The sequence below is a fragment of the Rhizobium sp. USDA 4016 genome, from assembly GCF_056279705.1.
On record NZ_JBWCCY010000004.1, the window covers coordinates 2888438 to 3786596 of the forward strand.

General features: G+C 60.3%; 873 protein-coding genes, 12 tRNA genes, 40 pseudogenes and 2 riboswitches (2 of these 927 cut by a window edge). Of the genes and pseudogenes, 461 read left to right on the top strand and 464 right to left on the bottom strand.

Going from position 1 to position 898159, the window contains the following annotated elements; translation table 11 throughout:
- Positions 1-156: the 5' end (the start) of a helix-turn-helix transcriptional regulator gene (locus ACZ9DP_RS29965; RefSeq protein WP_239595103.1), read on the bottom strand. The gene continues 465 nt to the left of window position 1, outside the view; the window shows 156 of its 621 coding nt (coding positions 1-156); the start codon lies at positions 154-156; its stop codon lies off the left edge, out of view.
- Positions 157-261: 105 nt separating this feature from the next.
- Between ACZ9DP_RS29965 and ACZ9DP_RS29970 the strand changes: the two genes are divergently transcribed.
- Positions 262-1716, top strand: coding sequence for an MFS transporter (locus ACZ9DP_RS29970; protein ID WP_476204442.1), 1455 nt, complete (start codon positions 262-264; stop codon positions 1714-1716).
- Between the two features lie 19 nt (positions 1717-1735).
- Here the strand turns inward: ACZ9DP_RS29970 and ACZ9DP_RS29975 are convergent, their stop codons facing one another.
- The 5 genes from ACZ9DP_RS29975 to ACZ9DP_RS29995 form a co-directional block, all read right to left on the bottom strand.
- Entirely contained in the window at positions 1736-2509 is a 774-nt protein-coding gene (locus ACZ9DP_RS29975; protein ID WP_074066975.1) for a class I SAM-dependent methyltransferase, read from the bottom strand.
- Between the two features lie 161 nt (positions 2510-2670).
- On the bottom strand, positions 2671-3669 hold the full coding sequence (locus ACZ9DP_RS29980) for an NAD(P)H-quinone oxidoreductase (protein WP_476204443.1): 999 nt from the start codon (positions 3667-3669) through the stop codon (positions 2671-2673).
- A 76-nt stretch (positions 3670-3745) separates the two neighbouring features.
- Complete coding sequence (locus ACZ9DP_RS29985; RefSeq protein WP_476204444.1) at positions 3746-5551, bottom strand: GGDEF domain-containing protein; 1806 nt, start codon at positions 5549-5551, stop codon at positions 3746-3748.
- A 147-nt stretch (positions 5552-5698) separates the two neighbouring features.
- Positions 5699-5941 (bottom strand): ribbon-helix-helix domain-containing protein, encoded by a 243-nt coding sequence (locus ACZ9DP_RS29990; protein ID WP_022716366.1) that lies wholly within the window; start codon positions 5939-5941, stop codon positions 5699-5701.
- Positions 5942-6118: 177 nt separating this feature from the next.
- Entirely contained in the window at positions 6119-6673 is a 555-nt protein-coding gene (locus tag ACZ9DP_RS29995) for an HdeD family acid-resistance protein (protein WP_194729182.1), read from the bottom strand.
- Between the two features lie 142 nt (positions 6674-6815).
- On the opposite strand from ACZ9DP_RS29995, the gene betI reads away from it, so the two are divergent.
- The 3 genes from betI (at position 6816) to betA (ending at position 10638) form a co-directional block, all read left to right on the top strand.
- Complete coding sequence (gene betI / locus ACZ9DP_RS30000; RefSeq protein WP_476204446.1) at positions 6816-7400, top strand: transcriptional regulator BetI; 585 nt, start codon at positions 6816-6818, stop codon at positions 7398-7400.
- 64 nt (positions 7401-7464) lie between these two features.
- A complete protein-coding gene (betB, locus tag ACZ9DP_RS30005) occupies positions 7465-8928 on the top strand; it encodes a betaine-aldehyde dehydrogenase (RefSeq protein WP_476204448.1) in 1464 nt (487 codons plus the stop codon).
- Between the two features lie 60 nt (positions 8929-8988).
- Positions 8989-10638 carry a choline dehydrogenase gene (gene betA / locus ACZ9DP_RS30010; RefSeq protein ID WP_476204449.1) on the top strand — a complete coding sequence of 550 codons (1650 nt, stop codon included), beginning with the start codon at positions 8989-8991 and terminating at the stop codon, positions 10636-10638.
- 96 nt (positions 10639-10734) lie between these two features.
- On the opposite strand, the pseudogene ACZ9DP_RS30015 reads toward betA, so the two are convergent.
- The 3 genes and pseudogenes from ACZ9DP_RS30015 to ACZ9DP_RS30025 all read right to left on the bottom strand — a co-directional run bounded on the left by ACZ9DP_RS30015 (position 10735) and on the right by ACZ9DP_RS30025 (position 12189).
- Positions 10735-11212, bottom strand: a pseudogene (locus ACZ9DP_RS30015) (DUF6644 family protein).
- Between the two features lie 4 nt (positions 11213-11216).
- Entirely contained in the window at positions 11217-11603 is a 387-nt protein-coding gene (locus tag ACZ9DP_RS30020; RefSeq protein WP_028739821.1) for a DUF6152 family protein, read from the bottom strand.
- A 139-nt stretch (positions 11604-11742) separates the two neighbouring features.
- On the bottom strand, positions 11743-12189 hold the full coding sequence (locus ACZ9DP_RS30025; protein ID WP_022716377.1) for an RrF2 family transcriptional regulator: 447 nt from the start codon (positions 12187-12189) through the stop codon (positions 11743-11745).
- 423 nt (positions 12190-12612) lie between these two features.
- Between ACZ9DP_RS30025 and ACZ9DP_RS30030 the strand changes: the two are divergent.
- The 3 genes and pseudogenes from ACZ9DP_RS30030 (at position 12613) to cysN (ending at position 15953) form a co-directional block, all read left to right on the top strand.
- A pseudogene (locus ACZ9DP_RS30030) lies at positions 12613-13355 on the top strand (phosphoadenylyl-sulfate reductase).
- A 158-nt stretch (positions 13356-13513) separates the two neighbouring features.
- Positions 13514-14467 (top strand): sulfate adenylyltransferase subunit CysD, encoded by a 954-nt coding sequence (cysD, locus tag ACZ9DP_RS30035; protein WP_022716380.1) that lies wholly within the window; start codon positions 13514-13516, stop codon positions 14465-14467.
- Between the two features lies 1 nt (position 14468).
- Positions 14469-15953 carry a sulfate adenylyltransferase subunit CysN gene (gene cysN / locus ACZ9DP_RS30040; RefSeq protein ID WP_239595117.1) on the top strand — a complete coding sequence of 495 codons (1485 nt, stop codon included), beginning with the start codon at positions 14469-14471 and terminating at the stop codon, positions 15951-15953.
- 318 nt (positions 15954-16271) lie between these two features.
- Here cysN and ACZ9DP_RS30045 read toward each other — a convergent pair whose 3' ends face one another.
- The 3 genes from ACZ9DP_RS30045 to ACZ9DP_RS30055 form a co-directional block, all read right to left on the bottom strand.
- Positions 16272-16979: a GIY-YIG nuclease family protein gene (locus ACZ9DP_RS30045; RefSeq protein WP_476204450.1), complete on the bottom strand. Its 708-nt coding sequence runs from the start codon at positions 16977-16979 to the stop codon at positions 16272-16274.
- Between the two features lie 105 nt (positions 16980-17084).
- Positions 17085-18299 (bottom strand): phage integrase SAM-like domain-containing protein, encoded by a 1215-nt coding sequence (locus ACZ9DP_RS30050; RefSeq protein ID WP_476204452.1) that lies wholly within the window; start codon positions 18297-18299, stop codon positions 17085-17087.
- A 421-nt stretch (positions 18300-18720) separates the two neighbouring features.
- The gene (locus ACZ9DP_RS30055; RefSeq protein ID WP_476204453.1) at positions 18721-18963 is read right to left on the bottom strand and encodes a hypothetical protein; all 243 of its coding nucleotides are present in this window, start codon (positions 18961-18963) and stop codon (positions 18721-18723) included.
- A 1146-nt stretch (positions 18964-20109) separates the two neighbouring features.
- Between ACZ9DP_RS30055 and ACZ9DP_RS30060 the strand changes: the two genes are divergently transcribed.
- From ACZ9DP_RS30060 to ACZ9DP_RS30070, 3 genes are all read left to right on the top strand, one after another.
- Positions 20110-20403 (top strand): hypothetical protein, encoded by a 294-nt coding sequence (locus ACZ9DP_RS30060; RefSeq protein WP_476204454.1) that lies wholly within the window; start codon positions 20110-20112, stop codon positions 20401-20403.
- 488 nt (positions 20404-20891) lie between these two features.
- Positions 20892-21290, top strand: coding sequence for a hypothetical protein (locus ACZ9DP_RS30065; protein ID WP_476204455.1), 399 nt, complete (start codon positions 20892-20894; stop codon positions 21288-21290).
- 65 nt (positions 21291-21355) lie between these two features.
- On the top strand, positions 21356-21793 hold the full coding sequence (locus ACZ9DP_RS30070; RefSeq protein WP_476204456.1) for a hypothetical protein: 438 nt from the start codon (positions 21356-21358) through the stop codon (positions 21791-21793).
- Positions 21794-22266: 473 nt separating this feature from the next.
- On the opposite strand, the gene ACZ9DP_RS30075 is transcribed toward ACZ9DP_RS30070, so the two are convergent.
- Complete coding sequence (locus ACZ9DP_RS30075) at positions 22267-22698, bottom strand: hypothetical protein (RefSeq protein ID WP_476204457.1); 432 nt, start codon at positions 22696-22698, stop codon at positions 22267-22269.
- 1301 nt (positions 22699-23999) lie between these two features.
- On the opposite strand from ACZ9DP_RS30075, the gene ACZ9DP_RS30080 reads away from it, so the two are divergent.
- Both ACZ9DP_RS30080 and ACZ9DP_RS30085 read left to right on the top strand, forming a co-directional pair.
- Entirely contained in the window at positions 24000-25025 is a 1026-nt protein-coding gene (locus ACZ9DP_RS30080; protein ID WP_476204458.1) for a hypothetical protein, read from the top strand.
- 212 nt (positions 25026-25237) lie between these two features.
- The gene (locus ACZ9DP_RS30085) at positions 25238-25528 is read left to right on the top strand and encodes a hypothetical protein (RefSeq protein ID WP_476204459.1); all 291 of its coding nucleotides are present in this window, start codon (positions 25238-25240) and stop codon (positions 25526-25528) included.
- Between the two features lie 130 nt (positions 25529-25658).
- Here the strand turns inward: ACZ9DP_RS30085 and ACZ9DP_RS30090 are convergent, their stop codons facing one another.
- Positions 25659-28697: an N-6 DNA methylase gene (locus ACZ9DP_RS30090; RefSeq protein ID WP_476204460.1), complete on the bottom strand. Its 3039-nt coding sequence runs from the start codon at positions 28695-28697 to the stop codon at positions 25659-25661.
- A gap of 479 nt (positions 28698-29176) precedes the next feature.
- Here ACZ9DP_RS30090 and ACZ9DP_RS30095 point away from each other — a divergent pair, with 479 nt between their 5' ends.
- Positions 29177-30472 carry a plasmid recombination protein gene (locus tag ACZ9DP_RS30095; RefSeq protein WP_476204462.1) on the top strand — a complete coding sequence of 432 codons (1296 nt, stop codon included), beginning with the start codon at positions 29177-29179 and terminating at the stop codon, positions 30470-30472.
- A gap of 90 nt (positions 30473-30562) precedes the next feature.
- On the opposite strand, the gene ACZ9DP_RS30100 is transcribed toward ACZ9DP_RS30095, so the two are convergent.
- From ACZ9DP_RS30100 to ACZ9DP_RS30115, 4 genes and pseudogenes are all read right to left on the bottom strand, one after another.
- Positions 30563-31348 carry a hypothetical protein gene (locus ACZ9DP_RS30100; RefSeq protein ID WP_476204464.1) on the bottom strand — a complete coding sequence of 262 codons (786 nt, stop codon included), beginning with the start codon at positions 31346-31348 and terminating at the stop codon, positions 30563-30565.
- 292 nt (positions 31349-31640) lie between these two features.
- Positions 31641-31907 carry a hypothetical protein gene (locus ACZ9DP_RS30105; protein WP_476204466.1) on the bottom strand — a complete coding sequence of 89 codons (267 nt, stop codon included), beginning with the start codon at positions 31905-31907 and terminating at the stop codon, positions 31641-31643.
- A 293-nt stretch (positions 31908-32200) separates the two neighbouring features.
- Entirely contained in the window at positions 32201-32962 is a 762-nt protein-coding gene (locus ACZ9DP_RS30110; protein WP_476204468.1) for a hypothetical protein, read from the bottom strand.
- A 191-nt stretch (positions 32963-33153) separates the two neighbouring features.
- Positions 33154-33720, bottom strand: a pseudogene (locus tag ACZ9DP_RS30115) (recombinase family protein); the annotation flags it as partial.
- Between the two features lie 266 nt (positions 33721-33986).
- Here ACZ9DP_RS30115 and ACZ9DP_RS30120 point away from each other — a divergent pair.
- Positions 33987-34544 carry a DUF6998 domain-containing protein gene (locus ACZ9DP_RS30120; RefSeq protein WP_476204469.1) on the top strand — a complete coding sequence of 186 codons (558 nt, stop codon included), beginning with the start codon at positions 33987-33989 and terminating at the stop codon, positions 34542-34544.
- A 64-nt stretch (positions 34545-34608) separates the two neighbouring features.
- On the opposite strand, the gene ACZ9DP_RS30125 is transcribed toward ACZ9DP_RS30120, so the two are convergent.
- From ACZ9DP_RS30125 to ACZ9DP_RS30145, 5 genes are all read right to left on the bottom strand, one after another.
- Positions 34609-35640 (bottom strand): hypothetical protein, encoded by a 1032-nt coding sequence (locus ACZ9DP_RS30125; protein WP_476204470.1) that lies wholly within the window; start codon positions 35638-35640, stop codon positions 34609-34611.
- 3 nt (positions 35641-35643) lie between these two features.
- The gene (locus tag ACZ9DP_RS30130; RefSeq protein ID WP_476204471.1) at positions 35644-35862 is read right to left on the bottom strand and encodes a KTSC domain-containing protein; all 219 of its coding nucleotides are present in this window, start codon (positions 35860-35862) and stop codon (positions 35644-35646) included.
- On the bottom strand, positions 35863-37767 hold the full coding sequence (locus ACZ9DP_RS30135; RefSeq protein WP_476204472.1) for an ATP-binding protein: 1905 nt from the start codon (positions 37765-37767) through the stop codon (positions 35863-35865).
- Positions 37760-38962, bottom strand: coding sequence for an SIR2 family NAD-dependent protein deacylase (locus ACZ9DP_RS30140; RefSeq protein ID WP_476204473.1), 1203 nt, complete (start codon positions 38960-38962; stop codon positions 37760-37762). The genes ACZ9DP_RS30135 and ACZ9DP_RS30140 overlap by 8 nt, the downstream gene beginning before the upstream one ends.
- Positions 38963-39357: 395 nt before the next feature.
- Positions 39358-39434, bottom strand: a tRNA-Pro gene (locus ACZ9DP_RS30145).
- 269 nt (positions 39435-39703) lie between these two features.
- On the opposite strand from ACZ9DP_RS30145, the gene ACZ9DP_RS30150 reads away from it, so the two are divergent.
- From ACZ9DP_RS30150 to ACZ9DP_RS30230, 17 genes are all read left to right on the top strand, one after another.
- The gene (locus ACZ9DP_RS30150) at positions 39704-40114 is read left to right on the top strand and encodes a hypothetical protein (RefSeq protein ID WP_074066941.1); all 411 of its coding nucleotides are present in this window, start codon (positions 39704-39706) and stop codon (positions 40112-40114) included.
- A gap of 166 nt (positions 40115-40280) precedes the next feature.
- Complete coding sequence (locus ACZ9DP_RS30155; RefSeq protein WP_476204474.1) at positions 40281-40523, top strand: transposase; 243 nt, start codon at positions 40281-40283, stop codon at positions 40521-40523.
- Positions 40524-40695: 172 nt separating this feature from the next.
- Entirely contained in the window at positions 40696-42489 is a 1794-nt protein-coding gene (locus ACZ9DP_RS30160; RefSeq protein WP_476204475.1) for a DUF6538 domain-containing protein, read from the top strand.
- A 287-nt stretch (positions 42490-42776) separates the two neighbouring features.
- On the top strand, positions 42777-43604 hold the full coding sequence (locus ACZ9DP_RS30165) for a phage portal protein (RefSeq protein ID WP_476204476.1): 828 nt from the start codon (positions 42777-42779) through the stop codon (positions 43602-43604).
- Between the two features lie 22 nt (positions 43605-43626).
- Complete coding sequence (locus tag ACZ9DP_RS30170) at positions 43627-44013, top strand: phage portal protein (protein WP_476205504.1); 387 nt, start codon at positions 43627-43629, stop codon at positions 44011-44013.
- The gene (locus ACZ9DP_RS30175; protein ID WP_476204477.1) at positions 44013-44435 is read left to right on the top strand and encodes a gene transfer agent family protein; all 423 of its coding nucleotides are present in this window, start codon (positions 44013-44015) and stop codon (positions 44433-44435) included. Before ACZ9DP_RS30170 ends, ACZ9DP_RS30175 begins: the two co-directional genes overlap by 1 nt.
- Positions 44432-46003 (top strand): phage major capsid protein, encoded by a 1572-nt coding sequence (locus tag ACZ9DP_RS30180; RefSeq protein ID WP_476204479.1) that lies wholly within the window; start codon positions 44432-44434, stop codon positions 46001-46003. Before ACZ9DP_RS30175 ends, ACZ9DP_RS30180 begins: the two co-directional genes overlap by 4 nt.
- Before the next feature lie 63 nt (positions 46004-46066).
- The gene (locus tag ACZ9DP_RS30185; RefSeq protein WP_476204480.1) at positions 46067-46633 is read left to right on the top strand and encodes a hypothetical protein; all 567 of its coding nucleotides are present in this window, start codon (positions 46067-46069) and stop codon (positions 46631-46633) included.
- Positions 46630-46983 (top strand): HNH endonuclease, encoded by a 354-nt coding sequence (locus tag ACZ9DP_RS30190; protein WP_476204482.1) that lies wholly within the window; start codon positions 46630-46632, stop codon positions 46981-46983. The genes ACZ9DP_RS30185 and ACZ9DP_RS30190 overlap by 4 nt, the downstream gene beginning before the upstream one ends.
- Positions 46980-47606 carry a hypothetical protein gene (locus ACZ9DP_RS30195; RefSeq protein WP_476204483.1) on the top strand — a complete coding sequence of 209 codons (627 nt, stop codon included), beginning with the start codon at positions 46980-46982 and terminating at the stop codon, positions 47604-47606. Before ACZ9DP_RS30190 ends, ACZ9DP_RS30195 begins: the two co-directional genes overlap by 4 nt.
- Positions 47603-47905, top strand: coding sequence for a head-tail connector protein (locus tag ACZ9DP_RS30200; RefSeq protein WP_476204484.1), 303 nt, complete (start codon positions 47603-47605; stop codon positions 47903-47905). Before ACZ9DP_RS30195 ends, ACZ9DP_RS30200 begins: the two co-directional genes overlap by 4 nt.
- Entirely contained in the window at positions 47895-48326 is a 432-nt protein-coding gene (locus tag ACZ9DP_RS30205) for an HK97-gp10 family putative phage morphogenesis protein (RefSeq protein WP_476204485.1), read from the top strand. Before ACZ9DP_RS30200 ends, ACZ9DP_RS30205 begins: the two co-directional genes overlap by 11 nt.
- Positions 48323-48739 carry a DUF3168 domain-containing protein gene (locus ACZ9DP_RS30210; RefSeq protein ID WP_476204486.1) on the top strand — a complete coding sequence of 139 codons (417 nt, stop codon included), beginning with the start codon at positions 48323-48325 and terminating at the stop codon, positions 48737-48739. The genes ACZ9DP_RS30205 and ACZ9DP_RS30210 overlap by 4 nt, the downstream gene beginning before the upstream one ends.
- A complete protein-coding gene (locus ACZ9DP_RS30215; RefSeq protein WP_476204488.1) occupies positions 48739-49056 on the top strand; it encodes a phage head closure protein in 318 nt (105 codons plus the stop codon). The genes ACZ9DP_RS30210 and ACZ9DP_RS30215 overlap by 1 nt, the downstream gene beginning before the upstream one ends.
- Entirely contained in the window at positions 49053-49439 is a 387-nt protein-coding gene (locus ACZ9DP_RS30220; RefSeq protein WP_476204490.1) for a phage terminase small subunit P27 family, read from the top strand. Before ACZ9DP_RS30215 ends, ACZ9DP_RS30220 begins: the two co-directional genes overlap by 4 nt.
- On the top strand, positions 49439-51064 hold the full coding sequence (locus tag ACZ9DP_RS30225) for a terminase large subunit (protein WP_476204492.1): 1626 nt from the start codon (positions 49439-49441) through the stop codon (positions 51062-51064). The genes ACZ9DP_RS30220 and ACZ9DP_RS30225 overlap by 1 nt, the downstream gene beginning before the upstream one ends.
- 11 nt (positions 51065-51075) lie before the next feature.
- Positions 51076-53742: a phage tail tape measure protein gene (locus tag ACZ9DP_RS30230; protein WP_476204494.1), complete on the top strand. Its 2667-nt coding sequence runs from the start codon at positions 51076-51078 to the stop codon at positions 53740-53742.
- Positions 53743-53782: 40 nt separating this feature from the next.
- On the opposite strand, the gene ACZ9DP_RS30235 is transcribed toward ACZ9DP_RS30230, so the two are convergent.
- Positions 53783-54208 carry a hypothetical protein gene (locus ACZ9DP_RS30235; protein ID WP_476204495.1) on the bottom strand — a complete coding sequence of 142 codons (426 nt, stop codon included), beginning with the start codon at positions 54206-54208 and terminating at the stop codon, positions 53783-53785.
- 584 nt (positions 54209-54792) lie between these two features.
- On the opposite strand from ACZ9DP_RS30235, the gene ACZ9DP_RS30240 reads away from it, so the two are divergent.
- The 5 genes from ACZ9DP_RS30240 to ACZ9DP_RS30260 all read left to right on the top strand — a co-directional run bounded on the left by ACZ9DP_RS30240 (position 54793) and on the right by ACZ9DP_RS30260 (position 56934).
- Positions 54793-55218 (top strand): hypothetical protein, encoded by a 426-nt coding sequence (locus ACZ9DP_RS30240; RefSeq protein WP_476204496.1) that lies wholly within the window; start codon positions 54793-54795, stop codon positions 55216-55218.
- Positions 55219-55285: 67 nt separating this feature from the next.
- Positions 55286-55882: a hypothetical protein gene (locus ACZ9DP_RS30245; RefSeq protein WP_476204497.1), complete on the top strand. Its 597-nt coding sequence runs from the start codon at positions 55286-55288 to the stop codon at positions 55880-55882.
- 275 nt (positions 55883-56157) lie between these two features.
- Positions 56158-56355 (top strand): hypothetical protein, encoded by a 198-nt coding sequence (locus ACZ9DP_RS30250; RefSeq protein WP_476204498.1) that lies wholly within the window; start codon positions 56158-56160, stop codon positions 56353-56355.
- Between the two features lie 49 nt (positions 56356-56404).
- A complete protein-coding gene (locus ACZ9DP_RS30255; protein ID WP_476204499.1) occupies positions 56405-56611 on the top strand; it encodes a hypothetical protein in 207 nt (68 codons plus the stop codon).
- The gene (locus tag ACZ9DP_RS30260; protein WP_476204501.1) at positions 56608-56934 is read left to right on the top strand and encodes a DUF2293 domain-containing protein; all 327 of its coding nucleotides are present in this window, start codon (positions 56608-56610) and stop codon (positions 56932-56934) included. The genes ACZ9DP_RS30255 and ACZ9DP_RS30260 overlap by 4 nt, the downstream gene beginning before the upstream one ends.
- A 20-nt stretch (positions 56935-56954) precedes the next feature.
- Here ACZ9DP_RS30260 and ACZ9DP_RS30265 read toward each other — a convergent pair whose 3' ends face one another.
- The 4 genes from ACZ9DP_RS30265 to ACZ9DP_RS30280 form a co-directional block, all read right to left on the bottom strand.
- The gene (locus tag ACZ9DP_RS30265) at positions 56955-57350 is read right to left on the bottom strand and encodes a hypothetical protein (RefSeq protein WP_476204502.1); all 396 of its coding nucleotides are present in this window, start codon (positions 57348-57350) and stop codon (positions 56955-56957) included.
- A 15-nt stretch (positions 57351-57365) separates the two neighbouring features.
- Positions 57366-57776, bottom strand: a complete 411-nt coding sequence (locus ACZ9DP_RS30270; protein WP_476204503.1) for a hypothetical protein — start codon at positions 57774-57776, stop codon at positions 57366-57368.
- Positions 57777-57846: 70 nt separating this feature from the next.
- Positions 57847-58338 carry a hypothetical protein gene (locus ACZ9DP_RS30275; RefSeq protein ID WP_476204504.1) on the bottom strand — a complete coding sequence of 164 codons (492 nt, stop codon included), beginning with the start codon at positions 58336-58338 and terminating at the stop codon, positions 57847-57849.
- Between the two features lie 217 nt (positions 58339-58555).
- Positions 58556-58630: transfer RNA gene (locus ACZ9DP_RS30280), tRNA-Gln, on the bottom strand.
- A 163-nt stretch (positions 58631-58793) separates the two neighbouring features.
- On the opposite strand from ACZ9DP_RS30280, the gene ACZ9DP_RS30285 reads away from it, so the two are divergent.
- The 4 genes and pseudogenes from ACZ9DP_RS30285 to ACZ9DP_RS30300 all read left to right on the top strand — a co-directional run bounded on the left by ACZ9DP_RS30285 (position 58794) and on the right by ACZ9DP_RS30300 (position 62156).
- Positions 58794-59090: a cupin domain-containing protein gene (locus ACZ9DP_RS30285; RefSeq protein WP_194729174.1), complete on the top strand. Its 297-nt coding sequence runs from the start codon at positions 58794-58796 to the stop codon at positions 59088-59090.
- Between the two features lie 3 nt (positions 59091-59093).
- Positions 59094-60017, top strand: a complete 924-nt coding sequence (locus tag ACZ9DP_RS30290; protein ID WP_476204505.1) for an MBL fold metallo-hydrolase — start codon at positions 59094-59096, stop codon at positions 60015-60017.
- Positions 60014-60466, top strand: coding sequence for a thiol-disulfide oxidoreductase DCC family protein (locus ACZ9DP_RS30295; RefSeq protein WP_194729172.1), 453 nt, complete (start codon positions 60014-60016; stop codon positions 60464-60466). The genes ACZ9DP_RS30290 and ACZ9DP_RS30295 overlap by 4 nt, the downstream gene beginning before the upstream one ends.
- Positions 60463-62156, top strand: a pseudogene (locus tag ACZ9DP_RS30300) (SDR family oxidoreductase). The gene ACZ9DP_RS30295 and the pseudogene ACZ9DP_RS30300 overlap by 4 nt, the downstream one beginning before the upstream one ends.
- A 9-nt stretch (positions 62157-62165) precedes the next feature.
- On the opposite strand, the gene ACZ9DP_RS30305 reads toward ACZ9DP_RS30300, so the two are convergent.
- Positions 62166-63071 (bottom strand): DUF1499 domain-containing protein, encoded by a 906-nt coding sequence (locus ACZ9DP_RS30305; protein WP_476204506.1) that lies wholly within the window; start codon positions 63069-63071, stop codon positions 62166-62168.
- Between the two features lie 221 nt (positions 63072-63292).
- On the opposite strand from ACZ9DP_RS30305, the gene ACZ9DP_RS30310 reads away from it, so the two are divergent.
- Together ACZ9DP_RS30310 and ACZ9DP_RS30315 are read left to right on the top strand one after the other, a co-directional pair.
- Positions 63293-63682, top strand: a complete 390-nt coding sequence (locus ACZ9DP_RS30310; RefSeq protein WP_039844224.1) for a hypothetical protein — start codon at positions 63293-63295, stop codon at positions 63680-63682.
- 87 nt (positions 63683-63769) lie between these two features.
- Positions 63770-64039: a hypothetical protein gene (locus ACZ9DP_RS30315; RefSeq protein WP_476204507.1), complete on the top strand. Its 270-nt coding sequence runs from the start codon at positions 63770-63772 to the stop codon at positions 64037-64039.
- Here ACZ9DP_RS30315 and ppdK read toward each other — a convergent pair.
- From ppdK to ACZ9DP_RS30335, 4 genes are all read right to left on the bottom strand, one after another.
- Entirely contained in the window at positions 64027-66699 is a 2673-nt protein-coding gene (gene ppdK / locus ACZ9DP_RS30320) for a pyruvate, phosphate dikinase (protein WP_476204508.1), read from the bottom strand. The genes ACZ9DP_RS30315 and ppdK overlap by 13 nt on opposite strands.
- Positions 66700-67102: 403 nt before the next feature.
- Entirely contained in the window at positions 67103-70564 is a 3462-nt protein-coding gene (locus tag ACZ9DP_RS30325) for a chromosome segregation SMC family protein (RefSeq protein WP_476204510.1), read from the bottom strand.
- 78 nt (positions 70565-70642) lie between these two features.
- Positions 70643-71335 carry a DsbA family protein gene (locus ACZ9DP_RS30330; RefSeq protein ID WP_074066931.1) on the bottom strand — a complete coding sequence of 231 codons (693 nt, stop codon included), beginning with the start codon at positions 71333-71335 and terminating at the stop codon, positions 70643-70645.
- Positions 71336-71621: 286 nt separating this feature from the next.
- The gene (locus ACZ9DP_RS30335) at positions 71622-72110 is read right to left on the bottom strand and encodes a DUF721 domain-containing protein (RefSeq protein ID WP_476204511.1); all 489 of its coding nucleotides are present in this window, start codon (positions 72108-72110) and stop codon (positions 71622-71624) included.
- Between the two features lie 97 nt (positions 72111-72207).
- Here ACZ9DP_RS30335 and mutY point away from each other — a divergent pair, with 97 nt between their 5' ends.
- Together mutY and ACZ9DP_RS30345 are read left to right on the top strand one after the other, a co-directional pair.
- Positions 72208-73299 carry an A/G-specific adenine glycosylase gene (gene mutY / locus ACZ9DP_RS30340; RefSeq protein ID WP_283071069.1) on the top strand — a complete coding sequence of 364 codons (1092 nt, stop codon included), beginning with the start codon at positions 72208-72210 and terminating at the stop codon, positions 73297-73299.
- A gap of 3 nt (positions 73300-73302) precedes the next feature.
- Entirely contained in the window at positions 73303-73920 is a 618-nt protein-coding gene (locus tag ACZ9DP_RS30345; RefSeq protein WP_283071068.1) for an HAD family hydrolase, read from the top strand.
- 119 nt (positions 73921-74039) lie between these two features.
- On the opposite strand, the gene ACZ9DP_RS30350 is transcribed toward ACZ9DP_RS30345, so the two are convergent.
- Complete coding sequence (locus tag ACZ9DP_RS30350) at positions 74040-75170, bottom strand: DNA methyltransferase (RefSeq protein WP_476204512.1); 1131 nt, start codon at positions 75168-75170, stop codon at positions 74040-74042.
- 142 nt (positions 75171-75312) lie between these two features.
- Between ACZ9DP_RS30350 and ACZ9DP_RS30355 the strand changes: the two genes are divergently transcribed.
- Positions 75313-75720, top strand: coding sequence for a nucleotidyltransferase family protein (locus ACZ9DP_RS30355; protein WP_348651966.1), 408 nt, complete (start codon positions 75313-75315; stop codon positions 75718-75720).
- 211 nt (positions 75721-75931) lie between these two features.
- Here the strand turns inward: ACZ9DP_RS30355 and ACZ9DP_RS30360 are convergent, their stop codons facing one another.
- A complete protein-coding gene (locus ACZ9DP_RS30360) occupies positions 75932-76279 on the bottom strand; it encodes an antibiotic biosynthesis monooxygenase family protein (protein WP_194729164.1) in 348 nt (115 codons plus the stop codon).
- Complete coding sequence (locus ACZ9DP_RS30365; RefSeq protein WP_476204513.1) at positions 76276-76605, bottom strand: NIPSNAP family protein; 330 nt, start codon at positions 76603-76605, stop codon at positions 76276-76278. The genes ACZ9DP_RS30360 and ACZ9DP_RS30365 overlap by 4 nt, the downstream gene beginning before the upstream one ends.
- Before the next feature lie 73 nt (positions 76606-76678).
- Between ACZ9DP_RS30365 and ACZ9DP_RS30370 the strand changes: the two genes are divergently transcribed.
- On the top strand, positions 76679-77365 hold the full coding sequence (locus tag ACZ9DP_RS30370; RefSeq protein ID WP_194729163.1) for an ArsR/SmtB family transcription factor: 687 nt from the start codon (positions 76679-76681) through the stop codon (positions 77363-77365).
- Between the two features lie 120 nt (positions 77366-77485).
- A complete protein-coding gene (locus ACZ9DP_RS30375) occupies positions 77486-78175 on the top strand; it encodes an HAD family hydrolase (RefSeq protein ID WP_476204514.1) in 690 nt (229 codons plus the stop codon).
- 19 nt (positions 78176-78194) lie between these two features.
- On the opposite strand, the gene ACZ9DP_RS30380 is transcribed toward ACZ9DP_RS30375, so the two are convergent.
- Positions 78195-78845: a hypothetical protein gene (locus tag ACZ9DP_RS30380; RefSeq protein ID WP_170250151.1), complete on the bottom strand. Its 651-nt coding sequence runs from the start codon at positions 78843-78845 to the stop codon at positions 78195-78197.
- Positions 78846-79051: 206 nt separating this feature from the next.
- On the opposite strand from ACZ9DP_RS30380, the gene thrC reads away from it, so the two are divergent.
- From thrC to ACZ9DP_RS30400, 4 genes are read left to right on the top strand one after another with little or no spacing between them, the layout of a single operon-like run.
- Positions 79052-80443: a threonine synthase gene (gene thrC, locus ACZ9DP_RS30385; protein WP_476204515.1), complete on the top strand. Its 1392-nt coding sequence runs from the start codon at positions 79052-79054 to the stop codon at positions 80441-80443.
- 25 nt (positions 80444-80468) lie between these two features.
- On the top strand, positions 80469-81767 hold the full coding sequence (locus ACZ9DP_RS30390; protein WP_022716446.1) for a M16 family metallopeptidase: 1299 nt from the start codon (positions 80469-80471) through the stop codon (positions 81765-81767).
- Positions 81768-81795: 28 nt separating this feature from the next.
- Positions 81796-82410, top strand: a complete 615-nt coding sequence (locus ACZ9DP_RS30395; RefSeq protein WP_022716447.1) for a GNAT family N-acetyltransferase — start codon at positions 81796-81798, stop codon at positions 82408-82410.
- Entirely contained in the window at positions 82407-85319 is a 2913-nt protein-coding gene (locus ACZ9DP_RS30400) for an EAL domain-containing protein (protein ID WP_476204517.1), read from the top strand. Before ACZ9DP_RS30395 ends, ACZ9DP_RS30400 begins: the two co-directional genes overlap by 4 nt.
- 107 nt (positions 85320-85426) lie before the next feature.
- On the opposite strand, the gene ACZ9DP_RS30405 is transcribed toward ACZ9DP_RS30400, so the two are convergent.
- Positions 85427-86512, bottom strand: a complete 1086-nt coding sequence (locus tag ACZ9DP_RS30405) for a zinc-binding metallopeptidase family protein (RefSeq protein WP_239595151.1) — start codon at positions 86510-86512, stop codon at positions 85427-85429.
- A gap of 132 nt (positions 86513-86644) precedes the next feature.
- Positions 86645-87250: a YqgE/AlgH family protein gene (locus tag ACZ9DP_RS30410; RefSeq protein WP_039844208.1), complete on the bottom strand. Its 606-nt coding sequence runs from the start codon at positions 87248-87250 to the stop codon at positions 86645-86647.
- A gap of 141 nt (positions 87251-87391) precedes the next feature.
- Here ACZ9DP_RS30410 and ACZ9DP_RS30415 point away from each other — a divergent pair, with 141 nt between their 5' ends.
- The gene (locus tag ACZ9DP_RS30415; protein ID WP_476204518.1) at positions 87392-88234 is read left to right on the top strand and encodes a protein-disulfide reductase DsbD domain-containing protein; all 843 of its coding nucleotides are present in this window, start codon (positions 87392-87394) and stop codon (positions 88232-88234) included.
- A gap of 69 nt (positions 88235-88303) precedes the next feature.
- Complete coding sequence (locus ACZ9DP_RS30420; protein ID WP_074060477.1) at positions 88304-88789, top strand: peroxiredoxin; 486 nt, start codon at positions 88304-88306, stop codon at positions 88787-88789.
- 47 nt (positions 88790-88836) lie between these two features.
- Here the strand turns inward: ACZ9DP_RS30420 and ACZ9DP_RS30425 are convergent, their stop codons facing one another.
- Entirely contained in the window at positions 88837-89652 is an 816-nt protein-coding gene (locus ACZ9DP_RS30425; RefSeq protein WP_476204519.1) for an oxidoreductase, read from the bottom strand.
- 87 nt (positions 89653-89739) lie between these two features.
- Here ACZ9DP_RS30425 and ACZ9DP_RS30430 point away from each other — a divergent pair, with 87 nt between their 5' ends.
- The 5 genes from ACZ9DP_RS30430 (at position 89740) to ACZ9DP_RS30450 (ending at position 93195) form a co-directional block, all read left to right on the top strand.
- Positions 89740-90177, top strand: coding sequence for a winged helix-turn-helix transcriptional regulator (locus ACZ9DP_RS30430; RefSeq protein ID WP_194729157.1), 438 nt, complete (start codon positions 89740-89742; stop codon positions 90175-90177).
- Positions 90178-90550: 373 nt separating this feature from the next.
- Entirely contained in the window at positions 90551-90673 is a 123-nt protein-coding gene (locus ACZ9DP_RS30435; RefSeq protein ID WP_257788096.1) for a hypothetical protein, read from the top strand.
- Positions 90670-91410, top strand: a complete 741-nt coding sequence (locus ACZ9DP_RS30440) for a metal ABC transporter ATP-binding protein (protein ID WP_074066919.1) — start codon at positions 90670-90672, stop codon at positions 91408-91410. Before ACZ9DP_RS30435 ends, ACZ9DP_RS30440 begins: the two co-directional genes overlap by 4 nt.
- Positions 91407-92279: a metal ABC transporter permease gene (locus ACZ9DP_RS30445; RefSeq protein ID WP_074066918.1), complete on the top strand. Its 873-nt coding sequence runs from the start codon at positions 91407-91409 to the stop codon at positions 92277-92279. Before ACZ9DP_RS30440 ends, ACZ9DP_RS30445 begins: the two co-directional genes overlap by 4 nt.
- 16 nt (positions 92280-92295) lie before the next feature.
- Complete coding sequence (locus ACZ9DP_RS30450; protein ID WP_476204520.1) at positions 92296-93195, top strand: metal ABC transporter substrate-binding protein; 900 nt, start codon at positions 92296-92298, stop codon at positions 93193-93195.
- Between the two features lie 18 nt (positions 93196-93213).
- Here ACZ9DP_RS30450 and ACZ9DP_RS30455 read toward each other — a convergent pair whose 3' ends face one another.
- A complete protein-coding gene (locus ACZ9DP_RS30455; protein WP_476204521.1) occupies positions 93214-93522 on the bottom strand; it encodes a Dabb family protein in 309 nt (102 codons plus the stop codon).
- Between the two features lie 275 nt (positions 93523-93797).
- Between ACZ9DP_RS30455 and ACZ9DP_RS30460 the strand changes: the two genes are divergently transcribed.
- Positions 93798-94997: an NAD-dependent formate dehydrogenase gene (locus ACZ9DP_RS30460; protein WP_476204522.1), complete on the top strand. Its 1200-nt coding sequence runs from the start codon at positions 93798-93800 to the stop codon at positions 94995-94997.
- Between the two features lie 88 nt (positions 94998-95085).
- On the opposite strand, the gene ACZ9DP_RS30465 is transcribed toward ACZ9DP_RS30460, so the two are convergent.
- The gene (locus ACZ9DP_RS30465) at positions 95086-95772 is read right to left on the bottom strand and encodes a GntR family transcriptional regulator (protein WP_074066914.1); all 687 of its coding nucleotides are present in this window, start codon (positions 95770-95772) and stop codon (positions 95086-95088) included.
- Positions 95773-96046: 274 nt separating this feature from the next.
- Between ACZ9DP_RS30465 and ACZ9DP_RS30470 the strand changes: the two genes are divergently transcribed.
- The gene (locus tag ACZ9DP_RS30470) at positions 96047-96817 is read left to right on the top strand and encodes an alpha/beta fold hydrolase (protein WP_239595166.1); all 771 of its coding nucleotides are present in this window, start codon (positions 96047-96049) and stop codon (positions 96815-96817) included.
- 21 nt (positions 96818-96838) lie between these two features.
- Here ACZ9DP_RS30470 and ACZ9DP_RS30475 read toward each other — a convergent pair whose 3' ends face one another.
- The 11 genes and pseudogenes from ACZ9DP_RS30475 to ACZ9DP_RS30525 form a co-directional block, all read right to left on the bottom strand.
- The gene (locus ACZ9DP_RS30475; protein WP_194729152.1) at positions 96839-97564 is read right to left on the bottom strand and encodes an amino acid ABC transporter ATP-binding protein; all 726 of its coding nucleotides are present in this window, start codon (positions 97562-97564) and stop codon (positions 96839-96841) included.
- Positions 97542-98201 (bottom strand): amino acid ABC transporter permease, encoded by a 660-nt coding sequence (locus ACZ9DP_RS30480; protein ID WP_194729151.1) that lies wholly within the window; start codon positions 98199-98201, stop codon positions 97542-97544. The genes ACZ9DP_RS30475 and ACZ9DP_RS30480 overlap by 23 nt, the downstream gene beginning before the upstream one ends.
- Complete coding sequence (locus tag ACZ9DP_RS30485; RefSeq protein WP_476204523.1) at positions 98198-98869, bottom strand: amino acid ABC transporter permease; 672 nt, start codon at positions 98867-98869, stop codon at positions 98198-98200. Before ACZ9DP_RS30485 ends, ACZ9DP_RS30480 begins: the two co-directional genes overlap by 4 nt.
- A gap of 74 nt (positions 98870-98943) precedes the next feature.
- On the bottom strand, positions 98944-99729 hold the full coding sequence (locus ACZ9DP_RS30490; RefSeq protein ID WP_194729150.1) for a transporter substrate-binding domain-containing protein: 786 nt from the start codon (positions 99727-99729) through the stop codon (positions 98944-98946).
- Between the two features lie 4 nt (positions 99730-99733).
- Positions 99734-100480 carry a GntR family transcriptional regulator gene (locus tag ACZ9DP_RS30495; RefSeq protein ID WP_074066909.1) on the bottom strand — a complete coding sequence of 249 codons (747 nt, stop codon included), beginning with the start codon at positions 100478-100480 and terminating at the stop codon, positions 99734-99736.
- Between the two features lie 164 nt (positions 100481-100644).
- Positions 100645-101453: pseudogene (locus tag ACZ9DP_RS30500) on the bottom strand (endonuclease/exonuclease/phosphatase family protein).
- A gap of 24 nt (positions 101454-101477) precedes the next feature.
- Positions 101478-101918 (bottom strand): ribonuclease HI, encoded by a 441-nt coding sequence (gene rnhA / locus ACZ9DP_RS30505; RefSeq protein ID WP_074066907.1) that lies wholly within the window; start codon positions 101916-101918, stop codon positions 101478-101480.
- Positions 101915-102881: pseudogene (locus ACZ9DP_RS30510) on the bottom strand (homoserine kinase). The gene rnhA and the pseudogene ACZ9DP_RS30510 overlap by 4 nt, the downstream one beginning before the upstream one ends.
- Positions 102882-103106: 225 nt before the next feature.
- Entirely contained in the window at positions 103107-104111 is a 1005-nt protein-coding gene (ispH, locus tag ACZ9DP_RS30515) for a 4-hydroxy-3-methylbut-2-enyl diphosphate reductase (RefSeq protein ID WP_074066905.1), read from the bottom strand.
- Positions 104112-104173: 62 nt separating this feature from the next.
- Positions 104174-104929, bottom strand: coding sequence for an SURF1 family protein (locus ACZ9DP_RS30520; RefSeq protein WP_239595179.1), 756 nt, complete (start codon positions 104927-104929; stop codon positions 104174-104176).
- Positions 104922-105305: a DUF983 domain-containing protein gene (locus tag ACZ9DP_RS30525; protein ID WP_476204524.1), complete on the bottom strand. Its 384-nt coding sequence runs from the start codon at positions 105303-105305 to the stop codon at positions 104922-104924. The genes ACZ9DP_RS30520 and ACZ9DP_RS30525 overlap by 8 nt, the downstream gene beginning before the upstream one ends.
- A gap of 127 nt (positions 105306-105432) precedes the next feature.
- On the opposite strand from ACZ9DP_RS30525, the gene ACZ9DP_RS30530 reads away from it, so the two are divergent.
- On the top strand, positions 105433-106074 hold the full coding sequence (locus tag ACZ9DP_RS30530) for a chloramphenicol phosphotransferase CPT family protein (protein WP_283071042.1): 642 nt from the start codon (positions 105433-105435) through the stop codon (positions 106072-106074).
- Between the two features lie 56 nt (positions 106075-106130).
- Here the strand turns inward: ACZ9DP_RS30530 and ACZ9DP_RS30535 are convergent, their stop codons facing one another.
- From ACZ9DP_RS30535 to coxB, 6 genes are all read right to left on the bottom strand, one after another.
- Positions 106131-107009 (bottom strand): cytochrome c oxidase subunit 3, encoded by an 879-nt coding sequence (locus ACZ9DP_RS30535; protein WP_074070190.1) that lies wholly within the window; start codon positions 107007-107009, stop codon positions 106131-106133.
- 60 nt (positions 107010-107069) lie between these two features.
- Complete coding sequence (locus ACZ9DP_RS30540; protein ID WP_194729144.1) at positions 107070-107678, bottom strand: cytochrome c oxidase assembly protein; 609 nt, start codon at positions 107676-107678, stop codon at positions 107070-107072.
- Between the two features lie 4 nt (positions 107679-107682).
- The gene (locus ACZ9DP_RS30545) at positions 107683-107820 is read right to left on the bottom strand and encodes a hypothetical protein (protein ID WP_022716477.1); all 138 of its coding nucleotides are present in this window, start codon (positions 107818-107820) and stop codon (positions 107683-107685) included.
- Positions 107820-108776 (bottom strand): heme o synthase, encoded by a 957-nt coding sequence (locus ACZ9DP_RS30550; protein ID WP_022716478.1) that lies wholly within the window; start codon positions 108774-108776, stop codon positions 107820-107822. Before ACZ9DP_RS30550 ends, ACZ9DP_RS30545 begins: the two co-directional genes overlap by 1 nt.
- Before the next feature lie 66 nt (positions 108777-108842).
- Positions 108843-110540, bottom strand: coding sequence for a cytochrome c oxidase subunit I (gene ctaD, locus ACZ9DP_RS30555; RefSeq protein ID WP_476204525.1), 1698 nt, complete (start codon positions 110538-110540; stop codon positions 108843-108845).
- A gap of 18 nt (positions 110541-110558) precedes the next feature.
- On the bottom strand, positions 110559-111449 hold the full coding sequence (gene coxB / locus ACZ9DP_RS30560) for a cytochrome c oxidase subunit II (RefSeq protein ID WP_194729142.1): 891 nt from the start codon (positions 111447-111449) through the stop codon (positions 110559-110561).
- Positions 111450-111790: 341 nt separating this feature from the next.
- Here coxB and ACZ9DP_RS30565 point away from each other — a divergent pair, with 341 nt between their 5' ends.
- The 3 genes from ACZ9DP_RS30565 (at position 111791) to ACZ9DP_RS30575 (ending at position 114429) form a co-directional block, all read left to right on the top strand.
- Positions 111791-112432 carry an invasion associated locus B family protein gene (locus ACZ9DP_RS30565; RefSeq protein ID WP_476204526.1) on the top strand — a complete coding sequence of 214 codons (642 nt, stop codon included), beginning with the start codon at positions 111791-111793 and terminating at the stop codon, positions 112430-112432.
- A 76-nt stretch (positions 112433-112508) separates the two neighbouring features.
- Positions 112509-113924 (top strand): metalloprotease TldD, encoded by a 1416-nt coding sequence (gene tldD / locus ACZ9DP_RS30570; RefSeq protein ID WP_194729141.1) that lies wholly within the window; start codon positions 112509-112511, stop codon positions 113922-113924.
- A 16-nt stretch (positions 113925-113940) separates the two neighbouring features.
- The gene (locus tag ACZ9DP_RS30575; RefSeq protein ID WP_074066895.1) at positions 113941-114429 is read left to right on the top strand and encodes a GNAT family N-acetyltransferase; all 489 of its coding nucleotides are present in this window, start codon (positions 113941-113943) and stop codon (positions 114427-114429) included.
- Between the two features lie 108 nt (positions 114430-114537).
- Here ACZ9DP_RS30575 and ACZ9DP_RS30580 read toward each other — a convergent pair whose 3' ends face one another.
- Together ACZ9DP_RS30580 and ACZ9DP_RS30585 are read right to left on the bottom strand one after the other, a co-directional pair.
- Complete coding sequence (locus ACZ9DP_RS30580; protein ID WP_239595187.1) at positions 114538-114837, bottom strand: pyrophosphohydrolase domain-containing protein; 300 nt, start codon at positions 114835-114837, stop codon at positions 114538-114540.
- A gap of 74 nt (positions 114838-114911) precedes the next feature.
- The gene (locus tag ACZ9DP_RS30585) at positions 114912-116180 is read right to left on the bottom strand and encodes a serine hydrolase (protein ID WP_476204527.1); all 1269 of its coding nucleotides are present in this window, start codon (positions 116178-116180) and stop codon (positions 114912-114914) included.
- 220 nt (positions 116181-116400) lie between these two features.
- Here ACZ9DP_RS30585 and ACZ9DP_RS30590 point away from each other — a divergent pair, with 220 nt between their 5' ends.
- On the top strand, positions 116401-117447 hold the full coding sequence (locus tag ACZ9DP_RS30590) for a polysaccharide deacetylase family protein (protein WP_476204528.1): 1047 nt from the start codon (positions 116401-116403) through the stop codon (positions 117445-117447).
- A 4-nt stretch (positions 117448-117451) separates the two neighbouring features.
- On the opposite strand, the gene pdxH is transcribed toward ACZ9DP_RS30590, so the two are convergent.
- Positions 117452-118072, bottom strand: a complete 621-nt coding sequence (gene pdxH, locus ACZ9DP_RS30595; protein ID WP_039844182.1) for a pyridoxamine 5'-phosphate oxidase — start codon at positions 118070-118072, stop codon at positions 117452-117454.
- A 66-nt stretch (positions 118073-118138) separates the two neighbouring features.
- On the opposite strand from pdxH, the gene ACZ9DP_RS30600 reads away from it, so the two are divergent.
- The 4 genes from ACZ9DP_RS30600 to ACZ9DP_RS30615 all read left to right on the top strand — a co-directional run bounded on the left by ACZ9DP_RS30600 (position 118139) and on the right by ACZ9DP_RS30615 (position 121563).
- On the top strand, positions 118139-118597 hold the full coding sequence (locus ACZ9DP_RS30600; RefSeq protein ID WP_476204529.1) for an RT0821/Lpp0805 family surface protein: 459 nt from the start codon (positions 118139-118141) through the stop codon (positions 118595-118597).
- 255 nt (positions 118598-118852) lie between these two features.
- The gene (locus ACZ9DP_RS30605; RefSeq protein WP_476204530.1) at positions 118853-120004 is read left to right on the top strand and encodes a DnaJ C-terminal domain-containing protein; all 1152 of its coding nucleotides are present in this window, start codon (positions 118853-118855) and stop codon (positions 120002-120004) included.
- A 122-nt stretch (positions 120005-120126) separates the two neighbouring features.
- Positions 120127-120945, top strand: a complete 819-nt coding sequence (gene fabI / locus ACZ9DP_RS30610) for an enoyl-ACP reductase FabI (RefSeq protein ID WP_039844179.1) — start codon at positions 120127-120129, stop codon at positions 120943-120945.
- Positions 120946-120972: 27 nt separating this feature from the next.
- Positions 120973-121563, top strand: coding sequence for a histidine phosphatase family protein (locus tag ACZ9DP_RS30615; RefSeq protein ID WP_476204531.1), 591 nt, complete (start codon positions 120973-120975; stop codon positions 121561-121563).
- 7 nt (positions 121564-121570) lie between these two features.
- Here the strand turns inward: ACZ9DP_RS30615 and ACZ9DP_RS30620 are convergent, their stop codons facing one another.
- Positions 121571-121831, bottom strand: a complete 261-nt coding sequence (locus ACZ9DP_RS30620; protein WP_476204532.1) for a DUF1344 domain-containing protein — start codon at positions 121829-121831, stop codon at positions 121571-121573.
- Positions 121832-122075: 244 nt separating this feature from the next.
- Here ACZ9DP_RS30620 and ACZ9DP_RS30625 point away from each other — a divergent pair, with 244 nt between their 5' ends.
- From ACZ9DP_RS30625 to ribB, 3 genes are all read left to right on the top strand, one after another.
- Entirely contained in the window at positions 122076-125255 is a 3180-nt protein-coding gene (locus ACZ9DP_RS30625) for a bifunctional diguanylate cyclase/phosphodiesterase (RefSeq protein ID WP_476204533.1), read from the top strand.
- 372 nt (positions 125256-125627) lie between these two features.
- On the top strand, positions 125628-126725 hold the full coding sequence (gene aroC, locus ACZ9DP_RS30630) for a chorismate synthase (protein ID WP_039844176.1): 1098 nt from the start codon (positions 125628-125630) through the stop codon (positions 126723-126725).
- Positions 126726-126735: 10 nt separating this feature from the next.
- A complete protein-coding gene (gene ribB / locus ACZ9DP_RS30635; RefSeq protein ID WP_022716496.1) occupies positions 126736-127839 on the top strand; it encodes a 3,4-dihydroxy-2-butanone-4-phosphate synthase in 1104 nt (367 codons plus the stop codon).
- Between the two features lie 121 nt (positions 127840-127960).
- Here the strand turns inward: ribB and ACZ9DP_RS30640 are convergent, their stop codons facing one another.
- Positions 127961-129151, bottom strand: coding sequence for a winged helix-turn-helix domain-containing protein (locus ACZ9DP_RS30640; RefSeq protein WP_476204534.1), 1191 nt, complete (start codon positions 129149-129151; stop codon positions 127961-127963).
- A gap of 98 nt (positions 129152-129249) precedes the next feature.
- Between ACZ9DP_RS30640 and ACZ9DP_RS30645 the strand changes: the two genes are divergently transcribed.
- From ACZ9DP_RS30645 to ACZ9DP_RS30655, 3 genes are read left to right on the top strand one after another with little or no spacing between them, the layout of a single operon-like run.
- On the top strand, positions 129250-129924 hold the full coding sequence (locus ACZ9DP_RS30645) for an energy-coupling factor ABC transporter ATP-binding protein (RefSeq protein WP_194729132.1): 675 nt from the start codon (positions 129250-129252) through the stop codon (positions 129922-129924).
- Positions 129924-130532: an energy-coupling factor transporter transmembrane component T family protein gene (locus ACZ9DP_RS30650; protein WP_476204535.1), complete on the top strand. Its 609-nt coding sequence runs from the start codon at positions 129924-129926 to the stop codon at positions 130530-130532. Before ACZ9DP_RS30645 ends, ACZ9DP_RS30650 begins: the two co-directional genes overlap by 1 nt.
- A 24-nt stretch (positions 130533-130556) precedes the next feature.
- Positions 130557-131120: a biotin transporter BioY gene (locus ACZ9DP_RS30655; protein ID WP_092583447.1), complete on the top strand. Its 564-nt coding sequence runs from the start codon at positions 130557-130559 to the stop codon at positions 131118-131120.
- A 9-nt stretch (positions 131121-131129) separates the two neighbouring features.
- Here ACZ9DP_RS30655 and ACZ9DP_RS30660 read toward each other — a convergent pair whose 3' ends face one another.
- Positions 131130-131531 (bottom strand): acyl-CoA thioesterase, encoded by a 402-nt coding sequence (locus ACZ9DP_RS30660; RefSeq protein WP_476204536.1) that lies wholly within the window; start codon positions 131529-131531, stop codon positions 131130-131132.
- A gap of 162 nt (positions 131532-131693) precedes the next feature.
- Between ACZ9DP_RS30660 and ACZ9DP_RS30665 the strand changes: the two genes are divergently transcribed.
- The 6 genes from ACZ9DP_RS30665 (at position 131694) to ACZ9DP_RS30690 (ending at position 137232) form a co-directional block, all read left to right on the top strand.
- Complete coding sequence (locus ACZ9DP_RS30665; RefSeq protein WP_476204537.1) at positions 131694-132629, top strand: histone deacetylase family protein; 936 nt, start codon at positions 131694-131696, stop codon at positions 132627-132629.
- Between the two features lie 2 nt (positions 132630-132631).
- Complete coding sequence (locus ACZ9DP_RS30670; protein ID WP_022716503.1) at positions 132632-132883, top strand: exodeoxyribonuclease VII small subunit; 252 nt, start codon at positions 132632-132634, stop codon at positions 132881-132883.
- An 88-nt stretch (positions 132884-132971) separates the two neighbouring features.
- A complete protein-coding gene (locus ACZ9DP_RS30675) occupies positions 132972-133739 on the top strand; it encodes an SDR family NAD(P)-dependent oxidoreductase (protein WP_074066879.1) in 768 nt (255 codons plus the stop codon).
- Positions 133740-133811: 72 nt separating this feature from the next.
- Positions 133812-134735 carry a pirin family protein gene (locus ACZ9DP_RS30680; RefSeq protein WP_074066878.1) on the top strand — a complete coding sequence of 308 codons (924 nt, stop codon included), beginning with the start codon at positions 133812-133814 and terminating at the stop codon, positions 134733-134735.
- Between the two features lie 101 nt (positions 134736-134836).
- Positions 134837-136753 carry a 1-deoxy-D-xylulose-5-phosphate synthase gene (gene dxs, locus ACZ9DP_RS30685; protein ID WP_239595213.1) on the top strand — a complete coding sequence of 639 codons (1917 nt, stop codon included), beginning with the start codon at positions 134837-134839 and terminating at the stop codon, positions 136751-136753.
- A gap of 332 nt (positions 136754-137085) precedes the next feature.
- Positions 137086-137232, top strand: coding sequence for a helix-turn-helix domain-containing protein (locus ACZ9DP_RS30690; RefSeq protein WP_239595215.1), 147 nt, complete (start codon positions 137086-137088; stop codon positions 137230-137232).
- 65 nt (positions 137233-137297) lie between these two features.
- On the opposite strand, the gene ACZ9DP_RS30695 is transcribed toward ACZ9DP_RS30690, so the two are convergent.
- The gene (locus ACZ9DP_RS30695; protein WP_476205505.1) at positions 137298-139223 is read right to left on the bottom strand and encodes a methyl-accepting chemotaxis protein; all 1926 of its coding nucleotides are present in this window, start codon (positions 139221-139223) and stop codon (positions 137298-137300) included.
- Positions 139224-139542: 319 nt separating this feature from the next.
- Here ACZ9DP_RS30695 and ACZ9DP_RS30700 point away from each other — a divergent pair, with 319 nt between their 5' ends.
- Entirely contained in the window at positions 139543-140289 is a 747-nt protein-coding gene (locus ACZ9DP_RS30700; protein WP_476204538.1) for a TlyA family RNA methyltransferase, read from the top strand.
- Positions 140286-141536 (top strand): class I SAM-dependent RNA methyltransferase, encoded by a 1251-nt coding sequence (locus ACZ9DP_RS30705; RefSeq protein WP_476204539.1) that lies wholly within the window; start codon positions 140286-140288, stop codon positions 141534-141536. The genes ACZ9DP_RS30700 and ACZ9DP_RS30705 overlap by 4 nt, the downstream gene beginning before the upstream one ends.
- A 94-nt stretch (positions 141537-141630) precedes the next feature.
- Here ACZ9DP_RS30705 and mcpU read toward each other — a convergent pair whose 3' ends face one another.
- The 3 genes from mcpU to ACZ9DP_RS30720 all read right to left on the bottom strand — a co-directional run bounded on the left by mcpU (position 141631) and on the right by ACZ9DP_RS30720 (position 146471).
- Entirely contained in the window at positions 141631-143724 is a 2094-nt protein-coding gene (gene mcpU, locus ACZ9DP_RS30710) for a methyl-accepting chemotaxis protein McpU (RefSeq protein WP_476204540.1), read from the bottom strand.
- A gap of 207 nt (positions 143725-143931) precedes the next feature.
- The gene (locus tag ACZ9DP_RS30715; protein ID WP_476204541.1) at positions 143932-144684 is read right to left on the bottom strand and encodes a crotonase/enoyl-CoA hydratase family protein; all 753 of its coding nucleotides are present in this window, start codon (positions 144682-144684) and stop codon (positions 143932-143934) included.
- Between the two features lie 8 nt (positions 144685-144692).
- Positions 144693-146471, bottom strand: a complete 1779-nt coding sequence (locus ACZ9DP_RS30720) for an acyl-CoA dehydrogenase family protein (protein WP_239595224.1) — start codon at positions 146469-146471, stop codon at positions 144693-144695.
- A 200-nt stretch (positions 146472-146671) separates the two neighbouring features.
- On the opposite strand from ACZ9DP_RS30720, the gene ACZ9DP_RS30725 reads away from it, so the two are divergent.
- Together ACZ9DP_RS30725 and ACZ9DP_RS30730 are read left to right on the top strand one after the other, a co-directional pair.
- On the top strand, positions 146672-147667 hold the full coding sequence (locus tag ACZ9DP_RS30725; protein WP_039844162.1) for a transporter: 996 nt from the start codon (positions 146672-146674) through the stop codon (positions 147665-147667).
- Positions 147668-147818: 151 nt separating this feature from the next.
- Positions 147819-147923 (top strand): annotated as a pseudogene (locus ACZ9DP_RS30730) (VOC family protein); the annotation flags it as partial.
- A gap of 172 nt (positions 147924-148095) precedes the next feature.
- Here the strand turns inward: ACZ9DP_RS30730 and ACZ9DP_RS30735 are convergent.
- Positions 148096-148575, bottom strand: a complete 480-nt coding sequence (locus ACZ9DP_RS30735) for a BA14K family protein (RefSeq protein ID WP_074066870.1) — start codon at positions 148573-148575, stop codon at positions 148096-148098.
- A gap of 160 nt (positions 148576-148735) precedes the next feature.
- On the bottom strand, positions 148736-149980 hold the full coding sequence (locus ACZ9DP_RS30740; RefSeq protein ID WP_476204542.1) for an aromatic ring-hydroxylating oxygenase subunit alpha: 1245 nt from the start codon (positions 149978-149980) through the stop codon (positions 148736-148738).
- 381 nt (positions 149981-150361) lie between these two features.
- On the opposite strand from ACZ9DP_RS30740, the gene ACZ9DP_RS30745 reads away from it, so the two are divergent.
- From ACZ9DP_RS30745 to ACZ9DP_RS30755, 3 genes are read left to right on the top strand one after another with little or no spacing between them, the layout of a single operon-like run.
- The gene (locus ACZ9DP_RS30745) at positions 150362-150970 is read left to right on the top strand and encodes a DUF6656 family protein (protein WP_239595231.1); all 609 of its coding nucleotides are present in this window, start codon (positions 150362-150364) and stop codon (positions 150968-150970) included.
- A gap of 55 nt (positions 150971-151025) precedes the next feature.
- Positions 151026-152000 carry an L-threonylcarbamoyladenylate synthase gene (locus tag ACZ9DP_RS30750; RefSeq protein ID WP_476204543.1) on the top strand — a complete coding sequence of 325 codons (975 nt, stop codon included), beginning with the start codon at positions 151026-151028 and terminating at the stop codon, positions 151998-152000.
- Between the two features lie 19 nt (positions 152001-152019).
- Complete coding sequence (locus ACZ9DP_RS30755) at positions 152020-153450, top strand: FAD-binding oxidoreductase (protein ID WP_476204544.1); 1431 nt, start codon at positions 152020-152022, stop codon at positions 153448-153450.
- Between the two features lie 12 nt (positions 153451-153462).
- Here the strand turns inward: ACZ9DP_RS30755 and ACZ9DP_RS30760 are convergent, their stop codons facing one another.
- Positions 153463-155676: a DUF1217 domain-containing protein gene (locus ACZ9DP_RS30760; protein WP_476204545.1), complete on the bottom strand. Its 2214-nt coding sequence runs from the start codon at positions 155674-155676 to the stop codon at positions 153463-153465.
- A gap of 306 nt (positions 155677-155982) precedes the next feature.
- On the opposite strand from ACZ9DP_RS30760, the gene ACZ9DP_RS30765 reads away from it, so the two are divergent.
- On the top strand, positions 155983-156549 hold the full coding sequence (locus ACZ9DP_RS30765) for a DUF6101 family protein (protein ID WP_039846650.1): 567 nt from the start codon (positions 155983-155985) through the stop codon (positions 156547-156549).
- A 57-nt stretch (positions 156550-156606) separates the two neighbouring features.
- Here ACZ9DP_RS30765 and ubiA read toward each other — a convergent pair whose 3' ends face one another.
- The 5 genes from ubiA to ACZ9DP_RS30790 all read right to left on the bottom strand — a co-directional run bounded on the left by ubiA (position 156607) and on the right by ACZ9DP_RS30790 (position 162526).
- A complete protein-coding gene (ubiA, locus tag ACZ9DP_RS30770) occupies positions 156607-157566 on the bottom strand; it encodes a 4-hydroxybenzoate octaprenyltransferase (protein WP_476204546.1) in 960 nt (319 codons plus the stop codon).
- 59 nt (positions 157567-157625) lie between these two features.
- Positions 157626-158111, bottom strand: coding sequence for a class I SAM-dependent methyltransferase (locus tag ACZ9DP_RS30775; protein WP_476204547.1), 486 nt, complete (start codon positions 158109-158111; stop codon positions 157626-157628).
- Positions 158112-158189: 78 nt separating this feature from the next.
- On the bottom strand, positions 158190-158771 hold the full coding sequence (locus ACZ9DP_RS30780; RefSeq protein ID WP_476204548.1) for a histidine phosphatase family protein: 582 nt from the start codon (positions 158769-158771) through the stop codon (positions 158190-158192).
- Positions 158772-158820: 49 nt separating this feature from the next.
- On the bottom strand, positions 158821-160080 hold the full coding sequence (locus ACZ9DP_RS30785; RefSeq protein ID WP_283071004.1) for an SAM-dependent methyltransferase: 1260 nt from the start codon (positions 160078-160080) through the stop codon (positions 158821-158823).
- Between the two features lie 136 nt (positions 160081-160216).
- Positions 160217-162526: a Tex family protein gene (locus ACZ9DP_RS30790; protein WP_476204549.1), complete on the bottom strand. Its 2310-nt coding sequence runs from the start codon at positions 162524-162526 to the stop codon at positions 160217-160219.
- A gap of 369 nt (positions 162527-162895) precedes the next feature.
- Between ACZ9DP_RS30790 and glyS the strand changes: the two genes are divergently transcribed.
- Together glyS and ACZ9DP_RS30800 are read left to right on the top strand one after the other, a co-directional pair.
- The gene (gene glyS / locus ACZ9DP_RS30795; protein ID WP_476204550.1) at positions 162896-165208 is read left to right on the top strand and encodes a glycine--tRNA ligase subunit beta; all 2313 of its coding nucleotides are present in this window, start codon (positions 162896-162898) and stop codon (positions 165206-165208) included.
- A gap of 229 nt (positions 165209-165437) precedes the next feature.
- Positions 165438-165932 (top strand): 2-thiouracil desulfurase family protein, encoded by a 495-nt coding sequence (locus ACZ9DP_RS30800; RefSeq protein ID WP_476204551.1) that lies wholly within the window; start codon positions 165438-165440, stop codon positions 165930-165932.
- 198 nt (positions 165933-166130) lie between these two features.
- Here ACZ9DP_RS30800 and ACZ9DP_RS30805 read toward each other — a convergent pair whose 3' ends face one another.
- From ACZ9DP_RS30805 to ACZ9DP_RS30840, 8 genes are all read right to left on the bottom strand, one after another.
- Positions 166131-166595 carry a plant virulence effector HPE1-like domain-containing protein gene (locus ACZ9DP_RS30805; protein ID WP_074066861.1) on the bottom strand — a complete coding sequence of 155 codons (465 nt, stop codon included), beginning with the start codon at positions 166593-166595 and terminating at the stop codon, positions 166131-166133.
- 106 nt (positions 166596-166701) lie between these two features.
- The gene (gene purD / locus ACZ9DP_RS30810; protein WP_476204552.1) at positions 166702-167973 is read right to left on the bottom strand and encodes a phosphoribosylamine--glycine ligase; all 1272 of its coding nucleotides are present in this window, start codon (positions 167971-167973) and stop codon (positions 166702-166704) included.
- Positions 167974-168039: 66 nt separating this feature from the next.
- Positions 168040-169974 carry a DUF2207 domain-containing protein gene (locus tag ACZ9DP_RS30815; protein ID WP_476204553.1) on the bottom strand — a complete coding sequence of 645 codons (1935 nt, stop codon included), beginning with the start codon at positions 169972-169974 and terminating at the stop codon, positions 168040-168042.
- 43 nt (positions 169975-170017) lie between these two features.
- Positions 170018-171280 carry a 3-phosphoshikimate 1-carboxyvinyltransferase gene (gene aroA, locus ACZ9DP_RS30820; protein WP_283070994.1) on the bottom strand — a complete coding sequence of 421 codons (1263 nt, stop codon included), beginning with the start codon at positions 171278-171280 and terminating at the stop codon, positions 170018-170020.
- Between the two features lie 92 nt (positions 171281-171372).
- Entirely contained in the window at positions 171373-171924 is a 552-nt protein-coding gene (locus tag ACZ9DP_RS30825; protein WP_074066858.1) for a LemA family protein, read from the bottom strand.
- Between the two features lie 329 nt (positions 171925-172253).
- Positions 172254-173213, bottom strand: coding sequence for a glycine--tRNA ligase subunit alpha (locus tag ACZ9DP_RS30830; protein ID WP_022716535.1), 960 nt, complete (start codon positions 173211-173213; stop codon positions 172254-172256).
- A 539-nt stretch (positions 173214-173752) separates the two neighbouring features.
- Positions 173753-173944: an NfeD family protein gene (locus tag ACZ9DP_RS30835; protein ID WP_194729108.1), complete on the bottom strand. Its 192-nt coding sequence runs from the start codon at positions 173942-173944 to the stop codon at positions 173753-173755.
- A 19-nt stretch (positions 173945-173963) separates the two neighbouring features.
- Positions 173964-174824 carry a S49 family peptidase gene (locus ACZ9DP_RS30840; RefSeq protein ID WP_022716538.1) on the bottom strand — a complete coding sequence of 287 codons (861 nt, stop codon included), beginning with the start codon at positions 174822-174824 and terminating at the stop codon, positions 173964-173966.
- A 166-nt stretch (positions 174825-174990) separates the two neighbouring features.
- Here ACZ9DP_RS30840 and ACZ9DP_RS30845 point away from each other — a divergent pair, with 166 nt between their 5' ends.
- Complete coding sequence (locus ACZ9DP_RS30845; protein WP_092583473.1) at positions 174991-176331, top strand: Nramp family divalent metal transporter; 1341 nt, start codon at positions 174991-174993, stop codon at positions 176329-176331.
- On the opposite strand, the gene ACZ9DP_RS30850 is transcribed toward ACZ9DP_RS30845, so the two are convergent.
- Both ACZ9DP_RS30850 and ACZ9DP_RS30855 read right to left on the bottom strand, forming a co-directional pair.
- Entirely contained in the window at positions 176309-177100 is a 792-nt protein-coding gene (locus ACZ9DP_RS30850; protein WP_476204554.1) for a tRNA1(Val) (adenine(37)-N6)-methyltransferase, read from the bottom strand. The genes ACZ9DP_RS30845 and ACZ9DP_RS30850 overlap by 23 nt on opposite strands.
- 7 nt (positions 177101-177107) lie before the next feature.
- On the bottom strand, positions 177108-177335 hold the full coding sequence (locus ACZ9DP_RS30855; protein ID WP_194729106.1) for a putative signal transducing protein: 228 nt from the start codon (positions 177333-177335) through the stop codon (positions 177108-177110).
- 108 nt (positions 177336-177443) lie between these two features.
- Between ACZ9DP_RS30855 and ACZ9DP_RS30860 the strand changes: the two genes are divergently transcribed.
- The 4 genes from ACZ9DP_RS30860 to moaB all read left to right on the top strand — a co-directional run bounded on the left by ACZ9DP_RS30860 (position 177444) and on the right by moaB (position 181869).
- Entirely contained in the window at positions 177444-178460 is a 1017-nt protein-coding gene (locus tag ACZ9DP_RS30860) for a polyprenyl synthetase family protein (protein ID WP_074066852.1), read from the top strand.
- A gap of 131 nt (positions 178461-178591) precedes the next feature.
- Positions 178592-180424, top strand: coding sequence for a tetratricopeptide repeat protein (locus tag ACZ9DP_RS30865; RefSeq protein ID WP_194730088.1), 1833 nt, complete (start codon positions 178592-178594; stop codon positions 180422-180424).
- A 6-nt stretch (positions 180425-180430) separates the two neighbouring features.
- Positions 180431-181318 carry a 4-(cytidine 5'-diphospho)-2-C-methyl-D-erythritol kinase gene (locus ACZ9DP_RS30870; protein ID WP_074066851.1) on the top strand — a complete coding sequence of 296 codons (888 nt, stop codon included), beginning with the start codon at positions 180431-180433 and terminating at the stop codon, positions 181316-181318.
- Entirely contained in the window at positions 181318-181869 is a 552-nt protein-coding gene (moaB, locus tag ACZ9DP_RS30875; RefSeq protein ID WP_074066850.1) for a molybdenum cofactor biosynthesis protein B, read from the top strand. The genes ACZ9DP_RS30870 and moaB overlap by 1 nt, the downstream gene beginning before the upstream one ends.
- A gap of 46 nt (positions 181870-181915) precedes the next feature.
- Here moaB and ACZ9DP_RS30880 read toward each other — a convergent pair whose 3' ends face one another.
- Positions 181916-182230, bottom strand: a complete 315-nt coding sequence (locus ACZ9DP_RS30880; protein ID WP_476204555.1) for a hypothetical protein — start codon at positions 182228-182230, stop codon at positions 181916-181918.
- Positions 182231-182411: 181 nt separating this feature from the next.
- Positions 182412-182930: a glycosyl transferase gene (locus ACZ9DP_RS30885; RefSeq protein WP_476204556.1), complete on the bottom strand. Its 519-nt coding sequence runs from the start codon at positions 182928-182930 to the stop codon at positions 182412-182414.
- Between the two features lie 137 nt (positions 182931-183067).
- On the opposite strand from ACZ9DP_RS30885, the gene ACZ9DP_RS30890 reads away from it, so the two are divergent.
- Entirely contained in the window at positions 183068-184225 is a 1158-nt protein-coding gene (locus tag ACZ9DP_RS30890) for a PA0069 family radical SAM protein (protein ID WP_239595268.1), read from the top strand.
- A 194-nt stretch (positions 184226-184419) separates the two neighbouring features.
- On the top strand, positions 184420-185112 hold the full coding sequence (locus ACZ9DP_RS30895; protein WP_074066846.1) for a ribonuclease HII: 693 nt from the start codon (positions 184420-184422) through the stop codon (positions 185110-185112).
- Between the two features lie 131 nt (positions 185113-185243).
- Here the strand turns inward: ACZ9DP_RS30895 and ACZ9DP_RS30900 are convergent, their stop codons facing one another.
- The 11 genes from ACZ9DP_RS30900 to apbC form a co-directional block, all read right to left on the bottom strand.
- Positions 185244-185684 carry a DUF4168 domain-containing protein gene (locus ACZ9DP_RS30900; protein WP_074066845.1) on the bottom strand — a complete coding sequence of 147 codons (441 nt, stop codon included), beginning with the start codon at positions 185682-185684 and terminating at the stop codon, positions 185244-185246.
- Between the two features lie 196 nt (positions 185685-185880).
- Positions 185881-186642, bottom strand: a complete 762-nt coding sequence (locus tag ACZ9DP_RS30905) for a phosphotransferase (RefSeq protein ID WP_476204557.1) — start codon at positions 186640-186642, stop codon at positions 185881-185883.
- A gap of 80 nt (positions 186643-186722) precedes the next feature.
- The gene (locus ACZ9DP_RS30910; protein ID WP_074066844.1) at positions 186723-187208 is read right to left on the bottom strand and encodes a F0F1 ATP synthase subunit B; all 486 of its coding nucleotides are present in this window, start codon (positions 187206-187208) and stop codon (positions 186723-186725) included.
- Positions 187209-187211: 3 nt separating this feature from the next.
- Positions 187212-187853 carry a F0F1 ATP synthase subunit B gene (locus tag ACZ9DP_RS30915; RefSeq protein ID WP_074066843.1) on the bottom strand — a complete coding sequence of 214 codons (642 nt, stop codon included), beginning with the start codon at positions 187851-187853 and terminating at the stop codon, positions 187212-187214.
- 78 nt (positions 187854-187931) lie between these two features.
- Positions 187932-188159 carry a F0F1 ATP synthase subunit C gene (locus ACZ9DP_RS30920; protein WP_027507791.1) on the bottom strand — a complete coding sequence of 76 codons (228 nt, stop codon included), beginning with the start codon at positions 188157-188159 and terminating at the stop codon, positions 187932-187934.
- A gap of 68 nt (positions 188160-188227) precedes the next feature.
- Positions 188228-188980 carry a F0F1 ATP synthase subunit A gene (locus tag ACZ9DP_RS30925; protein WP_022716552.1) on the bottom strand — a complete coding sequence of 251 codons (753 nt, stop codon included), beginning with the start codon at positions 188978-188980 and terminating at the stop codon, positions 188228-188230.
- Entirely contained in the window at positions 188950-189396 is a 447-nt protein-coding gene (locus ACZ9DP_RS30930) for an AtpZ/AtpI family protein (protein WP_476204558.1), read from the bottom strand. The genes ACZ9DP_RS30925 and ACZ9DP_RS30930 overlap by 31 nt, the downstream gene beginning before the upstream one ends.
- A gap of 282 nt (positions 189397-189678) precedes the next feature.
- The gene (locus ACZ9DP_RS30935) at positions 189679-190857 is read right to left on the bottom strand and encodes a cell wall hydrolase (RefSeq protein WP_476204559.1); all 1179 of its coding nucleotides are present in this window, start codon (positions 190855-190857) and stop codon (positions 189679-189681) included.
- Positions 190858-191004: 147 nt separating this feature from the next.
- Entirely contained in the window at positions 191005-192903 is a 1899-nt protein-coding gene (locus ACZ9DP_RS30940; RefSeq protein ID WP_074066840.1) for a potassium transporter Kup, read from the bottom strand.
- An 18-nt stretch (positions 192904-192921) separates the two neighbouring features.
- Positions 192922-193899, bottom strand: coding sequence for a magnesium transporter CorA family protein (locus ACZ9DP_RS30945; protein ID WP_194729101.1), 978 nt, complete (start codon positions 193897-193899; stop codon positions 192922-192924).
- A gap of 412 nt (positions 193900-194311) precedes the next feature.
- Positions 194312-195469, bottom strand: coding sequence for an iron-sulfur cluster carrier protein ApbC (apbC, locus tag ACZ9DP_RS30950; RefSeq protein ID WP_074066838.1), 1158 nt, complete (start codon positions 195467-195469; stop codon positions 194312-194314).
- Positions 195470-195972: 503 nt separating this feature from the next.
- Between apbC and ACZ9DP_RS30955 the strand changes: the two genes are divergently transcribed.
- Positions 195973-196947: a small ribosomal subunit Rsm22 family protein gene (locus tag ACZ9DP_RS30955; protein ID WP_476204560.1), complete on the top strand. Its 975-nt coding sequence runs from the start codon at positions 195973-195975 to the stop codon at positions 196945-196947.
- 63 nt (positions 196948-197010) lie between these two features.
- On the opposite strand, the gene ACZ9DP_RS30960 is transcribed toward ACZ9DP_RS30955, so the two are convergent.
- Both ACZ9DP_RS30960 and ACZ9DP_RS30965 read right to left on the bottom strand, forming a co-directional pair.
- A complete protein-coding gene (locus ACZ9DP_RS30960; protein WP_074066836.1) occupies positions 197011-197742 on the bottom strand; it encodes a helix-turn-helix transcriptional regulator in 732 nt (243 codons plus the stop codon).
- Positions 197743-197979: 237 nt separating this feature from the next.
- Positions 197980-198774, bottom strand: coding sequence for an IclR family transcriptional regulator (locus ACZ9DP_RS30965; RefSeq protein WP_194729098.1), 795 nt, complete (start codon positions 198772-198774; stop codon positions 197980-197982).
- Between the two features lie 98 nt (positions 198775-198872).
- Between ACZ9DP_RS30965 and ACZ9DP_RS30970 the strand changes: the two genes are divergently transcribed.
- The 5 genes from ACZ9DP_RS30970 (at position 198873) to ACZ9DP_RS30990 (ending at position 202978) form a co-directional block, all read left to right on the top strand.
- Positions 198873-199643, top strand: a complete 771-nt coding sequence (locus ACZ9DP_RS30970) for an SDR family NAD(P)-dependent oxidoreductase (protein WP_246763269.1) — start codon at positions 198873-198875, stop codon at positions 199641-199643.
- Positions 199643-200560 (top strand): 2-dehydro-3-deoxygalactonokinase, encoded by a 918-nt coding sequence (locus ACZ9DP_RS30975; protein ID WP_476204561.1) that lies wholly within the window; start codon positions 199643-199645, stop codon positions 200558-200560. The genes ACZ9DP_RS30970 and ACZ9DP_RS30975 overlap by 1 nt, the downstream gene beginning before the upstream one ends.
- A gap of 13 nt (positions 200561-200573) precedes the next feature.
- Entirely contained in the window at positions 200574-201206 is a 633-nt protein-coding gene (locus ACZ9DP_RS30980; RefSeq protein ID WP_074070177.1) for a 2-dehydro-3-deoxy-6-phosphogalactonate aldolase, read from the top strand.
- Positions 201207-201210: 4 nt separating this feature from the next.
- Positions 201211-202098 (top strand): SMP-30/gluconolactonase/LRE family protein, encoded by an 888-nt coding sequence (locus tag ACZ9DP_RS30985; RefSeq protein WP_283070975.1) that lies wholly within the window; start codon positions 201211-201213, stop codon positions 202096-202098.
- Between the two features lie 277 nt (positions 202099-202375).
- The gene (locus ACZ9DP_RS30990; RefSeq protein WP_194729094.1) at positions 202376-202978 is read left to right on the top strand and encodes a PRC-barrel domain-containing protein; all 603 of its coding nucleotides are present in this window, start codon (positions 202376-202378) and stop codon (positions 202976-202978) included.
- Positions 202979-203181: 203 nt separating this feature from the next.
- Here the strand turns inward: ACZ9DP_RS30990 and ACZ9DP_RS30995 are convergent, their stop codons facing one another.
- On the bottom strand, positions 203182-204546 hold the full coding sequence (locus ACZ9DP_RS30995; RefSeq protein ID WP_074066830.1) for a putative bifunctional diguanylate cyclase/phosphodiesterase: 1365 nt from the start codon (positions 204544-204546) through the stop codon (positions 203182-203184).
- A gap of 103 nt (positions 204547-204649) precedes the next feature.
- On the bottom strand, positions 204650-206371 hold the full coding sequence (locus tag ACZ9DP_RS31000) for a response regulator (RefSeq protein ID WP_476204562.1): 1722 nt from the start codon (positions 206369-206371) through the stop codon (positions 204650-204652).
- Between the two features lie 180 nt (positions 206372-206551).
- Here ACZ9DP_RS31000 and mutL point away from each other — a divergent pair, with 180 nt between their 5' ends.
- Complete coding sequence (mutL, locus tag ACZ9DP_RS31005; RefSeq protein WP_476204563.1) at positions 206552-208369, top strand: DNA mismatch repair endonuclease MutL; 1818 nt, start codon at positions 206552-206554, stop codon at positions 208367-208369.
- A 64-nt stretch (positions 208370-208433) separates the two neighbouring features.
- Complete coding sequence (locus ACZ9DP_RS31010) at positions 208434-208664, top strand: DUF2093 domain-containing protein (RefSeq protein WP_022716573.1); 231 nt, start codon at positions 208434-208436, stop codon at positions 208662-208664.
- Positions 208665-208810: 146 nt separating this feature from the next.
- Here the strand turns inward: ACZ9DP_RS31010 and lpxK are convergent, their stop codons facing one another.
- From lpxK to ACZ9DP_RS31040, 6 genes are all read right to left on the bottom strand, one after another.
- Positions 208811-209854 carry a tetraacyldisaccharide 4'-kinase gene (gene lpxK / locus ACZ9DP_RS31015; protein ID WP_476204564.1) on the bottom strand — a complete coding sequence of 348 codons (1044 nt, stop codon included), beginning with the start codon at positions 209852-209854 and terminating at the stop codon, positions 208811-208813.
- A 286-nt stretch (positions 209855-210140) separates the two neighbouring features.
- Positions 210141-210860, bottom strand: a complete 720-nt coding sequence (locus tag ACZ9DP_RS31020; RefSeq protein ID WP_194730087.1) for an HAD family hydrolase — start codon at positions 210858-210860, stop codon at positions 210141-210143.
- Between the two features lie 8 nt (positions 210861-210868).
- A complete protein-coding gene (waaA, locus tag ACZ9DP_RS31025; RefSeq protein ID WP_194729090.1) occupies positions 210869-212188 on the bottom strand; it encodes a lipid IV(A) 3-deoxy-D-manno-octulosonic acid transferase in 1320 nt (439 codons plus the stop codon).
- Positions 212189-212365: 177 nt separating this feature from the next.
- A complete protein-coding gene (locus ACZ9DP_RS31030) occupies positions 212366-212614 on the bottom strand; it encodes a DUF4170 domain-containing protein (RefSeq protein WP_476205506.1) in 249 nt (82 codons plus the stop codon).
- A 61-nt stretch (positions 212615-212675) separates the two neighbouring features.
- A complete protein-coding gene (locus ACZ9DP_RS31035; RefSeq protein WP_476204566.1) occupies positions 212676-213485 on the bottom strand; it encodes a 3'(2'),5'-bisphosphate nucleotidase CysQ in 810 nt (269 codons plus the stop codon).
- Between the two features lie 34 nt (positions 213486-213519).
- Positions 213520-214866 carry a TldD/PmbA family protein gene (locus ACZ9DP_RS31040; RefSeq protein ID WP_194729088.1) on the bottom strand — a complete coding sequence of 449 codons (1347 nt, stop codon included), beginning with the start codon at positions 214864-214866 and terminating at the stop codon, positions 213520-213522.
- A gap of 119 nt (positions 214867-214985) precedes the next feature.
- Between ACZ9DP_RS31040 and ACZ9DP_RS31045 the strand changes: the two genes are divergently transcribed.
- Positions 214986-216794 carry a monovalent cation:proton antiporter-2 (CPA2) family protein gene (locus ACZ9DP_RS31045; protein ID WP_074066822.1) on the top strand — a complete coding sequence of 603 codons (1809 nt, stop codon included), beginning with the start codon at positions 214986-214988 and terminating at the stop codon, positions 216792-216794.
- Here the strand turns inward: ACZ9DP_RS31045 and ACZ9DP_RS31050 are convergent.
- Genes ACZ9DP_RS31050 through ACZ9DP_RS31060 form a run of 3 tightly spaced genes read right to left on the bottom strand, consistent with a single transcriptional unit; the run spans position 216791 to position 220166 of the window.
- Positions 216791-217642, bottom strand: a complete 852-nt coding sequence (locus ACZ9DP_RS31050; RefSeq protein ID WP_283070965.1) for a patatin-like phospholipase family protein — start codon at positions 217640-217642, stop codon at positions 216791-216793. The two genes, ACZ9DP_RS31045 and ACZ9DP_RS31050, sit on opposite strands and share 4 nt — an antisense overlap.
- Positions 217643-217702: 60 nt before the next feature.
- Positions 217703-218263, bottom strand: a complete 561-nt coding sequence (gene rsmD, locus ACZ9DP_RS31055) for a 16S rRNA (guanine(966)-N(2))-methyltransferase RsmD (RefSeq protein WP_039844108.1) — start codon at positions 218261-218263, stop codon at positions 217703-217705.
- Positions 218244-220166 carry a pseudouridine synthase gene (locus ACZ9DP_RS31060; protein ID WP_476204568.1) on the bottom strand — a complete coding sequence of 641 codons (1923 nt, stop codon included), beginning with the start codon at positions 220164-220166 and terminating at the stop codon, positions 218244-218246. The genes rsmD and ACZ9DP_RS31060 overlap by 20 nt, the downstream gene beginning before the upstream one ends.
- Before the next feature lie 91 nt (positions 220167-220257).
- Between ACZ9DP_RS31060 and ACZ9DP_RS31065 the strand changes: the two genes are divergently transcribed.
- Both ACZ9DP_RS31065 and ACZ9DP_RS31070 read left to right on the top strand, forming a co-directional pair.
- On the top strand, positions 220258-220695 hold the full coding sequence (locus ACZ9DP_RS31065; RefSeq protein WP_476205507.1) for a nucleoside deaminase: 438 nt from the start codon (positions 220258-220260) through the stop codon (positions 220693-220695).
- A gap of 91 nt (positions 220696-220786) precedes the next feature.
- Positions 220787-220996, top strand: a complete 210-nt coding sequence (locus tag ACZ9DP_RS31070; protein WP_476204570.1) for a hypothetical protein — start codon at positions 220787-220789, stop codon at positions 220994-220996.
- Between the two features lie 12 nt (positions 220997-221008).
- Here the strand turns inward: ACZ9DP_RS31070 and ACZ9DP_RS31075 are convergent, their stop codons facing one another.
- From ACZ9DP_RS31075 to ACZ9DP_RS31090, 4 genes are all read right to left on the bottom strand, one after another.
- Positions 221009-221632, bottom strand: a complete 624-nt coding sequence (locus tag ACZ9DP_RS31075; protein WP_074066819.1) for a hypothetical protein — start codon at positions 221630-221632, stop codon at positions 221009-221011.
- 139 nt (positions 221633-221771) lie between these two features.
- On the bottom strand, positions 221772-224672 hold the full coding sequence (ileS, locus tag ACZ9DP_RS31080; RefSeq protein ID WP_476204572.1) for an isoleucine--tRNA ligase: 2901 nt from the start codon (positions 224670-224672) through the stop codon (positions 221772-221774).
- A 244-nt stretch (positions 224673-224916) separates the two neighbouring features.
- Positions 224917-225900: a bifunctional riboflavin kinase/FAD synthetase gene (locus tag ACZ9DP_RS31085; RefSeq protein WP_476204573.1), complete on the bottom strand. Its 984-nt coding sequence runs from the start codon at positions 225898-225900 to the stop codon at positions 224917-224919.
- A gap of 14 nt (positions 225901-225914) precedes the next feature.
- A complete protein-coding gene (locus tag ACZ9DP_RS31090) occupies positions 225915-226763 on the bottom strand; it encodes a TIGR01459 family HAD-type hydrolase (RefSeq protein ID WP_476204575.1) in 849 nt (282 codons plus the stop codon).
- 362 nt (positions 226764-227125) lie between these two features.
- Between ACZ9DP_RS31090 and groES the strand changes: the two genes are divergently transcribed.
- From groES to ACZ9DP_RS31105, 3 genes are all read left to right on the top strand, one after another.
- Positions 227126-227422: a co-chaperone GroES gene (gene groES, locus ACZ9DP_RS31095; RefSeq protein WP_004675403.1), complete on the top strand. Its 297-nt coding sequence runs from the start codon at positions 227126-227128 to the stop codon at positions 227420-227422.
- 56 nt (positions 227423-227478) lie between these two features.
- Positions 227479-229116, top strand: a complete 1638-nt coding sequence (gene groL / locus ACZ9DP_RS31100; RefSeq protein WP_074066815.1) for a chaperonin GroEL — start codon at positions 227479-227481, stop codon at positions 229114-229116.
- Positions 229117-229754: 638 nt separating this feature from the next.
- Positions 229755-230216 carry a hypothetical protein gene (locus ACZ9DP_RS31105; protein WP_476204576.1) on the top strand — a complete coding sequence of 154 codons (462 nt, stop codon included), beginning with the start codon at positions 229755-229757 and terminating at the stop codon, positions 230214-230216.
- 56 nt (positions 230217-230272) lie between these two features.
- Here ACZ9DP_RS31105 and ACZ9DP_RS31110 read toward each other — a convergent pair whose 3' ends face one another.
- Complete coding sequence (locus ACZ9DP_RS31110; protein ID WP_476204577.1) at positions 230273-230581, bottom strand: zinc ribbon domain-containing protein; 309 nt, start codon at positions 230579-230581, stop codon at positions 230273-230275.
- Positions 230582-230589: 8 nt separating this feature from the next.
- Positions 230590-230747: pseudogene (locus ACZ9DP_RS31115) on the bottom strand (thioredoxin domain-containing protein); the annotation flags it as partial.
- A 216-nt stretch (positions 230748-230963) separates the two neighbouring features.
- Here ACZ9DP_RS31115 and ACZ9DP_RS31120 point away from each other — a divergent pair.
- Positions 230964-231410 (top strand): DoxX family protein, encoded by a 447-nt coding sequence (locus tag ACZ9DP_RS31120; protein WP_194729077.1) that lies wholly within the window; start codon positions 230964-230966, stop codon positions 231408-231410.
- Positions 231411-231487: 77 nt separating this feature from the next.
- Here ACZ9DP_RS31120 and hisG read toward each other — a convergent pair whose 3' ends face one another.
- From hisG to hisS, 3 genes are all read right to left on the bottom strand, one after another.
- Positions 231488-232183 (bottom strand): ATP phosphoribosyltransferase, encoded by a 696-nt coding sequence (hisG, locus tag ACZ9DP_RS31125; protein ID WP_194729076.1) that lies wholly within the window; start codon positions 232181-232183, stop codon positions 231488-231490.
- Complete coding sequence (locus ACZ9DP_RS31130; RefSeq protein WP_476204578.1) at positions 232180-233301, bottom strand: ATP phosphoribosyltransferase regulatory subunit; 1122 nt, start codon at positions 233299-233301, stop codon at positions 232180-232182. Before ACZ9DP_RS31130 ends, hisG begins: the two co-directional genes overlap by 4 nt.
- A 177-nt stretch (positions 233302-233478) precedes the next feature.
- Positions 233479-235071 (bottom strand): histidine--tRNA ligase, encoded by a 1593-nt coding sequence (gene hisS, locus ACZ9DP_RS31135; protein ID WP_476204579.1) that lies wholly within the window; start codon positions 235069-235071, stop codon positions 233479-233481.
- 136 nt (positions 235072-235207) lie between these two features.
- Between hisS and ACZ9DP_RS31140 the strand changes: the two genes are divergently transcribed.
- From ACZ9DP_RS31140 to copM, 5 genes are all read left to right on the top strand, one after another.
- Complete coding sequence (locus ACZ9DP_RS31140; protein ID WP_476204580.1) at positions 235208-235966, top strand: hypothetical protein; 759 nt, start codon at positions 235208-235210, stop codon at positions 235964-235966.
- Positions 235967-236032: 66 nt separating this feature from the next.
- The gene (locus tag ACZ9DP_RS31145) at positions 236033-236311 is read left to right on the top strand and encodes a BrnT family toxin (RefSeq protein ID WP_476204581.1); all 279 of its coding nucleotides are present in this window, start codon (positions 236033-236035) and stop codon (positions 236309-236311) included.
- Positions 236274-236585, top strand: coding sequence for a BrnA antitoxin family protein (locus ACZ9DP_RS31150; protein ID WP_476204582.1), 312 nt, complete (start codon positions 236274-236276; stop codon positions 236583-236585). The genes ACZ9DP_RS31145 and ACZ9DP_RS31150 overlap by 38 nt, the downstream gene beginning before the upstream one ends.
- A 53-nt stretch (positions 236586-236638) precedes the next feature.
- A complete protein-coding gene (locus tag ACZ9DP_RS31155; protein ID WP_074070175.1) occupies positions 236639-236995 on the top strand; it encodes a hypothetical protein in 357 nt (118 codons plus the stop codon).
- A gap of 76 nt (positions 236996-237071) precedes the next feature.
- A complete protein-coding gene (gene copM, locus ACZ9DP_RS31160; protein WP_074066803.1) occupies positions 237072-237470 on the top strand; it encodes a CopM family metallochaperone in 399 nt (132 codons plus the stop codon).
- Positions 237471-237526: 56 nt separating this feature from the next.
- Here copM and ACZ9DP_RS31165 read toward each other — a convergent pair whose 3' ends face one another.
- Positions 237527-238576 carry an aldo/keto reductase gene (locus ACZ9DP_RS31165; protein ID WP_476204583.1) on the bottom strand — a complete coding sequence of 350 codons (1050 nt, stop codon included), beginning with the start codon at positions 238574-238576 and terminating at the stop codon, positions 237527-237529.
- Positions 238577-238813: 237 nt separating this feature from the next.
- Between ACZ9DP_RS31165 and ACZ9DP_RS31170 the strand changes: the two genes are divergently transcribed.
- A complete protein-coding gene (locus tag ACZ9DP_RS31170; protein ID WP_074066801.1) occupies positions 238814-239518 on the top strand; it encodes an HAD family hydrolase in 705 nt (234 codons plus the stop codon).
- 1 nt (position 239519) lies between these two features.
- Here the strand turns inward: ACZ9DP_RS31170 and ACZ9DP_RS31175 are convergent, their stop codons facing one another.
- Positions 239520-240023 carry a PPC domain-containing protein gene (locus ACZ9DP_RS31175; RefSeq protein WP_239595355.1) on the bottom strand — a complete coding sequence of 168 codons (504 nt, stop codon included), beginning with the start codon at positions 240021-240023 and terminating at the stop codon, positions 239520-239522.
- Positions 240020-240649 (bottom strand): DNA-3-methyladenine glycosylase I, encoded by a 630-nt coding sequence (locus ACZ9DP_RS31180; protein ID WP_455874783.1) that lies wholly within the window; start codon positions 240647-240649, stop codon positions 240020-240022. Before ACZ9DP_RS31180 ends, ACZ9DP_RS31175 begins: the two co-directional genes overlap by 4 nt.
- Positions 240650-240862: 213 nt before the next feature.
- Between ACZ9DP_RS31180 and ACZ9DP_RS31185 the strand changes: the two genes are divergently transcribed.
- Both ACZ9DP_RS31185 and ACZ9DP_RS31190 read left to right on the top strand, forming a co-directional pair.
- Entirely contained in the window at positions 240863-241600 is a 738-nt protein-coding gene (locus ACZ9DP_RS31185; RefSeq protein WP_476205508.1) for a L,D-transpeptidase, read from the top strand.
- Positions 241601-241737: 137 nt separating this feature from the next.
- A pseudogene (locus ACZ9DP_RS31190) lies at positions 241738-242411 on the top strand (L,D-transpeptidase).
- Positions 242412-242506: 95 nt separating this feature from the next.
- Here ACZ9DP_RS31190 and ACZ9DP_RS31195 read toward each other — a convergent pair.
- From ACZ9DP_RS31195 to ACZ9DP_RS31210, 4 genes are all read right to left on the bottom strand, one after another.
- On the bottom strand, positions 242507-242938 hold the full coding sequence (locus ACZ9DP_RS31195; RefSeq protein ID WP_476204584.1) for a hypothetical protein: 432 nt from the start codon (positions 242936-242938) through the stop codon (positions 242507-242509).
- A gap of 38 nt (positions 242939-242976) precedes the next feature.
- Positions 242977-244287: a glycolate oxidase subunit GlcF gene (gene glcF / locus ACZ9DP_RS31200; protein WP_476204585.1), complete on the bottom strand. Its 1311-nt coding sequence runs from the start codon at positions 244285-244287 to the stop codon at positions 242977-242979.
- A 213-nt stretch (positions 244288-244500) separates the two neighbouring features.
- Positions 244501-245697, bottom strand: coding sequence for a glycolate oxidase subunit GlcE (gene glcE / locus ACZ9DP_RS31205; protein ID WP_476204586.1), 1197 nt, complete (start codon positions 245695-245697; stop codon positions 244501-244503).
- Positions 245694-247133 carry an FAD-linked oxidase C-terminal domain-containing protein gene (locus tag ACZ9DP_RS31210; RefSeq protein WP_074070174.1) on the bottom strand — a complete coding sequence of 480 codons (1440 nt, stop codon included), beginning with the start codon at positions 247131-247133 and terminating at the stop codon, positions 245694-245696. Before ACZ9DP_RS31210 ends, glcE begins: the two co-directional genes overlap by 4 nt.
- Before the next feature lie 135 nt (positions 247134-247268).
- Here ACZ9DP_RS31210 and ACZ9DP_RS31215 point away from each other — a divergent pair, with 135 nt between their 5' ends.
- The 6 genes from ACZ9DP_RS31215 (at position 247269) to ACZ9DP_RS31240 (ending at position 253758) form a co-directional block, all read left to right on the top strand.
- Positions 247269-248165 (top strand): LysR family transcriptional regulator, encoded by an 897-nt coding sequence (locus ACZ9DP_RS31215; protein ID WP_194729063.1) that lies wholly within the window; start codon positions 247269-247271, stop codon positions 248163-248165.
- Between the two features lie 298 nt (positions 248166-248463).
- Positions 248464-248976, top strand: coding sequence for an NUDIX hydrolase (locus ACZ9DP_RS31220; RefSeq protein ID WP_476204587.1), 513 nt, complete (start codon positions 248464-248466; stop codon positions 248974-248976).
- 64 nt (positions 248977-249040) lie between these two features.
- On the top strand, positions 249041-250537 hold the full coding sequence (locus tag ACZ9DP_RS31225; RefSeq protein WP_476204588.1) for an inorganic phosphate transporter: 1497 nt from the start codon (positions 249041-249043) through the stop codon (positions 250535-250537).
- A 15-nt stretch (positions 250538-250552) separates the two neighbouring features.
- A complete protein-coding gene (locus ACZ9DP_RS31230; protein WP_476204589.1) occupies positions 250553-251290 on the top strand; it encodes a 16S rRNA (uracil(1498)-N(3))-methyltransferase in 738 nt (245 codons plus the stop codon).
- A 148-nt stretch (positions 251291-251438) separates the two neighbouring features.
- Positions 251439-252812, top strand: a complete 1374-nt coding sequence (locus tag ACZ9DP_RS31235) for a glutamate--cysteine ligase (protein WP_476204590.1) — start codon at positions 251439-251441, stop codon at positions 252810-252812.
- Positions 252813-252897: 85 nt separating this feature from the next.
- On the top strand, positions 252898-253758 hold the full coding sequence (locus ACZ9DP_RS31240) for a DUF937 domain-containing protein (protein ID WP_239595378.1): 861 nt from the start codon (positions 252898-252900) through the stop codon (positions 253756-253758).
- Positions 253759-253845: 87 nt separating this feature from the next.
- Here ACZ9DP_RS31240 and ACZ9DP_RS31245 read toward each other — a convergent pair whose 3' ends face one another.
- Entirely contained in the window at positions 253846-254145 is a 300-nt protein-coding gene (locus tag ACZ9DP_RS31245) for a DUF1127 domain-containing protein (protein ID WP_074066787.1), read from the bottom strand.
- 199 nt (positions 254146-254344) lie between these two features.
- Here ACZ9DP_RS31245 and ACZ9DP_RS31250 point away from each other — a divergent pair, with 199 nt between their 5' ends.
- The gene (locus ACZ9DP_RS31250; protein WP_022717281.1) at positions 254345-255301 is read left to right on the top strand and encodes a LysR substrate-binding domain-containing protein; all 957 of its coding nucleotides are present in this window, start codon (positions 254345-254347) and stop codon (positions 255299-255301) included.
- 3 nt (positions 255302-255304) lie between these two features.
- On the opposite strand, the gene ACZ9DP_RS31255 is transcribed toward ACZ9DP_RS31250, so the two are convergent.
- The 5 genes from ACZ9DP_RS31255 to guaB form a co-directional block, all read right to left on the bottom strand.
- Positions 255305-255934, bottom strand: a complete 630-nt coding sequence (locus tag ACZ9DP_RS31255; RefSeq protein ID WP_022717280.1) for a TetR family transcriptional regulator — start codon at positions 255932-255934, stop codon at positions 255305-255307.
- A 267-nt stretch (positions 255935-256201) separates the two neighbouring features.
- Positions 256202-257074, bottom strand: coding sequence for a dienelactone hydrolase family protein (locus tag ACZ9DP_RS31260; RefSeq protein WP_476204591.1), 873 nt, complete (start codon positions 257072-257074; stop codon positions 256202-256204).
- Positions 257075-257157: 83 nt separating this feature from the next.
- Positions 257158-257577, bottom strand: a complete 420-nt coding sequence (locus tag ACZ9DP_RS31265; protein WP_476204592.1) for an MAPEG family protein — start codon at positions 257575-257577, stop codon at positions 257158-257160.
- A 67-nt stretch (positions 257578-257644) separates the two neighbouring features.
- A complete protein-coding gene (locus ACZ9DP_RS31270; protein ID WP_476204593.1) occupies positions 257645-258205 on the bottom strand; it encodes a hypothetical protein in 561 nt (186 codons plus the stop codon).
- 2 nt (positions 258206-258207) lie between these two features.
- The gene (gene guaB, locus ACZ9DP_RS31275) at positions 258208-259692 is read right to left on the bottom strand and encodes an IMP dehydrogenase (protein WP_074066783.1); all 1485 of its coding nucleotides are present in this window, start codon (positions 259690-259692) and stop codon (positions 258208-258210) included.
- A gap of 540 nt (positions 259693-260232) precedes the next feature.
- On the opposite strand from guaB, the gene ACZ9DP_RS31280 reads away from it, so the two are divergent.
- Positions 260233-261654, top strand: coding sequence for a DHA2 family efflux MFS transporter permease subunit (locus ACZ9DP_RS31280; RefSeq protein ID WP_476204594.1), 1422 nt, complete (start codon positions 260233-260235; stop codon positions 261652-261654).
- Positions 261655-261660: 6 nt separating this feature from the next.
- On the opposite strand, the gene ACZ9DP_RS31285 is transcribed toward ACZ9DP_RS31280, so the two are convergent.
- Genes ACZ9DP_RS31285 through ACZ9DP_RS31295 form a run of 3 tightly spaced genes read right to left on the bottom strand, consistent with a single transcriptional unit; the run spans position 261661 to position 264407 of the window.
- Positions 261661-262044, bottom strand: coding sequence for a VOC family protein (locus ACZ9DP_RS31285; RefSeq protein ID WP_455874767.1), 384 nt, complete (start codon positions 262042-262044; stop codon positions 261661-261663).
- A gap of 58 nt (positions 262045-262102) precedes the next feature.
- Positions 262103-262822 (bottom strand): RlmE family RNA methyltransferase, encoded by a 720-nt coding sequence (locus ACZ9DP_RS31290; protein ID WP_476204595.1) that lies wholly within the window; start codon positions 262820-262822, stop codon positions 262103-262105.
- 7 nt (positions 262823-262829) lie between these two features.
- A complete protein-coding gene (locus ACZ9DP_RS31295; protein ID WP_476204596.1) occupies positions 262830-264407 on the bottom strand; it encodes a Ppx/GppA phosphatase family protein in 1578 nt (525 codons plus the stop codon).
- Between the two features lie 246 nt (positions 264408-264653).
- On the opposite strand from ACZ9DP_RS31295, the gene ACZ9DP_RS31300 reads away from it, so the two are divergent.
- Positions 264654-264727, top strand: a tRNA-Gln gene (locus ACZ9DP_RS31300).
- 345 nt (positions 264728-265072) lie between these two features.
- Here ACZ9DP_RS31300 and ACZ9DP_RS31305 read toward each other — a convergent pair.
- The 9 genes from ACZ9DP_RS31305 to iolG form a co-directional block, all read right to left on the bottom strand.
- Entirely contained in the window at positions 265073-265339 is a 267-nt protein-coding gene (locus tag ACZ9DP_RS31305) for a hypothetical protein (protein ID WP_476204598.1), read from the bottom strand.
- A gap of 19 nt (positions 265340-265358) precedes the next feature.
- Positions 265359-266231: a MurR/RpiR family transcriptional regulator gene (locus ACZ9DP_RS31310; RefSeq protein ID WP_476204599.1), complete on the bottom strand. Its 873-nt coding sequence runs from the start codon at positions 266229-266231 to the stop codon at positions 265359-265361.
- A 115-nt stretch (positions 266232-266346) separates the two neighbouring features.
- Positions 266347-267546 (bottom strand): sugar ABC transporter permease, encoded by a 1200-nt coding sequence (locus ACZ9DP_RS31315; RefSeq protein ID WP_476204600.1) that lies wholly within the window; start codon positions 267544-267546, stop codon positions 266347-266349.
- 37 nt (positions 267547-267583) lie between these two features.
- A complete protein-coding gene (locus tag ACZ9DP_RS31320; RefSeq protein WP_476204601.1) occupies positions 267584-268399 on the bottom strand; it encodes an ATP-binding cassette domain-containing protein in 816 nt (271 codons plus the stop codon).
- 70 nt (positions 268400-268469) lie between these two features.
- A complete protein-coding gene (locus ACZ9DP_RS31325) occupies positions 268470-269546 on the bottom strand; it encodes an ABC transporter substrate-binding protein (RefSeq protein ID WP_476204602.1) in 1077 nt (358 codons plus the stop codon).
- Positions 269547-269826: 280 nt separating this feature from the next.
- Positions 269827-270795, bottom strand: coding sequence for a hydroxyacid dehydrogenase (locus ACZ9DP_RS31330; protein ID WP_476204603.1), 969 nt, complete (start codon positions 270793-270795; stop codon positions 269827-269829).
- The gene (locus ACZ9DP_RS31335; protein ID WP_476204604.1) at positions 270795-271604 is read right to left on the bottom strand and encodes an HpcH/HpaI aldolase family protein; all 810 of its coding nucleotides are present in this window, start codon (positions 271602-271604) and stop codon (positions 270795-270797) included. The genes ACZ9DP_RS31330 and ACZ9DP_RS31335 overlap by 1 nt, the downstream gene beginning before the upstream one ends.
- An 11-nt stretch (positions 271605-271615) precedes the next feature.
- Positions 271616-273052 (bottom strand): NAD-dependent succinate-semialdehyde dehydrogenase, encoded by a 1437-nt coding sequence (locus ACZ9DP_RS31340; protein ID WP_476204605.1) that lies wholly within the window; start codon positions 273050-273052, stop codon positions 271616-271618.
- A gap of 3 nt (positions 273053-273055) precedes the next feature.
- Positions 273056-274066, bottom strand: coding sequence for an inositol 2-dehydrogenase (iolG, locus tag ACZ9DP_RS31345; protein ID WP_476205509.1), 1011 nt, complete (start codon positions 274064-274066; stop codon positions 273056-273058).
- Between the two features lie 103 nt (positions 274067-274169).
- Between iolG and iolD the strand changes: the two genes are divergently transcribed.
- The 5 genes from iolD to ACZ9DP_RS31370 all read left to right on the top strand — a co-directional run bounded on the left by iolD (position 274170) and on the right by ACZ9DP_RS31370 (position 280400).
- On the top strand, positions 274170-276020 hold the full coding sequence (gene iolD / locus ACZ9DP_RS31350; protein ID WP_476204606.1) for a 3D-(3,5/4)-trihydroxycyclohexane-1,2-dione acylhydrolase (decyclizing): 1851 nt from the start codon (positions 274170-274172) through the stop codon (positions 276018-276020).
- A gap of 1 nt (position 276021) precedes the next feature.
- Positions 276022-276840: an SDR family oxidoreductase gene (locus tag ACZ9DP_RS31355; RefSeq protein ID WP_476204607.1), complete on the top strand. Its 819-nt coding sequence runs from the start codon at positions 276022-276024 to the stop codon at positions 276838-276840.
- A gap of 10 nt (positions 276841-276850) precedes the next feature.
- Entirely contained in the window at positions 276851-277912 is a 1062-nt protein-coding gene (locus ACZ9DP_RS31360; RefSeq protein ID WP_476204608.1) for a sugar phosphate isomerase/epimerase family protein, read from the top strand.
- Between the two features lie 43 nt (positions 277913-277955).
- Positions 277956-279089: a Gfo/Idh/MocA family protein gene (locus tag ACZ9DP_RS31365; protein WP_476205510.1), complete on the top strand. Its 1134-nt coding sequence runs from the start codon at positions 277956-277958 to the stop codon at positions 279087-279089.
- Between the two features lie 1044 nt (positions 279090-280133).
- Entirely contained in the window at positions 280134-280400 is a 267-nt protein-coding gene (locus tag ACZ9DP_RS31370; RefSeq protein ID WP_476204609.1) for a hypothetical protein, read from the top strand.
- A 710-nt stretch (positions 280401-281110) separates the two neighbouring features.
- Here ACZ9DP_RS31370 and ACZ9DP_RS31375 read toward each other — a convergent pair.
- The 4 genes from ACZ9DP_RS31375 to ACZ9DP_RS31390 form a co-directional block, all read right to left on the bottom strand.
- On the bottom strand, positions 281111-282298 hold the full coding sequence (locus ACZ9DP_RS31375) for a (R)-mandelonitrile lyase (RefSeq protein WP_476204611.1): 1188 nt from the start codon (positions 282296-282298) through the stop codon (positions 281111-281113).
- A 116-nt stretch (positions 282299-282414) separates the two neighbouring features.
- On the bottom strand, positions 282415-283494 hold the full coding sequence (locus ACZ9DP_RS31380; RefSeq protein WP_476204612.1) for an alpha/beta hydrolase: 1080 nt from the start codon (positions 283492-283494) through the stop codon (positions 282415-282417).
- A 32-nt stretch (positions 283495-283526) separates the two neighbouring features.
- Positions 283527-283991, bottom strand: a complete 465-nt coding sequence (locus tag ACZ9DP_RS31385) for a cyclophilin-like fold protein (RefSeq protein ID WP_476204613.1) — start codon at positions 283989-283991, stop codon at positions 283527-283529.
- Positions 283988-285172 carry an MFS transporter gene (locus tag ACZ9DP_RS31390; RefSeq protein WP_476204614.1) on the bottom strand — a complete coding sequence of 395 codons (1185 nt, stop codon included), beginning with the start codon at positions 285170-285172 and terminating at the stop codon, positions 283988-283990. Before ACZ9DP_RS31390 ends, ACZ9DP_RS31385 begins: the two co-directional genes overlap by 4 nt.
- Before the next feature lie 123 nt (positions 285173-285295).
- Between ACZ9DP_RS31390 and ACZ9DP_RS31395 the strand changes: the two are divergent.
- The 5 genes and pseudogenes from ACZ9DP_RS31395 (at position 285296) to ACZ9DP_RS31415 (ending at position 290409) form a co-directional block, all read left to right on the top strand.
- Positions 285296-286196, top strand: a pseudogene (locus tag ACZ9DP_RS31395) (LysR family transcriptional regulator).
- Between the two features lie 117 nt (positions 286197-286313).
- Positions 286314-286490, top strand: a pseudogene (locus tag ACZ9DP_RS31400) (cupin domain-containing protein); the annotation flags it as partial.
- 481 nt (positions 286491-286971) lie between these two features.
- Positions 286972-287346 carry a c-type cytochrome gene (locus ACZ9DP_RS31405; RefSeq protein ID WP_476204615.1) on the top strand — a complete coding sequence of 125 codons (375 nt, stop codon included), beginning with the start codon at positions 286972-286974 and terminating at the stop codon, positions 287344-287346.
- Between the two features lie 328 nt (positions 287347-287674).
- On the top strand, positions 287675-288148 hold the full coding sequence (locus ACZ9DP_RS31410; RefSeq protein ID WP_476204616.1) for a (2Fe-2S)-binding protein: 474 nt from the start codon (positions 287675-287677) through the stop codon (positions 288146-288148).
- Between the two features lie 14 nt (positions 288149-288162).
- Positions 288163-290409 carry a xanthine dehydrogenase family protein molybdopterin-binding subunit gene (locus ACZ9DP_RS31415; protein ID WP_476204617.1) on the top strand — a complete coding sequence of 749 codons (2247 nt, stop codon included), beginning with the start codon at positions 288163-288165 and terminating at the stop codon, positions 290407-290409.
- A gap of 86 nt (positions 290410-290495) precedes the next feature.
- On the opposite strand, the gene ACZ9DP_RS31420 is transcribed toward ACZ9DP_RS31415, so the two are convergent.
- Complete coding sequence (locus tag ACZ9DP_RS31420) at positions 290496-291389, bottom strand: LysR family transcriptional regulator (RefSeq protein ID WP_476204618.1); 894 nt, start codon at positions 291387-291389, stop codon at positions 290496-290498.
- Positions 291390-291503: 114 nt separating this feature from the next.
- Between ACZ9DP_RS31420 and ACZ9DP_RS31425 the strand changes: the two genes are divergently transcribed.
- The 3 genes from ACZ9DP_RS31425 to ACZ9DP_RS31435 all read left to right on the top strand — a co-directional run bounded on the left by ACZ9DP_RS31425 (position 291504) and on the right by ACZ9DP_RS31435 (position 294210).
- Entirely contained in the window at positions 291504-292670 is a 1167-nt protein-coding gene (locus ACZ9DP_RS31425; protein ID WP_476204619.1) for an NADH-dependent flavin oxidoreductase, read from the top strand.
- A gap of 36 nt (positions 292671-292706) precedes the next feature.
- On the top strand, positions 292707-293546 hold the full coding sequence (locus ACZ9DP_RS31430; RefSeq protein ID WP_476204620.1) for an SDR family oxidoreductase: 840 nt from the start codon (positions 292707-292709) through the stop codon (positions 293544-293546).
- A 328-nt stretch (positions 293547-293874) separates the two neighbouring features.
- Entirely contained in the window at positions 293875-294210 is a 336-nt protein-coding gene (locus tag ACZ9DP_RS31435) for a cytochrome P460 family protein (protein ID WP_476204621.1), read from the top strand.
- Between the two features lie 862 nt (positions 294211-295072).
- On the opposite strand, the gene ACZ9DP_RS31440 is transcribed toward ACZ9DP_RS31435, so the two are convergent.
- Together ACZ9DP_RS31440 and ACZ9DP_RS31445 are read right to left on the bottom strand one after the other, a co-directional pair.
- Positions 295073-295702, bottom strand: coding sequence for a hypothetical protein (locus tag ACZ9DP_RS31440; RefSeq protein ID WP_476204623.1), 630 nt, complete (start codon positions 295700-295702; stop codon positions 295073-295075).
- A 29-nt stretch (positions 295703-295731) separates the two neighbouring features.
- Positions 295732-297126: a selenium-binding family protein gene (locus ACZ9DP_RS31445; RefSeq protein WP_476204624.1), complete on the bottom strand. Its 1395-nt coding sequence runs from the start codon at positions 297124-297126 to the stop codon at positions 295732-295734.
- Positions 297127-297693: 567 nt separating this feature from the next.
- Between ACZ9DP_RS31445 and ACZ9DP_RS31450 the strand changes: the two genes are divergently transcribed.
- The 5 genes and pseudogenes from ACZ9DP_RS31450 (at position 297694) to ACZ9DP_RS31470 (ending at position 303507) form a co-directional block, all read left to right on the top strand.
- Positions 297694-298788, top strand: a complete 1095-nt coding sequence (locus tag ACZ9DP_RS31450; RefSeq protein WP_476204625.1) for a branched-chain amino acid ABC transporter substrate-binding protein — start codon at positions 297694-297696, stop codon at positions 298786-298788.
- A gap of 87 nt (positions 298789-298875) precedes the next feature.
- A pseudogene (locus ACZ9DP_RS31455) lies at positions 298876-300744 on the top strand (PAS-domain containing protein); the annotation flags it as partial.
- Between the two features lie 162 nt (positions 300745-300906).
- Positions 300907-302094, top strand: a pseudogene (locus ACZ9DP_RS31460) (response regulator); the annotation flags it as partial.
- Complete coding sequence (locus tag ACZ9DP_RS31465) at positions 302087-302464, top strand: response regulator (protein WP_476204626.1); 378 nt, start codon at positions 302087-302089, stop codon at positions 302462-302464. The pseudogene ACZ9DP_RS31460 and the gene ACZ9DP_RS31465, both read left to right, overlap by 8 nt.
- Positions 302461-303507 carry an adenylate/guanylate cyclase domain-containing protein gene (locus tag ACZ9DP_RS31470; protein WP_476204627.1) on the top strand — a complete coding sequence of 349 codons (1047 nt, stop codon included), beginning with the start codon at positions 302461-302463 and terminating at the stop codon, positions 303505-303507. Before ACZ9DP_RS31465 ends, ACZ9DP_RS31470 begins: the two co-directional genes overlap by 4 nt.
- A gap of 431 nt (positions 303508-303938) precedes the next feature.
- On the opposite strand, the gene ACZ9DP_RS31475 is transcribed toward ACZ9DP_RS31470, so the two are convergent.
- Together ACZ9DP_RS31475 and ACZ9DP_RS31480 are read right to left on the bottom strand one after the other, a co-directional pair.
- Positions 303939-304568: a Vgb family protein gene (locus ACZ9DP_RS31475; RefSeq protein ID WP_476204628.1), complete on the bottom strand. Its 630-nt coding sequence runs from the start codon at positions 304566-304568 to the stop codon at positions 303939-303941.
- A gap of 48 nt (positions 304569-304616) precedes the next feature.
- Entirely contained in the window at positions 304617-305837 is a 1221-nt protein-coding gene (locus tag ACZ9DP_RS31480; RefSeq protein WP_476204629.1) for a helix-turn-helix domain-containing protein, read from the bottom strand.
- Between the two features lie 119 nt (positions 305838-305956).
- Here ACZ9DP_RS31480 and ACZ9DP_RS31485 point away from each other — a divergent pair, with 119 nt between their 5' ends.
- The 5 genes from ACZ9DP_RS31485 to ACZ9DP_RS31505 all read left to right on the top strand — a co-directional run bounded on the left by ACZ9DP_RS31485 (position 305957) and on the right by ACZ9DP_RS31505 (position 309320).
- The gene (locus tag ACZ9DP_RS31485) at positions 305957-306793 is read left to right on the top strand and encodes a DUF899 domain-containing protein (protein WP_476204630.1); all 837 of its coding nucleotides are present in this window, start codon (positions 305957-305959) and stop codon (positions 306791-306793) included.
- Entirely contained in the window at positions 306774-307145 is a 372-nt protein-coding gene (locus ACZ9DP_RS31490; protein WP_476204631.1) for a hypothetical protein, read from the top strand. Before ACZ9DP_RS31485 ends, ACZ9DP_RS31490 begins: the two co-directional genes overlap by 20 nt.
- Entirely contained in the window at positions 307102-307488 is a 387-nt protein-coding gene (locus ACZ9DP_RS31495) for a DUF899 family protein (RefSeq protein WP_476204632.1), read from the top strand. Before ACZ9DP_RS31490 ends, ACZ9DP_RS31495 begins: the two co-directional genes overlap by 44 nt.
- Before the next feature lie 186 nt (positions 307489-307674).
- Entirely contained in the window at positions 307675-308124 is a 450-nt protein-coding gene (locus ACZ9DP_RS31500) for an SRPBCC family protein (protein WP_022717253.1), read from the top strand.
- A gap of 137 nt (positions 308125-308261) precedes the next feature.
- The gene (locus tag ACZ9DP_RS31505; RefSeq protein ID WP_194729030.1) at positions 308262-309320 is read left to right on the top strand and encodes an adenylate/guanylate cyclase domain-containing protein; all 1059 of its coding nucleotides are present in this window, start codon (positions 308262-308264) and stop codon (positions 309318-309320) included.
- 272 nt (positions 309321-309592) lie between these two features.
- Here the strand turns inward: ACZ9DP_RS31505 and ACZ9DP_RS31510 are convergent.
- Positions 309593-309908: pseudogene (locus tag ACZ9DP_RS31510) on the bottom strand (DUF2950 family protein); the annotation flags it as partial.
- A gap of 119 nt (positions 309909-310027) precedes the next feature.
- Between ACZ9DP_RS31510 and pepT the strand changes: the two are divergent.
- On the top strand, positions 310028-311260 hold the full coding sequence (gene pepT, locus ACZ9DP_RS31515; protein WP_476204633.1) for a peptidase T: 1233 nt from the start codon (positions 310028-310030) through the stop codon (positions 311258-311260).
- 24 nt (positions 311261-311284) lie between these two features.
- Here pepT and ACZ9DP_RS31520 read toward each other — a convergent pair whose 3' ends face one another.
- The 6 genes from ACZ9DP_RS31520 to ACZ9DP_RS31545 all read right to left on the bottom strand — a co-directional run bounded on the left by ACZ9DP_RS31520 (position 311285) and on the right by ACZ9DP_RS31545 (position 315916).
- Entirely contained in the window at positions 311285-312907 is a 1623-nt protein-coding gene (locus ACZ9DP_RS31520) for an ABC-F family ATP-binding cassette domain-containing protein (RefSeq protein WP_476204634.1), read from the bottom strand.
- Positions 312908-313091: 184 nt separating this feature from the next.
- The gene (locus tag ACZ9DP_RS31525) at positions 313092-313256 is read right to left on the bottom strand and encodes a DUF1328 domain-containing protein (protein ID WP_022717247.1); all 165 of its coding nucleotides are present in this window, start codon (positions 313254-313256) and stop codon (positions 313092-313094) included.
- A gap of 77 nt (positions 313257-313333) precedes the next feature.
- On the bottom strand, positions 313334-313861 hold the full coding sequence (locus tag ACZ9DP_RS31530) for a hypothetical protein (RefSeq protein ID WP_372431853.1): 528 nt from the start codon (positions 313859-313861) through the stop codon (positions 313334-313336).
- Between the two features lie 78 nt (positions 313862-313939).
- A complete protein-coding gene (locus tag ACZ9DP_RS31535) occupies positions 313940-314731 on the bottom strand; it encodes an anti-sigma factor family protein (RefSeq protein WP_476204635.1) in 792 nt (263 codons plus the stop codon).
- Positions 314728-315333: an RNA polymerase sigma factor gene (locus tag ACZ9DP_RS31540; protein ID WP_476204636.1), complete on the bottom strand. Its 606-nt coding sequence runs from the start codon at positions 315331-315333 to the stop codon at positions 314728-314730. Before ACZ9DP_RS31540 ends, ACZ9DP_RS31535 begins: the two co-directional genes overlap by 4 nt.
- A 37-nt stretch (positions 315334-315370) precedes the next feature.
- Complete coding sequence (locus ACZ9DP_RS31545) at positions 315371-315916, bottom strand: tetratricopeptide repeat protein (protein WP_074066741.1); 546 nt, start codon at positions 315914-315916, stop codon at positions 315371-315373.
- A 168-nt stretch (positions 315917-316084) separates the two neighbouring features.
- Between ACZ9DP_RS31545 and ACZ9DP_RS31550 the strand changes: the two genes are divergently transcribed.
- From ACZ9DP_RS31550 to ACZ9DP_RS31560, 3 genes are all read left to right on the top strand, one after another.
- A complete protein-coding gene (locus ACZ9DP_RS31550; protein WP_476204637.1) occupies positions 316085-317137 on the top strand; it encodes a type III polyketide synthase in 1053 nt (350 codons plus the stop codon).
- Positions 317134-317637, top strand: a complete 504-nt coding sequence (locus ACZ9DP_RS31555) for an isoprenylcysteine carboxyl methyltransferase family protein (RefSeq protein ID WP_476204639.1) — start codon at positions 317134-317136, stop codon at positions 317635-317637. The genes ACZ9DP_RS31550 and ACZ9DP_RS31555 overlap by 4 nt, the downstream gene beginning before the upstream one ends.
- 77 nt (positions 317638-317714) lie before the next feature.
- On the top strand, positions 317715-318962 hold the full coding sequence (locus tag ACZ9DP_RS31560) for an NAD(P)/FAD-dependent oxidoreductase (protein ID WP_074066738.1): 1248 nt from the start codon (positions 317715-317717) through the stop codon (positions 318960-318962).
- Between the two features lie 27 nt (positions 318963-318989).
- On the opposite strand, the gene ACZ9DP_RS31565 is transcribed toward ACZ9DP_RS31560, so the two are convergent.
- The 10 genes and pseudogenes from ACZ9DP_RS31565 to ACZ9DP_RS31610 form a co-directional block, all read right to left on the bottom strand.
- Positions 318990-319376 carry an ester cyclase gene (locus ACZ9DP_RS31565; protein WP_074066737.1) on the bottom strand — a complete coding sequence of 129 codons (387 nt, stop codon included), beginning with the start codon at positions 319374-319376 and terminating at the stop codon, positions 318990-318992.
- A gap of 76 nt (positions 319377-319452) precedes the next feature.
- A complete protein-coding gene (locus ACZ9DP_RS31570; RefSeq protein WP_476204640.1) occupies positions 319453-319986 on the bottom strand; it encodes a gluconokinase in 534 nt (177 codons plus the stop codon).
- A 25-nt stretch (positions 319987-320011) separates the two neighbouring features.
- A pseudogene (locus tag ACZ9DP_RS31575) lies at positions 320012-320966 on the bottom strand (peptide ABC transporter ATP-binding protein).
- Entirely contained in the window at positions 320963-321979 is a 1017-nt protein-coding gene (locus ACZ9DP_RS31580) for an ABC transporter ATP-binding protein (protein ID WP_074070171.1), read from the bottom strand. The pseudogene ACZ9DP_RS31575 and the gene ACZ9DP_RS31580 overlap by 4 nt, the downstream one beginning before the upstream one ends.
- Complete coding sequence (locus tag ACZ9DP_RS31585; protein ID WP_074066734.1) at positions 321979-322875, bottom strand: ABC transporter permease subunit; 897 nt, start codon at positions 322873-322875, stop codon at positions 321979-321981. Before ACZ9DP_RS31585 ends, ACZ9DP_RS31580 begins: the two co-directional genes overlap by 1 nt.
- A gap of 25 nt (positions 322876-322900) precedes the next feature.
- Positions 322901-323905 carry an ABC transporter permease subunit gene (locus tag ACZ9DP_RS31590; RefSeq protein WP_476204641.1) on the bottom strand — a complete coding sequence of 335 codons (1005 nt, stop codon included), beginning with the start codon at positions 323903-323905 and terminating at the stop codon, positions 322901-322903.
- An 86-nt stretch (positions 323906-323991) separates the two neighbouring features.
- A complete protein-coding gene (locus ACZ9DP_RS31595; RefSeq protein ID WP_476204642.1) occupies positions 323992-325587 on the bottom strand; it encodes an ABC transporter substrate-binding protein in 1596 nt (531 codons plus the stop codon).
- Positions 325588-325929: 342 nt separating this feature from the next.
- A complete protein-coding gene (gene rirA / locus ACZ9DP_RS31600) occupies positions 325930-326406 on the bottom strand; it encodes an iron-responsive transcriptional regulator RirA (RefSeq protein ID WP_074066732.1) in 477 nt (158 codons plus the stop codon).
- Positions 326407-326534: 128 nt separating this feature from the next.
- Positions 326535-326716 (bottom strand): annotated as a pseudogene (locus tag ACZ9DP_RS31605) (M48 family metalloprotease); the annotation flags it as partial.
- 116 nt (positions 326717-326832) lie between these two features.
- Positions 326833-328330, bottom strand: a pseudogene (locus ACZ9DP_RS31610) (CoA-acylating methylmalonate-semialdehyde dehydrogenase).
- A gap of 199 nt (positions 328331-328529) precedes the next feature.
- Between ACZ9DP_RS31610 and ACZ9DP_RS31615 the strand changes: the two are divergent.
- On the top strand, positions 328530-328895 hold the full coding sequence (locus ACZ9DP_RS31615) for a putative quinol monooxygenase (RefSeq protein ID WP_194729016.1): 366 nt from the start codon (positions 328530-328532) through the stop codon (positions 328893-328895).
- Entirely contained in the window at positions 328892-329773 is an 882-nt protein-coding gene (locus tag ACZ9DP_RS31620) for a LysR family transcriptional regulator (protein ID WP_092583573.1), read from the top strand. The genes ACZ9DP_RS31615 and ACZ9DP_RS31620 overlap by 4 nt, the downstream gene beginning before the upstream one ends.
- On the opposite strand, the gene ACZ9DP_RS31625 is transcribed toward ACZ9DP_RS31620, so the two are convergent.
- The 5 genes from ACZ9DP_RS31625 to ACZ9DP_RS31645 form a co-directional block, all read right to left on the bottom strand.
- Positions 329770-329934: a hypothetical protein gene (locus ACZ9DP_RS31625; RefSeq protein WP_476204644.1), complete on the bottom strand. Its 165-nt coding sequence runs from the start codon at positions 329932-329934 to the stop codon at positions 329770-329772. The genes ACZ9DP_RS31620 and ACZ9DP_RS31625 overlap by 4 nt on opposite strands.
- Before the next feature lie 22 nt (positions 329935-329956).
- Positions 329957-330394 (bottom strand): DUF4174 domain-containing protein, encoded by a 438-nt coding sequence (locus tag ACZ9DP_RS31630; RefSeq protein WP_476204646.1) that lies wholly within the window; start codon positions 330392-330394, stop codon positions 329957-329959.
- A gap of 132 nt (positions 330395-330526) precedes the next feature.
- On the bottom strand, positions 330527-330772 hold the full coding sequence (locus tag ACZ9DP_RS31635; RefSeq protein ID WP_022717225.1) for a helix-turn-helix domain-containing protein: 246 nt from the start codon (positions 330770-330772) through the stop codon (positions 330527-330529).
- 202 nt (positions 330773-330974) lie between these two features.
- A tRNA-His gene (locus ACZ9DP_RS31640) sits at positions 330975-331051 on the bottom strand.
- Positions 331052-331181: 130 nt separating this feature from the next.
- On the bottom strand, positions 331182-331631 hold the full coding sequence (locus ACZ9DP_RS31645) for a phasin (RefSeq protein ID WP_039844018.1): 450 nt from the start codon (positions 331629-331631) through the stop codon (positions 331182-331184).
- Between the two features lie 215 nt (positions 331632-331846).
- Here ACZ9DP_RS31645 and ACZ9DP_RS31650 point away from each other — a divergent pair, with 215 nt between their 5' ends.
- The gene (locus tag ACZ9DP_RS31650; protein ID WP_476204648.1) at positions 331847-335389 is read left to right on the top strand and encodes an ATP-binding protein; all 3543 of its coding nucleotides are present in this window, start codon (positions 331847-331849) and stop codon (positions 335387-335389) included.
- A gap of 219 nt (positions 335390-335608) precedes the next feature.
- Here the strand turns inward: ACZ9DP_RS31650 and ACZ9DP_RS31655 are convergent, their stop codons facing one another.
- Positions 335609-337561: an acetoacetate--CoA ligase gene (locus tag ACZ9DP_RS31655; protein WP_239595460.1), complete on the bottom strand. Its 1953-nt coding sequence runs from the start codon at positions 337559-337561 to the stop codon at positions 335609-335611.
- Positions 337562-337726: 165 nt separating this feature from the next.
- Here ACZ9DP_RS31655 and ACZ9DP_RS31660 point away from each other — a divergent pair, with 165 nt between their 5' ends.
- Entirely contained in the window at positions 337727-339616 is a 1890-nt protein-coding gene (locus ACZ9DP_RS31660; RefSeq protein WP_476204650.1) for an AsmA family protein, read from the top strand.
- A gap of 3 nt (positions 339617-339619) precedes the next feature.
- Here the strand turns inward: ACZ9DP_RS31660 and ACZ9DP_RS31665 are convergent, their stop codons facing one another.
- From ACZ9DP_RS31665 to ACZ9DP_RS31685, 5 genes are all read right to left on the bottom strand, one after another.
- Positions 339620-340438, bottom strand: coding sequence for an ABC transporter permease (locus ACZ9DP_RS31665; protein ID WP_074066724.1), 819 nt, complete (start codon positions 340436-340438; stop codon positions 339620-339622).
- Between the two features lie 3 nt (positions 340439-340441).
- Entirely contained in the window at positions 340442-341353 is a 912-nt protein-coding gene (locus tag ACZ9DP_RS31670; RefSeq protein WP_476204651.1) for an ABC transporter permease subunit, read from the bottom strand.
- Between the two features lie 2 nt (positions 341354-341355).
- A complete protein-coding gene (locus ACZ9DP_RS31675; RefSeq protein WP_074066722.1) occupies positions 341356-342498 on the bottom strand; it encodes an ABC transporter ATP-binding protein in 1143 nt (380 codons plus the stop codon).
- 97 nt (positions 342499-342595) lie between these two features.
- Positions 342596-343693 (bottom strand): polyamine ABC transporter substrate-binding protein, encoded by a 1098-nt coding sequence (locus ACZ9DP_RS31680; protein ID WP_476204652.1) that lies wholly within the window; start codon positions 343691-343693, stop codon positions 342596-342598.
- A 139-nt stretch (positions 343694-343832) separates the two neighbouring features.
- Complete coding sequence (locus tag ACZ9DP_RS31685) at positions 343833-345245, bottom strand: helix-turn-helix domain-containing protein (RefSeq protein WP_476204653.1); 1413 nt, start codon at positions 345243-345245, stop codon at positions 343833-343835.
- Between the two features lie 160 nt (positions 345246-345405).
- Here ACZ9DP_RS31685 and aceA point away from each other — a divergent pair, with 160 nt between their 5' ends.
- From aceA to ACZ9DP_RS31700, 3 genes are all read left to right on the top strand, one after another.
- Positions 345406-346719 (top strand): isocitrate lyase, encoded by a 1314-nt coding sequence (aceA, locus tag ACZ9DP_RS31690; protein ID WP_476204654.1) that lies wholly within the window; start codon positions 345406-345408, stop codon positions 346717-346719.
- Between the two features lie 22 nt (positions 346720-346741).
- Positions 346742-346978, top strand: a complete 237-nt coding sequence (locus ACZ9DP_RS31695; protein ID WP_022717214.1) for an SMc00767 family acetate metabolism repressor — start codon at positions 346742-346744, stop codon at positions 346976-346978.
- A 108-nt stretch (positions 346979-347086) separates the two neighbouring features.
- Positions 347087-348178 (top strand): helix-turn-helix transcriptional regulator, encoded by a 1092-nt coding sequence (locus tag ACZ9DP_RS31700; RefSeq protein ID WP_476204656.1) that lies wholly within the window; start codon positions 347087-347089, stop codon positions 348176-348178.
- Positions 348179-348181: 3 nt separating this feature from the next.
- Here ACZ9DP_RS31700 and ACZ9DP_RS31705 read toward each other — a convergent pair whose 3' ends face one another.
- Complete coding sequence (locus ACZ9DP_RS31705) at positions 348182-349051, bottom strand: LysR family transcriptional regulator (RefSeq protein ID WP_476204657.1); 870 nt, start codon at positions 349049-349051, stop codon at positions 348182-348184.
- Positions 349052-349139: 88 nt separating this feature from the next.
- Between ACZ9DP_RS31705 and ACZ9DP_RS31710 the strand changes: the two genes are divergently transcribed.
- Positions 349140-349394: a hypothetical protein gene (locus ACZ9DP_RS31710; protein WP_476204658.1), complete on the top strand. Its 255-nt coding sequence runs from the start codon at positions 349140-349142 to the stop codon at positions 349392-349394.
- Here the strand turns inward: ACZ9DP_RS31710 and ACZ9DP_RS31715 are convergent.
- From ACZ9DP_RS31715 to ACZ9DP_RS31730, 4 genes are all read right to left on the bottom strand, one after another.
- Positions 349367-351211, bottom strand: a complete 1845-nt coding sequence (locus ACZ9DP_RS31715) for a methyl-accepting chemotaxis protein (protein ID WP_476204659.1) — start codon at positions 351209-351211, stop codon at positions 349367-349369. The two genes, ACZ9DP_RS31710 and ACZ9DP_RS31715, sit on opposite strands and share 28 nt — an antisense overlap.
- Positions 351212-351427: 216 nt before the next feature.
- Positions 351428-353959: a methyl-accepting chemotaxis protein gene (locus tag ACZ9DP_RS31720; RefSeq protein ID WP_074066715.1), complete on the bottom strand. Its 2532-nt coding sequence runs from the start codon at positions 353957-353959 to the stop codon at positions 351428-351430.
- Positions 353960-354255: 296 nt separating this feature from the next.
- Positions 354256-354399, bottom strand: coding sequence for a hypothetical protein (locus ACZ9DP_RS31725; protein WP_167377832.1), 144 nt, complete (start codon positions 354397-354399; stop codon positions 354256-354258).
- 150 nt (positions 354400-354549) lie between these two features.
- Complete coding sequence (locus ACZ9DP_RS31730) at positions 354550-355737, bottom strand: BaiN/RdsA family NAD(P)/FAD-dependent oxidoreductase (protein WP_476204661.1); 1188 nt, start codon at positions 355735-355737, stop codon at positions 354550-354552.
- Positions 355738-355858: 121 nt separating this feature from the next.
- On the opposite strand from ACZ9DP_RS31730, the gene ACZ9DP_RS31735 reads away from it, so the two are divergent.
- From ACZ9DP_RS31735 to edd, 5 genes are all read left to right on the top strand, one after another.
- A complete protein-coding gene (locus tag ACZ9DP_RS31735) occupies positions 355859-357295 on the top strand; it encodes a glutamine synthetase family protein (RefSeq protein WP_074066713.1) in 1437 nt (478 codons plus the stop codon).
- A 12-nt stretch (positions 357296-357307) separates the two neighbouring features.
- Complete coding sequence (locus ACZ9DP_RS31740; protein WP_476204663.1) at positions 357308-358606, top strand: NAD(P)/FAD-dependent oxidoreductase; 1299 nt, start codon at positions 357308-357310, stop codon at positions 358604-358606.
- A 135-nt stretch (positions 358607-358741) separates the two neighbouring features.
- On the top strand, positions 358742-360217 hold the full coding sequence (gene zwf / locus ACZ9DP_RS31745; RefSeq protein WP_022717204.1) for a glucose-6-phosphate dehydrogenase: 1476 nt from the start codon (positions 358742-358744) through the stop codon (positions 360215-360217).
- 11 nt (positions 360218-360228) lie between these two features.
- Complete coding sequence (gene pgl, locus ACZ9DP_RS31750; RefSeq protein WP_074066710.1) at positions 360229-360927, top strand: 6-phosphogluconolactonase; 699 nt, start codon at positions 360229-360231, stop codon at positions 360925-360927.
- Between the two features lie 65 nt (positions 360928-360992).
- Positions 360993-362813 carry a phosphogluconate dehydratase gene (edd, locus tag ACZ9DP_RS31755; protein ID WP_074066709.1) on the top strand — a complete coding sequence of 607 codons (1821 nt, stop codon included), beginning with the start codon at positions 360993-360995 and terminating at the stop codon, positions 362811-362813.
- Positions 362814-362866: 53 nt separating this feature from the next.
- Here the strand turns inward: edd and ACZ9DP_RS31760 are convergent, their stop codons facing one another.
- The 6 genes from ACZ9DP_RS31760 to ACZ9DP_RS31785 all read right to left on the bottom strand — a co-directional run bounded on the left by ACZ9DP_RS31760 (position 362867) and on the right by ACZ9DP_RS31785 (position 369887).
- Positions 362867-363220 (bottom strand): hypothetical protein, encoded by a 354-nt coding sequence (locus ACZ9DP_RS31760; protein WP_476204664.1) that lies wholly within the window; start codon positions 363218-363220, stop codon positions 362867-362869.
- Between the two features lie 168 nt (positions 363221-363388).
- Entirely contained in the window at positions 363389-364477 is a 1089-nt protein-coding gene (locus ACZ9DP_RS31765) for an ABC transporter ATP-binding protein (protein ID WP_239595486.1), read from the bottom strand.
- A gap of 21 nt (positions 364478-364498) precedes the next feature.
- The gene (bglA, locus tag ACZ9DP_RS31770; RefSeq protein WP_194728995.1) at positions 364499-366151 is read right to left on the bottom strand and encodes a beta-galactosidase BglA; all 1653 of its coding nucleotides are present in this window, start codon (positions 366149-366151) and stop codon (positions 364499-364501) included.
- Positions 366152-366185: 34 nt separating this feature from the next.
- Positions 366186-367349 carry a carbohydrate ABC transporter permease gene (locus tag ACZ9DP_RS31775; protein WP_476204665.1) on the bottom strand — a complete coding sequence of 388 codons (1164 nt, stop codon included), beginning with the start codon at positions 367347-367349 and terminating at the stop codon, positions 366186-366188.
- Between the two features lies 1 nt (position 367350).
- Entirely contained in the window at positions 367351-368364 is a 1014-nt protein-coding gene (locus tag ACZ9DP_RS31780) for a carbohydrate ABC transporter permease (protein WP_022717197.1), read from the bottom strand.
- Positions 368365-368528: 164 nt separating this feature from the next.
- Complete coding sequence (locus ACZ9DP_RS31785; protein ID WP_476204666.1) at positions 368529-369887, bottom strand: ABC transporter substrate-binding protein; 1359 nt, start codon at positions 369885-369887, stop codon at positions 368529-368531.
- A gap of 275 nt (positions 369888-370162) precedes the next feature.
- Between ACZ9DP_RS31785 and ACZ9DP_RS31790 the strand changes: the two genes are divergently transcribed.
- Positions 370163-371185, top strand: coding sequence for a LacI family DNA-binding transcriptional regulator (locus ACZ9DP_RS31790; RefSeq protein ID WP_476204667.1), 1023 nt, complete (start codon positions 370163-370165; stop codon positions 371183-371185).
- A 3-nt stretch (positions 371186-371188) separates the two neighbouring features.
- On the opposite strand, the gene folD is transcribed toward ACZ9DP_RS31790, so the two are convergent.
- Positions 371189-372088 (bottom strand): bifunctional methylenetetrahydrofolate dehydrogenase/methenyltetrahydrofolate cyclohydrolase FolD, encoded by a 900-nt coding sequence (gene folD, locus ACZ9DP_RS31795; RefSeq protein WP_476204668.1) that lies wholly within the window; start codon positions 372086-372088, stop codon positions 371189-371191.
- A 147-nt stretch (positions 372089-372235) separates the two neighbouring features.
- On the bottom strand, positions 372236-372820 hold the full coding sequence (locus tag ACZ9DP_RS31800; RefSeq protein WP_476204669.1) for an RNA-guided endonuclease InsQ/TnpB family protein: 585 nt from the start codon (positions 372818-372820) through the stop codon (positions 372236-372238).
- Between ACZ9DP_RS31800 and ACZ9DP_RS31805 the strand changes: the two are divergent.
- Positions 372815-372979, top strand: a pseudogene (locus ACZ9DP_RS31805) (transposase); the annotation flags it as partial. The gene ACZ9DP_RS31800 and the pseudogene ACZ9DP_RS31805 sit on opposite strands and share 6 nt — an antisense overlap.
- A 63-nt stretch (positions 372980-373042) precedes the next feature.
- On the opposite strand, the gene ACZ9DP_RS31810 reads toward ACZ9DP_RS31805, so the two are convergent.
- From ACZ9DP_RS31810 to ACZ9DP_RS31820, 3 genes are all read right to left on the bottom strand, one after another.
- Entirely contained in the window at positions 373043-374719 is a 1677-nt protein-coding gene (locus ACZ9DP_RS31810; RefSeq protein WP_476204670.1) for a GumC domain-containing protein, read from the bottom strand.
- A gap of 113 nt (positions 374720-374832) precedes the next feature.
- Positions 374833-375675: a WecB/TagA/CpsF family glycosyltransferase gene (locus tag ACZ9DP_RS31815; RefSeq protein ID WP_074066698.1), complete on the bottom strand. Its 843-nt coding sequence runs from the start codon at positions 375673-375675 to the stop codon at positions 374833-374835.
- A 212-nt stretch (positions 375676-375887) separates the two neighbouring features.
- Positions 375888-376829: a LysR family transcriptional regulator gene (locus tag ACZ9DP_RS31820; protein ID WP_476204671.1), complete on the bottom strand. Its 942-nt coding sequence runs from the start codon at positions 376827-376829 to the stop codon at positions 375888-375890.
- 95 nt (positions 376830-376924) lie between these two features.
- On the opposite strand from ACZ9DP_RS31820, the gene ACZ9DP_RS31825 reads away from it, so the two are divergent.
- A complete protein-coding gene (locus ACZ9DP_RS31825; RefSeq protein WP_476204672.1) occupies positions 376925-377767 on the top strand; it encodes an NAD(P)H-dependent oxidoreductase in 843 nt (280 codons plus the stop codon).
- Here the strand turns inward: ACZ9DP_RS31825 and ACZ9DP_RS31830 are convergent.
- From ACZ9DP_RS31830 to ACZ9DP_RS31940, 23 genes are all read right to left on the bottom strand, one after another.
- On the bottom strand, positions 377724-378257 hold the full coding sequence (locus ACZ9DP_RS31830) for a membrane protein (RefSeq protein ID WP_022717189.1): 534 nt from the start codon (positions 378255-378257) through the stop codon (positions 377724-377726). The genes ACZ9DP_RS31825 and ACZ9DP_RS31830 overlap by 44 nt on opposite strands.
- Complete coding sequence (locus ACZ9DP_RS31835; protein WP_039843988.1) at positions 378251-378622, bottom strand: hypothetical protein; 372 nt, start codon at positions 378620-378622, stop codon at positions 378251-378253. The genes ACZ9DP_RS31830 and ACZ9DP_RS31835 overlap by 7 nt, the downstream gene beginning before the upstream one ends.
- Positions 378623-378633: 11 nt before the next feature.
- Positions 378634-379188, bottom strand: a complete 555-nt coding sequence (locus ACZ9DP_RS31840) for a rod-binding protein (protein ID WP_022717187.1) — start codon at positions 379186-379188, stop codon at positions 378634-378636.
- 31 nt (positions 379189-379219) lie between these two features.
- Positions 379220-379633, bottom strand: a complete 414-nt coding sequence (locus ACZ9DP_RS31845) for a hypothetical protein (protein ID WP_039843986.1) — start codon at positions 379631-379633, stop codon at positions 379220-379222.
- A gap of 3 nt (positions 379634-379636) precedes the next feature.
- Positions 379637-380389, bottom strand: a complete 753-nt coding sequence (locus ACZ9DP_RS31850) for a flagellar biosynthetic protein FliR (RefSeq protein WP_476204674.1) — start codon at positions 380387-380389, stop codon at positions 379637-379639.
- The gene (gene flhA / locus ACZ9DP_RS31855; protein WP_022717184.1) at positions 380386-382473 is read right to left on the bottom strand and encodes a flagellar biosynthesis protein FlhA; all 2088 of its coding nucleotides are present in this window, start codon (positions 382471-382473) and stop codon (positions 380386-380388) included. Before flhA ends, ACZ9DP_RS31850 begins: the two co-directional genes overlap by 4 nt.
- Positions 382474-382561: 88 nt before the next feature.
- A complete protein-coding gene (gene fliQ, locus ACZ9DP_RS31860) occupies positions 382562-382828 on the bottom strand; it encodes a flagellar biosynthesis protein FliQ (RefSeq protein ID WP_022717183.1) in 267 nt (88 codons plus the stop codon).
- Between the two features lie 75 nt (positions 382829-382903).
- Complete coding sequence (gene flgD, locus ACZ9DP_RS31865; protein WP_074066695.1) at positions 382904-383329, bottom strand: flagellar hook assembly protein FlgD; 426 nt, start codon at positions 383327-383329, stop codon at positions 382904-382906.
- Positions 383320-383769: a flagellar biosynthesis repressor FlbT gene (flbT, locus tag ACZ9DP_RS31870; RefSeq protein WP_022717181.1), complete on the bottom strand. Its 450-nt coding sequence runs from the start codon at positions 383767-383769 to the stop codon at positions 383320-383322. The genes flgD and flbT overlap by 10 nt, the downstream gene beginning before the upstream one ends.
- Positions 383766-384113 (bottom strand): flagellar biosynthesis regulator FlaF, encoded by a 348-nt coding sequence (flaF, locus tag ACZ9DP_RS31875; protein WP_022717180.1) that lies wholly within the window; start codon positions 384111-384113, stop codon positions 383766-383768. The genes flbT and flaF overlap by 4 nt, the downstream gene beginning before the upstream one ends.
- 36 nt (positions 384114-384149) lie before the next feature.
- A complete protein-coding gene (locus ACZ9DP_RS31880) occupies positions 384150-385196 on the bottom strand; it encodes a flagellar hook-associated family protein (protein ID WP_074066694.1) in 1047 nt (348 codons plus the stop codon).
- A 3-nt stretch (positions 385197-385199) separates the two neighbouring features.
- Positions 385200-386696, bottom strand: a complete 1497-nt coding sequence (gene flgK, locus ACZ9DP_RS31885; protein ID WP_283070823.1) for a flagellar hook-associated protein FlgK — start codon at positions 386694-386696, stop codon at positions 385200-385202.
- A 19-nt stretch (positions 386697-386715) separates the two neighbouring features.
- Positions 386716-388026 (bottom strand): flagellar hook protein FlgE, encoded by a 1311-nt coding sequence (locus ACZ9DP_RS31890; RefSeq protein ID WP_074066692.1) that lies wholly within the window; start codon positions 388024-388026, stop codon positions 386716-386718.
- A gap of 129 nt (positions 388027-388155) precedes the next feature.
- Positions 388156-388827, bottom strand: coding sequence for a transcriptional activator Rem (rem, locus tag ACZ9DP_RS31895; protein ID WP_022717176.1), 672 nt, complete (start codon positions 388825-388827; stop codon positions 388156-388158).
- Positions 388828-389108: 281 nt separating this feature from the next.
- Positions 389109-389672 carry a transglycosylase SLT domain-containing protein gene (locus ACZ9DP_RS31900; RefSeq protein WP_476205511.1) on the bottom strand — a complete coding sequence of 188 codons (564 nt, stop codon included), beginning with the start codon at positions 389670-389672 and terminating at the stop codon, positions 389109-389111.
- Positions 389614-391035 carry a flagellar hook-length control protein FliK gene (locus ACZ9DP_RS31905; RefSeq protein WP_476204675.1) on the bottom strand — a complete coding sequence of 474 codons (1422 nt, stop codon included), beginning with the start codon at positions 391033-391035 and terminating at the stop codon, positions 389614-389616. Before ACZ9DP_RS31905 ends, ACZ9DP_RS31900 begins: the two co-directional genes overlap by 59 nt.
- A gap of 1 nt (position 391036) precedes the next feature.
- Positions 391037-392341: a chemotaxis protein MotC gene (gene motC, locus ACZ9DP_RS31910; protein WP_476204676.1), complete on the bottom strand. Its 1305-nt coding sequence runs from the start codon at positions 392339-392341 to the stop codon at positions 391037-391039.
- Positions 392342-392345: 4 nt separating this feature from the next.
- Entirely contained in the window at positions 392346-393632 is a 1287-nt protein-coding gene (locus ACZ9DP_RS31915; RefSeq protein WP_476204677.1) for a MotB family protein, read from the bottom strand.
- A complete protein-coding gene (locus ACZ9DP_RS31920) occupies positions 393629-394267 on the bottom strand; it encodes a hypothetical protein (protein WP_074066687.1) in 639 nt (212 codons plus the stop codon). The genes ACZ9DP_RS31915 and ACZ9DP_RS31920 overlap by 4 nt, the downstream gene beginning before the upstream one ends.
- 195 nt (positions 394268-394462) lie before the next feature.
- Complete coding sequence (locus ACZ9DP_RS31925) at positions 394463-395416, bottom strand: flagellin N-terminal helical domain-containing protein (protein WP_476204678.1); 954 nt, start codon at positions 395414-395416, stop codon at positions 394463-394465.
- A 311-nt stretch (positions 395417-395727) separates the two neighbouring features.
- Positions 395728-396633 (bottom strand): flagellin N-terminal helical domain-containing protein, encoded by a 906-nt coding sequence (locus ACZ9DP_RS31930; RefSeq protein WP_022717169.1) that lies wholly within the window; start codon positions 396631-396633, stop codon positions 395728-395730.
- 245 nt (positions 396634-396878) lie between these two features.
- Positions 396879-397790, bottom strand: a complete 912-nt coding sequence (locus ACZ9DP_RS31935; protein WP_074066685.1) for a flagellin N-terminal helical domain-containing protein — start codon at positions 397788-397790, stop codon at positions 396879-396881.
- 285 nt (positions 397791-398075) lie between these two features.
- Positions 398076-398984 (bottom strand): flagellin N-terminal helical domain-containing protein, encoded by a 909-nt coding sequence (locus tag ACZ9DP_RS31940; protein ID WP_022718698.1) that lies wholly within the window; start codon positions 398982-398984, stop codon positions 398076-398078.
- Positions 398985-399418: 434 nt separating this feature from the next.
- On the opposite strand from ACZ9DP_RS31940, the gene ACZ9DP_RS31945 reads away from it, so the two are divergent.
- Complete coding sequence (locus ACZ9DP_RS31945; protein ID WP_476205512.1) at positions 399419-401293, top strand: O-linked N-acetylglucosamine transferase, SPINDLY family protein; 1875 nt, start codon at positions 399419-399421, stop codon at positions 401291-401293.
- Positions 401294-401382: 89 nt separating this feature from the next.
- Here the strand turns inward: ACZ9DP_RS31945 and fliP are convergent, their stop codons facing one another.
- The 13 genes from fliP to flgF all read right to left on the bottom strand — a co-directional run bounded on the left by fliP (position 401383) and on the right by flgF (position 410349).
- The gene (gene fliP / locus ACZ9DP_RS31950; RefSeq protein WP_476204680.1) at positions 401383-402120 is read right to left on the bottom strand and encodes a flagellar type III secretion system pore protein FliP; all 738 of its coding nucleotides are present in this window, start codon (positions 402118-402120) and stop codon (positions 401383-401385) included.
- The gene (locus ACZ9DP_RS31955) at positions 402117-402590 is read right to left on the bottom strand and encodes a flagellar basal body-associated FliL family protein (protein ID WP_372419701.1); all 474 of its coding nucleotides are present in this window, start codon (positions 402588-402590) and stop codon (positions 402117-402119) included. The genes fliP and ACZ9DP_RS31955 overlap by 4 nt, the downstream gene beginning before the upstream one ends.
- Before the next feature lie 60 nt (positions 402591-402650).
- Positions 402651-403367 (bottom strand): flagellar basal body L-ring protein FlgH, encoded by a 717-nt coding sequence (gene flgH, locus ACZ9DP_RS31960; RefSeq protein ID WP_022718694.1) that lies wholly within the window; start codon positions 403365-403367, stop codon positions 402651-402653.
- Positions 403364-403906: a MotE family protein gene (locus ACZ9DP_RS31965; protein WP_476204681.1), complete on the bottom strand. Its 543-nt coding sequence runs from the start codon at positions 403904-403906 to the stop codon at positions 403364-403366. Before ACZ9DP_RS31965 ends, flgH begins: the two co-directional genes overlap by 4 nt.
- Complete coding sequence (locus ACZ9DP_RS31970; protein ID WP_183925440.1) at positions 403903-405024, bottom strand: flagellar basal body P-ring protein FlgI; 1122 nt, start codon at positions 405022-405024, stop codon at positions 403903-403905. Before ACZ9DP_RS31970 ends, ACZ9DP_RS31965 begins: the two co-directional genes overlap by 4 nt.
- On the bottom strand, positions 405021-405503 hold the full coding sequence (gene flgA / locus ACZ9DP_RS31975; protein WP_074066680.1) for a flagellar basal body P-ring formation chaperone FlgA: 483 nt from the start codon (positions 405501-405503) through the stop codon (positions 405021-405023). Before flgA ends, ACZ9DP_RS31970 begins: the two co-directional genes overlap by 4 nt.
- 17 nt (positions 405504-405520) lie before the next feature.
- Positions 405521-406309 (bottom strand): flagellar basal-body rod protein FlgG, encoded by a 789-nt coding sequence (gene flgG / locus ACZ9DP_RS31980; protein ID WP_022718690.1) that lies wholly within the window; start codon positions 406307-406309, stop codon positions 405521-405523.
- Positions 406310-406329: 20 nt separating this feature from the next.
- Positions 406330-406659, bottom strand: a complete 330-nt coding sequence (fliE, locus tag ACZ9DP_RS31985) for a flagellar hook-basal body complex protein FliE (protein WP_476204682.1) — start codon at positions 406657-406659, stop codon at positions 406330-406332.
- Positions 406659-407075, bottom strand: a complete 417-nt coding sequence (gene flgC, locus ACZ9DP_RS31990; protein ID WP_022718688.1) for a flagellar basal body rod protein FlgC — start codon at positions 407073-407075, stop codon at positions 406659-406661. The genes fliE and flgC overlap by 1 nt, the downstream gene beginning before the upstream one ends.
- Positions 407076-407079: 4 nt before the next feature.
- Entirely contained in the window at positions 407080-407472 is a 393-nt protein-coding gene (gene flgB, locus ACZ9DP_RS31995; protein ID WP_074066678.1) for a flagellar basal body rod protein FlgB, read from the bottom strand.
- Between the two features lie 159 nt (positions 407473-407631).
- Positions 407632-408189, bottom strand: a complete 558-nt coding sequence (locus ACZ9DP_RS32000) for a flagellar protein (RefSeq protein ID WP_476204683.1) — start codon at positions 408187-408189, stop codon at positions 407632-407634.
- 2 nt (positions 408190-408191) lie between these two features.
- Positions 408192-409598 (bottom strand): flagellar protein export ATPase FliI, encoded by a 1407-nt coding sequence (gene fliI, locus ACZ9DP_RS32005; RefSeq protein ID WP_476204685.1) that lies wholly within the window; start codon positions 409596-409598, stop codon positions 408192-408194.
- Between the two features lie 16 nt (positions 409599-409614).
- The gene (gene flgF / locus ACZ9DP_RS32010; protein WP_074066675.1) at positions 409615-410349 is read right to left on the bottom strand and encodes a flagellar basal-body rod protein FlgF; all 735 of its coding nucleotides are present in this window, start codon (positions 410347-410349) and stop codon (positions 409615-409617) included.
- A gap of 247 nt (positions 410350-410596) precedes the next feature.
- On the opposite strand from flgF, the gene motA reads away from it, so the two are divergent.
- The 6 genes from motA to ACZ9DP_RS32040 all read left to right on the top strand — a co-directional run bounded on the left by motA (position 410597) and on the right by ACZ9DP_RS32040 (position 415793).
- Complete coding sequence (gene motA / locus ACZ9DP_RS32015) at positions 410597-411469, top strand: flagellar motor stator protein MotA (protein WP_022718683.1); 873 nt, start codon at positions 410597-410599, stop codon at positions 411467-411469.
- Positions 411470-411475: 6 nt separating this feature from the next.
- On the top strand, positions 411476-412417 hold the full coding sequence (locus tag ACZ9DP_RS32020) for a FliM/FliN family flagellar motor switch protein (RefSeq protein WP_476204686.1): 942 nt from the start codon (positions 411476-411478) through the stop codon (positions 412415-412417).
- 64 nt (positions 412418-412481) lie between these two features.
- Positions 412482-413069 carry a flagellar motor switch protein FliN gene (fliN, locus tag ACZ9DP_RS32025; RefSeq protein ID WP_074066673.1) on the top strand — a complete coding sequence of 196 codons (588 nt, stop codon included), beginning with the start codon at positions 412482-412484 and terminating at the stop codon, positions 413067-413069.
- A 28-nt stretch (positions 413070-413097) separates the two neighbouring features.
- A complete protein-coding gene (fliG, locus tag ACZ9DP_RS32030; RefSeq protein ID WP_074066672.1) occupies positions 413098-414138 on the top strand; it encodes a flagellar motor switch protein FliG in 1041 nt (346 codons plus the stop codon).
- Positions 414139-414267: 129 nt separating this feature from the next.
- Positions 414268-415347: a flagellar biosynthesis protein FlhB gene (flhB, locus tag ACZ9DP_RS32035; protein WP_039843958.1), complete on the top strand. Its 1080-nt coding sequence runs from the start codon at positions 414268-414270 to the stop codon at positions 415345-415347.
- 5 nt (positions 415348-415352) lie between these two features.
- Positions 415353-415793 carry a hypothetical protein gene (locus ACZ9DP_RS32040; protein WP_194728970.1) on the top strand — a complete coding sequence of 147 codons (441 nt, stop codon included), beginning with the start codon at positions 415353-415355 and terminating at the stop codon, positions 415791-415793.
- A 58-nt stretch (positions 415794-415851) separates the two neighbouring features.
- Here the strand turns inward: ACZ9DP_RS32040 and visR are convergent, their stop codons facing one another.
- From visR to ACZ9DP_RS32105, 13 genes are all read right to left on the bottom strand, one after another.
- Complete coding sequence (gene visR, locus ACZ9DP_RS32045) at positions 415852-416601, bottom strand: transcriptional regulator VisR (protein WP_476204687.1); 750 nt, start codon at positions 416599-416601, stop codon at positions 415852-415854.
- Positions 416602-416610: 9 nt separating this feature from the next.
- Positions 416611-417351 (bottom strand): transcriptional regulator VisN, encoded by a 741-nt coding sequence (gene visN / locus ACZ9DP_RS32050; RefSeq protein WP_074066668.1) that lies wholly within the window; start codon positions 417349-417351, stop codon positions 416611-416613.
- 586 nt (positions 417352-417937) lie between these two features.
- Positions 417938-419629: a flagellar basal-body MS-ring/collar protein FliF gene (fliF, locus tag ACZ9DP_RS32055; protein ID WP_476204689.1), complete on the bottom strand. Its 1692-nt coding sequence runs from the start codon at positions 419627-419629 to the stop codon at positions 417938-417940.
- Between the two features lie 109 nt (positions 419630-419738).
- On the bottom strand, positions 419739-420128 hold the full coding sequence (gene cheT / locus ACZ9DP_RS32060) for a chemotaxis protein CheT (RefSeq protein WP_039843953.1): 390 nt from the start codon (positions 420126-420128) through the stop codon (positions 419739-419741).
- A gap of 16 nt (positions 420129-420144) precedes the next feature.
- Positions 420145-420699 (bottom strand): chemoreceptor glutamine deamidase CheD, encoded by a 555-nt coding sequence (cheD, locus tag ACZ9DP_RS32065; protein ID WP_074066666.1) that lies wholly within the window; start codon positions 420697-420699, stop codon positions 420145-420147.
- Positions 420696-421085, bottom strand: a complete 390-nt coding sequence (locus ACZ9DP_RS32070; protein WP_022718672.1) for a response regulator — start codon at positions 421083-421085, stop codon at positions 420696-420698. The genes cheD and ACZ9DP_RS32070 overlap by 4 nt, the downstream gene beginning before the upstream one ends.
- Positions 421085-422128, bottom strand: coding sequence for a protein-glutamate O-methylesterase CheB (gene cheB, locus ACZ9DP_RS32075; RefSeq protein WP_194728966.1), 1044 nt, complete (start codon positions 422126-422128; stop codon positions 421085-421087). Before cheB ends, ACZ9DP_RS32070 begins: the two co-directional genes overlap by 1 nt.
- Positions 422125-423036 carry a protein-glutamate O-methyltransferase CheR gene (gene cheR, locus ACZ9DP_RS32080; protein ID WP_476204690.1) on the bottom strand — a complete coding sequence of 304 codons (912 nt, stop codon included), beginning with the start codon at positions 423034-423036 and terminating at the stop codon, positions 422125-422127. Before cheR ends, cheB begins: the two co-directional genes overlap by 4 nt.
- Entirely contained in the window at positions 423033-423500 is a 468-nt protein-coding gene (locus ACZ9DP_RS32085; protein WP_022718669.1) for a chemotaxis protein CheW, read from the bottom strand. The genes cheR and ACZ9DP_RS32085 overlap by 4 nt, the downstream gene beginning before the upstream one ends.
- A 4-nt stretch (positions 423501-423504) precedes the next feature.
- Positions 423505-425790 carry a chemotaxis protein CheA gene (locus tag ACZ9DP_RS32090; protein WP_476204691.1) on the bottom strand — a complete coding sequence of 762 codons (2286 nt, stop codon included), beginning with the start codon at positions 425788-425790 and terminating at the stop codon, positions 423505-423507.
- Positions 425791-425807: 17 nt separating this feature from the next.
- Complete coding sequence (cheY1, locus tag ACZ9DP_RS32095) at positions 425808-426173, bottom strand: chemotaxis response regulator CheY1 (protein ID WP_003570362.1); 366 nt, start codon at positions 426171-426173, stop codon at positions 425808-425810.
- The gene (locus tag ACZ9DP_RS32100; RefSeq protein WP_476204693.1) at positions 426170-426466 is read right to left on the bottom strand and encodes an STAS domain-containing protein; all 297 of its coding nucleotides are present in this window, start codon (positions 426464-426466) and stop codon (positions 426170-426172) included. Before ACZ9DP_RS32100 ends, cheY1 begins: the two co-directional genes overlap by 4 nt.
- Before the next feature lie 63 nt (positions 426467-426529).
- Complete coding sequence (locus tag ACZ9DP_RS32105; RefSeq protein ID WP_476204695.1) at positions 426530-428158, bottom strand: methyl-accepting chemotaxis protein; 1629 nt, start codon at positions 428156-428158, stop codon at positions 426530-426532.
- A 651-nt stretch (positions 428159-428809) separates the two neighbouring features.
- Between ACZ9DP_RS32105 and ACZ9DP_RS32110 the strand changes: the two genes are divergently transcribed.
- Entirely contained in the window at positions 428810-430237 is a 1428-nt protein-coding gene (locus ACZ9DP_RS32110; RefSeq protein WP_476204697.1) for an ArnT family glycosyltransferase, read from the top strand.
- Here the strand turns inward: ACZ9DP_RS32110 and ACZ9DP_RS32115 are convergent.
- Complete coding sequence (locus ACZ9DP_RS32115; protein WP_208645016.1) at positions 430234-430542, bottom strand: helix-turn-helix domain-containing protein; 309 nt, start codon at positions 430540-430542, stop codon at positions 430234-430236. The two genes, ACZ9DP_RS32110 and ACZ9DP_RS32115, sit on opposite strands and share 4 nt — an antisense overlap.
- Positions 430543-430576: 34 nt before the next feature.
- Between ACZ9DP_RS32115 and ybaL the strand changes: the two are divergent.
- The 4 genes and pseudogenes from ybaL to ACZ9DP_RS32135 all read left to right on the top strand — a co-directional run bounded on the left by ybaL (position 430577) and on the right by ACZ9DP_RS32135 (position 436272).
- Positions 430577-432388, top strand: a pseudogene (gene ybaL / locus ACZ9DP_RS32120) (YbaL family putative K(+) efflux transporter).
- A gap of 75 nt (positions 432389-432463) precedes the next feature.
- Positions 432464-432823, top strand: a complete 360-nt coding sequence (locus ACZ9DP_RS32125; protein WP_372419693.1) for a hypothetical protein — start codon at positions 432464-432466, stop codon at positions 432821-432823.
- A gap of 87 nt (positions 432824-432910) precedes the next feature.
- Positions 432911-435472: a protein translocase subunit SecD gene (gene secD, locus ACZ9DP_RS32130; RefSeq protein ID WP_476204698.1), complete on the top strand. Its 2562-nt coding sequence runs from the start codon at positions 432911-432913 to the stop codon at positions 435470-435472.
- 95 nt (positions 435473-435567) lie between these two features.
- Complete coding sequence (locus tag ACZ9DP_RS32135; protein ID WP_476204699.1) at positions 435568-436272, top strand: sensor histidine kinase; 705 nt, start codon at positions 435568-435570, stop codon at positions 436270-436272.
- A 6-nt stretch (positions 436273-436278) separates the two neighbouring features.
- On the opposite strand, the gene ACZ9DP_RS32140 is transcribed toward ACZ9DP_RS32135, so the two are convergent.
- The 3 genes from ACZ9DP_RS32140 to ACZ9DP_RS32150 all read right to left on the bottom strand — a co-directional run bounded on the left by ACZ9DP_RS32140 (position 436279) and on the right by ACZ9DP_RS32150 (position 438269).
- Positions 436279-436716 (bottom strand): response regulator, encoded by a 438-nt coding sequence (locus tag ACZ9DP_RS32140; RefSeq protein ID WP_022718658.1) that lies wholly within the window; start codon positions 436714-436716, stop codon positions 436279-436281.
- 14 nt (positions 436717-436730) lie between these two features.
- Complete coding sequence (locus ACZ9DP_RS32145) at positions 436731-437426, bottom strand: response regulator transcription factor (RefSeq protein ID WP_194728958.1); 696 nt, start codon at positions 437424-437426, stop codon at positions 436731-436733.
- Between the two features lie 462 nt (positions 437427-437888).
- Positions 437889-438269 carry a response regulator gene (locus ACZ9DP_RS32150; protein WP_194728957.1) on the bottom strand — a complete coding sequence of 127 codons (381 nt, stop codon included), beginning with the start codon at positions 438267-438269 and terminating at the stop codon, positions 437889-437891.
- A gap of 190 nt (positions 438270-438459) precedes the next feature.
- On the opposite strand from ACZ9DP_RS32150, the gene ACZ9DP_RS32155 reads away from it, so the two are divergent.
- The 7 genes from ACZ9DP_RS32155 (at position 438460) to ACZ9DP_RS32185 (ending at position 448299) form a co-directional block, all read left to right on the top strand.
- Positions 438460-440610, top strand: coding sequence for a sensor histidine kinase (locus ACZ9DP_RS32155; RefSeq protein ID WP_476204700.1), 2151 nt, complete (start codon positions 438460-438462; stop codon positions 440608-440610).
- A complete protein-coding gene (locus ACZ9DP_RS32160; protein ID WP_194728955.1) occupies positions 440597-441022 on the top strand; it encodes a response regulator in 426 nt (141 codons plus the stop codon). Before ACZ9DP_RS32155 ends, ACZ9DP_RS32160 begins: the two co-directional genes overlap by 14 nt.
- A gap of 3 nt (positions 441023-441025) precedes the next feature.
- Positions 441026-442642: a response regulator gene (locus ACZ9DP_RS32165; RefSeq protein ID WP_476204701.1), complete on the top strand. Its 1617-nt coding sequence runs from the start codon at positions 441026-441028 to the stop codon at positions 442640-442642.
- Positions 442639-444282, top strand: coding sequence for a VOC family protein (locus ACZ9DP_RS32170; protein WP_476204702.1), 1644 nt, complete (start codon positions 442639-442641; stop codon positions 444280-444282). Before ACZ9DP_RS32165 ends, ACZ9DP_RS32170 begins: the two co-directional genes overlap by 4 nt.
- A 499-nt stretch (positions 444283-444781) precedes the next feature.
- Positions 444782-445714, top strand: a complete 933-nt coding sequence (locus ACZ9DP_RS32175; RefSeq protein WP_074066651.1) for a glycosyltransferase family 2 protein — start codon at positions 444782-444784, stop codon at positions 445712-445714.
- 39 nt (positions 445715-445753) lie between these two features.
- Complete coding sequence (locus ACZ9DP_RS32180; RefSeq protein ID WP_039843933.1) at positions 445754-447244, top strand: lipopolysaccharide biosynthesis protein; 1491 nt, start codon at positions 445754-445756, stop codon at positions 447242-447244.
- Between the two features lie 32 nt (positions 447245-447276).
- Positions 447277-448299 carry a polysaccharide pyruvyl transferase family protein gene (locus tag ACZ9DP_RS32185; RefSeq protein WP_074066650.1) on the top strand — a complete coding sequence of 341 codons (1023 nt, stop codon included), beginning with the start codon at positions 447277-447279 and terminating at the stop codon, positions 448297-448299.
- Between the two features lie 5 nt (positions 448300-448304).
- On the opposite strand, the gene ACZ9DP_RS32190 is transcribed toward ACZ9DP_RS32185, so the two are convergent.
- Together ACZ9DP_RS32190 and ACZ9DP_RS32195 are read right to left on the bottom strand one after the other, a co-directional pair.
- Positions 448305-449201, bottom strand: coding sequence for a DMT family transporter (locus ACZ9DP_RS32190; protein ID WP_476204703.1), 897 nt, complete (start codon positions 449199-449201; stop codon positions 448305-448307).
- A 125-nt stretch (positions 449202-449326) separates the two neighbouring features.
- Positions 449327-449752: an OsmC family protein gene (locus ACZ9DP_RS32195; RefSeq protein WP_476204704.1), complete on the bottom strand. Its 426-nt coding sequence runs from the start codon at positions 449750-449752 to the stop codon at positions 449327-449329.
- Between the two features lie 114 nt (positions 449753-449866).
- Between ACZ9DP_RS32195 and ACZ9DP_RS32200 the strand changes: the two are divergent.
- A pseudogene (locus ACZ9DP_RS32200) lies at positions 449867-451106 on the top strand (TIGR03862 family flavoprotein).
- 42 nt (positions 451107-451148) lie between these two features.
- On the opposite strand, the pseudogene ACZ9DP_RS32205 reads toward ACZ9DP_RS32200, so the two are convergent.
- Both ACZ9DP_RS32205 and ACZ9DP_RS32210 read right to left on the bottom strand, forming a co-directional pair.
- Positions 451149-451456: pseudogene (locus ACZ9DP_RS32205) on the bottom strand (AMP-binding enzyme); the annotation flags it as partial.
- 202 nt (positions 451457-451658) lie between these two features.
- The gene (locus ACZ9DP_RS32210; protein WP_476205513.1) at positions 451659-452516 is read right to left on the bottom strand and encodes a GNAT family N-acetyltransferase; all 858 of its coding nucleotides are present in this window, start codon (positions 452514-452516) and stop codon (positions 451659-451661) included.
- 266 nt (positions 452517-452782) lie between these two features.
- On the opposite strand from ACZ9DP_RS32210, the gene ACZ9DP_RS32215 reads away from it, so the two are divergent.
- The 13 genes from ACZ9DP_RS32215 (at position 452783) to ACZ9DP_RS32275 (ending at position 467132) form a co-directional block, all read left to right on the top strand.
- On the top strand, positions 452783-454111 hold the full coding sequence (locus tag ACZ9DP_RS32215; RefSeq protein ID WP_476204706.1) for an NAD(P)/FAD-dependent oxidoreductase: 1329 nt from the start codon (positions 452783-452785) through the stop codon (positions 454109-454111).
- Positions 454112-454122: 11 nt separating this feature from the next.
- Positions 454123-455247, top strand: coding sequence for an acetylornithine deacetylase (gene argE / locus ACZ9DP_RS32220; protein ID WP_476204707.1), 1125 nt, complete (start codon positions 454123-454125; stop codon positions 455245-455247).
- 19 nt (positions 455248-455266) lie between these two features.
- Positions 455267-456190, top strand: coding sequence for a 2-hydroxyacid dehydrogenase (locus ACZ9DP_RS32225; protein ID WP_476204709.1), 924 nt, complete (start codon positions 455267-455269; stop codon positions 456188-456190).
- Positions 456191-456217: 27 nt separating this feature from the next.
- The gene (locus ACZ9DP_RS32230; RefSeq protein WP_476204710.1) at positions 456218-456571 is read left to right on the top strand and encodes a cupin domain-containing protein; all 354 of its coding nucleotides are present in this window, start codon (positions 456218-456220) and stop codon (positions 456569-456571) included.
- A 5-nt stretch (positions 456572-456576) separates the two neighbouring features.
- The gene (locus ACZ9DP_RS32235) at positions 456577-457047 is read left to right on the top strand and encodes a GNAT family N-acetyltransferase (RefSeq protein WP_476204711.1); all 471 of its coding nucleotides are present in this window, start codon (positions 456577-456579) and stop codon (positions 457045-457047) included.
- An 88-nt stretch (positions 457048-457135) separates the two neighbouring features.
- Entirely contained in the window at positions 457136-459178 is a 2043-nt protein-coding gene (locus tag ACZ9DP_RS32240) for a hydantoinase/oxoprolinase family protein (RefSeq protein WP_476204712.1), read from the top strand.
- Between the two features lie 2 nt (positions 459179-459180).
- Positions 459181-461151, top strand: coding sequence for a hydantoinase B/oxoprolinase family protein (locus ACZ9DP_RS32245; protein WP_476204713.1), 1971 nt, complete (start codon positions 459181-459183; stop codon positions 461149-461151).
- Positions 461152-461178: 27 nt separating this feature from the next.
- A complete protein-coding gene (locus ACZ9DP_RS32250) occupies positions 461179-462117 on the top strand; it encodes a LysR family transcriptional regulator (RefSeq protein WP_022718226.1) in 939 nt (312 codons plus the stop codon).
- Positions 462118-462204: 87 nt separating this feature from the next.
- Complete coding sequence (locus tag ACZ9DP_RS32255; RefSeq protein WP_476204714.1) at positions 462205-463668, top strand: aldehyde dehydrogenase family protein; 1464 nt, start codon at positions 462205-462207, stop codon at positions 463666-463668.
- A 9-nt stretch (positions 463669-463677) separates the two neighbouring features.
- Positions 463678-464721, top strand: coding sequence for a tartrate dehydrogenase (locus tag ACZ9DP_RS32260; protein ID WP_239595584.1), 1044 nt, complete (start codon positions 463678-463680; stop codon positions 464719-464721).
- Between the two features lie 77 nt (positions 464722-464798).
- Complete coding sequence (locus ACZ9DP_RS32265; protein WP_476204715.1) at positions 464799-466256, top strand: NAD-dependent succinate-semialdehyde dehydrogenase; 1458 nt, start codon at positions 464799-464801, stop codon at positions 466254-466256.
- 151 nt (positions 466257-466407) lie between these two features.
- Entirely contained in the window at positions 466408-466746 is a 339-nt protein-coding gene (locus tag ACZ9DP_RS32270; protein ID WP_476204717.1) for a transposase, read from the top strand.
- Positions 466743-467132: a VOC family protein gene (locus ACZ9DP_RS32275; protein ID WP_476204718.1), complete on the top strand. Its 390-nt coding sequence runs from the start codon at positions 466743-466745 to the stop codon at positions 467130-467132. The genes ACZ9DP_RS32270 and ACZ9DP_RS32275 overlap by 4 nt, the downstream gene beginning before the upstream one ends.
- 102 nt (positions 467133-467234) lie before the next feature.
- Here the strand turns inward: ACZ9DP_RS32275 and ACZ9DP_RS32280 are convergent, their stop codons facing one another.
- The gene (locus ACZ9DP_RS32280) at positions 467235-468509 is read right to left on the bottom strand and encodes an NAD(P)/FAD-dependent oxidoreductase (RefSeq protein ID WP_476204719.1); all 1275 of its coding nucleotides are present in this window, start codon (positions 468507-468509) and stop codon (positions 467235-467237) included.
- A 13-nt stretch (positions 468510-468522) separates the two neighbouring features.
- Entirely contained in the window at positions 468523-469191 is a 669-nt protein-coding gene (locus ACZ9DP_RS32285) for a haloacid dehalogenase type II (protein WP_476204720.1), read from the bottom strand.
- A 313-nt stretch (positions 469192-469504) separates the two neighbouring features.
- On the opposite strand from ACZ9DP_RS32285, the gene ACZ9DP_RS32290 reads away from it, so the two are divergent.
- The 7 genes from ACZ9DP_RS32290 to ACZ9DP_RS32320 all read left to right on the top strand — a co-directional run bounded on the left by ACZ9DP_RS32290 (position 469505) and on the right by ACZ9DP_RS32320 (position 477934).
- Positions 469505-470341: a GNAT family N-acetyltransferase gene (locus ACZ9DP_RS32290; protein WP_476204722.1), complete on the top strand. Its 837-nt coding sequence runs from the start codon at positions 469505-469507 to the stop codon at positions 470339-470341.
- A 13-nt stretch (positions 470342-470354) separates the two neighbouring features.
- Complete coding sequence (locus tag ACZ9DP_RS32295) at positions 470355-471734, top strand: aminotransferase class III-fold pyridoxal phosphate-dependent enzyme (protein ID WP_476204723.1); 1380 nt, start codon at positions 470355-470357, stop codon at positions 471732-471734.
- Between the two features lie 238 nt (positions 471735-471972).
- Positions 471973-472689, top strand: coding sequence for an HAD-IA family hydrolase (locus tag ACZ9DP_RS32300; protein WP_239599620.1), 717 nt, complete (start codon positions 471973-471975; stop codon positions 472687-472689).
- Between the two features lie 73 nt (positions 472690-472762).
- Positions 472763-474373: an ABC transporter substrate-binding protein gene (locus ACZ9DP_RS32305; RefSeq protein ID WP_239595597.1), complete on the top strand. Its 1611-nt coding sequence runs from the start codon at positions 472763-472765 to the stop codon at positions 474371-474373.
- Between the two features lie 92 nt (positions 474374-474465).
- Complete coding sequence (locus ACZ9DP_RS32310) at positions 474466-475416, top strand: ABC transporter permease (RefSeq protein WP_476204724.1); 951 nt, start codon at positions 474466-474468, stop codon at positions 475414-475416.
- The gene (locus ACZ9DP_RS32315; protein WP_476204725.1) at positions 475413-476279 is read left to right on the top strand and encodes an ABC transporter permease; all 867 of its coding nucleotides are present in this window, start codon (positions 475413-475415) and stop codon (positions 476277-476279) included. Before ACZ9DP_RS32310 ends, ACZ9DP_RS32315 begins: the two co-directional genes overlap by 4 nt.
- On the top strand, positions 476279-477934 hold the full coding sequence (locus ACZ9DP_RS32320; RefSeq protein ID WP_476204726.1) for an ABC transporter ATP-binding protein: 1656 nt from the start codon (positions 476279-476281) through the stop codon (positions 477932-477934). The genes ACZ9DP_RS32315 and ACZ9DP_RS32320 overlap by 1 nt, the downstream gene beginning before the upstream one ends.
- A 48-nt stretch (positions 477935-477982) precedes the next feature.
- On the opposite strand, the gene ACZ9DP_RS32325 is transcribed toward ACZ9DP_RS32320, so the two are convergent.
- Entirely contained in the window at positions 477983-478459 is a 477-nt protein-coding gene (locus ACZ9DP_RS32325) for an Lrp/AsnC family transcriptional regulator (RefSeq protein ID WP_239595603.1), read from the bottom strand.
- Positions 478460-478693: 234 nt separating this feature from the next.
- On the opposite strand from ACZ9DP_RS32325, the gene ACZ9DP_RS32330 reads away from it, so the two are divergent.
- The 5 genes and pseudogenes from ACZ9DP_RS32330 to ACZ9DP_RS32350 all read left to right on the top strand — a co-directional run bounded on the left by ACZ9DP_RS32330 (position 478694) and on the right by ACZ9DP_RS32350 (position 481493).
- Positions 478694-480019 (top strand): NAD(P)/FAD-dependent oxidoreductase, encoded by a 1326-nt coding sequence (locus ACZ9DP_RS32330; RefSeq protein WP_476204727.1) that lies wholly within the window; start codon positions 478694-478696, stop codon positions 480017-480019.
- Positions 480020-480174: 155 nt separating this feature from the next.
- A pseudogene (locus ACZ9DP_RS32335) lies at positions 480175-480327 on the top strand (aldehyde dehydrogenase family protein); the annotation flags it as partial.
- The gene (locus ACZ9DP_RS32340; RefSeq protein WP_476205545.1) at positions 480293-480694 is read left to right on the top strand and encodes a hypothetical protein; all 402 of its coding nucleotides are present in this window, start codon (positions 480293-480295) and stop codon (positions 480692-480694) included. The pseudogene ACZ9DP_RS32335 and the gene ACZ9DP_RS32340, both read left to right, overlap by 35 nt.
- Positions 480695-480852: 158 nt before the next feature.
- Positions 480853-481215, top strand: coding sequence for a nuclear transport factor 2 family protein (locus ACZ9DP_RS32345; protein ID WP_476204728.1), 363 nt, complete (start codon positions 480853-480855; stop codon positions 481213-481215).
- A 92-nt stretch (positions 481216-481307) separates the two neighbouring features.
- The gene (locus tag ACZ9DP_RS32350) at positions 481308-481493 is read left to right on the top strand and encodes a hypothetical protein (RefSeq protein WP_476204729.1); all 186 of its coding nucleotides are present in this window, start codon (positions 481308-481310) and stop codon (positions 481491-481493) included.
- A 99-nt stretch (positions 481494-481592) separates the two neighbouring features.
- Here ACZ9DP_RS32350 and ACZ9DP_RS32355 read toward each other — a convergent pair.
- Positions 481593-481669 (bottom strand) — tRNA-OTHER (locus tag ACZ9DP_RS32355).
- Positions 481670-482053: 384 nt separating this feature from the next.
- Here ACZ9DP_RS32355 and ACZ9DP_RS32360 point away from each other — a divergent pair.
- Positions 482054-482374: a hypothetical protein gene (locus ACZ9DP_RS32360; RefSeq protein ID WP_476204730.1), complete on the top strand. Its 321-nt coding sequence runs from the start codon at positions 482054-482056 to the stop codon at positions 482372-482374.
- 383 nt (positions 482375-482757) lie between these two features.
- Here the strand turns inward: ACZ9DP_RS32360 and ACZ9DP_RS32365 are convergent.
- Positions 482758-482916, bottom strand: a pseudogene (locus ACZ9DP_RS32365) (BA14K family protein); the annotation flags it as partial.
- A gap of 442 nt (positions 482917-483358) precedes the next feature.
- Between ACZ9DP_RS32365 and ACZ9DP_RS32370 the strand changes: the two are divergent.
- The 6 genes from ACZ9DP_RS32370 to ACZ9DP_RS32395 all read left to right on the top strand — a co-directional run bounded on the left by ACZ9DP_RS32370 (position 483359) and on the right by ACZ9DP_RS32395 (position 488389).
- Positions 483359-483544, top strand: a complete 186-nt coding sequence (locus ACZ9DP_RS32370) for a hypothetical protein (RefSeq protein WP_476204732.1) — start codon at positions 483359-483361, stop codon at positions 483542-483544.
- Positions 483541-483804, top strand: coding sequence for a hypothetical protein (locus ACZ9DP_RS32375; RefSeq protein WP_476204733.1), 264 nt, complete (start codon positions 483541-483543; stop codon positions 483802-483804). Before ACZ9DP_RS32370 ends, ACZ9DP_RS32375 begins: the two co-directional genes overlap by 4 nt.
- A gap of 187 nt (positions 483805-483991) precedes the next feature.
- Positions 483992-485629, top strand: coding sequence for an arylsulfatase (locus ACZ9DP_RS32380; protein ID WP_476204735.1), 1638 nt, complete (start codon positions 483992-483994; stop codon positions 485627-485629).
- 77 nt (positions 485630-485706) lie between these two features.
- Positions 485707-486267, top strand: coding sequence for a hypothetical protein (locus ACZ9DP_RS32385; RefSeq protein WP_476204737.1), 561 nt, complete (start codon positions 485707-485709; stop codon positions 486265-486267).
- Positions 486268-486348: 81 nt separating this feature from the next.
- Complete coding sequence (locus tag ACZ9DP_RS32390) at positions 486349-487350, top strand: HAD family hydrolase (RefSeq protein WP_476204738.1); 1002 nt, start codon at positions 486349-486351, stop codon at positions 487348-487350.
- Between the two features lie 49 nt (positions 487351-487399).
- Positions 487400-488389, top strand: coding sequence for a formylglycine-generating enzyme family protein (locus tag ACZ9DP_RS32395; RefSeq protein WP_476204739.1), 990 nt, complete (start codon positions 487400-487402; stop codon positions 488387-488389).
- A 729-nt stretch (positions 488390-489118) separates the two neighbouring features.
- Here ACZ9DP_RS32395 and ACZ9DP_RS32400 read toward each other — a convergent pair.
- The 13 genes and pseudogenes from ACZ9DP_RS32400 to ACZ9DP_RS32460 form a co-directional block, all read right to left on the bottom strand.
- A complete protein-coding gene (locus ACZ9DP_RS32400; RefSeq protein ID WP_476204740.1) occupies positions 489119-490606 on the bottom strand; it encodes a DUF1254 domain-containing protein in 1488 nt (495 codons plus the stop codon).
- 913 nt (positions 490607-491519) lie between these two features.
- Complete coding sequence (locus tag ACZ9DP_RS32405; protein ID WP_476204741.1) at positions 491520-491711, bottom strand: hypothetical protein; 192 nt, start codon at positions 491709-491711, stop codon at positions 491520-491522.
- Between the two features lie 650 nt (positions 491712-492361).
- Positions 492362-492487, bottom strand: a pseudogene (locus ACZ9DP_RS32410) (DUF1515 family protein); the annotation flags it as partial.
- 283 nt (positions 492488-492770) lie between these two features.
- Positions 492771-492846: transfer RNA gene (locus ACZ9DP_RS32415), tRNA-Phe, on the bottom strand.
- 179 nt (positions 492847-493025) lie between these two features.
- On the bottom strand, positions 493026-493235 hold the full coding sequence (gene yacG, locus ACZ9DP_RS32420) for a DNA gyrase inhibitor YacG (RefSeq protein ID WP_074066606.1): 210 nt from the start codon (positions 493233-493235) through the stop codon (positions 493026-493028).
- A gap of 18 nt (positions 493236-493253) precedes the next feature.
- The gene (locus ACZ9DP_RS32425) at positions 493254-493874 is read right to left on the bottom strand and encodes a Maf-like protein (protein ID WP_022718246.1); all 621 of its coding nucleotides are present in this window, start codon (positions 493872-493874) and stop codon (positions 493254-493256) included.
- Between the two features lie 47 nt (positions 493875-493921).
- The gene (infA, locus tag ACZ9DP_RS32430; protein ID WP_003545338.1) at positions 493922-494140 is read right to left on the bottom strand and encodes a translation initiation factor IF-1; all 219 of its coding nucleotides are present in this window, start codon (positions 494138-494140) and stop codon (positions 493922-493924) included.
- 119 nt (positions 494141-494259) lie between these two features.
- On the bottom strand, positions 494260-494745 hold the full coding sequence (locus tag ACZ9DP_RS32435; protein ID WP_028740124.1) for an arsenate-mycothiol transferase ArsC: 486 nt from the start codon (positions 494743-494745) through the stop codon (positions 494260-494262).
- Positions 494742-495215 (bottom strand): UPF0262 family protein, encoded by a 474-nt coding sequence (locus ACZ9DP_RS32440; RefSeq protein ID WP_074066604.1) that lies wholly within the window; start codon positions 495213-495215, stop codon positions 494742-494744. The genes ACZ9DP_RS32435 and ACZ9DP_RS32440 overlap by 4 nt, the downstream gene beginning before the upstream one ends.
- Before the next feature lie 3 nt (positions 495216-495218).
- Positions 495219-496517 (bottom strand): histidinol dehydrogenase, encoded by a 1299-nt coding sequence (gene hisD / locus ACZ9DP_RS32445; protein ID WP_476204744.1) that lies wholly within the window; start codon positions 496515-496517, stop codon positions 495219-495221.
- A 37-nt stretch (positions 496518-496554) separates the two neighbouring features.
- Entirely contained in the window at positions 496555-496992 is a 438-nt protein-coding gene (locus ACZ9DP_RS32450) for a DUF2948 family protein (protein ID WP_476204746.1), read from the bottom strand.
- A 117-nt stretch (positions 496993-497109) separates the two neighbouring features.
- Positions 497110-498402, bottom strand: a complete 1293-nt coding sequence (gene murA / locus ACZ9DP_RS32455; protein ID WP_194728912.1) for a UDP-N-acetylglucosamine 1-carboxyvinyltransferase — start codon at positions 498400-498402, stop codon at positions 497110-497112.
- A 105-nt stretch (positions 498403-498507) separates the two neighbouring features.
- Entirely contained in the window at positions 498508-498702 is a 195-nt protein-coding gene (locus ACZ9DP_RS32460) for a hypothetical protein (RefSeq protein ID WP_039843891.1), read from the bottom strand.
- A 152-nt stretch (positions 498703-498854) separates the two neighbouring features.
- Here ACZ9DP_RS32460 and ACZ9DP_RS32465 point away from each other — a divergent pair.
- The 3 genes from ACZ9DP_RS32465 (at position 498855) to ACZ9DP_RS32475 (ending at position 499897) form a co-directional block, all read left to right on the top strand.
- A tRNA-Thr gene (locus ACZ9DP_RS32465) sits at positions 498855-498929 on the top strand.
- Between the two features lie 132 nt (positions 498930-499061).
- Complete coding sequence (locus ACZ9DP_RS32470; RefSeq protein ID WP_476204747.1) at positions 499062-499400, top strand: hypothetical protein; 339 nt, start codon at positions 499062-499064, stop codon at positions 499398-499400.
- Between the two features lie 254 nt (positions 499401-499654).
- Positions 499655-499897 (top strand): DUF982 domain-containing protein, encoded by a 243-nt coding sequence (locus ACZ9DP_RS32475; RefSeq protein ID WP_074066600.1) that lies wholly within the window; start codon positions 499655-499657, stop codon positions 499895-499897.
- Between the two features lie 235 nt (positions 499898-500132).
- Here the strand turns inward: ACZ9DP_RS32475 and ACZ9DP_RS32480 are convergent, their stop codons facing one another.
- Both ACZ9DP_RS32480 and ACZ9DP_RS32485 read right to left on the bottom strand, forming a co-directional pair.
- A complete protein-coding gene (locus ACZ9DP_RS32480; RefSeq protein ID WP_074066599.1) occupies positions 500133-500393 on the bottom strand; it encodes a hypothetical protein in 261 nt (86 codons plus the stop codon).
- 20 nt (positions 500394-500413) lie between these two features.
- The gene (locus ACZ9DP_RS32485) at positions 500414-500776 is read right to left on the bottom strand and encodes a hypothetical protein (protein ID WP_476204748.1); all 363 of its coding nucleotides are present in this window, start codon (positions 500774-500776) and stop codon (positions 500414-500416) included.
- Positions 500777-500853: 77 nt separating this feature from the next.
- Here ACZ9DP_RS32485 and ACZ9DP_RS32490 point away from each other — a divergent pair, with 77 nt between their 5' ends.
- Together ACZ9DP_RS32490 and ACZ9DP_RS32495 are read left to right on the top strand one after the other, a co-directional pair.
- Positions 500854-501117: a hypothetical protein gene (locus ACZ9DP_RS32490; protein ID WP_372416026.1), complete on the top strand. Its 264-nt coding sequence runs from the start codon at positions 500854-500856 to the stop codon at positions 501115-501117.
- 95 nt (positions 501118-501212) lie between these two features.
- Positions 501213-503274, top strand: a pseudogene (locus ACZ9DP_RS32495) (ATP-dependent helicase).
- On the opposite strand, the gene ACZ9DP_RS32500 reads toward ACZ9DP_RS32495, so the two are convergent.
- The 4 genes from ACZ9DP_RS32500 to mscL all read right to left on the bottom strand — a co-directional run bounded on the left by ACZ9DP_RS32500 (position 503271) and on the right by mscL (position 507387).
- A complete protein-coding gene (locus ACZ9DP_RS32500; RefSeq protein ID WP_476204749.1) occupies positions 503271-504332 on the bottom strand; it encodes an enoyl-CoA hydratase/isomerase family protein in 1062 nt (353 codons plus the stop codon). The pseudogene ACZ9DP_RS32495 and the gene ACZ9DP_RS32500 sit on opposite strands and share 4 nt — an antisense overlap.
- Before the next feature lie 94 nt (positions 504333-504426).
- On the bottom strand, positions 504427-505461 hold the full coding sequence (gene galE, locus ACZ9DP_RS32505; protein WP_476204750.1) for a UDP-glucose 4-epimerase GalE: 1035 nt from the start codon (positions 505459-505461) through the stop codon (positions 504427-504429).
- A gap of 202 nt (positions 505462-505663) precedes the next feature.
- On the bottom strand, positions 505664-506830 hold the full coding sequence (locus tag ACZ9DP_RS32510) for a pyridoxal phosphate-dependent aminotransferase (RefSeq protein WP_476204751.1): 1167 nt from the start codon (positions 506828-506830) through the stop codon (positions 505664-505666).
- Positions 506831-506952: 122 nt separating this feature from the next.
- Positions 506953-507387, bottom strand: a complete 435-nt coding sequence (gene mscL / locus ACZ9DP_RS32515) for a large conductance mechanosensitive channel protein MscL (protein ID WP_074066594.1) — start codon at positions 507385-507387, stop codon at positions 506953-506955.
- A 217-nt stretch (positions 507388-507604) separates the two neighbouring features.
- Here mscL and ACZ9DP_RS32520 point away from each other — a divergent pair, with 217 nt between their 5' ends.
- On the top strand, positions 507605-511108 hold the full coding sequence (locus tag ACZ9DP_RS32520) for a hybrid sensor histidine kinase/response regulator (protein WP_476204752.1): 3504 nt from the start codon (positions 507605-507607) through the stop codon (positions 511106-511108).
- 125 nt (positions 511109-511233) lie between these two features.
- Here ACZ9DP_RS32520 and ACZ9DP_RS32525 read toward each other — a convergent pair whose 3' ends face one another.
- The 5 genes from ACZ9DP_RS32525 to ACZ9DP_RS32545 form a co-directional block, all read right to left on the bottom strand.
- Positions 511234-511443: a cold-shock protein gene (locus tag ACZ9DP_RS32525; RefSeq protein WP_022718262.1), complete on the bottom strand. Its 210-nt coding sequence runs from the start codon at positions 511441-511443 to the stop codon at positions 511234-511236.
- Positions 511444-511944: 501 nt separating this feature from the next.
- Entirely contained in the window at positions 511945-512322 is a 378-nt protein-coding gene (locus ACZ9DP_RS32530) for a VOC family protein (protein WP_476204753.1), read from the bottom strand.
- 93 nt (positions 512323-512415) lie between these two features.
- Complete coding sequence (locus ACZ9DP_RS32535) at positions 512416-514632, bottom strand: 3-hydroxyacyl-CoA dehydrogenase NAD-binding domain-containing protein (RefSeq protein WP_476204754.1); 2217 nt, start codon at positions 514630-514632, stop codon at positions 512416-512418.
- A 173-nt stretch (positions 514633-514805) separates the two neighbouring features.
- On the bottom strand, positions 514806-516014 hold the full coding sequence (locus ACZ9DP_RS32540) for an acetyl-CoA C-acetyltransferase (protein ID WP_194728903.1): 1209 nt from the start codon (positions 516012-516014) through the stop codon (positions 514806-514808).
- A gap of 199 nt (positions 516015-516213) precedes the next feature.
- Positions 516214-518010, bottom strand: coding sequence for an acyl-CoA dehydrogenase C-terminal domain-containing protein (locus tag ACZ9DP_RS32545; protein WP_476204755.1), 1797 nt, complete (start codon positions 518008-518010; stop codon positions 516214-516216).
- A 200-nt stretch (positions 518011-518210) separates the two neighbouring features.
- On the opposite strand from ACZ9DP_RS32545, the gene ACZ9DP_RS32550 reads away from it, so the two are divergent.
- On the top strand, positions 518211-518687 hold the full coding sequence (locus ACZ9DP_RS32550; RefSeq protein WP_476204756.1) for a VOC family protein: 477 nt from the start codon (positions 518211-518213) through the stop codon (positions 518685-518687).
- 47 nt (positions 518688-518734) lie between these two features.
- Here the strand turns inward: ACZ9DP_RS32550 and ACZ9DP_RS32555 are convergent, their stop codons facing one another.
- The gene (locus tag ACZ9DP_RS32555) at positions 518735-519595 is read right to left on the bottom strand and encodes a DMT family transporter (RefSeq protein WP_194728901.1); all 861 of its coding nucleotides are present in this window, start codon (positions 519593-519595) and stop codon (positions 518735-518737) included.
- Positions 519596-519700: 105 nt separating this feature from the next.
- Between ACZ9DP_RS32555 and ACZ9DP_RS32560 the strand changes: the two genes are divergently transcribed.
- The gene (locus ACZ9DP_RS32560) at positions 519701-521125 is read left to right on the top strand and encodes an aminotransferase-like domain-containing protein (RefSeq protein ID WP_476205514.1); all 1425 of its coding nucleotides are present in this window, start codon (positions 519701-519703) and stop codon (positions 521123-521125) included.
- A 95-nt stretch (positions 521126-521220) separates the two neighbouring features.
- Entirely contained in the window at positions 521221-521592 is a 372-nt protein-coding gene (locus tag ACZ9DP_RS32565) for a hypothetical protein (protein ID WP_074066586.1), read from the top strand.
- 12 nt (positions 521593-521604) lie between these two features.
- On the opposite strand, the gene ACZ9DP_RS32570 is transcribed toward ACZ9DP_RS32565, so the two are convergent.
- Positions 521605-522888, bottom strand: a complete 1284-nt coding sequence (locus ACZ9DP_RS32570) for a cystathionine gamma-synthase family protein (RefSeq protein WP_476204757.1) — start codon at positions 522886-522888, stop codon at positions 521605-521607.
- A gap of 127 nt (positions 522889-523015) precedes the next feature.
- Between ACZ9DP_RS32570 and ACZ9DP_RS32575 the strand changes: the two genes are divergently transcribed.
- Positions 523016-523474: an Lrp/AsnC family transcriptional regulator gene (locus ACZ9DP_RS32575; protein WP_194728899.1), complete on the top strand. Its 459-nt coding sequence runs from the start codon at positions 523016-523018 to the stop codon at positions 523472-523474.
- 254 nt (positions 523475-523728) lie between these two features.
- Positions 523729-527496 carry a peptidoglycan-binding protein gene (locus tag ACZ9DP_RS32580; RefSeq protein ID WP_476204759.1) on the top strand — a complete coding sequence of 1256 codons (3768 nt, stop codon included), beginning with the start codon at positions 523729-523731 and terminating at the stop codon, positions 527494-527496.
- Between the two features lie 479 nt (positions 527497-527975).
- On the opposite strand, the pseudogene ACZ9DP_RS32585 reads toward ACZ9DP_RS32580, so the two are convergent.
- Positions 527976-529053: pseudogene (locus ACZ9DP_RS32585) on the bottom strand (IS110 family RNA-guided transposase).
- 142 nt (positions 529054-529195) lie between these two features.
- On the opposite strand from ACZ9DP_RS32585, the gene ACZ9DP_RS32590 reads away from it, so the two are divergent.
- Positions 529196-529810: a C39 family peptidase gene (locus ACZ9DP_RS32590; protein ID WP_239599621.1), complete on the top strand. Its 615-nt coding sequence runs from the start codon at positions 529196-529198 to the stop codon at positions 529808-529810.
- 35 nt (positions 529811-529845) lie between these two features.
- Positions 529846-530916, top strand: a complete 1071-nt coding sequence (locus tag ACZ9DP_RS32595) for a D-alanine--D-alanine ligase family protein (RefSeq protein WP_476204760.1) — start codon at positions 529846-529848, stop codon at positions 530914-530916.
- Between the two features lie 113 nt (positions 530917-531029).
- On the opposite strand, the pseudogene ACZ9DP_RS32600 reads toward ACZ9DP_RS32595, so the two are convergent.
- A pseudogene (locus tag ACZ9DP_RS32600) lies at positions 531030-531173 on the bottom strand (ArsR/SmtB family transcription factor); the annotation flags it as partial.
- Positions 531174-531421: 248 nt separating this feature from the next.
- Here ACZ9DP_RS32600 and ACZ9DP_RS32605 point away from each other — a divergent pair.
- Complete coding sequence (locus ACZ9DP_RS32605) at positions 531422-532342, top strand: sulfite exporter TauE/SafE family protein (protein ID WP_074070157.1); 921 nt, start codon at positions 531422-531424, stop codon at positions 532340-532342.
- Positions 532342-533154, top strand: coding sequence for a TIGR02186 family protein (locus tag ACZ9DP_RS32610; RefSeq protein WP_420882079.1), 813 nt, complete (start codon positions 532342-532344; stop codon positions 533152-533154). Before ACZ9DP_RS32605 ends, ACZ9DP_RS32610 begins: the two co-directional genes overlap by 1 nt.
- Here ACZ9DP_RS32610 and ACZ9DP_RS32615 read toward each other — a convergent pair whose 3' ends face one another.
- On the bottom strand, positions 533155-533661 hold the full coding sequence (locus ACZ9DP_RS32615; protein WP_476204762.1) for a winged helix-turn-helix transcriptional regulator: 507 nt from the start codon (positions 533659-533661) through the stop codon (positions 533155-533157).
- Positions 533662-533779: 118 nt separating this feature from the next.
- Here ACZ9DP_RS32615 and ACZ9DP_RS32620 point away from each other — a divergent pair, with 118 nt between their 5' ends.
- The 3 genes from ACZ9DP_RS32620 (at position 533780) to ACZ9DP_RS32630 (ending at position 535561) form a co-directional block, all read left to right on the top strand.
- Positions 533780-534340 (top strand): dihydrofolate reductase family protein, encoded by a 561-nt coding sequence (locus tag ACZ9DP_RS32620; protein WP_074066580.1) that lies wholly within the window; start codon positions 533780-533782, stop codon positions 534338-534340.
- Positions 534341-534362: 22 nt separating this feature from the next.
- Positions 534363-534872 carry a universal stress protein gene (locus ACZ9DP_RS32625; RefSeq protein ID WP_476204763.1) on the top strand — a complete coding sequence of 170 codons (510 nt, stop codon included), beginning with the start codon at positions 534363-534365 and terminating at the stop codon, positions 534870-534872.
- Positions 534873-534979: 107 nt separating this feature from the next.
- Positions 534980-535561 (top strand): transglycosylase SLT domain-containing protein, encoded by a 582-nt coding sequence (locus ACZ9DP_RS32630; protein ID WP_074066579.1) that lies wholly within the window; start codon positions 534980-534982, stop codon positions 535559-535561.
- Between the two features lie 151 nt (positions 535562-535712).
- On the opposite strand, the gene pdeM is transcribed toward ACZ9DP_RS32630, so the two are convergent.
- The 3 genes from pdeM to ACZ9DP_RS32645 are packed head-to-tail and all read right to left on the bottom strand — an operon-like array spanning position 535713 to position 539654.
- Positions 535713-536438, bottom strand: a complete 726-nt coding sequence (pdeM, locus tag ACZ9DP_RS32635; RefSeq protein WP_476205515.1) for a ligase-associated DNA damage response endonuclease PdeM — start codon at positions 536436-536438, stop codon at positions 535713-535715.
- A gap of 22 nt (positions 536439-536460) precedes the next feature.
- Positions 536461-538971 (bottom strand): ligase-associated DNA damage response DEXH box helicase, encoded by a 2511-nt coding sequence (locus ACZ9DP_RS32640; protein WP_476204764.1) that lies wholly within the window; start codon positions 538969-538971, stop codon positions 536461-536463.
- 47 nt (positions 538972-539018) lie between these two features.
- Positions 539019-539654, bottom strand: coding sequence for a YitT family protein (locus tag ACZ9DP_RS32645; protein ID WP_476204765.1), 636 nt, complete (start codon positions 539652-539654; stop codon positions 539019-539021).
- A 128-nt stretch (positions 539655-539782) separates the two neighbouring features.
- Here ACZ9DP_RS32645 and ACZ9DP_RS32650 point away from each other — a divergent pair, with 128 nt between their 5' ends.
- Together ACZ9DP_RS32650 and ACZ9DP_RS32655 are read left to right on the top strand one after the other, a co-directional pair.
- Positions 539783-540283, top strand: coding sequence for an RrF2 family transcriptional regulator (locus tag ACZ9DP_RS32650; RefSeq protein WP_476204766.1), 501 nt, complete (start codon positions 539783-539785; stop codon positions 540281-540283).
- A 24-nt stretch (positions 540284-540307) separates the two neighbouring features.
- Positions 540308-540769 carry a carboxymuconolactone decarboxylase family protein gene (locus ACZ9DP_RS32655; protein WP_239595636.1) on the top strand — a complete coding sequence of 154 codons (462 nt, stop codon included), beginning with the start codon at positions 540308-540310 and terminating at the stop codon, positions 540767-540769.
- A gap of 78 nt (positions 540770-540847) precedes the next feature.
- Here the strand turns inward: ACZ9DP_RS32655 and ACZ9DP_RS32660 are convergent, their stop codons facing one another.
- The 3 genes from ACZ9DP_RS32660 to ACZ9DP_RS32670 all read right to left on the bottom strand — a co-directional run bounded on the left by ACZ9DP_RS32660 (position 540848) and on the right by ACZ9DP_RS32670 (position 542853).
- The gene (locus tag ACZ9DP_RS32660) at positions 540848-540982 is read right to left on the bottom strand and encodes a hypothetical protein (protein WP_281421241.1); all 135 of its coding nucleotides are present in this window, start codon (positions 540980-540982) and stop codon (positions 540848-540850) included.
- A gap of 98 nt (positions 540983-541080) precedes the next feature.
- The gene (locus ACZ9DP_RS32665; protein WP_194728893.1) at positions 541081-541716 is read right to left on the bottom strand and encodes a YitT family protein; all 636 of its coding nucleotides are present in this window, start codon (positions 541714-541716) and stop codon (positions 541081-541083) included.
- A 210-nt stretch (positions 541717-541926) separates the two neighbouring features.
- The gene (locus tag ACZ9DP_RS32670; RefSeq protein ID WP_476204768.1) at positions 541927-542853 is read right to left on the bottom strand and encodes a class I SAM-dependent DNA methyltransferase; all 927 of its coding nucleotides are present in this window, start codon (positions 542851-542853) and stop codon (positions 541927-541929) included.
- Between the two features lie 143 nt (positions 542854-542996).
- On the opposite strand from ACZ9DP_RS32670, the gene ACZ9DP_RS32675 reads away from it, so the two are divergent.
- Together ACZ9DP_RS32675 and ACZ9DP_RS32680 are read left to right on the top strand one after the other, a co-directional pair.
- Positions 542997-543263 (top strand): DUF6460 domain-containing protein, encoded by a 267-nt coding sequence (locus ACZ9DP_RS32675; RefSeq protein ID WP_022718289.1) that lies wholly within the window; start codon positions 542997-542999, stop codon positions 543261-543263.
- A gap of 2 nt (positions 543264-543265) precedes the next feature.
- Positions 543266-543763 carry a CAP domain-containing protein gene (locus tag ACZ9DP_RS32680; RefSeq protein WP_476204769.1) on the top strand — a complete coding sequence of 166 codons (498 nt, stop codon included), beginning with the start codon at positions 543266-543268 and terminating at the stop codon, positions 543761-543763.
- Positions 543764-544025: 262 nt separating this feature from the next.
- Here ACZ9DP_RS32680 and ACZ9DP_RS32685 read toward each other — a convergent pair.
- Positions 544026-544725: pseudogene (locus tag ACZ9DP_RS32685) on the bottom strand (alpha/beta hydrolase); the annotation flags it as partial.
- 95 nt (positions 544726-544820) lie between these two features.
- On the opposite strand from ACZ9DP_RS32685, the gene ACZ9DP_RS32690 reads away from it, so the two are divergent.
- A complete protein-coding gene (locus tag ACZ9DP_RS32690; RefSeq protein WP_476204771.1) occupies positions 544821-545507 on the top strand; it encodes a TetR/AcrR family transcriptional regulator in 687 nt (228 codons plus the stop codon).
- A 191-nt stretch (positions 545508-545698) separates the two neighbouring features.
- Here ACZ9DP_RS32690 and ACZ9DP_RS32695 read toward each other — a convergent pair whose 3' ends face one another.
- Complete coding sequence (locus tag ACZ9DP_RS32695; protein ID WP_476204773.1) at positions 545699-545923, bottom strand: hypothetical protein; 225 nt, start codon at positions 545921-545923, stop codon at positions 545699-545701.
- A gap of 623 nt (positions 545924-546546) precedes the next feature.
- Between ACZ9DP_RS32695 and ACZ9DP_RS32700 the strand changes: the two genes are divergently transcribed.
- Positions 546547-547866, top strand: a complete 1320-nt coding sequence (locus ACZ9DP_RS32700; protein WP_476204774.1) for a glucoamylase family protein — start codon at positions 546547-546549, stop codon at positions 547864-547866.
- A gap of 120 nt (positions 547867-547986) precedes the next feature.
- On the opposite strand, the gene ACZ9DP_RS32705 is transcribed toward ACZ9DP_RS32700, so the two are convergent.
- Positions 547987-548382 carry a response regulator transcription factor gene (locus ACZ9DP_RS32705; protein ID WP_476204775.1) on the bottom strand — a complete coding sequence of 132 codons (396 nt, stop codon included), beginning with the start codon at positions 548380-548382 and terminating at the stop codon, positions 547987-547989.
- A gap of 776 nt (positions 548383-549158) precedes the next feature.
- Between ACZ9DP_RS32705 and ACZ9DP_RS32710 the strand changes: the two genes are divergently transcribed.
- Complete coding sequence (locus ACZ9DP_RS32710; RefSeq protein ID WP_283070679.1) at positions 549159-549791, top strand: response regulator transcription factor; 633 nt, start codon at positions 549159-549161, stop codon at positions 549789-549791.
- A gap of 187 nt (positions 549792-549978) precedes the next feature.
- Complete coding sequence (locus ACZ9DP_RS32715) at positions 549979-550275, top strand: hypothetical protein (RefSeq protein WP_476204776.1); 297 nt, start codon at positions 549979-549981, stop codon at positions 550273-550275.
- Between the two features lie 194 nt (positions 550276-550469).
- Here ACZ9DP_RS32715 and ACZ9DP_RS32720 read toward each other — a convergent pair whose 3' ends face one another.
- Positions 550470-550982: a response regulator transcription factor gene (locus ACZ9DP_RS32720; protein ID WP_476204777.1), complete on the bottom strand. Its 513-nt coding sequence runs from the start codon at positions 550980-550982 to the stop codon at positions 550470-550472.
- Positions 550983-551688: 706 nt separating this feature from the next.
- On the opposite strand from ACZ9DP_RS32720, the gene ACZ9DP_RS32725 reads away from it, so the two are divergent.
- Positions 551689-557232 (top strand): trifunctional serine/threonine-protein kinase/ATP-binding protein/sensor histidine kinase, encoded by a 5544-nt coding sequence (locus ACZ9DP_RS32725; RefSeq protein ID WP_476204778.1) that lies wholly within the window; start codon positions 551689-551691, stop codon positions 557230-557232.
- A gap of 173 nt (positions 557233-557405) precedes the next feature.
- On the opposite strand, the gene ACZ9DP_RS32730 is transcribed toward ACZ9DP_RS32725, so the two are convergent.
- The 3 genes from ACZ9DP_RS32730 to ACZ9DP_RS32740 form a co-directional block, all read right to left on the bottom strand.
- Positions 557406-557840 (bottom strand): hypothetical protein, encoded by a 435-nt coding sequence (locus ACZ9DP_RS32730; protein ID WP_194728880.1) that lies wholly within the window; start codon positions 557838-557840, stop codon positions 557406-557408.
- A 549-nt stretch (positions 557841-558389) separates the two neighbouring features.
- Positions 558390-558710 carry a hypothetical protein gene (locus ACZ9DP_RS32735; protein ID WP_145611916.1) on the bottom strand — a complete coding sequence of 107 codons (321 nt, stop codon included), beginning with the start codon at positions 558708-558710 and terminating at the stop codon, positions 558390-558392.
- Positions 558711-558971: 261 nt separating this feature from the next.
- Positions 558972-559139 (bottom strand): hypothetical protein, encoded by a 168-nt coding sequence (locus ACZ9DP_RS32740; protein WP_476204779.1) that lies wholly within the window; start codon positions 559137-559139, stop codon positions 558972-558974.
- Between the two features lie 184 nt (positions 559140-559323).
- On the opposite strand from ACZ9DP_RS32740, the pseudogene ACZ9DP_RS32745 reads away from it, so the two are divergent.
- Positions 559324-559596 (top strand): annotated as a pseudogene (locus tag ACZ9DP_RS32745) (IS21 family transposase); the annotation flags it as partial.
- Positions 559597-559737: 141 nt separating this feature from the next.
- Here ACZ9DP_RS32745 and ACZ9DP_RS32750 read toward each other — a convergent pair.
- On the bottom strand, positions 559738-560202 hold the full coding sequence (locus tag ACZ9DP_RS32750) for a cupin domain-containing protein (RefSeq protein ID WP_476204780.1): 465 nt from the start codon (positions 560200-560202) through the stop codon (positions 559738-559740).
- Positions 560199-560648 carry a VOC family protein gene (locus ACZ9DP_RS32755; RefSeq protein ID WP_022713633.1) on the bottom strand — a complete coding sequence of 150 codons (450 nt, stop codon included), beginning with the start codon at positions 560646-560648 and terminating at the stop codon, positions 560199-560201. The genes ACZ9DP_RS32750 and ACZ9DP_RS32755 overlap by 4 nt, the downstream gene beginning before the upstream one ends.
- Positions 560649-560717: 69 nt before the next feature.
- On the opposite strand from ACZ9DP_RS32755, the gene ACZ9DP_RS32760 reads away from it, so the two are divergent.
- Complete coding sequence (locus ACZ9DP_RS32760; protein ID WP_476204781.1) at positions 560718-561308, top strand: TetR/AcrR family transcriptional regulator; 591 nt, start codon at positions 560718-560720, stop codon at positions 561306-561308.
- 460 nt (positions 561309-561768) lie between these two features.
- Here ACZ9DP_RS32760 and ACZ9DP_RS32765 read toward each other — a convergent pair whose 3' ends face one another.
- Positions 561769-562857 carry a quinone-dependent dihydroorotate dehydrogenase gene (locus tag ACZ9DP_RS32765; protein WP_476204782.1) on the bottom strand — a complete coding sequence of 363 codons (1089 nt, stop codon included), beginning with the start codon at positions 562855-562857 and terminating at the stop codon, positions 561769-561771.
- The gene (locus ACZ9DP_RS32770; RefSeq protein WP_476204784.1) at positions 562854-563207 is read right to left on the bottom strand and encodes a DUF952 domain-containing protein; all 354 of its coding nucleotides are present in this window, start codon (positions 563205-563207) and stop codon (positions 562854-562856) included. The genes ACZ9DP_RS32765 and ACZ9DP_RS32770 overlap by 4 nt, the downstream gene beginning before the upstream one ends.
- Before the next feature lie 118 nt (positions 563208-563325).
- On the opposite strand from ACZ9DP_RS32770, the gene ACZ9DP_RS32775 reads away from it, so the two are divergent.
- The 5 genes from ACZ9DP_RS32775 to ACZ9DP_RS32795 all read left to right on the top strand — a co-directional run bounded on the left by ACZ9DP_RS32775 (position 563326) and on the right by ACZ9DP_RS32795 (position 566458).
- Entirely contained in the window at positions 563326-563724 is a 399-nt protein-coding gene (locus tag ACZ9DP_RS32775) for a hypothetical protein (RefSeq protein ID WP_022713602.1), read from the top strand.
- 89 nt (positions 563725-563813) lie between these two features.
- Positions 563814-564461: a response regulator gene (locus tag ACZ9DP_RS32780; protein ID WP_194728853.1), complete on the top strand. Its 648-nt coding sequence runs from the start codon at positions 563814-563816 to the stop codon at positions 564459-564461.
- A gap of 103 nt (positions 564462-564564) precedes the next feature.
- Positions 564565-565230, top strand: coding sequence for a S24 family peptidase (locus ACZ9DP_RS32785; RefSeq protein WP_476204785.1), 666 nt, complete (start codon positions 564565-564567; stop codon positions 565228-565230).
- 11 nt (positions 565231-565241) lie between these two features.
- On the top strand, positions 565242-565982 hold the full coding sequence (locus ACZ9DP_RS32790; protein WP_476204787.1) for a thermonuclease family protein: 741 nt from the start codon (positions 565242-565244) through the stop codon (positions 565980-565982).
- Between the two features lie 62 nt (positions 565983-566044).
- The gene (locus ACZ9DP_RS32795) at positions 566045-566458 is read left to right on the top strand and encodes a tellurite resistance TerB family protein (protein WP_074066554.1); all 414 of its coding nucleotides are present in this window, start codon (positions 566045-566047) and stop codon (positions 566456-566458) included.
- On the opposite strand, the gene ACZ9DP_RS32800 is transcribed toward ACZ9DP_RS32795, so the two are convergent.
- A complete protein-coding gene (locus ACZ9DP_RS32800) occupies positions 566455-567327 on the bottom strand; it encodes a transporter substrate-binding domain-containing protein (protein WP_476204788.1) in 873 nt (290 codons plus the stop codon). The genes ACZ9DP_RS32795 and ACZ9DP_RS32800 overlap by 4 nt on opposite strands.
- A 697-nt stretch (positions 567328-568024) precedes the next feature.
- Here ACZ9DP_RS32800 and ACZ9DP_RS32805 point away from each other — a divergent pair.
- Positions 568025-570022 carry a methyl-accepting chemotaxis protein gene (locus ACZ9DP_RS32805; RefSeq protein ID WP_476205516.1) on the top strand — a complete coding sequence of 666 codons (1998 nt, stop codon included), beginning with the start codon at positions 568025-568027 and terminating at the stop codon, positions 570020-570022.
- Between the two features lie 62 nt (positions 570023-570084).
- Here the strand turns inward: ACZ9DP_RS32805 and ACZ9DP_RS32810 are convergent.
- Positions 570085-570158: transfer RNA gene (locus ACZ9DP_RS32810), tRNA-Gly, on the bottom strand.
- Positions 570159-570202: 44 nt separating this feature from the next.
- On the bottom strand, positions 570203-571297 hold the full coding sequence (locus ACZ9DP_RS32815) for a 2'-deoxycytidine 5'-triphosphate deaminase (RefSeq protein WP_074066552.1): 1095 nt from the start codon (positions 571295-571297) through the stop codon (positions 570203-570205).
- A 73-nt stretch (positions 571298-571370) separates the two neighbouring features.
- Positions 571371-571449: riboswitch (SAM riboswitch) on the top strand.
- A gap of 46 nt (positions 571450-571495) precedes the next feature.
- Between ACZ9DP_RS32815 and ACZ9DP_RS32820 the strand changes: the two genes are divergently transcribed.
- Together ACZ9DP_RS32820 and apaG are read left to right on the top strand one after the other, a co-directional pair.
- On the top strand, positions 571496-572680 hold the full coding sequence (locus ACZ9DP_RS32820) for an O-succinylhomoserine sulfhydrylase (protein WP_194728848.1): 1185 nt from the start codon (positions 571496-571498) through the stop codon (positions 572678-572680).
- Between the two features lie 222 nt (positions 572681-572902).
- On the top strand, positions 572903-573295 hold the full coding sequence (apaG, locus tag ACZ9DP_RS32825; protein WP_022713591.1) for a Co2+/Mg2+ efflux protein ApaG: 393 nt from the start codon (positions 572903-572905) through the stop codon (positions 573293-573295).
- Here apaG and ACZ9DP_RS32830 read toward each other — a convergent pair whose 3' ends face one another.
- The 3 genes from ACZ9DP_RS32830 to ACZ9DP_RS32840 all read right to left on the bottom strand — a co-directional run bounded on the left by ACZ9DP_RS32830 (position 573296) and on the right by ACZ9DP_RS32840 (position 576543).
- On the bottom strand, positions 573296-574291 hold the full coding sequence (locus tag ACZ9DP_RS32830) for an Hsp33 family molecular chaperone (protein ID WP_039843838.1): 996 nt from the start codon (positions 574289-574291) through the stop codon (positions 573296-573298).
- A gap of 93 nt (positions 574292-574384) precedes the next feature.
- Positions 574385-575302 carry an ornithine carbamoyltransferase gene (gene argF, locus ACZ9DP_RS32835; protein ID WP_074066550.1) on the bottom strand — a complete coding sequence of 306 codons (918 nt, stop codon included), beginning with the start codon at positions 575300-575302 and terminating at the stop codon, positions 574385-574387.
- 41 nt (positions 575303-575343) lie between these two features.
- Positions 575344-576543: an aspartate aminotransferase family protein gene (locus tag ACZ9DP_RS32840; RefSeq protein WP_239595691.1), complete on the bottom strand. Its 1200-nt coding sequence runs from the start codon at positions 576541-576543 to the stop codon at positions 575344-575346.
- Between the two features lie 420 nt (positions 576544-576963).
- Here ACZ9DP_RS32840 and ACZ9DP_RS32845 point away from each other — a divergent pair, with 420 nt between their 5' ends.
- Complete coding sequence (locus ACZ9DP_RS32845; RefSeq protein WP_074066548.1) at positions 576964-577497, top strand: GcrA family cell cycle regulator; 534 nt, start codon at positions 576964-576966, stop codon at positions 577495-577497.
- Positions 577498-577604: 107 nt separating this feature from the next.
- On the opposite strand, the gene phoR is transcribed toward ACZ9DP_RS32845, so the two are convergent.
- Complete coding sequence (phoR, locus tag ACZ9DP_RS32850) at positions 577605-578825, bottom strand: phosphate regulon sensor histidine kinase PhoR (protein ID WP_239599629.1); 1221 nt, start codon at positions 578823-578825, stop codon at positions 577605-577607.
- A gap of 232 nt (positions 578826-579057) precedes the next feature.
- On the opposite strand from phoR, the gene ppk2 reads away from it, so the two are divergent.
- Positions 579058-579939, top strand: coding sequence for a polyphosphate kinase 2 (ppk2, locus tag ACZ9DP_RS32855; protein WP_476204789.1), 882 nt, complete (start codon positions 579058-579060; stop codon positions 579937-579939).
- Positions 579940-579942: 3 nt separating this feature from the next.
- Here the strand turns inward: ppk2 and ACZ9DP_RS32860 are convergent, their stop codons facing one another.
- A complete protein-coding gene (locus ACZ9DP_RS32860; protein WP_476204790.1) occupies positions 579943-581127 on the bottom strand; it encodes a regulator in 1185 nt (394 codons plus the stop codon).
- A gap of 279 nt (positions 581128-581406) precedes the next feature.
- On the opposite strand from ACZ9DP_RS32860, the gene ACZ9DP_RS32865 reads away from it, so the two are divergent.
- Both ACZ9DP_RS32865 and ACZ9DP_RS32870 read left to right on the top strand, forming a co-directional pair.
- Positions 581407-582366, top strand: coding sequence for an NAD(P)H-dependent flavin oxidoreductase (locus ACZ9DP_RS32865; RefSeq protein ID WP_476204791.1), 960 nt, complete (start codon positions 581407-581409; stop codon positions 582364-582366).
- 122 nt (positions 582367-582488) lie between these two features.
- Positions 582489-582564: transfer RNA gene (locus ACZ9DP_RS32870), tRNA-Thr, on the top strand.
- Between the two features lie 1123 nt (positions 582565-583687).
- On the opposite strand, the gene ACZ9DP_RS32875 is transcribed toward ACZ9DP_RS32870, so the two are convergent.
- Complete coding sequence (locus ACZ9DP_RS32875; protein WP_476205517.1) at positions 583688-584992, bottom strand: metal-dependent hydrolase family protein; 1305 nt, start codon at positions 584990-584992, stop codon at positions 583688-583690.
- A gap of 522 nt (positions 584993-585514) precedes the next feature.
- Between ACZ9DP_RS32875 and ACZ9DP_RS32880 the strand changes: the two genes are divergently transcribed.
- The 3 genes from ACZ9DP_RS32880 (at position 585515) to ACZ9DP_RS32890 (ending at position 588714) form a co-directional block, all read left to right on the top strand.
- Positions 585515-587443: an adenylate/guanylate cyclase domain-containing protein gene (locus ACZ9DP_RS32880; RefSeq protein ID WP_476204792.1), complete on the top strand. Its 1929-nt coding sequence runs from the start codon at positions 585515-585517 to the stop codon at positions 587441-587443.
- A 498-nt stretch (positions 587444-587941) separates the two neighbouring features.
- Entirely contained in the window at positions 587942-588178 is a 237-nt protein-coding gene (locus tag ACZ9DP_RS32885; RefSeq protein WP_476205546.1) for a hypothetical protein, read from the top strand.
- The gene (locus ACZ9DP_RS32890) at positions 588085-588714 is read left to right on the top strand and encodes a class I SAM-dependent methyltransferase (RefSeq protein ID WP_476204794.1); all 630 of its coding nucleotides are present in this window, start codon (positions 588085-588087) and stop codon (positions 588712-588714) included. Before ACZ9DP_RS32885 ends, ACZ9DP_RS32890 begins: the two co-directional genes overlap by 94 nt.
- A 385-nt stretch (positions 588715-589099) precedes the next feature.
- On the opposite strand, the gene ACZ9DP_RS32895 is transcribed toward ACZ9DP_RS32890, so the two are convergent.
- The 6 genes from ACZ9DP_RS32895 to ACZ9DP_RS32920 form a co-directional block, all read right to left on the bottom strand.
- Positions 589100-589981 carry an SDR family NAD(P)-dependent oxidoreductase gene (locus ACZ9DP_RS32895; protein WP_194728842.1) on the bottom strand — a complete coding sequence of 294 codons (882 nt, stop codon included), beginning with the start codon at positions 589979-589981 and terminating at the stop codon, positions 589100-589102.
- On the bottom strand, positions 589978-590766 hold the full coding sequence (locus ACZ9DP_RS32900) for a hypothetical protein (protein WP_476204795.1): 789 nt from the start codon (positions 590764-590766) through the stop codon (positions 589978-589980). Before ACZ9DP_RS32900 ends, ACZ9DP_RS32895 begins: the two co-directional genes overlap by 4 nt.
- Before the next feature lie 10 nt (positions 590767-590776).
- A complete protein-coding gene (locus ACZ9DP_RS32905; protein ID WP_476204796.1) occupies positions 590777-591364 on the bottom strand; it encodes a protein-S-isoprenylcysteine O-methyltransferase in 588 nt (195 codons plus the stop codon).
- A gap of 77 nt (positions 591365-591441) precedes the next feature.
- Entirely contained in the window at positions 591442-592023 is a 582-nt protein-coding gene (locus ACZ9DP_RS32910) for a hypothetical protein (protein ID WP_476204797.1), read from the bottom strand.
- 154 nt (positions 592024-592177) lie between these two features.
- Positions 592178-592315 (bottom strand): ABC transporter, encoded by a 138-nt coding sequence (locus ACZ9DP_RS32915; RefSeq protein ID WP_074066537.1) that lies wholly within the window; start codon positions 592313-592315, stop codon positions 592178-592180.
- Positions 592316-592484: 169 nt separating this feature from the next.
- A complete protein-coding gene (locus ACZ9DP_RS32920; protein WP_194728839.1) occupies positions 592485-593072 on the bottom strand; it encodes a L,D-transpeptidase in 588 nt (195 codons plus the stop codon).
- Between the two features lie 276 nt (positions 593073-593348).
- Between ACZ9DP_RS32920 and ACZ9DP_RS32925 the strand changes: the two genes are divergently transcribed.
- Positions 593349-594107, top strand: coding sequence for an SDR family NAD(P)-dependent oxidoreductase (locus tag ACZ9DP_RS32925; RefSeq protein WP_476204798.1), 759 nt, complete (start codon positions 593349-593351; stop codon positions 594105-594107).
- Positions 594108-594130: 23 nt separating this feature from the next.
- Here ACZ9DP_RS32925 and ACZ9DP_RS32930 read toward each other — a convergent pair whose 3' ends face one another.
- A complete protein-coding gene (locus ACZ9DP_RS32930; RefSeq protein WP_476204799.1) occupies positions 594131-595036 on the bottom strand; it encodes a GntR family transcriptional regulator in 906 nt (301 codons plus the stop codon).
- Between the two features lie 233 nt (positions 595037-595269).
- Between ACZ9DP_RS32930 and ACZ9DP_RS32935 the strand changes: the two genes are divergently transcribed.
- The 7 genes from ACZ9DP_RS32935 (at position 595270) to ACZ9DP_RS32965 (ending at position 603236) form a co-directional block, all read left to right on the top strand.
- Positions 595270-596772, top strand: a complete 1503-nt coding sequence (locus ACZ9DP_RS32935; RefSeq protein ID WP_476204800.1) for a UxaA family hydrolase — start codon at positions 595270-595272, stop codon at positions 596770-596772.
- Between the two features lie 29 nt (positions 596773-596801).
- Positions 596802-597821, top strand: a complete 1020-nt coding sequence (locus tag ACZ9DP_RS32940) for an aldo/keto reductase (protein ID WP_476204801.1) — start codon at positions 596802-596804, stop codon at positions 597819-597821.
- 10 nt (positions 597822-597831) lie between these two features.
- Positions 597832-598278, top strand: coding sequence for an RbsD/FucU family protein (locus tag ACZ9DP_RS32945; protein ID WP_476204802.1), 447 nt, complete (start codon positions 597832-597834; stop codon positions 598276-598278).
- 207 nt (positions 598279-598485) lie between these two features.
- Complete coding sequence (locus tag ACZ9DP_RS32950; RefSeq protein ID WP_476204803.1) at positions 598486-599472, top strand: substrate-binding domain-containing protein; 987 nt, start codon at positions 598486-598488, stop codon at positions 599470-599472.
- Between the two features lie 121 nt (positions 599473-599593).
- On the top strand, positions 599594-601144 hold the full coding sequence (locus ACZ9DP_RS32955; RefSeq protein ID WP_476204804.1) for a sugar ABC transporter ATP-binding protein: 1551 nt from the start codon (positions 599594-599596) through the stop codon (positions 601142-601144).
- A gap of 31 nt (positions 601145-601175) precedes the next feature.
- Positions 601176-602150 carry an ABC transporter permease gene (locus tag ACZ9DP_RS32960; RefSeq protein ID WP_074066529.1) on the top strand — a complete coding sequence of 325 codons (975 nt, stop codon included), beginning with the start codon at positions 601176-601178 and terminating at the stop codon, positions 602148-602150.
- Between the two features lie 66 nt (positions 602151-602216).
- On the top strand, positions 602217-603236 hold the full coding sequence (locus ACZ9DP_RS32965; protein WP_476204806.1) for a zinc-binding alcohol dehydrogenase family protein: 1020 nt from the start codon (positions 602217-602219) through the stop codon (positions 603234-603236).
- Here ACZ9DP_RS32965 and ACZ9DP_RS32970 read toward each other — a convergent pair.
- The 3 genes from ACZ9DP_RS32970 to ACZ9DP_RS32980 are packed head-to-tail and all read right to left on the bottom strand — an operon-like array spanning position 603233 to position 605603.
- Complete coding sequence (locus ACZ9DP_RS32970; protein WP_476204808.1) at positions 603233-603955, bottom strand: copper homeostasis protein CutC; 723 nt, start codon at positions 603953-603955, stop codon at positions 603233-603235. The genes ACZ9DP_RS32965 and ACZ9DP_RS32970 overlap by 4 nt on opposite strands.
- A gap of 32 nt (positions 603956-603987) precedes the next feature.
- Complete coding sequence (locus ACZ9DP_RS32975) at positions 603988-605199, bottom strand: LysR family transcriptional regulator (RefSeq protein ID WP_476204810.1); 1212 nt, start codon at positions 605197-605199, stop codon at positions 603988-603990.
- A 44-nt stretch (positions 605200-605243) separates the two neighbouring features.
- Positions 605244-605603: a hypothetical protein gene (locus ACZ9DP_RS32980; protein ID WP_476204812.1), complete on the bottom strand. Its 360-nt coding sequence runs from the start codon at positions 605601-605603 to the stop codon at positions 605244-605246.
- Between the two features lie 11 nt (positions 605604-605614).
- On the opposite strand from ACZ9DP_RS32980, the gene osmF reads away from it, so the two are divergent.
- From osmF to ACZ9DP_RS33010, 6 genes are all read left to right on the top strand, one after another.
- Positions 605615-606523 (top strand): glycine betaine ABC transporter substrate-binding protein OsmF, encoded by a 909-nt coding sequence (gene osmF, locus ACZ9DP_RS32985; protein WP_239595719.1) that lies wholly within the window; start codon positions 605615-605617, stop codon positions 606521-606523.
- A gap of 61 nt (positions 606524-606584) precedes the next feature.
- Positions 606585-607751, top strand: coding sequence for an ABC transporter permease (locus tag ACZ9DP_RS32990; protein WP_476204814.1), 1167 nt, complete (start codon positions 606585-606587; stop codon positions 607749-607751).
- Positions 607748-608692 carry an ABC transporter ATP-binding protein gene (locus tag ACZ9DP_RS32995; RefSeq protein WP_022713563.1) on the top strand — a complete coding sequence of 315 codons (945 nt, stop codon included), beginning with the start codon at positions 607748-607750 and terminating at the stop codon, positions 608690-608692. The genes ACZ9DP_RS32990 and ACZ9DP_RS32995 overlap by 4 nt, the downstream gene beginning before the upstream one ends.
- Positions 608689-609438, top strand: coding sequence for an ABC transporter permease (locus tag ACZ9DP_RS33000; RefSeq protein ID WP_476204816.1), 750 nt, complete (start codon positions 608689-608691; stop codon positions 609436-609438). The genes ACZ9DP_RS32995 and ACZ9DP_RS33000 overlap by 4 nt, the downstream gene beginning before the upstream one ends.
- Before the next feature lie 47 nt (positions 609439-609485).
- Complete coding sequence (locus tag ACZ9DP_RS33005) at positions 609486-609881, top strand: VOC family protein (RefSeq protein ID WP_194728826.1); 396 nt, start codon at positions 609486-609488, stop codon at positions 609879-609881.
- 10 nt (positions 609882-609891) lie between these two features.
- The gene (locus ACZ9DP_RS33010; RefSeq protein ID WP_476204818.1) at positions 609892-612336 is read left to right on the top strand and encodes a glycoside hydrolase family 2 protein; all 2445 of its coding nucleotides are present in this window, start codon (positions 609892-609894) and stop codon (positions 612334-612336) included.
- A gap of 60 nt (positions 612337-612396) precedes the next feature.
- On the opposite strand, the gene ACZ9DP_RS33015 is transcribed toward ACZ9DP_RS33010, so the two are convergent.
- Complete coding sequence (locus ACZ9DP_RS33015; protein ID WP_074066519.1) at positions 612397-612786, bottom strand: PRC-barrel domain-containing protein; 390 nt, start codon at positions 612784-612786, stop codon at positions 612397-612399.
- 230 nt (positions 612787-613016) lie between these two features.
- Here ACZ9DP_RS33015 and ACZ9DP_RS33020 point away from each other — a divergent pair, with 230 nt between their 5' ends.
- From ACZ9DP_RS33020 to ACZ9DP_RS33030, 3 genes are all read left to right on the top strand, one after another.
- The gene (locus ACZ9DP_RS33020; protein ID WP_476204820.1) at positions 613017-614717 is read left to right on the top strand and encodes a long-chain-fatty-acid--CoA ligase; all 1701 of its coding nucleotides are present in this window, start codon (positions 613017-613019) and stop codon (positions 614715-614717) included.
- A 138-nt stretch (positions 614718-614855) separates the two neighbouring features.
- On the top strand, positions 614856-616481 hold the full coding sequence (gene pgi, locus ACZ9DP_RS33025) for a glucose-6-phosphate isomerase (protein WP_476204822.1): 1626 nt from the start codon (positions 614856-614858) through the stop codon (positions 616479-616481).
- Positions 616482-616737: 256 nt separating this feature from the next.
- Complete coding sequence (locus ACZ9DP_RS33030) at positions 616738-616962, top strand: hypothetical protein (RefSeq protein ID WP_476204823.1); 225 nt, start codon at positions 616738-616740, stop codon at positions 616960-616962.
- A 331-nt stretch (positions 616963-617293) separates the two neighbouring features.
- Here the strand turns inward: ACZ9DP_RS33030 and ACZ9DP_RS33035 are convergent, their stop codons facing one another.
- Positions 617294-618325: an IS110 family RNA-guided transposase gene (locus tag ACZ9DP_RS33035; protein WP_476201518.1), complete on the bottom strand. Its 1032-nt coding sequence runs from the start codon at positions 618323-618325 to the stop codon at positions 617294-617296.
- Between the two features lie 39 nt (positions 618326-618364).
- Between ACZ9DP_RS33035 and ACZ9DP_RS33040 the strand changes: the two genes are divergently transcribed.
- On the top strand, positions 618365-619177 hold the full coding sequence (locus tag ACZ9DP_RS33040) for a HEPN domain-containing protein (protein ID WP_476204825.1): 813 nt from the start codon (positions 618365-618367) through the stop codon (positions 619175-619177).
- Positions 619178-619446: 269 nt separating this feature from the next.
- Here the strand turns inward: ACZ9DP_RS33040 and ACZ9DP_RS33045 are convergent, their stop codons facing one another.
- A complete protein-coding gene (locus ACZ9DP_RS33045; RefSeq protein ID WP_476204827.1) occupies positions 619447-620460 on the bottom strand; it encodes a PQQ-dependent sugar dehydrogenase in 1014 nt (337 codons plus the stop codon).
- Between the two features lie 443 nt (positions 620461-620903).
- Here ACZ9DP_RS33045 and ACZ9DP_RS33050 point away from each other — a divergent pair, with 443 nt between their 5' ends.
- The 3 genes from ACZ9DP_RS33050 to ACZ9DP_RS33060 all read left to right on the top strand — a co-directional run bounded on the left by ACZ9DP_RS33050 (position 620904) and on the right by ACZ9DP_RS33060 (position 622671).
- A complete protein-coding gene (locus ACZ9DP_RS33050; RefSeq protein ID WP_476204828.1) occupies positions 620904-621158 on the top strand; it encodes a type II toxin-antitoxin system HicA family toxin in 255 nt (84 codons plus the stop codon).
- Positions 621155-621514, top strand: a complete 360-nt coding sequence (locus ACZ9DP_RS33055; RefSeq protein ID WP_476204830.1) for a type II toxin-antitoxin system HicB family antitoxin — start codon at positions 621155-621157, stop codon at positions 621512-621514. The genes ACZ9DP_RS33050 and ACZ9DP_RS33055 overlap by 4 nt, the downstream gene beginning before the upstream one ends.
- Positions 621515-621867: 353 nt before the next feature.
- A complete protein-coding gene (locus ACZ9DP_RS33060) occupies positions 621868-622671 on the top strand; it encodes an alpha/beta fold hydrolase (protein ID WP_476204831.1) in 804 nt (267 codons plus the stop codon).
- 1 nt (position 622672) lies between these two features.
- Here ACZ9DP_RS33060 and ACZ9DP_RS33065 read toward each other — a convergent pair whose 3' ends face one another.
- Together ACZ9DP_RS33065 and ACZ9DP_RS33070 are read right to left on the bottom strand one after the other, a co-directional pair.
- Positions 622673-623599 (bottom strand): carbohydrate kinase family protein, encoded by a 927-nt coding sequence (locus tag ACZ9DP_RS33065; RefSeq protein WP_476204833.1) that lies wholly within the window; start codon positions 623597-623599, stop codon positions 622673-622675.
- A gap of 91 nt (positions 623600-623690) precedes the next feature.
- Positions 623691-624380, bottom strand: coding sequence for an orotate phosphoribosyltransferase (locus ACZ9DP_RS33070; protein WP_476204834.1), 690 nt, complete (start codon positions 624378-624380; stop codon positions 623691-623693).
- 155 nt (positions 624381-624535) lie between these two features.
- On the opposite strand from ACZ9DP_RS33070, the gene ACZ9DP_RS33075 reads away from it, so the two are divergent.
- Entirely contained in the window at positions 624536-625807 is a 1272-nt protein-coding gene (locus tag ACZ9DP_RS33075; protein WP_476204835.1) for an MgtC/SapB family protein, read from the top strand.
- Here ACZ9DP_RS33075 and ACZ9DP_RS33080 read toward each other — a convergent pair.
- Positions 625804-626469 (bottom strand): TetR/AcrR family transcriptional regulator, encoded by a 666-nt coding sequence (locus ACZ9DP_RS33080; RefSeq protein WP_074066509.1) that lies wholly within the window; start codon positions 626467-626469, stop codon positions 625804-625806. The genes ACZ9DP_RS33075 and ACZ9DP_RS33080 overlap by 4 nt on opposite strands.
- Before the next feature lie 95 nt (positions 626470-626564).
- On the opposite strand from ACZ9DP_RS33080, the gene ACZ9DP_RS33085 reads away from it, so the two are divergent.
- Together ACZ9DP_RS33085 and ACZ9DP_RS33090 are read left to right on the top strand one after the other, a co-directional pair.
- Positions 626565-627389 (top strand): NmrA family NAD(P)-binding protein, encoded by an 825-nt coding sequence (locus tag ACZ9DP_RS33085; RefSeq protein WP_476204837.1) that lies wholly within the window; start codon positions 626565-626567, stop codon positions 627387-627389.
- On the top strand, positions 627377-627874 hold the full coding sequence (locus ACZ9DP_RS33090; RefSeq protein WP_476204838.1) for an anthrone oxygenase family protein: 498 nt from the start codon (positions 627377-627379) through the stop codon (positions 627872-627874). The genes ACZ9DP_RS33085 and ACZ9DP_RS33090 overlap by 13 nt, the downstream gene beginning before the upstream one ends.
- 36 nt (positions 627875-627910) lie before the next feature.
- Here the strand turns inward: ACZ9DP_RS33090 and ACZ9DP_RS33095 are convergent.
- The 6 genes and pseudogenes from ACZ9DP_RS33095 to ACZ9DP_RS33120 form a co-directional block, all read right to left on the bottom strand.
- A pseudogene (locus tag ACZ9DP_RS33095) lies at positions 627911-628420 on the bottom strand (glyoxalase superfamily protein).
- 186 nt (positions 628421-628606) lie between these two features.
- Positions 628607-629650, bottom strand: a complete 1044-nt coding sequence (pyrC, locus tag ACZ9DP_RS33100; protein ID WP_476204839.1) for a dihydroorotase — start codon at positions 629648-629650, stop codon at positions 628607-628609.
- Between the two features lie 93 nt (positions 629651-629743).
- Positions 629744-630370 (bottom strand): nucleoside triphosphate hydrolase, encoded by a 627-nt coding sequence (locus ACZ9DP_RS33105; protein ID WP_476204841.1) that lies wholly within the window; start codon positions 630368-630370, stop codon positions 629744-629746.
- The gene (locus ACZ9DP_RS33110; protein ID WP_074066505.1) at positions 630367-631149 is read right to left on the bottom strand and encodes an ATP-binding cassette domain-containing protein; all 783 of its coding nucleotides are present in this window, start codon (positions 631147-631149) and stop codon (positions 630367-630369) included. Before ACZ9DP_RS33110 ends, ACZ9DP_RS33105 begins: the two co-directional genes overlap by 4 nt.
- Before the next feature lie 2 nt (positions 631150-631151).
- Positions 631152-632216 carry an ABC transporter permease gene (locus ACZ9DP_RS33115; protein ID WP_074066504.1) on the bottom strand — a complete coding sequence of 355 codons (1065 nt, stop codon included), beginning with the start codon at positions 632214-632216 and terminating at the stop codon, positions 631152-631154.
- 154 nt (positions 632217-632370) lie between these two features.
- Entirely contained in the window at positions 632371-633390 is a 1020-nt protein-coding gene (locus tag ACZ9DP_RS33120; RefSeq protein ID WP_022713541.1) for a sugar ABC transporter substrate-binding protein, read from the bottom strand.
- A gap of 236 nt (positions 633391-633626) precedes the next feature.
- On the opposite strand from ACZ9DP_RS33120, the gene ACZ9DP_RS33125 reads away from it, so the two are divergent.
- Both ACZ9DP_RS33125 and ACZ9DP_RS33130 read left to right on the top strand, forming a co-directional pair.
- Entirely contained in the window at positions 633627-634874 is a 1248-nt protein-coding gene (locus tag ACZ9DP_RS33125) for an ROK family transcriptional regulator (RefSeq protein ID WP_074066503.1), read from the top strand.
- On the top strand, positions 634858-635334 hold the full coding sequence (locus ACZ9DP_RS33130; protein ID WP_074066502.1) for an RbsD/FucU family protein: 477 nt from the start codon (positions 634858-634860) through the stop codon (positions 635332-635334). The genes ACZ9DP_RS33125 and ACZ9DP_RS33130 overlap by 17 nt, the downstream gene beginning before the upstream one ends.
- A gap of 3 nt (positions 635335-635337) precedes the next feature.
- Here ACZ9DP_RS33130 and ACZ9DP_RS33135 read toward each other — a convergent pair whose 3' ends face one another.
- From ACZ9DP_RS33135 to ACZ9DP_RS33165, 7 genes are all read right to left on the bottom strand, one after another.
- Positions 635338-636375 carry a proline racemase family protein gene (locus ACZ9DP_RS33135; RefSeq protein ID WP_476204843.1) on the bottom strand — a complete coding sequence of 346 codons (1038 nt, stop codon included), beginning with the start codon at positions 636373-636375 and terminating at the stop codon, positions 635338-635340.
- 12 nt (positions 636376-636387) lie between these two features.
- On the bottom strand, positions 636388-637098 hold the full coding sequence (locus ACZ9DP_RS33140) for an SDR family oxidoreductase (protein ID WP_476204845.1): 711 nt from the start codon (positions 637096-637098) through the stop codon (positions 636388-636390).
- Positions 637099-637107: 9 nt separating this feature from the next.
- Entirely contained in the window at positions 637108-638358 is a 1251-nt protein-coding gene (locus ACZ9DP_RS33145) for an NAD(P)/FAD-dependent oxidoreductase (RefSeq protein WP_476204847.1), read from the bottom strand.
- Positions 638359-638441: 83 nt separating this feature from the next.
- Complete coding sequence (locus ACZ9DP_RS33150) at positions 638442-639695, bottom strand: alpha/beta hydrolase (RefSeq protein ID WP_239599631.1); 1254 nt, start codon at positions 639693-639695, stop codon at positions 638442-638444.
- A gap of 438 nt (positions 639696-640133) precedes the next feature.
- Positions 640134-640769, bottom strand: a complete 636-nt coding sequence (locus ACZ9DP_RS33155) for a TetR family transcriptional regulator (RefSeq protein WP_476204849.1) — start codon at positions 640767-640769, stop codon at positions 640134-640136.
- Between the two features lie 15 nt (positions 640770-640784).
- Positions 640785-641447, bottom strand: coding sequence for a class I SAM-dependent methyltransferase (locus ACZ9DP_RS33160; protein WP_476204850.1), 663 nt, complete (start codon positions 641445-641447; stop codon positions 640785-640787).
- A gap of 275 nt (positions 641448-641722) precedes the next feature.
- Positions 641723-642037 carry a hypothetical protein gene (locus ACZ9DP_RS33165; protein ID WP_476204851.1) on the bottom strand — a complete coding sequence of 105 codons (315 nt, stop codon included), beginning with the start codon at positions 642035-642037 and terminating at the stop codon, positions 641723-641725.
- Between the two features lie 201 nt (positions 642038-642238).
- Here ACZ9DP_RS33165 and ACZ9DP_RS33170 point away from each other — a divergent pair, with 201 nt between their 5' ends.
- Positions 642239-642709, top strand: coding sequence for an aminoacyl-tRNA deacylase (locus ACZ9DP_RS33170; protein WP_039843771.1), 471 nt, complete (start codon positions 642239-642241; stop codon positions 642707-642709).
- 210 nt (positions 642710-642919) lie between these two features.
- Positions 642920-643270, top strand: coding sequence for a hypothetical protein (locus tag ACZ9DP_RS33175; protein WP_476204853.1), 351 nt, complete (start codon positions 642920-642922; stop codon positions 643268-643270).
- Positions 643271-643383: 113 nt separating this feature from the next.
- On the opposite strand, the gene ACZ9DP_RS33180 is transcribed toward ACZ9DP_RS33175, so the two are convergent.
- The 4 genes from ACZ9DP_RS33180 to ACZ9DP_RS33195 form a co-directional block, all read right to left on the bottom strand.
- Positions 643384-643620 (bottom strand): hypothetical protein, encoded by a 237-nt coding sequence (locus tag ACZ9DP_RS33180; RefSeq protein ID WP_476204854.1) that lies wholly within the window; start codon positions 643618-643620, stop codon positions 643384-643386.
- A gap of 88 nt (positions 643621-643708) precedes the next feature.
- Positions 643709-644143, bottom strand: a complete 435-nt coding sequence (locus ACZ9DP_RS33185; RefSeq protein WP_476204856.1) for a mobile mystery protein B — start codon at positions 644141-644143, stop codon at positions 643709-643711.
- The gene (locus tag ACZ9DP_RS33190) at positions 644103-644318 is read right to left on the bottom strand and encodes a hypothetical protein (RefSeq protein WP_476204857.1); all 216 of its coding nucleotides are present in this window, start codon (positions 644316-644318) and stop codon (positions 644103-644105) included. The genes ACZ9DP_RS33185 and ACZ9DP_RS33190 overlap by 41 nt, the downstream gene beginning before the upstream one ends.
- A complete protein-coding gene (locus ACZ9DP_RS33195; RefSeq protein WP_476204858.1) occupies positions 644315-644779 on the bottom strand; it encodes a mobile mystery protein A in 465 nt (154 codons plus the stop codon). Before ACZ9DP_RS33195 ends, ACZ9DP_RS33190 begins: the two co-directional genes overlap by 4 nt.
- Positions 644780-645372: 593 nt before the next feature.
- On the opposite strand from ACZ9DP_RS33195, the gene ACZ9DP_RS33200 reads away from it, so the two are divergent.
- The 25 genes from ACZ9DP_RS33200 to ACZ9DP_RS33320 all read left to right on the top strand — a co-directional run bounded on the left by ACZ9DP_RS33200 (position 645373) and on the right by ACZ9DP_RS33320 (position 662281).
- Positions 645373-645588, top strand: coding sequence for a hypothetical protein (locus ACZ9DP_RS33200; RefSeq protein ID WP_476204859.1), 216 nt, complete (start codon positions 645373-645375; stop codon positions 645586-645588).
- Positions 645589-645618: 30 nt separating this feature from the next.
- The gene (locus ACZ9DP_RS33205) at positions 645619-645858 is read left to right on the top strand and encodes a hypothetical protein (protein ID WP_476204860.1); all 240 of its coding nucleotides are present in this window, start codon (positions 645619-645621) and stop codon (positions 645856-645858) included.
- Positions 645842-646666 carry a DUF7146 domain-containing protein gene (locus tag ACZ9DP_RS33210; protein WP_476204861.1) on the top strand — a complete coding sequence of 275 codons (825 nt, stop codon included), beginning with the start codon at positions 645842-645844 and terminating at the stop codon, positions 646664-646666. The genes ACZ9DP_RS33205 and ACZ9DP_RS33210 overlap by 17 nt, the downstream gene beginning before the upstream one ends.
- A complete protein-coding gene (locus tag ACZ9DP_RS33215; RefSeq protein WP_476204862.1) occupies positions 646666-647892 on the top strand; it encodes an AAA family ATPase in 1227 nt (408 codons plus the stop codon). Before ACZ9DP_RS33210 ends, ACZ9DP_RS33215 begins: the two co-directional genes overlap by 1 nt.
- A 31-nt stretch (positions 647893-647923) precedes the next feature.
- Positions 647924-648415, top strand: a complete 492-nt coding sequence (locus tag ACZ9DP_RS33220; protein ID WP_476204863.1) for a hypothetical protein — start codon at positions 647924-647926, stop codon at positions 648413-648415.
- A gap of 53 nt (positions 648416-648468) precedes the next feature.
- Positions 648469-648684, top strand: a complete 216-nt coding sequence (locus tag ACZ9DP_RS33225) for a hypothetical protein (RefSeq protein WP_476204864.1) — start codon at positions 648469-648471, stop codon at positions 648682-648684.
- 141 nt (positions 648685-648825) lie between these two features.
- Positions 648826-649662, top strand: coding sequence for a hypothetical protein (locus ACZ9DP_RS33230; RefSeq protein ID WP_476204865.1), 837 nt, complete (start codon positions 648826-648828; stop codon positions 649660-649662).
- Positions 649663-650127: 465 nt separating this feature from the next.
- A complete protein-coding gene (locus ACZ9DP_RS33235) occupies positions 650128-650616 on the top strand; it encodes a hypothetical protein (RefSeq protein WP_476204866.1) in 489 nt (162 codons plus the stop codon).
- A complete protein-coding gene (locus ACZ9DP_RS33240; protein WP_476204868.1) occupies positions 650616-651851 on the top strand; it encodes a phage portal protein in 1236 nt (411 codons plus the stop codon). The genes ACZ9DP_RS33235 and ACZ9DP_RS33240 overlap by 1 nt, the downstream gene beginning before the upstream one ends.
- Entirely contained in the window at positions 651848-652390 is a 543-nt protein-coding gene (locus tag ACZ9DP_RS33245; protein ID WP_476204869.1) for an HK97 family phage prohead protease, read from the top strand. The genes ACZ9DP_RS33240 and ACZ9DP_RS33245 overlap by 4 nt, the downstream gene beginning before the upstream one ends.
- 2 nt (positions 652391-652392) lie before the next feature.
- Positions 652393-653535, top strand: coding sequence for a phage major capsid protein (locus ACZ9DP_RS33250; protein WP_476204870.1), 1143 nt, complete (start codon positions 652393-652395; stop codon positions 653533-653535).
- A 75-nt stretch (positions 653536-653610) separates the two neighbouring features.
- Positions 653611-653991: a hypothetical protein gene (locus tag ACZ9DP_RS33255; protein ID WP_476204871.1), complete on the top strand. Its 381-nt coding sequence runs from the start codon at positions 653611-653613 to the stop codon at positions 653989-653991.
- Entirely contained in the window at positions 653991-654335 is a 345-nt protein-coding gene (locus ACZ9DP_RS33260; protein WP_476204872.1) for an HNH endonuclease, read from the top strand. Before ACZ9DP_RS33255 ends, ACZ9DP_RS33260 begins: the two co-directional genes overlap by 1 nt.
- Positions 654332-654631 carry a hypothetical protein gene (locus tag ACZ9DP_RS33265; RefSeq protein WP_476204873.1) on the top strand — a complete coding sequence of 100 codons (300 nt, stop codon included), beginning with the start codon at positions 654332-654334 and terminating at the stop codon, positions 654629-654631. The genes ACZ9DP_RS33260 and ACZ9DP_RS33265 overlap by 4 nt, the downstream gene beginning before the upstream one ends.
- Before the next feature lie 79 nt (positions 654632-654710).
- Positions 654711-654998 carry a head-tail connector protein gene (locus ACZ9DP_RS33270; protein ID WP_476204874.1) on the top strand — a complete coding sequence of 96 codons (288 nt, stop codon included), beginning with the start codon at positions 654711-654713 and terminating at the stop codon, positions 654996-654998.
- Position 654999: 1 nt separating this feature from the next.
- Positions 655000-655356, top strand: a complete 357-nt coding sequence (locus ACZ9DP_RS33275) for a phage head closure protein (RefSeq protein ID WP_476204875.1) — start codon at positions 655000-655002, stop codon at positions 655354-655356.
- 48 nt (positions 655357-655404) lie between these two features.
- Complete coding sequence (locus ACZ9DP_RS33280) at positions 655405-655773, top strand: hypothetical protein (protein ID WP_476204876.1); 369 nt, start codon at positions 655405-655407, stop codon at positions 655771-655773.
- A complete protein-coding gene (locus ACZ9DP_RS33285) occupies positions 655770-656177 on the top strand; it encodes a phage terminase small subunit P27 family (protein WP_476204877.1) in 408 nt (135 codons plus the stop codon). Before ACZ9DP_RS33280 ends, ACZ9DP_RS33285 begins: the two co-directional genes overlap by 4 nt.
- Positions 656158-657810: a terminase large subunit gene (locus ACZ9DP_RS33290; protein ID WP_476205518.1), complete on the top strand. Its 1653-nt coding sequence runs from the start codon at positions 656158-656160 to the stop codon at positions 657808-657810. Before ACZ9DP_RS33285 ends, ACZ9DP_RS33290 begins: the two co-directional genes overlap by 20 nt.
- Positions 657811-657843: 33 nt before the next feature.
- Positions 657844-658122, top strand: a complete 279-nt coding sequence (locus ACZ9DP_RS33295) for a hypothetical protein (RefSeq protein WP_476204879.1) — start codon at positions 657844-657846, stop codon at positions 658120-658122.
- Positions 658123-658552: 430 nt separating this feature from the next.
- Positions 658553-659422, top strand: coding sequence for a hypothetical protein (locus ACZ9DP_RS33300; RefSeq protein WP_476204881.1), 870 nt, complete (start codon positions 658553-658555; stop codon positions 659420-659422).
- 6 nt (positions 659423-659428) lie between these two features.
- Positions 659429-659505: transfer RNA gene (locus ACZ9DP_RS33305), tRNA-Arg, on the top strand.
- Positions 659506-659858: 353 nt separating this feature from the next.
- The gene (locus tag ACZ9DP_RS33310; protein WP_476204882.1) at positions 659859-660146 is read left to right on the top strand and encodes a hypothetical protein; all 288 of its coding nucleotides are present in this window, start codon (positions 659859-659861) and stop codon (positions 660144-660146) included.
- 263 nt (positions 660147-660409) lie between these two features.
- On the top strand, positions 660410-660970 hold the full coding sequence (locus tag ACZ9DP_RS33315) for a hypothetical protein (protein ID WP_476204883.1): 561 nt from the start codon (positions 660410-660412) through the stop codon (positions 660968-660970).
- A 240-nt stretch (positions 660971-661210) separates the two neighbouring features.
- Entirely contained in the window at positions 661211-662281 is a 1071-nt protein-coding gene (locus ACZ9DP_RS33320; RefSeq protein ID WP_476204884.1) for a tyrosine-type recombinase/integrase, read from the top strand.
- Here the strand turns inward: ACZ9DP_RS33320 and ACZ9DP_RS33325 are convergent.
- The 3 genes from ACZ9DP_RS33325 to ACZ9DP_RS33335 form a co-directional block, all read right to left on the bottom strand.
- A tRNA-Arg gene (locus ACZ9DP_RS33325) sits at positions 662282-662358 on the bottom strand.
- A 123-nt stretch (positions 662359-662481) separates the two neighbouring features.
- The gene (locus ACZ9DP_RS33330) at positions 662482-663984 is read right to left on the bottom strand and encodes an ATP-binding protein (RefSeq protein ID WP_194728796.1); all 1503 of its coding nucleotides are present in this window, start codon (positions 663982-663984) and stop codon (positions 662482-662484) included.
- 144 nt (positions 663985-664128) lie between these two features.
- Positions 664129-666126 (bottom strand): methyl-accepting chemotaxis protein, encoded by a 1998-nt coding sequence (locus ACZ9DP_RS33335; RefSeq protein ID WP_476204886.1) that lies wholly within the window; start codon positions 666124-666126, stop codon positions 664129-664131.
- Positions 666127-666577: 451 nt separating this feature from the next.
- Here ACZ9DP_RS33335 and rpmH point away from each other — a divergent pair, with 451 nt between their 5' ends.
- From rpmH to yihA, 4 genes are all read left to right on the top strand, one after another.
- Positions 666578-666712 (top strand): 50S ribosomal protein L34, encoded by a 135-nt coding sequence (gene rpmH, locus ACZ9DP_RS33340; protein ID WP_016552555.1) that lies wholly within the window; start codon positions 666578-666580, stop codon positions 666710-666712.
- 21 nt (positions 666713-666733) lie between these two features.
- Entirely contained in the window at positions 666734-667132 is a 399-nt protein-coding gene (gene rnpA, locus ACZ9DP_RS33345) for a ribonuclease P protein component (protein WP_039843758.1), read from the top strand.
- Positions 667132-668922 carry a membrane protein insertase YidC gene (yidC, locus tag ACZ9DP_RS33350; RefSeq protein ID WP_074066462.1) on the top strand — a complete coding sequence of 597 codons (1791 nt, stop codon included), beginning with the start codon at positions 667132-667134 and terminating at the stop codon, positions 668920-668922. The genes rnpA and yidC overlap by 1 nt, the downstream gene beginning before the upstream one ends.
- Before the next feature lie 143 nt (positions 668923-669065).
- Positions 669066-669722 (top strand): ribosome biogenesis GTP-binding protein YihA/YsxC, encoded by a 657-nt coding sequence (yihA, locus tag ACZ9DP_RS33355; protein WP_022713523.1) that lies wholly within the window; start codon positions 669066-669068, stop codon positions 669720-669722.
- A gap of 46 nt (positions 669723-669768) precedes the next feature.
- On the opposite strand, the gene ACZ9DP_RS33360 is transcribed toward yihA, so the two are convergent.
- The 3 genes from ACZ9DP_RS33360 to ACZ9DP_RS33370 form a co-directional block, all read right to left on the bottom strand.
- Complete coding sequence (locus ACZ9DP_RS33360; RefSeq protein ID WP_476204888.1) at positions 669769-670326, bottom strand: fasciclin domain-containing protein; 558 nt, start codon at positions 670324-670326, stop codon at positions 669769-669771.
- A 108-nt stretch (positions 670327-670434) separates the two neighbouring features.
- Positions 670435-671157 (bottom strand): anti-sigma factor, encoded by a 723-nt coding sequence (locus tag ACZ9DP_RS33365; protein WP_283070530.1) that lies wholly within the window; start codon positions 671155-671157, stop codon positions 670435-670437.
- Complete coding sequence (locus tag ACZ9DP_RS33370; RefSeq protein ID WP_476204889.1) at positions 671154-671693, bottom strand: sigma-70 family RNA polymerase sigma factor; 540 nt, start codon at positions 671691-671693, stop codon at positions 671154-671156. Before ACZ9DP_RS33370 ends, ACZ9DP_RS33365 begins: the two co-directional genes overlap by 4 nt.
- 146 nt (positions 671694-671839) lie before the next feature.
- Between ACZ9DP_RS33370 and argB the strand changes: the two genes are divergently transcribed.
- Complete coding sequence (argB, locus tag ACZ9DP_RS33375; protein WP_039843756.1) at positions 671840-672727, top strand: acetylglutamate kinase; 888 nt, start codon at positions 671840-671842, stop codon at positions 672725-672727.
- A gap of 1 nt (position 672728) precedes the next feature.
- On the opposite strand, the gene ACZ9DP_RS33380 is transcribed toward argB, so the two are convergent.
- Entirely contained in the window at positions 672729-673508 is a 780-nt protein-coding gene (locus ACZ9DP_RS33380; protein WP_476204890.1) for an isocitrate lyase/PEP mutase family protein, read from the bottom strand.
- A 12-nt stretch (positions 673509-673520) separates the two neighbouring features.
- Positions 673521-674585, bottom strand: a complete 1065-nt coding sequence (locus tag ACZ9DP_RS33385; RefSeq protein ID WP_476204892.1) for a bifunctional transcriptional activator/DNA repair enzyme AdaA — start codon at positions 674583-674585, stop codon at positions 673521-673523.
- A gap of 97 nt (positions 674586-674682) precedes the next feature.
- Here ACZ9DP_RS33385 and ACZ9DP_RS33390 point away from each other — a divergent pair, with 97 nt between their 5' ends.
- Both ACZ9DP_RS33390 and ACZ9DP_RS33395 read left to right on the top strand, forming a co-directional pair.
- Positions 674683-675390 carry a pyrimidine 5'-nucleotidase gene (locus tag ACZ9DP_RS33390; RefSeq protein WP_476204893.1) on the top strand — a complete coding sequence of 236 codons (708 nt, stop codon included), beginning with the start codon at positions 674683-674685 and terminating at the stop codon, positions 675388-675390.
- Between the two features lie 110 nt (positions 675391-675500).
- On the top strand, positions 675501-676154 hold the full coding sequence (locus ACZ9DP_RS33395) for an EF-hand domain-containing protein (protein ID WP_476204894.1): 654 nt from the start codon (positions 675501-675503) through the stop codon (positions 676152-676154).
- A 47-nt stretch (positions 676155-676201) separates the two neighbouring features.
- Here the strand turns inward: ACZ9DP_RS33395 and ACZ9DP_RS33400 are convergent, their stop codons facing one another.
- Positions 676202-677068 (bottom strand): LOG family protein, encoded by an 867-nt coding sequence (locus ACZ9DP_RS33400; RefSeq protein ID WP_476204895.1) that lies wholly within the window; start codon positions 677066-677068, stop codon positions 676202-676204.
- Between the two features lie 193 nt (positions 677069-677261).
- Here ACZ9DP_RS33400 and dapD point away from each other — a divergent pair, with 193 nt between their 5' ends.
- From dapD to ACZ9DP_RS33415, 3 genes are all read left to right on the top strand, one after another.
- Entirely contained in the window at positions 677262-678122 is an 861-nt protein-coding gene (gene dapD, locus ACZ9DP_RS33405; RefSeq protein ID WP_476204896.1) for a 2,3,4,5-tetrahydropyridine-2,6-dicarboxylate N-succinyltransferase, read from the top strand.
- Positions 678123-678233: 111 nt separating this feature from the next.
- Positions 678234-679427 (top strand): succinyl-diaminopimelate desuccinylase, encoded by a 1194-nt coding sequence (gene dapE / locus ACZ9DP_RS33410; protein ID WP_476204897.1) that lies wholly within the window; start codon positions 678234-678236, stop codon positions 679425-679427.
- Positions 679414-680010 (top strand): hypothetical protein, encoded by a 597-nt coding sequence (locus tag ACZ9DP_RS33415; RefSeq protein WP_039843750.1) that lies wholly within the window; start codon positions 679414-679416, stop codon positions 680008-680010. Before dapE ends, ACZ9DP_RS33415 begins: the two co-directional genes overlap by 14 nt.
- Positions 680011-680039: 29 nt before the next feature.
- Here the strand turns inward: ACZ9DP_RS33415 and truA are convergent, their stop codons facing one another.
- From truA to ACZ9DP_RS33445, 6 genes and pseudogenes are all read right to left on the bottom strand, one after another.
- Positions 680040-680843: a tRNA pseudouridine(38-40) synthase TruA gene (gene truA / locus ACZ9DP_RS33420; RefSeq protein WP_194728786.1), complete on the bottom strand. Its 804-nt coding sequence runs from the start codon at positions 680841-680843 to the stop codon at positions 680040-680042.
- Positions 680843-681778, bottom strand: coding sequence for a methionyl-tRNA formyltransferase (gene fmt / locus ACZ9DP_RS33425; RefSeq protein WP_194728785.1), 936 nt, complete (start codon positions 681776-681778; stop codon positions 680843-680845). Before fmt ends, truA begins: the two co-directional genes overlap by 1 nt.
- A gap of 21 nt (positions 681779-681799) precedes the next feature.
- Positions 681800-682140, bottom strand: a pseudogene (locus ACZ9DP_RS33430) (PIN domain-containing protein).
- 17 nt (positions 682141-682157) lie between these two features.
- Positions 682158-682427, bottom strand: a complete 270-nt coding sequence (locus ACZ9DP_RS33435) for a plasmid stabilization protein (RefSeq protein ID WP_476204899.1) — start codon at positions 682425-682427, stop codon at positions 682158-682160.
- A gap of 62 nt (positions 682428-682489) precedes the next feature.
- Positions 682490-683008 (bottom strand): peptide deformylase, encoded by a 519-nt coding sequence (gene def, locus ACZ9DP_RS33440; protein ID WP_074066452.1) that lies wholly within the window; start codon positions 683006-683008, stop codon positions 682490-682492.
- A gap of 95 nt (positions 683009-683103) precedes the next feature.
- Positions 683104-684593, bottom strand: a pseudogene (locus ACZ9DP_RS33445) (globin-coupled sensor protein).
- A 206-nt stretch (positions 684594-684799) separates the two neighbouring features.
- On the opposite strand from ACZ9DP_RS33445, the gene ACZ9DP_RS33450 reads away from it, so the two are divergent.
- The 3 genes from ACZ9DP_RS33450 (at position 684800) to ACZ9DP_RS33460 (ending at position 689538) form a co-directional block, all read left to right on the top strand.
- Positions 684800-686023, top strand: a complete 1224-nt coding sequence (locus ACZ9DP_RS33450) for a DNA recombination protein RmuC (RefSeq protein WP_476204900.1) — start codon at positions 684800-684802, stop codon at positions 686021-686023.
- A gap of 50 nt (positions 686024-686073) precedes the next feature.
- Positions 686074-686973, top strand: a complete 900-nt coding sequence (locus ACZ9DP_RS33455; RefSeq protein ID WP_476204901.1) for a ribokinase — start codon at positions 686074-686076, stop codon at positions 686971-686973.
- Positions 686974-687204: 231 nt separating this feature from the next.
- Positions 687205-689538, top strand: coding sequence for a methyl-accepting chemotaxis protein (locus ACZ9DP_RS33460; RefSeq protein WP_372414816.1), 2334 nt, complete (start codon positions 687205-687207; stop codon positions 689536-689538).
- A 75-nt stretch (positions 689539-689613) separates the two neighbouring features.
- Here ACZ9DP_RS33460 and ptsN read toward each other — a convergent pair whose 3' ends face one another.
- From ptsN to lptC, 6 genes are all read right to left on the bottom strand, one after another.
- Positions 689614-690078 (bottom strand): PTS IIA-like nitrogen regulatory protein PtsN, encoded by a 465-nt coding sequence (gene ptsN / locus ACZ9DP_RS33465; protein ID WP_022713502.1) that lies wholly within the window; start codon positions 690076-690078, stop codon positions 689614-689616.
- A gap of 70 nt (positions 690079-690148) precedes the next feature.
- On the bottom strand, positions 690149-690721 hold the full coding sequence (hpf, locus tag ACZ9DP_RS33470; RefSeq protein WP_022713501.1) for a ribosome hibernation-promoting factor, HPF/YfiA family: 573 nt from the start codon (positions 690719-690721) through the stop codon (positions 690149-690151).
- A 255-nt stretch (positions 690722-690976) separates the two neighbouring features.
- Entirely contained in the window at positions 690977-692512 is a 1536-nt protein-coding gene (gene rpoN, locus ACZ9DP_RS33475) for an RNA polymerase factor sigma-54 (protein ID WP_476204903.1), read from the bottom strand.
- Positions 692513-692668: 156 nt separating this feature from the next.
- Positions 692669-693457 carry an LPS export ABC transporter ATP-binding protein gene (gene lptB, locus ACZ9DP_RS33480; RefSeq protein ID WP_028739414.1) on the bottom strand — a complete coding sequence of 263 codons (789 nt, stop codon included), beginning with the start codon at positions 693455-693457 and terminating at the stop codon, positions 692669-692671.
- 39 nt (positions 693458-693496) lie between these two features.
- On the bottom strand, positions 693497-694102 hold the full coding sequence (locus tag ACZ9DP_RS33485; RefSeq protein ID WP_074066445.1) for an LptA/OstA family protein: 606 nt from the start codon (positions 694100-694102) through the stop codon (positions 693497-693499).
- A 14-nt stretch (positions 694103-694116) separates the two neighbouring features.
- Positions 694117-694782 (bottom strand): LPS export ABC transporter periplasmic protein LptC, encoded by a 666-nt coding sequence (gene lptC / locus ACZ9DP_RS33490; RefSeq protein ID WP_476204904.1) that lies wholly within the window; start codon positions 694780-694782, stop codon positions 694117-694119.
- Positions 694783-695001: 219 nt separating this feature from the next.
- Here lptC and sppA point away from each other — a divergent pair, with 219 nt between their 5' ends.
- The 3 genes from sppA to ACZ9DP_RS33505 all read left to right on the top strand — a co-directional run bounded on the left by sppA (position 695002) and on the right by ACZ9DP_RS33505 (position 696725).
- Positions 695002-695952, top strand: a complete 951-nt coding sequence (sppA, locus tag ACZ9DP_RS33495) for a signal peptide peptidase SppA (protein WP_476204906.1) — start codon at positions 695002-695004, stop codon at positions 695950-695952.
- Between the two features lie 29 nt (positions 695953-695981).
- On the top strand, positions 695982-696281 hold the full coding sequence (locus ACZ9DP_RS33500) for an integration host factor subunit beta (RefSeq protein WP_039843736.1): 300 nt from the start codon (positions 695982-695984) through the stop codon (positions 696279-696281).
- Positions 696282-696392: 111 nt separating this feature from the next.
- Positions 696393-696725, top strand: a complete 333-nt coding sequence (locus tag ACZ9DP_RS33505; protein ID WP_194728777.1) for a LapA family protein — start codon at positions 696393-696395, stop codon at positions 696723-696725.
- Between the two features lie 7 nt (positions 696726-696732).
- Here ACZ9DP_RS33505 and ACZ9DP_RS33510 read toward each other — a convergent pair whose 3' ends face one another.
- Positions 696733-697167 carry a GNAT family N-acetyltransferase gene (locus tag ACZ9DP_RS33510; protein WP_194728776.1) on the bottom strand — a complete coding sequence of 145 codons (435 nt, stop codon included), beginning with the start codon at positions 697165-697167 and terminating at the stop codon, positions 696733-696735.
- A 46-nt stretch (positions 697168-697213) separates the two neighbouring features.
- Positions 697214-697666 carry an SRPBCC family protein gene (locus tag ACZ9DP_RS33515; RefSeq protein WP_194728775.1) on the bottom strand — a complete coding sequence of 151 codons (453 nt, stop codon included), beginning with the start codon at positions 697664-697666 and terminating at the stop codon, positions 697214-697216.
- Between the two features lie 116 nt (positions 697667-697782).
- Here ACZ9DP_RS33515 and ACZ9DP_RS33520 point away from each other — a divergent pair, with 116 nt between their 5' ends.
- The 5 genes from ACZ9DP_RS33520 (at position 697783) to olsB (ending at position 703508) form a co-directional block, all read left to right on the top strand.
- Entirely contained in the window at positions 697783-698880 is a 1098-nt protein-coding gene (locus tag ACZ9DP_RS33520; RefSeq protein WP_194728774.1) for a class I SAM-dependent methyltransferase, read from the top strand.
- The gene (locus ACZ9DP_RS33525; RefSeq protein ID WP_074066439.1) at positions 698877-699737 is read left to right on the top strand and encodes a TrmH family RNA methyltransferase; all 861 of its coding nucleotides are present in this window, start codon (positions 698877-698879) and stop codon (positions 699735-699737) included. The genes ACZ9DP_RS33520 and ACZ9DP_RS33525 overlap by 4 nt, the downstream gene beginning before the upstream one ends.
- Positions 699734-700237, top strand: a complete 504-nt coding sequence (gene lspA / locus ACZ9DP_RS33530) for a signal peptidase II (protein ID WP_074066438.1) — start codon at positions 699734-699736, stop codon at positions 700235-700237. The genes ACZ9DP_RS33525 and lspA overlap by 4 nt, the downstream gene beginning before the upstream one ends.
- A gap of 55 nt (positions 700238-700292) precedes the next feature.
- Positions 700293-702530, top strand: a complete 2238-nt coding sequence (locus tag ACZ9DP_RS33535; protein ID WP_476204908.1) for a PAS domain-containing hybrid sensor histidine kinase/response regulator — start codon at positions 700293-700295, stop codon at positions 702528-702530.
- 99 nt (positions 702531-702629) lie between these two features.
- Positions 702630-703508: a l-ornithine N(alpha)-acyltransferase gene (gene olsB, locus ACZ9DP_RS33540; protein WP_194730058.1), complete on the top strand. Its 879-nt coding sequence runs from the start codon at positions 702630-702632 to the stop codon at positions 703506-703508.
- Between the two features lie 267 nt (positions 703509-703775).
- Here olsB and ACZ9DP_RS33545 read toward each other — a convergent pair whose 3' ends face one another.
- Positions 703776-706058 carry an NADP-dependent malic enzyme gene (locus tag ACZ9DP_RS33545; protein WP_074066435.1) on the bottom strand — a complete coding sequence of 761 codons (2283 nt, stop codon included), beginning with the start codon at positions 706056-706058 and terminating at the stop codon, positions 703776-703778.
- Positions 706059-706169: 111 nt separating this feature from the next.
- On the opposite strand from ACZ9DP_RS33545, the gene mutS reads away from it, so the two are divergent.
- The 4 genes and pseudogenes from mutS to murJ all read left to right on the top strand — a co-directional run bounded on the left by mutS (position 706170) and on the right by murJ (position 713768).
- Complete coding sequence (gene mutS, locus ACZ9DP_RS33550; protein ID WP_476204909.1) at positions 706170-708896, top strand: DNA mismatch repair protein MutS; 2727 nt, start codon at positions 706170-706172, stop codon at positions 708894-708896.
- 9 nt (positions 708897-708905) lie between these two features.
- On the top strand, positions 708906-709181 hold the full coding sequence (locus ACZ9DP_RS33555; RefSeq protein WP_074066433.1) for a hypothetical protein: 276 nt from the start codon (positions 708906-708908) through the stop codon (positions 709179-709181).
- A gap of 111 nt (positions 709182-709292) precedes the next feature.
- Positions 709293-712191: pseudogene (locus tag ACZ9DP_RS33560) on the top strand ([protein-PII] uridylyltransferase).
- Positions 712188-713768 carry a murein biosynthesis integral membrane protein MurJ gene (gene murJ, locus ACZ9DP_RS33565; RefSeq protein WP_476204911.1) on the top strand — a complete coding sequence of 527 codons (1581 nt, stop codon included), beginning with the start codon at positions 712188-712190 and terminating at the stop codon, positions 713766-713768. Before ACZ9DP_RS33560 ends, murJ begins: the two are co-directional and overlap by 4 nt.
- A gap of 16 nt (positions 713769-713784) precedes the next feature.
- On the opposite strand, the gene ACZ9DP_RS33570 is transcribed toward murJ, so the two are convergent.
- Positions 713785-714210 (bottom strand): YcbK family protein, encoded by a 426-nt coding sequence (locus tag ACZ9DP_RS33570; protein ID WP_074066430.1) that lies wholly within the window; start codon positions 714208-714210, stop codon positions 713785-713787.
- A 385-nt stretch (positions 714211-714595) separates the two neighbouring features.
- On the opposite strand from ACZ9DP_RS33570, the gene ACZ9DP_RS33575 reads away from it, so the two are divergent.
- The 16 genes from ACZ9DP_RS33575 (at position 714596) to trmB (ending at position 728515) form a co-directional block, all read left to right on the top strand.
- Complete coding sequence (locus tag ACZ9DP_RS33575) at positions 714596-715000, top strand: VOC family protein (protein ID WP_476204912.1); 405 nt, start codon at positions 714596-714598, stop codon at positions 714998-715000.
- Between the two features lie 89 nt (positions 715001-715089).
- Complete coding sequence (trpS, locus tag ACZ9DP_RS33580) at positions 715090-716154, top strand: tryptophan--tRNA ligase (protein ID WP_283070492.1); 1065 nt, start codon at positions 715090-715092, stop codon at positions 716152-716154.
- Positions 716155-716231: 77 nt separating this feature from the next.
- Positions 716232-716723 carry a universal stress protein gene (locus ACZ9DP_RS33585; RefSeq protein ID WP_092583852.1) on the top strand — a complete coding sequence of 164 codons (492 nt, stop codon included), beginning with the start codon at positions 716232-716234 and terminating at the stop codon, positions 716721-716723.
- A 127-nt stretch (positions 716724-716850) separates the two neighbouring features.
- Entirely contained in the window at positions 716851-717417 is a 567-nt protein-coding gene (locus tag ACZ9DP_RS33590) for a NifU family protein (RefSeq protein ID WP_194728767.1), read from the top strand.
- A gap of 77 nt (positions 717418-717494) precedes the next feature.
- Positions 717495-718154: a tRNA (adenosine(37)-N6)-threonylcarbamoyltransferase complex dimerization subunit type 1 TsaB gene (gene tsaB / locus ACZ9DP_RS33595; RefSeq protein WP_194728766.1), complete on the top strand. Its 660-nt coding sequence runs from the start codon at positions 717495-717497 to the stop codon at positions 718152-718154.
- A 2-nt stretch (positions 718155-718156) separates the two neighbouring features.
- A complete protein-coding gene (locus ACZ9DP_RS33600) occupies positions 718157-718651 on the top strand; it encodes a GNAT family N-acetyltransferase (protein ID WP_194728765.1) in 495 nt (164 codons plus the stop codon).
- A gap of 37 nt (positions 718652-718688) precedes the next feature.
- Positions 718689-719117 (top strand): Fur family transcriptional regulator, encoded by a 429-nt coding sequence (locus ACZ9DP_RS33605; RefSeq protein ID WP_074066426.1) that lies wholly within the window; start codon positions 718689-718691, stop codon positions 719115-719117.
- Positions 719118-719147: 30 nt separating this feature from the next.
- Complete coding sequence (gene olsA / locus ACZ9DP_RS33610; RefSeq protein WP_194728764.1) at positions 719148-719945, top strand: lyso-ornithine lipid O-acyltransferase; 798 nt, start codon at positions 719148-719150, stop codon at positions 719943-719945.
- A gap of 48 nt (positions 719946-719993) precedes the next feature.
- Positions 719994-721415, top strand: a complete 1422-nt coding sequence (miaB, locus tag ACZ9DP_RS33615) for a tRNA (N6-isopentenyl adenosine(37)-C2)-methylthiotransferase MiaB (RefSeq protein ID WP_476204915.1) — start codon at positions 719994-719996, stop codon at positions 721413-721415.
- A gap of 18 nt (positions 721416-721433) precedes the next feature.
- On the top strand, positions 721434-722486 hold the full coding sequence (locus ACZ9DP_RS33620; RefSeq protein ID WP_194728762.1) for a PhoH family protein: 1053 nt from the start codon (positions 721434-721436) through the stop codon (positions 722484-722486).
- On the top strand, positions 722486-723001 hold the full coding sequence (gene ybeY, locus ACZ9DP_RS33625) for an rRNA maturation RNase YbeY (RefSeq protein WP_194728761.1): 516 nt from the start codon (positions 722486-722488) through the stop codon (positions 722999-723001). Before ACZ9DP_RS33620 ends, ybeY begins: the two co-directional genes overlap by 1 nt.
- The gene (locus ACZ9DP_RS33630; protein ID WP_476204916.1) at positions 722998-724131 is read left to right on the top strand and encodes a hemolysin family protein; all 1134 of its coding nucleotides are present in this window, start codon (positions 722998-723000) and stop codon (positions 724129-724131) included. The genes ybeY and ACZ9DP_RS33630 overlap by 4 nt, the downstream gene beginning before the upstream one ends.
- 78 nt (positions 724132-724209) lie before the next feature.
- Complete coding sequence (lnt, locus tag ACZ9DP_RS33635; protein ID WP_476204918.1) at positions 724210-725814, top strand: apolipoprotein N-acyltransferase; 1605 nt, start codon at positions 724210-724212, stop codon at positions 725812-725814.
- Between the two features lie 150 nt (positions 725815-725964).
- A complete protein-coding gene (locus ACZ9DP_RS33640; protein ID WP_022713467.1) occupies positions 725965-726384 on the top strand; it encodes a helix-turn-helix domain-containing protein in 420 nt (139 codons plus the stop codon).
- A 179-nt stretch (positions 726385-726563) separates the two neighbouring features.
- Complete coding sequence (gene metK, locus ACZ9DP_RS33645) at positions 726564-727817, top strand: methionine adenosyltransferase (RefSeq protein WP_194728759.1); 1254 nt, start codon at positions 726564-726566, stop codon at positions 727815-727817.
- Positions 727814-728515, top strand: a complete 702-nt coding sequence (gene trmB / locus ACZ9DP_RS33650; protein ID WP_476204920.1) for a tRNA (guanine(46)-N(7))-methyltransferase TrmB — start codon at positions 727814-727816, stop codon at positions 728513-728515. The genes metK and trmB overlap by 4 nt, the downstream gene beginning before the upstream one ends.
- 10 nt (positions 728516-728525) lie before the next feature.
- Here trmB and ACZ9DP_RS33655 read toward each other — a convergent pair whose 3' ends face one another.
- Both ACZ9DP_RS33655 and ACZ9DP_RS33660 read right to left on the bottom strand, forming a co-directional pair.
- Complete coding sequence (locus ACZ9DP_RS33655; protein ID WP_074066418.1) at positions 728526-728783, bottom strand: BQ00720 family protein; 258 nt, start codon at positions 728781-728783, stop codon at positions 728526-728528.
- A gap of 47 nt (positions 728784-728830) precedes the next feature.
- Entirely contained in the window at positions 728831-729256 is a 426-nt protein-coding gene (locus tag ACZ9DP_RS33660) for an Hsp20 family protein (RefSeq protein WP_022713463.1), read from the bottom strand.
- A 268-nt stretch (positions 729257-729524) separates the two neighbouring features.
- Between ACZ9DP_RS33660 and ACZ9DP_RS33665 the strand changes: the two genes are divergently transcribed.
- A complete protein-coding gene (locus ACZ9DP_RS33665) occupies positions 729525-730469 on the top strand; it encodes a nucleoside hydrolase (protein WP_239595875.1) in 945 nt (314 codons plus the stop codon).
- Between the two features lie 37 nt (positions 730470-730506).
- Here ACZ9DP_RS33665 and grpE read toward each other — a convergent pair whose 3' ends face one another.
- The gene (gene grpE, locus ACZ9DP_RS33670) at positions 730507-731139 is read right to left on the bottom strand and encodes a nucleotide exchange factor GrpE (protein ID WP_022713461.1); all 633 of its coding nucleotides are present in this window, start codon (positions 731137-731139) and stop codon (positions 730507-730509) included.
- Between the two features lie 100 nt (positions 731140-731239).
- Positions 731240-732328 (bottom strand): heat-inducible transcriptional repressor HrcA, encoded by a 1089-nt coding sequence (gene hrcA, locus ACZ9DP_RS33675; RefSeq protein ID WP_476204922.1) that lies wholly within the window; start codon positions 732326-732328, stop codon positions 731240-731242.
- A 184-nt stretch (positions 732329-732512) separates the two neighbouring features.
- Here hrcA and rph point away from each other — a divergent pair, with 184 nt between their 5' ends.
- The 4 genes from rph to hemW are packed head-to-tail and all read left to right on the top strand — an operon-like array spanning position 732513 to position 735510.
- On the top strand, positions 732513-733232 hold the full coding sequence (gene rph, locus ACZ9DP_RS33680; protein WP_028739408.1) for a ribonuclease PH: 720 nt from the start codon (positions 732513-732515) through the stop codon (positions 733230-733232).
- A complete protein-coding gene (locus ACZ9DP_RS33685) occupies positions 733229-733645 on the top strand; it encodes a VOC family protein (protein WP_476204924.1) in 417 nt (138 codons plus the stop codon). The genes rph and ACZ9DP_RS33685 overlap by 4 nt, the downstream gene beginning before the upstream one ends.
- A gap of 8 nt (positions 733646-733653) precedes the next feature.
- A complete protein-coding gene (gene rdgB, locus ACZ9DP_RS33690; protein WP_476204926.1) occupies positions 733654-734298 on the top strand; it encodes an RdgB/HAM1 family non-canonical purine NTP pyrophosphatase in 645 nt (214 codons plus the stop codon).
- 9 nt (positions 734299-734307) lie between these two features.
- Positions 734308-735510, top strand: a complete 1203-nt coding sequence (gene hemW / locus ACZ9DP_RS33695; protein ID WP_476204928.1) for a radical SAM family heme chaperone HemW — start codon at positions 734308-734310, stop codon at positions 735508-735510.
- Positions 735511-735513: 3 nt separating this feature from the next.
- On the opposite strand, the pseudogene ACZ9DP_RS33700 reads toward hemW, so the two are convergent.
- Positions 735514-736409 (bottom strand): annotated as a pseudogene (locus tag ACZ9DP_RS33700) (DMT family transporter).
- 223 nt (positions 736410-736632) lie between these two features.
- Between ACZ9DP_RS33700 and gcvA the strand changes: the two are divergent.
- The 4 genes from gcvA (at position 736633) to ACZ9DP_RS33720 (ending at position 741713) form a co-directional block, all read left to right on the top strand.
- On the top strand, positions 736633-737517 hold the full coding sequence (gcvA, locus tag ACZ9DP_RS33705; RefSeq protein ID WP_476204930.1) for a transcriptional regulator GcvA: 885 nt from the start codon (positions 736633-736635) through the stop codon (positions 737515-737517).
- A 129-nt stretch (positions 737518-737646) separates the two neighbouring features.
- Positions 737647-739833: a TonB-dependent siderophore receptor gene (locus ACZ9DP_RS33710; protein ID WP_476204932.1), complete on the top strand. Its 2187-nt coding sequence runs from the start codon at positions 737647-737649 to the stop codon at positions 739831-739833.
- A gap of 30 nt (positions 739834-739863) precedes the next feature.
- Positions 739864-740595 carry a siderophore-iron reductase FhuF gene (gene fhuF / locus ACZ9DP_RS33715; RefSeq protein ID WP_476205519.1) on the top strand — a complete coding sequence of 244 codons (732 nt, stop codon included), beginning with the start codon at positions 739864-739866 and terminating at the stop codon, positions 740593-740595.
- Positions 740592-741713: an ABC transporter substrate-binding protein gene (locus tag ACZ9DP_RS33720; protein ID WP_476204933.1), complete on the top strand. Its 1122-nt coding sequence runs from the start codon at positions 740592-740594 to the stop codon at positions 741711-741713. The genes fhuF and ACZ9DP_RS33720 overlap by 4 nt, the downstream gene beginning before the upstream one ends.
- On the opposite strand, the gene ACZ9DP_RS33725 is transcribed toward ACZ9DP_RS33720, so the two are convergent.
- The 5 genes from ACZ9DP_RS33725 to mutM form a co-directional block, all read right to left on the bottom strand.
- Positions 741710-742792: a saccharopine dehydrogenase family protein gene (locus ACZ9DP_RS33725; protein WP_476204935.1), complete on the bottom strand. Its 1083-nt coding sequence runs from the start codon at positions 742790-742792 to the stop codon at positions 741710-741712. The two genes, ACZ9DP_RS33720 and ACZ9DP_RS33725, sit on opposite strands and share 4 nt — an antisense overlap.
- Positions 742793-742915: 123 nt before the next feature.
- A complete protein-coding gene (gene dnaA / locus ACZ9DP_RS33730) occupies positions 742916-744469 on the bottom strand; it encodes a chromosomal replication initiator protein DnaA (protein WP_194730056.1) in 1554 nt (517 codons plus the stop codon).
- An 870-nt stretch (positions 744470-745339) separates the two neighbouring features.
- Positions 745340-745618, bottom strand: a complete 279-nt coding sequence (gene rpsT / locus ACZ9DP_RS33735) for a 30S ribosomal protein S20 (protein ID WP_022713448.1) — start codon at positions 745616-745618, stop codon at positions 745340-745342.
- Between the two features lie 193 nt (positions 745619-745811).
- Positions 745812-746585 (bottom strand): enoyl-CoA hydratase, encoded by a 774-nt coding sequence (locus ACZ9DP_RS33740; protein WP_239595894.1) that lies wholly within the window; start codon positions 746583-746585, stop codon positions 745812-745814.
- Between the two features lie 10 nt (positions 746586-746595).
- On the bottom strand, positions 746596-747486 hold the full coding sequence (mutM, locus tag ACZ9DP_RS33745) for a bifunctional DNA-formamidopyrimidine glycosylase/DNA-(apurinic or apyrimidinic site) lyase (protein ID WP_476204937.1): 891 nt from the start codon (positions 747484-747486) through the stop codon (positions 746596-746598).
- 153 nt (positions 747487-747639) lie between these two features.
- On the opposite strand from mutM, the gene ubiE reads away from it, so the two are divergent.
- The 8 genes and pseudogenes from ubiE (at position 747640) to ACZ9DP_RS33785 (ending at position 757464) form a co-directional block, all read left to right on the top strand.
- A complete protein-coding gene (ubiE, locus tag ACZ9DP_RS33750; protein ID WP_476204938.1) occupies positions 747640-748416 on the top strand; it encodes a bifunctional demethylmenaquinone methyltransferase/2-methoxy-6-polyprenyl-1,4-benzoquinol methylase UbiE in 777 nt (258 codons plus the stop codon).
- 5 nt (positions 748417-748421) lie between these two features.
- Positions 748422-749996: a 2-polyprenylphenol 6-hydroxylase gene (gene ubiB / locus ACZ9DP_RS33755; RefSeq protein ID WP_074066404.1), complete on the top strand. Its 1575-nt coding sequence runs from the start codon at positions 748422-748424 to the stop codon at positions 749994-749996.
- 95 nt (positions 749997-750091) lie between these two features.
- A pseudogene (locus ACZ9DP_RS33760) lies at positions 750092-751674 on the top strand (aromatic amino acid lyase).
- Between the two features lie 28 nt (positions 751675-751702).
- Complete coding sequence (locus ACZ9DP_RS33765) at positions 751703-753085, top strand: dihydroorotase (protein ID WP_476204940.1); 1383 nt, start codon at positions 751703-751705, stop codon at positions 753083-753085.
- The gene (locus ACZ9DP_RS33770; RefSeq protein ID WP_476204941.1) at positions 753082-754362 is read left to right on the top strand and encodes a Zn-dependent hydrolase; all 1281 of its coding nucleotides are present in this window, start codon (positions 753082-753084) and stop codon (positions 754360-754362) included. The genes ACZ9DP_RS33765 and ACZ9DP_RS33770 overlap by 4 nt, the downstream gene beginning before the upstream one ends.
- Complete coding sequence (locus ACZ9DP_RS33775) at positions 754343-755440, top strand: DUF917 domain-containing protein (protein ID WP_476204942.1); 1098 nt, start codon at positions 754343-754345, stop codon at positions 755438-755440. The genes ACZ9DP_RS33770 and ACZ9DP_RS33775 overlap by 20 nt, the downstream gene beginning before the upstream one ends.
- Before the next feature lie 4 nt (positions 755441-755444).
- Positions 755445-755774, top strand: a complete 330-nt coding sequence (locus ACZ9DP_RS33780) for a TfoX/Sxy family protein (RefSeq protein WP_476204944.1) — start codon at positions 755445-755447, stop codon at positions 755772-755774.
- Positions 755775-755802: 28 nt separating this feature from the next.
- Positions 755803-757464 carry a urocanate hydratase gene (locus tag ACZ9DP_RS33785; protein ID WP_476204946.1) on the top strand — a complete coding sequence of 554 codons (1662 nt, stop codon included), beginning with the start codon at positions 755803-755805 and terminating at the stop codon, positions 757462-757464.
- Positions 757465-757498: 34 nt separating this feature from the next.
- Here ACZ9DP_RS33785 and ACZ9DP_RS33790 read toward each other — a convergent pair whose 3' ends face one another.
- Together ACZ9DP_RS33790 and ACZ9DP_RS33795 are read right to left on the bottom strand one after the other, a co-directional pair.
- Positions 757499-757882 (bottom strand): VOC family protein, encoded by a 384-nt coding sequence (locus ACZ9DP_RS33790; protein WP_476204948.1) that lies wholly within the window; start codon positions 757880-757882, stop codon positions 757499-757501.
- A complete protein-coding gene (locus tag ACZ9DP_RS33795) occupies positions 757879-759117 on the bottom strand; it encodes an MFS transporter (RefSeq protein WP_476205521.1) in 1239 nt (412 codons plus the stop codon). Before ACZ9DP_RS33795 ends, ACZ9DP_RS33790 begins: the two co-directional genes overlap by 4 nt.
- Positions 759118-759229: 112 nt before the next feature.
- Here ACZ9DP_RS33795 and ACZ9DP_RS33800 point away from each other — a divergent pair, with 112 nt between their 5' ends.
- Entirely contained in the window at positions 759230-760102 is an 873-nt protein-coding gene (locus tag ACZ9DP_RS33800; protein ID WP_074066396.1) for a LysR family transcriptional regulator, read from the top strand.
- A 1-nt stretch (position 760103) separates the two neighbouring features.
- On the opposite strand, the pseudogene ACZ9DP_RS33805 reads toward ACZ9DP_RS33800, so the two are convergent.
- A pseudogene (locus ACZ9DP_RS33805) lies at positions 760104-760936 on the bottom strand (LysR family transcriptional regulator).
- A gap of 246 nt (positions 760937-761182) precedes the next feature.
- Between ACZ9DP_RS33805 and coaBC the strand changes: the two are divergent.
- Entirely contained in the window at positions 761183-762394 is a 1212-nt protein-coding gene (coaBC, locus tag ACZ9DP_RS33810) for a bifunctional phosphopantothenoylcysteine decarboxylase/phosphopantothenate--cysteine ligase CoaBC (protein WP_476204950.1), read from the top strand.
- On the opposite strand, the gene ACZ9DP_RS33815 is transcribed toward coaBC, so the two are convergent.
- The gene (locus ACZ9DP_RS33815) at positions 762381-763190 is read right to left on the bottom strand and encodes a class II glutamine amidotransferase (protein ID WP_372414848.1); all 810 of its coding nucleotides are present in this window, start codon (positions 763188-763190) and stop codon (positions 762381-762383) included. The two genes, coaBC and ACZ9DP_RS33815, sit on opposite strands and share 14 nt — an antisense overlap.
- Positions 763191-763709: 519 nt before the next feature.
- On the opposite strand from ACZ9DP_RS33815, the gene ACZ9DP_RS33820 reads away from it, so the two are divergent.
- The 6 genes from ACZ9DP_RS33820 to otsA all read left to right on the top strand — a co-directional run bounded on the left by ACZ9DP_RS33820 (position 763710) and on the right by otsA (position 769931).
- Positions 763710-764387 (top strand): FadR/GntR family transcriptional regulator, encoded by a 678-nt coding sequence (locus ACZ9DP_RS33820; RefSeq protein ID WP_476204951.1) that lies wholly within the window; start codon positions 763710-763712, stop codon positions 764385-764387.
- A complete protein-coding gene (locus ACZ9DP_RS33825; RefSeq protein WP_476204952.1) occupies positions 764384-765673 on the top strand; it encodes a CynX/NimT family MFS transporter in 1290 nt (429 codons plus the stop codon). The genes ACZ9DP_RS33820 and ACZ9DP_RS33825 overlap by 4 nt, the downstream gene beginning before the upstream one ends.
- A 99-nt stretch (positions 765674-765772) precedes the next feature.
- Positions 765773-767269: a S10 family peptidase gene (locus tag ACZ9DP_RS33830; RefSeq protein ID WP_476204953.1), complete on the top strand. Its 1497-nt coding sequence runs from the start codon at positions 765773-765775 to the stop codon at positions 767267-767269.
- 7 nt (positions 767270-767276) lie between these two features.
- The gene (locus ACZ9DP_RS33835; RefSeq protein WP_476204954.1) at positions 767277-767678 is read left to right on the top strand and encodes a GFA family protein; all 402 of its coding nucleotides are present in this window, start codon (positions 767277-767279) and stop codon (positions 767676-767678) included.
- A gap of 37 nt (positions 767679-767715) precedes the next feature.
- Positions 767716-768513 (top strand): trehalose-phosphatase, encoded by a 798-nt coding sequence (gene otsB, locus ACZ9DP_RS33840; protein ID WP_476204955.1) that lies wholly within the window; start codon positions 767716-767718, stop codon positions 768511-768513.
- Positions 768514-768557: 44 nt separating this feature from the next.
- The gene (otsA, locus tag ACZ9DP_RS33845; protein ID WP_194728734.1) at positions 768558-769931 is read left to right on the top strand and encodes an alpha,alpha-trehalose-phosphate synthase (UDP-forming); all 1374 of its coding nucleotides are present in this window, start codon (positions 768558-768560) and stop codon (positions 769929-769931) included.
- On the opposite strand, the gene ACZ9DP_RS33850 is transcribed toward otsA, so the two are convergent.
- Complete coding sequence (locus ACZ9DP_RS33850) at positions 769912-770832, bottom strand: choline sulfate utilization transcriptional regulator (RefSeq protein WP_476204957.1); 921 nt, start codon at positions 770830-770832, stop codon at positions 769912-769914. The genes otsA and ACZ9DP_RS33850 overlap by 20 nt on opposite strands.
- Positions 770833-771001: 169 nt before the next feature.
- Here ACZ9DP_RS33850 and ACZ9DP_RS33855 point away from each other — a divergent pair.
- Positions 771002-771110, top strand: a pseudogene (locus ACZ9DP_RS33855) (glycine/betaine ABC transporter substrate-binding protein); the annotation flags it as partial.
- A gap of 20 nt (positions 771111-771130) precedes the next feature.
- Positions 771131-772645 carry a choline-sulfatase gene (betC, locus tag ACZ9DP_RS33860; RefSeq protein WP_372415148.1) on the top strand — a complete coding sequence of 505 codons (1515 nt, stop codon included), beginning with the start codon at positions 771131-771133 and terminating at the stop codon, positions 772643-772645.
- A 25-nt stretch (positions 772646-772670) separates the two neighbouring features.
- On the opposite strand, the gene ACZ9DP_RS33865 is transcribed toward betC, so the two are convergent.
- Entirely contained in the window at positions 772671-773378 is a 708-nt protein-coding gene (locus ACZ9DP_RS33865) for a glutathione S-transferase family protein (RefSeq protein ID WP_476204958.1), read from the bottom strand.
- Between the two features lie 113 nt (positions 773379-773491).
- Here ACZ9DP_RS33865 and ACZ9DP_RS33870 point away from each other — a divergent pair, with 113 nt between their 5' ends.
- A complete protein-coding gene (locus tag ACZ9DP_RS33870; RefSeq protein ID WP_194728731.1) occupies positions 773492-774388 on the top strand; it encodes a LysR substrate-binding domain-containing protein in 897 nt (298 codons plus the stop codon).
- A 9-nt stretch (positions 774389-774397) separates the two neighbouring features.
- Here ACZ9DP_RS33870 and ACZ9DP_RS33875 read toward each other — a convergent pair whose 3' ends face one another.
- A complete protein-coding gene (locus tag ACZ9DP_RS33875; RefSeq protein WP_074066386.1) occupies positions 774398-774700 on the bottom strand; it encodes an ArsR/SmtB family transcription factor in 303 nt (100 codons plus the stop codon).
- A 50-nt stretch (positions 774701-774750) separates the two neighbouring features.
- Between ACZ9DP_RS33875 and ACZ9DP_RS33880 the strand changes: the two genes are divergently transcribed.
- Positions 774751-775689, top strand: a complete 939-nt coding sequence (locus ACZ9DP_RS33880; RefSeq protein WP_476204960.1) for a threonine/serine dehydratase — start codon at positions 774751-774753, stop codon at positions 775687-775689.
- Here ACZ9DP_RS33880 and ACZ9DP_RS33885 read toward each other — a convergent pair whose 3' ends face one another.
- A complete protein-coding gene (locus ACZ9DP_RS33885) occupies positions 775690-776217 on the bottom strand; it encodes an Lrp/AsnC family transcriptional regulator (protein ID WP_476204962.1) in 528 nt (175 codons plus the stop codon). It abuts the gene before it with no gap.
- Between the two features lie 82 nt (positions 776218-776299).
- Here ACZ9DP_RS33885 and ACZ9DP_RS33890 point away from each other — a divergent pair, with 82 nt between their 5' ends.
- Positions 776300-776686: a RidA family protein gene (locus tag ACZ9DP_RS33890; protein WP_074066383.1), complete on the top strand. Its 387-nt coding sequence runs from the start codon at positions 776300-776302 to the stop codon at positions 776684-776686.
- 7 nt (positions 776687-776693) lie between these two features.
- Here the strand turns inward: ACZ9DP_RS33890 and ACZ9DP_RS33895 are convergent, their stop codons facing one another.
- A complete protein-coding gene (locus ACZ9DP_RS33895) occupies positions 776694-778277 on the bottom strand; it encodes a peptide chain release factor 3 (RefSeq protein WP_194728729.1) in 1584 nt (527 codons plus the stop codon).
- A gap of 90 nt (positions 778278-778367) precedes the next feature.
- On the opposite strand from ACZ9DP_RS33895, the gene dut reads away from it, so the two are divergent.
- Together dut and ACZ9DP_RS33905 are read left to right on the top strand one after the other, a co-directional pair.
- Positions 778368-778838: a dUTP diphosphatase gene (gene dut, locus ACZ9DP_RS33900; protein ID WP_074066381.1), complete on the top strand. Its 471-nt coding sequence runs from the start codon at positions 778368-778370 to the stop codon at positions 778836-778838.
- The gene (locus ACZ9DP_RS33905) at positions 778835-779734 is read left to right on the top strand and encodes a GNAT family N-acetyltransferase (RefSeq protein WP_476204964.1); all 900 of its coding nucleotides are present in this window, start codon (positions 778835-778837) and stop codon (positions 779732-779734) included. The genes dut and ACZ9DP_RS33905 overlap by 4 nt, the downstream gene beginning before the upstream one ends.
- A 25-nt stretch (positions 779735-779759) precedes the next feature.
- Here ACZ9DP_RS33905 and ACZ9DP_RS33910 read toward each other — a convergent pair whose 3' ends face one another.
- The gene (locus ACZ9DP_RS33910; protein WP_476204966.1) at positions 779760-780224 is read right to left on the bottom strand and encodes an Lrp/AsnC family transcriptional regulator; all 465 of its coding nucleotides are present in this window, start codon (positions 780222-780224) and stop codon (positions 779760-779762) included.
- Between the two features lie 106 nt (positions 780225-780330).
- Between ACZ9DP_RS33910 and ACZ9DP_RS33915 the strand changes: the two genes are divergently transcribed.
- Positions 780331-781227: a DMT family transporter gene (locus tag ACZ9DP_RS33915; RefSeq protein ID WP_194728727.1), complete on the top strand. Its 897-nt coding sequence runs from the start codon at positions 780331-780333 to the stop codon at positions 781225-781227.
- Here the strand turns inward: ACZ9DP_RS33915 and ACZ9DP_RS33920 are convergent.
- Positions 781214-781774, bottom strand: coding sequence for a cysteine hydrolase family protein (locus ACZ9DP_RS33920; RefSeq protein WP_476204967.1), 561 nt, complete (start codon positions 781772-781774; stop codon positions 781214-781216). The two genes, ACZ9DP_RS33915 and ACZ9DP_RS33920, sit on opposite strands and share 14 nt — an antisense overlap.
- A gap of 270 nt (positions 781775-782044) precedes the next feature.
- Positions 782045-783115, bottom strand: a complete 1071-nt coding sequence (locus tag ACZ9DP_RS33925) for an IS110 family RNA-guided transposase (protein ID WP_476204968.1) — start codon at positions 783113-783115, stop codon at positions 782045-782047.
- A 232-nt stretch (positions 783116-783347) separates the two neighbouring features.
- Between ACZ9DP_RS33925 and ACZ9DP_RS33930 the strand changes: the two genes are divergently transcribed.
- Both ACZ9DP_RS33930 and cysK read left to right on the top strand, forming a co-directional pair.
- Positions 783348-783965, top strand: a complete 618-nt coding sequence (locus tag ACZ9DP_RS33930; RefSeq protein ID WP_283070427.1) for a LysE family translocator — start codon at positions 783348-783350, stop codon at positions 783963-783965.
- Between the two features lie 133 nt (positions 783966-784098).
- On the top strand, positions 784099-785061 hold the full coding sequence (gene cysK / locus ACZ9DP_RS33935) for a cysteine synthase A (protein ID WP_039843657.1): 963 nt from the start codon (positions 784099-784101) through the stop codon (positions 785059-785061).
- Between the two features lie 254 nt (positions 785062-785315).
- On the opposite strand, the gene ACZ9DP_RS33940 is transcribed toward cysK, so the two are convergent.
- The 6 genes and pseudogenes from ACZ9DP_RS33940 to rsmI form a co-directional block, all read right to left on the bottom strand.
- Positions 785316-785729: a hypothetical protein gene (locus ACZ9DP_RS33940; RefSeq protein ID WP_338112275.1), complete on the bottom strand. Its 414-nt coding sequence runs from the start codon at positions 785727-785729 to the stop codon at positions 785316-785318.
- A gap of 256 nt (positions 785730-785985) precedes the next feature.
- Positions 785986-786243, bottom strand: a pseudogene (locus ACZ9DP_RS33945) (magnesium chelatase domain-containing protein); the annotation flags it as partial.
- Positions 786244-786284: 41 nt separating this feature from the next.
- Positions 786285-787232: a glutathione synthase gene (gene gshB, locus ACZ9DP_RS33950; protein WP_074066376.1), complete on the bottom strand. Its 948-nt coding sequence runs from the start codon at positions 787230-787232 to the stop codon at positions 786285-786287.
- A 94-nt stretch (positions 787233-787326) separates the two neighbouring features.
- Positions 787327-787830 carry a cupin domain-containing protein gene (locus ACZ9DP_RS33955; protein WP_074066375.1) on the bottom strand — a complete coding sequence of 168 codons (504 nt, stop codon included), beginning with the start codon at positions 787828-787830 and terminating at the stop codon, positions 787327-787329.
- A gap of 208 nt (positions 787831-788038) precedes the next feature.
- Entirely contained in the window at positions 788039-788176 is a 138-nt protein-coding gene (locus tag ACZ9DP_RS33960) for a hypothetical protein (protein ID WP_476204969.1), read from the bottom strand.
- A gap of 95 nt (positions 788177-788271) precedes the next feature.
- Positions 788272-789192, bottom strand: coding sequence for a 16S rRNA (cytidine(1402)-2'-O)-methyltransferase (rsmI, locus tag ACZ9DP_RS33965; protein ID WP_476204970.1), 921 nt, complete (start codon positions 789190-789192; stop codon positions 788272-788274).
- A gap of 243 nt (positions 789193-789435) precedes the next feature.
- Here rsmI and dnaN point away from each other — a divergent pair, with 243 nt between their 5' ends.
- The 7 genes from dnaN to ACZ9DP_RS34000 all read left to right on the top strand — a co-directional run bounded on the left by dnaN (position 789436) and on the right by ACZ9DP_RS34000 (position 794443).
- Positions 789436-790554, top strand: a complete 1119-nt coding sequence (gene dnaN / locus ACZ9DP_RS33970; RefSeq protein WP_074066373.1) for a DNA polymerase III subunit beta — start codon at positions 789436-789438, stop codon at positions 790552-790554.
- Positions 790555-790672: 118 nt separating this feature from the next.
- Positions 790673-791266, top strand: coding sequence for a phospholipid N-methyltransferase PmtA (gene pmtA, locus ACZ9DP_RS33975; protein ID WP_194728723.1), 594 nt, complete (start codon positions 790673-790675; stop codon positions 791264-791266).
- A gap of 1 nt (position 791267) precedes the next feature.
- On the top strand, positions 791268-791855 hold the full coding sequence (locus tag ACZ9DP_RS33980) for a histidine phosphatase family protein (protein ID WP_476204971.1): 588 nt from the start codon (positions 791268-791270) through the stop codon (positions 791853-791855).
- 1 nt (position 791856) lies between these two features.
- Positions 791857-792549: an orotidine-5'-phosphate decarboxylase gene (gene pyrF / locus ACZ9DP_RS33985; RefSeq protein WP_194728721.1), complete on the top strand. Its 693-nt coding sequence runs from the start codon at positions 791857-791859 to the stop codon at positions 792547-792549.
- 81 nt (positions 792550-792630) lie between these two features.
- Positions 792631-792918 (top strand): DUF1330 domain-containing protein, encoded by a 288-nt coding sequence (locus ACZ9DP_RS33990; protein WP_074066369.1) that lies wholly within the window; start codon positions 792631-792633, stop codon positions 792916-792918.
- Between the two features lie 112 nt (positions 792919-793030).
- Entirely contained in the window at positions 793031-794011 is a 981-nt protein-coding gene (locus ACZ9DP_RS33995) for a complex I NDUFA9 subunit family protein (protein WP_476204973.1), read from the top strand.
- Between the two features lie 279 nt (positions 794012-794290).
- On the top strand, positions 794291-794443 hold the full coding sequence (locus ACZ9DP_RS34000) for a hypothetical protein (protein WP_027510599.1): 153 nt from the start codon (positions 794291-794293) through the stop codon (positions 794441-794443).
- Positions 794444-794494: 51 nt separating this feature from the next.
- Here ACZ9DP_RS34000 and ACZ9DP_RS34005 read toward each other — a convergent pair whose 3' ends face one another.
- On the bottom strand, positions 794495-795295 hold the full coding sequence (locus ACZ9DP_RS34005; protein WP_194728720.1) for an undecaprenyl-diphosphate phosphatase: 801 nt from the start codon (positions 795293-795295) through the stop codon (positions 794495-794497).
- Between the two features lie 149 nt (positions 795296-795444).
- Here ACZ9DP_RS34005 and ACZ9DP_RS34010 point away from each other — a divergent pair, with 149 nt between their 5' ends.
- From ACZ9DP_RS34010 to ACZ9DP_RS34020, 3 genes are read left to right on the top strand one after another with little or no spacing between them, the layout of a single operon-like run.
- Positions 795445-796137 carry a glutathione S-transferase family protein gene (locus ACZ9DP_RS34010; RefSeq protein ID WP_022713395.1) on the top strand — a complete coding sequence of 231 codons (693 nt, stop codon included), beginning with the start codon at positions 795445-795447 and terminating at the stop codon, positions 796135-796137.
- A 12-nt stretch (positions 796138-796149) separates the two neighbouring features.
- Positions 796150-797307: a tRNA epoxyqueuosine(34) reductase QueG gene (gene queG, locus ACZ9DP_RS34015; RefSeq protein WP_283070416.1), complete on the top strand. Its 1158-nt coding sequence runs from the start codon at positions 796150-796152 to the stop codon at positions 797305-797307.
- Positions 797307-798179, top strand: a complete 873-nt coding sequence (locus ACZ9DP_RS34020) for an SDR family oxidoreductase (protein WP_476204975.1) — start codon at positions 797307-797309, stop codon at positions 798177-798179. Before queG ends, ACZ9DP_RS34020 begins: the two co-directional genes overlap by 1 nt.
- 173 nt (positions 798180-798352) lie before the next feature.
- Here the strand turns inward: ACZ9DP_RS34020 and ACZ9DP_RS34025 are convergent, their stop codons facing one another.
- Positions 798353-798736: a hypothetical protein gene (locus tag ACZ9DP_RS34025; RefSeq protein WP_476205547.1), complete on the bottom strand. Its 384-nt coding sequence runs from the start codon at positions 798734-798736 to the stop codon at positions 798353-798355.
- Between ACZ9DP_RS34025 and ACZ9DP_RS34030 the strand changes: the two genes are divergently transcribed.
- From ACZ9DP_RS34030 to guaA, 9 genes are all read left to right on the top strand, one after another.
- Positions 798636-798947, top strand: coding sequence for a septal ring lytic transglycosylase RlpA family protein (locus tag ACZ9DP_RS34030; RefSeq protein WP_223843996.1), 312 nt, complete (start codon positions 798636-798638; stop codon positions 798945-798947). The genes ACZ9DP_RS34025 and ACZ9DP_RS34030 overlap by 101 nt on opposite strands.
- 143 nt (positions 798948-799090) lie before the next feature.
- A complete protein-coding gene (locus ACZ9DP_RS34035; protein WP_476204976.1) occupies positions 799091-800380 on the top strand; it encodes an RsmB/NOP family class I SAM-dependent RNA methyltransferase in 1290 nt (429 codons plus the stop codon).
- A 229-nt stretch (positions 800381-800609) separates the two neighbouring features.
- On the top strand, positions 800610-801881 hold the full coding sequence (locus ACZ9DP_RS34040; RefSeq protein WP_476204977.1) for an imelysin family protein: 1272 nt from the start codon (positions 800610-800612) through the stop codon (positions 801879-801881).
- Between the two features lie 46 nt (positions 801882-801927).
- Positions 801928-803466: a di-heme oxidoreductase family protein gene (locus ACZ9DP_RS34045; RefSeq protein WP_476204978.1), complete on the top strand. Its 1539-nt coding sequence runs from the start codon at positions 801928-801930 to the stop codon at positions 803464-803466.
- The gene (locus ACZ9DP_RS34050) at positions 803466-804563 is read left to right on the top strand and encodes an imelysin family protein (RefSeq protein WP_194728714.1); all 1098 of its coding nucleotides are present in this window, start codon (positions 803466-803468) and stop codon (positions 804561-804563) included. Before ACZ9DP_RS34045 ends, ACZ9DP_RS34050 begins: the two co-directional genes overlap by 1 nt.
- Positions 804564-804567: 4 nt before the next feature.
- Entirely contained in the window at positions 804568-805659 is a 1092-nt protein-coding gene (locus ACZ9DP_RS34055) for a DUF1513 domain-containing protein (protein WP_476204979.1), read from the top strand.
- Between the two features lie 132 nt (positions 805660-805791).
- Complete coding sequence (locus ACZ9DP_RS34060) at positions 805792-806241, top strand: PaaI family thioesterase (RefSeq protein WP_074066358.1); 450 nt, start codon at positions 805792-805794, stop codon at positions 806239-806241.
- Entirely contained in the window at positions 806238-806876 is a 639-nt protein-coding gene (locus tag ACZ9DP_RS34065; RefSeq protein ID WP_476204981.1) for a 5'-methylthioadenosine/S-adenosylhomocysteine nucleosidase, read from the top strand. Before ACZ9DP_RS34060 ends, ACZ9DP_RS34065 begins: the two co-directional genes overlap by 4 nt.
- Positions 806877-806970: 94 nt before the next feature.
- A complete protein-coding gene (guaA, locus tag ACZ9DP_RS34070) occupies positions 806971-808533 on the top strand; it encodes a glutamine-hydrolyzing GMP synthase (RefSeq protein WP_476204982.1) in 1563 nt (520 codons plus the stop codon).
- Between the two features lie 16 nt (positions 808534-808549).
- On the opposite strand, the gene ACZ9DP_RS34075 is transcribed toward guaA, so the two are convergent.
- Positions 808550-809113, bottom strand: a complete 564-nt coding sequence (locus tag ACZ9DP_RS34075) for a methylated-DNA--[protein]-cysteine S-methyltransferase (protein ID WP_476204984.1) — start codon at positions 809111-809113, stop codon at positions 808550-808552.
- Between the two features lie 314 nt (positions 809114-809427).
- On the opposite strand from ACZ9DP_RS34075, the gene ACZ9DP_RS34080 reads away from it, so the two are divergent.
- The 3 genes from ACZ9DP_RS34080 to ybaK are packed head-to-tail and all read left to right on the top strand — an operon-like array spanning position 809428 to position 811316.
- On the top strand, positions 809428-810489 hold the full coding sequence (locus ACZ9DP_RS34080; protein ID WP_476204985.1) for a M14 family metallopeptidase: 1062 nt from the start codon (positions 809428-809430) through the stop codon (positions 810487-810489).
- A gap of 1 nt (position 810490) precedes the next feature.
- Positions 810491-810841, top strand: coding sequence for an ArsC family reductase (locus ACZ9DP_RS34085; protein ID WP_476204986.1), 351 nt, complete (start codon positions 810491-810493; stop codon positions 810839-810841).
- A gap of 1 nt (position 810842) precedes the next feature.
- Positions 810843-811316, top strand: a complete 474-nt coding sequence (ybaK, locus tag ACZ9DP_RS34090; RefSeq protein WP_476204987.1) for a Cys-tRNA(Pro) deacylase — start codon at positions 810843-810845, stop codon at positions 811314-811316.
- On the opposite strand, the gene ACZ9DP_RS34095 is transcribed toward ybaK, so the two are convergent.
- Entirely contained in the window at positions 811313-811753 is a 441-nt protein-coding gene (locus ACZ9DP_RS34095; RefSeq protein WP_476204988.1) for a MarR family winged helix-turn-helix transcriptional regulator, read from the bottom strand. The genes ybaK and ACZ9DP_RS34095 overlap by 4 nt on opposite strands.
- An 81-nt stretch (positions 811754-811834) precedes the next feature.
- Here ACZ9DP_RS34095 and ACZ9DP_RS34100 point away from each other — a divergent pair, with 81 nt between their 5' ends.
- From ACZ9DP_RS34100 to ACZ9DP_RS34110, 3 genes are all read left to right on the top strand, one after another.
- On the top strand, positions 811835-812260 hold the full coding sequence (locus ACZ9DP_RS34100) for a DoxX family protein (protein ID WP_476204989.1): 426 nt from the start codon (positions 811835-811837) through the stop codon (positions 812258-812260).
- An 11-nt stretch (positions 812261-812271) separates the two neighbouring features.
- Positions 812272-812949, top strand: coding sequence for a glutathione S-transferase family protein (locus ACZ9DP_RS34105; protein ID WP_074066321.1), 678 nt, complete (start codon positions 812272-812274; stop codon positions 812947-812949).
- Between the two features lie 112 nt (positions 812950-813061).
- The gene (locus tag ACZ9DP_RS34110; RefSeq protein WP_476204990.1) at positions 813062-814315 is read left to right on the top strand and encodes an aminopeptidase; all 1254 of its coding nucleotides are present in this window, start codon (positions 813062-813064) and stop codon (positions 814313-814315) included.
- On the opposite strand, the gene ACZ9DP_RS34115 is transcribed toward ACZ9DP_RS34110, so the two are convergent.
- A complete protein-coding gene (locus tag ACZ9DP_RS34115; RefSeq protein ID WP_194728697.1) occupies positions 814263-815174 on the bottom strand; it encodes an EamA family transporter in 912 nt (303 codons plus the stop codon). The genes ACZ9DP_RS34110 and ACZ9DP_RS34115 overlap by 53 nt on opposite strands.
- A gap of 101 nt (positions 815175-815275) precedes the next feature.
- On the opposite strand from ACZ9DP_RS34115, the gene ACZ9DP_RS34120 reads away from it, so the two are divergent.
- The gene (locus ACZ9DP_RS34120) at positions 815276-815758 is read left to right on the top strand and encodes a MarR family winged helix-turn-helix transcriptional regulator (protein ID WP_476204991.1); all 483 of its coding nucleotides are present in this window, start codon (positions 815276-815278) and stop codon (positions 815756-815758) included.
- Here the strand turns inward: ACZ9DP_RS34120 and ACZ9DP_RS34125 are convergent, their stop codons facing one another.
- Genes ACZ9DP_RS34125 through ACZ9DP_RS34135 form a run of 3 tightly spaced genes read right to left on the bottom strand, consistent with a single transcriptional unit; the run spans position 815759 to position 819832 of the window.
- Positions 815759-816349 (bottom strand): NAD(P)H-dependent oxidoreductase, encoded by a 591-nt coding sequence (locus ACZ9DP_RS34125; protein ID WP_476204992.1) that lies wholly within the window; start codon positions 816347-816349, stop codon positions 815759-815761. It lies immediately after the preceding gene.
- A 9-nt stretch (positions 816350-816358) separates the two neighbouring features.
- A complete protein-coding gene (gene xseA / locus ACZ9DP_RS34130) occupies positions 816359-817939 on the bottom strand; it encodes an exodeoxyribonuclease VII large subunit (protein ID WP_476204993.1) in 1581 nt (526 codons plus the stop codon).
- A gap of 54 nt (positions 817940-817993) precedes the next feature.
- The gene (locus tag ACZ9DP_RS34135) at positions 817994-819832 is read right to left on the bottom strand and encodes a hypothetical protein (RefSeq protein ID WP_476205523.1); all 1839 of its coding nucleotides are present in this window, start codon (positions 819830-819832) and stop codon (positions 817994-817996) included.
- A 173-nt stretch (positions 819833-820005) separates the two neighbouring features.
- Here ACZ9DP_RS34135 and ACZ9DP_RS34140 point away from each other — a divergent pair, with 173 nt between their 5' ends.
- From ACZ9DP_RS34140 to ACZ9DP_RS34155, 4 genes are all read left to right on the top strand, one after another.
- Positions 820006-821007: a glycosyltransferase gene (locus ACZ9DP_RS34140; protein ID WP_476204994.1), complete on the top strand. Its 1002-nt coding sequence runs from the start codon at positions 820006-820008 to the stop codon at positions 821005-821007.
- 64 nt (positions 821008-821071) lie between these two features.
- Positions 821072-821743, top strand: a complete 672-nt coding sequence (locus ACZ9DP_RS34145; protein WP_476204995.1) for a class I SAM-dependent methyltransferase — start codon at positions 821072-821074, stop codon at positions 821741-821743.
- A gap of 11 nt (positions 821744-821754) precedes the next feature.
- Positions 821755-822117, top strand: coding sequence for a DMT family transporter (locus ACZ9DP_RS34150; protein WP_476204997.1), 363 nt, complete (start codon positions 821755-821757; stop codon positions 822115-822117).
- Positions 822110-822502 (top strand): GtrA family protein, encoded by a 393-nt coding sequence (locus ACZ9DP_RS34155; protein ID WP_476204998.1) that lies wholly within the window; start codon positions 822110-822112, stop codon positions 822500-822502. The genes ACZ9DP_RS34150 and ACZ9DP_RS34155 overlap by 8 nt, the downstream gene beginning before the upstream one ends.
- On the opposite strand, the gene ACZ9DP_RS34160 is transcribed toward ACZ9DP_RS34155, so the two are convergent.
- A complete protein-coding gene (locus ACZ9DP_RS34160; RefSeq protein WP_283070362.1) occupies positions 822503-823489 on the bottom strand; it encodes a Gfo/Idh/MocA family protein in 987 nt (328 codons plus the stop codon). It abuts the gene before it with no gap.
- Between the two features lie 180 nt (positions 823490-823669).
- Here ACZ9DP_RS34160 and ACZ9DP_RS34165 point away from each other — a divergent pair, with 180 nt between their 5' ends.
- Positions 823670-824617 (top strand): aldo/keto reductase, encoded by a 948-nt coding sequence (locus tag ACZ9DP_RS34165; protein WP_194728690.1) that lies wholly within the window; start codon positions 823670-823672, stop codon positions 824615-824617.
- 9 nt (positions 824618-824626) lie between these two features.
- Positions 824627-825070, top strand: coding sequence for an N-acetyltransferase family protein (locus tag ACZ9DP_RS34170; protein ID WP_476204999.1), 444 nt, complete (start codon positions 824627-824629; stop codon positions 825068-825070).
- On the opposite strand, the gene ACZ9DP_RS34175 is transcribed toward ACZ9DP_RS34170, so the two are convergent.
- Positions 825060-825677: a hypothetical protein gene (locus ACZ9DP_RS34175; RefSeq protein ID WP_476205000.1), complete on the bottom strand. Its 618-nt coding sequence runs from the start codon at positions 825675-825677 to the stop codon at positions 825060-825062. The genes ACZ9DP_RS34170 and ACZ9DP_RS34175 overlap by 11 nt on opposite strands.
- Positions 825678-825831: 154 nt before the next feature.
- Here ACZ9DP_RS34175 and ACZ9DP_RS34180 point away from each other — a divergent pair, with 154 nt between their 5' ends.
- Both ACZ9DP_RS34180 and ACZ9DP_RS34185 read left to right on the top strand, forming a co-directional pair.
- Positions 825832-826332, top strand: a complete 501-nt coding sequence (locus tag ACZ9DP_RS34180) for a YciE/YciF ferroxidase family protein (protein ID WP_476205001.1) — start codon at positions 825832-825834, stop codon at positions 826330-826332.
- A gap of 121 nt (positions 826333-826453) precedes the next feature.
- Positions 826454-826813, top strand: coding sequence for a nuclear transport factor 2 family protein (locus ACZ9DP_RS34185; RefSeq protein WP_039843611.1), 360 nt, complete (start codon positions 826454-826456; stop codon positions 826811-826813).
- Between the two features lie 69 nt (positions 826814-826882).
- Here the strand turns inward: ACZ9DP_RS34185 and pheT are convergent, their stop codons facing one another.
- The 5 genes from pheT to infC form a co-directional block, all read right to left on the bottom strand.
- Positions 826883-829306, bottom strand: a complete 2424-nt coding sequence (gene pheT / locus ACZ9DP_RS34190; RefSeq protein ID WP_476205002.1) for a phenylalanine--tRNA ligase subunit beta — start codon at positions 829304-829306, stop codon at positions 826883-826885.
- A gap of 15 nt (positions 829307-829321) precedes the next feature.
- Positions 829322-830404, bottom strand: a complete 1083-nt coding sequence (gene pheS, locus ACZ9DP_RS34195; protein WP_074066306.1) for a phenylalanine--tRNA ligase subunit alpha — start codon at positions 830402-830404, stop codon at positions 829322-829324.
- 151 nt (positions 830405-830555) lie between these two features.
- Positions 830556-830960, bottom strand: coding sequence for a 50S ribosomal protein L20 (rplT, locus tag ACZ9DP_RS34200; protein ID WP_074066305.1), 405 nt, complete (start codon positions 830958-830960; stop codon positions 830556-830558).
- Between the two features lie 39 nt (positions 830961-830999).
- Positions 831000-831203, bottom strand: a complete 204-nt coding sequence (gene rpmI / locus ACZ9DP_RS34205; RefSeq protein ID WP_004108077.1) for a 50S ribosomal protein L35 — start codon at positions 831201-831203, stop codon at positions 831000-831002.
- 298 nt (positions 831204-831501) lie between these two features.
- Entirely contained in the window at positions 831502-832038 is a 537-nt protein-coding gene (gene infC, locus ACZ9DP_RS34210; RefSeq protein ID WP_074063010.1) for a translation initiation factor IF-3, read from the bottom strand.
- 171 nt (positions 832039-832209) lie between these two features.
- Here infC and ACZ9DP_RS34215 point away from each other — a divergent pair, with 171 nt between their 5' ends.
- Both ACZ9DP_RS34215 and ACZ9DP_RS34220 read left to right on the top strand, forming a co-directional pair.
- The gene (locus ACZ9DP_RS34215; RefSeq protein ID WP_194728686.1) at positions 832210-833010 is read left to right on the top strand and encodes an alpha/beta hydrolase; all 801 of its coding nucleotides are present in this window, start codon (positions 832210-832212) and stop codon (positions 833008-833010) included.
- A gap of 186 nt (positions 833011-833196) precedes the next feature.
- Entirely contained in the window at positions 833197-833796 is a 600-nt protein-coding gene (locus ACZ9DP_RS34220) for a transglutaminase-like cysteine peptidase (protein WP_194728685.1), read from the top strand.
- Between the two features lie 156 nt (positions 833797-833952).
- On the opposite strand, the gene mbfA is transcribed toward ACZ9DP_RS34220, so the two are convergent.
- Positions 833953-834936, bottom strand: coding sequence for an iron exporter MbfA (gene mbfA / locus ACZ9DP_RS34225; protein WP_239596035.1), 984 nt, complete (start codon positions 834934-834936; stop codon positions 833953-833955).
- 169 nt (positions 834937-835105) lie between these two features.
- Here mbfA and ACZ9DP_RS34230 point away from each other — a divergent pair, with 169 nt between their 5' ends.
- Positions 835106-835573, top strand: coding sequence for a group III truncated hemoglobin (locus ACZ9DP_RS34230; protein WP_239596037.1), 468 nt, complete (start codon positions 835106-835108; stop codon positions 835571-835573).
- On the opposite strand, the gene ACZ9DP_RS34235 is transcribed toward ACZ9DP_RS34230, so the two are convergent.
- From ACZ9DP_RS34235 to ACZ9DP_RS34255, 5 genes and pseudogenes are all read right to left on the bottom strand, one after another.
- Positions 835570-836481: an EamA family transporter gene (locus ACZ9DP_RS34235; RefSeq protein WP_194728682.1), complete on the bottom strand. Its 912-nt coding sequence runs from the start codon at positions 836479-836481 to the stop codon at positions 835570-835572. The two genes, ACZ9DP_RS34230 and ACZ9DP_RS34235, sit on opposite strands and share 4 nt — an antisense overlap.
- A 98-nt stretch (positions 836482-836579) precedes the next feature.
- Positions 836580-837118, bottom strand: a pseudogene (gene recX / locus ACZ9DP_RS34240) (recombination regulator RecX).
- A 10-nt stretch (positions 837119-837128) separates the two neighbouring features.
- The gene (locus tag ACZ9DP_RS34245) at positions 837129-838154 is read right to left on the bottom strand and encodes a histone deacetylase family protein (protein WP_476205006.1); all 1026 of its coding nucleotides are present in this window, start codon (positions 838152-838154) and stop codon (positions 837129-837131) included.
- Between the two features lie 61 nt (positions 838155-838215).
- On the bottom strand, positions 838216-838737 hold the full coding sequence (locus tag ACZ9DP_RS34250; protein WP_476205007.1) for an N-acetyltransferase family protein: 522 nt from the start codon (positions 838735-838737) through the stop codon (positions 838216-838218).
- 19 nt (positions 838738-838756) lie between these two features.
- Positions 838757-839323 (bottom strand): helix-turn-helix domain-containing protein, encoded by a 567-nt coding sequence (locus tag ACZ9DP_RS34255; protein ID WP_476205008.1) that lies wholly within the window; start codon positions 839321-839323, stop codon positions 838757-838759.
- A 144-nt stretch (positions 839324-839467) separates the two neighbouring features.
- On the opposite strand from ACZ9DP_RS34255, the gene lepA reads away from it, so the two are divergent.
- Complete coding sequence (gene lepA, locus ACZ9DP_RS34260; RefSeq protein WP_022713345.1) at positions 839468-841300, top strand: translation elongation factor 4; 1833 nt, start codon at positions 839468-839470, stop codon at positions 841298-841300.
- Positions 841301-841385: 85 nt separating this feature from the next.
- A pseudogene (locus ACZ9DP_RS34265) lies at positions 841386-841571 on the top strand (type II toxin-antitoxin system CcdA family antitoxin); the annotation flags it as partial.
- A 38-nt stretch (positions 841572-841609) separates the two neighbouring features.
- Here the strand turns inward: ACZ9DP_RS34265 and ACZ9DP_RS34270 are convergent.
- Together ACZ9DP_RS34270 and ACZ9DP_RS34275 are read right to left on the bottom strand one after the other, a co-directional pair.
- Positions 841610-842062 (bottom strand): GFA family protein, encoded by a 453-nt coding sequence (locus tag ACZ9DP_RS34270; protein WP_074066296.1) that lies wholly within the window; start codon positions 842060-842062, stop codon positions 841610-841612.
- A gap of 76 nt (positions 842063-842138) precedes the next feature.
- Positions 842139-842684, bottom strand: a complete 546-nt coding sequence (locus ACZ9DP_RS34275) for a sugar O-acetyltransferase (protein WP_239596046.1) — start codon at positions 842682-842684, stop codon at positions 842139-842141.
- Between the two features lie 157 nt (positions 842685-842841).
- Here ACZ9DP_RS34275 and ACZ9DP_RS34280 point away from each other — a divergent pair, with 157 nt between their 5' ends.
- A complete protein-coding gene (locus ACZ9DP_RS34280) occupies positions 842842-843135 on the top strand; it encodes an Rdx family protein (RefSeq protein WP_476205010.1) in 294 nt (97 codons plus the stop codon).
- Between the two features lie 3 nt (positions 843136-843138).
- On the opposite strand, the gene ACZ9DP_RS34285 is transcribed toward ACZ9DP_RS34280, so the two are convergent.
- Complete coding sequence (locus ACZ9DP_RS34285) at positions 843139-843558, bottom strand: BA14K family protein (RefSeq protein WP_476205012.1); 420 nt, start codon at positions 843556-843558, stop codon at positions 843139-843141.
- A gap of 203 nt (positions 843559-843761) precedes the next feature.
- Here ACZ9DP_RS34285 and ACZ9DP_RS34290 point away from each other — a divergent pair.
- The 6 genes from ACZ9DP_RS34290 to ACZ9DP_RS34315 all read left to right on the top strand — a co-directional run bounded on the left by ACZ9DP_RS34290 (position 843762) and on the right by ACZ9DP_RS34315 (position 845711).
- Positions 843762-843848, top strand: a tRNA-Leu gene (locus tag ACZ9DP_RS34290).
- 115 nt (positions 843849-843963) lie between these two features.
- Positions 843964-844239 (top strand): DUF6538 domain-containing protein, encoded by a 276-nt coding sequence (locus ACZ9DP_RS34295; RefSeq protein WP_476205013.1) that lies wholly within the window; start codon positions 843964-843966, stop codon positions 844237-844239.
- A complete protein-coding gene (locus ACZ9DP_RS34300) occupies positions 844236-844976 on the top strand; it encodes a site-specific integrase (protein ID WP_476205015.1) in 741 nt (246 codons plus the stop codon). Before ACZ9DP_RS34295 ends, ACZ9DP_RS34300 begins: the two co-directional genes overlap by 4 nt.
- 14 nt (positions 844977-844990) lie before the next feature.
- Positions 844991-845191: a hypothetical protein gene (locus ACZ9DP_RS34305; protein ID WP_476205016.1), complete on the top strand. Its 201-nt coding sequence runs from the start codon at positions 844991-844993 to the stop codon at positions 845189-845191.
- A gap of 39 nt (positions 845192-845230) precedes the next feature.
- Positions 845231-845530, top strand: coding sequence for a thiamine pyrophosphate-binding protein (locus ACZ9DP_RS34310; protein ID WP_476205018.1), 300 nt, complete (start codon positions 845231-845233; stop codon positions 845528-845530).
- Positions 845457-845711, top strand: coding sequence for a thiamine pyrophosphate-binding protein (locus tag ACZ9DP_RS34315; protein WP_476205525.1), 255 nt, complete (start codon positions 845457-845459; stop codon positions 845709-845711). Before ACZ9DP_RS34310 ends, ACZ9DP_RS34315 begins: the two co-directional genes overlap by 74 nt.
- Here the strand turns inward: ACZ9DP_RS34315 and ACZ9DP_RS34320 are convergent.
- The 13 genes from ACZ9DP_RS34320 to ACZ9DP_RS34380 all read right to left on the bottom strand — a co-directional run bounded on the left by ACZ9DP_RS34320 (position 845615) and on the right by ACZ9DP_RS34380 (position 855196).
- On the bottom strand, positions 845615-845947 hold the full coding sequence (locus ACZ9DP_RS34320; protein ID WP_476205548.1) for a cupin domain-containing protein: 333 nt from the start codon (positions 845945-845947) through the stop codon (positions 845615-845617). The two genes, ACZ9DP_RS34315 and ACZ9DP_RS34320, sit on opposite strands and share 97 nt — an antisense overlap.
- Before the next feature lie 10 nt (positions 845948-845957).
- Positions 845958-846962 carry a quinone oxidoreductase family protein gene (locus ACZ9DP_RS34325; protein ID WP_476205019.1) on the bottom strand — a complete coding sequence of 335 codons (1005 nt, stop codon included), beginning with the start codon at positions 846960-846962 and terminating at the stop codon, positions 845958-845960.
- Between the two features lie 33 nt (positions 846963-846995).
- Positions 846996-847874, bottom strand: a complete 879-nt coding sequence (locus ACZ9DP_RS34330; protein WP_476205020.1) for a beta-keto acid cleavage family enzyme — start codon at positions 847872-847874, stop codon at positions 846996-846998.
- Positions 847874-848620 (bottom strand): SDR family NAD(P)-dependent oxidoreductase, encoded by a 747-nt coding sequence (locus ACZ9DP_RS34335; protein WP_476205021.1) that lies wholly within the window; start codon positions 848618-848620, stop codon positions 847874-847876. The genes ACZ9DP_RS34330 and ACZ9DP_RS34335 overlap by 1 nt, the downstream gene beginning before the upstream one ends.
- 13 nt (positions 848621-848633) lie before the next feature.
- Positions 848634-849560, bottom strand: a complete 927-nt coding sequence (locus ACZ9DP_RS34340; RefSeq protein ID WP_476205022.1) for a dioxygenase family protein — start codon at positions 849558-849560, stop codon at positions 848634-848636.
- Positions 849561-849588: 28 nt separating this feature from the next.
- On the bottom strand, positions 849589-850356 hold the full coding sequence (locus ACZ9DP_RS34345; RefSeq protein ID WP_476205024.1) for a glutathione S-transferase family protein: 768 nt from the start codon (positions 850354-850356) through the stop codon (positions 849589-849591).
- A gap of 75 nt (positions 850357-850431) precedes the next feature.
- Positions 850432-851475, bottom strand: a complete 1044-nt coding sequence (locus tag ACZ9DP_RS34350; RefSeq protein ID WP_476205025.1) for a branched-chain amino acid ABC transporter permease — start codon at positions 851473-851475, stop codon at positions 850432-850434.
- Positions 851475-852038: a branched-chain amino acid ABC transporter permease gene (locus ACZ9DP_RS34355; protein ID WP_476205526.1), complete on the bottom strand. Its 564-nt coding sequence runs from the start codon at positions 852036-852038 to the stop codon at positions 851475-851477. Before ACZ9DP_RS34355 ends, ACZ9DP_RS34350 begins: the two co-directional genes overlap by 1 nt.
- Positions 851947-852354, bottom strand: coding sequence for an ABC transporter permease subunit (locus ACZ9DP_RS34360; RefSeq protein WP_476205026.1), 408 nt, complete (start codon positions 852352-852354; stop codon positions 851947-851949). Before ACZ9DP_RS34360 ends, ACZ9DP_RS34355 begins: the two co-directional genes overlap by 92 nt.
- Before the next feature lie 11 nt (positions 852355-852365).
- Positions 852366-853094 (bottom strand): ABC transporter ATP-binding protein, encoded by a 729-nt coding sequence (locus ACZ9DP_RS34365; RefSeq protein WP_476205027.1) that lies wholly within the window; start codon positions 853092-853094, stop codon positions 852366-852368.
- The gene (locus ACZ9DP_RS34370) at positions 853094-853840 is read right to left on the bottom strand and encodes an ABC transporter ATP-binding protein (protein ID WP_476205028.1); all 747 of its coding nucleotides are present in this window, start codon (positions 853838-853840) and stop codon (positions 853094-853096) included. Before ACZ9DP_RS34370 ends, ACZ9DP_RS34365 begins: the two co-directional genes overlap by 1 nt.
- A 77-nt stretch (positions 853841-853917) precedes the next feature.
- The gene (locus tag ACZ9DP_RS34375) at positions 853918-854547 is read right to left on the bottom strand and encodes an ABC transporter substrate-binding protein (RefSeq protein WP_476205029.1); all 630 of its coding nucleotides are present in this window, start codon (positions 854545-854547) and stop codon (positions 853918-853920) included.
- Positions 854513-855196: an ABC transporter substrate-binding protein gene (locus ACZ9DP_RS34380; RefSeq protein ID WP_476205030.1), complete on the bottom strand. Its 684-nt coding sequence runs from the start codon at positions 855194-855196 to the stop codon at positions 854513-854515. Before ACZ9DP_RS34380 ends, ACZ9DP_RS34375 begins: the two co-directional genes overlap by 35 nt.
- A gap of 272 nt (positions 855197-855468) precedes the next feature.
- Here ACZ9DP_RS34380 and ACZ9DP_RS34385 point away from each other — a divergent pair, with 272 nt between their 5' ends.
- Positions 855469-856497: a LacI family DNA-binding transcriptional regulator gene (locus ACZ9DP_RS34385; RefSeq protein ID WP_476205032.1), complete on the top strand. Its 1029-nt coding sequence runs from the start codon at positions 855469-855471 to the stop codon at positions 856495-856497.
- Positions 856498-856506: 9 nt separating this feature from the next.
- Here ACZ9DP_RS34385 and ACZ9DP_RS34390 read toward each other — a convergent pair whose 3' ends face one another.
- From ACZ9DP_RS34390 to ACZ9DP_RS34430, 9 genes are read right to left on the bottom strand one after another with little or no spacing between them, the layout of a single operon-like run.
- On the bottom strand, positions 856507-857400 hold the full coding sequence (locus ACZ9DP_RS34390) for an intradiol ring-cleavage dioxygenase (RefSeq protein ID WP_476205033.1): 894 nt from the start codon (positions 857398-857400) through the stop codon (positions 856507-856509).
- 7 nt (positions 857401-857407) lie between these two features.
- Positions 857408-859162: an FAD-dependent monooxygenase gene (locus ACZ9DP_RS34395; RefSeq protein ID WP_476205034.1), complete on the bottom strand. Its 1755-nt coding sequence runs from the start codon at positions 859160-859162 to the stop codon at positions 857408-857410.
- The gene (locus ACZ9DP_RS34400) at positions 859155-860240 is read right to left on the bottom strand and encodes a branched-chain amino acid ABC transporter permease (protein ID WP_476205035.1); all 1086 of its coding nucleotides are present in this window, start codon (positions 860238-860240) and stop codon (positions 859155-859157) included. The genes ACZ9DP_RS34395 and ACZ9DP_RS34400 overlap by 8 nt, the downstream gene beginning before the upstream one ends.
- Before the next feature lie 9 nt (positions 860241-860249).
- Entirely contained in the window at positions 860250-861113 is an 864-nt protein-coding gene (locus ACZ9DP_RS34405) for a branched-chain amino acid ABC transporter permease (protein ID WP_476205037.1), read from the bottom strand.
- Positions 861100-861819 (bottom strand): ABC transporter ATP-binding protein, encoded by a 720-nt coding sequence (locus tag ACZ9DP_RS34410; protein ID WP_476205038.1) that lies wholly within the window; start codon positions 861817-861819, stop codon positions 861100-861102. The genes ACZ9DP_RS34405 and ACZ9DP_RS34410 overlap by 14 nt, the downstream gene beginning before the upstream one ends.
- Positions 861819-862538: an ABC transporter ATP-binding protein gene (locus tag ACZ9DP_RS34415; protein ID WP_476205039.1), complete on the bottom strand. Its 720-nt coding sequence runs from the start codon at positions 862536-862538 to the stop codon at positions 861819-861821. The genes ACZ9DP_RS34410 and ACZ9DP_RS34415 overlap by 1 nt, the downstream gene beginning before the upstream one ends.
- A 51-nt stretch (positions 862539-862589) precedes the next feature.
- Positions 862590-863870 (bottom strand): ABC transporter substrate-binding protein, encoded by a 1281-nt coding sequence (locus ACZ9DP_RS34420; RefSeq protein ID WP_476205040.1) that lies wholly within the window; start codon positions 863868-863870, stop codon positions 862590-862592.
- A gap of 52 nt (positions 863871-863922) precedes the next feature.
- Positions 863923-864987, bottom strand: a complete 1065-nt coding sequence (locus ACZ9DP_RS34425; RefSeq protein WP_476205041.1) for a maleylacetate reductase — start codon at positions 864985-864987, stop codon at positions 863923-863925.
- Complete coding sequence (locus tag ACZ9DP_RS34430; protein ID WP_476205043.1) at positions 864984-865856, bottom strand: dioxygenase family protein; 873 nt, start codon at positions 865854-865856, stop codon at positions 864984-864986. Before ACZ9DP_RS34430 ends, ACZ9DP_RS34425 begins: the two co-directional genes overlap by 4 nt.
- Positions 865857-865951: 95 nt before the next feature.
- Between ACZ9DP_RS34430 and ACZ9DP_RS34435 the strand changes: the two genes are divergently transcribed.
- Positions 865952-866902 (top strand): LysR family transcriptional regulator, encoded by a 951-nt coding sequence (locus tag ACZ9DP_RS34435; protein ID WP_476205044.1) that lies wholly within the window; start codon positions 865952-865954, stop codon positions 866900-866902.
- 421 nt (positions 866903-867323) lie between these two features.
- Here the strand turns inward: ACZ9DP_RS34435 and ACZ9DP_RS34440 are convergent, their stop codons facing one another.
- The 3 genes from ACZ9DP_RS34440 to ACZ9DP_RS34450 form a co-directional block, all read right to left on the bottom strand.
- Positions 867324-867665, bottom strand: coding sequence for a hypothetical protein (locus ACZ9DP_RS34440; protein WP_476205045.1), 342 nt, complete (start codon positions 867663-867665; stop codon positions 867324-867326).
- Positions 867666-867958: 293 nt separating this feature from the next.
- Complete coding sequence (locus tag ACZ9DP_RS34445) at positions 867959-868594, bottom strand: NrsF family protein (RefSeq protein WP_476205047.1); 636 nt, start codon at positions 868592-868594, stop codon at positions 867959-867961.
- Complete coding sequence (locus ACZ9DP_RS34450) at positions 868581-869147, bottom strand: sigma-70 family RNA polymerase sigma factor (protein ID WP_476205049.1); 567 nt, start codon at positions 869145-869147, stop codon at positions 868581-868583. The genes ACZ9DP_RS34445 and ACZ9DP_RS34450 overlap by 14 nt, the downstream gene beginning before the upstream one ends.
- 225 nt (positions 869148-869372) lie before the next feature.
- Between ACZ9DP_RS34450 and ACZ9DP_RS34455 the strand changes: the two genes are divergently transcribed.
- The 4 genes from ACZ9DP_RS34455 to ACZ9DP_RS34470 all read left to right on the top strand — a co-directional run bounded on the left by ACZ9DP_RS34455 (position 869373) and on the right by ACZ9DP_RS34470 (position 871850).
- On the top strand, positions 869373-869657 hold the full coding sequence (locus ACZ9DP_RS34455; protein WP_039843589.1) for a BufA1 family periplasmic bufferin-type metallophore: 285 nt from the start codon (positions 869373-869375) through the stop codon (positions 869655-869657).
- Between the two features lie 72 nt (positions 869658-869729).
- On the top strand, positions 869730-870584 hold the full coding sequence (bufB, locus tag ACZ9DP_RS34460; RefSeq protein ID WP_476205050.1) for an MNIO family bufferin maturase: 855 nt from the start codon (positions 869730-869732) through the stop codon (positions 870582-870584).
- A gap of 8 nt (positions 870585-870592) precedes the next feature.
- Positions 870593-871375 carry an HvfC/BufC family peptide modification chaperone gene (locus ACZ9DP_RS34465; RefSeq protein WP_476205052.1) on the top strand — a complete coding sequence of 261 codons (783 nt, stop codon included), beginning with the start codon at positions 870593-870595 and terminating at the stop codon, positions 871373-871375.
- A 10-nt stretch (positions 871376-871385) separates the two neighbouring features.
- Entirely contained in the window at positions 871386-871850 is a 465-nt protein-coding gene (locus ACZ9DP_RS34470) for a DoxX family protein (protein ID WP_476205053.1), read from the top strand.
- Positions 871851-871854: 4 nt separating this feature from the next.
- Here ACZ9DP_RS34470 and ACZ9DP_RS34475 read toward each other — a convergent pair whose 3' ends face one another.
- Both ACZ9DP_RS34475 and ACZ9DP_RS34480 read right to left on the bottom strand, forming a co-directional pair.
- A complete protein-coding gene (locus ACZ9DP_RS34475; protein WP_476205054.1) occupies positions 871855-872187 on the bottom strand; it encodes a hypothetical protein in 333 nt (110 codons plus the stop codon).
- Between the two features lie 115 nt (positions 872188-872302).
- Entirely contained in the window at positions 872303-873898 is a 1596-nt protein-coding gene (locus ACZ9DP_RS34480; protein WP_476205055.1) for a GumC family protein, read from the bottom strand.
- 133 nt (positions 873899-874031) lie between these two features.
- On the opposite strand from ACZ9DP_RS34480, the gene ACZ9DP_RS34485 reads away from it, so the two are divergent.
- The 10 genes from ACZ9DP_RS34485 to ACZ9DP_RS34530 all read left to right on the top strand — a co-directional run bounded on the left by ACZ9DP_RS34485 (position 874032) and on the right by ACZ9DP_RS34530 (position 886939).
- Positions 874032-875096, top strand: coding sequence for a glycoside hydrolase family 5 protein (locus ACZ9DP_RS34485; RefSeq protein ID WP_476205056.1), 1065 nt, complete (start codon positions 874032-874034; stop codon positions 875094-875096).
- A gap of 5 nt (positions 875097-875101) precedes the next feature.
- Complete coding sequence (locus ACZ9DP_RS34490) at positions 875102-876346, top strand: hypothetical protein (RefSeq protein ID WP_476205057.1); 1245 nt, start codon at positions 875102-875104, stop codon at positions 876344-876346.
- Between the two features lie 213 nt (positions 876347-876559).
- Positions 876560-877444 (top strand): formyltetrahydrofolate deformylase, encoded by an 885-nt coding sequence (gene purU, locus ACZ9DP_RS34495; RefSeq protein WP_074066290.1) that lies wholly within the window; start codon positions 876560-876562, stop codon positions 877442-877444.
- A gap of 92 nt (positions 877445-877536) precedes the next feature.
- Positions 877537-880464 (top strand): aminotransferase, encoded by a 2928-nt coding sequence (locus ACZ9DP_RS34500; RefSeq protein WP_476205058.1) that lies wholly within the window; start codon positions 877537-877539, stop codon positions 880462-880464.
- Between the two features lie 519 nt (positions 880465-880983).
- Entirely contained in the window at positions 880984-881178 is a 195-nt protein-coding gene (locus ACZ9DP_RS34505; protein ID WP_027510551.1) for a hypothetical protein, read from the top strand.
- 122 nt (positions 881179-881300) lie between these two features.
- On the top strand, positions 881301-882287 hold the full coding sequence (locus ACZ9DP_RS34510) for a P1 family peptidase (protein ID WP_476205059.1): 987 nt from the start codon (positions 881301-881303) through the stop codon (positions 882285-882287).
- A gap of 43 nt (positions 882288-882330) precedes the next feature.
- Positions 882331-883236 (top strand): LysR family transcriptional regulator, encoded by a 906-nt coding sequence (locus tag ACZ9DP_RS34515; RefSeq protein ID WP_476205061.1) that lies wholly within the window; start codon positions 882331-882333, stop codon positions 883234-883236.
- A 123-nt stretch (positions 883237-883359) separates the two neighbouring features.
- Positions 883360-884892, top strand: coding sequence for an ABC transporter substrate-binding protein (locus tag ACZ9DP_RS34520; RefSeq protein WP_476205062.1), 1533 nt, complete (start codon positions 883360-883362; stop codon positions 884890-884892).
- 245 nt (positions 884893-885137) lie between these two features.
- Positions 885138-886085 (top strand): ABC transporter permease, encoded by a 948-nt coding sequence (locus ACZ9DP_RS34525; protein ID WP_476205063.1) that lies wholly within the window; start codon positions 885138-885140, stop codon positions 886083-886085.
- 2 nt (positions 886086-886087) lie between these two features.
- Positions 886088-886939, top strand: a complete 852-nt coding sequence (locus tag ACZ9DP_RS34530; protein ID WP_372414930.1) for an ABC transporter permease — start codon at positions 886088-886090, stop codon at positions 886937-886939.
- Here ACZ9DP_RS34530 and ACZ9DP_RS34535 read toward each other — a convergent pair whose 3' ends face one another.
- From ACZ9DP_RS34535 to ACZ9DP_RS34545, 3 genes are all read right to left on the bottom strand, one after another.
- Positions 886940-887794 carry a C40 family peptidase gene (locus tag ACZ9DP_RS34535; protein WP_476205065.1) on the bottom strand — a complete coding sequence of 285 codons (855 nt, stop codon included), beginning with the start codon at positions 887792-887794 and terminating at the stop codon, positions 886940-886942.
- A gap of 11 nt (positions 887795-887805) precedes the next feature.
- On the bottom strand, positions 887806-888156 hold the full coding sequence (locus tag ACZ9DP_RS34540) for a MarR family winged helix-turn-helix transcriptional regulator (protein WP_476205068.1): 351 nt from the start codon (positions 888154-888156) through the stop codon (positions 887806-887808).
- A 115-nt stretch (positions 888157-888271) separates the two neighbouring features.
- Positions 888272-889657 carry a leucyl aminopeptidase family protein gene (locus ACZ9DP_RS34545; RefSeq protein ID WP_194728663.1) on the bottom strand — a complete coding sequence of 462 codons (1386 nt, stop codon included), beginning with the start codon at positions 889655-889657 and terminating at the stop codon, positions 888272-888274.
- A 143-nt stretch (positions 889658-889800) separates the two neighbouring features.
- Between ACZ9DP_RS34545 and ACZ9DP_RS34550 the strand changes: the two genes are divergently transcribed.
- Positions 889801-890625, top strand: coding sequence for a tetratricopeptide repeat protein (locus tag ACZ9DP_RS34550; protein ID WP_476205069.1), 825 nt, complete (start codon positions 889801-889803; stop codon positions 890623-890625).
- 6 nt (positions 890626-890631) lie between these two features.
- Here the strand turns inward: ACZ9DP_RS34550 and ACZ9DP_RS34555 are convergent, their stop codons facing one another.
- The 7 genes from ACZ9DP_RS34555 to ACZ9DP_RS34585 all read right to left on the bottom strand — a co-directional run.
- On the bottom strand, positions 890632-891264 hold the full coding sequence (locus ACZ9DP_RS34555) for a LysE family translocator (protein WP_074066282.1): 633 nt from the start codon (positions 891262-891264) through the stop codon (positions 890632-890634).
- 20 nt (positions 891265-891284) lie between these two features.
- Positions 891285-891363: riboswitch (ZMP/ZTP riboswitch) on the bottom strand.
- 35 nt (positions 891364-891398) lie between these two features.
- On the bottom strand, positions 891399-892382 hold the full coding sequence (locus ACZ9DP_RS34560) for a type II secretion system F family protein (RefSeq protein ID WP_194728661.1): 984 nt from the start codon (positions 892380-892382) through the stop codon (positions 891399-891401).
- A gap of 15 nt (positions 892383-892397) precedes the next feature.
- Complete coding sequence (locus ACZ9DP_RS34565) at positions 892398-893405, bottom strand: type II secretion system F family protein (protein ID WP_476205070.1); 1008 nt, start codon at positions 893403-893405, stop codon at positions 892398-892400.
- Positions 893405-894880: a CpaF family protein gene (locus ACZ9DP_RS34570; protein ID WP_476205071.1), complete on the bottom strand. Its 1476-nt coding sequence runs from the start codon at positions 894878-894880 to the stop codon at positions 893405-893407. Before ACZ9DP_RS34570 ends, ACZ9DP_RS34565 begins: the two co-directional genes overlap by 1 nt.
- Positions 894881-894911: 31 nt before the next feature.
- Complete coding sequence (locus tag ACZ9DP_RS34575) at positions 894912-896192, bottom strand: CpaE/TadZ family protein (protein WP_476205072.1); 1281 nt, start codon at positions 896190-896192, stop codon at positions 894912-894914.
- A gap of 19 nt (positions 896193-896211) precedes the next feature.
- Positions 896212-896877 carry a CpaD family pilus assembly protein gene (locus ACZ9DP_RS34580; protein WP_237361819.1) on the bottom strand — a complete coding sequence of 222 codons (666 nt, stop codon included), beginning with the start codon at positions 896875-896877 and terminating at the stop codon, positions 896212-896214.
- 68 nt (positions 896878-896945) lie between these two features.
- On the bottom strand, positions 896946-898159 hold the 3' portion of the coding sequence (locus tag ACZ9DP_RS34585) for a type II and III secretion system protein family protein (RefSeq protein ID WP_476205073.1). Its footprint extends 292 nt past the window's final position; only the last 1214 of its 1506 coding nucleotides appear in the window; the start codon falls outside the window, past its right edge; the stop codon is at positions 896946-896948.

Consider the following 898159-nt stretch of genomic DNA (forward strand, 5'->3'; position numbering starts at 1 on the left):
GGTAAGCGGCTCGACAAGACCGTCCTCGGCAAGCTTCGTCAGGTGCTGGCGCGCCGCTTCAGACGTAATGCCCAGCACATCGCCGATCGACGCTGCGCGCTGCGGCCCTTCGGTCTTTAGCAGAAGCAGAATGCGGTTGGCAGGCGATTGACGCATTTATTTTTCCAAGTCGTTACTTGCTTTAATGAGACAGGCATGTAATTTTCCAATTTATAACTTGGAAAATAATGATCCGCTAGCGAAAACATCAAGGTAATTAGCATGACCAGTGCCGATCAGGCCGCTGCGCCGCAGTCATCCGTCTTCCAGCTTTTCACGTCGTCCCTGCTACCCGCCACGCTGATGCTCGGCGGCGGAGTGACGCTCTATGCAATCGAAAGCTATATCACCGCCACAGTCGCCCCCTCGATCGTCCGCGATATCGGCGGCTTGCCGCTCCTTGCCTGGGTGACGACGCTCTTCGTTGCCGCCGCCGTGCTCGGCTCGATCTTCGTCGCCATGCGGCCGCGCGGTATGGGCTTGCGCGGCGCCTATGTCTGCGGCGCCCTGATATTCGCAACAGGCAGCCTCATCTGCGCCGCCGCACCTGTCATGGAAGTAGTGCTCGCCGGGCGCGCCGTTCAGGGTTTCGGCGCCGGCATCCTTGCCGCGCTCGCCTATGCTTTCGTCCGCTTCGCCTATCCGGAGCCGCTCTGGCCAAAAGCCTCCACGCTCTATGCCGCGATCTGGGGTGTTGCGACCCTACTCGGGCCGAGTGCAGGCGGCCTGTTTTCGCAAGGGAGTGCGTGGCGATACGCCTTCATCATCATCGTGCCGCTCGGTCTGCTGATGGCCGTTCTTGCGCCATGGCTGCTACCGAAAGCGACGGACGACCGCGCCCACGGCAAGACGCCGGCCTTGCAGATCTGCCTGCTGCTTGTCGCCGTGCTGTTCGTCAGCATCGCGGGCACCGTCGAGCATATGGTCACGAAGGCTGCGCTGATTGCCGTTTCCGTCCTCTCGATCTCACTGATGCTGGTGACGGAACGTCGAGGCAACAACCGGCTTCTGCCGACCGGCGCGGTCATGCTCGCAAAGCCGGTTGCGCGCGTCTACCTCATCATGTTCGCGCTGCTGTTCATCCTCGTCAGCGACATCTATATTCCCTATTTCCTGCAGGCCCTGCATGGCGTGACGCCGCTAATTTCCGGCTATCTGACCGCCCTTGTCGCGCTCGGATGGACGATCGCCGCCTTCTTCAGCGGCTCTCTGACCGGCAGGCGCGCGAGCAACGCGATCGTCGCCGGCTGTATCATCGAAGCGCTGGCGACCGTTTTCCTGGCGATCTTTCTCGCCCGAGACAACCAAATGGCGAGCCTTGCAATTCTCGGACCGGCGGCTGTCGCAATGCTGATGATGGGCTTCGGCGTCGGCCTCGGATGGGCGCATCTGGTGACAAAGGTGCTGCGCCTTGTCAGCAGCGCCGAGCAGGACAAGGCATCGGCAGCGATCTCCACGGTGCAGTCGCTCGGCGGCGCTTTCGGCGCGGCGGTCGCAGGCGTCATTGCCAACAGCACCGGGCTCGTCACACCGGGCGGCATTGCCGGCAGCATCTCGGCAGCCCACTGGCTCTACGCCGCCATGGCGCTCCCGGGCATCGTCACGATTGCGGCGGCACTGACGCTGAGAGAGAAGGCCGAAATTGAAAAGAGGCGCCTCGGGGCGCCTCTTCCATGACTGAGAGCTTCGCGCGATCTCAGGCGACGCTGCGCTCCGGCTCTTGCTGGACAGCCTGCTGCTTCACGCCGAGATAAAGAACGGAGCGGAGGCCGATGCCGTAGGTGTCGCAGACTTCGGGCGTCAGGAACTCACTGACCGGAACCTCCTGCACCGCAAGGCCTGACCGCCGGATCACATCGACGAATCCCGGCTTCGAGAAGATGCGTACATGGTCATCCTGGCCGAAATGCTGCCAGCGCCCCTCAGGCGTCGTCACTTCGGGATTTTCATAGTTGTCCTGGATCGACAGGCAGATCGGCGCCATCAGGATGGCAATGCTGTTCTGCTTGAGAACACGCCGTATTTCTGAGGTGGCGCGCACCGGATCGTCGACGTGTTCGAGCACGTGCGAGCATAGAACGAAATCGAAAGTCTCGTCCGCATAAGGCAGATTGTGAATGTCCGCCTTGTCGTCCGCCTCCGGCATATACATGTCGCAGCTGCGATAGAAGATGTGCGGATGGCTTTTCAGCCAGAAGCTCAAAGAGCGGCCTGGGGCGATATCCAGAAACCGGAACGGCTGCGCCTGGTTGAGGCGCTGAAACACAGGCGTCAGGAACAGGGCATAGAGCCTGTCGCGGTCGCTCGAGTGACAGTTGGGGCAACTATAGGCCTGATGATTGATCGTTTCGAATTCATCGACCCCGTAAGGAAAGCCATGTTCGGTCGCCTTGTCGATATAATACCGCGGAAGCGGCACGAAATGCGGAATCCTGCTGCGGCAGATGGGGCAAGAGTGGAATAGAGCCATTGCATTCCTCGTGGGGACCGTACGACGCGCAATCAACGCCACATCAAGATGCGCAGTTCGGGGGCCGGGTTTCGCTCAGACGACAGTTCAGCGACCCCGGAGACTCACTTACGGCCAGGATCAGTTTTACCTTGTGCACCGATGCTGGTCCGAAGCTGACCTCAAACGGTCAGCGTGATCTTGCCGATATGGCTGCTCGTTTCCATCAGCCTGTGCGCTTCGACGACATCCTCGAAGGCAAAAATCCTGTGGATGACGGGGGCGACCTTGCCGGCTTCGAGAAGCGGCCAGACCTGGGAGAAAAGGTCGTCGCGGATGGCGCGCTTTTCTTCTGCAGTGCGCGGGCGCATCGTCGAGCCGGTGACGGTGAGGCGCTTGGCCATGATCGGCGCGAGGTTGACCCTTTCAGCGACCGCGCCGCCCAGCAAAGCGATGATCGACAGGCAGCCGTCCCTGGCGAGCGATGCGATATTCTTTTCGAAATAGGCAGCGCCGATCATGTCAAGTACGACATCGACGCCATCGCCACCGGTCTCGGCCTTGATGACTTCGGCGAAATCCTCACTCTTGTAGTTGATCGCCCGCTTCGCGCCGAGCTTTTCGCAGGCCTCGCATTTCTCCGCCGAGCCTGCGGTCGCATAGACCTCGGCGCCAAAGGCGCGGGCGAGCTGGATCGCCGTGGTGCCGATGCCGCTGGAGCCGCCGTGGATGAGAACGCTTTCACCCTCCGTCAGGCCGGCCATCTGGAAGAGGTTCGCCCAGACGGTGAAGAAGGTCTCCGGCAGGGCTGCGGATTTCACCGCATCGTAGCCCTTCGGGAACGGCAAAACCTGGCCAACGGGCAGCAAGCAATATTCGGCATAGGCACCGCCATTGGCGAGGCCGCAGACCTTGTCGCCGACCGAGTATCCGGCAACGCCCGGACCGATCGCGGCCACTTCACCGGAAAGCTCGAGCCCGAGAATGGGGCTTGCATCCTTCGGCGGCGGGTATGTTCCCTGGCGCTGCGCCACATCCGGACGGTTGATGCCGATCGCCTGCATACGAACGAGTATCTGCCCCTCGCCGGGCACCGGAACAGGTCCGGTCGCGATCCTCATGACTTCCGGCGCGCCGAAGCTCGGCAGGTCGACGAAACGCATGTTCGCTGGCAAGGGCATGACGGTCTCCTCTTTCCGAAAGCCCAGGAGATAATTCAGCGCCCGGTGCTTGGGAAGGAGAGAAGTGGCAAAGGCGTCAATTCGCCTCGCCCAGCGGATGGAAGATCAGCCCGTCGGCGCTTTCTTTCGCTTCGGCCTTGATGTGCGCTATTTCGGCGCTGACACGATTAATGTCGTCGATCACCAAGCCTTCCGGCAGTTCAAGGACACCGATCGAGCAGCGCATCAGCGGGAAAAGCGCTTCCGTACCGGCACGGTCATGACCGCGAATGCACCCGGCAGCGCGGTCCTCGTCGGAGTAGAGATCGCGGACGTCTTCGTGGAAATCGCTGATGAGCCGGTCAAGAATCTCGGTCAGTTCCTCCTTCGTCCATCCGATGACGCCGATGAAGAAGTCGTCGCCCCCGACATGGCCGAGGAAATGACGCTCGGCGAAGAAGTAACGGCGCATCAGCGCGGCGAAGAGCGAGATCGCGTGGTCGCCGAGATGAAAACCATAAGCATCGTTGAAAGGCTTGAAGTTATCGAAGTCGCAATAGCAGAAATGCCGTACCTCGTCGCCGTCGCGACCGGCCTGGCGCATGAAATCGCGGATGGCGCGGTTGCCCGGCAGGCCGGTCAGCGGGTTCTGGTCCTGCGCGGTCTTCAGCTGCTTTTCGTTGATGACCTTGATGAGCGAGGCGGCGGAGACGACGCCGGCATAGCGCATGTTGTCCGTAAGGATCAGGCAGTTGCTGCCTTCCATATTGGCGAAGATCGTCATCAACCGCTCGGCGTCGGAATCAAGACCGACGATCGGTGCCATTTCGACGAAGTGTGAAATCGTGCGGCCATAGACCTTATTCTTCAGGAGATCGCGGCCGAAGGGCTGGTAGATATATTCCTTGATATGGTGCTCATGGATGATGCCGCGCGGCTCGCCATTGGCATTCAACACCGGGAAGAACGCCTGGCGCGGATTGCGGCGAAAGAGCTCGAAGACCGTGTCGATGCTGTCGTTTTCATAGACCGTCGGCAGCACTTCAATCTGTTTGCGAATAAGGATTTCATCGAGCGATTGCGTGTTGTGCTTGCTCTTGCCGAGATCCTGCAGATGCGGAAACGAGGACACGAGCTCGGAGGTATGCGGCGTCGGCCGGGCAATGAACCAGCCTTGGACGAGATCGACGCCATATTCGCGGCAAGCGAGGAATTCCGCTTCGGTTTCGATGCCTTCCGCGATCACCCGGGTGCCGAGCACATGGGCGATGTTGACGATATTCTTCAACAGGTGGCGCTTGCGCGGCTTGCGGTCGATGTCGGCGACGAAGTGACGGTCGATCTTGAGGTAATCGACGGCATAGTCGCAAAGGAGCTTCATTTCGCCGTGACCGACGCCGAAGTCGTCGATTGCCAGCTTGAAGCCGGTCTTGCGGAGCTTGGAAACCAGCGCCTCGAATTCCGGCACGCTGGTATTGTCGAAACGCTCGGAGAATTCGAAGCAGACCGAGGACGGCGGGATGTTGGCGGCCTTCAGGTGCTGGAGGAGGGTTTCAACCAGGCGGTCGCCGTGCGGGATCAGCCGGACGTCGAGATTGAGGAAAAGCGTCGAGGTCGAATAATTGCCGAGCGTCGCGAACTTGGCGAGCGCGCGGCTGGCGACCATCTGCTCCAGCTGCAGCAGCTGGGCGGCGCGATGCGCCTCATCGAGGATTTCAACAGGGGAATCGAAGCCGAGGCGTTCCTGCCCGCGCATCAGGGACTCGTAGCCGAAGACCGTGCCCGTCCCTGCTTCGACAATTGGCTGGAAAGCATTTTCGATGACGAGTTTCGCGAGCGTCACGATCTGATCGCTGGCATAACGGCGTAATACGCCCGGTTCGACGGCGGCAGCCAAAGACATGCCAAATTCTCCACTGCGAAGTCTTCTTTTTCGCAGCGAAGATGGTGAAAAAGCATCAACGAACCCTTTCGCCAATGTGAAACTTTTGTGAAAGTTGCGGACTGGAATGTTTCAGCATTCCGATCAATGGCTTAGGTCCCGACCCTATCAGGCGGATCGGCGGCGCTCCGCTTCGTGATCGGCAAACATATCTGCAACGCAGCGGCCTCCACTCGCGCGGTCTTCGTCATTTAGAACGTCATTGCGATATTCTGCGAGCTTGCGGGCGGCATCCCAGAGGCGCAGCGCCTCACGGACAACCTCGCTGCTCGATGCATAGCCGCCATGATCGACGGCATCGCGAATGCCTGCGGCCTGGACCGGTGATATGGAAACTGTGACCATTGGCATGAACTTCCTCCCTTCGTTTTTCTATGGGACAGAACCTGCCCTACGCGGGATGCATGACCACTCATGACATCTGTTCCGGCAATGTCGTCTGCCGGCGCCTTGGTATCTGAATTTTAGTCCCGCCTCACATGCTTGTCAAAAAAAGAAACATTCCGTGAGCACAGCCTGTGGACAGCCTCATTGCACGCTTCGAAGGCCGATGCCGAACGCAATCATCGTCCATCCCTGCAGAATAAGATCGACCGCGAGGAAAAGACCGAGGACCCAGAGACTGTTCACCGGCCAGCCGAGCGCGATGATAAAGCCTGCGAGCGCGGTGACCACGCCGCTTACGACAATCCAGCCCCAGCCCTTGAGCGGCTTCATGCGGCGGCCGATAAAGACACGGAAGACGCCGGCGACAAGCAGAGCGACGGCGAGAAAGAGCGTCAGTGCAGCGGAGGTAAGGATCGGATTGATGAAAGCGCATATGCCTGCGAGGACGTAAAGTACACCGCTCAGCGCCCAGAAAAGGATGTGCTCCCAGCCGCGCACCTGAAAGGCGTGGATGAGATAGACGATCCCCCCGAAGACCATCAGCATTCCCACGGAATAGACCGACACCACGGTGGCGAGAAGCAGATTTCCGACCGCGATCAGGCCGCAGATCAATAGCAGCACGCCGAGACCCACGAACCATATCCATTTCGACTGCAGGGACGAGGACGGCGCTCCATCGAAGACGTTAGCCATGACACACCTCCTGATAGGTGTTGATATGCTGCAGAATCGCGGGCCGGAAAGGGTTGAGGCTTCTCAAACTCCGTCAAAAGATTTTTGTTGATTGATCAGTCAATCAAAAATAATATGTGCTGAACTGTCGGAGCTTGCCCTCATGCCGAAAATCGGAATGGAACCTCTACGCCGAAAGGCGCTCGTCGACGCTGCGCTGCGCGTAATCGCGGATCACGGCACGCTGAGCGTCACCATGTCCGATATCGCCCGCCAGGCCGGCGTGTCTCCTGCCCTTGCGCACCACTATTTCGGCAGCAAGGAGCAACTGCTGATCGAGACGGTCCGTTCGCTGCTCAGGCAGTTGCGTGACGACACGGTGACGGCGCTGAAGACTGCCCGGACACCACGCGAAAAGCTCTCTGCCGTCATCCGCGTCAGCTTCCAGGCCGATCAGTTCGCGCCGGAAACGATCGCCGCATGGCTCGCCTTCTATGCCGAGGCGCAGCGCTCGGAAGAGACGCGCCATTTCCTCGTCATCTATGCCCGCCGGCTGCGTTCGAACCTGCTGGCCAACCTCAAGAAGCTTTGCCCGCCGGATGCCGCAGGACGCATCGCCGAAGGCGCTGCTGCGATGATCGACGGGCTCTATATCCGCCAAAGTCTGAAATCGGCGCCGATCAACATCGAGGCTTCGATCGGGCTGACGGAGGATTATGTGACGATGCAATTAAGGGGGATCGAATGAGGCCAACCGCACAGGAATGAGGAGCCTTATTTTTGCCCTGTCGGACAAAGCAAAGGATTGAATTATGAAAGCCCAGCCGAAAGCGTCGCACTTCATTGACGGCGAATATGTCGAGGACGAAGCGGGCAGCGTCATCGAAAGCATTTATCCGGCAACCGGCGAAGTGATCGCGCGGCTGCATGCGGCAACGCCTGCCATCGTCGAGAAAGCGATCGCGGCTGCCAAGCGCGCACAGCCGGAATGGGCGGCGATGAGCCCGACGGCCCGCGGCCGCATCCTGAAGCGCGCCGCCGAGATCATGCGCGAGCGCAATCGCGCGCTTTCCGAGCTCGAAACGCTCGATACCGGCAAGCCGATCCAGGAAACGATCGTCGCGGATCCGACGTCGGGCGCCGACAGCTTCGAGTTCTTCGGCGGCATCGCGGCAGCCGGCCTCAACGGCTCCTATATCCCGCTCGGCGGCGATTTCGCCTATACGAAGCGCGTGCCGCTCGGCGTCTGCGTCGGCATCGGCGCCTGGAACTATCCGCAGCAGATCGCCTGCTGGAAAGGGGCGCCGGCGCTGATCGCCGGCAATGCGATGGTCTTCAAGCCCTCGGAAAACACGCCGCTCGGCGCGCTGAAGATTGCCGAAATCCTGCACGAAGCAGGCCTGCCGAAGGGCCTTTACAATGTGATCCAGGGAGACCGCGACACCGGCCCGCTGCTCGTCAACCATAAGGACGTGGCAAAGGTGTCGCTCACCGGCTCGGTGCCGACCGGCCGCAAGGTCGCCGCCTCCGCGGCAGGCCAGCTCAAACATGTGACGATGGAGCTCGGCGGCAAGTCGCCGCTGATCGTCTTCGACGATGCCGATGTCGACAGCGCAATCGGCGGCGCCATGCTCGGCAACTTCTATTCGACGGGCCAGGTCTGCTCGAACGGCACCCGCGTCTTTGTGCAGCGGAAGATCAAGGGCGAGTTCCTGAGGCGGCTGAAGGCCCGCACCGAGGCGATCCTGATCGGCGACCCGATGGAAGAGGCGACGCAGCTCGGCCCGATGGTTTCCTTCGACCAGCGACAGAAGGTCTTGAGCTACATCGACAAGGGCAAGGCCGAGGGTGCGACACTCGTCACCGGCGGCGGCATTCCGAACAATGTTTCCGGCGAAGGCTATTACGTCCAGCCGACCGTGTTTGCCGACGTGACCGACGGCATGACCATTGCCCGCGAGGAGATCTTCGGGCCGGTGATGTGCGTGCTCGATTTCGACGACGAAGCCGAAGTCATCGGACGTGCGAACGCCACCGAATTCGGCCTTTCGGGTGGCGTCTTCACCGCCGATCTGACGCGCGCCCACCGCGTCGCCGACCAGCTCGAGGCGGGCACGCTCTGGATCAACACCTACAATCTCTGCCCGGTCGAAATTCCCTTCGGCGGCTCGAAGCAATCCGGTTTCGGGCGGGAGAACTCGCTTGCGGCGCTGGAGCATTATTCGGAGTTGAAAACGGTTTACGTGGGCATGGGGCCGGTAGCGGCGCCTTATTGAGAAGAGCCAAGCCCTCCCGCTTGTGGGGAGGGGAAGGCCAACACATACTGAGTGTACATCATGCAAGCAGACTTCGTCATCATAGGCTCCGGCTCGGCAGGGTCGGCCCTCGCCTATCGTCTCTCGGAAGACGGCAGAAACAGCGTGATCGTCATCGAGGCGGGCGGCAGCGACTTCGGGCCGTTCATCCAGATGCCGGCAGCCCTTGCTTGGCCGATGAGCATGAGGCGCTACAACTGGGGCTACCTCTCCGAACCCGAACCGAACCTCAACAGCCGGCGCATCACCGCGCCGCGCGGCAAGGTGATCGGCGGATCCTCCTCGATCAACGGCATGGTCTATGTGCGCGGCCATGCCGAGGACTACAACCGTTGGGAAGAGCTCGGCGCCAAGGGCTGGGCCTATGCGGACGTGCTGCCCTACTTCAAGCGCATGGAGCATTCGCACGGCGGCGAGGAAGGCTGGCGCGGCACCGACGGCCCGCTGCATGTGCAACGCGGCGGCTTTCGCAACCCGCTGTTCCATGCATTCATCGAAGCCGGCAAGCAGGCGGGTTTCGAGGCGACGGACGACTACAACGGCTCGAAGCAGGAAGGCTTCGGGCTGATGGAGCAGACCATCTTCCGCGGCCGTCGCTGGTCTGCGGCGAGCGCCTATCTGAAGCCGGCGCTGAGGCGGCCGAATGTCGACATCGCCTACGGCCTGGCGCGCAGGATCGTTATCGAGAACGGCCGCGCGACCGGCGTCGAGATCGAGCGCCGGGGCAAGGTCGAAATCATCAAGGCGAACCGCGAGGTGATCGTTTCCGCCTCATCCTTCAACTCGCCGAAGCTCTTGATGCTTTCCGGTATCGGCCCTGGCGCTCATTTGCAGGAGCACGGCATCGAGGTGAAGGCCGACCGGCCAGGCGTCGGCGCCAACCTGCAGGACCATATGGAATTCTATTTCCAGCAGGTCAGCACCAAGCCGGTTTCGCTCTATTCCTGGCTGCCATGGTTCTGGCAGGGCGTAGCGGGCGCGCAATGGTTGTTCACGAGATCCGGCCTCGGCACCTCCAACCAGTTCGAAGCCTGCGCCTTCCTGCGCTCGGCAGCCGGCATCAAGCAGCCGGACATCCAGTATCACTTCCTGCCGGTGGCGATCAGCTATGACGGCAAGGCGGCGGCGAAGAGCCACGGCTTTCAGGTGCATGTCGGCTACAATCTCTCGAAGTCGCGCGGATCCGTCACCCTGCGCTCGCCCGATCCGAAGGCCGACCCCATCATCCGCTTCAACTATATGAGTCATCCGGATGACTGGGAAAAATTCCGCCACTGTGTGCGCCTCACCCGCGAGATCTTCGGCCAGCAGGCTTTCGACGCCTATCGCGGGTCGGAAATCCAGCCGGGCGAGAAGGTGCAGACGGATGACGAGATCGACGGCTTCCTGCGCGAGCATCTGGAAAGCGCCTACCACCCCTGCGGCACCTGTAAGTTGGGCGCTAAGAACGACCCGATGGCGGTGATCGACCCGGAGACGCGCGTCATTGGGGTCGACGGCCTGCGCGTTGCCGACTCGTCGATCTTCCCACACATCACCTACGGCAACCTCAACGGCCCCTCGATCATGACCGGCGAGAAGGCGGCGGACCATATCCTCGGCAAGCAGCCGCTGCCGCGCTCGAACCAGGAGCCCTGGGTCAATCCGCGCTGGGCACTGAGCGACCGGTAATCAGAGCTGGTAGGGCACACGAATGCCCAGCAGTCTCGTGGGATGTTGTTCGCGCCTATTGCCGATATCAATCGACTGGATATCCGCAGTTGCAGACTATATGAAACCGATCCACCGCCCGGCGATGAGAGCGGTAATCCATACCGCCGCCGAAACCATGGCTGCAATGCGCAAGCTCGCTGCAACGACCACTCCGGCAATCGCCTTTCGCCAGCTGTCCCTGGCATGCACGATGGCGGCATTGGCAACGCCCACTGCCAGCAATCCGATCTTTGCCAAAAATGCTGGGTTTCCGGCATATTCCATCGGCCGGACGCTGAAGAGGCAGAAGCCTGTGACGATCGCCGCCGTCAAACCGACCGCCGCTGCGCGCGACAGGAATGGTCCGACCACCGAAAGCGGGACCAACGGAAAGAAGCCCATCAACCTTGAGATCGAGCGGCAGGATGGCGCCGAGCAGCAAACCGATAGACAGGATATGCGAAGCATTGACGAACATGTAAAGCAGCGCTGAACGCCGCAACCCTGCGGCGAGCGGCGTTGTGGCAAGCCATTCCAGAAGTTCGATCGCCATGCGGTCAATTCGTCTGGATTCGGTCGGGATAGATATCGTAGCGCTTCTCGCCGACCGTGATTCGCACGGCCTTCATGCGCTTTTCATTCCGATCCAGCGAACGGTTTCCGATCGCAACGATCGGATCGCCGTTCTTCGCCGAGCCCTCGACGAAGCCGGAGCGCTCCGTCTGGCGCGGATTGCCGAGTTCGACGCGCCACACGCCGTCATCGGCGGTCGCAACGTCAAGCGCGGGATGCGGGCCGCCCATGGAAATCTTCTGGATCGTCCCCCTCAACTCCATCTGCTCGGCCTCGGCCCATGACCAGCCGTGATGCGCCGCAGCGCCGGTCGCGAAAGCTGCCGCGAGGGCCGCGCTCAAGACGATCTGCTTTGTGGATAAGACACGCATTTCAGTTCTCCCTGCCCTTTTCCGAACAGGTCCGAATTGGCGCATGCCGGCGGCTTTGAAAGGCTTTTCACCAAATCTTGAAGCAGGGAGATGATTTCGCGAACCTGCGGCTGTCTATGGAAAGGGAAGAAGCCGCCCGTCAGGCGAGAAGGCGGGTGACCTCTGCGCCTTTTGCCGGCGCGACCGCGTCGGCGATCGTCGTCGAGAACAGCACCTTGCGCGTTGCATCCGCAACTTTGGCGAAGACGCTGCGGATTTTGCAGGTCTGCTCGCCGTCGCAATCGTCGCACTTGCGATAAGCGGTGATCGAAAGGCATGGGAGCGGCGCGATCGGGCCGTCGACGATGCGCAAAATTTCGCCGAAGGTGATCATGTCGGCGGGCTTCAACAGCAGATAGCCGCCCGCCTTGCCACGTCGGCTCGCGACGATGCCCTGATGCTTAAGATCGAGCAGGATCTGCTCGAGGAACTTCTTCGGAATTTTCTGCTGCGCTGCGATGTCCGAAATCATGACGGGTTCGCCGGCATCGGCTTCCGCCAGTACCGTCAGCGCCCGGAGCGCGTATTTTGCTTTCTGCGTAATCATTTTGGACCGTCACACACACGAGCGATGCGACGTGCCGCACCACTTCACAAGCTTACCTATCTCCTATTGCACAGCCAGCATGAACGGAATTTGAACGCGCCCGCGAAAGCCTTGGAAGACAAGCATTTTGGCCTTGTTTTTCTTGCCCGGCCAACGGACAGAATTCTACGCTGGAATTGCGCTTCCTGCATCTTTTTCGACATCACTTCAGATTTCGAATTGACAGGCAGCGTGTAACCCTACTAATTTTATAGAGATTAAAACAGCCTCGACAGATTGCTGGCCTGACACGGCTGCTTTTCTGCATTGCAGCGGCTTCGGAGAGATATTTGCTCCCGTATGCGCCGCTTTCGAAATCCGTTTTTCTGTGCGATCTGCCCTCAAGCTGCGATACTCCGGCCAACATCGAGGACAGGGTTTCCCATGACTGTTGTCAATATCATCGAAGAAGCGGAAACGCTGAATGCGAAACTTGCGACCTTGAGCCTGGCCGAACGTCTGTCGTTTGTCGCCGGCCTAGACGTAAGAGTCGTCTTCACGACATCGCTTGGTATCGAAGACCAGGTGATCACCGCCGAAATCGGCAATCATCGCCTACCGATCGACGTCGTAACGCTGCAGACCGGCCGCCTCTTCCCCGAGACGCTGGCGCTGATCGACGAAACCGAAAGCCAGTACGACATCCACATCACCCGCTACGAGCCAGAGCAGGCCGATATCGACGCCTATGCGGCGAAATACGGCATGAACGGCTTTTACGAGAGCGTCGAAGCCAGGCATGCCTGTTGTGGCGTGCGCAAGCTGAAGCCGCTTGCGCGGGCGCTGGCAGGCGCAACGATCTGGATCACCGGGCTGCGCCGCGGTCAGTCCGCCAACCGCGCGCGGAAACGCCTTTTGCGGAATATGACGCCGAACGGCACCTCCTGAAGATCAATCCGCTTGCCGACTGGGATATCGAGACAATCAAGTCCTACGTCGCCGACAATAGCGTGCCGGTTAATCCGCTGCATGCCCGCGGCTACCCTTCTATCGGCTGCGAGCCGTGCACGCGCGCCATCAAGCCCGGCGAGCCGGAGCGCGCCGGCCGCTGGTGGTGGGAACAGGATGAAAAGCGCGAATGCGGCCTGCATGTCGGCGAAGAGGCGACAGCGGTTGCAGCACGATAGCCAGGTAGGGTGAGTTTGACGGGCCGGACTGCAAGGCCCCTCACCGCTAGCCCTCTCCCCGCAAGCGGGGCGAGGGGACGGAAAACGAGCCGCCGAGCGCGGCATTGGGGTGAGGGGCAAATGCCTCCTTGCCAATGATCGAAAGTCTGGAGTAGGAAATGCCCGATAGCCGTCCGGATACGGAACTCAACAATCCACAGAGCGCCAAGCCGCCGCTCGATCCGCACCTGAAGGCTCTGGAAAACGAGTCCATCCATATCTTCCGCGAGGTTGCGGCCGAATTCGAGCGTCCGGTGATGCTCTATTCGATCGGAAAGGACTCGTCGGTGCTGCTGCATCTGGCACGTAAGGCTTTTTATCCGGGCCGCGTACCCTTCCCGCTGCTGCATGTGAACACCGGCTGGAAATTCCAGGAGATGATCGCCTTTCGCGACGAGACCGCGAAGAAGTATGACCTGGACCTGGTCGAGCACATCAATCCGCGCGGCGCCGCAGAAGGAATCACACCCTTCAGCCACGGCTCCGCGACCTTCACCGACATCATGAAGACCGAGGGGCTGCGCCAAGCGCTCGACGCCGGACAGTTCGACGCAGCCTTCGGCGGCGCGCGCCGCGACGAGGAGGCAAGCCGCGCCAAGGAACGCATCTATTCCTTCCGCACGCCGGACCACCGCTGGGATCCGCGCAACCAGCGGCCCGAGCTCTGGAACATCTACAACGGCCAGATCCGCAAGGGCGAGAGCGTGCGCGCCTTCCCGCTGTCGAACTGGACCGAAGTCGATATCTGGCGCTACATCCAGGCCGAAGACATTCCGCTGGTGCCGCTCTACTATGCGAAGAAGCGCCCCTACGTTGAGCGCGACGGCATGATGATCCTTGCGGAAGACCCGCGGTTGGAACTCCTTCCCGGCGAAGTCCGCCAGGAAGGCATGATCCGTTTCCGCACCCTTGGCGATTTCCCGCTGACGGGTGCCATCCGCTCCACCGCCACCACCCTTGAAGACGTCATAGCGGAGCTGGAAATCGCAACCGTTTCCGAGCGCCAGGGCCGCGCCATCGACCGCGACCAGTCCGGCTCCATGGAAAAGAAGAAGCGTGAAGGATATTTCTGAGATGACTGCAGCAGCACCTGCAACCGCCATCGCCTTGCCTGCCGCCGAGCCGCTGAAGGCCACGCGCGACACGCGGCCGTTGCGCCTCATCACCTGCGGCAGCGTCGACGACGGCAAATCCACGCTGATCGGCCGGTTGCTCTGGGACACCAAGGCCGTCAAGGAAGACCAGGCGGCGACGCTCCAGCGCGATTCCACCGGCAAGCAAAACGATCTCGGCCTGCCCGACTTCGCACTGCTTCTGGACGGCCTGCAGGCGGAGCGCGAACAGGGCATCACCATCGATGTCGCCTATCGCTATTTCCAGACCGACAGGCGCGCCTTCATCGTCGCCGACACGCCCGGCCACGAACAGTACACCCGTAACATGGCAACCGGCGCTTCGACCGCCGATCTTGCCGTGCTGCTCGTCGATGCCCGCGCCGGCATCCTCGAGCAGACGCGACGCCACGCGACGATCGCCTCGCTGCTCGGCATCAAGCAGTTCGTGCTTGCCGTCAACAAGATCGACCTGACCGGCTACGACCGCGCCGGATTCGAGAAGATCACGCACGAGTTCAAGGAATTTGCCCTGTCGCTCGGCGTCAAGCAGATCACCGCGATCCCGATGTCGGCTCTGAAGGGTGAAAACGTCGTCTATTCCGGCCAGGCCGCCATGCCCTGGTACTCGGGACCGACGCTGGTCGAGACGCTGGAGCTTGCCACGGTGCGCTCGTCGCAGACCGTCGGCTTCCGTCTCTCGGTGCAGCGCGTGTCGCGTCCCGGCGAAAGCTTCCGTGGCTATCAAGGCACCGTTGCCGGCGGTTCGGTGAAGCCGGGAGACAGCGTCATGATCCTGCCATCGGGCATGGTCGCCAATGTTTCCAAGATCGTCACCTTCGACCTCGTGCGCAACGCGGCCGTCGCGGGCGACGCAATCACCCTCGTGCTCGACCGACAGGTGGACGTCGCGCGCGGCGACATGATCGTCTCGATCGACAGCCAGCCGCAGGTCGGCCTTGCCTTCGACGCGCAGATCGTGGCGCTGCAGCCGGAAGGCATCGAGGCCGGTAAGCGCTACTGGCTGAAGAGCGGCAGCCGCCGCCAGCGCGTCCAGGTGCAGCCCCTCAGCCAGTTGGAACTGAAGACCGGCGCCTGGAACGTGGCCGAGCGGCTTTACATGAATGCCATCGGCAAAGTGCGCCTCGCCTTCGATGAAGCGGCGATCTTCGATCCTTATGAGCAGAACCGCTCCTCCGGCTCCTTCATCCTCATCGACCCGGACACCAACAATACGGTCGCCGGCGGCATGGTGACCGGCAAGCGCTCGGAACTCGGCGGACTTCACACCGGTGACGCGCGCGTCATCCTCTCGCTTCCCGCCGACCTCGCCGAGCAGATTATGGCGAGCGAGATCTTCGCAACCCGCCGCGACGAGGCGCATGTGCACCGGATGACCGCAGCGGAAGCGGCGGAACTCTGGAAAAACGCCGCAAGCGATATCTGAGACTGAAGATGGGGCCGGACGGCCCCTTTTTCTTGCCGTGTCGAGGCGCGCGTTACGCATCTGGCGCAAACGGATCGCTGCACGCAGTGTGCGGCGCAAATACTCGCCCGGGATCAGGGGAAATTCGGGAAAATCGACTGGTCGGAGTGGAGTGATTCGAACACTCGACCCCCACGTCCCGAAGCTCGGGCTCTTTAGCGAAAAGCCCGGATTTCCGGGCTTCGTCAACATCTTTGATGCTTGTTCGTTCCTGCTTTTTTCCGTTGTTCCGTTAGATATCGTTAGGTGTAAGTCCGGCGGGCGAAGCTTATCTCTTCGTCAGGGTCGCGAACCCGAATCAAAGAAGCGATGTGCAGCGGGTGACCGAAAGCCGGTTGCTATTGCCTCGGTCAGCGGCGCGGCGGCAGAAATTACTTCGCCTAAGGAAAATTTTTTGTTGTCATCTGGCCTTCGAAACTGACCCCAGGATGTCGAGCCAGGAGTCCGCCAGCCAGCATCACGAAATCTATAAAACCACTTAGCTTCCTCGCGCGTATATGCCGCAAAGTCGTGCTCCAAATCAGCCTTTGGAAGGAAGTCCAAGAGCGAGACCTTCAACGGTACGCCGAGCCTCTCGGCAACCGCAAATAGCGCTGTCGAACCACGTCCGTCAGACCGACCCCGCAAGTGTGCCTTCATTCGCAGCATGAGATTGACTGTTTGTCCAACGTAACACGCGTCTTCGCCAGTTGCTTGAGCGAAGAGCACGTAGATAAAGCAGCCCTCCGGGAATGTAGCCATGGCCTGGCTTTTGGCCTTGGCAGCCCTTGCAAGAGCGCCTACGCCGTTCTCGTTTGGGAATGGAAAGTGGACCCTCGCTCGACCGCCTAAGGCGTCCTTGAAGCCAATATAGTTCCGGCCGTCCCGCGTAAGTGTCCAACCGCGCTGCGCTATCAGGCTCTTCAGCTCATCGACACCCTGGATTTGCGCCGTGTCGATCATTTCCTGCCATATTGTCTTTGCTTGGTTCGCGGAGCGCGGCTGCATGACTTCCGATTTATCGGTTGATGTGGCTAGACCTCAAATTATCTGCATCGACCCTTGATAGCCAGTTAACTGATTTGGGGTGTTTAAGCGGATTGGGAAAGCCGCTTATGCTGCCTTTGCTAGCCTCGCCTTTTTCTTCTGCGCCTCTGCAATCCGCTTTTCCCTGTCCGCCTTCATAGCGTCGTTAACTTCTGCATGGAAACCAGGCGAGAAATGGCCATAGACGGCATCAATCACTTCTTCCGTTGTTGAGAGGTACTTCGCGATGATGTCGAGCGGGACGCGTTTCGCCATAAGCCAGCTCGCACACGTATGCTTGAAGGTATGACGATTGACTTCCTTGGCTCGCTCTTCATCAAACACCTCATACTTGAGCGTATAGAACCCTCTTCGTGTTGAGCCCGGCTTTCCATTGTGCTCGATGACATTGGTTGAGCCCTGCGCTTTCCATCGCCTAAGCTGGTGCAAAAGGCGATCTGGAATGCGAACAGGATCGGCCAGTTTATTCAGCGGCGTCTTGTTCCGAACCCCTGCCCGGTAAAAAATCCCATTCTCCACGTCCATCCATGGACGATTATCGATCTTTTCAAAAGAAGCTTGCTCGATCCGCTCGGCACGGGTACCCGTATGCACCGCGATCAATATGAAGCGTGCCAAGTGTTTCGAGGTCTTATGCCCTTTCGAGCCGATAGCTTCGTTCTTGGCGCGGTACGCTACGCGCACCAGCTTCGCAACTTCGGCATGGCTGTAAAAGGTCATGCGAGGCTCTGGCGCGTCAGGTAGCTCCCAGTCGATGATATGACCTTTAAGTTCGCACAGCCCCTTTTTCACCCCGAATAGCACCATTGCTTTCAGGTCCTGAAGCTCGCGGCGAGCGGTGTTGTCGGCAAGCGGCTTTCCGGGTCGGGCATTCCGCTGATATGCCGCGCAATTCTTTTCGTTGATATCGTAAATCGTTTTGCCGGACCAAAAGGTGATCAGGCGTTCTACGGTGTTCAAATAATCGCGTTTTCTCTCTTTCGACTTCTTCGCAATCTTCTTCTGGTGTCGCTCAATGTAGAAACGGATGAGATCGACAACGAGCACCTCGCGAACATCCTTGCCGTGATCTGTGATGGGCGTCTGCGCGTAAAGCTCGGCTTCATACTCATGACGCTTTATTTCAGCGTCCGAACGAAATTCAAAGCCGAGTCCCGTGCTAACAAGCTTCGGTCCGTGCTTGATCGCCCAATATCCCCGCGATTTAAGTTTCTTTTCGGGACCGGGATGAAACTTTGGCTTGATCCAGACGAGATGCGGGGGCTTTGCTGGTCTTGGCATGAGGCGATCCACTCCTGAATTTGGCGTCGCGTGACGTAAAGATTTTTGGTGTTAAGTCGTGTCGTTGCCAACTGTCCGCGCTCAATCGCTAGACGCAACGTCTTCACAGTAACCGTTTTTGACGGTTCAGATTCACAGTTTCGGTAAAGGGTGCCACCCAGTTCGGGGAGGCAGACAGCCTCGGGAAGTGACAGCGGTGCGTCCGAGGCGGGATTGAAAACCTCAAGAAGGCGGCATGCCTCGGTGATAGCCGCATCCAATCGCAAGGCTTCTGCTATTGTTTCTTCGCGGGCTTGAGAAAGGCGCTCGGTCTCCGCAATCGTTGCCGCGACTTCCTTCTGAAATTGTTCGTATTCTTCGTCTGTCATCCATGTCACCTTTCCCAGTGACCACCTTACTTAAAGCGCGAGTGCAGCGTTTTTCAAGAGATTGCCTTGATCCGGTCGAACGCCTGGATTCCCTCTCGCTGAATTTCGAGCCTCAGTTGCGCAGCAGTTCCGGGGAGCCGGGACTTGCGGACGAGCTTTTTCTCTTTGCTTCCGTGCCGTTGAACGTAGATGGATGCGACGTAGCAAATCAGGGAGCCGTTTGCGTCCTGCTGCTGGACTTCAATAACTTCGATATTAACCGTCAAACCCCTAATTTTCGTGATCGTCTGGCGCATTGAAAATCCTCATTTCTCTTTGATTTCATTGAGGATTTTATAGCAGAAATGCGGATTCTTGAGAATCCTTGCGGTGGAAATGATGCCGCATATGGAATGGTATCAGTAAACAGATTTGGTTGGATTTTAATGATCTTGGGAGGGATCGTTGGCCTTGGTTGCAAGCAAGCGGAGCGGTAGGCGGGTCAGGAAAAATCGACGCGAGTAGTGCGGGAGCGAAGCGACACGGTCGTGTCTATTTTTCTTGACGCGACGAAGCGACCTAATCCTACCGCAATCCGAGCAGGACAGAAGGAGGGCAAAGCCCCGCACCTGCCCTGGTCGGGACTAGGCCAGCGCCAATGAGTGTAATTTCTTCAAAGAAGACTGCGAAAAATAATCGATGAAAAATTATAGTTTTCCGATGCTCTTGCAGAAACTTTAATTTGCCATATGCGCCTCAAGTATCCGGAAATGAAATTATCAGTATTTGGCCGATTTATAGAACTAGGTTCTAATTTTGCCAGATAATGTTGACATTTTCCGCGAACGATAACATGAACACGATATTAAATTTTCAAAATCCCGCTTGAACGATGCCGGGACTTGCCTCATCTTTATCGCATCAGCCCAGGGGAAACCTGAAGCTGGTAGGTGAATGCCACGTCTACCCTGCAAGCGCAGGGATGTTCTGTTTCCCTTTGAGGGATTGGAAGAGAACGTCCGAGAGGATGGCTTTTCAGCGTGGCTCGCCTTTTTGTTTCCCTGCGAGGGATTGCGGCAGACATGATGTCTATAGGTCCGCAGCCGCTTATTAGCCGCTTCGGCGGCTAATAAGCGGAAAGAAGGATTACCCGGCCCTTCGGGGTTCGGGATTCATTTGAACCGTCGCGACGACGGCTCTGAATATGATCTGCGATATTGCACCGCCGCAAAGGCGGCTCGAATAGCTCCCGGTCCGCCGGGAGTCGAAAACTGGGACAATATGTTTCCCGTTTGAATAGCGCCCGGTTTACCGGGGTCTGCCGCCGAATAAGCGGCTCTGCCTTCGATTCATCGAAGGCTTCTGATCATCGTTGTCGGTGATCCCCCTCCCTTGCGTTCGCAAGCTCTCGGAGGGCGCTTAATTGCGCCCTTTGATCTCCCTGTTCATCAAAGGAATAAAATATGAACCTCCAAGAAACGCTCCGAATGACCCGCCAGCTTCCCTGTCACACTGAAGACGACCGGAAAGCGCAAGACTTGATCGAGAAGCACATCGCGGACTTGATGCCACACAAGGAGTGGCTTTCAAAGTTTTGGCAGGACTTCAACGCCTCGGGAGCGACTACTCTTTCCGACGAAGAATACACGGAAATTCATCGCAGGACGTGCGAGGGCGAGGAGCTGGTAAAACCTTTGCGTGATCTGGTGCTAGCGAGAGTGCTGCTCTCTCGTTGGCGTGGAGCGGGCAATGCTTGAAATCCCCAACCTCCGTTCGCTCAGCAGGAAAGCTGAAGCGATAGTAATCAATGATCTGTGGCACGCGCCGGGTTCACGCTTCGGCTTGGCCATTGACTGGGAAGGGCGAGGAAAGTCGCCCCTCTATTATGAGGCCCATACCTCACCTGACTATCCAAGTTGGGCAATCGTTTTGATCTCCATCGACACGGAAAGCGGATGGTATCGCGGTTCGCCCGAGTACATAGACGACTGGTGGTCGGGAGGACTAACTCGTCGTCTTTCCGCATACAATGGCTCTCTCTATTACAAAGTCATTCGCCGATATCTCGTTGCCACGACCATCGAAGGCGATGGGAGAGGTTTGGAGATGTCGGCCGCCGCAAATAATCGTTTGCTTGAAGATTTGTTCGATCCTGAGGATGCCGTTGGCAGGATTCAGATACCCGCTACGGCAAGTGGATCGTCCGAAACGTTGGTGGCAAAATCGTGCCAGGTGAAGGTGCACAATGAGAAAAGAGAAGAAGGAACGCACGCCAGCGCAAAAAGCCGCTCAGTTTCAACCGGGCGAGACAGGCAATCCGAAAGGCCGCACACCAGTCCATCCCGACGTGAAAGAAGCGGCAAAGGCTTACACAATCCCAATGCTAGAGGTGCTTGTTGACGTCGCACTGCGCGGCAAGAACGAGACGAGCCGAGTTAATGCGGCGGTTGCCGTTTTGGAACCGTGCATGGGGAGCACCAAAGCAGAGCGTCGATGTCGATGTTTGCCCACAAGCATGATTGGTCAGCGCTTCTCAACGCGACGGACGCACACAACGCGGCCAAAAGCGCTGACGACGCCGGATCAGCCGATGGTGATCGAGGGGCAGCTGATCGATGCGGAAGAAATAGACGCCGCCGAATAGCGATTGTAGCAGCTACAGAGATATGCTTGATTTCCGCGTAGTATAACGCAGTCGCGGAACCATTCATGCACGATTTTTTACGACGGTTAGATGCGAGAGAAGCACTTGATCGGGTTTACGCGGGTTGGGAAACACAACCTGCGCCGGGGCATTCCATTTATCTCCTAGAGAACGATACCGACGAGCTGACTGTATTTGCGCCGGAAACACCGGAAGAATGGCGTAATCAATACCGCGAGGTCATTGATGCCATTATTAGATACGGCACTCGGTCTCCTTATTGGCTCGCATATCAGTGGGACACTGGATGGGGAAATCACGACTACATAATGAAAATACGCTCCCACTACGGAGGCATCAACATGATGTGGGCGAACGTGCAAGAAGGCGAAAGATGGCTACCAACTCACTTTATGTTTGTATGCTTGTCTGAAAGAGTCTTCGCGCAACGCTTCCGAATTGATCACGAGCCGGATGGGCAAAATTACTCAATCAAGCACTAGCATTACGATGGCTGCTGGCCTTATCACCGGGGATATTGATGAGTAATTGGCTTGGAATACAAAGCGGGCACCTCCCTAGCAAGGCTGACCTACGGATCAACTGTGGTTTCTATGAAGACGCCGCTAAGAAAGAAGGCCTAACGCCCTCGGAAGCCTGGAACGCGTCTGCTCGCTACAAGAACTGTATAGACAAGGTCTAGGATGCATTCTCAGTCGAACGCGCACAAAAACAGCAATTGATCGATTATGGCGTGCTAGCAGCAGTAATCATCGTTCCGATAGTCTTGATCGCTGTGTTTCGGAAATCGATTTTCAGACTGTTCGACAGGGCGATTGTGGACGGTGCGGCAACAGCAATCCGAAGCAAGCGCAAGGCAATCGAATACGCAGGTGATCTGAAATCGCGGATTGAAGAGAAGACCAACAACGGTCGGGATTAAGCGAGTGAATCGGGCCATTAGATGGCCTGCCGACTACTCATCGGGCGGTTCATTATCCGGATTGAAAAGGCCTTCCTCAATAAGAAACTCTTTCCACTGAGCAGCCATCTCTTCAAAGACCTCGATAACGGGCGATTTGACATCGTTGTAGATAACGTAAGCGTATGCGGCGGCTTTCGGCTTTAATCGAACAGTCGCGCCTGTTGACATGTTTGGCATCGGTTTCCCACGAGTCACTTCGACATGTTTCACGCTGTTGGCGATCTGGCGACAATATTCCAGCGCGGGAAGTCGATCCTCGTTCGTGTCGCCAAATCCCTTAATGATATCCCGTTCCGGCTTTCCCTTCGCGTTGAGCCGATTTTTACCCGTTAAGCGGAAATGGCTGGCGTCGGCTGAAATGCAGCACCCAATCAACGATATGGCTGGCTGTGACAGCGCAATCAAAAGCAGCATATCGGACATTCGCAGAAGCCACACTTGATCGTAGACGCTCGATATCGAAGAGCAATTTCTTATAGAGATCGTACGGAGTTTTTAGGCCGAATGTTTTTGTTTTAGTTTCCCGATCTGACACGTCGTCTCCGATCCTCTGGCACTGAAAAGTTGTAAAATCGTATCAAATGGTAGCGCAACAGATAAAGGTTTTTAGCAAGCAGGGGGCCCATGAGCGTACCCGCCCTGCAAGAGCCCTTCCCTGTCCAAAGCAGTCAACGGCACCAATGGAGGCCCTTCCGCTACGATCAGCACGAATAATGCTGCGCAATACGCCCTATCCGCGTTTGAAGCCGTCGCTATGTGGGTCGATAACCGCTTGTGAGAATCGGATTGGCGGTTGACGCCGATTCCGTTTCCTCTGACCATTAAAAAAGACGCCATCTTCGGGGCTGGAACCCCTCCGGCGTCTTTTAGATCATTGTTAGAAAATGATGAACGATATCATGTCTATTGTAAAGCTCCCATTGACGACTGAGTGACCCCGGCGCTGGGACATATCCCAGCCGACGACCAACGCCCTACTCTAACAAAAAAATGTCAACATTTCTCGCCTTCAGGTAGTGACAAGGCGAATAGTAAAACCCCCTTCAAACTACTTTTTGACGATCCAGCAAACGCGCCTGCCATCGATCTGAATTCGGATGGTGAGCGGGCCGTTCGCGCTGCCGTTTCCACGCAGATGGACGCCGAAATCGCAAGGCCTAAGGCCGCGCAGAGGTCGCCCGAAGGGGCGGCCCTTGGGAGTGGAGGAGCTACGGTTCCGCGCAGCGGGAACGGAGGTTCGGAGTGGAGGAGCTACGGTTCCGCGCAGCGGGAACGGAGGTTCTACGCTCCCTGAAGCAGAAACCAATTCCTTCAAAGGATCGTCAACGGTCAGCCGATGGGCCTTATTGTCGAAAATCCAGAAGCTTTGTAGGCCCGAAGATAAGCAAGAGCGTGGACCGGCTGTTTGCGGTTGCGGGCGGCCCGGGGAAGGCTCAACGCACGTTAATATCCACCTGCGATATGGAGAACAGACTGGCGAGCTTCGCGCCGGTGTCTCCGGAATTTACCGTTGCGGCAGTCCATGGCTCTGCCCAACCTGCGCTCCTGCAAAAGCGTTGAAACGAGCAGAGCGCGTACAGGCTGCGGCTGATGCGACGTTCAATCGGGGCGGAATGTCCGCACTTGTCGTCCTGACCGCCTCTCACTCGAAGGATATGTCGCTCGCTTTCGTTAAAGACCTCGTGCAGACCGCGTCAAGCAAAGCTCGGAAAGGTCGGCAGTGGGTGGAAGCAACGGACCTCTACAAAATCCTGGGCGTAATATGCGGGCAAGAGGTGACTTATAGCCGGGAGAATGGGTGGCATTACCATCAGCACCTTTCCGTCCTTGTCGACGGCCCTACGGCGGGCGAGATTACCGTCGCGGACGGCGATGCTGACAAGCTTCGGAAGATGGTCGCCAAGCGCGTGCAAGCGGCTGGCGACTGGCTGGCAGACGCCTACAAGGAGAAAATTCGCGCCTCTGGCGGCAAGGTTTCTGACAAACATGGTTGCAAGGTCCGTGTCGCACACGATGCCGCCGACGCCAGTGACTACACATCCAAGGGGTCGATGGCTTGGGAAGTCAGCGGCGGACACAAAGACGAGACCAAGGCTGAAACCTCGCTGACGCCTTGGGATATCGCAATTGCGGCGGACGGCGACAAACGCATGTTCGCCCGCTGGAAAGAATACGAGGCGGTCATGCCCGGCACTCGTTCTTGCGTCGTGTCGGCCTCGCTTGCCAAAAAGCTAGGGATCGAGCTTGCGGCAGACGACACGGACGAAGAGGCCGAGCAGCTATATCACGAATATGACGATGTTGTCGGTCGTGTGGAAGCGCCGATCTGGTCGCGCTGGATGCGCCATGGTCTGGCCTCAACCTTCCTGTGGCGCGTGGAATATGGCGGCGAAGCAGGATTTGCGGGCGCTGTCGAGCAGACCGAGGCGGAATCGATGGAAATCGAACGGCGTCGGGAAGAAGAGAAAGCCAAACGCGAACGTGAGCAGGAGGAGCAACAGACATTGAGCAAGGCCGATGCCCTGTTGAAGCAAGCCGCGAACGATGTGCGAAAGCACCGGCACGAGGCCGGAATGCAGCGGCATATCGGAGATGTCGTTGAACGCATCGCTCGCGACAATCCCGATGAGCCGCGCCTCGATGCCGGTGCTGTGTTGTCGATGGTCGAGCGTCCCGCTCCGGTGGATTCGGACTTGGCTGCGATCCTCTCGATCATCGAACACATGGCGCAGAGGCAGAAGGCGGCGTAGCCATCTGCGTTTGTGACCTCCCCGGTCATGGAGGGGTCTGCCGGAAGGCTCTCGATGAAGTCGTCCCTCGGTAGAGCCTCCATGGAATGGCCGATGTTTACGAAGTAAGCAATAGTCGGTCACTACAGCTTTTGCCGACGGCTCCTTTTCCTTTCCGCCGATGGCTTTTGCTCCCAACATTTAAGGAACACCGTCCTGTCGGGAGCGAAGCGATGAAAGAATACAAGAGACCAATTACGATCATAAATCAGGGAATGCCAGCCAAAGCGCTGCTCAAAGTCATCCGACTGCCGACGTCATGGCACGCGGTGATCTGGGAAGATAATGAATCGTATGCCGCCGTGTCGCAGGATCGGTCAGACCACAACGGCGGTCACGAACACATGACGGACGATCAATTTCTAAGCCGAGTGCAACTTGTCGCATCGTTCGTCCAAGGTATCGATTTCCTTTTCGATGCGTATGATCCAAAGAAGAAAAAAGGTCGCAGGGTAAAACTATGATGGCTTTGCTCTCAGCTATCCGGACGAGCGTTCCTCCACCGCCCAAAGCGGCCGCCCGTCCTGATCATGCGGAACGGAGAAAAAGGTGAGGAGCGATTTTCATGGCCCCATACGATTGCCGAAGCGCCAGCTACCCCAGAAGTTCAATCACAAGTTCGTTGATCTCCTGACCCTCCCTGGTCGCTTCGAGATGTTCCCGAATATGCCGCCGCGTAGCCGCGAAATGTAGATTGGAATCGACGGGGAATGCCGCAACAATTTCTTCCGCGAGCTTTCCGAGTTCGCTGAGTCGGCGATGTGTGGGATTACCCGGATTATATCTCGGTATAGGCACTTCCCAAACATGCTTGTGTATGTGCCGTTCATCCTTGCTGTAGGACATGAGCGGCCGCACGGCGTCGGTCGTAACAGGTGCATTCATAACAGCGCATAAGTAGTCGGCCTCCTCCTCTGTTTCTATGGAAGCCCAATACAGACCGCTTGCGATCACAGCCCTGCTATCTTTCACCTTCGCGGCCATGAGATGCATACCAGCGGCATTGTAAACAATTCGCAGCGGCGGGATTGCGAACTGATTGGATAACTTCGACTGAAAGTTCAATTGTTCCATTAGGGTCAGACGTTCACTGGATCGATGTTCCATCCACAGCGCTTCGGCCCGATTCCACCACTGGCTAAGGCCTGGATGTAGTTCAATCTGAGACCGCTGCAGGACCCCGCTTTTGCCACAGGGGACCACGACCATTTGCGCTTCCCCTAACCTGTACGCGTAAGCGTTGTCTCCACTGTAGAATGGGCGAATGAATTCAGTTTCGACGACCCCAGTGAGATCAGATAACTGCTTCCAGGGTTTCTTCTCCTGTACGCTTCGAGAGGAGCGTATTAACTTCCGACCCGCCGGGACACCTAGCGAGGTCGAAGGCTGCTCGGCGACCACAAAAACTACCCTCGGTGCGAAAATGGCACCTTGAGTAAAGGCTGGATCGTATGGTGATTTCGTTAGCTGTCCAACCAGTTTGACCTGCCCCGGCATTCGGCTCAGGCTCTTGCTGGCTTCCGTCCAAGGTATATTTGGCTCTGAAAGTCTGCCGCTCCAGATTTCCGCCGTCAGCGGCATCTTACGTCCGGCCCATGTACCTTCGCCCTCCCTTGTCTCGCGAGTGTGTTCCTCGCGCATCCCAAACACCACGGACGCAGCTCGCGGAAAGAAGTGCGGCCGAATACGCCGCAAATCCCATGACGGATCAAACGCGATGGCAGCATTGCCGGAACCGTCGCCGTAGTAGCCGCTACGGAAACCCGAATAGTGCTCCCGGTCGATGGCGGCGTTTGGCAACACCAGTCCGAACCTTCCCTTGACCTTCAAGTAAAGCTCGCAGGCCCTGACAGCGAACAATCCAGACAAATCTTGATGGGTCGAGAGTTCACCGCCAGCCCACAGTCCCCGCGCCTCACTCATCGCGCGGAAAGTGGCCTGCATATCTGACGTCATTTTGCGGTAGGCAAGCCACGGAGGGTTCCCGATCAGAACATCGACTCGGTTCTTGGGGCGCGACAACCAGAGCGGTCGGGCAAGATTTCTGATGTAGTAGCCCCAGATGTGGTCTCGACCCTCGTCATGCAGTCGGCACATGGTTTTGAACGTCGCCTCAATCGTGGGCTTAAATTTGTCGGGAATGGCAAGGCGCTGAAAAACTGCATTCAGTGACGGCAACGCCGATCCCGGCTTGCGTGTTGACGCCTTGTTGGCCATCTCACTGACGAGTTCGTCGAACCGTGAGGCGTTGTCCAAAAGCGCATCAGGGAAGGATAGTTCGTTGCCGAATAAGTCCTTCTTATCATCCGTCCGGATAGTTAGATTCCCGGCAGCCCACAGATCGGTGTTTTGTTCCTGCCATTGAAGACTGTCGCCAAGATAGACCGGGATGCGAATGGTCCCTCGATCAGGATCGACCAACCTGTGCCTGCCTATGGCCAGCAAGTAGGTGACACGGGCAAGGGTAACGGCCACCGGATGGAGGTCCATGCCGATAACGTGCTCCGTTACTCCATCAATCAGCTGTCCCACAGGCATGCCTTTTGCCTCGGCCGCAGCGATATATGTTCGGATCGCATGGAAGAGAAAGGTTCCCGAGCCACACGCCGCGTCCAACACTCGGGAATGAAGGGGGTCGACCACAGTTTCTTGGACGACAATGTCGGCGAGCCAGTCCGGAGTGTAATACTCGCCGAGACGCTGTCTGGTTTCGGTTCCGATGACGCTCTCGTAGAGCACCTTCAGTACATCCTGTTCAACTTTGCTCCAGTCAAACCGCGCAAGGCGTTTTGCTAGCGTTCTAACGAAAACATCTCCCCCCTCGATCTCGACGACCCAATCAAAGAAGTCCGACTCGACCACTCCGTGAATACCGCTTTCATCAAACTTATCCCCTGCCAAAAGTGCAGCGGGATTCAGGGATTGTATGGGAAGGCCCAGGACCGCATGAGCGATGGTCTCAGCCGTATTGACGAGGAGCGTATGTTCAACGAAAAGCTTGTCCGTGTCTTCAAATGCAGTACCGAGAGCGGATGTTAGAAGCCGTGACCACAGTGTCCGTTTCATTTGGACAGTCGGGTTATCCTTGTTCTGCTCGTAAAGCGACGACATCGTCGCCCAATCCAACTGGTAAGAGCTGCTCCCCGAGCCCAGCCTCATCTCTATATTGCGAGCTGTTGGGGCGATGTTCTGCGCGGTGGCGAGCACGCCTTCCAGCCAGACAGTGAACCTCTCCATGCCCGCTGCTGACGGCTCGACCGTGATCGTCGATACCTCTCGCAACTTGCCTTCAACGAGGTCATAGCAGAGCCATTCCGTGCCGTCAGTCAACAAGCCTACATAGCGAAGGCCAGTCTGGTTCATCCGCAGTTCCACGTAGCCAGCTAGCTGTTCGATGGCGTCGGCTTTGACCTTTCCCCTTCGAAGATCGCGCTTGATCTCGATGACCGTCGAACCAACCTCGACATCGATGCGCCTGCGGTCTCCGGTCTGCGATTCAAGCGAGACAATCTTGACGTCGTCTTCATCCAGATTGAGCGGGGCGCTCAAAATGAACTGGCGAACGTCAGCCTGTATCTCGGACTCCGTCCGCTTATCGTTACGCCTAGCTATCCTGTGGAAAATTTCTAGCAATGCCCGCCCCTATTAAATGCAACTCTTCCGATTCGCGGAGGATCACAATTTCACCCAGGAGTCTTATCCGTCGTTCAGCCCCAATATCAACTCATCTTATCCCGACAGGCCTATGGTGCGACGACCTATTCGCTGAGGATAGCCTGGAGGGTGGGCTTTGCAGGCCCGATGAGAGGGATTGGGATGACGGCGTCGGGTCAGATACATGAGCTAGTTCTTTTGGCACATCGAGCATCTGCACCGGGCCGGTTCCGACTGTTAAACTGATTCGTCCAGCGGCTGCTTGTGGCACTTTCGAGCTGTGCGATACTTTGGCGAACATCGAACCCCACCATCACAATTTCCAGTTTCGACCCTCGGCGGGATAGGCAACTCTACATCCACGCGCCAATCGACGGCAGCGGAGATAAGGTTTCTTGCGTCCGCCTGGTCGCTTGCAATTCCCGCTGTGATCCTCCGACGATGGAGGAGATCAAAGTATGGGCTACCAGTTCGCGCACATGGAATCGTACTCGCGAAAAGCCGACCCGAATGGCAGGAGCACGGATTTCATTTTTAATGAGGCGTCCCGAAAACCGGGAGCCTCGGTCCATGTGCCAAATCCCGCGCCGCCGGTCGTGGTTTATGGGATCGGCGTTGATGACGTTCGCGACCTGCACGATTCCGCCGCCGCATCGGCCATGGTCGAGGTCAAAGGCGGCAAAGCGAGAAAAATCCGCGCCGATCAGAAGACACTTTACACTGTTATTGCCAGTCATCCTTATACGGTCAAAGAGGTGGAAAGCGATCCGACTGGTGTCAAAAAATCGGAAGTCGTGCATTGGGAACATTCAACAATTTTGTGGTTGAAAGCGCTATATGGCGACGATTTGCGATCCGTCGTAAGGCACGAAGACGAGTCGCATTGGCACATCCATGCGTACGTCGTTCCAGTTTCCGATGCCTCATTGAAAGCTCAGAAGTATCATCCGGGGGTCGTCGCCAAACGGGCGATTTTGAATGCCGGTCCCAATGACGGCGAAGATCAGAAAGCCCTCGGAAAGCGTGCTGACGCCGAATACAAGGCCGCGATGAGACGATGGCAAGATAGCTACCATGAGGCAGTCGCGGTTCCCTGCGGGCTCACGCGCCTTGGTCCTCAACGTCGCCGCCTTTCTCGCGACGAATGGCAGCGCGAACAGGCACAAGCCAAGGCCCTTCAAAAGACCATCCAGCGGGCACGGAAGATCAAGGCCGATAGTGAAGCCTTCGTCGACCGCACGATGGAAAAGGCTGCTGCGATGCAGGCCGAAGCCACCCGGAAAATCGAGGAAGCGAAGCAGGTCACTGCCGCCGCCATTGCTGCCCAGGATCGTGCCAGACAGGAGCAAGAGCAAGCGAGCGCCATGCTGTCCGATGCCAAGCGTTATAGCGGTTGGAGCGCTCGTCTCCGCGCCCTTTGGGACGGTTTCCGAAAATCAAAAATTGCCGCAAAAATCCGACATGAACTCTCCGGCGAAATCGAGCGAGCAAATGCCTTTGCGCGATCCGTGCAGGAGAAAATGAAGGAAGAGCAACAGCGTCGACACGAAGCAGAACGGAAAGCCAATGAAGCCACCCGTGATGCCGAAGCAGCGCGTAATGCGGCACTGCTGGCAGTTCTGGAACGGGATCGTGTACTATCTATGTTGCCGCCAGATCGGCGGCAGGAGTTTTCGACGGGCTCTTCCATGACATGGGAACTGCGACCTTCGGCAGGTAAACCAAATAGCTTGCAGGCCCGAAAACAGCTGTAGTGGACCACCTCCGTCAACGCAGATGGCCGCGTTCGCCATCGGTGGGAGCGAAGCCGCCCCATGGGGACGACTCTCTCCATGGCCGTTTTCTTAGCCGACTCGCCATGCATGAAGCTGCGGCACCCATCGGCTTCCGACCTTCCTCAGTGCGTCACACCTCCACATGCCATCCGCTGCTTTGATGGCACCCTCTACCATGGCTTGGCTGCTCAACGGCGTAGCGGCCAGCTCGATAATGGCCCCAGAAGACCCGGAATCCTCAGGATCAGGTTCAGCAGCCCTTTGAGCGAGAAACGGCTCGGGAGACGCCTCTTCCGCTTGAGAGTCGGCTGGCCAATATTTTTGCACAGTCGCCCAGGCGAAGTCTGTTAGAGCTGCGACCTGACCAATCGACGGCATCCTGCCATACTGCTCTTTATGGCAATCAATCGCAGTGAGAATTTGGACCTTTCGGCTCTCCGCACTGATACGGGGTTTAGTTTTAGACGTCATTGGACGTTCCTCTTTCTGATCGGTTTTGATGGAAGGGGTGTCAACTGCAACACCGGGTGCGGGCATTTCTGGTGCATTATCGTCCTTGGCCATCCAACTCGGATTTGAGAGATCAATGCCATGGCGACGGCACGCCGCCTTTATCGTTGACATCGGCATACCAAGCGTCGACTGGAGCCGTTCAAAGGTCATCCCTGTGATCATCGCCAGAACAAGCAGTCGAAGCGGAAGGTCGGGCGATTTTTCGCGGTCCGGGTCTGAATCAAACGCGACCTGCCTTTGTCTCAGATAGTCGCCGATTGCCTCCTGACGCTGAACAAATGCGGCGGAGGCGGGCAGCTGGCGGTAATGCGCGGCAAGGACAAACTTCGCTGTTTTAGCCATCGTTGCGCACCCCCGCAGCAGTACTGGGATGATAATAAATGGTATTATCGACTTTCCTTTTCATAAGTACGTCTTTCCCGTTATGATCGGTGATACTGCCGTATCTACGCGATCATTGGTTTCGTCTAAGGTTATGGAAATTTTGACCGCGCGTCTTGCGCTATAACCGCGAGCCTATACGGTCGACGACCTGCTATGAGGCCTCATGTACTATCAATCGCATCGTTTTTACTCCGAACTTAGATGCCACCTCCCAGAAATAAAGGTAATTTTCTGGGGTTCAAGAGATCGGTCATTTGACGATCCGAATTCGCCTACGAGCGTCGACCAGAAGGCGGAATGTGCGCTGGCTGTCGCGGATCGCGGCCTTCTCCGAGTAGGCAACCCCAGTCAGCGATCTATGCGGACGCCGATCCGCTTCGCCTCCGATGTCGATCAACCATACGTAACGGTCCCAAGCATCTCTTAAGATGCGCTCATAAGAGAGCATGGCGTTATCCATAGGATAGCACGACTGATCTTCAAGCCATTCAAATTTGATATTCATGTATGTTTCCATTGTCGTTTCGAGCAATGGCTATATACGACGTACTCATAAGTATAAAAATGCACTTATTTGAATGCAATTGTTGATTTTATTGCATATTTCCTTGTTTTCTGACAATATTTCATAGAAATATTGACCGAATTTCCTTGGTCGGTATTTTTTTACTATTTCCTTGGCGAAGCCGATGACGCAGGGCTTTGCGCTGACTTATCACTTAAATTGATGCGTTTTAATATGGTGTCACCAAAGGTGATTTTATTGTTGTATTTCCTTGAGCGCGGATGCAACCAGTGAGTGCTTCCAGATCACATCTTCATATTGCCTTCGTCCTCATCAGGCTTGATAACGTGCCGCTGTAGCCGCTCCTCCGCCTCTCGAACAGCCGCAGCCTGCCACCTTGCGGCCGCCCTTGGAAATTCAGCTATCGTGATTTCTGGTGTTTTTGCCCTGCACTTGCGCAGCTCTTTCCATCCTTCATCGGTGGCTGCGCACGCGTCGATCCAATTATATGCCGCTGGGTCGACAAGCAGTTTCAACGCGGAAATAGCATCGGGACGTAAGAAATCGTATTGGAGGTGGAAAAGCAACGTCCAGACATGCGGAGGCTCGTCGGCATAGCGCTGGGGCATTCCAGCTATTGGTTGCGGTTTTCGCGTCTGCTGGTACGGCTGATGTACCCGGCGAAGCTCGATGATGTCTTCGTACGTGAGCCCATCCATTACGTGTAAATGGTGCTCGCCGGTACGTGTCGAATAATCCCAGAAGATGTGCTCGTCGTGGTCAAACGCAGGACGTTGTCCCGTCTCGTCACGCGCCCTTCTCTTCCGCCTTGGCGTTGTGGGCGGCGACTTCGGGGCCGGGATGGAATCGAATGGTGTGAAAAACATCCGCATTGGTATGGATTCCAGCACCCAAAGCAGGAGCATGAGCAGCCATCGGCGGCGGCGCTCGCGCTCTGCGTTCATCTGGCGGCGGTGTAGGTCTTCGATCCATCGCCGAAAGCGCTCGTCGGCTCGGCGGCGTTTGCGGTCTTCTTCTTTTCTGATTTGCGCTGCGTTCGGCTTCATAGCGACCTCCGTGATCCAAATCCAAATGGTGGGAGGGATCGACGCAAGAAAGAAGCACAATCTAATCTCGCTGGACGTCGCGCATACCTGATTGAGCGATCAAAGCCCGCCATAATGGCGTCAGCGGAGGGGAAAATCCCCTTCATTGCAAATCCCGACTCATATTGAGAGGCTTGCCTGGATTTCAGAGCCCATCGCGTAAGCGCTGCTTCGGCTCCCGTCGGATCGACCTTGATCCGTAGGATCGTTTGCCTGGACAGCTCAGTTGCCTTCGCAATTGCTGATGCTCCGGCACCAGCACTCAACATGCCTCGGACCAGGTCAAACACAACGCGGCTATAGCTCGGCTTCTTGCCTCGATATTTCTCACCATCACGTCTTGCGGCCGCAATCCCGGCCTTCTGTGCTTCTTTCGTGACCTCAGCTTGCGCCTGCGCCATGGCGGCCATAAACGATATTAAACTATCACGCACTGCCCGCTGCATTGGGTCTGTAGTTGCCCCGTCGAACGTCATGTTGTTGATGACTGTTCTCACAAGGACACCGCGATGTAGGAAATCTTGGATAGTGCCGGTCGCGTCTCCATAGTTCCGCCCGAGCCGATCAATCCAGCGGACCACGAGCGTGTCACCGGCACGCAGCTTATCAAAAAGCCGCTTTCCCTGTGGGCGTTCGGCGAGGCTGGTGCCGACACCAGAAACGCCGTTATCGGCGATAACTTCGTCAATCTCGAACCCGGCCGCCTGGGCCTGAATCAATTAATGATCAAGATTTTGCTCTGTCGTAGAAACGCGAGCATAGAGAATAGTGGACATGGAGCCTCCGACCGTCCGTTTGGATCATGTCCGGATAATCGAATGTCCGAATGCAAGGAACAACCCTTTCGGCCGCCACTATTGGCAACGATGTAGATGTCCGCTGAAGCATACTCCAACGGACCAAATCGCGCGTCTCCCGGTATCGTATTTGGTAACTATTGACGCGCTACCTAAGGGCTATATCAACGAAGACGCAGGTGAACTTCATGGACAATGCCGTCGCCGTCCAGCATGAAAAGTCCAGTGCTCCACAAGACGATACCGTCGAGCAATGTATGATCGAAATATTTGCGATACAGAACCGCCTACGCTGTCTGAAGGAAAAGATGGATTGGAATGGCTTGGGCAACCTACTGGGCGCTTATGGAGAGTATCTAGCACTTAAGGACTATGATCTGGTTGGTGCTTCTACCGGTAACAAGGATCATGATGCGACTGATCCGTTCGGCCGGTCAGTTCAGATAAAAGCGTGTATGCACACGGAACGCGTCGGCTTTCGCGGCAAAGCGGAGACCCTTCTGGTCCTAAAGATCGAACCCGACGGGACATATCAGGAAATCTACAACGGCAAGCTGCCACCAAAGTGGCGCACGAAAAGATCAAAGCGGGACAATAAGCGAACCGTTTCCTTCACTGCTCTAAAGCAATGTAGTCCAGGTAAACCTATCCCCCGAAAGAATGCAGCCACCGTTCTGTCCCCTGCAACTGGTGAACGACTACGGATCATTTCGAGCAGCATTCTGGACCATCTCGACAAGTCGTGAGCGCAGTCATTGATGCCGTTGAAGACAGAAAACCGCAGAAATCGGTCTGTAGAAAATGGGCCGCCTAAATGGCCTTTATTTCTTTCTCCAGCATTCGGAATCTGTCCCTGACATCCTCACCAGAATAAAAGTCAAGAAGGTCCTCTTTTGTGAATGAACCATCCTTTAGGAACTTAGCCATGTACCTTTGATTGAATTCCATCGACAACATGCTTTTATCTAGTTGCATGAGAATCTTTTTACAGTTGTCGATATTTGACATAACTAGCCCCTTAATACTCAAAGCGTCATTTATGTCCTTGATGATCCTGTTCATAATTATGGACATGATCTCTCTATCAAACTCGATATTCTTAGAATTTGCCGCGATATCCCGCGCCAGCATATAGGCGATAGTAAGGTTTTTATAATCTCCCTTAAGCGAGTCAATTATTGCTACAAACCCGACAGCTGGAATATATCTGACATCCTGAACAGAATTCAGTACGCTGCCATCCACAAGGGATGCATCAAAAACAATTATGCTGACCTTTGCATCTCGATTCGCCTGAGCCTCAATCAATTGACTCCATGCCGTATCGGTTTTCTTGATGAATACGTCCTTTGACTGGATATCTCCGAGGCGAACGCCTTTATCAAATTTGCATTCTATCGCTATTCTGACCCCATCGCTGCCATCTACATAAGATACGATATCGCCAGTCTTGTTTTTATGCAGATTGCCCGCAGCGTTGCCGGTGAGTACGACCTTGTCAGGCAATCGCTGCTCCGCAAGGAACGCCGCCAAATATTCAGCAATCTCCTCTTCCGCAAGATTGCCCTTGACCGCCGACTTGTAGAATAACTCCTTCTTCATTTCGAAAATTACCTTAAGACTCTCAAGCTCTGTTCCCAGTTCATTTGATGTCTTCGACAAAAATGCGGAAATTCTATCTTCCATGAGGGCGAGAACGCCAATGTACAAAGCTCGATAGAACTTGTCATCGCGCTCAGAGGCAGCCATCCCGTCAAAGAAATTGAAAAGTATCTGATTGTCAGCTTCAAATCCGCTTATTTGAAGTCTTTTCGTCTGCTGATTTAATGTAACAATCGCCATCTTTTAAACTTTGCTGTACCGGTAGGCACCCTTGATGTGGACAGCCAGGTATTGCCCTTTAGAGGCGGCATTTTCGAATTCTTGGCTTACGTGGAGAGGAACGTCGTAATATTGATAGACGCCGCCGTTGTTGAACGTAATCTCCAAGGTCGAAAAGGCGTCATCGTATTTAATTTCCTTAATGTTGGACGATTCAAACTGCGAATAGGTATGCCAAGCCATCTATTGCTCATCCTCTGCTGTTTGTCGGGATAGACGAGGATTCTGTTGCCTCCAGACGAGGGCAAACTCCTCATAATTTGGGTTCTGTTCCATAGGAATGTTCCAGCCTCCTGGTATCATCGATAAGTCCGGAGCTAGATCATCACAAACAATTGGGTCTTGGCTGTCGGGGCGTTGATCTTTGGGCGGAGCCTGGATCAGCGTACGCATCGGTAGGCCCACAGCTTCACCCAATATGATGGCCTCGCCGGTTCTCAATATTGGAAGCATGTTTGTCAATCCCTCCAGGTTGTCGGTCAACGCCCCGGTGATATGGGATCGATCCGTGGCATTGCTGAGCCTCAAAGCGAAGAACGTACCGCACTGGGAGAGAATGGTTGGGTTTATCTCAGATGGCCGCTGACTAACAATCATTGCGCCAATTCCGTATTTTCTGCCCTCCTTCACGATTCGCTGGACGATTGACGAAGCTGCGCCGTGAAAATCGTTGTTCAAATATGTATGGGCCTCTTCCATCACAATTAGTAGCGGCCGCTCCCTCCCGCCTTGCGATAGGTTCCGCGCCCAGAAAAGCGCGTCGTAGAGGACTCGAAGCAGAATGCCGATGATGTCGTTCATCAACGTGGTTGGTACCCCGGAAAGATCAAGGACCGTCACGGGCCTACCGCTACCCAGCCAACCTTGCATTAACTCAGCAAGATCGCCCTCAACCTCACCATCTTCCTTTGGTCGCCACCGTCCGGGCCTGAGCACAAAATCAAATCGAGAAATTCGGAGCTTCGCGCCTAAGCTGTCGAGTTGTGCTCGAATGTTTAGGACATCGGGCAACCAGTTGATCTTTTCGGGATCATCCTTGACAGATTTTGGCTTTCGGAACTTGGGAGGAATGCCCTTATCCGGGTCTCCAACTATGTTTTCACCGCCTGCATTTTTCTCGTATGCCCAATTGGCGGGGGTAGGAAGTTTTCCGTTATCCGAAAAATATGTGCCAAACTCTAGGCAATAGAGTTCGTACCAGAGACGATTCAAAGAAAATGGGATCGGGCTATCCACGCTGAGGTTGTCAAGGCTGATGCCGGTCTGCGGGTATTTTTGAAGTGTCTCGGCTTTGAGCTGGATTACTTTCTCCAGTATCACATTCTTGGCTTTTCCGTCGGCTGGTAGATTGCCGAACGTGATGCCTATTAGCTCTTCAAAACTCATCGCCCAGAATGGGATTTGCAGTGGGCGCTCGTTGGCATTTCGAGGGTCAGGATTGACTCTGTATATGTTTGCACGATCACCCAGGGCCTTTGCGTATTCCCCGTGAATATCGAGAACCACTATTCGAGCGGATGGGAAACGTGTGGTTTCCGACAAAGCGTGCAAAAGCCCTGCCACCGTGGTGGACTTTCCTGATCCAGTCGTGCCGACAATCGCCGAATGTCGAGTAACGAGCTTGTTGATGTCCACTAATGCGTCAATAGATTCGCTTCCAGCAATATGGCCCACCTTTACGAGGTGATGCTGCTCCGCTTTTCTACCATAGATGCTGGCGAGATCATCCTCGGATACGAGGTGGACCTCATCTTCTATGGTGGGGTACTGAGAGATGCCGCGTTGAAACCTTCCCCCCTTGTACCCCTCTCCGATCAACTGAACTTTTATCCATCGGTATCCATTCGGCATTTCAACGGACATGTTTTCAGGAACCGCACTTGCACCAACCTGAGAAACAATTCCGAAAAGCTCAATGTACCCGACAGGGATTTTAACGAAACTTCCTACTTGGCCAATTCGATATCCCTGCCCGTTCACGAAGCTTAGGCCAGAGAACTGATTCCCTTGAAGGGTAACACTCACAGACGTTCCACTGACGTCTTGCACCGTTCCCAGCAGAGTGGCTTGACTTGCTAGTTTATCCATTGCTGTCATCACCTGTGGCGGTGAGATTGCGAAGCAAGTTCCCAAACTGCATGAAGTCGCCGAGCTTCAACTCACAAGTTTCCCCCTCTTCATGCGGGACGATGATCCCCTCTGGTAACGAGAAAGGTACATCCGAGCACTTCCATCCGCCTGAGATGCGCCCAATAATGGCGCTGTCGAAAGCAAGTACGCTTAAGTTCGGCGTACCAAGACCACATGTTCTGGCTTGCCTGTATTTATCGTCGCCCAATTGGCCGAATAAGAGCGCGAACACATGCGCAGTGGGGTTGGACGCCAATGTCCGGCAAATCACATCATTAATATGCTCGTCGCCAAATGAGTAGCCAGACATGAACAATATAGATGAAGGCCTGAGCAAGAATTCCTTGAGCCTGTCCAGCATTGCTAGATAAGGCATCTTTCGGCTCTGATCGTATTTTAAGTGCGATGGATAGATTAGATGCTTCTGCCCCTCACTAGATTGGTCAGACCTAACAACATTATTCGCCTTGTCTATTTTCCAATTAAGTGAGCCATGGATTTTCCAAAGACGCGACCACCTCGGCGGAAGATCACCTTCGTTTTCGACAGCTCCCAAATCGAAGAAAGCTCTCCGCGTGCCGATAAAGCCGTCAAAATACGGCGCTGATGACTCTTCAAGCGCCTGCTCAAGTAGCAAATCGTAATTGGTTGTGAAAATATGGACGGGCTGCTCTCGCTTGATAGAGCGCGACCAAATGGCGAGATTGTGGTATGGGGTCTTTAGATCAGGCAGCTCCTTATCTACGACCTCGGAGATTATTGAGCAAATTTCTTCATCAAGGTCTGACAATTCGCCGGAACTGAGGTTCCTAACTGAACTTTTTCCGGCGACGCTTGCCAGCAATCTGATCTGGGTGAGTATATGTTCAATATTCTCGTGGTTTCCTCCATCCTCCTGGACAAGATTGATAACCTTATCCCAAGCTGTCTGCTTTTCAGAATTCGGGCTTTTTAGCCTCGTTGCAATAATCCCTGTGAGACCAACAACGTCCGGGATCAATGCATCTGAAATAGATTTGCCGTTCTCTTCACGGTGATTTACTCGAACCGAGAGAGGGCATCCAGCGCCAATAAAAAAGCCAACATGCTTCCTGTTTTGGGAGAGAGCTTGCTGAATATAGCTTATTTGCCTGACAACGTCGTGAGTAGTCATCCGATGCCTTTGGGTTGCTGAAGAATCACATTGCTGAATCGAAGAATTTTCTAGCACGCACGCTATTGTGGATGAATGTTAATCACTCAACTCCGAATAACGATTTCAAGTTTTCCAACGCTGATTGTGGCCGCTCCTGCACGGAGCTGGGATGGATGCCGCACCCGTGCGGATGCCACACGCGGATCATGGTTCAAATGTCGCCAGAGGGAGAAGGAGGACCGACCTTATGTGGATCGGAGTGGCCAATGTGGCCATGCGTCAACTGCTTGGCGGTAGGCATCACCGCACGTCGCTGATGTCGGCGGACGTTTCGTTAGGTATTTCATTAGGTGGAAAGCTTCGGGAAGTGAGGTAAGTTTCATTTTTTCTATGAAAAATCAGAATCTTACGGCTGGTCGGAGTGGAGTGATTCGAACACTCGACCCCCACGTCCCGAACGTGGTGCGCTACCAGACTGCGCTACACTCCGTGACCAGCGGCGCCTCTATAGACCGGCCCATCTTATTGCGCAAGCACCAAATTTCAAAACCCGGCGCATTTTTGACAGAGGGGTGACAAGGCCCGGCGCAGCCTAAAACTGCAACAAAAAGCCACACTCGCGGCAAATTTCGCCATCGCGAAGACAGGGCAATTTTCTTTTGCCGGGTTCCGCGCTAAAGCGCTCCACGGGACAAGCGGAAACCGTTGGCAGACAGCGATTCCCGCCGTCGAATGCGCGACAAATTCAGGGACGATTAGATGAAACTCCGCACCACTGCCGCGGTCGGGCTTGCCATTGCGCTTGCCGGCTGCACGACCATTCCTTCTGCAGGCGATCCGATTTCCGCACGCTGGACCGGCCAATCGGCCGGCAAGTTCTTCGCCGCCTACGGCCCGCCGATCGCAGATACCGAAAACGGCTCGGCCACCGTTTATACTTGGAAGGGCGGCTACAAGAGGATCCGCGTCCCGGCGAAATATGCCGAAGGCGAAAACGGCAAGCGCGGCAAGCAGATCGCTGCCGCCCGCACGCTCTATCTCCGCTGCCAGGCCGAAGTCACCGCCGATTCCAGCTACACCATCCGCTCCATCCGCACAGTCGGCGACATCCCGGGCGAAAACAGCAAGTCCTATTGTGCGGAGTTTCTGGCGCCGGAAACGGCTCAGTAGCCGAGTTTCGCGGCCAGTATCAGTGCGGAAAAGGCAGCCTGCAGGCTGCCTTCTCTTTCATTGGCTATTTCGACGACGAGACATGCAGACTGGAACAACGTCCAAACTGTGGTGCTCTCCGATTTTGAGACAAAAGCATGGTAACAGTTCTCCGTTAGGAGAACTAATGAGGACGGACGATCCTGGGCGGCGGTTTAGTCGCGAGGTTAAGCTGGCAGCGGTTCAGCGAATGGCTGCAGGCGCCAATGTCAGCAAGCTTGCTCGCGAGTTGGGGATTTCGCGCAAGGGCCTTTATCAGTGGCAAAAGCTCTTGCAACAGCGGCAAGAGACACCAGACGCAATTCACGGCCGGGAGAACTGTTACCGATTGCTGTTCGGGCCGAAAGTGTTACCTATGTCTCAGGAGTAAACCGTAACCTATGTGTCCGGTATGGACCAGAACAGTCTTGGCTGGGGCGCCAGGAACAAAATCCAAGTTTATTTAAGGCCATGATATCCAAAAACTAATTGTTTTTATTGACCTATTTTTCCCGGACTGTTACGGAATGGTGTTACGGAGCACTGTTACGGATACCTCAAAAATGGCCCGCCTGACATACCTTGAAAGACGCAACGGCACCTATTACGCCCGCATCGATATTCCGACCGATCTTGTGAAGCACCTCGGCAGCGAGGTGCGCAAAAAGTCTCTCCGCACGAAGGAAGAGAATGAGGCTAAGACGCGCCTGTGGCCGATCATTGAGGCATGGCGCACCGAATTTGAGGATATTCGATCCCGCCGTGAAATCACCGCCGACGATAAGGCGACGGCAGTATGGCAGCACTACGAAGCGACCCTTGAGCGCGACGAACGAAAGCGTCGGGGCATGCCGACGCCCGCCGATATCGACGCGGAAGAGCAGCAGCTCTTACGCCGCATCGACAAGGGCGAAATTAATTCTGATAACTTCATTGGCATGGTCAACGCCTATACAGACTATGAGCTTATGCTTCGGGCGCGCACCGATGATGCAAACCTTCGCGCCCGTCGCCTGACCGCCCTCAAGGCCGCACTGACTTCTGGCGATATCAAGTTTATTGAGCCTGCAGTGAAGAGTTTCATCGCCCGTCACCGTCTGCTTGTAGAACTCGGCTCCGACGTATACCGCGAACTTTGCAGCCTCATGACGCGGGCGGAAATCGAAGGGTTGCAACGCGGCCTTGAGCGCGACAGGGGCGATTATTCAGGCACCCCGACCGATCCCATTGTAAAGCCCGCGACCGGCAAGGCCCGCGAAACCGCAGCGCCGGGCGAAAGCATCATGGAAGTGTTCGCAACCTACGAACAAGAGAACCCGAACAGCATCACCGCCGACACTCTTGCACAGGCCCGCCGCGACATCGGAACGTTCGTTGATTATGTCGGCAGCACTTGCCCGGTTCACAGGATCGATAAGAAGGCCGTCCGCGAGTGGAAGGCCCTCTTGATGAAGTATCCGGTGAAGGCGACTGAAACGAAGGTGTTTGCCGGAATGAAGATTGTGCAGATCGTCAAGCACAATGAGGAAGTCGGCAAGCCGGTCCTCACCCCGCGCACCGTCAACCGCTACCTTTCCAGCCTCGGTGCGTTCTGCAACTGGCTTGTGGCGCATGGCTATATTGACGTGAACCCGACCGATGGCATGTCCTTGGCAAAGGACAAAAAGAAGAAGGTCTTCCCCTTCACTACCGACCAGATGAACACCCTGTTCAAATCGCCGTTGTTCACCGGATGCCAGAGCGCCGACGAGTGGCGGAACATTGCCAAGCCCGGCAACGTCCTTATCCGCGATCATCGTTTTTGGGTTCCGTTGATCATGCTCTATTCTGGCGCGCGTCCGGGCGAGATTGCCCAGCTTGCGGTTTCTGACGTTCGGCGGGAACACGGCCATTGGATCATGCACATCACGACCGAAGGCGACGGCGACAAGAGTGTGAAGACTGACGGCTCTATGCGCGTCGTGCCGGTTCATAAGGAACTCGTGAAGCTCGGCTTCCTCGACTATCATGCAGGCATGAAACAGGCCGGGCAAACGCGCCTGTTCCCGCTGGCAGAGCGCAATTCACGCGGCCAGATGATCGCCGATTTCAGCCGCGAGTTTGGGCGCTATCTCACCCGGCTCGGCATGAAAACCGGGCGCGGCCTGTCCCTCTACAGCTTCCGGCATGGTGCGACCGATGCCCTTCGCCGGGCCGAATATCTGGACGAACATTTCGGCTTCATCCTCGGTCATACGTCCGGCACCATGACCGGGCGCTATGGCATTCTTCCGCAAGGAATGCTGGAACAGCGCGTGGAACTTGTGAACGCCATTGCCTATCCCGGCGTAGAACTTGGACACTTGCACCCTCAATAGAGGAAGGGCGCAAGGTCGATAATGGACCTGACAATTTCGAGTAGCAGGTGAATCACGTCCAAAATTTCGATGATGCGACGCATTCGATTCTCCATAAGTGATCGTGCGTCATCCCAGATATACGAAGAAGGTTGTTTCTCCCACGCAAGAAACCGCAAAGGTCCGGCCTCACAACCCATTCAGATAAATGATGATTCATTAAAAATTATCACAAAAATCGATTGGTAAGTGTTTACTTACAGAATCGTGTGTGAGATTCTGTCCTCAAGTTAATTGAGGACGAAGGCATGAATTTTACCGGCATTGTTTCAAGTGCGAAGAAGGCGCTCGGCTTTCCGGTAGAACAGAAAGCGTATTCTCTCATTGATCCGGCGATCAATGAAATCTTCGGCGTCATTCCTACTACGTCCGGCGTGTCCGTTACTGGATATTCCGCGATGCGCGTTCCGGCAGTTCTTCATGCCGTCCGGTTGATCTCAGAAACTATCGGTTCACTTCCTTGCAAGCTCTATCGGGAAACCGATGACAGTAAGGACGCGGCCAAGGATCACACGGGCTACAAGATCACCCATAGCCGCGCGAACGACTGGACCAGCGCCGGGCAGCTACGCATTGACCTCACGATTGACGCCCTGCTTCATGGCGCGGGCTATGCGCAGGTTGTCCGCGCTTCGGACGACCGCCCCCTTGAGCTTCACCGGCTCGACGCTTCAAAGGTGCAGCGCCGTTGCGATGACCTGACCGGCGAACCCTTCTATCTCGTTTCCACCGAACGCGGACAGGTGCAGCTTTCCTATCGCGATGTTCTTTATATCCCGGCCTTTGCTGGCGTCTCGCCGGTTAAGCTTGGCCGTGAGGCTATCGGGGTTGCCGCTGTTCTTGAGCGCCACGCCTCGCAGTTCTTCGGTTCCGGTGCTCGCCCTAGCGGCATCATTACCAATGAAAAGCTCCAGGGTGGCGAAGCTGGAACCGCAGCCATCGCCAATATTCTGAAGTCATGGCGCAAGTGGAAGTCCAACGCCAACGGCGACCCGCTCATTCTGGACGCAGGCTGGAACTTCGAACAGCCGACGATGACCAGCAGCCGATGCGCAGTTCATCGAAAACCGCCTTGAACAGATCAACGAAATTGCCCGCATCTTCGGCGTTCCCCCGCACATGCTCTATCAGCTTGAACGCGCGACGTGGAGCAACGCGGAACAGATGGCCGCGAGCTTCCTTCAGCTTTGCCTTCGCCCTTGGCTCGACAAGTGGCAGGACGCCTATGCGACCGTGCTTCTCACCGACGAAGAACGCGACACCCTCTATTTCGAATTCGTCATTGATGACCTTCAGCGCGCCGACGCGGCAGGCCGGGCCGAAATCTTCGGCAAGCTTGTCGCCATGCGCGCCATGACTCCGAACGAAGTCCGCGCCGCAATGAACCTGCCCGCACTGCCGGGCGGCGACGAACTCGCAAATCCCTACACGACCACTACCACGACCGGCAGGGCAGAACGCCCGCAGTCGAAGGAAGCAGCCTAATGCAGCACACCGCCTATTTTGGTGACGGCGAAAAGACCTTCGCCCTCACGACCGAAATGATTCATGAGCTTGAGCGGAAGACCGGCGTCGGTATCGCCGCGCTCTATGCCCGCTTCATGCGGCAAAATTTCCATTTCGCCGACATGATCGAAATTATCCGCACCGGCCTTATCGGTGGCGGGACTTCCCCGGCTGAAGCTCAAACGCTTGTCGATACCTACGCCAAGCCCCGCCCGGTTATGGAAGTGTTTCCGCTCGCATTTGACATTCTTGACGCCCGTTGGAGCGGCAAGCCGGAACAGGTTGTGGACTATAGCGAATTCGATGCGGCTCACTCTGAAGTTGCCGCCCACGCCTTAGCCGCAGCTTCCGGCGATCTCGCCGCAGCGATCAACGAAACGCTGAAGGATGCAGGCCTTTGACCGAAACGGAAACCCTCGAAATCAAGGCTGAAGTCTCGATTGACGACACCGGCACCGTGACCGGCATCGCGTGGCCCTTCGGCAAGCCCGACAGCTACGGCGACCTTATCGAACCGACCGCGTTCAAGTTTGCGCCTGAAGTCCCGATGATCGTTGAACACGAACAGCGGCAGGTTGTCGGCATCTGGAATTCTCACACCGTCACCGACAAGGGCCTTGAGGTAAGGGGCCGCTTGTTTGTGGAAGGCATCGGCCCCGCCCGCGAGGCACGCCGTCGCCTTGTCGCCGGTAGCATGTCCGGCCTGTCCATCGGCTACCAGCTTCATGAACACAAGGCCCGCCCCGAAGGCGGGCGTGTCCTGACCGATCTCACCATTACCGAAATTTCCCTTTGCCGTCGCCCGGTCCACCCGGACGCCCGCACCCTTGAAGTGAAATCCATCATCGAAGGAAACAGCATGGAAAACGAACATAAGGCCGTCGCGATTGCGTCCGGCGAAACTGTCATCAAGTCCGACCCGGTTGCATCCCCGGAAGAACTGAAGGCCATCAAGGCCCGCGTCGATAAGTTGGAAGCCAAGGCTCACCGCCCGCTTGCCGCGAACAACAACCATCCGGCAGGCGAAAACGACAACAGCGAGAAGAAGGCGTTTGTCTCCTATCTTCGCCGCGGCGTCGAACGCATCAGCCCGGATGAAGTCAAGGCGCTCACCGTCTCGACGGACGCAAACGGCGGATACCTGGCCCCGGAAGAATTCGGCAGCGAGCTTATCAAGCTCTTGAACGAATATTCGCCGATCCGCAGCTATGCGCGCGTCGTCAACATTTCCAGCCCGGAAATCAAGTATCCGCGCCGCGTGTCCGGCACTGCCGCAACGTGGGTGGATGAAACCGAAGACCGCACCGAAAGCGGCATGACCTTCGAACAGGTCACGCTGACGCCGATTGAACTGGCGACCTACACCGACGTTTCCAATCAGCTTCTCGAAGACAACGCCTACGGTCTCGAAGGCGAGCTTCTGGCCGACTACGCCGAAAGCTTCGGAAAGACCGAAGGTCTCGCGTTCGTGAAGGGCACCGGCATTAAGCAGCCGAAGGGCATCATGACCGCGACCGGCATCGCTGAAATCAAGACCGGCGTTGCTGACAACTTCAGCGGCGCGAACCCGGCGAACGTGATCATCGAAATGTATCATAAGATCGCCACGACCCATGCGCAGAACGGCGTTTGGCTCATGAACCGCAACACGCTCGGCACGATCCGGCAGTGGCAGGACGGCAACGGCCGTTATCTTGTCCTTGATCCGATTTCGGGCGCAGGAGCTTCCACGCTTCTCGGTCGCCCGATTGTCGAAATGCCCGATATGGATGATATCGACGCTGGCAAGTTCCCGATCCTTTTCGGCGACATGTCCGGCTACAGGATTGTTGACCGCATCGGCCTTTCGACGCTCCGCGATCCCTACACCCTCGCCGGTAAGGGGCAGGTTCGTTTCCACGCCCGCAAGCGTGTCGGCGCGGACGTGACGCATCCCGACCGCTTCATCAAGCTGAAGGTCGCGGCCTAATCCATGACCTATCAGCGGCCCGCATATGAGCAGGTAACGATTGCGCACGGTGGAAAGACCGTGATGCTTCGCCCTTCCCTGCGGGCCGCAGTCATCCTTGAAGCACGCTTCGGCTTCGCGGCGCTGTTCCGGGCGCTTGACGAAGGCAGCTTCACCGTCATTTCAGAAGTCATCCTCGCGGCTTCGTCCCCCGCGCAGGATGCAGCGGCTTTCTTGGCCTTCTTAGCTGGAAAGCCGCTTTCCACTTTCTTCATGGCCGTGGGTCAGCCGCTCGCCGAACTCGTGCTCATGTTGCAACCCGCGCCCGATCCGCAGGCGAAGCCCGTCACCAACCCCGGCAAGCCCGTCGCATGGCCTGACTTCTATGCGGACCTCTATGAGAAGGCGACCGGCTGGCTCGGCTGGACGCCCGAAACCGCATGGAACGCCACGCCGACCGAAATCGACCGCGCTTATTCCGGCCATATCGCCAAGTTGAAGGCTATTCACGGCAGCAGTGAAGACGACAAGCAGCCGACCGAAAAGGCCGACCCCGAACAGGCAGCGCGCAATGTCGCCGCTGGCCTCGATCCCGAATTTGACCGTGCCGGACTTCGCGCCCTTAAGGCGAAGATTGCAGGTGCGGCATGAGCAAGCCCGCCCGCATCTGTTCCTGTGGCCTTGTTGTGCCGCATGGCGTCCTTTGTGAATGCCAGCGCACCGCGACCCGCGAACGCAATGCCCGCCATGATGCGCGCCGCCCTTCGGCCCGTGCCCGTGGCTATAACCACGAATGGCGTAAGGCGCGCCTCGAATACCTCGGCATACACCCGCACTGCCGGGAGTGCAGCACCCACGGCGTTACCAGTCTCGCAACTGTCGTGGATCACATCGTCCCGCACCGTGGCGACAAGCGCCTGTTTTGGCACCGGGCGAACTGGCAGCCTTTGTGCAAGCCCTGCCATGACAGGGTGAAGCAGCGCCAGGAGCGCAGTCTATGACGCCCGCCGAACGCGCCCGCCTTATCGACAAGCAGGAGTTTGCAGCCGAATGCATAGCCATCCGGCAGCGTGCTTTCGCCTATATCGAACGGCGTCGGCAGGACACCCGCAACGAAATCGCCAATTGGCTCGGCAGGGAACCGCCTAAGATGACGTTCAGGCCCCGCCTTCCGAAGGCCAAGCCTGCACCCAAGCCTAAGCCCGCTGTTCCCTCCGTTCCGTTGCCGAAGCCTGTTGCGGAAGCGAAGCGCGTCACTGTGGACGGACTCAGCCTGACGCGGCGTGACTGGGCTTATCACCTCGGCATTACCTATAACGCGCTGAACACGCGCATTAGCCGCCTCGGCAGTCTTGAGGCAGCAGTGCGGCATCAGTCCACGCGTCGTTCGGGCATTACCGTTGCAGGCATGACGATGAGCATCACCGAATGGGCCGACTACATCGGCATGTCGCGCTCCACGCTCTATCACCGCATCAAGTCTGAACCCGCCGAAACCGTGATCGCCAACTTACTCGCCGACCCTCCGGGGGTGGTCTTGAACTTTGGCGACGTGGAGGGGACCGGCGGGGGGAGCACTTCACAAGAGAGCACCAATATAACTTTTTCAGGGAATAACGCATGAGCGCAGTAAGCCTCGACCTCGCCAAGGCACACATGAAGATCGACGGAAGCGCCGAAGATGAGCTTGTTTCGCTCTATATCGACGGCGCGGAAACGTGGATCTCGAATTACATCGGCAAGCCGCTCAGCGACCTGGACCCGCTTCCGGCAGACGTAAAGATTGCGATTTTGCGCCTCGTTTCCTTCTATTTCGAGTGCAGGAACATCGCGACTTTCGGCGTTTCGGCCCAGCTTGCGCCGCTCGGCGTCACTTCGATCCTCGATTCCTACCGCGAAGAGTGGTTCGGCGATGGCGAATAAGAGCAATAACGGGCTTGCCGAAACGATGGCAGCTTTCGACCGGATCACCCGCGCGCCGCGTGAGGCCGTGCTTCCGGCCTTGCTGAAGTCCGGCGATGAGCTTGCGGCAGCACAGAAGGCGCTCGCCGAAACGTCCCGCGATACCGGCGCGCTCATTGACAGCATCCATGTCACTATGCCGGGACATTCGACGCCCGCATATTCGCAGCCGGGCGGAAGTCGCGTTGCCGGTGAAACGGAAGTCATCGTGACCGCTGGAAACAGTGACGTGCGTTACGCGCATCTTGTCGAATACGGCACTGCCAATGCCGAAGCCCAGCCCTTCTTTTGGCCCGCCCTTCGCCTTCTCCGCAAGCGCCTTCAGAACCGCATCAACCGCGCCGCAAAGAAGGCCGTCAAAGACGCATGGAATGAGCAATGATTGAACCGACCTTAGCCCTTCAGACCGCAATTCGCGCCCGCCTTGTCGGCAACCCGGAAGTGACCGACCTTGTTCCGGCTGACCATATCCGGGCAGGCAGCACGCGGCCCGACAAGACGCCATGCATCATGATGAGCGACGGCAATACCAGCTTGCACGGGCACGACTACAGTAGCCAGCGCACCGCATGGGTCTATTTGGATATCCATGTTTGGACGCTTGATGCCGGGCAGGATGCGGCGAAGGAAATCGCAGGCGTCGTAACTGCAGCCCTCGACAAGCGGAATGTCGCTATCGAAGGCGGCTATTGCGATCATTTCCGCGTGACCGCATCCCGGTTCCCGCGCGATCCTGACCCCGCTTATGGTCATGGCGTCCTGTCCGTCGAAGCCCTCATTCGATGGATTGTCTAATGCTCAATATCGGGAACATGGATCGCCGCATCACTATTGAGCGCGAGACGGAAACCGTGAAGCCCTCAGGCAGCGTCGTAAAGGCGTGGGCACCCGTCGCGACCGTATGGGCGGAAGTCCTTCAGCAGACAGCGAGCGAATTCTTCACCGGCTACGGCGAGGCCGAAACCGGGACCGTGATTTTCCGTGTCCGTTATCGCCCTGGCATCACGACCGCCGACCGCGTGACCTATGACGGCGTTGCCTACGGCATCAAGGAAATCAAGGAACTCGGCAGGCACGATGCGCTGGAACTTCGCGGTGAGGCCCTGAAGTGACCCACCTTCGCGGCGTGAAGCCGACCATCGAACGCGATAGCAACGCACTGGCGAAGGCACCGGCACCGCCGAAGCAGCTTTCCGCCTATGCGCGCGCCGAATGGAAGCGGATCATGCCCGGCCTCATTGAACGCGGCATCATCACGCGCGGCGATCTCGGCGGCGTCGAAGACTATTGCCGCGCCCGTGGCCTTGTCCGCGAGATTGAAGACACCCTTCGCAGTTCCGGCGAAATCGACATGAAGCTTTGCCGCCTTCAGGACAAGGCAATGCAGACGGCCCGGCAGCTTGCCGCCGAATATGGCTTGTCGCCTGTCTCCCGCGCTCGTGTCGGCAGCGCGTCAGCCGATGACGATAGCGACAATCCTCTGATGGTGCAGTGATGGCGAGCACCTATCCCGATTGGATCTTTGACGGCAGCGATATTCCCGACCCGTTCGGCTATGGCGAGCGCGCCGTGAAATTTCTCCGGTTGCTGAAGCACCCGAACAGCACCGCGCCGAAGTCCGCTTTCCAGCTTCACGACTGGCAGGAACGGATCGTCCGGCGCATCTATGGACCCCGGCACCCGGACGGCAGGCGCATTGTCGAAACTGTCTTTTGGATGATCCCGCGCGGCAACCGCAAGACCAGCCTTGCGGCAGCGCTCGCCCTGCTTCACACCATCGGCCCGGAACGTGTTCCGGCTGGACAGGTAATCTTTGCAGCGTCCGACCGTGAGCAGGCCGGTCTTGGCTTCAAGGAGGCTGCGAACATCGTCCGCATGGACAAGCGTCTTGTCGCCGCGACCCGCATCTATGACGCGCACAACAGTGCGAAGAAGATCGTCCTCAAGTCCGAAGGTGTCGAACTTCAGGCCATTTCCAGCGACGGCGCGGCCCAGCACGGCAAGACGCCCGCGTTCGTGCTTGTCGATGAAATCCATGTGTGGAAGGGCCGCGACCTTTGGGAAGCCCTGAAGTCCGGCATGGTGAAGACCAGCGGCACGCTTATGGTGATCGCGACGACTGCGGGGCGCGGTTCTGAAAACCTCGGCTTCACCGAATATGATTATGCCCGGCGTGTCGCGCTCGGCGAAATCAACAACCCGGCATATCTGCCAATCATTTTTGAAGCAGCACCCGGCGACGATTGGCGGGACGAAGCGGTTTGGCATCGCGTCAATCCCGGACTTGCGCATGGCTTTCCGAACTTGAACGCCCTGCGCACCGCGGCAAAGGAAGCCGCCGACCGCCCCGCGGAGCGTTTCGCGTTCCAGCAGTTCAACCTCAATATCTGGCAGGCTGCTTCCCGTGACCCGCTGTTCGATATGAGTGTCTATGACAGCGGCCTTGATCCGCATTTTGATCTCGCCAACCTTGCGGGGCTGCCGTGCTTCCTTGGCGTCGATATGTCCGTCAACGGTGACCTCACCGCAGTCGTCGGCGCTTGGCGTCACGATGATGGCCGGATCACCGTTCACCCGTGGTTCTTTGTGCCGGGCGATGACCTGAAGGGCCGTTCGCAGCGTGACGGCGTGCCCTATGAGCAGTGGCGCGACGCGGGCTTGATCAACGTGGTTGACGGGCCGGTGATCGAGCCGGAAGCGGTCGAAAACCATATTCGCGAGATTTGCGCCGACAATGACAACGTGCGCGAAATCGCCTTCGATCCGCACCTTGCGCGGATGACGATGCAGCGGCTTCACGACGACGGCTTGCCCGCAATCGAGATGCGACAGGGACCCCTTACGATGGGACCGGCCATCGGGCACCTTGAGCGCACCGTGAACGGGCGCATGATCCGGCACAACGGGCATCCGGTTCTTCGCCATCACTTCGATAGCGTCGTCGCCAGCCGAAACGACACCGGCCTTGTGCGGATGCACAAGGGCAAGAAGACCGACCGCATTGACGGCGCGGTTGCCGCCGCAATGGCCGTATCGCGCGCCGTGGCGAACGATAACCAGCGCTCACTTCATGAACTCGACCCCGACGAAATCGAACGGCTTATGGCCGAAGCAGCATAGGAACATTAGCAATGGATGATACGCAGCGCCTTGTCGTTAGCCTTGAGGCCCGCCTTACCAAGTATGAGCGGGACATGGCCCGCGCCCGCTCGGCGACGAACGACAACTTCAAGAAGATGGAAGGCCGTGCTCGGCAGTCGGCGCAGAATATGGAAAAGACGATGGGCAAGGCGTCGGCGTCCATCGGCGAAAAGCTCGAAAGCATGTTCGCACCGCTCATGAAGGGCGGTGCACTCGTGGCAGCGGCAGGCGGCGCGGCTATCGCTCTCAAGGAAATCGCCGACAGCGTTGCCGAAGTTGACCGCGAGGCCCGCAAGGCTGGCGTGTCTTCGAAGGTATGGCAGCAATGGACCTATGTCGCGACCGCAACCGGCATGAGCATTGACGGCGTGACCGATGCCTTGAAGGAGTTGAATATTAGGGGCGACGAGTTCGCGCGCACCGGCAAGGGCAGCGCCGAAGAAGCGTTTCAGCGTCTCGGCTACACCGCAACCGACGTTGCGCAGAAGTTGAAAGACCCGAACCGCTTCCTTGATGAGATTATCGGCAAGCTCCAGCAGATGGACGCGGCAGCGCAGACCCGTATCCTTGATGAAGTGTTCGGTGGAACCGGCGCGGAAGATATGGCGAAGGTTCTTGGCTTATCCGTCACCGAAATCCAGAAGATGCGCAGTGAGGCGCGGACCTTCACCGACGAACAGAAGGAGGCCGCAAGGGCTGTTGACCGCGAATTTGCGACTATGTGGCGCAACTTCACGGTTTACGCCAAGCAGGCCGCAATTACCGGCGTCGGCGTGGCCGGGCAGATCATCGACTACATCAACAATCCCGGCGATCCGGGCGGCAAGCGTAAGCAGGCGATCATTGACCGCTACAATTCGCCGGAAGAACAGCTTAAGCGCCTTCAGGCTCAGCGTGCCAGTATCGAAAAGCAGATCGCCGACACGGAAGCGAACCCTTTCAACGTCCTGAAGGAGGCAGAGCTTCGCCAGCTTCGCGCGGCACTGTCCGCAGTTGATGAGCAGATTACCGAAATTACAGGCGGCAGCGACGAATTTAAGCAGGCGCTTAAGGAACTGTCCGCAGCGAGCAACAGCTTGTCCGGCGCATTCGGTGGCAACGTCACGGCAGCTGCGAATTTTAAGAACGCGCTTGCCGATCTGAAGAAGCTCGTGCCGGAACTGAAGGCCGAACTGGACACCCTCGCCGCGACGGACGGCATTGATGCGGCTTATCAGAAGGCCGTAGGCAGCGCCCGGACGATGGGCGAAGTCATGAACGCGACCGACCTTGCGAACCGCGCCAAGAGCATCGCCCGCTTCGGCAAGCACGACAACTTCCTTGACCTTCTTCAGGCCGTGGAAGGCGGCAGCGCTGGCTATAACGCGACCCTCGATAACGGGCGCTGGACGGGCGGCGCGCAGAACCTTGTCGGCATGACCCTCAATCAGGTCCGCGCCCTTCAAAAGCAGATGCTCGCGGACCCTGTTAACCGTGCCCTCTATGGTGACGGCAAGGGCTCGTCGGCACTTGGCCGCTACCAGATTACCGGCGCAACCCTTGAGGGACTTATCAAGGAACTCGGTCTGTCCGGTGATCGTCTGTTCGATGAGGACACCCAGGACGAACTTGCCCGCGCGCTCATGCGTCGTCGTGGTAATGATCCGGCAGCACTTCGGCAGGAATGGACCGGATTGCGCAACGTGGACGATGCGACGATCCGTAATGCCTACGCCAATACGCCGACGGGAGCCCAGCCGCTCGCACCGACCGATGCTGAAAAGCAGAAGACGGAATTGCTGAAGCAGCAGGACGCGGCCCGCAAGAGCTTGAACCAGTCGGTGCAGGAAGGCTTGGACCTCGCCCGCTTCGAACAGTCGATTTCCGGCATGTCGGTATCCCAGCAACGGATTGAGCTTGCCGTCTATCAGGCCCAGCAGGAGGCGAAGCGCAACGGCATCACGCTCACCGACGCCGAACTTCAGAAGATGCGGGAGAAGCTGACCCTCACCGATCAGTTGAACGTCAAGAATCAGGAAGTCGCCGCTTCGACCGAAGGACTGAAGAATGCGCAAATGTTCTTTGCGGAATCCTTCACGTCGTCACTGTCCGGCCTCTTGACAGGAACTCAGACGCTCGACGGCGCCTTGAAGAACCTGCTTAACAGCTTGATCGACGCCACGTTGCAGGCCGCACTTCTCGGCAAGGGGCCCTTGTCCGGCCTGTTTGGTGGCATGGGTAGCGGCATCCTTGGCGCAATCTTCGGCTTTTCGGAGGGCGGCTATACCGGCGACGGCGGGAAGTATCAGCCCGCAGGCGTCGTGCATCGTGGCGAATACGTCATGTCGAAGAAGGCAACCAGCCGGATCGGCGTCGGCAACCTTGAGGCTCTTCACCGTGGCGCGCTCGGCGGGTTCGCGGAAGGCGGCTATGTCGGGAACGCGCCTTCTATCCGCAAGCATGACCTGAAGGCCGCGAACAGCAACGCCGCGCCGGTCCAGCAGATCACCATTTCCGCGCCCGTTACGATCAACGGCAGCGCCGGGACGCCGGAACAGAACGCCGACCTTGCCGGACGTATGGCGAAGCAGATGGAACAGACCATGCGCGGCGTTGTCGCCGAGGAGATGCGGAAGCAGGCGAGGCCCGGCAACCTTCTCAACAACCGGAGCCGCTAGTTTGACTCATAGCGTCATCAGATGCCTTGAGAGCTAATCTTTATGGTGCTGTTTGGCCTTCTTTGATGATTAGCATCAAGAGTGCACCAGCCACGCCCATAGTCCAAAAAGACAGCAGCAGGCCCACGATCCACGCGTTAAGCATATACATAAGCCGTCGCCACCCACGTTTGCCGTGGCCTTGCTCCATTGCCCTTGTGAAGACACCATACGGCACAGCGACTATGGAAGTGACGAGCAGCAGAAGTAGCACCCACAGCACGCATTGAATCGACACATAAGCGAATTCTGCGAACCTCCCCGGCGGGAAATAGGCATGATTGTTGTCGATGAACCTGATTAGGAAATAGATGATGACGGCGCGAGTGACCATCGCAATATAATCAGAAACCAACTTGGCTTGATCAAAACGCGCTTTGAGTGATCCCGATACGAACACATTGAAAAAGTGAAATGCATCGATCAAGAGTTCACCGTGCCGCGCCAATTACATGGCAATGAATAACTGCGAAATTTTGCTGTATCAACTTGTAAAATCGGCCCGCAGCGAGTCACTGACGTGTTTCCTGGATTCGGACCTGTCTTTCCCTGTCCGGCACTCAGAACGCCGCTCAGTGAGTCGCCACGGCGGAAACGGGGAACGATCCCTGTCCGACCGGAGATAGGTTCCGCGCCGGGAGCGGAGCGACCGGGCCGGAACCCTCTCACATCGGTATGGGATGTTTCCCCGCCCGGAAGCTTTCTTTCCGCCCGCAGGATTAGAGAACCTTCCGGGCGGGCGTTTCAATCGACAGCGCCGCTAGGCGCTGGCAAGGCCGAAGGCCGCGCAGGGAGCCGCCGCAGGCGGCGAGTGTCCGGCGACGTTATGGCAAATTTCTTGTCCTTTATTACGTATCTTCTTATTACGTATCTATGTTCATAGTATACGGGCAATAACGTCGCCGGACATTTAGAGCTTTCTAATTTGCCATAACGTCGCCGGACACTACGCCACATTCTTGCCATATTAATACTCCAATATTGGATGATTAAATCACTTTGGAGCATCCCTTGTCTAAGCCTGATTCCCTTCGCCTCTCTCCGCGCCGCCTCGAACAGCTTCACGCCATCGCGGGCGCGCTCGGCCTGTCCGTCACTGAAACCGTCACCCACATGATCCGCAAGGAAATCGCCGCTGGCACGATCTCGGCAGCGGTTCCTGGCTTCGCCGTGAAGAAGGAAGCAGACGGCGTTTCCATCCAGATCGATAACGGCCCCGGCAAGATTTATAGCGTAGAAGGTGCGCGGGCGCTGGCCGCGACCATTCGCGGAACCGTCGCTGGCGAGGCTGGCGTCTTCAGCGTTAAGGATGGTTACAGTTTCATCCGGCTTGGCAGGGGCTTCAAGCTCACGGCACCGATGCCCGGCCCGGAAGTCAGCATGACCGGCGATCTCGCTATTGATCTTGCGGAACAGATCGAAAAGGCCGCAGCATAAGAAAACCCCGGCGAGTGCTTATGCGCCGGGGTCCTATGGTCACAATCCGCTTCAAAGACTGTTCACAATGATTAGCAAGATAGACGAAGATAGTCAACATATATTGAACAATGACGAGGCGAACACGTCCGGCGACATTGTGGCGAATTTCATGGCAAGCAGCCCGGTTGATCCGAAGTTGGCAGGCGGCTTCGACCTCACCGAAGACGATATCGCCGAGATTGTCGCCTACGACGAACAGCGCCCGCCCTCACGGCACAAGGCAGTGTTTGAGGCTTGGCAGGACAAGCACCGGCCAGATATCGAGCGCCATCAGCGCACCGGTCATATAGCGCAAGCGCTGGACGCCATTGACGCCCACCGCAAGACGCCGGAAGGCCGCGCCGACTACAACGCCAATCGCCGTGACAAGCGCCGTAAGGACGCCGATGAAGAGGGGCGGACTATTAAGCCCCGGAAGCGTCACAAGACGCAGGACGAAAGCGCTCAGGCCCATGCCGCGGCGAAGCTCGATTACAAGAGTCGGATGAAGGCCGAATTTGCCTTAATGTCGCCGGACGATCAGAACGCCCATCGTAAGGCAGAGAGCGAAAAGCGGCAGGCACGGCGCTTAGCAAAGAAGGAGGAAGCAGCGAAGGCGCTTGCCGACAAGGCCATCTTCTAACTTTCTCGCACGACGCGCCGCACTTGCCGGACGATTGTGCTACAATTCAAGTGTCGGCTGTTGCAGCCGGCCCTACCGGGCGCTTGTTGACACTCTTGCTCGGCTAGGGGGCACCCCACGTTTGAAGCATGGCGTAGGGGTGCTCTTGGCTAACAAGATAAGTAAGCACTTACTGATTATAATTTAAATTCAATAACTTAAATAAAATTACGCTTGTCAAATCACCCCGCGTGATTCATCCCTTGTGCCGTCAACAAGCAAACAGGGAGTTCCTCATGAAGGAGCAGGTTTTTATTTCAGTGGAGACTTATCACGGCGCGGTGGACGTGCTTGAGCAGATCGCCCGGACGTTCGATCCGGCAGCGCCCGACGATCTTCGCACCCAGATTATTGAAGCCGTTGGCGACCTAGGCATTTGGCCGGTAGATTGCCAGAAGGCTGCAGAAGAGATGATCCCGCGTTTAGTTGCGTAATACCCTTGGCCCGCCGTGACTGGCGGGCCTTCCGTTTCAGGGAGCTACTATGCCCGGCAGATACGAAGGACTGTCCGCAAAGGAAGCAAACGACCTCATGGTCGGCATGATCGGCCTCCTTGTCGCCGAAGCGATGGATGAAGCCAGGGCGATGACGCAAGAGGAATGGGACGTGCGCGATGCGGCCTATCTGCCGCACTACTTCGCCAGCGCGATCTTCTACACTGTCCAGAACCGGTTACGGGATGCGCCGTGAAGACGCGCGCAGAAAGAAAGCGCGAACGAAAACGGCAGTGGTTCGACCAGCCTGAAATCGAAGACTTCATTCGTCGGGAATATCCGGGATGCCCGGAAATCGCGGTTGTCTACTTCGCGACCCAAATTTGCACCGTGCCGAAGAACTGGCGTAGCGCACCCGTCGCCACGGCAGTTGACATCACGATACAGAACGAATTGCGACACCAGCAAACCGAATACGATCAGCTAATGTTAGTGGGTGTCCGGCGAAAAGAAGCCCGGCTGCGCGTGCAGCCGAAAATCGATACCATGATAGAGTCGTGGAAGAAGCGCCGGGAGTGAGCGCTTCCTTCTCGTCTTGCCTACAAATTCTTTAGGTTTTCAAGCTCCGGAAACGGATGATAGCGCATCTGATCATCAAGGCAGGCAGGAGCGTTGTCGAGCGTGCCGACCGGCTTACCCTTCGATAGCCGCACCGAAGTCGCGGTGCGCCCTGTATACCCGCCCATTCGGTTCTTCGCATTGGCCTTGACGCACACGGCATCAAGGCCGGTATTCGCCAGCGTAACCACGTCCGAAATTTCGGCATCACGCACGGAATACGGATCAACAAGATAATCACGCGCCGCGCTCACGATAGCGGCCTTTTCAGCCGCCGTAGCGGGCCGCTGAGAGGCATATATCTTGTTCATCTGCTCTTGAGTGACGCAGCCGGACAGCACCAGCGTGGAGAAGGCAATACAAGCCCTGACGTTCATAACTTCACCCTCTAGCTAGAACTTCCGCTCGATAAGTTCTGCTAACCCCCAAGCATCGGGTGCGTTCTCCTTCAGATAGACAATCCGTTCGCGCTCTCCCTCTTGCGCCAACACAAAGAGATTCTTCAATCCCTCTTTATTGTGAATTTCTATAGCCCCTACGATGCGTATCGAACCGACCAGACCCGCAGCCTCTTGAAGTTGCGCGCACAGTAGCGTTGCCATTTCTCGTTCCTGCAAATGATCTTCGAACTCAGGAGCAGCGTAACCACCCAACTTCGTTGCAAAAAAACGCGCCACGAGAGCCAAAGCGTGCTTTGCATCATCGGCAGCAATGGAAAGCTCAAGTGCCTCTTGGGTTCTATAGCGGGTCGCCTCCTTAGAAACGGCGGTGTCTTCCGGAACGATTAGCGAAAATGCCTTCATTGTTTACCCCTTTCAGGTTGCGCAATGCACGTAACATGCAACCGGATTCGCAACAAGAGAGGCAGCTCTCTCAAATTTTAATGAAGGAAGAAATGGAAGCCAGAGCGTCGACCGTATAGGCAGTATAAAGTGCCAATAGAATTGGCGGGCCGATCTCAAGAGCAAGCATCACAGTCAGCCGAAGTTTGTTTGAAATGGTTGTAACTTTAGAAATGAACTCACTCGTTCTAATTTCCATCTCAATACTTTCCTTAACCGACTCATTCCCCTGGTGGACCGCCTTTATATCTTCTAGGAGGTTCGTGAGCTTAGTCAGAATTTCCTTGAGTCTATCAGAGAAGTATTGTTCCGAGGCACGTATCAGGAAGACATACGTGAAATACACAAGGAATAAGCTCCCAAACCCAATGACTACGTTTTTATCAATCTTGAATGTCAATCCGGCAACGGTGATGTTGTCACCGAGTATTTGAAGATGCTTAATTAGAAGTAGAAACGCCGCTGTGGCCATGAGCGCTTTTCGGCTCTTTGCGAAGTCTTCGTGATCTAGCAACGGATACATAGGCGCTCTTTTCTCTGAGCCTTCGTTTGTATTTCTCTGGCGTCTACCGTCGAATCGTCCTCGACTTTGCCCACGCCCCGATCATGTCTCGGTGTGGGCCAATGAGCAATGGCGCGATGTCGTGTGACAATGATACGGAAGCCTACTACGGAAAACTGTTACGGTTAGCAATCCCTAATGCAACACAAGTTACTGTTTTAATTGATAAAAAGTAGATTGGCTGGGGCGCCAGGATTCGAACCTGGGAATGCCGGTACCAAAAACCGGTGCCTTACCGCTTGGCGACGCCCCACCACAGCTTGAGAGCGGAAACCCGCTTTGCCGGAAGCGAGGCCTGATTAGCAAAGGTCCGGCCGCCTCACAATCACTAACTTGCGCTTCCGGCATATTTCTGTGCGCTTCTTCCTGCGCCGTGCTACGTCTTGGTTCGCCCGATCAAAGTCTCAGGAGAGATGATGAGCCAGTACCGTGCCCGCCCGCCTGCCCTTGCGACGCTTCTTCTCGACGATGCCGTGGTGCGCATCACGCGCTGGGATTTCGAGCCGGGCGCGGATACCGGCGTGCATACCCACGGGCTCGGCTATGTCGTCGTGCCGATGACTGATTGCAAATTCCTGCTCGAGGATCGGAATGGCAGCCGGCGCGTCGACGTGGCCAAGGGTGCTGCCTACCGGCGCGAGGCGGGCGCGGAACACAATGTCGTCAATGCCGGAAGCGAGCCGATGTCCTTTATCGAGATAGAATACAAGTAAACCATGCCCAGCCCGACATTCGATCTTGCCTTCGAGCCTCACTATGGCCGCGCGGTGGACGTTGCGCCGGGGGTCCAGCGCATCACGGCCAACAATCCGAGCCCTTTCACCTTCCACGGCACCAACAGCTACATCGTCGGTACCTCATCCGTCGCCGTCATCGATCCGGGGCCTGAGAACGAGGCGCATTTTGAGGCACTGATCAAGGCGCTCAACGGCCGGACGGTCACGCATATAGTCATCACCCATACGCATCGCGACCACTCGCCGCTTGCCGCGAAGTTGCAGAAAGAGACAGGCGCCGTCACCGTCGGCGAAGGTATGCACCGCGCAGCAAGGCCGCTCTATGACGGCGAGGACAATCCCTTTGCCGAAAGCTCCGATACGCGTTTCGTGCCGGATATCTCGGTTGGCGACGGCGAGACCATCAAGGGTGACGGCTGGGCGCTGACGGCGGTGCTGACACCGGGACACGCCGCAAACCACGCGACTTTCGCGCTCGAAGGCACCGGCATCCTCTTTTCCGGCGACCATGTCATGGCCTGGGCGACCTCCATCGTTGCGCCGCCGGATGGCTCGATGGCCGATTACATGGCCTCGCTCGACAAGCTTATCGCACGCCGCGACCACCTGCTTTTACCGGGCCATGGCGGGCCGGTGAAACGTCCCGTCTCCTTCATGCGGGCGCTGAAGACGCACCGGCGCATGCGCGAGCGCGCCGTCGTGGAGCGGATTAAGGCGGGCGACCGGCTGATCCCCGACATGGTGAAGGTGATCTACCGCGACACAGACCCCAGGCTGCACGGCGCGGCGGCACTCTCAGTCTTCGCGCATATCGAGGACTTGGTGGAACGCGGCATCGTGCAGGCGGACGGACCGCCTTCGCTCTTCGGGGCGTATCAACTGTCTGCTGGAGAGGGACGATGAGACGGAATGACTATAGCTATCGGAGCGATGCCGCTGTTCCGGCCTTTCCGGACGACAAGCCGCTCATCATCTTCGACGGCGAATGCGTCTTCTGCTCCCGCTGGGTGAAATTTGCGCTGAAGCACGACAAGGCCGGGCGTTACCGCTTCCTTGCCGCGCAATCGCCGCTCGGCACGGCACTTTACCGGCACTACGGCCTGGATGAGCGGCACTACGAGACGAATATCCTGCTCGAAGACGGCCGCGCGCATTTCAAATCCGAGGGTTCGATCCGCATGATTGCCCGGCTCGGCTTTCCCTGGTCGCTCGTCAGTATCCTTTACATCCTGCCGCGCCCGTTTGCCGACCGGCTCTATGAGTTCGTCGCCAGAAACCGCCTGAAGATCGCCGGGCGCCGGACAACCTGCTATGTGCCTTCGCCCGAGGAACGGAGCCGCTTCCTGGGATGAGCGGTGCAGCACTTCGCATTCTCATCATCGGCGGCTATGGCACCTTCGGCGCCAGGCTGTCGCAGCTTCTTTGCGACGACGAGCGCTTCTGCCTGCTGATTGGAGGACGTTCGCTTGCCAAGGCGGTTGCTTTCGTGTCCAGCCTGGGCGGCAAAGCCGGCAAGGAGCCGGTGGAGTTCGACCGCAACGGCGATGTTTACAAGCAGCTGTCAGCGGTCGCGCCCACCGTGACCGTAGACGCTTCCGGACCGTTTCAGACGATGGGCGGCGACACCTATCGCGTGCCGAGAGCCTGCATATCTCTCGGCATCGACTACGCCGATCTGGCAGACAGCCGCGAATTCGTCCGCGGGATCGCAGAGCTCGACGCGGAAGCGCGGGCGGCAGGCATATTCGTTCTGTCGGGGCTGAGCAGCTTTCCGGCTCTCTCCTTTGCCGCGCTCGACCGTTTGGCACAGGATTTTTCGCGGATCGACCATGTTTCATCGGGTATCGCGCCCTCGCCGCATGCCGACATCGGCCCCAACGTCATCCGGGCGATTGCGAGCTATGCCGGAAAGCCCGTGCCGGTCCTTCGCAACGGCATTTCCGCGACCGGCCTTGGGCTGATCGAATGGCATCGGGTGACGGTCGCACCGCCGGGATGCATCCCGCTCAAAAGCGGACGTTTCAGACTGGTTGACGCACCGGACCTCGATCTTCTGCCTCAGCGGTTCGAAGGCCTGTCATCAATATTCACCGGTGCGGCAACAAAGCCGCAGAGCTTGCAACGGCTGCTGGCCGCAACGGCGCAACTGGTGCGGCTCAAGCTTCTTCCCTCGCTGCTGCCATTTGCCCCGTTGATGCATCGGGCAAGCAAGCTCCTCGCCTCCGGCGAACACAGGGGCGGCATGTTCGTCCGCGCCTCGGGATCGGATCGGGCCGGCCAGCCGCTCGAAGCAAGCTGGCATCTGGTCGCGGAAGGCAATGACGGGCCGTTCATCCCTGTCACCGGGCTGGAGGCCATGATCCGAAAGCTGGCGAATGGCAATCGACCGGCCGATGGTGCGCGGTCGGCGGCCGGCGAATTTCTTCTTGAAGCGTTCGAAAGATGCTTCGAGCGTTTCGCCATCTACACGGCACGCGCCACGTTCGGCCGGGAGGTGGACCTGCCTCTCTACCGGCGCCTGCTCGGCTCGGCCTGGGAACGGCTGCCCCGTGCAATTGCCGCCACGCATGACACAAGCGAAGGCGGGCACAGGCTCTCCGGCCGTGCACGCGTGGAGCGCGGGACCGGCTTCCTGGCTCGATCATCGCTGCCGCCGTGGGCTTTCCGAAAGCGCAGGATGATGTTGCGGTCCGCGTATGTTTCACCACCAAAGGCAGAATAGAGTTCTGGACACGCGATTTCGGCGGTGCAGAGTTTCGCAGCGTACAACTGGAGGGCCATGGGCGCGATGCGCATCTGCTCGCTGAAGATTTCGGGCCTTTCCGGATTCTCATGGCTGTGGTCCCGGATGGCGCCAAGCTCCGTTTCGTCGTTCGCGGCTGGCGATTTTTCGGCATCCCCCTGCCTTTGGTGCTAGCGCCCGGCGGCGATATCTACGAGGAGGAGCGCGAAAGCCGGTTCCATTTTCATGTGGAGGTCGGCGGGCCGCTGACCGGGCTGATCGTGAGGTATGCCGGATGGCTGGAAGAAGAAGGCGGTTGAGCCTTCGTCTTACCCCGCAATGCCCAGCAATTCCATATCGAGGGCTTCGAGATAATGGTCGGCGATTTCGGTGCTGAAGCCGAGGTCGTGCTGGCCGTAGCGGGAGGCGACGCGGATGTCGACGAAAGTGGTTTCGGCTTCTTCGCGCAGCCGGATGACGACGTCGAAGTGCAGGCCGGTGATGAGCGTGCGGGTTTCGCCCTGAAGCGTCACGCCGTTTGCGTCGCGAATAAGCTTTGCGACATCATCCTCATAGGGCCTCGGCGTGGGAACGGGAACCTGATCGGGCGCTTCGGCGACAGCATCGCCATCGGGCTGGGGCCTTGCCGGCGCATCCTCGAGATCGCGGACCGGTTCGCCTTCGCCGGCACTTCCGGTGATCGTGATGCCATCCAGCTTCGCCACTTTCCTGACCGCTTCGAGCACGCGGTCGATCGCGCCTTCATAACGCCGGCCGGTCAGTTCCGGATAAGCGAGGAGCTGCTGTTCGCGCTCCTGCGGCGACACGTCGGGATTGCGTTTCATCCAGATCTGATCGGCATGTGGCGACGAAAGCCAGTCTGGCGCTGAAACGACATCCGTCGACACGTCATAGATGGCCGGCAGCGTGAAATAGCGCTCAGCGATAAAACCGCCGAAACCCAAGGGAAGGATCGCAAAGATCAGCGCTTTCAACGCATCGAGGCCGCCTTCCGCTCCGGTCGCCCAGAGGCTTCTGAGACCGACGGCCGCAAGCATGGCGGCAAGCAGCGCAAAGCCGATGGAGACAAGCAGCAGGAGCACGAGATAGGGCGTGGCAAGCCCGCCGAACCGGTGCGCGACCAGCACCGCGACCCAGAGGACCAATGCAAACGCCCCGAAGCGCCGCGAAAAGCGGGCCGAATTGGAAACGGGGCGGTCAAAGCGGATGGCCATCAAACTTACCGGTTATTCACGGGCGCAAACCGCCTGCGAGGGCGCAAGAAGCACCCACACTTGTTTATGGCAAGATTCGCCTAAATTGAAACTGTTGTCTCCGCGCAGGGGCCGCAATCCACCAAAAGGCGGTGGTGGCTTTAATAAGTAACATCTGATATGTCACTAAAAAGACGGCTCCGGCGGATTTGCCGATAACGGGAAGGATCAGGAGAAGAGTGATGCTTTCATCGGAAACAACCGAAAGACCACAGGCATCATCGCTTGGCGCAAGCGATCCATCCGAGTCCTTCCTGCCGATGGAGCTTCTTGAGCTCGAGCTTTCGCTCGAAGGCTACGACGGCGGCGAAGAGGGCTTCTGCGAGGCCGTGCGCGCGGCTGCCGCCAATGCAAACGGCGAATTCCTGTTCGATCTTCCGGCAGCCGGGCTCATCGAGGATTGCCGGCGCATCGCGGTTCTGCGCATCCCGTCGGCGAGCACCAAAATGCGTGTCGTGCTTGCCGTTCTCGATACCAATGGCTCGGAAATCCGCGTGCAGGCGCCGGATCAGGAGACCGCACATCTCGTGCAGTTCGCCGATGCCTTCATCGAGGTGCTGGAACGAATCTGAACTCAGCCGCGTTTTCCGATGTTTGTTGACGTGAGCCGGCAAATCGCCTCTTGTCTGGCGACCGGTTCATGCATCGGAGAATGTGCTATGCGTCTTTCCGCTCTTTCCCTGTCCCTCGCCGCCATCGCGATCAGCCTTTCGGCCTGCCAGACCCTCACGCCGGAAGAACAGCGGGCTGCCAACGAGCGGCAATGCCTCAGCTACGGCTTCAGGCGCGGCACCGACGCGTTTGCCACCTGCCTGCAGCGCATTGATCTCGACAGGCGCGCCGACGCGCGGGCATTTCGCGCGCAGGCAGATGAAAACTTCGACGACTTCACCCGGCCGATCTACTATCCGCGCTATTACCGCCGCTGACCGTTGCTGATGACCGCCTGAGCTGCCGCGAGCCGGGCAATCGGCACGCGAAACGGCGAACAGGAGACATAATCGAGGCCGATTGTCTCACAGAAATGGATCGAGGCGGGATCGCCGCCGTGCTCGCCGCAGATGCCGAGCTTCATGTCGTTGCGTGTGCGCCTGCCGCGTTCTGCAGCGATGCTGATCAACTCGCCGACGCCGTCGAAATCCAGCGAGATGAAAGGATCGTGCTCGATGATCCCCTTGCGCTGGTAAGTCGGGAGGAAGGAGGAGGCATCGTCGCGCGAAATGCCGAAGGTCGTCTGCGTCAAGTCGTTGGTGCCGAAGGAGAAGAACTCGGCGGCCTCGGCGATCTTGTGCGCGCGCAGGGCTGCCCGCGGCAACTCGATCATCGTGCCGACGAGATAATCGATCTTCATGCCAGCCTCGGTCATCACCTCCCCGGCAACCGCGTCGATCCGTTCCTTGACATAATCCAATTCCGAACGAAGGCCGACGAGCGGCACCATGATTTCCGGGACGACGGCCGCCCCCGTTTCCTGCGCGGCGGCAATAGCCGCCTCGAAAATGGCGCGCGCCTGCATTTCGACGATTTCGGGATGGGAAATGGCAAGCCGGCAGCCGCGGTGGCCGAGCATCGGGTTGAATTCGTGCAGCGCATCGACACGCTGGCGGAGTGCGGCCGCCTCCATGCCCATGGCAGCCGCGACATCCACGACCTCTTCCTCGGTCTTCGGCAGGAATTCGTGGAGCGGCGGATCGAGCAAGCGGATCGTCACCGGCAGGCCGTGCATGACGGTGAAGAGGCCGGTGAAATCCAACCGCTGCATTGGCAGCAGCTTGTCGAGCGCGGCACGCCTGCCCTTCTCGTCTTCGGCAAGGATCATCTCACGCATGACATGGATGCGCTCGCCTTCGAAGAACATGTGTTCGGTGCGGCAAAGGCCGATACCCTCCGCGCCGAAGGCACGCGCAGCGCGCGCATCGGCGGGGGTATCGGCATTGGTGCGCACCGTCATGCGGCGGAGCCTGTCGGCCCAGCCCATGATGCGGCCGAAATCCCCGGAAAGCTCCGGCTGGATCATCGGAACCTCGCCCCTCAGCACCTGCCCGGCCGAGCCATCGATGGTGATGATGTCGCCCTTTTTCAGCGTCACGCCAACACCGATAAGGCGCTCGTTGCGGAGATCGATGCGCATGGTTCCGGCGCCGACCACGCAAGGGACGCCCATGCCGCGGGCGACCACCGCGGCGTGGCTGGTCATACCGCCGCGCGTGGTGAGGATACCTTCTGCGGCATGCATGCCGTGGATATCCTCCGGGCTCGTTTCGACGCGGAGCAGAATGACCTTGCGGCCCTCCTCCTCCGCCTCGACCGCCTCTTCCGCGGTGAAGACGATCGCGCCGGTCGCAGCCCCCGGCGAAGCCGGCAATCCGGTGCCTATCACCTGGCGGTCTACGCGCGGATCGATCGTCGGGTGCAGAAGCTGGTCGAGCGTTGACGGCTCGATGCGCAGCACCGCCTGCTCTTCGGTGATCAGCTTTTCATCCACCATATCGACGGCGATCTTCATCGCCGCCTTTGTCGAGCGCTTGCCGGAGCGCGTCTGCAGCATCCAGAGCTTGCCGCGCTCGATGGTGAATTCGATGTCCTGCATGTCGCGGTAGTGCGCTTCGAGCTCGATGCAGATATGGGTGAGTTCCTCGAAAGCCTCTGGCATCAGCTTTTCCAGCGACGGACGGTCGGAACCGGAGTTGATGCGTCCCTCCTCCGTAATGCTTTGGGGCGTGCGGATGCCGGCGACCACGTCTTCGCCTTGCGCATTGACAAGGAATTCGCCGTAGAGCGACCTTTCGCCGGTCGAGGGGTTGCGCGTAAAGGCGACGCCGGTTGCCGACGCATTGCCGAGATTGCCGAAGACCATGGCCTGGACGTTGACGGCCGTGCCCCAGCCTCCCGGAATGTTGTGGAGCTGGCGATAGGTGACGGCTCGCGCGCTCATCCAGCTTGCGAAGACGGCACCGATGGCACCCCAGAGCTGCTCTTCGGGATCCTGCGGAAATTCCTCGCCGAGTTCCTCCTCGATCAGCTCCTTATACAGCGAAACGACATGCTGCCAGTCGCTGGCTGTCAGCTCGGTTTCGAGCTCATGGCCGAGACGCGCCTTCTGGTCTTCCAGGATCTCCTCGAAAATTTCGTGATCGAGGCCCATGACGACATCCGCATACATCTGGATGAAGCGGCGGTAGCTATCCCAGGCAAACCGGGCGTCGCCCGCATCATGTCCCAGCGCCTGCACGGTTTCGTCGTTGAGGCCGAGATTGAGAACCGTATCCATCATGCCCGGCATGGAAATGCGGGCGCCTGAGCGGACGGACAAGAGCAGCGGCCGGTCCTTTGCGCCGAACTGCCGGCCAGTCGCCTTCTCGATCGTCTCCAGTCCGCGGCGGATTTCATCTTTCAGGCCGGCATCGATCCGTCTGCCGAGCGTGTAATAAGCGCTGCAGGCATCGGCGACGATGGTGAAGCCCGGCGGCACCGGCAGGCCCAGGCTGCACATCTCGGCCAGATTGGCGCCCTTACCGCCCAAAACGTCATGGTCCCGTGCGCGACCTTCCGCCTGCCCGTTGCCGAACGTATAGACCAGTTTGGTCATCTTCCCCCCGATCAAAATCAGGACCAGCTTATTCCCTTGGTCCTGAAATGAAAATCGACAAATACGGCGAAATGTTGCACCGCACAATGGATGCGCGCCGTTTCGAACCGATTGATTGGAATTGGGAAGAAAAAAAGCTTTGCGGGACTGCAACAACCGTCCCGCAAAGCCTTGTTTCCGTCCAGCCAGGAAACTGGACGGGGGGTACGTTAAACCGGGAAAATCCGACTGCCCTTATTCGGTATGCCACCCGGTCGATCCAACATGCGCATAAGCCCGCATCTCAGGTCCGCCATCTAGAAACAACTTCTAATTCAATTCTGGAAAAAGAGCATCACCCAATTGGGTTAACGCGCCCTTTGGGACGTGACCTTTTTTGGGTATTTATGAAAGTGCTTATTTTTCAGGCCGTTTCGCGAAGGCGTTCGGCGGTTTGCAAGTCGACGGAAACAAGCTGCGATACACCTTGCTCAGCCATCGTTACACCAAAAAGTCGATTCATGCGCGCCATGGTGATTGGATTGTGAGTAATGATCACGAATCGGGTCTCGGTCGAGGCCGCCATTTCATCCATCAGATTGCAATAGCGCTCAACATTGTGATCATCCAGCGGCGCATCCACCTCGTCCAGCACGCAGATTGGCGCCGGATTGGTGAGGAAGACGGCGAAGATCAGGGCCATGGCCGTGAGCGCTTGCTCGCCGCCCGAAAGCAGTGTCATCGTCTGCGGCTTCTTGCCGGGCGGGCGGGCGAGGATTTCGAGGCCCGCCTCAAGAGGATCATCGGATTCGATCAGCTGAAGCTCCGCCGTGCCGCCACCGAAAAGATGGGTGAAGAGGCGCTGGAACTGGCCGTTGACGACGTCGAAGGCGGCGATCAGGCGTTCGCGGCCCTCGCGGTTGAGGCTCTGGATCGCGCCGCGTAGCTTGCGGATGGCGTCGATGACGTCGTCACGCTCCCTGATCAGCGCCTCGAGCTTTTCGGTGAGTTCCTTCTGCTCTTCCTCGGCGCGGAGGTTCACGGCTCCGAGGCGCTCGCGCTCCATCTTCAACCGCTCCAGCTCACGCTCGACCTCGCGCAAGTCGGGAATGGACTGCATAGCCTGCAGGCCTGTCAGACGGTACGCCTCATGTGGCGGAACATTGAGCATTTCCCGGATTCGGCTTTCGCTCTCCTGCCGCTTCTCGCGCGCAGAGACGAGGCGCTCTTCGGCGCGGGCCCGGCGCTCGCGGCTTTCGGCAAGTTCGGAAAGCGCGGTGGCGGCCTTATGATCGGCTTCGCGCTGCACGAGTTCGGCGGCAGCGAGAAGATCGCCGGCCCCACGGCGGGCGGCTTCTGCTTTCTGCAATTCGTTCAGCAGCGCTTGGCGCTTGTCCTCGAATTCATCCGGCGCCATTTCGAGTTCGGCCGCTTCCTCGCGTGCCTCCTCCTCGCGATCGCGCAAAGTCGCGATGTGATCCTCGGCGCTTGCGGCGCGCTGGCGCCAGGTCTCGCGCTCCTGGCCGATCGCAATGATGCGGCGCTGGCGAGCCTCGTTCTCGCGGTTCAGGCTATCGTGGCGGGCGCGCGCTTCGGCCGCAAGACCGCGATCGGTCGCGACCTCGGCTTGCTGCATGCGCAGCCGGTCGTCGAGTGCGGTGAGATCCGGCGCATCCTCGAGCTCGATGCGCGCGGTCTCTTCCTGAACGGCGAGGTCTTCCTGCTGCGACTGGAGCTGGTTGACGGCTTCCGCAACCACGTCGCGACGGCGGATGAGATCGCCGGAGGCGCGTTCGGCGGCAGCCAGCGCGTCGCGCGCCTCGGCAAGATGACGGGCTGAAAGGCGGCTCATGTCACGGGCTTCGTTGAGCTTGCGTTCCTCGCCGCGAATGGCTTCGCTCGCCATGGCAAGCCGCTCCTCCGCTTCAGCCAGAACATCGCGAGCGAGCGAAACTTCGCTTTCCAGCTCGCCGAGGCGGTTCTTCTGGGCAAGGCGCAAAGCGGCGGCACTCGGCGCATCGGCGCCGGTCACATGGCCATCCCAGCGGTAGACGGCGCCATCTTTCGTCACCAGGCGCTGGCCGGGCTTCAAGTCGTTCATCAACCGCATCGCGTCGCCATCGGCGACGAGGCCAATCTGCTTCAAGCGGCGCGTCAGTGCAGCCGGCGCGCCGACATGGTTCAGCAAGGGCACGACACCGGCCGGCAGTGCGGGATCGGAAGTGCCATCACCATTTCCCGACCAGTGGGCAGGCGCCTTCGCATCAAGGGGCGATTCCAGATCGTCGCCGAGTGCGGCGCCCAAGGCCGTTTCGAAGCCGCGATCGACGCGGAGCTCATCGGCAACCGGCGGGAATTGCCCTGCCGCCGCACCCGCAGCAAGCATGCGCGAGATCGTGCGGCCTTCGGTTTCCAGCGCATTCAGCTTCGAGCGCGCCTGATCGACCGGCGCGCGTGAAAGCGCTTCGGTCTCTCGCGCTGCGGAGAGCGCTTGTTCGACCGCCTGGATCACCGTTTCGGCCTCGGCGACAGCCATCTCCGCAGCTTCGACCACTGCCCGCTTTTCATCGGGATCGGGCAGCGCAGTGATCTTTTCAGCCACACTGGAGAACTCGCGGTTTGCTTCGTTCATCTGCCGTTCGAGGCGCATCTTGCGGTCTGCGAGATCGCGGATCGCCCGTTCCAGCTGATGGCGTCCAGCGGCAGCTTCGGCGCGCTCGGCGGTCAGCGCCGCGAAAACGCGCTCGCTGTCGGCAAGCTTTGCCGCAGCACCTTCGAAAGCCTCGCGCAGTTCGTCGGCATGGCGGCCAGAATCGGCCAATATCTCCGCAATATCCGCCTCCTCGGCATCGAGCCGCGAAAGGATCGCAGCATTGTCCGACACCAGCCGCTCCTCGCGCTGAATGTCCTCGGCGAGTTGCGCCAGGCGGCGAGTCAGTTCGTCGCGGCGGCGCAGGATGCGGTTTGCGTCGTCCTCGAGCTGCGACTTTGCGATCTGCAGCCGCTGGAGGGCAGCGGCGGCACGCGCCTCGCTCTCGCGGAGCTCCGGAAGCTTCAGGCTGGCCACCCCTTGAGCCTTTGCGGCCTCCATCTGGATCTGGGCCTTTTCCGCAACGACGACGGTCGCGTGGTTAAGGGCGCTGTCGGCCTCGGCTTCCGCCTCCTTCGCCTGCACCCAGCGGATATGCAGAAGTGTGGCTTCGCGCGCACGGATTTCGGCAGACAGCGTCTTGAAGCGGTTCGCCTGACGCGCCTGGCGCTTCAGGCTCTCGATCTGGCCTTCAAGCTGCGAGGTCACGTCATCAAGGCGTTCGAGGTTGCCTTCGGCGGCGCGCAGCCGCAGTTCGGCCTCATGACGGCGGGAATGCAGGCCGGAAATGCCGGCGGCCTCTTCCAGCAACTGGCGGCGGGCCTGGGGCTTTGCCGAAATCAGCTCGCCGATACGCCCCTGCCCGACCATCGACGGCGAGCGCGCGCCGGTCGAGGCATCGGCGAAGAGAAGCTGCACGTCCTTGGCACGGCTTTCCTTGCCATTGATTCGATAGATCGAACCCTGTTCGCGCTCGATGCGGCGGGTCACCTGAATTTCGTCGCTGTCGTTGAACGCGGCGGGCGCCATACGCTCGCTGTTGTCGAGATAGAGCGCGACTTCGGCCGTGTTGCGCGCCGGGCGGTTTCCCGAACCGGAGAAGATCACATCGTCCATGCCGGAGGCGCGCATGTTCTTGTACGAGTTCTCGCCCATCACCCAGCGCAGCGCCTCGACAAGATTGGACTTGCCGCAGCCGTTCGGCCCGACAACGCCGGTCAGGCCCCGCTCGATGATGAATTCCGTCGGCTCGACGAAGGATTTGAAGCCGATAACGCGGAGCTTGTTGAACTTCATGCGGCGCCCTCACGGCGCGCAGAACAAAAAACGGGCGCACGGCTTTCGCCGCCGCCCGTCATCTTGAAACGGTTCGGATCAAAGCAGGCTGTCGATGAGGGCCGACATGGTGTCAACCGGCATGTCTCCAGAATAACGCTTCCCGTTGATGAGGAAAGTCGGCGTGGCATCGATGCCGAACTCCTTGGAGCCCCTTTCCCGCGTGGCGTTCACTTCATCCAGAAGCTTCTGGTTCGTCAAGCACTTCGTAAAACTATCCTCACTAAATCCAGCGAGTTTGGCCATCTGGAGAAGTGCAGCACGGCGATCTTCAGCGGCGGCCCAGGTTTCCTGCTGCTTGAAAAGCATGGAAACCATCGGAAAATACTGTTCCGGCGTGCTCAATTCTTCCGGCTTGGAAGCGTTGCAGCGAGCGAGCATGAAGGCTGCTGCAGCGGCCGGATCGAACGGGAATTCGCGGATGATGAAACGCGCCTTGCCGGTGTCCACGTACTTCTTCTTGATCTCGTCGAAGGTTGTGTTGTGGAAGTGGGCGCAATGCGGGCAGGTCATCGACATATATTCGACGATGGTCACCGGCGCATCTTCCTTGCCGAGCCCCATTTCTGGCAGCGGGCCGGGCTTCAGCACTTCCGCCATGTCGACATCACCAGCCGGCTGCGGAAGTTCGGCTGCCGCGTTTGCCGTGCCGGTAACCGCAAGTGTCGCGGTCGCGGCGGCCATGCCGCTCAGAAGCTGGCGTTTCGTCAGTTGCATTTCAGAGATCAGCATGGGTTCCCCTAATCGAGAGTGGCGGCTGAATGTGCGATATAACGGCACGCGGCCGCGAACAAGGCACGCTTCGGCAACTTTCTTCAAAGAATTGTGACCTTGGTGGGACGAAAGCTGACGTTGCGAGCCGCATCTGCAATTTCAGTTTTGCCAAAAAGCGGCAGGCGTATTTCTGCCAGTATGGAACAGCTTGAGTATTTGAACGCTGCTTTTCTCAATTCTATAAGCGATGAGGACCCGTTTCTCGAATACAAGAATGCGAACGAAGACGGTTTTTCAAAGTGCGTTATCTGCTCCGCTTGCCCAGCACCGCAGTGCCCAGCCGCTTCACCGCCTCGCGCAGCTTGTCGCCCTCGATGCCTTCCATCATGTCTTCAAGCTTTCGGGCAGCCTCGCCCTTCAGTGGCGGCGGAGTGCGGGAGCGCTTTACCGCTTGCGAAACGGGCTTCTGGACGATGCGGATCTGGTGGACGGCAGCAAAGCCGAAGAAGCTGTTGATGCGCTGGATGAGTTCGCCCTGCGCGTGCGTCAAAAACAGAGCGCGCGCGCCTTCGCAGGCAATCGTCAGGACGCCGGGTTTATAGGGGTCGACTTCATTGCCGCGCGCCCAGGCGATCTTTTCCGGACGTGTGCAGTCGGCGAAATCCTCGCCGGCAATTTCATCCCAGGAACCAAGCAGCGCGGTGTTGATGCCGGCCCGTTTTGCAAGCACCGGGTCGATCAGGCCGTTCGCCAGTTCGGATATCTGCTTTTCAGCTTTACGTGGATAACTCATCGAAACCTTCGGATGCCGCCGCCAATCGGCGCTACCACCTTGATCGCGCAGCATTGCTCCGCCAAGTATAGGGCACTTCCCCGTCCCGCGGCAAATGATGACATCAACGACACTCGACGCCCCTTCCGCAACGCCTCTTCTCGACTGGTACGACCGGCATCACCGCGACCTGCCCTGGCGCGTCTCCCCGCCGATGGCGGCTCGTGGCGTGAGGGCCGATCCCTATCGCGTCTGGCTTTCGGAAGTCATGCTGCAGCAGACGACCGTGCAGGCCGTGAAGCCCTATTTTGCCAATTTCCTGGCGCGCTGGCCAACGGTTCGCGACCTCGCCGAGGCGCCGAACGACGATGTCATGGCAGCTTGGGCGGGGCTCGGCTACTACGCCCGCGCCCGCAATCTCAAGAAATGCGCAGAAGCGGTCGCCACGCAACATGACGGCGTCTTTCCGGACACGGAGGACGGCCTGAAATCGCTGCCGGGCATCGGCGACTATACGGCAGCGGCGGTCGCGGCGATCGCTTTCAACAGGCAGGCTGCGGTCATGGACGGCAATGTCGAGCGTGTGATCTCCAGGCTCTACGCGATCGCGACTCCGCTTCCGGCCGGCAAGCCGCTGATGAAGCAGAAGGTGGCGCTCTTGACGCCAGCCGACAGACCCGGCGATTTCGCGCAGGCGATGATGGATCTCGGCGCAACCATCTGTACGCCGAAACGGCCGGCATGTTCGCTCTGTCCGTTCAGGGGATCGTGCGAGGCGCTTCGCCTGCATGATCCCGAGCAGTTTCCGGTGAAGGCGGCAAAGAAGGAAAGGCCGGTCCGGCGCGGTGCAGCTTTCGTCGCCGTGACCGCTGACGGCGAAATCCTCCTGCGGCGGCGGATCGCAAGCGGGCTGCTCGGCGGCATGACGGAGGTGCCGACGACCGCTTGGACATCGCGCGCGGATGGGGAAACTTCCGCGGATGCAGCGCCCTTCCCGGCACAATGGGAACCATGCGGCAGCGTCACCCATGTCTTCACGCATTTCGAACTCCGGCTTTCGATCTACCGCGCCGCGATCCCATCGCGAATTCAGACTGATGACAAATGGTGGGAGCCGGTTACAAATCTTGAAGCGCAGGCGCTGCCGACCATCATGAAAAAGGCGATCGCTACCGCTATTCCTCTTGTGTTTGCAATGCCCAAGGGATGACATATGACTGCATCAATCCATCATATCGTTTTTGATATTGGCAAAGTTCTTATCCACTACGATCCGAATATTCCCTACAGCCGCCTCATTCCCGACGCGGCCGAACGCAAGTGGTTTTTCGACAATGTCTGCACCCATGATTGGAACGTCGAGCAGGACCGCGGACGCACCTGGGCGGATGCCGAAGCTCTTCTGATTGAAGCCCATCCGACGCGGGAAGAGCATATCCGCGCCTTCCGCAAGTACTGGCACGAAATGGTGCCGCATTCCTACGAGGACAGCGTCGCGATCATGGAAGCGCTGATTGCGGAGGGCCGCGATGTCACAATGCTGACGAACTTCGCATCCGATACGTTCCGCGAGGCGCAGAAGCGCTTTGCCTTCCTGACGAAACCGCGCGGCGTCACCGTTTCCGGCGATGTCGGGTTAATCAAGCCGGATATCGCGATCTATGAAACGCATACGAGGAGCTTCAGCCTCGAGCCGGCGGCGACGATCTTCATCGACGACGCGCCTGCGAATGTCGAAGGCGCAAGGGCGGCAGGATGGAACGCCGTGCTTTTCACCGGTGCCGACCAGTTGCGCAGCGATCTTGCTGACTATGGCGTAAGGGCAAGGTGACGGACTGGCGTTGAAAGGAAAGGCGCCCGGGGTGTTGATCCCGGGCGCCGTAGGCCTTCTTCCGCAACTGGAGGTACAAAAACCGGAAGAAGGTAGTCTCGATCAGGTCAGGCCGCTGCTCATTCCGCCTTCGCCAGATCACTGCGGATCACAGACCGCAAATCATCGATGGGGCGCAGGGATTGCCCGTCGTCGAAGTGCCAGAATGTCCATCCGTTGCATGCATCGAGCCCCTGCACTTTCGCGCCGAGACGATGAATCGAACCAGCCTCGCCGCCGGAGGCAACCGTGCCGTCGGCGCGGACGATCGCACTGTAGCGGCGGCGGGCATCAGTCAGCATCTGGCCGGGTTTGATGAGGCCGCTTTCCAATAGTGCATTGAAGGCGACGCGAACCTCCTGCTTCTTGCCGGTCATGACGGTCAGCTCTGCCTTGCCGAGCGGCTCGACGGCGGCAATGCGGGCAGAGGCCGCATCGATATAGTCCTGTTCGCGCTCGATGCCGACGAAGTGGCGGCCGAGGCGCTTGGCGACAGCACCGGTGGTGCCGGAGCCGAAGAACGGATCGAGTATGATGTCGCCGGGTTTCGACGACGCCATGATGACACGGGCGAGCAGCGCCTCCGGCTTCTGCGTCGGATGAACTTTCTTGCCATCGTCGCCCTTCAGCCGTTCGCCGCCGCTGCAGATCGGGAACAACCAGTCGGAGCGCATCTGCACGTCGTCGTTGGCAGCCTTCATCGCATCGTAGTTGAAGGTATAGCTCTTGGCCTTCGCGTCCGGGCTCGCCCAGATCATCGTCTCATGGGCATTCTGGAAGCGGCGGCCCTTGAAGTTCGGCATCGGGTTGGTCTTGCGCCAGATGATGTCGTTGAGAATCCAGAAGTTCAGGTCCTGCAGGGTCGCGCCGACCCGGAAGATATTGTGATAGGAGCCGATGACCCAGATCGTGCCGGTAGGCTTCAGCACGCGGCGGCAGGCAAGCAGCCAAGCGCGGGTGAACGCGTCGTAGGCTTCGAAGGACGCAAACTGATCCCACGCGTCATCGACGGCATCGACAAGCGACTGGTCCGGGCGATGAAGCGTGCCGCCGAGCTGGAGATTGTACGGAGGGTCAGCGAATATGACATCGACGGAATTGGTCGGCAAAGCTTCGAGGGCTGCAACACAATCACCCTTGATGATCGTGTCGATCCAAGAACCCGGTGTTGCGGAGGTCTTGAGATCGGCAAGCGGAAAAACTGACGCCATATGGATACTCGCTTATACACATTACGCTTTTACTCGCCGTTATGGTTACTCAAGTTGGTTACCAAAGCCTGAACCGGTGGATGTTTTCGGGAAATAAATGCAGGACGCGGAAATAAAGTCGCCGCCGCGCTAGACTTCCTTCGTGAAGAGAAACGAAGCCATTGAGAGACTGAAGCGACGGGCCGACGCCATCCGGGCGCTCGGTGCAACTTCGCTCTACCTTTTCGGTTCGGTCGCGCGTGACGAGACAGGCCCGGCGAGTGACCTCGACCTCTTCATCGACTCCGATCCGGCAAGCCGCTTCAACGCCCTCGGCCTCATCGGCATCAAACTCTTCCTAGAAGACGAGCTGCATCTGCCCGTCGATGTTCACGACACGGGACAACCTTCATCCCCTGTCGAAGGACAGGATCGAAAATTTCGCCTCGCAGGTCTTATGACGCCCCATGACATTCTTCGGGCAATTGCCATCATCGAGACGGAAATCGCCGGCAAGCCGTTCGACGACTGCCGGAACGACAATCCTGTCTCGCTCTGGAGCGCGCCATAGAGATCATCTCGAAAGCCAGCCGCGGCATTCGGACGATCTCAAGAACGCGAGGCCGGAAATTGCCCGGGCCCAGCGCCAAGGCGATCGGAAACGTGCTGAGGCACGAGTATCATGCCTTTCCGGCAGGATCATCTGGGGCGTCATCGTGGATGAACGTCCCGAAATCCGGATCGCTGTCGCGGCCATTCAAAGGCAGGTGGATGAAGCCTGACTAAGCTGCATGCACCTGCCGGCTATCGACCGGCGTTTCCCCCCGCTCGAACATGCCGTAGTCTCGAACCACATGGCCGATGCGCAGGCGGTAGTCGGCGAAGATGCCGTTGCGGCCGGCCTTCTGCGCGGCGCGGTGGGCTTCGAGATTGCGCCACTCTTTGACCGCCTCCTCGTCACGCCAGAAGGATAGCGATAGCAGCTTGCCGCGCATCGTCAGGCTCTCGAAGCGTTCGATGGAAATGAAGCCGTCAATCTTTTCCAGTTCGGCGCGCAAGTCGCCGGCGAGGTCGAGGTATTTGTGGCGTTCGCCCATATAGGGTACGACTTCGAAGATGACGGCGATCATGGCAGCACCAGCGGAGAATGAGGGACGGACACGTTCTTCAGGAAGATGCGGTCTTCCTTCAGGATGAAGCGCCCGCGTTCGGCGAATTCGTAGTTCTCCTGGCCGAGCGGATCGGCTGCGAGGCGGGCGCGATAGGCCTCATAGGCGGCGAGGGTTTCGATGTTGTAGACGCCGTAGGCGGTCGTCGCGGACCCCTCGTGGGGGCCGAAATAGCCGATGAGATCGGCACCGTTGCGCGGTATCGCCTGCCCCCAGGCACGGGCATACTCGGTAAAGGCATCCTTCTTGAACGGGTCGATCTCGTAGCGGATGAAGCAGGTCAGCATCACTTTTCTCCTTTGCTTGTGAAAGGCGTTTTCGCACATTGTGCGACGACAATGCTTCGGTTACGATCGAAGTATGAAAGAAGGACCGGATATTGCCCAGATCGGAGCGCTGATCGGCGATCCTGCCCGCGCCAACATGCTGGCTGCGCTGTCGGGCGGCCGGGCCTTGACGGCGACCGAGCTTGCGGAAGTGGGTGGCATCACCCTTCAGACGGCGAGCACGCATCTCGCCAAGCTCGAAACCGGCGGCCTGCTTACTCAGCGAAAGCAGGGCCGCCACCGCTATTTCACACTCGCAGACGAAGCAACTGCCCTGCTGATCGAGAGCATGATGGGTTTCGCCGCCAGCCGCGGACATCTGCGCCACCGGCCGGGTCCGAAGGAACCGGCGCTGCGCAAGGCGCGCATCTGCTACGACCATCTGGCCGGCGATTACGGCGTGCGCATGCTCGACAGTCTCATGGCTTCGGGTGCGATCGACGCAATCGGCGAAGGATTGTCGGTCACCCCGAAAGGCGAGAGCCGGCTGCAATGCATCGGAATAGATGTCTCCGGCCTCAAATCGTCCCGCCGCCCGCTCTGCCGCTCTTGCCTCGACTGGAGCGAGCGCCGCGCGCATCTGGCGGGCAGTCTCGGCAAGGCGCTGCTTTCGACTTTCTTCGACAGGGGCTGGGCGCGGCGGACGGCGGGAAGCCGCTCGGTGATCTTTTCGCCCGAAGGCGAGCAGCAGTTCCTGTCGCTCTTTCCGCTGGAAGCCTGAGCCGCCAAACGTCAGCCGCGAGCCGCCCGCGCGGCGCATTCCAGCCATGCCGGCGTGCCGGTTGAGCTTTCGACGGCCATCGTGTAAGTCGCATCATCCCCCAACAAGGCTTGAGAGTACATGGACGGCTTCGACCTCATTATCTTCGACTGCGACGGCGTTCTGGTCGATTCCGAAATCATAGCGGCGGATGTGGAGTCCAAGCTTCTGACCGACGCAGGCTATCCGATCAGCGTCGAAGAGATGGCGGAGCGCTTCGCAGGCATGACCTGGAAGAACATTCTTCTGCAGGTAGAACGCGAAGCGAGCATTCCGCTTTCCGCCTCGCTGCTCAACAAATCCGAAAAGCTGCTCGACCTGCGCCTCGAACGGGACGTGCAGGCCATTCCCGGCGTCGAGTTCGCCATCTCGCGCCTTGATCTGAAGCGTTGCGTCTGCTCGAATTCCAGCGCGCACCGACTCGACATGATGCTTGGCAAGGTGGGACTGAAGAAGCTATTTGCTCCAAACGTCTTTTCCGCAAAAGATCTCGGGCCGGATCGCGTCAAGCCGAAGCCGGACATCTTCCTGCATGGCGCCGAGACGATGGGAGTCTCGCCGTCGAAGACGGTCGTCGTGGAAGATTCTGTCCATGGCATCCATGCGGCACGCGATGCCGGCATGCGCGTCATCGGCTTCACCGGCGCATCACATACCTATTCCTCGCACGCCGACCGCCTGACGGATGCCGGCGCGGAGACGGTCATCTCGCGGATGAAGGATCTGCCGGGCGTCGTTGATGCTCTTTCGGAATGGGCTGGCGTTCTCTAAAAGAGGGACAGGCCGGCTCTTAGCTGCTCTTCTTGGTCTTCGCGGCCGGGCCCTGATCGAAACCGATATTGACGCGAACCAGGGCGCCGGAGCCGACGGGCAGCTTGAAGCCGTCCTTGCGGAAGAGGACCTGAGCGGCCGTCTGCCCTGCCGGAATTTCGGCAGTAAACGGAACCACTTCCGAAGTGACCACATCCTGCCCGTCGAAGGCGGTGATCCGGACCGGCAGCGTGACGCGGCCGGGGCCGCCGGCCGGGCCGGCGATCAGGCGGATCTGCGCCACGACAGTCATCGTCAGGTTCTGTTCGTTCAGCGTGCACTGACGGGTGTAGTCCCCGATTGCCGCCTGATGGACGATCTGGCTGTTGTCACCCGTCTTGCCCTTGGCATAGGTGCGGAAGATCGCGTCCTGATCCTTCATGAAAATCTGCGGGCAGGAGCCCTGCACGACCGGCTGCGCAGTACCTTGGACGTTGGTCGCCGTGCCGATCGGCTTGTCGCTGGAAGACGGATTGGCGGGCGCAAGCGGCATGATCTGGGCATTGCCGTTTGGCTGGGCCGGCGCCTCGGCGGACTTGCTTTCACCGCCGACGCCCAGGGAATTGCAGCTTGCAAGCAGAGCGGCGACTGATACGGAAACGATGAGACGCGAGACTTTGCCGAACACGATTATTCCACCCTCTTACAAAGTTTCTGGCAGGCCCGAAGTCTTGCTTGCAGGGCCTTTCGTGACAGTTTGCGATGGTCTATATCAGCGGCGCAAAGAAAAATCGATTGGGTAAGCACCGTTTTGACGCACATTTCGATCTGCTGCAACTTCGGCGCCTGGATCCTCTATCCGGATTTCCTCCGGCCATAACGTCAAGGATGAAGAACGTGGACTATATCTCGACCCGCGGCGAGGCCCCATCTCTCGGCTTTTGCGATGCGTTGCTGACGGGTCTTGCGCGCGACGGCGGCCTGTATGTCCCGCGGCAATGGCCGCATTTCTCCAAGAAGGAAATCCGGGCGCTGCGCGGCAAGAGCTACCAGGAGATCGCGTTTGCGATCCTATCGCCCTTTACGAACGACGAAATCCCCGCCGCCACATTCCGGGCGATGATCGACGAGGCCTATGGCACCTTCCGCCATCCGGCGATCGCCCCGCTCGTCCAGACGGGACCGAACAGCTTCGTCATGGAGCTTTTCCATGGCACCACGCTCGCCTTCAAGGACGTGGCGATGCAGCTTCTGGCACGCCTGATGGACTATGCGCTGGAAAAGCGGGGCGAGCGCGCGACGATCATTGGCGCAACGTCGGGCGATACGGGCGGTGCGGCCATCGACGCCTTCGCCGGCCGCGAGCGCACCGATATTTTCATCCTCTTCCCGCACGGCAAGATCTCGCCGGTGCAGCAGCGGCAAATGACGACCTCGACGGCTCCCAATGTCCATGCGCTGGCGGTCAAGGGCAATTTCGACGACTGCCAAAATCTCGTCAAAGCGATGTTCAACGACGCCGCCTTCCGCGACAAGGTTCGCCTTTCCGGTGTCAACTCGATCAACTGGGCGCGCATCATGGCCCAGATCGTCTATTACTTCACGACGGGGATCACACTCGGCGGGCCTGATCGTAAGATTTCGTTTACGGTACCGACCGGCAATTTCGGCGACATTTTCGCGGGCTATGCGGCCAAACGCATGGGCCTGCCGATCGGCAAGCTGGTGATCGCGACCAACGAGAACGACATCCTCGCCCGCACGATGAAGACCGGCCGCTACGACATGAAGAAGGTCAAGGCGACGACCTCGCCGTCGATGGACATTCAGATTTCCTCGAATTTCGAGCGCCTGCTTTTCGAAGCCTATGATCGGGACGCTTCCAAGGTGCGCCATGCGATGGACAGCCTGAAGCAGTCGAATGGCTTCGAGATCGCGCCGAAGGCGCTTGCCGCCATCAAGAAGGACTTCCGCGCCGGCCGCGCCAGCGAGAAGCAGGTGGCGCAGACGATCAAGAATACCTACGCCGAAACCGGCTACCTTCTCGACCCGCATTCGGCAATCGGCGTCTTCGTTGCCGCCAAGCACGACAAGCCGAACACTCCGATGGTGACGCTTGCGACCGCGCACCCGGCAAAATTCCCCGCCGCGGTAAAATCCGCCTCCGGTATTGACCCGGCGCTTCCGACGTGGCTTGCTGGACTGATGCTTAAGGAGGAGCGCTTCCAAGTCGTCGATCCGGAACTTAAGGCCGTTGAAGGTTTTATCGGCAAGCACGCCCGGACGTGATGCGGCAGGCGCAGAAAGATAGCCAATGACAGTTGAGTGCACCCGGCTCAAATCCGGGCTGACAGTAGTAACCCAGACCATGCCGCATCTTGAAAGCGTCGCTCTGGGCGTCTGGATCAAATCGGGTTCGCGCAACGAAACGGAAGACGAGCATGGCATAGCCCACCTGCTCGAACACATGGCTTTCAAGGGTACCGCACGCCGCTCGGCCCGCGACATCGCCGAGGAAATCGAGGATGTGGGCGGCGAAGTGAACGCGGCCACCTCGACCGAAACGACGTCCTACTACGCCCGCGTGCTGAAGGATTACGTGCCGCTCGCCGTCGATATTCTCGCCGACATCCTGACCGAATCGGCCTTCGAGGAAGACGAGCTCGAACGCGAGAAGCAGGTGATCCTGCAGGAGATCAATGCGGCGAACGACACGCCAGACGACGTGGTCTTCGACAAGTTTTCCGAAACCGCCTATCGCAACCAGACGCTCGGCCGCGCCATCCTCGGCACGCCGGAGACCGTCGTCTCCTTCTCGCCGCAACAGATCCGCAACTATCTCGGCCGCAACTATACGACCGATCGCATGTTCGTCGTTGCCGCCGGTGCAGTCGATCACGACGAATTCGTGCGCATGGTGGAACAGCGCTTCGCGAGCCTGCCGACCGCGCCGAGCGCGCCGCCGGTCATCGAGACCGCCCGCTATATCGGCGGCAGCGTGCGCGAGACGCGCGACCTGATGGACGCGCAGATCCTGCTCGGCTTCGAGGGCAAGGCCTATCATGCCCGTGACTTCTACTGTTCGCAGATCCTTGCCAACATCCTCGGCGGCGGCATGTCCTCCCGCCTCTTCCAGGAAGTGCGCGAAATCCGCGGCCTCTGCTATTCGATCTATGCCTTCCACTGGGGCTTTTCCGACACCGGCATCTTCGGCATCCATGCCGCAACCGGCGGCGAGAACCTTCCTGAACTCGTACCGGTGATCATCGACGAGTTGCATAAGTCGGCCGGCTTCATCGAGCAGAAGGAGATCGAGCGTGCCCGCGCGCAGATCCGCGCACAGCTTCTGATGGGACAGGAAAGCCCTGCCGCCCGTGCCGGCCAGATCGCCCGCCAGATGATGCTCTACGGCGGCCCGATCTCCAATCAGGAAATGATGGAACGGCTCGAGGGCATCACCATCGAGCGACTCACCGACCTCGCCGGCCGACTGTTCTTCGACACTGTGCCGACGCTTTCGGCAATCGGCCCGCTGGAGCAACTGGCACCGACGGAAGATATCGTCGCCTCGCTGTCCGCTCCCCTGCCGCAGTCGAAAACTGCAAGCCGCTGAGCCGCGTTCCATCTGCCGGGAGTGATCGATGCCAAAATCGGTTTTTCGATTCCTGTCGCGGCAGCCGGAGGCGGTGGAGCTCGAGAACGACCGCTATGCGCTGAGACTTCCGCGCTATCAGGATTTCAACCAGTGGCACAAGCTGCGCTCCGCCAGCCGCAAGTTCCTGGAGCCCTGGGAACCGACATGGCGTCGCGACGAGCTGACAGAGGGCGCCTATCGCGCCCGCGTCATCCGCGGCAAGCAGGAGTACGCGTCCGGCCAGGCGATCCCGCTGTTCCTGTTCCTAAAACCAGACATGGAACTGCTCGGCGGGATCACGATCGGCTATATCCGCCGCGGCGCGGCGCAGAGCTGCATGATCGGCTACTGGATGGGCGAGAAGCATGCCGGCCAAGGCCATATGTTCGCCGCACTTCAGTTGGTTATACCCTATATCTTCGCAGGGCTTGAGTTGCACCGTATCGAGGCAGCCTGTATTCCGGAGAACGCACGAAGCATTCGCCTGCTTGAGAAAGCCGGGTTTCAGCGGGAAGGCTATCTGCGCGGATACTTGAAAATAAACGGTCAGTGGCATGACCACGTGATGTATTCACTGCTTGCCACCGATACGGATACAGGCAGGAAAACCGACAGCCGATGACCACGAACCGCATGCTGCCCAAATCACCGTCCGGCCGATTGATCGCGGTGATCGCAGCTCTTTTCCTGTCGATGCTTGCATTGGCTGCAGGCGTTGCGCAGGCGGCGGAACCCGTGAAGATTTCCCGCGACGACACCGCGCTCGATTTGACCGCGACGACGGAAATCTATGCCAATCAGGGCGAGGCCTTCCAGGTCTCGACGGCCGCAGGCGCAGACGGCATCCGCCGGCGCATCGAGGTGCGTGCCAGCTCCGAAAACCACCAGGGCGACTGGGCCGTCTTTGCGCTCGCCAACGTCTCGGAAGAACAGCTCGAGCGCGTCATCGTCGCTCCGCATTTCCGCCTCGTGAATTCCAAGCTTTTCTGGCCGGACCTCGGCTCGCAGCGCATCATGGCGATCACGCCGAGCGAGGGCTTTGCGCTCGACCGCCAGCCGAGCGACGAGGCCGACGTCTTCCGCATCACTCTGAACCCCGGCGCTGTCATCACCTTCGTGGCCGAGCTTGCGACGCCCGACCTGCCGCAGATCTACCTGTGGGAGCCGGACGCCTACAAGGACACAATCAACGCCTTCACGCTCTACCGCGGCATCGTGCTCGGGATTGCCGGACTTCTGGCCGTGTTCCTGACGATCCTCTTCGTGGTCAAGGGAACCTCGATGCTGCCGGCAACGGCGGCACTTGCCTGGGCGGTGCTCGGCTACATCTGCGTCGACTTCGGTTTCCTCGGCAAACTCGTCAGCGTCGCCTCGGCGGACCAACGAATATGGCGCGCCTGCGCGGAAGTGGCGCTGGCGTCGAGTTTCGTGATCTTCCTGTTCACCTATCTGAACCTCAACCGCTGGCACACGCATCTCGGCTATGCGACGCTTGCCTGGGTGCTCGGCCTGGCTTTGCTCTTCGGTGTCGCGATCTATGATCCGTCGATCGCCTCCGGTATTGCGCGACTTTCCTTCGCGCTGACGGCGACGATGGGCATCGTGCTCATCATCTATCTCGGCTTCAACCGCTACGACCGCGCCATCCTGCTGGTGCCTGCCTGGGCGCTGATCCTGGTGTGGATATTCGGGGCTTGGCTGACCGTTACCGGCCGGCTCGACAACGACATCATCCAGCCGGCGCTCGGCGGCGGCCTCGTCCTCATCGTTCTGCTGATCGGTTTTACGGTGATGCAGCACGCCTTTGCGGGCGGCGCCTTTCAGCAGGGTCTGTTTTCCGATCTCGAACGCCAGTCTCTGGCGCTGACCGGCTCCGGCGACATGGTGTGGGACTGGGACGTGGCGCGCGACCGCGTCGTCACCATCCCGGATGTTTCCATCAAGCTGGGCTTGTCGCCGGGGACCATGCATGGCGCAGCCCGCAACTGGCTGCCGCGGCTTCACCCGGACGACCGCGACCGATTCCGCGCGACGCTGGACGTGCTGCTCGAACATCGTCGCGGACGGCTGAACCACGAGTTCCGCATCCGCGCCGAGGACGGGCATTTCCATTGGCTGCTGATCCGCGCGCGGCCGGTGCTCGGCTCGAACGGCGAGATCATCCGCTGCGTCGGCACGATCGTAGACGTCACCGAGCAGAAGAATTCCGTCGAGCGGCTGCTGCATGATGCACTGCACGACAATCTCACGGGCCTGCCGAACCGCCAGCTCTTCATCGACCGCCTGCAATCGGTGCTGGCGCTTGCGCCCGGCGGCGAAACGCTCAGGCCGACGGTGATGGTGATCGATATCGACCGCTACAAGCTGGTGAACGATTCGCTTGGCGTCGCAGCCGGCGACAACATTCTGATCGCGCTGACCCGCCGCCTGCGTCGCCTGCTGAAGCCGCAGGATACGCTGGCGCGCCTTGCGGGCGACCAGTTCGGTCTCATTCTCGTTTCCGAGCGCGATCCGACGAAGGTCGCCGATTTTGCTGATGCCGTCAGCAAGGCGATCATGGTGCCGATCAATTTCGGCAATCGCGAAATTATTCTGACGGCCTCGATCGGTCTCGCCTCCTGGGTAGACCAGCAGGAAAACGCAGCCGGGTTGCTGAGCGATGCCGAGCTTGCCATGTATCGCGCTAAGCGCGCCGGCGGCAACCGCGTCGAACCCTTCCGCCCCGCCTTCCGCGATTTCGGCGCCGACCGCCTGCAGCTCGAATCCGATCTCCGCCGCGCCATCGAGCGCAAGGAGCTCTCGATGGTCTACCAGCCGATCGCGCGGCTGGAGGATGTCGAGATTGCCGGTTTCGAGGCGCTGATGCGCTGGGAGCATCCGAAGCGCGGCAACATCCCGCCGTCCGAATTCATCCCGATAGCCGAGGCCTCGGACATCATCGGTCCGCTCGGCATGTTCGCGCTCGAACAGGCGACCAGCGACCTGATGGCCTGGCAGAACCAGACCGGCGAGCTGCCGATCTTCGTCTCGATCAACCTGTCGAGCGTGCAGCTCCTCAACAACGAACTCTATGACGACGTGCGCTCAGTTCTTTCGAAGACTCATTGCGAGCCGTCGCGCCTGAAGCTGGAGCTGACGGAATCCATGGTCATGGAAAATCCGGAACAGGCACGGCTCGTGCTGCAGAAGCTCAAGGAAGCTGGCCTCGGACTGGCGCTCGACGACTTCGGCACGGGCTACTCGTCGCTTGCCTATCTTACCCGCTTCCCCTTCGACACGATCAAGCTCGACAAAGCGCTCGTTCGCGATGACAGCGACAAGAAGGCAACCATTCTAAGGTCGGTCATCTCCATGGCGCGCGAGTTGGGGATGCAGGTGGTCGCCGAAGGCATCGAATCCAACGAGGATGCCATCGAGCTCGCCAAGATGGGCTGCAGCTACGGGCAAAGCTACCTCTTCGGCCCGCCGATGGGCTCCGATTCCGTGCTGCGCCTGCTGAAGGAACGTTTTCCACTGACGAAGCGGGCTTAGGCCTTTCAAATCAATGCTGGCGACTACCCCTCACCTGTCCTGTCCCCGCGTCAACCGCATGGCCCTTCCCCCGTCGGGGAGAAGGGCTCCGGCAGGCGGATGAGGGGCTACGCCGCAGCCTTCCGCGACATCGCAGACGCGACCTGAATGAGTTTGTGCAGATATTCCAGCTTCGCGACGACAGCCCGCGACAGCACGAAGGGATAGGAATCCGGCTGGCCCATGCTGCGCTGAATGGCGTTGATCGCGACGCTGAGCGGCACCCAGGCGCTGACGAGCTGTTCAGCGCTTTCCGCCCTGTATGGATTAAAATCCACTTCCGAGGCCATTTCCTCATGGCCGCGGGGATCGATGGCGATGCCGAAGGCGCGGGCCGTTTCCAGCGTATCAACGATATGGAGGTAGTGCGCAAAGCACTCGGCAAAATCTTCCCACGGATGTGAGGATGCATAGGCGCTGATGAAGCTCTCCTGCCAGCCGAAGGGCGGACCGCTGGCATAATGGTTCTGAAGGGCTGCGCCGTAATCCTGTCGTTCGTCGCCGAAGACGGCGCGGAAGGCATCTAAGCCATTCCTGTCCCGCACCAGCTTGTTCCAGACGAAGTGCCCGGCCTCATGGCGGAAGTGGCCGAGCAGCGTGCGGTAAGGCTCGTTCATCATGGTGCGCGCTTGTTCGCGGGTGGCGTCATCGGCTTCCGCCGCACGGATGGCGATCAGGCCTTCCTCATGTCCGGTCATCGCGGGGAGGATATTGCCGTCGTTCTGAACCGTATCTTCGAGGATATCGAAAACGAGGCCGCCGACGGGATCTTCCTCGCGATCCGGATGCGGCAGGTTCCAGCGCAGCAGCGAATAGAACAGATGGCGCTGCGCCTGACTGATGCGGCGCCAGCGGGCGATGCCGTCCTGGGTTCCGGTGTTCGGCACCAGTCTGTTGTGGCGGCAGGCGATGCAAAAATCATGGGGGTCCTCATCCGCAAGCAGCCAGTTGCAGATATCGAGACCGGCATTGGCGCAGAAGCGGATCCTGCGCTCCGGACGTGCGACGAGCTGCCACTGCATCTCATCGCGCGGCTCCAGCGCGTGCACGCAGAGATCATCCGGCATGAAGCCCAGGCGATGATTGCAGCGGACGCAATGGCGGTTGTCGAAGTGGACGACCTGGTCGCAATTATCGCAGGCGAAGAGCCTCATGATTACCTCGACGAATGGTGACGAACCAAAATGCCTGTTGCGCGGCGCGCAACAGGCATTTCGGCGGCGTGCCATCTGGCACGCTTGCCGGAAGAAAACGTCACGTCAACGAAATCGTTCCTGGATTAGATATCACGCATGTCCGGCTTCGGCGGAAAGCATGGCGGCCGTGATGCCCATGCCCGCGAGCGCGCGCTCGTATTTGTCGTCTAGATTGCGGTCGAAGATCAGCGCCTCATTGGCGGCGCAGGTCAACCAGCCGTTGCTGGCAACTTCCATTTCGAGCTGGCCGGCACCCCAGGAGGAATAACCGAGCATCATCGTGGCCCTCTTCGGCCCGCCGCCCTTGGAAATCGCGCGGACGATGTCGAGCGTCGCCGTCAGGCAGATATCATCGCTGATCGGGATGCTGGAGTCGCTTATATAATCATCGGAATGCAGCACGAAACCGCGGCCGCTTTCCACGGGCCCGCCTGTCTGGATCGGGAAGTCCCGGGCATGCTCCGGAAGGACTATCGGCTCCTGGTCGTTGACCATTTCGAGATGCAGCAGCACGTCCGTGAAGGTGAGGCTTTGGGCGCGATTGATGATGAAGCCCATGGCACCGGCATCGGAATGGGCGCAGATATAGATGACCGTGCGGAAGAAGTTGCTATCTTCCATGCCCGGCATGGCAATCAGGAACTGCCCGTCGAAAAAGCCGCGTTCCCGTCTGTTTTTCAGCGTGGATAAGGACATACTTCCTCCTGCTGCCAGACCGTTGCCAACAGCCTTATAAAAGAAACATGGGGCAATGCGGCAGATCAATCAACTGAAAATGAAGAATTAGATGGCCGAACTTCTGGCAGCGAAAGGCGATTTTCGATAAACCGTTGTTCCATGACGATTATTTTTCTCGGGTTTCGCAAGTTTCTGAACGCCACGATCTGCGCCGCCGCGCTGGCCGGTTCGCTTGGGCCGGCGCGCGCCGAGATGAGCGGCTGGATCGACAATGAGGGCGGCCGGATGCGGCTGATCGCGCTGCCGCCCGGCCGCGACGGCACGATGCGCGGTGCGCTGCAGATCGAGCCGAAGCCCGGCTGGATCACCTATTGGCGCGAGCCCGGCAACAGCGGAATACCGCCCCAGATCGCGGTCGCGCCGGAAAGCGGCATCACGCTGACTGCAATCCGCTATCCCGTGCCAAAACATCTCGTCGACGGCAAGATAGACGACATCGCCTATGACGCGCCCGTTTCGCTGCCGCTGACCTTCTCGGCGAAAGACGCCTCCCGGTCGCTCGAACTGAAGGCGAGCGCGTTCATCGGCATCTGCAAGGATATCTGCATTCCGTTTCAGGCCGAATTCTCACTTCCCATCGCTGCCGCCAATCAGTCCCGGCCGGAAGAGGAAGCGATCCTCAAGAATGCCGAGGCCTCCCTGCCGGAAAAGCCGTCGTCGCAGTTCAAGGTGATCTCCCACAAGTTCTCTGAGGACATGAAAGAGCTCTGGCTGCAAGTTGCCTTGCCCGACGGCGGCGACACCGCGCCGGAGGTGATCCTCACGGGGCCAAGCGGATATGTCTTCACTAGGAAGCTGATGAGCAAGCGCGACGGAAAGAATTTTTCAACGTCGATTGCCGTCGACAAGCTGCCGAAGAACTATGAAATCGCCCGCAAAAGCTGGAGCGTTCTGATCATCGACGGCGGCCGCGCCATGGAGACGCCGCTTGCCTTTGACTGACCGGCTTTTATAGTCGGCTGCAACCCCGCGGCTGCCCCCGCCGCAATCATAAACACCAAGGAGAACCCTATGACCATCGCGATCGGCGATAAGCTTCCTGCCGCCACATTCAAGGAAAAGACGGCCGACGGACCGGTCGAGGTTTCGACGGATCAGCTCTTCAAAGGCAAGCGCGTCGTGCTTTTCGCCGTACCCGGCGCCTTCACGCCGACCTGCTCGCTGAACCATCTGCCGGGCTATCTCGAAAACCGCGATTCCATCCTCGCCAAGGGCGTCGACGATATCGCCGTTCTCTCCGTCAACGACTGGCACGTCATGGGCGCCTGGGCCGAGCAGTCCGGCGGCATGGGCAAGATCCACTTCCTCGCCGACTGGGACGCCGGCTTCACCAAGGCGCTCGGCCTGGACGCTGACCTTTCCGCCGGCGGCCTCGGGGTGCGCTCCAAGCGCTATTCGATGCTCGTCGAAGACGGCGTCGTGAAATCGCTGAACGTCGAGGAGAGCCCCGGCCAAGCCACGATCTCAGGTGCGGCCACGATGATAGAGCAGCTCTGAGAGAGAGCCACAGAGAAGGCGTGGAGAGGCGGCCGAACCCAGCCGCCTCAGACCGGTAAATTATTGTATTTTCGTAGGTTCTTGTCGACCAGGAATTCCGGCAGGAAACGACGCATGAGGCTGACTTGGCCCGCCAGTTTTCCCGCGGTGTAGCGCCTTTTCGGCGCGGGATCAGCGGCGGCTTTCACGACGGCTTCTGCCACAACTTCGGGGGCGTCGCCGGTTTCGACTCCGCTCCGCATTCGCCCCTCCATCTGAGCGCGAACCGTGTCGTAAATGGGCAGCAACCGATCAGGCCTAGTGAGGTTTTCTTCAAACGACGTGCGGGTGAAGCCAGGCTCGACAAGCACAACCCGAATGCCGAACGTGCGCAGTTCATGATCGAGCGATTCCGAATATCCTTCGATCGCATGCTTGGTCGACGCGTAAAGAGCGTTATAGGGAGACGGAATCAGGCCCAGGATGGAACTCATATTGATGATTCTGCCCATGCGTTGGCCTCTCATGACCGGCAACACCGCATTTGTCACGCGGAGAACGCCGAAGACATTCACATTGAACAAGGCCTGAGCCTGCGCAGGCGAGGATTCCTCGGCGCCGCCGAGCAAGCCAATGCCGGCATTGTTGACGAGCAAATCAATGCGTCCAGCTCTGCTTAGAATCTCATCCACGATCTTCTCTACAGAAGCGTCATCGGTCACATCGCAGATCAACATCGTAACACCGTCTGCCGTTTCGGCTACCGCTTTCCGGCTGGTTCCGAACACGCGATAGCCAGCGCGCTTTAGGGCTTTGGCCGTTGCCAGCCCAATGCCTGATGATGCGCCTGTGACCAAGGCTACGCCACTTTCCGTATTGCTCATGTAACTTCAATTCTCCTGTTACGGGGTGGACTGTCTGTCACTATGAGTGTTAGTATCATTTCGAGAGTAAGTCACTATCAAAATGATATGAACAATCAGAATCTTTTAAATGAACCGTGCCCAATCGCGCGCAGCCTGGCATTGGTCGGCGACGCGTGGAGCATCTTGATCCTCAGGGACGCGAACGCAGGCCTCACTCGTTTTGACGAGTTCCGCAAAAGTCTCGGCATTGCGCCCACGATCCTGACACGTCGTCTCGCCATGCTGGCGGAGGAGGGTTTGCTGGAAAAGCGGCGCTACTTGGAGCGGCCCCCGCGGGAGGAATACGTGCTGACGGCTGCCGGACGCGACTTTCTACCGGTGCTCTTCATGATTGGCGCATGGGGACGCAAGCACCGTGGCGGCGGCAAGCTGACACGGTTCCTGGACGCTGAAACTGGAACGGAGATTGAGCCCGTCGCCGTGGATGGTGTTACCAACGCAAGGATCGGAACTCGGGCGATACGCATTGTTAAACCTGAATGATTTCAGGAATGCTCGCAGGAGATGCTTGCTGCCACCAGATACGCATGGGCAGATTATGGCCCCTTCATGAGGTCGTCGGGACGCAAATTGCATGCGCCTTTTGTTAAACAGGCCCCCCGTAAAGCCCGGTACCCCAACCATCGGGATCTGGTGGGTGGCCGCTCTCATCCATGAGCCCCTCCTCCCGCGGAATTCCCGGCTAAAAGCCACATTGTCTACGTCTGACTTTTGCAACATGACAAGGCAAGCCGTTTGACTTCCAGTCCGTATTGGTATCCGGCCTTTGTTTTTCGGCCGGCTCGCCAACGCCGTCAATTTGCCATATTCGTTACAGCATAACGTGTAATGTTATTACATTTAAGAAGCATCACCTATGAAAAGATTGCCTTTCGCGTCCGGTCTGCTCCTGCCCTCTGCTGTGACCCGCGTCGCCTGCGTGCTCGTTCTCGTAGGGGCACTCTGGACGGCGATCCATTGGGCAATGGTCCTGCCATGAGCGGCGCGCTGATCACCCTCGACAACCTGACCGTCGCCTATGATCGTCACCCAGCGGTGCATCACGTTTCCGGCTCCATTCTCGCAGGCAGCCTGACGGCGATCGCCGGGCCGAACGGTGCGGGTAAATCGACGCTTCTGAAAGCCATTATGGGCGAGCTGCGGCCCGCCGAGGGGCGGATTTCCCATAGGCTGCAGCGCACCGATTTCGGCTACCTGCCGCAGGCGGCCGAAATCAACCGGCGCTTTCCGATCTCGGTCTTTGACGCCGTGCTGCTCGGTGCTTGGCGTAGCAGCGGCGCCTTCGGGCGCGTCTTGGCGCATGAGACCGGCAAGGCTCGCGAAGCACTTTCCGCAGTCGGGCTCGAAGGTTTCGAGAAACGCCATATCGGTTCGCTGTCGGCCGGGCAGTTCCAACGCGTGCTTTTTGCCCGGTTGCTGCTGCAGGATGCCAAGCTCATCCTGCTCGACGAGCCGTTCACGGCCATCGACGCCCGCACGACAAAGGATCTGCTCGATATCGTCGCGCGCTGGCACGGCGACGGGCGAACCGTCATTGCGGTGCTTCACGACTTCGACCAGGTGCGGGCGCATTTCCCGGAGACACTGCTGATCGCGCGGACGCTGATCGGCTGGGGGCCGACCGGCGACGTCATGTCGCCCGCCAATCTTCTCAAGGCGCGCGCCATGGCCGAGCGCTGGGACGAGGATGCGAGAGCCTGCGAGCCTGCGGCATGACGGCCTACGACATCTTCCTCGCGCCGTTTGCGGACTACGGTTTCATGCGCCGCGCGCTCGTCGCCTGCCTCTGCCTCGGCCTCGGCGCCGGCCCGATCGGCGTCTTCCTGATGCTGCGCCGCATGAGCCTGATGGGCGATGCGATGAGCCATGCCGTGCTGCCGGGTGCGGCGATCGGCTACCTCGTTGCGGGATCGCTGTCGCTGACCGCCATGGGCATCGGCGGCCTTATCGCCGGGCTCTCCGTCGCGCTGCTTTCCGGCATCGTCAGCCGGACGACGGTGCTGCAGGAGGATGCCAGCTTCGCAAGTTTCTATCTCGCGTCGCTGGCGCTCGGCGTGCTGATCGTTTCGCTGCGCGGATCGAATATCGACCTGCTGCATGTGCTCTTCGGCACCATTCTGGCGATCGACGCTCCTTCCCTCGTCCAGATCGGCGCGATCACCTCGATCACGCTCGTCGTTCTCGCCGCGATCTACCGGCCGCTGGTGGCCGAATGCTTCGACCCGGGGTTCCTCAAAGCCGTCGGCGGCCGGGGACCGGTCTATCATGTGCTTTTCCTGCTGCTCGTCGTGCTCAACCTCGTCGCCAGCTTCCAGGCGCTCGGCACGCTGATGGCCGTCGGATTGATGATGCTGCCGGCGGTAATCGCGCAGCTCTGGTCGCGCAGCCTGCCGTCGATGATGGCGATCGCGGTGATCAGCGCCACCTTCTCCGGCTATCTCGGGCTTATCGCCTCCTACCATCTCGAGCTCGCCTCCGGCCCGACCATCATCATGACGGCGGCGGCAATCTACGGGCTTTCCATCCTCTTCGCGCCGTCGGGCCTCGCCCGGCGCCTCTTTCCCCGCCCGCGTCTTACGGGCTGAACTCAAGGAGACTTCGATGATTTCCCGCAGACTGCTTCTTTCCGCGGCCGTTCCCGCGCTGATCGCCTTTTCGTCCGTACCAGCCTCCGCCGAAACCCTGAAGGTGGTTGCCTCCTTTACCGTGCTTGCCGATGTCGTCAGCCAGGTCGGCGGCGACCACGTGAACGTCACGAGCCTCGTCGGCCCGAATGGCGACCCCCATGAGTTCGAGCCGTCGCCTGCCGACGCCAAGCATCTGAAGGCCGCGCAGGTGACCTTCGTCAGCGGCGAAGGCCTGGAGGGCTGGATGGACCGGCTGATTTCCGCTTCCGGCTACAAGGGAACGCCGGTCACCGTCTCCGACGGCATCAAGACCCGCACGATGGAAGAGGACGGCGAGACTGTCACGGATCCCCACGTCTGGAACAGTCCGGTCAACGTGAAGGTCTGGGTCGCCAATATCGAGAAGGCGCTATCGGCCGCCAATCCGGCGGATGCCAGCATCTTCAAGGCGAATGCCGAGCGCTACACGAAGACGCTCGACGCGCTTGACGCCTATGCCCATTCCAAATTCGACACGGTTCCGGACGACCGGCGCAAGGTGCTGACGAGCCACGACGCCTTCGGCTATTTCGGCCGCGAGTACAATGTCAGCTTCCTAGCGCCGCTGGGCATGTCAACCGAAACGGAGGCGTCTGCCGCAGACGTCGCCAAGCTGATCGAGCAGATCAAGGCCGAGCACGTGAAGAGCTATTTCTTCGAAAACTCGAACGATCCCCGCCTCGTCAGGCAGGTCGCCAAGGCAACAGGTGCGGAACCCGGCGGCGAGCTCTATGTCGAATCGCTTTCGGATGCGAAGGGACCGGCGCCGACCTACGAGAAGATGTTCCGCTACAATGTCGACCAGATCGCCGCGGCGATGGCAAAGTCGAGCTGATTGGCGCCGCGGCTTCCCTCAGAGATTGAAATCAAAGACCAGGAGGCCGGCAAGGCCGCCATCCGTCGAGGAGACGATGCGCTCGCCGACGGCTACATGCTCGGGATGCACGAGATAGGCATCCCGCGCCGCGGCATTTTCGAAGGTCACCACGAAGCCGTCGACGAAGCCGCCATGCAGCCCTTCCGGCGAGACGTTTGGGCCATATCTGATATCGAGGATGCCCGGGATCACCTGCTTCAGCGCGACGACCGATTCGAGCAGCGCCTGCTTCTCCTCGCCCGTCATAGCAGCCTTCAGCCGCAGCAATACGCAATGCAGGATCATATGGTGGCCTCCTATGGCGTTGCCGGCAGAATAGAGGGAACGAGGCAGAGGGCAAGGGGATTACGGTGACTTCCCGGCGGCTCTACTTGAAACCGTGTCCGGCTCCTCCACCTTTCCAGAGTGGTGCCAATTACGAACGCGGGAGCGCTGCGAGCGAGCCTGCTGGCCACAGATCATTCAACAGAGCACATTGCCCTGCTGTTCGTCCGCATTGACCGGCAGCTTTGAAGAATTCGAGGCCCTCCCTCTTCGTTTTCAAATGAAGGGAGATGGATATGGCAAAGGTCGTTTGCGTCCTCTATGACGATCCGGTCGATGGATATCCGAGCGCCTATGCGCGGGATGGCCTGCCGAAACTTGAACACTATCCCGGCGGCCAGACGCTTCCCACCCCGAAAGCCATCGATTTTCAGCCGGGCGCCCTGTTGGGCAGCGTCTCCGGCGAACTGGGCTTGAGGAGGTTTCTCGAAAGCCAGGGGCACAATCTGGTCGTGACCTCGGACAAGGACGGTCCCGGCAGCGTCTTCGAACGCGAGCTTGCCGACGCCGAGATCGTGATCTCGCAGCCTTTTTGGCCGGCCTATCTGACCGCCGAGCGGATCGCCAAGGCGGCCAAGCTGAAGCTGGCGATCACCGCCGGCATCGGCTCCGACCATGTCGATCTCCAGGCCGCGATGGACCGCGGCATCACCGTCGCCGAGGTGACCTACTGCAACTCAATCAGCGTATCCGAACATGTGGTCATGATGATCCTCAGCCTCGCGCGAAACTATATCCCCTCCTACCAGTGGGTCGTGAAAGGCGGCTGGAACATCGCCGACTGCGTCGCGCGCTCTTACGATATCGAGGGCATGGAGATCGGCACGGTGGGTGCCGGGCGGATCGGCAGCGCGGTGCTTCGCCGGCTGAAGCCGTTCGACGTCAAGCTGCACTATACCGACCGCCACCGGCTGCCCGATGCAGTCGAGAAGGAGCTCGGCGTTACCTTCCACAAGACGCCAACTGAGATGGTGCCCGTCTGCGATGTCGTCACGATCAACGCGCCGCTGCATCCGGAGACGGAAAACCTCTTCGACGAAGCGATGATCGCCAAGATGAAACGCGGCGCCTACCTGGTGAACACGGCGCGCGGCAAGATCTGCAATCGCGATGCCGTCGCGCGGGCGCTCGAGAGCGGCCAGCTTGGCGGTTATGCCGGCGACGTGTGGTTCCCGCAGCCCGCACCGAAGGACCATCCTTGGCGGTCGATGCCGCATCACGGCATGACGCCGCATATTTCGGGCTCGTCGCTCTCCGCCCAGGCGCGCTACGCCGCTGGCACGCGGGAAATTCTCGAATGCTGGTTCGAAGGCAAGCCGATCCGCGAGGAATATCTGATCGTCGACGGCGGCAAACTCGCCGGCGCCGGTGCTCATTCCTACAGCGCCGGAGACGCGACGCGTGGGTCTGAAGAGGCAGCGCGCTTCAAAAGCTGAAAGCGCCCGGTTGCTCGGAAGGCTCGACCGGCTCTCGTTGCCTGCCGAGAGCCGAAGCGGTTGCAGGCATGCGTTGTCGTCAGCAATGTTATGCCGACTTGTTCGCTTCAATGAAACGACGCAGCGCTGTGGCAGCGTTCAGCATATGTGCTCGCATGCGCCGAGATGCCATTTCGCCGTCGCCCTCCGCGATCGCCTGCATGATGGCATCGTGCTCATCCCGGGATTTACGCATCCGATCGCCTTGCCGAAGTTGCGTGCGCCGAAAGGCGTTCAGCCTCGTGCGCACCGCTATCGCTTGTTCGGCAAGAAAGCCGTTGTGGGTAGCGCGATAGATCGTCTCATGGAATTCGCGGTTGAAAGCATCATACGCGTCAAAATCACCTTTCTCGACAATCTCGTCAGACATGTCGTGCAGTCCGATCAGGTGGCTTCGCTCGAGCGGAGTCATACGGTAGGTCGCAAGCCGCACGCACATGGCCTCGATCTCGGCCGACGTCTCAAACATGTCCATGATGCGCTCGGGGGTCAAGCGAGCCACGACGACGCCTCGCCGTGCGCGAACCTCGACGAGCCCGCTGACCGCCAATTGACGCAGCGCTTCTCGAACTGGAGTGCGGGAGGCGCCGAAACGGTCGGCAAGCTGCTGTTCGTCCAGCGAAGCACCCGCTACCAGCGTGCCCGCAGCGATCTCATCCGTCAGCGCGTTGCGAATGCGGTCAGACAGGAGCTCCCGATCATCGACATCATCTCGAGCGTCTGATCCCTTGACCATGCATAATCTTCCTTACCCTTCGGGCTCCTTTGTACGCGAATATGCACAACCGGAAAAGTGACCGCATACAAAATAGTCATCACGGAACAGTTACGCATTCAATTATTGAAACATTTCCGCTTAAAGAATACATAGTACCGGGACATCATATATCTTGCATACGCATCGACTTTCTAAGAATGCGAGCTGGAGAGCTGGAAAAGCTATCGCAGCCACGCTTGAGACACGTCGTACGCAAGCCTTCAAACTGTTCGACGCAGAAGGAAGCCATCTCATGATGATGACAAGACGTACTTTCTCAGCCGCCTTTGTTGCCGGCGCGGCCACTTCTCTTCTCTCAACCCGCAGCATGGCCGCGCCCTCTGGTGCGGTGAAGGCGCGCAACGTCGTCCTGGCGCATGGGCTGTTCGCTGATGGATCGTGCTGGTCCGAGGTGATTGCCCGACTGCAGGCAGCGCGGTTCAATGCCACGGCCGTGCAAAATCCGCTAACGACGCTGCCTGAAGCGGTATCCTCCGTTGAGCGGGTGCTGGCACGGCAGGATGGCCCGACGGTTCTGGTCGGGCATTCCTTCGCGGGGATGATCGTAACTGAAGCTGGTATGCATCCGAACGTGTCGGCACTCGTTTATGTCGCAGCGCGGGCGCCGGATGCGGGCGAGGATTATGCCGCACTGGCCAAAACATTTCCCACGCCGCCGGCCTCCGCAGGCATCGTTTTCGATGGTGACGAAGGGCACCTTAGCGAGGCGGCATTCCTGCATGATTTCGCGGGCGACCTACCGGAAGCAAGGGCGAAGGTGCTTTATGCAATCCAGGAGCCATTCAACAAGGCTCTCCTTACGGGCAAGACCTCCCAGGCGGCTTGGCGTTCGAAGCCAAGCTGGTATGCCGTTTCGACGGAAGATCGCACGATCAATCCAGACCTCGAACGCTTCATGGCCAAGCGCATGGGAGCCAAGACCATCGAACTGAAGGCCAGCCATCTCTCGCTGATCTCCCATCCGGATGAGATTACCCAACTGATCATCGAGGCGGCGGGATAGCACACGCGATCTGGCCGCCCACTAATGCACGCCGAGGAACTGCTTGAGTTCGGCGGTCTTCGGGTTGGCGAAGACTTCTTCCGGCGGGCCGATTTCGTGGACGCGGCCCTGGTGCATGAAGACGACGCGGCTGCAGACGTCGCGGGCGAATTTCATCTCGTGCGTCACCATCAGCAATGTCATGCCCTCGGAGGCAAGCTCGCGCACGACGGCCAGAACCTCGGCGACGAGTTCCGGGTCGAGCGCGGAGGTGATCTCGTCGCACAGCAGCGCGATCGGCTGCATGGCAAGCGCCCGGGCAATCGCGACACGCTGCTGCTGGCCGCCGGAAAGCTCGTCGGGATAGGCATCGAACTTGTGGCCGAGACCGACGCGGTCGAGCATCTTGCGGGCGACCGCTTCAGCCTCTGCCTTCGGCGTCTTCTTGACGACCGACTGCGACAGCATGACATTGCCGCCGGCCGTCAGGTGCGGGAAGAGATTGAACTGCTGGAAGATCATGCCGACCTTCAGCCTGAGCGCCTTCAGATGCAATTCGTCGTCCAGAAGCTGGGCGCCGGCTACCGAGATCGAGCCTTGGGTGATGGTCTCGAGGCCGTTGATGCAGCGCAGCAGCGTTGATTTTCCCGAGCCGCTCTTGCCAATGATGGCAATGACCTCGCCCGGCTCCACATCCAGGTCGATGCCCTTCAGCACCTCGTTCGTGCCGTAGCTCTTGCGGACTTCAGTGATTTCGATGAGCGACATTGAGCTTCCTTTCGAGGATCTGGCTGCTCTTCGACAGAGGCCAGCAAAGCGCAAAATAGATAAGAGCGACGAGCCCGTAGACAGTGAAGGGCTGGAAGGTGGCGTTGGTGACGACGGTGCCTGCCTTCGATAGTTCGACGAAGCCTATGATCGAGGTGAGTGCCGTTCCCTTGACGACCTGGACGGAGAAGCCGACGGTCGGCGGCACGGCGACCCTCAGCGCCTGCGGTAGGATGACGTAGCGCATCTGCTGCAGCCTTCCCATGCCGAGGCTGGCGGAGGCTTCCCATTGGCCTTTCGCAACCGCTTCGACGCAGCCGCGCCAGATTTCGGCGAGGAAGGCAGCGGTCCAGAGGATCAATGCCAGGGCGGCGGCAAGCCATGCCGGCACGTCGACGCCGAAAAGGCCGAGACCGAAGAAGGCGATGAAGAGCTGCATCAGGAGCGGCGTGCCTTGAAAAAGCTCGATGTAGTATTTTGCAAGCGCCCGCAGCGACTTCCGCTTGCTGATGCGCAGGAAGAGCAGGCCGAGCCCGACCGCGCCGCCCCCGATGAAGGAAACGAGCGAGAGCAGAACCGTCCAGCGCGTGGCGAGCAGCAGGTTACGCAGGATATCCCAGAGTGTGAACTCGATCATCGGACAAGCCTCCTCGGGAAGATGAACCCGCCGGCCACCACCAAAAGCTGCCGGAGCAGGATCGCCAGCGCCAGATAGATGGCCGTCGAGACGATGTAGGCTTCGAAGGCGCGGAAGGTTCGCGACTGGATGAAGTTGGCGGCAAAGGTCAGGTCCTCGGCGGCGATCTGCGAGACGACGGAGGAGCCGAGCATGACGATCACCACCTGCGAGGAGAGTGCCGGCCAGATGCGCTGGAGCGACGGCACGAGAACGACATGTCGGAAGGTTTCGAATGGCGTCATGGCGAGGCTTGCGCCCGCCTCGAACTGCTCCTTCGGCGTCGCCTGGATGCCGGCGCGGATGATCTCGCAGCTATAGGCCCCGAGGTTGACGATCATGGCAAGATTGGCGGCCGTCAGCTCAGAAAGCTGCAGACCGAGCGACGGCAGGCCGAAGAAGATGAAGAAGAGCTGGATCAGGAACGGCGTATTGCGGATCAGCTCGACATAGGCCGCAACGACGGGCTTCAGCCAAGCCGGGCCGAGCGCGCGCACCCAGGCACAGAAGGTGCCGAGCAAAATGCCGAGCACGCCGCCAATCGAGATCAGCTCGATGGTGATCACGATGCCCTTGACGATCTGCGGGTAATATTGAAGCAGCCAACCGAATTCGAAATGGTAGCTCAAGACACTGTCCCCTCTTTGAATACCGACGGCGAGTGGTCACCCCGCGGCGCGGGATGACCATGCTGGACCGGTTTTTAGAGGTCTTTCGGGAGGTCGGCGCCGAGCCACTTCTGGGCAATGGCGTTCAGCGAACCATCGGCCTTGGCGGCGGCGATGATGCCGTTCACCTTTTCGAGAAGCGCTGGCTGCTCCTTGCTGAGGCCGATGTAGCAGGGCGAGTTCTTGATCAGGAACTTCAGTTCGGGCCGCTTCGGGGGGTTCTTGGCAAGGATGGCGGCGGCAACCACGTTGCCGGTTGCAACAGCCTCGACCTGACCGGAGAGGAAGGCGGAAATCGTGCCGTTGTTATCCTCGTAGCGCTTGATCGTGACATCGGCAGACGCGATCTTCGTCAGTTCGAGGTCTTCGACGGCGCCGCGGGTGACGCCGACCGTCTTGCCGGCAAGATCTTCCACCTTGGCGACGGAAAGATCGCCTGGTGCGAACACGCCGTTATAGAAGGGAGCATAGGCCGCGGAGAAATCGATGACCTTTTCGCGGTCCGGATTCTTGCCGAGGCTGGAAATAACCAGATCGACCTTGTTCGTCTGCAGATAGGGAATGCGGTTGGCGCTGGTGACCGGCACGAGTTCGGTTTTGACGCCAAGTTTTTCGGCAATCAGATTGGCCATGTCGATGTCATAGCCCATCGGCGCCATATCGGTGCCGACGCTGCCGAAGGGCGGAAAATCCTGCGGGACGGCGACGCGCAGCGTGCCGCGCGCGGTGATGTCGGCAAGCGCATCGGCATGGGAAGCGGAACCGAAGCCGACAGCGGCTGCGAGCGTTGCGATTGCAAAGAATGTTCTTCTTGTCAGCATGTGTTCATTTCTCCTTTGAAGTTGCGGTTTTTCGTGTGCCTGCCGGTTGGGAAGACACGGTCCTGGGAGGGAGCGACAGGGAGCTGCGCAATTCCGAGAGTGGGTCCGGGCGAGTCGTGAGGTCCAGGCCCGTTTCCACCTCGTCCAGATGTTCGACGGAGAGCTCGGCGGCCTTGACGAAATCGCCTGCTGCCATGGCCTCGAAGATGCGGCAATGCCCCTCATGAGATTGCACTGCGTGAAATTCCGACTGATAGAGCATCGAAATCAGGATTGTCCTGGCAGTGAGATCGCGCAGGATGTCGACAAGGATCGGGTTGCCGCCGAGTTCGGCGATGCGGATATGGAAGTCACCCATGAGGCAGGTGAGGCGCTGGCGGTCGCCTGCAGCCATCGCAGCCTTTTCCTCGTCGAGGTGGGAGACGAGAACCGTGCGGCCCTCGTCCGTCAGCGCGCGCATGCCACGCAGCAGGCCGGATTCGATAGCACGCCTTGCCTCATAGACGGTCATCGCCTCTTCGGCGGACGGCTCGACCACAAACCAACCTCGCCGGGGGCTCACGGTGACGATGCCGCGCGTTTCGAGCCTCATCATCGCCTCGCGCACACGGGTTCGCGAAACGCCGAAGACTGACGCAAGCTGGTTTTCGCTCAGCCGCGTGCCGGGCCGGATCCGGGCGGAAAGAATGCCCGAAACGATGGCCTCTTCGATGTTGCTCTGTGTGCTTTCGGATGTATGGCTGTCTTGCATACAAGACGGGTAAGCAAGCCATATGCCAGTTTTCGCAAATGCTTCATTTACAACGGCTTTCCCACCTGGACCGCGAAACAGTCCGTTGCAATGCCCGCTATTTAAGCAGTTTCATATTCTGAATAACGACGAGGCGTCGATATTGGAGGCAGCCGTGCTGACGGCTACCCAATGTCCAGCAGGAGCGGCCGATGGTCGGACACTTCCGGTTCCCCTACGACGTCGAAGCTCACGACGCCGACTTCAGGCGTCACCAGCATATAGTCCGCAAAGCGCCCGTCTTTGGCATAGTGCGATGTTCTCGTATCCGTGAAGCCGCGGGAAGTGACGAGATCGGTGAGGCCGAGTCCACCGAGCACATCGAACATGACGCTTCCGGGCAGCACGTTGAAGTCGCCGCAGACGACGAGACGCTCGCCCTTGCGCCAGATCTGCCCGATCAGGCTGACCAGCGCATCGGCTTGACCCCGGCGTGCGGGCGTATCGCCCTTGCCGGCCATGTCACGCAGGCCATGCAGGTGGGCGATCGTGATCGCTTGACCGGCCCCGTAGTCGAAAAGGCGGATGGCATGGGCGTTGCGGGCGCGCGGATGCTCTCCGTAGCTATCTGCTGAGAAATCGCCATGCACGAAATCTGCGGCGTGGCCGATGACCGCAACCGACCGACGCACGAACGTCGCAAGACCGAATTCCGAAGGCACGCTGTTTTCGTCATCAAAAAAAAAAGCTCGCCTCTCGCCGTCGGCGCGAAGAAGGCGTCATGCTCCGGAAGAACCGCCTTGATCTCCTCGAAGAGGTTGGCGCGCTGCGGCAGGATGTGGCTGCCATCGCGATATTCCAGCCAGTCGCTCTTGACGGTGACGGAACGGGTAACCTCCTGGAGGCAGAGCACGTCCGCCTCAGCAGCCCGGAAATAGTCCATCAGCGGCCGATGCAGCTTGCCGCCCCAGGCATTCAGCGAAATGATGCGCAATATCGCCTCCCCGGATTTGCCGCCCTACCGCTTCTTGAAGGGTGCCATGCCCATGCGCGCCAGTTCGTCGGCACGCTCGTTTTCCGGATGGCCGGCATGGCCCTTGATCCAGTGGAGCGTCACTTTATGCTTGTTGCGGGCTTCCTCCAGCGCCTGCCAGAGCTCGGCATTCTTCACCGGTTTCTTGTCCGCGGTCTTCCAGCCGTTTTTCTTCCAGCCGAAAATCCACTTGGAAATCCCGTCCTTGACGTAGGCGCTGTCGGTGTAGAGGTCGACCTCGCAGGGCGTCTTCAGCGCCGAGAGCGCCGAAATCGCCGCCATCAACTCCATGCGGTTATTGGTCGTGTCCGCCTCGCCGCCGGAGAGTTCCTTTTCAATGTCGCCATAACGCAGGATTGCGCCCCAACCGCCAGGACCGGGATTGCCCGAGCACGCGCCGTCGGTGAAAATCTCGACGTGCTTCATGGCGAAAGCCCGTATTCGGCAGCCGATGCGACCTGCCGGTGGAAGCGCAGCTTGCGCAGGTATTCGAGCGGGTCCTTCTTGGTAACCATTGCGCCTTCCGGCGTCGTCAGCCAGTCATAGAGGCGGGTCAGGAAGAAGCGGAGCGCAGAACCACGCGCAAGCACAGGAAGCGCTGCGAGTTCGGCACTGTTGAGCGGCCGAACACTCCGGTAGCCTTCCAACATGGCCGTGCCCTTGGTGATGTTGTAGGCGCCGTCCTTTTCAAAGCACCAGGCGTTGAGAATGATCGAGACGTCGTAGGCAAGCAGATCGTTGCAGGCGAAATAGAAATCGATCAGGCCGGACAGCTCATCGCCGAGGAAGAAGACGTTGTCGGGGAAGAGATCGGCATGAATGACGCCGGCCGGAAGGTCCTTCGGCCAGTGGGCGGAGAGGAAATCGATCTCGCCCCGGATTTCGGCAAACAAGCCCTTCTCGACTTCGTCGGCGCGCGCCTCGGACTTATCCCAAAGCAACTTCCAGCCCTCCAGCGACAGCGCGTTCGGCCGCTTCAGTTCGAAACCTTCGCCGGCGATATGCATCTGCGCCAGGGCCTTGCCGACTTCGCGGCAATGTTTGGCTTCGGGCTTCCTCAGCCACATGCCTTCAAGGAAGAGAAATGAGCGCCGCCGGTCGATCCGAAAGCGTACCGAGCAGCGCACCGTCCTTGCGCGGCAGCGGCAGCGGACAGGACACGCCGCGGTCGGCAAGATGCTGCATCAGACCGAGGAAGAACGGCAGGTCGGCCTTTTCGACGCGCTTTTCGTAGAGCGTCAAGATCAGCGGCTTTTTGGTGGTGTGCAACAGGAAGTTGGAATTTTCGACGCCTTCCGCAATCCCCTTGTAGGAAAGCAGGGTGCCGGCATCATACTCCGTCAAAAACCACTTCAAATCGTCTTCTGAAATATCGGTATAGACTGCCAAGGAGGGCTCTCACATCAAATACGCTAAGGGGAGTGATGAAACGCATGGGGATACCCCCCTTTGTCACTTCGTGACATCTCCCCCACAAGGGGGGAGATTAAGAGCATGCGTCTTGCCTTGCAATCTATCGTCTTCGTCGCGATTGCCGAAGACGGTGCTACTGCCGATCTCCCCCGGGGGGATGCCCGGCACGGCAGAGGAGGGTAAGCGGCACGATCCAAGCCTCTAATCCCCGTTCACAAAAGCCATGTCGGCCGTCGTCAGCTCGATGTTGCGCAGTTCCCGGTTGACTAGGAAATGCTCGTTTTCCTGCACGGTCTCGGCAAGCTCCACCCTGGCGTCGAAACGTGCCCGGAAGGCTTCGATGATCTCGTTGACGATCACTTCCGGCGCGGAGGCACCGGCGGAAAGGCCAAGCGTCGAAATCGGACCTATCTCGTTCCAGTCCAGTTCAGCGGCGCGCTGCACGAGGATCGACATCTTTGCCCCTGCCCTCAGCGCGACTTCGACAAGGCGCTTGGAGTTAGAGGAATTCGGCGCACCGACGATGATGAAGAGGTCGCAGCCGGGTGCGGCCTGCTTGACCACTTCCTGGCGGTTGGTCGTGGCATAGCAGATCGAGTCGGCGGCGGGTGCCGTCAGCTTCGGGAAACGCTGCTCGAGACGCGCAATCACGCCGGCCGTGTCATCAACCGAAAGCGTCGTCTGGGTCACGTAGCCCAGATTGTCGGGATCGGCAGGCTGATAGGCATCGGCGTCTTCGACCGTCTCGATCAGCGAGACCGAGCCCTCGGGAAGCTGACCCATCGTGCCGATGACTTCCGGATGACCAGCATGGCCGATCAGCACGACATGGCGGCCGAGGCGATTGTGCCGCATCGCCTGCTTGTGAACCTTGGAAACCAGCGGACAGGTGGCATCGAGGTAGAAAAGATTGCGGGCGTTCGCATCTTCGGGAACGGACTTCGGGACGCCGTGTGCGGAAAAAACGACGGGCTGGGCGCGGTGCTCCGCCGGTATTTCATCGAGTTCTTCAACGAAGACCGCGCCCTTGGCCTCCAGTCCCTCGACGACGTAGCGGTTATGTACGATCTCGTGGCGGACATAGACGGGGGCGCCATAGGATTTCAGCGCCAGCACGACGATCTGGATGGCGCGGTCCACGCCGGCGCAGAAGCCGCGCGGTCCGCAAAGCCTGATCGTCAATGGAGGTTTCGCCGCTATGTTCATGTCATGTCCGGTAATCTGGGATAGGGCTGTCTAGCCCAATATAAGAAGGAATTGAAGCGATACTATTGCGAGGCCGGCTTGCCGCGCCCGCGGAACCACGAGATCGCAACGATCACGGCCAGCACCGCCGCCAGGCCATACCAAGTAAAGGCATATTGCAGGTGGTTGTTCGGCAGGTCGACGTCGGTGACGCCGCCGATCGGCAGACCTTTCGGGTTGGGCGTCGAATCGGCATCGACGAAGAAGGGCAAGACGCTCGCCTTGTTGAGACCGGTGCTTGCGGCCATCACGTCGAGGTCTTTCCAGTAGAAGATGTTCTTAGCGACATCGTTGTCCGGTACGAGCCAGGAAGGCTTTCCAGGCAGCTTGTTGCGCGTCAGGCCGATGACCGTCTGCTCGCCGGTCAGTTGGCCCTGCATGCGCATTTCCGGCTCCTTGTTCTCAAAAGGAACGAAGCCGCGATTGACGAAGAGGTAGCGTCCGCCGGCAAGCTCAAGCGGGGTGTAGATGTAATAGCCCGTCTGGCCGCGCCAGGTGGCGAAGAAGTGCCGCTCCTTGTTGTTCACATAACGGCCGGACGTCGTGACGGGCCGGTACTCGATGTCGCCGCCCGAGGCGAGCATCCGCTCGATATCGGCGAGCGGCATCGGCGCCGAGGCGCGGCGCTGCGCAATATCGGCGATCAGCCCTTCCTTCCAATGCAGGCGCTCCACCTGCCACGTGCCGAGCGAGACGAGGATGGCGAGAGCAATCAGCACGGCAATGCCGGTGAAAACCGGCAGCCTGCGACGTGCAGCCACGGCCTGGATATCAGTCACTGGAAATGCGTCCTTCACGGGCATTGTGGCGGTATTGCATGGCGATCAGGATACCCTTGCACCAGCGCAGCGCCACCAGCGAAAGAGCGACCGTCAACGGAGCGAACAGCAGAATGTGCAGCCAGATCGGCGGCGAATAGTTCACCTCCAGCCAGAGCACGGAGCCGATGATGATGAAGCCGACGATGAGAATGACGAAGACGGCGGGGCCATCGCCGGAATCGGCAAAGGAATAGTCGAGGCCGCAGGCGGTACAGCGTGGCTTCACCGCGAGCACGCCATCGAACAATTTTCCCTGTCCGCAGCGCGGGCAGCAGCCCCGCATCCCGGTCCTTACGGGATCCACAGGGGGAAAATATGCACTGTCTTCGCTCATCGTCTTCCTTTCGGCCGGAGATCATTTTCAGCCGCGCCTTAACTCTCCCATAAAGTATCTGCAGGACGAAAGGAAATAGCTGCGCGATTTCGCGTCAGCGATTCGCGTCAAACAGAAGAAGAAGCTGATGAGCAACGAGAACCCTGCAGGCCAGATCGTGATCCTGAACGGGGCGCCGCGAAGCGGCAAGACGACGATCGCGAGAGCCGTTCAGCAGCAGTTCGAAGGACCGTGGATGAACCTCGGCGTCGACATCTACAATGCCGCGACGCCGGCGCGCTACCTGCCGGGCATCGGCCTTCGCCCCGGCGGCGAGCGCCCCGATCTTGAGGAACTGGTGCCGTTCTTCTACGCAGCACTCTACGAGTCCATCGCCATCCATGCCGGGCTCGGGCTAAATGTCGTTGCCGACCTCGGTCATCACGACGCCTATTCGCAGCCGCTCGGGATTCTCACCGATTGCGCCCGGCGGCTTGAAGGTTTCCCGGTTCTCTTCGTCGGTGTGCGCTGCCCGCTCGACGTCATCATGAAGCGCCGCAACATCGACGAGCCCGGGCGCGAGAATCTTTACGAAAGAGGCAATGGCGAGGTCCCTGTTCCAGACCCCGTGCGGCGCTGGCAGGAGGAGGTGCACAGGCCGGGTATCTACGATCTCGAGCTCGATACCTCGGTGTTGACGCCATATGAATGCGCCGAGGCGATCCGGCACCAACTCGATCTCGGAATTGCGGAGCCATCGGCCTTCGAGCGGATCGCTGCTTCAAGGTAGCGATGAAAAAAGGCGGGCGCCGATGGCCCCCGCCTTTCTGATTTTCTTTCGGACCATCAGCCTGCCGCGACAGGAGCGCCCCAGCCGCCCCAGACGTAGATGCAGAAGAACAGGAAGAGCCAGACGACGTCGACGAAATGCCAGTACCAGGCGGCGGCTTCGAAACCGAAGTGCTGTTTCGGCGTGAAGTCGCCACGCAGCGCGCGCAGCAGGCAGACCAGCAGGAAGATCGTTCCGATCTGCACGTGGAAACCGTGGAAGCCGGTCGCCATGAAGAAGGTGGCGCCGTAGATCGAGTTCTTGAATGCGAAGGGCGCGTGCATGTACTCGTAAGCCTGGACGCCGGAAAACAGGACGCCGAGCAGGACGGTGAGCGTCAGGCCCTGAATGAGACCTTTGCGATCATTGTGCAGTAGCGCGTGATGCGCCCAGGTGACCGTCGTGCCGGACAGCAGCAGGATGACGGTGTTGTAGATCGGCAGGTGCCAGGGATCGAGGACCTCAATGCCCTTCGGCGGCCACTGGCCACCAGTATATGCGAGGCGCGACGCCTGGATCGCTTCATTCGCAAAGAGACTGGCGTCGAAATAGGCCCAGAACCAGGCGACGAAGAACATCACTTCCGAGGCGATGAACATGATCATGCCGTAGCGCAGATGCAGCGAGACGACGCGGGTATGGGCACCCTCATGAGCCTCCTTCACCGTATCGGCCCACCAGCCGTACATGACATAGAGGATCAGTACGAGGCCGATGTAAAACAGCCAGGGCTGGGCCCATTCGACACCAAAGAGGTGCAGCGAACCGCCGTTCAGGTAGCGCATATAGCCGACGCCGCCGAATGTTACGATGAAGGCGCCAAGCGACGCCAGAATCGGCCACGGGCTTGGGTCGATGATGTGGTAGTCGTGATTTTTCTGATGCGCATCGGCCATGTCAGATCCCCGGATGTCTTCCTTCGCTTCGCCTCCGGCATAGCCGGAAACGATCCTCAATCAAAGTTTCTTTTCAACCTTCTGCGCTCTACCCTCATTCGAAGCCACCGGCTTCGGTCCCTCTTTCGGGTAGAACGTATATGACAGCGTAATCGTGTGGATGTCTTTCGACTCGACGGCCTTGGTAATATCCGGATCGATATAGAACACCACGGGCATTTCAAGCGTCTCGCCCGGCTTCAGATCCGTTTCGGTAAAGCAGAAACACTGGATCTTGTTGAAGTAGACCCCCGCCTCGCCCGGCGTCACGTTGAAGACTGCCTGGCCGCGCTGCGTCTCGTTCGACTTGTTCTCCGCCACGAAATTGACCTGGATGGTCTCGCCGATTCGCGGATTGACCTCGCGCTGCACCGGCTTGAAGTCCCAGTACAGGCCCGACGCCACATTGGCGTCGAAGGTCACGCGCATCTTGCGGTCGAGGATGACGCTCGACGCCTGATCGACGCGCTGGGTGGTGCCGTTGTAACCCGTCATCTGGCAGAAGATGCGGTAGAGCGGAACCGCGGCATAGCTCATCGCCGTCATACCGATGACGAAGCTCAGGCACATGAAGACGACGGCGCCGTTGTTGCGGCCCTGCTTGTTGTGTGCGTTTACGGCATCGCTCATCGGTTCAGCCTCCGTGCCCGGTGAACTTCACGATGGTGATGGCGTAGAAGAGAACGCAAAGGCCAGCAAGCGCGAGGCCGAGAGCGATGTTCCGGTTGCGGCGCGACTTGCGCTGCGCTTCAGTGAGCTTGACCGTTTCCATCAGAGCAAACCTCCTGCATGCGAGACCAGCATGGAAGCGAGCCGGTCTATCAACAGGGCAGAAAAGATAGCGAAGAGATAAAAGATCGAGAAAGCAAAAAGCTTCTTCGCCGGGATCATCTTGGGATCGCCATCCGGCATGCGCCAGACGGCGATGGAACAGTATATGAAGACCGCGCCGAGCGATGCAGCGACAAGACCGTATCCGGCGCTCGCAAAGCCGAGGAAGGACGGAACTACGCCGCACACGGCCGTCAATACGGCATAGGCGACGATCTGGTGCTTGGTGGCGCGCTCGCCAGATACGTTCGGCAGCATCGGCACGCCGACGGCCTCATAATCGCGCATCTTGAACAGCGCGAGCGCCCAGAAATGCGCCGGCGTCCAGAGGAAGATGATGAGAAACAGGACGGTGCTTTCGATTGTCACCGAATTCGTCACGCACGCCCAGCCAATCATCGGGGGGAAGGCGCCGGCGGCACCGCCTATGACGATGTTCTGCGGCGTCGAACGCTTCAGCCACATCGTGTAGATGACGACGTAGAAGAAAATCGTGAAGGCGAGGATCGAAGCCGAGAGCCAGTTGACCGCGAGGCCGAGGATGACAACCGAAAAACAGGAGAGGATCAGGCCGAAGGCCAGTGCTTCCTTCGGCGTGATGCGACCTGCCGGAATCGGGCGGCGCGCGGTGCGGGTCATGATGGCGTCGATATCGGCATCGTACCACATGTTGAGCGCACCCGAGGCGCCTGCGCCGATGGCAATGCAGAGGATCGAAATCAGGCCGAGCACGGGATTGATGTGGCCGGGTGCCAGCACGAGGCCAGCAAAAGCCGTGAAGACCACGAGCGACATGACGCGCGGCTTCAGAAGCTCGAAATAATCGCGCGCACTGGCTTCCGACAGGAGATGTTCGCCGTCGTTCACAAGTACCTCGTGATTGTTTATGACCCTCATTCTTCCGTCCTGCATTCTTCAAGGCCGGACGCCGCATTTGCATGCGGCGCCCGGAATATCAGCATCTTACTTGATGCGCGGGAGCTGTTCCCACTGGTGATACGGCGGCGGCGAACGCAGCTGCCATTCGAGCGTCGTGGCACCCTCGCCCCACGGATTGTCGCCGGCGACGCGCTTCCTGGCGAAGGCTTCGAAAACGCCGAAGAGGAAGATCAGCACGCCGAAGGCCGAGATGTAGGAGCCGATCGAGGAAACGTAGTTCCAGCCGGCAAATGCATCCGGATAGTCGATGTAACGGCGCGGCATTCCAGCAAGGCCGAGGAAATGCTGCGGGAAGAACACCAGGTTGACCCCAATGAACATGACCCAGAAGTGCAGCTTGCCGACGAACTCGTTGTACATGTAGCCGGTCATCTTCGGGAACCAGTAGTACCAGCCTGCGAAGATGGCGAAGACGGCACCGAGCGACAAAACGTAGTGGAAATGAGCCACGACGTAATAGGTGTCATGCAGCGAGCGGTCGAGACCGGCGTTAGCGAGCTGAACACCCGTCACGCCGCCGACCGTGAACAGGAAGATGAAGCCGATCGCCCAGATCATCGGCGTGCGGAAGGTGATCGAGCCGCCCCACATCGTTGCGATCCACGAAAAGATCTTCACGCCCGTCGGAACGGCGATGACCATCGTTGCGAAGACGAAGTAGCGCTGCGCATCGAGCGACAGGCCGACCGTATACATGTGGTGGGCCCAGACGACGAAGCCGACGGCACCGATCGCGACCATGGCATATGCCATGCCAAGGTAGCCGAAGACCGGCTTGCGCGAGAAGGTCGAGATGATGTGGCTGACCATGCCGAAACCTGGCAGGATCAGGATGTAGACTTCCGGGTGACCGAAGAACCAGAACAGGTGCTGGTAAAGAATCGGATCGCCGCCGCCTTCCGGCGCGAAGAACGACGTGCCGAAGTTGCGATCGGTGAGCAGCATGGTGATGCCACCTGCCAGAACCGGCAGCGAGAGCAGCAGCAGGAAAGCCGTGATCAGAACGGCCCAGGCGAAGAGCGGCATCTTGTGCAGCGTCATGCCCGGAGCGCGCATATTCAGGATCGTGGTGATGAAGTTGATCGCACCGAGGATCGAGGAGGCTCCCGCGACATGCAGCGCAAAGATCGCAAGATCGACCGCCGGACCGGGCATACCGGAGGTGGCAAGCGGCGGGTAGAGCGTCCAGCCGCCGCCGGCACCGTAAGCGCCCGCCGGGCCTTCGACGAACATCGAAAGCACGAGCAAAAGGAAGGCAGGAACGATCAGCCAGAAGGAAATGTTGTTCAGACGCGGGAATGCCATGTCCGGCGCACCGATCATGATCGGCACCATCCAGTTGGCGAAACCGCCGATCATCGCGGGCATGACCATGAAGAAGATCATGATCAGCGCGTGCGCAGTCGTGAACATGTTGAACATCTGCTTGGCGCCGTCGATGGCGGCGTCGCCTTCGTAACCATAGACCATCGAGGCCAGGCCGTGGAAGATCTGGATGCCCGGCTCCTGAAGCTCCATGCGCATGGCAACAGAGAGCGCGCCGCCGACGATGCCGGCAATGATCGCGAAGATCAGGTAGAGCGTGCCGATGTCCTTGTGGTTCGTCGAAAAGAACCAGCGGTTGACGAAGCTCGGCTTGTGCGAGTGGTCGTGATGATCGTCATGCGCATGAGCGTCATGCGAGTGATCATGAGAATGATCGTGAGCGGAAGGTCCAGCCATTGTCCCGAGCCCCTTCTATTACTGAACGTTTTCGGCGACGTCGACGGTCTTTGCAGGACCGTCGGTGGCAGCCATGAGAGCCTTGTAGGCTCCAGGAAGATCAGAAGCGGCAGCCGTCAGCCACTGCTTGTACTTGTCTTCGGAGACGACGCGGATCGCGATCGGCATGAACGCGTGGTCCTTGCCGCAGAGCTCGGAACACTGGCCATAGAACAGGCCTTCGCGCTCCGTCTTGAACCAGGTTTCATTCAAACGGCCGGGAACGGCGTCGATCTTGATGCCGAAGGACGGCATGGCGAAAGCGTGAATGACGTCGGTCGGAGCAGCAGTCACGAGAACCCGGACCGTCTTGTTGACCGGCAGAACGACTTCGTTGTCGACGGCGAGCAGACGCGGATAGGTGGCGAGGTCGGACTTGCCGGCAGCTGCGCGATCTGGATCCTTGAGCAGGAAGGAATCGAAGGTGAGCGGCGTCTCGCCGGTGCCTGCGTATTCGTAATTCCACTGCCACTGGGTGGCCGTCGCTTTCAGCGTGACATCCGGGTTTTCCGGTAGGGTGAGCTGCGCCGTCAAAAGGTTGAACGACGGAACGGCAAGGAAGAGAAGAACGAGAACCGGTCCGACGGTCCAGATGACTTCGATCAGCGTGTTGTGGCTCGTCTTCGAAGGCACCGGATTTGCGCTGGCGCGGAACTTGAAACAGGCGACGATCAGCAGCACGAGAACGAAAAGCGTGATCGGAACGATGAACCACAGCGTATATTGTTCGAACCAGCGGATTTCCCGCATGATCGGCGTTGCCGCCGGCTGCAGCGTTGCCTGCCACGGCAGCGGCTGATCGGCAAAACTGCCGGAAGCAAAAAGCAGACAGACCAGCGCGGCCAGTGCTGCATAAGCCTTCTTAATCACCTTAGTATCTCCCTCGAGCGCTTGATCTGCCACAAATCGAACGCAGAATCCTTGCCATCTTCAGCGCTTCAAACCACAGTTTGCCATCTACCGCAACAGGCCAGAGCGATTGTCTATGCGGCATTTTTGCCTAAAGTCAAATTCCGCAGCCAGGGCAAAACATTGCTGAAGATTTTCATGGTCATATGAAAAAGACCGGCTGTAACCAATCCGCCCTCCCGACAATATCGGCGAAAGGTCCTATTTCTGCCGTAGTCCCCCGGTTTTGACGGGGCGGGGCTTTTCATTTCCGATGGCGGCCTTCAACAATAGCGGCACTGATTCGAATTCCAGAGGTTTCCATGGGTTTCCGTTCCCTCGCGCGGTCGCTTATTCTGATCACCAGCATCGCAGCCGCGGCGACAACCCCCGTATTTGCCCAGCAGCAGCCTGCGCCGAAGCCGCCTGCCCAGCAACCGAAGCCGCCTGCCCAGCAACCGGCCCCGGCACAGACGGCACCAGCGCAAGCGGATCGCCCGCAGCAGGCAACGCCCGGACAAAGCCAACCGCAGGCCCCCGGAACCGTGAAGTCCAACCACGGCGCTTGGTCGGTCGTCTGCGACAAGCCGGCTGGCGCTTCGGCCGAGCAATGCGCGCTGATGCAGAACGTGATTGCCGAAGACCGGCCGGAGGTCGGCCTCTCGGTCGTCGTGCTGAAGACCGCCGACCGCAAGTCGAAGATCCTCCGCGTTCTGGCCCCGCTCGGTGTCCTGCTGCCGAACGGCCTCGGCCTCAATGTCGACGGCAAGGACATCGGCCGCGCCTATTTCGTGCGCTGCTTTGCCGACGGCTGCTACGCCGAAGTCGTGCTCGAGGACGAGCTGCTGAAGACATTCCGCAGCGGCACCAGCGCCACTTTCATAGTCTTCCAGACGCCCGAAGAAGGCATCGGCATTCCGGTCGACCTCAAGGGCTTTGCAGAAGGCTACGACACCCTGCCCTGATAAGGGCTTGCTCGAACAGCTCTGCGGACCTACATCGGCCTGGAAGCGTTTCTGCTTCGAAGCGGAGAATACGACTATGAATACCGACCTGCTGACGCTGTTCGACGCCGACGAAACGACGATGCGCAAACACGTTGCCGAGGCGCTTTCCGGCTCCGATGACGGCGAGCTCTTCATCGAGCATGCGCAGGCGGAATCGCTGATGTTCGACAATGGCCGCCTCAAGGGCGGAAGCTTCAATACCGAGCAGGGTTTCGGCCTTCGCGCCGTCGCCGGCGAAGCGGTCGGCTACGCGCATGCAGGCGATCTTTCGGTTGCGGCGCTAAAGCGGGCGGCAGAGGCCGTCGGAGCGGTCACGAAGGGCTATTCCGGCAGCTACGCCGCAGCGCCCCAGCGCACCAACAAGAAATTCTACGGCGACGAGAACCCGATCGGCTCGCCAACCTTTGAAGAGAAGGTTAAAGTCCTGACCGATATCGACGCATACCTGCGCGGCAAGGACGACAAGGTGCGCCAGGTGACGGCGTCGGTCGCCGCAAGCTGGCAGGTTGTCGATATCCTGCGCGCCGATGGTCATCGCGTTCGCGATATCCGCCCGATGACGCGCATCAACATCTCCGTCATCGTCGGGAAAGGCGATCGGCAGGAAAGCGGCTCCTATGGCAGCGGCGGGCGCATCGGCTTCGGCGATTTTATTGCGGAGGGCAATTGGCAGTACGGTGCCGACGAGGCGCTTCGTCAGGCACTCGTCAATCTCGAAGCGATCGAGGCGCCGGCCGGCACAATGGATGTCGTTCTCGGCTCCGGCTGGCCGGGCGTCATGCTGCACGAAGCGGTCGGCCATGGCCTCGAAGGCGATTTCAATCGCAAAAGGACCTCGGCCTTCGCCGGCCTGCTTGGCCAGATGGTGGCTGCACCGGGCGTCACCGTGGTCGATGACGGCACGATCGACAGCCGACGCGGCTCGATCACCATCGACGACGAGGGCACGCCCTCCGGCTACAACGTGCTCATCGAGAACGGCAAGCTCGTCGGCTACATGCAGGACCGCCAGAACGCCCGGCTGATGGGCATGCAGCCGACCGGCAACGGCCGCCGCCAGGGCTATGCCCATGTGCCGATGCCACGCATGACCAACACCTACATGCTCGGCGGCGACAAGACGCCCGAAGAGATCATCGCTTCCGTGAGGAAGGGCATCTATGCCGTCTCCTTCGGCGGTGGCCAGGTGGACATCACCTCCGGCAAGTTCGTCTTCGGCTGCACCGAGGCTTACCTCATCGAGAACGGTAAAATAGGCGCACCAATCAAGGGCGCGATGCTGATCGGCAACGGCCCGGATGCGATGAAGCGCGTCTCGATGATCGGCAACGATATGAAGCTCGACACCGGCATCGGCAATTGCGGCAAGGCCGGGCAGTGGGTTCCGGTCGGCGTCGGACAGCCGCATCTGCGCATGGACCAGGTGACCGTCGGCGGCACGAAAGCCTAAGGATCCGGAGGTGGCGATGAGCGAGATCGAGATCAGACCCTTCGCCGCCCCTGACATCGATGGCGTCTTTTCGGTCATCCTGCCGATCCAGCGCGACGAATTCGGCTTCGCGATCACAGCCGACGACCAACCGGATCTACAGGTCATCCCGGATTTCTACCAGTCCGGCAAAGGCCAGTTCTGGGTCGCGGAGCTTGACGGCGTCATCGTCGGCACGATCGGCCTCAAGGATATCGGCAACAACCGGGCAGCGCTCCGCAAGATGTTCGTCGCCGCGCCCGTGCGTGGCCCGCGGCACGGCGTTGCCGCAAGGCTGCTCGACACGCTCTTTACCCATGCCAAAGCACACGGCATTCTCGAGATCTTCCTCGGCACGACCGACAGGTTCCTGGCAGCGCATCGCTTTTACGAGAAGAACGGCTTCACTGAGATCAAGCGCGGCGACCTTCCTCGCTCCTTCCCCTTGATGGCCGTGGACAACAAGTTCTACCGGAGGGCAGTCTAGCGATCGTCCACCGGGGAGCGCCGTCTTATACCGAAGAACAGTGCGGGTGGTGGATCGCCGAGAGCTTGCGGCGTGGCAAGGCGACTTCCCTGAAACGAACATAAGAGCTCACGGCCTAAACAGCCACTTGCGCTCGATCGCTCGTGCGAGGTCAATGCCATTTTGGCGGGCGAAAAGCAGGATGTGGCCGAGCATGTCGGCCGTTTCGTCGGCGAGGTCCTGCTTCAGTTCGTCCGGCGCCTTGCCTTTCGGGCGCCCTCTGCCGCTCACGCGGTTCCAGGCCTGCGTGAGTTCGCCCATTTCTTCCTGCAGCTTCAGGAGATACCAGTCCGGATCTCTTTCGATGCCATTCACTTCAGCATAACGGCGGGAAGAGGATTCGAACTTTTCCGCGAGATCGGCAAGCATCGGCGTTCTCCTTTTGTATCCAAAACAGGAGAATGCCGATTCGTCCGGATTGTCCAGCGAAGGGTGTTCGGAGCTTAGCCTTGGTTGGCGAGCAGCACGCAGTCGTAGGAGCGCTTCTTGAGGGCTTCGCAGGCGGCGGTGGCGGCCTGCTCGCTTTCGAACCCGACGAAGCGGGCGCGGTAGATGGCATTGGCGCCGGTGCCGAAGGCTTCCGTATAGGGCGTTGCGGATTTCAGCGCCGTGCCGCCTGCGGACTTTGCCTGCGCAAGCAGCGCACGGGCGGCATCGGCGCTTGGAGCGGCGGAAATCTGGATCTGCCAGCCGCGGGTCGACGGCTGCGGCTTGCCAGCATTGGCCATTTCCTCAAGTGCTGCCGGACGCTCCAAGGGAACGGCTGCCGTGTCAGAGTAACCGAGCGCGAAAGGAGCGTTGCCGGTTTCGCCTTCGCTTCGTGGCGCGTCGGCTGCAAGCGGCGCATCCGTATCGGCGGCGGCGGAGGCGACTTCGACCGGCTGCTTGGCGCCGACGCTTGCAAGCAGCCTGCCGCCGCTGGAAGCGCGGCCGAGATACTTGTCGAGTAGTGCCGCCATCTGGGCATCGCGGCTGCGGGCCGTGCGGCCGCCGAGAACGACGCCGACGACGCGGCGGTTGCCATCGCGCACGGCGCTCACGAGATTGAAACCCGAGGCGTTCGTGTAACCCGTTTTGATGCCGTCCATACCCTGGTAGCGAACCATCAGGTTGTTATGTCCGCGGATGGTTTTGCCGCGGAAGGTGAACGCCGTCATCGAAAAGAGCCGGTATTCCCTCGGATAGTGTTTGAGCAGCGCGACGCCAAGGGTGGACATGTCGCGGGCCGTCGTCACCTGCCGCTTATCCGGCAGGCCGGAAGCGTTATAAAAGACGGTACGGTTCATGCCGAGCTGACGGGCCTTCTGCGTCATTACGCGGGCGAAGTTGCTTTCGGAGCCCGCGAGCGTTTCGCCCACCGCGGCCGCGGCATCATTCGCGGATTTAACGATCATCCCATAGACGGCTTCGCGCACGGTGATCGTTCCGCCCGCCTTCACGCCGAGCTTTGTCGGCGGGCGGCTGGATGCGTATTTCGACATGACGATCGGCGTGTCCCAAGTGATCTTGCCGCGGTTCAGCGCCTCGAAGGTGAGGTAGAGCGTCATCATCTTGGTGAGCGACGCCGGGTGGTTCAGCACATCACCGTTCTCGGACGCGAGAACCTTGCCTGTCCTGGCATCGAGGATGAGGGAGGCGCTGCCGGCCATGGCCGCGATCGGTGCCGAAACGGCAAGCGTCACAGCTAGAAATGCGGCCAACAACCTTTTCATGAAGTCCCCTCAATACAAGTGCCGACTGCGGCGAAGTCAAAATATGTCCCGTTCTGCGACAGAAGCCGCTAATCTGGCGCGACTTTGACGCAACGGACACTGATTTTTTGAGTTTTCTTTGCTCTTGGTGAACGGAACGTAAAGATTTCACCCGAAAATGCAACGTTCAACAACGCTTAACACCATAATTGATAGGTTCGCCCGTCTTCAGGGAGGCGGAATGCACAGGCTGTGGAAAAGTCGCGCGAAACGGATCGCCATTACCGGCGGGCTCGAAGCTGCGCATCTCATCGCTGCTCTTCGGCTCATGCGCGGCGCGCGCGGGCGCGGCGCGATCTTCACCCTGCATCATGTCAGGCCGCACGAGCCACATGCTTTCGAGCCGAATGCACACCTCGAAATCACGCCGGCATTTCTCGATGCGGCACTGACGCGGCTTGCGCATGACGGGTACCGTTTCGTCGCGCTGGACGAGATTCCGGCATTGCTTTCCGGACCGGCCGGCGACCAGCCCTTTGCAGCCTTTAGCCTGGACGACGGCTACCGCAACAACCTCGTTCACGCCTATCCGATCTTCGAGAAGCACGAGGCACCCTTTACCGTGTTCGTGGCAAAGGGCCTGACGGAACGCACGCACACGATCTGGTGGGAGACGCTTGCCGCCGTCCTGCGGAAGGCCGAAAAGGTCCACTTCGATTTCGGCGGAGGCGAAGAGAGCATCACGCTTTTCACATTGGCCGATCAGCATGCGGCATTCTCGCGGTTCGCAGCCCATGTCCACGGCACCGACGAGGCCTCGGCGGTTGCGAAGATCGATGCGCTCGCCCGTCACCATGAGATCGATCCGGCCGAACTCGTCGACGATCTCGTGATGGGCGCGGCGGAACTCAATCTTCTCGACGCAAGCCCCCTCGCCTCCATCGGCGCCCATACGGTCAGCCACCGCGCGCTCGCGCGGCTTCCGGAAGCCGAAGCACGGGAGGAAATGGCGCTTTCCGCCGACCATGTAGAGGCGATTACCGGCAAACGGCCGGAAACCTTCGCATTCCCATATGGCACACCCGAAGCAGCAACCCGTCGCGAGGCGGCAATCGCAGCCGAACTCAGGTTCAAGGTCGCGGTGACGACCCGGCCGGGCGTCATGCGGCCGGACCTGCCTGGCAGCACCACCTATCTGCCGCGGCTCTCTCTCAATGGCTTTTATCAGAAGCCGCGCTATGTCTCGGCACTCGCCTCCGGCATCCCGCTGAAGCTGATGGGCCGTTAACCGCTTAAGGATACATCCTGATCTTTTGCCAATCGCCTTCCGGGGCCTTGCGGCGGAATTCGATGCGGTCGTGCAGGCGGAAGTTTTGGTCCTTCCAGAATTCGATCGAAACCGGCTTGATGCGGAAACCCGACCAGTAGGGCGGCCGCGGGATTTCGCCGATGGCATAACGCGCCGTATATTCGGCCACGGCTCTTTCCAGCGCAAAACGGCTTTCCAGCGGACGGGACTGCTTGGATGCCCAGGCGCCGATGCGGCTGCCGCGGGCGCGCGTCTGGAAATAAGCGTCGGCTTCCTCCTCGGTCACGATTTCCACAGGACCGCGCACGCGCACTTGCCGTCGCAGCGTTTTCCAGTGAAAACACATGGCCGCTTTTTTCTGCCCCAAGATTTCGCGGCCTTTCTGACTCTCGAAATTGGTGTAGAAGACGAATCCGTCGCTATCGAATCCCTTCAGGAGAACCATGCGGACATTGGGAAGGCCATCTTCATCGACCGTCGCAAGCGCTACCGCATTCGGATCGTTTATCTCGGAACCCTCGGCATCTTTTAGCCATTCCGCGAAAAGCTTGAACGGCTCGTCGCGCTCGGTGAAGTCACCGCTTATTAACTCATTTGCCGACATATTAGCTCAAATGCCCCGGGTTTATTGGTTTCATGCCCAGCTTTTCACGACTGGACAGGACGCAGGGTGGAAGTCATAGCAAAGTCAAATCGCCATACAAAGGGCCTGCTGTGCCGTTGTGCCATGTTGTTCGTCATCGGCGCGGCGATGCTGCCGCTTTCTGGCTGCATGACGGGCGGTTTTGACTTCCTGAGCGATTCGAAGGTGGACCGTTCGGTTGCCACCGGAACCGTGCCGCAGACGCCGCCGAGCACCGATACGCTTTCCGACGAAATGACGGTTCGCAACGCGGTCACCTCTGCCGACATCCAGAGAATGGCCGGCCAGCCGCTGCCCTGGGCGAATTCCTCCACCGGCAGCGCCGGCGTCATCGACACGATCGTCGAAAACAACGATCAGGGCCAGGTCTGCCGCCGGTTCCGCACGACGCGGCACTCCTATGCGGGCATTGCCAAATTCTACGGCAAGACCTGCCTCGTCGGCGGCGGCAACTGGCAACTGCTGAGCTTCCAGCCGGAAGGCTGACCCGCTTCAAGACATGATTAATCGCAGCCGGACCGCAGCCGCAATGCTTAGCAGAAAGCTAACCATTTGCGGCGAAAGCCGCATTCCCCTCCCCGAAAAATAAGGACTGATTAGTAACTCTGACGCACGATCGGCTCATAGACGCGTGTTCCGGTTTTTCTGAAATGGACCGGAAGGCGCGCGGAGAGTTGTCATTGGGCTTCGGGGTGCTGGGCAAGGACAGGCACGCCGCATCGCAACACCGGCGGTTATTAAATGCGCGATCCTTACAAGATTTTGGGCGTTCCTCAGAACGCGGGGACAGACGAGATCAAGGCGGCCTGGCGCAACATGGCCAAGGCCGTTCATCCGGATCACAACCAGGGCGATCCGACGGCAACGGCTCGTTTCGCCGAGGTCGGTCGTGCCTATGAGACATTGAAGGACCCCAAGAAGCGCAGCCTTTTCGATACGGCCGCACGGATGGCAGAGGCGCGAATGAACGGCGAGACGATCATGCAGCAGCGCCAGGCGGCCCGCGAGGCGGCAGTCAGGGCGAAGGCCGCGCAGGCGAATGCCGAACGCGTGATGGAAGAACTCGCCCGCGCCAACGCGCAGAAGGCGGCGAAGGCCGCCGCCGAGGCGGCAAAACAGCAGCACGTCAGCCCGGAATCCGCCGAAGACATGGTCGAGCGCATTTTTGGCGCGCAGGCCAAGGCTGCAAGCGCCGGCGCGACGGCTCATCCACAGGCAAATGCCGGCAAGCGGACAGAGACGGAGGCCGGCAAACTCGAAGCGGAAGCTGTAAAGCCCGAGGAAGAAAGCACGGAGACGGTTGCGGCCGCTGGCGGCCTACTTCAGCCCTTGAGCATACTGACATCGCTTGTGCGCCGCTTTACCGGCAGCGCGCCCGCACCGGAAAAGGCCCCGGATCAATTCGCGCAGGTAACGGTCACGATCGAGGACATATTGAAGGGCAGCTGGACCACGGTGCAGCTCGCCGAGGGCCGCGAGGCAAGCTTCGCGTTGTCGGCCGGGACACGGGAGGGCCATCAGGTCCGGCTGAAGAGCCAAGGCTACAAGCTGCCGAACATGCAGCGAGGCGACACGGTCGTCAGCATCCACATCGCATCCGATGCGCGTTTCACCGTCGACGGCTTCGACCTGCGTACCGTGCTGCCGGTGACGATCGAGAATGCCGTCCTTGGAACCGAAGCGCGCATCGACGGACCGAACGGGCCGGTCGACGTCACCGTTCCCCCCTGGTCAGGATCCGACAAGACGATCCGAATCTCCGGCCAGGGCCTGCCCGACGACACAGGCGGAAAGGGCGATCTGATCGTCGAGCTACGCATTATGTTGTGGGAAAAGCCGGATGATAAGGTCACGGATCTCATGAGAAGCATGCGCGAAGGGCTGTTTCTGTGAAATTTTCGTGACAAGCGCACCCTTTGTTACGATCCCTAACAGTTGATGATTGCCCGCAATCTTGAACCGATTAACGGCCTATGCCATAGGCAATTTCCAATTGGTTCATTAGGGGGCAAAATATGGCTCAAGCAACAGGCCTCATGTCAGGCAAGCGTGGCGTCATCATGGGCGTCGCCAACAATCGTTCGATTGCGTGGGGCATTGCCAAAGCCATTCATACACAGGGCGCCGAAATTGCCTTTACATATCAGGGCGATGCCCTGAAAAAACGCGTCGAGCCTCTGGCTGCCGAACTTGGCGGCGTACTCGCCGGCCACTGTGACGTCAGTGATGAAGCGAGCATCGATGCGGTTTTCGAGAACATCGAAAAGATGTGGGGCAAGATCGATTTCGTCGTTCACGCGATCGGCTTCTCGGACAAGGACGAGCTGACCGGCCGCTACGTCGATACTTCGCCGGACAATTTTTCCAAGACGATGCAGATTTCCGTCTACTCGTTCACGTCCGTCGCACGCCGCGCCGAGAAGCTCATGACGGAGGGCGGCTCGCTGCTGACGCTCACCTATTACGGCGCCGAGAAGGTCATGCCGAACTACAATGTCATGGGCGTTGCAAAGGCTGCGCTCGAAGCGAGCGTCAAGTACCTCGCCGTCGATCTCGGACCGAAGAACATCCGCGTCAATGCGATTTCGGCAGGCCCGATCAAGACGCTGGCAGCGTCCGGCATCGGCGATTTCCGCTATATCCTGAAGTGGAACGAGTATAACGCTCCGCTCCGCCGCACCGTCACCATCGAAGACGTCGGCGATGTCGGCCTTTACATGCTGTCTGACCTCTCGCGTTCGGTCACCGGCGAAGTACACCACGCCGACAGCGGTTACCATGTGATCGGCATGAAGGCGGTAGACGCGCCGGATATTTCAGTTATCAAGGACTGATCGAAGTCCAATCAAGCGGAATCTGCCTTGCTCATCTATGTGGTCCGACATGGTCAGACCGACTGGAACGCCGAACGCCGTCTGCAAGGCCAGAAGGATATTCCGCTGAATGTCATCGGCCGTGAACAGGCGCGGCTGAACGGCATCGACATGGCCGAGATTCTCAGGGTCGAAGCCATTTCCTTCGATTTCGTTGCAAGCCCGCTCCAGCGCACGCGCGAGACGATGGAGATCATGCGCACGGCAATGGGCCTGCCGCCCAAGGACTACCGCAGCGACGACCGGCTGGTCGAAGTTTCCTTCGGCGACTGGGAAGGCTTCACCATCCGGGAACTGAAGGCGACCCAGCGCGAACGCATCATCGAGCGCAATATCAACAAATGGGATTTCATCCCGCCGGGCGACTATGCCGAAAGCTACGAAATCATGTCGTGGCGCATCCGATCATGGTTGAACTCCGTCGAGCGCCCGACCGTTTGCGTCACGCATGGCGGCGTCATCCGCAGCCTCTTCAAGATGATCGCCGATCTGCCGAAGCACGAGGCTGCCGAGGGGGAAATTCCGCAGGACCGAATCTTGAAGATCGACACCGCGAGAAGACTGATCGGCTGGATATAGTCTCTAATTACTGCACGATATCGAGGTCGTTGATCACCCGCTTGCCGTCCACTTCCGTGTAGAAGATCACCACTTTCACACCGGCCTTCAGCCCATCGAAGTTGAACTCCTCGGGCGCCTGATATGTCTTGCCGTCATCGAGTGTCAGGCTGAGGCTGCTCATGTCGACTTTCTTGATGATCGCTTCGACGTCGGCGCTTTCCGCAAAGCTGCTGATGGGCGACAGGAAACTTGCTGTGGCCAGCAGCGTGGCAACAAAAAAACGCATCGCGGCAACCCTCTTGAAACTCGACGCAAAAATCCGGTGAAACACAGATAAGCTCCTGAATATGGCGAAAATTGCCCGGAAGAATGGCTTTCCGCGCCTCATTGATGAATAGCATTTTAACAACAATCAAGAGCAGCCGCTAACCATTAGAGTGCTCTTAATTGCAAGCCGCAAAGATGAACCATCGGGAAATCGTAAATTAACCGGTTCCTCCTAGAGTTCCGCCGAACAGGGAGACATATTTTTGCTTTTCCGGCTGGGCGCCAATATTCAGTTGCGGCGGGTACTCAAGAATACCTGGGTTTCACTGCTGGTTTCGACCCTCGTCGCATTTGTGGTCGTTGCGGTCGGCTTCACGCTCGACCGTGCGAATACTGCGGCCTATCTGCGAGAGTTGCAGATCCGCACAGAAAACGAGACGAACCTCATTCGCGCCCGCATGGCGGCACAGATCAATATGGACGTCACCGTCGTCCGCGATCTGTCCAACATGATTTCCGTGAGCGCAAAAGCCAACGATGAAGAAATGGAGCGCCAGATCAATTGGCTGCTCATCCAATATCCCCATTTCGTCAGCATCACCGTCGCACCTGATTTCGTCGTCGGCAACGTCTTCCCGGCGCAGTCCGGCAAGAGCCGCATCGGCAAGGACGTGCGTGAAAAGCTGATGCTGCGCCAGTCCGTCGGGCGCAATACGGGAGACCAGCAGGCGCGTTTCTACGGCCCGGTCAAGATCGGCAGCGGAAGGGATGCCTTCGCGATCTTCTTCCCGATCTTCATCAAGGAGAACGGGCAGCGCAAGATCTGGGGTGCGGTCGAAGTCACGATCGACCAGGATATGTTCTACGAGAACACTGGCCTCAAACCCGCGCGCAATAGCGAAAACCAGGAACGCTACCCGCATCTCGACCATCTTTCGATCGCGGTGCGCGACCTGGGGACTGTGGCCGAGCAACGCGCCCTTCCCTTCTTCGGCAGCGCCGATGTGCTCGACAAGCAGCCGCTCCGCCGCAAGATCACCTTCGCGGGCGGGCGCTGGGAGCTTTCGGCCGTGCCGACGACCGGATGGAACGAAGCTCCGCCGAACCAGCTTCAGCTTCGCTTGATCATCATCGCTGCCGGCTGCGTCATCATCGTGCCGATCTTCCTCGCGACCCTGCTTCTTGGCGAGCGCACCCGCAATGTCAACGAACTCGAGGCCCGCGAAACGAAGCTGCTCGAACTTTCGCAGCGGCTGAACCTGGCGCTGGATTCTTCCAATATCGGCATCTGGGAACTGCAGGATCACGGCCACAGCCTTTACTGGGACACGCGCGCCTCGGGCCTTCACGGCCAGCCGGCCGGCGAGGGCAGCCATCCCCTTGAAAGCTGGCTCGAGGCAATCGTGGCGGCAGACCGGCCAATCGCCGAGACGCACTTTTTCAACTGCAGCCTGGCAGGTACGTCCTGCACGGCGCAGTACCGTATCAGGCTTTCGGACGGCCGCATCCGGTATCTGCGCTCGGTGGGCTCCTTCTACACGGATGCGGGCGGAACCGGCAGGACGATCGGCATCGTCGCGGACGTGACCACAGACGCGGAGGCAGCCGATATGCTGCGCAAGGCAAAAGAAAACAGCGATATCAAGAATGCCGAGCTGGAACTGGCACTGGACGAGCTCTCCCGCCGCGAGACGCAGCTTGCCGAACTTTCAACCCGCCTCGATCTGGCGCTCGATTCCTATCAGTGCGGCATCTGGGAAACGACGCTCGGCACTGCCGGCTCGGTCTGGGACGAACGCATGCACGAGCTCTACGGGCTGGAACCACGGCAGGGATTCATGCCCCAGGATGTTTGGCTTTCCTGCATTCACCCGGAAGATCGTGCTTTTGCGCTGGAAAGCGCACGGCATTTCAAGCAGCTCGGCGACAAGCACACGCTCATTTGCCGCGTGCCGGCCGAGGACGGCAGCATTCGCTACGTCCGCTCGACCGGCAAGGTGCACCAGACGGCGACAGGTCAGCTGAAGCTCATTGGCGTCGCGCTCGACGTCACGGAAGATGCGCTGCTGACCGCCGAGCTGAAGGCAGCGAAGGACGAAGCGGTTGCCAAGAATATCGAGCTCGAACTTGCCAAGAATCGTATCGAGCACAATTCGCTGCATGATCCGCTGACGGCACTGGCCAACCGCCGCAAGCTCGACATCGCGCTCGAAAACCTGACGGCCGGCAGCCGGTCGCAGCGGCAGAAATTCGCAATCCTCCACATCGACCTCGACCGCTTCAAGCAAATCAACGACACGCTCGGCCACGCAGCCGGGGACGCGATGCTGGTGCATGCGTCGAAGGTTCTTTCGAAGAATGTCCGTGGCAGCGATGTCGTCGCGCGCATCGGCGGCGACGAGTTCGTCATCCTCGCACTCGATGCCAGCGACGAGGATATGGCCGCGCTAGCGGGCCGGATCATCGAAGAAATGCGCCAGCCCGTCAATTTCCAGGGCTTCCCTTGCCGCTGCGGCGTTTCGATCGGCATCGCGCTTGCCAACGGCATCCATGTCGACGCGCGCAAGGTGCTGATCAACGCCGATATCGCCCTCTACCGCGCAAAGAGCCTGGGCCGGAACCGCTACGAATTCTTCAACCAGAACCTCCAGGCCGACATCATCAACAGCAAGCGCATCGCCGACGAGATCCTTGCCGGCATCGAGAATGGCGAATTCACCGCCTGGTACCAGCCGCAATTTTGCGCGCGAACAATGCGGCTCACCGGTGTCGAAGCGCTGGTGCGCTGGAACCACCCGGCCCGCGGCCTGCTGACGCCGGACAAGTTCCTGCGCATCGCCGACGAGATCAACGTGGTGCAGGCGCTGGACCGCATCGTTCTCGAAACCGCACTGAAGGACAAGATGCGCTGGGCAGCACTCGGCGTTTCAGTGCCGCAGGTCTCCGTCAATGTTTCAGCGCGGCGGCTGCATGACGGTAGCCTCTTCGAATCGCTGAGCGACCTGCAGATACGCCCGGGCGAGCTTTCATTCGAACTGGTGGAATCGATCTTCCTCGACGAAAGCGAGGATGTGGCGGCTCACAACCTCGACCGCATCAAGGCGCTCGGCATCGACATCGAAATCGACGATTTCGGCACCGGCCATACATCGATCGTCAGCCTGTTGAAGCTGAAGCCGAAACGGCTCAAGATCGACCGCCAGCTCGTGCAGCCGATCCTCAACTCTCCGCAGGAGCGCGCACTGGTAAGCTCGATCATCGACATCGCCCGCTCGCTCGGCGTCGAAACGGTGGCGGAAGGGATCGAGACGATTTCGCACGCCGATATGCTGCGCGATCTTGGCTGCGACCTGCTGCAGGGCTACGCCTTCTCCCGTCCCCTCTCCTTCGACGACTTCACGGCCGCCGCAGCCGATGGTGCGGCATGGCGGATCGCTTCCTGAGCGGCTTTAAATAGCTGTTTGCGATTTTGTGCCGCTCTCCATCGCATGATTTGCCCCGGCCTTAACGCTTCTCCCCGTAAACGGGGCGTAGGGAACTTGCCATACCCAGCGCCGAGATTTGAAGAAGGGTGGGCATGCCCCCTTCTGCCCGTCAGAACGGGGAGAAGGTGCCAGCAGTGGCGGACGAAGGGGCCGCGGCATTTCTCATTGCCGATGACGTCCAAAACCCGCATCGTTTGCAAATTGTGGAAACAGCATTTCTTCCTCACGTGGATTTCGCGCAAAGAAAGGCTTTTGCCCCAACCTCTTTTTAGCCTATGAGTGTCGCGCATTTTGGAGAATGGCGCGGGTTGCCGCGCGTGGTCGGAACACATGTCGCATAATACATTCGGTCATCTCTTCCGCGTAACAACCTGGGGCGAGAGCCACGGCCCGGCGCTCGGCTGCGTCGTCGACGGCTGCCCTCCCGGCCTGCGCTTCAAGCTGGAAGACATTCAGGCCTGGCTCGACAAGCGCAAGCCCGGCCAGTCGCGTTTCGTGACGCAGCGCCGCGAGGCGGACCTCGTGAAGGTGCTGTCCGGCGTGATGCTGGATGCCGACGGCGAGACGATGACTACGACCGGAACGCCGATCGCGATGATGATCGAGAACACGGACCAGCGTTCCAAGGATTACGGCGAGATTGCCCGGCAATACCGCCCCGGCCACGCCGACTATACCTATGACGTCAAATACGGCATCCGCGACTATCGCGGCGGCGGCCGCTCCTCCGCTCGCGAGACCGCGGCACGTGTCGCCGCCGGCGGGATTGCCCGTCTCGTCGTGCCGAACATGAGAGTTCACGGAGCTCTCGTGCAGATCGGCAAGCACAAGATCAACCGCCAGAACTGGGATTGGGATCAGGTGAACCAGAATCCCTTCTTCTCGCCGGATGCTGAGATCGTTCCCGTATGGGAGGAATATCTTGACGGCATCCGCAAGAACGGCTCCTCAATCGGCGCCGTCGTCGAAGTCGTGGCTGAAGGTGTTCCGGCCGGGCTTGGTGCGCCCATCTATGCCAAGCTCGACCAGGACATCGCCTCGCTGCTGATGTCGATCAATGCCGTGAAGGGCGTCGAGATAGGTAATGGGTTCGGCGCCGCCGAAATCACCGGCGAAGAAAACGCCGACGAGATGCGCATGGGCAATGACGGCAAGCCGCTGTTTCTTTCCAACCACGCCGGCGGTATTTTAGGCGGCATATCGACCGGTCAGCCGGTGATCGCGCGGTTTGCGATCAAGCCGACTTCCTCCATCCTCACCGAGCGGCGCTCGATTGATGCCGATGGCAACAATGTCGATATCCGCACCAAGGGCCGGCACGACCCCTGCGTCGGCATCCGGGCCGTGCCGATCGGCGAAGCCATGGTCGCCTGCGCCATCGCCGACCACTACCTTCGCGACCGCGGCCAGACCGGCCGGCTGAAATAGGAACTGTCCCATGCCTTATGACCAGAAGCGTGTCGTCGATGCCATCCGGGCCTTCGAAGCCGGCGAAATCGTCGTCGTCATGGATGACGACGACCGGGAGAACGAAGGCGACCTGATCGTCGCCGCCGTCCATTGCACACCGGAAAAGATGGCCTTCATTGTCCGCCATACCTCCGGCATCGTCTGCACGCCAATGCCGAAAGAAGAGGCGAAGCGCCTGAACCTCAACGCCATGGTGGCCGAAAACGACTCCGCGCACACGACGGCGTTTACCGTGTCCGTCGATTTCAAGCACGGCACGACCACCGGCATTTCCGCCGACGACCGCACGCTGACGGTGCGCAATCTCGCCAATCCGAATGTCGGTGCAAGCGATTTCGTCCGGCCCGGCCACATCTTTCCACTCGTTGCCCGCGAAGGCGGCGTTCTGATGCGTTCCGGCCATACGGAAGCGGCCGTCGATCTCTGCAGGCTCGCCGGACTGCCGCTGATCGGCGTCATCAGCGAGCTCGTTAATGACGACGGCACGGTGACGCGCGGGCCGCAGGTCATCGATTTTGCGGAAAAGCATGGCCTGAAGCTCGTCTCGGTCGCAGACCTCATCGCCTATCGCCAGCGCAAGGAAACGCTGATCGAACTCGGCGCCAGCTTCGATATCGAGACGCCGTTCGGCAAGGCCAAGGCGCACACCTACTCGCTCCCCTGGGATCCGATGCAGCACCTCGCCGTTGTCTTCGGCGATATACGCGACGGCATCGACATCCCAGTGCGCCTGCACCCGGAAAATGTCGCCGAGGACCTCTTCGGCAAGAAGAGCCCGGTCGACCACTATATGCAGAAAATCGCCGAGGAAGGCCGCGGCATCATCGTATACCTCCGTGAAGGCTCCGTGGGCGTGGGCCACTACGACAACGGCCGCAAGGCCCGCAGCCAGGGACGCGAAGCCCACGCCGAAGCCAAGAGCCGCGAAAGCGAATGGCTGGAAATCGGCTTGGGCGCGCAGATCCTGAAAGACCTCGGCGTCAGTTCGATCAGGCTGCTCACCAGCCGCGAGCGACACTATGTCGGCCTGGAGGGATTTGGAATCAAGATTTCAAAGACGGAGATTTGGTGAGAGGTTCCCTTCTGCCCGGGGAGAAAGGCAGCCCGGCGGGCCGGATGAGCGGGGCGTTCCGACAATCTCGTGCCGAGCTAGGCTCCGGCACTTCTTCCCGCTGGGGAGAAGTGCCACGCGGCTAACCCCTCCACCCCTTGAGAAACACGACCTTCTCCACCCCCGCAAACTTCGCCACGCGCTCCAGTTCCGCTCGCAGCCTCTCCATCCGTCCCGCAGAAGCCTTCACGCCGGGCTCCAGCCATAGCCGCTTCACATCCAGCGTCCCCTGCTTGCGGTCGGCCTTCATGTCGATGCGGCCGATGAGTTTGTCACCTTCGAGCAGCGGAAAGACGTAATAGCCGTATTCGCGCTTCGGCCCAGGTACGAAAACCTCGATGCGGTAGAAGAAGCCGAACAGGCGTTCGGTGCGGTTGCGGTCGCGGATCGTCGGATCGAAGGGGCTCAAGACGCGAATGCGCGCCGGAGCCTCGAGATAGCCATCCAGCGTCGAAAGGAAATCCGCGAAGGCCCAGGAGGGGCGCGGCTTGCCGCCGAGCGCCGGTTCGATCAGGATCTCGGTCAGTTCGTCGCGATGGGTTGAAACCCAGGCCTTGGCCTCGTCCGGCGACAGCAGATTCCAAAAGGCGGCGATTTCGCCGTGTGTCGCAAAACCGAGCCGTTTCAACGCGCTTCGGCACGCCCAATCGACAAACTCCTCCCGGCTTACTTCCGGATCGCGGAATTCAGCGGGGATGACACGCTCGACCAGATCGTAGATCTTCTGGAAGTTGGAGCGGCCGGCGATGGCGAACTTGCCGGTGTGCCAGAAATATTCGAGCGCGGTCTTGTTAGGATGCCAGTTCCACCAGCCGCCCGAGGTGTGTCCGTCGGCCTTGATTTCGCGCGCCATGATCGCGCCGTCGCGCGCCACGCGCTCGTAGGTCTCGTCGAAGGCATGCTCGAAACCCTCGCCGCGCCATTTGCGCCAGCGCTCGACGAGCACCTCTTCCTGGTGCCGGAATTTGTGCTTCCAGTATTTGAAGAAGGCGCTCGGCAGGATGGAGGCGTCGTGCGTCCAATGTTCGAACAGCGCGCCGTCCTTCTCCAGGAGCGCGGTCAGGTGTTCGCGTCTGTATGTCTGGTTGCGGGAAAAGAGGATCTGGTGATGCGCCCGCTCCACCGTCTGGATGCTGTCCACCTGCACGAAACCGATATCATGGATCAGCTGCAGCAGCCCGGCCTTGGTCAGGGCGCGGTTCGGCGGAGAGCTGAGGCCCTGTTTGGCGAGGAAGACGCGGCGGGCATCGCTGTTCGAAAAGAGATTCGTCATGGGCACATCATATTCGGGAAAATGTTCCTAGCCACCCGGTTTTGCACTTTTGACGCTGCGGCTATAGAAGCAGCATCGGATTGTGACAGGGGAATGATTTGGAGATCCGTTTCGAAGGGGCTGCAGTCACTTATGGCGCGCGCGAAGCGCTCTCGCCGCTGACCCTCACTCTCACGGAAAACCGCATCGGCGTAATCGGCCTCAACGGTTCGGGAAAGACCACTTTCGCGCGGCTGATCAATGGTCTGACGAAGCCGACAGCCGGACGCGTGATCGTCAATGGCCGGGACACGGCCGACTCCCATTCGGCCCTTCCGGATGTCGGCTTCATCTTCCAGCAGCCGCAGAACCAGATCATCCTGCCGATCGTGCGCGACGACATTGCCTTCGGATTGAAGGGCCGCGGCTTCTCGAAGGCCGAGATCGAAGCGAAGGTTGAAGCTGCACTCGGCCGCTTCGATGCCGCCCATCTGGCAGCGCGCCGGGCGCACGAGCTTTCTGGCGGCGAGTTGCAGATCGCCGCCCTCTGCGCGGTTCTGGTGACCGGCCCGGATATCCTGATCCTCGACGAGCCGACGAACCAGCTCGATCTCAAGAATCGCGCATTGGTGCAGAAGATCATCGAGGGCCTGCCTGAAAACGCCATCGTGATCAGCCATGATCTGGAACTGGTCGCGGATTTCGGCCGCGTCCTGCTCTTCCACGAGGGCAGGCTTGCCGCCGATGCGCCGGCGGCCGAGGCAATCGCGCGCTACCGGGAGATTACCGCCTGATGCAATCGCTTTATGTCGAGGGAACCAGCATCATGCACCGGCTTCCGGCGCGCTCGAAGCTGCTTGTTCTTGCGATCCTCGGCGTCATTCTCTTCACCACCCGCAACATTCCTCTGCTTTCGCTTGGCGTGCTGATAACAGGGGCCGTCTATTTCAGCCTCGGCCTGCCTTTCGGGCTGGCGATTGCACGGCTGAAGCCCGTGCTGCTGACGATCCTCGTCGTGGCACTTTTCAGCCTCGCCTTCAATCCCTGGCATGGCGCGGTCGAGGCGCTGCTGCGGCTGACGGCGCTGATGCTCTTTGCGGCGGCGGTGACGGCAACAACGACGATCAGCGAGTTCATCGACGAGATCACGCTGCTTGCCCGCCCATTGGAGCGGGCCGGCCTGGTGGCGGCGAACGATGTCGGACTTGCGGTCGGTCTCGTCGTCCGTTTCGTGCCGGAAATCCTTGGCCGCTACCAGGCGATCAAGGAGGCGCATGCAGCCCGCGGCATTAAGGTGCGGCCCGTCACGGTGCTTGCGCCGCTGATCATCCTCACGCTCAGAGATGCGGATAATATTGCCGCAGCGATTGACGCGCGCGGCGTTCGGCGGCATGTCAGTTAACATTCTGTAAACACGGAGCCCATGATGAGCACCCGCGACCTCGTTCTCTCAGCCCTCTTTGCCGCAATCATCGTGGCGCTCGGCATTCTGCCGCCGATCACGCTCGGCTTCATTCCGGTGCCGATCACCGCGCAGTCGCTTGGCGTCATGATGGCAGGCGTCGTGCTCGGCGCGCGCCGCGGCGCGATCGCCGTGCTGATCGTGCTTGTTCTTGTTGCGATCGGCCTTCCGGTGCTTTCAGGCGGCCGCGGCGGCCTTGCGGCATTTGCCGCACCGACGACCGGCTTCCTCATCGGCTGGCTCTTTGCCGCCTTCGTCACCGGCTATGTCGCCGAGCGCCTGGTGAAGGCCGAGCAGTCCGGCCTCGTGCAGACGGTCGGCTTCTTCCTCGCATCCGCGATCGGCGGCATCGTCGTTCTCTATGCTTTCGGGATCGCCTATCTCGCGGTCGCTGCCGGCGTCGGCCTGCAACAGGCGTTCGTCGGCTCGATGGCCTTCGTCCCCGGCGATGTCATCAAGGCGTTCGTCGCAGCGCTCGCCGGCCGCGCCGTCATGGTCGGCTATCCGCTGCTGCCTGCACGTGCTTAGGATCGGAGCCTAATCAACGAAGCTGTAAAGCCAGTCGCGCGTTTCTTCAGGGAGCGCGGCCGGCGACAGGTCTTCGCGATTGCGCGCCTGCCAGATGATCTCGACCTCGGCGGCGCGTTCGCCTTCCGCCTCGACGGCAATCAGAAAGCCGACGGAGCGAACGCCGATCTTGTCGACCGCAGTGGTGAATTCCATCAGTTCGTCGTAGTGCAAGGGCCGGTGCAGGATGCAGGAAATCTTGCTTGCAGTATAAATTGGCTCGCCTTCCACTTCCGGCCGCGTCAGCCAGAAATTTGCAAGTACGGATTCGGCATAGGAAATATAGGACGAGATGAACATCTCACCATGCATGTCGACATCCCGAAACGGCACACGTATTTCCGCTCCGTTCGAGCGCGCTGATTTTGCCATCTGCCTGCCTATCCTCACTTCCCTGCTGAAAGACTAATGGCGACACAGGCCGAAGTAAACGGTGGAGGTGACATGCGCACGACACCGCGCGTATGTTGAAATTGCCGGCATTCGCGCCATCTGCTGTGGATCATGACTGGGGCAAGCGATAAGAGTATCCGCATGAGCACCCGCCTTTACGAACACCCGATCTTTCTCGAACATGTCACGCCCGCGGGCCATCCCGAGCGGCCGGACCGGATGCGGGCAATCAACGTCGCGCTCGGCCATCCGAATTTCGAGCGGCTGGAGCGCAAGGAGGCGCCGCAGGCGAACGAGGAGGCCGTGCTGCTTGCCCATCCCGAGGAACATCTGCGCGCCGTCATGCGCCAGATTCCCGAAGAAGAGGGCGAGATCAACCAGATCGAGGCCGATACCTATGCGAGCCCGAAGAGCCTGCAGGCGGCGCTGACGGGCGTCGGTGCGGCCATGGCTGCGGTGGATGACGTCTTCACCGGCAAGGCCGACAACGTCTTCGTCGCCGCCCGCCCGCCGGGGCATCACGCGGAGAAGATGACGGCGATGGGCTTCTGCTTCTTCAACAATGCGGCGATCGCCGCGCGCCATGCCCAGAGGCGCCATGGCGCCGAGCGTGTCGCGATCGTCGATTGGGACGTGCACCACGGCAACGGCACGCAGGACATCTTCTGGGACGACGCCTCCGTGCTCTTCTGCTCGACGCATCAGATGCCGCTCTATCCGGGATCGGGAGCGAAGGACGAAAGCGGCAAGCACGGCACGATCATCAATGCGCCGCTTTCGCCGAATGTCGGCAGCGATCATTTCCGCGAGGCATTCAAATCGCGCGTGCTGCCGGCGCTTGTCGATTTCCGGCCGGACCTCATCATCATCTCTGCCGGCTTCGACGCGCATCACCGCGATCCCTTGGCGCAGATCAATCTCGTCGGCGAGGATTTCGACTGGGCGACTGGAAGATTGCTGGAGATAGCCGACAAAAGCGCCTCCAACCGGGTCGTCAGCCTGCTGGAAGGCGGCTATGATCTGGAAGGGCTTGCCGAATCGGCAGGCCTGCATGTGCTTCGATTGATGAAGGGTTGAGTATGACTGACAGCGCCAAGCCGGAGGTTTCCGGTCTTTCCTTCGAAAAGGCGGTTGCCGAACTCGAAAGCATCGTGGCCCGCCTGGAGCGCGGCGACGTGGCGCTCGATGAATCCATCGAAATCTACGAGCGCGGCGAAGCGCTGAAGAAGCATTGTGAGACGCTGCTTTCGGCGGCCGAAAACCGCATCGAGAAGATCCGGCTCGACCGCGCCGGCAAACCGCAGGGCACGGAGCCGCTGGACGGGGCGTGAGCCCGTAAAACATTCTCCCAAGACTTCTGGCCGGAAGCAAATCGTCAGTCTAACATCCCCCACACAACAGCAGAGGGAACAGTTCAGAATGACGGATAGGCTGAAGAGCAAGGTTGCCATCATCTCGGGCGGTGCGACCGGGATGGGCGGCGCAGCGTCAAAGCTGTTTGCGGCCGAAGGCGCTCGTGTCGCGATCATAGACCGCAATGGCGAGGCGGCGGCGCAGACCGCCACGGCCATCCGGGATGCAGGCGGTGAAGCCGATTACTGGATTGCCGACGTTTCCGACGAGAAAGCGGTGAACACGGCCGTTGCCGGTATCGAGGAGCGCTATGGCGCCGTTACCGTGCTCTTCAATCATGCGGGCACCATCGTCATCAAGCCGTTCCTGGAAACGACGCTTGAGGAATGGGATTGGCTGCATGCCGTCAACGTGCGCTCGATGTTCCTGATGACAAAGGCCGTGTTGCCGAAGATGATTTCGGCAGGCGGCGGATCGATCGTCTGTACCTCGTCCATCTCCGCCGTTGCCGCGACGCCGATGGAAGTGCTCTATGACACGACCAAGGGTGCAGTGCATATGTTCGCGCGAGCGATTGCGGTGGAATTCCGCGACCGCAACATCCGTTGCAATGCTGTCTGCCCCGGCTTCATCCGCACGCCGCACGGCCTTCGTGAGGTGGCCGACTTACAGGCGTTTGGGGTCGATGTTTCCGACGCCGCGATTGCTGCGCAGCAGGGGAGGATCGGCGAGCCGGAAGATGTGGCGAGGGCGGCGCTCTATTTGGCGAGCGACGAATCCAGCTTCGTCAACGGCGCCCATCTCTTCGTCGATAACGGCTTCACAGCCATCTGACGAACATGAACCCTTTCGCGGCGGCCCTCCAGGCGCTATTGCTGGTCGCGCCCTCGTGCTCGGAGAACCGCCATGTCCTTCTTCCCCGGTAAAGACCCGCTGCCCGGTGACGCCTTCGCCTGCGACGCCATCGAGAATCTGATCATTCCGCGCACCAGCGATATCGGCGGTTTTCAGGTGCGGCGGGCGCTTCCGACGCGCCAGCGGCGGCTGGTGGGGCCGTTCATCTTCTTCGACCGGATGGGACCGGCGATTCTGAAGCCTGGCGAGGCGCTGGATGTGAAGCCGCATCCGCATATCGGATTGTCGACAGTCACCTACCTTTTCGATGGCGAAATCCGGCATATGGACAGTCTTGGGACCGAGAAGGTGATACGGCCCGGCGACATCAACCTGATGACGGCCGGACGCGGCATCGTGCATTCGGAGCGCACGCCCGACAATCTGCGTGGTCACCCGTTGCTGATGTCGGGCCTGCAGACCTGGCTGGCACTACCGGACGACAAGGAAGAAATCGACCCCTCCTTTGCCCATACGGAAAAAAGCGAGATGCCGCTGATCTATGAACGTGGCGTCAGAGGGCGCGTCGTCATCGGCTCCTTCGAAGGCATGACGTCGCCGGTCAAGGTGTTTTCGGACACGCTCTATGCCGACCTCGATATTGAACCAGGCGCCAGGTTCCCCTTCGGCGTGGCCCATGAAGAGCGCGCAGCCTATGTGCTTTCGGGCGAAGTCATCATCGCCGGCGACCGCTTTGCCGCGGATCAGCTGCTCGTCTTCCGGCCAGGCGACGCGATCACGCTTGAGGCAGGTCCTGCGGGCTGTCACCTGATGCTCTTTGGGGGTGCGGCGCTGAATTCGAAGCGGTACATCTGGTGGAACTTCGTTTCCTCCTCCAAGGAGCGTATCGAGATGGCGAAGGAGGAATGGCGCACCGGCCGCTTCGACATCGTTCCGGGGGACGAAGAGGAATTCGTGCCTTTGCCTGAAGGATGAACTCCTTTAGAATTATGGGGTTGCGGTTCTTGAAATGCACTTGTTTTGCCGCAATCTAATCGAATAAGCAAAGCAAGAACCATAAGAAAGAGCTCCCGCCCGTGACACATCAGCCGAAAACCCCGCTGCTCGACCAGGTCAAATATCCCGCCGACCTGCGCAAGCTCGAGGATCGTGACCTGCCGCAGCTTGCGCGCGAAGTCCGAGACGAGATGATCGATGCGGTCTCGCGCACCGGCGGACATCTGGGCGCGGGTCTCGGCGTCGTCGAACTGACGATCGCCATCCACAGCGTCTTCGATACGCCCGAGGACCGGTTGATCTTCGACGTCGGCCACCAGTGTTATCCGCACAAGATCCTTACCGGCCGCCGCGAGCGGATCCGCACGCTGCGTCAGGAAGGCGGCCTTTCCGGGTTCACGCGGCGCGCCGAGAGCGAATACGATCCCTTCGGGGCGGCGCACTCATCGACCTCGATTTCCGCGGGTCTCGGCATGGCGGTCGCCGCGGAACTCAGCGAGACAGACCGGCGCGTGATTGCCGTCATCGGCGACGGCGCCATGTCGGCCGGCATGGCTTACGAGGCGCTGAACAATGCCGGCGCGCTCGATGCGCGGCTCATCGTCATCCTCAACGACAACGATATGTCGATTGCCCCGCCGACGGGTGCCATGAGCGCCTATCTCGCCCGTCTCGCCTCCGGACGGACCTATATGGGCTTTCGCGATTTCGGCAAGAAGCTGACGGCTTATCTCGGCAAGAAAGTCGACCGGGCGCTCACCCGCGCCGTCGAGCATGCGCGAGGCTATGTCACTGGCGGCACCATGTTCGAGGAAATGGGCTTCTACCATATCGGCCCGATCGATGGTCATTCCTTCGAGCATCTGCTCCCAGTGCTGCGCAATGTGCGCGACAACGCCGAAGGTCCGGTGCTGATCCACGTCGTCACGCAGAAGGGCAAGGGTTATCCGCCTGCCGAAGCCGCCGCCGACAAGTACCACGGCGTCAACAAGTTCGACGTCATCACCGGGGCGCAGGCCAAGGTGAAGCCGAACGCGCCGAGCTATACGAGCGTCTTCGCCGAGGCGCTGGTGCAGGAGGCAACGCTCGACGACAAGATCGTCGGCATCACGGCGGCCATGCCGAACGGCACTGGCCTGGACAAGCTTGCCGAAGTCTTCCCTGCCCGCTGTTTCGATGTCGGCATCGCCGAGCAGCATGCCGTCACCTTCGCGGCCGGACTCGCCACCGAGGGTTACAAGCCGTTTGCGGCGCTCTACTCCACCTTCTTGCAGCGCGCCTACGACCAGGTCGTCCACGATGTCGCAATCCAGGGCCTGCCGGTCCGTTTCCCGATCGACCGCGCTGGTTTCGTCGGCGCCGACGGCCCGACGCATGCGGGCTCCTTCGACACGACATTCCTTGCGACGCTTCCCGGATTCGTCGTCATGGCTGCGGCCGACGAGGCGGAACTGAAGCACATGGTGCGTACGGCGGCGGCTTATGACGCCGGCCCGATTTCATTCCGTTATCCGCGCGGCGAAGGTGTCGGCGTCGAAATGCCGGCTCGCGGCAAAATCCTGCAGATCGGCGAGGGCCGCATCGTCAAGGAAGGCACCAAGGTTGCGCTGCTCTCCTTCGGCTCGCGGCTCGCGGACTGCCTGCTTGCGGCCGAAGATCTTGAGGCTGCCGGCCTTTCGACCACGGTTGCCGATGCGCGCTTCGCCAAGCCGCTGGACCACGGCCTGATCCGCCAGCTCGCCCGCCACCACGAAATGCTGATCACCGTCGAAGAAGGCGCCATCGGCGGCTTTGGCAGTCATGTGCTGCATTTCCTCGCGATGGAAGGCCTGCTCGAAAGCGGCCTGAAGGTCCGCTCGCTCACCATGCCCGATATCTGGATGGAGCAGGCGAAACCAGAGGTGATGAACGCCCATGCCGGCCTCGACCGCGCAGGCATCGTTTCCACCGTCTTCCGGACACTCGGCCACGGCGCGGCCGTGGGGGTTGCGGGCTGACGCCATCCGGAGCCTTCGGCAGCGCTCAGGCGCCCCAAGTCTACCAATCTACTTTTTCCGTCCGGTATGCGGCCGCACCGAGGCGGCGGCAGGTCAGCCGCAGGAGTCAGCGTGGCGACGCCGCATCTTATCGACGCAGGTGTCCGATTGCTGCGTGCGCGCCGGAAGATGCGGAGGTCCTGGCACCGCCTTTTCGAAGGCGAGATCCTGTACCCGCTGCTGGGTCGCAGGCGGGTCTGCTTGAGCAGATCGCCATGGCGAAAGCCGACTGAACCAGATGGCCGCGCAATCGATTTCGTGCGCAGATCAGGCTGCAGGAGGCGCGGCGCATCATGATCGTCGAAGGCATGACGGCCGCCGAAGCGGGATTTCGCGTCGGCTACGACAGCCCGTCCCAGTTCAGCGGCGACTATGTCCGGTTCCCCCATATGCCACCGAAACGCGACGTCGAGCGGATGCGCGGCATCGACGGCATTTAGCACGCAACAACGAGAAGGGCGGCCAAACCGACCGCCCCTCTTATATGCCAGATCGATCAGCGATCTCAGAATTCCGTCCAATCGTCTTGGACGGCTGCGGCGGTTGCCGCCTTGCCGCCGAAGGCGCTGGCGAGCTTGTTGGTCAGCGCGCGGGCGGGCGATGCAACAGGGCGGGCGCCGGATTGCGCGGCACTCGCACGGGGCGCGGCCGCCGGTGCGGCCTGGCCGAGCTTGAACTGTTGCAGCAAGGCGTCCAGCGCGTTGGCTTCCTGAGCCAGCGCATGGCTTGCCGCCGTTTGTTCTTCGACCATGGCAGCATTCTGCTGCGTGCCCTGGTCCATATTGTTGACGGCGGTGTTGATCTCCTGCAGGCCGATCGACTGTTCGCGCGTCGCGGTGACGATCGCGCCGATATGGCGGTTTATCTCCTGGACCTCGCTCACGATCTCGGCAAGGGCTTTGCCGGTTTCACCGACAAGCGAGACGCCGGTGTTGACATGGTCGCCTGAGGTCGTGATCAGCGCCTTGATCTCCTTGGCGGCGTTGGCGGAGCGCTGAGCCAGTTCACGCACCTCCTGGGCGACGACGGCAAAGCCCTTGCCCGCATCACCTGCACGGGCGGCCTCGACGCCCGCGTTCAAGGCAAGCAGGTTCGTCTGGAAGGCGATGTCGTCGATGACGCCGATGATGTTGCTGATCTCGCCCGAGGACTTCTCGATCTGCTGCATGGCGGTGACGGCCTTTCGGACAACATCGCCGGAGCGCTCGGCACCGAGACGCGCACGTTCGACCAGATGGCCGACATCTTCGGCGCGCTTGGCGCTGTCGCGGACCGTCGTCGTGACCTCTTCGAGAGCTGCGGCGGTTTCCTCGACGGCAGCAGCCTGCTGTTCGGTGCGGCGGGCAAGGTCGTCGGCGGCGGAGCGGATTTCGCCGGCGCCGGCATTGATCGCCGAGGCATTGCGGCCAACCGCCTGGAGTGCCGACTGAAGCTTTTCAGCGGCATGGTTGAAGTCGTTTCGCAGGCTGTCGAAGTGAGCGGAGAAGGGCGTTGCGATCCGGCTTGCGACATCGCCGTTGGCGAGGTTCGAAAGACCGCCCGCCAGACTGTCGATCGCAAAGCGGATCTCGGCTGCCTCGCGGGCCTTCTCCTCGTCGGAGAGCTGGCGCTGGCGCTCGGCCTCGTCGCGCATGCGGTCCGTCTCGCCGGAAAGGCGCTGCTTTTCGATTGCGGCCTCCTTGAAGACCAGCACCGACTTCGCCATCAGGCCGACTTCGTCGCCGCGGTCGAGCGCCGGCACGTCGATATCGTTGTGGCCAGCTGCCAAGCGGCCCATGGCGACGGTCATGCCGACGATCGGCTGCGCGATGGTCCGTGATAGAAGCCAGGCGAGCATGGCTGCGGCAAGCGATGCAGCGATGCCACCGACGATCAGCGTGAAGGTCAGATCCTTGTTGGCGTCGAGCTGGGTTGTGGCAAAGACCGCCGACTTTTCACGGGCGACAGCCTTGATCTTGGCGGAGGCCTGACGGAAGCCGTCGAGTTGTCCTTTCGTGGCGTTCACACCGATCTTGACGACGTCTGCGATCGGCGTCTCGGTTTCCTTGCGGGCCTTGGCCTGCGGTTCGGCAAGTTCGTGGAAATAGAGATCGGCCGCCTTCTGCATGCCGTCGATCATCCCGATCAGTTCCGCCTCGCCTGCAGCTGTCTGCTTGGCGGCAGCAATCGCCTTCAGCATGCGTTCGCGATTGGCGAAGATATCGCCATAGGTGCTGTCGCTGCGGAAGAGGATGAAGCCCCGCAGGTTGACGGCCTGCTCCAGCATCGCCTGCAGCGCGTCGTCGATGTGATTGACGAGGAGCTCCGATTTCTCCTGTTCGGCAGCAGCAGCAGCCGAAGCGTTCGCCTTGCTGTACACATGGGCTGAGACGGAAATGAAGATGAGAATCAGCGCTGCAAAGGTTGCGGCAAGCTTTCCCTTCAAGGACATGTTGGCGAACACCGGTCAACTCTCCTGACAAAAACGGCGAAACAAGCCGCGCGAGACGCAGCGGCAGAGCGAATTAAACTGAATCATGATCTGCAGGTGGAGGTTATGATGCCATCATGGCAGGAACGGCCCGGGCGGACCGCTGCAATCACTGCGACGCTACGGGCACCGGCTTTAAATTTACTTAATCTGTCCTATCCAAAATTTGGGGGAGGAATTGTTTCCACGCGCTCTGCATTTCCTCGAAAGCCCCCATCTCATCTGCGGCGACGGCAACAAAAGGCTTGCAAGCAGCGGATTTGCCGGTCATGGACAGCCGATGTCCGATCAGAATACCCAGCGCCTCGACCAGCTTCTCGTGAGCCTCGGCCTTTTTTCCAGCCGTTCGCGGGCACGCGATGCCGTCAGCCGTGGCACAGTGAAGGTCGGCGGCGCTGTCGTGACAAAGCCGGGCGCTCTCTTTGCCGAGGAGGCCGAAATCGAGGTCGATGATCCGGCGCAGGATTACGTCTCCCGTGCCGCGCTCAAGCTCATTGCGGCGCTCGATCATTTCCAACTCTATCCGGCGGGCCACCACTGTCTCGACATCGGCGCTTCGACCGGCGGCTTCACGGAAGTGCTGCTGGAGCGCGGCGCGGCGCATGTGACCGCCATCGATGTCGGTCACGGGCAGATGAATCCGCGCATCGCAGGCGATCCGCGGGTCACGAATATCGAGGGGCTGAACGCCCGCAATTTGACGGCAGAGAATATCGGCCGGCAAACAACCTTCGTCGTGTCGGATGTTTCGTTCATTTCGCTGAAGCTGGCGCTGGCGCCTGCGTTGCAGATCGCCGAGCCTGGCGCCATTGCAGCGCTTTTGGTAAAGCCGCAATTCGAAGCCGGGCGCGAAGCGATCGGCAAGGGCGGACTGTTGAAGGACCCTTCCTCCGCGCCCGCGGTCGCGGCGGAGCTCGAGCGCTGGTTCGCCGAAGACATGGGCTGGAAGAGCCTCGGGCTCATCGCTTCGCCGATCGCCGGCGGCGACGGCAATCAGGAATTTCTACTCGCAGGAACGAAGCCGTGAGCACCGAAACAGTCACCATCCAGAAACTCGGCGGCCAGGGCGACGGCATTGCCGACGGCGCGGATGGCCCGATCTACGTGCCCTTCTCGCTGCCCGGCGAAAGCGTGGCGATCGCGCGCGTCAAGAACCACGGCACGATCATGTCGATTGCCAAGCCTTCAGCCGACCGGCAGGAGCCACCCTGCCGCCATTTCGGCCCGGACGGCGTCAACGGAACTTGCGGCGGCTGCACGCTGCAGCACATGGCGGATCAGCCCTACCGGACCTTCAAGCGGCAGCTGGTGATCGACGCACTGAAATCGAAGGGCATATCGGCCGAGGTCGGCGAACTCGTCCCGGCACATCCCGGCGAGCGGCGGCGCGTCGTCTTTGCGGCACGCAAGACCGAGAAGGATATGCTGATCGGCTTCAACCAGGCCGAAAGCCACCATATCGTTGCGATCGAGGAATGTCCCATCTCGTCGGCAGCGATCCTTGCACGGCTGCCGGCAATCAAGGCAATTGGCGCAGCGCTTGCCACCAGCGCCGAGGCCTTTCGCATTTCGGTTCTCGAATCACTTTCCGGGCTCGATCTCGCCGTCGACGGGATCAAGAAAATGCCGGACCCGCAGCGGCGCAAGGCGATTGAAACCGTGCTTGGCCTTCGCGGCATCGCGCGCGTTTCGCTGAATGGCGAAATCCTGGTCGAGCCCTCCAAGCCGATCGTCGACTTCGGCGGTGTGCAGGTCTCGCCGCCGGCTGGCAGCTTCACCCAGGCGACGAAGCCAGCCGAAGAGACGATGGCCGAGCTGGTGCTTGCCCATGTCGGCAAGGCAAAGCGCATCGCCGATCTCTTTGCGGGCGCCGGCACTTTCTCTCTTCGGCTTGCCCGGATCGGACGCGTGCATGCCGTCGAAGGCGAGGAGAAGGCGCTCGCCGCCCTCGACCAGGCGGCGCGCAAGACACAAGGGCTGAAGCCGGTCAGCGTCGAGAAGCGCGACCTCTTCCGCCGCCCGCTGATGACGTCCGAACTGAAAGTCTATGACGCGGTAGTCTTCGATCCGCCTCGCGCCGGAGCGGAGTTCCAGTGCCGCGAGCTCGCCCGTTCGACAGTGAAGAAGATCGCCGCCGTCAGCTGCAATCCGCTGACACTGGCGCGCGACCTCGCCATTCTCATCGAGGGCGGCTACCGGATCACCGGCGTCACGCCGATTGACCAGTTTCTCTGGACCTCGCATGTCGAGGTGGTGGCGACGCTGGAAAAATAGGCCCCAGGCTCTCGCTGAGCCACCATTGCGATCCAGCGCGCGAACGAAAATGCCCGCACCAACGCGGGCATTTTTTGGTTTGAAGCGGCAGGGATCAGGCGGCGCGGCGGCTAGCAGACGCCGTCATTGCGTGCGCCCCGGATTGTAGGTTGAACTGCGCCAGAAGCTGCATCAGCTTTGCGGCCTCGGTTGCGAGGCCGTGGCTTGCCGCTGTCTGCTCTTCGACCATGGCAGCGTTCTGCTGTGTGCCCTGATCCATTGTGTTGACGGCCATATTGATCTCGTGGAGGCCGGTCGATTGCTCACGGGTGGCCGTGACGATCGCGCCGACATGGCGGCTGATTTCCTGCACCTGTAGAACGATCCCCTCCAGTGCTTTGCCGGTATCGCCGACCAGCGTCACACCGGAGCGAACCTGGAAATTCGAGGCCGTGATCAGGCTTTCGATCTCCTTGGCCGCCTTGGCGGAACGCTGCGCCAGTTCGCGAACTTCCTGCGCGACGACGGCAAAGCCCTTGCCTGCCTCGCCGGCGCGTGCGGCTTCGACACCGGCATTGAGCGCCAGAAGGTTCGTCTGGAACGCGATATCGTCGATGACGCTGATGATGTTCGAAATCTGCTCGGACGACTGCTCGATGCCGTTCATCGCATCGACCGCCTTGCGGACGATCTCGCCGGATTCTTCGGCGCCGGCACGTGTGCGGTTGACGAGATTGCCTGCTTCCTCGGCGCGGCGGGCGGTGTCCTTGACGGTGGTCGTGATCTCCTCGAGTGCTGCGGCAGTCTCTTCGACTGACGCTGCCTGCTGCTCCGTGCGGCGGGCGAGACCATCGGCAGCCGTGCGGATCTCCGACGCACCGGCATCGATCGCATGCGCGTTGCGGCCGACGGTCTGGAGTGCGGCGTGCAGCTTGCCGACGGCCGTGTTGTAGTCGCTGCGGAGACGGTCGAGATGCACGGCGAACGGCGTTTCGATGCGGTGGGCGAGATTACCCTCCGAAAGCGCTCCGAGCGCACCCGCCAGCGCATCGACGGCGGTACGGATTTCCGCCGCCTCCAGCGCTTTTTGCGCTTCGCGATCCTGACGCTCGCGCTCGGTCAGTGCGCGGCTGGTCTCGGCCTCTCCTTCCAGGCGCTCGCGGTCGATTGCGTTGTTCTTGAAGACGGCGACCGCTTCGGCCATCGAGCCGATCTGATCGCGGCGTTCCTCACCGGGAATGGCGGCGGAGAGATTGCCGGCTGCCAGGTTCTGCATCGCAGCCGTCATGGCGGTGACCGGGCGGATGACGAGACCGTGCAGCAGCCAAGCCATGGCGACGATCATCAGGCCAACGGCGAGAAGCGTGGCGATGGTCGCTGCGATGCGGAATTCGTTCAGGGACGCGAAGGCCTTGTCGCCGTCAACGACGAAGCCGAGATGCCACTCGACCGTCGGCAGGCCGTCAACCGGCAGGAAGCTGACGAGAACCGGCTTGCCGTCGAATTCGCTCTCGACCAGGCCGGGACCGATCGACGGATTCGCGTCCGGGAAGGCATCTGCAAGCGTCTTGGTAACAAGCTTGGCATCCGGATGGATGAGAATCTGGCCGCTCTTGTTGACCAGGAAAGCCATGCCCTGGCCGCCGAGATCGATCTCCTTGATCATCGTCACCATGGTATCGAGCGAGAAATCGCTGCCGACCACGCCGGCGAGCTTGCCGTCGCGCTTGACCGGAACGGCAGCGCTGATGATGAGATCGCCGCTCGAGGCGTCGGTGTAGGGCTCGGTCAGGACGGGCGCATCGGCCTTGACAGCATCCTGATACCACGGGCGCTTGCGCGGATCGTAGTCCGCCGGGAGCGGCAGGTCCGGCCAGGACGTGAAGACGCCCTGTTCGTCGCCGAGATAGGTACTGACGAACTGCTTCGTCAGGACGTCGTTCTGCAGCACGCTGACAACGCCGGCGCGATCGACAGCCTTTGCGGAGGCGTTCGCGACCATCGCGGTCAGCGTAACGCGACCGTTCATCCAGTTGGCAAGGCTGCGTGCAGCCTGCTCGCCGGAAGACTGGATATTCGCTTCGATCGAGGCCGTCGTGACGCTGCGCTGCACCGAATTGATATAGGAGGAAAAGGCGACAAAGGCCGCGAGAACGACGGCGGACGCGGCGACAAGGATGCGCGTCAGCAAATTCGTCTTCTTTTTCAAGATGCGTTCCTTTCGGATCGTCTGCCGTCCCGTCGGCGCGCAGGAACGCGGGGCGGGAGCGCGGAACGGGCAGAGGGCTCATGGAGACAAGGATGCGCAAAGCGCCTCATGCGCCCGGACGACCGAATGGAATCAACTCGTCACCCCCTGATTATTAGGGGTTAATTAAAACAGGCTTAAAATTTAGCAAAAATCCTGTGCCCGGCATCAGCGTCGCATGAAGGCCTCGAAAGCCGCACGGGCTTCCGCGCTCTTCAACTGTGCGGCAAAATGCCGGGCCTCGTCATCGATGCGCGCAATGATCTCGGCACGGTCGCCGCGGATGAGATCACGAGCAATCTTCAAGGCTTCCGGCGGCTTGGCGGCGAGTTTTGCGGCGGCCGCAAGGGTTAGGGGCTCAACGTCCGGCGCGGAGCAAATCTTCCAGACCAGCCCGGCATCCTTTACCTCCTGCGCGGAGAATGCTTCACCTGCAGCAAGCAGGGCGAAGGCGCGCTGATGACCCATGATGCGCGGCGCAAGCAAGCTGGAGGCAGCTTCCGGCACGAGCGCCAGATCGACGAAAGGTGTGCGAAACTGGCTGCGGTCGGAGGCGACCGTCAAATCGCAATGCATGTGCATCGTCGTGCCGATGCCGATCGCCAGCCCATCGACGCCGGAAACCAGCGGCTTTTCGGCATTGACGAGCGCATTGAGGAAATCGAGAAGCTCCGGGCCAAGGGAGCCACCCATCGCCGCCGCAAGGAAGTCGCCGATATCGTTACCTGCGGAAAAAGCGCCTTCCGTGCCGAGGAAGACCGTCGCCCGGATGGCGATGTCCTCATTCGCGGCCTTCAGCGCTTCGGTCATCCGCACATACATGGCGCGGGTGATCGCGTTCTTCTTTTCCGGGCGGTTGAAGCGAATGATCTGTACGCCGGGATGGGCAGCGGATTGTTCGACGATGATGTGGTCGGACATGATGATCCTCAGGCAAGAGCAATGCGGGCGGCGGCGAGACTATCTGCGCCGTTGATGACGCGATCCTTCAAGGCTGCGGTTTCCGACAACAGATTTTCGGCGGCAAAGCGGCAAAGCGCAATGCGGCTTTCGTTCGCGCCGTCAGAGACCCTGGCAAGCCCGCCTTTGGCGAGGTAGGAGCCGGTCAGGGCGAGCCCGAAGAGGCGCTGATAGGGCGTTGCTCCCGAAAGGGCTTCGGCCACCTTGCCATCTGCCTGCACCTTCAAAAGCCAGCCGGTTGCCTGTTCGAGATCGGCGATGGCCGAATCAAGCCGCGCTGCCGTTTCGCCAAAGCCCTCGAGATTGGAACTGCGCACCTGATCGGCGATATCGCGAAGTTCGGCGAGGAAGCCTTTCACGTGATCGCCGTTCGAAAGCGGCAGCTTGCGGCTGACGAGATCGATCGCCTGGATACCGTTGGTACCTTCGTAGATCGGCGCGATCCGAGCGTCGCGCAGGAAGCGGGCAGCGCCCGTCTCCTCGATGAAGCCCATGCCGCCATGGACCTGAATGCCGAGCGAGGCGACGTCGACGCCCGCATCGGTCGAGAAGGACTTGGCGATCGGCGTGAGAAGCGCAGCGCGTTCCTGCCAATGCTGCTTGTCTCCACTGGCGCGATGCGACATGTCGATCGCGTGGGCGCAGGCATAGGAAATGGCGCGGGAGCCTTGCGTCAGCGCCTTCATCGTCAGCAGCATGCGGGCAACGTCGGGATGTTCGATGATTGGGCTCATGCCGCTGCCGCTCCAGCCGGGCGCCCTGCCCTGCGTGCGCTCCATGGCATAGGCTATCGCCTTCTGCGTCGCGGCTTCGGCGATCGCGACACCCTGCATGCCGACCGTCAGGCGGGCGTTGTTCATCATCGTGAACATGCAGTTGAGACCCTTGTTCTCCTCGCCCACGAGCCAGCCGACCGCCCCCTTCTCGCCGCCGAACCTGCCATCGCCATAAATCATCGTGCAGGTGGGCGATCCGTGGATGCCCATCTTGTGTTCCAGCGAATGGCAAAAGACGTCGTTGCGGCGACCGAGCGAGCCATCGTCGTTGACAAGGAACTTCGGCACGAGGAACAGCGAAATGCCGCGCGTGCCGGCCGGTGCATCAGGCAGGCGGGCGAGGACGAGATGGATGATGTTGTCCGTAGCGTCGTGCTCGCCCCAGGTGATGAATATCTTCTGGCCGAACAGGCGATAGGTGCCGTCATCGCGCCGCTCGGCCCGGCTCTTCAGCGCGCCGACGTCCGACCCTGCATGCGGCTCGGTGAGGTTCATGGTGGCAGTCCACTCGCCGGAGATGAGCTTCGCCAGGTATTTCTGCTGAAGGTCCGGGCTGCCGTGGGCGCTCAGCGCCTCGACCGCACCCATCGTCAGCGTCGGGCAAAGCGCGAAGGCTGTGGCGCCGGAATTCCACATTTCAAGAGCGGCGACGTTCAGCATGTTGGGCAGGCCCTGGCCGCCATATTCCTCGGGGCCTGTCAGTCCGTTCCAGCCACCTGCGATCCAGTCCTGATATAGTTTCGCCCAGCCATCCGGGGTCTTCACTTCGCCGTCAACCAGACGAGCGCCCTGCCTGTCGCCGATCTCGGCCAGCGGGGCGACTTCTTCCGTCGCGAAACGACCGGCTTCGTTCAGGATCGCATCGACGAGATCCTCGCCGAGCTCACCGAGCAGGCCTTTATCGATCGCGTCGCTCAGCCCTGCGACATGTCTCAGAGTAAACGCGATGTCCTCGACGGGCGCCTTGTACATATCATCTCCTCGCATCTCAAACGGAACCGTGGTTCCAAGCCTCCGGTGGAAGAGCTAATTGATTTTTACGTAAACGTCAATTTCGAATTCGGCGTTTCAGAATTGACGACATCTTGCCGCTCGCAGGTCTTCACACTTGCACAAACAACCGTCATGGAGAATCTCTAAACAGACTGATCGCATCGAAAGGATCGAGACCGATGGATACATTGCCCGCCAATATACCCGGCCTCGTCTGGGCCTACAGTTTTCCGGCAGGAAGCGGTAAGGCAGTGCGCCTGCACAACAGCGCGTTTCCGGCAGAACTGGTGTCCGGCAACGGCTTTTACTGGCTGCATCTCAATCTCGCCGATGCACGCGTCCCTGCCCTGCTCGAGACGCTGGACGGCCTTTCCGAAGATGCCAAGACGGCTCTCACAACGCGCGATACGCATGCTGCGCTTACCGTGGACGAGCAGATGCTCTACGGCACGCTCATCGATTGCCAGCGTGAATTCGATCAGGATACCAACGATCTCGGCTGGCTGCATTTCGCCATCGCCGATCGCTTCATCATCACCACCCGTCTGCAGCCGCTGCGCAGTGTCGAGCGGGCGCGCGCGATGATCGAAAAGAATCCGGCAAAATTCTCCCGGCCGGTGGACCTCTTCGAACTGCTGGTGATCGAGTTTCAGCGCACGCTGATTTCTGTTGTCATGGAGCTCACCGAAGAGCTGAACCTCATCGAAGACTTCGTCTACGACAACGTTTCGCGCGATGAGCGGCGGCGGCTGGCGCCGGCACGCCGCACAATCGTACGCCTCCACCGACACCTTAGAAACGTGTTGACGCTCATGCGGCGGGCCTCGGCCTCCGACGAGGACGAAATGCCCTTCGGCTTCGAGGATATCGCCGGCCGGCTAACGAGCAGGCTGGAATCGGTCGACCACGATATCTATGCATTGCAGGAACGCGCCCGCTTGCTGCACGAGGAAATCGACTCGAAGCAGTCCTCCGAGACCAACCGTCACCTCTACATTCTTTCGATCATGACCGCCTTCCTGCTGCCGCCTACGCTGGTGACCGGCTTCTTCGGCATGAATACGGCTAATCTACCCTTCGCCGAAGGACCTGGCGGTACGGAATACGCGGTGGCGCTCCTTATCGCTTCGGTGCTGCTTGCCTGGTGGCTGCTCAAGCGGGTCAATATTCTCTGACAAGAAAAATCGCTGTTCAAAGCACTGCTGCCATGGACGCATATCGAAATAGCGCAGACTTTGGGTGCCGGCTCGCACTTCGTCCCGCAGAAGCATAAGATCACAACCCGCTGATTCGGTCATCCTGCAGATCAGGCGCCAAGGCATAGATATTGTCGACGGGCCGGGCGAGCGGGCCGGAGCGATGGGTAAAATCCTGTCCGTTTACTTCAAGGATCCGGACGGCAACCTCGTCGAGGTGACCAACCAGCTCTAGAATGACCGCATCGAGTCGAGACGAAGGCTTTGCGGTGTTGCGCGTTCGTTCCCTGGCGCAAAGCAGCCGCCATTGTGCCGTCCTCTCGAGGTGAACTGGCGGCATTTATATTCAATATCGAAAAGCCCGGCAGTGGTTGCCGGGCTGATCGGTTCAAAAATTGTATTAAGCCTCAGTTGTAAGGCGAATAGCATTGCTGACGCGGGCCGTTGTAGGGCTGGAACGTATTGTCGTAAGCCCGATATGAACGGTAGCGGTTTGCGCACCAGGCGACGTGACCGCCGCCGCCACTGTAGGCCGGCGGGGCAACGTAGCGCGGCTGCGAGGCGATCGCGCCACCGATTATGGCGCCGGCGCCGAAAGCAGCCAGCGGATACCAGTAGCCGTTATAGTGACGATAGCCAGGGCGCGAATAGCGATAGCCGCGATATCCGCCATAGTAACCAGGGCGATATGCGGGACGGTAACCCGGATAGTATCCGGGACGATAGCCCGGGCGATAGTAACGGCGATACTGAACGTTCTGCACGTCCGAGGATTTTTCCATCTGCGGTGCTGCCGGCATCTGAATGGCCTGGGACGGCACGAAGCTCGTCAGGACAACAGCGGCGGAAAAGACGGCACTGGCAATTTTCTTACTGAGCACATTCATTGTATTCTCCAATCCCCAAGCGCGAATCTGGCCTCGCCTGTAACGTATGAGTGCGGAAAATGTTCCCAACACGCGCCGTTCGGCATGGATTGAGTTTCTACCGGAACGCAAATGAACCGGGGATTAACCGGTTCATTTTCCGCAATTGGAACGGGAAGAGTCAGGCGACGTCGGAAAGCTTCGCCTGATCGCCCTGGAGGCGGTTCACCATGAAGTTCGAATACCATTCGAGGAACTGCATGACGCCGCCTTCATGGAGCATCGAGTAGGGACCTGGCTCGTAGGCCGGCGAGTGGATGCCGAAGGCATTCTCTTCGACGATGCGGCGGTCCTGATCGTTGGTTTCCGTCCAGACGTGCGTAAGTTCCTCGAGATTGTAGTCCACGCCTTCGACGGCGTCCTTGTGGACGATCCACTTCGTCGTGACGGCTGTCTCGTTGGCGCTGAGCGGCAGGACGCGGAACGAGATCGCGTGGTCGCCGAGCAGGTGGTTCCAGGTCGTCGGATAGTGAAAGAGCAGCATGGTTCCGATGCGGTCGATCTTCACATCCTCCGAAAGCGGGCGCTTGACGGCACTCTTGCCGGACATGGTGTAGCTTTCGGCATCCTCGATCAGCGGCATGCGGGCGGTGCGGAACTGGCCGTCCGGCGAGATCTGGAACTTGCTCGGAAGGCCCGCCGCCTCGCAGCGCGCCCAGTGACCGGCGATTTCCGGGTCGTCGGCACCACCGTCCGTGCCGGTGACGCTCGGGGCTTCCGGATAGGTGCGGCAGAGTTCCGGATGGTTGGCGGCGCAGTGATAGCACTCGCGGTTGTTTTCCCAAACGAGCTTCCAGTTGCCCTTTTCGATAATGGTGCTCTGGAAGGCGATCTTGCCTTCGTTCAGACGGTGGGGAAGCAGATAGGGGCCGACCATGTCGCGGATCGGCTGGAAGTCCGGTGCCTTTTCTGCCAGGCAGATGAAGATGTAGCCCGCAAAGTTCTCGCAGTGCACGGGCTTCAGGTTGTAGCCGCTCTTGTCGAAATCATCGCCCATGTGGCGGGCGAAGGCGAGCTTGCCGTCGAGGTCATAAGCCCACTGGTGATAGGGACAGACGAGGCGGACCGACGAGCCGTGTTCCTTGGTGCAGACCCGCGAGCCGCGGTGGCGGCAGCTGTTGTGAAAGGCACGGATGACGTTGTCGCGGCCACGTACGATGACTACGGGATACTGGCCGATCTGAGCCGTGAAATAGGCGCCTGGCTTCGGCAGTTCGCAATCATGGCCCATGAACAGCCAGTCGCGATAATAGATCATCTCCATATCGAGCTTGAAATAATCTTCGTCGATATAGAAAGGCTGCTCAAGGCTGAAGCCTGCGCGCCGATTCTTGAGCTGCCGCAAAACGTTGCTGCGAATATCCATCTGTTTATCCTCGTGCCATAGGCTGCCGCCGCGAAGGCGGGATGGAAGCGCCCGCTTCTTCTCCATGCGGGAGAACTATCATGGCGTCATTTAAACACCGGCCATGACTGCCGCTTGGTTGTAATGCGACATCGGCTTCGAAATTGACGACAGCGTGGCGAGGCAACACGATTTTCGCCTCCGCCCCAGAGCCTTCAAATGCGACATCCGACAAACTCAAACCTGACAGCACAATCCACCTGCATTCGCCGTCATTATCGCATCTGCGACGCCCTTTCGCCACACGCTCCCGCCATCATGCGCAAGAGAGGCGCTTTAACGGGCCATTAAGCATAAACTCCTATGTTTCCCTTATCGGACAAAGCAGATGGAATGCGAGCCATGGCGAAACTTCGCTATTTCGACGCCAAAGGAGATGCCAGGCCGCAGGACATGAAGCCTGCAGCGCCGCATTCCGAATTTCTCCGCACCGGCAAGATCACCCGCGATCGTGCGCACTGGCTCGCCGAAGAACGCCGCTACCTGAGCTACCGCGAAGTAAGCGAGAAAACCGGCCGAAAACTGCACACGGCAGGCATCAAGGCGCATCAGCAGATCAATGGCTTCCACCGCACGATCCAGTTCCCAAAGATGGTGTTCCACCGGACGCTCGCCGACAGCCCGCATCTCGGCTACTGCCATGTCACGGCGGCGCGGACGAAATTCGCCCGCTACGAGGAGGTCAGCTGGGCCTTCTACATCGCCAATTTCTACGCAGACATCGGCGACAACGACAATTTCTTCCATCACATCGATATCAAGTATTCCCGCATGTATTTCGCCGTCGCAATCAAGCCCGGCGAGCATACGCCGGAGAAAATGACGATCGACCGCTCCATTCGCGGCAATGGCGTGCTCTTCAGAACCGACGATCCGCAGGTGGCGATCAGGAATGTGCTTCTGCTTGGCGCCCGCAACGAACAGCTTCGCGAAATCATCCGCCAGCTCTGATATTGATCGCAAGCTTTCAAAGGCCTATGGGACTGCCTGGAACAACGGGCGGCACATGGCACGCATAATCGACATCGCAGAACATCGACATGAAGCGCTGCAAATGGCGTCCGCCGTGCTTTCGGAAGGTTTTCCGGTCGCCATCCCGACTGAGACCGTCTACGGCCTTGCTGCCGATGCCACCAATGCGGCGGCGATAACCCGTATCTACGAGACCAAGGGCCGCCCCCGCTTCAATCCGCTGATCTGCCATATGAGCGATCTGGCGATGGCGGAAGAATATGCGGAGTTCGATCCGGTCTCGCGCGCATTGGCGCAAGCCTTCTGGCCAGGACCGCTGACGATCGTCCTGTCCTTGAAGGCGGAAAGCCGGATCCATGCGCTGGCAACTGCCGGTCTGGATACGGTTGGTATCCGCGTGCCGAAGGGGTTTGCGGGCGATCTGATCCGCGCCTTCGGCAAACCGCTCGCCGCACCGAGCGCCAACACATCGGGCAGGATCAGCGCCACCAGCGCAGCGCATGTCGACGCCGATCTCGGCGGCAAGATCCGGCTCATCGTCGATGCAGGCGCCAGCACCGTCGGCGTCGAATCCACTATCGTCAAGGTCGAGGACGGCGAACTGAAACTGCTGCGGCCTGGTGGGCTTCCGGCTTCCGAGATCGAGCGCGTCGCCGGCAAGCGGCTGCGGCGTGCCGGCAAGGCATCCGCAGCAATCGAGGCTCCCGGCATGCTCGCCTCGCATTATGCGCCCGGTGCCAATGTCCGTCTCGATGCCGGGGCTGTTAAAAGCGACGAGGCCTTGATTGCCTTCGGCGCGGCCGATGTCGCGGGTGCGAGCGATGCCGCCATCGTGCTCAACCTCAGCCCCTGTGGCGATCTGGCGGAGGCGGCTGCCAATCTTTTCGACTACATGAAGAAGGCCGATGCCAGCGGCGCAGCGACGATCGCCTTTTCGCCGATACCGGACGAGGGTCTTGGCGAAGCGATCAACGACCGTTTGCGGCGTGCCGCCGCGCCGCGCGAATAACAAGGAAGGAATGAGCTCGATGAGCGCCAGCGTCTCGCCCGAACTTCTCGACCGCTTCGCCGCAATCGTCGGCGAGAAATACGCGCTGCGCAGCGAGGCCGAGCTTGCCCCGCACCTGATTGAGAACCGAGGCCTCTACCACGGCTCTTCCCCTCTCCTGCTCAAGCCCGCGAATGTCGAGGAGGTTTCGGCCATCCTGAAGCTTGCGACGGAAACCGGCACTGCGGTCGTACCGCAGACGGGCAATACCGGCCTCGTCGGCGGCCAGACGCCGCGCGAGGGCAAGTCGGACATCATCGTCTCGCTCGAGCGGATGAACAGGATCCGCGACGTCGATCCGGTGGCGAACGTGCTGGTTGCCGACGGCGGCGCAATCCTCGCCGAGGTGCAGAAGGCGGCCGAGGCGCATGGCAAACTTTTCCCGCTCTCGCTCGGCGCCGAAGGCTCCTGCCGGATCGGCGGCAACCTCTCGACGAATGCCGGCGGAACGGCGGTGCTGGCCTATGGCAACATGCGCCAGCTTTGCCTTGGCCTCGAAGTCGTGCTGCCGACCGGCGAAATCTGGGACGGCCTTCGCCGCCTGAAGAAGGACAATACGGGCTACGACCTTCGCGATCTCTTCATTGGCGCCGAAGGCACGCTCGGCATCATCACCGGTGCCGTCCTCAAGCTTTACCCGCAGCCGCTCGGCCATCAGGTCGCCTTTGCAGGACTCAACTCCGTGGAGGAGGCGCTTGCCCTGTTCAATCTAGCGAGCAGCCTCTGCGGCACCTCGCTGACCGGCTTCGAGCTGATGCCGCGGTTCGGTGTCGAGATCACCGCCAAACATATCGAGGGCGTGCGCGATCCGCTGGAATCGGCTTACCCGTGGTATGTGCTGATCGACATCTCGACCTCGGATTCGGCGGAAACCGCCGAGCGGATGATGAATGCGCTGCTCGAACAGGGTTTTGAGGCGGGGCTGGTGCACGACGCGGCGATTGCCTCATCCGTCGCGCAGCAGAAGGCGCTGTGGCATATGCGCGAGAGCATGTCGGAGGCCCAAAAGCCCGAAGGCGGTTCGATCAAGCACGATGTTTCTGTGCCGGTCTCGAAGATCCCGCATTTCATGCACGAGGCCGGCGAGGCCGTGATGGCGGCAATGCCCGGCGCCCGCATATGCGCCTTCGGCCACATGGGCGACGGCAATATCCATTATAACATTTCCCAGCCGGTCGGCGCCGACAAGGACGCCTTTATCGCCCGCTGGCATGAGATCAACGAGATTGTGCACGGCATCGTTCTGGCACACAGCGGCTCGATCTCGGCAGAGCACGGCATTGGTCAGCTCAAGCGCGACGAGCTCGCCGCGATCCGCCCCGCCATAGAGATCGACCTGATGCGCCGCATCAAGCGGACCTTTGATCCGGCGAACATCATGAACCCGGGGAAAGTGGTCAGCGTGGAGTAAGAACGTGGCGGCTTAACCGCCGCCGGTCAGAATCTGCAGCGCCGGCGATTGGGTCGTGACGTTCTGAATGTCGTACATCGCCGTGAACCGCTTCACCAATTTGTCGACCTTCTTCGAGTCGCCAAGATCCTTCAGGTCCACAAACTTTTCGAGAAGCGCAACCTGCTTCTCGACATCCATGCTGGAGATCTGGCTCGGCAGGTTGTAGGCGGTGGTGATGACCTGGAAGAGCGCCTTGTCGCCTAGGATGGAGTAGAGCGAGGTGATATCCGGCGCCTTGCGGGCGAAGTAAAGCGCCAAGCGCGTGCCATCGTTCGTCTCGCCTTCCTGCGTCTCGAGCGTCTGCTGCAGATAGGCATCCTGCGTGCGATCGAGTGCACCCTGATCCTGGACGATGCCCAGCTTGGTGCGCGTGAGATTGCCGGCCGTGTCGAAGTTGAAGTCGGCGACGAGGTTCTTGAACTTCGAGTCCGCCTTGGTGTTCAGATAACTGTTTGCATCGTCGGGATCGGATGTGAAAATCTTGCGCAGCGTCTCTTCGTCGTAGTCCTTCGGATCGAGACCGACAGACTTGAGAATCAGACCGGTCAACCGGTCGTCCTCCAGGAAATCATCGAGAGATTGCACCGATTCCATGGTCTTGGCGAAATAGTCGACTTCCTCGGTCGCATCTTTGGATGCCTTCTCCTTCAGGGGACCGTCCTTCATCAGCATTGTGACATGCGACTTATAGTTCGTCGCATATTTGGCCATCGCGGCGGGCGACAGTGCCTGCAGCTGGATCGACGCGTTACCTTCGCCATCGAAATTGAAGGCTCTCGCCAATTGGGTGATGCGGTCGTCCTTGAAGGACGCGACATAGCCCTCGGGGTCGTAAGGATCACTTGCCAGCAGCCTGCGCATGACGGATTTCGACAGTTCCTCTTCCGTCAAGCCGTAGGCCTGAAGCGCAACCTGATAGAGGTCGGGCAGATCGTCGTTCGTCTTGTCTAGATCGCCGGTCTTGTTGGTCTTCAGGAAATCGTTGATGCTGTCGACGTCGGAGAAATTGTCCAGCGTCCTGGTATCGGACATGCGTGTCTTGTAGTTGGCGACGATTTCCTCGATGGCCGCTTTCGCCTCGTCGTCGTAACGGGCCATGTAGTTTACGGAAGTTGCCTGGATCAGGGAATCCGATTGCGGGCCGTCAGGCCCGAGGACGCTTCCATCAGCCTCAAAGCTGAAGGCCTGATGGACAGCCGTGGCACCCATCGTATTGGCATAGGCCGGATCGACAAGGATTTGCCTCAAGGCCGTGTCGCTCAGGTCCGTGCCGAAGCTGCTCGGGCCAAGACTGTAAGCGGCCTTGATGTAGTCCGTCAGGCGCTCATCGGCGATGAGGCTGTCAACATTGGTGATCGTCTTGATCTTGGATTCGTAATAGGCCTTGTTGTAGTCGGCAGCGGCCTTCGTCGTATAGACGATATCCGGAAACACGTCGTTGTCGACAATGACGGTCGACGAATTCAGATTGTACTGCTCCATGACCGTGTTTTTCTGGGTCGCGGTCTGGGCCGAGCCATTCACGGTGCCGTCTGCATTGAAATTGAACTGCGCCGCGAGCGCCTGGTACTTCTCACCGCCCTGAAGGTTCACCACGCTGTTCGGATCGTTGAGATCGCTGGTCAGCACATCCCGCAGAAACTGCTTGGACGCGTAGGTCGTATCGATGCCGAACGTCTTCAGCACATAGGTGCGCAGCCGCGTATTATTGACGAGATCATCGACTGTTTGCACGTCAGCGATCTCCGCGCTGTAATAGTCGGTGTCCTTGATCGCCTGCTTTTCCTGATCGGTGAAGGATGCGTTGTACCTGTCGATCAGGTCGTCTTCCTGCGCATCCGTCTGCGCATCGGGCTTGGGCGCATTAAAATTGAACGCCGCCGCGAACTGCTTGTAGCGCTGGTCCGAAAGCTTGTTGGCGAAACTGTCGGGGTCGGTCAGGTCGCTTTCCAGCACCTTCTTCATGAAGGCCTTGGCATAGGTCATGTCGTCGAGGCCATAGGCCTTCATCGCGTAGCTGTAGAGCTTGTAGTTGCCGAGGAAGTCGTCGACGTCCTTCACCTTGTTGATATTCTCGGCGTAGTATTCGGCGTCCCTTTTGACCGTCGCCTGCGAGGCAATGCGATCAAGACTCGTCTTCGGGTCGCGACTTATGATCGCGTAGGCAACGGAGGCGGAAATCATGAGTGCGCCCTTAAACAACCTAAAAGAATAATGCAGGATCCTGCGCGCATTTTGCCATGCAAAGCTTACCCGAGACTTACCTGACGCTGTCCCGTTTTGGCGCAGCCATCCTCGCCGGTCCGTTCATGGTCCGGAAACCCTGCCACATTGGTTTTTGATAACCATCGGGGAAGGCAAAGTTTTCTTAACCGCAAATTTTAAGTGGTCCGGAAGAGGCCCCGCCTATTGTCGAGGCGTAGAGGGCGAAAAAGCCCCGAGGAGAAGACCGGAAACCGGCTCTCAGGTAAGACAAGGGTAGAAATGAACATGAACAACACCGTTATGAAGCCCGCTTGGGCTGGAACGACACTGCGTCTCGATCCGTCGCGCTTTCCCCAGCAGGTCAGCTACGCCATCCACGACTCCACAAGTGACGTCAGCATAACGATCGATGAACGCGGCGCCGTCCTCCGCAAGACCCTTCCCTCCAGCGGCCTGCCACTTTCCGTTGCCCTGCCGAAGCGCGCCTTCAAAGGCGTTGCAGCCCGGGCGATCGACCACGGCAACGGGGAAGTGACCGTAACGCTGGAATTGCACCACGAAGATCCGGATCTCTGCATTCCGCTGCTTGTCGCCCACGATCTGTCCGATATCGCGGCCGATTGGCGGGGCTGGTCGGAGGCATTCCGCATTCCGATGCTGATGGTGGAGGCCGACGGCATTGCACGCCCGCTCGAGGAGCACCTCGGCGATTTGCGTACCAGCCACATGAAACCGCGCCGGCGCCATTCCTATTTCGCCAATCGCCGTCCGCGCTTCCTCGTGCGCCGCACGACCGGCAAGCTCGGCGTGACAATGAAGATCGAAGGCAAGGAAATTATCGCCCGCAATTAAGAATTCGGCGAGTGACCCAATCTGAAACCCGGCCTAGCGCCGGGTTTTTCGTTTCAATCAGGGAAGCCCAAAGAGCAGCGAGACGAACAGTCCCGCAAAGATGATCAGCCCGACACGGTTATTCGACTTGAAAAGCGCCAGGCATTGCGTCGCGTCGTTGATGTCGAGCCTGGCGATCTGCCAGGCGAACATGCCAGTGGCAATCAGCAGCCCGAGATAGGCCGCGAAACCGACGCCGGCCAAAACAAAGGCGAGCAGCATCAGGACCAGTGTTGCGCCATAAAGACCGATCAGCCACTGCCGCGTCCGATCGCCGAAAAGCCGGGCGGTGGAACGCACGCCGATCAATTCGTCGTCTTCCTTGTCCTGATGCGCATAAATCGTGTCGTAGCCGATCGTCCAGGCGACGGAAGAAAGGTAGAGCGCAATCGCAGCGAAAGACAGGCCGCCGAATATGCCAGCCCAACCCATCAGTGCGCCCCAGGAAAAGGCAAGGCCGAGGAAAAACTGCGGCCAGTCTGTGAAGCGCTTGGCAAACGGGTAGAGCGCAACGATGGCGAGCGAGAGCACGCCGAGAATGACTGCAAACCAGTTGAACTGCACAAGCACCAGCAGACCGGCAAGCGCCTGAAGCACCATGAATATCTTTGCCTGGGTGCGCGTGACGCGCTCCGAAGGCAGGGGCCGCGAGCGGGTGCGTGCGACCTCCATGTCGATCCTGTGATCGACCAGATCGTTGTAGGTGCAGCCTGCCCCGCGCATGGCGACGGCGCCGATGAAGTAGAGAACCAGGTGAAACAGCGTCTGCGAGCCGGAAAACAGGCCTTGTCCCGCGGCCACATTTGCGGCAAGCGCCACCGACCAGAAGCAGGGCCACATCAGGAGTTGCCAGCCGATCGGCCTGTCCCAGCGCGCCAGCTGCGCATAGGGCCAGAGCCATGAGGGCAAAACCCGGTAAACCCAATTGTCCGAAGGCGCATCGGCAACGCGCCCGTTCAAGCCGCCAATCTGTTGCATGCGGCCATCTAGCGACGGGCGAAGGCGCGGGTCAATAGCAGCGTGGCCTGCCTCCGCGTTCATCTTCGCCGATAGAGAAAATAACGGCCCTTCTCGACAGACGCAGGCAGCGGCATTTCCTCCAGTTCGGAATGCTTCAATTCCAGGCCGCTTGCTACAAATCCCCCAAGGGCCAGCACGGCGACCACGCGAGAGGGCAACCACTCGCGGATGATTGCATCCTGCTCCCGATAACCGGTTCCGATGTCGGCATGAACGACGGCTGCCCTAGTGCCGGCATAACTCAGGCAAGTCTCCCTGATGTCGCCGATGACGACATCGCCGTCATCGGGCCGGCAGCTTCCATGCGCGCCGTTTTCGCGGTCGAATGCGATGATATGCCGATCCGGGAAGCGCACCCGCAAATGGCTGTAGGTCCTGCCATTGCCGAGGCCGATTTCCAGGATCGGTCCACCGGGCAGGCTCGCCTGCCTTGCCGCGATGTGATCGAGAATATCCCTCTGTCCGGAAATCCTGCTGATGAAATCGTCGAGACGTGTTCGCATAGGCAGCTCCGAAGCTTGAACTCGAAACAAGCTTTACATTCAATCGTTCATCGCGCCGCGCGAAAGCGCAACAGACCCTTACCGCTGGTTCCAGCGCCGGATCACCGGCTCCGTCAGGTCGTGCTCATAGCCTAAGATGCTGATGCTTGCAGTATCGAGGAGGAAGCGCGAGCCGTCTTCCGGCGGCAGGCCGAGCCAGCGGGCAGCGAGCACGCGCAGGAAGTGGGAGCTGGAGAAGATCAGGATCGACGCGCCGGCTTGGCGAAGATCGCGGACGATACGGTCCGCCCTTGCGCCGACATCTGCGGCCATTTCTCCGTCCGGGCAGCCGTCGCGGAAGAGCTGCCAGCCGGGGCGGGCCGCGAGGATTTCCTTCGTCGTGATGCCCTCATAGGCACCATAATCCCATTCGGCGAGATCGGGCTTGATCACGGCATCTGCGCCGAAATTGGCAAGGGCGCAGGTGTTCGTCGCCCTTTGAGAAGGGCTCGACCAGACGGCCGAGACAATCAGTCCCTTCAGGCGATCCGCGAGTTTGCGGGCGGCCGTCTCGCCATTCGGGGTCAGCGGAATGTCAGTCCTGCCGGTATGTTTTCCGGAGAGGCTCCATTCTGTTTCGCCGTGGCGGACAAGATGGATTTCGGGAAATGCACTGCTCATCTGCACGCCTTTCCTTGTAGAAAAACGCGGCCGAAGCCGCGCCGCGATATCAGAAGACAACCTTTTCCAAGGGAGGCCGCGTGGCCTCGAATTCCTTCAGCTTCGCCTCGTTCTCGGCAATGTAATTGCGGTTGTCCGGTGTCGAATACTGGTTCTTGGAAACCTGGATCTGCATGACGAAGAGTTCGTCCCAGCGGAAGCCTATTTCGGAGCCGGCGAGATAGAATTCCCACATCCGGAAGAAGCGCTCGTCGTAAAGAGCGACGGCTTCCGCCTTGCGCGCCATGAAGCGCTCGCGCCAATGGCGGAGCGTATAGGCATAATGCAACGGCAGGACCTCGATGTCCCGGATCAGCAGCCCGGCCTTCTCGATTGCAGGCACCGTCTCGCCGATCGACGGGATGTAGCCCTGTGGGAAAATGTATTTCTCGATGAAAGCATTTGTCGCAAAGCTCGGCTTCGGCCGGGCGATGGAGTGAAGGAGCATGACGCCGTCGTCGGCGAGAAGTTCATGCACCTTGCGGAAGTATTTGTTGAAATTGCCGATGCCGACATGCTCGAACATGCCGACCGAGACGATGCGGTCGAACTTCATGCCCGTCATCGTGCGGTAATCCTGCAACTCGAAGCGGACGCGATCGGCGAGACTGCGCTTTTGGGCGCGCTCGCGCGAGATCTTCAGTTGCTCTTCGCTGAGCGTGATGCCGGTGACGTCAACACCCTTTGTCGATTCCGCCAGATACATCCCCATGCCGCCCCAGCCGGAGCCGATTTCCAGAACACGCTGGTTGGGCTCCAGCAGAAGTTTGGCTGCGATGTGGCGCTTCTTGGCGACTTGTGCTTCCTCCAAGCTGATGCCCGGCGGGTCGAAATAGGCGCAGGAATATTGCCAGTCCTCATCAAGGAAGAGTTCGAAAAGCTTTTCCGACAGGTCGTAATGATGAGCGACATTGCGCTTGTTGTGATTGACCGGCAGCCGGCTCTTCAGCTGCTGCAGTGCGATGCGGCCGACCAGAAGTGCGGCCATCGGAATATCGAAAATTTCGTTGGTGGTGTTCTGCTTCACCATCGAAAGGAAGTCGTAGATGTTGCCCTGTTCAAGAATGAACCGGCCGTCCATGTACATTTCGCCGAGCTTGAGGGTGGGGTCGCGGCGGATAAGCTTCTCCGCCTCCTCGTCGGCAACCCGGACGACGACCAGATCCCCGGTGCCATCGCCAATCGCATGTGTCTCGCCATTGGCCAGCGTGAGCTTCAGATTACCCTTGCGGATGATTTTTTGGACAATTGATAAAAATCCCGACGCCATGAAAGGCCTCGCATATGTGACAGGATGTTATGGGTTAAACTTAGTCGCTCTCATCCGCCACACAAGCGCCGTATTTGGCAGTTCCGCAACAAGGCCGCCGAACTGTGACATTTTTGCAATGCCTGCCGTTAAGCTATTATTTTCGCTTCATGGCCTCGGCAAGGGCAGCGCCGAAGGCGCCTTGGGTTTCCTGTTTCGGGACAGCCGGACGCCGGTCGTTTTGCGGCCGTGCGCCCTGATTTACACGGGGCTCGCCGCGGAGCGCTGAAGCCGAGGAGCCATCGTCTTTGCGCATCGAAAGACCGATGCGCTTGCGTTTTGCATCGACTTCGACGACCCGCACCTTAACGACATCGCCGGCCTTCACAACTTCGTGAGGATCTTTGACGAAGCGGTCGGCAAGCTGCGAGACATGCACCAGGCCGTCCTGATGCACGCCGATATCGACGAAGGCGCCAAAGGCCGCAACGTTGGTCACCGTGCCTTCCAGCATCATGCCGGGCTTGAGATCGGAGATTTCGTTGACGCCTTCTGCGAAGGTTGCCGTCTTGAAGCTCGGGCGCGGGTCGCGGCCGGGCTTTTCCAGTTCGGCGAGGATATCCTTGACCGTCGGCAGGCCGAACTTCTCGTCGATGAACTGCCGCGGATCAATCGATTTCAGCGCCACGCTGTCGCCCATCAGCGACCGCAGGTCGCGGCCGCAGGCGGCAACGATCTTCTTTGCCACGCCATAGGCTTCCGGATGCACCGAGGACGCGTCGAGGGGCTCCTTGCCGTTCGGGATGCGCAGGAAGCCTGCCGCCTGCTCGAAGGTGCGGTTGCCGAGACGCGCGACCTTGAGCAGGTCGCGGCGGCTTTGGAAGGGACCGTTCTGGTCGCGATGGACGACGATGGCTTCGGCGATCGACGGGCCGAGGCCGGAAACGCGTGAAAGCAGCGGCGCCGAAGCCGTGTTGAGATCGACGCCGACGGCATTCACCGCGTCTTCGACGACAGCGTCCAGCGAGCGCGACAGCTTCTGTTGGTCGACGTCATGCTGATACTGGCCGACGCCGATCGATTTCGGCTCGATCTTGACAAGTTCGGCCAGCGGATCCTGCAGGCGGCGGGCGATGGAAACCGCGCCACGCAGCGACACGTCGAGATCCGGAAATTCAGCTGCGGCGGTCGCGGAGGCGGAATAGACCGACGCGCCGGCTTCCGAAACGATGACCTTGGTGGGCTTTGCGCCCGGAAGATCGGCCAGCATGTCGGCCACCAGCTTTTCGGTTTCGCGGCTTCCAGTGCCGTTGCCGATGGAGATCAGTTCGACATTGTGCTTAAGGATCAACGCGGTGAGTTCTGCCTGAGCGCCTCGCACGTCGTTCCGCGGCTGGAAGGGATAGACCGTGGAGGTCACAACGACCTTGCCGGTGCCGTCGACCACTGCGACCTTGACGCCAGTGCGGATGCCAGGATCGAGGCCCATCGTGGCGCGCGATCCGGCAGGCGCCGCCAGCAGCAGATCCTTCAAGTTTCGCGCAAAGACGTGGATCGCCTCCTCTTCGGCGCGTTCGCGCAGTTCGCGCATCAGGTCGAGAGACAGCGACATGGAAAGTTTGACGCGCCAGGTCCAGCTTGCGACATCCATCAGCCAGCGGTCGCCAGGGCGGCTCGCGCCGATTTCATAGGCAGCAGCGATCATGCGCTCGACAGGTTTGTTGGGAGAGGCGGTCTCGGCATCGGCCTCGATCGTCAGCGTCAGCACTTCCTCGTTCCAGCCGCGCAGCATGGCGAGTGCGCGATGGCCTGGCGCGGTCGCCCAGCGCTCCGAATGGTCAAAATAGTCGGAGAACTTCTCGCCGGCCGTCTGCTTGCCATCCACGACCTTGGCCTTCACAAACGCGGCGCTGCGCATGTGGGCACGGAGCTTGCCGAGCAAATCGGCATTTTCCGCAATGCCTTCGGCGACGATATCGCGTGCGCCTTCGAGCGCCGTCTTCGCATCCGGCACATCGGCAGTGATATAGCCCTCCGCCAGCACCGCCGGTCCCTTCGAGCGATCGGCGAGGATCGCGTCGGCCAGCGGTCCGAGGCCGCGCTCGCGGGCGATCTCGGCACGGGTACGGCGCTTCGGTTTATAGGGCAGGTAGAGATCCTCGAGCTCTGCCTTGGTGGCGGCGCCGACGATCTTGCCCATCAATTCGTCGGTCATCTTGCCCTGGCCGGCGATCGATTCGACGATCGTGTCGCGGCGGGCTTCCAGTTCGCGCAGATAGACGAGGCGTTCTGCCAGATTGCGCAGTTGCGTATCATCCAGGCCGCCCGTCACTTCCTTGCGGTAGCGCGCGATGAAGGGAACGGTCGCGCCCTCGTCAAGCAGCTCGATCGCGGCTTTGGCCTGGTCCGGCCGGGCATTGATTTCGGAGGCGATGACTGCGGCAAGCGAGCGGAGGTCTGCGGCCATGGGATTTCCTGAACTAACGAAGGTAGCGGGACCATAGCGGCGAAAAGCGGCAAGGCAATGCCCGGCAGAGCTTTCCACAGCAGACTGACGCCTTCATACAGGTTTGCGCTCGCAGCCATCCGACCCTTCGGGCCACCTTATTCCCCGCTGGGGAGAAGGGACGACAAAGCGCAGCGCCTCATCTCCTTCTCCCCGAGGGACAAGGTGCCCGGCAGGGCGGATGCGGGGGCGGCGCGACGCAGAAGGGCGATTGCCTCCTCACTTGGCGCGCCTGGATTTCCGGTTTTTGCGGTTGTGCAGGTGCGGCATTCTTTGGTAGCAGAGGCGACCGTTTTGGACCGCCCCCTAAAGGAGGCAAGGAAAAGTGACATGCCCGATCTGCTTCTAGAACTTCGCTCCGAGGAAATTCCGGCCCGCATGCAGCGCAAGGCTGCCGGCGACCTGAAGAAGCTCGTCACCGATGCGCTGGTGGAGGCAGGACTTTCCTATGAGGGCGCGCGCGAATACTGGACGCCGCGCCGCCTGACGCTTGATATCCGCGGACTGACTGCCCGCTCCGCCGATGTGCGCGAAGAGCGCAAGGGCCCGCGCACCGATGCCAACGAAAAGGCGATCGAAGGCTTTTTGCGCGGCGCCGGCCTTTCCTCGATTTCCGAGGCGCAGGTGAGTAGCGACCCGAAAAAGGGCGATTTCTACATTGCCGTGATTTCAAGGCCCGGCCGCGCTGCGGAAGAGATCATCAGCGACGTTATGCCCGGCATCATCCGCGATTTCCCCTGGCCGAAATCCATGCGCTGGGGCAAGGCGTCCTCCAAACCTGGCTCGCTGCGCTGGGTGCGCCCGCTGCAATCGATCGTCTGCACTTTCGGCACCGAGCATGAGGAAACCTCCGTCATCCCCTTCGAGATCGACGGCATCGTCGCCTCCAATGTGACTTACGGGCACCGCTTCCATGCGCCAGGCGCCATCACCGTCAAGCGTTTCGACGACTATGCCGCGAGCCTCGAAAAAGCGAAGGTCATCCTCGATGCCGAGCGGCGCAAGAACATCATCCTGCATGATGCCCGCGACATCGCCTTTGCCGGCGGACTGGAACTGGTCGAGGACGACGGTCTGCTGGAGGAAGTCTCCGGCCTCGTCGAATGGCCGCAAGTGCTGATGGGCAGCTTCGAGGAGGATTACCTCTCGATCCCCTCCGAAATCATCCGGCTGACGATCAAGACGAACCAGAAGTGTTTCGTAACGCTCAAACAGGGCGAAGAGACGCTTTCGAACAAGTTCATCCTCGTCTCCAATGTTGAGGCGACCGACGGCGGCAAGGAAATCATCCACGGCAATGGCAAAGTCGTCCGCGCCCGCCTTTCAGACGCGCTACATTTTTGGAAGCGCGACCAGGGGAACTTGCCGGACCTCGAAACGCTGGAGGCATCGGCGAAGAAATTCGGGCTTGATCTGAGGAAGCCGCTCGATCAGCGGATGGCGAAGCTCGATGCGCTGCATGTGACGTTCCACGCGAAAATCGGAACGCAGGGCGAGCGGGTAACACGCATTCGCACCCTTGCCGGCGAAATCGGTAAAATCGTCAATGCAGATCCCCTAAAGGTCAGTCGGGCCGCAGCGTTGGCAAAGGCGGACCTGCGAACTGAGGTCGTGGGCGAATTCCCCGAACTACAGGGTGCAATGGGGAAGAAATATGCGCTGCTGCAAGGTGAAGATGAAACAGTGGCGGCGGCACTGGAGGACCATTATAAGCCTCAGGGTCCTACCGACCGAGTGCCTACCGACCATGTTGCCATAACCATAGCGCTTGCTGACAAGATCGACACACTTGTATGGTTTTGGCGAATAAACGAAAAACCAACCGGTTCAAAGGATCCGTTCGCGTTAAGAAGGGCAGCGCTAGGATCGATACGGCTGCTGTTGGAACGGGGAATCAGAGCATCCCTCATCCCGCTGTTTCGCTCTGCATTTCGTAGCGAATGGGCTGTGGCCATTGCTAGCCATGAAGCTTCGATAAGCCTCTTCGAGCTTAAAATCCAACAGGATAACGAAAGACTCGACCACGAGAGGCTCGTACAAGAACAGCGCGAAGCTATCAAATATTGCAAGAATTATCTTGCTGACGGCCATCCAAAGACAATCGAAGAAGAATATGAGCTGGCAATCAACCTCCTCTCCTTCTTCCACGACCGCCTCAAGGTCTATCTCCGCGACCAGGGTGCTCGCTACGATCTGATCGATGCCGTCGTCACATCCGAGGCCGACGACCTTCTCATGATCGCCCGCCGCGTCGAGGCGCTGACGGCTTTCATTACCTCGGAAGACGGCAAGAACCTCCTGGTCGGCACCAAGCGCGCCACGCAGATTCTGGCCGCCGAGGAGAAGAAGGGCACCGTCATCGCCGACGGCGTTTCGGAAAAGCTGTTCCGGCTGGATGCCGAAACGGAGCTCTTTGCCGCCATCGCCAAAGCCTCGGCCGAGGCTTCCGCCGCAATCGCCAGGGAAGACTTCCGCTCGGCTATGGAGGCGCTTTCGAAGCTCCGCATCCCGGTCGACCGCTTCTTCGACGACGTGCTCGTCAACGACGAGGACGCGGCGATCCGCGCCAACCGCCTCGCCCTTCTGCGGCTGATCCGCGAGGCGACGGGGACGGTTGCGGACTTCTCGAAGATCGCAGGGTAACGGTTTCGGACTAGCCGCGGCCCCCGCGGCAACCTCGGCACCTCATTCCTGTGCTTGTGACAGGAACCATTCACGGCGCGTTGCGCCGTGAATGGTTCTGTTGCCCTTTGAATGAGGTCTCCCACGCGATGGACATGCGCTGCTGGATCCCTGCGACAGGCACAGGGATGAGGTGGAGGAAAAGCGCATCCCACTGGTCATTCACCAGCGCTCGCGCTATCAGACAATCATGACCACCAAAATCCTCGTCAGCGCCTGTCTCATGGGCCATGCCGTCCGTTATGACGGCCGGGCGAAGCCCCTGGCACATCCGGCGCTCGAGCGGTGGCGGGCGGAGAGAAGGCTGGTGACGATCTGTCCGGAGATGTCGGCAGGCATGCCGGTGCCGCGGCCGCCGGCGGAAATCGAGGGCGGCGCGAGCGGCAAGGACGTGCTGTCGGGAGCAGCACGTGTGTTGGAGATCACCGGAGGCGATGTGACGGCTGCATTCCGAGAAGCGGCGCAGAATGCGCTCAGGCTGGCTCAGGAGACGGGCTGCACCCATGCGCTACTCATCGACGGCAGCCCCTCGTGCGGTTCCGGTTTCATTTATGATGGGTCTTTCAGCGGAGCGCGGCGGGACGGCAATGGTGTTACAGCTGCCCTGCTGAAGCGCGCGGGAATCCAGGTCTTCTCGGACCGGGAGATCGACCGGCTGGTGGAAAGCCTCGCGACGCCCGTCTGATCAAAAGGCATGTCCTTGTGCTCTGCCGACGAAACTGAATCATGTTTCTTGTATGATTACTCAGGTTGCATGAGTACTTTGAAATCAATTGAAATAAAGAATGCGCTCCTGCTTCTCTTCAGGAGCGCATTCAATCCGCCATACGGCGGACCCCGTACGACCAAAACCTTGGCCGGGTCAGGGGCAGGGAACTAAAAATCACATCCTTAGCTTAAAGTCGGAAACGTCGAGCGGCGCGGTTTGTTCCGCAGGAGCGGACATACCTGCAACAACAGGCTTCGCATCGCCGCCGATGACAGAGGTAGTTGCCGTCGGGTCGATGCCTTCGACGGGGACCGTCACCTTGAAGGCGGCCAGGACTTCAGGGGTTGCCTTGGTCACGAAAACGACGGGCGAGCCGCCCATCCAGCCTTCGGTACGGTAGAGCTTCTGCTCTCCGGCCACATCGCGGAGCGCGCTGGCCTGGATGGCGCCGGGCGGCAAGGCCGGGACTGTGTAATCCTTCTTGCGTTCGGTCGATTGCAGCGGCGGGCAGGTCGTGCAGGTCTCGGTCACGATGCTTTCACCGCCGGTGCGCGGTGTCTTGCCGATCACCTCGATCGAGGATGCCATCGCCGAGCCGGCTGCCAGAAGAATTGCCGCACCGAGAATGAATTGACGCATGGAAACTGCTCCGACTTACTATGGGAACAGAATAGCGCGCCTTTATTTCCATCCCGTCAGGGGAAAGGGTAAAAATTTAGGGAACTGACCCGATTTCGGGCCAGAGTTAAGCTTTTTCGCGCTCGATCGCCCGCCAGCCGATATCGCGGCGGCAGAAACCGTTTTCCCATTCCACCTTGTCGAGCAGCGCATAGGCGCGGCTCTGCGCTTCCCCGACTGATCGGCCGGTGGCGGTCACGTTCAGCACACGGCCGCCGGTCGCGACAAGCTCGCCGTCCTTCAAAGACGTGCCGGCATGGAATACTTTCGCGCCATCGCCTGCCTCCGGCAGCGAGAGGATCGGCGTGTTCTTCTCGTGGGAGCCCGGATACCCCTTAGAGGCCATCACGACGGTCAGCGCCGGATCGTCGCTCCACTCGGCTGTAACCTTGTCGAGCGTGCCTTCGGCCGCTGCCAGCAGCAGCGGCAGCAGATCGCTCTTCAAGCGCATCATCAGTACCTGGCACTCGGGATCGCCGAAGCGGACATTGTATTCGATGAGTTCCGGGCCCTTTGCCGTAATCATCAGCCCGGCGAAGAAAACACCGGAGAAGGGATAGCCGCTTTCGGCCATGCCGCAGATCGTCGGCTCGATGATTTCCTTCATCGTCCGTTCGATCATCTCGGCCGTCATCACCGGAGCCGGCGAATAGGCGCCCATGCCGCCGGTGTTGACGCCGGTATCACCCTCGCCCACACGCTTGTGATCCTGTGCGGTCGCCAGCGGCAGGGCGTTGCTGCCGTCGCAGAGGCAGAAGAAGCTTGCCTCTTCACCGTCGAGATAAGCCTCGATGACGACCTCGGCGCCGGCTGCGCCGAACGCACCCTCGAAGCAATCGTCGACTGCGGCAAGCGCCTCCTCGACGGTCATCGCCACCGTCACACCCTTGCCGGCGGCAAGACCATCCGCCTTGACGACGATCGGGGCGCCTTTTTCGCGGATATAGGCCTTTGCCTTCGGGGCGTTGTTGAAGCGCCGGTAGGCACCGGTCGGGATGTTGTAGCGGGCGCAGATATCCTTGGTAAAACCCTTGGAACCTTCGAGCTGGGCTGCTGCAGCGGAGGGACCGAAGACCTTCAGCCCATCGGCTCGCAGGCGGTCGGCAAGGCCGGCAACCAGCGGCGCCTCGGGGCCGACGACGACAAAGTCGATCGCCTTTTGCGCGCAGAAGGCGGCGACTGCCTCGTGATCTTCAACCTTCAGGGAAACGAGCCTCGCATGTTCCGCAATGCCCGGGTTGCCCGGCGCGGCATAGAATTCCGTCATCAGCGGCGATTGTGCCAGCTTCCAGGCAAGCGCATGCTCGCGTCCGCCCGAGCCGATCAACAGAACCTTCATGCCTGATCCTTTCCGTTTTCTGTCTGGCGGTTAAGGGGCGGGAAGCCAAAGGTCAAGCGGGAAAGCTCACCAGCCGCCACCGCCGCCGCCGCCCCCGCCACCACCCGAAGAACCGCCGCCACCGGAAAAACCGGACGAGGAACTGGAGGGCGCAGGCGAGGGAATGGTCGAGGCGATCGTGGACGCCATCGACGACGAGAAGCCGCCGATGCGGTCGGAGAAGCTGCCGCTGCTGAAGTTGCCGGAATACCAGGACGGGGCATAGGCCGCAGCCGCACCGGCAGCGGCCGCCGCGAGCCAGGTTTCGAAGGTGCGCGTCCAGGGCTTCTCGACACCCAGCGCAACCGCATAGGGCAGCAGCCTCTCAAAATGTTGGGGCGACATTTCCGGCGCACCGGCCATGTTCATCCGGTCCTTCTCGGCAAGGGTCAGATACTGACGAAGGCCGTCGATGCCATCCATGATCTTCGAACCAAGCGGCGTCGGCGCACCCATGATGAAGACATAGAGCAGGTTGAGCAGCACGATGCCGCCGACGGCAAAGAGCATCGGCGTCTCGTGGAATTCCAAGAGCGTGGAGAAAAGTGCCAGAGCCAGCGATGAAACGATGCTGAAGCCGACAAAAACGATGATGGCGATCGCGATCACAGCGGCGATCTTGCCGCCCAGGGACTGGCCAGGGCGGAACGACCGTGCAAAGCCGGCCACGAAGATGGCGACGAAGACAGAAACGACGATCGGGATGATCATCAAGACGATCGCATCGGGTTCCAGCGTGCCGAAAACGAAGAGCGCGACAAGTGCGGCAGCGCTGAGCGCGACGCCGCCGGTCGTATAGCCGGTATTTGAATTGTAGTATTTGCCGCGATGTTCCCGCTCGATCGCCGAGCGGAAGCTTTGGCCGACCGACTTCACGCGTTCGCCGTTTGCCTTGTCGATCGTCAGCGAGCCCTTGTTGGCGACGGCGCTCAGGAGGCTGGTTTCGCCGGCTTCCAGCTTCTCCTTACCCACCGGCTTTTCCGTGCGGCGTACGATGATCGATTGCCTGAGGTCTTCAAGAACGACATAGCCGCGAACCGCCAGGTCCAGCGCCGTTGCCGAAAGCGCCGTCCAACCCCCGCCTGAAATGCCCTTGTTGTCGATGTAGTTGACGAGCGCCGGCGAGATGCCTTCGGGAGGATCCCAGCGCGGCACAAGGACGCCGCGGGAAGGGTCGCGTCCGACCTTCAGCCAGGAGCGGGTGTAGTAAAGGAAAACAAGGAGGAGGCCGCCGAAACCGATGAAATAGTCGCGGTTGTCCTTCAGCCACCAGATTTTCTGATCGGATTCGCTCGGCGGATCGATCGCGCCTTTCGGAAGCTTGACGGCAATCGTCAGACCTTCGTTGGCATCTAGCGGCATGGTCGTCGAGAAGACCGGCCGGGCATTGCCGCCCGAAATCCGGGCATTCTTGTCCTTTGCGCCAAGCGCACCGGTGAAGGCATTCGTATCGGTTGCGGTGACACCATCTGGCAGGTTCACGGTCGCGGTCGCGGCCATGATCGGGAAGATCCAGCCGTTACCGGTCACATTCCAATAGAGTTCGTCGTGATCGGCGAAATAGCGGATCTGGCGATTGGTGGTGTAGGTGAAGGCATATTGATGGCGGCCTGGTGGAAGCATGACGTCTTCCGACCCAGCATAGATACGGATGCCGCCGGAGACGGATTCCGTCTTCCACGGCTCGTCATTGCCGTCGCGTTTCACCGATACAACGTCGAAGTCGACGCTGCGGCGGCGACCTTCTTCATCGACGAAAGTCAGCGGAAAGTCGCGGAAGATGCCGCGCCGGATCCGATTGCCCTCGGCATTGACGGTGATTGTCTCGGTCACCGTCATAGCGCCGCTCTTTTCGAGCTTTATATCCGATGCGAAGGAGTTGATGACCTCCGCGGCACTTGCCCCATATGCTGCAAGCGCCAGAAACAGAATGAAGCAAAGGCCGAAAAGCCGCCGGATCATCATACCTCTCCCCGCCGGCGGCGCGCTGCCGCCTCAGACAATCTCAGCCCTCGTTCGCATATTTGACGCCCAGTCCTGCCAGCGTCCGCCAATAGGCAGGGAACGTCTTGCCGACGCAGTCCGGATCGAGGATCGTGATGCCGTCGATCTTCAGCCCGGCGAGCGCGAAGCTCATGGCGATGCGGTGGTCGGCGAAAGTGTCGATCTCGGCAGGAAGGCGCCTTCCGGCAAGCGACGGATCAGACTGGACGATGAGATCGTCGCCTTCCTCGCGTGCCAGATCCGGGCGAATCTGCGTCAGGCCGGTCGACAGCGCGCGGATGCGATCGCATTCCTTGACGCGCAGATTGGCAATGCCGACGAAATGGACGGGCGTTTCGTTGAAGGCGGCAAGGACTGCGAGCGTCGGAACCGCGTCCTGCATCTGCGAGCCGTCGATTTCAGCCGGCAGGCGCGGGAATTTGGCGATCATCTCATAGGCGCGCGCATCTGGCTGCGTGAAGGCGCCGTTCGGCACGCCGAGATCGATGGAGCCGCCGGTCAGGACTTCGGCAGCCCAGAGATAAGTTGCCGCCGACGCATCCGGCTCGATGACGAAATCGGCCGCCGTGTAGCCGGTCGGCTCGACGCGCCAGGTGACCGCGCTCGTCTTCTCGACCTTGGCGCCGAAGGCTCGCATCGCGGCGGTCGTGAGATCGATGTAGCCGAGGGCACCGATGTCCTCGCCGAGGAGTTCAATATCCACCGGGCGGTCGCCTCCGGCCGCCATCATCAGCAGCGCGGACACATACTGGCTGGAGAGACCGCCATCGATCCCGATACGGCTCGCCTCGAAGCGGCCTGTGCCCTTCACGGTTACAGGCGGGCAGCCGGTTTCGGCCGTCGCATCGATTCCGAGAGACCGCAACGCATCAACGAGCGGGCCGATCGGGCGCTTGCGCATGTGCTGATCACCGTCGACGACGACGGTGCCATCAACGAGTGCGGCAGCGGCCGTCAGGAAGCGTGTTGCAGTGCCGGCATTGCCGAGGAAGAGCGGCGCTTTCGGCGCCAGCAGCTGGCCGCTTCCGGTGACGACGAAGCTCGTATCGTCCGGTTCGTCGATGACGACGCCCATGGCGCGCAGCGCATCCGCCATGTAGCGCGTATCGTCGCTCTTCAGCGCGCCGGTCAGGCGGCTGATACCCTTGGCGAGGCCAGCCAGGAGCAGTGCGCGGTTGGTGATCGACTTCGAGCCCGGCGGCACGGCGCGCCCCACGAGCGGAGCCTTAGCCGGGATGATGGTGAGTTTCTTGTCCTTGCTCATGACGCTTGTCTATTCCGTCCATTGCGCTAGCCGCCCTGCGGCCTTGACCGGCCCTGCTCATAGCAGCTTTTGCGCAAAGGCAAACGCCCATATCAGAATTTGACGGCCGGAACGGCGCGGTCGGCCTCGTTGGTGATCTCGAAATATTCCCGCTTCTGGAAGCCGAGCTGCCCGGCGACCAGATTGGAGGGGAAGCTTTCAACCTTGACGTTGAGATCACGGGCAGCGCCGTTGTAATACCGGCGTGCCATCTGGATTTCGCTTTCCATGGTCTCGAGCGAGGCCTGAAGTTCGGAGAAGTTCTCGTTCGCCTTTAGGTCCGGATAGGCTTCGGCAAGCGCCAAAACACGGCCGAGCGCCTGGCCGAGAAGGCCTTCCGCTTGCGCCCTGCCCGCTACATCGCCAGAAGGCACGGCCTGCGCCTTGTTGCGCAGCTCAACGACCTCTTCCAGCGTGCTCTTTTCGTGGGTAGCGTAGCCCTTGACGGTCTCGATGAGGTTTGGGATCAGATCGGCGCGGCGCTTCAGCTGCACGTCGATGCCGGACCAGGCCTCTTCGGCCATCTGCCGGGCACGGACAAGACCGTTATAGATAAAGACAAGATAAAGCGCGATCAGAACGATCACACCGAGAACGATATACATCGCGAATCCCCCGCAACGACGCAAAGTCTGGACGGAGACTATGCGGCTTCCGCTGGATTGTCATCCCGCATTTCCGGGCTGCGGTTTACATCAGCGACTAGCGAAATATCACGATACCGCACACACATAGCCGGTTGTATCTTTCTTATTGTGCCGGCTGGTTACGGCGCACTCGCAACTCATGACGAGGAAATAATCAGACAATGAGCGCAGCAATCTTCCTATTGAGCCTGTCGGCGATCGCATCTCTTGTCGTCTTCCGAAAGACCCCACGGCCGGCGCCCCGGCGCGTCGTCGTACGGTCCAACCACCGCCGCTAAGCGGCATTTTCAGGCGGCGGCCCTGGCGATATTCATGCCGCCGGCATCCGTCAAAAGGAAGGCTTCACCGCAAGCCTTGGCGAGCGTGCGCACCCGCAGGATATAGCTCTGACGCTCGGTGACCGAGATCACCCCGCGTGCATCCAAGAGGTTGAAGACGTGGCTTGCCTTGATGCACTGGTCATAGGCCGGAAATACGCACTTGTGCAGCAGCTGATTGGCATTGTCGCTCGGCGCACCGGCGGCGAGAAGCGCCTGGCACTCCTTCTCCGCATCGATGAAATGGCGATGCAGCATCTCGGTATTGGCGAATTCGAAGTTGTGGCGTGAGTATTCCTGTTCGGCCTGCAGGAAGACTTCGCCGTAGCTGATCTTTTCGTCACCTTCGCGGCCGTTGAAGTTCAGGTCGTAGACGTTGTCGACGCCCTGCACATACATCGCCAGACGCTCGAGGCCATAGGTCAGTTCGCCCGCAACCGGCGCGCATTCGATGCCGCAGACCTGCTGGAAGTAAGTGAACTGCGAGACTTCCATGCCGTCGCACCAACACTCCCAGCCCAGCCCCCAGGCGCCCAGCGTCGGGCTTTCCCAGTCGTCTTCGACGAACCGGATGTCGTGCAGCAGCGGATCGAGGCCGATCGCCGCCAGCGAGCCGAGGTAAAGCTCCTGGAGGTTCGGGGGGTTCGGTTTCAGGATGACCTGATACTGGTAATAATGCTGCAGGCGGTTTGGGTTTTCACCGTAGCGGCCGTCCGACGGACGGCGCGACGGCTGGACATAGGCAGCCTTCCACGGCTTCGGGCCGAGCGCGCGCAGCGTGGTCGCCGGATGGAACGTACCGGCGCCGACCTCCATGTCATAGGGCTGCAGAACCGCACAACCCTTGTCCGCCCAGTAGTTATGAAGCGTCAGGATCAGCGCCTGGAACGAGCGCTTCGGGTTCATATGGTCGGGAATCGATGCAGACATGGAGACAAGCCACCGGTTGCGTATTTTGCCGGACAGGTGCCATGGGAGAGGACAAGGGTCAATACATAACGCATGATCGGACCATGTTTTGGAAGGAGTTCCACGAACGTCAAGACAACGGTCACCTTGTCTCATAAGGATTTACGCGTTGCAGAAGAGCTCGTCGAGAACGGGCGTTTCCAAGCGCATCCGATGTCATTGGCGAGGGTATCGCCCGGATGCGGCTTGAGGAGCAGGTCAATGGCCGATCTGCTTAATATCGGCGATTTAAAGTCAAACTATTCCGACCTGCGGAGAGCGCAGGCGAACACGACTTTTCCATATCGAACCATAAGAAACGACGCTCACCCTGGGCTCCGGGCAATTCCGGCTTCAGATAAAGCGGTTATTGCTTCGCTGTCGCGCGGGGCTAAGCACGCTCTATTGCGAGAACTCGCCTTGTCGCGACCGAACTTGTAGTCGGCCGGCACTTGCAGCCGGAAAGCGCCTATTCATTCGAGAGCCTGCTCGCGTTCTTCAGCGTTCTTCAGCGGTCACCATCATTCATCATCCCGCTTCACGCGGTATTCGCCGGTCACCGGATCCTTGACAAGCGTGCCGACGGCGCCGGTCTGACGCTCCTTCTCGGCACGGCGGGATTTTTCCTGCAGGCGCTTGGCATCGGAGATGAAGCGGCGGTAGAGCCACCAGGCAGCACCGACCAGGATTATGATTGTTATAAGCTGCGCCATCTCCCTTTTTCTTCTCCTCTCACAGTCCGTAGCGGCTCCACAATGCCTTTTCTTCCGCCGCTTCGACAAGTCCCGTTGCGAGACCTGATGCCAAGCCATCAATCGAGACGGGCGAGACACCGGGAATCCGCCGGCCGAAGAGACTGCGGGCGGCCGTGACGAGCTGCAGTCTGGTCTTCGGGCCGTAGCGCCTTTTCAGTTCCTGGCGCATGTCGCCGAGGCTGTCGACGAGGCCGAGTTCGAGCCCGCGCGTGCCGCTCCAGAACAGGCCGGAAAAGACGGTTTCGTCATCCTTCAGTCTACCGGCGCGGCGTTCGCGCACCATGGTGATGAAGACCTCGTGGATCTCGAGCTGAAGTGTCTTCAGATATTCGATGTCCTTCTCTTTTTCAGGCTGGAAGGGATCGAGGATGACCTTATTTTCGCCGGCCGTATAGACGCGGCGCTCGACGCCGATCTTCTTGAGGAGTTCGGGGAAGCCGAAGCCACCGGAAACGACGCCGATCGAACCGACGATCGAGGTCGGGTCGGCAATGATTTCATCGCCGGCAAGCGCGATCATGTAGCCGCCGGAGGCCGCCACATCCTCGACGAAGACCAGCACCTTCTTCTGCTTCTCACGGGCAAGCTCCCGGATGCGCGTGAAGATGAGCCGCGACTGAACGGGCGAACCGCCCGGCGAATTGACGGCAATGGCGACAGCGGGAGCTTCCTTGTCAGAGAAGGCCTTTTCCAGCACCGGTGCGACATTGGCGAGATTGAGTATCGGGCGGAACTGGCCACCGCCGCTCATGATTGCGCCCTGAAGCCTGACGACCGGGATGATCACCCCTTCCTTGCGGAAACGCTTCGGTACTAGTTTTCTCAAAAATCCGGCCATTTCAAATCCTTCTCGCTCTCGGCATCGCAATCCATGTATGCAATGGAGCAGCAAACGCAATGGGCCACCTTCCCAACATGCATCCGATTTTTCATTTTGCGAATGACTTGCATTGTCATTCTAATCGGGCATAGTGCGGGGCATTGGTCCCAAAAGCGGTAATCATATGGATGTTTTGAATCGTACTCCAAAAGGCGGCTGGCGGCACGACCGCGAAGAAGCCTCGCTTTCAGACGTTTATCGCACGATCGGCACAGGCCGCCCGGGATCGAAACTCCGGCGGATTGCCGCCTTTGCCGGCCCTGGCTACATGGTCGCGGTCGGCTATATGGATCCCGGAAACTGGGCGACCTCGCTCGCCGGCGGCTCGAAATTCGGCTACGCGCTGCTGACGGTGGCGCTGCTTTCGAACCTCATGGCGATCGTGCTGCAATCGCTTTGCGCCCGGCTTGCCATTGCTTCTGGCCGCGATCTGGCGCAGGCCTGCCGGGACGCCTTCCCGAAATTCGTTTCCGTACCGCTCTGGGCCTTTGCGGAAATCGCAATCATCGCGACGGACATTGCCGAGGTGATCGGCACGGCAATCGGCCTCAACCTGATCTTCGGCGTTCCGCTGGAACTCGGCGTGCTGATTACGGCGCTCGACGTTTTCCTTATCCTCTATCTGCAAAAGCTCGGCTTCCGCTGGATCGAAGCGTTCATCATCACGCTTCTCGGCGTCATTGCGCTGTGCTTCGGCGTACAGATCTTCCTCGCCGACCCGCAGTGGGGCGCCGTCATCACGGGCTTCTTCCCGACGACGGAAATCGTCAGCAACCCGGAAATGCTCTATCTGGCGCTCGGCATTCTCGGCGCGACGGTCATGCCACATAATCTCTATCTGCATTCCGGCATCGTGCAGACCCGCGCCTACGGGCACACCGTGCCGGAAAAGCGGGAAGCGCTGACCTATGCGACGATCGACTCGACCTTTGCGCTCTGCTTTGCGCTGTTGATCAACGCCTCGATCCTGATCCTGGCCGCAGCCGCATTCAACGCCCACGGCCGGACGGACATCGTCGAACTCGGCGAGGCGCACTCGCTGCTGTCACCGCTGCTCGGGCTTGCGATCGCACCCACGCTTTTCGGCATCGCCCTGCTCTGTTGCGGCCTGAATTCGACCGTGACGGCAACGCTTGCGGGCCAGATCGTCATGGAAGGCTTCTTGAAGATCAAGCTTCAGCCATGGGTGCGCCGTCTGATCACCCGCGCCATCGCAATCGTGCCGGCGGCGATCGTGACGATCTGGTACGGCAACCAGGGCACGGCACAATTGCTGATCCTGACGCAGGTCGTGCTCAGCCTGCAGCTTTCCTTCGCCGTCTTCCCGCTGGTGATGTTCACCGCCAGCAAGGCGAAGATGGGTGAGCTCGTCGCGCCGCGCTGGCTGAGCACTATTGCCTATGTGATCGCAGTCGTGATCGCCGGATTGAACATCAAGCTGCTTATCGACTTCGTGACCGGCTAAGCCTTGCATAGGCCGCGCGGCCATTGTTCAGATCGTCGACGAAGGGGGAGAACTTATGCGTTCCTTCTTCGTGCATGATAAGGGGTGCGCGCAATGAAAGCCGCGCCCGCGACCCCTTGATCGCCGTCACCAGGATGCGGACGGCATTCTCACCTTTGCGCGGATGGATGGCGGTAATCTCGATGCCGCCGAAGCGCCTGCCGCAGCCGGTGATGATGTCGGCGATCGATTCCGGCCGCGCAATCAGCGACAATTGCCCGCCGGGGATCATGATCGCGCCCGCGGTACGAATCCACCTTTCGAAAAGACCATCCGTCATCGCATGGGCTTCAGCCTTCAGCGCATCCGGCGTTCGCCGGTCAGCCGCGTCGTTGAAAGGCGGGTTCATGATGACATGATGGAAGACCTCGTCGGCAAGGCCCGCGTCGTTGCGCGCCTTTGCCGTGAGCGTCACATCCGCCTCGACGACCGAAACGCGGCCTGCCACATGGGCGTTTTCCGGCAAGGCAATGCTTCGGCGGGCATAATCGGCCATTTCCGAAGAGCGTTCGAAAAGCACGGCCTGCGCTTTCTGCAGCCGGCAGACCACGGCCAGTCCGGCGGCGCCGGCGCCGGCGCCAAGATCGGCAACCTTGATCGCACGGTCATCGGCAACGAGTGCTGCGAGCAGCATGGCATCCATGCCCGAACGGTGCCCCCTGCCCTTCGGCTGGACGATGTAAAAGCCGCCGCGATGGAAGGCATCGATCGTGTCGGAAGCGCCGTTCATGGCCACATTATTTCGCGATACGCAATTCGCCGGCGAGACCGGCATCCGTCAGGATGCGGCGGGCCTGATCGGCTCGCTCCTCCTCGACGAGCAGACGGCGCGGCAGCATGCCGAGCGAGCCCTCGAGAATGCTCATATCCTGATCCGCGACAAAGCTGTGAATTCCCGCATCCTTCAGAAGACTCTGCGCATAGGATAATAGAACAGGGTCATTGGCGCGGATAAGTTCATGCATTTGCGGTCAATTCCCTTTCAATTCTGTGTTGCGCGACAATTCACCCCTTGCCGCTTCAATCGCCCCTTTCTATTGTCAATTCCAAAGAATGAACAGGAGTCCGGGTCGTTGGGCGTGGTCATACCGCTTGAAGAAAGCAAAAACAAACTGGCATCCGTCAAGCCGCTGGTCGATTTGACACGGGCGGACATGGAGCGGGTCAACCAGCTTATCCTTTCGAAGGCCGGTTCCGACGTGCAGATGATTCCGGAGGTCGCAAATCACCTGATCTCTTCCGGCGGCAAGCGCCTGCGCCCGATGCTGACGCTCGCATCGGCCTGTCTCTTCGACTATCGAGGCGAAAACCATGTCAAGCTCGCGACCAGCGTCGAGTTCATGCACACGGCAACGCTGCTGCATGACGACGTCGTCGACGAAAGCGATCTACGCCGCGGCAAATCAACGGCGCGCACGATCTGGGGCAACCAGGCGAGCGTTCTCGTTGGCGATTTCCTGCTCGGCCAGGCCTTCCGCATGATGGTGGATGTCGGCTCGCTCGATGCGCTCGATGTCCTTTCATCCGCCGCCTGCGTCATTGCCGAAGGGGAAGTGCTGCAGCTTTCGGTCGCCAAGAACATGGAGACGACGGAGGACGACTATCTTTCCGTTATCCGGGCCAAGACGGCAGCACTCTTTGCCGCTGCTGCCGAAGTCGGCCCGATCGTCGCAGACGCTGGCAAATCAGGCCGCAATGCGCTGAAATCCTACGGCATGAATCTCGGCCTCGCCTTCCAGCTTGTCGATGACGCGCTGGATTACGGCGGCAAGGCTGCCGATCTCGGCAAGAATGTCGGCGACGACTTCCGCGAAGGCAAGATCACCCTTCCCGTCATCCTCGCCTATCGCCGCGGAACCCAGGACGAGCGCGCCTTCTGGCGTGATGCGATCGAAGGCGACAACAGCACCGATGCCAACCTGGAAAAGGCCCTCGGCCTGATCACCAAATACGGCACGCTGAACGACACGATCTCGCGGGCCGTTCATTACGGCACGATCGCCCGCGACGCGCTGGCGCCGCTCCCCGAAACAGCCTGGAAATCGGCCCTCATGGAAGTGATCGATTTCTGCATCGAGCGGGTCAACTGATCAAAGGTCCTTGATCGCGGGCTGATTTTCTTGCAGGGCCGCTTCAAAAAAGCCATCCTATTGTGAATCAGTCTTTTCAACTGATTTCGCAGCCGCCGGATGAATCGGCTGCCCTGATGAAAGGTTTTCTAATGCGGCAGAGATATGCCATCCGTCTTCTTTCGAGCGCAGCCCTTGCAGCGGTCATTTCGCTCGGCGCGCTTGGCGGCGTGAATGCCGAAGAAGCGGCCAAGACGGACGATGCCAGCAAGAACGTGATCTTCGACCCGGATACGGTCGGTACTTTTGCAGGCGCATTTCTCGCTGCCCGCACGGCCGATGTCGATCATGACTACAAGACGGCGATCGAGCTCTACAAGAAGGCCCTCCAGATCGAGCCGGGCAACCCGGAGATCCGCCAGCGCCTGATGATCTCGCTGCTTTTGAACGGCAATATCGAAGATGGCGTGAAATATGCCAACGACCTGAAGAAGGATCCTTCCGTCGAGCGCATCACCACCGTCGTGCGCAGCATGGACGCGATGCGCCGCGGCGAGTTCAAGACCGCCGAAGCGATCCTGAAATATGACGGCCCGAACGACCTCGACCGCATGATGAACGACCTTTTGCTCGCCTGGGCGCGCGCCGGCGCCGGCCGCAACAAGGAAGCTCTTTCGATGGTCGAGAAGATGAAGGGCCCGGAATGGTTCGGCATCTTCCAGAACTATCATGCGGGCGCAATTGCGATCGTAACCGGCAACGTGGCGGCCGCGCGCAGACATCTCAACGATGCAGTGCTGGACAAGGATGGCGGCGCGACCGCGCCCGACACCTTCATGCGCGCTGTCATGGCGCTTGCCCGCCTCGAAGCATCCCAGGGCAACAAGCAGAAGGCGCTCGACGCGATCTCGGTCGGTGACAACATGCTGCCGAACTATGCGCCGCTGAATGCGCTGCGCCAGAGCATCGAGAAGGGCGAAAAGCCGGAACAGCAGGTGCGCAACGCCGCGCAGGGCGCTGCCGCCGTGCTTTTCTCCATCGGCAGCGCGTTGAACCGCGACGGCGCCGAAGACATCGTCTCGCTCTATCTGCAGACGGCCAATACGCTTGACCCGAACAGCGCCGATACGCTGGTCCTTCTCGGCGGCATTGCTGAAAAACAGGACCAGACGGACCGCGCCATCGAATTCTACAGGCGCGTGCCGGAAAACTCGCCGATGCGACGCATCTCGGAGCTTCAGCTCGGCCTTGCCCTGGCACAGGGCGGCAAGACCGACGAGGCACGCAAACACCTCAAGGCGCTGATCGTTTCTGACCCGAAGGACGTCCGCTCCTATCTCGCCTATGGCAGCGTGCTTTCCGACGCCAAGAACTATGCGGAAATGGCGGCAAATTACGACAAGGCGGTGGAGGTGATCGGCCCGCTGCCGCGCCGCGCCGACTGGACCGTCTTCTTCCAACGCGGAATCGCCTATGAGCGCCTGAAGAAGTGGGACCAGGCCGAGCCGAACTTCCGCAAGGCGCTCGACCTCAATCCGGATCAGCCGCAGGTTCTGAACTATCTCGGCTATTCATGGATCGACATGAACCGCAACCTCGACGAGGGCCTGACGATGATCAAGAAGGCCGTCGACCTTCGTCCGGACGACGGCTACATCATCGACTCGCTCGGCTGGGCCTATTACCGCCTGAACCGTTACGACGATGCCGTTGCCGAACTGGAAAAGGCCGCCGAGATCAAGGCCGGTGATGCGACGATCAACGACCACCTGGGCGACGCCTACTGGCGCGTCGGACGCAAGCTCGAGGCCGTTTATCAGTGGAACCGGGCGCTAAGTTCGGCACCGGAAGAGACCGAGATTCCGAGAATCAAGAACAAGATCGCGAACGGTCTGACGACGGACAACGACGACGCCAAGGCGGCCGACAAGAAGCAGCCGGATCCGGTGCCTGTTACGCCGCCGCCGGCCGACAAGAAGTCCTGACAACCCATGCCTGATGCGGGCATGAGCGGCGGCTTTGCGGTTACCGAAGATGCTCTCGCTAAGATTAATCTTGCCCTGCACGTGACGGGCCAGAAAGCCGATGGCTATCATCTGCTGGACATGCTGGTGACCTTTGCCGGCCACGGCGACAGGCTGGGCTTTGCCGCTTCGCCATCGGACGAATTCACGATCAGCGGACGGTTCGGCCCCGCTCTCGACATCGAATCCCGCAGCAATCTGGTGCTCAAGGCGCGCGACATGCTTCGGCAGGCAGCGCTGGCGCAGGGCGACCATGCGCCGCCGGTCCATATCCATCTCGAAAAGAACCTTCCGATCGCCTCTGGTATCGGCGGCGGTTCCGCGGATGCGGCAGCCGCCCTTCGCGGCCTCATGCGGCTTTGGAGCCTCCGCCTGCCCGGCGGGAGGCTGTCAGCGATCGCTCTCAGACTTGGCGCCGACGTTCCCATGTGCCTTGCGAACCGGCCGCTGATTGCGCGCGGGATTGGCGAACAGATCGAGCCCGTTGCCTTGCCCTCTTTTGCGATCGTGCTGGCCAATCCGCTGAAGGCGGTCTCGACGCCCGAGATATTCCGGCTGCTGACGGCGAAGAACAACCCGCCGCTTGCCTTGCGAGGCAGCGACTGGCTGGCGGCGATCGGGGCCAACCGGAACGATCTCGAGCCGCCTGCCCGCAAGCTTGTTCCCGAGATCGAAGATGTGTCGGCCGCATTGAAGGGCGCAGGCGCAAGACTTGTCCGCATGTCCGGCTCCGGCGCAACCTGTTTCGGCATCTTCGGCTCGATTGAAACAGCCGGAGCGGCCGCGGCAAAGCTTCACAGCGAACGGCCGGACTGGTATTTCCAGGCGACGGAAACGCTTTCGGGAGACAGGTGATGACAGGTATCGACGAACAGCGGCCGTTCATTCCCGTCGGCATCGCCGTGCTGACGGTTTCGGACACGCGCACGCTGGAGAACGACAAATCCGGCGACACGCTTGTGGCGCGGATCGCCGAGGCCGGCCACAAGCTGATGGACCGCGCCATCGTGCGCGACGACAAGGTGGCCATCGCAGCCCAGGTCAACGCCTGGACGGAGACTCACGGCATCGACGTCGTGATCACCACCGGTGGCACCGGCCTGACCGGCCGCGACGTCACGCCCGAGGCGCTGGAGCCGCTGTTCGAAAAGCGCATGGACGGCTTCTCGGCAGTCTTCCACCGCGTCTCCTACGACAAGATCGGCACATCGACGATCCAATCGCGGGCAACGGCAGGGGTTGCCAAGGCTACCTTCATCTTCGTGCTCCCGGGCTCGCCCGGCGCCTGCAAGGACGCCTGGGACGGCATCTTGAAGGCGCAGCTTGACTACCGCCACATGCCCTGCAATTTCGTGGAGATCATGCCGCGGCTCGACGAGCACATGAAGCGCGGCGTGGGGAAGTAGAAGGCGCGCTGCTGCCCGGGTGCGCCATGGCAGCAGCCTGCGTTCGCTATGTATCCAAGCCCGGCAAAGTGGGTATCGTTTCCCAGCTGTCACCCGACAGCAGGAAGCAGCTGACGCCGTGAACATCCGTTATGATGAGTGTCCAGGTGCCGCTCTTGGCGGCATAGACCTCAAGAATGGCGTTCTGGTTGATCAGTCCGACCGCGGTGAGCTTTTCGGCAAAGTTCTTGTCCAGGAACTTGACGACCTCGGATCGGCCTGCGCAACTGCGCATCATCTGCGATGCTGCCGAATGCGGATGCGCGATCACCAATGTCGTCAATATGACGGCCAGCAGGCCGCGGACCATATTGCGTTTCATGACGCACCTCCTTTCGCCGGAACCCGGCAGAAGAGGAGACTTCCGCTGTGACCTGTTCTGCCGCCTTGCATTCCATGGTCGGCCGCCAAGAAGCGGGGCGCTCGGGCGGCGCCATGGCTGAATTATAGCGCGAAATCGTATCGGGCGCCATCTTTAGCGCGAGTGCTGAAAAGTTTGCGCGCTATCGTGCGGCGCGGGCGACCCAGGAGGGAATCAGCTCGCTGGAAAGCTTGCGCAGCTTCTGCCCCTTGGCAAATTCCGAAAGGCGCATTCCGCTTCTTGCGGCGGCAATCGCGTGTTTCTTCGACAGGAGAAGGCCGAGTTCCAGCGGCGGCAGCGACCGGCCTACACGCTGGAATAACGGGCGCCTGTATCCGCGCGAGGCGGTGAAACGCGCCGGGACTTTGTTGAGGGCGACATACTCGGCGATCTCGTCTATCCAACCAGTCTGCGGCCGGGCGCCAGGTTCGACGAAAAGTAGCCACTCGCCGCGGGCCGAGCGCAATATATCCTTGATATCCCATTGCGAATGGAACCGGCACCCAGCCGCGTCCGCCACTCTGGATGTACCATCGCGCGAGCCGTGATCGAGCACGACCACGTCGCTTACGAGCCCTTCGACTGCACCCGCCACCAGCACCGATAAAGTCTGCGCCAGCTCAGGTTCCTGATCCTGGCACTCCAGAACAACCGTCAACATTGCCTATTTATAAAGCGCCGCACAAAAATTTGCCAGCGTGACTTTCCTCATTTTGTTCTTGCATTGTTCTCTTTTTCTCGATAGGAATTTAATCATCAAGACGGACGAAGGCAATGGCCTTGTCGCGGGAGAATCGGATGAACGAACAGTCCCTTGCAGGGCAGGCTGCCTTTGCGCCTGCCAATACGGCGGATGTTGCCGAAGTGTTGATCGCCTCTTCCGGCCTTCGCATCGAGGGCGACCGGCGCCGCGGCCGCGCGGCTGGACTGAACCCCAGCGGGCGCTTCGAGCCGATGCACCGCGAGGCCTTCGACGACGGCTGGCAGACGCTGGAAGAACTGCCGCCCTTCAAGACCGAAGTGCAGATCGAAAAGCCGCGCACGGCGATTACCCGCAACGAGTCGCCGGACGTTCCGTTCGACCGTTCGATCAATCCCTATCGCGGCTGCGAACACGGCTGCATCTACTGCTTCGCCCGGCCGACGCACGCCTATCTGGGGCTTTCGGCGGGCCTCGATTTCGAAGCCAGGCTGTTTGCCAAGCCGGATGCGGCCAAACTTTTGGAGCGCGAGCTTGCGAAGCCCGGCTACAAGCCGCGGGTCATCGCCATCGGAACCAATACCGATCCCTACCAGCCGATCGAGAAGGAATGGCGTATCATGCGGCAGATCCTCGAAGTGCTGAACAAGGCGAACCATCCGGTCTCGATCGTCACCAAGTCGGCGCTGATTCTGCGCGATATCGATATCCTGCAGGAGATGGCAGCCAAGAGCCTTGTGCGTGCCGCGCTTTCGGTGACCACGCTCGACCGCAAGCTCGCTCGTGCGATGGAACCGCGCGCCGCAACGCCGCCGCGCCGGCTGGAGGCGATCCAGGCCCTGACAGAGGCGGGCATCCCGACCTCGGTGATGGCCGCTCCGATGATCCCCGCGCTGAACGACCACGAGCTGGAACGCATTCTCGACGCGGCAAAGGTTGCCGGTGCGCTGGAGGCGGGCTACGTGATCCTGCGCCTGCCGCTGGAAGTCGCTCCGCTCTTCCGCGACTGGCTGTTGCAGAACTATCCGGATCGCTACCGGCACGTCATGTCGCTGGTCCGCTCGATGCGCGGCGGCAAGGACTACGACGCCGAATTCGGCAAGCGCATGAAAGGCGCCGGCCCCTATGCCTGGCAGCTCGCCCGCCGCTTCGAGATGGCGACGAAACGGCTCGGCATGACAAGGCGCAGCATGCCGCTTCGCGACGATCTTTTCGTGCCGCCGGATGGCAGCGGCGTGCAGCTTTCGCTGCTTTAGCCGCCCGTCCGCACGCGAGGGTTCCCTGAGGCCGCCCGGCGAATGCCATAACGAGTTACCCCGCAGGAGGCCGCCGCCCTGGCCTCTTGCCGCCGCAAACGGCTCCCCTGCCCGTTTCGCGGCCTGAGCCCCCGGTGCGCCGCCCTGATCCGGGGGCTTGCAGGAAATCGGGTTGGCGTGCGAGGTTCAGCCGCATGAAACCTCGCACGTCACCCGATTCTCCTCTGCTTTTCGAAGAGGTGCCGCTCGTCCCGGACTTCAAGCTGGAACTGAAGGCACGCAAGGCCGGTCACTGGCCGGTCGCTGGCGCCGATGAGGCAGGGCGCGGCCCTCTGGCCGGACCTGTCGTCGCCGCTGCCGTCATTCTTGATCCCAGGCGTATCCCGGACGGGCTGAACGATTCCAAGCAGCTCTCGGCGCAACGGCGCGAACAACTTTTCGCCCAAATCCTCGCAACCGCGACGGTGTCCATCGCATCGTCGAGTTCCACACACATCGACCTCACGGATATCCGCAAGGCGAGCCTCGACGCCATGCGCCGGGCAATCTGCGGCCTTGCCATCCCTGCAAGCTATGTGCTGACCGATGGCCTCGACGTGCCGCCGGGGCTGGAGTGCCCAGGCCAAGCGGTGGTCAAGGGCGATTCGCGCTCGGTCTCGATCGCCGCCGCCTCTATCGTTGCCAAGGTGACCCGCGACCGGATGATGGCGCGTGCAGATGCCGTCTTCCCCGATTACGGCTTTGCCGCGCATGTGGGTTATGGCACGGCGCAGCACCGCGCCCGCATCGAGCGGCATGGCCCCTGCTCGCTTCACCGCATGAGCTTCCGGCCGTTGAAGAAGAACGGCACCGAAGGCGCCACGATGGACGAAATGCTGGAAGAGTAACTGCTGCCGCTGCAGACCTGTCGAACTCGAAGCAGCATCTCGCGTTCGCACGTGATGATTGAAGCGGTCATTCAGACCGCTTCAATGGAACCAAAACAGCACCAATTTGAAGTGCAGTCCCGGCGCACGGCTTACTGCTGCTTCGCGGGCGCCGGCTGCGCGGGCGCAGATTCCTGGAGCTTTTCCTGAACTCTCTTGACGAGCGCCGGATCGTTCTGCGCGGCGGTTAGAATTGAGTTATACTCATCTAGCGAGATACCTGGAGAGGCTTCCACGGCCTGAACCATTTGCTTACTGGCTTCAGTCTGCAGCTGTTGCTTCGCTGCCGTGTCCTGTGTGGCTCCGATCTTGGCCGAGTATTCCTGCCTAACCTGGTCGACCTGGAGATAGGCGACCGCAAAGGCCTCGATTTTCTGATCGCTGACGGCTGCGGTCGCGCCTTTGCTTTCTGGTTGCGCTTGAACCGGTTGCTGGGCTGGAGCTGCCTGCTGTGCGGACGCGGGGTTGCCGAGAAACATCAAGCTGAGAGCTGCAGCGGTCAACGATGCAACAGGGGTATAACGAGTGATCATATTCATTCCTCTGTGGTGGCCTCTGTGGTGGCGTGGACGGCGACATACTGCCTTGGCCGCCGGTTAGGGTTGAGGAACGATCCGGCGACAATGTGACTCTCAGACGTTTTCGGTGCGGCAATAGGAAGGCGATCTGCCGACCATCGAGCGGCGGCTTTGTGGCAGGGTTCACCACTTCGGCTTGTTGCCGGCTCAATCAAGTGGCCATGAGTCCGGCCGCGATTTGATCCCGATGAACGTGGATGTAGCCGATGTCATCGCGAAAAAGCCGATGATGGCCCTCTTCGATATCCTTGCGGTATTTTTCCGATCCCCGCGCCACTTCCGCTTCCATGAAAGCGACAAGCCCCTTCAAACGCTCGATGACAAGATCAGGCAAAGCGGCGCGTTCATCGGCTGGCAAGCCGTAAGCGTCGAGGAAGTCCCGCGCCCGGTTGATCTGCTCTTCGATCGTGACAATGCTCTCTACCGCGATATGTCTCGACAGCGGCGCCCATCGATAGACAGCATAGGCGATATCCCAGAGCCTCGGACCGGGATGTGCCGCTTCGAAATCGATGATGCCTATCGCTTTGCCGTCCCGCATGACGACGTTGTACGGTGCAAAATCGCCATGACAGATGACTTCAAACGGCGGCTTCGGCTTAAGCTGCCAGGCGCCTTCAGCGGCCCCCTGAAAGGATGCCGAGCAATCGTGGTAGATGCGCAGCAATCGCGCAGCAGAAGTCAGTACCGTGTCCAAGAGCATTTGGACACTATCGAGGTCGCCGTACTCGCCCTCAATAAAAGTCACGCGCTCGAAATTCTCATCATAGCCTGCAGATCGCGGCGCTGAAGCGAAGTCGCACTGCTTCAGGTGCCCAAAGAGAGAATGCACATTCGCAGTCCATGGACGCGTGGCGCGCCATACAAGCCCGTCACGCAAGATCGGTCCGGAACCTGCCGCATCCTTCAGCATCAGCAACTCCGGCAGCCGCACCGCCGCCAATAAAAAAAGCCCCGATGCCGGGGCCTTTCCAGATCAACATGAAAGAACGCTCAGTTCAAGCGCGTCTTCACTTCGCCGACGGCACCCTTGAAGAGGTCGGCCTGGACCTTGCCGTCGGCCTTCTTGGCGAGAACCGTTTCGGCCGCGGTGATCGCCAGATCGACGGCAGCCGAACGGACGGCTTTCATCGCATCGGCTTCCGCCTGCTTGATCTTCTGTTCCGAAAGGGCCGTGCGGTTGGCGACGAACTCTTCCGTCTTCTTCTTCGCCTCGGCAGTCAGCATCTCGGCTTCGCGCTCGGCGGCGGCGACGATATGCGCAGCCTCCGCTTCCGCTTCCTTGCGCTTGCGCTGGTATTCGGCCAGCAGATGCTGAGCCTCTTCGCGCAGACGCTTGGCTTCGGCCAGCTCGTTGCGGATCTGGTCGGCGCGGTCGTCGAGCGACTTTGCCATCATGCCCGGAACCTTCAGATAGACGACGAGGGCCAGGAACAAGACGAGGCCGACAAAGGCGAAGAAAGTTGCATCAAATTCCATCGATCAAGCCTCCTTCTTGGCGGCTGCGACAGCGGCGGCAACGTCGGTCTTGGCCGTTGTGCCACCGATCAGCTGTTCGATAACGGCAGCGGCCGTTTCCTCGGCAATCGTGCCGACGTCTGCAAATGCCTTCGCCTTGATGTCGGCGATGCGGCCCTCGGCAGCTTTCAGCTTCTCGGAGAGGCTCGCTTCGACGGAGCGGCGATCTTCTTCGGCCTTGGCCTTGGCGGCGTCGCGCGCGGCAGAGCCGATCGAGTTCGACTTGGCGCGGGCCGCAGCGAGTTCAGCTTCATAGGCTGCAACGTCCGCATCGGCTTCCGCCTTCAGGCGGCTTGCCTCGTCGAGATCCTGCGAGATGCGCTTATGGCGCTGCTCGAGGATACCGCCGATTCGCGGCGTAATGACCTTTTGCATGAGCAAGAAGAAAACGGCGAAGGTGATCGCCAGCCACAGAAGCTGGGATGCGTAAGTCGACGAATCGAAAGGCGGGAAAACACCGCCGCCGTGCTCGCCAGCGGGAACGCCGGTCTCGGTATGGACCTCGCCGGGCGCCGGAGCGGCATGCGGGTCCGTGGCGGGCGCTGCACCCGGTTCTGCCGTTCCCGCCGGAGCTTCTTGAGCATAGGCCGGGGTCACAAAAAACATGCTCACCTCCAGGTGTACTGCAAATACAAAGGATCACGGCTTGCTGGTCGCAGGCCGTGATCCCTCAATCCACCGATATTAGACGGCGAAGAGCAGAAGGAGAGCAACGAGCAGCGAGAAGATGCCCAGAGCTTCCGTAACGGCGAAGCCGAAAACCAGACGGCCGAACTGGCTGTCAGCAGCAGACGGGTTGCGCAGAGCGCCGGCGAGGTAGTTGCCGAAGATGTTGCCGAGGCCGAGAGCCGTACCGGCCATACCAAAGCAAGCCAGACCTGCACCGATGAACTTTGCTGCTTCCGCTTCCATGTTGAACTCCTTTGAAATGGTTGTTGCGGCGAATTGACTGACGCCCTTTGACGTCAATGTCGGTATCCTTAGTGGCCACCCGGGTGAACTGCGTCGTTGAGGTACATGCAAGTCAGCACCGCAAAGACGTAAGCCTGAAGGAAGGCGACGAGGAACTCGAGACCGGTCAGGGCGACCGTCATGATGAGGGGAAGAATGGCACCGCCGACACCGACTGCACCGAGGGCTCCAAGCGAGGCGACGAAGCCTGCGAACACCTTCAGCGTGATGTGACCGGCGAGCATATTGGCGAAAAGACGAACAGAAAGTGAAATGGGGCGGGACAGGAAGGAGATGATCTCGATCGCCACCACCAGCGGCAGAAGAATGCCTGGCACGCCCGAGGGCACGAAGACATTCAGGAAATGGAAGCCGTGCTTATAGAAGCCGTAGACGAGAACCGTGCCGATGACGAGCAGCGCCAAGGCGAAGGTGACGATGATCTGGCTCGTCACCGTGAAGAAATACGGGAACATGCCAAGCAGGTTTGCCGTCAGCACGAACATGAAGAGCGAAAAGACCAGCGGGAAGAACTTCATCCCCTTGGTTCCTGCGCCTTCCTTCAGCATTCCGGCGATGAATTCGTAAGACATTTCCGCGACCGACTGCGAGCGGCCGGGAACGATCGCGCGGTTTGACGTCGAGAAATAAAGGAAGCCTGCGGCAACGGCAGCGGATGCCGCCATGAAGAGAGAAGCGTTGGTAAACGAGAAATCAATTCCGCCGATTTCGATCGGCACAATCTTCTGGATCAGGAACTGATGGGTCGGATCGTTAGACACCGCTTGTTCTCTCTTCTTTGGCCCGCGATTGCGGGATCATCACACTGGACAAAGCGCCTGGCACCCTGCCCTATTTCTTGCCGTTTTCGGCGCTCTCCAGGCTCCGGTTTTGCAACCTTGCCTGCAGCGCGAAGAACGTTCAAAACACCGGCACAGAATCCGAGAAGCAGAAGAACAATCAACCCCCAAGGCGCCGTGCCGACAAAACGGTCCAAAAGATAGCCAAGAAGGGCACCGACGACGATGGCGGAAATGAACTCGCTCGAAAGCTTCATCGCCTCAGCATAGCCTTTGCGGCTTACCTCGGCGCGGGCTTCGTTCGCCTCGTCCTCTCCCGCATCTATGCGCTTGGCTTTGAGCTTCGCTCCCAGCTGCGCACGGCGCTTTTCAAGACTTTCCTCGCGGTCATCCGCCATGGCTTCCTCCTCGTCTTCCGCTGTCCGCGATCCCCGCTACCCCGGTTTTCAGGACAACGGACACAAGGTCTGAAAACCTTTCGGCCCGTTCTGAAGTCGCGCGCAACATAGTTTTAGGGGAAACCATAGTCAAGGCGTAGGAAGCTTATGTCCAGCCATAAAATTATCGTTCCGAATCAATGATTTGATCCGAATTTCACACCGCTTTGAAAATTCGAGCGAAAGAATCCGCTTTCGAAGCCGATGATCGGCGGGGAAATCCGCTGCCGGACCGGCTTTTCCTCAGCTCCAGCCACCGCCATAGGTGCGGTAGAAGACGTGCAGGCCGATGCGGCCGACCTTTTCCATGGTCCTTGCCCATTTCGGCCGGACATAGACGGCATGATAATGTGTAGCCGAGCCGACTTGCGGAAGCCAGATCTTGCCGGCCGTGACCGCCATGGCGACGTCGCGGGCAACGCGCCAGTGATTTTCGGAGTTCACGCGATCGCGGATGTTGTCGCAGGCGAAGGAAAACTGGCAGCGGTTCCGCCAGTCTTCGTTCTGGTAGACGACGCCGCAGATGGTTTTCGGGTAGGCCGGGTTCCTGACGCGGTTGAGGATGACCTGCGCGACTGCGGCCTGCCCCTTTACCGATTCGCCGCGAGCTTCGAAATAGATGCCGGATGCAAGGCACTGCTGCTCGCGCGCCGAAAACACGCTGGCAGGCAGGATGCTCGCCGCCCATGCATGATCGCCCGCGCCGATCTGCGGAACGAAGCGGCCGTCATTTGCCTGATCGGCGAGGATCGAGTCGAAGGGCGATTGACGGGCGTAGTCCGGGGCTGCCGGCGCATAGGCGGTCGCCAGCACGTCGGCCTTGTTGCTTGTGACGAGGCCTGCAAGCATCGCCGGAACGCCGGGTTCCAGCATGACCGGCTGCTTCCTGTAGAAATTGGTGGCGATCTCGATTTCCTTGCCCATGATCTTCGGCTTCACGAAGGCGGACTTGTCCTTGATGTCGAAGCTCGGCTGGAAAAGGAGCTGCGTGCGCTGGAGAATGGAGCCGGCGGAGAAATCCTTCGGCGGCTGCATCTTCTCGACGGCGACGATGCGGCCTTTCTTGGTACCGCGGTTGACGCGTTCTTCGTCCGGCGTTTCCTCGTGGCCCTTGCCTTTCGCGACAAAGGCAACCTTGCGGCCATCGGGAAGAACCATGCCCGCGCCGGCCGCGATCGTTCCCGTCACGATCGGATCCGCGAAAGCGAGTTCGGCCTGATGAATGGAGCCCGCCGGAGAATTTGTCATCACCATGCGCCAGTTGTCGCGGCTTTGATCAAGCCCGGCGAGCATGGCGGCGAGATCGGCATGCGATGCGATGGTGGGGAATGCGAGCCACCCGCAAATGCCGAAGATGGCGGGTGAAATCCAGCTCTGAGGGAGAAAACGCAGCTTGCTGCGGACAACGCGATTTCGACGCAACGCCAGACTCCGGACACGGGACGCTTCAACAGTCTGACGAAAATCACCCATTAACCTTGATGCTTGGTTAATGCGGTGTCCCAGAATGCATCCGTGAGCGGTTTTTCGTCTTCTCCCGCGCGGGGAGAAGACTGTTTGGAAAGCGTGTCAGATGATGACGTGCGAGCCGAGTTCGACTACGCGGTTCGCCGGAAGACGGAAGTAGTCGGAGGGGTTCGCTGCCGCGTTGGCGAGCGCGATATAGAGCCGGTCCTGCCAGTAAGGCATTCCGGATTTCGCATCCGGCACCAGCTTGCGCCGGCCGAGATAGAAGGAGGTCGTCATGATGTCGAACTTCAGCCCGGTCTTTCTAAGTGCTGCGAGCGCCTGGGAGACGTTCTGCGTTTCCATGAAGCCGAAGAGCAGTTCGACACGCGAGAAGCGCTCGGAAACCTGCTCGACCTTGTAGCGTTCGGAGTTCGCAACGCGCGGCTTGTTGACCGTGCGGATCGTCAGGATGACGTTGCGGTCATGCAGGACGTGGTTGTGCTTTAGATTGTGAAGCAGGGCCGCGGGGGCCGATTCCGGATCGCTGGTGAGGAAAATCGCGGTGCCCGGCACATGGGCAGGCGAATGATCGCTCTTGCGCTCGATGGAACTGACAAAGGAAGGCAGCGGAATATCCGTGTGGCGGGTCTTTTCCATGAGGAGCGCCGTGCCGCGGCGCCAGGTCCACATGACAACGATGAAGGCGGTGGCGATGAGGATCGGAATATAGCCGCCGTCGTGGATTTTGAGCAGGTTGGCACCGAGGAAGATCAGTTCCAGCACAAGCAGCGGCAACAGAACGATCGTTGCGATCGAAGCCGACCAGTTCCAGCGCGTCCGCACGAATTCGAAGGCCATGATTGTGGTGACGACCATCGCGCCGGTGACCGAGATGCCGTAAGCCGTTGCAAGAGCTTCCGACGTCTGGAACGTGATGACCAGGAACATGACGCCCAGGAAGAGCACTGTGTTGACCGTCGGCAGGAAAATCTGCCCGGTATTGGTCTCCGATGTGAAGAGGATCTCCATGCGCGGCAGGAAACCGAGGTTGATCCCCTGGCGCACGAGCGAAAAGGCGCCGGTGATGACCGCCTGGCTGGCGATGATCGTTGCAGCCGTCGCCAGTATGACGGCAAAAGGCAGCGCCCACTTCGGGAACATGAGATAGAAGGGGTCGGACATCGCCTCCGGATTGCCGAGAACGAGTGCGCCCTGGCCGAGATAGTTCAGCGCGAGCGAAGGAAAGACCAGCGCGAACCAGGCCCACTGAATCGGGCGGCGGCCAAAATGGCCAAGGTCGGCGTAAAGCGCTTCGGCGCCGGTCACCGTCAGGAAGACCGCACCCAGAACAACGATGCCGAAGAATCCCTCGTGGAGTAGGAAGCTGACGGCATAATACGGATTGAAGGCTGCCAAGATCCCGTAGTCGTCGGAGATATGCGAAATGCCGGCAATCGCCATGACGATGAACCAGAGCGCGGTGATCGGTCCGAAAAAACGGGCCATGGCGCCGGTGCCGTGCGATTGGAAAACGAACAGCAAGACAAGAATGGCCGCCGAAATCGGCACGATGTAGGCCGACAGGCTCGGGGCCATCAACTTAACGCCTTCAACGGCAGACAGAACCGAAAGCGCCGGCGTGATCATCGCATCGCCCAGGAACAGAGCCGCACCTGCCATGCCGAGTGTAAGCAGCAATGCGGTGTGCCCGTTCGCCGTCTTCATCAACAGGGCAAGCAGGGAGAGTGTGCCGCCCTCGCCTTCGTTATCGGCGCGCAGCAGCAGCAGGACATATTTGAGGGTGACGATGATCGTCAGTGCCCAGAGCATCAGCGAGATAAGGCTGATGATCTCGAAACGGGTGATCCCATCGTGCGCGACCGGCTTCAGCGCTTCGCGGAATGCGTAGAGCGGGCTGGTACCGATATCTCCATAGACGACGCCGACGGAGCCGAGCGTAAGATAGAAGAGTTTGCGCGGCGTCATGTGGCGATCGTGTGAATGGCTTTCGTCGGACATAAAGTGACAACAGGCTCCTTAGAGCCAGCCTTTCCATCGGAAAAAGAAAAACGGAATGATGGCGGACATCACCATCAGGCCCAGCGAAGAGGGATAGCCCGCGACCCAGTGCAGTTCCGGCATGAATTCGAAATTCATACCATAAATGGATGCGACAAGGGTGGGCGGCAAGAAGACGACGGATGCGATCGAGAAGATCTTGATGATCGAGTTCTGCTCGATGTTGATGAGGCCGAGCGAGGCGTCGAGGAGGAAGGTGATGTTTCCGGCGATGTAGGACGCATGCTCCGTCAGCGACTGGATATCGCGCGAGACGGTGCGCGACAGTTCCTTCGTCGCCTGGTCCTTCTGAACTGCGGGGATGGTGTAGAAGAAGGTCATGAGGCGTGAGAGCGAGGCGAGGCTTTCGCGCACCTTGCTGACAAGGCGGTGGTGGCCGGCGATATCGCGAAGCTTCTCCTCGAGATAGTTCGAAGGCTTGCGAACCTTTCTGGCGCGGTCGCCGAAAACGTGCGTCGAAAGGACATCGATGCGGGCGACCGAGAGTTCGAGAATTTCCGCAGTCCTGTCGGCGATCGTCTCGAGCAGCTTGGCAAGGAGAGCGGCACCGCTGCGCCACTCTTCCGGCACGCGATGAAGGGCGGCGATGAACAGGGCAAAGGATTTTGGATGAGCGTAGCGGATGGTGATCAACCGGTTCCCAACGAGGATGAAGGCAACATCCGTCAGCGTCGGGGCCTCTGTCTCAGCTTTCCAGACCAACGAAGCCGTCATGTAGACCGCATTATTCTCGGTATAGAGGCGTGCGGACGGCTCGATATCCTTCAAATCGTCGCGGGTCGGAACCTCGATGCCGACGATCTTTTCGACGTAGAGTTCCTCCTCACGGGTTGGCTCGAGCATATCGATCCATACCACATCGTCCGGAAACTCCGCGGCGTGCGATAGGTCACGGATTTCGACCGACTTGCAATTTGAACAATAGGCCGTAATCACCGGGCGTTGCTCCAGCCGCCGGCACGTCCTGCAATGCCTGCGCTTTTCATCGAGAGCCTTTCACTGGAATGGCAGCCGTCACGGCGCCGTACAGGCTAATAGTCTTCGATCTTACCGGACGCGGAAAAAGGTTCATACAACTCCAGCTGCATCCGGTCAGAACCCGGCCATGCATTCTGCTCAACCGCATCGCAGTCACCAATCCTTCGATCGACAAGATAACTCCGAACATGCAGGCTGGCCGAAACCTTTCAAGCAAGGGCGGCCATCATCGAGCATCCGCAGAAACCGCCATCATGGCGACGGCGGGCCATATGACGGAAAGCTGTGAAATAATCAAGTCATCTTAGGTGAACTGGGCGATATCACCACATTTCCCCCACAATTTGGGGTATTCGGCGCGCCGAAACAGCTATTCGAAAATGATCGCCGGCGCCTGGCGCTGCGGCTGGCCGCCGAGTTGTTCCCACACCTTCGAAGCGATGTCGCGATAGATGCCCGCAACGATGCCGTTCGGTTCGGACGCGACAAGCGGCGTGCCGGCATCCGAGGTTTCGCGGATACTCACCGTGAGCGGGACCTCGCCGAGGAAGGTCACGCCAATGCGCTCGGCCTCCCTGCGCGCGCCGCCATGGCCGAAGATGTCGTAGCGGGTGCCGGTATCGGGCGCGATGAAATAGCTCATGTTCTCGACGATACCGAGAACCGGGACCTCCACCTTGCGGAACATATTGAGCCCCTTACGGGCATCGATCAATGCAAGGTCCTGCGGCGTGGAGACGATGACGGCGCCGGCGAGCGGCACCTGCTGGGCCATCGTCAGCTGCGCATCGCCGGTACCGGGCGGCATGTCGACGACAAGCACGTCGAGTTCGCCCCAGGCGACTTCGCGCAGCATCTGCAGCAGCGCCGATTGCACCATCGGGCCGCGCCAGATCATCGCAGTTTCCTCATCGACGAGGAAGCCCATCGACATGACCTTGAGGCCGTAATTCTCCATCGGATTAATGATGCGGCCGTCGACCTGCGTCGGCCGGCCGGAAATCTTCAAAAGGCGCGGCATGGAGGGACCGTAGATGTCGGCGTCGAGAATACCGACACGCAGACCGTTCGCCTGTAGACCGAGCGCGAGATTGACGGCCGTCGTCGACTTGCCGACGCCACCCTTGCCGGAGGCAACCGCGATGATCGACTTGATGCCGGGAACGCCGATCTTGCCGGCGCGCGGCGGCTGTTGCTGCGGCGCGTGCGCATGGCCTTCATGGCCGTGCCCGGCATGGGCAGCAGGACGGGCGGCAGGTGCGGAGGCAGGGGCCGCTTTCTTGTCGGCGGTCAGCGCCACGAGCGCACCCTTGACGCCGGGCAGTTCCTTGATGACGCGTTCGGCCGCGAGACGCAGCGGCTCAAGCTCCTTGGCTCGCTCGGCCGGAACGGTGATCGAGAAATAGACCTTGCCGTCTGCAATGAAGACATCGGAAACCATGCCGAGCTCGACGATATTATGTTCGAGATCGGGACCGCGCACGGTCTTCAGCGTTTCGAGAACTTGTTCCTTGGTGACGTCCGTCATTCCACCCTCACGCATAGTCTTTGAAGAGACGTAGATAGTGGAGGGCTGCGGCTTCGCCAAACGAAATCGGCATCAAGGGCAACGGAAATCGCGCTCTATCGAAATCCGTTGCGGCCATCTGGTCCGCCGGGCTTTCGCCCCGATGGCCGCAACGGTCTGCCCGATACCCGGCGCAATGCAGGCCGAAGTAGAACAATGTGGGGAAATGACCAGAGGAAAAATCACCCCAAACCACGGGGTTGGAGCGACATCACGGGAGGGCCGTTACAAAAAGGCAACAACCGCCGCCGGCAACGGATGCAGGAGACATGCATCTACGCTGCCGACGGCGGTTGTTTCCGATGGCGCCGTTCTTTTTTGGCGCTCTTTCAAAGTCCCCTCTGGACCTCTGCGGAATAAGAAGCAAGGCTCGTGCCAGATGATGATCGGCAAGCGCTTCATATGCCGCTTGGCATGGATCGCACCCGGCTGTATGGCGTGATCGATCAATGTGGGCGACAGCGATGGAATTGCCAAGGATCTTGCGGGAACAGGTGGAGGAGATGCTGGAGGGTCAGCCGCTCGATGGGCTGAAGCGCGCCGCGGCACGCCTTTCCAGCCGCTATCGCCAGGAACTGCGTGACGGCAGTTTCCACATCAGCGACAGCCTTGCAGCCAAGGCTTATCTCGCCGCCAGGCTGCCCGCCACCTATGCCGCGATCCGCGCCGCCTATCAAATGATTTCGCAAGCCCGGCCTGATTTCGCCCCTGAGTATTTCGTCGATATCGGGGCTGGTCCAGGCTCGGCACTCTGGGCGGCCACCGACTGCTGGCCGGAGATCAAAAGCGCCGTGATGGTGGAGGCAAGCGATGCGATCCGCAACGTCGGAAGAAGCCTCTCGGGGCGGCTCGACCTTCAGACGGAATGGCTGGATGGCAATCTTATCAAGGCGTTGCCGAAAATTGCGCCCGCCGATCTCGTCACTATCGCCTATGTGCTCGATGAGATAGAGCCGCATCAGATCGACGCGTCGATCGATAAGCTCTGGGCGATGACGCTCGACACGATCGTCATCATCGAACCCGGAACGCCGGCCGGTTGGGACCGCATCCTCGCCGCGCGTGACCTACTGCTCTCAAAAGGGGCGCATCTGATCGCGCCCTGCCCGCATGCATCGGACTGTCCTCTCGCGCGGCCAGATTGGTGTCATTTTTCGCGCCGGGTCGCCCGCTCGAAAATGCACCGCTTGGTCAAGGATGCGGACGTGCCGTGGGAGGACGAGAAATATACTTTCATCGCCGCAAGCCGTTTTGCAGGCGAGGCTCCCAAGGCCCGCATCATCGCACCGCCTCAGGGCTCGGGCGGAGTGATCCGGCTGAAGCTCTGTCAAAGCGACGGGACGGCGGGCGAGCGCACCTTCTCCAAACGCGACGGTGCCACCTTCAAATGGGCGCGACGGGCGAATTGGGGCGACGGGCCAGAACACGACGGAGACTAGCAACGGATGAAAGACACGGCCCTGCCCATCTTTTGAGCCAAACTGCCAATATTTTCAGCAGGGTTACTTGATGATGCCGATGCGCAGTGCCTTGGCGACCGCCTGCGTCCGGTTGACCGTGTCGAGCTTCTTCGTTGCGCGGTTCAGGTAGTGGTTGACGGTATGTTCGGAGAGGTTGAGGATATCGGCGATTTCCGCACTGGTCTTTCCCGCCGCCGTCCAGTTCAAGCAATCGATTTCGCGGTCCGTCAGCGCATCCGTCATGCGCGTATCGAGACTGCGGATTTCGGCAAGCCTGTCGAACACATGGATCGAGATATAGGAAAGATCGCGCATCTCTTCCGACGCGAAGGGCTCGCGATCACCGGCGAACGAGACTGCGCCGCGCATGCCCGATGGCTCGTGCGTCGGGAAAAAGGCGCAGCGCATCATCTTGAAACGCTCGAAAAGCGCCACGGCCATCGCCGTCTTGCCGTCATCCCTCCTATGGCCCTTGGTCACGTCAACGAAAAAGGGGACCGACGACGTGCGCAGGCGGCGTATGACGGGACTGCTCACCAGCAGGTTTTCCTGATCATAAAGCGCCAGCAGCTCGGCCGGCCAACTGGTGATCACCGTCGCGCTTTGCAGTTCGAATGACGTGACCGGCGGCAGGTTGAGGACCATGAACGCGCGGCTTCGGCAAACTTCCGTCAAGCGCTTCATGAAGCGGAAGATATCGAATTGGGTCTTCAGGCCCGCGATTTCCTGAATGTATCCATCTGCATCGAAAGATGCGCGTGACAGTGCTGTCATCTACTTTTTCGTCTTCTCAAGAGCGGCGGCGCCGTTTCAGATCGATGTGTGCCTGCAAGCCAACCACGCGCCAGCATGAAATAAAAAACAACCTGGCCGAAATACAATGGCCGAAGAGACTATTCGGTTTTAACAAACTACCGCAGTTGGCGTGATTCGCAGCCAAATCTCAATATCGCGCTCATCATAAGTGCGCTCTGCGGGAGCGTCCAGCCGATTGCATCGCCACGTAGGCTGCTATCGGCGCGGGCCGAGACGGACGCGCATCGCATCCGCGATGCATTTTGCCGTCTGCTTTAAGGGTGCAGCCCATTCTTCGAGACGCTCAAGCGTGAGCCTGTAAGCCGGACCGGTGATCGAAACGCCGCCCGTAAAGCTTCCATCCTCCATCCGAATTGGCGCCGCAACGCAGCGGATACCCGGCTCATGCTCCTCGCGGTCGAAGGCGAAGCCGGCTTTGCGGATTGCCGCCACCTCGGTCAGCAATGCCTCGGCCGAGACCAATGTCTGTGGAGTGAAGCTATGGAAGGAGAGGCTTCGCACCAGCGTCTCCAGCGCATCATCCGGCAAAATCGAAAGAGCAACCTTGCCGACGCCGGTGCAATAGACGGGCGAGGCATTGCCGATCTGGGAATACATGCGAATAGACTGCTGGCCTTCGATCTTGTCGAGGTAGATAATGGAGGTTTCGCGCAGGACGCCGAGATGGACCGTCTCGCCGCTCATCTGCTGTAGGTGCCTCAGGTGCGGTTCGGCAATCAGCCGGAACTCATTCTTCGCCCAGCTTCGCGACGCCAAATCGAGAAGCCGCAACCCCGGCGCATAGCGGCCGTCTACGTCGAATTCCAGAAGCCCTTCCTCGACGAGATGACCGAGCTGGCGGTGCAGCGTGCCGCGCGGCTGGCCGACGAGCGCGAGAATATCGGTAAAGCGCATTGGACGTTCGGCATGCGTCACGAGCTCGAGCAGCGCCATCGCCTTACCCAATGTCCCCGTTTCACTTTCTCTCGATATATCTTTTCGTGGAGCCATTGATCGCCTACCGTCGGCCTTGACACGAATGGCAGCGTAATCAGATAATTCCACATAGTCAAATTGAGTTCCAAATAATGGAAAATCGGGAGGATACGGTGACGAGCGTAGTCGCGCAGTTTCCGGAATTCAGGGATCGTTGCGTGCTCGTGACAGGTGGCGGCTCCGGCATCGGCGCCGCGATCGTCGAGGGCTTTGCCCGGCAGGGCGCGAAGGTTTCCTTCATCGACATAGCCGAAACGGAAAGCCGCGAACTTGCCATGCGGCTTTCCCGCGATTCGGAACATCCGGTGCATTTCTTCAAGGCCGATCTTCGCGATATCGGCGCGATCCGGCAGACGGTTGATGCGGTGGTCGCGCAATCAGGGCCGATCACCGTTCTCGTCAACAACGCTGCCTGGGACGACCGGCATGAATTCGATACGGTGACCGAAGAATACTGGGACAACAACCAGGCGACAAACCTCCGCCATGTCTTCTTCACCGCCCAGGCCGTAGCGCCTTCCATGCGTGCGGCAGGCGGCGGCGCGATCATAAACATGTCGTCGATCGCCTTTCTCCTGAACATGCCGGACTTCCCGGCCTATTCCACGGCCAAGGCCGCCGTGATCGGTCTCACCAAGAGCCTTGCGGGCAAGCTCGGCCCCGACAATATCCGCGTCAACTGCATCTTACCGGGCATGATCGTGACCGAACGGCAGATGAAGCTCTGGCTGACCGAAGAAGGCATTGCGCAGACCATCAAACGGCAGTGCCTGAAGAAGGTCCTGCATGGCGACGCGATCGTCGGCCCTTGTCTGTTTCTTGCATCCGACTGCGCGGCCGCGGTGACGGCGCAGTCCTTGATTGTCGACGGAGGCATTTTCTGATGGCAAATCCCGTTTATGTCGCGGTGGATTGGGGTACGAGCAGTTTCAGGCTCTGGCTGATCGGCAAGGACGGCAGTATTCTCGGCGAACGCCGCAGCGGCGAAGGCATGACGACGGCGGCCAAGACCGGCTTTGCCGATGTCTTGGCGTCGCATCTTGCCGCACTCTCGGTCCCACAGAACGTGCCGGTCATCGCCTGCGGCATGGTCGGCGCCAAGCAGGGCTGGGTCGAGGCGGGCTATATCGACGTTCCCGCGTCGATCTCCTCGATCCTCACCGGCGCGGTTTCCGTTCCGGGCCAAAGCCGGGATGTCCGTATCCTCCCCGGCCTTGCCCAGCGCGACAAGGCATCGCCCGACGTCATGCGCGGAGAGGAAACGCAGCTGCTTGGCGCACTTGGCCCCGACAGCAGGGGATTGCAGGCCGTCTGCATGCCAGGCACGCACTCGAAATGGGTTCATGTTCAGGACGGCGAAGTGATCGGGTTTTCGACCTTCATGACTGGTGAACTCTTCGACGCGATCAGCAAGCATACGATCCTCTCGCATGCCGTTGCGAGCGCCGAGGAGGCGCAAGCAGACAATTCCGCCTTCAGAGCGGCAGTCTCGGCCGCTTTCAGGCAGCCTGCCATGGCGTCGAACCTTCTCTTTACCGCCCGCTCGGGCCAGCTTCTTCACGCATTGACGGCGGCCGGTGCACAGGCAAGGATTTCCGGCACTCTGATCGGGCTTGAAATCGCCGGTGCGCTTTTCGACGCACCGAACGACACGCCTGTCACGCTCGTCGCGTCGGGCCGCCTCCAGGGCCTTTATGAAACGGCCTTCAAGTTCTTGTCTCTAAAGTACACCGTCATCGATGCCGACACGGCCGTGCGCCGTGGGCTGTCGGCCGCCGCCGAAGCTATCTGGCCGAATTGAGGAAATTCTCATGATCAACCGCATTCCCTTTCCCTCCATGAAGCGTCCGCTCATCGCCATTCTCCGCGGCATCAAGCCGGAGGAAACCGAAAGCGTCGTCGGCGCGCTGATCGAGAACGGCCTCGCCGCGATCGAAATCCCGCTGAACTCGCCCGACCCTTTCAAATCCATCGAGATCGCTGCGAAAATGGCGCCGCCGGAATGCCTGATCGGCGCGGGCACCGTGTTGACGGTCGATGCTGTCGACAGCCTTCACAATGCCGGTGGCAAGCTGCTCGTCACACCGAATGTCGAGCCTGACGTCATCATTCGCGCGCGCAGCTACGGCATGGTCTCGATGCCGGGCGTCTTCACGCCGACCGAGGCGCTCGCCGCCGCCCGCGCCGGGGCAACCGGCCTGAAGTTCTTCCCCGCCAGCGTGCTCGGTCCTTCGGGCATCACGGCCATCCGCGCCATTCTGCCGCCCGAACTGGTGATCGCGGCGGTCGGCGGCGTCTCCGACAAAAATTTCGCGGACTACACGAAAGCGGGCATTCTGGCCTTCGGCCTCGGCACCAGCATTTACAAGCCCGGAATGACGGCCGCAGAGGTTGCCGAGCGCGCCAAGGCCACCATTTACGCCTATGACGCAGCCGTAGGAGCGTAGGCATATGACTGAGATTTACGAGTTCGAGGGCAAGACGCTTTGCAATACCAGTTCGGTACTTGGCGAAGGCCCGACCTACGATCCGGATACCGACACCGTCTGGTGGTTCAATATTCTCGGCAAGGAACTGCACGAACTGAACCTCAGCACCGAAAAAAAGAACGTGCATCCGCTTCCGATGATGGCGAGCGTGCTCGCACGCATCGACGCCAACCGCCAGCTGCTCGCAACCGAAGAAGGACTTTTCGTCCGCGATATTGGCAGCGGCAATCTGACCTTCTATGCCGCATTCGAAAACGACAACCCGGAAAACCGCTCGAACGATGGCCGCACGCACCCATCCGGCGCACTGTGGATCAGCACGATGAGCAAACGGGCGGAACCCCAGGCAGGCGCGATCTATCACGTCGCCGGTGGCAGGGTGACGAAGATCTTCAGCGGCATCAGCATTCCCAATTCGATCTGCTTTTCGCCCGACGGCACGATCGGCTATTACACGGACACGCGCATCAGCCGTCTCATGCGCGTCATGGTCGATCCGCAGACCGGGCTTCCGACGGGCGAGCCGATCGTCATGGTCGACAGCATGGATGATCCCGGCGGCATCGACGGTTCCGTCTGCGATTCGGATGGCTATATCTGGAACGCACGCTGGGGTGCGGGCGTCGTCGACCGGTACAGCCCGGACGGCCTGCGCATCGCCCGTTACAAGGTTCCTGCCGCACAACCCTCCTGCCCAGCCTTTATCGGCGTCAATGCGGACCGGCTGGCGGTGACAACCGCCTGGGAAGGGCTCGACGACACCGCGCGCTCGTCGCAGCCGCAAGCTGGTGCGCTGCTGGAGCTTGGTGTGGCGGTAAAAGGCGTTTTCGACCCAGTCTACGTGCTCTGAACAACGCAACGCGGACGTTTGAAGCAAGCTGAAGGCGAAATGCCTTCAGTCCATCTTCATTCCGGTCGAACAAAAGCCGCCGCGCTTTGTTGTAGCCGTCAAAATCACACGCATTTCGATAGAATTTTGCGAAAATCATCGAACTTTCCGTATTCGTTCCCGGAACTAAAAGCCTATCCAGTCATTTTCCTTTTGAACCGGCACGGAAGAAGACGCCAAAGAACAAAACCGGCGGCCGCGCTTAAGACCAATCGAGGAACACAAAGGTAGGTTCGAAATGACACGCAAACTTTTGACGACCGTTGCCGCTGGCGCCTTGTTTGCCACGGCTTTCGCGCCGGCGGCGTTCTCGCAGACTGCACCGCAGCCGGCCACCCCTGATGCAACCCAGACGGCTCCGGCCGACCCGGCAGCACCAAAGATGCCGGATGCAACCGCTCCGGCTGGTGACGCCCAGGCTCCGGCTCCGGCTCCGTCGACTGATACGGCCGAGGCAGGCGGATACCTGACAGAACAGGGTGCAGACCAGATCAGCGCCAATTCCTATATTGGCCAGTCTGTCTATACCGGCGAGAACGAAAGCATCGGTGAGGTCAACGACCTGATCATGAAGAAGGACGGCGGCTTGGTTGCTGCTGTGATCGGTGTTGGCGGCTTCATTGGTATCGGTGAAAAGAACGTTGCAGTGCCGATGGACAAGATCACCGCTGCCCAGAACACGCAGGACGGCAGCCTGAAGCTGACGACCTCGGAAACGGCAGATTCTCTGAAGGCCGCTCCGGAATTCAAGACCCTGCAGGCTCTGGCCGCTGAAAAGGCTCCGGCGCCTTCGGGCACGATGCCGTCAGACCCGACAGCTACGGGTTCGACCAATAAATAATCCCGCGCGGAGCGTATAGTGTAGGCGGCGGTGCCCAATGGGCGCCGCCGTTTTCTACAGAAGAGATCAAAAGCGCAGGGCCTAGATTGCCGCACGGACGTCAACGTGAGGTGCTTGAGCAAAAAGATCATGGCGCAAGGCGGGACAGATTGCGACGTCTGACGGCGGCGCGAAAACAGCCTTTGATGCGGCTTGCGCAGGCATCAGGCCGACACGCGATCGATAGCGGCCGAGTCGTAATAGTTTTCGTGGAGGAAGCGCAATGTGGCGATGCCATCGGCGGGCTTGCCGAAATGGTAGCCCTGCCCCATGCCGCAGCCAAGCGACCGCAGCTTCACGGCCTCCGAATAATCTTCGATGCCCTCGGCAACCACTTCGAGATCGAGGCCTTCGCACATCGTCAGGATCGCCTTGATGATATGCTCGGAGGCGCGGTCTGAATTGATGCGCGAGACGAAGGCGCGGTCGATCTTCACCTTGTCGAAGATGAAGTCGCGAAGGCGCCCGAGGCTCGATTGACCGGTGCCGAAATCGTCGAGCGAGATGCGCACGCCTGCCTGCCGAAGATCGGAAAGGATGCGGTGGGCGGTATCGGTGGAACTCATGACCGCCGTTTCGGTGATTTCCAACTCCAAACGGTGCGGGTCTAAGCCGACGCGACCGAGGATGGAGAGCACGTTGCTGCTTGTGCCTGGATCCATGAGCTGGGCGGAGGACAGGTTGAACGACAGGAATAGTTCGCGCGGCCAGGAGAGTGCCGCTTCGGCAGCCTTTCGAAGCAAGGTTTCCGACAGCGCGTCGATGAAGCCGCGCTCTTCGGCGAGCGGCACGAAAACGCCCGGCGAAACAAAGCCGAGGTCCGCATCGTTCCAGCGCGCCAGGGCCTCGAAGCCGACTACCTGATTGTTCGACAGAGAGACGATCGGCTGGAAATGCACGTCGATGGCGTCTGAGATGATGGCATTTCGAAGCGCCTGCTCGAGCTGTGTTGCGCGCTTCATCTCCTGCGCGATCTCGCGCGAATAGACGGTGATCTGGCTGCGGCCGCGGCGCTTCGAGCGATAGAGAGCGGTTTCGGCGCTTTTCAAAAGCTCATCGAACTCCGCACCGGCGAAAGGATAGATGGCAAAGCCGAAGGAGGCGGAAAGCCGCACGTTGCGGTCGCCGAGATCATAGGGCGCCGACAGCACCTCGCGGATCATCTGGCCGAACTTTTCAGCGCTTGCGCGCTCGAAGATCAGCGGCAGCACGAAAGCGAATTCGTCGCCGTCGTGGCGGGTGACCAGCGCGCCATCCGGTATACATGCCTTCAGGCGGTGGGCGACCTGGCATAGAATTTCGTCACCGGCTGCAGAGCCGAAAAGATCGTTGATCGGCTTGAAGGAATCGAGGTTGGCGATGCCGATGGTGAAGGGAGCCGGATCGCTTGCGCGTTCCGTGGAAATCTGACTGACCCTGTCGCGCATGCGATGGCGGTTGCCGAGCCCGGTCAGCGGATCGGTGTAAGCCATGGCCTGAAGCTCATTCTGGCTCACAGGCAAGAAGGGTATGTCCGCCGGCTTCATTATTCAACCTGAGATTTCGTCACTCCCTCCCGGAAGAATGGCGGGCAAGTCTTAACAAACCGATAGCGGCTCAGATGATGCCCCAGATTTGAGGAGTTGACGGCGCTCAGACGTGCGCCCGCAGCGGCTCGGCAGCGAGATGCTTCTGGAACAGCGTTTCCAGTATGTCCGGACTGACGGGCTTCATGATGACGTCATCCATGCCGGCCTTCGCGCATTCGGCGCGGTCCCGCTCGAATGCCTGCGTCAGGACGCCGACGATCGGCGTCTTATGCGGGTGGTTGTCTTCCATCTGGCGGATCATGCGCGCCGCCTCGAAACCGTTCAATCCCGGCAGTGAAATGTCCATCAGCACGATTTGCGGCCTGTATTCCGCCCAGAGGCGCACTGCTTCGTCGCCGCTGGCTGCGATCAGGTAGCGGTAACCCAGTCCTTCCAGTATCTGGGAAAAGACAATCTGGTTGATGTCGTTGTCTTCCGCCACGAGCACCTCCAGGAAATCCATCTCGGAAGACGTATTGATTTCCCAGTCGGCCTCGCCTTCCGGCGCGGTGCGGTTGTTGCGGTTGAAGTGGCGGGCGATCTGGAAGGTGAGCTCGTTGGCAAGCTGGAAACCATCCATGACCAGCGCCGGGATGCCGTATTGTCCGGCAAGTTCCAGGCAGCGCATGCCCATCTGATTGTCGACGATCAGAAGATCCAGCGCGATGCCGGACGAGGTTGCGATCTCAAGGAAGCGCTCTTCCTCGTCTTCGCCGCGAACGGAGCAGGCCTCGAAACCGTATTTCGCAAGCGTGCGGAGGGCAGCGGTTTCAGCAGCGAGGTCGCCGGTGACGACGAGGATCTTGCGGCCGGAGAAATTCTCCGGAACGATCGTTTCCATCGCGGCCGGCGGCCGGCGCTCGTGATCGCCATTCAGCGGCACATAGGCGCGGCGATAGGATTGACTGCTGGAGGTGGTGACGGACGTTGCCTGGTCGAACTCGTCGAGATCGGCGCCGTCGCGCGGCAGATCCTGCATCGTGGATACGATAAAGTAGCGTCCCGGCTTGCCGATGCGATGCTTGCGGCTGACGATGTCGCGCTCCGAACCGTCGCGGGCGACCTGCCGCTGCCGCACGACGGACATCTCGCCGGTTTCCAGAACATGTCGGTCGCTCTCCTCGAAGCGCTTGGCGACTTCGGGAGAGAAGAGATCCCCGCTCTTGCGGCCGAGCACCTCCTCGACAGTCGTCTGGTACTTCTCGCAGAAGGCGATGTTGACGGCGACGTAGGTGAGGTTGCGATCCTTGACGAAGAGCGGGAACGGCAGATTGTCGAGTATATCCTCGGTCAGCTGCACACGTTCGAGATCGGCGCGCCACTGCTCCTCACGCTTCTTCTCCTCGGAAATATTGGAAATGATCGATACGCAATAGCCGCTCGGCAGACGACGCTTGACCAGACGGATCCAGCGGTCGCTGCCATGGCGCTCGACGATTTCGAAGCGCTCGCGCCAATGCGAGGCAATCTTCTGGGACAGCCAATCCTCGCGACCGAGCGGTATGCCCGCCTGCCTGGCCGCATATTGCTGACGCACGCCGGTGTCGTAGACGGCGCCGAGAAAATCGCGAAGCCGGGTTCCAGGCTTCAGCATCACGGACGAAATCGGGAAGAAATCGAGCACCTGGCGGCTCGCGAAGATCATCTGATCGTTCTTGTCGTAGATGATGAGGGCGGCCGAGAGGCCGTCCGAAAAGGCATCGAAGAGCGCAGCCTGCAGGTCGATTTCGGCCGGCATCTCATCGCTCACGGATGATGCGTCCGCCTTTTCGAAGCCGGCACTCATTCCTTCACGTCCCACATCTGTCCGATTTCATAGCACTGTCTGGTTGTGTGCGATCAAAATGCCAGCTTTCTCCTAACGGCGGCTTAACGTTAAGCACCCCAATTCACGGGGAAAACACATGGTCCACGGGCGCAGCGTTTTCGCCCTTCCCTCGGACCCGCGAATCCACGAAAATGGCGCATGGCCATCAGACAACTCTCCGAAACGCTCATCAACCAGATCGCTGCCGGCGAAGTCATCGAACGCCCGGCGAGCGCGGCGAAGGAGCTGATCGAAAATGCACTGGATGCCGGCGCCACCCGTATCGAGATCGCCACGTCCGGCGGCGGCAAAGGCTTACTGCGGATCAGCGACAACGGCTCCGGCATGGATGCAGCCGATCTCGAACTTGCCGTGAAGCGGCATTGTACCTCGAAGATTTCCACGACGCTTGACGACATCCGCACGCTCGGCTTTCGTGGCGAAGCGCTGCCTTCGATCGGTTCCGTGGCGAAGCTCAGTATTTCCAGCCGCCGCAAGGATAGTGCGGGCGGCACCGAGATTGCCGTCGCGGGCGGCAAGGTCCTGCATCTGAGGCCCTCGGCCTCCAATCCGGGCACGATCGTCGAAGTGCGCGATCTCTTTTTCGCAACACCTGCGCGATTGAAGTTCCTGAAGACAGAGAAGGCGGAAGCGGCGGCCATCACGGAAGTCGTCAAGCGCATGGCGATCGCCTTTCCCGGCGTGCGCTTCGTCCTGTCCGGCACCGATCGCAGCACGCTCGAATTTCCGGCAACCGGAGAGGATCATCTGGCGCGCATGGCGCAGGTGCTCGGGAAGGAATTCCGCGATAACGCGATCGAACTCGACGCCGAGCGCGAAGGCATCGCTCTCACCGGCTTTGCCGGCGTACCGACCTTCAACCGCGGCAACTCCGCCCATCAATATGCCTTCGTCAACGGCCGGCCGGTCCAGGACAAACTGATCCTTTCGGCGATCCGCGGCGCCTATGCCGAGACGATCCCGGCCGGACGCTATCCGGTGGCTGTCTTGTCGCTGTCGCTCGATCCGGCGCTGGTGGATGTCAACGTGCATCCGGCCAAGTCGGACGTGCGCTTCCGCGATCCGGGCCTCGTGCGCGGGTTGATCGTCGGCGCGGTGCGCGAGGCGCTGGCGCGTGACGGAAGCCGGGCGGCAACGACTGGCGCGGACGGTATGCTGCGCTCCTTCAGGTCGGGTTTCCAGCCTGGCTACCAGCGGCCAGCGCAAGCCGCATGGTCGGCCGGGACGTCCCCATCGCGTCCGTTTCAGACGGCAAACGGCGGCTTTGGCGCAAGGCCACAGGCGTCCTTCGACGGACTGAGCATGCCGGCTGCGCGCGCCGAACCGCAGGCGCAGGCATGGCAGCAGCCCGGACCAGCCGAAGAACCGCCGCCGCGTTACCCGCTCGGCGCTGCGCGCGCGCAGATCCACGAGAACTACATCGTCGCGCAGACGGATGACGGGCTTGTCATCGTCGACCAGCACGCCGCACATGAGCGGCTGGTCTTCGAGGCAATGCGAAAGGCGCTGCAATCGAAACAGCTGCCATCACAGGTGCTGCTGATCCCGGAAATCGTCGACCTGCCGGAAGAGGATTGCGACCGGCTGATGGTGCATGCCGAAGGCCTCAAAGGACTTGGGCTTGCAATCGAGCGCTTCGGGCCGGGGGCGATTGCCGTACGCGAAACGCCGGCCATGCTCGGCGAGGTCGATGCGCAGGGCCTCATCCGCCAGCTTGCCGACGAGATTGCCGAATGGGATACGTCCTCCGGCCTTTCGGCCAAGCTCGAATATGTCGCCGCGACCATGGCCTGCCACGGCTCGGTGCGCTCCGGCCGCAGGCTCCGGCCGGAGGAAATGAATGCGCTTCTTCGGCAGATGGAAATGACGCCGGGCTCCGGCCAGTGCAATCACGGGCGGCCGACCTATATCGAACTGAAGCTGTCGGATATCGAGCGGCTGTTCGGACGCAGCTGAAAGCGCTGGCAATAATGCCTTCGCCGCGATATTGGCAGTTGAAGGCAACAGGGAACGGAGCAGGATGAACTTGTTTGAAGGAAACGGAAACCGCGAGGCGAAGATCCGCTATCTCGATGCAGATTTCCAGATCCTGTCGCCGGGTTCCTATGTCATCTGCGCCATGACCGGCAAGCATATCCCGCTCGACGAGCTACGCTACTGGAGCGTTGCCCGCCAGGAACCCTATGCCGACGTCGTTTCTTCGCTCGAAGCCGACAAGCGCGCCGGCGTTCTGCCGAACCAGAAGCGCTGATCCAGGAAACGCTCGTGAAAGAGCGCCCGCTGCCGCGAGACGCGGGAAACGACGCATCGCGGCACGGGCAGCACGCTACGGCTTCGAGGGCGTCTGGCGGACGCGGTGATCGTTGACGGATTCCACGCGATGTCGCGCCCGCAAACTCACCCGGACTTCCGGCTTTTTCTCAGCCGCCGCTCCCGGCAGGCCTCCACGGCACGATCGATGATGAGGCCGGGTGCCTGCGGGTCTTCGAACGCCATTTCGACTTCGATGACCCGGCATTTGGCGGCGAGTTCCTCCGCTTTGCCATGGTGGCCGGCAAGCCGCACGAAATCCTTCGAGGTCGTGACGATCAGCAGGTCGTCGCGTTCGGCAGTCGACAGCAGGTCAGCCATCTCATCGTCGCTCAGGTGTTCGTGGTCGCCGAAGGATCTGCCGATCGCGATTTCGGCGCCGAGTGATTCCACCGTCCGGAAGAACTTGCCCGAATCGGCAATGCCTGCAAATGCCAGCACCTTCCGGCCGGCGAGGTCGTTTTCTCCGCAAACCTTCAGCGATGCGGTGAAATAGGGTTTCGCGGCGCGGGCAGCCATGCGGACGATCGCATCGGCGGCATTGCCCTTTCCCACTTTCAGGAGCGCGCTGGCATAGCGCATCTGCACGGAGATCGGCGCGCGCACGGGACCGCCCGGCACCGTATGCCCATTGCCCAGGCCGCGCGTCGTGTCGATGACGAGCAGCGCATAGTCGATCGCCAGCCGCGCGCTCTGGAAACCATCATCCATGATGATGAGGTCGGCCCCTTCCCTGACAAGTCGCTCGGCGCCTTCGACGCGGCGGCGGGAAACGACGGTCATCGCCTCGCGGGCAAGCAGCAGCGGCTCGTCGCCAACGGCAACGGCGCGATGATGAGCGGGATCGACAACCACGGTGACGTCCAGGGAACCGCCATAGCCACGGCTCAGGAAGCCGGGCCGCAGTCCCTTGGCCTTGGCGGTCCGAGCGATCGTCAGCGCTGTCGGCGTCTTGCCGGCGCCGCCCACGGTGAAATTGCCGATGCAGATGACGGGAACGAGAACGGAAGCGCGGCGCGCATGCGTCATGCGATAGCCGGCGATCCGTCCATAGAGGAAGGAAAAGGGCGAGAGCGCCCATGCCCGCCAATCAGCTTTCGTCCACCAAAACGGCGGCGCTTCGGATACCATAACTGCCGCCCTATGCTCCTCCGGCCTTGCGGGCCACCGGCTACCCCTCGACTGGCGGGAAAGAAAGGGCAAAATTGCAGAAAAAGCAAGCTTTTGCTCCCGACCGTCCTCATTCCCGTGCTTGTCACAGGAATCAAGCCACGGTCGTCTGCGCCGTAAATGAAACAACGACATCGGAAAAGAGCCTTCCGCGCCATGTCCATGGCGCGGCTGGACGCGCACAGAGATTAGGAAGAGTAAGGGAGTGCCGTCGCGGCAGGAATGATTGGCCGCGCGTAGTGGGCAATCATGCCAATTGCAGGTTCGGCAACAGGCTTTCGAGTTCGGTGATATCGTTGAGGCAATAGTCGGATGCGGCAGCCAACGATTCCCGCGAGCCGGTGCCCGTCAGCACGGCGATCTTGAGGCCGGCCTCGGCATTGTGGCCCATGTGCAGGTCGTGATTGTTGTCGCCGACGACCGCCACTTGCGCCGGCTCCAGCCCGGTCGCCTTGCAGAAGCCGAGGACCATTCCAGCGTCCGGCTTGATGCCGAAGCCGCTGTCATAACCGGCGATGTAGTTCACGAACTCAGCGAAACCGAAGCGCTGCGCTGTCTGGCGGATGGAGCGCTCGTTGTCGCTGGACGCGATGCCGAGCTTGAAGCCGCGGCGGTGCAGGCGGCCGAAGAAGGCGGCAAGATCGGTGACCGGTACGGAAAAGTCGGCGGCATGGGAAAAGAGAGCGTCGAGCTTGATCGTCAGTTCCATGACATCGACCCTGGAACCCGCCGCGACCAGCCCCTCGGCGATCTGCCGGGTATTGCCGGCAGCCAGCAGACTGTCGGGCACGATATGGCCGGTCACCGGGTCCATCCCGGTCGCCAGCAACAGATGGTCGGCTAGCGCCGGATCGTCTTGCGAGGCGATGCGCGCCAATTCACGGTTCACCGGCAGCCAGCTCTCATCATAATCGAGCAGGGTGCCGTCCTTGTCGAAGAGGATGCCCTTGATTTGCGCAGCCGTCATCTTTTCCATCAGCCCTCTGCCACCGACCTCGGCAGCAGTCTTGCCTTCACCGTCAGCGGATTGATGTAAGGCTCAAGAGACTTCACCGTCGCCGTCAGCGCGCCGCGCATTTCCTGCACAGCCATGACGCCGGCCTCGATCATACTACGCCGCGCCTCGCCGTTGATGAGCAGATAATGCACCCCCTTGGCCAGCATCTCGGTATCGCGCACCATGCGGGCGCTGCCGCGGCGGGCAAGCTTCTGATAGGCGTCGCGGAAGTTCTGGACATTGCTGCCGGAAAGCACAGCGCAGCCCAGCATGGCGGGTTCGAGCGGATTTTGCCCGCCTTCGGCAAAGAGCGAACGGCCGACGAAGGCGACTTCCGTCATCCGCAGGTAAAGACCCATTTCGCCGATCGTATCGCCGAGGAAGATATCGACATCCGGCGAGAGTAGGTCGTCGCGCGTGCGGCGGGCAACCTTGAGCCCCTGCTTGACGAGCATTTCTTCGATCTCGTCGGAGCGCTCGGGATGGCGCGGCACGATGATCGTCAGCTGGCCGTTGCGCTCCTTCAGCGTGCGATGAACGACCGCCGCGGCATTTTCCTCGCCGTCGAAAGTGGAGATCGCAGCCCATGTCTTGCGATCGCCGATCTGCTTCTTATAGCGGGCGAGTACGGATGCGTCGTAAGGGGGTGCGTCCGTATCGACCTTGAGATTGCCGGAGGTCGTCACGTGCCTTGCCCCGAGATCGCGAAAACGCTCGGCATCGATATCTGTCTGCGCGATCACAAGCGCGAGGTTCTCGAACAGCGCCTCGGCAATGGCCGTTCGACGCTGCCAGCGCGCGAAGGAGCGATCCGACATGCGCGCATTGACGAGGATCTGCGGAATGCGGCGGCGGCCGAGTTCCATGACGGTCGCCGGCCAGATTTCCGACTCTGCAATGATGGCGCAATCGGGCTGCCAGTATTCGAGGAAGCGGCTGACGGCGGGCTTCAGGTCGAGCGGTACATATTGATGGATCGCCTCATTGCCGATGCGCTCGGCGGCGAGCCTTGCCGAGGTGATCGTGCCCGTCGTCAGGATCACATGAATGTCGCGGCGGCGGATTTCGCGGATAAGCGGAATGACGGCGTTGGTCTCACCGACACTCGCAGCATGGAACCAGACAAGCGGACCCTGCGGCCGGTTTGCGCTGGCATAACCAAAGCGCTCCGTGCGGCGCGCACGCTCTTCCTTGCCCTTGGCGGTCCGGTAGGCGAGATAGGCGCCGACGATCGGAGAGGCGATGACCCCTGCAGTCCGATAGACGCCCAGCGCGAACCGCGCTCTTGGCGAACTCATCTAAAATGCCTCCGATCAGCGATGATCGACATCAAACCCATTCCCCAATTATTGTTGCGGCCGGAATGCCCGAGTAATTTGTTCAGAATGCGTCAATCGCCTGTGGCGCGTATCTAACGATGCGCAAAGACGGCCCTGCCGAATGAGGCGGCATCCGGCGCGTAAAATGCTGAAAAATTAGTTATTTCTAGCCTTGTCCTGCGGATCGAGCAAGCGATGCATATGGACGATGAAGTAACGCATATGTGCGTTGTCCACGGTCGACTGCGCCTTGGCCTTCCAGGCCCCTAGCGCCGAGGCGTAATCCGGGAAAATACCGACAATATCGAGATCATTCAGATCCCGGAACTGAACATCGGTCAGGCTTTCCAGTTCTCCGCCAAATACGAGATGCAAGAGCTGCTTTTTGCCGCCAGATTCCGTCATTTTCTTCTCTTTCTCTTCTGGTCTCCTCCGCGCTCTCATCTGCGGGATTTTGACGCAAACGTCAACTGCTTCGTATGTCAGCAAGCCCTTCGAGAAACTCCGCAACGCGAGGGCCGGCAGCGCCGCAAAGCTCGGCATGACTAACCTCAGAACGGTTGTAGAGGACCGAGCGTCCATCGAGATCGGTCAGCCGGCCGCCGGCGCGTTCGAGGATGAGATCGGCTGCCGCAAGATCCCAGTCATGCGAATTGCGCTTGACGAAGGTACCTTCAAGACGGCCGTCCGCGACCATCGCGATGCGATAGGCGAGCGAGGGCACATGCTTCACCCTTTCGATCTTCCGCCGGAAGGGATCGGGGAACGCCTTGAGGATGTCTTCGCCGATCGCAAAACGACTGACGGTATCCGGTCCATTGGCCGATACGGCAATGGGCTCGCCATTCTTCATCGCGGCACCGCCTTCGACCGCCTCGAAAAGCTCGTCGAGGGCGGGAGCGTAGAGCACTCCGGCAACCGGCCTGCCGCGATGGACGACGGCGACGCTGACGCACCAGAGATCCAAGCCGCCGAGGAAGGCGCGCGTGCCGTCGATCGGATCGATGACGAAAAGCGTCTCGGCCGACAGACGGGCGACGCTGTCCTCGGTCTCTTCGGAAAGCCAGCCGTAATCCGGCCTGGCGAGGCGCAGGATGGATTCCAGCTTTTCGTTGGCGGCGAAATCGGCAGCGCTGACGGGCGAGCGGCCTCCATTCTTCCACCAGACCTCCGGCGCCTGATTGAAGAAACCGAGAGCAACATCACCCGCCTGCTTTGCGGCATCGGCGATCAATTCGAGATCGCTTTGCCAGCGGGCCGTTCGAACGTCACACATTGCATCAATCCAATTCCAACAAGGTCAGGACGCTCTAGCGTCCCGCAAGCGTCATTCCCTCGATCGCCAGCGTGGGGGCCGCTACGCCATACTTGCGATCGATGTCGTTTGCGGGCGTCACACGCATGAACATCTCCTTGAGGTTCGAGGCGATCGTCACTTCGGAGACAGGGAATGTCAGTTCGCCGTTGTCGATCCAGAAGCCGGTCGCGCCGCGGCTATATTCGCCTGTGAGCATGTTGACACCCTGGCCGATAAGCTCAGTCACGTAGAAGCCGTTCCCGACGCTCCGGATCAACTCTTCCGGCGAGATATCACCCGGTTCCAGCGCGAGGTTCGTCGAAGCGGGCGTCACCGAATTGCCGCTGCGCACGCCGCGGCCATTGGTTTCCATGCCGATTTCACGCGCCGTCGCAGTCGAAAGGAACCAATGCTTCAGGACGCCGTCCTCGATCATCACCAGCCGCTCGCCGGAAATGCCTTCGCCATCGAAAGGACGCGAGGACGGGCCGCGCACGATCAGCGGATCGTCGGTGATCGAAAGGCCGGATTTCAACACCTGCTGGCCCATCTTGTCGCGCAGGAAGCTGGATTTGCGCGCGACCGACGCGCCATTGATGGCGCCAGCGATGTGGCCGACGAAACCGCGGGCGATGCGCGGATCGAAGACGACGGTGACGCCCTTGCCGGTATCGACCTGACGCGGATTGAGGCGCTTGACGGCACGCTCGCCGGCGCGGCGGCCGATTTCGGCGGCATCGTCGAGTTCGGCGTAATAAAGGCGGCTGTCGTAATCGTAGTCGCGCTCCATGCCGGTGCCTTCGCCGGCAATGACGCTGACGGAACGGCCGAAGCGCGAGCCCATATAGCTGCCTTGGAAGCCGTGCGAGGTGACGAGAACCAGCCCCCCGAAACCAGCGGAGGCTCCGCCCCCGGACGAGTTGGTGACGCCCTTGACCTCAAGTGCCGCGGCCTCAGTCGCAAGCGCTGCCTCGCGCAGCATGTCGGCGGAAACTTCCGTCGGGTCGAAAAGCTCAAGATCGGCATAGGACTTCGCAAGCCTCTGCTCGTCGGCAAGGCACGCGAAGGGATCTTCAGGCGAGACTTTTGCCATCGCGACAGCGCGTTCGGCGAGCGCCTTCAGGTCGAAGCCGGGATTGGCGGAAACGCTCGCGACCTTCCGGCCAACGAAGACGCGCAGGGAGAAATCGTCGCTCTCAGACGATTCCGTGCCTTCGACCTTGCCGAGGCGGATGCCGACGGATTGCGAGCGCGAGCGCACGACAACCGCATCGGCGGCATCGGCGCCGGCCTTCCTGGCAAGATCGATCAACTGGCTTGCACGGGAAAGAAGTGTCGAGGAATCTATTTCTGAGGACATGATTTGGCCTTTCCTTGGGCTTCCATTTATTGTGCACTTCCGAAAGCATCAAGGCCGCGGCCGCCGATTCTTTTTCGCGCGGCTTGCGCGCTTCCCGCCATTGAAAGAAACTCCGCGACATGTCCGCCCCCAATGCCCTCTTTTCCGAAACGATCCTGCTGCTCGGCGGCGCGGTCGTCGCCGCCCCGATCTTCAAGAAGCTCGGGCTCGGCACGGTGCTCGGCTATCTTGCCGCGGGCGTCGTTATCGGTCCGATTTTTCATGGCATCACGGACGGCGAGCAGATTTTGGGCGTTGCCGAGCTCGGCGTCGTCTTCCTGCTCTTCATCATCGGCCTCGAGCTCAAGCCCTCGCGACTCTGGCAGATGCGACGCGACATCTTCGGGCTCGGCACCGCGCAGGTGATGCTGACGGGACTGGCGCTGACGGGGCTTGCCTATTTCTCCGGCGTGCTCGACTGGCGGGGAAGCGTCGTTGCGGGCTTTGGGCTGGCGCTTTCTTCCACTGCCTTTGCGATGCAGATCCTCGATGATGCTGGCGAGGTGAACTCCAAATACGGGCAGCGCTCCTTTTCGATGCTGCTTTTCCAGGACCTGGCAATCGTGCCGCTCTTGGCGCTGATCACCATTCTCGACGGTGGAACCGGCAGCAATGCGCCGCTTCTGGACTTTGCGATCGCGGTCGGTGCCGTCGGCGCGATGATCGTCATGGGGCGCTATCTGCTGACGCCGCTCTTCCAGGTCATTGCAAGGACCGGAGCACGCGAGGCGATGATCGTCGCGGCGCTTTTCGTGGTCATGGGATCGGCGAGCCTGATGCAGTTTGCCGGGCTTTCCATGGCGATGGGCGCGTTCCTGTCCGGCGTCATGCTCGCCGAATCCTCCTACCGGCATGAGCTTGAGGCGGATATCGAACCTTTCCGCGGCGTGCTTCTCGCGATCTTCTTCATGGCGGTCGGCCTGTCGCTGGAACTGGATGTGCTGATCGACAACGCGCTCTTCATCGTCGCCGCGGTGCCGATCGTGATGGCCGTCAAAGCTGTGATCATCTACGGCCTCTGCCGGGTGAGCGGTTCTTCGCACGACGACGCCATCCGCATCGCTTTCCTGCTGCCGCAGGGCGGCGAGTTCGGCTTCGTGCTGTTTACGACCGCCGGTGCGGCGGGACTGATGCCCTTCAGCACGGCATCGCTTCTGGTCGCCATCGTTACACTGTCGATGGCGCTGACTCCGCTCGGGGCAGCACTTTCGAAACGTATGCTGAAAGGCGAGGATCAGGAGGAGCTCGATGAGGACTTCGAGGGTGCGGGCGCCGATGTGCTGATGGTCGGCTTCTCGCGTTTCGGCCAGATCGCCGCGCAGATCCTGCTCGCGGGCGGGCGCGACGTGACGGTCATCGATTTCTCCGCGGACCGTATCCGCCAGGCGTCCTCCTTCGGCTTCCGTATCTATTTCGGCGACGGAACGCGCAAGGACGTGCTGCGCTCGGCCGGCATCGACAAGGCGAAGATCGTCGTCGTCTGCACGCAGAAGCGGGAAATCACCGACAAGGTGGTGGATCTGGTGCAGGCCGAATATCCGCACGCGAAACTCTTCGTACGCTCCTACGACCGTGTCCATTCGATCGCCCTCAGGAATCGCAATGTCGACTACGAACTGCGCGAAACGCTGGAATCCGGCCTGCTGTTTGGCCGCCGCACGCTTGAGGCACTCGGGGTCGACGATCAGGACGCCTTGGAGATCGGCGAGGATATCCGCAAGCGCGACGAGGAGCGGCTGGTGCTTCAGGTAACCGGCGGGCTGCAGGCGGGCCGCGACATGCTCTTTTCCCAGCCGGTCCGGCCAGAACCGCTGGTGAGGCCGAAGCGAACGATGGATTTCGACGAAGATCCGCTAGCGGGAACGGCTGACGTGAGAGCGGATGCCTAAGCTCTGAGGCGGGCTTCAAATTCCTGATCGAGTGCGCGCTTCAGTTCATCCTTGACGCCCGCAGACATCGCCAGTACCTCGCGCGCCTTGAGAAAATCCATCACGCCAGTGCGGCCGACGGCCGGGCGCAGGAAGATATGCGGCGGCTGGAGCTTGAGTTTCAGCGTGATTGCCGTCTGCATCATCAGTTGGCCGGAACCGAAAATGCTTTCCATGCGGTTCGGAATATGTGTGCCGTCGCCTTCCGGCGCACCGACGACATCGACACCGATGACGATGTCGGCAATATCCATCAGGCACTCGTATGGGACCGGATTGCTGATGCCGCCATCGATCATCACCCGGCCGTGGAGGCGAACGGGCATGAAGACGGCAGGGATGGAAGACGATGCGGCAAGCGCCGGAAACAGCGCTCCTTCGCCAATGATGACTTCGCTCTGACCGTAGTAATCGGTCGTGATGACGTTCATCGGAATAGGCAGATCTTCGAAGCGATCGGGCAGGCCGGCCGGCAGGAAAGCCTTGAGGATACGCTCGAGATTGAACTGGCCGATACGGATGCCCTTTGCGACGGCGTCCCGGACCGTCTGCGGCCGCAGACCCCAGATGCGGCTGACGACAGCCGTCTTGTTACCGACCGTCATCAGCGCGTGCTCGCGGATCGCCTCGCCACTCATGCCGGCCGCCATGCCCGCGCCCATGATGGCGCCGATCGACGCGCCGGAAATCGCAACGGGCCGGATGCCGAGCTCGTCCAGGGCTTCGATCACGTGGATATGGGCGAGCCCACGGGCACCGCCGCCGCCGAAGGCGATGGCCACCGTCGGCATGCGGCTCGCAACAGGCATTTCGTTATTCGCAATAACCGCCGCCTGCCGCACAACCCAACTCCGGATAACCCGCCGCCCTTATTCAGGCTGGTAGCGGAAGAAATGAACCCTTGTATCGCCAAAGATGCGATCTTCGAGGAAGAGATAGGAAGGATCAACTGAAACGGCAACATCCGATCGCTCTTCGAGAACGGCAATCGCGCCCGGCACGAGCCAGCCGCCCTTGGCGGCAGCTGCCATCGCCTTTTCACCCAGACCCTTGCCATAGGGTGGATCGGCGAAAAGCATGCTGAAGGGCTCGAGATTGCCGACGGAACCCAGGTCCGTGGCGTCACGCCGCAGAATGCGGGTGCGGCCGTGGAGGCCGAGCGCATCGATATTCTCCCAGAGAAGCCCCCTGCCCTCGACGCTGTTTTCGACAAAGAGCGCATGACGGCAGCCGCGCGAGATGGCTTCAAGTCCGACGGCGCCGGTGCCGGCAAAAAGATCGAGAATCCGGGTGCCGTCGATGCATTCCGAATAGGCGTGGCTCAGGATATTGAACAGGCTCTCACGCGTCCGGTCGGCAGTCGGCCGGATGTCGTTCGACTTCGGTACGGCGAGCGGCCGTCCGCGAAACTCACCGCCGACGATCCGCACCGCGCGTCATTCCCTTTCCTTTCGGTCCACCGCGCGACGGCGCGCCCGAAGGCTTGCCACCACCGCCCGGCCGATCGCCCTTAGGCTTGCTTGAGAAATTCTTGGAGCCGCCGCCCGGCTTGCCGAAGCTCTTGCCACGGGGCTTGTCGCCCGCAGGTTTATCGCCAAACGGCCTTTCGCCGCGCGGACGTTCGGAGCGGCCCTCGCCGGGAGCGCTGCGGGCAGTGCGCGGACGATCGCCGAAGGAATGGGGACGCTCGTCACCTTCTTCGCGTGGTCTGCGGTCGCTACGGGGCTTGTCGCTAAAGGGCCGATCCCCACGCGGAGGACGGTCACCTGACGGGCGGTCACCACGCGCGGGACGATCACCGAAAGAACGGGGACGTTCGTCACCCTCAGCACGTGGTCTGCGATCGCCACGGGGCTTGTCGCCGAAGGGCCGATCCCCGCGCGGAGGGCGGTCGCCGGACGGGCGCTCGCCACGAGCCGGACGATCGGCAGGACGGCGATCCGGACGTGCAGGACGATCGCCGAACGAGCGCTTGCGGCCAAAACCCTCGCCGTCATCCTTGGACTTCGGCGAAACTTCGCTGGAGCGGATCCACTCGCCTTCTTCGTCGCGGGCGCGGTTGATCTGCACGCGTGGCCGGTCGTCGCCGTAGTTGGAGGGCTGCGGCTTACTGCTGCCCGGCTTCTCGCCACGCTTGCGGGCGGTCTGGGCATTCTTCGCAGCCTTGGCGGCAGCCTTTTCGCCGAGCGGACGGGCGCCGGGCGCCATCCAGACGTTGGCGTTTCTGCGGCTGCCAAGCGCCGGGCGCTTAGGCCGGTCGTCTTCCCTGCGGCCAACATCGCGGTCGCCTTCGCGCCTGCCATCCCGGCGGTCATCACGGCGATCGTCACGCTTGGTGTCGAGACGGCTCAAAGCACGCTCGCGCTTGTCCTCAGGCTTCCAGGAGCGCTCGCGCTTCTCCGGCTTCGTTTCCACCTCGTCCTCGGCAGCAAGGGCAGGCGCGTTGTAGATCGGGGCATCGAAGTTCGCCTTGGCGTCCTCGATCAGGCGCGGTCCAAGCTGATCGCGCAGCGTGCGTCCGCGCACTTCAACCACGTGGCCTTCTGGCAGATCGCCGAGTTGGAACGGACCGTAGGAAACGCGGATGAGACGGTTGACGTCGAGGCCGAGCGCGCCGAGCACATTCTTGATTTCACGGTTCTTGCCTTCGCGAAGACCCATGGTGATCCAGACGTTGGAACCCTGGGTGCGGTCAAGCGTCGCTTCGATGGAGCCGTAGAGCACGCCGTCGACGGCAATGCCGTCCTTCAGCTTGTCGAGCGCTTCCTGATCGATCTCGCCATGGGCGCGCACGCGGTAGCGGCGGAGCCAGCCGGTGGTCGGCAGTTCGAGCGCGCGGGCAAGACCGCCGTCATTGGTCAGCAGCAGCAAACCTTCGGTATTGATGTCGAGCCGGCCGATCGACATGACACGCGGCAGCTCTTCTGGCAGGTTGTCGAAAACCGTCGAGCGGCCTTCCGGGTCGGAATTGGTGGTCACCAGACCGGCCGGCTTGTGATAGAGCCACAGGCGCGTGCGCTCGATGCCGCGGATCGGCACACCGTCGACCTCGATCTTGTCGGTAAGCGTCACATTGACCACCGGCGTATCGAGCGTCTTGCCGTTCAGCGTGACGCGGCCTTCCATGATCATGCGCTCGATGTCGCGGCGCGAGGCAACGCCTGCGCGCGCCATGACCTTGGAGATGCGTTCCGCCTTGGTTTCGCCTTCGGTCTCGGCGGCTGCAGCCTTGGGGGCCGCCGAGTTCCTTGCCGGTTTGCCTTCGGTTTTCGGCCGCGCATCGTGCGCGGAGGGCTTGCCGCCCGGCCGTTTTGGCTTGTCTTTGAATGTCATTTGTTGTTTGCCTGCCTTTTGGGGCCTGTCTATCAGGTCGCGCCCTTGCGGTTAAGTGGGAAATTGCCGGATCGTGAAGACAAATCGGTTTATGGAGATGGCCCTTGACGAAGCGCGAGCAGCGGGCGAGCGCGGCGAAGTGCCGATCGGCGCCGTGGTGGTGCTCGATGGCGCCGTCGTCGCGCGCGCCGGCAACCGGACGCGGGAGCTCAACGACGTCACGGCCCATGCCGAAGTGGCTGCGATCCGCATGGCTTGCGAAGTCCTGGGGCAGGAGCGTCTGCTTGGCGCCGACCTCTACGTGTCGCTGGAACCCTGCACCATGTGTGCCGCGGCCATCTCGTTCGCGCGCATCCGCAGGCTCTATTACGGCGCGGAAGATCCCAAAGGCGGGGCAGTCGACAATGGTGTGCGGTTTTACGCCCAGCCGACCTGCCATCACGCGCCGGAGGTCTATTCCGGCTTGAACGAAACGGAATCAGCGGACATTCTCAGGACGTTCTTTGCCGAAAAGAGAGAGCTTCCATGACCCCCAGCATTCTTGTTCTCGCCGCCATAGTCGCGGTCGCCGCCTCGGCTTACAGGGCGGTCGCGCCGGGTGCAGAGAAAATCCCGATGCAATGGTCTTGCGGGGCAAGGTGAACTGGTCGGCGCGCCGGCTCATGGCCTTCGGCTTCGTGCCGGCACTTGCCGTCGCCATATTCATGCTGCTGATCGTAAGCGGCATGGCCGGCGGAAACGATATCGCTTTCACCGGCTGCATTCTTTTCGGGTGTCCGATTGTGCACATCGCGCTCGTTCGCGGCTGGTTTGCGGCGCGGCAAGCCTGAGATGGCCTGAACTTACTGAAGGAAGTTCCACCACTTCTTGCCGGTGCCGGCAACTGCGGCATCCTTCTTGCGCTGCTTTGCCTTCTTGAGCTCGGGTTCGCCAAGGTCTTCCAGCTTGGCGGGATCGTCGACCTGGCGATAGGTCGACGGCGGATCGGAAATGTAGCGGCGCTGATCGAGATAGGCCCCCTTCTGCAGGGCACGGGCTTCGCGGTAGGCCTTGGTCTGCGCTTCGGTCGTCTGGCGACCGCCTTCGACGCCGTTCTTGGCGAGCGGCGAGACATAGGTATACTTGTCTTCGTTATCGTCGGCTTCCTTGACGAGGCGTGCACGGGTTTCTTCCGGCGATTCGACCCACTGCGGATTTTCCTTGCTGGCGATCGTCTGCTGCGGCTCGACCAGCGCTTCCCTGGAAGCCTGGGCAGGCAAGACGAGCGTCGGGCGCGGCGTGTACTTGACGCCCTTGTTCTTCGGCTCGCGGGGAGCCAGAGACACGGACTGGCCGATATCGTCGCCAAGCTGCTCCATCGCCGTCGTGCCTGTACCGTAGGTCGGGCTGCAGCCGGAAGCCATCGAGCCCGCCGCCACAACAACAGCCAGGCAAGCGCCTGCACGGAACCAACGCGTCGCTAACATGAAAACCCTTCCAGCCATGCCGGTGCAATCATCGCCCTACCGGATGATCGTCCCCCTGACGTAAAAATCCGGCCATTTTCAGGCAGCTTTTACCGGATGAACTGCAAAAGAGCAATTCATCCGGCAATTTTCTTCAGTCTTACAATCCGAGTTCACGCAATGCAGCGGCATCGCGCGCTGATACATCCGGATACTGCGGATCGGAGCCGACATCCTTGGTGATACGCCAGGAGCGGGCGCATTTGGTGCCCTCGGCAAGTGCTGGCTCGACGCTGACTCCGGGAACTTCCGGCAGCCGGAAGGCCTCGGCCGGCCCCTCGGCGCCGTCGACGGCAATATCCGAGGTGATGCAGATTTCCGAGAAATCCAGCCCATCAAGAGCAGCGCGAAGCACGCTGTCCGTGACATGCACGACGGGCGCTGCTTCCAGCGACGAGCCGATCCGCTTGTCCTTTCGCTCGATCTCCAGAGCGCCGGTGACGACCGAACGGATCACACGGACCTTCTTCCACTTGCCGGCCAGCGCCTCGTTCTTCCATTCAGGCGGGATCGCCGGGAACTGCTCGAGATGAACCGAGACCGCCGACGGATCGCGCGACAGCCACGCCTCTTCCATCGTGAAGGGCAGCATCGGCGCCATCCAGGTCACCATGCTATCGAAGATATTGCGGATGACATGGAGAGCCGCACGGCGCCGCTGGCTCGACGGCGCATCGCAGTAGAGCGTGTCCTTGCGGATGTCGAAATAAAAGGCCGAGAGCTCGACATTGGCAAAGTCGATCAGCGCGCGGGCGATCTTCTTGAAGTCGAAGGCATCATAGTTCTCGCGCACGAGCTCGTCGAGCTCGGCCAGGCGGTGGAGCATCAGCTGCTCCAGTTCCGGCAGATCGGCGAGCGCGATCACTTCGCCCTTGTCGTGGGCGAGTGTGCCAAGCATCCAGCGGATCGTGTTGCGGAGCTTTCGGTAGGCATCGACATTCGTCTGGATGATCGTCTTGCCGACGCGAAGGTCGTCCGCGTAGTCGGAGGTCATGACCCAGAGGCGGAGGATATCCGCACCGGCATCCTTCATAACTTCCTGCGGCGCAGTGACGTTGCCCTTGGACTTCGACATCTTCTCGCCCTTCTCGTCCATGGTGAAGCCATGGGTGAGGACGGCGTTGTAGGGCGCGCGGCCGCGGGTAGCGGCCGATTCAAGCAGCGAGGAATGAAACCAGCCGCGATGCTGGTCCGAGCCTTCGAGATAGAGATCGGCCGGCCACTTAAGGTCCGGGCGGTCTTCCAGCGTAAAGGTGTGCGTGGAGCCCGAGTCGAACCAGACGTCGAGGATATCCATGACCTGCTTCCACGGCTCGTTCGCCTTCTTGCCGAGGAAACGCTCACGCGCACCTTCGGCGAACCAGGCGTCGGCGCCTTCCTTTTCGAAGGCTTCGAGGATGCGGGCATTGACCTCGTCGTCCTGCAGGATCTGGCCTTGCTCGTCGACGAAGACGCAGATCGGCACGCCCCAGGCGCGCTGGCGCGAAAGCACCCAGTCCGGGCGCTGTTCGATCATGGCGCGCAGGCGATTCTGGCCGACAGCCGGTACGAAGCGGGTCTCGTCGATCGCGTTCAGCGCTCGGGAGCGCAGCGTCGTTCCGTCGCCGAGCTCCTTGTCCATATGGACGAACCACTGCGGCGTGTTGCGGAAGATGACCGGCTTCTTCGAGCGCCAGGAATGCGGATAAGAGTGCTTCAGGCGGCCGCGTGCGAAGAGCGCGTGGCGGGCGATCAACGCTTTGATGACGCGCTCATTGGCATCACCCTTCTTGCCGCTGTCATCGATAACGCGCGCCGCGCCGCCTTCCGCATCCGGGCCGAAGCCGGGCGCGTCGATGGTGAAGAAGCCGGCATCGTCGACCGGGAACGGGATCGTGGACGAGATGCCGCGCGCTTCGAGCTCCCGCATATTGTCCATCCAGGCATCGAAGTCCTCGCGACCGTGGCTGGGGGCGGTATGGACGAAACCGGTACCGGCGTCATCGGTCACATGCTCGCCATCAAGCAGCGGCACTTGGAAATCATAGCCGCCGCCCAGGCCGTGCAGCGGGTGCGCGCAGGTGACGGCGGCAAGTTCATCCGCTTTAATATCGCGAACGAAATTGAAGGTCACTTTCGCCTTGGCAGCGGACTCCTCAGCCAAGCGCCTGGCAAAGATCAGCTTCTCGCCCGGCTGCGGGCCGAAGTCGTTCTCGGCGGTCGCAACTTCGTAGAGGCCATAGGGGTAGCGCGACGAGAACGCGACCGCGCGGTTGCCCGGGATCGTCCAGGGGGTCGTCGTCCAGATGACCACGAAGGCGCCGGCCAGAGCGGCGGGGCCTTCCGCGACGGGGAACTTCACCCAGATCATGTCGCTTTCGACATCGGCGTATTCGACTTCGGCTTCCGCCAGCGCAGTGCGCTCGACGACCGACCACATGACCGGCTTGGAGCCGCGGTAGAGCTGGCCGCTTCTTGCGATCTTCAAAAGCTCGCCGGCAATGCGCGATTCGGCGTGGAAGTGCATCGTCGTATAGGGATTATCGAAGTCGCCCTCGATGCCGAGGCGCTTGAACTCCTCGGACTGAACCTTGATCCAGCCGGCGGCGAAGTCGCGGCATTCCTTGCGGAATTCGTTGATCGGAACTTCGTCCTTGTTCTTGCCCTTCTCGCGGTATTTCTCCTCGATCTTCCATTCGATCGGAAGGCCGTGGCAGTCCCAGCCGGGAACGTAGTTGGCGTCAAAGCCGCGCATCTGGAACGAGCGGTTGATGACGTCCTTGAGGATCTTGTTCAGCGCGTGGCCGATATGGATGTTGCCGTTCGCATAGGGCGGGCCGTCATGGAGGACGAACTTCTCGCGTCCGGCAGCGGATGCGCGCAGCTTCCTGTAGAGGCCCATCTGCTGCCAGCGTGCAACGATTTCCGGCTCCTTCTGCGGCAGGCCGGCGCGCATCGGGAAGTCGGTTTCGGGCAGGTAGAGGGTCTTCGAGTAGTCGATCTTTTCGGCTGTGTCGGTCATGTTTCAGCAATCGTTTCTGGGCGCCTTCAAGGCGCGACGGCTTCAAAAATGTCTGATGACGGAAGCGCTCGTTTGCCCAAGCGCCAAAAACCCGGACCTTCCGGCGGCTCAGCGCGCGCGGAAGGCCGGGCCGATAATTCGCATCGCACTCGACAGCCGGACTTTATTCATAGCGGCGGTTCATAGGCGTTTTTGCCGGAAAAAGGAAGAGGGATTTGAGGCCGTGCCCACCGGCATCGCGGCGTCAGACGAAACAAAGCTTAAGGTCGAGTTCGCCGAGCGGCCGGACACCCGCAAGCAGCGCCTTCGCCTCCTGCTCGTCACGCTTGATCTGCTCGACGAGCGGTTCCAGGCCGTCGAACTTCAGTTCGGGCCGCAGGTGGCCGAAGAAGGAGACGGAACAGGTCCGGCCGTAGAGGTCGCCGCTGAAATCGAAGAGATAGGTCTCCAGCAGCGGCGCACCGTTTTCGATCACCGTCGGGCGGCGGCCGTAGCTCGCAACTGCATCGTAGAGCTTGCCGTCGTCCCGGCGGAAGCGGACGGCGTAGATGCCGGCTGCAAGTTCGGCCTCCGGCGGAAGCTGCATGTTTGCGGTTGGAAAACCGAGCTCGCGGCCAAGCTTTTCGCCGCCGATCACCTCAGCCTCGACTGTGTAGCGGTAGCCGAGCAGCGCGGCGGCCTCGCTGACATCGCCTTCCTTCAACAACTCGCGGATGCGGCTCGATGAGACGACCTCGGCATTCTCGTCGCGAAAGGCGTCGATCAGCGTGACGCCGAAACCGTATTTATGGCCGGCATCCATAAGGAAGGCCGGGCCGCCCTCGCGATTCTTGCCGAAATGGAAGTCGAAGCCGGTGACGACTTCGGAGGCGCCCAGCCAGTCCTTCAAGATGCCGTGGATGAAGTCGTCCGGCGAGCGCTGCGAGAATTCGCGGTCGAAGGGATATTCGATAACGGCGTTGAAGCCGATCGCTTCCAGGATGCGGGCCTTCAGGGGTGCGGGCGTGATGCGGAAGACCGGTGTTTCCGGCCTGAAGACCGTGCGGGGATGCGGCTCAAAAGTCAGCACCAGCGCCGGGATGTCCCGCTCGTTCGAGATTTCCAGCGCGCGGTTCAGCACCGATTGATGGCCGCGATGAACGCCGTCGAAATTGCCGATGGCAATCACCCCGCCCTTCAGGTGGGCAGGCAAGGGTTCGCGGGTTTCATTGCGGTGAAAAACGGTCATCGGCGGGCTTCTTCTTATGCGAGGCGCGGCATCCACCACTTGGGCGCGGCCTTCTCGTGTTCGAGATAGGCATGCAGGATCGCCTCGTCGGTCTCGCCGTTCAGTGTGTATTCCTTCGCGTGGATACCGCCGCTGATATAGAGGAGATCGAGGCCGTAATCGAGAGCGCCGTGCACATCCGTCGGCATGCCGTCGCCGATGGCAAGAATGCGGCTTTTCGGGAAATCGCCGTGGAGTTCGTGCGCGGTTTTCAGCACGGCGTCGTAGATCGGCGCGTGCGGCTTTCCGGCGATGCGGATCTCGCCGCCCAACTGGTGGTAATAGGCAGCCATGGCGCCGGCGCAGGGGATGATGCGGTGACCACGTTCAACGACGAGGTCCGGATTGGCGCAGACCATCGGCACGTTGCGTGCCTGAAAATCCTTGAGCATATCCGTGTAGTCTTCCGGCTTTTCCGTCTCGTCGTCGAAGAAACCGGTGCAGACCACGGATTGAGCGTCCTTCGCATCGACGCGCTCGACGCCGAGACCTTCGATGATGGCCAGATCGCGATCCGGGCCAAGCAGGAACACCTTCTTCGGGCCTTCGGCGATCAGGCCGCGGGTGACGTCGCCGGAGGTGACGATCCGGTCATAGGCGCCGTCCTGGATGCCGATCTGGCGAAGCTGGGCGACCACCTGAGGCGCGATGCGCGGCGAATTGGTGATGAGGATGACGGCAAGCCCCTCGCCGCGCGCGGCTTCCAGAGCGGCAGCGGCCGTCGGGAAGGGATCGACGCCATTGTGCAGCACGCCCCAGACATCGCAGAACACCGCATCATACTGGCTGGTGATCTCCGCAAAACTTCTAATCCGCTTGGCCATCCGATTTCCCGATTTGCTTTCAGTCAGGCGTGACATTGCAAAGGCATGTCGCGATGGCAAGGGATTTTCGGGCGATCTTCAGGAAAAACCGTCGGACCTTCCACGAGAGGAACGGCCACGCCGTTGACAGCCTGCGCGGGCACTCCGAAGCTCAGGCAACCGACGCGCGTCGAATCGGGCGATGCTTCAAACAATTCCCGCCCTCTTCACAATTCCGGCGCAAAATTCCGTGATGGGGCTTCTTGACTCCTTCTGGAGCCATCCCTAAATGCTCGGCGCTAGCACTCCTCAACGGAGAGTGCTAACACTTATCCATGTGGGCCGCCCGGCCTGCGAATGTCATTTGATCGAGGGATTAGACAATGGCAAGCACCAATTTCCGCCCCCTTCACGACCGCGTCGTCGTTCGCCGCGTTGAATCCGAAGAAAAGACCAAAGGCGGCATCATCATTCCCGATACCGCTAAGGAAAAGCCGCAGGAAGGCGAAATCGTCGCCGTCGGCTCCGGCGCTCGTGACGAGTCCGGCAAGGTCGTCGCTCTCGACGTCAAGGCTGGCGACCGCGTTCTGTTCGGCAAGTGGTCCGGCACAGAAGTCAAGATCAACGGCGAAGACCTTCTGATCATGAAGGAAGCCGACATCATGGGCATCATCGGCTGATCCAGCCGGTCGCTTTTTACCGAAATCGCTGACAACCCTTCTCAGGAGTTTTCAAAATGGCAGCTAAAGAAATTAAGTTCGGCCGCACCGCGCGCGAAAAGATGCTGCGCGGCGTCGATATCCTCGCTGACGCAGTCAAGGTAACGCTCGGCCCGAAGGGTCGCAACGTCATCATCGACAAGTCCTTCGGCGCGCCGCGCATCACCAAGGACGGTGTTTCGGTCGCCAAGGAAATCGAACTGGACGACAAGTTCGAAAACATGGGCGCCCAGATGGTCCGCGAAGTCGCTTCGAAGACCAACGACATCGCCGGTGACGGCACCACGACCGCAACCGTTCTTGCTCAGGCCATCGTTCGCGAAGGCAACAAGGCCGTTGCAGCCGGCATGAACCCGATGGATCTGAAGCGCGGTATCGATCTTGCCGTTACTGAAGTCGTCAAGGATCTCCAGGCCAAGGCCAAGAAGATCTCCACTTCGGAAGAAGTTGCACAGGTCGGCACGATCTCCGCAAACGGCGACAGCCAGGTCGGTCGCGACATTGCTGAAGCCATGCAGAAGGTCGGCAACGAAGGCGTCATCACTGTCGAAGAAGCCAAGACCGCCGAAACCGAACTCGAAGTCGTCGAAGGCATGCAGTTCGACCGCGGCTATCTCAGCCCGTACTTCGTGACCAACCCGGAAAAGATGGTTGCTGACCTCGACGACGCCTATATCCTTCTGCACGAGAAGAAGCTCTCCAACCTGCAGTCGATGCTTCCGGTTCTCGAAGCCGTCGTTCAGACCGGCAAGCCGCTGCTGATCATCGCTGAAGACGTCGAAGGCGAAGCGCTTGCAACGCTCGTCGTCAACAAGCTGCGCGGCGGGCTGAAGATTGCTGCCGTCAAGGCTCCGGGCTTCGGCGACCGCCGCAAGGCCATGCTCGAGGACATCGCGATCCTGACCGGTGGTACGGTCATCTCCGAAGATCTCGGCATCAAGCTCGAGTCCGTCACCCTCGACATGCTCGGCCGCACCAAGAAGGTTTCGATCTCCAAGGAAAACACCACGATCGTCGACGGCGCCGGCGCCAAGTCCGACATCGAAGGCCGCGTTGCGCAGATCAAGGCGCAGATCGAAGAAACCACCTCCGACTACGACCGCGAGAAGCTGCAGGAACGCCTTGCCAAGCTCGCAGGCGGCGTTGCCGTCATCCGCGTCGGCGGCTCGACGGAAGTCGAAGTGAAGGAAAAGAAGGACCGCATCGACGACGCCCTCAATGCGACGCGCGCTGCTGTTCAGGAAGGTATCGTCCCGGGCGGCGGCGTTGCCCTGCTCCGTTCCTCCGTCAAGATCACGTCCAAGGGCGTGAACGACGATCAGGAAGCCGGCATCAACATCGTTCGCAAGGCGCTGCAGTCGCTGGTTCGCCAGATCGCTGACAACGCTGGTGACGAAGCTTCGATCGTCGTCGGCAAGATCCTCGACAAGAATGACGACAACTACGGCTACAACGCCCAGACGAGCGAATATGGCGATATGATCGCCATGGGTATCGTCGACCCGGTCAAGGTCGTCCGTACGGCTCTGCAGAATGCAGCCTCGGTTGCTTCGCTGCTGATCACCACGGAAGCGATGATCGCCGAGCTGCCGAAGAAGGACGCTCCGGCGATGCCGGGCGGCATGGGCGGAATGGGCGGCATGGACATGATGTGAGACTGAGGTCTCGCATCTGAGCCATCCGGTTCAGTTCAGGAAGGGCGGTCTTCGGGCCGCCCTTTTCTTTTGAGCCCGATTCGCAGCTGCGCACGCGCAGGGCAAGCCGTCGACTTTCCAAAGCGTTTAACTTGGCCCGTTCTCTTGCCGCCACCAGCCCGGAGCTTTCGCGAAGCTTGCGCCGCCAGATTTTTCAACAAATATTCGAATTTCGCTTAAAGAGGCATTTGCCGGGCAAAAACCACTTCTTTGCGAAGCGAAACCACGCACAATCCATCACAAATTGATTCTTTGTACTTCTCATGCGACGTTTTCCAGCAAAATAGCCGGTTGAACCGTCTTGGCCGGACGAGGGTTCCGCCCCGAAAAAGCCGTTGCCGTTTGGCGAAAAGCTCCTATAAATCCGCGCTGCAATTGATGTGTGTTCGAGGATCGTTTTCACCCGCCAGCGAGGCCGGAACGCCGTCTCAACCTGCGCGAACATTCGGCGACGAACGTTTGCGCGACAAGCAAGAGCAAGCCTCACTGCCCCGCCGGCGATCGAGGTTCCAGACCGCAGGCATGATGCCTGGCGCCGTATGACCCTGTTTCGCTCTGACCGCAGCGCAGCGGAGACTGCGCCCGAACCGGGGAACCCCTTGTTTAAAATCGCCAAAGCAACTGTTGCCGCCCCCCTGATGCCTGGCTCGCTGGATCTGACCCATCGTAATCAGGATATGATTGCACAATTTTCGGTCTCCGAGGCCTGGGCCGGCGACTTTTCAAGCGGAATCATCCGCCTCGGCGACTGGAGCAGCCTGCTGCATGGCCTTTCGGCACAGGAATGCGGCCTTCTGAGCCTGCTGCGCTGCTATGATCCGAAAGATCGGGGGCATATCCTCGCGCTTTTCGAACAAGCCACAACACTTTCGTCGTCCTTCTGCTTTTCCACGACGATCATGATGCCGAACAGCCTGCGTCAGCCGGTTTTCTGCATGGGTGAATCGAGCGGAGTGGAGGAAAAATTCAGTGGCGGTATGGCAGGGGTCTTCATCTTTCCGCGCTTCAAGCTGGATGGGGCAAACCAGACGGCAAGCCGGCAACAGGCGCAAGCATCGTAAGAGAAAGGCCGATCCTGCGACCGGCATGCCGAGAATGCTGGGGCTTTTCGGCGACATTAACATCTTCCCCCGTTTGCAAGCGGGGGATTTCCGAGGGGGCGCGAAGCTCCGCCGATGGTTATCGCTTCAACGGAGAGCCGCTGCCCTTCCTCGACGATCATAGACGCCGTGTTCCGACGCAGGATGTTGATTGCAGCATTGTGGTCGGCATGGGCGCGCAAGCCGCATTGGCAACAGCGGAAAGACGCTTGGCTTTCGCGGCTTTCCCTGTCCACGGCTGCGCAGGCCGAACAGGTCTGCGAGGTGTGGCGGGGATCGACCTTGCACAGGTATCCGCCCCGTTCTTCGAGCTTGTAGGCCAACACGGTTTCAAAGCCGTGCCAGTGTAATGCGGCTCGTAAGGCAGACCGAGCTCTTCCAGCGCGATCGCTATCTTCACGCCGTTCGGCGTTTGCAGCGAATAAAGCTGAATAACATTTTGTTCTGCGCCGGCCAGCGCTTGGTGATCGGAAATGCGGAAAGGTCTGCCATGCCATTTTCTCCTGGGGGTTGGTGGCGAACATAGAAGACCGGCGACGCAAAAGACAAGCCGCTCAACGGAGTGATCGTTTCAGATTAGTGAACAAACCATCCTCATTTGTTTATCTTTTCATCGTGCCCAAAAAAGGCGACAACGCCGTCCAATCGGGGTTCAAACGGTGCCGGGGGACGGGGACCTCCAGAGCAATTCAAACGGAGATCGCGTCCATGTCGAATACCACCAACATCGTCCTTCTTGTCGCCCGCATCCTGCTTTCGTTTATGTTCATCATGTCCGGCTTCGGCAAGCTCACCGATCCGGCCGGTACGGCCGGGATGATCAGCGGTGCCGGCCTTCCTGCCGCAACACTTCTCGCCTATGCCGCTGGCCTCTTTGAGCTTGTTGCCGGGCTTGCCGTCCTCGTTGGTTTCCAGACCCGTATCGTCGGCTGGGCACTCGCCCTCTTCTGCGCCTTCACCGGCCTCGTCTTCCACAGCGGCACGATCAACGTTCCGGATTTTCCGGCTGCGGCCAATGGCTGGATCAACGTGCTCAACCAGATCATGCTGATGAAGAACCTGACGCTTGCCGGCGCCTATATCCTCCTCGCCACCTTCGGCCCGGGCGCCTATTCGCTGGATGCACGCCGTGGCGCATATGCCGTTGCCGCCTAAGCGCGCAACATCCTCCCAAGCAGAAGAAACCCGCCGTCGGAAAGACGGCGGGTTGTTCGTTTGGTTCTTTGCAGAAATCAAAGGGCGCTGCGCACCGCCTCTATGATCCTCGCCACCGACGGCTCGCCGGCGTGGCTCTCCTTGCGGGCGCGGACGAGGCAGGCTTCCGAGCGCAAGATCACACCGTCGTTCAGCACCCGCAGATGGTTCGCCCTCAAGGTGGAGCCCGTCGAGGTGATGTCGACGATGATATCAGCGGAGCCGGAGGCCGGGGCCCCTTCCGTCGCACCAAGGCTTTCGACGATGCGGTAGAGCTGGATGCCATGCTGGCTGGAGAAGAACTGCTGCGTCAGCCGCCAATACTTGGTTGCGATGGTCAAACGGCGGCCATGGCGGGCGCGGAAGTCGGCCGCGACATCGCCGAGATCGGCCATGGTGTCGACATCGAGCCAGATCTCAGGAACGGCAACCACCACGTCGGCGCGGCCGAAACCGAGGCGGGCGCAGAATTCGACGCGCCTGTCGGCTTCCGCCAGCCCTTCGCGCACCAGGTCTTCCCCGGTCACGCCGAAATCGATGGTGCCGTTGCCGAGTTCGCGCGATATTTCCGAGGCCGACAGGAAGGCGATCTCGACGTCGTCCCAACCCTCGACACGGCCGCGATAGGAGCGGTCATTGCCGACGGCGATGATCCTCATGCCGGCGCGCTCGAAGAGTGTCGAGGCATCGTCCTTCATCCGGCCCTTGGAGGGCAGCGCGATGGTGATGGTCATGGGGCCGCCCTTTCCGTTTCGATGCGGTCGAGCCAGAGCGAGAAGCCAACGGCTGGAATGCGGTCCTTGGCGCCCAGCAGCGTCAACAGCCTGTCGAAGCGTCCGCCGCCTGCGAGCACGGCGGACGAACCCTGGATGCCCACCTCGAAGACAAGGCCGGTGTAATAATCGAGCGGGCGGCCGAAGGCGGCGCGATAATCGATGGAGGCGAGGTCGATCCCGGCATTGCCGAGGGCGGCCACCCGGCCATCGAAGCGAGAGAGCGCATTGCCGAGCTTCAGCCCGGCGGCATCGGCAAAACCGGCCAGAGCGGCCGAGGCATTGATGAGCGGCACCCTCAGCGACAGGAACTCTTCGAGCACGCGGAAGGCCGCATCATCGAGGCGCGTTTGCGAAAGGACCAACTTCTCCTTCAGCCGGCGAGCGATTTCAGCCGGCGAGCGGCTGGCGTTCGAGGAATAGCCCGTTCTGTGCATCGTCGCGTCGATATGGGCAATGAGTGCTGCCTCGTCGCCGGCGGCGATCAGCCGTGCGACATCGTCATCCAGATCGGTCACGAATTGCGGGCTGACGAGGCTCGCGAGCAGCGCTTCAAGCTGGCCCATATTGCCGAAGGCATGGATCAGCCGCTTCTGCCATCCGAGCGGTAGGCCGAGCGCCTGGACCACGGCTTCGAAGACGGCCTGATCGCCCAGCGTGACCGTGAGGCGTTTGCCAGGAAGAAGCCGCGCCAGGATGCCGGTCGCATCGCCGATCGCGCGGGCGTCGGCGCTGGCGATATTGATGTCGCCAAGGTCTTCGATGCCTGCCTGATAGAATTCGTTTCCACCCTCGCGGCGCTGGCGAAAGACTTCGCCGAGATAGGAATAGCGTTTCGGCGTGCCGGTTGCCGTCTCGATGTGGCGGGTGCAGACGGGAATGGTGAATTCCGGCCGCAGGCAGAGGCTGGCGCCGGTTTCGCTTTCCGTCATGAAGATGCGGCGGCGGAGGTCTTCGCCGGCAATGTCGAGGAAGGGCTCGGCCGGCTGGATGACCGGCGTGTCGATCCGCTCCGTCTTGCGGGCGGTAAATTCGTCCAGGAGGTCGTTGGCGAAATCGGGGAGGTTGATCAGGGCCATGGCGTGGCTCCCGAATAAAGTCCCCTCCCCAACCCCTCCCCACAAGGGAGAAGGACTAACCCGCGGCGATCGCCGAAAGAGATAAGCAGCGCGGTCGACCAAGCGAATGCTGCGTTGGGCAGGACGGCGGCGCTCAGGGGCCCTCCCCTTTGTGGGGAGGGGTTGGGGAGTGGAAAATCACCCATTGCCGCCCGCCCTCGCGCGATCCTCCGCCTGAGCCGCCAGGATTTCCTTCACCTTGGCCACCAGATCGGCCTCGGCGACGGTCTCCTGCGCCACGCGCGCCTCGCGCCAGCTGGCATTGTCCTCGATCTCACTGGACAAGCGCTTGCCTTCGATCAGGTCCTTGATCTGCGCGACGCCTTGGGCACGCTCATCGCCGCCCTGGATGATGGCGATTGGGCAGCCGCGGCGGTCGGCATATTTCAGCTGGTTGCCGAACTTCTTCCAGTTGCCCTGGAACATTTCGGCGCGGATGCCGGCGGCGCGCAGCGCTTGCGTCATGCGCTGGTAGCGGCCCAAAGCATCCATGTCCTGGCCATCCATGACTGTGACGAGCACTGGCTCGATGACCTCGCTCTGGCCAAGCTTGCCGAGGTTCTTCAGCGCCGTCATCAGGCGCGAAACGCCGATCGAGAAGCCGGTTGCCGGAACCGGCTGGCCCATGAAGCGGGAGACGAGGCCGTCATAACGGCCACCGCCACCAACGGAGCCAAAGACAACCTTTTCGCCCTTTTCGTTGGTCACGTCGAAGAGCAGTTCGGCTTCGTAGACAGGGCCGGTGTAGTATTCGAGGCCGCGGACGACAGAGGGGTCGATCTTGATGCGATCTGGACCGTAGTCCGCTGCTTCAACCAATTGCCAAATCTGCTTTAGCTCAAGAACCCCTTCAATGCCTTTAGGAGAATCTTTGAAGTTGTTGTGAAGCGTGTCAAAAATAGCCCCTCCATCAATCTCGGCACTGGCCACCGGGTTTTGCACCATCGGATGTGAACCGAGTGCCGTTTCTGCCGTCTGCAAGATATTGATGAAATCAAGTAATCGATCAATCTGCTGCGAAGTCAGCCCCGCGCCCTTGGTGAAGTCACCGGATTCATCCTTGCGGCCTTCGCCGAGCAAAAGCCGCACGCCCTCAGGGCCGAACTTGTCGAGCTTATCGATGGCGCGCAGCACGTTGAGGCGCTGGCCTGCCTTGTCCTCGTCGCCGAGGCCGATCGCCTCCAGCACGCCATCCAGAACCTTGCGGTTGTTCACCCGGATAACATAATCCCCGCGCTTGATGCCGAGGGCTTCCAGCGTATCGGCCATCATCATGCACATTTCGGCATCGGCCTGAACACCTGGCGCGCCGACGGTGTCGGCGTCGAATTGCATGAACTGGCGGAAGCGGCCGGGGCCCGGCTTTTCATTGCGGAACACGTAGCCGGCGCGATAGGTGCGGTAGGGTAGCTGGATCTCGTTGAAATTCTCCGCGACATGGCGGGCGAGCGGCGCCGTCAGGTCGTAGCGCAGGCTCATCCACTGGTCGTCGTCGTCCTGCAGCGAGAAAACACCCTCGTTCGGACGGTCGCTGTCCGGCAGGAACTTGCCGAGCGCATCGGTATATTCCAAGAGCGGCGTTTCGACCGGATCGAAACCATAATGCTCGTAGACTTCGCGGATCTTCGCGGTCATCTCGTTGACGGCGCGGATATCGGCGGCCGAACGGTCGACGAAGCCGCGCGGCAAGCGAGCCCTGAGCTTTTGTGGTTTCTTCTGCTTCTCGTTCATTTCCAACGCATTCCGCTCAATCGTGACAGTGGCGGTTTCCTAGCGGATTGGGAGGATAGCGGCAAGGGCGAAGGGACTTGAAGCGCAAGCCAGAATCGAAGATCGAAGGGCAGCCCACCGAATTGCGGGAACGACCATGATTATCGAGGCACTTCACTATCTCGCGACGTTGCCTGTCACGGGCAAGGCGAACCGCAGGTTCATCCGCTATTCCATCAACCTCTGGTCCCGCGCCAGGCGCTGTAGCCGGGCATGGGCGGAGCATGAGGAGAACAGCCGCACAGCCATCCTCTGCGCGATGGACGGTCTTCGCGAGACACGCACGGTCGTCGTGCTCGGCTCAGGCCTGCTTTGCGACGTGCCGATCAAGGAACTTTCGAAGAGCTTCGATACGGTCGTTCTTGTCGATCTCGTGCACGTCGCGTCGGTGCGCCTTTGGCTGAAGACGAAGGGCTACCGCAATGTCCGGCTCATCGAGCGCGATCTCTCCGGATATGACGATCTCGCGGCAGGGAAAGAGGTGGAGCCGCTCGGCTTCCTGCGGTCGGTGCCCTATCTCGATTTCGCGGTTTCGGCGAATCTGCTGTCGCAAATCGGCCGTGGCGTGAAGCGGCGCTATGAGGCGGAAGAGCCGGGCAGGATGCCGGATGACAGCGTGGCTCGGCTGATCGACGCTCATCTTTCCGGCCTGGCTGCCTTACCCTGCCGGACCTGCCTTCTGACCGACATCTCCTACACCGTCATCGACCGCAACGGCAAAACCCACGAGGGAGCCGACCTGTTGCATGGCGTCCCGCCACCTGCGGCCAGGGCCAACTGGACATGGACCGTCGCGCCGCTCGGCGAGGAAAGCGCCGACTACCAGATCGTCCACAAGGTCATTGCTGCCTACTGAATTGCAGGATATCGTCGATACAATCAATGATTTATTGTATCACTTTTAAATTGTGGTATTCTGCGGATGAGAATTGTCTGGGATGAACCGAAACGTATCCAAAACATCGACAAGCATGGACTCGATTTCAGTGATCTCGATCCGGATTTTTTCGTGGACGCTTTGATCGTCCAGGCAAAGGACCGGCGTTTGAAAGCCGTCGGTTTCTTCGCGGAAGACATTATTGCGGTCGTCTTTGCAGTCCTCGGTGCCGAAGGAATCTCCGTCATCTCCATGCGTCCGGCCAGCCGCCAGGAAAGGAGGCTTTATGAACAATTCCAAGCGAAAGATACGACCTCTCACTGACGAGGAAGAAGCGAGGATCCAAAAAGGGATTGCCGAGGACCCGGACAATCCCGAATGGACTGAAGAGGATTTCAGAAACGCCCGCCCCTTTGCCGAGGTCTTTCCCGAGCTTGCCGAGAGCATCCGCCGCCCGCGCGGACGGCCCGCGGTCGAAAAGCCGAAGCGGCAGATCTCGCTGCGCCTCGATCCGGATGTGATCGATGCCTTCAAGGCGACCGGCAGGGGCTGGCAGGGGCGCATCAACGAGGCGCTGCGCAAGGCGGCAAAGCTTTGAAATTCACACATGGGCCGCTTGGCTTCCTCGCCGGGCGTGCTTATCTTGATGGCATGCGTGTCTTCGCCATCACGACGATGCTTTTCGGCTGGCTGTTCTACAGCGCGATGTCCGCGCTGGCGGGCTGTCCCATGTGCGCGTCGATGCAGCAGCCTGTCGTGGCCGAGGCGCATCACGATATGGCCGGCATGGATATGTCCGCGCATGAAAAGACTGGTGCCGCCAAGGATCCCTGCACAACGGGCGACACGGCGCATATGGCCTTCTGCGCGGTATGTCTTATCGTGCCTCCACCGCTCATGATCAATACCAGCGCGAATCCTATCTTCGCCTATCCTTCACCGGCCATCGCGCATGCACTCGCCGATCTTCGTCCTGCACCGCAGGCGCCACCTCCCCGCCTTGTCTGACAATACTTTCAGTGTACCGACCGCGCGGAATCTGCCGCGCATAAGCACCTATTGTTAGACAGAGGAAGGAAATCCCATGTCTCTGAAAATTCTCGCCCTTACCGCAGCCTTCGCCTTCGCCGCCGCAGCGCTTGCCCAGGATAAGCCGATGCACATGAATCAAGATATGCCGATGCATATGAATATGCAGATGGACATGAGCAAGCCGATGGGCGACCAGGGCCCTTCAAGCCAGGCCTTTGCCGAGGCGAACGCCAAGATGCACAAGGATATGGCGATCGAAATGACCGGCAATACCGATGCCGATTTCGTCCGCAGCATGATCCCGCACCATCAGGGTGCGATCGAGATGGCAAAGATCGAGCTGCAATACGGCAAGGACCCGGACATCCGCAAACTCGCCGAAGCCGTCATCAAGGCCCAGGAGGCGGAGATTGCGGACATGAACGCCTGGCTGAAAGCCCACGGCAAGTAAGGCCATCAGCAAAAAACGCCGGTGCTTCCCGCACCGGCGTTTTCAGTTCGCCGTTCTCAGGCGTTCGGCTCGAAGGATTCCGGGCGGCGGGCGGCACCCTGGCGGGCCAACATCCAGCCTGGATATTCCGGCGCCAGCGCACTGACCTCGTCGAGCTTCTGCATGTCGCCGGCATCGAGCTTCAGCTTGACGGCGGCAAGGTTCTGGTCGAGCTGATCGATGCGCTTCGCGCCGATGATGACGCTGGTTACGAACGGCTTTGCGAGGACATAAGCGAGCGCAACGGCTGCGACGTTGCTGCCATGCTTCTCGGCAATTTCGCGCATGACGGCCACGCAGGCCCAGGCCTTGTCCTTGTCCACTGGCGGAAAGTCGAAATTGGCGCGGCGGCCTTCGCCGTTGCCAGGCGCACCGGGGCCAAACTTGCCGGAGAGCAGACCGCCGGCGAGCGGTGACCAGACCATCAGGCCGATCTTCTCCTCATTCATCAGCGGCACGATTTCCCGTTCGAGATCGCGACCGGCGATCGAGTAGTAGGCCTGGACGGTTTCGAAGCGGGCGAAGCCGCGGCGCTCGGAAATGCCGAGCGCCTTGGCGATCCGCCACGCCTGCCAGTTGGAAACGCCGATATAGCGCACGAGACCACGCGAGATGAGATCGTCGAAAGCGCGCAGCGTCTCGTCGATCGGGGTGACGGGATCGGTTGCGTGGATCTGGTAGAGATCGATATGGTCCGTCTGCAGCCGCTTCAGACTGGCCTCGACGGAATCCATGATGTGACCGCGCGATGCGCCGCGATCGTTCGGCTTGTCACCCATCACGCCGTAAACCTTGGTGGCGATGACGACGTCCTTGCGCGGGACATCGAGGTTCTTCAGCGCCTGGCCGAGCAGCCTTTCGGACTCACCGGAGGAATATACATCGGCGGTGTCGATGAAATTGACGCCGGCAGCGAGCGAGCGCTCGACGATCTGATCTGCCGCCTTCTGGTCCACATCGGCAATGGAACCCCACATGGTGCCGCTGACCGCCTCGCCGAAAGTCATGGTGCCGAGGCAGATTTCCGAGACGAAAAGTCCCGTATTTCCGAGTTGATTGTATCGCATGGAGAAATTTCCTTGTGTCGGCCGCAAGCGGCCGCCTGCGGACTGCTGAACGCTATTTTTTGATTATTGGCCTGCACGTATCAGGCACAGCCGGGGCTGGCTGCAGGTAGGCAATATTTACCTAATGCCGATCCTCTGCTTTTCAACGCCGCTGCAACGTGCTGCGACGAAAAAGCAAAAGCCCTTGTCTCGACGCGGCCCATCAATAGATTGCTTCATGGATTGCAGGAGCTTGAGATGAGCACACATGCGCTGACGACAATCGGCTTCGATGCCGATGATACGCTCTGGCAGAACGAACAATATTACCGGCTGACCGAAGAGCACTTCAGGGAATTGCTCGCCGATTTCGCCGAGGGTCCGAAGATTTCGGAGCGCCTGCTGGAGGCCGAGAAGCGCAATCTCAGCCACTATGGCTTCGGCATAAAGGGCTTCACGCTGTCGATGATCGAGACGGCGATCGAAATCACCGAAGGCAAGGTACCAACGAGCGTGATTGCCCAAATTCTCGATACGGGCCGCGATCTTCTGTCCCATCCGGTCGAGACCATGCCGCATGTGCGCGAGACGCTTGAAGCGCTGTCGGGAAATTACCTGCTCGTGCTGATCACCAAAGGCGACCTGTTCGACCAGGAACGCAAGCTCGCACAATCCGGTCTCGGCGATTTCTTCGATGCCGTCGAGATCGTCTCGGAGAAGACCGCAGTCACCTATCGCCGGATTTTCTCGAAGGTCGGCGATGGTCCGGAGCGGGCGATGATGGTCGGCAACTCACTGAAATCCGACATCGTGCCGGCGATTGCCGCCGGAAGCTACGGCGTCTTCGTGCCGCATGAAATGACTTGGGTTCTGGAGCACGTCGACGAACCGAAGGATGCGCCACGCTTTCGCAAGATCGCCCACCTTGGCGAGCTTGGCAGCTTGCTCGGCGCACTATCTTGATCTATTCGCCGGTGCCGGATTTCGAGGGTGCCGGCGGAAAGAGTGAAGGGCGCTCCGGCTCTTGCGGTGTGGCGGGCTGCGGCTCGCCGACTGGCTGCGGCTCGACCAGTAGCGTATAAGGCGCCCCGAGGCCACGGCGAGGCGAGACCTTCGAATAATAGGGTCGCAGAAACCACGTGGTGTTTTCCTTTACGGTCACATCTAGCGTCGTGCCATCCTCGTCCGTACCAAAGAAAGCTTCGTCATCCGTCTTCGAAAGGTCGAAGATCGCAAGGAAGGCGAATTGGCTCTTGGTCGTGAAGCTGATCTTCACGCGCTGACCGGCGCGCACCGGCAGAGTATAGACATCGCTGTTGCCGAACTTGGTCCAGCCTTTGATCTGCATGGTAACGGCCGGAAACTGCAACTTCTCGAGCTTTTCGCCAGGGTCGAGTTGCGGCGCCTGAGCAAATGCCGCCGTGGTGGACAACAGGACTGCCGCAGCGGTTCCGACCCACACTTTCACGGGCGTACCAATGCCGCGCGCATCGCCTCCACTTCGGCACGGCAGAAGCAGCCTTCGATATGATCGTTGACGAGACCCATTGCCTGCATGAAGGCATAAACTGTGGTCGGACCGACAAAGGTCCAGCCGCGCTTCTTCAAATCCTTCGATATCCTTACCGAAACCGGCGTCGTCGGATTGGCGGCAACATGCTGGCGGTCAACGAGGGCCGGACGTTCGTGGAGTTGCGGCTCATAGCTCCAGAAATAATGCGCGAGCGAGCCGAATTCGGCCCTCAAAGCGATCGCGTGCCGTGCATTGTTGATTGTCGAGGCGACCTTGCCACGATGGCGGACGATGCCAGGATCGGCAAGGCAGCGCTCGATATCCCGCTCGTCGAAGAGCGCAATCTTTTCGAAATCGAAGCCCGCAAAGGCGGCGCGGAAATTCTCGCGCTTGCGCAGGATCGTCAGCCAGGAGAGGCCGGACTGAAAACCCTCGAGGCAGATTTTCTCGAAGAGGCGGATATCGTCGGTGACCGGCCGGCCCCATTCCTCGTCGTGATAGCGCATGTAGTCGGGGAGATTCGCGTGCCAATGGCAGCGGCTCTTGCCGTCGTCGCCGGTGATGATACCCGATTCGCTCATTCTTCTCCGCAGCTCCTGCGCTCAGAATCCGGCTTTACCATTTAGAAACCTTGTTTCCAAACCGAAGAGTAACCCTGACGAAAAGTTTATTGCGGAGGCCGGCTCTTAATGAATCGATCTTTACCATTCGCTGGCGGGATGATGGCAGCATTCTTTCAGGCAGAAATGCCGCCCTCATGCATTCTCGGTCATTTGTAGAGAGTCCGTCCGATGATGAAATCGAAATCCATCTTGATTGCCGCCGGCCTGATCGGCCTTCTTGTCTCGCCGGCGCTAGGCGACGATCGCTATGCGAGCCGCCCGCCGGTCGTTCTCAGCCCCGATCTCACCGCGCCGTGGCTCAACCAGCTCGGTGGCGGCGTTCGTCCCGTCGTCTATCAGCGCCCGGCCGTGCAGCCGCGCGGCTTCTTCCAGCGCCGGTTCTTCCGCCGGGCACCGGCCGTGCAGCAGGTTGCGGCCGTTCGTCCCGGAGTACCGGTGATCCGCCATCAGATCGAGCCGCAATATCTGCCGCAGATGGTCGATTACGAAACCAAGGAAAAGCCGGGCACGATCGTCATCGACACCAACAACCGCTTTCTCTATCTCGTGATGGCAAACGGCAAGGCCCGGCGATATGGCGTCGGCGTCGGCAAGCCGGGCTTCGAGTGGGCCGGCGCGCACAAGATCACCCGTAAGTCGGAATGGCCGGCTTGGACGCCGCCTTCCGACATGATCAGCCGCGAAGCCGCCAAGGGCCATTATCTGCCTGCGCGCATGGATGGCGGCCCGGAGAACCCGCTCGGCGCGCGCGCCATGTATCTCGGCTCGACGCTCTACCGCATCCACGGCACCAACGCACCCTGGACGATCGGCAGCGCCGTCTCATCCGGCTGCATCCGCCTGCGCAACGAAGACGTTGTCGACCTTTACGAACGCGTCAACGTGGGCACGCGGGTTATCGTCATGTAACGCCCGGATTTAGTTCCGCTCTGCAAGAACATCCGGGCCGGCATACTCGAAAAGTGCAATGGCGGCGGCAACTGATCTTGAATCAGGCTGAAGTTCAGGTAGCTTCAGCCCGATCTTGCTTTTGAGGGGAATCAATCATGCTGAAAGTCGCCTCCGGCCTTGTGGCCGCCGGCATTGCGTTTTCCGTCGCAATAATGCCCGCCGTTGCCCAACCAGCGCACGATGCTGCGCCGGTCGTCCGCGTCGCGCAGTCGAAGTTCGTCAAGCCGCAGTATAAGCGCAAACTCGTGCGGCTCGTGACCGACGAAGCACCGGGGACGATCATCGTCGATACCAACAACAAGTATCTCTACTTCGTCGAGTCGAAGAACCGCGCCACGCGCTACGGCATCGGTGTCGGCCGTGATGGCTTCGGATGGTCGGGCGTCGTCAAGGTCGGCCGCAAGGCAGAATGGCCGAGCTGGACGCCACCGCGGCCGAGATGCGCATCCGCGAAGCCCGCAAGGGCCATATCATTCCCGCCTTTCAGGAGGGCGGCGAGGACAATCCGCTCGGCGCACGCGCCATGTATCTCTACAAGGGCGGACGCGACACCATTTTCCGCATCCACGGCACCAATCAACCCTGGACGATCGGCCTCAACATGTCTTCCGGCTGCATCCGAATGATGAATAATGACGTCATCCATCTCTATTCGCGCGCGCCGGTCGGCACGAAGGTGATCGTCATCGGCCCCGGCAACAAGCAAGGCAACGTCGCCTACCAGGACAGGGGCATCGACGTGCTGCGCACCATCTTCGGCGGCGGCTGACGTCGCTGATTACTTGATAACGACGGGCGGCCTTGTGCCGCCCTTTTCATATTGACGTGAGGTAAGATTGTTGCGGCTGTTCAAGCTGTTACGGCTCACTTGGAGCCGCAGCTGACCTTGCCGCTGGCGGTGAACGGCTTTCCGTCGCCGCTGACCATCAGTCCGTAGGTGCCCGAAAAACTCTTCCCCCGGCCCTCGGCAAGAATGACGAGGCTCAGTGACTGGTCTTTGGCGTCTTCGCTGCCATCATCGAAAATCTCGAGGCGGAGTTCACCGTCATGCGACCAGCGGTTCGTGAGTTTGCTGGAATCGAACACGCGTTTCCTGAAGGCCTCGGGAACCGAGTTGTTCTTGACGATCAGCGCGCCGCGGAAATGATTGAGCCTGTGGCCGGCCTCGTCCTGAAAGCCGCTTTCGATCGTGAACCGCGCGCTATTATCGTCCGTTGAGCAAAAGAAGCGGCTGTCGGCGTGAGCGGCCCCTGCCGCGCCAAGCAGACCTGCAAGCAATATGATTGTACGCCGCATAGCGCTGAACTCCGTGACCGGCCAAAAACCGGCCCGACTCACGCTAACGGAAAACCTCTTAATTTTTGCGGTATATCGCCGCCATAGGCCCAATCAAGCAGTTCAATCGTATGCAGAATTGGGATCGCTGTGCCGGTCGCGATCTGCGTGATGCAGCCGATATTTCCGGTTGCAATCACATCCGGCTTCGTCGCCTCAATATTCTTCACCTTGCGCACCTTCAGGCCCGCGGAGATATCCGGCTGCATGATGTTGTAGGTACCAGCCGAACCGCAACACAGATGGCCTTCTGCCGGATCGCGCACCGTGAAGCCGGCCGCCTTCAGAAGTTGTTTCGGCGCCATGGTGATCTTTTGGCCGTGCTGCATGGAGCAGGCAGAATGATAGGTTACCGTCAGGCCCTTCGGCACATTGGCCGGCAGGTCGAGCGAGGCCAGGAATTCCGTTATGTCCTTCGCCAATGCCGCCACGCCTGTCGCCTTTTGTGAATAGGCGGGATCAAGACGGAGCATGTGGCCGTAATCCTTGATCGTGGTGCCGCAGCCGGAGGCGGTGATGATGATCGCGTCCAGACCACCCTTCTCGATCTCGCGCGTCCAGACATCGACGTTTGCCCGTGCGCTTGCAAGCGCCTGCTCCTCGCGGCCCATGTGATGCACCAGCGAACCGCAGCAGACCTCGCCGGCGGGCGCTACCACCTCGATGCCAAGGCGGGTCAAAAGCCTGATCGCCGCCTCGTTGATCGCGGGATCGAGCACCGGCTGAGCGCAACCTGTCAGAATCGCGACCCGGCCGCGCCTTTCCGCCTTCGCAGCATGGACCGCCGGCAGAGAGAAGGGCGACGGCGCCGGAATATGTTTCGGCGCAAGTGCCAGCATCGCGGCAAACGGCTTCAAGGCCGGCGCACGCATCAGGCCCTGGAGCGGCCTACCGATCTTCGCAAGCTTCAACGCCAGGCGGAAGCGGCCCGGATAGGGCAGCACCGCCGCGAGGATGGCGCGCGTCAACCGGTTCATGAAAGGACGTTTATAGGTCTTTTCGATATGGGCCCGGGCATGATCGACCAAATGCATGTAGTCGACGCCGGAGGGACACGTCGTCACGCAGGCCAGGCAGGAGAGACAGCGGTCGATATGTGTAACCACTTTGGCATCCGCGGCCCGGCCGTTTTCCAGCATATCCTTGATGAGATAAATGCGGCCGCGCGGGCTGTCGAGCTCGTTGCCGAGCGTCACATAGGTGGGACAGGTCGCGGTACAGAAACCACAATGCACGCATTTGCGCAGAATCTTCTCGGATTCGGCGACGTGCGGATCGGTTAGCTGCTCGGCGGTGAAGTTGGTTTGCATCAGGCAACTCCCGGCCGTGAGGAGGCATGCCCCCCTCTGTCCTTCCAGACATCTCCCCCACAAGGGGGAAGATCGGATGCGACGGCCTTGCCGTCGAAGTTGGACCAGAGTGGAAAGAGCGCACGACATGTATTGCCAATCTCCCACCTTCTGGGGGAGATGTCCCGTAGGGACACAGGGGGGTGCTGCCACAAGCGGATAACGGCCATCATATCACCCCATCTTTCCCTGATTGAGTATTCCCGCCGGATCGAACTTCTCCTTCACCCGCGCCGACAGCTGCGCGACGGCTTCGGGCTGCGGCTGGAACGCCGATACGGCAGCGCGCGCCGCGTCAGTTGCCCGGATCAGCGTAGCGTGGCCGCCGCCCAGCACCTTGATGAAACGTCGGATGAGCTGCGACTCCGGATCGGCCTCCATCCGCATCCAGATCAGGCCGCCTTGCCAATCATAGAACGCATCGACGCCAGCTTCGAGGCGGAGGGCGGCGACGAGCTGGTGGCCGATGGTCGGAGCGACGGAGATGCGCCAGACCGGGCGCATCGTTTCATCGACATAAGGAAGCACATCGCGTATTTCGCGCCAGAGCTGGCGGCTGGCGGGCTCGTCCAATCTCGCGACCGTGCCGAAGGCCGACGTCGCCGACGCCAGCTTTTCAGCACGCGCTTCGACGGAGCCCGGCAGACCTTCGATCCTGAGAACGGTCGTCTCGCCCTCCGGCAGCTTGCCGCCGAGGAATTTCCAGGTGACGGTCAAGGGAAGGTGGGCCGCACCTGAGACCTCGACCGGCTGTGCCATCGCCGCGGCCATCGCAGCGGCTGCTTCGGCATCATTGAGGCCGGAGACGACGATTGTCTCTTCCGTTTTCGGGCGTGGCGGGACGCGGAAGGTGACTTCCGTCAGCAAGCCAAGCGTGCCGTGCGAACCGGCGAGAAGCTTGACGAGATCGAGGCCGGTGACATTCTTCATCACCCGCCCGCCCGCCTTGACGATCTCGCCCCTGCCGTTGACGAAGCGGATGCCGAGCAGGCTGTCGCGCGCCGCGCCTGCTACGAAGCGGCGAGGACCGGAGACGTTGGCGGCAAAGACACCGCCGATGGTCGGCTCGCCGGACGTGCCCATGACCGGGCGGTGGTCCATCGGCTCGAAAGCCAGCATCTGCCCGTTTTCCGCAAGCGCCACCTCGACCTCTGCAAGCGGTGTTCCGGCGCGCGCGGTCAGGACCATCTCGCCGGGATTGTACGAGACGATGCCGGTCAGTCCGGTCGAACGCAACCGGTCCTTCGCCACAGCATTGCCGAAGCCCGAGCGGGTGTTGCCGCCACATATGGCAAGCGGCTTACCCGCGGCCGCGTGTTCACGAATGATCGAGGCTGCGGCCTCTTCCGTCTCCGGCAGAAAATCGGTCATATGGCGGCGCGCCCATCAAGCGGGAAGACCTTGGACGGATTGAGTAGCCAGCCCGGATCGAAGGCGGAGCGCACCGCCATCTGCTGAGCGAGATCCACGTCGGAAAATTGATGCCGCATCAGGTCACGCTTCTCGATGCCGACGCCATGTTCGCCGGTGAGACAGCCGCCGGCATCGACGCAGAGCTTCAGGATGTCGTTGCCGGCGGCCTCGGCTCGCGCTGCGTCCTGCGGATCGTTGGCATTGAAAAGGATCAACGGGTGCATGTTGCCGTCGCCGGCGTGAAAGACGTTCGCGACGCGCAGACCGTAGCGATCGACGATCTCCGACGTCTTTTTCAACACATAGGAAAGTTGGCTGAGCGGCACCGTGCCGTCCATGCAGATATAGTCCGCAATCCGCCCCGTGGCCCCGAATGCGGATTTGCGACCTTTCCATATCTGGGCCGCCTCCGTCGCCGACTGGCTCTCGCGAATGGATCTTACGCCATGACGGCGGGCGATCTCGACGATGTTTTTCAAAATGCCGTCCATCTCCGTCTCGGAGCCTTCGACCTCGACGATCAGCAGCGCACCGGCATCGAGCGGGTATCCCGCATGGGCAAAGGCCTCGCATATCTCGATCGCCGGCTTATCCATGAACTCGATCGCCACGGGAATGATGCCCGCCGCGATGATATCGGCGACGCAGGAGCCGGCTTCCTCGGAACTGTCGAAGCCGAAGAGCACGGGCCGCGCACCCTCGGGCTTCGCGATCAGGCGGACCGTCGCTTCGGTGACGATGCCGAGCTGTCCCTCGTGGCCGCAGACCAGACCCAGCAAGTCGTAGCCTCCCGCATCCAGCGCCTTGCCACCGAGCTCGATCACCGTTCCATCCGTCAGCACCATCTTCACGCCGAGCAGGTTGTTGGTCGTGACGCCGTATTTCAGGCAGTGCGCACCGCCGGAATTCATGCCGATATTGCCGCCGATGGTGCAGGCCAGCTGCGAGCTGGGATCGGGCGCGTAGAAGAAACCATCCGCCGAGACCGATTCGGAAATAGTGAGGTTCGTGACGCCCGCCTGGACGACGGCTGCCCGGTTTTGATAATCGATTTCCAGAATGCGGTTCATCTTCGAAAGGCCGATCACGACCGCATCCTCCTGCGGGATGGCGCCGCCTGAGAGCGACGTGCCCGCCCCGCGAGGCACGATCGGAATGCCGTAGCGATGGCAATATTTCATCACGGCTGCGACTTCGACGGTGGTGCTTGGCAATGCGACGGCAAGCGGCACCCGGCGATAGGCAACGAAGGCATCTGTTTCGAAGGGTACGAGCTCTCGCGCCTCGTGAATGAGACATTCGGGCGGCAGCAAGTCGACGAGATCGCCGACGATCTGGCGGCGGCGGGCCAGCACATCGGCGCGCGGAGCGAGAAAAGAGATGGCGTCAGACATGGCGCGCTTCCTTCGGACGAATGGCGGCGAAACCGGCGCGTCCTCCACGACAACCGGCTCGTTTGGCTTAGCACTTTCCCGAAACTGGCGCAAATGCTAGGCATTTATGCCAAAAGGGAAAAAGTCTGAAGCAATATGACAAATCTGGGTGATCTCGAGATATTTGCCAAGGTCGTCTCGACCGGCAGCATGTCGCTTGCCGGGCGCCTGCTCGGCTTTTCGCCGGCCGTCGTTTCCAAGCGCATCAAACGACTGGAAGACAGGCTCGGCACACGTCTCTTGCAACGCACGACCCGCCAGATTTCGTTGACGGAGGCCGGCCAGGGTTTCTACGATCGCGTGCTCGCCATTCTCGCTGGGCTGGAGGAAGCGGAATATTACATCTCCGGTCGCTCGGCGCTGATGCACGGCACGCTAAAGATCTCGGCACCCACTTCATTCGGCCGCATGCATATTGCGCCGCATCTCAAGGCGTTCATGGACGCACACCCGGAGCTTGCGATCAACCTCGTGCTGACGGATGAATTAAGCGATATCGTCGGCGGCGGCTTCGACCTGGCAATCCGCATTGCCGAGCTCACCGATTCCAGCCTCGTCGCTCGAAGGCTCGCGCCGGTCCGGCGCCTGCTTTGTGCCGCGCCTTCCTATCTCAACATGCACGGGATGCCGCAAAGCATCGACGACCTGAAGAACCATCGCTGCCTGCCGGCGCACAACAACGACCTATGGCGCCTTGAAGGACCGGGCGGCGCGATGAGCCTGCGGCCGGAGGGCATGCTCGTCACCAATTCCAGCGAGGTGATCCGCGAGACGGTGATCGCGGGGCTCGGCATCGCGCTGCGCTCCACCTGGGATATCGGCGATGAACTCAAGAGCGGCAATCTCGTGCAGGTGCTGCCGGCCTATGAGGGCTCCCGCAACGTGGCGCTCTCCGCAGTATACCCCAGCCGGCAGTTTTTACCGGCCAAGGTTCGCCTGTTCATCGACTATCTCGCCGACCTCTACGGCCCGGTTCCCTACTGGGAACTTTAGGCATCGCACGAGAGTTGAGCAGCAGAAGACGCATAGTCACCCTATCTTGAAAGAATCCGGAGGAACAAATGTCCCCGGCATTGATTGAGACGTCAGTCGGGAGCATATTGAACAGCTGTGCAAGGACGGAATCAGAACACGATCTGACGGAATTCCGAAGCGGAACGGCAACGAATTTCCTTATTCGAAGTTGGAGATCATGTCCTCTACCGTCAAACGGCGCATGGACCGTGCAAGATTTCCATGCGAAACTTATATTAGTGATTCCTGAGGCAGACTTTAAAAGGTGACCCGACAATTGACGATTCTTGCCCGACTGGCTTCTGATGTGCAGCTGATGTTCCGTCGCCCGCCGCGACTGCAATATGCTGCCCTCTGCTACCGGGTGAAGAAGAAGACCAGTGAAGTCGAGGTTCTCTTGATGACGAGCCGCGATACGGGCCGCTGGGTCATTCCTAAGGGCTGGCCGATGAATGGCAAGCGCTCCTATGAAGTTGCCGCCCGTGAGGCCCATGAGGAAGCGGGCGCGCGTGGCGCTGTCGAACACGAGCCGTTCGGCTCCTACACCTATCCGAAGATGCTGAAGGACGGACTGAAAGTAACCTGCAAGGTCCAGGTCTATGTGCTTGAGGTCACCGATGTCGCCAAGAACTTCAAGGAAAAGGGCGAACGTAGGATCGAGTGGGTAACCTGCGACGAGGCGGTCAAGCGCGTCAACGAGCCCGAGCTTCGCGATCTCTTCCTGCTCTTCAAGCGAAGGATGAGCGAGCGGCCTCAGGCAAGCTTGCCCAGGCAGATTCCAGCGGAATGATTCCTGCCTTCTTGCGCTGCTAGGATAAAGGGGCGCTAAAGCAGGATTTGACCCAAGGAACAGAATGCCCAGCCGAACTCCCGTTCTTACGAAACGAACGCTCGACAAGGACCTCGACAAAATCACCCATGCCGAGGACGCGGCGAAGTTCGTCGCGCGCAAGCTGGTCGCCCCGGGCCTCGGCCTGATCTTCCTCGGTCTGGCGATGCTTTCTGCAGGCGTCTACGTCTTCGACCGGCAGGGCGCCGTTCTCGTCATCGCCGCTGCTGCGCTCGCTGCCTACATGGCCATGAACATCGGCGCCAACGACGTGACGAACAATGTCGGCGCCGCCGTCGGCGCGCGTGCCATGACGATGGCACAGGCACTCGTCATCGCGGCAGCCTTCGAGGTTCTCGGAGCAACAATCGCCGGCGGAGCGGTGGTCAGAACGATCTCGTCGAGCATCATCGATGCCGTACAGGTTCCCGAAGGCCTGCTTGCCTGGATCATGATGGCCGCCCTGATGGCTGCAGCGCTCTGGATCAATCTTGCGACCTGGCTGAACGCGCCGGTCTCGACGACACATGCGATCGTCGGCGCGGTGATCGGTGCCGGAATTGCCGCTGTCGGACCGGATCCCGTCAACTGGCGCGTCATGGTCGAGATTACCTCAAGCTGGATGACATCGCCTCTGATCGGCGGCGTGATCGCCGCTGGCCTGCTCTACCTCGTCAAGACCTTGATCATATACCGTGACGACAAGATCGCGGCAGCACGGCGCTGGGTTCCGGCGCTGATTGCCATGATGACCGGCGGTTTTGCGGCTTATATGGTCTTGCAGCTCACGCCCGCCGGGCGATTTTCGTCACCGACAATCCTTGCATTCGGATTATCTGCCGGCCTCGTTGCCTGGGCAGCGTCAAGGCCGATCGTCGCACGGCAATCGCAAGGCCTCGAAAACCGCAACAGTTCGCTGCGCATTCTCTTCAAGTTCCCGCTGATCGGCTCTGCAGCGCTGCTGTCCTTCGCACACGGCGCCAACGACGTTTCGAACGCCATCGGCCCGCTTTCGGCAATCGTGCGTTCGATATCGGGCCTTTCATCCGGCGGTGACGCGCCGCCACTCTGGGTGATGCTGATCGGTGCCCTCGGTATCTCCGTCGGTCTGCTGCTATTCGGCCCGCGCCTCATCCACCTTGTCGGCGAGCAGATCACCAAACTCAATCCGATGCGGGCCTATTGTGTCGCACTCTCGACGGCCTTCACCGTCATCGTCGCGTCCTGGTTCGGACTGCCGGTCAGCACGACGCACATCGCCGTTGGCGCCGTTTTCGGCGTCGGTTTCTTCCGCGAATGGTACACGCGCAATTCCAAGCGCCGCATCGAATATATGCGCAGCAAGGCCGAGGCCTGGGCGATCGACGAACCGGAAGATCCGAACGTTCATGAGGCGCGCCGCCGCTATCTCGTGCGGCGCTCGCATTTCATGACCATCATTGCCGCCTGGATCATTACCGTGCCTGCGTCGGCGGCGCTTGCAGCGTTGCTCTATTGGGTTATGTTCGCCCTCTTCGTTTGATCGGGATTGTTTGAGATGCGCGCCAATTTCCGCATGCAGCGGCTTTTCGTCGATGCTTCCTTGTCGCCGGGCGCCGCGGTGGAGGCCAGTTCCGACCAGTACAATTATCTCGCCAATGTGCTGCGCATGACGGACGGCGCCGAAATCCTGGTATTCAACGGCCGAGACGGAGAATGGAAGGCGAGCCTCTCCTTTCCGACCCGCAAGCGCATCCTGCTGGCGCCGACCGAGCAGACCCGGCCCCAGCCGGCTCCATCCGACCTGCACTATCTTTTTGCGCCGCTGAAGGTCGGCCGCCTGGACTACCTCGTGCAGAAGGCGGTCGAGATGGGCGCCGGCGTGCTGCAGCCAGTCATGACGCAACATGTGCAGGGCAAGATCACCAATCTCGATAAACTGAAGGCCAATGCTGTCGAGGCGGCAGAGCAATGCGGCATCCTCGCCATCCCGGAAGTTGCCGAGCCGGTGAAGCTCTTCGATCTGCTCGACAACTGGCCGCAAGAGCGGCGGATCATATTTTGCGACGAGGGCGATGCGGGGCAAAACCCGCTGCCACTGCTTTCGAAGATCGAGGAAAAGCAGCTTGCGCTTCTCGTCGGGCCGGAGGGCGGCTTTTCCGAGGAGGAGCGCGCGCGGCTGAGCGGCCTCGATTTTGTCACGGCCATCCCGCTCGGGCCGCGTATCCTGCGCGCCGACACGGCTGCGGTTGCGGCCATGGCGGTGATCCAGGCGGCGGTCGGCGACTGGAATTAACCTTCAAATCAGGCTCCGTTGAAACAGCCTGCTATTTTTTTGATGCGTCGTTGAAAGAATTTCACTTGCAACATACGTGAGACCGGCACTAATCACCCTTCCAATTGCCCGGGCTACCGGGCGTTCCCCAGAATACAGGTTACGTTGAATGGCTCGCGATACTACCGACCAGACACCGATTTCTTCGGTGCAGGAGCTGACCGATTACATTGCTGCGGGGAACAAGCCGAAGGAGCGCTTCCGCATCGGCACCGAGCATGAGAAGTTCGCCTTCTTCCGTGCGGATAACAACCCGGTTCCCTATGCCGGCGAAGCCAGCATCTCAGCCCTTCTGAAGGGCCTGCAGACAAAGAACGGCTGGGATCCGATCATGGACGGCGAAAATATCATCGGTCTTGCCGAGCAGCACGGTATGGGCGCGATCTCGATCGAGCCGGGCGGCCAATTCGAGCTTTCCGGCGCGCCGCTGGAAACGATCCACGAGACCTGCAGGGAATCCAATTCGCATCTTGCGACGCTGCGCGAAATCGCCGAGCCGATGGGCATCCGCTTCCTCGGCATCGGCGGCAGCCCGAAATGGACGCTCGCCGAGACGCCGCGCATGCCGAAATCCCGTTACGACATCATGACCCGCTACATGCCGAAGGTCGGCACCAAGGGCCTCGACATGATGTACCGCACCTGCACGATCCAGGTGAACCTCGACTTCTCCTCCGAAGCCGACATGCAGAAGAAGATGCGCGTGTCGATGAAGCTTCAGTCGCTGGCAACCGCGCTCTTCGCGTCCTCGCCCTTCACCGAAGGTCAGCCGAATGGCATGCTTTCCTGGCGTGGCGACATCTGGCGCGACACGGACAACCGGCGCTCCGGCCTGCTCGATTTCACCTTCCTCGACGACTTCGGCTTCCAGCACTACATGGAATGGGCGCTCGACGTGCCGATGTACTTCATCGTCCGCGACGGCCACTATCATGACTGTACCCACGTCACCTTCCGCCAGTTCATGAACGGCGCGCTCAAGGGCAAGGTCGCCGCGTGGGAGCCGACGATGGGCGACTGGACGAACCATCTTTCGACGCTCTTCCCCGACGTTCGCCTGAAGCGTTTCCTCGAGATGCGCGGTGCAGACGGCGGCCCGTGGCGCCGCATCTGTGCCCTGCCCGCCTTCTGGGTGGGCCTTCTATACGACGAAGCTGCGCTCGATGCGGCCGATCAGCTGACGAAGAACTGGGCATTTGCCGAAGTCAGCGCGCTGCGCGATGCCGTTCCAACGGCCGGCCTGAAGGCCGAGTTCCGCGGCCACGCCCTTTATGAAACCGCCCGCGAGGTCATCGGTATTTCGAAGGCGGGTCTGAAGTCGCGCAACCGGTTGAACAAGGAAGGCCAGGATGAGAGCATCTTCCTATCGCCGCTCGACGAGGTGATGGCGAAAAAAGCCACGCTCGCCGAGGACCTGCTGGCGCGTTACAACGGCCGCTGGCAGCACTCCGTCGAGCCGGTCTTCGAGGAATATCAGTACTGAACCCTTCGGCAAAAAGCCGTTTGCGCATTCCGATTTCCGTTTATAGTGGCGATTCACAAGCACTAGAAAGCGGGGGAGGACTGTCATGTTGCCACTCTTCGACATGATGATGCAGGCGCAGAATGGCGCGGCGATGGACGCGATCTCCAAGCAGTTCAACCTTGCCCAGGAACAGGCGACCAAGGCGATGGCGGCGCTGATGCCCGCCTTTTCCGCCGGGCTGAAGCGTAGCACGAGCAATCCCTATGACTTCATGGGCCTGATGCAGGCGGTCGCATCCGGCAACTATGCCAAATATTTCGAGGACATGACGAAGGCCTTCACCCCGGAGGGCATTTCGGACGGCAACAATATCCTCGGCCAGCTTTTCGGCTCCAAGGAGGTTTCGCGCGCAGTCGCCGCACAGGCCGCGCAGATGACCGGCATCGGCCAGGAGATCTACAAGCAGATGCTGCCGGTGATGGCCGATACGCTGATGGGCGGGCTCTTCAAGCAAGCGACCGGACAGATGGCCTCGCCCGTCAACCCCTTCATCAATACCGCGATGGGCGAGACGATCCAGAAATGGCTGGAAAGCACCGGTTTTGCGCCAAAGCCGAAAACAGCACCCGAGCCGAGCATCTTCGACAATCCGTTCACGCAAGCGATGCAGCTGATGTTCAGCACGCCGCAGCCAGAATCCAAGAAGGCTCCAGCCAACCCGTTCCTCGACAATCCGTTCGCCAAGGCCTTTCAGGACATGATGGGAAGCCTCAATCAGCCGGCGGCGCAAAAGGCGCCCGAGCCTCCGAAAGAAGAGGCCAAGGAGCAGGCGGAGAATTATCTGAAGATGCTCAACACCATGTTCGACAGCGGGCTTGAGGTGCAGAGGGGCTATCAGAAAAGCATGGAAGCGATCTTCGAGACATATCTGCCTAAGAAGGGCCAGCCTTCCTCCAAGATTTAAAAAAACCCGGAGACGGCTTGGGAAAGCCGGTCACCGGGTCAAGCGGCAGGGCTATTGGCTATCACCCTGCGGGGAAACTGGCCGCTCCTAATCGACGTAGGAACGGAATATCGCGAGGCGCCAGCGGCGGCGCGCCGAGTTTGTCAGATGTGCCGACGGATCCTCGAAGAAGGTCGACGTCAACAGGGCGGCGGTAACGTCGGCCCGCGTCAGGCCGATATCCCGCAACTGATTGTCGTCGAGGTCATTCAGGCCGTTGATCGCTCTGCGATTGCGGAATGCGCGAAAGAGAGCCGTCAGCGGCGCAAGGGTTCCGCCGAGACGCTGGGAAAACGTCGCGGGCTGCTTGGCACAGTCGAGTTCTACTGTCTGGTCAATCATGCGCATCGAACTCTCCTTTCTTTCGGGCGCAACAGCCCACCCCTCCCGCGAGGTCGAGCGGGAAGGAGGGCTGAAACCTAGGCAGGACAGCAGGGTGTCTGTCCGTCACTTTGCTTGATTTGCATCTCGAAGATGCCAAAGACCTATTGATCAGTCCAACGAATGTTTCTAATGGTTATTATCAGCAATCGTTATAGGTGAGCCCATGTCCGCGCCTCTTGATATTGACCAGTTGCAGACTTTCATCGCCATCATAGATTCCGGCAGCTTCACGAAGGCGGCCGATCGCGTCTACAAGACGCAATCCGCCGTCTCGATGCAGATGCGCCGCCTCGAGGAACGAATCGGCAAGCAGCTCTTCATCAAGGACGGCCGCGGCAACCGCCTGACGGTGGAGGGCGAGAAGCTTCTGAATTACGCCCGCCGTATCATCCGCCTCAACAACGAGGCAATCGCCGCTTTCGACGACAACCGTCTCGAAGGCATGCTGCGCATCGGCACGCCGGACGACTACGCCGACCGCTACATGCCGGAGATCATCGGCCGTTTCGCCAAGACCCATCCGAATGTGGAGCTTTACATCGTGTGCGAGCCTTCGGTGGATTTGGCAGAACGCATGCACAAGGGCGAGCTCGACATCGCGCTGGTGACGCATAACCCGCGGGAACGCATGTCCGACGTCGTCAGAACCGAGCCGCTCTGCTGGGTCGGCTCCGCCAACCACCCGATCCGTGACGACGCGCCTGTGCCGCTTGCTGTCGGACGCCGCGACTGCCAGTGGCGGCAACTTGCCTGTTCGGCGCTCGATGCCGTGGGCCGCGAGCATCAGATCCTCTTCACAAGCTGGTCATGCACGGTGGTTGCCGCTGCCGTGCTTGCCGGCATGGCGGTTTCGGTGATGCCGGAATCGGCATTGCGGACAGGCATGAAGGTTCTGAGCCAGGCTGACGGCTTCCCTGCCCTGCCGCCGGTGCAGATCGGCATCATGAAGCGTCCGGGAGTTTCAATCTCGCTGATGAATGCGATCACGGCGCATATCACCGCCTGCCTCGACAACATCACGCCTGCGGTGGTCGACGACAATCTGGAACCGGATGTGAAGACGGCCTATGCGCGGCAGTATCCGCGCCTGAAGGCCGCCAACATGGTACCCAGCTGGTAGGCTTCAGGCCGCCTCGGCGAAAAGCGAAGCGCGGATGACGTGCTTCCATTCGTCCAGCATCCTTTTTGCCAGCTTTTCTTCGCTCTTGACCGCGAGGCGGATCGACGCGCCGATCAGGTGGCTGAAAAGGTAAGTGCGGGCTTGCATATCGACTTCCGGCATCTCCGGGGCGATGCGCTTTATCGCCTCGAGGAAAATTTCGGCCACGCGATTGCTGTGCTGGATGTTGAGCTGCAAGAGATCCTGGTCGGTCTCCGTTCCCATCCAGACGCCGAGATAGGTGGCGTCGTTGCGGTATTCGTTATAGTACCAGTCGATCATCACCGAGATCAGATCCAGTGCTTCATCGAGGGACTGGACGTTGGAGAACATGACGGCCGTTTTCGCCTGGACTGCGGCCGCATGCCGGTCGAAGAGCGCTTTGACGATCGCCGCCTTTTCAGGGAAATATTGATAGACCGAGCCGATCGGCACCTTGGCGGCAGCGGCGAGCTCCGTCATGCGCATGGCGCTGACGCCCTTTTGCGCGATCAGCTCCGCAGCGGCGGCGAGGATCAGATCGAGTCTCTGGATGCTGCGTTCCTGCTTCGGCTTCCGGCGAAGGCCGATGCGATCCATACCCTGCGCGCTCATATCGTTCCCGTGAATTATCGTTGAGCGGCGGAAGATGGCTCAAACCGGCGCATCCGAGCGATATGGCATGCAGGTATTCATGCGCCGTAAATCGAAAAGCTCGCATTTTAACAGACGCCAGAAGCATACGAAAATCGGGGTGATAAGCCCCGATTTGGTCGCTCAAAGCTGTGGATCAGTTAAGGCAGCCGCCGACTGTGCACGGATCGCATCGAGCCTGTAGACGTGCTGTTTTTCAAGAGCACGAACGCGACGGTTGCACCCTGATCAGGCCAGGCCCTTCTTCAAGAACTCGACGGTGCGGCTCCAGGCAAGATCAGCCGCCTTCTTGTCGTAGCGCGCCGAGGACGTGTCGTTGTTGAAGGCATGGTTGACGCCGTCATAGACGAAGATCTGGAAGCTCTTGCCGTTTGCTTCCAGTTCCTTCTTGTAGGCGTCGATGCCGGCATTGATGCGGTCGTCGAGACCGGCATAGTGCAGCATCAGCGCCGCCTTTATGTTCGGCACGCCAGCCTTCGGCTGCGCACCGTAATAGGCGACGCCTGCCTTCAGCTCCGGTGATTGCGTCGCGAAATTGTTGACGACCCCGCCACCCCAGCAAAAGCCGATGGCGCCGACATTGCCATTGGCGGAGGGAAGCGTCTTCAGGTATTTGAGGCTTGCTTCGGCATTCGCGACAGTTGCGGCCGGCTCAAGCTTGCCGAACATTTCCCGCGCCTGATCCTCGTTCTCCGGCGTACCGCCGAGCGGCGAGAGGAAATCCGGCGCCAGCGCCACGAAGCCTTCCAGCGCCATACGCCGGGCGACGTCGCGGATATGCGGGTTGAGGCCGCGATTTTCGTGAATGACGATAACGCTGCCGAGCTTTCCGGATGCCGCCTTCGGTTCGACCAGATAGCCCTTCATCTCGCCACTGCCGCCGGGATAAGTGACATCCTGCGCCTTCAGCCGCTCGTCGTTGGCCGGGACCATTTCCGCGCTCGCCTTGTTTGCCGCAAGCATCGGCGCGATGACGGCGGCAGCACCCGCCGATCCTGCAAGTTTCGTCAGCTTGTCCATGAAGCTGCGGCGGTCGAGCGTCAGATGCGTGTATTCGTCATAGGCGTTGATCATCGCCTGCGTGATTTCCGGCTTGTCCATGTGAACCTCCTCTTTTCCTCGCTGAGCCAAAGCCCGATGAGAGAAGATAGGTCAGCCGACGATAACGCAGGAACAAAACTGCGTTACCCGCTGAAGGCCATCCAGCCGGCAAGCCACGCCCACATGGCACCAAGCACGACGTATCCGGCAGCAAAGAGCGGACTGCGCAAGCGCATGCGGTTGCTCGTCACATGCACGAAAGCGTGGCCATACCGCAACGCCACGAAGATCCAGGCGAGCACGAGGGCGCCCAGATTGTCGGCCTCGGTGATGTAAAGCAGGATGCAGCAGACATAAAAGAGAACCGGCAGCTCGAACTGATTGGCGATGCTGTTCTTGACGAAAAGGCTTTCCGGCGGCTCGCTGCGGTTTTCGCGATAGTCCGAAAGCTTCACATTGCCGGCTTGCACCGCCTTCCGGCGGCGGATGCTGAGCAGCATGTAGAGGCCATAGACCAGCGCGACGTGGGCAATAATGGGCCAGAACATTTCGTAACCGGTCATAGTGTCTCCTCTGCGGCTTCTCTCATATTTTTCAAAGCAGTAGAGGAAAGTTCCGGCACTTTCCAGCCTATCGCCCGTCGACTCCGCCGGGTGTCAGACGGATCAGGACGAAACGAAGGATGACGATTGCCGAAACGGCGAGTGCTGCGAATTTCAGCTTTGTCATCCAGGGCAGCAACGCGGCGGCCGATGCGGCGGCGCTGCTGTCACCGAAAGCAATCAGGCTGGAGAAATTCTCGGCATAATCGGCAAAGCAGTAGATGAACGGCAGAACGTAGATCGCCTTGATGAACGCTGGATGCATCGGTTTGCCGAAATAGCTGCCGCCCGGCTGGAGCTTCACAACAATCGTGAAGAGAAGCATCGTCACCAGCGCCGGCAGGACGAGCTCCGGGCCAAGATACATGCTCCGCAGCAGCGCACGCGCGACATCGTTTTCGCTCAGCACATTCTGCATGGCGGTAACCGTAGGCTGATCATAGCCGGTGAAATAGGTGTCGAGCACCGTCTCTCCGGTTTCATGCCGGAATGGCAGGACGAAGCCGAAGGTCGTCCATGCCAACACTGCGAGGCAGAGAATGGCAAGCAGCCCGATCATCCAGGAGGGTATCCGGCTGCCCGCAGTCACGATCAGGCGCCTACGCCCGGATAGTTCGGGCTCTCGCGGGTAATCGTCACGTCATGGGCATGGCTTTCGCGAAGGCCGGCGCCGGAGATGCGCACGAAGGTCGCGCGTTCCTGGAACTCCTTGATATCCTTGCCGCCGACATAACCCATCGCTGCCCTCAGGCCGCCCGTGAGCTGGTGCAGGACGCCAGAGACCGGACCCTTATAAGGAACCTGGCCTTCGATGCCCTCCGGCACGAGCTTCAGCGTGTCGCGGACTTCCGCCTGGAAGTAGCGGTCTGCCGAGCCGCGCGCCATGGCGCCGACCGATCCCATGCCGCGATAGGCTTTGAAGGAGCGGCCCTGATAGAGATAGACTTCGCCCGGGCTTTCATCGGTACCGGCGAGCAGCGAGCCGATCATGACGGCAGAAGCGCCGCAAGCCATCGCCTTGGCAAGGTCGCCCGAGAACTTGATGCCGCCGTCGGCGATGACCGGAATATCCTGAGCGCGCGCGGCTTCGACAGCCGACATGATGGCGGCGAGTTGCGGCACGCCGACACCGGCGACTATGCGCGTCGTGCAGATCGAGCCTGGGCCGATGCCGACCTTGACGGCATCCGCACCGGCATCGATCAGTGCCTTGGTGCCGTCCGAGGTCGCGACGTTGCCGGCCATGATGCGAACCGAGTTGGACAGCTTCTTGACGCGGGTGACGGCATCGAGAACGCGCTGCGAATGCCCGTGCGCAGTATCGACGACGAGCAGATCGACGCCGGCTTCGATCAGGCGCTCGGCACGCTCGAAGCCATCATCGCCGACGCTGATGGCGGCGGCAGCGCGAAGACGGCCTTGCGCATCCTTGGAAGCGTTCGGGTTCAGCTGCGACTTTTCGATATCCTTGACGGTGATGAGGCCAACGCAGCGGCCTTGCGGATCGACGACCAGCAGCTTTTCGATGCGGTGCGAATGCAGCAGGCGCTTGGCCTCCTGCTGATCGACATTCTCCTTGACCGTGACGAGGTTATCCCGCGTCATCAGCTCGTGGACCTTCTGGGCCGGATCGGAGGCAAAGCGGACGTCGCGGTTTGTCAGGATGCCCACGAGGCGGCCCGACTTCTCAACGACCGGAATGCCAGAAATGCCGTGCGTCTTCATCAGAGACAGCGCTTCGGCAAGCGTCGCATCCGGGCCGATCGTCACCGGATTGATGACCATGCCGCTTTCGAACTTCTTGACTTGCCGAACCTGCTCGGCCTGCTCGATCGGGGTCAGATTGCGATGAATGACACCGAGACCGCCGGCCTGCGCCATGGCGATCGCCAATCGGCTTTCGGTGACGGTATCCATTGCCGAGGAGAGGATCGGGATGTTCAGGTCGAAATCGGTCGCGATGCGCGTTGCGATGTTCGTCTGACCGGGCATGACCTCGGAGTGACCGGGCTGCAAGAGCACGTCGTCGAAGGTGAGCGCGTCCGCTCCGGTTGCCGTTTCTATGATGCGAGCCATGGCCAATTTCCTTCAATTAAGAAAAATGCGACCCACCCGGAACGAATCGTCCGCACCGGCGGTGTGCAAGGGTTGCTTTGGAAGTTGGCGAGGGCTCGTAACACGTCTATGACAGGAAGGGAATAGCAAAACGCCGGCGCATGCACCGGGTGCGTAATGGCTGCCATGCGCTGGCTCAGATGTCCAACTGGTAGGTCTTCGGGACGAAACGGTAGCCCGTTCTTAAAATAGACGGCCGAAAATGCCTGCATCAAAAAGCGCGGCCGCTTCATTGCCGACGAAACGGCCATATATCCACTCTCCAATAACGGCGGTGGTCGCGCCGCGCAGACCCTCTCGCTCTCCGTCCGGGATTCTTGCTGCGGCGGCTTGAACCTATGTCGATTTTAAAAGGAAAAGTTGCCGGGAACCGCCGTCTCACGCACACGTGATGCAAACCCGCAGCTCCCGCAGTTTCAGGGATTGGCAGAGGCGGCAACTGGGACTACACAGCACGGGCCCCCGAGCCATCCTCCCAAGAGTCGCCCAAGGCTTTTGCCTATGAACCGCATTGTTCCGCTGATCCTCGCCGTCGCGCTCTTCATGGAGCAGATGGATTCCACCGTCATTTCGACCGCCCTTCCCGCGATCGCCAGCGACCTGCATGTCGGGCCGATCACGCTGAAGCTGGCGCTGACCTCCTACATGGTGTCGCTTGCGGTTTTCATTCCAGTCAGCGGCTGGATGGCGGACAGGTTCGGCGCCAAGCGCATCTTCCGGCTTGCGATCTGCGTCTTCGTCATCGGCTCGATCTTCTGTGCAGTATCTTCCAATCTGGTCGAGTTCGTCTTCGCCCGCTTCCTGCAAGGCATGGGCGGCGCGATGATGACGCCGGTCGGCCGGCTCGTTCTCCTGCGCACCACCCAGCGGAGCGAACTGGTTTCCGCCATGGCGCTGCTGACGATTCCCGCCCTTGTCGGTCCGCTCGCCGGTCCGCCGCTCGGCGGCTTCATCACCACCTATTTCAGCTGGCACTGGATCTTCCTGATCAACGTGCCGGTCGGCATCATCGGCGTCTGGCTTGCAACAATCTTTCTGCCGGAGGTTGAATCAACCATGCCGCCGAAACTGGACTTCACCGGCTTCATGCTGACCTCGCTTTCCGCCGCGGGTGTCGTATTCGGCCTCTCGGTCGTAAGCCTTCCGGCGCTGCCGCCGGCAATCGGTGTTACATCCACCTTGACCGGCTTCCTTTGCGGCTATCTTTATGTGCGCCACGCCAAGCGCCACCCAGCCCCGATCCTGAACCTAAACCTCTTCCGCAACCCGACCTTCCGCACTGCGACGACTGGCGGCAACCTGTTCCGCCTCTGCGTCGGCGCCATGCCCTTCCTGACGCCGCTGATGCTGCAGCTCGGCTTTGGCCTGACACCGTTCCAGTCCGGCCTCATCACCTTTTCCGGCGCAATCGGCGCGATCACTACCAAATTCATGGCACGGCGCGTTTTCGCCGCCACCGGCTTCCGCACGACGCTTCTTTCGGCAGCCGCGGTCACAACGATCGTCACAATCACGACAGGCTTCTTCACGCCCGCAACGCCGCATCTCGTCATCATCACGGTGTTGCTCATCGGCGGCTTCTCGCGCTCGTTCATGTTCACCGGCGTGAACGCGCTGGCCTTTGCGGACATTGAGGATCGAGAAGCGAGCCAGGCCACATCGATGAGCTCGGTCATGCAGCAGATCAGCCTCGCGCTCGGCGTTGCCGTGGCCGCAGCGATCCTCGAGACATCCATCTATTTCCGCGGCGAGGCACTGCAGGTCGCCGACTTCCATCTGGCCTTCTACGTCATCGCCGGACTGACGGTCGTGGCGATGATCCCCTTCATTCGCATGGACAGGAATGCAGGGGCGCTGGTTTCGGGCCATCGCGCCAAGCGGATCGGCCCAGCCATCGAGACCGAGCAACAAGCGGTGAAATAAGCCCTGCTATTCCGGCTTTTCGCAGACGGCGGCAAGCTTGTTGCCGTCGGGATCGCGGATATAGGCGGCGTAGAAATTCGCATGATAGGAGCGCAAGCCGGGCTTGCCGTCATCAGTACCGCCCGCCGCGAGGGCCGCCGCATAGAACGCATCGACATCCGCGCGCGTTTCAGCGCTGAGCGCGATCATCGAACCGTTGCCGGCGGCGGCACGGCGGCGGTTGAACGGCGTGACGATCCAGAGGCGCGAGCGGGTGTCGCCATCGGCGGAGTAGCCGATCTCCTCGTCAGAGAGACGCTGAAGCTTGTAACCGAGCACCGGCAGAACGGCGTCATAGAAGCGCCGGGCGCGCTCGATGTCATTGGTTCCGAGAGTGACGTAGAGTAGCATCAGATAGTGGCATTCCAATCCTGCAAGCCGCCATCATCGCCACAGACGAAGCCAAAGATCAAGCTTCCACAACGTCCGTGACCGGCTTGCGGCCTTTGAAGCCCTTCGCCAGCAGGAACATCTCGACCGATTCGGCACGCGAGGAAGCCGGTTTGACGTGCACCACCTGACGGAAATGTTGCTTCAGCATGTTGAGCAATTCGCGCTCCGTGCCGCCCTGAAAGGTCTTGGCGAGGAAATGGCCGCCTTCGCCCAGAACGTCGACGGCAAAATGCGCGGCAACTTCGCAGAGATGCATCGTCCGCAGATGGTCCGTGCGGTGGTGGCCGGTCGTGGGGGCCGCCATGTCGGACATCACCAGGTCCGGCGTACCGCCGACCGCTTCCATCAGTTTCGTCGGCGCGTCCGGATCGAGAAAGTCGAGCTGCAGGATCGTCACGCCGGGAAGCGGCGCCATTTCCAGAAAGTCGATGGCCGCGACGCGGACATCCTCGTCGGTCGAGCCCGTCACCTTGGCGGCGATCTGCGACCAGCTTCCCGGTGCGGCGCCAAGGTCGATGATGCGGCGCGCGCCTTTGAGGATATTGTGCTTCTCGTCGATCTCCAGAAGCTTGAAGGCAGCCCGCGCCCGGTAGCCCTCAAGCTGCGCGCGCTGCACGTAGGGATCGTTGATATGGCGCTGCAGCCATTGCCGCGAGGAGGCCTTGAGCTTCTTCTTCTTGACGCGCTGGCCGAGCTTGCGGCCGGTGCGGTTGCCCGCGATCGGTGCCTTGGTCATTCTGTCCCTACCTTGCGCGCTGGCCGCGGCGGTTTCGATGGCGCCGCCAGACGCCGTCGTCCGCCATCATGTCGGTCAAGAGGCCTTCTCTCAAGCCGCGGTCGGCGACGCGCATGCGCGGGCTCGGCCAGCGGCGGCGAATTGCCTCCAGGATGGCACAGCCGGCGAGCACCAGGTCAGCGCGGTCCGGCCCGATGCAGGGATTGGCGGCGCGGCTCTCGAAATCCCACGAGAGAAGCTTCGCCTGCATGGCTGAAACCTCGTCATCCGAAAGCCAGATGCCATCCACCTTGCGTCGGTCGTAGCGCGGCAGGTCGAGATGGACGCCCGCCAGCGTCGTCACCGTGCCGGACGTGCCGATCAGGTGAAAATCGCCGGAATGTGCGACCTCGATTTCCGGGCAGTCGAACCGCGCAAGCATGCCCCCCACCTCCGATACCATGGTCTCGAAGCTCTCCGGCGTCACATGCTGCCCGCCGTGGCGCTCGGAAAGCGTGACGACGCCGACCGGCAGCGAGGTCCAGTGAGTGATGTGATTGGCAAGGCGGCTGAACCGATTCTCGCCGATGCGGATGACCGCGATTTCCGAGGAGCCGCCGCCGATATCGAAAAGCACGACAGAACGCGTTTCGCGGCCGACCAGTGACGAGCAGCCGGATACCGCAAGGCGGGCTTCCGTTTCGCGGTCGATGATCTCGAGTTCGAGGCCGGTCTCGGCAACGACGCGATTTAGGAAAATGGCGCCGTTTGCGGCCTGACGGCAGGCTTCGGTGGCGATCAGTCGCATGCGGCGGATCTCGCGGCTTTTCAATTTTCCGGCGCAGACGCGCAGCGCATCGACGGCGCGGTCCATCGCCTCGTTGGAAAGGCGGCCGCTCGCGGCAAGCCCCTCGCCGAGGCGCACAATGCGCGAAAAGGCATCGACGACACGGAACTGACCCGGCCGGGTGGGCTGGGCAATCAGCAGGCGGCAGTTGTTCGTGCCGAGGTCGAGCGCAGCATAAAGTTCATCCGGCCAGGGATGCTCGGCAACGTGATCGCGGCGCTCGCGTTCAGGCGGCCGGCCGCCGCGATTGAAGCTATCGTTTTGAGGTTCGGAATACCCATTGGCCTTGTCTATCGTTGGGGCTCTCGCAATGGCGGGATCCCTGGCAATGGCGGCAGGCTGGGCAGCGATCCCCGGCTGGCCGACCGGCTTGCCAGGCGCCAGCGGACGGCCCTGCAGGCCGCGCTTTCCGCGATGCTTGCGCCGGTTGCGGCGGCTGTGTGAAGCGTCGCCATCGACCTGCGCGGCCGAAGCCGGCTTTTCATGCTGCTGGATCGCTGGGGATGCGCCGTCATGCCGCTGGCCACCGTTACCGCGGCGGCGGCGTTTGCGCTTGCGGGCCGGGTTCCCGGCTGCAGCTTCCATCGGGCGCGCTGCCTCTCCGGATGTCTCGGAGGAGGCCTGCGAAGCGGCATGAGGCGCGTTGCGGGACTGACCGCCCCGTTTGCCCTTTCGGCGCCGGGATTTCTTGCCGTCCCTGCGCACTGCCGCTGACGCCCCGTCAAATTGCGGCTTTGCGCCGCCTTCGGGGTCTTCCACGTTCGTTTTCCACGCGCCGCGCAAGTCCATGATGGTATGCAGCAGGCGCTCATTAGATTTTTGCGTTGCCGCGAGAATACCAGCGCGATGCAAAATCGCCAAATTCTTTTTGGATTCAAAAATCGGGACCTGCTCAAACTCACCCGATTAGGGTGCAGAAATTTTTCCAAACAGTATTTGCATTCCTCCGGCTTTTGTTTATAAGCGCCGCACACCAGCGGAGCCGCTTTGCCGGCCGCGCCCTGCTGGGGAATAGTTCAATGGTAGAACAGCGGACTCTGACTCCGTCGATCTTGGTTCGAATCCAGGTTCCCCAGCCAGTTCTTCTTTTTCATTATTTTCCAGATGCTTACGTGGCCGATCGATACGGCAACCGGAACAGTTTTCCGCATCACTTTTCCGGATCACCGCCGGAACTGGCGTGACAGAGATGATTAAGCGCGTCCAAAACAGCCTTGGGCGACAACCCACTCCTCACCTCGCTTGTCCTCGGGCCCGCGGTGTAGAAGGCTCTCGGCGAGATCGATAAGGGTTTTGTGTGAGCGCATGGAGCCGATGCGTTCCACGGTGACCAGGCATTACCGGACTGTCTTGTTGGCAGGATTTGGCATGCCTGCACCTCCGCTGACTCAATTTGAGGGGTGCGGCCCTGGATTCAAGACATCTTAGCACCATCCAAACAGATACCCTGATCGCGCAGAGTTTTGCAGATCCTCCCAGTTTGCGCCGTAACGGGCGGCGTCGCGGAAGAGCTGCTTATCACCAGGCGCGAAATTGTCGTAGAAGACGCCGGTGGTGTTTGCCAGGTCATAGTACTCGCTCATCTTCTGCGAAAAAACGAAGTTCGGGTCGCCTTCATGGCGCTCCCATCCCTTCATGATCCAGTTCTTGTGAAGTATCAGTGGCGACGGCACGCCTTCGGCGTCGTTCATATGACAGAATGAGGTTACTTTACTGGCCCGTCACCGTTGGAATTCGCGGATCGTTGGAACTGTCCTGCAGCCGGCTGGCCAACGCCACTGTCAGCGCTTGAGCGAGACACATCGGAGCCGCAAGCGAACGGGAGAATGTGTATTCGTGTTCAGGCACTGCGAACAGCACAGCAGCAGACTTCGCCAGCGGCGAAAGCGTGCTGTCGGAGATCGCAACAATGGGAACCCCTTTCTCCGCGACCTGCTCCACTACATTCACCACCTCGGTTGCGTAAAACCGGAAGGAGACGGCCAGCAGCAGGTCTGATTTGTTCATCGTGCGCGCCATGTAGGTGGCAAGGCCGCCACTTGGGTCGAGAAGCACGCAGCGCTTGCCGAGCATCGTCAGGACATAACGCAGGAGATCGACGACGGGCGCCGAGCGCAACTGTCCGATGAGGTAGACGGTGTCGCATTTCTCCAATAGATCGACAGCGCGAGCCATTTCCTCTGCAGAGACCTGAGCAAGCAGGTCCTGAAGCGACGCCATGTCACGCACGACGAGATCGCGAAGAAAACCAAGCTCACTGCGATCAGTCCGCGCTCCAAGCTCGGTCTCAAGCGCCCTGACCCTGGCTTCGAAGCCCGGGGCGGCAGTAGAGAGACGCTTCTGGAACAGACCCTGGAGTTCCTTAAACCCCTCGTATCCCAAAGACTGGGCAAAACGCACGAAGCTTGACGCGTGGATTCCGCAGCGTTCTGCAATTGCGCTCACAGAAAGCACGGCCACGTCATTCGGGTTCTGCGTCAGGTAGATAGAAATCTTCTGATATGACTTGCTCATATCCTCGAACCGCTCATGGACGAGGCGGATCAATTCTTCGTAGTCACGCGGCGGTTCGATTTCTGCCATTCCCACATCCTGCAAAATTTATTGCATTGTGCGCTGAGAGCCTGTGAATTGCCAACTCCTATTTGTATTTCCAGCACTATGGTCAACACCAAAGGTTCACAGGATACGTCTTCGACTAAAACGCCTGTTGGCCTGTGAGCTTCTCGATAATCTTGTCGATCGACACCGCCAGGACGAGGAGCAGTCCGGTCACGATGAGCCTGACTTCATTATCGACTCCCATCAGATTCAGGCCGTTCTGGACGGTCCCGATTACCAAAGCTCCCAATAGTGCCGCATGAATAGCACCTCGCCCGCCGAAGAGGCTTACGCCGCCGATCACTGCTGCGGCGATGGATTCGAGAAGAAGGGTGCCGCCGCCCACGCCTCCACCGGAGAAGACGCCGACACCAAGTGTCCGGGACGAGGCGACTATGCCTGCGATGGCGGCGACGCCTCCGGCGATGGCGAAGGCAGCCATTCGAATGAGCGGCACCTTGATGCCCGCCCTGCGCGCCGCTTCGTCATTGTTGCCGACAGCGTAGAGGTAAAGTCCGAACTGTGTCTCGTTGAGGATGTAGCCTCCGATGCCCAGCAGAACCGCGAACATCAGCACCGGCAGAGGAATACCCTGATTGGCGTTCAACACAAGGACAGCGATGGCACCTATTACTCCGGCACCGGACAGCGGAATGACAATCGCGTTCAGGGTAGAGACGTCGAGTCCTGCCTTACGCCTGCGGGCGACGCCGGACAGGATCAAAACGCCGAGTGCGGCGATGCCGATCGCCCAGGCGAACCAGGCATAGATTCCCGAAACTGTGGTCTGTGCAATCAACTCGACGCCGGTTCCCATCAAGCCATAGCGTGCCGTGGCGGGAAGCAGCAGAAGTTGGATGCCGTTCAAAGCAAGCCCGAGGCCAAGTGTGACCACGAAGGACGGGACGCCGACCCAATTCACCCAGCGGGCGGAGCATGAACCGATCACGGCACCGATCAGGATCGAGGCCGGGAGGGATACCCACGGCGAGACCCCATAGTCCACGATGAGCTTGGCGCTCAGCACTGCCGTGACACCGTGGATGGCCGCAACGGACAGGTCGATCTCCTTCACCAGAAGAACGAACATCAAGCCAAGCGCCATCATGCCGACAACGGTCGACTGTAGCAGCAGGTTCGAGAGGTTGCGCGGCGTGAGAAAGACATTGCTCTGAAAGGCGAAGAATACCCAGAGAGCGATGAGGGCGACAACGACCGGCAAGGCCCGCAGGTCGCTCGTCAGAAGTTCCCCGAAGGTGCGCCGCTTGGGTGCCGCGTTTGCGGTGATGGAAGCCATAGACATTATCCTTGGAAAGCGGAGCATTCTCCGCGGGTCAGCCTGCGAGGTTTACGCCTTCGTTGCCGCCGACCATTGCGTTTACGACCATTTCGCCGGTCACGTCCCTGGAGCGGAAACTGGCAGCGTTCGCGCCGAGACGCATGACCTCGATCCTGTCGGTCGAGTTCACCACGAAATGATGGATGTCGTGACTGACGACCACCACACCCAGTCCGTCGTCGGCAAGGCTGCGGATGAGATCGGCGACCTGTTGCGCAGCGGAGTGGCTCAAGGCCGCCGTCGGTTCATCGAGGATGACGACTTTGGGCTTCCAGAGAATCGAACGCGCGATGGCGATGTTCTGACGCTGACCGCCGGACATCGCCCCGACGGGGCGGGTGAGCGACAGATTTCCGAGGCGCATACGGGTCATCACCTCGCGTGCCCTCACTTCGCATTCTGCACGTCTTATACGTCTGCCGAAAATGCCGGACCCCGTCAATTCGCGGCCGAGGAACAGGTTCTGGACAGCGTCGAGATTGTTGCAAAGCGCAAGGTCCTGGTAAACCGTGGCGATCCCGTAAGCCGTCGCATCGGACGGGGTGCGGATATGGACAGGCTTGCCCTCGATCTCATAGTCACCCGAGTCCGCGGGGTGCACTCCCGCCATGACTTTGACAAGCGTCGACTTTCCCGCCCCGTTGTCGCCGACAAGCGCAACGATCTCGCCTGCATGTACTTCCACCGATGCTCCACGAAGTGCATGCACCGAACCGAAGGACTTTTGTATGTTGCGCATCGAGATCAGCGGCACCGACGACGTCGTCCGCGCTGCTCTTGCCTCTGAAAGAGCATCGATCGTTACGGTCATGATGACCTCCTCCCAATCGCGTTCGAAAATAGAGGGAGCGGCCTTCGCCGCTCCCAAAGCCAACCGATGACTACATGTTCTGCTTGCAGACTTCGCTAGTCTCGATGCCCTTGCAGATTTCCGCCCAGGTCCAGACGCCGGCCTTCACAACGTCCCCGAGATTGTCCTTGGTGATGTTGGAAACGGGCAGGAACACTGCAGGCACGTCCATGAACGTATTGTTGACTTTGCCGTTGACGAGGTCCTTAGGCACGCCCTTGCCATCGACGATGGAAACGACGACGTCGGCGGCGTAGTTCGCCTGCACCTTCAGGTCTTTCAGGACCGAATTGTCCTGCCAACCCTGGGCGACGTAACGCAGGGCCTCAACTGTCGCATCCTGACCTCCGGTCACCAGCTTGTCACCCGGCTTGAACCCTTGCGAGATCAGGGCTGCCACGGAGCCGCCGGTCGTACCGTCATTCATCCCGATGAACACGTCAACGTCGCCGCCATTTTTCGTGAGGCAGTCCTCGGCGAAGCTCTGTGCGAGGACCGGATCCCAGTTCTGGGTGTACTGCTCGCAGACAACCTGCACCTTGCCCGAGTCGATCAGCGGCTGAAGGAATTCGTTCTGGCCGGCTTCGTACTGCGTCGTGCCGTATTCTCCCTGGTTGCCCTTGACGCGGGCCACCTTGACGGGGCTTTTCGACATCGCGTTGATCAGTTCCGCGGCGCGTTTGCCCTGTTCCCTGCCAACTGCGAGGGAATCGAAAACGACGTGGGCGTCCGCCTTGCCGCCAACGGCATCGTGGTCATAAAGGACAACGGGAACGCCCGCCTTTTCCGCTGCGGCCAATTCGCCGGCTGCAAGATTGGCGTCCGCGGATGTCAGAAGGATGACCTTTGCGCCTTGCGCAATCGCGTCTTCGACCTGCGACTGCTGCTTGGCCGGATCGCCTTGGGCATTCTGCACCACGACTTCGACATTCGGTGCTTTCTGCTTCATGGCGTCGATAAAGAACGGAGCGTCACGGCTCTCGAACCGGATCGTCGTTTCGTTTGGGAGAAGAAAGAAAACCTTCGATTTCTCCTCTGCGACGGCCGCGGACAGTGACGCGGCGCCAATGACTGTTGTGGCTAAAAGTGTGGTGATCAGGCGTTCCATTTATACCTCCCGTGGAACAGTAGTCTCCCATAGCCGCGGGGTGCTGCAGGAGACGCCTCCCGCGTCAGCCCCCGGCCTGAACACCGCGCAACTCCATTTTGCAATGTTCATTGCGCAAATATCTATTCTGCAAAACTCAATGAGTCAAAGGAAAAATGCAATACAATGTGGCAGAATGTAACATACGCAATATTTGTTGCAAAACTTCCAAATGCACAGATGCACAGCCCATCGCCTCCGACAGTGCATCCTGAACAGGGTTTATGGTTGGGAGGCAGGGCTAGCTGCCGATACCGTTGCCACCATTAACGACCAGTTTTGGGTCAATGCTTCCCGCGAAGAAATCCAGCACGTTCTGAACTGACGCTACTGCCATTCGCTCCCCGCACTCTCTCGTCAATCCCGCGATATGAGGCGAAAGCACAACCTGATCAAAGCCGAGTAGCGGGCTATCCTCAGCCGGCGGCTCGTCGTCGAAGACATCAAGTCCCGCCGCGCCAATCTGCCCGGACTGCAGTGCGTCCATGAGCGCTGCTTCTTCGACCACCCCGCCACGCGCCGTGTTGACCAGGATTGACCCGCGTTTCATCGCTGCGAACTCGGTGGCCCCGATGATCGGGCGATCGGCCTTGGGAATGTTGACGGAAACGAAATCCGCCCAAGAAAGGCCCGCCAAAAGGCTGTCCACCGCTTCAACTGGTCCGTTGGGCCACCCTTGTGTTTTCAGATAAGGGTCGAAAGCCTTGATCTCCATACCAAATCCACCTGCCATCCGCGCGAGATGGCGGCCGATCCGGCCATAGCCGATAATCAACAGGTTCTTGCCGGAAATCTCCTCCGCCTCCAGCCTGTTGCGCCATCCCCATTCGGCAGGTCGCCGAACGGCACGGTCACCCCGCAGCACCCGCTTCGATGCCGCAAGAATAAGCATCATGGCGTGTTCGGCAACCGACACCGAATTGACATCGCCAACAATGGTGAGAGCGATGCCCCGTTCGTTGAGGGAAGGCAGGTGGACTGCATCGTAGCCGACCCCGTGCCGCGAGACGACCTTGAGCCGATCGGCATTGGCGACGGTCGCGGCGGAGAGCGGCTGTGTTCGCAATACCAGCGCATCTGCCTTGCCGATCAGCGGCGCGTATGACGGCTCGGAAACTTCCTCGACATAATCGAAAGTGACACCCGGCACGCTGTTCAACAGCGCGACCCCAGACGGATGGAGTTTTCCAGCGACAAGAATGTGCGTCATCAATATGCCCCTCTCTCGCTTTTTCCCGTAGCCTGGCCAACGAGTTCGCGGAACCGCCCGACGCTTGCCGCCGCCGCGGCAGCAAGCAGACGCGAATCGCCGGAAACTGTCGTCATATCGAAACCCCAGCCGATCGCCCTGACTGCATAATCGGCCGTGCCACAATGTAGTGCAGCCCGAATGCCGTTCGACTTGCACGCCGCGACAATTCGTCGGAGGGCTTCGATCATTTCCGGCTCCTCGCGGTCGAAGCCAGGCGCAAGCGTGCCGTCCATCAGACTGAAAGTCAGATCGGCCGGCCCGACATAAATCCCATCGAGGCCGGGTGTCGCGGCGATCGCATCGAGATTTGCCATCGCCTGCTTGGTCTCGATCATGGCAAATGCCAGGATTTCGTCATTGGCCTCCCCGGCATAATTCGCGCCGGCGGCGAAACTCACCCGTGTCGGTCCAAAACTGCGCTGGCCATGCGGGGGATACCGCATGTAGCTGACGAACTCGGCCGCTTGTTCAGCCGTGTTCACCATCGGGCAGATGACGCCGTATGCTCCGGCGTCGAGCACTTTCATGATGATGCCCGGCTCCAGCCATGGCACCCTCGCCATAGGAACGACGCCCGAGGCGCGCATGGCCTGGAACATCGGCAGCACGGAGCCGTAGTCCAAGGCCCCATGCTGAACGTCGATCGATACCGAGTCATAGCCTTGCGCGGCCATGATTTCGGCTGTGAATGCATTGCCGATGGACAACCAGCCGTTGATGGAGGGGCGACCTTCCGCCCAGATCTGTTTGAGTTTGTTCTTCAACATCGTCGACCTCCTCAAAACACGATCTGGGCGAGTTTGGTGTCCAGATAGTCGCTGATGCCTTCGATGCCGCCTTCCCTGCCCATCCCTGAATGGTTGGTTCCACCAAAGGGCGCTTCGGAGGCCGCGAGCGCGAAACTGTTGATCCCGACCATGCCGGCCTTGAGTGCAGCAACCGTTCGCCGTGCACGGTCCGGCGAGCGGGTAAACGCGTAGGCGGAGAGACCCATCTCCGAAGCGTTGGCGCGAGCCAATACTTCGTCTTCCTCGGAGAACCTAGTGATCGCGGCGATCGGTCCGAAATTCTCCTCAGCAAAGACCTTCATGTCGTCCGTCACGTCGGTCAAAACGGTTGGCTTGTAGAAATGGCCCGCGTTGAACTCCGGCGCCCGTTCGCCGCCAGCGGCCAAAGTCGCTCCCGACTTGAGGGCATCAGTGACAATGGACTCGATCTCGGAGAGCCTTCCGGCGTTGATCAGTGGCCCCATCTGGATCGAAGGATCGAGGCCGTCGCCCAATTTGAGGGCCTTCGTCCGTGAAACGAACCCGTCGACAAACTGGTCGTGCAGCCGCTCGTGGACGAAGAACCGATCGGGCGTGACGCAGACCTGGCCCGCATTGGCGAACTTCGTCGGAACCGAAACGTTGAGCGCGAGTTCAAGATCGGCATCGTCGTAGACGATCAGGGGCGCGTTGCCGCCGAGCTCCATCGACACCTTTTTGACCGTATCCGCGGCATCGCGGATCATCTGCTGACCGACACGTGTCGACCCGGTCAATGACACCTTTCGAACCGCCTTGTCGGCCATGATCGGCGTATAGGTCGTCGCGGTCGGGCCGACCACCAGGTTGACGGCTCCGTCCGGCAGGTTTCCGGCCCGCATGCAATCCACCATCACCATTGCGACGCCGGGCGTCTGGCTGGAGGGGCGGATGATAACGGAGCAACCTGCTGCAAGCGCGGGGGCAGCCTTTCGCGCGACAAGCGCCGCAGGGAAATTCCATGCGGTGAAGGCCCCGACGATTCCGACAGGCTCCCGGGTCACCTCGAAACGTCCATTCGGCACGCGCGATTCGATGATCCGCCCGTATATTCGCCGGGCCTCTTCGGCAAACCACCTGAACTGGTCGATCGACAGTATCCACTCGCGTTCGGACTGCGCGATCGGTTTGCCCGTCTCCAGGGAAATCATCCGCTTGGCTTCGTCGGTGCGGCGGATCATTTCGTCCGCAATGCGATGCATGGCGTCCGCTCGCGCGAACGCGCTTGTCGAGCGCCATTTTGTAAAGCCCTTGCCGGCGGCGGCAAGAGCGCTTTGCGTATCTGAAAGGCTAGCCCGTGGGACTGCCCCAAGCACCTGTTCTGTGACCGGGCTTAGAACGTCCGTCGTCGCGTTGTCGGACGCGCCGAGCCATCTGCCGTCGATGAAAAGTCCGTAGTTCTGATACATGGATCACCCGATTTCGCTGGTTTTAACTGAGCGGCCTTCTGCACCCGACCTGATAGCCGCCTCGGCGAGCACAAGCGCCAGGCGACCGTCCTCGAAGCCGACTTCAGGTGACTTGCCGCTCTCGATGGCATCGACGAAAGCGCCGATCTCGGCCATGAAGGCCTCGGCGTACCTGTCGATGAAGAAGTTGAGGAGAGGCGCACCGCTGCCGGTGAAGTCCGCACGGTGCAGGGTCGTCATGTTCTGGCGGCGGTTCTCCGAAACCACCATCCCCGTGGTGCCCAGTGCTTCGACCCGCTGGTCGTATCCGTAGGCCGCCTGCCGGGAATTGTTGATGATGCACTGCTTGCCCGACGCCGTTTTCAGGACCACCGTAACCGTGTCGTAGTCGCCAAGCCGTGCCATCAGCACCGGATCGATCAGGCGGCTGCCTGTCGCGAAAACCTCGGTGACTTCGTCGTCGAGGATGAAGCGCGCCATGTCGAAATCATGGATGGTCATGTCACGGAAAATACCGCCGGACGCCTCGGCATAGGCAACCGGAGGCATTCCCGGATCACGGGAGGTGATGACCACCTGATGCAATTGGCCGATTTGACCGGACCGAATGGCGTCTCGTGCCGCCCGGTGTCCGGGGTCGAACCTTCTGACGAACCCCAGCATGATCGGGACCTTCGTCCCGCCGATAACCTTTGCGCATGCGTTGACCCGTTCCAGGCTGAGGTCGATCGGCTTCTCGCAAAGCACCGGCTTTCCGGATGCGACCGCCTGCTCGAGGAAATCCGCATGCGTCGGTGTGGACGTGGCAATCAGCACCGCTTCGACATCCGTGCTGGCGAAGACGGCTTCCGCCGAATCGAAGACCTTTGCGCCCAATTTCGAACCTATCTCATCAGCCGCCGGACGATGAACATCGAATACACCAGCGAGGCTGGCGCGTGGATGCGCGGCGATGTTCTCGGCATGCATCCGGCCAATTCGACCGCATCCGAGAACGGCTATTTTTAGCATCAGGAACCCTCCCAGTTCATTTTCTGCAATGTTTGTTGCGAAAGTATTGCATTGTCAATAAATATTTCGTAGCCTTCGGTAAACATGATCCATGGGAGGAGACGAGATGACCCGCGAGACCGTGCGCTTGACGATGGCGCAGGCGCTTGTGCGCTATTTATGCAATCAATTCACTGAGATAGGCGGCGAACGCGTGCCGCTTTTCGCGGGCGTATTCGGCATCTTCGGACACGGCAACGTCACTTGCCTATCGGAAGCGCTTGAGGCCGTTCAAGACAAATTGCCGACCTGGCGAGGCCAAAACGAGCAGTCGATGGCGCTTGCCGCAGTGGCGTTTGCCAAGGCCAAGCGCCGTCGCCAATTGATGGTCGCAGCGACGTCCATCGGACCCGGTGCCGCCAACATGGTCACCGCCGCCGGAACAGCCCATGCCAACCGTTTGCCCGTATTGCTTCTCGCCGGCGACGTTTTCGCCAACCGGATTCCGGACCCGGTGATGCAGCAGGTCGAGCACTTCAACGATCCCACGGTGACCGTCAACGATGCTTTCAAGGCGGTTACCCGTTACTGGGACCGCATTGTCCTGCCCGAACAGATTGTGTCGTCCGTTCCCCAAGCGATCGCAGCAATGCTCGACCCGGCGGATTGCGGCCCCGCATTCCTCGGCCTCGCCCAGGACGCACAGGAAGTCGCGTTCAACTATCCCCTGGCGTTCTTCGAGCCGACGACGTGGTCGGTTCCGCGCCCGCGGCCAGACCGGGCCAAACTGGCTGAAGCTGTCACCCTTCTGAAATCCGCAGAGAGACCGCTCATTATCTCTGGCGGCGGTGTGCGTTACTCGTTGGCCGAAGAGACGGTAGCGGAATTTGCCGTCAAGCGTGGTATTCCGATTGTAGAGACGATTGCCGGCAAAGGCGCAGTCACACATGACCATCCCGCGCATGCCGGACCGATTGGCATCATCGGCTCAACCTCCGCAAACGCACTTGCCCAGGACGCCGACGTCGTGCTCGCGATCGGCACCCGACTACAGGATTTCACGACCGGTTCGTGGACCGCGTTCGATCGGGACGCAAAATTCATCTCGATCAACACCGCTCGCTACGACGCCATCAAGCATCGCGCCGTGGCCGTGGTGGGCGATGCCCTGGAAACAATGACCGAACTTGATGCAGCGCTGGGCGATTGGAAGGCCGATGTCGATCGCATGGCGAAGGCCAAGTCGTTGTTCGCTGATTGGAACAAGCTTCTCGATCAGCATCAGGCAATTACAAACGGACCTATTCCGACATACGCCCAGGTCGTTGCCATCGTCAATGAGACCGCAAAACCCAACGACACTCTGATCGCGGCCGCGGGCGGCACACCTGGCGAAGTGACCAAAGGCTGGCGCGTCAAGAACCCGAACACCTTCGATTGCGAGTTCGGCTTTAGCTGCATGGGCTATGAGATCGCCGCAGGATGGGGTCATGCCATGGCCAAGAACGGCGACGGCACGCCCATCGTCATGATCGGCGACGGGACCTACATGATGATGAACTCCGACATCTATTCCACTGTGCTGACAGGCCACAAGATGATCGTCGTCGTCTGCGACAACGGGGGATATGCCGTTATCAACCGGCTCCAGCAATTCAAGGGCGTCCCGGGCTTCAACAACCTCATCAAGGATTGCCGGGTCAAGGAACCCTTCGCGGTTGATTTCGTCAAGCACGCCGAATCGATGGGCGCTCTTGCCCGCCGCTGCGAAAGCCTAGCCGACCTCAAGTCCGCAATGGAATGGGCACAGACCACCGACCGCACGACCGTCGTCACCCTTGTGACCGATGCCTATGCATGGGTTCCTGGCGACGCGGATTGGGACGTTGGCGTGCCGGAAGTGTCGGAACGGGAGTCCGTACAGAAAGCACGGGTGCACCAGGAGGAAATTCGCAGGAAACAGCGGGTGGGAGTGTGACATGAACCGGATCGACGGAAAGATTGCCGTGGTGACAGGCGGCACCCAGGGGCTTGGGGCTGCGATCGCCCGACTATTCGCCGAGGCGGGTGCTGCTGGCATAGTGACCTGCGGCCGGAACAGCGACAAGGGCAACGCCGTTGCCCATTCGATTACCGAGGACACCGGGGTTCCGGTTTCCTTTGTGGCTGCCGATCTTGAGGATGTGGATGATTGCCGATCTGTCGTGACGCACGCGGATGCCAAGTATGGCCGTGTCGACGTCCTCGTGAACGCAGCCGGCCTGACCGACCGCGGAAATCTTCTGAATTCCTCGCCCGACCTGTTCGACCGAATGTTCGCAATCAATGTGCGCGCGCCCTTCTTCCTGATGCAGGAGGCCGCCAGGCTGATGATCCGCGACGGAACCAAGGGCAGCATGGTGAACATCGGTTCGACATCGGAACGGGCCGGGCAGCCGTTCCTGTCACCCTACTCCGCCTCCAAAGGTGCGCTGGCGACGCTGACCCGCAACTCCGGCTATGCACTGATGCGGAACCAGATACGGGTGAACCAGCTCGACATCGGCTGGATGGCGTCGGACGGCGAAGACCGCGTTCAACGCGAATACCACGGCGCGGAACCTGACTGGCTCGCTAAGGCAGCCGCCGCCCAACCCTTCGGGCGCATCCTGGCTCCCGAAGAAGTCGCGCGCGCCGTTCTCTTTCTCGCTTCGGACGACTCCGGCATGATGACCGGCTCGGTCGTCCATTTCGACCAATCGGTCTGGGGAGCCTACGATGGTGGTCCCCCGGCTCCGGCCATAGCCCTTTCTGCTTGAGGAACCCAAAATGAAGACGATGAAGGGACCGGCAATATACCTTGCCCAATTCGCGGCTGATGACGCGCCGTACAATTCGCTTCCCAGCCTTGCAGGCTGGGTTGCCGACAGGGGCTTTGCAGGCGTGCAGATTCCGACATGGGACACGCGGCTTATCGATATGAAGATGGCGGCCGAAAGCAAGACCTACTGCGACGACCTCAAGGGCGTCCTTGCAGAACGCGGTCTCGAATTGCCGGAACTAGGCTCGCACATCACCGGGCAGCTCGTCGCGGTCCATCCGGCTCACGACAAGATCATGGACAGTTTCGCCCCCGCCGCGGTTCACAACAATCCATCGGCCCGCAGGGCATGGGCCGAGGAACAGATGCGGTTTGCGGCGCGCGCCTCGCGCAATCTCGGCATTGATCGGCACGTCAGCTTCACGGGCAGCCTTCTCTGGCCATATCTCTATCCCTACCCGCAATGGCCGGAAGGTCTGGTGGACGAAGCCTTCGATGAGCTTGCGAAACGGTGGCTTCCGATCTTGAATGATTTCGACGAACACGGTGTCGACCTGTGCTTCGAGATTCATCCCTGTGAAGATGTGCATGACGGGCTGACCTTCGAAATGTTCCTGGAGCGGGTGGGCAACCACGCGCGGTGCAACATCCTATACGACCCCAGCCACTTTGTGCTGCAGGCGTTGGACTATCTCGAATTCATCGACCACTACCATGAGCGCATCAAGATGTTTCACGTCAAGGATGCGGAGTTCCGTCCCAACGGCAAGACAGGGGCATACGGTGGTTTCCAGCCGTGGTCCAAGCGGGCCGGACGGTTCCGGTCGCTCGGCGATGGCCAAGTGGATTTCGGGGCGGTGTTCACCAAGCTTGCGACATACGATTTCGACGGCTGGGCCACGCTGGAGTGGGAATGCTTCATCAAGCATCCCGAAGACGGCGCGGCGGAAGGTGCGAAATTCATCCGCGAACACATTATCCGCGTCGCCGACCGCGCGTTCGACGACTTCGTGAAATCCGGCGCGAACAAGGCTGCCAACCGGGCGATGCTCGGACTGACTGAGGTTTGACATGACATCCAATATTTCGATGAAGAGACCGCTCCGGCTCGGCATGATCGGTGGCGGCCAGGGAGCCTATATCGGCAACATACATCGCATCGCCGCCCGACAGGATGGCGCCTGGCAGCTCGTTGCCGGTGCCTTCGATGTCGACGCCGCACGCGGCCACGCCTTTGCCACCGGCGAAGGGCTTGATCCGTCCCGGTCTTACGACGACTACAAGGCAATGATCAAAGGCGAGCTTGCCCGCGACGACAAGATAGACGCGGTGGCGATCTGCACGCCGAACTTCACCCACTTTCCCATCAGCAAAGCTTTCCTTGAGGCCGGCTTCGACGTCATCTGCGAGAAACCTCTGACCGCGACATTGGAAGACGCCGTCACGCTCGAAAAACTGGTACGCGAGAGCGGCAGGTTCATGGGCGTGACCTACACCTACTCCGGATACCCAATGGTGCACGCGGCCCGTCATATGGTGGCGACCGGTCAACTCGGCAAAATTCGGACCGTGCAGGTGGAATACCCGCTCGAATGGATGGCGACGGCCATCGAGACCGAGGGCAATGCCCAGGCCGCCTGGAGGACCGATCCCAAGAAGAACGGACGCGGTGGTTCGATCGGCGACATCGGCACGCACGCTTATCATCTCGCGGGCTTCGTCTCGGGCCTGAAGCTTGAATCCTTGACTGCCGATCTCGCCACCTTCGTTCCAGGACGCGCCCTCGATGACAATGCGCATGTGATGCTGCGCTACGAGGGCGGCGCTCGAGGTCTTCTTTGGTCTTCGCAAGTGGCGCTCGGATCATCCAACGGCGTCAATCTCAGGGTCTTCGGGGAAAAGGCGTCGCTGACTTGGTTCCAGGAACAGCCCAATGAACTCGTCCATGCCCGGTTAAATGGCAGAACGGAGACGATCAAGCGTGGGGCCGACGATCTCAGCGAAGGAGCAAAGGCACGGACGAGGACGCCGCCTGGCCATCCCGAAGGCTATCTTGAGGCATTCGCCAATCTCTACGCAGGATTTGCCGAAGCGATCCGCGCCAATCGCGAAGGACGCGAGCCGTCTGCGATCGGGCGCGACATTCCGACTGCCTATGACGGATTGAAGGGAGTCGCCTTCGTGGACGCGGTGGTCGACAGTTCCATGGCGTTGGATCAGCCCTGGCTCACGCCAGTTGCGGTCTGAAAATCATCTTGGTATCCAGCTCTCCCACGCTGTCTTGCACGAGAGCGGCGTGGTTGGGATACTTGTGGCACACTCCGGCGGGCTAAGCCGCGTTGTTCGCCTTTGCGGCCCACATTGCCGCCAACGCGTGTTCGCTCGCCCCATTGCAGACGGTTAGTTGGGTAGGCGACTTGATCCCTCTTTGCTTTGAAGGGAGTCGAACCGAAGACCCGCCGTTTGGTGGGGCGTCCCCCTGACGTCCGCTTTGCGTTTGCACGGCCGCCATCGAAACCATGCACGAACCCGCTTCGCGGGAGGGTGCGCTTCAGGGTCGACAGCGGAAATAATTGCCGCCCAACCTTATGTTGACTGATGCCCAAAGCCGGGCACAAAGGTGGCAGCCACGGTCGCTCGCGACGGGAAAATAGAGGGATTTCAAGGGCGATTTCGCTAACCAATTGAAATCATGTGAGAATCCAAAGTCCCCAGGCAGGCGCAATCTGGGCCTGTAGCGCTACTTTCTTGTGGAACTAAGTACCCGAGAAAATTCTGCAGCTTTTTCAGCTATTTGGTTGCCCTTCCTTTGCGGCGCTCGCGGCGATCGTGGTTCGTCGCAATCTGTGGGCGCATTAAATACTGGCTGGGGACCTGCTTTGCGCGGAAGTTATTTTCGCTTGCGCCCAGAAGTCGACGCAGCGCATTTCAAGGTTAGCGGCTGGAATCGACCCGAAGACGACCTTGGCCCGCCGGGTCATGAATGGCAGCCCTACGCCCGCAACTGCCCTTTCCGACCCCCGCGCCGGATCCCGATATCTGCCACGCGGGCCCTTGCAGTTGTTGTCCGGCTGTTTGCGCATGTCACATGTCAATAGCCACAGCCGCGTGACCGAGATCCTGGTTCATTGAGGTCGAACCGTCCGCAAGAAACGCCCTCTCCGAATCGTTCTTCCGCGCCCTTAACGAAATAATTGACAGTCCAACCAAAACGGCGCTCCGTGGTTATTCGACGGCGATGGATCTTGGCACTCTGATGCCGGCCTTCGCCGTTACGATAGGGAGGATGCAATGCCGACAGTCATTGGCCACCATAACATCTCAAAGGGAACTAAGCACTGGCTCGACTCGCCGAAGCGCAAAGAGCTTTTTGGTCCGCTCGGCGTGACCAACATACGAACATTTGTAGATCCACAAAATCCGACTCGGGTGGCCGTTCTTATGGACGTTCCGGACATGGACGCCATGATGAAAGCTATGCAGAGCAAGGAAGCCGCGGATGCGATGGCCTTCGATGGGGTGGTACCAGAGTCCTTGGTGATCCTGATCGAATCGTAAAGAGATTTCTCCGCTGGCCAAGATTAGCAGGCTTTGGTCAGCGATTGCCGTGCGGTTCCGTGGAAAGCGCCCGTTATTGGCGTAGAGCCCGCTGCCCACTGGAGCAGGCCCTGTGCGTGAGCGCCGACGTTGGTCTCGGTCACGCCAAGATCAGCCGCCACAGCTTGCGCAACCTAATGTCGGCTCAAGTCAGCAAGCAACTATTCCGCGCGTTCACGCTAGACTTCCGCTTGCCACCCGATTCGGACCCTGACGTGCGAGGCCCGCTTTAGGCCCCAAGAGCGGAAATTATTTCCGTTCCGCGCGCCGGCTGACTGAGGCCCTGAGCCAGGGCACAAAGATGGCACCCACGGTCGCCCGCGACGGAAAAACAGAGGGAATTCAAAGGCAATCTCGCTAAGCCTTTGAAATGATGTGAGAATCCGTGTTCCAGGCGGGCGCAACTGCAGGTTTCGTGATCGATTTTCTCCTTATGGCATACGACGTGGGATTCGCTGATAGCAGCTACTTAATTTCCATTTCGCCGGCCCTCTGCCTTGAGTTGCCGGCGCTGAATACAACTTCTCATTGCACATCAATTGGCTGGGGACCCTGAGCAAAGCTCCTCACGCCGAATGCGAAATCCCAGGCCAGCCGGAGCGAATTCCCATCTACGCTATCTGCTGTTCACTGGGCGGGATACAACGATCCCGCCCAGGCACGTGCTCGGGCTATTTCTCCGTTTTGTCATAGTGTTTGTCCGACACCTTTTCCATCCACGTCACCGAGCTTCCGTGCAAAGCCTCCGCGACGGCGAAGTGCGTCATCGGCCCCGTACGCGATGCTCCATGCCAGTGCCGGACGTGAGGCGGAATCCAGACGACGTCCCCCGGACCAACCTCCTGGACCGGTTCGCCTTCCTTCTGCACCCAGCCACGACCGCTCACGATGAATAGTGTCTGACCGAGCGGGTGGGTATGCCACGCAGTACGAGCACCCGGCGCGAAAGATACCGTAGCGCCGCCGATACGTGCAGGGGCGTCAGCCTGGTAAAGGCCGGAGATCTCGACCTTTCCCGTAAAATACTGTTCGGGAGCCGAAGCCGCCCCGCTTCCTGCGGGGGTGATTTTGAGGTCTGTCTGGGAAGAGGTCACCTGGATTCCTTTCCTGCTTTCGAACGCCTGCTTGAGAACGGGCACGGCGGACATTGCTCTGGGCCAGCCCGCGTAGAAGGCGACATGACTCAGAACTTCGGACGCCTCGCTTTGGGTCAGGCCGTTGTCCATCGCGCGATTGGCGTGGAACGGCAATTGCTCGGGCTGACCGAGCGCGATCAGCGCCGACATGGTCACCAGGCTGCGGTCGCGTGCCGAGAGATCCGGGCGTTGCCACAAATCGCCGAACAGGACGCGATTGGTGAGGTCGGCAAGTGCCGCCGCCGTTGGTGAGACCGAGGTGGTGACGGTCTGGCTGCGAGCAGCCTCAGCCGCGGCCTCCAATTCGACGCGCGCAGCCTGGCTGCTCTGGACCGGCGCGATCTTCCGCTCGTCGAAGATTTTCTTCGTTTCCTCGGCGGCCGAGATCGCGTTCGGCCAGCCGGAATAGAAGGCGAGATGCGTTATCAACTCTCCGATCTCTTCCGGCTTCACACCGTTGTCCAGCGCGCGGCCGACATGCGCACCGATCTGCGCCGTTTTGCCCGTGGATACGATCGCCGAGACGGTGACCAGGCTGCGGTCACGCGGCGCGAGCTCCTTCCGTTCCCACACTTCGCCGAACAGGACATCGTCGGTGAAGTGGCCGAGACCGGGCGCGACGTCATAGACGGCCGGCGGGGCGACACGGCGGCGTTCCTCCTGGGCCTCCACTCCCATAGCAGCGAGCGCCGAGATGGCTACGGATGCAGCGATGTTCTTCATCTTTAGGTTCCTTCTCATATACGTCAGCAACGTCGAGTCGAGCGCGACCCGGCGTCGCTTGGTCTCTAGCTCCACGCAGAAAGAGCGCGGACAGTCGGTTCCGAGTCGAGCTCCGCCTATGCCAGATGCTGTCCGAAGAAGTCGGCGATTCGGTCGAAGGGGATCTTGTCCATCCGGTCGTACAGGTCCGTGTGGCTGACACCGGGTATGATCATTAGTTCCTTCGGTTCTGCGGCGGCGGCGAAGGCCGTTTCGGCGAAGTAGCGCGAATGGGCCTTCTCACCGTGGATGAACAGGACGGGGCGCGGCGAGATCTCCGCGATGTAGGTCAGGACCGGCATGTTCATGAACGACAGCGGCGTCGTCTGCGACCAGGCGTTCCCGGAGTTGACCGCGCGCGGATGATACCCACGCGGTGTCATGTAGTAGTCGTGATAGTCGACCAGGAACTGCGCTTCGCCGCCCTTGAGCTCGTTGTAAGGGGGCTGATATGCGGGCGTTCCTTTCTCGAAGTCCGCCCAACGCTGCCGGCTCAACTGCTCCAGCGTCTGCGTTCGCTGTTCCAGCGTCACACTGTCGTTGTACCCCTTCGACATAACGCGGGTCATATCGTACATGGTGCTGGCGACGACCGCCTTGACCCGCTTGTCCACGGCGACTGCATTCAGAGCCATGCCTCCCCAGCCGCAGATGCCGATCATGCCGATCCGCTCGCGGTCGACGAAGGCCTGGAGGCCGATGAAGTCCACCGCCGCGCTGAAGTCCTCCGTGTTGATGTCGGGCGAGGCAATGTTGCGCGGCTCGCCGCCGCTTTCTCCGGTATAGGATCCGTCGAAGGCCAGCGTCGCAAAGCCACGCTCGGCCATCGTCTGGGCGTAGAGTCCGGAAGACTGCTCCTTCACGGCGCCGAAGGGGCCGCCGACGACAAGTGCCGCAAGCCGCGCATTTCCGCGCTCCTTCGGCAGGTAGAGATCGCCTGCCAGCGTGATGCCGTAGCGGTTCTTAAACGACACCTTCTGGTGATCAACCTTGTCGCTCTTCGGGAACACCTTGTCCCAGGAGGCCGTCTGGGTGAGAGCCTGTGTCGCGGCTGCGGCCGGAATCACGCTCATCGCAGCGACAGCGACGCCCGTCGCCTTCATCAAACTGCGCCGGCTGGCATTGAATGTATCGGCATTATCGATCTTCTTGGTCATGAGTGGATCTCCTTCGATATAAGCGGGGGTCACTAAATGCGTTCGATACGCAGCGGGAATTGCCCTGGGACATGCAGCGCCTCGTAGCCGTCGTCGAAGCGTCCGAGGCGTACGAGCCCCGGATACTTGTAGTCGGCGTAGAACATCGCGAGATTGCCCCATGGCATGTAGTAGCAGAGGTCGTACGGCCGCTCGTTGGTGAACGGGCCGTGGCCTTCCTCGGTCAATTTACGAGGAAGGTAGGCGATCTTCTCGTTTGATCCGAAGTCGTCGATCTTGAGGTCCAGCGGAAGCATGGAAGCGAAATCGCGCGCCGACGGGTTGTCGTAGAGCGTCGCGGTCATCGTATGCTTTGCGAACGTCAGCCTGATCCTCACGTTGGTCCGCTCCTGATTGTGGGGGTCGCTCTGGCCGAACACGGCTCCGGGGAAGACAGCGGCTGCAATAGCTGTCGCGAGAAGGATGCGTCGGGTTGGGTTTCTGAACTGCATGCTCATCGCGACTTCCTGGTCACACGCCATGCGGTAAGGGATGCCAGCGATGATCCGCACAGCAGCGCCGCGCTGAGCGTGAAGGTGGACTGCCAGCCGACGACATCGAACAGGAGACCGCCAAGCGACGCCCCGGCCGTGATCGCAAGCTGGATGACGGCCACCTGGAGCCCGCCGCCGGCCTCTGCATCATCGGGAAGAACGCGGCTAAGCCAGGTACCCCAGCCGACTGGCGCGGCCGTTCCGAGAAAGCCCCAGCCGACCAGCGACAAGAACACGGGAAGCTTCATGTCGCCCAGAGCGATCATGGCCAAGGCGATGCAGGCCATCAGCAATGGGATGACCGTGAGAATGCTGAACAGGCGATGGGACAGGAGCCGCCCGATAACCCACGTGCCGACCGCTCCGGCAAGGCCCATTATCAGAAGAACGAGCGAAAGGGTTTCGATGCCGAGGTTGGTCACCTTCTCCAGGAATGGCCGTAGATAGGTGAACAGCGCGAACTGTCCCATGAAGAGGAGCAGGATCGCCGCCATGCCCAGTGCGACGGGCGGACGTCCCAGAAGCCGGAAGATGCTTCCTGACGTTCCGTCGCGCCGGGGCGGGAGGCCGGGCAGACTGATCCACTGCCATACGAGTGCAAGCAGTCCCACGGGCACGACGAGGAAGAAGGCGCCGCGCCAGCCGATGTAGGAGCCGAGAAGACTTCCGAGCGGTGCGGAGATCGTCGCCGCAATCGCGTTGCCTGCGTTGAGCAGGGCGAGCGCCTTCGGTACCTGGTCCTGGGACACGAGACGCATCACGATCGCCGTGGACATCGACCAGAAGCCGCCGATCGAGATGCCGAGCAAGGCGCGGCCCAGCATCAGGACTGGGTACGAAGGTGCGAAGGTGACTGTGATGCCCGACAGCATCAGCAGTCCGGTCAGGGCCAGTACGAGGATACGGCGGTCCAGGCGGCGGGTGAGCGTGGCGATGAACAGGCTGGTTAAGACGGCGAAGATGCCCGAGATCGAAATCGCCTGGCCGGTGTTCCCTTCCGAAACGCCGAGATCGGCAGCGATCGGCGTCAGCAGGCTGACCGGCATGAACTCCGACGCGATCAGCACGAACACGCACAACGTCATGGAGAACACGGCGCCCCATGCCGAGCGTCTGCTGTCGATATTGTCAAAGGTCAGCGTCATATGCATCAGTCCCTGGTGGATCGTTTCCAGCGTTGCAGGGAAGATAGTCCTCACGTACTTTGCGGACTATCCGTGCCAATCCGCATGGACTTATCGATATCCAACATAAGTCAGGGGCGGCCGATGCAGCGCGAGGATATGAAGGACCTGCTCTGGTTCCTCGAGGTGGCGAAGGAGCGGAGCTTCACCAAAGCCGCTGCGACCCTCGGCACGTCGCAGTCGACGCTCAGCCACACCATCAAGCAGTTGGAAGCGCGCCTTGGCGTGCGTCTCCTGACGAGGACCACCCGCAGCGTCGCCACGACGGAGGCAGGCGAACGCCTGTTCAGGTCCCTTGCTCCGCGCTTCCAAGGTATCGAAGCGGATCTGGCGGATCTCGTCGCCTTCCGCGAGAAGCCGTCGGGTACCGTTCGGCTCACGCTGTCCGATCACGCCCTGCAGACGACGGTATGGCCAAAGCTAGGTCAAGTCCTTACCGACTACCCTGACATCAAGGTGGAGCTCTACAGCGACAACGGCATGCGCAACATTGTCGAGGAACGCTTCGACGCAGGTGTGCGGCTCGGCGAGAGCGTCGACAAGGACATGATCGCCGTGCGGATCGGACCCGACTGGCGTCTCCGAGCCGTCGCCTCGCCGGGATATCTTGCAGGACACGGGTACTCCCCAGACGCCTCAGGATCTGGTGGGGCACGTCTGCATCAACATGCGCCAGGCGACATGGGGCGGGTTCTACGCCTGGGAGTTCGAGAAGGACGGGCGAGAGCTGCGGGTCAGGGTGGACGGCCAGCTCAGCTTCAACTCTTCCATCGCCCAGATCGACGCGGCCTTAAACGGGTACGGAATTGCCTACGTCCCGGAGGATATTGTCGAAGACCATATCGCCGCGGAAAAGCTCCTGGCCGTGCTGGACGATTGGAGCCAGCCCTTCACTGGCTACCACCTCTACTATCCCAGCAGGCGTCAGATGTCGCCCGCCATGGCCGTGGTCGTGGACGCTCTTCGACATCGCGGCGGAGCTTGAGTTTCGGCTTCCGTTAGTTTGCTTTGGGCCCGATTGCGGACCTCAATCCGAAGCCTTGCAGGTCCACTTGCTTGTGGAGCCTCCGAGCAGCAGACCGTCCGCTTCCGGCCCCGATGCGGTGGTGTCCAACGCGAGGGCGGTTCGGTCGAGGAAATCCGGCCCGGCGATGTCGTGTGGTTCGAATCGGGCGAGAAGCATTGGCACGGCGCTGGGCCGACCACGGCGATGACGCATATCGCCCTCCCGGAATCGCTCGGAGGCAAGGCCGTCGAGTGGCTGGAAAAGGTCACCGACACTATAGCGCGACGTCCTGATCGGCACCGCGGCGCCAGCCAGCACATCCTTATGATCACGGAGCACCACGATGGACAAGCGCATACTCGGAAAGGAAGGCTTTGAAGTGTCTACCCTGGCGCTGGGGGCAATGAGAAAGGCGAGCGATATCCGCCCGAGTTTATGAAGTTGGCCGGGCTCTGATATTCTCGCAACATGAAAACGTCGGAGAAAATGTCCGTTGCGTCCATTCGAACTACGAATGCAGTCTCCTCGCGCATTCAGAGATCCCGTTTCTAAGCTCATGCACATAAGGCCTCCTAATGCTCCGTCAGCCGGCGAGGTATGGTCATGTGTGAGCGTCAACTCCAACGACGCCAGTATCGGCTCGTCGCGGGATCGCAGGCCCTTTCCATGAACGACCGCTGATAGCAACGTGCAACCGTGCGGAACTTCGTCATTGTTTTGGCCTTCAACAGCTTGCTCATCTGGGAGAACACGCGTGACAAGAATTATAGTTTCTGTTGCGAGCTCTGCTCTAGTCCTTCTGTCAACAATAGTCTCCGCCGCTGCAGAGGGAGATGTAGCCCTGGGGCAGAAAGCGTTTCAGCGCTGTTCCGCCTGTCATTCGACCACCGACCAGAAGAAGGTGGGACCTGGCCTCGGCGGCATAGTTGGGCGTACCGCAGGCACTGTGGAGGGCGTTCGCTATTCGGCGGCTATGAAGGCATCTGGACTGGTGTGGGACGAGGGGACATTGGATCGGTTCCTCGCAGCGCCCCGCGATGTCGTGCCGATGACCACGATGACTGTGAGCGTGCCCAGGCCTGAGGATCGGCAGAATATCATCGCCTACCTGAAGTCCCTATCCCAGTAGGGGCGACCGGCCGGTCAGGCATGGCATTGGTTGACCGAAATCTCGCCGTGTGGGTGACGTCGTCCCGACCGTGATCGTCCGTACGTTCGCCTCGCATTTAGAAGCTGCATTTCTAACCACATGCAGTTTGCGCAATCTAATCCGCTGCCGCAGGGCGGGCTATCTTCGCCAGGAAGAACGGACATTTGGCCACGACACCATGTTCATCTCTGAGGCTCGCTTCGGCAATTGCTGCCCACGCTTTCCTTGGTGACGACTGGTTCTACCGACCACCAGACAAGCCTCCGGCGGAGTAGAGCCGTAGAAACTACAGGAGCATCGACCAGCCATGATCACACTGAATATCAACGGCAGCCAGCACGAGGTCGATGCCGACCCGGAGATGCCCATCCTTTGGGTCCTTCGCGACACGCTCGGCATGACCGGCACCAAATTCGGTTGCGGCGCAGCGCTCTGCGGCGCATGCACGGTGCATCTCGACGGTGAGGCGGTCCGCTCCTGCAGCACACCGCTTTCCGCGGCCGAGGGGGCGAAGATCACCACCATCGAAAAGATGACCGACGGCACGGACCGCGTTGGTGCCGCCGTCCACGCGGCTTGGGTGAAGAACGACGTGGCCCAATGCGGCTACTGTCAGAGCGGTCAGATCATGAGCGCCACGGCATTCCTCTCGTCCCTGCCAAAGGGCAAGCAGCCGACGGCTGACGAGATCGACGCTGCAATGGAAGGCAATATTTGCCGTTGCGGAACTTACGTCCGTATCCGCGCGGCCATAGCCGAAGCTGCCAGCACTCTCGTCTAAAGGAGACGCTCCGTATGTTGCCGAACCCGAACATGGACTATAGCCAACTGCCGCATGCCCTGCAGCACCTGCTGGAAAGAGGACGCTCCACGATTGTCCCGGCGATGCCGCGCCGAAGCTTCCTGAAGATGACCGGAGCCCTCGGTTTGGCCGTCGGCGTTTTCCCCCATCTGGCGGCCGCGCAGTCCACAGACCCCGCTGAAGCCGGTTTGAAGCCTACCGAGCAACCCTCTGCATTCGTTCAGATCGCACCGAATGGCGAAGTGACGGTCACGATCAATCGATTGGAGTTCGGCCAGGGCGTGCAGACAGCATTGCCGATGATCCTGGCCGAAGAGCTCGATGCCGACTGGAGCTTGGTACGCAGCCAGCTCGGCACCAATGACGCCGCCTACGTCGATCCGCTCTTCGGCATGCATCTCACCGGCGGCTCGAACACGATCAAGAACAGCTTTACGCAGTATCGCGAACTCGGTGCCCGCGTCCGCGCCATGCTCCTTGCTGCTGGTGCGGCCCGCTGGAACGTGGAGGTTGCCACCCTGCGGACCGAGACGGGCGCGGTGCTCGCCTCCGATGGCCGCAAGCTCGGTTACGGAGAGCTCGCCGAGGCAGCCATGTCCCTGCCGGTGCCCCAAAAGATTGCTCTCAAAGATCCAAAGGATTTCCGCATTATCGGCAGGCCAACTCAGCGTCTCGACGCGAAAGCCAAGAGCAGCGGCCAGCAGAGTTTTGGCATCGATTTCAAGCTGCCGGGACAATTGACGGCCGTGGTCGCTCGCCCACCGGTGTTCGGCGCGAAGATCGCCTCCCTGAATGACAGTGCAGCACGTTCGATAAAGGGCGTGAGAGCTGTTTTGCGGATTCCGTTGGACCGCGGTGCCGAAGGCGTGGCCGTTATCGCCGACGGATACTGGCAGGCGAGCCAGGGTCGTGATGCCCTGAAGGTAGAATGGGACACATCGGCCGTTGAGAAGGTCGATAGCGAAAAGCAGCTTACCCAGTTTCGCGAAATGGCCACCAAACCCGGCCCCCTCCATTTCGACGCGGATATGGCACCGCTGGAGACAGCACCGCTCACCTTGGATGCCGAGTTCATATTCCCGTACCTCGCTCACGCGGCAATGGAGCCGCTGAACTGTACGGTTCGGCTTTCCGACGATCGTGCCGAAATATGGATGGGAAGCCAAAGTGCCGGGCTCGATGCAGGTGTTGCCGCGAACGTGCTCGTCCTCAAGCCGGAGCAGGTCGTGGTAAACGTGCTGACATCCGGTGGGGGCTTTGGCCGACGCTTCTCGAGCAGCAGCGACACGGCGATGGAAGCCTGTCAGATAGCCAAGGCCGCCAGGGCGGCAGGGATCGACGCACCGGTGCGCATGCTCTGGAGCCGCGAGGACGATATGAAGGGCGGCTACTACCGCCCTACTCACCTTCATCGCGCCCGCATCGGCTTCGACAAGCAGGGTAACGTGCTCGCCTGGGATCATACCATCGTCGGTCAGTCCATACTGACGGGAACCGTGTTCGAGCAGTTCATGGTGAAGAACGGTATCGATGCCGCCACGACCGAAGGCATGCGGAACCCTTACCCGCTTCCCATGCGCCTGACGGTGCATCATCCCGTTGTCAACGTGCCGGTTCTCTGGTGGCGCAGCGTTGGCTCCACCCATACGGCTTTCGTGATGGAGACCTTGCTTGACGATATAGCGCGAGCCACCGACCAGGACCCGGTCGCTTACCGCATGAAGATGTTTGGCGAGGAGCACATTCGTCATCGCGATGCGCTTCAGCTCGCCGTGGACAAAAGCGGCTACGAAGCCAAGACCTTGGCGGAAGGCAGGGCCTGGGGCGTGGCCGTGCATGAATCCTTTTCGTCCGTGGTGGCCTACGTGGTGGAAGCCTCCGTCGTCGATGGGCAGCCGAAGCTGCATCGCGTCACCGCCGGGGTTCACTGCAATCTGGCGGTCAATCCCCGGACAGTGGAAGCACAGGTGCAGGGGGCGGCGATCATGGGTCTTTCAGCCTGCCTTGCGGGCTCTGAAATCACGCTCAAGGACGGTGTTGTGGAGCAAAGCAACTTCAGCGAATACACGGTGGCAAGGATCACTGACGTGCCGGAGTTCGACGTCCACATCGTGCCGAGTGCCGAAGCCCCTACAGGCATGGGCGAACCGGGCCTGCCGCCTTTGGCCCCGGCATTCGCCAACGCCATCTCGCGGCTGACAGGCAAGCCGGTGCGGCGGATGCCTTTTAACCTCGCCTAGACCGATATCGGATGAGTTGATCTGGTCCTGTGCGTCGCAATGCGAAGAGCGCTGCACGGGACCAGACGCATCGCACAACGCCTGCTTTAACCTTTGAAACGAAGCGCTTCGACGAATAGAGCAAACGCCGCTGTGTGCTGACGTCTGCTCGGATAGTAGAGGTGATAGCCGGGGAACGGCGCGCACCAGTCTTCCAGGACTCGGATCAGTCGGCCGTCTGCGATATGTTTCGAGACCTGATCTTCGAAAGTGTAGGCAAGCGCCAGCCCGTCCAAGGCGGCGGCTTCAAGCATAAGGCTATCATTCAATATGAGCGGTCCATTCATTCTGACTTGAAGTTCTTCTCCGTCGCGCTCGAACTCCCAAGCGTACAATCCGCCTCCGGTTGTCTGTCGGTAGCTCACGCCCAGATGTTCCCCGAGCTCGCGCGGCGTTTGCGGGATGTTGTGGTTGGCGAAGTAGGATGGCGACCCGACGACGGCCATGCGCAGGTCCGGACCGATCCTGACGGCCACCATGTCTTTCTGGACCTGCTCGCCAAGGCGGATGCCCGCGTCGAACCGGTCAGCCACAATATCGGTGAGGCCCTCATCGAGGATGATTTCCATTTCGATATCCGGATATTCCGCCAGGAACTTGGTGACGACGGGCCAGAGCACGCTTGTGGCGGCATATCGAAACGTCGTGACGCGGATCGTACCCGCCGGCTTATCGCGAAGTGCGGTGACGGCTGCGATCTCGCTTTCGATGTGATCGAACGCCGGACGGAGGTTTCGTAGCATCCGTTGCCCGGCATCCGTCAGCGATAGGCTTCGGGTGGTACGAGAGATCAGCCGCACCCCCAGCTTCTGCTCCAGCATTCTGACCGAGTAGCTGACGGCGGATTGGGAAAGCCCGAGTTTGGCGGCAGCGCGCGTGAAACTGCCAGCCTCGGCGACGGCGATGAAGGCTGCAAGTTCGCTGAAATCACCGTGACGCATTTATCAATCCCATTTCTGACTTCATGCAGATTATAGCGCCTAATCAATGTTTGTCATCATCGCTATCTGTCGTTTCACAGCCGCCGAAACGGCAAGCAAGAGAGACATTCGATCATGCAGACCACCCCCACACTCTTCGAACCATTCACCTTCGCCAATGGAACCACTCTGAGAAACCGGATCGTCATGGCACCGATGACGACATGGTCGGCTAACGACGACGGAACAGTGTCCGATGAGGAGCTCCTATACTATCGCCGCAGGGTGAATGGCGTCGGCCTGGTTCTGACGGGCTGCACGCATGTCATGCCGAACGGCATCGGCTTCACGGGTGAATTCGCGTCCTACGACGACAGCTTCGTCCCAAGTCTCCGGCGTCTGGCGGAGGCCGCCAAAAGCGGCGACGCGCCAGCCGTTCTTCAAATTTTCCACGCGGGCAACAAGGCGGTGCCGGAGCTTATTCTTGGAGCCGACGTGGCTGGCGCGAGCGCGGTGCCGGTTTCTCCGGGCCCTTTCAATCCAGGCGGCGTTATGCCTCGCGCATTGGGCCACGACGAAATCCTAGAGGTGATTTCCGCGTTCGGAGACGCAACCCGCCGCGCCATCGAGGCAGGTTTTGACGGCATAGAACTCTACGGGGCTCATGGCTTCTTGATCCAGAATTTCTTCTCGCCTCATTACAATCAACGTGACGACGCATGGGGCGGCACGTTGGAAAACCGGATGCGGTTCCCGCTCGCTGTGATCCGGGAAGTAAAGCGGGTGATCGCGGCGCATGCGGAGCGACCGTTCCTGCTGGGCTATCGGGTTTCGCCCGAGGAACCGGAACAAGACGGTCTCCGCATAACCGACACCTGCGCCCTCATCGAGCAGCTCATCGACATTGGAGTGGACTACATCCATGTGTCGCTGTCGGACGTACTCCAAGCGAAGCCAACCGAAGCCAGCAATGACCATACCATCGCCGAACTCGTCGTCGCGACAGTTGCCGGACGCGTTCCAGTGATCGCCGCTGGCCAGGTCAGAACGCCGCAACAGGCTGAGCGTGCGCTCGATCTGGGCCTTTCGCTTGTGGCTGTGGGTCAAGGGCTGGTGATGAACCCGGAATGGGCGGAGCTTTCGAAGCGCGGCAATGGAAGACTGATCGAGACCGAGATCAGAACCACGAAAGTGCCTGAGATCGCCCTTCCGGCTGGCCTCTGGGGCCAAATCGAGTTCGCCACGGGCTGGTTCAACATCAATGATGATCGCAAAGCGCCGCGGCAGAAGGCCAGCGCTTAGAGCGACAGATAAACCGCTGAAATAAAGGAAAATATTATGAGCAAAGTGTGGATGATCACTGGGGCCGGTCGAGGCATGGGCCTTGATTTTGCCAGGGCGGTGCTTGCCGCTGGTGACAACCTCGTCGCGACTGGCCGCAATCCCGAGCGCGTGGTCAAGGCGATCGGACAATCGGAAAATCTGCTGGTTGTCACGTTGGACGTGACCAAGCCGGCGGATGCCGGGGCCGCAGTCGAGGCGGCGCTCGAACGCTTCGGCCGTATCGACATTCTGGTCAACAATGCCGCGAACTTCTACGCGGGGTTTTTCGAGGAGTTGACCCCGGCCCAGATCGAACTGCAACTGGCCAGCAATCTTATCGGCCCGATGAGCGTCACCCGTGCTGTCCTTCCGGTGATGCGCAAGCAGAGGTCAGGCCGGATCATCTCGATCTCGTCCACGGCCAGTTTGCTCGGATTTGAATTCTGCAGCGCCTACTCTGCCTCGAAGTTCGCCCTCGATGGTTGGATGGAATCGCTGCAGGGGGAAGTGGCCCCGTTCGGGATCGAAACGATGATCGTCAATCCGGGCTTCTTCCGTACCGAGCTCCTGACCGACGAATCCACACAGTACGCCCCGACCGCCGTCAGCGATTACGACGAACGGCGCACGCAGCATCTCGCCTTCTGGAAGTCCGCGAACGGACAGCAGGACGGCGACCCCGCAAAACTCGCCCAGGCCTTGATCACCCTGGTCAATCAGACGCAGTTGCCTCGCCGGTTCATCGCCGGAGCCGATGCCATTGGTATGGTGGAACAGAAAATCGCGTTGCTGCAACAGCAGATTGAGGCCCACCGGGAACTATCGAGTTCACTCGGCTTCGACCCCGAGGCCTAGGTCTTCCTCGACATTGCGCCGGCGGTGCCGCCGCCGCAAGTCTCGGCCGCTGTTTCGGCGGCAGTGCGAAAGCCTGCCGCCTATTGGCATTTGTCGGGCGCAGAGCAATCACCTCAATTCATAAAAATCATTTCTAAACCCATGCACTTGCCAGGGCCGCGATCGGCTGCATTCCTGCATCCAGAAAGGATCCCCATGCCTTCGTTCCGTTCTGCCCTTCTAGCCCTGTTAGGGGTCGCTCTTCTCATATCGCCTGGCCTCACAGCCACAGCCGCAAACCGCGCCACCTTCCCCAAGGATTTCGACAAGTTCGTCAAATACGCCGACTATGACCGGGGATCGTCGAAGGAAGTGGCCTTCGCCCCTTCCGGAAACGATTACTCTCTCCAAGAATGGCCAGCCGCTGCCGGCCGGCACCCGGCTCGTGCTCGGCATCTGGGCCGATTACAAACTGACCGGTTATTTCCTCATGGAAAAGGGTGTGGATTGGGGTCTCGAAGTCAATGAGGAAAAGCGTACTGGCGACCGGCATTTCCAGCAGTTCGATATTACCGGCCAGGTCAACCGCACGGCGATCGCGGAACGTTGCGAGTCCTGTCATCAATCGGGGGCGAGCAGCGACTTCATGTTCACGATCGACAGGATGCGGGACTATCTTCCGTGAAATCTTCGCTTTTTGCTCGACTGGGGGTGGTTTTCGTTGCGGGCTGCTTGTTGACGGTCGCCCTGGCTTACGATTGGCTCGGAAACGCAATGCACGAGGTCGCGGGGACGATCATGTTCGCGCTTCTGATCGTCCACAACACATTCAACCATCGTTGGTACGGAAGGGTTGCCACCGGCCGCCGACACCTGCGTGTTTCCGTCGATATCGGTATGATATTCGTCTGGCGTCCACGATGGTCGTGCTCTTGGTCACGAGCCTAATGATCTCTCGCACCTTGTTCAGCTTTCTTCCATTCAGTGGGGGATACAGCGCCCGGCAAGTCCACGGGCTCCCCGCCTACTGGGCGCTTGTCATCGTCTCAATCCACGTCGGCATGCGATGGTCAAAGAATGGGTGTGACAAGCAGATTTTTTGGGTTCGTCGAAAGGAGTGCAGTTAGGACCGCCGTCCTCCGGATGACCGCCATCGCAATAGCCGGCTATGGAATGACCGACAAGAGGGCGCGCGAAGTAGCAGGGCGCGTTATGGCCGCCGGACGGCTAACTCGAAGTCAGATAGCGGAAATTATTGCCGCTCGCCCGTCCTGTTGACTGATGCCCAAAGCCAGGGCACAAAGGTGGCATCCACGGTCGCTCGCGGCGGGAAAATATAAGGAATTCAAGGGCGATTTCGCTAACCAATTGAAATCATGTGAGAATCCAGGTTCCCCAGCCAATCGCACCCACGTCGTGAACCGGCCTCGTTACGTCAACGACGTAGCGTTATCTTCGCCTCTTGGATGTGCCGCTTGCGATGCGAAGCCGATCGAAGAACACCGCACGGATTACTTCCTGACTTCAGCCCATCTTTCTCGTCTTCGCTAGACGATCAGCAGCACGGACCCGGTGCCAAGCAGTACCAGCGTCCATACGAGATCTACGTTGAGCCAGGCGCTGCGCAATATCTCGAGCCCGATCCAGCGATAGACCGCCAGGGCAACGAGGCTTGTAACCGCCAACATCGCAAGTGTATGGACGCCGACCGCGGCGATCGCGATCGCGGCAGACCCATCCCCACCGATTTCGCGCAATGGTGAATCCGCGAGACAAAGTGGTATCAACGCTGGCAGGATCATCAGTCCGGCCCCATGGGCCGTCGCCATCAGGAACGACCAGAACGCCAGGCCGGCAAGCCCCGTGCGCATGCCGATACGAACGCGACGCCCGTGCCCGACGAAATGATGCCACACAGCCCAGCCTATGAGGCCGGCTCCAGCAGCCGTGCGCACGGCAGCCTGGTCCACGAAGAGGCCGGCCGCGACCAGGGCTCCAGCCACCAGTGCTATCGATACGGCGTGTCCGACGGCGATGGCGGGCACTGCCTGAACCACGGCGGCAGAACTCTGCCGGTGAACGCCGAGCGCCACGGCAAACAGCCATCCCATCGCCGGGTTGAGACCATGAAAGGCTCCTAGTCCCGCCAGCAAAATCCATGGCCAGAGTTCGTTCATAGGCGCCTCATCCGGCTAACCTTCGCTCCTTACGGATAACAATATGAATCTGACGAGCAATCCCCACCCTGGAGGCGGACCTGGTGCGGGCGATGCGATTTTGGCCATTCGACGAAGAATTTCTCGTCGAATGCAATGCCGCCGTCAGGCTCCGCGTCCAGCTTGACCATCCAGCCAGAGACACCATCGGGATAGAACTGCTCGTCGATCGCACCGTAGAGAGAGTTGGTGAAATAGACACGGCGACCATCGCGGCTGATCTCAACCATCTGCGGGCCGCCATTCAGCGCGCCATTCTTCGATCCTGGATGTGAAGCACGCGAAACGATGCCGCCGATCCGAACCTTGCCTGTCAGCTTCGGCTTGAACGGATCGGAAACATCGTACTGATGCAGGTCGCCGGTTCCCCAGCAGGACACGTAGAGAAATCTGTCATCCATCGAAAGGTCGATGTCGGTGACGAGTGGTGGTACGGCATTGAAACCCTTCAGCATCGGCGGCAACAGGTCTGGATCGGCGGGCTCCGCCGGAATGTCGATCACCTTTGTCACCGCCCACTGGGTGCCGTCACGGTGCCAGACCCATATCGAGGAGGAGAGGTCCTCAAGACTGAGAACGCAGTTGACAAAACCATAGGCCTTGGTCGGGTCATGCGCGGGTCTAAGTTCGAATACGAGCTGATACTTGTCACCGAAATCGATCGTCTGCAGGTGCTTGCGCTTATGCAGATCCCAGAAGTGCAGACGGCGGCCGTATTTCGCACCGAGCAGGATTTCCGGGATCAGGCCGTTTTCGAACGTATCCGGCGTGCCCCACTCGCTGGTGACGAGTGTGTCGTGGCCCAGATGCCACCAGACGTCATAGGAAAGCTGTTGCGGTCCGCGATCCATTTCCCACTGGCCGCGCACCTCGAATGTCTCGTGATCCATGAGGAACACGCCGCCCGGTCCCTTACCCTCGGCATTGCCAAGTGCTGCGACATAGATCCCTTCTGGTCCGCAGTGAACGGTATGCGGCCTGGAGTAGCCGGCCCGGTCGGCGACGTCGCCGGGTTCGATGACCTTGACGATCGATGGCCTGCGGCCATCGGGCTTGGTGTCGATGATATGGATACGCGAGGATTTCAATCCCGGCACCACCAGATAGCGGCGCTCTGCATGCGGATGCGGCGCATTCGGGCAAAGGCAGGATGAACAGGCGTTCCAGCCGAAATGATGCAACTCGTCACCGACATTAGGCATCGCGAGCGATGTGACGATCTGACTATAGGAGGCTGATTGAGGATCGACATCGACGACCGTGAGTTCGTCGGGAACCGCTCGCGTCGGATCGAAGGCGACGACATAGGCAAGTGTCTCCGGCGCGGCCTTCATGGCCATTCGCGGTGACGGATAAAAACTTGGATCGGGTTTCCATGTTACCATGTGAAGTGCTCCTGGCTCGCGTTTGCTGAACAATGAAAGATGTTCGCTAAATGCTTGCCGACAGCCGACTCAGCTGCGGACGGGGCAGGATCCAAGGATGTTTCGACGGGATACAGATTCGAAACCGCCCTCTGCGGCTGAGCGAGCTGTAGAGGTAATCCTCCCCGCCTAATTGTCTCAGATAATGGCGGGTTTTGGCAGTCCCTTTTTCGCCGCCTCCTTCATCGCGGCTTCCACTTCATCGCTTCATGCAAGCGCCCACCATACGACAGACGTCGCGAAATTCGGCAGTTCCGCTCGGCAAGCCCCGCTGCCGGCCCTCTTCGCGACGGAGCCGCTCACACGTGCTCGCCATGAACGTGCCCTGCTCGCGCCATCGACACTAAAGGCCGTATCACTCCTCATTGTCGCATGGTATATTTTGAGGCATGCGACTAGGCGCCGCTGGAACAGCAGATTGCTGATCGCGGCAGGTCGCGAGTGCCACATCATGACAGAGGCGCCCCGCTGCGCAGTTGCAGTACCGCTCTCGTGCACAAGATTGGTATCAAGGCGGAAGGCTGTTTCATGCACCGCATTGCCGTCGCAGTTTTCGCGCTTGCAGCCGTGGTCAGTTATTCCGCGCACGCTGAGGTACTGATCGGCGTTTCAGCCGCGATGACCGGACGGCTCGCGTGGATCGGTGAGCAGGGGCAGCGTGGCGCAGAGATGGCCGTGGCCGATATCAATGCGGCGGGCGGCGTTCTGGGCCAGCGGGTGCGGCTCATCGCGGTCGACGACTTCTGCGATCCAGAACAAGCGGTGGCCGTCGCCAAGAAACTCGTGGCTGACGGTGTGGTTCTCGTCGTCGGGCACTACTGCTCTGGAGCCTCGATCCCGGCATCAAAGGTGTATGAGGCGGCGGGAGTTCTGCAGATTTCACCGGGGTCGACCAATCCGCTGCTGACCGAGCAAGGCCGTGCCAACGTGTTTCGCGTCATTGGTCGCGACGATGCGCAAGGCGTCGTCGCCGGCAACTATCTGGCCGATCATTGGGGCAACAAGAAAATTGCGATCCTTCATGATGGCACCACCTATGGCAGGGGCCTTGCCGATGAGACCAAAAAGCAGTTGAACAAGCGGGGCGTGACCGACACGATCTACGAGGCGTACAGTCCTGCGAAGAACGACTATTCGGTTGAAATCTCTGCACTAAAGGCTGCAAAAGTCGCCGTGGTATATGTCGGCGGTTATCATGCTGAAGTTGCATTGATGGTTCGCGCTGCACACGATCAAGGCTACGCGGTTCAGTTCATCTCAGGCGATGCACTGGCGACCGAGGAATTTGCGCTGATCGCCGGTCCAGCCGCTGAGGGAACCCTCTTCACGTTCTCCGCGGACGCCCGGCGAACCCCCGAAGCGGCCCCGGTGGTGGAGCGGTTCCGTGCAGAAAACTTCGAACCCGCAGGCTATACGCTGCTGAGCTACGGCGCCGTTCAGGCCTGGGCGCAGGCGCTCAAGGAAGCCGGTTCGTTGGAGGTGCGCAAGGTGATTGCTTCATTGCGCGGCCACTCGTTTGACACTGTATTGGGCCGTATCGACTTTGACGACAAGGGCGACCTCACGGTTCAGAGCTGGGTATGGTATATCTGGAAGGGTGGCGAATACGTGCCATTGGAATAACGCAACGCTGATCACTGCGGATCGCGTTCGAGAAAAAAGCTGTGCGGGCCATGTTGACCACATCAGCCGGATCGATGGGTCGCCGCGATGTTTGAACGTCTCGGCATACGTGGCCGCTTACTCTTCGCTTTCTTTGGTATCAGCACCTTCGCGGTGCTCGCAACCGCTGCGGCCGTGTATGCCTTCCTGCAAGTGGGCGAGGTCGTCGAGAGGATCACGGAGCGCCGGGTCCCGTCGGCGCTTGCATCGCTCGAGCTCTCCCGCCAAGCTGAGCGGGTCGCCGCCACTACGCCGGCCGTACTTGCCACGACCAGCACGGTTCAGCACAACGAGGTCTCGGCTGCGATCGGAGTGGAGATGTCGCGCCTCGAAGAGTTGCTCTCCGCGCTCAAAGGCACCGCGGCAAGCACGGCGGCGGTGGCTGAGATCGAAGCCGCGGTGATTGGCCTGCGGCGCAATCTCAACGCTCTCAACGATCTTGTCGCCGCTCGCCTCGGTGTGGTTGCACGCAAAGAGGAACTGCTGGGTCGTTTGTCGGCTACGACAGTCGCAAGCGAGCGTCTTGTGGCGCCCGGCATCCTCGTGATGAACTCCAAGGTCCCTCAGTGGCGTGTAACCGTGGCGGATGCCGCCGTACCACCCGAAGCACGCGCGGCGGCTACGACAGAGCTTGCGCAGGCAATTTCCGCCTACATCCCGCAACAGAAGGCCCAACGGGAGATTTCCGCGATCAACGAAGCGCTGCTCAAAACGGCGGTCGCGCCGACGCCCGGCGACCTAGCGCTGATGTCGTTTCCGCTGCGCCGCTCGGTCGAGTCGCTTGCGGCGGTGACATCGGAGATCGATGAGAAGCTGCGGACGCGGTTCCGCCAGCGCGTTGACGAGTTCGAGGGGCTGATCGACGGACCGAAGAGCATTGCACAAGCGCGTGAGGACGAGCTCGCATTACTCGCAAACGGCGGGAAGCTTTTGGTTGAGAACGCTCAGCTCTCGCGTAATTTGACCGTTGCCGTGGATCGCCTGGTAGCTGCGGCTAACCATGACATCACCGAGGCTGGTCGTGAAGCTGCGACCGTCCAGCGCTACGGTACCGGTGTTGTTCTTGGCTCAGCCGTTCTGAGCCTCCTGAGTTCAGTTCTGATCGTATGGTTGTATGTCGACCGCAATCTTCTTGCCCGCTTGTCGGGGCTGAGCCAAAGCATGCTTGCCATCGCCGGCGGCAATCTTCGCGCACCACTGCCTGCCACGGGCCGCGACGAGATCGGCCGCATGGCCAAGGCGCTTGTGTTGTTCCGTGATACTGCGGTCGAGGTCGAGGAAAAAAACCTGCGTGAGGTCGCCGAAGCGCGCCAGCGACTCGTCGATGCAATCGAGAGCATCTCCGAGGGCTTCGCCCTTTACGATGCTGAGGACCGGCTTGTTCTGTGCAACAGCCGCTATAGGGAAATCCTCTATCCCGGCATAGCCGATGCCGTCGTGCCGGGTGCGCAGTTTGAGACGATTGTCCGCAAGGCGGTGGAACAGGGCCTCGTCGAAGATGCGAAAGGTCGGGAGGAGGAATGGCTCGCCGCGCGGCTTGAGGCGCACTGCAACCCTAAGCAGACGCTGGTTCAACATCGCAGCCATGACCACTGGGTTCAAGTAAACGAGCGGCGCATTACCGGCGGCGGCACGGTCGCGGTCTACACCGATATCAGCAAGCTTAAGAGGCATGAAACGGAGCTCGAGATTGCCCGCGACGCGGCCATGGCGGCGACCCAGGCCAAGAGCAAGTTCCTTGCCAGCATGAGCCACGAGTTGCGCACGCCGCTGAACGCCATCCTGGGCATTACCGAAATGCTGCAGGAAGATGCGAGCGAAGCCGGCCAGGACGAACTGATCGAACCGCTTCAGCGGGTCTCGCGCGCCGGCAAGCATCTGCTCAAGCTCATTAATGAGGTCCTCGATCTGTCAAAGATCGAGGCCGGCCGCCTGGAATTGCATATCGAGGAGCTCGATATCGCAGGAATGGTTCAAGATGCCGCCACAACCGCGCAGCCCCTTGCGCAGAAAAACCACAACCGGATCATCATCCACTGCCCGGATGACATTGGCAGCATGCGCGCCGATCAGCTTCGGGTGCGCCAGATCCTCCTCAACCTGTTGAGTAACGCCTGCAAGTTCACGGAGAACGGCCAAGTGACGATTGGGGCGACCTGCGCGAAGCATGATGGAGGCGGTGGCGTGATATTCACCGTCGCCGACACTGGCATCGGTATGACGCCGCAGCAGATGACGAACCTGTTCCAGGAGTTTAGTCAGGCCGACAGTTCCACCACCCGCAAGTACGGCGGCACTGGGCTAGGGCTTGCCATCAGCCAACGCCTGTGCCGCGCGATGGATGGCCAGATCACTGTGGACAGCACTCCCGGCGCCGGTACCAAGTTCACGGTGTGGCTGCCGTCGGCAATCGACGCAGGCCCCACGCTGGAAGAAAAGCCGGCCCCTGGCACCGGGGTCGCCGCTGACGATAACCTTGGCCTCGTCTCGAACGTGGTCCTCGTCGTTGATGACGATAAGGCGGTGCGGGACCAGATGCGCCGCTTTCTTGCCCGCGAGGGTTGCGATGTAGTGACGGCCAGGGACGGTGCCGAAGGCCTTAATCTGGCCCGGCAGGTGAAGCCAGCGCTCATCACCCTTGACGTGCTCATGCCGGGTTGCGACGGCTGGAGCGTCCTGCAGGAATTGAAGGCGGATCCTGAGCTCGCGAGTATCCCCGTGGTGATGCTCACCATGGCCGATAAGAGGAATCGAGGCTACGCACTCGGTGCCGCCGATTACTTGATGAAGCCGATCGACCGCGACGCGCTCCGGAAACTGATCGCCAAATTCCGGTCGGGCGCACCCAGCCCAGCGCTTCGTGTTCTGATCGTCGAAGATGATGAGAACACGCGCCAGCAATGGCGTCGCATATTGAGTGCCGAGGGTTGCGATGTGGACGAGGCCGAGAATGGCCGGGTCGCGCTGGAACGGCTCATCCGCGCGCCTCCGGACCTGATCATTCTCGACCTCATCATGCCGGAAATGGACGGCTTCGAGTTCCTTGTCGAACTGCGAAAGCAGCCTGCCTTCAAGGCGATGCCGGTCGTGGTTGTGACGGCGGCGACCCTTGGCAAGGAAGACCACCGGCGTCTGAACGGTGGCGTCGAGCGCGTGCTCGCCAAGACCGCCTTGAGCCGCAACGAGCTTCTGGAGGAATTGCGCAAGATGGTTGCTCGATACATTGTCAAACGAAGCTCACCTGACAAGGATCGCCGTGATGGTTAGGATCCTCTATGTCGAGGACAATGAGGACAACATCTACATGCTGTCCGCGCGGCTAAGACGCAAAGGCTACGAGGTACTCGTTGCCACCAATGGCGATCAGGGCGTGGCGCGTGCACGATCGGACGCCCCGGCGCTCATCCTGATGGACTTAAGCCTTCCCGTCCTCGACGGCTGGGAGGCGACAAGACGTCTCAAGGCATTGGCTGAGACGCGGGGTATTCCCGTGATCGCACTCTCGTCGCACGCGATGGCTGGCGACCGCGAAGCAGCACTGGCAGCCGGGTGCGATGACTTCGATACCAAGCCCGTCGACTTCGCGCGCCTGCTTGGAAAGATCAAGGCCCTGCTCCCAAAGGAGTCGATGCCATGAGTGAGGTTGGACCTGCCCTGCTTGTCGTTGATGATAACGAGGACAATCGCTTTACGCTGACCGAGCGGTTGAAGCGAGAAGGCTACCGGAACGTGGCATGCGCCAGCAATGGACGGGAGGCGCTCGAAATGCTGACAACGAGACCGTTCGACCTCGTGCTGCTCGACATTACGATGCCGGAAATGGACGGCTACCAGGTGCTCGAGCACCTGAAAGCCGACACAACGCTGCGCAACATTCCGGTTGTCATGATATCGGCGGTCGATGAGATCGACAATGTGGCGCGCTGCATCAGCCTCGGTGCCGAGGATTATCTGGCAAAGCCGTTCAACGCGGTTCTGCTGCGTGCCCGCGTGGCCGCCTGCCTGGAAAAGAAGAGGCTGCGCGACCAAGAGGCGGTATATACGCAGCAAATCGAAAACGAAAAGCGCCGAGCCGACGAGCTTCTGTACGCCATCCTACCCGCCGGCGCGGTGCGCGAGCTCAAAGCGACCAATGAGGTCCGGCCCCGCCGATACAATGAAGTCGCGGTGCTATTCTGTGATATCGTTGGCTTCACAGCCTATTGCGATGAGAATCCGCCGGAGAAAGTGGTGGAGGATCTTCAGGCGCTGATCGGCGAATACGAACGAATCGTCCGTCAGCATGGAATGGAGAAAATCAAGACTATCGGCGACGCCTTTATGGCCACGGCCGGCCTGTTTGATCGCATGCCAGATCCGGTTTTTGCCAGCTTGCAATGCGGACTCGACATGGTGACGGCATCACGCCGCATCGAGCCCAAATGGGAAGTGCGAGTCGGCGTTCAATTCGGTCCGGTTGTGGCGGGAATCATCGGGCAGCGGCAATACGTGTTCGACCTGTGGGGCGACACGGTGAATATGGCCTCCCGGATCGCAGCCCATGCTAACCCTGGGACGGTAGCGACCAGCGGGGTCACGTGGCATCGCATTCGCGAGCGCGGTCGCGGGCGCTCACTGGGCTTCGTAGAAATCAAGGGCAAGGGTCGGATTGAACTGATCGAATGCCTGGAACTTCGTTGAGGGGACCGGAACAACCCTAGCCATCGCATCCCCATGCCTCGTCTTGCCAGGCTGAGACGTTCCTGAAACGGCAAAGGCATGCTGCTTTCGCGGCAGATATAAAACCGCTGAAAGTCCGGATTAAATTTAGGCCCCGGAAGCGAAGATTAGTGCCGTTTTGCGTAGCTGGTGACGGTGATCCAAAGCCAAGGCGCAACGTGGCATCCACGGTCGCTCACGATCGGAAAAACAGACGAATTGCGAGACATCTAGCTAAGCTTTTGAAATCATGTGAGAATCCAGATTCCACAGCCAGTTCTCGCTAAATATCTTAAATCCTTGTTTTTCTGGGTGTTTCGGGTCGCGTTTGACGCGATATGTTTGTCGTCCGTGAGGTCGGTTCGATCACTCGTCGGGTTAGTCAGCATATGTCCCCGGCACCGCGGCGCGTCTCACCTCGGCCGGCGGATGGCTCGCACTTTACCGCTGCTTCCGCCGCCGCAGAAGAGCTGATCGCCGCCATCGGATTCGAGCCCGGAGACGCCCACACCGGCCGGCATAGCGAGCACTTCCAGGACCTCTCCCGTTTCAGGATCGATTTGCCTGACCTCGCTCTCCTCACCTTCCCAGGTGGCGTGCCAGAGTTCGCCGTCGACCCAGGTGACCCCCGTGACGAAGCGGCTGGACTCGATGGTGCGGAGAATCGCTCCTGTCTCGGGATCAATCTGATGGATCTTGCGGTCCCGGTATTGCCCCACCCAGAGCGTGCCCTCGGCCCAGGCAAGGCCAGAGTCGCCGCCGCCGGGCGCCGGGATCGTGGCGAGCACACGGCCGGTCTTCGGGTCGATCTTCTGGATGCGGTCCTCGGCAATCTGAAACAGGTGCTCGCCGTCGAAGGCGGTCCCTGCGTGCGCGGCAACATCAATAGAGCGCACTGTCTCTCCGCTCGCGGGGTCGAGGGCGTTCAGTTTGTCTCCGGACGCAAACCAGACGTGCCGGCCGTCGAAGGTGACGCCGTGCACCTGCTCGGCACCCGGAAAAGGTCCATATTCACGGAGAATTTCGGCTGCGGATCTTTTCATGATTCCACCCTGTCGTTTCAGGTTTTCAACTCAGCTCAGGCACCGACCTTAATCACCCGGCAACGGTCCGGGGAGTAACAAGATTGTCGGGAATCCCGGCACGGGCGGGGTCATCCAGCGACGCGCCCGCCCGCGACCATAAGACTGCACCTTGCCTGCTGCGGCAAGCTGCTCGAGCGCCCGCTGTACCGTGCGCGGGCTGGCTCCGAGCGCAATCGCAAGTGCTGAGCTCGACCATGACTCGCCGTCGGCGAGAAAGGCGAGCACTGCCGGATGCTGCTCTTCGACGGGCGGCACCAGCACAGCGATCTCGCAAGCCCGGCGCGGCGCCAACGCAAAGCCTCGCTTCGTCGCCTTCACATCTGCAAGCGTCCGGATTTCCGCGCGCAGCCGCCCGATCTCGACCCGAAGCCGCGCGCGATGGGATTCATCGGCATGTTTTCCCCGGAATGCGCGTGCGATGAGCGTGCCCCTCGGCACGTCTCCAGGCCAGGCTTCGCCCAGCGCACGGGCAAGCGCGAACAATACCGGGCGCGTCGCGAGCGGGACGGCCAGCCGCTCGTCCCGCACGATATTCCGGCACGCGTCCACAACAAGCGCACCGGACGCCGGGAGCGCTTCGATCTCCTCGAGCAGCAGCGGGCGTTCCTCACCACGCGCAATCAGGCGCGCTGCGGGCGTTATCAGGAGGAGGGATGCTCGTTCTACCTCCGCCGTGAGCGCAGGGATGTCTGCCTCGCTCGCAGCGTGTCTGGCCCGCGTGAGAGCCTCCCGCGCCGCTTTCGTCTGGAGACGCCGAATGGCGATGCCCGCAACAACCAACTCATGGGCGGCCCTGGACGCGGGCGGAAGCGGTGCTTGGTCGAGCGTAGCCAGCATACGCTCGGCCTCGTCAAGGCGGCCGATCAGGAGCAGGCGCCGGACCTCCACATTTCGTGCATGCGCGGCATTGATGCGGTCGCCGTGGGCTTCGAGGGTCGCCCGCGCTGCGTCGAGCGCCTTCGCGGGCCAGGTGAGATCGCGCGAGACGAGTGCGATCTCGGCCTCGGCGACGACACACCTTGCGCGCGCCACCTCCTCCTTGCGGCCGAACGCACGCGCCGCACTCTTGAGGAGAGCCGTGGCCCGGACGAGATCGCCGAGCTGCGCCATCGCAATACCCCTGAGCGCAAGTGCTGGCGCGTCGTCGCGCAGGGCGACCCGCTTCAATGCGCTAAGGGGATCGCCTGCGGCGAGGGCGCGTGCCGCGGCAGTGATCAGCGAGTCCATCGGAATCCCGTCACACTTGTAACTCCCACCATTCGATATCCGGCCCTAGTCTATTCATGACCAGCAAGCAACACGCCGCACCGAAATTGAGACGGCGACACAGCCATTGGAGAAGAACGATGACGGCACACGTAACCGGAACACGCAAAGAGTGGTTGTCGGCACGGCTCGACCTGCTCAAGGATGAAAAGGAGCTGACACGGCGCAGCGACGCATTGGCGTTGCGGCGTCAGGAATTGCCCTGGGTTCGGATCGACAAGGAATACCGGTTCGAGACCGAAGAAGGGAGCGCCAAGCTGGCGGATCTTTTCAGGGGCCGCTCGCAGCTTCTCGTCTATCACTTCATGTTCGGTCCCGACTATACGGCCGGCTGCCCGTCCTGCTCTTCGATCGCCGACGGATTCAACGGCATCGTCGTCCATCTCGAGAACCACGATGTCGCCTTCTCGGCGGTCTCGCGCGCACCGCTCGCAAAGCTGCAGGGGTTCAAGCGGCGGATGGGCTGGACCTTTCCCTGGGCGTCGTCGAACGGCGGCGACTTCAACCGTGACTTCGGCGTCTGGTTCACTGAAGAGCAGCAGCGCGAGGGCAGCATAGAATACAATTTCCACCGCGAGCCGCCGGCACCTGAGCCGCTCGCAGGAAAAACCGTTCAGGAATGGCAGGTGCGTGGCAGCGAGGGGCCGGTCGCGCAGATCGCAGCCATGACCGGAACCGACGTTGCCACATATACGCGCGACAGGCCGGGCCTCAGTGCCTTCGTGCTCGACGATGGCATCGTCTACCATACCTATTCCAGCTATGCGCGCGGTCTGGACGGCCTGTGGGGTATGTACCAATGGCTCGACCGTGCTCCTATGGGGCGCAACGACCACGGCGTCTGGTGGCGCCACCACGACAAGTACGACAAGCAATTTCGCCGGGGGGGTCACAACGATGATTGCTGCTCGGCGTGAAACTTTGGGCTCCTCCGGCGAAAGCGGCAACCTGGCAGCCCTCGGTGCGGCCGATTGGCTATCCCTTGCGGCGGCCCCGACCTTCGCGGTCATGGCGCTGTTGACTAACGTCTTTGGCGGTACGGAGATGATCTGCTCTGCCGCGTCTCATACGTCGCCGCTGACCGGAATGGTCCCGATGTACTTGCTGATGAGCGCCTTCCATTTGGCGCCCTGGCTGAAGCTGATCTCCAGCCTGCGAAGCGGAACCTGTCGTCCCGATCCGGCTTTCGCCCCGCAAAGCACCAACGAACAGGAACCATCGCGACGTGACATTCACGTCGGTCTCGCGTGCTCCACTGGCCAAGATTGAAGCCTACAAGAAGCGCATGGGCTGGAGTTTCCCATGGGTGTCGTCCCGCGGCAGCGATTTCAATTTCGACTATCATGTTTCGTTCACCCCGGAAGAGATCGCCAAGGGCGAGGCGTACTACAACTACCAACCGGGCCGCGCGATTGCTGGCTCAGAAGAGGAAGGGATCAGCGTCTTCTACAAGGACGAGCGAGGCCAGGTGTTCCACACCTATTCCTGCTATGAGCGGGGCATCGACATGGTCAATGGCGCCTACCGGTACCTCGACCTCGTGCCGAAAGGCCGTGATGAGGACGGTTTAAACTACCCGATGGAGTGGCTACGCCGGCACGATCAGTATTGATCCGACGCAAAAGATGCGGCGCCCGGTGGCATAACCAGCAATCATTTGGCAGTGCGATCGCAAGCGGTGGCCGGTGCCCTTGTTGCGGGTGAGCGTTTGCCTACATGCTGTCTAACGCCAACCGGAGATCCCCCGTCCATTCTGCGCCTCAAACGGGGCAGGCAATAGCAACCACAGGAGAGACCAATGCAAGAGGCCCTTGTCGTTCGCCGCGAGACGCATATCCCGGCGCCGCCCTCGGCGGTGTTTGCCCTGTTGACAGATCCAGAGAAAATCCTGCGCTGGATGGGTACTGAGGCGGAGATCGAGCCGCAGCCTGGGGGGATCTATCTGGTCAACGTCACCGGCGCTCGCTTCGCCCGCGGTTCCTTTCGCGAGGTGGTGCCGGTGCACCGTCTGGCCTACAGTTTCGGCTGGGACGGCAGCGAAATCGTGCCGCCGGGGTCGAGCCTGGTCGAGATCGACCTGATCGAGCAGCCGGACGGGACGCTGCTGCGGCTGACCCACACTGGCCTGCCCAATGCCGAACAATGCGCCGGCCATGCGGAAGGCTGGGCTCACTACCTCGGCCGGCTGGTCGAGGTAGCAGCCGGACGTGACCCGGGCCCGGATCCGATGCATGGCAGATATGACTGAACTCCGCTCCCGAAACGCCCGCCTTGAGGCGATCGCCAGGCAACGGTCAGCCGGGATGTCCTCCGACATAAGGCAGGCGGACATGCCCTCGCCACGGCGTGGATGACAGGCTCCTGCCCCCGTGGCATGATCGCGGCATGGATCTGCCCGCCCCCCTCGCCTGGCTGGTCGACGAGGCTGGCGCCTCATCCGACCCCGAATTGTTCCTGGCCGAGCTCGGCGGCCGGTTGCTCGCCGACGGCCTGCCGCTGGCCGGCGCAGCCCTGACGCTTGCCGTGCCGCATCCGATCATCGCCCGCCGCACCTGGTTATGGCGGGCCGAAACCGGAGTAGTGATCGAGGCGCTCGGCTTTGCCGGGGGGCCGCCCGGTCAGGCCGGACACGGCTGGCTTGCCGGACTTGGCCCCGTGCTGGAGGAGACAGTCGGCCCGGCTCCGGACAGCCCGGTGCTGGGTTGGGCTGGGTGCCGACCATTCGATCCCGCCGAGGCCTACCGGCTGCGACAGGCCGCGCGCTTTGCCGCCGCTCCCTTGGCCGCGCTGGCCGCACGGGCGGCGCTGGCAACGCTGCTCGAGGCCTATCTCGGCCGGCGCAGCGCCGCGCAGGTGCAGGCCGGCGCGCTCTGCCGGGGTGCCGGCGAGACCATCCGCGCCGCATTGCTCTGCGCCGATCTGCGCGATTTCACAGCGCTGTCCGAAGCGACAGAGCCCACCGTCATGATCGCCGCCCTCGACGCCTGGTTCGACCGCGTCACGGGGGCGGTACATGCTTTCGGGGGCGAAGTGCTGAAGTTCATCGGCGACGGCGTGCTGGCCATCTTCCCGGCCGCCGGCGCGCCGGGCGAGGCATGCGACGCGGCGCTGCGCGCGGTCGCCGCTGCCCGCGCCGGCATGGCTCATCTCGATGCGACGCGGCAGGCGCAGGGCCTGCCATCGCTGCCGTTCGGCATGGCACTGCATTTCGGAGAGATGTTATGGGGCAATATCGGCGCGGCCGACCGGCTGGACTTTACCGCCATCGGCCCCGCGGTCAACCTGGTCAGCCGGCTCGAAGGGCTCTGCAAGCCCCTTGGTCACAACGTGCTCATCTCGGGCGCTGTCGCCAAGGAGACGGCAACGGCCTTGATCCCCTTGGGCGAACACGCATTGCGCGGCATCGCCGATCCCTGCGCGGTCTTCACCCTGCCGGAGGATTAAGCTCTGCTGTCCGGGCCCGGTAAACGACATTGGGTACGCGACAATACACGAGAGGTCGATACGTCTGCAGTCAATCGACTTTAAGCGGCTGGCATACGCCACCTGCGCCGGTCATTTCCAGAGGCTGCGCTCAGCTGCGACTCGGGCTCCGCTCAACCTCCACTTACCAGTGGTGGTGTCGGCCAATGAAGGTCCTGATTGAGGTCAAGAGATTCCCCCAACAAGCCATTTCTCCTCGCAATTCCCTTTCCAAGAACAGCGGTGAAACCCGCTCAATCCTCGGTCACGGCCCAATTGTCGTTCGGATTTGAACCGCTCGATGCCAGGCGCCAGCTTATCCGTGCCTTCTCCGAGATCCGCCTGATAGACGATGCCGTTGCGGTTGACCACGAAGATGTGGATGCCGGTTTCGCCGTATGTCACCGGCCAGGCGACGAGGCCGAAACCGGCGATCATGTTTCCGTTGATGGTATAGTCATAGGCGCCGCCGGCGATGTTGGCACCCTGCCGCTTGAGTATCTTAAAGCGGTAGCCGTAATAGCCCCTGTCCTCCGTTGCCTTCTGAAGTTCCGACTGATCGTCAATACTCGCCGTACGAAGCCTGCCTGCGCCGCTGACACAGGCGCGAGGCAAAAAAGGCCTTCACCGCAACGCGGATGAAGGTTACAGCAGTCCATCGCTGACGATCATGCACTGGACTTGAGCCTATGACCGATACTGTTACCGATCGCTTCCTTCGATATGTCGTTATTGATACGCAATCGGATCCTACGTCGTCGACGCAGCCTTCCACCGATAAGCAGAAGAATCTCGGCCTTATGCTGGTCGAGGAACTGCTGGCAATCGGTCTTTCGGATGCGCATCTCGACGAACACGGCTATGTCTATGCGACCATTCCGCCCAATGTGGACAAGCCAGTGCCGGTCATCTGCTTCTGTTCGCATATGGATACGGCACCGGACTTCACCGGAACGAATGTCAAGCCGCAAATCGTGCCGAACTACAGCGGCGGCGACATTAGGCTTTCAGGCGATCCGCAGCAGATCATTCGCGTTGGCGACAATCCGGCGCTCAACGACCAGATCGGCAACGACATCATCACCACCGACGGTACGACGCTGCTCGGGGCCGACGACAAGGCCGGCATTGCCGAGATCATGACGGCAGCGCAAATCCTGGTCGACAATCCGGATATCAAGCACGGGACGATCAAGATCCTCTTCACGCCGGACGAGGAGATCGGCCGTGGCGTCGACAAGGTCGACCTTGAAAAGCTTGGCGCCCGGTTCGCATACACCATGGATGGCGAGACGGCAGGGCATATCGAAGACGAGACCTTCTCCGCCGATGGCGTCGAGATCACTATTCAAGGTGTGGCCATCCATCCCGGCTTCGCCAAGGGAAAGATGGAAAACGCCATCAAGATCGCCGGCGCGATCATCAGCCGGCTGCCGAAGAACGTGGCACCGGAGACGACCGAAGGCAGAGAGGGATTTGTTCACCCAACGGGCGTCACAGGCTCGATGGAAAAAGCAGCCCTCAACCTTATCGTTCGTGACTTCAATGACGGTGGCCTCGCAGCCAAGGAAGCCATGCTGGAGAGGATCATAAAGGAGGTCATGGTGGACTATCCCGGCTCCTCTTACGGCTTCAAAGTCAAGCCGCAATACCGCAACATGAAGGCCATCCTCGACCGCCATCCGGAAATCATCGAGAACGCCGTCGAGGCAATCCGGCGCGCCGGAATGGAGCCGGTGCGCGGCAGCATCCGGGGAGGGACCGATGGTTCGCGGCTTTCGTTCATGAGCCTGCCCTGCCCCAATATCTTCGCAGGCGGCCACGCCTTCCACTCGCCGCTCGAATGGGTCAGCCGACAAGATATGGAGAAAGCGGTCAAGACAATCGTCGAACTGGCGAGAATCTGGGAAGAGCGCGCTTAAGCGCGCGCCCTTATTGCTCTCCACTCAACTGCGCAGGCCAGGCGCCTCATGACCGGTGCGCGTCACATATTCCGTGTAGCCGCCGCTATACTGGTGAATGCCGTCGGGGGTGAGTTCCAGCACCCGATTGGACAAAGCGCCCAGGAAGTGCCGGTCGTGCGAAACGAACAGCATCGTGCCTTCGTACTCGGACAACGCCTTGATCAGCATTTCCTTGGTGTCCAGATCCAGGTGGTTTGTCGGCTCGTCCAGCACGAGAAGGTTCGGCGGATCGAAGAGCATCATTGCCATGACGAGCCGCGCCTTCTCGCCGCCCGAGAGCACCCGGCATTTCTTCTCGACATCGTCGCCAGAAAATCCGAAGCAGCCCGCCAGCGCGCGCAATGAGCCCTGCCCCGCTTGCGGGAACTTATCTTCCAGTGACTGGAGTACGGTGCGGTCGCCGTCCAAGAGATCCATGGCGTGCTGCGCGAAATATCCCATCTTCACGCTGGCACCGAGAGCGACGTTGCCTTCATCCGGCTCCGCCGAACCCGCAACAAGCTTCAGAAGCGTAGACTTTCCGGCGCCGTTGATGCCCATGATGCACCAGCGCTCGCGCCGCCGCACCATGAAATCCAGCCCTTCGTAGATGGTTCGGCTGCCGTATTTCTTGTGCACGTTCTTCAGGCTGATGACATCTTCGCCCGAGCGCGGTGCCGGCAGAAACTCGAATGAGACGACCTGGCGGCGCTTGGGCGGTTCCACCCGGTCGATCTTCTCCAGCTTCTTCACGCGGCTCTGTACCTGCGAAGCATGCGAGGCGCGGGCCTTGAAGCGCTCGATAAACTTGATTTCCTTGGCGAGCATCGCCTGCTGGCGCTCGAACTGGGCCTGCTGCTGCTTCTCGTTCTGGGCCCGCTGCTGCTCGTAAAAGGCATAGTCGCCGGAGTAGCTGTTCAAGTTGCCGCCATCGATCTCGATAATCTTGGTGACGATGCGATTCATGAACTCGCGGTCGTGCGAGGTCATCAGCAGCGCGCCGTCATAACCTTTCAGGAACTCCTCCAGCCAGATAAGGCTTTCCAGATCCAGATGGTTGCTCGGCTCATCAAGCAGCATAACGTCAGGACGCATCAGGAGAATTCGGGCAAGGGCTACACGCATCTTCCAGCCGCCGGACAGTGCGCCCACGTCGCCGTCCATCATTTCCTGGCTGAAGCTGAGACCGGCCAGAACTTCGCGCGCGCGTCCTTCCAGGGCATAGCCGTCGAGCTCCTCATAGCGCGCCTGGACCTCGCCGTAGCGATCGATGATCCTGTCCATGTCGTCGGCCTGTTCGGGGTCCGACATGGCGGCCTCGAGCTCCCGCAATTCGGCAGCAACGATGCTCACGGGGCCGGCGCCGTCCATCACCTCGGATACGGCGCTGCGGCCCTCCATCTCGCCGACATCCTGATCGAAATAGCCGATGGTGATGCCCTTATCGACCGATACCTGCCCCTCGTCGGGGTGCTCCGCCTGTGTGATCATCCGGAAAAGGGTCGTCTTGCCGGCACCGTTCGGACCGACGAGGCCGACCTTGTCGCCTCTGTTGAGCGCTGCCGTCGCCTCGATGAAGAGGATGCGGTGGCTGTTCTGCTTGCTGATGTTTTCGATACGAATCATATGCGATAAGGACCCAGAAAAGTTTTCGGAGGCCTTATGCCACGGGGCGGCGAGGCTGTCGCAAGTTTTTCCGCATTAAGATCTGTTTCGGGGTCGCGGCTGATGCCGGATGACATCGCGCCCTATCGACGCAAAAAACCCGGCGCCACAACGCCGGGTTTTTCAAACATCTCATTTCGTCGCACTATTCGCGGCGCATCAGGCGCATGACGAGCGATACGACGAACAGCACCAGGAATATAAAGAAAAGAACCTGTGCTATGGAAGCCGAAGCGCCTGCGATGCCGCCAAATCCGAGGACGCCGGCGATCAGGGCTACGACGAGAAATACCAAAGCGTAGTACAGCATGGTGAACTCCTCTTTCGATTCTGACCTATCAACGGCTACCCTTGGCAATTGGTTCCAGAACGCCTGATTTCAGGGCATCAGCCGAACTGGAGGATGCCCTGTTGCGTGCGGTCGCCTTCGTCGGGGGCGGGTGGCTCTGCTGCTTCGAGATAGAATTTCACGGGCGCAGTCAGCACGAACCAGATGCATGCGCCAGCCATGAACGCCGATCCGATGGGATCATCAATGCGCGTCACGAATGGCAGCCCGGCCGAGGCGAAGAGAACGGTCATCCGCAGAGACCATTCCGCCTCACGCTTGTTGATCGCTCGGGCTCGGAGCGATTTGTAACGCCGGGCGTCATAGCCGCCCCTTCCCACCCTTGCGGAGGAAGCCAGCTTCCAGATGGACGGCAGAGCCAGCATGAACAATGCCGCAAGGCTGAGGACGAGAGGCTGTCCGGAGAGATTGTACCGGCTTGTGATTGCCAGGAACGAAAGCGCCGCCAGGTTCCACACCGGCTCCAAACGCTCCGGATGCTGCGCCGTGTAGACATGCCAAACCCGCAGCGTACGCGCCGCGCCGGAAAGCAGCGGCTCGTCGATATAACGATTGATCCAATCCATGCTGAAATGCCGGTCCCTGTCTAATCGAGATGATCGGCAACACCATGCAATCTGGTCATCATGATGGCGGGACGGCAATCATGCCGTCAATTTTGACCTGAGGCTATCGACGATTTCCTGCATCCGGTCTGCCGGGGCATGGCCGATCAACATGAAGGCATGGCTCCGGCTGGACCAGTAGATGACGTTCATGCCCTCGCGGCCTTCGATGTCCGGCGCCTTTTCACCCTTGTCCGAGCGGATGATGCAGAGCGCCATCGGGCCGGTCTCGGGATCAAGGTAGGCGATCTGGGCGAGCGGTCTTTCGTCATATTCCAGGAGCAGCACGCGCTTAAAGTCTACCCCCGGCAACGCAACCATCCTGGACGAAAGTGCAAGCCCGAGTTTTCGGTCGATCTGGGCAAGCTGAACGCTCTGCACATCGGCAGGCGGAACGGGCCCTGCCAGCGTGTCCGACGTGTAGAGCGAGATATATTCGGCGACGACAGCGCGCCATTCGGCGCCCTCGTCCTTCGAAAGGCTGCGGCTGATGCCGAGATAGGCGCGGTCTGCAATGACACCCACGACCACCGAAGCGGCAAGCGCGCCGAGAACGCCGCGGCGGCTCGCAAAGCTTGAGCCTCTACTTTCCCGCTGTGTGGGGATTGCGGCAAGCATCGATTCGAGGCTCGCCCGCGGCGCGGCGGCGAGAAGCGGGGTGAAGGCCTCCTTGAACGGCAGGTTGCTGTGGCACAGGAATTCCAGCCTGGCGGCTACGCGTTCGTCGGCATTGACGAGCGCTTCGATGCGCGCAGCATCCTGCGACGGCAGTTCGCCGTCGATGAAGGCCGTCAGTTCTTCGTCAGAGGGTATGTTGATATCGTTGCTCATTGCCGTCCCTCGTCCGAAATGGCTCCGCAAAGCGTCGCGCGTGCTGCCGCCAGCCGGCTCATCACGGTTCCGATCGGTATGGCCAATACATCCGCCACCTCGCGATAGGAGAGCCCTTCTACGTAGGCGAGGAAGACGGCACTGCGCTGTGCTTCCGGCAGCGCGTCCACCTGCAGCAGCACCTGATTTGCCATGACATGCGTTTCGGTGTCGCGGGCTCCGTCGAAGACCAGTGCTTCCTCCGGATCAGCCCAGCCCTTGCCCTGGCGGACCTTGCGGGAACGGACCTCGTTCAGCCAGATCGAATGCAGGATCGAAAACAGCCAGCGATCGAGCCGCGTCCCCTGTTCGAATTGCCCGCCGCGTTCCAGCGCCCGGACACAGGTCTGCTGGACGAGGTCATCGGCCACATCGCGCTGCCGCGAGAGCACGAGACCATAACGCCAGAGCCTGGCAAGGTTCTCTGTCAGGCCTTTCCTGATGTCCGCTTCGCTCGCGATGGCCGCCTCCGCCCCAGTTCGTCTTCCGGGGATCGCCAGCCGAAGCGGCAATCCCGTTTCCAGGCGACTATAGGCAGGAAATGTGGCGCGCGCGACCGGCATTCGATCATCCCTCCTTGCCGCCACGCGCCGCCTCTTTTCAGATCTTCGATGGATCGAGGATTACGGCGTTGAGGTCCTGGTATTCCTCGCAACCCGTGCCGCAGATCGCCTTGATCATGTTCAACTGCTCCTTGGCGAGATCGATGCGGCCTTTGACGACGTAGGCTTCGCCGAGATATTCACGAACCTTCGCATATTGGGGATCGAGCTTGACCGACTGAAGATAATAGGAGATGCCTTCGTCCGTGCGACCGAGCTTACGGGTGGCGTAGCCGCGATAATTCAGTACTTCCGCATTGTTCTGGTCCTTGACGGTGTCGAGTATCGCCAGCGCTTCTTCGTAGCGGCCGGCCTTTGCCAGCGAATAGGCATAGTCGGTACGGTTCTCATCCGTCACATTGGCGCTCTGCTGCTTCACGCATTGCTTCGACCTCTTGTCATAGATCTGACCCTTTTTGCAGGTGGGCGTGTTCGCGCCGCCGCCACCACCACCGCCGACTGCGAAGACGGGAGTGGAAAGCATGGAGGCGGCGATGCAGCCGCCGAGGACGAGAGAAGCGATACGGACAATCGTGGTCGTCATGGGATATCTCCGGGAAAATGACGTTGCCGCGAAAGAACACGCCTGCCCGGCACTTTATTCGGACGGCGCAAGGCATTTTTCATCACCTTTTCGTGACGAAACCGGTACGAATAAATCGCCGTCAGAGGTGTTCTCCGCTTTACCGCCGGGGGGCAGAAGGAGCATGCCGTGAACGATACGGTCAAATTTCTGAGCCTCGCCATTGCCGTGCCCGAACACATCATCACGCAGGCAGAAGCAGCCGAGGCATCGGCCCGGCTCTTTGCCGGCCGCTTCCAGGACTTTCGGCATCTTGCGAGCGTCTTCGACAATGCGGGCATTATCAAGCGACATGCGGCGCGACCGCTCTCATGGTTCGACGAGCCGCATGGCTGGCAGGACCGGATGGACGCTTATGCCGAGGTCGCAAGCAGCCTCTTCATCGAAGCGGCGACCAAGGCACTGCGGCAGGCCGATCTGCAGGCAAGCGATATCGATTGCGTCGTCACCGTCTCCTCCACCGGGTTTACGACGCCGAGCCTCGATGCGCAGCTTGCCGGAAAGATGGGGTTCCGGGCGGATATAGAGCGCGTCCCCGTATTCGGGCTTGGCTGTGCTGCTGGCGTCTCGGGCTTCGGCATCGCGTCACGTCTGGCGAAGGGCAAACCGGGCAAGACCGTGCTCTTCGTGACGATCGAACTCTGCACCCTTGCCTTCCGGTTGGACGAGCTGACGCGGCCCAATATCATCGCAACCGCACTCTTCGGCGATGGTGCTGCAGCTTGCGTGCTTCGCAATGGTGGGTACGGCATCGCCGAAGTGGAATCGAGCGGCGAACATCTGTTTGCCGACACGCTCGACATTATGGGTTGGAAGATCGACGACGCAGGCTTCGGCATCGTGCTTGCGCAGTCGCTGCCACCCTTCGCGGAGACGAAGCTTGGTCCCGCTGTCGACGCGATCCTTGCCCGCAATGGCCTGTCGCGTCAGGATATCGACCGTTTCATATGCCACCCGGGCGGGACCAAGGTGCTGACGGCAATGGAAAGTGCGCTTTCGCTCGCGCCCGGTTCGCTGGATCACGAGCGCGCGGTGATTTCCGACTATGGCAACATGTCCTCGCCAACCATCCTCTTCGTGCTGGAACGCGCAATCCGCGCCGGTCTGCCCGAGCGCGCTGCGATGATCGCCATGGGACCGGGATTTTCCGCAAGCTGCGTTACGCTGCGGAGGACGGCATGATGCTTGCGTCCATCGCGCTTCTGACCTTCGTCACGATCCATCGGCTCGGCGAACTTGTTCTCTCCAGGCGCAACACGGCCGCGCTTCTTGCAAAAGGCGCACGCGAGACCGGGGCGGAACATTACCCCTACATGGTCGCCCTGCATGCCGCCTGGATCGGCGGGTTGTGGCTGCTTGCCTCGGACAGGCCGGTGAACCTTGTTTGGTTCGGCATCTTCATGCTGCTGCAAATCCTCCGCCTCTGGGTGCTCGCCACCCTCAAGGAGCGGTGGACGACGCGGATCATCGTTCTGCCGGACGCGCCGCTCGTCCGTAGCGGGCCCTATCGCTTCATCCGGCATCCGAATTATGCGGTCGTTGCGGGGGAAATCGCGGTCCTGCCGCTTGCCTTCGGCATGCCGCTCTACGCGGCCGCCTTCACCATCCTGAATGCGCTCATGCTCGCCATCCGCATCCGTGCCGAAAATGCCGCACTCAAAACGGCAATGATTTTGAAATAAAATGCGATTTTTCAATTGCGCCATTGCAATCCTAAGGGCATTTTCCACCCTTGGAATTCAGTGGACTGCAAGGAAAAATGACCAAGAACGCAATCGTGCTCGGTGCCGGCATCGTCGGTGTTTCGACGGCAATTCATCTGCAACGGCGCGGACGGCAGGTGACGCTGATCGACCGCAAGGATCCCGGAAGCGAGACCTCGTACGGCAATGCGGGACTGATCCAGCGTGAAGGTGTCGTGCCTTACGGCTTTCCCCAACAGATCGGACTGCTGCTGCGCTACGCGTTGAACAACCGCATCGACGCGCACTATCACCTAAAGGCACTCCCGAGCCAGCTCGCCTTCCTCGCCCGATACTGGTGGAACTCCAATGCACGGCGCCATGAGATGATCACCCGTGCCTATGCGCCGCTGATCGAGAACTCGATCCTGGAGCACAAGGACCTGATCGAGGCGTCGCATGCAGAACAGCTGATCCGCAAGGATGGCTGGATGAAGATCTTTCGGACCGAGGTAAAGCGCGACGAAGAGCTTGCTGAGGCCGAAAGCTGGCAGAAGGAATTCGGCGTCAGCTACGAAACGCTGTCTTCCGCGGACATTGCCCGCATGGAGCCGAGCCTCATGCAGACCTTCGCCGGCGGCATCCGCTGGCGCGATCCCTGGTCGGTCCTTGATCCGCAAGCGCTGACTGCCGCCTACCGCAGCTATTTCGAAAGCCTTGGCGGCCGCTTTGTTGTCGGCGATGCCGTTTCGCTCGGCCAGTCGGGTTCCGGCTGGAAAATCATGACGTCCGAAGGCTCGATCGAGGCAGACGACGCGGTGATGGCGCTCGGTCCTTGGGCTGCGGTTGCGACGAAGCGGCTCGGCTATTCCTTTCCGCTTGGCGTCAAGCGCGGCTACCACATGCACTATGCGGCGGAAGGCAATGCCGTCCTCAACAACTGGACGCTCGATGCCGAGCGCGGCTATTTCCTCGCACCAATGAACCGCGGCATCCGGCTGACCACCGGTGCGGAATTCGCAGCACTCGACGCGCCGAAAACACCGGTTCAGCTCGACCGCGCAGAAAAAGTCGCCCGTACCGTCTTCCCGCTCGGACGCAGGCTCGATCCCGAGCCGTGGATGGGCGCGCGCCCCTGCACGCCGGACATGATGCCGATCATCGGCAAGGCGCCGCGGCACAATGGCCTGTGGTTCGCCTTCGGGCATGCGCACCACGGCCTGACGCTCGGTCCGGTGACCGGCCGCGTGCTGGCGGAACTGATCACCGGCGGGACGCCGTTCATCAATATTTCCGCCTATTCGCCCCAGCGCTTCAATCCCTAGCGGCACGACGAGACGTGGCGGCTTTCATCAGAGTTGTGCTTCGATGGCCGCCTTGTCGATGATCGACCATACCTCATCGATCTTTTCCCGATCGAAGCGATAGAAGACGTTTTCGGTGAAAAAGACTCTCTTTCCGTTGACTGGAAGGCCGAGGAACGTTCCCTTCGGCGTGCAATCGAAAGCCAGCCGGCATGCAATAAGGGGTGGATCGGACGTCAGCAACTGGACGTCAAAACGAAGGTCGGGAATCTCCTCGAAATCCCGCTCCAGCATCGCCCGATAGCCTGCCAGGCCAAGCCGCCGGCCATTGTGGCGCACATCGTCGCCGACAAAGCGCCCCAGCCGCTGCCAGCCCCGCGCGTTCAGGCAGGCGATGTAATCGCGATAAATCGCTGAAAGTTCAGCCCTGCTCAAGGCAAGTCCTCCGGGCACTGGATTTCTCTGAGCACTCAAAGATGGCCGCCTCTAAGCGGCCGTCAATAGATCGTGGTCAGGCAACGCCGAGCACCGCTAGCTTCTTTCGAGCTTCCTCGGCAATGTCTTCGATCGTGTGGTCGATATCCACCGTTACGACCCCTGGCTCGCCGGTCGGCACTTCCAACGTTTCGAGCTGACTTTCAAGCAGGGACGTCGGCATGAAGTGACCCGAGCGATGCCCCATCCGCTCGCTCAGCAGTTCCTTGGAACCTTCGAGATAGACGAAGAAGAGATTGCCGCCGGCCGCGACGCGCAGCCGCTCGCGATAGATGCGCTTCAGCGCCGAGCAGGAGACGATGACGCCATTGTCTTTTGCAAGAGCCGCCTTCATGGCTTCACCGATGAGGTCGAGCCAGGGCATGCGGTCCGCATCGGTCAGTGGAATGCCTTTCGACATCTTCTCGACATTGGATGCTGGATGAAGCTGGTCGCCTTCAATGAAGCGAAGGCTCAGCGCCTCCGCCAGTTTCTCGCCGATTGAGGATTTTCCGGAGCCGCTGACGCCCATGACGATGATTGCATGGGCCTTGTTCGTCCGCTTCGGCATTCGGTCCTCCGTCGCCTGCGTCCGTTCAGTCGAGCGGAAAATGACAGGCGTATTTTTGTTCGCCCTCTCCACTTAGTTCAGGCTCCCACCCGGCGGCAATAGTCCTGCGCCTTCCAGCAACGCGGGTTGAAATGACAGCCGCTCGGCGGCTTCAGCGGCGAGGGAAGCTCGCCGTGCAGACGGATGCGGCTCTTGGCGCGATCGGGATCGGCGATCGGCGTCGCCGACAGAAGTGCCGCCGTATAGGGATGACGCGGGTGCGCAAAGACTTCGGCCGCCGGCCCCGTCTCGACCGGGCGGCCGAGATACATGACCATCACATCGTCGGCGATATGGCGAACGACCGAAAGACCATGCGAGATGAAGAGATAGGCAAGCCCCATTTCCTTCTGCAGATCCATCAACAGGTTCAGCACCTGCGCCTGGATCGACAGGTCGAGCGCCGAAACCGGCTCGTCGAGCACCAGCACCTTCGGTCGCAGCATGAGCGCGCGGGCAATGGCGATACGCTGGCGCTGGCCACCGGAGAACATGTGCGGATAGCGATCGTAATGCTCCGGCCGCAGCCCGACGCGCGCCATCATTTCCTCTGCCTTGCGGCGGCGGCGTGCGGCATCGAGATCGGTGTTGATCTTTAGCGGCTCTTCCAGGATCGCACCGACCTTCTGGCGCGGATTGAGCGATCCGTAAGGATTTTGGAAAACGATCTGCACCTGGCTGCGGAGACTCCGGTCGCCGACGCGAGCAGGCTTGCCGTCGATCAGCAGCTCGCCTGCCGTCGGGTCTTCGATCATGGTGACCAGGCGCGCGAGCGTCGACTTGCCGCAACCGGATTCGCCGACAACGGCGAGCGTCTTGCCGGAATAGAGACTGAAGCTCACGCCGTTCAGCGCCTTGACGGTCGCCTCCGGTTTGAACATGCCGCGATTGACAGTGTAGAAACGGGCAAGATCCTTGCCCTCGAGAACGGCGCCGGTCATACGAAGTCTCCAGCAGATTGCTTCGGCATCACGCCGGGATGACCGAGCGGCTTGCCGTCTTTCAAAGGATAGTTGCAGAGCGCGAGGCCGAGTTCCGGCCCCTGGCGGACAACGCCACGATCGCATTCGACCGTCGCATAGCCGCAGCGCGGCGCAAAGAGACAGCCGCGCGGGCGGTCATGCTGGCCGGGCACGACACCGGCGATCGACGGCAGATGCTGGCCGACCTGGGCACGCTCCGGCAGGGCGGAAAGCAATGCGGCGGTATAGGGATGATGCGGGTCGCGGAAGAGTGCCTTGACCGGCTGCTCCTCGACCTTTTGTCCGGCATACTGGACCTGCACGCGCTCTGCAGTTTCGGCGACGACGCCCATGTCGTGGGTAATCAATACCAGCGCCATGCCCTGCTCCTTCTGCAGGCGCACGAGCAGATCGAGGATCTGCGCCTGGATCGTCACGTCGAGCGCGGTCGTCGGCTCGTCGGCGATCAAGAGCTTCGGATTGCAGGAGAGCGCCATGGCGATCATCACGCGCTGGCTCATGCCGCCGGACATCTGGTGCGGGAAGTTCGACAGGCGATCTTCCGGCGCCGGGATGCCGACAAGGTTCAGGAGCTCGATCGAGCGCTCGCGGCGCTCCTTGCGGTTCAGACCCATGTGCACCCGCAGGCTCTCGCCAAGCTGGAAGCCGACCGTGAAGCACGGGTTCAGGCTCGACATCGGCTCCTGGAAGATCATCGCCATGTCCTTGCCGATGATCCTGCGGCGCTGTCGGCCGGAAATGCCGATGAGTTCCTTGCCGTCGAAAGTCATGCGGTCAGCGGTGATCTTCGCCGTCCAGGGCAGAAGCCCCATCATGGCGAGCATCGCAACGGACTTGCCGGAGCCGGATTCACCGACGATCGAGAGGATCTCGCCCTTGTCGCAGCTGAGCGATACGCCGTCGACGGCGCGGAAGAGACCGGAAGACGTCTGGAATTCGACGGTCAGATTCTGAATATCGAGAAGCGGCATCATGACCTCTTCAGCTTGGGATCGAGCGCATCGCGCAACCCGTCGCCCATCAGGTTTATGGCGAGAACGGTGACGAGGATGGCAAGACCCGGGAATGTTACGACCCACCAGGCGCGCTGGATGAATTCTCGCGCTTCGGCGAGCATCGTGCCCCATTCGGGTGTCGGAGGCTGGGCCCCCATACCAAGAAAGCCGAGGGCGGCAGCATCGAGGATCGCCGCCGAGAAGGCGAGTGTCGCCTGGACGATCAGCGGCCCGAGACAGTTCGGCAGGATGGTCTTGAACATCAGCCGCAAGGTGCCGGCACCGGCGACGCGGGAGGCGATGACATACTCCTTCTCACGCTCGGCCATGACCGAGGCACGCGTCAGGCGCACGAAATGCGGCTGGTTGACGATGGAGATCGCAATCATCGCATTGACGAGGCCGGGGCCAAGGACCGCAACCAGCACGAGAGCCAAAAGCAGCGACGGGAAGGCGAGGATGATATCCATCAGGCGCATGATGGCGATATCGATGCGGCCGCGGAAATAGCCGGCCACGAGGCCGATCAGAACGCCAGCGATCACCGAGATCGTCACGACGACAACGCCGATGAAGAGCGAGAAGCGCGCGCCATAGATGAGGCGCGAGAGAATGTCGCGTCCGACAGCGTCCGTCCCGAGCGGGAAGGACGAGCTGCCGCCTTCCATCCAGAACGGAGCAAGAAGAAGCATCTGCCGGTTCTGCTCGTTTGGCGTATGCGGCGCAACGAGCGGCGCAAATATCGCCACGACGAGAATGAAGATGAAAACGGCGAGGCCGATGACGGCGCCCTTGTTTCGCGAGAAATAATACCAGAATTCCGCAAGAGCCGATGGGTGGGCGGTTTTTGCAGCGACCGTGCCGGTTTGCATGTTTGTCGTACTCACGGGACCGCTCCTAGTGCCGAATACGTGGGTTGATGAAGCCGTAGGTGATGTCGACGATCAGATTGACCAGCATGATGATGCCGGCGATCAGCAGAAGACCACCCTGGACGACCGCATAGTCCCGCTTGAACACCGAATCGACCATCCACTTGCCGATGCCGGGCCAGGAAAAGATCGTCTCGGTCAGGATCGCGCCCGCGAGCAGGACGCCGATTTGCAGACCGATGGTCGTCACAACCGGTATCATGGCATTGCGCAGCGCATGCACGCCAACGACCCGAAGCGGCTTCAAACCCTTGGAGCGGGCAGTACGCACATAGTCTTCGCCAAGCACTTCGAGCATCGCCGAGCGGGTCTGGCGCGCGATGACGGCAAGCGGAATGGTGGCAAGCACGATCGTCGGCAGAATGAGATAGCTGACGGCGGAGCGGAAGGCGCCCGCCTGCCCCGACAGCAGGCTGTCGATCAGCATGAAGCCGGTGACCGGCTTGAAGAAATACATGAGCGAGATGCGGCCCGAAACGGGCGTCCAGCCGAGATAGCCGGAGAAAAAGATGATGAGCAGCAGGCCCCACCAGAAGATCGGCATCGAATAGCCGACAAGGGCGATCCCCATCACGCTTTGGTCGAACCACGTGCCTCGCTTGACGGCGGCAAACACGCCGGCGGGCACGCCAAGACAGACCGCGAGAAGAATGGCACAAAGCGAGAGCTCGAGCGTTGCCGGGAAGAGCGCGCCAAAATCACCGAGAACCGGGCGCTTCGTGACGATCGACGTTCCAAAGTCGCCCTGCAGCACCTTGCCGAGGTAATCGAAGTACTGAATGTACATGGGCCGGTCGAAACCGAGATCGTGCATGATCTGGGCGTGACGCTCAGGCGCCATCACGCGTTCACCCGACAGAAGCATGACGGGATCGCCGGGAAGCATGCGGATGAACGAGAAGGCAATGAGCGTGACGCCGAGGAATGTTGGGATCAGGACCGCGAGGCGCCCGATGAGAAATCGCAACATGGCAGATGTTCCAATAGTTTCCGGCGGTCAGGGAGCCTGACCGCCGGCCAGCCCGGCGTTAGCCGGGCATTCTTGCATAATTCTTGTTATTCGGAAATGTCGACGCCGTCGAAGCGGTGGTAGCCGAGCGGATCCTGGACGAAGCCGGAAACCTTCTTGCTGACCGGAATGAAGACGAGCGAATGGTCGAGCGTTGCCCAGGGAGCTTCCTTCTTGAAGATCAGCTGAGCCTGCTCGTAGGCCTTGGTGCGCTCGGCAACATCTGCCGTCGTCTTGGCCTTGGTCATCAGGTCGTCGAATTCCTTGTTGCACCATTGCGCGCGGTTGTTGCCGCCGACAGCGTCGCAGCCGAGGAGCGTGTCCATGAAGTTGTCCGGATCGCCATTGTCGCCGGTCCAGCCGAGGATGACGGCACCGTCACGGTCCTTGGCGGAGGAGAGCTTCAGGTACTCGGCCCATTCATGGGTCACGATCTCGACTTCGACGCCGATCTTTGCGAGGTCGGCCTCCATCAGTTCAGCTGCGCGGCGAGCATTCAGCATGTACGGACGCGAGACGGGCATCGCCCAGAGCTTCATCTTGAGATCCTTGACGCCGGCATCGGCAAGCATCTTCTTTGCCGCATCCGGATCATATTTGTCGTCTTCGACGGCATCGTTATACGACCACATCGTCGGCGGGATCGGGTTCTTGGCAATCGCTGCAGCGCCCTGGAAGACGGCATCGATAATCGCCTGCTTGTTGATCGCCATGTTGAGAGCCTTGCGGACTTCAACCTTGTCGAACGGCGGGATCAGCGTGTTGTAGGCAACGTAGGAAACGTTGAGGCCGGCCTGTTCCATAACGGTCAGGTTCTCGTCCTTCTTCAATTCGGCTACGTCGGCAGCATTCGGGTACGGCATGATGTGGCATTCGCCGGCCTTCAGCTTCTGCGCGCGGACGGCAGCGTCGGAGGTGATCGCGAAAACGAGATCGTCAATCTTTTCCTTGCCCTTGAAGTAGCTCTCGTTGGCCTTGTAGCGGATGACGGCATCCGGCTGGTAGGCGACGAAGGTGAACGGACCGGTGCCGAGCGGCATCTGGTTCATCTGGTTCATCTTGCCGTCAGCCGCGAGCTTGTCGGCATATTCCTTCGACAGGATCGAAGCAAAGTCCATGGCGAGGTCGGCCATGAAGGGCGCTTCAGGATGCGCCAGGGTGAACTTGACCGTCAGGTCGTCGACCTTCTCGATCGACTTGATGAGCTCCGGGAAGCCCATGCCGGCGGCGTATTCGTAAGAACCGCCTTCGACATACTTGTTCCACGGATTGTCGGCCTTCAGCTGGCGCTCGAAGGAGAAGATGACGTCGTCGGCGTTGAGATCGCGCGTCGGCGTGAAGAACTCGGTCGTCTGGAACTTGACGCCCGACCGCAGCTTGAAGGTATAGACCGTGCCGTCGTCGGAAACGGTCCAGCTTTCAGCAAGACCCGGCTCGATCTCGGTGCTGCCGTGCTTGAATTCGACGAGGCGGTTGTAGACCGTGCGCGAGGTCGCGTCGAAGGTCGTGCCTGCGGTGTAGAGGCCCGGATCGAAGCCTTCCGGCGAACCTTCAGAGCAATAGACAAGGGTTTTTGACCAGGCCGACGTCGCCATGACCGAAGCCAGGGCCGTCGCTGCCAGCAGGACGGAGAGCTTTTTCATAATTTTGTTTCCCAGGTTTGTTCTTTTTTGATCTTTCGAGATCGAGCACAAATATTCCCGATCAGCGGGCCGATGGAACGATATTTATTTGCTGAAAGCAACGGTATCCGCAGAAAATTTTTCCAGTTGGACAACTTTAGAAATTTTCCGTCAAAAATCGGCCTCATTTGGAAATAATCGGACGTAAGAAGCTGAGTTTTTGTCGCTTTTGGTATAATTTCGCGGTTTTTGGATACGCGAAATTGCCTCTCGGCATTCAATCTGGAGGAGCTAAACGCAAAAACCGCAGCTGCATGCTGCAGCTGCGGTCAATGAGCATATTCGACTATTACGTGTCAGGCGTCAGGCAGCCGGAGCGCTGATGGCGGGTTTGCGGTAACCTTCGCCAGTCAGGCCGAGAAGGAAGTTGATCTGCGGGCGCGCCCTCACGAGATCGTCGATCGAATATTCGGCCAGCACGTCGAAGAAGGCGTTGAGCGCCTTGCGCAGCGCCGTGTTCAGACCGCAGCTGTCGACCAGCGGGCATTCGACCGCGCCGTCTTCGAAGCACTCGGCCATCGCAAAGCTGTCTTCGGTCACTTTGACGACGTCGAAGAGGCTGATCTCCTTCGCCGGTTTGCCGAGCCGGACGCCACCGTTGCGGCCCCGGACGGTTTCGACCAGGCCCGCCTTATTCAGCGGCTGCAGAATCTTGAATAGAAAGAGTTCAGAAACCCCGTATGCCTTGGCAATTTCGGGAATCCGGCTCAGATGTCCTTCATTGGCAGCGCAATACATCAACATGCGAACCGCATAGTTGGTCTGCTTCGTCAATCGCATGCCGTTCTCCTGAATCGCGTGGGCTGGATACCCGGATGGATGCTATATAGTGGCTTTCGTAGTTTTGAACAATTCCAAAATATGAAATTTACATTCACGTTTGCACCGCCAGCCACGGCCGCGCCATTTCAGTCGGCGTTTCCGGCGTATTTCAGGATGGCCTCTTTCCTCTCTGGCGTACCGGGTGGGTGGAGAGCATGCTGGTTTCGGAGTGGTCGCCGAGCTTCGTCTCGATCATATCGAAAAAGCGCACGATCGCGGCCGGGTCCATACCGGACCTTCTCATGAGGTCGACGGACCTGCGATCGGCTGGGCGAAAACTAGCCACTCTTCCTCATGTTGAGAAGCACGTATGCAAATTTAACAACTTAAAATCGCAAAATTGGGGGCCGCGGCCCCCAATCGGTAATAACTTGCTTTTCGATACTACTTCATCGTCGGCATGACGAATTCAGCGCCGTCCTTGATGCCTGACGGCCAGCGGGCGGTGACGGTCTTGGTCTTGGTCCAGAACTTGATCGAGTCCGTACCGTGCTGGTTGAGGTCGCCGAAGCTGGAGGCCTTCCAGCCGCCGAAGGAGTGGTAGGCGAGCGGAACCGGGATCGGGACGTTGATGCCGATCATGCCAATATTGATGCGCGAGGCGAAGTCGCGGGCGGCATCGCCGTCGCGGGTATAGATGGCGACGCCGTTGCCATATTCGTGCTTCATCGGCAGATCGAGGGCCTCTTCGTAGTTCTTGGCGCGAACGACTGAAAGCACAGGTCCGAAGATTTCGGTCTTGTAGATATCCATGTCCGGCGTGACGTGATCGAAGAGCGAACCGCCGACGAAATAGCCGTCTTCATAACCCTGCAGCTTGAAGCCACGGCCGTCGACGACGAGTTTCGCGCCCTGCTCGACGCCGCGATCGATCAGGCTATTGACGCGGGCATAGGCTTCCTTGGTGACGAGCGGTCCCATGTCGGCCTTCTCATCGGTATAGGGGCCGATGCGAAGCGACTCGATCTTCGGGGTCAGCTTCTCGACGAGGCGGTTTGCGGTTTCCTCACCGACGGGAACCGCAACCGAGATCGCCATGCAGCGTTCGCCAGCCGAACCGTAGCCTGCGCCCATCAGCGCGTTGACGGCCTGGTCCAAGTCGGCATCCGGCATGATGATCATGTGGTTCTTCGCGCCGCCGAAGCACTGGGCACGCTTGCCGTTCATGGCGGCGGTGCCATAGACGTAACGGGCGATCGGCGTGGAACCGACGAAGGTGACGGCGCCGATATCCGGGTCCGTCAGGATCGCATCGACGGCGGCCTTGTCGCCGTTGACGACGTTCAGGATGCCGGCCGGAAGTCCGGCTTCGATCATCAGTTCGGCCAGACGCAGAGGAACGGACGGGTCGCGCTCGGAGGGCTTGAGGATGAAGGCGTTGCCGCAGGCGATTGCCGGCGCAAACATCCACATCGGGATCATGGCTGGGAAGTTGAATGGCGTGATGCCAGCGCCAATGCCAACGGCCTGGCGCAGGGAATACATGTCGATCGCCGGACCTGCGCCTTCGGTGAATTCGCCCTTTTGCAAATGCGGGATACCGCAGACGAACTCGCAGACTTCAAGACCGCGGACGATATCGCCCTTGGAGTCTTCAACGGTCTTGCCGTGCTCCCTGGAGAGCACGCTCGGCAAGCTCGTCCATATGCTTGTTCAAGAGTTCCACGAACTTGAAGAAGACGCGGGCGCGGCGCTGCGGATTGGTTGCGGCCCACTTTGGCTGCGCCGCCTTGGCGTTTTCGACCGCGGCACGGATTTCCTCGACGCTTGCGAGCGCCACCGTCGCCTGAACCTCACCGGTTGCCGGGTTGTAGACATTGCTGCTGCGGCCGCTTTTGCCCCCAACATGCTTGCCGCCAATAAAATGACCGATCTCACGCATGGATGTGCCTCCTCTTGATTTCCGTTGATAGCGCATCATCGCACTTCAATTTGCACAAATCAATGCAATGCGATAAGCAACCGTTGTGCAAAAATCGAAGCCCTAACGTGCGTGCACTCCTCCAGCGGGCCTTCTCCAAGGCGCAACCCTGGACAGCCGCGCGCGCAAGAGGCCGAACGCAAGAGGAGGTCGTCCATCGATGAGCGGCAAACGTGTCGTGAGAATGGCGGAACTGGAGATAGACCCTGCGGAGCTCCATGCCTATCGTGCGCTCCTGGCTGAAGAAATCGAGGCGTCGATCACGTCCGAACGAGGCGTGCTGACCCTATACGCGGTCTCGATCAAGGATCGTCCGGAAAAAATCTGCATCTTCGAAGTCTATGCCAGCCAGGAGGACTACGAAGCGCATCTCCAGACGGCGCATTTCCTCAAGTACAAGACGTCAACCGCCCGCATGGTCAGGTCGCTGTCACTCATTGATGTCGATCCCGTCATTCTGCGCGCTAAGACCGGCGATCACTTGGCGACGGAGGTTCGGGACTTAGGCAAGGACTTAAGGACATGAACTGGGACGACGTCCGCATCTTCCTCGCCGTAGCGAGAACCGGGCAGATCCTTGCCGCCTCCAAGCGGCTGGGGCTTAACCACGCCACCCTCTCGCGGCGCGTGACGTCGCTCGAGGAGGCACTAAAGACTCGCCTCTTCACTCGCCGCACCAATGGCTGCGAACTGACTGCCGAAGGCGAAGTGTTCCTCGCCTCGGCAGAGCGGATGGAGACGGAAATGCTCGCCGCGCAGGCCAACCTCGGCCGCACAGACACGGCTATCGCTGGCACGGTCCGCGTCGGGGCGCCGGACGGCTTCGGCGTTTCCTTTTTGGCCCCGCGTATCGGACGGCTGATCGAGCGTCATCCGGAGCTGAAAATCCAGTTGGTGCCAGTGCCGCGCTCCTTTTCACTCTCGCAACGCGAGGCGGACATCGCCATCACGCTGGAACGGCCCGAACAGGGTCGGCTCGTATCTTCGAAGCTGACCGACTATACGCTGGGGCTCTACGCCTCGCGCGGTTACGCCGAACAAAACGGCCTGCCCGACAACAACGAGGCGCTCAAGCAGCATCGCCGCATCGGTTATGTCGAGGACCTGCTTTTCTCTCAATCGCTGAATTTCACCGGCGAGGTCATGCGCAACTGGAGCGCTGGCTTTGAGATCTCCTCGGCGACCGGTCAGACCGAAGCGGTGCGTTCCGGCGCCGGTATCGGAATCTTGCACGACTACATCGCCCGGCAGTATGACGAACTGGTTCGTATACTGCCCGATGTCTCGATCCGGCGTGCCTACTGGACGACCTATCACGAGAGCGCCCGCGATCTGGTGCGTGTACGCACCGTCGCCGACTTTCTTCAGGAACTGGTCGGTGCGGAACGGCAGATATTTCTCTAACCGCCGGCCTGCTTTGGAGGCTCTTCGTTTTCGTCCGGATTGGGATTGGGCGTCTCATCCGGCAGGCGATCGGGATCCGGCTCCTTGACGGGCGGCTCCGGTTTCCAGCCAGGCCCGGGCATCGGCGGCTGATCGGGGATAGGTTCGTTGGGAACGGACATCCTGCTCCTTCCGTCTTCGAGCTCACTTGTCGGGTTTGAGGGCTTCGGCCGCACGCATCGGCATGCTGTCGATGATGGCAAAGAGTTCGCCGTTGCTCACCGGCTCGCTCACCTTGAGCTTCACCGTCCCATCCTTGCCGACAAGGGCGGCTCCGAATTCACCAGTCTCGGGAGCCCCAAGCTCCTTTCGAAGCGCCCCTTCATTCAGATTGCCGCCTGCGCCGAAGATCGGCTTGACGGTGCTGCCGGAAATCTTGAAAACGACCATGTCGCGCTCGCCCAAGCCGGTGCGATCGGCAAGCAGCTGGTTTTCCTGGCGCGCAGCGCGACTATTGTCCCTGTCGGCGAAAATGACCAGAACCCGGCTCTTCCACCGGAACTCTTCGAGACTTGCGACCGGCGCCTGAGCGCCGTCCGTCTCCTCGACCTTGGTTGCACCGTAAAGAAGCGTTTTTGACATTCTCATTCTCTCCCGTCACCTGTAAAACGGCGGGAGGATGGGCAGGTTCCATCATTTCGGACGGCATGGCGCAAAGCCGAAAAAAAGCCGGTCAAAATTTGACCGGCTTTTTAGTTCGTTCACAGTGTAGCCTTACAGAGGAACGAAATCGGACGGCGGAACCTGCAAGGCGGCAGCAATGCGCCGCAATTTTGCAGGATCTGCATTTTCCCCATTTTCGATTTCGATGATTTCATTGGTGACGAGGCCACAGGTGACCGCCAGATCATCTACGCTGTACCCAACGGCCTCACGCGCTTTCCTGACCTCGGCGGCAACGTTCATCGCGGAAACCACCGTCGCTTTGGATTCATCCAGATTCTTGAGAGAAATGGACATTAAAGTCTCCTTCTAAAAGCACTCTGATGTAACCCCCGGCACAAAATGACATTCCGGCTCACATTTTGCAACGCAATATAACACAAAGTTTACCTGCGCTGCGGTGGCTAGATAGGGAGCCGGTGCCAGAGGGCAATAGTTCAGCAGATAACAAGCCGGACGGCCGAAGTGGATCTGCCGAATTTCGGTTTTTTGAGAGGAATGGTACGGTTGGGTGGTCTCGAACCACCGACCTCAGGTGCCACAAACCTGCGCTCTAACCAACTGAGCTACAACCGCACAAATCGCGCCCGGCGCGACGGGGGTCACATACGAGGACTTGGAAATTAATTCAAGTCCTATCTCCCCTCAATGTACAAAAAGGCCGGACATACGGTCCAGCCTTTTGTTTGATTGCACCCGTATGGGATCAGGCAGCCTTAAAGGAGGCCATGACCTTTTCGGCGGCTTCCTTGCTGGGCTTTGCGAGCTTCTCGGCAACCTGCTTGGAGGTTTCCTGCATCGACTTCGCTTGCTCGACGGTCAGTTCCGCCTGCTTGCGCAGGAAAGCGGTCTGAAGTTCGACGAGTTCTGCAATCGACTTCACACCGAGCAGAGCTTCCATGTGCGAGAGGGAATTTTCAGCGTTCGTGCGGAGTGCGTCGATCGCCTTCAGGCCGATTTCGACCGTGCCGGCCTGCGCGGTCTGAACCGTGGCTTCGAGGGTCTTGCCGGCATCTTCGCCGGCGGCCTTCATCTTTGCATAGGCCTCACGCGACTGCTGGGCGCCTTTTTCCGCGAAGTCGCGGAAGGATTCGGCGAACTTGGACGGGTCGAAGGAGGACATTGAAAAAACGTCGTCGATCTTTATGTTAGCCATCGAATTAAGCTCCTTGGGTTCAGGCGGATAACGCCTGCATAGTTTGGATATATCTTATATAAGGCATTCCATTGTGCATTGCAACATAATTGTGCGTCGCACAACGAATTAACCTTTCCACCCGAAACCCGACCCCCACGCTGGACCCATTTCCGGCGCGTCGTTATTAATAGACTGTTAATTTTTCAAGAGGCCGAAAGGGACAAGGTTCCGACATGCCCGCAGTCCAATACCCGTTCATCGACATTGCCGTGCATCAACGGGTGCGGGAACGCTTTTCGCGTGGCGAAGCAATGGTGCTTTTCTCGGCCGACCTTTCCCGCCTGCTCTGGGCCAATGGCGCCGGCGCGGAACTCTTCAGCCAGACCGCCGTCTATGATCTTCTCGATCAGGGCGTGAATCGCAGCGACATCACCTTCCGCCAGATCGAGACGACCGCTCGCCAGCTCGCCGCGATCGGCGACACCAGAAGCCTAGTGATCCGGATCGCCAAAGGCTTCCAGCGGGCTCCGGCCCAAGCAACGGCCGAAATGATCGGGCTTTCGTCCGGCGAGCGCGGCATTTTGTTCTCGGTTCCCGTTTCTTCACAACCGCTTCCTGCCACAGAAACCGCAGCGAGAATGCTACAGGGGCTCGACGATCCCGATACGCATATGGCCGTGATCGGCGCGGAAGGCGACGTCATTGCGTCCTCGCCCGGCTTTGCGTCGCTCGGCATCACCCAGCAGACCGCCAAGACGCTGACGAACCTTGCAGGCGCCCATCCCGACCGGCTCGTCAAGCGGCCGGTCGCAACCGGCAAGGGTTACCTGCCCGCTGCCGTCGGCAAGCTCAGCGACGAACCGGCGCTCAATCTTCTCTTTGCCGTCGAAACCGTGCTTGGCAATCTCGACCCGATCGACGCGGCAGCGCCGGAAGAGCCGTTATCCACAGCCGCCGTTAACCATATCGACGAGCCGAAGGGCGCGAAATTCGACGACGCGCTCAATGCAGTTGCGCATATCGAGGACGTCGAAGAAGGGCTGGAAATTGTCGACGGCGAGGAAACTAAGCCCGTAGCGGAAGCCGCAGATGAGCCGCTCATCGACCACGAAGAACCCGAAGAGCTTATCCTGTCCGAACCCGAGATGCCGCTTACCGACCGCGCTGAGCCGGCCGGCGACGATACGGTAGACGCGGAGACCGGCACAGAGCCTGCCGATGCCGAGGTGCGGCGCGAGATCGAACCTGCCGGTAGCAATCCGGGGCACGAAACCGAAGATGACGGCCAAGACAAGGTCGCCGCCCCGCCGACAGCAAACGGCTTTGCGTTCAAGCCAAACAGCCGCGCGACGCGCTTTGTGTGGAAGATCGACGCCGACGGCCACTTCAGCGAAGTGTCGGGTGAATTCGCCGACGCCGTTGGTCCACACGCAGCCAATATCATCGGCGTTGCCTTTACCGACATTGCGGCACTCTTCAACCTCGATCCCGAAGGCAAGATCGCCGAAGCACTCGAGCGCCGGGACACATGGTCAGGCAAGACGATCCATTGGCCGATCGAGGGGACGAGCCTGACCGTTCCCGTCGATCTCGCCGCGCTGCCGACCTATACGCGCAGCCGGGAGTTCGACGGCTTCCGCGGCTTCGGCGTTGTCCGGCTTTCCGATGCCACCGAGGATCCGCTGGCGCTCGGTCTGACCCTCGGCGCCGATGCCTTCGGCCGCGACACGGCCAGCCTCGAACAGCCGCCGGAAGAGGCTGCTCCGGAGGCATCCGACGTGCAGCCCCAGCCGGAAGTGCCGGAAGCCGCACCTGAGCCCGAGGCAGCCTCCGAAACCGTGCCTCGCGAAGAGCCGCCAGTCCTGCGCGTGGTGGAAACGCCGAGCCGCCGGCTGACGGACAAGATCGTTCAACTCCATGGTGCAGGCCCGACGCTGAGCGCGGCCGAGCAGGCAAACTTCCGCGAGATCGCCAAACGCCTGGAGGCTTTCGGCGTTCGCGACGATGAGCCGGCTCCCGCCGAGCCCGATGCTGCAGAGAGCCCGGCTACCACAGAGCCGGCAGGAGCTGCATCCGAAGGCGAGCCGAACGAGGCAATCTTCGAGAGCGCGAGCACGGCCGCCGAAGAACCGGCCGATGCAGCGGAGCGAGCGGAAGAGCACGTCGAAACGCCCGAGCCGAGTGAGGACGACGCCACCGAGGGCCTGCACGAAACCTTCAGCCCGATCGAAGTGCTGCACAGTGCCATCCCGCCGCGGGTGAAGATGACGGACGGGCTATCGGCCAACACCGTCGACCAGTTGCCGGTTGCCGTGCTCGTCCATGCCGGCGATGCGCTGATCCACGCCAATCCCGAATTCATGCGTCTGACCGGCTATGCTTCGCTTGAGGATCTCAGCGATGTAGGTGGGATTGACGCGCTGCTTCAACGCCGCGACTTGGATGAAAAAGCGGGACGCCCGGGCGCAATGGTGCTCGTGACGGCCGACGACTCGCTCGTACCGGTCACCGCCCGCCTGCAATCGATCCGCTGGGAAGAATCCAGCGCGCTCATGCTGGCGCTGATGCCTGTCGAGGGAAGCGACGTCGCGCCGGCTCAGAACGAAGAAACCCGTCCGGACATCCGTTCCGACCGCATGGTCGAAAAGGTCGCCAAGCTGCAGGTCGAGGTGGAAGAACTTCGCTCCATCCTGGAAACGGCGACGGACGGCGTGGTCGTCATCGGCGCAGAAGGCGACATCCGATCGATGAACCGCTCGGCAAGCGCGCTTTTCAACTATGATGAGGAAGAGACCCGCGGCAAACCCTTCGTGATGCTCTTTGCGCATGAGAGCCAGAAGGCGGTGCTCGACTATCTGAACGGCCTTTCTGGCCATGGCGTCGCAAGCGTTCTGAACGACGGGCGTGAGGTGATCGGCCGCGAGTCATCTGGCGGCTTTGTTCCGCTGTTCATGACCATGGGCCGGCTCACCTCCTCGAGCGGCTATTGCGCCGTCATCCGCGACATCACCCAGTGGAAGCGCACCGAGGACGAGCTTCGCAATGCGAAGGGCGCCGCCGAAACGGCGAATGCCCACAAAACGGATTTCCTGGCGCGCATCAGCCATGAAATCCGCACGCCGCTCAACGCCATCATCGGCTTCTCGGACATGATGGCGAGCGAGCGCTTCGGACCGATCGGCCATCCGCGCTACATCGAATATGCGAACGACATCGGCCGCTCGGGCCGCCATGTTCTCGATATTGTCAACGATCTGCTCGATATCTCGAAGATCGAAGCGGGCGAGATGGATCTCGATTTCGTATCCGTCGGCCTCAACGAGGCGATTTCGGAGGCCGTGGCTCTGGTCCAGCCGCAGGCAAACGGACAACGCGTCATAATCCGCACGGCGCTGTCGCAGTCGGTGCCGAATGTCGTTGCCGATCTCCGCTCCGTCAAGCAGATCGCCCTCAACATCCTTTCCAACGCCATCCGCTTCACGCCGTCAGGCGGTCAGATCGTGGTTTCAACGTCATATGAAGCGAATGGCAGCGTCGTGCTGCGTGTGCGCGATACCGGCATCGGCATGACGCGCAGCGAACTCGACCAAGCGATGAAGCCGTTCCGGCAGGTTTCCGCCCAGTCGCGCCACCGCGGCGACGGTACGGGTCTCGGCTTGCCGCTGACCAAGGCGATGGTGGATGCAAACCGGGCAATCTTCTCGATCAATTCGGCCCCGAACGAGGGCACGCTGGTTGAGGTCACCTTCCCGTCACAGCGCGTGCTGGCAGGCTGAATCAAAAAAAGGCAGCCACGAATGGCTGCCTGGAATTTGGTGCTGTTCAACAAGAGCTTAGTCGATCAACATCATGTTTCGGGAGCCCGCAGGCAAGCTGCTTCGTTCATGCGCAGCCCCAACTTCTTTTACCTTTGACCAACCTTTCTTAACGAAAGGTTTCCAGGCGACGGAAACTATCAAACGATAACCTATAGTTTGCGGTGCATTTGATTGAAATCAGACGCGCAATTCCTCGAGCCCGACGAAAAGGTCGAGCGCCTCGGGATTGGCGAGCGCCTCCTTGTTTTTCACCGGCCGCCCATGCACGACCTCGCGCACCGCAAGCTCGACGATCTTGCCGGATTTGGTGCGCGGAATATCGCGGACCGCGATGATCTTCGCCGGCACATGGCGCGGCGAGGCCCCGGTGCGGATGCGGGTCTTGATGGCCTTGACGAGGTCGTCCGTCAATGCGGCGCCCGGCGCGAGGCGAACGAAAAGCACCACCCGGACGTCGTCTTCCCAATCCTGGCCGATGCAGAGCGCTTCGGCCACCTCTTCCATCTGCTCGACCTGATTGTAGATCTCGGCGGTGCCGATGCGCACACCGCCGGGGTTGAGCGTCGCGTCGGAGCGGCCATGAATGACAAGGCCGCCATGCTCCGTCCATTCGGCGAAATCGCCATGGCACCAGATATTTTCGAAGCGCTCGAAATAGGCCGCTTTGTATTTCGCGCCGTCCGGATCGTTCCAGAAGCCGACCGGCATCGACGGGAAGGCCTTGGTGCAGACCAGTTCGCCCTTCTGCTGGCGCACAGGCTTGCCTTCATCGTCCCATACGTCGACGGCAAGGCCGAGGCCCGCCCCCTGGATTTCGCCGCGCCAGACCGGCTGCAGCGGATTGCCCAGCACGAAGCACGAGACGATATCCGTGCCGCCCGAGATGGAGGCTAGCTGGATGTCTTCCTTGATGCCTTCATAGACGAAAGTGAAGCCTTCGGGCGAAAGCGGCGATCCCGTGGATGTCATGAGACGCAGGCTCGAAAGATCATGGGTGGTGCGCGGCGTCAGCCCGCCCTTGCGCACCGCGTCGATATATTTCGCGGAAGTGCCGAAGACCGCGAAGTCTTCAGCCTGCGCATAGTCGAAGAGCACATTGCCGTCCGGGGCGAAGGGCGAGCCGTCGAACAGGCAAAGCGTGACACCCACCGCAAGGCCGCTCACAAGCCAGTTCCACATCATCCAGCCGCATGTGGTGAAATAGAAGAGCCTCTCGCCACGCTTCAGGCCGCAATGCAGCACATGCTCCTTCAGATGCTGCAATAGCGTGCCGCCAGCGGAATGAACGATGCATTTCGGCACGCCGGTGGTGCCGGAGGAGAAGAGAATATAAAGCGGATGCGCGAAGGGAAGCCTCACGAACTCGACGGCTTTTGGCTGGTAAGGTTTGATGAATTCTTCCAGCGTCTTGGCCTTCGGGGTCTCGCTCGCAACCGCTGCGGCATCGCCGGCATAGTGGACAATCACGACCGGCGCACCGAGGCTCCTTGCGACCGAAGCAACCTTCGCCTTCACATCCTGCAGCTTGCCGCCATACCAATAGGCGTCGCAGGCAATGAAGAGCTTGGGGCCGATCTGGCCGAAGCGGTCGAGCACGCCCTGTTCGCCGAAATCCGGTGAACAGGACGACCATATGGCACCGATCGAGGCGGCGGCCAGCATGCAGGCGACCGTCTCCGGCATGTTGGGCATCATCGCGGCGATGCGATCCCCCTCGCCAATGCCGAGCGCGCGGTAGGCTTGCTGCAGCTGGGATACGAGAGCATGCAGCCGGTCCCACGACCAGCGATATTCCACCTTGTCCTCGCCGCGGAAGACGATCGCGTCAGCCGGCCCTTCGCTCGAGAGCAGGTTCTCGGCGAAGTTCAGCTTCGCATCAGGAAAGAAACGAGCCTTGAGCATGAGATCACCGTCGGCGAGCGCTCGTGCGCCCTGCTCCCCCTTCACACCGCAAAACGCCCAAACCGAGGTCCAGAACTTTTCGGGCTCATCGATCGACCAGGCATGAAGGTCCAGATAGGTCTCGAACTCTTGACCAAACTCGGCGTTGCAGCGCTGCACGAAGGCATGCATCGGGCTTGCCTCAATCGACTCTTTCGAAGGCACCCAAAGCGGCACGGTGTCACTCATTTAATCTCCTCCCCTATTATCCGCTATATACCATGCTGCACCGCATTATAAAGTGTGCATCGCTTTCGGACGCAGGCTCACCGAGATTTGCATATATCTTTCGTTTCATATATCCGGCGAAATCGATAGCTAACGGATAAGCAGCTGAAAATACTGGCGGAGCTTATGGGTACGTCAAGACAACCAAAATGGCGACGCAAGATGATACCCGTTTCCCGCTGGCTGCCGGGTTTCGCTCGAATTGCAACCAGCCTGATCCTTTTCGTCGCCATCATTTTCGTGGCGTTTCGTGTTGCCGCCCCTTACCTCGTTTCGAGCGCATTGGTGCGCTCCGGCATCGAGGACGTATTGTCGAAATGGACCGGCTATCAGGCCGAAATCAAGGGCACGCCGGTTCTCGAATTCTGGCCGACACCGCGCATTACGCTGAACCAGATCACCATCCGCCAGCCCGAGAGCCGCGGCAACAAGCTGCTCGGCACGATCGAGAGCCTTTCGGCCGATTTCAGCCTCCTCGACGCCATCCGCGGCAGCGCCCGCTTTCATGAATTCCACCTGCTGCGCCCCAATCTTTCCCTCACGCGCGACCAACAGGGGCTGATCGACTGGACCTATGCCGGGCAGCTTGCGAAGGCGATCACCAGCGCGCGCCAGGAAGGTGGAGCCGAAGTCCTCGATCAAAGGCTTGATGCGACGATCGGTGCGATCACCGTCGAAGACGGCACGCTCAATGTCGCCGATCTTGCAAGCGGAAAGACCTATCATTTCGAAGGCGTGACTGCCGATATCACCTGGCCGCGGCTTTCAAGCCCGATGACGGCGGTGCTGATTGCGAGAACGAGCGGGCAAGATTTGAAGCTCGACTTCTCGTCCGGTAGCCCGCTGCTGATCTTCGGCGGCAAGGTTGCTCAGATCAAAACCGCACTCACCTCCAGGCTCGTGACGGCAGAATTCACCGGTATCGGCGGCATCTCAGGTCTTGCCGGACTATCCGGCAACATGTCGGTCAATATTCCCGACCTGCCGGCGCTTTTGGCCTGGTCCGGCAAATCCATTCCGGACGTTGAGACGCTGAGATCGTTTTCGATCGAGAGCGACATATTTTCGGCCGCCAACGGCCTGCGCTTCAACGAAGTCGCGCTTGGGCTCAACGATGCGAATGCAACCGGCGTCATGGACATCTCCATTGGCACAAACGCGCGGGCAAGACTTGGCGGCACGCTGGCCTTCGACCGTATGAACCTCAAGCCCTTCTTCGACGCCTTTACTCTGCGCCTGGCCGCCGGCGAAGCGGGCGCGCCGGAAGATGGCGGTCTGCTGCAGAAGCTTGATGTCGACCTCAGGCTCTCCGCCAAGGAAATGCAGCTTCCGCCCTTCCAGCTCTCTGATGTCGGGGCAAGCATCATCGTTTCCAGCAACGAAGCCAAATTCGATATCGGCGACAGCCAGTTCGAAGGCGGAGAGATGACGGCGCATCTGGAGGCAACGCGCGGGAACTTCGACGGCGGCGGCAAGCTGCAGGTCTCGATCCGCGGTGCCGATTTTGCTGGGCTGATCGAACGGCTGCAGTTGAAGGGCCCATTACCGCTCGCGAATGGATCGCTCGACATTTCGCTGAAAACCAACAAGCCGATCTGGACGGCAGGTGCTGCCGACGTGAGCGGACAGCTGGCATTCCACGGCAATGCGGGCTCGATCGCCGGCCTTGACATCGAAGCCATCCGAAGCCAGGCCGCTCAACAGAAATTTTTCCCGCTGAGCGCCGTTTCGGGCCGCGCGTTCGAATTCAATCGGATCGATGTGGCTGCCACTCTCGCGGATGGCTCGGCTGAGCTTCGCGGCGTCAGCGTTCAAGGTGCAGACGAGACGCTGACCCTTTCAGGCATCATCCCGTACGAATCCAACGGACTGGCCCTTTCCGGATCGCTGCAGGCGACGGATGACGCCAAGAAGGCAGTGTTGCCGGTTCTGCCGTTCTTCGTCGGCGGCTCTTGGCCGAACCCGGTGATTTCGCCGGTTCCGCTGATCAATCAGCAGCCACCCGGCGTCCAGTGATTTTCAAGGCGCGTTGGCTGCCGCACGCTCATCGCGTTCCCGCTGTATCTCGCGGCGCTTGGAGACGATCGAGGCACAGATGACCCCAACCGTCACGATACCGATCAAAATCGTGCAGACCGCATTGATTTCCGGGGTCACGCCGAGGCGCACCTGGCTATAGATTCGCATCGGCAGGGTCGTGGCGCCCGGGCCTGACGTGAAGCTCGCAATCACGAGGTCGTCGAGCGACAAGGTGAATGCCAGGATCCAGCCCGAAAAGACGGCAGGCGCAATGATCGGCAGCGTCACCTCGAAGAAGGTCCGGACCGGCGGAGCGCCGAGGTCCTGCGCCGCTTCTTCGATCGAATGATCGAAGCTCACCAGACGCGACTGCACGACAACCGCGACAAAGCACATCGTCAGCGTCGTATGCGCCAGCGTGATCGTCCAGAAGCCGCGGTCAAATCCGATCGCCACAAAGAGCAGCAGCAACGAAAGGCCGGTGATCACCTCGGGCATGACGAGCGGGGCATAGACCATCCCGGAGAAAAGCATGCGGCCGCGAAACCGCGTGTAGCGCACAAGCGTGAGCGCCGCGAGCGTGCCGAGGATGGTAGCCAACGTGGCGGAGAGCAAGCCCACGCGCACCGTCACCCAAGCAGCGTCGAGCAAAGCCTGATTGTACAGCAGCTGTGCGTACCATTTCGTCGAGAAGCCGCCCCAGACGGTGACCAGCTTCGATTCGTTGAACGAGAAGATTACGAGCAGGACGATCGGCAGATAGAGGAAGGCGAAGCCGAGCGTGACCGAGACGATATTGAAGCGGGTCCATTGCAGCATGGCTTACCTTCCCTGCTCGTCGGCTTTGGCTTGCGCGTTCTGGAAAAAGACGATCGGGATCACCAGGATCAACAGCAGGATCGTCGCGACTGCGGAGGAGACCGGCCAATCGCGGTTCGAATTGAACTCGCTCCAGAGCGTCTTGCCGATCATCAGCGTCTGCGATCCGCCGAGCAGGTCGGGGATGACGAATTCGCCGACGGCCGGGATGAAAACCAGCATGCAGCCGGCGATAACGCCCGGGAGCGAAAGCGGGAACGTCACACGCCAAAAGGCCGTGATCGGCGTGCAGCCGAGATCCTGCGCCGCCTCGATCAGCGTCCCGTCCATCTTTTCCAGCGATGAATAGAGCGGCAGAACCATGAACGGCAGGTAGGAGTAGACGATGCCGATATAGACCGCGATGTTGGTGTTCAGGATGATGAGCGGACTGTCGACGATCCCGGTGGCCAGCAGCACCTGATTGAGCAAGCCTTCCGGCTTCAGGATCGCGATCCAGGCGTAGACGCGGATCAGAAAGCTCGTCCAGAACGGCAGGATGACGAGCATGAGCAGTGTCGGACGGATGCTGCGAGGGGCCTGCGCCATGCCATAGGCGATCGGATAAGCGATGAGTAGCGTCAGGAATGTCGAGATCGCGGCGATAACGACGCTCGAGACATAGGCGTTGAAATAAAGCGGATCGTCGATGAGGTAACTGTAATTTTCGAAAGAGAAGGTCGATACCTTGTCCCAGAAGCCGGTCCAGCCATCGCCGAGCGAAAAGACGGGCGTATAGGGCGGCATCGCGATCGCCGTTGCCGACATCGAGATGCGGAAGACGATGAAGAACGGCGCGAGGAAAAAGATGAGCAACCAAGCATAGGGAACGATGATCACGAGGCGGCTGTAGATCGCGGAACCGAGCTTGCCCATGGTCAATCCCTCAGCAGCACGCCGGCATCTTCGGCGAAGGAGATCCAGACTTCCTGATCGTATGTGAAAGGATCATCGACCGCACGCTGCGCATTGAGCGAGGAAGCCTTCACGACCTTTCCGCTCTTCAGCTTGACATGGAAAACCGTCATATCGCCGAGATAGCCGATATCCCAAAGCTCGCCGGAGGCCGCATTAACCGAAGAGTTCGGCGGCGGATGACGAAGCACCTTCAGTTTTTCAGGGCGGATCGCAAAGCCGGCATTGCTGCCCTTCGCAGGCTTATCGGATGTCGCGACCTTGATGGTGAGGCCGCTGTCGACCGCAATCTCGACGGTACCGGCCCCGGCGGAAGCAACCTGGCCGTCGAAGATGTTCACATCGCCGATGAAATCCGCAACGAAACGCGAGTTCGGGGCCTCGTAGATTTCCGCCGGCGTCGCCACCTGGATGACCTTGCCGTGGCTCATGACGGCGATGCGATCCGCCATCGTCATCGCCTCTTCCTGGTCGTGGGTCACGACGACGAAGGTGAGGCCGAGATTCTGCTGCAGGTCCATGAGCTCGAACTGCGTTTCCTCGCGCAGCTTCTTGTCGAGTGCACCAAGCGGTTCGTCGAGCAGCAATACTTTGGGGCGCTTGGCAAGCGAGCGGGCGAGCGCCACGCGCTGACGCTGACCGCCGGAAAGCTGGTTCGGCTTTCGGGAGGCAAACTGCTCCAGCTTCACCATCTTCAGCATCTGCATAACGCGCTCGATAATCTCGTCCTTCGGCATCCCGTCCTGGCGAAGGCCGAAAGCGATGTTCTTCTCGACCGTCATGTGGGGGAAGAGCGCATAGGACTGGAACATCATGTTGACCGGCCGCCTGTGGGGCGGAGTACCTGCCAGGTTCGTGCCGTCGAGGATCACTTCGCCGGAGGTCGGCTGCTCGAAGCCCGCAAGCATGCGCAACAATGTCGACTTGCCGCAGCCCGATGCGCCGAGCAATGCAAAGAATTCGCGATGATAGATATTCAGCGACAGGTCATTTACGGCGGTAAAGTCGCCGAACTTCTTCGTCACGTTCTTGAAGGAGATAAACGGCTTGGAAGCCGGATCGGCCCAAGGCGCGAAGGTGCGGCGAATATTGCCAAGTGACTTCATATTGTTCCCCGAGACATGATTTGAGAACCGGCCCCTCCCCACGGCCGGCAGTCGTCAAGAAAAGGCCCGGGCGTTTCCGTCCGGGCCTGAATTTTACTTATTGGCCAGTGACAACTTTCGTCCAGAGCCGGGTCGCGGTGCGCTGAGTTTTCGGATCCCAGGGCGAAACCGTGAAAAGCTTCTTCATCACGTCCTCGGTCGGATAGATCGCCGGATCTTCGAGCACCTCCTTGCTGATGAACTGCTGCGAAGCCTTGTTGCCGTTCGCGTAGAAGACATAGTCGCTCGCCTTGGCGATGACTTCCGGCTTCATGATGTAGTTCAGGAACTCGTGCGCTTCGGCAACATGCGGCGCATCGGTCGGGATTGCCATCATGTCGAACCACATCTGGGCACCCTGAGTCGGGATCGAGTAGTTGACCTCGACATTATTATTGGCTTCGGCAGCGCGGTCGCGGGCCTGCAGCATGTCGCCGGAATAACCGAAGGCGATGCAGATATCGCCGTTGGCGAGCGCGTTGATATATTCGGACGAATGGAATTTGCGGACGAAGGGGCGGATCGAGGTCATCAGATCCTCGGCCTTCTTGAAGTCATCCGCGCTGGTCGTGTTCGGATCAACGCCGAGATACTGGAAGGCAGCCGATAGCACGTCCTTCGGCGCATCGAGCAGATAGATGCCGCAATCCTTGAACTTCTCGGCAACCTTCGGATCAAAGATCACTTCGAGACCCGGCTTGGCGTCCGGACCGAGAATTTCGGCAACCTTCTTGACGTTATAGCCGATGCCGTTGGTGCCCCACATGTAGTCGATGGCGTATTCGTTGCCGGGATCATACTGCGCCGTGCGCTGCTGGATCACGTCCCACATGTTGGAGATATTCGGCAGCTTCGACTTGTCGAGCTTCTGGAAAACGCCCGCCTGGATCTGGCGCTGCAGGAAGTCCGCGGTCGGCACGACGACATCGTAGCCGGTCCCGCCTGCAAGAAGCTTGGTTTCAAGGGTCTCATTGGAATCGAAGGTGTCGTAGACGACCTTGATGCCGGTTTGCTTGGTGAAATCCTCGAGGATGGAACTGTCGATATAATCCGACCAGTTATAGACGTTGACGACACGCTCCTGCGCAAAGCCCGGCGCTGCAGCGAAAACGGCAACGACGGCCGTGGCCGCAAGTCTTGCGATTCTTGACCTCATATTATCTCCTGTCCGTTCTTATTATAAGCGTTTGCAGGCATCACCCCGGACACCGTTTCCCTCTGGATTTTCGGGTAGACTAGAAAGGATTTTGTGAGGCGACAAGCGCAAAATCCTGCACTCTCAATGATTTCACCGGTCACTGGAAATCGAAGGCACTGAGCCCTGCTACCATCTCATCTAACCCAAGCGGGCGAGTGACAGGCGGTTCGGCGCGCGCAAGACAGCCCTTCCTTTCGCAGAGGCGACAGGCAGGCCCGATTGCAACCGGATGCAGGGTCGCAGAGAGCGCCTGGCCATAGGCAGTGCTGTCTTTGAGCGCGATATCGCAGCCGAGCAGAAGTGCTGTACGCCGGACCCGTTCGCCAAAGGGCGCATGCGGCCCTTCAAGCGTCCGCGCTATGGTAAGATACGCGGAGCCATCTGGCATCTCGGCAGCCTCGGCCAGAACTTGGCCCGGCTGGAGAAAGGCGGCGTGGATGTTGAGCTTCGGACAGCCGCCGCCGAAGCGTGCGTGAGGAAAACCTGCCGCTCCTCCCCGCCGCAGCCGATGGCCTGCGGCATCGGCCTCCATGACAAAAAACGGAACGCCGGCATTCGCTGGCCGCTGCAGCATCGTCAGCCGTGTCGCAGCCTGGCCGAACGAACAGCCGAAGCGCGCGCAAAGAATATCGATGTCATAACGCGATGCTTTTGCTGCGGAAAGGAACGCATCGTAAGGCATCATCAGCGCAAGTGCTGCATAACGCGCGAGCTCGAAGCGGACAATGCGCCTCGCCTCCTGCGTCGAGAGGCTGAGTGTTTCCAGTTCTCGCGCAATGGCGTCGCGAAGCGCGAGCGTTGAGACCTCGACAGCGATTTCCTGGAGCTGATCGGAAGCCGCAAGGCGCTCCGAAATAAAAAGCCGCATGGAATGCCGGTCGAAGCGGCGACGCAAATCGGGCATAACGTGCACCGGCAGGATGCGGACGCCGATGCCACGCTCCTTCTGCAGCCAGTCCTTTAGAACCTGCGCGCGCTCACCCGCTGGCAGAGTGACGAAGAAAGCCTCCGCAGCCTCTTCAAGCGCGCCGAAATAGGCAGAACGGCGCTCCAGCACGTCGCGCACTTCATCTGCCGGCAGCCGCGTGCCAGCGGCCGGCACCTGCCCCTCTCCCGCCATCAGGACCGCAAAATCGGAAAGCCGCATAGCCTGCTCGCGATAGGCGCGATAGAGTTTCACGACACCGCTTGCCGCATTGGGCGCGGCTTCTGCGACTTCGATGAGTTCCTGATCTCCGGGCAGTTCGCCCGAAAGCAAGGGATCGGCAAAAACCTCGCGCAATTGCGCAAGATTGTTTCCAGGCTCACTCTGCAGCTCCTCAAGGTCGACCTTGTAGACCGACGCCAGCTTCAAGAGGAGCTGCACCGTCAATGGCCGCTGATTGCGCTCGATCAGATTGAGGTAGGATGGCGAAATTCCCAATGCCTCGGCCATCGCCGTCTGCGTGACCGCCAGGCCGTTGCGAATCCGGCGAACTTTCGGACCAGCAAATATCTTCCGCTCGACCATTCGACACCTCCCGTATCGAAACGAATTTACAAACTTTCACAAATTTACAAGATAACGTTGTAAATGCTCTCGCAACCTAACCTCATTTCCTTCCTAGAAATCAAGCTTTTCCTGGCATCTCGAGTGTTTTTGTAAATTATGTCACATAGCTGATGAGGCCATGATTATCGCGAAGGAGGAAATCGTGACAGAATTTGACAAGCTTATCCGCAATGCTCCGGCAGGCCGTTTTGACGGTATCGAGCGGCCCTATTCGCCCGAGGACGTGAAGAGATTGCGGGGCTCCGTCGAACTTCGTTATTCGCTTGCCGAGATGGGGGCGAACCGGCTGTGGCAACTGCTGCATCACGATGATTTCGTCAATGCGCTCGGAGCACTTTCCGGCAATCAGGCAATGCAGATGGTCCGTGCCGGACTGAAGGCGATCTACCTGTCCGGCTGGCAGGTCGCGGCCGATGCGAACACAGCTTCGGCGATGTATCCCGACCAGTCGCTTTATCCCGCCAATGCCGGACCAGAACTCGCCAAGCGGATCAACCGCACGCTTCAGCGCGCCGACCAGATCGAGACATCGGAGGATCGGGGACTTTCCGTCGAAACATGGTTTGCGCCGATCGTTGCCGATGCCGAAGCCGGCTTTGGCGGACCGCTCAATGCCTTCGAGATCATGAAGGCCTATATCGAAGCTGGCGCTGCCGGTGTCCACTTCGAGGACCAGCTGGCATCGGAAAAGAAGTGCGGGCATCTCGGCGGCAAGGTGCTGATTCCGACCGCGGCCCACATCCGCAATCTGAACGCGGCGCGGCTTGCCGCAGACGTCATGGGGGTTCCCACGCTCGTCATCGCCCGTACGGATGCGGAAGCGGCAAAGCTTCTGACCTCGGACATCGACGAGCGCGATCGGCCCTTCGTCGACTACGATGCCGGGCGCACGGTCGAAGGCTTCTATCAGGTGCGCAATGGCCTCGAGCCCTGCATTGCCCGTGCCGTTGCCTATGCGCCGCATTGCGATCTCATCTGGTGCGAAACCTCCAAGCCGGATCTGGAGCAGGCGCGGCGCTTTGCCGAGGGCGTGCACAAGGTCCATCCCGGCAAGCTGCTTGCCTACAACTGCTCACCGTCGTTCAACTGGAAGAAAAACCTCGATGACGCGACGATCGCCAAGTTCCAGCAGGAACTCGGCGCGATGGGCTACAAATTCCAGTTCATCACGCTCGCTGGTTTCCACCAGCTGAACTTCGGCATGTACGAACTGGCGCGCGGCTACAAGGACCGGCAGATGGCCGCCTATTCGCAATTGCAGCAGGCCGAGTTCGCCGCCGAGGCACAGGGCTACACAGCGACCAAGCACCAGCGCGAAGTTGGGACCGGCTACTTCGATGCCGTCTCGCTCGCCATCACCGGCGGCAAGTCCTCGACGACCGCAATGAAGGAATCGACCGAACATGCCCAGTTCAAACCCGCAGCCGAGTAGCCACACCAAAGGAGAAAAGGCCATGGCTTCCATCGCACGTGTCCGCGAAAGAGCGGAAGAACAATCCTCCAGCATGAGCGCCGATCAGCAGGCTACGATCCGCATGCTCGCAAACGACCTACACCGGCTGAATCAGTCCGTGATGAAGGCCGTAGAGGCCGGGGTCTCGGTCGAACTCGTGCGCTCCGCCCGCCACCATGGCGGAGACGGAAATTGGGGCGATCTCCTGATCCCCGTCGTCGTCGCCAACAGGATGTAGGATCAGAGATGGCGGCGCCGCTCCGGCGCCGCCATCTGCGTTATTCGACGTAATTGTCACTGTCACGAAAGGCGGGCATAATAAGCATCCGCTCATACGAGACGCCGGATGCCCGCCACGACGCACGCCAATCTTGAATCTCTTACTGACCTCGTCTATGGCGCATTGTTTGGCGAAACGGACTGGCAGGACTTTCTCGACACCCTCAACACGAGAATGCCCGATGCGAAGACGACGCTCTTCTACCATGACAGCGTGGCGGGCGCCGGTGCCTTTTCGCTCTGCTCAGGCTTGGACGATACCGGCCTGGAAGGCTACAACCGGTATTATTGCACCATAAACCCGTGGATGCCGAAGGCAGCCGTCCGGCCGGTCGGCCTCGGCGTCATCGCCGACCAGATGCTGCCGCATGTCGAACTCGTCAAAACGGAATTCTACAATGACTTTCTGCGCAGTATCGGCTGCCGCAGCAGCGTTGGCGTGACGATCCTTCGCGAGAACAACCGGTCCTTCAATCTATCGACGCTGACATCGAGCACCGACACCGGGTTCAACCGGATCAATGCCGATCTCCTGACGCGGCTTGCGCCGCATTTGCAGCGGGCCTTCGATTTCATGCGCCGGGACAAAGCAGGCAATGAGATGGGCCGTTCGCTGTTCGACGCGATCGGCGTCGGGCTCATCTATGTCAGCGAAGGCCGCCAGATCCGATCGATGAATCTTGCCGCGGAACAGATGCTCGCCACAGATGTCGGGATCAGCGTCACGCCAACAGGACGTCTGAGCTCCAGCGATCGGGATTTCCTCGAGCATCTCGCCTCTTTTTCACGCTACCGCCCCCCCGCCGCGGCAGGGCCGTTCACCGCGAGGTTCAGTTCTGCCTGCGCCTCGTTCAAATGCACGCTCGTGCGCCTCACCTCCGATTTCATGACCGAGTTCCTGCAGGGGCCGACCGCAGCAGTCGTCATCGAGCGAATACCCGTTGCGTGCCCCGAATTGAACGATCGTTTGCCTGCAAAGCGGCAACTGACTGCTGCCGAATTGCGGATCGCCTCCTCCATCGCCGCGGGTCTCTCGCCGCGCGAGACGGCCAAGCTGCATGGCATCAGCTACGAGACGGCCCGGACGCATCTGAAGAACATCTATTCCAAGCTCGGCGTGAACAGCCAGGTCGCGCTTGTGCGACGTCTGATGCCGTAGAATTCAGCTGCGGCTGGCGCGCTTGCCGGCAAAAAGATCGGCATAGCTTTTTAGCAGCTTCGTCATACGATCTGCGACCGTGCGGATCTCCAGGCGATGGCGATCCTCGTTGTTCAACACGATCCATTGCCGGTGGCGCAGCTCCGCGAGCTCGCCGCCGAGCCGTTGCAGTTCCGGATCGAGATCACCCACGAAGCAGGGGAGTACCGCCTTTCCCGCACCGGCACGGACGAGGTCCGGCAGTGACCGGGGCCGGTTGACCGTCGCCACGATCGGCTCCGGCGTCTGGCGGTACGGCCAGCGGAGATAGGCAGAAATGGCCTCATCCTCAGCGACCGCAATCCATCGGTTTTCCAACTCGCCGGCATTGCGCCGGACATAGACGGCATAAGCGACGTCGCCCAAAAGCCGAGCGGCGAGATTGGCTTCGTCCGGCTCGAAAGCGCGGATGCCGATATCGCTCTCGCGGTAGGCGAGATTGGCCCGCGCCTCTCCGATCGTCAGCACAATGTTGAAAGCGTCGGCAGGCATGCGGATTGCGGAGAAGTTTTCTGTCAGCAGCCAGGCCACCCAGGTCCCGGCTGCGATCTTTACCGTTGCGCCGCCCTCGCCGGCCTGGCGCCAGGCGTCGACTTTCCGGGCCGCCGCTTCCATCTCCTGGAGATGGTCGAGGAGCGTCTGACCGTCGGCCGTCAAGCGGTAGCCGGTCTGGCTGCGGGCAAAGAGCGTCCGTCCCGTTTCCTGCTCCAGTTCAAGCATACGCCGGCCGACCGTGGCCGGGCTCAAGCCGCTCGCGACACTCGCACCGGTCAGCCCGCCGCGGCGCGCGACCCGCAGGAAAAGCTGATAGAAGTCCCATGGGGTATTTTTCATTGATGAAAAACATAGCCGGATCTTCGATGTTTATGAAGCGATTTTTGATGTGTATTTGAAGGGATGTCTTTAACGGAGGACATCACCAATGATCGAGCAGATCATGATTGCCAATTTACTCGGCCTTTCGCAGAACTGCCAGCCAATCCAAAAGCGTAAGAGGACTGAGGATGACTTCTACAGGGATTTTGGAAGCTCGCCTTTTATAAGCTTCACCGCGTGGCTTACAAGCATCAGCCTCAAAAGGCAGAAGGACCGCGCCTTTCCGGCGCGATCCTCCTCCATACCTTCAAGCTGCAAGCCCGATAAGCCCGATCAGGCTGCCTGCCTTGCCCGGCCATGAGTCTGCGCCGACGCTTCGATGCGGAACTGCTGCAGCAGGCTCATCAGCGTGTCGGCCTCGTCGGCGAGCTGGCGGCTTGCTTGTGTGGTTTCTTCGACCATCGAAGCGTTCTTCTGGGTCATCTGGTCCATGGCATTGACCGAACCGTTGACCTCCTGCAGCGCCGCCGACTGATCCTGGCTCGCCGTGGCAATGGTTTCGACATGCTTGCTGATCGCAATAATCTCCTCGCTGATCGAGGCGAGCACGCTGCCGGTTTTCTGCACCAGCGCAGAGCCTGCCGTCACTTCTTGGCTGGACTTCTCGATCAGACCCTTGATCTCGCGGGCGGCATCGGCCGAGCGCTGTGCCAATTCGCGGACTTCCTGCGCGACAACCGCAAAGCCCTTGCCCGCCTCGCCGGCGCGCGCCGCTTCGATACCGGCATTGAGGGCGAGAAGGTTCGTCTGGAAAGCGATGTCGTCGATGACTTCGATGATCTGTTCGATCTGCTGCGAAGCCTGCTCGATGCGCCCCATGGCGGCCACGGCCTCGCTGACGACGACCCCGGAGCTGTCGGCGGTCTTCTTCGTGGCGGTGACCGCGTTGTTTGCTTCGCGAGCGCGCCCTGCAGACGAGCGCACGGTTACAGTAATTTCTTCGACGGCAGCTGCTGTTTCCTCCAAGCTGGCGGCCTGCGCTTCGGTTCGCTTGGAAAGCTCGCCGGCTGATGTCAGCATCGCGCCGCTATTGCGCTGGATGGCATTGGCGTTCTCGCGAATCTGCACGAGGGTATCCTGCAGGCGGACAAGCGATGCGTTGAAATCGACGCGCAACTGCTCCAGCCGGCCGACAAACGGCGTCTCGATCGTCTGTGAGACATCGCCCTTAGCGAGGCGTCCGAGGCCGGCCGCAAGCTGGCTCACGGCAAAGTCGATCTGACCATCGAGCGAACGCTTATCGGCGTCGTTGCGGGCACGCTCGGCTTCGCTCAACGCCCGCTGTTCCGCAGCCTGCGCCTCGAGATCCTGCTGGGCGCGTGCGCTGTCGCGGAAGGCGGCCAAAGCACGTCCAATCTCCCCGAATTCGTTCTTCGTCTCGAGGCAGGGGATTGTGCCGTCAAGATTGCCGGCGGAGATCGAATGAACGGTCTGCGTCAGCGCAAACAACGGCTTCACGCAGGCGCGGATCGCAAAAAAGGCAAGCATGCCGACAAGCAGCATGACGGCAGCGCCGACGCCGAGAACCATAGTCTGCAGGTGATTGATGCGGGCGAAATAGACTTCCATCGGAATACCGATGAAGAGGATGCCGACATTGGCGCCGGCGGCACTCTTGACCGGGAAGTAGCCGGTCATGAAATTCCGGCCGAAGAGCTGCGCCGGACCGTAGTAGGCCTTGCCGTTCGCGAGAACCGGTTGCGCGGGATGATCGGCTGCAAGCTTGGTGCCGACAGCGCGGCTGCCATCTTCCTTCTTCACGTTGGTCGAAACGCGGACATAGTCATTGCCCTGCTTCTGAAAGACCGTCGCGACACCGGCGATCGACTGGGCCGTGCGATCGACGAGCGCATGGTCCTTGAATTCGGGAATGCCATCTTCCGTCACGGAGAGAAGCTCATCCCCCGTCACGCCGACAGCCGCGTTCGCATCCGCCGCACCATAGAGTACCGCCATCGTGCGGCTTGCGCCCTTTGCGTCCGAAACGGCGCTTTCCATCACGTATCGGCCGAGATTGTGGTATGTGACAGCGACGATCGCCGCGGTGCTGATGGCGAGCAGAGCAAGCGTGATCGCAACCACCTGACGCACGATGGACGTCGAAAAGAATCGCGGCATGAAGACCTCCGGTGAGTACAACCAAAGTAAGAATAGGAGAAAAGCGTTAAGGATTTTTCTCGCAGCCGGCTTGCCTTCTAAGAAGTTGCCACTGGCCCGTTGACAGCTGCTTTCATGCCTTCCGGCTTAGCCGCACCGGGATGGCCAGTTTGCAACCATAGGAAAAGCGGCTCCGGAGACCGAAGCCGCTTTGAGAATGGCAAGATGGCGCAAAGTCTATGCCGCGCGATAGAACGCTGCGTCGGAGCCTTCGCCGTCGATCTTGAACTGCTGGACGAGACCGAGAAGCGCATCCGCCTGACCGGCAAGTTCGCGGCTCGCGGCTGTCGTCTCTTCCACCATCGCGGCATTCTGCTGGGTCATCTGGTCCATCTGATTGACGGTCGCGTTGACTTCCTGCAGCGCACTCGACTGGTCATGGCTTGCACGGGCGATCATCTCGACATGCTGGCTGATCGTCACGATCTGCGCGCTGATCTTTGCAAGCACGGTACCAGTCTCCTGCACGAACTGCGAGCCTGAGCTGACCTCCGTCGTCGACTTGTTGATCAGGCCCTTGATTTCCTGCGCGGCAGCGGCGGAACGCTGCGCCAGTTCGCGAACTTCCATGGCAACGACTGCAAACCCCTTGCCTGCATCGCCCGCCCGTGCGGCTTCGATACCGGCGTTCAGCGCCAAGAGGTTGGTCTGGAAGGCGATCTCGTCGATGACGCCGATGATCTGTTCGATCTGGCGCGATGCGTCCTCGATGCGGGTCATCGCGTCGATGGCGTTGCTGACGACGGTTGCCGAATCGTCGGCGCTGCGCTTGGCCTCGCGAACGACCTGATCGGCATCCTTGGCACGCGCCGCCGAGGAACGGACGGTGACGGTGATCTCATCGACAGCAGCCGCCGTTTCCTCGAGAGAAGCGGCCTGATGCTCCGTGCGCTTTGCGAGATCTTCGGCGGACTGAGCCATCTGATTGCCGTTGCCCTGGATCATTTCGACATTGTCGCGGATCTGGCTCATCGTTGCCTGGAGGCGCAGCATCGAGCCGTTGAAATCCTGGCGCAGCTGCTCGAGGCGGCCGATGAACGGCGTTTCGATCGTGGTCGAAATGTCGCCCTGCGCCATACGTTCGAGACCGGCGGCAAGCTCGTTGACGGCGAACTCGATCTGGCGATCCATCTCGCGCTTTTCGGCGTCGTTGCGCTGGCGCTCCTGTTCGGCGGCTGCGCGCTCTTCTTCGCTTTCTTCCTCGATGCGGATCTTCGAGATCGCATTTTCCTTGAAGATGCCGAGGGCGCGGGCCATGTCGCCGATCTCGTCGGACCGTTTCTCACCGGAAATGCTGGTATCCAGCGCACCGTCGGCAATGCGGCGCATGGCGGCAGTGATCTGGCCGATCGGACGCTGCAGCGTCAGCACCAGGGCGAAACCGCCGACGATCGAGACGAGGATGCCGAGACCGGTCGTCAGAACGGAGATGCTGTTTGCCTGCGTGCGCTCGGTTCCTGCCGACTGCTTCTGCAGCTCGGCGAAGGTGGTCAGTTGGCCCCAGACGCTATCGAGCTGCTGACGGGCGGCTGCATAGTCAGTGGTACGCTGGCCGATTGTCGCGACCAGCTTTTCGCCGTCGCTGTCCATGGAAGCCAGTGCGGGCGACATGGCGGCAACGATGTCTTCCGCGAAGTCCATGCCCTTGGCGCTCGCAAGCAGCGTATTCAGGTTGGTGCCAAGCGTCGTGATTTCCTGATGCAGGCGAACGCGGTTGTCCGGGTTCGGCTTGGCGGTGAATTCGCCGAGCACCAGCTGTAGCGAATAGATCGAGGTCTCAAGACGGCGAGTGTCTTCGAGAACGGAGTTCGTCTGAGCGATGCGGCCGTCGAGCTCGACGAACGTCGTCGTCGCTTCCCGCATCATCTGCGTAGCCGTCAACTGCGTATAGGTCGACATCTGGCGGAAGCGGGAAACAAGGCGGCCAAGGTTGGCAATCGCTTCATCGGTCGCTGCATCAGGAGCTGCCGCCTGCGTCTTCAGGTCGTTGATCGTCTGGGCAATCGACTGCGTCATGCTCTTCTGGTTTTGCGGCACGGAGATTTCGATGAGGCGCTGCGCCTTTGCGATCTGCGGGATCGCGTCGGTGACGACCTTCAGCTTGTCGGCAGGCACCTGCGCCTTGTTGAAGGCAGTCATGACGGAGGCAAGCGTATCGCCACCCTTCAACAGCCGATCGGCGGCGCGGAGCGTTGCGGTGGCATTGCCTTCGTCGTTGCGGATATTTTCTTGGAGCTGCTGTGCGTCGAAATTGACATTGAAACGGCTGCTGATCAGCGTCTTCTGTGCGTCATCGATCGACTTGCGAAGCGCCAGCTCCTGTTCATGAAGAGACCATAGCTTGCCGACGGTATCCGCAATCGAAGCCGTGCCGTCCGACGCGGCTTGCAGGTTCTCGCGGCCATCATTGTCGCCGATCTGGTTCAGGGTGGCTTTCAGCGTATCCCGCTGCGTCTTGATGTCGGTGTAGAGCTTGTCGCGCGCTTCCTGGTTGGTGATCTGCAGGAAATCGCCCATCGAGCCATACAGATCCTTGAAGCCACTTAGCGACTGGAGGACGCTGTTTGAAATCTCCATGCGGCCCTGCAGCAGGCCGGAGGCATAGAGGCCTGTCAGGCCGACGGCGGAAATGGTGATCACGAAAGGCAGGACGAAGATCAGAACCTTGGTCTTGATCTTGAAGCGCGAAAGGATCTTGTCAATAAACATGGCGATACCGGCCTTCCATACACCACTCCTCCCACCGGCTGAAATCGGCGCCGGCCGAGTGCATCGAGCTGATTGTGGGACACTGGGGAACCCGAGGGTCAGGCGGCAATCATTGCCAAATCATCTCCGGCACAAAAGCGGCGATGCCCAAACATTCGCGGTGAATGTGGCAGAAGATATCTTAATATTCAGATAAGCTGAACCGATTTGAAAATCGTGTCTTCTCGCATCAGCGTGTCCGCCCAGCAGTTTGCCGCGCAAGGACAAAGCGCAAAAAGTATGACGAAAGGGATGTGTCAGAAGCCCTGAACGATCAGGAGCGTCACAAGTGCCGCCGTTGCACCGGTCGCGAGCATGAGGAAGCGGGAGGCCGCAAGCTTCGTATCAGGCTTTGCCTGAGCGATTGCGATGGCGCGGGCGCGTCGAGCGTTCCTGTTCATGCGAAGATCCTCACTTCTTTCAAGACTCAACAATCCATCAAAACGGCTTGCCGGTAAAGCGCAATTTAGGAAGCTCTTTCCTAACGGCCATTGGGACACGATGGCGCAACCTTCTTAACGAGTCTTGAATCTCCTGCTCCAGATTCCTGCCTACAAGGATTCACCTGCGGCAAAACCCGAGGCCCAGGCCCACTGGAAATTATAGCCGCCGAGCCATCCCGTCACATCGACGCATTCGCCGATGAAATAGAGGCCGGGTACGCTTTTCGCCTGCATCGTGCGGGAGTCGAGCCCAGCGGTATCTATGCCTCCAAGCGTCACTTCGGCGGTGCGATAGCCTTCCGAGCCGGACGGCTTGATCTTCCAGTTCTGCACTGCATCGCAGAGACGGATAAGCCCCTTGTCCGAGAGATCGGCCATGTGGCCGGAAATGGCTTCGCGTTCCGTCAGATATTGCGCCAGCCGCTTCGGCACGATTTCACCGAGCGCCGTCTGGGCCGACTGGCGGCCGTTCGCCTGCTTGGCTTTTTTCAGATGCAGCAGAAGGTCGACATCCGGCTCGATATCGATGGCGATCTCATCCCCTTCCCGCCAATAGGAGGATATCTGCAGGATTGCCGGGCCGCTGAGGCCGCGGTGGGTAAAGAGCAGGGCCTCGCGGAAGCCGGTTTTTCCATGCCTGATTTCGGACGGCGCCGAGATCCCCGAAAGCGGCGCAATGCTTTCCAGCAGGACGGGATCGAGCGTCAGCGGCACGAGACCCGGGCGCGTTTCGACGAGCGCGAGACCGAACAGTTCGGCGATGCGGTAAGCAAAACCCGTCGCACCCATTTTCGGTATCGACTTGCCGCCGGTCGCCACGACGAGCGAGGCGCACTCGTATTCGCCTTCGGACGTCCTGACGCGAAAGCCGTCGCTGTCTTTTTCAACGGCCAGCATTTCGGTCTGCATCCGAAGTTGCACACCTGCCGCCCGCATCTCGTCGAGCAGCATCCGGATGATGTCCTTGGCACTGTAGTCGCAGAAGAGCTGGCCGAGCGACTTTTCGTGCCAGGCAATTCCGTGCCGGTCGACCATGGCGATGAAATCGGCAGGCGTAAAGCGTGCAAGGGCGGATTTGCAGAAGTGCGGATTGGCGGACAGGAAGTTCTTCGGGCCAGCATGGATATTGGTGAAGTTGCAGCGGCCGCCGCCCGAGATGCGGATTTTCTCCCCCGGCGCTTTCGCGTGATCGAGCACGACCACTGAGCGGCCGCGCTGCCCGGCGCGGATGGCGCACATCATTCCGGCGGCGCCCGCGCCTATGACGATCACGTCGCTCTTCAGTCTCAAGCCCATTTCCCTTCTGTGAATGGCGCCTTCTTTTTCTATCAAATGGCGAAAGTCAACGCTCCCGCCCCTCGCCAATTGCCAAACTCCAGTTATGATGACCTTCCGATCAACCGCGAACATGTGTGTCATGTCACCCAAGAAGACGACGCTGAAGCCTGCCAGAAACGTGCCTGCCTCTACGAAAATTCCCCCAGATCCCGGATCTTCGCGCGGTGTGGCAAACTGGAAGGAAGCGGCGCAGTGGCTTCGCGCACGCGGCATCGAGGACATCGAGTGCATCACCCCGGACCTCGCCGGCGTTCCGCGCGGCAAGATGATGCCGACATCGAAATTCACGTCCAATACGTCGCTGGCCCTGCCCTCGGCGATCTATCGCCACACGATTTCCGGCGAATATCCCGAGGAGACCGAGAGCTTCCGCTACGAGCCCCGTGACAGCGACCTCAAGCTGATGCCCGATCTTTCGACGCTTTCCGTCGTTCCTTGGGAGACTGATCCGACGGCGCAGGTGATCTGCGATATCGTCAATTCGGAAGGCGAGGAGGTTCCCTATACACCGCGCAACCTCCTCAAGCGCATCATGGGACTTTACGCCGAACGCGGTTGGAAACCGGTCGTCGCGCCGGAGATCGAATTCTATCTCGTCGCCAACAACGACGACCCGGATTATCCGTTGCGCCCGCCGAAGGGACGCTCGGGCCGCTCGATCCTCGGCGGCCAGGGTTACTCGATCGCCGGCATCAACGAGTTCGACGAATTGATCGACGATATCTATCATTTCTCCGAGAAACAGGGCCTCGAGATCGACACGCTGATCCATGAGGAGGGCCCAGCGCAGCTCGAGATCAATCTGCGCCATGGCGACCCGATCGAGCTTGCCGACCAGGTCTTCATGTTCAAGCGCACCATCCGCGAGGCTGCGCTGAAGCACGATATCTATGCGACGTTCATGGCGAAGCCGATGCAGGGTCAGCCGGGCTCGGCGATGCATATCCATCAGTCGGTCGTCAACATCGGGTCCGGCAAGAACGTCTTTTCCAATTCCGACGGATCGGCGTCGAAGGAGTTCTTCCACTTCATCGGCGGCATGCAGAAATATGTGCCGAGCGCACTTGTGATGCTGGCGCCCTACGTCAACTCCTACCGGCGCCTTGCGCCGGACATGTCCTGCCCAGTCAACAACGCCTGGGGTTACGACAACCGCACCACCGCATTCCGCGTGCCGGTTTCTGACCCGCAGGCACGGCGCGTCGAAAATCGGCTGCCGAGTTCCGATGCCAACCCCTATCTGGCCCTGGCTGCTTCGCTGGCATCGGGCCTTCTCGGCATCATCAAGGAGATCGAGCCGACGGCACCGACCGAGGACGCAGCCAATGAAGGGTCGATCGACCTTCCGCGCGGCCTGCTCGAAGCCGTGGCACTCTTGGAAGACGAACCGGCATTCGAGGAGGTGTTCGGCAAGGAATTCATCGGCCTTTATGCAGGCGTGAAGCGGGGAGAGTTCGAAACCTTCATGCAGGTGATCAGCCCCTGGGAGCGAGAATTCCTGCTGCTCAACGTGTGAGGAGGCCGCCGCATGACGGTGCAAGAAAACTGGCAGAGCCCCATCGCGCCGGGCGTTTCGTGGTACCAGGCGACGGTGGGCGAGCGGCCGACCTATCCGGAGCTTGACGGATCGAAGACATGCGACGTCGCCATCGTGGGCGGCGGCTATACCGGCTTGCAGGCGGCATACAATCTGGCGAAAGCTGGCGTCTCGGTCGTGCTGATCGATGCCTGCCGTTTCGGCGACGGGGCATCCGGCCGCAACGGCGGGCAGCTCGGCACCGGCCAGCGCTGGTGGCCGGAGGAACTCGAGGAGAAGATCGGCTACGAGCGTTCCAAAGCGCTCTTCGATCTTGCGGAGGCTTCCAAGAAACACCTGCTCGATTTTGCGACCGAACATCAGATCGACATCGAATTCATGCCCGGCCAGATGAACGTCTCGCACAAGGAAAGCTACAAGCGCTTCTACTACGAAAATGCCGAGATCGCAGCCCTTCGTTATGATTATCCGTATGTGCGGTTCATGGACAGAGAAGAGACGCACGAACGCCTCGGCTCCAAACGCTACTACTGCGGCGTGCGCGACACCGGCACCGGCCACATTCATCCGCTGAAGCTGCTGATCGGGCTGGCGCGCGTTGCGGCCAATGCCGGGGCGCAGATTTTCGAGATGACCAAGGCGACCGCAATCGGCCAGGGCGGCGGCAAGGTGACGATCGAAACGCCGAAGGGCACAATTGCCGCGTCCCGCGCGCTGATTGCCTGCAACGGCTATATCGGCAATCTGGAGCCGGTGACGGCAAGCCATGTCATGCCGATCCGCTCCTTCATCGGCGCAACCGTGCCGCTCGACAAATATCCTGCCGTGCTTCCCGGCGGGGAAGCTGTCGCCGACTCGCGTTTCGTCGTGCGTTATTTCCGCAAGTCCAAGGATGGACGACTGCTTTTCGGCGGGCGGGAAGCCTATACCGCCGACAATCCGCGCGATATCAGCGAACATATCCGCCGCCAGATCGCCGAAATCTATCCGGCACTCAGGGACATCGAGATCACGCACGCCTGGGGCGGCAGCGTCGGCATAACGATGCCGCGCCAGCCCTTCGTGCGCGAAGTGATGCCGGGCGTCACCTCAATCGGCGGATATTCGGGCCATGGAGTGATGCTGTCAAATTACTGCGGCAAACTTTATGCAGAAACGGTGCTTGGAAAATCAGCCGATCTCGAGCTCTTCAAGGCGCTCGATATTCCGGCATTTCCCGGTGGTGCGGCAATGCGCGCGCCGCTGCTTTTCCTCGCCTTGTCGTGGTTCGCGCTGCGCGACAAGTTTTAAGGGCGATTGCGGGATTTCCTCCCGGGGCAATTCGCTTTAAAACCGAGACCCGACAGATTCATTGCATTGCACACTGGCTTTTTTAAATCGATTAGATTAAAACGGCCGCAACCAGCCTGATTGAGAGAAGAGCTCATGAGCAGCCAGATCATTCCCGTCGAACCCTTTGATTATGTCGTCTTCGGCGGCAGCGGCGATCTTGCCGAGCGCAAGCTCCTTCCCGCCCTTTATCACCGCCAGATCGAGGGCCAGTTCACCGAGCCGACGCGCATTATCGGCGCTTCGCGCAGCCCGCTTTCCGATGACGAATACCGCAAGTTCGCGCAGGATGCCCTCAAGGAGCATCTGAAGAAGGGCGAGTATGACGAGGCGGAAGTCGAGAAATTCTGCAAGCGCCTCTTTTACGTCTCCGTCGACGCGCGTTCTGACGGCGGCTGGGATCAGCTGAAGAAGCTGCTGGACGAGGGCAAGGACCGCGTCCGCGCCTTCTACCTCGCCGTCGCACCCGGCATCTTCGGTGACATCTCGCAGAAGATCGCCGAACACAAGCTGATCACCAAGTCGACGCGCATCGTCGTCGAAAAGCCGATCGGCCGCGACCTTTCCTCGGCGCTGTCACTGAACGATACGATCGGCCGTGTCTTCAAGGAAGAGCAGATCTTCCGTATCGACCACTATCTCGGCAAAGAAACGGTGCAGAACCTGATGGCGCTGCGCTTTGCGAACGCCCTCTATGAGCCGCTGTGGAACGCCAATTACATCGATCACGTGCAGATCACGGTTGCCGAAGCCGTCGGCCTCGAAGGCCGCGCCGGCTATTACGACACCGCCGGCGCATTGCGCGACATGGTGCAGAACCACATTCTGCAGCTCCTCTGCCTGACCGCCATGGAAGTACCGTCATCGATGGATTCCGAGGCGGTCCGCGACGAAAAGCTGAAGGTCCTGCGCGCCCTGAAGCCGATCGATGCTTCCAACGTCGAGCAGGTCACCGTGCGCGGCCAGTATCGCGCCGGCGCCTCCGGCAGCGGCCCGGTCAAGGGCTACCTCGAAGAGCTCGAAGGCGGCGTTTCGAACACCGAAACCTTCGTTGCCATCAAGGCCGAGATCAACAATTGGCGCTGGGCGGGTGTTCCGTTCTTCATCCGCACCGGCAAGCGTCTTACCGGCCGCATGTCGGAAATCGTCATTACCTTCAAGCCGATCCCGCACGCAATCTTCGACCAGGCGGCCGGCCGCATCAACCAGAACCAGCTCATCATCCGCCTGCAGCCGGACGAAGGCGTCAAGCAGTCGCTGATGATCAAGGATCCCGGCCCGGGCGGCATGCGCCTGCGCAACGTCTCGCTCGACATGAGCTTTGCGTCAGCCTTCAATGTGCGCAATCCGGACGCCTATGAGCGCCTGCTGATGGACGTCATCCGCTCCAACCAGACGCTCTTCATGCGCCGCGACGAAGTTGAAGCCGCTTGGCAGTGGGTCGATCCGATGCTCAAGGGTTGGGAAACAACCGGCCAGCTCGTTCAAGGCTATACCGCCGGCACTTGGGGCCCAAGCCAGGCCATCGCGCTCATCGAGCGTGAAGGCCGCACCTGGCACGACAACATCTAGGATCGCGAGCGATGGCAGCAACCTTGCATGCTTTTACCAATGCAGCGGAACTTGCAAGCGGCCTTGCGGACAAGGTGACGGAGCGGCTTTCTGCCGCGATCACAGCCCGCGCAGCGGCCAGCATCGCCGTTTCCGGCGGCTCGACCCCGAAAGCCTTCTTCCAAGAGCTCTCCGTCCGCGACCTCGACTGGAGCAAGGTGACCGTCACGCTTGTTGACGAGCGCTTCGTTCCCGCGGACAATGAGCGTTCGAACCATCTGCTGGTCGCGAACAATCTGCTGCAGAACAAGGCGAAGGCGGCGCGCTTTTTGCCGCTCTATCAGAAATCAGGCTCTGCCGAAGATGCGGCAAAGCTTGCGACTGCCGAGACGAAAGCGATTGGCAACCCGTTCGATGTGGTGATCCTCGGCATGGGCGGCGACGGCCACACGGCATCGTTCTTTCCCGGCGGCAGCAACCTTGCTGCCGCGCTCGATCCGGCGACGCCGCGCGGCATCATCACGATGGAAGCGGAAGGCGCCGGCGAGCCGCGCCTGACCTTCACCTTCTCCAGCCTTCAGGATGCCGGGCTCCTGGTGCTTCACATCGAAGGCGCGGGTAAGAAAGATACGCTGTCGAAAGCGGAAGATGCCGGAGAAGAGGCCGAGATGCCGATCCGGGCCGTTCTGCGCCGGGCGGCTTCCCCGGTCGAAATCTACTGGGCGCCGTAAGACCAAGCCTTCGGGCAGAGCCGCCGAACGTAAAACTTGAGAGCAACCAAGGCAGGATACCTCCCATGTCCGCTAACGCACGCATTTCCGCGATCACATCCCGCATCGTCGAACGATCAAAACCGACGCGCGAGCGATATCTGGAACGCCTGCAGGCCGCGACTTCCAACGGCGTGAGCCGCTCGATACTCGGCTGCGCCAACCTCGCCCACGGCTTTGCGATCTGTTCCCCCTCCGAAAAGGATGCACTGGCGGGCGACCGCGTGCCCAATCTCGGCATCATCACCGCCTACAACGATATGCTCTCGGCCCATCAGCCGTTCGAGACCTATCCGGCGATCATCCGCGAAGCTGCGGCGGAAGCTGGGGGCATTGCCCAGGTCGCCGGCGGCGTTCCGGCCATGTGCGACGGCGTCACGCAGGGCCAGCCGGGCATGGAGCTGTCGCTCTTTTCCCGCGACCTGATTGCCATGTCTGCCGGCATCGGTCTGTCGCACAACATGTTCGATGCGGCGCTCTTCCTCGGCGTCTGCGACAAGATCGTGCCGGGCCTCGTGATCGCGGCCCTCTCCTTCGGCCACCTGCCCTCGATCTTCGTGCCGGCGGGGCCGATGACCAGCGGGCTGCCCAACGACGAGAAGTCTCGTGTCCGCCAACTCTATGCGGAAGGCAAGGTCGGCCGCGCCGAGCTGCTCGAGGCAGAGTCCAAGTCCTATCACGGCCCGGGAACCTGCACCTTCTACGGCACGGCAAACTCCAACCAAATGCTGATGGAGATCATGGGCTTCCATCTGCCCGGCTCTTCCTTCATCAACCCGGGCACGCCGCTGCGCGAAGCGCTGACGCGCGAGGCGGCAAAGCGCGCTCTGGCGATCACTGCGCTCGGCAACGAATTCACGCCCGCCGGCGAAATGATCGACGAGCGCTCCATCGTCAACGGCGTCGTCGGCCTGCACGCAACCGGCGGCTCCACGAACCACACGCTGCATCTCGTCGCCATGGCGCGCGCTGCCGGCATCCAGCTCACCTGGCAGGATATTGCCGAACTCTCCGAGGAAATCCCGCTGCTTGCCCGCGTCTATCCAAACGGACTGGCGGATGTTAACCATTTCCACGCCGCAGGCGGCATGGGCTTCCTCATCAAGGAGCTTTTGAAGAAGGGCATGCTGCACGATGACGTGCGCACGGTTGCCGGCCAGGGTCTCGAAGCCTATACGATCGACGTGCGCCTCGGCGACAACGGCACGGTGGTTCGCGAACCGGCACCGGAAAAGAGCCACGATGGCAAGGTGCTCGCCAGCATCGAAACGCCGTTCCAGTCGAATGGCGGCCTGAAGATGCTGCGCGGCAATCTCGGCAAGGCGGTCATCAAGATCTCCGCGGTGAAGCCGGACCGCCATATCATCGAGGCACCGGCGATCGTCTTCCATAGCCAGCAGGAGCTGCAGGACGCCTTCAAGGAAGGCAAGCTCAACCGCGACTTCGTGGCGGTTGTGCGCTTCCAGGGGCCGAAGGCAAACGGCATGCCGGAGCTGCACAAGCTGACGCCGCCGCTCGGCGTACTGCAGGACCGCGGCTTCCACGTCGCCCTCCTGACGGACGGACGCATGTCCGGCGCGTCAGGCAAGGTTCCGGCTGCGATCCATGTGACGCCGGAGGCTGTCGAGGGCGGGCCGATCGCCCGCATACAGGACGGCGACATCATCCGGCTCGATGCAATCCGCGGCACGCTGGAAGTCCTCCTCGATGCCGCCACCCTGGCGGACCGCGAGCCGGTGACGGCCGATCTTTCGGACAATGAATTCGGCATGGGCCGCGAGCTCTTCGCTCCGTTCCGCCGCTCCGTCGGCGCCTCAGACCACGGCGCCAGCGTCCTCTTCCACTGACGCAAACAGCCCGCGAACGGATCGCGGGCCTGTTCAATTCCAGAAATGTCCGATCAGGCGCGAACGTCTAGAACGTAGTCGCGATGCGCCGGATGCATGCTGTAGACGAAAATCTTGTTCATTTCCTTCTGCGTCAGCAGGCGCAGGAAGCGGACCTCGATGGTGTTGTTGGTGTTCACCCGCATCAGCATGCAGCCGACCTTGGTGATGCGTGCGTCGGGAATATCCAGATAAAACTGCTTCGGCAAAGTGAACTGCGTCAGGATCGCCAGGATCGCGCTGCTCATCGAAATTCGTATGATATCGCAGCGCCGGGACGCCATGTGCATGACCCCCTTTTCGGTGTACTCGATCCGCGCAGCGTTCATCGTATCCTCCATTTTGAACCGCTGTTCGCGGTCGTACATGAAGGATTCTTCCTTGTTGAGAAAATGCCTTGGAGGCAATGGATTGGATGCACCCACGACCCTGATTCCCCTTGAAACTATAAGGGGGAAGCTAGCAGCGGATGTTTAACAGAAAGTGATGATCGCTGCGTTTCAGGCGCTCACAAAGAACCACCCAAAAATAGTCTCCTACCTTCTGTAAGTGTGGCCTTCGGCATCGAAAAGATGCAGTTTCGAGCGATCAGCAGCGAACCTCATCTTCTGACCTTTCTTGATGTCGGTGATGCCTGGCAGCTTGACGATGATCGGCTCGCCCGGCATCAGGCCTTCGATATAAAGCAGCGTGACTTCGCCGAGCGCTTCGACGATCGAAACCTCGCCTTCGAAGGTGTAGTCGTCGCCATGGGCGATCTGCAGGTCTTCAGGGCGCACGCCGAAACTTGCCGTCTTGCCTTTTTCGGAAGCCGCGGTCGGAATGTCGAGCGCGACCGACCTGCCGCCCTTCAGCGTGATCGTCGTGGTGGCACCCGCTTCAGTGATGGTAGAGGGGATGATGTTCATGGCCGGAGAGCCGATGAACTTCGCGACGAAGAGGTTTGCCGGACGCTCGTAAAGCTCCAGCGGTGCGCCGACCTGCTCGATGTGGCCGGCCGACAGGACGACGATACGGTCGGCAAGCGTCATCGCCTCGACCTGGTCGTGGGTGACGTAAATCATCGTGGTATCGGCCATCTGCTCATTGAGGCGGGCGATCTCGATACGGGTCGCGACGCGCAATGCTGCATCGAGGTTCGACAGCGGCTCATCGAAGAGGAAGACCTTCGGATCGCGGCAGATGGCGCGGCCGATCGCAACGCGCTGGCGCTGGCCACCGGAGAGCGCCTTCGGCAGGCGGTCGAGATAATTGGTAAGCTGCAGGCTTTCGGCGGCCGCTCGCACGCGACGATCGATCTCCTGCTTGCTCTCGCCGGCGATCTTCATGCCGAAAGCCATGTTGTCGAAGACTGTCATGTGCGGATAAAGCGCGTAGGACTGGAACACCATGGCGATGCCGCGCTTCGACGGCGGGACGTCGTTGACGAGTTGGCCATCGATATACATCTCGCCGCCCGTGATGTTCTCAAGGCCGGCGATCATGCGCAGCAGCGTTGACTTACCGCAACCCGACGGCCCCACGAAGACGATGAACTCACCCTGGTTGATCTCCAGGTCGATGCCGTGGAGGACATCCACGGAGCCGTAGGATTTACGGATTTCCTTTAGAGTAAGTCCAGTCATTTGATGCTCCCCTCCTGATCCTTACGCGAGACGGGCGAAATACGCCCCCCAAGCCGGAATATCGATCTTGTCGCCGTAGTTGTTGCTGGTGAAACCGTGTCCCGTCAATGCCTGCCATTCTCCCATCGGCAAGCTGACGTTGATTTCCACCGGGCTCATGTTGAAAATGCAGAGCAATTGCTCGTTGCCATATCTGCGCGTGAAGACAAGCGCATCGCCTTGCGGCTGCTCGAATTCGATCTCGCCCTTGGCAAACGCCGGATGCTGCTTGCGAAAGGCGAGGAAGCGGCGGTAGTGCTCGAGCACGGAATTCTCGTCGCCCTGCTGCACGCTGACGGCGCGCAGGATATGCTCGACCGGCACCGGCAGCCACGGCGTGACGGTCGAGAAGCCGCCCTGGGCAACCTGCGAGTCCCAGACCATAGGCGTGCGGCAGCCGTCGCGTCCCTTGTATTCCGGCCAGAACTGGATGCCGTATGGATCCTGCAGGTCCTGGTAGGCAAGATCGGCTTCGGTCAGGCCGAGCTCCTCACCCTGATAAAGGCAGACGGAGCCACGCAGGGTCATCAGCAGGGAAGCATATTGCTTGGCAAATGCGTCATGATCGGCAACCAGCGAACCCCAGCGGCTGACATGACGCATGACGTCGTGATTGGAGAACGCCCAGCAGGCCCAGCCATCGGGCGCTGCGGCGGCGAAATCTTCCATCACTTCTTCGACGCGCTCCGGCGAAAGCGGATCGGGGGCGAGAAACTCGAAGGCATAGCACATATGCATCTTGTCGTTTCCGGAAGTGTATTCGCCGACGATCTCCAGGCCGCGCTGGCTGTCACCTACTTCGCCGACGGCCGCGATTGCCGGAAACTCTTCCAGAACCGCACGGAAGCGCTTCAGGAACTCCAGGTTCTCCGGCCGGTTCTTGTCGTAGATGTGTTCCTGGAAATTATAGGGGTTCACCGCCGGCGCGGTCGAAGCGTTGCGGCGGGCGGGCGGCAGCGCCGGATTGTCGCGCAGCTGCTGGTCGTGAAAATAGAAATTGATCGTGTCGAGACGGAAGCCGTCGACGCCGCGCGTCAGCCAGAAGCGGACAACATTGAGCAACCGGTCCTGTACTTCCGGATTGTGCAGGTTCATGTCCGGCTGCGAGGTCAGGAAATTGTGCAGGTAATACTGCATGCGTCGCGGATCCCACGCCCATGCCGAGCCGCCGAAAATCGACAGCCAGTTGTTCGGCGGCGCGCCATCCGGCTTTGCATCCGCCCAGACATACCAATCCGCTTTTGCATTCGTCTTGCTGGAACGGCTTTCGGCAAACCAGGGATGCTGGTCCGAGCTGTGCGAGATGACGAGGTCGATCATCACCTTGATGCCGAGGCGATGGGCCTCGGCGATCATCGTGTCGAAATCCACCAGCGTGCCGAAGATCGAATCGACGTTCTCGTAGTCCGAAACGTCGTAGCCGAAATCGCGCATCGGCGAGGTGAAGAAGGGCGAAATCCAGATCGCGTCGGCACCGAGGCTTGCTACATACGGAAGGCGGGCGGTGATGCCCTTCAGATCGCCGATGCCGTCGCCGTTTGAATCCTGAAAGGAGCGCGGGTAGATCTGATAGATTACCGCACCGCGCCACCAGTCCTTGTCGACTGTCAAATTGGTTTGGGATGCTATGCTCATGTCTGTTCCTGCGGGGTGTGTCGTGTTGGGATGATCAGCCCCCCTTGACCGAACCGGCGAGCAGGCCGCGCACCAGATAGCGCTGCAGCCCGAAGAAGACGAGCAGCGGTATGATGATGGTGACGAAGGCAGAAGCCGTTAGGATTTCCCAGTTGCCGCCACGCGAGCCGAGCAGCGCGTTCAGCGCGCCGGTCAGCACGAGGTGCTGCCTGTCGGTGCCGAGGAAGACCATGGCAACAAGCAGGTCGTTCCACACCCAGAGGAACTGGAAGATCGCGAAGGATGCAAGTGCGGGGAAAGAAAGAGGCAAAACGATGCGGACGAAGATTTCGAAATCGCCCGCGCCATCGACGCGCGCGGATTCGATGATCTCCTTCGGCAGCCCTGCGATATACGCGCGGAGCAGGTAGATGGCCAGCGGCATGCCGAAGGCCGTGTGCGCCAGCCAGATGCCGAGATAGGTCTTGGACGGCGCATCGAAAGCCGCGCCGACCATATTGTAGAGGCGCAGCAGCGGGATCAGCGACATCTGCAGCGGCACGACGATGAGGCCGACGACGAGCGCGATCAACAGCGCGCGGCCCGGGAACTCCATCCAGCTCAAGGCGTATGCTGCAAAGGCAGCTATGAGGATCGGAATGATGGTCGCCGGGATCGTCACCGTCAGCGAATTGATGAAGGATTGGCCGATGCCCTCGCCCGTCAAAACCGTCCGGTAGTTCTGCATCGTGAATTCCGGCGGCGTTGCGATCGAAACGTAGACGCGCCGGCCGCCGTCGTCCGGGCCGAAGGGGGCATTCTTTGTGTAGCGGTAGGTGCCGTCGGTGTTGACGAGCAGTGAGACGCCGTCGCCGAGGTCAGCGGTCTCACCGGCGCTGTTGGCAGCGGGCTGCTGGACACGCGTGCCGAAGGCTTTGATCGAACGTCCTTCCTGGCCTTCCAGGACATTGCCGGCGATCACATAGGTCGCGCCCTCTTGCTTCTGCTGGTCGGGCTGTCCAAGGCGGGATGCCACGGTTCGGGAGGAGCCGGCGAAGGCTGTCCACCAGCCGGAGACGACGAGCTGATCCTTGTCTCGCAGCGCGCTGATGAAGATGCCGAGCGTCGGAATCAGCCACAGGATCACGATGACCAGAACAACGAAGTGCACGAAAAGGCGAGCGGGGCCAATCTTGAAGAAATCTCTGGCAAGCGTCATCTCAGTGGCCTCCCAGCTCGCGATTGGCGCGGCGGACGTTCCAGACCATGATCGGCGTCACGGCCAGCATGATGATGAGGGCGATGACGGCGCTTCGGCCGGAATCGCCGCCTCCGCGGAACATCCAGTTGAACATCAGGTTGGCAAGAACCATCGAGTTCCATTGACCATTGGTCATGGTCAGAACGATGTCGAAGACCTTCAGCACGAGAATGGTAATGGTGGTCCACACGACGGCGATCGATCCCCAGACCTGCGGCACCATGATGCGCCAGAAGATTTGCCAGCCGTTGGCGCCGTCGATGACAGCCGCCTCGATGGTTTCTTCCGGAATACCGCGCAGCGCCGCGGAGAGAATGACCATGGCAAAGCCCGTCTGGATCCAGATCAAGATCACCATGAGGAAGAAGTTGTTCCAGAAGGGCACCGAAATCCACACCTGCGGCGTGCCGCCGAAAAGCTGCACGATTGCGTTCAAGAGCCCGATCTGGGTGTCGTTGCCGCCGCGAAACTCGTAGATGAACTTCCAAATGACGGATGCGCCGACGAAGGAGATCGCCATCGGCATGAAGACGATGCTCTTGGCGATGTTGCCCCACCAGATGCGGTCGGTCATCACTGCGATGACCAGGCCGAAGAACGTGCAGGCCGCCGGAACGACGGCAAGCCAGAGAATATTATTAAAGATGGATTGACGGAATTCACGATCGCCGAAGGCCCACTGGTAATTTGCAAAGCCGACGAACTGCTCACCGGAGCGATCGTAGAAGGAGAGGATGAGGGTCGCCACGACGGGGTAGACAAGATAGACGATCAGCAAAAACAGCGCCGGCCCGAGAAAGAGCCACGGGCGGATCATCGCACGGCGGTTCAGATTGCGCGCCGCCGAACGAATGTCGCCATCCTTCACGGGTAGCGCCAGATCCAGAATCTTGTTCGAAAAATAGAAGTAGGCCGAGCAGGCGAATACCGCCACCACCACAACGCCCAACGCGGAAACTATCTGCGACAGCATTCGTCCCTCCCCGTGCTACCCTTGCCTATGTTGAAGGGCCGACACCAGTTACCGTCAACTTCTTTTTGCGTTTGATCACAGTATCCGGCGTTGACCGGCCCCCCACGGGTCCGGTCATTCGTGCCAGCAATGCCGCGGGTCTCCCGCGGCACCGGCTAACGCGATTACTTGATGGCGTCCCAGGCGGCCTGGATTTCCTTGCCGGTGTCTTCCGCAGACTTGCCGCCGACGAAATCGACCATGCCGGTCCAGAAGGCGCCTGCGCCGATCTTGCCGGGCATCAGGTCCGAACCGTCGAAGCGGAAGGTCGTGGCCGTCGTCAAGATCTCGCCTTCCCGCTTCATCTGCTCGTTGGCATAGGCCGCGGTGCTCACACCCTTGTACGGCGTCAGGAAGCTCGACTGCGCCATCCAGACCTCGTGCGCGATCGGCGTCTTCAGGAATTCGACGAAAGCGCGGGCGGCCTTCGAATCCTTGGTGATCGAGACGAGCGTGCCGGCACCGAGAACCGGCTTGCCGAGGTCGGCATGCGCCGCATAGGTCGGCATATAGAAGAAGTCGGCGTCCTGACCGAGCTTCGTGCCTTCGGGGAAGAAGGACGGGATGAACGAAGCCTGATGGTGCAGGTAGCACTTCGGCGGAACGGCGAAGAGACCCTTCGGGCTGTCGCGGAAGTCGGTCGAAGCAACGGCCGCAGCACCCCCATCGACATAGCTCTCATTCTTGGCGAACTTGCCGAATTCATCGATCGCGGCAACGACAGCCGGATCGGTGAACTTCACTTCGTTCGTGGTCCACTTGTCATAGACATCCGGCTTGTTCATGCGCAGCATGATGTCTTCGATCCAGTCGGTCGCAGGCCAGCCGGTCGCGCCGCCAGACCCGAGGCCGATGCACCACGGAACGCCGCCGTCCTTGACGATCTGGTCCGTCAGGGCATGGAGCTCTTCCATCGTGGTCGGAACCTTATATCCAGCTTCCTTGAAGTTTTCAGGAACATACCAGACAAGCGACTTCACGTCGGCCTTGTAAGGGAATGCATAGTAACCGTCCTTGCCGTCCTTGCCCTTGTAGGTGCCGTAACCGACCCAGCTGTCGCCCGCGCCGTAATTGTCCTTCACCCACTTGGAATTCTCCTCGCCCAGCGGCGTCAGGAGGCCCTTGCTGGCGAGATCGGCCAGGAGGCCGGGCTGCGGCAGGATCGCGACGTTAGGAGGCGAGCCCGCTTGCGTATCGATGACGATCTGCTGTTCGTAGTTTTCAGAGGATGAATAGGTGGCATCGACGCCCGTCGCCTCAGTGAAATAAGCGAGAATGCTGCGGAAGAAGGCCTCGTCCTCACCGCGCCACGGCCCGAAGATTGTCAGCGGCTCGCCTTTCAAATCGGCGTGAGCGGCCTTGAACTCGTCATAGCTCTTCCAGTTGAACTTCGTATCCTGACCTGGAGGAAACTTCAGATCGGCAGCAGAAGCTGCCCCGGCAAACAGCGCCGTTACGGCGCCCATCAAAAGAATTTTCTTCATGTGATCAACCTCCCATCACAATCCCACCGGCGCTTCCCAACCTCCCGAGAGCAAATTTCAAAGCGCTTTGACACTCATTTCACTTTCGGCAGAAAAGAGTCAAGCCATTTCAAAAATACCGCGGAACGAGACGCTTGCATTGCCCATTGCAGCGGCACCTGGAGGGGAATATGGAGCGATTTTTCTTGAGTCAAGCGCCGTAGTTGCTACATAATTGAAAGCGCTTTGGACGCAGGGAGGCGTGTGTTGAGGGCGCTGAGGAGGAAACGCGGCAGGTGAATCTCAAACAGCTCTCGGAATTGCTTGGTCTTTCGCAGACGACCGTCAGCCGTGCACTCAATGGCTATCCTGAAGTCAACGAGGCGACGCGCGAACGTGTGCTTCGCGCCGTCAAGGAAACGGGATACCGGCCGAACAAGGCGGCTCAGCGTCTCGCGACCGGCAAGGCGGGTTCGATCGGATTGGTGATGCCGATGGCGCCTGGCCATCAATCGGATATACATTTTGGCGAGTTCCTGGCCGGCCTCGGAGAGGAGGCCGTCCGGCAGGACTTCCATCTCGTCATCATGCCCTCGGACCCCGACGACGAAGTGGCTGCACTTCGCCGCCTCGCGATCAGCGGCAATGTCGATGCGCTTTTCGTTGCCTATATGCGCGCTCACGACCCGCGCCTGGCGATGCTGAAATCGCTGGCGATGCCGTTCATCGTGCATGGCCGCTCGTTCGGGTCGGAGCCGGATTATCCCTATCTCGATATCGACAACGAGACCGCCTTCTACGATGCGGCGAAACTCCTGTTGCAGCTCGGCCATACGCGATTCGCACTGATGAACGGGCCGGCGCATCTCGACTTTGCGATCCGCCGGAAGAACGGCGTCGTCGCGGCCTTGTCAGAACGGGGACTGACCCTTTCCAAAACCTGCGTCAGTCACTCGCTGATGACCGACGAGCAAGGCCTGATCGCCATGGAGCAGTTTCTGCAGATGCCGGAGCGTCCGACTGCCGTCCTCTGCTCCAGCACCGTGCTCGCACTCGGCGCGATCCGCGCCCTGAACCAGGCCGGCCTGAAGCTCGGTGAGGATATCTCGCTCATCGCCCATGACGACGAGCTGCCGCTTCTGAAGCCGGAGAATTTTTCGGTCCCGCTGACGACGACGCGCTCGTCTCTTCGTGCCGCCGGCGCCCGGATTGCGCAGCGCCTGATCGGCACCGTCAAAGCGATCGGCTCCTATCCGGAGCACGAGCTGTGGAAAGCGGAGCTGATCGTCAGGGCCTCGACCGGCCCTGCACCGCGATAAGCCTCAAAATTTCGGCGGCGTCTGGCCGGCCGCGCGATGCCCGGCAATGACGGTATTGGCCATCAGCATGGCGATCGTCATCGGGCCGACGCCACCCGGAACCGGGGTGATCACCGCGGCAACATTCGATGCTTCCTCGAAGGCGACGTCGCCGACGAGGCGCGTCTTGCCCTCGCCCCTTTCCGGTGCGGCGATGCGGTTGATGCCGACATCGATGACGGTTGCGCCGGGCTTCACCCAATCGGCCTTGACCATCTGCGGACGGCCGACGGCCGCAACCAGGATATCGGCATTGCGGCAGACGGCGGGCAGATCCTTGGTGCGCGAATGGGCAATCGTCACCGTCGCATTGGCATTGAGCAGCAACTGCGCCATCGGCTTGCCAAAGAGGTTCGATCGGCCGATGACGACGGCGTTCAGCCCAGACAGGTCCTCGCCATGCATTCGGCGGACGAACACCATGGCACCGGCCGGCGTGCAGGAGACGAGGCCGGTTTCAAGGTCGCCAGTCGCAAGCTTGCCGGCATTGACGACGTGCAGCCCGTCGACATCCTTTTCCGGCAGGATCGACTGGATGATCGGCTCGCTGTTCAGATGCTTCGGCAGCGGCAGCTGTACGAGGATGCCATGGATCGAGGGATCGGCGTTGAGTGACGATACGAGCGCGGCAAGCTCTTCCTGAGTCGTCTCGGCCGACAGGGTGTGCTGTACCGACTTGAAGCCGCATTGCTTGGCCATCTTGCTTTTTGAATTGACATAAGCATGGCTTGCCGGATCGTCGCCGACGATCACCACGGCAAGCCCGGTCTTCACGCCGCTCTGCTTTTCCAGTGAAGCCGTCGCCATCTTTACCGTCTCGATTACCGAAGCGGCTACCTGCTTGCCATCGATCACTGTCGTCATGCGATTCTCCTGCCCTGCCTCGCGCGAAAGCTAGGCTCTTGCCGGCCGCGCTGTTTGCCTCAGAACGCCGTATCCTGTTTAAAAGCGGCAAATGCAAGAGCTTTAACATCGTCCCGGCCCGAAAGGACGGGGATTTTCAGGGGCGGCTCAGGCCGCCCTTTCGCGTTCTCGGGAGATGGGTTTAACTGCCTTCGATGGCCGTGTTCCGGCCGCTAGGATGTTGACCGCCGCGTTGACGTCGCCATGGTCTGCGTGTCCGCAGGAAAGGCAGAGGAACTTCGCTTGGTTTTCGCGGTTTCCCTTGTCCCTCGACCCGCATTCGGAGCAGGTCACGGCCGTGTATCGCGGATCGACCTTCACGAGGTTGCCGCCGAGGAAAGCCAGCTTGTAGGAGAGCAGCCGTTCGAAGCGGTACCACGCCGCCGCGAGGATCGAGCGGTTGAGTCCGGCCTTCTGCGCGACGTTTCTTTCCCGGTTCCTCTGCCGTCCCTTGGCCGAGGCGCTCATGTTCCTGATCTTCAGGTCTTCGAGGATGGCCGTTGCGAAGCGCCGCGCCATGCGCGTCGTCGTGACGTGCTGCCAATGCAGCCGTTTGCGCGCCGCCTTCGCCGCGATCCGCGCGGCGTAGCGTCTGGCCTTCGCCTGGCGCTTTGACCGTTTCTTTCGCCGCGACGCCGTGCGCTGCCACGCCTTATGACGCTCGTCGAGGGCGGACGGTGGCCTCGAGTCCATAGCCTCAAGGGAGTGTCGAGCCGCCTTGCTGCGGGAGGCCAGACCCGAAGTTTCGGGACGCTATTTCAAGGGCGTGTTGTGGTCGCCGTCGTCCTTCGCGGCTTCGTGCGGCAAAGCGCCCCTGACATCATCAAGCAGTATGTCGACCAACAGCGTTCGCGCGCTTCCTCCCCGCCCGAAACGACGAGGTTCCGCGCGGTTTCAATGATGCCGCGGCCGAGATCAACGATGGCCGGCGCCGTGGGATTGCAGCCTGTCGCGCAGACCGGCGAGCCGATCGCGCAGCAGTTCGAGTTCGCCGGCTGCCGCCTCCGGCTGTTCCGGGACAGTTAGCGTCTCCGCGGCAGGTGCGGGACGCTGTCGCAAGAGGCGCAAACCAAGCATGCCAGCAAGGCCGATCGCCATTGCAAGTGCAGCCCCGACGGCAGAGCGAACCGGCAGTCCGGGGCCGGCGGCAACGGCAGTGGTCTTTATCGGCTTGGCGGCAGTGATCGAAGCGGCGATCGAAGCCGTCGACGTAACGGCATCTGCCATCCGCGATCTCGCCGCCTCTGTCTTGTCGCGCAGTTCGGTCAGTTTGGCGAGATCGACACCGGTGTCCCGGCTCTGGGCGATCAGCGTGTTGCGCTGATCGTTCAGCGTCTTTCGTGCTTCTGTGGCTGCCTTGAGAGCGGCATTTGCGTCTTGGGCCTGGCGAGCCAGCTCCTTCGCAACCTTGTCCTTCAGGCCGTCAACGACAGCCTGCTGTCCGAGGCGGCGCGGATGGCGCGGACCGAGCTCGTTCGAAAGCAGCGACAGCGTCGCCTTCTCGGTGACGTATTTGTCACGCGCGTCCTGCAGCGCAGGCGAGATCGCTTCGAGCGGCAAGGAACCGTTGAGCACATCGCCGGGCTTGGCCACCTTGAGACGATCGGTCTCTTGCTTGGCAAGCGTGATCCGCTGCTCGGCGATCTTGAGATCGGCGTCAAGCTGGTTGATGCGCTGCTGAAGATCACTTGCGACTTTGACGTTGCCTTCGCCGCTGCTTGCGGTGAAGGCGGCCAGCTGCGCCTTCACGTCCTCATAGGCCTTGCGCAACCCTGCGCCTACCTCCGCCGATGCAGGAGGGCCGCTTGACATCAGCATGTCGGAAAGCCAGGAAGCGATACGCGAAGACTTGGCGCCGTCGGCCGTCGTGACTTTCAGACGGACTGTGCCCTGCGTTCCATCCGCATTGGCCTCGACCATTCCTGCAAGCGCCGCTTCCGCACGCGAGGCCGCGTCGGCCGCTGCACCACTGCCCGAAAGGAGATCAAGTGCTACGCCGATCGTGGATTGGCCGCCGGTGAATTCTGGATCGCGATCGAGCTTCAGCGCCCCGACGGCGGCAGACATGGTGCGGCCGGAAAGCAGGCGGCTCACGGCTGCAGCGGTCACGGGGCCGCGCTCGGCTTTGCCCGCCTGCACATGAAATGCCGCCTCCGCCGCATAGTGCGCGGGTTCGGCCGGCATCAGAAAGGGGACGCCTGCGCCGATCAAGGCAGCAACTGCGATTGTGCCGATCAGCTTCACCAAACTGCGGCGGCGGACGGGACAAGCGCTGAGATTTGCTGCATCTACCTGCCGGGCCTCGGCAGGCGCCGCCAGTCTATGCTGCGATGGCTCCGCAGGACGGACATCGTTTGCGGCACGCAGACGTGTTTCGAGGATTGTCTCGATGCGATCGACCAGATGCGGCGGTTCGGGCGGTGCGCTCCGCTGCAGGCGCTGCTCTTCGAGTGCTTTTCCGATCACCCTTAGCAGTTCGGCCTCCGAGGGGCGAACGGGCAGGGTTTCGAGATTTCGGTCTCGTGCATCGACGCGCCCCGCCGTTGCCAGTCGACGCCTATCAATGCTGCCTTTTAACCTGCTGTCATACATGACGCCATATCTCATGCGCACGAGCCGAGCCGCCCGTAGGAAGCGGATGATTAAGGCACTCTAAATTTTCATGGCAAAGAAATGGTTAACTGCGCGAGGCAAGAAGCAGGGTCTCAGTGAGCTCCCTCGCTCTGTTCCTGCGGTAACGGCAAGGGGACGCTGTTGTTGCCCGCCTGGCTAAGGATGCGCTCGCGGCGATTGAAGCGGTACTGCATCACGTAAAACAGAAAGACCGGGATGCCGAGCACATAGCGCCGCCAGAGACGGGCCGGTTCCTGCAGCATCCGGTAGGCCCATTCCAGCCGCATCATGCGAACGGTTTCCGGAGCGCGGGGAACAACTCCGGAGATGAAATCGAAGAGCGCCCCGACAGTCAGAACAAGCCGGGCATGGTCGGCGCGAATGTGATGATGCGCCCACTTCTCCTGCAGCGGCGTTCCCATGCCAATGATCAGGATGTCGAGGTCCTGGCGCTCAACCTCGTCAATGAGCTCCGTCGGGTTCTCCTTGTCGAAATACCCGTCCGAAATGACGATGAATTCGTGCCAGGGCGCATGCTTGCGGAAATTCGCTGCGGCTTTTTCGACGACTTCGCGCCTGCCGCCGATCAGGCCGACACGGCGCGGATTTTCCATATAGGTCAGAAACGCGGGAACGAAGTCCGTGCCATTGAGATTGGCAGGAAACGGTGCTCCATGCGCTATCTTGGAAGCGATGTTCAGGCCGATGCCGTCCGGCAGGACGAGATTCTGCAGGAGAATATCCCGGTATTCGCTATCGCGCAGCGTCATCAGCATGTTGTGAGCGTTGACGAAGGAAATGACGGTCTGGCCGACAGGAAAGGAGGCAAGCTCGTTGATGAAGACGAGCGCGTCGTCCCATCCGAGGTCGCACACCGGCACGTCGAAGATCGTGCGGCGCGATGCGAGAACCGCGAAATTCGCGATCAGGTTCATTCCAACCTCCAGCCAGAGTGCTTTACGCGCCCAACATCCCGGAAAACACAAGATACATTCCGCACCAGCAGGTTTTTACGAACCGGCAGCACCCGCCCGCCTGCAGCAAGTCCCGAATGCTGCATCAGGGATATGAAGGGAGCTATAGCAGGTGGGTTTCAAACAACTCTTAGAAAAGTCGTTCGAATTCCGCCGCCGCTTTCAAGGCTTTGTTAAGCTTGTGCGCCAAAGCGCTGCGGCTTTTCGATCCCCGGAATGCCGCCAATCTGCTCGACGAGGAAGTCGACCAGCAGCCGGACCCGGGCAACGCCGGCGCGTTCGGGGACGATCAACATGCTGAGCGGGACAGGCGGCAGCGAATAGTCCGGCAAGATCACCTCAAGCTTGGCAGCCGTCAGGAGATCGTCGACAAGCCATTGATGGGTAGGTGCGATGCCGCGCCCGGCGACAATGGCCTCGCGTGCAGCAAGCCCATGGTCGACCCGAAAGCGCCCTCCAAAGGGCACGGCATGGTCTTCGCCGCTGGGCCCCCGCAAAGCGAGCATGTCGCTCCCTGCCACGTTCGACATACGGATGCCTTCATGACCGAGCAAATCCTGCGGGACAACCGGCTTTCCCCGCGCTGCAAGATAATCCGGTGACGCGACGAGCAGACGCCGGGACTGGCCGAGCGCCCGCAGTTTCATCGAACTGTCGGTGAGCGGGCCTAAGCGAAGCGCGATATCGACGCCTTCCCGCACAAGGTCGACGCGCTCATCGGTAAGGCTGAGGTCGACTCCGATATCGGGATAGCGGTCCTGAAACGCGAAGATCAGCCGGCCGACGTGCAGAACCCCAAAAGCCGCAGTGCAGGAGATCCGGATCGTGCCGGCCGGCGCACCGCGCGTGCCCCGCGCCTCATCGCCGGCCTGTTCGACAAGGCGCAGGATCTGGACGCTGTTGGCATAATATCGGCTGCCTTCATCGGTCAGCGCGACACGCCGGGTGGTCCTGCTCAGCAGAGGCACGCCGACGGCCTCCTCAAGCTCCCGCAAATGCCGTGTGACCGTCGACTGGCCGACCCCGAACTCGCGCGCAACCGCCGACATGCTGCCGCGTTCGGCAACGCGGACGAAGGTTCGCATACGTTCCAGCGTAACGTCTGAACTATCCATTATTCGGCATAATCTTATGCATTACGCACATCTAGTGGATGATTCAAACCCTGTCTACCTATGGGTCAGTTCTCACCTTCACAGGATCACTGACCATGAAAGTTCTGCTTGTCTTCGCTCATCCCGAACCGCGCTCGCTCAATGGGGCACTGCGAGACATTGCCATCAAGGAGCTCGAGGCCCAGGGCCATGAGGTGCGCGTGTCCGACCTGTATGCCGAGGGCTGGAAATCCGAAATCGACCGTGCCGACTTTCCGTCGCTGGCAACTGATACGCGGTTCATACCTGTCGCTGCATCCAAGAGAGCTTTCGAAACTGGCGCGCTGACCGAGGATGTCAAAACCGAGATCGATAAGCTCCTGTGGGCCGATATGCTGATCCTCCAGTTTCCGCTTTGGTGGTTCAGCATGCCGGCAATCCTCAAGGGCTGGGTCGAGCGGGTCTATGCCTATGGGTTCGCCTACGGCGTCGGCGAGCACAGCGACAAGCGATGGGGCGACCGCTATGGCGAAGGGGCTCTGGCGGGCAAGCGAGCCATGTTGATTGTGACTACCGGCGGCTGGGAGGAACATTACTCGACCCGCGGGGTCAACGGACCGATCGACGACCTGCTATTCCCGATCAATCATGGGATCCTCTATTACCCGGGCTATGCCGTTCTTCCGCCTTTCGCGGCTTACAGGGTCGATGGTCTGGATGAGGCCGGCTTCGAACTCGCAGCCGAGCGCCTGCGTGAGAGGATGCGCACGCTCGAGTCCACCCCACCTATCCCCTATCGTCAGCAAAATGGCGGAGACTATCTAATCCCCAGCATGCAGCTACGCCCTGAGCTCGGCGAACCGGGCGCAACCGGCTTTGCGCTTCACCTGAACGGCGCAGACGAAGCCGGCGAAACTAGTGGGCGGCGCTCGCAGCTTCAGGTGGCGGGGGCTCGATGATCTTGACCGGATCGGCCGTTTTCTTCTGCTGGCCGGAGGCATTGGCTTTGACGTCTTCCTTGGAAAGGTAGTCGAGCTGCTCCAGCATGACCTCTGAGACGTATTCGCCGCCGAGTTTCTCGTTCATGCCTTTCTTGATCGCGTCGCGGAAGGCCTGCGGGTCGAAGGATTTCAGCTTGCTGATATCGACCATCTTATTGCCGACGAGCAGGGTGAAAAGCTCGTCGGTGGTCATTTCGGTAAGCGGCAGGGTCATGCCCTTCACCGTGTCCTTGTTCATCATGAAGGACACGCGGCCGAGGAAGTAACCAGTCACCGCGCCGTCGCCGATGATCGGTACGGTGATTGTCTCGCCCTTCACAAGCTCAAGCTGGCTCTGCTTCGAATCATCTGCCGGCGGGGCCGGCGCTGTCGCCAGCTTCACGGAGAAATAGACCGAAGCAAGCGTGATGGCGCAAACCCAGATGCCTGTCAGGACGAGCTTCACCATCCGGCATCACGCGCGACGAACTGTTCCTGGGAATAGGTGCCGTCGGCATCCGCATCCTGAACGGCATTCTTCAACAGGTCGGCAACCGCACGAACGGCTTCGAGATGTGCCTCAACGCGCCGGGCGTTCAGCGTCAGCTTCTGCTTCAGCCCGTGAAGCTGTTCCAGATGCGACGCAGCAAGCTCGGCCGGGTCCGTATCACGAAAGAGCATCGACAGCTCATAGAGGCAGCGGCTCTTATGCGCATTCGAGACCTTGAGATCGAACTGCGGGTCGCTGCCGATCCGCGTGTTCTCGTTGTCAATGATCATTTCCAGGCGGCCGAGGACCGACTTGATACGATATTCATTCGAGATGATTTCCATTTTATCCTCGGTTATGCTTCATTATTGATCTTGGCATCCGCGGTGGGCGTGCCGAATGTCTTGCGCTGGAATTCGTCGATCATGCTGAAGGCGACCTTGCGGTCATCCTGGTCCGCCGACGCGTTCACGATGGCGCCTTCCTTCTTGCGAAGCGCCTCGTTATACATCTGCTTGGCTATGCCGACGCCGTCACCTTCGGAGATGACGTTGCCGAGTTGCTCGGCCATCATGCCCTTCCAGATATCGCCCGTAGCGCCCTTGCCGTAGACCTGTTCACTGTCGCTCGGCAGCATGTTCTTGATGAAATTCTGAAGCACCATGGCCTCGAACTTCCGGTAGGTTTCCGGAATCTCTTCAGTCTTGGCGCGATTCTTGACGTTGTCGAGGCCGGTGGCGCTGTCAAGCACGTCGACCTTGGCAGAAAAGCCATCGCCGTTCTCGGCAAGGCCCGTTGCCCGAAAGGCCGCGCGGCTCGCTTTCAATTTCTCCTGGGCCACCTGAACTTCCATCGGGTCGGCGGCTTTGACAACATCCAGGACCAGATCACTCGGGGGTGAAATAGCCAATGTCACAATCCTCTAAATTAAGTTGCAGGGATTATGGTTTTTGAAGCTTGCTGGAGGCTGGTGTTGCAAATTTCTGATCGATGACATCGTAGACCGCGTTGTCATCGGCTTCGCGCCGTTCGGCTTCAAGGGCTTCCTTCATGCCCTCTTCCAGCCGGTCGCCCTTGGCCCGCTCGCGCTGCAGGCGCATCTCGTGCAGCTGTTGCATGCCGGTCAGCTGCTTGTCCTTGGTGCTCAGCCGCTCGAACCGGTCGGCATAGCTTTGCGAAAACGCACGATGGACCGGATCCATGGAGCCGAGCGCCATGACGACATTGTCGATCGACTGGTTGACCTCGGCGCGCTGGCGGCTCGTTTCGGCAAGGTCGTATTCCGCCATCTGCTCCAGATGCCGCTGGACTGCGACGAGCCGCTTCAGTTTTTCGGAACGGGTCTTCTCCGCCATCCGCTATCTTCCGATGAACACGCTTGGGAAAGATTGCGCATACTGGCTGATCAAGGCAGCAACCGAGAAATAAAACAGGAACAAGCCGCCAAGCAGCATGTAGGGCGTCGAGATGAAGTACACGGGAATCTGCGGCGCCAGCTTGTTGATGAAGCCGATCGAGACGTTGAACATCATGCTGTAGATGAGAAACGGGCTTGCGAGCCGGAGCATGATGTAGGTCGTCGATTGCAGCGTATCGGTGAGCGAAATCAGATTGGCGCGCATATCGGCAATGCCGCCGAAGGGCATGGTCGTGTAGGAATCGATCAGCGCCCGGAACACGATGTGATGGAAGTCCATCATGAAGAGGATCATCATTCCGGCAAAGGTGATGAAACCGGAGAGACTTGTTTCCACCGAATCCTCGATGACATCTGCCGCACCCGGTGAGGTGTATCCGACCATCATGGCGATGATGCTGGCGGCGAATTGGAAGCCCAGCGTGTAGAGCCGCGCCAGCAAGCCGTACATGACGCCGATCAGCGATTCGCTGACGATGAGCCCGATATAGGTCGCGCCGGTGTTGCTGACGGCCGGATAAACCGTGTCCCAAAGAACCGGCAGCATGGCGATCGAAAGGCCGCCGGCCACAAAGATCCTCAGCAGTTCCGGCACGCGCGCCGAGGAAAAGCCTGGCATTGCAAGGACACAGCCGCCGATCCGGCAGAAAACCAGGAAGAGCGCCAGAACAGTCCCTTGCGGGTCGGAAATCATGAAATAGAGCCCAAAATCTTTATCTCGATGCCCTTGGCCAGTTCGACGTGCGAAAGAACCGGAAGCGTGGCGAACAGCCGTTCGATGATCATGCGCACATAGGAGCGTGTTTCCGGCGATGTGACAAGGGCGAATGGCAGGCCGCGGTCCATGAATTCACGGATAACCTTCGTTGCCTGCTCGCTGAACTCCTCAAGGCTGCGCGGGTCGATGTCGAATTCGACGACCTCGCCCTTGTTGTCGCGCTTGAGCGCCTGGTGGAAGGCCATGTCCCACTTGCTGCCGAGCCGCAGGACGCGCAGCACGCCATTGTCCGCCAGGTCGCCGCAGAGCTGCTGCGCCATGCGGATCCGCACATGCTCGACGATCTGCTCGGTCTTGCGGACATGCGGCGCGAGCTCGGCCACGGCTTCCAGGATCAGATGCAGGTTACGGATCGAGACGCGCTCGGCAAGCAGCAGCTTGAGGACGGCCTGCAGGCCCGAATACGACATATGCGAGGTGCAGATCTCGTCTGCGAGCTTCTTGTATTCGGGATCGAGACGGTCGATCAGAACCTTCACGTCCTTGTAGGAGAGAAGCTGCGGCAAGTTGTTGCGGATGACCTCGCTCATGTGGGTGAGGACCACCGAGACGTTGTCGATCGGCTGGAAACCTTCGCGTTTCAAGTCCTCGGCGAAAGCCTCAAGAATGGAAACCGCCGGCATGCCGAAAGCCGGTTCGCGGATTTCGTCTCCTGGAATGCGCGGCTTGCGGCCAGAGCCGGTGACGACCAGCACTTCGCCGACACGCAACGCGTTCGATGCCACCGTCGTGCCATGGATGCGGATCTGGTAGGACTTCTCGGGAATGCTGATATCGTCGGTGACCTTGATCTCCGGAACGACGAAGCCATACTGTGTTGCAAATTTCTTGCGCATCTTGCCGACCCGGAAGGCGAGTTCCTGGTGTGCGCCGAGGAGGCGTGTCGACACCATCTTGCCGAGCGCGAGTTCGATTTCCGAGGTGCGCAGGACCGATTTGACGGAGTCCTTTTCGAGCTCCTTGGTCTGAACGACCTTCTTTTCCTCCTGCTCGCGGCGGACCTTGTTCTCTGCTTCGATCTGCCTCGGAATGAACCATGCACCGAACGCCATGAGGCCGCCAAGGAACATGAAGGGGACTGTCGGCAGGCCGGGCATCAGGCCCAGGACCGCCATCAACACGGCGGAAACGGAAAGCGCGCGCGGATAACCGCTCAGCTGATTGACGACGGCCTGGTCGGTCGAGCCGATGGTGCCGCCGCGCGAAACGAGAAGGCCGGCCGCCAAGGAAACGATAAGCGCCGGCATCTGGGCGACGAGGCCGTCGCCGACCGAGAGCTTGACGAAAACGTCGGCCGCTTCGGAAATCGGCATGTCATGGCGGAAATAGCCGATGATGATGCCGCCGAAAATATTGATGCAGGTAATAAGGAGGCCGGCGACCGCATCGCCGCGGACGAACTTGGAGGCACCGTCCATGGCGCCGAAGAACGAGCTTTCCTCCTCCAACTCCTTGCGACGGCGCTGCGCTTCCTTCTCGTCGATGATGCCCGCGGAAAGATCGGCGTCGATCGACATCTGCTTGCCGGGGATCGCATCCAGGGTGAATCGCGCGCCAACTTCAGCGATACGTGTCGCACCCTTGGTGATGACAATGAAATTGATGGTGATCAGGATCAGGAACACGATCAGACCGATCACGAAATCGCCGGACATCACCAGGCTTGCAAAACCGGCGATCACGCCGCCGGCGGCGTCATGTCCCTCATTGCCATGCGAAAGGATCACGCGCGTCGTTGCAATGTTCAGCGACAGTCGCGTCATGGTCGCGATCAGCAGGATGGTCGGGAAGGACGAAAATTCGAGAGGCTTCTGAATCCAGAGGGCAACCATCAGGATCAGGACGGAAAACGCGATCGAAAACGCCAGCCCCAAGTCGATCAGAAACGGCGGAATCGGCAGGAAGAGCACACAGATGATGACCATGATGCCGAGGGCAAAACCGACATCACGAAGGCTCGGAGCAGATTTCGGAAGGGGGAGTGCAGGTGGTTGCGCCATTTCGATTCCGTCTCTTCATGAGAGGAGGCAGGTATGCCCTGCCCAATTCGGATCGAGAATTAACCGGCGAAGCTTGCGCGAAGGTAGCTCAGAAGCCGGACTGGATGCGCGAGAAGACCATGTCGGTGAAAATGGAGATCTGGGAACCGACGAACGGTGCGGAAATGCCGACGGTAATGAGAACGGCGACAATCTTTGGAACGAAGGTGAGCGTCGCTTCCTGAATCTGCGTCAGCGCCTGGATCAGCGCGATGACGAGGCCGACGATCATGGCAGCAGCGACCGCAGGGCCGGCCGCGATCAAAACGGTCCAGATCGCCGCCTGAAAAAGGTCGAGTGCATCGGCTTCATTCATCGTCAGGCAACCTCATATCGCCTTTCGGTCCGCCCCGCAGTAGCCGGACCATTATTGCGTTCATTGCAAGTCAGTTCACGACGACGTGTCTGACGTCGGCGCTTCATCCGCGAGAGTGATTCCCGCCTGCACGAGAATACTCTTCCCGTCCGTCGTCGTCGCGATAATTCCGTCGGAATACACCTTGACCGAGGCGACAGTGCCTTTAACGGTGCCGTCGGCGCTGGTCATGTACTTGCCGATATAGCTGCCTGCCTGGGTGAGGCTGGAGCTTGCGAGCAGCGTGTCCAATTTCGTGTTGGTCTGGATCGTCTGCTCGACCTGCGAGAAGCTTGCGAGCTGCGACATCTGCTCGCTGGCGTCCATCGGATCCGTCGGATCCTGGTTCTTCATCTGCGCGATGAGCAACTGCAGGAAGTTGTCGTAGTTGAGCGTTGCCTTCTGCTGCGCAGTCTGCGTGGTCGACGTCGTGCCGACGCTGGAAACGCCGTCTACCGCCATGGTGCGATCTCCTTGCGGATTTGCTCGACCATCGCCGGGTGCATTTCCTGGTTGTTCAAGATGCCGTCCTCGGTCGGATAGAGCGCGCGGATGGCCTTCAGCGCATCGAATGCGCGCCCCGTCGAGACGAGGCCATCGATGCGCTTCAGCTCGGCGAGAACCTCTTCGTTCTTGAAGCAGGTCAGCAGCATGGTGATCGACTTGCGGAACATCGCCGTCGACTGCTCCTTGCCTTCCGGATTAATCAGGATCATCTGCGCGATGAAGTAGAGCTGGCGCAGCGGCGTCGTGGCGTCTTCCGGCTGAAGAACATGGTTTTCAAGAAGAAACGTCACATCATTCAGGAATTCCAGCGCGACCTTGCGGTCAACGCGCAAAACCGCGCCGTTGATGAAGATTCTCTCTCCGGCTTTTAGCGAAATGCGAAGTGTACTTTTCATTTAAGTCCATCCCTGATGATGGTGGTAACGTCGATAATGCCTTGGTAGTTACTCGATTGGCGTCGCCTGATCTTGTCGCATTCCTTCAAAATCCAGATTGCGATCGAAATCAGGTTGGCCCGCAGCTCGATCTGGAGCTGATTGTCGGGATGCTTGAGATCCTCGATAAAACTCACCCAAACACGCCGGGTGTAAAACAGTGCCTCAACAGATTCCCGGCTGTACTTTTCCTTGTCGCGCGCCAGCGAGAGCAATTCGATTGACCGGTCGAGAACTTGCCGCTCCCGCTCTTTCGCGTCGGTCACCGAGTCTTGCATGACCTCGGCATAAGAGAATTGATACATTCATGCATCCTTCTTTGTATTGCGCGCCTTTGATCATCAAAGGTAATTCACGAGGCTCAGCTGCTGTATTTTCGATACGATCGTGTAAGCCGTTTCGAGCTGCGTTTCCAAGGTCTTGACGAGGGTCGAAGCTTCTGCAGGGTCAACACCCTGGAGGTCCACGACCTTGTTGTTGATGATGGCAGCTTGGGCATCGAGAGCGTCGTTCGCCTTCTCGACGCGCTCCTGCGACAGGCCGAGCTGGCTCTGCTGCGTCACGAGGCCGGATGTCGCCTGCGCCGCATAGCCGATGGCGCGTGAGGAAACCGCGTCCATGGCATCGGTGCCAAGGCCCTGATCGATCAGCGCATTCGTCATCACCGTGGCCATTGCGAGGTAGCGCATGCCGTCGGAATTGGCGTTGGTGGACGATGTGATGACTTCCGAGTTGCTGATCCGGCTCGTCATGTTCTGGTTGGAGGCCTTGGACCAGCCTGTGGCCGGGTTCGTCCATGCCGCAGCGCTGAACATCGGCTCCACGGTGCTGGTCATGAAGGTATCGATTTCAGCCGCCGTCAAGGCGCTGACCGGCTTGGAAAGCCCGGTCGCGTAAGTGTTCAGGGCAGTGACGATATCGGCTTCAACGGTGGCGCTGCGATCCGTCAGTGGCGGAACGTCCGTATTGACACCGGAAAACAGGTATTCGCCGCCGGTGATCATGTTGCCGGTGTCCATGAGCTGCGAAAGTGCCGCCGCCGAGGACTGGAGAGTGACGGTAATGGCGGTCGATGCCTGGCTTCCCTTGAGCGCCGTCAGATTCTTGACCAGCGCATCACTCGCCTTCTGCACGTCGGCCAACCCGCTCTGGGACATTTCGAGACGAAGATTGACGGTGGAGTTGCTGTCCTTGAACGAGGAGATCCGATCAAGCTCGCGCGCATAGTTCACGCTCTTGGCCGCGTCGATGCCGAGCGATACGCCGATATCGGCGTAGGTTTTCGTGGTGGCTTCAATCGAAGCCTTGACCATCTGGTTCTGCGACTGGCGGATCGTCAATCGCATCGCGTTCTGAATGGCTGAACTAGAAATAAAAGAGCTCTTCATGGCTTAACTCGCTATATCCAGCAATGACTTCAACATTTCATCGATGGCGTTCAAAATCTTCGTCGCCGCCTTGTAGGATTGTTCGATGTCGAGAAGCAGCGTCAGCTCTTCGTCCAGGTTGACGCCGGTCTCGTTGGAATAGGCTTCGTCGGATCGCGAAAGCGCTGCTGCCGTGTTCTCCGTGGCACCGCTCGCGTCGCTGCGGTACTGTTCGAACCAGCCGATCGAGCTAGACGAAAAATCCATGATGCTGACGTTCGAGTCGATACCCGTTGCCGAGTTGAAGCCGATTACGCCGGCGCCCGGATCGAAATCCATCTTGGCGCCCATGGCCGTGTAGAGCTTGTCGAGCTGCGCGGTGTAGCCGCCATTGGCAGCGGTATTCTGATTGAACGCGGCGCCGTTGATCGAACCGTCGCGCAGCTTCATCGGATCGCCGCCCAGCGAGGTCACCACTGCCGGATTGACCGTGATGGAACCAGCAATGCCGTCGATGATCGTGGCCGTCGTCGGCGTTCCGCCCGGAAGCCCGCTCGGCAACGTCCAGGTAAAGAGACCCGGCAGCGTGCTGGTTCCGGCCGTGTTCGTTTCCGAAAATAACGCAACGAGACCCTTGGCGATTTCGTCGAGCTGGGATTGGAATGTCGGCGCGACTTCGTCACGAAGCTGGAGAAGCGCCTGGAGACTGCCCTGCGCCGACGTCGTGCCGCCCGAACCCTTACCGAGCGCCACGCCATCGATGTAAACGCCGTTGCCGTCGGTGGAGGCGCCGTAGCTCTGGGTCGGCTTGAAAGTCACCGCGCGCGGAATGGTCTCGAAGAGCGTCACCCCGTCCGAGGTATACAGCACCATGTCATTGTTATCGCGGGCGACGGTCGTGACTCCCACGATCCCCGAAATCTGCTTGAGCAAGGCATCGCGCTGGTCGAGCGCTTGCGACGGATCGGCACCGGAAGACGTGGCAGACTTGACGGCGTTGTTTGCGGTCTCGAATTGCGCCAGCAGCTCATTCAGCTCTTCTACGGAATTTGCAATCGATTTGTCCGCATTCATCCGCACCTGCTGGACAGCGTTGGTCGCATTGTTGAGCGAGTTCACGACGTCCTGCGCCGCCGTGATGGCGCCCTGGCCGGCGATCGTGCTGTTCGGTGCGGCTCTGAACGCGCTAAGCTTGTCACGAAAGACCGCAAGGTAGGTGGAGGGCGCCGTCTCGTAATCGTTGCCGCCGATGACGGACTTGATGTCTTCCAAGCCGTTCAAAAGGGTCTGCTGGGCACTGTCTTGAGAATTGCTCTTCAGGTACTGGCGCAGGAGAGCATCCTCCTGCGCACGGTTGATCTTGACCACCTGCGCGCCGTTCAAGGAGGTGGTGAGCATCGCCTGCCGACGCACATAATCCTTATTGCCGGCATTGGCGATATTGTTCGATACGACGCTGCTTTGAGCGCCTGTATTGTTGAATATGCCCTGTGCCGTATTAAGTGCGGAAGTGAGCGACATGGCTTAGCCGTTACCTTACTTATCTCTTGAGATTGACGAGGACGTCCATCAAGTCCGAACCCGTCTGGAACACTTTCGAGTTTGCCGTATAGCTGCGCTGCGACTCGATCATTTCCGTGAGCTCGCCCGCCATATCGACGTTCGAACCTTCAAGCGCGCCCGATTGGATCTTGCCGAAGCCACTCGTCTGCGGGAAGCCGGTGACGGTGACGCCGGACCTGCCGTTCGCTGAGTAGACGTTGCCGGACATCAGCGTCAGCAGATCGGGGCTCGGCACGTTTGCGAGCGGGATCTGGAAGACGGGCTTGGTGCTGCCGTCGTCGTATTTCGAATACACCACACCATCGGCGTCGATGGTGATATCGACCGGCGAGTTTGCGCCCTGTCCATCGACGTTACCGGTGCCGGACCAACTGTCGCCGACCTGCGAGAGATCGAGGCTCATATTGATGGTGAGACCCGTCACCGGATCGATGATGTCCGTGGTGCTGGTATGCGTTGCATCCGTCAGCATCTGCCCCGAGCTGTCGAAATATACCCGCTTCACGTCAACGGCGGCGGAAGAGTACGGGAAGGAGCTCGTGCCAGTCGCGGCCTTGTCGGCGTTGCGGAATACCGCCATTTCCCATTCGTAGGCGGTGCCAGTCGGCGGCAGCGGCGCCACGGTCGTTACCGGGACCTTTGTGAAGTAGATGTCGTACATCACCTTGCTGCCGAGCTTGTCATAGGTGACGATCGAATATTTCTGCGTATCGGATGTGGCCGTTGCGTTGTTTGCGCTCGGGAGGTCTGCCGCAGTGGTTTCGATGGGCGAAGATGGCTTGAGGTTGCCCGTCCACGTACCATTCGCCGTCGGCACGGCTTCCAGTTTCTGGTCGCCGAGGACATTGATCGGAACGAGGCCGTCGAAGCCGTTGACGACGACGGCCGGAGCGGAAGAACCATAAGGATAGCCCATCAGCGTGAAGCCCGCCGAGTTGACGAGGTTGCCTTCGTCGTCCTTCGTGAAGTCACCGGCGCGGGTCAGGACCGGCGTGCCGTCGGCGCCCTGCACGATGAAAAAGCCGTCGCCGGAAATGGCGAGGTCGTAGCCCGAAGTCGTGTAGGAGATGTCGCCTTGGTCGGAAACAGCCTGACGGATGGACGTCTGCACACCACCGGAATTGTAGTTGCCTGCCGTGGACGGCAGGACGAGAGAGGAGAAGGCCGTCGAGACAGCCTTGTAGCCGGTGGTATTTGCATTCGCGATGTTGTCGGCAACGGTGCTCAGGCGGTTTGCCTGTGCGTTCATCCCCGACACTGCCGTCTTCATGCTGCCAAAAATGCTCATCTGAAAACCTCGTTTTCCTTGATAGCTTGGAGAGTATTTGGCGGGCCTTGCGTGAAGCTGTCTGTAGCGGAGCTGCCTGATCGAAATATTGAAAGGCACGTTTCCGCGGGCCAGGCCCGCCGCTGAAAATCAGTTCCAGTCGATGCAGTAGCCGAGAAAGCGCTTCGAATCGACCGGGTCGAAGCCGAGCTTCTTGCGCAACTTCTTGCGCAGCTTGGAGATATGGCTCTCAACGACATTCTCTTCGACTTCCTCGTCGAAGATGCCGTAGATGGCGTTGAAGATCTGGGTCTTGGTGACGCGGCGGCCGCGGTTGGCGATCAAGTATTCCAAAATGCGGCGTTCGCGGCGCGGAAGCGCAAAGACTTCACCGTTGATTTCCGGATCGCGGCCGTCCGAAAAGACGCGGATCGCGCCGATATCGGTGTGGGTCGAAATCGCTTTCAGGCGGCGGCGGATTGCAGCGGCGCGCGCCAGGATTTCACGGGGGTGCACTGGCTTGCGGACGACATCGTCGACGCCGCAATCAAAAAGTGCAAGGGTGTTTTCGAGCGAAGGCTGGTCGCTGACCGCGATCACCGGCGCCTGGGAGCGATCCCGGATCGCCCGTGGCAGCTCTAAGGTCTGCCTGCCCTGGCCGATCAGGAAAGCTTCGACAGCCGCGATATCGGAATCCGCCGCCGTTTGCACCCACTCGCCGAATTCGCTTGGATCAAAGCCGGTCGAGGGAATGCCCTCGCGGCCAAACAGTGATGTGTAACCATCTTTTACGAGCTCACGCTCATCAACCACTACGATCATTCGTCCGCCTCCGAATCAGTGTGGCACCTCGATGATCTATGGGTACGAATCGCACGAATCTGGGACAAGCTGCTGGAACTTAATGGCAGGAATTAACAGTTGATTAAGAACTGGGTCCCGATTTGCTCTATATGTAGTATGCCTTCTCAGTTATGCACACAAAAATTTCGTGGAAAAGTTAACAGAGGGTAAATTAGGTCTTGTGAACCCAATTTTCGGCCAATTCCTGCCACATTATGGCACGATTCCGTTTTGTTCACGTTTTTCTATTTTTACTTGCATCAGTTGTGGCAGAAGTTACTCGCATTGGGAGTCCACTTGCCATAGCCGGTAGCGACGAGATTGGCGATTACGCGGCAGACATACCGCTTCTGCGCAGGGTCGTTGTTTGGTCCGGCGTGGTATCTGGCTACCGCCATCGTCCAGGTTTCATGCCGGTCGTGAAGATTGCGAAGGAACTTCGCCGCATATTCGACATTGCGGTGCGGGTCGAACATGGCTTCCGCCGAGCCGAAATTCTCGCCATGAAAGTAATGGTTGATCTGCATGCAGCCGATGTCGATGAGCTTTGCACCGCTTTTTCGCGCCGAATAGAACTGCCTCATGGCGTCCAGCTCGGAAGGCGGGAAGACTGCCTTGCCCTCTATGTTCAGTGCAAAAGGATAGAGCGAACCTTTGCGTCCGGTTTCCGTCAGGCCCACGGAATAGAGAATGCCTTCCGGTATGCCGTATTTGGCGGCAGCAGACTGGATTTCCCTTTCGCAGGCACCGTTGGAGGCGCGTGTCTCAGAGGTAAACGCTGCCAGAAGCGCCGCCGCCAGCGGCGCCAGAAGCAACATCTTCAACATATGTCTCCCCTGCCCCATTAAGGCCTCCATTGCCCCGCTGTGCTGTCTGGGCGTGGCGCTCGCGCGCTTCACCGCCCTGCCCCTGCTGCAAAGATTGTTGCTGGGAAGACTGCTCTTGCGCATTTGCCTGGTTCCCCGCGTCGGGCTTTTCTACCGGCGCCATGCTGATCGTGACGTTGTCGATGGCATAACCCTGGCTGCGAAGCACCTCGATGATCTTGCCGTGATCTTCCTTGAGCTGCCGATAGGCCGCACCGGTTTCGACCTTCAGATCGACGTTCAGGGCATCGCCGGAAAGGCGCATCGTTGCCGTCACGAGGCCGAGGTCGATCGGCGTCATCTGGATCTTCAGGGTGTTGACAACCTTCCCGGTGCTCGTCCATTCGGCAGCGTTCGACAGTGCGGAACTCGGCTGCATCGCACCCGTCCACTCCCTGTCGCCAAGGATTGCAGCGGTCACGGATGCGGAATTCTGCGCGAGGCCGATATAGCGGCGTGAATCGAGAACCGTGACGCTTTCGATATCGCTCTTCGCCTTGGCGGCGGACGCTTCCTGGTCAGCACCGATACGGATGTCCATGGACTCGCCGCGCCCGTCCGCGCGGCTCAAACGGAACGTCTTTCCATCAAGATTGGCTGCGTCGTCCACGGCCGGCATCTGCGCGTCGCTGGCGCTGATCGCCGCCAGCGCAGCGGCCGCAGGCGCATTACCAGTGCCACGGCCGGCATCCTTTTCCTTCCCGGCCATATCGTCCTTCGCATTCACATGGGCTGCAGCCAGGAATGCCACCGGGATCACCGTATCCGTGGCATCCTTGTTCAAAAGACCGAGCGCATCAGAGACAGACGTCGCATTTAACGGAGGGCCTTCATCGGCTCCGGTCTTGTTCTCCAAGGTCTTTGCCGATTTTTCGTCTTTTGCGACATGTGCATCTTCCGCGACCTCGCCGGCGTCTTCCTTGACTTCGAATTTTACCGAAACCGTATCGACGCGGCTTTTCATCTGATCCTTGCCGGATTTGCCTGTGTCGATTGCAACCGTCTCCGGCTGCGTCGCGGCCTGTTGTTTCAACGAGGCATCGCTGAGAGCGATCATCGGCTTGCTGCGAGCGCGATCGCGCAAACTGAGAGCGATACTGCCGGCGGCGCCTTCATCGACGTCTGTTTGGGCATCATCAGCCAAAGGGGGCACAGCAGGCTCGCCGCCGGTGCTGTTTTGCGGACTGTTTCCTGCCTTCGAGAGCACGTCCGAAAAGCCGCCATTGCCAGCGTCGCCGTCCTTGGCTGCCGGACCATTGCCTCTGGCGGCTGGCGACGCCTCGGTTGCGGCAACTCCCCCCGTAACGCTCATATCGATCATTTCAATTGCTCTCTTGGCTCAAGAGACCGTCGATTTCGTCGAGTTTCGAACGGCTCGTCGTCACAAAGGATTTGAATGACGGGTCAGCCTCCTGCCCTGCACCGTCCGGCATCAGCGCCGGCGCCGCCCCATCGTCAGCAGGCTTGGAGGGCGCCGCGATCTCTGCGGGCTGGGATCCGTCGGCCGTGGATACGGCTGCCTGTTCAGAAGTAATTTCTTCATTAGCAGGTTTAGAATCGGACGCTTGTGTCAGGCTTGCCGGATCCGGCGGCTGCAGCACCTGTTCGGCGATCGATTTGGCCGCAGCGCGTAGCGCGCGGTCGCGCGGGGAGAGCTCGCTGTCTGCAACGCTCTTGATGCTCTTTGCGGCCGCACCCACGTCGGGCGTGGAGACTAAGGCCATGTTGCCGTAGAAATCCGCGAGCGCGCCGAGCGCATTGTTCGGTTCGCCGGCAAGCGATTGCGCGTATGCGGCTGCCGTCCTCGCAAGCTCCGCCTTGCCGGCAATACCGGCGGCGCGCGCAATGCGCAGATAGACCTCGCGCCGCCGCGACTCGTCCATGAAGGAGAGGATGCTGACGATATCTTCCGTCTTCACATGGTCGTGGTCGACGATCAGCTTGACGAAAAGATCGGCGAACTGGCTCGCATAGGGCGAATGGAGGAACCGCCGCACATAGCGCTGCGAATAGGCAAGCCCCTTGTCAAGGAGACCCGCTTCGACGCAAATCGCCACCGAGCGGCGCAGGGCCGCCTCTTCGACGATCGTTCCCGGCGCCGAGAGCCGCGCCTGATCATAGAGCTTGAGCGCTTCGTCCGGGCTTCGCGCCACCATGACGTTGCCGCCGACAAGCGCGAGATAGGGACCGATCTTCTTGTCGCGGTACTCATTTGCGGTTTCGACCAGTGTCTTTGCAACGAGCAGGCCCTTGCCGCTCAGGTACTTGCGCAGGACATCGGTTATGCGAGTGTCGAAATAGCCGTTCACGTCCCGGGCAATCAGATATTCAAGCGTGGCCGGATTGCCGCCGCTCATGGCATAGACGAGTGCGGCATCGACATTGCGGTCATCGTCGAAGACAGAGGCATCCGCACTGCGCAGGCGCTGATCGATCGTGCCGAGCATGAAGCGCTGCATCTCCGCCGCCGAATGATCGCCGAGGGCGACCGCGTCCTGTACGAACTGCAGCGAACGCAACATCTTGTACGGCGCCAGGTTCGCCTGGTCCTCACCCGCAGCGACGGCTGGCGAAGCGATCGCCAGTCCGAGAGCCAGGAGAAGATGCCGGTGCTGCGGGCGCGCCATGAGACTATCCTTGATCCGCCTGAACCAGGATTTCGATGCGGCGGTTGCCGGCATTGAATGGATCGTCGGGCAACTTCAGCCTCCGGTCAGCAAAGCCCGAAACCTGGGACACGCGCTTCTCGTCCACCCCGCCCCGAACGAGCATGTAATAGGCTGCCTGCGCACGATCCATGGAAAGACGCCAGTTCTCATTGTCGGCGCCCTTGTATTGACGGCCGTCCGTATGGCCGCGGATCACGACTGCGCCCTGACGGCTCTTCAGGATTTCGCCGATCTTCTCCATCGCCAGCACCATTTCCTTACGGGGAACTGCCGAGCCGATATTGAACATGGAACTGTCGTTCTGGTCGGCCATGCTGACGAGCAGGCCGCCCTCTGCTGCAGTGACGGTCAAACCCTCTGCAAGCTTGCCCGCAATACCGCTGATCTGCCTGGCGATCTCCTGCTGCAGTTCCTCGGCCTGTTTCTGCACGTCGGCGAGCTTGGGTGCATCGGCAGGCTGCTGTTGGCCGGGTTTTTGTGCCTCGGCTGCGGCTTCACCTGATTTTTCCGGCAAGAGCGCGCTTTTGTCCTGCGCTTCGCCTGCTGCGGCGGACGCCTGATCCGCGGTTGCGGGCTTGAGAGCCTCTGCCTTCGCCAGCTCCGTCGCATCGGGCTTCTGTTCGGGGTCGGCCTCGTCGGCTGCGGCCTGTTCGGCCTTGTCGGCATGCGTGACCTCGACCTGTTTCGTCCAGAAATCCGGATCGAACGGATCGCGATACGCCTTTCCGCCATCAGCCCCGGTTGCGGGACCCGAATCGCTTGCTCCGCCCTCGCCTTTCGCGCTGACATTTGCCTGCTGGCCGACTTCCTGGGCGATTTCGGCAAGAACCGAATAGGGGTTCTCGAAGAAATCGGCTTCGGAGTAATTCTTCTGGTCGCCTGAAGTCGACGTCTGATCGTCACCATTCGCGGCCGATGCGCCTTTGGTGGGTTCTTCTTCCTCTTCCTTCGACTTGTCCTGCTTCCGATCGCCATCGGCCTGGTCGACGGGCTTCTTCAAGCCCTTCTCAGTGGGCTTCTCATCGGCAAGTTTGATCGGATTGAAATAGGTGGCGACGGAGGCCTTGGTTTCCTCGTTCGCTGCGTTGACCAGCCACATGACGAGGAAGAACGCCATCATCGCGGTCATGAAGTCGGCATAGGCGATTTTCCAGGCGCCGCCATGCGCGCCGTCATGATCGCCGCCGCCATGTCGCTTGACGATGATGACTTCGTTCCTGCCGTGGTGATGGTTTTCGCTTTCACTCATTCAAGAACCTTCTTCAGGCTGGCAGACCAGGCGGAAATGCGCGTAACCAACACGGAATCGCCGACTTCAACAGAGAGATCGGCGTCATCGGATTCCTGATGACGCAGCAGATCCGGCCTTTCACCCATTTCGGCCTTCAGCAATTCGAAAAGCCGCGCCGGACCTTTGACCGTCATCGAACCTGCTGCTCCTTCCAGGATCGCTTCGCGTAGCAAGGCTGCAAGACTTGAGACCGCCTGGACGGCAAGCGCTTGCGTCAGCATCGGCGCAATCGCTTTCGCGGTTGCCGCACTTACGAGATTTGCGACCTCCGCCGCGATCTCATCGAGGCGGCGCGCAATCACTGCTGCCGTCTCTTCTTCATACCTTGCCGTCAGTTCTTCAATCTCGCGCTGGTGCACAAGCGCGACCGTCTGCGCCTCCAACTCGTATCGCTGCGTCAGCTCGGCCGTCGCTGCGGCATAGCCCTCGCCATAGGCCTCACGGCGCTCGGCTTTGACATCGACCGCAGGCTCTTGCGGGATGTCCGGAAAACCGCCGAAGACGTCGTCGGCAAAGTTGTCCGTATCGACGACCGGTGCGGCAGGTTTCGTCTCACCGAAGTCCTTCAAATACCGAGAAAGCATAGCGCTCATTGAAACCACCCGGCATCTGCAATCAATTTCGACATGCGCGTCCCGCCTTGCACGAACCAAACACTTACGCCGGCAACGGACGCGAAGGCATTCTTCAGCCTTCGCACGGCTCAAACAGCGTTTCTTCTTCAGACTAGAAACCCAAACTTGTGCGAGGATGAATGGCAGGCTCCACGCCTGCCGTTCGGGCCGACACTACTCGAGCAGGATCAGGACCTTGCTCGCGGACGTGTTCATGACAGAAAGTGCTTCGGTTGCCATATCACGTGCTGTTTGAGCTGCGGACAGGCGGACCGACGCTTCGTCCATATCAGTATCGACAAGGGCGCCTATGCTTGTCTTCAGCGACGTCGAAAGCGTGGCGACGAAATCCTGCCGGTCTTCGATGCGGGAATTCATCGTGCCAAGGCCCGCGGCGGTGGCATTGAGGCTGGAAAGGATATTGTCCAATACTGTCAGCATGTCCTGCAGGTCCTGCGACGTCGAGCTTGTGGAGATCGATATTTCGGTACCAGCCGCCGACGTCGTCGAACCCACATCGAGCAGATAGTAATCGCGGGCCGGCACTGCGTCCGGATCGGCGTTGATCGATTTCGTCAGAAGACCGCGGCTGGCGTTGTTCGTGTCGATCATGATCGTATTGGCTGCCGGGTAAGTAATATTCTGCGGGTAATATTCACCGTTCGGACCGCGAACGAAGCCGCCGATGACCGACCGTTGCACAGGTGCCGTCGCATCTCGGTTCAACAGCCAGTTCTCACCGGAAAAATTGACGGAATTCACGGCACTTTCCAGCTGTGACTTATACTGCTCCATCGTGACGCTGAGCTTGTCGCGATCATTGGCGGGGTCGGTTGCCGATACGACGGTTTTGCGTATCTCCGAGACCACGTCGATAAGCGAGGTTATCGCCGTGTAGGCGGTATCGACCTTCGCGGCACCGAGACCTAGTGCATCGCCGACGGTCTTCAACGCGTTTTCGTCCGACCGCAGGGTCGTTGCCGAAGCCCATGAGGAGGCATTATCCGCCGCAGTCTCGACGCGCAGCTCCGACGATACCTGCCGCTGAACGGTGTCGGCTTCCTTGCTAACGCCGCGAAGAACAGTGAGCACGTTCAACGCGCCTACGTCTGTGATCGTGTAGGCCATCGATTAATCCCTGAAATAATATGAATGGGACAGGCCGGATTGCCGGCAGCGACTTAACTGGCTTCATGCCGCCGGCTGGTCCCTCCAGGCCGGTACGTCGCAAACAAATCAACTCTACAATGAGGTTAACCCGACATTTACCTTGACGGCAAGAGGTTGAACGCATCCGCCGAACGCACCGGCAAGCTTGACGCAAGCTCTTGATTTCCAAAATCGAAATCGCGCCAAACGGCGCGATTTGCTGTCTGTTGTTGCGGCCGAAAGCCGCCGCTTGGCCAGGATCTGGGCCTGGCTTAGCTTCAACCTGAAGCTTAACTGCGGAAGAGCGAGAGAATGTTCTGCGCGCTGGAATTCGCAATCGACAGCGACTGGATCGCTAGCTGTTGCTGGGTCTGCAATGCCGTCAGCTTGCTGGATTCCTCTTCCATGTTTGCATCGACGAGACGGCCGACACCCGAGTCGATCGAGTCGCTCAGCGCTGAGACGAAATCCTCCTGTAGCTGGATGCGTGTCGAGATCGAGCCGAGCTGCGAGGCTGCCCTCGTCATCGCCTCGAGGCCGAGTTCGACGGCCGTCAGAGCGAGCGAAATCCCGTCCGTTCCGAAGGATGTGATGTCCATCGAGTAGATTGAACCGATGGTCCCGTTCGAAGAGCCGATAATGCCCGACGAGGTTTCGATTGCGCCACCGCTCACGCCAAACAGAACGTTGCCGGTGGACGAGGAGTCGAGCTTATAGTCGGTGGTCGTAACGGAAGTGTTTCCGTTGCCGTCGCGGACGAAGGAGGAGACAACGCTTTTCGTTTCGTTGCCTGCGACCCAGTTTTCGCCGGAGAAGGATGCGGATTGCGCAATGCTGAGGAGCTGCGCCTGCAGCTGCTTGATCTCTTCCTGGATTTTCGTTCTGTCGACACCCTTCTCGGTCGCTGCAACCAGCTTGGCCTTGATTTCTGTCACCACGTCGACGGCGCTGTCCATCGCAGAATAGGCAGTGTCGACCTTGGCGGCACCGAGACCCAGAGCGTCGGAGACCGCCGAAAGCGCCTTATTGTCGGAGCGCATGGTCGTTGCGATCGACCAATAGGCGGCATTATCGGCTGCCTTTTCTACGCGATAACCGGATGAAACATGATTTTGAGTTTCCTCCAGACTGTCATTGATGGCGCGCAGCGTTTGGAGAGCGGCCATTGCAGCGACATTGGTCAAAATACTGGTCATAAAATGATTGCCCCTTGTTGGCATATATTGGGAAGGGACATTCCGGACTACCGGGAGCGGCGGTCAGCTTTCATGCCTGTTAACCGAAAATCAATATTGGTTAACCCGCCGTTTCGTTGAGCGCAGAAGACGCCAAAATGGTTAACGAATAGTTAACGCCAACAGAAAAAGCCGCGCTCCAACAAAGCGCGGCTTCCTTATCGTGGCCTGCCGGACGAGCCGGCAGGTGTATGTTCTTCGACCTGTTAGCCGCGGAAGAGCGACAGGATGTTCTGCGAAGAGGAGTTGGCGATCGAGAGAGACTGGATCGCAAGCTGCTGCTGCGTCTGCAGGGCGCTGAGCTTGGAGGACTCTTCTTCCATGTCGGCGTCGACGAGACGGCCGATACCGGAGTCGATCGAGTCGCTCAGAGCCGAGACGAAATCGTCCTGCATTTCGATGCGAGTGGAGATCGAGCCGAGCTCGGCACCAGCCGAAGTCATTGCCTTCAGTGCGGCTTCGACGTTGGACAGAGCCGTCGAGAGCTGGCCCAGCGTGAAGTTGGTGATGTCCATCGAGTAGACGGAACCGGTTGCGCCCGTCGAGGTGCCGAGGATGCCGGTGGAGGTTTCGATCGTGCCGCCGCTCATGCCGAACAGCACGTTGCCGGCCGAGGTGTTGTCGAGCTTGTAGTCGGTCATCTTGACCGAGACGCCGTTCGAACCATCGCGAACGAAGGTCGAAACAACGCTCTTCGTGGTGTTGTTTGCCCCGGCAACCCAGTTTTCGCCGGAGAAGGCAGCCGACTGAGCAATGCTCAGCAATTGTTCCTGAAGCTGGTCGATTTCTTCCTGGACCTTCGCCTTGTCGACGCCGTTTTCAGTCGCGGCAACCAGCTTGGCCTTGATTTCGGAAACAACGTCGATGGCGCTGTCCATCGCAGCATAGGCAGTGTCGACCTTGGCGGCACCGAGGCCGAGAGCGTCCGAAACAGCCGAAAGCGCCTTGTTGTCGGAACGCATGGTCGTTGCGATCGACCAGTAAGCAGCGTTGTCAGCGGCCTTGCCGACGCGCAGGCCGGACGAAACATGATCCTGGGTTTCGCCGAGGCCCTGGTTGATGCCGCGGAGAGTCTGGAGAGCTGCCATTGCAGCGTTATTGGTAACGATACTCGTCATGTCTATTTGCCCCTTTGGCAGGAAAAACAAGGAAGGGACATTCCGGAATTTTTAGCCGGCCCACAGCGATCAGCCTCATGCCTGTTAACCGCATCCATTAAGGTTAACTCGCCGTTTCGATGGGCTTAGGAAACAGCAAGATGGTTAAGGAATACTGAAGCTAAAAAAGAAATTTAGTTAATGAATTCTGAATGTTAAATGTGATTTGATTAACCTGTTCTTAAAACATTTCGCGGCCGGGATGACCCGGCCGCGAAAACTCGTGCTTGTCGATTTCGACCGCTCTTAGCGGAAGAGCGACAGGATGTTCTGCGAAGAGGAGTTGGCGATCGAGAGAGACTGGATCGCAAGCTGCTGCTGCGTCTGCAGGGCGCTGAGCTTGGAGGACTCTTCTTCCATGTCGGCGTCGACGAGACGGCCGATACCGGAGTCGATCGAGTCGCTCAGAGCCGAGACGAAATCGTCTTGCAGTTCGATGCGGGTGGAGAGCGAGCCGAGCTCGGCACCAGCCGAAGTCATCGCCTTCAGTGCGGATTCGACGTTGGACAGAGCCGTCGAGATCTGGCCCAGCGTGAAGTTGGTGATGTCCATCGAGTAGACGGAACCGGTTGCGCCCGTCGAGGTGCCGAGGATGCCGGTGGAGGTTTCGATCGAGCCACCGCTCATGCCGAACAGCACGTTGCCGGCCGAGGTGTTGTCGAGCTTGTAGTCGGTGGTCTTGACCGAGACGCCGTTCGAACCGTCGCGAACGAAGGACGAAACAACGCTCTTCGTGGTGTTGTTTGCGCCGGCAACCCAGTTTTCGCCATTGAAGGAAGCCGACTGAGCGATGCTCATCAACTGCGCTTGCAGCTGGCTGATTTCTTCCTGGACCTTCGCCTTGTCGACGCCGTTTTCAGTTGCGGCGACCAGCTTGGCCTTGATTTCGGAAACAACGTCGATGGCGCTGTCCATCGCGGTGTAAGCGGTGTCGACCTTGGCGGCACCCATGCCGAGAGCGTCGGAAACGGCCGAGAGCGCCTTGTTGTCGGAACGCATGGTCGTTGCGATCGACCAGTAAGCAGCGTTGTCGGAAGCCGAGCCGACGCGCAGACCCGTCGAAACGTGGTTCTGAGTCTGGTTCAGGCCCTTGTTGACGTTACGCAGCGTCTGGAGAGCTGCCATGGAAGAGTTGTTCGTATTAATACTTGTCATAAGTCTGTCCCCTAGAAAACTAGATACAAAAGGAGGACATTACCGGACTGCTTACCGGCGATGACGGAGCAGCTTCATGCCCCTCGGTGCCTTGTGTTCTTGGCCCAAACCCGTCATGTCGGGGAGCAATCTCGCAGCCAATGCTTGCCAACTTCTTAAAAACGAAGCAGTGCCCGAACGCGGACAGCAGGCGTAGTTAATACGCGGTAAATATCTGTAATCTCAAGCTAAAAATATTTTGTAGTGCGCATCCACTGGTCACCTGTTTCAAGCAAGCTTCGCCCGGCAATATGCGATGAACCAGGGTTGGGATAATTGCGCCTTTGCGGCGCCGTGGGCGCGACCTTGAACGGCGACATTCAAACGGATATTTCCGCACGGAGTTGGTTTTGAACAGCAAAGTTTCGTTTTCGGCAGCCTCCAAAGACTACCAGATGGGCCGCTATACCCAATCGCTTGCAACACTGAACCAGCTCATCGACAGCCAACAGGACGCCAAAACCTACGCGCTACTTGCAAAGAACCTTCTGCAGTTGGGCTTCAAGGCAGATGCGGCAAGATCCTATGCGCTCGCTGCTCAATACGACAGCCCGAACGCATACGAATACCACAAGCAGGCCGCACGTCTGCATTTTGAGTGCGGCAACGAAGACGACGCATTGCTGATCGGCATGCGCAATCTTTCGAAGGCGCAGGATGACGCGGAGCTCGCCTATATCCTGACCTCGATCTACCTGAACCGCCAGCAGCGCGATATCGTAAAGCCGTTCAAGAAAGTGCTGTCGGAAAGTTCCAATCCAGACCACTCCAGGCTCGCCGCCCTGCTCCTGACCGACGACCTGCATGATCAGACCAACCAGATGCTCGCGCGCAATCTGTTCAAGCGGTACCCCGGCAATATCGCTTTCCGCTTTCTCTATCTGGTCTTCTTGCGCGAGTTCAACGATTTCGACGAAACCGACAAACACAACGCTCCGATCATCGAGCGCATCGCCAAAGGCGATCTCGACGTGCTTCGCAAGGACAACCCGTTCTACCATCTCCACTGGAACGGCGACGAGAGCCTGAACCGGTTTGCCACGATCGGTACGACCCCCCTCAATCCAGAACGCGTCGCCATGCGGCGGAAGATGCCGCACACCTGGTCCGACAAGATCCGCGTCGGCTACATGTCCTCGGACTTCTGGGATCACCACGCGACGATGAAGCTCCTGCAGCGCATCCTCGAACTGCACGACACGAGCCGCTTCGAAATTACGCTGTTCTGCCACACCGAGCCGGAGCATCTGGCGAAGAACACGACCGACCGCAGCCGTTGGGGAAACGTCGTCGATGTGTACGGCCTTTCCAATGAAGCAATCGCTGCCGTCGTTCGCGAGCATAACATCGACATCATGGTCGACCTGAAGGGCCACACCGCCGGCAGCCGGGCATCGTCTTTCAATCTGCCGCTGGCACCTGTTCATGTCGCCTGGCTCGGTTTTCCGGGCAGCACGCTCAACATCGATCTCGACTACGTCATCGGCGACCGCTTCGTCCTTCCGGATGCGGCAAAGCCGTATTACCATGAGAAATTCTGCCGGATGCCGGAAAGCTACCAGCCGAATGACCCGACGAACCGTCCGAAACCGAAGCCGATCACGCGGGCCGACCTCGGCCTGCCCGAAGATGCCTTCATCTTCGCTTCGTTCAACGGCAACCGCAAAATCATCGCCGAGACGATCGACATCTGGTGCAATATCCTGAAGCGCGCGCCCAACAGCGTCCTTTGGATCATGTCCAACGGCACGCGGAACCAGGCAAATCTCTCGAAGAGGTTCCAGCAGGCCGGCATACCGCAAAAGCGCATCATCTTTTGCCCGCGTGTCACCTACGTAGAACATATCACCCGCCAGCAGGCAGCAGACATCGGCATCGACACATTCCCGGTCAATGGTCACACGACCACGTCGGAGCAGCTATGGGGCGGTCTGCCGGTCCTGACAGTCAAGGGCACGAACTTCGCGTCGCGCGTCAGCGAGAGCCTGCAGCACGCCATCGGCCTGCCCGAACTCGTTGCCCCGGACCTGAAGGCTTATGAAGACCTGGCCGTCGAGCTGGCGCAAAATCCCGAAAAGATCGCCGAGTACAAGGCGCGCCTGAAAGCCAACGGCCCGATCATGCCGCTTTTCGATGCGGAGCGCTTCTGCCATCACCTGGAAACAGCCTATGAAATGATGGCTGAGCGCGCCAGGAACGGCCTTGATCCTGATCACATCGACGTGCCGGCTTTGCCGCGGCGTACAGAGCCGTTCTACTCGGCGGAATAGCTGCTGTATAAGATGAAGGAAACCGCCGGGTGCATGCCCGGTGGTTTTTCATTGCGGCATGCCGGCCGATCGGAATTCGTTGGTGGAGATTAGCTGAAGGATCGCACCAGGCTGCCGACCAACAGGTTCCAGCCGTCGATCAATACGAAGAACAGGATCTTGAACGGCAGCGAGATCGAGGTCGGCGGCAGCATCATCATGCCCATCGCCATAGTGATCGTTGCAACGATCAGGTCGATGACGAGGAACGGCAGGACGATCAGGAAGCCGATCTCAAACCCGCGCCGGATCTCCGAAATCATGAAAGCCGGAATGAGAACACGGTAGTCGATCTGGGCACCGGTCTGGACGGTCTGGCCGCGCTCACGCGCAAGGTCGACGAAGAGCGCCAGATCCTTGTCGCGCGTGTTGGCGGCCATGAAGGTGCGGAAGGGCTCCGCAATGCGCTGGACGGCCTCCTGCTCGTTGATCTGGTTGGAAAGCAGTGGCTGCATGCCGCTCTGCCAGGCCTGATCGAAGGTTGGCGACATGACATAGAAGGTCATGAAGAGCGCCAACGAAAGCAGGATCATGTTGGAAGGGGTGGAAGAAAGTCCCATGCCCGTGCGCAGGATCGAAAAGGCGATGACGAAGCGCGGAAAGCTCGTCACCATGATCAGGATGCCGGGCGCGACCGAAAGGACGGTCAGAAGGCCGAAGGTGCGGATGATCCAGGCGGCGACGGAACCATCGACGGGTATGTTCAAAAGATCTGTCGGCAGCTGCTGGGCAACCGCCAATTCCGGCGCCGCCATCATGGCAGCGAAGAAAACTATAAATCGAATCATTCGATGACAAAGGTCCTGAACATGACCTTCGATACTCGTCCTTGCGAACGCAGGTCAACACGTTCCTGTATGTCATCCCGCAGATATTGAAAGCCGCGCGGCCCTTCGATCTGCTGAAGGGAAACGGTGCGGATGTAAGCCAGGACATCCTGGTGGATATCCTCGGCCACTTTCACATCCGGCGGACCGTTGAAGAGCAGCGCCACTTCGAGGCGGACCCAGTTTTCCGAGGGATAGGCGAGGTTCGACGTGATCGGCTCAAGCTGGAAGACGTTGTTCGCCTCGGTGGAAATATGGGGCAGTCCGCCCTCGCCTTCCTTTTTCTCTTCGCCGCTGGCCGAAGCCGTTTGTGCCGCCACCTCCGCCTGCTCGGCGCTCTTGACGTTCGGTGCAATCATCGTGCCGACGAGCCAGCCGCCGCCAGCGCCGAGAAGGGTGAGCGCGAGCAGCCCCGCAGCCATGATCAGCATGGCGGATTTCGCTTTCGGCTTGCCGTCGGTTTCTTCTGCGTCTGCCATGGTCATCCGGCCTTAGAGCGGCGAGAAGAGATCGATGGCCTGCTGGCCGCGCGGCGGCTGCTGCACTTCCATCAGGCGGCCACGGCCGCCGTAGGAGATGCGGGCTTCGGCGATCTTCTCGTAAGAGATCTGGTTTTCGGCATCGACGTCCTGCGGGCGCACGATACCGGCAACATTGAGGATGCGGATTTCCTGGTTTACGCGGACTTCCTGCGATCCACTGATGACGAGGTTGCCGTTTTCGAGGATGCCGGTGACGACAGCCGCGACGAGGAGCGTCAGCTTTTCGGAACGCTCGATCTTGCCCTTGCCGTCAGTGCTCGTGTCGGAACCGTAGGTGATGTCCGTCTGGGAGGTCGGGTTCCAGCCGAAGATGTTCGCCTGCACATCCCAATTGAGCCCGCTCGAATTCTGGCGACTGCGATTGGTTTCGTTGTCGAACGTCGCCTTGTCGTTGATCTGGATATTGACCGTCAGAATGTCGCCGACGTTGAGTGCGCGCGCATCCTTGAAGAGGGCCGCCTGGGAATCGCTCCACAGCGAATAGCCCTGCGCTACCTGGCGCGGCTGCTTCGGATAAAGCGCCATCTGCGGTGTTTGGCCGTAAGCAAGGCCACTTCCGATCGGGCTCATGGCAGGCGCCCGGCCGATCTCCCTCACAGCCTGCGGCGACTGGCAGCCGGCTAGTAGGGCAACAGCGGCCATGACAGCCGGGAAACGCTTGTTCATGAGGGATCCTTCGACGTATTGGGATCGGACGCACTTGCGATGATATTGGCGATGACGGCCGCCTTCAGCGGGTCCATCTCGTTCAGGATCAGGCTCGACTGACGCGAGCCGAGCCGCATGATCACCGCCGCCGCAACCTCGATCCTGACTTCCTGAAGCTGCAGCGCCGCAGCGTCCGGCTTCATGTTCTTAAAGATGTCGGTAAGGCCCGCCTGGGCCTGCTTGAGGAAGTCGTCCCGACGTTTCAGCCAGTCCTGATACTCGGCCTTGCGCTTGTCCATTTCCGCCATGCGGGCGTCGATATCGGCGCGCAGCTTCTCCAGTTCCTGCTTCTGCAGCAGATAGCGCTGGTCGCGCGCCGGATCGGCAATGTTGGTGCAGAACTGCTTGATTTCCTCTTCCGAGCTCAGGTCGCCGGCAGGTCTTGCGGCTTCCTGGGCGAAGGCGCCGGGGATGGAAAGAAGGACGGCCACGGCAGCCGGTAGCGAGAGCTGCCGTAGCAGTTTGGAAACTCTGGTGTCGAACTTCAAGCCGATCATTGCAGTACGAGCTCCGCCTGCAGGGCGCCCGCGGACTTGATACCCTGCAGGATTGCGATGATACCATCCGGCTTGACGCCGATGTTGTTGAGACCTGCAACCAGGGTCCGGAGGTCCGGACCGTCGAGGATCGCCACACGTCCGCCGTTTTGTTGCGCGGCGATATCGGTCTGCGGCTGGACGGCTGTGACGCCGCGCGAGAAGGGCTCGGGCTGGATAATCTGCGGCAGCTCGGTAACCTGTACGGTCAGAGTTCCGTAGCTGACCGCAACGGGCGAGACGCGAACGTCCGCCCCGATGACGATCGTGCCGGTGCGCTCGTTGACCACGACCTTCGCCGGCGTATCGGTCTCGACGACGAGATTTTCGATATCGGCCATTAATCGCGTCAGGTCCGCCACACGCGGCTTCTGGACGACAACTTCCTGCGCGTCCCTCGCCTCCGCGACCGGACCGCCGAAGCGGGCAGCGGCATAGCCGTTCACCACATCGGCAATGCGCACGGCCGTCGAAAAATCCGGATTGCGAAGCTGCAGCACCAGATTGACGGAATCCTTGAAGTGCGAGGGAAGCTCGCGCTCGATAATTGCGCCGCCCGGAACGCGGCCGGCCGTCGTGACGCCCTCGGTCAGCGTTGCAGCCTGGCCTTGCGCCTGGAAGCCGGAGACAACGACGGAGCCTTGCGCGACGGCATAAATCTGACCGTCGGCGCCCGACAGCGACGTCATGACAAGCGTGCCGCCACGCAGCGAGGTCGCGTCGCCCAGCGAACTGACGCTGACGTCGATGCGGCTGCCGGGGCTCGCAAAAGGCGGAAGGTTCGCCGTGACCATGACAGCCGCCGTATTCTTCGCATTGGATTCGCCGCCCTGCGTCGAAATGCCGAGGTTCTGCAGCATGGCGCGCATCGACTGTTCGGTGAACGGTGAAGCGCGGAAGCCGTCGCCCGTGCCCTGAAGACCGACCACGAGACCGTAGCCGATGAGCTGATTATCGCGCCCGGCCTGCAGCGAGGCGATGTCCTTGATGCGCGAGGTCAGCGCAAATGCCGGCGTCACATGCGCCATGCACATGGAAAGGGCCGCGAGTGCGATAAAAATGCGAGAGACAATCTTCATTTTGCCGCCACGTGTATGGTGCCGTCGGCAAGCACGGTGCCGCTGACGATGACGCCTGAATCCATGTTGCGGGCACGAACGACCTGGCCGGTAGAGCCGTCCTCGAGCGGCGAGCCTGCCGCCGAGATCGTCATCGCGCCGATACGAAAGATAAGGCGAATCTGCGATCCGCGGGTGACGGTGTAAGGCTCGCGCAGCGCCGAAACAGGGATCGTCCGTCCCGGCAGCAGCGTGCGCTTCGAGATCATGCCGCGAACTTCGTCGATGGATTTCGCATAGCCGCTCGCAAGGTTCGGATTGGTGACTTCGACCTCCTGAAGCTGGCCGCCGCCGATCGTTTCTCCGGGATAGATGATGGCCGTCGGCACGACCGCATAGCCCATGCCGGCGCTCGCGGCGCCGGGCATGAAGATGCCTGCGATCGCAACCGAGGCTAATGCCGTCAAAGCGACGATATTTCTCGCCCGGCGAAACATCATGTTCGGCCCTTTCCTCTTTATTTCAGGTTCTTGCTGACGATGGAGGCCATTTCGTCGGCCGTGGTGATGACCTTGGAGTTCATTTCATAGGCGCGCTGGGCCGATATCAGCTCGGTGATTTCCTTCACCGGATCGACGTTCGAAGATTCCAGGTAGCCCTGCTTCATGTACGCAAAGCCCTCTTCGTCCGGCGTACCGACGACCGGGTCGCCGGAGGCCGGCGTCTGCTGGAAAAGGTTGTCGCCAAGCGGCTGAAGGCCGGCTTCGTTGACGAAACTTGCAAGCGTCAGCTGGCCGAGCGTCGTCGGATCCGTCTGGCCCGGGAGCTTTGCGGTGACTTCACCGGACCGGCTGATCGTCAGTTCCGTCGAACCGGTCGGGATCGTGATGCCCGGGACGACTTCATAACCATCGACGGTGACGAGCTGGCCCTGGTCGTTCTTGTTAAAAGCGCCGGCGCGTGTGTAGAGCGTTGTGCCGTCCGGGGCCTCGATCTGGAAGAAACCCTTGCCGATCAGCGCCACGTCGAGATCGTTGCCGGTCTGGCTGAGCTCGCCCTGAATGTGCAGGTTGCGGATCGCAGATGTCTGCACGCCGAGGCCGATATTGGCGCCTTCCGGAACGATCGCCTGATTGGCGCGGTTTGCGACGCCCTTGGCGCGTTCGGTCTGGTAGAGAAGGTCGGTGAACTCGGCGCGTGCACGCTTGAAGCCTGTCGTATTGATGTTCGCGATGTTGTTCGCGATCACTTCGAGGTTAGTCTGCTGGGCATCCATGCCCGTAGCCGCAATGGCGAGCGCTCTCATCGGTTCGTCCTTAAATCCAGTTACATCTGCATCTTGGTGACTTCGAGAAAGGCCGACACGACCTTGTCACGGATTGCGATTGCGGTTTGCAGGGTCTGCTCGGCCTGCAGCATGGAGTCGACCACTTCGCGGGTCGTCGCCGTGCCCTTGATGCCGGCGAAGGACATGCTTTCGGCGCCCTTCATGGTATCTACGGCCTGCGTTGCCATGTTTCCGAGAACGGCCGCAAAGCTCTGGTCGTTATTGGCGCTTTCGGCGGCGGAAGGGGCCGTGGAGGAATTCTCGGTCGCAACGCTGCCGAGGCCGCGCGTTACGGAAAGAGAGCTAACGTTCTGTACGGTGTTGATCATTATTGGCTCTTCAGGAGATCGATCGTGGAGGAGATCAGGTCGCGGGTCTGCTTGATGGTCTGCAGGTTGGCGTCATAGGAACGGTTGGCTTCGCGCATGTCCGCCATTTCGACCAGCATGTTGACGTTCGGCAGCTTGACGACGCCGCGCTCGTCGGCGCCCGGATTGCTCGGATCGTATTCCGTCGTGAAATCGGATTCGTCGACGCCGAGCTTCTTGACGCCCACTGTCGTCACGCCGCCGGCGCGATCGACCTCCTCGCCAAACGTGATCGTCTTGCGGCGATAGGGATCGGCGCCGGGCGTATCGCCGGTCGAACGGGCGTTTGCGATGTTTTCCGAGACGATGCGCAAGCGCGTCGACTGCGCTTCGAGCCCGGAACCTGCGATCTTCATTGCTGCTGACAAGGGATCCACGACATTACTTCCTTACGGTCATCAACATCATTCGATGGAAGGAGCCCACCAAAGAGGTGTTCAACTCGTACTGACGCTTGATCTCGCCGGACTTGGACAGTTCCTCCGCGAGGCCGACGGTATTGCCCGATTCCTGCACGCCGATTTCCTGGTCGAGTGCAGCTTCCTTGACGTCGATGCCGCCGCTGGTGCTGAAATCGTTGCCGCTGAGATGCGCCGGATTGGTGCGGGCCATGGTGATATCGGCCTTGTCGAGCACGGCCTCGAAAGGCGTCACGTCCTTGGCACGAAATTTCGGCGTGTTTGCATTCGCGATATTGCCGGCCACAACCTCCTGACGGATCGTCAGCCATTCCGCCTGCCGCGAGGCCAAGTCGAAAAGTTGAATCGGTTGCATGGGAACTCTCCGTTTTTACTGAGAGGACCCTAGGGCGGCAATCTTGCGTCAGACTTACGGGGAATTTCGGCTTCTCGCCGAAGCTATCTTTATGGAAGCGCCAAAAGCAAAGAGACCCCGTCGCACGCGCGGAGCCTCCACCGATCACAGCAATCGCGATCAATTGTTCTGGTAGACTTCACCATTGGACGTGACGATCACCCATTTGCCTTCGCGCTCTTCCAGCGTGGCAAGACGGCTTTCGTCCGGGAGGATCGATCCGACGCGCACGACATACATGCCCGAGGAATCCTCAATCAGCGCGCGGCCGTTGGCGACATGCAGCAGCTTGAAACCGGAAACGGCTGGAAACGGCTGGTCGTCGGGCATGATACCCTTGTTGCTCTCCCTGCCGACATTCGAAACCGTCGCGGTCGTCAGCGGGTCGAAGGCAAGCGCGGGCTTCTTCTCCACCTCGTTCTTGTTGACCATCGCAAGCGGCGAGACGCTGAAAACGTTGCGTTCCGGCCAGTCCGGCAGGTCACGGCTCCGGTCACCTTGTTCGACTTTGATGCTGAACTTGTCCTCGTTGAAGAAGACATACCATGGGAAAAACGCCGCCGCACCCGCGAGCGCAAGCCCGGTCACGGTCAGCACACGGTCGAGCATCAGCGCCTGCCGCTTTTCCAGTGGCTTCAAGGGAGCGATGCGCTCGTCATCATCGTCGAAAGTGGTCAAAGCTAGCCTCTGGGTCTCGTCGGGAACGTCGACGGCTGGTTCGAAATCCCGGCAGCCGTCTTGAGTGCTGCCGCCAGGTCAGCAAAGGCATCGGCCGACTCGCGGTCTCCCGGCGACTGTTTCAAAACATCGTATATAATTGGTACCTGCTTGACCGCCATGTCCAAATCCGGGTCGGCCCCCGGTCGGTAGCCGCCGATCAGGCGCAGGTCGCGCGTTTCCTCGAAGCGATGGATCAGCGCCTTCAGGCGCGAGACCAGCTTTTCCTGATCCGGCGTCCAGGCCTTGCGGGCAAGGCGCGAAATGGAAGCCAGCGGGTCGATCGGCGGATAGCGGCCCTCCTCTGCAAGGCTGCGCTGCAGGACGATATGGCCGTCGAGAATGCCGCGCGTGGAGTCGGCAATCGGGTCGTTGTGATTGTCGCCATCGACGAGGATCGAGATGATTGCGGTGATAGTTCCTGTGCCTTCCGGCCCGGGACCCGCACGCTCGAGCAGTCGCGGCAGCTCGGTGAAAACGGATGCGGGATAGCCGCGGGCGATCGGCGGCTCGCCGGATGCCGTCGCCACTTCCCGGATTGCATGGGCAAAGCGCGTGACGCTGTCGACAATCAGGAGAACGTTGTCGCCCTGATCGCGGAAATGTTCGGCGATCGTCACCGCCGTCAACGGCGCCATCTTGCGCAGCATCGGGCTCTCGTCGCTGGTCGCGACAACGGCGATCGACTTCTTCATGTTCTCGCCGAGCGTATCCTCGATGAATTCGCGCACTTCGCGGCCGCGTTCGCCGACGAGCGCAATGACCACCCTGTCAAAGGCATCGGCCTTGGCGAGCATCGAGAGCAGCGTCGATTTACCGACGCCGGAGCCCGCGAAGATGCCGAGGCGCTGGCCGTGGCATAGCGGCGAAAAGATATCGATGGCGCGGACACCCGTCCGGAAGCCCTTCTCGACACGCTTGCGGGTCATCGAAGGCGGCGCGGTATTGGAAATCGAGCGGCGATCGAGGCCCTCAACGATCGGGCCAAGGCCATCGATCGGTTCGCAAAGCGAATTGATCGTCCGGCCGCACCAGCTTTCGGCCGGCGATATTCGAAAAGCTCCCTTGCGGATGACCGTGTCATGAATGCCGATCGGCTCACCCGGTTCGATCGGGCAGACATAGGCCAGTTCCGGCTCGACGCGGACGACCTCGCCGAGATGGATGCCGGTCGCCGACTTGTGGGCGACAAATTCGCCGAGACGGACGTGGCGGGAAAGACCGCTTACCGTATAGTGGCCGGCGGCGATCGTCTGGACATGGCCGCCATGTGCGACCGCATATTCCGGCTTGGTATAGCGGCTGACGAGGCCGGCCAGATGATCCAGCTTCGGCGAAAGCGCGTCTTCAGTCAGCGGCATGTTGGTCATCCGTCAAACCTTTCGCTCAACGGCTGCCACCCAGCGTCTTGATGGCCTCGTTGAAGGAGCTTTCGCTGTCGGCCGTCAGCGAGGCGATGCTCTCGAAGGCGCGGTTGACTTCGATCAGCTGGGTGATTTCGTGCATCGCGTTGACGTTGGAGTTTTCGAGATAGCCTTGCTCGATGCCGATATTGAATCGGTCGGTCACGGCCCGCGGCGTCTCCGTGGTCATGACGCCGCTGTTCTCATAGCGGAGGTAACCCTTGCTGATATCGGCTTCGAAGAGACCGAGCGAGCCAACCTGCCGGCCGCCCTGGTAGATCATGCCGTCATTGCCGACCTTGGGCTCACCGCCCGCCGAGTTCAGCTGAATCGGCGCGCCGCCAGCGTCGAGAACCGGGTATCCGCGGATCGACACCAGCTCGCCCGTGTCCTTCATGGTGAACCGGCCGTCCTTGGTCAGAACCTGACCCGCCGGCGTATCCAGTGCGAACCAGGCGTCGCCCTTGATCGCAAAGTCCAGCATGTTGCCGGTGTGCTGCAGCTCGCCGCTGTCGCCGGATAGATAGTCATTGCCCTGCGAGACAAAGGCAACCTTTGCGTTCAGCTTGTTGTCGGTGTCGCTCAGCAACTGATTGAACTTCACCTCCGTCCCGCGAAATCCGGTCGTGTTCACGTTCGCCATATTGTCCGCAATTGTCGTCAGGCGCTTTTCGAGTGCCATCTGGGATGACAAGGAAACATAAAGACCGGATTGCATGATAGGCTCCTGGCATTGGCGATGAACGGAACGAAGACCGGGTTCCTGTCATTTGTTAATCCACGGTTTCGCTGAGGCGGCATCTCAGAAACGGACGAATCGGTCCATTCGTCACCTTGAACCTGACGGCAAATCCTTGTGCGAAGCTGGCATGCACAATGCGGGCTCAAAGTGCCAACCATCAGCCTCACGCAAGCCAGCGACCCTATCCCTGAGGTTGAAAACAACGTTCAGGTTTGGACTGACGATGAATATCATTATCGGATTTGTGATTACCTGCGGCTGCATCGTTGGCAGCTTCATGGCGATGGGTGGCCATGTCGGCGCACTCTGGCAGCCTTTCGAACTCGTCATCATCGGCGGCGCTGGCCTGGGCAGCTTCATCATGGCTAACCCGATGAAGGTGGTGAAGGATTCCGGAAAGGCACTCGGTGAAGCCTTCAAGCATACGGTGCCCAAGGAGCGGAATTACCTCGATACGCTGGGTGTCCTCTATTCGCTAATGCGCGACCTGCGCACGAAATCACGCAACGAGATCGAGGCGCATATCGACAATCCGGCCGAATCCTCGATCTTCCTGTCAGCTCCGACGATCCTGAAGAACAAGGAATTGACGGCATTCATCTGCGACTACGTCCGCTTGATCATTATCGGCAATGCCCGCTCGCATGAGATTGAGGCTCTGATGGACGAAGAGATCAATACGATCCTGCACGACAAGATGAAGCCCTATCACGCCATCCAGATCATGGGCGACGCTTTCCCCGCGATCGGTATCGTTGCCGCCGTTCTCGGCGTCATCAAGGCCATGGCGCACATCAACGATTCGCCGGAGGTCCTCGGCCACCTGATCGGGTCGGCGCTCGTCGGCACCTTCCTCGGCATTCTGCTGTCTTATTGCCTCTGCTCGCCGCTCGTCTCCCAGATCAAGGTCGTGCGCACGAAGCAGCATCGCCTCTACGTCATCGTGAAGCAGACCTTGCTTGCCTACATGAACGGCTCCGTACCACAGGTGGCCCTCGAATACGGCCGCAAGACGATTTCTGCTTACGAGCGCCCATCAATCGACGCGGTCGAACAGGAAATGATGAACCCGGGTGGCGAGAACAAGGCGGCCTAAACGACCATGAGCAACCTTTCCCCTCAAAGGCCGGCAATGGATCCGGTCCTTCTTGCGAAGCTGACGGGACGCCTCGGCGACCGGGCGACCATAGAAAAGCTCTGCGCTTCATTGTCGGAGGTCTATGGCGAATTCCTGCCGGATATCTTCAAGAGCGAAACCGGGCTGGACATCGCCGTCGCCTATCTCGGCTGTAGTACCGGCCACAAGAACGATCTGATTGCCGACCTCGACACCAACGTGACCCTCGTCGAGGCGACGTTGCGCAACTGGTCGCAGAACATCACCTTTGCCTGCGGCAACAGCTTCGTCATCACACTGATGGAAAACCTGCTTGGGGCTGCGTCGGATACGATCGAGCAGCCGGCCGATAGGTCGCTTTCGGTCATCGAGCTCGAACTTGCGGTCATGGTTTTCGAGAAAATCGCCAATGTCTTCCGTTCCGCCGTCAATGCACCGGGCGGTTTCGAACCGAACCTTGAGCCGCCGCATCCCCACGAATTCCGCGGCCATCCCTCCAGCGATACGCCGGACGAATTCGCCTCGGCCATCAACATGTCAATCACTCTTTCGGGTATCACGTCCGAGTTCTCGGTGATCGTGCCCCAGGCGCCGCTCCTTAAGACGCAGATTTCCGCACCGAAGGCAACGAACCAGCCCACCAAGTCCACGGAATGGACCGAACAGCTCACCGAACAGGTCCACCGTTCGCATGTGACGCTCGACGCGAAAATCCGCCTTCAGGATCTGACGCTGCGCACCATCTCCAAGCTCGCGCCGGGCGATGTCATTCCGTTCCGCGACACTGGCGACGTCCGTGTCGAGGTCAGTGCCAACAGCAAGGAATTGTATGTGTGCGAGTTCGGGCGTTCCGGCGAAAATTATACTGTCCGGGTCAAAGATACGATCAGCTCCGACGACGAGCTCATCCGTCATTTAATGAATTAATCGGTTCCCCTCCCCTCGGCTGCGACGGCAGTTTGAGGCAAGTTTCAACTGGAATAGTGATTTCATGGCTACGAAGAAAACACAGCAGAACGACGATCTGTCACTGGAGCTTCCGGGCAACGAAGCTGACCTCGACCAGGCGATCGATGATCTCCGCGGGGTTCTGAAGCAGGATTCGGACGGCGGGCTTGCGGAGTTGGGCGAAGAAGCCGATGCATTCGGCGCCGGAACCGGCACCGATTTGTCGGCCTTCGGCGATTTCGGCAGCGATGGCGCAGCCGAGACATCGTTCGACAGCAGCGATTTCGGCGCCGGCGACTTTGGCGGCTCTTCGGATTTCGGTGATACCGCTTTGTCCGCGGCGAGCGCCGAACCGGCACCGCTCGGCAGCGCGCTGTCTTCGAACTTCGAACTGATCATGGACATTCCGATCGACGTCCAGATCATGCTCGGCAGCAGCCGCATGCAGGTTTCCGGCCTGATGAATCTCAACGAAGGCGCGACCATCGCCCTCGACAAGAAGATCGGCGAGCCGGTTGAAATCATGGTGAACGGCCGCAAGATCGCACGTGGCGAAATCACCGTCCTGGAGAATGACGACACCCGCTTCGGGGTTAAACTGATAGAAGTTTTGAGCACAAGAAAAGCCTGACCCCGGTTAGGGGCGGAGAGGTTAGACCATGATGGACTTTGACGATTTCGGCGGCGCACTTGCCGGGAAACCGTTGACCCAGGCTGAAAAGGCAGCGGCTGTACTCCTCGCTATGGGGAAAGGCGTCGCAGGCCGGCTATTGAAGTATTTCACCCAGGCCGAGTTGCAGACGATTATCTCCTCCGCGCAGGCTCTGCGGGCCATCCCGCCGGATGAACTTCTTGGCCTGGTAGCCGAATTCGAAGATCTCTTCACCGAAGGCGCCGGCCTTATGGACAATGCCAAGGCCATCGAGAGCATTCTCGAGGAGGGCCTGACTCCGGACGAGGTGGACAGCCTTCTCGGCCGCCGCACCGCGTTCCAGGCATACGAAACCTCAATCTGGGATCGTCTCGGCGAGGGCGATCCGGCCTTCATCGGCAAGTTCCTGCTGCGCGAACATCCGCAGACCGTCGCCTATATCCTTTCGATGATGCCGTCTTCCTTCGGCGCCAAGGTGCTGATGCAGCTTCCCGACAGCCGCCGCGCGGACATCATGAACCGTACCGTGAACCTGAAATCCGTCAGCCCCAAGGTCGCGCACATCATCGAAAAGCAGGTGATGACGCTGCTGGCCGAGGTCGAGGCCGAGAAGAATTCGATCGGCTCGAACAAGGTTGCCGAACTCATGAACGAGATGGACAAGCCGCAGGTCGATACCTTGCTAACTTCGCTGGAGTCGATCAGCCGCGAATCCGTCAACAAGGTTCGCCCGAAGATCTTCCTCTTCGACGACATTCTCTTCATGCCGCAGCGCAGCCGTGTCATGCTGCTCAACGATATCTCCGCCGACATTCTTACCATGGCTTTGCGCGGCGCGTCGGCCGAAATCCGCGAAGCCGTTCTCTCGTCGATCAGCCCGCGCCAGCGACGAATGATCGAATCGGACCTGCAGAGCGGCACTGTCGGCATCAATCCGCGCGAGATCGCCATTGCGCGGCGTGCTGTCGCCCAGGAAGCGATTCGGCTGGCAAATTCCGGCCAGATCCAGCTCAAGGAGACGGAGGGCGAAGCGCCGGCAGCCGCCTAAGCTTCTGCTTCTGTTGACAACCCGACGAGAGGCCGCTCACGGCGTTGATCGCGATGCACCACGAGATTACGCTTTTCGGAACGGGCCGCGCCTTGCCGCGGCCCTTTCCATTGATGGAGGGCCGCGAGCTTGGCTGATGAAGACAAGGACAGCAAAACAGAAGCCCCGACAGCGAAAAAGCAGGCCGATGCGGCCGAGAAGGGCAATACGCCCTTCTCACGCGAAGTGCCCATCTTTGCCACCGTTCTTGCGACCTTCATCTATCTGACCTTCTATCTGCCCGACGGCATCAGCCGCGTCAGCGAATCGCTTCGCGACATCTTCGAGCAGCCGGACCAGTGGAAGATCGAGACCGGGCCGGACGCGATGTCGCTCTTCGTTCATCTCGGCTGGGTGAGCGCCGTGCTTCTCACGCCGGCCATGCTGCTGTTCATGATCTTCGGCGTCGTAGCATCCATAAGCCAGAATTTGCCCACTCCGGTTCTCGAACGCATCCGTCCGCAGCTGTCGCGCCTTTCGCCGGCCAAGGGCTTTGCGCGCATATTCAGCCTGCCCGGCCTGATCGAATTCGGCAAATCGCTATTCAAGATCCTGATCGTCGGCGTGATCATGTTCTTCGTGCTGAAGAGCGAATATTTCAACGCGATCGATGCGATGTTCTCCGACCCGCAAACCTTCTTCGAGCGGACGATGACGATCATGCGCAAGATCGTGCTGGTCGTGCTTTTCGCGACAGCCGTCGTTGCGATCGCTGATTTCTTCTGGTCGCGGCATCACTGGTTCACCGAACTCAAGATGACGCGGCATGAAGTGAAGGAAGAAAACAAGCAGGCTCAGGGTGATCCCTTCGTGAAGGGCCGCCAGCGCTCGCTGATGCGAGACCGTGCCCGCCGCCGCATGATTGCCAATGTCGAACGCGCCACGCTCGTCATCGCCAACCCGACGCACTATGCCGTGGCCCTGCGCTACGTGCGCGAAGAAAACGATGCGCCAGTGGTTCTCGCCAAGGGTCAGGACCTCATTGCGTTGAAAATCAGAGAGATAGCCGAAAAGAACGGAATTCCGGTTTTCGAAGATCCGCCCCTTGCACGCTCCATGTTTGCGCAAGTCTCGATCGATAGTGTCATCCCGTCAGTATTCTACAAGGCAGTGGCGGAGCTCATTCACCGGGTTTACGCCGCCGACGCCAGGAACAAACGGGTAAGATAAGCCGAATGAAGAAATGCCCCTACTCTTCTCAGCGTGAAAGAATTCTTGCCGAAGCCATCAGCCCGGTTGCGACCGAGCTTCGGCTTCTCGACGCTTCGGATCTGATTTCGCTGCTGCGCTTCGAGTATTACGGCAGCATCGCCGATCTGGTGGCCTCGGCTGCGGAGCTCTTCTTTCATCCCGGCACGGTCAATTTCGGCCTTGGAGGCAATTACACGCTGGAATGGGGTGGCAAGCCGGAGGTCGTCCTCGATCTCGAGATCAAGCCGCACGGCGTGACGGTCTATGCGCAGCTGACCCTGGCGGAGGAGCATGCCGGCATCGAGATCAATCACATCGCCTTTCATGAACCGTCCGCCGATCCGGACGTGAACACGGCCTTTTTCGAACGCAGCCTGCGCGAAAGCCGGTACAATACCCGGCCGCTGCAGGCGCTAGCCGGCTGATCGAGCTTTCCAACATCAGGCATAAAGAGCCCGGCCGGTCCGCCGCGCGCCGGGCTTGTCAGCTGATGTAGCCTAGGCGAATTGCCTTGGCGATTGCCTGGATGCGATTGACCGAATCCAGCTTGATCGTCGCCGAGCCGAGGTAAGCATTCACCGTATGAACCGAGAGCCCGAGCTTGTCAGCTATCTCTTCGCTGATGCGTCCGTCGCCGGCAAGCTGCAGGCAAGCGATCTCGCGCTCGCTCAACGCTTCTGCCGCCGCCGCGCGGCGTTCGTCCAGCGAGAGCAGATCCATCATGATTTGGCAGCTACGGCCATGAAGCTCTACGATCACGTCACCGCCGGGATCAAGATAATCGCCGGTGAAGACGACGAAGCCATTTCCTGCAGCACCGAGCCGCACCGGAAAAGCGAGGCCTGAAAATGGCAAGATGCCGTCCTTCAGCCGCGCCATGAACGGCGCGAAATCGGCTGAACCGGGCGCGGCGCGATCATGGCCGCCGGCCCAGGACAGAGGCAAGAGTGATTTCTCGATATGGTCCAGCAGCGCATCGCCATAAGCGTCCACAAGGGCCTTGCTTGAGGCCGCCGCTGCCGAAGGTCCCCAGTTTTCCAGTTCGCAGACCAGGCGCTGCTTCGCCGGCAGACCTGAGCCGCTCATCCGGTAGACCGCAAAATTCTGGGCATCCGCCAGCTTCTGCATCGCCACCAGCCGCGGGAAAAGGTCGGAGCGGCTGCTTATCCTGTTGAAGCGGACGCTGCGTATGTGTTCCGTACTACCCATCGCCCTGCTTGACGAATGCCCCATAAATTCCCCTCAGACGAGATTATTTCTCACCGCAAACGCTATGGCCTCGGAGCGAGTTTTGGTCGCCGTCTTTCGCATGACGCTCGTAATGTAGTTGTTGATCGTATTGCGGGAGATGCCGAGGATCATCGCGATCTCATCGCTGGTTTTGCCCTCGGCGATCCAGAAGAGACATTCGAGCTCCCGCTCCGTCAGCTCAAAATCGCGCTCCGCCCGGGCGCCCCCGCACCGGAGCGAACTTGCGAGATAACTTGCAAGGAGTCCCACGTCCCGCAGCCGCTCCGGTGACAGGATGAAGCCGTCATCGAAGAGGAACATCAGCGACAGCCGCGAACGGCCGACATTTAACGTCAAGGAACAATACTGGCGGCTGGCGCCATCCGGCACGTCGGCATTGTCGGGCAGAAGAGCAAAATTTGGCTGGAAGAGCTGCATGCACTTTTCCAGCTCGGTCGTGCGTGCATAGCTGCTTGTCAGTGACGTCGCCAGGTCCTTCACGAGATCGAACGGCCAGTCCGAGGACACGATGAAATCGAGGCCGGCCTCCTGGATGAGGTCGGATCGCGCCAGCAGGTAATGCGACGCTCCAACGTAGTCCGTCAGGGTGCGAAGCGCGACCTGCAACCTCCCGCTGTCGGCAATTTCGCTGAGCTGCCCAATGAGCTCCTCGCGAGAGCAAAGATTGACGGCCTGGAGACCAACGAAATTCGCGGCCTGATTTTCGCCCTTAAGCAGTATGTGCATATCCATAGGCAACGTCCCGCGGCTGAGTGCCCGTTCCTGCAAGGCATTGTCTGCGCAGGGCCGACGCGGCCTGCGGCAATGACTAAACGAATCATCCAAGGGTAAGTCAGACGATAGAAACTACCATATCCGAGTTCTTGGGATTTACTCTTGCCGCTTTCCGTGCGCGTGATTCGCGCTCAGACATCGCTTGATTAGATGTCTGGAATCTATGGTGATTCTCTCAATATCGCAACACACCACTCCTTTTAGGCGAGTCACCATATAAGTAATTCTGCGCCACAATTCATATATACTTTAAACATACCTAACAGTAATTCGAGTATCGAGAAAAAATCCGCCGCTGCGGCGCGTGACATATGAATATGTATTTACAGAAAAAATTTTCGGCTTTAGCAGTCTTCCTACCAAGCTATTTCTTTTTATTTATGTAAGGAGAAACTTCCGCTTTCGCCTCGATCTGGAATAAATCGAGTGCCTTTTCAATCTTGTGTAAAATATGTCCCGCGCGGCAAGCTTCCGATAACAAATCCGTGATCTGGCGAGCGGGCGGATGAAGACGTTAAAAAAGGCCGGTCTCCCGGCCTTTCGTTTAGGCGGCGTTGTCCACCGCCCATTTCCTGAGGATTTTCGCGGCGCGTTCCTCGTTGATCTCGACCATTCGCGCGAGCTTCCGCTCCGGGCCTTCCTTGACGCGGCGGTTGAAGTTTCCGTCGTCGTCGCCCAGGCTGAGCAGATCCTCGGTGCTGTCGAAGCCGAAGTCCGAACCGAAGCCGTCCATGAGCGCGCTGCCGGCAGCCGCTCCACCGGCCGGTGCGAAATCAGGCAGCTCCAGGCCAACGCTTTCTGAAGACGTGTCGCCGATGACTCCCGCACCGCCACCGCTGATGCTGCGCACCAGGGGCCGCACGCCCATCCAGACCACCACGAAGGCGACGCCCAGGAAGGCCAGCGAGTTGATGATGCCCGCCAGGTTGCGGCTCAGCATATCGAGGACGCGAACGCCGCCGGCGGCATCTTCGAGAAGCTGGTTCTCGAGGAAGTCCATTGCCGTCACCGTGACGACGTCGCCGCGATCAGCACTGATACCGGCTGCCGACGAGACGATCTTCTGCATCTCGGCGAGATAAGCATCGATCTTCGCCTGATCCGCAGGTTCGCCGACCATCTGGGCGATACGGCCCTTGTTGACGACAACGGCGATCGAGAGCTTCTCGATCTCGTAGCTGTTGCGAGTCGTGGCGGTCGTCTTGCTGTTGATCTCGTAGTTTGTCTGCTCTTCCTTCTTGTCCGACTTGTCCTGCGATTCCGGACTATTGCTGCCACCTTGCTCGGGGGCGGCCTGCGGAACGTTCTGCTCGACGGTCGTTGCGTTATCGGACTGCTTCTGCTGCGACTGCGAGGCTTCCTTGGTCGTGCGCACGGAGCGCTCCACCTTTGATTCCGGATCGTAGACGGTTTCCTGGATCTGCTGCGCATCCGTGTTGAGATCGGCGGTCACGCTGGAGCGGAAATTATCCATGCCGAGGAACGGAGCCAGCGCCTTGTCGATATTCGATTCGACTTCCTGCTGGACGTTCTGGACGATGTTCAGCGAACGGTTCAGCGAGCTGTTGCTTGCCTCGTCGCCAGATGCGAGCAGCTGGCCGGCGGAATCAAGAATCGTCACATCATCGACATCAAGCCCCGGCACAGCCGAGGCGACGAGGTGGCGAATCGAGGTGGCGGCACTGCGGCCGGCCGCAGCGCTTGCCCGGATCATGACGGAGGCTGTCGGCTTCTGCTCCGCCTTACGGAAGTTTCCGACTTCCGGCATAACGATATGGACGCGAGCGGCGGTGATGCCTGAAATGGACTGGATGGTGCGGCCTATCTCGCCTTCGAGCGCACGCACGCGTGTGACTTCCTGCATGAAGGAGGTGAGGCCGAGTGAGCCGACATTGTCGAAGAGTTCATAGCCTGCATTCGCGCTGTTCGGTAGGCCCCGCTCGGCAAGCAGCAGGCGGGCCTTGCCCGTCATGCCGGCAGGCACAGTAATACTTGAGCCGTCGGAACCGACCTGGAAGCCGATATTGGCTTCCGCAAGAGCCATGCTGATCTGGTTGAGGTCAGGGGTGTCAAGGCCGACATAGAGCGTTTCCTGCGCCGGTTTGTTGACGAAAAGGGCAGCAGCCAAGATAATTGCAATTGAAAAAACGCCAACGCCAGCGAGCGCCAACAAGCGTGTTCGCCCCAGCGAACCTAAGTTCTTAATGAGCTGAACTAATTGATTTAACAGATTCATTCTGTTCTCGCACGATCCGTCAAAGACAAAACAGGCTTATTGCCTCATTTGTTGATAGACGGCGAAACTTGTGCGAGCGTTTCGTCAGGGCAGGTCGGGAGCTTTCAAATCAGAAGAAATCGAAGTCGCCGGCCGCCTTGCTGAGCGGCTGGGAATGGCCGTGGCGCGTGGCACCGCCGAGCGCTTTTTGCATTTCTGCAAGTTTGACCAGGCTGAGCGCGGTCGCAACGTCAACAGCCCAGCTCTGGGGAATCTCGCCGGTGATCGTGTCAATGAATTCAGCGAGGCCGCGGGTTTTCTGAACGGCAAGATCGATGCCCTGCATGATCTTCATGCTATCGGGCGAGTGCAGGACATCGGCGCCGCCGATTTCGAGAAGCTGCGGCTCGATGCGTTCGATGAGATAGGCGACATCGTGCAGTTCGGAAACGATACGCATAAGGATATCCGGAAGCGCTTCGACCGGCGAAGGCAGCTCTATCGTTCCACTGAAAGTCATAGAAAGATCCTTGTCATCAGAAAAATTCGATACTTGTTTCGACCGGCTTGTGGGGTGCGACAGGGCGCTGTTCGAGAGCCACCGTCTTCTGCGTTTCAGCGCCGGTCAGCGGGTACTGGCGCGCGCGGCCCGAAACCGGCCAGTATTCCAGCTTGCGGCCGTGTTCGCCGCCGGTACTGGAGCTGACGACCGGGATGCCTTCATCCCTCAGGAACTGCATGGCGAAGGCGGCGTTCTGTTCACCGACATTGGAGAAAGTCGAGATCGTCTTCGCCCCGCCGAAAATCTTGGCCTCCAGGCGGTCGCGGCGCGCGCCCTGCTTCAGAAGGCCGTTGATCAGCAATTCCATCAGGTGAACGCCATAGCGCGTCGCGTCCCCGCCACTCATCGGCGTGTTACCCGTGCCTGGGAGCAGAAAGTGGTTCATACCGCCGACACCGGCCACGGGATCGCGCAGACAGGCAGCCACACACGAACCAAGGATGGTCGTCAAAACCGCGGTCGGATCATTCAGGACCTTCCATTCGCCTTGAATGATATGAACGCGGCGGGCTGCTGCCTCGACATTCATTTCAGCGCTCCAAACACGGCTTCGATCGCCGCCTTCATCTTTTCGATGGTGAAGGGCTTGGCAAGCACGTTGTTGGCGCCGAGCTGAGCGGCCTTCTGCACGAGAGCACGATCGCCCTGTGCTGTCAGGATGATGAAGGCAGCCTTCTTGGTTGCCGGATTGGTGCGTACGGCCTGCAGCAGACCGAGACCATCCATCTTCGGCATGTTGAAGTCCGAGATCACCAGATGATGCGGCTGTTGGGCCATGATCTTCATGCCCTGCTCGCCGTCGCCGGCAGCAGTGATCTGCTTGAAGCCGAGCTGGGTCAGCGCATCGCTGAGCAACAACCGGCTTGTGACCTGATCGTCGACGATCAGAACTTTGATTTTCTCCGCAATCGACATTATTCTGTCCCTTCCTTTCGGGCGGCTGTCATTTTCAGTATTTCTTCGCCGATGGCATTCAGTGGCAGCTGCTGCTCAACGGCACCGAGTTCATAGGCCACTCGCGGCATTCCATAGACCACGCAGGTCTTTTCGTTCTGTCCGAGAGTGCGCGCGCCGGCATGGCGCATCTTCAAGAGGCCAGCCGCGCCATCGCGGCCCATGCCTGTCAGGATCACGCCGACCGCATTGCGTCCGGCAAGTTCGGCAACGGAATCGAAGAGAACGTCGACCGAGGGGCGATGGCCGTTTACCGGATCGCGCTCGACGAGACGGCAACTGGGTGCGGACGCATTCGCGACCTGCAAATGACGTTCCCCGCCTGGTGCCAGATAAATCTTACCAATCTCTAAACGTGCGCCATCCGTCGCTTCTTCAACGACCGGAGCACAGAGGCGATTGAGGCGGTCGGCAAAGCTTTTGGTGAAGGTCGGCGGCATATGCTGGGTGATGACCGTCGGCGGGCAGTTCGCCGGAAACTTCTGCAGCACCGCGATCAGCGCTTCGACGCCGCCCGTCGACGAACCGATCGCGACGATCTTGCGTCCGACCCGGAAATCGGCGACCGATACCGGCGGAACCGGAGCTGCTGGCGGCTGCACGAACTGGCGCTGCGTGCGCGCGGCAGCCTTGACCTTCTCGGCCAGATCGCCGAAGGGACGCGGCTCGCCGGGGGCAGGCTTTCCGACGCAATCGAAGGCCCCGATCTCGAGCGCGGCGAGCGTCGCCTCCGCGCCGCGATGCGTCATGGTGGAGACCATGATGACCGGCATGGGGCGAAGCCGCATGATCTTTTCGAGAAATTCCAGGCCGTTCATGTTCGGCATCTCGATGTCGAGCGTGACGACATCGGGATTGAGCTTTTTGATCGCCTCGCGCGCTTCCAGCGCATCGCCCGCCTGGCCGATGACGTTGACGTCCGGATCGGAACTCAGGACGGCGCTGATCAGCCCGCGCATCGTCGGGGAGTCGTCAACGACGAGAACTCTTGCCGGTGCGCTCATCCCTTTCTCCCCAATGCTTTTGTGGTGTGGCGATAGGTGGTAACGCCTATATTGTCGAAGACGTGCTTTGCTTCGCCGGAAACGCGCTCGGAGTGGCCGATGTAAAGATGTCCGCCTTCCGGCAGCAGTTCGGCAAAGCGCGACCAGATCTTCATCTGCGTCGGTTCGTCGAAATAGATCACGACGTTTCGGCAGAAGATGACGTCGAACTTGCCCTTGAAGGGCCACTGCGCCATCAGGTTCAGCTCGTTGTAGGTGATCAGGCGCTTGACGCGGTCATCGACCTGGAATTTGCGGCGCCCATCCACGTTGACATCCGTGAACCACTGCTTGCGCATGGCCGGCGATACGGTTTCGAGAGCCGTCTCGTCGTAGCATCCGGCGCGAGCGAGATTGAGTATCTTTGGGTCGATATCGGTCGCAAGGATCTTGAAATCGTAGTCCGCGACGTTGGGCATCATCGAAAGCACGGTCAGCGCAATCGAATATGGCTCCTGCCCGTCGGAAGATGCGGCCGACCAGATACGGACACGCCCGCCCGTCTTGGCACGATTGAGAAGCTCCGGCAGCACGTGGTCGCGCAGGTGCTCGAAGTGATGGTTCTCGCGGAAAAAGCGCGTGAAGTTGGTGGTCAGGTGCGAAAGCATTTCGCGGCGCGGCGCGGCGCCCGCAGGCGAAGAAACCAGCGAGCAGTATTCGCGGAAACCTGACAGGCCGAGATTGCGGATATGCTTGGAAAGACGCGAATAGACCAGCGAAGCCTTGGTCTCGTTCAGGAAAATCCCTGCATCCGCGTAGATCATCGCGGCGATTTCCATGAGGTCACGGCGCGTCAGCGGATATTCGCCGCTCGCCAGGATCTCGTCCGGGTTCCCCTGCCTGAGATCTTTTGCACTCAACGCATTCATGCAGCTTCGCTTTCGGTATCGGGGAACAGGGCTTCCAATTCGACCAGGCAGATCATCCGCTTTTCGATCGCAAGAATGCCCCGGGCAAACTGGCGCTCTATGTCGGAAGAGATTTCCGGCGTCGGTTGAATATTGTCGTCGGTGACGGTGAGGATGTCCGAGACCGCGTCGACGAGCAGGCCCACAACCTTCCGCCGGACCTGCGCGACAATGATGACGTGGCGTACCGACGGCTCGGCGGGTTTCATGCCGAGCCGCGCCGAAAGATCGATGATCGGCAGCACCGCGCCGCGCAGGTTGATGACGCCCTTCATGTGAGCCGGCGAATGCGGCATGGCCGTTGCCGGCGTCCAGCCGCGGATTTCGCGAACCGACATGATGTTTACGCAAAATTCCTGGTCGCCGATGCGGAACGCGATGAGCTCGCGATCCCCCTGGCTCAGATTTTTCACGGTGTACGACATGACCCTATCCAGCTGCTGCCAACGACATTTCGGGTTTCAGTGCCTGGCCGCGCGAGGCGCCGACGACGGCATCGACATCGAGGATGAGCGCCACGCGCCCGTCGCCGAGGATCGTTGCCGCAGCGATGCCCGGCACATGCGTATAGTTCGCCTCGAGGCTCTTGATGACCACCTGACGCTGGCCCTGGATCGCATCGACCATGAGCGCGCGCTGACCGCCGCCTTCGGATTCCACCAGCAGTGCGACGCCTTCGACCGGGTTTGCTTGCGTTGCGCGGAAGTTCAGGATGCGGCCGACATCGACCAGCGGGCAGAAGCTGTTACGGATCGAGATCAGACGGTGGTTCGCACCGAATGAATGGATCGCAGCAGCTTCCGGCTGCAGTGTTTCGACAATGGCGGTCAGCGGTACCACAAGCGTCTGGCCGGCGACCGTGACCACCATGCCGTCGAGGACGGCGAGGGTCAGCGGCAGGCTCATCGTGAAGACGGAGCCATGGCCCGGACGCGAGGTGATGTTGATGCGGCCGCCAAGGGCCTGGATCGAGCGCTTGACGACGTCCATGCCGACGCCGCGGCCCGAAATGTCGGAGATCTTGTCGGCCGTCGAGAAGCCGGGCAGGAAGATCAGGTTGTCGATTTCCTCGTCCGAAAGGTTAGCGTCGGCGGGGATCAGATCGTTGTCGATTGCCTTCTGGCGAACCTTCTCGCGATTGATGCCGGCGCCGTCGTCGGCGAGCTCGATCAGGATGCGGCCGGAACGGTGCTTTGCCGTCAGACGAACCGTGCCTTCGGTATTCTTGCCGGCTGCTGCACGCTTCTCCGGCGTTTCGATGCCGTGGTCGACCGCATTGCGGATCATGTGCGTCAGTGGTTCGGCCAGCTTGTCGATGACCGTCTTGTCGACTTCGGTGTTTTCACCTTCGGTAATCAGGCGGATGGTCTTGCCCGTCATGTCGGCGATTTCGCGAACGATGCGCGACATGCGCTGGAAGACCGGCTTAACCGGCTGCGCGCGGATCGCCATGACCGAGTCCTGGATCTCGCGGGTGAGCTGTTGCAGCTCTTCGAGACCCATGTTGATGGACGATGTGCCCGTCGTGTCATTCTCGATGACGCTCTGGGAGAGCATCGCCTGGTTGATGACCAGCTCGCCGACGAGGTTGATCAGGCGGTCGACGCGATCGAGATCGACACGGATCGTCTGACCGGCTGCGGCATTGTTCTGGGCAGCGGCGGCAGCACTTGCGGCAGCCGAAGCGGCGGATTCCTTCTTTTCGACGCGAGCCGCGGCGGCCGCCATCTGGGTGACGTTTGAGGCCGTCTCGGCGGCGGCCACGGCGGCAGCTGCAGCATCCGACTTCGGCTCCGCCGGTGCCTCGGCAGCACCCTCATCCAGGATCGAAAGGTCGAAGGGAACGGGGATCATCGGCAGTTCGTCGTTGGACGATACAGAGGTTGCGGCTTCGACTGCCTTGACGGCCAGGTCGCAATCCCATTCAGCGAATTCGAACACGGCGTGGATGGCATCCTCGCCCTTGTCCGTCTTCAGCGTGATATTCCAGCTGAAATAGGCGGCTTCGGCATCGAGACAGTCGAGGCCCGGCAGATCGTCCATGTTGCAGTAGCTACTCATCTCGCCGAGGCGGGAGAGGTCGCGTAGCAGCAACGTGGCGTCGTTGCCCTTCGAATAGAGGTCGGAGCGCGGCTTGAAGGTGATTTCATAGACCGGAAGACCGGAGCCCGCCTCTTCCTCGGCGCCGAAATCGTCGAAGGAGAAGGGGATCGGCTGGAAACCGCTGTCATCGGCCGCCTTCGGGGCCTCCGCCACGGGGGTAGGCGCAAGCGCCGCCTTTGGCACAGGTTTCGGTGTCGGCGCTTCAACGGCTGTGGAAGGAGACGGCAGCTCTCCGTTCGCCAGCGCTTCCAGTTCCTTCACCAGACCGCGGCTGCGGCTCTCGTCGACGCTGCCGCCGTCGCGGGCGGCATTGGTAAGGTCCGCAAGCACGTCGGCCGATTTCAGCATGACCTTCAGGACATCCTGTGTCGGCTCAAGCCTGTTGGAACGAACGCAATCAAGTGTGGTCTCGAACACATGGGCGAAGGCGACGAGATCGTCCAGACCGAAGGCGCCGGCACCGCCCTTGATCGAATGGACGGCACGGAACACCGCATTGACGGTTTCCGGATCGCGATCGCCATCATTCATTTTCATGAGACCGGATTCCAGTTCGGCGAGCTGTTCCTCGCATTCCTGGAAAAAGATCTCTTTGATTTCGTTCATATCCATAGGAGAGAATCCTGGGTTTAAGCGGTTACGCGCTCAATGGCATCGATCAGCTTGGCAGGGTCGAACGGCTTGACGATCCAGCCGGTGGCGCCGGCCTGGCGTGCGCGGTTCTTCTTTTCAGCGTCGCTTTCGGTCGTCAGCACCAGGATCGGGATCGCCCGATACTTCTCGTTGCGGCGAACACCTTCGATGAAGCCGAAACCGTCGAGGCGCGGCATGTTGATGTCGGTCACGATGACGTCCGGGTTGGATTCTTCCAGGACTTCAAGGCCTTCAACCCCGTCTTCGGCCTGGATCGTCTCGAAGCCCGCATTGTTGAGCGTCACGAGAAGCATGTTTCGGATGGTCCGTGAATCATCCACGGTAAGCACTTTTTTCTTCATTGCCGGATCTCCTTGGCAAGCAGGTGGTCGATGTCGACTCCAACCAGCTGCATGGTTTTGTGAAATGCATCGGACACTTTCGTGAAGGTGAACGAATGCTTGTCCTTGTTCCACGTCTTGGCCGCAGCCATCAGGACCTGAGCGCACAGGCCACCGAGACGCTCAACGGCGGACGCATCGATCGAAAGATCGCTGCCACGCACTGAGATAAGCTTGTCGCGCAAGGCCGAAGCCTCGTTGAGGTCAAGCACTGCTGCCAAATTCAGCGTCTTCCCACTCTTCTTTGCTGCCATCAGCTTTTCCTTGTCCCCTTGTCCCGTGCCCGCAAAAATAAGGCGAGGTCATATTCCGATAGGTTAGTAAACATTCCGGCCGCCTCCGAAACTCACAGCCGGACGGGAAAACCCGAAATCCTCGTTGTCGTATTGCTCGTCAAGCGTGGCGGGACGGGCCGCGATCTCGATACTGCGTTGGCGCGAAGCGCTGAGCGGCGCGGCCTCGACACGGGCGTTTTCGCGGGCGATGCGGAACGCGCGGATCGTCTGCCCCAGTTGGAGGATCACCGTGTGCAGATGATCGGCGCCTTCGGCTGCGCGGTTGGCGGATGCCGCGCTGTCGGCAACCTGCCCGCCAAGCGCCTTGACGTCAGCTGTCACTGTGTCGAGGCTTGCCGCGTGCTCGCCCGTCTGGCTCGCAATCGTCGCGATTGCCGCATTGATGCCGGTTACCTGCCGCACGATGTTGCCGATCGAATCCTGCGTGCGGCCGACCATCTGAACGCCGGCATCGACCTGCGCCTTGGTCGTCGTGACAAGCGTCTTGATTTCGCGAGCGGCTTCGGCAGAACGCTGGGCAAGCGCCCGCACCTCCTGCGCCACGACCGCAAAGCCGCGGCCGGATTCGCCGGCACGCGCGGCTTCGATACCCGCGTTCAGCGCCAGCAGGTTCGTCTGGAAGGCGATCTCGTCGATTGCGCCGATGATCTGGCCGATCTTTTCGGCGGACTGCTCGATATCCGCCATCGCGCTGATGGCGTGGCCGACGACCTGGCCACTCTCTTCTGCCGCCGCGCGGGTGGAAGCCGCGGCCTTTTCCGCAGCGCGGCTTTCCGATGCGCCGTTGCGGACGCTTCCGGCGATTGCTTCGAGCGCTGCTGCCGATGTCATGAGTTGCTGCGAATGACCGGCTGCATTGCCCGAAAGGCCCTGCGAGGCAGCCGCGAGCGAACGCGTGGAGAGTTCGGCTTTTGCCATGCGCTCGCTGATTGCCGCAAATTCAGCCTGAACGCCGTCGAGTGCCGCATTGAGCGCAACGGCGATATCGGCATAGGCATCGCCATCGGTGGCTGCGCGCACGGTCAGGTCGCGGGCCGCCAGGCCGTCGACCACGTCACCGAAAATCCGGGCGATCTCCGCCTTGTCGTTTTCACGCTGCTCGGCAAGCGCGCCCTGCTGGGATGCACGCAGTGAATTGAAGCGCAGCGAAACGGCGATTTCGACATCGACCATGACGAGGCGGATGATGGCCGTCATCATCTCGGAGATTTCTTTCGCGCGGCGCTTGGCGCCCGGCAGCAGCGGCTTGCCTGCCAGCTCGCCCGCAAGACCGGAAATGATATGCTCCAGCATGACGCCATGGCCGGCCACGTGCCAGCGCGGATCGAGCCCCATCTTACTTTCGCTATCGGAAAGAACCTTGACGCGCTCTGCATAGAGGCTGTCGAAGCGCGCATCGGTCAGCACGTCCCAGTGGGTGGACTGAAGATCGTGCAGGCGGTCGAGCTGGCGCTCGTTCTGGAAATTGCAGGCCGCGTCCGGGAAAGATTGGAAGCGCTGGAACAGGTCGCGAAGACCGCTCTTCAGCCGGGCTTCGAGCAGCGGCCGGTGACGGCGCACCGCCTCGCATTGCGCGGCATCGAGACCGGCAAAGCGCAAGCGATCGCGAAGGCTGCCTGCCTGCGCGCCCTTGGCCTGATCTGATGGCATGTCCTGCCCCAATGCCTATCCCCAACCACATTCCGGACAAGGTCCGGTGAAAAACCGTTGTGCTCCATCCGACGAGCGCAATGCAGGGAAACGACCTTTGTCGCCACCGGCGCAAACCGGACGGCGGAAGTATCCCGATCAGCAAATCTGTTTCGGAAAAGAGATGGATACCGGATCGAGCCGGTACGGCGGGACGGCTTCATGCCTGGTGGGAACGAGCAAACATCTTCCCATTCCGACGTGTCTCGCAATGTTTATGGTTAATTCCTTGCTTGAAGGTTAATAGGCGTTTTAACAAACCGCCCTTTCCAAGCATTTCGAGCACGTTCAACGAAATAGTCCGGCGCAGTTGCAGGCGCGCTACAAGTCCCGCGCAAGCTCTATGCTATATCCGGCACCTCAGACATGACATGATGTCGTTAAGGATAGAGCAATGATTGTTCTTGGACTGGGTTCCTGCCTCATCGCGATCGCTACGCTGGCCGCCATCGCCCTGCTCGACAGGATCGAGGCCAGTCGCGGCAGCCTCACCCTCCGCGTGCTCTGAATGCCGTTGCCGCCTGCGGCATAGTGCGGCTTTCTTGCGCCGCCCCGTTGGCAGCCCTCTTCCTCTGATGTATCGCAGGCGCTCAAGCTCAGCGGAAGTTGTTCATGACTGCCAGAACCGGCTTTTTCATCATTCTCGCCGTCACCCTGTGGCGTATTGTCATGCTGCATTTCGATACGACGGATTTCTTCGTCGACGAGGCGCAATACTGGTTCTGGTCGCAGAATCTCGACTTCGGCTATTATTCGAAGCCACCGATGATCGCCTGGTTCATCCGGTCGATGACGGAAATTGCCGGCTCAACCGACATCTTCTGGGTGCGGCTCTGCGGGCCTCTCGTGCATATGGCCACGGCATTGCTGCTGATGCAGTTCGCAAAGCGCGTTGCCGGTCCCGAAATTGAAGGCTGGACCGGTGTCATCTACATCACGATGCCTGCCGTCGCGCTCTCCTCCGTCTTCTTCTCCACCGATGTCGTTCTCCTGTTTTTCATGACGATCGGCCTCTGGGCCTATTTCAGACTGACCGAGAAGCGCTCGGGCGCACTTGCGCTCGTCATGGGTGTCGCCTTCGGTTGCGCCTTCCTGTCGAAATACGCGGTCCTTTTTATCGTTCCCGGCGGGCTGATCGCGCTGCTTCTGGTTCCGGCTGCGCGGATTGCCTGGCGCGACTTCTTCATTTCGGTCGCCGCCGCCCTCGCCGTCGCTTCGCCAAACCTTTGGTGGAACATCACCCATGACGCAACCACAGTGCGCCACACCGAAGACATCGCGAAGTGGGACCAGATGCAGCTGAACTTTGGCGGCGCGCTTGAATTCTTCGCCGCACAGTTCGGGGTCGTCGGGCCGATCGTCTTCTTCGCGATGCTTTGGGCGACTTGGCGCATGATCAATGGCAAGAGCGGCGAGAAAGAGAAACTCCTCATCTGGCTTTCCATGCCCGTCGTCCTGCTCATCACCCTGCAGGCCTTCGTCGCCAAAGCCGAGGCGAATTGGGGCGTGTCGGCCTATGTCGCAGGTACGGTCCTTGCCGTCTGGGTGCTCACGCAGCTATGGCCGAGGGGCCTGCGCATTTCGCTCATCGTCGGCGGCGTTGCGAGCTTCCTTTTTCCGCTTGCGACGATCTTTGCGCATCAATTGATACTTCCGGGCGGCGATGAAGCGATGAAGCGCTATCTCGGCCGCAGCGAAATCAGCCGCGAAGCCGGTGTGCTAGCCAAGCAGGCCGGACTTGGCATCGTCGTCACCGACAATCGCGATTTCGTCGCCGACATGTTCCATACGCTCAGGAACGAACCGCTCAAGATCTATTCGCGTCCGCCCGCCGGCTTCCCGGACAATTACTACGAGCAGAACTTCGCATTGCCGGCGGATGTGCAGGATCAGGTTCTCTTCGTCACCCGCAACGAACTGATCTGTGCAGCCGCGGCACCGGAACTGGTCAAAAGCTGGCAGCCGGCCGACGGCTACTACCGCGGCAGGACGATCAATGCTTACAAAGCACCTGCCAGCTGCCTTAGACCGCAGAGCTAAAGACTGGCCGCGGGAGGCAGGCAAAGCCCTGTCCCCGCTCCTTCGATTTCAACGAAGCGAACACCGCCGTCCTCGAAGGCAAGGCGCAGCTGCGCCTCGGTGGCGCGGTGGATTTCATGGTTCTGCCCTTCGTAGTCGCGTATTGTACTGCGCGAAACCGATGCCCGCGCGGCGAGTTCGGCCTGCGTCCAATCGAGCAAACCGCGTGCCGCCCGGCATAAAGCAGGCGTGAGAATCGTCTCCTTTGCGCCTTGACCCATGATCTCAATCCACCCATATTGGTCAATATAAGCCATATATGTCACTTTTTGAGCAGGAATTCCAGACCGGGAGAGAGCGATGCCGCACGACACGCCTTTGATTTCGACGATCGTCGGGGGTCTCGTGCTGGCGTTTATCCTTGGCGCCATCGCCAACCGCCTGAGATTGCCGCCGCTTGTCGGCTATCTCGTTGCCGGCATTCTCGTTGGCCCACACACCCCGGGCTATGTGGCGGACCAGGATCTCGCGCCCGAACTTGCCGAAATCGGCGTCATCCTATTGATGTTCGGTGTCGGCCTGCACTTCTCGCTCAAGGACCTGCTTTCGGTTCGCGGCATAGCCGTGCCGGGAGCCATCGCCCAGATCGCCTTCGCGACCCTCCTCGGCTGGGGTCTCGGCGCGCTGATGGGCTGGTCGACCGGCGGCAGTCTCGTCTTTGGTCTTGCGCTCTCCGTCGCCTCGACCGTCGTTCTCCTAAAGGCGCTGCAAGAACGCCGCCTCGTGGAAACGGAACGCGGCAAGATCGCCGTCGGCTGGCTGATCGTGGAGGACTTGGCCATGGTCCTCGCGCTCGTGCTGATACCCGCAGCCGCCAGCATCGGCGGTGGTGAACATGCGCCGGTCGAGCCGCTTTCGGCCGGCCTCAACCGCCTGTTCGGGCTCGATCTCGGCATTTCCGCCATCATCGGCATGACGCTGGTGAAGGTGGCGCTCTTCGTCGCCCTCATGCTTGTCTTCGGCCGCAAGCTCATTCCCTGGACGATGCACAGGATCGCCCATACCGGCTCGCGTGAACTCTTCCGCCTCGGCGTGCTCGCCATCGCGCTCGGCGTCGCTTTCGGCGCCGCGAAGCTCTTCGGCGTGTCGCTTGCACTTGGCGCCTTCTTTGCGGGCATGGTGCTTGCAGAAAGCGAACTCAGCCATCGCGCCGCCCAGGAAAGCCTGCCGCTTCGCGACGCGTTCGCTGTGCTCTTCTTCGTCTCCGTCGGCATGCTCTTCGATCCGAACATCCTGATCGAAAGACCGCTGCCCATCCTGGCAACCGTCTTCATCATCGTCATCGGTAAGTCCGTCGCCGCCTTTCTCATCGTGCTGGTCTTTCGAAAGCCGGCCGGTACGGCACTGACGATCTCCGCGAGCCTGGGACAGATCGGCGAATTCTCCTTCATCCTTGCCGCCCTCGGCGTCGATCTCGGCCTCCTGCCGGAAGAAGGCCGCGATCTCATCCTCGCAGGCGCACTCATTTCGATCATCCTCAACCCGCTGCTCTTCTTCGCCTGCGACCGCATGCGCCCGCTCTTCCACCGTCCGAGGCGGGAGGAGGCTCCAGTCGATACAACCGCTGCCGCCGAGGAAACCATCGAGCCCGCCGAACCCGAAGACGAAATCCAGCCGACGTCGCTTTCCGGCCACGCCATCCTCGTCGGCTACGGCCGCGTCGGCAGCATCGTCGGTCGGAACCTTAAGTCTTCGGGCACGCCTTTCTTGGTCATCGAGGATTCCGAAAAGCGGATCGAAGAGCTTGCTGGGCAGGGCGTTGAGACGGTTCTCGGCAATGCCGGCGCCCGCGAAGTGCTCGATCTCGCCAATCTTCCCGGCGCGCGCAGCCTGGTGATTGCCATCCCGAATGCCTTCGAAGCGTGCCGTGTTGCCGAATACGGTCGCAGCGTGAACCCGTCGATCCTGATCGTCGCCCGCGCCCATTCGGACGCTGAAGTCGACGAGTTGAAACAGTACGGCGCCGATACCGTCATCATGGGCGAGCGAGAAATCGCCATGGGAATGGTTGACCGGCTCGCCCAAGTGCATCATGACAGTCCGGCCTAGGAAGATGGGCATGGGACTGATACAATTCCGGGCGCGGCCGCAGTGCCGTCCGAGAGTGAATGACGGGTTTTTACGCTTTTGAGCCGATTTGAGAGCGAGATCGCAAAGAATGACGGGGAAGGATTCGATGCACGCCGGTTGAGCGCCCGCATCGCGGTTTCGCTCGTCCTTGCGATTACCGCCTATATCGGCCTTCTCATCGGCGGCAATCTCATTCTCGGTCCCGCAGCCTCAGTCAATAATGCGCTGATCTTGCCCGGCAAGGAAACGCAGCCGCCCCAGCTGACGGCGCGCGAGGCGGTTCGCGGCATTCTCGCCGCCGATCGCAAGGTTGCGCCGAAACAAACGCTTCACGATTTGGGTCCGGTCCCGCTGCCGGTACCGCCGCATCTCGAATTCGCAAAGTGGAGCCCGCCTGCGGCTCTGCCGCCGATCGATACTGCTCTTCGTCCGGCCGCACTGCCGGGCAATCAGCCGCGAGCCCCGCCCGCCGCTTGATATCGCGACCATCGCGCCTTTGCAAAATCACATGACACACCGCCAGCGCACCGCGCCGGTATATGCATATTCAAGGAATACAACGACATGCGCACTTCACCATGGCTGATGCTCACTTACACGGTGATCATCCTCTTCGGCATTTTCACGGCGTTGCCGAACGTCCTGCCGCAAAACGTCCTCGACCGCGTACCTTCCTGGCTGCCTCACGAGCAGGTCTCCCTTGGTCTCGACCTCCGCGGCGGCTCCCACCTGGTTCTCGAAGTCGATGAATCGGAACTGACGAAGGAACGCTTGCAATCGCTCCTGCAGGATACCCGCCGCGTGCTGCGCGAAAAGGGTGTTGCGACCAGCTCGGTCGCCCGCAACCAGAACCAGATCGTCGTGACGCTGACGGACCCGACGCAGCGCGATGCCGCCATCACTGATCTGCAGACGCTGGCGAACCCTGTGGGCGTCGGCCTTACCGCCGGTCAGTCCGACCTCGATATCGCTGCCAGCGGCGCGAACAACGTCACGATGACCTTCTCCAAAGCCGGTATCACACAGAACGTGAACTCGGCCGTCGAGCAGAGCCTCGAGGTCATCCGCCAGCGCGTCGACCAGGTCGGCGTTGCCGAACCGACGATCCAGCGTGTTGGCGCAAACCGTATCCTCGTTCAGCTTCCCGGCACGCAGGATCCGACCCGCCTGCGCCAGCTGCTCGGCTCCACGGCCAAGATGACGTTCCACATGCTTGCCCCGAACAACGCCCCGGCACCGGGCGTGACCTTGATGAAAGACGAGGAGGGCAACACCTATCCGGTGGAAGACCGCGTCGAAATCTCCGGCGACCGCCTTTCGGACGCCCGCGTCGGCTTCGACCAGAACACCCGCGAGCCGATCGTCAGCTTCCGCTTCGATAGCGCCGGCGCAACCCGCTTTGCGGATATTACCCGCCAGAATGTCGGCAATCCATTCGCCATCGTCCTCGACGGCAAGGTGCTGAGCGCGCCCGTCATTCGCGAACCGATCACCGGCGGCTCCGGCCAGATCTCCGGCAGCTTCACGGCTGAAAGCGCCACCACGCTTGCGGCAATGCTGCGTGCCGGCGCCCTTCCCGCCAAGCTCACCGTCATCGAGGAACGCACCGTCGGCGCCGATCTCGGCGGTGACGCCATCAAGAAGGGCCTGACCTCCGGCCTCATCGGCTTCGCACTGGTCGTCGGCTTCATGTTCTTCCTCTATGGCGGCTGGGGTCTGCTCGCAAACGTCGCGCTGTTCCTAAACGTGATTTTGACCTTCGCCGGCCTGACACTGATCGGCTCGACGCTGACCCTGCCCGGCATTGCCGGTGTCGTCCTCGGCATCGGTCTGGCGGTGGATGCGAACGTTCTCATCAACGAGCGTATCCGTGAAGAAACCCGCAAGGGCCGCGGCGCATTCGCCGCGATCGACGCCGGCTTCAGCCGCGCCTACTCGACCATCGTCGACAGTAACATGACGGCGCTGATCGCGACCGTGTTGCTGTTCTGGTTCGGCTCCGGCCCGGTTCGCGGCTTCGCCGTCACCATGGGCCTCGGCATCATGATCTCCATGTTCACCGCCGTTTCCATCGTCCGTGTCGCGATGATGGCAATCGTCCGCCGCACGAAGATGAAGGTCATCAACATCAAGCCGCTGCTTCCGATCAGCCTCGTTCCGGACGGTACGCAAATCCACTTCATGAAAGCGCGCTTCTTCGGCCTTGCGCTTTCGGCCGCCCTTTCCATCATTTCCGTCGTGCTGTTCGTCACGCCGGGCCTCAACTACGGCGTCGACTTCCGCGGCGGCATCCAGTTGGAAGTGAAGACGGCACAGCCAGCCGATCTCGCCTCCTTCCGTGAAGGACTCGATGCACTAGGCCTCGGCGAAGTGGCGCTGCAGTCCTTCGGCGACAGCAACCACGTGCTTATCCGGGCCGAGCGCCAGCCGGGGGGCGAAGAAGCGCAGACGACCGCCGTCAATCAGCTGAAGGCAGAGATCGTCAAGGTCGATCCGTCGGCAACGATCGAACGGACGGAAGTCGTTGGCCCGAAGGTCAGCGGCGAGCTTGCGGTCGCCGGTTTTCTCTCGGTAGTTCTCGCAAGCCTGGCGATGCTCGTCTATATCTGGGCGCGCTTCGAATGGCCATTTGCGGTCGGCGCCATCGCGACCCTCATCCTCGATGTGACGAAGACCATCGGCTTCTTCGCGCTTACCGGGCTTGACTTCAACCTGACGGCCATCGCGGCCCTTCTGACGCTGGTCGGTTATTCGGTGAACGACAAGGTCGTGGTCTACGACCGCATGCGTGAAAACATGCGCCTCTACAAGTCGATGCCGCTTCGCGAACTCATCGACAAGTCGATCAACGAAACGCTCGGCCGAAGCCTCTATACCTCCGCCACCGCCTTCCTCGCCATGCTTCCGATGGCGATCTGGGGTGGCAGCGCGGTCGAGAGCTTTGCGATCCCGATGGTGTTCGGCATTGCCGTCGCCGCGCTCTCGTCGGTCTTCATCGCAGCGCCGATCCTGCTCTTCCTCGGCGACTGGCGCCGCCGCCACGCCAAGGCAGTGGCGGCATCCGCTGGCGCCGAGCCGGAAATCATTCCGCCGGAAGCCACCGAGCCGCGCAAGTCGATCGGCTAATAAATCGTCGACACAGACATTCCGAGAGGGCGCCGGTTGCCGAACCGGCGCCCTCTTTCTATTTTCACTTCAAAGAAGCGGGAGGTTGCGTCTCAATGTCATCCGGTCCAACGCCAACTGCTGTTTCGAGCACCAGCGAGGAGCGCATGAGGCGTTTTCTGGCGACGGCTTCACACGACCTTCAATCGCCGCTCCGGCACATCGCGATGTATGCGGAAATCCTCCTGGATGAGCTCGGCGAGAAGCTCGATAGCGAACAGCTCGAAAGCCTCAGGGCGATCCTTCAGAAAGCCCAGACTGCGCAACGCCTCACCAAGGCGCTGATGAGCTTTGCTGCCGGCACGCCGCAGGTTTCGCCAGCTCCGGTGGAACTCGGCCCGCTCGTCGACGGTCTCTGGACGGAATTGAAGACCGAGATGGGTGCCCATGACGCGAGTATCGGCCATGGCACGCTTCCAACACTCAACAGTGATGCGGCCCTTCTCTCGACCGTGCTGAAGAACGTTCTCGGCAATGCGCTGCTTTACCGGGGTGCGGCGGATCCCCGTGTCGACCTGGCGGCAGAAAGGAGCGGCAGCGATTGGCTGATCCATATTTCCGACAACGGGCGGGGCATCGAGCCGGTCCATCAGGAGCGGATATTCGAACCTTTCTGGAAACTGCCCCAGCCAGACGCCGTGACCGGTCCCGGCCTGGGACTGACGGCTTCGCGCGAACTCTTAAGCGCGCTTGGCGGCGAACTGATGCTCAGCCATTCGGACCACACGGGGAGCCGCTTCACTATCCGGCTGCCCGCCTGAACTCTATCAAATCGTGTAGTCGTCCTTCCAGAAGTCGGGCAGGTCGTACTTCACGAATTCGCGGATGATATATTGCAGCGTCCGCGCGTCGATCTCATCCTTGCCGATACGAAAATCGACGCCATAATCCGGAAACTCTTGGAAATAGCCATCCGAAATGTCCGTTGAAACAACGCCGATTGGTCCTGTGTAGCCGATGCCGCGAAGCTCGGGCACCGTCTCGCGGAAATCGGCATTCGGCAGCAGTCGGTTGTCGAGCAGAATGAGATCGAACCGGCCGCCCTTGACCTTCTCCAGCGCGTCGCTGATGGACTGCGAATATTCGACGTCGACGGCAGGCTCGGAAAGGCTGCCAATCTTCTTCTTCAGCGACCTGAACTCGACGAATTCGTCATCCACGAACAGGACCTTGACGGCATCTCCCGGAACCGCTTCGGCGCTCATGCTGTTTTCCCCGGTCACGAAACCAAACCATTCCTGAGGGCAATCGCCACCATATGAACGCGGTTCACTGCATCAAGCTTCCTGGCGGCAGCCGTGATATGAGAATTGACGGTGTGCTCGGACAATCCAAGAATGATCGCGATCTCGGCTGAAGTCTTGCCCTCGCTGGTCCATTTGACGATTTCCGCCTCCCGTTGCGTCAGGCGCCCTGACATCTCCTGCGTCAAGATTTCCTCGTAAAGTTTGTCGAAAATACGCATGGCATCGAGCAGAACGTCGGCAATTTCTCCCTGATCGGGCTCAGACCGTATGCCGCTGAGCACGAGGCAGTAGCGCCGCCCCTCCGGCGTGAAGAGAGGAATGAGCAGAAAGGCATTGCCATTGAATTCGTTGAATACGAGGTCGGCCCCGATCGATCCGCTCTTGCCGTAGACCGGCGTCGTCAGGAACTGCGCGGTCTTTGCTTTCAGCGCGCCCAGCGCCTCCTTGAGCATCCGGACGAAAAGCGGGACCCTGCGTTCGGCAATATTGGTGATGACGATTTCGCGCTCGCCGAAGGGCGCGTTCGCCTCGGAAATCCGAGCAAGCGCAAAGTTATCGAAGTGATAGTGCTGTGCCGCCGCGTTGAAGAGGCGGAAAAAGTCGGTGCGATTGATCGCCCGGCTGAGCTCGGGCCCTGTGTGAAATGGAACCGCCGCAGCGTTGGTCATTCCCGCAAAATCCTTATGTCGAACCTCCGGAAGTCATCTTCATCCCGAAATCTTGGGATATACGTCGTGCATGCGAGAAGTTAGAAGAATCTCGAGACAATTGATGGAGGATAAAGGGATGGGGACCCCAATATCCTGAAAGCGGAAACGACATCAATTCTCTCAACCGCAAGTGATACACAGGATAGTCGTAGTTCTTACCTAGGTATCGCAATTCCGTTGTTCACCATCCATGAAGAGCGGAAGAAGTGCCGGAGTAAGCGCGAGAGAGCTGATAGATCCACCCAGCTAAGGGGTTGGCTGAAATTCGTGGCGGCGAATGTGGGTCGGTCGGCTCTCTCAGTGCTCAATCACTCCTCTTCCCCATGGTTGTGTATTTTGAAATTCTGAAACGACCTTGTCAATCGCAGTTTCCAGCAGCGTCAAAGGCCGGATCTGCAGCTTTGTCGCGCCGTCTTCCCTTTAGCGCGACCTTTGGGGACGCAGAATCGCCGCAAAGTCGAGGGGTTTTTGAAGATAGGAATCAGCACCCGCAACCAGAGCGCGCTGCCGATCTTCCTCGGCATCCGATCCGCTACAGACACAAAGCCGCATCGTTTTGAACCGGGCTTCCGCTCGAAGCCGCGCAATGAGCGCAAGGCCGCTATCGAGGGGCATATAGAGATCGGCGATGAGCATGTCCGGAAGCTGGGCGCGCTCGGCAGATCGGTGCTCCAGGGCGGCAAGACCCGCCTCCGCCGTTGCAAAACAGAAAAGATCAACAGAGATCCGCTCCTTCTTGCGGATATAGTCGAGGTAGAAAAGATCATCCCTGCTGTCATCGATATAAAATATGACTGGCATCGGTGCTCGCATCCGGCGGTCTCGGAACGCTCCTCGATTGTGCGTTTTCGCAACACTAGCCGCATTTTCCTCCAATCGATAGCAGCGGCAGACCGCCAACCGATGAATCAGTCGCGCAACCATGCGTTTTCCTATTGTGTCTTGCGGGTTTTCGGAAAAAATTGGCACGCGACTGGGGAGGTGTGACGACGTGTGGAATGCAGCGGCGGCAGGACTGGAGGACGATCCGCAGAAAAAGCGGAAGCGCTATCGCTCCGCCGTCACCGCTATCGGCTCTCTGCTTGCCCTTCTCGGCCTCGCCGCGCTGGCCGGCTGGCTGCTGCAGCTCGAAGTCATCATTGCGGTCGTCCCCGATTTTCCGTCGATGGCGTTCAACACGGCACTCTGCTTTGTTCTGTCTGGCGGCGCCCTTGCCACGTCCGTTACACGCCGGCGGCTGGTATCCGTGCCTTCAACTGCACTTTCGGCGATCGTCGTTGTCATCGCGCTTGCCCGGCTGATCGAGATCACCATCTTCGGCCGCGCCGTTCATCACATCGACCGGCTGTTGACCGATATTCTTGTATCGCCCGATTTTGCCGCTCAGATCGGCGGCGGCATGGGACCGAATACGGCCGTGATTTTCCTGATGGGCAATCTGTCGCTGATCGCCGCCCAGAATTGGCGGGTCGCGCGAGCGCCGCTCGTCCAGGAATTGGTGAGCTATGTGGTCATCACGCTCGGCATGATCGCCCTTACCAGCTACATCACGAATGCGGAACAAGGCTATCGCTGGGGGCCTTATGCAACGATGGCTTTGCCAACGGCGATCGGCATGGTGCTCTTCGGCGGCGGATTGCTCGCAAGTGCCTGGTGGCGGCAGCCCGAAAGCCGTGGCCGAATACCGCTCTGGGTTCCCGCACTCGTGTGCTTCACTGGGCTTACCGCAGACCTCTATACGCCGCTTGGTGTGGCGAACGGCATTCTTTACGTGCCACTGGTGCTGACCGCTCTCTGGTTCAGAAACCGGAAGGCGTCGCTTCTCTTCGCCCTCGTGTGCACCATCCTCGTCCTGCTCGGCTTCTTCGCCGTGCGCCACGACAACGTAGGCTTCTGGCAGGAGGTTACGAACCGGGCAATCACCCTCGTCATGCTCTGGCTGATTGCTTTGCTCGTATTTTATTACGTGCGGAACAGGTTGAACCTCGAGACCGAACGCATCCGCTTCAGCGCCTTGGTGCGCAGCACGCCGGACGCGGTGCTCACGATCGACGAAAAGGGAACGATCTTAAGTTTCAATCCGGCGGCCGAGCAGATGTTCGGTTACACGCCGCAGGAAGTGATCGGCAGGAACGTCAAGATGTTGATGCCCGAACCGTATCATTCAGAGCACGACGGCTATCTGCGCCACTATGCCGAAACCGGCGAGCAGCGCGTCATCGGCACCACGCGCAAGGTTTCCGGACAGCGCAAGAATGGCGTCGCCTTTCCGCTCGATGTTTCCGTCAGCGAGGTAAAGAGCGGCGGAACGAAGGCCTTCGTCGGCATTGTGCGCGATATCAGCGAGCGCGTGACCCAGGAGGAGCGGCTGAAGACGACGCTGGCGCAACTTGAGGATTATACCGCCGATCTGGAACGTAGCAATCACGACCTCGACGAGTTCGCCTATATTGCTTCGCATGATTTGAAGGAGCCGCTGCGTGGGCTCCACAACCACTCGCGCTTCCTGTTGGAGGACTACGAAGGCCTCCTCGACGAGGATGGCGTACGGCGCCTCAATCGCCTGGTGCGGCTCAGCCAGCGTATGGAGAAGCTGGTCAACGACCTGCTCTATTTTTCGCGGATCGGTCGGCAGCAGCTTGCGGTGAAGCGGACCGACATCAATCTTGTCATCAAGGATGTGATCGCCACCATGGAGCTGCTTCTGGAGGAGCGCCATGCCAAGGTCGTCATCGATGGCCAATTGCCGGAAGTGGTCTGTGATGCGCTGCGGCTCACGGAAGTCTTCCGGAACCTTATTACCAATGCGATCAAGTACAACGACAAGCCTCATCCGCTCGTCAGTATCGGCTATCTCGAACGCTTCGTCGCCAGGGACGGCACGACGGCGCGCAACGTCTTCTTCGTTAAAGATAACGGCAAAGGCATACCCAAGGAATTCCATGAGGATATTTTCCGCATTTTCAAACGCCTGGAAAAATCGCAGGATTCGGATGACGGAACGGGCGCCGGCTTGACCTTCGTCCGCAAGATCATCGCTCGCCACAACGGCGAGATATGGCTGGAATCGGAAGTTGGCGCAGGCACGACGTTCTATTTCACTTTGGGCAGGAAGCGCGAGGAGCAGAATGCAGCAGCGTGATACGCAACCGATCCTCATCGTTGAGGACAGCGAGGACGACTTCGAAGCGACGATGCGTGCTTTCAAGCGCACGAACCTGCGCAACCCGATCCACTGGGCGGCTTCGGGACAAGAGGCTCTCGATATGCTGGCGACCATCCGTCCGCGGCCGGGTCTGATCCTGCTCGATCTCAACATGCCGGGGCTCGACGGCCGCAAGACGCTGGAGGCGATCAAATCCAATACGCACTGGCACAAGATACCGGTCGTTATCCTGACGACCTCCGACGACGAGCGCGACATCGAGGGGTGCTATGCCCTCGGCGCCAATACCTATGTGCAAAAGCCCGTCGATCTGGACGGCCTTTTTGCAGCCATACAAAGGCTGAAGGAATATTGGTTCGAGATTGCCATACTGCCCCTGGAGGAGTGACGATTGGCAGAAGTCTGCTCGGTACTGATCATCGACGACAATATGGACGACCGCGACTTCTACCGTCGCATGCTGGGCCGTATAGCGGGTACGACCTACACGCTGGCAGAGGCCGAGACCGGCGATCAGGGCCTCGCGATGATCGCCCGCAAACGGCCGAACTGCATCCTGCTCGACTACTCTCTGCCCGGCCGCAACGGCCTCGGAGTGCTTGCGCAAATCCTCGAACTCGATGCCTCCGCCAATGTCGTCATGCTGACAGGCCAGGGCAACGAGGCGGTTGCCGTCGAGGTGATGAAGAGCGGCGCACGCGATTACCTGACCAAGGATGCGCTTTCACCAGAAGGGCTGCACCGCTGCATTCAGAACGCCATCATGCACGGCGCACTGGAGACCAAACTGGAGCAGAAACGCCAATCACTTGAAATTTTCACCCGAGCAATGGCGCATGACCTCAAGGAACCGCTGAGGACAATCAAGTCGTTCAGCAAGATCCTGCACGGTTCGCCATCGCTGCTGCCTGAGGATCGCGAGCTTTTCGACTATGTGCTGAGCGCTGCCGATCACATGGAGGATCTGATCGTCAAGGTTTCGGGCTTCACCAAGCTCGAGGCCTCTGGCGAGCTGGAGCTGAAGCCTGTCGCGCTCGTCTCGGTGCTCGATCAGGTGGAGGATAATCTCCATCGGCAGATCGAAAGCCGTCACGCGGTGATCAGCCGGGCAGACCTGCCCGAAGTGATGGGCGACGCGACGCTGCTGATCCAGCTTCTGCAAAACCTCGTTTCGAATTCCATCCGCTATTGCGAAAACCGCACACCGGAAATTAGGATCGCTGCGACGGCAAATAGCGGCGTTTGCCGGCTTTCCGTCTGCGACAACGGCCCGGGCATCGATCCCGCCCATCGCGAGCTGATTTTCCAGCCGTTCAAACGGCTCGTCGGCCGCGGCATCGAGGGAACCGGTCTCGGTCTGGCCATCTGCCGCCGCATCGCGCAACTGCACGGCGGTGCGATCTGGTGCGAGGCACGCGACGGCGGCGCGATTTTCATCCTCGAAATACCCCTTGCACAGGCAGCCGTCGCGGCGCCCGCAACCATGCCTGCTGCCCAGAGCGTCCGGCATTCCGATCAGGCGACGGAGGGGGCGGGCAGGCTTGCCGAGGTGCTGCTTGTCGAAGACAGCCCGGCCGACATACAACTTCTGAAACTGAAGCTCATGCGCCGCGAGAAAGTCAGCTTCAATCTCCATGTCGCAAACAACGGTCGTGAAGCGATGCTGCTGCTCGAGCAGCGTGCCGCAATAGCGGATCAGCCGCCGATGGACCTGATGCTGCTCGACATCAACATGCCGCTCATGGACGGTTTCGAGGTCCTTAATGCGCTTGCAGCCGATGGGCGGCTCAGCGGGATTCCGGTCTGCATCCTCAGTACGTCAAGCGACGAAGGCGATATTCAAAGAGCGAAGGAGCTTGGCGCGCTCGCTTATATGGTGAAGCCGCCAAACCTGCAGCAACTGGAAGAGGCATTGGAGAAAGTTGATACGTTGGAATTGCAACCGCGCGGCGATTCGTTCGTTTTATGTGTAGAACAATCAAGGCAATCTTCCACGGCACTAGCATGACTTTCGCATCAGCTCTCGTTCTGGCATTGCTCGCCACTCCTATCCAATCCGGACTGCTATCGATGGTTTCTGGAATACATCACGTCACGGCGATTACCCGCAAAGTGCAGGCGAACGTCGATTTCTACGCAGGCTTCCTGGGCTTGCGGCTCGTCAAGCAGACGGCCGGATTCGAGGACGCGACGCAGCTACATCTCTTCTATGGCGACGCTACCGGCACGCCCGGTTCGCTCGTCACCTTCCTCGCCTGGGAAGATGGTTCGCCCGGACGCGCTGGCTTCGGGCAAATCAGCGAGATCGCGCTTGCCATCGATCCTACGAGCATCGGCTATTGGCTGACGCGGGCAATGAGTTTCGGTCTGCGCATGGAGGGGCCAGGAGACGAGCTCGGCGAGACCGTGCTGCGCCTCAAAGATCCCGACAACATCATTCTGAAGCTTACCGGGAACAGGGAACTGAAGAGTGCCGCCCCCTGGCATGGCGGTCCGGTGCCGGTGGAGCACGCCGTGCAGCGCATCCGCGGCGCGACCATGCTGACGGAAGTGCCTGAGGAAAGCCGCAGCTTCCTCGAAAGTCACTTCGGCTATCGCTTCCAGGTGAGCAAGGGCGCGATCGATCGTCTCGTCTCGCAGTCGGGCGACGTCATCGATGTCCGCAATGCCCGCGGCTTCTGGTCGGGTGCACCGGGAACAGGCACGGTCGATCACGTGGCTTTCCGCGCCACCGACGATGCGCAGTTGTCGACGGTTCACGAAGCGCTCGAGAAGACGAACTCCTCGGCAACCAGCACGCATGACCGCAAATATTTCCGCTCTCTCTATGCCCGCGAGCCCGGTGGCACGCTGGCCGAGCTTGCAACGGACAAGCCCGGCATGACCGTCGACGAACCGGCCGAAACCCTCGGCTCCAAGCTCTTCCTGCCGCCAAAGGATGTGATCACCAATCTTGAGGACCTGAAGGTCGTCCTGCCGCAGTTTTCCATGCCCGGTGAACCTCGCGTGAACTATCGCGATCTGCCTTTCGTCCACCGTTTCTATACGCCACCGGATCCGGATGGCAGCGTGTTCGTGCTGCTGCACGGATCGGGCGGCAACGAGACGACGCTGATGCCGCTGCTGCATAAAGTGGCGCCGCGCGCTACACTGCTGGGCGTGCGCGGCCGCGCGACGGAAGAGGGTTTCCCGCGCTGGTACAAGCGCATAACGCCGTTCTCCTTCGATCAGGACGACATCAAGAACGAGGCGGAAGCCTTCGCCGCCTTTATCGACAGCGCCGTCAAATCCTACGGCCTCGACCCGAAGAAAATCGTCTATGTCGGCTATTCCAACGGCGCCAATCTGCTGAACTCGCTGCTCTACCTGCATCCGAGCCTGATACACCGCGCGGTGCTGCTCCGCTCCATGCCGGTTCTGACGGACTATCCGCATGCCGACCTTACGGGCACGGATCTGCTCGTCATCAGCGGCAAGACAGACGCTTATGGCCGATATGCGAACGAGCTTCGGACACGGCTGAAAACCTCCGGCGCGACCGTCGATTCGGACGTCATCTTTGGCGGCCATGACCTCGGCGATGCCGATGTGCCGATCATCCAGAAGTGGCTTCTGCAGAAAGACCGCCAAGCTAGCGTCCCGCAATAGCACTCCAGAATGACTTCCGAAGTGTGATTATTTCTTCGAACGGACTTCCTCCAGCGAGTTTAGTCCAGATGTGTTTCCAACTGGCATCTTTGTCGGTAGAGCTTTTTTGCTCAACTCTTGTCGGCATCTCTCAATTCGCTGATCTCTGCATTTGCTTCAATGAAAACGGAACCATTCCATCCCTTTAGACTCAAATATTATTTGAACTTATCTCAGATAAAATTACAATTTATTCACATAATAAAAACAACAAAACACAGATAAGTTTGCCGGTGGCTATTCATTAAGTCATTAAATACAATAACTATAAATTATTATTACATGTTTCTTCATTGGATTTTCTATCCATCGCCAAACAAAAGGTCTTCGTCAACAAATTACCTCATTTCTTCTATTTTTTCAGCATCTGTTCTATTTTGCTGCACTGCAAAAAAATCCTTGCCGAACCTCGATGTGCGGCCTATCTTCGCCCGGACATTGATCACAGAAGGGGAAACGTATGCCTCCTCGGCCTGTTGACATCAGCCTGATCATCTCTTCGAGAAATCGGGCCTATGGCCTATTGAACTGCCTGGATGCCATCGCCACCGCCGCGCGGCAGGCAAGCCATTTGCGCCTTGAACTTGTCTTCGTGGACAATGGGTCGAGCGACGACACCTCGGATATCTTCAGCAAATGGGCGGCCTCCGCGCCGATCGATACCAATCTCATCTACGAAACGCTACCCGGCCTTGCCAATGCTCGCAATACAGGGATTGCCGCCGCCACCGGCCGTATCCTTGCCTTTACGGACGACGATTGCGAAGTGTTCCCAGATTACTTCACGGCCATCGACGCGGTCTTCGCCGATGATACCGAGATCGTCATGCGCGGAGGGCGCGTCGAGCTTGGCGATGCGCGCGATCTTCCCGTCACCATCAAGACCGAACGCGAGCCCGCCGTGTTGACCAGCGAGCTTCACGCGGGCGGCTTCATCCACGGCTGCAACATGGCCTTCCCGAAGGCGCTTTGCGAAACGATCGGCCTCTTCGATCCGCTCTTCGGCGCCGGCTCGCAGTTCCGCTCCGGCGAAGATACGGATTATATTCACCGCGCCTCCAACGCCGGCATCCGCGTCGAATATTTTCCCGATCTCGTCGTCAAGCATTTCCATGGCCGCCGCAAGATCGAGGACATCCACCACCTGCACGCGGGCTATGCCTTCGGCAACGGCGCGCTCTATGCGAAATACATGTTCGACCGGCGCTCCAACATGCGCGGCATGCTGCGCTGGGATATCCGCCAGGCGTTGAAGGAATTGATCGGTGGCCGGAAAATGAGCGAGGAAATGGGGCTTACCTACCGCCGCCAGCTTCGCGACAATATTACCGGCATGCTCGCCTATTGGCGGAGCGCCAAACGCACCGCGACGCCAATGGCGATCCGCCGCTGATCCTCACCGCCGGCAGTGCGACATTCGATTGGAATCTGAATGGCAGATAATGCAGTTGCGCATGCCGACCTGAAGAAGAAGACCGCGCTCTCCGTCCTCTGGTCGGTGATCCGCGTTGCGTGGAGCACCGTCGCAACCTTCGTCATTTTCGTCATCCTTGCCCGCATCCTCGGGCCCGCCGATTTCGGAACCTTCGCGCTCGCCAGCCTTTTCGTCGAGATCGGCCGGGTGCTTGCCTATGCCGGCCTCGGTGATGCGATCACCCGGCAGCTCGATCTCGACGAGGAACTTGCCGATACCTGCTTCTGGGCAACGGTCGCCTTCAGCGCCATCGTCGCGTTGCTCGTCTTCGTCTTCGCTCCCTCTTACGGCCAATTCGTCCGCGATCCTTCGGTGGCCGGTATCCTGCAGTGGCTCGCGCCGCTGCTGCCCCTTTCGTCGCTTGCGGTCATCCACAATGCGCGGCTTGCGCGCGACTTCGGTCACAAGAGCCTTGCAGCGCAGAGCATCACTGCAAGCCTGCTTTCCGGCACCACGGCTGTCATCTGCGCCTATCTCGGCTGGGGCATCTGGGCGCTGGTGGCGCAGACTGCCGTCAATGCGGCCGTCACCGTCGTCCTCGGCTGGGTGTCATACCCGTGGATGCCGCGCCTGCGCTTCAATCTCGAAAAATTCCGTTCGGTCTTCCTTTTCAGCGTTAGCCTCGTGGTGACGCAGCTCATGTGGATGCTGCTTGCCCGCGTGCAGGATATCTTCATTTCCCGCTGGTACGGCGCCGTCGAAGTCGGCCGTTATCGCATCGCCTGGCGGCTGATCGAACTGATCGGCCAGGCCGTGCTGGCGCCCATCGGCAGTGTTTCGCTGGTCACGCTGTCGCGCCTGCAGAACGATCGCACCGCCTTTCGCAACGCCTACAACAAGATCGTCGGTGCCGCGGCACTCGGCACGATCCCGTTGCTCTTCGGCTTCGGCGCGCTGTCGAATGACATGATCGCCCTGCTCTTCGGAGACAAATGGGGCAATGCCGGCGATATCGCCACCGTGCTGGTGCTGATGTCCGTGCCTTTCGTCACGAACTTCTTCGCATCCTCGGCGCTCTCGGCCGTTAACCGCGCGGAATCGATCCTCTCGGTCGCCGCGCTCCAGCTTGCGGTGACGCTGATCCTCACCTGGCTGCTGGTTCCCTACGGCATCTTCGCGGTGGCGGCAGGCTATGTGCTGCGGGCCTGGCTGACGATGCCTTACCAGCAATATGTGCTGAGCAGATATGCCGGGATCGATGCAGCCGGCACATTCAAGGCGGTCGCCCTTCCCTTCTGCGGCGGCGCCGTCATGGCTCTCTGCGTCTGGTTCGCCCATCCCTACATCGCCGGGTATCTTCAAAGCCGCTGGCTGTCACTCGGCCTCAGCATCGGCCTTGGTGCCGTCATCTATCTGGCCTTTCTGCCGATCTTCGGCAGAAAGGCCATCCGTCCCTACATCGCACTCGGCAAGTCGCTGCTGCCGTTCGGCAAACGGGCTGAGGCCTAGCTTCGCCGCCTGGCCAGCAAACAGGAGCTTTTATGCAGGAAACCAACATTACGATCATCAACCGCCTCCAGGGTCTGATCGCAAACAACCTCTCCGATCTTGTCGATCCGGCGGAGCGCTTCGCGCTGCTCGATTTCCCCAACCACTACAATATCGGCGACAGCGCCATCTGGCTCGGGGAGCTCGCCTATTTCGACCGCCGCAAGACGCGGCCGGCCTATGTGACCGAGATTCCGACCTACGACGAGGAGCGGATGCTCGCGACAATTGGCAACGGCCGCATCTTCCTGCACGGCGGCGGCAATTTCGGCGACATATGGGCCGGCTATCGCCAGTTCCGCGAAGGCATGCTGACAAAATTCAAGGGCCGCCCGATCGTCCAGATGCCGCAGACGATCCATTTCAAGGAGCAGGCCAATATCGACAGCACGGCCCGCGCCATCGAGCAGCACGGCAACTTCACGCTCCTGGTGCGCGACAAGAAGAGCCTGGAATTCGCGCGCCGCTGGTTCCAGTGCGAAACGCGCCTTTGCCCGGACATGGCCTTCTGCATCGGCCCGGTCGCGCGCCCGGGCCCGCAGCACGAGTTGCTGCTCAACCTCCGCGAAGATCAGGAAGTCGGAACTCCGCAGGATCTCACCGCTGCCACGGGACGTCCCGGCACCGTCAAATCCGACTGGCCGGACGAGCCCGCCGATTTCCAGCGGCAAACCAAGCATACCGCGATCCTGAAGGGCCTGATGTCGGGGAAGATCGGCGGACGCGCCCGCATGACGGAGCTTGCCTATCGCGAGCGCGCACAGCAGCGTTTCGATCGCGGCGTGGCCTTGCTCGGCTCGGCGCGCCAGGTCATCACCGACCGCATGCACGGCCACATCATGTGCGTATTGATCGGCGCCGATCACTGCGTGCTGGACAACAGCTACGGCAAGACGAGCAGCTTCATCGAGGCCTGGGGCACCTGCAACACCGAAAAGGCAGCCCTTGCCGCGACCGTCGACGAGGCACTCGCCATCCTTGACGCCCGCCGCGTGCGGCCTGCCGCAGTCGCCTGATCCCGTCAGCCTCGCCGGGCGATCATGATCCCGGCGAGCACGACTGCCCCGCCGATCGCCTGCATCGGGCCGATCGCTTCGTTGAGCAGTATCCAGGCGAGAATTGCCGCGACGACGGGCTGGAGCAGCAGCGTCAGCGAGGAGAAGGCGGCTGGCAGATAGGCGAGCGCATAAGTGATCGCCACTTGCCCGCCTGCATGGCTGACGAAGGCGAGGCCGAAAACCATCGCCCAGCCGTAGACCGTGGCTGGCCAGATCTGATCCTCGAACGCGAAAGCCAGCGGAAATACGAAAACCGCCGCAGACGCCGTACTCCAGAGCATGATGCGGATGGTATCGAACCGGCTTCTGAGCCTGCCGATCGCAAGGATGTATCCGGCATAGAACAACGCCGCGACGATCGCGATGCCATCGCCCAGCAGAGCCCCGTTCCCAAAGGCCGAAGGCCCGCCCTTCAGGATGATGACGCCGGCCAATGCCAGTGCAAGGCCAAGAACGAAGAGCCGCGTTACCGCCGCTTGGAAGAACAGGAAGCCGATGACCGTGACGAAGACGGGCGCAAGATTCGCCAGCAGCGTCGCATTGGCAACCGATGTCATCGTGATCGAAAGATGCCATGCAGCAAGATCCATGGCGAGGATCACACCTGGCAGGGCCAGAAGCGCATAGTCCGAAAGCTTTTCCGGCTTTGACCCGGCATCCTTACCCTTAATCAGAAAAAAGATGAAGAGCGGTATCAGGGCGAGCGCGACGCGCCAGAACGCCGTCGCCATCGGTCCGACTTCCGACAGCCGCACGAAGATCGGCGAGCCGCCGATCGCCGCCCCGCCAAGGATCAGTGCCGCGAGGGCAAGGCGATTGGAAGGAACGGTTTCGACGGTTGCGGAAGCGGCCTGCGACATGATCTCGATGCTTTCTGCGCCGCGAGCAGTGAAAGCGGCGATCGGCAGCGAATTACCAGATGAAGGCCACCGACGATAGCGCAGGAACGACAAAGGCAGGCAAAAGTATTCGACAGCCCAGCGATTCAGCCGGAAATTGCGGTAGCGAATTCCGGATTGCCGCGCATCGTATTGCTTACCGTGCAGATTTCCTCCGCCGCATGCACGATCTTCTGCCGCGTCTTCTCGTCGATATCGCCCTTGATGCCGAAGACGACACTGAACATCTCGACGCGCGAGGGCCCTTCCGTCGCCTTCTCGCCGGTCACGTCAGCAGTCAACTCAGTGATCCTGTCGAGGACGCCCATCTGGCTTGCGGCGATGCGCGCGCTCAACACCAGGCAGGCGGACAGCGAGGAATAAAGCAGGTCCAGCGGATTGAAACCCGGCTGCGACGGGCTGGTGACGATGTCGAGCTCACCCTTCGTCGCCGAGGTGACATGCGCAAAGCCAGTGCGCCCGAGAACGGCGGTGGCGCCTGTGGGTCTTGGTCTTGCCTTGAGGTCGGCCATGTCGGGACACTCCGTTGATATACTTCTCAAGTAGTGGGTTTGCCGGTCGCCCGCAATTCGCGCTTTTCCGCAAATCCGGAGACGCACGGATATGAATCCTGTATCAGGCGAGCCATGAAGAAAAAACAGATCTCGATCATCGGCGGCGGACCGGCGGGCTTGATGGCGGCCGAGGTACTCTCGGCAGCCGGGCACGCCGTCACCATCTACGAAGCGATGCCTACGGTGGCGCGCAAATTCCTGCTCGCCGGAAAGTCCGGCCTCAATATCACCCATTCGGAAGATTATACGCGCTTCGTTGCCCGCTTCGGCAAAGCGTCCGACCGGCTGCGCCCCGCCTTGGACGGCTTCAAGCCCGACGATGTCCGGGCCTGGGCGGAAGGGCTTGGCACCGAGACCTTTACTGGCTCCTCCGGCCGCGTCTTCCCGAAAGTCATGAAGGCCGTTGCGCGCCTGGATCGCGCGTCTGGAAGCCCACGGCGTTTCGATCCTCACACGCCACCGCTGGACCGGATTCGAGGACGGCGGCTACGCGTTCGAAACGCCGCAAGGCCATCGTGTCATCCACCCTGATGCCGCCTTGCTGGCACTTGGCGGCGCCAGTTGGCCGCGCCTCGGCTCGAATGCCGCCTGGGTACCGTGGCTCCGCGAAAAGGGCGTGAGCATCGCGCCGTTCCGCCCCGCCAATTGTGGCTTCGACGTCGATTGGAGCGAGACCTTTCGCGGCCGTTTCGCGGGCGAGCCGCTCAAATCCGTCACCGCCACCTCGCCCGCCGGCACCTTCCCCGGCGAATTCGTCATCACCCGCCACGGCATCGAGGGCAGCCTTGTCTACGCCCATTCCGCAGCACTGCGCGACGCGCTCGAAACCGGCAAGCCCGCATCCCTGCTTGTCGACCTCGCACCCGGCCGAAGCACTGAGCGCCTTTCAAAGGACCTCGCCCGGCAGGACAGGAAAGGCAGCTTCTCCAACCGCCTCCGCAAAGGCGCCGGCCCCGACGGCGTCAAAACCGGCCTGCTGCGCGAACTCGCAAAGGAAACCGACCTTCAGGACCCATCGAAGCTCGCAAGCCACGTCAAATCCCTGCCGATCCCTCTGACCCGCCCCCGCCCCATCACTGAGGCCATATCCTCCGCCGGCGGCATCGAATGGAGCGCGCTTGACGATGGCTACATGCTGAGTGCCATTCCCGGCCTTTTCGCCGCCGGAGAAATGCTCGACTGGGAAGCCCCGACCGGCGGGTATTTGCTGACGGCGTGCGTGGCGACGGGGAATGCTGCGGGGGTGGGGATCGGTAAGTGGCTGGGGTTTGGTGGTCGCCCTGCGATAGCCGCGATAAACCCTCTGCGGTAGGGCGGATGCCGGGCTGCGAGAAAGGTTCAACACAGAGAATGTCTACACTCGATTGGCAATGAGGTCATCGACGACCGCCGGATCGGCAAGCGTGGACGTATCTCCGAGCGCGCCGAAATCGTCCTCGGCAATCTTGCGCAGGATACGGCGCATGATCTTGCCGGACGGGTCTTCGGCAAGCCGGGCGCAAACTGGATCTTGTCCGGCGATGCGATCGGGCCGATTTCCGTGCGAACATGCTTCACCAACTGTTGGCGCAACTCATCGGACCCTTCGTTGCCGGCCATCAACGTGACGTAGCAATAGATGCCCTGTCCCTTGATCACTATCGCCAACGCGGATACGAGATGCGGGAAATCCAACAGCTTAATGCCCGTGATGCGGAAACTCTCCAAAGCACGCGCCGTCTCGCGCCGTAATAGCGGTCAGCAGGCAACGCGAAGTCTCCGAGCAGATCGTGCTCGATACGCACGACGGGTATTTCGATCGGCTCGCAGAGCGGGATGGCCGCCATGGATGCTTACCTCCCCAGGCAGGACAGATTGGGTTAGATCAGCCGAGTGTGTGGCTGGCGAGCGCGTAGGTTCTGGGCTGGCGTGGCGCATCACCTTGACGTACAGCGAGCCAACGTCGCCCGAGCGACATGGTTGTCACCGTGTCGTAGACCGGAAGACCGCAGCGGGACAGAAACTCGGAAAACCTCCCGTCCTTTTCGCGGGTGTCGAGCCGTAGGAAGGAGGCGGCATGTCGGGTGGCGTGCGGATGAACCACCGCGATTGCATCCTCGTCTCTGGCGGCCACAACAGGCCCGATGACGTGGCCACGCCCGAACGGCCGACAAAGCGAAAAAGCCTCGATCTTGCCGCCGCGCATCAGTCCGATGCCCTTGGAGCATGTCAGCAGTCGGGCCAGCAGTATCCTGCGATCTGCACCGAAGGCAGCCTTGTCTAACTCGACGATGGCATCCAGATCCCCGGGCTCCAACGCCCGCAGCACGCTGCCGACCGGTGGATCAAGTTCCGGCGGAGCGATCGCTTCGCCATTGCACTGGTAGACAGTCCCCTCTCGAGTGAAATTCAGGGATTGGTACAGACGCCGCGCGGCTCGCGTGGCATTGAGCCCAAGGTCACGCCCTTCAAGCCGATCTAGCACATGGCCCATCAGCCACTGCCCGGCACCGTTCGATTGCAGACGGGGAGAGGTAATCACCATGCCGATCGTGGCAAAATGCACATCATAGGGAAACCACATCGCAGAGCCCATTATGCGGCCGATTTCGTCCATCGCAACGATGCCTTCGCCGATTTCCCGCAGCAACTGCCAGTCTTCGGCGCGATGCGGCCATCCGACAGAAATCGATAGCGCATGCAGTTGATCGAGATCTGTGGTGCTGAGATCGGCAATACGCATATCGAAACTGTCGACAACTCTCGATTCCCTTGGAACCACGTGCGTTTCTCCTGAACACCGATCTTCACGCCGAGCGCGATCACGCATCGGCAGGGCGACTTAATGGTATGCCAAGGCAACCGACAGAAATTGCTTGTGAGGCTACTGGAAACACAACAATCGACCAAATCCTCCGCGATTTCGGCATGTAACGCCTGGGTTCATCTCTAGACTCAACGAAACTGGCTCGAACCGCGGGCACCGCCGTGAAAGTTAAGAGATTAGAGATGTCGCCTCCGGTTAGCCCCGTTTCCAGTGCCTCCACGATCCCGTCCCGTATCGATGTCGTCGTCATTGGTGGCGGCATGGCTGGCGTGGCTGCAGGCTATGAACTCGCGCGCCGAGGAACCTCTGTCGCCATCGTCGAGAAAGGCCTGGTTTCGGGCGAGCAATCGAGCCGCAATTGGGGATGGTGTCGCCAGCAGAACCGTGATCCGCGCGAACTGCCGCTCGCCCAGCTTGCGATGCGTATCTGGGCTGGTCTGAATGCTGACCTCGGCGAAGATACCGGCTTTCGCCGCACGGGCCTTGTTTACGCTTCCGGCAATCCAGCAGATGTCGCAAGTTGGGAGAAATGGAGCCAAATCGCTCGTGCTTTCGATGTCGATACGCGCATGCTAACCACTGCCGAGACGGCCGCCCTCTTGCCTGGAAACAGCCGCAACTGGGTCGGCGGCGTGCATTCCCCTACGGACGGCCGCGCCGAGCCGCAGCTTGCGGTTCCCGCTCTTGCCCGCGCCGCCCAGCGCGCCGGCGCCGTCATCGTGCAGAACTGCGCCGTACGCGCATTCGAGACCGAGGCCGGCCGCCTATCCGGCGTGGTGACGGAACGGGGCCTGATCCGCTGCTCGGCCGTGCTCGTCGCTGGAGGCGCCTGGAGCGGCATGTTGCTGCGTCATCACGGCGTCCGCTTCCTGCAGGCCTCGGTGAAATCGACGTGCTTCTACACGGAACCCGCCGCAGCGGTGACCGAAGGCGGAATTTCAATGCAGAACGTCGCGCTGCGCCGCCGCCTCGACGGCGGCTACACGGTGGGCTTGAGTGGTCAAGGTCAGTTGCAGATCGCGCCCTGGGGCTTGATGCAGGCGAAGGCCTTCTGGCCGACCTTCCAGGCGCGCCGCAAGGGGCTCACATTCGCGATCGGACGTCAGTTTTTCGAAGGACCGGAAGCGTTTTCGCGCTGGCGGGCTGACAGTGTCTCGCCCTTCGAACGCGTCCGCGTGCTGGATCCGGCGCCCGACCGGCGCCTGATCGACAAGGGGCTCGAAAGACTGCGCAACATCTATCCGCAGCTTGCCGGCCTCAAGGTCGCGCAGGCCTGGGGTGGCATGGTAGATTCGACCCCGGACGCGATCCCGGTTATTGCTCCGGTCAAGGCGCAGCCGGGCCTTTTCATCGCCTCCGGCTTCAGCGGTCACGGCTTCGGCATCGGTCCGGCGGCCGGGCGCCTCGCGGCCGACCTCATCCGGGATGACGCGCCCTGCGTCGATCCGACACCCTATCGTTACGAACGCATGATCGACGGCACCGATTTCGGCAAGCCGGGTATGTTTTGAGGACCCCAATAATGCAGGCAATGGAAATCCTTGAAGCGCTCGTTGGCTTCCCCTCCGTTGTCGGCACGCCCAATGCCGGGATCGTAGCCTGGATCCGCGACTATTTGCAAAGCCACGGCATCGACGTCACGATCCTTCCCGGCCCGGAGGGTGACCGATCGAACCTCTTCGCCACCATCGGCCCGAGGGACGTGCCGGGCTACATCCTTTCGGGCCATATGGACGTGGTCCCGGCTGCCGAGAGCGGCTGGACGAGCGACCCCTTCCGGCTGCGCGCCGAAGCGGGCCGCCTATATGGTCGCGGCGCAACCGACATGAAAGGTTTCCTTGCCGCTTGTCTTGCTGCCGCTCCGGGCCTCGCGCAGGCGCCGCTCCGGCGTCCGATCCACTTCGCTTTCTCCTACGACGAAGAGGCGGGCTGCCGAGGGGTACCGCATATGATCGCGCGCCTGCCTGAGCTCTGTAAAACCCCGCTCGGCGCCGTCATCGGCGAGCCGAGCGGCATGCGCGCGATCCGTGCGCACAAGGGCAAGGCTGCCGCCAGGCTGACGATCAACGGTCGTTCCGGTCATTCCTCTCGGCCGGACCAGGGGTTGAATGCCGTTCACGCCATCGCCGGCGTGCTCGCCCAAACGGTGACGGAAGCCGACCGGCTGGCACGAGGCCCGTTCGAGCACGTTTTCGAGCCACCCTATTCCTCTCTCCAAATTGGCACGCTGAGGGGCGGACAGGCGGTCAACATCATTCCGGATTCATGCGAAGCCGAGTTCGAGGCGCGCGCAATTTCCGGCGTTGATCCCGTCGTGCTGCTCGCACCCGTCCGTGCCGCGGCCGAAGCGCTGACGGAACACGGCTTCAAGGTTGAATGGCAGGAACTCAGTGCCTATCCGGCACTTTCGCTTGCCGCCGATGCGCCGCTTGCAACGCTATTTGCGGACCTGACCGGGTGCGCGCCGCTCGCCGCCGTCAGCTATGGTACGGAAGCCGGGCTTTTCCAGCGGGCGGGCATCGATGCGATCATTTGCGGGCCTGGCGACATCGGTCGTGCCCACAGGCCGGACGAATTCATCTGCGCAGACGAACTCTTCGCCTGCCAGGCGGTGATCGAGGCGCTCGGCGCCCGCTGCAGCGCCTGACGCTCACGAAGGAACCACGATGACCTTCCTCTTTAACTCCGACGCCAAGCGCGGCGCAATTTTCGCCGAAGCGTTTGCGCACGAACTGCCCGACATTCCCTTTTCACTGGACCCGGAAACAGTCGATCCGGACGCGGTGCGCTACCTGATCACCTGGACGGTGCCGGAAAATCTCGCGCGCTATCGCAATCTCGAGATACTCTTTTCCATCGGCGCCGGCGTCGACCAATTCCGCATCGATGCCGTCCCGGCGCATGTGAAGGTGGTACGCATGGTCGAGGACGGTATCGTCCGGATGATGCAGGAATACGTGGCGCTCGCCGTGCTCGCGCTGCATCGCAACCTACCAGCCTATTTCGAGCAACAGAGACGACAATTCTGGCAGGCGATTGCTCCGGTTCAGGCTCAAGAACGCCGTGTCGGCGTGCTTGGTCTCGGCATGCTCGGGACCGCAGTGCTCGAACGTCTGAGGCCGTTCGGTTTCCCGATGTCCGGCTGGAGCCGCAGCCCGCGCGAAATCGACGGAATCAGGTGCCTGAGCGGCCGGGACGGCCTCGATACACTGCTGCGCTCCACCGACATTCTTGTCTGCCTGCTGCCGCTGACGGACGAAACGCGCGGCTTTCTCAGCGCAGAGCTCTTTGCGCTGCTCCCGGCCGGTGCCACGCTCGTCCATGTCGGCCGCGGCCCGCAGCTCGACCATCAGGCACTGCTCGACGCCCTCGACAGTGGGCATCTCGCAGGCGCCGTGATCGACGTCACCGATCCAGAGCCGCTCCCCGCAGACCATCCCTTCTGGATCCATCCGAAAATCCTGCTGACGCCGCATATCGCCAGCGTCACCCAACCCGAAACCGCCGCGATGGCGGTGATCGAAAACATCAAGCGCTTCCAAGCCGGCCTCGACCCCATCGGGCTGGTCGATCGCCACCGCGGCTACTGAATTATCAACCCACAGGAAAGAAAAGCCATGTCCCTGTTGAAGACTATCGAAACCAACCCGACCTTTGCGCCGCGCGAGTCCGACCCTCTTCCCGAACGGCTGATCTCCGGCAATCCCTCCTTCAAGACCTGGGCGCAGGATGTCGCCCGCGGAGAGATGGTCCATACCGGTGTCTGGGAAGCGACCCCCGGTGAGACTCGCTCGATCAAGGGCGAAAGCTTCGAATTCTGCCATATCCTTTCAGGCATCGTCGAGCTCACCCAGGAAGGCGGCGAGCCGGTCATCTATAAGACCGGCGACAGTTTCGTCATGAAGCCAGGCTTTGTCGGGGTCTGGAAGACGATCGAGACCGTGCGCAAGATTTATGTGACCGTGATGTGACGCCGATGCCGCGCGACCCGATCATCTTCGAGTCTTCCCGGAACGGCTACCTCCTCAGCACGGATCGCGCCCGCCTCGATCCGGCAACGGTCCACCGCTTCCTGGCAGCCGATTCCTACTGGGCGCGCGGCATGACACTGGACCAGTTGCAGCGAGCGCTGGAACATTCGCTGCCGATTGGCATCTACGCCGAAGACGGCACCCTCGCCGCCTTCGGCCGCGTCGTCACCGACTATGCCGTCTTCGCCTATCTGCGCGATGTCTTCACGCTGCCGGCCCACCGTGGCAGAGGGCTCGCCTGCTGGCTCGCCAAAGAGGTCCGCAACCATCCGGAGCTCGCCGGCGTCACCAGTTGGATGCTGGCGACCCGTGACGCGCACGCCGTCTACGAGAAGGCCGGCTACCGTCCGGCTCCGCATCCCGAATATTACATGACCGTTCCGAAGCCGGACGAGACAGAGCCGCGCGAGCCATAACCGCAGGTTATGGATTCCTTTCATGTCTTTCGTGGTCTCAACGGCTGCCTCCGCGCATCCTCTCATTGATCACACAAGGAGATGCGCCATGACCTATCGCATTGGCGTCGACGTCGGCGGGTCCTTTACGGACTTCGCCGTGTTCGACACGGGCACGGGAAAACTCGCCACACTGAAGGTCTTCTCGCGGCCGGATGCGCCTGGCGAGGAGATTCTCTCTGCTCTCGACATCCTCTCCGAGCGCGACGGAATTGAGCCGAGCGAGGTTTCGTATTTCACGCATGGAACGACCGTCGGCGTAAATACTGTCATTGAGCGCAACGGCCATGATATCGCTCTTTTCACCACCAAAAATTTCGAAGACGTGCTGCAGGTCGCGCGTCTCAAGATCCCCGAGATTCACAATCTCTATTCCGTGCGGCCGGAACCGTTGGTCAGCCGCGACCGGGTTTTCGGTATCGATGAGCGCATCCTGGCGACCGGCGAGGTTCTGAAGGCGCCTGATGAGACGGACGTGGCGTGCGCCGTCCAGGCGGCGATCGAAGCCGGTTGCAAGGGGATCGTGCTCGCCTTTCTGCATTCCTACCGCAATCCCGCCAACGAGGATGCCGTCACGTCGATCATCGAGCGGCTTGCACCGGGGCTGCCGGTCATATCCTCGGCTGCCACTTGGCCGATCATGCGCGAGTACGAACGCACCATCACGGCCGTGATCAGCGGCTACGTTCAGCCGCGTGTCGCCAATTATCTCGACCGCTTCGAAAAGGTCCTGCGCGAGCGCGGCGTCACCTGCCCGCTGTTGATCACCAAGACCAATGGCGGCGTCATGGGTATCGACCAGGCTCGTTCAGAATGCGTCCAGATGATCCTGTCGGGCACCGCCTCGGGCGTCATCGGTGCCGGCTATCTCGCCAAGGCGAGCGGCTTCGACCGCATCATGAGCCTCGATATCGGCGGCACCAGCGCCGACGTCGCCGTCATCATCGATGGCGAGGCGCAATACGGCACGGGCGAATTGATCGGCGATTTCCAGATCCACGTACCGTCAGTATCGGTAAGTTCCGTCGGCCAGGGCGGCGGTTCAGTCGCCTGGATTGATCGGCTTGGGCTTCTCCATGTCGGGCCCGAGAGTGCCGGCTCTACTCCCGGTCCCGCGTGCTACGGGCGCGGCGGTACAAGGCCGACGATCACTGACGCAATGGCGGCCGCCAATCTCATCGGCCATATGCCGCTCGGCTATGGCGCCGTGAATGTCGATCACGCCGCATCGCAAGCGGCTCTTGCCCCGCTTGCCGAAAGGCTCGGCACCAGCGTCGAGGAACTTGCCGGAAATATCGTCGATATCTCGGTGTCCGGCATGTATGCGGAGGTGAGCGCGCTCGCCTCGCGGTTTGCCATCGACCCGCGCGAGTTCCACCTTTTTGCCTTCGGCGGTGCCGGCGCTATGCTCGCCTGCTTTCTCGCCAAGGAGCTCGACATGCGGGGCGTCGTGGTGCCGCCGACCGCTGGTGTCGTTTCTGCCTATGGCGGGCTCGTCGCCGATCTCAAGAATGACTTCATCCGCACGGTCTATTGCGAGGTGACGGTCGAGGCGCTCGCCGAACTTTGTGCAACATTCGAGGCGCTTGAAGTGGAGGCGCGCACCTGGCTCGAGACGCAGGGCTACAGCGGCCGCGGCAGCATTCGTCTCTCCGCGGACATGCGTTACCTTGGTCAATCCTTCGAGATCGAAACGCCGATCCAGCCTGCCTGGCTACGCCAGGGCGATGCCGCTGCGATAAGGGCCGCCTTCCACCAGGAGCACGATCGTCTCTACGGCCACCGTGACAAGAACGCCGACGTCCAGATGGTCAGCCTGCGTCTCGTCATTGCGGGCGCCACGCAGAAGCCGCCGCTCAATCCCATTGCCGTCGCGCAGGCTCCCGCCGAGCCGCGCTTTCACGTCGAGGGCTGGTTTTCCGGCCGCAGTTGGATGACCGGCGTCTATCACCGCGCCGACCTAGCCGCAGGCCATCGCTTCCGCGGCCCGGCAATCGTCGCCCAGGACGACACGACCACCGTCGTGCCGCCTGCCTTCGAGGTCCTCGTCGACTGCTTCGGCAATCTCGATATAACCAAGACGGAGCTCTGATCATGGCCATCGACCGCCGCAATCTGAAGGTGCTCGCAAACTTCTGCTCGGCCGCCGCCGACGCGATGGCCTTCACGCTCATGCGCACCGCCCACTCCGCCTTCGTCAAGGAGACGGAAGATTTCTCCTGCCAGATCGTCACGCGCGAGGGGCTCGCCTTCGCCAATCCGCGCCAGTTCGGTGCGCCCTGGTACAGCGGCATCGACTATGGCCCGCTGCTCGAGGCCTTCAAGGACTATGAGGAGGGTGACATCTGCATCACCAACGATCCCTATTCAGGCTTCGTTGCCACCCATTCGCCCGACATTCACATCTGGAAACCGGTTTTCTTCGAGGGAGAGATCGCCTGCTTCGTCGTCGGCCACATCCATAACACCGATGTTGGCGGCGCCGTTCCGGCCTCGCTCTCGCGGTCCTTGAGCGAGGTCGAGCAGGAGGGGCTGCGCATCCCGCCAACGAAACTTGTCTCGAAGGGCGAAATGAACCGCTTCGTCCTCGACGTGATCCGCGCCAATGTCCGCCTGCCCGAACAAAATCTCGGCGATCTCCATGCGCAGATCGCTTCTGTCAATGTCGGCGAGCGCAAGATCCGGGAGGTCATACGCCGCTTCGGTTGCCGTACCTTCCTCGAGGGTGTCGCGCAGATCCTCGACTATGCCGAGGCGCAAACGCGCAGTATCCTCGCGCGCGTGCCAGACGGCGATTATTTCTTCGCCGATTATGCTGACGAGGATTCCGTCGGCGGCAAGCCCTGCAGGATCGCGCTCACCCTCAAGATCCGCGGCGATGAGGTCGTGCTCGACTATACCGGCTCCGACCCACAACTCGGCTCCTCGCTCAACATGCCGACCGGCGGACGCGACCGCCATCCGCTGGTCATGGTCGGGTTGACCTATGTGCTTTACACGCTGGACACCAGCCTGCTCCTCAACGCCGGCACACTGAGGCCTGCACGTGCGATCCTGCCCGAGGGCTCGGTCGTCAACTGCAGCCGGCCAGCAGCCGTCGGCATGCGCTCGCTCACATGCGCCATGACCCAGATTGTCACCGTCGGCGCCTTCGTCCAGGCGCTGCCCAACCTGATGCCCGCCGCCTCGCCGGGCGGCAACGCCATCATGAACATCAAGACGACAAGTCGGGCCGGGCGCTCGATCATGGCCTCGATCGGGCCGGTCGGCGGAGGCGGCGGAGGCACGCCTGTCGGTGACGGCAGCGATGGTGCAGGTGGCGCCACGGGGTTTCTACGCAATACGCCGATCGAGATCAGCGAGGCAGAGGTGCCGATCCGCTTCCTGCGCTACGGCCTGGAGCGCGATACGGGCGCGCCCGGGCGACATCGCGGCGGTCTGTCGGCCATCATGGAGTTTGAGATCTCGGCGCCGGAAACCATCGTCACCGCCCGCAACCGCAATCGCTCGATCATGCCGGCCTGGGGCGTGAACGGGGCACATGCCGGCAGCGTTTCCCGGTTCCTTCGCAATCCGGGCCGGTCCGACGAGGTCTCGCTCGGCAATACTGATGTCGTCCATTGCGGTCCCGGCGACGTGATCCGCGTCGTCGGTCCCGGCGCCGGTGGCTATGGCGATCCCCTGTCGCGGCCGGCGGGTGCGGTTCTGCAAGACGTGCGCCGCGGCGCCGTCAGCGTTGCAAGCGCCGAGCAGGATTACGGGCTCGTCATTCGCGCCGGCAGCATCGACGAGGAAGCGACCGCGGAAATCCGTTCAGGCCGCAGGCCCGCAGTGCCGAAGGTTATCACCCATGGCCTCGAACGGCGCGCCTTCGAAGCGATCTGGAACCGCGAGCGCTACGACCTCCTGACCGCCTTCCTCGCCTCTCAGCCAGTCGGCTGGCGCTATTTCCTGAAGCATCGGATCTTCGAGGCGGTCGAGAAGGTCGCGGGCGATCGCCCCCCTGTTGCGGACGAAATGCGGATGCTGTTTGAAACAATGCGAATCCGCTACGCTCTTACCTGAGGAAGAAACCGCCGGAGGCGCCGTGCCATGAACATCCGCCAGCTCGAAGTCTTCCGGGCGATCATGCGCGACGGCACCATCACTGCGGCCGCCAATTCGCTCGGCATTTCGCAGCCGGCAGTCAGCAAGCTGCTCGCCTATCTCGAAGATCAGCTTGGGTATCCCCTTTTCGAAAGGATCGGCGGCCGGCTCGCGCCGACGACCGAGGCGCATATCCTTTATGGCGATGCCGACCACGTCTTTCGGCAACTGGAGGCGCTTTCATCCCTTGCGCGCGATGTCGGCGCCAGCAAGATCGGGCTCATCCGCATCGGTGCGAGCCTGCCGCTCGCCTATTCGGTCCTGCCGGTGACACTCGCCGCTTTCGGCAACCACCATCCCGAGGTGAAAATCCATCTTCATACGCTGCCGAAGCGCGAGATCGCCGAGGCGTTATCGCTCGGTGACGTTGACGTCGGCGTCACTCTGTCACCGATCCTGGCCCCGACCATGCGGGTGGAGAAGCTGTTTTCTGCAAAGGTTGTGGCGGTCCTGCCCGCGACCGATCCACTTGCTGCCGAAGCGACGCTTACGCCGTCCATGCTCGCCGGCCGCCGGCTCATCTCTTATGGCTCGCATGCGGAATTCGGCGCGGCTCTCGATGAAGCGTTCGCATCGGAAGGCCAGAGGCGCGACGTCTCGATCCAGATCGCGTCCTCGGTCGGCGCCCTGCCGCTGGTCCGTCAGGGACTTGGCATCGCGCTTGTCGATGAACTTGCGCTATGGAGCCCAATCGAGGGGATTGTCTCCCGCCCTTTTCGTCCGACGGTCCCGACGCCCGTGTCGCTCACGATCAACCAGGCCCGGCCGCAGTCACGGTTCGTAGCATCGTTTTCCGATTGCCTCAGGCAAGCTTTTGCCGGCGCTTCGCAATCTAGCATCGGCGCCACCGCCGAAGATTCGACTGCGGCGTCACGCAAAACGTAATTTTCCGCCGTCCCGGCATCGCCAGTCGATGCATGCTGCTTCTGTTATCGCCCTATCCTCGCCTTTAAGCCACGCAGAGGACGCGCAATGACACTAAGCTTTGATCCGGACAAACTTCCCTTGCCGGTCGGACACTTCATCGGCGACCGGCTGCTAGCGGCCGAAGGCGTCATCGACATGCATCGCCCATCCGATGCCAAGGCCTATGGCGGCTGCCCGGTCGCTGACGAGAACCTGGTTGATCGCGCTGTCCAAACCGCCAAACAGACCTTGAAGGTGAGCAACTGGGGCGGCGTACGCCCGCGCGAGCGGACTGTCGCGCTGCAGCGTTGGGCGGACCTCATCGAGAGCGAGGCCGAAACGCTTGCGAAACTCGAAGCGCTTTCCTCAACCCGCCCCGTCGGCCAGCTTGTCTCCGGCGACATTGCCGTCACCGCAGAGCAGATCCGTTTCTTCGCCGAATTCGCCGATAAGGAGGGAAGCGATCTCGTGCCGACGGACGATAGCAATCTCGGCATGATCATGGCGGAACCTTACGGCGTCGTCGGTGCCATCACGCCCTGGAATTTTCCTGTTTCCATGGCTGGCTGGAAGCTTGGTCCGGCACTTGCGGCCGGCAATGCGGTGGTTCTAAAGCCGTCCGAAATGACGCCGTTTTCGACCATTTATCTCGCCCAACTGGCAATCCGGGCCGGCCTGCCGGCAGGTCTCATCAACATCGTCCTTGGCGACGGCCAGGTCACGGGCAATGCCATTACCGGCCACCCGGAGATCGCCAAGATTAGCTTCACCGGCTCGACCGCAGCCGGTTCTGCCATCATGGCCAATATCGCCCGCACGGGCGTCAAGCCGATGACACTGGAACTCGGTGGAAAGAGCCCGCAACTGGTGTTCGCAGATGCCGATCTCGACAAGGCCGCCTTGGTAATTTCCCAAGGCATACTTTCCAATGCCGGCCAGGCCTGTGTCGCCGGCTCCCGGCTGATCGTCGAGGAACCCATTGCTGCACCTCTCGCCGAAGCGATCGTCGCGCGTATGAAGATGGTGAAGGCGGCGCCGACCTGGGACGAGACGAGCCAATATTCGCCGATCATATCCAAGCGCCAGTTGGACCGCATCCACAGCATTGTCGAGTCAGCTGTTTCGGCGGGGGGCGAATGCTTGTTGGGCGGCGCACCGATGGATGCGCCGGGCTATTTTTACCAGCCGACATTGATCGCCGTTCGCGACGCGTTCTCACCAGCAGTCAGCGAAGAAATCTTCGGACCCGTCCTCACCCTACAGACCTTTGCCGACGAGGAGGAGGCGTTGACGCTGGCCGATCACCCAACCTATGGACTTGCGGCCGGACTCTTCACTCGCGATCTTTCCCGAGCGATCCGGCTCACCCGCCGCCTGCAGGCGGGCACTGTCTGGGTTAACCGTTTCAGTCGCTCACGCGACCACATACTGCCGACCGGCGGCTACAAGCAGTCCGGCATCGGCAAAGATCTCGGCCGCGAAGCCTATCTTGCCAACCGCAAGAGCAAAAGCGTGCTCATCAGCCTGTAAGGACCTGCGATGAAAACCTACAAGATCGCCCTTCTGCCCGGAGACGGAATCGGCCGCGACGTGACGGAAGCAGCCTGGGCCGTGCTCGAAAAGACGGCGCGCCCGAACGGATTTTCTCTTGATGCAACCAGCTATCCCTGGTCCTGCGACTTCTATCTGGAGAACGGCAGCATGATGCCCGCCGACGGCATCGAAACGCTCAGATCCTTCGATGCCATCCTGCTCGGTGCGGTCGGCTGGCCGGCGAAAGTGCCGGATTCGGTCTCGCTACACGGGCTTCTCCTGCCCATCCGCAAGGCCTTCGTCCAATATGCCAACATCCGCCCGCACCGGCTGCTGCCGGGCGTTCAAGGTCCGCTGAAGGCGGACGCCTTCGACATTCTCTGCATCCGCGAAAACACCGAGGGTGAGTATTCCGGCGCCGGTGGCCGCGTCCATCAGGGCGCTGACAATGAAGTGGCGGTCGAGACCTCGATCTTCACCCGCAAGGGCGTAGAGCGCATCCTTCGCTTCGGCTTCGAACAGGCGCGCGCACGTCGCGGCAAGCTCGCTTCTGTCACCAAGTCCAATGCGCAGAAATATTCAATGGTGTTCTGGGACGAGATCACCCAGAGGCTTTCCGCCGAATATCCCGATGTCGAGGTGACCAGCTATCATATCGACGCCATGGCCGCCCGCATGGTCATGGCGCCGGAAAGCCTCGACGTCGTAGTCGCCTCCAACCTGTTCGGCGATATCCTCACCGACCTTGGCGCCGCCATCCAGGGCGGACTCGGCTTTGCAGCCTCCGCCAATATCAATCCGGACCGCTCGGCGCCCTCCATGTTCGAACCCGTCCATGGCTCGGCGCCAGACATTGCCCATCTCGGCATCGCCAATCCGATCGCCGCCATCTGGTCAGGCGCGATGATGCTGGAGCATCTCGGAGAAACGGCTGCCGCCGGAAAGGTGATGGCCGCAATCGGGACGACGACGGCACGCGGCATCGGCGCAGTTCCTGGCAAGGACAAGACGGACGCGATCACGGCATCGGTGCTTTCGGCACTCGACTAGAGCAAAGCCAGCAAAAGTACGCAGCGGCCTTGCGATCGGAATTGTAGAAACGGAATGCTCTGATGAAAGAGGATGGAATGAACGGATTGAGAGATAGCAGCCTGCTTCGCCAAAAAGGGCTGATCGACGGTGAATGGCGCGGGGCGGCAGCCGGGTGCACGATCGAGGTGATCGACCCGGCGACGCAGCATGTGCTGGGCACGGTGCCCGACATGGACGGAGCCGATACGAGGGCGGCAATCACCGCGGCGGAAAAGGCCTTTGGTCCGTGGCGCGCAAAGACCAATGCCGAGCGTGCCGCGTTGCTGGAGGCCTGGCACGATCTGATGCTCGAAAATATCGAGGATCTGGCGCTGATCCTCACCCGGGAGCAGGGCAAGCCGCTCGCGGAGGCGCGCGGCGAAATCCGCTACGGCGCCTCGTTCATCAAATGGTTCTCCGAGGAGGCGCGCCGCATCGGCGGAACGACCATTCCCTCCCCGACGGCCGACCGACGGATCGTCGTTCTGAAGGAGCCTGTCGGCGTGTCGGCGATCATCACGCCGTGGAATTTTCCCAATGCGATGATCACCCGCAAGGTGGGGCCGGCGCTCGCCGCAGGCTGCACGGTCGTCGTCAAGCCATCGGACCTGACCCCCTATTCGGCACTGGCCCTCGGCGTCCTGGCTGAGCGCGCCGGCATCCCCAAGGGCGTGATCAATATCGTCACAGGCATGCCGGCCGCCATCGGCGACGAACTGATGGCGAACCAGATCGTCCGCAAGATCTCTTTCACCGGCTCGACCCGCGTCGGCTCGCTGCTGATGCGCGGCGCAGCCGACAGCGTCAAGCGGCTCAGCCTCGAACTCGGCGGCAATGCGCCCTTCATCATCTTTGACGATGCCGATCTCGATCTTGCCGTGGAAGGCGCAATCGCATCGAAATTCCGCAATGGCGGGCAGACCTGCGTCTGCGCCAACCGCCTTCTCGTCCAGTCGGGTGTCTACGAGGCCTTTGCCGCCAAACTTTGCGCGCGCGTATCGGCCATGAAGGTTGGGGCCGGCACGGATGCCGGCACGGATATCGGGCCGATGATCAACAAGGCGGCGATCGAGAAGATCAATCGTCACGTGGACGATGCGGTAAAAAAGGGAGCAAAGATCCTCACCACCGCGGGCTCCATGCCGGCAGGCGATCAATATGCCGCACCTATGGTGCTTGGCGGTGCGACGACAGACATGCAGCTTGCCAGCGAAGAGACCTTCGGACCTGTTGCCCCGCTTTTCCGTTTCGACAGCGAGGAAGAGGCAATCGTCATTGCCAACGCCACGCCTTTCGGCCTTGCGGCCTATTTCTACACAGAGAGCCTGAAACGCTCCTGGCGTGTCGGCGAAGCACTCGAATTCGGCATGATCGGCCTGAATACAGGGGCCATTTCGACCGAGGTCGCTCCCTTCGGCGGCGTCAAACAGTCCGGCCTTGGCCGGGAGGGCGCGCAATGCGGCATCGAGGAATATCTCGAAATGAAAAGCTTTCACATCGGCGGGCTCGCCTGACCAACCGGTGAGAGCGAATGGAGACGGGCGCCGGTGAACTCAGCCTGGCGCCCTGTCTCATCGGCGCAATTTGTGTAGCTGTGGATTCAGCCGATCGGTTGCTCCGGAACGGGCTGGAGCGTAGTGTTGCGGTCGCTTTTGGAGCGGCAAAATGAACGATCTGGAGGTCGAGAGGCTGAAGGCGAGCGTGGCGGAGCAACTTGATCCGGCGCAATACCTCGACCTTTCCGAACTGCTGCGGCGCTTGGCTCGTGCTAGACTCGGTGACATTGACATCGAACGCCGGACCCAGATGGTGCTCGAGAACCGCAGGTGTTCTTATTGCGGCCATACCGATGTCGTGAAGCACGGCCGCGACGGGAACGGCCGCCAGCGCTTTCGATGCCGCAGCAGGCTCACCGAGGATGGTGAAGTCCTCGGCTGTGAGCTGTTCGACACGCTCATCCATACCTATCTGCCGAACCCACCACAGACGCCGGAAGTGCTATGAACGGACCGCTGTTCCACAAGATCGATTGCGTGATGCTCAAGGTGGCGGACCTGGACGCCGCTCTGGGGTTCTACTGCGAAGCCCTTGGGCATCCGCTTCTCTGGAGATCGCCAGAGGCAGCTGGGTTGGGAATGCCAGGAACGGACACGGAGCTTGTCCTGCATACCGATCTGGGTCCCGAGGTGGACCTACTTGTGGACAGTGTCGACGCCGCGCTGGAGCGCTTCGTCGAAGCGGGCGGCACGATCATCAAGAAGCCGTTCGACATCCCGATCGGCCGTTGCGCCGTCGTTCGTGATCCGTTTGGCAATGCCCTGGTGATGCTTGACCAAACCAAAGGCACCTTCGTCACCGATGCGACCGGCCTGGTGCTGCGCGTCGAGTAAGTCCCAGCGACAGAAGGTCGGCGGACGCTACGAAAACTGCGTGGATTGCTATGAATCCGCAGCTAACTTAGATTGCACCTTCTCGTTTCTCGCTGACCTTTGCTATTGAAACCGGTCCAGCGTCTTGTAGTACAGGCCGACCAACGGCAGGAACCAGGGTTTGCCGAAGTGGCCAGGTACGGCCGGCCAGTCGAGGCCCTTGACCGGGTTGCGATCAGCCTTGCCGAGGATGGCGTCGGCCATGATCATGCCGAGATGCGTGGACAGCTGTGCCCCGTGGCCGGAATAGCCCATGGCGAACCAGACACCATCGACGTAACCGGCACGCGGATAACGGTCCTTGGTCATATCGACGAGCCCGCCCCAGCAATAGTCGATCTCAACGCCCGAAAGTTGCGGAAAAATCTGAAGCAGGTTCGCCTGGAGGATTTCTCCGCTCTTTGCATCCGAACTCTGGTCGGATGTCGCCGAAAACCGCGCGCGGCCGCCGAAGATCAGCCGTTTATCGGGCGCCAGCCGGAAATAGTTGCCGATATTCATCGACGTCACGCAGGTCCGGTTTCCAGGCATCGTCGCTGCAATTTCGGCATCGGTCAGCGGGCGCGTGGCGATAATGAAGCTGCCGACCGAAACGATCCTGCGGCGGAAGTAGCCGAAGATCGGAGGCGAGTAAGCACCTGTCGCCACGAGAACGTGATCGGCCGTCACTGTCCCCCGAGCCGTCGTCAGGCTGTGCCGCCCGTTACCCTGCCGATGATCTGTCACCGCTGCCTTTTCGAAGGTGATCGCGCCATGGCGAGCGGCGGCATCGGCAAGCCCCACGACATAGCGTCCCATATGCATCATCGCGCTCTTTTTCGACAGCATGGCGCCATGAAAAGGCGAGCCGATTTCACCCTTGAGATCAGCCGCCGTCAGAAGTGCCGTGTCCGGATCAACCTCGGCGTGGACAGCCTCGAAATTGCGGGCAATGGCATCGAAATGCTGCGGCTTGGACGCGAGCTTCAGTTTTCCCGCGCGACGGAAGTCGCAGTCGATCCCCTCCTCGGCGACAATCGCCTCGATCGTTTCGATGGAATCGTCGAACGCCTTATAGAGAGCGACGGCCCGCTCCACGCCGAGTGCAGCCTTGGCGGACAGGAAACTGTGAGCAAGGCCGTTATTGAGGTGTCCGCCATTGCGTCCCGATGCCCCCCAGCCAATCCGTTCCGCCTCCAGCACCACGACCTTGGCGCCCGCTTTCGCAAGGTGGCGCGCCGCGGCAAGCCCGGTGAAGCCGGCGCCGATGACGGCGACGTCATAATGTCCCTCGACAGGGCCTTGCACGGCGCCTTGAAAGGTGGGCGCCGTGTCGTGCCAGTAGGATTTGAACTTCATCGCCATGTCCCCGTCAGAGCCCGACGACGCCAGGCAGGCCCGAGATATCCGGGATTTCGACATAGCCGTAATAGGGGTTGGCCGGCTCGTGGCCGCGATTGACCCAAACCTTGTTCCTGATACCGAGATCGTGCGCCGACATCAGGTCGTAGCGGAATGAGGACGAGCAGTGAAGAATGTCCTCAGGCCCGCAGCCCAGCATATCAAGCATGTATTCGAAGCCCTTGAAGCGTGGCTTGTAGGATTGCGCCTGCTCGGCGGTATAGACGGCATGAAATGGTGCGCCGAGCTTTTCGACATTCGACATGATCTGTGAATTCATCGCGTTGGAAAGGATGACCAGCGGAATTTCCTTGGCAACCCTGGCAAGACCTTCCGGTACATCCGGATGCGGCCCCCAGGTCGGCACGCGCTCGTAGACCATCCGCGCGGCTGCCTCGTGGAATTTTATGCCGTTGCGCTTGCAGGTCCGCTCAAGCGAATTGTGAACCACCTCGTTGTACGGTTTCCAATCGCCGAGGATCTCGTCGAGACGGTAGGCGGCAAAGTTCTTGATGAACTCAGCCATGTGCGGCTCGTCGAGCTCTTCGCCGTAAAGATCGCGCGCCGCTTCCGCCATCTGGAAGTTGGTCAGCGTGCCGTAGCAGTCGAAGGTGATGTATTTCGGGCGGAAGTGAGTCATGACCTGATCCTAAACTGTTGCGGTTTCATCTGCAGCCATCATAGGCCCAGCTTGATCCTGCAGCTCGACTGAAATCCGAACGATCAAAGCAGATTCTTTCGTATCCAAAGCCGGCTTTGGCAGAAGGTTGTGCGCCTTGGGTGCGGTTTGCGCTCTCTTCTGGGACAACGCATCTCTCGCGCGTGTCCCAGCCAGCATAAGATGCGGCGGCATGCGGCTGCAAAGCCATAAGATACCGTCCGGGCCGTGTCCTTCAGACGATCTTCCGGCCGACACTGCCTCACACTTGCGAGCAGAAACGAAGGACATTCCAATGCAAGCAAGTCAGATCGACCTTGTGACGTTCGGCCCCGAACACCTTGGGGCTGCCGTCAACCTCTCTCGGCAGGCAGGCTGGCCGCACCGGCCGGAAGACTGGCAGATGGCACTGGCGCTCAGCGAAGGGCTCGTAGCGGTCGAGAACGGACAGGTCGTCGGCACCGTGCTCATGACGCCATATCGGGCGGAGTGTGCGACAATCAACATGGTTATCGTCAACGAGGCGATGCGCGGCCGCGGTCTTGGCCGCAGGCTCATGGACGCTGCATTCCAGATCGCGGCAGACAGGCCGCTGAGGCTCGTGGCGACGGCCGAAGGCCTGCCTCTCTACAAAAAACTTGGCTTTTGTGAGATCGGCATCGTCATGCAGCACCAAGGCATTGTCGGAGAGATCGCCGTGCCAACGGAAACCCAGGACGCGGCCGCCACCGACCTTCCTGCAATCGCCGAACTGGACCGTGTCGCTTTCGGCGCCGATCGTGAGCGGCTCATCAGCTATGTCGCCGGGGTTGGCGAGTTCGCCGTCATCCGTCGAGACGGCCGCGTCTGCGGTTACGCAGCACTTCGCACCTTCGGCCGCGGAGAAGTGATTGGCCCCGTCGTCGCCGCCAGTCTCACCGATGCCAAAGCACTCGTCAGACATTTCATTGCGAAGCGACCGGGACGCTTCCTCAGGGTCGACACTACGGATGACAGCAACCTTTCGCCCTGGCTCGTGGAACTAGGCCTCGCCCACGTCGGCGGCGGCATCGCCATGGCCAAGCCGCAGATCCACCACCTCGCAGATCGTGCTGCCGCCACTTTTGCCCTCGCCAACCAAGCCCTAGGCTGACCTGGAGACCGCCATGTTTAGCAATTCCCTGATCGAACTCGACCGCGCGCACCTCGTTCATCCGGTCGCCTCCTATCGCAGCCACGAAAATCTGGGCGTGCGGGTTCTCGCATCCGCCTCCGGCGCAACCATCACCGATGCGAGCGGCAAGCAATTGATCGACGGCTTTGCCGGCCTGTGGTGCGTCAATGCGGGCTATGGCCATGACAGCATCGTCGAGGCCGCGGCAAGGCAGATGCGGGAGCTTCCTTACGCGACCGCCTATTTCGGCCTCGGCTCCGAGCCGGCAATCCGGCTCGCCGCCGAACTCGCCGAGCGCGCGCCAGGCGACCTCAACCATGTCTATTTCACGCTCGGCGGTTCGGATGCCGTCGACAGCACGATCCGTTTCATCCGCTACTATTGGAATGCGCGCGGACGGCCCGGGAAAGACCAGTTCATCTCAGTCGAACAGGGCTATCACGGCTCCTCGACAGTTGGAGCCGGCCTGACGGCCCTGCCAGCCTTTCATGCCGGTTTCGGCCTGCCCTTCGACTGGCAGCACAAGATTCCCTCCCACTATGCTTATCGAAACCCCGCCGGCCCTAACCCTGAGGCCATCATCGCTGCCTCTGTTGCCGCATTGAAACAGAAGATCGAAGAGTTGGGCGGCGCCGATCGCGTTGCGGCATTCTATGCCGAACCGATCCAGGGCTCGGGCGGCGTGCTCGTGCCACCCAGAGGCTGGATGAAGGCGATGCGCGACCTCTGCCGCGATCTCGATATCCTCTTTGTCGCCGATGAAGTCATCACCGCCTTCGGCCGCACCGGCCCGCTGTTTGCCTGCTCAGAGGACGAAATCGTGCCGGACTTCCTGACGGTCGCCAAAGGCCTCACCTCCGGCTACGTGCCGATGGGTGCCCTCTTCATGTCCGAGCATGTCTACCAGACGATCGCCGACGGCGCCGGCACGTCCGCTGTCGGGCATGGCTATACCTATTCGGCCCATCCCGTCAGCGCCGCCGTCGGCCTTGAGGTTCTGCGGCTCTACGAGGGCGGCCTGCTCGAAAACGGCCGGAAGGCAGGAGCGCGCCTGATGGCCGGACTTGAGAGCCTGAAGGATCATCCCATCGTCGGCGATGTCCGCGGCCGCGGGATGCTGGCTGCCATCGAGCTCGTCGTCGACAAAGAGCGCAAGACACCCCTGCCGGCTGACGCCGAGCCGGCACGCCGCATCTTTGACCGTGCCTGGAACAACGGTCTCGTCATCCGCGCCTTCACCCATGGCGTGCTCGGCTACGCCCCCCCGCTCTGCTGCACGGAAGCGGAAATCGACGCAATCGTCGAACGCACACGGCAGACGCTCGACGAGACGCTCGCGGACACCGATGTCCGGCGTGCCCTTATGGGCTGAGAATGCCGATCGTAAAATGTCGCGGAACCGTCATCTTCGGTATTTTGTGCCGCGCAGCGGCGTAATTTCGGAGACTCTGGTTCGGGACAGCTGCCAAACTCAATTCCAGAAAAAGGCCGGATCCCAGGAGCATGTGCCTTTTTCACCAAGAGCGGGAACATCATCCCGCCAGGGAACAGAATATCCTTCTTCACGTAGCCGGCCCTCCCTTGGAAGGCCGAGAACTGGGGATTTGCAAATGCGCAAGAGCCTTCCAGACTTCAAGTATCTGACCTTCGATGTCGTCGGCACGCTGATTGATTTCGAGGGCGGTCTTACGGAGTGTCTCGCCGGCATCGCCGCTGACGCGGGCGTCGCCATCGACGGTGAAGAGGCGCTGAGCCTTTACCGAGCGGCGCGCTACTCCAGGGATGCCGACCTCTTCCCGGATGATCTCGTTCGCGTCTATCTGGCGATCGCGCCAAAGCTCGGCCTGCCGGTCGAGCGGAAATACGGCGAGCGGCTGCGCGATTCCGCAAAACGCTGGAAAGCCTTTAGCGACAGCGCCGAAGCACTGGCACAGCTCGGCAAGGACTACCGCCTGGTGGCCATGACCAATGCACGTCGTTGGGCCTTCGATTTCTTCGCCAAGGAACTGGGAAGCCCGTTTTACGCCGCCTTTACCGCCGATGACACTGGCACTGAAAAGCCCGACCCCGCCTTCTTCGAGAAGGTTTTCGACTTCGTGGCCTCTGAAGGAAGTTCAAAGCACGAAATCCTGCATGTTGCCCAAAGCCAGTACCACGATATCGGGATTTCGCGGGAGCTAGGGATCAGTAATTGTTGGATCGAGCGACGCCACGGACAGAAAGGATATGGCGGCACCATTGAGCCGGCCAAATTCACCGAGCCCGACTACCACTTCACCTCCATGGCCGGCCTCGCCAACGCAGTGGCCGCTGCGCGGGGTGAATGAGGATCTTGAACGCGAGACTGAACTCCGCACCAAGAAAAAGACCTGCCAATCAAACCACGAAAAGGGGAATGCCATGAACGACAAGATCACAAACTGGACCACATCCGACGACACGATGGTCGAAAATGCCATCCGCCGTGGCGCGACGCGTCGAGAATTGCTTCACATGATGCTGGCCGGCGGTGTGGCGATGTCGGCGGGCGGCCTCATCCTCGGTCGCGCCTCGCGGGCGGTCGCCGCCACGCCGGTTTCCGGCGGCGCGCTGAAGGCGGCGGGATGGTCGTCGTCGACCGCCGATACGCTCGACCCGGCCAAGGCATCGCTTTCGACGGACTATGTCCGTTGCTGCTCCTTTTACAATCGTCTCACCTTCCTCGACCAGGCCGGCGTCCCACAAATGGAGCTTGCGGAAGCAATCGAATCCAAGGATGCAAAAACCTGGACCGTCAAGCTCAAGAGCGGCGTTACTTTCCACGACGGCAAGCCGCTGACGGCAGAGGACGTCATCTTTTCGCTGAAGCGCCATCTCGACCCGGCGGTCGGTTCGAAGGTCGCGAAAATCGCCGCCCAAATGACGGGCTTCAAGGCAGTCGACAAACAGACCGTCGAGATCACCCTCGCCGATGCGAACGCGGACCTGCCGACCATCCTATCGATGCACCACTTCATGATCGTCGCCGACGGCACCACCGATTTCTCGAAGGCAAACGGCACCGGCGCCTTCGTCAAGGAAGCCTTCGAGCCCGGCGTGCGGTCGATCGGGGTCAAGAACAAGAACTACTGGAAGTCGGGGCCGAACGTCGACTCCTTCGAGTATTTTGCCATCAGCGACGACAATGCACGCGTCAACGCACTGCTTTCGGGTGACATTCATCTTGCCGCCTCGATCAATCCACGCTCGATGCGCTTGGTCGAGACGCAGGGGGACGCTTTCGTGCTGTCGAAGACGACTTCCGGCAACTACACCGATCTCAACATACGGCTCGACATGGAGCCTGGCAGCAAGCGGGACTTCATCGAAGGCATGAAGTCTCTCGTCAACCGCGAGCAGATCGTCAAGTCGGCGCTCCGGGGGTTGGCTGAGGTCGGCAACGACCAGCCGGTGTCGCCCGCGAACTTTTATCATAATGCAGACCTAAAGGCGCGGGCATTCGATCCCGAAAAGGCCAAGTTCCATTTCGAAAAGGCCGGCGTTCTGGGTCAGTCCATCCCGGTGATCGCCTCCGACGCAGCGACCTCCTCAATCGACATGGCGATGATCATCCAGGCGGCCGGTGCCGAAATCGGCATGAAGCTTGACGTCCAGCGCGTTCCGTCCGACGGTTATTGGGACAATTATTGGCTGAAGGCTCCCGTCCATTTCGGCAACATTAATCCGCGCCCGACACCGGACATCCTGTTCTCGCTGCTCTACGCTTCCGAAGCGCCGTGGAACGAGAGCCAGTACAAGTCCGAGAAGTTCGACAAGATGCTGATCGAGGCGCGCGGTTCGCTCGACCAGGACAGGCGAAAGGCCATCTACAACGACATGCAGGTTATGGTCGCCCAAGAAGCTGGCACGATCATTCCGGCTTATATTTCGAACGTCGATGCCACCACGGCCAAACTCAAAGGCCTGGAAGCGAACCCGCTGGGCGGCCAGATGGGCTATGCCTTTGCCGAATACGTCTGGCTTGAAGCCTGACGAAGCAACTGGCCACGGGGCTCTCCGCACTGGCGTAGCCCCGGGCATCTTTGGATGCGGAACACCATCTCGAACGCTGAAAGGGAACGCGTGTGAAAAACCCGGTCCTATCGCTTGTCCTTGGCAGATTGCTCATTGCCATGGTCACATTGCTGATCGTTTCCTTCGCAGTGTTCTTCGCGACGACACTGCTGCCGGGCGACACGGCAACCATCCTTCTCGGCCAGGCTGCCACACCCGAGGCCGTCGCCGGTCTGCGCACCGCGATGCACCTCGACGAACCGGCGCTCTTCCGTTTCCTGCGCTGGATTGTCGGCCTGTTGCATGGCGATCTCGGCACCTCCTATGCCAACGACATGCCCATTGCCGATCTTATTGCCGGACGTTTCATCAACACCATGAAGCTTGCCGGCGTGACCGCCCTGTTCTCGGTCCCGATCGCGCTGACGCTCGGAATCACCGCTGCCATGCTGCGCGGCTCGCTCTATGACCGGATTGTCACCATTTTGACGATCGGCGTAATCTCCGTCCCAGAATTCATGGTCGCGACCTCAGCCGTGCTGATCTTCGCCGTCTACCTGAAGTGGCTGCCGGCGCTCTCTTTCGCCAACGAGGTCCACAGCTTGAGCGATATGCTGAGAGTCTATGCCATGCCGGTGATCACGCTGACCTTCGTCGTCTCGGCGCAGATGATAAGGATGACGCGCGCTGCAGTCATCGAGACGCTCAACACGCCTTATGTTGAGATGGCGCTACTCAAGGGGGCCTCCCAACCGCGCATTGTCTTTCGTCACGCGCTGCCCAATGCGCTCGGGCCGATCGTTAATGCCGTTGCGCTCTCGCTTTCATATCTGCTGGGTGGCGTGATCATCGTCGAGACGATTTTCAACTATCCCGGGATTGCCAAGCTCATGGTCGACGCCGTCGCCACCCGCGACCTACCGCTGATCCAAAGCTGCGCGATGATCTTCTGTCTCGGCTACCTAATCCTGATCACGGCTGCCGACATCATCGCCATTCTTTCCAATCCGAGGCTCCGATGACAATGACGACTTCAAGCACGTCGACACCCGCCCGGAAATTTGGAATCCGGTTTGGCTATCGCTTCAACGTCGTGGGCATGATTGGCCTTGCGATCATCCTGTCCTGGGCGCTCGTTGCCATCTTCGCGCCGCTCGTAATCCCCTACCCGGTCGGTGAAATCATTGATGTCGACTATTTCGGCCCGATGAGCCGGGATCTTTGGTTCGGCTCCGACTATCTCGGCCGCGACATGCTCTCGCGAATCCTGATGGGCGCGCGCTATACCGTCGGCATCTCGCTTGCAGCCGTGACGATTGCCTGTTTCAGCGGCGTGGTTCTTGGCATGATCGCCGCCGTCACTGGAGGCTGGATTGATACGATCTTAAGCCGCTTCCTCGACGCGCTGAACTCCATACCAAGCAAGCTCTTCGGGCTTGTGGTCGTTGCTGCCGTCGGCTCCTCGATCCCGGTGCTGATTTTGACGCTGTCGGTCATCTACATTCCTGGATCCTACCGCTTCGCTCGCGCACTTGCCGTCAATATTAACGCGATGGACTTCATCACCGTCGCGCGTATCCGTGGGGAGAGCACCCTCTATCTCATTCGATCCGAAATTCTACCCAACATCGTCGGGCCTGTGCTCGCTGATCTGGGCCTTCGTTTCGTATTCATCGTGTTGCTTTTATCCGGCCTGTCATTCCTCGGCCTCGGTGTTCAGCCGCCCTATGCCGACTGGGGCGCACTTGTCCGCGAGAATATCGGCGGCCTGCCTTTCGGCGCACCGGCCGTCATGTTCCCGTCGCTTGCGATCGCCAGCCTCACGATCAGCGTCAATCTGCTGATAGACAACCTCCCACAGAAGATCCGAGATCGGAGCGAATGATGACCAATCTCGTCGAAATCTGTGACCTGAAGGTCGAAGCAACCACCGATTCCGGACGCCGCGTCGAAATCATCAAGGGCGTCAGCCTGACAATCGCTGAAGGCGAAATAGTCGCCCTGATCGGGGAAAGCGGTTCGGGAAAGACCACGATTGCATTGACGTTGATGGGTCACGCGCGCCCAGGCTGTCGTATTTCGGGTGGCACTGTTTCAGTCGCCGGCAAGAACTTGGTCGCGCTCACGGAAAAGCAGCGCGCCAGGATACGCGGCACCGAGGTCGCTTACGTACCGCAATCGGCTGCCGCCGCCTTTAACCCTGCCGCCACCATCATGGACCAGGTCATAGAGGTCACCCGCATCCATGGCCTCATGTCGCCGGACGACGCTCGCATCCATGCCGTCGAGCTCTTCCGCGCACTGTCGTTGCCCGAGCCGGAGACGATCGGCAGCCGCTATCCGCATCAGGTTTCCGGCGGGCAGTTGCAGCGCCTAGCAGCCGCCATGGCCCTGATCGGCGACCCCAAGCTCGTCATCTTCGACGAGCCGACGACGGCACTCGACGTTACCACGCAGATCGAGGTGCTGCGCGCCTTCAAGGCCGTCATGAAGAAGGGCGGGATCGCCGGGGTCTATGTCTCGCACGACCTTGCTGTCGTCGCCCAGATCGCCGACCGCATCGTCGTTCTGAAAGGCGGCGAGACGCAGGAGACCGGCACGACCGAGGAAATCCTCAGCGCTGCAAAACATCCCTATACGCGGGAGTTGCTCGCCGCATTCGAGCCGAAGGCGCGCGGGCCTGTCGATCCTTCCGAGGCTCTGCCCGTTCCGCTTCTAAGGATCGATGACCTTGTCGCCGGTTACGGCCAGCGTCAGAGCGACGGGCTGCCGCTCGTGCGCGCCGTGGAGCATGTGAGCCTCAAGGTGGAGAAGGGTCGTAACCTCGGCATCATCGGCGAATCCGGTTGCGGAAAGTCGACGCTCGCCCGCGCCATAGCCGGCATCTTGCCGGCCGCCGTCGGCAAGATCGTCTTCGATGGCAAGGAACTTGGCCGCAACGCACGCGAGCGCTCGCGCGACCAACTGCGCCAGATGCAAATCGTCTTCCAATATGCTGACACCGCGCTCAATCCCGCAAAGTCCGTCGAGGACATCCTTGACCGACCTCTCGTCTTTTACCATGGCATGGACAGAAAGGCGCGGAGCGCCCGCATCGACCAATTGCTCGATATGGTGCGCCTGCCGCGCAATCTGCGCCACCGGCGCCCGGGAGAGCTTTCCGGCGGTCAAAAGCAGCGCGTGAACTTTGCCCGCGCATTGGCCGCTGACCCGAAGTTGATCCTTTGCGACGAGATTACCTCGGCACTCGATACTGTTGTCGCCGCCGCGGTCATCGACCTCCTCAAGGAATTGCAACGCGAGCTCGGACTCTCCTACATTTTCATCAGCCACGACCTGTCCGTTGTCGAGGCGATCTGCGACGAGATCGTTGTGATGTATGGCGGCAGAAAGGTCGAGGAAATCACTCCGGCCGAGGTCAAGACTCCGCACCACCCCTATTCGCAATTGCTCTTTTCCTCGGTGCCGAAGCTCGACCCCGCCTGGCTCGACGGACTCGAGCAGGACGCGGAGTTGGTTCGGGCCTATTGCCGGCGCTGAGGCGACGGCGTTTCGAGATGGAAAGCATACGCAAAGCAAGATACAGCCTTACATCGGAAACAGGCTGGTCAGTGGCATGTGCGCCTTTACGATGGGCGACTTCAAAACGACGAAGCTGAAATATTTGTCGATGCCGACGTCCATGTCGGTGAGGCGTTCCATGATAGTTTGATACTCGCCGATTCCGGCAGTCACGAATTTCAGCAGATAATCGTACCCGCCAGATACCAGGTGGCACTCGATCACGTTATCAATTTTCTCGATCGCGGCGAGAAACCGGGCAAAGTCTACCTGCCGGTGGTTCTTCAGCGTGATCTCAGTGAATACGGTAAGCGTCTGACCCAGCTTGCTGACATTGATCTGCGCAGCGTAGCCTCCGATGTAACCCTCCGACTGGAGCTTCTTCACCCGCATTAGGCAGGGGCTCGGCGAGAGAGCAACAAGCTCGGCAAGCTCCACATTGGTGATGCGTCCGTTCTTCTGCAGTTCGTAGAGAATCTTGATGTCAATCCTGTCTAGCTTCATGGGCCACCTTTTCGGATCCTCTACCTCAGCCAGTGGCGCAGCAGATTCTGCTGCGGACACCTTTCGCTGAACCTAACACATAGAACGTGTCTGTCGATTCATTCTGCCTCATGTGTTCAAGCACAAAGGTCTGAGCACATTTGACAAGACAGAATTTTCTGCTGCCATCGCCCGAAGTCCGGCACCGCTGGGGCAAAGAAACCGCTAGACTGCGTTCGAAACGGAGACCATGCCATGCCTGCACCGCTGAGATTTGTCGCTACATCTACGGAGCTGCCCGCTGCTGCAGACGCGGTGATCATCGGCGGCGGCATCGTCGGTGTCTTTGCGGCCTATTATCTGGCCCAGCGCGGGTTGAAGGTTGCGCTCGTCGAAAAAGGTCGGATCGGCGCGGAACAATCGAGCCGCAACTGGGGCTGGTGCCGCCAGCAAAACCGCGACGCTCGCGAACTGCCCATGGCAACAAAGAGCCTCGACCTCTGGGAGAGCTTTGCCGCCGAAACGGGAGAGGACACGGGCTTTCGCCGCTGCGGGCTCTTCTATTTGAGCAACAATGACGAGGAACTGGCCGGCTGGGCGCGCTGGCGCGACTTCGCCTGCACCACCGGGGTCACAACACACATGCTCGACAGTGCCGCGGCGACGGAGCGCGGCCGCGCGACCGGCAGGACTTGGAAGGGTGGTGTCTTTTCGCCGACCGACGGCACCGCCGATCCGGCGTCCGCAGCACCGGCCGTCGCGGCCGCGCTCTTGAAGCTCGGAGGAACGGTCCACCAATCCTGTGCCGCCCGCGGTCTCGAGACCGAAGGTGGTCGAGTCTGCGGCGTTGTCACCGAACACGGCACAATTCGCACTAAAATCGCGGTCCTTGCCGGAGGTGCCTGGGCCTCCTCGTTCTGCCATCAACTTGGCATCCGCTTTCCCCAAGCCTCTGTCCGCTCTTCGATCCTTTCCGTCTCGCCTGGCGCCACTGGCCTGCCAGACGCGCTACATACGACGGCCGTTTCTGCCACCCGTCGCCGCGACGGCGGCTATACCCTTGCAATCAGCGGCGGCGGCCGCGTCGATCTGACGCCGCAACAGTTCCGCTTCGGGCCGCAGTTCCTGCCAATGTTCGTCCGGCGCTGGCGCAGCCTAGCGCCGGGTGGCTTGGAGGGAATTCGCTCTGGACATGAGACACTGGCACGCTGGCGGCTGGACGCGCCCACGCCGATGGAGCGCATGCGCATCCTCGATCCGGCCATCGATAAACGGACCATTCGCATTACCCATTCGCGCGCCCTCGGATTGTTGCCTGCTTTGAAGAACACCACGATTGCTGCCGCCTGGGCGGGCTATGTCGACAGCACCCCCGATGGGGTGCCGGGAATCGGCGAAATAGCGAGCGTTCCCGGCTTCATCTTGGCCGCCGGCTTCAGCGGTCACGGTTTCGGCATCGGGCCGGGCGCGGGTCACCTGATTGCCGATATGGTCACAGGCGGTGAGCCGATCGTCGATCCTCGGCCCTACCATCCAGACCGCTTCTTAAAATCTGCATGGGGGAAAGTGACTGATTTCTGAGCGGTGACGCCTTCACATTTTAGTCTGGGCCGCAGCGAAAAAGCGTCTCGTGTGACGGTCAATGGTCAAACCAGCCTCTTCTCCACGATCATGAATGGCCCGGAAACGTTCGATTATCCGCCAGTACAGTCAACTGCCAAACATTCAGGGATCCCATGAAGAACGCTCACAGGTTCTATATCGACGGTGACTGGATCGAACCCGAGATTCTAAGGAGGCTCGAAGTCATTGATCCATCGACCGAGCAGGCGATAGGAACGGTCGCAATCGGCAGTGCTGCAGACGCAGCAAGAGCGATCAACGCCGCTGCACGGGGTGGATCTCAATCGGTTACCCCACGATGTTGCCAATGATCTTGTGATTATCCTCAACGTCGAGGAAAAGCGGAAGACCAGCACCGAAGGCGGATCTGTAGGGAGGGAGGCGGGCGTCCTCAACGCTAACTGTAGGGATCGCAGAATGATATTTCCGATTTGCCCTCAGTATACCGCCAGACACGAAGGCACCTGGTCGATCCTCGATACGGAGACCGGCGAAGTCGCTGTCGTCGATCATACGGTGACCCTGAAGCGCCTTGATGAGGCCACCGCCATGGACATTGTGGATGCCGTGACAATGGATCATTCGGTTCCTGCTGACATTGAGGCTTTATCAAACATTCCGGGGTCGCGTTAAGAACCCTGACGGTTGCTGGAGGGTGTACGACGTGTTCACCGGACTGGCCGCTGCGGTGGATGGGGATTCTGTGGTGTTTCAGTTTGAAATTCCGGTCCCGGCCCAGACTTGCCCGAGCCGCTCGACGAGCTTACCCTGGGGCAGTTTAGGAGCGCGCGATGACCAGCGACACAGAACTTCTTGGGCACCTTTACGACCGTTTCAACGCCCGCGACATGGAAGCGGTGCTGGCGTTCTTGCACCGAGATGTCGTGTGGGCCAACGGCTTGGAGGGCGGGCATGTCTACGGACACGATGGCGTTCGCGACTATTGGACGCGACAATGGGCGACGATCGACTCCCACGCGGAGCCGGTCGGCTTCTCGATCGGTGCGGATGGAACGACCGATGTCGAGGTCCGCCTGACCGCGCGCGACCTCAAGGGCAACTTGCTGTTCGACGAGATGGGCGGCCATATTTTTCGGATAGAGAACGGCCTGATCAGACGCTTCGACATCCGTCTTCAGCCACCCTCGATCTGACCCTTGAATGGCAGCTATGCATTCATCGGGGTAACAGGTCGATGAGCAATCTCTTATGTTCCCCTCGAACGAAACAAATAAGGTGAGGAACAATGAGATTTCCAATCAACCCACGCTTCACCGCGAAGAAGGTTCAGGGCGACCAGTGGTCCGTCTTCGACATGCACGCCGGCAGGACAGCCAACGTGAACGGCATTGTCCTCGGTAAGCTGGACCATGGGATGGCCGTTGATCTGGCCAATTCGCTGAACCCTAAGGCACCTTCAATCAGGCTCTAAGCAGGAGGCTCTGCCGCACGCGGCTCACGTCATCGTGCCCTGGCCGCAGAACAACTGCACGATCACCCCATTGATCCAATTGAATTTGCTGGATTTTTATGGTGCCCAGAGCCGGAATCGAACCAGCGACACGCGGATTTTCAATCCGCCTTTGATGACAAGGCCATATTTCCTATAAGTATTTGATAAATAATACTTTTTATCCACTTGATCGCTAGTTTCGCATGGGGGAATGACTGACAACCAGTCGCAAATTATCCCAACAATTACAATGGTGTTCCAACCAGTCCGGTTGGCTCCATGCCACATGATTGCCGCATGCTGTCACTAATGAAACCCTTATATCCCACATAGAAAAAAGCCCCACTAGGTTGGAACTAGCGAGGGGCTTCTTGTGGCTGCGAAAGAGGGGGCTTTCCCAGCTGGGCTGTGTTGCTGGTGGATAGTTACGCAACATCTAATATAATACACTGTGCCGATCGAAGCCGCCGGTCCAAGGTGCCGGACGCCCCTGGCAAGTGGTTAACAAAGCTATGACACGCAGAATAAACCAAGCTCGCATGCAGGAAGTCGGAAGCCCGATAGTGATGGGGCTGGATCGCATCGCTGCGTTCTTTGGCGTCACTCGCCAGACCGTCGCCAGATGGAGGCTGGAAGAGGGCTTCCCTGTCGCTCGAAACAGGTGCGGCGTGTGGTTTACAACTGTTGGGCTGATTGAAGACTGGATCATGTCTCGCAATGCATCAGACCCGTATTGCGGCGCGGCAAGGATGCAGGTTCCTCCCACGCCCGACCACTTGGCGAGGGCTAGGCAGTTGGCGGGTCAGATTGATCGTGAGGACGTCGTGAAGATTTTGGAGGAGTTCGATGCCAAGGATTAGGCCGACACGCCCTCCGAATGGTTATGTTCATGATTATAGGATAGCGCTTCAGAGGGACGAGAATGCAGCCATATCGAAGGCGTTGGAGGGGGATATATTGGCGTCGGCACTGAGGCCAGAACAGTGGGTGGCGATGTTGCCAGTTATGGGAATGCTGGCGGGGTTTGGAGGTGTGCCAATTACTCGGTCCGTGATACGGACTGGGAACAGGAGGGCAGGGCGGAAGAAGAGGGGGAGCTAAGAGTGCCGATTGGGGATAATATGGACCCGGTCCAGCAAGCCACCGTCACCGGCTGATTGCTCATGCCATGCATCCGCTCCAAAGAAAGGGCCGCAGCACGTAACAGCCGCGAGCTCGCGTCACCCCGGATCGCTGCGAATGTTTAACGGTAGGGCGAATAGCACTGCTGGCGGGGACCGCCATAGGGCTGGAACGTATTGTCGTAGGCGCGATATGACCTATAGCGCGCGTAGCACCAGCGGGTATGGGACCCGCCGACGGCATAGACCCGTGGCTGCGAATTGATGGTTCCGCCGATTACTAGCGGTGGCGGGCTTGTTTTACCGTTTCTGCAAAGAACTCAGGACGGGCCATAATCGGCCTCGAAGGGTGGGAGGGCCGCTCGGCAGCGTAATCACCCAAAATCAGTAGTTGAGCAGCAAAGTTCCTGTTCGTTCAAGGATTGTCCTGTATTGTTGCTGCATATATTAGCAACACAATTCCGAGCGCCTCGAATTGCTGCCCGAGCCGAAGCTCGGGCTATGATGGCTCCACAACCGGCTTCGTGGCCACTCCACCGACTGCACCGTGTGTTCACGCGCTGGCTTGTGCTGGTCCATCGGCATTTCGATGGGTGTCACAGGCCTCGAATTTTATTTATTAAGCACTTGCTAAACTTTCGGTGTTGAAGCACCCTGCGCGCTTCACCAGTCATTTCACGGGCACTAACGCCTGAGGCCCGCCCCAAGCGAAAGGAAGACATCATGCCTTCCAACCTCTATCACATGGACTTCAGATCATCCCAGACCCTCATGCTGCGCGATATGCTGAAGAAGGCGGGTTATGTCACATCCAAGATGGAGCCCGTCGAAGGTCATCAATATGAGGCCTCGAAATCCCTGCTCATCAGATTTAGATCGGGCATTATGGGCTACGAGGCAAGCGAATGACCGACTCTTCAGGCGCTATGCCATACGACCGCCGCGCAGAAGGAAACGGCACATGGACCGTTTTTGATGCTATCACCGGCTATCCCGCTTTGATCGGGCACAAACAGGTGACCGACCTGACTGAAGGGGATGCCACCGAATTCATGGACATCCTCAACCGGAATACGGTGGGCTCCACTTCGCCCGTACATGCGCAATCGAGGGACTTCCATGGCAATCGCTTGTGGTCAGAGCATCCTACGACGACACCTGTGAGGTAGCTAGAAGCGGACTTCCCCAAAGTACAACAGCGCCGCGAGCTATACTCCATAAATGGCCAGTGGAAAAAGAGCCGATGCGCCACCCAAAGGAGAGTGCCGGCAAATCCGCGTTCATTGACGGAGGGCGTGTCCAGACTGCATTGCCGTCCTGTGCGTGCATTCATTCAAACCAGTCGGGGAGAAGAATATGAGCGAAAAGCAAGCAAATCCGCGCCGCCATCCAAGCCGGCGTGATGTTCTTCTGGCGGGCGGATCTCTGCTGGCCGTAACGGCGATGGGGTCAATTACCGGCGGGTCAGCGAAAGCGCAAACACCGGGCCCTATGCCCAATATTCTGGTCATCTTCGGCGACGATATCGGCTGGTGGAACACAAGCGCATACAACCGCGGCCAGATGGGATATCAGACACCCAATATCGATCGCATTGCCGACGAAGGGGCGATCTTCACCGACCTTTATGCCCAACAGTCCTGCACTGCGGGACGCGCGGCGTTCATTACTGGGCAAAGCTGCTTCCGCACCGGCCTGCTCAAGGTCGGTCTGCCAGGCGCCAAGGAAGGCCTGTCGGACAAGGATCCAACGCTCGCTGAGCTGCTCAAGCCACAAGGTTATGCTACCGGCCAGTTTGGCAAGAACCATCTAGGCGACCGCAATGAATTCCTGCCGACCGTTCACGGATTCGATGAATTCTTCGGCAATCTCTATCACCTCAATGCTGAAGAAGAGCCGGAAAATCCCGACTACCCGAAGGACCCGCAGTTCCGCGCCAAGTTCGGGCCGCGCGGCGTGCTTAGATGCGTGGCGACCGACACGGATGACCCGACTGAAGACCCGCGCTTCGGCAGGGTAGGTAAGCAGATAATCGAGGACACTGGACCTCTCGACAGAAGGCGCATGGAGACGGTGGACGAGGAATTCCTGGGCGCCGCGATGAATTTCATCGATAAGAACCAGAAGGCTGGAAAGCCGTTCTTCTGCTGGTTCAACGCGACCCGCATGCATATCTACACGCATTTGAAGCCGGAGTCGCAAGGCAAGACCGGTCTCGGCCTGGTGGCCGACGGTATGACGGAATTCGACGGCATGGTCGGCCAGCTTCTGAAGCAACTGGACGACTTAGGCATCGCCGACAACACCATCGTACTGTGGACGACCGACAACGGCGCGGAACTCTTCTCCTGGCCCGACGGCGGTTCCACGCCGTTTCATGGCGAGAAGAATACCAACTGGGAAGGCGGCTACCGGGTCCCAGGGGTCATGCGCTGGCCGGGGGTCATCAAGCCGGGCACGGAAATCAACGATGTCGTCTCCCACGAAGACTGGGTGCCAACCTTGGTCGCCGCCGCTGGCGAACCGAACGTCAAGGAAAAGCTTCTGGCGGGCTATGAGGCGGCAGGCAAAACCTTCAAGGTCCATCTCGACGGGTACAATCAGCGGGAGCTCCTCGCAGGCACTGGGCCAAGTTCGCGCAAGGAATACTTCTATTGGACGGACGACGGCAACCTCGCCGGGCTGCGCTTTGACCGCTGGAAGATCGTGTTTATGGAACAGCGGGCCGAAGGCCTCGACGTGTGGCAGGATCCATTGATAACGCTGCGCTTTCCAAAGCTCATAGACCTGCGTGCGGACCCCTTCGAGATCGCCCAGCATGTCGCCGGCGACTACGCCAGATGGCGCGTCGAGCATGCCTTTGCGCTCGTGCCGGCCCAGGCCTTTGTGGCCCGGCACCTGCAAACCTACGTCGATTTCCCACCGCGGCAAAAGCCTGGCAGCTTCGCGCTTAACGAGGTTCTGGCGAAGCTGCAGGAGGGCGGGAAACACTGAACGGTTTCTGAACTCTATCCAACGTCGCGCCAGGCAAGCAGCCGGCGCGAGCTATAGCGCGAATGAAAGGCAGACTCATGACGGTAGAGAAAACTCGCTCGTCTGCGACAATTGCCCAGAGAGCAAAGCGCGAGTTGAAAGAATATGCCCTTTTGTCCGCGTATCTGTACGTCTGCTTCGGCGCGCTCGTCCTTTACAAGATGGCGATACTTGGCAGTCTGGGCGTGCATTTTTCTGCGTTCGGCGTGCCGGCTATCAAGGCGCTGATCCTGGGGAAGTTCATCCTTCTCGGGCACGCAGTCAAATTGGGTGAGCGATATGGAAGGCTGCGGCTCGTTTCCGTCATAGCCTACAAGGCGGTGCTCTATCTTCTTCTGCTCATCGCCCTTTCCATTGTCGAGGAAGCGATCGTCGGGCTCAGCAACGGCAGAACGATTGCCGCCACGCTCGCGGAAATTGGAGGCGGCAAGCTGCCCGAGATGCTGGCGACGAGCCTGGTCATGCTGCTGATACTGATCCCCTATTTGACTTCAAGGGAGCTTGAGGTTGCACTTGGTGAAGGCAGGCTTTGGGACCTAGTGTTCGAGTATCGTGACGGGCTTCATCACGACCGATCGGCGAATGTCACAAAGGGGTAAGCACCCCCAAATGATCATCCTTACGGAGATTGGTTTGACGATGCATGCCTGACAGATGTTGATTGATAGGAGGATCGGGCCATGACCTATTCCGTTCGCATCGCAAAGCATTACCTGTTGTCTGTTTTCACTCTGTTGGTGGCCGCCTGTACTGCGCAGGGTGCAGACGCGCTCCCCTCCTGGAGTGAAGGCAAGGCCAAGCAATCGATAGTTTCGTTCGTCGAGCGCGTGACCGCGCAAGGGTCGGCGGATTTTGTACCCGTGCCGGAGCGTATTGCCGTGTTTGACAACGATGGCACGCTTTGGGCCGAGCAGCCGATGTACTTTCAGCTTCTGTTCGCGGTCGATCGAGCCAAGGCGCTTGCCCCTCAACATCCGGAATGGGCCTCACAGGAGCCGTTTGCCTCGTTGCTGAAAGGCGATCTGAAGGGAGCGCTCGCGGGCGGCGAACCGGCGATCATGCAGATCGTCATGACCACGCATTCGGGCATGACCACTGAGGAGTTTGACCAGATCGTCCGCGACTGGACTTCTAGCGCCAAGCATCCGAAAACCGGGCAGCTCTACACGAAGATGGTCTACCAGCCGATGCTGGAGGTGCTGGCCTATCTCAGAGCCAATGGTTTCAAGACGTTCATTGCTTCCGGTGGCGGCGTCGATTTCATGCGCGTCTTCAGCGAAGAAGTTTATGGAATTCCACCCGAGCAGGTGATCGGCAGCAGTGGCAAGACCAAGTTCGAACTGCGGGACGGCACGCCGCTACTGATGCGATTGGCCGAAATCAACTTCATCGACGACAAGGCTGGCAAGCCTGTGGGCATCCACCAGCACATCGGCCGCAGACCGATAGCGGCGTTCGGAAACTCCGACGGCGACCTTCAGATGCTGCAATGGACATGCAGTCCTCCGGGCCTGCGATTTTGCCTTTTCGTCCGCCACACCGACGCGGACCGGGAATGGGCTTATGACAGGGCCTCGTCGATCGGCCGGCTGGACAAGGGCCTCGATGAAGCCGGGATCATGAACTGGACGGTCGTCGATATGAAGAACGACTGGACCAAGGTCTTCGCGTTCGAACGGTGATTCTCGACACATGACCCGATCCCTGCCAGGAACGAGGAAACAAAATGTCATGACAAAGCTTGCCGATGCCGAACGAACCCCTGTAGGTTCGTCGTCGACGCCCTCCCTCGGCCCAGAGATGATGTGGATTCCCGGCGGCACATTCCTCATGGGATCAGACAGGCACTATCCCGAAGAGGCGCCGGCGCACAAGGTGGCGGTGACCGGCTTCTGGATGGATATCTGTCCGGTCACCAATCGCGACTTCGCGGCTTTCGTCGAGGCGACTGACTATGTAACTGTGGCCGAGCGTCCCGTCGATCCCGCAAATTATCCAGGTGCGAAACCGGACATGCTGGAGCCGTCCTCGGTAGTGTTCAGCAAGCCCAAGACGCGTGTCGATCTCCGCAATCACTACAACTGGTGGGCCTACGTCCGCGGAGCGAACTGGCGGCATCCTTATGGACCTGCGAGCTCGATCAAGCGCCTACAGGATCATCCCGTCGTTCATGTGGCCTATGAGGATGCGGAAGCCTATGCCGCGTGGGCGAAAAAGGAGCTGCCCACCGAGGCCGAATGGGAGTTTGCGGCGCGCGGCGGGCTCGAGGCGGCAGACTATATCTGGGGTGATGAACTGACCCCCGATGGCAGGCAGATGGCTAACACCTGGCAAGGCGAATTCCCTTGGCAGAACCTCCGCCGGGACGGCTACGAGAGAACCTCGCCTGTCGCCGCCTATCCGGCGAATGGCTACGGCCTCTACGACATGGCGGGCAATGTCTGGGAGTGGACCTCAGATTGGTATCAAGAACATGGCAACATCGACAGCCCGTGCTGCACGATCTCCAATCCGAGGGACGCCGATCAAGCGAATAGCCTCGATCCGCTCCAGCTGCACATTAAGATCCCGCGCAAGGTCATGAAAGGCGGCTCACATCTTTGCGCCCCCAACTATTGCCGACGCTACCGTCCGGCGGCCCGAATGGCGCAACCCGTCGACACTTCGACGTGCCACGTCGGGTTCCGCTGTATTTCGCGCGATGCGACAACACAGGGATAAGTGCTCTGATGTCTGAGCCTGAGATATCCGCTGATGTACGTTGGTAAATCAAGCTCTAGCTATTTGCCACATCCGTGCCACATGAATCAAATCCCAGTAACTAAATCAATCAGTTACCCTATGACTCGCAGATAGGTAATCCGCAACTCAGAGTCTAGCCCCCGACAGTATGTCGGCGTCAAATCGGGTCAAACCAGCGCCTCACTTTCAAGTTCAGCTAAAGTGTGTGAAGGCTTTGGCTGGGGCCAACGGGGGTGGGTCGCGTCGATCAACCACGTGGCAGCAGGACGGGCAAAAGAGTCTTCGATCATATCTGCGCGACCGGGCACATAACGGGTGACGACGCCTGCGACGAGCTCGCAACCCAGATCATCTATTTCTATCAGCACGGCGTCACAAACGAAGACAGCTTGGAACAGCTACTCGCCAGTATTGCCGAGAAACAGAGGTAGACGTGACTAATCGAACATGCCCGCACTATTTCGCCAGACGCGACGGAGATGGCAGCTGGTCGATCGTAGAAACGCAAACGCACAAGGTCGCTGTCATCGCTGAAACCCTGCCGCTCAAACGCCTTGATGAAACCACCGCCATGGAGATTATCGATGCCCTTAAGAGGCATTCGGCGTCGGAAGAACACCGCGTCTCCGCTGAAGGTGCTGGCCCGCATCGTACTCTGAGCGGTCGGGTCTTCTCATATGGACCCGAGCGCCTTTTTTCGTACTAATTTCACTGGGCCGTTAAAGCCGAGAGGGCACTAGCCTTCGTGACCGCCGGTGGATTCCACTTGCCGTTAAGGGCGTCGGTCGACGGAGCGTAGATGCGCATCGTCAGGTTAAATGCTCCTTTGGGAGCGGGCAGCCAGTTCGCCTCCTTGTCTGTCCCGGGGCTCTCGTTCTGAAAGTACAGTTCCAGCGAACCGTCTGGGTTATATTTGAACGGCATCCAGCTACTGACGGCAAAACGGTTGAGGCTGTTCCCCACCTGGAAACCCTCGGCATCGTAAAGAGTGATCGACCAGAAAGCATGTGAAGGAGGCGTATCGCCCTTGTCGAACCGGATTACGTACTTGTTGGAGCCGTCAAGCGGTTTTCCCTCGCTGTCGGCCAGGTTCAGCGGATAGATCGCATCCTCCACTAAGTTTGCTCCGAGCCCCTGCTGCGAAAGGATTGCGCGTTTCAGGTAATAGTTGCCATACACGCCCACCGTATCGGTGTTCATGGACCAACCATTCGCGATGCGGGCGAGGGTCGGGAGTTTCCATAGCATGAGGTGCTGGCCCATCTCCGGCGCATTCTTAATCGCGGCTTGGACCGAGGGGTCAAGTTTGCTCATGTCAAAGCTCTTACCCGGTTCGATACCAATGCGTTTCATCTGCGCCACAATCGGTTGGTCCGTAACATGAGGCGGGTGCAACTTGAGAAGCTCTGCTGCGTAGGCGAAGTATTTGTCCGCTGGCATCGTGTCGACTTGGGTTTTCGGCGCGGTCTTCATATCGACTGCATCATCAACCTTTACCGTCACCGCCTGTGGGGCCTTATCCCACTGTGAGAGCGGCGTGATTTTGAAACCCGCCTGAATTTTGTGAACAGCGTCGTAGTCGGGAGGGCCGTCTGTCTTGGTGCGTCCGATAACCCAAACATAGGGAGTCGGAGCATCGATCCTTTGGATTCCGTCTGGTAGCTTGAACTCGTCGAACTTGTCGCGGAGATCGGGCCTCCAACCTGACGGCGCTATCAAGAAATGACCAGCTTGGGTTCCCGTTGTCCGCCAACCGGGCGACGCAAAGACATCAGTCCACATATCCAACATAGGCAGAAGATAGTAGCGCCCGCTCGTGTCCGGCACAGACACGACGACGGGTTCCTTAGTGAGATCGAGCCACCCAGACGAGTACAAGGTATCGAAGTTCGGGCGTACTACCACTCTCACGTCAGCGGCTGGGAACTCCGAAAAGTTCGAGAACTCGTTCATTGGCCCAAAGCCCGGCATCTTACCCGGCTCTAAGTTGGTTAACTGTTTCCGCGTCACGTCCATCGAGACTAGCGGGTAGAGATAGACGTAGGAGTCCACCGCAATTGACTGAGCTTCTGCCTCAGTGATCTGCTCGGCTGCACGGGTGGCCATGGGAACAAAGGCAAGCGTGGCCGTGAGAAAGGCAATCTGTCCCAGTCGGCAGAACCGGCTGCTGTTCGGAATTTCATCTAGCAATTGCATCGCATCCTCCACTGTTCTTTTGAGATAAACATGATTGCAGCGATCGTGAGCCGCCCTGGGGGGTGGAACTCGCGATTTCAATCCAGAATGCTAAGGTAATTCGCAGGATAATCTTTTCAGCTTCGTCCGGGGACTGAGACCAGTTTCCTCCCACTTTTCCTGCGTCACCGCTAATATAGCGCGTTTCGAAGGGCGAGTAACGTAACTAACTGTATTCTACAGGTAGAAATTGACACGGCGGCACGCCGCTCCCATGGCATTTGCTATTTGCGGCCTTTAATGAATTACCCCTAGCATGCGTTCATCTTCCGACGTTCCTCTTCGTCGTTAACACTAGCCCCGATTTCGTCGGACCTGATTTCGTCGGGCTTATTTTGTGTTCTGGCGAAAGCTCGCGGCAGCGGCAGTTAAGTCGTTGCAATATAAGGATTGCGCGACCGTCCAGAAGCACATCCAGCCGGCGATTTGGCCCTGCGCTGAACACACCCTGTCGGCAGACTAATAACGTTGGGGCTAGTTTACCGGCAGATGATCTCGCCCATCTTATAACTGCCGCGCACCCCTATGAGCGGTATTCGTCACAGTTACCTTTGGCCCGCCGATCGACGGCGGGGCGCTTTTTTGAATCAACCTCTCTCGCACGCCGCGCAAGTTCCTCGATAGTAACCTTCAACCTTCTCGACTGTTGAGCCACACAAAATCCACCTTCAGTTGCGTTTATTGAGCTATTGCGCCATCTTCTTTGATCACTTCGGCGAACATAATAGCCATGACGAGCGCGACAAAGATCATTCCCCACATCTCAAGCGTATGGCCTTGCGCGTGCTTCTTTGCCGCTATGAATATGCAAGTGCCACATAGGGTAAGCCAAGCCAGCCCTATCAGCCTCTCAATTCCCAATTCCCAATCCATATTAGGGAGCCATTATGTGCGCCTTCGGTGCGATCGATAGGACCGCGTTACCGTCACCCGGCGCGCTCTTGCCATATCCAGCGACCGCTAGGCCGATGAATGCCACAACGAATAGAATGGATAGGACGCCGATCCAGTCCGCCCGGAGCGTTACGCCAGCGCTTGCCCTTTGCGTGTCGGCTATGTCTGACATGCCTTAACCCCTTAGCCTTCCCTCCCATGGTCAGCTGCACCTAATGAACACGCCAGAATGACGCCGACGGAAAATCTAGCGGGCAATCGACAGCCAATCGCCGGGTCATTTTTTGACATTATGTCAGTGAGAGCTTGCCTATGGGAGCCGAAGCGCGTTCAGGATTTGGGACCATAAGCCGTGTCGTGCCGGTCCTTCGCGTTCATATATCCAGCCATGGCACTTGCAAGGCCAATCGATAAGCGAACTTGAACTGCGTCCTCCCAGACCGCGACCTGATCGCTTCTTCGATGATCTATGATACGGTAGGTTCCGTTGTTTTCCCGTTCAATTTCGTATCTCATCGCCGCGCCTATCTTGAGCTTCAGCCGACATTAAAGCCGCATTCTAGCTGATTCGCCATTTTGTGACATTATGTCAGTTAGCAGAGACTAATAAACTATCCCCTTTAGTTCACTCTTGGTTGCTTCTCGGTTCCCTTCATTACCTCTTTTGGTTGACATGAACGGTCCCCTAGCGCTGCACTGAACGGCAGTCGGATCAAGTAAGTCTTCAATGCCTCTTGATAGCCCACCAGCCCCGCCCGGATCGCGCGACGCAGCCTCCTGTAATGTGCAAAAACCGTTGCACGGCTGCGCGGACCGCCATTCCTAGCGCTCCAAAATGATCGCCTCGATCCTTCTTATAGCATCCGCAAAGGTCACGCCCATCGCCATACCGCCGATTCCGATGACGGCAAGCGCCCCAATCCCTATCAGCTTCCAACGCTTGACGTCATAATCCGCTTGTCTAATTAGGCCATAGCCCGCACGGACCCATCAACGCGTGCTCTCCCAAAAGACCTTTTGAAGGCTCTGCCCCAGCGGGGGGTGGGTAAGCCGCGCGGCATGCACAGTGGTTCGACGAAGAGTCGGACAAGCGCAGACAGCAAAGGTCTGAAAGACTAGCGAATCTATTGTTAGGTGGCACATGGTTTGCCGGAATGCCACATGAATGCCACATGAACGCGGAAGCGTTTCGGCTTCGTTTTTCTATCCAATTGAATTTGTTGGATTTTTATGGTGCCCAGAGCCGGAATCGAACCAGCGACACGCGGATTTTCAATCCGCTGCTCTACCAACTGAGCTATCTGGGCATCCGTGCTTCGCAGAACATTCTTCGTTGAAAGAAGTGCGGGGCCTTGGTTCGCCCCGGAAGCGAGCGGGGTTATAGCATCTTGTCCGGCCATGGCAAGCTGCAAATGACAGTTTTTTGCCAACCGGGGACATTTTGCGGATTCACAAGCAAATTGAAGGGGTTCGCTGTGGATTTTCGCTACTTTTCGTCGTCGTAGTCCGCCTTCTTCTCGTCTTCGGCAACCGGAATGGCATAGGCGCCGTTCAGCCAGCGGGAGAGGTCGACCTCGCGGCACCGGTTCGAACAGAAAGGGTAGTGATCGCGGTGCGAGGGCTTGCCGCATTCCGGGCAAGGGCGCGTCTTGCGCAGCGGTTCGACCTTGGCGGTGTTTTTATTCTCTTCGGGCACGGTGATCTTCCTCCGGGCTCAGCCCTCAGGCCACCGGCTATGCACGTCGAAGCCTTCGCCGGTCAGCAGCAGGATTGTTTCATAAAGCGGCAGGCCGACGACATTGGTATAGGAGCCCACCATTTTCTGCACGAAGCTGCCGGCCAGCCCCTGGATGCCATAGGCACCCGCCTTGCCGCGCCACTGGCCAGAGGCAAGATAGTTCTCGATCTCGAAACCGGAAAGCCGCTTGAAGCGCACTTTCGTCTCGGCGATCTTCTGGCGGATCTTGCGGTCGGGCGTCACCAGGCAGACGCCGGTATAGACCCAGTGGCTGCGGCCGGAAAGCAGATGCAGCGAGGCGGAAGCCTCGTCGGCGAACTCGGCCTTGCCGAGAATGCGGCGGCCGACAGCAACCACAGTGTCGGCAGCAAGGATATAGCTGCCCTTCCAGGCCATGTCGCTCTTGATCGCGGCAAGGGCCGCTTCGGCCTTTTCCGTCGAAAGGCGCCGGGCAAGCGAACGGGGATGCTCGGATTTCCTCGGCGTCTCGTCGATATCCATCGGCATCAGGCGCGAGGGCTCGATGCCTGCCTGGTTGAGCAGGTCGACACGGCGCGGCGAGCCGGAAGCCAGAATGAGCTTGTATGTGAGCGCCATGTGACCCTCGACCGGAAACGGAAGCCCTTGAGGCTTCCGGGCCAAGCCTATTTGAAACGATAGGTGATGCGGCCCTTCGTGAGATCGTAAGGCGTCATTTCCACAAGAACCTTGTCGCCGGCGAGAACGCGGATACGGTTCTTGCGCATGCGGCCCGCCGTGTGGGCGATGATTTCGTGCTCGTTTTCGAGCTTCACACGAAAGGTCGCGTTCGGCAGAAGTTCGGTCACAATACCCGGGAATTCGAGGACTTCTTCTTTAGGCATATAAAGGTTTTCTTCCTGTCGGTTGAGATGACGGCATTGGCCGCCTTAAAATTTTCGCGGAAACTACACAATCAGGGGTCATTTGTGAACCTTGTTGATCGGGCTTTCTTCCTTTTGTTTCACGCCGATTGAGCGGCGATGCCATTTCTCCTGACGAGCCGTGTTTCGATGAGCATCTCAAGGTGATCACGCACCTCACGGTAGGCGTCCAGAATCTGCTCGCGGGTCCCGGTTGTGACCGTCGGATCCATCGTCGGCCAATAGATCACGTCGACGGCGCTCGACCGCGTCAGTTCCAGTGCGGCGTGATGGGCCTGTGGCGAGAGCGTGATGATCAGATCGAAGTAGTCATCCTCGAGTTCGTCAAGCGTCTGCGGCTGGCGACGCCCGAGCGAAAGGCCGATTTCATCGAGCACGACGTCGACAAAGGGGTCGCGCTCGCCGGCGCGAACGCCTGCGGAACGTATATAGGTATTCCTGGGCAGGATGCTACGGGCGATCACTTCGGCGATCGGCGAGCGGATGGCGTTCAACCCGCACATGAAGAGAATCGCGCCGGGCGCCTTTCCTTCTGCCGTGGTCGGAGCCGGCGCCATCGCCGTCATCCGCGCCAGTAGAGCACGCAGACGAGCGTGAAGATGCGGCGCGCTGTGTCGAAATCGACCTCGATCTTGCCGGCAAGCCGGTCCTTCAATGTCTGCGAGCCCTCGTTGTGGATGCCGCGCCGTCCCATATCGATCGCCTCGATGCGGCTTGGCGAGGCAGAGCGGATCGCCTCGTAATAGCTTTCGCAGATCATGAAATAGTCCTTCACGAGCCGGCGGAAGGGGGTCAGTGACAGGATATGGGTCGCAACATTCCGTCCGTCTTCCGTGGTGATCGCAAAGACGAGCTTGGAATCGACCAGCGAAATCTTCAGCCGGTAGGGTCCGCCGCTGTGGCCGACTGGCTCGAAGCTGTTTTCCTCGATGAGATCGAAGATCGCGACGGCGCGCTCGTGCTCGACATCAGGCGTCGAACGGCCGATCGTATCGTCAAGGACGATATCTGAGAGCCGGAAGTCGCCCTTCGCCATGCCTCACCTTTCGAGATTGAGACGGATCGCGACCGATCGCGCATGGGCGTCGAGGCCTTCGCAGACCGCGAGGGCGATGGCCGCCGGACCGAGATCGCGAAGTTGCTGCGGACCGAGCCGGAGGATCGAGGTGCGCTTGACGAAGTCGAGCACGGAAAGGCCGGAGGAGAAGCGGGCAGAGCGCGCGGTTGGCAGGACATGGTTCGAGCCGCCGACATAATCGCCGATCACTTCCGGCGTATAGGCGCCGATGAAGATCGCGCCGGCATTGCGGATTCCGTCGAGCAGCGCATCCGGATCGGCAACCGCGAGCTCCAGATGCTCGGCGGCGATGCGGTTGGCAAGCGGTATCGCATCCTTCAGGTCCTTCACCAGGATGACCGCACCGAAATCCCGCCAGCTGCGGGCGGCGGATTCCGCACGGTTCAAAGTCTTCAGCTGCCGCTCGACGGCGACTTCCACGGCCTTGCCGAATTCGGCGTTATCGGTGACCAGGATCGCCTGGGCACTTGCATCATGTTCGGCCTGGGCCAGAAGGTCGGCGGCGATCCAGTCCGGGTTGTTATCCTTGTCTGCGATCACCAGCACTTCCGACGGCCCGGCGATCATGTCGATGCCAACCGTGCCGAAGACCTGGCGCTTGGCGGCGGCAACATAGGCGTTGCCCGGGCCGGTGATCTTTGCGACCGGTGCGATCGTCTCCGTGCCGTAGGCGAGCGCGGCAATAGCCTGCGCGCCGCTGACACGGTAGATTTCCGAAACACCGGCAAGCTTGGCCGCAGCAAGTACGGCCGGATTGACCTCACCGCCCGTTGCCGGCACCGCAATGACGATGCGCTCGACGCCTGCGACCTTTGCCGGCACCGCATTCATCAGCACCGAGCTCGGATAGCTTGCTGTGCCGCCCGGCACGTAGAGGCCGACCGCCTCGATCGCCGTCCAGCGTGAGCCGAGCCCAACGCCCATGGCGTCCTCGTAGATATCGTCCTTCGGCAGCTGGCGGCGATGATGGGATTCGATACGGACAGCCGCAACCTTCAGCGCACCGAGCACTTCGGAAGGCACTGCTTCCACCGCGGCATCGATTTCCGCCTCGGTCACGCGCATCGGCACATCGGCAAAATCGATGCCGTCGAATTTCTTGCAATATTCGGCGAGCGCTTCATCACCGCGGGCGCGCACGTCGTCGATGATCGTGCGCACGGCCGCGTTCACGTCTTCTGAAACTTCACGCTTGGTTGTCAAAAACGCGGCGAAGCGCTGCTCGAAACCGTCCGATGCCTGATCCAGCCAGATTGCCAACGCAGATATTCCTTCTCAATTCGACACGGGGACGTCTTCACGCACCGGGGTGGCGGGGCTTGGAGGCGGTTTCCCATGCCCCACCGATATCCGCAAGCTGCACTTCGATGCATTCGACGTCGAGGACGATCTCGGCGGCGCCGGCAAGCGTCAGCTCGATCGTGCCATCCGGCCCCTCGCCCTTCTGTTCGAAGCCGACGGACAGCAGGGACAGTACATCGTCCCGCCGCTCGCGGTCGATCCCGGTGGAGCGGACGGCCAGAACGCGCTTGAAGATCAGCACCGCCCGGTGGCGCTCAAAGCCCTTGCGCTTGTTGAGGGCATCTTCCCAGACAAAGCGGTTGGCGGCTATCGAAAACTGTCCGTCCCGCGGCAACCAGGCCATGTCCCCGACCTTGAAGACGCTGTCCTGCATATGGGCGGAGACCACGGAAAGGTCTTCGCTATCGAGCGCAAGAAGCTTCAAATCGGTCATGCAGGCAAAACCCCTGGGTCCATCGCGCACCGCCGGGATGGCGATGCGTTCGACAAGGGAAATAGGATGCCGCGGCTAAATGCGCAACCGGGATAAAGGGCGTAGAACCGCCCTTGCCTATTCGCTGACGCGCTCGACGATCGCGCCGCAGCGGGTGAGCTTTTCTTCCAGCCGCTCGAAGCCGCGATCGAGGTGATAGACGCGCGACACCATGGTCTCGCCTTCGGCGGCAAGACCGGCGATCACCAGCGAAACGGAAGCACGTAGGTCCGTTGCCATCACCGGAGCGCCCTTCAGCCGCGGCACGCCCTCGATCTTCGCCGTCTGGCCGGAAAGCGAAATCTTCGCGCCGAGGCGGGCAAGCTCCTGCACATGCATGAAGCGGTTTTCGAAGATGGTTTCCGTCACATGCGAAATGCCGGAGGAGCGCGTCATCAGTGCCATGAACTGCGCCTGCAGGTCGGTCGGGAAGCCGGGGAACGGATCGGTCACGACATCGACCGGCCTGATGCCGGCACCATTGCGCCTGACGCGCACGCCGTTGTTGGTCGGCGAGATTTCCGCACCGGCACGGCGGAGGGTCTCGAATGCCGTTTCGAGCAAAGCTGCATCGGTGTTTTCCAGAACGACGTCGCCACCGGTCATCGCGACGGCCATGGCATAGGTACCGGTCTCGATGCGGTCCGGCAGGACGCGGTGGCGCGCGCCGGAAAGCGACTGCACGCCTTCGATGGTGATCGTCGAGGTGCCCTGGCCGGAAATCTTCGCGCCCATGGCGTTCAGGCAGTTGGCGAGGTCGACGACTTCCGGTTCGCGGGCGGCATTGCCGATGACCGTGGTGCCCCGGGCGAGCGTTGCCGCCATCATCATTACATGGGTCGCACCGACGGAAACTTTCGGGAAAGTGTAGCGCGTGCCGATCAGGCCTCCGTTCGGTGCCGTCGCGTTGATATAGCCGCTGTCGATTTCGAGGTTTGCGCCGAGCGCTGCAAGTCCTTCGAGAAAGAGATCCACCGGACGCGTGCCGATGGCGCAGCCGCCCGGCAAAGAGACGCGGCAGTGGCCTTCGCGCGCGAGCAGCGGTCCGATGACCCAGAAGGAAGCGCGCATCTTCGAGACCAGCTCATAGGGCGCGGTCGTATCGACGATGGTGCGGCAGGTGAAGTGGATCGTGCGTGCATAGGAGTCTTCCTGGCGCTCGCGGCGGCCGTTGACGGCAACGTCGACACCATGATTGCCGAGGATGCGCATCAAAAGTTCGACATCTGCCAGATGAGGGACGTTTTCGAGCGTCAAGGTATCGCTGGTCAAAAGCGAGGCGATCATCAGCGGCAAGGCAGCATTCTTGGCGCCGGAAATCGGAATGATGCCATTGAGCTCATTACCGCCGACAATTCTGATACGATCCATATGGGCTTACGGGCTGTGCCCGCCTTTCTGAAAGTTCTGCCTTTAAAAGGGATGGGGGTCTTTAGACGAATTCCGGGCACGCTTCAATTCGCCGTGAACCGAACATTACGATTCGTCCATTTTTGCGGCAGGAAGCCCATTTGTCTCGTCCGCCTGGCCGGAGCGGCGCGCCCGTGTCTGCTGTTTGCGGCGGGCGAGATTTTCGCGAAGCTTTTCGGCAGCGCGTTCGCGGCGCAGTTTCGCCTGTTCTTCGATCACTGCCTTGCGGCCCTTTGCGGCATTTTCGATCTTGTCGTCCATGCTTGATGTTTAGCGGATTCCGCCTCACGCAAAAAGGGCCTTGGCCCTAATACATGCGAAGTTGGAATTTGCGGCTTGCGCTTATCAAGAAGCTGTGGCAATAGGCCCCCCGTTCACGCAATGCAGCCGTCCGGCTCATGCGTCCTGGTCCTGCTGCCGTAGCTCAGTGGTAGAGCACACCCTTGGTAAGGGTGAGGTCGGTGGTTCAATCCCACTCGGCAGCACCAGTTTTCCGGTAAAGCGCCATTTTCGTGATCCGTCTCATGGTGACGCGTGGTCACAGCTTTCGCTCAACTCCTTGTGATCGAACCATCTCCCACGGACTGCGGTTCTATGAACAGACGATGGAGGATGCCCTCATGTTTATTCGTTTTATCGCGAGTTCGATCGTGGCGGTTGCCGTCGCAGCCACTGCTCTCGCACAAACGACCGGCACCCAAGGAGGGTCCGGTGGTGGAACCACGATAGCTCCCTCTCCCAACAATACCGGCTCGGGCACGACCCGCACGGATCCCGGCATCACCAACAGCACGATCAATTCCGGTGCCGTCGATCTGAACAGGAGCGGCAGCACGATCAACCCAAGCGGCGTCAACCCTGCGATCCCGTCATCGCCTGCCTGCACGAATGCAACGGGGCAGCAGGACGACGCGGCAACCGGGACCTCCGGGCTCGGCTGCCCGCCACTTCCTCGATAAGGTCGCGAGACGTCCATCTGGTTTTAAGAGCGCCCTGATTGCAAAAGCGAGCGGTCACCTGGCAGGCGTGACCGGCTCGCCGGCATCATTTCTGCCAAAACATTCAATCCTCCGTCGCATCTTGCGCATCTGCCGCGATCAACCCGATTGCCGGCGACAAATATCCCGCTAATATATCCGTGTGCACGGTCCTTGTAAGGGGAACGCAACGGGCTGGATGCGCGTTTTGGCGTAAACACTGGAGGAATACGCCTATGGCAACGGAACGATGGGGAAATCCGGTCAAAGTCGGCTTCGAAAACGCCGATGCGCGAACCGTGAACGGCCCGTTCGATGCATTGAAATGTCTTACCGATCTTTGGCCCGCAAACCGCGGGCTTCGTTATCTTAAGGCCCGCAGTGCCTGCCGCGCGGCGCTCGATGGACGCAAGACTGCCGAGGAGGCCCGCGCCGAGTTTCTGGCGGCGGCGGAAGAAGCCAAGCTGAAGCTGCACTGACGGGTGCACTACGGCCGACTGTAATCGGAATTGCTGCCCTGTGCCGTTTAGGCATGGTTGTTCATTTTCATTTAACTGTTGAAGCAGGATAGGCTGGAAACCTGCGCCAAAGGCGTTGCACGCGAGCGCTGGCTACCCATAAAATACCGCAGCCATCATGATGATGGTCAGAGGCTCGTTCCCTCAGCCATGTGCAGCCGAGCCTTGTCCGGGCAGAATCCCCATAGTCTGCTCTTCAGCAGTTGCTGTCGCTTTCTATCTCGAGATAGCCGACGCCGATGATGGTGCCGTCCGGAGCACGGATGAAGGATGGCAGATAATGCGCGTCCGCCGGCTCACAGGCAGGCGCGGCGGTATATTCATTGAGCGCAATCTGATCCTGCGGCAATGCCGAATAATAATCGATATCGGTTTTGAGTGAGGCGGATGCAGGTGTGGCAAATGCGGCCGATGCAACAAGAAGGGCGGCAGCGCCCAGACGGAATGTCGTCCTCATAACAGTCTCCGGCGTTGAATTCAGACGATCAAACACGTGAGATGCAGTTTTTGTTCCCACTTTTTCTTGCGCATTCTCGCGAGAATCTTTTGGAACTTTTCTTTCGCTTGGAAAAGTTTAATTGAATCGTCCCAAATCACGTTATCCGAAGTAGAAATTGCCATGAAAACACTGATGCTTGTCATTATTGCAGCGATGATCGCCTCGATTCTCAGTATCCTGGTGGTCAAACCTTTCGACAAGGGCGGGGGAAATGACGACACGCCACCAAAGACGATCCAGCAGCCAGAACCGAACTGACCGGTCGCCACCGCAGCAGTGGCTTTGACGCTCCAAAGCGGTTTTCCGTTGCATAACGGCACGCCAAGCTGATGGGCAATCAAGCATTGTCTTTGAAACCACCCTTGGCGTTCGGTAGCAGGTGGTCCATATGCAACGGATCGACAGCCGGGGTAGTTCAATGAAAGTGATCATTTCGGCAATTCTCGCGGCGGTTCTGCTGTGCGCCTGCACATCCTCCGGCGCATCGGAGCCCACGCCCATTCCCGGCAGCTTGACCTATGGCGGGCAGCCGCGAACCAAACTGACAAAATCACCCGTCGGCAGCGCCGTTTACAACAATTTCTACAATTCAAGCGGCAACCGGGTGCGGGAAACCTACATTCTCCAGCCAGATCGGAGCTTGAAACTCATGCGGCAGGAAGTGGTGTCCGCCGTTCACTAAAGCTTGCGCTTGACAGGAATCATTATCGAGAACATTCAAGGAACGCCTAATCTGTCCGCGCCGTCATTGCGTGCGGCCCCCAACCGGATGGCTGGATGTATCTCGAAAAGCTCAATCCACAGCAGCGCATGGCAGTCGAACACGGCACGCTTGCCGGCGGTCGCCATGTTGCAGGTCCGCTTCTGGTGATCGCCGGCGCGGGTTCCGGCAAGACCAATACGCTGGCGCACCGCGTTGCGCATCTGATCGTCAAGGGTGCGGATCCGCGCCGCATCCTGCTGATGACCTTCTCCCGCCGGGCGGCCTTTGAGATGGCGCGCCGCGTCGAGCGGATTTGCGCTGAGGTTCTTGGCAGGAATTCCGGCATCATGGCCGATGCGCTGGCCTGGAGCGGTACCTTCCATGGGATCGGCGCGCGGCTGCTTCGCGGTTATGCCGAGCAGATCGGGGTTGACCCCGCCTTCACCATCCATGACCGGGAAGACAGCGCCGATCTGATGAACCTCGTTCGTCACGATCTCGGCTTCTCGAAAATGGAGAGCCGCTTCCCGACCAAGGGCACCTGCCTTGCGATTTATTCACGGGCCGTGAATTCGCAGACGGAACTGCCCCTGGTCCTGCGTGACGCCTTCCCCTGGTGTGCCGCATGGGAAAAGCAGCTCCGCGAACTTTTCGCCGCCTATGTCGAGGCCAAGCAGACCCAGAACGTCCTCGACTATGACGACCTGCTCCTCTACTGGGCGCAGATGGTTGCCGAACCGTTGATCGCCGAGGATATCGGCGGCCGCTTCGATTATGTGCTCGTCGACGAATATCAGGATACGAACCGCCTGCAAGCCTCCATCCTGCTTGCTTTGAAGCCTGAGGGACAGGGGCTGACCGTCGTCGGGGACGATGCGCAGTCGATCTATTCCTTCCGCGCCGCCACAGTCCGCAACATCCTCGATTTCCCGGCCTCATTCAGCCCGCCGGCCGATATTGTCACGCTCGATCGCAACTATCGTTCGACGCAACCCATTCTCGCCGCGGCCAATGCCGTCATTGATCTTGCCTCGGAGCGCTTCACCAAGAACCTATGGACGGAGCGGCAATCGGGCGAGCGCCCGCGCCTCGTCACGGTGCGCGAGGAGGCCGACCAGGCCCGGTATGTTGCCGACAAGGTGCTGGAAAACCGCGAAGAGGGCACGCGGCTGAAGAACCAGGCGGTGCTTTTCCGCACCTCGCACCACAGCGGCGCGCTGGAAGTCGAGCTCACCCGCCGCAACATTCCCTTCGTGAAATTCGGCGGCCTGAAATTTCTCGACAGCGCGCATGTCAAGGACATGCTGGCCGTCCTGCGCTTTGCGCTCAATCCACGCGACCGGGTCGCCGGCTTCCGGCTGATGCAGATCCTGCCGGGCGTCGGACCTTCGACGGCCCAGCGGGCACTCGACCAGATGGCGGAAGATCCAAGTCCCCTTGCAGGCCCTCGCGGACATGCCCGCGCCGCCGCGCGCCGGCGAGGATTGGACCTCCTTCGTTTCGGTCATGCAGGAGCTGAGATCCGGGAAAGCCGGCTGGCCCGCCGAAATCGGCCTGGTCCGAGAATGGTATCAGCCGCATCTCGAGCGGCTGCACGAGGATGCCGCAACGCGTCAGGCCGATCTCCTGCAGCTCGAGCAAATCGCCGGCGGCTATCCGTCGCGCGAACGCTTCCTGACCGAACTGACGCTCGATCCGCCTGATGCGACCAGCGACCAGGCGGGCGTGCCGTTGCTCGACGAGGACTTTCTGATCCTCTCGACAATCCATTCGGCCAAGGGTCAGGAGTGGACCAAGGTCTTCATGTTGAACGTTGTCGACGGCTGCATTCCGTCGGATCTCGGCGTTGGTACCAGCGCGGAAATAGAGGAGGAGCGGCGCCTGCTTTATGTCGCGATGACGCGCGCCAGAGACAATCTCGATCTCGTCGTCCCGCAGCGCTTCTTCACGCACGGGCAGAATGCGCAGGGCGACCGGCACGTCTATGCCTCGCGCACCCGCTTCATCCCGGCGACGCTGCTGCAATTTTTCGAGGTCTGCGGCTGGCCGCAGGTCAAGAGCGAAAGCGCCTCCGCGCAACAGGCGCGCCAAGTCCGCATCGATGTCGGCGCCCGCATGCGCGGAATGTGGCGCTAGAGGGCAAGAGGGCGATCGGCCGGTTTGAAGAACGGCGCGAGCACCTCTGCGTTTACCGCCTCGATGGTCGAAGGCGACCATTTCGGATTTCGATCCTTGTCGATCACCGCCGCCCGCACGCCCTCATAAAAATCCGCGGATTTCAATATCTGCATACAGGCCCCTAACTCACGGTTCAGGCAGGCGGCGAGATTGACGCTCTGCCGTCCTTCCCTCAGCAGACGCAGAGTCAATTTCAGGCTCGTCGGCGAGCGCATCTGCAGGGTCTTCCGTGTCTTGGCGGCGAATTCGCCTTCGTCAGCGGCGAGCGCTTCCAGAACCTCTTCGACGCGATCGAAACAGAAGGCATGGTCGATCAACGGCCGAACGACCTGCAGGCGGCTTTCGGTCGCCTTGCCGGCAACATGCTTCAGCAGAGCCTCGCAAGCTACCGGCGATGACCCGACCGGCAGCCGAGCCAACGCGTCGATGACATCCGGCAGCCGCGACGACGGGATCTCAAAATCGGCAAGGCCGGCATAGATGGCATCCGCCGCATTCAGCTCCTGGCCGGTCAATCCTGCCCATGTTCCCGTCTCGCCGGGCATGCGCGGCAGCAGCCAGGTCGCTCCGACATCCGGGAAATAGCCGATGCCGGTTTCCGGCATCGCAAGCCTCGTCCGCTCCGTCACGATGCGGTGCCGCCCATGCGCGGAAAGGCCGACGCCACCGCCCATGGTGATACCATCCATCAGGGCGACATAGGGTTTAGCGTAGCTTGCGATGCGGTGGTTGAGGGTGAACTCCTCGCGCCAGAAGGTCTCCGCAAGCTCGGAACCCGAGCGCCCGCTTTCGTGAAGTGCACGAATATCGCCGCCGGCGCAGAAGCCGCGGTCGCCCTCACCCGTCACCACCACGCTTGCAACGCCGTCATCATAGGCGAATTCGTCGAGCGCCGCGTCGATCATGCGCACCATGCCGAGCGTCAGGCTGTTCAGCGCCTTCGGCCGATTGAGGCGGATGATCCCCGCCGTGCCGCGCCGTTCGATAATGACTTCCCGTTCGTGATTGTTCTGCATGTCCGCCGTCCACCCTCGATTGACCTCCCATCAATAAACAGAGGAAGCGCTTCGTTCCAGTGGACTTTGCGTCAAAAAACAGGCGTGATCGCGTTTAGAAGGAAGCCGCGGCAAGGGCGCGGTGCACCCCGTGCAGCTCCCCGACCCTGCGGTTGATCAGCGCCAGCTCCCAGTCCAGTGCGCTGCGAACAATCGTCTCCAGGGAATCGTATTTCGGCGTCCAGTCCAGCACGCGATGCGCCAAGGTGGCGTCGGCGACGACACTTGCGGCATCGCCCGGGCGGCGTGGCGCCATATGAATCTTGAACGCGTAGCCGTGCAGGCGCACCACCATGTTCAGCACGTCGAGCACCGTATAGCCGGAACCATAGCCACAATTCGCGACCAACGATCCCTTGCCCTTGCGCAGATGCTGCAGCGCCTTGAGATGAGCCTCGGCAAGGTCAGTGACATGGATATAGTCGCGCACGCCGGTGCCGTCATGCGTCGGATAGTCGATGCCGTAGACATGCACGCTGTCGCGCTTGCCGAGGGCTGCCTCGCAGGCGACCTTGATGAGGTGCGTCGCGCCGCTCGTGGATTGTCCGGCGCGGCCGTGCGGATCGGCACCTGCAACGTTGAAGTAGCGGAGCGCCACATAGTCGAAATCATAGGCCGCAGCAGCGTCGCGCAGCATGAACTCCGTCATCAGCTTCGACTGGCCATAAGGATTTTCCGGGTTGAGCGGCGCTGTTTCCTTGACCGGACCGGAAGTCTTCTGCGGGCCGTAGACCGCCGCCGTCGACGAGAAGACGAAATGGCGCACACCGGCAGCGATCGCCGCGCTCAGGAGCGCACGCGTCTTGCCGGAATTGTTGTCGTAATAGGAAAGCGGATCGGCAACCGAAGCCGGAACGACCGCGGAGCCCGCAAAATGGATGATCGCCTCGATGTCGTTCTCGATGAAGATCGTCTTCAGGACCTCGGCATCGGCGATATCCCCCAGGTAGAAGCGCGCAGCAGGCGCGACCGCCCAGCGAAAGCCGGTGGAAAGGCTATCGAGCACGACGACGTTCTCGCCTGCATCGAGCAGTGCCCAAACCATGTGACTGCCGATGTAGCCGGCGCCGCCTGTCACCAAAATTGCCATGTCCCGTTCCCTGTTTTATCGGACAGGGCATCTGACGCGGTTTTTCCTTTCAGATCTTCTTATCAGGCACCCGTTCGGACGCCTTTGAACCGGTAAGTTTGCTGCTGTGGTTAGAGGCTGATTTCCGGTTTTGCTACAATTTTAGCGAACCACCGTTTCTGACATCAAAAAGGGTCCGGCTGCGACGGCCGGGCCTTGAGCGTCAAAGTTTCAGAATGTAATCGCAGAGCTTGTCGGCTGCTGCCTTGACCTGTAGCGGATCGCGCAGGAAACAGGCTCGCAGGAAAAGCTCTCCGCCTGCGCCGAAGGCGGTTCCGGGCGCCAGGCCGACGCCCGTCTTGTCGACGATATCCAGCGCTGCTTTGCGGCTGTCGGTGACGCCGTCGATCTTCAAAAAGGCGTAGAGCGCACCGTCCGGCTTCAACGTCTCGACGCGGTTTGTGGCAATCAGCGCATCGCAGAGGATGTCGCGCGAAAGAGCCGCCTTCTGGATATTGGCCTCGACAAACCCATCGCCCTCGTTGAGGGCTGCCACCGCACCCTTCTGCATGAATTGCGCAACGCCCGAGGTCGAATATTGGATCAGGTTTTCAAGCACCTGCCCGGTTTCCGGTGGCGCCACGATCCAGCCGACACGCCAGCCGGTCATCGACCAGTTCTTCGAGAAGGAATTGACGAACATGACCTTGTCGCCCGGTACCATGATATCAAGGAAAGAAGGCGCACGGGTGCCGGCGTAGAAATATCGGGCGTAAATTTCATCCGCCATGATCCAGAGATCGCGCTTGCGGGCAAGTTCAAGGATGTCCGCGAGATCCCTCTTCGTGGCGGTCCACCCTGTCGGATTGGATGGCGTATTGATGAACAGCGCTCTTGTCTTCGGGGTGATTGCTGCTTCGATGCGATCGAGATCGACCGCCCATTTGCCGCCCTCGAACTGAAGCTCAACCCCGACGGAGCGGGCACCGGCAATTTCCAGCGCAGCGGCGATATTCGGCCAGGCGGGCGTCAGATAGACCAGTTCGTCGCCCGGCGACGTCAATGCCTGCACCGCAATCTGGATCGCCTGCATGCCTGAGCCGGTGACATAGAAATGCTCCGCCGGCAGGCTGATGCCGAAATGCCGGGCGTAATAGTCAGATAGTGCCTGACGAAGCTCCGGAATGCCGCGCTGCCAGGTATAGAAGGTCTCTCCCGCTGCCAGCGCGTCCATTGCCGCCCGGCTGATAAAATCCGGTGTCGGAAGATCGCCCTCGCCGACCCAGAGCGGCAGCAGGCCATCGCGGCCCCGGGCATAATTGACGACTTCGACGATCCCGCTTTCTGGCGCCGAAACGGCGCGCGGGCTGAGGCTGTTCATAATCGACATGCAGATCTCCGGTTTTCGCTTTCATAAAACAAAACCGGGCGCAAATCCCATGAGAATGCGTGATGCCGTATCGATTTTCGTTATGAATCAACCTCGCAAAATACGGGGCTGCGATGCCTTGATCAGACCGCCGGACGCCTGGCCAGCAGATCGCGGATTTCCGTGAGGAGCGCGACATCGGCCGGCGGCGGCGCCTCTTCCGCTGCCTTTTGCTCGTTGCGCTCGACCTGCCTGCGCAGCATATTCACGCCCTTGATCATCAGGAAGATGATCCAGGCAAGGATCAGGAAATTGATGACCACGGTGATGAAATTGCCATAGGCGAAGACAGCACCCTGCGCGCGGGCTGCGGCAAGCGTCGGCGCGTTGACCGCAGACGAAAGACCGAAGAAGTAGTTGGAAAAATCGAAACCACCGAAAAGGGCACCGACGATCGGCATGATGATATCGTCGACCAGCGATTTGACGATGCCGCCAAAAGCACCGCCGATGATGACGCCGACGGCAAGGTCCATGACGTTGCCTCGGGCGATAAAGGCCTTGAATTCATTGAGCATCCGATCTGCCTCCCTCTGATGCGCTCTCACGGACAGTCCGTTGTTTTTATTAGCTACATCTCTTGATTGATTATTCAATTGCAAATTTTGAAACAACCAGGACCTTCCAGCGCCTTGGACTTAATGCCTAGATCATCGCAATTTCCAAGACAGACGATTTCCCTTACTCTTGATGTCTTTTGGGAGAACCGGCGGATGGCGCGCCGGTGGAGGGTCGATGCTTCAAGGCTGGGTCATCATCGCGTTTGCCTTCGGCTATCTGCTGCTGCTCTTTGCGGTCGCAAGCTATGGCGACCGTAGAAGCCAGAGGCTGGGCATACCGGACGGCGGCTGGCCGATCGTCTATGCGCTGAGCCTTGCGATCTACTGCACCTCCTGGACCTATTTCGGCGGCGTCGGGCTCGCCTCGCAGCGCGGCCTTGAATTTGCCGGGATCTATATCGGCCCGATCCTCGTCTTCACGCTCGGCATGCCGGTGCTGCGGCGGATCATCGAACTTGCCAAGGCCGAAAAGCTTACCTCCGTCGCGGACTTCCTCGCCGCCCGCTATGGGAAGAATCCCACGGTCGCAACGATCGTGGCGCTGATCTCGCTGATCGGCACAATTCCTTATATCGCACTGCAGCTGAAGGCGATCAGCAGCACGATGACCGCGATGGTCAATCCTTCGGATTATGGCATCGGCAGCGGCAACCTCTACTTCCTCGATCTGCCGCTGATCGCAACCCTGGTGCTGGCCTGCTTCGCTGTCATGTTCGGCACGCGGCATACCGATGCGACAGAGCACCAGGACGGCCTGATCCTCGCCGTTTCGATGGAATCGCTGGTCAAGCTCGTCGCCTTCCTGACCGCCGGCATCTGCGTCATCTGGTTTCTGTTCGATGGGCCTGCCGACCTTTGGCGGAAAAGCGTGGACAACCAGTTGGTCAACGCAACCCTCGACTACAAGACGCCGATCAGCCGCTGGATCACGCTGATACTGCTGTCGGCCATTGCGATCATCATGCTACCGCGCCAGTTTCACGTCACCGTCGTCGAAAACCGCTCGGCAAAACAGCTGCGGCTCGCCGGCTATCTCTTTCCGCTCTATCTCATCGCCATCAATCTCTTCGTGCTGCCGGTGGCGATCGGCGGCCTGCTGACCTTCGGCGGCGCAGGCAATGCCGACTTTTACGTGTTGTCCCTGCCGCTTGCGGGGCAGATGCAGATCGTTTCGCTGATCACCTTCATCGGCGGCTTTTCGGCGGCGACCGCAATGGTCATCGTCGATTCCGTTGCGCTTTCGATCATGGTGTCGAACGACATCATCATGCCGATCTTCCTGCGCCGGAAGCTTGCCGGACGCACCGGCCAGCGCGATGACTTCGCGAAAAGCCTGCTCAACATCCGCCGCAGCGCGATCTTCGCCGTCCTGCTGCTCGGCTATGCCTATTACCGCTCGACCGACAGCACGGCCGGCCTTGCCTCGATCGGCCTTTTGTCCTTCGCCGCGATCGCACAGATCGCACCCGCCTTCTTCGGCGGTCTTATCTGGCGGCGGGCGAATGCACGCGGCGCCATTCTCGGCCTTACGTCGGGTTTCGTCATCTGGTTCTACCTGCTGTTTCTGCCTTCGCTCGGCGGGCCGGATTATTCCTATGTCGCGACCGCCTTCCTCAGCTTCATCTTTCCGGGCACGGCGCTTTTTGCTGCAGCCGATGCCGATCCGCTCGTCAACGCCACAGCGATGAGCCTGCTTATCAATACCGGCTTCTTCATCGTCGGCTCGATGACGCGCAACGCCCGTCCGCTGGAGCGCATCCAGGCAGGCATCTTCGTGAAGGGGCAGTCGCGCTCGCAATTTGCGACCCGCGGATGGAAGACCCGCATCAGCGTCGGCGACCTGAAAACGGCAATCTCGCGCTATCTCGGCGAAGAGCGCATGCAGCGATCGCTTGCGACATACGAGCAGAATTCCGGGCGCAAGCTGGAGGACGACCAACCGGCCGACATGGCGCTCATCCACTTCACCGAACAACTGCTCGGCAGCGCCATCGGATCCTCTTCCGCGCGGTTGGTGCTTTCGCTGATCCTGCAGAAGACCGAGGACGCTTCCGCCGACACGGCATGGCTGCTCGACCAGGCAAGCGAGGCGCTGCAGTATAACCAGGACATGCTGCAGACGGCGCTTTCGCAGATGGACCAGGGCATTGCCGTCTTCGACAGCTCCAACCAGCTGACGATCTGGAACCGGCGCTTCCGCCAGCTTCTCGACCTGCCGGAGGATGTCGGCCGTGTCGGCTTTCCGCTTTCGGAAATCGTGGCGATCTTGAGCCAGCGCGGTGACGTTCCAGCCGCCGAACTCAGCCAGACGGTGCGGCATTTCCTGACGCTCGACAAACCCTTCTCGCTCGTTCTCGGCGGCGGCGAACGGATCATCGAAGTGCGGTCCAACGCTATGCCGGACAAGGGCATCGTGGCGACCTTTACCGACATTACCCAGCGTGTTGCGGCCGACCAGGCGCTGAAGCAGGCAAACGAGACGCTGGAGCAGCGCGTTGCCGAGCGAACGGCGGAGCTGACGCGGGTGAACCGCGAACTCGGCGAGGCGCGAGCGGCCGCCGATGAAGCGAACATCGGCAAGACCCGCTTCTTTGCCGCCGCCGGCCACGACATCCTGCAGCCGCTGAATGCGGCGCGGCTTTACTCCTCCGCCCTCGTCGAGCGTATCGCGCAGTCCGAAAACGGGCCGATCGTGCGCAATATCGACTCCGCACTGGAATCGGTCGAAACCATTCTGGGGGCCGTTCTCGACATCTCGCGGCTTGATACGGGTGCGATGCGGCCGCGCCTGACATCCGTGCCGCTGGCCGGCCTGCTGGAGCGCATCGAGACCGATTTTGCGCCGATTGCCCGGGCGAAGAAGCTGAAACTCGTCGTGATGCCGACATCGCTGCGGGTCCGCTCCGATCCCAACCTGCTGCGGCGCCTCGTGCAGAACCTTGTTTCCAACGCCATCAAATACACGTTGACAGGCAAGGTGCTGGTCGGCGCCCGGCGGCGGGGAAACCAGGTGGTGATCCAGGTGATGGATTCCGGCATCGGCATTCCGCCCTCGAAATTCCGCACCGTCTTCAAGGAATTCGCGCGCCTCGACGAAGGCGCGAAAACGGCCTCCGGCCTCGGCCTCGGCCTTTCGATCGTCGACCGCATCGCCCGCGTCCTCAACCATCCGGTCGAGCTGCATTCGACGCACGGCAAGGGCACGGATTTCCGCATCGTCATGCCACTCGATGTTTCCAAGGCCGGCGCGGCACCGTCCTCCGCAGCGCCGACCGATCGGTTGCCGCAGCCGCTCAAGGGATTAAGGATCCTTTGCATCGACAACGAGCCGAAGATCCTCGAAGGCATGCGGCTCTTGATTTCCGGCTGGGGTTGCGAGGTGGAGGCTATCGACTCCCTGGCCGCGGCTTCGGGTTTCCACACGCGTCAGCCCGCGCCCGATCTCATCATCGCGGACTATCATCTCGGCGACGGGACGGGGATTTCCGCGATCCTGAATTTGCGGGAGTGCTTCGGGACCGATCTCCCGGCGCTGCTGGTGACCGCCGACAGGACGCCGGAGGTCAGGGTGGAGGCGGAGCGCCACGGCATCGCCATCCAGCACAAGCCGGTGCGCCCGGCCGCCCTTCGCGCCTTCATCACGCAGATTTCCGGGCTGAAGCGAGCAGCGGCGGAGTGATATCCAAGACGCTTGGCGCAAACGGAAAAAGGCCGGGCTAACCCGACCTTCCTGCCATCTCGACGAAACGTGCCAGTACATCCGTGGTCACGTTCCGGAGATGATATTCTCAAGCCTTGCGCGGCTCAGGCCGCCTGAAGACGGTCTGCCGACATCTTGCCCGAACGCTTGTCGGAAACGAGCTCGTAGGAAAGCTTCTGGCCTTCCTGGAGGTCGCGCATTCCGGCGCGCTCGACAGCAGAGATGTGGACGAAAACGTCGGCTGCGCCGTCATCCGGCTGAATGAAGCCGAAGCCCTTGGTTGCGTTGAACCACTTAACGGTACCTGTGTTCATGACGATATCCTTTAAAATCGTACGTAGAAGATAACGCACCGGCCAAAGCCAACGCGCGATGAAGACCGATTTTGGAGGAAGTTCGCCAGGAACGGCACAAATGGCCGAAACAAAGTCCATCTAGCAAGATCGATGTGCGGGCTTCTACGCGAATATTGTCTCCAGTGCAAGACGGAACGAGAGGGTGCGCAATTTTCGTTCCTTATGGGCAGTCATACGATATCGGCGTTCCTCACCCGTCCGGCACTTCATGCGCCAGTTTCCTCATCCTCCGCATCGCGCAGACGGCTTTTGCTGATCTACGCATGACGGTGCAAGCGGCCCCTCATATTGCTGCGGCCCCTGCAGCAGGCGGCAATCGCGCCAGTCGTCCAGCCAGCTCGCAAAATCGCGCGCATCGGCCAGACATCATTTCACCCGGATTTCCATCTTCGCCTCGTGTTCGTGAAGACACAGCTTCGCCGGCCGCGGCGCGTTGCGAAATTTGACCGAAGGCTCGTTTTATCTCGCAGGCACGATGCAGAACTGATTGCCCTGCGGGTCCTTCATCACCGTATAGCCTGGTTCCCTTCGCTGGACGCTGCCGCCAAGCGCGGTGATGCGTTCAATGGCGGCTGGAACATCATCGACGGCAATATCCAGATGGACCCGGTTGTTGCTGTAATCGCGCAGCGGGACGCGCTGGAAACAGAGCGACGGGCCGGGGCCGTCCACCATCACGGTCGGGTCCGTCTCCGGCGTAAACCCACGCTTCGCCAGCCGGCTGATTTCGGCGTCGTCATAGGGACGGACCTGATAGCCATCGAGAACTGCCGCCCAGAAGGCGGCGAGGCGCGAGGGGGTTTCAGCTTCGACGACGATTTCGGCGATAGTGGCCATGAAAATCTCCTGCGCAGGCGCGCGCCCCTGGGCGTGGCCCCTTGCTCCGTCACCTTGAGGCTTAACAAACTAAACACAAACCATTGAGGCGGCTCACGCCACCTCCTTCTCCTTTGCATAGGGATCAAACCGGCCATAAAACGTCTCGCCCTTCGCGGCCATGTCCTTCAGCAGCGACGTCGGCTTGAAATGCATTCCGTAAGAAGCGGCTAACGTTTCGCACAATTCCACGAACTTTTTGGCGCCCATGCCGTCGATGTAGCTGAGCGCGCCGCCAGTATACGGCGCGAAGCCGAAGCCGAGGATGGAGCCGACGTCGGCTTCGCGGGGGTCGGTGACGATGCCTTCTTCGACCGTGCGGGCGGCTTCGAGCGCGATGGTGACCAGGAAGCGCTGCTTGAGGGTGTTGACGTCCACGCCCTCTGCCTTCTTCTGCGGGTAGAAGGACTTGAGTTCGGGCCAGAGGCACTTCTTGGCGGGCTTCGCAGGGTAATCGTAGAAGCCCTTGGAGTTCTTGCGGCCGAAGCGGCCTTCCTTTTCCACCATGCGGGAGACGAGCTCCATGTGGCGGGGGTCGATCGCCTTTTCGCCCAGGTCCGCTACCGTGGCCTTGAGGATCTTCAGCGACAGGTCGATGGCGACCTCGTCGTTCAGCGCCAAGGGGCCGACCGGCATGCCGGCCATCTTCGCGGCGTTCTCGATCATCGCGGGCGGCACGCCTTCGATGAGCATGTCATAGCTTTCGGCCATGTAGCGCAGCACGCAGCGATTGACGAAGAAGCCGCGGGTGTCGTTGACGACGATCGGCGTCTTCTTGATGGCGGCGACATAATCCAGCGCCACGGCGAGCGTATTGTCGCCGGTTTCCTTGCCGAGTATGACTTCGGTCAGCATCATCTTTTCCACCGGCGAGAAGAAGTGGATGCCGATGAAATTTTCCGGGCGTTTGGAATTTTTCGCCAGGCCGGTGATCGGCAGGGTCGAGGTGTTGGAGGCGAAAATCGCGCCTTCAGGGAGCACTTCCTCGACGGCTTCGATGACGTCCTTCTTGACCTCGCGATCTTCGAAGACGGCTTCGATGACGAGATTGGCGTCCTTCAGGTCGGCGTAATCGGCAGACGGGGTGATGCGGGAGAGGATGGCGGCACCCTCTTCCTGTGTAAGACGTCCCTTACCGATGGACTCCTTCACCAGGCCTTCGCCGGTCGCCTTGCCCTTGTTGGCCGCGTCCATATCGCGATCGATCAGGATGACGTCGATACCGGCGGCGGCCGTAACGTAGGCGATCGAGGCGCCCATGAAGCCGGCGCCGACGACGCCGACTTTCTTCAGGTCGGTCCTGGGCACACCTGCCGGGCGGCGGGCCCCCTTGCCAAGCTCCTGCATCGAGATGAAGAGCGAGCGGATCATCGAAAAGGCTTCGGTGGTCTGCAGCACCTGCGTGAAATAGCGCTGCTCGATCTTCAGTGCCGTATCGAAAGGCACCTGCAGGCCTTCATAGACGCATTTGAGGATGGCAAGCGCGCCCGGATAATTCCCGGCGGTCTCGCGGCGCAGGATCGCGGGAGCGGCCGGCCAGAGCTGTGCGGAGGCAGGCGTCCAGATGCCGCCGCCGGGCGCCTTGAAGCCTTTCTCATCCCAAGGAGCGACGGGCTTCAGGCCGTCCTTGATCATCTGCTTGGCAGCCGGGATGAGCTGGTCCGGCTCGACCACCTGATGCACGAGATTCATGGCCTTGGCGCGGGAGGCAGAGAGCGACTGGCCGGTTGTCATCATCTGCAGGGCGGACTGGGCATCGGCCAGGCGCGCGACGCGCTGCGTGCCGCCGGCCCCCGGGAAGATGCCGACCTTGACCTCGGGCAGCGCGATCTTCACCGACTTGGCATTGGAGGCGACGCGGCCATGGCAGGCAAGCGACATTTCCAGGGCACCGCCCATGCAGGTGCCGTTGATCGCCGAGACCCAGGGCTTGCCGCAGGTTTCGAGCTTGCGGAAGAGGCCGGTCATGCGGCCGACGAGATCGAAGAGTTTCTGCGCAGCGGTCTGCGGGTTCGCGGCCTTCTCCTGCTGGTAGAGGGTAAACATCGACTTGATCATCGACAGGTCCGCGCCGCCGGAGAAGGTGGACTTGCCGGAGGTGATGACGACGCCCTTGACGGCGGTATCGGCAACCGTGGCGTCGACGACGGCGTTCAGCTCGTCCATCACCTCTTCGGTGAAGACGTTCATGGACTTGCCGGGCATATCCCAGGTGACGAGCGCAATGCCGTCGGCGTCGGTTCTAACGGTGAAGTTCTTGTAGGTATTCATGGCGGGACTCCTCTCCCTTGAAATCTCTTCCAGCAGTGCGACCTTGTACGGCCCCTTTCTTTTCCGTCATGGTCGGGCTTGACCCGACCATCCAGCCCTTAGGCGGTGGATCCTCGGGTCAAGCCCGACCATGACGGACATAAGCGAGCAGGCCGCCCCAAAGCTTTCCGCGACTAAACTCTCTCGATCACCGTCGCCGTGCCCATACCGGCGCCGATGCACAGCGTGACGAGCGCGGTATTGAGATCGCGGCGTTCGAGCTCGTCCAACACGGTGCCGAGGATCATCGCGCCGGTGGCGCCGAGCGGGTGGCCCATGGCGATGGCGCCGCCATTGACGTTCATCCGGTCGTGCGAAATGTCGAAGGCCTGCATGTAGCGCAGCACGACGGCGGCGAAGGCTTCGTTGAGTTCGAAGAGATCGATGTCGGAAAGCTGCATGCCGGTGCGCTTCAGCAGCTTTTCCGTGACGTCGACGGGGCCGGTCAGCATCAGCGCCGGGTCGGAGCCGATATTGGCGAAGGCCTTGATGCGGCCGCGGGGTTTGAGGCCCATCGTTTCGCCGCCGGCCTTGGAGCCGAGCAGCACGGCAGCGGCGCCATCGACGATACCCGAGGAATTGCCGGCGTGATGGACGTAGTTGATGCGCTCGACCTCCGGATGGGCCTGGATGCCGACAGCCTCGAAGCCGCCCATTTCGCCTGGCATCTGGAAGGACGGATTGAGGGAGGCCAACGCCTGCATATCGGTGCCGGGGCGCATGTGCTCGTCATGGGCAAGGATCGTCAGGCCGTTCTGGTCCTTCACCGGAATGACCGAATTCTTGAAGTAGCCCTTTTCCCAGGCATTGGCGGCGCGCTTCTGGCTTTCGACGGCATAGGCGTCGACGTCGTCGCGGGAGAAGCCGTATTTGGTGGCGATGAGATCGGCCGAGACGCCCTGCGGCATGAAATAGGCGGGGAAATTGACCGACGGGTCCATGAACCAGGCGCCGCCGGACATGCCGAGGCCGACGCGTGACATGCTTTCGACGCCGCCGGAAATCACGATGTCATCGGCCCCTTGCGAAATCTTGCCGGCCGCAAGGTTTACGGCATCGAGGCCGGAGGCGCAGAAGCGCGAGATCTGGATGCCGGGGGCGTGCGTCGAATAGCCGGCCTCGAAGGCTGCGGCCTTGGGGATGACGGCGCCAGCATCCATCACCGGGTCGACGCAGCCCATGATGATGTCGTCGACCGTCTTCGTGTCGAGCCCGTTGCGGTCGCGGATCGCCTCCAGCGTCTTGGCGGCGAGGCGGACGGAGGGCACTTCGTGCAGCGAGCCATCCTTCTTGCCGCGGCCGCGCGGCGTGCGGACGTGATCATAAATGAAAACCTCGGTCATTGTCTCATCTCCCTATCGGCCGGGTGGCCGTTGAATTCCGTGTCTTCCCTTCCCCCCAAGCAGGGAGAAGTATCGAACAAAGCGAGGCGATAAGGGTCTCCGGCAAAGCCGGAGCCAGAAGAAAGTCACGCCTGAGGCGCGCTCCCTTGTCGGGCCCTTCGGGCTCCCATCTCCCCGGCGGGGAGAAGGGCAACCCAAATTAAAACGCCTCGGCGGGCAAGGTCATCATCGTCTCGGCGCCTGTCTCGATGCGGGCCTTGCGCAGCGCGGTTTCCGGCATGATGCGCTCCATGAAGAAGCGGGCGGTCACAAGCTTGTTCCTGAAATAGCTTTCGCGCGGCGAATCGCCGCTCGCAAGGCCATCCTCTGCGGCTTTCGCCATCTTCGCCCACATATAGCCCAGAACGACGAGGCCGAAGAGATGCATGTAATCCGTCGAGCCGGCGCCGGCATTGTCGGGCTTTGCCATCGCATGCTGCATGAACCACATGGTCGCCGCCTGCACGTCGTTCAAGCCCTTCTTCAGGTTCTTGGTGAAGAAGGTCATCTTCTCGTCGTTGCGATTCTCCTCGCAGAAATCGCCGATCTCCTTGAAGAGCGCCATGACGGCGCGGCCGCCGTTGAGACCCAGCTTGCGGCCGACGAGATCGAGCGCCTGGATGCCGTTGGCACCTTCGTAGATCATCGCGATGCGGGCGTCGCGCACGTACTGGCTCATGCCATGCTCTTCGATATAGCCGTGACCGCCGAAGATCTGCTGGGCCATGACGGCGTGATCGAAGCCCTTGTCGGTCATCACGCCCTTGAGGATCGGGGTGACGAGGCCGAGGATGTCATCCGCCGTCTGGCGCTCGGCATCGCTCGCGGAGCGGTTTGCGATGTCGGATTTCAGCGCTGTCCAGAGGAGAAACGCACGGCCGGCCTCGTTGAAGGCGCGGATGGTCATCAGCGTGCGGCGGATATCCGGATGGACGATGATCGGATCGGCCTTCTTGTCCGGCGCCTTCGGGCCGGAGAGCGAACGGCCCTGGATGCGCTCGCGGGCGTAGTTCACGGCGTTCTGATAGGCAATTTCCGAGATCGAGAGGCCCTGTAGGCCGACGCCAAGGCGAGCCTCGTTCATCATCACGAACATGGCGTTCAGGCCGCGGTTTTCCGCGCCGATCAGGAAGCCGGTCGCCTCGTCGTAATTCATGACGCAGGTGGCATTGCCGTGAATGCCCATCTTGTGCTCGATCGCGCCGCAGGAGACGGCGTTGCGGTCGCCCGGCGTGCCGTCGGCATTGACCAGGAACTTCGGCACGATGAAGAGCGAGATGCCCTTGGTGCCTTCCGGCGCACCCTCGATGCGGGCGAGCACCAGATGGACGATATTGTCCGTCATGTCGTGCTCGCCGGCGGAGATGAAGATCTTCTGGCCGGAAATCTTGTAGCTGCCGTCACCCTGCGGCACGGCCTTGGTGCGGAGCAGGCCGAGATCGGTGCCGCAATGCGGTTCGGTGAGGTTCATGGTGCCCGACCATTCGCCGGCAACCATCTTTGGCAGATAGGCCCGCTTCTGCTCGTCCGACCCGTGGACGACGATCGCCGCAATGGCGCCTTGCGTCAGCCCCGGATACATCATCAGCGACATGTTCGCCGCGGAGGTATATTCGCCAACTGCGGCATGCAGCGTGTAGGGAAGGCCCTGGCCGCCGAATTCCTCCGGTACGGCAAGACCGATCCAGCCCCCTTCGCAATAGGTCTTGTAGGCTTCCCTGAAGCCCTTCGGCGTCGTGACCGAGCCGTCGTCCGCCCGCCTGCAGCCTTCCTGATCGCCGGAATAATTCAGCGGGAAGAGCACTTCCTCTGCCACCTTTGCCGCCTCGCCGAGAATGGCCTCGATCATATCCGGCGTCGCATCGGCAAAACCCGGCAGATTATTGTAGCGCTCGATGCCCAGCACGTCGTTCAGCACGAAGAGCGTATCATTAACCGGAGCCTTGTAGACTGGCATTGTTCGAATTCCTCCAATTCGGCAACCGGACGGGACCGGCATTCGAGAGTCTCTTACAAAATATTGACGTTTGCGTAAACGTCAAATCTTGCATGCAGGCAAATTTGTGGGAAAGAATCTTTACGCCTGTCGGATGACCTCCGCTTGAAACGTCCTTGGGCTGTCAACCATTGTCAGCAAATAGACGCGGAGACTATCCAATGACCAAGGTCAGCACGAATATCTGGTTCGAAAAGGACGCAAAGGAAGCCGTCGAATTTTATGTCTCGATGGTGCCTAATTCTTCCATCCGGCGCACGACCGTGGTTCCCGCGGATACGCCGAGCGGGCCGGAGGGCAGCTGCAAGGTGATCGAGTTCAGGCTTGGCGATCAGGAGTTCACGGCGCTGGAGGCCGGGCCGCTCGATCCGCTCAATCATTCCTTTTCGATCGTCGTCGCATGCGAGGCGCAGGCCGAGATCGACCGGCTCTGGGATGGCTTCCTGCAGAACGGCGGCGTGGAGGAGGCATGCGGCTGGCTGAAGGACCGCTGGGGGCTTTCCTGGCAGGTCGTGCCGCGCGTGCTCGGCGAGATGATGGCCGACCCGGACCGGGCCAAGGCGCGACGCATGACCGAAGTCATGCTGCAGATGGTCAAGCTCGATATCGCCAAGCTTGAAGCGGCATTCCGCGGCTAAGCGGGATGCCGGATGGTTCAGGCGGAGCCGTAGTTCCGCCTGCTGTTCTATCGCGCAAATTTCTTCGCGCCCGCAACGCAGGCCACGACGGCCAGCGTGACGGCAAACATGCTTGGGCTCACCTTCTCATGAAGCAGCACAGCCGCAAGTGCCAGGCTGAAGAAGGGCTGCAGCAATTGCAGCTGGCCGACGGCTGCGATACCGCCGAGCGCAAGGCCGCGATACCAGAATATGAAGCCGATCAGCATGCTGAAGAGAGAGACATAAGCAAGACCGATCCAAGACGTGCTTGCTGCATCCGGGAAGGACGGCGGCATGACGACGAGTGACAGCACGAGCATGACCGGCAGCGAGAGAACGAGCGCCCAGGAAATAACCTGCCAGCCGCCCAGCTTGCGCGACAGCCGCCCCCCTTCCGCATATCCCAGCCCACAGACGATGATCGCCGCGAGCATCAAGAGATCGCCGACCGAGGATGCGGCATCCTCGCGCATCAGTGCAAAGCCCGCGACGATGGCGCTGCCGAGGCAGGAAAACAGCCAGAAGACCGGACGTGGGCGCTCGCCGCCGCGCAGCACGCCAAAAACGGCGGTCGCCAGTGGCAGAAGGCCGATGAAAACTGTCGAGTGAGCCGAAGTGATATGCTTCAGCGCAAATGCGGTTAGCAGCGGAAAGCCGATAACTACGCCCAGCGACACCACAAGGAGTGAGAGAAGATCGGCGCGGCCAGGACGCTTTTCGCGAAAGGCGAGCAGCAAGCATAAGGCAAGTATGCCAGCGATCGCGGCGCGGGCGACGGTAAGGAACAGCGGATCGAAATTTGCGACCGCAACGCGCGTCGCCGGAAGCGATCCGCTGAAGATCAACACTCCCAGAAAACCGTTGATCCAGCCGCCTGTCCGGTCCATCGCCATGCTCCTGCGTTTTCATCGCTATCGACCGCAAGGCCTGGAACCGCCAGAGACAATGCTATACAATCAGAACAAACTGTTATGGATACGGATACAGTACAGATGGATCAACAGTCGACGAAGCGCGAGAGCGGCGGCAAGCGCATAGAAGGCGTCATGGCGGAAATCCGCGGCCGGATCGCAGCTCGCGGGCTCGTGCCGGGATCCCGCCTGCCCTCGGTGCGCGCCTTCGCCAAGACGATGCAGGTCTCGCCTTCGACTGTCGTGGAAGCCTATGAACGGCTGGCCGGCGAAGGCCTGATCCGCTCACGGCCGGGTTCCGGCTTCTACGTTTCGAGCCCGCTTGCGCCGCTTGCGCTTTCCGAGATCGGGCCGAAGCTCGATCGGGCGATCGATCCATTGTGGGTCTACCGACAGTCGCTGGAAGACGCGCCCGAACTGCTGAAGCCCGGATGCGGCTGGCTGCCGGCAAGCTGGATGCCACAGGTAGCAATACGGAAGGCGCTTCGCGCGATCTCCCGCGGCGAAGGGCGGGTACTTGCAGATTATGGAACGCCGCTTGGGCTGCCACAGCTAAGGCAACTGCTCTCGCGCCGCATGGGCGAGCGCGGCATTGCAGCAGCTCCCGACCACATCATTCTTACGGAGTCGGGCACGCAGGCGATCGATCTTCTGTGCCGCTTTCTGATCGAGCCAGGTGATGGCGTATTGGTGGACGACCCCTGCTATTTCAATTTCCATGCACTGTTGCGCGCTCACCGGGCGAACGCCATTGGCGTTCCAATGACGCCCAGCGGGCCGGATATCGAGGCATTCGAGCGGGCGATCGATGAGCACCGGCCGCGGCTCTACATCACCAACTCATCAATCCATAACCCGACAGGCGCGACGTGTTCACCTGTTGTGGCACACCGCCTGCTGAAGCTTGCCGAGCGCGCCGGCCTGACAATCGTCGAAGACGATATCTTCGCCGATCTCGAGGATGAGCCGGCTCCTCGTCTCGCCGCGTTCGACGGGCTGGAGCGTGTGGTCCATATCGGCAGCTTCTCCAAGACGCTTTCTGCCTCTGTCCGTTGCGGCTTCATAGCCGCGAGACCGGACTGGATCGAGCCGCTCACCGACCTCAAGATGGCGACAAGCATCGGCGGCGGGCGGCTCTCGTCCGAACTGATCCTGCTGCTCTTGAAGGATGGCAGCTACCGCAAACATCTGGAGGCACTGCGCGTTCGCCTTTCAAGAGCGATGGACGAGACGGCAGCGCGGCTTGCGCCGCTCGGCATCACGCCATGGATAAGGCCGCAAGCGGGCATGTTTGTCTGGTGCAAGTTGCCGGACGGCATAGACGCTGCCGATATCGCGCAAGCCTGCCTTGCCGACAACGTCGTCTTAGCGCCGGGCAATGCCTTCAGTCTGTCGCAGACAGCACGCGGTTTCCTTCGCTTCAATGTCGCCCAGTCGGATGATCCGAGGATATTCCAGTCGCTGGAGAGAGCGCTGAAGAATGCTGCGCGCAGTCTGGCCTGCTGACTGGCAATCGCTGACTGAAAGCAGCGTTTGCTTCTGCGGGTGAACACGCTACATTTCGCTGGCTAACCGAAGAGAGCCCTGGGAGGAGCGATTTCATGAGACGGATGTGGCCTGAGGAGTTCAATTCCATCCTGGACGGCGCAGAGGAAGTGACGCTGACGCTGCCGGCGGTCGTCCACGAGGACGGATCGCGGAGCGAGGCGATCAGCAGGCAGGCTCTGAAAGTCCGCATTCCGATGGAGGATTACGAGCGCATCTGGCCATTGGCGGAAGCCCGCTACCGGCTCGGCGGAAAATTCGCCGGCAAGGCGATCACGCTGATCACCACCAATCCGCATTACCATGCCTGGCACCCGGCTGACGGCGGCAGTATCGAGAATACCTCCGATAGCGGCAGGCGCTACAGGACGAATTACATCGTCGCGCATTTTCTGCTCGATGACGTGCGGGAGACGGCGGCGGCCTGAGGCCGCCTGCCCTTACGCTTCGTCCAGAGCGAGCGCCAGATCGGCGATCAGATCGTCGGGATGCTCGATGCCGATCGACAGCCGTATGGTCGATTCCAGAACGCCGATGCGCTGGCGCACATCTGCCGGAACGCCGGAATGGGTCATCGCAGCCGGATGGCTGGCGAGCGATTCCGTGCCGCCGAGGCTGACGGCAAGCTTGAAGATCTTCAGCGCGTTCAGGAACTTGAAGGCCGCCGGCTGGCCGCCCTTGATATCGAAAGAGAAGGTGGAGCCGGCGCCTGTGCACTGCGTGGCAAAGGTCCGGCCGACCGGCGATTCCGGATCATGGTAGGGCAGATAGTGGATGTTCTCGACCTTCGGGTGATCGCGGAGGAAATCGGCAACGGCGCGCGCATTGCTGTTGGCCCGCTCCATACGGATCTGCAGCGTTTCCAGCGAGCGCCCGAGCATCCAGCAGGAATGCGGATCGAGCTGCGTGCCGATCGAGCCGCGAAGTGCCTTCACCTGTTTGATCACCGCTTTGGGGCCGAGGACGGCGCCGGCGATGAGGTCCGAATGGCCGCCGACATATTTGGTCAGCGAATAGAGCGAGATATCCGCGCCATGTTCGATCGGGCGCTGGAAGACCGGGCCGAGCAGCGTGTTGTCGCAGACGACGATCGGCGTGTGGTCCTGCGTTTTTCCGATCGCATCGGCGATGCGGCGGATCATGGCGACATCGACGAGGCTGTTCGTCGGATTGGCGGGCGTTTCGACGAGGATGACCGAGACCCGGCCTTTCGACATAGCTTCTTCTGCAGCCGCTTTTACCGAAGCCTCGCTGACGCCATCGGCGAAGCCGACGGCGGAAACGCTAAGATTGAGGAAGGTCTTCGCCAGCAGCGTCTCGGTGCCGCCATAGAGCGGCTGCGAATGAAGGATCGCATCGCCCGGCCGGACGAAGGCAAGCAGCGTGGTTGCGATCGCCGCCATGCCGGAGGAGAAGAGCGCGCCGCTTTCCGTCCGCTCATAGACGGCGAGCCTGTCTTCGACGATCTCGCTGTTCGGGTGGTTGAAGCGCGAATAGACGAGGCCGGCACCCTTGCCTGCCGGCGGTTCGCGGCGGCCCGACACATAATCGAAGAAATCGCGGCCATCCTCGGCGGTATTGAAGACGAAGGTCGAGGTCAGGAAGACCGGCGGCTTGACCGCGCCTTCGGAAAGTTCCGGATCGTACCCGTAGTTCAGCATTAGCGTTTCCGGATGCAGCGCGTGATTGCCGATATGGGTTCTCGAAGGGTGTGGCGCGGTCATTGACGGTCTCCTCAGGCCGATGGATTGGAACTGAAACAGCAAATTATATCAAATGCGGAGGCACGTTCTTGCTATTTGGCGCAGGAGGATGTCTTTGGAAGCAACTTCCTGCGGAGCAATCTGAAATATGGCGCAGAAAATTGCCGATGAGACGGACCGGCGAATCCTGAAGGAACTGACGGCCGATGCGCGGATCACCAACAACGAGCTTGCCGAGCGCGTGGGGCTTTCAGCTTCCGCATGCCTTCGCCGGCTGCGGCGGCTGGAGGAGACGGGCGTCATAAAGGGCTACACGGCGCTCGTCGATCCGACCGCGGAAGGCTTTACGATGACGGCAATCGCCTCCGTACGGCTCAGCCGCCAGCACGAGGACGAGATCCAGATGTTCGAGACTGCCGTGCGCAGCTGGGACGAAGTGCTCGAGTGCCATCTCGTCACCGGTTCGCGCGACTACGTCCTGAAGGTGATGAGCGCGGGGCTGGATCAATACGAGCGCTTCATCAAGGAGAAGATCGCGCGGTTGAAATGCGTCGATACGATCGAGACCAGCTTTGTGATGAACACCATCAAGGAGCGGCGCATCTAGCTTAAAATGTGTGCCGATTTACCGAAACATTAAAAAATTTTCACGGACATTAACGGCTTGTTTACCACGTTTCGTGAAAGGTGCGGGGTGAGCAGTGGTGATCCGCATTCCTTTTTCAAGTCTCGCGTTTACTTGGAGTGCCGCTACGCCGTTCAAGTTGAGAAAAGTCTAATAAACTGCTCTCCGGTGAACGGTCTCTCAAGCCAATGGCCTGGCCCTGACGAGGGTCCCGAGCAGACGAAGCGAGCAGGAAGATGAACGGATCGCGATCCAATATCCCCCGGCATTCCGACAGAGCATCGCTCGATGCGCTAAACCGCACGATCGAGGGGCTTGAGGCACGCATCGAAGGGCTGATGGGCAAGGGAAGCCGCGAGCCGAGGCAGCAGCCGGCCGCAGCGGAGCGCGAAAGCTACGGGAGAGCTTACGAACCGGCTTATATAAGGCCGGAAGCCCGGCCTGATCCACTCGCAGAAATCCGCGAGCGCCAGCGCACGCTCGATGCCGGTCGTGAACGCGCAGCCGCCGAACGTGCAGCTTACCGCGAACCGGCATCGGCCCCGCGTATGCCGGCACCGCAGGCCGCACCTGCTTATGGCGCCTCGCCCGACACGATGACCGAGATTGCCCAGGCGCTCGTCAACCTGCGCCAGGACCTGAAGCGCGACATTTCGGACGGTGTAGCGCGCGAGATGGATGCGCTGCGCACGGAACTGCGCGAGATCAAGACGAGCGCGCAGGACCGGCATTTCGCCGACGACATCCGCGAAGACATGGGCCGGCTCGCCCAGAGTATCAACCAGCTCTCCAGCCGTTCGGCTGGCCCGGAGACTGCGGGCCTGCGAAACGAATTCGAAGAACTGCGCTCACTGATGGACGGCCTTGCCCGCGAGGATTCCATCCGCCACATGGAACGCCGCTGGGACGGCTTCGAAAACCAGCTGCATGCGCTGGACACAGCAGGCCTGCAGGAAGAGCTGGTGTCGCTCGCCTATCGGCTCGACGATATCAAGCGCCATATCGGCGGCATGGGCGAAAGCCCGGCAGTGCGCGCGCTGGAAGACAAGCTGATTGCGATCGCGACCGCGATGGAGCAATTCGGCAGCATGATCCAGCCGCATGACCGCGCCATGGCCGAGCAGTTTGCCGCGATGGATATGCGCCTTGACGAGATCAGCCGTGCGATCGCGGCGAGCGGGCGCAGCGCGGCAAGCGGCGACCCGGCGCTGATGCATCGCCTCGAAGGCCGGCTGAATGCGCTGGCCGAGCAGATCGATATGGTGGGCCGCAGTGCGGAAAGCCACGCCCTGCCCGCCGAGGGCCTTGCCGACCGGCTGGAAATGCTGACGCGGCGCGTGGAGGAACTCGCCAATACCAAAGCGACGGCACGCCTCGACGAGCGGCTCGAGCAGCTTTCCTTCATGCTCGAGCGTGCCCAGAAGACGGTTCCGCAGGCAGATCTCAACGGCACGCTCGCCGACATCTCCCGCAAGATCGACGCACTGGAAAGCGGCGCAGTCAACGACGCGCTGGCGGAACGGCTGGACTATCTTGCGCGCCGCATCGACCAGATGGACGTGCAGCCTGGCCCTGGCGCGGCTACCGATGACGGTGCATTCCGCCGCATCGAGGGGCGCCTCAGCGACATCGCGGCACGCCTCGAGGAAAGCACGGCGGCGCCCCCGACGGATTCGAGAGCCCTGAAGAACCTCGAAGACCAGATTGCCGGTCTTTCAGCGCTGATGAACGCGCCGCGCGCCGGCGGTGACGGCATTCCCGTCGAGCTCGACCGCCGCATGGGCGCGATCGAAGACTATATGGCGACCAGCGACGAATACATCATCGAGGCGGCCCGCCAGGCGGCCGAAGCCGTCGTCGAAGCCTATTCCCGCAACGGCGGTCTTCAGGTCGGCGCAGTCCCAGCCGCCGATATGTCGGCGCTAAATGCACTCGCCGAAGATCTGCGGCATCTCGAAGAGCTCAGCCGCAGCAGCGATGAACGCACGCACAAGACGTTCCAGGCGCTGCACGAGACGCTGGTGCAGATCGCCGACAGGCTGGACGACATGGAAACCCGCAGCCGGCCGGCCGCACGAATGCCCGCCGCAAATGCCGATTTCGAGATCGATCCTTACGCGCTGGTCCCCGCCGGTGCCGAGGAAAGCGAGACGCAGGCCGTGTTCGGCCAGAAGGGTGCCTCGCCGCTCCTGCGCACGGCGGAAAGCGTCAGCGAGCCTGTCGTGCCTGAGAATGTTCCGCCCACAGCCGATACGAGCGTGAGCGCGATCGAAGCCGCAACCAATCCCGCTGGAGCTGCAACGCCCGCAAAAGGCAGCCTGCTTGCAGCACTCGGCAAGCGGCTGATTCCGGGCAAGAAGACGGAGAAGGCGAAGGCTGTCGAGCGGACCGTCATCGATCCCGCGCCGTCGATCGATCCGGTCGACCTGATGCCTGGCGAGGAAGCATCGAACGAGCCGCTGGAGCCGGGCTCGGGCGCACCGGATGTGAAGAAGATCCTGGAGCGGGTACGCGCCAGCCAGGTCGCGGCACGCAACAATCCGAAACCGGCAACGGAAAACGAGCGCGCCGACTATATCGCCGCCGCCCGTCGCGCAGCCCAGGCCGCCGCCATGGAAGCCGATCCAAAGGCCCAGCCGGTCAAGGGGGAGAAGAAAACCAAGGCGCCAAAGCCTGCCGGCGGCGCCAGCGCCTTCAGCCGCTTCCGCCGTCCGCTTCTGCTTGCTGCAGGCGCCGTGCTGCTCGCCATCATGGCCTTCCCCCTTGCCCGCACGCTGACCGGCGGCGAACAGGCGCCTCCGGCCGAAGTCTCGGTGCTTTCGGATGCCGCGCAGAACCCCGTTGCAGCCAATAGTTCGGCCATGCCGGAACAGAGTGCGGAAGCAACCGCAGCCGTCACTCCGACGGAATCTGCAGAACCCGAGGCCCCAGCACCGCTCGCCTTAGGGACGGCGCAGACCGAGCCCGAAGCGATGCAGCCCGCACCACCCGGCCACCTGACCGACGCCGTACCGCTTGACGGCGAAGGTGCCTCGACGCTGACGCCAGGCGCGCCGGCACAGGATGCTGCAGCGTTTTCGCCCAAGGATGTTGCGGCTTCCACGAATGCCTCGCCCGCGGCACCTTCCATATCCGTGCCCGACACCATTCAGCCGCAGGCGCTTGCAGACGCCGCCCGCAACGGCGACCAGCTTGCGCTCTTCGAGATCGGCGCACGCTATACCGAAGGCCGCAACGGCCTGGCGGCCGACCAGGCGCAGGCCGCAAACTGGTATCAGCTTGCCGCCGACAAGGGCTTTGCTCCGGCGCAATACCGTCTCGGCAGCATGTACGAGAAGGGGACCGGCGTCGCACGCGATATCGGCAAGGCCAAGGCCTTCTACGAGCAGGCTGCCAATCAGGGCAATGCCAGCGCCATGCACAATCTGGCCGTGCTCTACGCCTCCGGCGCGCTCGGCGAGCAGGACTACACGACCGCGGCAAACTGGTTCACCAAGGCCGCCGATCTCGGCATCACCGACAGCCAATTCAACCTGGCGATCCTTTGCGCCCGCGGCAACGGCGTGGCGCAGGACCTCGGCGAAAGCTACAAGTGGTTCGCCATCGCTGCCCAGGGCGGCGACAAGGACGCCGGCGCCAAGCGCGACGAAGTGGCAAAGGCGATGAAGCCCGCCGACCTCGAAAAGGCACGGGCTGCGACGAGTGCCTGGAAGCCGCAGCCGCTCGACAACAAGGCCAACGGCATCGAAATCCCGGACGGCTGGGCGAGCAACGGCACGAAGACCTCGACCGTCGATATGAAGAAGGCGATCCGCAACATTCAGGCGATCCTCAACAACAACGGCTTCGACGCCGGCCCGCCGGACGGCGAGATGGGCGCGAAGACGACCGCCGCGATCAAGAGCTTCCAGAAGTCGGTCGGCCAGGAGCCGAGCGGCAGGATCAACGACGACACGGTAAAGGCGCTCCTGGAGCGCAACGCCAAGAACACGACCAAGGCTTGAGGAACGAAAGCGTTCGAAACTGATTGGGATTGAGCACTGCTTCTACTTCCGTCAGCTCACGGGCCGTTAATTGCGAGCGATCGCCAACAAGCGTGATACGCGTCAGATTTTCGCCTGAACAAATCCGGCTGAAGCAACCGGACGTTAACAGGGCTCTCCCGGACGGACGTAAGCGAGAACCGCTCATCTTGTGGTATTTGCCCCGCATATGTGGAACGGCCCGCATGGCAAGAGCTTTTTCAGTCGATTTCACACTTTGGGAGCGGTGCGGTCATATGTCCGGCCTTTGGACGCGGCGTATAACCGCTGGCCTCGATGAAGTCCGCGACACGAGGGGCTCATCAATTTTACGCGCTTCGAACGCATTGCGCTAAGCGGCCTCACTCGTTGCGGGATTTCGTCCCATCTGTTTATCGTCTATTTGTGCACCTTGCCTCTGCCGGCATGCGCCGATCAGATCGTCTTGACGGTCTCGGTCTTCAGGCGGCCACAGTCATCATCAGCGGCTCAACACGCCGATATATCCCGCCCTTCTTCAGAAGCGCCCAAATGATCCGCGCCGTCTTGTTGGCGAGGGGCGACGGCTGCGACCTTGGAGGGGGGGCCGTCTGGTGAGAAGCGCGCTCAACCACGGCCGCGTCCGGGGTCGTTGCGAGCGATCCGCAGGACGGATGTCGCGCCTAGAACCAGAAGAGTGCGCAGCTCCCGATTGCCCATCTTCGATATTCGTCCCAGCCGCTCCTTGCCGCCACTCGAATGAGCCTTTGGGGTCAGACCCAGCCAGGCCGCAAAATGACGGCCCGATTTGAACCCACCGGGATCGGGAACCAGCGCCTTAATAGTTGCCGCCGTGATCGCGCCCACGCCCGGAATCGTGGTCAGGCGGCGCATGTCCTCGTCGCGTCTTGCCTCAGTGATGATAGCGCGCTCGAGCCTGTCGATCTGCTCTGCCAGGGCGTCGACCTGATCGGCCATCGCAACTAATGCGAATCGAGCCGCCGCGGGTAGACGAGCATCTGTTTCGTCTCGTACGATCGCAACCAACGCCTCAACCTTCGTCAGGCGGGCAGCGGCGATGATGCCCAATTCGGCCAGATGTGCGCGCAGGGCGTTGATGGCCTGCGTTCTCTGCCGCACCACAAGAGCGCGGGTCTTCAGCACCATCGCGGCAGCCTGCTGCTCGGCCGTCTTGATCGGGACGAAGCGCATCGTCTTGCCGGTCACCGCCTCACTGATCACCTCTGCGTCGGCAGCATCCGTCTTGCCGCGCTTGACAAAGGGCTTCACATAGGCCGGCGGGATAAGCCGCACCTCATGACCGAACTTGCCGATCTCGCGCGCCCAATAATGGGCACTACCGCATGCTTCCATCCCGACCAGGCAGGGCGGCAGCCTTTCGAAGAGCCGCAGCACTTCGCCGCGACGTAGTTTTCGGTTGAAGATTGGCGAGCCATCGCCGTCTGCGCCGTGAACCTGGAAAACGTGTTTGGCCAAATCGAGCCCGATGGTGCTAACATCCTTCGTGGAACGGTTCCTCCTATCGTGGCGTTCGAACAACGGCCACCCTAGCACATCGATGCTGTTGGAGCGGGCCGTTCCACCATCAATTTTGAACGACCCTTTGCGTCCGCCGCAAAAGGGTCGTTTTGCTTGTGGAATTTCCCGGCGTGACTTGATCACCGATGGGGGATTCGTGAATATTCAGCGGGCCGACGTGCCCTATTTCAGCCAATGGGAAACGCCCGAGATGACGCTGCCGGTCGCGGCGGAGGGTTCTGCGGCGCTCATGCGCGATCCGCTGTGGCGGCATTCCGGCGCGCAGACGATCGAGGAATATGCCCGCTGGGGCGTCAATGTCTGCGGTATGGCCTGCCTGAAGATGATCCTTGCCGCGCGCGGTGAATTCCATCCGACGCTCGATCTTGCCCGCGGCTGCGCGGCCTATGGCGGCTATGTCGTCAATGAGGCCGATGCCTCGATCAAGGGGCTGATCTATGCGCCTTTCGTCAAGTTCGTCACCGAACGTTTCGGGCTAGGCGCGGAGACAGTGACGAATGTCGATACGGCCGCCATTCCCGAACTTCTTTCGAAGCGGCAGTTTTTCATCGCCTCGGTGCATCACGCAATCCGCTGGCCAGAGCGTGAGCCGCCATCGAAGGGCGGCCACCTGGTGCTGGTGACGGCGGCCTCGCCCGAGACCATCCGCTTCCACAATCCTTCAGGACACAATCCGGAAAGCCAGGCGCATGTGACGCTGCCGCTTGCCGTCTTCGACCGCTTCTTCGCCAACCGCGGCATCGCCGTCGGCTTCTAAGTCTTTTCAACACCAAGTCATTCCGGAGATTTTACATGATTGCTGCATCAAACCGACTGCGCATTGCCGTGCTCTTCGGCGGACGCTCGACCGAGCACGATGTCTCCGTGCTTTCGGCTACGAATGTGATGCGCGCGCTGGAGCCTCAAAAATACGACGCCATTCCGGTGTTCGTCACCCGCGAAGGACAATGGCTGTTGAGCAGCTTCGAGGATGGCACGCTTGCGAAACCGGAAAAGGGAGCCGAGGTCTGCCTCGTGCCGGGCGGACGCGGACGTATGTTTGCAATTCCCGCTGGCGGATCGCCTTACGAACTGCCAACGATCGACATCCTCTTTCCGGTCCTTCACGGCCTGCATGGCGAGGACGGCTCCGTGCAGGGCCTTGCGGAGGTTGCCCGCGTGCCGCTTGCCGGCTGCGGCATTCTCGGATCGGCGACCGCGCTGGACAAGGACATCGCCAAGCAACTCATGAAGGCGGCCGGGGTGCCGATCGCGCGCTCCGTGACAATTCATGAGGGCGCACAGCCTCCCTTCGCCGCGCTGGAAAATGAACTCGGCCTGCCGCTCTTCATCAAGCCGGCGCGGCAGGGCTCATCGGTCGGCGTCAGGAAGGTCCATGCCAGCCAGGAATTCGACGGGGCGCTTGCGGAAGGCTTCCGGCACGACCGCAAGCTGCTTGCGGAGGAGTTCGTTCGTGGGCGCGAGATCGAATTCAGCGTGCTGGAGGACACGGCAGGCAACCTTTTCGTTTCACGGCCGGGCGAGATCGTGCCGGCGGAGAGCCATGGCTTCTACAGCTACAATGCGAAATATATCGACGAGAACGGTGCAGCGCTGAAAATACCGGCAGAATTGCCGCCGGAGGTCGAGGCCGGCATGCGGGATATGGCCGCAAGGGCTTTCAGGGCCGTCGGCTGCGACAGCATGGCGCGTGTCGACTTTTTCCTGACACCGGACATGCAATTCCTCGTCAACGAGATCAACACCATCCCCGGCTTCACCGATATCAGCATGTATTCCAAGGCAATGGCGGCAAGCGGCGTGAGTTATGCCGAAGTCATCGACCGGCTCGTGGCGCACGGGCTGGCACGGGCCGGGCAGTGACGATGCGATAGCCCTCAGGCGCGGTCCTCGACTTGCCTTGCAAGCTGCTCGATACCCGTGCCCCGCCATCGTGGAAGCCCACTTCGGCGTGCATGTTGCGGTCGGCGCTGTCTGAAGCACGAGAGAGCCATGTCGAACGGCTCCGCGAGGTCGCTGATGCTGGCCGGGCCTTCGCCCAAACGGCCGAGCACTGCACGGCGCGTCGGGTCCGCAAGCGCGAGAAAGATGCCGCTCAGCCGTTCTGAATACTGATCCATGAGGCTAAGTATCGCGGGAGAATACTTAGCGAAATGGCTAAGTATTTTCCGGCGAACAAGACTCCTCGCGTGCCGTCGTCACAAAATCTGAAAAAAGCCCAATTAATCGGAACTTATCGCTCGCGTAATGCGCGGATCGCATGTCGTTTATCGAAAGCCTCTGGCAACGATTTCACCGTATGATGCGCCATTCGAACGGGACGCAAGATACCTGCCCGGCGGGGGCAGTTCATAATTCGGGGTCGGCTGTGACAATCTATCTGCCCATCGCAGAATTGTCGGTGAACATCTTCATCATCCTCGGCATGGGTGCGGCCGTCGGCTTCCTGTCCGGCATGTTCGGCGTCGGCGGCGGCTTTCTGATCACGCCGCTTCTCATTTTCTATAACATTCCGCCCGTGGTTGCCGTCGCGACCGGCGCCAACCAGGTGGTCGCTTCCTCGATCTCCGGCGCGATCACGCATTTCAGGCGCGGGACGCTGGACGTGAAGCTCGGGACCGTATTGCTTGTCGGCGGTCTTGCGGGCGCGACGATCGGCATCTGGATCTTCTCGCTGTTGAGACGGGTCGGTCAGCTCGATCTCATCATCTCGCTGATGTACGTCATCTTCCTCGGCACCGTCGGCGGGCTGATGCTGCTCGAGAGCATCAACGCCATGCGGCGGGCGGCCAAGAACGTGCCGCCGACACCGCGCAGGCCCGGACATCACCACTGGGTCCACCGCTTGCCGCTGAAGGTGCGGTTCAAGAAATCGAAGATTTTCCTCAGCGTCATCCCGATCGTCGCGCTCGGCTTTGGGATCGGCATCCTGACCTCCATCATGGGCGTCGGCGGCGGCTTCATCATGGTGCCGGCGATGATCTACCTGCTGCGCATCCCGACCAATGTCGTCGTCGGCACATCACTTTTCCAGATCATCTTCGTGACCGCCTACACAACCGTGGTGCAGGCTGCGACGAACTTCTCCGTCGATATCGTACTTGCCTTCATCCTGATGGTGGCCGGCGTCGTCGGCGCGCAATACGGCGTGCGCGTCGGCCAGAAACTGCGCGGCGAACAATTGCGGGCGCTGCTCGGGCTGCTCGTTCTCGCCGTCGGCATCCGCCTGGCGGTGGCGCTGGTCGTGACGCCCGCGGACATCTATTCCGTCGTGATGGGGGCGTACTGATGAAGCGCCTGCGCCTTTGCCTTTGCCTTTTCGGTCTCTTCTGCCTGCTGCCGGGGATTGCCGCAGCGCAGATGCTGCTGCCGGGACAGAATTCCGAAGAAGAGCGCGAGGGGCTGGAGATCGGCACGTCCAGCAGCGAAATCGCCATCACGTCCGATTTCCGCGGCGCGGACCTGACGATCTTCGGGGCGCTGACCAATACCGACAACCTTTTGCTTGCCGTCGGCCAATACGACGTCGTCGTCGTTCTGGAGGGGCCGCGCGAAGATGCGACGGTGCGCAAGAAGGAACGCGTCTTCGGCATCTGGATCAATACCGACTCGATGACCTTCGAGGGCGTGCCGCATTCCTACTCCATGTCGAGCTCGCGCTCGATCGACGACGTCGTGACACCGCTCGACCTTACCGATCAGGGGATCGGCATCGACCATATTCCACTGACGCCCGTCGGATTCGTCGGAGACGGCAGCAGCCTCGGCGAATTCCGCACCGCCTTCCGGCGGCTGCAGCAGACCGGCGGGCTCTACGAGCGCGACCCGACCGGCGTGCGCTTCGTCAGTTCCAATCTTTTCAAGGCAAGCCTTCGCCTGCCGGCCAACATTCCGAACGGCGTGCATACGGTGCGTGCCTATCTCTTCAAGAGCGGTGTGTTCGTGACGCAAAAGTCGGTGCCGCTGCGCGTCATCAAGACCGGTATCGAGCAGATGCTCACCGATGCGGCTCATGAACAGCCGATTCCCTATGGCATGTTTGCCGTGTTCCTGGCGATCGTGACCGGCTGGGGCGCAAGCATCGTCTTCCGCAAGGATTGATCAGGCGGACTTTTTCTTTTTCGCAAGGACGTCGAGATAGGCTTCGGTCAGACGGCCTAGCACCGAGGGTGTTCCGGGTGGCAGTTGCTTGCCCAGATGTTTGGCCCGCAATTCATCCATGAAATCTTCCCAAAGCCGCAGGCCGCCATTTTCCAACAACTCGGCGCGAATGGAGAGCTCTTCCGACACCGGCAGATGCCTGCGGCCCCACGCGCCCATATGGGCAAAGAGCGGCACGAGGTCGATCGCCATTTCGGTGAGACTATAGATGGCTTTCTGCTTATGCGTGGGATCTTCCTTCCTGGTCAGCAAGCCCTTGTCCACGAGGCGGCGCAGGCGGTCGGCAAGGATGTTCGAGGCGATGCCCTCCTCCGAATTCTGCAGCAGCTCGCGGAAGTGACGGCGATTGCCGAACATGATGTCGCGAATGACGATCAGGCTCCATCGGTCGCCGAGGATTTCCAGCGTCAGATTGATGGGGCAGCCGGAGCGGTGACGGTCGTCCATTTTTCATTCTCCAAAAACCACTTGCATTTTGCCATCGGTTTATCTAGTTTTCAACCAGTTGCTTGTTGCAACCGGTTCTGTTGTGGTATGGATTGACTATCGGATGGAGGAAATCGACATGAGAAAGCTTGTTGTCTGGAATCTGATGACGCTCGACGGCTACTTCGAAGGCAAAAAGCCCTGGGACATCGACTTCCACAATCTGGTCTGGGGGCCGGAACTGCAGAAATACTCCGAACAATTGGGCGAAGAAGGCGACCTGCTTGTCTTCGGCCGGAAGACCTACGAGGGCATGGCCGCCTATTGGCCGACGGCGGAAGAGAATGACAAGATCAAGCAATACATGAACAACACCGCAAAGATCGCCGTGTCGCGGACGATGAAAGAGCCGGGCTGGAACAATGCCCGCATCGTCAGCGATCCGGTTTCCGAGCTTCAAAAGCTCAAGGGGCAGGACGGCAAAACGATTTTCATCTTCGGCAGCGCCGAACTCTGCGACGCGATGCTGAAGGCCGGTCTTGTCGACGAGATCCGCATCTGCCTGGTGCCGGTGGTTCTCGGCGCGGGCAATCCGCACTTCAAGACGGCGACGGCGCAGCGACCGCTGAAGCTGCTGGAAGCGACACCGTTGAAGACCGGCGCGGTGATCTTGCGTTACGAACCGGCGAGCGCAGCGTGACGCTAACATTCGCGACAGTGTGATGCAGATCAAGGTGTTAGGCTGGTTCCTCCGTCAATATGCGAGCGTTGAAGGAGGAGCCAGCCCATGCACAAACACATTCTCATCCCGACCGGAGGTTCGCAGCTTTCCAACCGATGCGCTTGAAAAGGCGCTTGCCTTTGCAAAGGAGATCGGCGCCAAGGCAACGGTCCTGACCGTCGTCGAACCGGCCCATATCTTTTCCACGAATATCGATCAGCTGGAATCGGCGCGCGAAGAATATGGCCGGCACAGCCAGCAAGTGGCAGACCGGATCCTGGCGAATGCGGGTGCCCGGGCCAGAACGCATGGCCTCGATTGCGATACGACCCAGGTGACCAACCACGAACCCGCGAAGGCCATCGTCGACACAGCCGCGCAGCGCGGCTGCGACCGGATCGCCATGGCATCGCACGGACGCGAAGGCTTCACCGCATTCATGGTCGGCAGCGTGACGATGAAGATGCTCGCCCATTCAGAGATTCCCGGTTCTGGTCTACCGCTGATGTGACCCGGTGCTTGGGCAAGCCTCGGTGCGTTGTGCATGTTCACCTTTGACTAAAAACCGAGTGTTAAGATTTACGAGTTAGTAATCTCTCGAAAACGAGAGGTTCTGTTTTGCGTACCCGTACTCTTCTCGTCCTGGTGCTGCTGGCGCTCGCCGCCGGCTGCGCCACGGCGCCTCGTCAGACCAGAAACATCTGCGCCGTCTTCGAACAGCGTAACGGCTTCTTCAGCAACTGGCAGCACGCGGCCGAGCGCGCCGAGAAGAAATACGCCGTGCCGGTGCCGATCCTGATGGCGACGATGTATGTGGAATCCGGTTTCCAGCCGAACGCCCGCCCGCCGCGCACGAAGCTTTTTGGCTTCATTCCCTGGACGCGTCCGTCGACCGCCTACGGCTATTCGCAGGCGCTCGACGGCACCTGGGACCACTATCAGTCGGCGACCGGCAATTGGGCTGCGCGGCGCACCAATTTTGCCGACGCGATCGACTTCATCGGCTGGTACCACTACAGCAACAGCCAGGCGACGGGCATCCAGCTCAACGACGCCTACAGGCTCTACATCGCTTACTATTCGGGGCCGAAGGGTTACAAGCGCGGCGACTGGCGCTCGAATGCGCAATTGCAGAAGACGGCACAGAGGTTTGCCGATATGGCAGCGACCTATCAGCGGCAGTTGCAGGGCTGTAATTGAGCTCCGATTTCTATGGCGTGGTGGCCATTCTCGTCTTTCGAGGCTTCGCCCTTGGAGCAAGCGCAGCGTTGTCTATCGAAAAGCAACGGCGGCGAGAGCCCTCATCTGGAGGTGCCAGAAGGGACTCAATGGACGAGGCGGGCGCTCAACTTCAGCTGCGCAAATTCCCGAATCTCACCGAATAAATCCGATCCCGCCCCAGAAGATGAGCGACCAGGGACGACCTGTCGAACAGGCCCGTCAACGCCTTGTGTCCGAGATCCAGTCCGCCGGTCATGACGCCGAAGGCGGGCATGAGGAGGCGGGCGCCGTCGGTGGCGAAGCAGGGGCGGCGGACGGCTTTTTCCCGGCGGCGGACGGTGGCCGCGGGGTGCAGGTGACCGGCGATTTCACCGCTTTGCCGCCCACCTTTCGGCTCGTGACGGAAGGTCAGGCCGGCGTAGTGCATTTCATCGACCGAAGAGCCGGGCAGATCGACCGTGCCGTCAGGGTCGTGATTGCCGTTGATCCAGATCCATTCGCGGCCGCGGGCCATATTGTCGATCAGGGAGCGGAAGGTCTCCGGTAGATGCGCCGAGCCGACGCGGTCGTGGAAATTGTCGCCGAGGGAGACGACAAGCTTCGGATTGTAGCGGGTGATGACGGCGCACAGCACCGTCAGCGTCGCCAGCGTGTCGTAAGGCGGCAACAACATGCCGCGGCGGGCGAAGGCGGCGCCCTTTTCGAGATGAAGGTCGGAAACGACGAGGACGCCGGCATCCGGCAGGTAGAGCGCGCCGAGCGGATCGCAGACGGCCGCAACGCCATGAACACTGGTTTCGACGCCCGGCATCGGGACCAATCCGTTCAATTCACGCGCAAGCGCCAGGCGGTTCATCAATTTCGTCTATCCTGCATTATCAAGCCATGGCTTCGGCGATCAGATCCCCGGCCGCTTCGGCGAGCACGGCATCGTGGGCCTCGCCGTGAACAGGCTCCTTGCCGATCTCCAGCATCACCGGCACTGCGAGCGGGGAAATATGATCCAGCGCGCGATGCGTAATGTGGCCCTTGATTCGTCTCAGCATATCGCCAAGCCGGGAAATATCCAAAAGGCCGCTCGCTGCATCCTGGCGCGTCGCCTGTAGCAGGATATGGTCCGGCTCGTGGCTGCGCAGCACGTCGTAGATCAGATCGGCGGACACGGTGACCTGCCGTCCGGTCTTTTCCTTGCCAGGGTGACGGCGCTCGATCAAGCCTGCAATCACGGCACAATTGCGGAAGGTGCGCTTCAGCAGGAAAGATTCGTCGAGCCAGGCTTCGAGATCGTCACCGAGCATATCCTCATCGAAGAGATCGGAAAGGCCGAGACGGTCGTTGCGGATCATCAGGCCCATGTCTTCCAGCCCCCAGATGCCGAGCGAATAATCTGTTGCGACGAAACCGAGCGGCTTGGCGCCGGCCCGCTCCAGGCGCCGGGTAAGCAGCATGCCGAGCGTCTGATGCGCGAGGCGGCCCTCGAATGGATAGGCCACCATGTAGGCGCGGCTGCCGCGCGGAAAAGTCTCGATCAGCAGTTCGTCGCGCTTCGGGAGCATCGACTTGTCCTTCTGCAGCGACAGCCAGTCGCGGACCTGATCCGGCAGACGGTGCCAACGGTCGGGATCGGCGAGCATCGATCGCACCTGGTCGGCAAGATAAGTCGAAAGCGGAAACTTGCCGCCGGCATAGGACGGGATTTTCGGATCAAAGGAGAAGGCCTGGGAGACAAGCGCCTCGTTTTCGCGGATGCCTTCGAAGCGGAGTACCTTGCCGGAGAAGATGAAGGTGTCTCCCGCAGAAAGCTGTTCGAGAAAATATTCCTCCACCTTGCCGAGGGTTCCGCCGCCGCGGCCAATCTTGCCTTTCTCTCCGCGCTTCACCATCCGGATGTTCAGCATGGGGCTTTCGACGATGGTGCCGAGATTCAAGCGGTACTGCTGGGCAACCTGCGGATTGGAGACACGCCAGAGGCCCTCCTTCGTTTTGCGGATGCGCGCATATCGTTCGTAGGTGCGCAGCGCATAGCCGCCGGTCGCGACGAAATCGACGATCTGCTCGAAGGTTTCCCAGGAGAGATCGGCATAGGGCGAGGCGCTCCTCACCTCATCGTAGAGTTCCAGCATATCGAAGGGTTCGGCGCAGGCCATGCCGAGCACGTGCTGGGCAAGCGCATCGAGCGCGCCGCGGCCGACGGGCGGGGTGTCCTGTGCGCCGATATAGTTGGCGTCGAGGGCTGCCTGGCATTCCATGACCTCGAAACGGTTGGCGGGAACGAGGATCGCCTTGGAGGGCTCGTCCATGCGGTGATTGGCACGGCCGATGCGCTGGGCAAGGCGCGAGGCACCCTTCGGCGCACCGACATGGATGACGAGATCGACATCGCCCCAGTCGATCCCGAGATCGAGCGTCGAGGTGGCGACGACAGCGCGCAGCCTGTTGGCCGCCATCGCGGCCTCCACCTTGCGGCGCTGGGCGACATCGAGCGAGCCGTGATGCAAAGCGATCGGCAGGTTTTCCTCGTTGACCGTCCAGAGTTCCTGGAAAAGCATCTCGGCCTGCGATCGCGTGTTGACGAAAAGCAGCGTCGTTTGATGCTCGGTCAGCTGCCTGTAGATATCGGGGATTGCGTATCTGGCGGAATGGCCGGCCCAGGGGATGTGCTCATCCGTCGAAAGGATCGAAATATCCGGCTTGGCGCCGCCTTCGACGGTCACGAGACCTGCGTGCCGTTCCCTGCCCTCCTCCTGCGCAACCAGCCATTTCTGCAGGTCGATCGGTTCGGCAACCGTGGCGGAGAGGCCGATGGTGCTGAGGCCTGGCGCAAGGCGGCGTAGCCGGGCAAGACCAAGGGAGAGCATGTGGCCACGCTTCGACGTGACCAGAGAATGGAGCTCGTCGAAAACGACATACTTCACGTCCTTGAAGAAGCGTTCGGCTTCCTTGTTGGCGAGCAAAAGCGCTACCTGCTCCGGCGTCGTCAGCAGGATATCGGGCGGATTGAGCTTCTGGCGCTGTCGCTTGGCGTTCGGCGTATCGCCGGTGCGGTTCTCCACGGTGACGGGCAGTCCCATCTCCCCTACCGGCTTCATGAGGTTGCGCTCGATATCGACGGCAAGTGCCTTCAGCGGCGAAACATATAGCGTGTGGATGCCTTTAAAGGCGGCACCCGGCCGGCGCTTGCCGCGGCGGGTGAGATCGGTCAGCGCCGGCAGGAAACCGGCAAGCGTCTTGCCGGCGCCGGTCGGCGCGATCAGCAGCGTACTTTCGCCTGCTTCGGCGCGGGCCAGCAATTCCAGCTGATGAGCGCGCGGCCGCCAACCCTTTTCCGCGAACCAGCGGATGAAGGGGGCGGGCAAGGCGGCGCGGGCTTCGGTATCGATCTGGTCCACGGGACAAAGGTAATGAAACCGACGTGAAATAGAAGAGCGGCCGCGCTTCACATGGCGATATAGCGGTCCTTGCGATGGTTGATGGCGAGCGTGAGGTTGAGCACCACGGCGCCGAGCACCGAGCAGGCGATGATGAAGGGGCTGGCGACGAAGAAGGAGAGCGCCAGGACGAGGCCATCGAAACCGAGCTGAACGAAGCCTGCGCGCCAGCCGAAGCGATCCTGGATGTAAAGCGCCAGGATGCCGATACCGCCGAGGCTTGCGCGATGGCGGAACAGCGCCAGCATGCCCGCGCCGATGACCAGGCCGCCGAAGAGAGCACCGGCGACGGGATCGACGTGCGAGAGCCCGATGAAACGCGGCGCGATTTCCGAAAGCACGGAGGTAAGTGCAATCGCCACAAAAGTCTTGACTGTGAAGGCGGGGCCGAGGCGGCGGAAGGCGAGATAATAAAACGGCAGGTTCACCGCAAAGAAGCAGAGGCCGAAGCTCCAGCCCGTCGCATAGTGCAGCAGGAATGCCATGCCAGCCGTGCCGCCTGCCAGAAGGCCGGCGCTGGAGAGAAGCGAGACGCCGAGCACAGCGAGCATGCTGCCCGCCACAAGTCCCTGTGCGTCATCGAAAAGCGAGTGTCTGTCCGACGACGAGTTCACAAGTCCGGCGAGAGCGGCTCTTTCTTCCATTGTTTTCCCCTTGGTATTTTCGGTTGTTCTATCCAGCCGTTCGGGCTTGGCAAGCAGGATTTCGATCGGTTGTTGACACATCGACTAATCATGGATATTTTTTATCCATGAATTGAAGGGGACCCCGCATGAAAATGGGTGACGGCGTCGAACAGGCGATCCATAGCGTCGCGATGCTTTCCGGGCTTTCGGAAGGCGGCGTGCTGTCGGCGGCTGCGATCGCAGAGTTTCATGGCGTTTCGACGAGTTACCTGCTGAAGCACCTGCAGGCGCTATCCGGCGCGGGCATTCTCGACACGGTGCCGGGACCGAAGGGCGGATACAAGCTTGCGAAAGTTCCAGAGGGTATCTCCCTGCTCGATATCGTGCTTGCCGTCGAAGGACCGGCACCAGCGTTCCGCTGTGGGGAAATCCGCCAGCGCGGGCCAAACCCGCTGCCGCAGCGCTATTTCGCCAAGCCCTGCCAGATCAGCGCTGCGATGCAGAAAGCCGAGCGCGCCTACCGCACCGAACTCGCCAAGATCAGTATCGCCGACATCCTGATCGAGCTTTCCGCCGCAGATGATGGCGGGATCGCCGCACGCGGCTGCGCATTCCTTGAAAGCCACGAACGCAAAAAGGCTCGCTGAGCCATAACCCAAAGGAGAAAGATTATGCAGGCACGTTTCAACTTCGCAAAGGCCTCGCCGGAAGCCTACAAGGCGGTTGCCGCCCTGGAGCAATATGTCCAGAGCTCCGGCCTCGAGCGCCGCTTCATCCACCTCATCAAGCTGCGCGCCTCGCAGATCAACGGCTGCGCCTACTGCGTCGACATGCACGTCAAGGAAGCCCGCCATGACGGTCTTGGCGAACAGTGGATCAACCTGATCTGCGCCTGGAAGGAATCGCCAGTCTATGACGCGAAGGAACGCGCCCTGCTCGGCTGGGTCGATGCTGTCACGAAGATCGCGGAGACCGGCGCACCCGATGCGGACTTCGAAGCCCTCAAAGCGCATTTCAGCGAGGAGGAAGTCACCAAAATTACGGTGGCGATCGGCACGATCAACGTCTGGAACCGGCTGGCCGTCGGCTTCCGCAGCCAGCATCCGATCGATCAGCCGGCGAAGGCTGCATGAATTTTTCGCGCAGCAAAAAGCCTGAGGCACAGCTTGAAGCGACCGACCCGATGAAAATCGGGTCGGCAAAAATGTCGATCAGTTGCTACGGGCACCTGATCCATCGAAGTTATTGATAATCTCACGGATGACTTGGGCGATCTTTTCCGCTGAGGAGCCCTTGGCGTACTCCTCGTTCATGCGGCGTCTGATAAGCTTTTCCAACTCTGACATGTCTTCACCTCATCTATCCGGCGCGGGGCGAGTGTCGCTCCCAGCCTGAGAGCAGGCAAGTTACGATTTGTTTATGATTGAACTGCCGCTTCGGGAACCTACAGCGCGATATAACGATCCGCGCGGTGGTTGATGGTCAGGAAGAGATTGAGGACGACCGCGCCGAGAACGGAATAGATGACCACCGGCGGCGTGGTGACGAAAAAGGCGGCGGCAAGCACGCACATGTCGACGGAAAGCTGCACGAGACCGGCGCGGATGCCGAAACGCTCCTGCATGTAGATGCCGAGAATGCCAACGCCGCCGAGACTGGCGCGGTGGCGGTAAAGCGCAAGTAGGCCGAAGCCGAGCAGCAGGCCGCCGAGTAGCGCTGCCCAGGCCGGATGGATGCTGGAAATCTCAAAAAAACGCGACTGCACATCGGCAAGCACCGACGTGAGGCCGATGGCGACAAAGGTCTTTATCGTGAAGGCGATGCCGAGACGCTTCCAGGAGAGATAGAAAAACGGCAGGTTGAGCAGGAAGAAGGCAAGGCCGAAATTCACGCCAAAAGTATAGTGCAGCAGGAAGGCGATGCCGGCCGTACTGCCGGTGAGAAGCCCGGCGCTGGCGAGCACATAAAGGCCGAGTGCAGACACGAGGCTGCCGGAGAATATGCCCTGCACATCTTCGAGCGGCGTATGGCGCGTTGCGCTGGTGTTCCAGAAACCGAGGGCACCGATGCGTTGAGCCATGGCGGCAATCTCCAACAGCAGAAGAGGAAAGCGCCGGAGAAGTCCCCGCGCGACGGATCGTATGGTGAACAGGCTGAGGCGTTCCTGCTTGTTCTTCCGCGGCGCCGGTCAGCTTTGATGGGAATTATCGAGCTTTTCGCCGTTGCGAGCAAGCGAAATATGTAAGTAATGCTGACCTATTTTCAACTCGCAACATTTTTGCGCAAAAGGCTATCGCCGTGCAAGGAATAGAATGCCGGCGACCGGTTTGCCGCCATCCTTTCGAATCGTGGTTTTGACGGTGTCGATGATTTCGAAACCGTAACGGCGACAAAGGCTGCGAACATAGGCTTCCGTGTGAGCGTAGCGCAGCGACGGCGCGAGATGAAACCCGTCTCCCTCGCCCGCGTCTTCGACCGAAAAGGCGAAATCCGCACCGGATGTGGCGAGGCGATCGACGATTGCGAAGGTGCTTTCGAGATTGCCGAGATACATGAGCACATCGGCAGCCGCGATCAGATCAGCGCGATATTCTGCGCCATCCGCAAAGACGCCTGAGCCTTCTGGCGCAAGCGAAAGGTCGGCCTGGGCCAAGTGATCGTAGATTGCCTTCTCCTCGGCCTTGGCGAGCATGTTGTGCGAGAGGTCGTAGCCTTCAAGCCGCCCGGCACGGGCGCAAATTTCCGGACCAAGCAGGCCGGTGCCGCAGCCGAGATCAACGGCCAGCGAATATTTGCGACCGGTGGCGGCGACAAGTGCTGCGAGTTTCTGCGGAACGGTATAATCCAGCTTTTCGACGAGCGAGGTTTCGAAACGGGCGGCATAATCATCGAACAGCCGCTCGACATAGCGGCTCGGAGGCCGGTCCGGCGTTTCGGAATCACCGAGCAGGGCGAGCTTGAGGCTTGCGCCGAAGATATCCTCGGGATCAAGCGCCAGCGTTTTGCGATAGGCTTCGATCGCGGATTGCACTTTGCCGGCCTTCTCCCGGTAGGTCGCGAGGCGATACCAGCCGGCAGCCCAGACGGGCGTCAGTTCCAGCGCCTGCTCCATCAGTTCGGCGGCCGCATCCGGCTCGCCGCCCTCGTTAAGCATCTTCGCATAGTCGGCGCGGCGGTCGGCGATGACGTCGCCGGAGGAAAGCTGGCTTTGCTGCATGATGTGGCCCGTTGAATGCCTGCGCATTTGGCGGCGGCCACAAAAAAACTCAAGTCCTATTTCAGAGGCGGAACGGCCGGTTCCGGAAAAGGCTTGCGGGCGACGCGCCGCAACCGTATTTCAGGGAAAACAGGAGATGGCGCATGTCCGATCAGGTAAACAAATTTCTGGGCGACTCGCTCGGCCGCACATTGGTGAAGCTCTTAGTCGTTTCGCTGATTGTCGGTTTCGTGATGACCGTTTTCGGATGGGCGCCGCTGGACCTCGTCTATAGCATCCGCGATTTCATCCGCGAGATCTGGTACCGGGGTTTTTCGGCTCTCGGCCGCATCGGTGATTATCTGCTGCTTGGTGCAACGGTCGTCATTCCGATCTTCATTATCATCCGACTTTTCAACTTCCGCCGGTAAACATGACATCCATCGATCTTTCCAGGCGCAATCTGCTGCGCATCTCAGGCCTTGTCCTCCTGACGGGCGTCGCAAGCTGCACGACCGCACCCAGAATGTCCTCCACGCCTTCGGACGGGGACGACGAGACGGCAGCGGCGCTGCCGCTCGTCAACCAGCTTCGCGCCAAAAACGGCCTGACGGCGCTTCGCGTCGATCCGGCGGCAAGCGCTGCGGCAATCTACCAGGCCAAGCGAATGGCAAGCGCCGGCAAGATGACGCATCTGATGGGCATGGCCGACAGTTTCGGCGCGCGCGTGACGAAAAGTGGCGTGCAGCTTCCAGCGGCCGAAAACATCGCCGCCGGCCAGCAGAGCGTCGACGCGGCGGTGACGGCCTGGATCGACTCGCAGCACCATCTCGAAAACATGCTGGGACGCTATAACGGGCTCGGCGTGGCCGTTGCGCACAATACGTCTTCCCGGAACATACCTTATTGGGCCATGGTTCTTTCTAGCTGAGGCGATTCTGCCTCTCACGACCGAGGCAGAAATGGATACCGGAACCCGCGAAAACCGGCTGGCATTCGATGTGACGCACCGGCTGGTGCCCTCGATCGTTGTGCCATTTTCCATTTGCCAATCCTATCGCGCCCCTTTGCGGCGGCACCCTGTCGTTTCGACGTTCTGAGATCATCTGGTCATCGTGCAGGCGACCCGCCGAAGGGCCATGCTGGACGCGCGTTCGTCAGATTGGTCATCTCATTGAGGCGCGCATTTCGGTTCAGTAGGAAATCTGCCCGTCCACGATCTGTCCTCCGCCCGGGGAAAGCTCCCGCTTCAAGAGCTCGCGCTTCAAGACCTCGCGCGCCTCCGGATTGATGACCGCGACGGGAGCCGCAACGCTACGCGCGCTGCCGAACCGGCGAAATTGGCCGCAGTCATTCCGATCTGGTTCGTAACGCTCGCCTTTCCGCCATCCAGGCTCTGTCCCGCCAGCCGCCGCCCGAGCAGGCGCACGATCTCGGGAGTGTCGGCGAAGGCATTGTGGCCGAGCGGATCGCTCGTTGCGATGGCGGTCGTGTCGATGACAGAAACGTCGAGTTCTTCGAGCAACGGTGCATAGGGCCTGAGATCGGATCCACCGACGCGGTCGACCCCGCCAGACAGCCAACTGGAGACCTCCAGGGCCTTGTCGCGTGTCGACGTCAGGATTGCAAAATGCGGCCGTTTTGGCCCCATTTCAACGAATTGACGACGAAACACGTCGATATCGATGTCCGGCGAGGCCAGTATGACATTCTTGACCTTCGCCGGGATTGATTTTTCGCGCATGGCGACGCCGCGCAACGCCTCTGCCGCAAGCCAGCCTCCCATGGAATGAGCGAGAATCGTCACGTCTTGAACATCAGGACTTCTTGCGGCCTGAAGGATGAGATCCTCCAGAGCCCACGCGAGTAGTTGGCGCTCTCCTTGTCATAGAGGTTGACATCGCCCACTTGAGGGTTAGAGTGGGCATTGTCAACATCGTTTGGGTAAAAAGTTGACACGCGCAACTTATAAACCTAAATGGACGATCATGACCAAAGACATGTCCAGCACAGAGCCGCGCCCCTACCACCATGGTGACCTGCACAGGGCGATCGTCGGGGCCGCACTCGATGTCCTCAGCGAATCCCAAAGCACAGAGTTCTCGCTTCGGGAGCTCGCCCGTCGAGCGGGCGTCAGTCATAACGCCCCTTACAAACATTTCGCCGACAAGCGTGAATTGCTGGCGGCCGTCTCGGCAGTAGGGTTCGAGCTCCTTGCAAAGCAGATGACCGACGCGACGAAGGAACTCGACAGTCCGCGCGAGCGGCTGGCAGCTATAGCGCGCGCTTATGTTGACGGCGGCGTCAACAATCCTGCGCTCTACAGATTGATGTTCGGCGGCTATCTTACCGGTCAGGACAATGGGCCCCCTGCTGTCGAAAGAACTGCGGCAGAGAACATGAAAGCGCTTCTGGTGGACGCGATAAGCGACGGCGCGCTCGGGCGGCTCATTCCGAACACGGCCACAAATACACGGAAGATTGACGGTGCTATTCTAATATTCTGGTCGCAGATGCATGGTCTTACGTTGCTGCTGGTAGACCGCCTCGTCGGCCCCAGCGACAAGATGGAGGCGCTGACCGAGAGCGTCTTGCAAGGCATGCTCGACGGATTGGCGAATAGTATCCCCGCGATACCAGCGGGCGTGTGGGTGGGACCTCGGCCTACCGAATAAAACGTCCCAAGCCTCGCGCTCGGCGACCTGCTGATATTTTGGCGAAGATGCTTGTATTGGGGCTGATGTTTTGCTGGCGCCGACCGTGCGGGCGATTTCCGCACTCAAATCAACATTGCCTAGGATTGGGGTGCAGCGCTCGTAGGACACCTCCCCTAACCGAGGCTGGAAATATCCGACCGACGTTAGCCTTAAGCCGCTGTCAACACATCGCCGACCTGGATATACGACGACTTGGCCTTCGCAGCCTTCTCCCTCAGAGCAGCCAGCTCTTCAGCAAGTAGTTCCACGGCGATCTTCTGGACGGCTGCCTTCAACCGATCCTCGACTTCGAAACTGTCCAGCATGTAACTGGTTATTGCGTCTTTCATCAGTTCTTCGATGGCAAGATCATTTTGCTCCAGCATATCAGTCATACTGTGCTTCCTTTGGTTGCGGGCATTTCCCTTCAGTTGGCACCTTTGAGGCTAGTCCCAAGCGTTATCTCGATCCATAATACTTGCGGAAGACTTTCTGAATTCTAGGCATGCTCATTTCCGCCTTTGGTTTAACCCGCTCCACCAGATTGCCGGAATCTATCGAGCTTAATCTTCCTCGGTAGGGGGATTACAGATGCGCAGGAAGCCTTACCCTGCGAGGCTTTGGCGGAGGTCGCAGTGGCTATTCCAGTTTGGAGACCCGGCTGATAGGATTGGAAAGATCAAAGTCGGCGCCGAAGGCAACGGTGGGAGTGTTTGGATCGGCTGGTTTTTCCTCCCTGTTCAGAAGTCATTTGCAACGATTTCGGCCGATCCGCGCCAGCGCTTGTCGACGAGCCGAGGCATTGGGAACCTTGAGTTCCCGCCAGTTGTTCGACCTAGCAGGTTTATTGACACAAAGATGGATTGGCGACGTACCGTATCGGTTTCGATAACTCAGAGGGGATCGGTCGAGGAGTGGGGGCCGTCATACTGGACGAAAGACCGATGGCGCACAGAAATGTGCGGCTTAGTGAAGACGGGGATACGCACGACATCCGCGTCATAGTTGGTTAGCAATCATGCCCGAAATCATGTCGACCGACCGCGCCTTCGACCGTTTGCCAACCGACCAGGATCTGGGGCGGCTGCAATTCACCACCTTGCTATACTATCTTCAATGCACGAACCCGGACAACGGTCTGGTTCGCGACAAAACCGAACCGAATGCCCCGGCAAGCATCGCGGCAATTGGCATGGCCCTGGCGACAATCCCCGTTGTTGTCGAGCGCGGGGTAATCATCCGCGAATTCGCTGCAAAGATCACCCGCAAGCGAATGCGGTTTTTGATGGAATGTCCGCAGGGGCCAGAGCCCGATGCATCCGGGTACATGGGATTTTTTTATCATTTTCTGGACATCGAAACGGGCCGCCGGGCCTGGCAATGCGAATTGTCCACCATCGATTCGGCTTTCCTGTTCGCCGGCGCCCTGACCGCAGCGACCTATTTTGATGGCGATACGGCCGATGAGGCAGAAATCCGCCAGCTTGCGACGGCGCTTTACGAGCGAGCCGACTGGATGTGGGCTTGCGATGGCGGCCCCACTTTGACGCATGGCTGGCACCCGGAAAGCGGGTTTATTCCCTATCGTTGGCGCGGTTACGATGAGGGTCTGCTGCTGTACATTCTCGGGTTGGGATCGCCAACCCATCCATTGCCTCCGGAGAGTTACGCCGCCTACACCGCGAGCTATGAATGGAGAAACATCTATGGTCGCGAATTGCTTTATTCGGGGCCGCTTTTTACCCACCAGTTGTCGCACATGTGGGTAGACTTTCGAGGCATTCGTGACGAGTTCATGCGCCAGCACCACAGCGACTACTTTGAAAACAGCCGGCAGGCATCGTTCGTGCAGCAGGAATATGCAATTCGCAACCCAATGCGGTTTGCGGGTTACGGGGAATATTGTTGGGGGTTTACCGCCTGCGACGGACCAGGTTGGGGTAAGCGGGCGACCAATGGCGTCGACCGGGAGTTCTTCGACTACATCGCCCGTGGCGCGCCCTTCGGACCTGACGATGGCACTGTCGCGCCATGGGTCGTTGTCGCCTCGCTGCCGTTCGCGCCGGAGATCGTCGTGCCGACAGTCCTCAACTTTGCGCGAATGAAGCTCGGCATGACGCGCCTTTACGGTTTCAAACCGTCGTTCAACCAGACCTATGCCGTGGAAAACAGTCCGACCGGATGGTGGGTGAGTCCCTATCACTTTGGCATTGACCAAGGCCCAGTGGTGCTGATGATCGAAAACTACCGAACTGGTTTGCTCTGGAACATCATGCGTCGATGCAAGCCTCTGGTGATCGGATTGCGTCGCGCCGGATTTTCAGGGGGATGGCTTTAGATTGGATGCGCTCCGATCCCTTGAGTTTCCCTCGACCTGCTGCGGCAAACGTCGAAGCCGTTGGATCCCGGATTGAAGTGGAGGTGCAGCGCGCTTTGCCGAGGAGAGGTCTTTGCGACCTCATGAACCGCTTTCGCCCTTGCTACTGAGAGCCAGCGCAGAACGGATGCAATCAAGCAAAACCTGTTCGCCAAACGGTTTTGTCAGGCAGCCGACGATGTCCGCGCCCAAGGCAGACGCGCGCACATTCTTTTCCGGAAAGGCGGTGATCAAAACAGTCGGAATGCTCTTGCCCAGCGCGACGAGCCGGCGGTGCAGATCGAGCCCGCTCATTCCGGGCATATTGATGTCCGTCACCAGGCAGGCCGTGCGGCGGATATAGGGGAATCTCAAGAAATCATCCGCGGATGAAAAGGTCTCGGCGTCAAATCCCATCGACCTCATGAGCCCCTTGATAGCCTCGCGCATCGACTCGTCGTCGTCGACGATCGCAATCAGAGGTTTCTTGGTAGACACTGCCGCCTCCCGACTTCGCCGATCGGCGTCGTACCGAATTAGCGTTGTGGCGCGCTTGACTGGATGGATTTAGTATCTAACGGCGACAAAGGCATCGCAAGCTATACGATCGTATAGATTGTGTGAGGCTTGCCGCAACGCGTGCGGCATCTGCCCAGGAGCGCCCGCAACATGGGGATGAGACAGTCGATGTAATTTTGAGATCGACGCGCCCTGCGAAAGCGGCACCAGGCGCGCGTCGGGCTAGTCGGCGATGCGGAATAGATCGGTGCGAGGAAGGTCTCGACTGTGACGCGCGGAAGGGTGGCGAAATGGCCGGACAGCGGCGCGGCCACCAGGAGCTTTGGCTGCGGCTTGGCCAGGTGCGGCGACTGGTCGAACTCAATCGCTGACGTCTCATCAATCAATGCCGGATTCACTCGGCACAGCGTCGCTAGTGCTTGAGGTTTGCTTGCCTCGCGCCGCCCTGATACTTGCGGCACCCCGCGTCCCCTTGTGACGGCAGACGCCGGCCATGTGGCGCATCGGCGCGCCATGGCAGACCGCAGGACGCCCAAGCGCTCTCTTGGGCAGCCCGCATTTAGCCTTGTGGCCGAGGTAATTAGCGCGCATTCTGGTGTGTGAAAAAACTCCGTTTCGGCAGCGACGAAGGAAAGAGGAGGAGTGTTCTCATCGCGTCATTGGCGCTCTGCTGGTTGGGCTTTGCCCGCTGCTGCTGCAGTGGGTGCAGATCTTGCACGTCCCAAAGCTTCGGTTGACTTTGGGGGGCGCTGGCGATGACCGAGGCAACCGTCATTGTCATCGATGATGATCCGGATATCCGCGAGGCGCTTGGTAGTCTGCTGCGTTCCGTCGGTTTTGACGTGAAACTCCTCGCCTCTGTGGACGACTTCCTCCGGTCTGGACGACCCAACGGACCGACCTGTCTCGTGCTCGATGTCCGGCTTCCGGGACAAAGCGGTCTTGATTTTCAGCTCGAGCTGTCGCGAGAAAATATTCAGCTGCCGATCGTCTTCATCACCGGGCACGGCGACATTCCCATGTCTGTCCAAGCGATGAAGGGGGGCGCGGTCGAGTTCCTGACGAAACCGTTCCGAGACCAGGATTTGCTCGACGCCGTTCACGTCGGCCTGGCGCGCGACCGCGTGTGGCTTGAAAATGAAAAGGCATTGGCGACGGTGCGCGCGCGTTTCGATAGCCTGACCCCGCGCGAGCGCGAGGTGATGGCTTTGGTGGTGACCGGACGGCTCAACAAGCAGATTGCCGGCGATCTGGGCGTGAGCGAAATTACCGTGAAGGTTCACCGCAGCCAGGTCATGCAGAAGATGGGTACTAGGTCCCTGCCCGAACTCGCGCGTATGGCTGACAAGCTGATGCTCGCGCCGGGAAAGCCGCAAACGCACTCATAAAGGTCTTGGCCGCGCGTATAGGTCATCCCCTCCTCTTTGGTAATCGATCCTTCCTGGTGGCCAATAGCCCCGGGCGGGAGCCCTCCTCTATGGTGCGGGTTCCTTCCTCCTCCCAGGCCGTATCGCCCCCGATCGGCCCGCCTTGAGCCTCCCAACCCCCAGGGAGGCTTCTTTTTGGCTCTCTCGCATGGCAGACAAGGTCGCCGCTCAAGACCGACCGAATGGATTTGCCTATAAGATCGCGCCACGGCATGTGGGTTTGCCGGGGTTCACGGTTACAAGTGCTCTCTGCCAAGTTCGGGTTGTTGAAGACAAGCCTGAAGGAACAGATGGCAGGCGAATGATCAACAATGGCGATGTCGGGGGACAATGGCCGTGCGATTCGGGGGACCAACCCTTGTCAAAAATTACGGGCGGCCGGATGGGATATGAGCGCACCAATGTGGTCGGCATGAGCGCAGAGGTGCCGGAGCGCCATCGCTAGTGCAGCTTCGGCCAAAACGGAGTCGCCACAGCTGAACTATCTTTCTGTTTTATGCAATTCCGGGCCGAAAAGCGATCCATACTATTCCTGGATTTGCTCTAGGCGGTCGGGGCTCCCGTGCTGACGTCGAACGCGATCCTTGTCTGCGGCGTCTCGATCATACGAGACGCCGCATGCAGCTGAGCTCAAGGTGCCTATAGTGAGAAGGAATCCCGCGCCATGATGCGTTGGAGGCTTCTTCGATGCATACAAAGCGTGCGCGCAGTGCGCGATACGTTCGCCCCGCACATGGCGTAAATTCTCTTAATATGCTCGATGCGAACGGCCTCGGGCCGCGAAATCGTATCGGGTATCGGCGCGGAATCGAGATTTCGTCCGAGCAGCACGGCCAGCACGACATCGACCTCCATCGGTTTCGGCAAAACGTCAATGGCTCCCTCTCTGACGGCACGGACCGCCGTGCTGATATTGCAGTAGATACTTTGGACCACGACGCGTGTAGTGCCTAGATTTGCCAACGCTTCGACAATCTCAAAACCATTGCCGTCAACGTATTTGAGTTCAACCAGAGCGAAATCGGGCACGTCGTTTTCAAGCTGCGCCTTGGCTCCTGCAACGCTCGTGGCCAGCCGAACCGCCAGTCCCTCAGAAAGGAGACGTGCAACAAGAGGGGAAAAAACGTCGATCTCCGGATCCGCGACTAACACACTGGCTTTCCTGGTGTTGGATGCCGAGGACGCGTGGGGGACAAGGTATGGGGATACCATCATGACCGCTCCCTGTTTCAGGATCGCTTCGAGTCTAAGACAAGGCGGCTGGAGACGACATTATACGCTTGGATAGTTTTCAATAGCCGATGGTTGTTGACAGTGCCTGCTTCAGCTGGCTAACGCGCCTGGAGCGACGGTGGTATTGCCGATCGATGAACATGTCACTCGCTGAGCACGTTCGCGGATGGGCTCGATGCTGGTATTCCAAAGTATCGCAAGGAGAAACCACCGTATAATTTTCCGTCGTCTTTCTAATCGCTAGTCTCTAGTCGTTGCCTCACGACAGGCAGGTAGCGAATTTCCCCCTTGCTACCAACAAGCTTCGCCGGCTCCTCCCTCCGAAGCTCTGCGGTTCCACGATCCGCCCGTCCTTCCGGCCGCCGCTGGGCGGTCTTTCGTCAGCAGAGGCGGACCATGCATCGAAGGGGCGGGTGGTAGCCGCTCGGTTGATCCGCTGGGACGCACAGGCGAGATGTGGTAAGAAGGCAGGGAAGTGGTTAGGGTTCATCATATGTGCTCGCTTTGGCCAATGTGATTGGACGGATCTCCGAAACGAGAGTGGCAGTGCCAAATGAGACAGGCGAGGTGACGAAGTCGGCAAATAAGCACATCCTCGTTCTTCGGCGTTGGTGGAGATAGCAGTTTGGAGGTTCTTTGGGAGGATGGTGATCGCGTGTTCCACCGGGAACGGCGCAGGAGCGCCGACGGCAAGTGGAACCCGGTACTGGTCGTGCTTCCGGCCCTCGAGCACCCGACACGTTCAAGCCTCGAACGCCTCGACCATGAATATGGATTGAAGGATGAGCTCGATAGCGCATGGGCGGTGCGACCGCTTGAGTTGGTGCGCGAAGGCGGCCGGACGATGCTGGTGCTTGAAGATCCGGGCGGCGAGCCGCTCGCCCGGCGGCTCGGAACGGCAATGGAACCGGAGCTTTTCCTGCGCCTCGCGATCGGCATCGCCGCTGCGCTCGGCAGGGCCCACCAGCGCGGCCTCGTCCACAAGGATATCAAACCGGCCAATATACTGGTAACGGGCTCAGGCGCCGAGGTGCGGCTCACCGGCTTCGGCATCGCCTCGCGCCTCTCCCGCGAACGGCAGGCGCCCGAGCCGCCCGAAGTGGTCGCCGGAACGCTTGCCTATATGGCCCCCGAGCAGACCGGCCGCATGAACCGCTCGATCGATTCCCGCAGCGACCTTTATGCGCTCGGCGTGACCCTCTACGAAATGCTGACCGGGAGCCTGCCCTTCGCCGCTTCCGACCCGATGGAATGGGTGCATTGCCACATTGCACGGCAGCCGATGCCGCCCAACGAGCGGGCGGCGGATGTTTCACCGGCGGTCTCGGCCATCGTCATGAAGCTGCTCGCCAAGACGGCCGAGGAACGATACCAGACGGCAGGCGGCGTCGGGCACGACCTGAGCCGCTGTCTCAGCCAATGGGAAGCGCAGTGCCGGATTGATGCATTCCCGCTCGGCGAACGCGATATCCCGGACCGCGTGCTGATTCCCGAGAAGCTATACGGGCGAAAGCGCGAGGTCGAGACCTTGCTCACTGCCTTCGACCGCGTGGTGTTAAGCGGGGCGCCGGAATTGGTGCTGGTCTCTGGCTATTCCGGCATCGGCAAGTCGGCGGTGGTCAATGAACTCCACAAAGTACTGGTGCCGCCGCGCGGGCTGTTCGCGTCCGGCAAATTCGACCAGTACAAGCACGACATCCCTTATGCGACCCTGGCGCAGGCCTTTCAGGGCCTGCTCAAGGGGCTCCTCGCCAAGAGCGAGGCCGATTTGGCACCGTGGCGCGAGGCGCTGAGCGAAACGCTGGGGCCGAACGGACAGCTGATGGTCGATCTCGTCCCCGAACTGAAGCTCATCATCGGCGACCAGCCGCCGGTCGCTGAACTTCCGCCACAGGACGCGCAACGGCGATTCCAGCTGATATTCCGGCGGTTCATCAGCGTCTTTGCCCGGCCCGAACATCCGCTAGCGCTGTTCCTAGACGATCTCCAATGGCTCGACGCGGCGACACTCGACCTGCTGGAGGATCTGCTGACCCGGTCGGATCTGCAGCAGCTCATCCTGATCGGTGCCTATCGCGACAACGAAGTCACCGCCGCCCATCCTTTGATGCGGAAGCTTGACGCGATCAAGACCGCCGGCGGCAAGGTCGCGGAAATCACGCTTGCGCCGCTCACTCAAGACCATCTCCGGCAGTTGATTGCGGATGCGCTCCACTGTCAGCCCGAGCGTGCAGCCCCGCTCGCACAGATGATGCTCGACAAGACCGGCGGCAATCCGTTCTTCGTCCGTCAGTTCCTGTTTTCGCTCGCCGAAGAGGGAATGCTCACCTTCGATCACGACGCGGCATGCTGGTCCTGGGATCTCGAGCGCATTCACGCCAAGGGATACACCGACAACATCGTGGACCTCATGGTCGGCAAGCTCGCGCGCCTGCCGCCCGAAACGCGGGAGGCGTTGCAGCAGTTCGCCTGTCTCGGAAACATCGCCGATACCACGATGCTTTCACTCGTCCTCGAAACCCCGGAGGAGCAAGTCCCCGAGGCCCTGTGGCCTGCCGTCGCTCATGAACTGCTCGAGCGTCTGGCAGGCGCCTACCGGTTCGTCCACGATCGCGTTCAGGAAGCTGCCTATTCGCTGATCCCGGAGGAGCGGCGCGGCGAGTTGCACCTTCGCATAGGGAGACTGCTTGCGGCGAACACTGCGCCGGAGCTGATTGACGATTATGTTTTCGAGATTGTCAGCCAGCTCAATCGCGGGTCCGCACTGATCACCTCAGCTGAGGAGCGCGAGCAACTGGCGAAGTTCAATCTGCTGGCCGGCAGGCGCGCCAAGGCCTCGACGGCATACGCCTCGGCGCTCAACTATTTTGTTGTCGGCACGACACTGCTGCCGGAAGACGCCTGGGAGCGCCAGCACCAATTGGCGTTCGCGCTTGAGCTGAACCGAGCCGAATGCGAGTTCCTCATTGGCGCGCTGGCGGACGCCGAGGAGCGGTTAGCACAGCTTTCCAATTGTGCTGTCTGCTCCGACGACAAGGCTGCTGTCGCCTGCCTGCGCATCGATCTCTATGCTGCGCTCGGTCAGACCAGTCGCTCCGCCGCCGTCGGTCTCGACTACCTGAGGCAGCATCTCGGCATCGACTGGTCGCCGCATCCGGCCGACGAGGAGGTGCAACGAGAATACGGCCGGATCTGGTCGCAGCTCGGGAGCCGCGCAATCGAGGAGCTCATTGATCTGCCGTTGATGAGCGACCCAGCATCCTCCGCGACGCTGGATATCCTCACCCGGCTCGTTGGGGCGGTATGGCATACCGATGCGAATCTTGCATGCATGGCGATCTGCCTGGCTGTTAATCTGAGCCTCGAGCGAGGCAACAGCGACGGTTCCTGCTACCATTATGTGTCGCTTGGCTATATTGCCGGACCGCGCTTCGGCGACTATGCGGCCGGATTTCGATTCGGTCGGCTTGGCTGCCAACTGGTCGAAGAGCGCGAACTGAAGCGCTTCCAAGCCAGGACTTATAAAGACTTCGGGGCCCACGTCATACCGTGGACGAAACATGTCCGCACCGCCCGCGACATCTTGCGGCGAGCGCTTGAAATTGCCAACCAGAGCGGCGACCTCACGTTTGCCGGATACAGCTATGCCAGTTTGAATTCGAACCTGCTGGCGGCGGGAGATCCGCTTATGGAAGTGCAACGCCAAGCGGAGATTGGCCTTACTTTTGCGCAGAAGGTGCGGTTCCAGTTCGTCATAGACCTCGCCAGCGCCCAACTCGGCCTCGTCCGGACGCTGCGCGGGTTGACCCGGAAATTCGGCTCCTTCGACGACGACGGATTTGACGAACTTGAGATCGAACGCCGGTTTTCCGACGATCCGAATTTGATTCTTGCGGAAACCTGCTACTTCGTCAGAAAACTCCAGGCGCGGTTCTTTGCGGGCGACTATGAGGCGGCCGTCGATGCGTCATTGCGGGCGCAGAGGCTACCATGGACATCGGTGTCGCATTTCGAAGAAACGCCGGAACATCATTTCTATGGCGCCTTGGCTCGCGCCGCATGCTGCGACTCTGCTGTGGCTGACCAGCGGGCGCGGCATACGGAGGCTCTGGTCGCCCACAACAGACAGCTTCAGATCTATGCCAAGAATTGCCCGGAGAACTTCGAGAACCGAGCCGCGCTGGTCGGCGCCGAGATAGCACGCCTTGAGGGCCGCGAAATCGACGCCGTGCGGCTTTACGAACAAGCGATCCGCTCGGCGCGTGCCAACGGCTTCATTCATCATGAAGCCCTCGCATATGAACTCGCCGCCCGCTTTTATGCGCAGGGGGGCTTCGAGGACTTCACTCGTCTCTATCTCCGCAACGCGCGTGGCTGCTATCTGCGCTGGGGCGCCGACGGTAAGGTGCGGCAACTCGACCAACTTTATCCTGACCTGAGAGGGGAAGAACGCGCTCCTGCTCCAACCAGCACCATTGGTGCACCGATCGAGCAACTCGATCTCGCAACCGTTATCAAGATCTCGCAAGCCGTGTCGGGCGAGATTGTCCTTCAAAAGCTGATCGACACGGTCTTGCGCACCGCCGTTGAGCAGGCGGGGGCCGAGCGCGGCCTGTTGATCCTGCCGCGTGGCGGTGAGTCACGGATCACGGCGGAGGCCACGACCGGCGGCGACACGGTCGTGGTGCAGCTGCGTGATGAGATCGTGACCGCGATCACGCTGCCGGAATCGCTCCTTCATTATGTCTTGCGCACAAACGAAAGCGTGGTTCTCGGCGACGCCATAGCTCAGAATCCATTTTCCGCGGACCCCTACATCTGTCAGCACCATGCTCGTTCCATTCTCTGCGTGCCGTTGCTCAACCAGGGCCAACTGACCGGAGTACTCTATCTTGAGAACAACCTCGCCCCTCGGGTCTTCGCGCCGGCCCGGATCGCGGTGCTGAAGCTGCTCGCCTCTCAGGCGGCGATCTCACTGGAGAATAACCGGTTGTACCGCGATCTCGCTGAACGCGAAGCCAAGATCCGTCGCCTCGTCAAGGCCAACATCATCGGGATCGTCATCTGGGATATCGAAGGTCGCATTCTTGAGGCCAACGACGCGTTCCTCCGCATGGTGGGATACGACCGGGAGGATCTTGCCTCGGGTCGGCTATGCTGGACGGACCTGACGCCGGCCGAATGGCGCGACCGCGACGCACGGACCGTCGCAGAGCTGAAGCTCATCGGGGCAGTCCAACCGTTCGAGAAGGAGTACTTTCGGAAAGATGGCAGCCGACTGCCCGTGTTGATCGGCGGTGCACTGTTGGAAGGAAGCAGGAACGAAGGTGTCTCTTTCGTCCTCGATTTGACGGAGCGCCGGCAGGCGGAAGAGGCGTTACGCGAGAGCGAGGAAGCCTTGCGCGAGGCGCAGGGGCAACTGGCCCACGCAAACCGCGTCGCCACCATGGGGCAGCTCACAGCCTCCATCGCCCATGAAGTCAATCAGCCGCTCGCCGCGTCGCTTACCAACGCCCAGGCGGCCTTGCGCTGGCTCGGTACCTATCCGCCGAATCTGGAGGAGGTGGCTCAGGCGCTCGGCCGGATCGTCGAGAACGCCAATCGGGCCGGCGATGTCATTGGCCGGATCCGCGCCTTGGTCAAGAAGGAGCCCCCTCGCAAGGGGCAGTTCGACCTCAATGAAGCCATTCGTCACGTGATTGCCTTGACCGGCAGTGAAGTGCTCCGGCAAGGCGTCACGCTGCAGACCGAATTCGCGACGAGCCTCCCGTCCGTGGAAGGGGATCGCGTCCAGCTACAACAGGTGATCCTAAACCTGATCATGAACGCCATTGAGGCGATGAGCGGCATTAATGAGGAAGAGCGCGAGTTGCTGATCAGCACCGAGACAGAGGCCTCAGGAGGCGTCGTCGTCGGGGTGCGCGACTCGGGTCCAGGCCTGGACCCGCAAAGTATGGACCGCGTTTTTGAGGCCTTCTACACGACCAAATCCACCGGTATGGGTATGGGCCTGGCGATCTGCCGTTCGATCATCGAGGCTCACGGGGGCCAGCTATGGGCCACCGCGAATAAACCTCGTGGGGCGGTGTTTCTGTTCACCCTGCCTCTCGAACGAGACGAGCCCGCTGGCGCAAAGCATGCCGACGAAATGGCAATGTTGGGAAACTAATCGGGCGAACGGCTGGCTGAAGCTCTCGCAGCTAGTGCAGGTCTCTGCGAAGAGTGAAGGCCGTCGGCCTGGCCCCTCTCCACCGCAAGACCGACTGAGGCGTGGCCGAAGCTGAATTCATCTTCATGACGCGCCATTGTTGTCGGGCGAAATGAACGGAAGATGAAGCCGGATCATATGCGGTTCCATTCCGGCTGGCCGGCGCAGCCAACGTATGAGATGAGTTTTGGACGCGATGGCTTGGGAGCGGGCTTAGCCTTGACCTTGCGGGCTTTTGCCTTCAGCTTCTTGGGCTTGCCGGCTTTAACGGGATTGATTGATCCCTTCGCCCTGCCCTTGCGCGCGATAATGACGACTTCGCAGTCTTCCGGCCTCGCATAGCATCGGAACGCCGTCTTGCCGTTATAGCCTTCGCCCTTCAGCATCTGGGCCAAGCCCATGTCGCGAAGCTGGTAGTAGAGATAATAGATCGAGCGGCGATGACGGTAGCCGAGATCCGTAGCTGCGTCTTCGATGCTAAAGGCTATGTCCGTGCCGATTGGCCCCCATGACGACATATAAGCAAGGAAGGTTTCCTGAGCTTCTGTTATTCTCAAAGGCGCGGTCATGATCACGCTCCCTGGTTCGGAACGAATAGGCAAAGCGTATGGTCGCCTAGCTCAAAGTTGGCGCCCTTCGCACATTGGTGGAATTCAGCATCGGGCGATTGCTCAGTACGTTTGTCATTGTAAGGGATGGTTCGTGCGTGGTGGCGACGTACCAGCCGGTAGGTCATCGGGACGCCGATCGCTGGGCTTAATGCCATGGTCACGGAACTCACTGAAGGGCAAAGATCCTCGAAGTCCTCTACAAGGCGGACAAACCCGAGCGAGTAGCACAAAAGACCGAACCGCGTCCCAGACACGTACAGGGTAAAGGCAGATTTCCGGGCGTGCAAAGCTTGTCCCCCGGGAGGGTGATTGTTTCGCGTGGCTTGACGGAAAACATCATCAAATGAGCCTCAAAGGCAGTATTCGGCCCTGATTGACCATCTGGCGGCATCTGGAGCGGAGAGCCCGGCACCTGGGCCCAGCCTGCCGATATGGGCTGGGAAAACAGCGTCAACGGGACCAGATCGATTTCGATGCGGTTGAGGTCTTGTGTCATGGTGACAATCCTTAAAAGGAGCGCGGAGGAACGAACAGGCAAATGGTGCGACCCGTGGGCTCGCCGGCCACCGTGCATTGGTGAAACTGCCCGTCCGGACTGTTCTTGATGCGAGTATCCAGTGGCGTTATGAGCTCCCCAGTGAGCTTGATGACATATCCGCGGGGGCCTTCGAGGACCCCTTGATCGTGGATCTCGCGGCAATCCATCCCGCTGCAGCACGAAAACGGATATGTCCATCCGTGCGGCTGTGCCGCCGTTGGCGTCGCATCATGCGCCACTGCCGGAGCAGCGATCACGACTGCAAAGAAAATAGCTGCTGCCTTGCCCATGATCCGCACCTCGATTCGAAGCTTTCCCTTCGATCGAGTTCCGCTACGAATAGCGTCTCCATCTGTCCGGGCGGCTCCACGTCCCGAAGCGCCCCTTCATTGTTTGCGGCCCTGCGGGAGGATGTACCCTGACCGTAGCAGGGGGCTGCCCGACCTGCCTATTGATCGGGAGGAAGGATCGGGTAGCGAAGAGGAGGGGATGACTTATACGGGGGTGTAGGAGTCCTTGATCCGAGGCCGGTGAATGGCGTGACGTTTCCGCTAGAAGTCGACCATCAACCGCTCCTTCGCGTTGAGATGCCGCCGGCCGGGATCGACGACCACGACGCCGATATCGACCGCACTAGCTAGGCAATGCCAGGACCAGCCTCTTCTCGCGCAGATCGTCGCCGAATGCGGGTTTCGGTATTTCGAGGACCGGAATTCCATTAAATCCCGGACAGTCTTTCGGCGATAAAGAGATCGACTCTCGCACGCGCCGTTTTGCCATTCTCGGCCCCGATTTGAGAGGGGCCGGTGAATAGCGAGACGGAAGCAGGCGAGGCTTACGAGTGTGAAGGACATTCGATGGATACTGAGACTGACGCACGAATAGGGCCTTTCCGTTCGTGCGATATCGCAACGGCTGAAGATCGGCAAACGACCATTTCTTTTCGACCTATCTGTTGCGGACGCGTGAGGTCGGGCTGATATGGGCTGGCCGTTGCCGCCTGGGCTTGACGAGGACGCTGTTTTGCAGCGTCGCCTGTTCCATCGTCGCGGCGTCCGCCCCCGGACATGCACGGGCCTTACTGGGGCAAGATCGCCAATGAACTGAAGCGAAAGGGCGTGGCTGACGCTGTTGTCGCACGAATATCGCGGACGGCGCGCCATGCACGCTGGTGGAACCAGTTGAGCCACTCCGCGCACTTAGGAAATCGCTGACCAACTGCAACAGGATCCAAAGCCGCATGCAGGAAGTTGAAGCGAAGGTTCCGCATGGTCGCCCCCGCGAAAGGAGAAATGGGCGATGTCCTTTTCAGCCGCCCTAAACCGGTTCCTGAGCGGCGAACCAAGCGGAGATCTCGGGCATATTGCGTTCAAATCCACCGGGTATGAAAAGATTGAGCAACCTGGCGGTCGTCTCTCCGGGGTTTCGGAAATCGTGGACGACGCCGGCCGGTATTCGCAGGAAAGTGCCCGGTGTGCACCGCCGCCAGGAGTCGCCGACGAGGATTTCGGGCACACCTTCAAGCACGTAGAAAACCTCGTCATTTGCTGCATGGCTGTGTCCGCCGACACCTTTCAGACCAGTCTCGAGAATCCACTCGGACACGCAATAGGCGGCCTCCGTCTCGGCTTCATCGGCCTTGAACACGCCCGTGAGCGGGCCGAGCTCGTAGCGCCGCCCCTCTCCCGGCGCGAGAAAGATCACGTCACAGCAGCGGTGCGACGGACTGCCATCCCCCGCTCGGCCGCCTCCTTCACTTCGATTTCCGTCGGCCGCGTTCACGCCCCGGTCTCCTCGTCCCAGCGGCGCTGCATTTCTTCAGGCGCCACAACTTCGATCTTCTGCGAGAGCATCCACCGGTGACCGAATGGATCGACGACCATGGCGACGCGCTCGCCATAGGCCTGATCTGCGGCGGCACGCAGAACGACGGCTCCCGCTCCGACGGCCCGGGCAAGATTTGCGTCGACCGTCAAAGTTGCGAGGTGGAAGGTTACGGGAGAGCCCCCGATCGTATCGGGGCTCAGTGCGCCGAAGTCTGGATACTCGTCGGCGATCATGACCGTGTTTTCGCCGAGCTTGAGCTCCGCGTGGCCAATCCGACCGTCATGCGGGTCGGTCAGCCGGAAAAGCTCCTCGGCCCCGAAGGCGCGGCCATAGAAAGCAATCGCTTCCCGAGCATTCTTGACGATGAGATAAGGCGTCAGGGATTGGATCGAGGTGGACATGGCCGGCCCCTTGCCGCTGGCATATGATTACGTTACGTTACGTTTCATAACTAGTTGAGTCAAGAGCACATGAGCCCACCGAAACGGCGTGGAAGACCGCCAAGCCAATTGGCCCGGGCGAGAATCCTGAAAGCCGCGCACGACATACTGATTGAGGATGGATTCGGCCGTCTCACCGTCGAGGCGGTTGCCTCGAAGTCCGGCGTAGGCAAGCCGACGATCTATAGGCAATGGGCGAACGCCTGCGAACTCGCTATGGCTGCGCTGATGTCCGGAGATTCGGGCGCCATCGAAGAAGACGGCATAAATTTGCGATCGGCGCTGACGGCGCAAATGCGATCGCTGATCCAGGCTTTTGCGACCACCAGAGGGCGCCAAATCGCCATGACGCTCGCGGCCGCCGACCCCGAAAGCGAATTCACCAAGGCCTTCCGCAACCAGGTTATTCTCTCGAGCCGCGAGGCGGGTCGCGCCTTGTTGATCCAGGCAGCCGCTCGAGGAGAAATTATGCTGCCGCAAAACCTCGAGGTGCTGCTCGATATGATGTACGGACCTGTTTTCTACCGGTTGCTGGTCGGACATCGCCCACTCGACGCGAGCTTCGCCGAAAACATCGTCGCGATCGCGCTGAAAGTTGTAGAGAGCCCTAGCGACGGATAAGAGCTACCGGCCGACGGCCGATGTTCCCGTTGATACATTATCGATCTTCGAGCATAGAACGGGAATATCTCCCTGGTTCGCGCCTAGGCCCGCGTCGGGCGGCTCCTCTCGACACGTTACGCACGACGTATCTGGCCCGAAGCGGAATCTCGACGCGTGAACATCCCCCGGATGCCCGACAGCGCTTCGAACTTGCACGCGCGACCGGCCCGGGAAAGACGCGGGGCATCAGCGCCCGCTGAAGCACCGCCTCCAGTTCGCGAGGAGTTTGGCCTCAAGTTCAGCTGAGGCTGCGGGCCTGGAATAAAGCGTCGCAAGCGAGCATGTCACCAAGGCGGGAGAGCCCGCCGGAATGAGAAAATCATTCTGATCCGCACTTGCGGGGCCATGGCTGTCGATGAACGCCTTCCAGCTCTTCTGCGGCTTCTTCCTGTCCCATGCTGGCGAAGCGGCGGGCCCATCAGACGTTCCGGGTCGCCCAGTGATCAGCGCGCGTGTCTCGCAGTTGGCGGATCGACGAGACCTGCTCACGGTCGAGGAGCTTTGAAAGGCCGCGCACGATCTCGCCCGGAAGACCTGGGCCCTCATAGACCATGCCGGAATAAAGCTGCACCAGATCGGCCCCTGCCCTGATCTTTTCCAGCGCCGTCGCCGCCGAGGAGACGCCGCCGACGCCGATGATCGGGAGCGCTGCGCCTACGCGCTTGCGCATTTTCGCGAGAACCGCGGTCGACTTGTCGAAAAGCGGCTTGCCGGAAAGACCGCCCGCTTCCTTCGCCTGGCGCTGATCCTTCAGACCGTCGCGGGCGAGCGTCGTGTTCGAGACGATCAGGCCCTCCAGCCCATGGGAGAGCGCTTCGGCGGCGATATCGTCCATGCCCTCCTCGGTGAGATCGGGCGCAATCTTGAGGAAGACCGGGATTTTCCGGCCCGATCTCGCGGCCTCTTCATCGCGGGCGGCAATTACGGCGGACAGAAGAGCAGCCAGGCTCTCACGTGCCTGCAGGTCACGCAGGCCCGGCGTATTCGGCGAGGAGATGTTGGCGGTGAAATAGCGCGCCACCGAATAGAAACGGCGGATGCCTGCCACATAGTCGGCGATGCGGTCTTCGCTGTCCTTGTTGGCGCCGATGTTGACGCCGATAATGCCCGGGCCGCGGATCATCGACAGACGCCGGAAGGCGGCGTCATGGCCCTCGTTGTTGAAGCCGAGGCGGTTGATAACTCCTTCGTCGTCCACCAGGCGGAAGATTCGCGGGCGCGGATTGCCTGATTGCGGCTTGGGCGTCACCGTGCCAATCTCGGTAAAGCCAAAACCGAGCTTCAAGAGGGCCTCCGGCACTTCGGCATTCTTGTCGTAACCGGCCGCCATGCCGAGCGGATTTTCGAAGGTCAGGCCGGCGACCGTCTGCACCAGCCGCGGATCAGGCGAAATACGGCAGGCGGGAACCAGGCCGGATTTAAGCGCGGCGATTGACATGCCGTGCGCCGTTTCGGGATCGAAGAGGAAGAGCCCCTTGCGGGCAGTGTACTTGAACGCGCCAATCATGACAGGAGTTCCGGGAAGATATGCTGTCCGGCATCATCAAGCGGCAGCGGCCTTTCCCAGATAACTGCCGAAAGCGGCAGTTCGGCATAAAGATGCGGGAAAAGATCGCCGTCCCTGGAGGGTTCGAAAATCAGCTTGTCGCCGAGTTTGCCGCTATCAATGGCAACGAGCAGCAGGCCCGGCTGGCCTGCGAAAAACAGCGCCACGGTCTGCCGCACCTGTTTTTCCGTCGAGAGATGAATGAAATTGTCCCTAAGATCGATGCCTGCGCCGTGAAAAACGCCGCTTTGCCTGGCTTCTTGCCAGAGAGCCTCGGTCACGATCTTGTAAACGACGGGTGTCACGCTCATGATGGCCTCATGCAATGGCTGATGCTGTAGGTGAGCGCTTTGCCGGAAAGGAACGGCGATGTCCACGGCTCCCCCATGAAAAACAGGATAGCCGCAACAGAAATCCGGAGGATCAATCATGAAGACGATCGCAATCGGGATTGCCGCAATTCTTCTGCCGCTGACAGCACTCGCCGCCGAGCCGGACCCTGCGCGCTTCCAGCTCGAGCGCAGCGGCGACCATTTCGTCCGCCTCGACAAACATACGGGCGCGATGGCGCTTTGCGAGGAAAAGGACGGTTCGCTGGTATGCCGCATGGCGGCGGACGAACGCGCAGCTTATGACGACGAACTCGACAGGCTTTCCGACCGCGTGACTGCGCTCGAAAACAAGAGCATCGTCAACAAGGCGCTGCCCACCGATGCCGAGATCGACCGCTCGATCAGCATCATGGAGCGAATGATGAAAAGCTTCATGGGTATGGTGAAGCAATTCCAGGAGGAAGAAAAGTCCGCGCCTCTTCCGCAGAAGACCTGATTTGATGTAGTAATATGAAGCGGAAGGCATGTGCGGCGCGAAGCCTCGCACATGAGGGGATGGAATCGAGCTCTTGGGAGGGGGTTTCGATGCAGGAACAGACGATCATCATTGCGGACGACCATCCGCTTTTCCGGGATGCGCTGCGCCAGGCCGTGACCGGCATGGAGGGGCAGCACGCGATCGTGGAAGCTGGCGATTTCTCGGCCGCGCGTGCTGCCGCAACCGATCATCCGGACGCGGATATCATGCTGCTCGATCTTGCCATGCCGGGCGTCAGCGGCTTTTCCGGGCTGATGGCGCTGCGCGCCGAATTCGCCAGCCTGCCGATCGTCATCGTTTCCGCAACCGACGACGCGACAACGATCCGCCGCGCGCTGGAACTCGGCGCTTCCGGCTTCATTTCCAAATCGTCCGGCATCGAAGATATCCGCAGCAGCATCCAGACGGTGCTTGCCGGCGATATTGCGACGCCGGAGAATTATCGCGACGGCCATGAACAGGATCCGGACGTGGCCGATCTCATTCACCGCCTGCACACGCTGACGCCGCAGCAAAGCCGCGTGCTCACCATGCTCGGCGAGGGTCTGCTCAACAAACAGATCGCCTACGAACTCGGCGTTTCCGAAGCGACGATCAAGGCGCATGTCTCGGCCATCCTCCTGAAGCTTAACGTCGACAGCCGCACGCAGGCCGTCATCCAGCTCGGCAAGATCAACATGGCGATGGTCGCCTGACTCCAGAACAGGATTTTATTCCTCTTTTTTCTTTACTCTGAGAAAGCTTGGCGTTAGTCTTCCTGCCGATTGGAGAGCGGCACCGAGCGCAGGATCAGGCAAGATGCTGTCACACGAGCAGATTTGGGCAGCGATCGACAGGCTTGCCGAACGGCATGATCTGACGCCGTCTGGTCTTGCGCGCCGGGCCGGTCTCGACCCCACCTCCTTCAACAAATCCAAGCGGCTATCTGCCGATGGCCGCCTGCGCTGGCCTTCGACGGAATCGATTGCCAAGGTACTCGATGCGACAGGCGCCACCATGGAGCAGTTCATGGGCTTCATGCGGCCGGCAATCAGCTTGTCCGGGCTGCCGGACGGCGCATTCCCGCCGCAGGGAAGCTCCATTCCCCTGCTCGGCTTCGCACAGGCCGGTGCGGGTGGCTTTTTCGACGACGGCGGTTTCCCGGCAGGCCAGGGATGGGATGTGGTGGAATTTCCAGCGGCCCCCTCACAGAAGGCTGGTGTCTATGCGCTCGAAGTGCAGGGCGACAGCATGACGCCGCTTTATCGCGACGGCGACGTGCTGATCGTCGAGCCGGGCGCGCAGGTGCGCCGCAACGATCGCGTCGTCGTCAAGACGCGCGAGGGCGAAGTGATGGCAAAGGTGTTGCTGCGCCAGAGCCCGCGCTCCATCGAACTGATGTCTCTCAATCCCGAACATCCGAACCGGACGATCGAGCTTTCCGATGTGGATTGGATCGCGCGCATTATCTGGGCCAGCCAATAGGAAAATCTTCCATGCGGCCTGCAGCACTTCTGACAGCTGTTGCGGGAATAACAATCGTCGCTGGGATGCTGGCGGCAGGCAGGGAGCGATTTGTCGAACCGGACGCGGCGGCAACCGCGAGCGAAGAACCCGTCACAACTGCCGAATCCAAGGAGACTCCAAAGCCGCCGCTTGCCCTTCCCGATCCAAAGATCAGCATGAGCGCGCGGCCGGTTGATGAAGCGAGCCGATTTTATCCAGCGCAGACGGATGGCAAGCCGCTGGAACGGGTTGCCACCGCCGGGCCGGAAAAACCAAAGCCGGAGCCGCAGAGGGCCGCGACATTGCCGAGGCCGGTCGCCGAGAGTGCAGGCATTCTCGCCTTCGGAAACAGGACGCTGCGCCTTGCCGGTATCGTTCCGACACAGGCCGACAAAGTCTGCAAAGAACCGGATGGGAACGAATGGCCTTGCGGCATGCTGGCGAAGACGAATTTCCGGCTCTTTCTGCGGCTGCGCTCGGTCACCTGCGATCTGGAGGATGCCAACTGGACCGGTATTGCGACCGCCTCCTGCAAGATCGGCGCGCAGGACCTTTCCCAATGGCTCGTCGAAAACGGCTGGGCGGATGCGGCTCCCGGATCGGCACTGACCGAAGCCGGTGCGAAGGCCAAAGCGGAGAAGAAAGGCGTCTATGGCGAGGATCCGCGCAAGGGCGCGCCGCTGACGTTGCCGCCCGGACCGCCGCCGGACAATCCTCTCGATCCGATCTAGCGATCCCTTGTAATGGCGCACGGCAATTCCTAAACTCCTGCCGAAACAGAGGGAATGACCGAATGAACAAGCCGCTTTCCGCCCATGACGCGCTGATTTACGTGATGGTGATGGCATCCGCTGTCGACAGCACGATGAACGACCGGGAAATGGAGCGCATCGGCCAGCTGATCGGCTTTCTGCCGGTCTTCAAGGATTTCGACCACGACAAGCTGATTTCGATTGCCCGCGACTGCGCATCGCTGCTGGCCGGACCGGAAGGCCTCGATGTCGTTTTGGAAACGGTGAAGGACACGCTGCCTTCGCGGCTCTACGATACCGCCTATGCACTTGCTGTCGAAGTCGCCTCCGCCGACCTTTCGGTCAAGGCCGAGGAGCTTCGGTTGCTCAGCATGCTCCGCGACAGGCTGGAACTCGACAAGCTCACCTGCGCTGCCATCGAACGCAGTGCGATCGCTCGCTTCCGCAGGGGTTAAAAGAGCCCGTAAGGGAAAAAACGCAAATAGATTTCCTGCAGGCGGCCGTTTCTGGAAAGCGCTGCAAGCGCGTGGTCCAGCGCTGCGGTCAATACGCCGTCGTTCTGGCGGAGCATGATCGTCATGCCTTCCCCCAGAAACTGCTCCGACAGATAAGGGCCGTCGAAGAGCGCACAGCATTTTGCTGACGCCTGGGAGGAAACCCAGAAGGACAGCTGCAGCGCATCGGCAAAGGCGGCATCCACCTTGCCATCCTTAAGAGCGGTAAGCATCGCTTCCTTGTTCTCGAAAGGCACGGCTTTTATTGCCGGAAAAAAGGCGGCAAGCATGGCCTCATGGACCGTCGCCTTGACGACGCCGACCGGACGTCCGGAGAGCGATGCGGCGGTATTCCCGTTGATCTCTGCCTTCGCATTGCGCACAAAGCGGGCCGGCAGCATCAGGTAGGGACGGGTGAAGGTAAACTGCTTTCGCAAGTCCGAGGTTACGGCCAGTCCCGCGATGACGGCATCACCCTGGGAGGCTGCAAGCGCTTCCTTGAGATCGGCGAAGGGCAGTGCCTGGATCTCGCATTTCGCAGCAACTTCCAATTCATCGCAGATCTCGCGGGCCAGATCGATATTGAAACCGGCCAGCTTGCCGTTCTGATCGGTAAAGTTGAAAGGCGGGAAGTCGACGGAGGTGAGAAAGCGGAGGCGGACGAGCGACGAAAGGTCCGGCTTGGCAAGTCTTTCGCGAGCATCAAAAAGCAGCGGCAGCGACGACGGCGTCTGCTGCGCAAAGCCAGGCGCAGCAGATAATGCAACTACTAATTGCAATAAGGTAAAAAAAACCTTAAACCTTATAGAGGCGAGGAAAGATTGTCTCATGTCCGGCTCGTGGGGTCGGGGCATTGTCGCTCGGTGATCCGTGTATCAGAGTCATGCGTTTCGGGGAATATGCGCCGGGCCGCACCGTCTCGACGATGGCAAACGGCGGTGTCGAGGTACGGCAGATGGGTATCCTCGGCTTTGACGCGCGGCAACGGACATCCGGTCCGACAAAAGGGGCATGCCGAGATCGGCCTCCTCATCCCGCCTAGCCGATCCTGTCGGCATCGATCTCTTCACCGTCTTTTAGGGCTATACCCTCTTCATTCTGCTCGGGCGAAATGAAAGATTGACAGCGGCAAACAGGCGACCCGGCTGCGATGGTTCGGGCGCCGCTCGGCTGGCTCATGCTGTGCGCCACCGCGTGGCGAGCCGTGCTAGAAGCCCCGGACGAACCCCTTCTTCCGGGACAACACGCCTCATACACCGAGCGAGATTCGAGCATAGGAAATTGCACGAAATGCGCGCCTCGAATTACTGGGGATCGGCTTTGAACGTTAGGCCACCGTTAAGCAATATCGATTCTTATGCCGCAGACGACGACGGCTTTTTTTCAGCCGGCTGCATGACGCGGACGTCGAGCCTCACCAGATCATTTCGAACATGCCGCAGCTCTATGCCGAGTTTCGAACCATTGATTTTCCAGAATACCGGGCAAGCAGAAGGCCTAAGAAAGCGGGTATTTTCCATGCGAACACTGCTGAAGAACCTGAAAATTCGAACCAAGATCATGTCCATCCTCATGCTTCTGGGGGTGATCGCCATGGGCGGTTTGATTTACGTCATCACCGAGTTCCGTCATGCGGATGCGACATACAGCGCCTTCATCGACCATGAAGCATTGGCGGCCATGCAAGGCTCGCGCGCCAGCGCGTCTGTCGTCGCCGCCGTGCTGCAGACCACGAGGCTGGCGAGCCTGAAGGCGGGCACGCCCGCTTTCCATACCGCGCTTTCCACACCGAGCAAGCTGCCGCAAGCGCGTGACCGTCTTAACGAGGCGGCCGTTCTGGTGCCCAGCCGTAAGCCGGCGATAGACGATATTCTCATCGGAATCGCCGAAATAGAAACGATCTCAAACAAGGTTGCCGAAATGAGCAAGTCTGGCGACAGCGCCGGAGCCCAAATTGCGGCCGCTCAGCTGAACGCCAAGCTCACCGTACTGACACCGAAGATGACGGCGAATAACGATGCCTTGATGTCGATGCTCAACGATGGCGGGGACGCCGTTTCGGCAAGCGTCAATGACCGCATCAATCTCTGCCTTGCGATAATCGCGGCGGCCGTTATCGGCGCCATCGCGCTCGGCATCGTCATTGCACAGGCCGGCATCACGTCGCCGATGGCGAAGCTTCGTGAGCGAATGACACGCCTTGCCGAAGGCGAGACCGACGGCGATGTACCGGGCCTCGAGCGCCGCGACGAAGTGGGCCAGATGGCAGAAGCGCTCGAAGTTTTCCGCACCAACGCGATCGAGCGCATCCAGCTCGGAGCCCAGGCGGAAGTCGATCGCAACCTGACCGATGGCGAACGCCGCGAGCGCGAAGCCCAGAAGGCTCGCGAAGCGGCGGAATTATCCGGCGCGGCAGAGGCGCTCGGCGACGGGCTGCGCCGTCTCGCATCGGGCGATCTTGCCTCGCATATCGATGTTCCGTTCGCAGAACATCTCGATGGATTGCGCCAAGACTTCAACCATTCGGTCGAAAAGCTGAACGAGGCCATGCGTACAGTCGGCGCCAATGCGCGGGCGATCGGCGCGGGGGCGAATGAAATCCGTTCATCGGCCGACGAACTTTCGAAGCGCACGGAGCAGCAGGCCGCATCGGTGGAGGAAACCGCTGCCGCGCTGGAACAGATCACAACGACTGTAAAGGACGCCGCCCGCCGCGCGCAGGAAGCAAGCGAACTCGTTGCCCGCACCCGCGCAGGCGCCGAGAAGTCCGGCGAAGTCGTCCGCCATGCCGTCAAGGCGATGCAGCAGATCGAGCAGTCCTCGGCCGAGATCAGCAATATCATCGGCGTGATCGACGACATCGCCTTCCAGACGAATCTGCTCGCCCTGAATGCCGGCGTCGAGGCAGCACGTGCAGGCGAAGCGGGCAAGGGCTTTGCGGTCGTCGCTCAGGAAGTGCGCGAACTGGCGCAACGTTCGGCGAATGCGGCAAGGGAGATCAAGTCGCTGATCACCAATTCCGGTACACATGTCCAGACCGGCGTTGCCCTTGTCGGCGAAACGGGCAAGGCGCTCGACGCCATCGTTCATGAGGTGCAGGAGATCAACCAGCACGTCCACGCGATCGCGGAGGCTTCCCGTGAGCAATCGACAGGCCTGCAGGAAATCAATACGGCCGTGAACACCATGGACCAGGGCACACAGCAGAATGCCGCCATGGTCGAAGAGAGCACGGCAGCAAGCCACAGCCTGGCAACGGAGGCCGCCGCGCTGAACGAACTGCTAGGCCAGTTCAAGCTGAGCGGAACGGATAGCTTCATCGCAGCGGCACGTCCGATGCCGCAAGCACCAGCACGGCCTGCGGTGACCCGTCCGGCGCCGGTATCAAAACCCGCAATCCGCGTGGCGACAGTGAGCACGCGGCCCGCCGCTTCGCCTGCACGCGCACTTGGCCAGACGCTTGCCGGTGCATTCGGCATGAACAGCGCTTCGGAAAACAAGGACGCCGATTGGACAGAATTTTGAGAGCGGGCGGCTAGAGCCCGCCCAATCGTTTATAGGCGTCCCACCTGTGGATCGTGAGCAGCTGGAGCGGGTGAAGGGAATCGAACCCTCGTATTCAGCTTGGGAAGCTGCTGCTCTACCATTGAGCTACACCCGCGATGACGGAAGCCTTCCAACAGATGGGTGGCGGTGTCAAGGCTCTCAGATGCGGAAGTGCTTCGAGAGTTTCAAACCCTGGGCCTGGTAGTTCGATCCAAGGCCGGAGCCATAAAGGCTTTCGGGTTTCTCCAGCATGTGCTCGTAAACCAGGCGGCCGACGATCTGGCCGTCCTCGAGGATGAAGGGCACTTCATGGCTGCGGACTTCGAGAACGGCGCGGCTGCCCATGCCGCCGGCAGGCGCGTGGCCGAAGCCTGGATCGAAGAAGCCGGCGTAATGCACGCGAAACTCGCCGACGAGCGGATCGAAGGGCGTCATTTCGGCTGCGTAGTGCGGCGGAACGTGCACGGCCTCGCGCGAAACGAGGATATAGAACTCATCCGGATCGAGGATCAATTCGTTGCGACCGCGGCTGTAAAGCGGCTCCCAGAAATCGAAGATATCGTGCTCGGCCTTCTTATCGACATCGACGACGGCCGTGTGATGCTTGCCGCGGTAGCCGATCAGGCCATCCTTGTCGCCTGCCAGGTCGATCGACAGCGCAATGCCGCCGCCCGAAACGTTCGGCTTGGCGCTTGCGACCAGCGTTTCCGCATCATGCAGCGCCTGCAGTTCCGGCTCGCCGAGAATCGAATGCCCGACCCGGAACCGTATCTGCGAGAGGCGCGAGCCACGGCGCACGACGACGGGGAACGTGCGCGGGCTGATTTCCAGATAGAGCGGGCCAGAATAACCGGCAGGAATCTTGTCGAATTCCTGCGCGTAATCGGTAATGACACGGGTGAAGATGTCGAGGCGGCCAGTCGAGCTCTTCGGGTTGGCCGAGGCGGACATTTCAGCCGGAAGATCGAGCCGCTCCATGAGAGGCACGATATAGACGCAACCCGTTTCGAGCACGGCACCTTCGGAGAGGTCGATGACGTGCAGGCTCAGCCGGTCGAGCTTGTCGGCAACGAGATGCGAGGGACCCGGCATGAAACTTGCCCGGACGCGGAACGCCTTGGCGCCCAGGCGCAGGTCCAGGCTGGCCGGCTGGATCTGATCGCGATCCAGTTCCCGCTCACTCGTGAGGCGGCCCGTTTCAAACAGCGCAGCAATTGCGCGATCGGCCAAGATTCCAGTTTCGCGAGCCATCATGCTCCATCCATAATTTGCCTCAGACAAAACCAAACTCAAGGAATTGACGCAAGAAGCTAACAGCAGTATTGCAGCTTTATCCCGTGGTGATTTGGCCGGTCGGCTTGCAGCCACGTTAAAGAAGTGGCTAAAAAGACCGGGTATGAAACCGGTCTGCTTTTGCGGCCGGTTTTTTTGTTGTTTGAAGGTGGTGATGGCATGAGCAAGACTTGGCGCCCGGCAACCCAACTCGTTCACGAAGGGACGCTGCGCTCGCAATATGGCGAGACTTCGGAAGCGATCTTCCTGACGCAAGGTTTCGTCTATGATACCTCTGAAGCGGCGGAAGCCCGGTTCAAGGGTGAGACGGACGGCTTCATCTATGCCCGATACGGAAGCCCGACCAACGATATGTTCGAAAAGCGGATGTGCGCGCTCGAAGGCGCCGAAGACGCCCGCGCCACCGCTTCCGGCATGGCTGCTGTCACCGCGGCGATCCTCTGCCAGTTGAAGGCCGGCGACCATATCGTTGCCGCCCGCGCGCTCTTCGGCTCCTGCCGATGGGTGGTCGAAACGCTTGCGCCGAAATACGGCATCGAATGCACGCTCATCGACGGCCGCTATCTCGAAAACTGGGAGAAGGCGATCCGCCCGGCGACGAAGGTCTTCTTCCTCGAAAGCCCGACGAACCCGACGCTGGAAGTGGTCGACATCGCAGGCGTTGCCAAGCTCGCCGACGAGATCGGCGCCAAGGTGGTCGTCGACAACGTCTTCGCAACGCCGCTCTTCCAGAAGCCCCTGGAACTCGGCGCCCATATCGTCGTCTATTCCGCGACCAAGCATATCGACGGCCAGGGCCGCTGCCTCGGCGGCGTCGTGCTTTCCGATAAGGAATGGATCGACGAAAACCTGCACGACTACTTCCGCCACACGGGTCCGGCCATGTCGCCTTTCAATGCCTGGACGCTTCTGAAGGGCATCGAAACGCTGCCGCTGCGCGTCAAACAGCAGACAGCGAGTGCCGCCAGGATCGCGGACTTCCTTGCCGAACAGAAGCAAGTGGCCAAGGTGATTTATCCGGGCCGCAAGGATCATCCGCAGGCCGATATCATCGCCAAGCAGATGTCCGGCGGCTCGACACTCGTCGCATTCGAGCTGAAGGGCGGGAAGGAAGCAGCCTTCGCGTTGCAGAATGCGCTCGATATCATCAAAATCTCGAACAATCTCGGCGATTCCAAGAGCCTGATCACGCATCCGGCAACCACGACGCACAAGAACCTGAGCGATGACGCCCGCGCGGAATTAGGCATTTCGCCCGGCACCGTTCGCCTTTCGCTCGGCATCGAGGATGCTGATGACCTGATCGAAGATTTCGCTCAGGCTCTTTCAAAGGTTAAGTCCTGACCTGCGATAGCGACGGCCGGACCTTGCCGGTCCGGCCGCATGCTCCACCTAAGAAATGGCGCAAGAGCTTCGCTTTAATACGGGAATTAACTTCGAAAATTAGGATTAATGTTCGAAACGACGTGCAATCATCGCGGTTTGAAGGATGATGCATGTGCCGTTTCTTGACGGATCGAGCGCTGTATAAGATACGGGTAACATATCTTGGCTATGGTGTAAGGCATGTACCGCGCCCTCACACGAGATATCGAAGTTGTCGTCGAGCCCTTTTATCTGGAGGAGCAATCCGATCCGGATGATGATCGCTATGTCTGGGGCTACCGGATCGTGATCAGCAATAATTCGGACCTGACAGTACGGCTCATCAATCGCTACTGGAACATCACCGATCAGAACGGCCTGGTGGACGAGGTGACCGGTCCTGGGGTCGTCGGCGAGCAGCCCCGGCTGGAACCCGGCGACACCTACGAATACTCGTCCGGCTGTCCGCTCGATACGCCTTCCGGCCTCATGTTCGGGCACTACCAGATGGAAACGGAGGACGGCGAGCTTTTCGACGTCGAAATACCCGCCTTCTCGCTGGATTCTCCCGGGCTGCTCAGAGTGCTGAATTGATCATTCCGCAGCCGATGCGACTTCCACGACCTCAAACCGGTAGGTCGTGGAACAGAATTCGCAGGTAACGGCAATCTCGCCATTCTCCTGGCTGGCGTCGATCTCGTCGTCCGAAAAGCCCTTCAGCACATTCTTGATCTTCTCGCGCGAGCAGCTGCAGCGGTCGAAAACTGCCCGGGTACTGAAAACACGCACGCCACGCTCGTGGAAGAGGCGAAAGAGCAGGCGTTCGATTCCGACTTGCGGATCCGTCAGTTCGTCCGCATCGATGGTGTCGACCAACGCGCGCGCTTCGGTCCAGGCGTCGTCTTCCTTGTGTGCCAGCGCGGCGTTATCGCCGTCGCCGCCGTGGAGGTCGGGCTGGCGCATGCGCTCCGGCGCTTCCGGCAAGAACTGCGCAACGAGACCGCCGGCGCGCCAGCGGTGGCGCGGCTTACCCGCCTCGTCGCGGTCAAACAATTCGGCGGCAGCCAGGCGGACGCGTGTCGGGATCTGCTCCGACTGACGGAAATATGTGCCGGCAATATCCTCAAGCGAGGTACCGTCGAGCGCGACGATGCCCTGATAGGGCTGGCTGAACTTACCCTGGTCGATGGTAAAAGCCAGCACGCCCTTGCCAAGAAGCTGTTCCGGCTCGGTTTGGCCGGCGGCGACTGCCTTGTCGAGCAGGGCCTGATCGAAGCGCGCATAGGCACGCACGTTCTCCGGCGTCGAGAAATCAGCGACGAGGAGATCGACAGGGCCATCGCCCTTGGTCTGCACCGTGAACTTGCCTTCGAACTTGAGCGACGTCCCGAGAAGCACCGTCAGCACAATGACTTCGGCGAGGAGCCGGGCAACGGGTGCCGGATAGTGATGGCGCTCGAGGATCGCATCCAGCATGGGACCGAGCTGGACGGCGCGGCCGCGCACATCGAGGCCCTCTACCTGGAACGGGACAACGTGATCATCACCGGCGAAATCGAACTCGCCGAGAGCACTTGCGGTTTCTGCCATGGTCTTACTCCTAGTAGTCCGAGCGGCAGACCAGAAGTCTTTCCACTCGCGCGGCCACGAGGCCATCAGGCCAAAGGTGGCGCCCAGTATGGTTCAGATCACACCCAGGCACCATGCAAGAATCGACTTTTGCGCGTGAAGACGGTTTTCCGCCTCATCGAAAACCACGGATTGCGGGCCGTCGATCACTTCGTCCGTCACTTCCTCACCACGATGGGCGGGCAGGCAATGCATGAACAATGCATCCTTGCCGGCCTTTGCCATCAAAGCCGCGTTGACCTGATAGGGCTGGAAAACGTTGTGACCGCGGGCCCGATGTTCCTGATTCATGGAGACCCAGGTATCGGTTACCACGCAATCGGCACCCTCGACCGCACGGTCGGCATCATGGCCAAGCATGATCTGGGCGCCCTCGTTGCGGGCCCAGTTCAGATAGTGATCCTTCGGCTCGGAACCAAGAGGCACGGCCATGTTCATGCGATAGCCAAAACGGGCAGCGCCTTCGACCAGCGAGTGCAGCACGTTATTACCATCGCCGGTCCAGGCGATCGTCTTGCCCTTGACGGGACCGCGATGCTCCTCGAAGGTCATGATGTCGGCCATGATCTGGCAGGGGTGTGTGTCGTCCGTCAGCGCGTTGATGACCGGCACCGTCGCGCGTTCGGCAAGTTCCAGCATGCGGTGATGCTCCGTGGTGCGGATCATGATCGCGTCGACGTAACGCGAGAGCACCTTGGCGGTATCGCCGATCGCCTCCGCGCGGCCGAGCTGCATCTCCGTGCCGGAGAGAAAAAGCGTCTCGCCGCCAAGCTGGCGCATGCCGACATCGAAGGAAACACGTGTGCGCGTCGAGGGCTTCTCGAAAATCATTGCCAGCATCTTGCCTGCGAGCGGCTTATCGCCCTTACCGGCCTTGAAGGCCTGCTTGCGTACGATCGCATCATCCATGATGGACCTGAGATCGGATGCGGTTACCGCCGAGAGATCGAGAAAGTGTTTGGGGGAAGCCATGTCGTTCTTACCTGTATGCCCCTTGAGAGGCGTCTATCCGTTCAAGCCGTCTTCTTGGTCTTTGCGGCGCGAATGCTTTCGGCAGCGCGCTCCACGCGGGCAAGCCCCTCGCGCGCTTCCTCGGCCGTGACGACCAGAGGCGGAAGGAGACGGATGACATTATCGCCCGCCGGAATGGCCAGAAGATGAGCAGCACGAATGGCCTGCAGCAGTTCGGAAGACGGGACGGCTGCCTTGATGCCGAGCATCAGGCCTTCGCCGCGCACATTCTCGATAACATCCGGATAGCGGTCCTTCAGCGAGGCAAGGCCCTGGCGGAAGACGAGCGCCACGTCGCGCACATGTTGCAGGAAACCGTCGGCCAGGATGACGTCAAGCACTGCGCTGCCCACCGCCATGGCAAGCGGATTGCCGCCATAGGTGGAACCATGCGTGCCGGCCTTCATGCCGGAAGCGGCATCTGCGGTCGCAAGGCAGGCGCCGAGCGGGAAGCCGCCGCCGATGCCCTTCGCCACCGCCATGATATCCGGCGTGACGCCGGACCATTCGTGGGCAAAGAGCTTGCCTGTGCGGCCGACGCCGGACTGAACCTCGTCGAGAATCAACAACAGGCCCTTCTCGTCGCAGAGTTGGCGGAGCGCCTTCATGAATTCGTTTGTCGCCGGACGAATACCGCCCTCACCCTGCACCGGCTCTATGAGGATGCCCGCCGTCGCATCCGTAACCGCGGCGCGGACCGCCTCGATATCGCCGAACGGAACCTGATCGAAACCCGGTGCCTTGGGGCCGAAGCCTTCGAGATACTTCTCCTGACCGCCGGCAGCGATCGTCGCCAGCGTACGGCCATGGAAAGCGCCTTCGAAGGTGATGATGTGGAAGCGTTCTGGATGGCCCTTGGAATACTGATAGCGGCGCGCGGTCTTGATCGCGCATTCCAGCGCCTCGGCCCCGGAATTGGTAAAAAACACCTTGTCGGCGAATGTGACGTCGGTCAGCCGCTTGGCAAGCGCCTCCTGGCCTGGAATTTCATAGATGTTCGACAGATGCCAAACCTTGTCGGCCTGCGCCTTCAGGGCTTCAACGACATGCGGATTGCCGTGGCCGACGGATGTTACGGCAACGCCTGCGCCAAAATCCAGATATCGCTCGCCACCCTCGGTGATCAGCCACACGCCCTCACCTCGCTCGAACCGCAGAGGGGCGCGAGAATAGGTGTCATATAGCGGCGCGGCTTGAGCCATGGCGCGGTCTCCTGTCGTCGTTAGGGCAACCGGACTCCGGCTAAAAACCAGGCCCGAAAAATTAAAAATGCCGCCTTTCGGCGGCGAGGGCCACTATTTACGTTTCGCGCCGCAATGTCAACAAAACTGCGGATTTGGGCGCGTGCGGCCGGCAGGCGATCAGGCGAGCTATTTATCAACAGCTAATGTTGCAGAAATGACTCGCTCGGGAAGCAAGTTGGGGAAAACTTGAAATTCGATTCATCCGGATTCCCGCGACTCTTGTCACGGAGTCAGCCTCACACTAGGTTAAAACTCAATTACTAGACTGCATGCGGCGGAACTAGTCACCACAATTGGTCAGGCGTTTCCTGCTTCGGACGTATCCGGAGCAAGGGTGAGGGATTCTGCCTTCACAACGCTAAACGGCGGAGACAGGGCATGAACTGGACAGACGAGCGTGTCGAAAAACTCAAGAAGCTTTGGTCCGAAGGGTTGAGCGCGAGCCAGATCGCGGCGCAACTCGGCGGAGTGAGCAGGAACGCGGTCATTGGCAAGGTCCACAGGCTTAGCCTTCCGGGCCGCGCCAAGGCCGGCGGCGCGACGACGACGGCACGCGCGCCGAAGCGCAACACTTCGGCTGTCCGCGCACCGAATTATGCATCGCGGATGGCGACCCGCACCGTCACGCGCCAGCAGGGCGCGACGATGCTCAAGGAAGAGGTCGAAATCGATCTCATGGAGGAGATGGACTATCGTCCGGCCACAAACGTTGTCGTGCCGATCTCCCGCCGTCTCGGTCTGACGGAACTCACGGAGCGTACCTGCAAGTGGCCGGTCGGCGACCCGCTGAAGGACGACTTCCACTTCTGCGGCTGCGACAGCCCGGACTCTTCCCCTTATTGCAGCTATCACCAGCGCCTTGCCTATCAGCCGGTCAACGAACGCCGCCGGACCGCAGCCCGCGCAAGCTGAGCCGGGTAAGTAAAAACGGAAACGGGTCCTCGCGGGCCCTTTTTTTTGCGTCTGGCAATCGAGACTTCGGCGTCAAATCCACGACCAATATTCCAGGGCTTACGTCGTCAGAAACGCACCGTAAACTCCGTTCCCTTACCGATTTCGGACTTGACGATCAGCCGTGCGCGGTGACGCGTCAGGATATGCTTGACGATCGCCAGACCGAGACCGGTGCCCTTTTTGGAGCGGCTATCCTCGATATTGACGCGATAAAACCGCTCCGTGAGGCGCGGCACATGCTCCGCGGGAATGCCCGGGCCCTTATCTGCGATGCTGACTTCAACCGCCTCACCGGATGCATTCTTGACGTGGACATCGACGACCTTGCCCTCCTGGCCGTACTTGCATGCATTCTCCATGAGATTTTCAAAAACCTGGACCAGTTCGTCGCGGTCTCCGAGGACCTCCGCCTTACCCTCCGGCAGGTGCAGATTGATCTCGACTCCAACCTCCGTGGCAAGCGGCACCAGCGCGTCCCTGACATGGCCGAGCAGCGGCACGAGATCGACCTTCTCGTCCGGTGCGATGTGCGACTTGAGCTCAAGACGGGAAAGCGAGAGAAGATCGTCGACAAGGCGGCTCATGCGAGTCGTCTGGTCGAACATGATGCCCAGGAAGCGCTCCTGCGCCTTCGGATCATTCTTTGCCGGGCCTTGGATCGTCTCGATGAAACCGCGGAGCGACGCAAGCGGAGTCCGCAGCTCATGGCTGGCATTGGCGACAAAATCCGACCGCATGCGATCGATACGCCGCACCTCGGAGATATCGCGGAACGAAAGCAAGAAGAAGCGCTCGCCATTCCCGGTACCGCCGAGGTCGATCGGCGCGCTGCGAACAATATAGACGCGCTCCGACGGCAGGCGCTCGGAATGCTCGATCTGGTTGGGAGCGTTGGTGGCGATCGTCTCTCCCACCATGTCCAGAATGCCCGGCGAGCGCAGGCGTGCAGAAATATGCGCCCCGATCACCACTTCGCCAAAGGCCTTTTCCGCGGCGCGGTTCTGGAAGAGAACGGAGGCATCGCCTGAGAGGAGCATCACGGGTATATCGAGGCCAGCCAGCGTTGCGGAGACGGCGGGCAGCAGACTCGCTGGCGCTTCCGGTTCGACTTCCGGCGGTTCCGCAAGCTTTGCCTGCACGGCCGGCATGCTGTTTAGAAGCACAATGGCGATCATTAAGACAAGAAGCGCCAGCACCGCCCACTTGTTCATGCCGGCCGCAAGCGCAACGAGGCCAATGACGATCGCCGCGAGCAAAACCGTTCGCTGCTGCCGTATGCGGGCCATGAGCCCCGTTGTCCATGGCATTTCGTCTTCCAAGTGTTCCTCGCCCGGTCGAGTCGTTCTTATGTTCAAACTCTGCCTGATAGCCGTGATTCATGACAGAAGTTTTCCGCCGCTGCCATTTGCCGCAAAAGCGGCAACCGATACACATAGGAATTTTGCCTGCCGCGACGGATTTGATTTTCAATGAAAAATATGATCGCCTACGAAGAAAGCCACAGGCGGAGAAGGAAATATGGCCGAAGCTGTCGAAAGCCGCGCGGTTGAACTGGACATCAGGGGCAAGAAGCGCGTCTTCGATGTCGACGATCCGGTGCTTCCGGACTGGATCGATGAAGAGGCGCTGGAATCGGGGGATTTCCCTTACAAGAAAAAGCTGAAAGAGGAAGAGTATCTCGAAGAGCTGGAAAAGCTGCAGATCGAACTGGTCAAAGTGCAGTTCTGGCTGCAGGCGACCGGCATGCGGGTGATGGCGCTCTTTGAAGGCCGCGACGCGGCCGGCAAGGGCGGCGCCATCTCGGCCTCCTCCGCCCACATGAACCCGCGCCTTGCCCGCGTCGTCGCACTCGCCAAGCCGAATGACCGCGAACTCGGCCAATGGTATTTCCAGCGCTACATCGCCCAGTTTCCGACCGCCGGCGAGTTCGTTCTCTTTGACCGCTCCTGGTACAACCGCGCAGGTGTCGAACCGGTCATGGGGTTTTGCACGCCTAAGCAATATGAGGATTTTCTCAAGCAAGCGCCGCAGCTGGAAAAGATCATTGCCCACGAAGGCATTCACTTCTTCAAGTTCTATCTGGATATCGGCCGCGAGATGCAACTCAAGCGCTTCCACGACCGCAGGCACGATCCGCTGAAGGTATGGAAGCTTTCATCGATGGATATCGCGGCGCTCACCAAATGGGGCGACTACAGCGACAAACGCGAGCGGATGCTCGAGGCGACGCATACGGAATTTGCGCCCTGGACGGTCATCCGCGCTAACGACAAACGCCGCGCGCGGCTCAACCTCATCCGTCACATGCTGAAGAAAATGGATTACGACGGAAAGGACGACAAGGCGATTGGCGATCTCGACGACAAGATCATTGGCGCGGGGTCCGGCTTTCTCAAATAAGGGTCACTGCCCCGGCAGGATGCGCACGGCGTAGAGGTTGATGCCTCGCGCCTTGCCGTCGACATCGCTGTTGATCATCAGCCTGCCATCGCCACTCGGCGCCAACGACCGGTCGAAGGTAACCTGAAGCAGAGCGTCGGACTTTTCGCGGGTGACGCTGAACCGATGGCGGGCGCAATTGCCGAGCGTCTGGAAATTGCATTCGACCATCACCTGCGTCGGCTCGTCGCTCGTCGATTGCAACGTGATCGCGATCGTCGAGGATTTGCCGGCGAGCTCTCGAAGTACGTCTTTCGGAACGCTGATGCCGATATTGCCATCGGCGCCGTTGCTTTCCGAGATCAAACGAACGGCCGGACCATCGTTTTCGGCGATGTTTTCCGTCCGTGCCCGCGGGCCGCTTTCGATCTTGGCAGCGTCCGAAGGCTTGAATATCTCAATCCATTCCGCAGAAAAGCTGTTCTGCGGGTCGATCGTGACCGGCTGATCGACATGCGGCGCCGTGTTCGCAGCACCTTCGTCCGCACCGTCGAAGTCTTCCGGCTCGGTACTGGCAGGCGGATTGGCGACGCTGGTGTCGCGCTCGGCCGCCGTCAGGAAGAGGCCGGATTTATAAGCCCACCAGGCCCCCATGCCGATGAAGGCGATCAGCACGCACCAGACAAGCAGCCGCGAGAAGAATTTTCGCGGCTTGCGGCGCTTTGCAGCCCCCTCCGGCCGGAAATCCATATGGGCGGAAGGGCGGCTTTCGAGCGCTAGGCCTTCGCCGGTCTGAGGCGCAGCGCCGAGATGATCGGACGCAGCGGCATGGACGTCATCAAGCCTCGACTCGTCGTAGGCAGGCCTTGCCGAATAGCCTCGTGTTTCACCGCCGACCTGAGGCGCGTCATGTTCAAAGCGCTCGTCGTGCCTGACCGGCGGCGGGATTTCGGCGACGGGCGGAACAGGCACTTCCGGTGGACCCTGGCGCGGATGCAGGCGCTCGCGTTCTTCGGCCTCGATCATGTGAATGGTCGTTTCGAGCCGATGACGATGATGCGCAATCGCTTCCCGGTCGGTGATATCCTGCTTGCGAAGGCCGGCCTCCAGCGCCTGGCGGGCCGATTGATAAATCCTTGCACGGATTTCCGGATTATCGCGATCGGAGTTGTTAAGCGCCGTTCTGATTGCCGTTTCTAATCCGCTCACATCCGATCCTTCATGCTGGCATCAGGCATCACCCTGAAATCTTTACAAATGCCTAACAAAACTCGGTAGCGTCAATGGTTGAAAACCGCAAGTCTTGCGGCTGGCAGCATTTCACATCGCATCAATAAATATGCTCCTTACCCACCCTTGCCCACTTATCTCGACAGCCGATCTCTGCGGAAACCGACAGGTCGGCACTCACGCATACTCTTTTCCTCGCTCATCAAGTCTGCTATCAAATTGACGTTTTCGTAAACGTCAATTTAATGGTGAAACGCAATGTCCCTTCCCAAAATCCTCACGGAAAACCTGAGACTGCCGGTCCTTGCTTCACCGCTCTTTATCATCTCGCATCCGGCCCTGACGCTGGCGCAATGCAAGGCGGGCGTGATCGGCGCTTTTCCGGCACTGAACGCCCGGCCGGAAAGCCAGCTCGACGAATGGCTGGCAATGATCACCGAAGACATCGCCGCCCACAACGCCGCCAATCCGGACAGGCCGGCAGCACCCTTTGCCGTCAACCAGATCGTCCACATGTCGAACAAGCGGCTGGAGCACGACCTGCGCCTCTGCGTCAAATACAAGGTGCCGATCGTGATCTCTTCGCTCGGTGCCGTGCCCGAGGTGAATGCGGCCGTACACTCCTATGGCGGCATCGTGCTCCACGACGTCATCAACAACCGCCACGCCAATTCGGCGATTAGGAAGGGTGCCGACGGACTGATTGCGGTGGCGGCGGGCGCCGGTGGGCATGCCGGCACGCTGTCACCCTTCGCTCTGGTGCACGAAATCCGTGAATGGTTCGACGGGCCGCTGCTTTTGGCAGGCGCGATCGCCACCGGCGGCGCGATCCTTGCAGCTCAAGCGATGGGTGCGGACATGGCCTATATCGGAACGCCGTTCATCGCGACCGAGGAAGCGCGCGCCACCGAAGCCTACAAGCAGGCGATCGTCGCGGGCGCTGCAAACGACATCGTCTATTCCAATTATTTCACCGGCGTGCATGGCAATTACCTGAAACCATCGATCCAGGCCGTCGGCCTCGACCCGGACAACCTCCCGGTAGCGGACCCATCGAAGATGGATTTCGAGCAGGCAGTCGGCGGCGCGAAGGCTTGGAAAGACATCTGGGGCAGCGGCCAGGGCATCAGCGCGATCAAGGCGGTTGAGCCGGTCGCCAAGCTCGTTGACAGGCTGGAAAGCGAATACCGGGCAGCGCGCACACGCCTCGCGCTCTGAGCCGCGCCACGTTCCACAGCGGAGCGTCTTTTTTTTCAAAGGCACGACAGGGCGCTTGAAATCTTCAAACAATGCCTGTATCAGCGCCATGCAAATCGCGGCCGTACAGTTGCCGCCAAGTTGCCGCTTTAGCTCAGTCGGTAGAGCACATCATTCGTAATGATGGGGTCACGTGTTCGAGTCACGTAAGCGGCACCACTTTTCTTGAAGTAAATCAGTTCCTTAGGCCAGATTAGACACGGCTATTTACTGGGAGCCTGATAAATGCCGTTCGGGTAGCAGATGTGCTCATTGCCGCGCGTCAGACCGTTTGCGACAAGGCAAGCCTTCGCATCATCAAGTTTAGCCATGGCAGCGGCCATGCTGGCTTTGCGAGAGAATCCCATGTCCGCTTTTGGCCACATATGAAGGATGTTGCGAAGAATATGCGTGACGCATACTCGCTCGATTATGTGTTTCAGCCCATCACGATTTCAAAGCCGAGTGCATCGGCGAGTGGCAAAACATGACGTATAGCAGGTGACTTCTCGCCGGTGCGCCAGGTCTATCTACTCCGGTCGGTGATCGCCAAATCCCTTCAAAGAAGGCAATACCCGTCATCGGGAACCTGACGTCGTCGATTGATTGTGTGAAGACGATCGGCAGCGCGCCAGCCGGCATCGTGGCTCGTCAGCGGTCTTGACTGAGGTCCGCGCGGCTTCATCATCGCTGTCACACTGGGCCTTATTGCGAACATACCGTTTGTAAAGCGTCATACCAGGTACTCTCTCAGATGGATAACGCAAGATGGCCGCTCCATCGCGGGCGATAATCTGCTGAACGGCAGCGCAGGTCGTTGAACCGGCATTCAACCGCTCGATTGCGAATGAAGGCTCGACCGCGAACATGAGCGCAAAGAGTGTAAGACTGGTCCTTTTCATCGGTTTAGCTTTCCTCTGTCGAATAGGATTTCAGCAAGGCACGGATAGTTGCGTCCTCCGTGGTATAGACATGATCGTGGAGATCTGGTGGCAAGTTAAGGTTTCGGGGCAACCAGGCCATCGGGGCCTTTGTCCCAGTATGGTCTAGGTCGTGTATTCGAAATGTGACAGAAGGTAAGCCGTTGACGCGATCTTCAGGAGTTCATTGGAAAGGGCCAGAAGTGGCGCTACGGGGCTGTGGTGGCCGTGGTCCAGGCAGCTTTTGGCCCGCTTCTGTCGGTCAGCCGAGCGTCTACATTGATGGAAAGCGGCCATTCCTTGTCGCTCGCCTGTGGAATGCCAGCGCTCTGCGGCCAGCAGGCCATCGGCGCGTCCAGCAGGACAGGCGGCTCAGTCGTTCCTCACTGGGTCAGCGTGTTTTTGTAGATCAGGCCGTCCTTCATGATGATTTTGAAGCTGTTGGCAGGATCGGCCACCAGGTCGATGTTCTCCAGCGGATTGCCTTCTACGAGCAGGAGGTCCGCGAGCGCGCCTTCCTCGATCACGCCGAGCTTTCCCGGATAGGGGTTGCGCTGGCCCGACAGCGCCAGCAGTTCGGCATTGGTCCCGGTCGCCATGACGAGCGCTTCGGCAGGCGTGTACCAACGCACGAGCGAGGCCAGAATTGCTCCCTGCTGCTTCGCCAGCGCACGGGAGAACAGGACATCCGTTCCCCACGCTGTCTTGATTTTGTACTTCTTTGCCAGTTCGTATGTCCTGCCGATGCCCGGCCACACCTCATCGGCCTTGGCGCGCTCGACCGAACCCTCGCGGAGGCCTGTCCTCATCAATTCGGGTAGCGGCTGCAAACTCAGCCAAATTCCCTTTTCGGCGATCAGCCTGGCGGTGGCCTCATCCATGAGGAAGCCGTGTTCGATGCACTTCACACCAGCCGCGATAGCCTTCCGGATCGCATCCGGGGTGAAAGCGTGCGCGGCGACGTAGGTGCCCCAGTTCTCGGCAATTTCAACGGCCGCCCGCAATTCTGGCTCGGTGAAGGTGGTGACGTCGAGCGGGCTGAAGGGTGAAGACACCCCGCCTCCCGCCGTCAGCTTGATCAGAACGGCCCCCTGCATGAACTGCTCGCGGACGCGCAAACGCACCTCGTCGGGGCTGTCCACGACCATTGCACCCCCGATCGTCTCCATGGGGGTGAGAAGGCCGCCGGTCCTCCGTGGCAGGTCGGTGACCTGGCGGAAATCGCCATGCCCGCTGGTCACTGTGATCATGGCACCGGACGGATAGATGCGCGGTCCGGGGATGATGCCCCGGTCTATCGCGCGCTTGAGGCCGAACGCCGGCCCGCCCACGTCGCGGACGGTGGTGAAGCCGCGCATCAGCGTATCCGTCGCCTCATCGCCGGCCAGGATACTGGCAAAGCTGACGTCGCCCATTGCCTCTGCCGGGGTGGACGCAGCCAACATCGCATGCCAGTGCGCATCGATCAGGCCGGGCATCAGCGTTCGCCCGTTGCCGGCAATGCGCTCAGCGCCTTCGGCTTCGATGGAGCTTGTCGAAATCTCCGCGATCACATTGCCCTGGACCAGCACATTCGACGGAGCCGAAAGAGCAGCACCTTTTCCGTCGAAGATGCGGACGTTTTCGAAAAGCACGTCATCGGCGCTCGCGGTGGCGCAAAGTCCGAGCAGGAGAGCCGCTGCAAACATTTCTCTGCCAGAGCGAAGCATCGTGAAAACTGGGCGCGCAAGAAAGAACAACGCTGCGGCGCAGGACACGGCATGCGCCACAACCTTGCCTTTTGCCAGGTCATGCGATCCAAAGGATTTGTGACACATGACGATTATCCCGCTTCAGGAGGAGAGGTGGTCACGGCGCATGGACAAGTTGTAGCTTATACGGCATCGGCGTCAAGAAGCGTTCCAGACCGGTCTCTTTCGCAGTGAAGGGTCGTGTCGAAAGTCAGGCCGATCACGATGATACGAGGGCTAGCAGTGCAAGTTTGCCTAAGCGCGCAGCCGATTCTGACGAAGCGTCGCCTACGGGTCTTGAGTCTAAAAATTCGACCGAGGGACTTCCGATTTTTGTCGATTCCAGCCGCTGATCGGAAATCTTCAATCGTCCGCTCATGGCTCCACAAGCAGACATGCCGTTTTGGCGGTGTGGTAGTTGCGGCGCTTCGATGGGTGTAGACTGCCGACACTATTGCATGTTCATGCAAGGCAACGATGATGAGTACCCCCGCGCTCAACCGGAAGCTGCTCGCGATCCTAGCGGCGGATATGGTAGGCTACTCGAAGGCGATGGAGGCCGATGAGGCCGGCACCATCAAGCGACTGAAGGCCATCCGCGCCGACCTGATCAATCCCGCCATCTCCCAGCGCCATGGCACCGTTATCAAGCTGATGGGCGACGGCGCGCTCGTCGTCTTCGACAGCGTGGTTGATGCGGTTGCCTGCGCCGCGGAGTTTCAAAATACCGTGGCGGCGCGCAACGCCGACCTACCGGAGCCTGAGCGCATCGTATTCCGCGTCGGGATCAATCTGGGCGATGTGGCGTTGGTGGATGGCGATGTGTATGGGGATGGGGTGAATGTCGCCGCGCGGTTGGAGCATTTGGCCGAGCCGGGCGGCGTGATGGTGTCGGGCACAGCCTACGATCATCTCCAGGGCAAACTCGACTGGCCGCTCGATTTCGCCGGCGAGCAGCAGGTCAAGAACATCAGCCGCCCAGTGCGGATGTATCGGCTGAGACTCGACGGCAAACGGGCGCGTCGCCCGCTTCTCGGAATGATACCGCGCTGGGCCGAGACGGCTGCGGCGGCGATCGTGGCGCTTGCTCTGGCGGGCGGCGGGGTCTGGTGGCTATTACAGCCCGAACCTTTGAGCGGCAAGCCGTCGGTGGCGGTGCTGCCCTTCGACAATTATGGCGGAGACGACGCTAGTGGGCGTCTGGCCGATGGCCTGACTGAGGACATCATCACCGACCTCGCGCGGTTTCCCGAATTCGAGGTGGTGGCGCGGAATTCGACGGAAGCTTATAAAGGTAAGCCGGTGGATGCCCGCCAGGTCGCAAGTGCGCTCCATGTCGGCTTTGTACTGCAAGGCTCGATCCAGCGGCAGAGTGGCCGGGTACGGATCACAGCACAGTTGATCGATGCAAAAACCGGCCACCATCTTTGGTCGGAGAATTGGGACCGGCCCGCTGAGGACGTGTTCGCCGTTCAGACCGAAATCGCAGAGCAGGTCACCAACCGCCTCGGCGGCGGAGTGGGACTAATTCAAGAAGCCGGGCGGGCCGCAGCCAAACGTAAACGGCCTGAAAATCTGAATGCCTATGATTACTACCTGCTCGGGACCGAGAAGATTGAAAAGCTCACCAAAGCGGATGAGGAGGAGGCCATCACGTTTCTCACCCGCGCCGTCGAGCTGGACCCGGGGCTGGCCCGGGCCTGGGTAGAACTTTACCATGCTCATGATCTATTGGGTGTGTTTGGTGTCAATCCCGAAAGCAATCGCAAGGCGGCTGCCGATGTGGCCGAACGCGCGGTGCGGCTTGATCCGAGCGACGCTGAAGCACACGCGGTGTTTGGTATGAGCCTTGCAAATAAGGGTGACATGGGCCGCGCCAAGGCTGAGCTGGACACGGCCCTTCGTCTAGCTCCCGGTTCGTCCGAAATCCTGACTTTCTATTCCGGCTTTGCAGCACACTTCGGTGAACCTGAACGCGGCGCTCAAATGGTCGACCAGGTAATGCGGCTCGACCCGAACTATCCGATGTGGACGTCCAACTTCTTCTCACCTGCCTATTTTATGGCGGGCCGGTATGAGGACGCGGTGAAGATGCTGGAGCGCATGACGCCTAACAACTACCAAAAGTGGAATTGGGTGGTGCGTAGCAGCTCCCTCGCGGCACTGGGTCGAACCGTTGAGGCGAATGCTTCGGTTATAGAAGCTCTCAAGCAGCACCCGGACCTGACTGTAGAGAGCATGATCAATGAACCCGGCCTAAGCACAATGGAGCGCAGTCGGTTCATAGAGACGATGCCGCTAGCTGGCTTCCCGGCGTGCGCCAAGCCCGAGGCGCTGGCAAAACTCGCCAAACCTGTGCGACTGCCGGAATGCGAGGCGGGGAAGATGAACCCTCTCGGGCAGCCATAGAACAACCCTGTGCAACGCGCTTGCGAGCCGCTGATCGCCCCGGTACCAGCGAGCACCCGCAACATTGTCCTGTGACGGCGCTTTTCTCCTCCCCGTTAACTTTCCGGCTGATAAGTCTTACACGCGCAGATAGCACGGTTAACCTAAGTATTGGTTTGCTCTCAACTAAGTTTGATTTCAAGCGCACGGTAGTGACCGCTTCGGACCGCAATCCAGAAGTGGACCGACTACCCCTGAGCCCAGAGCGGCCATTGAACTGCATTCTAATTTGCACAGTGCAAGCGACGGGAATGGCAGGCTTGCAACTGTCCGAAAACTTCCCGTGTAGAAAATTGTATTAGAATCCGATACTCGTTTCAACGTCACGAATGTGGGTCCGCGACAATTCTGTTCCAAAAATTGGCTTTTTTGAAACACAATACTATGCGGGAATATCCGGCTTGAGCTTTAGGACGGTCTGCGGGATTTTTGCGGCTCCTTCACGAAAAAGGACTTCAGATGAACACCGGTCACAATCGCATGCCGCAGAACGTCTATGACGATCCTGTATTTTTCGAGGGTTACAAGAATCTGCGCCAGAACGACACCGGCCTGAACGGAGCTCTGGAAGTCCCCGCGCTTCATGCGTTTTACTGCCAGACTTGTCGGGACGACGCGTTCTGGACCTTGGCTGCGGTTTCGGAGATTTCGCGCGCTACGCACGCGGTCATGGCGCACAGTCCGTCACCGCACTAGACGTGTCCGAGAACATGATTGCGGAAGCGGCGCGACTCACGGCTGATGACAATATCGTCTATCTGCATAGCTCAATCGAAGATTTCTCACCTAAGCCAGAGAGCTTTGATTTGTGCGTTTCCTCGTTAGCCCTGCATTATATTAATGACTACGCGGCGGTAACCAAGCGCATGTTCGCGGGCCTCACATCCGGGGGGAAGTTCATATTTTCGGTGGAGCATCCCGCCTGCACGGCCCATCCTGTCGGATGGGTACTGGGCCCCGATGGCGCACCCCTTCATTGGCCGCTCGACCAATATCAGCGTGAGGGCGAGCGTCGTACCTCGTGGTTCGTCGACGGTGTTACGAAATTTCATCGCACGGTCGAAACCTATGTCAACACCCTGATAGCGGCAGGCTTCCGGCTTGACCATATCGGAGAGCCAAAGCCGTTAGCGGAGTTCCTGAAAGAGCGCCCTTCGTTGGAGGAAACACTTAGACGACCACCATTCCTACTGTTAGCAGCGACTAAGCCAGATTTATCGCTAAAATCCTAGTCATCTGGAAAGTTCATTACATTGTACGCTTGACCTCTTCATGAGAGGTTGAGCAATGGCAAATGCGACTGGCCGACGCCCATGAACGGTTTTTCGAGGAACATCCGTTTCAAAAGTTAAGGCTGTCGAGCCGGTCGGATATTGCAACTTTCTTGGCGGCGGTCTGAACTTGTCGCGACGGTTCATCCGGAGGCAGACGCGCTCTCAGGCATGTCCGCTCCCGTGCGTTGCGGCCCCCCGTAGCGTAAATGTGTTCGTAATGATGGGGTCACCTGTTCGAGTCACGTAAAGCGACACCATTCCTTTCTGATTGATTTTGTTGATAAACTCGCCCCCTGATATCTCCGGAAATCCGCAAGCGTGCCTCCTGACGCTGCCACGCCAATCAACTGTCTCCGGCAGCAATCCCCCGATGGCCAATGCGGCAGCATTCCTTGAAGGTCTTGCCGGAGCCGCAGGGGCATGGATCGCTGCTGCGGCGCTGCAGACGCCCGATCAGGGGAAGCGTGGCTGCGGAGGGCAGGAAGGCCGCGGCAAGGGCGACAAGCTTGGCCGAGATGCCGGGGACGACCAGGCGGCGGCCGGACTTGAAGCCGCGCCAGGCGCGTTCTGCCACATAGTCCGAATCGAGCTTCGGCAATATCTTGAAAAGCTGTGCCCGGCCGGCGCCGGATTTTTCGAGGAACTCGGTCGACACCGGTCCCGGCGCAACGCATGTGACGGTCACGCCCGTGCGGCGCAATTCCTGATGAAGCGCTTCCGAAAAGAAGCGTACAAAAGCTTTGCTCGCATAATACAGGGCCATATTCGGCCCGGGCGTGAATCCGGCTATGGAACCGAGATTGAGCACGCCGCCACGCCCGCGCGCTGCCATTCCCGGCAGGAAGCGAAGGGTCAGGTCGCTGAGGGCTCGTATGTTGAGATCGATGATGCCAAGCTGATCTTCGACCGGAAGGAGCGTCGCCGCACCGCGCAGTCCGTATCCGGCGCTGTTGACCAGAACATCGCAAAACAACCCGTTTGCAGACAGGAAGTCCTGCAGGTGCGCCGAGGCATCGGCCACAAGGAGATCCAATTCCAGCGTGAATGCCTCGCCGCCGGCCGCCCGCACGTCGGCCGCAGCAGCAGCCAGACCTTCAGGCGAGCGCGCAACGAGCACAACGACGGCCCCATGCTCCCGGGCGACAACCTTGGCAATTGCCCTGCCGATGCCGCGCGACGCACCGACCACGACAGCCGCCGGACGAAACTCACTCTGCATGATCATATTGCCGTCCCTGAAGCCGCCGTATCGAGAGCGGCAGCACCCTGCGGGGCGATGCTCTTTACTTCGCTGGCGACTTCGCCGTTCAATATCTTTTCGAACCGCTCCAGCGCCCGTGCGACATTGGCGCCGTCCATGACCCTGTGATCGTAGTGGATCCGGACCGTGACCGATCCATCTGCCGAGATCGGGCCGTAATTGAAGAGCGTGGTCAAAGGCGAAAGGGGGTTGAGTGACTCTGCCCCCAGGCCGGAATAGACCGACAGCTGGAAAGTGCCGAACCGGCGGGCACGCTGCCGCCCGATATTCAGCCCGAGCCACATCAACAGCCACCTCAAAGGCGCCGGCCCACGGGCAAACTTCAATGCACGCCGGAACTCCTTGATTTCCAGGACCGGGCGCGAGCGCGCCGCCTGGATCAAGGCCTCGAGTTCGGCGATCGGTCGCCGCTCGGGGGCCTTGATCGAGCTCAGCAAGACGACCCGCTCGCCGCCATATTCGCGCTCGTGGGCAATCGAGGCCACGCTTTCCGGATATTCATAGAGCTGAGCTCTCGGGAACTTGATGTAAGCGCGCCTTAGGTCCGGTGTCTCCTGGGAGAGAAGCGCGTATCCCTTCAAGAAGAGTACGGTCCAGGAGGGCCTGCTTGGCTGCGCCATTCTGGCCTTCTGGAGCGGGCCGAGGTTCATCTGCCGCTGCACAGTGACCCGCGGCACTCCGATCGAGAACCGCATCAGATCCCCGACAAGGCGCCGTGCCGCCGAAAGCTTGATGGTCCGGCCTCGCATCATGCCTCCTCTAATAAAGATAGGGAATAATTCGCTTGGTCCTATCCATATAGGCGCGATATTGCGCGCCGAAAATCTCCAGCATCATACGCTCTTCCTTGTCCACCCGTAGAAAAAAGAGGATTGCGAAGCCGATCAGACCAGCAAGCCCCACGACCCAATTCGACAGCAGAAAGGCCTGGCCGAGACCCATCAGCAGGAAAGACGTGTACATGGGATGGCGGACGAAAGCGTAGGGACCGCTGCAAATCAGCTGATGCTGGTCGCGAATCTCCAACGTGATGGACCAGTTGCGGCCGAGTTCCTTGTGGGTTCTGCGAAAGACCCACATGGCGGCGGCAAAGAGCACCACCCCGACGGCCACCGCCCAAGCGCGGGCCGGATAATCGGCTGCTTGCGGCAGGCCGGTGGCGACATAGAACCCCGGCACGATCGCAAGACCGAGCAGCGCCGACGCAAGCCCGATCGTCTCGATACGAGAACGGCGGTGACTGACGACACGCACGCGCTTGGCGCGGCGCTCGAACGGATAGCGGATGATATACCAGGCAACGACGCCGAGCACCCATAGGACCTTGCCGACAACAGCTATGCTCAATTTAAGTCTCCAGAGCCCTTCTGCGTCCTGCAACCGACTGGATGGAGAAGCGGTATAGCAGCTTGCCCGCCTCGCATTTAGGTGTTCATTTCTCGAAGCTGCGTCACGAATTGTTGCGGGCGGAGCCAGATGCTGGGCGCCTTGTAGCCCATCGCGCGAGCGATTTCTGCTACGAAAGCGTTACAGTTATAAACCGAAGCCTGCCAAAACTTGGATTTGGCCTTCAGCTTGCGTATGAAGGCGACGGTATCATCGTATTCCGATGGAGTGAGAAGGACGCGCCAGCTTGCCGACCTGTAGGCCTCCTCCAAGTCGCCGTCACTGGCCCCGGTTTCGGCCGGGACGGGCACGAAGTGGCCGAGAACATAGGGGCCTGTATCATTGGTCGCCGGAGCAAGCCCCGCGACCTCCGGATTGACCATCCCGCCAGCTTTGTTCAACCGCCCGAAAATCACGTAGGTATGGCCGTAGCTCAGCGCGTAGCGCGAGCGGAATTCGACAAAGTACTGGCCATCTCTTTTTTGGGATGATTCGCCAACAGACCCCCCTCGTGCATCCGAAACGAATCGCGGCTGCGGTGGCTTGTCTTCTGTCTGGCATGATGTGAGCGCGAGAGCGAATAGAATTACAAGTGATAGACGGCCCTTTGCAAGCGTCATCGCTACACTTCATCTCCCGGTATCGAGCGAGCATCCACACATGCCCCGCTTGACGCCAATCTTTGCGCTGCAAGCTGCAAGGCAGGTCCAGCCCGGACTGCACGATGTCGGGAAGGGCCACGAATGCCCCCTCCCATTCAGCAACAGTTAGTTACTACTTATATACTGGTGCCGGTGCCGTTTCCGCTACGGGCGGTGGGGCCTTCCCCTTGCCCTTACCGATCGTCCCGCAAGCGCTCAGGCTTGCAACGGAAAACAACGCAACTAGGCACATGATCAGAATTCTGCTCATCAGTAGTCCTCTCCTTAGCACGGAATAGGTTATCGAAGGCAACGCTTCTACTAATAGCCGCAAAATACGCCTAAGCCAAGTGCAGAAAGGACACACCTTGCCCCTACGCGGCCCCGGGTGCCTCATAATGCCTAACAGACCGTGGCGTTATCGTTACAAAATGTAAGCATCATATGACCAATACTGGCGTTCCCACCGGAGCCCTGCTGTAGAGGTCGACGATGTCCTCATTGGTCAATCGAATGCATCCATTGGAAACCGCTTGCCCTATCAACCAGGGCTCGTTCGTTCCATGCAGCCGGAACAGGGTGTCCTGTCCGCCCCTGTAGAGATAAAGGGCAGCGGCGCCAAGCGGATTGTGGGGTCCGCCCGAAACACCGCCTGCATACTGCGCCAGGTGCGGCTTGCGCCGTATCATGCTGGCTGTGGGCATCCACGAGGGCCATTCCGCCTTCCGCCCGATGGTCGCCCTTCCCTTGAGCGTCAGCCCCTCCTCGCCGACTGCAACGCCATAGCGCAGGGCCTCGCCGCCGCCTTCGACCAGATAAAGGTAACGCTCGTAGGTGTCGACCACGATCGTTCCAGGCGGCTCGCTTCCGTCATATGGCACGCGCCGCCGCCGGTAGCGAGAGCTGATTCGCGGTGTCGACGAAAACATCGACCCCACCTGCCATCCCGTCGTTGAAGCACATCCAGATACCATCAACGCCAGACTGCCCAGCAGGAGCCCCCGGCGCGCAACGTGTTTTTTTTCCATCTCTACCTGCTAAGCAATCGATCGACCCTATTCTTCGTCTTAACATCCCGGCGCCAACCGGCCAAGCCTCGCGTCAAAGGTGAAAGGTGCAAACGCTCTCGTTCGCCTTGAACCTGCGCTGACGTCCTTTGAGGGCCGAGGGCGCTGCCCCAACCGGGAGCATGAAGGGTGAAGGGCTCGCAGAACGAGCGGCCGCGTTGCTTGCGGTTATGAAAGGTCTTGCATCAATGGCATGCCTCTGCTCGACTAGTGGCAGGGATAATGAGGAGGGACTTGATGACGAAGCCTGACTTCACGGGGAAAGTCGCGCTCGTAACCGGCGGAGGGTCCGGTATAGGCGCAGCCATTTGCCGGCAGCTCGCTGACGAGGGAGCAGAGGTTGTCATTGCCGATCTCGATGCTGACGCCGCACGCAACCTTGCCGCGGAGATCTGTTCAAAGGGTGGGCGGGCGCGGGACTTTGCGGTCGATGTCACGGATGCCGGGGCTGTGGAAAAGCTGATCGGCTACACTGTCGAGACATGCGGCGGGCTGCATCTGGCGGTTAACAATGCAGGCATAGACGGCCCCCGAAAGGCGACGGCAGACTACCCGCTCGACAATTGGCACAACCTGATGAACGTCAACCTGAACGGCGTCTTCTACTGCATGAAGCATGAGATTGCCGCCATGCTGCAACGCGGCGGAGGGGCCATCGTCAACATGTCTTCCGCCCTCGGTTCCGTTGGATTGCCATTTACAGCAGCCTATACGGCCGCCAAACACGGGGTTGTCGGCCTGACCAAGGTTGCCGCAATCGAATATGCGAGACTGGGCATCCGCATCAATGCCGTCGGCCCCGGCTGGATCGAAACACCGCTTCTGACCGAGCATCTTGCAATAGCGGGAAGCCGGCGCATGGAAGCGCTTCAGCCGATGGGCAGGCGCGGCAGGCCGGAGGAAGTCGCAGCCCTCGTGTGCTTCCTTCTGTCCGAACAAGCAAGCTTTATCACTGGAAGCTACCATCTCGTGGACGGGGCCTATACCGCCCATTAGATCCACGCGCCGACTGCGCTTGCCTAAGCTGGAGACGGCCCGGCAGGATTCTGCGGCAGCGACTGAAGAAGGGTCTGGCGTGCAGAACGCAGATGCAGGCGGCACGAGAAGTCGATTGCCGCCTGATCGCGTGATTCCAGTGCCGCGATATAGTCGAGATGTTCGTGAATGGCGCGTCCGTTGCGCTGGCGGGCGAACGCCTTGTTCCACTGGTAGTGATAGTGGAAGATGATCGCGATCGCATCGTAGAAGTCCGCGATGAACCGGTTTTTCGCGGCGCCGTGGATCAAGAGATGGAAGCGCTCGTCAAGGGCTGAGAATTCCTTGTAGCGCGCATCGAAATCGTTGAGCATCGCATGATGCTCGGCCTTGATATCGGCCAGCGCCGCCCAGGCTTCGCTTTCGGGCGGCAGCTTGCCGAATTCGGTGGCCGAATGGAGCTCGAACATTTCGCGGACATCCGCCAGTTCCAGTGCAAATTCGCGGGTGAAGCCTTTCAGGATCCAGTGGCTGTTCGGCCGCTTTTCAATGAGGCCGAAGCGCGAGAAACGGATGAGAAATTCGCGAACGCTGGTCGTACCGGTGCCGATCTCACGAGCCAGTTCCAGCTCGTTGATCTGCATGCCGGGCGCGGCATCGTCCGACAGAATGCGCTGCATGAAGCTGCGCTCGATGATGTCGTGCAGCGAATCCGTCTCTTCGGACGGAAAGAGGTCTTTCTCGGTGGGAACGCGCAGCACGATCTTCTGGCGCTTGTTCCACCGGATGATGCCTTCGTCGTTCAGGCGGGTCAAAATCGCGCGGGTCGTGCTGCGGCTGATGCCGAGCTGCGCGGCGATTTCGGGTTCGGAAGGCAAGGCGGCATCCGGGCGCAGAGCAGCAGCATACCTGTTATAGGCTTCCTTGAAGACCGTATTCTGCCTTGCCATGTTACCCCGCTCTTTCCTCGTGCCTTTTATACTTCGCAACCTGCAAAGTCTGAAGCGCGTAGGAGCTGTTCGACTGCGACCTTTATCCTATTTCCTGGCCATCTGCGGCTGTTTGCCTCCCTTGACCACAGGAACAATATTCCCGTTGACTTGAAAATGTTTATTGTAGATAAAAAACAAAATCAATGCGCATTTTGCCGATGCAGCGGGCGCATTCCTCAGGGAGAAGACAATTGGACAAACTGCCTTGGCTCATCCTTTCTGCTGGAGATAACGTCGCCGTCGCAACGGCAGCGATCGAAGCCGGAGCGACCGTCGCAGGTATCGAGACCCGGCAGAAAATCGAACCCGGCCACAAGGTTGCGATCGCCGACATCCCGCTCGGCACGCCGGTGGTGAAATATGGCCAGGCGATCGGTCGAACGACGGCCGAGGTGAAGGCCGGCGATCATATCCACAGCCATAACCTGCATTTCGAGAACGATCGGCTGGCGGCAACTGCGAATTCCGCGCCGGAGGCGGCGACCGCGGAAGACCGCGCGAGAACCTTCATGGGTTACCGCCGCGCCGATGGCCGGGCGGCGACGCGCAACTATATCGGCATCATCGCTAGCGTGAACTGTTCCACCACCGTCTGCCGTGCGATTGCAGACGAGGCCAATCGCACCATCCTGCCGTATTACGAGGGCATCGACGGCTTCGTGCCGATCGTGCACGACCAGGGCTGCGGCATGAGCTCGACGGGTGATGGCATATCGGTCCTTCACCGCACGCTTGCGGGCTACACGCGCCATGTCAATTTCGGTGGCGTGCTGATGATCGGCCTTGGCTGCGAAGTAAACCAGCTGACGCTCTACGGCCAAAGCGGTGCCGGCAATGCCAAGCGGCACTTCAACATTCAGGATGCCGGCGGCTCGCGGCGGGCCGTCGAACGCGCAATGGGGATGCTCCGGGAAATCGCCGCCGATGTCGGTGGGGAGCGGCGCACGCCGATCCCCATCAGCGAGATCATCATCGGCCTGCAATGCGGTGGGTCGGATGGCTTTTCGGGTATTACCGCCAATCCGGCGCTCGGCGTCGCAGCCGATCTTCTGGCCGCAGCCGGCGGGACCGCGATCCTTTCCGAAACCTCGGAAATCTACGGCGCTGAGCATCTGCTGCGCAGCCGCGCGATCAACGAAGACGTGGCCCGGAAGCTCGACGACAAGATCGCCTGGTGGGAAAAATATGTCGGGCTGCATGGTGCCTCGCTCGACAACAACCCCTCGCCCGGCAACAAGCGCGGCGGATTGACAACCATTCTTGAAAAATCGCTCGGTGCAGTCGCCAAGGGTGGCCGGTCCCCGCTGACGGCGGTCTACAGCTATGCCGAACGCGTGACTGCACCGGGACTCGTTTTCATGGATACGCCCGGATACGACCCGGTTTCCGCAACGGGGCAGGTTGCAGGCGGCGCAAACATGATCGCCTTCACAACCGGCCGCGGCAGCTGTTTCGGCTGTCGTCCCGCACCCTCGATCAAGCTCTCCAGCAATTCGGCGCTCTATGCTTCGATGGAAGAGGACATGGATATCGATTGCGGCACGATCGCCACCGGCGATGCGACGATCAGCGGCAAGGGGCGCGAAATTTTCAACCTGATCATCGATACGGCTTCCGGTAAGAAGACGAAAAGCGAGGAGTTCGGCTACGGCGACAACGAATTCGTACCGTGGCATCTGGGAGCAACGCTCTAACGGAGATCGGCTTTTCACGGGGAGGGAAGATGAAGACGAGGAAAATCGGCAAGACGGAACTCAAGGTCACCGAAATCAGCTTCGGTGCCGCGGCTCTGGGTGGCCTGTACCGTGCCTGCCCGCGCGAACAGGCAATGGAAACGCTGGAAGCTGCTTGGGCGAGCGGCATCCGCTATTTCGACGTGGCCCCCTGGTATGGCCTCGGCCTTGCCGAGCGCCACGTGGGCGATTTCCTGAGGGCAAAGCCCGAGAGCGAATACGTGCTTTCGACCAAGGTTGGCCGGCTTTTGCGGCCCGTGCCGACTGGAACGGTGCCCGACTATAGCTATGTCGATCCGTTCTCCTTCGATGCCGATTACGACTATTCCTATGACGGCATCATGCGATCGGTCGATTTCAGCTATGCGCGGCTGGGGCTCAATCGCGTCGACATTCTCTATGTCCACGACATCGGCAGCTACACGCACGGTGCGGCGAAGAATGCCGTCCACCTGAAAAATTTTCTCAATTCCGGCATCAAGGCGCTGGAAGAGCTGAAGTCATCGGGCGCGATCAAGGCTTTCGGCCTGGGCGTCAACGAGGTTCCTGTCTGTCTCGATGTCATGCGCAACGCCGACATCGACGCCATCCTGATGGCCGGGCGCTATACCTTGCTCGATCGCTCCGCCGTGGCGGAGCTCCTGCCGCTCTGTCGCAAGAAAGGCACGTCTCTGGTTGTCGGTGGCGTCTTCAATTCCGGCATCCTTGCGACTGGTCCGGTGCCGGGCTCGCATTTCGACTACATGCCCGCGACACCGCACGTGCTTGCCAAGGTGGGCGCGATGGAAGACATCGCCAAACGCCACGGCGTTGTGCTCGCGGCCCCGGCGCTGCAATTCCCGCTCCGCGAGCCAGCCGTTTCTTCCGTGCTGATCGGTACGGCAAAGGCATCCAGCCTCAAGCGCAACATGGAGCTCCTCGAGCCCGCGCTACCCGACACGATCTTCCCTGAATTCGACCACCTGACACTCGTCGCGCCGCCGCTCGGCGAAGATGCGGTGCGCGTTTAAGGACCAGACGATGCTCAAAGGAATTCATCCCGTTCTCAGCCCGGATCTTCTGCGCGCCATAGCGTGCATGGGACACGGCGACGACATTGTCATCGCGGACGCCAACTTTCCCTCGAGCACCATGGGACCGGATGTCATTCGTGCCGATGGCGTAACGGCGACCGAGATGGCCGAAGCGATCCTGACGCATATGCCGCTGGACACGTTCGTTCCGGAAACGGCATGGCGCATGGAGGTCGTCGGTGATCCCGGCGCCATGCCGGAGGTATGCGTCGAATTCCAGGAGATTGTGAACAGGCGGGCTGGCGATTTCCGGATCGCACCGCTTGAACGCTTCGCATTCTACGAGCATGCCAGGAAGGCCGCCTATATCGTCGCGACGACCGAATTCCGGCTGTATGGAAATCTTATTCTGAAGAAAGGCGTCGTGCATCCGCATGAAGTCTATCGCGGCTGAGATTTATTTTAGAATGCAGTTTAATTTATTTAAAAACAGGAGCTTGAGAGTATAGTCGAAACAGCCGCAGCCGGCCTCTAGCCCCTTGCAATTTGAAAAGGCCTCGGCTAACTTCCTTCGGCATCTGTTTTTTATAGATAAAAATCGTCCGCCTGCGTTCAGCGGTCTGGTTTCTTGGAGGAGAACGCACCTGAGAGGAGAACCCACATGCGCATGAAATCCATTCTGTCTCGTCGAGCCTTCACGGCTCTCGCGGGCGCCGCCGTCATCGCAACTGCAATGCCGGTCCCATCCTTCGCAGCCGACGTGACGATCCCGATCATCGTCAAGGATACGACGTCCTTCTACTGGCAGATCGTGCTCGCCGGCGCCCGCAAGGCCGGCAAGGATCTCGGCGTCAACGTCCCGGAACTCGGCGCGCAGGCCGAATCCGACATCAATGGCCAGATCAGCATTCTTGAAAACGCCGTCGCTGGCAAACCCGCCGCCGTCGTCATTTCGCCGACCGAGTTCAAGGCGCTCGGCAAGCCGATCGACGAAGCCGCCAAATCGGTTCCGATCATCGGTATCGACTCTGCCGCCGATTCCAAGGCATTCAAGTCGTTCCTGACGACGGACAACGTTCAGGGCGGCCGTATCGCAGCTGACGGTCTGGCTGCAGCCATCAAGGAAATGACGGGCAAGGAAGAGGGCGAAGTGGTAATCCTCACCAATCTTCCGGGCGTCGGCTCGCTCGAGCAGCGCCGCGAAGGTTTCCTGGATCAAGTGAAGACCAAGTATCCCGGCCTGAAGGTCATTGCCGACAAATACGGTGATGGCCAGGCAACGACCGGTCTCAACATGATGACCGACCTGATCACCGCCAACCCGAACCTCGTCGGGGTCTTTGCTTCCAACCTGATCCTGGGGCAGGGTGTTGGCCAGGCGATCGCTGAAAACAAGCTCGGCGACAAGATCAAGGTCGTCGCCTTCGACAGCGACGAGAAGACCGTCGGCTTCCTGAAGGAAGGCGCGCTGGCCGCCCTCGTCGTACAGGACCCCTATCGCATGGGCTATGACGGCATAAAGACCGCGCTTGCGGTTTCGAAGGGCGAGAAGGTCGAAGAAAACGTCGATACCGGCGCGAACCTCGTCACCAAGACGAACATGAACGATCCGAAGATCGATGCGCTGATCAATCCGAAGATCCAGTAAACACGAGCCAAGGCTGCGCGCGAGAAATTCCGCGCAGCCTTTTCTTCACCTGTGTTATCGTTTTCCCGAGGGGTGCGGATCGCTGGTGGAGGAGACAGCAATTCGTGAGGAGGAGACGTCCATGAGCCTGGAAGAGGTCAGTCATCGCCACGACGACAGCGCGACACTGAAAGAGGCAAACCGCATTCCTGCAGGCTCACCGATCCTCGAGCTCAGGGCGTTACAGAAGAATTATGGCTATGTCCAAGCGCTAAAGCCCGCGACGATGACGTTTCTGGCCGGCGAAATTCATGCGATTGTCGGCGAAAACGGTGCGGGCAAATCAACCCTCATCAAGCTGTTGACCGGTGTGATCAGCCGAACCGCCGGGGAAATTTTCTGGTGCGGCCATCCCGTTGCACTTGCGACGCCGAACGAGGCGATCGCGCGCGGCATCAACGCCGTCCACCAGGAGGTGGTGCTCTGCCCGCACTTGACGGTTGCGGCCAATCTCTTTCTCGGCGACGAAGTCAACCAGTACGGCCTCATGCGAAAGAAGCAGATGGTCAAGATGGCACAGGCCGTCCTCGACGATCTCGGCTTCGGCCTGCCCGCAAATGTCCTGCTGAGTGCGCTCACCATCGGCCAGCAGCAGCTCGTTGCAACGGCACGCGCAGCTATGCGCGGTACGCAGTTCCTCATCTTCGACGAGCCGACGGCTTATCTTACCCGACAGGAATCTGCACAACTCTTCAAGCTCATCCGTCGCCTGCAGGGCGAAGGCGTGACAATCGTCTACATCAGCCACCGCATGGAAGAAGTTTTCGAGCTTGCCGACCGCGTATCGGTGCTGCGCGACGGCACCCATGTCGGCACGCGCGCGATAGGCGAGACGAACGAGGCGGAACTGATTGCACTGATGATCAACCGCTCGATCGAACAGATCTATCACAAGGAAGAAATTCCGATCGGCGAAACGATCCTTGATGTACGCGGGCTTTCGGGGCCTGGTTTCGAGGACGTATCGCTGACCGTGAAGGCCGGCCAGATCGTCGGGCTTTACGGCCTGATCGGGGCAGGACGCAGCGAATTCGCACTCGGCCTCTACGGCCGCGAAAAGACGACGGCCGGCGAAATCCGCTGGATGGGCAAGCAGGTCGATATCAAGAACGAACGCACGGCGATGGAACTCGGGATCGCGCTTGCGCCCGAGAGCCGCCGCGATCAGGGGCTCTGCCTCAACCTGTCTATCAGTCTCAACATTAACTTGCCGGTCTTCAAGAGGCTGAGCAAAGGCCCGGTCATCAGCCACAGCGAGGAATCGGAGAATTCCGACCGGCAGATTCGCAATCTTTCAATCAAGACACCGAGCCGCCGTGTGCTCGCGTCCAGCATGTCCGGCGGCAACCAGCAAAAGGTCGTCATCGGCAAATGGCTCAGCCACGGCGCACGCCTGTTCATCTTCGACGAGCCAACGGTTGGTGTCGATGTCGGCACAAAGGCGGAAATCTACCGGCTGTTTGCCAAGCTTCTGAAGGAAGGCGCAGGCATCATCCTGATCTCGTCCTACCTGCCGGAAGTCTACGAGCTTGCTGACCGGCTGCACGTTTTCCGCCGCGGCCAATTGGTCGCAAGCCACGACTACCACGCCGCGACGCATGAAGAAGTGCTCGGCGAAGCGATCGGCGTCTGAGTAAAAGAATAAGAGGGAGAGAGAAAAACCAATGACTGTAACCCCCACGGAAATCGTCGCCCCGCCGCCGCGCCGAAAAGTGAACATCCTATTTAGCTTGACCCTGATCGGGCTGCTTCTCTTCCTCTGGATCCTCCTCGGCATCGTCACCGTCAGCTTCTGGACGCCGCTCAATATTTCGAACCTGCTGCGGCAGGGCGCGATGACGGCAATCCTGGCGCTCGGCCAGACCTTCGTTATCATTACGGCCGGCATCGACCTATCCGTCGGCGCCATCGTCGGCTTTGCCGGTGTCATCCTCGCGTGGCTTCTGCAGGCAGGGGTCCCGGTGTGGGCATCCGTCGTCATAACGCTGCTGATCGGGGTCGGGATCGGAGCCTTTCACGGCTTCGGCATCGTCAAGATGGGTCTGCCGCCGTTCATCATCACCTTGGCGACGCTGACCTCGTTGCGCGGTATCGGATTGCTCATCACCAACGGATCGACGATCAATATCGTCAACGAGCCCTTCACGAACTTCGCCCGCGCCAACTTTCTCGGCGTGCCGAGCCTCTTCTGGATGGTCATACTCGTTGCGGTTCCGTCCTTCGTCTTCCTGCATCTGAGCCGCTGGGGTCGCTATCTTTTCGCGGTCGGCTCCAACCGCGAAGCTGCCCGCCTTTCGGGCGTGCGCGTCGACGGCATGATCTATCTCGCCTATATTCTCTCGGCGACCTTCGCCGCCTTCGTCGGCGTGCTGCTTGCCTCGCGCATCGCGATCGGCAACGCGACCCAGGCCGACGGGTGGGAACTGCAGGCGATCGCCTCTTCCGTTATCGGCGGGACCAGCCTTTTCGGTGCGATCGGCTCGGTTCATGGTCCGTTGATCGGCGCCTTCATCCTGGCCACGATCAACAACGGCGCGAACCTCCTGAACGTCAACTCCTTCTGGCAGCGTATCATCACCGGTCTGCTGATCATCGTGATCGTCTATTTCGATCAGTTGCGCCGCCGCCGGAGCCAGTGAGATCGAAGAAACATCGTGAAGCCGGTCCAGGACCGGCTTCTTCATGTTCTGAATGCGAGACACATCATGAAAGCAGTGCTTTGCCAGAAGCCCGGCGTGCTCGAAATGGTCGAGCACCCCTCCCCCGGAACGCCTGCCCCCGGCTGGGTACGGCTTGCCGTCAGCCACGTCGGCATTTGCGGCACGGACTATCACATCTTCGAAGGCAAACACCCCTTCCTCGAATATCCGCGCGTCATGGGCCACGAAATCTCGGCAACCGTGCTCGAGGCGGGTGACGGTGTCACGATGACTGCCCGAACGCCGGTGATCGTCAATCCTTACCTTTCCTGCGGCAACTGCATTGCCTGCCGGCAAGACAAACCGAACTGCTGCACGAGTATCAAGGTGCTCGGCGTCCACACCGATGGAGCGTTCTGCGAAGAGATCACCGTTCCGGCCGGCAATCTCTATGCCGCGAAAGGCTTGAGCCTCGAGGCGGCAGCAACCGTCGAGTTCCTGGCGATCGGCGCACACGCCGTCCGGCGTTCGATGGCGCCCGCAGCCTCGCGCTCGCTGGTCATCGGCGCAGGTCCGATCGGGCTTGGGGCTGCAATCTTCTCACGGATTGCCGGACATGACGTAACGCTGCTCGACACCAGTGCCGAACGGTTGCAGATGGCTTCGGAGCGATTCGGCTTCGTCTCCGGCATTGTCGCCAATGACGAAACGGCGGAAGCCGTGAAGGCGAAGACGGACGGCGACGGCTTCGATGCCGTGTTCGACGCGACGGGCTACGGTCCTTCGATGGAGAAGGCTTTCAGTTTCGTGGCGCATGGCGGCGCGCTGGTGCTGGTTAGCGTCGTGAAGGACGACATCCGCTTTTCCGACCCGGAATTCCACAAGCGCGAAATGATGGTCATCGGCAGCCGCAATGCGACGCGCGCCGACTTCGAGCATGTCGCGGATTCGATCGCCAAAGGTCTGGTACCGGTCGACAAGCTGATCACGCACCGCACGACCCTTGCCGACGCGCCGCGCGACCTCCCCCGCTGGACGCATGAAAAGACCGGCCTCATCAAGGCCGTCATCAAAGTGGCCGCTTAAGCCGCGTCGATCGCCTGGCGCATCTGCCGGACGACCGCGACATCGGTTTGATTGGAAGCCGGTGTCTCGAAGCCGAAATAAACGGCACGCGGATCCACGCTTGCTGCCGGCGAACTGCAGGAGCCATGGATCTCGCGGGCGCCCGTTGCGCGCAGAATTTCCGCAACATTGCCGGGGCGCACGCCGCTGCCCGGCATGACCGATATCCGGCCGGCGGCCTTTGCGGAGATATGCTTCAGCGTTTCGAGGCCGTCCATCGCTTTCGGTGTGCAGCCGGAGGTGAGGATGCGTTCGCAGCCAAGCTCGACGGCCTGCTCCAACGCAACATCGGCATCCGGCACGAGGTCGAAGGCGCGATGCAGCGTAGAGCCCAGACCGGCAGCATGCTTTTTCAAGCGGTGGATGAGCGGCATGTCCAGCGTTCCGTCGGGTCGGTTGGCGCCGATGACAATGCCGGCGAGGCCGAAAGCGCGGACGGCATCGATATCCGCCAGCATTACATCCTCGTCCGCTGCATCGAAGATGAAAGGCCCGGAATGCGGACGGATCATCGCGTAGACTGGGATCGGCGCTGAGGCTGCGGCTTTCATGAGACCTGCGACCGGCGTCAGGCCGCCCAGTTCGAGCGCCGAGCAAAGTTCGACACGGCCCGCGCCGCCTTCGATTGCGGCAGCAAGGCCTTTCGGGCTGTCCACGCACACTTCCAGCAAAGCCGGCATCTTCTAATCTCCTTCATCCGCCGACAGCCTCTTTAGGCGACAGCAGCGGTTTTTGCGACAGGCTCCGAGATGATCTTGTGCACGGCTGCAGAAATCATGGCGCAGGCATCCGCCGATGCTTTCCGATGATTGAAGGCGACATGATAGGAAATCGGGATGTGTTCTGCGAGTTCGACAATACGGACGCGATCGGCGATCGGCAACGCGCTGACGCGTCCGAGGAAAGAGACATAGCCGTGGTTCGCGACGAGATCGACGATCACCGGCAGTGAATCCGCCGCCATGATATCCTGGTTGCGAAAGCGGCGGCTTACGGTCCGCTCGCGGCTCAGTGCGGTTGCGGCATCGCCCAGGCCGGTTCGCTCGCTCGGCGTGCAGATGGGATGCTCGGCCACCAGATCGGCGACAGTCAGCCCCGTACTTCCCGGCGGCGCGATTGCGACCAGATCGGTGCGAAGGAGTTCACGATGTCCGAAGCTTTCCAGCTCGAACACCGAATCCAGGATGGCCACGTCGATGCGGCCAGATCTCAGGGCTTCCCGCAGATCATCGGCAGTCATGGAGATCAGCGAAATGGCATTCTTGCTGCGCCCCGCATTCCAATCGGCCACCACAGCGCCCAGGCAGCGCGCAACCCAGCTTTCCGCACCCGTCGGAATGATCGATCCGATACGCAGCGAACGCGCCGCACGCCGATAGCGTTCGTCGGCCGCTGATTTGAGATCATTCCAGGCCTGGCTCACCGCCGAAAAGATGCCGTAGACCCGCCTTCCGTTCTCGGTCAGCGTCGAGCCCTGCGCCTGACGTTCGAGAAGCTGATGACCGACGAACTTCTCAAGGTTGGCGATCTGCAATGAAAGTTGCGGCTGGCCAAGCTGAAGACGCCGGGCGGCACGATTGATGCTGCCCTGATCCGCGACCTCCAGAAAGCGCTCGATCGTCACGAGCTTGATCGGAATGCGCGATGCCCAGCTTTCGAAGGTTTCGGCGCGTTCGCCGGCGAGTTCATAAAGCTGCTCGACCGCGTGCATGATGGGCTGCAGCGCGTCACGCACCTTGCCGCTCGCGATCAGTTTGACGAGTTCACCGGAACTGCGCTTGGTCAACTTGATCGCAAGCTCACTCTCAAGATTGCTGACCGCCGCCGATACCGTGGAGGCCGCGAGCGAGAAGCGCCGCGCGGTTTCGCGAACTGAACCCGAGGAGAGAACGTGGCTGGCGACAAAAAGGGCACCGAGATGCAAGGCATTCTCCGGAAGTGACTGAAAAACCGGACGATATGATGTGTTCACGAAAAAAGATATCCCTGTTCCGGAATTGCCGGGCTATCGTCTTTTCGAGAACAAATCCGGGCGCGGCAGCACAGCCGATAAAGAGCACCGGAGGATTGCGGAAACACGCAAGGGGACAAAAACAAACCGCCGCGGCCTTGCAAAAGGAAATGCAGTTTCGCGCGCGGTGATGCTTTCACGGCCATAATCGCGCCGCGACTGCAGATACTGGAGAGGGGTTGCATCGATTTTTCGAGAGCGCACACTATTTCCATGATGCTCGCATGTCCGGCATGATCGCTTATGCGCTTTGGCCGGCGGATTTCATGCGCGAAGGTTCCCGCCGAGCCCTCGCGACGGTCAAACGGTGTAACCAAGGGGACACTCCATGCTCAAGAAACTCGCGCTTGCCGTCTCACTTTCCGCTTTTGCGGCGGGTGCGGCCCATGCTGCCGACGTCGTCGTCTCGTCGAAGATCGATACGGAAGGCACGCTGCTCGGCAACGTCATTGCGCTGGCGCTGGAAGCCAACGGCATAAAGACGCAGGACCGCATCGCACTGGGAGCGACGCCGGTCGTGCGCAAGGCGATCACGGCCGGCGAAATCGATATCTATCCGGAATATACCGGTAATGCCGGCTTCTTCTTCAACAAGGCCGATGATGCAGCCTGGAAGAATCTCGAGCAGGGCTACGATATGGCCAAGAAGCTCGACTACGATGCCAACAAGATCGTCTGGCTGGCTCCCTCGCCTGCCAACAACACCTGGGCGCTCGGCATTCGCAACGATGTCGCCGGTCCGAACAACCTCAAGACCATGTCCGATTTCGGCAAATGGGTGGCCGGTGGCGGCGATGCAAAGCTTGCAGCTTCGGCCGAGTTCGTGAACTCGGCCGGTGCGCTTCCCGCCTTCCAGACCACCTACGGCTTCCAACTCAAGCCCGACCAGATGGTCGTCCTTTCCGGCGGCGACACGGCAGCGACGATCAAGGCCGCCGCCGACCAGACGAACGGCGTCAACACCGCCATGGTCTATGGCACCGACGGCGCAATCGAAGCGGCCGAACTCACCGTCCTTGAAGACGATAAGAGCGTGCAGCAGGTCTACGCGCCGACCCCGATCATCCGCGAGGACGTGCTGAAGGCGAACCCGAAGATCGAGGAAATCCTCGCTCCGATCTTCAAGAGCCTGACGGCCGACGAACTGCGAAAGCTGAACGCCAGGATCCAGGTCGAGGGCGAGCCGGCAAAGTCTGTTGCCGAAACCTTTCTGAAGGAAAAGGGCTTCCTGAAGTAATCTCCTTACGCTCCGCCCTCATCGCAGGGCGGAGCGGCTGCTTTCCAGACAGGATGGATCGATGGAAGAAACCTTAGCGGTCCGCAAATTGGATCGGCTCGGCGTGGTTCTCGTGGCTGCCGGCATCATCGCCACGGCCCTTTTGCCCTTCATCTATGTGAAGGCAAACCGCATTGCCTCCGGCAAGCCGATGCTGCTTACGCAGCTTCTCGACCACCCTTCCATCATCATTCTAGCCATTCTGCTGGTCGCCACCGCATTTGCTACGCTCTTTGCAAAGAGCGCCCCGTTGCGGCTTGCGATAGCGACGCTTGGCCTGGCAGCACTTGTCGCGGCGATCGGTCTCGTTGCCGCGGCCTTTACTCCACCCAACAGCAATGCGGCGCGCATGACGCCGGGAGGCGGTTTCTGGGTGCTGTTTGCCGTCGTCGGTCTCATCATTTCGGATGCGCTCGTCAAGGTCCGCCTGACGCCGTGGATGCGGGTCGCCGCGCTGATCGGCTACACTGCGCTCTTGGCCGGTTGCCTTTCTTCCGGCTTGCTCGACAGCCTGTCGATCATGAAGGAGTTCGCGACGCGGTCTGCTCAATTCTGGTCCGAGGCGGTCGCCCATTCGCTGCTTGCCCTCGGTTCGCTTGCGATCGCGATCGTCGTCGGCTTGCCGCTCGGCATCTTCTGTTTCTGGGTACCGAAGCTGCGCGACGCCGTGCTGCAGGGCCTCAGCCTGATCCAGACCATCCCGAGCCTTGCGCTCTTCGGCATCCTTATGCTGCCGCTCGGCTATATCGCAACGCATGTGCCGCTCGCAGCGGACTTCGGCATCCGCGGGATTGGCACGGCGCCGGCGCTGATCGCGCTCGTGCTCTATTCCTTGCTGCCGATCGTAGCCAATACGGTCGTCGGTCTTGAGGGCGTTGATCCTTCAGTGCGGGATGCAGCCGCCGGCATGGGACTGACGCGCCGGCAAATCCTGACCGGCATCGATATGCCGCTTGCCTTTCCGGTCATTCTCACCGGCATCCGCATCGTGCTCGTACAGGCGATCGGCCTCGTGACGATCGCAGCGCTCATCGGCGGCGGCGGGTTCGGCATCTTCATTTTCCAGGGCCTCGGGCAGACCGCCATGGATCTCGTCATGCTCGGTGCCGTGCCGACCGTCTTCTTCGCCTTTTCATCGGCCGTCATCCTCGATGCGGTCATAGACAGCATACGGGGATCGGCCGCATGACCATGATCGAGATCAGGAATGTCACCAAACGCTATGGCGCTGCAACCGTCGTCGATGGTGTCTCGATGAGTGTCGAGAAGGGTTCGATCACCGTCATCGTCGGCACGTCCGGTTCGGGCAAATCGACGCTGATGCGGATGATCAATCGGCTAGTCCCGATCACCGAAGGGCAGATCTTCGTCGCCGGGCAGAATGTCATGGACGTGCCGGCAACAGACCTCCGCCGCAAGATCGGCTACGCAATCCAGGGTCATGGGCTCTTTCCGCACCGGACCGTGGCGCAGAATATCGCAACCGTACCGGAACTGCTGGGCTGGGACGCAGCGCGCACCGCCGGGCGCGTCGACGAGCTCCTCGGTCTCTTCAATCTCGATCCGGCAAGTTTTGCCGAAAAATACCCCCATCAGCTTTCCGGCGGTCAGCAGCAACGCGTCGGTGTAGCCCGCGCGCTCGCCGCCGAACCAGAGCTACTGCTGATGGACGAGCCCTTTGGTGCGCTCGATCCAGTTATCCGCGGAAAGGCGCAGGACGATCTTCTGGCGATCCAGAAGCAGTTCGGCACGACCGTCATTCTCGTGACCCACGACATGGACGAGGCCTTCCACCTCGGCAACCAGATCGCCGTCATGAGCGAGGGCAGGTTGCTCCAATGCTCGACGCCGGAAAAGATACTGACCGAACCGGCCGACCCCTTCGTGCAACAGTTGACCGGTACCTCCGACAGGGCCTTGAAACTGATGTCGCTGCTGCCGCTCAAGGCAAGCATGGCGCCCGCCAAGACAGGGCTGCCTTACGCACTGCCGCAATCGATCAGCCTTCGGGACGCTCTCGCGGAAATGATCTGGCAAGGGGTCGAGGAAGCAGCTGTACAAGATGCCGACAGGGCTCCGGTCGGCTCCATCTCCATGACGCGACTTCTCGAACTGGGCCGCAAGGCATGAAGCTTGTCGTCGCCAACCTCTTTCGTTTCGCAGCGCTGGGGCTACTCCTGATCCTGCTTTTCAGGACCGAGTGGCTTTCCTTCATACTGGTGCCACTGACCAGCAACAACGCGCCGCCGGTCTACACGCAAAACAGCCTGCCATCGCTTGCCTTCGGCCACCTCCAACTGGTGGCCGTCTCGATCGTCGGCAGTGCCATTCTGGCGGTTCTGGCCGGCGTCTTCGTGACGCGGAAAAGCGGCGAGGATTTCCTGCCGCTCTCACGCGCGATCGCCAATGCCGGGCAAACCTTCCCGCCGGTCGCCGTGCTGGCGCTTGCCGTTCCGGCCACAGGCTTCGGCGCCGCTCCGACGCTGATCGCTCTCTTTCTCTATGGCCTGCTGCCGATCTTCGAGAATACCGTCTCCGGATTGCGTCAGGTTTCGCCGTCCGTTCTTGATGCCGCTGACGGCATGGGGATGGATGCGACACAGCGGCTTTTGCGCGTTGAGCTGCCGCTTGCGGTTCCGCTCATCCTTGAGGGTCTAAAGGTCGCGACGGTCATCAATATCGGCACGGCGACGATCGGCTCGACGGTTGCGGCAAAGGGCCTTGGCGAGGTCATCATCGCTGGCCTGATCTCCGACAATACAGCCTTCATCCTGCAAGGCGGTCTCATCGTCGGCCTGATGGCCGTGCTGATCTACGATGCAATGGGCCTCATCGAAAGCGCGATAACGCAAAGAATAGGCTTGCGCCCCGCATAGCGGGAAAGCTACCAAGGCTGCCGCAATACCGGCAATGGGAGGCCGCCTTGGCAAAGATGATCCACTCCATGATCCGCGTACTCGACGAGGCGCGCTCCGTCGATTTCTACAGCAAGGTCTTGGGGCTGACAGTCGCCGATCGGGTCGATTTCGAGACCTTCACGCTGATCTATATGAGCAATGCCGAGACCGGATTCGAGCTGGAGCTGACGATCAACAAGGGCCGTACCGCATCCTACGACCTCGGCAACGGCTATGGTCACCTCGCCGTTTCGGTCGATGAGGTCGCCGTCGAACACGAGCGATTGACGAAAGCCGGCCTCAACCCCGGCAAGCTTGTCGAGCTCAACCGCGACGGCAAGCTCTTCGGCCTCTTCTTCTTCATCACCGATCCCGACGGCTACAAGATCGAAGTTCTGCAGCGTCACGGTCGTTTCCAGTAAGAGCACTCCCATGATCGAAAAAGCCGAACTTCACAGCGGCTGGACGCTCTCCTGCAACGATACAGAGCATCCCGGACTGCCCGAATTCATTCCCGCAGCCGTTCCCGGCTGTGTGCATCTCGACCTTCTGGCAAACCGGCTGATCCCCGACCCCTATCTCGACGTCAACGAGATCAGCAACGACTGGATCGGCAGAACGGAATGGACCTATCGCTGCAGCTTCGAAGCCGCCCCTGATGAACGCAAAGTTCATGAGCTGGTTTTCGACGGGTTGGATACGATCGCGACGATCCGATTGAACGGCGAGGAGGTGGCGCGAACCTTCAACCAGCATCGCACCTACCGCTTCGATGTTTCAGCGTTGCTGAAGGCCGGCGTCAACGAACTCAGCGTCACCTTCCATTCCGCCTATGCCCACGGTGCGGAGATGGAGAAGCGTTACGGCTACCGGCCCAACAATTATCCCGGGCCCGGCAACCTGATGCGCAAGATGGCCTGCAATTTCGGCTGGGACTGGGGCCCGACCTTGGTGACTGCGGGGATATGGAAGCCGGTGCGGCTGGAAAGCTGGGATCGGGCACGGCTCCTCGAGACGCGGGTATCGGCGACGCTTGCAGGTGGCGATGGCCTGGTGAAGGTCCATGCCAAGCTGACGCAGCATGGCGCATCGGGTGCCTGCAGGATCGTCGCCGAGATTGCGGGCGTATTTCATACGGTCGAAATTGCGGAAGATGCCGGAGAGGTCAGCTTCGATATCCGCGTTCCATCGCCGCAGCTTTGGTGGCCGCATCATCTCGGCGCCCAGCCACTCTATCCGCTGAAGATCGAGTTGCGCGCTAGCGTAAACGATGACTTACTCGATAGCTATTCCAAGGCGATCGGCTTTCGCTCTGTCCGGCTAGATACTGCGCCGGACGCACATGGCTCAGCCTTCACTTTCATCGTCAACGAGGTGCCGCTTTTCATCTGTGGCGCGAACTGGATTCCCGACGATTGCTTCCCCTCGCGTGTGACTTCGGACGGCTATGTCTCGCGCATCGCCGAGGCGAAGGCAGCAAACATCAATATGCTGCGCGTCTGGGGCGGCGGCATTTTCGAGCGCGATGGATTCTACGAGGCGTGCGACCGCGCCGGGATGCTGGTCTGGCAAGACTTCCTCTTTGCCTGTGCTGCCTATCCGGAGGAAGAGCCGCTTCGTAGCGAAGTGGAAGCCGAGGTACGTGACAATGTCGTCCGGCTGATGTCACATGCTTCGCTCATCGTCTGGAATGGCAACAATGAGAATATCTGGGGCTTCGACGAGTGGGGCTGGCGGCCGATCATCAAGGAGGGCGTTACCTGGGGGCTTGGCTATTATCTCGATCTGCTCCCGAAGCTGTGCGCCGAACTCGACCCCGACCGGCCCTATTATCCCGGTAGTCCCTATTCCGGCACGATGGATATCGCGCCCAATGCGGACGCACACGGGTGCAAGCATATCTGGGATGTGTGGAACGACGTCGGCTACGAGGTTTATCGCAACTACATCCCGCGCTTTTGCTCCGAATTCGGCTGGCAGGCACCGCCGAGTTGGGCGACGCTCGAAGAAAGCGTGCATGACAATCCGCTGACGCCGCAATCACATGGCATCTTCCATCATCAAAAGGCGACACATGGCAACGAGCGGCTGATCCGCGGCCTTGCCGGCCATTTGCCCATACCGAAGACGATGGCCGACTGGCATTTCGCCACACAGTTGAACCAGGCGCGCGCGATCCGCTTCGCCGTCGAGCATATGCGCTCGAATCGCGGCATCTGCAAAGGTGCAGTGGTTTGGCAGTTCAACGATTGCTGGCCGGTAACCTCCTGGTCCGCACTCGATTCCGCGGGGCGGCGAAAGCCGCTCTGGTATGCCCTGCAACAGACTTTCGATCCGCGCCTGCTGACGATCCAGCCGCGGGGAGACAAGCTCGCCGCCATAGCCGTCAACGAGCGGACACTTTTCTGGCGGTCGAAAATCAGCGGCAGGCGCATGAAGCTCGACGGGACGGTGCTTGCCGAATTCGAATTCTGGCGACTGCTCTGCGACAGGTTCGAAGCCAAGGAATTCATCCTGCCGGACGACATCGCCACTCCAGATGCGGCTGATGACGAGGTGGTCGTCGTAGAGATGCTCGACAAACGAGCCTTCCACTATTTCGTCGAGGATGTCGACCTGAAGCTGCCGAGGCCGCAGTTTGGCGTCGCAGTCACGTTTGGTGTCGACGGCTGCGAGGTGAAGGTCACGGCCAGAACTTTTCTGAAGGATCTTTGCCTGATGGCCGACCGGCTCGATCCGACTGCGGTGGTGGATTCCATGCTTGTGTCCCTGCTGCCGGGCGAGAGCCACGTTTTCACGCTGAAGACGAAGAGGCTGATCTCTTCGAACGATATCGTCCCGGGCGTGGTTCTTCGCTCGGCCAACGATCTCCTTTGAACACACCAAAAAGGCCCCGCCAGCCGCGGGGCCCTTTCCGGCTCGTTCGCGCGAACGACGTTACATCCAGTAAGGTGGCACGCCGTAGTAGTCATAGATTCGGCGGCTATTATCGTTGTACCAGTTGTCGTCATCGTCCGCGTAGCTCGGCGCGTTTTCGATCTCCTCCTTCGTGAGGTCGATACGGTAGCCGTCAAGCTGCGTGTCGTAGTTCAGCTTTTCCCAAGGCAGCGGGTAGTGGTCGTTGCCGATACCCAGGAAGCCGCCAAAGCTCATCACGGCATAGGCCACGCGGCCGTCCTGCTTTCCGATGATCAGGCGCTCGATCGAGCCGATGTGCTTGCCATCGGCGCCATAGACACGAGTGCCCTCAACGCGGTCACTTGCAATCAGCGACGGAGTATCCTTCACATTGGGATCGCGGCTGACATCAGCCTCTTCATTGAGCATTTCTGCTTCTCCTCACCTGTCAGTCATGGAAATAAAACGTGTCTTCGAACTCAAAAGTTCCCGGATTACCGGAGCGCCGGAAGCACGTTGACGTTTACGTCAAAGTTAGTGTAACTCTAATCCAGCTTGAACCGTTCAAGCATTGGCATAAGCTGCCCTTCGGAGGATGGAGGATCATCCGACCGGCAGCCGCAGACCGGCATCCGTTGCCGGATAGGGAGAGAGACACGATGAGCAGCATTTCCGTCCATCCAGGTGGCTCGAAGCGGGAAAAACCCTGGCTTGCCGCCTATCCCGCGATCGTTCCGGCCGCACTGCCGCCGCCGGAGCATGAATCGCTGGCGGATCTGCTGGACAAATCCTGCGGGACCTATGCAACCCGTGTTGCCTTTTCGAGCATGGGCAAGACGCTCACCTATCGGGAGCTTGGAGAGCAGACACGCAAGGTCGCAGCCTGGCTGCAAAGCATCGGTCTTCAGAAAGGCGATCGGGTCGCCGTGATGATGCCGAATGTGCTGCAGAACCCTATCGCGGTCTACGGCATCCTGCGCGCCGGCCTGGTCGTCGTGAATGTCAATCCACTCTATACGCCGCGCGAACTGGAACACCAGCTGCGCGATTCAGGCGCCAAGGCGATCTTCGTACTGGAGAACTTCGCCCGCACGGTCGAACAGGTGCTGGCAAAGACCGATGTGCGCCATGTGGTGGTGACTTCGCTTGGCGAAATGCTGGGTCCAAAGGGACTGATCGTCAATTTCGTCGTCCGCAAGGTGAAGAAGCTGGTCCCCTCCTGGTCGATCCCGCAGCACAAGACATTCAAGCAGATCTTGGGCGAAGGTGCACGCAAACCGCTGCAACCGCCGGCCATCAAGGGCAGCGATATCGCCTTCCTTCAATATACCGGCGGCACCACGGGTGTGGCCAAGGGTGCGGTGCTGACACACCAGAACCTGCTTGCCAACAAACGGCAGCTGCAGCTTTGGCTGAAATCCGCTTTCGAGCTCAAGAAGCAGCCGGACGTGCTCAACTTCATGTGCGCACTGCCGCTTTATCACATCTTCGCGCTAACGGTGAATTCGCTGATGGGTATGTCGCTCGGCGCGCGCAACATTCTGATCGCCAATCCGCGCGACATTCCGGGCTTTGTCAAAGAATTCGGCAAGTCGAACGTCCATATCTTCCCCGGCCTCAACACGCTGTTCAACGCGCTGATGAACAATGCCGATTTCGCCAAGCTCGATTTCTCCTCGCTCATCATGTCGCTCGGCGGTGGCATGGCGGTGCAGCGGCCGGTCGCCGAACGCTGGCTGAAGATGACGGGCTCGCACATCACCGAGGGCTACGGCCTTTCCGAGACCTCGCCGGTCGCAACCGCCAACCGCTTCGATTCGCCGGAATTCACCGGCTCGATCGGCTTGCCTCTCCCCTCTACCGAGATCGACATCCGCGATGAAAACGGCAATTCTCTGCCGCTCGGGGAGATCGGCGAGATCTGCATCCGCGGTCCGCAGGTGATGGCCGGCTACTGGCAGAAGCCGGAGGAGACCGCGAAGGTGATGACGGCGGACGGCTTTTTCCGCAGCGGCGACATGGGCTTCATGGACGAGCGCGGCTACACCAAGATCGTTGACCGCAAGAAGGACATGATCCTGGTTTCCGGTTTCAACGTCTATCCGAACGAGATCGAGGAAGTCGCCGCCATGCACCCGGGCATCATCGAGGCCGCCGCGATCGGCGTGCCGGATGGCCATTCCGGCGAAGCGGTGAAACTTTTCGTGGTGCGGAAGGACCTGGCGCTGACCGAGGCCGATGTGAGGGCCCATTGTGCCGCCAACCTCACCAACTACAAGCGTCCCCGCCATATCGAATTCCGCACCGAATTGCCGAAATCGCCGGTCGGCAAGATTCTGCGCAAGGACCTGCGCGGCTGATTTTGACACCCGCATGAAATTTGAAGCCATCCGCCTGTGCGCGGGTGGCTTTTTTGCATTCCGGCGGTGGCTGAACTTGATTTACGCCCTACAAAGCGAATAGTTTCCGCAACCCTTTCCGCCTTCAAGGAGCCTCCCATGAATGTCATCGTCGAACAGCTGAAGAGCACTGCGGCCGCCACGAGGGCAACCGATATCCGCGACGCCTTCGCGGCCGATCCGCAGCGCTTCTCGCGCTTCACCGCCTCGCTCGACGACCTTTTGATGGACTATTCAAAGACCGCCGTGAACGACGAAATCCTGGCGCTTCTTGTCAAGCTCGCAGAAGAAGGCGGTGTGGAGAAGAAGCGCGAGGAAATGTTTTCCGGCAAGGCGATCAACTTCACAGAAGACCGCGCCGTTCTACACACTGCGCTTCGCAACCGCTCCAACACCGCGGTGCTGGTCGACGGCAAGGATGTGATGCCGGAGGTCAACGGCGTTCTCGCCGCCATGGGCAAGTTCGCCGACGGCATCCGCTCCGGCGCGCTGAAGGGCGCGACGGGCAAGCAGATCACCGACGTCGTCAATATCGGGATCGGCGGCTCGGACCTCGGCCCGGTCATGGCGACCCTGGCGCTCGCGCCCTTCCATGATGGCCCGCGCGCGCATTTCGTCTCCAACATCGACGGCGCCCATATCGCCGACATCCTGAAGCAGGTCCAGCCGGAAACGACGCTCTTCATCATTGCCTCGAAGACCTTCACGACGATCGAGACGATGACCAATGCGCAGACGGCGCGCAATTTCATCGCCAAGGCGCTGGGTGAGGCTGCGGTGCAGCACCATTTCGCGGCCGTCTCGACGGCGCTCGACAAGGTCGCCGCCTTCGGCATCGCGAGCGAACGCGTCTTCGGCTTCTGGGATTGGGTCGGTGGCCGCTATTCCATCTGGTCGGCCATCGGCCTGCCGCTGATGATCGCGATCGGACCGGAAAACTTCGGCAAGTTTCTCGACGGCGCGCATGCAATGGACAACCATTTCCGTAAGGCTCCGGTTACCGAAAACCTGCCGATGCTGCTCGGCCTCATCGGCTTTTACCATCGCAATGTGCTGGGGTATCCCACCCGTGCGATCCTGCCCTACGACCAGCGCCTTTCGCGCTTCCCGGCCTACCTGCAGCAGCTCGACATGGAATCCAACGGCAAGGGTGTGACGATCGACGGCACGCCGGTCGAGAGCAATTCCGGCCCGGTGGTCTGGGGCGAGCCTGGGACCAACGGCCAGCACGCATTCTTCCAACTCATCCACCAGGGAACGAGCATTATTCCCGGTGAATTCATGATCGCCGCCAATGCCTTCGAGCCGGAACTGCGCCACCAGCACCAATTGCTGATGGCCAATTGCCTGGCACAGTCCGAAGCGCTCATGAAGGGCCGCACTTTCGAGGAAGCCAAAGCGCAGCTCACAGCCAAGGGGATGGACGACAAGAAGGCCGATTTCATCGCGCCGCACCGGGTCTTCACCGGCAACCGGCCGTCGATCACCTTCGTCTATGACAAACTGACGCCCTATGCGCTCGGCCGCCTGATTGCCCTCTACGAGCATCGGGTATTCGTCGAAGGCGTGCTCTTCCGCATCAACTCCTTCGACCAGTGGGGTGTCGAGCTCGGCAAGGAACTGGCGACCGGCCTGCTGCCGGTCATTGAAGGCACTGAGAGCGCGGCAGGACACGATAGCTCGACTCAGGGGCTTGTTGCAGCATTGGCGAAACTCGCCACGTAAGATGACTTGGATCCTTTGGGTTGCGCCCCTCGGCGATAGCTGTCGGATCCTCCTCCCAGCGGATGTGAGGAGGTATCTCGCCGAGCGGGCCGGCGTTGATCCGAACCGCAAGAGAAGCCCGCGACAGTGAGATTTTACGCCGGAGACAAGGACAACCCTTTTCGCTTTGCGGGGAGCGGTGTACCAGAAATATGGTTGTAATCCATAAACGTGCGCGTAAAGAGTTTAGATGCGCAACAACCGATGAGCCGCTACGATGGATACGATTCCCACCGAAGGCTTCGACGCGGCAGTGACCCTGACAGACCATCTCGACCATCTGCCTGACAAGAAGCGCCGGGAGCTCGCCCGTATTTTGCAAATCCTGTTTTTCGAGATCGAGCAGTTCCGCGCTACCAAGCTGTCCGGCAAAAAGGCGGCCGGCAAGGTTCTCAAGGTTGTTCTTTACGGCTCCTACGCCCGCGGCGACTGGGTTGTCTAATCGCGTTCCCTTAGTCAAGGTCGTCTGGGCACTCGCCATCTTGCCGTGTTGCAGAATAGGCAACGCGGCGTGAATGGACTGTTTGGATCGGGCCTCAGCGGCCATATTTTCTTCAGAGCTGTCCCGCGCCGGGAGCAGGGTTGTCTCCGCGGTCGACAAATGGTCGCCGCACAATGGGTCTTCGCAGGTAGGATCTTCCTATGTCGAGGGCGCAGTCTCGAACGAGCTGCAGCCCAGTGCAACGGAATGATCGAACCCACGTCCGCAGCAGGGGACGCTCAGTGCCTCAAATCAGATTTGACGCGCTGAGGGAAGAAGGCTGACACTTCGCTTATGCGGTGGCGCCAGCCAATGTGTTGAATACCTCTCCTGTTTTGAGCATGCTGTGCATGATGACCGCAAGCTTACGCGCGACCGCCACCGCAGCGCGCTTGAAGCCCAACCGCTCCCGCAGCTTAAGCCCCCAGCTCTTGAGACTGCTGTCGTTCCTGGCGCTGGTTCTTGTGAGGATCACCGTCGCCGCTTCATAAAGCAGTCCCCGCAGGTGGTTGTCGCCTCTTCGCGAGATGTGGCCATCATAATCGACCTCGCCTGACTGGTAGCGCCGCGTTGTAAGCCCGAGCCAGGCGCCAACCGAGCGCGACGTTCGGAAGTTGTCTGGATCTTCAATCGCGGCGACATAGGAGACCGCCGTGACGGCGCCGATCCCCGGGATCGTCATCAACAGCTGCGTGGCCTGGCTCTCCCGTGCCGCTGCGAGCAGCTGGCGATCAAGATCGGCGGCGCGCTTGCGGATGTCGCGCCACGCCTCAAGCAGAGGCAATATGATCCGTGCCAGGCCGTCATTCCCATCCAAGAGCTCCCGCACATTGCCATCAAACACCCGACCTTTTCCGTTGGGGACGATAAGACCGAACGTCTTCATCAGGCCGCGGATCTGGTTGCTGAGCTGGGTTGAGATGCTCAAGAGCTGATTGCGAGCCCCGACCAGCGTGCGCGTCAGCATGCTGTCGAACGATTTTACCCGAACCGCCTTGTAGAAGCCGGCTTCGGCCAGCTGCGCCAAGCCATCCGCATCATTGGCATCGGTCTTGTTGAGCGTCTCGTCCAATACCTTTTGCGCGTGCCGCGCTTCAATACAGATAGCCGGAATCCCCTCCGCCGTCAGTCCGTGATAGAACCACGTCGACAGCGGCCCCGTCTCGAATACGACGCGCCTGGCGTTTGGGGCGTGCTTGCGGATCATCTGCGCTAGAAGTTTTGGATCCGAAGGACACTTCCCCCGCCAGATCCGCTTCCCGTTTTCTCGGATCGAGATCGCGGTATCTTTCAATGAAACATCAAGCCCGATATATTGGTCCATGGTTGCTCTCCGTTCGATGCCTTGGGCCCGGTTCCAATCGTGAGCCCGTTTTTCCATCATATCGGGGGCAACCACCCCCGCCAGCCATCATCGTATAAATGGCTGAGGGTGATCGCGCCGCGATTACTCCATGTCGAGGATCGCTCAAGCGGCTACCGCTCCGACTATGACCTTCTCATCGTCGTCAACACCAAGAGCTTTGCCGAGGAGCATGAGCTGTGGGAGGCGCTGGAGGAACGGCTGTTGCAGGAACAGATCAGCCACCGGATCGAAACGCCGGCAATCCCGATCGTGCACTGCCTGGCAGACGTCAACGACCAATTGGCACGCGGCCGACCGTTCTTCACCGACATCGCCAGGGACGGGATCGTGCTCTACGAGGAGCCCGGCCATCCGCTTACCCAGCCGAAGGCGCTGACACCAGAGGAGGCGAAGGCCGAGGCGCAGCGGTATTTCGATCAGTGGTTTCCGACCGCCTGCCATCGTTTTGAACTTGCAGAGATTGCAGCTGCGAAAAATTACTCCGTCGAGGCAGCCTTCGACCTCCATCAGGCCACCGAACGCTTCTACCATTGCGTCTTGTTGACCCTGACCCTCTACAGCCCGAAGTCTCATCGGATCAAGGTACTGCGCTCGCAAGCCGAAAGCGCCGATGCGCGGCTGGTTTCCGCCTGGCCGCGCGACACTCGCTTTGCCCGCCGCTCATTCGAGCTGTTGTCGCGCGCCTATGTCGAAGCGCGCTACTCGTCGAATTACACGATCAGCAACGAAGAGCTGCAATGGCTTGTCGCGCGCGTAAAGGACCTGCAGGCGCTTGTGGAGACGATCTGCAAGGAACGTCTTGGCGCATGAAGTCAGATCTCAGTATGTTGAGTGGTGCGAAAAGAACAGTTCCAAACTAGGCATTGTGCGGCTTTCGCAACACAGAACGAGAACATGTTCACCGAACGGACCATCGTTCAAGGTCGCATAAGGCGCAATGCGCAACCGGTGTCGGGAGGGTTTCGCAGCGTCTCGAAGTCCGCGGCAAGCTCGCCAATCTTGAACCCGACTACCTCGAAGCGCTCATCCGACCACTACGCCGTCAACCTGACGGGTCCCCTCTAAGGAACCCTCGGACGTCACCGCCTGAAGACGTAAATCGCGCCTCCGGCGTCGTCGGATACGAGGACGGAACCGTCCGGCGCTTCCTTGACGTCCACGGGCCGTCCGACGCCTCTGGCGAAAGTCGTCGCGGAGACGGGGCGTCCCCCTTGGAAGCGCACCCGCACTACCTGACGGCCGACCGGAACAGACCTGTCCCAACTGCCGTGCTCGGCAACCAGGGCGTCGCCGCCCAGGCTGCGGAAAAAATGGATTCCCAAGGTTGCGACATGTGCCTGAAAGTTGAAGACGGGCGAAATCTGCCGCGCGGGCGGCGGCGCGTCCTCGAACCCTTTGAGCCGGATCTGGCCTCCGAAAAAGGGAAAGCCGTAAAAGCCGCCGGGCTGCAGCGCGTTCAGCTCGTCTGGTGGGATATCGTCGCCCATTCGGTCGGCGCCGTTGTCGGTAAAGAACATCGTGCCGCCGCGCCAGTCGAAGCCGACCGAATTGCGCACACCCCAGGCCACTCGTCGAAGGTCGGACCCGTCCTGGTCCATGCTGACGATCGTGCCTTGCAGCCCGCGCGGCAAGCAAATGTTGCAAGGCGATCCCAACGAGACATAGAGCCGGGAATCGGGACCGACGGCGATATAGCGAAAACTGTGGGCTCCCGAATTCGGCAAGTCTCGACGAATATCACGCCTACCGCTCAGAGCGCCCCCACGCCCGATGTTGAACGCGGTTACGCTGTTTCTCGAAGCGACGAACAAACGACCGCGGGAGCATGCGACTCCGTTCGGAGCGGAGAATCCGGAGGCGACCCGCCGGGCGCGACCGCCGGAGAATGGCACGGCATAGACCGAGGAACCTTTGGTTCCAACGAACAATATGTCGCCGCAGACCGCCATTTCGCGCGCGGCGGGAACACGTGCGAGCAGCTCGGCGCGCGCCGGGCCGAGGGCCACGCCGGAGGCGACGGTCGCGACGGAGGCGAGCGCGAGAAATCCAATTCTAGCGGAGAGAAATCCGGCTTTAGGGGAAAAGACGTTCATCGGCGCCCTCCGAATACAAGCTGAATTGCTGGAAGGAATTGGAGCGGCTAAACTTCGTTTCAAGACGGAGCCCAGGCCTCACGGCGAAGTGATCTCCTGGATTGATGGGCGGCTCGGCCGCGGGCGTGGCGAAGCGCTCCAGAGCTGCCTGTCGCGCCGACGAGAACGTCAGGGCCGGCTTGGATGGAAGTTTGCCCTTTGTATTGCTTGCCGGACTGGATCGATCGCGCCAAGAGGCAACTCCGATCCCTCGCCTTGAAAAGATTCGAGCTGCAGACCCCTGATAACACCGATGCCGGCGAGAACGTAGTCACGAGCCTATTCTTCGAATTGATCGACTGCCTCATAAGGGCGATTAGAAAACTATGGACCCATAGTTCTAGCCTGCTTGGGCTGCCGAATATGTGCTTGCATAATCAGCAAGCGCCTATATATTTGCTAGCATGAACAGCAAGCAGAGAAAGACTCTGGCGGCCGTCTTCAAGGATCCGGTCTCTGGAACCATTGAATGGATGGCAATCGAGAACCTGCTTGTAGCTGCCGGGGCGAATGTAATCGAGGGAAACGGCTCTCGCGTTAAGTTCGAAAAAGACGGCATCATTGCGAGCTTCCATCGACCTCACCCGGACGAGGAAGCGAAGCGCTATCAGGTGCGCGATGCTCGCGAGTTCCTGACCCAGATTGGAGCAACACCATGAACACCATGACTTACAACGGCTACCACGCTCGCATCGAATTTGACGCTGAGGATGAAGTATTTTTTGGCAAGATTGCAGGTATTTCCGATGTCATCGGCTTTCACGGTGACAGCGTCTCTGAAATTAAGAAAGCCTTTCATGAGGCTGTCGATGATTACGTCGAGACATGCAAGACAATAGGAAAAGAGCCTCAGAAACCCTATTCTGGCAAGATGATGTTTCGTGTCGCTCCTGAAGTGCACCGCCGAGCAGCTCTTGCTGCCGAGCTTTCAGGAAAGAGCCTCAATCAGTGGGCGGAAGAAGCACTCGAAGAAGCCGCCGAACACTTTGTCGAGGCTCGTCTATCGGCCCAGTAGATGTAAATGCGAATGACTCGTTTGTCCGTCGAATTGGCCACGTAAGTCCGTTCGACGAGATGCTGTGTCTGCTCTGCTCCTCGGCTCGCCCTTGTCGCGGCTGCCGGTACACGACGGGTCTCCCTGAGCCTGGCATCCCGTTTAGGCATTGTGCGACTTTCGAAGCCTAAGACGATCTGAGGGTGTCTTATTTCACCTCCTACCAATTCTCCCTGGGACCATATCGGTCTGACGTTCGACGATCCCGACGCTATCGGATCGTGCTTCAAGATCTCGGATGGGATCTGTGATTTTCATTTGAAGCTGTCGAAACGCGCCACATCTGATCGTTTGTATCAGGAAGGGAGAGCCGGATGAGTGTGATGGACGACGAGCTCAAGATTTTTGAGGCAGAGGGCGCGCCACCGCTGCCGACGGCGGCATCCGCAGGTGTCGTCGAGCATGACGGCGCCAGTATCTGGCACGCGACTTACGGGAACGGTCCCGCGGTGATCCTGCTGCATGGCGGGCTTGGTAACAGCGGTAATTGGGGCTACCAAGTGCCGGCATTGATCGAGTCCGGCCGGCAGGTTGTGGTCATCGACAGCCGGGGGCATGGCCGCAGCACGCGCGATAGCCAGCCGTATGAGTACGAGTTGATGGCAACGGACGTTCTGGAAATCATGGATCATCTAGAGCTCGCCAAAGCAGCGCTCGTCGGCTGGAGTGATGGCGCCTGCACGGCACTCATCCTTGCCGATCAGCATCCGGACCGCGTCTCCGGCGTCTTCTTTTTCGCGTGCAATATGGATCCGAGCGGCACGAAAGAGTTTGTCGCGACACCGGTCATCGATCGCTGCTTCAGCCGGCACAGGAAGGACTATCAGGCGCTATCGGCAACACCCGATCAGTTCGATGCCTTTGTTCAGGACGTCAGCAGGATGATGGCGACCGAGCCCAACTACACAGCGAGCGATCTCGCGCGGATCAAGGTGCCAGTCGCGGTCGTGCTGGGTGAGCGCGACGAATTCATCAAGCCCGAGCATGCCGACTATCTCGTGCGCAACATCCCTGATGCGGAGCTCATCCTGCTGCCCGATGTCGGCCACTTCGCGCCACTGCAGCGGCCCGAGCACTTCAATCGCGAAGTCCTCGGCTTTCTTGATCGGCTTGCGTAGTTCAAAGGCCGATTTCGTGCGCCCAGGGCGGATTGGCGCCGGCGCGCGAAACGGTGACGGCCGCGGCCTTTGCCCCAAGCGACAGAGCGTTGTGCAGCGCCTTTTCGTCGAGGGAGGCAACCTGCGCCTTGGTCAGCAGATTGTCCATCTTCAGCGAAGCCAGGATGCCCGCATCGAATGTATCGCCCGCACCAACCGTGTCGACCACGGTGACGCGCTGGCTCGGCACAACGACCTTGCGATCCTTGGTGTAGCCCGACGCGCCTTCCGCGCCCTTGGTGATGACGACGAGCTTGGCGCCATGCTTCAGCCAGTGGGCCGCCAGATCGTCGTGGCTGGCTTCAAGGCCAAACCATTCGAGATCCTCGTCGGAAAACTTGACGATATCGGATTTCGCCGCCATGCGCTTGATGCGCGCCATGTGGGCTTCCTTGTTCTTGATGAAGCCGGGGCGGATGTTCGGATCGAGCGAGATGACGCGCTTTCCGGCCTCTCGATCGAGTAGCGTCTCGTACGTCTCGCCGCAGGGACTCGGGATCAGGCTGATCGCGCCGAAATGTAGCGCCTCACAATCGTCGCCGAGGACCGGCAGATCGTCTGTGGTGATCATGCGGCCGGCCGTGCCTTCATCGTAGAAGGCATAAGTCGCCTGTCCGTTCACCAGCTTAACGAATGCGAGCGTCGATGGGCGGGGCGATATGGCGCAAAGGCTGAAATCGACATTGCTGGCGACCAGCGTCTCGCGCAGGATATCGCCCATCATGTCATCGGCGATGCCGGTAAAGAAGGACGTCGGAACGCCAAGCCTGCCGAGCGCAATCGCCGTGTTGAAGATCGCTCCGCCGGCATAGGGCGCGAAGCTCTTCTCGCCGAGCGTCGTCTCCCGCGGCAGCATGTCGATCAACGCTTCGCCACAGCACAAAATCATTCCGGCCTCCCAACGTATCGGTGAAATTCGGTCTTCAAATCGATTAGATAATTTCGTGGCAAAAGCAAAGCCGCACTTTGCCTATCTGGCCTTAAAGCGACGAAACGCCGCCGTTGCGGCCCGACCAGGCGAGCGGCGCGTCGAGGAAGGCTTCCACTTCGCTGAGCGTCTTCTCGTCGAAAAGCTCCTGCGCTTTCGCAACAGCCAGAACGTCACGCCAGGTAGCGATGTAATGTAGCTTCACCTTCCCGTCAGCAAAGCGCAGCGCGCCTTCGTCAAAGATGCCGTAGTAGAAGAGTGCAATACCGTGATCAACGATGCCGCCAGCCGCGCGGACGGCATCGATGAACTTGAACATGCTGCCGCCCGCCGTCGTCAGATCCTCGATGACAAGCACGCGCGAACCTTCCGGCATATTGCCTTCGATCTGCGCATTGCGGCCGTGACCCTTCGGCTGTTTGCGCACATAGATCATCGGCAGGCCGAGACGATCGGCAAGCAACGCGGCGAAGGGAATCCCCGCCGTCTCGCCGCCGGCAATGCAATCGAACTGCTCGAAACCGGCGTCACGAAGGACGACGCCTGCGGCGAAGTCCATCACCGTGGAACGGATTCGCGGGAAAGAGAGCAGCTTGCGGCAATCGATATAGACCGGGCTCGCCATGCCGGAGGAGAGCTTGTAGGGCCGGGCGGCGTTGAAATGGACCGCCCTGATCTCCCAGAGCATCTTCGCCACCAGTTCGGCCATGACGGCGCGGTCGGGAAATGTCGTGTGGATCATCGCTCTCTCCTTCGCTTAAATCCATGGGGCAATAGCAGCAAGCGCGAAAAGATTCCAGAACTGCGAAGGTTCCGGCGTCAAGAATAGCAACGAATGCGTCAACTCCTTCAAACATTTCTGATTGTACGATGACATGACAGGAATATCGTAAGACCATGGAACATCTCGAAATCTTTCAGCGTCTCGGCGTGGCGCTTGCGATTGGCCTGCTTGTCGGCGTCGAGCGGGGCTGGCAGGAGCGCGACGTCCGGGCGGGCGGCAGGACAGCAGGTATCCGCACATTCGCCCTCACTGGTTTTCTCGGCGGAATAGCCGGGACGCTGCATTCGGTGATCGGTCCCTTCCTGCCGGCAACGATCGCGGCACTGCTTGGCCTCGTCTATATAGCGGGGAATTGGCTGGAGACCCAGGAAGACGAAGATTACAGCATAACCTCGGTCGTGGCTGCGCTGGCGGTTTTCGGGCTTGGCGTTCTCGCCGCTGTCGGTGACATCGTGACTGCGGCTGCAAGCGGCGTCGTGATGACGATAATTCTTGCCGCGCGCCACAGCCTGCATGGCTTTCTGAGAGGTATGACCTGGCCGGAGCTTCGCTCTGCGCTGGTGCTGCTTGCCATGACCGTGGTTGCCCTACCGCTGCTTCCGGACAGGCCGCTCGACCCTTGGGGCGCGCTCAACCCTTTTTCCCTCTGGGTGCTGACCATTACCATCGCAGCACTTTCCTTTGCCGGCTATCTCGCAATCAAGCTGACTGGCACGACTCGTGGCATCCTGCTGGCAGGGGCTGCCGGGGGACTGGTTTCTTCCACTGCGCTGACGCTCTCCTTCGCACGTTATTCCAAGCAGGCGCCTCAGGGTTCGACACATCTGGCGGCCGGGGCGGCCGTTGCTGGAGCCTTGTCCTTTGCCCGTGTTCTTGTCATCGGCAGCGCCTTCTCGCTCGACTTGCTCGCTCCGCTTGCAGCCGGCCTGATCCCGGCGATCATCGGCTTCATGATTGCGGGCGTCTTCTGGGTCTGGCGTTCCGGCTCCGCGAGAGAGGTGCCGGAAATTGAGCTGAAGAACCCGTTCGAACTTCGCATGGTCTTCTCTTTCGCCGCGCTGCTTGGGTTGATCAGCCTGATATCGAAGATGGCAATCGACTATATCGGCGCGTCGGCACTTTACGCCGTGGCCGCGATCTCCGGGCTGGTCGATGTGGACGCCATCACACTTTCGACGGCGCGCCTTATGGGCACCGCGATCAATGCCAAAACCGCCGCCGACGTCATCCTGATTGCGGTCGCCGTCAATGTCATAACAAAGGCGGTGCTGGCCTTCACCGCCGGCACGCGGGAGTATGGCGTCGCCTTGGCTTTGGCGTCAGCAGTCGCGGTTGCCATGGGAGGCATCGCCTATTTTGTGCTCCGCAGCCTTATGCCCGTCTAGCACGACGGGTTGTCGAGAAGCCTGCCGATATCGGTCGGCAGCATTCTCTTGTAGAGCGCGATCGCAGTCCGCCCCTCCTCCTCGCTGACTGAGATCGAATAGCGCACGGCCGCTGCAAGCAAATGCATCGTCAGCCGCGCAATCGCCAGCAATTCGCCTCCTTCGCGCTCCGGCCACAGTTTTTCCAAGACCTTGAACAGTCTTTGCGAGTGGAATTCCATGTCCTCGGCATCGACCTGCTGCAGCAGCTTGTCGGCCTGGGTCGCATGCCAGATGTCGCGCATGACCGGTTCTCTGCGGAAGAAATCGCAATACTGATCAACGATGTTGCAGAGCGCCTGCTGCAGCGTTTCGGTGCTTGTTACCTTGGCCAGCTCTTCGTCTACGCAGTGCCTGCCCTGCTCGTTGAAGCGTTCGGCAAGCGTCCGGATGATGGAGCTCTTGTCCGGGAAATACTGGTAAAGAGCGCCGAAGGAAAGCTCGGCCTTTTCAACGATTTCGCTCATCTTCAGGGCGTCGCTGCCGTTCATTTCGATCAGTTCCATTGCCACCGACAAGATCTTCTCGAAGCGTTCCCGACCCCGCTGCTGGCGCGGGATGCGTCGAAGTTGACCTGCCGATTGCAATCCTCTTTTACGCCTAACCACGGTCTGCTCCGGCATTCGGCACTCCATTTTCTATTGACGGATAAAATAAGAGAGTTTATCTCATTATGCAAATACGAGATTTTCTCTTGTTTTGTGGGAGGAGCAGTCAAATGCAGAATTCCGAAATCATCCTTGTCGGCGGCGCGGGAAAAACAGGCGGGCGCGTCGCTTCCCGGCTCAAAGAGCGCGGTATCAGGTCGCGCTTCGCTTCGCGCTCCAGCACACGCCCCTTTGATTGGGAAAATAGAGCAACCTGGCCCGCGGCGCTTGAGGGTGCCACCAGCGCATACGTGACCTTTCAGCCTGATCTTGCCGTGGCCTGGGCTGCGGACGCGATCGGCGAATTCGCTCGGACGGCCGTCGATTGCGGTTTGCGGCATATCGTCCTGCTTTCCGGCCGCGGTGAAGATGGTGCCGAGCGCAGCGAAGAGATGCTCAAAGCCGCCGGCATCGGCTACACGATCCTGCGAGCATCCTGGTTCTGCCAGAATTTCAGCGAAGGCGCGTTTAAAGATTCGATCGCCGCGGGAGAGCTCGTCCTGCCCGCGGGTGAGGTCAAGGAGCCCTTCACCGATGCCGATGACATTGCCGATGCGGCCGTTGCCGCGCTGACCGACCAGCGCCACCTCGCCAAAACCTACGAATTGACCGGACCAGGCGCGCTTACCTTCCGCGAAGCGGTATCGGAGATCGCGACGGCGACCGGCCGGACGATCCGCTACCGTCAGGTTTCCATGGAAGACTTCAAGGCCGGACTCACTTCGGCCGACCTGCCGGCAGGAACGATCGATCTTCTCGAGGAGCTTTTCGGCAAGGTTCTCGACGGCCGCAATTCGCGCGTCATGAACGGTGTTGCGGAAATCCTCGGCCGGCCGCCGAAAAACTTCAGCCAATATGCCCGCGAGACCGCGGTGACCGGCACATGGGAGACATGACCATGGGAATGATCCTCACCTTCGCGCTTGTCACCGCTGCAATCGGCAGCGGCCTTGTCGCCGGTATCTTCTTTGCCTTCTCGACCTTCATCATGACCGCCTTTTCCCGCATTCCGCCTGAGCAAGGCATCGCGGCAATGAATTCGATCAACGTGACGATCGTGCGCTCGCCGTTCATGCTCGTCTTCATTCCGACCGCCATCCTATCCGTCCTGATCGCCGTCCTGGCCTTCATCGACTGGCGGGGAAGCGCAGGCATTTGGATGCTGGCTGGTGCCGGGCTTTATGTCGTCGCATCCTTTATCTCAACTATCGTCTTCAACGTGCCGATGAATGATGCGCTGGCAAAGGTCAGCGGTAATGGCGCGCAAGCCGTCAGCGTCTGGAATACCTATCTGAAGGATTGGACCTGGTGGAATCACCTCCGCACGATCGCGTCCCTGCTTTCCGCAGCTGCCTTCGTCCGCGCCCTGATGATTCTTTGATGGAAGCGGGAGGACGTTGCTCCTCCCGCCCGCCTTTCAGCATCTTTCGCAGAAGGTGATGCGGTTGTTGAAGGGGTCGACGACCTGCATCTCTAGCCCCCACGGCGCCTCTTCGACGCCCGGCTTCATGTAACGATAATTCTTGCCGACGAGTTCCGCCTGGAAGGCGCGAACACCGTTCATCGGCACAAAGGCTCTGGCGCCGGGGCTAGCGTCGCCGGAGTGCTCGCCCAGATGCAGCAGCATGCTGCCGCGTGGCAATAGAGCGGAAACTGATCGCCGAAGCGGTGTTCCCAATCCAGCTTGAAGCTAGTCTAAAAGCCGCAATAGAACTCCATCGCCTTGTCGACATCGAAAATACGGAAGATGGGAATCGGCGATTCTATGTCGATATTGCCAGGGCTGGCGTCCGCTCCATCAAGCCTGGCCGCAAGAATGTTCCACTGATCGAAGCCGAATCTCGCTATGCGTGAGGGTAATATCTCGGCCGGCCAGAGCCTGCCGCAGGGCTTTTGCCATAGGCTTGGCATCGCGAAAATCGCGCATCGTTCATCCTTCCGTCGGCGGCAAACAGGAAGATCAGTGCCCGCGTCTGCTGACCCGTTCGCCATCGTTCGCCAAAGGCAAGGATGTGAAGGATTTATCTGGATGCATTCACCTTAGCGCTCGCACGCCGCGGGACGGCTGGCCGCATCCTGCCGGAAACGACCCTAGAAATATTGAACGAGCCGATCAAGAGCGTTCGACGTCCCAGTGCAGCGGGAACATGGGATCGAACACCGTCACCGTTCCGGCACCGGTTTCGATCTTCGTCGGAAACGACACGGGCACTTCACGCTTCACCAGCGTGACGCGCTCTTCGTTCGGCCGAAGGCCGTACCAGGCCGGGCCGTTCAGCGAGACGAAGGCTTCGAGCTTGTCGAGCGCGCCCTCCTGCTCGAAGACATGGGCAAGGCAACTCATCGTATTGATCGAGGAATAGATGCCAGCGCAGCCACAGGCGCACTCCTTCAGCGGATCGATATGTGGGGCCGAATCGGTGCCGAGGAAGAAGCGCTTGTCGCCGCTCACAGCGGCTGCACGCAGCGCCAGGCGGTGGGTTTCGCGCTTGGCGACCGGCAGGCAGTAATAATGCGGCCGGACGCCGCCGACCAGGATTGCATTGCGGTTGATGATCAGGTGGTGTGTCGTAATGGAGCCTGCGAGATTGGCTTTCGACGACTTGATGTAGTCGATGCCGTCTGCCGTCGTTACGTGCTCCATCGTGACTTTCAGTTCCGGCAGGCGCTTGCGCAGGGGATCGAGCACCGTTTCGATGAATACCGCCTCACGGTCGAAGATATCGACCTCAGGCGTCGTAACTTCACCATGCACGCAAAGCGGCAGACCGATCTTCGCCATGCGCTCCAGCGTCGGCATGGCCTTTTCCATGTCGCGCACGCCGCTATGGGAATTGGTGGTCGCACCCGCCGGATAAAGTTTCACCGCCGTGATCAGGCCGCTTTTTTTGCCTTCCTCGACATCGTCGGCGCTCGTATCCTCCGTCAGATAGAGCGTCATCAACGGCTCGAAGCGATCGCCGCTCGGCAATGCCTTCATGATCCGCTCGAGATAGGCTTTCGCATCCGCCGTCGTCACGACCGGCGGCACGAGATTTGGCATGATGATGGCACGGGCGAAGTTGCGGCTGGTATCGCCGATCACGCCTTCAAGCATCGCGCCGTCGCGCAGATGAAGGTGCCAGTCGTCGGGGCGGCGGATGGTGATGGACTGCATGCGCTATAACTCCGGTAGGGCGGCCTTCAAGGCTCTGCCCCGCGCATTATCACCCCGGCACGGCTCATGGCAAACATTTTGCCGCTTCAATTGTCAGGCGATCTCGAGCGTTACATCGGCGCGGCGGCGGTTTTCCAGGATGAGCCTGCCATTCGGCAGGTCATTGCCATAGACCTTGGCACTCGCCTGCTCTTCCGTCAGCTTGTAGCCGCGCCAGCGGGCTAAGAGCCGCTCCTCCAGCACCTCGATCGGCGGCGCAAGCATGATGGAGTAGTCGAAGATACCCTCAAGCTCCGCCCACTTGCCCTGGCTGAGCAGAAGGTAGTTGCCCTCGACGATGATGAAGCGATGCTCCGGCGAGACGACGCGGGCCGATGCGATGGAGATCTCGCGGAACCGGTCGAAGACCGGGATCAGCACTTCCTGGTCGGCTGGACGCACGGCGCGAATGATGTCCAGAAAACCGCGGACGTCGAAGCTTTCCGGCACGCCCTTGCGGGCGAGCAGACCGCGCTCGCTCAGAACTGCGTTGTCCATGTGAAAGCCGTCCATCGGCAGCACTTCCGCGGTTTCTCCCCGCGCTCTCAGCGCATCGGCGAGATTATCCGCCATGGTCGACTTGCCGGCGCCGGGCGGACCGGCGATAGCGATCAGGAAGCGCTTGGTGTCGCCGGCGCGGGTGGCCACCTCGCCGGCGATTTCCTCGATGGTTACGCTCATGCGGGAACCGGATCCGTGGGGACCGTCTTGGCGCCGGTCATGAATGCCACGGCGTCGGACATGGTATATTCCTTCGGATTGATGACCGTCAGGCGGCGGCCGAGCCGGTGGATGTGGATACGGTCCGCAACTTCGAAGACATGCGGCATGTTGTGCGAAATGAGCACGATCGGCAAGCCGCGGGAACGCACGTCGAGGATCAGTTCCAGCACGCGACGGCTTTCCTTCACTCCGAGTGCGGCTGTCGGCTCATCCATGATGACAACCTTGGAGCCGAAAGCCGCCGCGCGCGCAACCGCCACACCCTGGCGCTGGCCGCCGGAAAGCGTTTCGACCGCCTGATTGATGTTCTGGATCGTCATCAGGCCCAGTTCCGAGAGCTTCGTTCGGGCGCGTTTTTCCATCGCCGGCCGATCGAGCATGCGGAACCAACTGCCGAGCACGCCCGGCCTCCTGATCTCACGGCCAAGAAACATGTTGTCGGCAATCGACAAGGCGGGGGAAAGCGCAAGGTTCTGATAGACGGTCTCGATGCCCGCCTCACGCGCCTCCATCGGCGACCTGAAGTGGACCGGCTTGCCCTCCAGCGTGATCTCGCCCTCGTCAGGAGTAACTGCACCGGAAATCGCCTTGATGAGCGACGACTTGCCGGCGCCGTTGTCGCCGATGACGGCGAGGATTTCGCCGGGATAGAGGTCGAAGTCTGCGTTGTCGAGCGCGGTGACGCGTCCGTAGCGCTTCACGAGGCCGCGGGCGGTAAGGATGGGTTCAACAGCCATGATTACACCGAAACCTTTCTGATCCACTGGTCGATTGCGACAGCGGCGATGATGAGCACGCCGGTCAGCAGGACTTTCCACTGGGGGTCGGCCCCGAGCATGTTGAGGCCCATGGACACAACGCCGACGATCATCGCGCCGAACAGGGTGCCGAGGATGGAACCGCGGCCGCCAAAGAGCGAGATACCGCCGATCACGGTCGCGGTGATCGCCTGCAGGTTATAATCGGTGACCGCTGAAGATGGCGAGATGGAGCCATTGCGGCCGATCGATACCCAGGCTGCAAAGGCTGCGATGACGCCCGAGATTGCATAGACCGTGAGCAGCACGCTCTTGGTTTGGATGCCGGAGAGCTTTGCCGCCTCCGGATCGTCGCCGACCGCATAAACGTGCCTACCCCAGGCCGTGTGGTTGAGAACATACCAGAGCCCGAGCACCAGCAGCACCATGGCGATGACGCCGAGCGTCAAGACCGCATTGCCGACCTTGAAACTGAGCGCGAAGAAATGCAGCAGCGGCGCCTGCGCATCCACGTCCGCATCGCGGATCGTCTCGTTTGCCGAGTAGATGAAATTCGTCGCCATAACGATATTCCACGTGCCGAGCGTCACGATGAACGGCGGCAGCTTCATGTAGGCGACGAGAAAACCGTTGAGCAAGCCGCATAGGCCGCCGACCAGCATGCCGAGGATGACGGCAATCGGCGTTGGAATTCCGTAGGTGATGGCACAGTTGCCCATGATGACGGCGGAAATGACCATGATGACGCCGATCGAAAGATCGATGCCGGCGGTCAGGATGACCAGCGTCTGGGCCGCGCCGAGGATGCCGACGATGGCGATCTGCTGCAGAATGAGCGTGAGCGTGTAGGACGAGAAGAACCGCCCACCAATCGCCATGCCGAAAATGATGATCGCCAGCACCAGCACGATCAGCGGCACCGCTGCCGGCGTCGAGTGAAGGAAGTGCTGCGCACGCTTCAGAAATGAGATGTCCTGGTGTTCGAACGACGCGACATTCTTGTCGCTGCCATCAAGAACCCGTTCGAATTCCTGTGATCCGGTCATTTTTTCTCCTCCGCTTTCGCGCCGAACCGCGCGCGGAAGCTATTGCCCATATTGCGCCGGTCTTCGCACGCCGGTTCTTGAGGCAAGAGCTCATCGTCTGTCGAAAACGGCCGAGGATCAAGCCCCGGCCGTTGTTGTGGCTAGATAGCCAGGCTCAGCCCCAGCACTTGTCGGTGCCGACCTTGGTATCGATCGATTCGACGCCGGAAACCGGCTTGTCGGTGACGAGCGAAACGCCGGTATCGAAGAAGGACTTGCCTTCGGTCGGCTTCGGCTTTTCCCCGCTATCGGCGAACTTCTTGATCGCCTCGACGCCGAGAGCCGCCATCATCAGCGGGTACTGCTGCGAGGTGGCGCCGATGACGCCATCCTTGACCGACTGGACACCCGGGCAGCCGCCGTCGACCGACACGATCAGCACATTGCTCTCCATTCCGACAGCCTTCAGCGCCTGATAGGCACCAACAGCGGCCGGTTCGTTGATCGTGTGGATCACGTTAATGCTCGGATCCTTCTGGAGAAGGTTTTCCATGGCCTTGCGGCCGCCTTCTTCGTTGCCGTTGGTCACATCATGACCGACGATGCGCGGATCGTCCTCATCGCCGATCTTGTTCGGGTCCTTGGGGTCGATGCCGAAGCCCATCATGAAGCCCTGGTCGCGCAGAACGTCGACGGTCGGCTGCGACGGCGTCAGATCGAGGAAGCCGACCTTGGCGTCCTTGGCCTTGTCGCCAAGCGTTTCCTTGGCCCACTGGCCAATCAGCTTGCCGGCGAGCAGGTTGTCGGTCGCAAAGGTCGCGTCAGCGGCATCGGCCGGATCGAGCGGCGTGTCGAGCGCGATGACCAGCAGGCCAGCGTCGCGCGCTTTCTTGACCGAGGAAACGATGCCCTTGGTATCCGATGCAGTGATCAGAATGCCCTTCGCGCCATCGGCAATGCAGCTTTCGATAGCAGCAACCTGGCTTTCGCTGTCGCCGTCGATCTTACCGGCGTAGGACTTCAGCGTAACGCCGAGTTCCTTCGCCTTGGCCGTCGCGCCTTCCTTCATCTTGACGAAGAACGGATTGGTGTCCGTCTTGGTGATCAGGCAGGCGGAAACATCCGCGGCCATTGCCGGAGCGGAAAAAGCAACGCCGAGTGCAAGCGCGCCGAAAGCCAGAACTGATTTCTTCATGAACTCCTCCCAGAGATTAGCCGGCACGCCCGCATGGCAGAACCGGAATTTGAGATACGGGACGACACCGCAGATTCAGTCAAAGGCCTCCTCCAAAGCCGTCCCACACTGTTGACAATCGCAATTAAGAACGAAAAGAAATTCGCTTGTCAATAAATAAATCCAATTGAATTATTAATTCCATGTGGCATGTTGAACAAATCAGGCATAGGCCAATGAACGGGAGGAGTGGCCCAATGTCGTCCTTGGACGGTCCGACGCACGCGCCGGGCACACCACCTATTCTCAATCCGGCGGGAGGCGCGAACCAGGTCAGGGTGCGCGCTTATAACGAGCGGTTGGTCCTTTCGCTGGTGCGCCTCTACGGCTCGCTTTCGAAGGCCGACATCGCACGCCGCAGCGGCCTTTCTGCTCAAACCGTTTCCGTCATCATGAGGGAACTGGAGAGGGAGGGGGTGCTTTCAAGAGGCGAACCCGTTCGCGGCCGCGTCGGACAGCCGTCGATCCCAATGCACCTCAATCCCGACGCCGTCTATTCCTTCGGCGTAAAGATGGGCCGGCGCAGCGCCGATCTGGTTTTGATGGATTTCGTCGGGCGCATCCGCATGCAGTTGCACCGGACATATGCCTATCCCCAACCAGACGAAATTCTCGCCTTCATCATTTCCGGCATCCGGGAGCTTGAAAGCAGGCTCGACGAGAGGCAACGGAGCCGGATCGCAGGCATCGGCATTGCCGCGCCCTTCGAGCTTTGGAACTGGGCAGACGAGGTCGGCGCGCCGGAGGGCGCGATGGAAGTCTGGCGCGGGTTCGACCTGCAGGCCGAAGTTGCCGCGCGCGTTTCACATCCGGTCTATCTGCAAAACGATGCGACCAGCGCCTGTGGCGCTGAGCTCGTCTTCGGCGTCGGCCCATCCTACCCGGATTTCGTCTATCTTTTCATAGGCTCGTTCATCGGCGGCGGCATCGTCCTCAATTCGGCGATCTTCTCCGGCCGAACCGGCACTGCCGGCGCGATCGGCCCGCTTCCGGTACGCGGCAAGAACGGCGAGAACCGCCAGCTTCTCGATATTGCCTCGATCTTCGTGCTCGAAAACATGCTGCGCGAGAAAGGCATCGACCCTGAGCCGCTCTGGTATTCCGCCGACGACTGGGTGGATTTCGGCGCGCCGATGGAGACCTGGATCCAGGACACCGCGAAAGCCTTGGCGCAGGCGATCGTTGCTGCTGCCTCGATCATCGATTTCAGCGCAGCCGTCATCGATGGCGGCTTCCCCGGCTGGGTGCGCAAGCGTATCGTAAGCGCAACGATCCGCGAGGCCGCGAAACTCGACCTCCAGGGTGTAGTGATGCCAGAGATCATCGAGGGTGTGGTGGGGGCGCAAGCGCGCGCGATCGGTGGCGCGAGCCTGCCGATTTTTGCGCGCTATCTGACCGACCAGAATGTGCTTTTCAAGGAGATCGAAAATGCTGAAGGGACTTGATCCGCTCTTAAGTCCGCAACTGCTTTCGACGCTGCGCGAGATGGGCCACGGCGACGAGATCGCCATCGTCGACGGCAATTATCCGGGTGTCGAGCATGGGCGGCGCCTGATCCGTCTCGACGGCCACGGCGTCGTACCGGTGCTCGACGCGGTTCTGAGCGTGCTGCCGATCGACGATTTCGTGCCGGAAGCGATCTTCCGCTCGACCGTCAAAGCCGAGCGCGACAAGCTCGATCCCGTGCACGAGGAAATGATCGACTGCTGCGCCAAGCACGAGCCGCATCGCCAGGTGACGCCGCTCGTCGGCCAGGATTTCTATAGCCGCGTTCGCGCCGCCCACGCCGTCATTCAGACAAGCGAGCCGCGTCTCTACGCCAATATCATCCTGCGCAAAGGCGTCGTCTACCCGAAGGCTGCCGGCGAAGGCGCCAAGGCCGAGGTCGAGCCTTTCGACTATTAACGCTTAAATCTCGCCCGCCTGCGGCCCCCAGACATCCGTCAGCGCGAAGCCATCCGGATGCGGATCGAAGGGGTCGAGCGCCACCTGAGACAGGCCGAAGGTGAAACCGCGGCCGGTGATCGTCGGGATGATGGCCGGGCGGCCTGCGACTTCGGTGACCGCTTGCAAGCCAACCTCGAATTCCGAGCCGATGATCGAGCGTGACCTAAAGATATCGCCGACCTTGGCAATGCCGCGCGCATGGAGCGCAGTCAGGTTCGCCGAGCTGCCGGTGCCGCAGGGCGAGCGGTCGGCACGGCCGGGCCACATGGTCGTGCAGGTACGCACCGCGCCATCCGGCTCGGTATCGCGGAACATCACATAGGCAACACCGGAGATGGCTGGAATTTCGGGATGTACGACCGGGATGTCGCGATTGATGATCTCCTTGAGGATCATTCCTGCCTGAACGAGGCCTGCGGCATTCGTCTTCTCAATCGTCAGGTTGATCTGGCGGACATCGATCAGTGCATAGAAGATGCCGCCATAGCAGATGTCCGCTTTGACCTTGCCCCAATGCGGCGTCTGGATCTCGACGTCCAGTTGATGGACGAAAGCCGGAACCATTGTGAGCTGCACCTTCTCGCAGCGGCCATCGCGGCAGGTTGCCAGCGCCTTTACCAGACCGGCCGCAGTCTCCAGGGTAACGATCGTTTCAGGTTCCTTCATTTCGACGATGCCGGATTCGAGCAGCGCGGTGGTGACGCAAATCGAATTCGAGCCCGAACTCGCATGCGCCTGATCCGGCTGCAGAATGACGAAGGCTGCATCGGCATCGGGATGCTTGGCGGGCAAGAGCAGATTGACGGACCCGATCGGCGCGCCGCGCGGCTCGAGGCAGAGGAAACGGCGAAGCTCGGTGCCCTTGGGGTCGGTATTCAACCAGTGAAGCTGCGCGGCAACGGTCTCGCCGGGGATTTTCGGCAGACCGCCAATCGCGACCTTGCCGATCTCGCCTTCGCAGTGGACGTCCAGAAGCTGGATGGTACGCTTCCACCTCATTTTATACTCCTATCAAACGTGACGCGTGACGCCGCCATCGACGCGGATATTCTGACCCGTGATGTAGCCCGCGCCGTCGGAAAGCAGGAAAGCTGCGGTCTTTGCGATTTCTTCCATATGGCCGATCCGCTTCATCGGGATCTTGTCAGCGGTTTCCGGCTTGTGGTTAAGGCTGTCGATATAACCGGGCAGGATGCAGTTCATGCGGATATTATCCGCAGCATAGCGATCCGAATAAAGCTTGGTGAAGGCGCCTGCCGCCGCGCGATAGGTGCAGGAAACGGGGAAGATCAGTGACGGTTCATAGGCGGCGAAGGTCGTGATGTTTACGAAAGCGCCCTTGCCCTGCTTGAGCATGACGGGCGTCACGAGGCGGGCCATGCGCACCAGCGACAGGATCATCATGTCGGAACCGAGGGTCCACATCTCATCAGTGATATCCAGGAGATCGCCCTTCGGCGGATGACCGGTGTGGTTCACGACAGCGTCGATGCGGCCATAGGTCTTCATCGTCAGGTCAAAAATCGCCTGGATGTCTTCGGCCTTTTCCGCCACGCCGCGCGAGGCAACGCCGCCAAGCTCGAAGGCCAACTTCTCGCAGCTTTCGGAGGGCGACATCAGCGCCAGACGATAGCCCTGCACGGCCAGTTCGCGGGCAATCGCCTCGCCCATGCCGCGACCGCCACCGGTGATCAGCGCTACGGGCTTCATGCTATCGGACATCGGTTCCTCCTAATATCGGGTTATGCGGAAGGGGGTCATGTCGACCGTGGGTTTGCCCCCAATCACCATATCGGCGATCAGCTGCGCTGTCGTCGCCGAAAGCGTCAGGCCGAGATGGCCGTGGCCGGTTGCATACCAGACCCCCGGTATCTTCGATGATGGCGAGATGATCGGGATCGTATCCGGCAGCGCCGGGCGATGGCCCATCCATTCGGTTGCCTCTTCGATCTTCAAACCGGGCAGCGCACGCTGCGCATGGCGCACGAGCAATCGCGGGCGGCGGAAATCCGGCGGCGCGTCAAGACCCGCCAGTTCGACGTTGCCGCCGACGCGAATGCCGCCGGCCGTCGGCGTCACCATGAAAGCCCGATGCGGCCAGATGATCGAATACCGCATCGAGATGCCGGGCTTCATGATCTGCGTGTGATAGCCACGCTCGGTCTCCAGCGGGATCGGCTCGCCAAGTTTTGCGGCAAGCTCGCGCGTGTGCACACCGGCTGCCAGTACCACGGAGTTGACCTCGATGCGGCCGCCGTCCTCGAGCAGCACGACAGCATCGCCCGCCGGTTTGCGTTCGATATTGCGCACGACACCTGAAACGAAGCGCGCGCCCGCCGCCTGAGCGGCGTCCGCAAGCTTGACCACCAATTGGTAGGGATCACGGATCGATTTGTTGTCCGGCAAAAGCACGGCCTTGGCGATCGAGGGCGAAAGTTCCGGCTCGTAGTGGCGGATCGCGCCGCTGTTCAAGATCTCGAAATCGAAGCCATAGCGCTGCATTAACTCGATATGGCCGCGGTCGGCGGCGAATTCAGCTTCCGTCTCATAGATGGCGAGGCAGCCCTCCTCCGTCATGAGTTCCGGTGCGCCGATTGCAGAAAGCATGGTCCGGAAATCGCCTAGCGCCCGGCGGGTCAGGTTCATGCCTGCATCTTCGATCCCGCGCAGACGGGACGGCCGGCCGGCAGCGATGAAACGCAGGAACCATGGAAGCATTTTCGGTGCGTAAGACGGACGCAGCCAGACCGGCCCCTCGGGATCCATCAGCCAGCGGGGAATTTTCTTCCAGGTCGCCGGACCAGAACCGGCGGTGAAATCGAGCGCGATGCTCGCCATATTCCCGTAGGACGTGCCACGGCCCGGCTCGCCCTTGTCGATCAGCGTCACCTGAAAACCGCGTTGCTGCATTTCGAAGGCGATCGATGCGCCGATTACGCCTGCGCCGACAACGGCGACGGTCTGCTTCCTCTCATTCGTCATATCATCATCCATCAAAGCAAGGCTTTACCGGCACGACTTTGCGTTGTGATATATCAGAATGAGATGAATGCCTATGAGGAATTTTATTGTGTCGGCAAACCGGCACCGACCGTATCGCCGACCGAGCCCGCGGTATTTTCCACCGACTGGCCGAAGCGCTTCAACTGGGCATCATAGTTGCGGCGGGTGCGCGGATCGAAGATCGCGATCGGGGTGCTGACGGCAACGCTGGCCGCGCTGCCGACCGTCTGCGCGGCACCGATCGCGACCGCACCGACCGCTTCGCCAAGACCGACCTGCGAATCGGTGATCGTCTGGCCGGCGATCAGCCGGTCGCCGATCAGCTTCACGACTTCCGGGCTTTCGGCGAATTTGCCGTGGTTCAGCCTGTCGCCGCCCTTGAGCTTGGTGAGATCGAGGACGGTGATGCCCGCCGCCTCGAGCTTGCTGCGATAGGGTTCCGCCGAAGGATCGATCTGGCCGAGGCGATCGACATTGCCGGATATGCGGCGCGAAAGCGCCAGCGCGCGGTCGTCGCGCGAAACGAAGATGGTAAAGTGCGGTCTCTCCTCGCCGAGGCTTACGAATTGCCGCCCGAAAACATCAACGTCGAGATCGGGTGAGGCAAGGATGACGTTGTTGATCTTGCTTGCAACGTGTCCGTCCCGGATCGCCATCTGGCGCAGCGCCTCGACGGTCAGCCAAGTGCCCATGGAATGCGCCATGATGGTGATATCGCTGACTGCCGGGTTCTGGGCCGTGCGGCGCAGCAGCTCTTCCAGCGCATCGCGGGAATAATTCGTGCTTTCCTTGTCGTAGTTATAGTCGAAGATGCTTCCGCGCGACGGCCAGGTGAAGACGACCGGCGCCACGTCCGCATGCGAATCGTGAACGATCTGCGCGAAGCGGTAAACGGAATCCTCGTAGAGATTGTTGAAGCCATGGACGAAGACCAGCACGCGGCGGCTCTTCGGCATGTGGCTCTTCAGCCAGACCTCGCCCGCCTGCTCTCCTTCCAGCGGATCGACGGACACGGTAACGAAATCGCGAAGCGGATTTGCCGGCAGGCGCTTCGGCCATTGCACCTGGCCGATCTTGCGATTGGCATCCGGCGGTATCGAAACGTTGACCGCATTGACCATCAGACCGGTGCCGCGCTCGCCGGAAAAGAGGACGGCGGGATCCTTGTCCTGTGCGCGCGTGGTTGCGACGAGAAGATCGACTTTCGACGTGCCCGGCTGCACGGATCCTACCGGCGTCATCACGCCGATGTGCCGTCCGCCGCAGGCCGATAACAGGAAGGCAGCAAGCGTCAGGCTCGCAAGCATCTTCCGCATGGCCCCCGATCCGTCAAACATCCCCTACTCCAACATCGACGCCTGGCTGAACGCTCTACGGCTGCTGCTGCTCAAATAAGCCGTGGGCGCAAGGGGAGTCAAATAAGGCACGCAGCCGTTAGCCTCGCAACAGATGGGCGGACTGATTTCAGGGCTGAAATAGAAAAGAGCCCGGCGCGGGAGGAGGTGCACCGGGCTCTTGATCCTGACTGGCAACTGGGAGGAGGAGTGTTACCAGTCTGCGTAAGAGCGCTGGGAGGAGGAGTGCGCTACTTACGAAGCTATAAATACCCGATTGATTTGATCGAGAATAGGGTTATTACCGCAATGCAGCAATGCACCTTACGCATGGCTCCACGCGCAATCTTGCGAAGGCGCCTCATTTTCCAGCAATTTTGATCAGCTGGTCAAAAAATCATTCCGGTAAAGTGCGATAGCCTAACGCTGATTTTTCGCTTGGTCGCCAAAATCCGCCAGCATCTTCCAAAGATCCGCAAAAAGCTCCCTCGCAAAGGCCTCGAGGGGGCCTTCTGGCGGACGCTCCTGCCAGCGTTCGCCGCCGACACGCAATGCACCGATGACAATCGCAGAGAGAAGCCGCATGCGCGCCCGCACTTCCTTCCCTTCGCCGCCTCTTGCGACCAATGCTTCGGTCAGCTTCTGCTCAAGTTTTGCATATTTCATCTGATCGCGCGCTTTCAGCACGGGCGTGCGACGGATGAGTTCACCAAGGGCGAGCCCACGTTCGTCGGCGGAAGCGGCGACGGTTTCCACGATTGCTTCTTCAACGACCTTCAGGGGCGACTCGTTCTTTGGCCTTGCGGCGATGGCAGCCATCAGACGGTCGGCAAAGGAATCCTGCCAGGCGAAGACGACCTCTTCCTTGGAGGGGAAATAATCGAAAAAGCTGCGCTTCGACACGTCGGCGGAATCCGTGATGTCCTCGATCGTCGTTGCATCAAAGCCGCGTTCGAGAAACAGCGTCATTGCCGCCTGCTCAATGCGCTCGCGCGTCTGGCGCCGCTTGCGCTCGCGGCGCCCTTCAGCGGTGCTGGTCTGTTTCGATTCAGCCATTTGCGTCCGATTGCATCAGCCGCCAGTCTCTCCTGCGGCCGTTTCCATCTCCGCTTCCCTGCTACGATATTTGAAGCGCTCCCGCGAGAGCCCAAGCGGCTTGCGGCGCGAAATTCTGTAAACTGCGGCAGGCGGCAGGTTTCGCATCGTGCCGCCGATATGCGTTGCCTTGAGCCCCATCCGGTCGAGGATGGGCCGCGGCACAGGGCAGCGTGGGCCGTAAGTGAATTGGTAAAACGCACCCCCAGGCCGCATGTAGGTGAAGGCGCCGGCGAGAATGGCGGTGATCTTGCGCGGCGACATCGAAAGCAGCGGCAAGCCGCTGACCACCGCCCCGACTGGCTCGCCTTGGAAGATTCCGGCCTGTGCCAAATGCCCCGCATCCATCTGAAGGACACGGGCGGACGGAAAGCGGGTCTTGAGGCCATCGATGAATTCGGGGCCATATTCGATCAACGTCAAATCCGCCTCTTTGAGGCCGCGCGCAAGCAGCGCCCGCGTGAAAACACCCGTACCAGGGCCGAGTTCAATGATCGGCCCGTCAAGCGCCGCGATTTCCTTCGTCATCAGCTTGGCAAGCGAAACCCCGGAGGGAGCGATTGCAGCGACGCGAAGTGGATTGCTGATCCACGAACGGAAGAAATGCAGGAAATCCGAGCATGCAATGTCTGCGGTCATGTTGATTGGCCCACTTTTGAAATGCAACGTCGTTACCTGCCAGGCATCGCCTCCAGACAATTCCAAGACGCCATCAGCCCGCGCAGCGTGTCCAGGTCATTCACCCCAATTGAATGGGATCCTATCCTTTCAATTATTGCACTTTTATATCTATTGCATTTTTGCACTTAGTGCAACACATGCAGGCAAGATTTTTATCGACGGCCGCAGGCAGATGCTGCCACACAGGCCAGTAAGCGGTTTCCCTACCGTCAAAGAGAGCGTTTCAGACTGCCCTATCGATCGTAGACCGCGCGATAGCCTTCGGACGAGGCGCAGGCGTCATACTGCCTGCGCGCAGCGCCGCGTGAGAGCGCTTCCGCTTCGGCGCTGTCATAATCGCCAGTCATCTGTGCACGCAGTTTATATTGCTGCATTGCTTCGCCATACATCGCATTGGCTTCGCCGATGCACATGACGTGGGCAACGAATGGCGGATTGACCGGGCTGCCGACGGGATAGAGAACCGGCTTGTCGGCATAGGTGACACATCCGGCAAGAATGACCGCGACCCCCACCATCGAAATCACAACCTGGGTTCTCGCCTTCATATTTCTCTCCCCGCACCATCGCGGCGCAGAACGCAGATACATGCGCAAGATTGCGCGAAGCTAAGCAAGTTGATCGACGGCCGTAAAAAGATGGTCTCCCAACCGCTTACACTTTGCGGCCGTCCATTCGCCGTTGACTTCCCGGATGATGAGAGGAAAATGTCCCTTATGCATCCCAGGCAAACATAGGGAGTGCCTACGATGACGATCGCGGGAAAACTTCAGGACTATATCGCCGGTGAGGGTATCGCTTACGACACCGTCGCTCATCACCGCACAGCAACAACCAGCCAGTCGGCGCAGGCTGCGCATATTCCGGGCAGCAGGCTGGCCAAATCCGTGGTCGTACATCACGAAACGGGGTATGTTCTAGCCGTTGTTCCGAGCACACACCGGATCGAGCTCTCCACATTGCAGGATCTGATGAACAGGCGTCTCGGCCTCGCCTCGGAGGAGGAGGTTAGCTCGCTTTTTTCGGATTGCGACATTGGCGCGGTACCACCCATCGGACCCGCTTACGATGTGCCCGTGATCCTCGACGAAAGCCTCGGCGACGCGAGCGACGTCTATTTCGAAGGCGGTGACCACAAGACACTCGTGCATGTCAGTGGGCCCAATTTTCGCAGCCTCATGAAGGATGCGCAAATCGCCCGCTTCAGCCACCTGCCGTAAAGTCGGAGACGGTCAGGGCCGCAGCCGAATTCCCGATGACAATCATACGAAGGGCACGAATGCTGGCGGAATTGGGCGAAGCGGCCGCTCACGGCCTCCCCTGCGCGTTTGTAGGCCTCCCTGCCGCTACGCCGGCCAAGAGCGTTACAGAGTGGCATTAAAGTACGGGTAAACCGGGCAAGCGTCTGTTCAAAAAGTGCGGTGCATAATGTGTCGCTCTCGCATGGCGGCTTCTTCATCGGCCCCGACCGATCCCGATGCCGGTCTGGCGCGCCGCACCGCCGCCCGCGCCCCTTCGACTTCATGTCGAGAGTGCGCGTCGGCATGTGCTCATGCCCCCTCCTGCACACGCTGCTCGCGCAGCGTTTTCACATCCAGCGCCTGCCTCTCCCCCGTACCCTCCACTTCCGCGAGCGCCTTCACCTGCCGCCCCAAATCAAGGGCCTGCAATTCCTGCTGCCGCTGCAACACCTCCGCAGCAATATTCTGAGCGGCATATCGGACTGCAGCGAGCTGGAGGAAACGATCATGACGACGCTCCCTCAGTTGCGCGGGAGGTGACACAAAGGAGAAGCCGGCAGTCCGCACATTCATCGCGCGCTAGACAGCCAGGCACCACCGGTTCTGTTGAGTGAGGCAACCACACCCAGACGAAGGCTTCCTGATAGTCGCTCTTAGAAGTCATCCTTCACCTTCTTTCCGGATGGGCGTACGGACTTGGGCAGAAGGGCCAGGGTCGGGGTGTTGGCGGATAGCCCTGTGGCGAGCGTCGCCTGGTCGGCACCAAACAGCCGGATGCCTACTATCGCGGCGACCTCGAATACAGCCCCTATGGCGCAACCCGGATCGCCCTTCTCGATTCTCTGTAGGGCAGCCTTATCCTTTCCTTTCGGCCAGGAAGCAGCGCTCATCGATCATCGTCGCATTCCGTTGACGATTATTGTACGTGAGTGACAGCTTCATCCGAAAAATGAACAGAGGCTGGTAACAATCGTCGCTCTAGCCTGTCTCGGCAGCTTGACCGACGAAACCGAGCAGCGGGCCAAAGTCGTGGGCGTCCGCCGCCTTCAGCGCCGCTATGTACGCTGAGCGTCTCTCATTCATTTTCTGAAGGTCCGAGCGCGCCGTCCAGTCGATAGGATCGACCCCGTACACCTTACCGAGGACGACATCCGCCAGGATCCGCGCATGGCGGCCATTACCGTTCGAAAACGGGTGAATGAACACCAGCTTATGATGCAAGCGAACGGCTGCCTCGATGGGCGAATAGGTATCATGCGCGGCCCAGTACTGAGCATCGTCCATCAGGCCACGCAGCTGAACTCCGATCTGGATCGGATCGACGCCTATGTTTTTTCCTGTCTTTCGGAAGGTGCCCGCCCAGTTCCAAACATCACCAAAACAGCTGGCGATGGAGCTCGATTGCGAAGTCATCGGTGAGGATGTCTTTGCGCCGCATGCGGGCAAGCCAACGTAGCCCGGACGCGATGTTGGCCTGCTCCAGCTCGTCCAATTCGCCTTGCGTTGTGATGTGTTTGTATTTCAGCCCACCGATTTCATTCGGGTCGAGAGGCGTCGCGCCTTCGCGATATTCGTGCTTGATCGTCACTTATCCTCCCAAAAATCGGAAGGCATTTGATAGATCAGCTCGTTCATAAGACGGGCGACCTCCTGCTGGGTGCGGCTGTCCTGCACGGCCTGGTTTTCCAGCGCCATGTGTTTGCTGGCAATGCCAATGGTCGCGAGCGCCTTTTTCCTGGCCTGCTCGATGATTACATTCTCGACGGTGACTGGCGGGACGATGGCATAGACGAAACGGCATCCCATCGCCTCGGCGGCCGCCTGCATGGATTTCAGGGTAACGCCGCCCTCAAGCTCCGCCTTTTCGACCTGAGCAACGCGAGCGCGGGTATGCCCCATTCGCTTTCCGAGCTGGGCTCCCGACATTCCAAGGGCTTTCCGGACTGTCCGAATCCAGCCTTCAGCGGGAACACGGACGTCTTCGGCCTTGGACTGGGCAAGGTCTACGATTTCCTGATATTGCTGGCGGACGGTCTGTTTAACGGTCATTGTAAACTCATATGTTGACGTAATTCGCTAAATCGTCAATGTATTTATATACATAACGTGCGATTTTGTCAATATATAAGTTGACAAGCCCTCGACGAACCTGAGCAGCCAAAGGCGCGAGTCAGGGCAAGGTCGTCACCATACCCAACTGCGGATGGGCCATGAATCCCCAGCCTTCGCAACGCGCATATCAACTTGCAGAACATCCGCAGGGCGCTCGCGGGGCCGGACTATGGACACACGTCACATGAACGAATCTGTAATATAGGCACGCTCTTGCATGGCATTACAGGGTGGGAAAAATGATCCCTGAAGCAACGGAGCATCCGCTTGCCCCCGCCTCACCGTAGCAATCGCAGCGCTCTACAAGCATCCGGTAAATTATTGCTTTTCTTGGGAAAAATGGCGCACCCGAAGAGATTCGAACTCCTGACCCCCAGATTCGTAGTCTGTACGGTTTCGTTGTTCTAGGCTCGTTTTTCTGCAAAACGTCCCACTTTGTCAACACCACATATCAACAGGTTACGACCCCATCCGCAAAACGGATTTGGGGTGTTTCCGCACGTCTATGACCCAATAGGAAGGGAAGATGCATGGCAAGGACCAAAGCCACACATGATACCTCGATCAAGATTTTCTACGGATCGGGATGGGAGGGCCTTCAACGGCTAGAAGAGCAAGTGAACGACTGGCTAGACGATCAGGGCAAAGAAGTCATCTCCATGACCCCGGCCATGTGCTCGGTAGGCGATCCGAACGAGCTATACCAAGGTCTCTCTATCACGGTCTGGTATCGCGACACGCGTTGAGGCGAAGGCATCAAATCAATTGGAGACATCATGAGAATTCTATCCATTCGACCGGCGCCACCGGGCGGAAAGTACATCGCTCGGTTCGATGCTGAATTGCCGCTCGGCATCAAAGCCTACGACCTGAAGATGGTCAGAGGATCAACCGGCATACGTGTCTACGGACCTCAGTTCGCAGGCGGTGCCGCCATCACATTTCCGCCGGCTGTCGCCGACGAACTCGCAACACTGGCCATGGAGGCAGTCGCCCCTTATGCAGATCGACATTAAACAAGCCGCCATCCTGCTCGGCGGTGAAGTTCTTCGCGGCAGCAGGAACCGTGTCTCATGCCCTGGCCCCGGCCACAGCAAGCGCGACCGATCGCTTTCCGTCACCTTCAATGCAGACGGGACATTCACGACAAACAGCTTTGCCGAAGACGACTTCCGAGATTGCCGAGACCACGTTAAGGCCAGGCTCGGCATTAGTGACGCACGGCCAGCGGTTCAAGTTACCCCCCTGCCTGACTTCTCCGATATGATCGACGTGCAGCGCCGTATCAATGACGCCCGCCGCATCTGGGAATCGACCGTGCCGCTCAAAGGCACGCTTGCCGAAGTCTACCTCGAGTCGCGTGGCCTGTCCTACGACGGCGAAGCGCTCGCATTTAGACCTACCTGCCGTTCCATGGTTGCGCTCATGACCGATGCGCTGACAGGGGAACCGTGCGGCGTGCACCGGACCTTTCTGGACGCTGAGGGCCGGAAGATTGACAAGAAGATGCGTGGGCGCGCCAAGGGCGCCGTCGTGCGCCTTTATGAGCTTGAGGCCCCTTTCGGCCTTGGTATCGCCGAGGGCATCGAAACCGCCCTTGCTTCCGACTTTCGCCCGATCTGGGCAGGACTGACCGCCGGTGGTCTTGCCGGCCTTCCCGTATTGCCTCACGTCGAAGCCCTGACCGTCTTCGCGGATCATGACCGCGCAGGCATCCAAGCGGCCAATGTCGTCGGAGAACGATGGCATGCTGCTGGCCGTGAAGTCACACTCACTGCCCCGGCGGAACAGGGAAAAGACTTCGCAGATAGGGAGGCCGCTTAATGGCACCATTGCCGAAACTGGCAGTACGCAACGATCCGGCTGAGCCGTTTAAGAAGCTCGAACCGGCAAATGACAACAATGCTTCTCGACCGATAGCCGCAACTCCATGGAAGCTTCCTGACCCGAGATCGATACCGCCGCGCCAGTGGTTGTACGGTCAGCACTATATCCGCAAGTTCGTCTCGGTGACGATTTCACCGGGGGGCGTGGGCAAGACCAGTCTCGGGATGGGGGAAGCGCTCTGCATGGCAACAGGCCGCGAACTTTTCGGGATGAAGGTCTTTCACCGGTCAAGGGTTTGGCTTTGGAATGGTGAAGATCCGCAGGAAGAGCTAGACCGCCGTCTAGCTGCCGCTTGCATTCATCACGGTATAACCGGACATGAGATCGAAGGTATGCTTTTCGTAAATAGCGGTCGCACTATGCCGCTAATCACCGCGAAGCAGACTAAAGACGGCGCACAGATAGCGGTTCCCGTTGTCGACGCTCTTGTCGAAGAGATCAGGTCGAAAGGTATCGACGTGATGATTGTCGACCCTTTCGTGTCATCGCATGCGGTCTCGGAAAATGACAACATGGCGATGGATGCCGTGGTGAAGCAGACATGGGCGACGATCGCCGACCGAACGAACTGCTCTATCGATCTTGTGCATCATGCAAAGAAGGTTGGCGGGCAGGAAGTCACGGCCGAAAGCGCTCGTGGTGCCGTGTCCCTGATCGGCGCAGCGCGCGCAGCTCGCGTGTTGAATCCGATGACGGCGGATGAAGCGGGCAAGGCGAGCGTTGATAACCGGCGCCTTCACTTCCGCGAGACGGACGCCAAGTCAAACCTTGCCCCGCCATCCGACAAATCGACGTGGTATCGGATGGTCGGTCATGACCTGGGCAACGCCACGAACGACATGCCCTCAGACAACGTCGGCGTCGCCACGCTTTGGCGGTGGCCTAATGCAACCGAGGGGCTTCAGGTCTCCGACTTGCTGGCCGTGCAGCGGGTGGTTCATGTCGGTTACTACAAAGAGAACGTCCAGGCCGACAACTGGGTTGGCAAGGCCGTGGCGGAAGCTCTTGGCCTCGACGTGACCGACGAGAAGGCCAAGGCACGGATCAAGGAACTGTTGAAGATCTGGGTAAAGTCCGGCGCCCTGAAGAAGGTCGATAAGGAAGACGGCAACAGGAAAATGAAGCCTCACATCGTCGTCGGCGAGTGGGCTCACGACACCTGATCTGCGTCACCTTGCGCCACCTTGCGCCACCTTGCGTCACCTCAAAATCGCAAGGCGGCAAGTTGTTGAAATCATTGCTTTTGCGTCACTGCGTCACTTGCGTCACCCCCTTTATAAGGGTGACGCAGGTGTCGTGTGCAGCATGATAGGTGAAGTGACGCAGAATATCGAACACGAGAAAGATATCATGCAGAAGGAACCCAAACCGGGAACCCGGCCACACAGAAACATGCTGATCTGCATCGCGGTCGGCAAATACTACGACGCGCTGGACGGCTTCAAATATGCCGGCCTCGACCGAGATCCTCCGAACGATCGCCTGCGGAAGCGCGCGGAAGGCACAGAAGCGACCTTGCGCAAGACGGTCAAGGAGTTTGAGCGCCTATATGGCGAGCCGACGAAGCGGGAAGCCGTCACGCTTAGTATCTGGCGAGCCTGCCACCAGTCTCTCAACGTGCTTGACTTCGATCGGGCTTGGCAAGCTTCGCTGCGCAATAACCAAAACCATATCGGGCTCACCTGACAAAGATCAGGACACCCAACATCAACCAGAGGAGAGAAACGGAAAATGGAAATATGTTCGCACTACCTACCCCCTACATCGCAGAGCGCCAGACCTATACCAAGACAGCAACCGGCATGAAACCCTCATGGGAACGGTGCAAGGTGATCGGCATCGCCAAGGATGACGAGGGCGAGCTTCACTACATCGTCGAGGCATACAACGGCGGCACCAGCAGCCTTTCGATGGAGCTCGACGTGAGGCGCATCGAGCCTGGCAACCCGCTTTAACCGCAGCGCACATGCACATATCGCCTCGCAAGTCAATAACCATCTTGACAAATTTGTTAAAATGTTCTAAGGTGGGAATTGTACCTCGAAAATCAGCCATGCCGTCTCGACGGCGAATTCTCTCTATCCAAAGGTGACAGCTTGGAACACGCTAATGACGACGTGCCGGTTCTGGACCGGCGCGGCCTTTCTCTTTCGGCCGCAGATCAGCTTGACGCTCGCGATGGCGAATGGTCTCCACCTAAGACCCGCATTCGGGCGCCAGGCATAAAGGTATCCTTCCCCGGCGAAAATCCTCCCGCACCCATCACGGCAGACAGCACGCCGGAAGAGATCGACGCCTTCATCGCTCGCAGCAAATCCTGGTATTCGTCGAACCGCTTTGACGCCAGCCACGACAATGACAACCAAGACTGGCCGCTCGCCAAGCTCCTGAAGACGGAAGACGAACTCGACAAGCTCGTGCTCGCCATCCGGTATCGGCAGCTGCACAATGCAACATCGGCCGTCGTCGACCTCGTGGGCAAGGATATGGCCGATAACGTCTATCTCGTGCATAGATCGGAACTGGACGAAAGCACCGGCCGGCTAAAGTTCAAAGAAGTGAAACAGGTCACTGGCAAGAAGGCGAACGTCGAGACCTCAGCCAAACGCAAGGTGGTCACGTTCAAGGGCAAGGGACTGGCAAGCCCGGTCGCCAAGCCTTTCATGGGCGATGAGGCGATCAACCGGAAGATTGATGCCGAAGCCGAACTGGCATGGTTGCGGTCCCGGCTCGGTCTGATTTGCCGCGCCTTTGAGGCGGCCGTCATAGATGGTCACACCCTTCAGCAGATCGGCACTGACCATGGCGTCGGAAATCCGAAGGGAGCATCGGGCGCCGGTCGTGCGCTTGTCTTTCTCGGCTTCACCGAACTCGAGTCGTGCTGGCCGCAGGACAAGGCGCCGAAAAAGCCCGTGGAAGCGGTCGCCGCCTAGCCGGTACCCATTCTCCCGCACGGGCGGTTATAAACGGAAGAGAATTCGAGGGTCGCGCAAGCGGCCCTTTTTCATTGTCAGATCGCTGTCACCGATCTGACCGATAGGCGCGCTCACCGAGTTGCACCTATCGCCAATTCGCGCGCGCCGGTCTCCTCCCGGTCAAGCATGGCCGATATGGCTTTTGTCAGCGCGCGACCCATTGGGCGGCGACCACGGATGTACTGGCGCCGCAGCAATCCCGGCAGTCCTATGCCGGTCGATCGAGCCCGACCCGAAACCAGCGTCCTTACTGTGCAGCGGGTCGGGCTGCCGTTTTTTGGCTTACGAGCCCGTTGAACATTCACACAAATAGAAAGGGGGTGTCCCATGCACCTATCCGATGCGGTCAGCATTCTTGCTGATACCACCGGCGCCTCACATGGCCGGTTTGAAACAGTAGCTAGACGCCTCCAAGAGGCGGGCATGCTGCCAAAGAGCGAGGGCGGTTCCAACCGGCCTACGATCAAAATCGAGCACGCCATCATGATCCTTCTCGGCCATCTGTCCGGAGCTTCATACGGCGATGTATCTGCCACGGTCGCGCGCCTGGTCGCATATCAGAACGAGAGCGAGCACGGCGAAGGTGATGCACTGAAGTTCATCACCCGCATGTTGAGCGCACTTGTCGAACTCGATACCGGCCTGAAGGGCAAATTCGCCTATCACAGCGCGATCAGCGTTGTTTCCGGCGACCGTCCTGCCATCGTCATTCGGGTTTCCACCAATGATGATGACCCGCTCGAACTGGCATTCACGCCAGGCGGCGAACAGTGGCAGCCGCACCTTTGCGGCGATATCGTCGAGACCCGCACTTTGCCCGGCCGTGTCCTGTTTCGCATCTCGCATGCGATCCGGTCGCTACTGCCCCCGGCGCTCGAACGTCGAACCTTTCCATTCGAGGTAGCAGCCTAATGGGATGGTTTTCAAGAAAGAGCGCCGACGCTGAAATCATCCCGATCGAAGCGAAGGCAGAACTGACCGACCCCGCGTCGGAAAGCTGGGAGAATCTGACTGCCCCCTTCGGCATCACGGCGAATGGCGTTGCGGTCAATGCCGAAAGCGCCATGCGCGTTCCGGCCGTAAACTGCGCAGTCCGCACGATTGCCGAGACCGTCGCGACCCTGCCGGCGAAGGTGTTCAAAAGCGACGGCGACAGCAAGGAACCGGATGAAGAGCACGACGCCTATGTGCTCGTGCACGACGACGCCAACGATTGGATGTCTGCCGGCAAGGTTCGCGAGGTCATCACGATCGACGCCATCATGTGGGGCGACGGCTTCGGCTACGTGAACAAGGTTGGCGGCAAGCCGAAAGAGATCATCCATATTCCGCGGTCGAACATCTCGGTTGAGTGGACGGACCTGGGCGAGCCGAAATACAAGATTGGCGAAGAACCAAAGCGGGCGGATGAGATCATTCATCTGCAAGCGCCATCCGTCGACGGTAAGCGCGGTCTTGGCCTGATCCGATCTGGCCGTGAGGCCATTTCTCTTGCCATCCTGCTTGAACGGACGGCCGCGAACCTCATGCGCAACAACAGCAGACCGGGCGGCATCCTGTCCTTTAAGGGCATGCTGAAGCCGGATGCTTTGAAGCGCGCTGGCGATGCATGGCGCAAGGCGCACGGCGGTTCGAACTCGGGTGGCGTTGCCCCGCTCGACAACGAAGGCAAGTACACGCCTATCGCCTTCACGTCGGTCGAAAGCCAGCACAACGAACAGCGGATCTTCGCAATCGGGGAAATCGCCCGGTTGACGCGCGTCCCTATCACCATGCTGCAGGAGCTTTCCAAGGGCACGATGGCGAACACGGAACAGCAGAATCTGCAGTTCCTGCAACTGTGCTTGCTCCCATGGCTTCGGGCATGGATTGACGCATACCGCCGCTGCCTGATCGCCAAGGACGACCGCAAGACGCACTCGGTCGACTTCATCGTCGACGATCTGCTTCGCGGTGATAGCGCGGCCCGTGCGACGGCATACCAGCAGTATCGATCTGCCGGCGTCATGACCGCCAACGACGTGCGCCGCCGCGAAAACCTTCCGGCTCTTCCGGACGGCAACACCCTGTCATCGCCATTCACCACGGCGGGCGCCCCAGCACCGGCCAATGACAACAACAAACCACCAAAGGAGGCCGTTGCGTGAGCACCGTCACCTATGAAACCGGCGTGCAGATCGCCCTCGATACGAAGGCCATCGCGGAAGATGGATCGTTCGAAGGCTATGCCAGTCGGTTCGGAGAAGTCGACCTTGGCCGCGATGCGGTGCAGATCGGCGCCTTCACGAAAAGTCTTGGAGCGCGACCGGCTGGCCGCGTCAAGATGCTCCGCGAACACAACCGATCGGAGCCCGTCGGCATCTGGACGGACATCGCCGAGGACGGAACCGGCTTGCGCGTCAAGGGCAAGTTGATCCTGGACACGGTGAAGGGTCGCGAGACCTATGCGCTCATGAAGGCTGGCGCCCTCGACACGTTGTCGATCGGCTACCGCACCAAGGCGTCACGTCTGGATAAGACGAAGGGTGTTCGGCTTCTCGATGAAGTCGAGCTCCACGAAATCAGCATTGTCACCTTCGGCATGCTGCCCACGGCGAACGTCACCGCCGTCAAATCCAATACCCCCGATACCCTGCGCGCCATCGCCGACGTTTTGAACGCGGCCCGCGCATCTATGAAAGGTTGAATATGTCCAATCTCGCACATTCCTTCGAAGCCGCTCTCGAAACCAAGTCTGAGGGCGATGTCGACCCGGCCGTCGAGGTCAAGACCGCGCTCGACGCCCTGACCACGGAAGTGAAGGCCAAGGCCGAAGCAGACAAGAAGCTCGGCGAACGCATCGACCAGATCGAGCAGAAGCTGAACCGCCCGAACATCAACAAGGGCGCAAAGGATGACAAGGAGCCGACGGACGAACAGAAGTCCTTCGAGTCCTATCTGCGCAGCGGCGACAAGGCCGGCCCGGAGGAACTGAAGACCCTCACGGTTTCAAGCGATCCGCAGGGCGGATACCTCGCACCGGCCGAAATGTCGACCGAGTTCGTTCGCAACCTGGTGCAGTTCTCCCCGATCCGCGCCTACGCCAGCGTTCGTTCCACCGGCTCGCCTTCGGTCATCTATCCGGCCCGCAACTCGGTCACCGCCGCCAAATGGAAGGGCGAAACCCAGCCGCAGGAAGCTTCGGAGCCGACCTTCGGCCAGGCCGAAATCCCGGTCAACGAATTGACGACCTACGTCGACATTTCCAACCAGCTGCTTGCCGACTCGGCCGGCTCGGCTGAGCAGGAAGTTCGCCTGGCGCTTGCCGAAGACTTCGGCCAGAAGGAAGCATCTGCTTTCCTCACGGGCACGGGCAGCAATCAGCCGAAGGGCCTGTTTGTCGATCCGGCAATCACGCCTTACGCCGCTGGTGCCGCTTCCGCGATCAGCTTCGAGGACTTCATCAACATCTACTACGATCTGCCGGCGGCCTACCGCGCGAACGGCACGTGGGGGATGAACAGCAAGACCCTGGCAGCGGCTCGCAAGCTGAAGGACACTTCCGGCCAGTTTCTGTGGCAGCAGTCTGTCGCGCTCGGCCAGCCCGAAACGATCCTTGGCCGTCCGGTCATCGAACTGATCGAGGCCGACGACATTGGCGCGAACAAGAGCCCGGTCATCTTCGGTGACTTCACCGGCTATCGCATCGTGGACCGCGTGAGCATGTCCATCCTCGTGAACCCGTACATTCGTGCGACCGATGGCGTGACCCGCTTCCACGCGACCCGCCGCGTTGGTGGCGCCGTGCTTCAGGCTACCAAGTTCCGCAAGCTCAAGAACCCGGCTTCCTAAGCTTTTGGTCTCTGACTGATCCTCACTACACGGGCGGCCTTCGGGTCGCCCTTTCTCTTTTCGGAAGGAATTCTCATGCGTTCTATCGCAGCAAATATCGGCGCCAAGACCTCTATCGATCCCGCCGTGCAGGCCGCCAGCGTTAACGGCACTGGCATTGACACCCTTGGCTTTAACAGCCTGGCCTTCATCGTGCAGACCGGCGCCATTGTCGGTTCCGGCGTGTTCGGCGTCTCACTCGAAGACTCCGATGATAACGCCACCTTCGCAGCCGTCGCTGCCGATCAGGTCAAGTCCAATGCGCCTACCGCCCTTGCGGCCAGTTCCACCTACAAGGTCGGATACCACGGCTTCAAACGCTATGTGCGCCCGGTCCTGACCAAGGCGTCTGGCACGTCCATCGCTGCCGGTGTCGCTGCCGTGCTCGGTCACGCTGCGCAGAAGCCGGTGGCCTAATGCCTAAGAAGACCCCGCGCATCTGCACGTGCGGTCGCGTGGTCCCGGCTGGGCAGCGGTGCGTATGCGCCGTTGCCCGCAAGGCTGCATCCGATGCAGATCGGCCTACCGCTTCACAGCGTGGGTATGATGCAGACTGGCGAGCAGCAAGAGCCAAGCACCTCGCACACTTCCCGACATGCGTTGAGTGCGGCGATCCTGCTACCCTAGTGGATCACATAGAGACCATACGCAAGGCACCGCATCGAAGGCTCGACCCTACGAACTTCGCATCGATGTGCGCCACGTGTCACGGCAAGAAGACGGCACGCTTCGATGGATCTTTCGGAAGGGCGAAGCGATGATCAGGATTGAGGGCTTCAGGCCCCATTACTATGTCTCTGCCGACACAGTGCAGGTTGCCAAGTTCGACGTGTTCGTCGGCGATATCAGGTTCATTGATGCCAGTCTGCGCTACTTCCATCGTGACGGCATGCGGTTCTACCTGAGCCTGCCAGGCAACAAGGCAGGCGTGAGGATGGATGAGCAGTCGCGCACGCGCAAAGCCATCCTGCGGGCAGCTATGGCCAGATACCGCGCATATCAAGATGCCATCCCCCTCGAAGGGGCGGGAGGGGTCGAGATCCCGGCCGACGGCTAGGAACCGTCGGTCCCGCATTCTTCCAGTTATTTCCGAATTGGGACATTCCCTAAATTGATAGATCGAAAGGATCGCATCAATGAGTTTGATAACTCTTGAGCAGTTCAAGGAACATGCTCGCATCGATGGCGATGATGAAGACGAAGCCGTGCAAGTCAAGGTCGACGCGGCAAATAAATACGTCTTGTCATTCCTCGCCGACCCTCTGCCGGATGATTGGGAAAATCCCGATGATCTGGTTCAGGCGACCTTGATGGTGGCAACGCACTGGTGGGAACACCGCGAAACCACGTTCGCCGGCACGCTAAACGATATCCCGATCAGCGCTTCCGAGGTCATTTCCAGCTACCGCGAATGGGTGTTTTGAGATGGCGTCGACGACAGCAGCAACACCCGGCGAACTGCGCAGCAAGATCGGCCTTCAGTTCAGGACCATGGTTGATGATGGGTATGGAAACGAACAGGCAGGGCCGTGGGAAACCCAGGCCAGCGTCTGGGCAAAGTTCCATTACCTTCGAGGCGGTGAAGAGGTCTTTGCCGGCCGTCTCGCTGGCAAGCAACCCGCCATCATCACCGTGCGTCAGAGCACCGCGACACGCTCGCTGACGACCTCGTGGCGCATCCTCACCAAGGATGGTGAGGCATGGAATATCCGCGCGATCAACGATCCGGATGACCGCCGCGCATGGCTTGAAATCCTCGCCGAGAAGGGCGTGGCAACCTAACCGCATACGCACCTTGTCGGCGATATGCCGGCCCGAAAGGAGATCACTATGACCGTAAAAATCACTGCCATGCGCACCGTCGAAGGCAAGCCGAACCGTGGCGGCAGCAAGATCATCGCGCACTTCGATTTCATCACCGACGACCTGGGCATGAAGGGCTGCGTTCTTTCCCTCAATCCGGAAGGAAGGCACCGCGTCTGGACACCCATGATTGACGCGACCGTATCCCAAAGCGAGCGGAAGGCCATGCTTGTCGGCGTCTATTGGCGCAAGGAAGGCACGCTGCACGGCCAGGTTCTCGACGCTGCCGTGGCAATGTATCGCCAGTTTCACGGCGACAGCGACGATGGGAAGGACGACGACACGGGATTGCGGCGCCTGCTTCGGGCAGACGCTTGGGCGGAGAGCACCGCATGAGCCATCATACTCGCGGCCGGAAGGCCGACCCGAAACCTGTTTCAGATGCCATCACCAAGGCCCCGCCAGCGCCGAAAGATATGAGCGCCGAGGCGAAAGCTGAATGGCGCCGGGTTATGCCCGTGCTTGTCGATCGGCGCGCTTTGTCGCCCGCTGATATGGCAGCCGTCGAGCGGTATTGCGAGGCAACTGGCGACGTCAAGATCGCTCGCGCCAGGATCAAGCTAGATGGCGATTACGTCGAAAACCGTCTGGGCGAATTGAAGCGTCACCCGGCATTCACAACCCTTCGAGAATCCGCGGCAGAAGCCCGCCGATGGGCGGCCGAACTAGGCCTGACACCCGCAAGCCGAAGCCGCGTAGCGCAAGGAGATGCCGATGGCGATGATTCCCTCTTGGATTAATGACGGCTCGACGATCGACGATCCGTTCGGATATGGCGAGCGCGCCGTGACCTGGCTGCGCCGCCTGAAGCATCCGAAGAACCCGATGCCCGGTCACGCGTTCCAGCTCGACGAATGGCAGGAACGGGTGATCCGCAAGATATATGGTCCGCGTCACCTTGCCGATAGGTTCGACGATACCGGCCTTCCGATTGCCCGCGAGGGTGACAGGATCGTTCGCCGTGTCTGTCTGCTACTGCCTCGCGGTGCCCGGAAAACCTCATTGTGCGCAGCGCTCACCCTGCTTCAGACCCTTGGCCCTGAAGCGCTACCCGGTGACCTGGTGGTGTCGGCCGCTTCTGCTCACGAGCAGGCGATGGAGTTGTACGACGAGGCCAAGTTGCTTGTGGATTACGACCCGCGTCTGCGCAGGGAATTGAAGCCGCTGCCGAGCAAGTCACTGATCGCATGCAAGGCCAAATCCACTAAGTACAAGGCCCTCGCTGCCGACGGCGCCGTGCAGCACGGCAAGACTCCCCGTATGGTCATCGCGGATGAGCTTCACGTCTGGAAAGGCATTGCTGGCCGGGAACTGTGGAAAGCCCTCGACTCCGCACTGGTGAAGACGCCTAACACCCTAATGATCGTGGCATCCACCGCAGGACGCGGCCAGGACAACCTTGCGTGGGATTATGTCAGCTACGCCATGAAGGTGCAGAAGGGCGAGATCGACGACCCGGCCATGTTGCCGGTCATCTTCGCGGCCGAAGAGAAGGACGATTGGGAGGATCCGGAGCTATGGAAGCTGGTCAATCCCGGCATGAAATACGGCTATCCCGATCTGCCTGGCTTCATGGACAAGGCCGCGAAGGCGAAGCATTCGCCGTCTGATCTGGACACGTTCAAACAGTATAACCTCAATATCTGGGCCGACAAGTCGACCTCGCCTTTCGTCGATATGACCGTTTACGATGAAGGCGCCGGCGAAATCGATCTGGACGAGCTTCGCGGCCAGCCGTGCTGGCTCGGCGTCGACCTTAGCTCGAGCGGTGATTTGACCGTCGTCATTGCTGCCTGGCCGGATGACAACGGCGGTTATATCGTCGTGCCATGGTTCTTCTGCCCGAAAGACAATCTACGGGAACGGCAAGAGCTTTCAGACGCACCATATATCCGCTGGGCAGCCGACGGACTAATAACCGCGACCGAAGGCAACGTGATCGACTTCCGCGTCGTCGAGCAGCGCATTCGCGATCTGTGCGACGAGTTCGACGTGCAGGAAATCGCGTTCGATCCGGCTCTTGCCCGCGTCGTCTTGAACAATCTGCAGGACGATGGCTTGCCTGCCGTCGAGATGCGACAGGGCGCCCTCACGATGATGCCGGCCATTGCCGAGCTCGAACGATCTGTGGTCGGACGTAAGCTCAATCATGGCGGTCACCCGATCCTTCGCTTTTGCGTCGCGAACTGCGAAGTCGAAACGAACAGCTACGGCCACAAGGTCCGGCTAAAGAAGGGCAAGCGCTGGCTTTCTATCGATGGAGCGGTCGCGGCAGCAATGGCCGTTTTGCGCGCATCGTTGGGCGGTTCTGCCGGCACTGGCAGCGTGTACGATTCGGACGAATGGGAAGAGGCGATGGATGCTTTCGGGTGATACCGTTCACGAATCGCAATCAAGGAGACAGCAATGGCAGACGTGACAATTCGCATTTACTTCCGTGACAAGTCCGGCAATGTCGAGGACGGTTCGCATGATTGCAGCCTTTCCGAGTTCGCAGGCTTCCTTCCGGCCATCGGCGACACGATCGTCGATCCCGGTGTGTTGCAGGGACTAGATAGGCGGGAACCGGGCAATCGGGACGTTTGGAAGGTCGTCGACCGCATCTTCAACCCGCGCGATATGGCCGATTATGTCGTGCTTGTCGTGGAAGAGCGGAAGGGAACTGAGGCCGATACCTGGCTTTGAGGACGCAATGACATAGCGCGCGCCTGGCACCTGACAAGTTGCTTAAACAACACAGGCGCGCAAAAGCGCTTCCCCGAAGGGAAATTAACTTGTCGTTAACAGTGAATCGGATATGACTGGACCGTGGGCGTCAGAACCCGGACCGAGATAGGCAGACATGCGGTTGGCGCCGCCATGTTGCCGATGCGTGCGACCCTTGGCGGGGTCAATAACGCTTAAGTGCGACTTGGCGGTCGCGCTAACCCGACCCTTATAGGCCGGGGGAGTGCGCTATGTCCAGAGGGAAACCTTAAAATCGTACTGCCAGTCTCTCGGCTGGTTCTGAACCCCCGGCCGCCGGTCTGTCACCGGCTTTAGGAACGCCTCGCCGTCAGAAGCGCGATGTTCCCCCGCCGTCAGAAGCGGGTCCAGAACCGAGAGCCATAACGCCATGACCATTCATGCGAATGCCGACGCTATTGTCGCCGAACTTTCCGATTCCGAACTGCATACTGTAGTTGATGCGATCGTCCAGGACGTCGCATATGAAGTCGATCCGCGTCATGCCTATCTCGAATGGCTGGCGATGGAAGCGCGCCTTCTGCGCATCGAACTCTATGGCGACGAGTATTTCGCCAACCGCGAACTGACACCATGCAACACGTTTGCCCACTCATTCCATTTTCCGACCGGGCAGGACTGGCGCGGCAAGCCGCAGCCGTCGACCCGCGCTATCGCGGTCATGCAGATGGTCGGCGTGAAGTTCCCTGCGCATCCGCAGACGCTTTTCGAGGAGTTCGGGATGGTCTCGCGGATGATGGATAAGGTTGACCGCGACACGTGCGGCGACGATGGCCACCTCAGCCCGTTCTATGATGCTATCGAAGGCTTGCGCACCGAAGCGCAGCATATCGAAGCCGTGGACATGGCAGACGTGCTTTTCCGTATCGCGGGAGCCATGGCGCTGGTGTCGGAACTGAAGTCTGAACTGGACGAAGAAGACGATCCGCTCCGACCCACGACTGACTATTGCTACAACCTCTTGCGCCGCGCATTCGACGGCCTTGAGACGCTGACCGGCATCGACCGGGAAGACGTTCGGCTGAACTTCTATGTTCCCCGCCCTCGCGGTGTTGCAAACCCCAGAACGGGCATGGTCATCACCTTCGATCATCGCAAGGAGATCGTCGTGGGCGCGTTTGTTGAGGACTTCAATGGCTACGAGCTTTTCGAAGACGGAAAGCGCATCGCCATCATGTCCGTTCCGAACTTCGCCTATGCGTGGCCGGTGAGGCATCCCAAGACGGTTGTCGCAGCCTAACCTATTGGCCCGTTAGCTCAGTTGGATAGAGCAGCGAACTTCTAATTCGCAGGTCCATGGTTCGAATCCATGACGGGTCACCAATTTCCCCCGGCCTCACCAGCCGATGGCTTGCGCCACCACGCTCAAGGGCGCCCGAGAGGGAGCGCAGCCGGATCGTTAGCGCCAAAAGCGCGGCGATCGAAATCAAAGCTGTCGCCCAACGTGGCGGTAGTCTTGACCGTACGCTGAAGATGGAATAAAACGAGAACATAGGCCAAGTCCTATATCGCCTTCGGGCCATGTCTCGCTTTGCTCGCAACCCATAGCGCGAGACTCTTCAACGCAACGAATGACCCTGCTGCATTGCAGGGATTGGAAACCCGCGCACTCATGCCGAGTCCGCGGATCATCAATGACGCGCGTCTGCGTGGCCGCGTCCGTAGATGAGAATGATATGACCAAGATCAACGAACTTCTGCTTGAAGTGCAGCATGTGAAGGCTTTCCTTTCGAGCGCCGAAGCCGCGCTGCAATCCCCGCATGGGGAAGACGCGACCAAGGCGAATGCAGCATCAGTTGGTATCGAAGAGGCCCACGCCGGATTCGGAAACTTGCTGAAGCTGCTTGCGGAATGCAGGGGCGAGACGAAACTGGCGCCTGGCATCGAAGATATTCGGCAGGCTGGTTTGCGCCGCCACGCGGAAGACCAGGCGCGATCGGCTGCCGGCAAGACTGTGAACTAGCACGATCCGATTAGCGCGCGGGCGTCAAGCTCGCGCGTCTCGGTTGCGCTTCACATCTTGACAAATTTGTCAACATGATATATGGCGAGCGTCCACCTTAAATCCTGCCGCGATTCCATTTCGGATAGCAGGCGCCGGTTCTGCCGGTGGTGCGTAGCCCTAGAGAAGTCAACCCATGAACAACGCATCTTCACCTCGCGGGATATCCGCGTCGGCATTCTTGCGTCGTCCAGTTGGCCGGCGCGCATCATCGAGGAGAACACATGAAACCTGTCGAGCACGTATACCATTTCACTGACAGCGCGCACCTTCCATGGATTTTGGGATCTGGACAGCTGAAGCCGGGCCTATCCAAGGTTGGAGACTTTCCGAATGATTTTCTCTGGGCAACAGAGAATCAGGCGGGCGAGAAGACGGCCACAGGTGCATATCAATCATTCTATCGCACCGGCGCCACTTTCCTTGTGAGGATCAAGCTAAGCGCTTCGCTTTTCTTCCCGTGGGCCGAAGCTCCAACCCGGTTCCCTGTATGGAACGACTTTCACGTAAGGCGCCTCGAAGAAGCGGCAAAGCGCGTAGGGTCCGATCCTAAACGATGGTGGTGCAGCGATGCCCCGGTCAGCGTGAATGACTTCCTTTCAATCGAGGCTCGCACCTATTCCGACAATCGGTGGCGCATGGTCGAAATCGACTTATTGAAGCACGTCGACGCCAGCGGCGCATGGCTTGGCATTCCGTTCTCGGGCAAGCACTATTATTCCAGCCGCATCGAAGATGCTGCCGGACGCGTCGGTTACGTGACCGGCTTCGGGATTGCTGCCTGATGGCTTCCCCATCCAATGAAGGCTTCCCGCTTGTGCTTTCGCGCATGCAGGCGGCCGCCCTTTGCCACCTCAGCCCCTCCGGCTTCGATTCATGGGTTCGGAAGGGTATTGTCCCATCCGCCATCCCTGGAACGCGTCGGTGGAGCCGTGTGGCCATAGAGCGAGCGATAGCAGGTGACCGCTCGACTCCGGTACCTGCCAACGATAACGAATCGCCCTTCGAGAAATGGAAGCGGGAGAATGCGAACAAGACTTAAGGGCATCAATACGGTCAAACGAACGCTCGCCGACGGGACCGTCGCCACATACTACTATCACCGCGCAACCGGGTTTCGTCTGACTGGCGAGCCCGGTTCAACTGCGTTCATGGCATCCATCGCCGAAGCCGAAACGAAATCGAAGAACCGCCATGAAGGAACACTGTCCGGATTGATCAGGGACTTCGACGGCACGAAGCAATGGCGACGGCTGGCAGAGAGCACCAAGAAGGAATATCGGCGCGTCCTGACATTTTGGGATGGCAAGTACGGGACCGTTCCCTATGCCGCCCTCGAAGACAAACAGTTCCGTCGCGACGTGCTGAAGTGGCATGACGAGTTTTCCGAGGAGAAGCCCCGCGAGGCTGATAACCGGGTGACGATCCTCGCCCGCGTTCTCTCATGGGCCACGAAGGACGGACCCTTGAACCGGAACGTCATGGATGGCTTCGAGCGCGCCTATGACGGCGACAGGTCCGAACTGATCTGGCTGCCGGAACACGTCGACGCCTTTATGGAGAAGGCGAACGAGGAAATGAAGCTTGCGATTGTCCTGGCCCTTCACACCGGCCAGCGTCAAGGCGACCTGCTAAAACTGGCATGGTCGAACTATGACGGTACCCATATTAAGCTCCGGCAGGGTAAGACTAAGCGATATGTCGCGGTGAAGTGCACCAAGGCGCTGAAAGAGACGCTGGACGGCCTGACACGCGCGTCTGCACTGATCATGACCACAAAGACCGGCAAGGCGTTCAAGAAGCGCTATTTCGCCGAGCTATGGGAAAAGACGTGCACCGATGCGGGAATCACCGATCTGCACTTCCACGACATTCGCGGAACGACCGTGACCATGCTGTTTCAGGCAGGATGCAATCTCGGCGAAATCGTCTCGGTCACCGGCCATTCGCTTCGCCGCGCTCAAGAGATTCTGGATAAGTATCTCGCCCGCACAAGCACGATGGCTGACAATGCAATAGCGAAATTGGAGAACGTCTTGGAAACGGATTTTGCAAAACGGCCTGCAAAACGCGAGGCTTCAAATGAAGCTAAGTGATGGCGCACCCGAAGAGATTCGAACTCCTGACCCCCAGATTCGTAGTCTGGTGCTCTATCCAGCTGAGCTACGGGTGCGTGCCAAAAGCGGGCGATGCCGCTTGCGTGGGCGATCCTCTAAAGCGTCCTTTGGGCGAATGCAATAGCAATTCGAAAAAAATCACGACTTTGGTTGCAGATGGCTGAGTTGCGGAATTTGCATCACTTTTCCGCCTGGGTGCGCGAACGATAGTCTTCCAGCGAAACCGGCCGGTCCGGGATTTCGATGCGGAACTGCGTGCCGGCAGCAGGCTTTTCGACGAGGGCGATCGTGCCGCCATGCGCAAGGACCAGTTCGCGCGCGATCGTAAGTCCGAGGCCTGTGCCGCCGCTGCGGGCCGAACCGCGGAAGGCCGCAAAGAGATTCTGCCGGGCCTTCATCGGCATGCCTGGCCCGGTATCGTCAACGATGATGCTGACGACGCTGCCGACACGCTGCGCCGACACAGTGATGCGTTTGACGCCGTCAGGGGCAGTTTCGCCGGTCAACGCCTGCAACGCGTTCCGGCAGAGATTGTGAATCACGCGGAAGAGCTGCTCGCTATCGGCATCCACCTCTATGTCCGGCGGCATCTGCTCGGCAAACTCAACGCCGCTCTGCGGATCGATCGCCAGCATATCCCGCACGTCCTGCGTCAGATCGTAGAGCCTGACCCGCCGGCGACGCGGCGCCGATTCGCTTGCCTGACCGAAGGAGAGCACTTCCGTCGTATAGCCGACCGCGCGATCGATCGTGCGCAGCAGCTTCGGTGCGAAGCTCTTAACCATCGGGTCATCGACATCTACGAGGCGGTCTGACATCAGCTGCGCCGAGGCGAGGATGTTGCGCATGTCATGATTGATTTTTGAGACCGCAAGGCCAAGTGCCGCAAGATTCTTCTGCTGCTTCAGCGTCTTTTGCAGTTCCATCTGCATCGCCGTCAGACGCCGCCCCGCGACCGCCAGTTCGTCGCGCCCGCCATCGCCCACGAAGACATGCTGCGGGTTTTCCGGATCGGCTGAAAATTGCTGCATGTTGCCGGTCAGCCTGCGGATCGGGCGGATCAGGATGCGATTGATGACGAAGAAAATCAGCGTCGCGGTAAAGAGCGAGATCAGCACGGAGAGGAGCAGAACATTGCGTGCATAGACGAGCATCGCCATGCGCAACGGCTTTTCCTTCATCAGCACTTCGACGCCCATGTTCGTCTCGCCGACCGGGCCGTAAACGCGGATGATGCGGTTGCCGCCAAAAAGCAGCGTATCCAGCGCGTCTCCCATGGAACTGATCGGCGTGGCCTTGGTCAGGTCATACTGCTCATCGACGGATGTCGGCATGCTGCTCATCGCGAGAAGCCTGGAGGTACCTTCCTTGCGAAGAACGATCGCCTTCGTGCCGGTCGCCGCCAATGTTTCCTTCTGCAAAGCGTACGGCAGTTCGACGGGCTGCAGGCCATCGATAACGATGGCAGCGGCGGCAGCCGTGTTCAGCTTGTCCTCCAGCCAGCGGATGCGCATGCTCGCGATGGAAGGGAAGAAGATCAGCACTTCGGCGAGCATGATGAACAGGACGGTCAGCCAAAGCAGCTTGCCCGACAGGCCACCGAACGCACCCGCCGGACGGCCGTTTGCGCCGTCCGCCGCAATGTCGACAGTCGAATTTCCGCCTTGCTGTTGCTCCGGCATCGTCATTTCCGATCGGCTAAGCGCCTGAAACCAGACTTCTATATTAGCCGATCGAAGTGCGCTTTCAAATCTTCGCGAGCGACGGCAAGCCGTCATAAAAGAAAACGCCGCCCGGAGGCGGCGTTTTCTGACTGTCGAAGATACTCAGAATTCTTCCCAATTCTGCCCGGCAACCGCTGCGTTGCCGTTGAAGGCCCGCGAGACGGTCTTCATCACGCCGCGCGCCGGCGAGGCGACCGGACGGTGTTCTTCGCGGCGGGCAACGGCCAGCGGCGCTGCAGTAGCATTCGAAATCCTGAAATGGGCAATAAGATTGACGAGACCGTCGGCTTCTGCGGAGAGCTTGTGCGTCGCAGCCGAGGTTTCCTCGACCATCGCCGCATTCTGCTGCGTCACCTGGTCCATCTGGTTAATGGCGGTGTTGACCTCCTTGAGGCCGGTCGATTGCTCCTTGGCCGCCGTCGCGATCGAGTGAATGTGATCGTTGATCGCGATGACGCGGGTTTCGATCTCGCCAAGCGCCTCGCCGGTTGCCTGCACCAGCTTCACACCGACGTGAACCTCATCGCCGGACTTGGTGATGAGCGCCTTGATGTCCTTTGCGGCCGTTGCAGAGCGCTGGGCGAGCTCGCGAACCTCCTGCGCGACGACGGCAAAGCCCTTGCCTGCTTCCCCGGCGCGTGCCGCCTCGACGCCGGCGTTCAGTGCGAGAAGGTTGGTCTGGAAAGCAATCTCGTCGATTACGTTGATGATCTGGCTGATTTCGCGCGATGCCTGCTCGATGCGGCCCATGGCATCGACCGCGTTACGGACGACGACGCCGGAGCGGCCGGCATCATCCTTCGCTTCCGAGACCATGATGCTGGCTTCCTGCGCCCGTTCCGTCGAGTTCTGCACGACGGCCGTGATCTCGTCGAGAGCTGCGGAAGTCTGCTCGAGGGCTGCCGCCTGCTGTTCCGTGCGCCTGGAGAGATCGTCACTGGCAACGCGGAGCTCGTTGGTGTTGCCGTTGATCGCTTCGGTGGTCTCGCGGATCTCGCGCATGGTCGTCTGTAGCGTCTGGAACGTGTTGTTGACGTTCTGCTGCAACTCGGCGAAGGCGCCCTGGAAGTCGCCGCGCATGGTCTGTGTCAGATCGCCATCCGCAAGACTTGCAATGACGCGGCGGGTTTCGCCGACGCCGGCATCGACGCTCGAGAGCAGCGTGTTGATATTGCCTGCGAACTGATTGAGATTGTCGTCCTCATAGTCCTTCTCGATACGGCGGCTGAAATCACCAGCAGCCGCGGCAGCGACCACCACAGACATGCTCGACTGCAGGTCGTCGCTCTTGGTGCGCATGGCCGCTTCCTGCGCATGCAGACGCTTGATGGCCAAGCCGTTCTCCTTGAAGACGGCGACGGCGGCGGCCATCTCGCCGATCTCGTCCTTACGCCCGGCATAGGGCACATCCGCGTCGAAATTGCCGTTGGCGACTTCATTGATGGCGGTCGTTACGCGCTTGATCGGACGGCTGAGATGATTGGTGCCGATGTAAACGCCCATGCCGACGCCTGTCGAAATGCCGACGCCGGCAATGGCAAGCACGAGCCAGAACAGCGAAGCACGGAAGGCTTCGATCTCGGCATCGACGGCCTGCAGCTCGGCCTTGTCGGTCTTTACGATCGCATCGATCTCGGCCTGGAAGGCCTTTCGGTTCGCGCGGTTGGCTTCATTGTTGCCTTGGGTGTTAGCGGCTGCCGGCCCGACTTCAGTGCCGAGACGGGCCGTTTCGGTGCGGAAGGTGCGGAATTCCTTGGCGCGCTCGACGAGCTTTCCGAAGCTTTCCTTCTGGCTCTCGGGAACGAGCGGCGCCCATCCGGCGATGACCTTGTCGATCTCGTCGAGGTCCGCCATCAGTCCCTTGGCGAAGTTGCCGGTATCCTTGATTTCCTTCGCCGCGTAGATGCCGCGGGCTTCCATAACTGTCGCTGTCACGAAGCGGTTGAGCCGCTCGCCAGCATAGGCACGCTGTGAGGCACTCTTATAGGCGCTGAATTTGTTGTTGTACTCGTTCATGGCAATAAGGGCGGTTGCGCCAATAACAAGGGCAACAGCTGCCATAACAGAAACGAGCAAATTGATCTTGCCGCGGATTTTCAACGGAATGCCTCCTCAGGGACTAACGACAGTCTGGAAAGCACATTCCCAGCCGATAGAATGAAGATCGGCTAAATGTCTTAATGTTACATTTCGAATGCGATGGTTTAGTACTACAAAAAATTACCCATATTATCCGCCCATCGACGGCATTCTTCGCAAAAATTGCATAAACCTGAGAAAAATATCACCGATGGCATACCCATCAAGACAAAATCAGCAAAATTCAACCTTTCGACGTGTTGACCACAATAGTTAATACCATAATGCGAATTTTTGCAGTCTTAACCGGCTGACCGATGAATCATCGGGCGATAATTGACTTCTTGAGGCTTCATCCGTATAAGCCGCCGCACGTTCGGTCACTTCGGTCTTTGGCCTCGCCCGTTCGAAAAACAACGCTCCTTGCAATATGCAAATTCAAGAAGGGCCGCACTCCGCGGTGTTTAAATAAATGAAGCGTACCTACCAACCATCGAAGCTTGTCCGCAAGCGCCGCCACGGTTTCCGTGCGCGTATGGCTACCAAGGGCGGCCGCAAGGTCATCGTTGCCCGCCGCGCGCGTGGCCGCAAGCGTCTTTCGGCCTAAGGCCGGATTGCCCGATAACAGATGGCGGGCGAATTGACGACCACTGAAAAAAACACTGCAGGGCGGTTGAAAAGCCGCCCGCAGTTTCTTGCTGTCCGCAACGGCGAAAAGCGCAAGGGTGGCCTCTTCCTGCTTGAGGTTCTCGACCGGAAAGAGCCCGAAACCGAAGCGCGCGTCGGCTTCACCGTCACAAAAAAACATGGCAACGCGGTCGAACGGAACCGCATGCGCCGCCGCCTCAAAGAGGCGGTGCGGCTTCATGTGGGGTTTGCAATGCAGCCCGGACACGACTATGTGGTTGTCGCGCGAAGAGACTGCCTGACGGCGTCCTTCAAGGAATTGAGCGCGGAGCTTAAGGCACGCGTCGAAAACAAGCCGAAACACAGGCGATCCTCCGACGGACGCCCCAGGAACGTATGATGCAAAACAACCGCAATTATTTCATTGCGATCGCTCTCTCGGTGCTGATCGTTCTCGGCTGGCAGTTTCTTTACATGAACCCGCGCATCGAGGCTCAGCGCAAGGCGCAGGAAGCCCAGAAAGCGCAGCAGCAGAGCGAGCAGACACAGGCTCCTGCTGCAGGCGGCCAGCCCGCACCGCAGACAAGTGGCGCCGCGCCGACCGGCCAGGCCGCCGCGACCGCAACGCGCGAGGAAGCGCTTGCAAAGGCGCCGCGCATCGCCATCGACACGGAAGCGCTCTCTGGCTCCGTCAACCTGGCAGGTGCCCGCCTCGACGACCTGAAGCTCAAAGGTTATCACGAGACGGTCGACAAGAGCAGCCCGATCATTACGCTTTTCTCGCCGGCTGACACCAAGGACGGCTACTTCACCGAACTCGGCTATATCGGCAGCGACCAGACCGGAGCAGTTCCCGGTCCGTCGACCGTATGGACGGCGCCGGAAGGCGCCAAGCTCACCGACAAGTCACCGGTGACGCTGACCTATACCAATGACAAGGGCCTGACCTTTGCGCGTACGATTTCGGTCGACGACCGCTACATGTTCACCGTCACGGACAAGGTGACGAACAGCGGAAGCACTCCGGCTTCCATTTCGTCCTACGGGCGCGTTACCCGCTACAACAAGCCGACGACGCCCTCCGTCTACGTCCTGCACGAAGGCTTCATCGGCGTCATCGGCGACGGCCTGGTCGAGAGCAAGTACTCTGCCGTCGAGGAGGAAGCCGTCACGCCCGCCAAGTCCACCGGCGGCTGGCTTGGCATCACCGACAAGTACTGGGCCGCAACGATCGTGCCGCCGCAGAAATCGGCTTATGAGGCTCGCTTCTCGCATTTCACCGATGGCCAGCCACGCTATCAGGCCGACTATAAGGAAGACGCCGTAACGGTTGCTCCCGGACAGTCGATCGAGCTCAAGAACCTCGTCTTTGCCGGCGCCAAGGAAGTTCCGGTCATCGACGGCTACGAGGCCTCCTACCAGATCCCGCGCTTCGACCGCCTGATCGACTGGGGCTGGTTCTATTTCATCACCAAGCCGATGTTCAAGCTGATGGATTTCTTCTTCCGCTACTTCGGCAATTTCGGCGTCGCGATCCTGATGACGACGATCGTCGTCAAGGGGCTGTTCTTCCCGCTCGCCAGCAAGCAATACGCCTCGATGGCGAACATGAAGCGCGTGCAGCCGAAGATGGAAGAGCTCAAAGCCAAATTCGGCGACGACCGAATGGGCCTGCAGCAGGCGATGATGCAGCTCTACAAGGAAGAGAAGATCAATCCGATTGCCGGCTGCTGGCCGATCGCCCTGCAGATTCCGGTCTTCTTCGCGCTCTACAAGGTCATCTACATCACGATCGAAATGCGGCACGCGCCGTTCTTCGGCTGGATCCAGGACCTCTCGGCCCCCGATCCGACCACGATCGTCAACCTCTTCGGCCTGCTCCCCTTCGAAGCGCCCGCCCTCCTACATCTCGGCGTATGGCCACTGATAATGGGTGTGACGATGTTCGTGCAGATGCGCATGAACCCGACGCCGCCCGACCCAACGCAAGCGATGATCTTCAACTGGATGCCGCTGGTCTTTACCTTCATGCTGGCAAGCTTCCCGGCCGGCCTCGTCATCTACTGGGCCTGGAACAATACGCTCTCCGTAATTCAGCAGGGGGTAATCATGCGCCGCCACGGTGTGAAGATCGAGCTCTTCGACAATCTCAAGGGCTTGTTCCGGCGAAAACCGGCGCCATCGAAGTGAATGAGGGAGCCTCGCTTCGGCGGGGCTTTTTCTTTTCGGCAACCTGTTTTCAATGAGGGCCCATCAGGGACCGTTGGTTGACAAAATCATGCGAAACCTGAATGCCTTATGCGCAATGGATTAGGACGCGCTGGAAAAGCGGAATGACGCAAAACAACGAAAAGCCACTCTTCGGGCGGCCGTGGATCTTCATCCGCGGCGTGCCTTCGATGAAGTTTCTGCCACCAGAAGGGCCGCTGGAAGTGGCGTTCGCCGGGCGCTCGAATGTCGGCAAGTCGTCGCTCATCAATGCGCTTGTCGGACATAAGGGACTGGCGCGTACCTCGAATACGCCGGGCCGGACGCAGGAGCTGAACTACTTCGTTCCCGAGGGTTATTCCGGCGAAGGCGGCGACCTGCCGCCGATGGCGCTCGTCGATATGCCGGGCTACGGTTATGCGCAGGCGCCGAAAGACCAGGTCGACGCCTGGACGAAACTCGTGTTCGATTATCTGCGCGGCCGCGCTACGCTGAAGCGCGTCTACGTGCTTATCGACAGCCGCCATGGAATCAAGAAGAACGACGATGACGTTCTGAGCCTGCTCGACAAGGCCGCCGTTTCCTACCAGATTGTTCTCACCAAAACCGACAAGATCAAGCCGCCCGCGGTCGCCAAGCTGCTCGCGGAAACGGCAGAGAAGATCAAAAAGCGTCCGGCGGCCTTCCCATTCGTTATTGCCACCTCTTCCGAGAAGAGCGAGGGATTGGATGAGTTGCGCCAAGCCATTGCCGAAACGGTCGAGATCAAAAACTGGAATTGAAGGGAGGCGCACCAGAGGCGCCTCCCCTCCTTCGTCCTTAGATCCATCATGTCTTAGGCAGAAGCACCCTGTCGACGACATGGATTACGCCGTTCGACTGCTTGACGTCGGCGATCGTCACACGTGCCGTGCCTCCCATTTCATCGGTCAGCGTGATCTTGCCCATGCTTTCCTTGGCTTTCAGCACGCAGCCGCCCACTGTCTTGATGTCGTGTTCGCCGCCATCGTCCTTGATCATTTTGGCGACGGTCTTCGCCATCGCATCTGCTGCAACCACGTGGCAGGTCAGCACCTTGACGAGCGCGGCCTTGTTTTCCGGCTTGAGAAGCGTCTCGACCGTGCCCTTCGGTAGGGCGGCGAAAGCCTCGTTCGTCGGTGCGAAAACCGTGAACGGACCTTTGCCTTCGAGCGTGCCGACAAGCCCGCCGGCCTTCACCGCCGCGACCAGGGTGGTGTGGTCCTTCGAGTTAACGGCATTGTCGATGATGTTCTTCGTCGGGAACATCGGAGCGCCACCCACCATGGGGTTGGCGGCCTGCACAGCAAAAGCGATTGCGGATAGGGCAGTGGCAAGCGCAATGGTGCGCAAAGCTGGCTTCATCATGATCATCCTCCTCACGTCCGGCGCCGGTTCGCGTGCGGAATGCCTCGGCCCGCCCGGACACCGAGATGTACGAGGCGATGCAGAAAGAGTTTCAGAAGAGACAGTTTTTTAGCGGCGATGCGTGGTGCCACTGGCGACAACCGGTCCTGTCGGTGCGCCGGTCGTCGAACCGCCAAAAGGCTCGAGGCTGACGGCGAGCGTCGTACCATCGGCAATGCCGCCGCGCAGATCGGCAGGAATGACAAGCTCGCCATCTTCATCCGACTGGAAAATGCCGAGCGACTTTGGAGTGCCGCTTCCCGGCACCAGCCAGAGCTCCAGTGATTTTTTCTCAGCCCCGCTCGCCGCAACGGGAACGATGCGGAGGCGGCCGCTTTGGACGTCGTAAGAGGCAAGCAGATTGACCTGGCTGTCGGCGGACGACAATTCGGCAACCAGTTGCGATTGACCTTTCGGCGGTGGAACGTTGCCGGAGGCGAAAATTATAGCTCCGATCGCAACGACCAGAGAAGCGAAGGTCAGCGAGCGCCAGAAGACGGCGGAATTCCAAAGGCCGCGCGAAAAGGACCGCGAAAGCTCCGGTTCGCCGAAAAGGCGTGCCTCGATCTGCTTGAAGGTCTCCCGGCCCGGGCTCGCGGCCACTTCATACTCGTCGTTGAAAGCAGAGAGGTTCGTTTCCCAGCGGCTGACGATTGCGGCAAACTGGCGGTCCCGGCGCATGCGCTCCTCGACCACCCGGCGATCCTGAAACGAAAGAACACCAAGCACGTACTCGCCGGCGAGCACTTCATCACGGGAGCGGCCTCCCTTGCTTTGATCCGGCGATGTCATCGCTCCATGCACTCTCTCAGCTTCAAAAGGCTGCGCCGCAGCCATGTACGCATGGTGTTCAGCGGAACGCCAAACTGATCGGCAAGTTCCTGATAGCTCAGTCCTTCGACATAGGCTTTCTTCACCGCCTGCGCCCGATCAGCTTCCAACTCTTCCATGCAGGTGTCAATCCGCCTTCCTTCATCAGACAACATGGCCTGCTTTTCCGGGTCGAGGCCAGGATCGGGAAGATCGTATTCACCGTTAAACTCGTCGGCGACAGGCTTTCGCGCCCGCATCGTATCGATCGCCTGGTTGCGGGCAATCGCCGCGAGCCAGGAGGACGGCGTACCCTGGTTGGCCACGAAGGCCCCGGAGCGCTGCCAGATCTTTGTATAAACCTCCTGCAACGCCTCCTCGGCTTCAATACGATCGTTCAGGATACGCAGGCATATGGAGAAAAGTTTCGGGCTCGTCGCCTTGTATAGATCGGCGAAAGCCTTCCGGTCGGCCATGGCGATGCGGCCTATCAATTGCGCGATTTCCTCGCTCGTCATGCCGCGGCCCATCTATCTTTGACACGATGCCAATAAACGGCGGCCGGCTCAAATTGACAAGAGGCACAGCAACTAATGCGCAGGGCATTATTCCATCTGTCAAGAACTTGAGATAAAAGGCCGCGATCTATTCTGCGGGGTATGCCATGAACCAGTCCGAAAGCGAAACCCAAGCACGCCTTCTCGCACAGGCGCTGCCTTTCATGCAGCGTTACGAGAACAAGACGATAGTCGTCAAATACGGCGGCCATGCCATGGGCAATCCCGAGCTTGGCAAGGCCTTCGCCAGCGACATTGCGCTTTTGAAGCAATCCGGCGTCAATCCGATCGTCGTCCACGGCGGCGGTCCACAGATCGGCGCGATGTTGACGAAGATGGGCATCGAATCGAAATTCGAAGGCGGTCTTCGCGTCACCGACGCCAAGACCGTCGAGATCGTCGAGATGGTGCTTGCCGGCTCCATCAACAAGGAGATCGTGGCACTCATCAACCAGACGGGCGAATGGGCGATCGGGCTTTGCGGCAAGGACGGCAACATGGTCTTTGCCGAAAAGGCGCAGAAGAAGATCAAGGACCCGGATTCGAACATCGAGCGCGTGCTCGATCTCGGCTTCGTCGGCGAGGTCGTCGAAGTCGACCGTACGCTGCTCGACCTGCTCGCCCGTTCGGAAATGATCCCGGTCATCGCCCCGGTCGCGCCCGGCCGCGACGGCGCGACCTACAACATCAATGCCGACACCTTCGCAGGCGCTATCGCTGGCGCACTGAATGCCACGCGCCTGCTCTTCCTGACGGACGTTCCCGGCGTGCTCGACAAGCAGGGCAACCTCATCAAGGAGCTCTCGGTTTCGCAGGCGCACGCGCTGATCGCCGACGGCACGATTTCCGGCGGCATGATCCCGAAGGTCGAAACCTGCATCGACGCGATCAAGGCCGGCGTCCAGGGCGTCGTCATCCTGAACGGCAAGACGGCCCATTCCGTGCTGCTCGAAATCTTCACCGAACACGGCGCCGGAACGCTGATCGTTCCGTGATTCAAGCTTGGCCCGCGGCGGCGAAGACCGCCTCGGCTGCCTCCTTCAGCTTTTCCATCATTGCGCGGTAGGGTCCCGGCCCATAACTGACACGGCCGACGCCGAGCTTTGCCAACGTCTTCACATCCGGCACGCCTTGCCGCATCATGATGTTGACCGGCAGCGTAACGGCTTCGCACACTCGGCGGATCAGGTCCTGATTCGACAATCCCGGCGCAAAAAAGCCGCTGGCGCCAGCCTCTGCATAGGCGGCTGCCCGCTCGATCGCCTCATCCACCAGCGGCACATGCCGGTCGGGATCGGAGAACTTGAGGAACAGGTCGGTGCGGGCATTGATGAAGAACGGAATGCCCCTAGCCTCGGCCATCTCGCGGATGGCGCGGATGCGTGCGGCTTGCTTATCGATGGGATGCAGCCCGCTGCCGCCCACCACCTGGTCCTCGAAATTGATGCCGACGGCGCCTGCATCAATCAGCCTGGCTGCGTTGGCAGCGGCTCCCGCTTTGTCGGTCGAATAGGCGCCCTCGAAATCGACGGAGAGAGGCAGGTCGTTGGCCGCAGTGATCGACCGCACCGTTGCGACAAGCGCTTCCAGCGGGATTTTTTCGCCGTCGGCATAGCCTTGCGCCGCAGCAACCGACCAGCTGCCGGTCGCCAGTGCCTTGGCGCCTGCGTCGCTGACAGCCTTCCCCGTGCCAGCATCCCAGATATTATAGAGGACGACCGGATTGCCCTTCTGATGCAATGCGCCGAACGCCTTCGCCTTTTTCGCCTGGTTCATGGAACGTCCTCCTCAAACAGCCCCTTTGGGCCGCATTTTTCCTTCGTGCCTCAAAAGCCATTGCTTGCGCCAGAGCCCGCCGCCATAACCGGTCAGTGATCCGTCTGCGCCGACCACGCGATGGCAGGGGATGACGATGGCAAGCTGGTTTGCGCCGTTGGCGCGGCCGACCGCGCGCACCAGCTGCGGGTTTTCCATTTCCCTGGCCAGATCACCATACGCGCGTCTTTCTCCGACAGGTATTTCCCGAAGCTTCGCCCAGACCGAGCGCTCGAAGGCGGTGCTGTTGCCGAGCGCCAAAGGGGTTTTGAAGTTCGCGGATTGACCGTCGAAATAGGCGCGCAGCTCGGCATCGATCTGTTCGATCGCAGGCGTTCTTCCGGCGGCAACCAAGGAGCGGGTCTTGCGCTGCAGGTTTTCCAGCTCAGCCTGAAGCGCCTTCCGATCGTGGAACTCCAGAAGATGCAGATGCGTCTGATCGGCCACCGCGACCATCGGCCCGAGCGGCGTTTCAAACCAGTCTGCGAAGAGCAGCTCGCGGTTCTGCGACATGGCAGGCGCCTTGCCGATCAACCGCTGAAACGCGGCGCGAAAGCCGCTGCCCGACTCGTAACCTGCATCCAGCTGGACATCGATGACGCGGGCGCCGCTCGCAAGCTGCCTTGCTGCCTCGCCGAGTCGGCGGTAGCGGGCGATGTCTAAGAATGTCATGCCCAGCGACCGTTTGAAAGCGCGCCGCACGGTGGAGGGATCGTAACCCTTGCGGACCAGATCATCCTCGGTCCAGCGCGCCGCCGGAGCGCAGTCGAGTGCTTCCAGCAGCTCGTCGACGATCGGTTCCTTGCCCGCCTGTTCCAGCGGCTTGCAGCGCCGGCAGGGCCGGAAGCCGGACTGCATGCAGGTGGCGATGGAATCGTAGAAGAGCGTGTTCTCCCGTTTCGGCTTGCGTGCGGGGCAGGTCAACCGGCAGAAGACGCCGGTCGTTCTCACGCAGACATAGGCAAGCCCCTCGTAATCGGAGCTGCGGGCGATCAGCGCATCATAAAGCGTGTCTTCATTGGGAAGATCGAAAAGCATGAGAGCCTTTTATCATCCCTTCCCTTTTCCGTCCGTCGAAAATCGGGCGTCTATTTTTTTGTTCGGCAATTTGCTTGGCCCATGCCATAACGCCGCCATGACCAAGATAGATCGCACTCCGACCAAAGCCGATTTTGCGCATGTGACCGAATGGGTCTTCGACCTCGACAACACGCTTTATCCGCATCACGTCAATCTCTTCGCGCAGATCGACAAAAACATGACGGCCTATGTCTCGGCGCTTCTCCAGATGGAGCGGGACGAGGCGCGCAAGCTGCAGAAGCAATATTATCTCGATCACGGCACGACCCTGCAGGGTCTGATGATCCATCACGGCGTCGACCCGAACGACTTTCTGGAAAAGGCCCATGCCATCGACTATTCGAGCCTCACGGCTCAGCCCGAATTGGGTGCGGCGATCAAGGCACTTCCTGGCCGCAAGTTCATCTTCACCAACGGCAGCGTCAAACATGCCGAAATGACGGCCGGTGCACTTGGCATTCTCGAACATTTCGACGACATCTTCGACATCGTCGCCGCCGAATTCGTGCCGAAGCCGGCGCAGGTTACCTATGACAAGTTCAGGGCACTGAAACGAGTCGAAACCGGCAAGGCGGCCATGTTCGAGGACCTGCCGCGCAACCTTGTGGTTCCAAAGGCGCTCGGCATGCAGACTGTGCTGCTCGTGCCGAACAATCTTGAGGAAACCGTCGTCGAATGGTGGGAACAAACGAGCGGCGACGAGGACCATATCGATTTCGTCACCGACGATCTGGCTGCGTTTCTGGCAAGGGTCGTGGACTAGATTACCAAGATTTCATTCAGCTTGCCGATGTTTAATTGGTCAGATTGACGCATCGGTCCTACCTTTCGAGCGCGATCCCCAGCGAGATTGCGAACCCGAAAGGAAATATGATGTCCCGGAACAAGCTGATACTGATCGCACTTTCCTCCGTCTTGATCGGTGCTGCAGCCGGCGGCAGTTTTGCCGCTCCAGGCGACAGGGCCCGCCAACCGCCGCGCCAGATGACGGGCGACGGTATGCGCGCTGAAGCAATGCGCGAGGTTGCCTTTGTGCGCATGTTGAAGCAGTTCGACACCAACAAGGACGGCCAGATTTCCAAACAGGAAGCCCAGGACGGCATCGAGAAGGTCTTTGCCGCGATCGATACGAACAACGACGGGGCGCTGACACCGGGCGAAATCCGCAAGCACCATGAAGCCCAAATGGAGGACCGCAACGCACCGGATGACCAATTGGGTGCCAATGACGACGCCGTGCCCAACGCTCCGCAGACGGCCGACAACGGTGGCCAGCCGAAGATACCGAAGCGCGCCGAGCGTGACCGCGGCGGCGCCGATCGCGGCCCAGGCGACAAGCGCTGGGGGATGCGCGACGGTGGCAGGATGATGTTTACGTCGATGATGCGCCGCATGGACACCGACGAGAACGGCCAGATCTCCAAGCAGGAAGCCGAGGCAACCTTCGACAAGTTTTTCATCCGCATGGATCGCAACAAGGACGGCGCGATCTCGATCGATGACATGCCTAATCGGCCGTTCCTGTAAGCAAGGACTTACCGCTATTGAGGCCGTCGCACATCGTGGCCGGTTTTCTATTCCTGATGCTCATAGAAATCCTGGATGATCTTCCAGGCGGCATCTGCCGTATCGACGAAGCTGATCAGCGTCACGTCGTCAGGCGCGATCGTCCCGAATTCGGCAAGTGCGTCGAAATTGACGATGCTTCGCCAGAACTTCTCGCCGAAGAGAATGAGCGGCATCTTTTCCATGCGTCCCGTCTGGATCAACGTCAGGCATTCGAAGAATTCGTCGAGGGTTCCAAAGCCGCCCGGGAACACCGCAATCGCTTTCGCGCGTACCATGAAATGCATCTTGCGGATCGCGAAGTAGTGGAAGTTGAAGCTGAGCTCCGGCGTCACATAGGCGTTCGGGGCCTGCTCGTGAGGCAGCACGATATTGAGGCCGATCGAGGGCGCGCCTTCGTCGGCTGCTCCGCGGTTGCCGGCCTCCATGACGCCCGGGCCGCCGCCGGTGACGATCACATACTCATGGAAATCGAAACCAGCGGAATATTTCGAGCAGAGCCGGGCGAACTTGCGCGCTTCGTCATAATAGATGGACGCCGCCTCCAGATTGGCGCGCTGCATGTCGTTGCGGGCTGCCCATGCGCTCTGACCGGGGGCCGGAATACGCGCGCCGCCGAACATGACGACGGTGGATTTGATGCCGCGTTCCGTCAACATCATCTCGACCTTCAAAAGTTCAAGCTGGAGACGGATCGGCCGCAGGTCCTCGCGGCAGAGAAAGTCGTCGTCGGCATAGGCCAGGCGGTAGGAAGGAGAAAGCGTTTGCGGCGTCTTCGGCACGGCGAGTGCGCGATGCCTGTCGATCTCGCTCGACTTCAGCGGAGCCCAGACTCCGTCCTTGCGCCTGAGCTTGCCGTTTTTTCCCTTCGCCATTTCAGAATGCCCTTCAAAAATGCCGGCAACACTTGCCGGGTCTGTCTATAACACCTTGAATACAGAAACGATCTCGTTCGAAAAATCATTCCATTTTAGCCGCTCATGCGATAGAGCAGATCGCATCCCGCCGATCACAATTCCCGGAGACTTCTTAGTCTTCAGGATAAAGCTCGAAGTTTAAGGAATTCTCATGAGCGCAACCGACCTCGCATCCCTCGAAAAGACCATCGAAGCTGCCTTCGACAACCGCGACAACGTGAACGCGTCGACGAAAGGCCAAGTTCGCGAAGCCGTGGAAGCAGCGCTCGAGCTTCTCGACGGTGGCAAGGCTCGCGTCGCCGAGCGCGGCGCCGATGGCGTCTGGACGGTCAATCAGTGGCTCAAGAAAGCCGTACTGCTTTCCTTCCGCCTGAACGACATGGAAGTCGTCAAGGGCGGCTCCGGCAATTCCACCTGGTGGGACAAGGTGCCTTCCAAGTTCGAAGGCTGGGGCGAGAACCAGTATCGCGCCGCGGGCTTCCGGGCCGTTCCGAACTGCGTCGTCCGCCGCTCGGCCTATATCGCCAAGAACGTCGTGCTGATGCCTTCCTTCGTCAATCTCGGTGCCTATGTCGGTGAAGGCACGATGGTCGACACCTGGGCGACGGTCGGCTCTTGCGCACAGATCGGCAAGCATGTGCATCTTTCCGGCGGCGTCGGCATCGGCGGCGTGCTGGAACCGATGCAGGCCGGCCCGACGATCATCGAAGACAACTGCTTCATCGGCGCCCGCTCGGAAGTCGTCGAAGGCTGCATCATCCGCGAGGGTTCAGTTCTCGGCATGGGCGTCTATATCGGCAAGTCAACCAAGATCGTCGATCGCGCCACCGGCGACGTCATGTATGGCGAAGTGCCGCCCTACTCCGTTGTCGTTGCCGGTTCGATGTCGAGCGGCAACAAGACCATGGCAAACGGCCAACCGGCACCGCATCTCTATTGCGCCGTCATCGTCAAGCGCGTCGACGAGCGGACCCGGTCGAAGACCGGCATCAATGAATTGCTGCGCGACTAAGCTTTCAGTGACAGCCGGATTCCGATCCGGTAAACAAACGGCGTTGTTTTCAGCGAGGCGGTTCGCCGCCTTGCCATGTCTTTGCCATTCCCGCCGGATAATTCGACCCTCATGACCGCCACCGATCCCGTCGCCAATCTCCAGACACTCATCCGCTGCCCCTCCGTGACACCTGCCGAAGGCGGCGCACTTTCTGCGCTCGACGCCATGCTTTCGCCGCTGGGCTTTAAGGTGGACAAGGTGAAGGCGACGGAAGCCGGCACGCCCGACATCGAAAACCTCTACGCCCGCCTGGGCAGTGATGGCCCGCACCTCATGTTTGCGGGACACACGGACGTCGTGCCGGTTGGCGACGAAGCCGCCTGGACGCATCCCCCCTTCGCCGCGGAAATTTCAGGCGGCGAACTCTTCGGTCGTGGTGCGGTCGACATGAAGGGCGGGATCGCATGCTTTGTGGCAGCCGTTTCCCGGTGCGTCGAAAAACACGGCAATCCGAAGGGCTCGATTTCCTTGCTGATCACAGGCGACGAGGAAGGCCCCGCCATCAACGGCACGATCAAGCTCCTGCAATGGGCGGCAGAACGCGGCGAGCGCTGGGATGCCTGCCTCGTCGGCGAGCCGACCAATCCGGATGCGCTCGGCGACATGATCAAGATCGGCCGCCGCGGTTCGCTCTCCGGCAGGATCACCGTCCACGGCGTTCAGGGCCACGCCGCCTATCCGCATCTGGCGGATAATCCGGTGCGCGGCATGCTGCAGCTCACGAGCGCACTGATGGATCCCCCATTCGACAATGGAACCGAAAACTTCCAGCCGTCGAACCTCGAGGTGACGACCATCGATGTCGGCAATCCGGCCACCAACGTCATTCCGGCGAAGGCCGCCGCAAAGTTCAACATCCGCTTCAACGACACCTGGACGGTCGACACGCTGCAGGCCGAAATCCTCCGCCGTCTTGAAGCGGCCGCCAAGAATGGCGCCCTGCGCCCCGGCCGCGAGGCGGTAAGATATGACATTGCCTGGGCCGATCGTCCGAGCCAGGTCTTCCTCACCCGTAACAACGCACTGATTGCATCACTTTCCTCTGCCGTCGAGAGCATTGCCAGCAAGGCGCCGAAGCTTTCGACCACCGGCGGAACGTCGGATGCGCGTTTCATCAAGGACTATTGCCCGGTCGTCGAATTCGGGCTCGTCGGACAGACCATGCACATGGTCGACGAACGCGTTGCTGTTTCCGATCTCGAAACGCTGACGCAGATCTACGAAACCTTCATCGAGCGATGGTTCGCAAATGCCGGGGCTTAGGGAGGTTCAATACTATCTGTCGGGTTTGTGGCTGCTGATCCGCATGGACACGCGGGGCTTCCGGTTTCTCGATATGTCGGACCGCGGCGTCAACCGCTCCTTCTGGGCGATGGCCTGGTGCCTGCCACCGATGGGCATTTCGTGGCTCTGGTGGCGTCAGGCCTTCCTGCAGTCGATGCCGCCGCATGTCGAAGTCGGCCTTCCCTTCTATTTCCGTTTGGGCCTGGTCGAAATCGCCAATTGGTTCGTGCCGTTGGTGTTTGCAGGACTGTTGCTGTTTGCCTTCCGCATGGGTGATCGCTTTGCCGCCGTGGTCGTCAGCATCAACTGGCTCGGCGTGCCGCTTTCCTACATCAACGGCCTGCTGCTGGCGCTGGTCTTCTTCATTCCCGGCGCCATCAGCGTCGTGTCGATCCTGCTTCTGGTCTTCATGATGGCGCAGGTCTTCATGCTTGCAAGGATTTTGCGGATGATCTTTCACGGCCACGGGCTGATGGCCGGGGCGCTGACGCTGGCACTGCTGGTGCCGACCATGATCCTCGCCGAATATCTCCAGCGCTTCCTCGGCATTTATCCGGTTTAATTTAGATCAACGGTCTGGCATGGGCGGGGTCATGACAGATCGTCATCGCCATTCTCTTGCGTCCGCTTGCGCCGATCGGTGATCACTGCCGGATAATCGACCTGCATGAAATAAAGTCCTTCGGGCGGAGCAACTGGACCGCAGGCCTTGCGGTCACGCGCCTTAAGCGCAGCACGCACATCCTCCGGCGTCCATTTTCCTTCTCCTGCAAGCTTCAGCGTTCCGGCAAAGGAGCGGATCTGATTGTGCAGGAAACTCTGTGCCGTTGCGCGGATTTCGATGAGCTCGCCGTTCCGCGTCACGTCGAGCCGGTCGAGTGTGCGGACCGGGCTGTTTGCCTGGCAATGCGCGGAACGGAAGGTGGAAAAGTCATGCCTGCCGACGAGGATCTGGGCGGCCTGATGCATCACCTCATGATCGAGCACCTTCGGCACCCACCAGGCCTTGCCCGCCTCGAGCGCCAGCGGCGCCCGGCGGTTGATGATGCGGTAGAGATAGTGCCGCCGCTCGGCGGAGAAGCGGGCATCGAAGAACTCGCCAACCACCTGCACCTCCAAAATGGACACGCGCTCGCCCGCCAGCTTCAGATGCGCATTCAGCGCGTTCTGCAACTTGAACACCGACCATTCCTTTGAAAGATCGGCATGGATCACTTGACCCATCGCATGCACGCCGGAATCGGTACGCCCGGCGCCACGGATCGACACGGTCTCGCCGCTTAACGACAGGATCGCAGCTTCGATCGCCCCCTGCACGGAGGGACCGTTTTCCTGACGCTGCCAGCCGACATAGGGTCCGCCGTCATATTCGACGGTCATCCGGTAGCGCGGCATCAGGCGAGTCTCGTGCCGTGCGCAAGCGGCGTGCCGCGCAGGAAATCCGCCGCCGCAAGCGGCTTGCCACCGGCCTTCTGCAATCTGGTCAGCCGAACCGCTCCAAATGCGCAGGCGATAACCAGTTCATCCGTCAGCACTTCGCCGGCCGGACCGTGCCCGTCCGCAAGTTCCGAACCCAGCACCTTCACCCGCTCCGGCTTGCCGCCAATCTCGACTTCGACCCAGGCGCCCGGAAACGGCGAAAGTCCGCGGATATGATTGTGAACGTCCCTTGCATCCCTGCCGAAATCGATCCGCGTCTCGCCCTTGTCGATCTTCGCGGCATAAAGGACGCCCTCTTGCGGCTGCGGCGTCAGCGGCAGGTCACCCATTTCGAGCTTTACCATCGCTTCGCCGATCGCCTTGGCGCCAACATGCATCAGTTTGTCGTGCAACTCGCCGGCCGTCATGTTCGGGCCGATCTCGACCTCGCGGGTCAACGCGATGGGGCCGGTATCCAGCCCCTTGTCCATCTTCATCACCATCATGCCGGACTTTTCGTCGCCTGCCATGATCGCTCTGTGGATGGGTGCTGCGCCGCGCCAGCGCGGCAGCAGCGAGGCATGGCCATTGTAGCAGCCGTTGCGCGTTCCGTTCAAAATCGCCTCCGGCAGCAGCAGTCCATAGGCAACGACAACCGCCACATCCGCGTTGAGCGCCCGGAAGCGCTCCCGTTCTTCCGGTTCCTTGAAATTGACCGGCGTGAAGACGGGCAGGCCGAGCAGTTCGGCGGCTCGATGCACCGGCGACTTCTGCAGGTCGAGACCGCGCCGTCCGCCCGGCCGCGGCGGCTGCGTATAGACCGCAACAATCTGATGCCCCGCATCCACCAGCGTGCGCAGGGTCGGAACCGAGAACTCCGGCGTTCCCATGAAAATGATGCGAAACGACATTCTCTCTCGCCAGGTTTAGGATCAGCCGTCTTCAAACGGGTTTACGAGCCTGAGATCAAGCCCTTCGAAATCTTTTATTTCGCGTGTCGCCAGCGTCGCGCCGTGAGCGAGGCAGATGGCGGCAATCCTAGCGTCCTGGATCTATCGGCCGCCCCATGCTCTCACGCTTGTCCGCAGACGGCCCGTTGCAATCGCGGCATGGTGATCAAAGGGGAGTATCTTCGGCAGCGTAAGACTGCTCCACGATGACAATTTCGCAGAGATAAAGGTCAGATTTTACCTGCCTTGTCAGCCATGTTTTGACGCGCTCGCTTGGAGCAGGCTTTGCTACCCGAAATGATACTTGTATCAAGGACGATCACTCGAAGTCCTCGATAGGTCAGAAGAAATCACGCTTTCGGTCCGCTTCAATCTCATCCATGATTGTCGCGAACTCCTCGGCCTCGTCGTTGTTCTCCGGCCCGAGGATCGAACGCAGACTGTCCCATCCCGTTAGATCGTCATCATCTGCAACAGTTTCGTCGGCGATCATGCCTTTTTGCACAAGGCGCCTGGCTTCGTCGGAAAGGCTGCCACCCCTTCGCTCGGCACGCACAGCGATGTTCCGTTTCATCGCATCGCAGGTATCCCGGATCAGAAGATCGCCCATACGGCACCTCCTTTACGATATCAGCGATATCATATGCGCTGCGTCCATAGTTTCAACGCAACTCAGAGAGCCTTCGCCGACTTCGCCGCCTTCGTGAACTTCTTGATCACCATTTCCCGCTTCAGCCGCGAAATATAATCGATGAAGAGTACGCCGTTCAGATGGTCGATCTCGTGCTGAAGGCAAGTGGCGAGGAGGCCGTCGGCCTCAACGGTCTGCGCCTTGCCGTCACGGTCGAGATATTCGACGCTGACGGTCGCCGGACGCTCGACCTCGGCATAATAGTCCGGAATGGAAAGGCAGCCCTCTTCGTAGACCGATCGCTCGTCGGAAGATTTGACGATCTTCGGATTGATAAAGACCTGCGGCTGCTTTTCCTCGCCCTCCCGCGAAACGTCGATCACCAGTATCCGGCGCGGCACGCCGACCTGGATTGCGGCCAGGCCAATGCCCGGTGCGTCATACATCGTTTCCAGCATATCGTCGGCAAGACGCTTGAGATCGGCATCGACCCGCTCGATCGGTTTGGAAACCTGGCGGAGGACGGGATCTGGAAGAATGATAAGTGGCTTGATGGTCATCGCGTTCCCATAACCTATCTTTTCCAGCTAGGGAATTATCCTGAAACTCCGGAAAGTGCTTTTTTGCGCAGCCCTGCGGAATTTGCGGCATTCGGTCAGGCCGCGCGGCGGGAGGCCGGCGCCAGACGCTCCTGCGAGCCGATATTGAAGTGCTGCAGCAGCGCCACGAGGTTATCCACCTCCGCACGCAAGTGACGGCTCTCTGCCGAGGTATGTTCTACCATGCTTGAGTTCTGCTGCGTGATCGTGTCCATGTTGCGGATCGCAATGCTGACTTCGTTTACCCCTGTCGCCTGATCACGCGCTGCCGCTGCGATATCGGCGACGAAGCGGTTGATGATGTCGATACGGCTGATCATATCGCTAAGTGCCTCGCCGGTACTGCTGACGATGCCGACGCCCTCATTCACCTGCATGGAACTTTCCGAGATCAGATTCTTGATCTCCTTGGCTGCATCGGCAGTGCGCTGCGCGAGCTGGCGCACTTCCTGTGCGACGACTGCAAAGCCCTTGCCCGCCTCGCCGGCACGCGCGGCCTCGACGCCGGCGTTAAGTGCCAGAAGGTTCGTCTGGAAGGCGATTTCGTCAATGACGCCGATGATCTTGGCTATCTCGGCGGACGACTTCTCGATACCCGCCATGGCCGACACCGCGCTTGTCACGAGCTCACCTGAACTCTTCGCCTTCTCCTGCGTCTCGCGCACCGCACCGGATGCCTTCTCGGCATTTGCTGCGGTCTGGCCAACGCTGACGGAGAGCTGCTGGAGCGCAGCAGAGCTCTCCTCAATGCCGGCCGCCTGTTGCGCCGTGCGCATCGCCAGATCGTCGGTCGCCTTGGAAATTTCGTCGGTGCCGCTTAAAATTTCGCCGGAACTGCTGCGCACCGATGCGAACGAGGCGCGAAGGGCCGCCGCGGCGCGGTTATAGTCCTCCGCCATGTGGCGGAAATTGCCCGGCAGGTCCGCCGGCAGCGTTGCTTCGAGATCGCCCTTTGAAAGAGCTTCCAATCCGCGACGCAGATGCTCGAGCGCAATCGCCTGATCCGCTTCCGCCTTGGCACGCTCCTCTTCATGCTTGTGCCGCTTCTCTTCCAGCGCATCGAGATAGACAGAAATTGAATAGTCCATGTCGAGCATGCTGGCCTTGATGACCGAGGCGAGCTTCTCGGCAAGCGCCTTGCCCTTTTGATGGCCGAAACGTGACGGCCACTGCTTTTCCATGATGCCTTTGACAAGTTCTGCCATGACGATCGCATAACCGCCGATATACCAGCGCGGTTCAAGGCCAATGCGGGCATGCGCCCTGCCGACGGCGGTGACGCCGTTCACGTAGCTCTCGTCGAAATTGCCGCCGGCAAGGTTCGCCCAGTGATCCTCCTGGCGTTTCTTGGCGTGGCCGACATGCGTCTTGTCGGAAAAGAAGCCGGCCACAGCGGGCGTCCTGGCGATCTTAACTTGTCCAGCGCGCCGCCGATCAGTTCGCCGATGACCGGGCGCAGTTCGCGTATCGTCTTTCTCGCCTCGCTGTCGAGTTCGATGAAATCAAGGCGCTGCTTGAGTGCGTTTTCGAATTGCTGAGCGGTCATACTGTATTTCTGTCCTGGCGCATGGTGCGATAGAGGTCTCTTTTGAAACGACAATTCGAAAATATAGTTGAGTATTCGTTAAATTCGGGCGGCGATCTTCAGGAGCTTCGTGCCGCAGTGCGGCGGCACTTTGCCCACGAAATCGCGCTGTGGATTTGTTCACGTTTTGATCTAGCCATCGCCGGCGGGTTTGTTATTGTGCGCGAATGAACAATGTTACCGAATCGCTGACAATTTCGATCGCCGGGCTCAGCCCGACCATCCTCGCGCTCGCCGGTGGCGCTGTCGCTGTCGTTGTCGTGGTGCTCGTGTTCCTGCTGGTCAGGAACAGCAACCTGCGGCGCGAACAGGATGAGGAGGCAGCGATCCGGGCCGCGGAAGCCGATGCCCGGATGGCCGAGCTCCTGAAGATTCAGGCCGAGATGCAGGGACGCATTTCGATCATGGCTGAGGTCTTCGGAACGCGTCAGGCCGAACTCAACCAGGCGATCGGTCAGCGCCTCGACGGCATGTCGCAGCGTGTCAGCACGACGATCAGCGAACAGACGAAATCGACGCATGAGAACCTTCAGCGCCTGCAGGAGCGGCTCGCTGTCATCGATGCAGCTCAGAACAATATCCAGACGCTGGCGAAGGATGTCGTCGGGCTTCAGGCTATCCTCTCCAACAAGCAAACGCGCGGCGCCTTCGGCCAGTCGCGAATGGAGACCATCGTCGCCGACGGTCTGCCGATCGGCGCCTATGCTTTCCAGCAAACGCTTTCCAACGGCTCGCGGCCGGACTGCACCTTGCGCATGCCGAACGGTGCACCGCCGCTCGTCATCGATGCCAAGTTTCCTCTCGAAGCCTGGAATGCCATTCGCGACGCGGGCACGCCGGACGCAACCAAGCTTGCCTCGCAGCAATTCCGCCGCGATATGGAAATCCATGTCCGCGATATATCGGAGAAGTATCTTATCCAGGGTGAGACGCAGGAGACGGCTTTTCTCTTCGTTCCTTCGGAATCGATCTTCGCTGAAATTCATGAGAATTTCGAGCCGGTCGTCCACAAAGCGCATCGTTCCCGCATCGTCATTGTTTCGCCTTCGCTGCTGATGCTGTCGATCCAGGTCATCCAGGCCGTTTTGAAGGATCAGCGCATGCAGGCGCAGGCGCACGTCATCCAGGGCGAGGTAGCGATCCTGATGGATGATCTCGGGCGGCTCGATGAACGCGTGCGCAAACTGCAGACGCATTTTTCCCAGGCACAGCGGGATGTTGATCAGATCATCACGTCCACTGACAAACTCTCCAAACGCGGCGCAAAAATCGAAGCGCTGGAATTCGAGGGCGCAGAAGCGCTCAAGGAGGAACGTGAAAGCGGACCTCCGGCGAAGTCGGTCGAAAGCCGCACCGGCCTTCTCAAACTCAGGGTGGTTGACGAAGAGTGAGCCCATCGGGCAGTGTCCGTCGCCATAAGAAGCATGACAGGACACTCTTTATGATCACCGTTTTCGGCTCTATCAACATGGACCTCATCGCCACGACCGATCGCCTGCCAAAGCCTGGCGAAACGGTGGCCGGCAACGGTTTTGCAACGGCGGCGGGCGGCAAGGGAGCCAACCAGGCATTAGCCGCGCGACGCGCCGGCTGCGTGGTCCATATGGTGGGCGCAGTCGGCAAGGATGAATTTGCTGCACCGGCGCTGACGCTTCTCGATCAGGCGGGCATCCACCTTGCAGGCGTCAAGCATGTCGATGGACCCACCGGTACGGCGCTGATCCTTGTTGGTGGAGACGGCGAGAACATGATCGCCGTCGTGCCGGGCGCAAACGGGACCATCGCGGCCGAGGATGCCGATGCGGCGATCGGCGCCATGAGCAAGGGCGATACCCTGATGCTGCAGTTCGAGGTGCCCGCCCCGGCAGTCGAGCGTGCGCTGACCGCAGCCAAGGTCAAGGGCGTCACGACCGTCCTCAACCTCGCCCCGCTCATTGTGGACGCCCCGCGGCTTGGACGTCTCGCCGCTATCGTCATTGCCAACGAGACGGAGTTCGAGCTGCTTGCTGGCCAGGACAACATGAACCCGGCTGATCGCGAAACGGCGTTGAGACGCCTGCATGGAGAGACTGGGCAGACGTTGATCGTGACGCTCGGCGCCGACGGTGTGATCGCAATCCGGGATGGCGTCATTACACGAGCGAAAGGACTGAAGATCGAGCCGGTGGATACCGTCGGGGCGGGCGATACATTCTGCGGCTACTTTGCGGCAAGCCTCGATGAAGGCCTCGATTTCGAGGCTTCGCTGCGCCGGGCCGCCGTCGCCGGCTCGCTTGCCTGCCTCAAGGCCGGAGCACAGCCATCCATTCCCTTGTCCGCCGAAGTCGCAAACAAGATATAGTCTTGTCTATTTTGACCGGACACTCGAAGAAATATGAATCAGCTCAATATATTAGCCGAATGAATCGGTATAGTTTCATTCAAATTTAAGAGATCTCCGGCGATCTTTCTTTTGATCGCCGGGCTTTTCTTAAAAGGCCCCGGCAACGTCACGGCTGCTCCATGACGGCGCGGCATTTCCTCCCCGTGCCGGAGAATGCGACTCCGGTGCGTTGCCCCTGCCGAGGAACCCATGTCCATCTTCCGCATGAAGTCGCTTGCCGCAAAGCTCATCCTCATTACAGGCGCGGCCATCGCGCTTGTCCTACTGGTTTCCAACTTCTTCCTGATTGGCCAGACCCGCGATCGCGTTCATGCGTTGACGATGGACCAAGCCAACCTCGAAGCGAAATCAATCGCCAACGAGATCGCCGCGAATGTCGGCGAGCTGGCGAGTGCCGCGCGCTCGATGTCGGGCGTCCTCGGCCGCGGTCACGAAGGCAAGACCTTCGACCGCAAGGGCATCATTAACATCCTGAAGGCCAACCTCGAGCAGAATGCCTTTGCCTTTGGAAGCTGGTTCTGCGAACAGCTCGGCGCCTTTGACGGCAAAACAGCCGAGATCGCCGACAAACTCGATGAGGGCACGAACAAGAACGGCGCCTTTACGCCCTACTGGTCGAAGACGAGGGATGGCGCCATCCAGTTTTCGACCTTCGACAACGACTATACCGCCGAATGGTGGAAACTTGCCGCCGACACCGGCAAGGGCGCCATCACCTCACCCTATCTTGCCGAAGGCACCGACGTTCCGACGTTGCTGACTTCCATCGCCTATCCGGTCATGTCCGGCGGCAAGATGATTGGTGTCGAAGGCGTCGACATCTCGCTCAAGTCCCTCACCGACAAACTGCAGGCATTGCAACCCTTCGGTTCGGGCCGTGTCACTCTCGTTGCGCAAAACGGCAACTGGATCGTGGCGCCGACGAAAGAACTGATGTCGAAACCCTACGGCAACGGCGAAGCCGCGGCCGAAGTTAAGACAGCGCTAGCCTCGATGACCCCGAGTGTGGTTCGCAACCTCAACTTTGATGGCCATGAACCCTTCGATCGCGTCGTTTATCCGTTTGCCGTACCGGATCTTCATGCCACCTGGGTCGTACTCGTCGATGTTCCCCACAGCGCCATCAATGCACCGGTGCGAGATCAAACCTTCATGATGATCGCCGGTGGCATTGTTGTCCTTGGTGCCGTCATGCTGGCTCTCTATTTTGCCGTCCGCTCCTTGGTGCAAAAGCCTCTCGGCTTGCTCGTTGCAAGTGTCAAGGCACTCAGCGACGGCAAGTACGAAGAGCCGGTGACCGGCCAGGAGCGCGCAGACGAGATCGGTTCCGTCGCCAAGGCCCTCGAAGGATTCCGGTTTACGCTTGCCGATACGCAACGGCTCGAGGCAGAGGCCGACAATCAGCGCAGTGCCGCTGAAGCCGAACGCAGCCGCTCGGAAAGCGAGCGGCAGGAGTCTGTCGCGCTGCAGCGCCAGATCGTTTCCATCGTCGGTGCCGGGCTCTCAGAACTATCGCAGGGCAACCTCGGTCATCGCCTCACGGAGGAGTTCCCCGGCGAATACGCCAAGCTGAAGCAGGATTTCAACGCTGCGCTTGCCAGCCTTGAAGAGACGATCAACACGATGAACCTCAGCGTCGTGAACATTGGCTCCGGCACCAGCGAAATCAGCAACAGCGCCTCGGACCTTGCCAAGCGCACGGAACAGCAGGCGGCAAGCCTGGAAGAAACCGCCGCCGCGCTCAACGAGCTGACCGCTCAGGTCAATTCAAGTGCCGAGAATGCCCGCACGGCTGCAGAAAACGTCAATCTCGCCTGTGAAGATGCGGAAAAATCCGGCGAGGTGGTACAGAAAGCAATCGCCTCCATGCACGGCATCGAACAGTCATCGACGGAAGTCTCGCGCATCATCGGCGTCATCGACGAAATCGCTTTCCAGACGAACCTGCTGGCACTCAATGCCGGCGTCGAGGCGGCGCGCGCTGGTGAAGCGGGCAAGGGCTTCGCTGTCGTTGCTCAGGAAGTCCGTGAGCTGGCTCAACGCTCTGCAACTGCAGCCAAGGAGATCAAGACGCTCATCAACACCTCGGCCATCCAGGTCAAGGAAGGCGTCGATCTCGTCGGTCGCGCTGGCGGTACGCTGCATAAGATCGCCGAGCAGGTGATGGGCATCAACGGTCTCATCCGCCAGATCTCGGCCTCCGCGAGCGAACAGGCGATCGGCCTCAAGGAAATTAACCAGGCCATGAACCAGATGGACCAGGTGACCCAACAGAATGCGGCAATGGTGGAAGAAGCGACAGCGGCCAGTGTTGCGCTGAACGACGAGGCGCAGACGCTGAAAGCCCTCGTCCTTCGCTTCCGTGTGTCCGCTCAGGGCAACGCCACGGCGCTGCGCTCGACGGCGCAGCAGATGCGCACCCCGACGCCGGCCTACCGTCCCCCGGCTCCCGCCTCGCGCCGCCCTGCGCCACAGTCGCACAGTTCGGCCGCCGTTGTTCAGGACAACTGGGAAGAGTTTTGAGGCACACGTCTTCACACATGAAAAGAGGCGTCCGACAACCGGGCGCCTCTTTCATTTGCGATGATCGTCTACCGCTCAGGCAGCGTTCGATGCTTGCTCTTCATTGAGGAAAGCGTAGATCGCCGATGCGGAATCTGTGGCTCGCAGCTTCGCGACGAGATCGTGATCGCGAAGCACGCGCGCAATGCGCGACAACGCCTTCAGATGGTCGGCACCCGCCCCTTCCGGAGCGAGAAGCAGAAACACCAGGTCGACCGGCTGGTCGTCCAGCGCTTCGAAATCGACCGGACTTTCCAGCCGTGCGAAGACGCCGACAATCGAGCGGACACTTGCGAGCTTGCCGTGCGGAATGGCGATGCCATTGCCGACGCCCGTCGAGCCGAGACGCTCGCGCTGCAGAACGACGTCGAAAATTTCCCGCTCGGAAAGGCCGGTGATCTTGGAGGCCTTTGCCGCCAACTCCTGAAGCAACTGTTTCTTCGAATTTACCTTTAGGGCGGGAATGATCGCATCTTGGTGCAGCAGATCTGCCAATGCCATTTCTTTTTCCTTCTGTCGCCGAAACCGGATGATTGGGAGAGCGGCGTGGCTACCGCTCATCGCCCGGATGTCAGCTCTTGATATTGGCGGCGTCGATCCAGCCAATATTACCGTCATGCCTGCGGTAAACGATGTTCAAATGTTCCTTGCCCGGGCTGCGGAACAAAAGCAGTGGCTCATCCGTCATATCGAGCGCCATGACGGCGGTCGCAACGGACATGGTCTTCAACTGCTTCGTGCTCTCGGCAACAATTACCGGGGCGAAATCGTCGGGGACCTCGTCTTCATGATCCGGGACAGCGTCCATGACCGTATAGGCGACTTCCGTACCGTTCAGATGGTTCCCGGCATGATGATCCTTGAGCTTGCGCTTGTAGCGGCGGAGACGCTTTTCGATGCGCTCCGAAGCGGCATCGAATGCAAGCTGCGGATCCATCGCTTCGCCTGCCGCATGCAGCACCACCCCGCTATCAAGATGGAGCTTGCAATCCGCAGAGAACCGCGAACTCGATTTCTCCACAATCACCTGGCCGGAATATCCCCCGTCGAAGTATTTCGTGATGGCCATGTCCATTTGGTCCTCGATCCTTTGACGGAACGAGTCCCCAATTTCCATATGTTTACCGGATACACGCACACTCATGGAGTTTCCCTTCTTATAGTGGTTTGCGGTACCAGTTTACGCCAAGGCCAGACCTCATCCAAGCACTTCACGCAAACTCAAGCAATATCGGCTTAAGTCGTGTGCTTCAATCGCCCTGAGGATGATGGGGATAAGTCCAAACGCTGTTTGCAGCGCCAACTGCGGCGGGCTTCTAGCGGCAGACTGCCGAAATGTCAACGGGTGTGCCGCCGCGCTGATTGGGATATGCAGGCAAGGGTTGATTTAGCTGGACTTTCAAAAGCCCGCAACCTTCGCCAATGCCCGCTTTTCCCGCCGCCGCTGAACGGAGGACGCGATATTCATCGCCTCGCGGTATTTTGCAACCGTACGGCGAGCCAGATCAATGCCATCCTTCTTCAGCATGTCGACAATATCATCGTCGGAGAGGACCGCATCCGTGCTTTCCTGCATGATCAGGGAGCGTATCCTGTGGCGAACGGCCTCAGCCGAATGACTATCGCCGCCCTCCACCGCACTGATCGACACCGTGAAGAAATATTTGAGTTCGAAGAGGCCGCGCGGCGTCAGAATGTACTTGTTCGAGGTGACGCGGCTGACGGTCGACTCATGCATCTTGATGGCATCGGCAACTGTCTTCAGATTCAGCGGGCGCAGGTGATCGACGCCATGCATCAGGAAGGCATCCTGCTGGCGGACAATCTCGCTTGCGACCTTCATGATCGTCTTCGCACGCTGATCGAGGCTGCGGGTGAGCCAGTTGGCGCTCTGAAGGCATTCGGACAGAAACGTGTAGTCACCGCCGTTCTTTGAGACATGGGCGAAATAGGACTGATTGACGAGCACGCGCGGGAGCGTGTCAGGGTTCAACTCCACCAGCCAGCTCCCATCTGATGACGAACGTACGACGACATCCGGCATGATCGCTTCGGAAACGCTGGTTTCAAAGCCGCTGCCGGGTTTCGGGTTCAGCTGGCGAATCTCTGCGAGCATATCAAGCAGGTCTTCCTCGTCCACGCCGCAAAGCCGCTTGAGCGTCGCGAAGTCGCGCCGTGCCAGCAATTCGAGGTTGGAAACGAGGGCCTGCATGGCGGGATCGAAGCGGTCCTTCTGCTTCAGCTGGATCGACAGGCATTCGGCCAGGCTGCGAGCAAAGACACCGGGCGGATCAAGGGTCTGCAACTCGGCAAGAACACGTTCGGCGGCCGCAGGATCGCTCCCCAGTCTTTCGCCGATGTCGGCAGCGTCGCTTTGCAGGTAACCCGCCTCGTCGAGCTGGTCGATCAACTGCTGCGCGATCAAACGGTCTCCCGCATCCGGCAGGATGAATGGAATCTGCTGCGCAAGGTGATCCCTGAGCGAGACCTGGCCTGCAACAAAATCGTCGAGATCGTAATTTTCTCCGTCGCCGCCCCCCGGCATCGACTTCCACTGGCTGATCAGCTCCGGCGCATCGGCCCGCGGCGGGACCCCGTCATCCTGGAAGACATTTGCATAATTGACATCCAGCTCTTCGCTCAGCCGGCTGGCGCTGCCGTCATTGCCGTTGTCATAGCAGTCCCCGGAAAGCGCCTCGGTGCGGTCATCATCGTCGGCCTGACGGCCGTGCGGCTCATCCTGTGCATCGTTATCACTGCCCGTTTCCGCGTCATCTGACGGAAATTCGAGCAATGGGTTCTTCTCGACTTCCTGCGCAATAAACTGGACAAGCTCGAAATGCGTCATCTGCAGCAACTGGATGGATTGCATCAGTTGCGGCGTCATCACCAGGGACTGGTTCTGTCGCAGGAAAAGATTGGCAGACAGGGCCATAGCGGACGCGAAACTCCCGTTCAATTCCTCCGGGAAACCGCGATCGAGCAGAGTTCGGGCCGCGGAAATCCAACTTGGCCCAAAAATTGCTTTTTTATTCTATTTGGTCAAGCGCAAGTATGACAGGAAGGTGAATTTCCGTCGCCTTCGATCCTATCAAAGGCTGAATTTATCGCCAAGATAGAGCCGGCGCACTTCCGGATTGTTGACGATGTCGTTCGCGCGCCCATGCGTCAGCACTTCGCCGGCATGGATGATATAGGCCCGATCGATGAGGCCGAGCGTCTCGCGCACATTGTGATCGGTGATCAAAACGCCGATGCCGCGCGCCGTCAGATGGTGGACGAGGTTCTGGATGTCAGCCACCGAAATGGGATCGACGCCCGCAAAAGGCTCGTCAAGCAGCATGAAGGTCGGATCGGTTGCGAGCGCGCGAGCGATTTCCAGACGCCGGCGCTCACCGCCCGACAATGCGACCGCCGCCGATTTTCGCAGCTTGGAGATATGGAATTCCTCCAGAAGCTCATCGAGCTTCTTTTCCCGCTCGGCCTTGTCCTTCTCGTGCACTTCGAGCACGGCGCGGATATTCTCTTCGACCGTCAGGCCGCGGAAGATCGAGGCCTCCTGCGGCAGGTAGCCGACGCCCAGGCGCGACCGGCGATACATCGGCATCGTCGTCACGTCATTGCCGTCGATCTCGATTGTGCCTTCGTCCACCGGCACGAGGCCGGTGATCATGTAAAAACAGGTCGTCTTGCCGGCACCGTTTGGCCCCAGAAGGCCGACAGCTTCGCCGCGCCTGACGACCAGCGACACGCCGTTGACGACACGCCGCGTGCTATAGGTCTTCGTCAGACCGCGTGCAATCAGCGTGCCGTGGTAACGGCTTTTGTCTCCGCCGGCGGCAGAGTCCGCGGCAGATTGCGGCCCGGCCCGGCCGAACATGGTTGAAAGCGAGAATAATTTCACGTCGGGCGGCCGGTCTCAGTTCTTTTTCTGGGATTTCGGATCAAGCTGAATCTGGACGCGCCCCCCGCAGCTATCCAGTTGCGCCTGTCCGGTCTGCATATGAACCGTGAGCTGGCAGCCCGTGAAGACGTTCGGCCCATCCGACAGCACAACCTTTTCACCCTTCAGGACGAAGAGCTGTTGGGCCATGTCGAAGGAGCCGTTGTCGGCGGTCGCCGTCTGCGTGCCGGAACTCAGGAAAACCTTATCGGTAACGATGATACGGTCGATGTCGGCATTGCCCGATGAGATGGACGCCGCTCCGGCGTCGGCCTTTGCGCCGTTTGGTTGGGCGTCGCCGCCCTGTGCCTTGTAAAAGACCGTCATATGACCGGCCTGCAGGGTCGTCTTCCCCTGAACGACCTTCACATTGCCGGTGAAGTCGGCCTTGTGCTCCTGATCGTGAATCTCGAGCTTGTCGCTTTCGATCTGGATCGGTTGATTGCTGTCGAGCTTCAGGCCATCCATCTGGCTGGTCGTCGCCTGCGCAAAGGCGGCCCCTGCCATCAGTAGAAGCCCCAGGGCGCTGCCGCCAAGTGTTACGCCAGACTTACGAAGTGAAAAGTGACAATCTATTGTCATGAGTGACCCGGCTGTTAGGTGCCCTGTTTACGGATGACGGATGGATCGACATTCATGCGAACATTCCCCTCGAATGTGATCACGCGCCCCTTATCGGTCATCTTGAGCGACTGCGCAACAATCGAAGCGCGGTCTTTTTGAATCTCGATAGGATCATCTGTCGTCATCTTGCCGCCCTTGATATCGAGCTTGGCAGATTGAAATTTCGCCGTCAGACCGTTGCTCAGCAAAATCGTGAATGGGTCCCTCAGCGCAAGGTTGTCCGTGGATCGGTCATAGTCGGCCGTGGCAGCCTCGACGCGGGCGATCAGATCATCGTTGACCGGCACCGCAGCCTTGATCGTTTCGAGCGTGATAAGGTTCGGATTCTTGATGTCTTGCAGCGCGCGCTCGGCAAGCATCGAATAGTTGATGCCGTCGGCATTGCGCCCGGCGATCGCCGGCTTTTCCATGACGATCTTGCCGTTTTCGATCTTAGCGCCCTCGATCTTGAGATTCTCGGGCAGGTATGCCCGGACCATCGAGACTGCAATGAAGGCAAGCGAAATGATGACGGCAGCGACAGGCAGCAATATCTTCAGGCGGCGGACACGTGCAGAATGGAAGAGGGCAGCCGCATAGGCGCTCCTTACAGGCCTGGCAAAGGCAGGCTTCCCGCTGCTGTTCAATGTGTTGAGCATTAACATGTCCGTGTCAGTTGATCGGCAACCCTATATAGGGACTACATCCACCGATCACAGATCGTTTCGCATTATTACACTAGCTTGCCAATATGGATTTTTTTCTGCAACTAGCAAGTAAGGCATGAAAACGAGGTAAATCGACATTTCCGAAGAAGGAATGCCGCCTTATCTGATGCCATGTTGAATGAAGCCGGCGCGCCGGCTCTGGAGGACCTTATGGACAGTTCGACGATCGCGGATCGCCGCAGGCTTCGCCGCAAACTCGGCTTCTGGCGTATTGCGGCGGTGGTGCTCTTGGTCGCGCTCGGCTTTGCTCTATACCAATTCGTCGCAGGCGACATCGCCACGCAGCGGCCGCACATCGCCCATGTGACGATTTCCGGCCTCATAACCGACGACGACGAGTTGCTCGAGAGGCTGAAGAAGATCGAAGAAAACGACCGCGTCAAAGGCGTCATCGTCTCCATTTCTTCGCCGGGCGGCACGACCTATGGCGGCGAAAAAATATTCAAAGCGATCCGGGCGATTGCGGCGAAGAAGCCGGTCGTCTCCGATATCCGAACGCTTGCCGCTTCCGCGGGCTATATGATCGCTGCCGCTGGCGATACGATCATTGCCGGAGAAAGTTCGCTCACCGGTTCGATCGGCGTGATCTTTCAGTATCCGCAGATCCAACCGCTGCTCGACAAGCTCGGCGTCTCGCTGCAAGAGATCAAGTCGTCGCCGCTGAAGGCAGAGCCATCGCCTTTCCATGCTGCCAGTGAAGAAGCGAAAACCATGATCAACAATATGGTCATGGACAGCTACGCCTGGTTCGTCGACTTGGTTGTCGACCGCCGCAAGCTGCCGCGCGACGAGGTGCTGAAGCTCGCCGACGGCACTATTTTCACCGGCCGGCAAGCGGCGAAGGTCAAGCTCATCGACCGGGTCGGCGGCGACACGGAAATCCGGGATTATCTCGCTGGGAGGGACGTCGGCAAGGATCTTCCGGTCGTGGATTGGGACAAGAAGAGCTATACGCCGTTTCTGCTCGCAGGGGCTGTTTCGAAGCTCGCAGTTCTGTTCGGCTATGGCGATCTCTTGAAGAGCCAGAACATCGAGGGCATTCTGCCACAAAAGTTGCTCCTTGACGGGCTCGTTTCAGTTTGGCAGGTTGGCCGCGATTGATAAGAAATCAATAATTTAAGGGGGCGACCGTGATCAAGTCGGAATTGGTGCAGATCGTTGCCGCGCGCAACCCGCATCTTTATCACCGGGACGTCGAGAATATCGTCAACGCGGTTCTCGACGAGATCACCGATGCGCTCGCAGCGGGCAACCGCGTCGAGCTTCGCGGCTTCGGTGCATTTTCCGTCAAGAACCGCCCTTCGCGCTCCGGCCGCAATCCGCGCACCGGCGACACCGTCTTCGTCGAGGAGAAGTGGGTGCCCTTCTTCAAGACCGGCAAGGAGTTGCGCGAACGGCTGAACCCCGGCCAGGCCGACCACGACGATTGAACGTCATCCGGACTGCGTCGAAATCGCGCTTGAACCTCGCGCGCACCTTTCTATTCTGCTGAGCAGTCATGCGCCGTATCGAAACGGCGCAACCACGCGCGGAGGCCACGGATGGCGAAGAAGATCATCAACCTTTTGATTTTGTTGCCGCTCGGCATCATTCTCATAATCTTCTGCGTTGCCAACCGGCAGAGCGTGTCGCTGGCATTCAACCCCTTCCGGCCCGAAGATCAGGTTCTCGCGGTTTCTGCGCCGTTCTTCGTTTTCATCTTCATCGCGCTGATTATCGGCATGCTGATCGGATCGGCCGCCACATGGCTCACGCAGGGCAAACACCGCAAGCGCGCGAAAATCGAGGCAAAGGAGGCCGTTCGCTGGCACAGCGAGGCGGACCGACACAAGGCCCGCGCCGAAGAGATCGCCGGTCAATTGCCTTCCCGCTGATCGAACGTCAGGCAGGAATAAAGCTCAGTTCCTCGTAGTCGCCTTCAGCCGACGTGCCGCTACCGGTGACCACGAAACCGCGGCCGGCATAGAATGTCTTGGCGTTTCTGTTGTTGATCAGGCACTTCAACCGGTATCTACGGCGCGGCCACTCCGGCAGAGCCTTCAGCAGCGCGGTACCGACGCCCCTGCCCTGCCATTCCTTGCGGATGTAGAGCATGTGGATGAAATCATCCGCGGCCCACAGCGTCATGAAGCCGGCGATCTCGCCATCAGGTGCTTCGGCAACCCAGACAATTTCACCCTGCGAATGGGCGAGAAAATCCTCATGGCTGAACTTGCCGGGATCGACCCAGGTGAAGGTCTGCCTGCGCTCGTTGAGATAGATGTCGCCGAGCTGCCCATTGTCCGAAGGGCGGGAATTTCTGACTGTGTAATTCATGGATGCGAATTAGAAGAGGCCAAAGACTGTGCCACGCCAATAGCGACTATTCCGCGGCCTTTTCGCTAACGACAGCATTGAAATCTGCAAAGAATTGCTGCGCAAGCTTTTGCGACGTCGAATTCACCAGCCGCGCTCCAAGCTGGGCAAGCTTGCCGCCGACCTGCGCTTTTGCCGCATATTGCAGCACTGTCTCTGCACCTTCCGTCCTCAAGGTGACGTCGGCCCCGCCCTTGGCAAAGCCTGCAACGCCGCCCTTGCCCTCACCCGAAATCGTATAGCTCTCCGGCGCGTTGACATTTGTCAGGGTCACCTCACCGTTGAAGGTCGCCGAGACCGGTCCGATCTTGACCTTGACGACCGCCGTAAGCTCGGTTGGCGATCTCATCTCGAGGCTTTGACAGCCGGGGATGCATCGCTTCAAGACCTCTGGATCGTTCAAGGCTACCCACACCGCATCGCGCGACGCATTGATGCGTTCCTCGCCGGTCATGTCCATATCGAAATCCTCCCGTTTCAATTCTCTAAACTTATCACAGCGGGAAAGCACTTTGCCAAGGTGACTGGGGATGCTATTTGCACGGGCTCTATCAAACTTGAGACGCGGAAATCACGTTGAGACAGAAAGAGCGCCGGCCGGGCCATAAGGCGCAATCTGCCGGCTCCCCCGGCAATCGCCGCAATGACGAACGCTCGAGCCACCCGCCAAAAGCGGTCAAGCCTGTGGCCGCGCGGGAGACCGTGCGAGAGGCGACCGCGCCTGCTGCAAGCGAGCGGCCGCTAAAGGAGCGCATGGGCGACCGTCCTCATGAGCGCGTTCCTGTCATTCTGGAATCCCTCGGCGCAGGCGACTTTCACCTCATCGACAGCGGCACCGGCCTGAAGCTCGAGCAATATGGCCCCTATCGCATCGTCCGCCCCGAGGGTCAGGCGCTCTGGCAGCCGTCGCTGGCATCTCATGTCTGGGAAAAGGTCGATGCGATCTTTACCGGCGATACGGACGAGGAAGGCACCGGCCGCTGGCGCTTTCCGAAGGAGGCGCTCGGCGAGACCTGGCCGCTGCATCTTCTGGGCGTCGATTTTTATGGGCGCTTTACCTCCTTCCGCCATGTCGGCGTATTTCCGGAACAGATCGTCCACTGGAGCTGGATGAAAGAGCAGGTCGAGGCCGCCGGCCGTCCGCTGAAGGTCCTAAATCTTTTCGGCTATACAGGTGTCGCGTCGTTGGTCGCGGCGGCGGCCGGTGCGGAAGTTACCCATGTCGACGCCTCCAAGAAGGCAATCGGCTGGGCGCGTGAAAATCAGGCGCTCGGCCGCTTGGAGAAACTGCCGATCCGCTGGATCTGCGAAGACGCGATGAAGTTCATCCTCCGTGAGGAGCGCCGCGGCAGTACCTATGACATCATCCTTACCGATCCGCCGAAATTCGGCCGTGGCCCGAACGGCGAAGTCTGGCATCTCTTCGAACACCTGCCATTGATGCTCGATGTCTGCCGCGAGATCCTGTCGCCTCAGGCGCTTGGCCTGGTGCTGACCGCCTATTCGATCCGTGCAAGCTTCTATTCGATCCACGAATTGATGCGCGAGACGATGCGCGGCGCAGGCGGCGTGGTCGAATCCGGCGAGCTCGTGATCCGCGAGGCGGGCCTTGACGGCAAGACGCGGGGCCGCGCGCTGTCGACCTCCCTCTTCTCCCGCTGGGTGCCGAAATGAGCCATGAACATCGGGGCCATGGCCCCCACAAGGTCGGACATGTGAAAGAGGTGACGTCGCTCGCCAATCCGATCATCAAGGACATCAAGGCGCTGACCAACAAGAAGTCGCGCGAAGAGAGCGGCACCTTCATGGCCGAGGGCCTAAAGCTGGTCATCGACGCGATCGAGCTCGGCTGGGCGATCCGCACGCTGGTCTATGCCAAGGCGGCCAAGGGCAAGCCGCTGGTCGAGCAGATGGCGGCGAAAACCGTAGCCTCCGGCGGCCTCGTCCTCGAAGTCAGCGAAAAGATCATTTCCTCGATCACGCGGCGTGACAATCCGCAGATGGTGGTCGGCATTTTCGAGAGCCGCTGGAAGCTGCTGAAGGACATCCGTCCGAAGGACGGCGAGACCTGGATCGCGCTTGATCGGGTACGCGATCCCGGCAATCTCGGCACAATCATCCGCACGGCGGATGCTGCAGGCGCCTCCGGCGTCATCCTCGTCGGGGAAACGACCGACCCCTTCTCCCTTGAAACAGTGCGCGCCACGATGGGCTCCGTGTTCGCCGTGCCCGTTGCGAAGGCAACGCCGGAAGAATTCATCGGCTGGAAGAAATCTGCCGGCGTGGCCGTCGTCGCCACGCACCTTGCAGGTTCGGTCGATTACCGCACGATCGATTACAAGAAGAGGCCGGTCGTTCTCCTCATGGGCAACGAGCAGTCCGGCCTGCCGGACCAGTTGGCTAAGGAAGCCGACGCACTTGCACGCATCCCGCAGCAGGGTCGTGCGGACTCCCTCAATCTCGCCGTTGCAAGTGCCGTGATGCTTTTCGAAGCGCGGCGCCATCTCCTTTCGCTTTCCGAGGGCAAATGACCGAAAAGACGCTTGACCGTCCGGCGCTCCTGTCGCGCCCGCTGCCGATCCTGATCTTCATTCTCGTCGCGGTCGCTATCGACCAGATCGTCAAGATCGCAGTCGATCGCTATCTGCCATTGCAGGAAGCCGTGCCGATGATCCCGATGGTGGCGCTCTACCGCACTTACAATCTCGGCGTCGCCTTTTCGATGCTGTCGGGCATGGACGGCTGGTTCATCGTCGGCATGCGGATCGTCATCGTGGCCTTCGTCATCTGGCTCTGGCATCGCACCTCGAAGGACCGCTGGATTGCGCATAGCGGATTTGCGCTGATCATTGCCGGTGCGCTCGGCAATCTGATCGACCGTTTCCTCTACGGCCACGTCATCGACTACATTCTCTTCCACACCGAAAGCTGGTCCTTCGCCGTCTTCAATCTTGCCGACAGCTTCATCACGGTTGGCGCCGGTTGCGTCATTCTCGATGAGCTTTTGCAGCCGAAAAAGACGGAAAGCTAAAATCTTAGGCTTTTCCTGAAGGCATTCGGAACGGCGAATATGCTAGCCAGCAATTATGCACAGTCTGGCTCAATTGCAGGAACGTCTCGCCGCCGCATTCGGCGCGGCCGCCAAGCCGCATGATCTGCGGCCGGCGGACGAGGTCGTCCCGCCGGCGCCGGCAGCTCCAAAGCAAAAGCATTCGCTGCGCACCCTGCTCTTTTACTGGCTCGGCGGCCTTGGCCTTTTTGCTGCGATCGCACTCCTTGCACTCGGGCAAGCGGGCGGACCTTTGCTACTTTCTGCCGGCCTTGCAATCCTTGCCGCAGCACTTCTCGGTCATGTGTTGCTGATGAAGCTGCGCCCGCGGACCGGCAACCAGCCGCAGGCATGCGATGCTGCCGAACTTTTCGCCAATGTTCATGACGCCCTCGGCGACATAACCGTTACCCGTACCATTGACCGGCGGATCATCGGCGCCAATGCCACTTTTCGCCGCCTGACGGGCCGTCTGAAGCCGGAGGGACAGACTTGCGAACAACTCGGCATCGCCTTCCGCCCTGGCGCCGAGCCATATCGCTTCGATGTCGAGATCTCGACGCCGGAAGGCCAGCGCATCTTCGCCTGGCATGACGTCGTCACCCGCGATCCGTCGAATGGCCGTCTGCTGCTCCAGAGCGTCGCCCGTGACGTGACCGCCGAACGCCTTTCAGCGCAGGCGCGCGAGGAGGCACGCCAAAAGGCCGAGTACAACAGTGCGGCGAAATCCCGCTTGCTTGCGACCGTCAGCCATGAAATCCGAACGCCACTATCCGGCATTGTCGGGATGACTCATCTGCTGAGCCAGGCGCAGATGACCCAGGAGCAGCAGAACTATATCGACGGCATCCGCCAGTCAGGCCATGCGCTCGCCCAACTCGTCGAAGACCTCCTCGATTTCTCCACAATCGAAGTCGGCCGCTTCCAGCTTCGTCCGCGCACCGAATCGCTGCGCCAGCTGCTGGAAAGCGTCGTCGAAATGCTGGCACACCGTGCCCACGAAAAGGGCATCGAGATCGGTGCGACGGTCTCTTCCGACGTGCCGGAATTCATGAGTTTCGATCCGGCGCGGCTGCGTCAGGTGCTTTTCAACGTCATCGGCAATGCGGTGAAGTTCACCCAGGTGGGCGGCGTCTTCATCCGCGTATCCTTGCGCGACGACGATCTCATGATAACGGTGACGGACACCGGCCCAGGGATGACAGCGGAGGAGCATGCGCGAATCTTCGGCGAATTCGAGCAGGGAGGAACCATGACGGAAAAGAGCGGCGGCACCGGGCTCGGGCTCACCATCTCCACCCGCATCATGCGCGAATTCGGCGGTTCTCTGACGGTCGCCGGCGAAAAGGGCAAGGGCAGCGAATTCACGATCCGCTTTCCCGCAAACATTCCGCTAGAGGCTCGCGGCAGCCGCAAATCGCTGCTTTGCGGCAATATCGTCGTGCTTCTTGCCCCGGCCGGTGCAGCCCGCGCCGCAATCGCCGAGACCATCGTCGCTCTCGGCGGCGATTGCCATCTGGTGGCCGACGGCGAAAAAGCCCGGGAGACGCTTCTCTACATTGCCGGCAGCGACCATCGCCCGACGGATATCATCGTCGATCATCGCATGTCCGCGGAGTTTACAGAGCATCTTGCCGACCGCGTCGAAATTGCCGCGCTTGGCCTGCGCAAGACCCTTCTCGTCAATCCGGAAGAGCGTAACGCCCATCCGCTTGATCTCTTCGATGCCTGGCTTATTCGGCCTCTTCGCGAACAGTCGCTGATCGACGTGCTTCGCGGACGCATGCGCGGCATGGAAAAGCGCGATGCGCTGAACGACAACCAGCCCGGCTTTACCGCCGCCATTCCCGAAGCGAATATGCCAGGCGGGATGAATATCCTTCTCGGAGAAGACGACCCGATCAATGCGATGCTTGTCCGCGCTGTGCTGGAGAAGGGCGGACATAAGGTTCACCATGTCGAAGACTTCGAGACGTTGCTGGATTGCGCACTTGCCGAAGGCAGCATGCGCCCCGACATCATCATCAGCGATCTCACGATGCCGGGCGGCGAAGGTGTTGAAATGATTGGCCGGCTGCGCGGTCACGAACGGCGGCTGCAGGTCGTTGCGTTGCCGGTCATCGTGCTGACTGCCGACAAACGCGACGAGTCGCGCCGCCAGGTCCTGCTTGCCGGTGCAAACCGCGTGATGCTGAAACCTGTCGACCCAATCCGGCTACTGACGGAAGTCCATGCCGTCGCAGCACTTTCCGCCCGCCGAGCCGAAGCGCTCTGAGCAGAGTGACATAAGCGTCGTTTTTCCGTAAAGTCCATGTCACTTTCCTGTCGTACAGAAGTGTTTTATGACACGCCATGAGCCGGCAACGGGAGAATCATCATGTCCATCGACATCCTTAATCGCGACACAACGGCGGAGGTTTCTCGGCCTGCAGCGGCCGTCGCGCCGAAGGAAGGCGACGTCTTGGGCCGCATCGGCAACCTGGAGACCCGCCTTGCCCGCACTGCTCGCGAGATCGATGCTGCGCAGCATGTGCGCTACCGCGTTTTCGTTCAGGAATTGCAGGCGCAGCTTCCGCCAGAGGCCATGCGCCGCGAACGCGACTTCGACGCTTACGATGCATTCTGCGATCACCTTCTTGTCCTCGACCGCTCGATCGAAGGTGATAGCGAAGACCAGATCGTCGGAACCTACCGCCTGCTGCGCCAGGACGTGGCGATGGCAAATGGCGGTTTTTACTCGGCTTCCGAATTCGCGATCGGCGAGCTTCTCGCACGTCATCCAGACAAGCGCTTCATGGAGCTCGGCCGCTCCTGCGTGCTGCCGGAATACCGCACGAAGCGCACGGTCGAACTTCTCTGGCAAGGCAATTGGGCCTATGCCTTGAAGCACGGCATGAGCGCCATGTTCGGCTGCGCCTCCTTCCCGGGTGTGCATCCGGAGAGCCATGCGCTGGCACTTTCCTTCCTGCACCACACGGTCCTTGCCAAGGGCGAATGGGCGGTCGGCGCTCTGCCGGGCCAAGCGCGTAGCATGGATCTGATGCCGCCGGAGGCCGTCAACCCGAAGAAGGCGCTGATGGCCCTTCCGCCGCTGATCAAGGGCTACCTTCGCCTCGGCGCCATGGTCGGCTCCACCGCGGTGGTGGACCATGCGTTCAACACGACGGACGTGTTGATCGTGCTGCCGATCGCAAGCATTTCGGATCGCTATTTGAATTACTACGGCGCTGACGCAGGCCGTTTCGCGAGCTGATTTTTCCAGAAGATCGAGCTGGCGGCACAAACAGACAATCTCGTCCGGCTGAAGCAGATGGTAGCGAGCCACGCGCTATCTCTGATGTCCTGCAGTGCCGTCGCCTCATCCGACCCCTTCGTGGCCTTCTCCCCCATGGGGGTGAAGGGGAGATTGCCGCATCCGCTCGGCGAGATCAATTCAAGAGACACAAGCAGCGCCGCCAGTCCCTTCTTTCCAGCGGGGAGAAGGTGCACGCAGGCAGATGAAGGGGCTTGCGCCTGACTGCTACCCCGCCGAATAAGCCGCGATCGCCGCCATGTTGACGATGTCGGAGTCCTTGGCGCCCATCGAGGTGATCTGAACGGCTTTGTCCAGGCCGACAAGGATCGGGCCGATGACCGTCGAGCCGCCGAGTTCCTGCAGCATTTTCGTCGAGATCGAAGCGGAGTGGAAGGCCGGCATGACCAGCACGTTGGCGGGAGCCGACAAGCGGCAGAACGGGTACTGCTCCATCACCTTTCGGTTCAGCGCCACGTCGGCTGCCATTTCGCCATCATACTCGAAATCGACGCGGCGCTTGTCGAGGATCTTCACGGCTTCGCGCACGCGCTCGGAACGTTCGCCCGAAGGATGACCGAAGGTGGAATAGGCGAGCAGCGCAACGCGCGGCTGATAGCCCATGCGGCGCGCAAGGCCTGCCGCTTCTTCGGCGATATCGGCCAGCTCCTCGGCGGTAGGCATATCGTGAACCGCGGTATCTGCGACAAAGACCGCGCGGCCGCGGACAATCACCAGCGACACGCCGATGACACGGTGGCCCGGCTTCTCGTCGATGCAGCGCCGCACGTCCTCCAGCGCCGTCGAATAATTGCGCGTGATGCCGGTCACCATGCCATCTGCATCGCCAAGCGCCACCATCGTCGCGGCGAAATGATTACGATCGTTGTGGATCAGGCGCTGTGCATCGCGGTGCAGATAGCCTTTCCGCTGCAGCCGGGCATAGAGGTAGTCGGTGTAAGCCTCAATGCGGGTCGAGATGCGTGCATTGACGATCTCGAGTCCCGGCCGGTTGAGGTCGATCCCTGCCCGCTCCGCCGTCGCCCTGATCAGATCTTCGCGGCCGAGAAGGATTGCCGTGCCGAGCTGCTGGTTGGCGTAGGACATCGCCGCGCGCATGACCTGCTCTTCTTCCGCCTCGGCAAAAACCATCCGTTTCGGACGGCGGCGAACCCGCTCGTAGAGGCTCGCAAGGGTCGAAGCGATCGGATCACGCCTTGCCGATAGCTCGCGGCGATAGCCGTCCATGTCGGTGATTACCTTGCGGGCAACGCCAGTTTCGATCGCAGCCTGCGCCACGGCAGCCGGGATTGCCGAAATGAGGCGCGGATCGAAGGGCACAGGAATGATATATTGCGCGCCAAAGCGCGGGCGGTTGCCCTGATAAGCGGCAACGACGTCATCGGGTACATCCTCGCGGGCCAGATTGGCAAGCGCCTTGACGGCGGCGATCTTCATGGCATCGTTGATCGTGGTTGCCCGCACGTCGAGCGCGCCGCGGAAGATATAGGGAAAGCCGAGAACGTTATTCACCTGGTTCGGGTAGTCCGATCGCCCTGTCGCCATAATGGCATCATCGCGGATGCGCGCGACTTCCTCCGGCGTGATTTCCGGATCGGGGTTTGCCATCGCAAAGATGATCGGCCGGTCGGCCATCGAACGAATCATCTCCTCCGAAAAGGCACCCTTCTGCGACAGACCGAACACGACGTCGGCACCCTTCATCGCATCTGCCAGCGTGCGGGTCTTTGTCTTTACCGCGTGTGCCGATTTCCACTGGTTCATGCCCTCGGTGCGGCCCTGATAGATTACGCCCTTGGTGTCGACAAGGGTGATGTTTTCAGGCGCAAAGCCCATCGACTTGATGAGCTCGACACAGGCGATTGCGGCAGCTCCTGCGCCGTTGCAGACGAGTTTCGTCGTCTTCAGGTCACGTCCCGTCAGCTCCAAGGCATTGATGAGGCCGGCCGTTGCAATAATCGCCGTGCCGTGCTGGTCGTCGTGAAAGACCGGAATATCCATCAGCTCGCGCAGACGCTGCTCGATGATGAAGCAGTCTGGCGCTTTGATGTCTTCCAGATTGATGCCGCCGAAAGACGGGCCAAGGAAACGCACACAGTTGATGAACTCGTCGACATTTTCCGTGTCGACCTCGAGGTCGATGGAATCGACATCGGCAAAGCGCTTGAAAAGGACGGATTTGCCTTCCATCACCGGCTTGGATGCCAAGGCGCCGAGATTGCCTAGGCCCAAAATTGCTGTGCCGTTGGAGATGACAGCCACCATATTGCCGCGCGTTGTGTAGTCGTAGGCAGTGCCCGGATCAGCGGCGATCGCCTTTACCGGCACCGCGACGCCCGGCGAATAGGCCAGCGACAGATCACGCTGCGTCGCCATCGGTTTCGTCGGGTTGATTTCCAGCTTCCCGGGCCGCCCCATGGCATGAAACTCGAGCGCTTCATTGTCGGTAACGGACGTCACCGGCTGCGGCTTCTTTTCGATATCGGGCATTCTTCCTCCAACGTCCTGTGGGTGACGCCTTGCTCTTCCTCAATGGCGGTTGTCATCTATAGCGGCGGGCGGCTAGGGTTGGCACCTGTTTTTTTGGAAAATTGCACCTCCGTGAACCAACGAATAGACGCCAGGAACGAAGCCTTTTCGGCTGCCGAGCTATCCACGGAGGAAAGCCGTGCCTCGGCCACGCCGATGATGGAGCAATTCATCGAGATCAAGGCGAACAACCCCGACTCGCTGCTCTTCTATCGTATGGGCGATTTCTACGAATTGTTCTTCGAAGACGCCCTGGAAGCCTCGCGTGCGCTCGGCATTACGCTCACGAAGCGCGGTCAGCACATGGGGCAAGATATCCCGATGTGCGGCGTTCCCGTGCATGCCGCAGACGATTACCTGCAGAAGCTGATTGGACTGGGCTTCCGTGTCGCCGTCTGCGAACAGGTGGAAGACCCGGCGGAGGCGAGGAAGCGGGGCTCGAAATCCGTCGTCAAACGCGACGTCATCCGCCTTGTCACGCCGGGAACCATCACCGAAGAAAAGCTGCTATCACCCTCTGAATCGAACTATCTGATGGCGCTTACCCGGATTCGAGGCGCGTCCGAACCGCTGATGGCGCTGGCCTGGATCGATATCTCTACCGGCGTCTTCCGGCTGGCCGAAACTGAGGCATCACGGCTGCTTGCCGACATCCTGCGCATCGATCCCCGCGAACTGATCCTGCCGGATACGATGTTTCACGATCCCGAGCTGAAGCCGGTCTTCGACGTGCTCGGCCGCACTGCCGTGCCGCAGCCCTCCGTGCTTTTCGACAGTGCGACAGCAGAAAACCGCATCGCGCGCTATTTCGGCGTTTCGACGCTCGACGGCTTCGGCACTTTCTCCCGCGCCGAGCTTGCGGCAGCGGCGGCGGCTGTTGCCTATGTCGAGAAGACACAGATCGCCGAACGCCCGCCGCTTGGCAAACCGGAGCGCGAGAGCGGCGCCTCGACGCTCTTCATAGATCCCGCGACGCGCGCCAATCTGGAGCTTGCCCGCACGCTGTCGGGCGACCGCAACGGTTCACTGCTCAAAGCAATCGACCGGACGGTCACCGGTGGAGGAGCCCGCCTTCTCGCAGAACGGCTGATGTCACCGCTGACCGATCCTGCCCGCATCAACGAGCGGCTGGATTCGATCGGCTTCCTGATCGAGGAGCCCAGGCTTTGCGGCGACCTGCGCGACGCGCTGAAGCACGTGCCGGACATGCCACGCGCACTCTCCCGCCTTGCGCTCGACCGCGGCGGCCCGCGCGATCTCTGGGCGATCCGGCAAGGACTTGGCGCTGCTTCCGATCTTGCAAAGCTGCTCGGCAATGCGCTTTTGCCGGAAGAACTCAATGCGGCCCTTTCCGGGTTGGAGGCCTTACCGACAACTCTCCAATCTCTACTTGCGGAGATGCTCGCCGACGAACTGCCGCTGTTGAAGCGCGACGGGGGCTTCCTGCGGGACGGTGCCAATGCCGATCTTGATGAAGTGCGCGCGCTTCGCGATCAGTCGCGCCGGGTGATCGCCGGATTGCAGCTCCAATATGCCGACGAGACCGGCATCAAGTCTCTGAAGATCAAGCACAACAATATCCTCGGCTATTTCATCGAAGTGACGGCCGGCAATGCCGGGCCGATGACGGATGCGCCGGAGGCCAAAGCCCGCTTCATCCATCGCCAGACGATGGCGAATGCCATGCGCTTTACGACGACCGAGCTTGCCGACCTGGAAAGCCGGATCGCAAACGCGGCGGACCGCGCGTTGCAGATCGAGCTCGAAGCCTTCGACCGGATGACGGCCGCCGTCGTCGCTGAAGCCGAGGCGATCAAGGCCGGCGCCCGCGCGCTGGCCATCATCGACGTTGCTGCCGGCCTGGCACTTTTGGCGGAGGAACAGGCCTATTGCCGCCCGCTCGTCGATGCCTCGAAGATGTTCACAATCGAAGGCGGGCGCCATCCCGTTGTCGAACAGGCGCTGCGGCGTCAGTCCTCCGGTCCGTTCGTTGCCAATAATTGCGATCTCTCGCCTGTGGCGGACGGCAAAGATGGGGCGATCTGGCTGCTGACCGGTCCGAATATGGGCGGCAAGTCGACATTCCTGCGCCAGAACGCGTTAATCGCTATCCTGGCGCAGATGGGCTCCTTCGTATCCGCGACCTCCGCTCACGTCGGCATCGTCGACCGCCTCTTTTCCCGCGTCGGCGCCTCGGACGACCTGGCACGGGGGCGCTCGACCTTCATGGTCGAGATGGTCGAGACAGCCGCGATCCTCAACCAGGCAACCGACCGCTCTCTCGTCATCCTCGATGAGATCGGCCGCGGTACTGCGACATTCGACGGCCTATCGATTGCCTGGGCGGCCGTGGAACATCTGCATGAGGCAAACCGATGCCGCGGTCTCTTCGCCACGCATTTCCACGAACTGACGGTGCTGTCGGAAAAACTTGCGCGGCTATCGAACGCCACCATGCGCGTCAAGGAATGGGACGGCGACGTCATCTTCCTGCACGAAGTGGGACCGGGTGCGGCGGACCGTTCGTATGGCATCCAGGTGGCCAGGCTCGCCGGCCTGCCAGCGTCTGTCGTCGCGCGCGCCCGCGACGTGCTGACGCGCTTGGAAGATGCCGACCGCAAGAATCCGGCAAGCCAACTGATCGACGATCTGCCGCTGTTCCAGGTCGCGGTGCGGCGCGAGGATGCCAATCGCGGGCCGTCCAAGATCGAGGAAGCGTTGAAGGGAATGAGCCTCGACGACATGACGCCGCGCGAGGCGCTCGAGGCACTTTACGGTCTCAAGAAGCAGCTGAAGTAGGAAGCCGTAATGTTCATGCGCAGCCTTATCCGTGAAACACAGCGCCTCGCCGATATGTTCACCGTGCTCGAAGCGCTGCGTAACGCCGACGAGCACGGTAATGCGCGCAGCTGGAACTCGCCAGTCGGCCTGCTCGAAATCACTCAATCCTGCGCCATCATCTGCGACCTTGCTTCGGCCATTGCCAAAGCGGGCTATCGCGAATGCGACAGGCCGACGCTGGAGGAGATTACCAGCGAGGCGCGCAAGGTCCTTTATTCGGTGAATATGCAAGGCGCGGCTTGAAGCTGTTCGTCTTCGCCTCCGCAAGTGGAAGGCAACCACCTTTTCGCCAAAATTAAGGGTTCTTGCAGTATGAAGGCCCGTGTCAAACGCGGGGTAAAGAGGCTATAGCGCATGCAGACGAAACGAGACGCGGTCGCACCGCGCGAACAGGAAGCCGCTCCGCGCATGGCGACGATGAGTGACATCGATTTCTCGGAAATTCTCGACACGGCCCTGTTGCAAAGGTCCTGCGATGCCGTTGCCGAAGCCAACAAGACCCGGCCGGACGTCATGCGCTCCGATCTGCTTGCGATGCTCAAAAAGGCAAGCAGCGACGGGCGCCAAAGGGCCTGCGAGCTTCTATCTGCCGATGGCAGCGGACTGGGCTGCGCCCGGCGCATCTCCTGGCTGCAGGACCAGATCATCACGGTACTCTACGAGTTCGTCAGCGCACATATGTTCCCGCAGCAGAAGGACAAGTTCGCCGTGACGGCGGTCGGCGGCTACGGCCGCGATACACTTGCGCCGGGCTCCGATATCGACCTGCTCTTCCTCTTTCAGCCAAGACCGGCAGAGGAGACGCACAAGGCTGTCGAGTTCATGCTCTATGTCCTTTGGGATATGGGCTTCAAGGTCGGCCACGCGACAAGGACCATCGAGGAGTGCATGGCGCTCTCCAGGTCAGACATGACGATCCGCACGGCGATCCTCGAGATGCGCTACATCTGCGGCCTGAAAGCGCTTGCAACGGAGCTTGAGACCCGCTTCGACAAGGAGATCGTGACCGGCACAGGACCGGAATTTATTGCCGCCAAACTTGCCGAACGCGATGAACGCCACCGCAAGGCAGGCGACTCACGCTACCTCGTCGAACCCAACGTCAAGGAGGGCAAGGGCGGGCTCCGCGATCTGCACACGCTCTTCTGGATCTCGAAATACTACTATCACGTCCGCGACACGGCGGAACTCGTAGCGCTCGGCGTTCTCTCCAAGCATGAGTACCGCGTATTCGAGAAGGCCGACGATTTCCTCTGGGCGGTGCGCTGCCACATGCACTTTCTGACCGGCAAGGCGGAGGAACGGCTTTCTTTCGACATCCAGCGGGAGATTGCCGAGGCGCTCGGATATCACTCGCGCCCCGGCCTTTCGGCCGTCGAGCGTTTCATGAAGCACTACTTCCTGGTGGCAAAGGACGTCGGCGACCTGACGCGCATCCTCTGCGCGGCTCTCGAAGACCAGCAGGCAAAATCGACGCCGGGGCTCACCGGGGTGATCAGCCGTTTTGCCCATCGCAGCCGCAAGATCGCCGGCAGCACGGAATTCATGGAGGATCGTGGCCGCATCGCGCTCGCCAGTCCGGACGTGTTCAAGCACGATCCCGTCAGCATCATTCGTCTCTTCCACGTTGCCGATATCAATGGCCTCGAGTTCCATCCCGATGCTCTGAAGCGGGTCACCCGATCGCTCAACCTCGTCGACAACAACCTGCGCGAAAACGACGAGGCGAACCGCCTCTTCATGTCGATCCTCACCTCCAAGGGCGACCCGGCGCTCATTTTGCGCCGCATGAACGAAGCAGGCGTACTTGGCCGCTTCATTCCGGAATTCGGCAAGATCGTCGCGATGATGCAGTTCAACATGTACCACCATTATACAGTGGATGAGCATCTGATCCGTACCGTCGACGTGCTCTCGGAAATCGACAAGGGCAAGGCCGACGACCTGCATCCGCTCGCCAACAAGCTGATGCCGGGGATCGAAGACCGGGAGGCGCTTTATGTCGCAGTCCTTCTCCACGACATCGCCAAGGGCCGCCAGGAAGACCATTCGATCGCCGGCGCCCGCGTCGCCCGCAAGCTCTGCTCCCGCTTCGGCCTGTCGCAGAAGCAGACGGAACTCGTCGTCTGGCTGATAGAGGAGCATCTGACGATGTCCATGGTTGCCCAGACCCGCGATCTCACCGACCGCAAGACGATCACCGACTTCGCCGATCGCGTTCAATCGCTCGATCGCCTGAAGATGCTGCTGGTCCTGACGATCTGCGACATCCGCGCCGTCGGCCCCGGCGTCTGGAACGGCTGGAAGGGCCAGCTGCTGAGGACGCTCTATTACGAGACCGAACTGCTGCTTGCCGGCGGCTTTTCGGAGGTGTCGCGCAAGGAGCGCGCCAATTCCGCGGCCGAAGCGCTGTTCAACGCGCTTTCCGATTGGAGCCAGAAGGATCGCAAGACCTACAGCAAGCTGCACTACCAGCCTTACCTGCTTTCCGTGCCGCTGGAAGACCAAGTCCGTCACGCCGATTTCATCCGCCAGGCGGACAAGAACGGCCAGGCGCTCGCGACAACCGTGCGAACGGACAGTTTCCACGCGATCACCGAAATCACCGTGCTCTCGCCAGACCACCCGCGCCCTGCTCGCCGTTATTGCCGGTGCATGTGCTGCAGCAGGAGCCAACATTGTCGATGCGCAGATCTTCACGACGTCGGACGGGCGCGCGCTGGATACGATCCATGTCAGCCGCGAATTCCAGGATGATGCGGACGAGCTTCGCCGCGCCGGCACGATCGGGCGCATGATCGAAGACGTACTGTCGGGCCGCAAGCGGCTGCCAGAAGTCATTGCTACGCGTACGAAGAACCGCAAGAGGAGCAAGGCCTTCGTCATTCCGCCGTCGGTCAACATCACCAACAACCTATCGAACAAGTTCACCGTCATCGAAGTCGAATGCCTTGACCGCACCGGCCTGCTTTCGGAAATCACCGCAATGCTTTCTGATCTTTCGCTCGACATCCAGTCAGCCCGCATCACCACCTTTGGCGAAAAGGTGATAGACACCTTCTATGTCACAGACCTCGTTGGCCAGAAAATCTCCAGCGACACCAAGCGGGCCAATATCACCGCCCGGCTGAAGGCGGTGATGGCCGGCGAAGAAGATGAGCTTCGCGAGCGCATGCCGTCCGGCATCATCGCGCCCGCCGCCTCCGCGCAGACATTGCAGCCGGGCGAAAAGAAAGCCGGGCCACCGGCATGAGCCTCGTCAAGAAATTCGCCACCGTCGGCGGCGCAACCCTCGGCAGCCGCATCTTCGGCTTTGCCCGCGAGACGCTGATGGCGGCGGCCCTCGGCACCGGCCCCATGGCTGACGTCTTCTACGCGGCCTTCCGCTTTCCCAACCTCTTCCGTCGGCTGTTTGCCGAAGGCGCCTTCAACGCAGCCTTCGTGCCACTCTTCGCCAAGGAGATCGAAGCGAACGGCACGGAAGGAGCCAAGCGGTTTTCCGAAGAGGTTTTCGGAGTGCTTTTTTCGGTGCTGCTGCTCATCACCATCGTGATGGAACTTTGCATGCCGCTGCTCGTACGCTTCATCATCGCGCCGGGCTTTGCCGACGATCCGGATAAGTTCTCGATCACCATCCGCATGGCGGCAGTGATGTTCCCCTATCTCATGTGCATGTCGCTGACGGCGATGATGAGCGGCATGCTGAATTCACTGCACCACTTCTTTGCCGCAGCGGTCGCGCCCATTTTCCTCAATGTCGTGATGATTGGTGCGCTCGTCTACGCGCTTTATTCTGGCGCCGAGCCGCTCGCGACCGCCTGGTATCTCTCCTGGGGCGTGCTGGCCGCTGGTATCCTGCAGCTCGCCGTCGTCTATGTCGGCGTCCTCCACGCAGGCATGAGCATTGGCTTTCGCTTCCCGCGAATGACGCCGAACGTCAAACGGCTGCTGATCCTCGCCGTCCCCGCCGCTGTCACAGGCGGCATCACACAGATCAATCAGCTGATCGGCCAGGCGATCGCCTCGTCCCGCGATGGTGCGATCGCCGCCCTGCAATATGCGGATCGCATCTACCAGCTGCCGCTCGGCGTCGTTGGCGTTGCCGTCGGTGTCGTATTGTTGCCGGAGCTTGCCCGTGCACTGAAGGGTGGCAACTTGCGCGAAGCCGGGAACCTGCAGAACCGCTCGATCGAATTCGTGCTGTTCCTGACGATCCCCGCCGCCTTCGCCCTTTGGGTCCTCGCTGACGAGATCATCCGCGTGCTATACGAACGTGGCGCCTTCGATCAGGAGAACACAGCACTTGTCGGCTCGATCCTCGCGATCTACGGCATCGGCCTGCCGGCCTTCGTGCTCATCAAGGCGCTGCAGCCGGGCTTTTACGCCCGCGAGGATACCAAGACGCCGATGCGCTTTTCAGCCGTTGCTGTCGGCGTCAACTGCGCCACGGCTCTGACGCTTTTTCCGTATCTTGGCGCACCGGGCATTGCAGTGGCTGAAGCAACCGCCGGCTGGATCAGCACGGTTTTGCTTTTCGCAACGCTGCTTCGCCGCGGCCATCTCGCCTGGGAATGGGCGCTTGCCCGCCGGGCTGCTCTGCTCGTCGTTTCGGCATCCGTGATGAGCGGCGTCATCCTCTTCCTGCAGCATCGCTGGGAACCCTGGCTCGCTTCCAGTGCCCACCTGGCGACCAAGGTCGGTACGCTCGGCCTTTTGATCGCCATTTCGATGATCGTCTATTTCGCGACCGCCTTTTTGATCGGCGGCGCCGACCTCGGCATGATCCGGCGAAACCTCAACCGGAAGCCTGCGCCCAAAACCGAGGGCTGAACCGCAGCCTTGGTTATCAGCAATGGCGCCAGCGCCGCTTCGGCCCGATATCGACGTGGACGATGCCGTTGCAGTAGCGCCCGATACCGCCGATACCCGGCGCCGTCTGCGCTGCCGCGACGATCGTCCGTTCCGATAAGCCCGGCACGCGGATGTCGGCTGCGTTGCAATGGCGATGCTGAGAATGCGCACGTCCGGAATGCCGGAGACCGGACGTGACCATCGGTCTTCGGCCGGTCTTGGCGGCGATATGCGCGAGAATGGCTCTGAGTTTCGGCGGGAAGCAGCCGACTTTGACGCTGACGGTCTGAACCGTATAGGGCTGTGACGTGGTGTGTTTAAGGAGTCTTACTGGGGGTTTTTTAGCGTTCTGTGCGCCTGCTTCGGCGTAACAGGACAAAGCGAACAAGCCAGCAAGAACGAGTGATAAAATCGTATGCATGACGTCCCCTCCAGGTAGAGCGCGGCGGGTCTCCCGCCCGGCTCGGATTGGCGCCGAGAACGTTCATTCAAAAAATGGCCAATTTGTGAAATTTTATACTTACGTGAAAAGTGAAGTATCCTCATATTGCTGGATTCTATATAAAAGGTATAACTCAAATTGAGTATAAAATACTCTCTACCTTTCGATGAAAAACAATGCCTTGCAACAAAACTTGTATTAGAAGGGCTGTGAAACTTAAGAACGCATCCATAATGCGAAATAGCGGCCTTTAAACGCTTGAGAATGGGGCAATAAAAAGATGCCAATCCTTTCGGACGGCGCTTGCACCTGCCCCACGACGCCGCGACAGATTAAGAAACCCCCGGCAACTGGAGGCTTGCAGATGTCCCAATCCCTCTTCCTGGTCACTCTCGTCGTCGACGATTATGATCGTGCAAAAGCCTTCTATTGCGGAGCGCTTGGCTTCGACTGCCTGCAGGACGAAGTGCAGCCGGAAGGCAAGCGCTGGCTGGTGGTCAAACCGAAGGGAGGGGATGGAGCGGCGTTCCTCCTTGCCAAAGCAATCAACGAGACACAGAAAGCGGCGATCGGAAACCAAACCGGCGGTCGCGTCGGGTTCTTTTTGAAGACCGATGATTTTGCGCGAGATCATGCTGCCATGCTGGCCAGGGGCGTGCGCTTTTTGGAACAGCCCCGGCATGAGATTTACGGCACCGTGGCCGTATTTTCGGATCCTTACGGCAATACTTTCGACCTGATCCGGCATGCCGCACCGACCGCCCCTTGATTGCAGCACGGAGCGCGTGCATAAGCCGCCGCGTTAGCAACATGGGCGACTGTGCCCTGGGGCCCTCCACCAGCCTAATCGAGGACTACGTGACCGAATTCAAAAAGCTCGTATTTTCTGGCGTTCAGCCAACCGGCAATCTTCATCTCGGCAACTATCTCGGCGCGATCCGCAAGTTCGTGGCGCTGCAGGAAGGCAACGACTGCATCTATTGCGTCGTCGACCTGCACTCCCTCACAGCGCAGCTCGTGCACGACGACCTGCCGGGCCAGATCCGCTCAATCGCCGCAGCCTTCATCGCCTCGGGCATCGATCCGGAAAAGCATATCGTCTTCAACCAGTCTGCCGTGCCGCAGCATGCCGAGCTCGCCTGGATCTTCAATTGCGTCGCCCGCATCGGCTGGATGAACCGCATGACGCAGTTCAAGGACAAGGCCGGCAAGGACCGCGAAAATGCTTCCCTCGGCCTGCTTGCCTATCCGAGCCTGATGGCGGCCGACATCCTCGTCTATCGCGGCACGCATGTTCCGGTCGGTGACGACCAGAAACAGCATCTTGAACTCGCCCGCGATATCGCGATGAAGTTCAACCTTGATTATCAGGACCACATTCGCCGTGCCGGCCGCGGCATCGACATTACCGTCGGCGACGAGCCGGTGCACGCCTATTTTCCGATGGTCGAACCGTTGATCGAAGGCCCTGCTCCGCGCGTGATGTCGCTACGCGACGGCACGAAGAAGATGTCGAAATCCGATCCGTCCGATCTCTCGCGCATCAATCTGCTGGACGACGAGGAAGCCATCTCGAAGAAGATCCGCAAGGCGAAGACCGATCCGGACGGCTTGCCGAGCGAGGTCGAGGGCCTGAAGGGCCGCCCCGAAGCCGACAATCTCGTCGGCATCTATGCGGCCCTTGCCGACAAGACGAAGACTGAGGTGCTTGCCGAATTCGGCGGCCAGCAGTTTTCCGTCTTCAAGCCGGCGCTGGTCGATCTCGCCGTTCAGGTACTCTCGCCGATCACCGGCGAAATGCGCCGTCTGATGGACGATACGAGCCATATCGACGCAATCCTCCGCAACGGCGGCGAGCGTGCCCGGGCGCGCGCCGAAGCGACCATGAAGGATGTCCGTGACATCATCGGATTCCTCTACTAGGCATGCCTCTGACGGCGAGCTCCCGTGCGATGACGGGGGCTTGCAAATTTCCCGGTTAGGGTGTCAGAGTCCGCGCCATGGTATCAAAGCGACTCTCACGGCTCGAAGGGCATCGCCGCAAATTCATGGCGGTGATCGATGGCACACCTGAATGTCAGAGCGCTGTGCATTATGCCGGCCGGCGCGCCAAGAATTCCAATGGCGGGCTGGTGCTTGTCTACGTGATTCCCGAAGGCGATTTTCAGCAATGGCTGGGCGTCGAGGAGATCATGCGGGCCGAGGCCCGTGAGGAGGCCGAGGCCATCGTCGCCAAATCGGCACAGGTGGTTCGCGAAACGATCGGCATCGAGCCGGAAGTCGTCATCCGCGAGGGAAGTGCGGTCGAGGAAATCAATGCGGTGATCGAAGAAGACCGCGACATCGCGATCCTGGTGCTGGCCGCAAGCTCCGCCAAGGAGGGCCCGGGACCGCTGGTGTCGTCCGTTGTAGGAAAAGCCGCGGCTTTCCCGATCCCCGTCACCGTGCTGCCTGACACGCTGACGAACGAAGAACTGGATGCGCTGGCCTAAGGCGTGATGCAGAATGCGGCTATTTCTGGAGTCTTTGTCTCTTGATTAGCGCCGCCAATCGGCTTATTTTCTTTTGAAGAATTCTAAAGACGGCCTGAGCGACGACCTGGCCCGCATGGAGAGCGAAATGTTCATTCAGACCGAAGCCACACCGAATCCGGCCACACAGAAGTTCCTGCCGGGCAAGGTGGTGATGGAGACCGGCACCGCCGAGTTCCGCAGCGCCGAGGAAGCCCAGGCGTCGCCGCTTGCTGCGCGCCTTTTTGAAATCCCGGGCGTAACCGGTGTCTATTTCGGCTATGACTTCATTTCCGTCTCCAAGGAGAACCAGGAGTGGCAGCACCTGAAGCCCGCCATCCTTGGCTCCATCATGGAACACTTCATGTCCGGAAAGCCGGTCATGGGTGATGCCTCCGTGCTTTCGGAAGAGCTCGATGCCGGCGGTGAATTCTTCGATGAGGCCGACGAGACCATCGTGCTCACCATCAAGGAGCTACTTGAAACCCGCGTTCGCCCGGCGGTTGCCCAAGATGGCGGCGACATCACGTTCCGCGGCTTCAAGGATGGCAAGGTCTACCTCAACATGAAGGGCTCCTGCTCCGGCTGCCCCTCGTCCACGGCAACACTGACGCATGGCGTCCAGAACCTGCTTCGTCACTTCGTTCCCGAAGTGCAGGAAGTCATCGCCGCCTGACGATTTGTCCAAAATTCGGCCGGCTCAGCATTGCACCGGCTGAATTTGTGGTAGGCTTTTATTCGGAAATTGATGGCATGATTGTTCTGGCGCTCGACACGGCTGGTGTAGATTGCGCTGCCGCTCTCTACGACAGCGGCAGGGATACGGTGCTGGGGGAGGCATCCGACCTGATCGGTAAGGGCCATGCAGAGCATTTGATGGGAATCGTCGACCGCGTGCTCAAACAGGCGGATATGAAACTCGCGATGGTCGAACGCATTGCCGTCACGATCGGTCCTGGCTCCTTTACCGGCATCCGCGTCGGTGTCGCCGCAGCTCGTGGCTTCGGCCTTGCGCTCAACATCCCCACTGTCGGCATCACGACGCTGGAGACTATGGCCGCCGCCCAGCGCGAAAAGACACCCGGCCGCCCCGTTCTTGCCGCCATGGACGCCAAGCGCGGCGAAATCTATCTCCAGAGTTTTTCCGCCGACGGCCCGGCGCTCGATGAACCTCGCGCAGTGACGATCGAGGAGGCGAAAACTATTGCGGCGGCCTTTGTCGGCGAGATCACAGGCTCCGCCGCGCCGCTGCTGAAGCCGGACGCGACGGGCGAACACGCCAATAAGTTTCCGATTTCCATCGTGGCACGCCTTGGTGCAGCCGCCGATCCCGGTTCAGGAAAGCCGAAGCCTCTTTATCTGCGCGGACCCGACGCCAAACCGCAGGCCGGGTTCGCGATCGCGCGAGTGTGACCATGCTGGAATCCTATCTCACTCTGAAGCCCGAATTCGAGATCATCGCAATGGGCAGTGACGATTGCCGTGCGGTCGCTGCGCTGCATGGCGAACGATTTGCCCGCCCCTGGGGTGACGGCGAATTCCACAGCCTGCTCAGCCAGGACAATGTCTTCGGCTTCGTGGCGCACCAGACCAACGCTTTCCTGAAAAAACCGCTGCCGGGCTTCGTGCTTGCGCGCCAGGTCGCAGGCGAAGCGGAAATCCTGTCGATCGCCGTACAGGCGAAGGTTGCCCGTGCCGGCCTCGGCTGGCGGCTCATGCAGGCAGCAATGCGTGAAGCCAAGCTGCGCGGGGGTGAGAGCATGTTCCTGGAAGTCGACGACGGCAATGCCGCCGCCCTCGGCCTCTACCACAAGCTCGGCTTCGAGAAAATCGGCGAGCGCCGCGGATACTACAAGGACGAAAACGGCGCCGTTTCCACGGCGCTTGTCATGAAGCGCGTTCTTCGCTAGTTCCGTTGAGAATTGGAATCTGGAATGAAGGCCGCCAATGAGCGACGCAGCCAAGACCCTTGAGGAGCTTTGCACCGAGCGCGGCATGCGAATGACCGAACAGCGCCGCGTGATCGCCCGCATCCTGGAAGAGTCGGCAGATCACCCGGATGTCGAGGAGCTTTATCGCCGTTCCGCGAAGGTCGACGCGAAGATTTCGATTTCCACCGTCTATCGGACCGTCAAGCTTTTTGAGGATGCCGGCATCATCGCCCGCCATGATTTCCGCGACGGCCGTTCGCGCTATGAAACGGTGCCGGAAGAACATCACGACCACCTGATAGACCTGAAGAACGGCGTGGTCATCGAATTCCGATCGCCGGAGATTGAAGCGCTGCAGGAGCGCATTGCCCGTGAGCATGGCTTCCAGCTTGTCGATCATCGGCTGGAGCTTTACGGCATTCCGCTGAAGAAAGACGAACGCTGAGCCGATGACCGCAGCCGCAAGGAGTTCGCGTTGATCGTCTGGCTGCGCATCGCCTATGCCGCGGTCGTCGTCGCTGCCGCCAGCACGCTGCTGATGCCCCTCCAGCTTCTCGGCCTCCATTTCGACTGGAAGCTTCGCCGCATTCTTCCACGCCTATGGCACCGCGCTGCCTGCCACGCCCTCGGCATTCGCGTAAAGGTCCACGGCAAGCTTGAGGGGCGCCGACCGCTGATGCTATGCGTTAATCATGCATCGTGGATGGATATCATGGTCATGTCCTCGCTCGCCGATGTCGCCTTCATCGCCAAGATGGAAGTGCGCGACTGGCCCATCTTTGGCATGCTTGCCCGGCTGCAGAAAAGCGTCTTCATCGTCCGTGAAGAGAAGCGAAAGACTGGCAATCAGGCAAGCGAGATCGCAGCCCGCATGGCGGACGGCGAGATCATCGTGCTCTTTCCCGAAGGCACGACCTCGGATGGCAATCGCCTTTTGGAAGTCAAATCCTCGCTCTTCGGAGCGGCCGCCATGGCTGTGCCGCACTCGCCGAACGGTTCCGTCCTCGTGCAGCCGGTAGCGATTGCCTATACAAAGGCGCACGGCGTTGCGATGGGCCGCTATCACCGCCCGCTGGCCGGCTGGCCAGGCGACGTGGAACTCGTACCGCACCTGATTGACGTCGTGAAATGCGCGGCGCTCGATGCCGAAGTCTCCTTCGGCGAGGCGGTCGAATACCGTTCCGATTCGAACCGGAAGGATGTCAGCGCCACCATCGCACGGCGTATCCGTACAATGCTCCACAGCCGCCTGCGCGGCCGCGACATCTCTTGAGGGAAGATTTCGATTTTCTAGATGGCAAAAAACCACTAAATAGCCGCCATGACCCAAGACAGCGCCCTTCTTCCGGCCCCGGAGACCATCCCCAGCCAGGACCTTCGCGATGGCAGCAACAGCCGCAAGGTTTTCATCAAGACCTATGGCTGCCAGATGAACGTCTACGACTCGACGCGCATGAGCGATGCACTCGCCCGCGACGGTTACGAGCAAACGGAGAACATGGATGAGGCTGATCTCGTTCTGCTGAATACCTGCCATATCCGCGAAAAGGCGGCCGAAAAGGTTTATTCGGCGCTCGGTCGTTTGCGCGAGATGAAAAAGAAGAAAGCCGCCGACGGGCGCGAGATGATGATCGGCGTGACCGGCTGCGTTGCCCAGGCCGAAGGCGAAGAAATCCTCCGCCGCGCGCCTGCCGTCGATGTGGTCATCGGCCCGCAGACCTATCACCGCCTGCCGGACGCGCTGCGGCGCGCCAAGCAGGGCCATCGCGTCGTCGATACGGAATATGCACTGGAAGATAAATTCGAGCATCTGCCGATTGCCGAAAGCAAGAAGATCCGCTCGCGCGGCGTGACCTCGTTCCTGACGGTGCAGGAAGGCTGCGACAAGTTCTGTACCTTCTGCGTCGTGCCTTACACGCGTGGTTCGGAGATCTCCCGGCCCGTCAGCCAGATTGTCGAAGAGGCGCAAAAACTCGTCGAAGGCGGAGTGCGCGAGATCACATTGCTCGGCCAGAACGTCAACGCGTGGCACGGCGCCGGGGCCAATGGCGAAGAATGGAGCCTTGGCGATCTACTCTATCGCCTTGCTGAAATTCCAGGGCTTGCGCGGCTTCGCTACACCACCAGCCATCCGCGCGACATGGACGACCGCCTGATCGAGGCGCATCGCGACCTGCGGGCGCTGATGCCCTACTTGCACCTGCCGGTGCAGGCGGGCTCGGACCGCATCCTGAAAGCCATGAACCGGCGCCATACGGCAGTCGAATATATGACGCTGATCGAGCGCATCCGCGCAGCCCGCCCCGATATTGCGCTTTCGGGCGATTTCATCGTTGGTTTTCCTGGGGAGACAGACAAGGATTTTGAAGCTACACTGCGTCTGGTGGAGGAGGTTGGCTATGCGCAGGCTTTCTCCTTCAAATATTCGACGCGGCCGGGTACGCCCGGGGCGGAACTGAAGGACCAGGTGCCGGAAGAGATCAAGGCAGAACGGCTCGAGCGCCTGCAGGCGCTTCTCCTCAAGCAGACGCAGGGATTCAACGTATCCTGCATCGGCAAGGAGATCGATTTGCTGCTTGAAAAGCCCGGCCGCATGCCAGGACAGCTTATCGGCCGTTCTCCCTGGCTTCAGTCGGTGAATGTTGATGCAAAAGCATCGCAAATCGGTGACATTATCAAAGTGCGAATCACCGGAACCGGAACGAACAGCCTGTTTGCCGAGTTTGCAGAGGCTGGGGTTTAACCTAGGGAGCTCGACCGCTTGAACGGACAAGAATTGGTTTCTTCTTCACCGCGCCACCCACGCATTGCGAGCGACGCCAATCACTTCGTCCTGACGTTCGAGAACAACCGGTTCGCCAGCGAGCTATTTGGTCAATTCGATCAGAACCTGAAGCTTCTCGAAGAGCGGCTGCATATCGATGCGCGTGCGCGCGGCAATTCCGTCATTATCACCGGTGACGTCGTCGCCACCAACCAAGCCCGGCGCACGCTGGACTACCTCTATGAAAAGCTCCAGAAAGGCGGCAGCGTGGAACGATCCGACGTGGAAGGCGCTATCCGCATGGCGGTTGCCGCCGACGATCAGTTGAGCCTGCCGACCATGGAGAAAAAAGCCAAGCTGACCATGGCGCAGATTTCGACACGCAAGAAGACGATCGTTGCGCGCACGCCGACGCAGGATGCCTATATACGCGCCATGGAGCGCGCCGAACTGGTCTTCGGCGTCGGCCCAGCCGGCACGGGCAAGACCTATCTCGCCGTCGCGCATGCGGCCCAGATGCTGGAACGCGGCGCCGTCGAGAAGATCATCCTTTCGCGGCCAGCCGTCGAAGCCGGCGAGCGCCTCGGCTTCCTGCCGGGCGACATGAAGGAGAAAGTCGATCCCTATCTCCGGCCGCTCTATGATGCGCTCTACGACATGATCCCCGGAGACAAGGTCGAGCGCGCGATCACGGCCGGCGTCATTGAGATCGCGCCGCTCGCCTTCATGCGCGGACGCACCCTCTCGAACGCGGCCATCATCCTCGACGAGGCACAGAACACGACCTCGATGCAGATGAAGATGTTTCTTACGCGTCTCGGCGAGAATTCGCGCATGATCATCACTGGCGATCCGAGCCAGATCGATTTGCCGCGCGGCGTGAAGTCCGGACTTGTCGAAGCACTGCATCTGCTCGACGGCGTGGAAGGAATCTCGACGATCCGCTTCAAGGATGTCGATGTCGTGCGCCATCCGCTGGTCGGACGGATCGTAAGGGCCTATGACGCCACCTATACGACGCGGCCGGAAGACGCCGGACCGCAGGTCTGATGGCCGAAATCGATATCCAGGTCAGCATCGAGGAGGGCGACTGGCCCTCGGAGAATGAACTTCAGGCTTTGGCCGAACGCGTGCTGGAAGCGGCAGCGAAGGTTCTCGAAAAAGATGAGAGACAGAGGTTTCCCAAGACGGCGACGGAGCTTTCGCTTGTCTTCACGGATGACGAGGCCATCCGCGCCATCAACGCCGAATGGCGCAAGAAAGACAAGGCTACCAATGTCCTTTCCTTCCCTGCCTTTCCGATTACGCCGGGAGAGATGCCAGGTCCGATGCTTGGTGATATCATCATCGCCAGGGAGACCGTCGAACGGGAAGCGCGGGAGCTCGAAAAATCGTTCGAGGACCATCTATCGCATCTGATGGTGCATGGTTTCTTGCATCTCTTCGGCTACGACCATATGAATAACGACGAAGCCGAAATTATGGAGGGGTTGGAGACTCGCATTTTGGCAGTACTCGGCCTATCTGACCCATACGAGGGTCAAGACCTTAAAATGGAACCATGAGCGACTTTACAACGAAACCGGCGGCGGAAACCAAGGACGCCGATCAATCCTCCTCCTCAGATGAGGCGGGCAGTAGTAGCAGGCATTCAGGACGATCATTCTGGGCGCGTGCCGCCCGCATTCTCCGCCCCCAGCAAGGTTCGCGCATCCGCGAAGATCTCGCCGACGCGCTTATGACGAACGATACTGGCGACGATGCCTTTTCGCCCGACGAGCGGGCGATGCTCCACAACATCCTGCGTTTCCGCGAAGTGCGTGTCGCCGACGTCATGGTCCCGCGCGCCGATATCGAGGCGGTCGACCAGAACATCACCATCGGCGAATTGATGATCCTCTTTGAGGAATCCGGGCGCTCGCGCATGCCCGTATATGCCGATACGCTCGACGATCCGCGCGGCATGGTGCACATCCGCGACCTGCTTTCCTATGTCGCAAAGCAGGCACGCAACAAGCGCCGGACAGGTTCCAAGACTGCCAAGCCGCTTGTCGAGATCGCTACAGAGAACATTCAAAAGCCGGTGCGCTCGGCAAAGCCGAATTTCGATCTCGCCCGCGTCGACCTGCAAAAGACGCTCGCCGAGGCCGGCATCATCCGTAAGATCCTCTTCGTGCCGCCATCGATGCTGGCATCCGATCTGCTTCGCCGCATGCAGGTGAACCGCACGCAGATGGCGCTCGTCATCGATGAATATGGCGGCACCGACGGCCTTGCTTCACACGAGGACATCGTCGAGATGGTCGTCGGCGACATCGACGACGAGCATGACGACGAAGAAGTCATGTTCAAGCGCTTTTCCGAAGACGTCTTTGTGGCGGATGCCCGCGTCGAACTGGAAGAGATTGCAGAGGCGATCGGCCCGGATTTCGACATCAGCGAGCAGGTGGACGAGGTTGATACGCTAGGCGGTCTCATCTTCTCCGCGCTTGGCCGCATCCCGGTTCGAGGCGAAGTGGTCCAGGCGCTGCCGGATTTCGAATTCCACATTCTCGAGGCCGATCCGCGCCGCATCAAGCGCGTGCGCATCACCCGCAAGCGTCAGGCGATCCGCCGCCGTGTCAAGGCGGACGGCGACAGTGCGACCGGTGCTGAGGCAACCGACGACCGGACTGCCGAATCCACGTCGAACTGATTTTCGCATGGCACGACAAGGCGCCGCTTTTTTGAAAGACTGCGGACCTGGTTGATTCGCGGCTTGATTGGAGTGCGCATGGAGCGGCTTGCGGACAGGGTCATCCTGGTCTGGGGTTTCAAACGAGCATTGCTGGCTGTCCTTGCCGGCGCATTTGCCGTTCTGGCACTTCCGCCGATCGGCTTTTTTGCTGCGATGTTCCTCTCATTCACGCTCCTCGTCTGGCTGATCGATGGCGCAGCCGCCTCCCCCGAGGCAAGCGTCCTCGGCCGACTGTGGCCCTGCTTCGCGATCGGGTGGCTCTTCGGCTTCGGCTATTTCGTCGCAGGCCTCTGGTGGCTTGGCCATGCGCTGATGATTGACTCCGAAGAGTTTGCCTGGGCGCTGCCGCTGGCAATCCTCGGCCTGCCGGCGGTGCTGTCGATCTATTATGGCCTTGCGGCGGCTGTCGCCCGCATCTTCTGGTCGGACGGGATAGGCCGCATTGCAGCACTTGCCGCAAGCTTCGGTCTCTTCGAGTGGTTGCGCAGCGTCACATTCACGGGTTTTCCATGGAATGCGGTCGGCTATGGCATCATGCCGATGCCGCTGATGATGCAGTCCGCACACGTCGTCGGCACCACGGGCGTAACCGCGCTTGCCGTCTTCGTCTTCGCTGCGCCCGCTCTTGTTGGGACGCGGCAGGGTGCGACGACGGGTGTGGGGCTGGCCGCGCTGCTTTTTGCAGCTCATGTCGGCTACGGCGGTTATGTGCTGTATCTCGCGCCGGAAGCTCCCACGCTGCCGCAGGAGAAACGGCCAGTGATCCGGCTCGTGCAGCCGATGATCGATCAGGCGGCCAAGCTCGACAGCAACGCCGACCGCTCGGCCATCTTCGAGATGCATTTGAAGCTCTCCGCCGAAGCGCCGCGGGACGGCGGAAAGAAGCCGGACATCATCGTCTGGCCGGAGACCTCGATCCCTTTCATCCTCACCGACAACCAGGATGCTCTTACCCGGATCGCCGATACGCTGGACGACAATCAGATTCTGATTGCAGGCGCCGTGCGAGCCGAAGAGATGGGGCCGGGAAACCCGGTGCGCTACTACAATTCGATCTACGCGTTCGATGGACGCGGCCAGATCGTCGCGGCTTCCGACAAGGTGCATCTCGTTCCATTCGGCGAATACGTGCCGTTCGAGAATATCCTCGACGATTTCGGCATCCGGAATATCGTTGAGATGCCGGGCGGATTCTCTGCCGCGGCAACGCGCCATCTCCTGGAACTGCCGACGGGGCTGAAGCTCTATCCTCTGGTCTGTTACGAGATCATCTTCGCCGACGAGATGACCGGCAACATCGCCGACGCCGGTGCAATCTTGAACATCACGAACGACGCGTGGTTCGGCAATACGCCCGGTCCTTATCAGCACTTCCAGCAAGCGCGGGTGCGCGCCGTGGAGACCGGTTTGCCGCTGATTCGTGACGCCAACAACGGCATCTCAGCGATCGTGAATGCGCACGGGCAGATTGTTGCAGGGCTCAGCCTCAATGAGAGAGGGTTCATCGACGCAACCCTTGAGGGATTCGGCAGCGCATCCGGGAACTTGTTTTCGCAGCAAGCTTACTTCTGGTTGACTGAAACGTTATTGATTTTGATTGCGTCGATTTCCCGCTTTGGTTTTATTTTCAAGCCGAATTGACCGAAAACCCCTAAAATTGCATAGTGGTGGCGATCGGCGTTGTTAACGTATGCTTGATGATAGGGTTTGCGCCGCTTACAACGTGGCGTTACGGATGGGTCTGGGCACTGCCGGTTTAACCAGGTTGAAATTCTTTGCTAGGGCACGACCATGATTGAAAACAAGAAGAAGCCTAACCCGATCGACATACACGTTGGCAGCCGCATTCGGCTTCGCCGTACAATGCTTGGTATGAGCCAGGAGAAGCTGGGCGAGAGCCTCGGCATTACCTTCCAGCAGATCCAGAAATATGAAAAGGGCACGAACCGCGTCGGTGCGAGCCGCCTGCAGAACATCTCGAGTATTCTCAACGTCCCGGTTTCCTTTTTCTTCGAGGACGCCCCGGGCGATCACACCGGTGGATTGACCGGCATGGCGGAAGCGTCGAGCTCAAATTATGTCGTTGATTTCCTCTCTTCCTCGGAGGGGCTTCAGCTCAACCGGGCGTTCGTGAAGATTTCCGACCCAAAGGTTCGCCGCAAGGTCGTGGAGCTTGTCAAAGCATTGGCCGCCGAGGCCGACACGGACTGAACCCCTTGATGCTTCCAGTTTTTAAAAGGTGGTCGAAAGGCCACCTTTTTTGCGTTTTAAGGGCAAAATTTATCATTTCGTGGTAGATATAAAGATATATTTATGTCCTTCTGTGCTTGTTTTTCGAACGCGGAATGAGTACCAACTAACGGCTTTTGTTCTTTGAGGGGAATCCCGAAATGCGCGCGAATTATCTTTTCACCAGTGAGTCAGTCGCCGAAGGTCACCCGGACAAGGTGTGTGACCGCATCTCGGACGAGATCGTGGATCTGGTCTATCGTGAAGCGGCCAAGACCGGCGTCAACCCCTGGGGCGTGCGCATTGCCTGCGAAACCCTGGCAACGACGAACCGCGTCGTCATCGCCGGTGAAGTCCGCCTGCCGCCAAGCCTGATGAAAAAGGGCAAGGACGGCAAGGACGTCATCAACCCGTCGAAATTCAAGGCTGCCGCCCGCCGCGCTATCAAGGACATCGGCTACGAGCAGGACGGCTTCCACTGGAAGACGGCGAAGATCGACGTGTTGCTGCACTCGCAGTCTGCCGATATCGCTCAGGGCGTCGACAACGCCGCCGACCAGCAAGGTGACGAAGGCGCCGGTGACCAGGGCATCATGTTCGGCTACGCCTGCAAGGAAACGCCGGACCTCATGCCGGCGCCGATCTACTATTCCCACAAGATCCTGCAGCTGCTTGCCGCAGCGCGCAAGAAGGGCGACGGCGATGTTGCCAAGCTCGGTCCGGACGCCAAGAGCCAGGTGACCGTGCGCTACATCGACGGCAAGCCGGCCGAGGTGACCTCGATCGTTTTGTCGACCCAGCATCTCGATGAGAGCTGGGATTCCAAGAAGGTTCGCGCCGTCGTCGAGCCCTACATCCGCGAAGCGCTAGGCGATCTGCCGATCGCCAAGGATTGCAACTGGTACATCAACCCGACCGGCAAGTTCGTCATCGGCGGTCCGGACGGCGATGCTGGTCTCACGGGCCGCAAGATCATCGTCGATACCTACGGCGGTGCAGCTCCGCACGGCGGCGGTGCGTTTTCCGGCAAGGACACGACCAAGGTCGACCGATCAGCGGCCTATGCTGCCCGCTATCTTGCGAAGAACGTCGTTGCCGCAGGCCTCGCCGACCGCTGCACGATCCAGCTTTCCTATGCGATCGGCGTTGCTCAGCCGCTGTCGATCTATGTCGACCTGCACGGCACCGGCAAGGGCGTGACGGAAGACCAAGTCGAGGCGGCGATCCGCAAGAACATGGATCTGTCGCCGACCGGCATCCGCCGTCACCTCGACCTCAACAAGCCGATCTACGCCAAGACCTCGGCCTACGGCCACTTCGGCCGGAAGGCGGGCCGTGACGGTTCGTTCTCATGGGAGCGCACCGACCTCGTCAAGGCGCTGAAGGAAGCCGTGAAGCTCCGGGAAGCAGCATGACGGATATGGAGCGTCGGGGGCGCGCGACCGAGGCATTCTTCGGTCGCCGCAAGGGGAAGGCTCTCCGCGAACATCAGGCGGAAAGACTGAACACCCTGCTCCCGGCATTCCTCATCGACCTTTCGGCGGCTCCACCACAGCCGCTGAAAAGCCTCTTTCCGGTTCCGGCTGAACGGCTGCGCCTGGAAATCGGCTTCGGCGGCGGCGAACATCTGATCCACCGTGCGCTGGAAATGCCCTCGACCGGCTTCATCGGCGTCGAACCCTTCATCAATTCCATGCAGAAACTGCTGGCAAGCATCGAGACGAAGGGTGCAAAGAATATCCGCGTCTATGATGACGATGCAACGCAGCTGCTCGACTGGTTACCGAACGGCTGCCTGGATCACATCGATCTGCTCTATCCCGATCCCTGGCCGAAACGGAAGCATTGGAAACGGCGTTTCGTTTCCAGGACCAATCTCGACCGTTTCCATCGCGTGCTGAAGCCGGGCGGGCTCTTCTGCTTCGCCTCCGACATCGATACCTACGTGAATTGGACGCTGCTGAAGTGCCGCGATCACGGCGGCTTCGACTGGCTTGCGGAAAACGCTGCCGACTGGCTGACGCCCTATGAGGGCTGGCCGAGCACACGCTACGAGGCCAAGGCCCGGCGCGAGGGCAGGTCCTCCGCCTATCTGACATTCAAAAGGGTCTAAGCCTGCATCTTTAGTGCAGGCTGACCGTCTTCAATTCGTCTTCAGCCGCCTTGAAGAAGGTGCTGGAGCGATTGTCCGTGAGCAGGATCGGCGTTCCGTCTGCGCCGAAGAGGGCCCAAAGGTCCACGCTCGGATCGATATCCGGTGCTTCGGGGAAGCACTTCAATACCTCGTCGTTGCGCATTTTGCGGATATAGGCGACCTCGCCGTTGCCGATACCGGCAAGTTCGGACTTGGTCAGGTGAGAATTCGCTTCTTTCATCAACATTCCTGTACCTCCGGGAGAAGGGACCAACAGCCGAATGGGCCGTTGTCCTACTGTGAGACCGAAATGTTAATTTTCTTCACCATGCGCGCCGGTTCCGGACGAACGAGATCGACGGCAAGCAGTCCGTTCTTGAGGCTGGCGCCCAGAACCTGCATGCCGTCTGCCAACACGAAGGTTCGCTGGAACTGGCGCGCAGCAATGCCGCGATAGAGATATTCATGCTCGCCATGCTCGACCTGGCGGCCGCGGATCAACAATTGATTCTCTTCCGTCGTAACGTCCAGCTCGTCTTCGCTGAAACCGGCGACGGCAACCGTGATGCGCAGGCGCTCAGGCGCTCCCTGGCCGGGGGCGATACGTTCGATATTGTAGGGTGGGTAACCGTCGCTTGCCTTGGAAATGCGTTCAAGCGTCTTTTCCATGGCGTCGAAGCCCAGAAGCAGCGGGCTGGCGAAAGGTGTCATGCGGCTCATCTTTCAAAGTCCTTGATGCAAGCGACCTTCCCGGACCTAAGCGTAGCATCCGGACGCCGTTAATATGGGAAGTGTGTGCCTTTCGCGCAAGACATATGCGGCGCATCGCAGTCACATGAATTTAAGACGGTTGGACTGAGACCGTTGCTTGACAAAGATCATGGCGGCTCGCATCACATCGTCGACCGCAGCGGCTGCGCCGATCTGCGACGGAAAAAAACGAATGGTGCCTGCCACGACGACGTGCACCTTGAGACGGAGCAACGCAATGGCGAACCCCAGAAAGATCATCATCGACACCGACCCCGGCCAGGACGATGCAGCGGCCATCATGCTTGCCTTCGGCAGCCCCGAAGAGCTGGAGGTGCTCGGCATCACGACCGTCGCAGGCAATGTGCCGCTCTCCTACACGAGCCGCAACGCGCGCATCGTCTGCGAGCTCTGCGCACGGACCGGCACGAAGGTTTTCGCAGGCGCCGACGCGCCAATCGCGCGCAAGCTGGTCACGGCCGAGCACGTGCACGGAAAGACCGGCCTCGATGGACCGGAGCTCGATGAGCCGACGATGCCGCTGCAGGCACAGCACGCGGTCGACTTCATCATCGAGACGCTTCGCCGCGAGCCGGAAGGCACGGTGACGCTCTGCACGCTGGGACCGCTCACCAATATCGGCATGGCCTTGCAAAAGGCGCCGGACATCATTCCTCGCATCCGTGAACTGGTGATGATGGGAGGCGGCTTCTTCGAGGGCGGCAACATAACGCCCGCCGCGGAATTCAACATCTATGTCGATCCGGAAGCAGCCGACATCGTCTTTCGTTCCGGCATAGCGATCGTGATGATGCCGCTCGACGTGACACATCAGCTGCTGACACGGAAGGATCGCGTCAAGCGCATGGCCGATCTCGGCACGGCACCGGCCAAAGCAATGGTCGAAATGCTGGAATTCTTCGAGCGCTTCGATGTCGAGAAGTATGGTTCTGACGGTGGGCCTCTGCACGATCCGGCGGTCGTCGCCTACCTACTGAAGCCTGAGCTCTTCAAGGGCCGTGACTGCAATGTCGAGATCGAGGTGAAGTCGGAGCTGACCGTGGGCATGACGGTGGTCGACTGGTGGCATGTGACCGAGCGCAAGCGCAATGCCAAGGTGATGCGCTATGTGGATGCGGACGGCTTCTTCGATCTGCTGATCGAGCGCTTCGCCCGCATCTGATATTCCGACTGATTATGAAAGGCGCCTGAGAAGAAGATCAGGCGTCCTTTTCGGTGAACGCCGTGTTGAGGTCTGCATCCGCTGCCTTCGGGCCGCCTTTGGCCACGCCGACCATTGCGGGACGAAGAACACGCTCGCCGATCGTGAAGCCTGCCTGAACGACCTGGACGACCGTGTTATTCGCCACTTCGGCATTCGGAACCTCGAACATCGCCTGGTGGAAGTTCGGATCGAACTTCTGGCCGATCGGATCCAACTTGCGGACGCCGTGGCGCTCCAGTGCTGAGAGCATGGAGCGCTCCGTCATCTCGACACCTTCGATCAAAGTGTTGAGGCCTGTCTCGCCCGCTTCCTTCGCCTCTGCCGGAATGGCATCGAGCGCGCGGCGCAGATTGTCCGAAACGGCAAGCATGTCGCGCGCAAAGCCCGCGACCGAGTAGGACTTTGCATCCTTCACGTCGCGCTCCGTGCGGCGGCGCAGATTGTCCATTTCGGCGGCAAGACGCAGATAGCGGTCGCGCAGCTCGGCATTTTCAGCCTTGAGCACTTCAAGCGGATCCGGCTGGCGCGGCGCTTCCACCGTGGTTTCGTTCTCGACGTTTGCGGCAACGTCGTCTGCGGCTTCAGCCGCGGCAGCGTCAGATCCGTTTTTCGTCGTTTCGTCAGTCATGACGGTCTCCGGTCGTGGGTTCTCTTGGGATGCGCCCGATATCGAGCTTTGACCGCAAAAAATCAAGTCTGCGTGACAAAGAAGAAAAAATTCCGGTTTTTTATAGCGTGCCGCGCGCAAGCCGGGAAATCAGCTGGGCGGTGTAATCCACCATCGGCACGATGCGTGAATAATTGAGCCGTGTCGGCCCGATGACGCCGACGGCGCCGACAATGCGGTCGTCATCGTCGCGATAGGGCGCAACAATCAGGGAGGAGCCGGAGAGCGAAAAGAGCTTGTTCTCAGAACCGATGAAGATGCGCACGCCCGGACCGGTTTCGGCAAGGTTCAGCAGCTCGATCAGGCTGTCCTTCTTTTCGAGATCGTCGAAGAGCATGCGGAGACGATCGAGGTCCTCCGCGCTTGCCAGGCCTTCGAGCAGATTGGATCGGCCTCGAATAATAAGCTGCGGCGGTTTGCCTTCGTCCGCATCGCCAGACCACACCGCGATGCCGCGCTCGACGAGATCCCGGGACAACGCGTCGAGCTCGTGGCGGACGTTCTCCTTTAAGCGGCTGAGCTGCTTGCGCAATTCCGGCAATGTCTGGCCGGACATATGGGCATTGAGGAAATTCGCGGCCTCCGTCAGCTGCGACGACGTAACGCCTGCCGGCAATTCGATAATGCGGTTTTCGACCTGATCGTGATCGCCGACGAGCACTGCCAACGCCTTGGTGGGCTCCAGGCGGATGAATTCGACGTGTTTGAGAACCGGATCGCTCTTTGAGGTGATGACGAGCCCTGCGCCGCGCGAAATGCCGGACAACATCCGGCTTGCCTCGTTCATCATCGATTCAACCGGATTGTCGCGGCTTTCGGGGCGAACCTGGCGGTCGATATTCGCACGGTCCTCGGCGGAAAGGTCGCCGACCTGCATGAAGGCATCGACGAAGAAGCGAAGGCCGCCCTGCGTCGGCAGGCGTCCGGCGCTGACATGCGGCGAGTAGATCAGGCCCAACTCCTCCAGGTCGCTCATCACGTTGCGCACCGACGCGGGCGATAGCGACATGGGCAGAATGCGGGAGAGATTGCGCGAGCCGAGCGGCTCGCCACTTTCCAGATAGCCTTCAACGATCCGGCGGAAGATTTCCTTGGAGCGTTCATCCAGCGCAGCAACGGCATCCGAAACCGACGTCGACCTGAACCCCATGAACTTCCTTAGACCTGCGCTGCTGATGACGATCCTTAAAATATAGCCGTTCTCGCCCTCGTAGCAAAAGGGAATTTGCAAATGGCTGCGGCCAATCGTAGAAGCGGTCGACACCATTCAAGCATGCATGATGTTTTGCGAGAACCGCCTTACGGTTTTCGGCATCGTGCTTCAGGAGATCATAATGCGGCCTTCAGGCAGAAAAACCGACCAGATGCGCAAAGTCACTTTCGAGCGCAATTTTTCAAAGCATGCGGAAGGTTCCTGCCTCGTCAAATTCGGCGATACGCATGTGCTCTGTACCGCAAGCCTGGAAGACAAGACGCCACCGTGGCTGCGCAACACTGGAAAGGGCTGGGTCACGGCCGAATATGGTATGCTGCCGCGGGCAACCGGCGAGCGAATGAAACGCGAGGCCGCGGCCGGCAAGCAGGGCGGGCGCACACAGGAAATCCAGCGCCTGATCGGCCGCTCTCTTCGTGCCGTCGTCGATCTCAAGGAACTCGGCGAGCGCCAGATCACGCTCGACTGCGACGTCATTCAGGCTGACGGCGGTACGCGCACGGCCTCCATTACGGGCGCCTGGATTGCGCTCTACGACTGCCTGAAGTGGATGGAAACCCGCAACATGATCAAGGTCGAGCGCGTGCTCAAGGATCATGTCGCGGCGATTTCCTGCGGCATCTTCGCCAGCCAGCCGGTGATCGACCTCGATTATCTCGAAGATTCCTCGGCCGAAACCGATGCGAATTTCGTCATGACGGGCGCGGGCGGCATCGTTGAAATTCAGGGGACCGCCGAAGGCACGCCGTTCACGGACGGGGAATTTGCGGCGCTGATGACACTGGCGAAAACCGGCATCGTGGAGCTCGTCGACATGCAGAAACAGGCCATCGCCGGATGAGCGCCCTGCTGGAAGGCATGCTGGAGACGGCGCTTTATGCCAAGGATCTCGACAAGGCCGAGGCTTTCTACGAAGGCGTGCTCGGCCTTGCCAAGATCACGCGCGCCGCAAACCGGCATGTATTCTTCCGCTGCGGGCAAGGCGTGCTGTTGATCTTCAACCCTGATGAAACGGTGAAACCGCCAGCGGCCGATGCCCTGCAGGTGCCGCCCCACGGCACGAAAGGTCAGGGCCACGCATGTTTCCGCGTGTCTGGTAAAAACATCGATGCCATGGCGGTGAAGCTCAAAGCCGCGGGCATCGAAATCGAATCCGAAGTCCACTGGCCGAACGGCGGCCGCTCGATCTATTTCCGCGATCCCGCGGGAAACAGCCTCGAATGCGCCGAAGCCAGAATCTGGGGCATTGAATAGGACCGACCATGCGCACGCTTGAAACGAAGACGATCGTCGTCGCCAGCCACAACGCCGGCAAGATCCGCGAGATCCAGGAACTGATCGGACCGCTCGGCTTTACCGCCAAATCGGCAGCCGACCTCAACTTCATCGAGCCTGACGAAACCGGCACAACCTTCGAGGAAAACGCGACGATCAAGGCTCTCGCCTCTGCCAAAGCAGCAGGGATGCCGGCGCTTTCCGACGATTCTGGACTGGTGATCGATGGGCTTGGTGGCGATCCGGGCGTCTATACGGCCGACTGGGCGGAGACCGCAGACGGCACGCGCGACTTTGCGCTTGGGATGGAAAAGGTACAACAGGCGCTGGAGAAAGCCGGAGCCACCAAGCCGGAACAACGGCGCGCGCGCTTCGTCAGCGTGCTCTGCCTCGCCTGGCCAGACGGGCATACGGAGCTTTTCCGCGGCGAGGTGGAAGGTACCGTCGTCTGGCCGCCGCGCGGCACCCAGGGTTTCGGTTACGATCCGGTCTTCCAACCGGAAGGTTACGACATCACCTTCGGCGAGATGAGTGCCGAGGAAAAGCACGGCTGGAACATTGGCAAGCCGCAGGCCCTGTCGCATCGGGCGCGCGCATTCAAACGCTTTGTCGAAACCTGCCTGGAAGCGTAAGGTCGGTTCGTGGAGATTCTCGATACACCAAGCTTGACGCGCGATGCGATGCTTCTGCCCGATACCGGCGAGCCCGGTTTCGGCGTCTATGTGCATTGGCCCTTCTGCGCGGCGAAGTGCCCCTATTGCGACTTCAACAGCCATGTCCGTCATCAGCCGGTCGACCAGGAGCGGTTCGCCGCTGCGTTCGTGAAGGAGATGGCTGCCGTTCGCCGGATGAGCGGACCGAAGACGGTGACGAGCATCTTCCTTGGCGGCGGCACGCCGTCGCTCATGCATCCAGCAACGGTTTCGGCCATTCTCGACGGTATCTCCAAGCACTGGCATGTGCCGAACGGCATCGAGGTCACGATGGAGGCCAATCCTTCGAGCGTGGAGGCCGAGCGCTTCCGCGGCTATCGCGCCGCAGGCGTCAATCGCGTGTCGCTCGGCGTTCAGGCATTGAACGACCGGGATCTGAAATTCCTCGGCCGCCTGCATGACGTCGCCGATGCACTGAAAGCCATCAAGCTGGCGCGCGACATCTTCCCGCGCATGTCTTTCGACCTGATCTATGCCCGCCCCGACCAGACCGTCGAAGAATGGGAGAAGGAGCTGAAGGAAGCGATCTCATACGCGGTCGATCACCTGTCGCTGTACCAGCTGACGATCGAGGAGGGCACGCCTTTCTACGGCCTGCACAAGGCCGGCAAACTGATCGTGCCGGATGGGGACCAATCGGCGATCCTCTACGAGGCGACTCAGGAGATCATGGCGCGCGAGGGCATGCCGGCCTATGAGGTTTCCAACCATGCGCGGCCCGGCGCCGAGAGCCGCCATAACCTCACCTACTGGCGCTACGGCGACTATGCCGGGATCGGCCCCGGCGCACATGGCCGCCTGACGCGCGGGCCTGAGAAGATCGCAACGGCGACCGAGCGCAAGCCGGAGACCTGGCTCGAGCTTGTCGAGCGCGACGGGCATGGCATTCTGGAGCAGGAACGGCTCGGCTATGACGAGCAGGCGGACGAATTGCTGCTCATGGGGCTGCGGCTGACGGAAGGCGTCGATCTTGCCCGCTGGCAGCAGCTTTCCGGCCGGGATCCGGATCCGAAGCGCGAGGAATTTCTGCTGGAGCACGGCTTCATCGAGCGGATCGGCAATTCCCGCCTCCGCTGCACGCCGTCGGGCATGCTGATCCTCGATTCGGTCGTCGCCGATCTCGCCTGCTGAGCCTCAGGCTGCCCGGCTTTTCCCAAGCGACATCAACCGCCCGTCGATCGCCGCAAGGCCGACGGCGATCGTCGCCATGCCGATCAGATGTTTTGCCTGCAGCTGCTCGCCAAGGATGATCGTACCCAACAGGATGGCGCTGACAGGAATGAGGAAGGTCACCAGCGCCAGGTTCGTCGCGCCCGCCGTTGCGAGAACCCGGAAGAAAAGCACATAGGCGATGGCGGTCGAAAACAGTGCGAGGCCGAGCAGCGCCAGCCGATACCAGGAGCGGGCAATGCCCATGGACGGTCGGCAATCAGCGCAATCGGCAGCATCAAGATGGTGGAGGCCGTGACCTGGCCTGCGGCCGGCAGCAGCGGCGGCATGCTCATCGCCCGGAAACGGCGGCCCCAGATGCCGGCGAAGGAATAGGAGATCGCAGCTCCGAGGACCGCGAGCTGCGCCAGCACATTCGAGCCGAGATCGTGAAGCACATCGAAGCCGATCATATAAGCCACGCCGGCAAAGCCGATGAGCACGCCGATCAGGCGATGACCGCTCATCTTCTCGTCGGTGGTCAGGATATGGGCAACAACGACGGTAAAGAGCGGCGTCGTGGCATTCAGTATCGAGGCAAGGCCGCTTGCAATGTGAGTCTGGCCCCAGACGATGAGGCAGAAGGGGATCATATTGTTCAGCACACCCATTCCGAAGAAGGCGACCCAGCTCTTGCCGTCGCGCGGCATCGTATGACCCATGAGCCGCACGATGATATTGAGCGCGAGCGCCGCCAGCAGCACGCGGCCCGTGACGATCGTAAACGGCGGCAGGGCCTTGACGAGAATGCCGTTGAAGAGGAAGGAGCCGCCCCAAAGGAGGGAGAGGACCAAAAGCATACTCCATTCGGCCAAGCCCATTTGTTTCTGCATGTCTGTCTCCCTTCATTGTTCGCGGGCTTACGATACGGCGGGTGATTTCGCCACCCGTTTCATGCGCACCAGTTCCTGCCAGTTACGATTTATGCTCGATGAATGTCGCTTCACGATTTTGGTTGGTGATCGCTTTCATTCTGATATTATTTCTATAATTTCATTCCGGCAAACGAGTCTTTCTCGGCATATGCTTTAGCTGAACTAAATCATGAGCGAATTTCTGCCATCCCTTTCGGCCCTGCGGGCTTTCGAAGCTGCGGCGCGGCACCTGAGCATGACGCTGGCCGCCAAGGAGCTGCATGTGACGCCCGGCGCCGTCAGCCTGCAGATCCGCGATCTGGAAGCCGCACTCGGCGTACGGCTTTTTGAGCGGAAAGCGCGGGCGCTCGCCCTCACAGTCGAGGGCGCCGATTACTTCGCCACGCTGCAGACCGCCTTCCGGCTGATGAGAGAGGCGACGGCTGCGATTGCAGCGCGGGCACGCGGCTCTGTGCTGAACGTCACCTGCACGGCAGGCTTCGCGACCTATTGGCTGGTTCCGCGGCTCGGGCGTTTCGAGGAGATCCATCCGGAGATCGACGTGCGCATCAGTGCCTCGCATCGTGTCCTCGACTTTCAACGCGACGGCATCGATCTGGCCATACGGCACGGGCTCGGCGGCTATGACGGCCTTGTCAGCGAGCGGCTCGTGGATGATGAGCTGGTGCCGGTCTGCACCCCGCCGCTTGCAGCGCAGCTTGGAGACCATCCCTCGCCAGACACGCTCGCCGGCTTCCAGTTGATCCATGATGTTTACCGGCACGACTGGAAGCTCTGGCTGCAGGCAGCAGGGACGACGAAGGTGGACGCCTCGCGCGGCCCGATCTTCATGCATGGCAATGGCGCCTACGAAGCTATGAAGGCTGGTCTCGGTTTTGCATTGATGCGGCGGTCATTTCTGGAGAAGGAACTCGCCGAAGGCGCCGTGGTCGCCCCCTTCCCGCTTGGCGTTGCGAGCCGCCTCGCCTTTCATCTCGTCTATCCCGGCGCCGCACTCGAACGCCCGGCCGTCGCCGCCTTCCGGCGTTGGCTGCTTTCGGAAGTAAAGAGCTGACGACCTCGCGGTCGCTTCGCTCTTCCCAAAAAAAGTGGAGAGATCTACTCATAAAAAGGTTTTCATCCGGCTTATTGTTGACTATTAGGCTCATGTATTACGTGGTAAACCGCCGAGAGTTGTAAACTGATGAAAATACACGTTTTAGCCAGGTCGCTGCGGGCGTCCGCATTGACGGGCGCCGCCATGGCCCATCTCCTCCTTCCCGCCGCTGCGCAGGACACCGCCGCCGAAAACCAGCCGGACGATGGCGCGACAGTGCTCCAGGAGATCGTCGTCAAGGGCGGCAGCGGCGGTGTCATCCAGGCGGACGGCTATGTCGGCAAGAGCAGCGCGACAGGCGCAAAGACCGACACGCCTTTCATCGAGACGCCGCAGTCGATCTCGTCCGTGACGGAACAGCAACTCAAGGACCGCAACCCCCAAACGCTGCTCGATACGCTCGCCTACACGCCAGGCACGCGCGTGGGTGCTTATGGTTTCGATCCACGCTTCGACAGCTTCACGGTGCGCGGCTTCGACGTCACCTATACGGGTGTTTTTCGCGACAACCTGCGCCAGCCCGGCGCCGGCTCTTCGCTCTTCAAGACCGAACCCTATGGCCTTGAGGGTGTTTCGATCCTGCGCGGCCCCTCGTCGGCTCTCTATGGCGCCTCCGGCGCCGGTGGTCTCTACAACCTGATCACCAAGCGCCCGACGGAGGACCCCTATCATGAACTCCAGTTGCAATACGGCACGCAGCAGCGCTACCAGAGCCAATTTGATTTTTCCGGGCCTGTCAACGACCGCGATCCCTTCTATTATCGCCTCACCGGCCTCTATCGTGACGCCAATACCGAGCAGATCAGCGTTCCGGACGACCGCGTCTATATCGCGCCGGCTTTCACATGGAAGCCGGACGAGGACACAAAGCTTACCATCCTCGGCGAATATTCGCGCACGAAGACGGGTGGCACGGCCGCTTATTACAACGACCCGGTCACCGGCGAAGTAACGGATTACTTCGCGGGTAACCCTGCATTCAACGATTCTGTTCAGAACCAGGGCCGCATCGGCTATGAGTTCGAACACAGGCTCAACGACACCTTCGTCTTCCGCCAGAATGCACGCTTCTCGACATTGAACATCGACACCGATTGGGCCTTTGCCTACGCACCAAATGCCGTCGATCCAACACTGCTGGATCGCAGCGCCGGCACGTTTGACGAACGCCTGACCGCCTTTGTTATCGACAACCAGCTCGAGGCGAAATTCGAGACGGGCGACATCGACCATACGCTGCTTGCCGGCCTCGACTTGAGCCGGCTTCGTTGGCGTTCGCTCGACGGCCGCGGCGTCTCGCCGCCGCTTGATACCAACAATCCGAACGCAGGCGCTTCAGTCCCGCACATCGACTTCCAGACCCGCACCGTTCAGGACCAGTGGCAGGCCGGCACCTACCTGCAGGACCAGATGCGCTATGACGCCTGGCTGCTGACGCTCGGCGGGCGCTACGACTGGGTTTGGACTGATACTGAAAATACCGATCTCGTTGCCGACACCGTGGACACCATCTCTCAGAAGGACAAGGAATTTTCCGGCCGAATCGGTCTGAGCTACGAGACCGACTTCGGCCTCGTGCCCTATATCAGCTACTCGACCGCCTTTGCGCCGAATGCCGGTATCAACAGGGAGACCAACGCCCCCTTCAAACCGACCGAGAGTGAACAGGAAGAGATTGGCGTCAAATATCTATTGCCGGACAGCAATACGATGCTTTCTGCCGCCCTATTCAATATCGATCAGAAAAACAGTCTTTACTACGAGGTTGTGAATCTGCCGAGCGGCCCAGAAAACATTCAGGTCCAGCGTGGCAAGATTCGTTCCCGTGGCCTCGAGATCGAGGCCAACACGAGCCTCGACAACGGCCTGTCGCTGGTCGCGTCCTATACCTTTACGGACGCCAAGATCCTCGAAGGCCCGACGGGCACCGTCGGCAACTATGTTTCCTCCGTGCCGAAACATATGGCATCGCTCTGGGCCAACTACAAATTCCAGGAAAGCAGCCCCGTCTATGGAATGGGCTTCGGCTTCGGCGCCCGCTACATCGGCAAGAGCTACGGCAATGACGAAAACACGAGGGAAAACGGCGCCCGCGTGCTTTTCGATGCAGCAGTCAGCTACGACTTTGCTGCACTCGACAAGAAGTACGACGGTCTGAGCCTGCAGGTGAACGCCACCAATTTACTCGACCGCCGCGAGCCCGTCTGCTCGGCAGGCTTCTGCTACCGCGACCAGGGCCGCTCGGTGATCGGCACCCTGCGCTACACTTGGTAGGCTCCGATGGCAAGCGCGTCGCATCGGGAGATGACAATGGAGGACGGGCTGCTTGGCCTATCGCCCGCCTTTTCCGGCGAGCATGCCTGGTGCCGGGACAAGATGATGATGAGCAAGGAGCTTGCCGGCGGCGTGCCATTGCCTGCTTTTTTCCGGGACGGAGGCTTTCAGCGCGCGATTGATCGCTATGCGGAAATATCCGGCGGCAGCGACCGGCGCGCCGTCGTTTCCATGTGGTCGCTCTATTATTTTTCCGGACTTTCGATCCCCTACTTGCTTGCCCGGCGCCTGGGCGGCCAGGCCCTTCCGGTCGGATTCGAAGAGATGACGATCGCATTGGAGGATAACGGCCTGCCGCGCGCCTTCGGCGTCCCGCATGCCGGCACGATCGAAAGCGAGGTCGAGACCGAAAGTTTCACGGCCGTAGGTCGCTTGCTTGAAAACCACCTTGGCGAGGCCGTCATGCGGCTGAAGGCCTGCGGCATCTCGGCGAAGCTCTGCTGGAACAACGCTGCCGTCTATATCGATTATGCATTGCGGCTGACTGGAGGAGAGCCATCAGACGGCCCCGACCTTCCGCTCTTTGTGCGCGGCTACCTGCCGGATGGCGGCGTAAACCCGTTTTGCGGCTGCGTCAGCTATCTGGATGAAGAGGGTGAGCAGGTCGCACGGCGCAAGGTCTGCTGCCTTCGATACATGCTTCCCGGAATTCCAAGCTGCGGCAAACTGTGCGCATTGCCAAGCCAGAGGAACCCGCAATGACCGAGCTTCTCACGACACGGCGAAATCTGCTCGCTGTGGCTTCCGTCGTTCTTTGTGCTCCGCACGTTGCAAAAGCGCAATCTGCGTGGCCGCTCACCATCACGGATGCGATCGGCCGCAAGGTGACGATCAGGAAAAAGCCGGAAGCCGTAATCCTTGGGACGGGATTCAACCTTGTCGCCCTTTCGCTGATCCTTCCCGATCCCGTCAGCCTGCTCGCCGGCTGGGCAAACGACATGAAGGGGGACAATCCCTTTATCTATGAGGCCTTCCGAAAGAAATTTCCGGCAATCGAGAACGTGCCTTTCGTCGGCAACGGCCAGGTGGATGGGCTGTCCTTCGAGGCGGCGCTCTCGCTCAATGCCGACCTTGCGATCATGGCCATGTGGCAGGCCGACAGCGAACTTGGCCAGCGTGCGATACAGTATCTCGACTCCGTCGGTGTGCCGGTCGTTGTTGTCGATTTCAATCGCGACCCGCTGAGGACCACGCCGCGCGACATGCGCCTTCTGGGCCGGATTTTCGATCGCAATGAGCAAGCCGAAGATTTCGCCAGGTTCTTCGAGACGCGGCTTGAGCGCATCAAAGCCAAGGCGGCGATGCACAGCGGCCCTCTCGTACTGATGGATGCCTTTCCAAGCGATGTCCGCGGAAGCTGGGCAATCGGCCGCACCGGGCTCGGAGAACTGATAACGCTTTCAGGCGGCCGCAACGCCGCCGACAAGAACCTTCCACCCCAGGGCGGACCGGTGACTGCGGAATATATCCTCGCAGCCGATCCAGACGTCTACATTGCTACCGGATCACCCGGCGGCACCTATACGGCCTTTTCCATCGGTCCCGGCGTCGATCCATCAGAAGCCCAGCGCTCGCTCGGCGAAACGGTGAAGATGCCAAATCTTGCGCCGTTGAAGGCGGTTCGCGAAGGCAAAGTGCACGGTATGTGGAATTTCTTCAATGCCGTGCCGCTGAACATTCTGGCAGCCGAAGCGGTGGCAACCTGGGTCAGGCCCGAACTTTTCGACGACGTCGATCCGGCAAAAAGTCTTGCCGAGATCAACGAGCGTTTTGCCGCGGTGCCTTTCGAAGGCGCCTATTGGACGAGCCTCACGAGCTAATGGCGACTTGAGGCGCTCGCCTTGAACAGGCTTCCGGTTGGCGTCTGCAGGAACACATCGAGCGGGATGTGCTCCTGATGCAGGAAGCCCGTTGCCGGCAGCAGGCCGTCGCGGACCATTTCGATGACGGCGACGACGGATGCCGAGGTCGTCCAGGCGATCGCCGTGCGGCGCGCGCCGGCAATCTCGATCGGATAATAAGCGCGCACGAACTCCTTGCGGCGGAGGCTTCCTGCTTGCGTGCCTTCGGCCGCGACATGGACATAGACCACGTCGTCGTCGACGGGCGGCTTGGCATTGGTCAGGATTTCGCCGGCGAGTTTTCGCTGCTCCCGCATCAGCAGCTCATGGAAGAAGAAATTCATCAGGTCCATATGGCCCGGATAGCGCATCGTCTTGTAGTCGAGATTGTCGACCTTGCCGTGCAGCGTATCGCACATCGTGCCGAGCCCGCCCGACGTGGTGAAGGCTTCAAGCTTGACGCCCTCGACATAGATCGTTTCATGCCATTCCATCGGTGAGACGAACTTGCGCACACCGCCTTCGATGACCTCGCAATCGTTCAGATATTCGTTGACGACGCCTTCTGGCGACCAGTTGAAGGCATAGCCCAACAAGCCCGTCGGGTTCTGCGGCAAAGCACCGACACGCATGCGGATCGAGCGGCAGCGGTCGAACCCATCGGCAAGGCTTGCACCAACGATGCCGACGAAACCCGGCGCCAGGCCGCATTGCGGCGCCATCAGGCCACGCGACGTCTTCGACAGTTGGATGATCAAACTGGCGGTCGGAACGTCTTCCGTCAGGTCGAAATAATGGATGCCTGCCACGTGGGCAGCCCGCGCAAGCTCGATATTGAGATGGTATGGCAGGCAGGAAAGCACTGCTTCCACACCGGATAGCAGCTCCGTCACGAAGGCCGGGTTGGAAACATCGCCGACGCGGCACGCGAACGGCACTTCGGCCTGCGGCAATTGCGCATCGACGCCCGTTACTTCGAAGCCGCCCTCATGCAAAAGCGTTGCCGCAAGCCGTCCGACCTTACCAAGTCCGAGCACGGCGATCCTCTTGAAACTCATGTTTACCCTCCCAGCGCCGTCGAAGCCGCGGCGCTCGCTTCTTGAGGCTGTATAGAAAAAAACTCATAAAAGAAAACGGCCGGAATTGCTTCCGGCCGCAAACTTGAGGTGGAGGGTCGCCGATTATTCGTTGATCAGGCGCTTCAGAAGCTCGATCTCGTGCGAAAGCTTGGTGTCTCCCGCAATCAGCTCCTCGATCTTGCGCACCGCGTGCAGCACGGTCGTATGGTCGCGCCCACCGAAGCGGCGGCCGATTTCCGGGAATGAGCGCGGCGTCAGCGTTTTCGACAGATACATGGCGATCTGCCGCGGCTTGACGATGACGCGTGTGCGGCGGTTCGAAACCAGCTCCTGGCGGGACACATTGTAGTGGCGTGCGACGATGCGCTGGATATCTTCGATGCGCACGCGGCGCGGCTCGCCGGAGCCGACCAGATGGGCAAGCAGTTCGTCGACCCGCTCGATCGACAGATTCGGCTCGAAGGAGCGCCGGAAGATCAGCTGATTGAAGGCGCCCTCGAGTTCGCGGCCGCTTGCCGTCACGCTGCGGGCAACGTGCGAGAGCAGTTCGGCCGGGATTTCCAAAGATGGATCTTCCAGACGGGCCGCAGCCAGGCGGCGCTTCAGGATCTCGAGGCGCATCTCGTAGTCCGGCGCATCAAGCTCGATCGCCACACCGCCCTGCAGACGGGACCGTACCCGCGGATCGAGCGATTCCAACTCCCAAGGCGCACGGTCGGCGGCAACCACCACCTGCTTGGCGCTGTCGAGCAGCATGTTCAGCAGATGGCAGAACTCGTGCTGGATCATCTTGCCCTGCAGGAACTGCATGTCATCGATGATCAGAAGGTCGATATTGCGGAGCGAGTCCTTCAGCGTCAGCGCATCGTTGTCCCGGATCGCGGTTGCAAAACGCCACATGAAATACTCGGCCGTCAGATAAACGACACGCAGCGCCCGCGGATTTTGAACCGCTGCGTTGGCGATCGCCTGCAGAAGGTGGGACTTGCCGAGGCCGACATTCGAATGAATGAAGAGCGGGTTGAAGCGCACTGCGCCCTGCCCTGCTTCCGCAATTGTTTTTGCCGCAGCAAGCGCAACGCGGTTCGAGCTGCCTTCAACGAAGGTGTCGAAGGTGAAGCGCGAGTCGAGCGGCGAACCGAACAGCGGCTGGCCGACCGTCGAGGGACGGGCGGCAGCGGCGGCCGAAACGGCCTGTTGAACCGCCTGACCAGCAGGCTGAGCAGCAAGAGGGCGACGCATTGGCGTGACCGGTGAGACCGGCTCTTGGGAAGCTGCCTCATCCATCGGCTTCATGCCTTGACGCGTTGCTGTACGGACGAGAATTTCCACCTTCAGGATTTCAGCATCTTCCTGCCGGAAAAGGCTGGTGATGAGATCAAGATAACGATTGTTGATCCACGACTTGAGAAATGTAGTGGGAACCGAAAGACGCACGACGCTCTTTGAAACCGAATGCAGCTTCAGACGTGCGAACCAGCTTGCATAAACGTCCGGACCGACCTGGGCCTTCAGACGTGCACCAACACGCTCGAAAAGTATGCCATGCTTCATGTCTCCTTTTTCCCCCGCCGCATCCGGGCAAATAGAGCCAAACGCCTGCGGTGCCTTATCCCCATTTTCAAGAGCACCCGTCGTCAATGAATTCATTTGCATCATGCCGCCTTCCAAATTCATTTCACCGGGCGGACATCAGTCAAACAGCCGCCCGATCAATTTTCCCCGTTGTGGCATGCCGGTGGCCCTTTCATGGACCATCATGCATGCCGGTTCACACAAACACTGTCCCGCAAAGCGAGACCGACGCAGAGAACCGTGGCGGATACCGCCTTCATGCGGCCTCCGTCATGCTCGCCGCGCCAAGCCGGCTACCGGACCTCGTTTTCCGACCAGCCTGCCCGAACGCAAATATTACTGTCCCCATCCCCTTCAGCTCCCTTGAACATGGAGCCGCCGAGCGCACAATGCATCTTCGTTCCGTGACCAGCCACGGTCCCGGCGCAAATAGCTCAAGTGCTTGAAAAAACGGAGAGATAGCTACTCCGTGACAAATGACACAAACTCATCGCCCTGCCGGTGTGGCAGTTTAGACTGAGCCTTTGCAGGTGATGTCCGCGCCCTTTGCTGGAAGTCATTTAGGCAGGATCGGTTGCCGAGATCAATGATGAATTTTACGCAAAATTAAGAAGCGACCATTGACTCCGGAGCCCGTTTTTGGGCGTCACGCCAATGTCAAAAAAGAATCGCAGGAGAATCAAGGAGATTCCCGAAGTGGGTATTTTGGACACGCATTGAAAGAAAAAAAATAAAAATCCGCTTGACTCACAACTAAGCCTGCCGGAACGCAGAAGAGTCGCCCAAGCTGGAAACATCCTTGCGCAACTATTTGATTTTAAACACTTTTTCATGTCACCCCAGTGACACGAAACAGTCGCCAAATTAACCAATCCGGAGATGATCGTCGGAATCGAAAAAGCCCGGCTTGATTACCGGGCTAATCATAACGATCAATTTGTTAACGAAAGATTATGCGGTCGCAGTCGCCGACAGAGCCTTCACACGGGCAGCGAGCCGCGAGACCTTGCGGGATGCCGTGTTGGCGTGGACGACGCCCTTGCTTGCAGCGCGCGCGAGTTCCGGCTGCGCTGCGAGGAAGGCTTCCTTTGCCTTGGCAGCATCACCAGCTGCAAGTGCCTCTTCGACCTGGCGAACGAAAGTGCGAACGCGCGAGCGACGAGCCTTGTTGACGTCGGTACGGCGGGCGATCTTGCGGGTCGCTTTTTTCGCCGAAGTTGTATTGGCCATGGATGCCTCTCTCAAGAATTCGAACAAACTCCGCCATCACCGCGGGCCCTGCGGCCACAACTTTCAGCAATGCGGAAGCATAAACGGAAAACCTGATCGGCTTCCCGAACCGTGGGCGGGCATATAACTCTAAAGCCGGCCCGCGTCAACGCGCATTTTCAAGGAAACGCCGCCTTTCTCCGTGGAATGAAGATCAGCGGTGTTTAAAGGCCGGTTTGCGTTTCTCGATGAAGGCCGCCATGCCTTCCTTCTGATCTTCCGTTGCGAAAAGGCTGTGGAACAGACGACGCTCGAAACGCAGGCCCTCCTCCAGCGTGGTTTCCAGCGCGCGATTGACCGCCTCCTTGGCCATCAGCACCGAAGGCTGCGACAGCGAAGCAATCTTGTCGGCCGCCGCCAGCGCTTCGTCGAGCAGCCGCTCGGGCGCGACCACGCGCGAAACGAGTCCAGCACGCTCGGCTTCCGCCGCATCCATCATCCGGCCGGTCAGCACCATATCCATAGCCTTCGACTTGCCTACCATGCGCGTCAAGCGCTGTGAGCCGCCCATGCCGGGGATGACGCCGAGCGTGATTTCAGGCTGACCGAATTTTGCAGTGTCCGACGCTATGATAAAGTCGCACATCATGGCCAATTCGCAGCCGCCCCCGAGTGCGAAGCCGCTGACGGCAGCGATCACCGGCTTGCGGGCCTTGGCAATCTCGTCCCAGCCACTGATGAATTCGGCCTTGTACATATCGGCAAACTGCAGCGGCTGCATTTCCTTGATATCGGCGCCGGCTGCGAAAGCGCGTTCGGACCCGGTCAGAACGATTGCACCGATCGCCTCGTTGTCGTGGAAATCTGCAAAGGCCTGCTTCAATTCCTTCAGTACCGTGGTATTCAGCGCGTTCAGTGCCTGCGGCCGGTTCAGCGTAATCAGACCGACATTGCCGCGGGTTTCGACGATCAGCGTTTCATAGGCCATGTTTGTCTCCCTATTTCTGGCAGTCCGGGCAATAAAAGGTGGAACGCCCTGCCTGCACGATGCGCGAGACCGTACCGCCGCAACCGGGTGTGCGGCAAGGCAGACTTTCGCGGTCATAGACCGAGAAGGAATGCTGGAAATAGCCGAGCGAGCCGTCGGTCTGGATATGGTCGCGAAGTGACGAGCCACCGGCTTTGATCGCATCGGCGATGACGCTGAGGATAGACGCGACGAGAAGACTAAGCTGCTCCTTCGGCTTTCCGGTTTTAGTGACCAGGGTTCCCGCAGCGCGTGCCGGCATCAGGTGCGCGCGCCAGAGCGCCTCGCACACATATATATTGCCGAGACCAGCAACGTTTTTCTGGTCGAGAAGAGCGCCCTTCAGGGGCTGTGCCTTTCCCGCAAAGCGTTCTGCCAGATAGGTGGCACTCAGTTCGTTGCCGGTCGGCTCCGGCCCGAGGCCGAAAAGGAAGGGATTGTTCTGAAGCTCTGAGCGATCGGCGATATCCATGAATCCGAAGCGGCGCGGATCATTATATATGACGCGGCGCTCACCAGCCTTGCCTTCCAGATGGAAAATCGCATGGTCATGCTTCTCGTCCTTCGACCGCTCGCAGCGAAAATCGCCTGGCGTTTGGCTGACTGGCCCCTGCTCGATGCGGAAGGAGCCAGACATGCCGAGATGGGAGATGATGGTCTTGCCGCTGTCGAGGTCGATCAGCAGGTATTTGGCGCGGCGGCCAAGCCCGATAATGGTGCGGCCCGAAACCTGGTCTTCGAAATTTTCCGGAAAGGGAAAGCGCAGATCGCCGCGGCGAAGCTCCAGCCGCTCGATGCGCGCGCCCTCCATGGCGGGCGAAAGACCACGCTTCACCGTTTCGACTTCTGGCAATTCCGGCATCTTAACCCATCTGTATTTAAACGTGTTTCAACTGCGGACGATGTGGGTTATAGCGCCAGTAAGCCGCGGGTATTACCCCCGCCTCCACAGATAGCGTCTCAAGCGGCCTTTCGCTATGGTCGCCGTACCGATTTCGAGTAACGGAGTAGTCCGATGTCACAAAGCCGTACTTCCGCCAATGGCGGCATGGAAACATCCTACGGCTTCCGCGAGGTGCCGAGTGGCGAGAAGCAGGGTCTCGTCAACGACGTCTTCCATAAGGTCGCCAGACGCTACGATATCATGAACGATGTGATGTCGATGGGCATGCACCGCGCCTGGAAGGATGCGATGGTCGCGGCGCTTAATCCCCGCAAGGAACCGGGCTACAAGGTGCTGGATGTTGCGGGGGGCACCGGCGATATTGCCTTCCGTATCGTCGAAGCATCGAACCGCATGGCGCATGCGACCGTGCTCGACATCAACGGCTCCATGCTCGGCGTCGGCGCCGAACGGGCGGACAAGAAGAGACTCTCCGACAATCTCACCTTCATCGAGGCCAATGCCGAGGACCTGCCCTTTGAGGCCGGCACCTTCGATGCCTATACGATCGCCTTCGGCATCCGCAATGTGCCGCACATCGACGTGGCGCTCTCGCAAGCTTATCGTGTGCTCAAGCGCGGCGGCCGGCTGCTCGTGTTGGAATTTTCGGAAGTGGAAATGCCGCTTCTGGACAAGGTTTACGAGGCCTGGTCCTTCAATGCCATTCCGAGGTTCGGCAAGGCGATAACCGGCGACGCCGAGCCCTATCAGTATCTTGTCGAATCCATCCGCAAGTTCCCGAACCAGGAAAATTTTTCGGAAATGATCCGTAAGGCCGGCTTTTCGCGCGTGACCTACACCAGCTACACCGGCGGCATCGCGGCCCTGCACTCGGGCTGGAAGCTTTGATCTAAATGAGTGCTTTCGGAGCATATCTTCGGCTCGTGCGGGTCGGCTGGATTCTGGTGCGCGAGGGCGTTGTTTCGGCGCTGCCTTCGGAAGGCTTGCCGCCTTCCGTGAGCCTTGCCAAATCCTTTGTCGGCCTGTTTGCGCGCAGCCGCGCAAAAGCCAAGAAACGCAGCGATCGGCTGGCCCAGGCAGTCGAGCGGCTCGGACCTTCCTATGTGAAGATCGGTCAGTTTCTGGCGACCAGGCCGGACGTCGTCGGCGTCGAATTCGCCGACGACCTCTCGCAGCTTCAGGACCGGATGGCCTTCTTCCCGATTGCGGCGGCAAAGGCGAGTATCGAAGGCTCGCTCGGTCGCCCGATCGAAGAGCTTTATGCGACTTTCGACGATCCGATTGCCGCAGCCTCTATTGCGCAGGTGCATCCTGCAGAGGTGAATACCCCCAATGGCCGCAGGAAGGTCGCCGTCAAGGTGGTGCGCCCCGGCGTACGGCAGCGCTTCGCCCATGACATCGAGGCAATGTATCTCGTCGCCGGTATGCAGGAGCGCTTCATGCCCTCGAGCCGGCGGCTGAGGCCGGTCGAAGTAACGAAAACGCTCGAGCAGTCGACCAAAGTCGAGATGGACCTCCGGCTTGAGGCGGCTGCACTTTCGGAGATCGCCGAAAACACGGGACAGGATCCAGGCTTTCGCGTTCCGAAGGTGGATTGGGAACGCACCGGCCGCGACGTCATCACCATGGAGTGGATTGACGGCGTCAAGATGTCCGATGTCGAGGGGCTGCGCGCTGCCGGGCACAATCTCAACACGCTTGCCGATGTCCTCATCCAATCGTTCCTGCGCCACACGCTGCGCGACGGCTTCTTCCATGCCGACATGCATCCCGGCAATCTCTTCGTCGATTCAGGCGGCATGATCGTCGCCGTCGACATGGGCATCGTCGGCCGACTCGGAAAGAAGGAGCGGCGCTTCCTCGCCGAGATCCTCTATGGCTTCATTACGCGCGACTACGTGCGTGTTGCCGAGGTCCATTTCGAGGCGGGCTATGTGCCAGGCCATCACAATGTTGAAAGTTTCGCCCAGGCAATCCGGGCGATCGGCGAGCCGATCCACGGCCAGCCTGCTGAAACGATCTCGATGGGCAAGCTGTTGACGCTGCTCTTCGAGGTGACGGAACTTTTCGACATGCAGACCCGGCCCGAACTGGTCATGCTGCAGAAGACCATGGTGGTCGTCGAAGGCGTATCGCGCATGCTGAACCCGCGTTTCAACATGTGGAAGGCATCGGAGCCCGTCGTCGGCGACTGGATCCGCAACAATCTCGGTCCGAAGCGGGTCGTCACCGACCTCAAAGATGGACTGAAGGCTGCCGTGAAGCTTGCGGAAGCCGTTCCGGAAATCGCTGCCCAGACCGAGAAATTCCATCATCAGCTGCTGCATATGAGCGAGCATGGACTGCGCTTTGACGCCGAAACGGCAGACGCGATCGGCAAATCCGAGGCCCGCTACAGCCGGTCCGGCCGCCTGGCGCTCTCGATTATCGCGTTGACGCTTCTCTATATAGCCTGGATGCTGAGCTGAGGCTCAGACACAAACAATTACATGCTGTGTTCGGCATTTGGGATATCTCATAATGCGCAGTGCTCGCTTAGTCTCGCATTCAAGGAGACCTGCAGATGAAGCATGAACGCCCCGGCATCGAACTTCCGGCCAACCATTCGGCTTTGCCGAGATGGTGAGGATAGGCTCCGGCAGGGTGGCGCTTTCTGCTTCGGCGACAGGCATGGCACGCGTGGAGATCGCACGTTCCGTCGTCGAAGAAGCGATCCAGGCTGGCATTCCCGTTTACGGTTCCACTACCGGAGTCGGCGCGATGAAGGATGTCGAATGGTCGGCGGAGGAACTCGACACCTTCAACCTCGGCCTCGTGCGGGCCCATCACTTCGGCACCGGCACACCATTTTCCAGCGCTGTCGTGCGAAATGCCATGGCCATCCGCGTCAATACCGCGCTGACGGGCCAGGTCGGGTGTACGCCGGAACTCATAGAAACCTATCTGCGGCTGCTCAGGGCCGACCTCATCCCGCTCGTGCGGCGCACGGGCTCGATCGGTTGCGCCGATATCGGCCTTATGGGACAGATCGGTGCGGTTCTGACCGGCGTCGGCGAAGCCGTCTATCGCGGCAAGCGCATGCAAGCGGCCGATGCCTTCAGGGCAGCGGGGCTGGAACCGGTCACCATGGCGCCCCGCGACAGCCTCGCTTCGCTCAGCATCAATGCCGTGAGCTTTGCAGCCGCCGCCGAGGCAACGCGCAATGCGGCGGCTTCTATCCGCGTTCTGCTCGCAACCGGTATGATGGCGGCCGGCGCGCTTGGCGCTTCCCGCGACCCCTGGCGGGCAGTGCGCCATGTCGGTACCCCGCGGGAAGCCCTGATCGGCTCGTGGCTATGCAATGCCTCGGACGCCTGGGAATGGCCGGTCGCGACCCACGTGCAGGATCCGCTCAGCCTTCGCATGATCGCGCAGGTCTTCGGCGCCGTGATCGAGAACCTGCTCTCGACCGGTCACAAGATCCTTGCTGCCACCGGCCGCTCTGACGACAACCCGGTTGTGGTCGAGGGCCGGGTGATGACGTCCGGCGGTTCGCTGCCCCTCGATGTGACGATCCTGCTGGAATCGGCGGCACTGTGCATGGCGCATGCGGCGCGCAACGCGTTCAACCGCTGTGTCTTGCTCGGCAACGGACAGCGGCGCGACCTACCGGTGAACCTCGTGCCACCAGGCCGAATCGCAACTGGTTTCGGCCCGATCATCAAGCTTGCCGGCGAGATCTTTTCACGCGTGCTTTCCATGTCCAACCCGGTATCCGCCCAGTCGCTGGTGGTTGCGGCGGGGCTTGAGGACGAAGCGGCTTTCCTGCCGCTGGTCATAGAGCGCTTCGAGCGGCAGATGCAGGCGCTGAAGCGTCTTGCTGCACTCGAGGCTCTGCTGGCAGCACAGGCGGCCGACATTCTCGGCGACCGGCCCGAGGGCGTTGCGGGCATGATCTACGATGTCGTGCGCAAGCACGCCGATTTCTACACCGTAGACCGGCCGCTTTCGGCCGAGGTTGAAGCGATTGAGGAAGAACTCGGATCCGACGAATTCGCTTCGAAGCTGATCGAGCAGGTACCGATCGCCGCATTCGACGACTTCTTCGCGCTCGGCTCGCTCGAGCGCATCGAACGGAGACTGACGCAGGACGCTCTCGTCATCTGAGCTTTTGAACCGGATACGGAGGAACAGCATGGCTGATTTCGACCTCGTTTTGCAGGGTACCGTCGTGCTGCCGGAGCGCATCCTCCAAGAGGGTTATGTTGCAGCCCGCAACGGCAAGATCGCCGAGGTCGGCATCGGCGTGCCGCCTGCGGCCAGGGAGCGGCATCTGCTCGGCAAGGCGCTGGTCCTGCCGGGTGCGATCGATGCGCAAGTGCATTCGCTCTCCCAGAAGGATCAGGAGGACTTCATCTGGTCGACGCGTTCAGCGGCGGCTGGCGGCGTAACGACGATCGTCGACATGCCCTACGACGAAGGCAATCTCGTCTGCTCGGCCGAAGCGGTGAAGAAGAAGATCGATCACGCGAGCCCTCAGGCGCGCATCGATTTCGCGCTCTACGGCACGGTCAATCCGCAAGAAGGTGCGGCCCGAATCCGCGAAATGGCGGATGCCGGCGTTGCCGCCTTCAAATTCTCGACCTTCGGGACCGATCCGAAGCGTTTCCCGCGCATCCCGCCCGCCCTTCTCGACGAATGCTTTGCGGCAATCACCCCGACCGGGCTGACGGCCGGTGTCCACAACGAAGACGACGAGGCAGTGCGCACCTACATGGAGAAGGTCAAGGCAAGCGGCGTGACGGACTGGCGCGCGCACGCTCTCTCGCGTCCGCCGATCACAGAGCTGCTTGCCATGCACACGATCTTCGAGACCGGGGCCCATACAGGCTGCCCGGCGCATGTTGTTCATTGCTCGCTCGGCCGCGGCTACGACATCGCGCGGGCCTATCGCCGCGACGGGTTCGAGGCGACGGTCGAATGCTGCATTCACTACCTGACGCTTGACGAGGAAAACGATGTGCGCCGCCTCGGCGGCAAAGCAAAGATCAATCCGCCCATCCGGCCGCGCGCCGAGGTGGAAACGCTGTGGCGGAAAGTGGCGGAAGGCAACGTCTGGCTGGTTTCGACCGATCATGTGAGCTGGTCGGAAAATCGCAAGACCAATCCGGATATGCTGGCAAATGCATCCGGGGTGCCCGGGCTCGAGGTCATGGTGCCATTGTTCGTCAAGGGAGCGCTCGAACGAGGCATCCCGCTCACATGGGCTGCGAAGCTGATGGCGGAAAATCCGGCGAAACATTTCCGCCTCGACCACATCAAGGGCGCGCTGACGCCCGGCAAGGATGCCGACATCGTCGTGCTTGAACCGCGCGAAACCGTCTATGATGCTGCCGCGAACGGCAACAATGTCGTCGGCTGGAGCCCCTATGACGGCATCCGTCTGCCATGGACGATTTCGGCGGCATATCTGCGCGGCAGGCAGATAACCGATGGCACGAAGGTGCTTGCAGAGCCCGGCACGGGAAAATTCGTCCGCCCTTGGCCGCGTCAGATCATTTCCGGAGAAGCTGCATGAACCGCAACCTGCCCGTCAACGCCGATCGCATCGCCGAGGATATCGATGCGCTAGCGAAGATCACCGAACCCGATCATCCATGGACACGCCGGGCTTTCTCGCCGCTCTTTCTTGTAGGCCGCGCCTATATCGAAGCGCGCATGAAGGCGGCCGGGCTGGAGACGCGGATCGATGCCGCCGGCAATCTGATCGGACGCAGTGCAGGGACGAAACCAGGTCTTGGCACGATTATGGTCGGCTCGCATTCCGATACGGTGCCGGACGGCGGACGCTTTGATGGTATCGCCGGTGTGATCTCGGCGCTGGAAGTCGCGCGCGCGCTCAAGGACCAGGGGATCACACTGGAGCATGACCTGGAAATCGTCGATTTCCTCGCAGAAGAGGTCAGCATCTTCGGCGTTTCATGCGTCGGCAGCCGCGGCATGACTGGGCAACTTCCCGAAGCCTGGCTTTCGCGCAAGAGCGGCGACCGCGATCTGGCACAAGGCATCTCCGGTGTCGGCGGCGATCCGGCGACGCTTCTTGCGCAGCGGCGTCCGGACCTCAAAGGCTTTTTCGAGCTGCATATCGAGCAAGGGCCAGTGCTTGAGAACGAGAAGAAGGATATCGGCATCGTGACGGCGATTGCGGGCATCACCCGGATTGAAGTCACCGTCGAGGGCCGGGCGGACCATGCCGGTACGACGCCGATGGATGCCCGCGCGGATGCGCTGGTGGCGGCCTCGCAACTGGTGCTCGATATCCGCAATGCGGCCGCGGAGCGGGCGAAGACGCCGGGTCATTTCGCTGCGACCGTCGGCGAATTCCGGATCGAGCCGAATGCGGCCAACGTCGTGCCTTCCAAGGTGGTTCTGCTCATCGACGGACGCGCGGAAATTCGCAGCGACATGGAAGCCTTCTGCGAGTGGCTCGATGCGCATGTCATCACGCTTGCGATCGCCCACGGCGTCATGATCAATTCACCCAGTCGCGTATCCGACAACTATCCGACGCCCGGTGATCCCAGCCTGCTGAGGACGCTGGAAAACGCCTGTGAAACCGTCGGTGCCGAACATCGACGCATGGCGTCCGGTGCAGGGCACGATACGGCATGGATCGCCAAGGTCGCGCCGGCCGCGATGATCTTCGTGCCATGCAAGGAAGGACGCAGCCACTCGGCCGACGAATGGGCAGAGAATGACGACATCGCACTCGGCGCTGCCGTGCTTTTCGAGGCTGTGCGCGAGATGGACAGGACGCTGGAAAGGGAGGCTGAGGATGGGGCGCATACTCGTTGAGAAAGACGTTGAGGCGGCGGTCAAGGGCGGCTCGGTCTATGCAGCGGGCGGCGGCGGCTGGGCCGATCACGGCAGGATGCTGGGGTATGCTGCGGTCAGCATCGGCAAGCCGGAGCTCGTTTCCGTCGATGAATTGAAGGACGACGACTGGATCGCGACAGCAGCGGCAATCGGCGCGCCGGCTTCCACGACACCCTGGGAAATGCAAGGCATCGACTATGTGAAGGCCGTGCAGCTATTGCAGGACGAGCTTGGCGAACGGCTTTCCGGACTTATCATCGGGCAGAACGGCAAATCCTCGACGCTGAACGGCTGGCTGCCCTCGGCAATTCTCGGCACCAAGGTTGTCGATGCTGTCGGTGATATCCGAGCACATCCGACCGGCGACATGGGCTCGATCGGCATGGCGGGCTCACCGGAGCAGATGATCCAGACGGCGGTCGGCGGAAACCGCGCGGACAACCGCTACCTCGAGCTTGTGGTGAAGGGTGCGACCGCGAAGATTTCGCCGATCCTCCGCGCTGCCTCCGACCAATCGGGCGGCTTCATTGCCAGCTGCCGCAATCCGGTGCGGGCATCCTATGTGCGCAAGCATGCAGCACTCGGCGGCATCTCGATGGCGCTTGCCCTCGGCGAAGCGATCATTGCGGCGGAAAAGAAGGGCGGACCGGCCGTCATCGATGCGATCTGCAAGACAACCGGCGGCAGCATCCTCGCAGAAGGCGTGATTGCCAAGAAGGACGTCGTCTACACCAAAGAAGCCTTCGATATCGGCACGATCGTCGTCGGCTCCGGCGCCAAAGCCGTGACGATGCATGTGATGAACGAGTACATGGCTGTCGACGACGCCGATGGAGCGCGCATGGCAACTTTTCCCTCGGTCATCACGACGCTTTCGCCGGACGGTGAGCCGCTCAGCGTCGGCCAGCTCACGGAGGGTATGCATGTCTTCATCCTGCATGTGCCGATGGAGATCATACCGCTTTCTGCAGGCGTGCTCGATCCGACCGTTTATCCGCCCGTGGAAAAAGCGATGGGTATCGAGATTGCACGCTACGCCCTGGCGGCAAGGGCCTGACGCCATGGCGCGAGATACTGGCCTTGAGGAACTGCTGAGGGAAGAGCTCGGCGGCCTGCCCGGTCTCAGCGAAAAGGCGATGTTCGGCGGCTTTGCCTTTCTGTTGAACGGCAACCTTCTTTGTGGTGCGCGAGAAGATGGCATGCTCGTCCGGCTCGGCAAAAGCAATGACGGCTGGGCGCTGGAGCTGCCAGGCGTCGTCCAGATGATCTCGGGCGGACGGGCGATGCAGGGCTGGGTTCGCGCGGACGCCCGTGTCTATGGCGAGAATGCCCTGCGCAAGCGTCTGCTCGATGCCGCACTCAGCTATGTGCAAACGCTGCAGGTGAAATAACAAGACAGGACTTGAGGAAGGACGTCCTATGCCGAAGCCCAATCCACGTCATCCGAAATTTCCGATTCCTGGCGGGCCGGAGTTGCGGTCCAAGGGGTGGCGGCAAGAGGCGCTGCTGCGCCTCCTCGAAAACGTGCTTGCCGTCGGCGAAGACCCGGACAATCTCGTGGTTTATGCTGCGCTCGGCAAGGCGGCGCGCAACTGGGCGGCGCACAAGGGCATCGTCAAGGCGCTGACCGAGATGGAGGAGGACCAGACGCTGCTGATCCAGTCCGGCAAGCCGATCGGCCTGGTAAAGACTCACGCCAAGGCACCGCTCGTCATCATGGCGAACTGCAATATCGTCGGACAGTGGGCGAGGGCCGAAGTCTTCTACGAATTGCAGCGCAAGGGGCTGATCTGCTGGGGCGGGCTGACGGCAGGCGCCTGGCAGTATATCGGCAGCCAGGGCGTCATCCAGGGAACGTACGAAATCTTCATGCGCATTGCCGAGCGGCGTTTCGGCGGCGACCTCTTCGGCCGCTTCGTGCTCACCGCCGGTCTTGGCGGCATGGGAGGGGCTCAACCGCTTGCTGGCCGCATGGCGGGCGCTGCAATCCTCTGCGTCGATATCGATCCGGAGCGGGCAAAGAAGCGTCAGCAAATCGGCTATCTGCAGGAGATTGCACCTGATCTCGATGCCGCGCTACAAATGATCGACACGGCCGTGAAGGAAAAGCGCGCACTATCCGTCGGCCTCGTCGGCAATGCGGCCGAGATTTACCCAGAGATCGCCCGGCGCGGCATCGTGCCGGATATCGTGACGGACCAGACCTCGGCACACGATCTCGTCTACGGCTATGTTCCGAAGGGTATGAGCCTTGCCCAAGTCAAGGCACTTCGCGACGACGGCCAGGGCCAGTTGATGGCGGCAAGCCGCGCCTCGATCGTCCAGCATGTGACGGCGATGCTGGAGTTCCAGAAGAAGGGCTCCGAGGTCTTCGACAACGGCAACCTGATCCGCACACAAGCGAGAGAAGGCGGCGTTGCCAATGCCTTCGACATTCCGATCTTCACCGAAGCCTATTTGCGCCCGCTCTTTGCGCGCGCTATCGGTCCCTTCCGCTGGATGGCGCTGTCCGGAGAAGCAAGCGACATTGCAAGGATCGACGATCTGCTGCTCGAAATGTTCCCGGATAACAAGATCATCACCAACTGGATCCGGCTTGCCCGCGAGCATGTGCCCTTCGAGGGCCTGCCGGCGCGGATTGCCTGGCTGGGCCATGGCGAGCGCACCGCGCTTGCCCGTCGCGTCAACGAATTGGTTGCAAGCGGAGAGCTGAACGGTCCTGTCGCCTTCTCCCGCGACCATCTGGATGCCGGCGCCATGGCGCATCCAAACATCATGACCGAGCGGATGAAGGATGGCTCCGATGCGATTGCCGACTGGCCGCTGATCGATGCGATGATGCTCTGCTCCTCGATGGCTGACCTCGTCGTCGTCCATTCCGGCGGAGGCGGCTATGCCGGCTACATGACCAGCTGCGGCGTGACAGTCGTTGCCGACGGCACCGAGGCCGGCGACGAGCGGCTCGATCATGCGCTTACCAACGACACGGCGCTCGGCATCATGCGCTATGCGGATGCCGGATACGAGGAGGCGCTGGACGAAGTGCAAAACAAGGATGTGCCGTATATCCGATTGAGTTAGCACGTAAGACCGAGCGCCTTTGCCCAGGGATCCCTCAGATGGGATTGGATACCTCGATGAGATTGCCGTCCGGATCGCGGAAATAGATGGAGCGGATAGTGCCGTTGGCGCCGGCGCGTTCGACGGGTCCTTCCTCGATTGCAACATCGGCTGCTTCCAGATGCGCGATGACCTCGGCGAGTGCTGTTTCGGCGATAAAGCAGAGATCCGCCGAACCCGGTACCGGCTGGTTGGCTTTGGGATCGAATTCGCGCCCGGCCTGGTGAAGGTTGATCTTCTGATTGCCGAATTTCAGCGCCTTGCGGCCTTGGGCGAATGTTTCCACGGACATGCCGAGGGTCCGGCGGTAGAACTCACACGTCGCCTCGATATCGGCGACGGTCAGGACAAGGTGATCGAGGTGGCTGATGCGGATCAAAATTTTCTCCTAGAGAGGTTGCGTGCGGCGCAGGCCGCCGCAAAGGCGAGGGCCAGCATGCCGAGCGTGAAGAAGACGACCGCCGTCCAGCCTTCGATGGCGAAGAACCAGCCGCCTGCCGAGCCCATGACGCTCGAACCGACGTAATATCCGAGCATATAGAGCGACGAGGCGTGTCCCTTCGTGCCTCTGGCAAGCTTGCCGACGAGGCCGCTTGCGATCGAATGGCTCATGAAGAAGCCGCTGGTGAGCACGATAATGCCGAAAATGATGACCGGAAGGAAGGCGGAAAGCGTCAGGGCGCTGCCAACGGCGGTAATTGCGATTCCCGTCAGCAGGACAGCGAAGTGGCCGAAGCGATCACCCAGTATGCCACCGACCGACGAGGCGCCGATGCCGAAAAGATAGACGGTGAAGATCAAGCCGAGTTCGGTCTGTGTCAGGTCATAGGGTGCTGCGACCAGCCGGAAGCCGGCATAGTTGTAGATGGTGACGAAGGAGCCCATCGCCAGAAAGGCAATGGCGAAAATGAATGGCAGCGCCGGATTGCGCATATGCGCGAGCCAGGCTTTCAGATGAAACTTCGGATCGAAGCCCGGGCGGCCGATAAAATTGCGCGAGGCGGGCAGCAGCGCAATGAAGCCGGCTGCCGCAGCCAAGCCGATCGCGCCGATCAGAAACATCGCCGGCCGCCAGGTCAGGTATTCCGCGAAGATACCGGTCAGCACCCGGCCGGACATGCCGCCGAAGGCAGTGCCGCCGACATAAAGTCCCATTGTAGCGCCAAGGCCGCGCGGGTCGATTTCTTCGGCGAGGTAGGCCATCGCAACGGCCGGGACGCCGCCAAGGACAAAGCCCTGGAGGGCACGGATGACAAGCAGCAGGTGCCAGTCCGGCACAAAGGCCGCGGCAATCGTCAGTGCCGCCGCACCGACGAGCGAGATTGACATCAGGCTACGACGCCCAAGACCTTCCGAGATGGCGGCTGCGCATATAATGGCAATGGCGAGGAAGCCGGTCGACAGCGAAAGCGAAAGCGAGCTTTCCGCGGGGCTGACGGAGAATTCGTCCGCAAAGATCGGCAACAGCGGCTGGACACAATAAAGCAGCGAGAAGGTGGAAAAGCCTGAAAGGAAGAGTGCAAGACTGGCGCGTCGGTAGGAAGCCGTGCCACGCTGCAGGTATTCTTTCGCCGGGGACGCCGCCGGTGTTTCGATCGAGGAAATGTCGCTCATTCTGGCTGCGGTCTTGTGCATGGCTCAAGCCTTTCTCCATTCATCTAGTCAGAAGGGCATAAGCTGTCCAATATATGGAACTGATGTTTCCGATAGGTTTTGGAGATACCGCATGGAGCTTCGGCATATCCGCTATTTTCTGGCGGTCGCGGAGGAAGGCAACTTTACGCGGGCCGCGGTGAAACTCGGCATCGGCCAGCCCCCGCTCAGCCAGCAGATCCGCGATCTCGAAGCGGAAATCGGCGCGGCCTTGTTTCACCGCGTGCCGCATGGCGCGGAATTGACGGCGGCGGGCGAGGCGTTTCTCGGCGAAGCCAAGGCGTCACTTGCTTCTGCCGAGAAGGCGAAACTTGCCGCCCAGCGTGCCAATCGCGGCGAGACGGGCAAGCTGGCGCTCGGCTTTACGGCCTCCTCCGCGTTCAATCCGGTTGTCAGCGCGACGATCAGGCGGTTTCGAGCGCAGTGGCCGGAAGTACGGCTGTCTCTGACGGAGATGAATACGTTGGCACTGATGGAGAAACTCAATCGCGGCGAGTTGGATGCGACCTTCATGCGCCCGAGCCTCGACGATCCGCCGGGCGTGCGCCTGAAACGTCTCGATGACGAGCCGATGGTGGTCGCCCTGCCCGCAAACCATCCACTGGCGAAGCACGAACGCCTGTCCCTGGCACTGCTGTCAAATGAGCCGTTCATTCTCTTCCCGCGGCTGGTTGGCCTCAGCCTCTTCGACGATGTCGTGCTCGCCTGCAGGAAGGCGGGTTTCGAACTGACGGTGGCACAGGAAGCACCGCAGATTTCCTCTGTCGTCAATCTGGTTGCGGCAGAGCTCGGCGTGTCGATCGTTCCGGCATCGATCGCACAGATCAGGCTCGATGGCGTCGCCTACCGGCCGATCGACGGGCCGCCTGCGGTCGCGCGGCTGGCCCTCGCGGTGCTGAAGACGCAGCGCTCGCCGGTGACGGAAAATCTGATGAGCCTGCTTTGACTTAGCCTGCAGGATCCCAATAAGGCGGATCGCCGAAGGCTTTTTTCAGGTGATCGGCTATGGCGCGGAGTTTGGCGAAAGGGTGGCGGCCTTGCGGATGTGCCATGTAGACGGACTCCGCTTCGGGCCTGTAGCCGACATCAATCTCGACGAGCTTGCCTTCGCGGATTGCCGGAGCAGCGCGATCCCGAGTCCTGCAATTGCCGCATCGCGAAGCATGTCGCCATTGTTGATACCCATCGCCAGCTTCGCACGCACGACGATTGCACCCGTCGGGGTCTGGAAGCGCCAGTCCGCGATGCCGCGATTGGTGTAGAACAGGCCTCGATGATCATCGAGATCGGATAATGTCGCCGGCGTCCCGTGGCGGTCGAGATAGGCTGGCGAAGCCGTCAGCAGATGGCGGCTGCGCGAGAGCTTCCAGGCCACCAGCCGGGAATCGGAGATCGGCCCATGGCGGATAATGGCGTCGTAACCTTCCGACGAAGCGTCCACACGGCGGTCATCGATGTCGAGCGTCAGCGCGATTTCGGGGTGCGGCCAAAAAAACGGATAGAGGGCCGGACCAAGATGCATGCGACCGAAGGTGACAGGTGCTGCAATACGCAAGGGACCGGCAAGCGTACCGCGGCGCTCGGCCATATCGGCTGCGGCCTCTTCTATCTCATGCACGATCCGAAGCGCACGCTCCATAAAGGCGGTGCCGTCCTGCGTCAGCGTCAGCTTGCGTGTCGTGCGGTGAAGCAGCATGCCGCCGAGTGTCTTTTCCAGATCCGCCAGTCTTTCGCTGACAACGGATTTCGACATGCGGAGGCGCCCCGCAGCCTGGCTCACGGAACCTCATTCCACCACTGCGACGAAAGCCGCTATCCCTTCGATCTTGATCATCGTTCGGCATTTTTGAATTCGAGTTCCATCATATGGAGAAGCAGGCGGTTCCATTGTCCAACTCGGCGGCGTCGGGCGCGATCGCGATCTCACTCCGAATGGTCGAAGAGCTCAGGAGCGCCGTGGTGATTGCATGTTATCCGCCAAAGGCTTAGGGTCGGTAGTGGTCAACAAGGCGACGGATAGAAGGCCATGGCTCTCAGCGGCAAACGCATCCTGCTCATCATTTCCGGCGGCATCGCCGCCTATAAGAGCCTCGACCTGATCCGGCGCCTGCGCGAGTGCGGTGCTTCGGTGCGTCCGGTGATGACGAAGGGCGCGCAGGAATTCGTGACGCCGCTTGCTGTCGGCGCTCTTGCCGCAGACCACGTCTTCACCGATCTCTTTTCGCGGCAGGACGAACAGGATGTGGGCCATATCCGGCTTGCTCGCGACTGCGACCTCATTCTGATTGCGCCAGCAACGGCCGACCTGATGGCCAAGATGGCAAACGGTTTCGCAGATGACCTGGCCTCGACCGTTTTGCTCGCGACGGACCGGCCGGTTCTTGCCGCGCCGGCGATGAACCCGAAGATGTGGTCGCACGCGGCGACGAAACGGAATTTCGACATCCTGAAAGGTGACGGCATCCGTTTCGTCGGCCCGATGGCAGGCGAGATGGCGGAGAGCAAGGAGGCCGGCATCGGCCGCATGGCTGAACCGCTGGAGATCGTTGCCGCCGCCGAAGCGTTACTTGACGACGGGCCGAAGCCGCTTGCCGGACGCAAGGCGATCGTCACCTCGGGACCGACCCACGAACCAATCGACCCCGTCCGCTACATCGCCAATCGTTCTTCCGGCAGGCAGGGGCATGCGATTGCCGCAGCACTTGCGAAGCTCGGTGCAGATGTCGCACTCATCTCCGGACCGGTGGCAATTGCCGATCCCGTCGGCGTCAGGACGATCCATGTCGAGCGCGCCGAAGAAATGCGCGATGCGGTCCTCGCTGCGCTGCCGGCCGATATTGCCGTCATGGTGGCAGCCGTAGCCGACTGGCGCGTGGCCTCTGCCGCCGATCAGAAGATCAAGAAGCATCCGGGCGAATCCATCCCGACGCTGGCGCTGACCGAAAACCCGGACATCCTGAAGGCGGTCGGCCACCACACGATGCGGCCGACGCTGGTGATCGGCTTTGCGGCCGAGACGCAGGATGTCGAAAACAACGCCAAGGCGAAGCTCGAGCGCAAGGGTGCCGACCTGATCGTTGCGAACGACGTCTCGCCGGCGACGGGCGTCATGGGCGGCATGCGCAACAGCGTGAAGCTGATCAGCCGAAGCGGCGTCGAGCAGTGGCCCGATCTCGGCAAGGAAGAGGTTGCTGAAAAGCTGGCGGCGCTGATTGCCGAACGCTTCAGGCAGGGATAGCGATACCCGCCGCTGCGCTGATACGCTTTTCCGGCTTGAAGGCCACGACCTCGATGCCGTTCTCGCCAATCGTGACGGCGCTGCCGTCCGGTATCTCGGCCCAGGCATCGATGTCGTCATTCAACGGCTCGGAAACAAGGCAATGTCCCTGGCGCATCGGTGAGGCGTAAAGTGTCGGCGCCTTTCGATCTGTCGCATAACGAATGCCGTAGAGCGACCGGCCGTCGGAAAACGCGGCGGTGAAACGCACATGGGCGTGGCCCAGGATGTTTTCCGCAAGCCCTTCGACGAAGCTCACCATCTCCGCCATCGCGGTAAGCGGCGCCCGGCACAAACCGAATTGCAGGGCGAGCAGGAACATCAGCTCGGAATCGGTCGTGCCACTGCGGACATTGAAGAGCTCGTCATCGAGCATCGCCTCCATGGAACGGCGCAGGCGCTCGAAGCCGCCGATCTGGCCGTTGTGCATGAAAGACCAATTCCCATGCGTGAACGGATGGCAATTGTCGCGCCGTGTGCCGCCGCCGGTGGCTGCGCGCACATGGGCCAGGAAAAGCGGCGAGCGGATTTGGCGCGCCAGGCTCTTCAGATTGCAGTCGGACCATGCGGGAAGGATATCGCGGTAGCGGCCGGGCTCCGGCCGGTCGCCGTACCAGGCAATCCCGAAGCCATCGCCGTTCGTTGCGGTCTTGGCGCGGGTGGCGCAATGGGATTGTTCGATGAGCGAGTGGGCGGGCGAGGAAACCAGCTCCTCGAGATAGAGGGGGTCTCCACGATAGGCTGCCCAGCGACACATGCTTTTCTGACTCCGTAACCCGCCGTCCTGGCGACGGGACTGGTTGGAAATGCCCGATCGATTGTCGAGCGCGATGGTGAATAAAAACTTAACGATTGCAAATTTTGCAAGGCGACATGCGGGTTGGAAACACTTCACGCGATCACATTCGTTGAGCACGCATCTTCATTTGTGAACATTGCCTCTTGGCTGTGTCACAGCGGTCATCGCAAGGATTTCTCTTGCATCATCGAAATTTTTCCTTACCTTTTAAGCATCAGCAACAGAACGAAAGGAAGGTGATCCAATGTCTAATGAGATTTCGGACCTCGTAACGGGCATGGGAGAGGTGACGAAAGCGAGGCAGCCCTCGCTCTAATCCCCGCCTTCCTGGGGCCGCCTTGACGGTCCAGGCCAGCTACAGGCCAAACTCATGGAAAGGGTCGCTGAGGCGGCCCTTTTTCATTTTGCAGAATTTCTTTGACCGCAACCGAGCCATGGCATATTCATAAAGTCATCTGATGACTTTATGAATATGCCATGCAACCGCTCTACAAGACAAATCTGGCCGAGACCGCGATTGAAGCGATCCGCGGCGAAATCCTCGCCAAGCGATGGAGCATCGGCGACAAGCTGCCGAACGAAGCCGCGCTTTCCGCCGCGCTGGCAGTCAGCCGGGGCACGGTCCGCGAGGCCGTGCGCGTGCTTGTCTCTCAGGGCCTGCTCGAAACGCGACAAGGCTCCGGAACCTACGTCGTTTCGACGAGGGATGCCAGTCGACCCCTGACGATGGCCCGGCGGGCAAGTCTGCGCGACCAGTTCGAAGCGCGCTGCGCCCTGGACGTCGAGGCAGCCCGCCTCGCCTCGCTGCGGCAGACGCCGGAAATCATAACTCTGCTGCGCGACCTCCTGGCCAAGCGCGGCAAATACGAAGGGGGCGACAAGGCGGCCTTCGTCGAGCGCGATCTTGCCTTTCACAAAGCGATCATCGCTGCCTCCGGCAACCGGGCGATGATCGAGATCTATGACTTCTTCTCGGCCTCGATTGCCGAAACCATCGAGGCAACGCTCGGGCAGGATATTCCCGAGCCCGACACGAAAGCGCACGCCGATATCATCGATGCCATCGAGACCGGTCTCCCCGCGAAGGCGGATGCCGCCGTGCGCCGCTTCATGAAGCCGGTGATTGCCGCCCTTGAACGGATGATTCTCTCGTGACCTCCTCCATTTCTGATGCAGCCGAGGCACTCGAGGCCATCGACGAGCAGTTGATCGATGCCGAGGCGGACAGTATTCCTGCACCCGAAGCTCCGGCACAGTCGACAGTGGCAAGCCGTATCATTCTCGGTATCAGCCTCGTACTCATCGCCTTCAACCTTCGCCCCGTGTTCTCCAGCGCATCCGCGCTGCTGCCGGAAATTCGCGCGGGGCTTGGCCTTTCGGCCCTCGGCGCGAGCCTGCTGACCACGCTTCCCGTCGTTTGCCTGGGCGCTTTTTCGCCGCTCGCGCCAAAGCTGGCACAGCGATTGGGTGCCGAGCGAACGCTCCTCGGCGTGCTCGTGCTGCTGGCACTCGGCACGGCCATGCGCGGGCTATCTTCGGTTCCGCTTCTCTTTCTCGGAACCGCGCTTGCTGGCGCTTGTATCGCCGTCGGAAACGTCCTGCTTCCTGGCCTGGTCAAGCGCGACTTCGCCGACCGCACAGCGCTGATGACCGGATGTTATACGATGGCGCTCTGCGCCGGCGCAGCGAGCGCTGCCGGTTTCACACTGCCGATCGAGCACGCGCTCGACGGATCTCTGGAGGGCGCTCTTGCCGCCTGGGCATTGCCCGCCTTCGTCGTCGCCTTGATCTGGCTTCCGCAGGTTCTGAGGATACCGGCGCAGACGCGGCGAAGCGGCTTCAGGATCGAGGGCCTCTGGCGGGACCGGCTTGCCTGGCAGGTCACCCTTTTCATGGGCCTTCAATCAGCGCTCGCCTATTGCGTCTTCGGCTGGCTCGTGCCGATCTTGCGCGAGCGCGGCCTCGACGGTGTGACTGCCGGCGCCATCGTTTCGGTATCAGTCATGGTACAGGCCGCCGCCTGCCTCGTGGCACCGCAGATTGCCGTACGCGGCAAAGACCAGCGGCTGATCAACGCTGCGCTGTGCGTCATTGCCGTGGTGGCCCTGCTTGGCCTGCTCTTCGCACCGCTTTCGACGGTCTGGCTTTGGGCAGTGCTGCAGGGAACGGGACAAGGCGGCCTGATTGCAGTGGCAATGACAATGATCGTGCTGCGCTCGCGCGATCCGCATGTCGCCGCTCACCTGTCCGGCATGGCGCAATGCGTCGGCTATCTGCTGGCCGCTGTCGGTCCGCTGATCGTCGGGCTCATTCGCGGCACGACCGGAAGCTTTGCCTGGTCCGCAGTACTCTTCGTTCTGCTCGGATTTGGAGCCGCGATCAATGGCTGGAATGCAGGACGAGCGCTGCACGTCAATGCGCGCACGACCCAGAAGACGTAAGCGCCTCTCCTCACCTGCGCATCACCATCTCTTGATACCTCTGCGAGATGGCAGATGTTACGCTATCTATGATCGCGTTCCATCGCCCAGGAGGAAAGAGTGTCGTTCCGATCTGCCGCCATCCTGTTCGCGCTGCTGGCTCTCGCTGCACCTGCTGTCTCGAATGCCCAGGAGCGGCCCGGCGTCTTGAAGCTGTTGCCGTCCGATTCCGTGACCCAGCATGAACAGAACATCGGCGGGCGCAGGCTGACCTATACGGCGACGGCGGGCACGCTCGATCTCTTCGGGCAGAACGGCGCTCGCACCGGCGCGATATTCTACACCGCCTATACCGCCAAGGAGGGTGCGGCCAACCGGCCGATTACCTTCGCTTTCAACGGCGGTCCGGGCGCGGCTTCCGCATTTTTGCACCTTGGGCTCGTCGGGCCGCGCATATTGGATTTCGGTCCCCAGGCCCGGGACGGCGCAAATGCGAAGCTCGTCGACAATCCGCAGAGCTGGCTCGATTTCACCGATCTCGTGCTGATCGATCCGATCGGCACAGGATGGAGCCGCACGGCGAAGGCCGACGACGCTTCGAACTATTACAACGTCAACGCCGATGCGCAGAGCATTGCAAAGGCGATCGCGCTTTATGTCGCGCACAACAATCGCTCTGGCTCACCAAAATATCTTCTCGGCGAAAGCTATGGCGGTTTCCGTGCCGCGAAGGTCGCCGCTGCCCTTCGGCAAAGCCAAGGCATCATCATCGCCGGCGCGGTCATGCTCTCGCCCTTGCTTGAGGGCCAGCTGATGTTCAATGCAGACCGGTTTGCGCTTGGAGCTGCTCTGGAGTTCCCGTCCCTCGCCGCCGCTGAAGCCGAGCGCCGCAAGACCTTTGACGAAGAAGCGCAAAGAGACGCGGAGAAGTTCGCGCTCGGCGAGTATCTGACGACCTTGGCCGGACCAGCACCGGCGGGGGACGCTGCGAAGGCATTCTATGGCAAGGTCTCGACGATGACCGGCATTCCCGAAGACGTCGTCACCCGAAACCGCGGCTTCCTGGGCAATGCCTTTGCCAAGAATTCCGCCAAGCAGCAAGGCGAGGTGATGAGCCCCTACGATGCCTCGTTCGCAACGCCCGACCCTTATCCGGGTTCAGACTCCGATCGTGGCGATGATGCGGTGCTCGACGGATTTACCCGCGCTTATGGCGGCGCTTTTGCCGATTACGCACGCAACGAACTCGGCTTCAGGACCGAGATGACCTATACGCTGCTCGAAAGCGACGTCAGCCGTCAGTGGGAATGGGGCGGTGGACACGGCAGCGGATCACGGCTGCAGGCGAGCATAACGGACGACATCCGCGAGCTACTGGGTTCCAATCCAGGCTTTCATTTGCTGATCGCACATGGCTACAGCGATATCGTCACGCCCTATGGGGTCAGCCGCTATGTCGTGGACCATCTGCCTGAAAGCCTGACGCGAGGCCGTGTAAGCCTGGACGTCTATCGCGGCGGCCATATGTTCTACACCAATGCGCAGGCGCGGGCCGCTTTTACCGCTGATGCCAAGGCCTTCTATGGCCAGCATCCGGCGGCGCAGATAGCCGAATGAGGAGCAGATGTACGTTACCGGGGGATGCCATTGCGGCGCGATTGCCTATGAGGCCGAGATCGATCCGGAGCGCGTCAGCATCTGTCATTGCACGGATTGCCAGCGGCTGACGGGGACGGCCTATCGCGTCAGCACGGTTGCGCGACAGGAAGATTTCCGGCTTCTCCGCGGTACGCCGAAAACCTATGTCAAGCATGGCGAAAGCGGAGCATACAGCCGGCAATTCTTCTGTCCGGATTGCGGCTCGCATCTCTATCGCATGGGAGAGGACAACGCCTTCGTCGGCATCCGCGTCGGCACGATCAATGAGCGGGCCGATCTGTCGCCGCGCAAGCAGATCTGGTGCCGCTCTGCGCTGCCCTGGACCGGCAATATCGAAGCCCTGCCGCGCTTCGAAACGGAAAGTTAGGGTTGCCTGAAGCGGGGCCTGACATAGATAGAGCCTCATGTCATACCAGAAGCAGTCTCTCAGCGCCTCGAAACCGGATGCGGTTTCAGGGGAAGACTCTATTCTCGCTGTTCTCTCCGCCGAGCCGGAAAAATGGGCTCTCTTCATGGACATCGACGGGACCTTGCTCGAGTTAGCCGAAACGCCAGACGACATCGTCGTTCCACCGTCGCTGCCTGCAAATCTCGACGCCTTGGCGACAAGGCTCGGAGGTGCGCTGGCCCTGGTGACCGGCCGGGGGCTCGACTATGCCGACCAGCTTTTTTCGCCGTTCCACTTTCCGATCGCCGGACTTCACGGTGCCGAGCGGCGCGACCCGGACGGAAGCGTGCGCAAAGCCGAAGTAACAGCGCAATTCGAGAGGCTGAAGGCGGATCTCACCGCCGAGACTGCAGGTTGGGCGGGGGTTCTGATCGAGGATAAGGGAGCGGCGGTCGCCGCACATTATCGGCTTGCACCGGGCAGGGAGCTCGAACTCGAACCATTGATGGAACAGGCGCTTAGTCGAGCCGGACCGAACTGGACGATCCAGCACGGCAAGATGGTGATCGAAATTCGTCCGGCCAGCGCCGACAAGGGCAACGCGGTCGAAGCCTTTCTCGCACATCCGGTCTTTGCCGGCAGACGCGCCATTGCGATCGGGGACGACGTGACCGACGAAGCGATGTTTCGCACGGTCAACCGGCTTGGCGGCCATTCGATCCGCGTCGGGCCGCTTTCGCCTGCGAGCGAAGCGCGCGGCTCCATCCCCTCTGCCGAAGCTCTGCGCGGCATCATTGCGGCATTGGCCTCGTGATGATTTGAGCGCCCGACGTATTTCATTGCATGAAAGGAACTGGCATGAGCCGTCTCGTCATTGTTTCCAATCGCGTGCCCGTTCCCGACAAGGGCGGCATTGCGCCCGCCGGCGGGCTGGCGGTCGCCCTAAAGGCAGCCCTTGAAGAGCGCGGCGGCATATGGATGGGCTGGTCGGGAAAGTCGAGCGGCGAGCATGAGCCGCAGCCGCTTGCACGGCTGCAGCAAGGCAACATCACCTATGCACTGACGGATCTGACCGATACCGATGTGGAAGAATACTATCACGGCTTTGCCAACCGCGTTCTCTGGCCGATCTGCCACTACCGTCTGGATCTCGCCGAATACGGCCGCAAGGAGATGGCCGGCTATTTCCGCGTCAACCGTTTTTTCGCCCATCGGCTGGCGCCGCTGATCGAACCCGATGACCTCATCTGGGTGCACGACTACCACCTGATCCCGCTCGCCGCGGAACTGCGTCAAATGGGCCTGAAGAACCGCATCGGTTTCTTCCTCCATATTCCATGGCCGCCTGCGGACGTGCTCTTCACAATGCCGGTTCACGAGCAGATCATGCGCGGCCTCTCGCACTACGATGTTGTCGGCTTTCAGACGGATCACGACCTTGAGAATTTCGCCGGCTGTCTCAGACGGGAAGGCATCGGCGACGAACTCGGCGAAGGCCGCTACAGCTCCCACGGCCGGACTTTCAAGGGCGGCGCCTATGCGATCAGCATCGAGACTGCAGCCTTTGCCGAATTCGCCCAAAGGGCCGCGACCAACAGCATGGTCAAAAAAGCGCGTCTAAGCATCGAAGGCCGCAGCCTGATCATCGGCGTCGACCGCCTAGATTATTCCAAGGGAATCACGCAGCGCATCGACGCTTTCGAGCGCTTCATCCTGGCCAACCCGGCACAGCAGGGGCGTGTCACCTATCTGCAGATCACTCCGAAGTCCCGCTCCGAAGTGCCTGAATACGAAGCCATGCAACGCACCGTGGCCGAGCAGGCCGGCAGGGTGAACGGCGCTCTCAGCGCCGTCGATTGGGTGCCGATACGCTATATCAACCGCTCCGTGGGACGCCACATTCTCGCTGGGCTCTACCGGCTCGGCAAAGTCGGCTTGGTGACGCCGCTCCGGGACGGGATGAACCTTGTCGCGAAGGAATATGTGGCTGCACAAAACCCGGACGATCCGGGCGTGCTCGTGCTTTCGCGCTTCGCCGGTGCTGCCCGCGAGCTGAAAGGCTCCCTGCTGGTCAACCCCTACGACATCGAGGGTACGGCAAACGCGATGGCGAGGGCGCTCAGTATGCCGCTGGAAGAGCGGAAAGAGCGCTGGCAGATGATGATGGACCATTTGCTCGAACACGATGTTTCGCGCTGGTGCCGGGATTTTCTCAAAGATCTTGCGCCTTGAGCGCGTCTATGCCGGCCTCGGAGATCAGCCAGGCGGCAAGCCGATCAGTCTCCGCGCTCTGCGCTTTGGGCGGCACAAGCCAGTAGCCACGGTCCGTGGCCTCCAACATCGGTCCGGCTGTAACCAGCATACGTGACGCGAGCAGCGAATCGACCAGACCCATCCAGCCGATCGCCAGCCCCTGCTCGCCGATCGCAGCCTGCACGACAAGCGAATATGTGTTGAAACTGAGCTCGCCCTGCCCTACCGCCGCATCACGATTGATGCCGAGCTCGGCGAGGTAGGTCTTCCAATCGAACCACGGCGACGGTGCGCGCGTATCGAGATGCAGAAGACGCGCGCTGGCAATCTCGAACGGATCGAAGAAGGGGCCGTTTCGATCCAGAAAGCCTTGGGTGCAAATCGGGACGACCTTTTCCGGCAGAAGTAGCGTCGCGTTGCTGCCGAATTCCTGCCGCGTTCCGAAGACGACGGCAATGTCGCCATCCGGCGGGCCATGCTCCATGCGCTGCGTCGCGACGATCTGGATGTCCATTTCGGGATAAAGCAGGCGGAAGGTATGCATACGTGGGATCAGCCAGAGCGATGAGAAGGCGTAATCCGTCCTCAGCCTGATCGCCGGACGCTCGGATTGGCTGCGAAAACTGCGCACCAACATGTCGATATCGTCAACCGTACGAGAGGTGACGTCGAAAAGCCTGCGGCCTTCCGACGTCAATTCGACACCGCGGTGCTGCCGCTGAAGGAGGCTGACGCCCATGTGCTCTTCCAGGCGGCGGATCTGATAGCTGACAGCAGGCTGGGTCAGGCCGAGAGTTCCGGCCGCAGACGAGAGACTGCCCATTTTCCCCACCGCGGCAAATACGCGAACCCATCCAAGGTCAATTGGTCGCTCTGCCATAAGAAATCCTTTGATCACCCATTGAAAAAAGCCAGCTTCACAAGGGGAACTAACCTGATGTTCAATAAATTGCTCGAATAACAGGGGAACTGCAATGGAAAGAATTCGTCCACGAACCGGTTCGCTGCCAGCCTCCTCTTCTTCCTCCTCTCCGGTGCCGCTTCCCGCTGCATGGCAAAAGGCAAATCCAAAAGGCCATCGATCCGTGGCTCTCCGGCGTCACCACGCTCGACGGGAAGCCTGCTGCTGATACGGTGAAAAGCTCGCTCGGCCTCTAATATCCAAGGACAAACGAATGATGGCGCGCCCGAATATCCTCATCCTCATGGTCGACCAGTTCAACGGAACGCTGTTTCCGGACGGACCGGCCGAATTTCTTCACGCGCCGCATCTGAAGGCATTGGCGGAGCGTTCCGTGCGTTTCGCCAACACCTATACGGCAAGCCCGCTCTGCGCTCCGGCGCGAGCCTCCTTCATGTCGGGCCAGCTCCCCAGCCGGACACGCGTCTATGACAATGCCGCGGAATTTGCCTCCGACATCCCGACTTACGCGCACCATCTGCGGGCCGCCGGATATCAGACAGCGCTTTCCGGCAAGATGCATTTCGTCGGGCCAGATCAACTTCACGGCTTCGAAGAGCGGCTGACGACCGATATCTATCCCGCCGATTTCGGCTGGACGCCCGACTATACGAAACCCGGCGAGCGCATCGACTGGTGGTATCACAACCTTGGTTCGGTCACCGGCGCCGGCGCCGCCGAAATCACCAACCAGATGGAATATGACGACGAGGTTGCCTACCACGCGACCCGCAAACTCTACGATCTTTCGCGCCGGCAGGACGAGCGTCCATGGTGTCTGACCGTCAGCTTCACGCACCCGCACGACCCTTACGTGGCACGGCGGAAATTCTTTGATCTCTACGAAGACTGCCCGGCGCTCGACCCTAAGGTCGGACCAATCCCGTTCGATGAGCTCGATCCGCATTCGCAGCGCCTGCTCGAAGCCTGCGACTACAAGGCTTTCGACATTACGCCCGAACACATCCGCCGCGCGCGAAGGGGCTACTTCGCCAGTATCTCTTATGTGGACGAGAAAATCGGCGAGATCCTCGACGTGCTCGAGCGCGGACGGATGGCGGAAAACACCATCATCCTGTTTGTCTCCGACCACGGCGACATGCTCGGCGAACGCGGGCTGTGGTTCAAGATGTGCTTCTTCGACGGTTCGGCGCGGGTACCGCTGATGATTGCCGCACCCGGCTGGAAGGCAACGCGAATCGATCAGCCGATTTCAACGCTGGACGTAACGCCAACGCTGGCCGGACTTGCCGGTCTCGACATAAGCTCGCTCAAGAAATGGACCGACGGCGAGGATCTGGCCCCCCTCGCCACGGGCACCGGCAGTCGCGGCCCGGTGCCGATGGAATATGCTGCGGAAGGCTCGATCGCGCCGCTCGTCTGCCTGCGCGACAGGCGCTACAAGCTGTCGCTCTGCGAAAAAGACCCGCCGATGCTCTTCGACCTCGATGCCGATCCGCACGAGCTCAAGAACCTCGCTACGGACCCGGCCCATACCGCGACGCTCAAGGCATTGACCGAACAGGCAAATAGACGCTGGAACCTCGCACAATACGACCAATCCGTGCGGGAAAGCCAGGCACGCCGCTGGGTCGTTTATGCAGCGCTGCGCAATGGCGCCTATTATCCCTGGGACTACCAGCCGCTGCAGAAGGCCTCGGAGCGCTATATGCGCAACCACATGGACCTTAACGTTCTGGAAGAGAACCAGCGATATCCGCGCGGGGAATGACCCGCGCGGATAATTTTGCAAGGCATCAGGCTGCGTGCTTCAGATAGCCGAGCGCGTCCTTGAGGGTGACATGGCCACGAAAGCCACCTGTGCTTTCAGCCTGTTCTTCGTGTTCGATCGCCAGGGCAAAGCGCACTGCTTGATTTTCCTGCAGCCTCTCATAGAGGCTGTTCAGTGCCGGGAATTGCTTGCGATCCACGACCTTGTGGAAGTCGTTCCAACGTGCGATGCCGGCGAAATAGGCGTCGGCAAGGCTGGGTCCTTTGCCAAGCAGCCACTTGCGGCCGGCAAGAAGTTGCTCGAGTTCCCTATGGACCTTCTCGACCTTGGCAACGCCATAAGCGGTCAGCGCCTTCCTGGCATCCGGCTCCAGCTCATGCTCGATCGTGTACCAGAGCGGGCTGAAGGCGTTGAAAAAGCTGGTATTGAGATAGGCGAGCATCTGATTCAGCCTATCGAACTCGGCGCTGCCCTGTGCAAAGCCGAGACCCTTGCGGATGTGGCCGGAAGCGATGTGGTTGAGGATTGCCATGCTCTCGCTGATGACACGGCCATCGCCAAGCATGAGCGAAGGTGTTTCGCCGATCGCGTTGATCCGCCCATAGTCTTTGCTCGAGACGACTTCCGGCATCTCGATGCGGCACAGGTGATAGGGCTCGCCTGACCATTCGAGTGCGACAATGGAGGCAAAAGAGCAGCCTTCCGGCACTCCGTAAAACAAAATCGGAGACATTCGTCGTTCCTTTCGGGATTGAACTGATTTCACGATCAGAATATCGTTTTGTGGACGATTGCCGAACAGCCGCTCAAAATGCACATCAAAGTCTATAAATCTGGAAGATTGAATTGAGCTCCTTTAACCTCAACGATCTCAACCTTTTCGTTCACGCAGTCGAAGGCGGCAGCTTCACCGCCGCTGGACGGCGCCTCGGCGTTCCCAAATCGACGGTGAGCAAGCGTGTTGCGGAACTGGAGGCTAAGCTGGGCGCGCGACTGATCCAGCGCACCTCGCGCAGCTTTTCACTCACGGATTTGGGACGCGATTTCTTCGAGCACGCGCAGGCATCCGTCATCGAAGCGGAGATGGCGGAAAGCATTGTCCGGTCGCGTCTCGGCGAGCCGAGCGGCACCGTGCGCATCACGGCCTCGGTGCCGACTTCGCAGTTCATGCTGGCCGAGCATCTGCCGGACCTGGCGCTCCGATATCCGAAGCTTAAAGTCTTTCTGCATGTCACCGATCGCTTCGTCGATATCGTACAAGAGGGCTTCGACATCGCAGTACGCAGCCATCAGCTGCCGCTTGCCGATTCAAGCCTCGTGCAGCGCAAATTGGCAGAGCATGAATTTCTTCTGGTCGCCGCGCCATCCTATGTCGACAGGCACGGGGCTCCACAAAGGCCGGAGGATCTCGTGGCGCATGCTGCCGTCATGCCCAGCCTCACCGAGACGGCCTGGCGGCTTTTCTCGGCCACAGGGGACGAAACGCTGGTCAAGCCACCGCCGGTGATGGCGGCCGACGAACCTTTCGTCCTGCTGAGAGCCGCGGCGGCGGGAATGGGAATCACCATTCTTCCGACTTCCGTCTGCCGAGAGGCAATAGAGCAAGGGCGGTTGATCCGTATCCTGCCAGAATGGACGGCGGGCAACATCACGACAACGGTGCTCCTCCCGCATCGGCGCGGCCAACTGCCATCAGTGCGCGCCGTGGTGGAGTTCATAGGCGAGCGGCTGGGTCAGCCATGACCCGACCGATCATAGGTGTGCGAAAAGCCCCTGCTTCAGCGCCGCGATGCGGTCTTCATTGCGCCGATAGAAGATCCATTGCTTTATACGTTTTGCGTGTACCAGCTCCGCCTGCACCAATATACGCATATGTTCGCTAAGCGTTGCCGGTGTTATGCCCAGCTTTTCGGCGATGAGCACGGCGCAGACACCGTCGTCCTCTAGGTCGCCATCCACCTGAGGCAAGAAATGCTCCCGCGGCTCTTTCAACCATTCGAGAACGACGAGGCGTCGTTCATTGGCGAGGGCTTTCAAAATATCAACATCTTGCATTTCGTTATTTTGCCAAGTAACGAAATATTGTCAATCCATGGAGAGCCAGCATGCCGATCGCCCTTTCTGCCGAACGCATTGCCGAAATCGAAGGGCGGATCCGCCCCCATATCCGTCGCACACCCGTGATGTGCGTCGACATGCAGGATTTCGGCGGAGCGCCGCTCAAGGTCGATCTCAAGCTCGAATGTCTGCAGCATTCCGGCTCCTTCAAGGCACGCGGCGCCTTTTCCCACCTCCTTACGCGGCAGGTGCCCGCAGCCGGCATCGTGGCAGCCTCCGGCGGCAACCACGGCGCGGCCGTTGCCTATGCCGCATCGCGGCTTGGCGTGCCGGCCACCATCTTCGTGCCGAGCGTCACCTCGCCTGCCAAGGCGGAGAAAATCCGCGCCTACGGCGCCAATCTGGTCATCGGCGGCGAGCGTTACGCCGATGCGCTCGCGGCGAGCGAGACCCATGAGCGGGCAAGCGGCGCGCTTGCCATACATGCCTATGACCAGGCGGAGACGCTGCTCGGTCAGGGAACGCTCGGCAAGGAGATCGAGGAGGACATGCCGGACATCACCACATTGCTGGTCGCGGTCGGCGGCGGCGGATTGGTCGGCGGCATCGCCGCCTGGTTTCGCGGCCGGGTGAAGATCATCGCCGTGGAATCCGATGGAGCGCCGACCCTCTACGAGGCCTTCAGGGCGGGTAAACCAGTGGATGCTCCGGCAGGGGGCATTGCGGCAGATTCGCTCGCCCCGAAACGGGTTGGTGAACTGATGTTTCCTCTCGCGCAGCAATTCGTGCAGCCGCCGGTGCTGGTAACGGACGATGAAATCCGTGCTGCTCAGAAAACCCTATGGGAAGGGGCGAGGGTCGTTGCCGAGCCCGGAGGTGCGGCGGCATTCGCAGCCGTGCTTTCCGGCAAATATGTTCCGGTACGGAACGAACGCGTCTGCGTCTTGGTCTGCGGCGCCAACACGGCGGCCGTGAAATTCGACTGACTATTCCGGCGGCAACGGCACAGAGGGCCACCCGTCCGTGACTTGCGCCTGTACCGGCCGCTCGAGATACGTGGAAAGCGCGACATAGCTGCGCGTGCCGCTGACGCCCGGCACGGAATGAATCTGGCCGAGGAGAAATTCGAGCGCCTGCGGATTTTCCAACCGCACCTTGAGGATCATGCTGGCATCCCCGGCGACCGAGTGCATCTCCTCCACCTCCGGAAACCGGCTGATCTGCATCAGCCGTGCGCTCTTGCCCCAACCCGCCGCCTCCACATGCACGAAGGCCAACAGCGGCTTGCCGACTGCTGTGCCATCAAGCCGGGCGACCACATCCCGGATGACACCGGACCGCTTCAGCCGCTTGACCCGTTCGTGCACCGACGGCGCAGAAAGCCCTACCTTCTCTCCCAGCACGGCGTAGCTCTGACCCGCATCGGCGGCGAGAGCTGCTAATATCTTTCGGTCGAACGGATCGAGGGAGGCCCTCTCCCGCCGCTTTTGCCGAATGCCGTCTGTATTTTCCATCCGTTCCTACTCCTGCATTTTCCAGCCGAACTTTATTCGGCAAAATAGCGACAAAGCCATATGAAATTCCAGAGGAGCAGAAATGGAAATGATCGTTCGCAATCCGCACGACGGCATCTACACCGCCACGTCCGATTACGTGCATGCCATGGAGGTGCGCCAGCCTGACCGCCTTGTCTTCGTTAGCGGAACGATGGGCCTTGATGAGGCTGGTGCAGCCGGCGTCGATCTAGACTCCCAACTCCAACTGATCTGGTCGAACCTCAGGCGAATTCTGGCAGAGGCACAAATGACCGCAGACAACATCGTGCGGCTGACCAGCTACCTGCGCGATGCATCCTTTGCCGAGGCAAACCAGAATGCGCGGGTGGCGGCGCTCGGAGCGCGTCGGGTGCCCACAACAGCCATCGTCGTCGAAACGCTGCGGGAGGACTGGCTGGTCGAAATCGAGATTATTGCCGCCGCGTAATTGGAAATCACGCCGCTTTGGCGACGTGATACTCCTTGATTGCAACCATCTTGATTGCCGGATAGCGCTCCGCCTCGTAGCGCAGCGAGAAGCTGTCCTGCGCCAAGAACACCGGGTCGCCGTCGAGATCGCGGGCGATATCCCCGCGTTTGACCGTCAGGAACTTTTCGAGTTCTGCCGGCTGCTCGGCCGATACCCAACGGCAGACTGAGAAGCGCGACATTTCGAAGGAGACCGGCAGGCCGTACTCCGCCTGCAGGCGTTCCTTCAACACATCGAGCTGCAGGGCACCGACAACGCCGACGATCGCCGGCGAACCATCTTCCGGGGAAAAGAGCTGGACGACCCCTTCCTCGGCCATCTGCTGCAGGGCCTCCTTCAGCTTCTTCGCCTTCATCGCGTCTTCAAGACGGACACGACGGAGAATTTCCGGCGAGAAGTTAGGCACGCCCTGGAACACCAGCGCTTCGCCTTCCGTCAGCGTATCGCCGATGCGCAGCGTGCCGTGGTTCGGAATACCGACGACGTCGCCCGCATAGGCGGTATCGGCGAGCTGTCTTTGCGAGGCAAAGAAGAACTGCGGCGCTGTGAGACCCAGTTGCTTGCCCGTGCGCGCGAGGCGTGCCTTCATGCCGCGTTCCAGCTTGCCGGAGCAGATGCGGGCGAAGGCGATGCGGTCGCGGTGGTTGGGGTCCATATTGGCCTGGATCTTGAAGACGAAGGCCGTCATCTTGTCTTCGCTTGCATGCACCTTGCGGGTATCGGCTATCTGGTCGCGCGGCGGCGGGGCGAATTCACCGAGCGCGTTGATGAGATCGCGGACACCGTAATTGCGGAGCGCCGAGCCGAAGAAGACCGGCGTCATGTGACCCTCGAGGAAAGCCTTGCGGTCGAAGGGACGGCAAGCCTCCATCGCCAGTTCCGTCTCGTCGATGAAGGCAACCCGCTCGTTTTCCGGCAACCGATCAGCGACGCTCTGAGGTCCGTTGACCGGCGTTGCTTCCACTTCCGTATCTGAACCGCGCACAGTGTTCGTGGCCAGGTGATATGAGCCACAGAACGTTTTGGAGCGGCCGATCGGCCAGGTGATCGGCGCGGTGTCGAGCGCCAGTTTCTCCTCCACCTCATCCAGGATTTCGAACGGATCGCGGCTTTCGCGGTCCATCTTGTTGATGAAGGTGATGATCGGGATATCGCGCATGCGGCAGACTTCGAAGAGCTTCAGCGTACGCGGCTCGATGCCTTTGGCGGCGTCGATCACCATGACGGCGGCGTCGACAGCTGTCAGCGTGCGATAGGTATCGTCCGCGAAGTCTTCGTGGCCGGGCGTGTCGAGAATGTTAAAGACGTTGTCGTCATATTCGAAGGTCATGACGGAGGTCACTACAGAGATGCCGCGCTCGCGCTCGATCTTCATCCAGTCCGACCGGGTCTGGATGCGATCCTTCTTCGCCTTGACTTCACCGGCGAGCTGAATTGCGCCGCCGAAAAGAAGCAGCTTTTCGGTGAGCGTGGTTTTGCCCGCGTCCGGGTGCGCGATAATAGCGAATGTGCGGCGGCGAGAAACCGCCTCGGCGAGACTTTCGGCCATGATGTGAATCCTGTGGAATTGCGGCGTATCTAGCGATTAAAGCCCGCCAATGCAATTGACCTTGGGCCTCCCGGCGCAAAGTAATGTCGCATGACCATTCACAACGACATCCGTCCGCAGCTCAACCTTGTCCGTTTGCCCAATGGCGAAGGTCTTGACCTGCCCTCCTATGAGACGAGCGGTGCTGCGGGCATGGACCTTCGGGCGGCCGTTGCCGATAACGAGCCGATGACGCTCGCGCCCGGCAAGCGCGCGCTGGTGCCGACCGGCTTCATCTTCGAAATTCCGGATGGCTACGAAGCGCAAGTTCGGCCCCGTTCCGGCCTCGCTTTCAAGCACGGCATCACCTGCCTCAACACTCCCGGCACGATCGACAGCGACTACCGCGGCGAAGTGAAGGTGCTGCTCGTCAATCTCGGCGATGAGCCATTCGAAATCACGCGCGGCATGCGCATCGCGCAGATGGTGATCGCGCCGGTCACTCAGGTGCGCGTTGCAGAGATCACCGAAAGCAGCACCACGGCACGCGGCGCCGGCGGCTTCGGATCGACCGGCGTTTGAGCAAGTCGTTCGATAGTGCCGGGCTGACCTTTCGTCAGGACTATTTCGACGATCGGGCAGCATGGGCAGCGCTCGTCTCTCTCCTCGACGATACATTCGGCATCGATATCGGGCCGCTGCAGCAGCTCGGTGGCCCGGATCCGACAAGCATGCCTTTCGGCTGGTTTGCCGCCGACGACACGCTAGCCGCCAATCTATCCGCCTTTGCCATGCCACTCGTCGTCAACGGCCGGCAGATCAACGCGGCTGCCTTCCAATCCGGCGCCGTTCGCCCGCCATGGCGCGGACGCGGGCTTTACCGCGACGTGACGTGTAAGGCGCTTGAATGGTGCGAGAGTCGGCAGTTCGAGGCTATCGTGCTCTATACCGACAAGCCTTTGCTCTACGAACCTTACGGCTTCCGCAGCCTGCCGATGCACCGCTACTGCGGGGCAGCACCGAAACCACATTCCGCGGGAAAACCTGCCCGAGAGCTCGATCCATGGAATAAGGCCGATCTCGCTTTGCTGAAGGAGGCGCTGAAGACGCGGGCACCGGTTTCGGATGTGCTGGCCGTTTCGGGCAATGCGGCGATGTTTCTCGTAAATACCCAACTCGATCCCGAGGTTCGTTTGAGCTGGCTCGACGCGGAGAAAGCCGTCATCGCGTGGAAAGCCGGAGAGGCTGGCCGCTTCGGCCTGCTCGACGTCGTCGGTACGGAAATTCCGCCGCTTGCCGTCATCCTCGGCAGGCTCGGCGAAGGGCCTGAACAGGTCGACGTCTTCTTTTCGCCGGACAAGCTTGACTGGCGCGGAGAGGCTCTCGCCTCCGACAGCGGTACGGCCTTCATGGTCCGCAGTACGACCGATCTCGCGCCTGCGTCGCCGGCGATGCTCTCGCCGATGGCGGACTTCTAGACAGAACGGTTCGCGAGGCATCCATTCAGCGGCTCGAAAGCGGCGGCAGGCGGCGTTTGACGGGGGAAGCCTTGATCATCGAGGTGTTGGTCTCAGCCTTTTCGGCCACCTTGTCCAGAATACCGTCGAGTTCTCCCATCGAGCGGACGACGAGGCGGGCGATAAAGCAATCGTCGCCGGTCACCTTGTCGCATTCGATGAATTCAGGCGTCTCCTGGATGATGCGCTCGACGACATGCAACTGTCCCGGCAGCGGCCGGACGCGGACGATTGCCTGTAGCGGATAGCCGAGGGCAGCCGGATCGATATCGATCGTGAAGGCCGTGACGATGCCGCGCTCCTCCAGCCTTCGCAGCCGTTCCGCCGCGCTTGGCGACGAGAGGTTGGCCACCTGCGCCAGCTCTTTTAGCGAAATACGCGCGTTCTGCGCCAGCGCATCGAGGAGACGCTGGTCGACGCTGTCCAGGCGAGATGCTTCGTTAGCCGTCAAAGCGAGTTTACCTTTCATTATTAGGAGAAATTCGACTATCGCGCATTGTAGATTATAGAGATTGGCATCCAAACACAATAATCTCCAAGGCACAAAGGAGATCGCGATGCAGAACGATATAGGCAAAGGCACGGTTGAGATGACGGCAGCAATGGTAATTTCGGGAACGATCGGCTGGTTCGTCGTCATGTCCGGCCAGCCTGTGAGCGGAGTTGTTTTCTGGCGTTGCCTGTTTGGGGCTGCGAGCCTTCTTGTCATCTGCGGCGCGCTCGGATTCTTGAAGCCCGGCATTCTCTCGCCGAGAACCTTTGGCATCGCGGTGCTCGGCGGGATCGCCATCGTGGCGAACTGGCTGCTGCTTTTCGCCTCGTATTCGCACGCATCGATCTCGATCGCGACCACCGTCTACAATACCCAACCTTTCATGCTGCTGGCGCTCGGCGCCGCATTCCTCGGCGAGAAGATCACTTTGGCGAAACTCTTTTGGCTGGCGCTCGCCTTTGCCGGCATGGTGGCGATTATCGAAGCCAAACCTGAGGCCGGCGGCATTTCAGGCAGCTACGGGCTGGGTATTGCGCTGGCACTTGGGGCGGCCTTCTTCTATGCGCTGGCGGCACTTGCTGCAAAGTGGCTGAAGGGCACGCCGCCGCACCTGATCGCGCTCATTCAGGTTTCGACCGGCATTCTCATGCTGGCGCCGGTGACCGACTTTTCGGACCTGCCTACAACGGCCGGATCGTGGTGCATTCTGGTGGCGATGGGCGTCGTCCATACCGGCGTGATGTATGTACTGCTCTACGGCGCAATCCAGAAGCTGCCGACACATCTCACCGGCGCACTTTCCTTCATTTACCCGATCGTCGCGATCGCAGTGGACGGCCTCGCTTTTGGTCGCGCACTGCAGCCATTGCAGATCCTCGGTGCGGCAATCATCCTTGTTGCGGCAGCGGGAATGAATCTCGGCTGGACGCCTGGGCGTTGGCTGCGGCCTATCCGAAATTGATCGCCGCTGCCTGTGCAAGCCGGATTTCGTGGCTGCCGGCATCGAACTCGTCGAGCACGGCATTGTGGTGGGCAATGATCTGTTCGAAGCGGAGTTCGCCCATGTCGGCCGTCATATGTCCATCAGACATCAGCGTTACATCGTAGCCGAGCGAAACGGCGCGCCGCGCGGTGGTATCGACGCAGAACTGGGTCATGCAGCCGCCGACCACCAGCCTGGTGATACCTTTCTCCTTGAGGCGCGCTTGGAGATCGGTTTCGAAGAACGAGTCGCAGCTGCGCTTGTGAACGACGATCTCGCGATCTTGAGGCGCAATCTCGTCGCGCAACTGCCAGCCTTCGCTGCCTTCCGCAAGACGGTGGGATGCGTGTCCGTCATGCTGGACGATGACGACCGGTGCATTCACCGCGCGGGCCCTTTGGAGAACCTCTGCGAGACGCGCCACCGTTTCGTCCAGCGTCTTGTCGATCAAAGGCTGGCGCGCGGTGCTTGCGAGGCCTTTCAAGATGGCATTCTGAACATCGATCAGCAGCAGTCCGGTTGTCATCGGCTTTCTCCAATGAAAGAACACAAGGGACAAACACCTCGCTTTGGCGGCTTTTCCTTGGGTTCGGTTATGGTTTGATCGGCTTTTTGCCGATCGGCTAAATCTCTTCCTTCCGCTGGACAGGTTGTTTCCGTCCTTCGGTTCTCGAACCATGCTCCAATGCGTGACCCTGATGCCCCGTGGCTTCGGTCACAGAATGGCGTTCGGCTCCCGGCTTCCCATTCTCCTCGAAGAGCGCAGCCCAGTCCTGCCGGGCTCGCTAAGCATTCATCAGGACAACCGGGATATCGTCGACGCGCCTTCCATGGGGCGGCGTTCACCGCGCCGCTCGTAAGCGCACTGGTCACGCAGGATCTGGAAAGCGATCGTCAAAAGCTTGCGCGCAATGGCAACACGCGCCTTGTTTACTCCTCTGAACTTCAGATGCTCGTATTGGGCCCGAAGCTGCGCATCAGTGGCGATGGTGGGAGAAACCGCCTCGACGACCGCCCAGCGTAGCCACTTGTTGCCCTGCTTGATGATCTTGCCGTGGAAGGTCTTGCCGCCGGAAGAATAGGTCGACGGCACCAGACCGGCATAGGCGGCAAGCTTCTTCGGTGTGGGGAACCGCGATATGTCGTCGATCTCAGCATCGATCAGCCGGGCGAAGAACTCGCCAATGCCGGGGATCGTCTTCAACAGCTTCACATTGGTATTGGCCTTGGTCATTGCCCGGATCGTTGCTTCCGACTGCTTGATCCGCACGTCGATGTCGCCGATGAAGTCGAGACCGCGGTCGATCTGGATGCGGTCGATCTCCGAGACCTTGACCTGCGCCAGCTGAATGCGGCCGGCCTTGCCGAACAGATCGCCGAGTTTCTTCAATTGCGCCGTCTGCTCCGGATAGCGATCAAACACCGTGACGATGCGGTTCTTCGTCATCGTCCGCAGCCGCACGTAAAACATCCGCTCGCGCAGCGCGATGCGCAGTTCTCTTGCTCGTTCGCCAGGAGCCCAGGCCTCCGGCACCAGGTCGGCTCGCAGCAGATGCGCCAGTACCGTCGCGTCGATCTTGTCGGTCTTGATCTTGGCGTCAGCGATCGCCTTGACCTTCAACGGATGGGCGAGGACGACATCATCACAAATGTCGTCGAGCCAGTCGTACATCACCATCCAGTTGCGCGTCGCCTCGACAACCGCATGCGAATTCTCACGGTATCGCTCCAGAAACCCGCCCAGCGACTGGCGATCGTTCTTCACCCGGCCGGATCTCAGCGTCTTGCCGCTGCTGTCCTGCACCACCAGATGGCTATAGGATTTGTGGTAGTCGACGCCGATATGGTGATCATAAGAGGCAGTCATGCTTCCAACTCCCTTATTGAGATTTTCCGAACCCCAGTAAGGTAAGCCGAAAGGCTGGAAGTGTGACTGTCCCTCGATCATCGACTGCATCTCAGTGATCCGTTCTCTCAGCGGGCGCGGCCTCTTTCATGCCATCTCCCTTTCGGCGCACTTCTATCTGATTCGAGCGTGTGACTTCATCTTGAAAGCGGGCCGTAGCATCAGTAAGAGAAGCTGCCTGAGGAGAGCAAAGATGACCGTTGCAGCCCTGCTTGCCTATAGCGGCGCCCTTTTTATCGCTGCGATCATTCCCGGACCCGGCATCACCGCGATCGTCGCCCGCGCGCTCGGCTCGAATTTTCGCGAGACCTTCTTCATGGGTCTCGGCCTTGTTCTCGGCGACATCACGTACCTGACGGCGGTGATCCTCGGCCTTGCATTCGTGGCGCAGACCTTCACCGGAATATTCCTCATCATCAAATTCGCCGGCGTGCTTTACCTCTGCTACATTGCCTACAAGCTTTGGACGGCAGGTCTTTTGCCGCAGGATATTACCGCGCGCAGATCGAGCAGCATCGGCATATCCTTCCTGTCCGGCCTTCTGGTGACGCTCGGCAACCCGAAGACGATGCTCTTTTACGTCGCCCTCGTGCCGACACTAATCGACATCAACCACATCGGCCCTCGAGAATACGGCATACTTTTAGTCGCAACCTTCGTTGTGCTGCTTTTGGTTTTGATCCCTTACATGCTGCTTGCGTCGCGCGCCCGCACGATGCTGAAACAGCCGCGCGCGCTGCAAGCGCTCAACAGGGTTGCGGCGAGCATCCTGGCCGGAACCGCAGCCTTTATCGCTGCACGCGCAGCCTGAAAAAATCATTCGGCAAAGCACCGTTTCCAAACGATTTATTCTCTCGGACGACGCTTCCGTGGATCAAGCCCCTCTGGCCTGCTTCGGCCTTTGACCCTATTCTCTCGCGCAACAATCATTAAGGGAGCGCACCATGTCGAGAAAACCGGGCCGCGGCCGCATCTACTCGTCGATCACGGAAACCATCGGAGATACTCCGATCGTCCGCCTCGACAAGCTGGCCAAGGAAAAGGGCGTGAAGGCCAATCTGCTCGCCAAGCTCGAATTCTTCAATCCGATTGCTTCCGTCAAGGACCGCATCGGCGTCGCCATGATCGAGAGCCTCGAAGCGCAAGGCAAAATTTCCCCTGGCAGGACGACGCTCATCGAGCCGACCTCCGGCAATACCGGCATCGCGCTCGCTTTTGCGGCCGCCGCCAAGGGCTACAAGCTGATTCTCACCATGCCGGAAACCATGTCGGTCGAGCGCCGCAAGATGTTGGCGCTGCTCGGCGCCGAACTCGTATTGACCGAGGGGCCGCGGGGGATGAAGGGCGCAATCGCCAAGGCGGAAGAACTTGCCGCAACGCTTCCCGACGCCATCATCCCGCAACAGTTCGAGAATCCGGCAAACCCGGAAATACACCGCAAGACGACGGCCGAGGAAATCTGGAACGATACGGAAGGTGCCGTCGACATCCTCGTTTCCGGCATCGGCACCGGCGGCACGATCACCGGCGCCGGCCAGGTTCTGAAGTCGAAGAAGCCGGGCATCAGGGTAATCGCCGTGGAGCCCGAGGAATCTCCGGTTCTTTCCGGCGGTCAGCCCGGGCCGCACAAGATCCAGGGCATCGGCGCCGGCTTTGCCCCGGCCATCCTCGATACGAAGATTTATGACGAAGTCGTCACGATCAACAGCGCGCAGGCGATGGAAACGGCGCGTTTGGTCGCCAGGCTTGAAGGCGTTCCGGTCGGCATTTCGTCAGGGGCGGCACTGGCGGCGGCAATCAAGATCGGCAGCCGCGAGGAAAATGACGGCAAGAACATCGTCGTCATCATCCCATCCTTCGCCGAGCGCTATCTTTCGACTGCCCTCTTTGAGGGTCTCGGAAACTGATTTTCGGAGGGTAATCGGGGCGCTTCGGCGCCCCTTTCTCCGTCAGGCCGCCGCCTCAGCCGTTCGCCGGCAATACGATAGGAATTGCTTCCGCGCCACCTTGAGTACGCGGTGATCGCCGAGTACCCGGTGATCGCCGCAGGCCCGAAAACCGCATGAAGGCGGGGCTGATCGGAAATCTCATTGTTCCACTCCTCTTTTTTTCGTTGAGTGGAACATGATCGACCCGTTACAGCAGCTATTCAGGGGCCGCCTCAGGGACGACTGAACGGTTTACCTTCCTCATCCTTACGGTTCAGCCGCTCGACCAACTCCTCGGCATCCTCTTCGGTGAGCATATCCATGACCACCCCATCGATAACGACCGCCTGTCCGGTGACTGCATCGACTACCGTCCAGTAGATGTTTAAGTTCTTGCGATGGCTATACCGCGCGGTTGCCATGACGTGTTCCTTTGGGCGTGGCGAGGCCTTGGCCTTCCTCTTCCCCTTCCGCGTCTCGATTCCCTTCTCTTGGGCGTTAAGGATAAATTCAAGGTTGCTCGCGGTATCGTGGGGTAACCGATCGAGAACCGCTCCGTCCGTTTCCGCAGCCTTTCCTTCGCGGTAGTCTATGACACGCCAAGTGCCGTCGGAGTTCTCCTCTAAGCCGTACCGCTTGTAGGGCATTGGTTCGCCTTCGGTTACCTTATTTCCACTAAACGCGGACCCCGGAGTGTTTGTTGCAGATACTCGAGACCCCATCGATATACAGCACGCGCGGCGCCCCCCGGCACCGCTTCGATATGCCTTACAATTCAAGATAACCGTTTGAAAAAGATCAATAAAGTTCTTCAAATCTGCGAATGATGCTTGTTTCTTTGCATTGCCCGCCACACTTGCGCCTCCCACAAGTGTTTAAAGGTGTCGACCTCCTCAGCACAATGAATGCCGTTTCCGCGCCGCTATCGGCAGGGAAAATCAAGTCCTTCCCCCCCGCATTTGCGCCGATTGCTGCCTGAGGCGCGCCGGCAACGCGTGCAATCGTGCCGTCGAGATTGAGTTCGCCGAGCGCGACCAAATCGGCAAGCGCATCCGCCGGCATGGCGCCGAGCGCCGCCATCAGGCCAAGAGCAATCGGCAGGTCGAAGTGCGAGCTTCCTTTGGGAGATCGGCAACACAATAAAGGAACAAATTCACGTCTCTGCTGCAGTCAGGTTGTAGGGGAACACAAGCCGGAACACCCTATGGGCGCTTGCGCTCAATCGCATCCCAGAGAAGGCTTGCGATATCAGCGCCGCCGAACTTGCGGACCTCGCGAATTCCGGTCGGCGAGGTGACGTTGATTTCGGTCATGTAGTCGCCGATGACATCGATGCCAACGAGCAGAAAGCCGCGTTCCCTGAGCGCCGGGCCGATGCGTTGGCAGATTTCCTTTTCACGCGCCGTGAGTTCGGTCGCTTCCGCGCGGCCGCCGACATGCATGTTGGAGCGGCTGTCGTGGTCGGCAGGAACCCGGTTGATCGCGCCTGCCGGCTCGCCGTCAACCAGGATGATGCGCTTGTCGCCCTTGCGGACATCGGGAAGATACTGCTGGGCGATAAAGGGTTCGCGGAAGAGCTGGCCGAACATTTCGAGCAGCGAGGACAGGTTGCGGTCGTCCCTCGTCGAGTGGAAGACGCCGGCACCGCCGTTTCCGTAAAGCGGCTTCAAGATGATATCGCCCATCTCGTCGCGGAAGCGGCGGACCTCGGCCGCATCCTTGGTGATCAGTGTCTTCGGCATGAGATCGGCAAATTCGGTGACGAAGATCTTCTCCGGCGAATTGCGCACCCAGGCCGGATCATTGACAACGAGCGTCTTCGGGTGAATGCGTTCCAAGAGATGCGTGGAGGTGATGTAGGCCATGTCGAAGGGCGGATCCTGCCGGAGCAGCACGACATCCATGGTCGAAAGATCGACCCGTTCGGGCGCACCGAGCTCGAAATGATCGCCCTTCATGTCACGCAGCAGCATCGGTTCGACGGAAGCGTAAAGCTTGCCGTCGCGGAGGCTCAGCCGCTCAGGCGTATAATGGAAAAGCTTGTAGCCTCGGGCTTGGGCCTCAAGACTCATGGCGAAGGTAGAATCGCCTGCAATGTTGATGCCTGCGACATGGTCCATCTGGACCGCTACGTTCTTGATATTGGCCATTTCCGTCCCTCAGTGAGTGCCGGACAGATGTAGGTCGCAAGCAAAGCAAACGCAACGGTCAATCAAGGACTTCCAGGTGCGGGCATCAAGGATTTCAGGCCGCGAGACCCTGCTGGCCGCTGCTGCGCAACAGGTTGCGAAGCCGATAGAGGATTGCCACAGGCCTGGGGAAGGGCTTGCGCAGAAAAGCGACCTTGCGGACGTAGTTGTCCACCCGCCAGTTCGCCCATGTGCCGCCCGCGAAGAACGCAACGTCGCCGGCGCGCAGCGTGCGTTCCGTTCCGTCTTCGGCGGTGACGTGCACCTCGCCTTCGAGGATCATCACCGTCTCGTCCCAGCCGAAGAACCAGCGGAACTCGCCGGCTGTGCAATCCCAGATCGCCGTGAGCGATGCGTCGTCATGACCGCGGGAATGTTCGGCCGTGCGCGCCTGCGGGTTGCCATCGACGATCCAGTCAGGATTGATCGGCGTCGATTTCATCGGCAGGTGGTCGCTGGAGTGTGCGACGAAATTCCTGCCGCGTGTTGGCGCGACCGCGTACGGCAGCGAACGCGCAGCCATTGCGACTGCGCTTGCGAGCATGAGCTTCACGGCCATGGAACCCCCCAAATTTGCTACCCCATTCATTGCGGAATAGCAGAGAGTCGTAACAGAGGCGTTCAAGCGGCCGCTAAAATTTTAGCAGTCCATTCAAACCTCTACGATATGGCGTCTGCGACTGCCGGATGATGAGCAGTGATCGCAGCACCGGCACCGATGCGCTTGCCGATATCATGCGCGAAGAAATGCAGCTTTTGCGGCGTGATCACGAAACGCAGTTCCGGTGCCAGCGCCGTTTCCGGGAGACGACCGCCCTCAGCGGCTGTTCGCCCGTAAGGCCATGCACGAGCCGCTGCGAGCCGAGTTCTTCGACATATTCCACAATCAGGCATCGCATATTCATTTGAACCTGCCAGCCGCAGATCCTCGGTACGAATGCCGACGTCACAGCGCCGGAAAGACATGGCCGACCTATCTTTCGCCGGCTAATGGTCGTAGCTATCGCCCATCCTTGGCCTTCATATCAAGCAAGCGCTGGTAGAGTTCCTTGCGCGGCAATCCGGTGACGCGTGCTGCTTCGGCGGCTGCCTTTGCCGTCGGCATGGAAGTCGCAAGGTCGGCAAGGATGGCCCCCACATCCGCTTCGTCCGCCGGCCGCTCTTCCGGTGGGCCGACGACGAGCACGATCTCGCCCTTCACATTGTGGATTTCAGCATAATGCGCGGCAAGCTCCGCGAGCGTGCCGCGGCGGAACTCCTCATATGTCTTCGTCAGTTCGCGGCAAACGGACGCCCTACGGGTAGGCCCGAGCACGTCGGCGGCAGCAGCCAACGTCGCGCCGATCCGGTGGGGCGATTCAAAGAAGAGGAGCGTCGCTGGAGCGGCGACAAATTCCGCCAGCCGGTCGCGCCGCGCCTTGTCCTTCGCTGGGAGGAACCCCGCAAACAAAAAGGCGTCGTTCGGCAGGCCCGAGCCGACAAGCGCGGCAAGCGGCGCCGATGCTCCCGGAATGGGCACGACACGGTAACCTGCTTCGATCGCCGACTGTGCAAGGCGATAGCCGGGGTCAGAGACAAGCGGCGTCCCGGCATCGGAGACAAGTGCAACTGACCTGCCCGCCTCCAGAGCCTGCAGCAATCGCGGACCCGCCTCATCGGCATTGTGCTCATGATAGGCAAAGGGCCGGTTCTGAATGCCGTATCGGTCGAGCAGAACGCGGGTCACGCGCGTATCCTCGCAGGCGAGCACATCGGCACCCGCCAGCGTTTCCAGTGCCCGCAACGTGATATCGCCCAGATTGCCGATCGGCGTAGCGACAAGATAAAGCGCCGCTTCCAGCGGGCGGGCCGGGATGGCGACATTGTGCAGGCGATAGCCGCGCTGCCTTCCGCCCTGGCCCGCTGTTTCCTCATTATTCAATTTCGATGGCTCCTTTGGCTCTCTGCCTTTATGCGCGGGGGTTTGGCCCGCAGCAAGTGTTCGGATTTCTGTGAGCATTGTCCCGGAAAACGGCAATTGCAGTGCTGCTGCGTCTCGCACCCCTTGCATTCGTCAACAAAGTTCTGCCATTTTGCCTGTCCACTCCTCCGGCCCGGAGCCGGACAGCATCTTCCGGCGCGTTTTGCGCGCTGGGGCAGTAACGGTCGAAAGCGGTAGCATCCCATGCGTATAACTATTGAGCGGTCAAACCTTTTGAAGTCGCTGAACCACGTTCACCGCGTGGTCGAACGTCGCAACACGATCCCGATCCTGTCCAATATCATGCTGCGCGCCGATGGCCAGAAGCTCGACATGAAGGCGACCGACCTCGATCTCGAAGTGACCGAAGCCACGCCCGCCAATGTCGAGCAGGGCGGCGCCACAACGGTTCCGGCGCATCTCCTTTACGACATTGTGCGCAAACTGCCGGACGGTTCGGAAGTTCTTTTGGCAACCTCGACGGATGGCGGCTCGATGGCTGTCCAGTCCGGCCGCTCGAAATTCTCGCTGCAGTGCCTGCCGGAATCCGATTTCCCGGATCTCACCGCCGGCACGTTCACGCATTCCTTCAAGCTGAAGGCAGCCGATCTCAAGATGCTGATCGACCGCACGCAGTTTGCGATCTCGACCGAAGAAACGCGCTACTATCTGAACGGCATATTCTTCCACACGATCGAAAGCGAGGGCGACTTGAAGCTGCGCGCGGTAGCGACCGACGGCCACCGCCTCGCACGTGCCGACGTGAAGGCGCCCTCCGGCTCCGAAGGCATGCCTGGCATCATCATTCCGCGCAAGACGGTCGGTGAACTCCAGAAGCTCGTCGACAATCCCGATGCGGTGGTCACCGTCGAAGTCTCAGATGCCAAAATCCGCCTCGGCATCGACTCGATCGTCATGACCTCCAAGCTCATCGATGGCACCTTTCCGGATTACCAGCGTGTGATCCCCACCGGCAACGACAAGGAAATGCGCGTCGATTGCACGACATTCGCCCAGGCTGTCGACCGCGTTTCGACGATTTCTTCCGAGCGCGGTCGCGCCGTGAAGCTCGCACTATCAGACGGCCAGCTTCTGCTCACCGTCAACAATCCGGATTCTGGCAGCGCGACGGAAGAAGTCGCCGTCGGTTACGACACAGATTCGATGGAAATCGGTTTCAATGCCAAATATCTGCTCGACATCACGGCGCAGCTTTCCGGCGATCAGGCGATTTTTCTGCTTGCCGATGCAGGCTCGCCGACGCTCATTCGCGATACCGCCGGCGATGATGCACTTTACGTTCTGATGCCGATGCGCGTGTAAACGCACGTCGCATTTGCAGCGGTAAAGTTTGCCGATTGCGACGTTTGGTCTTGTTTTTGCGCCAGAGGATGGCAAATAGATAGCTAGCGGTTTTGGTACATTATTCGTGGAGGACGGAATGGCGTTGCGGCTGAAAGAACGGCTCGGCAAGAAGTTCGATGAAGAAATCCGTTTCTTCAAGGGCATGATGCAGGGGCCGAAAACTGTCGGCTCCATCGTTCCCACCTCCTCCATCACCGCCCGCAAGATGGCAAGCGTCATCCACCTGAACTCCGGCCTCCCGGTTCTTGAACTCGGTCCCGGCACGGGCGCGATCACCAAGGCGATCCTCGGGCGCGGCGTGAAGCCGGAAAATCTCGTCGCCATCGAATATTCGACGGATTTTTACGAGCATCTCGTCCGCCTTTACCCCAGTGTCCGCTTCATCAATGGCGACGCCTTCGACCTCGACAAGACGCTCGGCGACCTCAAGGATCAGACGTTCGATTCCGTCGTTTCGGCCGTGCCGCTGCTGAACTTCCCGATGCAGGCGCGAATTGCGCTTCTGGAAAGCCTGCTCGACCGTATTCCGGCAGGCCGGCCGGTCGTGCAGATTTCCTATGGTCCGGTCTCGCCGATCATCGCGCGGCCGGAGCGCTACCACATCCAGCATTTCGATTTCATCGTCCGCAATATCCCGCCGGCCCAGCTCTGGATCTACCGACGCAGCTGATATGTACGGGCTGTACATCACCCACCCGCAAGTGAAAATCGATCCGAGCGTCGCGGTGCCCAAATGGGGTTTATCCGAGATCGGCGAGGCGCGCGCGCGCAAGGCGGCTGAAAGCAGCTGGGCGAGCAAACTGCGCCGTATTATTTCCAGCGACGAGACGAAGGCCATCGAAACCGCGGAAATACTGGCTGCGACGGCAGGCGTGGCCATCGAAATCCGACATGGCATGCATGAGAACGACCGGTCCGCAACGGGCTTCCTGCCGCCTCCGGAGTTCGAGAAAGCTGCCGACTGGTTCTTCGCGCATCCGCAAGATAGTTTCAGAGGCTGGGAGCGTGCCGCCGATGCGCAGCAGCGCATCGTTTCGGCCTTCGAAGCTGTTCTCGCCGATCACGATCCGAACGAGCCGATCGCCTTTGTCGGGCATGGCGGGGTCGGCACGCTGTTGAAATGCCATCTTGAGAGCCGCGTCATCGCGCGCGATCGCGATCAGCCGCCCGGTGGCGGCAATCTCTATTGTTTCAGCCTTGCAGACCGGCGCTTATCATGCGACTGGACGCCCATGGAAAACTGGCAGGGACGGATGTGAGATGAACGCACGCGAGCGGCTGATCGTCGGGCTGGATGTTCCGACACTTGGCGAGGCGGAACAGATCGTCTCGACGCTCGGCGACGACGTTCTCTTCTTCAAGATCGGCTATCAGCTCGTCTTCGCCGGCGGTCTGGAATTCGCACGCGATCTCGCACAGAGCGGCAAGAAGATCTTCCTCGACATGAAGCTGCTCGATATCGACAACACGGTCGCTTCCGGCGTCGAGAACATCGTGAAGATGGGTATGTCCATGCTGACGCTGCATGCCTATCCCAAGGCGATGAAGGCTGCCGTCGAAGCGGCAAAGGGTTCCGAACTCTGCCTGCTCGGCGTGACCGTCCTTACCTCGATGGACGAACAGGATCTGATCGCTGCAGGTTACGAATACGACCCGCATACACTGGTGCTGCGCCGCGCCGAACAGGCGCTGCTCGCCGGGATGGGCGGCGTCGTCTGCTCCGCGGAAGAATCCGCGGCCGTTCGGAAAATCGTCGGACCCGGAATGGCAATCGTCACCCCCGGCATCCGCCCGGCAGGTAGTGAAAAGGGTGATCAGAAGCGTGTCATGACCCCCGCCGATGCGCTGAAGGCCGGCTCGAGCCACCTCGTCGTCGCCCGCCCGATCGTCAAGGCGCCCGATCCGAAGGAAGCGGCACGCGCCATTCTTGCCGAGATGGAAGCCGCGCTCTGACGCTTGGCGAAGGACGCGGCTGATACTGAACATATCAGCGATTTGGTTGACGTGGGCAACCGTCAACAGGAGGAGAAAACCATGGCAAAAGGATACTGGATTGCACGCGTCGATGTTCGTGATCCCGAGCGCTACAAGGATTACGTCGCGGCAGCTAAGCCGGCCTTTGAAAAATACGGCGCAAACTTCCTCGCCCGCGGCGGTGCAATCACCGAACTTGAAGGTAAATCGCGAGCCCGAAACGTCGTCATCGAGTTCCCGTCCATGCAGGCTGCGGTCGATTGCTACAACTCCCCGGAATACCAGATTGCCGCCAAGATCCGCCAGGAAGTCGCCGACGCGGAAATGGTGGTTGTTGAAGGCGTCTGAGCACTCTTTGCATCTGCGAAGCTGAGGCAAGATGGACCTTTCCGTCGCGCCGGGTTTCGGCTAATACGAGTGCCGATCAACGCGTCCATCCAAGCCTTTCGAGGAGCCTGCCATGACCCTTGCCAACCTGCCGCCGCTCGTGACCGTGTTCGGAGGTTCTGGCTTTCTCGGCAGGCATATCGTGCGCGTCCTCGCAAAGCGCGGCTATCGCATCCGCGTCGCGGTGCGGCGGCCGGATCTGGCAGGTTTTCTGCAGCCGCTCGGCAATGTCGGCCAGATTTCTTTTGTCCAAGCGAACCTGCGCTACCGCACTTCGGTCGATCGCGCCGTCGAGGGTGCCGACTTCGTCATCAACTGTGTCGGCGTGCTCTTTGAGGCCGGCCGCAACACCTTCGATGCGGTGCAGGAATTCGGTGCGCGCGCCGTGGCGGAAGCCGCCCGGGCATCCGGCGCGAAGCTCATCCATATTTCGGCAATCGGCGCCGACGCCAATTCGGATTCCAGCTATGCCCGCACCAAGGGCCGCGCGGAGGCGGCAATCCTTTCGACCAAGAAGGACGCCATAATCTTCCGTCCGTCGATCGTTTTCGGGCCGGAAGACGGCTTCTTCAACAAATTTGCGGAGATGGCTCGCCTTTCGCCAGTGCTTCCCCTCATCGGTGGCGGCAAGACGAAGCTGCAGCCGGTCTACGTAGAGGACGTGGCAGAAGCCGTGGCACGCGCCGTCGAGGGCAAGGCTGCGAGCGGGATGATCTATGAACTCGGCGGTCCGGAAGTGCTCACCTTCCGCGAATGTCTTCAGGTCATGCTGAAGATCACCGCCCGCAAAAACCGGCTGGTTTCCATTCCCTTCAGCATCGCTTCGCTGATCGGCAGCGTCGCTTCGCTCATTCCCTTCGTTAAGCCCCCGATCACGGCCGACCAGGTTCGCCTGCTGAAGCGCGACAATGTCGTTTCAACGAAGGCCGAAACGGATGGCCTCACGTTGAAGGCCCTCGGCGTCACGCCGACAATGCTGGCCTCCGTACTGCCGTCGTATCTGGTGCATTACCGCCCGCATGGTCAGTACACGGGTTCGGGAAAATCAGCCTGAGAAATTATCGCATCGGTTGAACGCCGCTGTGTTTGCTCACAGACGGCGTTTTTCTTTTTGCTTCTTTCAGGCAACCGGGCAAGTTTCGCGTGCTTTCTATAACGCCGAGCCGGAACGGCGTTGCATAAAAGACGCATTAAAAATTTAGTGAAATTAACGCCACATTTAGCAGCAACGTTTATTGCTATTTGCCATTCCACTGACTACACACCCCGCGCGTCCTGAAACGGACTCAGCGCCATTTGCGGCGCGCTATATCGACTTGAAAGGCTTTATTCGATGGGCAAGTCAATCGCGCTTCTTTTTGCGTGTGCGGCACTGGTTATCCTCGCAGGTTCCTTCATTGCGCCCGGCTCGGTCGCAGCGGTGAAGGGCGGCTGCGCGCCGGCTTATGGCATCGATCCCTGCTCCACAGCCTCTCTCAACCACTGAGGCAAAGGCCGGCTCTTTCTGGAGCCGCCCCGGATGTCAAATATCTGAAAATCAGCCGAACAACGTCAAGCCGATCAGGCCTGCCGCGCCAATGAAGATTCGCCACCAGGCGAAGGGCGCATAGCCCCGGATCGACACGAAATCGAGCAGCGCGCGGACAACGAAGAGCGCCGAGACGAAAGCCGCCACGAAGCCGATGACGATGAGCATTCCGTCATCGAAGCTCAGCAGATTGCGGTTCTCGTACAAATCCAAAGCAAAAGCGCCGACCATCGTCGGCATGGCGAGAAAGAACGAGAATTCGGCTGCAGAGCGCTTGTCGGCACCCATCAGCAACGCGCCCACGATCGTGGCGCCCGAGCGGGATGTTCCCGGGATCATTGCCAGGCACTGGAAGAAGCCTATCTTCAGCGCCATCGGCAAGGAAAACTCCGTCACATCATGATACTTCGGCTTGAACTGGATCTTGTCGACGGCAAGGAGGACGAGGCCGCCAAGGATGAGGACGACGCAGATCAGCATCGGCGTTTCGAACAGCACGTTCTTGATGAAGTCATGCGCAATTGCGCCGATAACGGCTGCAGGCAGAAAACCAAAGAGTACGGCAAGGACGAAATGTCGCGCCCGCGCGCTGCGGGGCAACGCAAGCGCCAGGCTCAGCAGCCGCTTGAAATAGACGAGAAGAATCGCAAGGATCGCGCCGAGCTGGATGAGAACGACAAATGTATTGCCCGGCGACCGAAAGCCCAGGAAATGCCCTGCGAGCAGGACATGGGCCGTCGAGGAAACCGGTATGAATTCAGTAAGGCCTTCAATAAGGCCTAGAATGAGTGCACTAAAGATATCAGCCATGTTTTATCCCTTGTGAGGCGGGGCCAGGCCCGATTTGCTTGTATTGAAGGGGCCAAGCTCCTATAGCTGCAACGAATGAGTCATGACTAGGGCGCTATGAACATGAGTGCACCAGAGCATGCCGCGAGAAATCAACAATTCGGGTATCGATGCCGACGCTTTATCATCATCCTATGTCATCCGCTTCACGCTTCGTCCGGCTGATTTTGAGCGAGTATGGCTTTCAGGCAGATCTCATTGAAGAGCAGACCTGGGAAAAGCGGCGCGACTTTCTGGCGCTCAATCCTGCCGGTACCTTGCCGGTCTACGTGGACGACAGCATGCGCGCTCTTTGCGGCGCGACTGTCATTTCGGAATATCTCGATGAAACGCATGGCGTGCTGAAGCGCGACCGGCGTCTTCTCGCGGAAGATCCCTTCCAGCGCGCGGAAATCCGCCGCCTCGGTGAGTGGTTCATGCAGAAGATGGAGACGGATGTAACTCGGCCCCTGGCGCGCGAGCGCGTGTATAAACTGCAGATGAGCGCAGATCAGGGCGGCGGAGCACCGGATTCGAAGATCCTGCGCACGGCGCGCGCCAACATCCGCCAGCATATGAAATACCTGACCTGGCTTGCCGGTTCGCGGCAATGGCTGGCAGGAGATCGCATGAGCTATGCCGACCTCGCTGCGGCCGCTTCGCTGTCGATCCTCGACTATCTCGGCGAGATCGACTGGACGGAATCGCCGATCGCCAAGGATTGGTATCAGCGCATGAAATCACGGCCGTCCTTCCGCCCGCTACTGACAGAGCGGGTGCGTGGACTGACACCCGTCTCTCACTACGCAGACCTGGATTTCTGACGAGGGCTTTCGATGCCCGAACGGATAGCAGACGATAAAGAACGCAAGCGCCGCGACAATTTGACCGCCTTTGTTCGCGCCGAGGCGGCAACGCTCGGCTTTGAGCTCTGTCGCATCACGCGGCCCGATTCGATACCCGAAGCGAAGGAACGGCTTGGCGAGTTCATCGATGCCGGACGTCACGGCACGATGGAATGGATGGCTGAAACGCGCGATCGCCGCGGCGATCCTCGCACGCTGTGGAGCGATGTGAAATCCATCGTCGTCTTCGGTCTCAACTACGGCCCCGGGGAAGACCCACGCTCTATTCTTGAAAAGCCGGACAAGGCGGCAATCTCCGTCTATGCGCGCAATCGCGACTATCACGACGTCATCAAGGGACGGCTCAAGGAGATCGCGACCCGCTTTGCAGCACGGGCCGGGGCCGACGTCAAAGTCTTTGTCGACACTGCACCGGTGATGGAAAAGCCGCTCGCCGCGGCAGCAGGTCTCGGCTGGCAAGGCAAGCATACCAATCTGGTCAGCCGCAGCCACGGCTCCTGGCTCTTCCTCGGCTCGATGTTCACGACGGCCGATCTCAATATAGACGACGCTGAGATCGATCACTGCGGCTCTTGCCGCGCCTGCCTCGATGCCTGTCCGACCAATGCATTCCCGGCGCCCTATCAGATCGACGCACGGCGCTGCATCTCGTACCTGACGATCGAGCACAAAGGTCCGATCGATTTCGAATTCCGGCCGCTGATCGGCAACCGGATCTATGGTTGCGACGACTGCCTTGCCGCCTGTCCGTGGAACAAGTTTGCCGTCTCGGCATCCGAAATGAAGTTGCAGGCGCGCGACGACCTGAAAGAGCCGTCGATCGCCTTTCTCCTGACGCTGGACGACGCGGCTTTCCGGATTTTTTTCAGCGGCTCGCCGGTCAAGCGCATCGGCAGAGCCCGCTTTATCCGTAATGTATTGATCGCCGCCGGCAATTCCGGTGATCACAGCCTCGCCGATCAATGCCGATGGCTGGCCACTGACGCTTCTCCGGTAGTTCGCGGCATGGCAATCTGGGCGCTTTCGCGATTGATGGAGCCTGGCGAATTTGCCGTCTTTGCGGCACAAAGGCCGGATGAGACCGATGCCGGCGTACTTGCGGAATGGCAATTGGCGGGAGTGGTGTGATGCATGTGATGATTTTCGGCTGCGGTTATTCCGGCACGGCGATTGCCAAGGCTTTCTCAGCCGGAAGCGCCCGCATTTCCGGCACAACCAGATCGGCCGACAAGGCTGAGCTCCTCCGCAGCCAAGGGATCGAAGCCTTCATTTTCGATGGCGAGATAATCAGCGACGCCTTGCTTGACGCCATGGAAAGCGTCACACACCTCGTCCAATCCATCGCGCCGCGGGAAGTCGGAGACCCGTTGATCAATCTCGCAGGCGGCCAGCTCGGCAAGATGATGCCGGCGCTTCAGTGGATCGGCTATCTTTCCACCGTTGGCGTTTACGGCGACCACAAGGGTGAGTGGGTTAGCGAAGAGACCGTCTGCGTTCCTGTCTCCGGGCGATCGAAGGAAAGGCTCGAGGCAGAGGATGCGTGGCTGGCGCTCGGCAAGGACCTCGGTATTCCGGCCGCCGTACTGCGGCTGGCGGGCATCTACGGCCCGGGCCGGAATGCTTTTGTCAATCTAAACCGGGGCACGGCCCGCCGCCTGATCAAGAAGGATCAGGTTTTCAATCGCATCCGCGTTGAGGATATCGGCGCGTCGGCGCGCTACCTCTCAGACCGGTGCCTTGGCGGCATATATAACGTGACGGATGACCTGCCCGGCCCGCCGCAGGATGTCATTGTCGAAGCAGCGGGGCTGATGGGTGTTGAGCCGCCTCCGGAACAGCCCTTCGAAACCGCCGAGCTGACGCCGATGGCACGCTCCTTCTACGGCGAGAACAAGCGTGTTTCGAACGCCAAATTGAAAGCCGCGGGCTACACCTTTTCCTTCCCGAATTACCCGATGTCGCTTGCGCAATTGTGGCAGAGCGGACGGTGGCGCGGTTAACCCGAACAGGCCATTCCGGTATATTCGAAATGAGTAGAAAATTCCTACTTTGGCATTCTCGCGATCTGAATTTCGCTCCGTATTATGGTTAACGGCCTCTGAATTTGCGCAAATGAGGCATCAATTGTGGCAAGATCGGAAAATTATTTTTGTTACTTTCGCAACCTAGCAAGTCAGTGCGCTGCGGCAGAAAAAATCGTTCTAATTTTACCTGATTTTCTTATCTTTTTTCCACTTTCTCGACAATTGCACTTTTTCAACTCGAATTCCGCCAGACTCACAAATATTACGCACTGTAACATTCCGTGATAATCCGCGGCACTTTTTCGCCACTTTTCGCCGGATTTAAGCCCCGCCGCCTCTAAAGGCGCAAGTTCAATAGTTGAGGGATAATCCGTTTTGAAGAATATCAGCCGTTCTATAATCACTGCCGTAGCTATTGCAGCTAGTTCTTTCATGCTTCCCGCCGAAGGATTTGCTGCAGCCGGATGTGGTGGTGCTTCGTGGTACGCACTGCATTCCAAAACAGCTTCTGGCGAACGTATGAATCCTGCCATTTTGACTGCCGCTCACCGTTCGCTCCGCTTCGGCACCAAGCTTAGAGTCACCAACCGCAACAATGGCCGCAGCGTTATTGTTCGCGTCAATGACCGTGGCCCGTTCATCCGCGGCCGTGTTCTCGACCTTTCGCGCGCGGCCGCACAGAACATCGGCATGGTCCGCTCGGGTACCGCCAAGGTTTGCTACGAAGTCGTCGCCGCCAGCTAAAGGCGTCCGATACCAGCGCCGGACGGCGCTTGCTCTTGCCGTCAATCGCGGCTACCACGCGGTTGAGACTTGTGAAATTATCCGCAGCGTCAGTCACGCTTCCGCGGATTGTGCACACGTCCGTGGCAACAGGAGTTTCGTGAATGCGTTTGGGCGGCCGCCTCGAGGGGGCGATTTCGGTTCTTGCTGATATCGATCAGCGCAAGAGACCTGTCGCCGACGCGCTGAAGGATTGGGGCCTTGCGCATCGTTTCGCCGGCTCCGGCGATCGCGCCGCAATCGGCAACATCGTTTACGATGCGCTGCGCATGCGGCTTTCACACGGGTTCCTGATGGACGACGACAGCCCGCTGGCGATCGCCTATGCCGTCATGTTCCGCCAGTGGGGTTTCACGCCGGAAGCGCTTGCCGCTGAACTCTCCGACGATAGGTTCGCGCCGCCTTCGCTGCCCGATGCAGCGCTTACTGCCTTCCAGAGCCGGGCTCTTTCCTCCGCGCCTGTCCACGTCCAAGGTGATATTCCCGAGTGGGTGCAAAGCTCCTTCGAGACGGCATTCGGCGACAGCTGGCTTGCCGAAGCACAGGCGCTCGCCTCCCGCCCGACGCTCGACCTGCGCGCCAACATTTTGAAGGCCAGCCGCGAAAAGGCGGTCAAAGCGCTTGAAAGAGCCGGTGCTCATGAAGCGAAGATCGCGCGATATGGCATCCGGATTCCCGCCGGGGAAGGCGCCTCACGGCTTCCGAACGTCACAGCCGAGCTTTCCTTTCAAAAAGGCTGGTTCGAAGTTCAGGACGAGGGATCGCAGATCGTTGCCGATCTGGTGCTGCCGAAGGATGGAGAGCAGGTGCTCGACTATTGCGCCGGAGGCGGAGGCAAGACGCTTGCCATGGCGGCAGCGATGCACAACAAAGGCCAGATCCATGCCTATGACGCCGACCGCAAACGCCTTGCGCCGATCATCGAACGCCTGAAGCGCGCCGGTACGCGCAATGTTCAAGTGCATGACGATGCAAAGGCGCTTTCGAGCCTGCGCGCTCGCTGCGACAAGGTGCTAGTCGATGCCCCCTGCACGGGTACCGGCACGTGGCGCCGCCGCCCCGATACCAAATGGCGGCTGACGGCAAAGAACCTCGACGAGCGCACGAGCCAGCAACAGGATGCTTTGAAGCAGGCGAGCGCCTTCGTGCGCCCCGGCGGCGAGCTGATCTACGTCACCTGTTCCGTGCTCCCGCAGGAGAATGAACAACAGGTCCGACGCTTCGCCGCGGAAAATCCGGCATTCTCCATCGAAAGCGCCCTGGCTGCCTGGGACGAGCTATTCGGAAAGAATGCCCCGCGCCCGCGTTCGTCGGATGGTGAAACGGTTACGCTGACACCGGCATCGACTGATACGGACGGGTTCTTCTTCTGCCGGATGCAGCGTAAAGCTTAAGGCGCCTGATGTGATGGCGCACGCGCGGGAGATCCAGATCAGAAATTGAACAATTGCACGCTAATAGATCAATTTTCCGCCCTTTTCGAAGTAAAGTCCTTTCTGAACAAGCGCTTTTAAACAAGTTCCATTCTTAAAATCATTCCAAACTAGAGTGTTTGACACTGGTTTTCTTTTGCGCGAAGAGATTCGGGCGATTTCAGACGGATATCCGTCATAGGAGAGGACCATGAAGCTCAACAAGAATTTCTGCGCAGCATTGGCGCTGGCGATAGCACCCCTATCCAGCCCGGCTCTCGCGGACACCGATGCTGCGGCCGTCGTGAAGCATTATGCCGAAGTGGCGCATGCAAAATACGAGGACTCGCTGATCACCGCAAAGGCGCTCGACAAGGCGATTGACGCCTTCCTGAAGACGCCGAACGACGAGACGCTGAAGGCTGCCAAGGATGCGTGGCTTGCGGCCCGTGTTCCTTATCAGCAGACGGAAGTCTACCGCTTCGGCAATCCGATCGTCGATGACTGGGAAGGCAAGGTCAACGCTTGGCCGCTCGATGAAGGCCTGATCGATTATGTCGATGCCTCCTACGGCGCGGAAAGCGACGAGAACGCGCTCTATGTTGCAAACGTCATCGCCAACAAGACGATCAAGATCGACGGCAAGGATATCGACGCTTCCAAGCTGACGCCGGAGTTCCTGTCCGGCACGCTGCTGGAAGCAGGCGGCATCGAAGCCAATGTCGCGACCGGCTACCATGCCATCGAATTCCTCCTCTGGGGCCAGGACCTGAACGGCACCGGTCCGGGAGCGGGCAGCCGCCCGGCAACCGATTACGACCTCAAGAATTGCACGCATGGCAATTGCGATCGCCGCGCCGAATATCTGAAGTCGGCATCCACGCTTCTGGTCTCCGACCTGCAGGAAATGACCGATAATTGGGTGGCTGACGGTGCTGCGACGAAGAACGTCGAAGCCGATCCGAAGGCGGGTCTCGTCGCGATCCTGACCGGCATGGGCTCGCTCTCCTACGGCGAACTCGCTGGCGAGCGCATGAAGCTCGGCTTGTTGCTGCACGATCCGGAAGAGGAGCATGATTGCTTCTCCGACAACACCTATAACTCGCACCTCAACGATGCGATCGGCATCGCCGCCGCTTACAGCGGGGAATATACCCGCGTCGACGGAACGAAGCTGACCGGCCCGTCGCTGCACGATCTCGTTGCCGCGAAAGACAAGGCACTCGATACCGAAGTCGCGGGCAAGCTGAAGACGACGCTTGATGCAATGCATGCCATGGCAAAACGCGGCGAGACGGTCGAGAAGTACGACCAGATGATTGCCGAAGGCAACAAGGACGGCAACGCCGCCGTTCAAGCCGCTGTCGACGGTCTCGTTGACCAAACGAAGTCGATCCAGCGTGTCATTGCCGCACTCGATCTTGGCACGGTTCAGCTTGAAGGTTCCGACAGCTTGGATAAACCTGACGCTGTCTTCCAATAATCAAAAAGGCGGGCCGCTTCCAAACCCAAGCGGCCCGAACTCTGAAATGCCGCACAATCCGGCTCGTCGCGTTTTTCTCTGCGCTGCTTTCTGCGCCACGCTTGCCGCCCTTCCGGTGGCTCTCGCCGCCGGTTTTAATCTCCCGACGAAACGCACCGATCTTTCCGATGCCGATTTGAAGCGCGTCGAGGCTGTGACGCGCCCGGCGAGTGATTTTTCCAAAGCCGAGCCATACGAGGCGATGCAGGCGGGTGCCGCCACATCGGTCGATCCGGTAACGCAGGATTCCTTTTCGCATATCTCGGCAAACATCCCCTTCGAGGAAGAGCAGAACTTCAAGCTCGGCAACGCACTCTTCAAGAAGCTCTGGGTTTCCGCGCCATCCTCGACACAGGCGTCGGATGGCCTCGGGCCGCTCTTCAATGCGCGCTCCTGCATGAGCTGCCACGTCAACGACGGACGCGGCAGGCCACCGGAAGGCGGCGTCAGCGCCACATCGATGTTCTTTCGCCTTGGACGAGCAGCGGCGACATCGGAAGAAGGAGAGGCGATCGCAAATGCTGGCGCCGTCAATTTCCCGGACCCTACTTATGGTCATCAGTTGCAGGACCTTGCCGTGCCCGGTCTCGCCGCCGAAGGGAAGATGGCCATTCGCTATGCGGAAAAGACCGTTACGCTTGCCGGCGGAGAAACAGTCTCATTGCGCACACCGACCTACGAAGTGAAGGATCTTGCCTACGGCCCGCTCGATCCGGCGACAACGATATCGCCGCGCGTCGCCCCGGCGATGATCGGGCTCGGCCTCATCGAAGCCATTCCAGCAGCCGACATCCTCGCGCATGCCGACCCGGACGACAAAGATGGTAACCGCATTTCAGGCAAGGCTGCCATCGTGCGTGATCATCGCACAGGCGCGGTCACCCTTGGCCGCTTCGGGTGGAAGGCACAGAATGCAACTGTGCGCGACCAGAGCGCTGCCGCCTTCTCCAGCGACATCGGCATATCGACGCCCGACCGGCCGGATGCACATGGGGATTGCATGCAGGCCGAGATAAAATGCCAAAAAATGCCGACCGGCGTTCAAAAGCGCCTGGGCAATGAAGAGGCGCCCGGGCCCGTCCTCGATCTCGTGACCTTCTATTCCGCGAATCTAGCCGTACCGGCGCGGCGAAAGGCAAGCTTCCCCGACACGCTGAGGGGTAAGGAACTTTTCTATCAGTCCGGCTGCATATCCTGCCACGTACCCAAATTCGTCACACGTCGGGATGCCGCCGAAAAAGCTCAGTCCTTTCAGCTTATCTGGCCTTATTCGGATTTCCTGCTGCACGATATGGGCGAAGGTCTTGCCGATGGCCAGCAAGTTGGCCACGCAAGCGGACGTGAATGGCGCACGCCGCCGCTATGGGGTATAGGACTGACCCGGACTGTCAGCGGACACAGCTTTTTCCTCCACGACGGCCGCGCCAGAAATCTCACCGAAGCGATCCTCTGGCACGGCGGCGAAGCCGAGAAAGCCCGCGATGCATTCTCCTCTCTGCCGAAAGACGATAGAGAGGCCCTGATCAGATTCCTGGAGTCCCTGTAATGCGCCTTTGGCAACCTCTCGTGCTTTCATTCATGCTTGCGGCATCGGCAATTGCACAGACTGCGTCGACGCCGACGGGGCTGAACGAGGAAGCGGTGCCTGGCGTGATGGCGCGGGCCGTCGACGAGGTGATCCGCCCCGGCTACCGCAACATGCAACAGTCTACGGCACGCTTGACGACGGCGATGAAGGACCTCTGCGACGGTGGCACACAGCAGACTTTGGACAAGGCCAAATCTGCTTTCGACGATACTATCCGCTATTGGTCGATCATCGAGATCGTGCAAACCGGCCCGGTAATGCACGACAATCTCTTCGAACACATCCTCTTCTTCCCTGACCGAAAGGGCGTCGGCCTTAGACAGGTACAGGCACTGCTCGCCAAGGCCGACCCGAAGGATGCAACGGTCGACTCGATCGGGGAAAAGAGCGTCGCCTTGCAGGGTCTGACGGCGCTTGAATACGTGCTTTACGGCAACGGCTCAGACGATCTCCTCAAACAAAAGAACGGGTTCCGCTGCCAATATGGCGCTGCTGTTGCGGGCAATATCCAGCGCGAGGCAGGCGAAGTCGTTGCGGCTTGGGAAAAGCCGGACGGCGTGCAGGCAAGCTGGAAACGTCCCGGTCCCCAAAGCGAAGATTTCATGGATAACAAGGAAGCGGTGACCGCGCTTCTCGGCATTCTTGTCCACGGCGTCGAAACCGTCCGCGATCAGCGGCTGGAGCTGTTTTACAAAGGCCGGGATGACACGGCACCGCGCCCGCGCATGGCTATCTATTGGCGCTCGAAAAACACTTGGAAATCGATGACGGCAAACCTCGAGGGACTGCGCACGCTCTGGCAGAAGGCCGGAATGGCAGAACTTCTTCCTGCCGACAAGAAACCCGTTGCTGATGCAATCGAGGCGAACTTCAAGACCCTGCTTGATACCGTCCCGAAGCTCAATCCGGATATCGACGTGGCAACCAGCGATGCGGAGAAAGCCAAGCTCGACGCATTTCTGGCGACGAGCCGTGAATTGATCACCCGCATCAGCGACGAATATGGCGGCGCGATCGGCCTTTCGGCCGGCTTCTCCTTCTCCGACGGGGACTGAGCCGATGTGGCGGAGCGCTGCGATCGACCGACGCAGTTTCGTCAAGGCAGCAGGCCTGAGCTTTCTCGCCGCATTGCAGCCGCGCGGGCTGCTGGCACTTGAGCGCGCGGATGCGGTTTATGCCTCGGGCATCCGCGCCGCCGACGGCTCCTTCGCGGTCGCGACCGTGACCGAACGCGGCGAAATCGTCGATCAGGTCGCCCTGCCCGCACGTGCCCATGGCATGGCTTTCAGCCCAACCACCGGCAAGACCGTCGCCTTCGCTCGCCGTCCCGGCACCTACGCAATGATCTTCGATCCCTGGAACAGGGGTGAGCCGGTCGTTATCACCTCCGCCGAAGGCCGCCACTTCTACGGACACGGTACCTTTTCGCCGGACGGCCGGTTGCTTTATGCCAGTGAGAACGATTTTGACGGCAATCGCGGCATGATCGGTCTCTACGACGTGACAAACCGCTTCGCCCGCATCGGCGAGTTCCAGACCTATGGGGTCGGCCCGCACGATATGACCGTCTCCGATGACGGCCGCTGGCTTGTCATCGCCAATGGTGGCATCGAGACCCATCCGGATTTCGGCCGCACGAAGCTCAACCTCGGCAACATGGAGCCATCGCTGACGCTGATCGATGCGTCCAATGGCACGCTCGTCGAAAAACATGTGATGCCGCGGCAATGGTCGCAGGTCTCGACCCGTCACGTCGATATCGACGCCAATGGCCGCGTGTGGTTCGCATGCCAGTACGAGGGCCACCGTAACGACCTGCCGCCGCTCGTCGGCCACTTCACCAAAGGCGAGGAACTAACCTTCGTCGATCTGCCGGAGAAAACGACCCGCCAGTTCGGCAACTATGTCGGCGCCATTGCCGTCAACCGCAAGGACGCCCTCGTCGGCGTGACGTCGCCGAAGGGTGCATCGGCGATCATCGACGCCAACTCCGGCAAGGTATTGGCCGAAGACATCATCCCCGACGCTGCCGGCATCGCGCCCGCCCGGCATGGATTTGCTGTCTCTTCCTATGACGGTGAGTTCCTTGCGACGCGCAGCAATGTGGCATGGGATCAGCATATCGTCAGGATTGCCCGCGAGCGCGCTTGATCTTCGGCCAGTACTTATGCTGCGGACCGTCTTTGCGGCACTCGGCTCGATCGCATATCGGAACTGCTTCCCTTTCATCCTTGTCGAAACCGGCGCGCCGTGCCACTTTCGCGGTCGCAAGGGGACAAATGCATGAGCGTTAGGAACAACGGCGACTTCCGCGAACGGATCCGTCAGAATTTTACCCGCCAGGCGGCAATGGAAACGATCGGCGCCGAGCTGACGCGCGTCGAGCACGGCGTGGTAGAGATCGAACTTCCCTTCGACGTCAAGCTCACGCAACAGCATGGCATTCTTCATGCCGGCATCATTTCGGCAGCTCTCGACAGCGCCTGCGGCTTTGCCGCCTACAGTGTCATCGACGCCGATGCCTCGATCCTGACGATCGAATTCAAGGTCAACCTGATGTCGCCTGGGCGCGGCGAGCGCTTCCTGTTTCGCGGCGAGATCACCAAACCAGGCTCCAATATCATCGTCGCCGACGGGCGCGGCTATGCGATCGGCGACGGACCGGCCAAGCTGATCGCCTCCATGACGGGAACGATGATGGTCGTTCGCGGCAGAGAGGGAATTACGGGATGAAATTTGAACTGAAGCCGGTCGCCGGCAAGTCCATCCTCTTCGTCATGGCGGCGGAAGCCGAATATGGCCCCTTCCTGCGCTCCCGTTTCGAACCGCTGATGACAGGCGTCGGTCCGGTCGAGGCGGCGGTCGCGATGACGAAGACGCTTTCCCGGCTCGATCAGGCCGACGACCTGCCGCAGCTTGTCGTCTCTCTCGGCTCGGCAGGTTCCGCGACGCTTGAGCAGACAGAAGTCTATCAGGTTTCTTCCGTTTCCTACCGCGACATGGATGCGTCGCCGCTTGGTTTCGACAAGGGCCACACACCCTTCCTCGATCTTCCAGCGGTCATCGATCTGCCGCTCCGCATTCCCGGTATTCCTGAGGCCAGCCTTTCCACCGGTGGCAACGTCATTTCGGGGTCGGCCTACAGGAATATCGCTGCCGACATGGTGGACATGGAAACATTCGCGATTCTGCGCGCCTGCCAGGGCTATAAGCTGCCGCTGATCGGCCTTCGCGGAATCTCCGACGGCGCTGAAGAACTGCAGCACATTTCCGGCTGGACGGAGTATCTGCACGTGATTGATCGCAAGCTCTCCTATGCCGTCGATGGCCTATTCACCGCGCTCGAGGATGGTGTTTTCTGGTTCTGAAACCCTCTAAAGCAGGGACAATCAAGACAATAAAATCCCGGCTCGGCCGATTTCCTGGATTGCCAGGACGGGTGCTTTTCATTAAAGGCTCGCCATGACCCAGACAGCACATCCCGACAGCGTCCTCATCGTCGATTTCGGCAGCCAGGTGACCCAGCTGATCGCACGCCGCGTGCGCGAGGCGGGTGTGTACTGCGAGATCGTTCCCTTCCAGTCCGCCGAAGAGGGCTTCAAGCGCCTTCAGCCGAGGGCCGTAATCCTGTCCGGCAGCCCGGCTTCGACGGTCGATGAAGGTTCGCCCCGCGCACCGCAGATCATCTTCGACAGCGGCCTGCCGGTCTTCGGTATCTGCTACGGCCAACAGACGATGTGCATGCAACTCGGCGGCAAGGTCGAGAGCGGCCATCACCGCGAATTCGGCCGCGCTTTCCTGGACGTCGACAAGGACTGCCCGCTGTTCGAAGGGCTGTGGTCGAAGGGTTCGCGCCATCAGGTCTGGATGAGTCACGGCGACCGCGTCACGGCGCTGCCGGAAGGCTTCGAGGTCGTCGCGACCTCCTCCAACGCGCCATATGCTTTCATCGCCGACGAAAAGCGCAAATATTACGGCGTGCAGTTCCATCCGGAAGTCGTGCATACCCCGGACGGCGCGAAGCTTATCGGCAACTTCATTCACAACATCGCCGGTATCAAGGGCGACTGGTCGATGTCGGCCTATCGCCAGAAGGCGGTCGAGCAAATTCGCCGGCAGGTCGGCGACAAGCGCGTCATTTGCGCGCTTTCCGGCGGCGTCGACAGCTCGGTCGCAGCTCTCCTCATTCACGAAGCCGTCGGCGACCAACTCACCTGCATCCTGGTCGATCATGGCCTGATGCGCAAAGACGAGGCAGCGAGCGTCGTTGCGATGTTCCGCGAGCATTACAATCTACACTTGCTACATGTCGATGCCTCGGACAGGTTCATCGGCGAGCTCGAAGGCGTCAGCGATCCGGAGACCAAGCGAAAGATCATCGGGCGCTTGTTCATCGAGACCTTCGAGGAAGAAGCCAAGAAGCTCGGCGGCGCCGATTTCCTGGGCCAGGGCACTCTCTATCCGGATGTGATCGAAAGCGTATCCTTCACCGGCGGCCCATCGGTTACCATCAAGTCGCACCACAATGTCGGCGGTTTGCCGGAGCGCATGAACATGCAGCTCGTCGAGCCGCTGCGTGAGCTCTTCAAGGACGAAGTGCGCGCACTCGGCAAGGAGCTCGGCCTGCCCGATAGCTTCATCGGCCGCCATCCCTTCCCAGGCCCGGGGCTCGCAATTCGCTGCCCGGGCGGCATCACTCGCGAGAAGCTCGACATCCTGCGCGAAGCCGATGCCATCTATCTCGACGAAATCCGTAAAGCAGGTCTCTACGATGCGATCTGGCAGGCCTTCGCGGTGCTGCTTCCGGTCCAGACCGTCGGCGTCATGGGCGACGGGCGCACCTACGAATTCGTCTGCGCGCTTCGCGCCGTCACCTCGGTCGACGGCATGACGGCGGATTTCTATCACTATGACATGGAATTCCTCGGCCGCGCCGCAACCCGCATTATCAACGAAGTGCGCGGCATCAACCGTGTGGTTTACGACGTGACTTCGAAGCCGCCCGGCACGATCGAGTGGGAATGATTTTTATCCCCACTGACTACAATCCCAGGGATTGCTGCGCCGGCTGCGGCGGCGCAAGTCGGACGCCTTCCAGTTCCAGCATCCTGAGCTTGGAATTCGAGCCGCCCGGCGCTGAAAACCCGCCGATCTTGCCACCTGCGGCAAGCACCCGGTGGCACGGGATGATGAGGGCAACCGGGTTCTTTGCCATCGCCTGACCCACGTCCTTCGCCGCTTCCGGGCCGGCGCCAAGTTCCTTCGCCAACGCGCCGTAGGTGGTCGTTCGGCCCCAGCCGACGCCACGCGCAGCAGCATAAATGTCCTTGAAAAACGCATCCTGCCCCTCAAGGTCGAGCTTTACGCCTGAAAAATCTGTTTCTTTGCCGTTGAAGTAACGCTTTACCGCAGCGATCGCCTCGGCAACCTCAGGCGTCGGTGTACCCGATTCGGCTGCCGGAAGGCGGCGCAGCAGAAGTCGCTCCGTCGCGTCAGCGGCTTTTGTCGGCAGCTGGAAACGTGTGATTCCGATCTCGTTCCAGGCAATTCCGCAGAAACCACCAACCGTTTCGAAGATCAGATATTGGTGCGCCTTCTCAGCCATGACATCGCCTCCGTGCTTCACTTGCACCCTAGAATCGTGCGGCCGGACCTCGAGTTCCACCCGTTTCTTGCAACAGTTTGCCATTTCGCACAGCCTTGGCCAAGATCAGATGTTCTAATTTTGTTCGTGCGATTTTGCCTGACCGCCAGCCGGCGAGAGCGAACATGAGCATATCGGCCAGTGGCCACTGATCGGACAGCAGGAAAATAGCGAAATGCCTCTTGCTTCAAACGAAGTGCGTCATCTGCCGGCTTGCACTTGCCCGCCGGACTCGCATAAACCTCCGTTAAGCAGAATTTGCGGAGTGACGTAGCGTGGATATTTCCGAAATCATCATTCCGGGCGACACACCCGGCATCGAGTGGCGTCTGCCGGTTTTTCGGTTCAAGGGCAACGACCCGGCCGCACCGAAGGTTTATATCCAGGCGGCGCTCCATGCCGACGAACTCCCGGGCACAGCACTTCTGCATTTTCTCTGCGGGACGCTGCGTGATGCAGAAAGTGCCGACAGCATTGCGGGCGACATCACAATCGTACCCCAGGCCAATCCGATTGGTGCAGCACAGTCGCATTTCGGCGAGCTTCAGGGCCGTTTCGATCTCGGCTCGCGGACCAATTTCAACCGGGATTTCCCGCTGATTTCTCTGCGGGACCGCGACAACCTGATCGACGATCTCGATCGTTACCCGGCAATCGACCGGCTAAAGCGGCAGCTGATGCATATGGCGCTTGGCGCAGATCTCGTGCTCGATCTGCATTGCGACGACGAATCCCTGCAATATGCCTACATCGACGAGGCGTTCTGGCCGGAGGCGAGCGACCTTGCCGCGGCCTTGGCGATGGACGCGGTGCTCCTTTCCGATGGCGAGAGCTCGGCCTTCGAGGAGGCAATCAGCTTTGCCTGGAAATATGCAGTGCCTGGCGAGAAGCGCACCCGTCTGCCCGGCAAGCTTTCCGTCACCTTGGAACTTCGCGGCAAACGCGATGTCTATCCGGATATGGCCAAAGCGGATGCAGAAGGGCTATGGCGCTTCCTCACTGCACGCGAGATCATCAGAGACGAGAGTGTATTGCCAAGCACGTTCGCCGGTCCAGCCGTGCCGCTGGACAATATCGAGATGATCCGCTCGCCGGAGTCCGGCACGGTCCTCTTTCATCGCAGCATCGGTGAAGTGGTTGCCGAAGGCGACCTGCTGGCAACGATCATCACGCGTCCCGGCATGGCGGACGGCAGCATCCAAGTTCGCGCGCCGCAAGGCGGCCTTGTCGTCACCCGCGTTTCCGACCGCCTAGTACGCCGGCGCGCGGACCTGATGAAGATCGCCTGCAGCCAGCCCAGCAGCGTGGTGCGCAAAGCCGGAACCCTCGAGGATTAATATGACTGCCATCATTTATGGTATCAAGAACTGCGACACGATGAAGAAGGCGCGCGCCTGGCTGGAAGAGCATGGTGTTGCCTATGATTTTCACGACTACAAGGCCCTGGGTATCGACCGCGCCCATCTGGAGCAATGGGTCGACAAAGCCGGATGGGAAACCGTGCTCAACCGCGCCGGAACGACCTTCCGCAAACTGCCGGACGCCGCCCGCGAAAACCTCACGCGGGAGAAGGCGATCGCCCTGATGCTCGACCAGCCGTCGATGATCAAACGGCCGGTTCTGGAAGCAGGCGGCAAGCTGCTGGTCGGCTTCAAGCCTGAGAGCTACGGGGCGGAATTCGAAAAATAATATGTCCAAGACGACGCGCGCCACGCAGGTTCTTGCCAAAGCCGGTGTCAGTTTCACGGTGCATCGCTACGACTATGATCCGGATGCCGAACGCGTCGGCCTCCAGGCCGCCCAAGCGCTCGGCGAAAAGCCGCATCGCGTGCTGAAGACGCTGATGGCGGAAGTGGACGGCAAGCCAGTCTGTGTCGTCGTGGCCTCCGATCGCGACGTCAGCATGAAGAAGCTTGCCAGCGCCTTCGGCGGCAAGACGGCAAACATGATGAAGCCTGCAGATGCCGAGCGGCTGACCGGATATCATGTCGGCGGCATCAGCCCGTTCGGCCAGAAAAAGCTGGTTCCGACGGCGCTGGAGGAGGCCACGCTCACTGAGCCTCTGGTTTACATGAACGGCGGTCAACGCGGACTGCAGGTGCGCCTTGCGCCGAAGGAGGCGCTCACGACGCTGAATGCCAAAGCTGCCTCGCTCATCGCTTAGGCGGAAAATCGCGCTAGCAGATTCACGAGCGCCGTGGCGGCTGGTTCGTCAAGCTTCGAGCCGACATGGACCTCGATCGCCTTGGAATAAACGGTCCACATGCGTTCGCGAAGCGCCCGGCCGGCCTCCGTAATGACAACCCATCGGCCGCGCCCGTCTTCGGCGAACGTCTCGCGGCTGACGAGCTCCTCGCGTTCGAGCCGGTCGATCAACCGCGAGAGATTGTATTGCGCGAGCAGCGTCCGCTCTTCGATTTCGAAGGGGCGCAGTTTGCCTTCCTCCGCGCGCGCCAACTCCCAGAGCACATCATACCAGCCAAGCGGCGGCAGGCCGGCTTTCTTGAGGTCGCTCTCGATTTCCCGCAGCAGGCGCTGCTGAGCACGCATGATGGCGATCCACGCCTGCGTAGTTGTCTCGGACCGCGGTTTTTTGCCCATATAGATGCAATTACATTTACCTTGACGAAGGAGCAAGGCAAATTATATGCATTTACATCTATCATCGGGAAATTGACGAACATGAACACAGATAAATCCATCCTCTATGCAACTGCCCTGCTACGGATCAGCCTCGGCACGATGTACCTCGCCCACAGCATCGTCCTGAAACTAATGACATTCGGACTGATGGGGACCGCCGGATATTTTACGTCGATCGGCTTGCCGGGCTGGCTGGCCTACCTCACCTTTGCGGCCGAAGCGGTCGGCGGGGCGCTCTTGGTTCTCGGCATTCAGAGCCGCATCGCCGCCTTGGCGCTCGTACCGGCCCTTGCCGGCGCGATCATCTGGGCGCATGGCGCGAACGGCTGGGTCTTTACTGCGCCCGGCGGCGGCTGGGAATATCCGCTCTATCTGATCGTGCTTTCGATCGCCCAGGCCATGCTCGGAGACGGCGCCTTCGCGCTTCGCCCTTCACAACCGCTTGCACTTGCAAAAGCCTCTTAAGGGAATATGCCATGCAAAAGCTTACCCTCATCTCGCACCACCTGTGCCCTTATGTGCAGCGGGCTGCGATTGCCCTTGGTGAGAAGGGTGCGGCCTTCGAGCGCGTTTTCATCGATCTCGATGACAAGCCGGACTGGTTTTTGAAGATTTCTCCGCTCGGCAAGGTTCCGCTTCTGCTGATCGAGGAAGACGGGCGGCAGGTCGCCCTCTTCGAGAGTGCGGCAATATGCGAATACATCGACGAAACGCAACCCGGGCCGAGGCTTCATCCGCAAGATGCCCTGACACGCGCCCGGCATCGCGGATGGATGGAGTTCGGCTCGTCGATCCTTGCCGATCTCTGGATGTATGAAACGACTAGCGACCGGCGGGTGCTGGAGACCAAACGAACGGTCCTTGCATCGAAATTCCTTATCATCGAAACCGAGCTTTCCGGCGGACCACTTTTCGTCGGGAAGAACTTCAGCCTCGTGGATGCCGTCTTCGCACCGATCTTCCGATACTTCGATGTCTTCGACACAATCAGCGACAGCCACATCTTTGATGGCCTGGAAAAGGTGAAGGGTTGGCGAAGCACGCTTGTGCAGCGGCCGAGTGTTAGGCAAGCCGCCGCTACCGATTATCACGAGCGGCTCATCGCGTTCCTTGAGAAACATCAGTCGGCATTGCTTGAACAGGCGGCTGCCTAAGATCGGGTGGTCTCTTGCGGCCCTGCATTTTCACGCTGGCGAGCTTCATTTTCGCCGTAAAGGGGTCTAAGTCTGGCATCTTCAGAGAGTCGATTTCAGGAGGTAGCCGGCCATGACGTTCATGCCCCAGAGCCAGAATTCCGTCGATCCGATCAAGCTGGAAAAGCTCGCAGAGGTCGCCGTCAGGGTCGGCCTGCAGCTTCAAAGGGGTCAGGATCTGGTAATGACCGCGCCGATTGTCGCAATGCCGCTGGTTCGCTTGATCACCAACCACGCCTACATGGCCGGCGCGGGGCTTGTTACGACTTTCTACTCGGACGAAGAAACGACGCTTGCCCGCTATCAATACGGCAGCGACGAAGGCTTCGACCGTGCCTCCGGCTGGCTCTACGAAGGTATGGCAAAGGCATATCAAAACGGTGCGGCACGCCTTGCAATTGCCGGCGACAATCCAATGCTGCTTTCCGAACAGGATCCCGGCAAGGTCGGCCGCGCGAACCGGGCGAATTCCACTGCCTACAAACCAGCGCTCGAAAAGATCTCGAATTTCGACATTAACTGGAACATCGTTGCCTATCCGAATCCCTCCTGGGCGAAGGTCGTGTTTGCCGACGATCCAGAGCCGATTGCGGTCGCGAAACTGGCAAAGGCAATCTTTGCCGCCTCGCGCGTCGATCTCGACGATCCGGTCTCAGCCTGGAGGGAGCACAATACGAACCTTGCCACCCGCTCATCCTGGCTGAACGGTCAGCGCTTCGCAGCACTGCATTTCAAGGGACCGGGTACCGACCTGACCGTTGGCCTTGCCGACGGTCATGAGTGGCATGGCGGCGCCTCCGTCGCCAAGAACGGCGTTACCTGCAACCCGAATATCCCGACGGAAGAGGTCTTCACGACGCCGCACGCGCTGCGCGTCGAGGGCCATGTCTCAAGCACCAAGCCGCTCTCGCACCAGGGCACGCTGATAGACAACATCCAGGTTCGTTTCGAAGAAGGCCGGATTGTCGAGGCCAAGGCTTCGCGTGGCGCGGAGGTATTGACCAAGGTGCTCGATACCGACGACGGCGCGCGCCGCCTCGGCGAAGTGGCGCTCGTGCCGCATTCATCACCGATCTCGGCGAGCGGTATCCTGTTCTACAATACGCTTTTTGATGAAAACGCCTCGTGCCATATCGCGCTCGGACAATGCTACTCGAAGTGCTTCCTCGACGGCGCAAAGCTCAACCAGGACCAGATCAAGGCGCAGGGCGGAAATTCCAGCCTTATCCATATCGATTGGATGATCGGTTCCGACAAAGTGGATATCGACGGCATCAAGCCGGACGGCTCGCGGGTTCCGGTGATGCGGCAGGGAGAATGGGCCTGACGGGCGCCATCGCTCTCTGGCTGATCCAGACGCTCGCCAGCACAAGCAGGAAACCGAAGAGCTGCACGGGCGTCAAGCTCTGGCCAAGCGCCAGCCAACCGAGAAACGTCGCCACGAGTGGGCTCAAAAAGCCAAGCGACGCGGCCGCCGCTGGCTCGATCTTCGACAGGCCGCGGATCCATAGGACATAGGTGAAGGCCGCGCCAATTAATCCGAGATAGGCCATGCCCAGCACATTTGCAGTTGTCGGCATCGGAAGAGCCGGCTCGAACATCAGCGCGACTGGCACGAGCAAAAGCCCACCAGCCGTCAGTTGCCATGCCGTGAAGGCGAGGTTCGAGACCGGCGGCGTCCAACGGCGCGTCAGCACCGTGCCGAAAGCCATTGATACGGCGCCCGCGAGACCGGCGGCAACGCCGACCGGATCGAGCGCAGCCTTGGGTGTCAACACCAACAGCGCGACGCCAGCCATTCCGCCCAAACCGGCAACGACGGCAAGAAGCTTGATCGGCTTGCCAAGAAAGAGGCGCGATAACGCGATAACGATCAGAGGCTGAATAGCCCCGACCGTCGCGGCGACACCGCCTGGAAGGCGGTAAGCCGAAACGAAAAGCATTGCCCAGAAGAACGAGAAATTGAGCGCGCCGAGGATGAAGACCCTCCCCCACCAGATACCAAACGGCAAGCGACGGATGGTGGCGAGCAAGAGGAGACCGGCAGGCAAAGCGCGCAGCATTGCAACGGTCAGCGGATAGCCGGCAGGCAGGAAGGCGGTGGTTACGAAATAGGTGCTGCCCCAGATGGCGGGCGCGATGGCCGTCATCAGGACATCGGCTGCATAGGCGCTATTTTTCTTCATATCAAGAATCTCTATTTCAAGATAAATTCAACATAATGGCATTTATCTTGACGTCAAGATATATCGTGCTATCGCTTGTTTATCGAAGGAATGAAGAAGCAATGGACCGCGTCGATAAAATCCTGTCCCAATGGCAATGTGAACGGCCGGACCTCGATGTCGAAGCCATGGGTATCCTGGGGCGCCTGAAACGGCTGACGACACACCTCGGACGCGAGGTAGAGCAAGTCCTGCTGCAGCACGGGCTCTCGACATCCGCCTTCGACGTGCTTGCGACGCTGCGGCGTTCCGGAAAACCCTATCGCCTCTCGCCTGGCGATCTGCTGGCGATGACGATGGTGAGCTCCGGTACGATGACCAACCGCATCGACCAGCTCGAGAAAGCAGGTTTCGTCGAACGCGTTCTCAACCCCGACGACCGGCGAAGCGTGCTGATTGCATTGACGGAGAATGGTTTTGCGGCTGTCGAGACTGCGGTCGGTGCCCACGTCGCCAATCAGCAGCGGCTTATCGAAAACCTCAGCGATGAAGACAAGGCAGCGCTCGATGCGCTGCTGCGCAAGTTCCTCGCGAAATTCGAATAGTCAGATCGCGCTCAACGCCTTGCGCACGCGATCAAGATGAGCTTGGCGTTTGGTGGCCGTCGCGCGGTCCATGTCGTGAAGGCTGAGCATTCGAAAATTGAGTTCCTTGGAGCAGAAATTCGCAATGCCGCGCTTCAGTAGCCGGCGCACCGGATCGCCCATGTAGAGATGAACCAGCCACCACGGCGAGCCCGTCGTCGTCAGAGCCCAAAGCAGCTTAATATTTGTCAGCTGCGGAACGATCCGCCCGCCGGCCGTATCATGCGAGAAGGCAACGCTGGGCGCGAAGACCCGATCGAAGAACCCCTTGAGGATCGCCGGAAAATTGAACCACCATTGCGGAAAGACGAGGATCAATCCATCGGCCGCCTTCAACCGCTCCACAATCTTTGAGACGCCGGAGGTGTCATAGGGGATGTCGAAATAGCCGCCGCGCTCGGCCTTCGTGAGGCGAGGGTCGAAATCCTCGGCGTAGAGATCGAGCAGATCAACCGCATGACCAGCTTCTGCCAGAGCTTCACGCGCAGTCTTTGCAACAGCGGCAGCAAAACTCTCGTTAAGCGGATGGGCGAGCACCAGCAGGATACGCATCGGTCCCCCCTAGAACAGGCTACCCTGCTTCGGCGGCATGGTGGGCTCTTCAGCCTTCGGCAAGCGTTTCTTCGGTGGCGCACCGCCTTCGGTTGTCACGGCGCCGACGCGGCCGTCGGCAAACTCGATCGAAATGCCCACGCCGGCCGAAAGAGCCGCGGCCTGCGAGACCGGCCGGTTCTCATCGTCGCGGATGACTGCATAACCGCGCTTCAGAACGTTCTTGTAGGAAAGCGACTGCAATACGCGGTCCTGTGCCGAAAGCTCGCCCCTTGCCCGTGTCAACTGATGGCGGACAGCGGTATCGGCGTGACGGGACAGGTTTGCCAGATGGTCGAGCATACGTGCCGTCTGCGTCTTCAGCCGCGCCGGCAAGGACCCAAAGACGGCATCTGCCCGCCCGACACGGGACCTGGAGCGATCGATCAGTCGCTCCACCGTGCGCTCGGCGCGCGTCATCCGCTCGGCAAGCATCTGGCGGCGCTCGGCAATGCGGTTCGAAAGAACGTCCGGCCTCAGATGCGATGCGGTGCGCTCGAAGCTCCGGCGCTTATTGATGGTGTTGAGCTCCAGCCCGCGGCCAAGGCCTGCGGCCGCTTCATCAAAGCGTCGGCGCGGCAGCGCCAGCAACTGATCGAGGGACGGCAGCGCTCGCATCAATGCCCGAACGGACTGCATCCTGTGATCCATCTGCCGGCTCATGCAGCCTTGCAGGCGGGCCGAAAGCGCAGAAACCTGGGCGTCCAGTTCGGCTTTGACGGGAACGGCCATTTCCGCAGCCCCCGTCGGCGTCGGCGCGCGCACATCGGCCGCATAGTCAATCAGCGTCCAGTCAGTTTCGTGGCCAACCGCCGAGATAAGCGGAACTTCACTTTCAGCAGCGGCGCGCACGACAATCTCGTCATTGAAGCTCCAGAGATCTTCCAGGCTGCCGCCACCACGCGCGACGATCAGCACATCAGGCCTCGGCATTTCGCCGCCCGGCTGGAAGCCGTTGAAACCGCGGATGGCATTGGCCACCTCCTCGCCGGAACCATCTCCCTGCACCTTGACAGGCCAGACGATGACATGGACTGGAAAACGATCGGAAATGCGGTGCAGGATATCGCGAATGACGGCGCCCGTTGGCGACGTGACGACGCCGACGACCCTCGGCATGAACGGCAGCCGCCTCTTGCGCGCCGCGTCGAAAAGACCCTCAGCACCAAGCTTGCGCTTGCGCTCCTCGATCAACGCCATCAGCGCGCCCGCACCCGCGGGCTCCAGCGTTTCAATGACGATCTGGTATTTCGACGAGCCAGGAAAGGTCGTCACCTTGCCGGTGGCGATCACCTCCATGCCTTCTTCCGGCCGGAACCTTAGCCGCGAGAACGTGCCTTTCCAGATGACGGCGTCGATACGCGCGCGATCGTCCTTCAGCGAGAAATAGGCATGCCCCGATGAATGCGGGCCGCGATAGCCGGAAATTTCGCCACGCACCCGGACCTGGTCGAAAGCAGTCTCGACCGTGCGCTTGATCGATCCCGAAAGTTCGGAGACCGAATATTCAGTCAGGTTGGTGGGCGAATCGGTGTCGAAGACATTGCTCATCCTTCCTTTCTAGCGAAAGCGGAGGGAAAGATCAGTAGAGCATCGGGTTAGCGCTCAATTTTCCGGCTTGAAGAGAAAGAACTGCACCCCAACGCCCGCGGCCTTGGGAAGCGGTTGGAGGTAGGACGGCACATTGCCCTTCGCCAATTGAGAATAAAGACCCTCCGGCTTCAGTTTTGCGAACTGCATCGTCGGATAATCGTCGGGACAGAAAGCCAAAACATGAACGTCCGCCCCCCTCAGGAAGGCCTCTGCATCCTTCGGTTCCGAGAGGCCGATATGCATTTCGGTCAGCATACCCCGGGGATTGCGATGATAAGGTGCGGTCAGAACATGCTGGCTCGTAAAGCGGAGGATCGGCACGCCGAGTTCAGATGAGGCCGCCACCATGCCGACAGGCATCGCATTCAGCGGCGCAAGAGCCTCTCTTGAGATACACGAAGGCTTGTTTTCCTTGTCTTTCGCTTCGTTCTTGTCTTCCTCCGTTTGCCTCTGCAGCTCAACGAAGGCTCCAGCAACGGCCCAAACAGCAGGTACGCTGGCAAGCACCAGCATGATGTAACAGAATGCGACAGCGACATTTTCGCGATCGCTGTTCGATATACGGCGGATGTCGACAATCAGCAGCGCGAGCGGCAGGATAGCGATCAGGTTTGCAAAGGGTGCCCCGCGCACCTGCATGAGGCCGATGGCCCAGCAGAGGACGAGCAGGAAAAGCAGGATGGCGTGAATCCGCACCCTGTCGCGATAGAGGATTCGGAATGCGCTGACAGCAATGCCCAAAAGACCGGCTGCGTAAAAGGCACCGATGCCGAAAGGCTCGTCGCGGATCATGTCGAGCATGGAGCGCGCTTCTGAAATATTGTTCAGCCACAGCTCAACGAGCATTGGATCGAGATCGTCAAGCGGATTATGCAGGCATTGGGGCGCGATCACCATGGCCGAAACTGCAACAGCAATGCCGATACCACCGAGTGCAGCGAAGCGTCCTATTCTCGACGCGCGGCTTGCGAAAACAGCCGCAACGGAAAGCATCCCACCGCCGATCGCAGCGAGGCCGTAAAAACCAAGCGAAAAATTATCGCAGGTCACGGTCGAATAAAGCCGGGGCGGCATGGTCGAGAAGAACAGAATACTGACGGCCAGCGCGAGCGTCAGCCCGAATGCTTTGGCAGCCTTCTGAAAGGCTTGCCCCACCCAAGCCCAATGAAGAGCGACGACGAGGCAAACCGTTGCGACGAAAGGTGTTGTCTCGACCCCAATGGCGATCGCGAGAGCCGCCATCGAGGCTGCAACGATATAGCTCCAGGCATGATGCTCCTCATCGAGAAGCATTGCCGTCATCATCGCGACAAGCCCGATCTGCACGTTGTGATGATCGATCGCACCCGGAACGAAACGGTTGCTGCTCCACACGCCTAGTGCGGTCATCACCAGAGAGACATGCATGGCAGGCACACCGCCGATGCGGCGGCCCGCAATCGCCATCGCAAGCATGAGAGGGGTAACGAGTGAGACGGGCCAGATCGCGAGCGCCACGGCCTCGGCCTGCTCGCCCGCCAGAAACAAGCCGAAGAATTTGATGAGCCCTGCGATCGGCAAATCGATCAGCCGCGACCAGTGCATCAGCGTGCCATCAACGCCCAGCCGGTATTGGGTCAAATCGAACCAGCTCTGCCCGGAGAGAAAATCCCTTACTTCGACGAGCCGCATGCCGTCGTCATTGTCAGGACCGACATAGTCTTTCGTCCCGATCAGCTTCACCGGCAAAATGCACGCGATCAGCACCGCGCTATAGAGCGACACGGACGGCCACAGACGCGTGAGAAGCATGCGGACAGCGGCAAGCGACACGATGGGCGGCGAAGATTTAGAAGCTGAATTGCCGGTCATTCCTGCGACGTTCGCCATTCCTGTTGTCCCGTCCTAAGCTGCGCGAACTTTAGCTTTTGCAGATCAAGAAAGTGTAAAGCGTCCGGATGGCTGCCGATTCTTCCCGCGCTATAGGGTCTTATTAACGCTGCATGTTTTAGACTGCGCGCCAATTGTGAATGGCGAGTGGCATCATGACACGATCGCAGACCAAAACGCTAAACATCGCTGTGCTGCTTCCGTGCTACAACGAAGCGGCCACGATCGGTGCAGTCGTCCGCGGCTTCAAAGCGGCACTGCCGCAAGCGCAGATTCAGGTCTACGACAACAATTCGACAGACGGCACCGCGCTCCATGCGATGCTGGCCGGCGCCGCTGTCGTGCGCGAACGGCGCCAGGGTAAGGGCCATGTCGTGCGCCGCATGTTCGCCGATATCGACGCCGACATCTATCTGATGGCGGATGGCGACGGCACTTATGCGCCCGAAGACGGCGAAGAGCTGATCCGCACGCTGCTGACCGAACGCGCCGACATGGTGGTCGGAACGCGGCGCGGCGTTCATTCCGACGCCGGGCGCAACGGGCATGCTTTCGGCAACCGCATCTTCAACATTCTCTACCGCACGATCTTCGGTCCGGACTTCACCGATATTTTCTCAGGCTACCGGGCCTTCTCGCGCCGTTTCGTCAAGAGCTTCCCGGCCGTTTCCGCCGGTTTCGAGATCGAGACTGAAATGTCCGTCCACGCCTCTCGGCTCAAGCTGCCGGTCGCCGAGCTGGAACTCGATTACGGCCGCCGCCCGGAAGGTTCGCACTCGAAACTCTCGACCTTGAAGGACGGCGGCAAGATTCTCTGGATGTTCGCCATGCTCATGAAGGAAACGCGGCCCTTTGCCTTCTTCGGCCTCATCAGCGCGTTCTTCATGCTGTCGAGCATGGCTTTCATGGCGCCTGTGCTGGCGGAATACTTCGAGACCGGGCTTGTCAACCGCATGCCGACATGGGTTCTCTCCATGGCGCTGATGATGATCTCCTTCATGGTCTTTACCGCGGGTCTGATCCTTGATTCCGTCGCACGCTCGCGTGCCGAGCAGCTTCGCATTCATTACCTCAACGTCGCCGCGCCGAGCCAGGGTTTAGCGTCGGAAAAGTCCATTGAAACCGCGCAAGGTGGCAGGACCACGCGTATCGCATAGTTGCTTCCGCCCAAAGGTGACGCCCTTTCCATGAACAGAGAAACCACAAACCGTATTCGTTATCGTGCTGGAAGATATCCTGCCGCCGTTTGTCCGTGATTCCGGTGCGTTTCGCTGGGCTGCGCGGCGCGTCTGGGGCGACCACATCACGCACTTGGCGAAATTTCGCGAGCGAGCACCGTTTCTTTCGGCAGAGGAATATGCCGAGCTTTACCGCAAGCATCCCCGTGTTCACGAAGGCACGGACAATTCTGCGGCCTGCATCAGCCGCATCCTCGGATCGATCGCGGGAAAGAGCGTCTGCGATATCGGCTGCGGCACGGGTGCGCTGCTCCGCAGCATCCAGGCGACGCATCCTGGGCTCAACCGCCTTACAGGCGTCGACTTCGTGATTGAAGACGCATCACGGCTGCCTGGCATCGAATATGTCGCGGCCAAGGTCGAAAACCTCCCCTTTGCAGACGCGGAATTCGACACGGTCATCTGCACGCATGTGATCGAGCATATTCTCGACTACCGGCAAGCGATTGCGGAACTGCGCCGGATTGCAAAACGCCGCCTGATCATCGTTGTGCCGAGGGAACGCGAATACCGCTACACGTTCAATCCGCACTTCAACTTCTTCCCTTACACACATTCCTTCCTGAGAGCTGTTCACCCGGTGCCTCCAGCCTTTGTCTGCGAGGATATCGGTCGCGACATCTTCTATTCGGAAGAAAGAGGTGCAGCAGATTGAAGGACGGTTCGATGCTTTCCACTTTTTCGACCGCAACATGGATTGGGCTTATCGGCACGCCATTGCTGATTGCCTCGGGCCAGGTGCTGTTCAAGCTGGCGAGCGCAGCTACAGGCGAGCTCAGTGTCCGCAATATTCTTGCTCTGCTTTTCAATCCGGTGATGCTTGCAGCGCTACTCCTTTACGGTCTCGGAACGATCATCTGGATTTACGTCCTGAAAGCCGTCCCGCTGACGATTGCTTACTCCTTTATGGGATTGACCTTCTGTTTCGTACCTTTGCTGGCGCAGGTCTTTCTTGGGGAAGCCCTCACTGTTCGCTACGCCATTGGCGCGGCTTTCATCATTGCTGGCATGCTCGCGATCAATGGCTGACGCCTCTCTCAATCGAAGCGGGTCGCTTCTGCGCTTTGCCGCATTGTCGCTGCTTGGATTGGCGGCCGAAACGATACTCTTCCATTTGCTGCTGAAGGTGATGCAAGGCCCGCTTTTGACGCGGGCAGTGAGCCTTGTTGCAATCCTTGGCATTATGCTCGCTTTGCTGCGACGCATCGATGTCACGACGGGCGGTCGGCTGTCGGTCGTCCGCGCAGGGATCGTCGCCATCGTGCTGATTGCGGCGATCTTGAATTATGGTCTCTACGCCACGCTCATAACGGTATTGCCGTCGCTGCAGCCGTTGGCGGCAATGGTTCTCGCCTCCGCCTCTACCCTGTGCTTTGCAATTTTCGGCTACATCCGTTTCGCATTTCGCGAATAATCAAACAGGCTCCCAGCCGTCCTTCTCGCTGGCGCGGTAGATCGCGTCGATCACCTTTTGGTTCAGCTTCGAGCTTTCGAGCGTGACGACCTCTTCCTTCTCGCCCTTGGCAGCGCGGGCGAAAGCTTCTGCTTCACATTTGTATTGGCGGCTGTCCTGGAAGCGGAAGATGGTCGACTCGTTGTGGCTGCGGTTGGCGAGTTCCAGTTCCTCCGGCCCCCAGCGGTCGGCGTTGAAAGGCGATTTCACCTCGATATAGCCTTCCGTGCCGTGGAACACCATGACCTGGCGGTTTGCCATCTGGGTGGAGATGTAGAAGCTCAGCTCGAAATCGCCGAAGTCGGCCTTCACGCTCGAATAGATATCGGTGCCGAATTCCGGGTCACGTTCGGTGACGGCCTGGATGCGCAGTGGTTCCTTGCCCGTCGAAAAGCGCGTGCTGATCGTCGGATAGACGCCGATATCGGGCAGGCCGCCGCCGCCAAGTTCGGGAATGTTGCGCATGTTGCCGGGATCGCGATTGAAATAGGTAAAGGCACCTTGGACATGGCGAAGCTTGCCGATCGCGCCGTCGGCGATCAGCGAGCGGACCTTTCGCCAGACCGGCGCGTAGGTCACCATATAGGCTTCGGTAATCAGGACCTTGCTGCGATCACGCGCAGCGATGAGGCTGTCGATCTCGCCGGCATTGAGCGCGATCGGTTTTTCGCAAAGGACGTGCTTGCCGGCGTCTGCCGCCTTGATGGTCCATTCGACATGCTGTGACGTCGGCAGCGGAATGTAGACGGCGTCGATCACGTCGGAGGCGAGCATCTCCTCATAGGAGCCGAAGGCATGCGGCACGGAAAAGCGGTCGGCCATCTCGCGCGCCTTTTTCAGATCGCGGCTGGCAATCGCGGTGACGACGCAGTTTTCCGCGTCCTGAATGGCCGGAACGACGAGTTCACGGCCGATCTTTGCCGTCGAAATAATACCGAAACGGAGCATGGCTTAGCCTCCCAGAGCTTGAATGGGTGCAACCTTATTCAGGGGTGGCGGGTGACGCAATGGCGTGCGCGCAAATCACGAAAGTTTGGCTTTCCTCTGCCGGAACCTGCGCTAGTTTACTCCCGGCGACGCTCTGCGGCATCCGTACTTTCAATCAAATCAGCAATTTAGGAAAGCGCCATGGAAATGCGCCGGCTCGGAAAAACAGGTCTTTCAATCTCGCCCATCGTCTTCGGCGGCAATGTCTTCGCATGGACGGCCGACGAGAAAACGTCCTTTGATATTCTCGATGCATTCTTCTACGCAGGTCTCAATACCATCGACACGGCCGACGTCTATTCATCCTGGGTGCCTGGCAACAAAGGCGGCGATTCAGAGGAGATCATCGGCAAGTGGCTGAAGAACGGAAAGGTCTCCCGCGACAGGGCGGTCATCATCACCAAGGTCGGCTCCGACATGGGCCAAGGCAAGTCGCTGAAAGAGCAATATATCCTCAAGGCCGTCGAGGATTCGCTCCGCCGCCTGCAGACGGATTACATCGACCTCTACCTCTCCCACTGGCCCGACGAAAATACACCCTATGAAGAAACGCTCGGCGCCTTCGCCAAGCTGAAGCAGCAGGGAAAAATCCGAGCGATCGGGTGCTCCAATCTCGATGCCGGCCAGCTTCAGGCATCCTTCGATGCCGCCGAGAAGGCTGGCGTTCCTCGCTACGATGTGCTGCAACCCGAATATAATCTTTATGAGCGATCGAGCTTCGAAGGCCAGCTTGCCGATCTTTGCGTGAAGGAAGATATCGGTGTCATCACCTATTTCAGCCTCGCAGCCGGCTTTCTCTCCGGTAAGTACCGCAGCAAGGCCGATACGCAGGGCAGGGCCCGCAAAGATAGGGTCGCGAAATATCTCGATGCTAAGGGCATGCGCATTCTCGCCGCACTCGATCAGATTTCCGCCGAAACGAGCGCGAAACCTGCCGAGATCTCGCTCGCTTGGCTGCTCAACAAGAAAGGCGTGACGGCACCGATCGCCAGTGCTACCAGCACCTCACAGCTCGATAGCCTGGTGAAGGCGGCGGAGCTTGAGCTTTCTGATGAAGCAATGAGACTGCTCGACAGGGCAGGCGCCTGAGGGGATGACATGACCGTGACGATCCGCGATGCGAGACCGGGAGACGAAGCGCACTGGCGCGAACTCTGGAAGGATTACCTCGCCTTTTATGAAGTCACGGTCGATGGGGACATTACCGATTCAACGTGGCGCCGGGTTTTCGATCCGGCGTCGGCAATCTTCATGCGCGTTGCGGAAGTCGACGGAGAGGTGATGGGGTTCACCCTCTCACTGACGCATGAAGGCACATGGATTCGCGGCCAGGACTGCTATCTCGAAGACCTGTTCGTCCACCCAGGCGCCCGCGGCAAAGGGGTCGGCCGGGCGCTTATGGATGACCTGATATTGCTCTGCAAGCAGTACGGCTGGTCGCGGCTTTACTGGCACACGAACGAACAGAACAAGACGGCACGTGCGCTCTACGACAGCTATGTCGAAAGCGACGGACACATCCGCTATCGCATCAGTTTCTGAGCGGCGGAAATCCCTGGTAGACTTTCGAATGATCGCCTTGCCAATTCGCCATGCCCGGCTTGGTGAGAGTTCCGCGCGGCCGCACATAGCTCTGGATCGCACGCTTTGGCCGCTCGTGCCATTGGATATTAAAGGCCCATAGCTTTGGAAAGAAGCAGAGCGATGCATAGGGCAGATGATCGTGGATCCACCACGCGAGCTTCTGCCAATCTTCCTCATCACGATAAGTATCGATCATCCAGGGTACGACGACACAGGCCGTCGCCCCCATGCAGCCATCGAAATCGCGCATGTCCCAGATATGGTCCGCCGCACTCGAGGCATTGGTCGAGCAATTGAGCTTGTTTTTGTTTCCAAATTCGTTGACGGCGGCAGAACGGTAGCCCGAGCGGATGTGCAGCTTGCCGAACGTCGCCTGAAGCGGCTCGAGCAGTTCCTTGCAAAGCCGCCTACCTGCCTCAATTGCAAGATCCGGGTCGTCTGGAATATTTGGAATGCGATAGAAATCGGCGATCTCGGAATGCAGGAAATCGCGGAGGAAGAAATTCTTCGAAAGCCGCGCCCGGCCCAGATCCTCAAGCGATTTCATCGACCCAGGCTTTTTCATGCGTCTCTCCTCCATCCGCCGGCACGAACCTATCCCGTCATCCGGCTATTGCCACCCGGAAATTGCGGGCTCCAGCGGAACAATTTCCAACTAGGTCGCTTCTCTAAGGGTTCACGACTGCGTGACTCCAAAAACGAGAACAAGGATGGAAGAAATGGCTAAGGGAAAGACACTTGAGGATCTCTACTACGACACTCTGAAGGATATCTACTTCGCCGAGCGGCAGATTCTGCGCGCCCTGCCGAAGATGGCCCGCGCTGCTCAGTCCGCCGATCTGAAGACCGGTTTCGAAAAGCACAAGGAAGAAACCGAAGTCCATGTAGAACGCCTGCAGCAGGTGTTCGAGATTGCCGGCAAACGTGCTCAGGGCAAGACGTGCGAAGCAATTCAGGGCATCATCGCTGAGGGCGAAGAGATCATGGAAGAATTCAAGGGGACGGCCGCGGTCGACGCCGGCCTGATCTCTGCGGCGCAGGCCGTGGAGCACTACGAGATCGCCCGTTACGGCACACTGAAGACCTGGGCGCAGAACCTCGGCTACAAGGACGCCGTCGTACTGCTGGAGCAGACCCTGCAGGAAGAAGCGGCAACTGACAAGTTGCTCACGAAACTCGCCGTCACCGCCGCAAACCAGAAAGCGGCCCGCGCAGCTTGACGACAATCCTCTGAAGCAGCCGGTCTTACCGGCTGCTTCAGACTTGGCACGGCTTGCCAAAGGACCGCCCGCCTCTAAATTCTTCAGCGTTATCATGACGCCGATACGGAGGGTGCAAGATATGTCCGAACAGCAGGCAATCGAAGCAGTCGTCCATCTCTACGTCGAAGGCATGACCTTTGCCAACGAAGCCGCATTGCGAAAGGCCTTCCATCCGCAAAGCACAATCATCGGTCACTATGAACATGCGGTCGAATGGCTGACGCGCGACGAATTCATCGCTGCGATCACCGCTGAAGGCGCCGCCCCGCCGGGAACGCAACCGTATATGGATATAACAATGATCGATGTCGCAGGCGATGCCGCGATGGCGAAGGTGACTGACGAATTCGCCGGGATGCGCTTTACCGACTATCTGTCGATGCTGAAGATCGACGGTCGATGGACCATCGTCAACAAGCTCTACTACCTGCATTCCTAGGCGGCGCAGCTTTCACTGATTCAGGCCGGCGCAGCCGCCGGCCCGGAGTGCCGCCCATCGTATGCGTCGTCAGCTTCGCAGCACACCGCCGGTGAACTTCGTCACGCTCGCCACGATCTTCTGCGTCAAAGCCTCAAAATCCTCGTCCGTCAACGTCCGCTCGACGGGCTGGATCTGCACTTCGATCGCAACCGACTTCTTGCCTTCGCCAAGCGATCCGCCTTCGAAGATGTCGAAGACATTGACGCCGGTGACCAGCTTGCGGTCGGCACCGCTCGCAGCCTTTATGATCGCGCCTGCTTCAACCGCCTTGTCGACGACGAAAGCGAAATCGCGCTTGACGGCCTGGAGGGGCGAAAGCTCCAGCGCCGGCTTGGTGCGTGTCGCCTTCTTCTTCGGCTCGGGCATAGCGTCGATATAGACCTCGAAGCCGCAGAGCGCGCCTGACACATCGAGCGCTTCGAGCGTCGAAGGATGGAATTCGCCGAAATAGCCGAGGACGACCTTCGGACCCATCTTGATGGCGCCGGAACGGCCGGGGTGATACCATTCCGGTCCGCCCTGCTCTATCTGGATGTTGCCCATCGGCAGGCCGCAGGCCTCGATCACCGCCAGCGCATCGGCCTTGGCGTCGAAGACATCGACCGGCTTGCCGCCACCCTTCAAATTGTTCGACCACATGCGGCCGGCGCCGGTGAGCGACGCCGTGCCGCGGCGAATGCCACCGGCAACACGGCGCTGGCCGTCCGGCCTGTCATTCTCGTAGGTTCCGGAAACTTCGAAGATCGCCACATCGCCGTAGCCCTTGTCGGCGTTTCGCTGCGCAGCCATCAACAAACCCGGCAGGAGCGACGGGCGCATGTCGGACATTTCGGCTGCGATCGGGTTCGCAAGCTTGAGTGCCGGCGAGCCGCCGCCGAAGAGCTTCGCCTGCTCTTCCGAAATGAAGGACCAGGTGACGGCCTCCAGCATGCCGCGCGAGGCGAGCGCCCGCTTGGCCATACGCGTGCGGATCTGCAGCGTCGTCAGAATCTTGCCGTTCACGGCTGCATGGCTTTCCAACGGCGCCGGCTTGATGTTGTCGACGCCGTGGATGCGCATGACTTCCTCAACGAGATCGGCCTTACCGCCGACGTCCGGACGCCAGGAAGGAACGGCGACCGAGACGCTTTCGCCCGAGCCCGACACCCCGAAGCCGAGGCGGGTCAGGATATCCTTGCTCTCCTCAGTCGAGACTTCAAGGCCGGTCAGGCGCCTGACTTCCCAGTAGGGAAAATCGACGGTCTTCGGCTGATAGCCCTTGTAGCCGACGACATCCGCCTTCGCCGGCGTGCCGCCGCAAAGTTCAAGAACGAGTTCCGTCGTGCGCTCCAGACCGGGAACCATATATTCCGGATCGACGCCGCGCTCGAAGCGATAGCGGGCATCGGTGATGATGCCCAGACCGCGGCCGGACTTGGCGATGTTCATCGGGTCCCAGAGCGCGCATTCGATCAGCACGTCGGTCGTGTTTTCGTCGCAGCCGGAATGCTCGCCGCCCATGATGCCGCCGATCGACTCGATGCCGTCCGCATCGGCGATCACGACATTGTTAGGGCCAAGCTTGTATTCACGCTGGTCGAGCGCCAGCACCGTCTCGCCTTCCCTCGCACGGCGGACGGTCAGATTGCCGCTTACCTTGGCAGCGTCAAAGACGTGCATCGGCCGGCCCTGATCAAAGGTCATGTAGTTGGTGATATCGACCAGCGCATTTATTGGACGCAGACCGATCGCCAGCAGCCGCTGCTGCATCCAGCGCGGGCTCGGACCGTTCCTGACGCCGCGCACGAGGCGGAGCGCAAAACCCGGGCAGAGCTTTTCGTCGTCAAGATCGAGCCTCACCTTGACAGGTGTCTCGCCTTCGACGGCGAAGGACGGCGCAGGCCGCGTCTTCAGCGTGCCGAGACCCGAAGCGGCCAGATCGCGGGCGATGCCGTAAATGCTCGTGCAGTCCGGACGGTTCGGGGTGAGGTTGATCTCGATGACAGGATCGTCGAGATGGGCATAAGCCGCATAGCTGGTCCCAATTGGCGCGTCTTCGGGCAAATCGATAATGCCCTCATGATTGTCAGAAATCATGAGTTCCTTTTCGGAGCACATCATGCCATGGCTTTCGACGCCGCGGATATTGCCGACGGAAAGCGTCACATCGATGCCGGGAACATAGGTGCCCGATGCGGCAAATGCGCCGACGAGGCCCGCCCGCGCATTCGGCGCCCCGCAGACGACCTGGATCGGCGCATCCTTGCCGGTATCGACCGAGAGAACCTTCAGGCGGTCGGCCTGTGGATGTTTCTCAGCGGAGAGAACCTTGGCGATGATGAAAGGCCTGAAGGCCGCCTTGTCATCGACATCTTCGACCTCCAGCCCGATCATCGTCAGGCGCGTGCAGATTTCATCGAGGGTGGCATCCGTTTCCAGATGATCCTTCAGCCAGGAGAGCGTGAATTTCATGATCTCAATCCTCCCTTACACGCTCAAGCCGCCGAACAGCGTCGGCATGTCGAGCGGGCGGAAGCCATAGTGGGTCATCCAGCGGACATCGGCGTTGAAGAAGTCGCGCAGGTCGGGCATGCCGTATTTCAACATAGCGATGCGGTCGAGGCCCATGCCCCAGGCAAAGCCCTGATATTCGTCCGGGTCGAGACCGCCATAGCGCAGCACGTTCGGATGGACCATGCCACAGCCGAGGATTTCCATCCAATCCGTTCCCTCGCCGAATTTGACGATCGGGCCTGAGCGGTCGCATTGGATATCGACTTCAAAGGACGGCTCAGTGAACGGGAAGAAGGACGGGCGGAAACGCATCGTCACGCTGTCGACCTCGAAGAAGGCCTTGCAGAACTCTTCGAGCACCCAGCGCATGTTGGCGACATTCGCCTTGGTGTCGATCACCAGTCCCTCGACCTGATGGAACATCGGCGAATGGGTCGCGTCCGAATCCTGACGATAGGTCTTGCCAGGGATGATGATGCGGATCGGCGGCTTCTGCGCTTCCATGGTGCGCACCTGTACGGGCGAGGTGTGCGTACGCAGCACTTTTCGCTCGCCGTTCTCATCCGGTTGGAAGAAGAAGGTATCGTGCATTTCGCGGGCTGGGTGGCCTTCGGGGAAATTCAGCGCCGTGAAATTGTAATAGTCGGTCTCGACATCCGGACCTTCGGCGATCGAGAAGCCCATGTCGCCGAAGATCGCGGTGATTTCGTCGACGATCTGGCTGATCGGGTGAATGCGGCCGCGCTCGGCGGGCGAGGAGCGGACCGGCAGGCTGATGTCGACCGTCTCGGCCTTCAGGCGGGCATTGACCGCCGCTTCCTTGAGCGTCGCCTTGCGAGCGGCAAGCGCATCTGCGACCTCATTCTTGAGGACGTTGATTGCAACGCCCTTGGTCTGGCGCTCTTCAGGCGACATCGTGCCGAGCGTCTTCAGGAGCTCGGAAACGGAGCCCTTTTTCCCGAGGGCCGAAAGGCGCACGGCTTCGAGTGCCGGTTCGTCGTTGGCGGCAACAATTTCCGCAAGCAGCGATGATTTGAGCTGGTCGATATCTGACATCGTCAATTCTTTCCGTCCGGGATCAGGCGGGCAATCGGAGGCTGGTTAGAACCGGCCGGGCAAGCAGCAGAGAGAAAGAAAAACCCGCGCCAGCCCAAACCAGCGCGGGTTTCCCAAAATTCAAAAAAGCGTCAAGCTTGGGAAGCGCTGGTTAACGAACCGCGCTTTCAAACTCGTTCTTCGTACCGGCATCCTTGAGGTACTCGAGGGCCTTCTTGGAGGCTGCGACGAGCGTGCCGAATGCTTCCGGCTCATGGATCGCCATGTCGGAGAGGACCTTGCGGTCGACCTCGATGCCAGCCTTGTTCAGGCCGTCGATGAATCGGCCGTAGGTAAGGCCGAATTCGCGGACGGCAGCGTTGATGCGCTGGATCCATAGCGCGCGGAAATTGCGCTTGTTGACCTTGCGGTCGCGGTAGGCGTACTGCTTGGCGCGATCGACGGCAGCCTTGGCGGTACGGATGGTGTTCTTGCGGCGGCCGTAGAAGCCCTTTGCTGCCTTCAGAACTTTCTTGTGCTTGGCATGGGCTGTAACGCCTCTTTTTACACGTGCCATTTCATGATCTCCTTAATCTAAAGCGTTCGCGGAATAGTCTTAGAGACCGTTCGGCAGGTAGTTCTTCACAACCTTGCGGCCATCGGGTTCTGCGAGAACCATCGTGCCACGTGCGTCGCGAATGAACTTGTTGGTACGCTTGATCATGCCATGGCGTTTGCCAGCAGCAGCGGCCTTGACCTTGCCGGTCGCGGTAATTTTGAACCGCTTCTTGGCCGAGGACTTCGTCTTCATCTTGGGCATTTTGCTACTCCGTTTCTATACTCCCTGCGCGCTTCTTCAAAAAAGCCCTCCTGCGATGTCCGGTCTTCCGGCCGTCGCAACAAGGTGCGGGAGCGTTTGTTGTTGATCTGCGGCATGGCGACGAGACCGTCCCGCAAGCATTCGAAACTGCCACGGCATGCCCTGCCGGTCAGTTCGGACGCGCGCTTATACCTGCAGCGCCGCGAAAGTGCAACGGGGCAGACGAGGATTCTTCAGGCGCGCTGAAAAACACAAAAGCCGCCCTTACAGACGGCTTTGATGCATTGATGAGGGCCGCTCACTTCGGCGCGAGCACCATCATCATCTGGCGGCCTTCAAGCTTCGGTTCGGCTTCGACCTTTGCAAATTCCAGCGTGTCGGCCTTGACCTGCTGCAGAAGCTTCATGCCGAGTTCCTGGTGGGCCATTTCGCGGCCACGGAACTTCAGCGTCACCTTCACCTTGTCGCCTTCCTCAAAGAAGCGGCCCATAGCCTTCATCTTCACCTCATAATCGTGGGTGTCGATGTTCGGACGCATCTTGATTTCTTTGACTTCGACAATCTTCTGCTTCTTGCGCGCCTCGGAGGCCTTCTTCTGGTTGGCGTACTTCAGCTTGCCCAGATCGAGAATCTTGCACACAGGCGGTTCGGCGTTGGGAGAAATTTCCACAAGGTCGAGGCCGGCTTCTTCAGCCATTCTCAAGGCCTGATCGGTGGGCACCACGCCCAAATTCTGTCCTTCAGCATCAATCAACTGAACCTTAGGAATACGGATTTCCCGGTTCGAACGCGGCCCTTCCTTCACGGGCGCGTCGGTTTTAAAAGGTCTGCGAATGGTCGTACTCTCCTCGAGTTGTTTCAGATCGCAGCTTCGCGCTCCATTGGGGCGCAACGAAGTCTCGCTATCGCTGCGATGTCGTCAATAACACGCTTTAGCGGAAAAATCACCTGCTGTCAGCCTATCGAGAATCTGTTTTATAGGCACAAACAATGGGAGTTTGTGCTTATGTCCGAAGCAACAGCCATATCCGAGCCGCAGTTCCTGACGGTGGGCGAAGGCGACGCGGAGCGAAAGATCGCTTTCATCATTCGTCAAGCCGCCTCGAACGATCGCGGCCCGACCTTCGTCTGGCTCTCCGGCTATCGGTCGGACATGAGCGGCACAAAGGCGATAGAGCTCGATCGGCTGGCCGGCGAACTCGGACTTGCCTGCATCCGCCTCGACTATTCGGGGCATGGACTTTCCAGTGGAGAGTTTAAGGATGGAACGATTTCCCGCTGGCTGGAAGAAGCGCTCGCCGTCCTCCTCCATGCAAGACCCGAACGCGTCATCATCGTCGGTTCCTCCATGGGCGGATGGATTGCGTTGCGGCTGGCGCAGGAACTTGCAAAGTTGGAGGGGACGCCAAAGCTCGACGGTATGGTGCTGATCGCGCCGGCACCCGACTTCACATCGGACCTCATCGAGCCGCATCTGAGGAAAAAGGATCGCGCCTCGCTTGCCGAACGCGGCTTTTTCGAAGAAAAGTCCGACTATAGCCCGGAGCCGAACATTTACACCCGTGCACTTCTGGAAGACGGCCGCCAAAACCGGGTTCTGACCGGCATCATCAACACAGGCTGCCCGGTGCATGTCCTGCAGGGCATGAAAGATCCGGACGTTCCCTACAGTCACGCCATGAAGCTGGTTGAACACCTACCCGCCGACAATGTCGTGTTGACCTTCATTCGCGATGGCGACCATCGGCTTTCACGGCCGCAGGATATCGAGCGGATACTATCTGCCGCTAAAGGCCTCATTCGTTAGTCGAAGCAGGCGCCTGCCGCCTCCACCAGAGTTCGAGCCCGGGCCCGGCTGGAAACCGCCGGTTGTGTGGCATTTTAACCATGTCGGGTTGTTAGGGCAGCCCTTCGAGAAGTAATGATTGACTCCTCAACGCCCTCTCCGTTAACTCTTTGTTAACAAATACAAGGGCGATGCAGGGAAACGGGCGTGCGGATCAAGGGTTACTTGATGGTCATGATGGCCATGTTTGCGATGTCTTCGGCCGCATTACCGGCCCCCACAAGAAACCTCTCGATGGTTACCGGCGGCGCCACCTCGCAGCCAATCGGCCATTATGATTTCTGCCAGTTGCACCGGATCGAATGCGGTGCGGACCGCAACGCAGGGCCGGCGGAAATGAATGGCGAGAAGTGGGCTCTTGTCCGCTCGGTCAATTCCACCGTCAACAGCACCATCACCCCGATGACGGACAAGGAAATCTACGGCAAGGACGAAATCTGGGCTTATCCGACAACGGCGGGCGACTGTGAAGATTTTGCACTCCTGAAGCGCCGCATCCTGATCCAGCGCGGCTTTGAGCCGGCAAACCTTCTGATGACGGTGGTGCGTAAACCGGATGGCGAAGGCCATGCCGTGCTGACGCTTCGCACAGCAGAAGGCGACTTCATTCTCGACAACCTCGCTTCGAGCGTGAAGCCCTGGTTCGACACGGCTTATTCCTTCGTCAAGCGCCAGTCGAGCTACAATGCCGGCCGCTGGGTAACGATCGAAAACGGCCGCGACGTCCTGGTCGGCGCTCTGAAGTAAGAAATTCAACCTTCAGCACTAAGGCCTGCGACCGTCGGCCGCTTTATGAGACTTTGTTTGCCGCATGGTCTCCCGCCCTTCGCCTGAGTTCAAGACGTTCGGTGCTGCAATCGTGTCACTGGGGTCGATTGCTTCGGCTGCGCGCCGGACCGGGCCTCACCCATTGCCGATCAGGATGCCGGCAGCTAGCACAAGGCCTCCGCCGACCACGACCTGGAAGGCGGCGCGCAGAAATGGCGTTTCCATATATCTGTTCTGGATGAACGCGATCGCCCAGAGCTCGAAAAAGACGATGACGACAGCAGTAATCGTCGCGGTCCAGAATTGCGGAATGAGATAGGGCAGTGCGTGGCCGAGACCGCCGAGCGTTGTCATGATGCCGCAGGCGAGACCACGCTTGATTGGCGAACCGCGCCCGGAAATCTTGCCGTCGTCATGCGCAGCTTCGGTGAAGCCCATCGATATACCCGCGCCTACCGAGGCCGAGAGGCCGACGAGGAAGGTCTGCCACGTATCCTGCGTCGCAAAGGCGGCGGCAAAGATCGGCGCCAGCGTCGAGACCGAACCATCCATCAAGCCTGCAAGGCCGGGCTGCACATAGGTGAGCACGAATTGCCGCCGCGCCGTATCGTCCTCGGCGTCTTTTACGCCCTCCGGCCTATGTTTGTCGCCGAGCATCCTGGCAATGTCTTCGTGACCCTGTTCGGCGAGCGCGAGATCGCCGAGAAGCTGGCGCGTCGAGGCATCCGAAGTCTGCTTTGCCGCCTCGACGTAGAAGCGATAAGCCTGCTCCTCCATCGTCTCGGCTTCCTGCCGCACTGCTTCCAACGACAGGTTCTTGCGCAGCCAATCCGGCTTGCGCTCATAAAAGCCCTGCACATGCTCGCGGCGAATTAACGGAATGCGTTCGCCGAAACGCTGCCGATGTATCTCGATCAGCGACTTGCGGTGCGTATTTTCGACTTCCGCCATGTCCTCGAGGACCTGCGCCGAGGCGGGATAAGCGGCCTTCAGCTGGTCGGCATAGGCACGATAGATGCGGGCGTCGTCCTCTTCGGAGGCAATCGCTAGCGCCAGAATTTCCTGTTCCGACAATGATTTGAATGAACGTTTGGACGACCTGAAAAACCGCGGCAGCATACAAATAGCTCCATTTTAGAACTATTCTAAATCTAAACAGCGCACCGCAAGGCGTCAAGCATCGGGCGGTTGATCCCGACAAATTGCCGCAAGACGGATTGTGGACTTCAGTTGGAAGCGGCAGGTGCCTATATGAGGCGTGCCGCAACAAATCGACCATGGGTCTGAGATGAATAGTGAATTGCAAGGCCGGGCGGCGCATGCCACCGCAATCCGCCAGCGAGCGGAAACGGAAATGAATGCGATGGGCATCGACAATGCCTTCATCGACAGGCTGGTCGAAACTTTCTACGGTCGCGTCCTTGCGCATCCCGAACTCGGCCCGGTTTTTGACGCCCGGCTTTCCGGCCGCTGGCCGGAGCACATGGCGAAGATGAAGAGCTTCTGGTCGTCCGTCGCATTCCGCAGCGGCGCCTACGGCGGGAAGCCGGTGCAAGCACATGTCGGTGTTGCAAACATGACGCCGGCTCTCTTTCCGCAATGGCTGGAGCTCTTTGCCGCAACGCTCGACGATATCGCTCCGAATGCCGCGGTAAAGGCCTGGTTCATGGCGACAGCGGAACGCATCGCGAAGAGTTTGACGCTATCGCTATTCTACAACCCCGCACTCGACGATCCGGCGCGCAAGCCCGCCTAAGCTTTTTCCGTCGAAAAGGTCGCACTTGCACTCGCCGCAACGACCAGCGCGGTCCCGAGCATCTGCAACAGCGTCATGGGCTGCGCAAGGATGAGGAAGCCTGCGAGCGCACCGATTGCTGGTTCCAAGCTCATGAGGATGCCGAACGCGGCCGTCGACATCCGCCGTAACGCAATCATTTCCAGGGTATAGGGCAGGAGCGGAACGAGGATCGCCAGACCTGCCATCTCGACGAGACCGTAGCCATCGAGGTTCGGCGCGGCCCCGGCAAAGCCGAAGGGCGTCGCCACCACCGCTGCCACGATCAGCGACATGGAGAGGCCCTCGAGCCCCTTGAACGCCGCTCCGACCTTTTTCGTCAGCATGATATAGCATGCCCAGCCCGCGCCGGCGCCGAAGGCAAAGAGCACGCCGGGCAGATTGCCGACCCATTGCTCGCCATCATAGGCGAGGAAGAGAACACCGGCTGCGGCGATCACCGGCCAGATCAGGCGCCGCGTCAGGCCATAACCGAACGTCGCGACGGAAAGCGGACCAAGAAAATCGATCGCGACCGCAAGCCCCAAAGGAATTCGCTCGATCGCCGCGAAGAAGGACATGGTCATTAGCGCTGTCGTCGTGCCGAGAACCAGTGCGCCGATCCATTGCTCGCGGCTGTAGCGCAGCAATGGCGGACGAACGGCGATTGCAAGGATGACTGCCGCGAAGGCAAGCCGCAGCCAGGAGGCACCTGCCGATCCATAGGCTGCGATCGCGCCGGAAGAGAATGCCGCACCAAACTGAATGGACGACATCGACAGCAGGCACATGAGTGCACCGGCCGCAACGCCGCCGGAGAATGCGGGCGCTGCTGCAGTTAACGCAACGGCACTGCCGTTTGCCGCTGGTTCGCCCGTCTCCTGGTCCATTTCCCGCTCCTGATTTGCTCCACTGATACGAACGCAATCGCAGAGCGGCAAATGCAAACTTCTGATCCGAACATAAGCGGCCTTTATGAACCGAGACGCTAAAGCGCCAGCCTGGTTTCGAGCACCTCTTCAGCCTCGCCGGGGCTCATGCCAAAAACTTTCTTGCCGATCTCAAAGCTGAATCCATTCCGGGCGAAAGCTGAAAGCTCCTTCACCTTTCGCTTCTCATCAAGGTCGCCACGCCGGAACGGACCAAAGGCGCGCTTGCGGGCGAAGACGACGGCGGCGAACAGATCGTCTGCACGCTCGAGCGCGGTATCGACGATATCGCTTGCCACCCCTTTCGAGGAGAGTTTCTGCGCGATGATCCGTTTCGACTTGCCGCCGCGTACCGCCGAGCGGGTGCTCACCGCAGCATAGGCGACGTCGTCCAGAGCCTTTTGACCGCCGAGTCGGCAAGCGCCTTCAGCTGCGCCGGACTGATGTCTTCGAACTTCTGCTTCGCCTTTCGCGTGATCGCATCGAAGAGCTGTTTTTCCGTCATCATCCGGCGCTCGAGGCGATAGATCGTCGAGTTGCGGGCCCAGGAGAGCATGCGCGGCGTCGGAACATCGGATTGCTGATTTTGGTCGTCCATCGAAGGCTTTCTAGGCCTCCAGCCCTTTCAGCATATTGGCGACGTTGAGGCCGATTTCCGTCACGCCATAGCCGCCCTCCATGCAGGTCAGGACCGGAAGGCCGGCCTTGGCGATCAACGCGCCCATGCGTGTGAAATCATCGGAAGTCAACTTGAAGAAAGATATCGGATCGCGTTCGAAGGTATCGACGCCGAGCGAGACGACGATGGCTTCGGCGCCAAAAGCCTTGATGCGCGCAAGCGAATCCGCAACCGCTGCCGACCATGCAGCCCAGGCCGTGCCGCGCGGCAGCGGGTAGTTCGCATTGCAGTTTTCGCCGTCGCCCTCACCGGTTTCATCGGCATAGCCCCAGAAATAGGGAAAGGCATTGGCGGGTTCGCCGTGCAGCGACGCAAAGAAGATGTCGCCGCGGCGGTAGGTGATGTCCTGCGTGCCGTTGCCGTGATGGAAATCGACATCGAGGATCGCAACCTTCTTTGCGCCGATATCCAGCAGGCGTTGTGCCGCGACGGCGGCGTTGTTGATGAAGCAATAGCCGCCGAAGAGATCGATGCCCGCATGATGGCCGGGAGGCCGGCAAAGCGAGAAGGCGAACCGGTTTCCGGCATTTAGCCAATCGGCACCGGTAATCGCGCATTGCATCGACGCGACGGCCGCCTCGTAGGTGCCGCTGGTGATCGAGGTTTCGGTGGCATTGGCGTAATAGCCGAGCATTCCGTCGATATCGTTCGGCACGCGCTGCGTTGCGCGGCGCACCGGCAGCGAGGTCGGGATCGCCTCGCCCGCGGCCCCGCTCGCCTGCCACAAAGTCCAGGCCTTCGACAGGAAATCGAGATAGCCGGCGTCATGCACTTTTAGAGCCGTTTCCAGTCCATGCCGTTCCGGCGCAACAACATCCGAAAAGCCCGCTTCTTTGACTGCTTTTAGAATCCACTCTGCGCGAAATGGTCCTTCGAACGGCGTCACCAGCAGACCGCCATGCAGCTCTGTCTTCGCATCGCGCAGTTTGTGGTCTTCGGAATAAATGACGCGCACCGGCTTCTCCCTGATTTGTTTTGTCGGATAAGGCGCGGCGGATGCACGCCTTGTCAATGGTTCAGGGAGCGATGCGCTTGTAGAATAGCGTGGTTGCGCAATAGCCGCCTTCCGGCCACATCGCATAATCCGGGATGACTCCGGCGCGCTCCCAGCCGAGTCGCGGATAGATTGCCTCCGCTTCGCTGCCGGTTGCTGTGTCGAGCACCAGCAGGCGCTTGCCATGTTTTGCGGCTTCGTGTTCGATCGCCTCCATCAGCAGCCGTGCCATACCTTTGCCACGTGCAGAACGATGCACGAGCAGCTTCTTCAAATCGCCACGGTGCGGCTGGTTCGGCATCGAGGCAAATCCGACCTGCACCGTCCCGACGATCTTTCCGTCGATCTCAGCCACGGCGAGCAGGTTGACGCCCGCCTCGACCGTTTCTGCGACGCTCCTCCAATAGGGCTCGGCGTCGGCCGCCGTGTAAGGCTGCATGAAGCCGACTGAAGCGCCGCCCTCCACGCAGTCGACGAGTATCTCGCAAAGTTCCGGAATAGCCGCATTGGCCTGTTGTGCATCGAGAATACGAATGACGGTCACGGTCTCTCCTGAAATCAAATCAGCGGGTGCTACGGTTGAGCACGACGCAATAGCGGGCGGGTTTGCTGGTGGGATTGCGGAAGACATGTCCCTCCCCGACCGGCATGAAGAGGCAATCGCCGGGCAAAAGGTGATGCACCGTTTCGCCAGTGGTCATCTCCATTTCGCCTTCGAACACCCAGACGTGCTGGGTCATGCCGTGGCTTGCCGTATGCGGCGGAAAGCTGACGCAGGCGCCCGCAGGGAACTCGACGTCGACGATATCGACCTCGGACGACGTTGCGGGTGGCGAGACGGAGCGGCGCAGATAACCGGTTTCCGGATCGCGCCAGACCTGCTGCTCGTGGCGTCTTGCAAGTGGCGAGGCCTGCCTTTCATCGGCAAAGAAGGCTGAAAGCGAAAGCCCGAGCGCGGCACAGACCCTTGCAAGCAGCGAGGCCGTCGGGCTCGCCTCCGCCCGCTCGATGCGCGAGATCATCGCGCGGCTGACGCCAGAGGCATTGGCAAGGTCATCCAGCGTCAGGCCCTTTTCGATCCTGAGCTTGCGGATGCGAATGCCGATCGCCGTTTCGAGTTCCAGTTCCATCTGTTCGATCCATTGATTCTACTATAAGAGAAATACATGGTCTGATAATGGAATCAAGTGGTTTTTAATCACCGCCTATGACGCGCATTTTATCCTAAACGGAGTCCTGCTTTTCCGCTTTGCGGCGGGGGGCGGCACTGCTATATGGCGCGCATGAGCACCAATCCGACGACTCCGCTGTCCCACATCCGCAATTTCTCGATCGTGGCCCACATCGACCACGGCAAATCGACGCTTGCCGACCGCCTGATCCAGACGACCGGCGGCCTCGCCGAGCGCGAAATGTCCGAGCAGGTGCTGGACAACATGGACATCGAGCGCGAGCGCGGCATCACCATCAAGGCGCAGACCGTGCGCCTGCACTACAAGGCGGATGACGGCGAGACCTACATCCTGAACCTGATCGACACCCCCGGACACGTCGACTTCGCCTACGAAGTCTCGCGCTCGCTCTCGGCCTGCGAAGGCTCGCTGCTCGTTGTTGACGCGTCCCAGGGCGTGGAGGCGCAGACGCTTGCCAATGTCTACCAGGCGATTGACAACAACCACGAGCTCGTCACCGTCCTCAACAAGATCGACCTACCGGCGGCAGAACCTGAGCGTATCAAGGAGCAGATCGAGGAAGTGATCGGCATCGACGCTTCCGACGCGGTACTGATTTCTGCCAAGACCGGTCTCGGCATTCCGGCTGTGCTGGAAGCGATCGTCCACAAGCTGCCGGCACCGAAGAGCCCGGGCGGCGAAAAGGCGCCGCTGAAGGCACTGCTCGTCGATAGCTGGTACGACGCCTATCTCGGCGTCATGGTTCTGGTGCGCGTCATTGATGGCGTACTGACCAAGGGCCAGACAATTCGCATGATGGGCACCGATGCCAAGTATCAGGTGGAGCGCGTCGGCGTGCTGACGCCGAAGATGGTCAATGTGGATTCTCTCGGTCCTGGCGAGATCGGTTTTATCACCGGCAGCATCAAGGAAGTGGCCGACACCCGCGTCGGCGATACGATCACCGAGGACAAGCGGCCGACTGCGGAAGCGCTGCCGGGCTTCAAGCCGGCCCAGCCCGTCGTCTTCTGCGGCCTCTTCCCGGTCGATGCTGCCGATTTCGAAGATCTGCGCGCCGCGATGGGCAAGCTGCGCCTCAACGACGCCTCCTTCTCCTTCGAGATGGAATCTTCCGCAGCCCTCGGCTTCGGCTTCCGCTGCGGCTTCCTCGGATTGCTTCATCTCGAAATCATCCAGGAACGCCTGGAACGCGAATTCGACCTCGACCTCATCGCAACCGCGCCTTCCGTCGTCTACAAGATGTACATGACCGACGGTACGGAGCGCGAGCTGCACAATCCGGCCGACATGCCCGATGTCGTGAAAATCGCCGAAATCCACGAACCCTGGATCAGAGCCACTATCCTGACGCCGGACGATTATCTCGGCGGCATCCTGAAGCTCTGCCAGGACCGGCGTGGCATCCAGATCGAACTTACCTATGTCGGCACGCGCGCAATGCTGACTTACGATCTGCCGCTCAATGAAGTTGTCTTCGATTTCTACGACCGGCTGAAATCGATTTCGAAGGGCTACGCCTCCTTCGACTATGCGTTGACCGACCACCGCGAAGGAAACCTCGTGAAGATGTCGATCCTCGTCAACGGCGAACCGGTCGACGCGCTGTCGATGATGGTGCACCGGACGGCGGCTGAAAAGCGCGGCCGCGACATGTGCGAGAAGCTCAAGGAGCTGATCCCGAAGCACATGTTCAAGATCCCGATCCAGGCCGCGATCGGCGGCAACGTGATTGCCCGCGAAACCATCTCAGCGCTGCGCAAAGACGTGACCGCCAAGTGCTACGGCGGCGACGCCACGCGCAAGCGCAAGCTGCTCGACAAGCAGAAGGCCGGCAAGAAGCGCATGCGCCAGTTCGGCAAGGTAGAAATCCCACAGGAGGCGTTCATCGCGGCGCTGAAGATGGGCGACGAGTAAATCCTTTTCCCTTCCGAAGTTATGCGCAATTTTCTGCACATAACTTCGGAGGACTATCGCCATGCGCCGGCCTGTCTGAAAAGACTTGAATCTGTCTCTCGATGCTCAGATCGTCTCCTCCGCACGCCAACTCAATGTCAACATCTCCCGCGCCGCCGAAGACGGCATCGCCCGCGCGATCATAGCCGAGCGCGAACGCCTGCGGCGACTGGAGAATGCGGAGGCGATAGCCGAAGCAGACGCTTGCGTTGAAAGGCAGGGGCTACCGTTTGTGACGAACGGCAAATTTGATGGCCGGACTTCGAAGGCTCATCCCCGCGCCACATACTCTTTCACCAGCCCCTCATAGGCATTCATTTCCGGCAGCGTTTCATAGCTATATACCGCGCCGGTTTCGGCGAATGACAGCTTCTCCCTCGTCCAAGTCTCGATGAACGGTGTGAACCAAGTTGTATCATCCAGCATGGTGGCACGCAGGTTGACGAACCAGTCCATGCCCTCGGGCCGCGTAAACATCCAACTCATGCAATGCGGACAGAAATAGTGCCTTGTTACGCCATGCAGGCCGCCGATCACGGGTTCGCCCCGGGTCACTTCGAAGCTTTCCGCCGGAATCGCGGCGCTCAACGAATAGGCGCTGGACGACATCTTCTGGCAGCCGGTGCAATGGCACGCCATGGTGAGCAGCGGCTTTGCGCTGATCTTGAGCCTGACTCGGCCACAACGGCAGCCACCTTCCCATGGCAGGTTCTTATTGCTCATCGGCCTATCCTCCGTGTTCGCCCCTAATCTAGCGTCATCCGACGTCAATCAAGGCCACGGCCGATATGCATCGCAATCACTTATGGATTCGCGCCGGATTGCCGACGACCGTCGCACCGCTCGGCACATCTTTCGTCACAACCGCGCCTGCGCCGACGATTGCGCCGTCCCCGATCGACACGCCGCCCAGAATGGTAGCGCCGCCGCCGATCCAGACATCCTCCCCGATCGAAACCGGCCGCGCCATCTCGATCCCGGCTTTGCGAAGAGCCGCATCCTTGTGATGTTCCGCACAATATATATGCACGCCCGGCCCCAGCATGGACCGCTCGCCGATTACCACCGTTCCCGAATCGAGGATGGTACAGCCGGCATTGAGGTAGACGCGACTGCCGAGGGCTATGTTCACACCATAGGAGCAATGAAACGGCGCCTCGATGAAAGCGTCGGCAGGTGCCTTCGCAAGCAGCACCGCCAGCGCCGGTGCCATATTGCCGCGTTCGTCCGGCGGCATCGTGTTGTGCTGGTGAACGGCCTTGCGCGCCAGCCGGCGCAGCCCCTCGAGCTCGTCATCAAGGCAGCAATACCACTCGCAAGCCGCCATCTTTTCCCGCTCACTCATCTGCCTCTCCCGGTGCTGAACGCCTATTAAGCGGACCGTGCCGCGCAGCACCACAGCTAACTTCGTGACATGAACATTCGATGGCCTCCCCGCGCAAGCCGGACGTTGCGAAGCGGCCACGAAGGCCTTAAATCGAAGCATTGAAAGGAATCCGCCGATGACTGAAAAAGCCCGTGTGACGATCCTCTACTGCACCCAATGCAACTGGCTGCTGCGCGCCGGCTGGATGGCGCAGGAATTGCTGCACACCTTTTCGGACAGCCTCGCCGAAGTGGCGCTCATTCCTGGTACGGGCGGCAGTTTCGAGATTCGCGTCAACGACGACCTCATCTGGGAGCGCAAACGCGACGGCGGTTTCCCGGGGCCGAAGGAACTCAAGCAGCGGGTGCGGGACATCATCGAACCCGGCCGCGATCTCGGCCATGCCGACCGCGTTTCGCTGGAGAGCTGACCCTCAGTCGAAGGGCGAATTGCAGGTCTTGTAGATGCCCTCGTAGGTCACAAAACGATCGGTCCTCGGATTGTAGGTCCGATACTGATTTCGGCACCATTCGACATGCATTCCCTTTGCTGGCGGACGTATCCGGCGGATTGGCGGCGGATCATAGGAAAGCTGTCGCCTGGGCTGGGCGCGCGGCTGGTAATAGGTCGGCCCTCTCGCTTCCGGCGGACGATAGTTCGGCTGGATATAGGCAGGGCGGTGCCACTGCTGCGGCCCGAAGCCGAAGCAACCGCGATAATCGCAGTAGGTCGATTGGACATTGATGATTGCCGGACTGCGCTGTTGCAGCGGCGCAAGCGGAGGCGCGGCACTGGCCGCAAGCGGCACGAAGCCGATGACGGAGCCGAAGATGATTGTTCGAAGAGCAGACATCACTGATTCCTTTCTGCTGCTGCAGATATAGAACACCCGCCGCCGCATGGCATCCATCACAGGATCGAAAGCCGTTCAGTTCGGCGTGATCGCCCCGTTCCGGCGTCTTCGGGAGGCATATTCGCTCTTTTTTCCAGCCTGTCAGGAAAACTTCAAAAAGCCAGTTGACAGCAAAGAGCCACCCCCTTACATGGCTCTCCGTCGCCCAGATGGCGGAATTGGTAGACGCGCCAGCTTCAGGTGCTGGTACCCGAAAGGGTGTGGAGGTTCGAGTCCTCTTCTGGGCACCATTCCATTACTTGATTATATTCAGGTACTGATATTGCTTTTCGATTTTGTGCCGGCTGTAACAGTGTTTGTTATAGTCGAGGCCCGCAAAGTATGAGAACACTGCCTGAACGGCTCATGGTGCGAAACGGCACCTTCTATTGCCGAATTTGGGTGCCCCGGGATCTCGCGCCGACCTACGGCAGACAACTGGTGGTCATTTCCTTGCGCACAAAAGACCTCAAAACAGCCAAATCGCGCCTTGCGCGCAAAACAGTCGAACTGGAAGATCAGTTTGCATCCGCCAGAGTGGAGCGCTGTCCACAGAGAACCACGACCACATTTTGCCGATCGATTCGAAAACGGCTCGACGCCGATTTCTCGAGATCGTCAGGCGGCAGGGCATTGACGTGAGCGACCGGGAATTCTCAAATCTCGCCGATCTTTTCAAGCAGGCGATAGAAGCTCCGGCCCGGCTCTGGAGCGGCGAACTTGGAACGCTCCCCACACCATCCGACCTGGGCCATGGAGATGATGACGCCTATATCTATTTCAACCACCTGGTCGCTGAAGGTAATCTAGATCACGTCATCGGCTACATCGTTCGCTTTCGAGGGAAGACGGTTAAGGCCGTGGCGTCAGCGCCCAGAGCCGACGCGATTTCACTCGATGACCTGTTCAAGCGATGGGAGACCGAAACAGAACCAAGCGCCAGCACGCATTCCAGCTGGCGGGGGACCACGCGCGACCTCAAGTCGTTCCTCGGCGAGAAGACCGACGATATTGCCACGGTCACTACCGGAGATATCGTTGGCTGGAAGGATAAACTGGTCAAGGCGAACAAGGCGGCCGCCACGATTTCGCGCGGTTATCGTGGCTGCGCCGGAGCGCTGTTTCGATTTGCCGTATCGAATGAATGGCTCGACGCCGACCCTCCACAGGGGATCAAGGTGACGCGAAAGGTCAAAGCCGGCACAAAGATGCTGGGCTATGGGTCTGAATCTGGTGGTCGGCTCGCTGGTGGGAGCGTTTGCAGCGGGTCTGCTCGCACGCCTTCTCGCGCAGCATTTCCGAGGTACCGGCCATCACCTTCGCCTTTCCTGGCGTCATTGCGATGGTTCCGGGGTCTTATGCCTTTCGCGCCGGCGTAGGCGGGCCCGGCATCATGGATGCCGGGGCAGATGCCTCGCTCGCGCTGATCGGCGACACGATCGGACTAGCAATCACGGCGATCCTGATGACCGCGGCGATCGCGGTCGGCCTGTCGCTGGCGCTCGCCGCCCCGTTTGTGACCTCCACCCGCAATCCACCGACCCGACCGGGGCTGCGCGATGAAAAGCCGTGTACGCAAGTGGAGCGGCGATGATGGCATCAGCCGCAGCGCGAAAAATCTGGACGACGTCTGATGCCTAATCGGGCGACGTCCAGTACCAATCCAAGGGGAACATGGCTCGCAAAGTCGCCGATCTCACTACCGACATCGCATGCGACCGGCGTGCGCCGCATCTACGGCGCCGTCGGCGACAGTCTCAACGGATTGACAGAATCCCTGCGCCGGCCCCGCGACATCGACTGGGTGCATGTCCGCCACGAAGAGGTCGCGGCGTTCGCGGCAGGCGCGGAGGCTTGCGCTGACCGGCGAGCTTGCGGTACGCCCAGGCTCCTGCGGGCCGGGCAATCTTCACCTCATCAACGGGCTGTATGACTGCCACCGGACACGCGTGCCGATGCTGGCAATCGCTGCGCACATTCCCTCCGCCGAAATCGGGCGAAGCTATTCCCCGGGGCTTCACGTCGGCATCGCCAATAACACGGAAGCCGGCGCGTTCGTCCTGTTGGACAAAGCCCGCGCCTCTCCGGGCGCAAGCCGGCAGCTGTCGAGATAGCTGAGCGTCACAGTGCCGGCCGGTGTCTCGATCGTCACCTCTCCGGCAACGACGATATAGATCTTCTCAACGGCTGCGTCCTTCAGCGACGTTCGCCCGCCAGGGAGAAGATGCGACAGGCCGATCCAAATCGTATCGGTTTCCGTCGCCTCCTTGCCCTGCAGACGCAGGCAGCGCATGTCATAATGCTCCGCCGCTTCGTAAGGCTTTGCTTCCAGGTATCGCGTTATCTGCATTGCCGGTCCCTCACGGCTTCAGCAGAACGCGATCCGGTATGCCTCGCAACACCGAGGCATAAGCCTTGGCGGCATCGGCAAGGCCGTAGCAGGTCGCCGGATTGATCGGGAACGGCTTCAGAAGACCTTCCTCGAACTTCGGCTTCAACCGGTCGAAGATGCGGGCGCCATCGACGGAGGACAGCGCCAGCGTGTCGATGCCGATATATTTGTGGCGGCCACGGAAGAAGTTGAAGATGTCGAAGGGCACGGCCCGGTCGAAGGTGGAGATGAAGATCTGCCGCGCCTGTTTCGCCATCGCCTTGTTGGCGATCTCGAAATAAGGGCTGCCGACCGTGTTGTAGACGATGTCAGCGCCATAGCCGCCGGTCTGGTCGCGGACGATCTGCGCCACATCATCCGTGCTGCTGTTCAGCATCGTCACCGGTGCGTTGGTGTGACCCTGCAGCGGCTGGTCGTTATATTCGACGGCGAAGACCTTGGCGCCGGCCATGGTTGCGAGCTGGATCGCGGCCTGGCCGACCTTCCCGTTTCCGCCGCAGACCAGCACCACATCCGTCGGCTGTACGCCGCCGGCTTCCCGCAAACCTTCGTATGCGGTGATGAACGGCACGCCGATCGATCCCGCCTCCTCCATGGTGAAATTTGAGGGTTTCTCGCGCACGGCCTTCTGGTCGAGCACCATCCATTTGGCATGGCTGCCATCCTGGCTGATGCCGAGTTCGCCGCCACCGCCCCAAATCTCCAGACCGATCATCTGCTTTGGTCCTTCGCGGACGATGCCGCCGAAATCCCGGCCGGGAATGCGCGGCCAGACAGCGTGTGGCATATGGCCGAGGGAGGCCTTGACGTCGCTGGGATTGACGCCGGCAGCGACGATTTCGACTAGCACCTGGCCAGGGCCTGGACGTGGTACGCTGACATCGACGAGATCGATCAGCAGATTGTCGAGATCGGCGGACGCCTGCGAAACACGCAGTGCCTTGCCGGCCTTTGTCTCGGTCTGGATGTTCATTGGCTGTGTCCTTTCATGGGTGCTTCGGGCCGGTCAGGCCTTCAATTGCAGGATGTCTCTGGCTTCCGACGGGCCGGCGATCTGCCCGCCCAGTTTTTCGATGATGTCGCGGGCGCGCTCCACGAGTTCGCCATTGCCCTTCGCGAGCACGCCCTTGGCGATGTAGGAATTGTCCTCCAGCCCGACGCGCGCATGGCCGCCGAGCAGATAGGACTGCGCCGCCATCGGAAACGACATGCGGCCGACGCCGAACCCGGTCCACACGGCATCGCACGGCAGCATGCGCGCGGCGAGCGCCATCGCGTCCGGCGTGGCCGGCAGGCCGTATTTGACTCCGGTGACGATGGTGAACATGGCGGGCGATTTCAGCACACCGGCTTTCAGGAGATCGTGCGCTAGCTGGATATCGCCGGTATCGAACACTTCCAGTTCCGGTTTGACGCCTGCGCCGTTGATGAGGTCGGCCATGATCTTCACGGTGCCGGGCGTGTTGATCACCACCTCGGCACCGAAGGTCATGGTGTTGAGATCGAGCGTCGCGATATCCGGCTTCAGCGCAAGGATGTGTTCCACCCGCCGCTCCGGCCGCATCAGCGTCGTGCGCGGCCCGGCGACGGCAGGATTTTCATCGCTCGGATGATAGCGCCCGCCCGGCCCGGTGGTGACGTTGAGGATCACCGTATCGTTCTTTGCCCGGATGCGTTCGATGACCTCGCGATAGTATGTCAGTTCCATCGACGGCTTTGCCGTTTCCGGATCGCGCACATGGATGTGGACGACGGCGGCACCCACATCGGCTGCCTCCAGGCAGGAGTTGGCGATTTCCTCCGGCGTGACCGGTAGGTCGGGATGGTTTTCGCGGGTGGTGAGGTTGCCTGTAATGGCGCAGGTGATGATGACTTTCGGCTGCATCAGAGGTGCCTCCCCCCATCAACCACGATCCGCGTGCCGGTCGAGAATTTAAGATGCGTCGCGCAGGCGAGGATCGCCTCGGCGACATCGGTCGTCGTCGTCAGCCTCGTCAGCGGCGTCGCGGCGGCGGCCTTGTCCTTGAAATCCTGCCCCCGTCCGGGAACGAAATCCGTATCCACCATGCCCGGCGAGACGGCCATGACGCGGACATGCGGAGCCAGCGCACGCGCCAGCGAATTGCTCATGATGTCGAGGCCGGCCTTGGCACCGCAATAAGCGATGTTGGAGCCGATGCCCGTGAAGGCTGCGATCGAAGAAACATTGACAATCAGCCCGTCGCCGCTTGTCTTGAGCGCCGGCGCGAAGGCCCTGACTGTCGCAAACACGCCGCGCCAGTTGTTGACGAAGATCTGGTCTATCAGTTCGTCGGTGAGCGCATCGAGATCGGCGTGCGGCACCGGTTTGGTCACGCCCGCGGCATTCACCAGAATATCCGCTTGGCCGAACAGGGAGAGCACAGCATCGCGAAACGCCCCGATGCTTGGCGTGTCTTCGATCGACACCGGCAGGGCGGCGTGTTCCTCGCCCGGCAGTGCCGCAACGAGCGCTTCGGCCTTTTCCTTGCCGGAGCGGTAGCCGACCGCGACGCGGGCGCCGGCTTCGGCGAGCAGCCGGCAGGTTTCCCGGCCGATACCGCCCGAGCCGCCGACCACCACCGCGACTTTGCCTGTCAAAGCATGCGACATGTTCACTACTCCCTCACGATTTCTTGCCCGAGATCGGCGGCACCGGATAGCTCGGTTCGCCCTCGACCAGCTTGAACTGGTACTCGCAAGTGTAGAAAGGCAGCGGCACATCCGGATGATCCGGGTGCGGCTCGGCGTGCTCGACGAAATCGCCGATGATCTGCGTCTTCGCGCCGAAGACGACGTCGGTCGCCAGCGCATCGTGCGTGTCCGAGAATATCTGGGTGACCAGCGTCTTGTGACCGGGCGCCGAGACAATGAAGTGGATGTGCGCGGGACGCATCGGATGACGCTGCTGCGCGCGCAGGAGATCGCCGACGGGACCATTGACAGGAACCGGATAACCGGCCGGCTTCACCGAGGTGAAATGGAAGTTGCCATCGGCATCGGTGCGGAAGACACCGCGCAGGTTGAAATCGTCCTGGCCGGCATCCTGGTTTTCGTAGAGACCGACGGGGGACGCCTGCCAGACATCGAGCTTCGCTCCTTCGATCGGCGCGCCGTCGACACCCGTCACCTTGCCGGTGAAATAGAGCGCCGGGCCGGGCGTTTGCGAGCGGGCGATGCAGTCGCCGCAGGCGCAATCCGGCGCCTGTCCGCGATAGAAGGGCCCGAGCAGCGCCGACATGGTCTCGCCCTGCATGCCATCATTGTTGATGAGGTCGATCAAGGTCGAGGCGCCGACGACATCTGCGGCAAGCACCACCTCGTTGTTGCTCTCATTCGTGTGGTGACCAAGGGCTGCGATCCAGCGCAGGCCCTGCTCGAATTCCTCTTCGGTCGGCTCAGTCTCGATGATGAAGGCGTGCAGGTGCTGAACCATGGAATCCATGAGCTGCTTCAGCCGCGGATCGGACGTGCGCGACATCGCTGCAAGCACCGTCGGCGTCACGTCGGCAACAGTGCTGATGAGCTTCGGTTCGATTGTTACATGTTGCATGATGCTTCTCCTGTGGTTGCCCCGCGCTTCAGACGGCTACGGTCTTCAAGGCCTGCAGGTGCGGATATTTCTCCGTCAGCAGGGCACCGTGGTAATAAGTCTTGGCAAAGGCGTCGGTCGTACGAATGCGGTCGAGCCACTCGCTGATCTCGGTCTCCCAGAGGTGGCCGAGGTTGATGTCGTCCATGCGCACGATGACGGGCATGATGGCGATGTCGGCAAGCGTCAGGTCCTTGCCCATCAGCCAAGGGCCGCCACTCTCCCGAAGCCAGCTCGTCATGCGCTCTATGCCGCGTCGCAGGCGGCCGAGCGCCTCGTCCATTTCCGACTGCGGAAAGCCGGTGCGGCCCATCTTGAGCAGGAATTCACGGCGCAGCGGCTTGCTCTCGCAGACGGCGAGGAATTCTTCCTCCGTCATCGCCTGATAGTGCGGCAGGAAGGCCAGGTTATAGGACGGCACGCGGACGGCTGGCGTCGGGACCTCGTCGATGTAGCGCATCATCGCCCGCATCCGCGCGACCATCAGCGGATCTTCCGGGCGAAGCGGCGAGACGGTGCCCAGGATATCTTCGAGATATTCCATGATGACGGCTGAATCGATGATGGAATTATCATTGTGCACCAGCGCCGGCACCAGCCCGTTCGGATTGATCTTCAGGTAATCCGGCTTCAACTGGTCGCCCTTGAAGAGATCGAGCTTGTGCTCCTCGAAGTCGCGGCCCTTGGCGTGCAGCACATAGCGCACCCTCTGACTGCAGGTGGATTGCGGCGCATTGTATAGAACATATTCCGGCATGACTTCTCTCCTCCTGCCGTGCGGCAAGGTCCAAACAAGGCATTGAGACAGTGCCCCACGGGGCGGTACGCGCGATCAATCCCAGTTGAGGACGCGCGGCAGTTTGCCTTTCCTCGCCAGCGTGCCGACGAGGCCAAGCGGGAAGAACATCAGGCCCGCCGCCATCACCATGCCGGTGCCAAGGATGTTGATTTCCGATGCGCCCATGATGGCGACGAAGAGTTCGTTGAGCGCCACGATCAGGATCGCTCCGATCACCGGCCCGGCAATGGTCCCCTTGCCGCCAAGGATCGACATCAAGACGAGGTTGGCTGAAACCAGGATCACCAGGAAGATATTGGGCCGGAGATAGGTGAGATATTCGCCCCAGACGGCGCCGGCCATGCCGACGAAGAAGGCGGAAAGTGCGAAGGCCATGACCTTGTAGAAGCGGGTATCAATGCCCGCACTTTCCGCCTTGATCTCATCCTTTGAGATCGCCCGTAGACCTAGGCCGAACTTCGAATGCTTGATCCGGTAGCTCGCCCAGATGGTGAAGGCGGCAATCGCCAGCATGGCGTAGTAATAGGGAACCTTTGCCCAAAGCACCGGAAGGTCGTTGACGGGCAGCGTCACGCCATTGGCGCCACCGATGAACTGCCAGTTGTCGAACAGGATGCGGGCAATCATCAGGAGCGCGATCGACGAGATGATGAAGCTCGGGCCGCGGACCTTGAGCGTCACCATGCCGATCAGGTAACCGACCACTGCGGCGAGCAGGCCGGCGAGCGGTGCGGTGATGATCGTCGAGATGCCGTAACGCGCCAGGATCATGCCGGAGAAATATCCGCCAATCGCGAAGAACACGCTGTGCCCGAGCGAAATGTAGCCGGCAAAGCCGCCGAGGATATTCCAGCCCGAGGCCATCGCCACATAGGAGGCGGTGAACAGCACCATGTGCAGGAGGTAATTGTAGTTGCCGGTGAACTGTAAGAGCGGCAGGGCGACGAGGATCGCCATAATCGCCAGCGGAAACCAGGTGGCCCGGGTCTGATCGGCCTTGCGGGCGAGCTTCTCATTGTGGGCGCGGCGCGCTTCGACAACGGCACTGGCGCTGGATTGCTGAAGAGTAACGGCCATCATGCCATCTCCGGTTTTTCGCCGAACAGGCCCTGGGGCCGCACCAGCAGGATGAGGAAAAGAGCGAGGAAGAAGGTAAGTGTCGACCAGGTCGCGCCGATCCAGGTGCCGACAAAGGCAGCGATGACCGAGAGCATGAGTGCCGCAAGCACCGTGCCGAGAATGCTGCCCATGCCACCGAGCACCACGACCGACATCAGCATGGCAATCCATTCCCAATGTTTTGCCGGGAAGAAACTGAAGACGAAGCTGACGAGTGACCCGGCCGCGCCGGCAAGGCCGATACCGATGGCAAAGGCAAGGATGCAGATCAAGTTGACGTTGACGCCAAGAAGCTCAGCGGCCTCGCGGTTTTGCGTCGTCGCCCGGATGGCATGGCCGAGACGGGAATATTTGAGGAAAAGAGTCAGCCCGCCAATGATCGTTAGCGATACGATGCCGGCATACAGCTGGCCCTTTGGAATGAAGAGATCACCGATGAAGAAGGCATCCGTTGCATAGCCGGGCGAAACGACGCGCTGCGTGTTGGTGAAGAGACCGCCGAGCAGGCCTTCGACCATCATCGCGAGTGCAAAGGTCAGGAGAACCGTCATTGTCGGAATATTTGGCGCTCTTGGTCTCCCTCTCGAACATCAGCCGATAGAGCAGCACGCCGATGGCGGCCATGATCAGGGAGGCTACCGGCAGCATGACAACCGGATCGACGCCCGTCATCTTGAAGGCCCAATAGGTGACATAAGCGCCGCCGATAATCAGCGAAGGGTGTGCGAGATTGACGATGCGCATCACGCCGAAGACCAGCGACAGGCCGGACCCCATCAGCGCGATGACGCCACCGAGAGCTAGGCCCAGAATGAGTATTTGCAGAATATCTACCATCATCTGCTCCTTCAGGCGGCCTTCTTGCCGCCGAGGTAGAGTTCCTGGATACGCGGATCGGCAAGCACAGTGGCCGCCGGCCCCTCGAACAGCGTGCGCCCGAGATCGAGCACGACGCCCCAGTCGGAATTCTTCAGGCCCATCAGCGCGTTCTGCTCGACGAGCAGCACGGTGACGCCTTCCGCTGACATCATCTTCATGATGTTGAACATCTCCTGGACGATCTTCGGTGCCAGCCCGAGCGAAGGTTCGTCGAGCATGACGATTGTTGGCTTGATGATCAGCGTGCGGGCCATGGCGAGCGTCTGCTGCTGCCCGCCGGACATGGTGCCGGCATGCTGGTCGGCTCGCTCACGCAGGATCGGGAACCGTTCGAGGATGCCGTCGATGCGGCGCTCCAGTTCCTTCTTGTCGTCAAGGATGAAGCCGCCCATGCGCAGGTTTTCGCGCACCGTCATCTTCGGAAACAGCGCCCGCTCCTGCGGCACGAAACAGATGCCTTCACGCAGGATCCGGTCCGGGCGCATGCCATTCAGGCGCTTGCCTTTGAAGACGACGTCGCCCTTGCGGATCGTCAGCATGCCGCAGATGGCCTTCATCAGCGTCGATTTGCCGGCGCCGTTCGGGCCGATAATGCAATGGACCTTGCCGGGCTCGACCGTCAGATGGGCGCCGTCAAGGATTGCCGGTCCGTCGCCATAGCCGGCAGTGATATCGGTGACCTGAAGCAGCTCCGTCATCAGGCGGCCTCCTGATCGAGCACGCCGCCGAGATAGGCGTCGAGCACCTGGCGGTCCTTGCGCACGACATCGGGCGTTCCGTCGCAGATCACCCGCCCCTGTGCCATGACAACGACGCGATGCGACAGCCGCATGATCAGGTCCATATTGTGCTCGACAATCAGCACCGTCAGACCGCGCGCATTCAGCGCCTGGATATGGCCGATGATCTCCTCCAGCAGCGACGGATTGACGCCGCCGGCCGGTTCGTCGAGCAAAATGATCTTCGGATCGGACATCAGAAGCGCGGCGAGATCCATCAGCTTCTTCTGCCCGTAGGAGAGGTTGTTGCCGTCTTCATAGGCGATACGGGTGATGCCGAGGAAATCGAGAATGGACATAGCCTTATCCTTTTCCTCAGGGCTCATCGCCGGCTTGAACAGGCCGGCAATGCCATCGACGCGCGACTGGACAATGACGTTCTCGATCACCGTCATGTCGGAGAGGTTGCGGGAAATCTGGAAGGTGCGGCTCAGGCCCCTGGCGGTCACCTTGTGCGGCCGCAGGTGGTCGATCCGCTGCCCATCCAGCCAGACCTCGCCGGATGTCGGCGCGACGGTGCGGCTGATACAGTTGAAGGCGGTCGTCTTGCCGGCGCCGTTCGGGCCGATCAGGGCGGTGATCGAGCCCTTCTCGACGGTGAAGGTGGCACCGTCGACGGCCCGGATGCCTCCATAATGCTTGCAGAGATTCTTCACTTCGAGCATGCGTCTTACCTTCCATCACTTCTGCATTCGGCAGTCAGGATGTGAGGTCGCGATGCGACCCCACGGCATGGCGGAGGTCAGAAACCCGCCTTCGGGTAGCTGAACGGCACAACGCCTTCGAACTCGCCTTTCGGGTAGACGAACTTCAGCTGGCCGTCCTGCCACTGGGTCATGATGTGCTCCTTGTTGTTGGCAAGACCGCGCTCGTCCCAGCTGAAGCGGCCGAGAACGGTGCGCACCGGATCGTCCTTGGTGCGCGCATGCAGCCATTCGCCCATCTTGGCATTGTCGGTCGAATTGGCTCCGGTGATCGCCTGCTCGATGCCCTGGCAGACCGCAAAGGGAATTGCGCTGTCCTCATCCGGCTCGACACCATAGGCCGTCTCGAATGCCTTGACGAAATCGGCATTGTTGAACGGCTTGCCGGCGAGCGTTCCCTCGAAGGGCACGTCCTTGTGCCAGGTCGTGTGGATCAGCACGCCATCGGCGGCCTCCTTGCCCACGCCTTCGATGAATTCGTTCTGGGCGCCCTGGCTCAGATAGACCAGCTTCGGCGAAGCACCGACGGTCTTCAGCGCACGGGTCAACTGAACGGCCTCTTCAGCAGAGGCCGTCAGGCCGACGATCATCTCGGCGCCCGACCGCTTGATGGAATTCGCAAGATTCAGCCAGTCATTGAATCCTTCTTCCGGCCATTTCTCCTGCATCACCACCTCGATACCGGCGTCCGCCAAGGTAGCCGGGCGCGAGATCGGCGATCTCGTTGTCGGTCGCCGGGTCCTTGACCTTCTGGCCCAGAAGACCGGCTGCAATGGCGTTGGCGAAGAAGTCGTCGGCGGAAACGACCGCAACCGTCTTCGGAGCCTGACCGGACGCGACGATGTCCTTCATCACGGCAATCACGTCCTTGCCGGTATATTCGGCGGCGCTCACCTGGAAATAGAACAGGTTCTTGTAGCCCTGTTCATAGATGCGCAGCGCGCCGCCCGACGGGACCGGATGCACCATATTGTATTTGGAAAGGATGCTGGCGACCGGGAAGGTCAGCCGGCTGGAGAAAGTGCCATAGACGGCATCGACCTTGTCGACATTGATGAAGCGTTCGTACTGATTGATCGCGGTTGCCGGATCGGAGCGATTGTCGCTGACGACAAGCTCGACCTGCCGGCCGAGAATGCCGCCGGCGTCATTGATTAGCTCGGTGCACAGTTCGTAGCCGCGCTTGTGTTTTTCGCCGCTGACCGAAAGGCCGCCGGTGATCGGCAGCGATGCACCGATCTTGATGTTCGCCGCCTGCACAGCGCCAGCGAGCAAAGCCACTGCTGCTGTCGTCATTAGTAATTTCGCCAGTTTCATCGATGTTCCTCCTCGGTGCAATCGATTGCACGCCTTGTCAAAAGAATCGACGGACAATCGAGTTGTCCGCTCCGCGCACTTCATCCGCCCTTAAGGCTCCTCCTCAGGCAATGACTGCGCGAATTTCCAACCGACAGCATCTTGCTATGCGAGAACGTGCAATCGATTGCATACATTACTAACATCTCATACTCGAATGGTCAAGGAACATTCTGCAATCGATTGCTTAATTCGATGCACGTTGTAGAATGCGGCCGAGACGAGGCCATGAAATGCAGAAAAAACGAATTACCCTGAAGGACATAGCGAGAGAGACCGGCGTTCACGTGTCGACCGTGTCGCGGGCTTTGGATCCTGTGGAACGCAAGACAATCACGGAAGAAGTCGCCAAAAGAATCCAGGCGGCGGCGGAAAGCCTCGGCTACCGCCCGAACCGGATCGCGGCGGGGCTCAGAACCAACCGGACCATGACCGTTGGCGTGATGATCCCCGACATTACCAACGTCATCTTTCCGCCGATCCTGCGCGGAATCGAAAGCGTGCTCGAACCGCTCGGCTATGCCTCGATCATCGTCAACACCGACAGCGAGAGGGACCGCGAGGTCCGCCTTCTCGATGTTCTGCGCGATCGCGGCGTCGACGGCATCATTCATGCCGCCGTGCTGCGCAGCGACCCGTCGATCGCCAGGGCGGCGCAAGATGGGTTGCCTGTCGTAACGCTCAACCGAAAGGTCGAGGCCTCCGACATCCCCTATGTCATCAACGATGAAGACGCCGGCATCTGCCAGATGCTGCGGCATCTTCGGGAGCTCGGTCATACCCGTATCGCCCATATCGCCGGCCCACAGGATCTGTCCACAGGGCAGCTTCGCCTCGCCGCTTTCCGAAGAGCCGCCTGGGATCTTGGTGCCGAGGCCGACGAGGATTTGATCGTCACCGCTACCCACTTCGATGAACGGGAAGGTGCCCGCTGCCTGTCGGCGCTTTTGTCCTCCGGCGAGACCTTCACCGCCGTGCTCTGCGCCAACGACCGTCTGGCGCTCGGAGCCATCGAGGCTCTGCGCGAACGCGGCATCGACTGTCCACGGCAGGTCTCGGTCACCGGCTTCAACGACATGCCCTTCCTCGACCTGATCCGGCCGAAGCTGACGACCGTCAAGATCCAGCAGCATGGTGCGGGACGCGCGGCCGCCGAAATCCTCCTGCGTCTCCTGAACGGCGAGACGGCGGATGACGTTGAGATCGAAACCATCCTGCCGGTCGAACTTGTGATCCGCGAGAGCACGGCGCCCTGCCCCTGATATCCCATCCTAGCCTCGCTTCTCGCCAACACGGGCGAGAACGAAGTCATGCTCGACCTCCCAGAAGTCGCCGTCGAAATCGTAGGCCTTGGCGCGGTCCGGATCATGCGTGCGCTTGAATTCCGCAAGCAGGCTTTCCTTCACACCGAAGACCGCGTCCGAATTGATGTAGTGATCATCCGGATCGAAAATGTGCGTTATCAGCGTCTCAAAGCCGTCGGCCTTGATGATGTAGTGCAAGTGCGCCGGGCGGTTCGGGTGGCGGCCGAGATGATCGAGCATCTGGCCGACCGGGCCGTCATTCGGGATCGGGTAGTGTTTCGGCTTCACCGCCCGGAACCAGTAGCGCCCGTCGTCGTCTGTGCGGAAGACGCCGCGCAGGTTGAAATCCGGTTGGATTCCCTGCTGCTGCACGTCGTAGAAGCCCTCGTCATTGGCCTGCCAGACATCCAGCACCGCATCCTTGATCGGCTGTCCGGCCGTATCGAGGATGCGCCCGCCGATCACCATGTCCTCGCCCTTCTGGTCGAGGCAGATATTGGCACCCATCGGCAGTTCCGGCGCGCCCTTGACGTGAAAGGGACCGAGCACCGTGCTTTCGGACGCGCCGGACGGCTTGCGGTTGTTGATGGCGTCCACCAGCATCGAGATGCCGAGCGTGTCCGAGAGCAGGATGAACTCCTGCCGCCATTCGTTGCACATCTGGCCGGTGCGGGTCAGAAACATGATCGCCTGGAGCCATTCCTCCTGGGTCGGCTCAATCTCCTTGACCGCCTCGTGCAGCTTGCGGGTGACCACTTCCATGATCTGCTTCAGCCGCTCGTCTTTCGCATTCCTGTTGCGGCCGGTGACGACCTCGACGGAATTCTCTTCGGTGAAGAAGCCTTTTTCATGCGCGTCCATCACGGTCTCACTTTTCAAGAATAGCGGTCAGCACGCGCCGCAGCTCTGCTGCCGGATCGTCGGCAATCGCCTCGCGCCGCCAGGCGACATGGTGGTCCGGGCGGACCAAGAGGATGCCGCTGTCGCGGATTTCGCGGATATTGGCCCAGTCGCCGGTAAAATCCTGCCACTGCTGGCGCGGCCCGATAAGATGGGCGGCGATCTCGATGCCGAATTCCTTGCTAAGGCTGCGGGCCGCGTCGACCCAGCCCTGCCCGCCGATGCCGGTTAGCACCGTGAACTTGCCATGGCCGGCGAGATCGAGCGTGGAAACCTTCTCGCCAGTGGCGGAAAACACCCAGGCGTGCGGCAGCCGTGCGCCCGGCCAGCTGGTCTGCTGGCAATGCAGTTCTGAGTCTTTGGTAAAGGCGGGCTCCGCTTGCCCGTCGGTGACAGCCGCACTGGAGCGGTAGCGCTGGTTCATCTCAACGCCGTGGCAATCGAACTCATAGACCTTGTCGGCAATCGCCTTGCGGATCGCGGCGCGCTGCTCCTCCGCCGCGACCGTGTTGTTGCAACGGGCATCCATGTTCTGTTGCATTTTCACCGGGTCGATCGAATCGAGCAGGCCGAGCGCCTTGAAGATCGGGCCGAACTCCTCGATCGATTTGTTGGCACGGGTGACGATCTGCTTGGCGACCGGCGCGCGCTCTGACTGATAACTGTCGAGCAGCTTCGGCCCGGCCGTGCCCTTGAGCACGAAGGCGAGTTTCCAGGCGAGGTTGAAGGCATCCTGGATCGAGGTGTTGGAGCCAAGGCCATTCGACGGCGGATGGCGGTGGGTCGCGTCGCCCATGCAGAAGACGCGGCCGTTCGACATGGTGGTCGCATACATGTTGTTGACAGTCCAGGTCGAGACCGACTTGATGGTCATTTCGAGGTCTGAATCACCCACGAGATCGCGCACGACCTTCTTCGCATGCGCCTCGTCCACCGAGGGGGCAGGCTGGTTGATGTCGTAGCCCCAGACGATCAGCCATTCGTTCCACGGCCTGACCATGCGCACCAGCCCCATGCCGATGCCGCCGACATCGGCGCCCGGCTGTAGCACCCAGTAAAGTACCGACGGCCGATGGGCGACCAGGCGGGAAAGATCGGCCTGGAACAGGATGTTCATCGAGCCGGCAACACCCATCTTGCCCTCGAAGGTGAGGCCGGCATGTTCCGCGACCTTGGAATTACCGCCATCCGCCCCGACCAGATATTTCGAGCGGACAGTAAACTCCTTGCCTGTCAGCCGGTCGAGACAGGTGGTCGTGACACCGTCTCCATCCTGCACATGGCTCAGATATTCCGTCGACATGCGCGACTGCGTGCCCCGCGAACAGGCCGTCTTGAACAACAGCGGCTCCATGAACGTCTGCGGCAGGTCGTTCATCTGGGTCGGCGAGGACAGTTGATGCTCCGCGCGGGACAGCGGGTGCTTGCCCCAACTCTTCATCCGGCCGATCTCCTCGCCGGTGAGCGAGGTACAGAAGACGTTCTCGCCCATCAGATCCTGCTCGGCGGCGAACATATAGACCTCGTCCTCGACATCGCGGCCGAGATCGCGCAGCACTTCCATGGTGCGCTGGTTGGTAATGTGGGCGCGCGGCGTGCTCGCCAGCCAGCGATAGCGGTTGATCACCACGTTCTCGACCCCGTAGGACGAAAGAAGTGCGGCGGTGGCCGAGCCTGCCGGGCCGGTGCCGATGATGAGTACGTCGGTGGTAATGTCAGCCATGAGGCCCTCCCTTATGCGTGTGATTGAGCGGCCCGCCCTTCAGAACGCGGCGGACCGGAAAAAGCTGGATGCCGGTGCGATCGGAGAACAATCCCCAGAGGCCGCGCGGCGCAAAAAGCATGACGGCGATGCCGAGAAGACCCAGAATCAGCAGATACCAGGAGCCAAAATCGGCCAACAGGTTCTGCAACAGGAAGAAGATGAAGACGCCGAGGATCGGGCCTTCGATCGTACCGATGCCGCCGATCACGACGATGAAGATGACGTAGGCCGTCCAGTCGGTGACCGAGAAGGCGGCGTCCGGCGAGATGCGCGCCTTTTGCACATAGATGAGCGCCCCGGCGACGCCGGTGATGAAGGCGGTGGCGAGATAGACCAGCGTCTTCATCCGCCGCGCATCGACGCCGACCGCGCGGGCCGCCTGTTCGTTGTCGCGCACGGCAGCGAGACCGAGGCCCTGCTTGCTACGCAGCAGCCCATAAATGAAGGCGATGGTTGCGACGACGAGGATCAGCGCCAGCCAGTAGGTCAGCGCATCACTTGCCTGCGAGGCCTTCATGCCGAAGAGATCGCGCATCAGTTCGACGCCCATCATGTCGCGGGTCGCATCACGCGGCAGCGACGTGCCGGTACCGCCGCCGAGCGCCTTCCACTGGGCAAGCAGCAGTCGCACGACTTCGGCCACAACCCAGGTGCCGATGGCGAAATAGGGACCGTAGAGCCGGAAGGTGAAGAAGGCGATCGGAATGGCAAGGGCGACGGAAAATGCGCCGGTAATCAGGATCGCTATGACCGGATCGACGCCGAACAGGATGACCGCGCCAAACATGGTATAGGCACCGAAACCGACGAAAGCCTGCTGGCCGACGGAGATCAGACCCGCGTAACCGGCCAGCAGGTTCCAGTTCTGCGCCAGCACCAGCATGGTGAGAATGAAGAACAGGTCCTGGATGACGCCGCGCGAGACGATGAAGGGTGCGGCGAACGCAAGCAGCAATAGAGCGGTGACCGCTATTGCCGACAGCGTCGACGCCCTGGTGCGCGTCTCGACCGTGAAGGATGGAATGGCCATGGTCATCGATGCACCTCAATCGACCGCGCGCGGGAAGAGGCCGCGCGGCTTGAACAGGAGAACGGCGAGAAAGGCGAGATGGCCGGCAAGGATCTGCCATTCCGGATTGACCGCGGCACCGACCGTCTGGGCGACGCCGAGGATGATGCCGCCGGCAAGCGTGCCCCACAGCGAGCCCAGTCCTCCGATGATGACCGCCTCGAAGGCATAGATCAGCCGCGCCGGTCCGGATGTCGGATCGAAATTGGCCCGGGTGCCGAGATAAAGGGCGGCGATCGTCACCACCACCATGGCAAGCCCGGTCGCCAGCGCAAAGATGCGCTGCGGCCGGATACCCATCAGTCCTGCCGTTACCGGATCGTCGGACGTTGCCCGGAAGGCGCGACCTACCGGGGTGCGATAGATCAGCTGGTTGAGACCGATGATCACGGCGACGGCTGAGAAGAAGGTTATCAGCGGCATGATACCGGCATTGACCGGGCCGAGATTGACTGAGGCGCTTTCCAGGCTGCCAGCAAAGACGCGGCGGCTGTCGGCGGAAAAACTTTCAAGCAAACCGTTCTGGATGACGATCGACAGGCCGAAGGTCACGAGCAGCGGCGGCAGGATATCCTTGCCGAGTGTGCGGTTGAGCAGGAGATATTGCAGCGCCCAGCCGATGGCGAACATCAGCGGCGCGGCGATCACAGCGGCGACAAACGGGTTGAGACCAAGTGTCGTCACCAGCACGAGGATCAGGAAGGCCGCGAGCACGATCAGGTCGCCGTGGGCGAGATTGACCAGCCGCATAATGCCGAAGACGAGGCTCAAGCCCGCCGCAAACAGCGCATAGAGGCCGCCGAGCAGCACGCCCTGGAGAATGGTATCAAGCCAGTTCATGATGATCCGTCCCGAAATAGGCTTTGTGGATATCGTCGCGGCTGAGATCGGCGGCGCGGCCGGAGAGCGTCACCCGTCCCTCCATCATGCAATAGACGCGGTCGGCCACCTTCAGAGCCTGGGCGATATCCTGCTCGACGATGACGATCGAGGCGCCGGTTTCGCGGATGCGCGGGAAGGCAGCGTAGATATCGCGCACGACGACAGGTGCCAGGCCAAGGCTGATCTCGTCGCAAAGAAGCACCGCCGGATTGGACATCAGCCCCCGGCCGATCGCCACCATCTGCTGCTGCCCGCCGGAAAGCGCGGTTGCCGGATTGTTGCGGCGCTCCTTGAGGATCGGGAACAACGCGTAGACGCTGTCGAGCGCCCACGGCCCTTCGACCTTGCGACCGTAATTGCCGATCAGCAGGTTTTCCTCGACCGTCAGCGACGGAAATAGCTTTCGCCCCTCCGGCACCATGGCAATGCCGCGCGACAGGATATGCGGCGCCGGCAACGCCCCGATCGACTCGTCCCTGTAGAGGATCGACGCCGCGGCATTGGCGAGCACGCCGGAAATCGAGCGCATCAGCGTCGTCTTGCCCGCTCCGTTGGCGCCGATGATGGCGATGGTCTCACCGGCGTCGACGGCGATATCGACACCGAACAGTGCTTGGAAATCGCCGTAGAAGGCTGTCAGTCCCTTTGTCTCGAGAAGTGCCATCAGATTTCGATCCCCAGATAGATTTCGCGCACATCGCGGGAGGCCATGATGTCCTCCGGCGTGCCGATGCCGATGACCTTGCCGAAATGCAGCACCAGCAGGCGCTCGACGACGGAATTCAGCGCATGCAGCACGTGTTCAATCCAGATGACGGCAATGCCCCGCGCATGAATGGCGCGGATCGTGGCGACCAGCGACCGGCACTCGCCCTCAGTCAGCCCGCCGGCGATTTCGTCGAGCAGGAGCAGCTTCGGTTCCGTCGCCAGCGCACGTGCCAGTTCCAGTCGCTTGCGCTGCAGCAGCGACAGGCTACCGGCCAGCACATTCGCCTTGTCGATCAGGCCCGTGTCGACGAGGATTTCGGCGCAGCGGTCAGACACCTCCGCTTCGCGGCGTCGCGAACCGAAGGCACCGGCCACCAGCAGGTTTTCAAACACCGTCAGTTTCTCGAACGGCTGCGGGATCTGGAAGGTCCGGCCCATGCCACACAAGCAGCGCGCCATCGGCGGCGTGCGGGTCACGTCGCTGCCGAGAAAGCGGATGCTGCCGCTGTCGGCGGCGATATTTCCGGTGATCAAATTGAACAGCGTCGACTTGCCGGCACCGTTCGGCCCGATGATGCCAAGCGCCTCTCCCTCGCCGAGGGCAAAGGAGATCTGCTCGGCTACAGTCAGCGCGCCGAACTTCTTCGAGATCCCATCGAGTTCGAGAATTGCCAAGCCTATCCCTCCCAGAACAGGCGGGGCCTTCAGGAGACCCCGCGCCAAAAATCAGGCGATTGCTTCCATCTTGCCGCCGACCGGAATGTTCGGCGCCGTCGTGTTGTCAGTGATGACGAGATCGTAGCCGCCGCCGTCCTTCAACCGCCACTGGCCGCCGACCAACGGGGTCTTGGCTATGTTCTTGGCGGCAAACGGCGGCAGGTTCTTGCCGTCCCAGGCGATCGGCCCGACCAGCGTATCGAGTTTGGTGGCGGCAATCGCCTGCGCCACGACGTCGCCGTCCGTCGGATCGCCGGCGCGTTTCATCACATCCGCCGCCAGTTCGAACAGGGCATGGGCAAAGCCGATCGGCTGCGTCCAGGGGCGGTTGGTCGCCTTGGTGAAGGCTTCGGCGACCTGCGCCGACGTCTCGCCAGTCAGCGACGACTTGAATGGATGGCTCGGCGTCCACCAGACTTCCGAGGACAGGTTGTGACCGGCATTCCCGAGCGCTTCCACGGTCTGCGGGAAGAGCAGCGCCTTGCCGATCGAGGCGATCTTCGGGGCGAGGCCTTGCTGTTTGGCCTGGTTCCAGAAGGTGGTGAAATCCGGCGGGATAACGACACCGGTGACAATCTCGCATTGGCCGGACTTGAAGGCGTTGATTTGAGCCGAAAAATCGTCGGTCATGTTCTGGTAGCGGCCGGGATCGGTGAGCACATAGCCCATCTTCTCGAGCACCGGCGGGAAGCCGACGACCTTGTCGCCCCAGGCATTGCCGTCACCATCATTCGGGAAAAGGCCGCCGACCTTTTTGTTGGTCTCGATCTGCGCCCACATGTTGGTGAAGACGGCGATGACGTCTTCGAGGCCCCAGAAGAAGTGATAGGCATAATTGAACGACTTCCACGACGCCGGGTCGGCGGGATTGCCCTGCTGGCCGATGAACCAGGGTTGCCACGGTGCAACGGTGGAAATGCACGGCATTTCCTCCGCCTCGCAGGTCGTCGCCACCGGATTGGTGGTCTCCGGGGTCGAGGCGACGAGGATCAGATTCACCTCGTCATCGACGATCAGTTCCTTGGCGACTTCCGCCGCCCGGTTCGGGTTGGACTGGCTGTCCTTGACGACGACTTCGTAGTTGAGCCCTATCGACTTCGTCGTCGCCAGGAAACTGTCGATGATGAACTTGTCGGCCTCGCCGAAGGCGGCGAGTGGGCCCGTCTGCGGGCTGACATAGCCCAATTTGATAGCAACATCCTGCGCTGTCGCCGGCGCTGCAAGGCCGGACGTCGCAGCGAGCGCGCCGGTGGCGACCGTCGTCTTCAGAAACTCGCGTCTGGTAAACATGGTTCCTCCTCCCATTTTTCTCTCCTCCCAGAGAGCGTGATGATACCTTTAGCTATGGTCTGCCCGGCCGCCTGCCCTCCCAGGCATCCTGCAACAGGCTGCGAATGGACGGTCGGTCGATCGGCCGCGGGTTCCAGTAGGGATTTTCGGTGGCGATCTCAGCAGCGCGGTCAAGGTCGGCCTCGCTCAGGCCGAGATCCTTCAAGGCGAGCGGCGCTCCGATTAGTTTGGCGAAATCCCACAACCCACCGCCGACTGAACCACCGAAGATGTCCGCGACGGGCGCCAGCAATACGGGCACGGCGACGGCGTTGTAGGCTGCGGTGTACGGCAGCATGATCGCATGCGTATCGGCATGCGGCGTGTCGAAAGTGCCGCCGAGCGTGTGGCAAATCTTGTGATGCAGCGCCATGCCGACAGTGCCGAGGACCGTGCCGCAGAGCCAGGCGCCATAGAGCGCATCAGCACGCAGATCGAGCGCCTGCGGCGTCTTGATGATATCAGGCAGGCTGGCCTTGAAGGCGCGCAGTCCCTCGACCGCCATCAGCGACGAGATCGGATTGCGGTCCTGTGCATAAAGCGCCTCGACGGCATGGGCCATGGCATTCAGCCCTGACGTGACGCTCATGCCGACCGGCAGCCCCGTCGTTAGCGCCGGATCGTAGATCACCACTTCCGGCAGGATCCTGGCATGGCGCACCGTGGTCTTTCGCCCGTACTCGGTCTGGCCAAGGATCGGCGTCACTTCCGAGCCGGCATAGGTGGTAGGTATGACGATCTGCGGCAGGTCCGTGCGGTAGGCTATCGCCTTGCCGAGCCCGGTGGTCGAGCCGCCGCCAAGCGAAACGACACAATCGGCCTTCGTTTCGGCCACCACTTTCATGGCCGCCTCGGTGACATCGACCGGGGTATGCATGACAGCACCGGCAAAAACGCCCACGGCCAACAGGCCCAAGCGCTTCGCCAACGCCTCGGCATCCTCTTTCTGCTGCGGCGTAGACAGGACCAACGCCCGTTTGCGCCCAAGCTTTTCGACCCATTCGCCAGCAGTGGCGCGCTTGCCTTCGCCGAAGACGATATGAGCGGGGCTGCCGCTATAGATGAAATCCCGGCTCATGCCTCGGCTCCCTGTCTTGCCCGCACCATGACGAAGGTCAGATCCAGCCGCCACGACGGTATGCCCTTGCCCTGTCGCTCGAAGGTGCGCACCAGTTCCGGCTTGACGCCGAAGATCGCGTCCTCGGCCAGATGCGGATCGCTGCCGTCGTAGATATGCGTGGTGATCGTCTCGAAGCCCGGTGCCTTGACGATGAAATGAAGGTGCGCCGGGCGGCGGAGCGGATAGCCCGCCTGTCTCAAGAGCGTGCCGACCGGCCCGTCGTCCGGAACGCCATAGCCACAAGGCTTGACCGTCCGGTAATGGAAACGGCCGCTCTCGTCGCCGCGGAAAATGCCGCGAAGGTTGAATTCGGGCTGCAGGTCCGGCTGCTGGTTCTCGTAAAACCCCTGCGCATTGGCCTGCCAGGTGATGATTTCGGCACCGGCCACCGGATGCCCGTCCAGGTCCTGCACTTGTCCGAACACATCCAGTCTTTCGCCGATGCCGTCGAGCGAGATATTGCTGCCTGAGGCCAGTTGCGGAACATCCGCGCGGAAGAACGGGCCGCGGACGGTGTTGGGGGTCGCCGTGTTCGGGCGGCGCGAATTGACTTCCTCGACCAGCGCCGAGGCGCCGAGCAGATCCGACAGCAGTACCCATTCCTGGCGCCGTTCGTCACTGGCATGGCCGACATCGGTCAGGAACTCAATGACCTTGCGCCAGTCCGCCTGCGTCGGCCGCAATTCGCGGATGACAGCATGAAGATGCGCGACCGCCACCGCCAGGATCTGCGGCAGGCGATCGTCTTTCGATTGCGGAAGGCGTTGCGCGAAAATCTCAGACGAGGTGGCCTCGCTGAAATTCAGCGCCATCGGACCGGGCGTCATGCGTCTCCTCCAGGGCAATGGCTGGTTGAGACTAAATTAGCCGAAGATCATGAGTCCGTTGATGATTTTATTCCGATTTAATATATCATATCGTTATGAAGATAGACGAACGCCATCTTGTCCAGCTTGCCGCCGTGGTGAAGACCGGCGGTGTCACGGAGGGGGCGGCCCTACTCGGCCTCTCGCAGCCGGCCGTCTCGCGCACGCTCTCCATGCTGGAGGCGCGGATCGGCGAACCTCTGTTCATCAAGGGCCGCCGGCCGCTGCAGCCGACACCACTCGGTCGGGCATTGGCCGACCATGGGCAGACAATGCTGTCGGCGTCGCGCAAGGCATCAGATGTCGTCGAGAGTTTCAGGGTCGGCAAGAGCGGTGTGGTGCGCGTTGGCGGCACGCCCTTCTTCATGGATGCATTGATCGCCGGCATGATCGCCGAGTTCCAGAACCTATATCCGGAGGTGCGCATCGACCAGAGCTATGGCTACTTCCCGGACCTGCGGGCAGCGCTCAATGCCGACCAGATCGACCTTGCCATCTGCCCGATCGACATTCTCGATGAAGGCTCCGGGCTCGAATTCCAACAGATCCTGCCCGGCCGCAACGTGGTCGCCTGCCGAGTGACGCATCCACTGCTTTTAAAACGCCGTCCGCAGCCAGCCCATCTGCTCGAGTATCCCTGGGTCGCACCGCCACCGGGCAGTCCGCTTTTGGCCGACCTGCGCAGCATGCTGCTCTCCTTCGGTGCGACCGAGATCAAGATCCGCTATTCCGGCGGCTCGCTGATGAGCGTCGTCAACTACATGAAGTCCGCCGATGCGTTGACCATCATGCCGCATAGCGTCGTCTTTGCGCTGCGCAACGAAAAATCGATCACAGCGCTGCCCGTCTCCATCCCGCACCCCGAACGAGCGCTCGGACTCCTCAAGCGCTCCGACGCCCCCCGCTCCCCCGCCGTCGATCACTTCGCCCGCCATGTCCGCACCGGCTTTGATAATCTGAAGCACCTGATCAAACGCCACGAGCAGTCGGTGGTCTGGGGATCGTAGCGCGCCCGAATATTCTCGCCGACGGTCTGAATTATGTAAGAATGGGCACACCGGAGGACTGATCGACTTTTCGGCTATAGCAGCTTTGCCGACGCGCTCAGTCGACGGGCCAGCAACGCAGCAAGCCACCGGAGAACCGTATGGCTTTTGATCCCAAACAAAGCGCTCGCCCAATTATACCCCAGCCATCGAGCGCCAACGAAGCATGATCGGCGACGCGGTCGTCGGCTAAAGAGGTAGGTGTCCGGGGACATCCGGATGAAAACTTCATCTTTGCTTCGACTGTAAAACCGCCTCCGCGACAATGGGGCCTTTCTCCCGATCCTCCATCGGTGAAACACCAATCACGGACGATGTCTCTAAGGCTCCAGCATTTTTTGACAGTGACATCAGAGCGAGGGCAACGACCGTCGTGCGAGGATCAAGCTCGCCCGCTTCGCGGGATCGTTGGCTTCAAGGCTCTTACCGCGAAATCTTGAGCCTCCTGCAGTTCCGCCAGAGCCCCATCATAGTCGAGATGAACCGGCCTGCCCTTTTTCGACAACAGGCACGCAACATAGGCTCGTGCACCGCTCCTCGCCAATGTCGGCAACCAGGCGTCATGCGGACCGGCAATATCGACAAGGGTCGTCACGCTGCTGCGCATCAGATCACCCAGCATCACCGTGAGGGAAGCCTCCACAGCTCTGTGGCTGATCTCGATCAGGCTCGAATATTCGTAGAACGCATTGCCCCCAGAGGGCGGCCGTTCCCTAGTCTTCAAACAAGCCCTTGGAGATCGGCTCAAATATGCCCGATATGAGGTGCAAAAATGGCTGAAAGGCCTTCGCTAATTGCTGGGTCAAACCTGCTTCTGCGCCGGCTAAAATGCCCTGTTCAAAAGTCTTGCAACTGCAATAGGAATTGTGATAGTCGAGTCATCTGCTGTTGCCAGGTTGTCGAGCATAATCAATTGGTTACGGAGCCTTAAGACGGAAACGTTCGAGTCCTCTTCAGGGTCCCTTACAAAGTAGAAGAGCCGATGCCAACGGCCGTGATCTCGTGACCGTTGCTGTCTTACCACTTCAGATATCGTGATCCGATCAGCGTGCCGATGGCGGTCACTGCCGCGATTGCCATGGTGTACCAGACTGCGAGAAACAGCGGGCTGTCGTCCGGGCAGTGCCAGGCGTAAAGCGCTGCCGCTATACCGCCGGCGGCAAGGCCTGCTGCGGCGCCGGCAAGGCTTGGGCGTTCCGGAGCGCCGTTTTTCAGTGCCCAGAGGAAGCCCGCAAGCGGCGCGAGCGACAGGACCGGGATGAAGAACAGGCAGAAGCGTGCGTTGCGGCCGAGCATCGCGGTTTCCCATGCATCCTGCGGAATGGCCGTCAATTCGGCTGCTGTGCCTGCTGCGAGCAGGATCAGCGGCACGAAGAGCGCCAGGCTTGAAAGCCCCAGCGGCACGGCCGGCCGGCCGATGCGAAAGACAAGCCCGCAAGCGGTGACGGCGAGCGTCAGGGTCAGGACCATCTTGAAGAGCACGCGTGCCGTTTCGATCGCGCTTGCCATGTCGTGGCGGATACCGACTGCCGACAAAAGCAACGCTGCAGAGACCGCGACGCCGATCAGCAAAGCACTCATGAGCAACAGGCCGAGCCGCGCGCGGACGGGCGCGTCTTGTGCCAGGAGGCTGATCAGGTCATCGGTCTTCACTCGTCTCACTCCGGTATAAGGCCGCCAGCGACTTCAACGCCCGGTGCAGCGCGACGCGCACCGCACCTTCGCTCATTCTCAGCCTTTCGGCCGTTTCGCGAACACCTGCTCCCTCGATCGAAATCGAGCGCACAATATCACGCTGCGGATCCTTCAGGCGATTCAACATATGTTCGGCGTCGAGCCGATCCAAATTGCCCGCCTGTTCTTCCGCTTCGAGCGTTGTCATCACGTCGTCGATGGGCACATCGATGTGACGGCCGCGGCGGCGCAGGCTGTCAATCAGCTTGTTGCGCACGATCGTCGACAGCCAAGGGCCGATCGGGCGTGCCGGATCCCAGGTTCCGCGCTTCAGGTGAACGGCCAGCAGCACCTCCTGCACGACGTCCTCCACCTCGCCTGCCGGCGCGCCGAACTGGTCGCAGCGCCGGCGGGCCATGGCGCGCAGATGAGGTGTCACAGCGCAAAGAAAGCGGTGATAGGCCTGCGCATCGCCACCCATGGCGCTGCGCATCCAGCTTGCCCATTCCTCTTCCCGTGCTGAATATTTCACCCGACATCATCCTCTACGAGAGGGCACACATCTTTGTTACCGCTCGTTCGAAATTATTTCGCGGTAGCGGGCGAGCCTTTGTTCTCAGGCGTTTTCCCCTGCAATCGCGCAGACGGCAAGCCGGGCTGGCAAAAAAACGCCAGAAGCGCTGTAACATTCTGTCGGCTCCCTCCGTAGCCCGCAATGCAGGCCAATCACGGCTCGCCATTCTTACGGAGATGAACAATGAAAAACAGCATCGTTACGCTGGCTCTCGCCGGCTCGCTCGCCTCGGCGCTTGCCACTGTCGCCGCTCCTGCCGCTTCGGCCGCGGACAACAAGGAAAAGTGCTACGGCGTTTCCATGAAGGGCCAGAACGACTGCGCAGCCGGACCCGGGACCACTTGCGCCGGCACCTCGAAGGTCGACTACCAGCAAAACGCCTGGAAGCTCGTTCCGGCCGGAACCTGCGAGGCGATGAAGACGCCGAATGGCCACGGATCGTTGAAGCAAGGCCCGGCCCCGGCCTGAGACCCTAGAGCATCCGAAAAAGACCGGCGGCGCCGATTATCAGCACCGCCGTCCACTACCAGGAGAGATGACATGAAAGCGTCAGGACTTCCCCGTCGCGCCGGCGTCGGCTTCAAGCCGCAGCATTTTGCCGACATCAATGCTAAACGCCAGCCGATCGGCTTCTTCGAAGTACATGCCGAGAATTACATGGGTGCCGGCGGACCGCCGCACGCCCAGCTTGGCAAGTTGCGTGAAGACTATGCGCTGTCGATCCATGGCGTCGGCCTTTCGATCGGCTCGATGCAGCCGCTCGACAAGGAACATCTTGCCCGCCTGAAAACCGTCTGCGACCGCTACGAGCCGGAGAGCTTTTCCGAACATCTCGCCTGGTCGACACACGATACTGTCTTCCTCAACGATCTCCTGCCGCTGCCTTATACCGAGGTGACACTTGCGCAGGTCGCCGAGCATGTCGACGAGGTGCAAAACACGCTGAAGCGGCAGATGCTGCTCGAAAATCCGGCCACCTATCTGCTCTTTGAGGAAAGCACGATCGAAGAGACTGATTTTCTCGACGAAGTCGTCAGGCGGACCGGCTGCGGCCTGCTCCTCGATGTCAACAACGTCTTCGTCGCCTCCACCAGCCATCATATGGACCCGCGCGACTATCTCGCCCGCTTTCCAGTTCAATGGGTCCGCGAAATCCACCTGAGCGGCCATTCGGAAACAGTGGACGATGCGGGAGCGCGGCTTTTGATCGATTCGCACGACACGCCTGTTAAGGATCCCGTCTGGGCGCTCTACGAAGAACTGATCGCGCAAACCGGACCTATCGCAAGCCTGGTGGAATGGGACAACGACGTGCCGGAATGGCTGGTATTGCGTGCCGAAGCAGCGGCCGCTGATGCGATCCTTAAGAGCGCCGCAGCCCGCAGGGCCGCATGAGGTCGGCCATGGCGATCCTTACGCAAGGCAACTTCGCGGCAGCGCTGACCGACATCTCCCTGCCGGTTCCCGAAGGGTTGGCCGCCTGGAATGGCCCGCGGCCGGAGCGCCGTTTCGGCGTCTATCGCAACAATGTGGCGATCGGACTGATGGGGGCGCTCGCTTCGCGGTTTCCGGTGGCGGAAAAGATCGTCGGCAAAGAGTTCTTTGCCGCGATGTCGCATGAATTCATTCGCCTCCACCCGCCGCACTCGCCACTGCTTCTGGCATACGGTGATGACCTTGCGGATTTCGTCGAACGCTTCCAGCCCGCCAGGGACATCGCCTATCTTCCGGACGTCATCCGGCTGGAAGCGGCACGCGGACGAGCCTACCACGCGGCAGAGGCGGCCCCGCTGCAGGCCGAGCGGCTGGCCGCAATCGATCCGGATCGCCTCGCCGAACTGACATTCGCCGCCCATCCCTCCCTGTCAGTCCTCACATCCCCTCATCCGATTGTGACCATCTGGGCAATGAACGCCGGCGAGATGGAGCTTCAGCCGATTGAAAACTGGAGTGGCGAGGACGTGTTGGTCGTTAGGCCGCGTATGAGTGTCGAAGTGCATCGTCTGCCGGCCGGCGGGGCGACCTTTCTGTCGGAGCTTGCGGAGGGTGCGGCACTGGCTGCTGCCGTAGAGCACGCCACGGAAGCGGCGCCGGATTTCGATCTTTCATCCAACCTCGCCGGCGCGCTGCAGGCCGGCGCCTTCATCGACGTGCGCTGGAACAGCGCGGGAGACAATCATGAATGAAGAGAGCACCATGACAACGATAGAAGCTCGCGGCCTTCTGCAGAAACTCAGCAGCCTGCTCCATCTCCTCGATTACATCCCGCACGATCTGATCGCCCTGATTTCGCGCATCTCGATCGGCGCAGTATTTTGGCAATCCGGGCAAACCAAGGTCGACGGATGGCGCGTCGCCGAAAACGCAGTCTATCTGTTCCAGACGGAATACCGGCTGCCGTTTATCGATCCCCGGCTCGCCGCGCATCTTGCAGCCTTCGCCGAACACTTCTTCCCGGCTCTTCTCGTCATCGGATTTGCAAGCCGGCTCTCGGCACTCGTACTTCTCGGCATGACGCTGGTGATCGAATTCTTCGTCTATCCCGATGCATGGCCGACACACGGCACTTGGGCCGTCTGCTTCCTGGTCATCATCGCAGGCGGACCGGGACGCGTCTCAATCGACTACTTCATCGCGCGGCATTTTTCCCGCACGGCATGAAGCGTCAGCGCACGGGCTGATAGTGGCCTCTTGCAGGCACTTGCGTTCCTTGGCTCACGTAACCGTCGCGGTCGCATACATAGACGGTGGTCGGCATGCCGCCGGAGCGGAAGATCCAGTCCCCACTGCGCCTGATGCCGCGCGTTTCGGTGCGGCAGACATATTGTTCCTCATCCTTCTTGTCGGGCTGAGACTTGACGCCGGGGAGATCGGGATAGGGATAGAGCGGCAGAGCGGCTGCTTTGCCCGCCCGGCTCCAATCCGTCGCAAGAGCCGGCTCGGCGATCAGGCCGCTGACTGCAGAAAGGGCAGCGAACAACATCGGCAGGGATCGCATATCGGTGACCTTTCATTGCAGGACGGGCTCCAGCGACATTCGTCTTCAAATTTAGGAAGCAGCCAAGCAGCCATCAAGCAGTAGACCGGGCACGACAAATTGATTTCGAAGCCCTTTACCGCTGGGCCTCCCGGCGGAAATAGCCCCGAATGACCGGATGCCCAAAGAGGCTTGCGAGGATCGCAAATGCCGCGCCGGCGGCAAAGCCGGTGAAGAGCCCGCCGATAACACCGGCGATCAAAAGAATCTTCTTGCCGGGACCGTCCGGTTTCGTTGGCGGTTCAGCTTCTGAAATGACGCGGATGTTGCTCTGCGGAAGGTTCTGCTCCTCGGTCGTCTGGCTGGAGCGCTTCAGGACGGTCTCGTAAATTTCCCTGGCGGCCGTCGCCTTGCGCTGCAGTTCGTTGAGTTCGACCTGCTTGTCGGATGTGGTCGCCTGCAGCGCCTTTTGAATGTTCAGTTCCTTGGCAATCGCCTCCTCGGCCTTAGTCGCCTGCTCATAATCGGCGCGCGCCGAAGTCACCATGCGCTGCAATTCGCCCTTGATCTCGCCCGAAATGCTCTGCAGTGACGAGCGGGCGGCCTGCAGCCGCGGATGGCGAGCGCCCATCTGGCTCTCGAGGCTGCCGACGATTGCGGCCTGAGTGGCATATTGCTGTCGAAGGCTCGCAAGCGACGAGTTCACCGAATTGCCGTCCGTTCGGCTGTTGGCGACGACATCCTCGAAGCTGATGTTCGCGGCCGCATCCGCGCGGGCCTTGGCCTGAATTGTCTTTTCCTGCGCAGTCAGCAGCAGCGTACTCAACGAGGCAAGGCGCTGGTCGGAAATCAGATTGCCCTCCGTCGCCGCCATGTCGTTGTCGGCGCGGAAGGTTTCGACGGCCTGCTCGGCCTCCTGCACTTTCTGGCGCAGATCGGTCAAACGAACATCGAGCGTCGCCGTGGTATTTTCGTATAGACCTGTCGAGGCACTGCTTTCCTCCTGCATGAACGAGGTCACGACCTGGTTTGCAAGCTTGGCGGATTTCTCCGGATTGTTCGTCACGGCCGTCAACGATACGACATAGGTGCTGCTCTGGCGGGTGATCGTCAGCGACTTCTGCAGGGCACTGACTACAGCCGCGTCGTCGTTCCGCCCGCCGTTGAATTCCGGATCCTGCGCAAGCTTCATGGTATCGGCAACCCGGCGCAGCACATTGCCGGACATCAGGATCTGCACCTGGCTGTCGATCATCGACGAAATCATCTCCGGCGAGATCGTCGATGATTGTATCGCTGGATCAGCAAGGCCGATCTGGCGCGGATCGAAATAAAGGCTGGTGCTTGCGGTGAATTTCTGCGGCAGCAACGGCAGCAGTGCTCCGCCCGCCAAAGCGCCGAGCGCGGCCAGTCCGAGGACAATCAGCCTTCTGTTCCAGATCGCAAAGATGACCGATCGCATATCAACAAGCGGCGCGTCAGGATCGACGGAAACCGGCGCTGCGCGGACAACGGCACGCTCCGACTGCGACGGCAAAGGCTGTGTCTGGCGTAAATCCTTTTCGGGAGGGGTGGGCGACGGCGGCGCCTCCGGCGCGGGAACGGGTTTTGCGAAATCACCAGGCCTCAGGACAGGCGCGCGCGCGGGAGAGCTTTCCGGCGCGGTTGGCGCAGGCTCGTAGCTTCGCCAGCTAGGCAGCCGACTAACTCTGTTCCTGTCAAATTGGCTCATAAACACACTCGTGACCCGCCGACGCAGATCTTTGGCGGAGGTAGACCGACTTTAGAAATCCTTAGCTAACGGAGCGTTAAGATACCCTACCCGATATTGCCGGAACATGGCAGAACTCCTGAAAGCGAGATCGATGAAAGCCGCGTTATCGCCCTGGCGCCGCATGCTGACGATCGCCGCGGCAGCAATGCTTCCGTGGCACGCCGGCCTTGCCGAAGCCGCGGGTCCCTGCTTTCGTGGCATCAATCTTTCCGGTGCGGAATTCGGCAATCCGGGTGGAGAGGTTTTCAAGGATTATGCCTACCCCTCCGAAGAGACGATCGGCTACTTCAAAAAGAAGGGGATGAATATCGTTCGCTTGCCGTTCTTGTGGGAGCGGCTGCAGCCCGAACTCGGGCAGGCGCTGAACGACGCCGAGCTCCAGCGCATCAAGGATACGGTGGCCCTTTTGCGCAAACATGAGATGACTGCCATTCTCGATCCGCACAATTATGCCCAGTACAAGAAAACGCAGGTCGGGACACCGCCGGCGACGACCCTGGCATTTGCAGATTTCTGGACTCGGCTTGCTTCCGAATTTGCCAATCAGGACGACGTGATTTTCGGGCTCATGAACGAACCCCACGACATTGCCAGCGACAAATGGCTGAGCGCCGCCAATGCGGCGTTGCGCGGCATCCGGGCAGTCGGCGCCAACAATCTCGTCCTCGTGCCGGGCACGAAGTGGACGGGCGCCCATTCCTGGCAGTCCGATGGCCCAGGCGGGCCAAACGGCAAGGTAATGCTCGGCGTCAAGGATCCGCGCAAGAACTTTGCCTACGAGGTTCACCAGTATTTCGACAGCGATTCTTCCGGTACGCATGACGAATGCTCCGGCAATGAGAACGCCAGGAATGCCATCATCCGCATGTCCGATTGGGCACGCGAGCACGGCACCAGGGTGCTGCTAGGCGAATTCGGCGTTTCGCAAGCACCGGAATGCGTCGCCGGCTTGAAGACGGTTCTGGATACGATGCAGGAGAACGGCGACGTCTGGCTTGGCTGGACCTATTGGGTGGCCGGTGACTGGTGGCCGGCGAGCGAGCCCTTGAACGTGCAGCCCCACGACGGCCATGAGCGAAAGCAGATCGCGGTGCTGGAAGCCGCCGCCAAGGCGCCTTCTCCTGCCGAAGACGCGTGCCGGACAATGGGCAGGTAGCGGCGATGGAACAGCGAGATACAACAACGAAGGAACCGATCGACTACGGCATCCTGGCCGTCGGCGTGCTGTCGGTCACCTATAATTGCCTTCTCGCCTTCATCAACCACAACATCACGCCGCTTGCGTCGTCGCACGTCGCCCTCAGCGAGATCCTGCTGCTGATCTATAGTTTTGGCTTCCTTTTAAAGAGAGGCCTTTACGAAGAAGACCTCGCTCCGCTTGGCTATTTGCTCGCGACGATCTTCCTCACCGTCTATGTGATCGCGCTCAACCGCGCAGGCTATATCGACCACCTGCGCAACGTGCTGATCATCTTCGCTTTCGTCATCATGGGCCGATGGACGAACGAACGAACGCTGAAGCTGATTTTCAAGATATGCAGCGTGGTGGTGCTGGCGGTGCTGATCTGCGAGATCGTCTCGGTGCAAGCCTATGTGGCCCTGTTCCATCCGGCTGAATATTTCGAAAACACCCGCGGCGTGCCCCGCGCCACTTATAGTGACATCGGGCTCTTTCGCGGCGCGCTCGGGTTCCCATCCCGCTTTTCCTTCGGGATTATCGATCACCGGTCCTCATCGATCTTCCTGGAGCAGGTGTCACTTGCCAATTTCTGCGGCGTGCTGGTCATCTATCTCGTCAGTTTTTCCAATCGCCTGAGATTGTTCGACCGGCTGCTCTTCGTCTTCACCGTCATGCTGATCCTCATTACCAACGACACGCGTACGATGCTGATTTTCAGCATGGCCTGCCTCGGCGGCTATTTTATCTTTCCGTGGATTCCGAAGATCTGCGATCTCTTGATGATGCCGATGATTATCGTCATGGGCTTCGTCATTTATGCATTCCGTCCCGATGCCCATGAAGACGACTTCGTCGGCCGCATCAGCGGCACAATCCGGAACATCATCGCAATGGATATCCCGGCGGCGCTCGGCCTTGAACTCGAGAAAGCCACGACTTTCGTCGATAGCGGCTACGTCTACATAACCTATGGCGCGACGATCTTCGGCCTCATCCTCTTCTGGCTGTTCGTCTCCTTTTTCCCGGCAGGCGAGACGCCGAACCAGAAGCGTCTTGCGCATTCGCTATCGCTCTTCATGTTCCTGAACCTGATGATCGGCTCCACGGCGATCTTCTCCATGAAGACAGCCGGCCTCGTCTGGCTGCTCGTCGGCTTCCTGAAGGTCAACGAGGGCGTGCGCGGGAAACGCGCTGCCGGTAAAGTAGGCATGTCGGTTTCTGCCTGAACGGCTGCGCGGCGGGGATACGCGACGGCGCAGGCGGAACGGACTCTCGCCATGACTTCCGTAAGTTGGAGCGTAACGAACGGATGCAAGAGCCTGCAAGTCCTTGACAGCTTCTCTTGCAAATTGTTGCACGAATGAGAGCTTCGCCTATGCGGCGTAGCTGCTTTGATCTAAGCAGACCTGTCGGCTATTGCCGTGAGAGGGAAGAGGGCCATGACGCATTATGTACTGACCGTATCGTGCCAATCGACGCGCGGCATCGTAGCGGCGATTGCGAATTATCTCGCCGATCAGGGCTGCAACATCGTCGACAGCTCGCAGTTCGACGACCTCGACACCGGCAAGTTCTTCACCCGCGTCAGCTTCATTTCCGAGGAAGGCGTTGCACTGCCGGCGCTGAAGGAAGGCTTCAAGCCGATCGCCGAGAAATTTGGCATGGAGGCTGAAATCCACGATGGGGACAGCCGCATGAAGGTGCTCTTGATGGTCTCCCGCTTCGGCCACTGTTTGAACGACCTGCTCTATCGCTGGAAAATCGGCGCCCTGCCGATCGATATCGTCGGCGTCGTCTCCAACCACTTCGACTATCAGAAGGTCGTGGTCAACCACGACATTCCCTTCCATCACATCAAGGTCACCAAGGAGAACAAGCCGCAGGCCGAAGCCCAGCTGCTTGAGCTCGTCGACCAGACCGGCACGGAACTGATCGTGCTCGCCCGCTATATGCAGGTGCTTTCCGATGCAATGTGCCGCAAGATGTCCGGCCGGATCATCAACATCCACCATTCTTTCCTGCCGTCCTTCAAGGGCGCCAACCCCTACAAGCAGGCCTACGAGCGCGGCGTAAAGCTAATCGGCGCTACGGCGCACTACGTGACCGCCGATCTCGACGAAGGTCCGATCATCGAGCAGGATACGGCGCGCATCACCCATGCCCAGAGTGCCGAGGACTATGTCTCGATCGGCCGCGACGTCGAAAGCCAGGTGCTGGCGCGCGCCATCCATGCCCATATCCATCGCCGCGTCTTCCTGAACGGCAACCGCACCATCGTCTTCCCGGCAAGCCCAGGAAGCTACGCCTCCGAACGTATGGGTTGAAACAACTCGAAAGGGTAGTAGTAAGCGCTTGCCCATGACATGCATTCGATTATCTGCTTAATGTGGAAAATCGAATCATGCTGGGGGATGCCATGACCGATGATGCGCGTGCCGATCGTATGGAATTGCCGCGCCCGGACGTAACGCCGGCCGAAGCGGAAAGCATCCTGCAATCCCGCTATGGCCTCCACGGCACGATCACCGAACTCGGCAGCCAGCAGGACCGCAATTACCGGATCAATACTGGTGATGGCAGCTATGTGCTGAAGATCTGCCACATGGCTTACGATACGCTGGAGCTCGAGGCGCAGAATGCGGCAATCCGGTATCTGACCAGCAAGGAGGGTACGCCGCGTGTCCCGAGGGTCATGAGCTCGACGGACGGCCAGGATATCATCGCCGTCACAGTTCGCGAACAGACCTTCAAGGTGCGTCTGCTCGGATATCTCGAAGGCGAAGGACTGACGCATCGCAAATACCTGCCGAAGGCTTCCGTCGCGGCCCTTGGCGCACTCTGCGCCCGGCTGGCACAGGCGCTCGCCGACTTCAATCATTCGGGCCTCGACCGCAGCTTGCAATGGGACCTGCGCCGGGCGGGGCCTGTTGCCGTTCAGCTGCTTTCGGCCATCACCGACAGCGCTGCGCGCGACCGGATCGCCAAGAGCATGGTGCTTGCCGTACGCCGCATCCAGCCGCTCGCGCCATCGCTTCGCGTCCAGCCCGTGCATCATGATGTAACAGGCGACAACGTCGTCTGCCGGATTGATGCGCAAGGGCGGCCGATGCCCGATGGCGTCATCGATTTCGGCGATGTCATTCGCGGCTGGCTCGTCGGCGACCTTGCCGTTACCTGCGCCTCGCTGCTGCATCAGGCCGATGGCGATCCCTTCTACATCCTGCCGGCGGTCAAGGCCTATCACGAGATCTATCCGCTGACGGACGAGGAACTGAAGGCGCTCTGGCCGCTGATTGTCGCGCGCGCCGTCATTCTCGTCGCGAGCAGCGAACAGCAGATTTCGATCGACCCGGAAAACGACTACGTCCGCGACAATCTGGAACTTGAACGGCAAATCTTCGACACGGCCATGTCCGTTCCCTTCGAATTGATGGAGGCGGCAATTTTTGACGCGGTCGGCGCCGACATGACGCCGGTCGATATGTCCGGCTGGCACGCGCTTCTGCCGGAGATCGATCTTGCAAACATCGCCTATCTCGACCTCGGCGTTCAGAGCCCGCATTTTGCGGCCGGAAACTGGCTGAATGCGGAAATGGACTGGCGGCTTTTGGCACGCGCGGCGAATGAGGCGGGCATCGCCGCGACCCGCTACGGCGAATACCGGCTTTCGCGCGCCGTTCTTCGAAGCGCTAGGCAGCCATCGACCTACGCGTTGCATACCGACATCTGCCTCCCCGGCGGCAACAGCGTCGCTGCACCATTTTCCGGACGCATCGATTGCAAGAACCACCATCTCGTCCTGATCGGCGACGGTATCAATCTGCATCTTGATGGCCTGGACCTGTCTGTTGAGGATGGCGCCGAGGTGGAGCAGGGGCAGATCATCGGGACGGTCTCGGGCGAAGCCTCTTCGCTCGGCGGCTTGCGTATCCAGTTCTGCACGGTTCCGGCGCTCGAACCGCCCCTCTTTGCCGCGCCGCAGGAGGCAGCCGCCTGGTCCGTGCTTTGCCCCTCGCCTGCAGGCCTGCTTGGACCAGGCGCCAGTGCGCCCGAGCCGGAGACGGAAGAACTGTTCTCCAGGCGCCAGGCGCATCTCGCAAAACCGCAGAAGAATTACTACGAGGTGCCGCCGCAGATCGAGCGCGGCTGGAAGGAACACATGTTCGATGTCGAGGGGCGCGCCTATCTCGACATGGTCAACAATGTCACGATTCTCGGCCACGGGCATCCGCGCCTGGCAGAAGCGATCGGCGAACAATGGCTGAAGCTCAACACCAATTCGCGCTTTCACTATGCGGCGCTCGGTGAGTTCTGCGAGCGATTGGCAGCTCTGGCGCCCGACGGACTGGACCGCGTCTTCCTCGTCAACAGCGGATCGGAGGCAAATGACCTGGCGATCCGGCTCGCCGGGGCGGATACGGGTGCGCGCAACATGCTTTGCCTGCTGGGAGCCTATCATGGCTGGTCGGTGGCAAGCGACGCCGTTTCCACCTCAATTGCCGACAACCCTCAGGCCCTGGCGACCCGGCCGGATTGGGTGCATGCCATCACTTCACCCAACACCTATCGCGGCGAATTTCGTGGGCCGGATTCGGCCGGAGACTATCTCACCGCGATGGCGCCCGTGCTGCAGTCGATCGATGCCGGCGGGCAAGGGCTTGCGGGCTTCATTGCCGAATCGGTCTATGGGAATGCCGGCGGCATTTCCCTGCCGGACGGATATTTATCAGAAGTCTATGCTCAAGTGCGTGCCCGCGGAGGAGTCTGCATAGCCGATGAGGTGCAGGTCGGCTATGGCAGGCTTGGCCATCACTTCTGGGGCTTCGAACAGCAGGGCGTGGTGCCGGATATCATCACCATCGCCAAGGGCATGGGCAACGGCCACCCGCTCGGCGCGGTGATCACGACGCAGGCAATCGCCGGGTCGCTGGAGAAGGAAGGCTATTTCTTTTCCTCGTCTGGCGGCAGCCCGGTCAGTTGCGTTGCCGGCATGACGGTGCTCGACGTTATGGTGGACGAAAAGCTCCAGGACAATGCACGCGACGTCGGGGACCATCTTAAAAGCCGACTGGCTGCGCTGATCGACAAGCACCCGATTGCGGGCGCCGTCCACGGCATGGGACTCTATCTCGGCCTTGAATTCGTACGCGACAGAACGACGCTGGAGCCGGCGACGCAAGAGACGGCGGCCATCTGCAACCGTCTTCTCGAACTCGGCGTGATCATGCAGCCAACCGGCGATCACCTGAATGTGTTGAAGATCAAACCGCCGCTTTGCTTGACCACCGAGAGCGCCGACTTCTTCGCGGACATGCTGGAAAAGGTCCTATCCGAGGGCTGGTGACCTCCCCGCCGCCATTAACCAATGCGGTCATTTCGAGGCTTTCGGTTTTTTAATCAAAAGCCCCATTGCCGGAATCAAAACGACTTCCTATGTCTGTCCCGGTGATCGAAACGAGGCTTCCGCCCGTCACGCAATTTGCACAAAGACCTGATAACGTTCTTTCAGCAAGTATGACTGTGGTGGAATTATTTTTTTCGGATCGTCGAGATTTTGACACGTTTCGGAATATGTTTCTGACAGACTGTCCGCTATTCTCTACAAACAAGGTAGATTATAAAAGATAGTCGTCGCCGGGTCTTGAGCCTTTCGAGACCTCAAGAGTGCAACGCCAACACAAGGAACGAGACATGATTGATATCGGTATTCTCGCCACCCTTCTTGGGCGAATTGTGCTCGGCAATGACCGTCCGGGCGCCCTCTCCCGCCCGAACTGTCGAATGTGACCTTCGTCCCCTTTCAACGGTATCAGACAAGTCAATTCGTCATCGCCTCGCAATCCGCGCGGCAGGAGTTCTACGCATGAAAAAGCAAGTTATCGAATATGCAGGCGTGCCTGTGGGGATCGTCATTCCAGATGAAGACCGGCTGAAATTCATCGCCGTGAAGTTTCACGTGCACGACCTTGACGAGCAGCGTTTCAGTTCGCCGGATGAGGTGAAGCTCGCGATCCACGACCTGATGACCCGGCGCCATCCAAAGCCAATCCATGCCTGAAAACAGGCTTAGGTTTCCGCACTTCATCGCTTTCCAAGGTTTATGACCGGTCCCAAAAAGGGGCCGGTCTTGTTTTTTCGCGCTGGTTGCGATCCTATCCGACGTCAACAAGGACGGCGCACTTGCTCAATCTCATTACCGATATCGAAGGCGTTTCGATCGGCCACGCAACGGACCTGAAGCTCGGTTCCGGCGTCACCGCGATTATCTTCGACGAACCGGCGACGGCTTCGGCCGCCGTTCTCGGCGGCGCGCCCGCAGGCCGGGACACCGCCTTGCTCGATCCGTCGATGACGGTCGAGAAGGTTGATGCCTTCGTTCTTTCCGGCGGCTCGGCCTTTGGGCTGGATGCGGCAGGCGGCGTCCAGGCCGGCCTGAGGAAAGCCGGCCGCGGATTCCAGGTGGGCACGGTGCGCGTGCCAATCGTACCCGAGGCGATCCTCTTCGATCTCCTAAACGGCGGCGACAAGGATTGGGGCCTGCATTCGCCTTACCGGGAGATGGGCTATGCGGCCTTCAAGGCGGCGACGAAAGGCGAATTTCCGCTTGGAACGGTCGGGGCTGGAACGGGTGCGACGACAGCGACATTCAAGGGCGGGCTCGGCTCGGCAAGCACGGTCAGCAGCGCTGGGCACCGGGTGGCGGCAATCGTCGCAGTCAATGCGCTCGGTTCGGCAACGATCGGCGACGGGCCGCATTTCTGGGCGGCACCCTTCGAACGCGACAACGAATTCGGCGGGCTCGGAATGCCGGAGGTGATAGATCATCGCTTGCGGCTGAAGGGCGTGATGGTGCCTGCAACCACGATCGGTGCGGTGGTGACCGATGCGGCACTGACGAAAGCCGAGGCTCACCGGCTTTCGCTGGGCGCACATGACGGTCTGGCAAGGGCATTGCTTCCGGCGCATCTGCCGCTCGACGGCGACACGGTCTTTGCTGCCTCGACCGGTGCACGAGCGATGGCCGACATGGGCGAACTGATGGAGCTTTGCCATCTTGCGGGGATGGTCATGGCCCGCGCCATCGCGCGCGGTGTTTACGAAGCGACAACGCTGCCTTACGAGGGTGCGCAGCCGGCCTGGCGGGAGCTCTACCCGGACGGGCGTTGATTGCCCGGACAGAGTAAAGAAGGCCAAGCGGCGGAGAGAGAAAATGCAGATCCGGGCCCTGATGTATTTCGACGAGCTGGTTAGGACCAAGTCCATGCGCCAGGCTGCCGAGAACCTGGGCGTTGCGCCGACTGCCGTCAGCCGCCAGATCGAGAATCTCGAAGAGCATTTCGGCGCTGCGCTCGTCGAACGCAGCGCGCGCGGCGTGACGCTGACGGCCGCAGGTGAGCTGCTTGCCGCGCGCGCCGGGCGGACACTTCGCGAACTCGAGCACGTGCAACAGCTGATCGAAGATCTCAAGGGGATCGCGCGCGGTAGGGTGACCATCTACGCCAATGGAGCGATCGTCACCAGCCTGCTCGCACCCGCGCTTTCGGAATTCAGCCGCAGTTTCCCCAATATCCGCTTCGAAGTGATGATTACCAGCGCGCGGCAGGCCATCGAAGCGGTGAACGCAGCACAGGCCGACATGGCGCTGACGCTTTTTGCGCCGCCGATGTCGGAGGCAAAAGTGGTGACGCGCTTTGAAATCGCTTACGACGTGATCGTTTCGGCGCGTCATGCAGCGGCAGGCCGCAAGGAAATCACCCTTCGCGAACTTGCGCGCGATACGCTCGCCCTGCCCGAGAAGTCATTTGGTTTCCGCCAGAGCTTCGATGCACTTATCGAGCGGCAAGGGCTGACGATCGACCCGGTTTTCACGGTAAGTTCGCTGGAAATGCTTAAGGAACTCGTGCTCAGCGACAGCGCAGTGACGCTCCTGCCGGCACTTGCTGTTCGCCGCGAGATCGAGGCGGGTCAGCTTGCTGCAATCCCTCTTTCCAGCGAAACCTCCATCCGCACCCATGTCGCGCTCTCGATCGCACCGGACCGGCAGCTCTCCTTCGCGGCCGGCAAGCTCATCGGGTTCATCGAGAATTTCATGCGGACGAAACTGAAGAGCCGCTGAGGCCGGTCGCGCAAGGAGATAGCTTGCATTTTCTCTGTTTTTAGTGTGTAGCTTTTTTCGATACACTGTGAACACAAAATGTTCGCGCCAATTTCACACCGCTTTTTCGGGATCCGCAGGATTATGATCACCAGGCTTTTGCCGGCACCTTTCACACGCCATGCCCAACGCCTCTCCCTCAGCGCTGCCCTTTCCGTCGTGATGATGGCAAGCGTCGTCATGCCGGCTCAAGCGGGCAAGGCGGTGCTCAATCTCGGCATGAGCGTCGAGCCGACGGGGCTCGACCCGACAATCGCCGCGCCGGTCGCGATCGGTCAGGTGACCTGGCAGAATATCTTTGAAGGGCTGGTATCTATCGATGAGAGCGGCAAGGTCCGACCGCAGCTTGCCAAGAGCTGGGAAATTTCGCCGGACGGGCTGACCTATACGTTCAAGCTGCAGACCGGCGTCAAGTTCCACGACGGCGAAGCCTTCGATTCCGCTACGGCCAAGTTCGCGTTGGAGCGTGCCCGCGGCAAAGATTCGGTCAATCCGCAGAAGCGCTTCTTCGCCTCGATTGCCTCCATCGATACGCCCGATCCCGAAACGCTGGTGCTGCACCTCTCGCAGCCGACGGGAAGCCTGCTTTACTGGCTTGGTTGGCCGGCATCGGTCATGGTTGGTCCGAACTCCACTGCGAGCGACAAGACGCACCCGGTCGGAACCGGTCCGTTCAAATTCGTCAACTGGGCGAAGGGCGACAAGGTCGAGCTCGCGAAAAACCAAGCCTATTGGAACAGCCAAGTATCTGTGAAGCTCGACAAGGTGACCTTTCGCTTCATAGCCGACCCGCAAGCACAGGCTGCCGCACTGAAGGCAGGCGACGTGGACGCCATTCCGGAATTCGCGGCACCCGAGCTGATGAGCTCGTTCGAAGGTGATCCGCGGCTCGTGACGAAGATCGGCAATACCGAGCTCAAGGTCGTTGCGGGCATGAACAATTCCAGGAAGCCTTTCGACGACAAGCGAGTGCGCCAGGCCCTGATGATGGCGATCGACCGCCAGACGGTGATCGACGGGGCCTGGTCGGGCCTCGGCACGGCGATCGGTAGCCATTATACGCCGAACGATCCGGGTTATCAGGACATGACCGGTGTGTTGCCCTACAATCCCGAAAAGGCGAAGGCACTCCTTGCGGAAGCCGGTTATCCGAATGGCTTCACCTTCACGATCAAATCGCCGCAGATGGCCTATGCGCCACGCAGCGCCCAGGTCATGCAGGCAATGTTTGCCGAGATCGGCGTGACCATGAACATTGAACCGACCGAATTTCCGGCAAAATGGGTTCAGGACGTGATGAAGGACCGCGCCTACGAAATGACCATCGTGGCGCATGCCGAGCCGATGGATATCGACATCTATTCCCGCGATCCCTACTACTTCAACTACAAGAACCCGGTCTTCAACGATCTGGTGAAGAAGGTGCAGGAGACGACCGACCCCGCCTTGCAGATCAAGATCAACGAAGAGGCGCAGAAAATCCTCGCCGAGGATGTGCCGGCGCTATATCTATTCGTCATGCCCAAGCTCGGCGTGTGGGACAAGAATCTGAAGGGCTTGTGGGAAAACGAGCCGATTCCTTCGAATGTTCTGACGAATGTGGCGTGGAAGGAGTGAGGCTGGGTTTTGTGCTGGATATGCAGAAGGCGTGAATAGGTGACGCGCAATTCTCTTCTCCCTCATCCCTGTGCTTGTCACAGGGCTCCAGAACGCCGAATTCCTTGGGCGCAAAAGACTCCTTCGATCGAGTCATTCGCGACGCCGACGCGCCGTGGCTGGATTCCTGTGCTGATCCCCGGAGCAAGTCGAAGGATAGGAATGAGGAGAACGACGAATGCGTCGGCCGCAAGTAAGCCGCGCCTATGATCGCGCTTCTTGGCCGCCGCTTTGCCGGACTGATCCTGACGCTTGCCGCCGTCTCTTTCCTGATTTTTGCTGTCATGGACCTTCTGCCGGGCGATGCCGCTTCGATCATGCTCGGAACCTCGGCGACGCCGGAGACGCTGGCAGCACTTCGCCATGAACTCGGGCTCGATCAGCCTCTGCTCTTTCGCTACGGCCAATGGGTAGCCGGGGTGCTTTCCGGTGATCTCGGGCAGTCTTATACCTATGGCGTGCCGGTTGCGGGGCTGATCCTCGAGCGGCTGGCGGTAACGTTGCCGCTGGCGCTGCTCGCGATCCTCCTTTCCGTCGCCATCGCCGTGCCGCTCGGTACCTTCGCGGCAGCACGGCGGGACGGCATCGCCGATATCATAGCGACGCTCTTTTCACAGGTAAGCATTGCCGTTCCGGCTTTCTGGGTGGCACTGCTGCTCATCGTCCTGTTTTCGACGACACTTGGGCTCATGCCGGCAGGTGGCTTTCCGGGCTGGGGTGCCGGGCTTTGGCCTGCACTGCAGGCGCTGGTCATGCCCGCCACAGCCTTGGCGCTTCCGCAAGCAGGCGTGCTGACGCGGGTCACCCGCACAGCGGTACTGGAAACACTGCACGAGGATTTCACGCGGACGGCGCTCGCGAAGGGACTGTCGGCCCGCGCAGTCTTATGGCGGCACGCCGTGCCGAATGCGCTGGTGCCGATCCTGACGACCCTTGGACTGCAGTTTACGTTCCTGGTGGCGGGCGCCGTTCTGGTCGAAAACGTCTTCAACCTTCCAGGTCTTGGACGGCTTGCCTTTCAGGCATTGTCGCAACGCGACATCATCGCCATGCAGGACGTCGTGCTGTTCTTTGCCGCGCTCGTCGTCATCATGAATTTCCTCGTCGATATGTCCTATCTCGCGATCGACCCGCGACTGCGAAGGGATGTGTGACAATGGCGATTGCTTCCGACAGTTCCATCAAACGACGGCCATTTATAATTAGCCGGCAAATAAAGCTTCTCGCCGGATCATCCATCGTCGGATTGCTTGTTGCGGTTGCACTTCTGTCACTCGTCTGGACGCCGCTGCCCCCTGCAAAGATGCAGATCATTTACAAACTGCAGCCGCCCTTCGCTTTCGGCGTGCTCGGCACCGATCAATTCGGCCGCGACGTTCTTTCGATGCTGATGGCCGGATGCTGGAATTCGCTGTCGATCGCCATCACCGCGGTCGCCATCGGCGGCACGATCGGTTCGGTTGCCGGCATTTCGGCGGCAGCCACCCGCGGCATTTTCGAAACGCTGCTGATGCGCGTCTGCGACGTCATCTTCGCGCTGCCGCCGATCCTCTCGGCGATGATCCTGGGCGCTTTTCTCGGATCCGGCAGGTTCACGGCGATCACAGCGATTGCCGTCTTCATGATCCCGGTCTTCGCGCGGGTCACACTTGCTGCAGCCCTTCAGGCCTGGAGCCGCGACTATGTGCTGGCGGCGCGCGCGATCGGCAACAGCCGCTTGACGATCTCGGTGCGCCATGTGTTGCCGAACATCATGAACCAGATCATCGTCCATGCCGCGATCCAGCTTGGGCTGGCGATCCTCACCGAGGCCGGTTTAAGTTTCCTTGGCCTCGGCGTGGCGCCGCCGGCGCCGACCTGGGGCCGGATGCTCGCCGATTCCCAAACCTATCTTGGGCTGGCGCCATGGCTTGCCATCCTGCCAGGGCTTACGATCGGGCTTGCCGTTCTCGGCTTCAACCTGCTGGGTGATGGACTGCGCGATTTCTTCGACCCGCGGCGATTTTGATCAGACCGGACGGCGGTAGCCGGTCGGCTGTTGGTAGAGCTGGCCTATTCGTTTGACAGCCGCGTCGAAATTCTCGCGGGCGACAGTCATCGTGTAGCCATTGGCGTGAATGATCGTGTCGGGGTCCTCCATGATTGCGACATGTCCCTTCCAGAAGACGAGGTCGCCGCGGCGAAGTCCGGAGCGATCGATCCTCTCGCCGAGGCTTGCTGCCTGCATGTCCGTGTCGCGCGGTGCGCTTTTGCCGGTCATCAGCATGGCCAGTTGAACGAGACCGGAACAATCGATGCCAAGGCCCGAACGGCCGCCCCACAAGTAGGGTGCATTCATGAAGCGCGACGCGATCTCGACATAATCGTCATCCTTGCCGACGGCGACGGGCTGGACATGCCTTGCAAAAATTGCGGTGCCATCCTCCAGAACGACGTAGTGATTTCCGCGCACCTCTGCCTCACCCGCGACCCTGACGCGGCTGCCCATGGAAAGCACGGATTTATAGGGCTTTCGCAATTCCGGTTGCGGATAGAGGAAGGTGCGCTGCACGGTGACGATATGTGTCGGCTCCGTCTGGGCGTCGGACAGCATTTCCTCCGGCATATAGCCGACATAACCATCCGAACGGGCCTTAACCCAGCACCAGCCGCCGGCGCGGTCAAAGACCGTTACATCCTCCCCGAGGAGCAGTTCCGTATCGATGCCGACTGACATATCCGGTTGCGGGCGAAGCGGTGCAACGGCAACCGCGATCCGCGCCGGGGTACCGGAAACGAAGCGCAAGGCTTCGACCTTGCCTTCAAGACTCGCTTCGGCAAGATCCGGCCGATAGGCATGCAGGCGGCGGTCGAGCATCGTCATCTCCATTCCACTTAGATCGGCAGGCGGCGCCCCTGGTCACGCACCAGGTCGCCGAGCTTCTCGAGATAGAGCGCGCCGCCGACGGTGCGCTTGATGATCACGTTCCGCCGGTCGCTTTCGTCGCGTGCCCGATCGACAAGGCCCATTTCGCCCATGGTATTCAGCGCCCGGGTGATAACCGGTTTCGTCACGTTCAGCGTCGCGGCAAGCCCCCGCACCGTATGGGGCGGCGGCACCAGATAGATATGCAGCAGGATCGCCATCTGGCGCAACGTCAAATCACGTTCGTCATGGTGAACCTGGTTAAGCGTAACGCCGTGCCAAAGCCGCAGGGCCTGCGAGGCAGTCAATTCGATCGGCAAGGCTCCTCCGGAAAATCATTACGCTACCGTTCTACTTTCCGCGAGAGGATGCTGGCAGGCAAGAGGCGGCAGAATCTGCCGCCCCCCAAGGTGAATAAAATTTTAACGATCGCGGTCAGCCGCGGCGGATATGGTGGTAAAGCGCGCGGATCGCCTGCGCCTCGCCGCCGCCTGGCGAATGAGCGCGCTCGGTCGGCGCCCAGCCGTAGATGTCGAAATGCGCCCAGCTCTTCGCGTTGCTGACAAAGCGTTTCAGGAACAGCGCCGCCGTGATCGCACCCGCCATGCCGCCCGCCGGAGCGTTGGTGATGTCGGCGATCTTGGCGCGGATATCCTTGTCATAGCCCATATAGAGCGGGAGCCGCCACAGCGGGTCGTCCGTCTCGAGGCTTGCTTCAGTCAGATCGTGGGCAAGGTTTTCGTCATCCGTGAAGAAGGGCGGAAGGTCGGGGCCGAGCGCAACGCGGGCAGCGCCCGTCAGCGTCGCCATGTCGATCAAAAGATCCGGTGATTCCTCGTCGGCATAAGCCAGCGCATCGGCGAGGATCAGGCGGCCTTCCGCGTCGGTATTGTCGATCTGGACTGTCAGGCCCTTGCGGCTCTTGTAGATGTCTCCCGGGCGGAACGCGTTTGCCGAAATCGAATTTTCAACGACGGGAATGATGACGCGGAGGTCGACCTTCAGCTTCGCGTCCATGATCATCAGCGCAAGACCCATCACGTTCGCCGCACCGCCCATGTCCTTCTTCATCAAGAGCATGGAGGAGGCCGGCTTGATGTCGAGGCCGCCGGTATCGAAGCAGACGCCCTTGCCGACAAGCGTAACCTTGCGGTGGCCCTTCTTCCCCCAGCGCAGTTCCAGAAGCCGTGGCGCGTCGGCGCTGGCGCGGCCGACGGTGTGGACCAGTGGGAAGTTCTCCTTCAGCAGATCATCGCCGATGGTGACCGACATTTCCGCCTTGTAGTGCTCGGCAAGGCCGCGGAAGGCAGCTTCGAGCTGTTCGGGGCCCATGTCATTGGTCGGTGTGTTGATGAGATCGCGAGCGAGGAACACGCCTGCGAGCTGACGCTTGATATCCGCGCCATCGGCATCGCGCGGGATCATCAGCGTCGCGGCTGCCTGCTTGTCGGAACGATAGCGGTCGAAACGGTAGCTGCCGAGACCGAAACCGAGCGACAGGCGGTTTGCCGTCAGCGGTGCGGTTTCGATATGCCAGTCGCCGGCGGGCAGTGAACGGGCAAGCTTGCCGGTGATATAGGGCTGCTCCGATGGATTGGCGCCGAGGCCGAAAAGCGCGCCGCCCAGATGGCCGGCGGCGGTCGGGATCAGCAGCAGCGAACCGCTTTCCGCCTTGTAGCCTGCCTTCTTCGCCCAATCGAGCGCGATCGGATCGATCGTGCCGGTCTCGATATGCGCCGGCGTGACCGCGAAGATCGGCAATGTGGAACCACCTTTCGTGTTGAAAGGCGTCGGTCTCTCGATGAACTGATAGGGGGCCATATTTATCCTTCGGCGATGTCCGGGAATCGTTTTCTTAACGGTCCGTTAGGGTTAACAGACTATTGCTGGAGTGAAGATTGCGTCAAACCTTTCCCTGTTCCGCTTAGAGGTCAAACGCCAGTTTCTGAATTCAGGAAAGCGCAATGCCTCTCCCGGCCATCCATCCATTCAAGAACCGTATTTCCCAGTGCGTCACCGCAGCGCTGGTTGTCACCGCGCTCGCTGGTTGCTCGACGACCAAGGACAAGATGACGACGGGTTCGGTGCCGAAGCTGACAAAGCCGGTCGAAACCATGGATGCGAACGAGCTTCACGCAATGACGGACCGGGTCGGACAGGCCTACGAGAAAAACCCCCGCGATCCGGTAAACGGCGTCAACTACGCCAACCTGCTGCGCATGGCCGGGCGCGACGCGCAGGCGCTTGCCGTCATGCAGCAGGTTGCGATTTCCAATCCCAAAGACCGCAATGTCCTTGCTGCCTACGGCAAGGCCCAGGCAGCCGCAGGACAGTTCCAGCAAGCGCTCGACACGATCGGCCGGGCGCAAACCCCGGACCGGCCTGACTGGAAGCTCATTTCTGCCCAGGGCGCGATTCTCGACCAGATGGGCAAGCCCAGCGATGCGCGAGCGCGTTATCGCGATGCGCTGGACATCATGCCGAACGAGCCTTCCGTGCTTTCAAATCTCGGCATGTCCTACGTGCTGACAGGCGATCTCAGGACTGCCGAAACCTATCTCAAGCAGGCGGCGAGCCAGCCGGGCGCCGATAGCCGTGTCAGGCAGAACCTCGCCCTTGCTGTCGGCCTGCAGGGACGTTTTCCGGAGGCCGAAGAGATCGCCCGCCGCGAACTCGCGCCGCAGCAGGCAGACGCCAACGTCGCCTATTTGCGTTCAATGCTTTCCCAGCAGAATTCATGGCAGAAACTCGCGGCGAAGGACAGCGCGCCGGCAAGCAACACCAACTGATCTCGACTACCGAAGCATCGCGCCGGAGAAGATCAAGCGCAAACCCAGCCCGCCCATGACAAGCCCGGCAGCGCGGTCGATCCAGTGCTTGGCGGCCAAATAGACCTGGCGCGGACGGCGGGCGGAAAAAGCCAGCGCCACGATCGAATACCATCCGGCCTCAATCGCGAAGATTCCGATCGGCAGACCGATCATGACACCTGCGGGTACGGTTTTTGGCAGAAACGCTGCGAATATGCTCGCATAGACGATGATGGTCTTCGGATTGCTGAGCTGCGTCAGCAGCGCCATCGAGAAACTGCGGCCGAGCGACGCCCTGCCCTCAACCGCACCGGACACCTCGATGGGCGCCTTCGCGCCCTGCCAGATGCGAAACGCGATATAGACGAGATAGGCACCGCCTGCAAACTTCAGCACCAGGTAAAGCCACGCGAATTGCGTCAGCAAAGCCGTCAGGCCTGCGAGCGCAAGAATGCCGAACATCACGCCACCGACACCCATCCCGAGCGCCGCTGCCAGGCCATCAAGGCGCGAGCGGGAAATGGCGATGCGGGAAACGACGACGAAACTCGGGCCGGGGCTCACCGCTCCGACCATCAGTGCTGCAAAAATGCTGGTGAGGATGGCTGCGGAAGACATCAAGGCTCGCTCCTGATTTAGAAAGACGCCAGGCGAGCGGCGGTCACATCAGCGCTTCCCGATGGTCTTCGATCTCATTCGCCAGTCACGCGAAAACTACGGCTAGCTGGTTTCCGCCCCGCCTGCAAGCGGCATCAGAACCTGTCGGCGACCTGGATGCCGGCCGGGCCGAGGATGACGGCGACGAGAACGGGAAGGAAGAACAAAATCATCGGAACGGTCAGCTTCGGCGGCAGGGCAGCCGCCTTCTTTTCAGCCTCGTTCATGCGCTCGTCTCGGCCTTCCTGTGCGAGAACGCGCAGCGCCTGCGAAATCGGCGTGCCGTAACGGTCGGCCTGGATGAGGGCCTGGGTGACGGAACGCACGAGATCGATCTGCGTGCGCGTGCCGAGGTTTTCGAGCGCCTGACGGCGGTCCGGCAGGAAGGAAAGCTCGGCCGTCGTCAGCACCATCTCTTCGGCAAGCGGCGGCGACTGTTCGCCGAGCTCTTCCGATACGCGGCGCATCGCTGCTTCGATCGAGATGCCGGACTCGACGCAAATCAGCATCAGGTCGAGCGCATCCGGCCAGGCACGCTTGATCGAATGCTGACGCTTCGACATGCGGTTCGAGATGAAGATGTTCGGCGCATAAAAACCGAGATAGCCCGTGCCGATCATAGCAAGCAGGCGGATAGGAAGCGGCTTGGCTGCGAGGTTGCCGAGACCGAAAATCCAAAAGGCGGCGAGGGCGAGGAAAACGAAGGGCAGAAAGAACCGGGCGACGAGGAAGGTATTCAGAGCGTTTTCCGAGCGGTAGCCGGCTGCGCGCAGCTTGTTCATCGTGTTTTCGTCGACCAGCGCTTTGCGCAGATTGAAGCGCTCGACGATCTGGCGAACAGAGCGATTGTTTTGGTTGCGAAGCGACGCCTTGTTTCCCGCCTCCGTGTTCATACGGGCACGCTCGCGCGCACGAATCTGATCACGCTCCGTCGAAACGGCGCGCATGCGCTTGTTCAGGTCGCCGCGCTCGAAGAAGGGAACGGCGATCGTGTAGAAGGTCGCAAAGACAGCGATCGCAACAAGAAGTGCGACCAGCATGGCCGGATCGGTCAATCGCGCTGCAAGATCTGCTGACATGACGCTTGCCTCCGGCTAGATGTCGAAATTGACCATGTTGCGCATGACGAAGATGCCGATCGACATCCAGACCGCCGATAGACCCATGATGAGGTGCCCGCGTGAATCGGTGAACAGAACCATCATGTATTGCGGTGACGTGAGGTAGACGAGCGTGGCGACGATAAAGGGCAAAGCGCCGATGATGACGGCGGAAGCCTTGGCCTCCATCGACAGCGCCTTCACCTTGGCCTTCATCTTCTTGCGGTCGCGGAGAACCTTCGAGAGATTGCCGATCGCTTCGGAAAGATTGCCGCCGGCCTGCGACTGAATGGCGATGACGATCGCAAAGAAGCTTACTTCCTGCAGCGGCATGTAATTGGTCATGCGCGCACAGGCGTCGGGAACGCTGAGGCCGACCTGCTGCGATTCCACGACACGGCGAAATTCGGTTTTCACCGGATCGCGGCCCTCGTTTGCGATGAGGCGGATCGCGTCGTTCAGCGGCAGGCCGGACTTGATCGAACGCACGATGACGTCGAGCGCGTTCGGAAATTCGTCGAGGAATTTGTTCTGGCGGCGCTTTATCAAGAAGCCCAGGATCCACCGCGGCAGGCCGAGGCCGGCAACGACCGGAAGCGCAAGTACGACCAGCATCGGCGCGCCGGCAAGCAGCGCGATGAGCATCAGGAACAGGCCGAAGGCGGCGCTGAACAAGTAGAATTTGGCGGGCGTGATCGCAAAGCCCGCCTGGGTCAGCCGCGACTTCAGGGACAGTTTCCGTTTTGTGTTTTCCTGCTGGCGCTTTTCGAGGTCCTTGAGATTGTCCTGCACCGACTTGCGGCGTTTCGACATTTCCTGGACACGGTCCCGTGCGGCCTTGACCTTCACCCGGTCGGTCTCGGTTGAAGCGACGCGGCTGACGCGATTGGCAGCTTTCTTCTCGGTCTCCATACGGCTGAAGAGCAGGCCATAGCAAACCGCGCCCGCAGCGACCGCAACCAGCACGATGATGGCGAGCACTATCGGATCGAGACCGAACATCATACTTCCTTCGACTTTGCTTCCATCTCATCCAAGGCGGCGGCCAGGCGCTTTTCCTCGTTGTAGTAGCGCGCGCGATCCCAGAAATTCGGCTTGCCGATACCGGTCGACATATGACGGCCGATCAGTCGGCCGCCAGCGTCCTCGCCTTCGATCTCGTAGCGCATCAGATCCTGGGTAATGATCACGTCGCCTTCCATGCCGATCACCTCGGTGATCGCCGTGATGCGCCGCGAGCCGTCGCGAAGACGCGCTGCCTGAATGATGACGTCGATCGAGCCGGCGATGATTTCGCGAACGGTCTTTGCCGGGAGACTGTAGCCGCCCATGGCGATCATGGATTCGATACGGCTCAGGCATTCGCGCGGCGAGTTCGAGTGGATCGTTCCCATCGAGCCGTCATGACCGGTATTCATCGCCTGCAGAAGATCGAAAACCTCCGGTCCGCGCACTTCGCCGACGATGATGCGTTCCGGACGCATGCGAAGGCAGTTCTTGACGAGATCACGCATGGTGATCTCGCCTTCGCCTTCGATGTTCGGCGGGCGGGTTTCCAGCCTAACCACATGCGGCTGCTGCAGCTGCAGTTCCGCCGTATCCTCGCAGGTGATGACCCGCTCGTCTCTGTCGATATAGTTCGTCAGGCAGTTCAGAAGCGTCGTCTTGCCGGAACCGGTACCGCCGGAGATCACGACGTTGCAGCGCACCCGGCCAATGATCTGCAAGAGCGTTGCGCCTTCAGGCGTGATCGCGCCGAAGCGGACGAGCTGATCGAGCGTCAGCTTGTCCTTCTTGAATTTACGGATCGTGAGCGCCGGTCCGTCGATGGCGAGCGGCGGGGCGATGACGTTGACACGCGAGCCATCCGGAAGGCGGGCGTCGCAGATCGGGCTCGATTCATCGACGCGTCGGCCGACCTGGCTGACGATGCGCTGGCAGATCGAGAGAAGCTGGCCGTTGTCGCGGAAGCGAATTTCCGATTCGACCGTCTTGCCGCCGACTTCGATGAAGGTCTTGCCGGCGCCGTTGACCATGATGTCGGCGATATCGTCGCGCGCGAGCAGCGGTTCCAGCGGGCCGTAGCCAAGAACATCGTTGCAGATGTCTTCGAGCAGCTCTTCCTGCTCGGATATCGACATCGCGAAGTTCTTGATGGTGATGATATCGTTGACGATGTCGCGAATTTCCTCGCGAGCGCTTTCGGCGTCGAGTTTGGCAAGCTGGGACAGGTCGATCGTATCGATCAGCGCCGAAAAGACCTGCGCCTTGGTGTCGTAATATTCGTCGGTGCGGGCCGGCCGCCGGCGCTGTGGGGTCTGCATCGGCGGCGGTGTCATCTGTGGCCGGCCAGGCTCTCTTGCCGGCTCGACCAGCACGGCGGGCGCGGAAGAAGGAGCCGCCGCGGCAGGCGGCGGTGGCGGTGCGCTTACGGCGCCGCCCTTTCCGAAGCCTTCATTTCCGCGTTTTCCGAACATACCACAAATCCAATCTACTCGTTTTCGTCTCTTACTTGGCGCGCTTCAGCAGCCCCATCAGCCCGCCGCGTTTCGCCTTCTTGATGGCCACACGGCCGGTGACGATGTGTGCCAGCTGCGAGAAGGTTTCGGCGGTTGGCGATTTCGGATCCATCTCCGAGATCATGCGACCGCTATTGGCGGCATTGCCGAACAGACCGATATCGAAAGGAATGATCGCGATCGGCTCGATCTCGAGCGGTTCGCAGAAATCGGACGGAGCGATTTCCGGCCGCTTCGGCATGCCGACCTGATTGAGGATCAGATGCGGCATCTTATCGTTCGGGCGCAGCTTGCGCAGGGCATCGAGCATGTTCTTTGCGTTGCGCAGGTTCGCAAGATCGGGAACGGCGCAGATAACGACCTCATCCGCGGCAGCCAGGACCGAGCGCGTCCATTCCGACCAGGCGTGCGGAACATCGAGCACCGTCACCGGCGCGCTGCGCTGCAGGACTTCAAGAACCGGCTGAAATGCCTGGCCATCGAAATCATAGGCGCGATCGAGTAGCGACGGTGCTGCAAGCAGCGACAGGTGTTCCGAACATTTCGTCAGCAATCGGTCGAGAAAGACCTCGTCCAGCCGATCTGGAGCAAAGACCGCCTCGGCGATCCCCTGCGTCGGGTCCTGGTCGAAATCGATATTTGCCGTGCCGCAAGGCAGATCGAGATCGGCGAGGATCGTCTCGGTCGAGAAGAGATTGGAGATGCCGAATGCGCAATTGTGGGCGATCGTCGAGGCACCGGTGCCTCCCTTGGATCCGATGAAGGCAATGCTGCGGCCAAGCGGCTCGGCATCCGGGTCGACGAAAATCGACGCCATGGCCATCATGACGTCCGGCATCGCGATCGGCTGAACCATGTATTCGGAAATGCCGTTGCGGATCAGCTCGCGGTAAAGCGCGATGTCGTTGTAGTAGCCGATGATAACGACCTTGGTGCTCGGATCGCAGACGGCCGCAAGCGGCGCAAGCTCTGAGAGCAGGCTTGCCGCATTGGCCTTGGTTTCGAGGATGATCAGGTTGGGGGTCGGAGCGCTGGCGAACATGTTCGCAGCGGCCGCAATGCCGCCGCTGGTGATCCGCAGGCTCACCTTGGCCATCCGCCGGTCGTTGCCGCAGCGCTCCATCACCCGCTGAAGCGCCTCACTTTCGCAGAAAGCGTGCACGGAAATACGCGGCAGCGGCCGCATATTTTCCAGCTCGCCCATGCGAACGGCGTCTTCCGCATGCTGGAGCTCCGTCGTGTTCTTGATCTCGTATTCGATCGGGCTCATCGTCTGGATCCGCTCCTCATTAGAAGGTGCCTGAGTTGTTGTGTTCAAGGACGGTCCTGTATTCGCGATATTCAGTGATGGCGTCATTGCGGCGCGCAGCATCGATCGGCGTCATACCGCGCGGCGCAATCAGGTCTTCCGGATTGGCGATCTGTGCTGCTAAGTTGTTCTGGGTAGCGCAGCCGAAATTGTAATAATTCTGGTTGTCGAAGCCACCGCCGATATCCTTCGGCCATTGGCCGCACTGCGTGGTCATGGCTGTCATGCCGACAAAACTGAGGCGGATCGGCGCTGCATCGCCAGGAACTGCCGAATAACTCGCATTGACGATCTTCGAGCTCGGTATCCCTCTTTTCGAGAGCTCGGCCCGCACCTGGTTCCGCAACTGGCTTGCGGCAGCCGAATTTGGCGAGCCTTGCGGGGTCATGACATAAACCGGGCCGGAAGCCCGGGATGTATAATTGGCTGCAAAACCGCGGATCATATCGCGCTGGGCAATCGTTAAGCGCCGATCCGTCGAGGCAACCGGGATGTCGACCGTCTGCTCGGCCTCGGCCACCACGATCGGATGGCGCTGGCGGTAGTCGTCGGGGATTCCGCCGGTTGTCAGATTATCGCGTGGAGCCGCGCAGCCGGAAAGCATCGCGCCCGCAAGTACCGCCGCGCCAAGCATGGCCCACCGCATCGGGAATTTCGCCCTTTGAGCGATCACCCGGTCACCATATCGTTTCATCGTTTTCGATCCTGCGCCGCTCATTTGTAGATAAACCCAATGGAACCGTGGAATTGCGCGTCTGCCACCGGCGCTTCGCGGCGGCCATAAACCTTGTTGACACGGTTCATGAGGAACGCCTGACCATCATGTTCCGGACTGAAATTGTCATCCGGCCGGTTAAGCTCGTTGCGGGCGACGGGTCGTACCAGATAGGGGGTCGCGATAATGACAAGCTCGGTTTCTTCTCGCTGCACCGTCCTCTGGCGGAACAATGTACCCAGCAGCGGGATCTTGTTCACACCAGGCGTGCCGTTCGATGTCTGCGAAACGTTGTCCCTGATCAGGCCGGCAAGCGCGATCGAGCCGCCGGACGGAAGTTCGACGGATGTCTCGGCCGAACGGCGCTGAAAAGTCGGCCGCGTTCCCGAAGCGGAGGCCGCCGGCTCGGATACATTCGTCACGATTTCAAGGCTGATGCGCCCCGAGGACAGAACCACCGGCTTGAAGGCCAGGTTGATGCCGTAGTTGTAGGGAACCACGGTCACGTTGCCGTCGTTGTCTGTCGTCGAAAACAGAATCTGGCCGCCCGAATTGAAGGTTGCGGCCTGACCGGAAATGGCGGTCAGGGTCGGTTCCGCCAAGGTTCTAACCACCTTCGCCTGTTCCAGGGCGCTCAGATATGTCGATATGTCGTATTTGCCGATCGAGCTCTTGAAGAGAGCGGCAAGTCCGCCGCCGACCGTCGCAGTGGCGCTATCCGTCGCGGGTGTTCCGAGTTGCGCTACGGTCATACCCGAGGAATTCGATACGAGATTGTCGAAGCCGAGTTGTTTCAGGATTTCGCGGCGAACTTCGGCGATCGTCACCTTGAGCGTGACCTGGTCCTCGCCCTCAATCTGCAGCAGATTGACGACCTGCGATTCCTGGCGCGCCTCGGCGAAAATCGCGACATCGCCCTGCTGTGCGCTGCTGGCGGCCGTCTCGGTTCGCGTTGTCGCTTCGCCGCCGTTCAGAAATGCCTGGGCGAGGTCGGCCGCCTGCTTGGCATCCTGGGGCGTGCGGACGGTGCCGGTCAGCACGATGTTGTCGGACACGATCTCGACCTTGATATTGGAGTCGACGATGAAGCGCCTGAGGTTCGTCTCGAGACCGGAGACATCGCGTTCGATTTCGATGTCGAGGCTCACGACCTCCTGGCCATCGCTCCCGAAAATGAAGATGTTGGTTTGGCCGACCTTCTTGCCGAAGAGGT

What these genes read in the sequence shown, in the direction of transcription:
- ACZ9DP_RS29985 (WP_476204444.1), bottom strand. Translation starts at nt 5,551, where the DNA reads ATGTCTTTGGCTGCCGCCGTCGAACCGGGCGTATTACGCCGTTATGCC.
- ACZ9DP_RS31800 (WP_476204669.1), bottom strand. Translation starts at nt 372,820, where the DNA reads ATGGACTCGAGGCCACCGTCCGCCCTCGACGAGCGTCATAAGGCGTGG.
- ACZ9DP_RS30225 (WP_476204492.1), top strand. Translation starts at nt 49,439, where the DNA reads ATGGCGAGCACCTATCCCGATTGGATCTTTGACGGCAGCGATATTCCC.
- ACZ9DP_RS32425 (WP_022718246.1), bottom strand. Translation starts at nt 493,874, where the DNA reads ATGGCGCTCACATACAAGCTCATTCTGGCTTCCGGCTCGCCGCGCCGT.
- ACZ9DP_RS33780 (WP_476204944.1), top strand. Translation starts at nt 755,445, where the DNA reads ATGGCGCGAGATACTGGCCTTGAGGAACTGCTGAGGGAAGAGCTCGGC.
- ACZ9DP_RS33775 (WP_476204942.1), top strand. Translation starts at nt 754,343, where the DNA reads ATGGGGCGCATACTCGTTGAGAAAGACGTTGAGGCGGCGGTCAAGGGC.
- ACZ9DP_RS31325 (WP_476204602.1), bottom strand. Translation starts at nt 269,546, where the DNA reads ATGGAACGCCTGATCACCACACTTTTAGCCACAACAGTCATTGGCGCC.
- ACZ9DP_RS32285 (WP_476204720.1), bottom strand. Translation starts at nt 469,191, where the DNA reads ATGACTCACTTCCGCCCGAAATACATCACCTTCGACTGCTACGGCACG.
- ACZ9DP_RS32140 (WP_022718658.1), bottom strand. Translation starts at nt 436,716, where the DNA reads ATGAGCGCCGAAGCGGTTCCGGGAGATGCCGTCAAGGTCCTGTTCGTG.
- ACZ9DP_RS30250 (WP_476204498.1), top strand. Translation starts at nt 56,158, where the DNA reads ATGAAGGAGCAGGTTTTTATTTCAGTGGAGACTTATCACGGCGCGGTG.
- ACZ9DP_RS30990 (WP_194729094.1), top strand. Translation starts at nt 202,376, where the DNA reads ATGACACGCAAACTTTTGACGACCGTTGCCGCTGGCGCCTTGTTTGCC.
- ACZ9DP_RS31825 (WP_476204672.1), top strand. Translation starts at nt 376,925, where the DNA reads ATGAAAGTTCTGCTTGTCTTCGCTCATCCCGAACCGCGCTCGCTCAAT.
- ACZ9DP_RS31305 (WP_476204598.1), bottom strand. Translation starts at nt 265,339, where the DNA reads ATGAACGACGCCGAAGGCGTGCCGTCGCCACTGATACTTCACAAGAAC.
- ACZ9DP_RS30215 (WP_476204488.1), top strand. Translation starts at nt 48,739, where the DNA reads ATGCTCAATATCGGGAACATGGATCGCCGCATCACTATTGAGCGCGAG.
- ACZ9DP_RS34410 (WP_476205038.1), bottom strand. Translation starts at nt 861,819, where the DNA reads ATGGCACTTCTCGAGACAAAGGGACTGACAGCCTTCTACGGCGATTTC.
- ACZ9DP_RS30920 (WP_027507791.1), bottom strand. Translation starts at nt 188,159, where the DNA reads ATGGAAGCGGAAGCAGCAAAGTTCATCGGTGCAGGTCTGGCTTGCTTT.
- ACZ9DP_RS32615 (WP_476204762.1), bottom strand. Translation starts at nt 533,661, where the DNA reads ATGGACGACCGTCACCGCTCCGGCTGCCCCATCAATCTGACGCTGGAA.
- ACZ9DP_RS31265 (WP_476204592.1), bottom strand. Translation starts at nt 257,577, where the DNA reads ATGACCGGTTACGAAATGTTCTGGCCCATTATTGCCCACGTCGCGCTG.
- ACZ9DP_RS31845 (WP_039843986.1), bottom strand. Translation starts at nt 379,633, where the DNA reads ATGGCGGAGAAGACCCGTTCCGAAAAACTGAAGCGGCTCGTCGCAGTC.
- ACZ9DP_RS31045 (WP_074066822.1), top strand. Translation starts at nt 214,986, where the DNA reads ATGTCCGCCCCCAATGCCCTCTTTTCCGAAACGATCCTGCTGCTCGGC.
- ACZ9DP_RS32305 (WP_239595597.1), top strand. Translation starts at nt 472,763, where the DNA reads ATGAACGACAAGATCACAAACTGGACCACATCCGACGACACGATGGTC.
- dapD (WP_476204896.1), top strand. Translation starts at nt 677,262, where the DNA reads ATGAGCGCAACCGACCTCGCATCCCTCGAAAAGACCATCGAAGCTGCC.
- ACZ9DP_RS30440 (WP_074066919.1), top strand. Translation starts at nt 90,670, where the DNA reads ATGAGCGGCGCGCTGATCACCCTCGACAACCTGACCGTCGCCTATGAT.
- ACZ9DP_RS32665 (WP_194728893.1), bottom strand. Translation starts at nt 541,716, where the DNA reads ATGGCTCAACGCATCGGTGCCCTCGGTTTCTGGAACACCAGCGCAACG.
- ACZ9DP_RS34385 (WP_476205032.1), top strand. Translation starts at nt 855,469, where the DNA reads ATGCAGAAAAAACGAATTACCCTGAAGGACATAGCGAGAGAGACCGGC.
- ACZ9DP_RS33070 (WP_476204834.1), bottom strand. Translation starts at nt 624,380, where the DNA reads ATGATCCACACGACATTTCCCGACCGCGCCGTCATGGCCGAACTGGTG.
- ACZ9DP_RS32710 (WP_283070679.1), top strand. Translation starts at nt 549,159, where the DNA reads ATGACCGAGGCAACCGTCATTGTCATCGATGATGATCCGGATATCCGC.
- ACZ9DP_RS32320 (WP_476204726.1), top strand. Translation starts at nt 476,279, where the DNA reads ATGACCAATCTCGTCGAAATCTGTGACCTGAAGGTCGAAGCAACCACC.
- ACZ9DP_RS32790 (WP_476204787.1), top strand. Translation starts at nt 565,242, where the DNA reads ATGCGGCCTGCAGCACTTCTGACAGCTGTTGCGGGAATAACAATCGTC.
- ACZ9DP_RS30910 (WP_074066844.1), bottom strand. Translation starts at nt 187,208, where the DNA reads ATGGAATTTGATGCAACTTTCTTCGCCTTTGTCGGCCTCGTCTTGTTC.
- ACZ9DP_RS30800 (WP_476204551.1), top strand. Translation starts at nt 165,438, where the DNA reads ATGACCACCAAAATCCTCGTCAGCGCCTGTCTCATGGGCCATGCCGTC.
- ACZ9DP_RS33880 (WP_476204960.1), top strand. Translation starts at nt 774,751, where the DNA reads ATGCCGATCGCCCTTTCTGCCGAACGCATTGCCGAAATCGAAGGGCGG.
- ACZ9DP_RS32535 (WP_476204754.1), bottom strand. Translation starts at nt 514,632, where the DNA reads ATGAATACCTACAAGAACTTCACCGTTAGAACCGACGCCGACGGCATT.
- ACZ9DP_RS32210 (WP_476205513.1), bottom strand. Translation starts at nt 452,516, where the DNA reads ATGCGTATTGCCGATCTCAGCACCACAGATCTCGATCAACTGCATGCG.
- ACZ9DP_RS32460 (WP_039843891.1), bottom strand. Translation starts at nt 498,702, where the DNA reads ATGGACGACAAGATCGAAAATGCCGCAAAGGGCCGCAAGGCAGTGATC.
- ACZ9DP_RS34395 (WP_476205034.1), bottom strand. Translation starts at nt 859,162, where the DNA reads ATGGCTGACATTACCACCGACGTACTCATCATCGGCACCGGCCCGGCA.
- ACZ9DP_RS32670 (WP_476204768.1), bottom strand. Translation starts at nt 542,853, where the DNA reads ATGCAGCAAAGCCAGCTTTCCTCCGGCGACGTCATCGCCGACCGCCGC.
- trmB (WP_476204920.1), top strand. Translation starts at nt 727,814, where the DNA reads ATGACGGATATGGAGCGTCGGGGGCGCGCGACCGAGGCATTCTTCGGT.
- ACZ9DP_RS32360 (WP_476204730.1), top strand. Translation starts at nt 482,054, where the DNA reads ATGCAGGAAGTCGGAAGCCCGATAGTGATGGGGCTGGATCGCATCGCT.
- ACZ9DP_RS33265 (WP_476204873.1), top strand. Translation starts at nt 654,332, where the DNA reads ATGATCAGGATTGAGGGCTTCAGGCCCCATTACTATGTCTCTGCCGAC.
- ACZ9DP_RS34215 (WP_194728686.1), top strand. Translation starts at nt 832,210, where the DNA reads ATGTCCGAAGCAACAGCCATATCCGAGCCGCAGTTCCTGACGGTGGGC.
- ACZ9DP_RS30605 (WP_476204530.1), top strand. Translation starts at nt 118,853, where the DNA reads ATGCGCGATCCTTACAAGATTTTGGGCGTTCCTCAGAACGCGGGGACA.
- moaB (WP_074066850.1), top strand. Translation starts at nt 181,318, where the DNA reads ATGACAGGTATCGACGAACAGCGGCCGTTCATTCCCGTCGGCATCGCC.
- ACZ9DP_RS33060 (WP_476204831.1), top strand. Translation starts at nt 621,868, where the DNA reads ATGAGTGTGATGGACGACGAGCTCAAGATTTTTGAGGCAGAGGGCGCG.
- ACZ9DP_RS31850 (WP_476204674.1), bottom strand. Translation starts at nt 380,389, where the DNA reads ATGATTTCCGACCCGCAAGGGACTGTTCTGGCGCTCTTCCTGGTTTTC.
- ACZ9DP_RS30975 (WP_476204561.1), top strand. Translation starts at nt 199,643, where the DNA reads ATGGCAAATCCCGTTTATGTCGCGGTGGATTGGGGTACGAGCAGTTTC.
- ACZ9DP_RS30720 (WP_239595224.1), bottom strand. Translation starts at nt 146,471, where the DNA reads ATGTACAAGGCGCCCGTCGAGGACATCGCGTTTACTCTGAGACATGTC.
- ACZ9DP_RS34425 (WP_476205041.1), bottom strand. Translation starts at nt 864,987, where the DNA reads ATGAGCCGGGATTTCATCTATAGCGGCAGCCCCGCTCATATCGTCTTC.
- ACZ9DP_RS32330 (WP_476204727.1), top strand. Translation starts at nt 478,694, where the DNA reads ATGCCTGCACCGCTGAGATTTGTCGCTACATCTACGGAGCTGCCCGCT.
- ACZ9DP_RS30480 (WP_194729151.1), bottom strand. Translation starts at nt 98,201, where the DNA reads ATGATCGAGTTCACACTCTGGGATATCCTGCGTAACCTGCTGCTCGCC.
- ACZ9DP_RS30790 (WP_476204549.1), bottom strand. Translation starts at nt 162,526, where the DNA reads ATGGCCGCAGACCTCCGCTCGCTTGCCGCAGTCATCGCCTCCGAAATC.
- dapE (WP_476204897.1), top strand. Translation starts at nt 678,234, where the DNA reads ATGACCGCCACCGATCCCGTCGCCAATCTCCAGACACTCATCCGCTGC.
- ACZ9DP_RS31320 (WP_476204601.1), bottom strand. Translation starts at nt 268,399, where the DNA reads ATGACCGTAACGATCGATGCTCTTTCAGAGGCAAGAGCAGCGCGGACG.
- ACZ9DP_RS32235 (WP_476204711.1), top strand. Translation starts at nt 456,577, where the DNA reads ATGCCGCGCGACCCGATCATCTTCGAGTCTTCCCGGAACGGCTACCTC.
- ACZ9DP_RS34550 (WP_476205069.1), top strand. Translation starts at nt 889,801, where the DNA reads ATGCCTCTCCCGGCCATCCATCCATTCAAGAACCGTATTTCCCAGTGC.
- ACZ9DP_RS32955 (WP_476204804.1), top strand. Translation starts at nt 599,594, where the DNA reads ATGAGCCTGGAAGAGGTCAGTCATCGCCACGACGACAGCGCGACACTG.
- ACZ9DP_RS32255 (WP_476204714.1), top strand. Translation starts at nt 462,205, where the DNA reads ATGACACTAAGCTTTGATCCGGACAAACTTCCCTTGCCGGTCGGACAC.
- ACZ9DP_RS30420 (WP_074060477.1), top strand. Translation starts at nt 88,304, where the DNA reads ATGACCATCGCGATCGGCGATAAGCTTCCTGCCGCCACATTCAAGGAA.
- ACZ9DP_RS30120 (WP_476204469.1), top strand. Translation starts at nt 33,987, where the DNA reads ATGGACAATGCCGTCGCCGTCCAGCATGAAAAGTCCAGTGCTCCACAA.
- ribB (WP_022716496.1), top strand. Translation starts at nt 126,736, where the DNA reads ATGCCTTATGACCAGAAGCGTGTCGTCGATGCCATCCGGGCCTTCGAA.
- ACZ9DP_RS34270 (WP_074066296.1), bottom strand. Translation starts at nt 842,062, where the DNA reads ATGAGCAATAAGAACCTGCCATGGGAAGGTGGCTGCCGTTGTGGCCGA.
- ACZ9DP_RS32960 (WP_074066529.1), top strand. Translation starts at nt 601,176, where the DNA reads ATGACTGTAACCCCCACGGAAATCGTCGCCCCGCCGCCGCGCCGAAAA.
- ACZ9DP_RS33385 (WP_476204892.1), bottom strand. Translation starts at nt 674,585, where the DNA reads ATGCTTTTCGATCTTCCCAATGAAGACACGCTTTATGATGCGCTGATC.
- ACZ9DP_RS34565 (WP_476205070.1), bottom strand. Translation starts at nt 893,405, where the DNA reads ATGTTCGGTCTCGATCCGATAGTGCTCGCCATCATCGTGCTGGTTGCG.
- ACZ9DP_RS30725 (WP_039844162.1), top strand. Translation starts at nt 146,672, where the DNA reads ATGGATACATTGCCCGCCAATATACCCGGCCTCGTCTGGGCCTACAGT.
- ACZ9DP_RS32105 (WP_476204695.1), bottom strand. Translation starts at nt 428,158, where the DNA reads ATGCCATCAGATCAGGCCAAGGGCGCGCAGGCAGGCAGCCTTCGCGAT.
- ACZ9DP_RS32800 (WP_476204788.1), bottom strand. Translation starts at nt 567,327, where the DNA reads ATGAGACAATCTTTCCTCGCCTCTATAAGGTTTAAGGTTTTTTTTACC.
- ubiA (WP_476204546.1), bottom strand. Translation starts at nt 157,566, where the DNA reads ATGCAACAGATTGGCGGCTTGAACGGGCGCGTTGCCGATGCGCCTTCG.
- ACZ9DP_RS31165 (WP_476204583.1), bottom strand. Translation starts at nt 238,576, where the DNA reads ATGCGATACAATCAACTCGGAAATACGGGACTTTTCGTCTCGGAAATC.
- fliI (WP_476204685.1), bottom strand. Translation starts at nt 409,598, where the DNA reads ATGACCAACATGCCGCTGACTGAAGACGCGCTTTCGCCGAAGCTGGAT.
- glcF (WP_476204585.1), bottom strand. Translation starts at nt 244,287, where the DNA reads ATGCAAACCAACTTCACCGCCGAGCAGCTAACCGATCCGCACGTCGCC.
- ACZ9DP_RS32555 (WP_194728901.1), bottom strand. Translation starts at nt 519,595, where the DNA reads ATGGACCGGACAGGCGGCTGGATCAACGGTTTTCTGGGAGTGTTGATC.
- ACZ9DP_RS33450 (WP_476204900.1), top strand. Translation starts at nt 684,800, where the DNA reads ATGAACAATGTTACCGAATCGCTGACAATTTCGATCGCCGGGCTCAGC.
- flhA (WP_022717184.1), bottom strand. Translation starts at nt 382,473, where the DNA reads ATGGCGCAACCACCTGCACTCCCCCTTCCGAAATCTGCTCCGAGCCTT.
- ACZ9DP_RS32780 (WP_194728853.1), top strand. Translation starts at nt 563,814, where the DNA reads ATGCAGGAACAGACGATCATCATTGCGGACGACCATCCGCTTTTCCGG.
- ACZ9DP_RS32645 (WP_476204765.1), bottom strand. Translation starts at nt 539,654, where the DNA reads ATGGAAGAAAGAGCCGCTCTCGCCGGACTTGTGAACTCGTCGTCGGAC.
- ACZ9DP_RS31450 (WP_476204625.1), top strand. Translation starts at nt 297,694, where the DNA reads ATGCACCGCATTGCCGTCGCAGTTTTCGCGCTTGCAGCCGTGGTCAGT.
- ACZ9DP_RS31660 (WP_476204650.1), top strand. Translation starts at nt 337,727, where the DNA reads ATGGGTACGTCAAGACAACCAAAATGGCGACGCAAGATGATACCCGTT.
- ACZ9DP_RS30805 (WP_074066861.1), bottom strand. Translation starts at nt 166,595, where the DNA reads ATGCGTCAATTCATTCTCGGTGCGGCAATTCTTCTGGCAGCCGGCTCG.
- yihA (WP_022713523.1), top strand. Translation starts at nt 669,066, where the DNA reads ATGACGCAAAACAACGAAAAGCCACTCTTCGGGCGGCCGTGGATCTTC.
- ACZ9DP_RS34490 (WP_476205057.1), top strand. Translation starts at nt 875,102, where the DNA reads ATGGAACAGCGAGATACAACAACGAAGGAACCGATCGACTACGGCATC.
- glyS (WP_476204550.1), top strand. Translation starts at nt 162,896, where the DNA reads ATGCCCGATCTGCTTCTAGAACTTCGCTCCGAGGAAATTCCGGCCCGC.
- ACZ9DP_RS31470 (WP_476204627.1), top strand. Translation starts at nt 302,461, where the DNA reads ATGAGTGAGGTTGGACCTGCCCTGCTTGTCGTTGATGATAACGAGGAC.
- ACZ9DP_RS32550 (WP_476204756.1), top strand. Translation starts at nt 518,211, where the DNA reads ATGACCAAGGTCAGCACGAATATCTGGTTCGAAAAGGACGCAAAGGAA.
- ACZ9DP_RS30890 (WP_239595268.1), top strand. Translation starts at nt 183,068, where the DNA reads ATGAACGAACAGTCCCTTGCAGGGCAGGCTGCCTTTGCGCCTGCCAAT.
- ACZ9DP_RS32440 (WP_074066604.1), bottom strand. Translation starts at nt 495,215, where the DNA reads ATGGCGAAGGGCGACTTCCGGCTCTCAGATATCGTCCTTGACGATACG.
- ACZ9DP_RS32435 (WP_028740124.1), bottom strand. Translation starts at nt 494,745, where the DNA reads ATGACGGCGATGGCGCCGGCTCCGACCACGGCAGAAGGAAAGGCGCCC.
- ACZ9DP_RS30460 (WP_476204522.1), top strand. Translation starts at nt 93,798, where the DNA reads ATGGCAAAGGTCGTTTGCGTCCTCTATGACGATCCGGTCGATGGATAT.
- ACZ9DP_RS30815 (WP_476204553.1), bottom strand. Translation starts at nt 169,974, where the DNA reads ATGATCCGGCGGCTTTTCGGCCTTTGCTTCATTCTGTTTCTGGCGCTT.
- ACZ9DP_RS30655 (WP_092583447.1), top strand. Translation starts at nt 130,557, where the DNA reads ATGAGCACCCGCGACCTCGTTCTCTCAGCCCTCTTTGCCGCAATCATC.
- ACZ9DP_RS32475 (WP_074066600.1), top strand. Translation starts at nt 499,655, where the DNA reads ATGGCAACGGAACGATGGGGAAATCCGGTCAAAGTCGGCTTCGAAAAC.
- ACZ9DP_RS30390 (WP_022716446.1), top strand. Translation starts at nt 80,469, where the DNA reads ATGACAGTTGAGTGCACCCGGCTCAAATCCGGGCTGACAGTAGTAACC.
- ptsN (WP_022713502.1), bottom strand. Translation starts at nt 690,078, where the DNA reads ATGGCATTGGCAGATCTGCTGCACCAAGATGCGATCATTCCCGCCCTA.
- ACZ9DP_RS34355 (WP_476205526.1), bottom strand. Translation starts at nt 852,038, where the DNA reads ATGATGGTCGAAGGCCTGCTCGGCGGTCTCTTCACCAACACGCAGCGC.
- ACZ9DP_RS34335 (WP_476205021.1), bottom strand. Translation starts at nt 848,620, where the DNA reads ATGTCGCATGCTTTGACAGGCAAAGTCGCGGTGGTGGTCGGCGGCTCG.
- ACZ9DP_RS31020 (WP_194730087.1), bottom strand. Translation starts at nt 210,860, where the DNA reads ATGACGGCTGCGCAAATCAAGGGCATCCTCTTCGACAAGGACGGCACC.
- ACZ9DP_RS31525 (WP_022717247.1), bottom strand. Translation starts at nt 313,256, where the DNA reads ATGCTGTACTACGCTTTGGTATTTCTCGTCGTAGCCCTGATCGCCGGC.
- ACZ9DP_RS31625 (WP_476204644.1), bottom strand. Translation starts at nt 329,934, where the DNA reads ATGTCCGTTCCCAACGAACCTATCCCCGATCAGCCGCCGATGCCCGGG.
- ACZ9DP_RS34295 (WP_476205013.1), top strand. Translation starts at nt 843,964, where the DNA reads ATGGTGCGAAACGGCACCTTCTATTGCCGAATTTGGGTGCCCCGGGAT.
- ACZ9DP_RS32610 (WP_420882079.1), top strand. Translation starts at nt 532,342, where the DNA reads ATGAAGCGCCTGCGCCTTTGCCTTTGCCTTTTCGGTCTCTTCTGCCTG.
- ACZ9DP_RS30325 (WP_476204510.1), bottom strand. Translation starts at nt 70,564, where the DNA reads ATGAAGTTCAACAAGCTCCGCGTTATCGGCTTCAAATCCTTCGTCGAG.
- ACZ9DP_RS33330 (WP_194728796.1), bottom strand. Translation starts at nt 663,984, where the DNA reads ATGCCGGAGCAACAGCAAGGCGGAAATTCGACTGTCGACATTGCGGCG.
- ACZ9DP_RS34230 (WP_239596037.1), top strand. Translation starts at nt 835,106, where the DNA reads ATGAATAGTGAATTGCAAGGCCGGGCGGCGCATGCCACCGCAATCCGC.
- ACZ9DP_RS34100 (WP_476204989.1), top strand. Translation starts at nt 811,835, where the DNA reads ATGAACACAGATAAATCCATCCTCTATGCAACTGCCCTGCTACGGATC.
- zwf (WP_022717204.1), top strand. Translation starts at nt 358,742, where the DNA reads ATGAGCAGCCAGATCATTCCCGTCGAACCCTTTGATTATGTCGTCTTC.
- ACZ9DP_RS32865 (WP_476204791.1), top strand. Translation starts at nt 581,407, where the DNA reads ATGTCCCTTCCCAAAATCCTCACGGAAAACCTGAGACTGCCGGTCCTT.
- ACZ9DP_RS33815 (WP_372414848.1), bottom strand. Translation starts at nt 763,190, where the DNA reads ATGTGTCGCTGGGCAGCCTATCGTGGAGACCCCCTCTATCTCGAGGAG.
- ACZ9DP_RS32395 (WP_476204739.1), top strand. Translation starts at nt 487,400, where the DNA reads ATGACAAAGCTTGCCGATGCCGAACGAACCCCTGTAGGTTCGTCGTCG.
- ACZ9DP_RS34370 (WP_476205028.1), bottom strand. Translation starts at nt 853,840, where the DNA reads ATGCTCGAAGTGAAGAATCTCTGCAAGCATTATGGAGGCATCCGGGCC.
- ACZ9DP_RS31090 (WP_476204575.1), bottom strand. Translation starts at nt 226,763, where the DNA reads ATGGCCAAGCGGATTAGAAGTTTTGCGGAGATCACCAGCCAGTATGAT.
- flgK (WP_283070823.1), bottom strand. Translation starts at nt 386,696, where the DNA reads ATGTCGCTCACTTCCGCACTTAATACGGCACAGGGCATATTCAACAAT.
- ACZ9DP_RS34525 (WP_476205063.1), top strand. Translation starts at nt 885,138, where the DNA reads ATGATCGCGCTTCTTGGCCGCCGCTTTGCCGGACTGATCCTGACGCTT.
- ACZ9DP_RS33820 (WP_476204951.1), top strand. Translation starts at nt 763,710, where the DNA reads ATGCAACCGCTCTACAAGACAAATCTGGCCGAGACCGCGATTGAAGCG.
- ACZ9DP_RS31590 (WP_476204641.1), bottom strand. Translation starts at nt 323,905, where the DNA reads ATGTTGCGATTTCTCATCGGGCGCCTCGCGGTCCTGATCCCAACATTC.
- ACZ9DP_RS31915 (WP_476204677.1), bottom strand. Translation starts at nt 393,632, where the DNA reads ATGAGTGAAAGCGAAAACCATCACCACGGCAGGAACGAAGTCATCATC.
- ACZ9DP_RS32290 (WP_476204722.1), top strand. Translation starts at nt 469,505, where the DNA reads ATGCAAGCAAGTCAGATCGACCTTGTGACGTTCGGCCCCGAACACCTT.
- ACZ9DP_RS32795 (WP_074066554.1), top strand. Translation starts at nt 566,045, where the DNA reads ATGAACAAGCCGCTTTCCGCCCATGACGCGCTGATTTACGTGATGGTG.
- ACZ9DP_RS32840 (WP_239595691.1), bottom strand. Translation starts at nt 576,543, where the DNA reads ATGGCTCAAGCCGCGCCGCTATATGACACCTATTCTCGCGCCCCTCTG.
- ppdK (WP_476204508.1), bottom strand. Translation starts at nt 66,699, where the DNA reads ATGACCAAACTGGTCTATACGTTCGGCAACGGGCAGGCGGAAGGTCGC.
- ACZ9DP_RS32885 (WP_476205546.1), top strand. Translation starts at nt 587,942, where the DNA reads ATGAACACCGGTCACAATCGCATGCCGCAGAACGTCTATGACGATCCT.
- ACZ9DP_RS30455 (WP_476204521.1), bottom strand. Translation starts at nt 93,522, where the DNA reads ATGATCCTGCATTGCGTATTGCTGCGGCTGAAGGCTGCTATGACGGGC.
- mbfA (WP_239596035.1), bottom strand. Translation starts at nt 834,936, where the DNA reads ATGCTGCCGCGGTTTTTCAGGTCGTCCAAACGTTCATTCAAATCATTG.
- apaG (WP_022713591.1), top strand. Translation starts at nt 572,903, where the DNA reads ATGTACCGCGCCCTCACACGAGATATCGAAGTTGTCGTCGAGCCCTTT.
- ACZ9DP_RS33320 (WP_476204884.1), top strand. Translation starts at nt 661,211, where the DNA reads ATGCGAACAAGACTTAAGGGCATCAATACGGTCAAACGAACGCTCGCC.
- ACZ9DP_RS31645 (WP_039844018.1), bottom strand. Translation starts at nt 331,631, where the DNA reads ATGGCTAACATAAAGATCGACGACGTTTTTTCAATGTCCTCCTTCGAC.
- ACZ9DP_RS33275 (WP_476204875.1), top strand. Translation starts at nt 655,000, where the DNA reads ATGGCGTCGACGACAGCAGCAACACCCGGCGAACTGCGCAGCAAGATC.
- ACZ9DP_RS30045 (WP_476204450.1), bottom strand. Translation starts at nt 16,979, where the DNA reads ATGCAGCCGCGCTCCGCGAACCAAGCAAAGACAATATGGCAGGAAATG.
- ACZ9DP_RS32845 (WP_074066548.1), top strand. Translation starts at nt 576,964, where the DNA reads ATGAACTGGACAGACGAGCGTGTCGAAAAACTCAAGAAGCTTTGGTCC.
- ACZ9DP_RS34125 (WP_476204992.1), bottom strand. Translation starts at nt 816,349, where the DNA reads ATGCGTATCCTGCTGGTGCTCGCCCATCCGCTTAACGAGAGTTTTGCT.
- ACZ9DP_RS32470 (WP_476204747.1), top strand. Translation starts at nt 499,062, where the DNA reads ATGTTTATTCGTTTTATCGCGAGTTCGATCGTGGCGGTTGCCGTCGCA.
- ACZ9DP_RS32020 (WP_476204686.1), top strand. Translation starts at nt 411,476, where the DNA reads ATGAGCAACCTTTCCCCTCAAAGGCCGGCAATGGATCCGGTCCTTCTT.
- ACZ9DP_RS30620 (WP_476204532.1), bottom strand. Translation starts at nt 121,831, where the DNA reads ATGCGTTTTTTTGTTGCCACGCTGCTGGCCACAGCAAGTTTCCTGTCG.
- ybeY (WP_194728761.1), top strand. Translation starts at nt 722,486, where the DNA reads ATGGCCGAAATCGATATCCAGGTCAGCATCGAGGAGGGCGACTGGCCC.
- ACZ9DP_RS32225 (WP_476204709.1), top strand. Translation starts at nt 455,267, where the DNA reads ATGACCTTCCTCTTTAACTCCGACGCCAAGCGCGGCGCAATTTTCGCC.
- ACZ9DP_RS33510 (WP_194728776.1), bottom strand. Translation starts at nt 697,167, where the DNA reads ATGAATTACACAGTCAGAAATTCCCGCCCTTCGGACAATGGGCAGCTC.
- betC (WP_372415148.1), top strand. Translation starts at nt 771,131, where the DNA reads ATGGCGCGCCCGAATATCCTCATCCTCATGGTCGACCAGTTCAACGGA.
- ACZ9DP_RS31410 (WP_476204616.1), top strand. Translation starts at nt 287,675, where the DNA reads ATGATCACACTGAATATCAACGGCAGCCAGCACGAGGTCGATGCCGAC.
- ACZ9DP_RS31695 (WP_022717214.1), top strand. Translation starts at nt 346,742, where the DNA reads ATGGCTTCCATCGCACGTGTCCGCGAAAGAGCGGAAGAACAATCCTCC.
- argE (WP_476204707.1), top strand. Translation starts at nt 454,123, where the DNA reads ATGCAGGCAATGGAAATCCTTGAAGCGCTCGTTGGCTTCCCCTCCGTT.
- ACZ9DP_RS32145 (WP_194728958.1), bottom strand. Translation starts at nt 437,426, where the DNA reads ATGACCAACGCTGCGGCGGTTCCATTTCACACAGGGCCCGAGCTCAGC.
- ACZ9DP_RS33310 (WP_476204882.1), top strand. Translation starts at nt 659,859, where the DNA reads ATGACCAAGATCAACGAACTTCTGCTTGAAGTGCAGCATGTGAAGGCT.
- ACZ9DP_RS30745 (WP_239595231.1), top strand. Translation starts at nt 150,362, where the DNA reads ATGGCGAAACTTCGCTATTTCGACGCCAAAGGAGATGCCAGGCCGCAG.
- ACZ9DP_RS29995 (WP_194729182.1), bottom strand. Translation starts at nt 6,673, where the DNA reads ATGGCTAACGTCTTCGATGGAGCGCCGTCCTCGTCCCTGCAGTCGAAA.
- ACZ9DP_RS31705 (WP_476204657.1), bottom strand. Translation starts at nt 349,051, where the DNA reads ATGAAAAATACCCCATGGGACTTCTATCAGCTTTTCCTGCGGGTCGCG.
- ACZ9DP_RS33505 (WP_194728777.1), top strand. Translation starts at nt 696,393, where the DNA reads ATGGCGAAGAAGATCATCAACCTTTTGATTTTGTTGCCGCTCGGCATC.
- ACZ9DP_RS33255 (WP_476204871.1), top strand. Translation starts at nt 653,611, where the DNA reads ATGCGTTCTATCGCAGCAAATATCGGCGCCAAGACCTCTATCGATCCC.
- ACZ9DP_RS32915 (WP_074066537.1), bottom strand. Translation starts at nt 592,315, where the DNA reads ATGAGCAGAATTCTGATCATGTGCCTAGTTGCGTTGTTTTCCGTTGCA.
- ACZ9DP_RS32560 (WP_476205514.1), top strand. Translation starts at nt 519,701, where the DNA reads ATGGATCAACAGTCGACGAAGCGCGAGAGCGGCGGCAAGCGCATAGAA.
- ACZ9DP_RS31335 (WP_476204604.1), bottom strand. Translation starts at nt 271,604, where the DNA reads ATGTTGAAGAACAAACTCAAACAGATCTGGGCGGAAGGTCGCCCCTCC.
- ctaD (WP_476204525.1), bottom strand. Translation starts at nt 110,540, where the DNA reads ATGGCTGGACCTTCCGCTCACGATCATTCTCATGATCACTCGCATGAC.
- ACZ9DP_RS32580 (WP_476204759.1), top strand. Translation starts at nt 523,729, where the DNA reads ATGAACGGATCGCGATCCAATATCCCCCGGCATTCCGACAGAGCATCG.
- ACZ9DP_RS32940 (WP_476204801.1), top strand. Translation starts at nt 596,802, where the DNA reads ATGAAGACGAGGAAAATCGGCAAGACGGAACTCAAGGTCACCGAAATC.
- ACZ9DP_RS29990 (WP_022716366.1), bottom strand. Translation starts at nt 5,941, where the DNA reads ATGCCAATGGTCACAGTTTCCATATCACCGGTCCAGGCCGCAGGCATT.
- ACZ9DP_RS32895 (WP_194728842.1), bottom strand. Translation starts at nt 589,981, where the DNA reads ATGATCATGCAGAGTGAGTTTCGTCCGGCGGCTGTCGTGGTCGGTGCG.
- lspA (WP_074066438.1), top strand. Translation starts at nt 699,734, where the DNA reads ATGACCGAAAAGACGCTTGACCGTCCGGCGCTCCTGTCGCGCCCGCTG.
- ACZ9DP_RS31250 (WP_022717281.1), top strand. Translation starts at nt 254,345, where the DNA reads ATGTCCGCGCCTCTTGATATTGACCAGTTGCAGACTTTCATCGCCATC.
- ACZ9DP_RS31935 (WP_074066685.1), bottom strand. Translation starts at nt 397,790, where the DNA reads ATGACGAGTATCGTTACCAATAACGCTGCAATGGCAGCTCTCCAGACT.
- ACZ9DP_RS31820 (WP_476204671.1), bottom strand. Translation starts at nt 376,829, where the DNA reads ATGGATAGTTCAGACGTTACGCTGGAACGTATGCGAACCTTCGTCCGC.
- ACZ9DP_RS33865 (WP_476204958.1), bottom strand. Translation starts at nt 773,378, where the DNA reads ATGTCTCCGATTTTGTTTTACGGAGTGCCGGAAGGCTGCTCTTTTGCC.
- ACZ9DP_RS31560 (WP_074066738.1), top strand. Translation starts at nt 317,715, where the DNA reads ATGACCAAGAACGCAATCGTGCTCGGTGCCGGCATCGTCGGTGTTTCG.
- ACZ9DP_RS31785 (WP_476204666.1), bottom strand. Translation starts at nt 369,887, where the DNA reads ATGAAGAAAATTCTTTTGATGGGCGCCGTAACGGCGCTGTTTGCCGGG.
- ACZ9DP_RS33075 (WP_476204835.1), top strand. Translation starts at nt 624,536, where the DNA reads ATGGAACATCTCGAAATCTTTCAGCGTCTCGGCGTGGCGCTTGCGATT.
- ACZ9DP_RS32275 (WP_476204718.1), top strand. Translation starts at nt 466,743, where the DNA reads ATGAACGGACCGCTGTTCCACAAGATCGATTGCGTGATGCTCAAGGTG.
- ACZ9DP_RS30835 (WP_194729108.1), bottom strand. Translation starts at nt 173,944, where the DNA reads ATGGCGCAGCTTATAACAATCATAATCCTGGTCGGTGCTGCCTGGTGG.
- ACZ9DP_RS30900 (WP_074066845.1), bottom strand. Translation starts at nt 185,684, where the DNA reads ATGATCACTCGTTATACCCCTGTTGCATCGTTGACCGCTGCAGCTCTC.
- ACZ9DP_RS34255 (WP_476205008.1), bottom strand. Translation starts at nt 839,323, where the DNA reads ATGGAACTGGAACTCGAAACGGCGATCGGCATTCGCATCCGCAAGCTC.
- ACZ9DP_RS34390 (WP_476205033.1), bottom strand. Translation starts at nt 857,400, where the DNA reads ATGGACGCGCATGAAAAAGGCTTCTTCACCGAAGAGAATTCCGTCGAG.
- ACZ9DP_RS32820 (WP_194728848.1), top strand. Translation starts at nt 571,496, where the DNA reads ATGAGCAAGACTTGGCGCCCGGCAACCCAACTCGTTCACGAAGGGACG.
- murA (WP_194728912.1), bottom strand. Translation starts at nt 498,402, where the DNA reads ATGGATCGTATCAGAATTGTCGGCGGTAATGAGCTCAATGGCATCATT.
- ACZ9DP_RS30110 (WP_476204468.1), bottom strand. Translation starts at nt 32,962, where the DNA reads ATGAAGCCGAACGCAGCGCAAATCAGAAAAGAAGAAGACCGCAAACGC.
- ispH (WP_074066905.1), bottom strand. Translation starts at nt 104,111, where the DNA reads ATGAACATAGCGGCGAAACCTCCATTGACGATCAGGCTTTGCGGACCG.
- ACZ9DP_RS33545 (WP_074066435.1), bottom strand. Translation starts at nt 706,058, where the DNA reads ATGCCCGATATCGAAAAGAAGCCGCAGCCGGTGACGTCCGTTACCGAC.
- ACZ9DP_RS32405 (WP_476204741.1), bottom strand. Translation starts at nt 491,711, where the DNA reads ATGTCAGACATAGCCGACACGCAAAGGGCAAGCGCTGGCGTAACGCTC.
- ACZ9DP_RS32735 (WP_145611916.1), bottom strand. Translation starts at nt 558,710, where the DNA reads ATGGGCAAGGCAGCAGCTATTTTCTTTGCAGTCGTGATCGCTGCTCCG.
- mutL (WP_476204563.1), top strand. Translation starts at nt 206,552, where the DNA reads ATGGCCATCAGACAACTCTCCGAAACGCTCATCAACCAGATCGCTGCC.
- ACZ9DP_RS32245 (WP_476204713.1), top strand. Translation starts at nt 459,181, where the DNA reads ATGGCCATCGACCGCCGCAATCTGAAGGTGCTCGCAAACTTCTGCTCG.
- apbC (WP_074066838.1), bottom strand. Translation starts at nt 195,469, where the DNA reads ATGACGGACGTCACCAAGGAACAAGTTCTCGAAACGCTGAAGACCGTG.
- ACZ9DP_RS30650 (WP_476204535.1), top strand. Translation starts at nt 129,924, where the DNA reads ATGCAATCGCTTTATGTCGAGGGAACCAGCATCATGCACCGGCTTCCG.
- ACZ9DP_RS30195 (WP_476204483.1), top strand. Translation starts at nt 46,980, where the DNA reads ATGACGCCCGCCGAACGCGCCCGCCTTATCGACAAGCAGGAGTTTGCA.
- ACZ9DP_RS33150 (WP_239599631.1), bottom strand. Translation starts at nt 639,695, where the DNA reads ATGCGGAAGATGCTTGCGAGCCTGACGCTTGCTGCCTTCCTGTTATCG.
- ACZ9DP_RS30475 (WP_194729152.1), bottom strand. Translation starts at nt 97,564, where the DNA reads ATGTCGCTCATCGAAATCACTGAAGTCCGCAAGAGCTACGGCACGAAC.
- ACZ9DP_RS32480 (WP_074066599.1), bottom strand. Translation starts at nt 500,393, where the DNA reads ATGAGGACGACATTCCGTCTGGGCGCTGCCGCCCTTCTTGTTGCATCG.
- ACZ9DP_RS31480 (WP_476204629.1), bottom strand. Translation starts at nt 305,837, where the DNA reads ATGGACTCGCTGATCACTGCCGCGGCACGCGCCCTCGCCGCAGGCGAT.
- ACZ9DP_RS31555 (WP_476204639.1), top strand. Translation starts at nt 317,134, where the DNA reads ATGATGCTTGCGTCCATCGCGCTTCTGACCTTCGTCACGATCCATCGG.
- ACZ9DP_RS30315 (WP_476204507.1), top strand. Translation starts at nt 63,770, where the DNA reads ATGCGTCTTTCCGCTCTTTCCCTGTCCCTCGCCGCCATCGCGATCAGC.
- coaBC (WP_476204950.1), top strand. Translation starts at nt 761,183, where the DNA reads ATGGCTCTCAGCGGCAAACGCATCCTGCTCATCATTTCCGGCGGCATC.
- ACZ9DP_RS31420 (WP_476204618.1), bottom strand. Translation starts at nt 291,389, where the DNA reads ATGCGTCACGGTGATTTCAGCGAACTTGCAGCCTTCATCGCCGTCGCC.
- ACZ9DP_RS32110 (WP_476204697.1), top strand. Translation starts at nt 428,810, where the DNA reads ATGACTGCCAGAACCGGCTTTTTCATCATTCTCGCCGTCACCCTGTGG.
- ACZ9DP_RS31615 (WP_194729016.1), top strand. Translation starts at nt 328,530, where the DNA reads ATGAGCGGCAAACGTGTCGTGAGAATGGCGGAACTGGAGATAGACCCT.
- ACZ9DP_RS32695 (WP_476204773.1), bottom strand. Translation starts at nt 545,923, where the DNA reads ATGACTGATATGCTGGAGCAAAATGATCTTGCCATCGAAGAACTGATG.
- ACZ9DP_RS33195 (WP_476204858.1), bottom strand. Translation starts at nt 644,779, where the DNA reads ATGACCGTTAAACAGACCGTCCGCCAGCAATATCAGGAAATCGTAGAC.
- ACZ9DP_RS31620 (WP_092583573.1), top strand. Translation starts at nt 328,892, where the DNA reads ATGAACTGGGACGACGTCCGCATCTTCCTCGCCGTAGCGAGAACCGGG.
- ACZ9DP_RS32180 (WP_039843933.1), top strand. Translation starts at nt 445,754, where the DNA reads ATGGCAGATAATGCAGTTGCGCATGCCGACCTGAAGAAGAAGACCGCG.
- ACZ9DP_RS33290 (WP_476205518.1), top strand. Translation starts at nt 656,158, where the DNA reads ATGATTCCCTCTTGGATTAATGACGGCTCGACGATCGACGATCCGTTC.
- ACZ9DP_RS32900 (WP_476204795.1), bottom strand. Translation starts at nt 590,766, where the DNA reads ATGCGAGGCCGGACCATCAAGCTTTCGGCGGCACGGCGCCTTGTCGGG.
- ACZ9DP_RS33145 (WP_476204847.1), bottom strand. Translation starts at nt 638,358, where the DNA reads ATGACGAATGAGAGGAAGCAGACCGTCGCCGTTGTCGGCGCAGGCGTA.
- truA (WP_194728786.1), bottom strand. Translation starts at nt 680,843, where the DNA reads ATGCCGCGCTACCGGATGACCGTCGAATATGACGGCGGACCCTATGTC.
- ACZ9DP_RS30905 (WP_476204557.1), bottom strand. Translation starts at nt 186,642, where the DNA reads ATGCTGAAGGATGCGGCAGGTTCCGGACCGATCTTGCGTGACGGGCTT.
- ACZ9DP_RS33225 (WP_476204864.1), top strand. Translation starts at nt 648,469, where the DNA reads ATGTTCGCACTACCTACCCCCTACATCGCAGAGCGCCAGACCTATACC.
- ACZ9DP_RS30450 (WP_476204520.1), top strand. Translation starts at nt 92,296, where the DNA reads ATGATTTCCCGCAGACTGCTTCTTTCCGCGGCCGTTCCCGCGCTGATC.
- ACZ9DP_RS31540 (WP_476204636.1), bottom strand. Translation starts at nt 315,333, where the DNA reads ATGCCGGTCGCGCGCGCCACATTTCCTGCCTATAGTCGCCTGGAAACG.
- ACZ9DP_RS30175 (WP_476204477.1), top strand. Translation starts at nt 44,013, where the DNA reads ATGCAGCACACCGCCTATTTTGGTGACGGCGAAAAGACCTTCGCCCTC.
- aroA (WP_283070994.1), bottom strand. Translation starts at nt 171,280, where the DNA reads ATGAGCAAGGACAAGAAACTCACCATCATCCCGGCTAAGGCTCCGCTC.
- ACZ9DP_RS33110 (WP_074066505.1), bottom strand. Translation starts at nt 631,149, where the DNA reads ATGGCTGTTGAACCCATCCTTACCGCCCGCGGCCTCGTGAAGCGCTAC.
- flgA (WP_074066680.1), bottom strand. Translation starts at nt 405,503, where the DNA reads ATGATGTTTCGCCGGGCGAGAAATATCGTCGCTTTGACGGCATTAGCC.
- ACZ9DP_RS32880 (WP_476204792.1), top strand. Translation starts at nt 585,515, where the DNA reads ATGAGTACCCCCGCGCTCAACCGGAAGCTGCTCGCGATCCTAGCGGCG.
- motA (WP_022718683.1), top strand. Translation starts at nt 410,597, where the DNA reads ATGAATATCATTATCGGATTTGTGATTACCTGCGGCTGCATCGTTGGC.
- ACZ9DP_RS32260 (WP_239595584.1), top strand. Translation starts at nt 463,678, where the DNA reads ATGAAAACCTACAAGATCGCCCTTCTGCCCGGAGACGGAATCGGCCGC.
- ACZ9DP_RS30855 (WP_194729106.1), bottom strand. Translation starts at nt 177,335, where the DNA reads ATGCATGAACTTATCCGCGCCAATGACCCTGTTCTATTATCCTATGCG.
- ACZ9DP_RS30840 (WP_022716538.1), bottom strand. Translation starts at nt 174,824, where the DNA reads ATGGCCGGATTTTTGAGAAAACTAGTACCGAAGCGTTTCCGCAAGGAA.
- ACZ9DP_RS30735 (WP_074066870.1), bottom strand. Translation starts at nt 148,575, where the DNA reads ATGAATGTGCTCAGTAAGAAAATTGCCAGTGCCGTCTTTTCCGCCGCT.
- ACZ9DP_RS30395 (WP_022716447.1), top strand. Translation starts at nt 81,796, where the DNA reads ATGCCAAAATCGGTTTTTCGATTCCTGTCGCGGCAGCCGGAGGCGGTG.
- ACZ9DP_RS30915 (WP_074066843.1), bottom strand. Translation starts at nt 187,853, where the DNA reads ATGTTTTTTGTGACCCCGGCCTATGCTCAAGAAGCTCCGGCGGGAACG.
- ACZ9DP_RS31050 (WP_283070965.1), bottom strand. Translation starts at nt 217,642, where the DNA reads ATGCCTGTTGCGAGCCGCATGCCGACGGTGGCCATCGCCTTCGGCGGC.
- ACZ9DP_RS30075 (WP_476204457.1), bottom strand. Translation starts at nt 22,698, where the DNA reads ATGTCCGATATGCTGCTTTTGATTGCGCTGTCACAGCCAGCCATATCG.
- ACZ9DP_RS32175 (WP_074066651.1), top strand. Translation starts at nt 444,782, where the DNA reads ATGCCTCCTCGGCCTGTTGACATCAGCCTGATCATCTCTTCGAGAAAT.
- ACZ9DP_RS34465 (WP_476205052.1), top strand. Translation starts at nt 870,593, where the DNA reads ATGGCGATCCTTACGCAAGGCAACTTCGCGGCAGCGCTGACCGACATC.
- ACZ9DP_RS31500 (WP_022717253.1), top strand. Translation starts at nt 307,675, where the DNA reads ATGCAAGAGGCCCTTGTCGTTCGCCGCGAGACGCATATCCCGGCGCCG.
- ACZ9DP_RS34180 (WP_476205001.1), top strand. Translation starts at nt 825,832, where the DNA reads ATGGCTAAGGGAAAGACACTTGAGGATCTCTACTACGACACTCTGAAG.
- ACZ9DP_RS31675 (WP_074066722.1), bottom strand. Translation starts at nt 342,498, where the DNA reads ATGAAGTCACTTGGCAATATTCGCCGCACCTTCGCGCCTTGGGCCGAT.
- ACZ9DP_RS32675 (WP_022718289.1), top strand. Translation starts at nt 542,997, where the DNA reads ATGTCCGATCAGGTAAACAAATTTCTGGGCGACTCGCTCGGCCGCACA.
- ACZ9DP_RS31465 (WP_476204626.1), top strand. Translation starts at nt 302,087, where the DNA reads ATGGTTAGGATCCTCTATGTCGAGGACAATGAGGACAACATCTACATG.
- fabI (WP_039844179.1), top strand. Translation starts at nt 120,127, where the DNA reads ATGGCTCAAGCAACAGGCCTCATGTCAGGCAAGCGTGGCGTCATCATG.
- ACZ9DP_RS31145 (WP_476204581.1), top strand. Translation starts at nt 236,033, where the DNA reads ATGAGAATTGTCTGGGATGAACCGAAACGTATCCAAAACATCGACAAG.
- ACZ9DP_RS31370 (WP_476204609.1), top strand. Translation starts at nt 280,134, where the DNA reads ATGCCGACAGTCATTGGCCACCATAACATCTCAAAGGGAACTAAGCAC.
- ACZ9DP_RS33115 (WP_074066504.1), bottom strand. Translation starts at nt 632,216, where the DNA reads ATGACCGGATCACAGGAATTCGAACGGGTTCTTGATGGCAGCGACAAG.
- ACZ9DP_RS30665 (WP_476204537.1), top strand. Translation starts at nt 131,694, where the DNA reads ATGAGCACCCGCCTTTACGAACACCCGATCTTTCTCGAACATGTCACG.
- ACZ9DP_RS32170 (WP_476204702.1), top strand. Translation starts at nt 442,639, where the DNA reads ATGACTTTCGCATCAGCTCTCGTTCTGGCATTGCTCGCCACTCCTATC.
- ACZ9DP_RS34020 (WP_476204975.1), top strand. Translation starts at nt 797,307, where the DNA reads ATGCATGTGATGATTTTCGGCTGCGGTTATTCCGGCACGGCGATTGCC.
- ACZ9DP_RS32655 (WP_239595636.1), top strand. Translation starts at nt 540,308, where the DNA reads ATGCAGGCACGTTTCAACTTCGCAAAGGCCTCGCCGGAAGCCTACAAG.
- ACZ9DP_RS34560 (WP_194728661.1), bottom strand. Translation starts at nt 892,382, where the DNA reads ATGTCAGCAGATCTTGCAGCGCGATTGACCGATCCGGCCATGCTGGTC.
- ACZ9DP_RS33180 (WP_476204854.1), bottom strand. Translation starts at nt 643,620, where the DNA reads ATGAGCGCTGCTTCCTGGCCGAAAGGAAAGGATAAGGCTGCCCTACAG.
- ACZ9DP_RS32295 (WP_476204723.1), top strand. Translation starts at nt 470,355, where the DNA reads ATGTTTAGCAATTCCCTGATCGAACTCGACCGCGCGCACCTCGTTCAT.
- rnpA (WP_039843758.1), top strand. Translation starts at nt 666,734, where the DNA reads ATGGCGGGCGAATTGACGACCACTGAAAAAAACACTGCAGGGCGGTTG.
- ACZ9DP_RS31070 (WP_476204570.1), top strand. Translation starts at nt 220,787, where the DNA reads ATGGTCTTGCGGGGCAAGGTGAACTGGTCGGCGCGCCGGCTCATGGCC.
- ACZ9DP_RS33010 (WP_476204818.1), top strand. Translation starts at nt 609,892, where the DNA reads ATGATCGAAAAAGCCGAACTTCACAGCGGCTGGACGCTCTCCTGCAAC.
- ACZ9DP_RS30865 (WP_194730088.1), top strand. Translation starts at nt 178,592, where the DNA reads ATGCGGCAGAGATATGCCATCCGTCTTCTTTCGAGCGCAGCCCTTGCA.
- ACZ9DP_RS31585 (WP_074066734.1), bottom strand. Translation starts at nt 322,875, where the DNA reads ATGCAAACCGGCACGGTCGCTGCAAAAACCGCCCACCCATCGGCTCTT.
- pgi (WP_476204822.1), top strand. Translation starts at nt 614,856, where the DNA reads ATGAATGTCATCGTCGAACAGCTGAAGAGCACTGCGGCCGCCACGAGG.
- ACZ9DP_RS32565 (WP_074066586.1), top strand. Translation starts at nt 521,221, where the DNA reads ATGAGACGGATGTGGCCTGAGGAGTTCAATTCCATCCTGGACGGCGCA.
- ACZ9DP_RS30415 (WP_476204518.1), top strand. Translation starts at nt 87,392, where the DNA reads ATGACGATTATTTTTCTCGGGTTTCGCAAGTTTCTGAACGCCACGATC.
- ACZ9DP_RS34005 (WP_194728720.1), bottom strand. Translation starts at nt 795,295, where the DNA reads ATGGCTGATATCTTTAGTGCACTCATTCTAGGCCTTATTGAAGGCCTT.
- ACZ9DP_RS31255 (WP_022717280.1), bottom strand. Translation starts at nt 255,934, where the DNA reads ATGAGCGCGCAGGGTATGGATCGCATCGGCCTTCGCCGGAAGCCGAAG.
- ACZ9DP_RS31355 (WP_476204607.1), top strand. Translation starts at nt 276,022, where the DNA reads ATGAACCGGATCGACGGAAAGATTGCCGTGGTGACAGGCGGCACCCAG.
- ACZ9DP_RS30335 (WP_476204511.1), bottom strand. Translation starts at nt 72,110, where the DNA reads ATGAGTTATCCACGTAAAGCTGAAAAGCAGATATCCGAACTGGCGAAC.
- waaA (WP_194729090.1), bottom strand. Translation starts at nt 212,188, where the DNA reads ATGAGTTCGCCAAGAGCGCGGTTCGCGCTGGGCGTCTATCGGACTGCA.
- ACZ9DP_RS30330 (WP_074066931.1), bottom strand. Translation starts at nt 71,335, where the DNA reads ATGCTGATCTCTGAAATGCAACTGACGAAACGCCAGCTTCTGAGCGGC.
- ACZ9DP_RS32040 (WP_194728970.1), top strand. Translation starts at nt 415,353, where the DNA reads ATGAAGAAATGCCCCTACTCTTCTCAGCGTGAAAGAATTCTTGCCGAA.
- ACZ9DP_RS33930 (WP_283070427.1), top strand. Translation starts at nt 783,348, where the DNA reads ATGACCGTTGCAGCCCTGCTTGCCTATAGCGGCGCCCTTTTTATCGCT.
- infA (WP_003545338.1), bottom strand. Translation starts at nt 494,140, where the DNA reads ATGCCTAAAGAAGAAGTCCTCGAATTCCCGGGTATTGTGACCGAACTT.
- cheT (WP_039843953.1), bottom strand. Translation starts at nt 420,128, where the DNA reads ATGACTTTCAGTGGAACGATAGAGCTGCCTTCGCCGGTCGAAGCGCTT.
- ACZ9DP_RS30445 (WP_074066918.1), top strand. Translation starts at nt 91,407, where the DNA reads ATGACGGCCTACGACATCTTCCTCGCGCCGTTTGCGGACTACGGTTTC.
- ACZ9DP_RS31150 (WP_476204582.1), top strand. Translation starts at nt 236,274, where the DNA reads ATGAACAATTCCAAGCGAAAGATACGACCTCTCACTGACGAGGAAGAA.
- ACZ9DP_RS33630 (WP_476204916.1), top strand. Translation starts at nt 722,998, where the DNA reads ATGAGCGACTTTACAACGAAACCGGCGGCGGAAACCAAGGACGCCGAT.
- ACZ9DP_RS32570 (WP_476204757.1), bottom strand. Translation starts at nt 522,888, where the DNA reads ATGACCGCGCCACACCCTTCGAGAACCCATATCGGCAATCACGCGCTG.
- ACZ9DP_RS33050 (WP_476204828.1), top strand. Translation starts at nt 620,904, where the DNA reads ATGAACAGCAAGCAGAGAAAGACTCTGGCGGCCGTCTTCAAGGATCCG.
- ACZ9DP_RS30675 (WP_074066879.1), top strand. Translation starts at nt 132,972, where the DNA reads ATGACGGATAGGCTGAAGAGCAAGGTTGCCATCATCTCGGGCGGTGCG.
- mscL (WP_074066594.1), bottom strand. Translation starts at nt 507,387, where the DNA reads ATGCTCAATGAATTCAAGGCCTTTATCGCCCGAGGCAACGTCATGGAC.
- ACZ9DP_RS32875 (WP_476205517.1), bottom strand. Translation starts at nt 584,992, where the DNA reads ATGTTTGCAGCGGCTCTCCTGCTCGGACTTTGCGCCACCGCGAGCGCC.
- ACZ9DP_RS31290 (WP_476204595.1), bottom strand. Translation starts at nt 262,822, where the DNA reads ATGACCAAGGCACCGATCGCGGGCAACCGCACCGGCCGCAAGCTCGGC.
- ACZ9DP_RS34305 (WP_476205016.1), top strand. Translation starts at nt 844,991, where the DNA reads ATGGATGCCGGGGCAGATGCCTCGCTCGCGCTGATCGGCGACACGATC.
- ACZ9DP_RS32925 (WP_476204798.1), top strand. Translation starts at nt 593,349, where the DNA reads ATGACGAAGCCTGACTTCACGGGGAAAGTCGCGCTCGTAACCGGCGGA.
- ACZ9DP_RS30495 (WP_074066909.1), bottom strand. Translation starts at nt 100,480, where the DNA reads ATGCAAGACAGCCATACATCCGAAAGCACACAGAGCAACATCGAAGAG.
- ACZ9DP_RS30965 (WP_194729098.1), bottom strand. Translation starts at nt 198,774, where the DNA reads ATGGCTCCACGAAAAGATATATCGAGAGAAAGTGAAACGGGGACATTG.
- ACZ9DP_RS31365 (WP_476205510.1), top strand. Translation starts at nt 277,956, where the DNA reads ATGATCGGTGGCGGCCAGGGAGCCTATATCGGCAACATACATCGCATC.
- ACZ9DP_RS30695 (WP_476205505.1), bottom strand. Translation starts at nt 139,223, where the DNA reads ATGTCCTTGAAGGGAAAGCTTGCCGCAACCTTTGCAGCGCTGATTCTC.
- ACZ9DP_RS34475 (WP_476205054.1), bottom strand. Translation starts at nt 872,187, where the DNA reads ATGCGATCCCTGCCGATGTTGTTCGCTGCCCTTTCTGCAGTCAGCGGC.
- ACZ9DP_RS32755 (WP_022713633.1), bottom strand. Translation starts at nt 560,648, where the DNA reads ATGTCCACCTCGATCCAATCCCTGACGCCTTATCTCATCGTCAAGAAT.
- ACZ9DP_RS33300 (WP_476204881.1), top strand. Translation starts at nt 658,553, where the DNA reads ATGACCATTCATGCGAATGCCGACGCTATTGTCGCCGAACTTTCCGAT.
- folD (WP_476204668.1), bottom strand. Translation starts at nt 372,088, where the DNA reads ATGACGACAGTGATCGATGGCAAGCAGGTAGCCGCTTCGGTAATCGAG.
- ACZ9DP_RS32240 (WP_476204712.1), top strand. Translation starts at nt 457,136, where the DNA reads ATGACCTATCGCATTGGCGTCGACGTCGGCGGGTCCTTTACGGACTTC.
- dnaA (WP_194730056.1), bottom strand. Translation starts at nt 744,469, where the DNA reads ATGCAAATGAATTCATTGACGACGGGTGCTCTTGAAAATGGGGATAAG.
- fliN (WP_074066673.1), top strand. Translation starts at nt 412,482, where the DNA reads ATGGCTACGAAGAAAACACAGCAGAACGACGATCTGTCACTGGAGCTT.
- ACZ9DP_RS32625 (WP_476204763.1), top strand. Translation starts at nt 534,363, where the DNA reads ATGCAGATCAAGGTGTTAGGCTGGTTCCTCCGTCAATATGCGAGCGTT.
- ACZ9DP_RS30150 (WP_074066941.1), top strand. Translation starts at nt 39,704, where the DNA reads ATGAAACTCCGCACCACTGCCGCGGTCGGGCTTGCCATTGCGCTTGCC.
- ACZ9DP_RS30270 (WP_476204503.1), bottom strand. Translation starts at nt 57,776, where the DNA reads ATGAAGGCATTTTCGCTAATCGTTCCGGAAGACACCGCCGTTTCTAAG.
- ACZ9DP_RS31235 (WP_476204590.1), top strand. Translation starts at nt 251,439, where the DNA reads ATGGCTCGCGATACTACCGACCAGACACCGATTTCTTCGGTGCAGGAG.
- ACZ9DP_RS34570 (WP_476205071.1), bottom strand. Translation starts at nt 894,880, where the DNA reads ATGTTCGGAAAACGCGGAAATGAAGGCTTCGGAAAGGGCGGCGCCGTA.
- ACZ9DP_RS32490 (WP_372416026.1), top strand. Translation starts at nt 500,854, where the DNA reads ATGAAAGTGATCATTTCGGCAATTCTCGCGGCGGTTCTGCTGTGCGCC.
- aceA (WP_476204654.1), top strand. Translation starts at nt 345,406, where the DNA reads ATGATTATCGCGAAGGAGGAAATCGTGACAGAATTTGACAAGCTTATC.
- ACZ9DP_RS30715 (WP_476204541.1), bottom strand. Translation starts at nt 144,684, where the DNA reads ATGTCCGACCACATCATCGTCGAACAATCCGCTGCCCATCCCGGCGTA.
- ACZ9DP_RS34420 (WP_476205040.1), bottom strand. Translation starts at nt 863,870, where the DNA reads ATGTTTACCAGACGCGAGTTTCTGAAGACGACGGTCGCCACCGGCGCG.
- ACZ9DP_RS30190 (WP_476204482.1), top strand. Translation starts at nt 46,630, where the DNA reads ATGAGCAAGCCCGCCCGCATCTGTTCCTGTGGCCTTGTTGTGCCGCAT.
- ACZ9DP_RS30640 (WP_476204534.1), bottom strand. Translation starts at nt 129,151, where the DNA reads ATGACGAATCTCTTTTCGAACAGCGATGCCCGCCGCGTCTTCCTCGCC.
- ACZ9DP_RS33205 (WP_476204860.1), top strand. Translation starts at nt 645,619, where the DNA reads ATGAGAATTCTATCCATTCGACCGGCGCCACCGGGCGGAAAGTACATC.
- mutM (WP_476204937.1), bottom strand. Translation starts at nt 747,486, where the DNA reads ATGCCGGAATTGCCAGAAGTCGAAACGGTGAAGCGTGGTCTTTCGCCC.
- ACZ9DP_RS34165 (WP_194728690.1), top strand. Translation starts at nt 823,670, where the DNA reads ATGGAAATGCGCCGGCTCGGAAAAACAGGTCTTTCAATCTCGCCCATC.
- ACZ9DP_RS33120 (WP_022713541.1), bottom strand. Translation starts at nt 633,390, where the DNA reads ATGAAGAAATCAGTTCTGGCTTTCGGCGCGCTTGCACTCGGCGTTGCT.
- ACZ9DP_RS31195 (WP_476204584.1), bottom strand. Translation starts at nt 242,938, where the DNA reads ATGCGGCGTACAATCATATTGCTTGCAGGTCTGCTTGGCGCGGCAGGG.
- rpsT (WP_022713448.1), bottom strand. Translation starts at nt 745,618, where the DNA reads ATGGCCAATACAACTTCGGCGAAAAAAGCGACCCGCAAGATCGCCCGC.
- ACZ9DP_RS34330 (WP_476205020.1), bottom strand. Translation starts at nt 847,874, where the DNA reads ATGCAGCCGAAAGTCATCATCACCTGCGCCATTACAGGCAACCTCACC.
- ACZ9DP_RS32265 (WP_476204715.1), top strand. Translation starts at nt 464,799, where the DNA reads ATGAACGGATTGAGAGATAGCAGCCTGCTTCGCCAAAAAGGGCTGATC.
- ACZ9DP_RS30545 (WP_022716477.1), bottom strand. Translation starts at nt 107,820, where the DNA reads ATGGAAACGGTCAAGCTCACTGAAGCGCAGCGCAAGTCGCGCCGCAAC.
- ACZ9DP_RS30065 (WP_476204455.1), top strand. Translation starts at nt 20,892, where the DNA reads ATGAGAAAAGAGAAGAAGGAACGCACGCCAGCGCAAAAAGCCGCTCAG.
- ACZ9DP_RS30130 (WP_476204471.1), bottom strand. Translation starts at nt 35,862, where the DNA reads ATGGCTTGGCATACCTATTCGCAGTTTGAATCGTCCAACATTAAGGAA.
- ACZ9DP_RS32135 (WP_476204699.1), top strand. Translation starts at nt 435,568, where the DNA reads ATGTCATCCGGTCCAACGCCAACTGCTGTTTCGAGCACCAGCGAGGAG.
- ACZ9DP_RS31380 (WP_476204612.1), bottom strand. Translation starts at nt 283,494, where the DNA reads ATGACCAAGAAGATCGATAATGCCGATACATTCAATGCCAGCCGGCGC.
- ACZ9DP_RS31075 (WP_074066819.1), bottom strand. Translation starts at nt 221,632, where the DNA reads ATGTTAGCGACGCGTTGGTTCCGTGCAGGCGCTTGCCTGGCTGTTGTT.
- ACZ9DP_RS31630 (WP_476204646.1), bottom strand. Translation starts at nt 330,394, where the DNA reads ATGTCAAAAACGCTTCTTTACGGTGCAACCAAGGTCGAGGAGACGGAC.
- lptC (WP_476204904.1), bottom strand. Translation starts at nt 694,782, where the DNA reads ATGCTCAACACATTGAACAGCAGCGGGAAGCCTGCCTTTGCCAGGCCT.
- rph (WP_028739408.1), top strand. Translation starts at nt 732,513, where the DNA reads ATGCGGCCTTCAGGCAGAAAAACCGACCAGATGCGCAAAGTCACTTTC.
- ACZ9DP_RS30140 (WP_476204473.1), bottom strand. Translation starts at nt 38,962, where the DNA reads ATGACTACTCACGACGTTGTCAGGCAAATAAGCTATATTCAGCAAGCT.
- ACZ9DP_RS31955 (WP_372419701.1), bottom strand. Translation starts at nt 402,590, where the DNA reads ATGCTGATCATGGCTGCGGGGCTGCTCGCGCTCACCCTTCTCGGCGCT.
- ACZ9DP_RS31720 (WP_074066715.1), bottom strand. Translation starts at nt 353,959, where the DNA reads ATGTTTATTGACAAGATCCTTTCGCGCTTCAAGATCAAGACCAAGGTT.
- ACZ9DP_RS30405 (WP_239595151.1), bottom strand. Translation starts at nt 86,512, where the DNA reads ATGAGGCTCTTCGCCTGCGATAATTGCGACCAGGTCGTCCACTTCGAC.
- ACZ9DP_RS31940 (WP_022718698.1), bottom strand. Translation starts at nt 398,984, where the DNA reads ATGACAAGTATTAATACGAACAACTCTTCCATGGCAGCTCTCCAGACG.
- ACZ9DP_RS30085 (WP_476204459.1), top strand. Translation starts at nt 25,238, where the DNA reads ATGAAAGAATACAAGAGACCAATTACGATCATAAATCAGGGAATGCCA.
- ACZ9DP_RS30465 (WP_074066914.1), bottom strand. Translation starts at nt 95,772, where the DNA reads ATGGTCAAGGGATCAGACGCTCGAGATGATGTCGATGATCGGGAGCTC.
- ACZ9DP_RS32345 (WP_476204728.1), top strand. Translation starts at nt 480,853, where the DNA reads ATGACCAGCGACACAGAACTTCTTGGGCACCTTTACGACCGTTTCAAC.
- ACZ9DP_RS32950 (WP_476204803.1), top strand. Translation starts at nt 598,486, where the DNA reads ATGCGCATGAAATCCATTCTGTCTCGTCGAGCCTTCACGGCTCTCGCG.
- groL (WP_074066815.1), top strand. Translation starts at nt 227,479, where the DNA reads ATGGCAGCTAAAGAAATTAAGTTCGGCCGCACCGCGCGCGAAAAGATG.
- galE (WP_476204750.1), bottom strand. Translation starts at nt 505,461, where the DNA reads ATGGCAATTTTGGTGACAGGCGGCGCCGGCTACATCGGCAGTCACATG.
- ACZ9DP_RS33485 (WP_074066445.1), bottom strand. Translation starts at nt 694,102, where the DNA reads ATGACAATAGATTGTCACTTTTCACTTCGTAAGTCTGGCGTAACACTT.
- ACZ9DP_RS32090 (WP_476204691.1), bottom strand. Translation starts at nt 425,790, where the DNA reads ATGGATATGAACGAAATCAAAGAGATCTTTTTCCAGGAATGCGAGGAA.
- ACZ9DP_RS31570 (WP_476204640.1), bottom strand. Translation starts at nt 319,986, where the DNA reads ATGCCGAAGCGGACGAACAAGGCCCATGCAATCATCGTCATGGGCGTC.
- ACZ9DP_RS33765 (WP_476204940.1), top strand. Translation starts at nt 751,703, where the DNA reads ATGGCTGATTTCGACCTCGTTTTGCAGGGTACCGTCGTGCTGCCGGAG.
- ACZ9DP_RS34185 (WP_039843611.1), top strand. Translation starts at nt 826,454, where the DNA reads ATGTCCGAACAGCAGGCAATCGAAGCAGTCGTCCATCTCTACGTCGAA.
- ACZ9DP_RS33895 (WP_194728729.1), bottom strand. Translation starts at nt 778,277, where the DNA reads ATGGCCGAAAGTCTCGCCGAGGCGGTTTCTCGCCGCCGCACATTCGCT.
- secD (WP_476204698.1), top strand. Translation starts at nt 432,911, where the DNA reads ATGCGCACTTCACCATGGCTGATGCTCACTTACACGGTGATCATCCTC.
- ACZ9DP_RS31180 (WP_455874783.1), bottom strand. Translation starts at nt 240,649, where the DNA reads ATGAGCGAATCGGGTATCATCACCGGCGACGACGGCAAGAGCCGCTGC.
- ACZ9DP_RS31485 (WP_476204630.1), top strand. Translation starts at nt 305,957, where the DNA reads ATGACGGCACACGTAACCGGAACACGCAAAGAGTGGTTGTCGGCACGG.
- visN (WP_074066668.1), bottom strand. Translation starts at nt 417,351, where the DNA reads ATGGATATGCACATACTGCTTAAGGGCGAAAATCAGGCCGCGAATTTC.
- ACZ9DP_RS31965 (WP_476204681.1), bottom strand. Translation starts at nt 403,906, where the DNA reads ATGATCGGCTTGAAGTTCGACACCAGAGTTTCCAAACTGCTACGGCAG.
- ACZ9DP_RS30670 (WP_022716503.1), top strand. Translation starts at nt 132,632, where the DNA reads ATGACTGACAGCGCCAAGCCGGAGGTTTCCGGTCTTTCCTTCGAAAAG.
- ACZ9DP_RS30895 (WP_074066846.1), top strand. Translation starts at nt 184,420, where the DNA reads ATGAAACCTCGCACGTCACCCGATTCTCCTCTGCTTTTCGAAGAGGTG.
- edd (WP_074066709.1), top strand. Translation starts at nt 360,993, where the DNA reads ATGTCCGCTAACGCACGCATTTCCGCGATCACATCCCGCATCGTCGAA.
- ACZ9DP_RS32990 (WP_476204814.1), top strand. Translation starts at nt 606,585, where the DNA reads ATGGAAGAAACCTTAGCGGTCCGCAAATTGGATCGGCTCGGCGTGGTT.
- ACZ9DP_RS33415 (WP_039843750.1), top strand. Translation starts at nt 679,414, where the DNA reads ATGCCGGGGCTTAGGGAGGTTCAATACTATCTGTCGGGTTTGTGGCTG.
- guaA (WP_476204982.1), top strand. Translation starts at nt 806,971, where the DNA reads ATGACCCAGACAGCACATCCCGACAGCGTCCTCATCGTCGATTTCGGC.
- ppk2 (WP_476204789.1), top strand. Translation starts at nt 579,058, where the DNA reads ATGGCCGAAGCTGTCGAAAGCCGCGCGGTTGAACTGGACATCAGGGGC.
- ACZ9DP_RS33685 (WP_476204924.1), top strand. Translation starts at nt 733,229, where the DNA reads ATGAGCGCCCTGCTGGAAGGCATGCTGGAGACGGCGCTTTATGCCAAG.
- ACZ9DP_RS33980 (WP_476204971.1), top strand. Translation starts at nt 791,268, where the DNA reads ATGTACGGGCTGTACATCACCCACCCGCAAGTGAAAATCGATCCGAGC.
- ACZ9DP_RS30830 (WP_022716535.1), bottom strand. Translation starts at nt 173,213, where the DNA reads ATGTCTGCATCGATTCCCGACCATATGAACCCGAAGCGCTCGTTCCAG.
- sppA (WP_476204906.1), top strand. Translation starts at nt 695,002, where the DNA reads ATGGACAGTTCGACGATCGCGGATCGCCGCAGGCTTCGCCGCAAACTC.
- ACZ9DP_RS33130 (WP_074066502.1), top strand. Translation starts at nt 634,858, where the DNA reads ATGCTGAAGGGACTTGATCCGCTCTTAAGTCCGCAACTGCTTTCGACG.
- ACZ9DP_RS33260 (WP_476204872.1), top strand. Translation starts at nt 653,991, where the DNA reads ATGCCTAAGAAGACCCCGCGCATCTGCACGTGCGGTCGCGTGGTCCCG.
- argB (WP_039843756.1), top strand. Translation starts at nt 671,840, where the DNA reads ATGAACCAGTCCGAAAGCGAAACCCAAGCACGCCTTCTCGCACAGGCG.
- ACZ9DP_RS32680 (WP_476204769.1), top strand. Translation starts at nt 543,266, where the DNA reads ATGACATCCATCGATCTTTCCAGGCGCAATCTGCTGCGCATCTCAGGC.
- ACZ9DP_RS32100 (WP_476204693.1), bottom strand. Translation starts at nt 426,466, where the DNA reads ATGGCAGCAAAGAAGAGTGGGAAGACGCTGAATTTGGCAGCAGTGCTT.
- pgl (WP_074066710.1), top strand. Translation starts at nt 360,229, where the DNA reads ATGGCAGCAACCTTGCATGCTTTTACCAATGCAGCGGAACTTGCAAGC.
- ACZ9DP_RS31920 (WP_074066687.1), bottom strand. Translation starts at nt 394,267, where the DNA reads ATGAGCGCTATGCTTTCTCGGTATTTGAAGGACTTCGGTGAGACGAAA.
- cheY1 (WP_003570362.1), bottom strand. Translation starts at nt 426,173, where the DNA reads ATGAAGAAAAAAGTGCTTACCGTGGATGATTCACGGACCATCCGAAAC.
- ACZ9DP_RS30350 (WP_476204512.1), bottom strand. Translation starts at nt 75,170, where the DNA reads ATGGCGTCAGTTTTTCCGCTTGCCGATCTCAAGACCTCCGCAACACCG.
- ACZ9DP_RS30070 (WP_476204456.1), top strand. Translation starts at nt 21,356, where the DNA reads ATGCACGATTTTTTACGACGGTTAGATGCGAGAGAAGCACTTGATCGG.
- ACZ9DP_RS32575 (WP_194728899.1), top strand. Translation starts at nt 523,016, where the DNA reads ATGGCGCAGAAAATTGCCGATGAGACGGACCGGCGAATCCTGAAGGAA.
- ACZ9DP_RS31925 (WP_476204678.1), bottom strand. Translation starts at nt 395,416, where the DNA reads ATGGCCTACACGATCACAGACGTAGGCGCGTTGAACGTGCTCACTGTT.
- ACZ9DP_RS30590 (WP_476204528.1), top strand. Translation starts at nt 116,401, where the DNA reads ATGCACAGGCTGTGGAAAAGTCGCGCGAAACGGATCGCCATTACCGGC.
- ACZ9DP_RS33770 (WP_476204941.1), top strand. Translation starts at nt 753,082, where the DNA reads ATGAACCGCAACCTGCCCGTCAACGCCGATCGCATCGCCGAGGATATC.
- ACZ9DP_RS34310 (WP_476205018.1), top strand. Translation starts at nt 845,231, where the DNA reads ATGCCTAATCGGGCGACGTCCAGTACCAATCCAAGGGGAACATGGCTC.
- ACZ9DP_RS31060 (WP_476204568.1), bottom strand. Translation starts at nt 220,166, where the DNA reads ATGACATTCAAAGACAAGCCAAAACGGCCGGGCGGCAAGCCCTCCGCG.
- ACZ9DP_RS30775 (WP_476204547.1), bottom strand. Translation starts at nt 158,111, where the DNA reads ATGCGAACACGTCTCGACGATTTCATCAGCAGGATTTCCGGACAGAGG.
- ACZ9DP_RS30785 (WP_283071004.1), bottom strand. Translation starts at nt 160,080, where the DNA reads ATGGCGTCGGGATTTTTATCAATTGTCCAAAAAATCATCCGCAAGGGT.
- ACZ9DP_RS31085 (WP_476204573.1), bottom strand. Translation starts at nt 225,900, where the DNA reads ATGACCGTTTTTCACCGCAATGAAACCCGCGAACCCTTGCCTGCCCAC.
- ACZ9DP_RS34025 (WP_476205547.1), bottom strand. Translation starts at nt 798,736, where the DNA reads ATGGCAGGATTCATACGTTCGCCAGAAGCTGTTTTGGAATGCAGTGCG.
- ACZ9DP_RS30165 (WP_476204476.1), top strand. Translation starts at nt 42,777, where the DNA reads ATGAATTTTACCGGCATTGTTTCAAGTGCGAAGAAGGCGCTCGGCTTT.
- ACZ9DP_RS31765 (WP_239595486.1), bottom strand. Translation starts at nt 364,477, where the DNA reads ATGACTGGACTTACTCTAAAGGAAATCCGTAAATCCTACGGCTCCGTG.
- ACZ9DP_RS31065 (WP_476205507.1), top strand. Translation starts at nt 220,258, where the DNA reads ATGGAGATGGCCCTTGACGAAGCGCGAGCAGCGGGCGAGCGCGGCGAA.
- ACZ9DP_RS32315 (WP_476204725.1), top strand. Translation starts at nt 475,413, where the DNA reads ATGACAATGACGACTTCAAGCACGTCGACACCCGCCCGGAAATTTGGA.
- ACZ9DP_RS30245 (WP_476204497.1), top strand. Translation starts at nt 55,286, where the DNA reads ATGATTAGCAAGATAGACGAAGATAGTCAACATATATTGAACAATGAC.
- ACZ9DP_RS34470 (WP_476205053.1), top strand. Translation starts at nt 871,386, where the DNA reads ATGACAACGATAGAAGCTCGCGGCCTTCTGCAGAAACTCAGCAGCCTG.
- ACZ9DP_RS34500 (WP_476205058.1), top strand. Translation starts at nt 877,537, where the DNA reads ATGACCGATGATGCGCGTGCCGATCGTATGGAATTGCCGCGCCCGGAC.
- purU (WP_074066290.1), top strand. Translation starts at nt 876,560, where the DNA reads ATGACGCATTATGTACTGACCGTATCGTGCCAATCGACGCGCGGCATC.
- ACZ9DP_RS33435 (WP_476204899.1), bottom strand. Translation starts at nt 682,427, where the DNA reads ATGGGCGATCTTCTGATCCGGGATACCTGCGATGCGATGAAACGGAAC.
- ACZ9DP_RS33250 (WP_476204870.1), top strand. Translation starts at nt 652,393, where the DNA reads ATGTCCAATCTCGCACATTCCTTCGAAGCCGCTCTCGAAACCAAGTCT.
- ACZ9DP_RS31185 (WP_476205508.1), top strand. Translation starts at nt 240,863, where the DNA reads ATGAAATCGAAATCCATCTTGATTGCCGCCGGCCTGATCGGCCTTCTT.
- ACZ9DP_RS30575 (WP_074066895.1), top strand. Translation starts at nt 113,941, where the DNA reads ATGAGCGAGATCGAGATCAGACCCTTCGCCGCCCCTGACATCGATGGC.
- ACZ9DP_RS33605 (WP_074066426.1), top strand. Translation starts at nt 718,689, where the DNA reads ATGAGCGACGCAGCCAAGACCCTTGAGGAGCTTTGCACCGAGCGCGGC.
- flgF (WP_074066675.1), bottom strand. Translation starts at nt 410,349, where the DNA reads ATGCAATCCGGTCTTTATGTTTCCTTGTCATCCCAGATGGCACTCGAA.
- ACZ9DP_RS32390 (WP_476204738.1), top strand. Translation starts at nt 486,349, where the DNA reads ATGACCTATTCCGTTCGCATCGCAAAGCATTACCTGTTGTCTGTTTTC.
- ACZ9DP_RS31650 (WP_476204648.1), top strand. Translation starts at nt 331,847, where the DNA reads ATGCCCGCAGTCCAATACCCGTTCATCGACATTGCCGTGCATCAACGG.
- fmt (WP_194728785.1), bottom strand. Translation starts at nt 681,778, where the DNA reads ATGTCGTTTCGCATCATTTTCATGGGAACGCCGGAGTTCTCGGTTCCG.
- ACZ9DP_RS30955 (WP_476204560.1), top strand. Translation starts at nt 195,973, where the DNA reads ATGGAATTGCCAAGGATCTTGCGGGAACAGGTGGAGGAGATGCTGGAG.
- argF (WP_074066550.1), bottom strand. Translation starts at nt 575,302, where the DNA reads ATGGCTTCCCCCAAACACTTTCTCGATCTCTCGGCGGTAACCGCATCC.
- ACZ9DP_RS33380 (WP_476204890.1), bottom strand. Translation starts at nt 673,508, where the DNA reads ATGAACCAGGCGAAAAAGGCGAAGGCGTTCGGCGCATTGCATCAGAAG.
- ACZ9DP_RS34045 (WP_476204978.1), top strand. Translation starts at nt 801,928, where the DNA reads ATGCCGCACAATCCGGCTCGTCGCGTTTTTCTCTGCGCTGCTTTCTGC.
- ACZ9DP_RS32250 (WP_022718226.1), top strand. Translation starts at nt 461,179, where the DNA reads ATGAACATCCGCCAGCTCGAAGTCTTCCGGGCGATCATGCGCGACGGC.
- hrcA (WP_476204922.1), bottom strand. Translation starts at nt 732,328, where the DNA reads ATGGGGTTCAGGTCGACGTCGGTTTCGGATGCCGTTGCTGCGCTGGAT.
- ACZ9DP_RS34575 (WP_476205072.1), bottom strand. Translation starts at nt 896,192, where the DNA reads ATGAGCCCGATCGAATACGAGATCAAGAACACGACGGAGCTCCAGCAT.
- ACZ9DP_RS30230 (WP_476204494.1), top strand. Translation starts at nt 51,076, where the DNA reads ATGGATGATACGCAGCGCCTTGTCGTTAGCCTTGAGGCCCGCCTTACC.
- ACZ9DP_RS30930 (WP_476204558.1), bottom strand. Translation starts at nt 189,396, where the DNA reads ATGGCGGATGACCGCGAGGAAAGTCTTGAAAAGCGCCGTGCGCAGCTG.
- ACZ9DP_RS30760 (WP_476204545.1), bottom strand. Translation starts at nt 155,676, where the DNA reads ATGATTTCCGCCTCCGTTGCCTACGCGATCATAAGTCGCGACCCGAAG.
- flgB (WP_074066678.1), bottom strand. Translation starts at nt 407,472, where the DNA reads ATGCAACCGATTCAACTTTTCGACTTGGCCTCGCGGCAGGCGGAATGG.
- ACZ9DP_RS33890 (WP_074066383.1), top strand. Translation starts at nt 776,300, where the DNA reads ATGGAAATGATCGTTCGCAATCCGCACGACGGCATCTACACCGCCACG.
- ACZ9DP_RS33270 (WP_476204874.1), top strand. Translation starts at nt 654,711, where the DNA reads ATGAGTTTGATAACTCTTGAGCAGTTCAAGGAACATGCTCGCATCGAT.
- ACZ9DP_RS31580 (WP_074070171.1), bottom strand. Translation starts at nt 321,979, where the DNA reads ATGCCGCTTCTCGATATTCAGAATCTGACCGTCGAATTCCAGACGTCT.
- ACZ9DP_RS34120 (WP_476204991.1), top strand. Translation starts at nt 815,276, where the DNA reads ATGGACCGCGTCGATAAAATCCTGTCCCAATGGCAATGTGAACGGCCG.
- ACZ9DP_RS32620 (WP_074066580.1), top strand. Translation starts at nt 533,780, where the DNA reads ATGAGAAAGCTTGTTGTCTGGAATCTGATGACGCTCGACGGCTACTTC.
- ACZ9DP_RS30690 (WP_239595215.1), top strand. Translation starts at nt 137,086, where the DNA reads ATGATCGTCGAAGGCATGACGGCCGCCGAAGCGGGATTTCGCGTCGGC.
- ACZ9DP_RS34515 (WP_476205061.1), top strand. Translation starts at nt 882,331, where the DNA reads ATGCAGATCCGGGCCCTGATGTATTTCGACGAGCTGGTTAGGACCAAG.
- betI (WP_476204446.1), top strand. Translation starts at nt 6,816, where the DNA reads ATGCCGAAAATCGGAATGGAACCTCTACGCCGAAAGGCGCTCGTCGAC.
- ACZ9DP_RS33460 (WP_372414816.1), top strand. Translation starts at nt 687,205, where the DNA reads ATGTCCATCTTCCGCATGAAGTCGCTTGCCGCAAAGCTCATCCTCATT.
- ACZ9DP_RS32270 (WP_476204717.1), top strand. Translation starts at nt 466,408, where the DNA reads ATGAACGATCTGGAGGTCGAGAGGCTGAAGGCGAGCGTGGCGGAGCAA.
- ACZ9DP_RS33080 (WP_074066509.1), bottom strand. Translation starts at nt 626,469, where the DNA reads ATGCCGGAGCAGACCGTGGTTAGGCGTAAAAGAGGATTGCAATCGGCA.
- ACZ9DP_RS32185 (WP_074066650.1), top strand. Translation starts at nt 447,277, where the DNA reads ATGCAGGAAACCAACATTACGATCATCAACCGCCTCCAGGGTCTGATC.
- rem (WP_022717176.1), bottom strand. Translation starts at nt 388,827, where the DNA reads ATGATCGTAGTGGTTGATGAGCGTGAGCTCGTAAAAGATGGTTACACA.
- ACZ9DP_RS31655 (WP_239595460.1), bottom strand. Translation starts at nt 337,561, where the DNA reads ATGAGTGACACCGTGCCGCTTTGGGTGCCTTCGAAAGAGTCGATTGAG.
- ACZ9DP_RS31375 (WP_476204611.1), bottom strand. Translation starts at nt 282,298, where the DNA reads ATGAAGAACATCGCTGCATCCGTAGCCATCTCGGCGCTCGCTGCTATG.
- ACZ9DP_RS31035 (WP_476204566.1), bottom strand. Translation starts at nt 213,485, where the DNA reads ATGTGTGACGTTCGAACGGCCCGCTGGCAAAGCGATCTCGAATTGATC.
- ACZ9DP_RS30580 (WP_239595187.1), bottom strand. Translation starts at nt 114,837, where the DNA reads ATGCTTGCCGATCTCGCGGAAAAGTTCGAATCCTCTTCCCGCCGTTAT.
- ACZ9DP_RS31210 (WP_074070174.1), bottom strand. Translation starts at nt 247,133, where the DNA reads ATGTCTGACGCCATCTCTTTTCTCGCTCCGCGCGCCGATGTGCTGGCC.
- gshB (WP_074066376.1), bottom strand. Translation starts at nt 787,232, where the DNA reads ATGGCCAATATCAAGAACGTAGCGGTCCAGATGGACCATGTCGCAGGC.
- ACZ9DP_RS33575 (WP_476204912.1), top strand. Translation starts at nt 714,596, where the DNA reads ATGTCCCAATCCCTCTTCCTGGTCACTCTCGTCGTCGACGATTATGAT.
- ACZ9DP_RS34010 (WP_022713395.1), top strand. Translation starts at nt 795,445, where the DNA reads ATGCCGACGCTTTATCATCATCCTATGTCATCCGCTTCACGCTTCGTC.
- ACZ9DP_RS30565 (WP_476204526.1), top strand. Translation starts at nt 111,791, where the DNA reads ATGGGTTTCCGTTCCCTCGCGCGGTCGCTTATTCTGATCACCAGCATC.
- lnt (WP_476204918.1), top strand. Translation starts at nt 724,210, where the DNA reads ATGGAGCGGCTTGCGGACAGGGTCATCCTGGTCTGGGGTTTCAAACGA.
- ACZ9DP_RS30535 (WP_074070190.1), bottom strand. Translation starts at nt 107,009, where the DNA reads ATGGCCGATGCGCATCAGAAAAATCACGACTACCACATCATCGACCCA.
- dut (WP_074066381.1), top strand. Translation starts at nt 778,368, where the DNA reads ATGACCATTCACAACGACATCCGTCCGCAGCTCAACCTTGTCCGTTTG.
- ACZ9DP_RS33235 (WP_476204866.1), top strand. Translation starts at nt 650,128, where the DNA reads ATGCTGCCAAAGAGCGAGGGCGGTTCCAACCGGCCTACGATCAAAATC.
- pyrC (WP_476204839.1), bottom strand. Translation starts at nt 629,650, where the DNA reads ATGCAGTCCATCACCATCCGCCGCCCCGACGACTGGCACCTTCATCTG.
- ACZ9DP_RS31435 (WP_476204621.1), top strand. Translation starts at nt 293,875, where the DNA reads ATGACCGGGGATCGTCGAAGGAAGTGGCCTTCGCCCCTTCCGGAAACG.
- ACZ9DP_RS32760 (WP_476204781.1), top strand. Translation starts at nt 560,718, where the DNA reads ATGAGCCCACCGAAACGGCGTGGAAGACCGCCAAGCCAATTGGCCCGG.
- pyrF (WP_194728721.1), top strand. Translation starts at nt 791,857, where the DNA reads ATGAACGCACGCGAGCGGCTGATCGTCGGGCTGGATGTTCCGACACTT.
- ACZ9DP_RS34280 (WP_476205010.1), top strand. Translation starts at nt 842,842, where the DNA reads ATGACTGAAAAAGCCCGTGTGACGATCCTCTACTGCACCCAATGCAAC.
- ACZ9DP_RS33960 (WP_476204969.1), bottom strand. Translation starts at nt 788,176, where the DNA reads ATGAATATGCGATGCCTGATTGTGGAATATGTCGAAGAACTCGGCTCG.
- ACZ9DP_RS30940 (WP_074066840.1), bottom strand. Translation starts at nt 192,903, where the DNA reads ATGTCCGACGAAAGCCATTCACACGATCGCCACATGACGCCGCGCAAA.
- ACZ9DP_RS31715 (WP_476204659.1), bottom strand. Translation starts at nt 351,211, where the DNA reads ATGCCGCGATTCTTTTCGACGTCCATCGTGCGTCAGGTGGTTGCGATC.
- ACZ9DP_RS30160 (WP_476204475.1), top strand. Translation starts at nt 40,696, where the DNA reads ATGGCCCGCCTGACATACCTTGAAAGACGCAACGGCACCTATTACGCC.
- ACZ9DP_RS30365 (WP_476204513.1), bottom strand. Translation starts at nt 76,605, where the DNA reads ATGCTGACCTGCTTCATCCGCTACGAGATCGACCCGTTCAAGAAGGAT.
- ACZ9DP_RS31425 (WP_476204619.1), top strand. Translation starts at nt 291,504, where the DNA reads ATGCAGACCACCCCCACACTCTTCGAACCATTCACCTTCGCCAATGGA.
- ACZ9DP_RS32070 (WP_022718672.1), bottom strand. Translation starts at nt 421,085, where the DNA reads ATGTCGATTGCGGAGAAAATCAAAGTTCTGATCGTCGACGATCAGGTC.
- ACZ9DP_RS32325 (WP_239595603.1), bottom strand. Translation starts at nt 478,459, where the DNA reads ATGAAGCTAGACAGGATTGACATCAAGATTCTCTACGAACTGCAGAAG.
- ACZ9DP_RS33395 (WP_476204894.1), top strand. Translation starts at nt 675,501, where the DNA reads ATGTCCCGGAACAAGCTGATACTGATCGCACTTTCCTCCGTCTTGATC.
- ACZ9DP_RS34400 (WP_476205035.1), bottom strand. Translation starts at nt 860,240, where the DNA reads ATGACCATGGCCATTCCATCCTTCACGGTCGAGACGCGCACCAGGGCG.
- ACZ9DP_RS32215 (WP_476204706.1), top strand. Translation starts at nt 452,783, where the DNA reads ATGTCGCCTCCGGTTAGCCCCGTTTCCAGTGCCTCCACGATCCCGTCC.
- ACZ9DP_RS33640 (WP_022713467.1), top strand. Translation starts at nt 725,965, where the DNA reads ATGATTGAAAACAAGAAGAAGCCTAACCCGATCGACATACACGTTGGC.
- ACZ9DP_RS30525 (WP_476204524.1), bottom strand. Translation starts at nt 105,305, where the DNA reads ATGAGCGAAGACAGTGCATATTTTCCCCCTGTGGATCCCGTAAGGACC.
- ACZ9DP_RS30345 (WP_283071068.1), top strand. Translation starts at nt 73,303, where the DNA reads ATGACTGCATCAATCCATCATATCGTTTTTGATATTGGCAAAGTTCTT.
- otsB (WP_476204955.1), top strand. Translation starts at nt 767,716, where the DNA reads ATGTCATACCAGAAGCAGTCTCTCAGCGCCTCGAAACCGGATGCGGTT.
- lptB (WP_028739414.1), bottom strand. Translation starts at nt 693,457, where the DNA reads ATGTTCGGCCGGGCCGGGCCGCAATCTGCCGCGGACTCTGCCGCCGGC.
- ACZ9DP_RS31360 (WP_476204608.1), top strand. Translation starts at nt 276,851, where the DNA reads ATGAAGACGATGAAGGGACCGGCAATATACCTTGCCCAATTCGCGGCT.
- ACZ9DP_RS31760 (WP_476204664.1), bottom strand. Translation starts at nt 363,220, where the DNA reads ATGTACGACCGCGAACAGCGGTTCAAAATGGAGGATACGATGAACGCT.
- ACZ9DP_RS33800 (WP_074066396.1), top strand. Translation starts at nt 759,230, where the DNA reads ATGGAGCTTCGGCATATCCGCTATTTTCTGGCGGTCGCGGAGGAAGGC.
- ACZ9DP_RS33165 (WP_476204851.1), bottom strand. Translation starts at nt 642,037, where the DNA reads ATGAAGGCGAGAACCCAGGTTGTGATTTCGATGGTGGGGGTCGCGGTC.
- ACZ9DP_RS29975 (WP_074066975.1), bottom strand. Translation starts at nt 2,509, where the DNA reads ATGGCTCTATTCCACTCTTGCCCCATCTGCCGCAGCAGGATTCCGCAT.
- ACZ9DP_RS34350 (WP_476205025.1), bottom strand. Translation starts at nt 851,475, where the DNA reads ATGGCCGTTACTCTTCAGCAATCCAGCGCCAGTGCCGTTGTCGAAGCG.
- ACZ9DP_RS31780 (WP_022717197.1), bottom strand. Translation starts at nt 368,364, where the DNA reads ATGCTGTCGCAGATAGTTTCCGCGTTGGGCGTTGTGGTGGTGGCGGTA.
- ACZ9DP_RS30155 (WP_476204474.1), top strand. Translation starts at nt 40,281, where the DNA reads ATGAGGACGGACGATCCTGGGCGGCGGTTTAGTCGCGAGGTTAAGCTG.
- pepT (WP_476204633.1), top strand. Translation starts at nt 310,028, where the DNA reads ATGACCGATACTGTTACCGATCGCTTCCTTCGATATGTCGTTATTGAT.
- ACZ9DP_RS32815 (WP_074066552.1), bottom strand. Translation starts at nt 571,297, where the DNA reads ATGATGGCTCGCGAAACTGGAATCTTGGCCGATCGCGCAATTGCTGCG.
- ACZ9DP_RS32510 (WP_476204751.1), bottom strand. Translation starts at nt 506,830, where the DNA reads ATGTCGATTATGAACAGCCTCAGCCCGCGCGCCGTTTCGGCGCCAGAA.
- ACZ9DP_RS33995 (WP_476204973.1), top strand. Translation starts at nt 793,031, where the DNA reads ATGACCCTTGCCAACCTGCCGCCGCTCGTGACCGTGTTCGGAGGTTCT.
- hisS (WP_476204579.1), bottom strand. Translation starts at nt 235,071, where the DNA reads ATGAACGAGAAGCAGAAGAAACCACAAAAGCTCAGGGCTCGCTTGCCG.
- ACZ9DP_RS30210 (WP_476204486.1), top strand. Translation starts at nt 48,323, where the DNA reads ATGATTGAACCGACCTTAGCCCTTCAGACCGCAATTCGCGCCCGCCTT.
- ACZ9DP_RS31490 (WP_476204631.1), top strand. Translation starts at nt 306,774, where the DNA reads ATGATTGCTGCTCGGCGTGAAACTTTGGGCTCCTCCGGCGAAAGCGGC.
- rnhA (WP_074066907.1), bottom strand. Translation starts at nt 101,918, where the DNA reads ATGAAGCACGTCGAGATTTTCACCGACGGCGCGTGCTCGGGCAATCCC.
- ACZ9DP_RS31415 (WP_476204617.1), top strand. Translation starts at nt 288,163, where the DNA reads ATGTTGCCGAACCCGAACATGGACTATAGCCAACTGCCGCATGCCCTG.
- ACZ9DP_RS33020 (WP_476204820.1), top strand. Translation starts at nt 613,017, where the DNA reads ATGAGCAGCATTTCCGTCCATCCAGGTGGCTCGAAGCGGGAAAAACCC.
- ACZ9DP_RS34325 (WP_476205019.1), bottom strand. Translation starts at nt 846,962, where the DNA reads ATGAACATCCAGACCGAGACAAAGGCCGGCAAGGCACTGCGTGTTTCG.
- ACZ9DP_RS32380 (WP_476204735.1), top strand. Translation starts at nt 483,992, where the DNA reads ATGAGCGAAAAGCAAGCAAATCCGCGCCGCCATCCAAGCCGGCGTGAT.
- ACZ9DP_RS31280 (WP_476204594.1), top strand. Translation starts at nt 260,233, where the DNA reads ATGAACCGCATTGTTCCGCTGATCCTCGCCGTCGCGCTCTTCATGGAG.
- ACZ9DP_RS33365 (WP_283070530.1), bottom strand. Translation starts at nt 671,157, where the DNA reads ATGACATCGCCGGATCAAAGCAAGGGAGGCCGCTCCCGTGATGAAGTG.
- ileS (WP_476204572.1), bottom strand. Translation starts at nt 224,672, where the DNA reads ATGACCGACACAGCCGAAAAGATCGACTACTCGAAGACCCTCTACCTG.
- ACZ9DP_RS33990 (WP_074066369.1), top strand. Translation starts at nt 792,631, where the DNA reads ATGGCAAAAGGATACTGGATTGCACGCGTCGATGTTCGTGATCCCGAG.
- rpmH (WP_016552555.1), top strand. Translation starts at nt 666,578, where the DNA reads ATGAAGCGTACCTACCAACCATCGAAGCTTGTCCGCAAGCGCCGCCAC.
- ACZ9DP_RS31930 (WP_022717169.1), bottom strand. Translation starts at nt 396,633, where the DNA reads ATGACCAGTATTTTGACCAATGTCGCTGCAATGGCCGCTCTCCAAACG.
- tldD (WP_194729141.1), top strand. Translation starts at nt 112,509, where the DNA reads ATGAATACCGACCTGCTGACGCTGTTCGACGCCGACGAAACGACGATG.
- pheT (WP_476205002.1), bottom strand. Translation starts at nt 829,306, where the DNA reads ATGAAATTCACGCTCTCCTGGCTGAAGGATCATCTGGAAACGGATGCC.
- ACZ9DP_RS31330 (WP_476204603.1), bottom strand. Translation starts at nt 270,795, where the DNA reads ATGACGCACATTCTTGTCGCTGGAAAACTCCATCCGTCTGGGGTCGCG.
- ACZ9DP_RS30700 (WP_476204538.1), top strand. Translation starts at nt 139,543, where the DNA reads ATGTCCGATCAGAATACCCAGCGCCTCGACCAGCTTCTCGTGAGCCTC.
- purD (WP_476204552.1), bottom strand. Translation starts at nt 167,973, where the DNA reads ATGAAGGTTCTGTTGATCGGCTCGGGCGGACGCGAGCATGCGCTTGCC.
- ACZ9DP_RS31680 (WP_476204652.1), bottom strand. Translation starts at nt 343,693, where the DNA reads ATGAGGTCAAGAATCGCAAGACTTGCGGCCACGGCCGTCGTTGCCGTT.
- ACZ9DP_RS30430 (WP_194729157.1), top strand. Translation starts at nt 89,740, where the DNA reads ATGAACAATCAGAATCTTTTAAATGAACCGTGCCCAATCGCGCGCAGC.
- ACZ9DP_RS31120 (WP_194729077.1), top strand. Translation starts at nt 230,964, where the DNA reads ATGTCGAATACCACCAACATCGTCCTTCTTGTCGCCCGCATCCTGCTT.
- ACZ9DP_RS31240 (WP_239595378.1), top strand. Translation starts at nt 252,898, where the DNA reads ATGTTGCCACTCTTCGACATGATGATGCAGGCGCAGAATGGCGCGGCG.
- fliQ (WP_022717183.1), bottom strand. Translation starts at nt 382,828, where the DNA reads ATGAATGAAGCCGATGCACTCGACCTTTTTCAGGCGGCGATCTGGACC.
- ACZ9DP_RS33585 (WP_092583852.1), top strand. Translation starts at nt 716,232, where the DNA reads ATGGTATCAAAGCGACTCTCACGGCTCGAAGGGCATCGCCGCAAATTC.
- ACZ9DP_RS34580 (WP_237361819.1), bottom strand. Translation starts at nt 896,877, where the DNA reads ATGCGGTGGGCCATGCTTGGCGCGGCGGTACTTGCGGGCGCGATGCTT.
- fliF (WP_476204689.1), bottom strand. Translation starts at nt 419,629, where the DNA reads ATGAATCTGTTAAATCAATTAGTTCAGCTCATTAAGAACTTAGGTTCG.
- glcE (WP_476204586.1), bottom strand. Translation starts at nt 245,697, where the DNA reads ATGACCGATTTTCTGCCGGAGACGGAAGAGGCCGCAGCCTCGATCATT.
- ACZ9DP_RS34365 (WP_476205027.1), bottom strand. Translation starts at nt 853,094, where the DNA reads ATGACGGAGCTGCTTCAGGTCACCGATATCACTGCCGGCTATGGCGAC.
- ACZ9DP_RS30100 (WP_476204464.1), bottom strand. Translation starts at nt 31,348, where the DNA reads ATGGCTAAAACAGCGAAGTTTGTCCTTGCCGCGCATTACCGCCAGCTG.
- bufB (WP_476205050.1), top strand. Translation starts at nt 869,730, where the DNA reads ATGAAAGCGTCAGGACTTCCCCGTCGCGCCGGCGTCGGCTTCAAGCCG.
- ACZ9DP_RS34050 (WP_194728714.1), top strand. Translation starts at nt 803,466, where the DNA reads ATGCGCCTTTGGCAACCTCTCGTGCTTTCATTCATGCTTGCGGCATCG.
- ACZ9DP_RS30435 (WP_257788096.1), top strand. Translation starts at nt 90,551, where the DNA reads ATGAAAAGATTGCCTTTCGCGTCCGGTCTGCTCCTGCCCTCTGCTGTG.
- ACZ9DP_RS30400 (WP_476204517.1), top strand. Translation starts at nt 82,407, where the DNA reads ATGACCACGAACCGCATGCTGCCCAAATCACCGTCCGGCCGATTGATC.
- ACZ9DP_RS34275 (WP_239596046.1), bottom strand. Translation starts at nt 842,684, where the DNA reads ATGAGTGAGCGGGAAAAGATGGCGGCTTGCGAGTGGTATTGCTGCCTT.
- rirA (WP_074066732.1), bottom strand. Translation starts at nt 326,406, where the DNA reads ATGCGATTGACGAAGCAGACCAACTATGCGGTTCGCATGTTGATGTAT.
- yidC (WP_074066462.1), top strand. Translation starts at nt 667,132, where the DNA reads ATGCAAAACAACCGCAATTATTTCATTGCGATCGCTCTCTCGGTGCTG.
- ACZ9DP_RS33280 (WP_476204876.1), top strand. Translation starts at nt 655,405, where the DNA reads ATGACCGTAAAAATCACTGCCATGCGCACCGTCGAAGGCAAGCCGAAC.
- ACZ9DP_RS34320 (WP_476205548.1), bottom strand. Translation starts at nt 845,947, where the DNA reads ATGCAGATAACGCGATACCTGGAAGCAAAGCCTTACGAAGCGGCGGAG.
- guaB (WP_074066783.1), bottom strand. Translation starts at nt 259,692, where the DNA reads ATGGCTCGCATCATAGAAACGGCAACCGGAGCGGACGCGCTCACCTTC.
- dnaN (WP_074066373.1), top strand. Translation starts at nt 789,436, where the DNA reads ATGCGTATAACTATTGAGCGGTCAAACCTTTTGAAGTCGCTGAACCAC.
- ACZ9DP_RS31340 (WP_476204605.1), bottom strand. Translation starts at nt 273,052, where the DNA reads ATGTATCAGAACTACGGACTTTTCATCGACGGCAGATGGCTCGGCGCG.
- ACZ9DP_RS30780 (WP_476204548.1), bottom strand. Translation starts at nt 158,771, where the DNA reads ATGAGCAGTGCATTTCCCGAAATCCATCTTGTCCGCCACGGCGAAACA.
- cysD (WP_022716380.1), top strand. Translation starts at nt 13,514, where the DNA reads ATGCCCGATAGCCGTCCGGATACGGAACTCAACAATCCACAGAGCGCC.
- ACZ9DP_RS29970 (WP_476204442.1), top strand. Translation starts at nt 262, where the DNA reads ATGACCAGTGCCGATCAGGCCGCTGCGCCGCAGTCATCCGTCTTCCAG.
- ACZ9DP_RS32595 (WP_476204760.1), top strand. Translation starts at nt 529,846, where the DNA reads ATGATTGCTGCATCAAACCGACTGCGCATTGCCGTGCTCTTCGGCGGA.
- bglA (WP_194728995.1), bottom strand. Translation starts at nt 366,151, where the DNA reads ATGAGCATAGCATCCCAAACCAATTTGACAGTCGACAAGGACTGGTGG.
- ACZ9DP_RS32660 (WP_281421241.1), bottom strand. Translation starts at nt 540,982, where the DNA reads ATGTCAGAGTTGGAAAAGCTTATCAGACGCCGCATGAACGAGGAGTAC.
- ACZ9DP_RS31835 (WP_039843988.1), bottom strand. Translation starts at nt 378,622, where the DNA reads ATGGAAATCATCTCGAATGAATATCGTATCAAGTCGGTCCTCGGCCGC.
- ACZ9DP_RS32520 (WP_476204752.1), top strand. Translation starts at nt 507,605, where the DNA reads ATGCTTCAAGGCTGGGTCATCATCGCGTTTGCCTTCGGCTATCTGCTG.
- ACZ9DP_RS33045 (WP_476204827.1), bottom strand. Translation starts at nt 620,460, where the DNA reads ATGAACGTCTTTTCCCCTAAAGCCGGATTTCTCTCCGCTAGAATTGGA.
- ACZ9DP_RS33785 (WP_476204946.1), top strand. Translation starts at nt 755,803, where the DNA reads ATGCCGAAGCCCAATCCACGTCATCCGAAATTTCCGATTCCTGGCGGG.
- pdeM (WP_476205515.1), bottom strand. Translation starts at nt 536,438, where the DNA reads ATGAACCGCCTGGCGCTTGCGCGTGAATTGAACGGATTGGTCCCGATG.
- ACZ9DP_RS34140 (WP_476204994.1), top strand. Translation starts at nt 820,006, where the DNA reads ATGACACGATCGCAGACCAAAACGCTAAACATCGCTGTGCTGCTTCCG.
- ybaK (WP_476204987.1), top strand. Translation starts at nt 810,843, where the DNA reads ATGTCCAAGACGACGCGCGCCACGCAGGTTCTTGCCAAAGCCGGTGTC.
- ACZ9DP_RS31530 (WP_372431853.1), bottom strand. Translation starts at nt 313,861, where the DNA reads ATGGATTGGATCAATCGTTATATCGACGAGCCGCTGCTTTCCGGCGCG.
- ACZ9DP_RS31130 (WP_476204578.1), bottom strand. Translation starts at nt 233,301, where the DNA reads ATGGCCCTGATCAACCTCCCCGATTTCGCCAACGACCTCCTGGACGAA.
- ACZ9DP_RS33655 (WP_074066418.1), bottom strand. Translation starts at nt 728,783, where the DNA reads ATGTTGATGAAAGAAGCGAATTCTCACCTGACCAAGTCCGAACTTGCC.
- ACZ9DP_RS30370 (WP_194729163.1), top strand. Translation starts at nt 76,679, where the DNA reads ATGAAAGAAGGACCGGATATTGCCCAGATCGGAGCGCTGATCGGCGAT.
- ACZ9DP_RS31635 (WP_022717225.1), bottom strand. Translation starts at nt 330,772, where the DNA reads ATGTCCATTTCTCTCAAGAATCTGGATGAATCCAAAGCGACGGTGGTT.
- ACZ9DP_RS34035 (WP_476204976.1), top strand. Translation starts at nt 799,091, where the DNA reads ATGCGTTTGGGCGGCCGCCTCGAGGGGGCGATTTCGGTTCTTGCTGAT.
- ACZ9DP_RS31945 (WP_476205512.1), top strand. Translation starts at nt 399,419, where the DNA reads ATGGGCCGCTATACCCAATCGCTTGCAACACTGAACCAGCTCATCGAC.
- ACZ9DP_RS32945 (WP_476204802.1), top strand. Translation starts at nt 597,832, where the DNA reads ATGCTCAAAGGAATTCATCCCGTTCTCAGCCCGGATCTTCTGCGCGCC.
- visR (WP_476204687.1), bottom strand. Translation starts at nt 416,601, where the DNA reads ATGGGGCATTCGTCAAGCAGGGCGATGGGTAGTACGGAACACATACGC.
- ACZ9DP_RS32150 (WP_194728957.1), bottom strand. Translation starts at nt 438,269, where the DNA reads ATGCCAGTCATATTTTATATCGATGACAGCAGGGATGATCTTTTCTAC.
- ACZ9DP_RS30825 (WP_074066858.1), bottom strand. Translation starts at nt 171,924, where the DNA reads ATGTATATCGTTCTCGGTGTGATCGTTCTGATCGCGCTTTATCTTGTC.
- ACZ9DP_RS34040 (WP_476204977.1), top strand. Translation starts at nt 800,610, where the DNA reads ATGAAGCTCAACAAGAATTTCTGCGCAGCATTGGCGCTGGCGATAGCA.
- ACZ9DP_RS34055 (WP_476204979.1), top strand. Translation starts at nt 804,568, where the DNA reads ATGTGGCGGAGCGCTGCGATCGACCGACGCAGTTTCGTCAAGGCAGCA.
- ACZ9DP_RS31440 (WP_476204623.1), bottom strand. Translation starts at nt 295,702, where the DNA reads ATGAACGAACTCTGGCCATGGATTTTGCTGGCGGGACTAGGAGCCTTT.
- ACZ9DP_RS30200 (WP_476204484.1), top strand. Translation starts at nt 47,603, where the DNA reads ATGAGCGCAGTAAGCCTCGACCTCGCCAAGGCACACATGAAGATCGAC.
- ubiE (WP_476204938.1), top strand. Translation starts at nt 747,640, where the DNA reads ATGTCACAAAGCCGTACTTCCGCCAATGGCGGCATGGAAACATCCTAC.
- ACZ9DP_RS33125 (WP_074066503.1), top strand. Translation starts at nt 633,627, where the DNA reads ATGTCGTCCTTGGACGGTCCGACGCACGCGCCGGGCACACCACCTATT.
- ACZ9DP_RS30680 (WP_074066878.1), top strand. Translation starts at nt 133,812, where the DNA reads ATGTCCTTCTTCCCCGGTAAAGACCCGCTGCCCGGTGACGCCTTCGCC.
- ACZ9DP_RS34435 (WP_476205044.1), top strand. Translation starts at nt 865,952, where the DNA reads ATGAAGATAGACGAACGCCATCTTGTCCAGCTTGCCGCCGTGGTGAAG.
- ACZ9DP_RS32230 (WP_476204710.1), top strand. Translation starts at nt 456,218, where the DNA reads ATGTCCCTGTTGAAGACTATCGAAACCAACCCGACCTTTGCGCCGCGC.
- ACZ9DP_RS34000 (WP_027510599.1), top strand. Translation starts at nt 794,291, where the DNA reads ATGGGCAAGTCAATCGCGCTTCTTTTTGCGTGTGCGGCACTGGTTATC.
- ACZ9DP_RS31215 (WP_194729063.1), top strand. Translation starts at nt 247,269, where the DNA reads ATGACAAATCTGGGTGATCTCGAGATATTTGCCAAGGTCGTCTCGACC.
- ACZ9DP_RS33315 (WP_476204883.1), top strand. Translation starts at nt 660,410, where the DNA reads ATGAAACCTGTCGAGCACGTATACCATTTCACTGACAGCGCGCACCTT.
- ACZ9DP_RS32400 (WP_476204740.1), bottom strand. Translation starts at nt 490,606, where the DNA reads ATGCAATTGCTAGATGAAATTCCGAACAGCAGCCGGTTCTGCCGACTG.
- ACZ9DP_RS33185 (WP_476204856.1), bottom strand. Translation starts at nt 644,143, where the DNA reads ATGACTTCGCAATCGAGCTCCATCGCCAGCTGTTTTGGTGATGTTTGG.
- ACZ9DP_RS34545 (WP_194728663.1), bottom strand. Translation starts at nt 889,657, where the DNA reads ATGGCCCCCTATCAGTTCATCGAGAGACCGACGCCTTTCAACACGAAA.
- ACZ9DP_RS30285 (WP_194729174.1), top strand. Translation starts at nt 58,794, where the DNA reads ATGAGCCAGTACCGTGCCCGCCCGCCTGCCCTTGCGACGCTTCTTCTC.
- ACZ9DP_RS33135 (WP_476204843.1), bottom strand. Translation starts at nt 636,375, where the DNA reads ATGAGGTGGAAGCGTACCATCCAGCTTCTGGACGTCCACTGCGAAGGC.
- ACZ9DP_RS33725 (WP_476204935.1), bottom strand. Translation starts at nt 742,792, where the DNA reads ATGAGTTTCAAGAGGATCGCCGTGCTCGGACTTGGTAAGGTCGGACGG.
- ACZ9DP_RS34455 (WP_039843589.1), top strand. Translation starts at nt 869,373, where the DNA reads ATGAAAAACAGCATCGTTACGCTGGCTCTCGCCGGCTCGCTCGCCTCG.
- ACZ9DP_RS34175 (WP_476205000.1), bottom strand. Translation starts at nt 825,677, where the DNA reads ATGAAAAAGCCTGGGTCGATGAAATCGCTTGAGGATCTGGGCCGGGCG.
- ACZ9DP_RS30960 (WP_074066836.1), bottom strand. Translation starts at nt 197,742, where the DNA reads ATGACAGCACTGTCACGCGCATCTTTCGATGCAGATGGATACATTCAG.
- ACZ9DP_RS31815 (WP_074066698.1), bottom strand. Translation starts at nt 375,675, where the DNA reads ATGAACCTGATCGCGAATTTCGCGGTTCTCGCATCGCGCCGCACGATC.
- ACZ9DP_RS33740 (WP_239595894.1), bottom strand. Translation starts at nt 746,585, where the DNA reads ATGGCCTATGAAACGCTGATCGTCGAAACCCGCGGCAATGTCGGTCTG.
- ACZ9DP_RS34030 (WP_223843996.1), top strand. Translation starts at nt 798,636, where the DNA reads ATGCTTCCCGCCGAAGGATTTGCTGCAGCCGGATGTGGTGGTGCTTCG.
- ACZ9DP_RS31670 (WP_476204651.1), bottom strand. Translation starts at nt 341,353, where the DNA reads ATGGGCAAGCTCGGTTCCGCGATCTACAGCCGCCTCGTGATCATCGTT.
- ACZ9DP_RS30135 (WP_476204472.1), bottom strand. Translation starts at nt 37,767, where the DNA reads ATGGATAAACTAGCAAGTCAAGCCACTCTGCTGGGAACGGTGCAAGAC.
- fliE (WP_476204682.1), bottom strand. Translation starts at nt 406,659, where the DNA reads ATGATCAACACCGTACAGAACGTTAGCTCTCTTTCCGTAACGCGCGGC.
- ACZ9DP_RS33455 (WP_476204901.1), top strand. Translation starts at nt 686,074, where the DNA reads ATGATCACCGTTTTCGGCTCTATCAACATGGACCTCATCGCCACGACC.
- ACZ9DP_RS34520 (WP_476205062.1), top strand. Translation starts at nt 883,360, where the DNA reads ATGATCACCAGGCTTTTGCCGGCACCTTTCACACGCCATGCCCAACGC.
- ACZ9DP_RS32085 (WP_022718669.1), bottom strand. Translation starts at nt 423,500, where the DNA reads ATGTCGTACACCGTGAAAAATCTGAGCCAGGGGGATCGCGAGCTCATC.
- iolD (WP_476204606.1), top strand. Translation starts at nt 274,170, where the DNA reads ATGACCCGCGAGACCGTGCGCTTGACGATGGCGCAGGCGCTTGTGCGC.
- ACZ9DP_RS34160 (WP_283070362.1), bottom strand. Translation starts at nt 823,489, where the DNA reads ATGCTCCGTTTCGGTATTATTTCGACGGCAAAGATCGGCCGTGAACTC.
- rdgB (WP_476204926.1), top strand. Translation starts at nt 733,654, where the DNA reads ATGCGCACGCTTGAAACGAAGACGATCGTCGTCGCCAGCCACAACGCC.
- ACZ9DP_RS34485 (WP_476205056.1), top strand. Translation starts at nt 874,032, where the DNA reads ATGAAAGCCGCGTTATCGCCCTGGCGCCGCATGCTGACGATCGCCGCG.
- ACZ9DP_RS33030 (WP_476204823.1), top strand. Translation starts at nt 616,738, where the DNA reads ATGGATACGATTCCCACCGAAGGCTTCGACGCGGCAGTGACCCTGACA.
- ACZ9DP_RS32770 (WP_476204784.1), bottom strand. Translation starts at nt 563,207, where the DNA reads ATGAGCGTGACACCCGTCGTTTACAAGATCGTGACCGAGGCTCTCTGG.
- ACZ9DP_RS33155 (WP_476204849.1), bottom strand. Translation starts at nt 640,769, where the DNA reads ATGGCTGAATCGAAACAGACCAGCACCGCTGAAGGGCGCCGCGAGCGC.
- ACZ9DP_RS31890 (WP_074066692.1), bottom strand. Translation starts at nt 388,026, where the DNA reads ATGAGCATTTTTGGCAGCATGAAGACGGCAGTGTCGGGGATGAACGCA.
- osmF (WP_239595719.1), top strand. Translation starts at nt 605,615, where the DNA reads ATGCTCAAGAAACTCGCGCTTGCCGTCTCACTTTCCGCTTTTGCGGCG.
- ACZ9DP_RS32500 (WP_476204749.1), bottom strand. Translation starts at nt 504,332, where the DNA reads ATGCAGAACAATCACGAACGGGAAGTCATTATCGAACGGCGCGGCACG.
- ACZ9DP_RS30885 (WP_476204556.1), bottom strand. Translation starts at nt 182,930, where the DNA reads ATGTTGACGGTTGTTCTGGAGTGCCAGGATCAGGAACCTGAGCTGGCG.
- ACZ9DP_RS30020 (WP_028739821.1), bottom strand. Translation starts at nt 11,603, where the DNA reads ATGCGTGTCTTATCCACAAAGCAGATCGTCTTGAGCGCGGCCCTCGCG.
- ACZ9DP_RS31315 (WP_476204600.1), bottom strand. Translation starts at nt 267,546, where the DNA reads ATGGCTTCCATCACCGCAAACGCGGCACCCAAGCGGCGCACCTTCGGG.
- flgG (WP_022718690.1), bottom strand. Translation starts at nt 406,309, where the DNA reads ATGAGAGCGCTCGCCATTGCGGCTACGGGCATGGATGCCCAGCAGACT.
- ACZ9DP_RS31475 (WP_476204628.1), bottom strand. Translation starts at nt 304,568, where the DNA reads ATGAAAAGATCCGCAGCCGAAATTCTCCGTGAATATGGACCTTTTCCG.
- ACZ9DP_RS32995 (WP_022713563.1), top strand. Translation starts at nt 607,748, where the DNA reads ATGACCATGATCGAGATCAGGAATGTCACCAAACGCTATGGCGCTGCA.
- ACZ9DP_RS32160 (WP_194728955.1), top strand. Translation starts at nt 440,597, where the DNA reads ATGCAGCAGCGTGATACGCAACCGATCCTCATCGTTGAGGACAGCGAG.
- ACZ9DP_RS32740 (WP_476204779.1), bottom strand. Translation starts at nt 559,139, where the DNA reads ATGGAATTCCGGTCCTCGAAATACCGAAACCCGCATTCGGCGACGATC.
- ACZ9DP_RS30125 (WP_476204470.1), bottom strand. Translation starts at nt 35,640, where the DNA reads ATGGCGATTGTTACATTAAATCAGCAGACGAAAAGACTTCAAATAAGC.
- rpmI (WP_004108077.1), bottom strand. Translation starts at nt 831,203, where the DNA reads ATGCCCAAGATGAAGACGAAGTCCTCGGCCAAGAAGCGGTTCAAAATT.
- ACZ9DP_RS32765 (WP_476204782.1), bottom strand. Translation starts at nt 562,857, where the DNA reads ATGATTGGCGCGTTCAAGTACACTGCCCGCAAGGGGCTCTTCCTCTTC.
- ACZ9DP_RS32715 (WP_476204776.1), top strand. Translation starts at nt 549,979, where the DNA reads ATGGCAGACAAGGTCGCCGCTCAAGACCGACCGAATGGATTTGCCTAT.
- ACZ9DP_RS33000 (WP_476204816.1), top strand. Translation starts at nt 608,689, where the DNA reads ATGAAGCTTGTCGTCGCCAACCTCTTTCGTTTCGCAGCGCTGGGGCTA.
- ACZ9DP_RS33525 (WP_074066439.1), top strand. Translation starts at nt 698,877, where the DNA reads ATGAGCCATGAACATCGGGGCCATGGCCCCCACAAGGTCGGACATGTG.
- def (WP_074066452.1), bottom strand. Translation starts at nt 683,008, where the DNA reads ATGACCATCAAGCCACTTATCATTCTTCCAGATCCCGTCCTCCGCCAG.
- ACZ9DP_RS32545 (WP_476204755.1), bottom strand. Translation starts at nt 518,010, where the DNA reads ATGCCAGTCTACAAGGCTCCGGTTAATGATACGCTCTTCGTGCTGAAC.
- murJ (WP_476204911.1), top strand. Translation starts at nt 712,188, where the DNA reads ATGAGCCTCGTCAAGAAATTCGCCACCGTCGGCGGCGCAACCCTCGGC.
- ACZ9DP_RS33720 (WP_476204933.1), top strand. Translation starts at nt 740,592, where the DNA reads ATGACCGAGCTTCTCACGACACGGCGAAATCTGCTCGCTGTGGCTTCC.
- ACZ9DP_RS34150 (WP_476204997.1), top strand. Translation starts at nt 821,755, where the DNA reads ATGCTTTCCACTTTTTCGACCGCAACATGGATTGGGCTTATCGGCACG.
- ACZ9DP_RS30305 (WP_476204506.1), bottom strand. Translation starts at nt 63,071, where the DNA reads ATGGCCATCCGCTTTGACCGCCCCGTTTCCAATTCGGCCCGCTTTTCG.
- ACZ9DP_RS30425 (WP_476204519.1), bottom strand. Translation starts at nt 89,652, where the DNA reads ATGAGCAATACGGAAAGTGGCGTAGCCTTGGTCACAGGCGCATCATCA.
- ACZ9DP_RS33875 (WP_074066386.1), bottom strand. Translation starts at nt 774,700, where the DNA reads ATGCAAGATGTTGATATTTTGAAAGCCCTCGCCAATGAACGACGCCTC.
- ACZ9DP_RS34505 (WP_027510551.1), top strand. Translation starts at nt 880,984, where the DNA reads ATGAAAAAGCAAGTTATCGAATATGCAGGCGTGCCTGTGGGGATCGTC.
- ACZ9DP_RS31285 (WP_455874767.1), bottom strand. Translation starts at nt 262,044, where the DNA reads ATGCTACTCTACGTCACTCTCGGAACCAATGACATCGAGCGCGCCCGG.
- ACZ9DP_RS34105 (WP_074066321.1), top strand. Translation starts at nt 812,272, where the DNA reads ATGCAAAAGCTTACCCTCATCTCGCACCACCTGTGCCCTTATGTGCAG.
- ACZ9DP_RS34085 (WP_476204986.1), top strand. Translation starts at nt 810,491, where the DNA reads ATGACTGCCATCATTTATGGTATCAAGAACTGCGACACGATGAAGAAG.
- ACZ9DP_RS34060 (WP_074066358.1), top strand. Translation starts at nt 805,792, where the DNA reads ATGAGCGTTAGGAACAACGGCGACTTCCGCGAACGGATCCGTCAGAAT.
- ACZ9DP_RS31740 (WP_476204663.1), top strand. Translation starts at nt 357,308, where the DNA reads ATGACGGTGCAAGAAAACTGGCAGAGCCCCATCGCGCCGGGCGTTTCG.
- ACZ9DP_RS30295 (WP_194729172.1), top strand. Translation starts at nt 60,014, where the DNA reads ATGAGACGGAATGACTATAGCTATCGGAGCGATGCCGCTGTTCCGGCC.
- ACZ9DP_RS30055 (WP_476204453.1), bottom strand. Translation starts at nt 18,963, where the DNA reads ATGCGCCAGACGATCACGAAAATTAGGGGTTTGACGGTTAATATCGAA.
- lpxK (WP_476204564.1), bottom strand. Translation starts at nt 209,854, where the DNA reads ATGGTATCCGAAGCGCCGCCGTTTTGGTGGACGAAAGCTGATTGGCGG.
- ACZ9DP_RS30105 (WP_476204466.1), bottom strand. Translation starts at nt 31,907, where the DNA reads ATGGAAACATACATGAATATCAAATTTGAATGGCTTGAAGATCAGTCG.
- ACZ9DP_RS34115 (WP_194728697.1), bottom strand. Translation starts at nt 815,174, where the DNA reads ATGAAGAAAAATAGCGCCTATGCAGCCGATGTCCTGATGACGGCCATC.
- ACZ9DP_RS32375 (WP_476204733.1), top strand. Translation starts at nt 483,541, where the DNA reads ATGACCGACTCTTCAGGCGCTATGCCATACGACCGCCGCGCAGAAGGA.
- hpf (WP_022713501.1), bottom strand. Translation starts at nt 690,721, where the DNA reads ATGAGTGTGCGTGTATCCGGTAAACATATGGAAATTGGGGACTCGTTC.
- ACZ9DP_RS32930 (WP_476204799.1), bottom strand. Translation starts at nt 595,036, where the DNA reads ATGGCAAGGCAGAATACGGTCTTCAAGGAAGCCTATAACAGGTATGCT.
- ACZ9DP_RS33285 (WP_476204877.1), top strand. Translation starts at nt 655,770, where the DNA reads ATGAGCCATCATACTCGCGGCCGGAAGGCCGACCCGAAACCTGTTTCA.
- ACZ9DP_RS34530 (WP_372414930.1), top strand. Translation starts at nt 886,088, where the DNA reads ATGGCGATTGCTTCCGACAGTTCCATCAAACGACGGCCATTTATAATT.
- ACZ9DP_RS33660 (WP_022713463.1), bottom strand. Translation starts at nt 729,256, where the DNA reads ATGAGCCGCATGACACCTTTCGCCAGCCCGCTGCTTCTGGGCTTCGAC.
- ACZ9DP_RS31595 (WP_476204642.1), bottom strand. Translation starts at nt 325,587, where the DNA reads ATGAAAAAGCTCTCCGTCCTGCTGGCAGCGACGGCCCTGGCTTCGGTC.
- ACZ9DP_RS33940 (WP_338112275.1), bottom strand. Translation starts at nt 785,729, where the DNA reads ATGCCCTACAAGCGGTACGGCTTAGAGGAGAACTCCGACGGCACTTGG.
- ACZ9DP_RS33200 (WP_476204859.1), top strand. Translation starts at nt 645,373, where the DNA reads ATGGCAAGGACCAAAGCCACACATGATACCTCGATCAAGATTTTCTAC.
- ACZ9DP_RS31010 (WP_022716573.1), top strand. Translation starts at nt 208,434, where the DNA reads ATGAACTTGTTTGAAGGAAACGGAAACCGCGAGGCGAAGATCCGCTAT.
- cysK (WP_039843657.1), top strand. Translation starts at nt 784,099, where the DNA reads ATGTCGAGAAAACCGGGCCGCGGCCGCATCTACTCGTCGATCACGGAA.
- ACZ9DP_RS32650 (WP_476204766.1), top strand. Translation starts at nt 539,783, where the DNA reads ATGAAAATGGGTGACGGCGTCGAACAGGCGATCCATAGCGTCGCGATG.
- ACZ9DP_RS31685 (WP_476204653.1), bottom strand. Translation starts at nt 345,245, where the DNA reads ATGGTCGAGCGGAAGATATTTGCTGGTCCGAAAGTTCGCCGGATTCGC.
- ACZ9DP_RS31830 (WP_022717189.1), bottom strand. Translation starts at nt 378,257, where the DNA reads ATGGTGAAGCTCGTCCTGACAGGCATCTGGGTTTGCGCCATCACGCTT.
- ACZ9DP_RS32350 (WP_476204729.1), top strand. Translation starts at nt 481,308, where the DNA reads ATGAGATTTCCAATCAACCCACGCTTCACCGCGAAGAAGGTTCAGGGC.
- ACZ9DP_RS34345 (WP_476205024.1), bottom strand. Translation starts at nt 850,356, where the DNA reads ATGCCGGAATATGTTCTATACAATGCGCCGCAATCCACCTGCAGTCAG.
- ACZ9DP_RS30550 (WP_022716478.1), bottom strand. Translation starts at nt 108,776, where the DNA reads ATGAGGGTCATAAACAATCACGAGGTACTTGTGAACGACGGCGAACAT.
- ACZ9DP_RS33015 (WP_074066519.1), bottom strand. Translation starts at nt 612,786, where the DNA reads ATGCTCAATGAAGAGGCTGATGTCAGCCGCGATCCCAATGTGAAGGAT.
- ACZ9DP_RS34065 (WP_476204981.1), top strand. Translation starts at nt 806,238, where the DNA reads ATGAAATTTGAACTGAAGCCGGTCGCCGGCAAGTCCATCCTCTTCGTC.
- ACZ9DP_RS33850 (WP_476204957.1), bottom strand. Translation starts at nt 770,832, where the DNA reads ATGGCAGAGCGACCAATTGACCTTGGATGGGTTCGCGTATTTGCCGCG.
- ACZ9DP_RS33210 (WP_476204861.1), top strand. Translation starts at nt 645,842, where the DNA reads ATGCAGATCGACATTAAACAAGCCGCCATCCTGCTCGGCGGTGAAGTT.
- flbT (WP_022717181.1), bottom strand. Translation starts at nt 383,769, where the DNA reads ATGAAAAGTACACTTCGCATTTCGCTAAAAGCCGGAGAGAGAATCTTC.
- ACZ9DP_RS31390 (WP_476204614.1), bottom strand. Translation starts at nt 285,172, where the DNA reads ATGACGCTGACCTTTGACAATATCGACAGCAGACGCTCGGCATGGGGC.
- ACZ9DP_RS30585 (WP_476204527.1), bottom strand. Translation starts at nt 116,180, where the DNA reads ATGAAAAGGTTGTTGGCCGCATTTCTAGCTGTGACGCTTGCCGTTTCG.
- ACZ9DP_RS32965 (WP_476204806.1), top strand. Translation starts at nt 602,217, where the DNA reads ATGAAAGCAGTGCTTTGCCAGAAGCCCGGCGTGCTCGAAATGGTCGAG.
- rplT (WP_074066305.1), bottom strand. Translation starts at nt 830,960, where the DNA reads ATGGCACGTGTAAAAAGAGGCGTTACAGCCCATGCCAAGCACAAGAAA.
- ACZ9DP_RS33570 (WP_074066430.1), bottom strand. Translation starts at nt 714,210, where the DNA reads ATGCATACGATTTTATCACTCGTTCTTGCTGGCTTGTTCGCTTTGTCC.
- ACZ9DP_RS31040 (WP_194729088.1), bottom strand. Translation starts at nt 214,866, where the DNA reads ATGTCCTCAGAAATAGATTCCTCGACACTTCTTTCCCGTGCAAGCCAG.
- ACZ9DP_RS30740 (WP_476204542.1), bottom strand. Translation starts at nt 149,980, where the DNA reads ATGGATATTCGCAGCAACGTTTTGCGGCAGCTCAAGAATCGGCGCGCA.
- ACZ9DP_RS30275 (WP_476204504.1), bottom strand. Translation starts at nt 58,338, where the DNA reads ATGTATCCGTTGCTAGATCACGAAGACTTCGCAAAGAGCCGAAAAGCG.
- flaF (WP_022717180.1), bottom strand. Translation starts at nt 384,113, where the DNA reads ATGTATCAATTCTCTTATGCCGAGGTCATGCAAGACTCGGTGACCGAC.
- ACZ9DP_RS30845 (WP_092583473.1), top strand. Translation starts at nt 174,991, where the DNA reads ATGGATGTTTTGAATCGTACTCCAAAAGGCGGCTGGCGGCACGACCGC.
- ACZ9DP_RS30205 (WP_476204485.1), top strand. Translation starts at nt 47,895, where the DNA reads ATGGCGAATAAGAGCAATAACGGGCTTGCCGAAACGATGGCAGCTTTC.
- ACZ9DP_RS31385 (WP_476204613.1), bottom strand. Translation starts at nt 283,991, where the DNA reads ATGAGCATGCAGTTCAGAAACCCAACCCGACGCATCCTTCTCGCGACA.
- copM (WP_074066803.1), top strand. Translation starts at nt 237,072, where the DNA reads ATGTCTCTGAAAATTCTCGCCCTTACCGCAGCCTTCGCCTTCGCCGCC.
- ACZ9DP_RS32785 (WP_476204785.1), top strand. Translation starts at nt 564,565, where the DNA reads ATGCTGTCACACGAGCAGATTTGGGCAGCGATCGACAGGCTTGCCGAA.
- ACZ9DP_RS33590 (WP_194728767.1), top strand. Translation starts at nt 716,851, where the DNA reads ATGTTCATTCAGACCGAAGCCACACCGAATCCGGCCACACAGAAGTTC.
- tsaB (WP_194728766.1), top strand. Translation starts at nt 717,495, where the DNA reads ATGATTGTTCTGGCGCTCGACACGGCTGGTGTAGATTGCGCTGCCGCT.
- betA (WP_476204449.1), top strand. Translation starts at nt 8,989, where the DNA reads ATGCAAGCAGACTTCGTCATCATAGGCTCCGGCTCGGCAGGGTCGGCC.
- fliP (WP_476204680.1), bottom strand. Translation starts at nt 402,120, where the DNA reads ATGATTCGATTTATAGTTTTCTTCGCTGCCATGATGGCGGCGCCGGAA.
- cheD (WP_074066666.1), bottom strand. Translation starts at nt 420,699, where the DNA reads ATGAATGTCGAGGCAGCAGCCCGCCGCGTTCATATCATTCAAGGCGAA.
- ACZ9DP_RS31905 (WP_476204675.1), bottom strand. Translation starts at nt 391,035, where the DNA reads ATGATCGATATGAGCGTTACGGGGGGAGTTGCCGCAACCGAGGCGTCG.
- ACZ9DP_RS32300 (WP_239599620.1), top strand. Translation starts at nt 471,973, where the DNA reads ATGCGCAAGAGCCTTCCAGACTTCAAGTATCTGACCTTCGATGTCGTC.
- ACZ9DP_RS30265 (WP_476204502.1), bottom strand. Translation starts at nt 57,350, where the DNA reads ATGAACGTCAGGGCTTGTATTGCCTTCTCCACGCTGGTGCTGTCCGGC.
- ACZ9DP_RS33915 (WP_194728727.1), top strand. Translation starts at nt 780,331, where the DNA reads ATGCAGAACGATATAGGCAAAGGCACGGTTGAGATGACGGCAGCAATG.
- ACZ9DP_RS33390 (WP_476204893.1), top strand. Translation starts at nt 674,683, where the DNA reads ATGACCAAGATAGATCGCACTCCGACCAAAGCCGATTTTGCGCATGTG.
- ACZ9DP_RS33400 (WP_476204895.1), bottom strand. Translation starts at nt 677,068, where the DNA reads ATGGCGAAGGGAAAAAACGGCAAGCTCAGGCGCAAGGACGGAGTCTGG.
- ACZ9DP_RS29980 (WP_476204443.1), bottom strand. Translation starts at nt 3,669, where the DNA reads ATGCCCTTGCCAGCGAACATGCGTTTCGTCGACCTGCCGAGCTTCGGC.
- ACZ9DP_RS33105 (WP_476204841.1), bottom strand. Translation starts at nt 630,370, where the DNA reads ATGAGCGTAACCATCGAGGAAATCGCCGGCGAGGTGGCCACCCGCGCC.
- ACZ9DP_RS33710 (WP_476204932.1), top strand. Translation starts at nt 737,647, where the DNA reads ATGAAAATACACGTTTTAGCCAGGTCGCTGCGGGCGTCCGCATTGACG.
- ACZ9DP_RS30750 (WP_476204543.1), top strand. Translation starts at nt 151,026, where the DNA reads ATGGCACGCATAATCGACATCGCAGAACATCGACATGAAGCGCTGCAA.
- ACZ9DP_RS34170 (WP_476204999.1), top strand. Translation starts at nt 824,627, where the DNA reads ATGACCGTGACGATCCGCGATGCGAGACCGGGAGACGAAGCGCACTGG.
- ACZ9DP_RS30025 (WP_022716377.1), bottom strand. Translation starts at nt 12,189, where the DNA reads ATGATTACGCAGAAAGCAAAATACGCGCTCCGGGCGCTGACGGTACTG.
- ACZ9DP_RS33065 (WP_476204833.1), bottom strand. Translation starts at nt 623,599, where the DNA reads ATGATTTTGTGCTGTGGCGAAGCGTTGATCGACATGCTGCCGCGGGAG.
- aroC (WP_039844176.1), top strand. Translation starts at nt 125,628, where the DNA reads ATGTCGCATAATACATTCGGTCATCTCTTCCGCGTAACAACCTGGGGC.
- ACZ9DP_RS31970 (WP_183925440.1), bottom strand. Translation starts at nt 405,024, where the DNA reads ATGAAGATTGTCTCTCGCATTTTTATCGCACTCGCGGCCCTTTCCATG.
- rpoN (WP_476204903.1), bottom strand. Translation starts at nt 692,512, where the DNA reads ATGGCCCTGTCTGCCAATCTTTTCCTGCGACAGAACCAGTCCCTGGTG.
- ACZ9DP_RS32970 (WP_476204808.1), bottom strand. Translation starts at nt 603,955, where the DNA reads ATGCCGGCTTTGCTGGAAGTGTGCGTGGACAGCCCGAAAGGCCTTGCT.
- ACZ9DP_RS32280 (WP_476204719.1), bottom strand. Translation starts at nt 468,509, where the DNA reads ATGAAGTTCAAATCCTACTGGCACGACACGGCGCCCACCTTTCAAGGC.
- ACZ9DP_RS32540 (WP_194728903.1), bottom strand. Translation starts at nt 516,014, where the DNA reads ATGACCGAGGTTTTCATTTATGATCACGTCCGCACGCCGCGCGGCCGC.
- ACZ9DP_RS33160 (WP_476204850.1), bottom strand. Translation starts at nt 641,447, where the DNA reads ATGACCGCAGACATTGCATGCTCGGATTTCCTGCATTTCTTCCGTTCG.
- ACZ9DP_RS33055 (WP_476204830.1), top strand. Translation starts at nt 621,155, where the DNA reads ATGAACACCATGACTTACAACGGCTACCACGCTCGCATCGAATTTGAC.
- ACZ9DP_RS33885 (WP_476204962.1), bottom strand. Translation starts at nt 776,217, where the DNA reads ATGGAAAATACAGACGGCATTCGGCAAAAGCGGCGGGAGAGGGCCTCC.
- pdxH (WP_039844182.1), bottom strand. Translation starts at nt 118,072, where the DNA reads ATGTCGGCAAATGAGTTAATAAGCGGTGACTTCACCGAGCGCGACGAG.
- phoR (WP_239599629.1), bottom strand. Translation starts at nt 578,825, where the DNA reads ATGGCCCGCATACGGCAGCAGCGAACGGTTTTGCTCGCGGCGATCGTC.
- ACZ9DP_RS32700 (WP_476204774.1), top strand. Translation starts at nt 546,547, where the DNA reads ATGCCCGAAATCATGTCGACCGACCGCGCCTTCGACCGTTTGCCAACC.
- cysN (WP_239595117.1), top strand. Translation starts at nt 14,469, where the DNA reads ATGACTGCAGCAGCACCTGCAACCGCCATCGCCTTGCCTGCCGCCGAG.
- ACZ9DP_RS32190 (WP_476204703.1), bottom strand. Translation starts at nt 449,201, where the DNA reads ATGTCGCAGGCCGCTTCCGCAACCGTCGAAACCGTTCCTTCCAATCGC.
- mutY (WP_283071069.1), top strand. Translation starts at nt 72,208, where the DNA reads ATGACATCAACGACACTCGACGCCCCTTCCGCAACGCCTCTTCTCGAC.
- betB (WP_476204448.1), top strand. Translation starts at nt 7,465, where the DNA reads ATGAAAGCCCAGCCGAAAGCGTCGCACTTCATTGACGGCGAATATGTC.
- ACZ9DP_RS30850 (WP_476204554.1), bottom strand. Translation starts at nt 177,100, where the DNA reads ATGAACGGCGCTTCCGACACGATCGATGCCTTCCATCGCGGCGGCTTT.
- ACZ9DP_RS30470 (WP_239595166.1), top strand. Translation starts at nt 96,047, where the DNA reads ATGATGATGACAAGACGTACTTTCTCAGCCGCCTTTGTTGCCGGCGCG.
- ACZ9DP_RS33955 (WP_074066375.1), bottom strand. Translation starts at nt 787,830, where the DNA reads ATGGCCGTGAAGCTCATGCTCGCAAGCGCAGTCGCAATGGCTGCGCGT.
- ACZ9DP_RS34340 (WP_476205022.1), bottom strand. Translation starts at nt 849,560, where the DNA reads ATGCAACATGTAACAATCGAACCGAAGCTCATCAGCACTGTTGCCGAC.
- ACZ9DP_RS31700 (WP_476204656.1), top strand. Translation starts at nt 347,087, where the DNA reads ATGCCCGCCACGACGCACGCCAATCTTGAATCTCTTACTGACCTCGTC.
- ACZ9DP_RS33920 (WP_476204967.1), bottom strand. Translation starts at nt 781,774, where the DNA reads ATGACAACCGGACTGCTGCTGATCGATGTTCAGAATGCCATCTTGAAA.
- fliG (WP_074066672.1), top strand. Translation starts at nt 413,098, where the DNA reads ATGATGGACTTTGACGATTTCGGCGGCGCACTTGCCGGGAAACCGTTG.
- ACZ9DP_RS30530 (WP_283071042.1), top strand. Translation starts at nt 105,433, where the DNA reads ATGAGCAACGAGAACCCTGCAGGCCAGATCGTGATCCTGAACGGGGCG.
- ACZ9DP_RS31310 (WP_476204599.1), bottom strand. Translation starts at nt 266,231, where the DNA reads ATGGCAGAAATCGAACCGCCGCGTGACTACGAAGAATTGATCCGCCTC.
- ACZ9DP_RS30985 (WP_283070975.1), top strand. Translation starts at nt 201,211, where the DNA reads ATGACTGAGATTTACGAGTTCGAGGGCAAGACGCTTTGCAATACCAGT.
- ACZ9DP_RS32775 (WP_022713602.1), top strand. Translation starts at nt 563,326, where the DNA reads ATGAAGACGATCGCAATCGGGATTGCCGCAATTCTTCTGCCGCTGACA.
- otsA (WP_194728734.1), top strand. Translation starts at nt 768,558, where the DNA reads ATGAGCCGTCTCGTCATTGTTTCCAATCGCGTGCCCGTTCCCGACAAG.
- ACZ9DP_RS30755 (WP_476204544.1), top strand. Translation starts at nt 152,020, where the DNA reads ATGAGCGCCAGCGTCTCGCCCGAACTTCTCGACCGCTTCGCCGCAATC.
- ACZ9DP_RS31535 (WP_476204635.1), bottom strand. Translation starts at nt 314,731, where the DNA reads ATGAGCAACGATATCAACATACCCTCTGACGAAGAACTGACGGCCTTC.
- ACZ9DP_RS34405 (WP_476205037.1), bottom strand. Translation starts at nt 861,113, where the DNA reads ATGAACTGGCTTGATACCATTCTCCAGGGCGTGCTGCTCGGCGGCCTC.
- ACZ9DP_RS34095 (WP_476204988.1), bottom strand. Translation starts at nt 811,753, where the DNA reads ATGGGCAAAAAACCGCGGTCCGAGACAACTACGCAGGCGTGGATCGCC.
- ACZ9DP_RS31230 (WP_476204589.1), top strand. Translation starts at nt 250,553, where the DNA reads ATGCGCGCCAATTTCCGCATGCAGCGGCTTTTCGTCGATGCTTCCTTG.
- ACZ9DP_RS31445 (WP_476204624.1), bottom strand. Translation starts at nt 297,126, where the DNA reads ATGGTAACATGGAAACCCGATCCAAGTTTTTATCCGTCACCGCGAATG.
- ACZ9DP_RS34360 (WP_476205026.1), bottom strand. Translation starts at nt 852,354, where the DNA reads ATGGTAGATATTCTGCAAATACTCATTCTGGGCCTAGCTCTCGGTGGC.
- ACZ9DP_RS32730 (WP_194728880.1), bottom strand. Translation starts at nt 557,840, where the DNA reads ATGACCGCGCCTTTGAGAATAACAGAAGCTCAGGAAACCTTCCTTGCT.
- ACZ9DP_RS30060 (WP_476204454.1), top strand. Translation starts at nt 20,110, where the DNA reads ATGAACCTCCAAGAAACGCTCCGAATGACCCGCCAGCTTCCCTGTCAC.
- metK (WP_194728759.1), top strand. Translation starts at nt 726,564, where the DNA reads ATGCGCGCGAATTATCTTTTCACCAGTGAGTCAGTCGCCGAAGGTCAC.
- ACZ9DP_RS33535 (WP_476204908.1), top strand. Translation starts at nt 700,293, where the DNA reads ATGCACAGTCTGGCTCAATTGCAGGAACGTCTCGCCGCCGCATTCGGC.
- ACZ9DP_RS33515 (WP_194728775.1), bottom strand. Translation starts at nt 697,666, where the DNA reads ATGGACATGACCGGCGAGGAACGCATCAATGCGTCGCGCGATGCGGTG.
- ACZ9DP_RS32530 (WP_476204753.1), bottom strand. Translation starts at nt 512,322, where the DNA reads ATGGCCACTATCGCCGAAATCGTCGTCGAAGCTGAAACCCCCTCGCGC.
- ACZ9DP_RS32910 (WP_476204797.1), bottom strand. Translation starts at nt 592,023, where the DNA reads ATGACGCTTGCAAAGGGCCGTCTATCACTTGTAATTCTATTCGCTCTC.
- ACZ9DP_RS31155 (WP_074070175.1), top strand. Translation starts at nt 236,639, where the DNA reads ATGCGTGTCTTCGCCATCACGACGATGCTTTTCGGCTGGCTGTTCTAC.
- ACZ9DP_RS33170 (WP_039843771.1), top strand. Translation starts at nt 642,239, where the DNA reads ATGACGATCGCGGGAAAACTTCAGGACTATATCGCCGGTGAGGGTATC.
- ACZ9DP_RS30360 (WP_194729164.1), bottom strand. Translation starts at nt 76,279, where the DNA reads ATGATCGCCGTCATCTTCGAAGTCGTACCCTATATGGGCGAACGCCAC.
- ubiB (WP_074066404.1), top strand. Translation starts at nt 748,422, where the DNA reads ATGAGTGCTTTCGGAGCATATCTTCGGCTCGTGCGGGTCGGCTGGATT.
- ACZ9DP_RS33555 (WP_074066433.1), top strand. Translation starts at nt 708,906, where the DNA reads ATGTTCATGCGCAGCCTTATCCGTGAAACACAGCGCCTCGCCGATATG.
- fhuF (WP_476205519.1), top strand. Translation starts at nt 739,864, where the DNA reads ATGACAATGGAGGACGGGCTGCTTGGCCTATCGCCCGCCTTTTCCGGC.
- ACZ9DP_RS31225 (WP_476204588.1), top strand. Translation starts at nt 249,041, where the DNA reads ATGCCCAGCCGAACTCCCGTTCTTACGAAACGAACGCTCGACAAGGAC.
- flgH (WP_022718694.1), bottom strand. Translation starts at nt 403,367, where the DNA reads ATGAACAAGCGTTTCCCGGCTGTCATGGCCGCTGTTGCCCTACTAGCC.
- ACZ9DP_RS32385 (WP_476204737.1), top strand. Translation starts at nt 485,707, where the DNA reads ATGACGGTAGAGAAAACTCGCTCGTCTGCGACAATTGCCCAGAGAGCA.
- ACZ9DP_RS34535 (WP_476205065.1), bottom strand. Translation starts at nt 887,794, where the DNA reads ATGACGATGCTCGACCGCCGCCTGCATGCCTATCGGCCGGATCTTGCC.
- ACZ9DP_RS33665 (WP_239595875.1), top strand. Translation starts at nt 729,525, where the DNA reads ATGGCGAACCCCAGAAAGATCATCATCGACACCGACCCCGGCCAGGAC.
- ACZ9DP_RS33795 (WP_476205521.1), bottom strand. Translation starts at nt 759,117, where the DNA reads ATGAGCGACATTTCCTCGATCGAAACACCGGCGGCGTCCCCGGCGAAA.
- gcvA (WP_476204930.1), top strand. Translation starts at nt 736,633, where the DNA reads ATGAGCGAATTTCTGCCATCCCTTTCGGCCCTGCGGGCTTTCGAAGCT.
- ACZ9DP_RS34375 (WP_476205029.1), bottom strand. Translation starts at nt 854,547, where the DNA reads ATGCAGGAGAAATGGCCGGAAGAAGGATTCAATGACTGGCTGAATCTT.
- ACZ9DP_RS34555 (WP_074066282.1), bottom strand. Translation starts at nt 891,264, where the DNA reads ATGTCTTCCGCAGCCATCCTCACCAGCATTTTTGCAGCACTGATGGTC.
- ACZ9DP_RS34430 (WP_476205043.1), bottom strand. Translation starts at nt 865,856, where the DNA reads ATGACGCCCGGTCCGATGGCGCTGAATTTCAGCGAGGCCACCTCGTCT.
- ACZ9DP_RS31520 (WP_476204634.1), bottom strand. Translation starts at nt 312,907, where the DNA reads ATGATTCGTATCGAAAACATCAGCAAGCAGAACAGCCACCGCATCCTC.
- ACZ9DP_RS33295 (WP_476204879.1), top strand. Translation starts at nt 657,844, where the DNA reads ATGGCAGACGTGACAATTCGCATTTACTTCCGTGACAAGTCCGGCAAT.
- ACZ9DP_RS32690 (WP_476204771.1), top strand. Translation starts at nt 544,821, where the DNA reads ATGACCAAAGACATGTCCAGCACAGAGCCGCGCCCCTACCACCATGGT.
- ACZ9DP_RS33360 (WP_476204888.1), bottom strand. Translation starts at nt 670,326, where the DNA reads ATGATGAAGCCAGCTTTGCGCACCATTGCGCTTGCCACTGCCCTATCC.
- ACZ9DP_RS31430 (WP_476204620.1), top strand. Translation starts at nt 292,707, where the DNA reads ATGAGCAAAGTGTGGATGATCACTGGGGCCGGTCGAGGCATGGGCCTT.
- ACZ9DP_RS31735 (WP_074066713.1), top strand. Translation starts at nt 355,859, where the DNA reads ATGTCACCCAAGAAGACGACGCTGAAGCCTGCCAGAAACGTGCCTGCC.
- ACZ9DP_RS31810 (WP_476204670.1), bottom strand. Translation starts at nt 374,719, where the DNA reads ATGTATGACAGCAGGTTAAAAGGCAGCATTGATAGGCGTCGACTGGCA.
- ACZ9DP_RS33035 (WP_476201518.1), bottom strand. Translation starts at nt 618,325, where the DNA reads ATGGACCAATATATCGGGCTTGATGTTTCATTGAAAGATACCGCGATC.
- pheS (WP_074066306.1), bottom strand. Translation starts at nt 830,404, where the DNA reads ATGTCAGATATCGACCAGCTCAAATCATCGCTGCTTGCGGAAATTGTT.
- ACZ9DP_RS30375 (WP_476204514.1), top strand. Translation starts at nt 77,486, where the DNA reads ATGGACGGCTTCGACCTCATTATCTTCGACTGCGACGGCGTTCTGGTC.
- ACZ9DP_RS30765 (WP_039846650.1), top strand. Translation starts at nt 155,983, where the DNA reads ATGAACAACACCGTTATGAAGCCCGCTTGGGCTGGAACGACACTGCGT.
- ACZ9DP_RS30255 (WP_476204499.1), top strand. Translation starts at nt 56,405, where the DNA reads ATGCCCGGCAGATACGAAGGACTGTCCGCAAAGGAAGCAAACGACCTC.
- ACZ9DP_RS34285 (WP_476205012.1), bottom strand. Translation starts at nt 843,558, where the DNA reads ATGTCTGCTCTTCGAACAATCATCTTCGGCTCCGTCATCGGCTTCGTG.
- ACZ9DP_RS34380 (WP_476205030.1), bottom strand. Translation starts at nt 855,196, where the DNA reads ATGAAACTGGCGAAATTACTAATGACGACAGCAGCAGTGGCTTTGCTC.
- cheB (WP_194728966.1), bottom strand. Translation starts at nt 422,128, where the DNA reads ATGAGCGCACCGGCAAGAGTTCTCGTCGTTGACGACTCCCCGACGATG.
- ACZ9DP_RS30290 (WP_476204505.1), top strand. Translation starts at nt 59,094, where the DNA reads ATGCCCAGCCCGACATTCGATCTTGCCTTCGAGCCTCACTATGGCCGC.
- flgD (WP_074066695.1), bottom strand. Translation starts at nt 383,329, where the DNA reads ATGGCGGTAGACGGCGTTTCCAGCGTCGGCACGACGTCGACCACGCAG.
- ACZ9DP_RS33140 (WP_476204845.1), bottom strand. Translation starts at nt 637,098, where the DNA reads ATGTCCGATAGCATGAAGCCCGTAGCGCTGATCACCGGTGGCGGTCGC.
- ACZ9DP_RS33835 (WP_476204954.1), top strand. Translation starts at nt 767,277, where the DNA reads ATGTACGTTACCGGGGGATGCCATTGCGGCGCGATTGCCTATGAGGCC.
- ACZ9DP_RS32450 (WP_476204746.1), bottom strand. Translation starts at nt 496,992, where the DNA reads ATGACCGATTTGAAGCTTCTTGCGCTCGATAGCGAAGACCTTTCCGTG.
- ACZ9DP_RS31140 (WP_476204580.1), top strand. Translation starts at nt 235,208, where the DNA reads ATGATTATCGAGGCACTTCACTATCTCGCGACGTTGCCTGTCACGGGC.
- ACZ9DP_RS31260 (WP_476204591.1), bottom strand. Translation starts at nt 257,074, where the DNA reads ATGGACAAGCCGGAAATCACGCAGGCGATGATCAACGCCTATGACGAA.
- ACZ9DP_RS34480 (WP_476205055.1), bottom strand. Translation starts at nt 873,898, where the DNA reads ATGAGCCAATTTGACAGGAACAGAGTTAGTCGGCTGCCTAGCTGGCGA.
- cheR (WP_476204690.1), bottom strand. Translation starts at nt 423,036, where the DNA reads ATGAATGCGTTGAGTGCAAAAGATCTCAGGCAGGGGAACCCGGACGAG.
- pmtA (WP_194728723.1), top strand. Translation starts at nt 790,673, where the DNA reads ATGGCGTTGCGGCTGAAAGAACGGCTCGGCAAGAAGTTCGATGAAGAA.
- ACZ9DP_RS33600 (WP_194728765.1), top strand. Translation starts at nt 718,157, where the DNA reads ATGCTGGAATCCTATCTCACTCTGAAGCCCGAATTCGAGATCATCGCA.
- ACZ9DP_RS30410 (WP_039844208.1), bottom strand. Translation starts at nt 87,250, where the DNA reads ATGTCCTTATCCACGCTGAAAAACAGACGGGAACGCGGCTTTTTCGAC.
- ACZ9DP_RS31880 (WP_074066694.1), bottom strand. Translation starts at nt 385,196, where the DNA reads ATGAAGAGCTCTTTTATTTCTAGTTCAGCCATTCAGAACGCGATGCGA.
- ACZ9DP_RS33215 (WP_476204862.1), top strand. Translation starts at nt 646,666, where the DNA reads ATGGCACCATTGCCGAAACTGGCAGTACGCAACGATCCGGCTGAGCCG.
- ACZ9DP_RS33370 (WP_476204889.1), bottom strand. Translation starts at nt 671,693, where the DNA reads ATGACGAGCGAGGAAATCGCGCAATTGATAGGCCGCATCGCCATGGCC.
- ACZ9DP_RS33085 (WP_476204837.1), top strand. Translation starts at nt 626,565, where the DNA reads ATGCAGAATTCCGAAATCATCCTTGTCGGCGGCGCGGGAAAAACAGGC.
- ACZ9DP_RS31030 (WP_476205506.1), bottom strand. Translation starts at nt 212,614, where the DNA reads ATGACGGAATCTGGCGGCAAAAAGCAGCTCTTGCATCTCGTATTTGGC.
- ACZ9DP_RS32195 (WP_476204704.1), bottom strand. Translation starts at nt 449,752, where the DNA reads ATGGCCGACCTCAAGGCAAGACCAAGACCCACAGGCGCCACCGCCGTT.
- ACZ9DP_RS33925 (WP_476204968.1), bottom strand. Translation starts at nt 783,115, where the DNA reads ATGACTGCCTCTTATGATCACCATATCGGCGTCGACTACCACAAATCC.
- ACZ9DP_RS33090 (WP_476204838.1), top strand. Translation starts at nt 627,377, where the DNA reads ATGGGAGACATGACCATGGGAATGATCCTCACCTTCGCGCTTGTCACC.
- ACZ9DP_RS32525 (WP_022718262.1), bottom strand. Translation starts at nt 511,443, where the DNA reads ATGAACACAGGTACCGTTAAGTGGTTCAACGCAACCAAGGGCTTCGGC.
- ACZ9DP_RS32370 (WP_476204732.1), top strand. Translation starts at nt 483,359, where the DNA reads ATGCCTTCCAACCTCTATCACATGGACTTCAGATCATCCCAGACCCTC.
- ACZ9DP_RS31665 (WP_074066724.1), bottom strand. Translation starts at nt 340,438, where the DNA reads ATGCTGCAATGGACCCGCTTCAATATCGTCTCGGTCACGCTCGGCTTC.
- grpE (WP_022713461.1), bottom strand. Translation starts at nt 731,139, where the DNA reads ATGACTGACGAAACGACGAAAAACGGATCTGACGCTGCCGCGGCTGAA.
- ACZ9DP_RS31170 (WP_074066801.1), top strand. Translation starts at nt 238,814, where the DNA reads ATGAGCACACATGCGCTGACGACAATCGGCTTCGATGCCGATGATACG.
- ACZ9DP_RS31245 (WP_074066787.1), bottom strand. Translation starts at nt 254,145, where the DNA reads ATGCGCATGATTGACCAGACAGTAGAACTCGACTGTGCCAAGCAGCCC.
- ACZ9DP_RS30050 (WP_476204452.1), bottom strand. Translation starts at nt 18,299, where the DNA reads ATGCCAAGACCAGCAAAGCCCCCGCATCTCGTCTGGATCAAGCCAAAG.
- ACZ9DP_RS30540 (WP_194729144.1), bottom strand. Translation starts at nt 107,678, where the DNA reads ATGAGCGATGCCGTAAACGCACACAACAAGCAGGGCCGCAACAACGGC.
- xseA (WP_476204993.1), bottom strand. Translation starts at nt 817,939, where the DNA reads ATGAGCAATGTCTTCGACACCGATTCGCCCACCAACCTGACTGAATAT.
- ACZ9DP_RS32830 (WP_039843838.1), bottom strand. Translation starts at nt 574,291, where the DNA reads ATGGCAGAAACCGCAAGTGCTCTCGGCGAGTTCGATTTCGCCGGTGAT.
- ACZ9DP_RS30880 (WP_476204555.1), bottom strand. Translation starts at nt 182,230, where the DNA reads ATGAAACGCAATATGGTCCGCGGCCTGCTGGCCGTCATATTGACGACA.
- lepA (WP_022713345.1), top strand. Translation starts at nt 839,468, where the DNA reads ATGGCGCGCATGAGCACCAATCCGACGACTCCGCTGTCCCACATCCGC.
- ACZ9DP_RS30870 (WP_074066851.1), top strand. Translation starts at nt 180,431, where the DNA reads ATGCCTGATGCGGGCATGAGCGGCGGCTTTGCGGTTACCGAAGATGCT.
- ACZ9DP_RS34155 (WP_476204998.1), top strand. Translation starts at nt 822,110, where the DNA reads ATGGCTGACGCCTCTCTCAATCGAAGCGGGTCGCTTCTGCGCTTTGCC.
- queG (WP_283070416.1), top strand. Translation starts at nt 796,150, where the DNA reads ATGCCCGAACGGATAGCAGACGATAAAGAACGCAAGCGCCGCGACAAT.
- ACZ9DP_RS31725 (WP_167377832.1), bottom strand. Translation starts at nt 354,399, where the DNA reads ATGAACAGGAACGCTCGACGCGCCCGCGCCATCGCAATCGCTCAGGCA.
- ACZ9DP_RS30660 (WP_476204536.1), bottom strand. Translation starts at nt 131,531, where the DNA reads ATGGCAAAATCAGCGCGCTCGAACGGAGCGGAAATACGTGTGCCGTTT.
- miaB (WP_476204915.1), top strand. Translation starts at nt 719,994, where the DNA reads ATGACCCAAGACAGCGCCCTTCTTCCGGCCCCGGAGACCATCCCCAGC.
- ACZ9DP_RS31505 (WP_194729030.1), top strand. Translation starts at nt 308,262, where the DNA reads ATGGATCTGCCCGCCCCCCTCGCCTGGCTGGTCGACGAGGCTGGCGCC.
- ACZ9DP_RS34075 (WP_476204984.1), bottom strand. Translation starts at nt 809,113, where the DNA reads ATGGCTGAGAAGGCGCACCAATATCTGATCTTCGAAACGGTTGGTGGT.
- ACZ9DP_RS34235 (WP_194728682.1), bottom strand. Translation starts at nt 836,481, where the DNA reads ATGGACCAGGAGACGGGCGAACCAGCGGCAAACGGCAGTGCCGTTGCG.
- ACZ9DP_RS31730 (WP_476204661.1), bottom strand. Translation starts at nt 355,737, where the DNA reads ATGGGCTTGAGACTGAAGAGCGACGTGATCGTCATAGGCGCGGGCGCC.
- ACZ9DP_RS34110 (WP_476204990.1), top strand. Translation starts at nt 813,062, where the DNA reads ATGACGTTCATGCCCCAGAGCCAGAATTCCGTCGATCCGATCAAGCTG.
- ACZ9DP_RS34135 (WP_476205523.1), bottom strand. Translation starts at nt 819,832, where the DNA reads ATGACCGGCAATTCAGCTTCTAAATCTTCGCCGCCCATCGTGTCGCTT.
- ACZ9DP_RS30095 (WP_476204462.1), top strand. Translation starts at nt 29,177, where the DNA reads ATGGGCTACCAGTTCGCGCACATGGAATCGTACTCGCGAAAAGCCGAC.
- ACZ9DP_RS32920 (WP_194728839.1), bottom strand. Translation starts at nt 593,072, where the DNA reads ATGGAAAAAAAACACGTTGCGCGCCGGGGGCTCCTGCTGGGCAGTCTG.
- ACZ9DP_RS30185 (WP_476204480.1), top strand. Translation starts at nt 46,067, where the DNA reads ATGCTTCGCCCTTCCCTGCGGGCCGCAGTCATCCTTGAAGCACGCTTC.
- ACZ9DP_RS30490 (WP_194729150.1), bottom strand. Translation starts at nt 99,729, where the DNA reads ATGCTGACAAGAAGAACATTCTTTGCAATCGCAACGCTCGCAGCCGCT.
- hisG (WP_194729076.1), bottom strand. Translation starts at nt 232,183, where the DNA reads ATGACCATCACCATCGCGCTGCCCTCCAAGGGCCGGATGAAGGACGAT.
- groES (WP_004675403.1), top strand. Translation starts at nt 227,126, where the DNA reads ATGGCAAGCACCAATTTCCGCCCCCTTCACGACCGCGTCGTCGTTCGC.
- ACZ9DP_RS33240 (WP_476204868.1), top strand. Translation starts at nt 650,616, where the DNA reads ATGGGATGGTTTTCAAGAAAGAGCGCCGACGCTGAAATCATCCCGATC.
- ACZ9DP_RS31545 (WP_074066741.1), bottom strand. Translation starts at nt 315,916, where the DNA reads ATGACGACCACGATTGTCCGTATCGCTTCTCTCGTCCTCGGCGGCTGC.
- motC (WP_476204676.1), bottom strand. Translation starts at nt 392,341, where the DNA reads ATGGCGCGCCCGCAGCACCGGCATCTTCTCCTGGCTCTCGGACTGGCG.
- ACZ9DP_RS31775 (WP_476204665.1), bottom strand. Translation starts at nt 367,349, where the DNA reads ATGACGCTTGCCAGAGATTTCTTCAAGATTGGCCCCGCTCGCCTTTTC.
- ACZ9DP_RS31000 (WP_476204562.1), bottom strand. Translation starts at nt 206,371, where the DNA reads ATGAGTGCCGGCTTCGAAAAGGCGGACGCATCATCCGTGAGCGATGAG.
- ACZ9DP_RS31710 (WP_476204658.1), top strand. Translation starts at nt 349,140, where the DNA reads ATGATCGAGCAGATCATGATTGCCAATTTACTCGGCCTTTCGCAGAAC.
- ACZ9DP_RS30310 (WP_039844224.1), top strand. Translation starts at nt 63,293, where the DNA reads ATGCTTTCATCGGAAACAACCGAAAGACCACAGGCATCATCGCTTGGC.